General features: G+C 69.0%; 857 protein-coding genes, 5 tRNA genes, 7 pseudogenes and 2 riboswitches (1 of these 871 cut by a window edge). Of the genes and pseudogenes, 443 read left to right on the top strand and 426 right to left on the bottom strand.

The window, feature by feature from the left end:
- Positions 1 to 399 carry the 5' portion of an ABC transporter permease gene (locus H4W30_RS18695; protein WP_192743942.1) on the bottom strand. Its footprint begins 393 nt before the window's first position, so only the first 399 of its 792 coding nucleotides appear in the window; its start codon is at positions 397 to 399; its stop codon lies off the left edge, out of view.
- Positions 396 to 1,373, bottom strand: a complete 978-nt coding sequence (locus H4W30_RS18690; RefSeq protein ID WP_192743941.1) for an ATP-binding cassette domain-containing protein — start codon at positions 1,371 to 1,373, stop codon at positions 396 to 398. Before H4W30_RS18690 ends, H4W30_RS18695 begins: the two co-directional genes overlap by 4 nt.
- A 190-nt stretch (positions 1,374 to 1,563) precedes the next feature.
- Here H4W30_RS18690 and H4W30_RS18685 point away from each other — a divergent pair, with 190 nt between their 5' ends.
- The gene (locus H4W30_RS18685) at positions 1,564 to 2,529 is read left to right on the top strand and encodes an endonuclease/exonuclease/phosphatase family protein (RefSeq protein WP_192744155.1); all 966 of its coding nucleotides are present in this window, start codon (positions 1,564 to 1,566) and stop codon (positions 2,527 to 2,529) included.
- Here H4W30_RS18685 and H4W30_RS18680 read toward each other — a convergent pair.
- Complete coding sequence (locus H4W30_RS18680) at positions 2,526 to 3,338, bottom strand: SIR2 family NAD-dependent protein deacylase (protein ID WP_192743940.1); 813 nt, start codon at positions 3,336 to 3,338, stop codon at positions 2,526 to 2,528. The two genes, H4W30_RS18685 and H4W30_RS18680, sit on opposite strands and share 4 nt — an antisense overlap.
- Entirely contained in the window at positions 3,331 to 3,639 is a 309-nt protein-coding gene (locus H4W30_RS18675) for an antibiotic biosynthesis monooxygenase family protein (RefSeq protein ID WP_192743939.1), read from the bottom strand. Before H4W30_RS18675 ends, H4W30_RS18680 begins: the two co-directional genes overlap by 8 nt.
- Before the next feature lie 40 nt (positions 3,640 to 3,679).
- Between H4W30_RS18675 and H4W30_RS18670 the strand changes: the two genes are divergently transcribed.
- A complete protein-coding gene (locus H4W30_RS18670) occupies positions 3,680 to 4,897 on the top strand; it encodes an FAD-dependent monooxygenase (RefSeq protein ID WP_192743938.1) in 1,218 nt (405 codons plus the stop codon).
- 181 nt (positions 4,898 to 5,078) lie between these two features.
- On the opposite strand, the gene H4W30_RS18665 is transcribed toward H4W30_RS18670, so the two are convergent.
- Positions 5,079 to 6,521, bottom strand: coding sequence for a M1 family metallopeptidase (locus H4W30_RS18665; protein ID WP_192743937.1), 1,443 nt, complete (start codon positions 6,519 to 6,521; stop codon positions 5,079 to 5,081).
- Between H4W30_RS18665 and H4W30_RS18660 the strand changes: the two genes are divergently transcribed.
- Complete coding sequence (locus H4W30_RS18660; protein ID WP_192743936.1) at positions 6,520 to 7,302, top strand: alpha/beta fold hydrolase; 783 nt, start codon at positions 6,520 to 6,522, stop codon at positions 7,300 to 7,302. The two genes, H4W30_RS18665 and H4W30_RS18660, sit on opposite strands and share 2 nt — an antisense overlap.
- Here the strand turns inward: H4W30_RS18660 and H4W30_RS18655 are convergent.
- The 4 genes from H4W30_RS18655 to H4W30_RS18640 form a co-directional block, all read right to left on the bottom strand.
- Positions 7,292 to 8,254, bottom strand: a complete 963-nt coding sequence (locus H4W30_RS18655; protein WP_192743935.1) for a peptidoglycan recognition protein family protein — start codon at positions 8,252 to 8,254, stop codon at positions 7,292 to 7,294. The two genes, H4W30_RS18660 and H4W30_RS18655, sit on opposite strands and share 11 nt — an antisense overlap.
- Positions 8,255 to 8,342: 88 nt before the next feature.
- Positions 8,343 to 9,218 carry an HhH-GPD family protein gene (locus H4W30_RS18650; protein ID WP_192743934.1) on the bottom strand — a complete coding sequence of 292 codons (876 nt, stop codon included), beginning with the start codon at positions 9,216 to 9,218 and terminating at the stop codon, positions 8,343 to 8,345.
- A gap of 18 nt (positions 9,219 to 9,236) precedes the next feature.
- Positions 9,237 to 9,728 (bottom strand): beta-class carbonic anhydrase, encoded by a 492-nt coding sequence (locus H4W30_RS18645; protein WP_034310136.1) that lies wholly within the window; start codon positions 9,726 to 9,728, stop codon positions 9,237 to 9,239.
- A gap of 51 nt (positions 9,729 to 9,779) precedes the next feature.
- Entirely contained in the window at positions 9,780 to 10,880 is a 1,101-nt protein-coding gene (locus H4W30_RS18640) for a LacI family DNA-binding transcriptional regulator (RefSeq protein WP_034310329.1), read from the bottom strand.
- A gap of 200 nt (positions 10,881 to 11,080) precedes the next feature.
- Between H4W30_RS18640 and H4W30_RS18635 the strand changes: the two genes are divergently transcribed.
- From H4W30_RS18635 to H4W30_RS18625, 3 genes are read left to right on the top strand one after another with little or no spacing between them, the layout of a single operon-like run.
- Positions 11,081 to 12,013 carry a metal ABC transporter solute-binding protein, Zn/Mn family gene (locus H4W30_RS18635; protein WP_192743933.1) on the top strand — a complete coding sequence of 311 codons (933 nt, stop codon included), beginning with the start codon at positions 11,081 to 11,083 and terminating at the stop codon, positions 12,011 to 12,013.
- A complete protein-coding gene (locus H4W30_RS18630) occupies positions 12,013 to 12,846 on the top strand; it encodes a metal ABC transporter ATP-binding protein (RefSeq protein ID WP_192743932.1) in 834 nt (277 codons plus the stop codon). The genes H4W30_RS18635 and H4W30_RS18630 overlap by 1 nt, the downstream gene beginning before the upstream one ends.
- A gap of 4 nt (positions 12,847 to 12,850) precedes the next feature.
- Positions 12,851 to 13,732 carry a metal ABC transporter permease gene (locus H4W30_RS18625; protein WP_192743931.1) on the top strand — a complete coding sequence of 294 codons (882 nt, stop codon included), beginning with the start codon at positions 12,851 to 12,853 and terminating at the stop codon, positions 13,730 to 13,732.
- A gap of 197 nt (positions 13,733 to 13,929) precedes the next feature.
- On the opposite strand, the gene H4W30_RS18620 is transcribed toward H4W30_RS18625, so the two are convergent.
- The 3 genes from H4W30_RS18620 to H4W30_RS18610 are packed head-to-tail and all read right to left on the bottom strand — an operon-like array spanning position 13,930 to position 17,710.
- The gene (locus H4W30_RS18620) at positions 13,930 to 15,153 is read right to left on the bottom strand and encodes a DUF445 domain-containing protein (RefSeq protein ID WP_192743930.1); all 1,224 of its coding nucleotides are present in this window, start codon (positions 15,151 to 15,153) and stop codon (positions 13,930 to 13,932) included.
- A 50-nt stretch (positions 15,154 to 15,203) separates the two neighbouring features.
- Positions 15,204 to 16,430, bottom strand: a complete 1,227-nt coding sequence (locus H4W30_RS18615; protein WP_126730196.1) for a DUF445 domain-containing protein — start codon at positions 16,428 to 16,430, stop codon at positions 15,204 to 15,206.
- A 50-nt stretch (positions 16,431 to 16,480) separates the two neighbouring features.
- Positions 16,481 to 17,710, bottom strand: a complete 1,230-nt coding sequence (locus H4W30_RS18610; RefSeq protein WP_192743929.1) for a DUF445 domain-containing protein — start codon at positions 17,708 to 17,710, stop codon at positions 16,481 to 16,483.
- Positions 17,711 to 17,833: 123 nt separating this feature from the next.
- On the opposite strand from H4W30_RS18610, the gene H4W30_RS18605 reads away from it, so the two are divergent.
- Positions 17,834 to 18,787 (top strand): coiled-coil domain-containing protein, encoded by a 954-nt coding sequence (locus H4W30_RS18605; protein WP_192743928.1) that lies wholly within the window; start codon positions 17,834 to 17,836, stop codon positions 18,785 to 18,787.
- Positions 18,788 to 18,791: 4 nt separating this feature from the next.
- Here H4W30_RS18605 and H4W30_RS18600 read toward each other — a convergent pair whose 3' ends face one another.
- The 4 genes from H4W30_RS18600 to H4W30_RS18585 all read right to left on the bottom strand — a co-directional run bounded on the left by H4W30_RS18600 (position 18,792) and on the right by H4W30_RS18585 (position 23,175).
- A complete protein-coding gene (locus tag H4W30_RS18600; protein ID WP_192743927.1) occupies positions 18,792 to 20,231 on the bottom strand; it encodes an FGGY-family carbohydrate kinase in 1,440 nt (479 codons plus the stop codon).
- Positions 20,228 to 21,562 carry an MFS transporter gene (locus H4W30_RS18595; RefSeq protein WP_192743926.1) on the bottom strand — a complete coding sequence of 445 codons (1,335 nt, stop codon included), beginning with the start codon at positions 21,560 to 21,562 and terminating at the stop codon, positions 20,228 to 20,230. Before H4W30_RS18595 ends, H4W30_RS18600 begins: the two co-directional genes overlap by 4 nt.
- Before the next feature lie 195 nt (positions 21,563 to 21,757).
- Positions 21,758 to 22,552, bottom strand: coding sequence for a DeoR/GlpR family DNA-binding transcription regulator (locus H4W30_RS18590; RefSeq protein ID WP_192743925.1), 795 nt, complete (start codon positions 22,550 to 22,552; stop codon positions 21,758 to 21,760).
- A gap of 5 nt (positions 22,553 to 22,557) precedes the next feature.
- Positions 22,558 to 23,175 carry a histidine phosphatase family protein gene (locus H4W30_RS18585; RefSeq protein WP_192743924.1) on the bottom strand — a complete coding sequence of 206 codons (618 nt, stop codon included), beginning with the start codon at positions 23,173 to 23,175 and terminating at the stop codon, positions 22,558 to 22,560.
- Positions 23,176 to 23,252: 77 nt separating this feature from the next.
- Here H4W30_RS18585 and H4W30_RS18580 point away from each other — a divergent pair, with 77 nt between their 5' ends.
- The 6 genes from H4W30_RS18580 (at position 23,253) to H4W30_RS18555 (ending at position 29,308) form a co-directional block, all read left to right on the top strand.
- Positions 23,253 to 23,939: an HAD family hydrolase gene (locus tag H4W30_RS18580; RefSeq protein WP_192743923.1), complete on the top strand. Its 687-nt coding sequence runs from the start codon at positions 23,253 to 23,255 to the stop codon at positions 23,937 to 23,939.
- Positions 23,936 to 25,621 (top strand): dihydroxyacetone kinase family protein, encoded by a 1,686-nt coding sequence (locus tag H4W30_RS18575; protein WP_192743922.1) that lies wholly within the window; start codon positions 23,936 to 23,938, stop codon positions 25,619 to 25,621. The genes H4W30_RS18580 and H4W30_RS18575 overlap by 4 nt, the downstream gene beginning before the upstream one ends.
- Position 25,622: 1 nt before the next feature.
- Positions 25,623 to 26,078 (top strand): ribose-5-phosphate isomerase, encoded by a 456-nt coding sequence (locus H4W30_RS18570; protein ID WP_192743921.1) that lies wholly within the window; start codon positions 25,623 to 25,625, stop codon positions 26,076 to 26,078.
- Between the two features lie 97 nt (positions 26,079 to 26,175).
- Positions 26,176 to 27,210: a 2-hydroxyacid dehydrogenase gene (locus tag H4W30_RS18565; protein ID WP_192743920.1), complete on the top strand. Its 1,035-nt coding sequence runs from the start codon at positions 26,176 to 26,178 to the stop codon at positions 27,208 to 27,210.
- Positions 27,207 to 28,655, top strand: a complete 1,449-nt coding sequence (locus H4W30_RS18560; RefSeq protein WP_192743919.1) for an FGGY-family carbohydrate kinase — start codon at positions 27,207 to 27,209, stop codon at positions 28,653 to 28,655. Before H4W30_RS18565 ends, H4W30_RS18560 begins: the two co-directional genes overlap by 4 nt.
- A gap of 2 nt (positions 28,656 to 28,657) precedes the next feature.
- Positions 28,658 to 29,308 carry a class II aldolase/adducin family protein gene (locus H4W30_RS18555; RefSeq protein WP_192744154.1) on the top strand — a complete coding sequence of 217 codons (651 nt, stop codon included), beginning with the start codon at positions 28,658 to 28,660 and terminating at the stop codon, positions 29,306 to 29,308.
- Positions 29,309 to 29,569: 261 nt separating this feature from the next.
- Here H4W30_RS18555 and H4W30_RS18550 read toward each other — a convergent pair whose 3' ends face one another.
- The 5 genes from H4W30_RS18550 to H4W30_RS18530 all read right to left on the bottom strand — a co-directional run bounded on the left by H4W30_RS18550 (position 29,570) and on the right by H4W30_RS18530 (position 33,366).
- Positions 29,570 to 30,262 (bottom strand): HD domain-containing protein, encoded by a 693-nt coding sequence (locus H4W30_RS18550; RefSeq protein ID WP_192743918.1) that lies wholly within the window; start codon positions 30,260 to 30,262, stop codon positions 29,570 to 29,572.
- A gap of 66 nt (positions 30,263 to 30,328) precedes the next feature.
- A complete protein-coding gene (locus H4W30_RS18545; RefSeq protein WP_192743917.1) occupies positions 30,329 to 30,967 on the bottom strand; it encodes a hypothetical protein in 639 nt (212 codons plus the stop codon).
- Between the two features lie 40 nt (positions 30,968 to 31,007).
- Positions 31,008 to 32,054, bottom strand: coding sequence for a hypothetical protein (locus H4W30_RS18540; protein WP_225949732.1), 1,047 nt, complete (start codon positions 32,052 to 32,054; stop codon positions 31,008 to 31,010).
- A 149-nt stretch (positions 32,055 to 32,203) separates the two neighbouring features.
- Positions 32,204 to 32,809: a transglutaminase-like domain-containing protein gene (locus H4W30_RS18535; RefSeq protein WP_192743916.1), complete on the bottom strand. Its 606-nt coding sequence runs from the start codon at positions 32,807 to 32,809 to the stop codon at positions 32,204 to 32,206.
- Positions 32,806 to 33,366 carry a TetR/AcrR family transcriptional regulator gene (locus H4W30_RS18530; protein WP_192743915.1) on the bottom strand — a complete coding sequence of 187 codons (561 nt, stop codon included), beginning with the start codon at positions 33,364 to 33,366 and terminating at the stop codon, positions 32,806 to 32,808. The genes H4W30_RS18535 and H4W30_RS18530 overlap by 4 nt, the downstream gene beginning before the upstream one ends.
- Before the next feature lie 87 nt (positions 33,367 to 33,453).
- On the opposite strand from H4W30_RS18530, the gene H4W30_RS18525 reads away from it, so the two are divergent.
- The gene (locus H4W30_RS18525; RefSeq protein ID WP_192743914.1) at positions 33,454 to 34,173 is read left to right on the top strand and encodes an alpha/beta fold hydrolase; all 720 of its coding nucleotides are present in this window, start codon (positions 33,454 to 33,456) and stop codon (positions 34,171 to 34,173) included.
- Here H4W30_RS18525 and H4W30_RS18520 read toward each other — a convergent pair.
- From H4W30_RS18520 to H4W30_RS18470, 11 genes are all read right to left on the bottom strand, one after another.
- A complete protein-coding gene (locus H4W30_RS18520) occupies positions 34,101 to 34,580 on the bottom strand; it encodes a diadenosine tetraphosphate hydrolase (RefSeq protein WP_192743913.1) in 480 nt (159 codons plus the stop codon). The two genes, H4W30_RS18525 and H4W30_RS18520, sit on opposite strands and share 73 nt — an antisense overlap.
- A 9-nt stretch (positions 34,581 to 34,589) precedes the next feature.
- The gene (locus H4W30_RS18515) at positions 34,590 to 34,940 is read right to left on the bottom strand and encodes a hypothetical protein (protein ID WP_192743912.1); all 351 of its coding nucleotides are present in this window, start codon (positions 34,938 to 34,940) and stop codon (positions 34,590 to 34,592) included.
- Between the two features lie 12 nt (positions 34,941 to 34,952).
- Positions 34,953 to 36,386, bottom strand: coding sequence for an MBOAT family O-acyltransferase (locus tag H4W30_RS18510; RefSeq protein ID WP_192743911.1), 1,434 nt, complete (start codon positions 36,384 to 36,386; stop codon positions 34,953 to 34,955).
- A gap of 84 nt (positions 36,387 to 36,470) precedes the next feature.
- Positions 36,471 to 37,427, bottom strand: coding sequence for a 23S rRNA (guanosine(2251)-2'-O)-methyltransferase RlmB (rlmB, locus tag H4W30_RS18505; RefSeq protein WP_037335364.1), 957 nt, complete (start codon positions 37,425 to 37,427; stop codon positions 36,471 to 36,473).
- Between the two features lie 35 nt (positions 37,428 to 37,462).
- On the bottom strand, positions 37,463 to 38,854 hold the full coding sequence (gene cysS / locus H4W30_RS18500) for a cysteine--tRNA ligase (RefSeq protein ID WP_192743910.1): 1,392 nt from the start codon (positions 38,852 to 38,854) through the stop codon (positions 37,463 to 37,465).
- A gap of 46 nt (positions 38,855 to 38,900) precedes the next feature.
- Complete coding sequence (locus H4W30_RS18495) at positions 38,901 to 39,587, bottom strand: HAD family hydrolase (RefSeq protein WP_318780618.1); 687 nt, start codon at positions 39,585 to 39,587, stop codon at positions 38,901 to 38,903.
- Between the two features lie 100 nt (positions 39,588 to 39,687).
- Positions 39,688 to 40,083, bottom strand: coding sequence for a PPOX class F420-dependent oxidoreductase (locus H4W30_RS18490; protein ID WP_192743908.1), 396 nt, complete (start codon positions 40,081 to 40,083; stop codon positions 39,688 to 39,690).
- Between the two features lie 14 nt (positions 40,084 to 40,097).
- The gene (locus tag H4W30_RS18485) at positions 40,098 to 40,493 is read right to left on the bottom strand and encodes a PPOX class F420-dependent oxidoreductase (protein WP_126730235.1); all 396 of its coding nucleotides are present in this window, start codon (positions 40,491 to 40,493) and stop codon (positions 40,098 to 40,100) included.
- A 28-nt stretch (positions 40,494 to 40,521) separates the two neighbouring features.
- The gene (ispF, locus tag H4W30_RS18480; protein WP_034310203.1) at positions 40,522 to 40,992 is read right to left on the bottom strand and encodes a 2-C-methyl-D-erythritol 2,4-cyclodiphosphate synthase; all 471 of its coding nucleotides are present in this window, start codon (positions 40,990 to 40,992) and stop codon (positions 40,522 to 40,524) included.
- A 140-nt stretch (positions 40,993 to 41,132) separates the two neighbouring features.
- Positions 41,133 to 41,780, bottom strand: a complete 648-nt coding sequence (locus H4W30_RS18475) for an IspD/TarI family cytidylyltransferase (RefSeq protein WP_378233140.1) — start codon at positions 41,778 to 41,780, stop codon at positions 41,133 to 41,135.
- Between the two features lie 59 nt (positions 41,781 to 41,839).
- Positions 41,840 to 42,331 carry a CarD family transcriptional regulator gene (locus H4W30_RS18470; protein WP_005165253.1) on the bottom strand — a complete coding sequence of 164 codons (492 nt, stop codon included), beginning with the start codon at positions 42,329 to 42,331 and terminating at the stop codon, positions 41,840 to 41,842.
- Positions 42,332 to 42,628: 297 nt separating this feature from the next.
- Between H4W30_RS18470 and H4W30_RS18465 the strand changes: the two genes are divergently transcribed.
- Positions 42,629 to 43,348, top strand: a complete 720-nt coding sequence (locus tag H4W30_RS18465) for a copper chaperone PCu(A)C (RefSeq protein WP_192743907.1) — start codon at positions 42,629 to 42,631, stop codon at positions 43,346 to 43,348.
- A 112-nt stretch (positions 43,349 to 43,460) separates the two neighbouring features.
- Positions 43,461 to 44,819, top strand: coding sequence for a DNA repair protein RadA (gene radA, locus H4W30_RS18460; RefSeq protein ID WP_192743906.1), 1,359 nt, complete (start codon positions 43,461 to 43,463; stop codon positions 44,817 to 44,819).
- Here the strand turns inward: radA and H4W30_RS18455 are convergent.
- Positions 44,816 to 45,958, bottom strand: a complete 1,143-nt coding sequence (locus tag H4W30_RS18455) for a CU044_5270 family protein (protein ID WP_192743905.1) — start codon at positions 45,956 to 45,958, stop codon at positions 44,816 to 44,818. The genes radA and H4W30_RS18455 overlap by 4 nt on opposite strands.
- The gene (locus H4W30_RS18450) at positions 45,945 to 46,556 is read right to left on the bottom strand and encodes an RNA polymerase sigma factor (protein WP_192743904.1); all 612 of its coding nucleotides are present in this window, start codon (positions 46,554 to 46,556) and stop codon (positions 45,945 to 45,947) included. Before H4W30_RS18450 ends, H4W30_RS18455 begins: the two co-directional genes overlap by 14 nt.
- Before the next feature lie 158 nt (positions 46,557 to 46,714).
- Between H4W30_RS18450 and H4W30_RS18445 the strand changes: the two genes are divergently transcribed.
- The 4 genes from H4W30_RS18445 to H4W30_RS18430 all read left to right on the top strand — a co-directional run bounded on the left by H4W30_RS18445 (position 46,715) and on the right by H4W30_RS18430 (position 49,966).
- Entirely contained in the window at positions 46,715 to 47,380 is a 666-nt protein-coding gene (locus H4W30_RS18445; RefSeq protein WP_125683629.1) for a C39 family peptidase, read from the top strand.
- Positions 47,381 to 47,471: 91 nt separating this feature from the next.
- Positions 47,472 to 48,428: a glycoside hydrolase family 6 protein gene (locus tag H4W30_RS18440; protein WP_192743903.1), complete on the top strand. Its 957-nt coding sequence runs from the start codon at positions 47,472 to 47,474 to the stop codon at positions 48,426 to 48,428.
- Positions 48,429 to 48,640: 212 nt separating this feature from the next.
- Entirely contained in the window at positions 48,641 to 49,693 is a 1,053-nt protein-coding gene (locus tag H4W30_RS18435; RefSeq protein ID WP_192743902.1) for a WD40/YVTN/BNR-like repeat-containing protein, read from the top strand.
- Positions 49,694 to 49,966 carry a MoaD/ThiS family protein gene (locus H4W30_RS18430; RefSeq protein ID WP_318780617.1) on the top strand — a complete coding sequence of 91 codons (273 nt, stop codon included), beginning with the start codon at positions 49,694 to 49,696 and terminating at the stop codon, positions 49,964 to 49,966. It begins immediately after the preceding gene.
- A 189-nt stretch (positions 49,967 to 50,155) separates the two neighbouring features.
- Here the strand turns inward: H4W30_RS18430 and otsB are convergent, their stop codons facing one another.
- From otsB to H4W30_RS18415, 3 genes are all read right to left on the bottom strand, one after another.
- Positions 50,156 to 52,684, bottom strand: a complete 2,529-nt coding sequence (gene otsB / locus H4W30_RS18425) for a trehalose-phosphatase (RefSeq protein ID WP_192743901.1) — start codon at positions 52,682 to 52,684, stop codon at positions 50,156 to 50,158.
- A 36-nt stretch (positions 52,685 to 52,720) separates the two neighbouring features.
- Complete coding sequence (locus tag H4W30_RS18420) at positions 52,721 to 54,172, bottom strand: alpha,alpha-trehalose-phosphate synthase (UDP-forming) (protein WP_192743900.1); 1,452 nt, start codon at positions 54,170 to 54,172, stop codon at positions 52,721 to 52,723.
- Between the two features lie 81 nt (positions 54,173 to 54,253).
- Positions 54,254 to 55,828: a threonine/serine exporter family protein gene (locus tag H4W30_RS18415; RefSeq protein WP_192743899.1), complete on the bottom strand. Its 1,575-nt coding sequence runs from the start codon at positions 55,826 to 55,828 to the stop codon at positions 54,254 to 54,256.
- A 149-nt stretch (positions 55,829 to 55,977) separates the two neighbouring features.
- On the opposite strand from H4W30_RS18415, the pseudogene H4W30_RS44220 reads away from it, so the two are divergent.
- The 5 genes and pseudogenes from H4W30_RS44220 to H4W30_RS18395 all read left to right on the top strand — a co-directional run.
- Positions 55,978 to 56,796 (top strand): annotated as a pseudogene (locus H4W30_RS44220) (alkaline phosphatase D family protein); the annotation flags it as partial.
- 91 nt (positions 56,797 to 56,887) lie between these two features.
- The gene (locus H4W30_RS44215) at positions 56,888 to 57,562 is read left to right on the top strand and encodes an alkaline phosphatase D family protein (protein WP_264082851.1); all 675 of its coding nucleotides are present in this window, start codon (positions 56,888 to 56,890) and stop codon (positions 57,560 to 57,562) included.
- A gap of 44 nt (positions 57,563 to 57,606) precedes the next feature.
- A tRNA-Thr gene (locus H4W30_RS18405) sits at positions 57,607 to 57,679 on the top strand.
- Between the two features lie 112 nt (positions 57,680 to 57,791).
- Positions 57,792 to 58,487: a tyrosine-type recombinase/integrase gene (locus H4W30_RS18400; protein WP_192743898.1), complete on the top strand. Its 696-nt coding sequence runs from the start codon at positions 57,792 to 57,794 to the stop codon at positions 58,485 to 58,487.
- The gene (locus H4W30_RS18395; RefSeq protein WP_192743897.1) at positions 58,484 to 59,236 is read left to right on the top strand and encodes a DUF5131 family protein; all 753 of its coding nucleotides are present in this window, start codon (positions 58,484 to 58,486) and stop codon (positions 59,234 to 59,236) included. The genes H4W30_RS18400 and H4W30_RS18395 overlap by 4 nt, the downstream gene beginning before the upstream one ends.
- Here the strand turns inward: H4W30_RS18395 and H4W30_RS18390 are convergent.
- Positions 59,223 to 60,461, bottom strand: coding sequence for a three-Cys-motif partner protein TcmP (locus tag H4W30_RS18390; protein ID WP_318780616.1), 1,239 nt, complete (start codon positions 60,459 to 60,461; stop codon positions 59,223 to 59,225). The genes H4W30_RS18395 and H4W30_RS18390 overlap by 14 nt on opposite strands.
- 38 nt (positions 60,462 to 60,499) lie before the next feature.
- Here H4W30_RS18390 and H4W30_RS18385 point away from each other — a divergent pair, with 38 nt between their 5' ends.
- Complete coding sequence (locus H4W30_RS18385; RefSeq protein WP_192743896.1) at positions 60,500 to 61,252, top strand: hypothetical protein; 753 nt, start codon at positions 60,500 to 60,502, stop codon at positions 61,250 to 61,252.
- 263 nt (positions 61,253 to 61,515) lie between these two features.
- On the top strand, positions 61,516 to 64,581 hold the full coding sequence (locus H4W30_RS18380) for a tetratricopeptide repeat protein (protein WP_192743895.1): 3,066 nt from the start codon (positions 61,516 to 61,518) through the stop codon (positions 64,579 to 64,581).
- A 315-nt stretch (positions 64,582 to 64,896) separates the two neighbouring features.
- Here H4W30_RS18380 and H4W30_RS18375 read toward each other — a convergent pair whose 3' ends face one another.
- A complete protein-coding gene (locus H4W30_RS18375; protein WP_192743894.1) occupies positions 64,897 to 65,268 on the bottom strand; it encodes a hypothetical protein in 372 nt (123 codons plus the stop codon).
- 132 nt (positions 65,269 to 65,400) lie between these two features.
- On the opposite strand from H4W30_RS18375, the gene H4W30_RS18370 reads away from it, so the two are divergent.
- The 3 genes from H4W30_RS18370 to H4W30_RS18360 all read left to right on the top strand — a co-directional run bounded on the left by H4W30_RS18370 (position 65,401) and on the right by H4W30_RS18360 (position 69,257).
- Entirely contained in the window at positions 65,401 to 66,192 is a 792-nt protein-coding gene (locus tag H4W30_RS18370) for an ArsR/SmtB family transcription factor (protein WP_192743893.1), read from the top strand.
- A gap of 32 nt (positions 66,193 to 66,224) precedes the next feature.
- Positions 66,225 to 67,004: a DUF3800 domain-containing protein gene (locus H4W30_RS18365; protein WP_192743892.1), complete on the top strand. Its 780-nt coding sequence runs from the start codon at positions 66,225 to 66,227 to the stop codon at positions 67,002 to 67,004.
- Positions 67,005 to 67,109: 105 nt separating this feature from the next.
- Positions 67,110 to 69,257, top strand: a complete 2,148-nt coding sequence (locus H4W30_RS18360) for a terpene synthase family protein (protein WP_192743891.1) — start codon at positions 67,110 to 67,112, stop codon at positions 69,255 to 69,257.
- A 155-nt stretch (positions 69,258 to 69,412) separates the two neighbouring features.
- Here H4W30_RS18360 and H4W30_RS18355 read toward each other — a convergent pair whose 3' ends face one another.
- Positions 69,413 to 70,600, bottom strand: a complete 1,188-nt coding sequence (locus tag H4W30_RS18355; RefSeq protein WP_192743890.1) for a beta-1,3-glucanase family protein — start codon at positions 70,598 to 70,600, stop codon at positions 69,413 to 69,415.
- Between the two features lie 305 nt (positions 70,601 to 70,905).
- On the opposite strand from H4W30_RS18355, the gene H4W30_RS18350 reads away from it, so the two are divergent.
- The 4 genes from H4W30_RS18350 to H4W30_RS18335 all read left to right on the top strand — a co-directional run bounded on the left by H4W30_RS18350 (position 70,906) and on the right by H4W30_RS18335 (position 74,264).
- Positions 70,906 to 71,526 (top strand): sigma-70 family RNA polymerase sigma factor, encoded by a 621-nt coding sequence (locus tag H4W30_RS18350; RefSeq protein ID WP_192743889.1) that lies wholly within the window; start codon positions 70,906 to 70,908, stop codon positions 71,524 to 71,526.
- 300 nt (positions 71,527 to 71,826) lie between these two features.
- Complete coding sequence (locus H4W30_RS18345; protein ID WP_192743888.1) at positions 71,827 to 72,552, top strand: GAF and ANTAR domain-containing protein; 726 nt, start codon at positions 71,827 to 71,829, stop codon at positions 72,550 to 72,552.
- 31 nt (positions 72,553 to 72,583) lie between these two features.
- Positions 72,584 to 73,297 (top strand): GAF and ANTAR domain-containing protein, encoded by a 714-nt coding sequence (locus tag H4W30_RS18340; protein ID WP_192743887.1) that lies wholly within the window; start codon positions 72,584 to 72,586, stop codon positions 73,295 to 73,297.
- Between the two features lie 52 nt (positions 73,298 to 73,349).
- Positions 73,350 to 74,264, top strand: coding sequence for a LysR substrate-binding domain-containing protein (locus H4W30_RS18335; protein WP_192743886.1), 915 nt, complete (start codon positions 73,350 to 73,352; stop codon positions 74,262 to 74,264).
- On the opposite strand, the gene H4W30_RS18330 is transcribed toward H4W30_RS18335, so the two are convergent.
- Positions 74,246 to 75,235, bottom strand: a complete 990-nt coding sequence (locus tag H4W30_RS18330; protein WP_192743885.1) for a small ribosomal subunit Rsm22 family protein — start codon at positions 75,233 to 75,235, stop codon at positions 74,246 to 74,248. The two genes, H4W30_RS18335 and H4W30_RS18330, sit on opposite strands and share 19 nt — an antisense overlap.
- Before the next feature lie 152 nt (positions 75,236 to 75,387).
- Between H4W30_RS18330 and H4W30_RS18325 the strand changes: the two genes are divergently transcribed.
- Positions 75,388 to 75,804: a YciI family protein gene (locus tag H4W30_RS18325; protein WP_192743884.1), complete on the top strand. Its 417-nt coding sequence runs from the start codon at positions 75,388 to 75,390 to the stop codon at positions 75,802 to 75,804.
- Positions 75,805 to 75,997: 193 nt separating this feature from the next.
- Complete coding sequence (locus H4W30_RS18320) at positions 75,998 to 77,272, top strand: RNA polymerase sigma factor (RefSeq protein ID WP_126730270.1); 1,275 nt, start codon at positions 75,998 to 76,000, stop codon at positions 77,270 to 77,272.
- Between the two features lie 56 nt (positions 77,273 to 77,328).
- Here H4W30_RS18320 and H4W30_RS18315 read toward each other — a convergent pair whose 3' ends face one another.
- From H4W30_RS18315 to H4W30_RS18290, 6 genes are all read right to left on the bottom strand, one after another.
- On the bottom strand, positions 77,329 to 77,724 hold the full coding sequence (locus H4W30_RS18315; protein WP_192743883.1) for a sigma factor-like helix-turn-helix DNA-binding protein: 396 nt from the start codon (positions 77,722 to 77,724) through the stop codon (positions 77,329 to 77,331).
- Positions 77,725 to 77,845: 121 nt separating this feature from the next.
- Complete coding sequence (locus tag H4W30_RS18310) at positions 77,846 to 78,718, bottom strand: nuclease (RefSeq protein WP_192743882.1); 873 nt, start codon at positions 78,716 to 78,718, stop codon at positions 77,846 to 77,848.
- 235 nt (positions 78,719 to 78,953) lie between these two features.
- Positions 78,954 to 80,645 carry an L-lactate permease gene (locus H4W30_RS18305; protein WP_192743881.1) on the bottom strand — a complete coding sequence of 564 codons (1,692 nt, stop codon included), beginning with the start codon at positions 80,643 to 80,645 and terminating at the stop codon, positions 78,954 to 78,956.
- Position 80,646: 1 nt separating this feature from the next.
- Positions 80,647 to 81,429, bottom strand: coding sequence for an IclR family transcriptional regulator (locus H4W30_RS18300; RefSeq protein ID WP_192743880.1), 783 nt, complete (start codon positions 81,427 to 81,429; stop codon positions 80,647 to 80,649).
- A 282-nt stretch (positions 81,430 to 81,711) separates the two neighbouring features.
- The gene (locus H4W30_RS18295; protein WP_125782248.1) at positions 81,712 to 82,119 is read right to left on the bottom strand and encodes a CoA-binding protein; all 408 of its coding nucleotides are present in this window, start codon (positions 82,117 to 82,119) and stop codon (positions 81,712 to 81,714) included.
- A gap of 34 nt (positions 82,120 to 82,153) precedes the next feature.
- Entirely contained in the window at positions 82,154 to 82,726 is a 573-nt protein-coding gene (locus H4W30_RS18290; RefSeq protein ID WP_192743879.1) for a hypothetical protein, read from the bottom strand.
- Between the two features lie 276 nt (positions 82,727 to 83,002).
- Here H4W30_RS18290 and H4W30_RS18285 point away from each other — a divergent pair, with 276 nt between their 5' ends.
- Both H4W30_RS18285 and H4W30_RS18280 read left to right on the top strand, forming a co-directional pair.
- Complete coding sequence (locus H4W30_RS18285; RefSeq protein ID WP_192743878.1) at positions 83,003 to 83,800, top strand: 2-keto-4-pentenoate hydratase; 798 nt, start codon at positions 83,003 to 83,005, stop codon at positions 83,798 to 83,800.
- The gene (locus H4W30_RS18280) at positions 83,797 to 84,558 is read left to right on the top strand and encodes a 2-keto-4-pentenoate hydratase (protein WP_192743877.1); all 762 of its coding nucleotides are present in this window, start codon (positions 83,797 to 83,799) and stop codon (positions 84,556 to 84,558) included. Before H4W30_RS18285 ends, H4W30_RS18280 begins: the two co-directional genes overlap by 4 nt.
- On the opposite strand, the gene H4W30_RS18275 is transcribed toward H4W30_RS18280, so the two are convergent.
- The 3 genes from H4W30_RS18275 to H4W30_RS18265 are packed head-to-tail and all read right to left on the bottom strand — an operon-like array spanning position 84,539 to position 87,596.
- Positions 84,539 to 85,423: an alpha/beta fold hydrolase gene (locus tag H4W30_RS18275; protein WP_192743876.1), complete on the bottom strand. Its 885-nt coding sequence runs from the start codon at positions 85,421 to 85,423 to the stop codon at positions 84,539 to 84,541. The two genes, H4W30_RS18280 and H4W30_RS18275, sit on opposite strands and share 20 nt — an antisense overlap.
- A 32-nt stretch (positions 85,424 to 85,455) precedes the next feature.
- A complete protein-coding gene (locus H4W30_RS18270; protein ID WP_126730283.1) occupies positions 85,456 to 85,647 on the bottom strand; it encodes a hypothetical protein in 192 nt (63 codons plus the stop codon).
- A 47-nt stretch (positions 85,648 to 85,694) separates the two neighbouring features.
- On the bottom strand, positions 85,695 to 87,596 hold the full coding sequence (locus tag H4W30_RS18265) for an ABC transporter ATP-binding protein (protein ID WP_192743875.1): 1,902 nt from the start codon (positions 87,594 to 87,596) through the stop codon (positions 85,695 to 85,697).
- A 348-nt stretch (positions 87,597 to 87,944) separates the two neighbouring features.
- Here H4W30_RS18265 and H4W30_RS18260 point away from each other — a divergent pair, with 348 nt between their 5' ends.
- From H4W30_RS18260 to H4W30_RS18245, 4 genes are read left to right on the top strand one after another with little or no spacing between them, the layout of a single operon-like run.
- Positions 87,945 to 88,382, top strand: a complete 438-nt coding sequence (locus tag H4W30_RS18260; RefSeq protein ID WP_192743874.1) for a hypothetical protein — start codon at positions 87,945 to 87,947, stop codon at positions 88,380 to 88,382.
- Between the two features lie 32 nt (positions 88,383 to 88,414).
- Positions 88,415 to 90,007 (top strand): 2,3-epoxybenzoyl-CoA dihydrolase, encoded by a 1,593-nt coding sequence (gene boxC / locus H4W30_RS18255; RefSeq protein WP_192743873.1) that lies wholly within the window; start codon positions 88,415 to 88,417, stop codon positions 90,005 to 90,007.
- Between the two features lie 7 nt (positions 90,008 to 90,014).
- A complete protein-coding gene (gene boxB, locus H4W30_RS18250) occupies positions 90,015 to 91,436 on the top strand; it encodes a benzoyl-CoA 2,3-epoxidase subunit BoxB (RefSeq protein WP_192743872.1) in 1,422 nt (473 codons plus the stop codon).
- Positions 91,437 to 91,453: 17 nt separating this feature from the next.
- Positions 91,454 to 93,052 (top strand): benzoate-CoA ligase family protein, encoded by a 1,599-nt coding sequence (locus tag H4W30_RS18245; RefSeq protein WP_192743871.1) that lies wholly within the window; start codon positions 91,454 to 91,456, stop codon positions 93,050 to 93,052.
- 12 nt (positions 93,053 to 93,064) lie between these two features.
- On the opposite strand, the gene H4W30_RS18240 is transcribed toward H4W30_RS18245, so the two are convergent.
- A complete protein-coding gene (locus H4W30_RS18240) occupies positions 93,065 to 93,526 on the bottom strand; it encodes a MarR family winged helix-turn-helix transcriptional regulator (RefSeq protein ID WP_192743870.1) in 462 nt (153 codons plus the stop codon).
- 99 nt (positions 93,527 to 93,625) lie between these two features.
- On the opposite strand from H4W30_RS18240, the gene H4W30_RS18235 reads away from it, so the two are divergent.
- From H4W30_RS18235 to H4W30_RS18220, 4 genes are read left to right on the top strand one after another with little or no spacing between them, the layout of a single operon-like run.
- Complete coding sequence (locus tag H4W30_RS18235) at positions 93,626 to 94,585, top strand: ring-cleaving dioxygenase (protein ID WP_192743869.1); 960 nt, start codon at positions 93,626 to 93,628, stop codon at positions 94,583 to 94,585.
- The gene (locus H4W30_RS18230) at positions 94,582 to 95,214 is read left to right on the top strand and encodes an alpha/beta hydrolase (protein ID WP_192743868.1); all 633 of its coding nucleotides are present in this window, start codon (positions 94,582 to 94,584) and stop codon (positions 95,212 to 95,214) included. Before H4W30_RS18235 ends, H4W30_RS18230 begins: the two co-directional genes overlap by 4 nt.
- Before the next feature lie 9 nt (positions 95,215 to 95,223).
- Entirely contained in the window at positions 95,224 to 96,372 is a 1,149-nt protein-coding gene (locus H4W30_RS18225) for a dipeptidase (protein ID WP_192743867.1), read from the top strand.
- Positions 96,373 to 96,410: 38 nt separating this feature from the next.
- Positions 96,411 to 96,767 (top strand): LapA family protein, encoded by a 357-nt coding sequence (locus H4W30_RS18220; protein ID WP_192743866.1) that lies wholly within the window; start codon positions 96,411 to 96,413, stop codon positions 96,765 to 96,767.
- On the opposite strand, the gene H4W30_RS18215 is transcribed toward H4W30_RS18220, so the two are convergent.
- On the bottom strand, positions 96,755 to 97,684 hold the full coding sequence (locus H4W30_RS18215) for an AraC family transcriptional regulator (protein WP_192743865.1): 930 nt from the start codon (positions 97,682 to 97,684) through the stop codon (positions 96,755 to 96,757). The genes H4W30_RS18220 and H4W30_RS18215 overlap by 13 nt on opposite strands.
- A gap of 82 nt (positions 97,685 to 97,766) precedes the next feature.
- Between H4W30_RS18215 and H4W30_RS18210 the strand changes: the two genes are divergently transcribed.
- A complete protein-coding gene (locus H4W30_RS18210) occupies positions 97,767 to 98,165 on the top strand; it encodes a pyridoxamine 5'-phosphate oxidase family protein (protein ID WP_192743864.1) in 399 nt (132 codons plus the stop codon).
- On the opposite strand, the gene H4W30_RS18205 is transcribed toward H4W30_RS18210, so the two are convergent.
- Positions 98,146 to 98,997: a maleylpyruvate isomerase family mycothiol-dependent enzyme gene (locus H4W30_RS18205; protein WP_225949377.1), complete on the bottom strand. Its 852-nt coding sequence runs from the start codon at positions 98,995 to 98,997 to the stop codon at positions 98,146 to 98,148. The two genes, H4W30_RS18210 and H4W30_RS18205, sit on opposite strands and share 20 nt — an antisense overlap.
- An 80-nt stretch (positions 98,998 to 99,077) precedes the next feature.
- On the opposite strand from H4W30_RS18205, the gene H4W30_RS18200 reads away from it, so the two are divergent.
- Positions 99,078 to 99,860, top strand: a complete 783-nt coding sequence (locus H4W30_RS18200) for an Abi-alpha family protein (RefSeq protein WP_192743863.1) — start codon at positions 99,078 to 99,080, stop codon at positions 99,858 to 99,860.
- 7 nt (positions 99,861 to 99,867) lie between these two features.
- Complete coding sequence (locus H4W30_RS18195) at positions 99,868 to 101,112, top strand: DUF445 domain-containing protein (protein ID WP_192743862.1); 1,245 nt, start codon at positions 99,868 to 99,870, stop codon at positions 101,110 to 101,112.
- 32 nt (positions 101,113 to 101,144) lie between these two features.
- Here the strand turns inward: H4W30_RS18195 and H4W30_RS18190 are convergent, their stop codons facing one another.
- Complete coding sequence (locus H4W30_RS18190; protein ID WP_192743861.1) at positions 101,145 to 101,516, bottom strand: winged helix-turn-helix transcriptional regulator; 372 nt, start codon at positions 101,514 to 101,516, stop codon at positions 101,145 to 101,147.
- A gap of 126 nt (positions 101,517 to 101,642) precedes the next feature.
- Between H4W30_RS18190 and H4W30_RS18185 the strand changes: the two genes are divergently transcribed.
- The 7 genes from H4W30_RS18185 (at position 101,643) to H4W30_RS18155 (ending at position 112,830) form a co-directional block, all read left to right on the top strand.
- Positions 101,643 to 102,626, top strand: coding sequence for a zinc-dependent alcohol dehydrogenase family protein (locus tag H4W30_RS18185; RefSeq protein WP_192743860.1), 984 nt, complete (start codon positions 101,643 to 101,645; stop codon positions 102,624 to 102,626).
- A 364-nt stretch (positions 102,627 to 102,990) separates the two neighbouring features.
- Positions 102,991 to 105,963: a patatin-like protein gene (locus H4W30_RS18180; protein WP_192743859.1), complete on the top strand. Its 2,973-nt coding sequence runs from the start codon at positions 102,991 to 102,993 to the stop codon at positions 105,961 to 105,963.
- 223 nt (positions 105,964 to 106,186) lie between these two features.
- The gene (ectA, locus tag H4W30_RS18175; protein ID WP_192743858.1) at positions 106,187 to 106,678 is read left to right on the top strand and encodes a diaminobutyrate acetyltransferase; all 492 of its coding nucleotides are present in this window, start codon (positions 106,187 to 106,189) and stop codon (positions 106,676 to 106,678) included.
- A gap of 38 nt (positions 106,679 to 106,716) precedes the next feature.
- A complete protein-coding gene (gene ectB / locus H4W30_RS18170; protein WP_192743857.1) occupies positions 106,717 to 107,967 on the top strand; it encodes a diaminobutyrate--2-oxoglutarate transaminase in 1,251 nt (416 codons plus the stop codon).
- A 44-nt stretch (positions 107,968 to 108,011) separates the two neighbouring features.
- Positions 108,012 to 108,401, top strand: coding sequence for an ectoine synthase (locus tag H4W30_RS18165; RefSeq protein ID WP_007033454.1), 390 nt, complete (start codon positions 108,012 to 108,014; stop codon positions 108,399 to 108,401).
- Positions 108,402 to 108,427: 26 nt separating this feature from the next.
- A complete protein-coding gene (gene thpD / locus H4W30_RS18160; RefSeq protein WP_192743856.1) occupies positions 108,428 to 109,327 on the top strand; it encodes an ectoine hydroxylase in 900 nt (299 codons plus the stop codon).
- A gap of 713 nt (positions 109,328 to 110,040) precedes the next feature.
- Complete coding sequence (locus H4W30_RS18155; RefSeq protein ID WP_192743855.1) at positions 110,041 to 112,830, top strand: AfsR/SARP family transcriptional regulator; 2,790 nt, start codon at positions 110,041 to 110,043, stop codon at positions 112,828 to 112,830.
- Positions 112,831 to 113,110: 280 nt separating this feature from the next.
- On the opposite strand, the gene H4W30_RS18150 is transcribed toward H4W30_RS18155, so the two are convergent.
- The 6 genes from H4W30_RS18150 to H4W30_RS18125 form a co-directional block, all read right to left on the bottom strand.
- Entirely contained in the window at positions 113,111 to 113,761 is a 651-nt protein-coding gene (locus H4W30_RS18150; protein ID WP_192743854.1) for a DUF4190 domain-containing protein, read from the bottom strand.
- Positions 113,762 to 113,922: 161 nt separating this feature from the next.
- On the bottom strand, positions 113,923 to 114,807 hold the full coding sequence (locus tag H4W30_RS18145; RefSeq protein ID WP_192743853.1) for a hypothetical protein: 885 nt from the start codon (positions 114,805 to 114,807) through the stop codon (positions 113,923 to 113,925).
- Complete coding sequence (locus H4W30_RS18140; RefSeq protein WP_126730318.1) at positions 114,804 to 115,280, bottom strand: DUF6932 family protein; 477 nt, start codon at positions 115,278 to 115,280, stop codon at positions 114,804 to 114,806. The genes H4W30_RS18145 and H4W30_RS18140 overlap by 4 nt, the downstream gene beginning before the upstream one ends.
- Before the next feature lie 91 nt (positions 115,281 to 115,371).
- Positions 115,372 to 115,803 (bottom strand): hypothetical protein, encoded by a 432-nt coding sequence (locus H4W30_RS18135; protein ID WP_192743852.1) that lies wholly within the window; start codon positions 115,801 to 115,803, stop codon positions 115,372 to 115,374.
- Positions 115,804 to 115,810: 7 nt separating this feature from the next.
- Complete coding sequence (locus tag H4W30_RS18130) at positions 115,811 to 116,527, bottom strand: OmpA family protein (protein ID WP_225949376.1); 717 nt, start codon at positions 116,525 to 116,527, stop codon at positions 115,811 to 115,813.
- Positions 116,528 to 116,765: 238 nt separating this feature from the next.
- On the bottom strand, positions 116,766 to 117,605 hold the full coding sequence (locus H4W30_RS18125; protein ID WP_192743851.1) for an SGNH/GDSL hydrolase family protein: 840 nt from the start codon (positions 117,603 to 117,605) through the stop codon (positions 116,766 to 116,768).
- 272 nt (positions 117,606 to 117,877) lie between these two features.
- On the opposite strand from H4W30_RS18125, the gene H4W30_RS18120 reads away from it, so the two are divergent.
- Entirely contained in the window at positions 117,878 to 118,561 is a 684-nt protein-coding gene (locus tag H4W30_RS18120; protein ID WP_126730322.1) for a DUF3159 domain-containing protein, read from the top strand.
- 108 nt (positions 118,562 to 118,669) lie between these two features.
- Here the strand turns inward: H4W30_RS18120 and H4W30_RS18115 are convergent, their stop codons facing one another.
- On the bottom strand, positions 118,670 to 119,620 hold the full coding sequence (locus H4W30_RS18115; protein ID WP_192743850.1) for an N-acetylglucosamine kinase: 951 nt from the start codon (positions 119,618 to 119,620) through the stop codon (positions 118,670 to 118,672).
- The gene (locus H4W30_RS18110; RefSeq protein ID WP_192743849.1) at positions 119,617 to 120,660 is read right to left on the bottom strand and encodes an SIS domain-containing protein; all 1,044 of its coding nucleotides are present in this window, start codon (positions 120,658 to 120,660) and stop codon (positions 119,617 to 119,619) included. Before H4W30_RS18110 ends, H4W30_RS18115 begins: the two co-directional genes overlap by 4 nt.
- Positions 120,661 to 120,800: 140 nt before the next feature.
- Between H4W30_RS18110 and H4W30_RS18105 the strand changes: the two genes are divergently transcribed.
- Positions 120,801 to 121,556, top strand: coding sequence for a GntR family transcriptional regulator (locus H4W30_RS18105; RefSeq protein WP_026467051.1), 756 nt, complete (start codon positions 120,801 to 120,803; stop codon positions 121,554 to 121,556).
- 91 nt (positions 121,557 to 121,647) lie between these two features.
- The gene (locus tag H4W30_RS18100; RefSeq protein WP_192743848.1) at positions 121,648 to 123,168 is read left to right on the top strand and encodes an MFS transporter; all 1,521 of its coding nucleotides are present in this window, start codon (positions 121,648 to 121,650) and stop codon (positions 123,166 to 123,168) included.
- A gap of 79 nt (positions 123,169 to 123,247) precedes the next feature.
- On the opposite strand, the gene H4W30_RS18095 is transcribed toward H4W30_RS18100, so the two are convergent.
- Complete coding sequence (locus H4W30_RS18095; RefSeq protein WP_192743847.1) at positions 123,248 to 124,186, bottom strand: threonine ammonia-lyase; 939 nt, start codon at positions 124,184 to 124,186, stop codon at positions 123,248 to 123,250.
- Positions 124,187 to 124,335: 149 nt separating this feature from the next.
- On the opposite strand from H4W30_RS18095, the gene H4W30_RS18090 reads away from it, so the two are divergent.
- Positions 124,336 to 125,046 (top strand): hypothetical protein, encoded by a 711-nt coding sequence (locus H4W30_RS18090; protein WP_192743846.1) that lies wholly within the window; start codon positions 124,336 to 124,338, stop codon positions 125,044 to 125,046.
- Between the two features lie 74 nt (positions 125,047 to 125,120).
- Here the strand turns inward: H4W30_RS18090 and thiE are convergent, their stop codons facing one another.
- Positions 125,121 to 125,786 (bottom strand): thiamine phosphate synthase, encoded by a 666-nt coding sequence (thiE, locus tag H4W30_RS18085; protein ID WP_192743845.1) that lies wholly within the window; start codon positions 125,784 to 125,786, stop codon positions 125,121 to 125,123.
- A gap of 30 nt (positions 125,787 to 125,816) precedes the next feature.
- Positions 125,817 to 125,924: riboswitch (TPP riboswitch) on the top strand.
- On the opposite strand from thiE, the gene thiO reads away from it, so the two are divergent.
- The 4 genes from thiO to H4W30_RS18065 all read left to right on the top strand — a co-directional run bounded on the left by thiO (position 125,918) and on the right by H4W30_RS18065 (position 128,497).
- Positions 125,918 to 126,991, top strand: coding sequence for a glycine oxidase ThiO (thiO, locus tag H4W30_RS18080; RefSeq protein WP_192743844.1), 1,074 nt, complete (start codon positions 125,918 to 125,920; stop codon positions 126,989 to 126,991). (Overlaps the previous riboswitch by 7 nt.)
- Positions 126,991 to 127,191, top strand: coding sequence for a sulfur carrier protein ThiS (gene thiS, locus H4W30_RS18075; protein WP_007033436.1), 201 nt, complete (start codon positions 126,991 to 126,993; stop codon positions 127,189 to 127,191). The genes thiO and thiS overlap by 1 nt, the downstream gene beginning before the upstream one ends.
- Positions 127,192 to 127,193: 2 nt before the next feature.
- On the top strand, positions 127,194 to 127,952 hold the full coding sequence (gene thiG, locus H4W30_RS18070) for a thiazole synthase (RefSeq protein WP_192743843.1): 759 nt from the start codon (positions 127,194 to 127,196) through the stop codon (positions 127,950 to 127,952).
- Positions 127,953 to 128,062: 110 nt separating this feature from the next.
- The gene (locus H4W30_RS18065; protein WP_126730334.1) at positions 128,063 to 128,497 is read left to right on the top strand and encodes a MarR family winged helix-turn-helix transcriptional regulator; all 435 of its coding nucleotides are present in this window, start codon (positions 128,063 to 128,065) and stop codon (positions 128,495 to 128,497) included.
- On the opposite strand, the gene H4W30_RS18060 is transcribed toward H4W30_RS18065, so the two are convergent.
- From H4W30_RS18060 to H4W30_RS18050, 3 genes are read right to left on the bottom strand one after another with little or no spacing between them, the layout of a single operon-like run.
- Entirely contained in the window at positions 128,475 to 129,272 is a 798-nt protein-coding gene (locus tag H4W30_RS18060) for an ion transporter (protein ID WP_192743842.1), read from the bottom strand. The genes H4W30_RS18065 and H4W30_RS18060 overlap by 23 nt on opposite strands.
- 26 nt (positions 129,273 to 129,298) lie before the next feature.
- Complete coding sequence (thiD, locus tag H4W30_RS18055) at positions 129,299 to 130,129, bottom strand: bifunctional hydroxymethylpyrimidine kinase/phosphomethylpyrimidine kinase (RefSeq protein WP_192743841.1); 831 nt, start codon at positions 130,127 to 130,129, stop codon at positions 129,299 to 129,301.
- A gap of 23 nt (positions 130,130 to 130,152) precedes the next feature.
- Positions 130,153 to 131,076 (bottom strand): NADP-dependent oxidoreductase, encoded by a 924-nt coding sequence (locus H4W30_RS18050; RefSeq protein ID WP_192743840.1) that lies wholly within the window; start codon positions 131,074 to 131,076, stop codon positions 130,153 to 130,155.
- Positions 131,077 to 131,164: 88 nt separating this feature from the next.
- Between H4W30_RS18050 and H4W30_RS18045 the strand changes: the two genes are divergently transcribed.
- A complete protein-coding gene (locus H4W30_RS18045; RefSeq protein WP_192743839.1) occupies positions 131,165 to 131,563 on the top strand; it encodes a winged helix-turn-helix transcriptional regulator in 399 nt (132 codons plus the stop codon).
- Between the two features lie 95 nt (positions 131,564 to 131,658).
- Positions 131,659 to 133,176, top strand: a complete 1,518-nt coding sequence (locus H4W30_RS18040) for an alkaline phosphatase family protein (protein WP_192743838.1) — start codon at positions 131,659 to 131,661, stop codon at positions 133,174 to 133,176.
- A 59-nt stretch (positions 133,177 to 133,235) separates the two neighbouring features.
- Here the strand turns inward: H4W30_RS18040 and thiD (H4W30_RS18035) are convergent, their stop codons facing one another.
- The 3 genes from thiD (H4W30_RS18035) to H4W30_RS18025 all read right to left on the bottom strand — a co-directional run bounded on the left by thiD (H4W30_RS18035) (position 133,236) and on the right by H4W30_RS18025 (position 136,445).
- Entirely contained in the window at positions 133,236 to 134,051 is an 816-nt protein-coding gene (gene thiD, locus H4W30_RS18035) for a bifunctional hydroxymethylpyrimidine kinase/phosphomethylpyrimidine kinase (RefSeq protein WP_192743837.1), read from the bottom strand.
- Positions 134,048 to 135,691 carry a phosphomethylpyrimidine synthase ThiC gene (thiC, locus tag H4W30_RS18030; RefSeq protein ID WP_192743836.1) on the bottom strand — a complete coding sequence of 548 codons (1,644 nt, stop codon included), beginning with the start codon at positions 135,689 to 135,691 and terminating at the stop codon, positions 134,048 to 134,050. Before thiC ends, thiD (H4W30_RS18035) begins: the two co-directional genes overlap by 4 nt.
- A 160-nt stretch (positions 135,692 to 135,851) precedes the next feature.
- Complete coding sequence (locus H4W30_RS18025; protein WP_192743835.1) at positions 135,852 to 136,445, bottom strand: LysE family translocator; 594 nt, start codon at positions 136,443 to 136,445, stop codon at positions 135,852 to 135,854.
- A 157-nt stretch (positions 136,446 to 136,602) separates the two neighbouring features.
- Between H4W30_RS18025 and H4W30_RS18020 the strand changes: the two genes are divergently transcribed.
- A complete protein-coding gene (locus H4W30_RS18020; protein ID WP_192744149.1) occupies positions 136,603 to 138,771 on the top strand; it encodes a glycoside hydrolase family 15 protein in 2,169 nt (722 codons plus the stop codon).
- 56 nt (positions 138,772 to 138,827) lie between these two features.
- Here the strand turns inward: H4W30_RS18020 and H4W30_RS18015 are convergent, their stop codons facing one another.
- A complete protein-coding gene (locus H4W30_RS18015) occupies positions 138,828 to 139,394 on the bottom strand; it encodes a peptide deformylase (protein ID WP_034308263.1) in 567 nt (188 codons plus the stop codon).
- Positions 139,395 to 139,552: 158 nt separating this feature from the next.
- Between H4W30_RS18015 and H4W30_RS18010 the strand changes: the two genes are divergently transcribed.
- Both H4W30_RS18010 and H4W30_RS18005 read left to right on the top strand, forming a co-directional pair.
- Positions 139,553 to 139,864: a DUF3263 domain-containing protein gene (locus tag H4W30_RS18010; RefSeq protein WP_005160574.1), complete on the top strand. Its 312-nt coding sequence runs from the start codon at positions 139,553 to 139,555 to the stop codon at positions 139,862 to 139,864.
- Entirely contained in the window at positions 139,861 to 140,505 is a 645-nt protein-coding gene (locus H4W30_RS18005) for a LytR C-terminal domain-containing protein (protein WP_192743834.1), read from the top strand. Before H4W30_RS18010 ends, H4W30_RS18005 begins: the two co-directional genes overlap by 4 nt.
- Positions 140,506 to 140,560: 55 nt before the next feature.
- On the opposite strand, the gene H4W30_RS18000 is transcribed toward H4W30_RS18005, so the two are convergent.
- Together H4W30_RS18000 and H4W30_RS17995 are read right to left on the bottom strand one after the other, a co-directional pair.
- Positions 140,561 to 142,840: an AAA family ATPase gene (locus H4W30_RS18000; RefSeq protein WP_192743833.1), complete on the bottom strand. Its 2,280-nt coding sequence runs from the start codon at positions 142,838 to 142,840 to the stop codon at positions 140,561 to 140,563.
- 13 nt (positions 142,841 to 142,853) lie between these two features.
- A complete protein-coding gene (locus H4W30_RS17995) occupies positions 142,854 to 143,468 on the bottom strand; it encodes a nitroreductase family protein (protein WP_192743832.1) in 615 nt (204 codons plus the stop codon).
- A gap of 81 nt (positions 143,469 to 143,549) precedes the next feature.
- On the opposite strand from H4W30_RS17995, the gene H4W30_RS17990 reads away from it, so the two are divergent.
- Positions 143,550 to 144,191: a TetR/AcrR family transcriptional regulator gene (locus tag H4W30_RS17990; protein ID WP_192743831.1), complete on the top strand. Its 642-nt coding sequence runs from the start codon at positions 143,550 to 143,552 to the stop codon at positions 144,189 to 144,191.
- 233 nt (positions 144,192 to 144,424) lie between these two features.
- On the opposite strand, the gene pssA is transcribed toward H4W30_RS17990, so the two are convergent.
- Together pssA and H4W30_RS17980 are read right to left on the bottom strand one after the other, a co-directional pair.
- Positions 144,425 to 145,396, bottom strand: a complete 972-nt coding sequence (gene pssA, locus H4W30_RS17985; RefSeq protein WP_192743830.1) for a CDP-diacylglycerol--serine O-phosphatidyltransferase — start codon at positions 145,394 to 145,396, stop codon at positions 144,425 to 144,427.
- Positions 145,397 to 145,399: 3 nt separating this feature from the next.
- Positions 145,400 to 146,128 (bottom strand): phosphatidylserine decarboxylase, encoded by a 729-nt coding sequence (locus tag H4W30_RS17980; RefSeq protein WP_126730354.1) that lies wholly within the window; start codon positions 146,126 to 146,128, stop codon positions 145,400 to 145,402.
- Between the two features lie 203 nt (positions 146,129 to 146,331).
- Between H4W30_RS17980 and H4W30_RS17975 the strand changes: the two genes are divergently transcribed.
- Positions 146,332 to 146,526 carry a hypothetical protein gene (locus H4W30_RS17975; protein ID WP_192743829.1) on the top strand — a complete coding sequence of 65 codons (195 nt, stop codon included), beginning with the start codon at positions 146,332 to 146,334 and terminating at the stop codon, positions 146,524 to 146,526.
- A gap of 67 nt (positions 146,527 to 146,593) precedes the next feature.
- On the opposite strand, the gene H4W30_RS17970 is transcribed toward H4W30_RS17975, so the two are convergent.
- Complete coding sequence (locus tag H4W30_RS17970; RefSeq protein ID WP_039923570.1) at positions 146,594 to 146,875, bottom strand: GlsB/YeaQ/YmgE family stress response membrane protein; 282 nt, start codon at positions 146,873 to 146,875, stop codon at positions 146,594 to 146,596.
- A gap of 215 nt (positions 146,876 to 147,090) precedes the next feature.
- On the opposite strand from H4W30_RS17970, the gene H4W30_RS17965 reads away from it, so the two are divergent.
- Both H4W30_RS17965 and H4W30_RS17960 read left to right on the top strand, forming a co-directional pair.
- On the top strand, positions 147,091 to 147,654 hold the full coding sequence (locus H4W30_RS17965) for an ArsR/SmtB family transcription factor (RefSeq protein ID WP_126730357.1): 564 nt from the start codon (positions 147,091 to 147,093) through the stop codon (positions 147,652 to 147,654).
- The gene (locus H4W30_RS17960; RefSeq protein ID WP_192743828.1) at positions 147,651 to 148,895 is read left to right on the top strand and encodes an MFS transporter; all 1,245 of its coding nucleotides are present in this window, start codon (positions 147,651 to 147,653) and stop codon (positions 148,893 to 148,895) included. The genes H4W30_RS17965 and H4W30_RS17960 overlap by 4 nt, the downstream gene beginning before the upstream one ends.
- 15 nt (positions 148,896 to 148,910) lie before the next feature.
- Here H4W30_RS17960 and moeA read toward each other — a convergent pair whose 3' ends face one another.
- Entirely contained in the window at positions 148,911 to 150,104 is a 1,194-nt protein-coding gene (moeA, locus tag H4W30_RS17955; RefSeq protein WP_192743827.1) for a molybdopterin molybdotransferase MoeA, read from the bottom strand.
- 75 nt (positions 150,105 to 150,179) lie between these two features.
- Between moeA and H4W30_RS17950 the strand changes: the two genes are divergently transcribed.
- The 5 genes from H4W30_RS17950 (at position 150,180) to groL (ending at position 155,180) form a co-directional block, all read left to right on the top strand.
- Positions 150,180 to 150,857, top strand: a complete 678-nt coding sequence (locus H4W30_RS17950; RefSeq protein ID WP_034308282.1) for a TIGR00266 family protein — start codon at positions 150,180 to 150,182, stop codon at positions 150,855 to 150,857.
- A gap of 4 nt (positions 150,858 to 150,861) precedes the next feature.
- Positions 150,862 to 151,485 (top strand): AIM24 family protein, encoded by a 624-nt coding sequence (locus H4W30_RS17945; protein WP_192743826.1) that lies wholly within the window; start codon positions 150,862 to 150,864, stop codon positions 151,483 to 151,485.
- A gap of 114 nt (positions 151,486 to 151,599) precedes the next feature.
- Positions 151,600 to 151,806, top strand: coding sequence for a cold-shock protein (locus H4W30_RS17940; RefSeq protein ID WP_005164266.1), 207 nt, complete (start codon positions 151,600 to 151,602; stop codon positions 151,804 to 151,806).
- Between the two features lie 56 nt (positions 151,807 to 151,862).
- Entirely contained in the window at positions 151,863 to 153,302 is a 1,440-nt protein-coding gene (locus H4W30_RS17935; RefSeq protein WP_192743825.1) for a serine/threonine-protein kinase, read from the top strand.
- 249 nt (positions 153,303 to 153,551) lie between these two features.
- Positions 153,552 to 155,180, top strand: coding sequence for a chaperonin GroEL (groL, locus tag H4W30_RS17930; protein ID WP_005164277.1), 1,629 nt, complete (start codon positions 153,552 to 153,554; stop codon positions 155,178 to 155,180).
- Positions 155,181 to 155,445: 265 nt separating this feature from the next.
- On the opposite strand, the gene H4W30_RS17925 is transcribed toward groL, so the two are convergent.
- Positions 155,446 to 155,670 (bottom strand): PspC domain-containing protein, encoded by a 225-nt coding sequence (locus tag H4W30_RS17925; RefSeq protein WP_126730366.1) that lies wholly within the window; start codon positions 155,668 to 155,670, stop codon positions 155,446 to 155,448.
- Positions 155,671 to 155,798: 128 nt separating this feature from the next.
- Here H4W30_RS17925 and H4W30_RS17920 point away from each other — a divergent pair, with 128 nt between their 5' ends.
- The 4 genes from H4W30_RS17920 to H4W30_RS17905 all read left to right on the top strand — a co-directional run bounded on the left by H4W30_RS17920 (position 155,799) and on the right by H4W30_RS17905 (position 159,122).
- A complete protein-coding gene (locus tag H4W30_RS17920; RefSeq protein WP_192743824.1) occupies positions 155,799 to 156,569 on the top strand; it encodes a nucleotidyltransferase domain-containing protein in 771 nt (256 codons plus the stop codon).
- Positions 156,569 to 157,363, top strand: coding sequence for a transporter substrate-binding domain-containing protein (locus H4W30_RS17915; protein ID WP_192743823.1), 795 nt, complete (start codon positions 156,569 to 156,571; stop codon positions 157,361 to 157,363). The genes H4W30_RS17920 and H4W30_RS17915 overlap by 1 nt, the downstream gene beginning before the upstream one ends.
- Before the next feature lie 78 nt (positions 157,364 to 157,441).
- Positions 157,442 to 158,056, top strand: coding sequence for an RlpA-like double-psi beta-barrel domain-containing protein (locus tag H4W30_RS17910; protein ID WP_192743822.1), 615 nt, complete (start codon positions 157,442 to 157,444; stop codon positions 158,054 to 158,056).
- 157 nt (positions 158,057 to 158,213) lie between these two features.
- Positions 158,214 to 159,122, top strand: coding sequence for a M23 family metallopeptidase (locus H4W30_RS17905; RefSeq protein WP_192743821.1), 909 nt, complete (start codon positions 158,214 to 158,216; stop codon positions 159,120 to 159,122).
- 39 nt (positions 159,123 to 159,161) lie between these two features.
- Here H4W30_RS17905 and H4W30_RS17900 read toward each other — a convergent pair whose 3' ends face one another.
- Positions 159,162 to 160,106: an o-succinylbenzoate synthase gene (locus H4W30_RS17900; protein ID WP_192743820.1), complete on the bottom strand. Its 945-nt coding sequence runs from the start codon at positions 160,104 to 160,106 to the stop codon at positions 159,162 to 159,164.
- A gap of 66 nt (positions 160,107 to 160,172) precedes the next feature.
- On the opposite strand from H4W30_RS17900, the gene H4W30_RS17895 reads away from it, so the two are divergent.
- Positions 160,173 to 162,986: a BTAD domain-containing putative transcriptional regulator gene (locus H4W30_RS17895; protein WP_455423571.1), complete on the top strand. Its 2,814-nt coding sequence runs from the start codon at positions 160,173 to 160,175 to the stop codon at positions 162,984 to 162,986.
- 115 nt (positions 162,987 to 163,101) lie between these two features.
- Here H4W30_RS17895 and H4W30_RS17890 read toward each other — a convergent pair whose 3' ends face one another.
- The 3 genes from H4W30_RS17890 to H4W30_RS17880 all read right to left on the bottom strand — a co-directional run bounded on the left by H4W30_RS17890 (position 163,102) and on the right by H4W30_RS17880 (position 166,890).
- On the bottom strand, positions 163,102 to 163,917 hold the full coding sequence (locus H4W30_RS17890) for a DUF72 domain-containing protein (protein WP_192743818.1): 816 nt from the start codon (positions 163,915 to 163,917) through the stop codon (positions 163,102 to 163,104).
- A 52-nt stretch (positions 163,918 to 163,969) separates the two neighbouring features.
- Positions 163,970 to 164,725, bottom strand: a complete 756-nt coding sequence (locus H4W30_RS17885) for a DUF4253 domain-containing protein (protein WP_192743817.1) — start codon at positions 164,723 to 164,725, stop codon at positions 163,970 to 163,972.
- 518 nt (positions 164,726 to 165,243) lie between these two features.
- Entirely contained in the window at positions 165,244 to 166,890 is a 1,647-nt protein-coding gene (locus H4W30_RS17880) for a DNA repair helicase XPB (RefSeq protein WP_037335606.1), read from the bottom strand.
- A gap of 85 nt (positions 166,891 to 166,975) precedes the next feature.
- Here H4W30_RS17880 and H4W30_RS17875 point away from each other — a divergent pair, with 85 nt between their 5' ends.
- A complete protein-coding gene (locus H4W30_RS17875; protein ID WP_192743816.1) occupies positions 166,976 to 167,611 on the top strand; it encodes an LppU/SCO3897 family protein in 636 nt (211 codons plus the stop codon).
- Positions 167,612 to 167,661: 50 nt separating this feature from the next.
- Here the strand turns inward: H4W30_RS17875 and H4W30_RS17870 are convergent, their stop codons facing one another.
- Positions 167,662 to 168,621, bottom strand: coding sequence for an ABC transporter substrate-binding protein (locus H4W30_RS17870; RefSeq protein WP_192743815.1), 960 nt, complete (start codon positions 168,619 to 168,621; stop codon positions 167,662 to 167,664).
- A gap of 191 nt (positions 168,622 to 168,812) precedes the next feature.
- On the opposite strand from H4W30_RS17870, the gene H4W30_RS17865 reads away from it, so the two are divergent.
- From H4W30_RS17865 to mdlC, 3 genes are all read left to right on the top strand, one after another.
- Entirely contained in the window at positions 168,813 to 171,482 is a 2,670-nt protein-coding gene (locus H4W30_RS17865; protein WP_192743814.1) for a sensor histidine kinase, read from the top strand.
- Positions 171,483 to 171,498: 16 nt separating this feature from the next.
- Positions 171,499 to 172,185, top strand: a complete 687-nt coding sequence (locus tag H4W30_RS17860; RefSeq protein ID WP_192743813.1) for a copper homeostasis protein CutC — start codon at positions 171,499 to 171,501, stop codon at positions 172,183 to 172,185.
- A gap of 135 nt (positions 172,186 to 172,320) precedes the next feature.
- Positions 172,321 to 173,904, top strand: coding sequence for a benzoylformate decarboxylase (gene mdlC / locus H4W30_RS17855; protein ID WP_192743812.1), 1,584 nt, complete (start codon positions 172,321 to 172,323; stop codon positions 173,902 to 173,904).
- 84 nt (positions 173,905 to 173,988) lie between these two features.
- On the opposite strand, the gene H4W30_RS17850 is transcribed toward mdlC, so the two are convergent.
- The 5 genes from H4W30_RS17850 to H4W30_RS17830 all read right to left on the bottom strand — a co-directional run bounded on the left by H4W30_RS17850 (position 173,989) and on the right by H4W30_RS17830 (position 178,702).
- Complete coding sequence (locus H4W30_RS17850) at positions 173,989 to 174,864, bottom strand: ABC transporter ATP-binding protein (RefSeq protein WP_192743811.1); 876 nt, start codon at positions 174,862 to 174,864, stop codon at positions 173,989 to 173,991.
- 19 nt (positions 174,865 to 174,883) lie between these two features.
- Positions 174,884 to 175,717, bottom strand: a complete 834-nt coding sequence (locus H4W30_RS17845; RefSeq protein WP_125683838.1) for an ABC transporter permease — start codon at positions 175,715 to 175,717, stop codon at positions 174,884 to 174,886.
- The gene (locus tag H4W30_RS17840) at positions 175,714 to 176,484 is read right to left on the bottom strand and encodes an ABC transporter permease (RefSeq protein ID WP_126730393.1); all 771 of its coding nucleotides are present in this window, start codon (positions 176,482 to 176,484) and stop codon (positions 175,714 to 175,716) included. Before H4W30_RS17840 ends, H4W30_RS17845 begins: the two co-directional genes overlap by 4 nt.
- A gap of 8 nt (positions 176,485 to 176,492) precedes the next feature.
- Positions 176,493 to 177,497, bottom strand: a complete 1,005-nt coding sequence (locus tag H4W30_RS17835) for an ABC transporter substrate-binding protein (protein WP_225949373.1) — start codon at positions 177,495 to 177,497, stop codon at positions 176,493 to 176,495.
- 248 nt (positions 177,498 to 177,745) lie between these two features.
- Positions 177,746 to 178,702, bottom strand: a complete 957-nt coding sequence (locus H4W30_RS17830; protein WP_126730669.1) for an ABC transporter substrate-binding protein — start codon at positions 178,700 to 178,702, stop codon at positions 177,746 to 177,748.
- Between the two features lie 729 nt (positions 178,703 to 179,431).
- Here H4W30_RS17830 and H4W30_RS17825 point away from each other — a divergent pair.
- The 7 genes from H4W30_RS17825 (at position 179,432) to H4W30_RS17795 (ending at position 186,626) form a co-directional block, all read left to right on the top strand.
- The gene (locus tag H4W30_RS17825; RefSeq protein ID WP_192744147.1) at positions 179,432 to 182,545 is read left to right on the top strand and encodes a sensor histidine kinase; all 3,114 of its coding nucleotides are present in this window, start codon (positions 179,432 to 179,434) and stop codon (positions 182,543 to 182,545) included.
- Between the two features lie 20 nt (positions 182,546 to 182,565).
- Positions 182,566 to 183,024, top strand: a complete 459-nt coding sequence (locus tag H4W30_RS17820) for a roadblock/LC7 domain-containing protein (RefSeq protein ID WP_085939650.1) — start codon at positions 182,566 to 182,568, stop codon at positions 183,022 to 183,024.
- Positions 183,025 to 183,049: 25 nt separating this feature from the next.
- Complete coding sequence (locus H4W30_RS17815) at positions 183,050 to 183,835, top strand: DUF742 domain-containing protein (RefSeq protein WP_192743810.1); 786 nt, start codon at positions 183,050 to 183,052, stop codon at positions 183,833 to 183,835.
- Positions 183,816 to 184,424 carry a GTP-binding protein gene (locus H4W30_RS17810; RefSeq protein ID WP_007033392.1) on the top strand — a complete coding sequence of 203 codons (609 nt, stop codon included), beginning with the start codon at positions 183,816 to 183,818 and terminating at the stop codon, positions 184,422 to 184,424. Before H4W30_RS17815 ends, H4W30_RS17810 begins: the two co-directional genes overlap by 20 nt.
- Positions 184,425 to 184,852: 428 nt before the next feature.
- Positions 184,853 to 185,272 carry a roadblock/LC7 domain-containing protein gene (locus H4W30_RS17805; protein ID WP_005156190.1) on the top strand — a complete coding sequence of 140 codons (420 nt, stop codon included), beginning with the start codon at positions 184,853 to 184,855 and terminating at the stop codon, positions 185,270 to 185,272.
- 3 nt (positions 185,273 to 185,275) lie between these two features.
- On the top strand, positions 185,276 to 185,878 hold the full coding sequence (locus H4W30_RS17800; protein ID WP_192743809.1) for a DUF742 domain-containing protein: 603 nt from the start codon (positions 185,276 to 185,278) through the stop codon (positions 185,876 to 185,878).
- A 418-nt stretch (positions 185,879 to 186,296) separates the two neighbouring features.
- Positions 186,297 to 186,626: a hypothetical protein gene (locus H4W30_RS17795; RefSeq protein WP_192743808.1), complete on the top strand. Its 330-nt coding sequence runs from the start codon at positions 186,297 to 186,299 to the stop codon at positions 186,624 to 186,626.
- Between the two features lie 251 nt (positions 186,627 to 186,877).
- On the opposite strand, the gene H4W30_RS17790 is transcribed toward H4W30_RS17795, so the two are convergent.
- Entirely contained in the window at positions 186,878 to 189,121 is a 2,244-nt protein-coding gene (locus H4W30_RS17790) for a helicase-associated domain-containing protein (RefSeq protein WP_192743807.1), read from the bottom strand.
- A 93-nt stretch (positions 189,122 to 189,214) separates the two neighbouring features.
- On the opposite strand from H4W30_RS17790, the gene H4W30_RS17785 reads away from it, so the two are divergent.
- The 5 genes and pseudogenes from H4W30_RS17785 (at position 189,215) to H4W30_RS43740 (ending at position 193,998) form a co-directional block, all read left to right on the top strand.
- Positions 189,215 to 189,397, top strand: coding sequence for a hypothetical protein (locus H4W30_RS17785; protein ID WP_125782094.1), 183 nt, complete (start codon positions 189,215 to 189,217; stop codon positions 189,395 to 189,397).
- 100 nt (positions 189,398 to 189,497) lie between these two features.
- Complete coding sequence (locus H4W30_RS17780) at positions 189,498 to 190,901, top strand: NAD-dependent malic enzyme (protein WP_192743806.1); 1,404 nt, start codon at positions 189,498 to 189,500, stop codon at positions 190,899 to 190,901.
- 148 nt (positions 190,902 to 191,049) lie between these two features.
- Entirely contained in the window at positions 191,050 to 192,597 is a 1,548-nt protein-coding gene (locus H4W30_RS17775) for an alpha/beta hydrolase (RefSeq protein WP_192743805.1), read from the top strand.
- Between the two features lie 17 nt (positions 192,598 to 192,614).
- A complete protein-coding gene (gene moaC / locus H4W30_RS17770) occupies positions 192,615 to 193,085 on the top strand; it encodes a cyclic pyranopterin monophosphate synthase MoaC (RefSeq protein WP_016337573.1) in 471 nt (156 codons plus the stop codon).
- A pseudogene (locus H4W30_RS43740) lies at positions 193,082 to 193,998 on the top strand (molybdenum cofactor biosynthesis protein MoaE). Before moaC ends, H4W30_RS43740 begins: the two are co-directional and overlap by 4 nt.
- Positions 193,999 to 194,157: 159 nt before the next feature.
- Here the strand turns inward: H4W30_RS43740 and H4W30_RS17755 are convergent.
- The 4 genes from H4W30_RS17755 to moaA form a co-directional block, all read right to left on the bottom strand.
- Positions 194,158 to 194,793, bottom strand: a complete 636-nt coding sequence (locus H4W30_RS17755) for a transglycosylase family protein (protein ID WP_192743803.1) — start codon at positions 194,791 to 194,793, stop codon at positions 194,158 to 194,160.
- A gap of 456 nt (positions 194,794 to 195,249) precedes the next feature.
- Positions 195,250 to 196,101, bottom strand: coding sequence for a phosphatidylinositol-specific phospholipase C/glycerophosphodiester phosphodiesterase family protein (locus H4W30_RS17750; protein WP_192743802.1), 852 nt, complete (start codon positions 196,099 to 196,101; stop codon positions 195,250 to 195,252).
- A gap of 194 nt (positions 196,102 to 196,295) precedes the next feature.
- Positions 196,296 to 196,550, bottom strand: a complete 255-nt coding sequence (locus tag H4W30_RS17745) for a MoaD/ThiS family protein (RefSeq protein ID WP_185926969.1) — start codon at positions 196,548 to 196,550, stop codon at positions 196,296 to 196,298.
- Position 196,551: 1 nt separating this feature from the next.
- On the bottom strand, positions 196,552 to 197,616 hold the full coding sequence (moaA, locus tag H4W30_RS17740; RefSeq protein WP_192743801.1) for a GTP 3',8-cyclase MoaA: 1,065 nt from the start codon (positions 197,614 to 197,616) through the stop codon (positions 196,552 to 196,554).
- Between the two features lie 78 nt (positions 197,617 to 197,694).
- Here moaA and H4W30_RS17735 point away from each other — a divergent pair, with 78 nt between their 5' ends.
- The 7 genes from H4W30_RS17735 (at position 197,695) to H4W30_RS17705 (ending at position 202,918) form a co-directional block, all read left to right on the top strand.
- The gene (locus tag H4W30_RS17735) at positions 197,695 to 198,159 is read left to right on the top strand and encodes a MarR family transcriptional regulator (RefSeq protein WP_192743800.1); all 465 of its coding nucleotides are present in this window, start codon (positions 197,695 to 197,697) and stop codon (positions 198,157 to 198,159) included.
- A gap of 33 nt (positions 198,160 to 198,192) precedes the next feature.
- On the top strand, positions 198,193 to 198,597 hold the full coding sequence (locus tag H4W30_RS17730; RefSeq protein ID WP_192743799.1) for a TOBE domain-containing protein: 405 nt from the start codon (positions 198,193 to 198,195) through the stop codon (positions 198,595 to 198,597).
- Positions 198,594 to 199,346, top strand: coding sequence for a molybdate ABC transporter substrate-binding protein (gene modA / locus H4W30_RS17725; protein ID WP_192743798.1), 753 nt, complete (start codon positions 198,594 to 198,596; stop codon positions 199,344 to 199,346). The genes H4W30_RS17730 and modA overlap by 4 nt, the downstream gene beginning before the upstream one ends.
- Before the next feature lie 85 nt (positions 199,347 to 199,431).
- Complete coding sequence (locus H4W30_RS17720; protein ID WP_192744146.1) at positions 199,432 to 200,199, top strand: ABC transporter permease; 768 nt, start codon at positions 199,432 to 199,434, stop codon at positions 200,197 to 200,199.
- Complete coding sequence (locus tag H4W30_RS17715) at positions 200,196 to 201,260, top strand: sulfate/molybdate ABC transporter ATP-binding protein (RefSeq protein ID WP_192743797.1); 1,065 nt, start codon at positions 200,196 to 200,198, stop codon at positions 201,258 to 201,260. Before H4W30_RS17720 ends, H4W30_RS17715 begins: the two co-directional genes overlap by 4 nt.
- 10 nt (positions 201,261 to 201,270) lie before the next feature.
- Entirely contained in the window at positions 201,271 to 202,065 is a 795-nt protein-coding gene (locus H4W30_RS17710; protein ID WP_034308369.1) for an HAD-IIA family hydrolase, read from the top strand.
- Positions 202,066 to 202,102: 37 nt separating this feature from the next.
- Positions 202,103 to 202,918, top strand: coding sequence for a metallophosphoesterase family protein (locus H4W30_RS17705; RefSeq protein WP_192743796.1), 816 nt, complete (start codon positions 202,103 to 202,105; stop codon positions 202,916 to 202,918).
- A gap of 104 nt (positions 202,919 to 203,022) precedes the next feature.
- Here the strand turns inward: H4W30_RS17705 and H4W30_RS17700 are convergent, their stop codons facing one another.
- Both H4W30_RS17700 and H4W30_RS17695 read right to left on the bottom strand, forming a co-directional pair.
- Positions 203,023 to 203,397 (bottom strand): YccF domain-containing protein, encoded by a 375-nt coding sequence (locus H4W30_RS17700; protein WP_192743795.1) that lies wholly within the window; start codon positions 203,395 to 203,397, stop codon positions 203,023 to 203,025.
- Positions 203,397 to 204,158, bottom strand: a complete 762-nt coding sequence (locus H4W30_RS17695; RefSeq protein ID WP_192744145.1) for a PhzF family phenazine biosynthesis protein — start codon at positions 204,156 to 204,158, stop codon at positions 203,397 to 203,399. The genes H4W30_RS17700 and H4W30_RS17695 overlap by 1 nt, the downstream gene beginning before the upstream one ends.
- Before the next feature lie 133 nt (positions 204,159 to 204,291).
- Between H4W30_RS17695 and H4W30_RS17690 the strand changes: the two genes are divergently transcribed.
- The gene (locus H4W30_RS17690; protein ID WP_192743794.1) at positions 204,292 to 205,950 is read left to right on the top strand and encodes an AMP-binding protein; all 1,659 of its coding nucleotides are present in this window, start codon (positions 204,292 to 204,294) and stop codon (positions 205,948 to 205,950) included.
- Between the two features lie 60 nt (positions 205,951 to 206,010).
- Here H4W30_RS17690 and H4W30_RS17685 read toward each other — a convergent pair whose 3' ends face one another.
- Positions 206,011 to 206,982 (bottom strand): R2-like ligand-binding oxidase, encoded by a 972-nt coding sequence (locus H4W30_RS17685; RefSeq protein WP_192743793.1) that lies wholly within the window; start codon positions 206,980 to 206,982, stop codon positions 206,011 to 206,013.
- A gap of 15 nt (positions 206,983 to 206,997) precedes the next feature.
- Positions 206,998 to 207,609 (bottom strand): TetR/AcrR family transcriptional regulator, encoded by a 612-nt coding sequence (locus H4W30_RS17680; RefSeq protein WP_192743792.1) that lies wholly within the window; start codon positions 207,607 to 207,609, stop codon positions 206,998 to 207,000.
- 94 nt (positions 207,610 to 207,703) lie between these two features.
- Between H4W30_RS17680 and H4W30_RS17675 the strand changes: the two genes are divergently transcribed.
- Entirely contained in the window at positions 207,704 to 208,357 is a 654-nt protein-coding gene (locus tag H4W30_RS17675) for an HAD family hydrolase (RefSeq protein WP_192743791.1), read from the top strand.
- Here the strand turns inward: H4W30_RS17675 and H4W30_RS17670 are convergent.
- Entirely contained in the window at positions 208,293 to 208,538 is a 246-nt protein-coding gene (locus H4W30_RS17670; RefSeq protein ID WP_126730429.1) for a hypothetical protein, read from the bottom strand. The genes H4W30_RS17675 and H4W30_RS17670 overlap by 65 nt on opposite strands.
- A gap of 132 nt (positions 208,539 to 208,670) precedes the next feature.
- On the opposite strand from H4W30_RS17670, the gene H4W30_RS17665 reads away from it, so the two are divergent.
- Positions 208,671 to 209,057, top strand: coding sequence for a cold-shock protein (locus H4W30_RS17665; RefSeq protein ID WP_016337551.1), 387 nt, complete (start codon positions 208,671 to 208,673; stop codon positions 209,055 to 209,057).
- 124 nt (positions 209,058 to 209,181) lie between these two features.
- On the opposite strand, the gene H4W30_RS17660 is transcribed toward H4W30_RS17665, so the two are convergent.
- From H4W30_RS17660 to H4W30_RS17650, 3 genes are read right to left on the bottom strand one after another with little or no spacing between them, the layout of a single operon-like run.
- Positions 209,182 to 209,664: a DUF2771 family protein gene (locus H4W30_RS17660; RefSeq protein ID WP_192743790.1), complete on the bottom strand. Its 483-nt coding sequence runs from the start codon at positions 209,662 to 209,664 to the stop codon at positions 209,182 to 209,184.
- Positions 209,665 to 209,674: 10 nt separating this feature from the next.
- The gene (locus tag H4W30_RS17655; protein WP_192743789.1) at positions 209,675 to 211,603 is read right to left on the bottom strand and encodes an MFS transporter; all 1,929 of its coding nucleotides are present in this window, start codon (positions 211,601 to 211,603) and stop codon (positions 209,675 to 209,677) included.
- Positions 211,604 to 211,654: 51 nt separating this feature from the next.
- A complete protein-coding gene (locus H4W30_RS17650) occupies positions 211,655 to 212,419 on the bottom strand; it encodes a glutaminyl-peptide cyclotransferase (RefSeq protein WP_192743788.1) in 765 nt (254 codons plus the stop codon).
- 49 nt (positions 212,420 to 212,468) lie between these two features.
- On the opposite strand from H4W30_RS17650, the gene H4W30_RS17645 reads away from it, so the two are divergent.
- Both H4W30_RS17645 and H4W30_RS17640 read left to right on the top strand, forming a co-directional pair.
- Positions 212,469 to 213,422, top strand: a complete 954-nt coding sequence (locus H4W30_RS17645; protein WP_192743787.1) for a DUF3027 domain-containing protein — start codon at positions 212,469 to 212,471, stop codon at positions 213,420 to 213,422.
- On the top strand, positions 213,412 to 216,219 hold the full coding sequence (locus tag H4W30_RS17640) for a sacsin N-terminal ATP-binding-like domain-containing protein (protein WP_192743786.1): 2,808 nt from the start codon (positions 213,412 to 213,414) through the stop codon (positions 216,217 to 216,219). The genes H4W30_RS17645 and H4W30_RS17640 overlap by 11 nt, the downstream gene beginning before the upstream one ends.
- Before the next feature lie 25 nt (positions 216,220 to 216,244).
- Here H4W30_RS17640 and H4W30_RS17635 read toward each other — a convergent pair whose 3' ends face one another.
- Positions 216,245 to 216,472, bottom strand: a complete 228-nt coding sequence (locus tag H4W30_RS17635; RefSeq protein WP_125801418.1) for a DUF2530 domain-containing protein — start codon at positions 216,470 to 216,472, stop codon at positions 216,245 to 216,247.
- Positions 216,473 to 216,552: 80 nt separating this feature from the next.
- Here H4W30_RS17635 and H4W30_RS17630 point away from each other — a divergent pair, with 80 nt between their 5' ends.
- The 4 genes from H4W30_RS17630 to H4W30_RS17615 all read left to right on the top strand — a co-directional run bounded on the left by H4W30_RS17630 (position 216,553) and on the right by H4W30_RS17615 (position 220,316).
- Entirely contained in the window at positions 216,553 to 218,010 is a 1,458-nt protein-coding gene (locus H4W30_RS17630; protein WP_192743785.1) for an NCS2 family permease, read from the top strand.
- A gap of 67 nt (positions 218,011 to 218,077) precedes the next feature.
- Complete coding sequence (locus H4W30_RS17625; RefSeq protein WP_016337543.1) at positions 218,078 to 218,509, top strand: MarR family winged helix-turn-helix transcriptional regulator; 432 nt, start codon at positions 218,078 to 218,080, stop codon at positions 218,507 to 218,509.
- A gap of 107 nt (positions 218,510 to 218,616) precedes the next feature.
- Positions 218,617 to 219,876, top strand: a complete 1,260-nt coding sequence (locus H4W30_RS17620) for an MFS transporter (protein WP_192743784.1) — start codon at positions 218,617 to 218,619, stop codon at positions 219,874 to 219,876.
- Positions 219,873 to 220,316: a hypothetical protein gene (locus tag H4W30_RS17615; protein WP_192743783.1), complete on the top strand. Its 444-nt coding sequence runs from the start codon at positions 219,873 to 219,875 to the stop codon at positions 220,314 to 220,316. The genes H4W30_RS17620 and H4W30_RS17615 overlap by 4 nt, the downstream gene beginning before the upstream one ends.
- Here the strand turns inward: H4W30_RS17615 and H4W30_RS17610 are convergent.
- The 7 genes from H4W30_RS17610 to H4W30_RS17580 form a co-directional block, all read right to left on the bottom strand.
- Positions 220,313 to 221,329, bottom strand: coding sequence for a hypothetical protein (locus H4W30_RS17610; RefSeq protein ID WP_192743782.1), 1,017 nt, complete (start codon positions 221,327 to 221,329; stop codon positions 220,313 to 220,315). The genes H4W30_RS17615 and H4W30_RS17610 overlap by 4 nt on opposite strands.
- A 524-nt stretch (positions 221,330 to 221,853) precedes the next feature.
- Entirely contained in the window at positions 221,854 to 222,603 is a 750-nt protein-coding gene (locus H4W30_RS17605) for an arylamine N-acetyltransferase family protein (protein ID WP_192743781.1), read from the bottom strand.
- Positions 222,604 to 222,695: 92 nt separating this feature from the next.
- Positions 222,696 to 223,319, bottom strand: coding sequence for a superoxide dismutase (locus H4W30_RS17600; protein WP_126730446.1), 624 nt, complete (start codon positions 223,317 to 223,319; stop codon positions 222,696 to 222,698).
- A gap of 198 nt (positions 223,320 to 223,517) precedes the next feature.
- Entirely contained in the window at positions 223,518 to 225,377 is a 1,860-nt protein-coding gene (locus H4W30_RS17595) for a serine hydrolase domain-containing protein (protein WP_192743780.1), read from the bottom strand.
- A gap of 93 nt (positions 225,378 to 225,470) precedes the next feature.
- On the bottom strand, positions 225,471 to 226,139 hold the full coding sequence (locus H4W30_RS17590) for a biliverdin-producing heme oxygenase (RefSeq protein ID WP_192743779.1): 669 nt from the start codon (positions 226,137 to 226,139) through the stop codon (positions 225,471 to 225,473).
- A gap of 78 nt (positions 226,140 to 226,217) precedes the next feature.
- On the bottom strand, positions 226,218 to 226,805 hold the full coding sequence (locus H4W30_RS17585) for a TetR/AcrR family transcriptional regulator (protein ID WP_192743778.1): 588 nt from the start codon (positions 226,803 to 226,805) through the stop codon (positions 226,218 to 226,220).
- A 24-nt stretch (positions 226,806 to 226,829) separates the two neighbouring features.
- Entirely contained in the window at positions 226,830 to 228,329 is a 1,500-nt protein-coding gene (locus tag H4W30_RS17580) for a glutamate-cysteine ligase family protein (RefSeq protein WP_192743777.1), read from the bottom strand.
- 216 nt (positions 228,330 to 228,545) lie between these two features.
- Here H4W30_RS17580 and H4W30_RS17575 point away from each other — a divergent pair, with 216 nt between their 5' ends.
- Together H4W30_RS17575 and H4W30_RS17570 are read left to right on the top strand one after the other, a co-directional pair.
- Positions 228,546 to 229,361, top strand: coding sequence for a TrmH family RNA methyltransferase (locus H4W30_RS17575; RefSeq protein WP_192743776.1), 816 nt, complete (start codon positions 228,546 to 228,548; stop codon positions 229,359 to 229,361).
- Positions 229,362 to 229,387: 26 nt separating this feature from the next.
- Positions 229,388 to 229,990, top strand: coding sequence for a DUF2537 domain-containing protein (locus H4W30_RS17570; RefSeq protein WP_126730456.1), 603 nt, complete (start codon positions 229,388 to 229,390; stop codon positions 229,988 to 229,990).
- Here H4W30_RS17570 and H4W30_RS17565 read toward each other — a convergent pair.
- From H4W30_RS17565 to H4W30_RS17540, 6 genes are read right to left on the bottom strand one after another with little or no spacing between them, the layout of a single operon-like run.
- A complete protein-coding gene (locus H4W30_RS17565; RefSeq protein WP_192743775.1) occupies positions 229,987 to 230,322 on the bottom strand; it encodes a YbaB/EbfC family nucleoid-associated protein in 336 nt (111 codons plus the stop codon). The genes H4W30_RS17570 and H4W30_RS17565 overlap by 4 nt on opposite strands.
- Before the next feature lie 2 nt (positions 230,323 to 230,324).
- Positions 230,325 to 230,945 (bottom strand): hypothetical protein, encoded by a 621-nt coding sequence (locus H4W30_RS17560; protein ID WP_192743774.1) that lies wholly within the window; start codon positions 230,943 to 230,945, stop codon positions 230,325 to 230,327.
- On the bottom strand, positions 230,945 to 232,168 hold the full coding sequence (locus H4W30_RS17555) for a putative T7SS-secreted protein (protein ID WP_192743773.1): 1,224 nt from the start codon (positions 232,166 to 232,168) through the stop codon (positions 230,945 to 230,947). Before H4W30_RS17555 ends, H4W30_RS17560 begins: the two co-directional genes overlap by 1 nt.
- Positions 232,165 to 232,575: a hypothetical protein gene (locus tag H4W30_RS17550; protein WP_192743772.1), complete on the bottom strand. Its 411-nt coding sequence runs from the start codon at positions 232,573 to 232,575 to the stop codon at positions 232,165 to 232,167. The genes H4W30_RS17555 and H4W30_RS17550 overlap by 4 nt, the downstream gene beginning before the upstream one ends.
- A 32-nt stretch (positions 232,576 to 232,607) precedes the next feature.
- Entirely contained in the window at positions 232,608 to 233,516 is a 909-nt protein-coding gene (locus tag H4W30_RS17545; protein ID WP_192743771.1) for a hypothetical protein, read from the bottom strand.
- A gap of 11 nt (positions 233,517 to 233,527) precedes the next feature.
- A complete protein-coding gene (locus tag H4W30_RS17540; RefSeq protein ID WP_192743770.1) occupies positions 233,528 to 234,376 on the bottom strand; it encodes a hypothetical protein in 849 nt (282 codons plus the stop codon).
- Positions 234,377 to 234,450: 74 nt separating this feature from the next.
- On the opposite strand from H4W30_RS17540, the gene H4W30_RS17535 reads away from it, so the two are divergent.
- Positions 234,451 to 234,816, top strand: coding sequence for an MmcQ/YjbR family DNA-binding protein (locus tag H4W30_RS17535; RefSeq protein WP_192743769.1), 366 nt, complete (start codon positions 234,451 to 234,453; stop codon positions 234,814 to 234,816).
- 36 nt (positions 234,817 to 234,852) lie between these two features.
- On the opposite strand, the gene sepH is transcribed toward H4W30_RS17535, so the two are convergent.
- From sepH to H4W30_RS17515, 4 genes are all read right to left on the bottom strand, one after another.
- Positions 234,853 to 235,698, bottom strand: coding sequence for a septation protein SepH (gene sepH / locus H4W30_RS17530; RefSeq protein ID WP_192743768.1), 846 nt, complete (start codon positions 235,696 to 235,698; stop codon positions 234,853 to 234,855).
- Positions 235,699 to 235,887: 189 nt separating this feature from the next.
- The gene (locus H4W30_RS17525; RefSeq protein WP_192743767.1) at positions 235,888 to 237,045 is read right to left on the bottom strand and encodes an ATP-binding protein; all 1,158 of its coding nucleotides are present in this window, start codon (positions 237,043 to 237,045) and stop codon (positions 235,888 to 235,890) included.
- Positions 237,042 to 237,701: a response regulator transcription factor gene (locus H4W30_RS17520; RefSeq protein WP_192743766.1), complete on the bottom strand. Its 660-nt coding sequence runs from the start codon at positions 237,699 to 237,701 to the stop codon at positions 237,042 to 237,044. The genes H4W30_RS17525 and H4W30_RS17520 overlap by 4 nt, the downstream gene beginning before the upstream one ends.
- Before the next feature lie 462 nt (positions 237,702 to 238,163).
- Positions 238,164 to 239,966: an alpha-L-fucosidase gene (locus tag H4W30_RS17515; RefSeq protein ID WP_192743765.1), complete on the bottom strand. Its 1,803-nt coding sequence runs from the start codon at positions 239,964 to 239,966 to the stop codon at positions 238,164 to 238,166.
- Positions 239,967 to 240,196: 230 nt separating this feature from the next.
- On the opposite strand from H4W30_RS17515, the gene H4W30_RS17510 reads away from it, so the two are divergent.
- The 5 genes from H4W30_RS17510 (at position 240,197) to H4W30_RS17490 (ending at position 245,028) form a co-directional block, all read left to right on the top strand.
- Positions 240,197 to 240,748 carry a hypothetical protein gene (locus tag H4W30_RS17510; protein ID WP_192743764.1) on the top strand — a complete coding sequence of 184 codons (552 nt, stop codon included), beginning with the start codon at positions 240,197 to 240,199 and terminating at the stop codon, positions 240,746 to 240,748.
- On the top strand, positions 240,745 to 241,845 hold the full coding sequence (locus H4W30_RS17505; protein WP_192743763.1) for a peptidoglycan-binding protein: 1,101 nt from the start codon (positions 240,745 to 240,747) through the stop codon (positions 241,843 to 241,845). The genes H4W30_RS17510 and H4W30_RS17505 overlap by 4 nt, the downstream gene beginning before the upstream one ends.
- Entirely contained in the window at positions 241,842 to 242,528 is a 687-nt protein-coding gene (locus H4W30_RS17500; RefSeq protein ID WP_007033339.1) for an ABC transporter ATP-binding protein, read from the top strand. Before H4W30_RS17505 ends, H4W30_RS17500 begins: the two co-directional genes overlap by 4 nt.
- The gene (locus tag H4W30_RS17495) at positions 242,525 to 243,739 is read left to right on the top strand and encodes an ABC transporter permease (RefSeq protein ID WP_192743762.1); all 1,215 of its coding nucleotides are present in this window, start codon (positions 242,525 to 242,527) and stop codon (positions 243,737 to 243,739) included. Before H4W30_RS17500 ends, H4W30_RS17495 begins: the two co-directional genes overlap by 4 nt.
- Positions 243,740 to 243,819: 80 nt before the next feature.
- The gene (locus H4W30_RS17490) at positions 243,820 to 245,028 is read left to right on the top strand and encodes a glycosyltransferase 87 family protein (RefSeq protein ID WP_192743761.1); all 1,209 of its coding nucleotides are present in this window, start codon (positions 243,820 to 243,822) and stop codon (positions 245,026 to 245,028) included.
- Here H4W30_RS17490 and serC read toward each other — a convergent pair.
- A complete protein-coding gene (serC, locus tag H4W30_RS17485) occupies positions 245,025 to 246,152 on the bottom strand; it encodes a phosphoserine transaminase (protein ID WP_125693785.1) in 1,128 nt (375 codons plus the stop codon). The two genes, H4W30_RS17490 and serC, sit on opposite strands and share 4 nt — an antisense overlap.
- Positions 246,153 to 246,268: 116 nt before the next feature.
- Here serC and H4W30_RS17480 point away from each other — a divergent pair, with 116 nt between their 5' ends.
- Both H4W30_RS17480 and H4W30_RS17475 read left to right on the top strand, forming a co-directional pair.
- Entirely contained in the window at positions 246,269 to 246,586 is a 318-nt protein-coding gene (locus tag H4W30_RS17480; RefSeq protein WP_192743760.1) for a hypothetical protein, read from the top strand.
- Positions 246,586 to 247,095, top strand: a complete 510-nt coding sequence (locus H4W30_RS17475) for a hypothetical protein (protein WP_192743759.1) — start codon at positions 246,586 to 246,588, stop codon at positions 247,093 to 247,095. The genes H4W30_RS17480 and H4W30_RS17475 overlap by 1 nt, the downstream gene beginning before the upstream one ends.
- On the opposite strand, the gene H4W30_RS17470 is transcribed toward H4W30_RS17475, so the two are convergent.
- The 8 genes from H4W30_RS17470 to H4W30_RS17435 all read right to left on the bottom strand — a co-directional run bounded on the left by H4W30_RS17470 (position 247,092) and on the right by H4W30_RS17435 (position 254,285).
- The gene (locus tag H4W30_RS17470; RefSeq protein WP_192743758.1) at positions 247,092 to 248,438 is read right to left on the bottom strand and encodes a serine hydrolase domain-containing protein; all 1,347 of its coding nucleotides are present in this window, start codon (positions 248,436 to 248,438) and stop codon (positions 247,092 to 247,094) included. The two genes, H4W30_RS17475 and H4W30_RS17470, sit on opposite strands and share 4 nt — an antisense overlap.
- A gap of 14 nt (positions 248,439 to 248,452) precedes the next feature.
- Positions 248,453 to 249,073: a response regulator gene (locus H4W30_RS17465; RefSeq protein WP_192743757.1), complete on the bottom strand. Its 621-nt coding sequence runs from the start codon at positions 249,071 to 249,073 to the stop codon at positions 248,453 to 248,455.
- On the bottom strand, positions 249,070 to 250,224 hold the full coding sequence (locus H4W30_RS17460) for a sensor histidine kinase (RefSeq protein ID WP_192743756.1): 1,155 nt from the start codon (positions 250,222 to 250,224) through the stop codon (positions 249,070 to 249,072). Before H4W30_RS17460 ends, H4W30_RS17465 begins: the two co-directional genes overlap by 4 nt.
- Positions 250,221 to 251,033, bottom strand: a complete 813-nt coding sequence (locus H4W30_RS17455) for an ABC transporter permease (protein ID WP_192743755.1) — start codon at positions 251,031 to 251,033, stop codon at positions 250,221 to 250,223. Before H4W30_RS17455 ends, H4W30_RS17460 begins: the two co-directional genes overlap by 4 nt.
- Complete coding sequence (locus tag H4W30_RS17450; RefSeq protein ID WP_225949372.1) at positions 251,030 to 251,869, bottom strand: ABC transporter ATP-binding protein; 840 nt, start codon at positions 251,867 to 251,869, stop codon at positions 251,030 to 251,032. The genes H4W30_RS17455 and H4W30_RS17450 overlap by 4 nt, the downstream gene beginning before the upstream one ends.
- An 84-nt stretch (positions 251,870 to 251,953) precedes the next feature.
- Positions 251,954 to 252,883 (bottom strand): nucleotidyl transferase AbiEii/AbiGii toxin family protein, encoded by a 930-nt coding sequence (locus H4W30_RS17445; RefSeq protein ID WP_192743754.1) that lies wholly within the window; start codon positions 252,881 to 252,883, stop codon positions 251,954 to 251,956.
- Between the two features lie 73 nt (positions 252,884 to 252,956).
- Positions 252,957 to 253,649 (bottom strand): type IV toxin-antitoxin system AbiEi family antitoxin domain-containing protein, encoded by a 693-nt coding sequence (locus tag H4W30_RS17440; protein WP_192743753.1) that lies wholly within the window; start codon positions 253,647 to 253,649, stop codon positions 252,957 to 252,959.
- Between the two features lie 48 nt (positions 253,650 to 253,697).
- Positions 253,698 to 254,285 carry a TetR/AcrR family transcriptional regulator gene (locus H4W30_RS17435; RefSeq protein ID WP_192743752.1) on the bottom strand — a complete coding sequence of 196 codons (588 nt, stop codon included), beginning with the start codon at positions 254,283 to 254,285 and terminating at the stop codon, positions 253,698 to 253,700.
- A 164-nt stretch (positions 254,286 to 254,449) separates the two neighbouring features.
- On the opposite strand from H4W30_RS17435, the gene H4W30_RS17430 reads away from it, so the two are divergent.
- Genes H4W30_RS17430 through H4W30_RS17420 form a run of 3 tightly spaced genes read left to right on the top strand, consistent with a single transcriptional unit; the run spans position 254,450 to position 258,288 of the window.
- Positions 254,450 to 255,949: an MFS transporter gene (locus tag H4W30_RS17430; RefSeq protein ID WP_192743751.1), complete on the top strand. Its 1,500-nt coding sequence runs from the start codon at positions 254,450 to 254,452 to the stop codon at positions 255,947 to 255,949.
- Positions 255,950 to 255,985: 36 nt separating this feature from the next.
- Positions 255,986 to 257,677, top strand: a complete 1,692-nt coding sequence (locus H4W30_RS17425) for an SDR family oxidoreductase (RefSeq protein ID WP_192744143.1) — start codon at positions 255,986 to 255,988, stop codon at positions 257,675 to 257,677.
- Between the two features lie 17 nt (positions 257,678 to 257,694).
- Positions 257,695 to 258,288 carry a TetR/AcrR family transcriptional regulator gene (locus H4W30_RS17420; protein WP_192744142.1) on the top strand — a complete coding sequence of 198 codons (594 nt, stop codon included), beginning with the start codon at positions 257,695 to 257,697 and terminating at the stop codon, positions 258,286 to 258,288.
- Between the two features lie 41 nt (positions 258,289 to 258,329).
- Here H4W30_RS17420 and H4W30_RS17415 read toward each other — a convergent pair whose 3' ends face one another.
- Complete coding sequence (locus H4W30_RS17415; RefSeq protein WP_192743750.1) at positions 258,330 to 259,478, bottom strand: citrate synthase 2; 1,149 nt, start codon at positions 259,476 to 259,478, stop codon at positions 258,330 to 258,332.
- Between the two features lie 292 nt (positions 259,479 to 259,770).
- Between H4W30_RS17415 and H4W30_RS17410 the strand changes: the two genes are divergently transcribed.
- The 6 genes from H4W30_RS17410 to H4W30_RS17385 are packed head-to-tail and all read left to right on the top strand — an operon-like array spanning position 259,771 to position 264,173.
- Positions 259,771 to 260,073: an urease subunit gamma gene (locus H4W30_RS17410; RefSeq protein WP_126730487.1), complete on the top strand. Its 303-nt coding sequence runs from the start codon at positions 259,771 to 259,773 to the stop codon at positions 260,071 to 260,073.
- Between the two features lie 13 nt (positions 260,074 to 260,086).
- Entirely contained in the window at positions 260,087 to 260,380 is a 294-nt protein-coding gene (locus H4W30_RS17405) for an urease subunit beta (protein WP_192743749.1), read from the top strand.
- On the top strand, positions 260,380 to 262,101 hold the full coding sequence (locus tag H4W30_RS17400) for an urease subunit alpha (RefSeq protein ID WP_192743748.1): 1,722 nt from the start codon (positions 260,380 to 260,382) through the stop codon (positions 262,099 to 262,101). Before H4W30_RS17405 ends, H4W30_RS17400 begins: the two co-directional genes overlap by 1 nt.
- The gene (locus H4W30_RS17395) at positions 262,101 to 262,775 is read left to right on the top strand and encodes an urease accessory protein UreF (protein WP_192743747.1); all 675 of its coding nucleotides are present in this window, start codon (positions 262,101 to 262,103) and stop codon (positions 262,773 to 262,775) included. Before H4W30_RS17400 ends, H4W30_RS17395 begins: the two co-directional genes overlap by 1 nt.
- On the top strand, positions 262,765 to 263,472 hold the full coding sequence (gene ureG / locus H4W30_RS17390; protein WP_037317874.1) for an urease accessory protein UreG: 708 nt from the start codon (positions 262,765 to 262,767) through the stop codon (positions 263,470 to 263,472). Before H4W30_RS17395 ends, ureG begins: the two co-directional genes overlap by 11 nt.
- Positions 263,469 to 264,173, top strand: coding sequence for an urease accessory protein UreD (locus H4W30_RS17385; RefSeq protein ID WP_192743746.1), 705 nt, complete (start codon positions 263,469 to 263,471; stop codon positions 264,171 to 264,173). Before ureG ends, H4W30_RS17385 begins: the two co-directional genes overlap by 4 nt.
- A 200-nt stretch (positions 264,174 to 264,373) precedes the next feature.
- Here H4W30_RS17385 and H4W30_RS17380 read toward each other — a convergent pair whose 3' ends face one another.
- Positions 264,374 to 265,474, bottom strand: coding sequence for a lipase family protein (locus H4W30_RS17380; RefSeq protein ID WP_192743745.1), 1,101 nt, complete (start codon positions 265,472 to 265,474; stop codon positions 264,374 to 264,376).
- A gap of 91 nt (positions 265,475 to 265,565) precedes the next feature.
- On the opposite strand from H4W30_RS17380, the gene H4W30_RS17375 reads away from it, so the two are divergent.
- The gene (locus tag H4W30_RS17375) at positions 265,566 to 266,186 is read left to right on the top strand and encodes a TetR/AcrR family transcriptional regulator (protein WP_192743744.1); all 621 of its coding nucleotides are present in this window, start codon (positions 265,566 to 265,568) and stop codon (positions 266,184 to 266,186) included.
- Between the two features lie 3 nt (positions 266,187 to 266,189).
- Here H4W30_RS17375 and H4W30_RS17370 read toward each other — a convergent pair whose 3' ends face one another.
- From H4W30_RS17370 to H4W30_RS17335, 8 genes are all read right to left on the bottom strand, one after another.
- On the bottom strand, positions 266,190 to 267,734 hold the full coding sequence (locus H4W30_RS17370; protein ID WP_192743743.1) for a hypothetical protein: 1,545 nt from the start codon (positions 267,732 to 267,734) through the stop codon (positions 266,190 to 266,192).
- A gap of 289 nt (positions 267,735 to 268,023) precedes the next feature.
- A complete protein-coding gene (locus H4W30_RS17365; protein ID WP_126730503.1) occupies positions 268,024 to 268,617 on the bottom strand; it encodes a GTP-binding protein in 594 nt (197 codons plus the stop codon).
- A complete protein-coding gene (locus tag H4W30_RS17360) occupies positions 268,595 to 268,975 on the bottom strand; it encodes a DUF742 domain-containing protein (protein ID WP_034308529.1) in 381 nt (126 codons plus the stop codon). The genes H4W30_RS17365 and H4W30_RS17360 overlap by 23 nt, the downstream gene beginning before the upstream one ends.
- Positions 268,976 to 268,995: 20 nt before the next feature.
- Positions 268,996 to 269,421 carry a roadblock/LC7 domain-containing protein gene (locus H4W30_RS17355; RefSeq protein WP_005156032.1) on the bottom strand — a complete coding sequence of 142 codons (426 nt, stop codon included), beginning with the start codon at positions 269,419 to 269,421 and terminating at the stop codon, positions 268,996 to 268,998.
- Positions 269,418 to 272,015 (bottom strand): sensor histidine kinase, encoded by a 2,598-nt coding sequence (locus H4W30_RS17350; RefSeq protein WP_192743742.1) that lies wholly within the window; start codon positions 272,013 to 272,015, stop codon positions 269,418 to 269,420. The genes H4W30_RS17355 and H4W30_RS17350 overlap by 4 nt, the downstream gene beginning before the upstream one ends.
- 2 nt (positions 272,016 to 272,017) lie before the next feature.
- Positions 272,018 to 272,806, bottom strand: a complete 789-nt coding sequence (locus tag H4W30_RS17345; protein ID WP_192743741.1) for an ABC transporter ATP-binding protein — start codon at positions 272,804 to 272,806, stop codon at positions 272,018 to 272,020.
- Entirely contained in the window at positions 272,803 to 273,756 is a 954-nt protein-coding gene (locus H4W30_RS44525) for an ABC transporter permease (protein ID WP_192743740.1), read from the bottom strand. The genes H4W30_RS17345 and H4W30_RS44525 overlap by 4 nt, the downstream gene beginning before the upstream one ends.
- Entirely contained in the window at positions 273,753 to 274,757 is a 1,005-nt protein-coding gene (locus H4W30_RS17335) for an ABC transporter substrate-binding protein (protein ID WP_192743739.1), read from the bottom strand. The genes H4W30_RS44525 and H4W30_RS17335 overlap by 4 nt, the downstream gene beginning before the upstream one ends.
- A gap of 377 nt (positions 274,758 to 275,134) precedes the next feature.
- Here H4W30_RS17335 and H4W30_RS17330 point away from each other — a divergent pair, with 377 nt between their 5' ends.
- From H4W30_RS17330 to H4W30_RS17310, 5 genes are all read left to right on the top strand, one after another.
- Entirely contained in the window at positions 275,135 to 275,506 is a 372-nt protein-coding gene (locus H4W30_RS17330) for a hypothetical protein (protein WP_192743738.1), read from the top strand.
- A 503-nt stretch (positions 275,507 to 276,009) separates the two neighbouring features.
- Positions 276,010 to 276,696 carry a pyridoxamine 5'-phosphate oxidase gene (gene pdxH / locus H4W30_RS17325; protein WP_192743737.1) on the top strand — a complete coding sequence of 229 codons (687 nt, stop codon included), beginning with the start codon at positions 276,010 to 276,012 and terminating at the stop codon, positions 276,694 to 276,696.
- Between the two features lie 118 nt (positions 276,697 to 276,814).
- Positions 276,815 to 278,098, top strand: coding sequence for an MFS transporter (locus tag H4W30_RS17320; RefSeq protein ID WP_192743736.1), 1,284 nt, complete (start codon positions 276,815 to 276,817; stop codon positions 278,096 to 278,098).
- A 24-nt stretch (positions 278,099 to 278,122) separates the two neighbouring features.
- Complete coding sequence (locus H4W30_RS17315) at positions 278,123 to 278,710, top strand: DUF3558 family protein (RefSeq protein ID WP_192743735.1); 588 nt, start codon at positions 278,123 to 278,125, stop codon at positions 278,708 to 278,710.
- Between the two features lie 95 nt (positions 278,711 to 278,805).
- Entirely contained in the window at positions 278,806 to 280,191 is a 1,386-nt protein-coding gene (locus tag H4W30_RS17310) for an APC family permease (RefSeq protein WP_192743734.1), read from the top strand.
- A gap of 179 nt (positions 280,192 to 280,370) precedes the next feature.
- Here the strand turns inward: H4W30_RS17310 and H4W30_RS17305 are convergent, their stop codons facing one another.
- From H4W30_RS17305 to H4W30_RS17295, 3 genes are read right to left on the bottom strand one after another with little or no spacing between them, the layout of a single operon-like run.
- Complete coding sequence (locus tag H4W30_RS17305) at positions 280,371 to 281,198, bottom strand: MBL fold metallo-hydrolase (RefSeq protein ID WP_192743733.1); 828 nt, start codon at positions 281,196 to 281,198, stop codon at positions 280,371 to 280,373.
- Positions 281,195 to 282,025 carry an MBL fold metallo-hydrolase gene (locus tag H4W30_RS17300; RefSeq protein WP_192743732.1) on the bottom strand — a complete coding sequence of 277 codons (831 nt, stop codon included), beginning with the start codon at positions 282,023 to 282,025 and terminating at the stop codon, positions 281,195 to 281,197. The genes H4W30_RS17305 and H4W30_RS17300 overlap by 4 nt, the downstream gene beginning before the upstream one ends.
- The gene (locus tag H4W30_RS17295; protein WP_192743731.1) at positions 282,025 to 282,588 is read right to left on the bottom strand and encodes a TetR/AcrR family transcriptional regulator; all 564 of its coding nucleotides are present in this window, start codon (positions 282,586 to 282,588) and stop codon (positions 282,025 to 282,027) included. Before H4W30_RS17295 ends, H4W30_RS17300 begins: the two co-directional genes overlap by 1 nt.
- A 214-nt stretch (positions 282,589 to 282,802) precedes the next feature.
- Between H4W30_RS17295 and H4W30_RS17290 the strand changes: the two genes are divergently transcribed.
- Positions 282,803 to 283,588 carry an aminoglycoside adenylyltransferase domain-containing protein gene (locus H4W30_RS17290; RefSeq protein ID WP_192743730.1) on the top strand — a complete coding sequence of 262 codons (786 nt, stop codon included), beginning with the start codon at positions 282,803 to 282,805 and terminating at the stop codon, positions 283,586 to 283,588.
- On the opposite strand, the gene H4W30_RS17285 is transcribed toward H4W30_RS17290, so the two are convergent.
- Positions 283,565 to 285,073 (bottom strand): fatty acyl-CoA synthetase, encoded by a 1,509-nt coding sequence (locus tag H4W30_RS17285; protein WP_192743729.1) that lies wholly within the window; start codon positions 285,071 to 285,073, stop codon positions 283,565 to 283,567. The two genes, H4W30_RS17290 and H4W30_RS17285, sit on opposite strands and share 24 nt — an antisense overlap.
- A gap of 52 nt (positions 285,074 to 285,125) precedes the next feature.
- On the opposite strand from H4W30_RS17285, the gene H4W30_RS17280 reads away from it, so the two are divergent.
- The 4 genes from H4W30_RS17280 (at position 285,126) to H4W30_RS17265 (ending at position 288,345) form a co-directional block, all read left to right on the top strand.
- Entirely contained in the window at positions 285,126 to 286,031 is a 906-nt protein-coding gene (locus H4W30_RS17280; protein WP_192743728.1) for an aldose 1-epimerase family protein, read from the top strand.
- A complete protein-coding gene (locus H4W30_RS17275) occupies positions 286,031 to 286,516 on the top strand; it encodes a GNAT family N-acetyltransferase (RefSeq protein ID WP_225949369.1) in 486 nt (161 codons plus the stop codon). The genes H4W30_RS17280 and H4W30_RS17275 overlap by 1 nt, the downstream gene beginning before the upstream one ends.
- A gap of 11 nt (positions 286,517 to 286,527) precedes the next feature.
- Positions 286,528 to 287,757, top strand: coding sequence for an amidohydrolase (locus H4W30_RS17270; RefSeq protein ID WP_126730531.1), 1,230 nt, complete (start codon positions 286,528 to 286,530; stop codon positions 287,755 to 287,757).
- A 66-nt stretch (positions 287,758 to 287,823) separates the two neighbouring features.
- Positions 287,824 to 288,345, top strand: a complete 522-nt coding sequence (locus tag H4W30_RS17265; RefSeq protein WP_192743726.1) for a hypothetical protein — start codon at positions 287,824 to 287,826, stop codon at positions 288,343 to 288,345.
- A 312-nt stretch (positions 288,346 to 288,657) separates the two neighbouring features.
- On the opposite strand, the gene H4W30_RS17260 is transcribed toward H4W30_RS17265, so the two are convergent.
- Both H4W30_RS17260 and H4W30_RS17255 read right to left on the bottom strand, forming a co-directional pair.
- Complete coding sequence (locus tag H4W30_RS17260) at positions 288,658 to 289,275, bottom strand: Uma2 family endonuclease (protein ID WP_192743725.1); 618 nt, start codon at positions 289,273 to 289,275, stop codon at positions 288,658 to 288,660.
- A gap of 73 nt (positions 289,276 to 289,348) precedes the next feature.
- Positions 289,349 to 290,494, bottom strand: coding sequence for an acyl-CoA dehydrogenase family protein (locus H4W30_RS17255; protein WP_192743724.1), 1,146 nt, complete (start codon positions 290,492 to 290,494; stop codon positions 289,349 to 289,351).
- Between the two features lie 103 nt (positions 290,495 to 290,597).
- Between H4W30_RS17255 and H4W30_RS17250 the strand changes: the two genes are divergently transcribed.
- The 4 genes from H4W30_RS17250 to H4W30_RS17235 all read left to right on the top strand — a co-directional run bounded on the left by H4W30_RS17250 (position 290,598) and on the right by H4W30_RS17235 (position 295,146).
- On the top strand, positions 290,598 to 291,188 hold the full coding sequence (locus tag H4W30_RS17250; RefSeq protein ID WP_192743723.1) for a TetR/AcrR family transcriptional regulator: 591 nt from the start codon (positions 290,598 to 290,600) through the stop codon (positions 291,186 to 291,188).
- 43 nt (positions 291,189 to 291,231) lie between these two features.
- Positions 291,232 to 292,173: a carbohydrate kinase family protein gene (locus H4W30_RS17245; protein WP_192743722.1), complete on the top strand. Its 942-nt coding sequence runs from the start codon at positions 291,232 to 291,234 to the stop codon at positions 292,171 to 292,173.
- 192 nt (positions 292,174 to 292,365) lie between these two features.
- Complete coding sequence (locus H4W30_RS17240; RefSeq protein ID WP_091598543.1) at positions 292,366 to 293,682, top strand: citrate synthase; 1,317 nt, start codon at positions 292,366 to 292,368, stop codon at positions 293,680 to 293,682.
- A gap of 114 nt (positions 293,683 to 293,796) precedes the next feature.
- The gene (locus H4W30_RS17235) at positions 293,797 to 295,146 is read left to right on the top strand and encodes a cryptochrome/photolyase family protein (RefSeq protein ID WP_192743721.1); all 1,350 of its coding nucleotides are present in this window, start codon (positions 293,797 to 293,799) and stop codon (positions 295,144 to 295,146) included.
- Positions 295,147 to 295,210: 64 nt separating this feature from the next.
- On the opposite strand, the gene H4W30_RS17230 is transcribed toward H4W30_RS17235, so the two are convergent.
- The 7 genes from H4W30_RS17230 to H4W30_RS17200 all read right to left on the bottom strand — a co-directional run bounded on the left by H4W30_RS17230 (position 295,211) and on the right by H4W30_RS17200 (position 300,548).
- Positions 295,211 to 296,401 (bottom strand): ABC transporter permease, encoded by a 1,191-nt coding sequence (locus H4W30_RS17230; protein ID WP_192743720.1) that lies wholly within the window; start codon positions 296,399 to 296,401, stop codon positions 295,211 to 295,213.
- Complete coding sequence (locus H4W30_RS17225; RefSeq protein WP_192743719.1) at positions 296,398 to 297,324, bottom strand: ABC transporter ATP-binding protein; 927 nt, start codon at positions 297,322 to 297,324, stop codon at positions 296,398 to 296,400. The genes H4W30_RS17230 and H4W30_RS17225 overlap by 4 nt, the downstream gene beginning before the upstream one ends.
- Positions 297,321 to 297,551 (bottom strand): hypothetical protein, encoded by a 231-nt coding sequence (locus tag H4W30_RS17220; protein ID WP_126730544.1) that lies wholly within the window; start codon positions 297,549 to 297,551, stop codon positions 297,321 to 297,323. Before H4W30_RS17220 ends, H4W30_RS17225 begins: the two co-directional genes overlap by 4 nt.
- Entirely contained in the window at positions 297,548 to 298,102 is a 555-nt protein-coding gene (locus H4W30_RS17215; protein WP_192743718.1) for a hypothetical protein, read from the bottom strand. Before H4W30_RS17215 ends, H4W30_RS17220 begins: the two co-directional genes overlap by 4 nt.
- Positions 298,099 to 298,368 carry a helix-turn-helix transcriptional regulator gene (locus H4W30_RS17210; RefSeq protein ID WP_126730549.1) on the bottom strand — a complete coding sequence of 90 codons (270 nt, stop codon included), beginning with the start codon at positions 298,366 to 298,368 and terminating at the stop codon, positions 298,099 to 298,101. The genes H4W30_RS17215 and H4W30_RS17210 overlap by 4 nt, the downstream gene beginning before the upstream one ends.
- Before the next feature lie 81 nt (positions 298,369 to 298,449).
- Positions 298,450 to 299,988 carry a glycerol-3-phosphate dehydrogenase/oxidase gene (locus tag H4W30_RS17205; RefSeq protein ID WP_192743717.1) on the bottom strand — a complete coding sequence of 513 codons (1,539 nt, stop codon included), beginning with the start codon at positions 299,986 to 299,988 and terminating at the stop codon, positions 298,450 to 298,452.
- Positions 299,985 to 300,548 (bottom strand): TetR/AcrR family transcriptional regulator, encoded by a 564-nt coding sequence (locus H4W30_RS17200; protein ID WP_192744141.1) that lies wholly within the window; start codon positions 300,546 to 300,548, stop codon positions 299,985 to 299,987. Before H4W30_RS17200 ends, H4W30_RS17205 begins: the two co-directional genes overlap by 4 nt.
- Before the next feature lie 97 nt (positions 300,549 to 300,645).
- Here H4W30_RS17200 and H4W30_RS17195 point away from each other — a divergent pair, with 97 nt between their 5' ends.
- Entirely contained in the window at positions 300,646 to 302,265 is a 1,620-nt protein-coding gene (locus H4W30_RS17195; RefSeq protein ID WP_192743716.1) for an FAD-binding oxidoreductase, read from the top strand.
- On the opposite strand, the gene H4W30_RS17190 is transcribed toward H4W30_RS17195, so the two are convergent.
- From H4W30_RS17190 to H4W30_RS17175, 4 genes are all read right to left on the bottom strand, one after another.
- Positions 302,243 to 302,890 (bottom strand): gamma-glutamylcyclotransferase family protein, encoded by a 648-nt coding sequence (locus H4W30_RS17190; protein WP_126730553.1) that lies wholly within the window; start codon positions 302,888 to 302,890, stop codon positions 302,243 to 302,245. The two genes, H4W30_RS17195 and H4W30_RS17190, sit on opposite strands and share 23 nt — an antisense overlap.
- Positions 302,884 to 303,978, bottom strand: a complete 1,095-nt coding sequence (locus H4W30_RS17185; RefSeq protein WP_126730554.1) for an S-(hydroxymethyl)mycothiol dehydrogenase — start codon at positions 303,976 to 303,978, stop codon at positions 302,884 to 302,886. Before H4W30_RS17185 ends, H4W30_RS17190 begins: the two co-directional genes overlap by 7 nt.
- An 80-nt stretch (positions 303,979 to 304,058) precedes the next feature.
- On the bottom strand, positions 304,059 to 305,324 hold the full coding sequence (locus H4W30_RS17180) for a C39 family peptidase (protein ID WP_192743715.1): 1,266 nt from the start codon (positions 305,322 to 305,324) through the stop codon (positions 304,059 to 304,061).
- A gap of 207 nt (positions 305,325 to 305,531) precedes the next feature.
- Positions 305,532 to 307,253, bottom strand: coding sequence for a TIGR03767 family metallophosphoesterase (locus H4W30_RS17175; protein ID WP_192743714.1), 1,722 nt, complete (start codon positions 307,251 to 307,253; stop codon positions 305,532 to 305,534).
- Positions 307,254 to 307,429: 176 nt separating this feature from the next.
- On the opposite strand from H4W30_RS17175, the gene H4W30_RS17170 reads away from it, so the two are divergent.
- On the top strand, positions 307,430 to 307,864 hold the full coding sequence (locus H4W30_RS17170) for a hypothetical protein (RefSeq protein ID WP_192743713.1): 435 nt from the start codon (positions 307,430 to 307,432) through the stop codon (positions 307,862 to 307,864).
- A 103-nt stretch (positions 307,865 to 307,967) separates the two neighbouring features.
- Here the strand turns inward: H4W30_RS17170 and H4W30_RS17165 are convergent, their stop codons facing one another.
- Both H4W30_RS17165 and H4W30_RS17160 read right to left on the bottom strand, forming a co-directional pair.
- Positions 307,968 to 309,230, bottom strand: a complete 1,263-nt coding sequence (locus H4W30_RS17165; protein WP_192743712.1) for an ABC transporter substrate-binding protein — start codon at positions 309,228 to 309,230, stop codon at positions 307,968 to 307,970.
- A 100-nt stretch (positions 309,231 to 309,330) separates the two neighbouring features.
- Positions 309,331 to 310,968 (bottom strand): long-chain fatty acid--CoA ligase, encoded by a 1,638-nt coding sequence (locus H4W30_RS17160; protein WP_192743711.1) that lies wholly within the window; start codon positions 310,966 to 310,968, stop codon positions 309,331 to 309,333.
- 452 nt (positions 310,969 to 311,420) lie between these two features.
- Between H4W30_RS17160 and mihF the strand changes: the two genes are divergently transcribed.
- Positions 311,421 to 311,732: an integration host factor, actinobacterial type gene (gene mihF, locus H4W30_RS17155; protein ID WP_005155963.1), complete on the top strand. Its 312-nt coding sequence runs from the start codon at positions 311,421 to 311,423 to the stop codon at positions 311,730 to 311,732.
- A gap of 107 nt (positions 311,733 to 311,839) precedes the next feature.
- Entirely contained in the window at positions 311,840 to 312,988 is a 1,149-nt protein-coding gene (locus tag H4W30_RS17150) for an isochorismate synthase (RefSeq protein WP_192743710.1), read from the top strand.
- Positions 312,989 to 313,005: 17 nt separating this feature from the next.
- On the opposite strand, the gene H4W30_RS17145 is transcribed toward H4W30_RS17150, so the two are convergent.
- Positions 313,006 to 313,695 carry a 4'-phosphopantetheinyl transferase family protein gene (locus H4W30_RS17145; RefSeq protein WP_192743709.1) on the bottom strand — a complete coding sequence of 230 codons (690 nt, stop codon included), beginning with the start codon at positions 313,693 to 313,695 and terminating at the stop codon, positions 313,006 to 313,008.
- A gap of 29 nt (positions 313,696 to 313,724) precedes the next feature.
- Entirely contained in the window at positions 313,725 to 315,080 is a 1,356-nt protein-coding gene (locus tag H4W30_RS17140; RefSeq protein WP_192743708.1) for a cation:dicarboxylate symporter family transporter, read from the bottom strand.
- 137 nt (positions 315,081 to 315,217) lie between these two features.
- Between H4W30_RS17140 and H4W30_RS17135 the strand changes: the two genes are divergently transcribed.
- Positions 315,218 to 316,387, top strand: coding sequence for an acyl-CoA dehydrogenase family protein (locus H4W30_RS17135; protein WP_192743707.1), 1,170 nt, complete (start codon positions 315,218 to 315,220; stop codon positions 316,385 to 316,387).
- 72 nt (positions 316,388 to 316,459) lie between these two features.
- Here the strand turns inward: H4W30_RS17135 and H4W30_RS17130 are convergent, their stop codons facing one another.
- Genes H4W30_RS17130 through H4W30_RS17115 form a run of 4 tightly spaced genes read right to left on the bottom strand, consistent with a single transcriptional unit; the run spans position 316,460 to position 319,764 of the window.
- Entirely contained in the window at positions 316,460 to 316,789 is a 330-nt protein-coding gene (locus tag H4W30_RS17130) for a hypothetical protein (protein WP_126730571.1), read from the bottom strand.
- Between the two features lie 58 nt (positions 316,790 to 316,847).
- A complete protein-coding gene (locus H4W30_RS17125; RefSeq protein WP_192744140.1) occupies positions 316,848 to 317,483 on the bottom strand; it encodes a TetR/AcrR family transcriptional regulator in 636 nt (211 codons plus the stop codon).
- Positions 317,480 to 319,024 (bottom strand): ATP-dependent acyl-CoA ligase, encoded by a 1,545-nt coding sequence (locus H4W30_RS17120; protein ID WP_192743706.1) that lies wholly within the window; start codon positions 319,022 to 319,024, stop codon positions 317,480 to 317,482. Before H4W30_RS17120 ends, H4W30_RS17125 begins: the two co-directional genes overlap by 4 nt.
- Complete coding sequence (locus H4W30_RS17115; RefSeq protein ID WP_192743705.1) at positions 319,021 to 319,764, bottom strand: enoyl-CoA hydratase/isomerase family protein; 744 nt, start codon at positions 319,762 to 319,764, stop codon at positions 319,021 to 319,023. The genes H4W30_RS17120 and H4W30_RS17115 overlap by 4 nt, the downstream gene beginning before the upstream one ends.
- Positions 319,765 to 319,811: 47 nt before the next feature.
- On the opposite strand from H4W30_RS17115, the gene H4W30_RS17110 reads away from it, so the two are divergent.
- The 8 genes from H4W30_RS17110 to H4W30_RS17080 all read left to right on the top strand — a co-directional run bounded on the left by H4W30_RS17110 (position 319,812) and on the right by H4W30_RS17080 (position 326,456).
- Positions 319,812 to 321,440 carry an amidohydrolase gene (locus H4W30_RS17110; RefSeq protein WP_192743704.1) on the top strand — a complete coding sequence of 543 codons (1,629 nt, stop codon included), beginning with the start codon at positions 319,812 to 319,814 and terminating at the stop codon, positions 321,438 to 321,440.
- Between the two features lie 5 nt (positions 321,441 to 321,445).
- On the top strand, positions 321,446 to 321,895 hold the full coding sequence (locus tag H4W30_RS17105; RefSeq protein ID WP_192743703.1) for a GNAT family N-acetyltransferase: 450 nt from the start codon (positions 321,446 to 321,448) through the stop codon (positions 321,893 to 321,895).
- 35 nt (positions 321,896 to 321,930) lie between these two features.
- Entirely contained in the window at positions 321,931 to 322,614 is a 684-nt protein-coding gene (locus tag H4W30_RS17100; RefSeq protein ID WP_192743702.1) for a metal-dependent transcriptional regulator, read from the top strand.
- Between the two features lie 168 nt (positions 322,615 to 322,782).
- Complete coding sequence (locus tag H4W30_RS17095) at positions 322,783 to 323,163, top strand: transcriptional regulator (RefSeq protein ID WP_192744139.1); 381 nt, start codon at positions 322,783 to 322,785, stop codon at positions 323,161 to 323,163.
- 9 nt (positions 323,164 to 323,172) lie between these two features.
- A complete protein-coding gene (locus tag H4W30_RS17090) occupies positions 323,173 to 324,231 on the top strand; it encodes an alcohol dehydrogenase catalytic domain-containing protein (RefSeq protein ID WP_192743701.1) in 1,059 nt (352 codons plus the stop codon).
- A 95-nt stretch (positions 324,232 to 324,326) separates the two neighbouring features.
- Positions 324,327 to 324,455: a hypothetical protein gene (locus H4W30_RS44210; RefSeq protein ID WP_264082850.1), complete on the top strand. Its 129-nt coding sequence runs from the start codon at positions 324,327 to 324,329 to the stop codon at positions 324,453 to 324,455.
- Positions 324,443 to 325,072: an alpha-ketoglutarate-dependent dioxygenase AlkB family protein gene (locus H4W30_RS17085; protein WP_192743700.1), complete on the top strand. Its 630-nt coding sequence runs from the start codon at positions 324,443 to 324,445 to the stop codon at positions 325,070 to 325,072. Before H4W30_RS44210 ends, H4W30_RS17085 begins: the two co-directional genes overlap by 13 nt.
- A gap of 127 nt (positions 325,073 to 325,199) precedes the next feature.
- Positions 325,200 to 326,456: an HNH endonuclease signature motif containing protein gene (locus H4W30_RS17080; RefSeq protein ID WP_192743699.1), complete on the top strand. Its 1,257-nt coding sequence runs from the start codon at positions 325,200 to 325,202 to the stop codon at positions 326,454 to 326,456.
- A gap of 56 nt (positions 326,457 to 326,512) precedes the next feature.
- Here the strand turns inward: H4W30_RS17080 and H4W30_RS43730 are convergent, their stop codons facing one another.
- The 6 genes from H4W30_RS43730 to H4W30_RS17055 are packed head-to-tail and all read right to left on the bottom strand — an operon-like array spanning position 326,513 to position 330,971.
- Entirely contained in the window at positions 326,513 to 326,617 is a 105-nt protein-coding gene (locus tag H4W30_RS43730) for a biotin-dependent carboxyltransferase family protein (RefSeq protein ID WP_225949366.1), read from the bottom strand.
- 5 nt (positions 326,618 to 326,622) lie between these two features.
- Positions 326,623 to 327,546, bottom strand: coding sequence for a 5-oxoprolinase subunit C family protein (locus H4W30_RS17075; protein ID WP_192743698.1), 924 nt, complete (start codon positions 327,544 to 327,546; stop codon positions 326,623 to 326,625).
- Entirely contained in the window at positions 327,543 to 328,148 is a 606-nt protein-coding gene (locus H4W30_RS17070) for a 5-oxoprolinase subunit B family protein (RefSeq protein WP_192743697.1), read from the bottom strand. Before H4W30_RS17070 ends, H4W30_RS17075 begins: the two co-directional genes overlap by 4 nt.
- Positions 328,148 to 328,906, bottom strand: a complete 759-nt coding sequence (locus H4W30_RS17065) for a LamB/YcsF family protein (protein ID WP_192743696.1) — start codon at positions 328,904 to 328,906, stop codon at positions 328,148 to 328,150. The genes H4W30_RS17070 and H4W30_RS17065 overlap by 1 nt, the downstream gene beginning before the upstream one ends.
- Positions 328,906 to 329,700, bottom strand: a complete 795-nt coding sequence (locus H4W30_RS17060) for a putative hydro-lyase (protein WP_192743695.1) — start codon at positions 329,698 to 329,700, stop codon at positions 328,906 to 328,908. The genes H4W30_RS17065 and H4W30_RS17060 overlap by 1 nt, the downstream gene beginning before the upstream one ends.
- A gap of 26 nt (positions 329,701 to 329,726) precedes the next feature.
- Positions 329,727 to 330,971, bottom strand: a complete 1,245-nt coding sequence (locus H4W30_RS17055) for an MFS transporter (RefSeq protein WP_192743694.1) — start codon at positions 330,969 to 330,971, stop codon at positions 329,727 to 329,729.
- A 182-nt stretch (positions 330,972 to 331,153) separates the two neighbouring features.
- On the opposite strand from H4W30_RS17055, the gene H4W30_RS17050 reads away from it, so the two are divergent.
- Entirely contained in the window at positions 331,154 to 331,801 is a 648-nt protein-coding gene (locus H4W30_RS17050; RefSeq protein ID WP_091599994.1) for a GntR family transcriptional regulator, read from the top strand.
- 73 nt (positions 331,802 to 331,874) lie between these two features.
- Here the strand turns inward: H4W30_RS17050 and H4W30_RS17045 are convergent, their stop codons facing one another.
- The 3 genes from H4W30_RS17045 to H4W30_RS17035 form a co-directional block, all read right to left on the bottom strand.
- Positions 331,875 to 333,719, bottom strand: a complete 1,845-nt coding sequence (locus H4W30_RS17045; protein ID WP_318780615.1) for a ricin-type beta-trefoil lectin domain protein — start codon at positions 333,717 to 333,719, stop codon at positions 331,875 to 331,877.
- Entirely contained in the window at positions 333,716 to 334,942 is a 1,227-nt protein-coding gene (locus tag H4W30_RS17040; protein WP_192743692.1) for a glycoside hydrolase family 16 protein, read from the bottom strand. Before H4W30_RS17040 ends, H4W30_RS17045 begins: the two co-directional genes overlap by 4 nt.
- 108 nt (positions 334,943 to 335,050) lie before the next feature.
- On the bottom strand, positions 335,051 to 336,295 hold the full coding sequence (locus H4W30_RS17035) for an ROK family protein (RefSeq protein WP_192744138.1): 1,245 nt from the start codon (positions 336,293 to 336,295) through the stop codon (positions 335,051 to 335,053).
- An 86-nt stretch (positions 336,296 to 336,381) separates the two neighbouring features.
- Between H4W30_RS17035 and H4W30_RS17030 the strand changes: the two genes are divergently transcribed.
- Both H4W30_RS17030 and H4W30_RS17025 read left to right on the top strand, forming a co-directional pair.
- Positions 336,382 to 337,770, top strand: coding sequence for a GH1 family beta-glucosidase (locus tag H4W30_RS17030; protein ID WP_192743691.1), 1,389 nt, complete (start codon positions 336,382 to 336,384; stop codon positions 337,768 to 337,770).
- 193 nt (positions 337,771 to 337,963) lie between these two features.
- Positions 337,964 to 338,599 (top strand): DUF2306 domain-containing protein, encoded by a 636-nt coding sequence (locus H4W30_RS17025; RefSeq protein ID WP_192744137.1) that lies wholly within the window; start codon positions 337,964 to 337,966, stop codon positions 338,597 to 338,599.
- Here H4W30_RS17025 and H4W30_RS17020 read toward each other — a convergent pair.
- Both H4W30_RS17020 and H4W30_RS17015 read right to left on the bottom strand, forming a co-directional pair.
- Positions 338,571 to 339,713 (bottom strand): acyl-CoA dehydrogenase family protein, encoded by a 1,143-nt coding sequence (locus H4W30_RS17020; RefSeq protein WP_192743690.1) that lies wholly within the window; start codon positions 339,711 to 339,713, stop codon positions 338,571 to 338,573. The genes H4W30_RS17025 and H4W30_RS17020 overlap by 29 nt on opposite strands.
- On the bottom strand, positions 339,710 to 342,061 hold the full coding sequence (locus tag H4W30_RS17015) for a bifunctional salicylyl-CoA 5-hydroxylase/oxidoreductase (RefSeq protein ID WP_192743689.1): 2,352 nt from the start codon (positions 342,059 to 342,061) through the stop codon (positions 339,710 to 339,712). The genes H4W30_RS17020 and H4W30_RS17015 overlap by 4 nt, the downstream gene beginning before the upstream one ends.
- A 48-nt stretch (positions 342,062 to 342,109) precedes the next feature.
- Here H4W30_RS17015 and H4W30_RS17010 point away from each other — a divergent pair, with 48 nt between their 5' ends.
- Positions 342,110 to 342,508, top strand: coding sequence for a RidA family protein (locus H4W30_RS17010; protein WP_192743688.1), 399 nt, complete (start codon positions 342,110 to 342,112; stop codon positions 342,506 to 342,508).
- Here H4W30_RS17010 and H4W30_RS17005 read toward each other — a convergent pair.
- Positions 342,505 to 343,353 carry a PaaX family transcriptional regulator gene (locus H4W30_RS17005; RefSeq protein ID WP_192743687.1) on the bottom strand — a complete coding sequence of 283 codons (849 nt, stop codon included), beginning with the start codon at positions 343,351 to 343,353 and terminating at the stop codon, positions 342,505 to 342,507. The two genes, H4W30_RS17010 and H4W30_RS17005, sit on opposite strands and share 4 nt — an antisense overlap.
- Before the next feature lie 73 nt (positions 343,354 to 343,426).
- On the opposite strand from H4W30_RS17005, the gene H4W30_RS17000 reads away from it, so the two are divergent.
- The 3 genes from H4W30_RS17000 to H4W30_RS16990 are packed head-to-tail and all read left to right on the top strand — an operon-like array spanning position 343,427 to position 344,942.
- Complete coding sequence (locus H4W30_RS17000; protein ID WP_192743686.1) at positions 343,427 to 344,098, top strand: cytochrome P450 family protein; 672 nt, start codon at positions 343,427 to 343,429, stop codon at positions 344,096 to 344,098.
- A 37-nt stretch (positions 344,099 to 344,135) separates the two neighbouring features.
- Entirely contained in the window at positions 344,136 to 344,486 is a 351-nt protein-coding gene (locus H4W30_RS16995) for a PLDc N-terminal domain-containing protein (protein ID WP_034305851.1), read from the top strand.
- Positions 344,487 to 344,525: 39 nt separating this feature from the next.
- Positions 344,526 to 344,942 carry a nitroreductase family deazaflavin-dependent oxidoreductase gene (locus H4W30_RS16990; RefSeq protein ID WP_192743685.1) on the top strand — a complete coding sequence of 139 codons (417 nt, stop codon included), beginning with the start codon at positions 344,526 to 344,528 and terminating at the stop codon, positions 344,940 to 344,942.
- Between the two features lie 76 nt (positions 344,943 to 345,018).
- Here H4W30_RS16990 and H4W30_RS16985 read toward each other — a convergent pair whose 3' ends face one another.
- Both H4W30_RS16985 and H4W30_RS16980 read right to left on the bottom strand, forming a co-directional pair.
- Entirely contained in the window at positions 345,019 to 346,191 is a 1,173-nt protein-coding gene (locus H4W30_RS16985; RefSeq protein WP_192743684.1) for an acyltransferase family protein, read from the bottom strand.
- Between the two features lie 97 nt (positions 346,192 to 346,288).
- Positions 346,289 to 347,623 (bottom strand): FAD-binding oxidoreductase, encoded by a 1,335-nt coding sequence (locus tag H4W30_RS16980; protein WP_192743683.1) that lies wholly within the window; start codon positions 347,621 to 347,623, stop codon positions 346,289 to 346,291.
- Between the two features lie 70 nt (positions 347,624 to 347,693).
- On the opposite strand from H4W30_RS16980, the gene H4W30_RS16975 reads away from it, so the two are divergent.
- Positions 347,694 to 348,578 carry a LysR substrate-binding domain-containing protein gene (locus H4W30_RS16975; RefSeq protein ID WP_192743682.1) on the top strand — a complete coding sequence of 295 codons (885 nt, stop codon included), beginning with the start codon at positions 347,694 to 347,696 and terminating at the stop codon, positions 348,576 to 348,578.
- Here H4W30_RS16975 and H4W30_RS16970 read toward each other — a convergent pair.
- From H4W30_RS16970 to H4W30_RS16960, 3 genes are all read right to left on the bottom strand, one after another.
- Positions 348,547 to 349,611, bottom strand: coding sequence for a methyltransferase (locus tag H4W30_RS16970; protein ID WP_192743681.1), 1,065 nt, complete (start codon positions 349,609 to 349,611; stop codon positions 348,547 to 348,549). The two genes, H4W30_RS16975 and H4W30_RS16970, sit on opposite strands and share 32 nt — an antisense overlap.
- A gap of 124 nt (positions 349,612 to 349,735) precedes the next feature.
- On the bottom strand, positions 349,736 to 350,560 hold the full coding sequence (locus H4W30_RS16965; RefSeq protein WP_192743680.1) for an NAD(P)H-binding protein: 825 nt from the start codon (positions 350,558 to 350,560) through the stop codon (positions 349,736 to 349,738).
- Positions 350,557 to 351,165 carry an antibiotic biosynthesis monooxygenase gene (locus H4W30_RS16960; RefSeq protein WP_225949365.1) on the bottom strand — a complete coding sequence of 203 codons (609 nt, stop codon included), beginning with the start codon at positions 351,163 to 351,165 and terminating at the stop codon, positions 350,557 to 350,559. The genes H4W30_RS16965 and H4W30_RS16960 overlap by 4 nt, the downstream gene beginning before the upstream one ends.
- Before the next feature lie 52 nt (positions 351,166 to 351,217).
- Between H4W30_RS16960 and soxR the strand changes: the two genes are divergently transcribed.
- Entirely contained in the window at positions 351,218 to 351,664 is a 447-nt protein-coding gene (gene soxR, locus H4W30_RS16955; RefSeq protein WP_126730613.1) for a redox-sensitive transcriptional activator SoxR, read from the top strand.
- Here soxR and H4W30_RS16950 read toward each other — a convergent pair.
- From H4W30_RS16950 to H4W30_RS16940, 3 genes are all read right to left on the bottom strand, one after another.
- Entirely contained in the window at positions 351,654 to 352,871 is a 1,218-nt protein-coding gene (locus H4W30_RS16950; RefSeq protein WP_192743679.1) for an RNA polymerase sigma factor, read from the bottom strand. The two genes, soxR and H4W30_RS16950, sit on opposite strands and share 11 nt — an antisense overlap.
- On the bottom strand, positions 352,862 to 353,227 hold the full coding sequence (locus H4W30_RS16945) for a YciI family protein (RefSeq protein WP_192743678.1): 366 nt from the start codon (positions 353,225 to 353,227) through the stop codon (positions 352,862 to 352,864). Before H4W30_RS16945 ends, H4W30_RS16950 begins: the two co-directional genes overlap by 10 nt.
- 76 nt (positions 353,228 to 353,303) lie before the next feature.
- Entirely contained in the window at positions 353,304 to 354,821 is a 1,518-nt protein-coding gene (locus H4W30_RS16940) for a trypsin-like serine protease (RefSeq protein WP_192743677.1), read from the bottom strand.
- 167 nt (positions 354,822 to 354,988) lie between these two features.
- On the opposite strand from H4W30_RS16940, the gene H4W30_RS16935 reads away from it, so the two are divergent.
- Positions 354,989 to 355,747, top strand: a complete 759-nt coding sequence (locus H4W30_RS16935; RefSeq protein WP_192743676.1) for an SDR family oxidoreductase — start codon at positions 354,989 to 354,991, stop codon at positions 355,745 to 355,747.
- Here H4W30_RS16935 and H4W30_RS16930 read toward each other — a convergent pair whose 3' ends face one another.
- Entirely contained in the window at positions 355,748 to 356,284 is a 537-nt protein-coding gene (locus tag H4W30_RS16930) for a TetR/AcrR family transcriptional regulator (RefSeq protein ID WP_192743675.1), read from the bottom strand.
- A gap of 79 nt (positions 356,285 to 356,363) precedes the next feature.
- On the opposite strand from H4W30_RS16930, the gene H4W30_RS16925 reads away from it, so the two are divergent.
- Both H4W30_RS16925 and H4W30_RS16920 read left to right on the top strand, forming a co-directional pair.
- Positions 356,364 to 356,858, top strand: a complete 495-nt coding sequence (locus H4W30_RS16925; RefSeq protein WP_192743674.1) for a DoxX family protein — start codon at positions 356,364 to 356,366, stop codon at positions 356,856 to 356,858.
- A 51-nt stretch (positions 356,859 to 356,909) separates the two neighbouring features.
- Complete coding sequence (locus tag H4W30_RS16920) at positions 356,910 to 357,071, top strand: hypothetical protein (RefSeq protein WP_192743673.1); 162 nt, start codon at positions 356,910 to 356,912, stop codon at positions 357,069 to 357,071.
- 2 nt (positions 357,072 to 357,073) lie between these two features.
- Here H4W30_RS16920 and H4W30_RS16915 read toward each other — a convergent pair whose 3' ends face one another.
- The 3 genes from H4W30_RS16915 to H4W30_RS16905 all read right to left on the bottom strand — a co-directional run bounded on the left by H4W30_RS16915 (position 357,074) and on the right by H4W30_RS16905 (position 360,866).
- Positions 357,074 to 357,781 carry a hypothetical protein gene (locus tag H4W30_RS16915; protein WP_192743672.1) on the bottom strand — a complete coding sequence of 236 codons (708 nt, stop codon included), beginning with the start codon at positions 357,779 to 357,781 and terminating at the stop codon, positions 357,074 to 357,076.
- An 898-nt stretch (positions 357,782 to 358,679) separates the two neighbouring features.
- Positions 358,680 to 359,912 (bottom strand): HNH endonuclease signature motif containing protein, encoded by a 1,233-nt coding sequence (locus H4W30_RS16910; RefSeq protein ID WP_192744135.1) that lies wholly within the window; start codon positions 359,910 to 359,912, stop codon positions 358,680 to 358,682.
- A 99-nt stretch (positions 359,913 to 360,011) separates the two neighbouring features.
- On the bottom strand, positions 360,012 to 360,866 hold the full coding sequence (locus tag H4W30_RS16905; protein ID WP_192743671.1) for a DUF4394 domain-containing protein: 855 nt from the start codon (positions 360,864 to 360,866) through the stop codon (positions 360,012 to 360,014).
- A gap of 127 nt (positions 360,867 to 360,993) precedes the next feature.
- On the opposite strand from H4W30_RS16905, the gene H4W30_RS16900 reads away from it, so the two are divergent.
- Positions 360,994 to 361,413: a hypothetical protein gene (locus tag H4W30_RS16900; protein WP_192743670.1), complete on the top strand. Its 420-nt coding sequence runs from the start codon at positions 360,994 to 360,996 to the stop codon at positions 361,411 to 361,413.
- On the opposite strand, the gene H4W30_RS16895 is transcribed toward H4W30_RS16900, so the two are convergent.
- The 5 genes from H4W30_RS16895 to H4W30_RS16875 all read right to left on the bottom strand — a co-directional run bounded on the left by H4W30_RS16895 (position 361,410) and on the right by H4W30_RS16875 (position 371,580).
- Positions 361,410 to 364,388 carry an AfsR/SARP family transcriptional regulator gene (locus H4W30_RS16895; RefSeq protein ID WP_192743669.1) on the bottom strand — a complete coding sequence of 993 codons (2,979 nt, stop codon included), beginning with the start codon at positions 364,386 to 364,388 and terminating at the stop codon, positions 361,410 to 361,412. The genes H4W30_RS16900 and H4W30_RS16895 overlap by 4 nt on opposite strands.
- Positions 364,389 to 364,475: 87 nt before the next feature.
- The gene (locus H4W30_RS16890; RefSeq protein WP_192743668.1) at positions 364,476 to 368,459 is read right to left on the bottom strand and encodes a TIGR02680 family protein; all 3,984 of its coding nucleotides are present in this window, start codon (positions 368,457 to 368,459) and stop codon (positions 364,476 to 364,478) included.
- Positions 368,456 to 369,676: a TIGR02678 family protein gene (locus tag H4W30_RS16885; RefSeq protein ID WP_192743667.1), complete on the bottom strand. Its 1,221-nt coding sequence runs from the start codon at positions 369,674 to 369,676 to the stop codon at positions 368,456 to 368,458. Before H4W30_RS16885 ends, H4W30_RS16890 begins: the two co-directional genes overlap by 4 nt.
- Positions 369,673 to 371,166 carry a TIGR02677 family protein gene (locus H4W30_RS16880; RefSeq protein WP_192743666.1) on the bottom strand — a complete coding sequence of 498 codons (1,494 nt, stop codon included), beginning with the start codon at positions 371,164 to 371,166 and terminating at the stop codon, positions 369,673 to 369,675. The genes H4W30_RS16885 and H4W30_RS16880 overlap by 4 nt, the downstream gene beginning before the upstream one ends.
- An 87-nt stretch (positions 371,167 to 371,253) precedes the next feature.
- Positions 371,254 to 371,580, bottom strand: coding sequence for a hypothetical protein (locus H4W30_RS16875; protein WP_192743665.1), 327 nt, complete (start codon positions 371,578 to 371,580; stop codon positions 371,254 to 371,256).
- 108 nt (positions 371,581 to 371,688) lie between these two features.
- On the opposite strand from H4W30_RS16875, the gene msrA reads away from it, so the two are divergent.
- Both msrA and H4W30_RS16865 read left to right on the top strand, forming a co-directional pair.
- Entirely contained in the window at positions 371,689 to 372,183 is a 495-nt protein-coding gene (gene msrA / locus H4W30_RS16870; RefSeq protein WP_034305803.1) for a peptide-methionine (S)-S-oxide reductase MsrA, read from the top strand.
- Positions 372,162 to 372,632, top strand: a complete 471-nt coding sequence (locus H4W30_RS16865) for an MOSC domain-containing protein (RefSeq protein ID WP_192743664.1) — start codon at positions 372,162 to 372,164, stop codon at positions 372,630 to 372,632. The genes msrA and H4W30_RS16865 overlap by 22 nt, the downstream gene beginning before the upstream one ends.
- Here H4W30_RS16865 and H4W30_RS16860 read toward each other — a convergent pair.
- On the bottom strand, positions 372,609 to 373,181 hold the full coding sequence (locus H4W30_RS16860) for a TetR/AcrR family transcriptional regulator (protein WP_192743663.1): 573 nt from the start codon (positions 373,179 to 373,181) through the stop codon (positions 372,609 to 372,611). The genes H4W30_RS16865 and H4W30_RS16860 overlap by 24 nt on opposite strands.
- Before the next feature lie 78 nt (positions 373,182 to 373,259).
- On the opposite strand from H4W30_RS16860, the gene H4W30_RS16855 reads away from it, so the two are divergent.
- From H4W30_RS16855 to H4W30_RS16835, 5 genes are all read left to right on the top strand, one after another.
- Positions 373,260 to 373,646, top strand: coding sequence for a cupin domain-containing protein (locus tag H4W30_RS16855; RefSeq protein ID WP_192743662.1), 387 nt, complete (start codon positions 373,260 to 373,262; stop codon positions 373,644 to 373,646).
- Positions 373,647 to 373,790: 144 nt separating this feature from the next.
- Positions 373,791 to 374,510, top strand: a complete 720-nt coding sequence (locus H4W30_RS16850; RefSeq protein ID WP_192743661.1) for a hypothetical protein — start codon at positions 373,791 to 373,793, stop codon at positions 374,508 to 374,510.
- 58 nt (positions 374,511 to 374,568) lie between these two features.
- Positions 374,569 to 374,865 (top strand): hypothetical protein, encoded by a 297-nt coding sequence (locus H4W30_RS16845; RefSeq protein ID WP_192743660.1) that lies wholly within the window; start codon positions 374,569 to 374,571, stop codon positions 374,863 to 374,865.
- Positions 374,862 to 376,043 carry a wnt family protein gene (locus tag H4W30_RS16840; RefSeq protein ID WP_225949363.1) on the top strand — a complete coding sequence of 394 codons (1,182 nt, stop codon included), beginning with the start codon at positions 374,862 to 374,864 and terminating at the stop codon, positions 376,041 to 376,043. Before H4W30_RS16845 ends, H4W30_RS16840 begins: the two co-directional genes overlap by 4 nt.
- A 77-nt stretch (positions 376,044 to 376,120) precedes the next feature.
- On the top strand, positions 376,121 to 376,492 hold the full coding sequence (locus tag H4W30_RS16835; protein WP_192743659.1) for a hypothetical protein: 372 nt from the start codon (positions 376,121 to 376,123) through the stop codon (positions 376,490 to 376,492).
- 10 nt (positions 376,493 to 376,502) lie between these two features.
- Here the strand turns inward: H4W30_RS16835 and H4W30_RS16830 are convergent, their stop codons facing one another.
- Together H4W30_RS16830 and H4W30_RS16825 are read right to left on the bottom strand one after the other, a co-directional pair.
- Positions 376,503 to 377,177, bottom strand: coding sequence for a hypothetical protein (locus H4W30_RS16830; protein WP_318780614.1), 675 nt, complete (start codon positions 377,175 to 377,177; stop codon positions 376,503 to 376,505).
- A 97-nt stretch (positions 377,178 to 377,274) separates the two neighbouring features.
- Positions 377,275 to 377,347 (bottom strand) — tRNA-Arg (locus tag H4W30_RS16825).
- Positions 377,348 to 377,707: 360 nt separating this feature from the next.
- Here H4W30_RS16825 and H4W30_RS16820 point away from each other — a divergent pair.
- The 5 genes from H4W30_RS16820 to lspA all read left to right on the top strand — a co-directional run bounded on the left by H4W30_RS16820 (position 377,708) and on the right by lspA (position 381,703).
- Positions 377,708 to 378,361 carry a response regulator gene (locus H4W30_RS16820; RefSeq protein ID WP_005155565.1) on the top strand — a complete coding sequence of 218 codons (654 nt, stop codon included), beginning with the start codon at positions 377,708 to 377,710 and terminating at the stop codon, positions 378,359 to 378,361.
- Positions 378,361 to 378,975 carry a trimeric intracellular cation channel family protein gene (locus H4W30_RS16815; RefSeq protein ID WP_192743658.1) on the top strand — a complete coding sequence of 205 codons (615 nt, stop codon included), beginning with the start codon at positions 378,361 to 378,363 and terminating at the stop codon, positions 378,973 to 378,975. The genes H4W30_RS16820 and H4W30_RS16815 overlap by 1 nt, the downstream gene beginning before the upstream one ends.
- Before the next feature lie 85 nt (positions 378,976 to 379,060).
- Complete coding sequence (locus tag H4W30_RS16810; RefSeq protein ID WP_037340466.1) at positions 379,061 to 379,753, top strand: response regulator transcription factor; 693 nt, start codon at positions 379,061 to 379,063, stop codon at positions 379,751 to 379,753.
- Positions 379,750 to 381,174 carry a HAMP domain-containing sensor histidine kinase gene (locus H4W30_RS16805; protein ID WP_126736830.1) on the top strand — a complete coding sequence of 475 codons (1,425 nt, stop codon included), beginning with the start codon at positions 379,750 to 379,752 and terminating at the stop codon, positions 381,172 to 381,174. The genes H4W30_RS16810 and H4W30_RS16805 overlap by 4 nt, the downstream gene beginning before the upstream one ends.
- 22 nt (positions 381,175 to 381,196) lie before the next feature.
- Positions 381,197 to 381,703: a signal peptidase II gene (gene lspA, locus H4W30_RS16800; RefSeq protein WP_192743657.1), complete on the top strand. Its 507-nt coding sequence runs from the start codon at positions 381,197 to 381,199 to the stop codon at positions 381,701 to 381,703.
- On the opposite strand, the gene H4W30_RS16795 is transcribed toward lspA, so the two are convergent.
- The gene (locus H4W30_RS16795; protein ID WP_192743656.1) at positions 381,693 to 382,064 is read right to left on the bottom strand and encodes a VOC family protein; all 372 of its coding nucleotides are present in this window, start codon (positions 382,062 to 382,064) and stop codon (positions 381,693 to 381,695) included. The genes lspA and H4W30_RS16795 overlap by 11 nt on opposite strands.
- Positions 382,065 to 382,131: 67 nt before the next feature.
- On the opposite strand from H4W30_RS16795, the gene H4W30_RS16790 reads away from it, so the two are divergent.
- Positions 382,132 to 382,947, top strand: a complete 816-nt coding sequence (locus H4W30_RS16790) for a DeoR/GlpR family DNA-binding transcription regulator (RefSeq protein WP_225949361.1) — start codon at positions 382,132 to 382,134, stop codon at positions 382,945 to 382,947.
- Between the two features lie 85 nt (positions 382,948 to 383,032).
- On the top strand, positions 383,033 to 384,433 hold the full coding sequence (locus H4W30_RS16785) for a S1C family serine protease (protein WP_192743655.1): 1,401 nt from the start codon (positions 383,033 to 383,035) through the stop codon (positions 384,431 to 384,433).
- A gap of 362 nt (positions 384,434 to 384,795) precedes the next feature.
- Here H4W30_RS16785 and H4W30_RS16780 read toward each other — a convergent pair whose 3' ends face one another.
- Genes H4W30_RS16780 through H4W30_RS16760 form a run of 5 tightly spaced genes read right to left on the bottom strand, consistent with a single transcriptional unit; the run spans position 384,796 to position 388,169 of the window.
- Positions 384,796 to 385,206: a hypothetical protein gene (locus tag H4W30_RS16780; RefSeq protein ID WP_192743654.1), complete on the bottom strand. Its 411-nt coding sequence runs from the start codon at positions 385,204 to 385,206 to the stop codon at positions 384,796 to 384,798.
- Positions 385,203 to 386,270: a molybdopterin-dependent oxidoreductase gene (locus H4W30_RS16775; RefSeq protein WP_192743653.1), complete on the bottom strand. Its 1,068-nt coding sequence runs from the start codon at positions 386,268 to 386,270 to the stop codon at positions 385,203 to 385,205. Before H4W30_RS16775 ends, H4W30_RS16780 begins: the two co-directional genes overlap by 4 nt.
- On the bottom strand, positions 386,267 to 386,875 hold the full coding sequence (locus H4W30_RS16770) for a methyltransferase domain-containing protein (protein WP_192743652.1): 609 nt from the start codon (positions 386,873 to 386,875) through the stop codon (positions 386,267 to 386,269). The genes H4W30_RS16775 and H4W30_RS16770 overlap by 4 nt, the downstream gene beginning before the upstream one ends.
- Positions 386,872 to 387,516: a TIGR04282 family arsenosugar biosynthesis glycosyltransferase gene (locus tag H4W30_RS16765; RefSeq protein WP_192743651.1), complete on the bottom strand. Its 645-nt coding sequence runs from the start codon at positions 387,514 to 387,516 to the stop codon at positions 386,872 to 386,874. The genes H4W30_RS16770 and H4W30_RS16765 overlap by 4 nt, the downstream gene beginning before the upstream one ends.
- Positions 387,513 to 388,169 carry a glycosyltransferase family 2 protein gene (locus H4W30_RS16760; RefSeq protein WP_192743650.1) on the bottom strand — a complete coding sequence of 219 codons (657 nt, stop codon included), beginning with the start codon at positions 388,167 to 388,169 and terminating at the stop codon, positions 387,513 to 387,515. Before H4W30_RS16760 ends, H4W30_RS16765 begins: the two co-directional genes overlap by 4 nt.
- A 131-nt stretch (positions 388,170 to 388,300) precedes the next feature.
- Between H4W30_RS16760 and H4W30_RS16755 the strand changes: the two genes are divergently transcribed.
- The 4 genes from H4W30_RS16755 to H4W30_RS16740 all read left to right on the top strand — a co-directional run bounded on the left by H4W30_RS16755 (position 388,301) and on the right by H4W30_RS16740 (position 392,805).
- On the top strand, positions 388,301 to 389,653 hold the full coding sequence (locus tag H4W30_RS16755) for a hypothetical protein (RefSeq protein ID WP_192743649.1): 1,353 nt from the start codon (positions 388,301 to 388,303) through the stop codon (positions 389,651 to 389,653).
- A gap of 186 nt (positions 389,654 to 389,839) precedes the next feature.
- Positions 389,840 to 390,538 (top strand): response regulator transcription factor, encoded by a 699-nt coding sequence (locus H4W30_RS16750; RefSeq protein ID WP_034305757.1) that lies wholly within the window; start codon positions 389,840 to 389,842, stop codon positions 390,536 to 390,538.
- Positions 390,535 to 391,584 carry a sensor histidine kinase gene (locus tag H4W30_RS16745; protein WP_192743648.1) on the top strand — a complete coding sequence of 350 codons (1,050 nt, stop codon included), beginning with the start codon at positions 390,535 to 390,537 and terminating at the stop codon, positions 391,582 to 391,584. The genes H4W30_RS16750 and H4W30_RS16745 overlap by 4 nt, the downstream gene beginning before the upstream one ends.
- 54 nt (positions 391,585 to 391,638) lie before the next feature.
- A complete protein-coding gene (locus tag H4W30_RS16740; RefSeq protein WP_192743647.1) occupies positions 391,639 to 392,805 on the top strand; it encodes a serine hydrolase domain-containing protein in 1,167 nt (388 codons plus the stop codon).
- Between the two features lies 1 nt (position 392,806).
- Here H4W30_RS16740 and H4W30_RS16735 read toward each other — a convergent pair whose 3' ends face one another.
- Complete coding sequence (locus H4W30_RS16735; protein ID WP_192743646.1) at positions 392,807 to 393,610, bottom strand: MBL fold metallo-hydrolase; 804 nt, start codon at positions 393,608 to 393,610, stop codon at positions 392,807 to 392,809.
- A 70-nt stretch (positions 393,611 to 393,680) separates the two neighbouring features.
- Positions 393,681 to 394,742: an NAD-dependent epimerase/dehydratase family protein gene (locus tag H4W30_RS16730; protein ID WP_192743645.1), complete on the bottom strand. Its 1,062-nt coding sequence runs from the start codon at positions 394,740 to 394,742 to the stop codon at positions 393,681 to 393,683.
- A 122-nt stretch (positions 394,743 to 394,864) separates the two neighbouring features.
- On the opposite strand from H4W30_RS16730, the gene H4W30_RS16725 reads away from it, so the two are divergent.
- Complete coding sequence (locus tag H4W30_RS16725) at positions 394,865 to 395,365, top strand: MogA/MoaB family molybdenum cofactor biosynthesis protein (protein ID WP_005155592.1); 501 nt, start codon at positions 394,865 to 394,867, stop codon at positions 395,363 to 395,365.
- Between the two features lie 33 nt (positions 395,366 to 395,398).
- Here H4W30_RS16725 and H4W30_RS16720 read toward each other — a convergent pair whose 3' ends face one another.
- On the bottom strand, positions 395,399 to 395,686 hold the full coding sequence (locus tag H4W30_RS16720) for an Rv0909 family putative TA system antitoxin (protein WP_192743644.1): 288 nt from the start codon (positions 395,684 to 395,686) through the stop codon (positions 395,399 to 395,401).
- Positions 395,687 to 395,741: 55 nt separating this feature from the next.
- Between H4W30_RS16720 and H4W30_RS16715 the strand changes: the two genes are divergently transcribed.
- Positions 395,742 to 395,915 (top strand): hypothetical protein, encoded by a 174-nt coding sequence (locus H4W30_RS16715; RefSeq protein ID WP_192743643.1) that lies wholly within the window; start codon positions 395,742 to 395,744, stop codon positions 395,913 to 395,915.
- Positions 395,916 to 395,921: 6 nt separating this feature from the next.
- Here H4W30_RS16715 and mscL read toward each other — a convergent pair whose 3' ends face one another.
- The 3 genes from mscL to H4W30_RS16700 all read right to left on the bottom strand — a co-directional run bounded on the left by mscL (position 395,922) and on the right by H4W30_RS16700 (position 397,490).
- Complete coding sequence (mscL, locus tag H4W30_RS16710; RefSeq protein ID WP_192743642.1) at positions 395,922 to 396,326, bottom strand: large-conductance mechanosensitive channel protein MscL; 405 nt, start codon at positions 396,324 to 396,326, stop codon at positions 395,922 to 395,924.
- Between the two features lie 95 nt (positions 396,327 to 396,421).
- Positions 396,422 to 397,063, bottom strand: a complete 642-nt coding sequence (locus H4W30_RS16705) for an SAF domain-containing protein (RefSeq protein ID WP_192743641.1) — start codon at positions 397,061 to 397,063, stop codon at positions 396,422 to 396,424.
- A 115-nt stretch (positions 397,064 to 397,178) separates the two neighbouring features.
- Positions 397,179 to 397,490, bottom strand: a complete 312-nt coding sequence (locus H4W30_RS16700; protein WP_126736849.1) for an FmdB family zinc ribbon protein — start codon at positions 397,488 to 397,490, stop codon at positions 397,179 to 397,181.
- A 254-nt stretch (positions 397,491 to 397,744) separates the two neighbouring features.
- Between H4W30_RS16700 and H4W30_RS16695 the strand changes: the two are divergent.
- Together H4W30_RS16695 and H4W30_RS16690 are read left to right on the top strand one after the other, a co-directional pair.
- Positions 397,745 to 398,118 (top strand): annotated as a pseudogene (locus H4W30_RS16695) (aspartate aminotransferase family protein); the annotation flags it as partial.
- A 285-nt stretch (positions 398,119 to 398,403) separates the two neighbouring features.
- Positions 398,404 to 398,562, top strand: a complete 159-nt coding sequence (locus H4W30_RS16690) for a hypothetical protein (RefSeq protein WP_192743640.1) — start codon at positions 398,404 to 398,406, stop codon at positions 398,560 to 398,562.
- Here H4W30_RS16690 and H4W30_RS16685 read toward each other — a convergent pair whose 3' ends face one another.
- Entirely contained in the window at positions 398,563 to 398,994 is a 432-nt protein-coding gene (locus H4W30_RS16685) for an arsenate-mycothiol transferase ArsC (RefSeq protein ID WP_192743639.1), read from the bottom strand.
- 198 nt (positions 398,995 to 399,192) lie between these two features.
- On the opposite strand from H4W30_RS16685, the gene H4W30_RS16680 reads away from it, so the two are divergent.
- From H4W30_RS16680 to H4W30_RS16645, 8 genes are all read left to right on the top strand, one after another.
- Positions 399,193 to 400,824: an NAD-dependent epimerase/dehydratase family protein gene (locus tag H4W30_RS16680; RefSeq protein WP_192743638.1), complete on the top strand. Its 1,632-nt coding sequence runs from the start codon at positions 399,193 to 399,195 to the stop codon at positions 400,822 to 400,824.
- On the top strand, positions 400,821 to 401,801 hold the full coding sequence (gene senB, locus H4W30_RS16675; protein WP_192743637.1) for a selenoneine biosynthesis selenosugar synthase SenB: 981 nt from the start codon (positions 400,821 to 400,823) through the stop codon (positions 401,799 to 401,801). Before H4W30_RS16680 ends, senB begins: the two co-directional genes overlap by 4 nt.
- Positions 401,798 to 403,150, top strand: coding sequence for a YcaO-like family protein (locus tag H4W30_RS16670; RefSeq protein ID WP_192743636.1), 1,353 nt, complete (start codon positions 401,798 to 401,800; stop codon positions 403,148 to 403,150). The genes senB and H4W30_RS16670 overlap by 4 nt, the downstream gene beginning before the upstream one ends.
- Positions 403,151 to 403,159: 9 nt before the next feature.
- Positions 403,160 to 403,855: a TfuA-like protein gene (locus H4W30_RS16665; protein ID WP_192743635.1), complete on the top strand. Its 696-nt coding sequence runs from the start codon at positions 403,160 to 403,162 to the stop codon at positions 403,853 to 403,855.
- Positions 403,852 to 403,998: a hypothetical protein gene (locus H4W30_RS16660; protein ID WP_192743634.1), complete on the top strand. Its 147-nt coding sequence runs from the start codon at positions 403,852 to 403,854 to the stop codon at positions 403,996 to 403,998. The genes H4W30_RS16665 and H4W30_RS16660 overlap by 4 nt, the downstream gene beginning before the upstream one ends.
- Positions 403,995 to 405,377, top strand: a complete 1,383-nt coding sequence (locus H4W30_RS16655; RefSeq protein ID WP_192743633.1) for an MFS transporter — start codon at positions 403,995 to 403,997, stop codon at positions 405,375 to 405,377. The genes H4W30_RS16660 and H4W30_RS16655 overlap by 4 nt, the downstream gene beginning before the upstream one ends.
- 137 nt (positions 405,378 to 405,514) lie before the next feature.
- Complete coding sequence (locus tag H4W30_RS16650) at positions 405,515 to 406,723, top strand: acyltransferase family protein (protein ID WP_192743632.1); 1,209 nt, start codon at positions 405,515 to 405,517, stop codon at positions 406,721 to 406,723.
- Positions 406,716 to 407,906: a cytochrome P450 gene (locus H4W30_RS16645; protein ID WP_192743631.1), complete on the top strand. Its 1,191-nt coding sequence runs from the start codon at positions 406,716 to 406,718 to the stop codon at positions 407,904 to 407,906. Before H4W30_RS16650 ends, H4W30_RS16645 begins: the two co-directional genes overlap by 8 nt.
- 75 nt (positions 407,907 to 407,981) lie before the next feature.
- On the opposite strand, the gene H4W30_RS16640 is transcribed toward H4W30_RS16645, so the two are convergent.
- Together H4W30_RS16640 and H4W30_RS16635 are read right to left on the bottom strand one after the other, a co-directional pair.
- Positions 407,982 to 408,476, bottom strand: a complete 495-nt coding sequence (locus H4W30_RS16640; RefSeq protein ID WP_225949358.1) for a TIGR03618 family F420-dependent PPOX class oxidoreductase — start codon at positions 408,474 to 408,476, stop codon at positions 407,982 to 407,984.
- Between the two features lie 19 nt (positions 408,477 to 408,495).
- Positions 408,496 to 420,492, bottom strand: coding sequence for a type I polyketide synthase (locus H4W30_RS16635; protein ID WP_192743630.1), 11,997 nt, complete (start codon positions 420,490 to 420,492; stop codon positions 408,496 to 408,498).
- Between the two features lie 181 nt (positions 420,493 to 420,673).
- Between H4W30_RS16635 and H4W30_RS16630 the strand changes: the two genes are divergently transcribed.
- The 3 genes and pseudogenes from H4W30_RS16630 to H4W30_RS16620 all read left to right on the top strand — a co-directional run.
- Positions 420,674 to 421,951: a cytochrome P450 gene (locus tag H4W30_RS16630; protein WP_192743629.1), complete on the top strand. Its 1,278-nt coding sequence runs from the start codon at positions 420,674 to 420,676 to the stop codon at positions 421,949 to 421,951.
- Between the two features lie 34 nt (positions 421,952 to 421,985).
- On the top strand, positions 421,986 to 428,489 hold the full coding sequence (locus tag H4W30_RS16625) for a type I polyketide synthase (protein WP_192743628.1): 6,504 nt from the start codon (positions 421,986 to 421,988) through the stop codon (positions 428,487 to 428,489).
- 101 nt (positions 428,490 to 428,590) lie between these two features.
- Positions 428,591 to 432,409, top strand: a pseudogene (locus tag H4W30_RS16620) (type I polyketide synthase); the annotation flags it as partial.
- A gap of 84 nt (positions 432,410 to 432,493) precedes the next feature.
- Here H4W30_RS16620 and H4W30_RS16615 read toward each other — a convergent pair.
- The 12 genes from H4W30_RS16615 to H4W30_RS16560 are packed head-to-tail and all read right to left on the bottom strand — an operon-like array spanning position 432,494 to position 445,224.
- Entirely contained in the window at positions 432,494 to 434,014 is a 1,521-nt protein-coding gene (locus H4W30_RS16615; protein WP_192743626.1) for a benzoate-CoA ligase family protein, read from the bottom strand.
- Complete coding sequence (locus H4W30_RS16610; protein ID WP_192743625.1) at positions 434,005 to 434,241, bottom strand: DUF6052 family protein; 237 nt, start codon at positions 434,239 to 434,241, stop codon at positions 434,005 to 434,007. Before H4W30_RS16610 ends, H4W30_RS16615 begins: the two co-directional genes overlap by 10 nt.
- The gene (locus tag H4W30_RS16605) at positions 434,222 to 435,529 is read right to left on the bottom strand and encodes a phenylacetate--CoA ligase family protein (RefSeq protein ID WP_192743624.1); all 1,308 of its coding nucleotides are present in this window, start codon (positions 435,527 to 435,529) and stop codon (positions 434,222 to 434,224) included. Before H4W30_RS16605 ends, H4W30_RS16610 begins: the two co-directional genes overlap by 20 nt.
- On the bottom strand, positions 435,526 to 437,271 hold the full coding sequence (locus H4W30_RS16600; protein ID WP_192743623.1) for an FAD-dependent monooxygenase: 1,746 nt from the start codon (positions 437,269 to 437,271) through the stop codon (positions 435,526 to 435,528). The genes H4W30_RS16605 and H4W30_RS16600 overlap by 4 nt, the downstream gene beginning before the upstream one ends.
- The gene (locus H4W30_RS16595) at positions 437,271 to 438,062 is read right to left on the bottom strand and encodes a tryptophan synthase subunit alpha (protein WP_192743622.1); all 792 of its coding nucleotides are present in this window, start codon (positions 438,060 to 438,062) and stop codon (positions 437,271 to 437,273) included. Before H4W30_RS16595 ends, H4W30_RS16600 begins: the two co-directional genes overlap by 1 nt.
- A complete protein-coding gene (locus H4W30_RS16590; RefSeq protein ID WP_318780622.1) occupies positions 438,050 to 438,784 on the bottom strand; it encodes an indole-3-glycerol-phosphate synthase in 735 nt (244 codons plus the stop codon). Before H4W30_RS16590 ends, H4W30_RS16595 begins: the two co-directional genes overlap by 13 nt.
- 60 nt (positions 438,785 to 438,844) lie before the next feature.
- Positions 438,845 to 439,897, bottom strand: a complete 1,053-nt coding sequence (gene trpD / locus H4W30_RS16585; RefSeq protein ID WP_192743620.1) for an anthranilate phosphoribosyltransferase — start codon at positions 439,895 to 439,897, stop codon at positions 438,845 to 438,847.
- Positions 439,894 to 440,889 (bottom strand): methyltransferase, encoded by a 996-nt coding sequence (locus tag H4W30_RS16580; protein ID WP_318780613.1) that lies wholly within the window; start codon positions 440,887 to 440,889, stop codon positions 439,894 to 439,896. The genes trpD and H4W30_RS16580 overlap by 4 nt, the downstream gene beginning before the upstream one ends.
- Entirely contained in the window at positions 440,873 to 442,186 is a 1,314-nt protein-coding gene (locus H4W30_RS16575) for a hypothetical protein (protein ID WP_192743619.1), read from the bottom strand. Before H4W30_RS16575 ends, H4W30_RS16580 begins: the two co-directional genes overlap by 17 nt.
- Before the next feature lie 51 nt (positions 442,187 to 442,237).
- Complete coding sequence (locus tag H4W30_RS16570) at positions 442,238 to 443,002, bottom strand: tryptophan 2,3-dioxygenase (protein ID WP_192743618.1); 765 nt, start codon at positions 443,000 to 443,002, stop codon at positions 442,238 to 442,240.
- A complete protein-coding gene (locus H4W30_RS16565) occupies positions 442,999 to 444,390 on the bottom strand; it encodes an FAD-dependent oxidoreductase (RefSeq protein ID WP_192743617.1) in 1,392 nt (463 codons plus the stop codon). The genes H4W30_RS16570 and H4W30_RS16565 overlap by 4 nt, the downstream gene beginning before the upstream one ends.
- 51 nt (positions 444,391 to 444,441) lie before the next feature.
- Positions 444,442 to 445,224: an alpha/beta fold hydrolase gene (locus H4W30_RS16560; RefSeq protein ID WP_192743616.1), complete on the bottom strand. Its 783-nt coding sequence runs from the start codon at positions 445,222 to 445,224 to the stop codon at positions 444,442 to 444,444.
- Positions 445,225 to 445,453: 229 nt separating this feature from the next.
- Between H4W30_RS16560 and H4W30_RS16555 the strand changes: the two genes are divergently transcribed.
- Positions 445,454 to 446,635, top strand: coding sequence for an epoxide hydrolase family protein (locus tag H4W30_RS16555; protein ID WP_192743615.1), 1,182 nt, complete (start codon positions 445,454 to 445,456; stop codon positions 446,633 to 446,635).
- Positions 446,636 to 447,230: 595 nt separating this feature from the next.
- Here the strand turns inward: H4W30_RS16555 and H4W30_RS16550 are convergent.
- Positions 447,231 to 448,151, bottom strand: coding sequence for a VOC family protein (locus tag H4W30_RS16550; protein WP_192743614.1), 921 nt, complete (start codon positions 448,149 to 448,151; stop codon positions 447,231 to 447,233).
- Positions 448,152 to 448,356: 205 nt separating this feature from the next.
- Between H4W30_RS16550 and H4W30_RS16545 the strand changes: the two genes are divergently transcribed.
- Positions 448,357 to 449,043 (top strand): DUF899 domain-containing protein, encoded by a 687-nt coding sequence (locus tag H4W30_RS16545; RefSeq protein WP_192743613.1) that lies wholly within the window; start codon positions 448,357 to 448,359, stop codon positions 449,041 to 449,043.
- A gap of 58 nt (positions 449,044 to 449,101) precedes the next feature.
- Here H4W30_RS16545 and H4W30_RS16540 read toward each other — a convergent pair whose 3' ends face one another.
- The 6 genes from H4W30_RS16540 to H4W30_RS16515 are packed head-to-tail and all read right to left on the bottom strand — an operon-like array spanning position 449,102 to position 456,875.
- Entirely contained in the window at positions 449,102 to 449,389 is a 288-nt protein-coding gene (locus H4W30_RS16540; RefSeq protein WP_192743612.1) for a putative quinol monooxygenase, read from the bottom strand.
- Positions 449,390 to 449,412: 23 nt separating this feature from the next.
- On the bottom strand, positions 449,413 to 451,023 hold the full coding sequence (locus H4W30_RS16535) for an MFS transporter (RefSeq protein WP_192743611.1): 1,611 nt from the start codon (positions 451,021 to 451,023) through the stop codon (positions 449,413 to 449,415).
- Positions 451,024 to 451,067: 44 nt separating this feature from the next.
- Positions 451,068 to 452,627 (bottom strand): 4-hydroxyphenylacetate 3-hydroxylase family protein, encoded by a 1,560-nt coding sequence (locus tag H4W30_RS16530; RefSeq protein WP_192743610.1) that lies wholly within the window; start codon positions 452,625 to 452,627, stop codon positions 451,068 to 451,070.
- Entirely contained in the window at positions 452,624 to 453,994 is a 1,371-nt protein-coding gene (locus H4W30_RS16525; RefSeq protein WP_192743609.1) for a condensation domain-containing protein, read from the bottom strand. The genes H4W30_RS16530 and H4W30_RS16525 overlap by 4 nt, the downstream gene beginning before the upstream one ends.
- Before the next feature lie 23 nt (positions 453,995 to 454,017).
- Positions 454,018 to 455,097, bottom strand: a complete 1,080-nt coding sequence (gene hppD, locus H4W30_RS16520) for a 4-hydroxyphenylpyruvate dioxygenase (protein WP_192743608.1) — start codon at positions 455,095 to 455,097, stop codon at positions 454,018 to 454,020.
- Between the two features lie 26 nt (positions 455,098 to 455,123).
- Positions 455,124 to 456,875 carry a non-ribosomal peptide synthetase gene (locus H4W30_RS16515; protein WP_192743607.1) on the bottom strand — a complete coding sequence of 584 codons (1,752 nt, stop codon included), beginning with the start codon at positions 456,873 to 456,875 and terminating at the stop codon, positions 455,124 to 455,126.
- A 370-nt stretch (positions 456,876 to 457,245) separates the two neighbouring features.
- Here H4W30_RS16515 and H4W30_RS16510 point away from each other — a divergent pair, with 370 nt between their 5' ends.
- On the top strand, positions 457,246 to 458,478 hold the full coding sequence (locus tag H4W30_RS16510; protein ID WP_192743606.1) for an MFS transporter: 1,233 nt from the start codon (positions 457,246 to 457,248) through the stop codon (positions 458,476 to 458,478).
- A 162-nt stretch (positions 458,479 to 458,640) separates the two neighbouring features.
- On the opposite strand, the gene H4W30_RS16505 is transcribed toward H4W30_RS16510, so the two are convergent.
- The gene (locus H4W30_RS16505) at positions 458,641 to 459,450 is read right to left on the bottom strand and encodes an alpha/beta fold hydrolase (RefSeq protein WP_192743605.1); all 810 of its coding nucleotides are present in this window, start codon (positions 459,448 to 459,450) and stop codon (positions 458,641 to 458,643) included.
- Positions 459,451 to 459,554: 104 nt separating this feature from the next.
- On the opposite strand from H4W30_RS16505, the gene H4W30_RS16500 reads away from it, so the two are divergent.
- Positions 459,555 to 460,241, top strand: a complete 687-nt coding sequence (locus tag H4W30_RS16500) for a winged helix-turn-helix transcriptional regulator (RefSeq protein ID WP_192743604.1) — start codon at positions 459,555 to 459,557, stop codon at positions 460,239 to 460,241.
- Positions 460,242 to 460,467: 226 nt separating this feature from the next.
- A complete protein-coding gene (locus tag H4W30_RS16495; protein ID WP_192743603.1) occupies positions 460,468 to 461,688 on the top strand; it encodes a cytochrome P450 family protein in 1,221 nt (406 codons plus the stop codon).
- A gap of 66 nt (positions 461,689 to 461,754) precedes the next feature.
- Here H4W30_RS16495 and aroF read toward each other — a convergent pair whose 3' ends face one another.
- Positions 461,755 to 462,804, bottom strand: a complete 1,050-nt coding sequence (gene aroF, locus H4W30_RS16490; RefSeq protein WP_192743602.1) for a 3-deoxy-7-phosphoheptulonate synthase — start codon at positions 462,802 to 462,804, stop codon at positions 461,755 to 461,757.
- Positions 462,805 to 463,028: 224 nt separating this feature from the next.
- On the opposite strand from aroF, the gene H4W30_RS16485 reads away from it, so the two are divergent.
- Both H4W30_RS16485 and H4W30_RS16480 read left to right on the top strand, forming a co-directional pair.
- Positions 463,029 to 464,210, top strand: coding sequence for an acyl-CoA dehydrogenase family protein (locus tag H4W30_RS16485; protein ID WP_318780612.1), 1,182 nt, complete (start codon positions 463,029 to 463,031; stop codon positions 464,208 to 464,210).
- Positions 464,211 to 464,237: 27 nt separating this feature from the next.
- Entirely contained in the window at positions 464,238 to 464,654 is a 417-nt protein-coding gene (locus H4W30_RS16480; protein ID WP_192743600.1) for an SgcJ/EcaC family oxidoreductase, read from the top strand.
- 171 nt (positions 464,655 to 464,825) lie between these two features.
- Here H4W30_RS16480 and H4W30_RS16475 read toward each other — a convergent pair whose 3' ends face one another.
- Positions 464,826 to 466,376, bottom strand: a complete 1,551-nt coding sequence (locus H4W30_RS16475) for a (2,3-dihydroxybenzoyl)adenylate synthase (protein WP_318780611.1) — start codon at positions 466,374 to 466,376, stop codon at positions 464,826 to 464,828.
- A 368-nt stretch (positions 466,377 to 466,744) separates the two neighbouring features.
- On the opposite strand from H4W30_RS16475, the gene H4W30_RS16470 reads away from it, so the two are divergent.
- A complete protein-coding gene (locus tag H4W30_RS16470; RefSeq protein ID WP_318780610.1) occupies positions 466,745 to 472,030 on the top strand; it encodes a type I polyketide synthase in 5,286 nt (1,761 codons plus the stop codon).
- A 126-nt stretch (positions 472,031 to 472,156) separates the two neighbouring features.
- Here the strand turns inward: H4W30_RS16470 and H4W30_RS16465 are convergent, their stop codons facing one another.
- Together H4W30_RS16465 and H4W30_RS16460 are read right to left on the bottom strand one after the other, a co-directional pair.
- Positions 472,157 to 473,170: a methyltransferase gene (locus H4W30_RS16465; protein WP_318780609.1), complete on the bottom strand. Its 1,014-nt coding sequence runs from the start codon at positions 473,168 to 473,170 to the stop codon at positions 472,157 to 472,159.
- Positions 473,171 to 473,183: 13 nt separating this feature from the next.
- A complete protein-coding gene (locus H4W30_RS16460; protein WP_192743597.1) occupies positions 473,184 to 474,383 on the bottom strand; it encodes a cytochrome P450 in 1,200 nt (399 codons plus the stop codon).
- A 420-nt stretch (positions 474,384 to 474,803) separates the two neighbouring features.
- On the opposite strand from H4W30_RS16460, the gene H4W30_RS16455 reads away from it, so the two are divergent.
- The 5 genes from H4W30_RS16455 (at position 474,804) to H4W30_RS16435 (ending at position 479,003) form a co-directional block, all read left to right on the top strand.
- Entirely contained in the window at positions 474,804 to 476,036 is a 1,233-nt protein-coding gene (locus H4W30_RS16455; RefSeq protein ID WP_192743596.1) for a sensor histidine kinase, read from the top strand.
- Positions 476,033 to 476,677, top strand: coding sequence for a response regulator (locus H4W30_RS16450; protein WP_192743595.1), 645 nt, complete (start codon positions 476,033 to 476,035; stop codon positions 476,675 to 476,677). The genes H4W30_RS16455 and H4W30_RS16450 overlap by 4 nt, the downstream gene beginning before the upstream one ends.
- An 80-nt stretch (positions 476,678 to 476,757) precedes the next feature.
- Positions 476,758 to 477,201, top strand: coding sequence for a DUF6463 family protein (locus H4W30_RS16445; protein WP_192743594.1), 444 nt, complete (start codon positions 476,758 to 476,760; stop codon positions 477,199 to 477,201).
- 4 nt (positions 477,202 to 477,205) lie between these two features.
- A complete protein-coding gene (locus H4W30_RS16440; RefSeq protein ID WP_192743593.1) occupies positions 477,206 to 478,585 on the top strand; it encodes a pyridoxal phosphate-dependent decarboxylase family protein in 1,380 nt (459 codons plus the stop codon).
- A gap of 10 nt (positions 478,586 to 478,595) precedes the next feature.
- Positions 478,596 to 479,003 (top strand): VOC family protein, encoded by a 408-nt coding sequence (locus H4W30_RS16435; protein ID WP_126736854.1) that lies wholly within the window; start codon positions 478,596 to 478,598, stop codon positions 479,001 to 479,003.
- Between the two features lie 3 nt (positions 479,004 to 479,006).
- Here the strand turns inward: H4W30_RS16435 and H4W30_RS16430 are convergent, their stop codons facing one another.
- Positions 479,007 to 479,564: a helix-turn-helix domain-containing protein gene (locus tag H4W30_RS16430; RefSeq protein WP_192743592.1), complete on the bottom strand. Its 558-nt coding sequence runs from the start codon at positions 479,562 to 479,564 to the stop codon at positions 479,007 to 479,009.
- 77 nt (positions 479,565 to 479,641) lie between these two features.
- On the opposite strand from H4W30_RS16430, the gene H4W30_RS16425 reads away from it, so the two are divergent.
- The 4 genes from H4W30_RS16425 to H4W30_RS16410 are packed head-to-tail and all read left to right on the top strand — an operon-like array spanning position 479,642 to position 482,573.
- Positions 479,642 to 480,802: an MFS transporter gene (locus tag H4W30_RS16425; RefSeq protein ID WP_192743591.1), complete on the top strand. Its 1,161-nt coding sequence runs from the start codon at positions 479,642 to 479,644 to the stop codon at positions 480,800 to 480,802.
- A gap of 9 nt (positions 480,803 to 480,811) precedes the next feature.
- A complete protein-coding gene (locus tag H4W30_RS16420; RefSeq protein WP_034305716.1) occupies positions 480,812 to 480,973 on the top strand; it encodes a hypothetical protein in 162 nt (53 codons plus the stop codon).
- Positions 480,970 to 481,317 (top strand): VOC family protein, encoded by a 348-nt coding sequence (locus H4W30_RS16415; RefSeq protein ID WP_192743590.1) that lies wholly within the window; start codon positions 480,970 to 480,972, stop codon positions 481,315 to 481,317. Before H4W30_RS16420 ends, H4W30_RS16415 begins: the two co-directional genes overlap by 4 nt.
- Entirely contained in the window at positions 481,314 to 482,573 is a 1,260-nt protein-coding gene (locus H4W30_RS16410; protein WP_192743589.1) for an MFS transporter, read from the top strand. The genes H4W30_RS16415 and H4W30_RS16410 overlap by 4 nt, the downstream gene beginning before the upstream one ends.
- 1 nt (position 482,574) lies before the next feature.
- Here the strand turns inward: H4W30_RS16410 and H4W30_RS16405 are convergent, their stop codons facing one another.
- Positions 482,575 to 482,919 carry a hypothetical protein gene (locus H4W30_RS16405; RefSeq protein WP_318780608.1) on the bottom strand — a complete coding sequence of 115 codons (345 nt, stop codon included), beginning with the start codon at positions 482,917 to 482,919 and terminating at the stop codon, positions 482,575 to 482,577.
- On the opposite strand from H4W30_RS16405, the gene H4W30_RS16400 reads away from it, so the two are divergent.
- Entirely contained in the window at positions 482,909 to 483,055 is a 147-nt protein-coding gene (locus H4W30_RS16400; RefSeq protein ID WP_192744164.1) for a hypothetical protein, read from the top strand. The two genes, H4W30_RS16405 and H4W30_RS16400, sit on opposite strands and share 11 nt — an antisense overlap.
- A gap of 50 nt (positions 483,056 to 483,105) precedes the next feature.
- Here H4W30_RS16400 and H4W30_RS16395 read toward each other — a convergent pair whose 3' ends face one another.
- The 11 genes from H4W30_RS16395 to H4W30_RS16345 form a co-directional block, all read right to left on the bottom strand.
- Complete coding sequence (locus H4W30_RS16395; RefSeq protein ID WP_192743588.1) at positions 483,106 to 484,089, bottom strand: phage baseplate protein; 984 nt, start codon at positions 484,087 to 484,089, stop codon at positions 483,106 to 483,108.
- 83 nt (positions 484,090 to 484,172) lie between these two features.
- Positions 484,173 to 485,285 (bottom strand): serine hydrolase domain-containing protein, encoded by a 1,113-nt coding sequence (locus H4W30_RS16390; RefSeq protein ID WP_192743587.1) that lies wholly within the window; start codon positions 485,283 to 485,285, stop codon positions 484,173 to 484,175.
- 11 nt (positions 485,286 to 485,296) lie between these two features.
- The gene (locus tag H4W30_RS16385; protein ID WP_192743586.1) at positions 485,297 to 486,058 is read right to left on the bottom strand and encodes a hypothetical protein; all 762 of its coding nucleotides are present in this window, start codon (positions 486,056 to 486,058) and stop codon (positions 485,297 to 485,299) included.
- Positions 486,055 to 486,372: a WXG100 family type VII secretion target gene (locus H4W30_RS16380; RefSeq protein ID WP_192743585.1), complete on the bottom strand. Its 318-nt coding sequence runs from the start codon at positions 486,370 to 486,372 to the stop codon at positions 486,055 to 486,057. Before H4W30_RS16380 ends, H4W30_RS16385 begins: the two co-directional genes overlap by 4 nt.
- Positions 486,369 to 486,716, bottom strand: a complete 348-nt coding sequence (locus H4W30_RS16375; RefSeq protein WP_126736865.1) for a YbaB/EbfC family nucleoid-associated protein — start codon at positions 486,714 to 486,716, stop codon at positions 486,369 to 486,371. Before H4W30_RS16375 ends, H4W30_RS16380 begins: the two co-directional genes overlap by 4 nt.
- Before the next feature lie 34 nt (positions 486,717 to 486,750).
- Positions 486,751 to 487,470 (bottom strand): ESX secretion-associated protein EspG, encoded by a 720-nt coding sequence (locus H4W30_RS16370; protein ID WP_192743584.1) that lies wholly within the window; start codon positions 487,468 to 487,470, stop codon positions 486,751 to 486,753.
- The gene (locus tag H4W30_RS16365; protein ID WP_192743583.1) at positions 487,467 to 487,793 is read right to left on the bottom strand and encodes a hypothetical protein; all 327 of its coding nucleotides are present in this window, start codon (positions 487,791 to 487,793) and stop codon (positions 487,467 to 487,469) included. Before H4W30_RS16365 ends, H4W30_RS16370 begins: the two co-directional genes overlap by 4 nt.
- Positions 487,790 to 488,758 (bottom strand): hypothetical protein, encoded by a 969-nt coding sequence (locus H4W30_RS16360; RefSeq protein ID WP_192743582.1) that lies wholly within the window; start codon positions 488,756 to 488,758, stop codon positions 487,790 to 487,792. The genes H4W30_RS16365 and H4W30_RS16360 overlap by 4 nt, the downstream gene beginning before the upstream one ends.
- Positions 488,759 to 488,879: 121 nt before the next feature.
- Positions 488,880 to 491,210 carry a helix-turn-helix domain-containing protein gene (locus H4W30_RS16355; RefSeq protein ID WP_192743581.1) on the bottom strand — a complete coding sequence of 777 codons (2,331 nt, stop codon included), beginning with the start codon at positions 491,208 to 491,210 and terminating at the stop codon, positions 488,880 to 488,882.
- Between the two features lie 84 nt (positions 491,211 to 491,294).
- Positions 491,295 to 491,639: a hypothetical protein gene (locus H4W30_RS16350; protein ID WP_192743580.1), complete on the bottom strand. Its 345-nt coding sequence runs from the start codon at positions 491,637 to 491,639 to the stop codon at positions 491,295 to 491,297.
- Positions 491,640 to 492,447: 808 nt separating this feature from the next.
- Entirely contained in the window at positions 492,448 to 493,257 is an 810-nt protein-coding gene (locus H4W30_RS16345; protein WP_192743579.1) for a GntR family transcriptional regulator, read from the bottom strand.
- A gap of 152 nt (positions 493,258 to 493,409) precedes the next feature.
- On the opposite strand from H4W30_RS16345, the gene H4W30_RS16340 reads away from it, so the two are divergent.
- From H4W30_RS16340 to H4W30_RS16305, 9 genes are all read left to right on the top strand, one after another.
- Positions 493,410 to 493,883 (top strand): hypothetical protein, encoded by a 474-nt coding sequence (locus tag H4W30_RS16340; protein ID WP_192744128.1) that lies wholly within the window; start codon positions 493,410 to 493,412, stop codon positions 493,881 to 493,883.
- A gap of 303 nt (positions 493,884 to 494,186) precedes the next feature.
- Positions 494,187 to 494,444 carry a hypothetical protein gene (locus tag H4W30_RS16335; RefSeq protein WP_192743578.1) on the top strand — a complete coding sequence of 86 codons (258 nt, stop codon included), beginning with the start codon at positions 494,187 to 494,189 and terminating at the stop codon, positions 494,442 to 494,444.
- On the top strand, positions 494,425 to 494,739 hold the full coding sequence (locus H4W30_RS44720) for a helix-turn-helix domain-containing protein (protein WP_378233007.1): 315 nt from the start codon (positions 494,425 to 494,427) through the stop codon (positions 494,737 to 494,739). The genes H4W30_RS16335 and H4W30_RS44720 overlap by 20 nt, the downstream gene beginning before the upstream one ends.
- Positions 494,739 to 494,996, top strand: coding sequence for an AMED_5909 family protein (locus H4W30_RS16325; RefSeq protein ID WP_192743576.1), 258 nt, complete (start codon positions 494,739 to 494,741; stop codon positions 494,994 to 494,996). The genes H4W30_RS44720 and H4W30_RS16325 overlap by 1 nt, the downstream gene beginning before the upstream one ends.
- On the top strand, positions 494,986 to 495,294 hold the full coding sequence (locus H4W30_RS44715) for a helix-turn-helix domain-containing protein (protein ID WP_378233005.1): 309 nt from the start codon (positions 494,986 to 494,988) through the stop codon (positions 495,292 to 495,294). The genes H4W30_RS16325 and H4W30_RS44715 overlap by 11 nt, the downstream gene beginning before the upstream one ends.
- Positions 495,295 to 495,623: 329 nt before the next feature.
- Positions 495,624 to 497,207 carry an FtsK/SpoIIIE domain-containing protein gene (locus H4W30_RS16320; RefSeq protein WP_192743575.1) on the top strand — a complete coding sequence of 528 codons (1,584 nt, stop codon included), beginning with the start codon at positions 495,624 to 495,626 and terminating at the stop codon, positions 497,205 to 497,207.
- A complete protein-coding gene (locus H4W30_RS16315; protein WP_378233003.1) occupies positions 497,204 to 498,868 on the top strand; it encodes a replication initiator in 1,665 nt (554 codons plus the stop codon). Before H4W30_RS16320 ends, H4W30_RS16315 begins: the two co-directional genes overlap by 4 nt.
- A 10-nt stretch (positions 498,869 to 498,878) precedes the next feature.
- Entirely contained in the window at positions 498,879 to 499,061 is a 183-nt protein-coding gene (locus H4W30_RS16310) for an excisionase family DNA-binding protein (RefSeq protein ID WP_192743573.1), read from the top strand.
- Positions 499,061 to 500,275, top strand: coding sequence for a site-specific integrase (locus tag H4W30_RS16305; protein WP_192743572.1), 1,215 nt, complete (start codon positions 499,061 to 499,063; stop codon positions 500,273 to 500,275). The genes H4W30_RS16310 and H4W30_RS16305 overlap by 1 nt, the downstream gene beginning before the upstream one ends.
- 78 nt (positions 500,276 to 500,353) lie before the next feature.
- Here the strand turns inward: H4W30_RS16305 and H4W30_RS16300 are convergent.
- The 4 genes from H4W30_RS16300 to glp all read right to left on the bottom strand — a co-directional run bounded on the left by H4W30_RS16300 (position 500,354) and on the right by glp (position 503,424).
- Positions 500,354 to 500,426 (bottom strand) — tRNA-Ala (locus H4W30_RS16300).
- A 72-nt stretch (positions 500,427 to 500,498) separates the two neighbouring features.
- Entirely contained in the window at positions 500,499 to 501,320 is an 822-nt protein-coding gene (gene sepX / locus H4W30_RS16295; RefSeq protein ID WP_192743571.1) for a divisome protein SepX/GlpR, read from the bottom strand.
- 161 nt (positions 501,321 to 501,481) lie between these two features.
- A complete protein-coding gene (locus tag H4W30_RS16290) occupies positions 501,482 to 502,153 on the bottom strand; it encodes a GNAT family N-acetyltransferase (protein ID WP_126736877.1) in 672 nt (223 codons plus the stop codon).
- Positions 502,153 to 503,424: a molybdotransferase-like divisome protein Glp gene (gene glp / locus H4W30_RS16285; RefSeq protein ID WP_192743570.1), complete on the bottom strand. Its 1,272-nt coding sequence runs from the start codon at positions 503,422 to 503,424 to the stop codon at positions 502,153 to 502,155. Before glp ends, H4W30_RS16290 begins: the two co-directional genes overlap by 1 nt.
- 218 nt (positions 503,425 to 503,642) lie before the next feature.
- Between glp and H4W30_RS16280 the strand changes: the two genes are divergently transcribed.
- Positions 503,643 to 504,215 carry a 5-formyltetrahydrofolate cyclo-ligase gene (locus H4W30_RS16280; RefSeq protein WP_192744127.1) on the top strand — a complete coding sequence of 191 codons (573 nt, stop codon included), beginning with the start codon at positions 503,643 to 503,645 and terminating at the stop codon, positions 504,213 to 504,215.
- A gap of 31 nt (positions 504,216 to 504,246) precedes the next feature.
- Complete coding sequence (locus H4W30_RS16275; protein WP_192743569.1) at positions 504,247 to 505,620, top strand: UTP--glucose-1-phosphate uridylyltransferase; 1,374 nt, start codon at positions 504,247 to 504,249, stop codon at positions 505,618 to 505,620.
- Here the strand turns inward: H4W30_RS16275 and H4W30_RS16270 are convergent.
- The 6 genes from H4W30_RS16270 to H4W30_RS16245 form a co-directional block, all read right to left on the bottom strand.
- Positions 505,617 to 506,339: a class I SAM-dependent methyltransferase gene (locus tag H4W30_RS16270; RefSeq protein WP_192743568.1), complete on the bottom strand. Its 723-nt coding sequence runs from the start codon at positions 506,337 to 506,339 to the stop codon at positions 505,617 to 505,619. The genes H4W30_RS16275 and H4W30_RS16270 overlap by 4 nt on opposite strands.
- Entirely contained in the window at positions 506,332 to 508,506 is a 2,175-nt protein-coding gene (locus H4W30_RS16265) for an MMPL family transporter (RefSeq protein WP_192743567.1), read from the bottom strand. The genes H4W30_RS16270 and H4W30_RS16265 overlap by 8 nt, the downstream gene beginning before the upstream one ends.
- A gap of 111 nt (positions 508,507 to 508,617) precedes the next feature.
- A complete protein-coding gene (locus tag H4W30_RS16260) occupies positions 508,618 to 508,887 on the bottom strand; it encodes a hypothetical protein (protein WP_192743566.1) in 270 nt (89 codons plus the stop codon).
- Positions 508,884 to 509,225 (bottom strand): ArsR/SmtB family transcription factor, encoded by a 342-nt coding sequence (locus tag H4W30_RS16255; RefSeq protein ID WP_192743565.1) that lies wholly within the window; start codon positions 509,223 to 509,225, stop codon positions 508,884 to 508,886. The genes H4W30_RS16260 and H4W30_RS16255 overlap by 4 nt, the downstream gene beginning before the upstream one ends.
- 28 nt (positions 509,226 to 509,253) lie before the next feature.
- Positions 509,254 to 510,009 (bottom strand): GNAT family N-acetyltransferase, encoded by a 756-nt coding sequence (locus H4W30_RS16250; protein WP_192743564.1) that lies wholly within the window; start codon positions 510,007 to 510,009, stop codon positions 509,254 to 509,256.
- Between the two features lie 80 nt (positions 510,010 to 510,089).
- Entirely contained in the window at positions 510,090 to 510,824 is a 735-nt protein-coding gene (locus H4W30_RS16245; RefSeq protein ID WP_125782440.1) for a DUF2786 domain-containing protein, read from the bottom strand.
- A 95-nt stretch (positions 510,825 to 510,919) separates the two neighbouring features.
- Here H4W30_RS16245 and H4W30_RS16240 point away from each other — a divergent pair, with 95 nt between their 5' ends.
- Positions 510,920 to 512,353 (top strand): phytoene desaturase family protein, encoded by a 1,434-nt coding sequence (locus H4W30_RS16240; protein ID WP_192743563.1) that lies wholly within the window; start codon positions 510,920 to 510,922, stop codon positions 512,351 to 512,353.
- Here the strand turns inward: H4W30_RS16240 and H4W30_RS16235 are convergent.
- Positions 512,341 to 512,898 carry a TetR/AcrR family transcriptional regulator gene (locus H4W30_RS16235; protein WP_192743562.1) on the bottom strand — a complete coding sequence of 186 codons (558 nt, stop codon included), beginning with the start codon at positions 512,896 to 512,898 and terminating at the stop codon, positions 512,341 to 512,343. The genes H4W30_RS16240 and H4W30_RS16235 overlap by 13 nt on opposite strands.
- The gene (locus H4W30_RS16230; RefSeq protein ID WP_192744126.1) at positions 512,877 to 513,677 is read right to left on the bottom strand and encodes an SGNH/GDSL hydrolase family protein; all 801 of its coding nucleotides are present in this window, start codon (positions 513,675 to 513,677) and stop codon (positions 512,877 to 512,879) included. The genes H4W30_RS16235 and H4W30_RS16230 overlap by 22 nt, the downstream gene beginning before the upstream one ends.
- A 94-nt stretch (positions 513,678 to 513,771) precedes the next feature.
- Between H4W30_RS16230 and H4W30_RS16225 the strand changes: the two genes are divergently transcribed.
- Positions 513,772 to 514,359 carry a DinB family protein gene (locus tag H4W30_RS16225; RefSeq protein WP_192743561.1) on the top strand — a complete coding sequence of 196 codons (588 nt, stop codon included), beginning with the start codon at positions 513,772 to 513,774 and terminating at the stop codon, positions 514,357 to 514,359.
- Here the strand turns inward: H4W30_RS16225 and H4W30_RS16220 are convergent.
- Positions 514,322 to 515,812 carry a GAF domain-containing protein gene (locus H4W30_RS16220; RefSeq protein ID WP_192743560.1) on the bottom strand — a complete coding sequence of 497 codons (1,491 nt, stop codon included), beginning with the start codon at positions 515,810 to 515,812 and terminating at the stop codon, positions 514,322 to 514,324. The two genes, H4W30_RS16225 and H4W30_RS16220, sit on opposite strands and share 38 nt — an antisense overlap.
- Positions 515,813 to 515,917: 105 nt before the next feature.
- On the opposite strand from H4W30_RS16220, the gene exaC reads away from it, so the two are divergent.
- Positions 515,918 to 517,441, top strand: coding sequence for an acetaldehyde dehydrogenase ExaC (gene exaC, locus H4W30_RS16215; RefSeq protein WP_037340578.1), 1,524 nt, complete (start codon positions 515,918 to 515,920; stop codon positions 517,439 to 517,441).
- Positions 517,441 to 517,824 (top strand): DUF779 domain-containing protein, encoded by a 384-nt coding sequence (locus tag H4W30_RS16210; protein WP_192743559.1) that lies wholly within the window; start codon positions 517,441 to 517,443, stop codon positions 517,822 to 517,824. The genes exaC and H4W30_RS16210 overlap by 1 nt, the downstream gene beginning before the upstream one ends.
- On the opposite strand, the gene H4W30_RS16205 is transcribed toward H4W30_RS16210, so the two are convergent.
- Positions 517,778 to 518,350 (bottom strand): TIGR03086 family metal-binding protein, encoded by a 573-nt coding sequence (locus H4W30_RS16205; protein ID WP_192743558.1) that lies wholly within the window; start codon positions 518,348 to 518,350, stop codon positions 517,778 to 517,780. The two genes, H4W30_RS16210 and H4W30_RS16205, sit on opposite strands and share 47 nt — an antisense overlap.
- 39 nt (positions 518,351 to 518,389) lie before the next feature.
- Between H4W30_RS16205 and H4W30_RS16200 the strand changes: the two genes are divergently transcribed.
- Both H4W30_RS16200 and H4W30_RS16195 read left to right on the top strand, forming a co-directional pair.
- Positions 518,390 to 519,085 carry an MOSC domain-containing protein gene (locus H4W30_RS16200; protein ID WP_192743557.1) on the top strand — a complete coding sequence of 232 codons (696 nt, stop codon included), beginning with the start codon at positions 518,390 to 518,392 and terminating at the stop codon, positions 519,083 to 519,085.
- Complete coding sequence (locus tag H4W30_RS16195) at positions 519,075 to 519,686, top strand: TetR/AcrR family transcriptional regulator (protein WP_192743556.1); 612 nt, start codon at positions 519,075 to 519,077, stop codon at positions 519,684 to 519,686. The genes H4W30_RS16200 and H4W30_RS16195 overlap by 11 nt, the downstream gene beginning before the upstream one ends.
- A gap of 49 nt (positions 519,687 to 519,735) precedes the next feature.
- Here H4W30_RS16195 and H4W30_RS16190 read toward each other — a convergent pair whose 3' ends face one another.
- Together H4W30_RS16190 and H4W30_RS16185 are read right to left on the bottom strand one after the other, a co-directional pair.
- Complete coding sequence (locus H4W30_RS16190) at positions 519,736 to 521,316, bottom strand: beta-N-acetylhexosaminidase (protein WP_192743555.1); 1,581 nt, start codon at positions 521,314 to 521,316, stop codon at positions 519,736 to 519,738.
- A 109-nt stretch (positions 521,317 to 521,425) separates the two neighbouring features.
- Positions 521,426 to 523,297, bottom strand: coding sequence for a propionyl-CoA synthetase (locus tag H4W30_RS16185; protein WP_192743554.1), 1,872 nt, complete (start codon positions 523,295 to 523,297; stop codon positions 521,426 to 521,428).
- A 185-nt stretch (positions 523,298 to 523,482) separates the two neighbouring features.
- Here H4W30_RS16185 and H4W30_RS16180 point away from each other — a divergent pair, with 185 nt between their 5' ends.
- Positions 523,483 to 525,252, top strand: a complete 1,770-nt coding sequence (locus H4W30_RS16180; protein WP_192743553.1) for a serine/threonine-protein kinase — start codon at positions 523,483 to 523,485, stop codon at positions 525,250 to 525,252.
- Positions 525,253 to 525,332: 80 nt separating this feature from the next.
- Here the strand turns inward: H4W30_RS16180 and H4W30_RS16175 are convergent, their stop codons facing one another.
- Positions 525,333 to 525,701, bottom strand: coding sequence for a hypothetical protein (locus tag H4W30_RS16175; protein WP_318780607.1), 369 nt, complete (start codon positions 525,699 to 525,701; stop codon positions 525,333 to 525,335).
- On the opposite strand from H4W30_RS16175, the gene H4W30_RS16170 reads away from it, so the two are divergent.
- On the top strand, positions 525,685 to 525,924 hold the full coding sequence (locus tag H4W30_RS16170; protein ID WP_192743552.1) for a hypothetical protein: 240 nt from the start codon (positions 525,685 to 525,687) through the stop codon (positions 525,922 to 525,924). The two genes, H4W30_RS16175 and H4W30_RS16170, sit on opposite strands and share 17 nt — an antisense overlap.
- Positions 525,925 to 525,961: 37 nt before the next feature.
- On the opposite strand, the gene H4W30_RS16165 is transcribed toward H4W30_RS16170, so the two are convergent.
- Both H4W30_RS16165 and H4W30_RS16160 read right to left on the bottom strand, forming a co-directional pair.
- The gene (locus H4W30_RS16165; protein ID WP_192743551.1) at positions 525,962 to 527,005 is read right to left on the bottom strand and encodes a DUF3558 domain-containing protein; all 1,044 of its coding nucleotides are present in this window, start codon (positions 527,003 to 527,005) and stop codon (positions 525,962 to 525,964) included.
- An 84-nt stretch (positions 527,006 to 527,089) separates the two neighbouring features.
- Positions 527,090 to 528,661, bottom strand: coding sequence for a dolichyl-phosphate-mannose--protein mannosyltransferase (locus H4W30_RS16160; RefSeq protein WP_126736490.1), 1,572 nt, complete (start codon positions 528,659 to 528,661; stop codon positions 527,090 to 527,092).
- 68 nt (positions 528,662 to 528,729) lie between these two features.
- Between H4W30_RS16160 and rsmI the strand changes: the two genes are divergently transcribed.
- A complete protein-coding gene (gene rsmI, locus H4W30_RS16155) occupies positions 528,730 to 529,566 on the top strand; it encodes a 16S rRNA (cytidine(1402)-2'-O)-methyltransferase (protein WP_192743550.1) in 837 nt (278 codons plus the stop codon).
- On the opposite strand, the gene H4W30_RS16150 is transcribed toward rsmI, so the two are convergent.
- Positions 529,563 to 530,039, bottom strand: a complete 477-nt coding sequence (locus tag H4W30_RS16150; RefSeq protein WP_225949353.1) for a QsdR family transcriptional regulator — start codon at positions 530,037 to 530,039, stop codon at positions 529,563 to 529,565. The two genes, rsmI and H4W30_RS16150, sit on opposite strands and share 4 nt — an antisense overlap.
- A 177-nt stretch (positions 530,040 to 530,216) precedes the next feature.
- On the opposite strand from H4W30_RS16150, the gene H4W30_RS16145 reads away from it, so the two are divergent.
- Positions 530,217 to 531,176 carry a quinone oxidoreductase family protein gene (locus H4W30_RS16145; protein ID WP_192743549.1) on the top strand — a complete coding sequence of 320 codons (960 nt, stop codon included), beginning with the start codon at positions 530,217 to 530,219 and terminating at the stop codon, positions 531,174 to 531,176.
- Positions 531,177 to 531,178: 2 nt separating this feature from the next.
- Here the strand turns inward: H4W30_RS16145 and H4W30_RS16140 are convergent, their stop codons facing one another.
- From H4W30_RS16140 to H4W30_RS16120, 5 genes are all read right to left on the bottom strand, one after another.
- Entirely contained in the window at positions 531,179 to 532,456 is a 1,278-nt protein-coding gene (locus H4W30_RS16140) for an aminodeoxychorismate synthase component I (RefSeq protein ID WP_192743548.1), read from the bottom strand.
- Between the two features lie 109 nt (positions 532,457 to 532,565).
- Entirely contained in the window at positions 532,566 to 533,186 is a 621-nt protein-coding gene (locus H4W30_RS16135; protein WP_192743547.1) for a glycoside hydrolase family 25 protein, read from the bottom strand.
- Between the two features lie 86 nt (positions 533,187 to 533,272).
- Complete coding sequence (locus H4W30_RS16130; protein WP_126736485.1) at positions 533,273 to 534,037, bottom strand: ABC transporter permease; 765 nt, start codon at positions 534,035 to 534,037, stop codon at positions 533,273 to 533,275.
- On the bottom strand, positions 534,027 to 535,037 hold the full coding sequence (locus H4W30_RS16125) for an ATP-binding cassette domain-containing protein (RefSeq protein WP_192743546.1): 1,011 nt from the start codon (positions 535,035 to 535,037) through the stop codon (positions 534,027 to 534,029). The genes H4W30_RS16130 and H4W30_RS16125 overlap by 11 nt, the downstream gene beginning before the upstream one ends.
- 87 nt (positions 535,038 to 535,124) lie before the next feature.
- Positions 535,125 to 535,721, bottom strand: coding sequence for a PadR family transcriptional regulator (locus tag H4W30_RS16120; protein WP_192743545.1), 597 nt, complete (start codon positions 535,719 to 535,721; stop codon positions 535,125 to 535,127).
- Between the two features lie 62 nt (positions 535,722 to 535,783).
- On the opposite strand from H4W30_RS16120, the gene metG reads away from it, so the two are divergent.
- The 3 genes from metG to H4W30_RS16105 all read left to right on the top strand — a co-directional run bounded on the left by metG (position 535,784) and on the right by H4W30_RS16105 (position 540,214).
- On the top strand, positions 535,784 to 537,577 hold the full coding sequence (gene metG / locus H4W30_RS16115) for a methionine--tRNA ligase (RefSeq protein WP_192743544.1): 1,794 nt from the start codon (positions 535,784 to 535,786) through the stop codon (positions 537,575 to 537,577).
- 7 nt (positions 537,578 to 537,584) lie between these two features.
- Positions 537,585 to 538,421, top strand: a complete 837-nt coding sequence (locus tag H4W30_RS16110) for a TatD family hydrolase (RefSeq protein ID WP_126736482.1) — start codon at positions 537,585 to 537,587, stop codon at positions 538,419 to 538,421.
- 413 nt (positions 538,422 to 538,834) lie between these two features.
- The gene (locus H4W30_RS16105; RefSeq protein WP_192744123.1) at positions 538,835 to 540,214 is read left to right on the top strand and encodes a resuscitation-promoting factor; all 1,380 of its coding nucleotides are present in this window, start codon (positions 538,835 to 538,837) and stop codon (positions 540,212 to 540,214) included.
- Positions 540,215 to 540,272: 58 nt separating this feature from the next.
- Here the strand turns inward: H4W30_RS16105 and H4W30_RS16100 are convergent, their stop codons facing one another.
- Together H4W30_RS16100 and H4W30_RS16095 are read right to left on the bottom strand one after the other, a co-directional pair.
- Positions 540,273 to 541,280 (bottom strand): DUF222 domain-containing protein, encoded by a 1,008-nt coding sequence (locus H4W30_RS16100; RefSeq protein WP_192743543.1) that lies wholly within the window; start codon positions 541,278 to 541,280, stop codon positions 540,273 to 540,275.
- Between the two features lie 146 nt (positions 541,281 to 541,426).
- Positions 541,427 to 542,011 (bottom strand): GNAT family N-acetyltransferase, encoded by a 585-nt coding sequence (locus H4W30_RS16095; protein WP_192743542.1) that lies wholly within the window; start codon positions 542,009 to 542,011, stop codon positions 541,427 to 541,429.
- Positions 542,012 to 542,051: 40 nt separating this feature from the next.
- On the opposite strand from H4W30_RS16095, the gene rsmA reads away from it, so the two are divergent.
- From rsmA to H4W30_RS16070, 5 genes are all read left to right on the top strand, one after another.
- Positions 542,052 to 542,888, top strand: a complete 837-nt coding sequence (gene rsmA / locus H4W30_RS16090; RefSeq protein ID WP_192743541.1) for a 16S rRNA (adenine(1518)-N(6)/adenine(1519)-N(6))-dimethyltransferase RsmA — start codon at positions 542,052 to 542,054, stop codon at positions 542,886 to 542,888.
- A 222-nt stretch (positions 542,889 to 543,110) separates the two neighbouring features.
- A riboswitch (SAM riboswitch) is annotated at positions 543,111 to 543,201 on the top strand.
- A 212-nt stretch (positions 543,202 to 543,413) separates the two neighbouring features.
- Complete coding sequence (locus H4W30_RS16085; protein WP_192743540.1) at positions 543,414 to 544,424, top strand: methionine ABC transporter ATP-binding protein; 1,011 nt, start codon at positions 543,414 to 543,416, stop codon at positions 544,422 to 544,424.
- A gap of 120 nt (positions 544,425 to 544,544) precedes the next feature.
- Positions 544,545 to 545,510 carry a 4-(cytidine 5'-diphospho)-2-C-methyl-D-erythritol kinase gene (locus tag H4W30_RS16080; RefSeq protein WP_007028772.1) on the top strand — a complete coding sequence of 322 codons (966 nt, stop codon included), beginning with the start codon at positions 544,545 to 544,547 and terminating at the stop codon, positions 545,508 to 545,510.
- 67 nt (positions 545,511 to 545,577) lie between these two features.
- On the top strand, positions 545,578 to 547,350 hold the full coding sequence (locus tag H4W30_RS16075) for an ABC-F family ATP-binding cassette domain-containing protein (protein WP_192743539.1): 1,773 nt from the start codon (positions 545,578 to 545,580) through the stop codon (positions 547,348 to 547,350).
- A gap of 51 nt (positions 547,351 to 547,401) precedes the next feature.
- Entirely contained in the window at positions 547,402 to 549,093 is a 1,692-nt protein-coding gene (locus H4W30_RS16070) for a fatty acyl-AMP ligase (RefSeq protein WP_192743538.1), read from the top strand.
- A gap of 61 nt (positions 549,094 to 549,154) precedes the next feature.
- Here H4W30_RS16070 and H4W30_RS44520 read toward each other — a convergent pair whose 3' ends face one another.
- The 4 genes from H4W30_RS44520 to H4W30_RS16050 all read right to left on the bottom strand — a co-directional run bounded on the left by H4W30_RS44520 (position 549,155) and on the right by H4W30_RS16050 (position 551,215).
- Positions 549,155 to 549,484, bottom strand: a complete 330-nt coding sequence (locus H4W30_RS44520) for a DivIVA domain-containing protein (RefSeq protein ID WP_126736475.1) — start codon at positions 549,482 to 549,484, stop codon at positions 549,155 to 549,157.
- The gene (locus H4W30_RS16060; RefSeq protein ID WP_192743537.1) at positions 549,484 to 549,843 is read right to left on the bottom strand and encodes a DivIVA domain-containing protein; all 360 of its coding nucleotides are present in this window, start codon (positions 549,841 to 549,843) and stop codon (positions 549,484 to 549,486) included. Before H4W30_RS16060 ends, H4W30_RS44520 begins: the two co-directional genes overlap by 1 nt.
- 159 nt (positions 549,844 to 550,002) lie before the next feature.
- Positions 550,003 to 550,599, bottom strand: a complete 597-nt coding sequence (gene pth, locus H4W30_RS16055; RefSeq protein WP_192743536.1) for an aminoacyl-tRNA hydrolase — start codon at positions 550,597 to 550,599, stop codon at positions 550,003 to 550,005.
- A gap of 10 nt (positions 550,600 to 550,609) precedes the next feature.
- Entirely contained in the window at positions 550,610 to 551,215 is a 606-nt protein-coding gene (locus H4W30_RS16050) for a 50S ribosomal protein L25/general stress protein Ctc (protein ID WP_192743535.1), read from the bottom strand.
- A 340-nt stretch (positions 551,216 to 551,555) separates the two neighbouring features.
- Here H4W30_RS16050 and H4W30_RS16045 point away from each other — a divergent pair, with 340 nt between their 5' ends.
- Complete coding sequence (locus H4W30_RS16045) at positions 551,556 to 552,677, top strand: hypothetical protein (protein WP_192743534.1); 1,122 nt, start codon at positions 551,556 to 551,558, stop codon at positions 552,675 to 552,677.
- A 96-nt stretch (positions 552,678 to 552,773) separates the two neighbouring features.
- Positions 552,774 to 553,391 carry an NAD(P)-dependent oxidoreductase gene (locus H4W30_RS16040; protein WP_192743533.1) on the top strand — a complete coding sequence of 206 codons (618 nt, stop codon included), beginning with the start codon at positions 552,774 to 552,776 and terminating at the stop codon, positions 553,389 to 553,391.
- Here H4W30_RS16040 and H4W30_RS16035 read toward each other — a convergent pair.
- From H4W30_RS16035 to H4W30_RS16015, 5 genes are all read right to left on the bottom strand, one after another.
- The gene (locus H4W30_RS16035) at positions 553,385 to 554,260 is read right to left on the bottom strand and encodes a TIGR03621 family F420-dependent LLM class oxidoreductase (RefSeq protein ID WP_192743532.1); all 876 of its coding nucleotides are present in this window, start codon (positions 554,258 to 554,260) and stop codon (positions 553,385 to 553,387) included. The genes H4W30_RS16040 and H4W30_RS16035 overlap by 7 nt on opposite strands.
- Before the next feature lie 128 nt (positions 554,261 to 554,388).
- A complete protein-coding gene (locus H4W30_RS16030) occupies positions 554,389 to 555,369 on the bottom strand; it encodes a ribose-phosphate diphosphokinase (protein ID WP_192743531.1) in 981 nt (326 codons plus the stop codon).
- Positions 555,366 to 556,853: a bifunctional UDP-N-acetylglucosamine diphosphorylase/glucosamine-1-phosphate N-acetyltransferase GlmU gene (gene glmU / locus H4W30_RS16025; protein WP_192743530.1), complete on the bottom strand. Its 1,488-nt coding sequence runs from the start codon at positions 556,851 to 556,853 to the stop codon at positions 555,366 to 555,368. Before glmU ends, H4W30_RS16030 begins: the two co-directional genes overlap by 4 nt.
- Before the next feature lie 44 nt (positions 556,854 to 556,897).
- On the bottom strand, positions 556,898 to 558,646 hold the full coding sequence (locus H4W30_RS16020; protein WP_192743529.1) for a GGDEF domain-containing protein: 1,749 nt from the start codon (positions 558,644 to 558,646) through the stop codon (positions 556,898 to 556,900).
- A 43-nt stretch (positions 558,647 to 558,689) separates the two neighbouring features.
- Positions 558,690 to 558,761 (bottom strand) — tRNA-Gln (locus H4W30_RS16015).
- Between the two features lie 174 nt (positions 558,762 to 558,935).
- On the opposite strand from H4W30_RS16015, the gene H4W30_RS16010 reads away from it, so the two are divergent.
- Entirely contained in the window at positions 558,936 to 559,886 is a 951-nt protein-coding gene (locus H4W30_RS16010) for an acyl-CoA desaturase (RefSeq protein WP_192743528.1), read from the top strand.
- Between the two features lie 98 nt (positions 559,887 to 559,984).
- Positions 559,985 to 560,578, top strand: a complete 594-nt coding sequence (locus tag H4W30_RS16005; RefSeq protein ID WP_192744121.1) for a TetR/AcrR family transcriptional regulator — start codon at positions 559,985 to 559,987, stop codon at positions 560,576 to 560,578.
- A 1-nt stretch (position 560,579) separates the two neighbouring features.
- Here the strand turns inward: H4W30_RS16005 and H4W30_RS16000 are convergent, their stop codons facing one another.
- Together H4W30_RS16000 and H4W30_RS15995 are read right to left on the bottom strand one after the other, a co-directional pair.
- Positions 560,580 to 560,972: an NUDIX hydrolase gene (locus tag H4W30_RS16000; protein WP_192744122.1), complete on the bottom strand. Its 393-nt coding sequence runs from the start codon at positions 560,970 to 560,972 to the stop codon at positions 560,580 to 560,582.
- Positions 560,973 to 561,008: 36 nt separating this feature from the next.
- Positions 561,009 to 561,497: pseudogene (locus H4W30_RS15995) on the bottom strand (cysteine hydrolase family protein); the annotation flags it as partial.
- Positions 561,498 to 561,529: 32 nt separating this feature from the next.
- Between H4W30_RS15995 and H4W30_RS15990 the strand changes: the two are divergent.
- Complete coding sequence (locus H4W30_RS15990; RefSeq protein ID WP_192743527.1) at positions 561,530 to 562,255, top strand: SDR family NAD(P)-dependent oxidoreductase; 726 nt, start codon at positions 561,530 to 561,532, stop codon at positions 562,253 to 562,255.
- Here H4W30_RS15990 and H4W30_RS15985 read toward each other — a convergent pair.
- Genes H4W30_RS15985 through H4W30_RS15975 form a run of 3 tightly spaced genes read right to left on the bottom strand, consistent with a single transcriptional unit; the run spans position 562,252 to position 565,283 of the window.
- A complete protein-coding gene (locus tag H4W30_RS15985; protein WP_192743526.1) occupies positions 562,252 to 563,436 on the bottom strand; it encodes a PQQ-dependent sugar dehydrogenase in 1,185 nt (394 codons plus the stop codon). The genes H4W30_RS15990 and H4W30_RS15985 overlap by 4 nt on opposite strands.
- A 21-nt stretch (positions 563,437 to 563,457) precedes the next feature.
- Positions 563,458 to 564,120 carry a response regulator gene (locus H4W30_RS15980; RefSeq protein ID WP_192743525.1) on the bottom strand — a complete coding sequence of 221 codons (663 nt, stop codon included), beginning with the start codon at positions 564,118 to 564,120 and terminating at the stop codon, positions 563,458 to 563,460.
- Positions 564,117 to 565,283, bottom strand: coding sequence for a sensor histidine kinase (locus H4W30_RS15975; RefSeq protein WP_192743524.1), 1,167 nt, complete (start codon positions 565,281 to 565,283; stop codon positions 564,117 to 564,119). Before H4W30_RS15975 ends, H4W30_RS15980 begins: the two co-directional genes overlap by 4 nt.
- Positions 565,284 to 565,414: 131 nt before the next feature.
- Here H4W30_RS15975 and H4W30_RS15970 point away from each other — a divergent pair, with 131 nt between their 5' ends.
- Positions 565,415 to 566,044, top strand: a complete 630-nt coding sequence (locus H4W30_RS15970) for a class I SAM-dependent methyltransferase (RefSeq protein ID WP_192743523.1) — start codon at positions 565,415 to 565,417, stop codon at positions 566,042 to 566,044.
- On the opposite strand, the gene H4W30_RS15965 is transcribed toward H4W30_RS15970, so the two are convergent.
- Positions 565,971 to 566,735, bottom strand: coding sequence for a helix-turn-helix transcriptional regulator (locus H4W30_RS15965; protein WP_192743522.1), 765 nt, complete (start codon positions 566,733 to 566,735; stop codon positions 565,971 to 565,973). The two genes, H4W30_RS15970 and H4W30_RS15965, sit on opposite strands and share 74 nt — an antisense overlap.
- An 86-nt stretch (positions 566,736 to 566,821) precedes the next feature.
- Here H4W30_RS15965 and H4W30_RS15960 point away from each other — a divergent pair, with 86 nt between their 5' ends.
- The 9 genes from H4W30_RS15960 to H4W30_RS15920 all read left to right on the top strand — a co-directional run bounded on the left by H4W30_RS15960 (position 566,822) and on the right by H4W30_RS15920 (position 577,721).
- On the top strand, positions 566,822 to 567,736 hold the full coding sequence (locus H4W30_RS15960) for an LLM class flavin-dependent oxidoreductase (protein WP_192743521.1): 915 nt from the start codon (positions 566,822 to 566,824) through the stop codon (positions 567,734 to 567,736).
- Between the two features lie 56 nt (positions 567,737 to 567,792).
- The gene (mfd, locus tag H4W30_RS15955) at positions 567,793 to 571,347 is read left to right on the top strand and encodes a transcription-repair coupling factor (RefSeq protein WP_192744120.1); all 3,555 of its coding nucleotides are present in this window, start codon (positions 567,793 to 567,795) and stop codon (positions 571,345 to 571,347) included.
- A 156-nt stretch (positions 571,348 to 571,503) separates the two neighbouring features.
- Complete coding sequence (locus tag H4W30_RS15950) at positions 571,504 to 572,508, top strand: hypothetical protein (RefSeq protein ID WP_192743520.1); 1,005 nt, start codon at positions 571,504 to 571,506, stop codon at positions 572,506 to 572,508.
- Complete coding sequence (locus H4W30_RS15945; RefSeq protein ID WP_192743519.1) at positions 572,505 to 573,428, top strand: MazG family protein; 924 nt, start codon at positions 572,505 to 572,507, stop codon at positions 573,426 to 573,428. Before H4W30_RS15950 ends, H4W30_RS15945 begins: the two co-directional genes overlap by 4 nt.
- 178 nt (positions 573,429 to 573,606) lie before the next feature.
- Positions 573,607 to 574,149, top strand: coding sequence for an RNA polymerase sigma factor (locus H4W30_RS15940; RefSeq protein WP_192743518.1), 543 nt, complete (start codon positions 573,607 to 573,609; stop codon positions 574,147 to 574,149).
- The gene (locus H4W30_RS15935) at positions 574,146 to 574,961 is read left to right on the top strand and encodes a zf-HC2 domain-containing protein (RefSeq protein ID WP_192743517.1); all 816 of its coding nucleotides are present in this window, start codon (positions 574,146 to 574,148) and stop codon (positions 574,959 to 574,961) included. The genes H4W30_RS15940 and H4W30_RS15935 overlap by 4 nt, the downstream gene beginning before the upstream one ends.
- 17 nt (positions 574,962 to 574,978) lie before the next feature.
- Positions 574,979 to 575,782: an ABC transporter ATP-binding protein gene (locus tag H4W30_RS15930; RefSeq protein WP_126736455.1), complete on the top strand. Its 804-nt coding sequence runs from the start codon at positions 574,979 to 574,981 to the stop codon at positions 575,780 to 575,782.
- A complete protein-coding gene (locus H4W30_RS15925; protein WP_192743516.1) occupies positions 575,779 to 577,152 on the top strand; it encodes a hypothetical protein in 1,374 nt (457 codons plus the stop codon). Before H4W30_RS15930 ends, H4W30_RS15925 begins: the two co-directional genes overlap by 4 nt.
- Before the next feature lie 8 nt (positions 577,153 to 577,160).
- Positions 577,161 to 577,721: a hypothetical protein gene (locus tag H4W30_RS15920; protein WP_192743515.1), complete on the top strand. Its 561-nt coding sequence runs from the start codon at positions 577,161 to 577,163 to the stop codon at positions 577,719 to 577,721.
- A gap of 16 nt (positions 577,722 to 577,737) precedes the next feature.
- Here H4W30_RS15920 and H4W30_RS15915 read toward each other — a convergent pair whose 3' ends face one another.
- Positions 577,738 to 578,067 carry a putative quinol monooxygenase gene (locus H4W30_RS15915; RefSeq protein ID WP_192743514.1) on the bottom strand — a complete coding sequence of 110 codons (330 nt, stop codon included), beginning with the start codon at positions 578,065 to 578,067 and terminating at the stop codon, positions 577,738 to 577,740.
- Between the two features lie 64 nt (positions 578,068 to 578,131).
- Between H4W30_RS15915 and H4W30_RS15910 the strand changes: the two genes are divergently transcribed.
- Positions 578,132 to 578,491, top strand: a complete 360-nt coding sequence (locus tag H4W30_RS15910; RefSeq protein ID WP_192743513.1) for a MerR family transcriptional regulator — start codon at positions 578,132 to 578,134, stop codon at positions 578,489 to 578,491.
- 113 nt (positions 578,492 to 578,604) lie between these two features.
- Here the strand turns inward: H4W30_RS15910 and H4W30_RS15905 are convergent, their stop codons facing one another.
- The gene (locus H4W30_RS15905; protein WP_192743512.1) at positions 578,605 to 579,015 is read right to left on the bottom strand and encodes a PPOX class F420-dependent oxidoreductase; all 411 of its coding nucleotides are present in this window, start codon (positions 579,013 to 579,015) and stop codon (positions 578,605 to 578,607) included.
- A 129-nt stretch (positions 579,016 to 579,144) separates the two neighbouring features.
- Here H4W30_RS15905 and H4W30_RS15900 point away from each other — a divergent pair, with 129 nt between their 5' ends.
- Entirely contained in the window at positions 579,145 to 579,849 is a 705-nt protein-coding gene (locus H4W30_RS15900; protein ID WP_192743511.1) for a lysozyme family protein, read from the top strand.
- On the opposite strand, the gene H4W30_RS15895 is transcribed toward H4W30_RS15900, so the two are convergent.
- Positions 579,822 to 580,742: an NAD(P)/FAD-dependent oxidoreductase gene (locus tag H4W30_RS15895; protein WP_192743510.1), complete on the bottom strand. Its 921-nt coding sequence runs from the start codon at positions 580,740 to 580,742 to the stop codon at positions 579,822 to 579,824. The genes H4W30_RS15900 and H4W30_RS15895 overlap by 28 nt on opposite strands.
- Positions 580,743 to 580,796: 54 nt before the next feature.
- Here H4W30_RS15895 and H4W30_RS15890 point away from each other — a divergent pair, with 54 nt between their 5' ends.
- A complete protein-coding gene (locus H4W30_RS15890) occupies positions 580,797 to 581,366 on the top strand; it encodes a helix-turn-helix domain-containing protein (protein WP_192743509.1) in 570 nt (189 codons plus the stop codon).
- A gap of 74 nt (positions 581,367 to 581,440) precedes the next feature.
- Here H4W30_RS15890 and H4W30_RS15885 read toward each other — a convergent pair whose 3' ends face one another.
- Positions 581,441 to 581,854: a tetratricopeptide repeat protein gene (locus H4W30_RS15885; protein ID WP_125674103.1), complete on the bottom strand. Its 414-nt coding sequence runs from the start codon at positions 581,852 to 581,854 to the stop codon at positions 581,441 to 581,443.
- Between the two features lie 72 nt (positions 581,855 to 581,926).
- Between H4W30_RS15885 and H4W30_RS15880 the strand changes: the two genes are divergently transcribed.
- From H4W30_RS15880 to H4W30_RS15825, 12 genes are all read left to right on the top strand, one after another.
- The gene (locus H4W30_RS15880) at positions 581,927 to 582,403 is read left to right on the top strand and encodes a VOC family protein (protein WP_192743508.1); all 477 of its coding nucleotides are present in this window, start codon (positions 581,927 to 581,929) and stop codon (positions 582,401 to 582,403) included.
- A 160-nt stretch (positions 582,404 to 582,563) separates the two neighbouring features.
- Complete coding sequence (gene eno / locus H4W30_RS15875) at positions 582,564 to 583,850, top strand: phosphopyruvate hydratase (RefSeq protein ID WP_126736446.1); 1,287 nt, start codon at positions 582,564 to 582,566, stop codon at positions 583,848 to 583,850.
- 186 nt (positions 583,851 to 584,036) lie between these two features.
- Positions 584,037 to 584,399 (top strand): FtsB family cell division protein, encoded by a 363-nt coding sequence (locus H4W30_RS15870; protein WP_091598626.1) that lies wholly within the window; start codon positions 584,037 to 584,039, stop codon positions 584,397 to 584,399.
- Positions 584,400 to 584,417: 18 nt separating this feature from the next.
- Positions 584,418 to 584,933: a DUF501 domain-containing protein gene (locus tag H4W30_RS15865; RefSeq protein ID WP_192743507.1), complete on the top strand. Its 516-nt coding sequence runs from the start codon at positions 584,418 to 584,420 to the stop codon at positions 584,931 to 584,933.
- A gap of 184 nt (positions 584,934 to 585,117) precedes the next feature.
- Positions 585,118 to 586,317 carry a lytic transglycosylase domain-containing protein gene (locus tag H4W30_RS15860; protein ID WP_192743506.1) on the top strand — a complete coding sequence of 400 codons (1,200 nt, stop codon included), beginning with the start codon at positions 585,118 to 585,120 and terminating at the stop codon, positions 586,315 to 586,317.
- Between the two features lie 22 nt (positions 586,318 to 586,339).
- Positions 586,340 to 587,293, top strand: coding sequence for a Ppx/GppA phosphatase family protein (locus tag H4W30_RS15855; RefSeq protein ID WP_192743505.1), 954 nt, complete (start codon positions 586,340 to 586,342; stop codon positions 587,291 to 587,293).
- 257 nt (positions 587,294 to 587,550) lie between these two features.
- Entirely contained in the window at positions 587,551 to 589,170 is a 1,620-nt protein-coding gene (locus H4W30_RS15850) for a peptide ABC transporter substrate-binding protein (RefSeq protein ID WP_192743504.1), read from the top strand.
- Positions 589,171 to 589,257: 87 nt separating this feature from the next.
- Positions 589,258 to 590,184, top strand: coding sequence for an ABC transporter permease (locus H4W30_RS15845; RefSeq protein ID WP_125694151.1), 927 nt, complete (start codon positions 589,258 to 589,260; stop codon positions 590,182 to 590,184).
- On the top strand, positions 590,177 to 591,130 hold the full coding sequence (locus H4W30_RS15840; RefSeq protein WP_192743503.1) for an ABC transporter permease: 954 nt from the start codon (positions 590,177 to 590,179) through the stop codon (positions 591,128 to 591,130). Before H4W30_RS15845 ends, H4W30_RS15840 begins: the two co-directional genes overlap by 8 nt.
- A 6-nt stretch (positions 591,131 to 591,136) precedes the next feature.
- Positions 591,137 to 592,129, top strand: coding sequence for an ABC transporter ATP-binding protein (locus tag H4W30_RS15835; RefSeq protein WP_192743502.1), 993 nt, complete (start codon positions 591,137 to 591,139; stop codon positions 592,127 to 592,129).
- On the top strand, positions 592,122 to 593,120 hold the full coding sequence (locus H4W30_RS15830) for an ABC transporter ATP-binding protein (protein ID WP_192743501.1): 999 nt from the start codon (positions 592,122 to 592,124) through the stop codon (positions 593,118 to 593,120). The genes H4W30_RS15835 and H4W30_RS15830 overlap by 8 nt, the downstream gene beginning before the upstream one ends.
- A 53-nt stretch (positions 593,121 to 593,173) precedes the next feature.
- The gene (locus H4W30_RS15825; protein ID WP_192743500.1) at positions 593,174 to 594,919 is read left to right on the top strand and encodes a S8 family serine peptidase; all 1,746 of its coding nucleotides are present in this window, start codon (positions 593,174 to 593,176) and stop codon (positions 594,917 to 594,919) included.
- A 62-nt stretch (positions 594,920 to 594,981) separates the two neighbouring features.
- On the opposite strand, the gene H4W30_RS15820 is transcribed toward H4W30_RS15825, so the two are convergent.
- Positions 594,982 to 596,478 (bottom strand): S10 family peptidase, encoded by a 1,497-nt coding sequence (locus H4W30_RS15820; protein ID WP_192743499.1) that lies wholly within the window; start codon positions 596,476 to 596,478, stop codon positions 594,982 to 594,984.
- Between the two features lie 28 nt (positions 596,479 to 596,506).
- Between H4W30_RS15820 and H4W30_RS15815 the strand changes: the two genes are divergently transcribed.
- The 7 genes from H4W30_RS15815 (at position 596,507) to H4W30_RS15785 (ending at position 602,133) form a co-directional block, all read left to right on the top strand.
- A complete protein-coding gene (locus H4W30_RS15815; protein WP_192743498.1) occupies positions 596,507 to 597,187 on the top strand; it encodes an endonuclease V in 681 nt (226 codons plus the stop codon).
- The gene (locus tag H4W30_RS15810) at positions 597,184 to 597,876 is read left to right on the top strand and encodes a uracil-DNA glycosylase (protein ID WP_192743497.1); all 693 of its coding nucleotides are present in this window, start codon (positions 597,184 to 597,186) and stop codon (positions 597,874 to 597,876) included. The genes H4W30_RS15815 and H4W30_RS15810 overlap by 4 nt, the downstream gene beginning before the upstream one ends.
- An 84-nt stretch (positions 597,877 to 597,960) precedes the next feature.
- Positions 597,961 to 599,289, top strand: coding sequence for an NAD(P)/FAD-dependent oxidoreductase (locus H4W30_RS15805; RefSeq protein WP_007028829.1), 1,329 nt, complete (start codon positions 597,961 to 597,963; stop codon positions 599,287 to 599,289).
- Between the two features lie 140 nt (positions 599,290 to 599,429).
- Positions 599,430 to 599,503: transfer RNA gene (locus H4W30_RS15800), tRNA-Leu, on the top strand.
- A 63-nt stretch (positions 599,504 to 599,566) separates the two neighbouring features.
- Positions 599,567 to 600,802, top strand: a complete 1,236-nt coding sequence (locus H4W30_RS15795; protein WP_192743496.1) for a sulfite oxidase — start codon at positions 599,567 to 599,569, stop codon at positions 600,800 to 600,802.
- A 1-nt stretch (position 600,803) separates the two neighbouring features.
- Positions 600,804 to 601,283 carry a winged helix-turn-helix domain-containing protein gene (locus H4W30_RS15790; RefSeq protein ID WP_192743495.1) on the top strand — a complete coding sequence of 160 codons (480 nt, stop codon included), beginning with the start codon at positions 600,804 to 600,806 and terminating at the stop codon, positions 601,281 to 601,283.
- 13 nt (positions 601,284 to 601,296) lie between these two features.
- Positions 601,297 to 602,133 (top strand): alpha/beta fold hydrolase, encoded by an 837-nt coding sequence (locus tag H4W30_RS15785; protein WP_192743494.1) that lies wholly within the window; start codon positions 601,297 to 601,299, stop codon positions 602,131 to 602,133.
- Positions 602,134 to 602,149: 16 nt separating this feature from the next.
- Here the strand turns inward: H4W30_RS15785 and H4W30_RS15780 are convergent, their stop codons facing one another.
- Both H4W30_RS15780 and H4W30_RS15775 read right to left on the bottom strand, forming a co-directional pair.
- On the bottom strand, positions 602,150 to 602,797 hold the full coding sequence (locus tag H4W30_RS15780; RefSeq protein ID WP_192744119.1) for a response regulator transcription factor: 648 nt from the start codon (positions 602,795 to 602,797) through the stop codon (positions 602,150 to 602,152).
- A gap of 30 nt (positions 602,798 to 602,827) precedes the next feature.
- Complete coding sequence (locus tag H4W30_RS15775; protein ID WP_192743493.1) at positions 602,828 to 604,027, bottom strand: sensor histidine kinase; 1,200 nt, start codon at positions 604,025 to 604,027, stop codon at positions 602,828 to 602,830.
- A gap of 223 nt (positions 604,028 to 604,250) precedes the next feature.
- Between H4W30_RS15775 and H4W30_RS15770 the strand changes: the two genes are divergently transcribed.
- On the top strand, positions 604,251 to 604,802 hold the full coding sequence (locus tag H4W30_RS15770; protein WP_192744118.1) for a DUF4190 domain-containing protein: 552 nt from the start codon (positions 604,251 to 604,253) through the stop codon (positions 604,800 to 604,802).
- 77 nt (positions 604,803 to 604,879) lie between these two features.
- Positions 604,880 to 606,007: an acyl-CoA dehydrogenase family protein gene (locus H4W30_RS15765; protein WP_192743492.1), complete on the top strand. Its 1,128-nt coding sequence runs from the start codon at positions 604,880 to 604,882 to the stop codon at positions 606,005 to 606,007.
- Between the two features lie 109 nt (positions 606,008 to 606,116).
- On the opposite strand, the gene H4W30_RS15760 is transcribed toward H4W30_RS15765, so the two are convergent.
- The gene (locus H4W30_RS15760) at positions 606,117 to 606,563 is read right to left on the bottom strand and encodes a heavy metal-responsive transcriptional regulator (protein ID WP_192743491.1); all 447 of its coding nucleotides are present in this window, start codon (positions 606,561 to 606,563) and stop codon (positions 606,117 to 606,119) included.
- Between the two features lie 129 nt (positions 606,564 to 606,692).
- Here H4W30_RS15760 and H4W30_RS15755 point away from each other — a divergent pair, with 129 nt between their 5' ends.
- Together H4W30_RS15755 and H4W30_RS15750 are read left to right on the top strand one after the other, a co-directional pair.
- A complete protein-coding gene (locus H4W30_RS15755; protein WP_126736495.1) occupies positions 606,693 to 607,490 on the top strand; it encodes a TIGR03084 family metal-binding protein in 798 nt (265 codons plus the stop codon).
- Between the two features lie 97 nt (positions 607,491 to 607,587).
- The gene (locus H4W30_RS15750) at positions 607,588 to 608,229 is read left to right on the top strand and encodes a histidine phosphatase family protein (RefSeq protein WP_192743490.1); all 642 of its coding nucleotides are present in this window, start codon (positions 607,588 to 607,590) and stop codon (positions 608,227 to 608,229) included.
- Here the strand turns inward: H4W30_RS15750 and H4W30_RS15745 are convergent.
- The 4 genes from H4W30_RS15745 to H4W30_RS15730 all read right to left on the bottom strand — a co-directional run bounded on the left by H4W30_RS15745 (position 608,226) and on the right by H4W30_RS15730 (position 612,613).
- Complete coding sequence (locus H4W30_RS15745; RefSeq protein ID WP_192743489.1) at positions 608,226 to 609,431, bottom strand: cytochrome P450; 1,206 nt, start codon at positions 609,429 to 609,431, stop codon at positions 608,226 to 608,228. The genes H4W30_RS15750 and H4W30_RS15745 overlap by 4 nt on opposite strands.
- A gap of 35 nt (positions 609,432 to 609,466) precedes the next feature.
- On the bottom strand, positions 609,467 to 610,171 hold the full coding sequence (locus H4W30_RS15740; RefSeq protein ID WP_192743488.1) for a TetR/AcrR family transcriptional regulator: 705 nt from the start codon (positions 610,169 to 610,171) through the stop codon (positions 609,467 to 609,469).
- 108 nt (positions 610,172 to 610,279) lie between these two features.
- A complete protein-coding gene (locus tag H4W30_RS15735) occupies positions 610,280 to 611,227 on the bottom strand; it encodes an alpha/beta hydrolase family esterase (RefSeq protein ID WP_192743487.1) in 948 nt (315 codons plus the stop codon).
- Positions 611,228 to 611,371: 144 nt separating this feature from the next.
- On the bottom strand, positions 611,372 to 612,613 hold the full coding sequence (locus H4W30_RS15730) for a glycoside hydrolase family 3 N-terminal domain-containing protein (RefSeq protein ID WP_192743486.1): 1,242 nt from the start codon (positions 612,611 to 612,613) through the stop codon (positions 611,372 to 611,374).
- Between the two features lie 258 nt (positions 612,614 to 612,871).
- On the opposite strand from H4W30_RS15730, the gene H4W30_RS15725 reads away from it, so the two are divergent.
- The 3 genes from H4W30_RS15725 to H4W30_RS15715 are packed head-to-tail and all read left to right on the top strand — an operon-like array spanning position 612,872 to position 614,318.
- Positions 612,872 to 613,222, top strand: a complete 351-nt coding sequence (locus H4W30_RS15725; protein ID WP_192743485.1) for an ArsR/SmtB family transcription factor — start codon at positions 612,872 to 612,874, stop codon at positions 613,220 to 613,222.
- A 29-nt stretch (positions 613,223 to 613,251) separates the two neighbouring features.
- A complete protein-coding gene (locus H4W30_RS15720) occupies positions 613,252 to 613,737 on the top strand; it encodes an SRPBCC family protein (RefSeq protein WP_192743484.1) in 486 nt (161 codons plus the stop codon).
- A gap of 5 nt (positions 613,738 to 613,742) precedes the next feature.
- Entirely contained in the window at positions 613,743 to 614,318 is a 576-nt protein-coding gene (locus H4W30_RS15715) for a TIGR03086 family metal-binding protein (RefSeq protein ID WP_192744117.1), read from the top strand.
- 6 nt (positions 614,319 to 614,324) lie between these two features.
- On the opposite strand, the gene H4W30_RS15710 is transcribed toward H4W30_RS15715, so the two are convergent.
- Positions 614,325 to 614,738 carry a MerR family transcriptional regulator gene (locus tag H4W30_RS15710; RefSeq protein WP_192743483.1) on the bottom strand — a complete coding sequence of 138 codons (414 nt, stop codon included), beginning with the start codon at positions 614,736 to 614,738 and terminating at the stop codon, positions 614,325 to 614,327.
- Between the two features lie 67 nt (positions 614,739 to 614,805).
- Here H4W30_RS15710 and H4W30_RS15705 point away from each other — a divergent pair, with 67 nt between their 5' ends.
- Together H4W30_RS15705 and H4W30_RS15700 are read left to right on the top strand one after the other, a co-directional pair.
- Positions 614,806 to 615,900, top strand: coding sequence for an alkene reductase (locus H4W30_RS15705; protein WP_192743482.1), 1,095 nt, complete (start codon positions 614,806 to 614,808; stop codon positions 615,898 to 615,900).
- Between the two features lie 28 nt (positions 615,901 to 615,928).
- Positions 615,929 to 617,254, top strand: a complete 1,326-nt coding sequence (locus H4W30_RS15700; RefSeq protein WP_192743481.1) for an amidase — start codon at positions 615,929 to 615,931, stop codon at positions 617,252 to 617,254.
- A gap of 84 nt (positions 617,255 to 617,338) precedes the next feature.
- Here H4W30_RS15700 and H4W30_RS15695 read toward each other — a convergent pair whose 3' ends face one another.
- The 4 genes from H4W30_RS15695 to H4W30_RS15680 form a co-directional block, all read right to left on the bottom strand.
- Positions 617,339 to 618,448: a coiled-coil domain-containing protein gene (locus H4W30_RS15695; RefSeq protein WP_192743480.1), complete on the bottom strand. Its 1,110-nt coding sequence runs from the start codon at positions 618,446 to 618,448 to the stop codon at positions 617,339 to 617,341.
- 118 nt (positions 618,449 to 618,566) lie between these two features.
- Entirely contained in the window at positions 618,567 to 620,558 is a 1,992-nt protein-coding gene (locus tag H4W30_RS15690; protein ID WP_192743479.1) for an SDR family oxidoreductase, read from the bottom strand.
- Between the two features lie 99 nt (positions 620,559 to 620,657).
- Positions 620,658 to 621,350: a class F sortase gene (locus tag H4W30_RS15685; protein WP_192743478.1), complete on the bottom strand. Its 693-nt coding sequence runs from the start codon at positions 621,348 to 621,350 to the stop codon at positions 620,658 to 620,660.
- 11 nt (positions 621,351 to 621,361) lie between these two features.
- Positions 621,362 to 622,831: a SpaA isopeptide-forming pilin-related protein gene (locus tag H4W30_RS15680; RefSeq protein ID WP_192743477.1), complete on the bottom strand. Its 1,470-nt coding sequence runs from the start codon at positions 622,829 to 622,831 to the stop codon at positions 621,362 to 621,364.
- Between the two features lie 314 nt (positions 622,832 to 623,145).
- On the opposite strand from H4W30_RS15680, the gene H4W30_RS15675 reads away from it, so the two are divergent.
- The 4 genes from H4W30_RS15675 (at position 623,146) to H4W30_RS15660 (ending at position 627,744) form a co-directional block, all read left to right on the top strand.
- Positions 623,146 to 623,982, top strand: coding sequence for a Bax inhibitor-1/YccA family protein (locus H4W30_RS15675; RefSeq protein ID WP_063277638.1), 837 nt, complete (start codon positions 623,146 to 623,148; stop codon positions 623,980 to 623,982).
- Between the two features lie 72 nt (positions 623,983 to 624,054).
- Positions 624,055 to 624,588, top strand: coding sequence for an LppU/SCO3897 family protein (locus H4W30_RS15670; protein ID WP_192743476.1), 534 nt, complete (start codon positions 624,055 to 624,057; stop codon positions 624,586 to 624,588).
- A 138-nt stretch (positions 624,589 to 624,726) separates the two neighbouring features.
- A complete protein-coding gene (locus H4W30_RS15665) occupies positions 624,727 to 625,995 on the top strand; it encodes a YeeE/YedE family protein (RefSeq protein ID WP_126736414.1) in 1,269 nt (422 codons plus the stop codon).
- Between the two features lie 216 nt (positions 625,996 to 626,211).
- Positions 626,212 to 627,744 carry a DHA2 family efflux MFS transporter permease subunit gene (locus H4W30_RS15660; protein WP_126736413.1) on the top strand — a complete coding sequence of 511 codons (1,533 nt, stop codon included), beginning with the start codon at positions 626,212 to 626,214 and terminating at the stop codon, positions 627,742 to 627,744.
- Positions 627,745 to 627,842: 98 nt separating this feature from the next.
- On the opposite strand, the gene H4W30_RS15655 is transcribed toward H4W30_RS15660, so the two are convergent.
- Positions 627,843 to 629,063, bottom strand: a complete 1,221-nt coding sequence (locus H4W30_RS15655; protein ID WP_192743475.1) for an acetyl-CoA C-acetyltransferase — start codon at positions 629,061 to 629,063, stop codon at positions 627,843 to 627,845.
- Positions 629,064 to 629,243: 180 nt separating this feature from the next.
- Between H4W30_RS15655 and H4W30_RS15650 the strand changes: the two genes are divergently transcribed.
- The 5 genes from H4W30_RS15650 to H4W30_RS15630 all read left to right on the top strand — a co-directional run bounded on the left by H4W30_RS15650 (position 629,244) and on the right by H4W30_RS15630 (position 634,811).
- Positions 629,244 to 630,614 carry a cystathionine beta-synthase gene (locus tag H4W30_RS15650; protein ID WP_192743474.1) on the top strand — a complete coding sequence of 457 codons (1,371 nt, stop codon included), beginning with the start codon at positions 629,244 to 629,246 and terminating at the stop codon, positions 630,612 to 630,614.
- A gap of 233 nt (positions 630,615 to 630,847) precedes the next feature.
- Positions 630,848 to 632,251, top strand: coding sequence for a hypothetical protein (locus H4W30_RS15645; RefSeq protein WP_192743473.1), 1,404 nt, complete (start codon positions 630,848 to 630,850; stop codon positions 632,249 to 632,251).
- 153 nt (positions 632,252 to 632,404) lie between these two features.
- Positions 632,405 to 632,962: a hypothetical protein gene (locus tag H4W30_RS15640; protein WP_192743472.1), complete on the top strand. Its 558-nt coding sequence runs from the start codon at positions 632,405 to 632,407 to the stop codon at positions 632,960 to 632,962.
- Between the two features lie 43 nt (positions 632,963 to 633,005).
- Positions 633,006 to 633,602 (top strand): DUF3824 domain-containing protein, encoded by a 597-nt coding sequence (locus tag H4W30_RS15635; protein ID WP_192743471.1) that lies wholly within the window; start codon positions 633,006 to 633,008, stop codon positions 633,600 to 633,602.
- 51 nt (positions 633,603 to 633,653) lie between these two features.
- Positions 633,654 to 634,811 carry a cystathionine gamma-synthase gene (locus H4W30_RS15630; protein WP_034305458.1) on the top strand — a complete coding sequence of 386 codons (1,158 nt, stop codon included), beginning with the start codon at positions 633,654 to 633,656 and terminating at the stop codon, positions 634,809 to 634,811.
- A 131-nt stretch (positions 634,812 to 634,942) separates the two neighbouring features.
- Here the strand turns inward: H4W30_RS15630 and H4W30_RS15625 are convergent, their stop codons facing one another.
- The 8 genes from H4W30_RS15625 to hppD (H4W30_RS15590) all read right to left on the bottom strand — a co-directional run bounded on the left by H4W30_RS15625 (position 634,943) and on the right by hppD (H4W30_RS15590) (position 644,912).
- Positions 634,943 to 635,221 carry a hypothetical protein gene (locus H4W30_RS15625; protein ID WP_126736407.1) on the bottom strand — a complete coding sequence of 93 codons (279 nt, stop codon included), beginning with the start codon at positions 635,219 to 635,221 and terminating at the stop codon, positions 634,943 to 634,945.
- A 108-nt stretch (positions 635,222 to 635,329) separates the two neighbouring features.
- Entirely contained in the window at positions 635,330 to 636,181 is an 852-nt protein-coding gene (locus H4W30_RS15620) for a ferredoxin (protein WP_192743470.1), read from the bottom strand.
- Complete coding sequence (locus H4W30_RS15615) at positions 636,178 to 637,314, bottom strand: TNT domain-containing protein (protein WP_192743469.1); 1,137 nt, start codon at positions 637,312 to 637,314, stop codon at positions 636,178 to 636,180. The genes H4W30_RS15620 and H4W30_RS15615 overlap by 4 nt, the downstream gene beginning before the upstream one ends.
- A complete protein-coding gene (locus H4W30_RS15610) occupies positions 637,311 to 637,757 on the bottom strand; it encodes a hypothetical protein (RefSeq protein ID WP_192743468.1) in 447 nt (148 codons plus the stop codon). The genes H4W30_RS15615 and H4W30_RS15610 overlap by 4 nt, the downstream gene beginning before the upstream one ends.
- On the bottom strand, positions 637,757 to 642,568 hold the full coding sequence (locus tag H4W30_RS15605; protein WP_192743467.1) for a hypothetical protein: 4,812 nt from the start codon (positions 642,566 to 642,568) through the stop codon (positions 637,757 to 637,759). Before H4W30_RS15605 ends, H4W30_RS15610 begins: the two co-directional genes overlap by 1 nt.
- Complete coding sequence (locus H4W30_RS15600) at positions 642,568 to 642,882, bottom strand: type VII secretion target (RefSeq protein WP_126737519.1); 315 nt, start codon at positions 642,880 to 642,882, stop codon at positions 642,568 to 642,570. The genes H4W30_RS15605 and H4W30_RS15600 overlap by 1 nt, the downstream gene beginning before the upstream one ends.
- Positions 642,883 to 642,914: 32 nt before the next feature.
- Positions 642,915 to 643,472: a YbaB/EbfC family nucleoid-associated protein gene (locus tag H4W30_RS15595; RefSeq protein ID WP_192743466.1), complete on the bottom strand. Its 558-nt coding sequence runs from the start codon at positions 643,470 to 643,472 to the stop codon at positions 642,915 to 642,917.
- A gap of 240 nt (positions 643,473 to 643,712) precedes the next feature.
- Positions 643,713 to 644,912, bottom strand: coding sequence for a 4-hydroxyphenylpyruvate dioxygenase (gene hppD, locus H4W30_RS15590; RefSeq protein WP_126737517.1), 1,200 nt, complete (start codon positions 644,910 to 644,912; stop codon positions 643,713 to 643,715).
- Positions 644,913 to 645,034: 122 nt separating this feature from the next.
- Between hppD (H4W30_RS15590) and H4W30_RS15585 the strand changes: the two genes are divergently transcribed.
- Entirely contained in the window at positions 645,035 to 645,508 is a 474-nt protein-coding gene (locus tag H4W30_RS15585; protein WP_192743465.1) for an Lrp/AsnC family transcriptional regulator, read from the top strand.
- Here H4W30_RS15585 and H4W30_RS15580 read toward each other — a convergent pair.
- The 3 genes from H4W30_RS15580 to H4W30_RS15570 all read right to left on the bottom strand — a co-directional run bounded on the left by H4W30_RS15580 (position 645,505) and on the right by H4W30_RS15570 (position 647,548).
- On the bottom strand, positions 645,505 to 646,308 hold the full coding sequence (locus tag H4W30_RS15580) for an MBL fold metallo-hydrolase (RefSeq protein WP_192743464.1): 804 nt from the start codon (positions 646,306 to 646,308) through the stop codon (positions 645,505 to 645,507). The two genes, H4W30_RS15585 and H4W30_RS15580, sit on opposite strands and share 4 nt — an antisense overlap.
- An 84-nt stretch (positions 646,309 to 646,392) precedes the next feature.
- Entirely contained in the window at positions 646,393 to 646,893 is a 501-nt protein-coding gene (greA, locus tag H4W30_RS15575; RefSeq protein WP_016337198.1) for a transcription elongation factor GreA, read from the bottom strand.
- A gap of 199 nt (positions 646,894 to 647,092) precedes the next feature.
- Positions 647,093 to 647,548 (bottom strand): DUF4307 domain-containing protein, encoded by a 456-nt coding sequence (locus H4W30_RS15570; RefSeq protein WP_192743463.1) that lies wholly within the window; start codon positions 647,546 to 647,548, stop codon positions 647,093 to 647,095.
- A 145-nt stretch (positions 647,549 to 647,693) separates the two neighbouring features.
- Between H4W30_RS15570 and mca the strand changes: the two genes are divergently transcribed.
- Together mca and H4W30_RS15560 are read left to right on the top strand one after the other, a co-directional pair.
- Positions 647,694 to 648,587 carry a mycothiol conjugate amidase Mca gene (mca, locus tag H4W30_RS15565; RefSeq protein ID WP_192743462.1) on the top strand — a complete coding sequence of 298 codons (894 nt, stop codon included), beginning with the start codon at positions 647,694 to 647,696 and terminating at the stop codon, positions 648,585 to 648,587.
- On the top strand, positions 648,588 to 648,899 hold the full coding sequence (locus H4W30_RS15560) for a hypothetical protein (protein ID WP_192743461.1): 312 nt from the start codon (positions 648,588 to 648,590) through the stop codon (positions 648,897 to 648,899).
- Positions 648,900 to 648,957: 58 nt separating this feature from the next.
- On the opposite strand, the gene H4W30_RS15555 is transcribed toward H4W30_RS15560, so the two are convergent.
- Positions 648,958 to 651,450 carry a polynucleotide kinase-phosphatase gene (locus tag H4W30_RS15555; RefSeq protein WP_192743460.1) on the bottom strand — a complete coding sequence of 831 codons (2,493 nt, stop codon included), beginning with the start codon at positions 651,448 to 651,450 and terminating at the stop codon, positions 648,958 to 648,960.
- The gene (locus tag H4W30_RS15550; RefSeq protein ID WP_192743459.1) at positions 651,447 to 652,814 is read right to left on the bottom strand and encodes a 3' terminal RNA ribose 2'-O-methyltransferase Hen1; all 1,368 of its coding nucleotides are present in this window, start codon (positions 652,812 to 652,814) and stop codon (positions 651,447 to 651,449) included. Before H4W30_RS15550 ends, H4W30_RS15555 begins: the two co-directional genes overlap by 4 nt.
- Positions 652,815 to 652,877: 63 nt before the next feature.
- Here H4W30_RS15550 and H4W30_RS15545 point away from each other — a divergent pair, with 63 nt between their 5' ends.
- Positions 652,878 to 654,896, top strand: a complete 2,019-nt coding sequence (locus H4W30_RS15545; RefSeq protein WP_192743458.1) for a thioredoxin domain-containing protein — start codon at positions 652,878 to 652,880, stop codon at positions 654,894 to 654,896.
- Here H4W30_RS15545 and H4W30_RS15540 read toward each other — a convergent pair.
- The gene (locus H4W30_RS15540; RefSeq protein ID WP_192743457.1) at positions 654,877 to 655,365 is read right to left on the bottom strand and encodes a hypothetical protein; all 489 of its coding nucleotides are present in this window, start codon (positions 655,363 to 655,365) and stop codon (positions 654,877 to 654,879) included. The genes H4W30_RS15545 and H4W30_RS15540 overlap by 20 nt on opposite strands.
- Before the next feature lie 182 nt (positions 655,366 to 655,547).
- Here H4W30_RS15540 and H4W30_RS15535 point away from each other — a divergent pair, with 182 nt between their 5' ends.
- From H4W30_RS15535 to H4W30_RS15525, 3 genes are all read left to right on the top strand, one after another.
- Entirely contained in the window at positions 655,548 to 656,108 is a 561-nt protein-coding gene (locus H4W30_RS15535; RefSeq protein ID WP_192744116.1) for a hypothetical protein, read from the top strand.
- Positions 656,109 to 656,177: 69 nt separating this feature from the next.
- A complete protein-coding gene (locus H4W30_RS15530) occupies positions 656,178 to 657,533 on the top strand; it encodes a glycoside hydrolase family 28 protein (protein ID WP_192743456.1) in 1,356 nt (451 codons plus the stop codon).
- 65 nt (positions 657,534 to 657,598) lie between these two features.
- The gene (locus H4W30_RS15525; RefSeq protein WP_192743455.1) at positions 657,599 to 659,485 is read left to right on the top strand and encodes an acyl-CoA dehydrogenase family protein; all 1,887 of its coding nucleotides are present in this window, start codon (positions 657,599 to 657,601) and stop codon (positions 659,483 to 659,485) included.
- 5 nt (positions 659,486 to 659,490) lie between these two features.
- On the opposite strand, the gene H4W30_RS15520 is transcribed toward H4W30_RS15525, so the two are convergent.
- Both H4W30_RS15520 and trhA read right to left on the bottom strand, forming a co-directional pair.
- Complete coding sequence (locus H4W30_RS15520; RefSeq protein WP_192743454.1) at positions 659,491 to 659,940, bottom strand: pyridoxamine 5'-phosphate oxidase family protein; 450 nt, start codon at positions 659,938 to 659,940, stop codon at positions 659,491 to 659,493.
- 209 nt (positions 659,941 to 660,149) lie between these two features.
- Positions 660,150 to 660,791 (bottom strand): PAQR family membrane homeostasis protein TrhA, encoded by a 642-nt coding sequence (gene trhA, locus H4W30_RS15515; RefSeq protein ID WP_037342457.1) that lies wholly within the window; start codon positions 660,789 to 660,791, stop codon positions 660,150 to 660,152.
- Between the two features lie 131 nt (positions 660,792 to 660,922).
- Here trhA and H4W30_RS15510 point away from each other — a divergent pair, with 131 nt between their 5' ends.
- Positions 660,923 to 661,699: an isoprenyl transferase gene (locus H4W30_RS15510; protein ID WP_061986121.1), complete on the top strand. Its 777-nt coding sequence runs from the start codon at positions 660,923 to 660,925 to the stop codon at positions 661,697 to 661,699.
- Positions 661,700 to 661,760: 61 nt separating this feature from the next.
- Here the strand turns inward: H4W30_RS15510 and H4W30_RS15505 are convergent, their stop codons facing one another.
- The gene (locus H4W30_RS15505) at positions 661,761 to 662,009 is read right to left on the bottom strand and encodes a hypothetical protein (RefSeq protein ID WP_192743453.1); all 249 of its coding nucleotides are present in this window, start codon (positions 662,007 to 662,009) and stop codon (positions 661,761 to 661,763) included.
- 727 nt (positions 662,010 to 662,736) lie between these two features.
- On the opposite strand from H4W30_RS15505, the gene H4W30_RS15500 reads away from it, so the two are divergent.
- Positions 662,737 to 664,023 carry a PhoH family protein gene (locus tag H4W30_RS15500; protein ID WP_126737523.1) on the top strand — a complete coding sequence of 429 codons (1,287 nt, stop codon included), beginning with the start codon at positions 662,737 to 662,739 and terminating at the stop codon, positions 664,021 to 664,023.
- A 52-nt stretch (positions 664,024 to 664,075) separates the two neighbouring features.
- On the opposite strand, the gene guaB1 is transcribed toward H4W30_RS15500, so the two are convergent.
- The gene (gene guaB1 / locus H4W30_RS15495) at positions 664,076 to 665,515 is read right to left on the bottom strand and encodes a GMP reductase (protein ID WP_037340859.1); all 1,440 of its coding nucleotides are present in this window, start codon (positions 665,513 to 665,515) and stop codon (positions 664,076 to 664,078) included.
- 35 nt (positions 665,516 to 665,550) lie between these two features.
- Between guaB1 and H4W30_RS15490 the strand changes: the two genes are divergently transcribed.
- A complete protein-coding gene (locus H4W30_RS15490; protein WP_192743452.1) occupies positions 665,551 to 666,021 on the top strand; it encodes a DUF309 domain-containing protein in 471 nt (156 codons plus the stop codon).
- Here the strand turns inward: H4W30_RS15490 and H4W30_RS15485 are convergent.
- Entirely contained in the window at positions 666,007 to 666,411 is a 405-nt protein-coding gene (locus H4W30_RS15485) for a winged helix-turn-helix transcriptional regulator (protein WP_192743451.1), read from the bottom strand. The genes H4W30_RS15490 and H4W30_RS15485 overlap by 15 nt on opposite strands.
- Here H4W30_RS15485 and H4W30_RS15480 point away from each other — a divergent pair.
- Complete coding sequence (locus tag H4W30_RS15480) at positions 666,403 to 666,777, top strand: YybH family protein (RefSeq protein ID WP_225949345.1); 375 nt, start codon at positions 666,403 to 666,405, stop codon at positions 666,775 to 666,777. The two genes, H4W30_RS15485 and H4W30_RS15480, sit on opposite strands and share 9 nt — an antisense overlap.
- A gap of 74 nt (positions 666,778 to 666,851) precedes the next feature.
- Positions 666,852 to 668,081 (top strand): NADH:flavin oxidoreductase/NADH oxidase family protein, encoded by a 1,230-nt coding sequence (locus H4W30_RS15475; protein WP_192743449.1) that lies wholly within the window; start codon positions 666,852 to 666,854, stop codon positions 668,079 to 668,081.
- Here H4W30_RS15475 and H4W30_RS15470 read toward each other — a convergent pair.
- Positions 668,025 to 668,726 (bottom strand): Pr6Pr family membrane protein, encoded by a 702-nt coding sequence (locus H4W30_RS15470; RefSeq protein WP_192743448.1) that lies wholly within the window; start codon positions 668,724 to 668,726, stop codon positions 668,025 to 668,027. The two genes, H4W30_RS15475 and H4W30_RS15470, sit on opposite strands and share 57 nt — an antisense overlap.
- A gap of 117 nt (positions 668,727 to 668,843) precedes the next feature.
- Here H4W30_RS15470 and H4W30_RS15465 point away from each other — a divergent pair, with 117 nt between their 5' ends.
- From H4W30_RS15465 to H4W30_RS15455, 3 genes are all read left to right on the top strand, one after another.
- Complete coding sequence (locus tag H4W30_RS15465; protein ID WP_192743447.1) at positions 668,844 to 669,653, top strand: NBR1-Ig-like domain-containing protein; 810 nt, start codon at positions 668,844 to 668,846, stop codon at positions 669,651 to 669,653.
- A gap of 180 nt (positions 669,654 to 669,833) precedes the next feature.
- Positions 669,834 to 670,175: a hypothetical protein gene (locus H4W30_RS15460; protein ID WP_192743446.1), complete on the top strand. Its 342-nt coding sequence runs from the start codon at positions 669,834 to 669,836 to the stop codon at positions 670,173 to 670,175.
- The gene (locus tag H4W30_RS15455) at positions 670,172 to 670,549 is read left to right on the top strand and encodes a hypothetical protein (RefSeq protein ID WP_125791894.1); all 378 of its coding nucleotides are present in this window, start codon (positions 670,172 to 670,174) and stop codon (positions 670,547 to 670,549) included. Before H4W30_RS15460 ends, H4W30_RS15455 begins: the two co-directional genes overlap by 4 nt.
- Before the next feature lie 38 nt (positions 670,550 to 670,587).
- On the opposite strand, the gene H4W30_RS15450 is transcribed toward H4W30_RS15455, so the two are convergent.
- Both H4W30_RS15450 and H4W30_RS15445 read right to left on the bottom strand, forming a co-directional pair.
- Complete coding sequence (locus H4W30_RS15450; protein WP_192743445.1) at positions 670,588 to 672,099, bottom strand: ATP-dependent DNA ligase; 1,512 nt, start codon at positions 672,097 to 672,099, stop codon at positions 670,588 to 670,590.
- A 63-nt stretch (positions 672,100 to 672,162) separates the two neighbouring features.
- Positions 672,163 to 673,005, bottom strand: a complete 843-nt coding sequence (locus tag H4W30_RS15445) for a helix-turn-helix transcriptional regulator (RefSeq protein WP_192743444.1) — start codon at positions 673,003 to 673,005, stop codon at positions 672,163 to 672,165.
- 463 nt (positions 673,006 to 673,468) lie between these two features.
- Between H4W30_RS15445 and H4W30_RS15440 the strand changes: the two are divergent.
- Positions 673,469 to 674,299: pseudogene (locus H4W30_RS15440) on the top strand (DMT family transporter); the annotation flags it as partial.
- Here the strand turns inward: H4W30_RS15440 and H4W30_RS44710 are convergent.
- Complete coding sequence (locus tag H4W30_RS44710) at positions 674,297 to 674,752, bottom strand: SRPBCC family protein (RefSeq protein WP_225949344.1); 456 nt, start codon at positions 674,750 to 674,752, stop codon at positions 674,297 to 674,299. The pseudogene H4W30_RS15440 and the gene H4W30_RS44710 overlap by 3 nt on opposite strands.
- 43 nt (positions 674,753 to 674,795) lie before the next feature.
- On the opposite strand from H4W30_RS44710, the gene H4W30_RS15435 reads away from it, so the two are divergent.
- The gene (locus H4W30_RS15435) at positions 674,796 to 675,377 is read left to right on the top strand and encodes a TetR/AcrR family transcriptional regulator (RefSeq protein WP_192743443.1); all 582 of its coding nucleotides are present in this window, start codon (positions 674,796 to 674,798) and stop codon (positions 675,375 to 675,377) included.
- Here the strand turns inward: H4W30_RS15435 and H4W30_RS15430 are convergent.
- Entirely contained in the window at positions 675,374 to 676,771 is a 1,398-nt protein-coding gene (locus H4W30_RS15430) for a class II fumarate hydratase (RefSeq protein WP_192743442.1), read from the bottom strand. The genes H4W30_RS15435 and H4W30_RS15430 overlap by 4 nt on opposite strands.
- A gap of 113 nt (positions 676,772 to 676,884) precedes the next feature.
- On the opposite strand from H4W30_RS15430, the gene H4W30_RS15425 reads away from it, so the two are divergent.
- Positions 676,885 to 677,874 (top strand): NAD(P)/FAD-dependent oxidoreductase, encoded by a 990-nt coding sequence (locus H4W30_RS15425; RefSeq protein ID WP_192743441.1) that lies wholly within the window; start codon positions 676,885 to 676,887, stop codon positions 677,872 to 677,874.
- Positions 677,875 to 677,876: 2 nt separating this feature from the next.
- Here the strand turns inward: H4W30_RS15425 and H4W30_RS15420 are convergent, their stop codons facing one another.
- The 6 genes from H4W30_RS15420 to H4W30_RS15395 form a co-directional block, all read right to left on the bottom strand.
- A complete protein-coding gene (locus H4W30_RS15420) occupies positions 677,877 to 678,644 on the bottom strand; it encodes a S1 family peptidase (protein WP_192743440.1) in 768 nt (255 codons plus the stop codon).
- Positions 678,645 to 678,653: 9 nt separating this feature from the next.
- Entirely contained in the window at positions 678,654 to 679,724 is a 1,071-nt protein-coding gene (glpX, locus tag H4W30_RS15415; protein ID WP_034305363.1) for a class II fructose-bisphosphatase, read from the bottom strand.
- Between the two features lie 84 nt (positions 679,725 to 679,808).
- Entirely contained in the window at positions 679,809 to 680,042 is a 234-nt protein-coding gene (locus H4W30_RS15410) for an exodeoxyribonuclease VII small subunit (protein WP_192743439.1), read from the bottom strand.
- Positions 680,039 to 680,440 (bottom strand): hypothetical protein, encoded by a 402-nt coding sequence (locus tag H4W30_RS15405; protein WP_192743438.1) that lies wholly within the window; start codon positions 680,438 to 680,440, stop codon positions 680,039 to 680,041. Before H4W30_RS15405 ends, H4W30_RS15410 begins: the two co-directional genes overlap by 4 nt.
- Positions 680,437 to 681,702 (bottom strand): exodeoxyribonuclease VII large subunit, encoded by a 1,266-nt coding sequence (gene xseA, locus H4W30_RS15400; RefSeq protein ID WP_192743437.1) that lies wholly within the window; start codon positions 681,700 to 681,702, stop codon positions 680,437 to 680,439. Before xseA ends, H4W30_RS15405 begins: the two co-directional genes overlap by 4 nt.
- The gene (locus H4W30_RS15395; RefSeq protein WP_192743436.1) at positions 681,699 to 682,373 is read right to left on the bottom strand and encodes a lipid droplet-associated protein; all 675 of its coding nucleotides are present in this window, start codon (positions 682,371 to 682,373) and stop codon (positions 681,699 to 681,701) included. Before H4W30_RS15395 ends, xseA begins: the two co-directional genes overlap by 4 nt.
- Positions 682,374 to 682,524: 151 nt before the next feature.
- Here H4W30_RS15395 and H4W30_RS15390 point away from each other — a divergent pair, with 151 nt between their 5' ends.
- Positions 682,525 to 683,538, top strand: a complete 1,014-nt coding sequence (locus H4W30_RS15390; protein ID WP_192743435.1) for a 4-hydroxy-3-methylbut-2-enyl diphosphate reductase — start codon at positions 682,525 to 682,527, stop codon at positions 683,536 to 683,538.
- A 91-nt stretch (positions 683,539 to 683,629) separates the two neighbouring features.
- Here H4W30_RS15390 and H4W30_RS15385 read toward each other — a convergent pair whose 3' ends face one another.
- Positions 683,630 to 684,523, bottom strand: a complete 894-nt coding sequence (locus H4W30_RS15385; RefSeq protein WP_192743434.1) for a DUF6542 domain-containing protein — start codon at positions 684,521 to 684,523, stop codon at positions 683,630 to 683,632.
- Between the two features lie 725 nt (positions 684,524 to 685,248).
- Positions 685,249 to 686,163, bottom strand: coding sequence for a DNA recombination protein RmuC (rmuC, locus tag H4W30_RS15380; protein ID WP_016337155.1), 915 nt, complete (start codon positions 686,161 to 686,163; stop codon positions 685,249 to 685,251).
- Between the two features lie 179 nt (positions 686,164 to 686,342).
- Between rmuC and H4W30_RS15375 the strand changes: the two genes are divergently transcribed.
- Both H4W30_RS15375 and H4W30_RS15370 read left to right on the top strand, forming a co-directional pair.
- A complete protein-coding gene (locus H4W30_RS15375; protein ID WP_192743433.1) occupies positions 686,343 to 687,494 on the top strand; it encodes an exonuclease SbcCD subunit D in 1,152 nt (383 codons plus the stop codon).
- Complete coding sequence (locus H4W30_RS15370) at positions 687,491 to 690,442, top strand: AAA family ATPase (protein ID WP_192743432.1); 2,952 nt, start codon at positions 687,491 to 687,493, stop codon at positions 690,440 to 690,442. The genes H4W30_RS15375 and H4W30_RS15370 overlap by 4 nt, the downstream gene beginning before the upstream one ends.
- Positions 690,443 to 690,501: 59 nt before the next feature.
- Here the strand turns inward: H4W30_RS15370 and H4W30_RS15365 are convergent, their stop codons facing one another.
- Together H4W30_RS15365 and H4W30_RS15360 are read right to left on the bottom strand one after the other, a co-directional pair.
- Entirely contained in the window at positions 690,502 to 691,002 is a 501-nt protein-coding gene (locus H4W30_RS15365) for a methylated-DNA--[protein]-cysteine S-methyltransferase (RefSeq protein ID WP_126737447.1), read from the bottom strand.
- Positions 691,002 to 692,459: a DNA-3-methyladenine glycosylase 2 family protein gene (locus tag H4W30_RS15360; RefSeq protein WP_192743431.1), complete on the bottom strand. Its 1,458-nt coding sequence runs from the start codon at positions 692,457 to 692,459 to the stop codon at positions 691,002 to 691,004. Before H4W30_RS15360 ends, H4W30_RS15365 begins: the two co-directional genes overlap by 1 nt.
- 105 nt (positions 692,460 to 692,564) lie before the next feature.
- Between H4W30_RS15360 and ychF the strand changes: the two genes are divergently transcribed.
- Together ychF and H4W30_RS15350 are read left to right on the top strand one after the other, a co-directional pair.
- Positions 692,565 to 693,647: a redox-regulated ATPase YchF gene (gene ychF / locus H4W30_RS15355; protein ID WP_126737449.1), complete on the top strand. Its 1,083-nt coding sequence runs from the start codon at positions 692,565 to 692,567 to the stop codon at positions 693,645 to 693,647.
- A 544-nt stretch (positions 693,648 to 694,191) separates the two neighbouring features.
- Positions 694,192 to 695,802, top strand: coding sequence for a restriction endonuclease (locus H4W30_RS15350; protein WP_192743430.1), 1,611 nt, complete (start codon positions 694,192 to 694,194; stop codon positions 695,800 to 695,802).
- Between the two features lie 64 nt (positions 695,803 to 695,866).
- Here the strand turns inward: H4W30_RS15350 and H4W30_RS15345 are convergent, their stop codons facing one another.
- The 4 genes from H4W30_RS15345 to H4W30_RS15330 form a co-directional block, all read right to left on the bottom strand.
- The gene (locus H4W30_RS15345; protein ID WP_192743429.1) at positions 695,867 to 696,481 is read right to left on the bottom strand and encodes an LppA family lipoprotein; all 615 of its coding nucleotides are present in this window, start codon (positions 696,479 to 696,481) and stop codon (positions 695,867 to 695,869) included.
- Between the two features lie 15 nt (positions 696,482 to 696,496).
- Positions 696,497 to 698,233 (bottom strand): alpha/beta hydrolase, encoded by a 1,737-nt coding sequence (locus H4W30_RS15340; RefSeq protein WP_192743428.1) that lies wholly within the window; start codon positions 698,231 to 698,233, stop codon positions 696,497 to 696,499.
- Positions 698,233 to 698,550: a hypothetical protein gene (locus H4W30_RS15335; RefSeq protein ID WP_192743427.1), complete on the bottom strand. Its 318-nt coding sequence runs from the start codon at positions 698,548 to 698,550 to the stop codon at positions 698,233 to 698,235. The genes H4W30_RS15340 and H4W30_RS15335 overlap by 1 nt, the downstream gene beginning before the upstream one ends.
- Positions 698,551 to 698,845: 295 nt before the next feature.
- Positions 698,846 to 699,406 (bottom strand): DUF4303 domain-containing protein, encoded by a 561-nt coding sequence (locus H4W30_RS15330; RefSeq protein WP_192743426.1) that lies wholly within the window; start codon positions 699,404 to 699,406, stop codon positions 698,846 to 698,848.
- Positions 699,407 to 699,513: 107 nt separating this feature from the next.
- Here H4W30_RS15330 and H4W30_RS15325 point away from each other — a divergent pair, with 107 nt between their 5' ends.
- From H4W30_RS15325 to H4W30_RS15315, 3 genes are read left to right on the top strand one after another with little or no spacing between them, the layout of a single operon-like run.
- Entirely contained in the window at positions 699,514 to 699,837 is a 324-nt protein-coding gene (locus tag H4W30_RS15325; RefSeq protein WP_192743425.1) for a hypothetical protein, read from the top strand.
- Between the two features lie 39 nt (positions 699,838 to 699,876).
- A complete protein-coding gene (locus H4W30_RS15320) occupies positions 699,877 to 700,080 on the top strand; it encodes a ribbon-helix-helix protein, CopG family (RefSeq protein ID WP_192743424.1) in 204 nt (67 codons plus the stop codon).
- Positions 700,077 to 700,457 (top strand): type II toxin-antitoxin system death-on-curing family toxin, encoded by a 381-nt coding sequence (locus tag H4W30_RS15315; protein WP_192743423.1) that lies wholly within the window; start codon positions 700,077 to 700,079, stop codon positions 700,455 to 700,457. The genes H4W30_RS15320 and H4W30_RS15315 overlap by 4 nt, the downstream gene beginning before the upstream one ends.
- Here H4W30_RS15315 and H4W30_RS15310 read toward each other — a convergent pair whose 3' ends face one another.
- Positions 700,458 to 700,826 carry a hypothetical protein gene (locus H4W30_RS15310; RefSeq protein WP_192743422.1) on the bottom strand — a complete coding sequence of 123 codons (369 nt, stop codon included), beginning with the start codon at positions 700,824 to 700,826 and terminating at the stop codon, positions 700,458 to 700,460.
- Between the two features lie 42 nt (positions 700,827 to 700,868).
- On the opposite strand from H4W30_RS15310, the gene H4W30_RS15305 reads away from it, so the two are divergent.
- The 4 genes and pseudogenes from H4W30_RS15305 (at position 700,869) to H4W30_RS15285 (ending at position 704,727) form a co-directional block, all read left to right on the top strand.
- A complete protein-coding gene (locus tag H4W30_RS15305; RefSeq protein WP_192743421.1) occupies positions 700,869 to 701,396 on the top strand; it encodes a hypothetical protein in 528 nt (175 codons plus the stop codon).
- Positions 701,393 to 703,298, top strand: a pseudogene (locus tag H4W30_RS43705) (DUF6357 family protein). The gene H4W30_RS15305 and the pseudogene H4W30_RS43705 overlap by 4 nt, the downstream one beginning before the upstream one ends.
- A complete protein-coding gene (locus H4W30_RS15290) occupies positions 703,295 to 703,654 on the top strand; it encodes a hypothetical protein (protein ID WP_192743418.1) in 360 nt (119 codons plus the stop codon). The pseudogene H4W30_RS43705 and the gene H4W30_RS15290 overlap by 4 nt, the downstream one beginning before the upstream one ends.
- A gap of 11 nt (positions 703,655 to 703,665) precedes the next feature.
- Positions 703,666 to 704,727: an ankyrin repeat domain-containing protein gene (locus H4W30_RS15285; protein ID WP_192743417.1), complete on the top strand. Its 1,062-nt coding sequence runs from the start codon at positions 703,666 to 703,668 to the stop codon at positions 704,725 to 704,727.
- Positions 704,728 to 704,773: 46 nt separating this feature from the next.
- Here the strand turns inward: H4W30_RS15285 and H4W30_RS15280 are convergent, their stop codons facing one another.
- Positions 704,774 to 706,135 (bottom strand): M20/M25/M40 family metallo-hydrolase, encoded by a 1,362-nt coding sequence (locus H4W30_RS15280; RefSeq protein WP_192743416.1) that lies wholly within the window; start codon positions 706,133 to 706,135, stop codon positions 704,774 to 704,776.
- Positions 706,136 to 706,239: 104 nt separating this feature from the next.
- Positions 706,240 to 706,872 (bottom strand): TetR/AcrR family transcriptional regulator, encoded by a 633-nt coding sequence (locus tag H4W30_RS15275; RefSeq protein ID WP_192743415.1) that lies wholly within the window; start codon positions 706,870 to 706,872, stop codon positions 706,240 to 706,242.
- Between the two features lie 121 nt (positions 706,873 to 706,993).
- Between H4W30_RS15275 and H4W30_RS15270 the strand changes: the two genes are divergently transcribed.
- From H4W30_RS15270 to H4W30_RS15260, 3 genes are read left to right on the top strand one after another with little or no spacing between them, the layout of a single operon-like run.
- Positions 706,994 to 708,370: a DHA2 family efflux MFS transporter permease subunit gene (locus H4W30_RS15270; RefSeq protein WP_192743414.1), complete on the top strand. Its 1,377-nt coding sequence runs from the start codon at positions 706,994 to 706,996 to the stop codon at positions 708,368 to 708,370.
- Positions 708,367 to 709,197, top strand: a complete 831-nt coding sequence (locus H4W30_RS15265; protein WP_192743413.1) for an SDR family NAD(P)-dependent oxidoreductase — start codon at positions 708,367 to 708,369, stop codon at positions 709,195 to 709,197. The genes H4W30_RS15270 and H4W30_RS15265 overlap by 4 nt, the downstream gene beginning before the upstream one ends.
- A 31-nt stretch (positions 709,198 to 709,228) precedes the next feature.
- Positions 709,229 to 709,567, top strand: coding sequence for a winged helix-turn-helix transcriptional regulator (locus H4W30_RS15260; RefSeq protein ID WP_126737479.1), 339 nt, complete (start codon positions 709,229 to 709,231; stop codon positions 709,565 to 709,567).
- Positions 709,568 to 709,952: 385 nt separating this feature from the next.
- Here H4W30_RS15260 and H4W30_RS15255 read toward each other — a convergent pair whose 3' ends face one another.
- Positions 709,953 to 710,243, bottom strand: coding sequence for a 4a-hydroxytetrahydrobiopterin dehydratase (locus H4W30_RS15255; protein ID WP_034305303.1), 291 nt, complete (start codon positions 710,241 to 710,243; stop codon positions 709,953 to 709,955).
- A 75-nt stretch (positions 710,244 to 710,318) separates the two neighbouring features.
- Here H4W30_RS15255 and H4W30_RS15250 point away from each other — a divergent pair, with 75 nt between their 5' ends.
- From H4W30_RS15250 to H4W30_RS15240, 3 genes are read left to right on the top strand one after another with little or no spacing between them, the layout of a single operon-like run.
- Positions 710,319 to 711,371 carry a thiamine ABC transporter substrate-binding protein gene (locus H4W30_RS15250; RefSeq protein ID WP_192743412.1) on the top strand — a complete coding sequence of 351 codons (1,053 nt, stop codon included), beginning with the start codon at positions 710,319 to 710,321 and terminating at the stop codon, positions 711,369 to 711,371.
- Positions 711,372 to 711,418: 47 nt separating this feature from the next.
- Positions 711,419 to 713,005: an ABC transporter permease gene (locus tag H4W30_RS15245; protein WP_192744114.1), complete on the top strand. Its 1,587-nt coding sequence runs from the start codon at positions 711,419 to 711,421 to the stop codon at positions 713,003 to 713,005.
- The gene (locus H4W30_RS15240; protein ID WP_192743411.1) at positions 713,005 to 714,021 is read left to right on the top strand and encodes an ABC transporter ATP-binding protein; all 1,017 of its coding nucleotides are present in this window, start codon (positions 713,005 to 713,007) and stop codon (positions 714,019 to 714,021) included. The genes H4W30_RS15245 and H4W30_RS15240 overlap by 1 nt, the downstream gene beginning before the upstream one ends.
- Before the next feature lie 17 nt (positions 714,022 to 714,038).
- Here the strand turns inward: H4W30_RS15240 and H4W30_RS15235 are convergent, their stop codons facing one another.
- The 4 genes from H4W30_RS15235 to H4W30_RS15220 form a co-directional block, all read right to left on the bottom strand.
- Complete coding sequence (locus H4W30_RS15235; RefSeq protein ID WP_192743410.1) at positions 714,039 to 714,350, bottom strand: hypothetical protein; 312 nt, start codon at positions 714,348 to 714,350, stop codon at positions 714,039 to 714,041.
- 76 nt (positions 714,351 to 714,426) lie between these two features.
- Complete coding sequence (locus H4W30_RS15230) at positions 714,427 to 715,305, bottom strand: ABC transporter permease (protein ID WP_192743409.1); 879 nt, start codon at positions 715,303 to 715,305, stop codon at positions 714,427 to 714,429.
- The gene (locus H4W30_RS15225; protein ID WP_125673996.1) at positions 715,302 to 716,297 is read right to left on the bottom strand and encodes an ABC transporter ATP-binding protein; all 996 of its coding nucleotides are present in this window, start codon (positions 716,295 to 716,297) and stop codon (positions 715,302 to 715,304) included. The genes H4W30_RS15230 and H4W30_RS15225 overlap by 4 nt, the downstream gene beginning before the upstream one ends.
- Complete coding sequence (locus H4W30_RS15220; protein WP_192743408.1) at positions 716,294 to 717,379, bottom strand: LolA family protein; 1,086 nt, start codon at positions 717,377 to 717,379, stop codon at positions 716,294 to 716,296. Before H4W30_RS15220 ends, H4W30_RS15225 begins: the two co-directional genes overlap by 4 nt.
- Before the next feature lie 144 nt (positions 717,380 to 717,523).
- Between H4W30_RS15220 and H4W30_RS15215 the strand changes: the two genes are divergently transcribed.
- From H4W30_RS15215 to H4W30_RS15205, 3 genes are all read left to right on the top strand, one after another.
- Positions 717,524 to 718,252, top strand: a complete 729-nt coding sequence (locus H4W30_RS15215) for a response regulator transcription factor (RefSeq protein ID WP_126737467.1) — start codon at positions 717,524 to 717,526, stop codon at positions 718,250 to 718,252.
- Positions 718,249 to 719,577: an ATP-binding protein gene (locus H4W30_RS15210; RefSeq protein WP_192743407.1), complete on the top strand. Its 1,329-nt coding sequence runs from the start codon at positions 718,249 to 718,251 to the stop codon at positions 719,575 to 719,577. Before H4W30_RS15215 ends, H4W30_RS15210 begins: the two co-directional genes overlap by 4 nt.
- A 114-nt stretch (positions 719,578 to 719,691) precedes the next feature.
- Positions 719,692 to 720,081 carry a (deoxy)nucleoside triphosphate pyrophosphohydrolase gene (locus H4W30_RS15205; protein WP_192743406.1) on the top strand — a complete coding sequence of 130 codons (390 nt, stop codon included), beginning with the start codon at positions 719,692 to 719,694 and terminating at the stop codon, positions 720,079 to 720,081.
- A 51-nt stretch (positions 720,082 to 720,132) separates the two neighbouring features.
- On the opposite strand, the gene trpS is transcribed toward H4W30_RS15205, so the two are convergent.
- A complete protein-coding gene (gene trpS / locus H4W30_RS15200) occupies positions 720,133 to 721,098 on the bottom strand; it encodes a tryptophan--tRNA ligase (RefSeq protein ID WP_126737470.1) in 966 nt (321 codons plus the stop codon).
- A gap of 278 nt (positions 721,099 to 721,376) precedes the next feature.
- Here trpS and H4W30_RS15195 point away from each other — a divergent pair, with 278 nt between their 5' ends.
- Complete coding sequence (locus tag H4W30_RS15195; RefSeq protein WP_126737471.1) at positions 721,377 to 721,676, top strand: YciI family protein; 300 nt, start codon at positions 721,377 to 721,379, stop codon at positions 721,674 to 721,676.
- Between the two features lie 7 nt (positions 721,677 to 721,683).
- Here the strand turns inward: H4W30_RS15195 and H4W30_RS15190 are convergent, their stop codons facing one another.
- Entirely contained in the window at positions 721,684 to 721,842 is a 159-nt protein-coding gene (locus tag H4W30_RS15190; protein ID WP_007028942.1) for a hypothetical protein, read from the bottom strand.
- Positions 721,843 to 722,036: 194 nt separating this feature from the next.
- Between H4W30_RS15190 and typA the strand changes: the two genes are divergently transcribed.
- The 5 genes from typA (at position 722,037) to H4W30_RS15165 (ending at position 730,474) form a co-directional block, all read left to right on the top strand.
- Complete coding sequence (gene typA / locus H4W30_RS15185; protein ID WP_192743405.1) at positions 722,037 to 723,959, top strand: translational GTPase TypA; 1,923 nt, start codon at positions 722,037 to 722,039, stop codon at positions 723,957 to 723,959.
- 590 nt (positions 723,960 to 724,549) lie between these two features.
- Positions 724,550 to 726,259 carry an ABC transporter family substrate-binding protein gene (locus tag H4W30_RS15180; RefSeq protein WP_192744113.1) on the top strand — a complete coding sequence of 570 codons (1,710 nt, stop codon included), beginning with the start codon at positions 724,550 to 724,552 and terminating at the stop codon, positions 726,257 to 726,259.
- 287 nt (positions 726,260 to 726,546) lie between these two features.
- The gene (locus H4W30_RS15175; RefSeq protein ID WP_192743404.1) at positions 726,547 to 728,352 is read left to right on the top strand and encodes an ABC transporter family substrate-binding protein; all 1,806 of its coding nucleotides are present in this window, start codon (positions 726,547 to 726,549) and stop codon (positions 728,350 to 728,352) included.
- 180 nt (positions 728,353 to 728,532) lie between these two features.
- A complete protein-coding gene (locus H4W30_RS15170; RefSeq protein WP_126737482.1) occupies positions 728,533 to 729,549 on the top strand; it encodes an ABC transporter permease in 1,017 nt (338 codons plus the stop codon).
- Positions 729,542 to 730,474 carry an ABC transporter permease gene (locus tag H4W30_RS15165; RefSeq protein ID WP_091598657.1) on the top strand — a complete coding sequence of 311 codons (933 nt, stop codon included), beginning with the start codon at positions 729,542 to 729,544 and terminating at the stop codon, positions 730,472 to 730,474. Before H4W30_RS15170 ends, H4W30_RS15165 begins: the two co-directional genes overlap by 8 nt.
- 189 nt (positions 730,475 to 730,663) lie before the next feature.
- Here the strand turns inward: H4W30_RS15165 and H4W30_RS15160 are convergent, their stop codons facing one another.
- On the bottom strand, positions 730,664 to 732,442 hold the full coding sequence (locus H4W30_RS15160) for an ABC transporter ATP-binding protein (RefSeq protein WP_192743403.1): 1,779 nt from the start codon (positions 732,440 to 732,442) through the stop codon (positions 730,664 to 730,666).
- A 197-nt stretch (positions 732,443 to 732,639) separates the two neighbouring features.
- On the opposite strand from H4W30_RS15160, the gene mshB reads away from it, so the two are divergent.
- From mshB to H4W30_RS15145, 3 genes are read left to right on the top strand one after another with little or no spacing between them, the layout of a single operon-like run.
- Entirely contained in the window at positions 732,640 to 733,482 is an 843-nt protein-coding gene (gene mshB, locus H4W30_RS15155) for an N-acetyl-1-D-myo-inositol-2-amino-2-deoxy-alpha-D-glucopyranoside deacetylase (protein WP_192743402.1), read from the top strand.
- Positions 733,479 to 733,883 carry a hypothetical protein gene (locus tag H4W30_RS15150; protein ID WP_192743401.1) on the top strand — a complete coding sequence of 135 codons (405 nt, stop codon included), beginning with the start codon at positions 733,479 to 733,481 and terminating at the stop codon, positions 733,881 to 733,883. The genes mshB and H4W30_RS15150 overlap by 4 nt, the downstream gene beginning before the upstream one ends.
- Positions 733,876 to 734,682 carry a hypothetical protein gene (locus H4W30_RS15145; RefSeq protein ID WP_126737477.1) on the top strand — a complete coding sequence of 269 codons (807 nt, stop codon included), beginning with the start codon at positions 733,876 to 733,878 and terminating at the stop codon, positions 734,680 to 734,682. Before H4W30_RS15150 ends, H4W30_RS15145 begins: the two co-directional genes overlap by 8 nt.
- Here the strand turns inward: H4W30_RS15145 and H4W30_RS15140 are convergent.
- The gene (locus H4W30_RS15140) at positions 734,666 to 735,442 is read right to left on the bottom strand and encodes a site-2 protease family protein (protein ID WP_192743400.1); all 777 of its coding nucleotides are present in this window, start codon (positions 735,440 to 735,442) and stop codon (positions 734,666 to 734,668) included. The genes H4W30_RS15145 and H4W30_RS15140 overlap by 17 nt on opposite strands.
- Positions 735,443 to 735,598: 156 nt before the next feature.
- Between H4W30_RS15140 and H4W30_RS15135 the strand changes: the two genes are divergently transcribed.
- Both H4W30_RS15135 and H4W30_RS15130 read left to right on the top strand, forming a co-directional pair.
- A complete protein-coding gene (locus H4W30_RS15135; RefSeq protein WP_007028952.1) occupies positions 735,599 to 735,982 on the top strand; it encodes a WhiB family transcriptional regulator in 384 nt (127 codons plus the stop codon).
- A 133-nt stretch (positions 735,983 to 736,115) separates the two neighbouring features.
- A complete protein-coding gene (locus H4W30_RS15130; protein ID WP_225949341.1) occupies positions 736,116 to 739,388 on the top strand; it encodes a glycosyltransferase family 2 protein in 3,273 nt (1,090 codons plus the stop codon).
- 356 nt (positions 739,389 to 739,744) lie between these two features.
- Here H4W30_RS15130 and H4W30_RS15125 read toward each other — a convergent pair whose 3' ends face one another.
- Entirely contained in the window at positions 739,745 to 740,176 is a 432-nt protein-coding gene (locus H4W30_RS15125) for a metallopeptidase family protein (RefSeq protein ID WP_016337110.1), read from the bottom strand.
- A gap of 116 nt (positions 740,177 to 740,292) precedes the next feature.
- Here H4W30_RS15125 and H4W30_RS15120 point away from each other — a divergent pair, with 116 nt between their 5' ends.
- The 6 genes from H4W30_RS15120 to H4W30_RS15095 all read left to right on the top strand — a co-directional run bounded on the left by H4W30_RS15120 (position 740,293) and on the right by H4W30_RS15095 (position 745,445).
- Complete coding sequence (locus H4W30_RS15120) at positions 740,293 to 740,646, top strand: DUF3499 domain-containing protein (protein WP_073848429.1); 354 nt, start codon at positions 740,293 to 740,295, stop codon at positions 740,644 to 740,646.
- Positions 740,647 to 740,718: 72 nt separating this feature from the next.
- Complete coding sequence (locus H4W30_RS15115) at positions 740,719 to 742,074, top strand: phosphomannomutase/phosphoglucomutase (protein WP_034305253.1); 1,356 nt, start codon at positions 740,719 to 740,721, stop codon at positions 742,072 to 742,074.
- Between the two features lie 52 nt (positions 742,075 to 742,126).
- On the top strand, positions 742,127 to 742,348 hold the full coding sequence (locus H4W30_RS15110) for a Trm112 family protein (protein ID WP_192743399.1): 222 nt from the start codon (positions 742,127 to 742,129) through the stop codon (positions 742,346 to 742,348).
- Positions 742,332 to 743,423, top strand: coding sequence for a hypothetical protein (locus H4W30_RS15105; RefSeq protein ID WP_192743398.1), 1,092 nt, complete (start codon positions 742,332 to 742,334; stop codon positions 743,421 to 743,423). The genes H4W30_RS15110 and H4W30_RS15105 overlap by 17 nt, the downstream gene beginning before the upstream one ends.
- 66 nt (positions 743,424 to 743,489) lie before the next feature.
- Complete coding sequence (gene manA, locus H4W30_RS15100) at positions 743,490 to 744,752, top strand: mannose-6-phosphate isomerase, class I (protein WP_192744111.1); 1,263 nt, start codon at positions 743,490 to 743,492, stop codon at positions 744,750 to 744,752.
- 189 nt (positions 744,753 to 744,941) lie between these two features.
- Positions 744,942 to 745,445 carry a hypothetical protein gene (locus H4W30_RS15095; RefSeq protein ID WP_192743397.1) on the top strand — a complete coding sequence of 168 codons (504 nt, stop codon included), beginning with the start codon at positions 744,942 to 744,944 and terminating at the stop codon, positions 745,443 to 745,445.
- A 58-nt stretch (positions 745,446 to 745,503) separates the two neighbouring features.
- Here H4W30_RS15095 and H4W30_RS15090 read toward each other — a convergent pair whose 3' ends face one another.
- On the bottom strand, positions 745,504 to 748,503 hold the full coding sequence (locus H4W30_RS15090) for an AfsR/SARP family transcriptional regulator (RefSeq protein ID WP_192743396.1): 3,000 nt from the start codon (positions 748,501 to 748,503) through the stop codon (positions 745,504 to 745,506).
- A 143-nt stretch (positions 748,504 to 748,646) separates the two neighbouring features.
- Between H4W30_RS15090 and H4W30_RS15085 the strand changes: the two genes are divergently transcribed.
- From H4W30_RS15085 to H4W30_RS15075, 3 genes are all read left to right on the top strand, one after another.
- Positions 748,647 to 749,561 (top strand): cation diffusion facilitator family transporter, encoded by a 915-nt coding sequence (locus tag H4W30_RS15085; RefSeq protein ID WP_192743395.1) that lies wholly within the window; start codon positions 748,647 to 748,649, stop codon positions 749,559 to 749,561.
- Positions 749,562 to 749,702: 141 nt separating this feature from the next.
- Positions 749,703 to 751,223, top strand: a complete 1,521-nt coding sequence (locus H4W30_RS15080; RefSeq protein WP_192743394.1) for an amino acid permease — start codon at positions 749,703 to 749,705, stop codon at positions 751,221 to 751,223.
- 256 nt (positions 751,224 to 751,479) lie between these two features.
- Entirely contained in the window at positions 751,480 to 752,181 is a 702-nt protein-coding gene (locus tag H4W30_RS15075) for an LPXTG cell wall anchor domain-containing protein (protein WP_192743393.1), read from the top strand.
- A gap of 68 nt (positions 752,182 to 752,249) precedes the next feature.
- Here the strand turns inward: H4W30_RS15075 and H4W30_RS15070 are convergent, their stop codons facing one another.
- Positions 752,250 to 754,544, bottom strand: coding sequence for a hypothetical protein (locus tag H4W30_RS15070; RefSeq protein WP_225949338.1), 2,295 nt, complete (start codon positions 754,542 to 754,544; stop codon positions 752,250 to 752,252).
- A 91-nt stretch (positions 754,545 to 754,635) separates the two neighbouring features.
- On the opposite strand from H4W30_RS15070, the gene ahcY reads away from it, so the two are divergent.
- Positions 754,636 to 756,108, top strand: coding sequence for an adenosylhomocysteinase (gene ahcY / locus H4W30_RS15065; protein WP_192743392.1), 1,473 nt, complete (start codon positions 754,636 to 754,638; stop codon positions 756,106 to 756,108).
- Positions 756,109 to 756,316: 208 nt separating this feature from the next.
- Here ahcY and H4W30_RS15060 read toward each other — a convergent pair whose 3' ends face one another.
- Positions 756,317 to 757,351, bottom strand: coding sequence for a hypothetical protein (locus tag H4W30_RS15060; RefSeq protein WP_192743391.1), 1,035 nt, complete (start codon positions 757,349 to 757,351; stop codon positions 756,317 to 756,319).
- A gap of 250 nt (positions 757,352 to 757,601) precedes the next feature.
- Between H4W30_RS15060 and H4W30_RS15055 the strand changes: the two genes are divergently transcribed.
- The 3 genes from H4W30_RS15055 to H4W30_RS15045 all read left to right on the top strand — a co-directional run bounded on the left by H4W30_RS15055 (position 757,602) and on the right by H4W30_RS15045 (position 759,650).
- Positions 757,602 to 758,171, top strand: a complete 570-nt coding sequence (locus H4W30_RS15055) for a papain-like cysteine protease family protein (protein ID WP_192744109.1) — start codon at positions 757,602 to 757,604, stop codon at positions 758,169 to 758,171.
- Positions 758,168 to 758,935, top strand: a complete 768-nt coding sequence (locus tag H4W30_RS15050; protein ID WP_192743390.1) for a hypothetical protein — start codon at positions 758,168 to 758,170, stop codon at positions 758,933 to 758,935. Before H4W30_RS15055 ends, H4W30_RS15050 begins: the two co-directional genes overlap by 4 nt.
- Before the next feature lie 82 nt (positions 758,936 to 759,017).
- Complete coding sequence (locus H4W30_RS15045; RefSeq protein WP_192744108.1) at positions 759,018 to 759,650, top strand: dTMP kinase; 633 nt, start codon at positions 759,018 to 759,020, stop codon at positions 759,648 to 759,650.
- Here H4W30_RS15045 and H4W30_RS15040 read toward each other — a convergent pair.
- The 4 genes from H4W30_RS15040 to H4W30_RS15025 form a co-directional block, all read right to left on the bottom strand.
- Complete coding sequence (locus tag H4W30_RS15040; protein ID WP_192743389.1) at positions 759,647 to 760,750, bottom strand: aromatic ring-hydroxylating oxygenase subunit alpha; 1,104 nt, start codon at positions 760,748 to 760,750, stop codon at positions 759,647 to 759,649. The genes H4W30_RS15045 and H4W30_RS15040 overlap by 4 nt on opposite strands.
- On the bottom strand, positions 760,747 to 761,892 hold the full coding sequence (solA, locus tag H4W30_RS15035; protein ID WP_192743388.1) for an N-methyl-L-tryptophan oxidase: 1,146 nt from the start codon (positions 761,890 to 761,892) through the stop codon (positions 760,747 to 760,749). Before solA ends, H4W30_RS15040 begins: the two co-directional genes overlap by 4 nt.
- Positions 761,889 to 764,327 (bottom strand): GcvT family protein, encoded by a 2,439-nt coding sequence (locus H4W30_RS15030; protein ID WP_192743387.1) that lies wholly within the window; start codon positions 764,325 to 764,327, stop codon positions 761,889 to 761,891. The genes solA and H4W30_RS15030 overlap by 4 nt, the downstream gene beginning before the upstream one ends.
- 158 nt (positions 764,328 to 764,485) lie before the next feature.
- Positions 764,486 to 765,271, bottom strand: a complete 786-nt coding sequence (locus H4W30_RS15025; protein ID WP_192743386.1) for an IclR family transcriptional regulator — start codon at positions 765,269 to 765,271, stop codon at positions 764,486 to 764,488.
- Positions 765,272 to 765,424: 153 nt separating this feature from the next.
- Here H4W30_RS15025 and H4W30_RS15020 point away from each other — a divergent pair, with 153 nt between their 5' ends.
- The 8 genes from H4W30_RS15020 to secA all read left to right on the top strand — a co-directional run bounded on the left by H4W30_RS15020 (position 765,425) and on the right by secA (position 776,464).
- Entirely contained in the window at positions 765,425 to 765,742 is a 318-nt protein-coding gene (locus tag H4W30_RS15020) for a bifunctional 3-phenylpropionate/cinnamic acid dioxygenase ferredoxin subunit (RefSeq protein WP_192744107.1), read from the top strand.
- Positions 765,739 to 766,875 carry an NAD(P)/FAD-dependent oxidoreductase gene (locus tag H4W30_RS15015; protein ID WP_192743385.1) on the top strand — a complete coding sequence of 379 codons (1,137 nt, stop codon included), beginning with the start codon at positions 765,739 to 765,741 and terminating at the stop codon, positions 766,873 to 766,875. Before H4W30_RS15020 ends, H4W30_RS15015 begins: the two co-directional genes overlap by 4 nt.
- A gap of 111 nt (positions 766,876 to 766,986) precedes the next feature.
- A complete protein-coding gene (mtrA, locus tag H4W30_RS15010; RefSeq protein WP_005150760.1) occupies positions 766,987 to 767,664 on the top strand; it encodes an MtrAB system response regulator MtrA in 678 nt (225 codons plus the stop codon).
- Between the two features lie 43 nt (positions 767,665 to 767,707).
- Positions 767,708 to 769,387, top strand: a complete 1,680-nt coding sequence (gene mtrB, locus H4W30_RS15005) for an MtrAB system histidine kinase MtrB (RefSeq protein WP_192744106.1) — start codon at positions 767,708 to 767,710, stop codon at positions 769,385 to 769,387.
- Positions 769,384 to 771,111 carry an LpqB family beta-propeller domain-containing protein gene (locus tag H4W30_RS15000; protein ID WP_192743384.1) on the top strand — a complete coding sequence of 576 codons (1,728 nt, stop codon included), beginning with the start codon at positions 769,384 to 769,386 and terminating at the stop codon, positions 771,109 to 771,111. Before mtrB ends, H4W30_RS15000 begins: the two co-directional genes overlap by 4 nt.
- A 408-nt stretch (positions 771,112 to 771,519) precedes the next feature.
- Entirely contained in the window at positions 771,520 to 772,158 is a 639-nt protein-coding gene (locus H4W30_RS14995; RefSeq protein WP_192743383.1) for a ComF family protein, read from the top strand.
- A gap of 552 nt (positions 772,159 to 772,710) precedes the next feature.
- Positions 772,711 to 773,397, top strand: coding sequence for a ribosome hibernation-promoting factor, HPF/YfiA family (hpf, locus tag H4W30_RS14990; protein WP_192743382.1), 687 nt, complete (start codon positions 772,711 to 772,713; stop codon positions 773,395 to 773,397).
- A 235-nt stretch (positions 773,398 to 773,632) separates the two neighbouring features.
- A complete protein-coding gene (gene secA, locus H4W30_RS14985) occupies positions 773,633 to 776,464 on the top strand; it encodes a preprotein translocase subunit SecA (RefSeq protein ID WP_192743381.1) in 2,832 nt (943 codons plus the stop codon).
- A gap of 247 nt (positions 776,465 to 776,711) precedes the next feature.
- On the opposite strand, the gene H4W30_RS14980 is transcribed toward secA, so the two are convergent.
- A complete protein-coding gene (locus H4W30_RS14980) occupies positions 776,712 to 777,215 on the bottom strand; it encodes an Rv3235 family protein (RefSeq protein ID WP_192743380.1) in 504 nt (167 codons plus the stop codon).
- Positions 777,216 to 777,326: 111 nt separating this feature from the next.
- Here H4W30_RS14980 and H4W30_RS14975 point away from each other — a divergent pair, with 111 nt between their 5' ends.
- Entirely contained in the window at positions 777,327 to 777,731 is a 405-nt protein-coding gene (locus tag H4W30_RS14975) for an HAD-IA family hydrolase (RefSeq protein WP_192743379.1), read from the top strand.
- Here the strand turns inward: H4W30_RS14975 and H4W30_RS14970 are convergent.
- The gene (locus H4W30_RS14970; protein WP_126735751.1) at positions 777,706 to 778,485 is read right to left on the bottom strand and encodes a TrmH family RNA methyltransferase; all 780 of its coding nucleotides are present in this window, start codon (positions 778,483 to 778,485) and stop codon (positions 777,706 to 777,708) included. The genes H4W30_RS14975 and H4W30_RS14970 overlap by 26 nt on opposite strands.
- 34 nt (positions 778,486 to 778,519) lie before the next feature.
- Between H4W30_RS14970 and H4W30_RS14965 the strand changes: the two genes are divergently transcribed.
- Together H4W30_RS14965 and H4W30_RS14960 are read left to right on the top strand one after the other, a co-directional pair.
- Positions 778,520 to 779,926, top strand: a complete 1,407-nt coding sequence (locus H4W30_RS14965) for a WS/DGAT/MGAT family O-acyltransferase (protein ID WP_192743378.1) — start codon at positions 778,520 to 778,522, stop codon at positions 779,924 to 779,926.
- Entirely contained in the window at positions 779,923 to 780,414 is a 492-nt protein-coding gene (locus H4W30_RS14960) for a DUF6912 family protein (RefSeq protein WP_126735749.1), read from the top strand. Before H4W30_RS14965 ends, H4W30_RS14960 begins: the two co-directional genes overlap by 4 nt.
- Positions 780,415 to 780,486: 72 nt before the next feature.
- Here H4W30_RS14960 and H4W30_RS14955 read toward each other — a convergent pair whose 3' ends face one another.
- From H4W30_RS14955 to rsgA, 6 genes are all read right to left on the bottom strand, one after another.
- On the bottom strand, positions 780,487 to 781,371 hold the full coding sequence (locus H4W30_RS14955) for an NAD-dependent epimerase/dehydratase family protein (RefSeq protein ID WP_192743377.1): 885 nt from the start codon (positions 781,369 to 781,371) through the stop codon (positions 780,487 to 780,489).
- A gap of 58 nt (positions 781,372 to 781,429) precedes the next feature.
- Entirely contained in the window at positions 781,430 to 782,224 is a 795-nt protein-coding gene (locus H4W30_RS14950) for a hypothetical protein (RefSeq protein WP_192743376.1), read from the bottom strand.
- A 72-nt stretch (positions 782,225 to 782,296) separates the two neighbouring features.
- Positions 782,297 to 782,968 (bottom strand): hypothetical protein, encoded by a 672-nt coding sequence (locus H4W30_RS14945; protein WP_192743375.1) that lies wholly within the window; start codon positions 782,966 to 782,968, stop codon positions 782,297 to 782,299.
- 140 nt (positions 782,969 to 783,108) lie between these two features.
- Positions 783,109 to 783,963 carry a hypothetical protein gene (locus H4W30_RS14940; protein WP_318780604.1) on the bottom strand — a complete coding sequence of 285 codons (855 nt, stop codon included), beginning with the start codon at positions 783,961 to 783,963 and terminating at the stop codon, positions 783,109 to 783,111.
- 27 nt (positions 783,964 to 783,990) lie between these two features.
- Positions 783,991 to 784,887 carry a hypothetical protein gene (locus H4W30_RS14935; protein WP_192743373.1) on the bottom strand — a complete coding sequence of 299 codons (897 nt, stop codon included), beginning with the start codon at positions 784,885 to 784,887 and terminating at the stop codon, positions 783,991 to 783,993.
- 59 nt (positions 784,888 to 784,946) lie between these two features.
- Positions 784,947 to 785,957 carry a ribosome small subunit-dependent GTPase A gene (gene rsgA / locus H4W30_RS14930; RefSeq protein WP_192743372.1) on the bottom strand — a complete coding sequence of 337 codons (1,011 nt, stop codon included), beginning with the start codon at positions 785,955 to 785,957 and terminating at the stop codon, positions 784,947 to 784,949.
- 101 nt (positions 785,958 to 786,058) lie between these two features.
- Between rsgA and H4W30_RS14925 the strand changes: the two genes are divergently transcribed.
- The gene (locus H4W30_RS14925) at positions 786,059 to 786,817 is read left to right on the top strand and encodes an SOS response-associated peptidase (protein ID WP_192743371.1); all 759 of its coding nucleotides are present in this window, start codon (positions 786,059 to 786,061) and stop codon (positions 786,815 to 786,817) included.
- Positions 786,814 to 787,422: an alpha/beta hydrolase family protein gene (locus H4W30_RS14920; protein ID WP_126735741.1), complete on the top strand. Its 609-nt coding sequence runs from the start codon at positions 786,814 to 786,816 to the stop codon at positions 787,420 to 787,422. Before H4W30_RS14925 ends, H4W30_RS14920 begins: the two co-directional genes overlap by 4 nt.
- On the opposite strand, the gene H4W30_RS14915 is transcribed toward H4W30_RS14920, so the two are convergent.
- Positions 787,372 to 787,935, bottom strand: a complete 564-nt coding sequence (locus H4W30_RS14915; RefSeq protein WP_192743370.1) for a hypothetical protein — start codon at positions 787,933 to 787,935, stop codon at positions 787,372 to 787,374. The two genes, H4W30_RS14920 and H4W30_RS14915, sit on opposite strands and share 51 nt — an antisense overlap.
- Positions 787,936 to 788,116: 181 nt before the next feature.
- Positions 788,117 to 788,593, bottom strand: a complete 477-nt coding sequence (ybaK, locus tag H4W30_RS14910) for a Cys-tRNA(Pro) deacylase (protein ID WP_126735739.1) — start codon at positions 788,591 to 788,593, stop codon at positions 788,117 to 788,119.
- A 189-nt stretch (positions 788,594 to 788,782) separates the two neighbouring features.
- On the opposite strand from ybaK, the gene H4W30_RS14905 reads away from it, so the two are divergent.
- Both H4W30_RS14905 and rsrA read left to right on the top strand, forming a co-directional pair.
- Positions 788,783 to 789,421, top strand: a complete 639-nt coding sequence (locus H4W30_RS14905) for a sigma-70 family RNA polymerase sigma factor (protein ID WP_126735738.1) — start codon at positions 788,783 to 788,785, stop codon at positions 789,419 to 789,421.
- Positions 789,418 to 789,741 carry a mycothiol system anti-sigma-R factor gene (gene rsrA, locus H4W30_RS14900; RefSeq protein WP_126735737.1) on the top strand — a complete coding sequence of 108 codons (324 nt, stop codon included), beginning with the start codon at positions 789,418 to 789,420 and terminating at the stop codon, positions 789,739 to 789,741. The genes H4W30_RS14905 and rsrA overlap by 4 nt, the downstream gene beginning before the upstream one ends.
- Before the next feature lie 67 nt (positions 789,742 to 789,808).
- Here the strand turns inward: rsrA and H4W30_RS44705 are convergent, their stop codons facing one another.
- Positions 789,809 to 789,883: a 50S ribosomal protein bL37 gene (locus tag H4W30_RS44705; protein ID WP_369299112.1), complete on the bottom strand. Its 75-nt coding sequence runs from the start codon at positions 789,881 to 789,883 to the stop codon at positions 789,809 to 789,811.
- Positions 789,884 to 789,989: 106 nt separating this feature from the next.
- Here H4W30_RS44705 and H4W30_RS14895 point away from each other — a divergent pair, with 106 nt between their 5' ends.
- Positions 789,990 to 791,513, top strand: a complete 1,524-nt coding sequence (locus H4W30_RS14895; RefSeq protein WP_192743369.1) for a sensor histidine kinase — start codon at positions 789,990 to 789,992, stop codon at positions 791,511 to 791,513.
- Positions 791,514 to 791,807: 294 nt separating this feature from the next.
- Here H4W30_RS14895 and H4W30_RS14890 read toward each other — a convergent pair whose 3' ends face one another.
- Both H4W30_RS14890 and H4W30_RS14885 read right to left on the bottom strand, forming a co-directional pair.
- The gene (locus H4W30_RS14890; RefSeq protein WP_007028999.1) at positions 791,808 to 792,062 is read right to left on the bottom strand and encodes a WhiB family transcriptional regulator; all 255 of its coding nucleotides are present in this window, start codon (positions 792,060 to 792,062) and stop codon (positions 791,808 to 791,810) included.
- A gap of 273 nt (positions 792,063 to 792,335) precedes the next feature.
- Positions 792,336 to 793,262, bottom strand: coding sequence for a diacylglycerol/lipid kinase family protein (locus H4W30_RS14885; protein ID WP_126735735.1), 927 nt, complete (start codon positions 793,260 to 793,262; stop codon positions 792,336 to 792,338).
- Positions 793,263 to 793,508: 246 nt separating this feature from the next.
- On the opposite strand from H4W30_RS14885, the gene H4W30_RS14880 reads away from it, so the two are divergent.
- Positions 793,509 to 794,048, top strand: coding sequence for a hypothetical protein (locus H4W30_RS14880; protein WP_126735734.1), 540 nt, complete (start codon positions 793,509 to 793,511; stop codon positions 794,046 to 794,048).
- A gap of 137 nt (positions 794,049 to 794,185) precedes the next feature.
- On the opposite strand, the gene H4W30_RS14875 is transcribed toward H4W30_RS14880, so the two are convergent.
- Positions 794,186 to 794,665, bottom strand: coding sequence for a GNAT family N-acetyltransferase (locus tag H4W30_RS14875; RefSeq protein ID WP_192743368.1), 480 nt, complete (start codon positions 794,663 to 794,665; stop codon positions 794,186 to 794,188).
- Complete coding sequence (locus H4W30_RS14870; RefSeq protein WP_192743367.1) at positions 794,665 to 795,258, bottom strand: acid phosphatase; 594 nt, start codon at positions 795,256 to 795,258, stop codon at positions 794,665 to 794,667. The genes H4W30_RS14875 and H4W30_RS14870 overlap by 1 nt, the downstream gene beginning before the upstream one ends.
- A gap of 62 nt (positions 795,259 to 795,320) precedes the next feature.
- On the opposite strand from H4W30_RS14870, the gene H4W30_RS14865 reads away from it, so the two are divergent.
- Positions 795,321 to 795,791 carry a hotdog fold domain-containing protein gene (locus H4W30_RS14865; RefSeq protein ID WP_034305160.1) on the top strand — a complete coding sequence of 157 codons (471 nt, stop codon included), beginning with the start codon at positions 795,321 to 795,323 and terminating at the stop codon, positions 795,789 to 795,791.
- A 332-nt stretch (positions 795,792 to 796,123) separates the two neighbouring features.
- Here H4W30_RS14865 and H4W30_RS14860 read toward each other — a convergent pair whose 3' ends face one another.
- A complete protein-coding gene (locus tag H4W30_RS14860) occupies positions 796,124 to 796,795 on the bottom strand; it encodes a hypothetical protein (RefSeq protein WP_192743366.1) in 672 nt (223 codons plus the stop codon).
- Positions 796,796 to 796,962: 167 nt separating this feature from the next.
- Between H4W30_RS14860 and H4W30_RS14855 the strand changes: the two genes are divergently transcribed.
- On the top strand, positions 796,963 to 798,570 hold the full coding sequence (locus H4W30_RS14855; RefSeq protein WP_192743365.1) for a GMC oxidoreductase: 1,608 nt from the start codon (positions 796,963 to 796,965) through the stop codon (positions 798,568 to 798,570).
- A gap of 1 nt (position 798,571) precedes the next feature.
- Here the strand turns inward: H4W30_RS14855 and H4W30_RS14850 are convergent, their stop codons facing one another.
- On the bottom strand, positions 798,572 to 799,177 hold the full coding sequence (locus H4W30_RS14850; RefSeq protein WP_192743364.1) for a dTDP-4-dehydrorhamnose 3,5-epimerase family protein: 606 nt from the start codon (positions 799,175 to 799,177) through the stop codon (positions 798,572 to 798,574).
- A 381-nt stretch (positions 799,178 to 799,558) separates the two neighbouring features.
- On the opposite strand from H4W30_RS14850, the gene H4W30_RS14845 reads away from it, so the two are divergent.
- On the top strand, positions 799,559 to 800,734 hold the full coding sequence (locus tag H4W30_RS14845) for an NAD(P)-dependent malic enzyme (protein ID WP_192743363.1): 1,176 nt from the start codon (positions 799,559 to 799,561) through the stop codon (positions 800,732 to 800,734).
- 95 nt (positions 800,735 to 800,829) lie between these two features.
- Here H4W30_RS14845 and H4W30_RS14840 read toward each other — a convergent pair whose 3' ends face one another.
- Both H4W30_RS14840 and H4W30_RS14835 read right to left on the bottom strand, forming a co-directional pair.
- The gene (locus tag H4W30_RS14840; RefSeq protein ID WP_192743362.1) at positions 800,830 to 801,567 is read right to left on the bottom strand and encodes a DUF4190 domain-containing protein; all 738 of its coding nucleotides are present in this window, start codon (positions 801,565 to 801,567) and stop codon (positions 800,830 to 800,832) included.
- 43 nt (positions 801,568 to 801,610) lie between these two features.
- Positions 801,611 to 803,014 carry a bis-aminopropyl spermidine synthase family protein gene (locus H4W30_RS14835; RefSeq protein WP_192743361.1) on the bottom strand — a complete coding sequence of 468 codons (1,404 nt, stop codon included), beginning with the start codon at positions 803,012 to 803,014 and terminating at the stop codon, positions 801,611 to 801,613.
- Between the two features lie 91 nt (positions 803,015 to 803,105).
- On the opposite strand from H4W30_RS14835, the gene H4W30_RS14830 reads away from it, so the two are divergent.
- The 4 genes from H4W30_RS14830 to H4W30_RS14815 are packed head-to-tail and all read left to right on the top strand — an operon-like array spanning position 803,106 to position 806,459.
- Positions 803,106 to 804,194, top strand: a complete 1,089-nt coding sequence (locus tag H4W30_RS14830) for an ABC transporter ATP-binding protein (RefSeq protein WP_192743360.1) — start codon at positions 803,106 to 803,108, stop codon at positions 804,192 to 804,194.
- Positions 804,194 to 804,877, top strand: a complete 684-nt coding sequence (locus H4W30_RS14825) for an ABC transporter permease (RefSeq protein WP_192743359.1) — start codon at positions 804,194 to 804,196, stop codon at positions 804,875 to 804,877. The genes H4W30_RS14830 and H4W30_RS14825 overlap by 1 nt, the downstream gene beginning before the upstream one ends.
- Positions 804,874 to 805,563, top strand: coding sequence for an ABC transporter permease (locus H4W30_RS14820; RefSeq protein ID WP_192743358.1), 690 nt, complete (start codon positions 804,874 to 804,876; stop codon positions 805,561 to 805,563). Before H4W30_RS14825 ends, H4W30_RS14820 begins: the two co-directional genes overlap by 4 nt.
- Positions 805,560 to 806,459, top strand: a complete 900-nt coding sequence (locus H4W30_RS14815) for an ABC transporter substrate-binding protein (RefSeq protein WP_192743357.1) — start codon at positions 805,560 to 805,562, stop codon at positions 806,457 to 806,459. Before H4W30_RS14820 ends, H4W30_RS14815 begins: the two co-directional genes overlap by 4 nt.
- Positions 806,460 to 806,538: 79 nt before the next feature.
- Here the strand turns inward: H4W30_RS14815 and H4W30_RS14810 are convergent, their stop codons facing one another.
- Complete coding sequence (locus H4W30_RS14810; RefSeq protein ID WP_192743356.1) at positions 806,539 to 807,054, bottom strand: GNAT family N-acetyltransferase; 516 nt, start codon at positions 807,052 to 807,054, stop codon at positions 806,539 to 806,541.
- Between the two features lie 393 nt (positions 807,055 to 807,447).
- On the opposite strand from H4W30_RS14810, the gene H4W30_RS14805 reads away from it, so the two are divergent.
- Positions 807,448 to 809,013, top strand: a complete 1,566-nt coding sequence (locus H4W30_RS14805) for a S8 family peptidase (protein WP_192743355.1) — start codon at positions 807,448 to 807,450, stop codon at positions 809,011 to 809,013.
- Between the two features lie 132 nt (positions 809,014 to 809,145).
- Positions 809,146 to 809,862 (top strand): hypothetical protein, encoded by a 717-nt coding sequence (locus H4W30_RS14800; protein WP_192743354.1) that lies wholly within the window; start codon positions 809,146 to 809,148, stop codon positions 809,860 to 809,862.
- Here H4W30_RS14800 and H4W30_RS14795 read toward each other — a convergent pair.
- Both H4W30_RS14795 and H4W30_RS14790 read right to left on the bottom strand, forming a co-directional pair.
- The gene (locus H4W30_RS14795) at positions 809,859 to 810,647 is read right to left on the bottom strand and encodes an SMP-30/gluconolactonase/LRE family protein (RefSeq protein ID WP_192743353.1); all 789 of its coding nucleotides are present in this window, start codon (positions 810,645 to 810,647) and stop codon (positions 809,859 to 809,861) included. The genes H4W30_RS14800 and H4W30_RS14795 overlap by 4 nt on opposite strands.
- Before the next feature lie 126 nt (positions 810,648 to 810,773).
- Positions 810,774 to 814,505 carry a multifunctional oxoglutarate decarboxylase/oxoglutarate dehydrogenase thiamine pyrophosphate-binding subunit/dihydrolipoyllysine-residue succinyltransferase subunit gene (locus H4W30_RS14790; protein WP_192743352.1) on the bottom strand — a complete coding sequence of 1,244 codons (3,732 nt, stop codon included), beginning with the start codon at positions 814,503 to 814,505 and terminating at the stop codon, positions 810,774 to 810,776.
- A 361-nt stretch (positions 814,506 to 814,866) separates the two neighbouring features.
- Here H4W30_RS14790 and H4W30_RS14785 point away from each other — a divergent pair, with 361 nt between their 5' ends.
- Positions 814,867 to 815,133, top strand: coding sequence for a hypothetical protein (locus H4W30_RS14785; protein ID WP_126735715.1), 267 nt, complete (start codon positions 814,867 to 814,869; stop codon positions 815,131 to 815,133).
- On the opposite strand, the gene H4W30_RS14780 is transcribed toward H4W30_RS14785, so the two are convergent.
- A complete protein-coding gene (locus H4W30_RS14780; RefSeq protein WP_192743351.1) occupies positions 815,130 to 815,699 on the bottom strand; it encodes a DUF4291 domain-containing protein in 570 nt (189 codons plus the stop codon). The genes H4W30_RS14785 and H4W30_RS14780 overlap by 4 nt on opposite strands.
- Before the next feature lie 74 nt (positions 815,700 to 815,773).
- Between H4W30_RS14780 and H4W30_RS14775 the strand changes: the two genes are divergently transcribed.
- A complete protein-coding gene (locus H4W30_RS14775) occupies positions 815,774 to 816,085 on the top strand; it encodes a hypothetical protein (RefSeq protein ID WP_192743350.1) in 312 nt (103 codons plus the stop codon).
- 357 nt (positions 816,086 to 816,442) lie between these two features.
- On the opposite strand, the gene H4W30_RS14770 is transcribed toward H4W30_RS14775, so the two are convergent.
- The 4 genes from H4W30_RS14770 to ald all read right to left on the bottom strand — a co-directional run bounded on the left by H4W30_RS14770 (position 816,443) and on the right by ald (position 824,036).
- Complete coding sequence (locus tag H4W30_RS14770; RefSeq protein WP_192743349.1) at positions 816,443 to 820,165, bottom strand: ABC transporter ATP-binding protein; 3,723 nt, start codon at positions 820,163 to 820,165, stop codon at positions 816,443 to 816,445.
- A gap of 124 nt (positions 820,166 to 820,289) precedes the next feature.
- A complete protein-coding gene (locus H4W30_RS14765; RefSeq protein ID WP_005150670.1) occupies positions 820,290 to 821,174 on the bottom strand; it encodes an ABC-2 transporter permease in 885 nt (294 codons plus the stop codon).
- A complete protein-coding gene (locus tag H4W30_RS14760) occupies positions 821,174 to 822,325 on the bottom strand; it encodes an ABC transporter ATP-binding protein (RefSeq protein ID WP_192743348.1) in 1,152 nt (383 codons plus the stop codon). Before H4W30_RS14760 ends, H4W30_RS14765 begins: the two co-directional genes overlap by 1 nt.
- Before the next feature lie 595 nt (positions 822,326 to 822,920).
- Positions 822,921 to 824,036: an alanine dehydrogenase gene (gene ald, locus H4W30_RS14755; RefSeq protein WP_192743347.1), complete on the bottom strand. Its 1,116-nt coding sequence runs from the start codon at positions 824,034 to 824,036 to the stop codon at positions 822,921 to 822,923.
- Between the two features lie 166 nt (positions 824,037 to 824,202).
- On the opposite strand from ald, the gene H4W30_RS14750 reads away from it, so the two are divergent.
- The 3 genes from H4W30_RS14750 to H4W30_RS14740 all read left to right on the top strand — a co-directional run bounded on the left by H4W30_RS14750 (position 824,203) and on the right by H4W30_RS14740 (position 825,883).
- Complete coding sequence (locus H4W30_RS14750) at positions 824,203 to 825,144, top strand: zinc-binding dehydrogenase (RefSeq protein WP_192743346.1); 942 nt, start codon at positions 824,203 to 824,205, stop codon at positions 825,142 to 825,144.
- Entirely contained in the window at positions 825,144 to 825,563 is a 420-nt protein-coding gene (locus tag H4W30_RS14745; protein WP_192743345.1) for a pyridoxamine 5'-phosphate oxidase family protein, read from the top strand. Before H4W30_RS14750 ends, H4W30_RS14745 begins: the two co-directional genes overlap by 1 nt.
- A gap of 92 nt (positions 825,564 to 825,655) precedes the next feature.
- On the top strand, positions 825,656 to 825,883 hold the full coding sequence (locus H4W30_RS14740; RefSeq protein ID WP_034309241.1) for a hypothetical protein: 228 nt from the start codon (positions 825,656 to 825,658) through the stop codon (positions 825,881 to 825,883).
- A 122-nt stretch (positions 825,884 to 826,005) separates the two neighbouring features.
- Here the strand turns inward: H4W30_RS14740 and H4W30_RS14735 are convergent, their stop codons facing one another.
- The 3 genes from H4W30_RS14735 to H4W30_RS14725 are packed head-to-tail and all read right to left on the bottom strand — an operon-like array spanning position 826,006 to position 828,380.
- Positions 826,006 to 827,559, bottom strand: a complete 1,554-nt coding sequence (locus tag H4W30_RS14735) for a helix-turn-helix domain-containing protein (RefSeq protein ID WP_192743344.1) — start codon at positions 827,557 to 827,559, stop codon at positions 826,006 to 826,008.
- Positions 827,560 to 827,595: 36 nt separating this feature from the next.
- Positions 827,596 to 828,033 (bottom strand): VOC family protein, encoded by a 438-nt coding sequence (locus H4W30_RS14730; protein WP_192743343.1) that lies wholly within the window; start codon positions 828,031 to 828,033, stop codon positions 827,596 to 827,598.
- A complete protein-coding gene (locus H4W30_RS14725; RefSeq protein ID WP_034309234.1) occupies positions 828,030 to 828,380 on the bottom strand; it encodes a PadR family transcriptional regulator in 351 nt (116 codons plus the stop codon). The genes H4W30_RS14730 and H4W30_RS14725 overlap by 4 nt, the downstream gene beginning before the upstream one ends.
- Positions 828,381 to 828,436: 56 nt before the next feature.
- Here H4W30_RS14725 and H4W30_RS14720 point away from each other — a divergent pair, with 56 nt between their 5' ends.
- The 3 genes from H4W30_RS14720 to metX all read left to right on the top strand — a co-directional run bounded on the left by H4W30_RS14720 (position 828,437) and on the right by metX (position 831,306).
- Positions 828,437 to 828,835 carry a VOC family protein gene (locus H4W30_RS14720; RefSeq protein WP_192743342.1) on the top strand — a complete coding sequence of 133 codons (399 nt, stop codon included), beginning with the start codon at positions 828,437 to 828,439 and terminating at the stop codon, positions 828,833 to 828,835.
- A 78-nt stretch (positions 828,836 to 828,913) separates the two neighbouring features.
- Positions 828,914 to 830,215, top strand: coding sequence for a bifunctional o-acetylhomoserine/o-acetylserine sulfhydrylase (locus H4W30_RS14715; RefSeq protein WP_192743341.1), 1,302 nt, complete (start codon positions 828,914 to 828,916; stop codon positions 830,213 to 830,215).
- Positions 830,212 to 831,306, top strand: a complete 1,095-nt coding sequence (gene metX, locus H4W30_RS14710; protein ID WP_192743340.1) for a homoserine O-acetyltransferase MetX — start codon at positions 830,212 to 830,214, stop codon at positions 831,304 to 831,306. Before H4W30_RS14715 ends, metX begins: the two co-directional genes overlap by 4 nt.
- Positions 831,307 to 831,856: 550 nt before the next feature.
- On the opposite strand, the gene H4W30_RS14705 is transcribed toward metX, so the two are convergent.
- Together H4W30_RS14705 and H4W30_RS14700 are read right to left on the bottom strand one after the other, a co-directional pair.
- Entirely contained in the window at positions 831,857 to 832,354 is a 498-nt protein-coding gene (locus H4W30_RS14705) for a hypothetical protein (protein WP_005150645.1), read from the bottom strand.
- 57 nt (positions 832,355 to 832,411) lie between these two features.
- On the bottom strand, positions 832,412 to 833,002 hold the full coding sequence (locus H4W30_RS14700) for an SACE_7040 family transcriptional regulator (RefSeq protein WP_016337026.1): 591 nt from the start codon (positions 833,000 to 833,002) through the stop codon (positions 832,412 to 832,414).
- A gap of 151 nt (positions 833,003 to 833,153) precedes the next feature.
- Between H4W30_RS14700 and H4W30_RS14695 the strand changes: the two genes are divergently transcribed.
- The 8 genes from H4W30_RS14695 to H4W30_RS14660 all read left to right on the top strand — a co-directional run bounded on the left by H4W30_RS14695 (position 833,154) and on the right by H4W30_RS14660 (position 842,417).
- Positions 833,154 to 833,963, top strand: coding sequence for an SGNH/GDSL hydrolase family protein (locus H4W30_RS14695; RefSeq protein WP_192743339.1), 810 nt, complete (start codon positions 833,154 to 833,156; stop codon positions 833,961 to 833,963).
- A gap of 147 nt (positions 833,964 to 834,110) precedes the next feature.
- Positions 834,111 to 835,724: a carboxyl transferase domain-containing protein gene (locus H4W30_RS14690; RefSeq protein ID WP_192743338.1), complete on the top strand. Its 1,614-nt coding sequence runs from the start codon at positions 834,111 to 834,113 to the stop codon at positions 835,722 to 835,724.
- A gap of 94 nt (positions 835,725 to 835,818) precedes the next feature.
- Positions 835,819 to 837,804: an acetyl/propionyl/methylcrotonyl-CoA carboxylase subunit alpha gene (locus H4W30_RS14685; protein WP_192743337.1), complete on the top strand. Its 1,986-nt coding sequence runs from the start codon at positions 835,819 to 835,821 to the stop codon at positions 837,802 to 837,804.
- Positions 837,801 to 838,955, top strand: a complete 1,155-nt coding sequence (locus tag H4W30_RS14680; RefSeq protein WP_192743336.1) for an acyl-CoA dehydrogenase family protein — start codon at positions 837,801 to 837,803, stop codon at positions 838,953 to 838,955. The genes H4W30_RS14685 and H4W30_RS14680 overlap by 4 nt, the downstream gene beginning before the upstream one ends.
- 43 nt (positions 838,956 to 838,998) lie before the next feature.
- Positions 838,999 to 839,766: a type I methionyl aminopeptidase gene (gene map, locus H4W30_RS14675; RefSeq protein WP_192743335.1), complete on the top strand. Its 768-nt coding sequence runs from the start codon at positions 838,999 to 839,001 to the stop codon at positions 839,764 to 839,766.
- Between the two features lie 9 nt (positions 839,767 to 839,775).
- Complete coding sequence (locus H4W30_RS14670; RefSeq protein ID WP_125673904.1) at positions 839,776 to 840,282, top strand: GNAT family N-acetyltransferase; 507 nt, start codon at positions 839,776 to 839,778, stop codon at positions 840,280 to 840,282.
- Positions 840,283 to 840,368: 86 nt separating this feature from the next.
- Positions 840,369 to 841,232 (top strand): SDR family oxidoreductase, encoded by an 864-nt coding sequence (locus H4W30_RS14665; protein WP_192743334.1) that lies wholly within the window; start codon positions 840,369 to 840,371, stop codon positions 841,230 to 841,232.
- Between the two features lie 117 nt (positions 841,233 to 841,349).
- Complete coding sequence (locus H4W30_RS14660; RefSeq protein WP_192743333.1) at positions 841,350 to 842,417, top strand: alpha/beta fold hydrolase; 1,068 nt, start codon at positions 841,350 to 841,352, stop codon at positions 842,415 to 842,417.
- 57 nt (positions 842,418 to 842,474) lie between these two features.
- Here H4W30_RS14660 and H4W30_RS14655 read toward each other — a convergent pair whose 3' ends face one another.
- From H4W30_RS14655 to H4W30_RS14640, 4 genes are all read right to left on the bottom strand, one after another.
- Positions 842,475 to 843,683: an acyl-CoA dehydrogenase family protein gene (locus H4W30_RS14655; RefSeq protein ID WP_007033833.1), complete on the bottom strand. Its 1,209-nt coding sequence runs from the start codon at positions 843,681 to 843,683 to the stop codon at positions 842,475 to 842,477.
- Between the two features lie 18 nt (positions 843,684 to 843,701).
- Positions 843,702 to 844,997: an acyl-CoA dehydrogenase family protein gene (locus H4W30_RS14650; protein ID WP_192744105.1), complete on the bottom strand. Its 1,296-nt coding sequence runs from the start codon at positions 844,995 to 844,997 to the stop codon at positions 843,702 to 843,704.
- 66 nt (positions 844,998 to 845,063) lie between these two features.
- Positions 845,064 to 846,332 (bottom strand): low temperature requirement protein A, encoded by a 1,269-nt coding sequence (locus tag H4W30_RS14645; RefSeq protein ID WP_225949333.1) that lies wholly within the window; start codon positions 846,330 to 846,332, stop codon positions 845,064 to 845,066.
- Between the two features lie 38 nt (positions 846,333 to 846,370).
- Positions 846,371 to 847,558: a TetR/AcrR family transcriptional regulator gene (locus H4W30_RS14640; protein ID WP_192743332.1), complete on the bottom strand. Its 1,188-nt coding sequence runs from the start codon at positions 847,556 to 847,558 to the stop codon at positions 846,371 to 846,373.
- A 146-nt stretch (positions 847,559 to 847,704) separates the two neighbouring features.
- On the opposite strand from H4W30_RS14640, the gene H4W30_RS14635 reads away from it, so the two are divergent.
- Both H4W30_RS14635 and H4W30_RS14630 read left to right on the top strand, forming a co-directional pair.
- Positions 847,705 to 848,916 carry an acetyl-CoA C-acetyltransferase gene (locus tag H4W30_RS14635; protein WP_192743331.1) on the top strand — a complete coding sequence of 404 codons (1,212 nt, stop codon included), beginning with the start codon at positions 847,705 to 847,707 and terminating at the stop codon, positions 848,914 to 848,916.
- A 10-nt stretch (positions 848,917 to 848,926) separates the two neighbouring features.
- On the top strand, positions 848,927 to 851,098 hold the full coding sequence (locus H4W30_RS14630) for a 3-hydroxyacyl-CoA dehydrogenase NAD-binding domain-containing protein (RefSeq protein WP_192743330.1): 2,172 nt from the start codon (positions 848,927 to 848,929) through the stop codon (positions 851,096 to 851,098).
- 76 nt (positions 851,099 to 851,174) lie between these two features.
- Here the strand turns inward: H4W30_RS14630 and H4W30_RS14625 are convergent, their stop codons facing one another.
- The 3 genes from H4W30_RS14625 to H4W30_RS14615 form a co-directional block, all read right to left on the bottom strand.
- On the bottom strand, positions 851,175 to 853,277 hold the full coding sequence (locus tag H4W30_RS14625; protein ID WP_192743329.1) for an MMPL family transporter: 2,103 nt from the start codon (positions 853,275 to 853,277) through the stop codon (positions 851,175 to 851,177).
- Between the two features lie 109 nt (positions 853,278 to 853,386).
- Complete coding sequence (locus tag H4W30_RS14620) at positions 853,387 to 854,055, bottom strand: response regulator (RefSeq protein ID WP_192743328.1); 669 nt, start codon at positions 854,053 to 854,055, stop codon at positions 853,387 to 853,389.
- The gene (locus tag H4W30_RS14615; RefSeq protein ID WP_192743327.1) at positions 854,052 to 855,128 is read right to left on the bottom strand and encodes a sensor histidine kinase; all 1,077 of its coding nucleotides are present in this window, start codon (positions 855,126 to 855,128) and stop codon (positions 854,052 to 854,054) included. Before H4W30_RS14615 ends, H4W30_RS14620 begins: the two co-directional genes overlap by 4 nt.
- Before the next feature lie 84 nt (positions 855,129 to 855,212).
- Here H4W30_RS14615 and H4W30_RS14610 point away from each other — a divergent pair, with 84 nt between their 5' ends.
- From H4W30_RS14610 to H4W30_RS14590, 5 genes are all read left to right on the top strand, one after another.
- Positions 855,213 to 855,770 (top strand): ArsR/SmtB family transcription factor, encoded by a 558-nt coding sequence (locus H4W30_RS14610; protein ID WP_063271587.1) that lies wholly within the window; start codon positions 855,213 to 855,215, stop codon positions 855,768 to 855,770.
- Positions 855,763 to 856,650 (top strand): SRPBCC family protein, encoded by an 888-nt coding sequence (locus H4W30_RS14605; protein ID WP_318780603.1) that lies wholly within the window; start codon positions 855,763 to 855,765, stop codon positions 856,648 to 856,650. The genes H4W30_RS14610 and H4W30_RS14605 overlap by 8 nt, the downstream gene beginning before the upstream one ends.
- A 9-nt stretch (positions 856,651 to 856,659) precedes the next feature.
- The gene (locus H4W30_RS14600) at positions 856,660 to 857,412 is read left to right on the top strand and encodes an SDR family NAD(P)-dependent oxidoreductase (RefSeq protein WP_192743325.1); all 753 of its coding nucleotides are present in this window, start codon (positions 856,660 to 856,662) and stop codon (positions 857,410 to 857,412) included.
- A 72-nt stretch (positions 857,413 to 857,484) separates the two neighbouring features.
- Complete coding sequence (locus H4W30_RS14595; RefSeq protein ID WP_225949332.1) at positions 857,485 to 857,967, top strand: DUF3761 domain-containing protein; 483 nt, start codon at positions 857,485 to 857,487, stop codon at positions 857,965 to 857,967.
- 57 nt (positions 857,968 to 858,024) lie between these two features.
- Positions 858,025 to 859,452, top strand: a complete 1,428-nt coding sequence (locus tag H4W30_RS14590; RefSeq protein WP_192743324.1) for an MFS transporter — start codon at positions 858,025 to 858,027, stop codon at positions 859,450 to 859,452.
- Positions 859,453 to 859,499: 47 nt separating this feature from the next.
- On the opposite strand, the gene H4W30_RS14585 is transcribed toward H4W30_RS14590, so the two are convergent.
- Both H4W30_RS14585 and H4W30_RS14580 read right to left on the bottom strand, forming a co-directional pair.
- On the bottom strand, positions 859,500 to 861,053 hold the full coding sequence (locus H4W30_RS14585; RefSeq protein WP_192744103.1) for an acetolactate synthase large subunit: 1,554 nt from the start codon (positions 861,051 to 861,053) through the stop codon (positions 859,500 to 859,502).
- Positions 861,054 to 861,064: 11 nt separating this feature from the next.
- Positions 861,065 to 862,447 carry an FAD-binding oxidoreductase gene (locus H4W30_RS14580; protein ID WP_192743323.1) on the bottom strand — a complete coding sequence of 461 codons (1,383 nt, stop codon included), beginning with the start codon at positions 862,445 to 862,447 and terminating at the stop codon, positions 861,065 to 861,067.
- 177 nt (positions 862,448 to 862,624) lie between these two features.
- Between H4W30_RS14580 and H4W30_RS14575 the strand changes: the two genes are divergently transcribed.
- On the top strand, positions 862,625 to 862,999 hold the full coding sequence (locus H4W30_RS14575) for a hypothetical protein (RefSeq protein WP_225949331.1): 375 nt from the start codon (positions 862,625 to 862,627) through the stop codon (positions 862,997 to 862,999).
- 20 nt (positions 863,000 to 863,019) lie between these two features.
- Positions 863,020 to 863,154, top strand: coding sequence for a hypothetical protein (locus H4W30_RS44205; RefSeq protein ID WP_264082846.1), 135 nt, complete (start codon positions 863,020 to 863,022; stop codon positions 863,152 to 863,154).
- Positions 863,155 to 863,211: 57 nt separating this feature from the next.
- Here H4W30_RS44205 and H4W30_RS14565 read toward each other — a convergent pair whose 3' ends face one another.
- Both H4W30_RS14565 and H4W30_RS14560 read right to left on the bottom strand, forming a co-directional pair.
- Complete coding sequence (locus H4W30_RS14565; protein WP_007033814.1) at positions 863,212 to 863,709, bottom strand: DUF3830 family protein; 498 nt, start codon at positions 863,707 to 863,709, stop codon at positions 863,212 to 863,214.
- Positions 863,709 to 864,959, bottom strand: a complete 1,251-nt coding sequence (locus H4W30_RS14560; protein WP_192743322.1) for an aspartate aminotransferase family protein — start codon at positions 864,957 to 864,959, stop codon at positions 863,709 to 863,711. Before H4W30_RS14560 ends, H4W30_RS14565 begins: the two co-directional genes overlap by 1 nt.
- Before the next feature lie 88 nt (positions 864,960 to 865,047).
- Between H4W30_RS14560 and H4W30_RS14555 the strand changes: the two genes are divergently transcribed.
- The 3 genes from H4W30_RS14555 to H4W30_RS14545 all read left to right on the top strand — a co-directional run bounded on the left by H4W30_RS14555 (position 865,048) and on the right by H4W30_RS14545 (position 868,720).
- Positions 865,048 to 866,511, top strand: coding sequence for an NAD-dependent succinate-semialdehyde dehydrogenase (locus tag H4W30_RS14555; protein WP_192743321.1), 1,464 nt, complete (start codon positions 865,048 to 865,050; stop codon positions 866,509 to 866,511).
- A complete protein-coding gene (locus H4W30_RS14550; protein WP_192743320.1) occupies positions 866,508 to 867,581 on the top strand; it encodes a tartrate dehydrogenase in 1,074 nt (357 codons plus the stop codon). The genes H4W30_RS14555 and H4W30_RS14550 overlap by 4 nt, the downstream gene beginning before the upstream one ends.
- 662 nt (positions 867,582 to 868,243) lie before the next feature.
- Complete coding sequence (locus H4W30_RS14545; protein WP_192743319.1) at positions 868,244 to 868,720, top strand: DUF4262 domain-containing protein; 477 nt, start codon at positions 868,244 to 868,246, stop codon at positions 868,718 to 868,720.
- Between the two features lie 4 nt (positions 868,721 to 868,724).
- Here the strand turns inward: H4W30_RS14545 and H4W30_RS14540 are convergent, their stop codons facing one another.
- Genes H4W30_RS14540 through H4W30_RS14530 form a run of 3 tightly spaced genes read right to left on the bottom strand, consistent with a single transcriptional unit; the run spans position 868,725 to position 870,976 of the window.
- Complete coding sequence (locus H4W30_RS14540; protein ID WP_192743318.1) at positions 868,725 to 869,417, bottom strand: GntR family transcriptional regulator; 693 nt, start codon at positions 869,415 to 869,417, stop codon at positions 868,725 to 868,727.
- 3 nt (positions 869,418 to 869,420) lie between these two features.
- Positions 869,421 to 870,191: a maleate cis-trans isomerase family protein gene (locus tag H4W30_RS14535; RefSeq protein WP_192743317.1), complete on the bottom strand. Its 771-nt coding sequence runs from the start codon at positions 870,189 to 870,191 to the stop codon at positions 869,421 to 869,423.
- A gap of 44 nt (positions 870,192 to 870,235) precedes the next feature.
- Positions 870,236 to 870,976 (bottom strand): maleate cis-trans isomerase family protein, encoded by a 741-nt coding sequence (locus H4W30_RS14530; protein ID WP_126735675.1) that lies wholly within the window; start codon positions 870,974 to 870,976, stop codon positions 870,236 to 870,238.
- A 98-nt stretch (positions 870,977 to 871,074) separates the two neighbouring features.
- On the opposite strand from H4W30_RS14530, the gene H4W30_RS14525 reads away from it, so the two are divergent.
- Positions 871,075 to 872,064, top strand: coding sequence for a D-2-hydroxyacid dehydrogenase (locus H4W30_RS14525; RefSeq protein WP_192743316.1), 990 nt, complete (start codon positions 871,075 to 871,077; stop codon positions 872,062 to 872,064).
- Between the two features lie 7 nt (positions 872,065 to 872,071).
- Positions 872,072 to 873,448: an amidase gene (locus H4W30_RS14520; RefSeq protein ID WP_192743315.1), complete on the top strand. Its 1,377-nt coding sequence runs from the start codon at positions 872,072 to 872,074 to the stop codon at positions 873,446 to 873,448.
- Positions 873,449 to 873,499: 51 nt separating this feature from the next.
- On the opposite strand, the gene H4W30_RS14515 is transcribed toward H4W30_RS14520, so the two are convergent.
- On the bottom strand, positions 873,500 to 874,720 hold the full coding sequence (locus H4W30_RS14515) for an MFS transporter (RefSeq protein ID WP_192743314.1): 1,221 nt from the start codon (positions 874,718 to 874,720) through the stop codon (positions 873,500 to 873,502).
- Positions 874,717 to 875,235: an ArsR/SmtB family transcription factor gene (locus tag H4W30_RS14510; RefSeq protein WP_192743313.1), complete on the bottom strand. Its 519-nt coding sequence runs from the start codon at positions 875,233 to 875,235 to the stop codon at positions 874,717 to 874,719. Before H4W30_RS14510 ends, H4W30_RS14515 begins: the two co-directional genes overlap by 4 nt.
- A gap of 107 nt (positions 875,236 to 875,342) precedes the next feature.
- Between H4W30_RS14510 and H4W30_RS14505 the strand changes: the two genes are divergently transcribed.
- Entirely contained in the window at positions 875,343 to 876,317 is a 975-nt protein-coding gene (locus H4W30_RS14505) for an aldo/keto reductase (protein ID WP_192743312.1), read from the top strand.
- Here the strand turns inward: H4W30_RS14505 and pqqB are convergent.
- The 5 genes from pqqB to pqqA all read right to left on the bottom strand — a co-directional run bounded on the left by pqqB (position 876,314) and on the right by pqqA (position 879,381).
- On the bottom strand, positions 876,314 to 877,171 hold the full coding sequence (gene pqqB, locus H4W30_RS14500) for a pyrroloquinoline quinone biosynthesis protein PqqB (protein WP_192743311.1): 858 nt from the start codon (positions 877,169 to 877,171) through the stop codon (positions 876,314 to 876,316). The two genes, H4W30_RS14505 and pqqB, sit on opposite strands and share 4 nt — an antisense overlap.
- Positions 877,168 to 878,247, bottom strand: coding sequence for a pyrroloquinoline quinone biosynthesis protein PqqE (pqqE, locus tag H4W30_RS14495; protein WP_192743310.1), 1,080 nt, complete (start codon positions 878,245 to 878,247; stop codon positions 877,168 to 877,170). Before pqqE ends, pqqB begins: the two co-directional genes overlap by 4 nt.
- Positions 878,238 to 878,510 carry a pyrroloquinoline quinone biosynthesis peptide chaperone PqqD gene (gene pqqD / locus H4W30_RS14490; protein ID WP_126735668.1) on the bottom strand — a complete coding sequence of 91 codons (273 nt, stop codon included), beginning with the start codon at positions 878,508 to 878,510 and terminating at the stop codon, positions 878,238 to 878,240. Before pqqD ends, pqqE begins: the two co-directional genes overlap by 10 nt.
- A 2-nt stretch (positions 878,511 to 878,512) precedes the next feature.
- The gene (pqqC, locus tag H4W30_RS14485) at positions 878,513 to 879,190 is read right to left on the bottom strand and encodes a pyrroloquinoline-quinone synthase PqqC (protein ID WP_192743309.1); all 678 of its coding nucleotides are present in this window, start codon (positions 879,188 to 879,190) and stop codon (positions 878,513 to 878,515) included.
- Positions 879,191 to 879,273: 83 nt separating this feature from the next.
- Positions 879,274 to 879,381, bottom strand: a complete 108-nt coding sequence (pqqA, locus tag H4W30_RS14480; RefSeq protein WP_126735666.1) for a pyrroloquinoline quinone precursor peptide PqqA — start codon at positions 879,379 to 879,381, stop codon at positions 879,274 to 879,276.
- A gap of 294 nt (positions 879,382 to 879,675) precedes the next feature.
- On the opposite strand from pqqA, the gene H4W30_RS14475 reads away from it, so the two are divergent.
- Complete coding sequence (locus tag H4W30_RS14475) at positions 879,676 to 880,662, top strand: PQQ-dependent sugar dehydrogenase (RefSeq protein WP_192743308.1); 987 nt, start codon at positions 879,676 to 879,678, stop codon at positions 880,660 to 880,662.
- Between the two features lie 152 nt (positions 880,663 to 880,814).
- On the opposite strand, the gene H4W30_RS14470 is transcribed toward H4W30_RS14475, so the two are convergent.
- Positions 880,815 to 882,191 carry a WS/DGAT/MGAT family O-acyltransferase gene (locus tag H4W30_RS14470; RefSeq protein ID WP_192743307.1) on the bottom strand — a complete coding sequence of 459 codons (1,377 nt, stop codon included), beginning with the start codon at positions 882,189 to 882,191 and terminating at the stop codon, positions 880,815 to 880,817.
- Positions 882,192 to 882,286: 95 nt separating this feature from the next.
- On the opposite strand from H4W30_RS14470, the gene H4W30_RS14465 reads away from it, so the two are divergent.
- From H4W30_RS14465 to H4W30_RS14425, 9 genes are all read left to right on the top strand, one after another.
- Positions 882,287 to 883,300 (top strand): glutathione S-transferase family protein, encoded by a 1,014-nt coding sequence (locus tag H4W30_RS14465; RefSeq protein ID WP_192743306.1) that lies wholly within the window; start codon positions 882,287 to 882,289, stop codon positions 883,298 to 883,300.
- Entirely contained in the window at positions 883,284 to 884,441 is a 1,158-nt protein-coding gene (locus H4W30_RS14460) for an NAD(P)/FAD-dependent oxidoreductase (protein ID WP_192743305.1), read from the top strand. Before H4W30_RS14465 ends, H4W30_RS14460 begins: the two co-directional genes overlap by 17 nt.
- Positions 884,434 to 885,057, top strand: coding sequence for an MSMEG_1061 family FMN-dependent PPOX-type flavoprotein (locus tag H4W30_RS14455; protein ID WP_192743304.1), 624 nt, complete (start codon positions 884,434 to 884,436; stop codon positions 885,055 to 885,057). The genes H4W30_RS14460 and H4W30_RS14455 overlap by 8 nt, the downstream gene beginning before the upstream one ends.
- A 109-nt stretch (positions 885,058 to 885,166) precedes the next feature.
- The gene (locus H4W30_RS14450) at positions 885,167 to 886,798 is read left to right on the top strand and encodes a thiamine pyrophosphate-binding protein (RefSeq protein ID WP_192743303.1); all 1,632 of its coding nucleotides are present in this window, start codon (positions 885,167 to 885,169) and stop codon (positions 886,796 to 886,798) included.
- The gene (locus H4W30_RS14445) at positions 886,795 to 888,855 is read left to right on the top strand and encodes a hydantoinase/oxoprolinase family protein (RefSeq protein WP_192743302.1); all 2,061 of its coding nucleotides are present in this window, start codon (positions 886,795 to 886,797) and stop codon (positions 888,853 to 888,855) included. Before H4W30_RS14450 ends, H4W30_RS14445 begins: the two co-directional genes overlap by 4 nt.
- On the top strand, positions 888,852 to 890,549 hold the full coding sequence (locus H4W30_RS14440; RefSeq protein WP_192743301.1) for a hydantoinase B/oxoprolinase family protein: 1,698 nt from the start codon (positions 888,852 to 888,854) through the stop codon (positions 890,547 to 890,549). The genes H4W30_RS14445 and H4W30_RS14440 overlap by 4 nt, the downstream gene beginning before the upstream one ends.
- A gap of 2 nt (positions 890,550 to 890,551) precedes the next feature.
- Positions 890,552 to 891,337: an SDR family NAD(P)-dependent oxidoreductase gene (locus tag H4W30_RS14435; RefSeq protein ID WP_192743300.1), complete on the top strand. Its 786-nt coding sequence runs from the start codon at positions 890,552 to 890,554 to the stop codon at positions 891,335 to 891,337.
- Between the two features lie 4 nt (positions 891,338 to 891,341).
- Positions 891,342 to 892,037 (top strand): GntR family transcriptional regulator, encoded by a 696-nt coding sequence (locus H4W30_RS14430; protein ID WP_192743299.1) that lies wholly within the window; start codon positions 891,342 to 891,344, stop codon positions 892,035 to 892,037.
- A 100-nt stretch (positions 892,038 to 892,137) separates the two neighbouring features.
- A complete protein-coding gene (locus H4W30_RS14425; protein WP_192743298.1) occupies positions 892,138 to 893,409 on the top strand; it encodes an aminotransferase family protein in 1,272 nt (423 codons plus the stop codon).
- Between the two features lie 6 nt (positions 893,410 to 893,415).
- Here H4W30_RS14425 and H4W30_RS14420 read toward each other — a convergent pair whose 3' ends face one another.
- Positions 893,416 to 894,420 (bottom strand): GlxA family transcriptional regulator, encoded by a 1,005-nt coding sequence (locus H4W30_RS14420; protein WP_192743297.1) that lies wholly within the window; start codon positions 894,418 to 894,420, stop codon positions 893,416 to 893,418.
- Between the two features lie 83 nt (positions 894,421 to 894,503).
- Between H4W30_RS14420 and H4W30_RS14415 the strand changes: the two genes are divergently transcribed.
- Positions 894,504 to 895,379 (top strand): NAD(P)-dependent oxidoreductase, encoded by an 876-nt coding sequence (locus H4W30_RS14415; RefSeq protein WP_192743296.1) that lies wholly within the window; start codon positions 894,504 to 894,506, stop codon positions 895,377 to 895,379.
- The gene (locus H4W30_RS14410; RefSeq protein ID WP_192743295.1) at positions 895,376 to 895,864 is read left to right on the top strand and encodes a pyridoxamine 5'-phosphate oxidase family protein; all 489 of its coding nucleotides are present in this window, start codon (positions 895,376 to 895,378) and stop codon (positions 895,862 to 895,864) included. Before H4W30_RS14415 ends, H4W30_RS14410 begins: the two co-directional genes overlap by 4 nt.
- A gap of 153 nt (positions 895,865 to 896,017) precedes the next feature.
- Here H4W30_RS14410 and H4W30_RS14405 read toward each other — a convergent pair whose 3' ends face one another.
- The 4 genes from H4W30_RS14405 to H4W30_RS14390 form a co-directional block, all read right to left on the bottom strand.
- Complete coding sequence (locus H4W30_RS14405) at positions 896,018 to 896,440, bottom strand: VOC family protein (protein WP_192743294.1); 423 nt, start codon at positions 896,438 to 896,440, stop codon at positions 896,018 to 896,020.
- Positions 896,419 to 896,613 carry a hypothetical protein gene (locus H4W30_RS14400; RefSeq protein WP_020631236.1) on the bottom strand — a complete coding sequence of 65 codons (195 nt, stop codon included), beginning with the start codon at positions 896,611 to 896,613 and terminating at the stop codon, positions 896,419 to 896,421. The genes H4W30_RS14405 and H4W30_RS14400 overlap by 22 nt, the downstream gene beginning before the upstream one ends.
- Before the next feature lie 111 nt (positions 896,614 to 896,724).
- A complete protein-coding gene (locus tag H4W30_RS14395) occupies positions 896,725 to 897,219 on the bottom strand; it encodes a GNAT family N-acetyltransferase (RefSeq protein WP_192743293.1) in 495 nt (164 codons plus the stop codon).
- Positions 897,220 to 897,260: 41 nt separating this feature from the next.
- Positions 897,261 to 898,040, bottom strand: a complete 780-nt coding sequence (locus H4W30_RS14390; RefSeq protein WP_192744102.1) for an IclR family transcriptional regulator — start codon at positions 898,038 to 898,040, stop codon at positions 897,261 to 897,263.
- A gap of 111 nt (positions 898,041 to 898,151) precedes the next feature.
- Here H4W30_RS14390 and H4W30_RS14385 point away from each other — a divergent pair, with 111 nt between their 5' ends.
- A complete protein-coding gene (locus tag H4W30_RS14385) occupies positions 898,152 to 899,060 on the top strand; it encodes an SDR family oxidoreductase (protein ID WP_192743292.1) in 909 nt (302 codons plus the stop codon).
- Here H4W30_RS14385 and H4W30_RS14380 read toward each other — a convergent pair.
- Together H4W30_RS14380 and H4W30_RS14375 are read right to left on the bottom strand one after the other, a co-directional pair.
- A complete protein-coding gene (locus H4W30_RS14380) occupies positions 899,051 to 900,511 on the bottom strand; it encodes a PH domain-containing protein (RefSeq protein WP_225949548.1) in 1,461 nt (486 codons plus the stop codon). The two genes, H4W30_RS14385 and H4W30_RS14380, sit on opposite strands and share 10 nt — an antisense overlap.
- Before the next feature lie 53 nt (positions 900,512 to 900,564).
- Positions 900,565 to 901,062: a PH domain-containing protein gene (locus H4W30_RS14375; protein WP_192743290.1), complete on the bottom strand. Its 498-nt coding sequence runs from the start codon at positions 901,060 to 901,062 to the stop codon at positions 900,565 to 900,567.
- Positions 901,063 to 901,197: the final 135 nt, after the last annotated feature.

Raw genomic sequence — 901,197 nt, 5'->3', positions numbered from 1 at the left:
GACCATCAGCACGACCAGGCACACCAGATACCGCACGATGTCGGCGAGCACGGCGCCGATCAGCGGCGCGGACCTGGCGATCGGCATCGCGCGGAACCGGTCGAACACGCCCTTGGTGACGTCGGTGTTCAGCTGGACGCCGACGGTCATGCTGGCCTGCAGGATGTTGAACACCATGATGCCGGGCACGATCATCTGGAGATAGCCCTCGGTGCTGCCCATGATCGCGCCACCGAACAGGTAGACGAACATGACCAGGAAGATGATCGGCGCGATGGTGACGTCGGCCAGCTGCTCCGGGTTCTTGCGGATCTTCAGGATGCCGCGCCAGGCGAGGGAAAGCCCGTGCCGAACGCCGCTCGACGGTGAGACGCGCCGTGGCGCCGCGATAGTCGTCATACCAGGCTCCCTTCCGGAGTCGTGTCCTTTGTGGACTCGTCGGTCTTCTTGCCGGTCAGCGCGAGGAACACCTCGTCGAGGCTGGGCAGCCGCAGCGCCAGCTCGTCCGCGGTGATCCCGGCCTCGTCCAGCTTGCGGACCAAAGTGGACAGCAGGACCGGGTCGGCGACGGGCGCGGTGAGCAGTCCGGTGTCGTCGTCCCGGTTCGGCCGGACCCCGGTGAGCCCGGCCAGGATGCGCTCGACGGCGTCGAGGTCGGCGAGCGCGGACGGCCGCACCTGCAGCGTTTGGCCGCCGGTCCGCCGCTTGAGCTCGTCGGCGCGCCCGTTGGCCACGACGTGCCCGTGGTCGAACACGGTGATCGTGTCGGCCAGCTGGTCGGCCTCCTCCAGGTACTGCGTGGTGAGCAGCACCGTCGTACCGTCCGCGACCAGCGTCCGGACCACGGCCCAGACCTCGTTGCGGGCGTGCGGGTCGAGCCCCGTGGTCGGCTCGTCCAGGTACAGCACCTTGGGACGGCCGACCAGGCTCGCGGCGAGGTCGAGCCGCCGCCGCATCCCGCCCGAGTAGGTCTTGATCGCGCGGCCGGCGGCGTCGGTGAGCTCGAACCGCTCCAGCAGGTCGGCCGCGCGCTTCTTCGCGTCCGACCTTGAGAACTCCAGCAGCCTGCCGATCAGGACGAGGTTCTCCGTACCGGAAAGGTCCTCGTCGACCGACGCGTACTGCCCGGTCAGCCCGATCATGCTCCGGACCGCCATCGGGTTCTTGACGACGTCGTAGCCGAAGACGCTCGCGTGGCCGCGGTCCGGCCGGATCAAGGTGGCCAGGATCCGGACGGCGGTCGTCTTCCCCGCGCCGTTCGGCCCCAGCACCCCGACCACCTTGCCCGCCGGGACCTCCAGATCGACCCCGTCGAGCGCCTTCGTCTCCCCATAGTGTTTGACCAGGCCCTCGGCCCTGATCGCGTGAGTCATCGTTCCTCCTGTGGATCTCGCCCCGCCGATCAAGATGCGCCTCCGGCCTGGCAGACCGCGCACAGCGCGCTGGCAGCGGCTGACAAGGCCTGACAAGTGCCGATAAGCGCTGGTAGACGCGGTGTGAGGAGGTTGTGAAGGTGTTGTGGAGACGATCACCGAGACGCTCTTGATCGGCATACTCGACGGCATGGTGATCGAAGAACGCGTGGTGCCCCGAGGCGCCGGGCGGAAGCTGGTCAGCGGGCTGCTCATCGGGGCGGTCGTGCCGTTCGCGGTGCTGACGGCGTTACGGCTGGTGGGTTACGACGGCAACACGTACACGATCGCGGCGCTCGCGCTCACGCCGTACGCGGGGATCGCGACGCTGGTGCTCGCCGTCCTCGCGCTGGGGCTCCGCCGCTGGTGGATCGGCGTGGTCGCGCTGGTGCTGACCTGCACGATCGCGTCCCTGGTGCTGCCACGGGCGTTCGCGAACGAGCAGAAGGCGCTCGACGGGAAGCACGTGCGCGTGCTGGCGTCGAACATGCTCGGCGGGCAGGCGGATCCGGACCGGATCGTCGGCTACGTGAAGGAGCATCGAGTCGACGTCCTGAGCCTGACCGAGATGACACCCGAGGCGATCGCGGGACTCGAACGGGCCGGGTTGTTCCAGGTCCTGCCGTACCACGTGCTGCACCCGGCCGAGTGGGCGTCGGGCTCCGGGCTGGTGTCGAGATATCCGCTCACGCCGCTGAAACTGAGCGGCGCTTCGGACTACAAGCAGCCCAGCGCGAGCGTGGACCTGGGGGACGGCGTCCGGATCGAGGTCGTCGCGGTCCATCCGGCCGCGCCGATGTGGGACCGGCACGCTTGGGTCGACGAGGCCAAGGACCTGCCGTACGCCGACGCCGAGCACGACATCCGGATCCTGGCGGGCGACTTCAACGCGAGCCTCGACCACGCGCTCTTCCGTGAGCTGCTGACCAGGGGTTACGTGGACGCGGCCGATCAGCTGGGGAAGGCACTGGAGGGGACCTGGACGAACGGGCTGGTGCCGCCGGTGCCGATCGACCACGTGCTCGCGGACAAGCGGACGGCCATCGCGGACTTCAAGGTGCTGGATACGCCGGGCAGCGACCACGACGCCGTCTACGCGGAAATCGTGCTGCCTTAGCCCAGCAGCGCGTCCAGTGCCATGAGCGTTTCGAGGCCGTTGGCCGCCAGGGAAACGCCGCGGCCGTGCCGGACCTGTGGCTCGCGCGGGTTGATCCGGACCAGGGCACCGGTCGCGGCGCTGGCCAGCTCCGAGTATCGCCGCACCGTCGGCACGGCCTGCCCGGCGCCGAGCTCCACCACGACGAGGTCGCGATACTCGCGCCGCCACGCGTTCAGCTCGTCGAGCTGGGCCTGGCTGCGCTGCCCGAGCCAGTCGTAGTCGCCGAACATCAGGATGTTGGGCCGGGCGAGGCCACCACAGCGCGGGCAGGACGGCAGCGGTTCGAGCGCGCGCATGCTGTCTTCGTCGACCGGGACCGAGACGTCGTCCGCGGACCAGATCTCCTTGGTGCACCTGTCGAGGCACTGCAGGTGGTGGATGGATCCGTGCGCCTCGGCGACCCTCGGGTAGCCCGCCTTCTGGAACTGTCCGTCCACATTGGACGTGAACGCGCGGGTGCCGCCCGGTTTACGCGCTCCCCAGGACAGCAGAAGCCCGAAGCCGTCGTGCGGGACGGTGGCGCGGTACAGCGCGAGCCGGTGCCCGTAGAAACCCCAGGCCAGCTCGGGGTCTTCGGCGAAATGCCGCGGGTCGGCGAGCTCGACGAAGCTGATGCCGAGCCGCTCGTACGGCGGGTATGCCTTCCAGAATCCTTCGTCGCCCCGGAAATCGGGCAGGCCGGAGTCGACGCCCATCCCGGCGCCGGCGCAGACGAGCAGCGCGCCGGCGCCGTCGATCAGTTCCGCGGCTCGTTCGAGCTCACTCACCCGGCTTCGAAGCCTGGACGACCTCGAATTCCAGCAGGTTCGCACCGGTGGAAACCGGCTTCGCGCGCTCGCCCGCGTGCGCCTCACGCGCCGGGCCGGACGCCCACGCCTGGTACGCCTCTTCGGACTCCCACTTGGTGTAGACGAAGTAGCGCGTCTCGCCGGAGACCGGGCGGAGCAGCTCGAAGCCGAGGAAGCCGGGCTGGTTGTCGACGGCGTGCAACCGCGCGGCGAACCGCTTCTCCAGCTCGGGGCCTGCGCCTTCAGGGACCTCGATCGCGTTGATCTTCACGACAGCCATGCCGCCAGCCTACGACGAAACTCTTTTGCGCCGCGATGTGATGCGTGGGACCTTCCCAAGGGTGGCCGACACCAAGATCCTCATCTCCGGAGCGAGCGTCGCCGGGCCGGCGCTCGCCTTCTGGCTCGCCCGGTACGGCTTCCGGGTGACCGTCGTGGAGCGCGCGCCTTCGCTGCGCCCCGGCGGCCAGGCCGTCGACCTGCGCGGAACGGCCAAGGAGGTCGCGCGCCGGATGGGCCTGGACGAACGTATCCGCGCCGCCTGCACCGACACGAAGGGCGAGACGCTCGTCGACCGCAAGAACCGCACGAAGGCCACGATCCGCGCCGACGACTTCGACGGTGACGGCGTCGTCGCCGAGATCGAGATCCTGCGCGGTGACCTGACCGAAGTGCTCTACGAAGCGACCAAAGAGACGGCGGAGTACGTCTTCGGCGACCGGATCACCGCGCTGGACGAGCGGGCCGACGGTGTCGACGTCACCTTCGCCGGCGGTGCGAAGCGGACGTACGACATGGTCATCGGGGCGGACGGGCTGCACTCGGGAGTGCGGGCGCTGGCCTTCGGCGAGGAGTCCCGGTTCGTCCGGCATCTGGGCTCGTACCTGGCCTTCTTCACCGTGCCGAACCGGCTGGGCCTGCGAAACTGGGCCGTCGGCTACGACGACGTCGGGCGGTCCGCCGGGATCCGTGCCGTCCGCGACGGCGACGAGGCGATGGCCTACTTCGGGTTCGCTGCGGAGAAGGTGGACTACGACTATCGCGACGTCGAGGCGCAGAAGGCGCTGGTGCGCGAGTTCGCGGCCGGGATGGAGTGGGAGGCGCCCTGGCTGCTGGACCGGATGGACGAGGCCGCCGACTTCTACTTCGATTCGTGCGCGCAGGTGATCATGGAGTCCTGGTCGCGCGGCCGCATCGGGCTGCTGGGTGACGCCGCTTTCTGCCCCTCGCCGCTTTCCGGGCAGGGCACGAGCCTGGCGTTCGTCGGCGCGTACGTCCTCGCCGGGGAGCTCGCCGCCGGCCTCGACACCGGGCTCAAACGGTACGAGGCGGTCATGCGCGAGTTCGTCGAGAAGACGCAGGAGATGGGGCGGGAGAACGCGGCGTCGATCTTCGCGAAGTCGCGTGCCGCGCTGCGGATGCGTTACGTGATGATGCGGGTGATGCGGCTGAAGCCGTTCGCCGCGCTGGCTTCGCGGAAGATGCGGGACGTGGTGAACGGCATCGACCTGCCGGACTACCCCGCCTCCCGCATTTAGAGGACTAAATGCGTGGGGCGGGTGTTCGACCCACCCGGCCGACGCGCGCCCGCGGCCCGGTCAGCTGGGAAGGGTTGCGAAAGCCACTTTCGCAACCTTGAGCGTTGCGAAAGTGGCTTTCGCAACGCGCTCGCGCCGCGCAGGGGCCGGCCGCATCTAGAGGACTGAATGCGGGGAGTGGTCAGCCTCGCAAAGTGCCCGGCAGCAGTTCGGCGTCCGGCGGGATCGACGTGCCGTGGAACCACGCGTCGAAGAACGGCCGCAGGTCCTGCTCCGAAAGCTTGATCGTGAACGCCTCGAAATCCGCCCAGGAGGCGTTGGCGTTCCGGTACGTCGCCGGCCACTCCTTCAGCAGCCGCGTGAACGCCCCTTCGCCGATCTTCCGCCGCAGCGCGTGGATGGCCAGGATCCCCTTGTCGTAGACGCCGTGGAACTCCTGCCCGGCGCCCATGTCGACCAGTTTCGGTGTCCAGAAATCCTGGCTGCCGCGCATGATCTCGAGGGCGGCGCGGTAGCGGTCGTCCAGGTTCTCGTGGTCCCGCGACTCCTGCCACAGCCATTGCGCGTACGACGCGAGGCATTCGTTGAGGCAGATGTCGGACCACGATTTCAGCGTCACCGAATCGCCGAACCACTGGTGCGCGGTTTCGTGCACCACGGTGATCAGGTCGGCCCATTTCGCGTAGGTCGGCCTGGTCTGGGTCTCCAGCGAGAAATGGATGTCCTCGTCGAGATAGATGCCGCCCGCCGCGTCCACCGGGTACGGCCCGAACTTCGAGCTCAGGAAACCGATGATCTCCGGCAGCCGCCTGCCGGTGTCGCGCCGGTCCTCGGCACCCGGCGCGTACGCGTTGACCACCGGCGTCCCGTCCGGGAGCGACATCCGGTCGACGGTGAACTTGTCGATCGCCACCGTGGTCAGATACGACGCCACGGGCGTGCGCTCCTGCCAGGACGTCGTGGTCCAGCCGTTCGCCGAGGTCTTCTGGATCTCACGCCCGTTCGAGATGACGGTCCAGCCGTCCGGCGTACGCGCGGCGAGGGTGAACATCGCCTTGTCGCGCGGGGTCTCGTTGACGGGATACCAGAACGACGCCGAATGCGGCTCGCCGACGATGAACGCGCCGCCGTCCTTGGACTTCTGCCAGCCGTTCTCGCTGCCGCCCGCCTTGGGCGTCGCCGACGGGTCGCCGCCGTAGAGCACCTTCGTGCGGAATTCGGTCCCATTGCGGATCGGCTCGGCGGGCGTCACCACCAGCTCGAAGTCGCCTTCGCGCGCGAACTTCGCCGGTTTCCCGTCCACTTCGACGGATTGCACGGTCAAGCCACGTAGGTCCAGGTTGTACCGATCGAGGTCCTGGGTCGCTTTCGCGATCACCGTGGTGTCGCCGTCGAGACGCCCTTTCGCGGGGTCGTAGGTGATGCCGACCTGGTACTCGGTCGCGTCGTAGCCGCCGTTCCCGTCCATCGGGTAGTACGGATCGCCCGCGCCCGAAGTGCCCGGAGCCGGGTTCATCGGCGGCGGCGGTGGGGGCGCGGCCGGAACGGGATCGGCGGTGCATCCGATAATCAGGGCGCAGACGGCCCCCATGACCAGACCGGCGGCGGGGACACGGCTGCGCATGGAGGGGAGCTTAGTGGTGATCCAGCGCGACGGGTTGATCACTTTCGGCGGCGACGGGCCGCCGATCGTCCTTCTGCACGGGCTGATGGGCAGGGCGACGACGTGGTGGCGGGTCGCGCGGAGGCTCCAGCCGTACGGGCGTGTCCACGGCCTCGACGCGCGTGGTCACGGACGCGGACCGCGCGGCGGGCCATGGCGCACCGAGCGGTTCGCCGAAGACGTCGCCGCGGTGCTGCGGACCTTCGACGAGCCCGCGGTCCTGATCGGGCATTCGATGGGCGGCCTGCACGCCTGGGTCACCGCGGCCACGCATCCCGGCCTCGTCCGCGCCGTGGTCTGCGAGGACTTCGCGCCGGACCAGCGCGGCCGGACCGTGGACACCTGGCGCGGGTACTTCGAATCGTGGCCGGTCCCGTTCCGTTCACTGGCCCACGTGCGCGAGTTCTTCGGCGACACCGGCGACTACTTCATCGAATGCGTCGAGGAACGCGAAGACGGCTACCACCTGATCGCCTCGCTCCCGGATCTGTACGAGATCGCGGCCGAATGGGGCAGGCGCGACTTCTGGGAGTTCGTCGAACGCGTGAAATGCCCACTGCTCGCGATCGAAGGCGAACGGACCGCCATGCCCCACGGACAGCAGGCCGAGCTGGCCGCACGCGTGCCCGGCGGCCTCGGACGGCACATCGTCGTCCAAGGCGCCGGGCACGTGGTGCACGACGAAGCGCCGGAAACCTACCTCGGCGCCGTCGAAGCGTTTCTCTCCGACGTCATCGGTTGAGCCGTTCCTTCAGCGCCCGGAGATCGGTGCCGGACCCGACGATGAGGGGCCAGACGTCGGACCCGAGGAAGCCGGTCTCGTCGGTCACCGCCGTCGCGCCGCAGGCGTCGCGCTCCAGCCCGTGCCGTGCCGCCACCGCGGCGACCGCGTCCTTTGTGGACTGTCCGAAAAGGCCATCGGCGGGAACGGCGAAACCGCGTGCTCGCAGGAGTTCCTGCGCCATCCGCACCCGCGGCCCGCTGTCGCCGGGTTTGAGCAGCGGCCACTCCGGCAGGTCCACCCTCGGCGACGAGGAGCCAAGCAGCTTCCCGACCTCGGTGCGCAGCTCCGGAAGCCGGTTGTAGAGCACGGTGCCCGGGCATTCGGTGGAGTTGAAGTCGCGGTGCCCCTTGATGAATTCCGGCGAGATCCCGTACTGCGAAGCCATGTACGCGACCAGCTTCACCAGCGAGTCCCAGAGCGCGGGCGTGACGTCCTCCGTGCTGTAGAGGCCTTCGTTCTCGATCCCGATGCAGGTGCTGTTGTTGTTGCCCACGTTCGCGCCCAGCACGTGCCGGGTGCCGCCGCGCAGGATCTCCAGGCTGCGGTGCCGCCCTTCGGTGATGTGCCCGCCGCGGCTGTTCGTGAACTGCTGGCCGGTGTCGATCCAGCCACGGGTGTCCATATGGAAATTCTGGATCGAACGCGACGCCCAGAAGGCGTGTTCGAGGCTGTAGTCGGTGACGTTCCCCGGTTCGACCGTGTGGTGCACGACGATGTACGTCGGCTTGTGGTTCTGCACCTCGATCGTCCCGCTGGGCGGCCGCGCGTTCCACGCGGCCGTTCCGTAAATCTTAGGTTCTGTCACCCCGGACGCCGCGTCGGCGGCGGAAATCGTTGCTGTCCCCAGTAGCCCGACGGCGCTTGCCGTCAGGCCGCCCTTGAGCGCGGTACGTCGGTCGAAGTCGGCCACGGGCGAAACTCCCATCATGCGCGTTGGCCGGAAAACTAACCCGCCATCGCGCCGATGACAACCATTGACCAACTTTTGTCGTAATGCGTTAGTGTTCGCCGGGCAGGGCGAACAGGCCGTCTCGGGTCTGTTCGAGCAGCCCGTCCACCAGCAGGGAGTCGAGGCAACGGTCGCGCTGGCCGGATTCGTGCCAGACGAGGTCGAGCCGCGCCTTCTCCACCGGGCCTTCGCTGCCGCGCAGGACGTCGAGCAGCAGCCCGCGCACCTGACGGTCGGTGCCGGCGAACTTCTGGGCCTGCTTCGCGGGCCCGGCGTACGCGGGGCGTCCGGCGTGCTGCCACGCGCAATCGTCGTAGATCGGGCAGTCCGCGCAACGCGGTGAGCGCGCGGTGCAGACGAGCGCGCCGAGTTCCATCAGCGCGGCCGAAAGTTTCGCGGCGGGCGCGTCTTCCGGTGGCAGCAGCGCCTCGACGTCGGCCATGTCGCGGGTGTTCGAGGGCGGCCCGGCGTCACCCGCGCCGTGCACCGCCCTGGCCACCACGCGCCGGACGTTCGTGTCCACCACCGGCGCCCGCTTGCCGTAGGCGAAGGCCGCGACGGCGCGCGCGGTGTACGCGCCGATACCCGGCAACGCGAGCAGAGTGTCCACATCGGACGGAACGACGTCGCCGTGTTCGGTGGCGATGACGGCGGCCGCGGCGTGCAGCCGCAACGCGCGCCGCGGGTAGCCGAGTTTGCCCCAGGCGCGCACGACCTCGCCCTGCGACGACGCCGCCAGCGCCGACGGCACCGGCCAGCGCGCCATCCATTCGAGCCAGATCGGCTGCACGCGCGCGACCGGGGTCTGCTGCAACATGATCTCGCTGACGAGCACACCCCAGGCGGTGCATTCCGGCTCACGCCAAGGGAGGTCGCGCCCCACCTCGTCGAACCACCCGGTCAGCACATCCGCGTCGACGCCCACCGGGCCAGCTTAAAACCCTTACGCGACCTCGGTCAGGCGGCCCAGCTTCACGTCGTAGACGAAGCCGCGCACGTTGTCGGTGTGCGGGAGGAAGTCGCTGCGCCGGACACGCTGCACCGACCGGCGCACGCTGTCCTCCACCTCCCGGAACGCCTCGACCGACCACGTCGGGCGCAGTCCGCTGGCGGCTTCGAGTTCGTCCTTGAAGTCGTCTTCGGTGACCATGGAAAGGCCGCAGTCGGTGTGCTGCACGATCAGCACCTCGCGCGTGCCGAGTTTCCGCTGGCTGAGCGCGAGCGAGCGGATCATGTCGTCGGTGACGACCCCGCCCGCGTTGCGCAGGATGTGGGATTCGCCCTGGATCAGGCCGAAGATCTCGAACACCCGGATACGGGCGTCCATGCAGGTCAGAATCGCCACCTGGAGTGATGGCCTCGGAGACGAGCGGTCACCAGGAGTGACATCACCCAGCTCCTGGTTGCGCTTGAGCAGTACGTCGATTGAGGTCACACGTTCATTGGAACCGACACGCCGGGGGAGAGCAACGCGAGCGGACGCAGATCACGGCCCGAACCAGCGTTCTTCGGCCGTTCGTGGCGGCGCCGACGTGCGGCCGACCCGCAGTTCCGTGTGCAGGGTGATCACCTTCGGCCCGACCCGGTCGGCCGAGCTGAGCAGCAGCTTGCCCGCCGCCTTGCCCTTTTCGAGCACCGGCTGGTGGACCGTGGTGAGCCCGGAGCGCTCGGCCTCGGTGATGCCGTCGAATCCGGTGACCGTCAGATCCTGCGGCACGCGCAGGCCCCGGCGCTCCGCCTCGGCCAGCGCGCCGAGGGCGAGGATGTCCGAGGTGCAGATCACCGCGGTGACCTGCGGATACGCGTCGAGCAGCTGGCGTGCGGCCGACGCGCCGTCGTCCACCGTGTGGTCGAAGCGCTCGACCACCGGCACCGTCGCCCAGTCGACCCCGGCCGCCGAGAACGCGGCGGCCAGCGCCTCCAGGCGGATGCGCTGGACGTGGAAGTGCGCGGCGCTCTGCCGCTGGATGGAGACGAAGTCGTCGTTGCGCTCGCGGGCCAGCCGCATGCACAGCACACCGATCTGCCGGTGGCCCAGCGAGATGAGGTGTTCGGCCATGGCGGTGACCGCGGCCGCGTCGTCCGGGCCGACCCGGTCGACGCCGTCGACACGTGGCTGGTCGACGATCACCGTCGGCACCGGGCGTTCCAGCACGGCACCGAGATGCGGGTCGTCGTCGGGCACCGAGTAGACGACGAAACCGTCGACGCCGGCGCGGTGCACGGCCGCGACGTCCTCCCTGCCCGGGCTCGCCGGGACCAGGTGCAGGCCGACGCCCGCGTCCTCGCAGGCCAGCGCGAGCCCTTCGAGCACGCCGACGGCGGCGGGGTCGCGGAAGGCGTAGGAGAGGTTCTCGGTGAGCAAAAGACCGACAGCGCCGGCTTTGCGCGTCCGCAGCGAACGGGCCACCGGGTCCGGGCCCGGGTAGCCGAGGCGGCGTGCGGTCTCGAGGACGCGACGGCGCAGCTCAGGGGACAACTGGTCGGGTCGGTTGTAGGCGTTCGAGACGGTGGTCCTCGACACACCGAGCTCTGCGGCCAACGACGCCAGTGTCGCCTGCCTCCTGGTGCGGATAGGACGGCCCATCCGCAAACCGTAACGGTTCAGAACGTTTTGCAGAAGCATCACCCGACGTGTGGCAGGTCTCGATTCAGAGTGACCCTGGGTACAGCTCGGACCAGGACCGGAGGCGTCGTCATCCGGATGGGGTACAGTTGAATCTGACAACGGTTTCCATTACCCGGCATTGGGGACACCTGGCCAGGGCATCCGCAGGAGTGCAGTAAATGAATTCCCGCCGTACCAAGAGTGTTTTCGCGGCCGTCTCGGCCCTGGCCGTCCTCGCGCTCGGCGCGACGGCCTGCGCGTCGAGCGACAAGGCGTCGACGGGCTCCGGTTCGCAGAACGCGTCCGCCGCGAACCCGGGCGGCGGCGAGAAGATCAAAGTCGTCGCCTCGACCGACGTCTGGGGCAGCGTCGTGACCGCCGTCGGCGGCGACAAGGTCGAGGTCACCTCGATCATCCACGACCCCTCGGCCGACCCGCACTCCTACGAGACCACCGCGAGCGACGCCGTCGCCGCGAAGAACGCGAAGCTGACGCTGTCCAACGGCGGCGGCTACGACGACTTCTTCTCCAAGCTGGCCGACCAGGCCACCGGCGCGCAGAAACTGGTCGCCGTCGACATCGCCGCGACCGGCAACGAGAACGAGCACGTCTGGTACAGCCTGCCGGGCGTCGAGAAGGTCGCCGACCAGGTCGCCGCGAAGCTCGGCGAGATCCAGCCCGCCTCGAAGGACGCCTTCACCGCCAACGCGACCGCGTTCAAGGGCAAGACCCAGGAGCTGCTGAAGAAGGTCTCGGGCCTGGGCGCCTCGAACGCGAAGGTCGTCGCCACCGAGCCCGTCGCGCACTACCTGCTCGACAGCGCGAAGGTCACCGACGCGACGCCGCCGGCCTTCGCCGAGGCCGTGGAAGCGGAGCAGGACGTGCCCGCCGCGGCGCTCAACGAGGTCAAGCAGCTGATCTCCGGCAAGCAGGTCAAGGCGGTGGTCAACAACGCGCAGACCACCACCCCGGTCACCCAGCAGGTCGTCGGTGACGCCAAGAACGCCGGTATCGCGGTCGTCGACGTCACCGAAACGCTGCCCGAGGGTGTGACCGACTACATTGCATGGATGACCAAGGAAGTGGACGCGCTGGCCGGAGCACTGAAGTAGTGACCTCCGTACTCGCCGAAGCTCGCCCCGCGGTTCGTGTCCGCGGGGCGAGCCTCGCGTTCGGCACCAGGACCCTCTGGTCCGGGCTCGACCTCGACGTCGAGCCCGGCGAGTTCCTCGCCATCCTCGGGCCGAACGGCTCCGGGAAGAGCAGCCTGCTCAAAGTGCTGCTCGGTCAGCAGGGGCTGCCCCAGGGCACGGTCGAGATCGCGGGGCGGCGCCCCGGCGGGACGAACCGGCGGATCGGCTACATCCCGCAGCAGCGCGCCCTCGACGAGGGCCTGACGATGCGCGGGGTGGATCTGGTCGGCCTCGGCCTGGACGGGCACCGGTGGGGCACCGGGCTCTTCGGGATCTCGAAGCGGCGTCAGCTGGTGTCGCGGGCGATCGAGTCCGTCGGCGCGCAGGCGTACGCGAAGCAGCCGGTCGGCCGGCTTTCCGGTGGCGAGCAGCAGCGGCTGCGCGTCGCGCAATCCCTGGTGGGCGACCCCGAAGTCCTGCTCTGCGACGAGCCGCTGCTCTCCCTCGACCTCGCACACCAGCGCGCGGTCAGCGAACTGATCGACGAGCGCCGGCGCTCCGCCGGGACGGCCGTCCTGTTCGTCACCCACGAGATCAACCCGATCCTGTCCTATGTGGACCGGGTGCTGTATCTGGTGAACGGCCAGTTCCGGGTCGGCAAACCGGACGAGGTGATGAACTCGGAGACCCTGTCCGAGCTGTACGGCACCCGTATCGAGGTGCTGAAGGTCGGCGGGCAGATCCACGTCGCCGGTGCGCAGAGCGCGCTGTGCGAGGACGAACCCCACCACATCGACGAACAGGCCAGCTAGCGCCGTGGACAAGATGTTCGACTTCGCCCTCACCGGCGAACTCCTCGGTCTCGACTTCGTTCAGACGGCGTTGCTCGCGGCCGCCGTCCTCGGCCTGGTCGCCGGGGTGCTCGGCCCGCTGGTGGTCATGCGGCGGATGTCGTTTGCCGTGCACGGCACCGCCGAACTGGCCTTCACCGGCGCGGCCGGCGCGCTGCTGCTGGGCGTCGGCGTCGAACTCGGCGGCCTCGCGGGCGCGGTCATCGCCGCCCTGCTGATCGGGCTCCTCGGCGGCCGCGAGTCCGAACGCGACTCCGTGATCGGCGTGATCCTCGCCTTCGGTCTCGGCATGGGTGTCCTGCTGCTGTCGTTCTACGAAGGCCGCAGCGCCAACAAGTTCGGCATCCTGGTCGGGCAGATCATCACCATCGACTCGACCAACCTGAACCTGCTCGTCGGCGCCTCGGTCTTCGTGCTGGTGGTGCTCGCGGTGATCTACCGGCCGCTGCTGTTCGCCACGGTCGATCCGGCGGTCGCGACCGCGCGCGGCGTGCCGGTGCGGCTGCTGTCGCTGATCTTCGCGGTGCTGGTCGGGATCTCGAGCGCGCTCGGCGTGCAGATCGTCGGCGCGCTGCTGGTGGTCTCGCTGATGGTGACCCCGGCCGCGGCGGCCGCGCGGGTCACGGCGAGCCCGTGGAAGGCGACCGTGCTGTCGATCGTGTTCGCGGAGATCGCCGCGCTCGGCGGGATCATCCTTTCGCTGGCGCCGGGGAAGCCGGTGAGCGCCTTCGTCACGACGATCTCGTTCGTGATCTACCTCGTCTGCCGTCTCATCGCGTGGCTGCGCGGGCGTTCGTCGCGGGTCCGCGTCGAGCCGACGGCGGTGGCGCAGCCCGCCGTCCTCTAGCGGACCTGCGTTTAGCGGGCTAAACGCGATCTGCCGCTCCCCGGGCTCGATGTCTCGATGCGACATCGGAGACGCTCAGCGCCCCTGATGCGACATCGACACGGCACCCCTCGGGACGTGGCCACCCCAATCGCGTTTAGCCCGCTAAACGCAGGTCGGCGCCCACTTGCGTTTAGCGGGCTAAACGCGATCCGGCGTCAGTGGAGCATCAGGAGGACCTGCAGCTCACCGACCACGAAACCGATGACCCCGCCCACCGCGATGAGCTTCCACTCGTCCTGCCGGAACGCGGGTCTCAGCAGCCCCTCGAACTCCAGCGGCGTCAGCCCGAGCATCCGCCGCTCGACGATCTTCGCGACGTCCATCGCCTCCGTCAGGTAGCCCTCGGCGTGGCGGATCGTCGGCGGCAGCCGCTCCAGCGCCTTCCGTGCGGCCGCCTGTTTGATCTCCTGCAGCCGCTGCCCGCCGACGGCCATCGCGACCACCGGTTTCGCGACGCTCGCCTGTTCGTCGACGGCCCGCGCCACGAGGCGCTCGACCAGCGCGTACAGCCGATCCGACCGCGGCCCCCGCAGGACGGCGTCGAGCAGGTTCGGCACGGTGAGGATCTCGTTCGCGATCATCTCGCCGTACTGATGCGCGACCTCGGCCCGCCGCCGCTGGAACTTGCCCTGCAGGATCACCCGGCCGAACCGCACCGGCTCGCGCGGCACGAAGATCAGCTTGATCGCGAGCCAGTCGGTGAACAGCCCGATGCAGCCGCCGAAGATCGGCAACACCCACGGCTCCTTCGTCAGCGCCCAGACGAACGCCTGCACGATGCCGAGCCCGAAGCCGAAATAGATCCCCGTGCGCGCGATGAACGCCATCTCCGGCCGCGACGTCTCGCGGATCAGCCGGACGAGCAGCTTCTTGTCCCTGGTGAGCCGCTGCACGGTCATGTGCTGGAAGTCGAGCACCTCGTCGAGGTTCTCGGTCATCTCCGCCATGAACTCGCGCACCAGCCGCGGCGTCGACGCCTGGACCTGCTTGATCAGCAGCTCCTGCGCCATCGTCGGCATGACCTCCCAAAGCCTGGGATGGTGCTTTTCGAGCACTTCGCGGGCGACGTCGTCCACGGCCCGCAGCAGCGGTTGCTCGATCTCGCGCGTGATGATCGCCGGGTCGATCCGCCGGAAGACCTCCTTGACGTCCAGCAGGTTCGACGTCAGCAGCTCGGTCGCGACGGCGGCCATCCGCCCGCCGTGTTTGGGCACCACGCCCTGCCAGCCGAGGAACGGTTTGATCCCGACGAACTCGAGCGGTTTGAACATCATCTCGATGGCGACGCGTTTGGTGACGTAGCCGATCAGCGCGGCGACGAACGGGATCGCGGCGTACAGCCACCAGTGCCGGGCGAGGTCGTCCAGGACGGCGTCCACTCGACCTCCTCGCTTCGCTCAGGGAAGGGGGAAACGGTATCGGGTGGCCGTCAGTGAAGCAGCAGAAGCACCTGAAGTTCACCGACAAGGCCCCCGATCACCGCGCCGACGGCGATCAGCTTCCACTCGTCCTGCCGGAACGCCGGGCGCAGCAGCTGCTCGAATTCGAGCGGGTTCAGCCGCCGCATTCTGTCCACAATGGTGTTCCGGACGTCGAGCGCGTTGACCGCGTAGCTCTCGGCGTGGCGGATCGTCTCCGGGATCCGTGCCGCCGCCTTCGCCGCCGCCGTCTGCTTCATCTCCTGGAACCGCCTGCTCCCGACGGCCAGCGCGACGAACGGCTTCACGACGCTCGCCTGTGCGTCGATCGTCCGCTGCACCTCGCGGGTGATCATCGTGAACAGCTTGTCCGATTTCGGTCCGCTCAGCACGGCTTCGAGCAGGTTGGGGATGGTGATGATCTCGCGCGCGATCATGTCGCCGTAGTCGGCGGAGACCTGGTCCTTGCGTTTCTGGAAGACGCCTTGCCAGGTGTAGAAGCCGAAGAACCGCTTCGGCTCCCGCGGCAGGAAGATCATCTTCAGGGCGATCCAGTCGGTGAACCAGCCGATGCCGATACCGAACAGCGGCAGCACGATCGGCGACTTCGTCAGCGCCCACACCAGCAGCTGCACACAGCCGAGCGAGAACCCGAACACGATCCCCGACCGCGCGATGAACCGCATCTCCGGCCGCGAGATGTCGCGGATCAGCCGGTTCAGCAAGGCCTTGTCGCGCACCAGGTTCGTCACGACCATGTGCTTGAGGTCGAGTACGTCCTCGATGTTCTCCGCGATCTCGCCCATGATCTTCGTGATCGCGCGCGGCGCCTCGGCCTGCACCCGTTTGAGCAGCAACTGCTGGGCGGTGTTCGGGAGTACTTCCCAGAGCCTGGGCTGGTACTGCTCCATCACCTCGCGGGTGACGTCCTCGACGATCCGCAGGAGCGGCTGCTCGATCTCCTTCGCCACCTGCGCCGGATCGAGCCTGGCGAAGATCTCCTTCGGGTCGACGAGGTTGGTGGTCAGCATTTCGGTGGCGGTCGCGGCCATGCGCTCGGCGTTGGCGGGCAGCACCCCCTGCCACCCGAGGAACGGCTTCACACCGACGAATTCGACCGGTTTGAACATCATCTCGATGGCGACGCGTTTGGTGACGTAGCCGATCAGCGCGGCGATGAACGGCATGCTGACGTACACCGGCCAGTGCTCGCCGAGATCGGCGATGACGGCGTCCACTTTCCAGCCCCTCCCGCGTCGCGCTTGAGGGGCAACCTAGCCGCCTGTCCTCAGTGGAGGAGTAGCAGGACCTGAAGTTCACCCACGAGCCCGCCGATCACCGCGCCGACCGCGATCAGCTTCCATTCGTCCTGCTGGAAGGCGGGACGAAGGATCCCCTCGAACTCGAGCGGGGTCAGCTGCTGCATCTTCGTGACGATGGTGTTGCGGACGTCGAGCGCGTCGGTGGCGTAGCTCTCCACGTGTTTCACCGTTTCGGGGAGATACGCGATGGCCTTCTCCGCCGCGGCCTTCTTCATCTCCTGGTATTGGACCCCGCCGACGGTCAGCGCCACCAAGGGTTTCGCGATGCTCGCCTGCGTGTCGATGGTGCGCTGCACCTCGCGGGTGATCATCGCGAACAGCTTGTCCGACTTGGGCCCGGTGAGCACGGCCTCCATCACGTTCCGCACGGTGAGCACCTCGTCCGCGATCAGCGCGCCGTAGTCCTTGGCGACCGCCTGGCGGCGTTTCTGGAACATGCCCTGCCAGCTGAAGAACAGGAACCGGCGCGGCTCACGCGGGTAGAAGATCATCTTCAGGGCCAGCCAGTCCGTGACGAAGCCGGTGACGAAACCGAAGATCGGCATGATCAGCGGCTGCTTCGTCAGCGCCCACACGACGAACTGGACCAGGCCGATGACGAACCCGAACCAGATACCGGACCGGGCGATGAACCGGAGCTCCGGGGTCGCGACCTCCTTGATCAGGCGGCAGGTCAGCGATTTGTCGCGGACCATCGCGTTGATCAGCATCTCGTTGACGTCGAGGACCTCGTCGATGTTCGTCGACACCTCGCGCATCAGCCTCGCGACGACCTTCGGCGCCTGCGCGCGCACCTGGTCGACCAGCAGGCGCTGCGCCCGGGTCGGCAGCAGTTCCCACAGCCTGGGCTGGTACTGCTCCATGACCTCGCGGGTGACGTCCTCGACGGCCTTGAGGAGCGGCTCCTCGAGTTCCTTGACCACCTCTTCGGGATCGAGCCGGGAAAAGATCTCCTGCGGATCGACGAGGTTCTTGGTCAGGAGGTCGACGGCGGTGGTCGCCATTCGGCGCGAGTTGGCCGGGATGACCCCCTGCCAGCCGAGGAAGGGTTTGATCCCGACGAACTCCAGCGGCCGGAACATCATCTCGATGGCGACGCGTTTCGTGATGTACCCGATCAGCGCGGCGATGAAGGGCATCGTGGCGTAGACGTGCCAATGCTCGCGGATGTCTTCGAGGATCGCCGAGATGTCCAACCGGGCCTCCCCTGCTTACGAGCCGTCAACAAAGCAGGATGCCATGTGATCGCCCTGCCGCACGCCGAGTGCAGCCGTTTGGCGGTACTGCCCCACGGGTCCCCGCTCATTAAGGTGGCCGCCATGGTCGCTCCTGAGAAGACGGCGCCTCAGGCGCCCTCAGCGAAATCGTCCCAGTTCGCGGGCGCTGTCCGCGGTTACGACAAGCGTCAGGTCGACGAGCGTCTCGCCGAGCTGGCGGCCGAAATCAAGCAGGCCTCACGCAGCCGCGACGAGGCCGTGGCGACCGCCGGTGAGCTCACCAAGGCGCTCGGCCACGCCCAGAAGGAACTGGACGAGACCAAGGCCGCCCTCGTGCGGATGAGTTCGAGCCCGTCCGGCGCCGGCGCGATGGCCGAACGCGTCCGCATGATGATGCAGCTCGCCGAGGAGGAGATCGCCGACCTCAAGGCCGCCGCCGAAGCGGACGCCAAGTCGACACGGGCCGAAGCCGACAAGTACGCCCACGAAACCCAGCGTGCGATCGACAAGGCGGCCAAGGACGCGCAGGCGGAGCGGGAGAAGCTGCTCGCGGACGCCAAGGCCGAGATCGAACGGCTGAACTCCGAGGCGGCGCAGAAGCGCAAGGAACTGGACATGGAGAGCGTCCGGACCCGCGCCGCGGCGGACAAGAAGGCCGAGGAGGCATCGGCCGCTCGTCGCGCGGAGGCGGAGAAGGCGTCCGCGGACAAGATCGCGGAAGCCGACCGGGTGTCCGCGGCCAAGCGTGCCGAGGCCGAAAGGATCTCGTCGGAGAAGATCGCCAAGGCGGAGAAGGCTTCGGCGGAGGACATCGCCGCGAAGCAGGAGCAGGTCGCGGAGGCCCTCGCCGACGCGAAGACCCAGCAGGCCGAGGCTCAGCAGGCGAGGAAGCTCGCGCTGGAACTCCGGTCGAAGGTCGCCGACCGGCTTTCCGCCACGGACGTCGCCGTCCAGGAGGCCATCCGGCTGCTGGCTCCCGCTCCTGACGCCGCCGAGGCGCCCAAGCCCGCACCGAAGCCGGCTCCTGACAAGTCCAACGGCCCACGTCCTTCCTGATCTCTCACCGCTGGGCGACGGCGAACAGTTCGTCGTCGATCCAGCCCCTGGTGTGCAGCTCGGTGCAGAACCGCCGGTACGACTCGGCGAGCGCGGCGCTTTCGCGCTCGTCGGGTTCGACCAGCACCCCCTTGCCGAGCCCTGCGGACGCCTCCGCGAGCCCGCCCGGCAGGACTCCCGCCGCGCCGAGCAGCGCGGCACCGTATCCCGTTTCGGCCTGTGGTGACACCCGCAGGCCGAGGCCGGTGACGGTCGCCCGGATCCGAGTCCACAAAGGACTCTTGCTGCCGCCGCCCGCCGCCAGCAGCGGATCGGTGATCGTGACGCCGAGGCGGCGCAGGTGATCCAACGCCAGCCGCTCCAGGAAGGCGACTCCCTCCAGCCGGGCCCGGTGCAGCTCGACCTCGTCGGCTTCGCCGGACACGAAGCCTTCGGCGTCCGCACTGGTGAACGGGAAGCGTTCGCCCTTGCGCCGCAACGGGTACGCGACGATCTTGGCCGGGCCACGAGCGGCCGCCGCCTCGTCGAGTTCGGGAAGGCGCTCCTGCCCGGCGACGGCCTCGCCGCCGGTGTTCGACGCGCCGCCCGGGAGCCACCAGCCGTCCGGATGACGGTGGCTGTACATCGCCCCCGTCGGATCCGGTACCAGCTCTTCGGTGACACCCTTGAGCACATAGGTCGTGCCGAGGATGCCGACGAAGCTCCCGGGGGTGACCGCCCCGGCCGCGAGCTGGCCCGCGCAGCCGTCGGTCATCCCGGCCACGACCCGGCAGCCTGCCGGAAGCCCGGCGACCGGACGCGCCACTTCGCCCAGCACGGTGGCCGGTGAGACCACCGAGGGCAGCAGGCCCTCCGGTACTCCCAAGGCATCGAACACCTCGCCCGGCCATTCGAGGGCGAGCGGGTCGTAGCCGCTCTTCAGCGCATGCGACCAGTCGGCCGCCACCGGCCCGCCGGTGAGTTCGGCGGCGATCAGGTCCGGCGTGTGCCGGATCCCGGTGACGCCGGGGACGTGCCCGGCCAGCCAGGCGATGCGGCCGAGCGCGGCCGTGGCGGACACGCCGAAACCGAGCCGCCGCCAGCGATCCGCGCCGAGTTCGGTGGCCTCGCGGTTGAGCTCCGCGCCACGCCTGTCGTCGTACATCAGCGCGGGCGTGACCGGCTCGCCCGAGGCGCCGACTCCGACGATCGTCCCCGACGTCGCGGCGACGGCCACCGCGGCGACCTCGCCGCCCCTGCCCGGCAGCTCGCCGGTGACCTTCGCCAGCACCGTCTTCACCGCGGGCCACCAGGACCGGGCGTCCTGCTCGCTGCGCCCGCGGCCGTCGCGGACCGGTGCGGGCAGCGGCGCGGCGGCCGAAGCGAGGACGGTGCCGCCGCGTACCGCGAGGGCACGGACCCCCGCGGTGGCGACGTCGATGCCGATCGTGACGGGTTGGTTCACGTGGTGACGACCTTCTCTCCGACTTCTTGCAGACTCTTGTCCTCTTCGATCGCCTTCGCCGTCTCATCGGGCAACTTCAGGTAGCGCACCATGACCGCCGCGACCAGGTACAGCACCGCGAAGACGATCACCACTCCGGCCGCGCCCAGCGGGCCGAGGAACAGGCTGACGATCGCCGGCCCGACGAACGCCGCCGCGCCCGCGCCGAGGTTCAGCAGCGCCATCGCGCCGCCCTTGTTCTCCGGGGCGAGGGAGGGGAGCAGCGCCGAGATCGGGACGAACCCGGCGAGCGTGGCGCCGTACAGCGCGCCGACGAGCAGCGCGAGCCAGTAGTACTCGGCGCCCATGGCGATCGGGACGAAGTACAGCAACAGGATCGAGATCGCGCAGCCGATCGCGCCGAACCAGAAGATCGTGGTGCGCCAGCCGATCCGGTCGCTCAGCACGCCGAAGATCAGGTTGAAGAAGATGTTCGTGCCGTAGATGACCGAGACCAGGAGGAGCCAGCGGCTCTCCCCGAACCCGATGTCCTCGATGAAGATCGTCGGGAAGAACACCAGCATCCCGAACTCGGGCGCGGTGTTGATGACGCGAACGAGCATCCCGACGCCGACGCGGGGCTTCTTCCACGCGATCGACACGCTGGACACCAGGCTCTGCACCGGTTTCACGTCCGGTGGCGCGAGCCGCGTGTAACCCGTTCGCTGCCGGACACCGAAGATCGCCAGCACTCCGCCGAGCCCCAGCAGCGCCACCGACAACCAGAGCGTGCCGTACTGGCCCAGCAACGGGTTCGTGAAGCTCGCGACCAGCGCGCCCAGCGTCGGCAACCCGCCGGTGAACGCGAAGTAGAACCAGCCGACGGCCGCGCCCAGCCTGGCGACCGGCGCCACCGCGGTGATCCAGACCAGGAAACCGAACGCGAACATCGGATAGCCGAAACCGCGGAGACCGTAGAACACCAGCATCAACGGGTAGCTCTCACCGGAGACCGCGACCGCCAGGAACAGCACGTCGAACACCAGCCAGATGGCCAGGCCGATCATCATCACGCGCCGCGGCCCCCACAGATCCGACAGCGCGCCCGACAACCACGACGCCAGCATCACGGCGACGCCGTACACGGTGATCACGTACGAGGCCTTGATCTCGGTGCCCGCGCCGTTGTCCGCCATGAACGGCGCGATGAAGCCCGACTCGACCCCGTCGCCGATCATGAACAGCAGCAGCCCGGCGTAGCCGAGGAACAGCGGGGCGGGCAGGCCCCAGCGGTTCAGGACACGGGCGAACCCGCTCTCGGGTCGCGATAACGACGATGTTACCTGGTTCATGCACGCCTCCATGACGTCGTGTTCAGCGTATCATGGATCGTGTTAACTTAACTTTCAAGATGTTACATCGGTGGATTTTCGTGTTAGCCTCGCGCGCCCGGGTCGCGGGCACCGGTCCAAGTACGTGAAGGCCCCCTTCACTGCGCTAGGCGCAATGAAGGGGGCCTTCACGTACTTCAGGTCCCGCCGAACGCCTCAGAGCTCCGCGATGTCCACTTCCACCTGGCTCCGCATCTCCTCGGCCAGATGCTCCTCCACGCCATCGTCGACGATCAGCACGTCGAAGTCGCTCAGCGGCGCCAGCCGGTGCAGTGCCGCGCGTTCGGTCTTGCTGTGGTCCATCAGCAGCACCTTCGTCCGGGCGCTGGCCAGCATCGCGCGTTTCAGCATCACGATCTCCGGCTCCTGGTGGAAGGTCATCCGCGTGTTCATCGCCGAGGTCGAGACGAAGGTCGCGTCGACGTTGATCCGCTCGATCGCCTCCAGGCTCTGCATGCCGAGGAACGAGTCGTGGGTCGCCGAATAGTCGCCGCCGATGCAGATGAGCCGCAGGTCGGGGACGCCTTTGAGTAGTTCGATGGCGCCGAGGTAGTTCGTCGCGACGGTCAGCGGGGTGACCCGGTGCAGCATCTTCGCCAGCGCGAGCGCGCTCGTGGAGTCGTCGAGCAGGATCGACATCCCCGGTTCGACGCGGGCGAGCGCGTGCGCGGCGATGGCCATCTTCTCCTCCGAATGCACGTTCATCCGGTAGTCGGCGTTGCTTTCGAAGACCGTCGACGGCATGGCCGACACGCCGCCCCGGTACTTCCGGAGCAGGCCGCGCCGCGCCAGTTCGTCGACGTCGCGGTGCACCGTCATGGTGCTGACGCCGGTGAGTTCCACCAATTCGGCGATGCTCGAGGAGCCGGTCTTGAAGACGTATTCGGTGATCAGCTGCTGGCGCGTGTTACGAGAGTGTGCGCTCGCACCGGCCGTCTTCTCATCGCTCATGCCGTTCAGTATCGCGTGTGCGCCGGCTGATTGAGGCGCAGCAGGCCGGTGCGCGTGCCGTCGATCGCGATCTCGGTGACGGCCGCGTTGTCCAGTCGTGGGAACACCGTGCGGTAGGTCTCGAGCGGGATGCCGAGCAGCGCGCACAGGGTCAGCCTGATCAGCGTGTTGTGCGCGACGACCAGCACCGTCTCGCCTGGGACCTCGGCGGCGATCCCGCGCAAAGCCGCGGCTCCGCGGGCGGCGGCTTCCGCTGGAGGCTCCGATCCGGGGAAGGCGCCGGTCACGGGGTCGGCGAGAAACCGCGCGACCGCCTCGGGATCCGACGCCGCCAGCTCGTCCCGGGTGCGCCCTTCCATCAGTCCGAAATGGACTTCACGCAGGTCCTCGACCACTCGCAAGTGCAGGCCCAGTGCCTTGGCCGAAGGCTCCGCCGTGCGGCGGGCCCGGCTCTGCGGCGAGCAGAAGACGGCCGACGGCTCGATCGCGGCGGCGAAGCCGGCGAGTTCGTCCGCCTGGCGCAGCCCTTCCTCGGTCAGCGCGACGTCGCTGCTGCCCGCGTACCGGTTCTCGGCGTGCCATTCGGTCTGGCCGTGCCGTGCCAATAACAACCGTGCGACCACGGGATCCCTCCTCGGGGCTTGTCCAGATCACATCATCGATGTTAACTTAACAGCATCGATGTGAAAGGAGATGCCGGATGGCACTCGCCGCGGTGGTGTTCGACCTGGACGGTGTCCTCGTCGACAGTGAACACCTTTGGGAGGAGAACTGGGTGGCGTACGCCGCCCGGCACCGCACCGAATGGACGGCTGAGGACACCGCGTCCGTGCAGGGGATGAGCGCGCCCGAATGGGCCGCGTACCTCGCGAAGCGGTCCGGCAACCCGGAAAGCGCGGCCGAGGTCGAGCGTGCCGTGGTGGACGGCATGATCGCCGCGATCGAGGCGGGGGAGGCGCCCTTGCTGCCGGGCGCCGGGGAGATGGTCCGCGAGGTGAGCGCGAAGGTGCCGGTCGCGCTGGCGTCGTCGGCCGCCCGCCGGGTGATCGACGCGGTACTCGGCAAGCACGGGCTCACCGGCGAGTTCTCCGCGACCGTGTCCAGTGCCGAGGTCGCCAGGGGCAAGCCGAGCCCGGACGTCTACCTCGAAGCCGCGGCCAGGCTGGGCCGGTCCGGCGAGGAATGCCTCGGCGTCGAAGACTCCAGCAACGGCATCCGCGCCGCCGCGGCGGCCGGGCTCACCGTGATCGCGCTGCCGAACCCGGTGTACCCGCCGAAGCCGGACGCGCTGGAGCTGGCCGCCGAGGTCGCGGAGGACAACGACGACGTGCGGCGCAAACTGCTCGCGTACCTGTCCGGCGAATTCGCGGAAGCGAGCGGGCGATGACGGTCCTGGGTACCGCGGAGACGTTCAAACGCGACTGGCTGGACGGGTTCGTCACCGCCTACGGGCGTTCGGTGCGCAAGGTGCCCGATGCCTACGGCGTGCTGCGCCGGGAGGAATCCGCGCCCAAGGTCGCGGTGGTGATCGGCGGCGGCTGCGGGCACTATCCCGCGTTCGCCGGGCTGGTCGGCCCCGGTCTCGCCGACGGGGCCGTGGTGGGCGACGTGTTCACCAGCCCGAGCGCCGAGCAGGTCTACCGCACCGCGCGGGCCGCGGAGAGCGGCGCCGGCGTGCTCTTCGGTTACGGCAACTACCAGGGCGACGTGCTGCATTTCGGCCTCGCCGCGCGCAGGCTGGCCGCCGAGGGCGTCGAAAGCCGGACGATCCTGGTCACCGACGACATAGCCAGCGGTCCCGCCGACGCGCCGGAAAGGCGCCGCGGTGTCGCCGGAGACTTCCTGGTCTTCAAGATCGCGGGTGCCGCCGCCGAACGCGGTGACGATCTGGCCGCCGTGCACGCGGTGGCGGAGAAGGCGAACGCGAACACCCGGACCTTCGGCGTCGCGTTCGGCGGGTGCACCCTGCCCGGCGCTTCCGCGCCGCTGTTCACCGTCGGCGAGAGCGAGATGGAGCTGGGGCTCGGCATCCACGGCGAGCCCGGCGTGCGCACGGTCGGCAGGCTGAGCGCGCGGGAGCTGGCCGATGAACTGGTCGACGGCCTCCTCCCGGAGCTGCCCGCCGGTGACGGCCGGGTGGTGGTCCTGCTGAACGGGCTGGGCCGCACCAAGTACGAGGAGATGTTCGCGACCTACACCCGCGTGCACGAACAGCTCGCCGCGGCGGGGCTCAGCCCGCTGCACACCGAGGTCGGCGAATTCGTCACTTCGCTCGACATGGCCGGTGTCTCGCTGTCGATCCTGGTCCTCGACGACGAACTCGCCGAGCTCTACGCGGCTCCTTGCGACACTCCTGGCTACCGGAGCACCGGCGCCGCGCTGGCACCGGTGGCGCTGGAGTCCACAGTGGACTCGTTGCTGGCCGAGACCGCGCCGGGAGAGGGCATCGTGGACCGGGCGCTGACGGCGGCCCTGCACGACATCGAGGCCAACGAGGCCGAATTAGGCAGGCTCGACGCGGTCGCGGCGGACGGCGACCACGGGCTGGGCATGACCAGGGGGATGCGGGCCGCGGTGGCCGCCGCGCGGCGCGACGAAGACTCGCTGTCCACCGCGCTCCTCGCCGCCGGCACGGCGTTCGCCGACGCGGCGGGCGGTGCGTCCGGCGCGCTGTACGGGGTCCTGCTCGCCGAGACCGGTGCGGGGCTGCGCGGCCGGGCTCCGCGCGAGGTGACCACGGTGGCCCTCGCGGACGCCGTCGACGGCGCCGTGGCGGCGTTCGTCGAACTGGGCAAGGCCGAGCCCGGAGAGAAGACCATGCTCGACGCCATCGAGCCGTTCAGGCTGGCGTTGCGCGAACAGGCCGAGGCGGGCGCCGACGTCCCGCAGGCCTGGCAGAAAGCGGCTCAGGTCGCGGTGAGCGCGGCCGAGGCCACGGCGGACCTGCTGCCCGTCAAGGGGCGGGCGGCGCGGTTGGCGAAGCGGAGCGAAGGGCACCCCGATCCCGGGGCCACTTCGTTCGCGTTGCTCGTCACCGCGGTCGGCCAGGCTCTGGGAAAGGAAGACTGAAATGCGGATCGTGGTGGCGGCGGACAACGCCGGGGTCGCCCTCAAGGATCAGCTGCGTGATCTGCTCCTCGCCGACGATCGGGTGGACGAGGTCACCGACCTCGGCGTGGCCGACGGCGCCGACGACAAGGCGTATCCGCTGCTCGGCCTCGCGGCGGCGGAGAGGATCGCGCGAGGCGAGGCGGATCGTGGCGTGCTGGTCTGCGGGACCGGGATCGGCATGGCCATCTCGGCGAACAAGGTCCCGGGGGTGCGGGCCACGGTCGCGCACGACTCGTACTCCGCCGAGCGTTCGGTCAAGTCGAACGACTGCCAGGTGATCACCTTCGGCGCCCGCGCGATCGGGCCGGAGCTGGCGAAGAAGATCGTCGCCGAATGGGTCGGCCACCGCTTCGACCCGACCTCGGCCAGCGCGAGCAAGGTCGCGCACATCACCGAATACGAGCAAGCGCACTGAATCGGACGGCGAAAGCCGAGCGGCGTCGATTGCGGCGGCGGGTTCACCAACAGACACTGAGAACTGCCCGATGCGGGCACGGAGAGAGGACGCAGAGTTGCGGATACTCGCTGCGGGAGACCATTTCGTCGGCACCGGCCTGCTGGCCGGCGCCGTCCGTGCCGAGATCGGCGCCGGGCACGAGTTCTCGGAACTCACGCTGCCGTGGCCGGTGGAGCCGTTCGGTCCGGTCGCGAACGTGCACGAGGCCAGCGGCACCGAGGAGCAGGTGATCGAGGCCTTGGCGGGAGCCGAGGTCGCGGTGACCCAGATGGCGCCCTTCACCAAACAGGTGTTCGCCGCCGCGCCGGGCCTCAAACTCGTGTCGGTGTGCCGGGGAGGCCCGGTCAACGTGGACCTCGCGGCGGCCACCGAGGCGGGTGTCGCGGTGACGTACGCGCCCGGCCGGAACGCCGGCGCCGCCGCCGAGTTCGCGGTGGGGATGATCCTGGCCGCGATGCGCCGGATCTCGACGTCCTCGGCTGAGCTGCTGGGCGGCACCTGGCGCGGCGACTACTACGCCTACGACCAGGCCGGTCTCGAACTCGACGGGACCACCGTCGGCCTGGTCGGCTACGGCGCGATCGGTGCGCGGGTGGCCAAGGTGCTCGTCGCGTTCGGCGCGAAGGTGCTGGTCTCGGATCCGTTCGCGGACCCCGCCAAGATCGCCGCCGACGGCGCGGAGCTCGTCGAGCTGGACGATTTGCTGCGTCGCAGCTTCGTGGTGAGCCTGCACGCCCGGCTCACCGAGGAGACCCGGCATCTGATCGATGCCGCCAAGCTCGCCCTCCTGCCCGAAGGCGCCGTACTGGTCAACACCGCGCGCGGGGGCCTGCTGGACTACTCGCCGCTGCCGGACGCCCTGCGTTCGGGACGGCTCGGCGCACTCGCGCTCGACGTGTACGACGTCGAGCCCCCGCCCGCGGACTGGGCGCTGCGGGACGCGCCGAACGTGATCGCGACCCCGCACCTCGCCGGAGCCAGCAGGCAGACGGCGGAGCGCGCGGCGAGCATCGTCGCCGCCGAAGTCGGCCGGTACGTCCGCGGGGAGGCGCTCGCGAATCTGGCGAACCCCGAGGTCCTGCGGCCATGATCATCGGCGTCGACATCGGCACGTCACTGACGAAGGCGGTCGTCTTCGACAAGGCCGGGATGTCCGTGGCGAGCGCGTGCACCACCTCCGAGGTGCACCATCTACCGGGCGGCCTGGTCGAACAGGACCTCGACCAGGTACTCGGCACCGTGGCGACGGTGGTGCGCGAGGTCGCCGCCGGGCTCGACGGCCCGGTCACCGCGTTGGCCCTCACCGGTCAGGGCGACGGATTGTGGTTGCGCGACGAATCCGGCGAGGCCGTCCGTCCGGCGATCTCCTGGCTCGACGGGCGGGCGAACTCGCTGCTCGCCAAATGGCAGGCCGACGGAGTGACCAGGGAGGTGTTCCGCCGCACCGCGTCGGGGATGTTCCCTGGTTGCGCCGCGGCGATCATGTCCTTTTTGGACACTCACGAGCCGGAGTCGCTGGACAGGGCGGCGGTGGCGGGTTACTGCGTCGACGCGGTGCTCCAGCGGTTGACCGGTGAGATCACGGTCGACGCGTCGGACGCTTCGCTGCCCTTCCTCGATCCGGCGACCCGGCGCTACGACGAAGGCGCCATCGCGGCCGTCGGGCTCTCCCACCGCCGGAGCCTGTTCGTGGAGCCCGCGGCGCCGAAGACCGTCTTCCGGTTGGACGAGCGCGGGGCCGCGCTGCTCGGTCTTCCCGCCGGGCTGCCGGTCACCGCGGGCCCGTTCGACCTGCCCGCGAGCGCCATCGGTGCCGGTGTACGACGTCCGGGCGACGGCATCCTCACGGCGGGCACCACCCTCGCGTGCCAGGTCCTGACGGATTCGGCGGAATTCGATCCGGAGGGGGAGCCGGCTGGCATGTTCCTTTGCACGCCGGAAGAAGGGGAATTCCTGCGGGCGATGCCGGCGATGGTCGGCACCGCGGGCATCGACTGGGTCTGCCGCCTGTTCGGCATCGCGGTCGAGGAGATCGGTCCGCTGCTCGACGCGAGCAGGCCGGGCGCGGGTGGTGTTCGCGCGCTGCCGTTCCTCTCCGCGTCGGGTGAGCGAGCTCCGTTCGTCGACGCTTCCGCGAGGGCGCAGTTCTCCGGGCTGAGCCTGGAGAGCGAACGCGGCGACATCGTCCGGGCATTGTGCGAGTCGATCGCTTACGCGGCAAGGCATTGCTTCGACGCCGCGGGGCTCACCGGCACGTTGTACGCCTGTGGCGGCGGGGTCCGCTCGCTCGAGTGGACCCGGATCTTCGCCGACGTTCTCGGGCGGCCCATCGTCATCCCCGGCGATCCCGGGGTCGGCGCGCGGGGTGCGGTGATCGTCGCGGCGGACGCCCTCGGTGAACCGATCGACAGGGAGCTCTGGGCGGAAAGCGCACGCGTCGTCGAGATCCGGCCGGAGAACGTAGAGTTCTACGAGCAGGGCTACGCCGACTATCAGGCCTCACTGGCCGCGGCCCGCGGACTCTGGAGGTTGTGACGGTGATCCTGGCCAAAGAACGCTTGGCGGTCTGCGAATTCGCCCGCCGGATGACCACCGATGGGCTCGTGGTCGGCACCTCCGGCAACGTCTCCGCGAGGCAGGGCGACCTGATCGCGGTGACCCCGACAGGAGTCGACTACGCCGGGCTGCGGCCGGAAGACGTACCGGTCGTCGGCCTCGACGGGGAGATCGTGGAGGGCTCGCTCAAACCGACGAGCGAACTCCCGATGCACCTCACCGTGTACCGGCAGGCTGCGGATCCCGACGGCAAACCGGTCTCCGCCGTGGTGCACACGCATTCCGTGCACGCCACGGCGGTCTCGACCCTCATCACCGAGGTGCCGCCGATCCACTACATGCTCGCCGCGATCGGCCCGACGGCCCGCGTCGCGGCCTACGCGACGTACGGCACCGAAGAGCTCGCCAAAGTGATGCTGGAAGCGCTGGAGGGCCGCCGCGGTTGCCTGCTGGCGAACCACGGCACCGTCACCTTCGGCGACAGCCTCGGCTCCGCGTACAGCCGGGCACAGCAGCTCGAGTGGGTCTGCCAGGTGTGGCTGACGGCCCGGGCGGCGGGAACACCGGCCCTGCTCCCGCCCGCCGAGATCGAGCACGTCGTGGAGAAGCTCCGCGGCTACGGCCAGCGCTGACGTCACGCGAGTTGCGCCTCCGATCACGCGAGTTACGCCTCGAATCACGCGTGTCGCGTCTCTGATCACGCGAGTTGCGCCTTGAATCACGCGTGTCGCGTCTCTGATCACGCGAGTTGCGCCTTGAATCACGCGTGTCGCGTCTCTGATCACGCGAGTTGCGCCTTGAATCACGCGAGTCGCGCCTCTGATCACGCGAGTTACGGCTCGGATCACGCGAAATCCGTCGTTCGCCGGCTGACGAGCCAGCGACACGCGGGATCAGGAAGCAGCGGGCTCGGCCTCGAAGTCGGTGGCGTCCACGGCGTGTACCGCGTCGAGGAGTTCGACGACCGTCGGATCGTCGACGGCTTCCTTGATGCACTGCCACAACTGAAGATTCGCCAGCGCCCAGCGGGAGTAGTTCTCCGCCGCCTTGGGGTTGTAGAAGTAGTAACCACTGTCGTGGACATCGCACTGTTCGCCGACGATCTTGTCCGCCAGCTCGCGGAGGCTCAACCCGTTCTCCCGCAGATAGCGGTGGGCGAGTACGACGGGCGTCACCGGCAGCGCCTTGAACAGCGTGTCGGCATCGCTCAGTGCTTGAGCCTCGAGCGAGATGTGACGGCCTCTGGTGGCCATCTCGGCTTCGTCGATGATTTCGTCGATCCACTCTGCGACGGTTTCCTCGACACCGCATTCCCGCAGGATGCCCATCCGGAGGTCTCGCCCGGCGGCCGCGGGGGAGTTCCGGTGCACGATGTAGTTCACGTCGTGCACCAGTGCCGCCACCTCGACGACGGCGCGATCCGCACCGTTGTGTTCGGCGAACCCCGCGGCCTTGGCCCGGACGAAACTCACGTGGTGCCAGCCGTGGAACTGCAGTTTGTCCGCGTATCGCCAGCACAGTCGCCGGACATGGTGTTCGACGGCTTCGATGGTCTGGGAAGGAATCGTGCTCTTTCGCGCGCGCATACACCTCTCCGATCCCGTTTACAGACGGGTGGAGCAAGGGTATGCGCCATCAACGCCGGTGTGTAGTCAGATGCGGCCTGCCAGGTCCCCCAATCGGACCTCGACCGGAACGTGACGATGCCCGATTCCGGTCTTCGGGTCGAAGGAAAGACTGAACTCGCTCACCGGACGTGATTTCACCAGAAACGTCATAGTCCCTTCGGTGGCCTCGGGAATCCGATGGAACTCGTCCGCGTACATGACGCCCGCCGACCCCGTCTGACAGAGGGTGCTACGTCGTAACCGAACCGATGTGATCAATCCGGAAAGTTGATCTCGCAGGGTCGAATATCGCTCGTGGACGTAGTTGCCACGGAGGATCGTGGTGCAGAAGTGATATCTGTGGTTGTGCACGGAATCGGCGTACCCCTCACGCCAGTCCGTCGGCGCCTTGTACTCGTGCAGCCAGATCGAAAAGGGATCCGTCGGGCAATCGAGCAGGCACCAGGCGAAATGGGTGGTGGTCTCCCGGGAACGCTCGAGTACCGCGCTCGCCTCGTCCGGGCTCAGCGAAGCCAGATGCCGCCGGAGGTCGTCGCGCAGCTCTGGTCTCGACGTCCAGTCGCGGAAGATCCCGTCGACGATCTGCCAGTGCTGCGTCAGCGGCAGGTCCGTGGTCCGGAGCAGCGCGGAGAGCTGGGTGAGGGGGGACAAGCGAGTGAGCAACTTCAGCTCCTCAAATCTAGTGCCGTGCGACGCCGAGAGGTCAGGGGTTCAGCTCGGCGATTGTGGTGAACTCCTTCCGGAAGGTGTGGAATTTCCCTTCCAGTTCGAGGAAGTTCTCTTCGGAGAGGGGAGAGCCGGTGATCTTTTCGTACAGGGCGAGGAAATCCGCCCTCGTCGTCGTGGTCGAGATGCGGAAGTGCCGTCCGGAGCGTGATTGCGACACGCGCAGGAACTCGGAGCGTTCCTTGTTGTACAGGAACGAGCCTTCGCTGAACCGCAGCGTGCGCGGATACAGCGTGGTAGCACCGCGGATGTCGCTGTACAAGGTCACCCAAACGCTCTCGTCGAACACTTCGAGCCGGTCCAGTGGCGGGTCGGCGACGACGGTGATGTCCACCAGCGAGCACCGGCTGCGCGCCAGGAACAGCCCGACGAGGCCGATGCTGATCTCGTCGTTGAGCCGCTTCTGGATCGTCTCGTAGTCCATTCCCGCTTCTTCGCTGCGCAGGAGATAGCGCGCCCTGCCGCCGATCGCACCCTCGTCACGCGGGTCGGCGATGACCACGCGAAGTTCCCTTTCGGTGCGGGACAACAACAACCGGGCGGCGGCGTGCCTGCCGGAGAAGCCGCGGAAGAAGTAGTGCCTGGTCGCGTCGAGGTCTTCGGTCATGACCCGGTTGAACATCGGGTCCGGATCGGTGGTCGCCTCGAACACGTGGGTGGGGAAGAATTCCTTGTTGAGCGAACGGTATTCGGCGCTGAGCGCTTCCAGCGCCCGGCGGCTCTCCTCGATCACCGGGGTCACCATCGCGCGCTGTGACGCGGTGGCGGTGATCAGGGTCTGGCCGAAGCCGACCACCGCGGAGATCAGGGTGCCGGTGCCCACTGAGGTGAGCAGTGTCTTGCCGGCGCCGGGATCCATCATGCTGGAGATCCACAGGCTGAGGCCCGCGACGACGACCAGTACGGTGAGCAGCAGACTCGTCCTGGTCCAGAAGATCTCTTGCAACGGGGTACGGCGGAGCCGATCGGCTTCCGCGGGCACGAAGGTCACCTCCTTGATCAGCACTCGAACGGACGAACGCAGTGCGTATCTGTTCGAGTGCGGGGAGTTACTCTACGCGCATCGTGACCAGCCCGAAATAAGAAATTCGGGGGAAAGCGACCGACAACGAATGTGACGCACGGCGATGCCGGTTTCGCATCGGAGGTTTCGCCGGAACACGGAAAAACCACTCACGGAGCGTGCGGAAGTATTCCTTCGTACCAGGCGGGTCCGGGCTTCGCCGACGACAAGGTCTCGACGACTGCCGAAGACGGTGCGGTGTACACCGTGGGGAAGTCGATCTCCCCCTTGCCCGGGTCCAGTGTCCACGCGAGCCGCTCCTCTTCCGGCAGGTTCGCTTGTATCAAAGGAAAGCGCGCGTCCGCACCGTTTTTGTTGCCTCTGGGGTCGAGCCGGATCCACCGGTCCAGGCTTGCGAGGTACACGCCGTTGAGCCCGTGCAGAACGCCGATCCGCTGATAACAGAACCCGGCCGGGATGCCTTGGCTGCGAAGCAAAGCGGCCAGAAGATGGGCCTTCGCGTAGCAGAGCCCGACTCCCTCGCGCAGAACCTCGGAGGCCATAAGAGTGACCCGGGAATCGGCGGCGTCCACCGTATGGTCGATCTCGTCGCGCACGAAGTGAAACATCGAACGAATCACGTCGACTTCGGTGCCACCGGTCGGTGACAGTCTGTCAGCCGTTTCGCGGATCAGAGGGTGATCGTGATCGACGATCGCGTCGGCGGCGAGATAATCTTCGAGGCGCTCGGATTCGATCTTCAGCGTGATTTTCACGCGGCACCACCCAGTACGGTATCGACGGCTTCTTCGAGGAATTTCGGGCCCGCGTCGCCGCCGCGCAGCAGCAACCGGAACCAGATCGCCCCCGCGAGCAGATCCATCACCAGAACCGGATCGACGCCGGCGCGCAGTTCGCCTCTCGCGGTGGCGCGTTCGAAGATCGGCTCTTCGCGTGACATGCGGTCGGCGAAGAAACTCCGTGACACCTCGCCGAGTTCGGGGCGCCGGGGGCCCGCGGTCAAGGCCGCCGTGACGACCGGCGCGGTGCGCTCCGAGGTCAGCAATCGATGGATTTGCGTTGCCACGGCGAGAAGATCGCCGCGCAGGCTGCCGGTGTCGGGGACGTCGACGGCGAACAGGCCCGAATCGCGCAGCGCGGCGGCCAGGAGCGCGTCCTTCGACGGCCACCATCGGTACAGCGTCGTCTTGTTGACGCCGGACCGGGCGGCCACGGCCTCGACGGCGAGCTTGTCGTAACCGTGTTCGGCCAGCAGTTCGAGAGTGGCGGCGAAGATCGCCTCGGCTTTGCGCGGACCGTTCTGGGTGGTCACCCGGCAACAATACAACGCACCGTTGCGTTGTGTGCCGAGGGCGCGTACTTTGCAACGCAACGGTGCGTTGCATTCAGGAGGTCGTCCATGGTCCCCATCGTCTTCGTCCACGGCATCCGGCTCAGCGGCGCCGCGTGGACCGAGCAGCTCGAACTGCTCGGTGAGGCCGCGAAAGCAGTCGATCTCCCAGGTCATGGCGCCCGTCGGGGGGAGCGGTTCACCCTGGCCGAGACGGCGGACGTGATCGCCGAAGCCATCGACGAACCCGCGCTGGTCGTCGGGCATTCCCTCGGTGGTTACGCCGCGATCGCCGCGGCCGCACGGTATCCGGAGCGCGTGGCCGGTCTCGTCGTCGCGGACTCGACCCTCCTGCCCGGCCGTGCCCTGGAGACTCCGTTCCGCGTAGCGCACCGCCTGCTCATGCGGCTGCCGGACCAGGGCGAGCGGCTGAGCCGCTGGCAGTTCCGAAGCGTCCTGCCGTCGAAACTCGCCGAAGCGGTGATCGGCGGCGGCATCGCGACCGAGGTGATTCCGGACGTCGCCGAGGCCTTCGCGGACTTCGACGTGCTGGCGGAACTCTCGGCTTACCCGGGCCCCACGTGGATCGTCAACGGCTCACACGACCACTTCCGCCGCCATGAACGCCGCTTTCTCGACGCCTGCGCCGACGGCAGGCTGGTCAATGTCCCGAAGGCGGGACACTACCTGCCGATGGTGCGCGGCAAGGAGTTCGCTCAGCTCGTACTCGACGCGGCACGCAGCCTGTCGATCTCCGCGGTCAGCTCGGAACGCAGCGAATCGTGCTGAGGCCCCAACGAAGAGGCCCAGTTCTCCACCGGATACAGCCAAACCGGTCGCCCGACCACCTCGGCGGGCTCCCAGCCGTAACGCGGCCAGACGTGCGCGTGCAGGAACGGATCCGTGTTGCCGAGAATCTCCAGATTCACCCTTCGGAAGCCCGGATCCCTACGCGCGCAGACGTTTCCGACGGCTTCGCCGAGCAGCTCCATGTCCGACAGGAACGCCAGCCGTCGCGGCCGCGGTAGGTCGGTCAGCCTGCCGACGGCCGGGGAATCGGCCAGCAGGACGCAGTAGCCCGGCAGGAACTGCGTATCGCCGATCACCGCGAACCCCGCGTCCAGCCGTCGCAGCACCGTCGGGTTCTCCCCGCGCAGCGCCGAACCGATCCGATCCCGCTTCCAGTCGCCGGTCATGCGGCCAAGCTAGCCGACCGGCAACAGCGAACCCTCCCCGTTGGACGGGAACTGAGCGGCCAGCCGGACCGGCGCCGCGTGGGGCGCGAGGACGATCGACGCGAACTGAGTCGACGTGTCTCCCGCGCGGCCCGTGTAGTTGGTATGCAGGTGCACGCTGACGTGCACATTCCGGTCGGCGGGGATTTCGAACATGACGGCGCCCCACGAGACCACGTACTGCCTGCCGTCGATGCTCGCGAGAGGCGCGAAGATCTGGGCATGGCGGACGAGCGGAATGTCGATGGTGAGCAGCCGCCGCGGGCCGTCGTGGTTGTCGACGTAGGGGATCACTCCGGGCTGAGCGGCCAGGTCGGTCATTCTCGGGCTCCCTCAGAACTGGTAGTAGAGGAACGGGCTGAACGTCCCGGTCGCGATCAGGATGGCCGCGTACACCAGCCCGACGGTCATCACGCCGATCCGCAGCGCCGTCGCCGGGCGGCTCCGCGAGGACTCCAGCAGCGGCCCGGTCACCGGATGCGCGGGCAGGAACACGATCGCCAGCGCGCACAGCAGGATGATCAGCCGCTGGTTGGTCACCGCGCTCTCGACGACGTCGGTGAGGCCCGTGAAGTCCGGCAGCACCATGTGCCCGATCATGCCGAGCGCCTGCGGCAGGTCCTTGGCGCGGAAGAACACCCAGCCGAACACCACGAGCACGAGCGTCAGCGCGCGGCGCCCGATGCGCGCGGCCTGGGACTTGGGGGCGGTGTCGTAGCCGAACGCGCGCTCCACGATCAGGAGCGCGCCGTGGTAGATGCCCCAGATCAGGAACGTCCACTGCGCGCCGTGCCAGAACCCGGTCAGCACGAAGACGATGCAGAGGTTCCGGTACGTGCGTCCGGCGCCGGCGCGGTTGCCGCCCAGCGGGATGTAGACGTAGTCGCGGAACCAGCGCGACAGCGACATGTGCCAGCGCCGCCAGAACTCGGTGATCGTCACCGACGAGTACGGTCTCGCGAAGTTCTCGGGCAGCCGGAAGCCGAGCATGCGGCCGAGCCCGATCGCCATGTCGGAGTACCCGGAGAAGTCGAAGTACAGCTGCAGGGTGTACGCGATCGCGCCGAGCCAGGCGATCGCGAAGGTCATCTGATCCGGTGGTGTGTTGAAGCAGGTGTCCACCAGCGGGCTGAGCGAGTCGGCGATGATCGTCTTCTTGCACAGCCCGAGCGCGAACCGCGGGAAACCGGCGGCGATGTCGTCGAGGCGGTGGGATCGCTGCTGCGGCAGCTGGCCCGCGATCTCCCGGAACCGCACGATCGGCCCGGCCACCAGCTGCGGGAACATCGCGATGTACGCGGTGAACGCCACGGGGTCGCGCAGCGCGCGGCGTTCACCGCGGTAGATGTCCACCACGTAGGAGATGTGGTGGAACGTGTAGAACGAGATGCCGATCGGGATGACCAGTTCGGCCACCGGGAAATCGCCGCCGAACCAGTGCGTCACGGCCGCGATCTGCTGCGTCGCGAATCCCGCGTACTTCCAGATCAGCAGCATGCCGACGTTGAGGCCGATGACCCCGAGCAGCAGCCGCTTGCGCCGCTTGTTCTGCAGGTCCCAGGCGTTCGGCTCCAGCGCGGGCCCGGCGAGGAAGTTGACCACCATGCAGCCGAGCAGCACCAGCGTGTACGGGCCGGCGCCGGTGGCGTAGAAGATCAGGCTGCCGACCGCGACGATGCCGTTCCGCCAGCTGCGCGGGCACACCAGGACGGCGAGCAGGATCGCCGGCATGAAGTACCACAGGAACAGCGGTGAAATGAACGACATCGGTGCGGGTCCCCCAGGGCGGTTACGCGTTAGCCGCTGGTGACCTTAGCCTGAGGTTCCCGCACCGTGTGACGAAGTGCGGGGTCAGACACGTCCCGCGAGCCGCCGGCGGCGCGCCACCTCGGCCAGCAGCACGCCGGCCGCGACCGACGCGTTGAGCGACTCGACGCCCGCCGCCATCGGGATCGACACGGTCGCGTCGCAGGTCTCGCGCACCAGCCGGGACAGGCCGCGGCCCTCCGAGCCGAGCACGATGACCAGCGGATCCGCCGCGAGGTCGAGTTCGTCGATGTCCACCGAGCCGTCCGCGTCGAGGCCGACGACCATCAGGCCCTCGTCCTTCCACGCCTTCAGCTGACGGGTGAGGTTGGTCGCGACGGCGATCGGCAGCTTGGCCGCGGTGCCGGCGGAGGTCCGCCACGCGACCGCGGTCATCCCCGCGCTGCGACGCTCCGGCAGGAGGACACCCTGCGCGCCGAACGCGGCGGCCGACCGGATCACCGCGCCGAGGTTCCGCGGGTCGGTGACGCCGTCGAGCGCGACGAACAGCGGGGTCTGCCCGGAGTCCTTCGCGACGGCCATCAGGTCGCGCGGGTCGGCGTAGACGAACGGCGGGACCTGCAGGCCGAGGCCCTGGTGCATCGCCCGGTTGGTCTTGCGGTCCAGTTCCTCGCGCGGGATCTCCAGGATCGAGATGCCCTTGTCGCCGGCGAGCCGGACGGCCTCGTTCACGCGGTCGTCGATCTCGATGTTGATCGCCACGTACAGCGCGGTGGCCGGCACGTCGGCGCGCAGCGCCTCGACCACCGGGTTGCGCCCGGCGATCAGTTCCGGCTTGTCGGCCTTCTTCTGCCGCGCCTGGTCCTTGCGGTCACGCGCGTTGGCCATCCGGTACGCCTTGTGGCCGGGCCGGTCCTCGGCCTTGGGCGTCGGGCCCTTGCCTTCGAGGCCCTTCCGGCGCTGGCCGCCGGAGCCGACGACCTGACCCTTCTTCGTGCCGGGCTTGCGAATAGCGCCCTGGCGCCGGGAGTTGCCTGCCATCAGTGAGAATCCTTGAGCTAGAGACCGAGTAAGGGTCAGACGTCCTTGACGGTCCACTGTGGACCGTTCGGGGTGTCCTCCACCACGATGCCCGCCTGCTGGAGGCGGTCACGCGCGGCGTCCGCACGGGCGAAGTCCTTGTCGGCGCGGGCCTGCTGCCGTTCGGTGAGCAGCCCTTCCACCAGTTCGGACAGTGCCTGCCGGGTGGGCGTCTCATTGCCGCCCGCCTCGGACCAGCGCGCGGAGAGCGGGTCGAGGCCGAGCACGTCGGTCATCGCGCGCACGGAGGCGGCGATTTCGAGTGCCTTGGAATTGTCGGACGCGTCGAGGGCCGCGTTACCGTCGCGGACCGTGTTGTGCAGCACTGCGAAGGCCTGCGGAGTGGCGAGGTCGTCGTCGAGCGCGGCCGCGAACCCGTCCGGGATCTCGCCGAGGTGGACCGTGCCGGCGATGCCCGCCGTGCGGCGGAGGAACTGTTCGATCCGCCGGTAGCCCTGTGCGGCTTCGGCGAGCGCTCCGTCGGAGTACTCGATCGTCGACCGGTAGTGCGGCTGGACCAGGTAGTACCGGAGTTCGGGCGCCCGGTAGTTCTTGAGCATCTCCGGGATCGAGACCGTGTTGCCCAGCGACTTCGACATCTTCTCGCCGGACAAGGTCACCCAGGCGTTGTGCAGCCAGAACCGCGCGAACCCATCACCCGCCGCGTTCGACTGGGCGCGCTCGTTCTCGTGGTGCGGGAACACCAGGTCGACGCCGCCGCCGTGGATGTCGAACTCCGCGCCGAGGTACGTGGTCGCCATCGCCGAGCATTCGAGGTGCCAGCCGGGACGGCCGGAGCCCCACGGCGTCGGCCAAGACGGCTCGCCCGGCTTCGCGGCCTTCCACAGCGTGAAGTCGCGCGCATCGCGTTTGCCCTCGCCGAGGCTCTCGCCCTGCTGGACCTCGTCGAGCTTCTGGCCGGAGAGATCGCCGTAACCGTCGAACGCCTTGACCGAGAAGTACACGTCGCCGCCCGAGGCGTACGCGTGCCCGCCGTCGATCAGCCGCTGCATCAGCTCGACCATCTGCGTGACGTGCCCGGTCGCCCGAGGAGCGATCGAAGGCGGCAGGCAGCCCAGCGCCTCGTACGCCGACTCGAAGGCGCGCTCGTGCGTGGCCGCCCATTCCCACCACGGGCGATCCGCCGCGGCGGCCTTGGTGAGGATCTTGTCGTCGATGTCGGTGACGTTGCGGACCATCAGCACGTCGAGTCCACTGTGGACGAGCCAGCGACGAAGGACGTCGTAGTTCAGCGCGCCGCGGACGTGGCCGATATGGGGTGCGCCCTGCACGGTGGCACCACACACGTACATGGACGCCGTTCCGCTACGGGCGGGATGGAATTCCCGCACGCTCCGGGTCGCCGTGTCATAGAGGTGTAGTGCCACCCTAAAAGGGTACGGGGTCGGCGTGAGCGGTGTCGCGGTGACCGTATTACAGCACGTTGTGGGCGCGCATGACGTTGAGCAGGGCGTCCGGCCGCTCGGTCGTCGGCAGCGGCTCTACCAGCGCGAACGCGCAGCCGATCTCGCGCGCGGCGCCGTCGGCCTCCTCGCTGTCGCCGACCATGAGCGTTTCCGCCGGGTCGACCCCGAGCCGCTCGACGGCCGCGCGGAAGATCTCCGGCTCCGGCTTCACCGCTCCGACCTCGAACGACAGGATGAACTCGTCGACGAAGGCGTCCCAGCCGCGGCGGCCGAACGCGGGCCGGATGTCGAAGGCGATGTTGCTCAGCACCCCGACCTTCACGCCCTTGCCGGAGACGCCCTTGAGGACGGCTTCGGTGTCCGGGTACGGCGTCCACTGGGTGGGATCGATCAGCCGGGTGTAGAGCGCGACCGCCTGGTCGGCGTGCGGCACCCCGGACTGCTTGAGGACCTCGAGGTACACCTTCCGGTGCAGCACCGGGTCGCGGTCGCGGTGGTTCCAGGCGTGCAGGTGCTCTTCGTCGAGATCGACGACCTGGCCGACCGGCGCGGTCATCCGGCGCATCAGTTCGGTCTGGGCCTCGATGTCCAGGCTCTCGCCCTCGTGGTCGGTGAGGTCGGCGAGCCAGGTCTCGTCCTGTTCGAGCCGGAAGACCGTGCCGGAGAAGTCGAACAACACAGCGCGAAAGGTCACGAGCCCCACATTAGCCACGATCGTGGGGGTTCTGCTGCTCCTCGCGTGTGAGATGAAAGGCCCCTTCATCGCGAAATCGGCGGTGAAGGGGCCTTCAGCCTCAGGCGGCGTTGCCGGTGATCTTGGTGGGCGTGATCCGGACCAGCACGCGGACGACGTCCGCCGGCTCCTCCGGGTAGTCCTTGCCGAGATACTTGTGCGAGAGCTCGTTGATCAGCTCGCGCCCGCCCTCGTCGGTCATCTCCACGGTCCCGCGGATCTCGACGTAGTCGTACGGGTTCTCCTGGTCGAAGACCGAGACGGACACCCGCGGGTCCCTGGCCATGTTCCGCTCCTTGAGACGGCCGCGGACGGTCGCGAAGACCACCGTGTCGCCGTCCCGCTTCGCCCACAGCACGGACGTCTGCGCGGAGCCGTCCGCGTTGATGGTCGCCAGCACCGGGAAGTTGTTGCCGTCGAGGAGTTTCTTGGTCGCTTCGTTGAAGGTCACACCCATACCGGAGAGCCTAATCACCGCACGTTCCCGGCGATCCGCTCGACGCGCAGGCGGACGATCACCCGCTCGACGTCGTCGCCCTCCGGCGGCGGGTCCTGGCCGAGGTACTTATGGCTGAGCGTCTTCGGCAGCGTCTTTCCAGGATCCGGAGTGATCGTGACCGTGCCGCGCAGTTGCGTGTGCCGGTACGGGTTCTCCGCGTCGGTGATCGACACGCTCGCGCGAGGATCGCGACGCAGGTTCCGGACCTTCAGCCGGTCTTCGGTGGCGCTGAAGACGAGATCGCCGTCGTCGAGGCCCACCCAGATGACCGAGGTCTGCGGGCCGCCGTCGGCGTCCAGCGTGGCCACGGTCGCGAAGTTCTTGCCGTCCACCAGTTCGCGGACCGGTTCGGGAAGTGTGACTGCCATGACAGCCGGAACCGGCGCCCGGCGGCGGCTATTCCTGCGAGGGCAGGAGCAGTGCCGTCGCGAACGCCGCGATGCCCTCGCCGCGTCCGGTCAGGCCGAGCCCGTCGGTCGTCGTCCCGGAGACGCTCACCGGCCCGCCGACCGCTTCGCTCAGCACCTTCTGCGCCTCCTCGCGGCGCTTCCCGACCCGCGGCGCGTTGCCCACGATCTGCACGGTCGCGTTCCCGACGGTCCAGCCGCCCGCCTCGACCAGTCGCCGCGCCTCCGCGAGGAATTCGACGCCGTGCTTGCCCGCCCAGCGCGGATCGCCGGTGCCGAACACCGCGCCGAGATCGCCGAGCCCGGCCGCCGACAGGAGCGCATCGCACAACGCGTGCGCCGCGACGTCACCGTCGGAATGGCCCGCGCAGCCGTCGACACCCGGCCAGAGAAGACCGGCGATCCAGCATTCGCGGCCCGCCTCGACGGGGTGGACGTCGACGCCGTTCCCGATCCTCACAGCACTTCCTCTTTCCGCCGTTCGCGCGCGACCGCGATCGCGTCGCCAGGGCGCACGTTAGCGGCTTACGCCCGGATCGGGGGATGGCGCGCCCTGCCGCCGCGATAGCGGGGCCTCTCGGCACGCGCGGCGCGAGCAGCTCACAGCACTTCCTCTTCCCCGGCCCGGGCGATCGCCTCGGCCAGCTTCAGTTCGAACGCGTTGGTGACGCGCATCGCGTCGGGATGGCCAGGGACGGTGTGCGCGCCGTCGAGAGACGGCTCGACGGCATACGAGAGAAAAGTCTCACGCGTGAAGCCGAGCGGGGTCTGGGCGGTGCGCAGGTATGTGCGGTCTTCGGTGCCTGTGATCACCTTCGCCGCGTCGGTCACCTTCACGGTGTCCGCCATCGGCAGCACGGGAACCACGAAAGGCGAGCCCGCCCGGACCGCGTCCGCGACGGCCCGGACCGTGTCCGCGGGGGTGAAGGCGCGCAGGGCGTCGTGCACGAGGATCACCGGATCCCCGGCGATCTCTTTTTCGACGGAGTCGAAAGCATGCTCGAGTGACGAGCCGGGTACTATCCGGCAACGCTCTTCGAAGCCGCGCAAAGCGGCTGAAAACGAGTCCGCACACCGCTCGGGGGCCGCTACGACCACCAGATCGAGATCCGGCAGAGCGAGCAGCCCCCGCACAGTGTGCGTGAGTAACGCTTCACCATTGACCGGCGCGAGAGCGAGCTCCGCGTCGGAGGCATGGTGTCGAACGACAGTGACGAACACGATCGTGCTCATAAGGACGGTGCTCATATGTGCGCGATCGTAGAGGTATCCCCCGCAGCCTCACCTGGCGTGGGACACCCGCCGGTTCAGACTGCCGCGGTTTCCAGAACTTCGTCGAGGAGGACTTCAGCCTTGTCCTCGTCGGTGCCCTCCGCGAGCGCCAGCTCGCTGACCAGAATTTGCCGCGCCTTCGCCAGCATGCGCTTCTCGCCGGCTGAAAGTCCGCGGTCCTTCTCTCGCCGCCAGAGGTCGCGCACCACTTCGGCCACCTTGTTCACATCGCCGGAGGCGAGCTTCTCGAGGTTGGCCTTGTACCGACGAGACCAGTTGGTGGGCTCTTCGGTGTGCGGAGCACGCAGAACGTCGAAAACCTTGTCCAGTCCTTCTTGCCCGACGACATCACGAACGCCGACGATCTCGGCGTTGTCAGCGGGCACGCGAACCGTAAGATCCCCTTGCGCGACTTTGAGGACGAGGTACTTCTTCTCCTCGCCCTTGATCACGCGGGTCTCGATGGCTTCGATGAGTGCGGCACCGTGGTGCGGGTAGACGACGGTCTCTCCGACCTTGAAAACCATGTGTCCTCTGCCCCTTTCGCTGAATTCATCTTAGCACGTGCCGACGAGGCCCACCTAGCGGCCCGCGATCGTCGTCGCAGGTCAGCGGCCTGACGGTGCTCCGCCCGGGGGTTGACAAACCCAATTCGCCCATGCTCACGCTGGTGAGAAGCGAACGATTTCCAAATCCTTTGTGGACGGTTGATCTTGGGCACGTCGCCGCATTGGTGGGGTGTCAACACGCACCGGGTTCTCCGGCCGCGAAGGCGCCCGGCTAGTCTTCGCGGTGAAGAGGCCGTGAGATGGAAGGACTCCGACGTGAGGCTGCAGAATCGTCGCGTGTTCGGCGCAGGTGTGCTGGCGCTCGGCGCCGCGCTCGTGCTCGCCGGCTGCGGTGCTGGTCAGATCACCCAGACCGACTCGCAGCAGCCCGCGGTCAACGGGACGTACGCGCAGGCGAAGGACCTGGTGCTGCGGAACGCCGCGCTCCAGTTCCCGACCGAGGGCCAGGCGTACCCGGCCGGTTCCGCCGCGCCGCTGACGCTGACCATCGTGAACCAGGGCAAGCTGGACGACGAGCTCGTCTCCGTCTCCTCCGAAGCCGCCGCCGGTGACGCCAAGATCACCGGGTCCAAGGTCATCGCCGCGGGCCACGCGCTGGTGATCGGCCCCTCCGACTCGGTCGAGTCGACCAAGGAGGTCGCCCCGACGAGCGCCCCGTCCTCCGCGCCGGCGTCGTCCTCGGGCGCGCCGTCGTCGTCGGGTGCCCCGTCGTCTTCCGGTGCGCCGTCGAGCTCCGCCGGGACGGTCACGCCGTCCGCGGGCCCGGAGACGACCAACGCGCCGGACCAGGTGGGCAAGGCCACGGTCGAGCTGCAGGGGCTGAAGCAGCCGGTGTGGGCGGGTCAGACCATCAAGGTCACCTTCGTCTTCAAGAACTCCGGCTCGATCACGGTGGACCTGCCGGTCGCGGCGCCGTCGCACCCGGGCAGCCGGGCGCCCGCGCCGGAGAAGGAAGCCAAGGGCGGCGGGCACTAAGTCCTCAGAAGTACGTGAAGGCCCCCTTCATTGCGCCTGGCGCAGTGAAGGGGGCCTTCACGTACTTGCGTCGTTGCCGGGGTTTGTCGGTGGTGGCCGCTAGCCTCGCGGGGTGGTCAAGAAAGGCAGCACCTACCGCTGCGGTGAATGCGGATACGAGGCGCCGAAGTGGGTCGGGCGCTGCCCCGAATGCCAGGCATGGGGGACCATCGAGGAACGCGGCGACGCCCGCCCCGCGATAGCCAGGGTCGCGGCGGGAGCGCCGAGCGCCCCGGCGCGCCCGATCGGCGAGGTCGACGTCGAGACGGCGCGCGCGAAGCCCACCGGCGTCTCCGAGCTGGACCGGGTTCTCGGCGGCGGCTTCGTGCCGGGCGCCGTCATCCTGCTCGCGGGCGAGCCCGGTGTCGGCAAGTCGACCCTCCTGCTGGAGGTCGCCTACCAATGGGCGGCCACCGCGGGCCGGGCGCTCTATGTCACCGGCGAGGAGTCGGCGGGGCAGGTGCGCCTGCGCGCCGAGCGCACCGGCAACGTCCACGACGAGATGTTCCTCGCGGCCGAGAGCGATCTGTCCGCGATCCTCGGGCACGTCGACGCGGTCAAACCGGGGGTGCTGATCGTCGACTCGGTCCAGACCATGGCCTCGCCGCAGGTGGAGGGCGCGCCGGGCGGCGTCACCCAGGTCCGCGCGGTCACCTCCGGGCTGGTCGCGCTGGCCAAGGAGCGCGGGCTGCCGATCGTGCTGGTCGGCCACGTCACCAAGGACGGTTCGGTCGCCGGGCCGCGGGTGCTGGAGCACCTGGTCGACGTGGTCCTGCAGTTCGAGGGTGACAAGCATTCGACGCTGAGGATGCTGCGCGGCATCAAGAACCGGTTCGGCGCCGCCGACGAGATCGGCTGCTTCGAGCTGGTCGAGGAGGGCATCGTCGGCGTGCCCGACCCGTCGGGGCTGTTCCTCAGCCACACCGCGGAGCCGGTCGCGGGCACCGCGGTCACGGTGACCATGGAGGGCAAGCGGCCGCTGCTCGGCGAGGTGCAGGCGCTCGTGTCGGCGACCCAGTCACCGCAGCCCCGGCGCGCGGTGAGCGGCCTCGATTCGGCACGCGTCGCGATGGTGCTGGCCGTGGTCGAGAAGCGGGCGAACATCAAGGTCGGCGACAAGGACGTCTACGTGGCGACGGTCGGCGGCATGAAGATCACCGAACCCGGGATCGACCTCGCGGTGGTGCTGGCCCTGATCTCCTCGGCGAGGGACACGCCGCTCTCTCCCAAGCTCGTCGCGATGGGCGAGGTCGGATTGTCGGGCGAGGTCCGGCGGGTGCCGAGCGTCGGGCGGCGGCTCGCGGAGGCCGCCCGGCTCGGCTTCACCTACGCGCTGGTGCCGCCGGATTCCGGCAAGATCCCGCCGGGGATCCGGGTGCTGGAGGTCTCGGACGTCGGAAGCGCGCTCAACGCCGCCAAGCACGCGCGTTAGCTGGGCTTGGGGCCGCCGTCGTCGGTGATCACCACCGAGATCGCGGTGTCGAACAAGGTCAGCCCCGGCCAGCCCTCGTCCTGTCCGCTGGACCGGACGGCGCGGTTCCCGATGACGGCCGCCGTCGCCCGGTCGACGACGAACGTGCGCGTCCGGTCCGGCAACGCGACCGTGAAGGACACCGCGGGCCGTCCGCCGGGAGCGACCAGGCTCGCCACGGCGATGCCGGGCATCCTCGCGAGCGCTGTGCACAGCGCCACCCGCATCGCGCCGAAGCCCTGGGACGAGCGGAGGACGTTGAAGGCCATCTCGAACATCTCGGGTACGGAGTTCAGCTGATCCGGCGAGCGGCCGTCGGGCCAGAGGCCGTCACGGCGGAGCCGCTCGGACAGCTTCGCCGGATCGGCGGGCAGTTCGGCGAGAAACTCCGGGGTGGGGTCGGTCCAGCCGCTTTCCGACGGCAGCAGCCGATCCGGCGGGCCCGGCTCGGAGGTCTTCACCGGAGGAGGCACCTGTGGCGTGGTGCGCGGCGGCCGCCCCTCCGCCAAGGTGACGTGGGACGACGGGCCAGGGAGGGTCTCGCCGTTGGCCTTGGCCGTCTGGTAGTCGCCCTTGATCCACCGGATCTCGCCGGTGCCGGTGAAGCGAGTCTTGACCGGCATCCAGCTGTGCGGCGGCAGCCACCGTTCGAGGATCTCGTTGGTCTGGTACACGAGCCCCTTGTCGGTGACATGCGTGGTCCAGGTGGATTCCGTGACGAGCCGGTACTGGCCGTCCCGGATCGGGAAGTCGTCGCCGTGGAGGCCCTCGACCGCGTCTTCGCCCCGGGTGACGGTCGAGTGGGCCGCGGGGTCCGGGCCGTCGTCGGAGGTGAAGACGTTCGTCGCCACGATTCCCCCGCCGGACACCAGCGCCGCGGCGGCCGCTGCCGCGATCCACCGCCACGAGCCCGGCCGCTTCCGCACCGGGCGCGTGGCCACGGGGAGGAGTTCGTCCTCGACATCGCCGGCGGCACGCAGGAGCGCGGCCCTGGCGCGGGAAAGTTCGTCCTGCCGGGTTTCGGGTCCGGCGTGGAGGCCGGCCAGCGCTTCGTCGAGTTCGGCCTCGGACCACACCTTCCGGATGTTATCGCCGTGCACTTCCGCCGCCCTCCTTCGTCGACTCCGGTGCGTTGGCACGCAGCCATCTCCGGATCCGGTGCAACCGTGATCTGACCGTCCCGGCGGGAATTCCCAGCGCCTCGGCGACCTCGCCGGGATCCAGCCCCGCCCACGAGACCAGCAGCAGGGTGTCGCGGTCCGCGGCGCTCAGTTCGGCCAATGCTCCCGCGAGCTGGGCCGCGCGGGATTGGGCGTCGACCCGCTCGGCGACGCGGCCGTCGTGTCCGGCCGAGACCGTCTGGCCCGCGGCCGCGAGCCGGGCCGTCGCGTGGAGCGCCCGGGTCTCCGTGCGGACGTGGTGGCGCAGTAGGTTCGTCGCGATCCCGTAGAGCCACGCGCGCGCCGTACCGGCCTCGGGGCGATACGTCTCGCGTCGCCGGAGAGCCACCAGGAAGGTTTCCGCGACGAGGTCGTGCGCGGTCTCCGTGCCGACGCGGCGCGCGAGATAGCGCTGCAGCGGGGCCGCGTGGGCGTCGAAGAGCAGGCCGAAGACGGGTGCGGGATCCGGACCACCGAGATCCGGCCTGTCCAGCCCGCGCGTGCCGGCCTGCTCGTGATCGTCTTTCATCACCTGCACGATCGCTATTGCCCGATGACCCCCGGAGCGTTCATCCGATCCTACTTTCGTCGTGGGCCGATCGGGGAAAGCGCAGGTGACGCCGCAGACAAAAGCCGTCGGACCGGAGATCCTGTTCAGGATTCACTATTCAGAAGTGAAACTGGGGAAGGATTGCCATGCGCCGACTCAGGACCGCGGTCGTGGCCGCGCTCGCGGTGTCCGCACTGATCACCGCACCGGCGGCCGCCGTCGCCCAAGGTGACTACGTCGTACCCGCGCCCGACTTCGTGAAGTCGATGGCGCCGCCCGCCAAGGTCGAAGGGGTCAGGGCGGCCGCGGAGCTCAACATCCAGTACCAGATCCAGGAGACCGGGTACTGGTGCGGCCCGGCCGCCACCCGGATCGCCATCTCGGCCAAGAACGGAAACCCGCCGAGCCAGCAGCAGCTCGCGAACGAGCTGCCGACCAGCACCAACGGCACCGACTGGATCGGGCAGGTCACCCGCGTCCTCAACAATCACGTCGCCGGCGGCTGGTATGAGACCAAGGAGATGCCGAACGACCCGCCGACCCAGGCGCAGCGTGACCTCCTGTGGCGCGACATCGTGCTGGACGTCGACAAGGGCTACGCGATCGTCGCGAACATCGTCGCCCCGGCGAACAACCACCCGCCGGGCTACCCGAACTACACGATCTACCACTACTTCACGATCATCGGCTACAACAGCGACAACATGACGGTGAAGATCGCCGACCCGGCCAACTTCGGCGGCAACCAGATCTACTGGCTCACCTTCAACCAGCTCGCCACCCTGATCCCGCCGAAGGGCTACTCCGCCTGACCCTGGCCGCGTTTCGTCCTCTGGACGCGTTCGGAGGACGAAACGCGTGGGTTGTACGAATCTTGTACGGGAGGGCTCGAAGCTGGTGGACATGCGCATCAAGACGCTCGGTCTGCTGGCCGCCTCGCTGCTGGCGCTGGTCGCCTCGCCTGCCATGGCCGCCGACGGCAACCCCCTCGAGAAGACCAACGGCTTCTACGTCGACCCGAACTCCAACCCCGCGGTCTGGGTGCGGGATCACCCGGGCAGCACCGCCGACAAGATCAAGGCCGCCATCTCCACCAAGGCGGGCGCGCGCTGGTTCGGCAACTGGAGCGGGAACGTCAAGACCGCCGTCGACGGCTACACCTACGCCGCCGACGTGGCCGACAAGCTGCCGATCCTGGTCGCCTACAACATCCCCGGCCGCGACTGCGGCGGTCACTCCGGTGGCGGCGCGGGCAGCCCGGAGGCGTACCGGACCTGGATCTCGAACTTCGCCGACGGTATCGGTGGCAAGCCCGCGGTCGTCGTCATCGAGCCGGACGCGCTCGCGCAGGTCGACTGCCTGCCCGTCGGCGAGCGCCAGACCCGCCTCGACCTGCTCAAGTACGCCGCCGAGCAGTTCGCCGCCAAGGCCCCGAACACCTGGGCGTACATGGACGGCGGCAACTCGACCTGGATCCCCGCCGCGACGATGGCCGACCGGCTCAACGCCGTCGGGGTGAAGTCGATCCGCGGTCTCGCGATCAACGTGTCGAACTACAAGACCACCACCGACTCGGCGAACTACGGCAAGGCCGTCAGCGCCGCGCTGTCGAGCAAGTACGGCTACACCAAGCCGTTCGTGATCGACACCAGCCGCAACGGCAACGGCCCGCTCGGCTCCGAATGGTGCAACCCGGCCGGGCGCAAGCTCGGCGCGACCTCGCAGACCGGCGGCGGCGCCGAGATGCTGCTCTGGGTCAAGGTGCCCGGTGACTCCGACGGCAAATGCGGTATCGCGCCGAACGTCGAAGCCGGTCAGTTCAGCCCCGATCTGGCGCTGCGCCTGATCAGCGGGACCTGACCACCCCTCCAAGCCCGTCGCGCCGGCTGTTCGTCTGTGACCCTCGTTCTCCCGAGAAGGCGAGGGCCACGACCCCTTGGACAGCAGCCGGCGCGACGCCTCCATCTCCCGTGAAGGCCCCCTTCCCTCGGCTCAGTCGAGGGAAGGGGGCCTTCACGCGCTTCCGGTAGTACGGTGACCTGAGTCACAGTGTCGGCCGAGAGGATGGCGTCGTGGAGTTCCAGCTGGGGATCGGTACCAGGAAGGGCTTGTTCCTCGCCCGCAGCGAGGACCGCGTGAACTGGGAGATCTCCGAACCGAAGTTCCCCATGGAGGCCGTCCGGGCGGTCGCGCTGGCCCCCGCCAAGATCTACGCGGCCGCGGTCAACGAGCACTTCGGCCCGACGATCGCGACGTCCGGGGACTTCGGCGAGACCTGGTCCCAGCCGGATCACGCGCCGGTCGCCTTCCCCGCCGACACCGAGACCGCGCTCGAAGGCATCTGGCAGATCGTGCTCGCCGGGGACGTCGTCTACGCCGGTGTCGAGCCGTCCGCGCTGTTCCGGTCCGAAGACGGCGGCGAGAACTTCGAACTCGTCCGCGGGCTCTGGGAACACGAACACCGTCCACACTGGACTCCCGGTGGCGGCGGCCAGATGATCCACACGATCCTGCCGCATCCCACGGATCCCGGGCGGATCACCGTCGCCATGTCGACCGGTGGGGTCTACCGCACCGAGGACGGTGGCAAGAGCTGGACGGCGGCCAACCGCGGGATCAGCGCCGGTTTCCTGCCCGACGAGGAGCCCGAATTCGGGCAGTGCGTGCACAAGGTCGCGATGCATCCGTCGCGTCCCGAGCGGTTCTTCCTGCAGAACCACGGCGGTGTCTACCGCAGCGACGACGACGCGAAGACCTGGCGGTCGATCGCCGACGGCCTGCCGAACGACTTCGGGTTCGCGATGGTCGTCCATCCGTCCAAACCGGACACCGTCTACAACTTCCCGTTGGTGGCCGACGTTCTCCGCTTCCCGCCGGATGGCCGTTGCCGGGTCTACCGCAGCGAGGACGCCGGCGAGACCTGGACCGGTCTCGGGAACGGCTTGCCGGACAAGGGGTTCTACGCGGGAGTGCTGCGGGACGGGATGTGCGTGGACTCGCGGGACGGCATCTACTTCGGCACGCGATCCGGTGAAGTGTGGGCGAGTCCCGACGAAGGCGACACCTGGCATCAGGTGGCCGCGCATCTGCCGGACGTGTTGTGCGTGCGGGCCCAGGTGGTCTAGGTGGTCCGGGTCCTGTTGCCCGCGATGCTGCGGCACCTCGCGGACGGCCGCGGTGTGCTCGAAGTCGAGGCCTCGACGATCGACGGCGTCCTGGACTCGCTCGGCGCCGGGTTCCCTGCGCTGGAACGCCGCCTGCGCGACGAGACCGGTGCGCTGCGGCGTTACGTGAACTTCTATGTGGACGGTGAGGAATGCCGCCGTCTGGACGGTGCCAAGACCTCGCTCGCGGAGGTGAAGGAAGTCCAGATCATCCCGTCGGTCGCCGGGGGCTGAAGGGGCCTTTCATCACATCGCCGACGGTCCGGCGGTGTCGCGAAAGCCACTTTCGAGACGTCAGATGTCCCGAAAGTGGCTTTCGCGACGCTCGCCTAGGGCGTGCCTGACCCTGGAGGTCGTGAAGGCCTCCTTCGCTACCTTGCGGGTAGGGAGGGAGGCCTTCACGGCGTCTCGAACGTGGGCCCGCTACTGGGCAAGCAGGTTCGCGCAGCGGATCAGCCCGATATGCGAATACGCCTGCGGGTGGTTGCCCAGCGAGCGCTCCGCGATCGGGTCGAACTGCTCGGGCAGCAGCCCGGTCGGGCCCGCGGCGTCGACGATCTGCGTGAACAGTTCCTCGGCCTCGGTACGCCGCCCGGTGAGCAGGTACGCCTCGATGAGCCAGGCCGCGCAGATGTGGAAACCGCCCTCGCCGCCGGGAAGGCCGTCGTCGCGGCGGTATCGGTACACAGTGGACCCACTGCGCAGCTCCGCCTCGATCGCGGTCACCGTGGACTGGAAACGCGGGTCGGCCGGATCGATCAGCCCGGTCAGCCCGACGAACAGCGACGCGGCGTCGAGATCCGTTCCGTCGTAAGCCGTGGTGAAGGCCTGGACCTCTTCGTTCCAGCCCTTCTCCAGGACGTCCGCGGCGATCTCGTCACGCAGCGTCGGCCACGCGCCCGGCACCGCACGGCCGTAGACCTCGCCGAGCTTGATCGCCCGGTCGATGGTCACCCAGCACATCACCCGCGAGTACACCCGGTGGCGCGGCACGTGCCGCTCCTCCCAGATGCCGTGGTCCGGCTCGTTCCAGCGCCGCGTGACGGCTTCGGCCATCGCGCGCACCATCTGCCAGTCCTCGTCGCGGAGTTCGCCGCGCGCCGCCGCCAGCGTCTGCACGAGTTCGACGACGGGGCCGAACACGTCCAGCTGCACCTGGTGGTTCGCCAGGTTGCCGACGCGGACCGGCCGCGAACCGGCGTACCCGGGCAGCGACTCGATGACCGCTTCGGCGCCGATCACGCTGCCCGCCAAGGTGTACAGCGGGTGCAGCCGCTCCGGACCGGCCAAAGTGGACAGCACGCCGTGCAGCCAGCGGAGGTAACCTTCGGCCTCTTCGGTCGAGCCGAGGTGGACCAGTTCGCGCACGGTCATGGCCGCGTCGCGGATCCAGCAGTAGCGGTAGTCCCAGTTCCGGACGCCGCCGATCTCCTCCGGCAGCGAGGACGTCGCCGCGGCGAGCACGCCACCGGTGTCGGCGTTGACCAGCCCGCGCAGCGTGAGCGCCGAGCGGCCGACGAGGTCGGTCTGGACGCTGGGCAGTTTGAGCGTCCGCGCCCAGGTGCTCCAGTAGTCGCCCGCGCGGGCGCGTCGCTCCACTTCGGACAGTTCGTGCGCGCCGAGATCCGAGGTGCCGCAACGGAGTTCGAGTACCACCGGGCTCTCCGGGGTGGGGCTGACGAGCGCCGTCGCGGTGTCGTTCATGCCGTCGGAGGTGATCTCCCACTCGACGCCGGGCGAGCGCAGCGCGAACGGTTCCGAGGTGCCCTGCACCAGGAGCCCGTCGCCCTGGGCGACCAGCTTCACCGGGACACCGCCGAATTCCGGCCGCGGCGCGAACACGATCTCCGCCGACGCCTCGCCCGAGATCACCCGGACGAGATCCGTGCGGTGCGCGGGGCTCTCCGGCTCGAGGTAGTCGGTGACGAGCAGCCGCGACCAGCGGGTCTCGACCGTCATCGTGTTCGGCAGGTAACGCTGCCCGAGCGGCAGGCCGTTGCGGTGCGGCTTGATCGAGAAGTGGCCGGCGCCGGCACCGCCGAGCAGGTCCGCGAAGATCGCGGGCGCGTCGGGACCGGGGTGGCACAGCCAGGTCAGCCGGGCGTCCGGGGTGACCAGCGCGACCGAACGTTCGTTGGCCAGCATGGAAAGCCGCTCGATCGGCGGAGCCTGCTCGCCGTACAGCCAGTTGCGTCGCTCTTCGAGCAGCATGGCGAGCACGATCGCGACGTCCACGGTGTCCGGGACGCGGTACTGCGCGAGGCTTTCGCCGTCGCCGACCTTCACCCCGAGGTCCGGGCCGGAGATCCGGGCGAACGCCTTCTCGTCGGTGACGTCGTCGCCGAGGAACACCGCGGCCGTCGCGCCGACCTGGTGGCGCAGGGTGTCCAGCGCGCGGCCCTTGTCCGTCTGAACGACCGCGAGCTCGACGACCTCCTTGCCGTCGGTCGTGGACACGCCCTCCCACTGCGAGGGTCCATTGTGGACGTCGCGAAGGACCCGGCGGCCCGCCTCGTGCTCGGCGCGGCGGACGTGCACCGCGATACTCGCGGGCTTGACCTCGAGTGAGACGCCCGGCACGTCGAGCACCAGGTTCTCCAGCTCGGCTTCGAGCCGTCTGTGCAGCTCGCGGGCCTTGTCGTCGAGCGCGTGGATGAAGCCGATGTCGAATTCGGACCCGTGGCTGCCGACCAGGTTCACCTCGGCCGGGAGACGGGACAGGGTGGCGAGATCACGCAGCGCGCGGCCGGAGATGACCGCGGTGGTCGTCTCGTGCAGGCCGGCCAGCGACCTGAGCGCGCCTACCGATTCGGGCAGCGGCCGGGCTTCGTCCGGGTTGGCCGTGATCGGAGCCAGCGTGCCGTCGTAGTCGCAGGCGACCAGCAACCGCGGGGTGCGCGCGACCTGGACGATCGCGCGCCGCAGCTCGGCGGGCAGTGCCTCGGCGGTCAACGATTTCTCCTCGGGAACGTAGCGGGGGATGGGGAATCAGTCGGCCGGTTCGGCGCCGAGCGCTTGGAGGAACGAGCGCGCCCAGCGGTCGACGTCATGCGTGAGGACCTGTCGACGCATGGCGCGCATACGGCGGCGTCCCTCTGCGGGGTCGAGCGTAATGGCAGTCTCCAAGGCGTTCTTCACCCCGTCCAGGTCATGGGGGTTGACCAGGAGCGCGCTGGTGAGCTCCGCCGCGGCGCCGGCGAACTCCGAAAGCACGAGCGAACCGCCCAGGTCGTGGCGGCAGGCGACGTACTCCTTGCAGACGAGGTTCATCCCGTCACGCAGGGGAGTGACCACCATGACGTCGGCCGCGGAGAAGAACGCGGCCAGCTCCGTCCGGTTCACGGACTGGTGCAGATAATGCACGACCGGGTGACCGACGCGGGCGAACTCCCCGTTGATCCGCCCGACCATCTGCTCGATGTCCCCGCGCATCCGCTGGTAGTGCTCGACGCGTTCGCGGCTCGGGGTGGCCAGCTGGACGAACGTCACGTCCTCCGGCCGGACGCGGCCTTCGTGCAGCAGCTCGTGCAGCGCCTGCAGCCGCAGGTCGATGCCCTTGGTGTAGTCGAGCCGGTCGACACCGAGCAGGACCTTCTTCGGGTTGCCGAGGTCACGCCGCAGCTGGGCGGCGCGTTCGGCGACGCCCTTGGTCTTGGCGAGTTTGTCGAGGCCGATGGCGTCGATGGAGATCGGGAACGCGCCGACCCGCACCGTGCGGTCGCCGACCTGCATCAGGCCGGGGCGGGTGCGGATGCCGACCGCGCCACGGCTGGACTCCAGGCCCGCCAGCTGCCGCGCCAGCCAGAGGAAGTTCTGCGCGCCACCCGGCCGGTGGAACCCGACGAGGTCGGCCCCGACCAGGCCGCGGACGATCTCGGTCCGCCACGGCATCTGCATGAACAACTCGACCGGGGGAAACGGGATGTGCAGGAAGAACCCGATCCGGAGGTCGGGCCGCAGTTCGCGGAGCATCGCCGGGACCAGTTGCAGCTGGTAGTCCTGGATCCACACGGTCGCGCCCTCGGCCGCGACCTTCGCGCTCGCCTCGGCGAAGCGCCGGTTCACCCGGACGTAGGCCTCCCACCAGCTCCGGTCGAACACCGGCCGCTCCACCACGTCGTGGTACAGCGGCCAGAGCGTCGCGTTGGAGAAGCCCTCGTAGTAGTCGCGGACGTCGTCCGACGTCAGGGAGACCGGGTGCAGCACCAGGCCGTCGTCGTCGAACTCGTCGACGTCGACGTCGGGCACACCCGGCCATCCGACCCAGGCTCCCTTGCGTGACCGCAGGAACGGTTCGAGCGCGGACACCAGTCCGCCGGGGCTCGCCGTCCAGCGCCTGCTTCCATCGGCGGTCCGTTCGAGGTCCACCGGGAGCCTGTTCGCGACCACCACGAAATCCGCGGAGGCCGTTCTGCTCTTCTCGGCAATCACTTCGTCCACCAGCCGCTCCCTCGATTCGCGGGTCGCTGCCCTAAGCGGAAACCCTATCGCGCGAGGAGGCCGCGGCCGGTCGGCGAGCGATCACTCCAAGCGTCGTTCGGCGGGTTCCATCGGGCCCGCCATCCTCGGCCCGGCGAACTTGCGTTCGAGCCTGCCGAGGCCCGTCCGCACCGGCTGCGCGAGGTATTCGCCGAGTACCACACCCGCTGCCAGGGCAAGCCCGATCGCGACCGCGGTCATCAGCGTCGAGATGTTCCCACCGGGCTCGACGCCCAATTGGTATAGACCACGGTAGGTGGAGAGGCCGGGGAGGAGCGGCGTGATGCCGGACACAGCCACCACGAGCGGGGTCACCTTGAGCCGCCTGGCGAGCACGCCGCCGCAGAAACCGACCAGCGTGGCGGCCACGGCGGACGAACTGACGGCCTGGAAGTCGGTCAGCATCAAGGCGCCGTAGACCGCGCCGCCGATGGCGCCCGCCGCTCCCGCGACGATCATCGCGCGCAGCGTCGAATACGAGGCCAGCGCGAAGCAGGCGGACGCGCCGATGCTGCCGACGACGATGATCGGAAGCTGCTGCGGCGTCGAGGAGACGACCTCGGGCAGCGGCGTCAGCGGGAGGCCGAGCAGCACCGCGATCTTCAGCGCGAGCACCACGCCCGCGATCAGCCCGGCACTCATCAACGCGGTTTCCGTCGTGCGCCCGGCCGCCGTGACGTAGTAGCCCGTGATGGCGTCCTGCACGGCGGAAACCGTGGAGAGACCGGACAGCAGCACCGTGACGGCCGCCGCGACGACCAGCGTGGGTTTGTCCGTGGTGAGCAGGTTGCTGCTGACTATCGCCATCGCGGACAGGGTCGCGACCAGGCCGCCGATCACCTGCTGGAAGAAGAACGGCAGCGCGAAGCGGTTGAGGAAACGGCCGAGGCGGTCGATGACCGCGCTGATCACGAGCGCGACCAGCGCGACGTCGATGCTGCCGCCCAGGATCAGGGTGATGAACGCGGCCAGCCCGCCCCAGGCGGCCGTGGCCACCCAGCGGGGGTACGGGTGCGGCGCGGAGGTGATCCGCTGAAGGACCTGCTGGGCCTCTTCGGCGCCGATGTTGCCCCGGACGATCCGGCGGACCAGCGTCTCGGTCTGGGTGAGCCGCGTGTAGTCGAGACTGCGCGAGCGGACCACGCGCAGCGCCGTCACCGGCGCCATGTCGGTGCCGCGGTGGCAGGTCACCGTGATCGACGTGAAGATCACGTCGACCTCGCAGTGCGGGAGGCCGAGCGCGGAGGTCAGCGCGATGATCGTCGCCGTGACGTCGGAGGCGCCGGCGCCGCTCGACATCTGGACCTCGCCGATGCGCAGGGCGAGGTCCAGGACGAAGTTGACCGTCGAGTCGTCGGGCGGCTTCGGGCCCATCGCCTCGTCGCTCTCGACGGCGGGCTGCTCCGCCGTCGGCGCCTCGAGGATCTGCCAGGCGCGGCGGCGCAGCAGATTCGGCCGGTGCGAGCGGGCCTGGGGGATCGATCGCTCTCCGTCACGTTGGCGCGGCGCTTCCAGCAGCCATTCGCCACGTTCGGGTGTTTCGTCCTGGTTCTTTTCGGCACTGTGCCCGCTCTGTTCACCCCGCTGGGTTCCCGTGGTGTGCTCGTTGATCTTCATGATCGATCCACCTCCTCACTCTGGTTCGAGGGACTTTCCCGAGGAGCATCGGGGCCGGTGCCTCGACCGTTGCAGGAAACCCGAAGTGGCGTCCACCACGTTGGAGGAAGATCATCGCGGGCACGCCGGTTTACGGCACACTGCATGCCATGGCGTCCTCTGTGAGCAGGAGATCCGTTCTTCGCGCGGCCGGGGTCACCGCCGCCGGAACAGCGGCGGCATTCACCCTTTCGGGTGCATCTAGCGGGGCGGAGGCCCCGGTTTTCGCGCACGGGGTGGCGTCGGGCGATCCGATGCCCGATTCGGTGCTCCTCTGGACCCGCGTCACCCCCTCGCCGGACGCGGTTCCGGGATCCGGAAAAGGGACGTCTGTCGGCGTCCGGTGGGAGGTGGCCGAAGACGCCGGATTCACGCGCGTCGTCGCTCGCGGTCACGTCCGGACGGGACCGGAACGCGACCACACGGTGAAGGTGACCGCGGGCGGGCTGTGCGCGTCGACCGCGTATTGGTACCGCTTCACGTCTCAGGGGGAGGTCTCGCCGTCCGGGCGGACACGTACCGCGCCTTCTCACGACCAGGACGTCGCGAGCCTGCGGTTCGGCGTGGTCTCGTGTGCCAACTGGGCTGTCGGTCACTTCGCCCCCTACGGCTGTTTGGCCGACCGTGACGACCTCGACGCCTTCATTCACCTGGGTGACTACCTCTACGAAGGGAATCCCAACCCTGCAAGTGATCTCCGCCCCTCGGTACCGCCCAACGAGTTGATCACCCTGGGGGACTACCGGCAACGCCACGCGATGTACAAGACCGACGAACACCTCCAGCGGCTGCACGCCCGTCACCCGATGGTCGCGACCTGGGACGACCACGAGGCCGCCGACAACGCCTGGTCCGGCGGCTCGCCGTCACACGACCCGGCGACCGAGGGAAGCTGGGTGGACCGGATGCGGGCCGCGCACCAGGCGTACTTCGAATGGATGCCGGTGCGGCACCGCGGCGACCGGCTGTACCGGCGGCTGAAGTTCGGGCTGGAGCTTCGAAAAGCGGGCCGACCTGACCATGCTGGACCTGCGGACGTACCGGACCCGGCAGCCAGGCCCGGCTCCGGAGGCGGACGGCACCATCCTCGGCGCCGAGCAACGCCAGTGGTTCCTCGACGGCCTCGCCCGCGGGACCGCGTCCTGGAACCTGATCGGGAATTCGGTGATGGTCACGCCGATCAAGATCCCCGCGCTGCCCACCCGCGAACGGCTCGCGCTCGACGACCTGCTCGACGGCCAGCCGACCACCGTGAACACCGACCAGTGGGACGGCTACACCGAGGATCGTCGCCGGGTCCTCGACACCATCGCGGCACAGGGCCGGGGCAACACGGTGTTCCTGACCGGCGACGTCCACTCGTCGTGGGCGAACGACGTGCCGCGCGACGGGACGAGCGTCGCCGTGGAGTTCGTCTGCCCGTCGGTCACCTCCGACAACATCGACGAGCAGCTCGGTGTCCCGCCGCGGACCGGCTCGCTGAAGGTCGAGGCCGCGATCCGCGCGCTGAACCCGCACGTGCGCTTCGTCGAACTCGACTCGCACGGCCCCGGCGTCCTCGAAGTGACCCCGGAAGCCGTCCGGATGAACTGGTACTACGTCGCCGACCGCCGCGACCCGGCGACCGCCGTGACGTTCGCGCACGCCTTCCGGGCGGTGGCCGGTGAGCCCCGGGTGCGCCCTGCGGACGGCTGAACGGGCGCCGATATACTGGCCTAGCCCAGGCTGTCCTGGGCTAGGCCGCTATAGCTCAGCTGGTAGAGCATCTGTCTTGTAAACAGAAGGTCAGGGGTTCGAGCCCCCTTGGCGGCTCAAGATCAAAAGTATGCTGACCAGTGTGAACGCAGTCGAGAAGCTACCTTCAACTAGGTCATTGTGAATCTTGGTCCACGAGCTGGTCCACCAGCCCTGTTAACTTGCATTCGTGGCGACCACGGGCTCGATTGAAGGCGGGCGGCAGCGCGGTAGCGTTCGCCGTCAACGCGACGCGTTCCAGGTACGAGTATCCGCCGGGAAGGACCCCGTGACAGGGGAACGGATCGTTCTAACGGAATCGGTGTCGATCGAGAAGCCGGGAAACGAGAGGTCCGAGCGGACCGCATTGAAGGAAGCGGAGAAGGGGCTCGCGCTGCGCGGTGAAACTTGGATCTTCTCTGCGCAACCTGACTTCAGCAAGCCTCGGGACCCCAGTTCGCTCACCCGCCGGTATGGCCGGCTCGTCGGGAAGCTCGGCGTGAAGACGCAGCTCAAGGAGCTACGTCACTATTCGGCGACACAGCTGCTTACCGCCGGCGTAGACCTTCGGACGGTAGCCGGTCGACTCGGACATGGGGACGGCAGTACCACGCTTCGGCACTACGCGGCGTGGGTCGGAGCTGCCGACAAAGCCGCGGCAGAAACGATCGGTAGCACGATGCCGAAGCTTCGGCAGTGCTCGACACCCCAGAAGCGATCACCTGACCGGTGGCGGGAGGGGCGAGCGAGGTTTGTGCGCCGACGTCTGAGGGGGCTGCGGCGCGCAGTAGAGTGCACGGGGAGTGGCCGTCCGCGTACGACATTCCCGGCCCCCGGGGCGGAACTTGAGTTCCGCCGACGAATGCGGAGGAGGGCGAGTCGATGAGTGATGGTTCGTCGATCGAGTGGACCGAGGCGACCTGGAACCCAACGACCGGTTGTGACCGGGTGTCGGCTGGGTGTGATCACTGCTATGCGTTGACGCTGGCGAAGCGGCTCAAGGCGATGGGGTCGGCGAAGTACCAGACCGATGGTGATCCGCGTACGAGCGGCCCAGGCTTTGGGGTCACGACACATGCTGCGGCGCTCGGGGAGCCGTTCAGGTGGCGGCAGCAGCGACTGGTATTCGTAAATTCGATGAGCGACTTGTTTCACGCGAAGGTACCGGTGGAGTTCATCCGGCGGGTGTTCGCGGTCATGGAGGCGACCCCGCAACACACGTACCAGGTGCTGACGAAGAGGTCCCGCAGGATCCGGCGGCTCGCGTCCTCGTTGGACTGGCCGACGAACCTGTGGCTCGGCGTGTCGGTCGAGGACGAGCGAGTGGCCTATCGGATCGATGACTTGCGTGAAGTCCCGGCCGCGGTGCGGTTCCTCTCCTGCGAGCCGCTGCTCGGGCCACTTCCTCGGCTGAACCTTGCAGGGATCGGATGGGTCATTGTCGGCGGCGAGTCCGGTCCGCATGCACGACCGATGGCGCCAGAATGGGCAAGCGAGATCCGCGACCAGTGCCAGCAGGCTGGCGTCGCATTCTTCTTCAAGCAGTGGGGCGGCCGCACCCCGAAGGCCGGCGGTCGCGAACTCGATGGCCGGACCTGGGACGAGATGCCGTCTCGCGTAGTTACCGCAGCCTGACGATCGATTTCCGGTTGATCTGCCCGGACGCTGGCTCGACGTGCACGACGCCTTCAGCGACGAGGATCCGTAGCGCCTCCGGCGCGTGTTTGCCGAGCCACCGGGCAGTTTCACGCTCCAGCCAGTCCCGCAGGGTCTCGACGCTCACAGGCCCGCTCGCAAGTCTTTGAGCGAGCAGCTCCCGCAGCTCCGGATCGACGCCACCACCAGTCCCGAAGAGATCCATCTGTCCGGCCACCTCGGCCCCACGGGTGCGGGGATCGCGGAACTTCATCCCGCCCTCGCCGTCCACCTTCCACATGGCGTCCTTCATGACCTGGACGCCTTTGACGTGCTTGGTGCCATGGACCAGGTACAACGGCTGGCCCGTGCGGGGCACGACCTCGAACTGCAGCTGATACTCGAACCCGGCCCGCTGGAGTGCGTCGCGGTAGGTCGCGAGCCATTCCCGCCACCGCTCATCAGGTGTGCTGTCCCGATCGGCCTTCTGCCAGAACTCGCGACCGCCGAACACGGCGTCGAGCTGGTCGGAGTCCAGGTCCTCTCGACGGCTGAACCAGTTTGGGCCGAACGTCACGATCGCTTCACTGGCCCGATTGCCCGCGATCTTGCTCAGCAGCGGGAGCGGCACATTCACGTTGCCCCAGCTGTCGAAGATCGCAAGAACCGGATTTCCCCACGCTTCAAGCTGGTCAAGCGCCCGGGTGGTCTCGTCGGCGGCCTCGCCGTGCACGACCTCGACCCGCACTGGCAGTGCCGCCAGGTCACCGAACTTCTCGCCGAGCTCGGCGACCAAGTGCTCGTACCGATCGCGGCGCTTCTCGATGAACACCAACTGCACACGGGATCGACGGAGCCCCATCCGGTCCCGCGCGGCGTGCTTCAGCAGCCTGTCGAGCACGAAGACCGGTGAGCCCTCTTCACCATCGCGGTACCGGCCAGGGCCAGCGAACGCGTCAATGTAGGTCACCTTCGGCCAGCTGTATCCCTGATTGTTCGGCTGGAGCAGCACCGGCCACCAACCGTCCAGGTAACGCTTGTACAGCCGGTGTTTCGCCTCAGTAGCAGGCTCCAACGGCCACAGCGTGTCGTCCATGGCTCCCCTCCGCGAACGGCTCCCGTAACCAACCACATTACCTACGGTGTGCGCCAGGTAACAGAGAACAGGTGTTCGTATGACAGCCTGAAACTCCGTCAGGTCGTCCGTGTAGAAGGGGCTCGTCACGCTCGGCGAGGCCCGGTCGCGGGTTGTAAAATGGCGGGGTGAATCCGGAGTTCATCGGCCTCACGGCCGTAGCGTGGCAGGGGCTAGGCACGGTTATCGCGCTCCTTGCCCTAATTGCCGCGTTGACAGTCGGCTTGTCTCAAGTGAAATCGGCGCAGAAGCTGCGCGTTGAGCAGGCTCGACCGTACATCGTGGTCGACCTTTTGCCAGGTAATGCGTCAGAGAAACTAATAGACCTGGTAGTTACCAATATTGGAAAGTCTCCAGCATACGACTTGCACGTTATTTTCGATCCGGCGCCGGTAAGAACTAATGAGACCTCGAAATTCGAGCTGAAAGATGCACGTATCCTGAACGAGACGACGCCGATGTTCGCACCCGGCCGCGAGTTTCGGATGTTCTTCGACAGCGCCCCCGATCGGTATGCGAGCGACCTGCCGATGAGCTTCAAGGTGATGACCACCTATCGCGACAGTAGTTTCCGACGCTATAACGAGACGTTCACTGTGGACTTTGACGTGCAGCGGGGTGCCATGTACACCCAGGTCCACAGCTTGCACGACGCAGTGAAGGTACTTAAGGACATCTCAAAGGTCCTCGGTGCCTCGGCGATCGCCCGGGGTCCCATCGAAGTTGTGCATGAGGAGCGTGCCGTGTTCAAGGACCGACAGGCGGTTGAGCACAAGGCCCGACTCGCTGAGTTCGAAGCGCTCGAGGCGCGGATGGTTCGCCCGGTAGAACGTGACGAGATCGAGCCAGGCGACGACGACCATAGCGGCACGCCAAGTTGATCAGGCCGTTGTTGTCGTCAACTGGGACGCGCGGAATAGGCACTGAGATGTATCCGCCGGGCCAGGTTCAAGACTTGGCCCGGCGGATACACGGTCATTCGTAGTGATGCTGCACGATCAGGCTGACCAGCGGGACGACCGTGACCAGCAGTTTGATGTAGTGCAAGTGGAGCTCACTGACCACGCGCCGGCCAGGGCCGTTACCCCTGGTTCGGCGCTTTCTTCTTTTCGGTTGTTCTGGCAGGGCAGGGTGGGAGGACTTGATGAGGTCTCGCCGTTGGCCGCGCGTCGCGGTGGTGGTCGGTGTGGTGGCTGCGGTGATCTGGGCGGTGGGAACGTTCGGGTTGCCGGGTTGGCTGCTGGCCGATCAGCACCCGGTCCGCAACGTGCTGGAGGGGCTGAGCTGGCCGGCGGGAATCGTGGCTGCCCTGGGTCTTGGTGCGCCTCCATTGTGGCGGTGGATGCAAGGGCGTCCTCCCGCATCGTCCCCGGCGATGGCGGAACGCGCGGTGAATCCATTGGCGGGGCGGGCACTGCATCTCGTTAATGGTGAGCTGCCACAGGTGTCAGGGGTGGGGTTGCTTGACCTGCGGGTAAAACCTGCGATCGACACCTACGCCGAGGACGGCTCCGATCTTCCCCCTTATGTCGCTCGGGATATCGATGAGGATCTGGAGTGGGCTATCCACGCCGGTGGCATGGTGCTCTTGCATGGCCCGGCGGCGGTTGGCAAATCGCGAGCGGCAGCCGAGGCGCTGCGCCGTCTCCGACCTGACCATAAGCTACTCGTCCCAGACAGTGGCCCGGCGCTGCGTGAAATCGTCGACACCGCCACGGACCTGTCGGAGACGGTGGTCTGGCTCGACGATCTCGAACGCTATCTCGGCTCCGACGGCCTCGATGTCGGACTGTTGCAGCGGTTGTGCCCGCCGGAAGATATTAGCGTCGCTGTGGTCGCGACGATCCGCGATGAGCAACTCGCCCTGCATGCCGACGCCGCTACTCGCCGCACCTCCGATGCCGGCGCGGATATCGACCGGGCGGCGGTGGAAGTTCTCGCCGGAGTCCGTGGGCGACGTCGAATCAGGGTTGCCGCAGTGCTCACAGACTCCGAACGAACCCGTGCTGTCCGGGCTGGTGAGCGTGACGCCCGAGTCAGACGCGCTGTCGCCGCTCCGGAAGGATTCGCCGAGTACTTGGCTGCGGGAGCGGCGATGATGGACCGCTGGAGTACCGGCGAGACGCCGGAGTTCATCCGCGGCCAAGCCCTCATCAGTGCGGCGGTCGACTGTCGTCGGGCCGGACACCACGACCCCGTGCCCGGTGCGCTCCTGGCCGACCTGCACACCCAGTTTCTGCCGCCAGCGTGGCGGTATCGCGCTGACTTGCCCCCGCTCGAAGTGGGGTTACGTTGGGCCACCCGGCCAGTCCTCGGTGCCAGTTCCTGCCTTCAGCCTGCCTCCGATCAGCGCTACCTTGCTTCCGACTACCTGCTCGACCGTACCCAGCAAGCCCACAATGACTCAGCCACGCCGCTCACCGGCCCCATTAGCGACACAACCTGGACCACCCTTACCGCCGCCCTCACCCCCAGGCAAAATCTCCGCGTCGGGGTCAGCGCCTATCACGCCAGCCGCCATGACATTGCCGAACTGGCTTTCATCTCGGCGGCCTCCGAAAACCCGAGAGCCTTGCTCAATGTCGGGGTCGTGCTGAGTGAGCAGGTTGGTCGTGAAGCCGAGGCTGAGCAGGCTTATCGCGACGCCCTCGCCGCAGGCCACACTGGCGCCCTGAACAATCTTGGGATCTTGCTGAAGCAGCAAGCCGGTCGTGAGGTGGAGGCTGAGCAGGCTTTCCGCGACGCTGTCTCCGCGGGCCACTCCAAAGCCTCGTTCAACTTGGGGAACCTGCTGAGTGAGCAAGTTGGTCGTGAAGCCGAGGCTGAGCAGGCTTTTCGCGTCGCCATCGCCGTAGGCTACACCGACGCCTATTGCAACTTGGGGGTCCTGCTGAGTAAGCAAGTTGGTCGTGAAGCCGAGGCCGAGCAGGCTTATCGCGACGCCATCGCCGCAGGCGACCTTAAAGCCCCGCTTAACTTGGGGGTCCTGCTGAGTAAGCAAGTTGGTCGTGAAGCCGAGACTGAGCAGGCTTTTCGCGACGCCATCGCTGCGGGCGACTCCAAAGGTCCGTTCAACTTGGGGGTCTTGCTGAGTGAGCAGGTTGGTCGTGAAGCCGAGGCCGAGCAGGCTTATCGCGACGCCATCGCCGCAGGCAACACTGCCGCCCTGAACAATCTTGGGATCTTGCTGAAGCAGCAAGCCGGTCGTGAGGTGGAGGCTGAGCAGGCTTTCCGCGACGCTGTCTCCGCGGGCCACTCCAAAGCGTCGCTAAACTTGGGGGTCTTGCTGAGTGAGCAAGTTGGTCGCGAGGTGGAGGCCGAGGAGGCTTTTCGCGACGCCCTCGCCGCGGGTCACACTGCCGCCCAGGTCAATCTGGGGGTCTTGCTGAGTGAGCAAGTTGGTCGTGAAGCCGAGGCTGAGCAGGCTTATCGCGACGCCCTCGCCGCGGGTCACACTGCCGCCCAGGTCAATCTGGGGGTCTTGCTGAGTGAGCAAGTTGGTCGCGAAGCCGAGGCCGAGCAGGCTTATCGCGACGCCCTCGCCGCAGGCCATATTGACGCCCTGAACAACCTTGGGGTCCTGCTGAGTGAGCAAGTTGGTCGCGAGGTGGAGGCCGAGGAGGCTTTTCGCGACGCCATCGCAAGGGGCCGCACCATCGCCCAGGTCAATCTAGGGGTCTTGCTGAGTGAGCAAGTTGGTCGTGAAGCCGAGGCTGAGCAGGCTTTTCGCGACGCCATCGTGGCGGGCCACACCCACGCCCGGTTCAACTTGGGGCTCCTGCTGAGTGAGCAAGTTGGTCGTGAAGCCGAGGCCGAGCAGGCTTATCGCGACGCCCTCGCCGCAGGCCATATTGACGCCCTGAACAATCTTGGGGTCCTGCTGAGTGAGCAAGTTGGTCGCGAGGTGGAGGCCGAGGAGGTTTTTCGCGACGCCATCGCGGCGGGCCATATTGACGCCCTGAACAATCTTGGGGTCCTGCTGAGTGAGCAAGTTGGTCGCGAGGTGGAGGCCGAGGAGGTTTTTCGCGACGCCATCGCGGCGGGCCATATCGACGCCCTGAACAATCTTGGGATCTTGCTGAAGCAGCAAGCCGGTCATGAGGTGGAGGCTGAGCAGGCTTTCCGCGACGCCATCGCAGCAGGCAACACCGACGCCCTGAACAACCTACAATTACTGCTGGGCGAACAAGAACGTCGGAAAGAGGAATAGGAATATGAGTCTATCCGTACTCGCAGGCATGGCAGCATGGCGACGTTCTTTCCAGCTGGTGCTCGGTGAATGCCGCTGACCGAATCACTCCCAGTACTCGCCTCTTGTCTTGGCTCAGAGAGAACGTCTGGCAGTGGTTCGTGGTCCACGATCTGGTCCACGAACTGATGCCCACCTATGCCTCTGGCGTCTAAATTCGTGCTACTGACGCCGCCGGTGACCAGGGAATCCACGTGTCACCAAAGCGGCGCTGGAACTTGTAAACAGAAGGTCAGGGGTTCGAGCCCCCTTGGCGGCTCCCCTTCACCACCGTCCTCAATGCGCCGCGGTGACCGCCGCTTCCCGTGCGGGGCGGATCCGGCTCAGCTGCACGAGGCTGAAGCCGAACAGCAGGACGCCGAGCGGGACGTGGACCGCCGTCACGTGTGCGATCCCGAGGAATACCTGCACCAGCGTGAGGCCGAGGAACACGGCCGCGGGCAGGATCGGCTTGGCGGAGCCGCCGCCTGATCGCCACACGAGGATCGCGATGAGCACATGCAGCGTCGAGACGACGAACAGCGTGTAGGCCGTGGCGCTGTGCAGTGTGTGGCCACTCGGCACGGTCAGCAGGATGCCGGCCGAGATCGGGGTGAGGAAGACGGCCAGGGTCTGCACGGCGATCGCGACGCGCAACGGGGTCGGCATGTGAGCTCCTTCGAGTGGTCGTGTCACCACCTGGACGATTGAGCCGCCGGAAACGTGACCGCTTGACATGCAGCCGGGTGGCTGCCTAACCTGCAAAGGCAACCAAGAGGCTGCATATCAGGGGAGAGCGGCATGGACGAGGTCTTCAAGGCGTTGGCGGACCCCAGCCGTCGCCGGTTGCTCGACGACCTGAACGCCCGCAACGGGCAGACCCTCCGCGAGCTGTGCGCGGGGCTGGACATGGCGCGGCAGTCGGTCAGCAAGCATCTGGCCGTGCTGGAAGCGGCGAATCTGGTGACCACGGTGCGCCGTGGCCGCGAGAAGTTGCACTACGTGAACGCGGAGCCGGTCAACGCGATCGCCGAGCGCTGGATCGACCGCTACCACCAGGGCCGCGTCGACGCGCTCGCCGACCTCAAGAAGGCATTGGAGCAGGAACCCATGAGCACCGACGAATTCGTGTACACCAGCTACATCAGGACGACGCCCGAGCGGCTTTGGCGGGCGCTCACCGATCCGGCCTTCACCAAGCGGTACTGGGGTTGTGAGTTCACTTCGGACTGGAAGCCCGGGTCGGCGATGGCCTGGGAGCAGCTCGGCGTGAAACTGGAGGACCCCGAACAGGTCGTCCTCGAAGCCGACCCGTACCGGCGGCTGTCCTACACGTGGCACACCTTCACGCCGGAGTTCGCCAAGTCGGTCGGGCTCGACGACGACGTGTCGGCGAAGCTCCAGGCCGAATCGCGGTCGAAGGTCACCTTCGATCTCGAACCCGCCGGTGACACGGTGAAACTGACCGTGGTGCACGACGGTTTCGACCCGGGCAGCACCGCGCTGGAGATGGTCAAGGGCGGCTGGCCGTCGATCCTGTCGAGCCTCAAAACACTGCTCGAGACGGGTGAGCCGCTGCCCGATCCCGCGTAACCCGGTCGACGTCGCCGGGGAGATCGGGCACGATGCGCGGCGTGCCCCTGGAGATCGCCTGCGACGAGTCCGGGTCCGAGGGCGGGAAACTGATCGGCGGGGAGACCGACGTGTTCGCGCACGCGGGAGTCCGGCTGAGTCTCGACGAGGCCGCCGCCTGCCTGGTCGAACTGCGGCGGAGGATCCGTTCGCCGGCGGTCGAGTACAAGGCGAACCACCTGCTCCGCACGAAGCACCGGCGGGTCCTCGAATGGTTCCTCGGGCCGCTCGGCCCGGTCCACGGGCGAGCCAAGGTGTATCTCGTGGACAAGAAACGGCTGCTGGCGAACGAACTCCGCGCGCTCGCAGGCGCGGAGATCCGGCCGGACGACGCGATCCTCGCCGCGTTCAACGACGTGCTGCGGACCAGGAACCGCCGGGATCCGGCGGCGGGGTCGTTCTTCGCGATGGCCGGGGACACCGCGGAATTGAGGGCGAAGGTCGCCGCGGCACGGGACGCCGAGATCCTCGATCCGCTGGTACCCGCGATCCTCCGCGCCGTCGAGTACTGGAGCGGGGGCGGGGAGCAGGTCCTTCTCGTCCACGACGAACAACCGTCGCTCAAAGGGGACCGGCTCGCCCGGATCGAGTCCGCACCCGGATTGGCCGGGGTGAAGTTCGTGGATTCACGGACGGATCCACGGGTGCAGGCAGCCGATTTCCTGGCCGGTGTCGCCCGCCGGATCGCCGAGGACGAATTGAACGGGAACGGCGACGAGAAATTGGCCGGATTGCTCGCGCCCTATGTCGATCCGGCGTCCCTCTGGGACTGATTCACTCCATGGCACACCGAATCGCTCGGCTGGACGGTTGCCCGGCGCGGCGGCGGGCTGGAAACGTCGGAACGGATCCGACACCGGCCCGGGAGGCAGTCGCAGATGCAGGCTTTCACCTTGCCCGAGTTCTACGTGCCGCATCCGGCCAGGATGAATCCGCACCTCGAAGCGGCGCGAGCGCACAGTATGGCCTGGGCCAGGGAAATGGGGATGCTCGATTCCCCGTCGCCGTCGGGTGACGTCGTCTGGACCGAACAGGCACTGGCGAAAATGGACTATGCGCTGCTCTGCGCGCACACCCATCCGGACTGTGACGGGCCGTCCCTCGATCTGGTCACGGACTGGTACGTGTGGGTGTTCTTCTTCGACGACGATTTCCTCGCGCAATTCAAGTACACCCGGGATATCGAGGGCGCGAAGGCTTATCTGGACCGCCTGGAACTGTTCATGACCGGGCCGGGGGAAACGTCGCCGGAGCCGGGGAATCCCGCCGAAGCCGGACTCGAAGACCTTTGGGCGCGCACCATTCCCTCGATGTCGGAGGCGTGGCGCCGTCGTTTCGTCACCAGTACGCACAACCTGATGGTCGAATCGCTCTGGGAACTGGACAACATCGACCGCGGCCGGATCGCGAACCCCATCGAATACGTCCAGATGCGGCGCCGGGTCGGCGGCGCGCCGTGGTCGGCGAACCTCATCGAGTACGCCGTCGGCGCCGAAGTGCCGGACGGGATCGCGGCGACCAGGCCGATGGAGGTCCTGCGCGACACGTTCGCCGACGCCGTCCACCTTCGCAACGATCTCTTTTCCTACCAACGCGAAGTACGCGAAGAGGGGGAGAATTCCAACGCGGTCCTGGTCTTCGAGAAGTTCCTCGATCTCCCGACGCAGGAGGCGGCCGATCTCACCAACGACCTGCTGACCTCACGGCTGCAGCAGTTCGAGAACACCGCGCTCGTCGAGGTCCCCGCGCTGCTGGCCGAACGCGACGTCTCGCTGTCCGAGCAGATCGCGGTCGGTCTTTACGTCAAGGGGCTGCAGGATTGGCAGTCCGGCGGGCACGAATGGCACGTGCGGTCGAGCCGGTACATGAACGATGGCGCGGCCTCCGGTGGCAACGGGCTGGGCCTCGTCCAGCGGGTGCGGCAGCAGGCGCCGCCGCCGTTCGCGAAGGCCGGGCAGCTGCCCCTGCCGGAATTCCGCATGCCGTACCCCGTGCGCACCAGCCCCCACCTCGCCGCGGCGCGCGAGTACGGGCCGGGCTGGGCGCGCGAGATGGGGATGTTCGACGACGTGGTGTGGGACGAGCGCCGGTATCTCGGCATCGACCTGGCGCACTGCGCCGCGATGATCGACGCGGACGCGGACTTCGAACGGCTGAAGCTGTCGACCGACTGGCTCACCTGGGGTACCTACGGTGACGACTACTTCCCGCTGGTCTTCGGCGCGAAACGGGACCCGATCGCCGCGAAACTGTGCAGTGACCGGCTTTCCTTGTTCATGCCCCTCGACGGCGAGCCGGTGCCGAAACCGTCGAACCCGATCGAGCGAGGCCTCGCGGACCTGTGGGACCGCACCGCCGGACCGCTGACCCCGCGCGGGCGGGCGGGGTTCCGGCGGGCGGTCGAGAGCATGACCGCGAGCTGGGTGTGGGAGGTGGGGAACCAGGCGCAGAACCGCGTCCCTGATCCGGTCGACTACGTGGAGATGCGGCGACGGACGTTCGGATCCGACCTGACGAAGAGCCTCGCGCTCCTCGAACTCGGCGACGTCCTGCCGCCGGAGCTCTTCCAGAACCGGGTGCTGTCCGAGCTCGACACCGCGGCGCAGGACTACGCGGCGTTCGCCAACGACCTGTTCTCGTACCAGAAGGAAATCGAGTACGAGGGCGAGGTGCACAACCTCGTGTACGTCGTCGAACGGTTCCTGGAGGTGGACCGGATCGAGGCCCGCGACATCGCCGCGCGGCTGATGAACGCGCGGCTGGAGCAGTTCGAGCAGCTCGACGGCGAAGGCCTGCCGCGGATGTGCGACGACCTCGGGCTCGGCGACGACGTCCGCGCGGCGCTGATCGGATACGCGGACCACCTCAAGGACTGGATGGCCGGAATCCTGGAATGGCACCGGAAATGCGTGCGGTACACGCCGGTGGAGCTGGAGCGCGCCCGCACTCCCGAGCCGCCGTCGTTCTCGCTCGTGCCGAGCGGAATCGGCATGTCGGCCTGGCGGATCGGGAGCGGGGCGCGCTGAAGGCTGTCGGGTGCCCCGGGGGGTGTCGCGAAAGCCACTTTCGCAACCTTGAGGGTTGTGAAAGTGGCTTTCGCAACTTCGGGCTCGGCGTGAGCTGCTCCCTCGCGACACGCCCACCCGCACCCGGCACCCGGCAGCGGGAAAAGCCCCGCCGCCTAGAAAGCGGTCAGAATGATCCGCGCGGTCCGCGGATCCCCGTCGTGCACCAGCGACTCGAAGTGCCCGACGTCGTCGAAAGCGAACCCGTACGCCTTTCCGTCGACCATCTGCTCGTGCACGATCCGCGAGTAGTGATCGGTCACGGCCTGCTTGTAGAACTGGCCGGCGTCATAAGTCGGCTGCGTGTGCAGGGTGCCGAGGGTCGAGCGATGCAGCGCCGCGCACAGTGTCCGCGCGATCGGCCCGACGACCTGGTCGTTCGGCGCGTGCAGCCGTCCGTCGCAGTTGAAGACGTCACGGGTGCTCGGCTTGCTGAACGACGCCACCGTCGCGCCCGAGGTGTCGGTGAAGCGCAGGACGTCGTCCCCACCGGTCCGGCCGGTGAACTTCTTGCCGGGTTCGGCCTCGAACGGGACCACGGTCAGCGGCGTCGACTTGTAGGTGTTCCAGGCGCTCGTGACGTAGCCGTCGAGGTAGGTCCCGCTGAACTTGCCCGTGTCGAGCCCCTTGCCGGGAGCGAGCACCCGCAGCCGGTTGTACACCAGGTTCGAGAAACCGGACTGACCTTGGACGGCGTTGAAGATGGCTTCGCGGCCACCCGCCTTGAGCCGTCCGGCCTCCTTGTTCGTCCCCGCCCCGTTGGTGAGCCCGACGGCGTGCGGCACGCTGAACATGTCGACCTGCGAGCTGTTGATGAACAGCCCGCCGTTGTCGTAGGTGAATTCGCTCCAGTCGAACAGGATGTCGCGGTTCGGGTCGCCGTCGGCCCACGGCGCGGGCTGCACCAGCCCGTCCGGGGTCAGGAAGAACTTGATCTTCTGCCCGAACGACATGTAGACCCGGCCCGAGAGCATCCGCGGGATCCGCAGCGTGGTCGAGCCGCCGTTGCCGGGGCCGGCGATCGAGACGTCCGGCGCGGGGCTCGGCGGGTTCGCTCCCGGCGGCCACGGGGTGAACGTGCCGGCGGCGTTGACGTAACCGAGTTTCCCGGTGTTGAGGTTCGTGCCGAGCACGTAGAGGTGGACCGCGTCCGAGCGGTTCGAGTTGTTGGTGACGGTCAGCGGCAGCGGATCGGGGCCCGCGGCGACCGCGGTGGGTGCCGAAAGCGCCGAAACTCCGGTGACCAGGGGGAGGGCGACCGCCAACGCGGTCAAGACGCGCCGGATCTTCTTGCGGATGCGCACAGTTCACTCCTCGGCGGAATCCCGCCGCGGAGCGTGGACGCGCCGCGGCGGTGCTTGCGGATGTCGGCCGGGGGCGCGTTCCCGGCCTGGGCGTGACCTTGGCGAGGGGTCTCAGCACGGGAAGTTACGTCGCCGGACGCGGAGATGTCCAGACCACTGGTGGGAATCTGTCCGGTTTTCCGCCGGGCCGGACAATTCGTCGCGGGCCTTTCGTCGATTGAGGTGGCCGGATTCCTCGACTACCGTTGGCCGGGTTCCGTCCTGGACCCCGGCGGCCGGGTTTTCTCATCCGTGGGGAGCGGGACATGAGCGACGAGTTTCCGATGCGAAGAACCGGCGGCGGGGAGACGTGGATTTCCCCCGCCTGCTGGGACGGCCTCGCCAGGGCCGCGGTGGACGGCGAGCCACACGGGATGGACGAGCTGATGGCCGCCGTCGCGACCTGGGCGCGGCAGTACGCCGCGACCCGTCTCGGCGGCCATGAGCTGACCTATCTCGAACCGGCCGACGTGGCGCAGGAGATCTGCCTCGCGGTCTTCGTCGCGATCCCCGGTCACGGCCGCCGCGGCGGCTCCTTCCTGTTCCTCCTGCGCGCCATCGCGGCGAACAAGGTCGCCGACGTCTTCCGGAAGGCAGCGCGGAGCAAGCAGGTGCTGACCGGCGAGCTTCCCGAACGGCCCGCCGGGGCCGCGGAGGAACCCGAGCAGCGCGCCCTGCGGACGGATCTCGGTCTCCGGCTCGGCAGGCTGATGCGGACGCTGCCGACCTCCCACCGGGAGGTGCTGGGCATGCGGGTGATCGGCGAACTGACGTCGAACGAGACCGCGGCGGCGCTCGGGACGACGTCGTCACGCGTGCGGGTGACCAAACACCGCGCGATCAGCAGGCTGCGCGCCTGCGCTCAGCGCCAGGACGCTTTGAGCTGAATACGGATCAGCAGCCGGACAAAAGGATTCTCCCGTTTGGCACGGGTTTCGAGAATGCGAACGCACATGGCCCCTCCAGAGCTCGCCGTCGAGTGCCGCTGCCGGGGGCCGGGACAAACGGTCTCGGATTCCACCCTAGGCGCGGACCGGTGGGCCGGAACCGGCCGAACGGACCATTGAGGCCGGGTAATTCGTCACGTGAACGTGGGAGGATGGTCGTGGTGCGGACAAGTCGTACGCGCTGTTCGCCCTTGATCCCGGCGGGCCCGTCCGATACCGGGCAACGCCGGGAGGCACGCCATGGGGATTCGACGGCATGATCGCGCCGCTTCGGTTTGGGCGAAGATGTGTTTTCTCGCTTCGGAAACCGGTTCACCGGTCTCGGTCGAACACGCCTGCGTCATTTGCGGACAGGTTCTCGACGCCGCGGGTGTCGGGCTCACCCTCACCGCCGGCGGAGGTCTCGCCGAGCCCGTCTTCGCCACCGACGAACGCAGCCGTGAATTGGAAGATCTGCAGTTCACGCTCGGCGAAGGTCCCGCGGTGGAGGTGGTGCGCGGCGGTATGCTCGTCGTCGTAACCGATGTGACCAGTTCGGAGGCATCACTCCGATGGCCGATGTTCGCGCCCGAGGCGATCGACCGGAGCGTGAAATCGATCATCGCGGTGCCGATCCGGGCCGGTGCGGTCAAAGTGGGCGTTGTCGACTGTTATCGCGAATTCGCCGGTGCCCCGTCGAGGGAACGGCGGGCGCAAGCGCTCGTCTGCGCCGAAGCGGTGATCACCCTCGCCATCGCCGAGGCCGACGCCGGCGGGCCGGGACTGGCCGGATTGATCGACCGCGGATTCACCGGCCATCGCGACCGGGTGCATCAGGCCGCGGGCATGGTGTCGGTCCAGCTCGGCGTCGGGCTCGCGGACGCGCTCGCGCGGTTGCGCGCCTTCGCCTACGCGAACGACCGGAAGCTCGACGAGGTGGCCAGGGACGTGGTGCTCCGCCGGGTCACGTTCCGGTCCGGACCATGACGGACGTGAGCCCGAGGAGACAGCAGAGACGATGACCGACCTGACGGCCGGCTTGCGCGAGACCTTCGTCCAGTTGGCGGACACCCTCGTCGACGACTTCGACCTCGTCGAGTTCCTCGATCTGTTGGCCTGCAGATGCGTCGAACTGCTCGGGGTCGGTGGGGCCGGGCTGGTGCTCGCCGACGCGCGCGGCGCGCTCACCATGGTCGCCGCGTCCGATGAGAAGACCCGCCTGCTCGAAGTGTTCCAGCTGCGGAACTCGGAGGGGCCGTGCCTGGACTGCCACCGGGACGCCGAGCCGGTGGACTGCCCGGATCTGGCGAAGACGGGCAAGAGCTGGCCGAAGTTCTCCAAAGAAGCCGAAAAGGCCGGATTCCGTTCCGTGTACGCGTTGCCGATGCGGCTTCGTGAGGAAGTGATCGGTGCGCTGAGCCTGTTCGGTACGAGCCCCGCGCCACTCGACGCCGCCGGATTGTGCTTGGCGCAGGCGCTCGCGGACGTCGCCACGATCGGCATCCTGCATCACCGGCTGTGGCAGCGGCAGGAGATCGTCACCGCGCAGCTTCAGACGGCGTTGAACAGCAGGGTGATCATCGAGCAGGCGAAGGGTGTTCTCGCCGAACGCCTCCGGGTTTCGGTGGACGACGCGTTCGGCGTATTGCGCGCCTACGCGCGGAGCAACAATCGCAAGATCCTTTCCGTGGCGGCCGGGATCGTCGACCGCACAGTGGAAATCCCGCGCTGAACGATACCGATTCGGCGCTTGTCCGCCCCTCGGCGATACCTAGACTGGCTGGGTGTTTTCCCTGGAGCAGCTGGTGAGTTTCGTCGCGGTGGCCGAGGAACTGCACTACGGCCGGGCGGCGGAGCGGCTCTCGATGACCCAGCCGCCGTTGAGCAGGCGGATCCAGTTGCTGGAGCGCGAACTGGGGGTCGAGCTTTTCGATCGGACGCATCGCGCCGTCCAGCTGACTCCCGCGGGACGGGTTTTTCTCGCCGAGGCAAGGAAGATCCTTCGTTCGGCACACGAGGCGACGCTGTACGCCCGGCGGGCGAAGAAGGGCGAGGCCGGGATCGTCACGCTCGGTTTCACGGCCACGGCGGCGTATTCCTATCTCGAACGCGTCATCGCCGTGGCGAACGCCGAGGTGCCCGGTGTCGATCTCGTGCTCCGGGAGATGGTGACGGCGGCGCAGGTGGAGGAGCTGCTGGCGGGTGGGATCGACCTCGGCATGATCCGGCCGCCGGTCACGGGGGCCGACGTCGTGACCCTGCCGCTGTGGCGGGAGCCGCTGCTGGCGGCGTTGCCGTCGGCGCATCCGTTGGCGCGGCGCAAGAAGAATCCCGAGGTCCGTGACTTCGACGGCGAGCCGTTCATCATGTATTCGCCGTCGGAGGGCCGCTATTTCCACGACCTGCTCGTGGCGGTGTTCCGCGCCGCCCGGGTGGTGCCGGAGTACACGCAGTACCCCTGTCAGGTGCATACGGTGCTCGCGCTGGTGAAGGCGGAACTCGGGGTCGCGCTGGTGCCGGCCGCGGCCGCCACGCTGCGCTTCGAGGGGGTGGTGTTCCGCCCGGTGGACGGGGTCGAGAACCGCCCGGTCGAACTCGAACTGATGTGGCGGCGGAGCAACGACAATCCGGCGCTGGGCGCGTTGCTCGCCGCCGTGGGCAATCAGGCGCGGCGGAATCGTCAGTCCACTGTGGACTGATCGGGCCAGGCGTCGCCCCATTCGGCGTCGCGGGCCGCTCGGTAGGCCGCGCCGTGCCGTTTGGTGACGATCGTTTCGGTGAGCCCGGCCCCGGCGCAGAGGGAGAGGCCGACCATGCCCTTGCGTTTGGCCGGATGCCGCAGGATGCGGGCTTCGGCGCGTTCCGGCGCCGTGCGCGACGCGACGACGTAGGAGAACTTCTCGTCCTCGAAGCCGAGCGTTCCGGACTTGAGCTGACGGTGCAGGCCGGTGCGCGGGAGCCGCGCGGCGAAATGGCACCAGTCCTTGCCACGCGGGATCGGGCACGCGCCCTCGTGCGGACAGGGAGCGACCAGGGAGAGCCCGAGCTCGACGAGCTGATCGCGCGCTTCGACGATCCGTTCGTAGCCGGCGGGAGTGCCGGGCTCGATCAGGACGAGCATCCCGGCCTTCGCCGACAGCCAGCGGACGGTGTCGGCCCGGCGGGCTTCGGGCAGCTCGCCGAGTACATAGGAGAGGGTCACGAGATCGGCCTCCGGCGCGGGCGCGGCCGGGTCGATCAGGCCACGCCGCCAGGTCGAGTCCCGGACGGCCTTGTCCCCGGCGTTCCCCGCGAGCCGCCGTCCCAGCGCGATCGCGCCCGGGACCTGCTCGACGACGGTGCTCTCCTCCAATGACGGCCACACGTCCGCCGCCGCCCAGATCGCGGCACCGGTGCCGCCGCCGACGTCCATCTGCGTCCGCGGAGCGAACCCGGGAGCGCGAAGGGCGGCTTCGGCGAGAACGGCGTGTACGGCCGCGTACGTGGCCGGCATCCGGTAGCCCGCGTACGCCGCGATGTCGACCTCGGAAGAGAGGATGGGCGCGCTCGCGGGGTTGTTCTCGCGGTAGCGCGTGCTGAGCCGCTCGACGGACTGCGTCAGCCTGTTCTGCGGGTACTTGCCCAGCTCTTCGTCGAGGGCGGAGCGGAGGGTCTCGGGGAGTGCGGCCACGAGGGGTCATTCTTTCATGGGCGCTTGACCTGCGGTTTTCCGGCTGCTCGAATGACCGCGGAAAAAAGTTCGGGGACCGTGTCGAAACCTGGGGTGCCCGATCGACGCGTAGATGTGGCAGGGACGAGCCCCGCCGGGAACGGAGACCTCAGATGCGGTTCATGGTGATTGTCAAGAGCGACGAGAAGTCCGACGTGGCCGGTGCGCAGCCGAGCGCCGAAGAGCTGCAGGAGATGGGGAAGTTCAACGAGGAACTGGTGAAGGCCGGCGTCATGCTCGCGGGTGAAGGCCTGCTGCCCAGCGCCGAAGGATTCCGCATCCAGTACTCCGGCACCACCGAGGCCAGGGTCGTCGACGGGCCCTTCGCGGAGAGCAAGGAACTCATCGCGGGTTTCTGGATCCTGCAGGTGAAGGACCGGGCCGAGGTCGTCGAATGGATGAAGCGCGCGCCGTTCCGCGAGGGTGAGATCGAGATCCGCCGGATCGCGGAGATGGAGGATTTCGACAACGCGACCCCGGAGATCGTCGAGCACGAGCGCAAGCTGCGGGAGCAGGCCGAGGAGAACTAGGCCGCGTCCGCCAAGTCCTGTTCGCGGTCTCCGCGCCCAGGTGGTCCCTGGCGGCACGGGCGGACGCGCCCGAGTACGACCTGGTACGAGGGCGATCCGCCCGCACCGCCAGGAACCGCCTGGATCGCGAAGCCCATCGAACAGGACTCGCCGGACGCGGCCAGGGTTGCGGTCGTCGCGCCGACGATGTTGATTGGTCGGCGTGACGGCAACAGCAGACCCCCGTTCGGCGATCGACGCGGTGTGGCGGATCGAATCGGCCCGCCTCATCGCCGGCCTCGCGCGGATGACGCGCGACGTCGGGCTCGCGGAGGAACTGGCACAGGACGCGCTGGTCGCCGCGCTCGAACAGTGGCCTGAGTCGGGCGTCCCGAGGAACCCGGGCGCCTGGCTCATGACCACGGCGAAACGCCGCGCCGTCGACACCTTCCGCCGCAACGAGCGGTACGAGAAGAAGCTCGGCGAGATCGGCCGCGAGCTGGAGTTCGAGGAGGATCCCGACTTCACCGCGGGGCTCGACGACCATATCGAGGACGATCTGCTGCGGCTGGTGTTCACCGCCTGCCACCCCGTGCTGTCGACCGAGGCAAGGGTGGCGCTGACGCTGAAGATGATCGGCGGGCTCCAGACGCACGAGATCGCGCGGGCGTTCCTCGCCAAGGAGACCGCCATCGCGCAGCGGATCGTCCGGGCGAAGAAGACCCTCGGCGACGCCAAGGTGCCGTTCGAGGTGCCCGAGGGCCAGGACAGGGTCGCCCGCCTGTCTTCGGTGCTCGAAGTCATCTACCTGATCTTCAACGAGGGCTATTCGGCGACGGCCGGCGAAGACTGGATGCGCCCGGCGTTGTGCGAAGAGGCACTGCGGCTCGGCCGGATCCTGGCCGGGCTGATGCCGAAGGAACCCGAGGTGCACGGGCTCGTCGCGCTGATGGAGATCCAGGCGTCTCGGTCCGCCGCGCGCGTCGGGCCGAACGGCGAACCCGTGCTGCTGATGGATCAGGACCGGACGAAATGGAACCGGCTCCTGATCGGCCGCGGTCTCGCCGCGCTGGAGCTCGCCGAGTCGCTCGCGGACGGGGCTTTCGGCGTCTACGCGGCACAAGCCGCCATCGCCGCCTGCCACGCGCGGGCGCGAACGGGCGACGAGACCGACTGGGCGCGTATCGCCGTGCTGTACGAAGGGCTCGGGAAGCTGAACCCGTCGCCGGTGATCGAACTGAACCGGGCCGTGGCGCTGTCGATGGCCGTCGGGCCGGAGGCGGGGCTCGAAGTCGTCGACAAGCTGCTGTCGGAGCCCGCGCTGAAGTCGTACCACCTGCTGCCGAGTGTGCGCGGCGACTTCCTGTCGAAGCTCGGCCGCCTCGACGAGGCCCGCGCCGAGTTCGAGCGCGCGGCGGAGATGACCGGGAACGACCGGGAGCGCACTCTCCTACTGAACCGGGCCGCGGAGTGCACCCCCCGCGTTTAGTCCTCTGGATGCGGTAGTGCGTGGTGCGAACCACCGCGTCGAGAGGACGAAATGCGTCAGGCGGGGGCGGGGCGCAGGGCGCTCAGCGCCCGGTGCTGCCCCAGCCGGACGGCCTGGACGGAGCAGCCGAGCGCCAGCGCGGTGTCGTCGGCGGAGAGCCCGACGAGCGACCGCAGCACCATGATCTCGCGCTGCTGGCCCGGCAGTCCCGAAAGCGGGTTCGGCAGTTCGGCGGCGGTCCGGTGGAAGTCGTCCACCAGGCCGCGCATGACGTCGTAGGCGAACGTGAGGAGCGCGGGAGCGCCGGCCGCCCCGGCGATGATCTCGCGGCAGCTGTCCCCCGCGACGGCGTCGGCGATTTCGTAGGTGCCCGAACGGCGGCCGATCCGCGCCCGGCAGTAGCGCACGACCAGGACGCGGACGGTGTCGACGAGTTTCGAGGCTGTCTCCATCCGCCCGCCGGCCTCCTCCGGCCGTCGCGAACCGTGTCCTTCCATCGGCTCCCTCTCCCACCTTTCAGATGAGCACGCCGGAGGGGGAGGGAGGTACGGTCTTTTTGCCGACACGGGCGGCTCAGGCCTCGATGAAGACGATCCGCTCCGGCTCGATCGTCAGGTTCACGGTCTGCCGCTTCACGCTCACCAAGGTCTCGAATTCCGTCGCGTGCCCGTCCGGGACGGTGAACAGGCGGTCGTTGCGGGAATCGAGGAAGTCGGAGAAGCCGCTCAGCGAGACCCCGCCGCTTTCGTCGAGCGCGAGGTAGTCGACGAGCCTGCGGAACAGTTTCGGCAGGATCACCAGTTCGTCGGCCAGTTGCCGCCGTGACGAGAGCTTGAACCCGGAGTTCGTGACGTCACGGGGCCACAACCCGAGCCCGTTGTCGCGCGCTTTGACCGCCGCTTCGGCCAAGGCGTCACGCAGGTCGGGGTAAAGCAGCGAATAGAAAGTCGGGTAGACGAGCCCGTCCGCGACCTGCCGGTAGTTCGCGGAGTTCTTCAGCGTTTTGACGTCGAGATGGACCTTGGAAAGGTCCGCCGACCGTCCCGGCCGTTGCCCGGGAAAGGCGAACGCGACCGCCCGTCCGTATTTGTCGGCGAATCGCGTCAGTATGTGACCGGCTACCTTGATCGGCGTCGACGAAGTGACCGTTCCCCGTTCGTCGCGTTCGACGGTCTTGAAACCGAGCGCCTTCAGCAGGTTCGCCGCGGCGGCGTCCGCGAACTCCGCGGGCTGATGCCACATCCCGCCGGTTCCCCTGGCCTGGTAATGCGTTTCGAGCGCGTCGATCGCGTCGAGCCGCAGCTGCATCCCGCCCCGCGAATTGAGCCGGACCTTCAGGCCCGCCTTCTTGGTCGCCTGTGGATCCTCGGGATAGAACCGCACCGAATCGCCGTCCGGTGAGGCTCCGACGAGCTGGAACGTACCTTTGATCAGCGTCATGGGCATGCGGACAACGGTAGTTCTCATTCCGGTGAACGAACCATGCGTTCATCCATCCAGAGCAGTCGCGGGTTAAGAACGGGTGACCATTGTGGACATTCTCGGAGATCTTCCGACGGTTGGCGCGGAATGATCATTTCGTGGATGCCGGCGACCCGGTCACCGACGACGGTGCCGGAACTCGGTCCGTTCTACTACGGCGCCTGCGGTTTCCGGCCGACCGAAGCGGGCCTGATCCGGCTCAACGACCAGGGATCATGAAGTCCAGCACCGTCGCCTGAAGCAACGAGATCACCCCGACCACGGCGGTCAGCGCGACCGACCACAGGAAGGTCTGCCGCAACAGCGCGCCCTCCTGCCCGGAGCGCCCGATCGCGGTGGCGCCGATGGACAGGTTCTGCGGCGAGATCATCTTGCCCATCACGCCGCCGGAGGTGTTGGTGGCGCCGGCGAGGATCGGGTCGACGTGCAGCTGCTGAGCCGAGATCACCTGCATGGGCCCGAAGAGACTGTTCGTCGACGCGTCCGACCCGGTGAGGAAGACGCCCAGCCAGCCGATGTAGGCGGAGAACAACGGGAACAGCACGCCGGTGGTCGCCAGCGCGAGGCCGAGGGTCTGTGTCGCACCCGAGTAGTTCATGACGAACGCGATCGCGAGGATCATGAAGATCGTCGCCAGCGCCCAGCGCATCTGGTGCAGTGTCCGGCGATAGGTCGCGAGCAGCAGCCGCGGTTTCGCGCCCATCAGGAAGCCTGCCACGATCGCCGCGATCAGGGCCACGGTTCCCGGCGAGTAAAGGAAATCGACGGTCAGCGTCGCCGCGTACGGGGTGTCCTTCGGCGTGATCGGCGCGTGCTGGACGACCTCCTTGTGCAGTCCCGGCCACGCGAACACCCAATCGGCCTTGTGCAGCAGCTTCGTCAGGTCCAGCCATTCGGGCAGGTTCTTGAAGATCGTGCCGATCCGCGAAAGGAAGATCGCCGCGATCAGGACGATGTACGGCGCCCACGCGTACAACGCGCCGCGCCCGGCCTTCGCCGCGCCGAGGCTCGCCCCGGCCCGCACCGGTTCTTCGCCGTCGAAACGCCAAACCGCCGACGGCTGCCAGAACCGCGTCAATATCCACAGTGACGCCATCGCGGCGAGCGCGGCGACGACGTCGACGAGGCTCGGGCTGATGAAGTTCGAGGTGACGAACTGCATGACCGCGAACGACAGCCCGGCCGTCAGCACGGCGGGCCAGACCTCGATCATCCGTTTCCAGCCCGCGAGGACCACGATCAGGAAACCGGGGACGATCAGCGCCAGCAACGGAAGCTGACGGCCGACCATCGACGAGAACAGTTCCGTCGCCTGTTCCTGTGGCATCCCGAGGATCGGCGCGGTCAGCCTGCCCAGCACGATCAGCGGATTGCCGAGGCCGCCGAACGCGACCGGCGCGGTGTTCGCCAGCAACGCGAGCACGACCGCCTTCACCGGCGGGAAACCGAGCGCGGCCATCATCGCCGCGGTGATCGCGATCGGCGAGCCGCCGCCCGCGATCCCTTCCAGCAGCGCGCCGAAGCCGAACGCGATCAGCAGCGCCTGGATGCGGCGGTCCTCACTGAATCCGGCGAGGACCGCCTTGATGTCGTCGAAGCGTCCCGTCGCGACGGTGACGTTGTGGAAGTACACGGCGTGGAACGCGATCCAGGCCACCGACCACATCCCGAACACGAGACCCATGGCCGCGGAATCGAAGGCGAGCCCGGCCGGCATGCGGTACAGCAGTACCGCGACCAGCAGCGCGGTGATCAGCGCCAGCGCCGCCGAGAGATGCGCCGACCGGCGCAGGACCCCCAGCGTCACCAGCAGCACGATGATCGGCAGCGCCGCCAGCGCGGCGGACAACCAGAGCCCGCCCGCCGGCTGGTAGTCCTGGACCCAGCCCACCTCAGCCCCTTTGCGCGCGGACGTAACCCAGCCGGAGCGACAGCGCGGCCGCGGTGCCCGCCACCGTCGCGCCCAGTTCGTCGGTGCGGCGGAGCACCCGGCCCGCGGGGCCCGCGATGCTGATCGCGGCGATCGGCCGTCCGGTGTGGTCGCGGACGGCGGCGGCCACGCAGCCCACGTCCGGTTCGTTCTCGACGTCGTCCACGGCCCAGCCACGGCGGCTGGTCCTGGCCAGGTCGTCGAGGAGCCGGGCGGGATCGTTGATCGTCTTGAGCGTGAGGCTGTCGAGTTTCATCCGGCGGATGCGTTCGACGCGGTCCTGTTCGGGCAGTGCCGCCAGCCACGCCTTGCCCAGCGACGTCGCGTGCTGCGGGCGGCGGGTGCCGAGGCGGCAGGCCAGGGTGACGGCGTTGGCACTGCGTTCGGTGGCGACGTAGACCATCGTGTCGTTGTCCGGGACGGCGAGATACGTCGTTTCGCCGCTGCGTTCGGCGAGCGACGCGAGATAGCGCGGCGCGCAGCGGTGGAGGTCGGTCGCCGCCATCGCGCGGGCGCCGAGTTCGACCAGCCGGGTACCGAGCCGCACGCGGCCGGTGGCGCGATCGGCTTCGAGGTATTCGAGGTTCTTGAGGGTGCCGACGATCCGGTACGCGGCGCTCCGGGAGAGACCTAATTGCCGGGCGATCGCATTGGTGGAAATCTCCTGGTTCTGGCCGACATGCTCGAGAACCGCGAGCCCGCGCTCGAGTGTGCCACTGGAATCCAGGCTACGTGGTGTGCCCACTTCGCCCCTCCGTTGGACCGGGGTGCCGATGATCGGCACCGGTTTCCGCTAAGCGGATTCGGACGTTAACAGCTCGCCCGACCCTTGGGAAGGTTTCTTAACAAACTGTCGACCGGACAAGTTTTCCCAGTTCGGAGGCTTCTGGTCAAGATCACCGGTTTGGACCAACCTCCTTCGGTGGATCCGAATCGGTGTATGACTTCAAAGGTCATTTCTTTGTTCACGGATATGAACGAACCCCCGCCGGAAAATCGTGGCGGGGGTTCGGCGCGAAGTGCGTTTCTAACGCACAGACAGATTCGCGACCGCTCGGACGACCGCGGTGCAGCGGTCTTCGACGTAGGCCAGCCCGCCTTCTTCGGCGATCCGCCGGGACTCGGCGGAGACGATGCCCTGCTGCAGCCAGAGCGCTTTCGCGCCGATCGCGACGGCCTGCTCGGCGATCGGCGGGGTGTCCTCGGACGGCCGGAAGACGTCGACCAGGTCGACCGGCTCGGGGATGTCGGTGAGCGAGCGGTACACCTTCTCGCCGAGCAGCTCGTCGGCCGAGGGATGGACGGGGATGATCCGGAACCCGTGAGCCTGAAGCACGGCGGCGACCCCGTGCGAGGCCTTCGCCGGATCGCGGCTCAGCCCCACGACGGCGATCGTCTTCGATCCGGCGAGGATTTCGGTGGCGCGATCGGTCATACCGGGTTCAACGACGGCGGGCGGCCGCGCATTCCTAGAGCTTCCAGAGCCGCAGGCCGCGCACCCGGTAAACCGGCCAGACGACGTGCCAGACGCGGCGCCGCAGGAAGACCGCGGAACAGGTGAGGACGCTGCGCGCGGACGTCGTCGCGACGTCGTGCCGATCGGGCCAGATCTCGCCGTGCCGCCCGGCGGCGATGCGGAAGACGTTGACCAGGCCGCGGCCCTGCAGGTCGAATTTCGCGCCGGTGTCACCGGAATCCGGCCTCAGGGAGCCGATTTCCGGGCCGAACGCGGCCGCGGGCGCCGGTCCGGCGTCGGCGGGGAGGTCGCCGACGGTCGTCGACACCGCCTTGCCGTAGAGGCGGCGGGTGTAGCGCTGGAGCAGCAGCCGCTCCCACAGCGGCAGGACGCGGCGGTGCTTCAGCAGCGCCGAACACTCCGCGTGCCCGATGGCGAAGATGTCGGTCAGCTCGTCGTAGGCGTTGTGCGCGGTGGGCTCGTTGAGGTGCACCCGCACCTCGTAGCGGATGCGCGCGGTGAGCTCGTCGAGCTCTTCGCGGCGGTCGATCCTGGCCTTCGCCCGTGAGAGCGCCCAATCGGACATGGGAGCAGGCTAGGTGATGATCGGGGGCCCGCGAGACCCTTTCGGCCTAATCGGTCGCTCCCGAGACGAGGCCGCCGACCGCGGGGGCCCTGAGGCGCGGTCACCGATCGCCGGGGTGTCGCGAAAGCCACTTTCGGGACACCAGACGTCGCGAAAGTGGCTTTCGCGACACGACGGCGGCCAAGACTCGGCCTGACCCGTCCGTACCGGCCAGTGGAACGGGCGTCTTGTGCGGGCACTGGCGACGGGGCAGAGTCCGACTGTCGGAAGGAGCCCATGGACGCCAGCACGCTGCAGGAGGCCGCGGCCGCGCTGCTCAGCGCGTACGAGACCGGCAAGCCGATCGCGCCCCTCATCGAGTCCTATCCCGGCGCGACCCTGGAGGACGCGTACCGCATCCAGCAGCGGCTCGTCCGCCACTGGGCCGAACGCGGCGACGAGGTGCGCGGGCACAAGGTCGGGCTCGCGTCCGCCGCCATGCAGCGGCAGATGGGCGTCGACCAGCCCGACTACGGCCACCTGACCGCCTCGATGTTCCACCTCGAACACCAGCCGATCCCGATCGGCGGCTTCCTGCAGCCGAGGATCGAGCCGGAGATCGCGTTCGTGCTCGGCTCGCGGCTGCGCGGCCCCGGCGTCACGGTGGCGGACGCGCTGCGGGCGGTGGACTTCGTCGTCCCGGCGCTGGAGATCGTCGATTCCCGCATCCAGGACTGGAAGATCAGCATCGTCGACACGATCGCGGACAACGCGTCCTCGGGCGGCGTCGTCCTCGGCAGCAGGCCGACCGCGATCGGCGACATCGACCTGCGGCTGGTGGGCTGTGTCCTGTACCAGAACGGCGAGCTCGCGGCGACCGGGGCCGGCGGCGCGGTGCTCGGCTCGCCGGTGAACGCGCTGGTGTGGCTCGCGAACACGGTGGGGCCGCTCGGTGTCTCGCTCGAACCGGGGCATGTCGTGCTGCCCGGTTCGATGACCCGCGCGATCCCGGTGAGCCCCGGCGACACCGTCGTCGCGACGATGGCGGGGCTCGGCAGTGTCACCGCGAAGTTCTCCGGGGAGGAACGGCCGTGAGTCTTGGTGTGCGGGAGGCGGCGGAAGCGCTGCTGTCCGGCGAAGAACGCGAACCGCTGACCGATGAGTGGCCCGATTTGGACGTCGATACCGCCTATGCGATCCAGGACGAGGCGCTACGGCTTCGGCGTGCGCGCGGCGAGACGGTGGTCGGCGTCAAGCTGGGCCTGACCTCGCGGGCGATGCAGCGGCGGATGGGGATCGACTCGCCGTTGCTCGCGTGGCTGACCGACGCGATGGTGCTGCCCGCCGGTGTCCCGGCGCCGTCGCTGATCCATCCGCGTGCGGAGCCCGAGCTGGTTTTCGTGCTGGGGGAACGGCTCGCGGGCCCCGGCGTGACCGCGGCGACCGCGATGGCGGCGGTGAGCCGGGTCCACGGCGGTATCGAGATCGTCGACAGCCGCTACCGCGACTATCGGGGCAAGCTGCCGGACGTCGTGGCGGACAACGGTTTCTCGGCGTACTTCACCCTGGGCCCGGTCGGCGTCGAACCGTCCACAGTGGATCTTTCACTGGAGGCGGCGCTGCTGGAGGTCGACGGCGCGATCGTCGACACCGCCACCGGCGCGGCCGTGCAAGGGCATCCGGCGGAGGCCCTGGCGCTGGCGGCCAACATCCTCGGCGCTCGCGGGCTCGCGCTGGAGCCGGGCTGGATCGTGCTCACCGGAGGGATGACCGACGCCGTCGACGTGCGCCCGGGTTCACGGGTGGCGGCACATTTCTCGCATCTGGGCTCGATCACGCTCGCCGGGTCTTGACGTCGGCGCGGTCCGCCGTGCGGACCAGACCGCGGGTCAGCCGCGGCCAGATCGCGCGCGGGAGATCGTGCCCCATCCCCGGGACGATGTCCACTTCGGACTCCCGCAGCGCGCGGGCCGTCGCCCGGCCGCCGGACACGTGGACGAGCGGATCCTTCGAACCGTGCACGACCAGCGCGGGTATTTTGAGTTTCCGTAACGCGCGGAAGCGATCCCGGCTCGAAACGATCGCCGCCAGCTGCCGCGCTGTGCCGCCGGGGTTGACGCCGCGATCGAAGGATCGCTCCGCGCGCTCACGCATCCGCGCCTCGTCGAAGGGGTAACCGGGCGAGCCGATGACGCGGAAGGTGCGGACCAGCGAATCGACGTACTCCTCGCGGCCGCGCGGGGGTGCCGTCAGCAGCATCGCCATCGCCTTGGCGCTCGGCCGTCCGACGAACCGGTTGCCAGTGGTCGACATGATCGACGTCAGCGACCGCACGCGCGACGGGTACTCGATGGCCAGCGTCTGCGCGACCATCCCGCCCATCGACGCGCCCACGACGTGCGCGCTCCCGACACCGAGCGCGGTCAGCAGACCGGCGGCGTCCCCCGCCATGTCCGCCAAGGAGTACGGCGCCGTGCGCAGGGCGTACGCGAGCGGCAGGTTCGCCCGGCCGGACATCCGGCTGGACCGGCCGGCGTCCCGGTTGTCGTAGCGGATGACGTAGAAACCCTCGGCCGCGAGGTTCTCGCAGAGTTCGTCGTCCCACCAGATCATCTGCGACGCCAGGCCCATGATCATCAGCAGTGGCCTGCCGTCCGGCGAGCCGAACGTCTCGTGGCACAGCTGGACGCCGTTCACTTCGGCGATCTTCTCCGGCATCAGGACAGTGTGACCGCCTAACGCGAAAACGGCTACGCGTCCTCGATGTGGACGGCTTGGCTTTCCGGCCCGGCGGTCCGCTGCGTGCCCTCGTCCTCGGCGATCTCTTCCGGCTCGGTGTCGCCCGGTTCTCCGCCGTCGGGCCTGCTGAGCTGGACGGCCTCTTCGGACGCGTCGGCCGGGCTCGGACCGTCGGCCGCTTCGCGATCTTCCTGGTCGGACATGGTTCCCTCCGGTGGATCGGGGTCGTTCCCGTCCACCGGTTACCCGCTCATTCGCCGCGATACGCGCGAGCCTGGATTTCGTAAAGCTCGTGGTAGAGGCCTCCTTCCTCGATGAGCTCGGCATGCGTGCCCTGCTCGATCAGCCGTCCCTTGTCCAGCACGAGGATGCGGTCCGCGGAGCGGATGTTGGCCAGCCGATGGGTCACCAGGATCGTCGTGCGCCTGCCCACCCCGGAAACGCTCGCGTGTCGCAGCCCCGCGAAGACCCTGGCCTCGGCCTTCGCGTCGAGGGCGGCCGTCGGCTCGTCGGCGACCAGGACGGCGGCGTCACGGTAGATACCGCGGGCGATGCCCATCCGCTGCCATTGCCCGCCCGACAGGTCCTGCCCGTCGTCGAACTTCTTGGACAGCACGGTCTTCTCCTTGGCGGGCAAGGAATCGATCACCTCGTCGGCGCCGGAGGAGGTGATCGCGTCGTGCCACGCGGCGCGCTCCGGGTCTTCCCGGCCGAGCCTGCCGACGGTCACGTTGTGCTCCGCGGTCATCGGCCATTCGGCGGGATCCTGGGCGATGACGGCGATGTTGGCGTGCACCGACTCGTGATCGGCACCCGCGAGATCGACGTCGTCCCAGTACACCTTTCCCTCCGATGGCGGATAGAGCCCGGTGAGCAGCTTGCCCAGCGTGGTCTTGCCCGAACCGTTCTCCCCGACGAGGGCGACCACCTCGCCGCGCCGGATGGTCAGCGAAACCTCGCGCAGCGCGGGGTTCTCCTGGCCGGGATAGGTGAAACCGACGTTCTCCAGCCGGATCTCCGCCGGATCCGGCGGGGCGGCGACCCCGCCCTTCACCGGGCCGCGTTTCCCGGATTCCACCAGCAGCCGGTGGAAGAAGGCGATGTAGAACGACTCCTCGTACAGGGAGTTCACCGCGTGCATCGTGATGGACAGTGAATTCGACGCCGTCCGCATGGCGAGCGCGGCCGTCCCGGCGAGGGCGAGCTCCATCTGGCCGGTGTAGAGCAGGAGACCGAGCACGAGATACGCGATCGCGGTGCCGACCCCGGCCGCCGCGCGCCCGGTGAGGCGGACCATGTTGCTGCGATGCGCGAGCCGGACCTCTTCGCGCATCAGGCTGTCGGTGATCCGCCGGTACTCCGCGAGCAACGGCTCCTGGAGCGTCAGGGCGTGCCGTTCGAGCGCGAACTGGCGCCACGTCGCGACCTCCTCGACGATCCCCTTCCGGATGTTGCGGCCGACGGTGTCGAGATAATGCCGGTAGTTCAGCTTCGCGACCTTCGCCGCCGCCCAGCCATCGGCCACCGCCGCGAGCAGCAGCACCGGCGCGAGCCACGGGTTGAGCAGGCCCGCCGCCACCAGCGCGGCGACCAGCGAGATCAGCGCCGACGTCAGATCCGCGAGCCAGCGGAGGCTCATCTCGATCGACCGGACCCCGTACCGCGCGCCCTGCCGCGCCAGCTCCCGGAAATCGGCATCCTCGAACGCCAGCAGCCGGACGCGGACCATCGCAGCGGTGACCTCGTCGCCCGCCGACGTCACGACCCGCGGCCGGAGCGCGCCCTCGACCGCGGCGACCGCCGTGTCGAGCAGCGCGCGCAAGGCGTACGTGCCGACGACGATCAGCAGCGCGGGCAGCGATTGCAACACCCTTTCCGGCGTCGGCCCGTTCTCCAGCAGCGCGATGAACACGTTCGCCGTGGCCAGCAGGCCGAACGCCGTGACACAGCCGGAAAGGAGGTGGACGACGCCGGCGAGCAGGGTCAACCGCCGCGACGTCCGCCAGGCCAGGCGCAGCACGATGGCCACGGCGGACGGGAGCGTGCGGATGGCCTTGACCATCCCCGCCGAGGCCACGGTCTCGTCGACCGTGGCCCATTCGGGCATCTTGAGGTTCTCGACCCCGATCAGGGGCACGGACGCTTCGGGCACTCCTCCTTCTCTACGCGCACCCACCGACATTTTTGAGAACCGAAGGGGTGCGGTGGGGCTTGCTTTCCCGCTATGCCACCGCTTTTTGGTCGCGCCTGGGCTCGGCGGAGCGCGTTGCGAAAGCCACTTTCGCAACGTTGAAGGTTGCGAAAGTGGCTTTCGCAACTTGCGCTCGGGGGCGGGGTGGTAGCAAAGGTCCCTTGCTCCTTCAGGTGACTGTGTGGGTTTCAGGTCATCCAACGCACCAAAATCCACACAGTCGGTCAGGACGAAAGTCCCCTTCACCTCCCCCGAACCGTGCGTTACGCTCTCGCTAGAGCGATCTATCAAGTCGCAAAGGGGGCGAACATGGAAACTCTCCAAGACCGGGGACTCACCGCGTTACGGCTGATCCTCGCCTTCACGCTGCTGTCCACCACGCTGCACTACGCGCACAACGTGATCCGGGCTGCGGACTATCCGCAGGTCGAAGGGGTCTCGGTGGGTATGGCCGCCACCTTGGTCGTCGTCGCGTACGTCCTCTTCACCGTCTTCGGCGTGCTCGGCTACCGCGACTACCTGCGCGGACGGTACTGGCGGGCGCTCGCCTTCCTGATGGTCTATTCGCTGTCCGGCCTAGCGAGCCTCGGCCACTTCCTGGTCGCCGTGCCGCAGATCCCGGCCTTCTGGTTCGCCACGATCTACACCGACACGGCGGCCGCGCTCCTGCTGTGGGCGTTCGTGGTCTGGGCGGCGACGAAGCTCAACCGGGTGACGTCGGCTGACCAACTTTCTACACAACATTGACGCTGATCAGTACCGTGTAGACAATCGGAAGGGTGACGCGGACCACATCGGTGACGTTCGAACGTCATCCCAGCGGCTACCGGCACTGGAACCTGTCCACCGACGGCGAAATCGCGTGGCTCGAACTCGACGTCGACGCGGACGGCGGACTCGTACCGGGTTACGAGCTCAAGCTCAACTCGTACGACCTCGGCGTCGACATCGAGTTGTACGACGCGACGCAGCGGCTGCGGTTCGAACATCCCGAGGTCCGCGTGGTCGTCGTGACCAGCGCGAAGGACAACGTCTTCTGTGCCGGCGCGAACATCCGCATGCTGGCCTCGTCGTCACACGAGTGGAAGGTGAACTTCTGCAAATTCACCAATGAGACCCGCAACGCCATGGAGGACGCCGCCGCGCACTCCGGGCAGATCTACGTCGCGGCGGTCAACGGCACCTGCGCCGGCGGCGGCTACGAGATCGCGCTCGCCTGCGAAAAGATCCTGCTGGTCGACGACAACTCTTCGACCGTCGCGCTGCCGGAGGTGCCACTGCTCGGCGTCCTGCCCGGCACCGGCGGGCTCACCAGGGTGGTCGACAAACGCGGCGTACGGCGGGACCTCGCCGACGTCTTCGCCACCCGCCCCGACGGGGTGAAAGGACGGACCGCCGTCGGCTGGCGGCTCGTCGACGAACTTGTGCCGCGGCAGGGTTTCCGCGAAGCCGTGCTGGCCAGGGCGAAGGAGTTCGCGCGGACGAGTGAGCGGCTCGACGGCGAAGGCGTCGAACTGAAGCCACTGACGCATCGCTATGTCGACATCGCCCGCGGCAAGTCCGAAGCGACGATCATCGTCAAGGGACCGGAGGACGACGACGGCTGGCTGCTGGACGTCACCCGCGAACTGGACGACGCGATCCTTCGCCTGCGCACCAACGAACCCGAGCTCGGCACGTGGGTGCTCCGCACCGAAGGCGATCCGGCGAAGGTCCTCGAACACGAACGTGCCGTGTTCGACGCGAAAGATTGTCTGAGCAACGAAATCGTCCACTACTTCAAACGGACGCTGAAGCGGCTGGACGTCACCAGCCGCAGCCTGACCGCGCTCATCGAGCCTGGCAGCTGCTATGCCGGGCTCCTGCTGGAACTCGCGCTCGCCGCGGACCGGCAGTACATCTTGGACGGTCCGCCGATCGACGACGAAGACAGTGAAGAACGTGCGTCGATCACGTTGTCCGAGGCCAACTTCGGCCGCTTCCCGATGGGCAACGGCCTGACCCGCCTAGAATCCCGCTTCTTCGGCGACCCGGATCACGTCACGAGGCTCGCGGAGGTCCGCGGCAAGCCGCTGAGCCCGGCGGAGGCGAACGGACTCGGCCTGGTCACCGACGCCCCGGACGACCTCGACTGGGAGGACGAGATCCGGATCGCGCTGGAAGGACGGGCTTCGCTCAGCCCGGACGCCTTGACCGGAATGGAGGCGAACCACCGGTTCGTCGGCCCCGAGACACTGGAAAGCAAGATCTTCGGCAGGCTCGCCGCCTGGCAGAACTGGATCTTCACTCGTCCGAACGCATCGGGCCCCGAGGGGGCGCTGCGTCGCTACGGTACCGGTCAGAAGGCCGTCTTCGACAGGAAGCGGGTTTGAACAGCTCATGCCCACCAAGATCGATTACGACGCCAAGATCCCCAACAACGTCGACCTCTCCGGCGATCGGCGCCTCCAGCGGGCGCTGGAGGGCTGGCAGCCGAAATTCCTGGACTGGTGGGGTGAAATGGGCCCCGCGCTGCGGACGCAAGGGGTCTACCTGCGCACCGCGGTCAGCGTCGGCCGGGACGGCTGGGCGCATTTCGACCACGTCGACGTGCCCGACTACCGGTGGGGGATCTTCCTCGCGGAGCCGGACCCGGACCGGGTGATCGGCTTCGGCGAGCACAAGGGCGAGCCCGCCTGGCAGCAGGTACCCGGCGAATACCGCGCCGACCTGCAACGGCTCATCGTGATCCAGGGCGACACCGAACCGGCGTCGGTCGAACAGCAGAAACTGCTCGGCCTCACCGCGCCGAGCCTCTACGACCTGCGGAACCTCTTCCAGGTCAACGTCGAAGAAGGCCGCCATCTGTGGGCGATGGTGTATCTGCTGCACGCCTACTTCGGCCGCGAAGGCCGGGACGAGGCGGAAGGACTGCTGCTCCGGAACTCCGGAAGCCCGGACGCGCCCCGGATCCTCGGCGCCTTCAACGAGGAGACCGCGGATTGGCTCGCGTTCTACATGTTCACCTATTTCACCGATCGCGATGGCAAATACCAGCTCGGCACCCTCAAGGAAAGCGGCTTCGACCCGCTTTCCCGCACTTGTGAATTCATGCTCAAGGAAGAGGCGCACCACATGTTCGTCGGCACCACGGGGGTCGACCGGGTGGTCACCCGCAGTGCCGAACTGATCCGCGAGCACGACACCTTCGACATCGCCGGGCACGGCGGGATCCCGCTGGACGTCATCCAGCGTTACCTCAACTTCCACTACACCGTCTCGCTCGACCTGTTCGGCGGCGAGACGTCGACCAACGCGGCGAACTACTACACCGCCGGGCTGAAAGGCCGCTGGCAGGAGGCCCGCCGCAAGGACGACCACAAGCTCACCGACGCCGCCGGATCGCTGTCCCGGCCCAGGGCCGACGGCACCTGGGAGACCGAGGAACTCGCGGCCATACTGCTGCTGAACCTCGACCTGCGCGAGGAGTACCGCGCCGACTGCCAGACCGGCGTCAACCGCTGGAACAAGATCCTGGACGAGGCGGGCGTCGACTTCCGATTCGTCCTCCCGCACCCTGGATTCAATCGCGAAGTCGGCATAAACTCCGGCCACCATGTGACGCCCGACGGCACCGTTGTCGACGAGCGGACCTGGCTGGCCGGCAAACGCAAGTGGCTGCCCACTCCCGAAGACCTGTCCTTCGTCCGATCGCTGATGCACCCGGTGTACGAGCGAGGAAAGATCGCGAGCTGGGTGGCGCCGCCACGCCAGGGCATCAATGGGAAACCGTTCGACTACGAATACGTTTACCTGAGCTGAGCGATTGAGGTGCGCCCGTGACCGCTGCTGCTACCGGGTTCAACGCGGCGAGCTACCTGCTCGACCGGCATCTGGCGGAAGGGCGCGGGGCGAAGGACGCCGTCGTTTCCCCGAGGCGGAGCCTCACGTACGCGGAGCTGGCGGCCGAAAGCCGCCGGGTCGCGGCGGGGCTGAAGGCGATCGGCGTCCGCCCGGAGGAACGGGTCCTGTTCTGCATGGTCGACGACGTCGAACTGCTCACCGGGATCCTCGGCGCGATGCTGGCCGGAGCGGTCGCGGTGCCGGTGTCCACCATGGTCACCGGGCTGGACCTCGGCAAGCTGCTCGCCGATTCGCGGGCGAGGGTGCTATGTGTTTCGGGCGAGTTCGCCGCGCAGGCGACGGTCGCGCTGGGGCTGGCGCCGGAGGTCACCGACGTCGTGCTGGACAGGGCCAAGGTGGCCGAACTGCCGCCCGGGGTCCGTGCGCACGAGTGGAGCGAGCTGTCCACAGTGGACGAAGCTGGTTTCGAACCGGCGCCGACCTGGGAGGATTCGCCCGCGCTCTGGCTCTACACGTCGGGGACGACGGGCAAGCCGAAGGGCGCGATGCACCGGCACGCGAGTATCCGCGCGGTCTGCGAGACGTACGCGCGCGGCGTGCTGGACATCGGGCCGAACGACCGGTTCCTGTCCGTCCCGAAGCTGTTCTTCGCTTACGGCCTGGGGAATTCGGCGTTCTTCCCGCTCGCGGCCGGTGGGACGACCCTGCTCGAACCGGCGCGGCCGACCCCGGGGCTGATCGCCGCCAGGGTCCGCGCGGAGCGGCCGACGTTGTTCTTCGCCGTCCCGACGTTCTACGCCGCGCTGCTCGCCAGCGACATCCCCGACGACACGTTCTCCTCGGTGCGCCAAGCGGTTTCGGCCGGCGAGCCGCTGCCCGCCGTGCTGTACGAACGGTTCCGCGACCGCTTCGGCGTCGAGATCCTGGACGGGATCGGCTCGACCGAGGCGTTGCACATCTTCCTGACCAATCGGCCGCGGCAGGTCCGCCCCGGCAGCACCGGGGTGCCGGTGCCGGGCTACGAGATCGCGCTGCGCGACGAACAGGGTGAGCCGGTGCCGGACGGGCAACCCGGCGAACTGTTCGTCGCCGGGCCGTCGATCGCGACGGGGTACTGGGCGCGGTACGAGACGACGAAACACGTCTTCCAGGGTGAATGGCTGCGGACCGGCGACAGCTTCGTGCGCAACGCCGACGGGAGCTACACCTGCCTCGGACGCTTCAACGACATGCTGAAACCGGGCGGGATCTGGGTGTCGCCCGCCGAGGTCGAGGACAGGCTGCTGCAGCATCCGGCGGTCGCCGAGGTCGCGGTGGTGGCCGCCTTCGACGCCGACGGTATCGAGAAACCGGTCGCATGCGTGGTCGGCGTGCCCGGCGGCAGGCTGGACGCGGACGAGCTGATCGAGTTCTGCCGGGCCGGGCTGGCGTCGTTCAAACGGCCGCGGAGCATCGTCGAGCTGGGGGAACTGCCGAAGACGGCGACCGGGAAGATCCGGCGCAACGTCATCCGGGAGCTGGTGCGGGACCTGTACGAGGTCCAGACCCCCGCTCCACCGCATTTGGTCCTCTGAATGCGGTAGGTGTCAAGCGCCGTTGACGGTGCGCAGGGTCCGCATGGCCTCGGCCAGGTCGTGCGCGCCGTCGCCGAGCGGGGTCAGGACGATGCGCCGCAGGATCTCGGCACACGCTTCCCTCGCCTTCTCGGCGACGTCGAGACCGTGGTCGGTGAGCGCCGCGAAGGTGACCCGGCGATCGTCCGGGCTGGGCACGCGGCAGATCAGGTCCGCGGCGACCAGCCGGTCCGCGACCTTGGTGAACCCGCCGCTCGACAGCGCCGCCTCGACGGCCAGCCGCGTCATCGGCATCCGGTGCTCGGGTGAGCGCACGAGCCGCAGCAGGATGTCGAACGACGCCGGCGCCAGGCCGAACCGTTCGGCGATCTCGCCCATCAGCCTGTTCTGGGTGGCCAGGTAGCCCTCGATCACCAGGCCCCACCACGTGACCACTTCGTCGTCGTTCGGTTCCTCCGGTTTCGCCACTGTCACGCGAGCGAGGGTACACCAAGAACTCTTCCGGGAATATATCTTGCGCGCGAGAGGTTATCGGGCTAGCTTGAGTTCACCGGCTCCCAGAGGAGGGGCACCATGTCGATCAAGACTTCGGGCCTGCACCACGTCACCGCCATCGGTGGCGACCCCCAGCGCAACGCGGACTTCTACACCCGGGCACTCGGCCTGCGGCTGGTGAAGACCACCGTGAACTTCGACGACCCCGGCACGTACCACCTCTACTACGGCGACGAGTCCGGCAAGCCCGGCTCGCTCATGACGTTCTTCCCGTGGCGGGACGCGCCGAAGGGCCGTCACGGCACCGGCCAGGCGACCACGACGTCGTTCTCCGTGCCGGAGTCCTCCCTCGGCTGGTGGAAGCGGCACCTCGCCGAGAACCGCGTCGAGAGCAGCCAGGTCCGCAACGCCGACGGCGAGGAGACGCTCACCTTCCTCGACCCGGACGGCCTCGAACTCGCGCTCGTCGCGCATCCGCAGGGCGACCCGCGTGACCCGTGGGACACGAAACTGGTCCCCGCCGAGCACGCCATCCGCGGGCTGCATTCCGTCACCCTGTCGGTGTCCAAAGAGGACGCGACCGCCGGGATGCTGACCGACGGCCTCGGCCTGACCTTCGTCCACCAGGACGGCAACCGCCTGCGGTTCTCCGCCGGTGAGGGCGGCCCCGGTGCGCTCGTCGACGTCCTCGTGACCCCCGACGCCCCGCGCGGGCTGGTGGCGGCGGGCACCGTGCACCACGTCGCCTGGCGCGCGCCGGACGAGGACACCCAGGCCGCCTGGCGCGACGAGCTGATCGACGACGGCGTGAACGTGACGTCCATTTTGGACCGTCAGTACTTCCGCTCGATCTACTTCCGCGAGCCGGGCGGCACGCTGCTCGAGGTCGCGACCGACGAACCCGGTTTCGCGATCGACGAGCCGCTGCTGGAGCTCGGCCGCGCGCTGAAGCTGCCGCCGTGGCTGGAGCCCAAACGCGAGGACATCGAGGCCATGCTGCCGAAGCTGGACCTGCCGAGCGAGAACAACCCGCGATGAGCACCTTGGAGCACAAGTACGTCGAAGGGGCGGCCGACGAGCCGGTGCTGCTGCTCCTGCACGGCACCGGCGGCGGCCCGGACGACCTCGTGCCGCTCGCCCGGCAGCTGAGCCCGGCCTCAGCGCTGCTCGCGCCGGCTGGACCGGTGTCGGAACACGGTGCGGCACGGTGGTTCCGGAGGTTGGCGGAAGGCGTCTTCGACCACGAGGACGTCGTCTTCCGGGCGAACCAGCTGGCCGATTTCGTGCAGGCCTCGCGTGCGGAGTACGGCCTCGGTGACCGGCGGCTGGTCGCCATCGGGTTCTCCAACGGCGCCAACATCGCCGCCGCGGTGACCCTGCTCCGCCCGGACGCCGTCAAGGAGGCCGCGCTGTTCGCGGCGATGTCGCCGCTTCCGGAGCCACCGCGGAACGACCTGTCCGGCACCAGGGTCTTCCTGTCGAACGGCGAGCACGATCCGATGGCGCCGCTGGCTTCGGCGGACACGCTCGTCCGTGACCTGCGCGAGCGCGGGGCGGACGTCGCCGCCCACCGGCATCCCGGCGGCCACCAGGTGACCGGCAACGGTTTGGTAGCGGCCGCGGGGTGGCTCAACCCATGGCGGGGAGAGCAAAGCACGCGAACGTAGCATCGGCCGATGACTAACGGGGACCTCGTCCGCGCCCAGGCCCTGCTCGACAGGGTCCTCCTCGCGGACGGGCACAACGATCTGCCATGGGAGCTGCGCGTCACGACCGGGCCGGATCCGGTCGACGCCGTGGCCGGCACGGATCTCACGGTCCGTCAGCCGCATCTGCACACCGACTTCCCGAAGCTCGCCGAAGGCAGGCTCGGGATGCAGTTCTGGTCCGTCTACGTGCCCTGCCAGTTCGAGGGCCACAGCGCGGTGACGGCGGTGCTCGAACAGATCGAGATCGTGCACCAGATGGCCGAGCGATACCCCGATCGCCTGGCCCTCGTGGACACCGCCGACGAGGCGGAAGCCGCTTTCCGCGACGGCAAGATCGCGTCGCTGCTGGGTGCCGAGGGCGGCCACAGCATCGCCGAATCCCTTGGCGTGCTGAGGATCCTGCGCCGCCTCGGCGTCCGCTACATGACGCTGACGCACAACTACAACACCACCTGGGCCGACTCCGGCACCGACGAACCCGAGCACGGCGGGCTCACCGGGTTCGGCCGCGACGTCGTCCGCGAGATGAACAAGATCGGCATGCTGGTCGACCTCTCGCACGTCGCGCCGAGCACGATGCGGGCAGCGCTGGAGGTCAGCTCCGCGCCGGTGATCTTCAGCCACTCGTCCTGCACCGCGGTCAACGACCATCCCCGCAACATCCCCGACGACGTCCTGGAGACCTTGGCGGCCAAGGACGGCGTCGCGATGGTGACGTTCGTGCCGGGCTTCATCTCGCCGAAGGTCGCCGAGTGGGACGACCAGCTGCGCCAGGACATGGAAGCCGCGGGCAAGGACTACCGCAACATCGACCAGCGCACGAAGTTCACCGCGGAGCGAGGCGGCCCCGAGAAGCCGAAGGCGGGCATCGACGACGTCGTCGCGCACATCGAGCACGCGCGCGAAGTGGCCGGAGTCGACCATATCGGACTCGGCGGCGACTACGACGGAGTCGCGACGCTGCCCGAAGGCCTCGAAGACGTCTCCAAGTACCCGGTGCTCTTCGCAGCCCTTCTGGAACGCGGCTGGAGCGAAGAGGACTGCGCGAAGCTGGCCGGGAAGAACACCTTGCGCGTGCTGCGCGCGGCGGACGAGGTCACCCGTTCGGACGCTTGAGAGCGCGATCAAGCCCGCTTCGGCGGACACTGTCCAGCATGACGCAGCCGGAGGAGGGCGCCGCCCAGGTTCCCGTCACGCCGTCCGAAACCGCGGGCGGCGCACGCCACAGCGGTAAATTCGAAGCCGGCCCGAAGCTCAAACGGACGCGGGTGAGCGGCACCTGGATCGCCGTCATCGTGGCGTTGATCGTGCTGGTGTTCCTGCTCGTGTTCATCCTGCAGAACCAGGACACGGCCACCGTGCACTTCCTCGGCATGTCCGGGAGCATGCCGCTGGCGGTCGCGATGCTGTTCTCCGTGATCGCCGGTGGCGCGCTGGTCGCGCTCGTCGGCGGCGCCCGGATCCTGCAGTTGCGCAAACAGGCCAAGAAGTCGCGGCATCAGCTGCGCTGAGGGACCGCGCGCCGGAACTCGCTCGGGTTGACGCCCCGCACGCGTTTGAACGCCGCGCTGAACCCGAACGCGTCGGAGTAGCCGACGGTGCGGGCGATATCCGAGATGGTCGCGGACTCCTTGCCGGTCAGCAGATCCGCCGCGAGCGTCATCCGCCAGCGGGTGAGGTAGGTCAGCGGCGGTTCGCCGACCAGGTCGGCGAACCGTTTGGCCAGCGTCGACCGCGACACCCCGGTCCGCCCGGCCAGCGTGCCGACGGTCCACGGTGCCGCCGGTTCCGCGTGCAGCAGGCGCAGGGCGTCGCCGACCACGGGATCCCGCTGCGCGGCCCACCACGCCGGGGGTTCGCCGCCCGGCCGCTCGAACCACTCCCGCAGGGAACAGACCAGCAGCCAGTCCAGCAACCGGTCGAGGACCACCTGCTGCCCCGGCGCGTCGACGGCGACCTCCGCGGCGAGGTGCTCCAGCACGGGGTCACCCGCGCCGCCGGAGTCCACGCGCAGCACGACGGGCAGCGCGTCCAGCAGCGGGCGGCCGATCTCGCCGCGCACCGGGTACGCGCCGACGATCAAGGTCGTCTCGCCGCCCGGGTCGTCGACCCAGCCCAGCCGGTGCCGGGTCCCGCCCTGTTCGGGCGTCGCGCAGTCCTCGCCGCACGCGATCGGTTCGGCCGGGGTGCCGACCGCGTCGACGAAGGTGAACGTCGCCGGGCCGCGCACGATGACCGACTCCCCCGCGCGAAGCTGCTCGGGCGGGCCGTCCTCCGGGACGATCCAGCCAGCGCCGGTGAGCACCGCGCACAGGGTCAGCGGCGCGCCGTCCACGAAGTGCAGATTCCACGGCGGGGAGAGGGTCGAACTGCCGAACAGCGAACCGTGGGAGCGCACCCCGCGGATCAGGTCACTGAACACGTCCACCTGGCCGAGGTTAGACGAATACACAGGCGATCCGGTCTTTCACCTATGGGATCGTCCGGATCTGCCGTGTTGAATCGAGCTCATGCTCACCTCTGACGACCTCGAATTCCTCCGCAGGCCGCTGCACGGGTTCCTGACCGTGGCCGACGGCCCGGTCCGGCCGGTGTGGTTCGAGGCCGACGGCGACGGCACGATCCAGCTCTTCACTCCCCGCGACTCGCCCAAGGTGCGGCGGCTGAAGGACGACCCCCGCGCGTCGATCATCGTGGCCGCGCCGGTGGGCGAACGCGAGCGCTGGGTCTCGGTCTCCGGCGGCGCCACGGTCGAGCCCGACGGGGCACACGAACTGGCCGCACGACTCGGCGCGCGTTACTGGGACCTCGACGACCCCGCCCACGCGGGCGAGCTCGCCGGGATCCAGACCCTCGACCTCGTGCGGCTCGTCATCCGGCCGGAGAAGGTCAGCCGTTACTCGATGTGATGATCGACGTCATCCCGAGCAAGGCTGCGCAAACGTTTTCGTCGCCCTCGGCGGTGACCCGGCCGCGGTCCGCCGGGTTCCGGGTGCACAGCCGCCAGAAGGTGTCCGCGTCCGTCGTCACCGAGGCCAGCGGCGCGCGTGACGTCGGCGCGGCCCGGTCGAGTTCCCAGCCGTCGGCGGTCCGCCGCGCCGTCCACTTCCCGCCACCCTGACCGGTGACCGTGTAGGCGACCTGCCTGCCCGTGCGCGCGTCGACGTCACGCAGGGTGTGCGGCAGCGCCCGCATGAAGGTGTCGACCACCGGACCGCGGAACTCCGCCTCGTCCAGCATCCGCGCGCCCACGGCCTCGCGGATCTGTTGCTGGTGCACCCAGAACTCGGTGTACTCGCGGGCGACGTCGAGCCAGACTGGCGCGGGCTCGTCCCCGGCCCAGCTCACCGGCTCGCCGAGGGCGTCGAGGTCGGCACGGCCGAACATCTCGGCGATCTGCGAGGTGCTGTCCACCAGCATCGCGAACAGCACCTCGGGGGACAGCCGGCGGCACGCGACGACCCATTCGTCGTTGATCCGGTCGATGAAGTCCTCGAAGCGTTCGCCCTCGCGCGGTGCCGTCGTCCGGTAGTCGTCACGGTCGCGGGACAGCCTGCCGAGTTTGTCGCCGAGGATGTGGGCGGCGAGATCGTGCACCGTCCAGCCCGTGCACACCGTCGGCGCGGCCCATTGGTCCGCGTCGAGTCCCGTCAGTACGTCCAGCAGGGCTTGCTCCTCCCGCGCGAACAGCGGGAGGACGTCGATCGGCGGACCCCAGCGCGTGAAGCTCATGGTGACCATCCAAACACCCAGGTCCATCACATTTTCGGCCATTCGGCCTACTCGCAGGTAGCATCAGCGCGAACGCGAGGGGAGTGCCCGTGAGCAACGATCGACCCGCCGGTGAAGACCTGGCCGCTTTCGCCAAACGAGCGGGACAGCTGGCCGGCTGGGCCGCGCGCACGGGCTTCGAGTTCACCCGCAAACTCCCCGGCGTCGAGATCGCCGAACAGATCGTCAAACAGGGCGAGCGGCAGCTGCTTTCGGAGCTGCGCCGCCGTCTCGACGAGGTCGACGACCCGTACCACGCCGCGCTCACCGCCGCGTCCGCGATGAACCGGCCCGACACCAACGGTTCGCGGCCGGTCGAGGCGACCATCACCCTCGTGCACACCCGCGCCCAGCTCGAACCGCTCCGCGCGGCGATGGCCGAACTGCTCAACCACTCCATCGGCTTCGGCCGCGAGCGGGCCCGCGAGTACCTCTACGCGATCATCCTGCGGCAGCTCACTCCGGACGAGGCCCGCATCCTTTCCGCGCTCTCCGACGGCTCGCCGTTCCCGGTCGTCGACGTCGCCGAGCGGACCAGCCTCGGTGCGGCCGGGCGGTTCGTGCTCCGCAACGCTTCCACCGTCGGCAAGGCCGCCGGGGTGTCGCTGCCGGACCAGGTGCCCGGCTACCTCACCAGGCTGATCGGGCTCGGCCTCGTCGAGCTGGACGAAGAGGTGCCCGCGCTGGAGACGCAGTACGAGATCCTGCTGACCGACGAGACCGTCCGCGAGGCGGAGAAGTCGGTCAAACGGGCGAAGTTCGTGAAGCGCACGGTCCATATTTCCCGCCTCGGCGCCCAGTTCTGGCAGGCCTGCGACCCGAGCGCCGGCTGACCTCGGCATGGGTGCGTTCCTCGACGGGATCCTCGCCGATTTCGGCGAGCACTGGCCGATCTACGTCTCCATCCCGATCGTCGCCGCCCTGATCGGCTACACCACCAAACTCGTCGCGATCCGGATGATGTTCCAGCCGGTCGAGTTCGTCGGTATCAAACCCTTCCTCGGCTGGCAGGGCATCGTGCCCAAACGCGCCGCCCGGATGGCGAGTATCGCCTGCGACACGATGACCGAGCAGCTGATCAAACCGGCCGAGGTCGTCGCCCGGCTCGATCCGCAGAGAATCGCCAAGGAGATCGAAAAACCGCTCCAGGCGGCCGTCGAGGACATCGTGCGCGACGTCGCCGCCCACTACCAGCCGGGGCTGTGGGAATCCCTGCCGGTGGGCATGCAGCGGTTGGTGATCCAGCGCGTCCAGGCCGAGACGCCGCGGATGGTCGCGGCCGTGCTGGAGCTGATCAAGTCCGATGTGGACAGTGTGTTCGACCTCAAGGGCATGGTGGTCACCGCACTGGTCAAGGACAAACGGCTGCTGAACCGGATCTTCCAGGAGGCGGGCGACAAGGAGTTCAAGTTCATCGCCCGCTCCGGCATCTTCTTCGGCGGGCTCATCGGGATCATCCAGATGGTCGCGTGGGTGCTGTTCAAGTTCCCGCTGATCATGCCGCTGTTCGGGCTCTTCACCGGCTGGTTCACCGACTGGCTCGCGCTGCGGATGATCTTCTACCCGATCGAGGAACGCCGGTACTTCGGCGTGCGCTGGCAGGGCCTGTTCCTGAAGCGGCGCGGTGAGGTCGCGGAGGCGTACGGCGCGCTGATCGCGAAGGAGATCATCACTCCGCACAACGTGATCGAGGCGGTGCTGCACGGCCCGCTGTCGGACCGCGTGCTCGGACTCATCCAGCGCCAGCTCGACGAACAGCTCGGGCGCCGGGTCGGCGTCGGGAAACCGCTGGTGGTGTTCGCGGTCGGCAGCAAGCGGTATCAGGACATGAAGCTGAACATCGCCGAGAAGATCATGGACAAGCTGCCGGAGACCATGCGGTACATCGAGGACTACGCGACCGACGCGATGGACATCCGGAACGTGCTGGTGACGAAGATGAAGGAGCTGTCGCCGCGCGAGTTCGAGGGCCTGCTGCGGCCGGCTTTCCAGCAGGACGAATGGATCCTGATCGCGACCGGCGCCGTCCTGGGTTTCGCCGTCGGCGAGGCGCAGGTTCTGTTGCTGGAGCACTTCGCCGCCTGACACCCCGCATCCAGAGGACGAAATGCGGAGGTTTAGGAGGCCTTAGTGGCGTCGTAGGCCCGGCGTGCTTCGCCCACGATCGCCCGGTGCTTCGACGCCCAGGCGGAAAGCGCGTGCAGCGGCTCGTCGAGTTCGGCGGCGTGGGGCGTGATCGCGTACTCGACGCGCGGCGGGACCTCCGCGTAGACGGTCCGCGTCACGAGCCCGTTCCGTTCCAGATTCCGCAACGTCAGCGCGAGCATCCGGCGGCTGATCCCCTCGATACCGTGTTCGAGCTCGCTGAACCGCCGCGGCCCGTCGGTCAGCCGGACCAGGATCTGCATCGTCCACTTGTCACCGACGAGCCCGAGCACCTCGCGCAGCGAACAGGGCTCCCCGTCGGAAAAATCTTCGGCGTCGCTCATCGCGCTGACCTCGTTCGTAACAGGCTTGTTCCGTCGTGACACGAAAGTGCCGTCTTCCAGCGGATTCGATCCTGGCAGATGATCTGTGACGTTACAAGTCGTAACGGACTCTCCAAGGGGGACGACATGAGCAAGGCAGTGCTTTTCCGTACCGAGGGCGGGCCCGAGGTGCTGGAGGTCGTGGACGTCGAGATCGGCGAGCCGGGCCCGGGCGAGGTGCGGATCTCGATCGAAGCGATCGGTCTCAACCGCGCCGAAGCGATGTACCGCGGCGGCTACTACTTCGAGCGCGCCGAGCGGTTCCCGGCGGGCCTCGGCTATTCGTCGTCGGGTGTGATCGACGCGGTCGGCCCGGACGTCACGGGTTTCGCGCCGGGCGACCCGGTCACCACCATCGCCGGGTTTTCCCAGAAGGAGTACGGGGTCTACGGCGAACAGGCGATCGTCCCGGCCAGCGCCACGCTGCACCGGCCGGAAGGGCTCGGCCCGGTGGACGCCGTCACGATGTGGGGCTCGCTGCTCACCGCGTACGGCGCGATCATCGACGAAGGCAAGGTGCGGGCGGGCGACGCCGTGCTGATCACGGCGGCCTCGAGCGGGACGGCGCTGGCGGCGATCGAGGTCGCGAACCATATCGGCGCCACCACGATCGCGACCACCCGCACGCCGGAAAAGAAGGAACGGCTGCTGAAAGCCGGTGCGGCGCACGTGATCGTGACGAGTGAGGAAGACGTCGTCGAGCGCACCAAGGCCTACACCGGTGGCCGCGGCGCGGACCTGGTCTTCGACGCCATCGCCGGTGAAGGCGTGCGAGAACTGGCGGAAGCCACCGCGGAGGGCGGGTCGCTCGTGGTCTACGGCGCTTTGGACAGCAAGGAAACCCCGTTCCCGCTGTGGTTCGCGCCGACCATGCGGATGTTCAACGCCTTCGGTACCACGCTGAACCCCGAACGGCTCCGCCGCGCCGACGCCTTCGTGCGCGCCGGTGTGCGGGCTGGTTCGTTCCAGTCCCGGGTCGATCGCACGTTCCGGCTCGACGACGTCGTGGAGGCGCACCGGTATCTGGAGTCGAACCGGCAGTTCGGGAAGATCGTCCTCACCGTCGGCTGAGTCGCCTGGGCAGGCCGCCGACGTTGCGAAAGCCACTTTCCCAACCTTCAACGTTGCGAAAGTGGCTTTCGCAACACTCCACTCGCGAACCGAACCGGGAGTTTCGCGTGACTGCGAGGACGGCACGTGTGATCAGACGGACGACACGCGTGATTGAACGGACGAAACGTGTGATTGGACGGACGGCACGTGTGCCGTCCCGCTGGACACGCGTGTCGTCCGTCTGATCACGTGTGTCGTCCTTCCAAGCACGCGAAACCGCGCGGCCGCAGGGCCTTGCCCTTCCGGGCGCACCTTCGGCGGTACCCGGGATCCCCCGTCCGGTCTAGAGTGCCCCCTGCACAAAGCCTTGGGGAGGGCGCACATGGCCGACGCGGGGAGCCCGTGGCCGCAGGAGATCCGGCTGGCGATGACCATGGTGGGCGGGGCGAGCCTCGCGGTCTGGATGGGCGGGGTCGCCACCGAGACCTCGCATCTGTTGCAGGCGTCGAGAACGCCGGAATCGAAAAGCCCGTACCGGGCCTTGCTCGATCTGCTCAACGCCACCGTCTCGCTCGACGTGCTCACCGGCACGAGCGCCGGCGGTATCAACGCGGCGTGCCTCGGGCTGGCCGAGGCGTTCCGGTCGAGTCCGCAGGTGCTGCGCGACACGTGGATCAGCACGGGCTCGCTCGACAATCTGATCCGCGACCCCGGCGAGAAGGAACCGCGTTCGCTGCTCGACGGCGACAAGGTGCTGCTCGGCGATCTCAAGGACGCCTTGCACCGCATCACCGACAACGCGACGGTGAAACCCGACTGTCCCGACATCACCGTATTGCTCACCGGCACGATGATCGACGGCGAGACGACCAGGTTCGACGACGCGCTCGGAAACCTGGTGCGGGACACCGAACATCGCCTCCTGTTCCGCTTCGACGCTCCTTTGTGGACGGACGATGTGGTCGGCCCGCTCGCGCTCGCGGCGCGGTCCACCGCGTCGTTCCCCGGCGCGTTCGAGCTCTCCCGGATGCCGATCGGCGAGAAGACCGGTCCGCTGCATCCGGATATGACCAAATACACCGATGTCACCCGTTCGCATTGGCTCACCGACGGCGGGGTGTTGTTGAACAAGCCGCTGCGCCCGGCGTTGCGGGAGATCTTCGAGCGGCAGTCGCATTCGGACGTCCGGCGGCTGCTGCTGTACGTGGTGCCGACGGCGGAACGCGAAGCCGAGCGGGTCGCGGTCGATCCGGAGCGGCCGCCGCTGCTGGGCAGCGCGCTGAGCAAGGTCGTCGGCACCGTGCTGAGCCAGACGATCAGCGCCGAGCTGGAGGACCTGACCAGGCACAACGACGCCGTCGTCCGGACCAGGGGGACCCGGGTTTCCCTTGCCGCGATGGGGGTTCGCGGCGGTCCGGACTCGCTCGTCGACCAGCGGTTGATGAACGACTACCGCGACCGCCGGGTGCAGGAGGACGCCACCGCGCTGGTCCGTGAGGCGACCCGCAGGCTCTCACTGTCCGATGTGGAGGATCAGGGCCGCCAGTGGGCGTCCGGCACGGCGGCGCAGCTGCGCGCGGCCGCGGCCGCCGGGTTGCGGGACGGCCTGCCCACCGAACCGCCGAAGGATAGCTGCGATCTCGCGGACCTGGTCGCGTTCCGTACCACCGCGCTCGACGATTCGGTGGCCACCGGCCTTCAGTTGGTGAACGCGGGTTTCCGGCTCGATCCGGCGCCGGAGCAGGCGGTGCAGCTCAACCGTTGTCGCGTGCTGCTGCACGAAGCGCGGCACAAGGCGGCGCGGGGGAAGCGGCTCGCGGGCTGGGTGACCGAACAGGAACCGCCGTCATCCGACGTCACGCTGGCGGCCTGGATCGAAGGCCTCGCCAAGGAATGGGCCGCGCTCGGCCGTTCGGACACGCTGAAGGAGGCGTGGCCGCTCGTCGTCGCCGCCCTCCGGCAGGCCACGCCGATCCTTTTGCCGCTGGCGCAGGCGAAACCCGACACCGAAGCCGCCGACACGGTCAGCACGCTGCTGGCCTGGACGGGGCTCACGCCGGACGACGACAGCGCCGGAGATCCCATCGTCACCTCCCGGCTGGTGCGTCTCCACATCGCGACCCGGGGACTGCTCGCGCAGCCGCCGTCGGTCGATCAGCGGGTCGATCTCGTCCAGGTCAGCGCGGATTCGCGGACGCTGCTGGACATGAAGCGACGCCGTTCGTGGGACAAGCTCACGGGGATGCAGGCCGACTACTTCGGCGCGTTCTACAAGGCGTCCTGGCGCGCGAACGACTGGATGTGGGGCCGCGTCGACGGCGCGGGCTGGCTCGTGCAGTGCCTGCTGGACCCGAAACGGTTGCGCCTGCTGCGCGACGTCGTCGGACGGGAGGCGTTCCGGACGCAGGTGCGGGACACCTTCAAGGAGATCGGCTGGCGGCAGCCCGGCACGGAAGACGGGCTGTCACAAGAGGAAGCGGACGCCCTGCGCGCGCAATTGGCCGGGGAACTGGCTTTCCTCGGCCTCGACGGTGAGCTCGCCGACGTCGAAACCGAAGCCGGCCTCCCGGTCAGCATGCCGGTGACGGCGATGGTGCTCGCCAGGGTGCGGCAGCTGGAGATCGCCCGCGAGGAGCTGCCGTGTGTCGGCCTCCATTGCGGACACGACGCGAAAACGGCCAAGGGGAACGGGAAACCGTCGGAACGGTTCAGGAGACTCGTCGAGAACGAGCCGGAAACCGACGAGCAGACCCAGCGCGCGTTCCAGGCGTGCCAGGTCTCCGGTGAACGGTTCGAACACGAACGCGGGACGATGCTCCTGACGAAGACGCTGGTCAAGGCCGGTGCCGCCGGGCTCAACGCGGCCGCCGGGGCGACCAGGGTGCCGAAGTCGGTCCAGCCGGCCGCCACCTTCGCCAAGGCCGCCGGGCGCAGCGCGTGGTGGATCACGCGCGGGGCGGCCACCCTGCCGTCGCCGTGGAACGTGCTCGCCGCGCTGATCACCGTGCTCGCCGGGTTCGTCCTCGGTGGACAGGGCGGCCCCGTCCTGCAGTGGGTCGGTGTGCCGGTCGCCGCCGGCGCCATTGTGTTCCTGGCGGTGAGCCTGATGACGTTGCGCAAGACGTGGCGCATGGTGCTCACGGTGCTCGGTGTGCTGGTGGTGGCGGCGCTGCTGTTCGCCGCGTTCCTGCCACCGGTACGCGACCCGCTGTTCGGCTGGCTCGGCGGCGTCGTCGCGGGCTGGCGGCGCGGCGAGGCGCCGGTCTGGTGGCTGGTCGTCTGCCTGTTGCTCGTCCTGCCCGCCATCTGGACGCCGCTCGGTTCGCTCGTGGGTCGCAAGCGGCGTCGTGAATAGCGGAATCGGATGCCGAAAAGTGCCCTGAGCCTGCGACGAAGTGGTAACGGTTGGTATCGTCACATGCAGTGAGACCGCAGCGGAGCGGCCTTACCCACGAGTGCTGCGCTTCAAACGTTACCGTTACCTTTGTCACGTGTGTTTCAGGGTTGTTGCAGGTAGCCGCGTTGCCGCCGTCGCGCTGATCTGACCGCGCCCGAATCCTCCGGTACGTTTCTTGGACATGTCCGGAAAGCACTTGATCGAAAATCCGACCAAGGCAGACGGTGCCGCGCTCTGGAGAATCGCCCGCGATTCGAAGAAGCTCGATCTCAACACGCCTTACGCCTATTTGCTGTGGTGTCACGATTTCGCCGACACGTCGGTGGTCGCGAAAGTCGACGGCACGCCGGTCGGCTTCGTGATCGGGTACCGCAAACAGGACGTCGGCTTCGTCTGGCAGGTCGCGGTCGACGCGTCCCAGCGAGGAAAAGGCCTGGCCGGAGCTCTGCTCGACGAACTCTTCGGCCGGTTGACCGCCCAGGGCGTGCGGTACCTCGAAACGACGATCACCCCGGACAACGAGGCTTCGATCCGGTTGTTCGCCTCGTTCGCCAAGCGGTGGAACGCCACCGTGGAACGCCAGGATCTGTTCTCCGCGACGGATTTCCCGGCCGAGGAAGGAACGCATGAGCAGGAGGACCTGTACCGAATCGGTCCGCTCAGCAGTCAATAGAACGTAAATCCGGGGATCTCAGGGAGAAAGAAAACGTCATGAGCATTTTCGAGGAACTCGAATCCGAGGTGCGCAGCTACAGCCGCGGCTGGCCCGTCGTGTTCGACAGGGCGCAGGGGAGCTACCTCTACGACGAGGACGGCAAGCCCTATCTCGACTTCTTCGCCGGCGCCGGCGCGCTCAACTACGGGCACAACAACCCGGCGCTCAAGCGGGCACTGATCGACTACATCGCGCGGGACGGCGTGACGCACGCGCTCGACATGTTCACCGTCGCCAAGCGGGACTTCCTCCAGACCCTGCAGGAGAAGATCCTCCGGCCGCGGGATCTGGACTACAAGGTCGTCTTCCCCGGCCCCGGTGGCGCCAACGCGGTCGAGGCCGCGCTGAAGCTCGCCCGCAAGGTGACCGGCAAGGAATCGGTCATCAACTTCACCAACGCCTTCCACGGGATGACGCTGGGCGCCCTCTCGGTGACCGGTAACTCGATGAAGCGCGGCGGCGCGGGTGTCCCGCTGGTCCACGCCACCCCGATGCCGTACGACAACTACTTCGACGGCTCCATCCCGGACTTCCTCTACTTCGAGAAGCTGCTCGAAGACTCCGGCAGCGGCCTGAACGAGCCCGCCGCCGTGATCGTCGAGGGCGTGCAGGGCGAGGGCGGTATCAACGCCGCCCGCGTCGAGTGGCTCAAGGCGCTGGACGACCTGTGCAAGAAGCACGGCATCCTGCTGATCCTCGACGACGTCCAGATGGGCTGCGGCCGCACCGGCCCGTTCTTCAGCTTCGAGGACGCGGGTATCAAACCCGACATCGTCTGCCTCTCGAAGTCCATCGGCGGCTACGGCATCCCGATGGCGCTGACGCTGATCCGCCCGGACCTCGACGTCTGGGAGCCGGGTGAGCACAACGGCACCTTCCGTGGCATCAGCCCGGCGTTCGTCACCGCGACCGAGGCGCTGCGCGTCTACTGGAGCGACGACGAGCTGGAGAAGTCCACCAAGGCCAAGGGCGAGCGCATCGGCGCGGCCTTCCAGGGCATCGTCGAGGCGTACCCGGACGCGAACCTGTTCGCGAAGGGCCGCGGCCTGGCCCGGGGCATCGAGTTCGCCAACGGCGACCTCGCGGGCAAGGTCTGCGCCGCCGCGTTCGAACGCGGGCTGCTGATGGAGACCTCCGGCCCCGACGGCGAGGTCATGAAGGTCCTCCCGCCGCTCACCCTGACGGACGACGAGCTCACGAAGGGCCTCGCGATCATCGACGAGGCCGTCGCCACCGTCCTCAACTGACCTGAACCGACCGCCCTCAACCAGGAACGAGAAGGAGTTCTCCGTTGCTTGTCAGAACACTCGACGAGGTCACCGACACCGACGCCGACATCAAGACCCCGAACTGGCGCAGCAAGCGCATCGTGCTGGCCAAGGAGGGCGTCGGCTTCTCGGTGCACGAGACCACGCTGTACGCCGGGACGGTCAACGACTTCTGGTACGCGAACCACATCGAAGCGGTGTTCATCACCTCTGGTGAGGGCGAGCTCGAAAACACCGCGACCGGCGAGGTCTTCCAGCTGAAGCCGGGCACGTTGTACCTGCTCAACGACCACGACAAGCACCAGGTCCGGCCCAAGACCGAGATCAAGTGCGTCTGCGTGTTCAACCCGCCCATCACCGGCCGTGAGGTCCACGACGAAAACGGCGTGTACCCGCTCGTCACCGAACCCTAGAAGAATCGCTCGAGGAGGCGACCGCATTGACGCTGACCGACACCCGAGTCGACGACAGTTACCCGACCCGCATCACGGGTAAGCCCGAACACCTGCCCAGGACGCACCCCACCGTCTGGGGCACCGAGGCCGACGGTCCCTTGGACGCGGCCACGCTCGCCAACCACGAAACGCGTGGTTACACCGTCGTCGACCAGTTGCTGTCGCCGGGCGAGGTCCAGACCTACTGGCAGGAACTCGTCAGGATGTCGTCGGGGGACCACAGCGGCGACGAACGCGTGATCACCGAGGCCAAGACCGGTGAGGTCCGCTCGATCTTCGACGTCCACGAGACCAACGAGCTGATCGCGGAACTCGTCCGCGACCCGCGCGTGCTCGACCGGGCCCGGCAGATCCTCGGCTCCGAGGTCTACATCCACCAGAGCCGCGTGAACTACATGCCCGGCTTCAAGGGCACCGGGTTCTACTGGCACTCGGACTTCGAGACCTGGCACGCCGAGGACGGCATGCCGGTGCCGCGCGCGGTCAGCTGCTCCATCGCGCTCACCGACAACTACCCGTTCAACGGCGGGCTGATGGTGATGCCGGGTTCGCAGCGGACCTTCGTCCAGTGCGCCGGGGAAACCCCGGAGGACAACTACAAGAGTTCGCTGAAAGAGCAGCGGGTCGGCGTCCCGAGCGAAGAGGACATCACCTCGCTCGCCGCCGAATACGGGATCGACCAGTTCACCGGGCAGGCCGGTTCCGCGCTCTGGTTCGATTCGAACGTGATGCACGGTTCCTCGAACAACATCACGCCGTACCCGAGGTCGAACATCTTCCTCGTGTTCAACAGCGTCGAAAACGCGCTGCGGGAGCCGTACGCCGCGATCGAACCGCGTCCGGCGTTCATCGCCGGCCGCGACTCGACCCCGCTGTCGCGCTGACCCGATTTGCGAAACCGCAGGTCGCGAAGGCCATGATGGGGCGCTTGTAGCCGTCGGTGTGCGCCCTGTTACGTTGTCGCCACGCGAGCGGGCCAGTGGGCTCGCTCACGTAGGTGTTGTCGACGACCGAACGGGTTCTTCGCTCGGGGTGAGCCCACCCGGACGGACGTGGACGCCGATGTCCGATGTGGGTCGCGCCCCCAGGCGGCCCAAGTCGGACATCTCCCGGCTCCGTGCCATCAGATCGGGACTGATGGCACGGAGCCTTTTTTCGTCTCTTGGGTCACGGACTCGCGGCTCGCCACGCACGCCCCGCAGGCACCACAGCGGCCGCGCGTGAAGGCCCCCTTCCCTCGGCTCAGCCGAGGAAACTCGGCCTTCGCACCTCGCCGAGTACATGAAGGCCCCCATCCTTGCGTTAGGCACAAGCAAGGGCGAGCCCTGGCGCTGAGGACGCATGTCCTGAAGGGCACCTTCGAGACGTTCAACGTCCCAAAGGTGCCCTTCAGGACGACCGTCCCCGCGGAACCGAAGTCCACAGTGGACGGATGCTGCCCGCTTAGGCGCCTTTGTCCGGATCCGCCGGGGTCGTTCCTTGCCCTGAAAGTAGGGAAGGAGGCCTTCACGGCCTCGAGTGTCCTGGTTGGCGGGCTCTCCGCGCGGTAGGTTGGCTGTTCCGGTAAGGGGAGAGATCGGAGGGAGGGGGGCTTGTCATGGCCGAAAGCGGTTCCCCTGCCCGCTTCCAGCTCCTCGGTCCCGTGCGCCTCCTCGACGGCGATCGGCCGGTCCCCGTCGGCGGTCCCGGCGTCCGCGGCCTGCTCGCGCTGCTGGCGCTGAAGGTCAACAAGGTCGTCGCGCTCGACGAGATCATCGACGCGCTCTGGGGGCACGACCCGCCGGCCACCGCCCGCACGATCGTCCACGGCAACGTCTCGCATCTGCGCCGCGTGCTCCGGGGCATCCAGGGGGACCATCCGGACGGCGCCCGGATCCTGACCGCGCCGCCCGGCTACCAGCTGACCGTCGAGCCCGAGCGGATCGACGTCCATCGCGCCCGATCCCTGCTGGAGCGGGCTTCGGCGGAAGAGCCGGAGAAGGCGTCCGCGCTGCTCACCGAGGCCCTCGCGCTCTGGCAGGGGCCCGCGCTCGCCGGTGTGCCGGGGTCGGTCCGTGCGCCCGAACTGGAGGATCTGCGGCTCGCCGTCCACGGCGCCAGGGTCGACGCGGACCTCGAACTGGGCAGGCACGCGGAACTGATCGTCGAACTCAGCCCGCTCGTCCGGGCGAATCCGCTCGCCGAGCGCACGGCAGGTCAGCTGATGCGCGCGCTCTACCACGCCGGCCGCCGCGGAGACGCGCTCGAGCTCTACCGCACGGTGTCCCGGGCGACCCTGCGCACCCTCGGCGTCGAACCCGGCGCGGACCTGCGCTGGCTGCATGAACGAGTCCTCAACGACGATCTTCCGGTCAAGGTCGTCGCGGAACCGAAGGCCGAGGCGGCGCCCGTCCAGCAGCTTCCGCCCGCGGTGCCGAACCTCGCCGGGCGCGAGGCCGACCTGGCCTGGCTCGACGAACTCGCCGAGCGGGCCGAAGCGGGCGAGACCGCGGTCGGCGTGGTCACCGGAACGGCCGGGATCGGCAAGAGCAGCCTGGTGGTGTGGTGGGCGCATCGGGCAGGCCGCCGCTTCCCCGACGGCATCCTTTTCGCCTCCCTGCGGGGTTTCGACCCGCATCATCCGCCGCTGGAGCCCGCCGACCTGCTCACCCAGTTCCTGCTCGGGCTCGGCGTCCCGGCCGAGGGCGTCCCGGAACAGGTCCACGAACGCGTCGCCCTCTACCGCTCGATGATCGCCGGGCGCCGGATGCTGGTCATCCTCGACAACGCCCGGAGCGCCGAGCAGGTCCGGCCGTTGCTGCCGCCCGGTTCGCGGTCGATGACGCTGGTGACCAGCCGTTCCCGGCTCGACGGGCTCGCCGTGTCCAACGCGGCCAAACTGCGGGTGCTCGGCACCCTCGCGCCCGGCGACGCCGTCCGGCTGATCGAGGAACTCGCCGGGCCCGCCGGTTTCGACCTCAACCACGCGCTCGCCCGGCTCTGCGGCTATCTCCCGCTGGCGCTGCGGATCGCGGGTGCCCGGCTCGCCGCGAGCGCGCAGTGGTCCGCGCAGGATCTGGTCGACGAACTCGGCAACGAACGGACCAGGCTGGCCGCGCTCGACGTCGAGGGCCCGGACGACGGTGTCCGCGCGGCGTTCGACGTCTCGTTCCGAGGGCTGCCGCCGGAGGTCGCGGACACCTTCCTGCGGCTCGGCGTCGTCCAGTGCGTTTCGGCCGGTTCGCATCTGACGGCGGCGATCGGCGGGATCACCGTCGCCGAGGCGCGGCGGCATCTGCGGGTGCTCGCCGCGCACAACCTGCTCGCCGAAACCGGCCGCGATTCGTTCGTCCCGCACGATCTCGTCCGCCTGTTCCTCCGTGAGCTGGCGGAGAACGAACTCGACGAAGCCGACCGCGAAGACGTCCTGTCGCGGTCGGTGCGGTTCTATCAGGCCGTCGCCGACCGGGCCCGGCGGAAGATGCTGCGGATCGTCGACCCGCTCGACTTCACCGGGGAGCTGACCGACGCGCAGACGCCGCCGATCGGTTCCTTCGACGAGGCGCAGGACTGGTTTACCGCGGAATGGGAGAACCTGATCGAGGTACTCGAAGCCGCCCGCGCCGCCGGACGCCACGACGACGTCTGGCGGCTGGCCAGGGTCGCGCACACCTATCGCGCGGTGTACCCGCTGCTGGACGAGTGGACGCGGCTGGTCGAGATCGGGCTGGAGGCCGCCGAGCGATCCGGCGACGTCCTCGGCCGGTGCTGGATGCTGATCTCCCGCTGCGCCATCGCCCTCACCTTCGAACTGCCGCAGGGCTGCCTCGCCGACGCCGAACGCGCGCTGGAACTCGCGACCGCGATCGGCGACGACCGGCTGACGATCTCCGCGAACATCCACCTCGGCTCCGCGCTCACCTTGCTGGGGCGGCACGACGAGGCGATCAGGACGCTGCGGCGCGTGGTCGAGGAGACCGAGCGGACCGGCGATCTCGAACTGCGCGGGCAGGCGCTCAACAACTGCGCCGAGGCCGAAAAACGGGCGGGGCGGTTCATCGAGGCGATCGGGCATCAGGTCGCCTCGCTGGAGATCGACCGCACGCTCGGGGACGAGAGCTACGTCGTCGTCTCGCTGAACAACCTGGCCGAATTGAGCCTGCGGATCGGCGAGCTCGCCGCGGCCGAGCGGTACGTGTGGGAAGCGGTGGACCTGACGATCAGCAGACGGTTCGTCCTGCAGGAGGGCGTCCTGCGGCTGACGCTGGGCAGGGTGCTGCGGGCCGGGTCGGATGTGGACGGTGCCCGCGAGCAATTCGCGCTCGCGCTGAAAATCCTCGCGGACGCCAATCCCAAGCTCGCCGCGCTGGTCCGTGCGGAATTCACGGACCTCGGCGAAAGTCCGTGAGTGATCCTTAGCGGATTCTTAGTGGCCTCGCCGCGCACGCGCGTAGGGTCCGGTTCAGTGTCGATCGAGCCCTAGGGGAGGGGCACGCGGTAGTGATCGACACTCGGGCGGGCCCTTCGCGGGTCCCGTCCGAAGAGCCGCCAGGAGCGGCTCGTGGCGGTCCGGCCGGTGGAGGTGGGGGCGATACCGGCCGGCCGCCAGGCGGCACTCCCGCGTTTCGTCCTCTGGATGCGGTCCTTGCGCGCGCGACTACCGCATTCAGAGGACGAAACGCAGGGGGTCAGCCGGTACCGGCGGTGCACAGGGCGATGGTCTGGCCCTTGTTCTCCGCCACCTTCTTGCCGTTGACCAGGATCGTGCAGGCGATCTGGTTGCTGACCGTCGAGTTCCGGGTGTCCGCGGTGACGGTGAGCAGGTAGTCGCCCGAGTTGAAGGACGCCGTGCCGCGCCATTCGTCGGTACTGGCCGGGGTCGTCTCGGTCCGCTGGTCGTTGAGCGAGCCGTACCGGATGGTCGCGCCGCCGGAAGCACTGACGACGAACTCGACGGTGTTCTTGTCCCCGGCGACCGCCGGGACGTGCAGCCCCGACTCGCCGGTCACGAAGAAACTGGTGTAGACCAGTAACCCGCCCGCGGCCAGCAGTCCGGTGATCGAAAGCGCGAGCCCCGCGATCCCCATTCCCTTCTTGTCCGCTTCGCCCTTCTTGATTTTGGTCAAACCGATCACGGAAAGAATCAATCCGATCACGGCGAGCGGCCAGGCGGCTATCCCGGCGACCGGGACGAAGGCGACCCCGAGCGCCGCCAAGCCGACCAGGAAACCCGCGATGACCACGCCGTTCTTGGGTTTGCGGTGCCGGGTTCCGTGCGCGGCGAACCCAGGGCCGTAGCGGGTGGCAGGCGGGTGCGGGAGAGGTGGATCGGTCGGCATACATGCCCTTTCGGAGGCTTCCGTCCGAAGACGTTAACCCATCGTTCGGGGCAATGGCCGAAATTGTTACCTGCCGGAAAAAGTCATCATTCAACGATGATCAAGCGGTCACCGACATTTTCTGACGAGAATTGTGGCATCGCCGAATGTCGGAAACCCGATCACTGATCGAACAGGCTGACTTCCGGGGTGATCTCCAGCAGTTCGTGCACCGGGCGGCCGCGGCGGCCGTCGATGGTCGTGGTGCGCACGACGCGCAGCCGCGCGGTCACCGGCCGGTCCAGGTTCTCCTTGATCTCGTCGAGCAGATCCGGCGCGACCGCGCCCTGGATCGTGCCGCCCGACTCGCGTTCGAGATAGAAGATCCGGCGCCGCGTGCGGACGCCGTCCAGCCTGCCGCTGACCGTCTCGTAGCCGACGGCTTCCCTCGACTCGCGCAGGCTCCCGGAAAGGATCCTCGCCTGCTCGGTGGTCATGCTGCGGGTCAGTTCGTCGCCGGACGTCGGGGTCAGTGCCATGCCGATCCCGGCGTGCTTGCTGACCGCGTTGACGATGTCGCTGACCGCGTTCCGGACGGTGTCCCGCTGCAGCAGCACCGCGTCCAGCGCGCCGTCGTCGGAACCGTTGGCGGGCAGGAAGTCGCACAGCTCCTTGACCGCGCGTTCGGACAGCGACTCGATCCCGTCGTGGATGAGGGCGTCGTCGAGCGCCGGTTCCGGGAAGCCGAAGAAGATCGCGTTGCCCGCCTGCCCGCGCTGGATCAGCGGGGCCTTCTCGCGGTCCGCGGGCTGGACGAAGGTCACCTCGCCCGACGGGTTCCGGATGATGTGCCCGATCTTCGCCGTCGCGTCCTGCAGCGCGCGGCTGATGTCGGAGAAGGTGTACGCGTCCAGATGCGACTCGCCGAGCACGGAGACGCGAAGCAGCGGCGAACGCGACGTCCGCTCGAACTTGGCGTACGCGGCCATCGCCGACGCGCGGGCGAGGTCGTCGAGCCAGGTGCCGCCGGGGATCTCGTCGGCGATACGCCGGAATTCGTTCCTCACCAGATCACTTCCGGAATTCCCCTGCCACCCGATGCCCACACTTCTTCCCAGATCTCCTCGTCGCCGGGGCGGCAGAGGAAACCGTCGAGCATGCCGCCGACGGGCTGGACCTGGTCCAGGTACATGGCGGGCTGGCCGACGATGACCCCGCGCAAGGTCAGCAGCCCGTACAGCGCCGAGCGGCCCGCGTCGTCGAGCCGTTTGAGCGCGCCCCATTCGTCCGGGATCAGCACCACGTCGAGCCCGCGCGGCGCGTGCGGGGTCCTGGCGGTCAGATCCCCGCCGATCCACGCGCGGCCGGTCGGCATGATCCGCCGGGCGACGCCGAGGTAACTGTTCAGCGCGCTGAACAGGATTTCACGGTCGTTCTGGTGCGGTGCGTCGAAGACCAGCCGCTCGTAGACGTCGGCCAGATCGGCGGGATGGCGGCCAGGAGGCAGCAGGTTGTGCGGCGTCCAATAGGGGAGCGCCAATCGGAGCCTCCTTCGTGTGCCGGAGCTCCCGATCGAAGAAACGTACCCGGCGTCCCGCTCACAGTGCGTAGCCGAATTTACCAGGCGAGTGTCAGCCGCCCTGCCCCGGCCGGTGCCCGGCGGGTGGCCAGTCCTCGTCGCTCGGCCAGACGGGTTCGGGTTCGTGGCCGCCCTCGCCGTTGCGGGCGGCCGCTTCCGGCGGCCCCGGCTGGTAGGCCCGCACCGCTTCCGGTGCCAGCTGGCCCTCGCGGTGGCCTTCGGCCTCCTGGTCGTACGGCTCGTCGTCGTCCTGCACCCGCGCGGGAGGCAGGAACTGCGTCCGTTCGGTGGAGAGCAGTTCGGGCACGGGTTCGGGATCCGGGTCGGGCTGGACCGGGACCGCGGCGCGCGCCGGCTCGTGGACCGCCGGTTCCGCGGCGGGACGCTCACGTCGTTCGCCGCGCATCAGCAGCCAGGTGACACCGCAGCCGAGGGCGAACGAGATGAGCAGCCACAGCCAGATCTGCCCGAAGAGCCAGAGCATCAGGCCATCACCTCTGTTCCGCCGTGATGTCGACGCGGCGGCCCTCGCCGCTCGCGCCGTCGGAGTTCCTGCGCTGGGTGGAGTACGCCTGGTCGCGTTTGACCCCGTTGCGCTCCAGCAACCGCTCGACCGTCAGTGCCCGGTTCAGCGCGAGCTTGCGGTCCGAACCGGTCGCGACCGACCCGGTGATCCGGAACCGCAGTTCGCGGGGCGCGTCGGTGAGCAGCTTCGCGACCTCCAGCGCGCCGCGTTCGCCGTCCGCGGTGAGGTCGGTGGTGTCCGGTTCGAAGGTGATCGGCGTGGCCGCCAGCAGCCGGTCGAGCTCGGCCTGGAAGCCCGCCTTGTCCGTCGGCTTGGCCGGCGTCGGCGCGGGGCTCGGCGGCGGGCTCGGCGCGGGCTGGCTCGGCGGCTCGCCGCTGGTCGTCACCGGGCCCGCAGGCGGGGAGGTGTCGCCGGAGATCTCGACCGTCCGGACCCCGTCGATCCGCTGGATGGCGTCCATCGCCTGCGCGGCCTTGTCCGGCGGGAAGCCGGTGAGGTTCGCGTCGCGGCCGGAGAAGCTCACCTGGCCGCCGGAGACGCCGACGTCGGCGAGCGCGTTCTTCGCGCGCGCGGTCAGCTCGGCCTCGATGTCGTCCGAGGCCGACCAGACGGTGATCGCCGTCAAGGCGAGCGTGACCAGCAGCGCTGTAGGCAGCAAGCGGCTCCAGCGTGTACCGGGCATGAAGGGACTGTAAGCCGCGTACGTCCGGTTAGCGAACCGGCTTTCCCCACGTCCGGCGCTCCCCGCGAAGTGCCGCGTACCCGGTCTGGCCTGCGACGTCGACCGCGGCCCGGACCTCGCCTCGGCCCGGACGGCGTCGGCACATGACCCTTCTGGGTGACATCGATCGATGGCCCTGATGCGCGTGAAGGCCTCCTTCCCTCGGCTGAGCCGAGGGAAGGGGGCCTTCACGCGCGGTTCAGCTCGCGTGGTGGTGGATCTCCCGCAGATCGGTGGTGGGCAGGGTGACGCCCGTCGTCTCGATCTGCTCCAGCGGGAGCAGCGGCGCGAGCTCGGGGCGCTTCGGGGACAGGCCGTCGCCCATGGACTCGCCCTTGAGCTGACGGCGGATCCACGGCAGCAGATGCGCCTTCGTCCACTCGAGGTCCGAGCGGCGCGACGTGATCCAGGTGCTCGGCTCCTCGGACGCCGGCCACGGCTCGCGCCAGTCGTCGGCGACCGGGACGCCGAGGACCTCGGCCGCGCGCAGCGCGATCCGCCGGTGGGCCTCGGGGGTGAAGTGCAGCCGGTCGTCGCTCCAGGCGCGGCGGTCGTGCAGCGGGGCCATCGCCCACATGTCGACCATCTTGGCGCCGTGCCGGTCGGCGATCGCCCACAGATGCGCGTTGTAGATGCCGACCTTCCCCCGCAGGACGTGCATCACGGACAGGTACTTGGTGTCCGGCCCGTTGAAGATGAGCACCGGGATCCCGGCCTCGCGCAGCTTGGCGACCCCCGCCTCCAGCCGCGCGGCCACGGCGTCCACGTCCGCGCCGGGCACGATGATGTCGTTGCCGCCCGCGCACAGGGTGACCAGGTCGGGCTTCACCGCGAGGGCGATCGGGAGCTGCTCTTCGAGGATCTCGTCGAGCATCTTCCCACGGAGGGCGAGGTTCGCGTACTGGAAGTCGGGCCTGCCTTCGGCGAGGATCTCCGCCAGCCTGTCCGCCCAGCCCCTGAAGCTGCCGTCGGGCAAGCTGTCGTTGAGTCCTTCGGTGAAGCTGTCACCGATCGCCACGTAGCTGTCGAATCCGTACACGTTGGGTCCCCTTCCGTCCGTGTGCCCCCGGTGGTACTTGTACACCACAACTAACAGCTGAGAGCGCCCCTGCAATCCCACCCGGCCGAAACCCGTGGTTCAGCCCGTTGACACAGTCTCTTATTTTGTCGGACGTCCATGCATCTCCATTACCGGGATGTACACTCCTGGGCTGCGTAGATTCCCCTCAAGTGGACGTAAACCGGACACCTCGTGTGGCGAACATCTCCCCGCCCGGGTGTTCCGGCTCATAGATCCGGCAGGCTGTAAGGGTGACCTCACGACCCTCGCGCGAGTCGCTCGCCCAGATCCTCGGCGGGCGGCGAGGCGCCATCGACGCGAGCATCCCGCCCGCGGCCTTCGTCCTCGGCTGGCTGATCGCCGGTCGGTCGATCGCCTGGGGCGCCGGGGTGGCCATCGGGGTGGCGGTGCTGCTCGGCGGGTACCGGGTCGCGCGCGGCGACAAGGCCCGCGCGGTAGTGGTGAGCCTCGCCGCGGTGATCGCCGCCGCGCTGATCGCCCTGCACACCGGCCGCGCCGAGGACTTCTTCCTCATCCAGCTGCTGTCCAATGTGGCCAGCGCGCTGCTGTGGGCGGCCAGCATCGTGGTCCGGTGGCCGTTGCTCGGCGTCGTGGTGGGGCTCGTCATCGGGCAGAAGACCCGATGGCGCCGTGATCCCGCGCTGCTGCGCGCCTACTCGCGGGCGAGCTGGGTGTGGGTCTTCCTCCAGTACACGCTGCGGGTCGCCGTGTACGGCTCGCTGTGGTGGAGCGGGCAGGTGGTCGCGCTCGGCATCGCGCGGACGGTGTTGTCCTGGCCGCTGGTCGCGGTGACGGTCGCCGTGAGCGGCTGGGTGCTGTACCGCACGCTGCCGCCGGAACATCCCGGTCTGCGGGTGGTGGAGGAGAACGGGGATCCCTCGGATTCCGCGCCCGATGGGCTGCCAAGGACATAAGGCGGCCCCCGGCGAGGGGGGAGGGTCCGGGGGCCGGGTCCTACGGTACCCGGAGTTCGGCCCCGGAGTCGATGGTTTGGTCTTTTCGGGCTCGGTCCGGGTGTTTTTTCAGGATGACACCGGCCGCGGGGCGCTCTCCCCGTAGGCGTCGACGGCGGCCAGCCAGGCGGCGCCGAGCACCCCGTCGGTGCTGGTCAGGACCTCGATGCCGACGAGTTCGGCACGGACCTTCGCCCCCACCGGCCCCTCCGGTGACAGCACGCCGCCCACGAGGACGACCGGCGTGTCCTCGCCGGGATCTCGGGCGGCCATGACGTTCGTCACCAGCAGGGTGGCCGCGCGGCTGGTGATCTCGTCCGCCGCGGGATCGCCTTCGCGGTAGGCGTCGCTGACGAACGGGGCGAACCTGGCGAGCCGGATCGGGGCTTCGGCGTTGGCGCTTGTGATGAGCGCGCGCCAGAGCGGTGCCCGGTCGCTCGCCGGGTCCACTGCGGACGGTCCGAGCGCCTCGGCGAGTACGGCGCGCGCGAGCGGACCGGGTTCGCTGCCGCGGCCGAGAACATCCAAAGTGGAGCGAACGGCTTCGCGGCCGAGCCAATAGGCCGAACCTTCGTCGCCGAGCAGCCAGCCGTAACCGCCGACCGTGGACACCATCCGCCTGCCGCGGATCCGGCCCGCGATCGATCCGGTGCCCGCCACGAGCACGGAACCGTCCGGCGCGGAAGTCGCCGACGCGTAGGCGACTTCGGGGTCGGGGACCGTCCGCACCGGACTGATCCCCACGTCCTTCCACGCGGCTTCGAAGATCTCCGCGATCGCCGGATCGCTCAGCTTGCTGACGCCCGCCATGCCGACGACGCACGCCGCCGTCGCGGCCGGATCGAGCCCACCGAGCGCGCCGGTGATCGCGCTCGCGATCCGCGCCGCGGCCTCGTGCGGCGGATGGGAGTTGGGATTCGCCCCGCCCGCGCGGCCCGTGCCGAGGACGGCGCCGGAGGCGTCGACGGCGATCGCTCGCGTCGACGTGCCTCCGGCGTCCACACCGATGACGTGGGTCACCGGGTCTTGGTCACCTTGAGCAGCCCGCGGGGGCTGTCCGGGTCACCGCCGCGCGCCAGCGAAAGACCGAGCGCGATCCGCTGGATCGGCAGGATCTCCAGGATCGGGGCGACCTCTTCGGCGGACGGCGCGACACCGATCCGCAACGCCGCGGGGACGTCGGCCGAAGCGGAGCCGACCGCGAGCACGTCCGCGCCGCGTTTGCCGACGGCCTCCAGGACCTCCTGCATCGCGCCCACACCGTGTCCCTGGCTCGTCACGGCGAGCACGGCGGTCTCACCGTCGACCGCGGCGACCGGACCGTGCAACAGGTCCGCGCCGCTGTACGCGCGGGCGGCGAGGTAGCTGGTTTCGGCCAGCTTCAAGGAACCTTCCAGCGCCGTGGCGTACGAGTAACCGCGGCCCGTGGTGAGCACCCGGTCGACGAAGCGGTAGCGGTCCACCGCGCGCTGCACGCCTTCTTCGGAGCCGTCGAGGGTCTGCTGTGCGAGCTCGCCCAGTTTCTCCGCGTCCTCGCCCTTGCCGCCGCGGACCGCGTCGATCAGAAGGTAAAGCGAAAGCAAGGTGGCCGAGTAGGTCTTGGTGGCGGCCACGGCCTTTTCCAGTCCCGCGCCGATGTCGACACCGAGTTCGGCGGCGGCGCGAAGCGGCGACTCCGGGGTGTTGGTGACCGAAACGGTCAGCGCTCCCTGGCGACGCGCGGTTTCGGTGACCTCGATGAGATCCGGGGAACCACCGCTTTGGCTTACTGTGATGAAGAGAACGTCCCGCAGATCGGGACGGGCGCCGTACAGAGTCGCGGTGGAGGGCGAGACGAGACCGCAGGGGAGACCGAGGAGTACTTCGATCAGGTACTTCGCATACAGGGCGGCGTGGTCGCTGGAGCCCCGGGCGGCGAGGAGTGCGAACCTGGGCGGGCGCTTGGAGATGGCTTCGGCCACCTCGGCGATTTCGGCCTGTCGCTCCACGATTCCTGCCAGAATGGCGGGTTGCTGGGAGATCTCCGCGGCCATGTGCTCGCCGGGGCGCTGTTCGGTCATCTCGTTCCCTTCCACCGGGACGTACTTCGTCCCCCGAGTAGGTCTAGACCAATGCTAGCCCGAATGGACGTTTGTGGTGAAGGGTACGTTTCCTAGCGGGGACGGTGCGCGTTCGAGTGGGAAGGCTTAGGGAGTCGGTCATGTTGGAGACAACCACCGCGAGTGAGGCGGGCGCTACGGCAGGGATGCGCGGGCAGCGCGAACCGAAGTACTGGGCGCTGAAACAGCATCTGCTCGATCTGCTCGACGCGTTGCCGCCCGGCTCGCCGATTCCGACGGAACGGGCACTGGCGGGGGAATTCACCGTTTCGCGCACCACCGTCCGGCAGGCGCTCGCCGATCTCACCGCCGAGGGCAGGCTCCACCGCGTTCAGGGCAAGGGCACCTTCGCCGCCGAGCCGAAACTCGCGCAGCGCCTGCAGTTGTCGTCCTACACCGAGGACATGCGCAAGCAGGGGCTCAAGCCGTCGTCCAAGCTGCTGGAGATCGACGAACTGCCCGTCGAGGCCGATCTGGCGAAGCTGCTCGGAATCCGTGTCGGCGCGAAGATCCTTCGCCTTCGCCGGCTCAGGCTGGCCGATTCGCAGCCGATGGCGCTGGAGACCACGCATCTCCCGCTCGGCCGCTTCCGTGGTTTGCGCAAACACGTTTCCGCAGGTGGTTCGCTGTACGCCGTGTTGAGGGAGCACTACGGCGTCGAGCTCGAAAGGGCCGAGGAAACGATCGAGACCGCCCTCGCCGGACCGCACGAGGCGGAGATGCTCGGCGCCGACGTCGGAATGCCGATGTTGCTCCTTTCGAGGCATTCCTACGCCACCGACGGAAAACCGGTCGAGTTCGCGCGCGCGATCTACCGGGGTGACCGTTACAAATTCGTCACCACGCTACTTCCCTGACGAGTCAGGTAATTCCGGGAAAGATCGCTTTCCCGGAATTCATCCCTATTTCGCGGTGGCCCGGTCCCGGCCGTCGTGATTCAGTCGTCCCATGACTGACACGGCGGCGGGGATCCGGTGGGGGACGCCGGTGGCGCGTGGCGTGCTCGCCACGACGATCGTGGGTTCGGGCATGGCGATGCTCGACGGGACGATCATCAACGTCGCGCTCCCGAGGATCGGCGACGAACTCGACGCGTCCGTCGCGGGCCTGCAATGGATCCTCGACGGCTATCTGCTCGCGCTCGCCGCGCTGATCCTCGTCGCCGGATCGCTCGGCGACCGCTACGGCCGCCGCCGCGTGTTCATCGTCGGCGTCGTCTGGTTCGGTGTCGCGTCCGGGCTGTGCGCCGCCGCGACGACCACCGAGCTGCTCGTCGTGACCCGGATCCTCCAGGGGATCGGGGGAGCTTTGCTCACGCCCGGCTCGCTGGCGATCCTCCAAGCGTCCTTCACCCATGAGGACCGGGCCCGCGCGATCGGTGCCTGGTCCGGGCTCGGCGGTATCGCGGCGGCGATCGGACCGCTGCTCGGCGGCGTCCTCGTACAGGTGTGGTCGTGGCGGCTGGCGTTCCTGATCAACCTGCCGCTCGCCGCGGTCTGCGTCCTGCTCGCCCGGCGCTACGTGCCCGAGTCCCGCGACGAGGAGGCGACCGGGCATCCCGACTTCCTCGCGGCCGCCGTCGGCGCGATCGGGCTGGCCGGGCTGACCGGCGCGCTGGTCGAGGCGCCCGGACGCGGTATCGGTGACGTCGTCGTCCTGATCGCCATCGTGCTCGGCGTCGCGGGGCTGGGGGCGTTCCTGGTGATGCAGCACCGCTCGGCAGACCCGCTGGTGCCGCCGAAACTGTTCCGCGACCGGACGTTCAGCCTCGCCAACGCGCTGACCTTCGTCGTCTACGCGGCGCTCGGCGGCGTGATGATGCTGATGGTCATGCAGCTGCAGGTGTCGCTGGGCTACTCGCCGACCGCGGCCGGGCTCGCCGGGCTGCCGATCACCGTCATCATGCTGCTGTTCTCCGGCCGGTCCGGCGCGCTCGCGCAGAAGATCGGGCCGCGCACGCAACTCGTCGCCGGCCCGATCCTGGTCGGCGTCGGCATGCTCCTGCTGATGCGCGTCGGGCCGGGGTCCTCGTACCTGGGATCGGTGCTGCCCGCCGTCGTCGTGTTCGGCGCCGGGCTGGCGACCGTCGTCGCCCCGGTGACCGCGACGGTGCTGGCTGCCGCGCCGGACCGGTACGCCGGAGTCGCCTCCGGGGTCAACAACGCGATCGCCCGTTCGGGTGGCCTGCTCGCGATCGCCGTCCTGCCCGCCGTCGCCGGGCTGTCCGGTGCCGCCTACGCCGATCCGGTGGCACTGACCGCGGGCTGGCGGACGGCGTTGCTGGTGTGCGCGGCGCTGGCGATCGGCGGCGGGCTGATCGCGCTCGGCATCCACAACGGCGTCCTCGACACACCTTCCGACGACGCCGACACCGACACCGACGAGTCACCGCACCCCGGCGAATGCCTCCATTGCGGCGTCGACTCACCCCCGACGCACGTCCACCCCGGGCGCCACACGCGTGATTGAAGGCGTAACTCACGTGATTGGAGGCGTAACTCACGAGTTACGCCTCCAATCACGCGAGTTACGCCCCTGATCACGCGAGTTACGCCAGTAGGCCGGCCAGGGTCGCTGGGTCCAGGTTGCCGCCCGAAACGACCGAGACGACCTTGCCCGGCGGTAGCGCGTCCCGGTGGGAGAGGAACGCGGCGGTCGCGGTGGCGCCGCTCGGCTCGGCGACCAGACGGGCCCGGTGCGCCAGCGTCCGGACGGCCTCCCGGATCTCCTCCTCCGAAACGGTGATGACGTCGTCGAGCACCGCCTGAAGGTGGGCGAAGGTCAGGTCCGACGGCTGGGCGCGCAGGCCGTCGGCGCTGGTGCGCGCCCGCAGCTCCATCGGCCACTCGATCCGCCTGCCCGCGCGCAGGCCCTCGGCGGTGTCGCCCGCCAGTTCCGGCTCGACGCCGATGACCTTCGCGTCCGGCAGCAGCTCCTTGATCGCCGTGCCGACGCCCGAGGCCAGCCCGCCGCCGCTGAGCGGCACGAGCACGACGCCGGCGTCCGGCAGGTCTTCGGCGATCTCCAGGCCGACGGTGCCCTGCCCGGCGATGACGTCGCGATGGTCGAACGGCGGGATCATGGTGAGCCCCCGTTCCTCGGCGACGGCGAGCGCGGAGGACTCCTGCGCGTCGATCGGGACCTCGATGACCTCTGCGCCGAGCGCCTTGGTGGCTTCGACCTTGGCGCGCGGGGCGACGTCCGGAATGAGGATCACCGCGGGAATCCCGAATCGCTTCGCCGAGTACGCGACCGCTTGCGCGTGGTTGCCGCTGGAAAACGCGACGACGCCGCGGGCGCGCCGATCCTCGGTCAGCGCGGCGATCGCGTTGTAGGCACCGCGCACCTTGAAAGCACCGATCGGCTGGAGGCTTTCCGGCTTGAGCCACAACGGCGCCCACCCTTGCTCCAGCAGCGGGGTGCGCACCGCGACGCCTTTGACACGGCTCGCCGCGTCGCGGATTTCCTCGATCGAGACCAGGTTCATACGTCCGATTATGTCAAGGAGTTGTGAGCCCTGGACAGTCCTTTTTGGACAGAGAGGGTGGCGCTCCTCACGTGCGGACAACGCGGGGAGCATCCCGTGCGCCTTACTCGTTAGGACGGGTGAGGACCGACTAGCAGCAGAACGGGATCATGACCAAGGAGACCACGGAGAAAGCCGAAAAGACGGAAAAGCAGGGCCGGATCATCCAGGTGGTCGCCGCCGCGATGGCCGCGATCACCGCGGCACTGCTGGGTTCCACGCTCGGCGTGGCCGGCACGGTGGCGGGCGCCGGGCTGGCGAGTGTGATCACGACGCTCGGCGGCGAGCTGTACCTGCGTTCGCTGCAGCGGACGAAGGACGCGGCGCTGAAGGCGCGAGTGGTGCTGACCGTTCCCGGGCGCCGCAAGGTGCTCGACCCGGCGGAGCAGGAGACCGTCCGGATCACCCAGGCCGACGACGAAGAGCCGTCCGAGCGGAAGTTCAAGCCGCGCTGGGCGGTGATCGCCGGTGTCAGCGTGGTGGCGTTCGCGGTGGCGCTCGTCGCGATCACCGGTTTCGAGGGGGCGACCGGGAAGACCTTCGGCGGCGGGACCGGGACCACCATAGGGAAGATCATCGGCGGCGGTCAGGCGCAGGATCGGCAGGAAAAGCACGACACCCCGCCTGCGACGACCCCTTCGGAGACGCGGGACGACCAGCCCGAGAAGACGCCGTCGACCACGCCGACCCCGTCGTCGACGCCGACGGCCCCCACGACCACGCAAGCGCCCCCGACGACCCAGTCCACGACGCCTTCGACCTCCCAGGCGCCTTCGACGACCGCCTCGGCCCCGCCCGCCTCGAACACCCCCGTGCCCTGACGCACGCATTTCGTCCTCTGGATGCGGTAGTTCGCGCTACCAACTACCGCGTTCAGAGGACGAAACGCGTGGGGTCAGGAGAGAGCGGAGCGGAGGGTGCGGGCGGCCGCTTCGGGGTCTTCGGCCTCGGTGATCGCGCGGACGACGACGATCCGCGACGCCCCCGCGTCCAGCACCTCGGGCAGCCGTTCGACGTCGATCCCGCCGATCGCGAACCACGGCCGCGTCGTTCCGGACGCGGCCGTCGAGCGCACCAGGTCGAGTCCCGGGGCGGACCGGCCGGGCTTCGTCGGGGTCGGCCAGCACGGGCCGGTGCAGAAGTAGTCCACGCCGGGTTCTCCGGCGGCGGCCGCGGCCTGTTCGGCCGAATGGGTGGACCGGCCGATCACCACGTCGTCCCCGAGTACACGACGCGCGAGCGACACCGGGATGTCGTCCTGGCCGAGGTGCAGCACGTGCGCGCCGACGCCGAGCGCGACGTCCGCGCGGTCGTTCACCGCCAGCAGCTTGTCGTGTTTCTCGCACGCCTCGGCCAGCACTTCCAGGGCGGCGATCTCGTGTTTCGCCTCGATCGGCGCACCGCCGGTCTTGTCCCTCAGCTGGATGATGTCGACGCCGCCCGCCAGCGCGGCGTCGGCGAATTCGGCGAGATCGCCGCGGCCGGACCGGGCGTCGGTGCAGAGGTACAGGCGGGCGTCCGCGAGCCGGGCGCGGATCAGCGAACCAGACAGGGTGGGCATGGCGGCGACGGTACTCGCGCGCTACGGTGGGGTGGTCCGCACGGGAGCCCGAGGACGGGCTGAGAGGGAGCCGCGACCGCTCCGACCGTGGAACCTGATCCGGGTCATGCCGGCGCAGGGAGCGTGCGTTCATGAGAGAACTTTCGGTTGTCGGCGGCGGGGTCATCGGCCTCTCGGTCGCTTGGCGCGCGTCCGCGCGCGGTCATCGCGTCACCGTGTACGACCCCGATCCGGGGCGCGGCGCGTCGTGGCTCGCGGGCGGCATGCTCGCGCCGGTCACGGAGGCCTGGCCCGGCGAGGAGGACGTCCTCGCGCTCGGCGAAGCGTCCCTGCGGCGCTGGCCGGATTTCGCCCGTGAGCTGGCCGAAGAGGGCGTCGACCCGGGCCTTTCGCCGCACGGCACGCTCGTCGTCGCGCTGGACAGCGCGGACGCGGGCAACCTCGAAATGCTCGCCGCGTATCTCGCCCAGCTCGGCCGCGAGGTCGAGCGGCTGACCGGCCGCGAAGCCCGCCGCGCCGAACCCGGCCTCGCCGGATCCGTCCGAAGTGGACTCCTGGTGCCCGGGGATCTGGCCGTGGACAACAGAAGGCTGTTGCGTGCGCTCGAACACGCCTGCCGAGCGCGCGGCGTCGAGTTCCGCCACGAGACGGTCACCGACCTCGAAAGCCTCGCCGGTGACGTCGTCCTCGCCGCGGGCGCCTGGACTGGACGGCTGCATCCCGCGCTCGACGGCGCCGTCCGCCCGCTCAAGGGCGAGATCCTCCGCCTCCGGCCGCGACGGGGTTGCCTGCCGCCCCCGAAACGCACCGTCCGCGCGATGGTCGAAGGCCGCCCGATCTACCTCGTCCCTCGCGACGACGGTCAGCTCGTGCTCGGCGCGACCCAGTACGAGGCCGGTTTCGACGAGACCGTCACCGTCCGAGGCGTACGTGAGCTGCTCGAAGGCGCGGAGCGCGTCCTCCCGGGCCTCACCGAATACGAACTCGTCGAGACCGCCGCCGGGCTTCGCGCGGCGAGTGTCGACACGATGCCTTTCATTGGTGAGCTGGGCGAAGGCGTCTTCGCCGCGACAGGTCACCATCGCAACGGTCTCCTGATGGCCCCGGTCACCGCGGACGCCGCGGTCGCCTGGCTGGACGGAGTGCCGTTGCCGGACGAGGTCGCGGCGGCCACGCCGTCGCGGCGAAGCGAGGAGCGGGTGTGATGGAGATCCAGGTCAACGGCCAGTGGCGCGAATTCCCCGACGGCACCACCGTCGAGGGCGTGCTGGAGGCGCTGGGCACGGCGACACAGGGCGTCGCGGTCGCGGTGGACGGCGTGGTCGTCCGGCGCGGCGAATGGCCGGAAGCGGTGGTGCGCAAGGGCGCCAGCGTCGACATCCTGACCGCTGTGCAAGGAGGCTGAAAATGGACGGCGACCACCTCGTCATCGGCGAGCACAAGCTCTCGTCGCGGTTGATCATCGGCACCGGCGGCGCGGGCAACCTCGCCGTGCTCGAACGCGCGCTGGTCGCGTCCGGGACGGAACTGACCACCGTCGCGATGCGCAAGGCCGACGCCGAAGGCGGCTCCGGCGTCCTCGAACTGCTTCGCCGCCTCGGCATCCGCCTGCTGCCCAACACCGCCGGTTGCCGGACGGCCGCCGAAGCGGTCCTCACCGCGCAGCTCGCCCGCGAAGCGCTCGAGACCGACCTCGTCAAGCTGGAGGTCCACGCCGACGACCGCACGCTGCTGCCGGATCCGTTCGAGACCCTCGAAGCGGCCGAACGGCTCGCCGCGGACGGCTTCACCGTGCTCGTGTACACGAACGACGACCCGGTGCTGGCGCTGCGGCTGGAGGAGGCGGGCTGCGCGGCGGTGATGCCGCTCGGCGCGCCCATCGGCACCGGCCTCGGCATCCGGAATCCGCACAACATCGAGCTGATCGTGTCCCGCGCGGGGGTGCCGGTGATCCTCGACGCCGGGATCGGCACGGCTTCCGACGCGGCGCTGGCGATGGAGCTCGGCTGCGACGCGGTCCTGCTTTCCACCGCCGTGACCAGGGCCGCGGACCCCGAACGGATGGCGTCGGCGATGCGGGCCGCCGTCACCGCCGGGCGGCTGGCCGCCGGCGCGGGGCGGATCCCGCAGCGGTTCTGGGCGCACGCGTCGAGCCCGCCCCGGTAACCCTTTTGTACGGTTCACGGCCTTGACGGCGAGTTCGCACCGGGAGCCCGTATGGTTGACGGCACCTTTCCGGAGGCGCACCCGCCGCCGTGTACCCAGAGGAGCCAGTGGTGACCACGTCAGCGGTCCAGGACGTTTCGGGCAGGTTGTTCCTGGCGGTGGGCAGACTGTCCCGGTCGCTGCGCCAGGCAGGTGTGCCCGGGCCGGGCCACGGCGCGATCTCGGCGCTCGCCACGCTCGTGCACTACGGCCAGCTCCGCCTGGGTGATCTCGCGGCGAAGGAAGGCGTCGCCGCGGCCACCATGTCGAGGATCGTCGCCTCGCTGGTCGAGGCGGGCTACGTCAGCCGTGAATCGGACCCGATCGACAGGCGTGCCTGGCTCGCGGAGGCCACCGAAGAGGGGGCGAGGCTGGTTTCCGGCGTCCGGTCGACCCGGGTGAACGAGCTGAGCAAACGCCTCGAACGGCTGACGCCGGAGCATCAGGCGGCGCTGGCGGCGGCTCTTCCCGCGCTCGAAGCGCTCATTGCCGACGAAGAGCGCTGACTTCCTCACGAAGAGCGCGAAGCTCGTCGAGGATCTCCTTGTTCGCCACAGCCTGGGTTTCGGCCTGCTTCGCCTCTTCCTCGCGGATGTCCTGGCGAAGCTCGTCCTCCATCCCGCTGACCACCACGGCGATGAAGAGGTTCAGCACCGCGAAGCTGGACACGAGGATGTAGACCACGAAGAACACCCAGGCCATGGGCGCTTCCTTCATGACCTCCTTGGCGATGTCCGGCCAAGCCTCACCGGTCATCACCTGGAACAGCGTGAACAGTGAAGTGCCGAGGTCGCCGAAGTTCTCCGGCGAGATCGCGCCGAACAGCTTCGTCGCCATCACGCCCGCGACGAAGATGATCAGCGCCAGCAGCGCGGCGATCGACGCCATCCCGGGGATCGCCGCGAGCAGGCCGGTGACGACCTTCCGCATCGACGGCACGACCGAGATCAGCCGCAGCACCCGCAGGACCCGCAACGCCCGCAGCACCGCGAACGGGCCGGTCGTCGGGATCACCGCGATGCCGACGACGATCAGGTCGAAGATGTTCCACGGGTCACGGAAGAACTTCCCGCGATAGGCGTAGAGCTTCGCGCCGAGTTCGAGGACGAAGATCCCGAGCGCGACGTAGTCGACCGTGTGCAGCAGTGTCCCGTGTTCCGCGACCATCCTGGTCGAGGTCTCCAGGCCGAGCGTGACGGCGTTGAAGACGATCACCGCGATGATGAAGTTCTGGAAGCGGCGGTCTTCGACGACCCTGGCCACCGTCTCGCGTCCCGTCACGGCGCAGATGGTAACCGGACGGGTGCTCAGTGCTCGGGCGCAAGCCGCCAGAACGCCGAGACCGGACCGACCTTCGCGCCCATCGGGTAGGCGTTTTCGACCGCGTGTGAAACGAACCACTTGCCGTAGCGGGCGGCCTCCACGACGGACATGCCCTTCGCGAGACCGGCCGTCAGCGCCGACGCCATCGTGTCCCCGGCGCCGTGCGTGTGCTGCGTGGCGAATCGCTCGCCCGGCAGTTCGACGAACGTGGAGCCGTCGAAGAGCACGTCGACGCATTCCGGGTCGGAGACGAGGTGGCCGCTCTTGACGAGCACGTACTTCGGCCCGAGCCGGTGCAGCACGACGGCCGCCTGGTGCATCTGCTCGCGGGTGGTCACGGTCATCCCGGTGAGCAGGCGGACCTCGTCGAGATTCGGCGTGAGGACGGTGGCGCGCGGCAGGAGCTCATCGCGCAGCGCCACCAGGCCGTCCTCGTCGAACAGCGGATGCCCGTGCATCGACGCCGCGACCGGGTCGACCACGAACGGCACCTTGCTGTCGCGGCCGATCTCGGCCTTGTCGCACGCCGCGGCGACGGCGTGGATGATCGCGGCCGAAGCGAGCATGCCGGTCTTCGCCGCGTTGACGCCCATGTCGGCCGCGACCGCCTCGATCTGCCCGGCGACGATGCCCGCCGGGATGTCGGTGCGGTCGTGCACGCCGAGCGTGTTCTGGACGGTCACGGCGGTGACCGCGACCAGGCCGTGCACGCCACAGGTGAGGAACGTGCGCAGGTCCGCCTGAAGGCCGGCGGCGCCGCCGGAGTCGGACCCCGCGATGGTCAGCGCCGACGGCGGGCTCGGGTTCTCGCTCATGGGTTCATTTTCCACGCGCGTTCTCAGACGGTCAGGACGAGCTTCCCGGTCACCCTGCCGCCTTCGCCGACTTCGTGCGCCTTCGCGACGTCTTCGAGAGGGAAGGTCTGGTCGACGTGGACGCGCAGTTCACCCTTTTCGATCAGGCCGGTCAGCGCCAGGAGACCGATTTCGTCGGGTTCGGCGAGCATCCCCGACGTCCGCACGCCGAGCTTGTCCGCCTTCGCCACGACAGCCTCGCTGGCGCCGCCGGGGACCGCGATCAGCAGGCCGCCGGGTTTCACCGCGTCGAGCCAGCGCAGGTCGCTCTGCTCGCCGACCAGGCCGAACACGACGTCCACCTCGGACGCGGTCGCGGTCTCGTCGCGGTAGTCGATCGGCTCGTCGACACCGAGTTCGCGGAGGAAGTCGTGCTTCCCGGCGCTCGCCGTGCCAAGGACGTACGCGCCGCGCGCCTTCGCCACCTGCACGGCGAGGTGCCCGACACCTCCCGCGGCGGCGTCGATCAGCACACGCTGTCCGGGCTGGACGCCGGCGATGTCCACAAGGCCCTGCCACGCGGTGAGCCCGGCGAGCGGCAGCCCGGCGGCCTGCTCGTGGGTGAGGCTCGCGGGTTTGCGTACGAACTGGCGGGCGGGCGCCGTCACGTACTCGCCGTAGCCGCCGGCCTGCCGCGGGAACCACGGGAAGCCGAGGACCTCGTCGCCGACGGCGAACCGCGTGGTGCCGACACCGAGCTCCTCCACCACCCCGGAGACGTCCCAGCCGAGGACGAACGGCGGCTCGCCCATGAAGACGCCGTAGGCCCGGGTCTTCCAGTCGACCGGGTTGATCCCGGCCGCGCGCACGCGCACGAGCACCTCCGTCGGGGCGGGGGACGGCCGATCGGTTTCGGTCACCTCCAGCACTTCCGGGCCACCAAGCCGCTGCTGGGTCACGACGCGCATCGAAAGCTCCTTCGTTGTTGGTGCTTCCCATGCTCGGCCGCTTGGTCTCTTTTCGCTAGAAGGCACTTAAAGGTAAACTAGGTACCTGATGGAAACCACCTGTGAAGTGCCGGAATCCCCGTGGGACATCTACCTGCGGAACTGCCCGTGCCGAGACGTCCTCGATCTGCTCGCCAACAAGTGGACCGCGCTCGTGCTCGGCGCGCTGTCGCGGCGGCCGCACCGGTTCGGTGAGCTGCGCCGCGCCGTCGGCGGGATCAGCCAGAAGATGCTGACCCAGAACCTGCGCGCCTTCGAACGCGACGGCCTGGTCACGCGCACGGTCTTCCCGACCACGCCGCCGACCGTCGAGTACGCGCTGACCGAACGCGGCGCGAGCGCGGGCACGCTGCTCATGGCGGTCAGCGAATGGTCGGTCGCCAACTTCGACGGGATCCTCGAATCGCGGCAGGAGTACGACTCGCGGGTGATGGAGCCCGTCGGCTGAAGTCCTCCGCGGCGGCACGCGGACTTCATCGGGAAGACAGTTCGGCGCACTAACTTGACGAACAATTGGTTCGAACAAGTTACCTGGAGGCTTTCGTGCGCAGAACGCTTTCCCTCCTGTCCGCCTTGGTGGCCGTCGCCGGGCTGACGTCCGGTGTCGCCGTCGCCGCGGCCAAGACGCCGAAGGTGCTGGTCATCGGCCTGGATGGCGCCCGTTTCGACAAGCTGATGGCCGCCGACACCCCGAACGTCCACGCGCTGGTGAACCGCGGCTACGCCTCGCGCAGCTCGCTGTACGGCAGCGGGATGGCGCCGACGGTGAGCGGTCCCGGCTGGTCCACCATCCTCACCGGTGTCTGGCCGGACAAGCACAAGGTGAAGGACAACTCCTTCTCTGGCAACGATCTCGCTTCGCATCCGAGCTGGCTCGCCCGCGCCGAAACCGCGAACCCGGCGCTCGACACCTACGCGGCGGTCGACTGGACGCCGATCGGCGACCGGATCCTGCGCACCGGCCAAGACCGCAAGTTCGTCCTGAACGGCGACAGTGCCGGCTACGAGAAGACAGACGAGCAGGTCGCCGTCGACGCGGAGAAGCATCTCAAGCAGGACAAGGCCGACGCGTCGTTCGTCTACTTCGGACAGACGGACATCGCGGGTCACGACCACGGCGCGGACTCCCCGGAGTACGAAGCCAGCCTGCGCACCGACGACGCGTTGATCGGCCGTCTGCTCGCCGCCGTCGACGCGCGCGCGAACCGCGCGAACGAGGACTGGCTGATCATGATCTCCTCGGACCACGGCCACACGCCGTCGGGCGGGCACGGTGGTGACACGCCCGAGGAACGGATGACGTTCGTGATCGCCGCCGGTGGCGCGGTTCCGGCCGGAACCCCCGCGGTGGCACCGAAGATCGTGGATATCGCGCCGACGGTGCTGCGGCACCTCGGCATCGCGGCTCCGGCTGTCTACGACGGTTACGCGCTCGGCGCCGCGCCTTCGGACGTCTTCGACTCGGCCGTTTTGAAGGCGCGGCAGGACGAAACCGGTGTCCCCACGGGCGTCCTCGGTTGGACGCACGACGCGCCCGGTGGCTGGAGCGTGCGCAACGCGTCCGGCATGCCCGCCGGGGTGACTGAGTGGCAGGGCTGGTCGTTCACCACCGACGACTTCTGGACTCGCACCGCCCCTGGTCAGCAGCGCGAGGCGAACGCCCGCGCGCGTGGCGTGTTCGCCGTCGCGGATCCGGACGAGTGGGACGACAAGGGCTCGCCCTCGTCGCGTGGCACCTTCGACTCTTCCCTGGTGTCGCCTTCGCTCGACGTCACCGGAAAGTCCACTGTGGATGTCTCGTTCGTGTCGCACTACCGGCAGGACGGTACGCAGCGGGGTGCGCTGACGGCGTCGTTCGATGGTGGCCCGGAGCAGAACGTGCTGGCTTACGGGCCGGAGTCGGGTACGGCGAACAAGGGCGGTGACGTGCTTTCGGTGCCGACGGCGGCTTCGGTCAAGGTGCCCGCCGGGGCTCGGTCGGTGAAGCTGACCTGGCGGCTCTACGCGGCGGGGAACAACTGGTACTGGGCGGTGGACGCTCCTCGGTTGAGCGCCCGCTAGGGTCTCGTGAGTGGTAAGGACGGTTCTAACCGTCCTTACCACTCACGAGCCCCAACGCCTTACCGCAGCTTCCAGAACGGCGACACGGGACCCACCCCGGCCCCCAGCGGATACGACTCCGCGACGCAGCGCTCGATGAACCGTTTCCCCTCGGCGACGGCCGTCGGCACGTCCGCCCCCTTCGCCAGCGAAGACGTGATCGCCGAAGCCATCGTGTCCCCGCCGCCGTGGGTGTTCCTGGTGTCGAAACGCGGGCCACTCAGCTCGACCCAGGATTCGCCGTCGGACAACAGGTCCACGCAGTCCTGAGCGGCGTCGAGATGCCCGCCCTTCACCAGCACCCATTCCGAACCGAACTCCAGCAACGCCTCCGCCGCCTCGCGCTGGGTCGACGGCCCGGTCACGTCCACGCCGGTCAGCAGCCGGACCTCGTCCAGATTCGGCGTGATCAGCGTGGCCCGTGGGAAAAGCTCGGTGCGGATCGCCTCAAGCGCCTCCTCGCGCAGCAACGCGTGCCCGGTCATCGAAGCGGCGACCGGGTCGACGACGAACGGCGTGTCCGATGAACGTCCGATGTGGACCTCGTCGAGCGTCTTCGCGACCGCGTTGATGATCTCGGCCGTCGCGAGCATGCCCGTCTTCGCCGCGTCGACGCCCATGTCCGTGGCGACGGCCTTGATCTGGCCGGTGACGACGTCGACCGGGATCTCGGTGAAACCCTGCACACCCAGCGAGTTCTGCACGGTAACCGCGGTGAGCGCGACCATCCCGTGCACCCCGTTGGCGAAGAAGGTGCGCAGATCGGCCTGGATGCCCGCACCACCACCGGAATCCGATCCGGCGATGGTGAGGGCCGTCCTGGGTGGGGCTGTCACTGATTGACCACCGGCAGGTAGACCTTGTTGCCCTGCTCGGCGAACTCGTTCGACTTCTCCTCCATGCCTGCCTCGATGGCCTCCACAGTGGACAGTCCGTGCTCCTCGGCGTACTTGCGGACGTCCTGGGTGATGCGCATCGAGCAGAACTTCGGCCCGCACATCGAGCAGAAGTGCGCCGTCTTCGCCGGTTCCGCGGGCAGCGTCTCGTCGTGGTACGCGCGGGCGGTGTCGGGGTCCAGCGACAGGTTGAACTGGTCGTTCCAGCGGAATTCGAAGCGGGCCTTGGAAAGCTCGTCGTCCCACTCCTGCGCGTACTGGTGCCCCTTGGCGAGGTCGGCGGCGTGCGCGGCGATCTTGTAGGTGATGACGCCGGTCTTGACGTCGTCGCGGTTCGGCAGGCCGAGGTGTTCCTTCGGCGTGACGTAGCAGAGCATCGCCGTGCCGTACCAGCCGATCTGCGCCGCGCCGATGGCCGAGGTGATGTGGTCGTACGCCGGCGCGATGTCGGTCGCGAGCGGGCCGAGGGTGTAGAACGGCGCCTCGCCGGTCAGCTTCTCCTCGAGTTCGACGTTCTCCTTGATCTTGTGCATCGGCACGTGGCCGGGGCCCTCGATCATCACCTGGACGTCGTGCTCGCGGGCGATATGCGTGAGCTCGCCCAGGGTCTCCAGTTCGGCGAACTGCGCGCGGTCGTTGGCGTCGGCGATCGAGCCGGGCCGCAGGCCGTCACCGAGCGAGAACGTGACGTCGTACTCGCGCAGGATCTCGCAGAGTTCGGCGAAATTGGTGTACAGGAACGATTCCTTGTGGTGCGCGAGACACCAGGCCGCCATGATCGAGCCGCCGCGCGAGACGATGCCGGTGACGCGGCGCGCGGTCAGCGGGATGTAGCGCAGCAGCACCCCGGCGTGCACGGTGACGTAGTCGACGCCCTGCTCGCACTGCTCGATGATGGTGTCGCGGTAGACCTCCCACGACAGCTTTTCCGGCTCCCCGTTGACCTTTTCCAGCGCCTGGTAGATCGGCACGGTGCCGACCGGCACCGGCGAGTTGCGGATGATCCACTCGCGCGTCTCGTGGATCCGCTTGCCGGTGGAGAGATCCATGATCGTGTCGGCGCCCCAGCGGGTGGCCCACACCATCTTGTCGACCTCTTCCTCCACGGAGGACCAGACGGCCGAGTTGCCCATGTTGGCGTTGATCTTCACCAGGAAGTTCTTGCCGATGATCATCGGCTCGGTCTCCGGGTGCTTGCGGTTGGCGGGGATCACCGCGCGGCCGCGCGCGACCTCGTCCCGCACGAATTCCGGCGAGCAGCGCTCGCGTGCCGCGACGTACTCCATCTCGCGGGTGATGACGCCCTGTTTCGCCCAGCCGAGCTGGGTGTTGTGCTCACGACCGTCGGCCCAGCCGGCGCGCAGCCGATGGAGTCCACTGTGGACATCGATCTGCGCGTCGTCGTCGGTGTACGGGCCGGAGGTGTCGTAAACGTCGAAATGCTCGCCGTTCGAAAGGTCGATCCGCCGCGCGGGGACCCGGAGGCCGGATTCCGTCTGGTGATAGACCTTGCGGGAACCGGTGATCGGCCCGGTGGTCACGGTCGGCGTGATGCCCTGGGCATTCTCAAGCGTCGTCAACGACGTTCACTCCCTACGCCGGCATTACCCGGTCAGGTTCATGCGGTCGGCGGCGCCGGGTCCCCTAGAAAGACTCCAGCCGCCCTCTCAGCCCGCCATGGCGCGAGCTCCCGCGGTTGTTTGGTTGTGCCCCGACCATGCCACGCCGGGGCTCGGACAATCAACCCTCCAAGGCGACGGTCACTCCGAAGCCGACCAGAACGCCGCCGGACGTGCGCTCCAGCCACAGCTTGACGCGGTCGCGCCGCAGCCACTCACCCAGGCGTGTGACCAGCAAGGCGAGCGACGAGTACCAGACGATGTCGACGGCGATCCACACCGCGACGCACAGCAGCAGCGACCACGGCCCGCCGTCGGCGGGAACGAACTGGGGGAGGAACGAGATCGCGAACACGCCCGCCTTGGGGTTGCTCACGTTGATCAGGAAGCCGGAGCGGAAGCCGCGCCCGGCGGGTTCGGCGACCTCGCCGTCGCGCTTGCGGAAGAAGAGCGCCTTGACGCCGAGGTAGACCAGGAAGACCGCGCCCGCGATACGCAAGACGTCGTAGGCGACCTGTGAGGCGATGAGGAGCGCGGTGAGACCGAACACCGCGGCGAGTCCCCAGAACGCGACACCCGCCTCGATCCCCGCGACGGTGGCGAACGCGTTCCGGCGCGAGCCCTTCGCCGACTGCTTGATCAGCATCACCGTCGCCGGGCCGGGGACCATCGCCATGAGGAACGCGGCGGGGATGAACGCCAGCAGGTTCGGCATTCCCCGATCGTCGGGGACGGGGGCCGCCGTGAGCAACGCGATTTCCGGGCCGACATGTCGACAGCGTTAGCGGTTCACCGGTTTGGAGCATGTGCGCGCGGAGGATTCACGACAGAATCCCGGAGGTTCTGCACCGTTACAGAAGTCTGGGGTGGATATGCGAAAACTCGTGCTCCCGGCACTGGCAGGCGTGCTGATCGCGGGGCTGGTCCCGGCGGTGGCCGCGGCACAGGGCGGTGAGGCGCCCGGAGCGCCCGGCGCCCATCCGAGCTGGCTCCCGGCGGACAAGACCGGCTTCGGCACCGCCCGCGAACGGGCGAGCAACGTCTGGTTCACCCTTCAAGGTGGCCGGATGTCCGAGGTCTACTACCCGGATCTCTCCACGCCGAGCGTCCGGGCGCTCGACCTCGTCGTCACCGACGGGACGAGCTTCGCCACCGTCGATTCCTCGGCGAAGGCACAGCAGGTGCGCCGCACCGGCGGCCTCACCTACGAACAGACGATCACCGACGACCAGCGTCGCTGGAAGCTCCGCAAGACCTACGTCACCGACCCGGCGCGCACGAGCGTGCTGATCGACGTCGACTTCGTTTCGCTGACCGGCCGCCCCTACCAGGTGTACGCGGTCGCGGATCCCGATCTCACGAACGAAGGATCCGACGACTCCGCACGCACCGACGGGGTGAACGCGGTCGCGTCCGACGCGAAGACCTCGGCCGCGCTGGCGGCGGAACCGGCGTTCTCGCGTACTTCCGTGGGTTACGCGGGCACCTCCGACGGCATCACGCAGCTGACGAAATCCTTCGCTCTCAAGGATTACGGGACCGCGGCCAAGGGCAACGTGCTGATCACCGGGCAGACCTCCGCCGACGGCGTCCGCTCGCGTGACTTCACGCTTTCACTCGGCATGGGCGCGAAGGACTCCGACGCGCTCGCCAACGCCAAAGCCTCACTGCGGCGCGGTTTCGCCGACGCCGCCCGCTTGTACGACCGCGGTTGGAAGCAATACCTCCACCGGCTGAAGGACGCGCCGTCGTCGCTCAAGACCGAGCGGGAACGGGACCTCTACCAGGCGTCCGTGCTCATGCTCGCGGCGAGCGAGGACAAGATCCACCAGGGCGCGCTCATCGCGTCGCCGAGTATGCCGTGGCGGTTCGGGAACAACGACCCGGAATGGTCGCCGTCGGGCACCTATCACCTGGTCTGGCTGCGGGACCTCTACCAGATCGCGACCGGCCTGCTCGCCGCCGGCGACCGCGACGCCGCGAACCGGTCGATCGACTACATGTTCGGGACGCAGCAGCTGCCGGACGGGCATCTGCCGCAGAACAGCCACGTCGACGGCACGCCGTACTGGACGTCCATCCAGCTCGACGAAACCGCCCTGCCGATCGTGCTCGCCCAGCAGCTCGGCCGCACCGACGCCAAGACCTGGACGGGGGTGCGCAAGGCGGCGGAATTCCTGTTGTCCTACAAGGCGGACAACGGGCACGCGTCGCCGTACAGCCAGCAGGAACGCTGGGAGGAACAGGACGGCTACTCGCCTTCGACGATCGCCGCGGTGATCGCCGGGCTGGTCTGCGCGGCCGACATCGCCAAGGCGAACGGCGCCGCCGCCGACGCGAAGCGCTACCTCGACACCGCCGACGCGTTCAAAGCGAAGCTCGCCCAGTGGACGGTGACCACGATCGGTCCGCTGTCGAAGGACCCGTACTTCGTCCGGCTGACCAAGGACGGCAACGCGAACAACGGCACGAAGTACAACCTTGGCAACTCCAGCGTGACCATGGACCAGCGTGCCGTGACCGACGCCGGATTCCTCGAACTGGTGAGGCTGGGCATCTACCGCGCCGACGATCCGGTGATCCGCAACAGCGTCAAAGTCACCGACGCCGACATCGCCTTCACCACCCCGACGGGTCAGTTCTGGCACCGGTACACGAAGGACGGCTACGGCGAGAAGGCCGACGGGTCACCGTGGGACTACACGTTCCCGGCGGAAAGCCGGACCACCTTCGGGCGACTGTGGCCGCTGCTGGCGGGTGAACGCGGCGAGTACGACCTCGCCAATGGTGACCGGCGTACGGCCGCGAAGCGCCTTCGCGACCTCGGGCGCGTCAGTAGTTCGGGGGACACCATGCCGGAGCAGGTCTGGGACGAGAACGCGCCTTCGGGGCAGCCGGGCTTCCCAACCGGCACTCCGACCGCGTCCGCGACGCCGCTGGCCTGGACGCACGCCCAGTACCTCCGGCTCGCGTGGTCGGTGGAGGCGGGGAAGGTGATCGAACAGCCGCGGGTCGTGCGGTGCCACTTCCTGGGCTGCTGACTCTCACGTCTCGTGAGTGGTAAGGACGGTTAGAACCGTCCTTACCACTCACGAGGTCAGTCGTCCGAGGGCTGAGCCTCCGGCAACCACGAATTGCCCGGAACGCCCCATTTGTTCGCCTTGAGCATCTTCTTCGCCGCGCGGGCGTGCCGCCCGACCAGCCGGTCGAGGTAGATGAAGCCGTCCAGGTGATCGGTCTCGTGCTGCAGGCAGCGCGCGAAGTAACCGGTTCCTTCGACCTCGATCGGATTGCCGTCGACGTCGAAGCCGGTCACCTTCGCCCACGAAGCGCGGCCGGTCGGGTACGACTCGCCGGGCGCCGAGAGGCAGCCTTCCCAGTCGTCGTCCGGATCCGGCATCGTCTCCGGGATCTCCGACGTCTCGAGCTTCGGGTTCACCACGACGCCCTTGTGGCGCGTGCCCTCGTCGTCGGGGCAGTCGTAGACGAACACGCGCAGGTCGAGGCCGATCTGGTTGGCCGCGAGGCCCACCCCTTCGGCGGCGTACATGGTCTCGAACATGTCGTCGATGAGCGTGCGCAGCTTGTCGTCGAACTCGGTGATCTCCCGAGTCGGGTTGTGCAGCACGGGCTCGCCGGCGATCACGATGGGATGGACGGTCACGCGCGCAGTTTAGTCGGACCCTTCTGGTACACCCTTACCCATGACGCGCCGACGTCGTTACCGAGGCCGGGCGCCGCATCCGTGGTCTAATGGCGCCGCGGAATGACAAGCCTGTGGTTTCACGCCCGCCGAGCACTGACCTGATTGCGAGGAGTCGGATGGACGCCGCGGAGTCGATGGCTGAGCCCGACCAGCCGTCCCCGTCGGAGACCGTGAACGGCCTCAGCGAGCGCGAGCTCGACATGCTCGCGTTCGAACGTCAGTGGTGGAAATACGCCGGCGCGAAGGAACAGGCCATCCGCGAACGCTTCTCTATGTCGTCGACGCGCTACTACCAGCTGCTGAACCGGCTGCTCGAGAAGACCGAAGCCATGCAGGCCGATCCGATGCTGGTGAAGCGCCTGCGAAAGACGCGAGCGGCCCGGCAGCGCAATCGCGCGGCCCGGCGACTGGGGATCGATCTCTCATGAGTCTGTTTTCGGGTCTGTCCCGGCCGATGAAGGCCGCCGGACTGGCCTTGGTCGGTGTCGCCGTGATCGCCGCCGTGATCGGCGGTATCACCCTGACCAGTGATGGCGGTGATTCGGACACCGCGACTCCGCCCGGCAGCACGCCCACCACCTCGGACGGCGCGACGCAGCCTTCGTCTCCGGCGCCGGGTTCGCCCTCCGCCAGCACGCCGCCCGCGTCGTCGGCGCCGCCGTCGAGCGCGCCCGCGAGTTCCGCGCCGCCGGCGAGCCAGCCTGGGCAGACGGGTCAGCCAGGCCAGCCCGGTCCGGGTCAGCCCGGCGGTGATCAGCAGGCGTCGCACAAGTGGGTGACGGTGCGCGTCTACAACAACAGCACGATCCAGGGGCTCGCCGAGCAGGCCGCGAAGGACTTCCGCGCCTCGGGCTGGAACGTCTCCGAGGTCAAGGGCTATCCGGGCAGGCTCCCCGAGACCGTGGCCTACTACCGGCCGGGCACCGACGAGGAAGCCGCCGCGAAGGCGCTGGCGCTGGAGTTCGGTTTCCGCGCCGAGCCCCGGTTCAAGGAGATCGAGAACATCGGCCCCGGCGTGATCGTCATCCTCACCAAGGACTACAAGACCAACGACAAGGACGGCTCCTAGCCGGATCCGTGAAAAGGCCCGCTTCCTCGCGAGGAAGCGGGCCTTTTCACGTCCTTCAGACCTGGGTCTGCGCGTAGGCCTCCAGCGCCGCGAGCTGGGCCGGGTCGAGCGACGGGCGCACGGCCTGCGCCGCCTTCGTCAGATGCTCGGCGGTGACCTCCTTGGCCTCCAGCGACTCGCGCATCGCGGTCAGCGCGGCCTCGCGGATCAGCGCCGCGCAGTCCGCCGCCGAATAACCGTCCAAAGTGGCCGCATACGCCGCGAGGTCCACATCGGACGCGAGCGGCGTGTTCTTGGCGCTGGCGGCCAGGATCGCCTCGCGGGCGTGCGCGTCCGGCGGCGGGACGTAGACGCGGCGCTCCAGCCGTCCCGGCCGCAGCAGGGCCGGGTCGACCAGCTCCGGCCGGTTCGTCGCACCGAGGACGACGACCTCGCGCATCGGCTCGACACCGTCCAATTCGGTCAGCAGGGCCGCGACGACGCGGTCCGACACGCCGGAGTCCGAAGACTGGCCGCGGCGCGGGGCGAGCGCGTCGATCTCGTCGAGGAAGATCAGCGACGGCGCGGCCTCGGCGGCGCGGCGGAAGAGTTCCCGCACGGCGCGCTCTGACTCGCCGACCCATTTGTCCATCAGTTCGGCGCCCTTGACCGCGAAGACGTTCAGCGCGCCGGTGCCCGCGAGCGCGCGGACCAGGAACGTCTTGCCGCCGCCGGGCGGCCCGTACAGGAGCACGCCGCGTGGCGGGTCGACGCCGAGGCGGGCGAACGAGTCCGGGTAGCGCAGCGGCCACAGCACCGCCTCGGTGAGCGACTGCTTGACGTCGGTCATGTTGCCGACGTCGTCCAGGGTCAGCCCGCCGGTGGCCAGATTGTCCGAAGTGGACATCGAAATGGGACGGACGGTGGTCAGCGCGTCGAGCAGGTCCTGCTGGGAGATCCGCGGTTCGTCGGCCTCGCGTTGGCGCAGCGCGGCGCGGAGGGCGGCGTCGCGGCGGAGCGCGATGAGGTCCGCGGCCACGAAGCCGGGGGTGCGCTCGGCGATCGGGCCGACGTCGACGCCGGACTCCAGCGGGGCTTCGCGCAGGAGCACGCGCAGCAGTTCCGTGCGGGTCTTCGAGTCCGGGAGCGGCAGGCCGAGTTCGCGGTCGAGCAGGTCGGCGGCGCGCAGCCGCGGATCGGTGGACTCCGCCCGCCCGGTGGTGGCGACGACGGCGAAACCCTTGTTGCGCAAGGCTTTGCGCAGATCGTCGAGGACCACCGTCGCGAGCGGCGGCGGCTGCGACGCGGGCAGCAGCGCGTCGATGTCGGTGATCAGCAGGACAGCGGGGTCTTCGTCGCGGGTGGCCTGCTCGATCGCCTCACGCAGGCGCGCCGCGGCGACGTTCGGTTCGAGGACGGCGATGTTCGGCGCCGCGAGCGACACCACCCGCACCTTCTCGGCCTGCGCCACGGCGCGGACCAGCGTCGCCTTCCCGACGCCTTCCGGCCCGGACAACAGGACCCCGAGATGCGCCGAGGTGCCGAGTTTCGCCAGCAGCTCCGGGCGCTGGAAGGCCAGATCGAACCATTCGGCGAGCTTGCGCGCGGCCGCTTCGGAACCGGCGAGGTCCGACAACGGCGGCACGGTTTCCTCGGCCGCCTCGTCGATCCGCTCGTCTTCGACGATCTCGGCGTCGATGAAGTCTTCGTGGGGGGTGGAGGGCGTGCTGCGCACCAGCGTCGTCCCGGCGCGGGCCGGGGCGGCGGCGGGCGCGGCCTCGCCGGTGCGGGCGCCGTCCCGCCAGCTGACCACAGTGGACGGTCCGACGGCGACCGGCCCCGACGGCTCGGTGGCGGTGACGGTGAGCAGCTCGTTGGTCCACGTCATCCCGATGGCGCGGGAGAGCTGGCCGCGGACAGCGGAGACGTCCGAGCCCGGCGCGGGCGCGAGATCCTGGGGGAGCAGGGAAACGGCGTCGCCGACGGTCAGGACCTTGCCGATCAGGGCGAGCCGCAGGGTGTGCGGGGAGAGCGACACGCTCGCGATACGCGAACCCGCCACGGTGACCGTCTTCGCGGCCGACACCTCCGCCGGCGCGACGACGACCTCCGACCCCTCGGTCACGCCGAGGTTCGACATGGTGACGTCGTCGAGGAGGATCACCCCCGGGATCCCCTCCGCGTCGGACGGGGCGGCCAGCGCCGAGCTGACGCGCGCGCCGGTGACGCGGACGGCGTCCCAGGCCATCAGGCCGAGCGCGTCGAGGACTTCGGGGTGCAGCCGGACGACGCCGCGGCGGGAGTCCAGTGCGGACGGGGTGTGCCGGACGGTCAGCGTGATCTGAGGTGCGCTCACCCCGTCACCCTATCTACGCGGACCGTGCCCAGCGGTCGAAGGACAGGATCTCCCCGGCGGGTCGCCGGGCGGCTGGCGAGAAGTCACGCTGGGTCGTGTAGGCGACGGCGAGCAGGCTGATCTGGGTCACGTCGGCGGGGATCCCGAGCAGTTCCGCGACCTCCGCCTCGCGCGCGGGCAGGTGATACGCGCACATCGAGCTGCCGAGCCCTTTCGACCGCAGCGCGAGCTGGAAGCTCCAGATCGCCGGGTACACCGAGCCGTAGTACCCGTTCTGGATCACGGGATCCTCCGGCGGGCGGCCGATCATGCACGGGATCGCGAGGGCCGGGACGCGGCCGAGGTTGCCGACGAGATGGCGGGCCGACCGCATGACGGCCTCGCTCGCCAAGTGCCCGTACTTCGCCATGGTCGGGATCGCCTCGGCGCGGACGATCTCCGCGACCTTCGCGCGCAGTTCCGGGTCGCGGACGATCACCCAGCGCTGGGCGTCGAGCAGCATCCCCGCGGCAGGCGCCTGTTGCGCGACGCGAACGCAGTCTTCGAGCAGTCCTTCGTCGACCGGCCGGTCCAGGTCGAGCTTGCGGCGGACCGAGCGGGTGGTGGTGAGCAGCGTTTCGGTGTCCATGGCGTCCCTCCAGGTTACTTACGGCGTAAGCATACGATGTAAGTACTTACGGCGTAAGGGGGTGCCGGTAAACTGGGACACATGGCGCTGAGCAGGGAGAAGGTGCTCGACGCCGCGTTGCGGCTGGCGGGCGAGCAGGGGCTGGCCGGGCTGTCGATGCGGAAGCTGGCCGCCGACGTCGGCGTGGAGGCGATGTCGCTCTACAACCACGTCGCGAACAAGGGTGATCTGCTCGACGGGCTGACCGCGCGGGTCTTCGAGAGTGTGCCGCTGCCCGAACCCGGACCGTGGGACGAGCGGCTGCGGGCGCTGACCCATGGCCTGTACGCGGCCTTTTCGCGGCATCCGGTGGTGGTGCGGGCGCTCGCGACCGACGCGGCGAATCCGCGCTCGGCGGGCGCGCTGAAATTCATCGACGCGATGTTCTCGGCGTTGCTGGACGCCGGGCTCGACGAACGGGGCGCCGCTCGGGGTTATCGATCGCTGATCGGACTGGTGTTCGGCGCCGTGCTGACCGAGACGGTGGGGCTTTCCGGCGTTCCGGACCCGTCGGATCTGGAGCGGGCCGAGCCGGTGGTGGCGTGGTTCCAGCGGTCCGTGACCGCGGACGGGCTGCCCTCACTGCACCGGGCGCTGCCGTCGCTGCTGGACGGCGACTGCCTGCAGGACTTCGAATTCCAACTGGACCTGCTGATCGGCGGCCTGCGCGCTTCGGTGCGGTGACCTTCGGTGGCTCCCTGGTGCGTCGCGAAAGCCACTTTCGGGACATCCAGCGTCCCGAAAGTGGCTTTCGCGACACCCTCCGCACCCAGCGATCCCCAAGTTGTCCACAGCCTCACCCACTTGTGGACAACTACAGCCTCCGGCCCCCGTTTCCCCCGGTCCCGTCGGACAACCTCGGTACGCTGGGCGCGGGGCCGTCCCCCAGGGACGGGCGGGGGGTGGGGTAGCGCGGATCAGCGCTTTCGCAGGCCGATCCGGCGCCACGAGCGGCGTCGCGGGCCCCGGCCGTTGTCCCGGTCCTTGTCGGTGCTGATGGTGCGCGGAGTCCGCGCGACGTGCTGTTCGCCCCGCTGGAGCCGGACCCGCTGAGCGGCGCCGGCCACCACCCGCCGCAGCGGCGGACGCAGGCCGAGACGCCGGCGGCTCGAACGCCGCCGGATCGCGCGCCGTTCCCGCGGCGGCGCCATCCACGCCTCCGGGTGGTTCGCCAGCCACCGTTGCCGGTACACCGAGTACGGGATGTGCGCCAGGTACAGGATCAGCGCGATCGCCAGCGCCACCAGCGGGAACTGGATGATCGCGGCGGCCAGCAGCCCCACCCCGACCAGCAGCGGCGCGATCGCCTTGGGCGGCGCCTTCACCGTCTTCAGTGACAGCGTCGGGATCCGGCTGATCAGCAACGCGGCCACGGCGATCGTCCACACCCACACCACGTACTGGTGCGACCACCAGCCCTCCCCGAACTGCAGCTCCAGGATCAGCGGCAGCATCGCCAGCAGACCACCGGCGGGCGCGGGCACACCGACGAAGAACTCGCCCGCGTACGGCGGCTGCTCGGTGTCCTCGATCAGCGTGTTGAACCGCGCCAGCCGCAGGATCATGCACACCGCGAAGATCAGCGACGCCACCCAGCCGATCCGCTCGCCCTCCGCGTGCCAGACGTACAGCACCAGCGCGGGCGCGACACCGAACGAGATCCCGTCCGACAGCGAGTCGAGCTCCTGCCCCATCTTCGACGTCGCGTCCAGCAGCCGCGCGATCCGGCCGTCGAGACTGTCGAGCACCGCGGCGATCCCGATCGACGCGATCGCCATCGGATAGTTGCCGATCAGCGCGAACTGCACCGACGACAGACCGGCGCACAGGGCGAGCACCGTGATGGCGTTCGGCAGCAGCCGCACGCCGGGAGTGGTCACGCGGACCATGGATCAGCCTTCCGGGTGCGGCGCCGTGGGCAGCTCGGCGATCGGCGTCTCGCCGCCGATCGTGCGCTGGCCCTTCGAGACGAGGACCTTGCTGCCCGGCGGCAGGTACAGGTCGACTCGCGAGCCGAAGCGGATGATGCCGTACGTCGCGCCGACGCCGACCTTGTCACCCTCGCGGATCTCACAGAGGATGCGCCGGGCCACCAGGCCCGCGATCTGCACCACGACGAGCTCGTGACCGTCGTCGGTGCGCATGAGCACGGAGTTGCGCTCGTTGTCCTCGCTCGCCTTGTCCAGGTCCGCGGACAGGAACTTCCCTGGCCGGTACGCGACCCGCTCGATCACGCCCGACGCCGGGACCCGCTGGACGTGCACGTCGAACACCGACAGGAACACGCTCACCCGCATCCGCGGTTCGGCGGGCAGCCCCAGCTCGGGCGGCGGCACGGCCTCCTCGATCAACGAGACCAGACCGTCCGCCGACGCGACCGCGAGGCCGGACTGGGCGGGCGGGACGCGCTTCGGCTCACGGAAGAACGCGGCCGTGGCGGCCGTCGCGAGCGCGCCGACGACGCCGAGGCGCTTGGAGAACCTCCGCAGCACCAGCGTCGCGGCGAGACCGCCGAACACGAACGGCCTGCCGGCCGGGTGCATCGGCGGGACGGTCTCGCGGGCGAGTTTCACGGCGTGCGCGAGGGGGTTACCAGTGGCTTCCGGCCGGTTGCCGCTCATTGGTCGGGTTCACCGCAGTTCGTGTCGGGGGGTCGGGACAGGAAGAGCCACCACGCTACCGCCCTGTCCGGAGACGGGCCGTGGCCTCCCCCGGAAGGGTTTCCCCGGGCCGGGTGGGCGGGGCCACATCCCGGTAACGGTAGGTGGAAATAAGCGATAACTCTAGGTAGTTGATGCCGATCACCGACCTTGAGGACCCTCGAATGCCCGCCAGTCCGGACCCCGCAGGCGAGCGACTCGCCGAGCTGTTCCGCGCCTGGAAGAGGGACATTTCGGCGGCGCCGATGCCGCCGCTCATCGATCCCGTCCGCGCCGTCTCGGTCATCGCCGAAGCACGCGCGTCCGGGCGCATATGCCCCCCGACGGCACATGCGACCGGACGCGGCCACTGGAACTGAGCGAAACTCCCACTGTAGTTCGCCGGACGCTCTTGATCACCGGTCGCGAGAAAACCGTTACCAACGGTCATCGACGATAGGAGTCGCTCCGCCCGGAGCCGCGCACCAGCCGCAGCAGGGCGAGCAGCACGATCGAACCGAGAATGGCGACGCCGAAGCTGGGGAAGTCGAACTCGAAGGTCCTCTCGGTGCCGGTGGCGAGGCGGTAGATGAAGCCGCCGAGCGCCGCGCCCAGCACGCCGATCAGGATGCTGAACAGGCAGCCGCCTCGCCGGTCCGGGCCGCCGACCACGACGTTGGCCAGCCACCCGGCGATGGCGCCGAACACGATCCACGAGAAGAAACCCATGCCATCGAGGTTACGTGGGCTGCTCGGGCCTGCCCCGGTGGCGCCGACCGCTCGTCCCGGGGATGTCGCGAAAGCCACTTTCGAGACATCTGGCGTCCCGAAAGTGGCTTTCGCGACGTGGTCGCCAGGGCAGGGCCGGCGCCCAGCAGGATCTGCTCACCGAAACTCACAAGGAGACTTGTACAAGAATCCTTGTGCAACTACTGTTGTGCGTCATGGCCGACCGTGAAGTACACGAAGTCCACGATTCGAAGGTCCTGGCCGCGATGTCGCATCCGCTGCGGCGCCGCCTGCTCGACGTCCTCCGCCTCGACGGCCCGTGCACCGCGTCCGTGCTCGCCGAGCGGACCGGGCAGGCGGTCGGGAACGTCAGCCACCACCTGAAGGTGCTGGCCGCCAGCGACCTGGTCGAGGAAGCGCCGGAACTCGCCCGCGACCGCCGTGAGCGCTGGTGGCGCCGCGTCGGCTACGCGGTTTCCTGGTCACCGTCGGACTTCCCCGACGACCCGGTCGCGGCCGCCGCCGAATCCCTCGCCCTCGAACGCCAGGTTTCCATGGCGCGCCAATGGTTCGCCGAGCGCGAGACCTATCCGGAGGAGTGGCATCGCGCCGCCTTCGCCACCGACAGCTGGGCGAAGATGTCGGTCGCCGAACTGGCCGAGCTCGAACAGAAGGTCCACGAGCTGATCAAGTCCTACAGCGGCCGTGAGATCCCGGACGACGGCCAGGAGCGCCGCCCCGTCTTCATCGCCACCCGCGCCGTCCCGGCCCGCCCGTGACCACCCGCGAACGCGGCGGATTGCTGCGCTCGAGGGATTTCCGGCTGCTGTGGACGGGCGAGACGACCAGCGTGCTCGGCAGCTCCATCGCCGTCGTCGCGCTGCCGCTCGTCGCGGTGGTCACCCTGCAGGCCAGCACGTTCGCCGTCGGGCTGCTGACCGCGGCCGCCTGGCTGCCGTGGCTGCTGATCGGCCTGCCCGCCGGCGCCTGGGTCGACCGACGGCCGAAACGTCCGATCATGCTGGTGTGCAACGGCATCTCCATGCTGGTGTTCCTGAGCGTCCCGGTCGCGGCCTGGTTCGGCCTGCTCACGATGACCCAGCTGATCGTCGTCGCCCTGGCGGGTGGCGTCGCGAAGGTGTTCTTCAACGTCGCATACCGCGCGTATTTGCCTTCGCTGGTCGAGAAGGACCAACTCCAGGAAGCCAACGAAAAGCTGCAGGGCAGCGAATCCGCCGCGCAGATCGGCGGACCGGGGCTCGCCGGTCTGCTCGCGCACTGGTTCGGCGCCGTCTCCGGAGTGCTCGCCGACGCGATCAGCTTCGGGATCTCCGTGCTGTGCCTTCGATCCATCCGCCACCGCGAGCCCGAGCGCGCGGCGAAGACGCGTTCACGGTTGCGGGACGAGATCCGCGACGGGCTCCATTTCGTCGTCCGCGACCCGTATCTGCGTGTCCTGGCGGTCTTCGGCGCGATCTCGAACGTCGCGCTCATGGGTTACCAGTCGATCGAGGTCGTGTTCCTCGTCCGCGATCTCGGCGTCGGGGAGGGCACCGCCGGGCTCGTGCTCGCGCTCGTCGGCGCGGGCGGTGTCTTCGGTGCCGCGTTCTCGGGAAAACTCGCCACGCGGATCGGCACAGCGCGTGCCTTCGTGCTCTGCGAGGCCTTCGGCGCGTTGATGATGCTGCTCGGCCCGCTCGCGAACGGCGGCTTGGGGCTCGCGTTCTTCGTCGCCGCCGGGTTCTCGCTCAGCGCCGGCGTCGTCGGTTCGAACGTCCTCAACGCCACCTTCAAGCAGCGGTACGTCCCGGCGGCGATGTTCGGCCGGGTCACCGCGAGCATGTCCGTGCTCGGCTTCGGCGCGATCGCGCTCGGTGGCCTGCTCGGCGGGCTCCTCGGGGAGATCGCCGGCGTGCGGCAGACGCTGGGCCTGATGGCCGGGCTGGAGGTGATCGCCGTCTTCGCCCTGCTGTTCACGCCGATCGGCCGGTGCCGCGACTTCCCGTCGGATCGCGTTTAGCCCGCTAAACGCAGGTCAGAGCAGGAGGACGGTCACCTCGTCGCCCTGCTCGACCGAGTCGACGTCCTCCGGCAGCACGATCAGGCAGTTCGCCTGCGTGAACGACGCCAGCAGATGCGAACCCGGCCCGCCGCGCGGACCGACGATCCCGGTGACCTCGCCCTCGGAATGCGTGTAGTAGCCCCGCCGGAACTGGCGGCGCCCGGCGGGCGAGGTCATCGCCTCGGTCAGCCGGGCCCGCACCTGCTGCCGGTCGACCCCCGCGTGCCCCATCGCCGAGAGCAACGCCGGCCGCAGGAACGCTTCGAAGGAGACGAGCACGCTCACCGGATTGCCCGGCAGCGTCACCACCGGCACGCCGTTCCAGCGTCCGCAGCCCTGCGGCCCGCCCGGCTGCATCGCGACCTTCCGGAACTCCACGCCCTGCCCGGTCAGCGCGTCCTTCACCACTTCGTACGCGCCCGCGCTGACCCCGCCCGAGGTCACCAGCAGATCCGCGTCCGCCAGCCGCGGCTCGATCACCGCGCGGAACTCGTCCACGTCGTCGACCACACTGCGCACGACCTCGGCCTCGCAGCCGAGCGCGCGGATCGCCGACGCCAGCATGATGCTGTTCGACTCGTAGATCTGCCCGTGCCGCAACGGTTCCGGCGCGTCGACGAGTTCGGTACCGGTGGACACGACGAGCACCTTCAGCGGCCGGTACACGGGAACCTCGGCGAGCCCGACGGCCGCCGCGAGGCCCAGTTGCGCCGGGCCGAGCACGGTCCCGGCCGAAAGCGCCACGGTGCCCTCGACGACGTCTTCGCCCCGGCGCCGGATATGCGTGCCCGGGACGGCTGTCCGGAGAATCCGGACGTCCGTCACACCGCCGTCCGTGTGCTCCACCATCACCACCGCGTCTGCGCCGGGCGGCAGCGGGGCACCGGTCATGATCCGGTGCGCGGTGCCCGGCTCCAGCTTCGTGATGTCGACCCGGCCGGCGGGGATGTCTTCGGCGACCGGCAGCGTCACCGGTGCCTCGGCGACATCTTCGGCGCGGACGGCGTAACCGTCCATCGCCGAGTTGTCGAACGGCGGCAGCGAAACCCCCGCGCGCACGTCCTCGGCCAGGACGAGCCCGGCGGCGGAAGCGAGCGGAAGGCTGATGACGGGGGCGTTTCCGAGCAGGCCGGTGACGGTCTCACGGTGGGCGTCGACGGAGATCACGCCGACCATCCTCCCGCCTCGAAGCCCTCATGCAAGACTCTGCGCGTCACAACGACCATCCGGGGAGAAGAAGACATGCAGGTTCAGATCCGTCACCAGCCCTCGTTCGCGGTGGCGAGGCTCATGCTCGCCCCGGGTGAGCCGGCGCAGGTCGAGTCGGGCGCGATGATGGCGACGAGCTACGGCGTGCAGGTCCAGTCCCAGGCGCAGGGCGGGATCATGAAGGGTCTCGGCCGTGCCTTCCTGTCCGGCGAGTCGTTCTTCATCTCCACCTACACCGCCCCGCAGAACGGCGGCTGGGTCGACGTCGCCGCGAACCTGCCGGGCGACATGCAGATCATCAACCTCGACGGCCGCACCGGCTGGTGCGTCACCCGCGGCTCGTGGCTCGCGTCGTCGCACGGCGTGCAGACCGAGACCAAATGGGGCGGGCTCAAGAACCTCGTCGGCGGCGAGGGCGGCTTCCTGACCCACGCGACGGGACAGGGCCCGCTGGTCGTGGCCTGCTACGGCGCGCTGGAGACGGTGACCCTGCAGCAGGGCGAGGTGATCACCATCGACACCGGGCACGTCGTCGCGTTCGCCGACACCCTCCAGTACCAGATCCGCAAGGTCGCCACCGGCGTCATCCAGTCGATGAAGAGCGGTGAAGGCCTCGTCTTCGATTTCGCCGGGCCCGGCCAGCTGCTCACCCAGACCCGCAACCCGTCGGCGCTGTCCGCCTGGGTGATCGCCCAGGTCCCCTCCCGCTGAGCGCATGCGGGTACAGACGAGGCACACCCCGAACTTCGGGGTCGCACGAGTGCTGTTGTCCCCCGGCGAGGCCGTCCAGGCCGCCGGGGACACCATGCTGGCCAGCAGTTTCGGCATCACCGAAACCGTTCCCTCCCGCGGCGGTTCGCGGGCGGGCAAGGGCGCGCCTTCGGTGTTCAACGCGCCGGAGGGCGGCGGTTGGATCGACTTCGCGCCGCTGACGGCCGGTGACGTCTATCCGCTGGAATTCACCGGCGGGGAGGGCTGGTGCGTGAACCGGGACGCGATCCTCGCGCGGCCGGCGACCGTCCGGCACGACGCCGGCTGGGCGCCGCTGCGGACGCTCTTCGGGGCCGACTCCGGCTTCCTGGAGCACTACAGCGGAACCGGGCCGCTCGTACTGGCCGCGCAGGGCCCGGTCGACGCCTTCGAACTCACCGCCGGCGAGCTCGTCACCGTCCGGCCGGACTTCCTGCTGGCCTACCCGGACACCGTGCAGTGCCGTCTCCGCGCGGTCGACCCGTCCGGGCCGCAGTCGGTCCGCACCGGCGAAGGGCTCGCGCTGGACTTCGCGGGACCAGGACGCGTCCTTGTGCAAGCGCGCAATAGGCGGCTTTCGCGCGGATGACCTTCGGACGAATTGAGCATTGCCGACGCCGGTAATTCGGGTAGCGTGAACTGCACTCGAAACCGCCGGCCGGGGCAGAGAAGGCCGTCGGATCCTGTGCTGAGGGAGTGCGCCGTGGCAGTCGGCACCGTCAAGTGGTTCAACTCGGAAAAGGGCTACGGATTCATCGAATCCACCGAAGGGCCCGACGTCTTCGTCCACTACTCGGCCATTCAGGCCGACGGATTCCGGACGCTCGACGAGGGTGATCGCGTGGAATTCGAAGTCCAGTCCGGCCGTGATGGGCGGAGTCAGGCGGCGGACGTCCGCAAGGTCTCGTAAGAGGACTTCGGCCGACCCCCGGCGGCCTCCGGAACTGGCGCGTTAGGCTGCGCTGCGTGACAGGCGATGAGTCGGGGGACCTGACCGGTCGCCGGCTGGGCAACTACCGCATCGACGGAGTGCTCGGCAAGGGCGGCATGAGCGTGACCTACAAGGCCACGGACGTGCGGCTCGGACGCAAGGTGGCACTGAAGGTCATCGGTGATCACCTGGGCGCCGACGCCGAGTTCCGCGAGCGCTTCGTCGACGAGGCGCGGAACACGTCCGCGATCGACCATGCCAACGTCGTGCCCTTGTACGACTTCGGCGAGCTCGAAGGCATGCTCTACATCGCCATGCGGATGGTCGACGGCGGCGACCTCGCCGGCCTGATCTCCGGCGGCCCGATCGCGCCCGCCCGCGCGCTGAACATGCTCGACCAGGTCGCCGACGCGCTCGACACCCTGCACAACCGGGGTCTCGTGCACCTCGACGTCAAACCGGCGAACGTCCTGGTCACCAGCAAGGAGACCTCGCGCGAGCACGTCTACGTCGCCGACTTCGGCCTGACGCGCCGCGGCGCCACCGGGCACCGGACCCGCGGCGGCGACTTCCTCGGTTCGCCGACGTACGCGGCCCCCGAGCACCTGCGCGGCGAGCCGCTCGACGGCCGCACCGACCAGTACGCGCTCACCTGCGTCCTCTACGCCTGCCTGACCGGCAGCCCGCCCTTCAAGGGCGACGTGCAGACGGTCATCAAGGGGCACCTGAACGGCGAGCCCCCGGCCATCTCGCGGATCGTCGGCCTGCCCGCCGGGATCGACGAGGTCGTCCGCAAGGGAATGGCGAAGAATCCCGCCGAGCGCTACCCCAACTGTGTTGAGATGATCGCGGCCGCCAGGCGCGCGCTCGGTCCGCTCGCGACTTCGAACGAGCCTCCCGGCCCGCCCGGGGCCGCGGCGCCGGTCCAGCAGACCGCGCCCCAGCAGGCGCCACGGCAGAACACGCCGCCACAGGGAGAGGGGGGCCCCGTGCACCCGTACGGAGGACAGCAGCCCGGCTACGGCCAGCAGGGACCGGGACCGCAGGGTCCCCCGCCCCAGCAGGGCCCGCCGCCCGGGTACGGCCCGCCCCCGCAGCAGGGTGGCTACCAGCAGGGCGGTTTCCAGCAGGGGCCGCCTCCGGGTTACGGCCCGCCGCCGCAGCAGGGCGGTTTCCAGCAGGGTGGCTTCCAGCAAGGGCCGCCGCCCGGCTACGGCCCGCCGCAGCAGGGCGGTTTCCAGCAGCAGCCCAAGAAGGGCGGCGGTGCCAAATGGATCTGGATCATCGTCGGTGCCCTCGTGGTCGCGGGAGCGATCGTCGCGGCGATCTTCATCTTCGGTGACTCGAGCAGCGGCAACGGCCCGCAGACCACCGCGCCGAACATCCCGGTCGGCCCCGGCGGCTCGCAGTCGCAGGCCCCGGGCTCGTCGCTGAAGCCGCCGCCGTCGTCGATCTCGATCAAGCCGAGCAACTGAATACCACCGCGCTGACCTGCGGTTCTTGCACTCGCCCCTGGAGAGTGCTAAACACGACATTGGCACTCGACGCCGTCGAGTGCCAGGCAGAGCGGTCACCGATCGCTCGCCTGAAGGTCGGGACGGTGAGGCCGCACCCTTGATCGGGTGGGTCGTCCGTCGCGGGCACCGAGCCTGGCCGAGGAAGAGTCCTGCCGCCGCGCTGTAGTAGGCGTGCGGCGGCGCCCAATACCGGAGGACCACACCGCAATGGCCAAACTGATCGCGTTCGACGAGGACGCCCGCCGCGGTCTTGAGCGCGGCTTGAACACCCTCGCCGAAGCCGTCAAGGTGACCCTCGGCCCGCGGGGCCGGAACGTCGTGCTCGAAAAGAAGTGGGGCGCGCCGACGATCACCAACGACGGTGTCTCCATCGCCAAGGAGATCGAGCTCGAGGACCCGTGGGAGAAGATCGGGGCCGAGCTCGTCAAGGAAGTTGCCAAGAAGACCGACGACGTCGCGGGTGACGGCACCACCACCGCCACCGTGCTCGCCCAGGCTCTCGTCCGCGAGGGTCTGCGCAACGTCGCCGCCGGGGCCGACCCCATCAGCCTGAAGCGCGGCATCGAGGCGGCCGTCGAGGCCATCACCGAGCAGCTGCACAAGGCCGCCGTCCAGATCGAGACCAAGGAGCAGATCGCCGCCACCGCGTCGATCTCCGCCGCGGACCGCACCATCGGTGAGCTCATCGCCGAGGCGCTGGACAAGGTCGGCAAGGAAGGCGTCGTCACCGTCGAGGAGAGCAACACCTTCGGGCTCGAGCTCGAGCTCACCGAGGGTATGCGCTTCGACAAGGGCTACATCTCCGGTTACTTCGTGACCGACCCGGAGCGTCAGGAAGCCGAGCTCGAGGACCCGTACGTCCTCCTCTTCGGCTCCAAGATCTCCACTGTCAAGGACGTCCTGCCGCTGCTGGAGAAGGTCATCCAGTCCGGCAAGCCGCTGCTGATCATCGCCGAGGACGTCGAGGGCGAGGCCCTGGCCACCCTCATCGTCAACAAGATGCGTGGCACCTTCAAGTCCGTCGCCGTCAAGGCCCCGGGCTTCGGTGACCGCCGCAAGGCGATCCTGCAGGACATCGCGATCCTGACCGGTGGCCAGGTCATCTCCGAGGACGTCGGCCTCAAGCTGGAGAACGCGGACCTTTCCCTGCTGGGCAAGGCGCGCAAGGCCGTCATCACCAAGGACGAGACCACCATCGTCGAGGGTGCGGGCGACGCCGACCAGATCCAGGGTCGCGTCAACCAGATCCGCGCCGAGATCGACAACTCGGACTCGGACTACGACCGCGAGAAGCTCCAGGAGCGTCTGGCGAAGCTGGCCGGCGGCGTGGCCGTCATCAAGGCCGGTGCCGCCACCGAGGTCGAGCTGAAGGAGCGCAAGCACCGCATCGAGGACGCGGTGCGCAACGCCAAGGCCGCCGTCGAAGAGGGCATCGTCGCCGGTGGTGGCGTGGCTCTCATCCAGGCCGCCGAGGCCGCCTTCGCCGGTCTGAAGCTCGAGGGCGACGAGGCCACTGGTGCCAACATCGTCAAGGTCGCCGTCGAGGCGCCGCTCAAGCAGATCGCGATCAACGCCGGCCTCGAAGGCGGCGTCGTGGCGGAGAAGGTCAAGTCCCTCCCGCAGGGTCACGGCCTCAACGCCGCCACCGGTGTCTACGAGGACCTGCTCGCCGCCGGCGTGCCGGACCCCACGAAGGTCACCCGCTCCGCGCTCCAGAACGCCGCTTCCATCGCGGCGCTGTTCCTGACCACCGAAGCCGTCGTGGCGGACAAGCCGGAGAAGGCCTCGGCCGCTCCCGCCGACCCGTCCGGTGGCATGGGCGGCATGGACTTCTGAGTTCGAGCCTGTAGCACCACCGGAAAGCCCGGACGCGCCTCGCGCGTCCGGGCTTTTCCTTTGTCTCGTGCGCGTAACTCGCGTGATCAGGGGCGTAACTCACGTGATTGGAGGCGCAACTCGCGTGATACGCCTCCAATCACGCGAGTTACGCCTCCAATCACGCGTGATGCGGCGAAAGGCCCGGGCATCCCCATGCCCGGGCCTTTCGTCTTGTCCCCCTGCCCCTCGGACGCCGCGCCCCCTGCGCGCGGCGTCCGCCCCGTCAGGATTCGCCCGGCTGTTCCGGAGTCAGGAGCCACGCGGCGGCGTAGAGCGGGATCGCGAATCCGGCGGTGAAGAAGACGCCCGCCACGAGGGCGATGCGCAGGATCGCGGCGTCGACGCCGAGGTAGGCGGCCCAGCCGCCGGCGACGCCCGCGACCATCTTGTCGGTGCGGCTGCGGTAGAGCTTCTTGGTGGCCTGGGGGGTGTACACGCTGTTGGTCATGGCTCAATGTTCGCTTCGGGACGACCCTCGGCGCATCGGGGAACGGCCCCGAGCCGACCCTGGAATCCGACCCTGAGGGGCCGAAAACCGGATGCCCCGGGAGTGCCCGCGCTGGTACGACTTCTCCGGTGAAACACGACAGCCCCGAATTCGCCGCCATCGCCGAGCAGGGCACCATCCTGCGGTGCCAGGTCGGTTCCGGTCTGCACGGCACCGCCGTGCTCGGCCAGGACGACCGCGACGAACTCGGCATCTGCGTCGAGCCGCCGGACCACGTCATCGGCTTGAAGCGGTTCGAGCAGTACATCTTCCGCACTCAGCCCGAAGGCGTCCGGTCCGGTCCCGGCGATCTCGACCTGATCGTCTACTCGTTGCGCAAGTGGCTGCGGCTCGTGCTCAACGGGAACCCGACCGTGCTGCTGCCGCTGTTCGCGCCCGAGACCGAGATCGTGGCGATCGACGAGCTCGGTGCCGAACTGCGCGAGAACGCGCACCGGATCGTCTCGCGCCGCGCGGGCCTGCGGTTCCTCGGCTACTCCCGTGCGCAGCGCGAGCGGATGCTGGGGCTGCGGGGCAAGGCCGGGCGGCCGGAGCTGATCGAGAAGTACGGCTTCGACACGAAGTTCGCCATGCACATGGTGCGGCTCGGCGTCCAGGGCGTGGAGCTGCTGGAGACCGGGCGGATCACGTTGCCGGTCCCCGAACCGTGGCTCGGCTGGCTGCGCGATCTGAGGCAGGGAAAGAAAACCCGCGAGGAAGCCCTGGAAGCGGCCGAGTCGCTCGAGAGCCGTCTCGGTGAACTCGTGCGCGGGGCTTCGCCGCTGCCGGAGGAGCCTGACACCGCCTGGGTCGACGCTTGGCTCGTGCAGGCCTACCTCCGGGCGTGGAAAATGCCTTGATGACGATCAAAGCGAAAGTGCTCACGTTCGGGGTCGCGGTGCTGACCGTGCTGGGAATCGGCACGGCCGGCGCCGCCCCTGAAGGTCATGGCGCGCAGAGCAGGCTCGACCTCGTCCAGGCTCGCGGCGAGATCCGCGTGTGTTCGACGGGCGACTATCGCCCGTTCACCTATCGCGACGCGGCGGGCGCGTGGAGCGGGATCGACATCGACCTCGCGGGCGACCTCGCGAAGCGGCTCGGCGTCCGGCTCCAGCTGGTCCAGACCACCTGGAAGGCGATCGCCGACGACGTCGGGCGGAAATGCGATCTGGCGATGGGCGGGGTGTCGGTGACGCTGGACCGCGCGAAGAAGGGGTTCTACACCGTGCCCTATCTCCGTGACGGCAAGACACCGATCACCTTGTGCGAGAACGAAAAACGGTTCCAGACGCTGGAGCAGATCGACCAGCCGGGCGTCCGGGCGATCGTGAATCCGGGTGGTACCAACGAACAGTTCGCCGACGCCAATCTCAAGCGCGCGACCATCGTGCGGCATCCGGACAACAACACGATCTTCGCCGAGATCCTGGCAGGCCGGGCCGATCTGATGATCACCGACGCGACCGAAACCCGTTGGCAGGCAAAGCAGAACCCGCGCCTGTGCGCGGTGCATCCCGACGAGCCGTTCACCTTCTCGGAGAAGGCGTACCTGCTGCCGCGCGACGTCGTGTTCAAGGAGTGGGTCGACCAGTGGCTGCATCTCGCGCTGAACGACGGCACCTACGCGCGGATCGCGAAACCCTGGCTCGGCTGAAACCGGTTTGAACCACTTCCGTTATCCGGCCGTATCCCTGGATGTGGGTGAGGAGGAACCAGACCGGAGGAAGCACCGATGATGAACAGTGCCGGGAAACACCGCAAGCGCGCGACGATCGGCATCGCGTCCCTTCTCGGCGTGGCCGCCATCGCCGCGGCGATGTTCGCGATCAGCACTCCGGACGGGCAGGCCGCGGAAAGTTGTCAGGGACTGGACACCGCCCTGCGGAACAACCTGAACTTCATCGCGGGCCAGCAGGCCGATCCGGACGCGCAGTCCGGGGCGCGGATCGCGAACCGGCAGGCCGTCGTCGACCTCATCCAGCAGCGTCGCGAAGCCGCGGGATGCACCGAGGAGGTACAGGCCGACGCGGTGAAGCAGGAGCAGGACGACGCCATGGCGGGCGAGGCCGTCGATCAGGAAGCGGAGGCCGCCGGTGAAGGCGAAGTCGTCTGTCAGGGCTCCACGGTGACACTGTCCGGCGAGGGCGGCGCCCCCGCGGCGTCCAGCAGCGAATTCCCGGCGGGCACCAAGCTGAAGGTGACGAACCTGGACAACGAGAAGTCCACGACCGTCGAGGTCACCGGCGTCTCCGGTAGTTGCGCGCTGCTGAACAACGCGGCCTTCGAGCAGGTCCGCGAACCCGGGAAGTTCCTGATTCGCCGGGCCACCATCGAGCGGGTCGGCTGAGACACCCGCACCGGGGCGGGGAAGACGCGGACGGTCCCGGTGCGGAGGCGGCACGAGTCCTCCTGGTCCCCTCGGCCAGGAGGGCTCGTGGTCGTTTGTATCTCGCTTGTACGGCCTTTCGGGACGCTTCTCGCGAAACGCCGAGAAAGGACAACCGATGAGATTCAGACGAGTGGTCACGGCGGCCGCCACCGCCTTGCTGGGCATGGCCGGGCTGGCGATCACCGCGACGTCGGCCGAGGCCGCCGTCGGGCCGCGTCCCAACTTCCAGCTCCCGTTCCCCTGCAACCAGGTGTGGAACGGCGACAACGACAACAGCAGCGCGCACCGGGCCTACGAGATCGACTTCAACCGTGGCAGCTCCGCGGGGGCGGACCTCGGCGACACCGTGGTCGCCGCGGCGGCGGGCAAGGTCGTCATCTCGGCGCACCAGGGTTCGGCCAACGGGTTCGGCAACCTGGTGAAGATCGACCACGGTGGGGGCTGGTCGACCTACTACGCGCACCTGAAGGTCCGCTCGGTCGCGCTCAACGCGCAGGTCGCGCAGGGGCAGAAGATCGGCGAGGTCGGCAACACCTCCAAGCCGGGCAACAACATCAGCCCGCACCTGCACTACGAGGTCCGCACCAACGACTCGTCGTGGCCGAGCAACATCCAGCCCGCGTACTTCAACGGCGTGCGGTTCGGCTACCCCAACGCGAACGTGACCTCGAAGAACACCTGTAGCGGCAACGGGAATCCCAACCCGTACGACGCCGTCGAGGTGTGCGGCGACGGCTACAAGGTGATCGACTCGCAGGCGCTCGGCAGCGCCGCGACCACTTACCTGCTGTACAACTCCGCGAACCAGAACAACTGCGTCGCCACCATCAAGGCCACCTCGGTCGGGACGGGCAGCGCGGTTTCCGCCTTCCTCGAAGTCCAGGGTTCGGCGAGGAAGACCGACTCCGGCAGCTTCGAGTACTACGCGGGCCCGGTGAGCGCGGCCGCCGGCGCGAAGTGCGTCCGGTGGGGCGGCTCGGCGGGTTCCAACACCTACGAATCGCCTTTCGAGCACTGCAGCTGAACCCGGTGAACGCGCCGTTCCTCGCGAGGAACGGCGCGTTCATGGCGTCCGGAGGTGAGCGTGGACGCGGGTGAGGCGGGCTTCCCAGGCGGCCCGGACGTCCGGGGTGGCGGCGTGTGCGGCGAACAGATCGGGAGCGGGAGCCTGAAGCGGCACCGGCAGCCGACCGTCCACAGGAGACAATGAGTCGCCGCAGACGTCCCCCGTCAGCAAGGACATCGTGCCCAGCCCGCAGGCGAAGTCCAATGTGGGCAGTGCGCCCGCGAGGGCCAGCCCGGCGGCGAGACCGACGCTCGTCTCGACGGCGGACGAGACGACGCACGGCAGCCCGCACGCTTCGGCGACCTCCAGCGCGCGCCGGACCCCGCCCAGCGGCGCGACCTTCAGCACGGCGACGTCGGCCGCCCCCGCCACGGCCACCTTGAGCGGATCCTCCGCCCGGCGGATGGACTCGTCCGCGGCGATCCGCACACCGACCCGGCGCCGGACGTCGGCGAGTTCCTCGATCGACGGGCACGGCTGCTCGACGTATTCGAGCCCGCCGGCCGCGCGGTCCAGTTCACCGATGGCCTTGACCGCGGTGTCCACGTCCCAGGCCATGTTCGCGTCGACGCGGACCGCGCCCCGCGGGCCCAGCGCGGACCGCACCGCCTCCACCCGGGCGCAGTCCTCGGCGAGGCTCACCCGTGGGTCGGCGACCTTCACCTTCGCCGTGCGGCACCCCGACGCGGACACGAGTTCGTACGCCTTGTCCGGCGACACCACCGGGACGGTCGCGTTCACCTCGACGCTCTCCCGCACCGGCGACGGCCAGCCGCGCTCGCTCGCCTCCAGCGCGGACGCCAGCCACGGCGCGCTCTCGGCGTCGGAGTAGTCGGAGAACGGGCAGAATTCGCCCCAGCCAGCTTCGCCGCGGATCAGCAGTCCTTCACGGACGGTGATGCCGCGGAACCGCGTGCGCAGGGGGATCGCGTAGACGTCCATCGGCACCGATCATGCCACCGCGGGAATCACGTGCCGTTTGTCCGGGTTCCCGACAGAATGAGCGACGTGGCACTCGACTTTCGCGTGCTGGGGCCCACGGAGGTCACGGCGGACGGGCTGCCGGTGCCCTTGGGCGGCAGCAGGCCGCTCATCGTGCTGGCAGGCCTGTTGCTGCGCGCGAACACGGTGGTCCCGGTCGAGGAACTGGGCCGCTGGCTGTGGCCGGACGACCGGCGGCGGTCGAAGGGAGCCCTGCAGACCTACGTCCTGCGGGTCCGGCGCGCACTCGGCGACGACGTCGCCATCCGCACCGAACGCGGCGGCTACCTGCTCGAACTCGACGAGAAGCTGCTCGACCTCGCCCGGTTCCGGTCACTCGCCGCGGCCGGGACGGAGGCCGCGCGGGACGGTGACCTGCGCGTGGCCGCGGACCGGTTCGCCGCCGCGCTGGCCGAGTGGCGTGGCCCGGCGTTGCAGAACGTCCACTCCGAAGCGCTGCTTCGGGACGAAGCCGACCAGCTGGGCGAAGAGCGGCTGCGCGTGCGCGAACAGTGGGCCGACGCGCTCATCGCCCTCGGCGATCACGCCACCGTCGTCCCCGAGCTGACCAGGCTGTGCCGCGAGCACCCGTTGCGGGAGCGGCTGCACGAACAGCTGATGATCGCGCTCTACCGCTCCGGCAGGCAGGCCGAGGCGCTGGACGTCTACCGCCGGATCGGTGCGGTGCTGGCCGAAGAACTCGGCCTCGACCCCGGCGCGTCGCTGCGGCGGGCGCACCAGGCCATCCTGACCGGTGAAGAGTCCGTCGAGACCACATTGGACTCCGGACTGACGCGGTACCGGCTCGGCGCCGAACCGTTGATCCCTCGTCAGCTCCCCGCCGATCTCCGCGTGTTCTCCGGCCGCCAACGCGACCTCAAGGCGTTGCACGGTCTCGTCCCGGAGGCGCTGGACACCGAGCGATCGACGCCCATCGCGTCAATCGAGGGGATGGGCGGTATCGGCAAGACGACCCTCGCCGTCCACTTCGCGCACGAGGTCGGGGACCGCTTCCCGGGCGGGCAGGTGTACCTCAATCTGCGCGGTTACGGCCCCGGTGAGCCGGTCGAAGCCGCCGCCGCGCTCGAAACCATGCTCGTCTCCGTCGGCGTCCCCGCCGACCGGATCCCCGCCGACGTCGACGGCCGCGCGGCCACCTGGCGCACCTACAGCGCCGGCCGCCGGATGCTGATCCTGCTCGACAACGCGGGGAGCACCGAGCAGATCAGGCCGCTGCTGCCCGGCCCCGGTTGCCTGGTGCTGGTGACCAGCCGATGGCAGTTGCAGGCGCTCGTGGCGACCCACGGCGCGCGGCGCGTCGCGCTGGAGGAGCTGCCGGACGAGGACGCCATCGCGCTCCTCGCGTCGACGATCGGGCTGGACCGGGTCGCCGAAGATCCCGAGGCCACCGAACGGTTCGTCCGGTACTGCGGCGGGCTGCCGCTGGCCATCCGGATCCTCGCGGTGCGGGCGGCGCAGTTCCCGGACCTCGGGTTGCGGGAGTTCGTCCGGCTGCTGGAAGCCGAACAGGACCGGCTTGGCTCGTTCGACCTCGCCGACGGGGACGAGACGAACATCCGAGCCGTCTTCTCGTACTCGTACCGGGCGCTCGACGAACGCGCCGCGCGGCTGCTGCGGCTGCTCGGCCTGCCCACCGGCGGTGACTTCAGCTTGCCCGCGGCGGCGGCGGTGGCCGGGGTCGACATCGCCGAAGCGCAAGAAGATCTCGCGAAACTCGCGGCCGCGCACCTGATCGCGCGGTCCAAGCCCGGCCGCTACCAGTTCCACGACCTGATCCGCGCGTACGCGGCCGAGCTGTCGGCGAAGATCGACGGGCCCGAAGCGCGGACGGCCGTGCTCGACAGACTGCTCCACGCGTCGCTGGCCTCGGCGCTGAACGCGTCGAGGCTTCTGCGTCCGGAACGGCATTACCGGCTCGTCGAACCCGAGCGATTCGACGGCGACGGCCTGCGGTTCGGGCATTACGAGCAGGCGCTCGACTGGTTCGACGAGGAGGCGGGGAACCTCATCGCCGCGGTGAACGTCGCGTACCGGGAGCGGCGGTACCGGGAGTGCTGGCAGCTGGCGTGGCTGCTGCAGTCGTACTTCATCGTGCGGGCGCGGCTGGAGGACTGGCGTTCGGTGTTCGGGGTGGCGCTCCGCGCCGCCCGCGACCTGGGGGACCGCTCCGGCGAGGCCGCCATCCTCAGCGGGCTCGGCGTGGCCTGCGGGGTCGCCCGCCAGTACGACGACAGCATCGCCTACCTGAAGCAGGTCGTCGAACTGCAACGGCAGGTCGGCGACCGGCAAGGCGAGGCGCGAGCCCTCTACAACCTCACGCTGGCCAGCCAGGATCCCGAAACCGGTTGGGAGTACGGGACACGGGCGTTGCGGCTCATCCGGGAGAGCAACGTCGGCGCCGGCATGGAGGCCAGCGCGTTGCAGGCCCTCGGCGACATCTGCACTCAGGCCGGCCGCTTCCAGCAGGCACTCGACTTCGCCGACCAAGCCCTGGCGCTGGAGGCGCACGCGCTCCCCGACGAAGCCCGCTTCACCCTGCACACCAAGGGGACCGCGCTGGTCGGGCTCGGCCGCGGCGACGAGGGCATCGCCTGTATGCGGCGCGCCGTCGAGATGTTCTTCGCCCACGGCGAGCTCTACGAGGCGGCCGACGTGCTGGCCCAGCTCGGCGGAATCCAGCTGCGGCTCGGTGATCCCTCGTCGGCGCGGGACTGCTGGCTGCGTTCGGTCCGGGTGCTGACCGAGCTTTCGCATCCCGACGCCGAAGACGTCCGGGCCAAGCTGGCCGCGCTCGTCGGCGAAGCCGCCAAGGCGGAGTGAGGCACGGGCGCCCGGCGTGCCGACCCCCAGCCGCAGCACGCGAGTACGCCCGTGCCCGCACACGTCACCTAACAGGACACCGCTCACTGCGCGCTGACTGTGCAGCGTGCGCGGGTCAAGCCAGCATTTTCGCGAGGGTGATCGCGTTCTTCGGCGCCTCGACCTTGACGTCGTTGTCGAAGTAGACGTACGTGTCGCGGCCCCAGCCTTCGATCTTCCTGGCCCACTTCTTCAAAGCCTTGTCGCTGTACCCGCTGACGTACAGCTCCTCGTCGCCGTGCAGGCGGACGTACGCGAACTCGTCGCTCGTCATCTCGTCGACGAACGGGAACTTGCCCGCCGTGTCGGCGACCACGAGGGCGATGCCGTGCTTCCGGAACAGTTCGAGGCTTTCGGGCTCGGCGAAGCTCGGATGCCGTACTTCGACGGCGTGCCGGAGCTTCCGGCGAGGCTTCGGATCGGTGTGCGGCTCGGCCTTCAGCTTGTCGTCGTGCTTGCCCGCGAGCTTGGCGGCGGCGTCACTGGTGCGCGGCAACAGCTTGAAGAACGCCTCGACGCGCTCGGCGTCGAACGCCAGCCGCGGCGGCAGCTGCCAGAGGAACGGCCCCAGTTTCCGGCCGAGCGCCAGCACGCCGGACGCGAAGAAGTTCGCCAGCGGCGCCTCGACGTCACGCAGTTGCTTCATATGCGTGATGAAGCGGCCGCCCTTGACGGCGAAGACGAAGTCGTCCGGTGTGTCTTCGGCCCACGCGCGGTACCGCTCGGGACGCTGCAGCGAGTAGAACGAACCGTTGATCTCGGCCGAGTTCATCCGGGACGACAGGTATTCCAGCTCGCGCCGCTGCACCAGGCCGCGGGGGTAGAAATCCCCGCGCCACGGTGGGTAGCGCCAGCCCGAAGTGCCGATCCTCAGCTCCGCGACGTCGATCACCGCCTTCCCGTGTCGCCCTGATTCCCCCTCCCTTCCCGGGATAAACGCCCGCTCACGCCCACGAGAACCGCCACCTCCGGGTCTGGACCAGGCTGGCGGCGAACTCGCGGAGATTGCCCGGCTGACCGGCGAACGAGGGTAGGCAGAACGCCCGGTGCTCGGCGGCGACGGTGAGCGCGCGGCCCTGGGTGCGCGGCGGCGCGGCCACCGAGAGCTCCATCGAGTCGAAGCCCAGCACCGTGAGCGTCGCGCCGAAACGGTCTTCCCAGCTGCGCAGGACCGCGGACAGCTCGTGGACCTGGTCGGTCGCCTTGATCATGCCCGTCCAGCCGAGGATCGCCGGGATGTCGGCGGGCCGCTCCGTCTGCACCAGCGCCAGCCGATGCGGCCCGCGCGCGGCCAGGATCGACCCGGTGTTGCCGGCCTCGGCCAGCGGATCCGCCCGGCGCGACGGACGGCGGGCCAGCCCGGGGAACTTCGCGCCGAACGGGCGCAGGCAGGCGCCGTCGCAGCACGACGTGTCCCACCAGCGGGCCAGCACCTCGGCCGGATCCACCGAGGCGATCCGGTGGTCGGCGGGGGCGAGCCTGCCGCGGTCGTCTATCCAGTCCTCGCCGTTGGCGGCGAAGCGCTGGTCGTGCGGGATCAGCACCGGCCACAGACCGGAGCGATCGAACTCGGCGACACAGCCGGTGTAGCGCTCCGGCCTGGCCAGCGGCAGATCCGAAACCCAGATCCGGCCGTGCCACCGGCCGGGCGGCAGGGTCTGGACGGGCGGCGTACCCGGACGGAACGGTGCGATCGTCATCGGCTTCCCCTCGAACTGGTGTTCGGTCGACTCTACCCGAACACTAGTTCGAAGCACCGACAGTTTTCGATACCCCGTTTGCGGGATCTCGTGGTGGGTGCCTCAGGTGCCCCTGGTGTCACAGTGGCCACACGGTCTGTCCACAGTGGACTCAGGGGCGGCAAAGGTGCTGTTGCGAAAGCCACTTTCGCAACGTTGAAGGTTGCGAAAGTGGCTTTCGCAACGCGTTGTTCCGCAGGAGGCCAGGCTCCGTGAAGGCCTCCTTACCTACCCTCACGGTAGTGAAGGAGGCCTTCGCTACCCCGTCGTCAGCAGCCGGAAGTACATGAAGGCCCCCTTCCTTGCGCTAGGCGCTAGGAAGGGGGCCTTCATGTACTTACATCGGGCGCAGCAGGTCGTCCGCGTCCACGATCGGCAAGGTGTGAAGGTCGAGTTTCCTCGGCTGAGCCGAGGGAAGGGGTCCTTCACGCGCGGCCGCTGTGGCTGCGGTGGCACCCGGGCCGAGGACTGCCGGACCCCTACATCGGGCGCAGCAGGTCGTCCGCGTCCACGATCCGGTACGCGTACCCCTGCTCCGCCAGGAACCGCTGCCGGTGCGCCGCGTACTCCGTGTCGACGGTGTCCCGCGAGACGACCGAGTAGAAATGCGCCTGCCGCCCGTCGCCCTTGGGCCGCAGCAGCCGCCCGAGCCGCTGCGCCTCTTCCTGCCGCGAGCCGAACGTTCCGGAGATCTGGATCGCGACCGACGCCTCCGGCAGGTCGATCGAGAAGTTCGCGACCTTGGAAACGACCAGCGTCCTGATCTCACCGCGCCGGAAGGCGTCGAACAGCTCTTCGCGTTCCTTGTTCCGTGTCGCGCCCTGGATGACCGGAGCGTCGAGTTCGTCGCCGATCATCTCCAGCTGGTCGAGATAGGCCCCGATGACCAGCGTCGGCTCGCCGGGATGCCGGTCGACCAGCGATTTGATCACCTTGGTCTTGGTGTCCGCGGTCGCCGCCAGCTTGTACCGCTCCTCGGCCTCGGCCGTCGCGTACGCGAGCCTCTCGGCGTCGGTCAGCGTCACCCGGACCTCGGTGCATTCCGCCGGCGCGATCCAGCCCTGCGCCTCGATGTCGCGCCACGGGACGTCGTATCGCTTCGGGCCGATCAGGGAGAACACGTCTCCCTCGCGCCCGTCCTCGCGCACCAGGGTCGCGGTCAGCCCGAGCCGCCGCCGCGACTGCAGGTCCGCGGTCATCCGGAACACCGGGGCGGGCAGCAGGTGGACCTCGTCGTAGACGACCAGGCCCCAGTCCCGCGAATCGAACAGGTCCAGATGCTTGTACTCGCCCTTGGTCTTGCGCGTGACCACCTGGTACGTCGCGATGGTGACCGGCCGGATCTCCTTCTTCTCCCCGGAGTACTCGCCGATCTCCTCCTCGGTGAGCGAGGTCCGCGCGACCAGCTCCCGCTTCCACTGCCGTCCGGCGACGGTGTTCGTCACCAGGATCAGCGTGGTCGCCTTCGCGTGCGCCATGGCCGCGGCGCCGACCAGCGTCTTGCCCGCGCCGCACGGCAGCACCACGACGCCGGACCCGCCCGCCCAGAACGCCTCGGCGGCCTTTCGCTGGTAGTCGCGCAGCTCCCAGTCGTCCTCGGCGAGGTCGATCGGGTGCGCCTCGCCGTCGACGTAACCGGCGAGGTCTTCCGCGGGCCAGCCGACCTTCAGCAGCGCTTGTTTCAGCCGCCCGCGTTCGGACGGGTGCACGACGACGGTGTCGTCGTCGATCCGAGCGCCCAGCATCGGGCTGATCTTCTTGTGCCGGAGGATCTCCTCCAGCACCGCGCGGTCGATGGTCGACATCACCAGGCCGTGCGCCGGGTGGTTCGCGATCTGCAGCCGCCCGAACCGGCCCATCGTGTCCACGATGTCGATGAGCAGCGGCTGGGGGACGGGGAAGCGCGAGTACGTCGTCAGCGCGTCGACGACCTGTTCGGCGTCGTGGCCCGCCGCGCGGGCGTTCCACAACGCCAGTGGCGTGATCCGGTAGGTGTGGACGTGCTCGGGCGCGCGTTCCAGTTCGGCGAACGGCGCGATGGCGATCCGCGCGTCGTCGGCCTGGCTGTTGTCGACCTCGAGGAGCACGGTCTTGTCGGATTGGACGATCAGCGGGCCATCGGTCACATCCTCCTTTATACGTTCCGGCCACACCGGCTCCCGCCGCGGCACCGCTGGTGGAAGGATGTGCGGAAGGTGACTGGAGGGGACCTTGACGACTACACCGACCGGCGGGATGCCCGAGTACGATCCGTTCAACGCGCCCGCGCCGCTGCCGTCGATGCCGGAGGCGGTACCGCCGACACCGTTCCCCAAGCCGCCACCCCTGAGCGTGCTGGCCAAGGTCTCGATCGTGCTGGGCGTCGTCGCCGCGCTCGGGCTGGGGAGCCTGGCCGCCTTCGGGCTATCGCAGTCGAGCAGGTACACCAAGGTCGAAGCGGGTAAATGCCTGTACCTGACCGACGAGGCGGGCGGCAACCAGAGCTACACGACGGCCAGCTGCTCGTCGGACCGCGCGACCTTCCGGGTCGACGAGGTGCGGACGGGCTCGTCGGACTGCCGTAGCGCCGACTACATCCAGTTCGAGCTGTACGGGGGTTCGTCGAGCAAGAGGGCGGAAAAGACGCTCTGTCTCGCGTTGAACGTCGAAAGCGGGGATTGCCTGCGCGACGTCGTGCACGAGACGCGGGTCGCGAAGGTCCGCTGCAGCGACATCAGCGCGGAGGCGCGCGCGACGGTGATGCGGGGCTCGACGGAGTACGCCTGTTCGTCGGACGACACCGCCCTGCACTACACCGGACCGCCCGAGCGCACCGTGTGTCTCAGGCCGACCGGGGAAAATATTTAGCAGTCAGGCGCAGCCTGCCCGTTGAGGGTGGCGGCGGGGCGGGGTCCGGGTTAGGGCCGCGCCACCATCGACTGCACGTCGAGGCGCGCGCCGAGCATGCCGGAGTTGTGCATCAGGTCGGCCACGCGTTGCAGCCGGATGCCGTTGAGGGACACCGGGTACGTCCCGAGTGAGATCAGCGAAGCCGTCGTCCGGTCGATGTCGGAGAACGACGGCAGCGCGTCGCGGACGACGGCGGGATCGGCCGCCCGCACCTGCGCTTCGCCGAGCACCTTGCGGAAGACCGCGAGCGTGCGGGCGTTGGCCTGCCCGAAGGCTCCCGTCGAAACGTAGGACGACATCGGGAAGTCCAGCGTCGCGCCGCGGGCGCCGTCGGCGAGGATGCTCGCCCCGAGCTCCTTCTCGGCCCTGGTGATGTACGGCTCGACCATCCACGCGGCGTCGGCCTCGCCCGCCTGCAACGCCTGGGGCATGCGGTCGAACGGGTGCTGCTTGAACTGGATGCGGGTCGCGTCGACGCCTGCGGTCGCCAGTACCGATCGCGCCGCCAGCACACCGACGTCGTCGAGCATGTTCACCGCGATCTTCGGTGACTTCTTCAGCGTCGGCTCGGTGTAGTCGGAGCCGGGGAGTGTGACGAGCGCCATGGTGTTGCGGCCGGCGGTGTACGCCTCGCCCTGCAACTGGAGCGCCGTCCCGGCCGCGGCGGCGCGGAAGATCGACACGTCGCTGGCGAACGCCAGGTCGACCTCGCCCGCGGAGAGCTTGCCGATCGCCTGGTCGGCGGGGACTTCGACGAGGGTCACGGAAAGGCCGGCCGCGGTGAACTTCCCGTCGGCGACGGCGACCCGCAACGGCGCCGTGTCGATGGGGCTCCCGACGCCGATACGCAGTTCCGTCCGTTCGAGTGGCGCGTCGGTACTTGCGTCACCACCGGAAAACACTCCGCAACCGGCGGCCGCCAGCAGTGCCGCTACCAGCGGAATCGCCAAGACGCGCATCTTCGTCACCGCTCACCTACCGAGAGAATGTGCTCCTCCTTCTGGATCGTATGGTCCGCGCCCCATACGATCGCCTGCGGGAGGCGCCCGACGGCGCGGCTTTCGATCGTTCTCGAACCTTGTTACTCTACAGTAGGTTCGGGCTCTCGTCCCCGATGTCAGCCATGGGAAAGGGTCCCGTGGTGGGAAAAGGAAACCAGGTGGCCCGTCGCGACAAGCGTCCCCGTGGGGGCGACGCGGCGGAACGGCATCCTCGTGTCGGCGGACGCTGGCGGCTGCGGAACTGGCACCTGCGTACCAAACTCTTCGTGGTACTCCTGATTCCCGCCCTCGCGGTGGTCGCCCTCGTCGGGCTGCGGGTCAACTCCGATCTGCGGGACGCGCGGCAACTGGCCGAATTCGCCACCCGCGGCCGCGTCGACAGCACCGTCGCCGAGGCCGTGCACCAGCTCCAGCGCGAACGGGACCTCACCGTCCGCTTCGTCGCCGGCGATCGCAAGGGCGACCTTTCCGAACTGACCGAGCAACGCAAGCGGGTCGACGAGGCCATCGGCACGTTCGACCGCACGCTCGGCGAGAGCAAGAGCAGGCTCGGCGGCAATACCGCGATCAGCCTGCAGCAGACCAGCGACCGGCTGCGCGTGCTGACCGGGCTCCGGTTTTCCGCGGAACACTCCGCTTTTCCCGCCGACGCGGTGCTGCGTTCCTACAGCGACCTGATCTCCGGCCTGCTCGACATCAGCGATTCCACCGCCGCCGACGTCTCCGACCCGGATCTGGGGAAGCTCCGCCTCGCGGGCAACGCGCTCGCGCGGGTCAAGGACCAGATGTCGGTCAAACGCGCGATCATGGCGGCCGCGCTCGCGGAGGGCGGCCTCAACCGGGACCGGACCCGCGCGCTGCTCGGCGCGGAGGCCGAACTCGCCGCCGCCCGCAACGACTACCGCACGTTCGCGACCCCCGAGCAGCAGCGGATGTACGACGACACGGTCATCGGCCTGATCGTCGACATCGGCAACGACATGGTCGAATCGGCGCTCATCCGCGCGGAGAACGATCAGGGGCTCGGCGGGCTGGACCCGAACCAGTGGGACACCGCGGCCACGTACACGGTGAACCTGGCCCACCAGGTGCAGCAGGCGCTGCTCGTCCAGCTTCAGGAACGCACCGACGCCCTTGCGGCTCGGGCGAGGACGTCCGCGATCTGGGACGGCGGAATCGTGCTCGGCGTGCTGGTCGTCGCCGGGGTGCTCTCGGTGATCATCGCGCGTTCGCTGTTGCGGCCGCTGAGGATCCTGCGCCGCAGCGCGCTCCACGTCGCCGAACACCAGCTGCCGGCGGCCGTCGAAGGACTGCTGAGCGACCCCGAGCCGCAGCCGGAAAACCTGCGGCGGCGGTTGGCCGTCGCCCCGGTCCCGGTGTTCAGCCGCGAGGAACTCGGCCAGGTGGCGCGCGCGTTCGACGCGGTGCACGGCGAGGCCGTCCGGCTCGCCGGGGAACAGGCGATGCTGCGGGAGAACATCAACGCGATGTTCGTGAACCTGTCGCAGCGGAGCCAGGATCTGGTCGAACGGCAGCTGTCCGTGCTGGACCGCATGGAGGCCGACGAACAGGATCCCGACACGCTCGCCGGGCTCTTCGAACTCGACCATCTCGCGACCCGGATGCGCCGCAACAGCGAGAACCTGCTGGTGCTGTCCGGCACCGACGTCGTCCGTGAGGACGGCGGCGCCGTCGTCGCCGACGAGATCATCGGCGCCGCGCTCTCGGAGGTCGAGCACTACCAGCGGATCGAACTCGGCCCGGCGCCGATGATCGCGGTGCGCGGCGAGGCCGTCAACGACCTCGTGCACGTGGTCTCGGAGCTGCTGGAGAACGCCACCCGCTATTCGGACCAGAGCACGATGGTGCAGGTCGAGGGTCACGAGACGAACCGCGGGGAATGGCAGATCGAGATCACCGACCACGGCGCCGGGATGCCGCAGGCCGAGATCGACCGCACCAACGCCCGGCTGGCGAACCCGCCGGACGTCGACGTCGAGGTCTCCCGGCGGATGGGGCTGTTCGTGGTCGCGACGCTGGCGATCCGGCACCACATCGACGTCCGGCTCCGGTCCGCCGACGGCGGCGGGATCACCGCGGAGGTCGTCGTCCCCGCCGAGCTCATCGTCGAAGCGCCCCGGCCCGCGCCGCTACCGGAACCGGTGCCCGTCACCGTCGTCGCCCCGGAGCCGGAACCCGAGCCGCCGCTGGAGGTCCCGCCGCTGCCCGAGCCGGAAGAGAGCGCCGAGGAGTCGCGATTCGCGCCGGTGCTGGATCCCGGCCCGCTGCGGCGCGCCCCCGTCGTCGAGCGCGAGACCCAGCCGGAATGGCCGTCTTCGGACGACGACGCCGTCGACCATCTGGAGCTGGACGCGCCGACCGAGCGCATGCCCAAGTACCAGAGCGTGCTTTCGCAGTGGTTCGACCACGGAGGCCCGCGCGAAGGGCCTTCGCCGGCGGAGCCCGGCCCGCCTTCCCTCCCTTCGTTCGAGCCGGTCAAGAACACCGTGCCCGAGGAACCCGAGCCGGATCCGGACGAGCCGACCGAGCCGACGCTGAAGCCGGTGGAGCGGCAGGAAAAGGAGCCGGAACCGGCGTGGCCGACGCCCGCCGAACTCGAACAGGAGGACGGGGCGGAGGAGACCTGGCCGGTGCTGCCCGCCGTCGTTCCCGAGGCCCGGTCGCAGGACGACAGGCCGGAGAAGCCGCGAGGGGAGAGGCCGATACTCTCACTTTCCCCCGAAGCGGTCCGCGAACGGATGACCAGCCTGCAAGGCGGATTCCGGCGCGGTCGCCACGCCAGGGGTGACGACAACCCCTCGGCATAAGCGAATTGGAAGGTCCATGAGTTCGAAAACCGGCCTGCTGGAAGTGATCGCGCTGACCGCGGTGGACGCGGAGCGCGCGCAGGAGGGCGGGGCCGATCGCCTCGAACTGGTCAGCGACATGGCCAGCGACGGTCTCACGCCGTCGGTCGAGACGCTGCGCGACGTACTCGGCGCCACCGATCTCCCGGTGCGGGTCATGTTGCGCGACAACATGTCCTTCGCCGCCGGCGACCTCGACGGGCTGCGTGCGGACACGGTGCGCCTGATCGACGCGGGCGCGCGGGAGTTCGTCTTCGGTTTCCTGGACCTGGAAAGCGAGATCGACGTCGAAGCGTGCGAGACGCTGGTCAAGGAGCTCGACGGGCTGCCGTGGACCTTCCACCGCGCCATCGACCGCGCGCGGGATCCGTTGCGCGCCTACGACCAGCTGATCGACCTCGGCTGTGACACGGTGCTCGCGGCCGGGCATCCGCACGGCGTCGCGCACGGGCTTTCGGTGCTGCAGCGGCTCGCCCGGCGGGAGGACGGGCCCCGGCTGCTGGTCGGTGGCGGCCTCCGGGCGCAGCAGGTGCACCTGCTGCGAGCGGGCGGGGTCGGCGCCTTCCACGTCGGCAGCGCGGTCCGGCCGGGCGGCTGGGAGTCCGACATGGCCACTGTGGACGTCGCCGCCGTGCGCGAGTGGGCGGCGCTGGTCAAGGAGTAGGCCGCGCGTGCAAGTACCGCATTCAGAGGACGAAATGCGGGCGTTCGCCGTACGCGGGCGGTCAGGTCCAGACCACAGACGGTGATACGAGGTTGCATCTTCAACTATCCGGTGCGGACGAGATAGCGTGTGCCCATGGCTACCCGCACCGTACGTGACGCGACCAGGGAACTGCTGCGCGATCTGGGCCTGACCACCGTTTTCGGCAATCCCGGCACGACCGAGATCGCCTTCCTGACGGAATGGCCCGACGACTTCACCTACGTGCTCGCGCTCCACGAGGCGTCCGTCGTCGCGATGGCCGACGGGTACGCGCGCGCGAGCAGGCGGGCGGCCCTGGTGAACCTGCACTCCGCGGGCGGGGTCGGCCACGCGCTCGGGCATATCTTCACCGCGTACCGCAACAACGCCCCGCTGATCATCCTGGCCGGTCAGCAGACCAGGTCGCTGCTGCCGGACGATCCGTTCCTCGGGGCCGTCGAGGCGGCGAACTTCCCCAAGCCGTACGTGAAGTGGAGCTGCGAGCCGGCCAGGGCCGAGGACGTCCCGGCGGCGCTGGCGCGGGCGTACCACATCGCGACGCAGGCACCCATGGGTCCGGTGTTCGTCTCGGTGCCGGTGGACGACTGGGACGTCGAGACCACGAAGCCGATCGTTTCCCGGCCGCAGATCCGGGGATTCGCGCCCGATCCGTCCGCTTTGGACGAACTGGTGTCCGCCTTGGACGCCGCCGAACGTCCGGCGATCGTGGTCGGCCCCGGAATCGACGGCGAGGGCGCCGTGCCGGACGTCGTCGAGCTGGCCGAGAAGGTCGGCGCCGGGGTCTGGGCGCCGCCGATGGGGGCGCGCTGCTCCTTCCCCGAGGACCACCCGCAGTTCTTCGGATTCCTGCAGCCGGAACGGAAAGCGCTCGCGAGCGCGCTGACCGAGCACGATCTCGTGGTCGTCATCGGCGCGCCGGCGTTCACCTACCACGTGTACCGGGGCGAGTCGGAAACCGCGCTGCCGCCGCTGTTCCTGGTCAGCGACGACGAACAGATCCTCGCCAGGGCCGCGGAAGGCACCGGCATCCGCGCGACGCCGAAGCTCGCCATCCGCGCGCTGCTGGACCGCGCCGCGCCGCGCGAGGCGCCGAAACCCCGCACCAGGCTGGAAAAGCCCGCCGCGGTCACGCCGATCACCCCGGCCTACGCCTACTCCGTGATCTCGGAGGTCCTGCCGGACGACGCGATCGTCGTCGAAGAGACGCCGAGCCACCGCAACGAACTGCACGATCACCTGCCGATCAAGTCGACCGACACCGGTTTCCTCACCGTCGCCAGCGGCACCCTGGGCTACGGCCTCCCCGCCGCCGTCGGTGCGGCGCTGGCGCGCCCGGACCGCAAGGTCGTCGCGATCCTCGGTGACGGGTCGAGCATGTACTGCGTCCAGGCACTGTGGACGGCGGCGCAGCACAACCTGCCGGTGACGTTCGTGATCTTCGACAACTCGCAGTACGCCGCCGTGCGCATCCTCGGCGAGGCGGCGGGCGGCGAGAAGGTGCCGGGCGTCGACCTCGGCGGCATCGATTTCCCCGCGCTGGCGAAGAGCCTGGGGCTGCGGACGTCGGTCGTCGAGAAGGCCGAGGAGCTCAAGCCGGCGCTGGAGGCCGCGCTGCCGGACGAGCGGCCGCATCTGGTGCACGTCCGCATCGACGCGAACCCGCGCACGCTGTACTGAGAGAGGCCGCCGGCGCCACTCCCAGAAGTACGTGAAGGCCCCCTTCACTGCGCCTAGCGCAATGAAGGGGGCCTTCACGTACTTTCAACTCTTGGCGCGCACCTCGGCCTCGGCGGCCTCGGCGTCGGCAGCGGCCTCCTGCTGCGCCAGCTCGTACTCGGCCGCGTCCGAAGCGGCGGTGACGGCCTCCGGAGCACCGCCGTGCAGCAGCCGCGCCACCTCACCGCGCAGCGTCACGAACTCCGCCGACTCGCGCGTGGTGATCTGGTCCCGCTCCGCGGGCAGCCCGACCGGCAGGTCCGCGACGATCTTCGCGGGCGACTTCGACAGCACCAGCACCCGGTCCGACAGGTAGACGCTCTCGTCGATGTCGTGCGTGACGACGAGGACCGTGCTGCCGTTCTCGCGCTGCACGCGCCGCGTCAGGTCTTCGAGCTCGAACCGCGTCTGCGCGTCGACCGACGCGAACGGTTCGTCCATCAGCAGCAGGGCGGGACGGCTGGCCAGCGCCCGCGCGATGGACACGCGCTGCTGCATACCGCCCGAGAGCTGCCACGGGAACTTCGAGCCGACCCCGGACAGGCCGACCGACTCCAGCGCCTCCCGCGCCCGCGTCCGGCGCTCCGAGCGGCTCAAGTTGCGCCACCGCAAGGGGAACTCGACGTTCTTCTCGACCGAGAGCCAGGGGAACAGCGAGCGGCTGTAGTCCTGGAACACGACGGCCAGATCCTCCGGCACGCCGGAGACGTCGTCACCGTGCAGGCTGACGCGGCCGGACGTCGGCTTGATCAGCCCGGCGATGCAGCGCAGGAGCGTGGACTTGCCGCAGCCCGACGGGCCGACGATGCTCGCGAGCTGTCCCGCTTCGACGGTGAACGACAGGTCGTTGACCGCGACGTGCGCCTTTTCTCCCGCGCCGTACCGGTGGTTCAGCCCGGAGACTTCGAGCATGGTTGACATCTTGCTGACCCTTCGAAAACTAGAGACGGCCGTTGCGGGTGGGCTGCCAGCGAAGCACTCTTTGCTCCACCGCGAGGAACGCCGCGTTGAACCCGAAGCCGAGGAGCCCGAGCAGGACCAGCCACGACCACATGAGCGGGAAGTCGAACGCCTGCTGGGCGTCCATCAGGGACCGGCCGATGCCGTTGTAGGAGCCGACCAGTTCCGAGATCACCATCAGCAGCAGGGAGATGGAGAGGCTCAGCCGCAGGCCCGCGAAGATCTTCGGCCCGGCGGCGGGCAGCACGATCGAGCGGACCCAGTACGACCTGGGCGTCCGGAACGATTTCGCGGTGTCGATCTTCACCTGGTCCACCGAGCGGACGCCGTCCACGGTGTTGAGCAGCACCGGCCAGATCGCGCCGAAGATGATCGACCCGGTCTGCATCCCCGGCCCGAGTCCGAAAAGGACGATGAACACCGGGATCAGCGCGGGCGGCGGCACCGAGCGGAAGAACGCGAAAAGCGGTCCGACGTAGTCCATTCCGGTCTTGGACCGTCCCAAGAGGACGCCCAGCGCGACACCGAGGGCGCCGGCCAGCAGCCAGCCGCCGAGCGTCCGGCCGAGACTCGGCAGGACGTTGTCGAACACGGTGTCGGTCAGGAACAGCTGTGAGGCCGGGCCGGTGAACCAGAGTTTCACCGACGCGGACAGGATCTCGGTCGGCGGCGGGAAGAACGGGCTTTCCGCGAGCCGGGTCGCGAGCTCCCAGATCCCCAGCAGCGCGAAGAAGAGCAGCCAGTTGCGGACGAGGATGCCGATACCCCGGCCCACGCGCCTGCCGACGCGGCTGGTCAGCGTGAGGGTCGTCACGAGACCGCCTCCCGGTCGACCGTGCTCCAGCGGAACGCCCGCCTGCCGATCATCTCGAGCCCGCCGTTGATGAGGAAGCCGAGCGCGCCGACCACCACGGTGCCGGCGAGCACGAGGTCGAACCTGGTGGAGCCGGTGCTGGCCTGCATGATGAAGTTGCCGATGCCGAGTTTGGCGCCGGCGAGGAACTCGGTACTGACCACCGCGATCAGCGCGATGTTGGCCGACAGCCGCACCCCGGTGAACACGAACGGCGCGGTATGCGGCAGCGCCACCGACGTCAACGTCCGGAACTTGCTGGTACCGCAGGCTTTCGCGGTCTCCTGCAGCACGGGGTCGATCTCGCCGAGCGCGTAGATCGTGTTGAACATGATGGGCCACAACGACGCGTACACGGCCAGCGTGATCTTCGCTTCGGGCCCACCGCCGATCAGCAGGAGCACCAGCGGGATCAGCGCGACGGCGGGGATCGGCCGCAGGAACTCGATGACGACCGCGGTCGCGGTGCGCAGGCCGGGGATGCTGCCCAGCAGCAGTCCGGCGGGCACGGCGATGGCGACCGCGATCAGCAGGGCGATCGCCCACGCGAGGAACGTGGCGATCAGGTCCCGGACGAACTGGGTCTCGCCGAACTGTTCGAAGATCGTCACCAGGACGACGGACGGCGGGGGGAGGAACTCTTTACGGACCAGGCCGGCCTGGACGATCACTTCCCAGACGAGGAAGAAACCGGCCAGACCGGCCAGGGCACGGAGAAGTCGTGGCACCTTGACCTTTATCCAGCTTGAGGGGCGAGCATCGGAGCGGCGTCGAGCTTGGCCGTGATCACTCCGGTCTGCAGCAGCAGATCCGGCACCCGCTGCAGGCGACGGGCGTCCAGTGTGGACCCGAACGTCGGCAGCGTGAGCAGTGAGGCGGTTTCCGCGTCGACCTTGGCGTACTTGACGATCAGGGGTTCGATCTTGGAGCGGTCGGCCGAGTCGCGCACGGCCTTGCCCAGCGCACGCTGGAACGCGGCCAGCGTCTTGGGGTTCTTGTCCACGAAGGAGCCGAGCGCGCCGAAGCCCGCCAGGGGGAAGTCCTGGGTGGCGCCGGTCGAGATGTCGACGACCGGGGTCGCGCCGACGACCTTCGAGGCCTGGGTCAGGAACGGCTCGGGCAGGTAGCCCGCGTCGACCTGGCCCGACGAGAGCGCCGCGGCGATGTTCGGCAGCTGCATGGGCACCCACTGGACCTTGCTGGTGTCCACGCCGTGGTCCTTCATCACCGAGACGGTGAGCAGGTGGGAGGCGGTGTTCTTGTCGGTGATCGCGATCTTCTTGCCCGCGAGGTCGTTGATCGTCTTGACCGAGGAGGTCGGCACGGTGACGACCGCGTTGCTCTTGGGGCTGGCCGAAACCGAGTCGGCGACGAGCCGGATGTCGGCCGCGCCCTTGCTCTTCGCGACGAAGAACGGCATGTAGGTGGAGAAGGCGATGTCGACCTCGCCACCGATCATCTTGGTCATCGCCTGCTGGCCGCTCGGCGCGTCGACCGCTTCGACCTCGAGACCTTCGGCCTTGAAGTAGCCGCCTTCCTGCGCCAGCCGCAGCGGCGCGAGGTCGACGACGGGCAGCAGGGCCACCTTGATCTTCGGCTTCTCCAGTCCGCCTTCGCCGCCCGACGCCTTCGACGTGTCCTCGCCGCCGAGTGCGCCACAGGCGCCCAAAGTGGCCAGCATGAGCGCGCTCAGGGCGACGCCGACGGCACCCCGTCCTCTACGTACACCGCTCCTGCTCATGGCGTTTCGAAACAAAGCCAGCTCCTCGGAAACAATGAATCACCGTTGGGGTTTTTTCATCCGTGTCGTGGCTTCATTTCGCCAGGCACGCGGTCACCTTAGAGATTTGCCCACCTGCTCACAATGGGTGTCGTGAGCGGGTGATCATTTTAGGCCATTCGCCCGATCACCTGATCACCCGCTTGGACAACATTACTTTCAGTGATCGAATTCCGCGTGGATGGGCAATTCGAGGTAACCGCGAGTCATCAACTAGTGGCCTGGGCCGCGATCATCGGGCCGACGTCGATCTTGCTCTGGATCGCGCCCATCTGCAGGAGCAGGTCCGGGACGCGCTGGATACGACGCGGGTCCAGGGTGGACTGGAACGTCAGCAGCGTGGTCAGCGCGGCGGTGTCCTGGTCGATCTTGGCGTACTTGACCAGCAGCGGCTCGATCTTGGAGCGGTCCGCCGCGTCCCGGGTGGCCTTCTGCATGGCGCGCTGGAAGGCGGCCACGGTCTTCGGGTTCTCCGAGACGAACTTGCCGAGCGAGCCGTAGCCCGCGGTGGGGAAGTCCTGGGTGGCGCCGGTGGCGGTGTCCACGACCGGGACGGTGCCCGCCTGCTTCGCGGTCTGGGTGATGAAGGGCTCGGTCAGGAAGCCGGCGTCGATGTCGCCGTTCTTGAGCGCGGTCCCGACGTTCGGCAGCGGGATCGGCACCCACTGGACCTTGCTGGCGTCGACGCCGTGGTCCTTCATGACCGATTTGGACAGCGTGTCCGACACGGTGTTCGGCGCGGTGATGCCGATCTTCTTGCCGGCCAGGTCGCTGACGCTCTTCACCGTGGACGTCGGCAGCGTGACCAGCATCGTGCTCTTCGGGCCCGCGGAGGAGGCGTCCGCCACCAGCTTGATGTCGGCGGTGTTCTTGCTCATCGCGATGAAGAAGGGCGTGTAGCTCGCGTACGCGATGTCGACCTCGCCGCCGATCAGCTTGGTCAGCGAGACCTGGCCGGTCGCGGCTTCGATGGCCTCGACTTCGAGGCCTTCGTTCTTGAAGTAGCCGCCGTCCTGGGCGAGGCGGAGCGGGGCAAGGTCGATGGTCGACATCACGGCGACCTTGATCTTCGACTTCTCGAGGTTCCCCGAGCCGCCGGAGGAGGACGAATCGTCGCCGCCGAGGAGCCCGCAGCCGCTGACCGATACCGAAACCGCGGCCGCCATCGCGAATGCGAGGGCTCCACGACGGCCCAGGCTGGCGCTCAAGGCCTTCTTCGAGCTTGCAGAGCCAAGCAAAGTGGTGCTCCTGATCAAGGGGAGGGACACGTGATGACGTGGCCTGATGTGGAATTCGGAAGTGACTCTTTGTCTCAAGTCACGGCCCACTGTAGAGAACACACACTGTGCTCACAATGGGTGGTCATCCCATGATCCCAAGTGGTAACGATCACCCGAACAGGTTGTTTGTCAGAAGTGAACACAACTGGGCGTGTTCGCGCCGGGGACTTGTTGACAACTGAGCGCCGACGGGTCAAGAGCCGTCCGGGGCCTACTCGTAGGTCTTGACCGAAGGGTTACATCTGGGCCGCCCGTTCGCTACCCTCATGCACCGGTAGTGAGGTGTGGACCACTGATGTAGTGAAAGAGAGTGCCTTGGATGGCCGAACGCTCTGGACCTTTCCCGAGGTGCAAGGCACTCTGTGTCAAACACGGTGAACACGTCCGTGCTTCACTGGTGCGCGCCCGCGCACTGGCGGGTTAGGCCGAACAGACCAATGGTACCGAGCAGGGTTTCGGTCAAGTGCACTTGAGAGATCGCGTCGAAGACGACTTCCTCATTCGGATGAGTGGATACTCACGCCGTGCGCGTCCCTCCCGGATGACGGGAGCGTGCGGATAGTGGTCTCCGACAACCGACCCAGACAGCAGCAGTACGGCCAGCTCGAGAACGGCATGTCCAAAATGGGCTTTCCCGGCCCGGATGAAGATGATGGTGGTGCGGCGGTGCCGAACGAAGACACCGCGGGGGTGGGAGGGGCCCCTGCGCGGGATACCGGAGACGGTCCTGGCGGGAAGGCCGGGTCGTTCCTGGGCCTGCGTAACTGGCGTCTGCGATCGAAGCTCGCGGCCATCCTGATCATTCCGACGCTGACGGCGCTCGCGCTCGGCACGCTGCGTGTGATCGACGACAGCAACGAGGCGGCGAGGTTCCAGGACACCGCCGACCAGGTCGCGTTCGCCGACAAGATCACGCTCGTGGTGCACGAGCTGCAGAGCGAACGCGCGCTCGCCGTCGCCAAGATCGCCTCCGGCGACCCGTCGCGCCAGAACGGTCTCGACGCGCAGATCGCCAAGGTCGACCGCGCCGTCGACGACCTGCGCGCTTCGGCGAACCAGATCAACCCGGACGACCAGGACACGAGGGACCGCTACTCGCGTGGTCTGCAGCGGCTCGACGCCCTGCGCCCGCTGCGCGGCGCGATGAACACCTCGCTGCTGGGCGACACCCCGGTCCTCATCGCCTACTCCGGCATCCTCGACTCGCTGGTCCAGCTCGGCCGCGAGGTGACCACCGCGGTGGCCAACCGCGACGTGCTCCGGCTCGGCGTCACCGTGCAGGCCATCAGTGAGAGCAAGGAGTTCATCGCCCGCGGTGACGCGGCCCTGCTGATCGCCTCCTTCCGCTCCGGCTTCCCCGGCGACCTGTTCGACCAGGCCCGCTCGGCGGTCGCGAGCGGCGACGCCTCGACGGCGGCCTTCATCAACAACGCCAGCCCCGAACAGCGGCAGCTCTACTCGGACACCTTCTCCGGTCCCGAGGTCGACGACCGCCGCCGGATCACCACGATGGCGTTCTCGCTGCACCAGCAGAACGAGCCGCCGGCGATCGACAACGTCGCCCTCGGCAACGACAGCCGCGTCGCGCTGGACAAGCTGCGCGCGGTCGAGACCAATCTGCTCGGGCAGCTGCGGGCGCAGGCCGACGGCCTGGCCACCGACGCGATCAACTCGGCCTGGATCGGCGGCGCGATCGTGCTGCTGGCCCTGCTCGCGGCGCTGTTCCTGATGCTCGTCATCGCCCGCCTGATGCTGCGCCCGCTGCGGGTGCTGCGGAAGACGGCGCTCGACGTCGCCTACACACGGCTGCCGGAAACCGTGCAAGCGATCCTGGACGACCCGGACCCGGTCAACGCCTCGAAGCGGTCGGTCGAGCCGGTGCCCGTCACTTCGCGTGACGAGATCGGTGAAGTGGCGCGGTCGTTCGACGTCGTCCACGAACAGGCCGTCAAGATGGCCGCCGAACAGGCCCTCCTGCGCGAGAACGTCAACGGCATCTTCGTGAACCTGTCCCGCCGGTCGCAGCGGCTGGTGGAACGCCAGCTCGGCGTCATCGACCGGCTCGAGGCCGACGAGCAGGACCCGGACCACTTGGCCAGCCTGTTCGAGCTCGACCACCTCGCCACGCGGCTGCGCCGCAACGGTGAAAGCCTCCTGGTGCTCTCGGGCGCCGGTCTCGCGAAGTCGGTGCCCAAGCCGGTGCCCGCCGCCGACGTCATCGGCGCCGCGGTCTCGGAGATCGAGCAGTACGCCCGGATCGAGATCGGGATCGTCCCCGAGGTCGCCGTCCAGGGCCTGACGATCCACGACCTCGTGCACGTCCTCGCGGAGCTGCTGGACAACGCGACCTACTTCTCCGAGCCGGAGACGAAGGTGACCGTCCGCGCGGTGATCACCCGCAAGAAGGCGCTCGCCATCCAGGTCACCGACCACGGTGTCGGCATGACCGAGGAGCGGCTCGCCGAGGTCAACCAGCGGCTCGCCGACCCGCCGGACCTGGACGTCTCGGTGACCCGGCGGATGGGCCTGTACGTGGTCGCGCGCCTGGCGCGCCGCCACGGCATCGAGGTCCGGCTCCGGGAGAACGAGGACATCGAGGGCGGCGTGATCGCGCGGGTCGTCGTGCCCGCCGAGCTGCTCACGCAGATGCGGCCCGGCCTGCGCAACACCCCGCCGCCGGCGAACCGCTCGGAAACGTCGATCCCCTCGATGCCGTCGGTCTCCGAGACGTCGCTGCCGAACATCCCCGCCTCCGACCGTGGCCTGGAGATGACTCCGCCGCCACCGTCGAAGCCGTCGGCTCCGCAACCGGTCGCGTCGCAGGGCGGGCTCGTCCCGCTCGACCAGCCGATCAGCCTCGACGACCTGGTCGCGGGCAAGAACGCGGCCGGGCCGTTCCTCAGCCCCGCGACGCCAGCCGAGGAGGCCCCGGCGTGGCCGACGGCCGAAGACATCTCGCTCCCCAACGGCGACGGCGCCTCCAGCGGCACCGACACGCAGTTCTCGTCGCTGGTGCTCCCGAAGCGGGAGCCGAAGTACACCCCGGTCGAGCCGCGGAACAAGCCCGAGGAGACCGCCGAGTCTTCGGACGCAGGCAAGTCGGCGCTCGACGACGACGTGCCCACCCGGCGGCTGCCGATCTACCAGTCGGTGCTCTCGCGCTGGTTCAGCGAAGGCGACGAGGCCGGGGGCGACAGCCCGACCACCTACACCGAGCCGGTCGAGTCCGAGCTGCCCGTGCGGACTCCGAACAGTGGCGCCGGAGCGGCCGAACCCGCCGGCGGGGACACTGGGGACGCTTCCGAAGAGGCATTGCCCACTCGGACACCGCGGAGTGTTCCGCCGGAGACGGTGCTCCAGGACAATGGCTGGCGCAGCGCGTCGGACGACGGCTGGCAGGCGGCGCAGGTCCTGTACGAAGACCGGAACGACGAGATCACCCCGGCGGGCCTGCCCAAACGGGTGCCGAACCAGTACCTCGTCCCCGGCTCGATCGGCGGGAACGAGCCGAAGAAGGAAGACTCGTTCGCCGACAAGACCTCCGGAATGCCGGGAACGGGCGCGATCGCCCGCTCGGCGACGGCGGCGCGGAGTCGGATGGCAAGCTTCCAGAAGGGCTACACGTCGGGACGGCACGCGTTGAAGGAACGCCCGCTCGATGCGCTGGATGACAACGGCGTTCCGGTGACCGGCAGGGATACCTCTGCCGATGACAGCAGTAAGGAGTGACAGTGACACGGGCGGGTGCGATGCAGCCGGGTGGTCCGGCGCAGCCTGGCGGCCAGGCGCAGGGTAAAGGACACACGAGCAGCTTTGCCTGGCTGATCACGGATTTCGTGCACCGGGTCCCGGGCGCGGCGCATGCCGTGGTGGTGTCGGCGGACGGTTTGCTGCTGGCCTCCTCGAAGGGACTTCCCAAGGACAGGGCCGATCAGCTGGCCGCCGTCGCGTCGGGGCTCACGAGCCTCGCCCGCGGTGCGGCGAAGGTGTTCGAGGGTGGCACGGTCGCGCAGACGGTGGTCGAGATGGCCAACGGCTTCCTCTTCTTGATGTCGGTGTCCGACGGGTCCTGCCTGGCGGTCCTCGGCTCGCCGGAGAGCGACATCGGCCTGGTCGTCTACGAGATGACCCTGCTGGTGGAACGGGTGGGGCAACAGCTGACACCGGAGATGCGCGCGCAGCTGCAGGGCGCGTCGGTCCGCCGCTGAGCGACCGGGAACCGAGGAGAATGCCGTGGACGACGGGCGCTTGAGGGGCGATGGCCGGCTCGGTGACGACTTCTCCGGCGGGTGGTCGGAACGTGACGACGGCCGGGAGGACTGGACGTCCTTCCGGGACCGGGTCGACCGCGAATGGCGATCGCGGCGGGCACAGGGGTCGGACAACGACCCCGTGTCCCCGGACGAGGCCTCCCGCTGGCTGACCGATTCGAACGCGGGTCAGGGACCCGCCGATTTCAGCGTTTCGGACTACCGGGAACGCCTCCTCGGCGGCCCCGGGGCGGAACTGTTCGGTGGTGGCAGCGGTCCGCTCTACGACTCTGGCGAGTTCGCCAAGTTCTCCTTCGACAAGGAGGAGGAGCGCCGGGCGGCGGCGGCCGCCGCCGACCCGCTCGCCGCGGCGTTGCCGCAGCAGGCGCAGAACGAGTACGTCGACGAGCAGTACACCACCGACGTCGAATCCTCCGGCCTGGTCCGGCCGTACTTCCGCACGCGGGGACGGACCAAGCCGACGTACGACCTTGCCATCGAGGCGTTGATCTCGACCAGCGAACAGGGACGTGTGCTCGACCGGGTGCGCGTCCCCGAACACCGGTCGATCTGCGACCTTTGCCTGGACACCCGGTCCGTCGCCGAAGTCGCGGCGCTGCTGCGCCTGCCGCTCGGCGTGGTCCGGGTGCTGATCGGAGACGTGGCCGGCCTCGGTCTGGTCCTGGTGCACACCGCCAGCCAGAACGTGGGTGACCGGCCGAGTATCGAGTTCATGGAGAGGGTGCTCAGTGGGCTTCGGAGAATTTGACTCCGACGCGAATGCGCCGCAGGTGACCGGACCGACTTCGTCGGCCAAGATCGTGGTCGCTGGCGGATTCGGCTCGGGGAAGACCACGCTGGTCGGAGCGGTTTCGGAGATCGATCCGCTGACCACCGAGGCCATGATGACCGAGGCCAGTACCGGCGTCGACGACAATTCGGCCACCCCGAACAAGTCGACGACGACCGTGGCCATGGACTTCGGCCGGATTTCGCTGGACTCGGACCTGGTGCTGTACGTGTTCGGTACGCCGGGCCAGCACCGGTTCTGGTTCATGTGGGACGACCTCGCGGTCGGCGCCATCGGTGCCGTCGTGCTGGTCGACACGCGGCGGCTCGCCGACGCGTTCCCCTCGATCGACTTCTTCGAGAACCGGAAGCTGCCGTACGTCGTGGCGATCAACTGCTTCGACCGGCTGCTGCACCACCAGATCGAGGACGTCCGGCACGCGCTGACGATCTCGCCGTCCGTGCCGATCATGGCCTGTGACGCCCGGGAACGTGAGTCCGCCAAGCAGGTGTTGATCTCGGTCGTGCAGCACGCCATCGCACACGATTCGGCGTTGCGCGCGGGATAGAGGGACGAAAACCCGGAGCGGATGCGGCCGTTGGAGTGAACTCGGCAGGCTTCACCCGCTTCGGGGAGTGGCGTCACCGGCCGGACTGAACGCGGGGCGATCCCTTTCACGCGATCCGGCACCGGCCCCGCCCGATCGGGTGGCCAGGACGCCGATGACCTGCGCGGACACCGATTCACGCCTGGTCGCACCCGGCCACCACGGGGTGACCCACGAATGCGTGGTTCGCGATGGGTCGACGCGGTGAGCGGCTGGACGTTCACGTTCGGTTAGCGCCGGCGGCCGGGTGGCGGGCTCGACACGATCGACGGGACGAATACGCTGGGTGGAGGCGTCTTTCGGCTCGGCGGCACCGGGATCGGTGCAGGTCGGCGTGAGACGCCCGGACCACGCCGCCCAGGTGGTCTTGACGCAGCGAGGAGGGACTTGTGACGGCATCCGGGCAGCAAAGCTCGTTCGGCTGGCTCATCACGGATTTCGCGCGCCGGGTTCCCGGCGCCGCGCACGCCGTGCTGGTCTCCGCGGACGGGCTTCTCCTCGCGCCGTCGGACGGTTTGCCGCAGGAACGGGCCGAACAGCTCTCCGCGGTCGCCTCCGGGCTGATCAGCCTCACCGCCGGCGCGGCGCGCTGCTTCGACGCGGGCGGGGTCAACCAGACCGTCGTCGAGATGGAACGCGGGTACCTCTTCCTGATGTCGGTCGCCGACGGCTCGTCACTCGCCGTGCTGGCCGCGCCGACCTGCGACATCGGCACCGTGGCCTACGAGATGACCCTGCTCGTCGAGCGCGTCGGCCAGCAGATCACCCCCGAGCTGCGGGCGCAGCTGCAGGGCGGCGTCCGTGGGTGACCGATGAAGATCACCGGATTCACCGAACCGGAACCGTCCGGCTGGGACTCCCTCTACCAGGGCACCGAACGCGAGGCCTTCGACTCGCCGAGCCGCTTCGAGCTGAGCTCGATCAGCACGGTCATGCCGCGGCGCCCGGCCGCGCCGCCGGAGCCGCCTCCCGCGCCGCCGTCGATGCCTTCTTCGATGCCTTCGCCGATCCGCCAGTCGCCGCCGCGTCCCGCGCCCGCCGACGTCGCCCCCGCCTCGGTCTACCTGCCGCCGGCTTCGGGCTCCCGGGTGCGGCCCTACACCCGCACCGGCGGGCGCACCCGCACCGCGCACGACCTGGCGCTGGAGGCGCTGGTTTCGACCAGTGAGGACGGCCGCCGGTACCGCGGCGTGCGGACCCCCGAACACCGCCAGATCTGCGACCTCTGCCTGGACACCCGGTCGATCGCGGAGATCGCCGCGCATCTGCGGCTGCCGCTGGGCGTGGTGAAGGTGCTCGTGGGCGACATGGCCGACGCCGGGCTGGTGCTGATCCACCAGACCGAGCTGATCCTCGGCGACTCTTCCTCGCGCGCTTTCATGGAACGGGTGCTTCAGGGCCTTCGCGCCCTCTGACCCCCTCCCGCATTTAGTCCTCTAAATGCGCTCGCGCAAGGCGCCTTCAAGCTGACTACTTTGCGGTGATGTGCCAGCGCTTTCGGTAGCGGACCGTGCCGCTTCTCGATAGAACCACGGTCGTCCGTGAACGGGATCTCAGCGTGACGCCGGTCTTCTTGATCTGCGTTAACCTGGTCGAGGAGTAGCCGGTGGGGTACTGGAGAAAGCATCCTAGGAAGGATCTGGAAGCTGTTCTGGAGCACTTTCATCGGGCAGGATGGAGGGTCTTGGATCCGCCGACCTACTACACCGTCCGATGTCCTTGTGGGCAGCATCAGCGTTGGATCCACCTGACACCGAGCGGTGCCAACTACGGAAAGAACGCGGTGTCCTGGCTGCTTCGTCAACCTTGCTACCAGGTCGAAGGGGGTTACTGATGGGTGTGACGGTTCACGCGCATTGGGTGTTCATCGCCGACGGCGATGATCTCTTCGGTTACTGCGACAAGGTGATGCGAGCGCTGCTCGAGCAGGAACGCTGTATCGACGGATTCGTGGACAGCGCGGTCTCCGCGGACGGTGGACGAGCGGTCATGGAGATCGAGGCCGACGTTTCCGGCGAAGACCTCTCGCACGCGATCGCGAAGGCTCATGCCGCCGTCCGGTCCGCTCTGCATTCGGTCGGGATCGGGACACCGGATTGGCCGACACACGGCGAGGCCATGTCGATGGTGCTGAAGGACCTTCGCACGGAGCAGCTCGCGTAGCCGCCTCCGCGCATTCAGAAGACTGAATGCGGAACGGTCAGTCTTCGACGAGGGCGGCTGACGTGATCCGGTGCAACGGGTAGCGCTCGTATACGAGAGCGACTTGGAGACCAGGTGTAGGCGGACATGCGTAAGGCCAGGGTCCCGGTCTGCCCCGGGTGCACCTGGCCTTGCGACTCGCGTGACGTCCGCGACGTCACGCTCCGAACACAATGTAGGCCAGTCGCCAGCGCAAAGCACGCCGGGAACGGTCAGTCTTCGACGAGGGCCGCCGACGTGATCCGGTGCAACGGGTAGCGCTCGTTGTCGGTCCCCTCCAGGACCCCGCCGCCGACCCGCAGCGGCCGCACCACCCGCTGGCTCGCCGTCCCGCGTGAGTCGACGAACCCGATCCACACCTCGCGCCGCTCGATGGTCGCCTGCGACAGCAGCGCCAGCGTCGCGGACGTGTCCCCGGCGCCGCCACCCTGCGGCGCGCGCACCGTCTCGCCCCGGCGGCGCGCCGAAGCGGCGTCACCGGCCCGGACGTGCGCGACGATCTTGCCGACCTGGTCGTCGGTCAGTCCTGCGGGCTCGCCAGGCGCGCGACGCGCGGCACGCGCCTTCGCGGGAAGGCGACGTCCAGACGGCCTGATGTCCATGACGCGTCCGTCGGGCCCTTCGGCGGCCGGGGCGAACCCGGCGGCGCGGAGGGCGTCGAGGACTTCGGCGAGCGGGTACGCGCTGATGAGCACCGTCGGCGCGATCATCCGCAAGCCGTACTCGGTCGCGACGGGGCTCCCCATGACCTCGGCGAGCAGCGACGCGTCGTCACAGCGCAGGAACGACTCGGCGGCCCCGCCGCGCAGCCGTCCGTGCCGCCGGGCGACGTCGTCGATCAGGTAACTCAGCGACTGGGGCACCGGCGTCGCCGACTTCGTCGAGAACAGCTGCTGCAGCTCGCCCGCGGTCCGCCCGGTGTCGAGCGCGCGCCGCACGGACGTCTCGGTGATCCGGTAGACGGTCGCGTGCCCGGAGGATTCGATGTCGGCGACGGCGGTCATCTCGGCCGCGAGTTCGGCCTCCAGCGGCCCGGGCGCGACCACGGTCAGGTCGGCCTGAACCAGCACGTGGTCCACCGGACGCGGCAGCGCGTCGATCATCGCCTCGACCGCCCCGGGCCGGTCCTCGGCCAGCAGCGCCCGCGTCGCCGTGGTGAGCCCGCCCAGCCCGATCAGGCCGAGCGCCGTCCCTTCGGCCATCGTCCAGCGCACGGTCTCGTCGCGCAGCCGCCCGCCCCGCCGCGGCGCGCGCCAGGCGAGCGCGGCGACCAGCTCGTCGGTGCTCTTCACGCCCGCGCCCTCGGGAAGCGCGGCCAGGGCGAGGAGGATCCGCCGCCGCGACGTGGGTGCCAGCGGACGGCGCAGGTCTTCCGAAAGCGGCGCGATCGGCTTGTCCTTCGCGTCCCGCCCGCCGGCGAGACCGGGCAGCCGGGGCAGTTCGAGCCAGGCCTGGGCGATCGTCATCCAGCGCTGCGCGGTCGGCGACGCGAGCCACGAATCCGTGAGCGTCGTCGGCACCCATTCCGGGGTGGTCGCTTCGCTGTCGGCCACCAGCCCGGCGCCGACCGCGATCTCCGCGAGCAGGGTCACCCGGGTCTCGTCGACGTCGAGATCCTTGGCGAGCTTCTTGAGCTCGCGGACCCCGAGCCCGCCGGATTTCAGCACCGGCGGCGGCGTCTCCGACCATGCGCGAAGCATGCTTTCGGTCTGGCGCAAGAACTCCATCGCCTCGCCGGCCGCCGTCGTGTCCACTGTGGACGCCTGATGCGGATGGGTGGGGAGCTCCGGTTCACGCAGTGACGCCGGGTCGAACACCGACCCGCCGCGCAGCGCGATCCCGATCTCCCGCGGCAGCTCGACGGTCTGGTCGTCCCGGCGCAGCAGCAGGCCGCGCGCGAGTAGTCGCTGGACCGGGTTCTGCGCCCGCTCCAGCGTGACGTCGGCCGCCGCGTCACGGGTCCGGCCGATCGGCGGCCCGGCCGCCAGCGTCGTCAGGACGGCGCGCTCGTCCTCGCCGACCTCCGCGAGCGCGGCCTCGATATCCGCTCCGGCGAGCGAGGGTGACGACGACCCGAGCCCGGCGGGGAAGGGGCCGAGCGCGTCGCGGGCCGACGGCGGGATGCGCAGCGCGGCGTCCTCGCCCCAGACCAGTGCCCGCTTGCGCAACAGCGCCAGCGGCTCGCCGATCTCCTTGCCCACGAGCCGCGCGACCTCGGCCGCGGCGACCGGCTCGGTGTCCGCACCCGCCAGCAGCAGGGCGTCGAGGACGGCGAGGGTGAAGGTGTCGAGGTCTTCGCAGGCGCGCGCGACGGAGCCCGGCGTGCCGGCCCGGGTGGCGAGCACGATGGTGTCGGACGGGGGCGGCGTGGACAGGTCGCGACGCGTGCGCAGCAGTGCGGCGAGGGCGTCGTCGGACTCCTGGCGCAGCCAGTCCGCCAGGGATGGCGCGGGCATAGACGACCAGGATACCGGGCGGGTGATGGCCCGGCAGCCGCGTTCGGGCAGACTGTCCCGGAGAGAACGCTTGACCATGCTCTGGAGGACGTTGTGGCGAAGGGCGATAACAAGAAGCGCGCGGGCATCGACCCCACGTGGCCCGGTGAGGACGGGGAGCACCCCGTCACCGAGCTCGCGTCCGACCGGCAGGGCGCGCTGTCCCCGTTCGGCGACGTGACCTTCCCGCTCGAGAACGTGCCTTACGTGCACCCCGAGACCGAGATCAACCGGTAAGAAGCTACTGGCGGGTTACCCCTGCGAGGGTTCGTGGCGGTCGTCACGGGAGTAGGTTTTCGATCGACCTATTCGAGCGTTCCTCAGCGGGGGTAGTGCCATGCCGGTTCCCGGTCCCGGATATTCGATCACCGTCCGGGTGGAGGCCCCCGCGTCGTCCACCGCGGCGGGTGACCTGACGACCGCCGTCGGCCGGGTCGGCGGCGTGCTGACCGCGTTCGACGTCGTCGAGTCGCACCCCGACTCGATCGTCGTCGACATCAGCGCCAACGCCCTGTCGGAGAACCACGCGCAGGACATCACGCAGACCCTGGACTCGCTGCCGGGCGTCCGCGTGCGCAAGATCTCCGACCGGACGTTCCTGATCCACCTCGGCGGCAAGATCGAGGTCACCCCCAAGGTCGCGCTCCGCAACCGTGACGACCTCTCCCGCGCGTACACGCCGGGTGTCGCCCGCGTCTGCCAGGCGATCGCGGCGAACCCCGAGGACGCGCGCCGCCTGACCATCAAGCGCAACACCGTCGCGGTGCTCACCGACGGCTCCGCGGTGCTGGGGCTCGGCAACATCGGCCCGGCCGCCGCGCTGCCGGTGATGGAGGGCAAGGCGGCGCTGTTCAAGAAGTTCGCCGACGTCGACGCGTGGCCGGTCTGCCTGGACACCCAGGACACCGAAGAGATCATCATGATCGCGAAGGCGCTCGCGCCGGTCTACGCGGGCATCAACCTCGAAGACATCGCCGCGCCGCGCTGCTTCGAGATCGAGAAGCGCCTGCGTGAGCAGCTCGACATCCCGGTGTTCCACGACGACCAGCACGGCACCGCGATCGTCGTGGTCGCGGCGCTGCGCAACGCCCTGCGCGTGGTCGGGAAGAACATCGAAGACTGCAAGATCGTCGTCAGCGGCGTCGGCGCGGCGGGCTCGGCCATCATCCGCCTGCTGCTGCGCAAGAACCCGGGCGACATCGTGGCCGCCGACATCGACGGCATCGTGCACTCCGCGCGCGGCAACCTCGACGACAACCTGACCTGGATCGCCGGGCACACGAACAAGGAGCAGCAGGCGGGCACGCTGCACGAGGCGCTCGTCGGTGCCGACGTGTTCATCGGTGTCTCCGCGCCGAACCTGTTCGGGGCCGAGCAGGTCGCGACCATGAAATCCGACGCCGTCGTGTTCGCGCTGGCCAACCCGGACCCGGAGATCGACCCGCTGGAGGCGCAGAAGCACGCCGCCGTGGTCGCCACCGGCCGCAGCGACTTCCCGAACCAGATCAACAACGTGCTCGCGTTCCCCGGCGTCTTCCGTGGGCTGCTCGACGCTCAGGCGCACCACATCGACGACTCGATGCTCCTCGCGGCCGCCGACGCCATCGCGGACGTGGTGGACAACGGCAAGCTGAACGCTTCGTTCATCGTGCCGAGCGTGTTCGACAACGCCGTCGCCCCCGCGGTGGCGGACGCCGTGAAGAAGGCGGCAAAGGCTGCCAAGGCCGCTGCCCACGAGTAGGACGCGGTAGCAAAGGTCCCTTGCTCCATTCGGAGGGAGCGTCATCACTGAGGCCGATCCCGGGGCCGACTTCAGGGTGACGACTCCGCCGATGGCCCGCTCATAGGCTCGACTCCGACCAGGAAGTCGATCATGACGGGGGTTGGGGATGAAACGCTCTGTCCTGAGCAGGATCGGGACACTCACGGCCGCGGCGGTCACCATGGCGGTACTCGTACCGGCCACGGCGTCCGCCGCGGTTTCGTCTGTCGGCTGGGGGCCGTGTCCGGAGGACGTGGCCGCGCCCGGCGTGCAGTGCGCCACCTTGAAGGTCCCGCTCGACTACCGGGACCCGGGCGGGAAGACCATCGACATCGCCGTTTCGAAACTCGCCAGCACCAAGCCGGCGAAGCGGCGCGGGATCATGCTGACCAACCCGGGCGGCCCCGGCGGGCCAGGGCTGACCATGCCGGCCGGCCTGCGGTCGGCGGGCATGCCGTCGAGTGTGCTCGACGCGTACGACATCATCGGCTTCGATCCGCGCGGGATCGGGCGCAGCACGCCGGTCACCTGCGATCTCAAGCCCGAGCAGCAGGTGAGCAACGTCCCGCCGTACGCGCGTGACGGCGCGGCGGTGGCGGAGCGCGCGAAGTACGTCGAGGGCGTCGCCAAGCAGTGCGGGGCCTCGGCGACCGCCGCGAACCTGCCGTACATCACCACGGCCAACACCGCCCGCGACATGGACCGCATCCGGGAAGCCCTCGGCGAGGAGAAGCTGTCGTACTACGGCGTTTCGTACGGCAGCTACCTGGGCGCCGTGTATTCGACGCTGTTCCCGCGGCAGACCGATCGCGTGGTGATCGACAGCGTGACCGGCCCCGGCGGGCTCGATCCGGTCACCTCGCGCCGCCTGGCGGAGGGGTTCGAGGACCGCTTCCCGGACTTCGCGAAATGGGCGGCGGCGCGGCACGCGAGCTACGGGCTGGGCCGCACTCCACAGCAGGTGACGGCGAAGTTCTACGAGCTCGTCGCCAAGCTCGACGGCGGCGCCGTCCCGGGTGTCGACGGCGCGGCGTTCCGCATGGGCACCTTCGGCGCGCTGTACGCGACCAGTTCCTTCCCGGTGCTGGCGCAGCAGTGGCAGGCGCTCGACACCGAAGGCACCGTGGAGCAGACCGCGCAGGCTCAGCAGATCGACCCGGCGCAGTTGCTGTCCGGCCAGTTGCACGTGGTCTGCAACGACACGAACTGGCCCGAGGACGTCGCGACCTACCAGCGCAACGTCGCGAAGGACCGGGTGAAGTACCCGATGTTCGGCGCCGCCGGAGCGAATATCTGGGCCTGCGCGTACTGGCCGTCCGAGCCGATCGAGCCGCCGGTGCGGATCGGCGACCGGGGACCGTCGAACATCCTGATGGTGCAGAACCTGCGTGACCCGGCGACGCCGCTGAGCGGGGCCAAGGAGATGCGCCGCGCGCTCGGTGACCGGGCGCGGATCGTGACCGTGGACGAGGGCGGGCACGGGGTCTGGCTGAGCGACGAGAACGCTTGCGGCAACAACGCCGTCAACCGGTTCTTCGTGGAAGGCAAGCGCCCGGCGCGCGACACGGCCTGCGCGGCGGACAAGGGCGGGCTCTTCGCCTCGATGACGCCGGAGCAGCGGCGGGAACGGGAGAAGGCGCTCGACGAGGTTCGCTCGAAGCAGCGGATGTTCTGAGGACTAGCCTGCTGGGCGTGAGTGAACTCAGCCACGTCGACCATACGGGTGCCGCCCGTATGGTCGACGTTTCCGGCAAGACGCCCACCGCCCGCACCGCGCTGGCGGGCGGCACCGTGCACACCACGGCCGAGGTGCTCGGCCTGCTGGCGACGGACGGGCTACCCAAGGGCGACGCCCTCGCGACCGCCCGGATCGCGGGCATCATGGGCGCGAAGAAGGTGCCGGAGCTGATCCCGCTCTGCCACCAGATCGCGTTGTCCGGCGTGAAGGTCGAGTTCGTCCTCGACGAGACCGCCGTGCACATCACCGCGACCGCGAAGACGAACGACCGGACCGGCGTCGAGATGGAGGCGCTGACCGCCGTCGCCGTCGCCGGGCTGACCCTGCACGACATGATCAAGGCCGTCGATCCCGCGGCGACCCTCGACGACGTCCGCCTGATCCGCAAGGACGGCGGCAAGACCGGGACCTGGGAGCGGCCGTGAAGCGGGTCGCGAGGGTGATCGTGGCGTCGAACCGCGCCGCGAAGGGCGTCTACGAGGACACCACGGGCCCGGTCATCACGGACTGGCTGACCGCACGGGGCTGGGAGGTGCCGGCGCCCGTGGTCGTCGAGGACGGGGAGCCGGTCGGCGAAGCCCTGCGAGACGCCGTCGTGGCCGGGGTCCAGGTGATCGTGACGACCGGCGGCACCGGTATCTCGCCGACGGACCGCACCCCGGACGTCACGCGCGCCGTGCTCGACTACGAGCTCCCCGGCGTCGCGGACGCGATCCGGGCCGCCGGGCTGCCCAAGGTGCCCACGGCCGTGCTCTCGCGCGGGGTCGCCGGAGTCGCGGGCCGGACCCTCGTGGTGAACCTGCCGGGTTCACGCGGCGGGGTGAAGGACGGCCTCGGCGTACTGGACGGGATCCTCGACCACGCCGTCGACCAGCTGGCGGGCGGCGACCACCCACGGGAGGGACAGCAGTGAGCGTTCGGGTCGCACGGATCGCGGTGGTGGACGAGCCGCTTTCGGTCGAGGAACACGCCCGCCTGGTGGACGACGCGGCCGCGGGTGCCGTCGTCACCTTCGGCGGGGTCGTGCGGGACCACGACGGCGGCCGGTCGGTGGACCGGCTCGCCTACGAAGGACACCCGAGCGCCGCCGACGTGCTCGCGGAGGTCGTCGCGGATCTCTCGGGCAAGTGGGAGGGCGTGCGGGCGGTCGCCGTGAGCCACCGGCTGGGCGCGCTGGCCATCGGCGACGTCGCGCTGGCGTGCGCCGTGGCGGCCGAGCATCGGGGGCAGGCGTTCGCCGCCTGCTCGGAGCTGGTCGACGAGGTCAAGGCGCGGCTGCCGGTGTGGAAGCACCAGCACTTCAGCGACGGCAGCGACGAATGGGTCAACTCGCCGTAGGGGGCTGAAGGGGGACTTTCCCCGCATGCGATGCGAGGGAAGCGCCCCGGGCACGACAAAGCCCCACCGCCGGGGGAATGGCGCGGTGGGGCCTTGTCAGTCGTGACGTGGCCGCGCGGGGAATCCCGCGGGCATCACGACTTACCGGTGCTCAAGAGCTCACTTGGTGGCGAGCTTCTGGCCGACGACGATGAAGTCGGCGTTGGGCACGTATTCCTTGTTCAGCTCCTGCAGCTTCTGGAAGCCGCCCTGGACGTTGAACTTGGAGGCGATCTTGGACAGCGTGTCGCCGGCCACGACGGTGTAGTCACCCGCCGGGTTGGAGTTCGCGACATTCGCGACGGCCGGGGCCGGGGCCTGCTGCTTCTGGACCGGCGCGGTCGACTTCTTCGGGGTCACCTTCTTGGTGGCCTTCGGGGCGCTCGACTTGGCCTTGGCGGGGCTGGCGGAGCCGCCCTTCTTGCCGCAGTTCGGCCACGCGCCGATGCCCTGGCCCTGGAGGACCCGCTCGGCGACGGCGATCTGCTGCTCACGCGACGCGTTGTGCGCGCTGCCGGTGCCACCGTAGGCGCGCCAGGTGCTCGGCGAGAACTGCAGACCACCGTAGTAACCGTTACCGGTGTTGGTGCTCCAGTTGCCGCTGCTCTCGCACTGCGCGATGGCGTCCCAGTTGGTCGCCGACGCGGGGGTCGCGGCGATTGCGAGGGGAGCGCCGACCGCGACACCCGCAATGGCGACGCGGGCGATGTGACGGGTGGCGGCGGACATCTTGCGGTGCTTGCCTCGGTAAGACATGTGAATGAATCTCGCTCCCTGCGCCTACGAGCCTGTGCTGAGGGAAAGACCCGTGGGTCCTGGCCGGCCGTTTCAGGCCGGCTGACTTCGCCTGACGCACGACGCGTCGGCTCGGTCCCCTCGTCCCTGTCCGGAAATGCTTTCGCTCGGGGTTGGGTCCGGGAATCCGTTGGACAGGGCTCGGCGCTACGGGTTCCCGGTGTTGCGTGGTCGGTCGGGGCCAACCGAAAAGCGACGGTACGTAACGAACGGCCTGATCGGAAATTATTCGAGCTGTGACCTACATCACAGTAACAGCACGCAACCCATAACGATTCGGCTGTTTATGCAGGTCAGCGGGCCGTTATCTGGCCGTTTCCTGACCGAGATAATTCACGGATCGTGAGGCTTGCATCACGTGGATTAAGGAGTGACTGGCCCATTCGTGCGCCTTCGCGCGCGAATGGGCCGCGCACTTTAGCGAGACCTCAAGAAGTTCGCCAGTCCTGGCAGGTCATCCGTATTCAGGTGGTCGACCCCGGCGGTGACCAGCTCTTTCCACAACGCGTCACGTCCTGGCCCGGCGGTGTCCGGCGTGGCCCAGAAGCGCACACGCTGACCGGCCGCGTGGGCCCGCTTGACCAGATCGTGCAGTTTCGCCCGCTCCTCGGCGGGGAAGGGGCCCTCACCGGTCCAGGTGAAAAGGCCGCTCCAGGAGTCCGAAACCAGCGGGGTGACCCGGGGGTCCGAGCCGATGCCGAGGTCGTTCTGGTCCCTGATCCGGCCGTCGTAGAAGGCGAGCCGGAACTTCTGCCCGAGCATCACGTCCTTGGGGCGCCCGCCGGAGATCACCGCGGTGACGGCCCGCTTCTTGACGTGTCCGTACGCGTACAGAGAGAAAAGGAATGAGTAGCGCGGGTCGTACAGACGCTTCTCGAGAGCCGCGTAGGTGCTGTTCGCGTCCCCCTTGACGTCGATCAGCAGCTGGAACTCCGATCGCTGCCGGTAGACGCCGACCCCGTGGTTGGCCAGGACACGACGGCGCAGCGGCTCCAGGTAGAGCGACTCGAGGGTGCGGTCCGGGCGGGTGTCCGCGAGGTCGTGGGCGACCAGGAGCTGCCCGTCCACCAGGAAGATGTCGGCCTCGACGCTGGTGAAGCCCTGGTCGAGCGCGTCATGCAGCGGACGCGTGTGCTCGTAGTCGTTGTGGCTGTGCGCCTGCGGCAGCGGCCGGACGCCGCGTTCGTGGGCGGACGCCGGAGCGGTCGCGAGGCTCGTGGCGGCGACCGCGGCGAGCAGTGCGGCGAGGATACGGCGGGGAGTGATCACTGGCGCATCCTCGGCTGCTTCGGCGACCGGACGGTGAACTCGAGTGGGCGAGCAAGGGACCTTTGCTACCACTTTCGCCGTTCGCGCAGGTCAGCGCGGTCGGCGGGCGGCCAGTGTGTCGCGAAAGCCACTTTCGAGACGTCAGGTGTCCCGAAAGTGGCTTTCGCGACACGCCCTGGCGGGGAGACGGCAGGTCAGCCGCCGGCGAACGGGGGCAGGACGTCCAGTTCGGCGCCCTCGGTCAGCGGCCGCGTGAGATCCCGCACCGCCACGCCGTCCAGCAGGTACGAGACCGCGTCGAGCAGCTTCGCCAGCTTCTCCGGGTGGAGTTCGCGCAGGCGGGCGACGGCGTCGGCGACGCGGGCGCCGTCCGGCAGGGTCACCTTCTCCTCGTCGAGGCCGGTGGCCGCGCGGGCCGAGGCGAAGTACCGCACCACGATGGTCACCATGTCAGCCGCCGATCGCGCTCATCGGCCGGATCGGCTGCGCGAACCCGGCCTCGTTGATCTCGTGCCCGGCGAGCTTGCCCCACATGGTCGCCCGCCAGGCGTCCGCCACCTCTTCTTCGCGCGCGCCCGCGCGCACGAGGGCGCGCAGGTCGGTCTCGTCGTTGCTGAACAGGCACGAGCGCACCGCGCCGTCCGCGGTCAGCCGGGTGCGCTCGCAGGCGCCGCAGAAGGGACGGGTCACCGACGCGATCACGCCGACGTCACCCGGCCCGCCGTCGACCAGCCAGCGTTCGGCGGGCGCCCCGCCACGCGCGGCGGGGAACGGCGACAGCGCGAACTCCTCGCCGAGCATGCCGAGGATCTCCTCGGCGGTGATCATGTCGGCGCGGTTCCAGCCGTGCTGCGCGTCCAGCGGCATCTGCTCGATGAAGCGCAGGTGGTAGCCCTCGGCGAGGCAGAACCGCAGCAGCGGCACGGCCTGGTCCTCGTTCAGCCCGCGCATCAGCACCGCGTTGACCTTCACCGGGTCCAGCCCGGCCTCGCGCGCCGCGGCCATGCCGGCGAGCACATGCGAAAGCCGGTCGCGACGCGTGATCTTTTCGAACAGCGCGCGGTCGACGGTGTCCAGTGAGACGTTGATCCGGTCCAGTCCCGCGTCGGCGAGCGACTTCGCGCGCTTCGCGAGCCCGATCCCGTTGGTGGTCATGGAAAGCCGCGGTCGCGGTTCGAGCGCGGCGACCCGCTCGACGATCTTCTCCAGCCCTTGGCGCAGCAGCGGTTCGCCGCCGGTGAGCCGGATGTCGGTGATCCCGAGCCGTTCGACGGCGATCCGTAGCAGAAGCACGAGCTCGTCGTCGGTCAGCACGTCCGCGCTCGGCATCCACTCGAGCCCTTCGGCGGGCATGCAGTAGGTGCAGCGCAGATTGCACTTGTCGGTGAGCGACACCCGCAGGTCGGTCGCCACGCGGCCGAAGGTGTCGATCAGAGCGGGGTTGTCCGGCCTGGGCACGCTGGGGCGACCGCGTGTACCGGGGACACGGGGAAACCCGAGATCGACTGCTGTCATTGACACCAGACTAACCCCGAAGCCGGCGAAAACCGACTGTCTAGAATTCCACGGGCACCGAATCTGAAGGGTTTCCGGATGGCGAAATACCCGCTCCCGGCGGAGGAATTGGCCCGGTTCGCCCATCTCGGCAGGGAAAGCAGCACCCTGACCGTTCTCCGGCACGCGCGTATCGCCGAGCGGATGGGCCTGTCGGCCACCGATCACAAGGTGCTCGAACTGGCGGGCCAGGCGCCGGGACCGTTGACAGCGGGCAGGATCGCCGAGCTGACCGGACTGTCGACAGGCGCTGTGACCGGCGTCATGGACCGGCTCGAGAAGGCCGGTCTCGCCCGCCGCGTCCGCGACACCGCCGACCGCCGGAAGGTGCTGATCGAGGTCGTCCCCGGCGCCATGGAACGGCACGCGCCGCTCTTCGAATCCGCGTACACGAACCTGAAGACGGTGCTCGAACAGTTCTCTCCCGAAGAACGGAAAGTGCTGGAGCGATTCCAGAGCGCGGTGCTCGACGGACTCCGCGACGAACTCCCCGGTGATGCGTAGCTTTTCCGCATCTGCGGAAGTAATCTTCCGTGCATGCCGCAATTCCGGTTGTCCGAGGCCGCTCGTCTGCTCGGTGTCAGTGACGACACCGTCCGCCGCTGGGTGCGTGCCGGCCAGTTGACCGCGTTCGACGACTCGGCGGGCCGCAAGGTCGTCGACGGCGCCGAGCTCGCCGCGTTCGCCAAGGCGCAGGCCGAACAGCCGGAGGATCCGTCGAGCGTCGGCCGTTCCGCGCGGAACCGGTTCGTCGGGCTCGTCACCGAGGTGATCACGGACAAGGTGATGGCTCAGGTCGAGCTGCAGTGCGGCCCGCATCGCGTGGTCTCGCTGATGAGCGCCGAGGCCGTCCGCGAACTCGGGCTGCGGCCCGGGGTGCTCGCGGTCGCCGTCGTCAAGGCGACCACCGTCGTGATCGAAACCCCGGAAGGAAGCCGATGAGGAAGCTCGCGCCCGTCCTGGCCGCACTGGCGCTGGCCGCGACGGCCTGCGGATCCGGGGAGCCGGCCGCGGAGGGCAAGACGCTCACCGTGTTCGCGGCCGCGTCGCTGACCGAGTCGTTCGGGGCGCTGGGCGAGCGGTTCGAGGCGCAGAACTCCGGGGTGTCCGTGAAGTTCAGCTTCGAGGGCTCCTCGGCGCTGGTCCAGAAGCTGACCCAGGGCGCGAAAGCGGACGTCTTCGCTTCCGCCGACAAGGCCAATATGGACAAGGCCGCCAAGGCGGAGCTGATCGACGGGCAGCCGTCGGTCTTCGCCACCAACCGGCTCGCCATCGCGGTCGGCAAGGGCAACCCCAAGGGCATCAAGGGGCTGGCCGATCTCGCGAAGGACGGGCTGACCGTCGTCGTCTGCGCGCCGCAGGTGCCGTGCGGGTCGGCGGCGAAGAAGGTCCAGCAGTCGTCCGGGGTCACGCTCAAGCCGGCGAGCGAGGAGCAGGACGTCAAGTCGGTGCTCGCGAAGGTGCAGTCGGGCGACGCCGATGCCGGGCTCGTCTACGTCACCGACGCGGCATCGGCGGCCACGAAGGTGGACAAGGTGGACTTCCCGGAGGCCGCGGGCGCGCTCAACGACTACCCGATCGCGGTGCTGAAGGACGCCCCGCAGGCTCAGCTCGCCGGGCTGTTCAGGGACTTCGTCCTCGGCCCGGAGGGCAAGGCCGAACTCGCGAAGGCCGGCTTTGGCACGCCCTGACCCCGCGTTTCGTCCTCTGGATGCGGTAGATGCACGCGCAAGTACCGCATCCAGAGGACGAAACGCGGGAGCCGGGGTGCCGTGGGTGCTGTGGCCGCCGGCGATCTGCGCGCTGGCGCTGGTGGTGCTGCCGGTCGTCGGTCTGCTGGTGCGATCGGACCTGACGCGCTTCCCCAGCCTCATCACCTCGACGTCGTCGCTGAACGCGCTCAAGCTCTCCTTGCTCACCGCCGGACTGTCCACTGTGGCCTGTGTGCTGCTCGGTGTCCCGCTCGCCGTGGTGCTCGCGCGGTCGAGGGCGCGCGGGGTCCGGGTGCTGCGCGCGGTGGTGCTGCTGCCGCTCGTCCTGCCACCGGTGGTCGGCGGTCTGGCGTTGCTGTACCTGTTGGGCCGCAAGGGTTTCCTCGGCATCCTGGTGACCACCCTGACCGGCGAGCAGGTGCCGTTCACCACGGCGGCCGTGGTCATCGCGCAGACGTTCGTCGCGATGCCGTTCCTGGTGGTCAGCCTCGAAGGGGCCCTCCGGGGCGCCGGTGACCGGTACGAACGGGTCGCCGCGACGCTGGGCGCCAGGCCGTGGACGGTCTTCCGCCGGGTCACGCTGCCGCTGCTGCTGCCCGCGCTCGGATCGGGCATCGTGCTGAGCTTCGCGCGGGCGCTGGGCGAGTTCGGCGCGACGATCACCTTCGCCGGAAGCCTCGAAGGGGTGACCAGGACCCTGCCGCTGGAGGTCTACACCCAGGCCGAGGTCGACGTCGACAGCGCGGTGGCGCTCGCGTTGCTGCTCATCCTGGTCGCCGTCGCGGTCATCGCGCTCGCCCGGCCGCGCGCGCTCGAAGGAGTCCGGTCGTGACTCTTTCGGCCGAGCTCGCCCTCCGGCGCGGCGAGTTCACCTTGGACGTCGGCTTCGAGGTCCCCGACGGCGGTGTGCTCGCGCTGCTCGGCCCGAACGGGTCGGGAAAGTCCAGTGTGCTCGGCTGTCTCGCCGGTCTGCTCCGGCCCAGCCGGGCACGGATCACCCTCGACGGCCGCGACCTGGCCGGCCTGCCGCCGCACGCGCGCGGTATCGGCCTGCTCTCCCAGGACGCGCTGCTCTTCCCGCATCTGTCCGCTTTGGACAACGTCGCCTTCGCTCCGCGCTCGACCGGCGCCGGTCGTGCCGAGGCGAAGAAGCGCGCGCGGGAGTGGCTGACCGAAGTGGACGCCCTCGAACTGGCGGGACGGCGGCCCGCGCAGCTCTCCGGCGGGCAGGCACAGCGCGTCGCGATCGCGCGGGCGCTGGCCGCCGAGCCGGGGCTCCTGCTGCTCGACGAGCCCTTCGCCGCGCTGGACGTCGACGCGGCGCCCGCCATCCGGGGGCTGCTCCGGCGGGTCCTGCGGTCCGGGCCGCCGACCGTGCTGGTCACCCACGACCCGCTCGACGCACTGGCGCTGGCCGATCACGTCGCCGTCCTCGACGGCGGCCGGATCGTCGAACGGGGCGAGACCCGCAAGGTCCTCTCCGCCCCGCGCACGGCGTTCACCGCGCGGATCGCCGGGCTGAACCTGGTGGCCGGTATCGCCGCCGAGGGTGGTTTGCGCACGTCAGGCGGGCAGTTAGCGGGAATTCCGGCCGAGGACGTCGTCGAGGGTGAAGCGGCCGTCGCCGTCTTCGCGCCGAGCGCCGTCGCGGTGTATCTGCGGGACGGAGAGCGCCGGGGCAGCCCGCGCAACACCGTCGAGGGAATCGTCGACGCGCTCGAACCACACGGACCGGTGATCCGCGTCCGGGCCCGCGGCGACGACTGGGCGGCCGGCCTCGCCGCCGACCTGACCCCGGCCGCGGTCGCCGAACTGGCGCTCGAACCCGGCACACCGGTCGATCTTTCGGTCAAGGCGGCGTCCGTGGCTGTTCACGCCGTCTCGGATCATTAGGGTGGGCGGTATGAACGAGCGCCGTTGGACATACCTCAGCGACATGGATGGCGTGCTGGTCCAGGAGGAGCACCTCGTACCCGGCGCGGACGAGTTCCTCAAGGAGCTGCGCGCCAACGACATCGGCTTCCTGGTGCTGACCAACAACTCGATCTACACCCCGCGTGACCTGCGGGCGAGGCTCGAGCGGACCGGTCTCGACATCCCCGAGGAGGCCATCTGGACCTCCGCGCTGGCGACCGCGAAGTTCCTCGCGTCACAGCGGCCGAACGGCTCGGCGTTCGTGATCGGCGAGGCCGGGCTCACCACGGCGCTGCACGAAGTCGGCTACGTGCTGACCGAACGCGACCCGGACTACGTGGTCCTCGGCGAGACCCGCACGTACAGCTTCAGCGCGATAACCCGCGCGATCAGGCTCATCGAGGGCGGCGCCAAGTTCATCGCCACCAACCCGGACGCCACGGGCCCGAGCATGGAGGGCTCGATGCCCGCCACCGGTTCGGTCGCGGCGCTGATCGAGAAGGCGACCGGCCGCTCGCCGTACTACGTCGGCAAGCCGAACCCGCTGATGATGCGGTCCGCGCTGCGGCGGCTCGGCGCGCATTCGGAGTCGACGCTGATGATCGGCGACCGGATGGACACCGACGTCCACTCGGGAATCGAGGCCGGTTTGCAGACGATCCTGGTGCTCACCGGCATCTCCACGCGGGAAAGCGCCGAGCACTACCCCTACCGGCCGACCAAGATCATCGACTCGATCGCCGATCTGGTCGGGCGCACCGGCGACCCGTTCGGCGAAGGCTGAGCGGCACGGTCGCATGCGGAGGGCTTATCGTCAGACGATGCACGACGATCAGCCCGCGTCCCCGACCTATGTGGTCGGTGACGTGCACGGACACCGGGACGAGCTGGCCGAAGCGCTCCGGGAGAAGGGGCTGATCGACTCCGACGACGACTGGTCGGGCGGGGAATCGACGCTCTGGTTCCTCGGCGACTTCGTCGACCGGGGGCCCGACGGCGTCGGCGTCATCGACCTGGTGATGCGGCTGGAACGGCAGGCCGCCACCGCGGGCGGGCGCTGCGGGACGCTGCTGGGGAACCACGAGATCCTGCTGCTCGGGATGTACCACTTCGGCGACACCGAGGTGCCGTCCGACTTCGGGCCGCGCAGCTTCGCCCGCAGCTGGGAGATCAACGGCGGCCTGCTCGAAGACCAGGACAGGCTCACTCCGCAGCATATCGAGTGGCTGAGCTCCCGCCCCATGCTGACGCTGGCCGCGGACCACCTGCTGATGCATTCGGACACGCTCGAGTACCTCGGCTGGGGCGAGGACATCGACGAGATCAACACCCGTGGCCGCGAGATCCTCGAAGGCAGCGACATCCAGGCCTGGTGGGATGTGTGGCGGCGGATGACCACGCGGTACGCCTTCCGCGGCCCGGACGGCGCCGACGTCGCGCAGCAGCTCATGGACCGGCTCGGCGGCGAACGCATCGTGCACGGGCACAGCGTCATCGCCGACCAGCTCGGGATCCATCCCGCGCAGATCGAGGGGCCGTACCTCTACGCGGGCGGCAAGGCGCTCGGGATCGACGGCGGGTTGTTCGTCGGCGGTCCGTGCCTCATCGTGCCGCTGCCCTGGGAACCCGAGGACTGACGCGCCGGGCGCGTTGTCGGCCCAAGTACGTGAAGGCCCCCTTCACTGCGCTAGACGCAATGAAGGGGGCCTTCACGTACTGCAGGGCGAGCCCGGCGCCCCCCTCAGGGGAGCTCGACGATCTCCTTGCCGAGCGGCATCAGCGAGACCGGGATCATCTTGAAGTTCGCCACGCCCAGCGGGATCCCGATGATCGTGATGCACAGCGCGACCCCGGTCAGCACGTGCCCGATCGAGAGCCAGAGCCCGGCGAAGAGGAACCAGATGACATTGCCGATCGTCGACGCCGCCCCGGCGTCGCGCCGGTCCACCACCGTGCGGCCGAACGGCCAGAGCGCGTACGCCGCGATCCGGAACGACGCCAGCCCGAACGGGATGGTGACGATCAGGATGCAGCAGATGACGCCGGCGACGACGTAGCCGAGCGCCATCCACAGGCCGCACAGCACGAGCCAGATGACGTTCAGGATCAGGCGCATCAGACGTGCAACTCCCCGCTGGCCACGGTGACCGCCTGCCCCGAAAGCAGGACCCGGTCGCCTTCGAGGTTCATCCGCACGATGCCGCCGCGGGCCGAGGCCTGCTCGCCGACGAGCTTGTCCCGGCCGAGACGGGCGGCCCAGCACGGCGCGAGGACGCAGTGCGCGGAGCCGGTGACCGGGTCTTCGTCGATGCCGACGCCCGGCGCGAAGAACCGGGTGACGAAGTCGATCCCGGCCACGTCACCCGGCGCGGTGACCATCAGCCGTCCGTTCCAGTGCGCGCGCAGCGCGGCGAGGTCCGGGACGAGCGACCGCACCACGGAAGCGTCGTCGACCACCGCGAACAGGTTGTGCTTGCTGCGTCCGACGTAGTCGAACTCCAGGCCCGGCAGGATCGACGACAGATCGTCGTCCGACTCGCGGGGCGGATCCGACGGGAAGTCCATCGACACCCAGCCGTCTTCGGCGCGGCAGCGCAGCTCGCCGCTCTTCGTCGTGAAGGTCTGTTCACCGCCGAGGACGTGCGTGGTCGCCAGCGTCGCGTGCCCGCACAGGTCGACTTCGGTCTCCGGTGTGAACCAGCGAAGCGACTTCGGGCCTTCGCCTCCGACCTCGACGAAGGCCGTCTCGGCGTGCTTCAACTCGGCGGCGACGGACTGCATCCAGCCCGCGTCGCCCGGCGAGTCCAGCAGCACGACGCCGGCGGAGTTACCGGCGAAGGCCTCGGAGGTGAAGGCGTCGACGATGTAGAGGCGCATGTCTTCGACGATATCGGCCGCCGCCGGACCCGGCCTCCGGGTTTCCCCCGAGGTGGTCTCCACTTGCAGGTGGCCGCCGTCACGTCGCGTTCCTAGACTCGACGCGTCGATGCCGCCGAACGCAGGAGTCTCCATGCCCGACGCCCCCGCAGTACCGAGCTACGCATCGGGAATCTCGGACACCCCGCTGCTGGGGGACACCATCGGTGACAACTTCGATCGCACGGTCGCCGCCTTCGGCGACCGGGACGCGCTCGTCGACCGCGCCGCCGGGAAACGCTGGACCTACACCGAACTCGCCGCCGAGGTGGACGCGCTCGCGCTGGGCCTGCTCGACCTCGGGATCGCCAAGGGCGACCGCGTCGGCATCTGGTCGCCGAACCGGTGGGAGTGGACCTGCGTCCAGTACGCCACCGCGAAGATCGGCGCGATCCTGGTCAACATCAACCCGGCGTACCGCTCGCACGAACTGGAGTACGTGCTGAACCAGGCCGGGATCAAGCTCATCGTGGCCGCGAACTCGTTCAAGACCTCGGATTACGCGGGCATGATCGCCGAAGCGGGGCCGAAATGCCCGGCGCTGGAACACGTCGTGCTGCTGGACGGTCCCGAGTGGCCGTCGATGCTGGAGATCGGCCACAAGGCCGACCGCGCGCCGCTGGTGAAACGACAGGCCGAGCTCTCCGCGGACGACCCCATCAACATCCAGTACACGTCCGGAACCACGGGTTTCCCCAAGGGCGCCACGCTGAGCCACCACAACATCCTCAACAACGGCTACTTCGTCGGCGAACTCTGCAACTACACCGAAGCCGACAAGATCTGCATCCCCGTGCCCTTCTACCACTGCTTCGGCATGGTGATGGGCAATCTCGCGGCGACGACGCACGGCGCGTGCATGGTCATCCCGGCGCCCGCGTTCGAGCCGAAGGCCACCCTCGAAGCCGTCGCGGCCGAGAAGTGCACGTCCCTGTACGGCGTTCCGACGATGTTCATCGCCGAACTGGCCGACCCGGATTTCGCTTCCCACGACCTGTCCTCGCTGCGCACCGGGATCATGGCGGGCTCGCCGTGCCCGGTCGAGGTGATGAAGCAGGTCATCGACCGGATGGGCATGGCGGAGGTGTCGATCTGCTACGGCATGACCGAGACGTCGCCGGTGTCCACGCAGACCCGCGCGGACGATTCGGTGGAACGGCGGGTATCGACGGTCGGCCGGGTCGGGCCGCATCTGGAGGTCAAGGTCGTCGATCCGGAGACCGGGCTGACCGTGCCGCGCGGCGAACCGGGCGAACTCTGCACCCGCGGCTACTCGGTGATGCTCGGCTACTGGGAGCAGGCCGACAAGACGGCCGAGGCGATCGACGCGGCGCGGTGGATGCACACCGGCGACCTCGCGATCATGGACGCCGACGGGTACGTCAACATCACCGGCCGGATCAAGGACATGGTCATCCGCGGCGGTGAAAACCTGTACCCGCGCGAGATCGAGGAGTTCCTCTACACCCATCCGGACATCCTCGACGCGCAGGTCATCGGCGTCCCGGACGAGAAGTACGGCGAGGAACTGATGGCGTGGGTCCGCATGCGCGAGGGCGCGGAGCCGCTGACGGCCGAAGCCGTGCGGGAGTTCTGCGAGGGGAAGCTGGCGCGCTACAAGATCCCGCGCTACGTCCACGTCGTCGACGAGTTCCCGATGACGGTGACCGGCAAGGTGCGCAAGGTCGAGATGCGGGCGGAGTCGATCAGCATCCTCGGGCTCGAAAAGGCGGCGGCGACCAAACACGCGTGACACTCGCGTGAAGGCCCCCTTCCCTCGGCTCAGCCGAGGGAAGGGGGCCTTCACGCGCGATCAGGCCGCGGTGTTGGCGGCGGCCGCGGCGATCGCCTTCGCGTCTTCTTCGCCGAAGGTCTCTTCGAGGTTCTCCGGCGAGTAGTCGAGGTCGATCTGCTCCACCGGCATCCCGCGCGCGGACTCGATCGCGCCGAGGCGCCGCTGCGCCCGGTCGGCCGCGTACTGGATGATCTCCTCGGGATCGTTGTCGAACGGGATCTCCTCGAACTGGTCCTGCACCCACTGGATCATCCCCAGCGCGTGGGGGAGCAGTTCGCCCATCCGCTGCTGCACCGCGTCCCACAGCGAATCGTCCGCGGCGACGTGACGACGGCAGGTGAAGGTGCCCCAGGCCATGTGGCGGCGTTCGTCGTCGCCGATCCGGCGCACCAGCTCCTGCATTCCCGGCAGGATGTCGTGCTGCGTGCAGATCAGCTGCCACGAGTAGTACCCGGTCAGCGCGAGACTGCCTTCGATGACGTGGTTGTAGGTGACGCTCGCGCGGATCTGGTTGAGCGGGCTGGGATCGTCCTCCAGCGCGCGTAAGGACTGTGGCAGCTCCTCGTAGAAAAGCTTGCGGTAGTGGGGATTTTCCGCGACGTACGGGTGCAGGTCCTCGGTCAGCCCGACGGCGTCCATCCAGCGGCGGAACACCTCGGTGTGCTTGGCCTCTTCGAAACAGAACTGGGTCAGGTACATCTCGTCGCCGAAGCGGCCCGTCGCGGACATCGCCCGCATGAACGGCTGGATGTCCTCGGTGACCGCCTCTTCGCCCGCGATGAACTGCGCCACCAGATAGGTCGTCGACCGCTGCTGTTCCGGGTTGAGGGACTCCCAGCCCTCGCGTTCACGGGAGAAATCGATGTCGGCGGGGTTCCAGAACTTCTGGTTGCCCTTGACGAACAGCCGCAGCGGGAACGAGTCCCAGTTCAGCCCGCCCTTGCGCAGTGAGGAAAAACCGGTCCGCAGTTCGGAGAGCGTATCGGTCATGACGTACCCTTCGTGTCACTCCATTGTGGACGAATCGGTGGTCAGCGCCCGGATCGCGGGCGCCAGCACGGCGACTACCGAAGCCGCCGCTTCGCCGGCCGGATGCGTCGGCATGACGAGATGGGACAGGGAAAGCCGCACGACGGTCTCCGCCAGCAGCGTGGCGGATTCCGGGGAGAGCGACGGCTCGAACTCCCGGTACTGCCCGGCCGCGACCTCGGTGGCCGCGGTCAGGATGGGCTCGCCCTTGGTGGTCAGCAGGGGCAGGAGGTCTTCGCCCGCTTCGGTGCCCAGCGTGGTGGCGACGAGCCGGTTCTCCCGGGCGTGCTCGATCGTGTAGACGACCGCTTCGCGGATCCCGTCGCGCAGGTCCTTCGCGTCCTGCACGCGCAACCGGATGCCTTCCAGGAACTCCGACGTCGTCCGGAGGACCACGGCCTGGGCGAGCGTGGCCTTGTTGCCGAACTCGTTGTAGACGGTCTGCCTGCTCACCCCGGCGCGCGCGGCGACGTCCGCCATCCGCAAGGCGGTGTAACCGTGTTCGGTGAGCAGCTCGGTGGCCGCGTCGAGCAGCGCCTCCCGCAGGGAGGCCTTGGTCCGATCGGAGAAGCTGGTGATCTCGCCCACAGTCCCAGCTTGACACAGATCGTGTCCATGTCAAAGAAGTTGACGGGAACCCATCGGCTGTAAATCTGTCGGTGGCGGCGGCTACCGTGGCCTGGTGGGCATCACCGTGGGGTTCGACCTCGACATGACACTGATCGATCCGCGGCCGGGCATGGTCGCGGTGATGAACGCGCTCGGCGTGGAGTCCGGCCTGCCGCTGGACGGCGAGTACTTCGCGGCCAACCTCGGCCCGCCCCTCGACGCCAGCCTGCGGGGCTTCGGGGCGCCGGAGGAGCGGATCCCGGAGCTGGTCACCCGGTTCCGCGCGATGTATCCGGACACGGTCGTGCCCGTGACGGTCGCGCTGCCCGGCGCGGCCGAAGCACTGCACGCGGTCCGCGCGGCGGGCGGGCGCACCGTCGTCGTCACGGGCAAGTACGGGCCCAACGCGAAACTCCACCTGGACGCACTCGGGCTCGAGGTCGACGTCCTGGTCGGGGAGTTGTGGTCGACGGAGAAGGCCGCCGCGCTCACCGAGCACGGCGCCCGTGTCTACGTCGGCGACCACCTCGGCGACATCCGCGGCGCGCTGGCGGCCGGGGCGGTCCCCATCGGGGTCACGACCGGCCCGTGCACCAAGGAGGAGCTGCTCGCGGAGGGGGCCGACGTGGTGTTCGACTCGCTGACCGAGTTCCCCGGCTGGTTCAGCTCTTTCGGCGAGCCTCGCGGATCAGGGCGATCAGACCGAGGGCGAGCCCCAGCGGAGTGATCACGCCCGCCGCGGCGGACAGCCACACCGGCAGGTTCTCCAGACCGGCGGCGAACAGCACGAACACCGCCGTGACGGCGAGCATGCCGAGCGCGAACAGGCCGATGCCGACGCGCATGAGGATCGGTTTGCCCGGCTTTTCGGGGACGGCCACAGCGGCCTCCTTTACTGCGGTCTCCATGAAGCAGAGGGTATCCGCCGGTATCCGCTTCTCCACAGGGCGTGTGGCGAGATACGCTTATGGGACGCGCGCCCTGGGTACGCCCCCGGGCGCGTTCGTTGTGAGCAGGACAGCAAAGGACTGGTGAGGGAAGTGCCGACCGGCAAGGTCAAGTGGTACGACGCGGAGAAGGGTTTCGGTTTCGTCACCCAGGATGGGGGCGCCGACGTCTACATCCGTAAAGCCGCGCTGCCGCAGGGCGTCGAAGGGCTCAAGGCGGGCCAGCGCCTCGAGTTCGGTGTCGCCGACGGCCGCCGCGGCCCGCAAGCGCTCTCCGTCCGGCTGCTGGACCCGCCGCCGTCGGTCGCCGAGGCGCGCCGCCGTCCCGCCGAGGAGCTGCACGGGCTCATCGAGGACATGATCAAGCTGCTCGAGCTCAAGGTGCAGCCGGATCTGCGGCGCAACCGCTACCCGGACCGCAAGAACACGAAGCAGATCGCCGAGATCATGCGCGCCGTCGCCCGGGATCTCGATCCCTGATCGGCGCCCCCGCGGCCCAAGCGCGTGAAGGCCCCCTTCCCTCGGCTCAGCCGAGGGAAGGGGGCCTTCACGCGATTCAGCTCAGGGGAGATCCGCGAGTGGTAGCAAAGGTCCCTTGCTCCCCTCAGGCGGCGGGCGGCTCGACCTGCAGCGACCAGATCGCCGTGGTGACCGCCTCGGCGTCCTCCGGACGTCCCGTCTGGCTGATCACCGAAGCCTGCGCGACCTCGACGACGAGGATCTGGTCGTCGGGCCGGGGCGTCGTCACGGTGTAGGCGAACCGGTCCAGCGACGTGATGATGTCCTGCTTGAGCTCCTGCGGCTCGCCCTTGCCGTTCACGTACTGCACCGTGACCTTCCACGGCGTCTCCGCGATCGCGCTCGGCACCGAGATCTGCACCGGCTTCCCCGGCCGGATGCGCAGCTTGCCCGCGGCGTCGGGCCTGGTGGTGCACTGCGCGCTCTTGATGTCGCAGGACGCCAGCGGGGTGACGTTCACCGTGTTGCCGTCGGCGAAGAAGGTCACCTCTTCGGGGCCGGGGGCCGAGCAACCGGCCACCACGAAACCACCCGCCGCGAGTAGGGCTGCAATACGAAGTCGCCGCATACGGTGAAGATTACGAGCCCGGCCGCCACCGGGAGTCACCGGGCTGCGAGGGGATCGGCGATTCGCTGGTCGGCTCCGGACGCAGCGGCCGGTCGCCGCCGAGTCCCGGGATCAGCGAAGTGCCGCGCCGCACCATGAACGTCTGCGTGAACCCGACGGCCAGCAGGATCGAAAGCACCAGGAAGCCGATCCAGTACGTCGGCGGCAGCAGCAGGCCGACGGCACCGCCGAAGCACCAGGACATCTGCAGCACGGTCTCCGACCGCCCGAACGCCGACGCGCGCGACTCTTCCGGAAGGTCTTCCTGGATGACGGCGTCGAGGCTGATCTTCGCCAGCGCGCTCGCGGTCGCGCCGACGAGCGCCACGATCGCCGCCGTCGCCAGCCCCGCCGCGACGGTGGCGATGATCGCGATGCCGAGACAGGCTCCGACACAGGCCAGGATCACCTGATCCGGTTTGCCGAAGTGCAGCCGCGAGCCCAGCGCGTTGCCGAGGAAGCCACCGGCACCGGCCGCGGCGCCGATGATGCCGAGCAGCAGCAGCTGTTCGAACGGGCTCTGCCCGCTGCCCTCGGCCTGCGCCTTCACCGCGAACGCGGAGAACATCATCAGGAACCCCGTCAGCACCCGGACGGTGCCGTTGCCCCACAGCGAGAGGACGATCTGGCGTCCCATCGGCTGCCGCTGCTTCTTGACCCGCCGTTCGGGATGCGCGGACAGCGACGCCGGCACCTCGCCCTCGGTCTTCTCGACCCAGGACGGGATGCGCATCGACTGCACCGCGGCGGCGATACAGATCAGCATGGTGAACCACAGCGCGCCCTGCGAACCCCAGATCGCGTTGACCCCGCTCGCCAGCGCACCGAACGCGCCGGCGGCGACCAGGCCGAACACGGTCAGCCGCGCGTTCGTCTTCGACAGCGTGATCTCGGGCGGCAGCACGCGTGGGGTCACGGCGGCCTTGAGCACGGTGAACGACTTCGAGAGCACCATCATGCCCAGCGCCGCCGGGTACAGGAGCCAGTCGTCGAAGTGCAGCGCCATCACGATGGCCATCAGCGCCTGGCCCGCCGAGGACACGCACATCGCGAGCCTGCGGCCGCGCTGGATCTTGTCCAGCGCCGGGCCGATCACCGGCGCGACCAGCGCGAACGGGGCGATCGTGATGAGCAGGTAGAGCGCGACCTTGCCCTTGCTCTCCCCGCTGGTGGCGGCGAAGAACAGGGTGTTGGCCAGCGCGATCGCCATGGCGGCGTCGCTGGCGTAGTTCAGCATCACCGCGTACGTCAGCGAAGTGAGGCCCGATTTGTCGGCGCCGTCCGCCTTCGTCGCGCGCTGGAAGGCGCCGACGGCCTGCCCGGTGAGCTGACGGCTGCGCATCGCCGCGACCCGGGTGACCGTGATCTTCTTCGGCATCTTCGGCAGGGAGCCCGCGCGCGGCGGGACCGCGGTCGTCGGGTGCTCGTGCGGTTGCTCCTGGGCGACCCGCGGCTCACCCGCGTAACCGCCGGTGTCGTAGTGCTCGTACTCGCCGCTGCCCGGCGGGTGCTCGTCGTAGAACCCGCCCGGACGACGCCGGACGGGTTCGGTCTGCCGCTGCGAAGGATCCGGAAACGGTCGCGCGCCGCGGGGAGGTGTCCTCGGCGGTGGAGGCGGTGGTGGCTGGTGGTGACCCATCGGGATCGCGCCGGTGCGCGCCTCGTCGGCGGTCGGCCCGGCCGGATGCGGCTGGTACTGGGGCTGCGGACGGGCCGCGCGCGGCGGCGGTGGCGGCACCGGCTGCTGATCGACGCGGGTCGGCGACGGAGCGGACCAGCTGCGTGCCTGGGCGGCCCCCGGCTCCGGCGTCCACTTCCGCTTGCTCTTGCGGCCACGCTCCTTGCCCGGCCTGCCGGAAGGCGTGCCGTCGCGTCCAGAGTTCGAGCCGAAGATTCCCACGCTTCAATCCTGCCTTACGCGGGTCTCGCTTCGCGCGTTCACCACTGCTTTCTAGGCGGCGGGGACGAATTTCACGCGGAACATCCTCGGCCAGAGCTTGCCGGTGAGCACGAATTCGTCGGTCCCCGGCACCGCCGCGATGCCGTTGAGGACGTCGGCGGCACCCCGTTCCTCGGGAGCGAGCAGCCCGGACGCGTCGATCTCGCCGGTCACCCGCCCGGTCGCGGCGTCGATCCGCAGGATCCGGTCGGTCTGCCAGACGTTCGCGTACACGGAGGCGCCGACGCATTCCAGCTCGTTCAGCTGGTCCCGGCCGACATCGACGCTGCCTGTCGGAGCGAAGGTCGCGGGGTCCCGGAAGGTCAGCTTCGACGAGCCGTCGCTCATCACCAGCTGCCCGTCGCGGTGACAGAGCCCCCAGCCCTCGCCGGTGTAGGTCACACGCCTCAGCTCGGCCAGTGTCTTGGCGTCGCGTTCGATCGCGACGCCGTCCTTCCAGGTGATCTGCCAGGCTGTCGGCCCCAGCACGGTGATGCCCTCGCCGAACAGGCCGGGCAGGTCCTGCCGGACCGACGGCGCCGCGCCCGGGGGCCCGGCGCGCATCGACGACTTCCCGACCAGGCCCGTGCCCTCGTACAGCGTCTCGCCGGAGAACTCGAGGCCCTGCGTGAAGGCGGCCGGGTCGTGGGGCAGCGTCGAAACCACCCGCACCTTCAGTTTCTCGGGCGCGGGCGGGGCGGCGTCGCTCACCGGCGCGGCGGCGCAGCCACCGAGGACGGCGGCCAGCAGGAGCGACATGGTCATCAGCGTGCGCACGCGGACAGCCTGACACGGACCGCGATATCGCGTGCGGCAGAATGGGGGCATGACCCTGCTGTTGACCCTGGACGACGGCTCCATCCAGCGCAAACTCGCCGAGGCGGTCGATCTCGCCCGTGCGGCGGTGCTGGAGGACGCCGGTGCCGAGCAGGTCGGCGCGCACGTCGGCGTGGACCGGGAGGACGCGGTTTCCGCGAGTCACCTGTTCGAGGCCACCGTGTCGGGTTATCGCGGCTGGCGCTGGTCGGTCACGGTCGCGCTCGCCGGCGAGGAAGAGCCGATCACGGTCAGCGAGGTCGTGCTGATCCCCGGTCCGGAGGCGCGTGTCGCCCCGGCGTGGGTCCCGTGGGACCGCCGCGTCCAGGCGGGCGATCTCGGCGTCGGCGACATCTTCCCGGTGGAGAAGGACGACCCGCGGCTCGTCCCGGCGTACCTGGAGTCCGACGACCCCGCGGTCGAAGCGGTCGCCAAGGAGACCGGTCTCGGCCGGGTCCACGTGCTGTCCCGGTACGGCAGGCTCGACGCCGCCGCCCGCTGGCACGGTGGCGAGTTCGGCCCGCGGTCGGACATGGCGCGCAGCGCGCCGGACGTCTGCGGCAGCTGCGGGTTCTTCGTGCCGCTCGCCGGGTCGCTCAGCGCGGCCTTCGGCGCGTGCACCAACGACATCTCCCCGGCGGACGGCCACGTCGTCGACGTCGAGTACGGCTGCGGCGCGCATTCCGAGATCGAGGTCGAGGTGACCTCGTCGGTGCCGGTGGCGGAGCTGGTCTACGACGACTCTCTGATCGACTTCGAGCCCGCGCCGGAGACCTCCGCCAAGCCCGAGCCCGAGCCGGAGCCCGCCGAGGCCACCGTCGTCGACGAGTCCGAGGCTCCCGTCGCCGAGGCGCCGGAGCCCGCCGAGGTCCAGCCGGAGGTCGAGCCCGAGACCGCCGCTGTGCAGTCTTCGGAGACCGCCGACGAAGCGCAGGTCGAGGCCGAAAGCGCCAGTGAGCACTGACCCGTTCGGCACCGAGCGGCTCCGCGCCGCCGTCCTGCGGGCGTGGGCGGATTCGCCGACGAGGTTCACCGAGGACACGAACACCGAGAACGACCTGCGGGTCGGCGGCTACCGCGACCGGCTGTTCGTCGAGCTGGCGCAGAACGCTGCCGACGCGGCCTTGGCCGCCGGTGAACGCGGCACGCTCCGGGTGTCCGTTGTGGACGGTGAGCTGAGGTTCGCCAACACGGGCGCTCCCTTGGACGCGCGCGGGGTCGAATCCCTTGCCTCCCTTCGTGCTTCCGGCAAGGGCGAGGAGACCGTCGGCCGGTTCGGCGTCGGGTTCGCCGCCGTGCTCACGGTTTCCGCCGAGCCGAGGATCGTTTCGGTGACCGGTGGAGTCGCCTTCTCCGCGGAGCGCACGCGCGCCGAAGCCGGCCGCACCGGCGACGTTCCCGTGCTCCGGCTTCCGTGGCCGGTCGCCGAAGCCGAACCTCCCGTGCCCGAAGGCTTCACCACCGAGGTCCGGCTTCCGCTGCGTGAAGGCGTCGACGGCAAGGCCCTGCTGGAAGACCTGAAGAACGACGTCGGTGATCTCCTGCTCACCCTGTCCTGGCTCGAAAGCATCGAGGTCGATGGCGGTGTCTGGCGCCGGGCCGAGCTGGGCGACGGCGTCGTCGAACTCGCGTCACCGGACGGTTCCGAGCACTGGCAGGTCCATCGCGGCGACGTCGTCTGGGCCGTTCCGCTGGACGGCGACGTTTCGCCGCGACCGCTCGGCGACGACGTCCTGCACGCCCCCACTCCGACCGACGACGAGCTTTCCCTGCCTGCCAGGCTGATCGCGACGTTGCCGATCGAGCCGTCCCGCCGCCGCGCGCTGCCGGGCCCGGAGCTCACGGCGGCGTTGAAGAACGCCGCGCGGGAGTACGTCGACCTCGTCCGTTCCTTGCCCGGCAAGGAACGCTTGGCGCTCGTGCCCGGTGCGGACTTCCCGCGTTCCACTGTGGACGGAACGCTGCGGGAGTCGATTCTCGAAAACCTCGCCGAGCTGCCCTGGCTTCCCGCGCAAGCGGGTGACGACTTGCCAGGGCGTCAGGCGCGTGTCCTGTCGGTGGACGTGCCGGGGCTGGCGTCACTGCTGGCGGACCTGGTGCCGGGGCTGACTTCACTGTCCGGTGTGGACCTTCGCGCGGTCGGCGCGCGGTCGCTTTCGCCCGCCGAGGCCATCGAGCTGCTGACGGGAGCGCAGCGCGAGCCCTCATGGTGGCGTTCGCTCTACGACGTGCTGCTCCCGGCGCTCGAAGCGCACGACCTCACCAAGGACGACCTCGGCGCGTTGCCGGTGCCGATGTCGGACGGCCGCACCTTGCCCGGCGTCCGCGACGCGTTGCTCGTCGGCGGCTCGGCCGAACTGCTCGAACTTCTGTCCGATGTGGACATCATCGGCCTGCGGCTGGTGCATCCGGCCGCCGCGCATCCGTTGCTGGAACGCTTGGGAGCCAAGCACGCCCAGGCGGGTGACCTGCTCGAAGCCGACGCGCTGAGCGCCGCCGTCGAACGCAGCGTCGAAGACGTCCGGTCCGGTTTGGACGGAATGGCCCTCGCGGGCGCGGTGCTCCGCCTGATCGCCGAGGTCGGCGACGAAGCCCCCGATTGGGCGGGTGCGCTGGCCCTGCCGAGCGAGGACGGCTGGCGGCGCGCGGACGAACTCGTCCTGCCGACGTCGCCGCTGGGTGACATCTTCGACCCCGAGGTGTTCGAAGAAGACGGCGCTTTGTCCGTGCTGGACGAGGAATTCGCCGAAGACTGGCCGGTGGCGACGCTCGTCGCGGTCGGCGTGCTCGATTCGTTCGCGATCGTCACCGACGAAGAACCGCTGGAACCCGAGCACGGCCTGCCGGACGAGCACGATTGGTGGGATTCGCTGGAGCGTCCGCCGTCACGGGTGCTCGCCGTGCGCGATCTCGATCTGGTCGGTGACGACGCCTGGCCGGAGGCGCTGCGGTTGCTCGCGTCCCGTCCCGAAACCTGGCGTGCCCTCACCGAACCCGGCGGGCACACCGGCTGGTGGCTCGCGCGGTACGCGCTCCTGGACGGGCACGCGCCGCTCGATTGGCGGATGCCGGAGGCGTCCGCGCTGGCCGGGCTCTACGACGTCGTCCCCGATTCGGGGCTGAGTAAGGAGATCCTGCTCGCCGCCGGTGTCCGGACGGAGCTGGGGGCAGCCGCCGAAGACGTCGAGGATCTCTTGGAGCGGTTGGGCGACCCCGAGCGCAAGGTGAGCCCTGGGCTCGCTTCCCGGGCGCACGCGGCCCTCGCCGAGTACACAGTGGACGTTCCCGCGCCGGATCGCGTCCGTGCCGCGGACGGTTCGGCCGTCGACGCTCGCGACGCCGTCGTGCTCGACGTGCCGTGGTTCGCGGCCGTGCTGGCGCCGGAGCGGATGGTCGTGTCGGCGAGCGGCGCCGCCGCGCTGGCGGAACTGCTGGACCTGCCGGTGGCGAGCGGTCTCGACGCCAAGGTCACCGAGGACGGCGAGTACGTGCCGTGGACGGAGCTTTCCGCACTGCGGCTGGCCGCCGATCAGCTCGGCGTCGAGCTGCCCGACGGCGGAGTGCTGCTGCACGAGGCGCTGACGGTGACCTTCGAGGACGCGGAACACGAGGTCGCGTGGTGGTCCGACGGCAGGCTGCACGCCGCCGACACCCCCGAAGGCCTCGGCCGGGCGTTCGCCTGGGCCACCGACCGATGGGCCGACCGGCACGTCCTGACGGCCCTGCTCGACGACCCCTCGCCTTCCGCGCTCCTGAACTGACGCATTTCGCCCTCTGGATGCCGGGTTAGAAACGCTGTGCGCTCTTCGAGCCCCGGCGCGCGGCGGCGCGCTGCCAGGCGATGATCGCGAGACCGATGAAGCCGAGCACGAGACCGGAGAACGCCGTCTGCACCCAGATGCCGTCGGTCACAAAGAACAGGACCACGGTCGCGACCGCCCAGAGCGAGGTACCTACGATCACCACCGGCGTCAGGTCGGTCAGCCGCTTCGGCAGCTCCGGCGTTGGCCGCAATGAACCGTTTACTTCCCCGGAATTGATCGATTCGCCCACGTGGGGAAGGGTACCCGGCAACGGGCGAAGGGTGGTACGCGATGGCGGAGCAGCGCACCCGGTCCACACTGGACCGGTTCTTCAAGATCAGCGAGCGCGGCTCGACACCGGGGCGGGAGATCCGCGGCGGGGTCGTCACCTTCTTCACGATGGCCTACATCGTGGTCCTGAACCCGCTGATCCTCGGCAGTTTCTCCGCCGAAGACGCGGGCGCGCACAAGGACGTCCTCGGCAACATCCTCCCCGTGCCGCAGGTCGCCGCGGTGACCGCGCTGGTCGCCGGCGTGCTGACGATCATCATGGGCCTGGTCGCGAACTACCCGTTCGCCATCGCCACCGGCCTCGGCATCAACAGCCTGATCGCGGTCACCTTCGCCTCCCAGATGACCTGGCCGGAGGCGATGGGCCTGGTGGTGATCGAAGGTCTGGTCATCGTCCTGCTCGTGTTCGCCGGTATCCGCACGGCGGTGTTCAACGCCGTCCCGCCGCCGCTGAAATCCGCGATCGCGGTCGGCATCGGCCTGTTCATCTGCCTGATCGGCCTGGTCGACGCCGGCTTCGTCCGCCGCGTCCCGGACGACGCGAAGACGACCGTGCCGGTCGGGCTCGGCATCAACGGTTCGATCGCGTCGTGGCCGACGCTGGTGTTCGTCGTGGGCCTGCTGATCACCGGGATCCTGGTGGCGAAGCGGGTCAAGGGCGCGATCCTGATCGGTGTCCTCGCCTCGACCGTGCTGGCGATCGTCATCGAGGCGATCACCAAGGTCGGCCCGTCGAAGGGCGTGAACCCGCAGGGCTGGAACCTCGGCTACCCGGCGCTGCCTGATCAGGTCCTCGGCGTGCCGGACCTGTCGCTGGTCGGCGAAATCTCTTTCGGCGCCTGGACGCGGCTGCCGATCATCACCGTCGTGCTGCTGGTGTTCACCCTGGTGCTGGCGGACTTCTTCGACACCATGGGCTCGATGACCGGCCTGGCGAAGGAGGGCGGCCTGCTTCCGCCGGACGGCAAACTCCCGAACGTCGGCAAGGCGCTGTTCGTCGACGGCACCGCCGCGGTGGCGGGCGGGTTCGCGTCTTCGAGTTCGAACACCGTCTTCGTCGAGTCCGCGTCCGGTATCGCCGAGGGCGCCAGGACCGGGCTCGCGAACGTCGTCACCGGGGTGCTGTTCATCGCGGCCATGTTCCTGACCCCGCTCTATCAGATCGTCCCGGTCGAGGCCGCCGCTCCGGCGCTGGTCGTCGTCGGCGCGCTGATGATGAGCCAGGTCAAGGAGATCGACTTCGCCGACTTCACCGTCGCGCTGCCGGCGTTCCTGACCATCGTGGTCATGCCGTTCACCTACTCGATCGCCAACGGCATCGGCGCCGGTTTCGTCAGCTACGTCGTCATCCGCGCGGTCACCGGCAAGGCCAAGGGCGTGCACCCGCTCATGTGGGGTATCGCGGTGATGTTCGTGGCCTACTTCGCGGTCGGCCCCATCCAAGCCGCGTTCAGCTGACCAGCGGTTATGTCAGCCGTGGGCGATCTCACGGGCCGATGATCCGATCGTGAGGTATGCTAACTATATGTCCGGAGACACGCACGAGCGCTCACTGGCGAGCCGCCTGCGTCTCGCGGTGGTGCGGCTGAATCGGCGGCTGCGGGCCCAGCGGGCCGGTGACGGCATCTCGCTGACCCAGGTGTCCGCGTTGTCGACGCTGCACAAATGCGGTGCGCTGACCCCTGGTCAGCTCGCCGCGAAGGAAGGCGTCCAGCCGCCCTCGATGACGAGGGTGATCGCCGCGCTCGAGGAGATGGGTTACGTCGAGCGCAGGCCGCATCCGACGGACGGCCGCCAGGCCATCGTCGAACTGTCCGACCGCGGCCGGGCCTACGTGATCGAGCAGATCACCGCGCGGGAGATCTGGCTGGACAAGCAATTGGCGGAGTTGAGCGCCGAAGAACGTGAAGTGCTCTCTCGCGCCTCCGAGATCATCGACAGGATGGCGGGGAACTAACAGCGGTGACGACCACGGGTAGCGAAACACAGTGTCCTTCCAAGACCACCGCTACCCGGGAACCCGCTCCACCACCGCCGCCCGCGCCCGAGAAGCCGCGCGGGAGCATGTTCTCCTCGCTGAAGGTCCGTAACTACCGGCTCTTCTTCACCGGCCAGGTCATCTCGAACATCGGCACCTGGATGCAGCGCATCGCCCAGGACTGGCTGGTGTTCACCCTCAGCGGCAACGACCCGATCGCGCTCGGCATCGCGGTCGCGCTGCAGTTCCTGCCGACGCTGTTCCTCTCGTTGTGGGCAGGGGTGCTGGCCGACCGCGTCGACAAGCGGCGGCTGCTGATCGGCATCCAGATCGCCGTGCTGGCGCAGGCGGTCGTCCTCGGCGCGCTCGATCTGAGCGGGATCGCGGCGCTCTGGCACGTCTACCTGCTCTGCTTCACCCTCGGCGTGACGGCGTCGCTGGAAGTGCCCGCGCGGCAGTCGTTCGTCGCCGAGATGGTCGGCAGGGACAAGGTCACCAACGCCGTCGCGCTCAACTCCTCGATCTTCAACATGGCCCGGATCGTCGGCCCGGCCATCGCGGGTTTCGCGATCACCTGGGTCGGCACCGGCTGGCTGTTCATGGCGAACGCGGTGAGCACGGGTGCCGTCATCGCCGCGCTGGTGATGATGAACCCGGACAAGCTGTTCCGCGGGCCGGCCATCCCGCGTGAGAAGGGGCAGCTCGTCGAAGGGCTGCGCTACGTGCGGCGGCGCAGCGACCTGATGACCGTGATGGTGCTGGTGTTCTTCGTGAGCACGTTCGGCATCACGTACTTCACCTCGCTGCCGATCGTCGCCGCGAACGTCTTCCACACCGATGCCGACGGCTACGGCCTGCTGTCGACTCTGGTCGCCGTCGGCACGTTCACCGGAGCGCTGATGTCGGCCCGCCGCAACAGCCGCGGTGGTCCACGTGTGCGGCTGCTGCTGATCTCGGCGTTCCTGCTCGGCGCGTTCGAGGTGATCACCGCGTTCATGCCGACGTACCTGAGCTTCGGCCTGGCGCTGATCCCGCTCGGCTTCGCCACGATCACCTTCCTGAACACGGCGAACGCGCTGGTGCAGACCGCGGTCAGCCCGGAGATGCGCGGCCGCGTGATGGGCCTCTACGTGTTGGTGCTGATCGGCGGCAACCCCATCGGCGGCCCGATGACCGGCTGGATGGCCGACGCCTTCGGTGGCCGCTCGCCGTTCTACATCGGTGGCGCGGTCTCGGCGCTCGCCGCGATAGCCTGTGCCGTCGTGCTGATCCGGCGCGGCGGGGTGAGCCTGCCGGTGCGGCGGTTCGGGAACGGTCTGCGGGTGCTGAAGCGGGAGCGGGTGTGAACAGGCTCGGCGTCGAACCTTCGGTGACCCGGTGGACCGACGGCGAGGCCCGGTTCCTCGACTGGACGATCGACGGTGTCGCGCTGCGGTCGATGGTTCCCGGCCCGCCGGAGCAGCAGACGCCGCTGTTCCTGGACGACGATGTGTGGCGCGAGGCCGCGGTCGAGACGCTTCGCCGTCTGCTGGGCGAACTACCGGGTGATTTCGACGATGGCCGGGTGGCGCTGCTGGTGTGCCCGGCGTGCGGTGATCTCGGTTGCGGCGCGTACAGCGTCGAGGTCGTCTTCGGTGACGACGTGGTCGAATGGCGGACCCTCGGTTGGCAAACCGACTACGAGCCGTTCGACGGCCTGGCCGAAGATGGGTTCACCGGGGCGAGGTTCGAGCGGAAGGCGTACGAGACGCTGCTCGGCGACCTCCTGTCGAACTATCGGGCCTAGCGGCCGAGCAGCGGCGGCACCATCTTCTCGGCGAGTGCCACGAGGTCGCCGGTGCCCTTGAACTTGAGCGTCTGCCCGGCCGGATCGTCGGTGAGCTGCACGAAGACGCCTCGTCCGTCGACCTGGGCGGGCCGCCCGGCGATCGTCGTGGTCGGGGCGACGGCGGTGGACAGCTCGCTGTAGTCCGCGGTCACGCCGTTCAGCTCGCAGGCGGCGAAGAAGTTCGGCTTCGCGTTGTCCGGCGGCACACCGAGCGCGCGGCCCAGCTCCCCGCACAGCAGCCACGAGATCACCGGGAGCGGCTTGTCCTTGATCGGGCCGGGTTCGGTCTTCTCCAGGGCGATCTCGCCGTCCTCGCCGGTTTTCGGCAACTTCGGCCCCGGCGGCATCGCGCCGGCGATCAGCGCTTCGGCGAGCGCCCTCGCCTTCTTTTCGGTTTCGGGGCTCTCGACGAGCCTGCCGCGGAGCGAAATGTGCAGTACCGGCGAGGCGCCAATGTGCGGCGCGACCTCGACGAGTTCGACGCCCAGGCTGGTGCCGTCCTTGTCCGTGGCGATGACCGCGAGCTTGCCGGCGACCGTGGTCTTCGTGGGCATGCCGCGACTCGTGTCCTCCGGCAGCGCGGGGACCATCTGCGTGCTGACGTCGAGCTCCGCGGTGACCGCGTGACAGGACTGGCCGGCCTCGCGAAGCGTGCGACCGCCGAGGATCTCCTCCCAGCGCTGCTCCGGGATCGCCTGGCACAGCACCTGCGCGGCGGTTTCGTCCGTCAGCGCGGCCACCATCTCGCCCGTCGGCATCATGACCGGACGGAGCTCCTGCCCGGGCTTGGACGGCCAGACTTCGGGGAGCTTCGCCTCGGTACCGGTGTCGTCCCGGCTCAGCAGGGTGATCGCGACGAAGATGCCAACCCCGAACAGCAGCAGGACACTGACGAGCGCGCAGCCCGCCCAGATCCACATCGGACGGTCGGTCTTGCGCGCGATGGCTCGGTAATCGTTCGGGGTGGCCACGGGGTGAAGCTAGCCCGTCGGGCGCCGCCTGTCCGGCGAAACGCCCAAGGCCTCGTGAGTGGTAAGGGGCCGACTGTGTGGATTTTGGGGCGTTGGATGACCGGAAATCCACACACCCCTCCGTGACCGGTCCGGTCACGGAGGGGTGTGTGGAGTTAGGGACATTCAACGTCTCTATATCCACACACCTCTCACTCGCGGTGACACCCACACCGACCACGTCACGAGGCGCGTTCAGGAGCGTCAGATCGGCCGTTCGTCCAAGGGTGTGCGGGAGTCGTCGGCTCCACCACGGCGGGGACTCATGGGGACAAGTGCGCCGTCACCCGGACGGGTGAGATCGGCATCTCTCGGCTGAACCCCTTGTCGGGGCAGATGAGGTTAGGCTAACCTCATACATGTCCGCTTCGTGGTGGGAGCGGCAGTCAGTTCGGGAACGGACGAAGCCCCGCGACCGGGTCACCCCCGGAGGCGGGGCTTCGTTCATTCCGGAAGGTTCATGGTCGATGACCGCGCCGATCAGGTCAAGGCACCCGGTCGAGTGCGATCCCGAACTCCTTCCGATAGACATCCAGGATCTCCTGGTCACCCGAAAGCCTGGTCTCCTCGCGGACGCCGTGGGTGGTGACGATCAGCTTGTCACCCGCCAGCGTGACCCGGCCGTGCTTGACCGGCAGCGAGCAGGTCGGCCCCTTCGTGAAATGCGAGTCCGGCGACGTGGACTGCCAGAACGCGGTCGGGACGAACTCGTCCAGCGTCCGCGGCCGCCGCTCGATCCGGTACTGGGGAGCGCCGTCGAGCAAGACGTCGATGTCGCCGTGGGGCGCGTCGAGGACCAGGAACTCCCCTTCCGGGTCGGCCTGCGCCTCCGTGGCGGCCAGCCGCAGCGGGAACCGGCTGAACCGCCCGAAGCCGACGTCGGCCAGCCACGGTTCGTCCAGCTCGACGTGGACGACGGCGTGGTCGAACGGCGGCCCGAGGGTGCCGTCCGGCCGGAACACCTTCGCCGACCTCAACCCGGCGTCGAAACCCAGCTTCCGCAGCAAGGCGGCGAAGAGCCCGTTCAGCTCGTAGCAGAAGCCACCACGGCGCCGGAGCACGATCTTGTCGAACAACGCCTCGATGTCCAGGACGATCGGTTCGCCGAGGTGGATGCTCAGGTTTTCGAACGGCACCACCGCGAGGTGGCGTTCCTGCAGCGTCCGCAGCGCGGCGACGTCCGCGGTGGCGGGACGGTCGAGCCCGAGCCGGTCGAGGTATGCGGCGACGTCCATGCGTCCACCTTGACACCTCGACTTCGCTGGAGGTCAAGAACCGAAAAACGGGGCCCTCCGTGAAGGAGAGCCCCGCTTCGTGGCGAGAAGTGTCAGCCGAGCAGCAGGCCGTTGCCACCGGCGACGGCGTTGTCGAACCGCTTGGAGATCTCGGCCCAGTTGAAGATGTTCCAGAGCGCCTTGACGTAGTCCGGCTTCACGTTCTTGTAGTCCAGGTAGAACGCGTGCTCCCACACGTCGACCAGCAGGATCGGCGTGGTCGGCAGGACCAGGTTGTTGTGGTGGTCACGCAGCTGCTGGGTGATCAGCGTCTTGCCGATCGGGTCCCAGGAGAGCGCGGCCCAGCCGTTGCCCTGGATGGTGGTGGCGACCGCGGTGAACTGCGCCTTGAACTTGTCGAAGGAGCCGAACGCCTCGTCGATCGCGGAGGCCAGCTCGCCGGTCGGCTTGTCGCCGCCTTCCGGGGAGAGGATCTTCCACCACACGACGTGGTTGGCGTGCCCGGCGAGGTGGAACGCCAGCGTGGTCTGCAGGCCGACGATGTCGCCGAAGTTGCCGGCCTCACGGGCCTCGGCGATCTTGTCGAGCGTGTCGTTCGCGCCCTTGACGTAGGTCGCGTGGTGCTTGCTGTGGTGCAGCTCGTTGATCTCGCCGGAGATGTGCGGCGCCAGGGCGCCGTAGTCGTAGTCGAGTTCCGGGAGCACGTAGCGGGCCATCGGCCCTCCTTCTGTCTTCGACACAAGTTTCCAAGGACGAACTTAGTCGTCTTCACCCGTTTGCGGCGACCGGGGGCGCCGCGTTTCTCCCCAGGTGGAACGACCCGTTCGTAGCGGCTGTACCCGGTGGGGCCACCGCCTGAAACCCACCCTGCTAGCTCCAGTTAGCTGGAGGTCAAGGCGATGTGACGGCGGTCATCAAGCCAGGTAGGGCAACCCGACCAGGTGATAGGAGGCGAGCACTCCGAGGAAGGCGGCCAGTGCCACGGAAACCACCGTGTAGGTGATCCTGGCGGGGGTGGTCCACCAGCGGCGGAGCCACGCGAGCGCCGTGCAGACGACGGCCGCGCCGGTCAGGAGCAGGACGACGTTCGGCAGGAGCAAGGTGACGCTCAGCAAGGGGGAGTGCCCGGAGGTCAGCGCGACGGCGGCGGCGCTGAGATCACTCATAAGGAGGGCGAAACCGCCCGTGAACAGCAGGACCGCGAGGGCGGCGGACCAGGCCGCGACCGTTGCGAACCGGGCGCCCTTCGGATTCCGCTCGCGGCCACGCCGGACGAACGCGCGGATCGGCCACCACAGCAGCGCGCCCAGCAGGAGCAGCAGCGCGATGCCGAGGATCAGCAGGTGCGTGGACGGCGATCCGAGCCACGACGTGCGTTCGTAGGAGGAGTTCGGGTCGTCGCCCGCGAACAGCAGCATCTCCCCGCCGGATTCGCGGAACGCGAGCCGCTCACCGGCCGCGTCGGTGAACAGCCCGGGCTCCGTCTGCGTCCATCGGCGGGTTCCTTCGCCGAGGCCGGACGTCGTCAGCACGCCGTCGCCGTCGGCGGTCACCGTGACGCCGCCCGCGAGCGCACGCACCTTCGTGAAGCTGTCGTAGTCCAGCCGGGTGTTGTTGTAGCTGCCTTCGAACCGCGAGACGTCACCCGCGAGGGTCACGGGCGCGGGATCGGGAGCGGCGGGCTGGAGCCGCTCGACGAAGGCCTTGAGCACCTCGGCGGTCACCGCGGCGGCGTCACCGGAGAAGGCGCCGCCGTTGAACGCCAGGTACACGCCGGTGTTCTTCTCGGGGATCAGCTCCAGCACGCTGAAGAACCCCGGTGAGTCGCCGGTCTTCTCCACCATGCGCAGGCCGTTCAGATACCGCTCGGAGAAGCCGAACCCCATCGCGGGCAGCCGCGGGTCGTTGCGGAACCGCGCACCGTGCAACTGGTCGAGCAAGGAGCGGCTGAACACGCCGGGCACGAGGTTCGCGGACAGATAACGGCCCATGTCGGCCGGAGTGGCGATGTTCCCGTCCCCGGCGGGCGGTTCGGGGCCGAAGTTGGCGGGCGGGACGACCTGTGCGGCACCGTCCCAGCGGTACCCGCTCGCCAGCGGGACGTCCGGGGCGGGCTGCGCGACGCTGCTGTCCTTCATGCCCGCCGGTTCGAAGATGTGCTGCCGCACGTAGTCCGAATAGGACTGTCCGGACGCCAGTTCCACGAGATGCCCGGCCAGTGCGAAGCCGTAGTTCGAGTAGATCGCGACGTCGCCGGGCGGGCGGACGCGGGTGGGCATCTCGTTCGCGAGGTGCTCGGCGAGCGAAGGGAGTTTCTCGTCCCGCGGCGTGAACATCCGGTACACGCGGTCCTCGAAACCGGCGGTGTGGGTCAGCAGGGAGAACAGGGTGACCGGGTGGCCGGGGAAGGTTTCGGGGATCTTGAACGATTTCAGGTACGTGTTGACGTCGGCGTCCAGCGCGAGCTTGCCCTGTTCGACCAGCCGCATCGCGGCGGTCGCGGCGATCGACTTGCCGACGGAGTTGATCAGGAACCCGGTGCGCTCGGGGTCCACCTTGGCCTGGGTGTCCACTGAGGACACTCCGTAACCCTTCGAGAACACGGTCTTCCCGCCTTCGACGACCACCACGGCGGCGCCGGGAATGTGGTGCTCGGCAAGGCTCCGCGGAAGTATCTCGTCGAAGACGCCGGCGGGTGTCGCGGCTTGGGCGGCGGGGGCACTCAGGACCGTCGCGAAGGTCAGCAGGGCGGCGGTGGCCGCGATCCGGAACATACCCCGAAAGTTAGGGATTTCCCCGGGGAGAAGGGATCCGGCGGGCCGCCGATCGCGGGGTGGGGCCTGCCCTACCCCGCGACCGTCACGAGGTCAGGCGGCCCGGTACGCGTCCAGCTCGCTCGCCAGCTCGTCGAACACCGCGATGTTGCACTCGAAGGCCACGATGGCCTCGTCGATCAACCGCGCGCGCTCGTCCTCCGTCCACGGCGCCGAGTTCAGCTGCTCGCGGTAGTTGTCCCGGAACTTGGGCGCGCTGCCCAGCTGGTCGAAGTGGTAGAACAGCGAACCCGCTTCGGTGAGCTCGTACTTGCGCTCCAGCAACCGCCGGATGACCTGGCCGCCGGCGATGTCGCCGAGGTAGCGCGTGTAGTGGTGGGCGACGAACCCGCCGGACCAGTCCGACGCCTCGGCCACACGCCGCGCGTAGCGCTCCGTCGAGGACAGCGGCCGGATGGTCTCGCGCCAGTCCGGGCCGACGAGGTGTTCGAGGTCGCGTTCGAGGCTCGGCAGCCGCCGCAGCTCCTCGAAGACGAACTTGCCCGCCACCGGGTCCTTCGCCAGCTTGTCGGCGGCCTGCTCGATGGCCTGGTAGATGAAGTAGTACTGGATCGCCAGCCGGGTGTACCCGTCGCGCGTGAGCTCGCCGCCGAGCAGCGCGTTCATGTACTCGGAGTGGTTGGCCCGCTCGTGGGCGGGCAGGGTGGAGGCGCGCAGGGTCGCGGAGAACGGCCCGGATTCGACGTCGGTGGTCACCGGCATGGACAGAGCCTCCAAGCATCGATCTGACATGCTGTCAGAAAGAGCGTAAGGCACAATCGCGGGTTAGGCTACCCTTATTTACGGGTTTTCCGTCATCCCCACCGCTCTGAGCACGAAGCGGACGGCTCCTTCGATCGCGTCGTCCAGCCGTTCGGGTGGCACGTCGACGACCTGGCGGCTGCCCAGCGCGGCGGTGATCATCGGAATCAGCACGTCGGGGTCCTCGTCCGGCACCCCCTCGGCGAGGATCTCGCGCAACTGGCCGGTGATGGGGTCGGCGTGCGCGCTGATCCGCCGGTACGCGGCGGGTGCCAGCGCCGACGCGAGCGCCGTCCCCGGCGGCAGGTGGTACTCGGCCAGCACCCGCAGCTGGAGCCGGACGAACGTCGCGAGCTTCTCGACCGGGGTGTCCGCGGTCGCGACCGCCGCCTTCAGCCGTTCGACGTACCGCGTCGCCTCGTCCTCGACGAAGGCGACCAGCAGGCTTTCCTTGTCCGGGAAGTGGTTGTACATCGCCGTGCGGCCGAGGCCCGCTTCGGCGGCGACACCCGCGAGCGTGATCGCGTCGAATCCGCGCTCGTACAGCTGCCCGCGCAGGACGTCGAACACCCTGCTGCGGACCTCGCGCCGGTGCTCCTCCAGCGACCGGCCGATGATCTTGGGCACGAGCCACCTCCCTGGAGGAAGACTCTAAGCCTCCAGCGACCAGGTGTGCACCGGCGTCTCGGTGGCCGACAGCTCCAGGTACCGGCCCAGCATCCGGTTCAGCGCGGTCTCCCGCTCGGCCCCGCGCTCCTCCGCGCGCAGGACGTACTCCCGTTGCCAGGCCGCGCCGGTCCGCCGGGTGAGACACCGCTGCTCGATGATGCCCAGATAGCGCTCTCTCGCCTCGTCCGAAACGTCCGACCGGCGTAGTCCTTCGTGCGCCAGCGGCAGCAGGACCCGCAGCACCAGCTCGTCCGGCGGGATCCAGCCGATACCCGGCCAGTACAGCTGCGCGTCGAAACCGCGGCGCGCCCCCGCGTACATGTTCTCCTCGGCCGCCTGGAACGACATCTGTGTCCACACTGGACGGTCGGCTTCGGCGAGCGCCCGCTGTGCGCCGTAGAAGAAGGCGGCGTTCGCGACCATGTCGACGACGGTCGGGCCCGCGGGCAGCACCCGGTTCTCCACCCGCAGGTGCGGCAGGCCGTCGACGACGTCGTAGACCGGCCGGTTCCAGCGCCAGACGGTGCCGTTGTGCATCCGCAGCTCGGTGAGTTTCGGGGCCTGCCCGGAGTCGAGCGCCTCGATCGGATCCTCCCGGTCGGTCTCGGGAAGCAGACCGGGGAAGTACCGGACGTTCTCCTCGAACAGGTCGAAGATCGACGTGATCCACCGCTCGCCGAACCACACCCGCGGCCGCACACCCTGGTTCTTCAGTTCTTCGGGGCGGGTGTCCGTGGCCTGCAGGAACAGCGGGATCCGTGTCTCGTGCCACAGTGCCTTGCCGAGCAGGAACGGCGAATTCGCGCCGACCGCGATCTGGACCCCGGCCAGCGCCTGGGCGGCGTTCCAGTGCGCCGCGAATTCCTCCGGCGCGACCTGCAGATGCAGCTGGACTGACGTGCAGGCGGCTTCGGGCAGGATGGATTCGGAGTAGCTGCGCAGCCGCTCGGGCTGGCGGCCGGGGAGCGGCGCGCCCTCCATGGAGAGCACGGTGCGCTCGCCGCGCGCGGCGAAGATCCGGTCGTTGAGCAGCGAATACCGGGCGTTGTTGGTCAGCCATTTCTGGTCGAAGTGCTCGTGCCGCAACGTCGGGAGGATGCCGATCATCGCCAGGGAGGCACCGGATTCCTCGGCCTTGCGCGAAGCGGCGCCCAGATACGCGTGGAGATCGTCCTCCAGTTGCAGCGCGGACTCGCCGGCCAGCGGCCGCGGCGGCACGTTGAGCTCCAGGTTGTGCTGGCCGAGCTCGGTGGTGAACGACGGATCGTTCAGCGCTTCGAGCACCGTCGTGTTCGTCATCGACGGGCGCAGTTCCGCGTCGACGAGGTTGAGTTCGACCTCGAGGCCGATGTTCTTGCGCGGGAAGGAAAAACTTCCGTCGGTGAGCATCCGGGCCAAGGTGTCGAGGCAGCGCTGTACCTTCCGGCGATAGCGGCCGCGATCCGGCGGCTCGGAGGGGTCCGCCGAAAGATTCTTACCCATGTTCGTCGAGCTCCTCATTGGCCACGCTCCGCGGGATCCAGGCGGGACTGCCAGGCGGCCCAACGGTTTCACGCCTCGCAGCCGCCCGGCTAGCGGCCAAACTGGTGCTCTCTGTCACTAGGGGTTAACTGACAGCAAAATACATCCATTCGTACTACTTACCCGGGGACGATCGGACGCAAACGGCGCGCAGCGGGCGGATGACACACTCTCCTGGTGGCTGAACTGATCACCATCGACGACCGCGACGACCCGCGGCTCGACGATTTCCGCGACTTGTCCACAGCCGATCGGCGTCCCGATAGGCCGGGTGGGCGTGGCTTTGTGATCGCCGAGGGCACCGTCGTGGTCGAGCGCCTGCTCAAGTCCCGCTATCCGGTCCGTTCCCTGCTCGGGGTGGAACGGCGATTCCACGAACTGGGCGGAGACCTGGACCGGGTCGACGTCCCCGGATATGTGACTTCGGCCGAAACGATGGCCGAGGTGGTCGGATTCCACCTGAATCGCGGCATCCTGGCCGTCGCGGACCGGCCGTCTCCGCCGCCGGAAGTGGAAGAGGTCATCGACGGCGCGCGGGTGCTCGCGGTGCTCGAAGGCGTCGGTGACCACGAGAATCTCGGTTCGCTGTTCCGCAACGCGGCCGCGCTCGGCGTCGACGGGGTCCTGCTCGGCGCCGGCTGCTCGGACCCGCTGTACCGGCGCAGCGTCCGCGTCTCGATGGGGCACGTCCTGCGCGTGCCGTTCGCGACCTTCGGATCCTGGCCGGGCGACCTGGAACTGCTGCGGGAACGCGGTTTCCGCATCGCGGCCCTCACTCCCCGTGCGGATTCCGTTTCGCTGCGCCAGTTACGGGACCAGACACCGGAGAAGGTCGCGCTGATGCTGGGTGCGGAAGGTCCCGGCCTGACCGAGGAGGCCATCGCCGCCGCCGACGTCGCGGTGCGGATCCCGATGCCGGAAGGCGTCGATTCGCTGAATGTCGCCACGGCGGGCGCGATCGCGTTCTACGAGACGCGTCCACCGCTATCGTGAGCACCCGGGCGATCACGAGGAGAACCATGGAATTGCGGATCCGTGAGGGACGCGCGGTGCTGGCCGGTCCTGGCGGCGAAAGCGCGCGCGAGGTGGACCCGCATTCACTCGCGATCGGTTCCGATCTCGCGCAGGCGTTGCACGAATGGGCCCGGGTCGCCTCCGCCGTCGGCGGCTCCGGCACCGAGGCGGCTTCCGTGGTCTCGCAGCGAGGCCGCCAGCTCGCGCAGCGGGTCGCCGCGACGATGGGCACGTCGGTGCGGTTCGTCGATCCGGTCTCCGGCGACCGCGTCATCATCGACCCGCCCGCCCCCACCCCCCGCAACGAACTCGCGCGGCGGCTCTTCGGCACGCCGGATCCCGCCGGGGAACCGACACCGTGGCTGACCGGGCTGACGGTTTCGGCGTTCGCCGCGGCCTTGGTCGTCGTGGCGATGCTGGCACTGGCGAACACCCTCGCGCGTGAGACCAACGGCTGGCTCGCGCTGCTCGCGTCCGCCGTGGTGACCGCCGGGATCACGCCGTCGCTGTGGCTCGCGCGTCGGGTGCCGATCGTGCGGTGGGCCGCCTTCGGCGCGGCCGCGGGGATCGTGATCGCGTGGATCGGCGTGCTGGTCGTCGTCTTCTAGAGATCGAAGACGGTGTCGATCGGCTCGTCGTGGTCATCCTCGACGGGGTTCGGCCGCGGCGCGGACTCCCCGGTCAGCGCCCGCCGGATGGTCGCCGTGATGACCTCGCCGAGCGCGCTCGCACTCGACGCCATCGCCTTGTCGGTGAGCCGGACTTCACCGATGACGCCGCCGGGACCGACGGTCACCGTCACCGTCCCGTCGGGGGAAGTCGCCTCGGTCACCTCACCCACCGCGGCGAGCGCCTTGGCGTTCTCGGCCTTGCGCGCCTCGATCTCGCGCAGCTGCCAGCGCATTTCCTCGATCAGCTGGGGATTGCTGAGTTCCGCCATCGTCATTCCTCCGTGGTGCCCGGTCGAAGGCTGTGCGCCACGCGGGACGCGGCCTCGGCGACCGCCGGCCACCCTGTCTCGGATTCGGCGGTGACCACCAGGACGGCCAGGAACTCGCTGCCGGGCAGCGGGATCTGGTACTCCACCTTGGCCTGCGCGCGCACGATCTCCGTCGGGCGGCCGGTGAACTCCGGCGGCAGCCGGTACTCGCCCGCCGCGACGGCGGCCATCGCCGGACCGATCGGCAGCCGGATCACCCGTGCGTCGGCGCGCGGGTGTTTCTTCCGGTAGACGTCCAGCAAGGCGTCGGCCACCGCGTTGCGCCGCACGGTCAGCATCTCCGGGTCCGCGTCCTGCCAGCGCAGCACCGCCAGCGACAACGTGGCGAGGTACTCGGGACCGTCACCCGCCGCGAACTTGCCGAAAACCCGGACTCCGTTCGCCTTCAGCTCAGGAGTCAGTGCCATCAAGGCGGCGGCGAATTCCTCGGTGGATCGTCCGGCATGGGCGGCGGCCTTTTCGCCGACGCCCAGCGCGACTCGCGCGTTCGTCGTATCGTCCCCGGTCACCGGCATCCCGGTGAAGCCGGGCGGGAGGTCGATCCGGAGAGCGGTCGCGTCCATCAGCTCCACGCCTTGTCTTCCGCACGCTCCTTGGCGTTCTTGCGATCCTCGGCCACGCCCTGCTCGATCGCGTTGCCCATGGCCATCGCGGCCAGCGGCGCGCCGCCGAAGATGATCGACGAACCGGCGACGGCCCACTGGGCGCCGTCCTTCGGGATCCAGTAGTTCTTGAAGTCGTCGATCGGTCCTTCGAACTTGCGTCCTTGGATCTCACCCGCGGTGTCCATACCGATCTGGGCTCCGAGAGCACCGTAACCGGCCAGCCCGGCGGCGGTGGCTATCTTGGTCGCCGTCGAGGAATTGCCGGGGATGATCCCGGCCAAGGAGGTCGCCGCGCCTATCGCGTCGAAGGTCAGGGTCTCGGGTGCGACGTCCGCGCCCGCCTTCTTCGCCACGAAATGCCCACCCAAGGCCGTCACGCCGAAGCCCGCGGCGACGATGCTGGTGATCTCCCCGACGGGAGGCGGGATGACATCGCTGGCGATGCCGAGCAGATTGCCGATGTCCCCCATCACGTCGGACACCTTGGACAGCATCTCGGCGTTGTCCTGCACGACGTCCCAGGCCGCGTCCACGAGGTCGGCCGTCGTGTTCACGAGGTCGGTGACGACCCCGGTGACCGCGTCGACGACGTCGTCCAGCAGATCGGGCTCGTCGGGAGCGAGCTCTTTCGCCTTCCGGAGCAGATCCGCGACCCGGGCGGCGGCCGAAGTGTGCTGTTCGAGCAGCTTCTTCGCGGCTTCCTGGACTTCCGTGCAGCCGTCGATGGCCGCCTGGAGCTGCCGTCCGGCGTTGTCCAGAAGCGCCTGCGCGATCTGCAAGGACTCCTGGTCGGTGAACGTGCGGTTGGCCAGCGCGAAGTCGGGATTGGTCCGAGCCTGCTCGGCCGCTCGGGCGGCGGCCTTGGCTTGCCGCTCGAGGTCGGCGGCTCGGCGCTGCATCTCACCGAGGTCGTGTGTCCAGCCTTCGAGTGCGTACGCGGCTTGCGCCATCGACCGCGCCGCGCCGTCGAGGTACTCGGGCAGCGGTCCCAGGCGCCGTGCGAAGGCCTCGCTGGCCTCGCCGGTCCAGATTCCCTGCTTCGTGACGATCTGGCGCAGCATGGTGTCGGCCTCCGCGAGGTCACGGCTGACCGCGCGGTACTTCCCGGCCAGCTCGCCGACGCCGCCGACGTCGCCGGGAGCCGGGTCGAACCCGAGCGCTGGGTACTGGTTCCCGGTCACCGGCCACCTCCGAGGATGTCGGTGATCCCTCCGGTGTAGCCGCCGCCGACCGGGCCGCCGCCGTCGTCGCCCAGCGGAAATCGTGGTGACGGGCCGGAGCCGTCGGGGATCAGCTCCGCGAACTTGTCCAGGTCGCCGCCGAACTCTTCTTCCATCTTCTGGTACTTCTGCTGGGCCTTCTTCAGCCTTTCGGTGACGCCCTCCGCGGCCTCGCCCAGCCTGCCGATACCGAATTCCCAGGCTTCCTCGAAGTCCATTCCGGATTTCGCGAGACCCTCGTCGCCCAGCGCGCCCCACGCGCCGCCACCGGAGAGTTTCTTGTTCGCGTCCGCCATCCGGCCGGCGCCGGTTTCCAGATCACCGATGAGCTTCCCCAGCTCGGCGATCTTCACCGTGTACCCGCTCATATACCCCCCTTTGGTACGGCTCGACCGGCAGTTTAGAACCGCCCCGCCTCACCTGTGTCCGACGTTCGCCCGTGGGTGTCCGTTCCCCGGTGTACCGGAATGTTCCTTTTCACGAAGGCCATTCCCTGGAGTCGTCCGTTGCTCTGCCGGACCCAGGCGGTGTAGTAGTAGTCGAAGAAAGCGGCGATCTGTGCGACCAGTTCGAGGCTGACCCCGTAGGCATCAGTGCCGATCAGGAGCGACGGGGAACCGTCGAACCGGTCGGCCAGCCAGCTCACGCGGCGGCTCTTGGGGGCGGCGCGCGTCCACAGGACGCTCGCCAGGACCAGGGGCAAGCCGACGATCACGCTCGACAGGAGCAGCCAAGGGCGCTCGGTCATCGCGCCGATCCCGCAGCCGATGGCGGTCAGGATCATCACGGTCACGACGGTGGCAGTGAGGAAACCCGGCGAACCGATCCGGAGTCCAGTGGTGGTGCGCGGTGGATTCGAACCGCGGGTGAGCAGCAGTACCCGGTCGGTGGAGTCCGCGAATTCGGCCATCACGGACATTTGAGCCTGCCCCGCGAGCTCGACGACATGCCGTCGGCTGAGCTTCGCGTCCTGCAGGCTGATCCAGACTCGATCCTTGCCGCGGATCTTCTTCATCAGCCATTGCCCGCGCGAAGGGGCCGGACTGGGCGCCGGGTAGTCGAAGAGCCGCCCGGGGAACGAGTCCGGGGCGAACTGGAAGCTGAGGACGTCGGGCCCGGCGGGAGGGATCTCGACGTAGCGGCGGTCATGAGCGGCTTGCCGGATGGTCGCCGGATCCACTCCCCAGATTGCGGGGGAGACGTGCACGACAGGGCGCCCATCGAACTGCCGGTACCGCAGTGAACCGAGGAGACAAGCCCACTCCGCCCCGAATTCGACGGGCTGGATCCCTTCCGGCGACAGGTACATCGGCTGCCTTCCTATACCTGCTTGGCGAACTTCAGATAGCGGCCGTGCATTCGCGAACCCGTGTGCCCGATCAGGAAATAGCCGTGATGAGCGGCGAGCTGGACGGCGAGTGCCTCCGAGATCCCGAACGTGCTCAACGGGAATTGCACACTGTTGCTCCCGTTGAACTCCTTCGCCAGCCAACCCGCCCTGGTCGTGCGCGGGAATACGGCGACGATGAAGGAAAGCGGAATCGCCAGGCCGAAGGCCATCAGGATGAGGACGGTCACCAGCGGTGTTTCAGGGTCGTAGCCGTTCGAGGCACTGACGATGAACCCACCGAGGAAACACAGGAAGAAGTTCGCGAGCGGAAGGAGCCAGATCAGGAACGAGTAGCGGAACCGCTTCAGGCCCGCCTGGACTGGAACGGGTCGCGTCGGCGGTCGCGGATCCCGGCTCAACAGGAGTAACCGATCGGTGGGGTCGGAGAGGTCGGCGACGACGGTCATTCCTTCATCGGCCGCGATTTCGGTGATGTGCCTGGTGGACAGCCCGGCATGGCGGACGCTGAGCCAAACCGCGGCAGCCCCGTCGATCCGGTTGCGAAGCCGGCGTTCCCGGTGCTTGCTCTGCCCGGTTTCAGGATGATCGAAGGCAGGCGCCGGGGGAAACCGATCCGGCGCGTGCCGGAAACTCAAGCAGCCCGGGAACATCGGCGGGATTTCGAGGTAGCCGCGCTCGCGGGCGATCATGCGGATGCTGTCCGGGTCGACCTGCCATTCGACCGGCGACACATGTGCGTACGGCGTTCCGGACAGGACTTGGTAGCGCAGTCTCGTGACCCGCACCTGCCAAGGGTTTTCCCCGGTCGTCGAAAACATGATCCCTCCCGTCCCCGAGGGTAGGGGAGGACGATCGGTTCCGCGTGAGCCGAGCGGCGAGGATACTGAGCTCCATGACCGGTGACCCGCTCGATTCACTCAGAAGGCTGTGTCTCGCGCTGCCGGAAACCTCCGAGCGGCTCAGTCACGGCGAGCCGACGTGGTTCGTGCGCGGGAAGAAGACGTTCGTCATGTACGCCGACCGCCATCACGACGACAAGGTCGCCTTCTGGTGCCCGGCGCCGCCCGGGGCGCAGGAGGAACTCGTGGGCGCCGAGCCGGAGCGGTTCTTCCGGCCGCCGTACGTCGGGCACCGGGGGTGGCTCGGGGTGCGGCTGGACACCGACGTCGACTGGGCCGAGATCGGACAGATCGTCACCGACGCGTATTGCCTCGTGGCGCCGAAATCGCTGATCGCGCAGGTCCCCGGACGCACGTAATGGCCCCTCCACCGGAAGGGGCCACTACGTGCGGATTCAACCTCGTTGTGATCGGACGCCCAGAAGGACGTCTTCCCAGGATGGAACGATGGGGTGGTTCTTCTTCCCCTTCGCCCGTGGAGCGGGTTCGGCCACTTCCGCCGGCTCGTCAGCCGGAAGTGGTGGCTCGGCATCTTCTTCGGGCTCGGCTATCGGCGCGTCGATCACCTTCGCGACCGGCTCGTCCGGAACCGAATCGAGGGTGGGCTGGACGACCGCTTCCCTGCCGGGTTCCAATGCCCGGACCGTGCGCGGGGCACGGTAGGCGTTGGGGTTGAGCAGGACTTCGGCGTTCTCGTCGAGAGCTTGCACGGTGCCGCCGTGCGCGCCGGGCGCGAACGACCAGTGCGCGCGGTTGTCCGAGCGGCCCGCCTTCCAGCTCAGCACGACGACCCACTTGCCGTCGTCGCCTCGCCAGGAGTCCCAGGTCGCCTGGCTGTAGTCGTGGCCGCGCTGCCCGAAGGAATGCGCCACGACCTCGCCGAGCGTCTGGACGTCGGGGCCGTCTTCGCGGACCGGATGCGCCCGCTGGGCCAGTTCGGCGGTGCGGGATCGTTCGAGCAGGACGGGGTACGCGAACCGCTCGACGCGCTGCACGGTGACGCCGGCGCTGCTCGCGACCTGCTCCACGGACTCACCGGCCCGGATTCGTGCCTGGATCTCGCGTGGCCGCATTTGGCTCTCCAACTCGATTTCGATCTGGCCGAGGCGGGTGATGTCACCCCTCGCCGCCGCTCGCAGCCTCTCATCCGCGGGGAGCAGGAAGCGCGTGCGGCTCGCCGGGTCTTCGCACACGATGGACTTACCGTCCTCGTGCAGCCCGACTACCCGTAGCGCTCGCATTCTCGCCTCCCCGATTCTTCACCATTGTGGGTGTCCACGTTAAAACGGCGCGTCGCCTTGACGTGTGAGGCGCGCCGATGTCATGTGTCCTGCTCACTATTTTGTTCATGACGGCAAGTGCATTCTGTCCGAGCGACCCGCCGTCCGCCGCGTGACGCGCTGGACACGCACAGTCACGATCGGGGGAATCTACGGCAGCCGCACCCGGACGACCAGTCCGCCGCCGCGGCCGCCGGGTTCCGCGCCCGCGGTCCCGCCGTGCGCCTTCGCGATGGACCGGACGATCGACAGCCCGAGCCCCGCGTTGCGGGAGTCGCCGGTGCGGTCGCCCGAGAGCCGCCGGAACGGCTCGAACAGCGCGGGCACGGCGTCCAGCGGCACCTGCGGGCCGGTGTTGCGCACCACCAGCGCCGGATCGACGCCGATGTCGACGTGGACCCAGCCGCCCTGGTGGTTGTAGGTGATGGCGTTGTGCACCAGGTTCGTGACCAGCCGCTCCAGCAGCACCGGATCGCCGGACACCGTCCGCGGCCGCAGCCGCGACTCCACCGTGACGCCCGCTTCCTCGGCCATGGCCGACGCCGAGCGGATCACCGTCGCCGCGACCTCGTCCAGCCGGACGGGGCCGCGCGCGGCCAGGCCGCGGTCACTGCGGGCGAGGACGAGCAGGCCCTCGATCATCCGTTCGCTGCGTTCGTTGGTGTAGATCAGGTGTTCGCCGAGTTTCCGGACCTCGGGGCTCGCGCCGGGATCGGCCATCGCCACCTCGACCAGCGTGCGCTGCACCGCGAGCGGGGTCCGCAGTTCGTGGGAGGCGTTGGCGACGAAGCGTTTCTGGCTGTCGAACGACACGGCGAGCCGGTCGAGCATGCCGTCGAAGGTGTCGGCCAGTTCCTTGAGTTCGTCGTCGGGACCGTCGAGGTCGATGCGCCGGTCGAGGTTTTCGACCTCGAGTTTCCGTGCCGTGGAGGTGATCGCGTGCAACGGCCGCAACACGCGGCTCGCCATCAGCCAGCCGAGCAGTACCGCGAGCCCGCCGGCAATCGCCAGTGCCACCAGCGATTGCCACAGCAGCGTCGACAGGACGTCCGAGCGGTATTCGGTGATCGAGGTCGCGACCAGCTGGGTGGCTTGAGCGCGTTCCACGGGAAGGATGGTCGTGGTGTCGAGGGGATACGCGCGCTGGACCGCGAGGCCCGCGGCGTCGCTCGCGAAGGCGGTCGTGTCCGGCAGGGTCGAGCTCACCAGCAGGTAGTTGACGATCAGCAGGGCGAGCCCGACGATCAGGAACGCGCCGCCGTAGAGCGCCGTCAGCTTGGTGCGGACGGAGAGCCGGAGCGGTTTCACGACCCGAACCGGTAACCGGCGCCGGGCACGGTCTCGATCAACGGTGGTTCACCGAGTTTGCGCCGCAACGTCATCATCGCCACCCGGACGGCGTTGGTGAACGGGTCGACGTGTTCGTCCCACGCCTTCTCCAGCAGGTCTTCCGCGCTGACGACGGTCCCTTCGGCGCGCATGAGCACCTCCAGTACCGCGAACTCCTTGGGGGACAAGGGAAGGAACCGGCCGTCGCGGGACGCCTGGTGCCGGGGCAGGTCGAGGACGACGCCGCCGCGTTCCAGTACCGGTGGCAGCGCCGGCCGGGCGCGCCGCGACAGCGCCTGCACCCGCGCGACGAGTTCGGCGAACGCGAACGGTTTCGTCAGGTAGTCGTCGGCGCCGAGGCCGAGCCCGGCGACCCGGTCGTTGACGTCGGCCGCGGCCGTCAGCATGAGGACCCGCGCCTCGCCGCCGGTGCCGATCACCGCGGCGCAGACCTCGTCGCCGTGCACGACGGGGAGATCCCGGTCGAGCACGACGACGTCGTAGCCGTGCACCCCCACCCGGTCCAAGGCCTGCGCGCCGTCGTAGCAGACGTCGACGGCCATGGAGAACCGTCGCAGGCCCTCGGCGATCGTGTCCGCCAGGAGCCGCTCGTCTTCCACCACCAGCACTCTCACCAGGCCAGTCTGCCCCGGATGGGGATAAGCGGGGGATAAGCGCGGGGTCGCGTGGGTCGTGGCCCGGGGGTTGCGAAAGCCACTTTCGCAACCTTGAACGTTGCGAAAGTGGCTTTCGCAACGTCGCTTCGCGCTGCGGGGCCCAGGTGGAGGGCGCCTTCCCCGCATCGGACGGGGGGAAGTCCCCTTCGCGACACCCGGACCTTGCTCGGCGCTCGTCCCTGCGTGGATCCACCGACCGGGTGGCGAACGTCCCCTTCATGTCAAGGCGCGCGCCGGTCCGTGGTTCCGCGAAAGCCACTTTGGGGACGCCAGATGTCCCGAAAGTGGCTTTCGCGACATCACCGGCTCCGGCGAGCACGGATCCACCGGCCGGGTGGCGTCGAAGACCGAACTCGCGTGCGTGGAGCCGTAACTGCGTGATCCGGCTCCGAACACGCGAGTTACGGCTTCGAGCACGCGTTATCCGGCCGGGCGCAGCTGCCGCGCCGGGATCACCTGCTGCGGTGTGTTCGGGCTGGACCACAGCAGCTTCATCGACGCCTCGCCACCGCGCTCGGTGTGTTCCAGCCGGATCGCGTACGACCGGCCGGCGACCAGTTCGAGAGTCGCTTTGTCGACACTCGGGCCGTGTGGGACGGTGTTGTCGATCAGGAGCTTGCCGTCGACCCACAGCCGCACGGTGTCGTCCGAAACCGTGGTGAACGTGTACTTCCCGGTGTCCCGCGCGGTGACCTGCCCGGTCCAGCGCGAGGAGAAGGTCTCCGCCGGGATCTTCGCGTCCGGCGAGCCGGTGAACTTCCAGTTGTGGTTCACGCCCGGCTCGACCCGGCGCACCGACGGCGTGCCCGTGAAGTCCGCGTTCGGCCAGTACTCGGCGGTCAGCCCCGTCCCGCGGCCGGCGGGTGCCTGCGGCAGCGGATCGACGCTCAGCTCGATGACGGTCGCGACGTCGTTCGTCCGGCCGCCCGACGGTGTGAGCTTCACGCTTCCGGACGACTGCTCGACCCGCACGCGTTGACGGCTGCCGAGCACTCGCGCCTCGCGAACCCGGAAAGGCGCCAGTGCGTCGAGCGTCAGCGAGCCGCCCGCGGCGGGCCAGTCGAACACCGACGCGTAGAGCTTGTCACCGCGACGGCTGACGACGCCCCAGCCGGGTTCGGCGACCAGCCCCGGCGCGCCCGCCCCGTAGACGGCGGCGGACTGACCGTTCGTTCGCAGCCACTGGCCCATCTGCTTCAGCCTGTCGATGGATTCCCGTGGCACGCGGCCGTTGCGATCGGGGCCGACGTTGAGCAGGAAGTTCCCGCTCCGGCCGGCGATCGAAAGCAGTTTCCTGGTCAGATCCGCCGACGATTTCCAGTTGTGGTCCCAATCGGTGTAGCCCCAGCTGCCGTTGAGCGTCATGCACGATTCCCACAGCTGCCCGTCGACCGGCTTGTCCGGGATCTCCTGTTCGGGCGTCCCCGTGTCGCCGTCGACCACCCGCCGTTTGCCGACCCGGTTGTTGACCACAATGGACGGATCGAGGCTGCGGACGTAGGCCTCCAGTTCCTCGCCGTCCCTTTCCGTCCACGGGTTGTTGGGCCGGTCGGTGCTCCACTCACCGTCGAACCACAGCACCGCCGGGCGGTAGTTGTCGACGAGTTCCTTGAGCTGGGCGTACATCCGTTCCTTGTACTTCGGGAACGTCGCGGGATCGGGGAAGTCCGGGTCGTGCCAATCCCAGATCGAGTAGTAGAAGCCGAGTTTGACGTCGCGCGCGGCCGTCGCGCGCTTCAGTTCGGCGAGGATGTCGCGCTTCTTGTCGAACGACGAATGGTCGCGGAGGTTGAACTTGTTGACCTTCGTCGGCCACATCGCGTAACCCTCGTGGTGTTTCGACGTGATCACCACGTACTTCTGCCCCGCGTCCTTCGCCGACTGCGCGATGGCGTTCGCGTCGAAACCGGCGGGGTTGAACTTCGCGGCGATCTGCTCGTATTCGGCGCGCGGGATCTGGCAGTTCCGCTGGATCCATTCGGCGTCCTGGCAAACGCTTCCGTCGGGGCGGGTGTACTTCCCCTGCAGCTGGGAGTACGCGCCGAAGTGGATGAACTGGCCGAACCGGTCGTCGCGCCACCAGCGCGTCCGCTCGGCGGTGAACGGGTCGTCGTAGGCGTGGTCGGACGGGAGTGGCGCGGCTTCCGCGGCGGGCGCGACGCCCAGTGCGGTGGTCGCGATGACGAGGGCCGCCAGGGCCCGGAGTGGCTTGCGGCGATTCATGCACTCCTCCTCGCTGAGGTGTGGACGCCGGGGACTCTAAGAGGCCAAAGGTCGGATGTGAACCTCCGAAGGGCGGTCCAGGTGCCGAGTTCACCCGGAAAGACGGCAGATAGATCAGACCTCTGTTCCGCTGATCGGGACGGTAAGCGCGGCATAAGCAACATCGCTTACCACCCCGGAATCGCTCGCTCCGTAGAAATCGGGACGCCAAGACGACCGAAGGAGCAGCGATGCGGAAACGACCGATGGCGGCACTGATCGCCGGAGCGGTCCTCGCGCTGGTGGCCGGTTGCGGCGGTGGCGGGGACGGCGGCGACAAGGTCGCCTCGATCTCTTCCCCTCCCGCCGCCGGAGCGGGTGACGGGAAGCAGCAGGCCGACAACGTGTCCGACGAGGACAAGATGCGCAACTTCGCGAAGTGCATGCGCGAGCACGGGATCGACATGCCGGACCCCCAGACCAGTGGCGACGGGAAGGGCTCGATCTCCATCGAGGCGGGCGAGGTCGGGCGCGACGAGAACAAGATGAAGGCCGCGAGCGACGCGTGCCGGAAACTGCTGCCGAACGGCGGCGAGATCAAGCCGCCCACGCCCGAGGAGCTCGACAAGATGCGCAAGGAAGCCAAGTGCATGCGCGAGCACGGGATCGACATGCCGGATCCCGATCCCAGCGGAAAGGGCGCCGCCATGACGCTGGACGCGGGTGGCGACCCCAAGAAGTTCGAAGAAGCGGCGAAGGCCTGCGGTCTCGGCATGACCATGAGGGCGGCCCCGGCGAAATGAGCGAACACGAAGGACCCGGCGGCGCACGGCGGTCGCGCCGGGCACGCTGGTTCATCATCGCGGCGGTCCTCGTCGTCGTGGTCGGGACGACGTCCGTGGTCGTGCTGACCAGGGTCACGTCGGAGGCTCAGCAGGTCGGGCAGGCGCCACCGCCGGTCGAGACCGCGCAAATCGAGAAGACCGACCTGCAGGAGGAGGAAGAGGCGAACGGGACTCTGGGCTACGGCGAGGAAAGCTCCCTCGCCGGCCGGAAACAGGGCACCGTAACGTCCCTGCCGGACGCGGGCGCGGTGCTCACCCGGGGCAAGACCGTGTACGGCGTCGATGCCAAACCGGTGCCGTTGTTCTACGGCACGCTGCCGTTCTTCCGCGACCTCGCCGACGGAGCCGCGGACGGCCCGGACGTCAAGCAGCTGGAAGAGAACCTGAAGGCGCTCGGTTTCGGCGGTTTCGGCACCCCGGACAAGAAGTTCACCTCCGCCACCGCCGCCGCGCTCAAGAAATGGCAGAAGTCGCTGGGCCTGGAGCAGACCGGCGCGTTCGGGCAGGGCGACGTCGTCCTCGCGCCCGGCGAGATCCGGGTTTCGCAGGTCGCCGCGCAGCTCGGCGGCCCCGGCGGCGGCGAACTCCTGAAGTACACCGGCACCGAGCGCCTCGTCGAGGTCAAGCTCGACGCCGCCAAGCAGGCCATCGCCAAGGCCGGGGACAAGGTCGGCGTCGACATCACCGGCGGCAAGACCACGACCGGCGTGATCACCGAGGTCGGCAAGGTCGCGGAGAACGGCAAGGACGGCGCCGGGCAGGACGACGGCAAGCCGAAGATCAAGGTGAAGATCAAGCTGGACGATCCGGCCGCGGCGGGGTCGCTCGATTCGACGCCCGTCTCGGTGCGCTTCACCAAGGAAGTCCACAGTGGAGTGTTGGCCGTCCCGGTCGGGGCGTTGCTCGCGCTCGCCGAGGGCGGATACGCCGTCGAGGTCGACGAAAACGGCCAACGCCGTCTCGTCGCGGTGAAGACCGGCCTGTTCTCCGGCGGCCGTGTCGAAATCAGCGGTGCCGGCCTCGCCGCCGGGATGCGGGTGGTGACGACGTCATGACCCCGGTGCTGGCCGTGCGCAACGCCTCGCGCACCTATCCCGGCGGCGTACGCGCACTGCACGAGGTGACACTGTCCATTGAGGACAGGGAGATGGTCGCCATCCTCGGCCCGTCCGGTTCCGGCAAGTCGACGCTGCTGCAGCTGATGGGCACGCTCGACCGGCCGACCAGCGGCGTCATCGAACTGCGCGGGCACGACGTGGCGAAACTGCCCGACCGCAAGCTTTCGGCGTTGCGGTCGCGCTGGATCGGGTTCGTGTTCCAGCAGTTCTTCCTCAGCGAAGGGGTGAGCGCGGTCGACAACGTCGCGACGGGCCTGCTGTACGCAGGTGTGCCGCGGCGGAAACGGCGTGAACGGGCACTGGCCGCGCTCGACCGCGTCGGGCTCGCGCATCGGGCCGGTCATTTCCCGAACGAGCTCTCCGGCGGGGAACGGCAGCGGGTGGCGATCGCGCGGGCGGTCGTCAACTCGCCGTCGATCCTGCTGGCCGACGAGCCGACCGGGAACCTCGACACGGGCAACGGCGCGGCGATCCTGAACCTGCTGGCCACGTTGAGCTCGCAGGGGACGACGGTCGTGATCATCACGCACGACCGGGAGATCGCGGCGGGTATCCCGCGGCGGATCGAGCTGCGGGACGGCCGGATCCGGCTCGACACCGGGACGGGGGTGCTGGTGTGAGCGCCCCCGTCCTCGACAAGACGCCGGATCCGGCCCGGCTCGGCCCGCGTGACGTGCTGAACCTCGGTGCGCACGGGATGCGGACGCGGCCGATGCGCGCGGTGCTGTCCGCGCTCGGCATCGGGATCGGGATCGCCGCGATGGTGGCGGTGCTCGCGATCCCGGCGTCGGGCGCGAAGGCGTTGCAGGACCAGCTGGCCGCGTTGGGCACCAACCTGCTCACCGCGGGGCCGGGCAAGACGCTGTTCGGCGCCGACGCGACCCTGCCGGACAGCGCGGTGCCGATGGCGAAGCGGATCGCGCCGGTGACGGCGGCGTCCGCGACCGGCACCACCGGCGCGAGCGTGCGGCGCACGGACAAGATCGACAAGGACGAGACGTCCGGCCTCGGCGTCTACGCGGCGACCCCCGACCTTCTCGACGTCATCGGCGGCGCCGTCCGCGACGGGCGGTTCCTCCGGGACGCGACTCGCGACTACCCGGTCGTCGTGCTGGGTTCGGTCGCGGCCGCGCGGCTCGGGATCGACCACATCGACCAGGCCAAACCGCCGCAGGTGTTCATCGGCGGGCTGTGGTTCACCGTGGGCGGGATCCTCGGGCCGACGCCGCTGGCGCCCGAGATCGAGCGTTCGGTGCTGGTCGGCTGGGACGTGGCCAAGCGGCTCCTCGGCTTCGAGGGGCATCCGACGACCGTGTACGTGCGGGCGAAGGATTCGCAGGTCGAGAACGTGCGGTCGGTGCTCGCGCAGACGATGAACCCGGAGGCGCCGAACGAGGTCGAGGTCCGTCGCCCGTCGGAGGCGCTGGAAGCGCAGAAGCTGACGGAGAACACGTACAGTGCGCTGTTCCTCGGACTCGGCGGGGTGGCGCTGCTGGTCGGCGGCGTCGGGGTGGCCAACACGATGGTGATCTCGGTGCTGGAGCGGCGCCGGGAGATCGGTCTCCGTCGCGCGCTCGGAGCGACGAAACGGCAGGTGAGAGGCCAGTTCCTGGCCGAGTCGGTGCTGTTGTCCGGGCTCGGCGGGATCGCCGGGGTGCTGGTCGGCGTGCTGGTGACGTCGGGGTACGCGTTGAGCCAGGGGTGGCCGGCGGTGCTCCCGGTCGGCGCCCTGCTCGGCGGGGTCGGGATCTCGGCGCTGGTCGGTGCCGTCGCCGGCGCTTATCCGGCGATGCGCGCTGCACGCCTGCCTCCGACCCAGGCCCTCGCCTAGCTCGCGTTTCGTCCTCTGGATGCGGTGGCCCACCGCATCCAGAGGACTGGACGCGGAGTAGCGGTGGGTAATCTCGCCGGGTGCTGGTGGGATTGTCGGGGCGGAAACTCGCGGGGGCGTTGATCGCGCTCGAAGTCGTCGTGGTCGGCGTGCTCTTCACCCTCAAGGTGTTCGACGGCCAGGACCTCGAGGTCTACATCGGCGGCGCGCGGCTGCTTCTCGACTCGGGCGACCCGTACGGCGCGTGGGTGCAGACGCACGGCGGCTGGCTGCCCTTCACCTACACACCGTTCGCGGCCGCGGTGTTCCTGCCCGGCACGCTCCTGTCCGCCGCGCTGGCCACGAGACTGGTCGGGCTCGCGTCGATCATCACGGGCGGGATCGTCGTCTACCTTTTCGTGGCCACGCTCAACGGCTCGCTCACCGACCGTGCGAACGTCCGCGGCCGCGCCATCGCCGTCCTGGCGGCGATCGGGGCACAGGCGGTCGGCGGGATCATGGAGCCGGTCCGCTCGACGCTCGGCTTCGGCCAGGTGAACACCCTGCTGATGCTGCTGGTCGTCCTCGACGCGCTGCTCCCGGGCCGCGCCCGCACGAAGGGACTGCTGATCGGCGTCGCCGCGGCGATCAAGCTGACGCCGGCGTTCTTCATCATGTTCTTCTTGTTCCGTAAGGACTTCCGCTCCGCGGCCCGGGTCGTCGCCGGTTTCCTCGGCGCGGGCGGGCTGATGTTCCTGGTCGCGCCGGGAGCGTCCGCGAAGTTCTGGACGAACATCCTCTTCGACACCGGCCGGATCGGCGATCGCGGTTACGTCGGCAACCAGTCGCTGCGCGGGATGCTCGCGCGGTTCGGGCTCGGCTCGGCGGAAGACGTCGTCTGGGTGCTGGCGTCGATCGCCGTGGTCGCGCTGACCGCGTTCGTGATCGTGCGCGTCGCGGAGCCGGTGTTCGCGCTGACCGCCTGCGCGATCGGCGGGCTGCTGGTGTCGCCGGTGTCCTGGACGCACCACTGGATCTGGTGTGTGCCGATCCTCGCGCTGCTGATCTGGACCCGATCGGTCGTTTCCTACGCCCTCGCGGCCGTGACGGTGGCGCTGTTCGTCGTCGCGCCGATGTGGCTCGCGCCGCGGCCCGCCGGGAGCTTCGGCTGGTGGCTGGCGACGGAGTCCTACGTGCTCTACGGCCTTTTGCTGCTGGTGGTGCTCTTCTTCGCCCTGGTAGCGCGTGAAGGCCCCCTTCCCTCGGCTCAGCCGAGGGAAGGGGGCCTTCACGCGCGAAAAGAGTCCTAGCCCAGGCGCTCGACGACGTACTCGATGCTCTGGGTCAGCTTCGTGATGTCGTCCGGGTCGATGGCCGGGAACAGGCCGACGCGCAGCTGGTTGCGGCCGAGCTTCCGGTACGGCTCGGTGTCGACGATCCCGTTGGCGCGCAGCACCTTCGCGACCGCGGCGGCGTCCACCTCGTCGGCGAAGTCGATGGTGCCCACGACCTGCGAACGCAGCGACGGGTCGCTGACGAACGGCGTCGTGTAGCTGGTCTTCTCGGCCCATTCGTACAGCCGGGTCGACGAGTCGCGGGTGCGCGAGGTCGTCCACTCCAGGCCGCCGTTCGAGTTCATCCACTCGATCTGGTCGGCCAGCAGGAACAGCGTCGACACCGCCGGGGTGTTGTACGTCTGGTCCTTGCGGGAATTGTCGAGCGCCGTGGTCAGCGACAGGAACTCGGGGATCCAGCGGTCGCTCGCGCCGATCTCGCCGATGCGCTCGACGGCGGCGGGCGAGGCCAGCGCGATCCAGAGGCCGCCGTCGGAGGCGAAGGACTTCTGGGGCGCGAAGTAGTAGACGTCGAAGTCCTCGGCCTTGACCGGCAGGCCGCCCGCGCCCGAGGTGGCGTCGATGGCGACGAGGGCGCCTTCGCTGCCTTCGGGACGGCGGACGGGCACCGCGACACCGGTCGACGTCTCGTTGTGCGCCCAGCCGACCAGGTCGGCACCGGCCTCGTAGGCGATCTCGGGAGCGCTGCCCGGGTCGGCCTTGACGACGATCGGGTCGGCGAGGAACGGGGCGCCCTTGGTCACCGTCGCGAACTTCGAGGAGAACTCGCCGTAGGTGAAGTGCTGCGCACGTTCCCGCACGAGCCCGAACGCGGCGGCGTCCCAGAATGCGGTCGTCCCGCCGTTGCCGAGGACCACCTCGTAGCCCTCGGGCAGGGAGAACAATTCGGACAGACCCGCACGCACGCGGCCGACGAGGGACTTCACCGGCTTCTGACGGTGCGAGGTGCCGAGGTAGGTGGCACCGGATTTCGCCAGGTTGGCGAGCTGCTCGTCACGGACCTTGGACGGTCCGCAGCCGAAGCGGCCATCGGCAGGCTTCAGGTCCGCGGGGAGGGTCAACTCAGGTGCGTCGGTCATATGCCCAGTCTCTCAGGTCGGGATGACCCTGCTGATAGTCGGTGTCGCGTGTCCGGTATGTGGGATCGACCAACTCCCTCCCGCCGGTGCCCGTCGCGCGGGTAGCTTCTCGCCTCATGGCGACAGTGCACGAGCGATTCCCGGTTCCCCCTGAGGCGTTGTGGCAGGCCCTCCCGAACGGGGTCGACGCGGTCAAGGGCCAGGTCCCCTACTACGACGCCGCGGCCGGGTACGTCACCTTCTCGACCAAGCTCGGCTTCTTCAGCTACGGGCAGACGGTCACCGTGAAGGTGGAGCGGACGACGGAGGGCTCCGGCCTGGCGATCCAGACGAGCTTGAAGTTCGGCTTCGTCGACTGGGGCGAGGGCAAGCGCATCGCCCGCAAGTTCATCGCGGCCGTCGGCGCGGCGGTCGGACACACCCCGGCGGCCTGATGCCCGACCCGTGGAGACCCAGATGGGGTTTCCTGCTCCTTTACTTCCTCGGGCTCGGCGGGCACTGGATCTTCCGCGACTGGGACGACACCGCCACCATCGGCGCGATCGTCGGTTTCGCGGGCGCGCTCGTGCTCGTGTTCGTTCCCGGCCTGCCGTCCTGGATGCACGGAGACCTCCCGGGAGAAAGGTCCTCGCCGAGGATCCGCCAGTGGTGGGCGGCGCTGCGGTACACGATCCGCCGTCGTGAACGTGTCCTCGACGTCGTGCTCGGACCCTGGGCGCTGTCCACCGCCACGCTGGACCCGGGCACCGGGACCGCGCGCGGGTGGGCCGTCCTCGACGGCGACCCGGCGAAGTTCGTCATCGACGACTGCCCGGACGAACTCGCCGAATCGCTGCGCGGCCCGCGTCGCATGTGGGTCGTCGGCGACGCCCGCTACGGCGACGTCCTGGTGTGCGCCGACGGCGGCCGCGAGTTCACGACCGCCGCCATCCGCTTCCGTTAGCGCCAGCCCTCGGGGTCGACGCCGCCCGGGATGGGCGCGGTCGGGTCGAACGGGGTCCGAGAGAAGATGAACGTCGCGAGGTCGAGGTGGTTCGGCTTCCCCGCTGAGTCCCGCCCGACCCGCAGCGTTTCGCCCGCGTAGTAGGCGTCGAGGCCGACCCAGGTGTCTTCGCCCACCGGTGCGAACCGCGACGCGCGGCCGGGGCCGTCGGTCGGCGCGAGGGAGAACAGGCCGCCCGGGAGTAGCCGCAGGTGGTACGGCGTCGGGCCCCAGTGCCACAGCCCCGTCAGCTCCAGCAGCTTCGGGTCCACTGTGGACGGTTGCCATTCGGCGGGCATGGCGGGCTCGTGCTGTTCGGTCAGCTTCATCAGGTCGAGGCACAGCTGCGTGATGCCGACACCCGCCGTCGAGTTCGTCAGCACCAGCGCGCCGATGCCCGCGTTCGCGTCGACCAGCGAACAGGCGAGGAATCCCGGCATCGATCCGGTGTGCCCGGCCAGCCGCCTGCCTTCGGTGCGGACGAGCATGACGCCGAGGCCGAACCCGGTGGTCCAGGCGTCACCGTCGTCCACGGTGACCATCTCACGCATCTCCGCGACGGTCTGCTCGCTCAGCACGCCGCCGGTGTGGCCGCCGAGGAACGACGTCCAGCGGGCGAGGTCGTTGATCGTCGACCACAGCTGCCCGGCGGGCGCCATCGCGCCCGCGTCGGGAGACGGCTCCGGCATGAGGAGATCGGCGAAGGGATGCACCGCGAATCCGCTCGCGTGCGCGCCTTCGGGATGCGGCGACGTCCTGGTCATGCCGAGCGGGCCGAGGATCTCGGCGCGGATGACGTCGAGCCACGACTGCCCGCGGAGCCGGGCGACCAGCTCGCCGAGCACGCCGTAGCCGACGTTGCTGTAGTGGAACCTGCTGCCCGGCCGCAGCCGCGTCGCGCCGTCCTTGAGGCTCTCGACCAGCGCGTTCCAGTCGGCGCCGACCGTGCGCTCCCACCAGGAGCCGGGCGATTCCGCGGTCAGGCCCGACGTGTGCGACAGCAGCTGAGCGATGGTGGCCGAGCCGAACGCGGTGCCCGGCAGGTGCCGCTCCAGCGGGTCGTTGAGGTCGAGCTTGCCTTCGTCGCGCAGCCGCATGACGGCCGTCGCGACGAGTGTCTTGGTGATCGAGCCGAGCCGGTACTGCGTGTCGGCGCCGGGTGTCTCGCCGTCGACGCGTCCGCGCCCTCCTGACCAGGCGAGTTCCCCGTCGCGGACGACGGCGGCGACGATGGACGGGGCGCGGCACGAGGATTGCTCGTGCGCGAGGCGGCGGAGCAGCGCCAATTCGGTCGAGGCAAGCATGGGACGCATTCTGCCTACCCGAGCAGGCCCAGTCGCATAGCGGTGGTCACCGCGGCCGTGCGGTCCGAAACGTCCAGTTTGCCGAACACGCGCAGCAGGTGGGTCTTGACCGTCGCCTCGCTGATGTGGAGCGCCCGGCCGATCTCGGCGTTCGTGCTTCCCCGCGCCACCAGCCGGAGCACTTCGATCTCGCGTGCCGACAACGGTGACGTCGTCGGGTTGCGCACGCGGTTCACCAGCTTCCCGGCGACCGAAGGCGCCAAGACTGTCTCGCCGCGCGACGCGGCACGGATCGCACCGGCCAGCTCCGCGCGCGAAGCGTCCTTCAGCAGGTACCCGGAGGCGCCGGCTTCGACCGCGCGCAGGATGTCCGCGTCCGTCTCGTAGGTGGTGAGCACGACGATCCGCTGGCCCGGCCGGTCGGCGAGGATCTTCCGCGTCGCGCCGACGCCGTCGAGACCGGGCATCCGCAGATCCATGAGGATCACGTCCGGCTGCTTGACCCGGCTCAGCGCGACGGCCTCGTCGCCGGAACCCGCTTCCCCGACGACGCTCAGATCCGGCTCGGCCTCCAGCATTCCGCGCAGACCTTCCCGCACCACGGGGTGATCGTCGACCAGCATGATCGTGATCACGCGGGTACCTCCAGTTCCAGCGTCGTCCCCGCACCGGGTTCGCTCTTCAGTGTCACGATGCCACCGACCTGATCGGCGCGCGCCCGCATCCCCGCCAGACCGAAGCCGCCGGTTGGCGCCGCGGGGTCGAATCCGCTGCCGTCGTCGGTCACGGCGAGCCGGACCCTTCCGTCCACAGTGGACAGACTGAGGGCGGCCGAGGTGGCGCGGGAGTGCTTGCGGATGTTGCTCAAGGCCTCCTGCGCTCCTCGCAGCAGGACGACCTCAGTGGCCATCGGGAGCGCGGGCAGCGGGCCGTCGACGTCGACCGACGCCTCGATACCGGACTCCTCGGTCAGCCGTTCCACCTGACGGCGCAAGGCTTCCTCCAGTGAAGTGGCGGCGAGCGCCGACGGCCCCTGAGCCGCGACGATCGCCCGCGCCTCCGCCAGGTTCTCCCGGGCAGTCCGGGCCGCGAGCTCCAGATGACGGCGGGCCGCCTTCGGATCGGTGTCCATTTCGGACTCGATCGCCTGGGTGAGCGTGACGATACTGGTGAAACCCTGCGCGAGCGTGTCGTGGATCTCGCGGGCCATGCGCTCGCGTTCGGCGGCCGTCCCCGCCTCCCGCGAGAGCCGGGAAACCTCCGCCTGGCTGGCTTTCAGCTGTTCGATCAGCGCCGCCCTGCTCTTGCTCTGCTCGATGATCTGGGTGGTGTAGCGGCCGGCGAGGAGACTGAAGATGATCAGGATCGCCGTCATCGGCAGCAGGACCGGCTGCTCGTCGAGGCCGCCCCGGACGAGCAGCGACGCCGGGCTCGACAGCACCGCCGCCGTGGTGAGGATCGACGCGGCCTTCGTCGGCATCGTCATGTACAGCACGGGGCAGACCAGGAAGAGGATGAAGCTGGAGTTTCCCGAGGCGAAGACGGCGCCCAGCGTGAAGAGCATCATCATCCCGGCGAACAGCCACGGCGTGTGCTCGTACTCGGGACCCTTGATGAGGCGGCGTCCTTGGACCAGGTAGGTCGCGCCGAGGCCCGCCAGGCACAGGAGGGCGACCGTTTTGTTCGTCGTCGTCCCGTCTTCGATGAGTACCAGCGCCGTCGTCGCGGCGAAGGTGACCCCGAACAGGACCTCCCAGAGCCAGTAGAACCGCTCCCAGGCGTTCACCTGCCCTCGTTCGACCAGCGGAACGTCAGCTTCGCCAGCAGCAGCCCCGCGGCGCACCACGCCGTCAGCACCAGTGCCACCATCGGAAGTTCCCATGTTCCCGCCATCTCCTGTGTCGCGGCCTCGGCCGGCAGGAACACCGAGCGGAAGCCCTGGCAGATCCACTTCACCGGGAAGAACGAAGCGATGTCGACCATAACCTTCGGAAGAGTGGTGATCGGCGTGACGAACACCCCGGAGATGAACTGCAGCGCGATGTAGATCAGGTTGGTCACCGCGACCGCGCCGCTGACCGTCCGGGTGACCGAGCCGAGCGCGATCCCCAGCAGCGTGCAACCGGTGATGCCGAGAAGGAAGACCCACAGCGCGGTCAGCAGTTTCGCCGGATCGGTGGGCAGTTCCAGATCGAACAGCAGGCTGCCCACGATCGACATCAGCACCACCTGCGCGATGCTGGTGAAGCCGACCAGGATGATCTTGCCGACGAAGTAGGACGCCGCGGGCATCGGCGTGCCACGCAGCCGTTTCAGCGCCCCGAGCTCGCGATCGGACGCGAGGTTGATCCCGATGCTGGTGAAGGACGTCGAGACGATGCCGGAGCCGATCATGCCCGCGGCCAGCACCTGGCCGGTGGTGATCGCCATGCCGGGCATCGAGGAGTTCAGCATCGAGCCGAGCAGGATCATCAGCAGCGAGGGGAAGGCGAAGGTGAAGATCACCTGCTCGCGGATGCGGAAGAACTGTTTGATCTCCGCGGCGCCCCGGACGAGACCGAGCGAGAAGGTGCCCGGGAGGGTCAGCGTGCTCATCGGGCTTCTCCGATCAGATCGAGGTAGGTGTCTTCGAGGCTGGGGCGGTGGACGGTCAGCTCGGCCGGCTCGCGGCCGTCGGCGGAAAGCTCGCGGATCAGCTTGGCCGGGAAGTGGGTTCGCTCCTGGTGACCGCCGCGCTCGTCGGTCCAGCTGACGGTGGCCTCCGCGGTCGCCCTGCCGCCGAGCGTCTGCGGTGTCCCTTCGGCGACGATCGCCCCGCGCGTGATGACCGCGACGCGATCGGCCAGCGCTTCGGCCTCGTCGAGATAGTGGGTGGTGAGCAGGATCGTGGTGCCTTCGCGGGTGAGACTCCTGATCAGCTCCCAGAACTGGCGCCGGGCCGCCGGATCGAATCCGGTCGTGGGCTCGTCGAGGAACACCAGCTCGGGCCGCCCGATGATCCCGAGCGCGACGTCCACGCGACGTCGTTGCCCGCCGGACAGGCTTTTGACGCGGGCACCCGCCTTCTCGGTCAGGCCGACCTGCTCGATCACCTCATCGGTGTCGCGGGGAGCCGGGTAGTAGCGGGCGAAGTGCCGGACCGTCTCGGCGACGGTGAGCTCGGCGGCGTCGTTGGCCGTCTGCAACACGATCCCGAGCTTCGCGCGCCAGGCGCGGCCGGCGGTGCCGGGATCGTCGCCGAGCACGTCGACCTCGCCCTCGGTCCGCTTGCGGTGGCCCTCCAGGATCTCGACCGTCGTCGTCTTGCCCGCTCCGTTGGGCCCGAGCAGCGCGAACACCTCGCCCGGCTCGATGTCGAGATCGATCCCCCCGACGGCCGTGTGGCCCGGGTACTCCTTGCGCAGGCCGCGCACTCTCACTGCCGTTTCCATACCTTCGATCGTGCTGTGCTGGGCGGGTGCGCGGGACGACCGCTGGACTGAACCCGGCTGTCAACCGATCGATGGACACCGGTGTCACCGCCAGGCTCGTTCCTCGGGACGCCACCGCCCTGCCGGAGGCTCGGCCTGCAGAAGCGGAGTTACGAAGGAGTCCACGAGGGTGTGCACACCCTTGAGCGTCCGAAACTCGGACGGCAGCCCGCGGACACCTTGCGCGGCTTTGTGATAGCCGCCCTGCCAAGAACGCGGATCGGGAACCTCGAACCCGGCTGGTGGATTCACCACCATCCCGCGTCTTCGGCGACGCGCGATTTCGTCGCACAGGATCTCGTGCGTCTCCTTGCCCGGTATGGAGGACTTCAAGGCGAACAGGGCGAGGTCGACGAGATCCTTGTAACGCGTGGATGGATGATCGCCTGCCTGATGGCGTTCGTACATCGCGCAGATCTTTTCCGCGACATGGTCTTCGATCGGGAACATCCGCGCGTCTGGCCAAGGTGCGCAATCACTCGCGAAAGGTGGTTTCAGCGGCTCGGTGGTGATGGGGCCCCGTGGCATGTGCCCGGAGGTGACGACGTCTACGCGGACCCGGTGATTGAGCGGTGCGTTTTCGAACATCGCCATGAAGGACACCTTGCGGGTCGGGCGTTCGACATGCGTTTGGGTGGAGGTGCCGAGGTGGGAGAACCAAATGTGATCGTCGAGACGCAGCGTGGCCGCTGCTTTGAGCGCCTCGACCGCGGCTTCGGTCGTGTCCTCCACGGAAAGCAGGTCGATGTCGGTGGAGTAGCGCGCGGAAGGCCAACGGACCAGCAGGGCTTGGCCGCCTTTCAGCACCCAGTTCGCGGCGTCGTCGCCATGGAAGACCCGGGCGATCAACCGTCGATGGAAATGCAGCTGCAGTAGTTCGCCGGTGGAAGCGCCAGCCCGCTCCGCATCGTTCTTCGCTCTGTCCTTTTGGGAATCGAGATAACCGCGCGGTGTTCTCAGGCGCTGCGAGGGCATTCCTCCATCGTGGTGTGACAGCACGAACTCGATGGAGAAGGTGTCGCGACCTGGATTTGCCGCCACGCAAGGATCAAGGCCGCGTCGGAGTGGGACGGTGGGCGAGTTGTGCGACCGAGGTGCCGATCTCGGCGAGCAGCCGATCGAGCAACGCTTCGCCGTCTCCGGGGCGACGGACGCCATAACGCAAGGCATAGGGGCCGCTGTGCTCTGCCAGGACATCGACGCGAACGAGGTTCGCCTCTACCGCTTCTTGGATGATCGTGGCGATATGGCTGCCATCTGTGCGCTGATCCAACAGGTCGAGGATGGTGCGCAAGGCCGTGGTGACGGGAAGTCCGTCGATCGTCGTCACGTCGTCTTCGGTCAGTTCGGCGACCCTGAAGCGCACGTCGGGGTCTCGGCTGGTGCGACGACGAGGCGTGGTCAGGACTATCCGGTCGTCGACGAGTTCACCGAGCCTGTGCAGCCGCGCGGCCGACTCGTGGGAAATCACCCCTCCGTCCGGATCGAGAGGAGTCCGCTTCCACGCGGGTTCGGCCGCGTCGAGCATCAGCCAGGCCGCCTGTTCCTCCCGTGCCTCGGTCACGGCGGCGATCGTGGCGGCATAGACGCCGTGACGGGCACGGTCGAGGTGGCCGGCTTTCTCCAAGCGATGCAGCGTGACGCCGTCTACGCCGGCCGCCTTGGCTTGCCGGGAAGTGACCATGCCCCATTGGGCGCTGGTGAACGCACTGAGCCGCAGCAGTGCATCACTCGTCTTCATGCAGCGAAGTTTACGTCACTGGACAGCGTTAGTTACTTCGAGATGTAACTAACGCTGCGCCAGTAGAGCGCGGACGGAGGTTTCCAGCGAGGGCAGAAGGGCGGTTGGGTCGGCCGAGGTGAGCATCCGGTTCGCGAAGCCGTCGGAGAGGGCGAGGACGGCATCGGCCAGGTCGCTCGCCGCGAGGTCGTCGCGGACATGGCCCTCCGCCTGCGCTTTCGAGAGGTACTGGGCCGTGATCTCCGCGAGTTCGTCGTAACCCGTGCGGATGAACTCAGCCCACGACGGCCGGACGGCGGCGCGGGCGGTGAAGGCGTTGATGACGATCACCTCCGCGCGGCGTTGCTCGTCGAGCGGCATCGCCTCGACCAGCAAGCGCAACAGGAGGTCGAGCAGGTCGCCGGACTGATCGAGGGTGTTCCAGCGCTGCTCCAGGAACTCGCTGGTCATGTCGAGGGCGAAGCGGAACAGGTCTTCCTTGGTGGAGAAGTACTTCTGCACCGCGCCCGCGGACACCCCGGCTTCGACGGCGACCGAGCGCACGCTGACGGCCTCGACGCCTTCGCGCGCGACGATGCGCAGGAGGGCGCCGGCGATCTCGCGGCGGCGTTCGGCGCGGTCGACGATCTTCGGCACGGACGCATCCTCCTCTCCTCGGGGCGACAGTGGGCCTCTCGCGAGGGGGTGTGTGGAAATAGGGACGTTGAGTGTCCCTATTTCCACACACCTCCTACTCTGCGTCCCCCTTGCCCGCTCCTCCCTCTTTAGAATACAGTCGTATCCGAAAAGGGGGTACTGGGGTGGACGAAGTAGCGCAGAAACGAAGGGCGGAGGAGAACCAGCTCGCCGCCGCGCTGACCAAAGGTCCGGCGGAGGTGCTCGATTTCCTCCTGCCGCTGTGGGTGGGGAGTCAGCTCGGCGCGTCGGCCGCTGAGGTCGGGGCGCTGACGGCGCTCGAGACGCTGGTGTCGTTCGTGGCCCGGCCGATCGCGGGTTCCCTCGCGGACCGGTTCGATCGCGGCCGGATCGCGGCCGTCGGCGCGGTCCTCTATGGACTGTCCTTTGTGGTCTACGCGGTGGCGCCGGGGATCGGGGTCGCCTATCTGGCCGCGGTTCTCGGCGGCGCGGGCGGCGCGCTGTTCTGGGTCGCCTTGCGGGCCCGCGTGGGGGAGGGGCTCGCGAGGGACGACGGAGCGTTCAGCAAGCTGTTCGCGGCCGAGGGTGGCGGAACGTGGATCGCGTTCGTGGTCGCGTTGACCGCCATCGCCTGGATCGACTACCGGGGCGTGTTCTGGCTCGGCGCGGCGGCGTGCGCGGTGGCTGCGGTGATCCTGCTGAACGCGAAGTCCTCGCCGGTGCGCGAAGAGGGCGCGCCGCGGCTGCTGCAACTGGGCAAGAGGATGCGCCCGATGCTCGCGCTCGTCGCGTTGACCGCGATGGCGGAGGCCGGGGTCGCCCTGTTGCTCCTGATGCACCTGCAACGCGGGCACCAGTTGCAACTCGGCGAGATCGCGGCGGTGTTCATCCCCGGCTTCATCGTGTACAGCCTGCTGCCGGACTACCTGCACGGCTTCGTCCGCAAGGTCGGCCGGACGCGGGTGCTCGCACTGGCGATGGTGGCGAGCGCGATCTTCGCCGCCGGGCTGGCCTTCGCGCCGAGTCCGCCGGTGCTCGCGGTCATGTGGGTGCTGTCCGCGGCGGCGTTCGCGGCCGCCATCCCGGTGGAGCAGGCGGTGGTCGCCGAGGCGGCCGGGCTCAGTCTCGGCCGCGCGATGGGGATCTACGAGAGCGCGACGCTACTCGGAGCGACGATCGGCACCTTCGTGGCGGGGCAGCTCTACGGTTCGGACGCCGGGTGGCGCGCCGCCTGCTTCGGCGCGGCGGCGCTCCTGCTCTTCGGATCGTTCGTGGTTCGTGGCGCCGTACGGCGTGTCGGAGTTGCGGAGTTTCCCGTGGAACCACGAAAAACGGTGTCACAAAAGGAAAAGCCGGTAACCCGCACGGTCGGGGAGAGTGCGCAAGCGGCCGAATCGGTGACGAAGGAGCCGAACAAGCGCGCGAACCCGCTCCGCAACTGGGCGGTCCATCTCGCGGTGTACGTCGTGGCGCAGGCGGCGCTGGCGTCCGCCGGCTACAGCTGGCCGGTCGAAGCGCTGTTCGGTGACCCTCATCCCGCCGAGTGGTACTGGAATTCCAGTGGTCACTGGCTGTTGAACATCGGCCGGATCTGGACCTTCATCCTGGTGATCGACACGGTATGGACCCTCGGCCGCGCGGTGCTGAAAAAGTGGCCTTATTGACAAGTTGTCTAACATGACAGGATGTCTCACAAGTGGGTGACGGCCAGCGACGGTATCCGCCTTTCGGTCCGGGTGACCGGCGTCGACGACGCGCCCACGGTGGTGCTCGTCCACGGCTACCCGGACAACGGCTCCATGTGGGACGGCATCGCCGCCCTGCTGGAACGCCGCTACCGGGTCGTCGTCTACGACGTCCGCGGTGCGGGCCGCTCGGACAAGCCCTCAGGACGCGCGTCCTACAAACTGGACCAGCTGTCCGACGACCTGGCCGCGGTCGTCGACGAGGTCCAGCCCGAGGGCAAGGTCCACCTGCTCGCGCACGACTGGGGTTCCATCCAGACCTGGCATTCGGTCACCGGCGAAAAGCTGCGCGGGCGGCTCGCGTCGTTCACGTCGATCTCCGGGCCGAGCCTCGATCACGCCGGCGCGTGGTTCCGTGCGCAGGTGCGCCCGAGCCCGAAAAGGCTCAAGAACGCGCTCGTCCAGTGGGCGCATTCGACCTACATCCTCGGCTTCCAGATCCCGCTGATCCCGCAGCTGCTCTGGCGCACCGGGGCGATGGGCGCGCTGATCGGCCGGATGGATCCGGCGGCCGGAGCTCCGTCCACTTCGGACGGCCTGTACGGCCTCAACCTCTACCGCGCCAACATGTTCACGCGTCTTTCCCGGCCCAGGCCGCGGCCGGCCGAAATCCCGGTGCAGGTGCTCGCGCCCACCGGCGACAAATTCGTCACCACGCCGCTCCAGACCGAGATCGAGCGCTGGGCGCCGGACCTCCGGATCCGCCGGATCGTCGGCACGCACTGGGTCGTCCGCGAGAAGCCCCAGGTGATCGCCGACGCCACCGCCGAGCTGATCGACCACGTCGAGGGCGGCGAGGAGAGCCGTGCGCTCAAACAGGCCCGAACCCGAGGATTCGCGCACAAACTCGTCGTGGTCACCGGCGCCGGCAGCGGCATCGGCCGCGCGACGGCGCTCGCGTTCGCGGACAAGGGCGCCGACCTGGTCATCACCGACATCAACGGCGCGGCCGCCGCGGAAACCGCGAAACTCCTGCGGGACAAGGGTGCCACCGTCGGCGAGTACACAGTGGACTCCTCCGACGCCGAGGCGGTCGAGAAGTTCGCCCAGCGGGTCAAGGAGGAGTTCGGGGTTCCGGACATCGTCGTCAACAACGCGGGGATCGGCCTGTCCGGCCCGTTCCTCGACACGACGGTCGAGGACTGGGAACGCCTCATCGACGTGAACCTGTGGGGCGTCATCCACGGCTGCCGCGTCTTCGCCGAGCAGATGCGAGAGCGGGCCGAAGGCGGCCAGATCGTCAACGTCGCTTCGGCCGCCGCTTATCTGCCGTCGAAGATCCTTTCCGCCTACGCCACCACGAAATCAGCCGTGCTGACGCTGAGCATCTGCCTGCGGGCCGAGCTCGCCGCCGAGAACATCGGCGTCACCGCGATCTGTCCCGGCATCGTGAACACGAACATCACCAGCACCACCCGTTTCGTCGGTGTCGACGAGATCGAGCAGAAACGGCGCCAGAAGTCGAGCAGCAAGCTGTACGCGAAACGCGGTTTCGGCCCGGAGAAGGTCGCGCGCGACATCCTTCGCGCGGTCGAGAAGGACAAGGCGATCCAGCCGTCGACCCCGGAGGCCAAGGCCGCGCTCGTCCTCTCCCGGCTCACCCCCGGGCTGCTGCGGGCCGCGGCGAAACTGGACGTCACCCCGTGACCGGACGTCCACGCCGGATGTCGCCGGAAGCGCGCCGCGAGGACCTGATCCGTGCCGCGCTGGACCTGTTCGGCTCGCGCGCGCCGGAACTCGTCACGGTCGACGACATCATCGCCCGCGCCGAGGTTTCGCGGCCGCTGTTCTACCGGTATTTCTCGAGCCTGCGGGAACTGCAGGTCCAGGCGCTGAAAACGGTCACCGAAGGCCTTATCGACGGCCTGGCCGGGCTGGAGGACGGCCCGCCCGAAACCCGGCTGCGGGCCGCCGTCCGCGGGTTGATCGACGTCGCCGATCACTACCGGGCCGGTTATGTCGCGCTGTTGCGCAGCGGCTCGGTGATCGCGACGTCGGAGACGGACGCGGCGATCGACGAGGTCCGCAACCGCGCCGTCGAGCTCATCCTCGACGCGCTGGGAGTGTCGGAGCCCTCGCCTATGCTCCTGCTGACGTTGCGCTGCTGGACCGCGGTGGTCGAGGGCTCGTTGCTGAGCTGGCTGCAGGAGCGAGCCGTGCCGCGCGAAGCCCTGGACGGCTGGCTGGTCGATCAGCTCACGGCCATGCTTTCGGCGACCGAACGACACGAGCAGGCAGTGGGTGTCGTGAGTGGCTAGGACGGTTAGAACCGTCCTAGCCACTCACGAAACCAAACGCGTCAGGACTGCTTGCTCACCAGGTCCCAGCCTTCGACGTCCTCGGGCTTACGCGGCTCCGGCCCAACGTACTTGGCCGACGGCCGCACCAGGCGTCCGGTCTTCTTCTGCTCCAGGATGTGCGCGGCCCAGCCGGCGGTGCGCGCCGAGCTGAACATGGCGGGCATCATGTGCGGCGGTACCTCGGCGAAGTCCAGGATCACGGCCGCCCAGAACTCGACGTTGGTCTCGATCGGGTGGTCCGGACGCCGCTCGCGCAGCTCCTTCAGCGCCACCTGCTCCAGCTCGGCAGCCGCTTCGTACCGCGACGCGCCGAGCTCCTGGCAGGTGCGGCGCAGCACGCGGGCCCGCGGGTCCTCCGCGCGGTACACGCGGTGCCCGAAGCCCATCATCCGTTCCTTGCGGTCCAGGATGCCCTTGACCAGGCCGACCGCGTCGCCGGTCTTCTCGACCTCTTCGATCATCGGCAGCACCCGCGCCGGCGCGCCGCCGTGCAGCGGGCCGGACATGGCGCCGATCGCGCCGGACAGCGCCGCGGCGACGTCGGCGCCGGTCGAGGCGATGACCCGGGCGGTGAAGGTGGAGGCGTTGAGGCCGTGCTCGGCGGCCGAGACCCAGTAGGCGTCGATGGCCTTGACGTGGGCCGGGTCGGGCTCGCCGCGCCAGCGGACCATGAACCGTTCGGTGATCGACTTCGCCTCGTCGACCCGGGTCTGCGGGACGGCGGGCTGCCCGATACCGCGCGCGGACTGGGCGACGTACGAAAGCGCCATCACCGAGGCGCGGGCCAGCTGGTCGCGCGCTTCGTCGTCGGTGATGTCGAGCAGCGGCCGGTAGCCCCAGATGGGGGCGAGCATGGCCAGCGCGGCCTGGACGTCGACGCGGACGTCGCCGGTGTGCACCGGCAGCGGGAACGGCTCGGCGGGCGGTAGCCCGTGGCCGAAGCGACTGTCGACGAGAAGGCCCCAGACGTCACCGAAGGTCACCTTGCCGGCGAGATCCTCGATGTCGACACCTCGATAGCGCAGTGCGCCACCGTCACGGTCGGGCTCGGCGATTTCGGTCTTGAAGGCGACCACACCTTCGAGACCCGGTCGGAAACCGTCGTCGACCTGGTCGGACGGCTTGGTGCTGATCGTGGAGGTACTCACTGTGGTGAAACCTTTCGATGCGCATTCCCCGGCTTTGTGTTTCATGCGTGGACGGGATGCACGCAGCGAAGGCGCGCCTCATCGCACGGATGGACAAACTTTGCTCCACGTCGCGGCGCGGGGCAATCGAAAGATGTGGTGCTTTCGGTCACGATTACGAGAACGATTCAGTGAAATCGGGCTTCGTACGCGAAGAGTTACGGTGCCGTTCACTTTCCGTGTACCGGTCGCCGAGGTAAATCCTGTGTTTCGAGATCGGGCGGCCTGCGGTTTCCGGTGATAGACCTTTCCCATGCACCTGAGCCCCCAGGAGCGGGACAAACTGCTCATCCACGTCGCGGCGGACGTGGCTCGCAAACGCCTGGAACGCGGGGTCCGGCTGAACTACCCCGAAGCGGTCGCGCTGATCACCGACCACGTCCTCGAAGGTGCCCGTGACGGCCGGACGGTGAGCGAACTCGTCGCGAGCGGCCGCACGGTGCTCTCCCGGGCGCAGGTGCTGGACGGGGTGCCGGAGATGGTCGATTCCGTGCAGGTCGAAGCCACTTTCCCGGACGGCACGAAGCTCGTCACCGTGCACGACCCGATCGTCTAGGGAGGGGCCGCGAGTGCGACCAGGGGAGATCATCACCGGCGGCGCGCCGGTCGAGCTGAACCCGGGCAGGCCGCGGGTCCGGCTGCTCGTGCGGAACCTCGGCGACCGGCCCGTCCAGGTCGGCTCGCACTACCATTTCGCGGCGGTGAATCCGGGGCTCGAATTCGATCGCGAAGCCGCGCGAGGGCATCGGCTCGACGTGCCCGCGGGGACTTCGGTGCGGTTCGAACCGGGTGTGGAACGCGAAGTCGACCTCGTCCCGCTGGCCGGGAACCGTGTGGTGCCCGGATTGCGGCTGGAGTCCTGATGCCGTCGATCGATCGCGAGCGGTACGCCGAACTGTTCGGCCCGACGACCGGCGACCGGATCCGCCTCGCGGACACCGATCTATTCGTCGAGGTCACCGAAGACCGCAGTATGGGTCCGTCCGGCAGCGGCGACGAAGTGCTGTTCGGCGGCGGCAAGGTCATCCGCGAATCCATGGGCCAGGGAATGGCGACCAGGGCCGAGGGCGCGCCGGATCTGATCATCACCGGCGCCGTGATCCTGGACCACTGGGGGATCGTCAAGGCCGACGTCGGCGTCCGCGACGGCCGGATCGTCGGCATCGGCAAGGCGGGCAACCCGGACACGATGGACGGCGTCGACCCGGCGCTGGTCGTCGGCCCGTCGACGGAGGTTTTGTCCGGCAACGGGAAGATCCTCACCGCGGGCGGGATCGACTGCCACGTCCACTTCATCTGCCCGCAGCTGACCGAGACCGCGCTGGCGTCCGGGCTCACCACCCTCGTCGGCGGCGGGACCGGCCCGGCCGAAGGCAGCAAGGCCACCACCGTCACGCCCGGCGCGTGGAACCTCGGCCGGATGCTGCAGGCGATGGACGGCCAGCTGGTCAACGTCCTGTTGCTGGGCAAGGGGAACACCGTCCGGCACGAGGCACTGCGCGAACAGCTGGCCGCCGGCGCCGGCGGGTTCAAACTGCACGAGGACTGGGGCAGCACCCCGGCCGCGATCGACGCCTGCCTCACGGTGGCCGACGAATCCGGTGTCCAGGTGGCGATCCACACCGACACGCTGAACGAGGCGGGTTTCCTGGAGTCCACAGTGGACGCCATCCGGGGTCGCTCGATCAACGCGTACCACACCGAAGGCGCGGGCGGCGGGCACGCGCCGGACATCATCCAGGTCGCCGGGCTGCCCAACATCCTGCCGTCGTCGACGAACCCGACCCGCCCGCACACCGCGAACACCCTCGACGAGCACCTCGACATGCTCGTCGTCTGCCATCACCTGAACCCGTCGGTGCCCGAGGACCTGGCGTTCGCCGAAAGCCGGATCCGGCCGACGACCATCGCGGCCGAGGACGTCCTGCACGATCTCGGCGCGATCTCCATGATGAGCTCGGATTCGCAGGCGATGGGCCGGATCGGCGAGGTGATCATCCGGACCTGGCAGACCGCGCACGTGATGAAGCGACGGCGCGGCGCCCTGCCCGGCGACGGCGCGGCCGACAATCTGCGGGCTCGCCGCTATGTCGCCAAATACACGATCAACCCCGCGATCGCGCACGGCATGGACCACGAGATCGGTTCGGTGGAGGTCGGAAAGCTCGCGGATCTCGTGCTGTGGGAGCCGAAGTTCTTCGGAGTGCGGCCGCACGTGGTGCTCAAGGGCGGCTTCCCCGCGTGGGCGGCGATGGGCGACGCGAACGCGTCCATCCCGACGCCGCAACCGGTGCTCGCGCGGCCGATGTTCGGCGCCGCCCCGGTGGTCGCCGCGGCGAGCAGCTTCCATTTCGTGGCACCGGAAGCGCTGGAAAGCGGGGTGGCCGAACGGTTCGGCATCGCGCGAAGGCTCGTGCCGATCGCGAACACGCGCTCGCGAGGCAAGGCCGACATGGTGCTCAACGACGCGACGCCGGACATCCGGGTGGAGCCGGACAGCTTCGCCGTGCACGTCGACGGTGAGCTGATCGAGCCGCGGCCGGTGACCGAACTGCCCATGGCGCAACGATACTTCTTGTTCTGATGGATCTTTCAGCGATTATTCTGGCCGACTCCCGGTTCCCCGGGGGCGGGCACGTCCATTCCGGCGGGCTCGAAGAGGCAGTCACCCGGAAACTGATCACGCATGAACGCGATCTGCCGGGTTTCCTCTCCGGGCGCCTGCGAACGGCCGGTTCGTTGGCCGCGGTGTTCGCGGCCGCTTCGGCGCACGCCGCCGCACGTGGCGTCCATAGTGGACACTGGAGACGGCTCGACGTCGAACTCGACGCCAGGACGCCGTCGCTCGCCCAGCGCGAGGCGTCCCGCGCGCAAGGTCGCGGAACCGCTCGGGCGGGAATGGCGGCGTGGCCGTCGCCGGTGCTTTCGCAGCTCCTGAAGGAAACCCCGCGTCCGCATCATCCGGTGATCGTCGGCGCGCTGGTTCGCGTGCCCTTCGATGCCGCTATGGCGGTGGCGTACCTCGCGATCAGCGGGCCCGCGAGCGCGGCCGTCCGATTGCTCGGGCTCGATCCGTTCGCCGTCAACGGGGTCGTGGCCCGGCTCGCGAACGAGGTCCGGGATGTTTCCCGGCGCGCGGCCGAGGTCGCGGGCGACGATCCGGCCGATCTCCCGGCGCCGGGTTCACCGGCGCTCGATCTGTTCGCCGAGGCACACGCCCGGCATCACCAGGAAGAGGTGCGTCTCTTTGCCAGTTGAGCATGGTCACGGTCACGGACATGTGCACCCGGTCAATTTCGACCCGACCGCCGCGGAACCCGACCATTACGAGCAGGCGCCGACCGCGGGGCGCGCGTACCGGATCGGGATCGGCGGGCCGGTGGGGAGCGGGAAGACCGCGCTCACGGCGGCGCTGTGCCGGGCGCTCGGCGACGAGGTGAACCTCGCCGTCGTCACGAACGACATCTACACCACCGAGGACGCCGACTTCCTGCGCAAGGCCGGGGTGCTCGACCCGGAGCGGATCGAGGCCGTGCAGACCGGCGCGTGCCCGCATACGGCGATCCGCGACGACATCACCGCGAACCTCGACGCCGTCGAGCGGCTGGAGGAGCGCTTCCCGGGGCTGGATCTGGTGATCATCGAAAGCGGCGGGGACAACCTCACGGCGGTGTTCAGCCGGGGGCTCGCCGACAGCCAGGTCTTCGTGGTCGACGTCGCCGGTGGCGACAAGGTGCCGCGTAAGGGCGGGCCGGGCGTCACGACGGCGGATCTGCTGGTGATCAACAAGATCGACATCGCGCATCTGGTCGGCGCGGACATGGACGTGATGACGTCGGACGCGCACCGGATGCGGGGCGAACTTCCGGTGATCACTCAGTCCCTTGTGGACACCCCGAACGCGCCGGCGGTCGCGGACTGGGTCCGCTCGCTGCTCCCGGTCCGCGCGGGGTGAAGGCGCACGCGCGGCTGACCGCCTGCTTCGAGGGCGGCCGGACCGTACTGCGTGAGCTGCGCTCGATGGCGCCGCTCACGCTCCTTCCCAAGCGGGGCGCCGGCGTGACGGCGGTGGTGCATCTGGTCAATTCGGCGACTTCGCCGTTGGGCGGCGACGAGCTGAAACTGACCATCCGTGTCGGCGCCGGGGCCTCGCTGCGGCTTTCCGGGGTGGCGGCGACGATCGCGCTTCCCGGCCCGCACGGGGAGGGGAGTTCGTCCCTTGTGGACGTTGTCGTGGAGGACGGTGGATTGCTGGAGTATCTGCCGGAGCCGACCGTCGTGACCGCTCGTGCTCGGCACACTGCCGAGTTCCGGGCCTCGCTGGCTCCTGGTGCCTTCCTGCATACGCGCGAGGTGCTGGTGCTCGGGCGGGCCGGTGAGCGGCCGGGGACTTTGGCGACCACGCAACATGTCGTGCGGGGAGCCGTTCCGGTGTTGCGCCAGACGCTGACGATCGGTGACTCCACTTTGGACTCCAGCCTGGCGCATCTGGCGGGGCGGCGGGTGCTGGCGACCGATCTGGTCGTGGGCGGCCCTTCGCTGCCTGCCGCCTCGGGTGAGTGGTGGTCGCGTACGCCTTTGGCCGCCGGTGGGACGCTCACGACTTCTTTGGCGCCGGACGCGGTGACCGCGCTTCGGGTGTTCGACACTGTCTGATGCCGGTCGTGTTCGGACGACACGCGTGATCAGACGGACGACACGCGTGACTGGACGGACGACACGCGGGGAGACCCGGCCTCGGTCGTGTCGTCCCTTCAATCACGTGGGGCTCGTGTGGCGGTGGCAAGCGTTGCGAAAGCCACTTTCGCAACCTTCAAGGTTGCGAAAGTGGCTTTCGCGTCATCCCCCGGGGCTCGTCAGAACTTGGTGCCCAGCCAGGTCATCGCGACAGGGCCGCCCGCCGAGACGCCGCCGATGTGCTCCAGCAGCGGGAACTCCTGCCAGGTGACGTCGGCGCCGAGGGCGCGGTAACGGTCGAGCAGGCCCTTGCCGACCGCGAGCGGGATCAGTTCGTCCAGCGAAGCGTGGTACAGGAAGACCGGCGCGCCGGGTTTGGTCTTGCCCGCCAGGTTCTCGCCGAGCCTGGCCTGCCAGCGCGGGTCCGACGAAACGTTCGGCACGGTCGTGAAGTCGTTGAGCCGCGCGAAAGGCGCCGCAGCGCCGAGCTCGACGGTGCACGCTTCCTTGACCTTCGCGACGGCCCGCTCGCCCTTAGCGTTGAGCACCTCGGTGAACGGCAGTTCCGGGTAAGCGGTCGCGAAGCCGACAGCGGCACCGAGTACGAGACCGAACGCCGGCCCGCCGTCGTTGAACTTCAGGACCGCGTTCAGATCCGCCGGGACGCCGCCTTCCGCGACGCCGACCAGGTTGACGTCCGGCGCGTAGGACGGCTGCAGTTCGCCGGCGAAAGCCGCGGCCTGACCTCCTTGCGAGTAACCGAAAACGCCGACCGGTCCGGTCTTGGACAAGCCCGCTTCAGGGACCCGGGAAGCGGCCCGGGCGGCGTCCAGGACGGCCCGGCCTTCGGACTGGCCGACGGCGTAGGTGTGCGTGCCCGGGGTGCCGAGGCCCTCGTAGTCGGTCACGACGACCGCCCAGCCACGCGAAAGCGCTTGGCTCATCAGGAGGACTTCGTTCTCGGACCCGTTCGTCAGCCGGGTCGACGGCGCGCAGCGGTCGCCGAGGCCGTGCGTGCCGACGGCGTAGCTGACCAGCGGGCGGGCGCCCTTCGTCCACGGCGTGTGCGGGACCAGCAGGATGCCCGAAACCGTGTTCGGCTGCCCCGTCGCCGAGGTGGAGCGGTAGTGGAGTTTCCAGGCCTTCGCCGGGGCGGTGGCGACGACCGATTTGTAGTCGACCAGATCCCCTGGGGCGCTCGGCGCGGCTTGCGCGGCCGGGGCCCCGATCAGGGTGGCGGTGAGAGCTGCGACCAGAACTGTCCGAAGCGCCAGACGCATTACAGCCTCCAGTTTGGTAATCGAGATTTTCGCAATGTAGGCGCTGTTGCTAGCATCTGGCAATCCCTGTTACCGAATCGGGGGAGGTCGAGTGGCCCGCACCTACGGCGGGGTCGCGCCCGAGCAACGGCGCGCCGAACGGCGTGAACGCCTGCTCCTGGCGGCCCTGGACCTGTTCACGTCGACGGGCTACCGGCAGGCGAAGATCACCGAGTTGTGCACCCGCGCTGGCGTCTCGACGCGGAACTTCTACGAGGAGTTCGAGAGCAAGGAGAAGGTGCTGCTGACGCTCCACGAGCGCATCAACGCGCTCGCGCTGGAGCACGTCACCGGCACCCTGGAGACGCTGGAAGACGCCGACGCGGTCACCCGGATCGGGACACTGCTGGACGTCTTCGTCAGCACGGTCACCTCGGATCCCCGGATGCCGCGGCTGAACTACGTCGAGGCCGTCGGCGTCAGCGCGGCTTTGGAGGCGCAGCACCAGGAATGGGTCGATCGGTGGGCCGCGTTCATCGAAACCGAGGCCCGGCACGCCGCGGCGCACGGGGTCGCACCGGATCGCGATTACCGCCTGACGGCGATCGCGCTCGTCGGCGCGGCGACCGGTCTGCTGCGCGAATGGCAGGCGCACACCCCGCCGCTCCCGGTCGCCGACGTCGCCGCCGAACTCCGGGCCCTGATGCTCGCCGCGATCACCCGGCCCGCCTGAACGTCAGTTCTGGGCGCCTTCCTTGTCCGGGTCGAGGTCGATCCGGTCCCGCCGTTCACCCTCGGGCTTCTTGCCGGGCTCTTCCTTGGCCCAGTCGCCGAGCGTGCCGATCGACGACTGGATCCGCTCCTTCTGCTCGGCGTCGGTCTGCGCGTACTTCTCGGCGGCTTCCTTGATGCGGTCGCCCGCGGCCAGGTAGCGCGCGGTCGTCTTCTGGAAGAAGGACTCGACGTCGTTCCGTAACTGCTTCAGGGCGGTGTCGGCCTCGGTGGGGACGACCCCGCGACCGACGAGCTGGCCGTCGGCGTAAGAGGTTTTCGCGAGTTCCCCGAGCAAGCCCGAGTAGATCTCGGCCGCTCCGTAGCAGGCCTCGGCGAGCTGCAGCACGACCGTGACGTCCACGGCGTAGCGCTGGGTTCCGTCCGACCCTGGTTTGGCACCGCCTTTCGCCGGAGGTTGCGTCATGTCGTAGAGCTCGAGATCGATGCGGTCGACCCCGGCGATCTCGTTCTGGATGGCCTTGATGGCGTCGTGGTAGTCCTTCTCGGCCTTGTCCAGATCGCTGTGGAGTTCGCGGACGCCGGTGTCCACATGCGCGAAGAACGCGTCCAGCCGAGGGAACCGCAGGTCCGAGTTGAACGGCCGTGCGGTGATGTTCATCGCGAACTCGAGCAGGATCAGCGCGTTGCCGACGCCGGCCGGAGCCGTGCGGCCCAAGGCGCCGATGACGGTTTTGGCGTATTCCCACTTGTCGCTGACGGCGCTCAGTACCAGCTTCTCCTTGGGAGGTTCCGTCGGAGCGGGGGCGGCTTCGTTGAGCGCGGTGGTGGCCTCGGCGATGAGATTCAGGATGTTGTTCCTGGCGGCGTGGATGATCGTGGCCCGGCACGAGTAGCTGTTGCCGAGCCACTGCACGAGGAGGTCCTGATGAGTGAGGGTGGGCAGGACCGTCGCGAGGAAACCGTCCCGGAGGCTGTTCGCCGCGAGCCCCATCCAGCCGGTCATCCAAGCCCGGGTGCCAGAGTCGTCGTTGCTGCCCGCGAGCAGCGCGATCATGTTGTCCAAGTCGTGGTCGCCCATCGCGTTGCCGACCCGCATCTTCTTCTCGACGGACGAGAAGGCGCTGTAAGCCTCTTCGAGCGACGACAGTTCCGGACCGCCCGCGAGATCCGGGATGCCGGTCGCCAGCTGTTCCCGTTTCCGCCACGCCCAATCCGCGACCTGGGTGAACACGTCGAACGCCCGGCACTCGACGTACTTCGCGTCTCGCACGCTCCAGCCGTCACAGGCCTCCGCCTGCGGCCGGCTCGCCGCGGCGCCGTCATTGACCGCCCACCCGACGATCGGACAGGTCGTCAGATGGCCCCACGAGTCGGTCGGGGGCTGCCAACGAGCGGGCTCCGGTGCCCCGGGGAACTGGCTCGAACCACCCCTCAGCAACTGGCCGGCGTCGTGCAGCCAGCGCTTCTCCAGCGTCTGCCAATAGCCGTTGAGCGCGGCCGTGAGCGTCGCCGAATATTCGCTTCCGCTCATGTAGTCGCCGGACATCGCATCCACCCCGTTTCGCGTTCCCGCGGCCGGGTGGGCGGGAACGCGATCGAGGATAACAGGAGAGTGTGACGTTCAGGGGCTAATTGTCACTTCTCGTGCGTTGGATGATCCGAATTCCACACGATCACCTGCGGAAAGAGAGCAAGGGACCTTTGCTACCGCCCGGCCGCCCCACCGGCCCGAAGTACGTGAAGGCCCCCTTCCTGTACCTAGGCGCAAGGAAGGGGGCCTTCATGTACTTCACAAGAGCCAGCCGACGACCTTCTGCACGAAGTCCGCGATCGGATTACGACGCGGCCGACGCCCGCCGGAAGGTGTTGTGCAGCACCGCCAGCAGCGCGTCTCGTACCGAAAGACGCTGCCGCGCGTCGAAGGTGATCAGCGGGACGTCTTCGCCGACGGCGAGGGCCCAGCGCACGTCTTCGAGGTCGTGCTTCAGCGAACCGTCGAAGACGTTCACCCCGACCACGAACGGCAACCCGGCCTTCTCGAAGTAGTCGACGGCCGGATAGCAGTCGTCGAGCCGCCGGGTGTCGACGATGACGAGCGCGCCGAGCGCGCCCAGCACCAGGTCGTGCCACATGAACCCGAACCGGTCCTGTCCCGGCGTGCCGAAGAGGTACAGCTTCACCTCTTCGTCGATGGTGATGCAGCCGAAGTCCAGCGCCACCGTGGTGGTGGTCTTCGACGGCACCTCCCCGCCGGAGCCGTCGACGGCCGCGCCCGCCGAGGTCATGGCGGCCTCGGTGGTCAGCGGTTTGATCTCGGAGATCGCGCCGACGGTGGTCGTCTTGCCGACCCCGAACCCGCCCGCGATGACGATCTTGACCGGTGTCGGCGGCTTGGCGGGCGCCGGTTCAGCGAATTGCTTCGAGTCCACGAATGACCCTTTCGATCATGCCGAGGTCCTGGGTGAAGGCACCGGCCGGGCGACGGAGCACGACGTAGCCGAGTGCGGCGAGGTCCGCCACGAGCACCCTGGCCACGCCGATGTGCAGGCCGAGCATCGCCGCCACTTCGGCGACGGATTTCGTTTCCCGGCAAAGGGAGACGATCTCCCGGCGTTCGAACGTCAGCCGCGCGTGCGACGCCGCGCCCAGCCTGCTCGTGAGCACTTGAGCCTCGATTTCGAGCGTGCCGTCCACCGGCTGCGCGCGGCCGGCGGTGAGCAGATACGGGCGTAGCGGCGAGATGCCCTGTTCGGCGCCCCGCGGCTGAGGTACCTGGTCGTCGCTCATTCCCTTGTCCCCTCGTCAGTTCAGCTGCCGACGCTCTTCTTGAGTTCCTCGATCAGCGCGGGGGTGAGCACCTCGGTCGCGCGGTTGGCGAACATCGCCATCTCGTAGGCGATGGTGCCGAGGCTGGCCTGCTTGGTGGCGAGCACGCCGAGCGAGCATCCGATGCTGATCGTGCAGACCAGCAGGTAGCCCTGCTCCAGCTCGATGATGATCTTGTCGGGCGAACCGAGCGGGTGGCTTTCGGAGACGCCGTGCGCGAGGCCGAGCATCGCCGAGCAGATCGCGGCCAGCCGGTCGGCGTTCGCCCGCTCCAGCTCGGACGACATCGCGATCAGCAGGCCGTCGGCCGAGACGGCGATCGCGCCCATCGCGCTCGCCGTGTTCTGCGCGAAGCGCGTCACCAACCAGTTGAAGTTCCGGGCTTCGACGCTGACTCCGGTCGTCATCTCTTGCTCTTCTCTCTCTGTCGCATCTCCGGGTTGACGGCTTTCTCCAACCCGTCACTGAAGGCGTCGAACGCGGCACGCTCGGCCTCGGGGTCACGCATGCCCTTGGGCTTGGTGGTGTTCAGCGCCGCCCGCGCGGTCTGGTGCCGCGCGGCCGGACCTTTCGCGAGCCCCGGCGCCAGCTGCGCGCCGGGGACCCTTCTGGTGAGACCGCCGCGTGAGGCGGCGGGCACTGGCGTCGGGGTGGGCATCGGCGCCGGGACGGCCGCCGGCGGTGCGGTGGCCTTCGCGAGCCCGGCCTCGAAGCCGTCGAAGGCCGCCTTGGCCGCTTCTGGATCATGCCTGGACTTCTGCCGCGTAGGCGCTTCGGGGGCGCCGGGAAGCTGCGCGCCCTTGACCCGCCGCCGCAGCCCGCCGCGGGTCTCGCCCGGATCAGCGGCCGTGAGCGTCGGTGCGGGTGCCTGGTACACAGGCTCGGGAACCGGTACCGGGGCCGGTTCCGCGATCTCCCCGTCGGTCTTGCGGAACCACCGGAAGTCCCCGGTCCGCTGACCGCCTCGCGGGATCATCCCGGCGATCGCCAGCGTCGGCGGCTCGTGCGCGGCGGGCTCCGGCCGCGACGGCGGTTCGGGCTCGTCGCTCGGTTCCGCCGTCGGCCACACCGGCGGCGCGGGGACGGACTTCGGCGTGGGCGGCCGGTACGTCAGCAGGGTCGGCGGGATGGTGATCCGTGCGGTGATCCCCGCCCCCGGCTCGGTCTCGGTGAGTTCGACCTTGAGCCCGTGCCGCCGCGCGAGCCGTCCGACCACGAACAGCCCGAGCACACTGGTCGGCGCCAGTTCGAGCCGCTCGCGCTCGACCAGCCGCCGGTTCTCCTCGGCGAGCCGTTCCGCGGTCATGCCGATGCCCTGGTCCACGATCACGATCAGGCAGGAGCCGTCGGGCAGGATCTTCGTGCCGACGTCCACAAAGGACTCCGGTGGGGAGAACGACGTGGCGTTCTCCAGCAGCTCCGCGAAGATCAGCACCAGATCGGAGCCGAACGGCGACGACAGCAGGACGTCGCCCATCGAACCGAGCCGCACCCGCTGGTAGTCCTCGATCTCCGCGAGCGCCGAACGCAGCGCCGTCGACAGCTCGATCGGGCCGGAAATCCTTGCCTCGTCGCGGTTCCCCGACACGACGAGGAGGTTGTCCGCGTTCCGGCGCAGGCGGGTGGAGAGATGGTCGAGCCGGTAGAGGCTGGCCAGCAGTGCGACGTCCTGCTCGTTGCGCTCCAGTTCGTCGACCAGCGCGAGCTGCCTGCCCACCAGGTTCTGCGTGCGCTTCGCGACGTTGGCGAACATGAGGCCGACGTTGCGCCGCGTGACGGCCTGCCGTTCCACCAGTTCGGCCGCGGTGGCCTGCACCCGGTTGAACGCCTCGGCCAGTTTGCCGAGTTCGTCCTGCGAGGACACGTCGATGGTGGCGAGCCGCGGCGCGAGTTCTTCGGCCTGCTCGGTGTCGGTGACGCGCACCAGTTCGGTGCTCGCCAGGTCCGCGACCGAGGTCGCCGCCGTGGTCAGCTTCCGCAGCGGATCCGCGATCGACCGGCTGACCGCGATCGCGAGCCCGCCGACCAGCAGGAACAGCACACCCGCGCCGATACCGATCGTCCACGCCAGGTTCTGCGCGGCGTCGGCTCGTGCGGTCGCGGCGTCGGTGATGCCGGTGGTGACCGCGTCCTGGGCGAGGCGTCGCTGGTTCGACTGCGCTTCGACGGCGCCGAGGATGTCCGGCAGCAAGGCCTGCACGGCCTGCGGGCCACGGGCCTCCGCGAGCCTGGCCTCCAGCGCGTCGACCCGGCGGCCGGTCTCGCCCTGCTCCACCGCGACGACCTGCGTTGCCTGGGCGACGTCGGCCTGCTGCACGAACCGTTCGAGGAACAGCGACGACTGCTGTTTCGCGTCGGCCAGCACCGGCGTGCCCGATTCGGGGGTGACCAGCACGATGATCAACGCCATCCCGCGCAACGAGTTCTCCTCGTTCGCGCGCAGCAGCGCGTCGAGCGCGGTCAGCTGCTGGGTGCCCGCCGCGTCACTGGTCTGCTGCGGGACCAGGCGGAGCGAGTTGATGACCGCATCGATCACCGCGTGATAGGTCCGCGCCACGCTGTCGAGCGAGGCGCCTCGCCGGAGCGCGTTCTCCCGGATCTCGTTCAGCGATCCGATGCGCACCAGCGCCGCCGCGAGCTCTTCCGGCGCGTCGGCGCTCAGCTGCGAACGCACCTGGTTCACCGTGTCCGCCACGACGCTCTGCTGTTTCAGCATCGCCGCACTGCTCGCCGACGAAGACGCGATGTAGTGCGCCGTCAGCAGCCGTTCCCGCTGCAGTTCCCAGGCGAGCGTGCCGAGCGCGCGGGCCTGCGACGCGACGTCGGCGGTGGTGCGCGCGGACCGGGCGTCGTCGATCTCCCCGGCGACGTAGGGCACCGACACCAGGACCACGGCGGTCAGCGGCAGCATCAGGAGCAGGTTGAGCTTGCCCCGGATGCCGAGTCTGCCGAGCAATCCGGACCGCGACCCGCGTTCGGGCCGGGTCTTCCCGTGCCTCATGGTCACCTTTCTCCCCGGCTCCGCCCGAGGTGTCCGCGGTGCTGTTCCCGGACGAGGTCTTCGATGGACGCGCGCAGCGCGACGAACTCCGGCGCGCGTTTGACCGCGAGGTCGCGTTCCCCGGGCAGGTCGACCGCGATGTCGGCGGCCACCCGGCCCGGATCCGAGGCCAGCACCACGACGCGACGGCCGAGGAACACGGCCTCCTCGACGTCGTGGGTCACCATCAGCACGGTGGTGTGCGTGTCGGTCCAGATCCGGCGGATCAGGACCTGCATGTCCTCTTTGGTCTGGACGTCCAGCGCGCCGAAGGGTTCGTCCAGCAGCAGCACGTCGGGCTCGCACGCCAGCGCCCGCGCGATGGCGACCCGCTGCTTCTGCCCGCCGGAAAGCTGTTTGGGCAACGACTTCCGCAGGTGACCCAGGCCCGTCTCGTCGAGATACCAGTCGACCCGGCGGGCTCGTTCGGCCTTGTCGATGTCCAGCAGTTCTAGTCCGAACGCGACATTGCTCTCCACCGTGCGCCACGGGTACAGCGCGCCGTGCTGGAACACCAGCCCGCGATCCGGGCCCGGCCCGGTCACGGCGTCGCCGTCGAGGGTGATCAGGCCCTCGGTCGGCTCGGTCAGCCCCGCGATCAGCGACAGCAGGGTCGATTTGCCGGACCCGCTCGCGCCGACCACGCAGACGAAGTCGCCGCGCGTGATGTCGAGATCGATCCCGTCGAGCGCCCGGGTGGTCTTGCCGCGGACCGTGTAGTCCTTGGCGACCGCCTTCAGCTGAAGCGTCATGCCGCCCACTTCCCGACCCGGGCCCGCAGGAGCCGCAAGGCGATGTCGATGACCAGCCCGAGCAGGCCGATCACGATCAGCAGCGCGAAGATCCGGTCGGTCTGGGTGAACCGCTGCGCCCGCATGATCCGCAGCCCGAGCCCGGCGGTGGCGTTGATCAGTTCGGCGACCACCACGAAGTTCCACGCGGCCGCCGCGTTGACGCGGGTCGCGTCGATCATGCCGGGCAGCGCGTGCGGGACGATCACCTTGCGCAGGACCTCGCCGCGCCGCGCGCCGAGCGTGTACGACACGTCGAGCAGCGAACGCGGCACCCCGCGGACGGCGTCGGCGATCATCAGCGTGTTGAAGAAGACCGTGCCGAGGAACAGGACCGCGACCTTCGACGGTTCGCCGAGGCCGAGCCAGATCATCAGCAGCGGGATGAACGCGCTCGCCGGCAGGTAGCGCAGCATCGCGATGACCGGCTCGAACAGCGCCAGCCCCGCGTCGAACGTCCCCATCACGATGCCGAGCGGCACCGAGACGAGGATCGCGAGCCCGAAGCCGAGCAGCACCCGCTGCGTGGTGGCCCAGAGGTCACTGAACAGTTCGCCCGACTCGATCATCTTCACCAGCGCGTCGAACACCGCGACCGGCGTCGGGAGGAACATCGGCTTGATCGTGCCCAGCGCGTTCAGCGTCACCCAGATCAGCAGCGGGATCACGAACGAGGCCACCGCCAGCGTCCACCGCCAGCGCGCGGGGATCGGCGTCCGGAGCGAGAACAGCGGTGAGGCGTTCGGCTTCAGGCCTGCCCGGCGGGGCAGCGGCGACCAGTCCGGTCGCGTGCCGCGCCGCTCCTCCTGCGCCTCGGCGAGACGCTGCTCGTCTTCGAGGCGGCGCGCTTCGGCCTCGTCGGCGGCGTCCGTCCGCTGAGCGGCCCGCCCCGACGCGTCCGTGGCGCTCACTTCACCGCCTTGACGTACTGGTCGTCGAACAGCCCGTCGAAGTTGGGCCTGCTCTGGGCGAGGCCGTTGGAGACGATGAAGTCGGCGATCTTGCCCGCCTGGAAGTTGAGGTGGGCGGGGGTGACGCCGGGGGTGAACGCGTCGAGGTTCTGCTGCTTGGTGAAGATCGTGGTGCCCGCGTCGTAGGTCTTGTACTCCTCGACCGTCACCGCGCCGCGTTTGGCCATGATCTTCACGGCCTCTTCGCGGTTCTGCTTGATCCACTCGATGGTCTCGAACCAGGTGTTCACCAGCGCCTGGACCTCCTTCTTGCGCTCCTTCGACATCTGCTCGGAGACGACCAGGTGGTCGGGGATGGCGCCGGGGAACTCGGCGGACGTCGCGATCGCGCGGCTGCCCGGGCGCTCGAGCGCCTTCGTGGTGAAGGGCGCGAAGGCGGCGACGGCGTCGACCTGCTCGCCGACGAACGCGGCCGCGGCGGCGTCGGTCAGCAGCGGGACCAGCTCGATGTCCTTCTCGGTCAGCTTCGCCTCCTGCAGCGCCAGCAGCAGCAGGTAGTGGTCGACGGTGCCCTGTTCGACGGCGACCTTCTTGCCCTTGAGGTCGGCGACGCTGGTGATGCCCTGGCGGGCGATGACCTTGTCGTTGCCGGTCGAGTTGTCGTTGACCAGCACGACCGACAGCTTCGCGCCACCGCTGACCGACGCGAGCGTGTCGTTCAGGGTCTGGCTGTTCGCGTCGATCGCGCCGGAGGAGAGGGCGTTGATGCTTTCGGTGTAGCTGTCGAACCACTTCAGGTCGACGTTCACGCCGTTCTTCTCGAAGAGGCCCTTCTCCTGGGCCACCGCCCACGGGAACCAGCCCGGCCAGGCGCTGTAACCGATCGTGACCTTGGTGCCGGAGGCGGCCGTGCTGTCGGAACAAGCCGAAAGGGCGGTCACGCCCGCCAGCGAAAGGACGCACAACAACGCCGTCACGAGACGGCGGGAACGGGAAATCACAACGCACTCCTGGGGAAGGGGAGTAACTCGGGCGTGGAAAGTTCCGGCTGTTCGAGCGCAGGACTGATCGACCGGTGTCGAACTCCCTCACGGAAGCCCGGCCGGTAATGGCGATGGCGCGGCCGCACACCCGGCCGTCCCATCAAAACCTCTGAACACTCTGGATAGAGGTGATCACCCCGTTGCTCTCGGCGGCGATCCTATCGAGTGGCGCAAGGTCTACCTAGTGTGATCGTCGGCTCTTGCACGATTCGCTGTCACATTCTGCTAAATCCGGCCGTTCGCCCCAAAGGGCGGACTCTCACCTGGTGGGCAACCCGGTGCCGGACGCCGTGCGTCCATCGGGTGGCGGGTGAAAATTCCGGAGGGAGCAGAGGATGAAATTTCGTGCGGCCGCGGCATGCGTCGCGGGGGCGGCGATCTTGTCCACCTTGGCCGGTGCGGGGCAGGCGAACGCGACCAGACCGTCGAGTCTCGTCCTGAGCCCGAACGCCGTCGTCGCAGGTGGGACGGTCACCGCGGATATCTATTGCCTGCGCCCGTCGGGGGCGGGCGAACTCGCGACGACCCTCGTCGCGGACGGTCTCGCCGCGCCGATTCCCCTGCGGGTGGTGGGTGACGGCGGCACCGGCGGCATCGGTGTCGCGTTGCGTGGCGACGGTCCGGTGGGGACGGTGCCCGGGCGATACACGGCGTCGTACGACTGCTGGGGCTGGATCGTCCGGGCGGAGTTCACTGTCACGAACTGACAGCGCGACGGCCGGTTTCGGGAGGCGAATTGCCGCCCCGGAGCCGGCCTTTGCTGGCACATCTCACGGAGATGTTCCGGGCGGTAATTTCTGTCAATCGACAGAATTGGCCGGGGCGGGCGCGGGCGCCGCTGTGAAAACCGGAAGAATTGTTCGCGGAGTTCCGAAATATCGGCGAAACAAAAGCGGAAAGGATGGCCGTGAATTCCTTGCCGACCCGGTCTGTCCAGGCGCTTTCCGTCTTTTGTGAAGCCGGACGCGATTCCGCGGGCGACCGGAAAGAACCGGAACAAAGCGCCGGGCGGGCCGACCTTCGGCCTTGATCGATCAGGTCCCGCCAGGTGACGAGCAGGTGACGGCTTGCGGTCCAGTGGCTACACACAGATGATCGGGCAGGGGTGGCGGGTGTCACCGTTCAGTGGGTTTCGCCGCCGCCGTCTAGGCAATACCGTCGGCGGCAAAGCCGAAGTCATGGGCCCCGATCGGGTACGGAGGTTTGGCGGATGATGCCGGAGATCAAAGAGGGCGCTGCCGAGAACGGCGACGCCGTCGTTCGCCTGCCCGGGATGAGGGTGGCCTACGAAGGGGTCGCCTTCGAGGAGTCCGCGCTGGCGGAGACGTGGACCGCCCAGCTGCAGGACTGGCTGAACCAGGCCGTCTCCGCCGGGATCCCCGAGCCGAACGCGATGGTGCTCGCCACCGCCGACCCGGAGGGCAGGCCGTCCTCCCGGACCGTGCTGTGCAAGGGCCTCGACGAGCGCGGTGTCGTCTTCTACACGAACTACACCTCGACCAAGAGCCACGACCTCACCGCGACGCGCTACGCGTCGATCACCTTCCCGTGGTACGCCCTGCAGCGTCAGGTCCACGTGCGCGGCGAGGTGGAGAAGGTCAACGTCGCCGAGACCGCCGAGTACTGGGCGTCCCGCCCGCGCGGTTCGCAGCTCGGGGCCTGGGCGTCGCCGCAGTCCCGCGTCGTCGATGGCCGCCGCGCCCTCGAGAACGCGCTCCACGGCATCGAGCGCCGGTTCGCCGACGTCGAGAACATCCCGTTCCCGCCGCACTGGGGCGGGTGGCGCATCCGGCCCGACGTCGTCGAGTTCTGGCAGGGCCGCGAGGACCGCATGCACGACCGGCTCCGCTACGTCCGCACGGACGACGGCTGGCAGATCGAGCGCGTCGCGCCCTGATCCCACGCGCGTGAAGGCCCCCTTCCCTCGGCTCAGCCGAGGGAAGGGGGCCTTCACGCGCGGCCGGTGACATAAATCGCGCGCGGATGGTTAGTTAGCGCGGCTAAGCTGTCTGGTTGTGAGTGACGACGTGGGGGTTGACCAGCGCAAAGGTGTCCGCAAGCTGTTCGGCTCGATCGTCGTCGACACCCGGCCGCTCAAGATCCCCGCGTTCCGCCGTCTCTGGCTGTCCACCGCGGTCACCGCCGTCGGCAGCCAGCTCACCGCCGTCGCGGTCCCCAAACAGGTCTTCGACCTCACCGGCTCGTCGGCGTACGTCGGCCTGACCGGCCTGGTCGCGCTGATCCCGCTGCTCGTCTTCGGTCTCTGGGGCGGCGCCATCGCGGACGCCGTCGACCGCCGCAAGCTGCTGCTCGTCACCAACGTCGGGGTCACCGTCACCTCGGCGGTCCTGTGGCTCCAGGCGTTCTTGAACCTCGGCTCGGTCTGGCTCGTCCTGGGCCTGCTCGCGGTCAACCAGGCGTTCTTCGCGATCAACATGCCGACTCGCGGCGCCGTCGTCGCCCGGCTGGTCCCGGACAACCTGATCGCGCCCGCGACCGCGCTGAGCAGCACGATGTCCACCTTCGGCGCGGTCTTCGGCCCGCTGCTCGCCGGTTCGCTGATCCCGATCCTCGGCCTCTCGACGCTCTACCTGATCGACGTCATCGCCCTGACCCTGACCCTTATCGCGGTCTACAAACTCCCTCCGATCCCGCCGCTCGGCGAGATCGCGCGGCGGGCCGGCCTCCGCGACATCATCGACGGCTTCAAATACCTGGCGACACAGAAGATCCTGCTGGCCTCGTTCCTCGTCGACATCATCGCGATGGTCGCGGGCATGCCGCGCGCGCTGATCCCGGAGATGGCCGAGCGCACCTTCGGTGACCCGCCCGGCGGCGGCCCGGCGCTGGGCTGGCTGTACGCCGCGCTCCCCGCCGGCGCGATGCTGATCGGCCTCTTCTCCGGGTGGCTGACCAGGATCCGCAAACAAGGTGTCGGCGTGATCGTCTCGATCTGCGTCTGGGGCGCCGCCGTCGCCGGTTTCGGGCTCGCGAACTCGCTGTGGCTCGCGGTGTTCTTCATGGCGCTCGCCGGGGCCGCCGACATGGTCAGCGCGATCTACCGCATGTCGATCCTGCAGCTCGCCACCACCGACGAGATGCGCGGACGGCTGCAGGGCGTGTTCACCGTCGTCGTCGCGGGCGGCCCGCGGATCGCCGACCTCACCCACGGCTGGGCCGCCGCCGGCGTCGGCACGGCCGCCGCGGCTTCCGGCGGCGGGGTGCTGGTCATCGTGCTGGTCATCGGCGCGGCGCTGCTCATCCCGTCGTTCTGGCGGTACCGGGCCCCGGCAGGCTAGGCCATTCGGTCTATCGTCGGGCCCATGCGTATTTCACGGGCGATCATCCTGTTCGCCGCTGTCATCGCGACCCTTTCCGCCTGTTCGTCCGGGGACGAGAAGACGGACAACGCGGCCAAGCCGTCGAGCCAGGCCCCCGCTCCTTCCGCCGCGCCGAGTTCCTCGGCCGCGCCCGCCGGTGGCGCGGGTTCGAAGGAACCGTGCGCACTGCTGCCCGCCGAGGCCGTGGGTAAGGCGGTCTCGATCCAGGGCGTGACGTCGGCGCCGGGGCCGGTGCAGGACAACGCCGCCAACGGAGGCAAAGCGAAGAGCTGCGTCTACTCGGCTGCCGGCAAGCAGATCGGCGCGCTCGCGGTGACCCGCTTCGAGGGCAAGAAGCTCAAGCCCGCCGAGATGGTCGCGTCGCTGAAGAAGGCCAAGGCGAACGCGAAGGACGTCACCGGTGTCGGCGAAGGCGCCATCTACTACAACACCGACGAGAACAAGACCGCGACGCTGGCGGCGGCCGAACTCGTGGACGGCGTGCCGGTCCTGGTCAACTACACCGGGCCGGTCAAGATGACGCAGGAGATGATGCTCCCGCTGGTGAAGACCGCGGTCGACGCCAACTGAGCGAATTACCCAAAGGCGGGCTTCGTCAACCCGTGACGAAGAACTGACCAAACCGGACTGTCGGCCCCAGACGTGATACGGCACACTCTTGCCGCATGGCGGACACGACGACAACAGAACAGACCGGTCCGGCCGGTCAACCGAGCCTCAAGCGGGTGATGGGTTCCAAACTCCTGCTGTTCTTCGTGGTGGGGGACATCATCGGGACGGGCGTCTACGCGCTCACCGGGCAGGTGGCCGGCCGGGTGGGCGGCGCGCTGTGGCTTCCGTTCCTGATCGCTTTCGTGGTCGCGTTCATGACCGCGTTCAGCTACCTGGAACTGGTCGGGAAGTACCCGCAGGCGGCGGGGGCCGCGCTCTACACGCACAAGGCGTTCAAGATCCGCTTCCTCACCTTTATGGTGGCGTTCGCGGTGATGTGCTCGGGGATCACGTCGGCCTCGTCGGCGGCGAAGGCCTTCGGAGCCACATATCTCGCCGAGTTCATCACCGCGCCGATGCCGCTGGTGGCGATCCTGTTCGTGATCGGACTGGCGCTGATCAACTTCCGCGGGGTCGCCGAATCGGTGAAGACCAACGTGGTGCTGACCTGCATCGAGATCGCCGGCCTGCTGATCATCATCGGGGTCGGCGTGTGGGCGGTGCTCAACGGCAACGGGGACGCCTCGCGGCTGGTCGAGTTCGACACCGAGAACCAGACGATGCTGGTGGCGATCACGTCGGCGACTTCGCTGGCGTTCTTCGCGATGGTCGGTTTCGAGGACTCGGTGAACATGGCCGAGGAGTGCAAGGACCCGATCCGGATCTTCCCGAAGGCGATGCTGTGGGGCATGGTCATCGCCGCGACCATCTACATCCTGGTCTCCGTGACCTCTTCGCTGCTGGTGCCCGCGGACGAGCTGGAGGCGGCCAAGAGCAGCGCGCTGCTGAAGGTCCTCGACGTCGGAGCGCCCGGCTTCCCGCGTGAGGTCTTCTCCGCGATCGGTCTTTTCGCGGTCATCAACTCGGCGCTGATCAACATGCTGATGGCCAGCCGTCTGCTGTACGGCATGGCGAACCAGCGGATCATCCCGAAGCAGCTGGGCACCGTGCACCCGTTCCGCCGCAGCCCGTGGGTGGCGATCGTGTTCACCAGCCTGATCGCGATCGGCCTCGTGTCCTTTGTGGACATCGGGGTGCTCGGCGGTACGACGGCGTTGCTGCTGCTGGCGGTGTTCGCCATCGTCAACGTCGCGGTCCTGGTGCTGCGCAAGGAGAAGGCGGCGCACAAGCATTTCCGGGCGCCGACGATCATCCCGGTGCTGGCCGCGATCTTCTGCGTCTACCTGGTGACGCCGCTGTCCGGACGGCCCGCGCGCGACTACAAGGTCGCCGCGATCCTGCTCGGCGTCGGCATCATGCTGTGGGGGATCAACTGGCTCATCATGCGGGCCACGCACAAGGAAGAGGACCGGCAGCCGGTCGAGCCGCCGGTCGGCTGACCCGTTTCGGGCGGTTTCGTATGTCGTGAAGGGGACTTTCGCCGCATCGGATGTGGGGAAAGTCCCCTTCACGCTTGGTGCCGCCGCCTCACCGGGCTAGAGCGCCGGTGTCGCGAAAGCCACTTTCGGGACATCAGACGTCGCGAACGTGGCTTTCGCGACATGTCACCGGGCTCGGATCAACCGCGGCTGAGCGCCTGGTAGTCCACCGGGCTGTGGGCCGAGAACACGGTGACCTCGTCGGCGTGTTCCCGGCTCAGCTCCCGCAACCGCTCCACGTTCTCCAGCCGCGGTTTGCGCAGGGTCTGCACCATATTCTGGAACGCGGTCATCCCCGGCGGGCAGTGCGGCTTCACGGGATCCATCTGACCGTGGAAGAAGTACGCGTCGCCCGCGTGCAGCAGCCAGCCGTCGCCGGTGTCGACGGCCACCCCGGTGTGCCCCTTGGTGTGCCCCGCGAGCGGCACCAGCAGGATCTCCGGCGGCAGGCCCTTCAGCTCGCGGACGGCCTGGAAGCCGAACCAGTCGTCCCCGGCCTCGTCGTACATGCTCCACAGTGGACGGTGGGCGAACTGGTTGGCGCGGAACCGCAGCTTCTCGCTCTGGCCGGCCGGTGACGTCGCCGCGTCGTGCTCCGCGGTGCGGACGTGCACGACGGCGTTCGGGAAGTCGGCGAGCCCGCCCGCGTGGTCGACGTCGAGGTGGGTGCAGATGATGTGCCGGACGTCTTCGAGCTGGTGGCCGAGCGCCTCGACGTGGTGCGCCGCGGTCTCCGTCTCGACCGGCTTGGCGCCGACCATCATCGTGAACGGCCCGCCGAGCCACGCGCCGGGATTCTCGACGCCCTTGCGGCCGAAGCCGGTGTCCACCAGCACGAGCCCGTCGCCGGTCTCGATCAGCAGGCAGTGCGCCACCAGCTCCGAGCGGCGCAGCAGGCCGGGCTGGCCGTCGAGCAGCTTCCCGCCCGGTGCGCGCATCGTGCCGCAGTTCAGGTGGTGCACCTTCATAGCCTGCTCCTCTGGCTGAGCCGTTCGAATGCGGTGGCGTCGTGCGCGGCGAAGACCGTCACCTCGGCCCCGTTGTTACTGACAAGTTCGCGCAGCCGGCGCTGGTTGTCCAGTCGTGCGGTCTTCTCCGTCTGCATGTACGACTCGAAGAAGCCCAAGGCCAGAGGGATATGCGGCTTTCGCTCCAGCTCGCCGCCGTGGAAGACGGCGTCACCGGCGTTGAGGAGCCAGCCGTCGCCGGTGTCGACCGCGACGCCCGCGTGCCCGCGGGTGTGCCCGGCGAGGGGGATGATCAGGACGTCCGGGACCCCTTCGAGCTCGCGGACGGCGTCGAAGCCGAACCACGGCTCGCCGTCGGCGCGGTACGACCTCCACAGTGGACCGTGGCTGAACTGGACCTTCCGGTAGCGGCTCGCCTCCTTGCGGTCGATCGGCTTCTCCAGCGCCTGGAGTTCACGATCGTGGACGTGGACCCGCGCCTGAGGGAAGTCGACGAGCCCGCCCGCGTGGTCGAGGTCGAGGTGGGTGAGCACGATGTCGCGCACGTCGGCCGGGTCGAAGCCGAGCTTGCGGATCTGGGTGGTGGCACTCAGGTCGTCGTCGCTGTCGGGGTGCACCAGCCGGACGAAACCGGCGCCGAGCCATTCAGCCGGACGAGTGACCGTCGGCGTTCCGACACCGGTCTCGACGAGCACGAGCCCGTTGTCGGTCTCCAGCAGAAGGCAGTGGCAGATCAGCTCGGCGCGGCGGAACAGACCGGGCCTGCCGTCGACGAGCTTGCCGCCGACCGGCCGCATGGTTCCGCAGTTCAGGTGATGGACGCGCATCAGGACAGCTCCCGTTCGAGGGTGGCACGGAGGTGAGGGGCGATCGCGCGCAGCGGCGCGGTGTCGTGCAACGTCTTGGCCAGCAGCAGCCCGCCCTCGATGGCGGCGAGGACGACCGTGGCCAGGTGGTCCGCCTTATCGGTGTCGAGCGCTTCGGCGATGACGGTGTGCCAGGACTTGTAGCCGTCGGCGCAGGCCTGGCGGATCACCTCGCTGTCACCCGACGCGTCGAGCGCGACCGTCGCGAGCGGGCAGCCGCGCTGGAAATCCGACTCCTCCAGCGAGGTCGCCAGCGCTTCGACCACGTTTTCGATACCGGTGACGATGTCGGGCGCGTTCGCGGCGATCGTGCGCAGCTGGTCGCAGAGCCGGTCGGCGGACTGGCGGATGGCCTCGGCGGCCAGCTGCTCCTTGCCGCCGGGGAAGTGGAAGTAGAGCGAGCCCTTGGGCGCGCCGACGGCGGTGACGAGCTGATTGAGCCCGGTGGCGTGGTAACCCTGCTGGTGGAAGAGCTCGGCGGCGGAATCGAGCATGCGCTGCCGGGTGTCGGTGCGACGGACCATGCGGCCGACTGTAGCTCAAACTATGACGACCGGTCTAGTAAGACCCGAGCCCAACGCGGATCTCGCGTGATTGGAGGCGTAACTCGCGTGATCGGACGCCGCACTCATGAGTTCGCCGTCCAATCACGCGAGATACGCCTCCAATCACGTGAGTTACGCGTCTGATCACGCGAGTCGCGCCTTGCCGCTCACAGGGCCAGGTAACGTCCGGCCCGTGTACACGCCCTACGCCGAACTCGACGAGGTCCTCACCGACCTGGTCGCGTCAGCCCGCGAGATCCTCGGCGACACCTACGTCGGCGCGTACGTCCAAGGTTCCTTCGCGCTCGGCGCCGGCGACCTCCACAGCGACTGCGACTTCATCATCGCGACCACCGAACCGCCCAGCGGCGAGATCGAAGCGGATCTCCGCGTGCTCCACGACGAACTTCCCACCAGGGAAGGCTTCTGGTGCAAGGAAATCGAGGGCTCGTACGCGGACGTAGCGTCGCTGAAAACCAGCCAGGGCCTCGGCACGCCGTGGTTGTACTGCGACCACGGCCATCGCGTCCTGATCTGGGACACCCACTGCAACAGCCTCCACACACGCTGGATCCTGCGCCACAAAGGCATCGTGCTCGACGGCCCGCCGATCGCGACCCTCGTCGACGATCCGCCACCGGACGCGATGCGCGCGGCGATGCGCGAAGAGTTGCATGGTCTGGTCGACGGCGTCCGCGCGTGGGCGCCCTTCGACATCGCGTGGACCCAGCGCTACATCGTGTCGACTTGCTGCCGCGTGCTCTACACGCTGCGCACGGCCGAGGTCGAGTCGAAGCGCGGCGCGCTCGAATGGGCGCGTGAGTACCTCGATCCGCGCTGGCGGCCGTTGCTCACGCAGGTGCTGCAAGACCGCGAACTCGGCTGGGATCCGGAAGATCCGCCGCGTCCGGGCAGCCTCGAAGCGGCCTGCGAGTTCGCCGCGTACGCCGAAACCCTAGACACCGATCGCGGACGCTGACCCGCCGAACTGTTGTCGCAGCTCGCGTTTGAGCAGTTTCCCGGACGCGTTCTTCGGCAGTTCGCCGACGAAATGCACCGATTTCGGCACCTTGTGCGCCGCCAGCGACTTCTTGGCGAACTCGATCAGTTCCGCTTCCTCGACGGGTTCCTTCGCCACGACCACCGCGGCGATCGCTTCGATCCAGCGTTCGTGCGGCAGGCCGACGACGGCGACCTCGGCGACGGCGGGGTGCGCGTACAGCGCGTCTTCCACTTCGCGCGACGCGACGAGCACGCCGCCGGTGTTGACGACGTCCTTGATCCGGTCGACGACGAACAGGTAACCCTCTTCGTCCTGCCGCACCAGGTCGCCCGAGTGGAACCAGCCGCCCTCGAAAGCCTCCACCGACTCCTCGGGCTTGCCCCAGTAGCCGGTGCACAGCTGGGGAGAGCGGTACACGACCTCGCCGAGTTCGCCCGGCGGGAGGTCGTTCATCTCGGCGTCCACCACCCGCGTCTCGACGAAGAGGACCGGCCGCCCGACGGAATCCGGCCTCGCGTCATGCTCTTCCGGTCGCAGCACTGTCGCGAGTGGACCGATCTCCGACTGCCCGAAGCAGTTGTAGAACCCGACTTCCGGCAGCCGTGCGCGGAGCGCGTTCAACACCGGCACGGGCATGATCGACGCGCCGTAGTACGCCTTGGTGAGGCAGCTCAGATCCGCGTCCGCGAGACCGGGATGATTCGCGAGCCCCACCCAGACGGTCGGCGGGAAGAACAGCGAAGTGATGCCCTGGCGGGGAATTCGCGCGAGGATGTCGCCGAGGTCGGGCGCCTCGACGAGGTGGTTCGTCGCGCCGACGGCCAGCCCGGGCATGAGGAACACGTGCATCTGCGCCGAGTGGTACAGCGGCAGCGCGTGCAGCGGCACGTCACGGTCGCTCAGGTCGAGCGCCGCGATACAGGACGAATACTCGTGCACCAGCGCGCGGTGGGTGAGCATCGCGCCCTTCGGCCGCGAGGTCGTGCCGGACGTGTAGAGCAGCTGGACGAGGTCGTCGTCGGCGACCCCGGACTCCTCGTGCGGGGCGACGGTCTCGTCCAGCGCCCACTCCAGAACGTCCAGTGTGGACACATGATCGACCTCGACGTACCCGGCCAGCGAGGGGTCGACGAAGGCGACAGCGGGTTCGGACTGCGTGAGCAGGTACCTGAGTTCTTCACCGCGCGCGTTGAAGTTCACCGGCACGTGCACCAGCCCGGCCCGCGCGCAACCCAGGTACAGCAACAAGTACGCGTCGGAGTTCTTGCCGAAGGCCGCGACGCGGTCACCGTGGACGAGCCCGCGGCCGAGCAGTTTCGCCGCGACCCGGCCCGCCGCGCGGTCCAGCTCCGCGTACGTCCACACGCGATCGGCGAACGTGAGGGCGACCCGGTCCGGGACGCGGCGCGCGCTCCGCTCCAGGACGCGGCCGACGGTGCTGGGGTAGCCGGGAACGGTCATCGCGGCGGTCTCCTTCGTCCGGGCGTGGCGTTCTCACAGTAACCTCGTCCGCATGGCCAATCCCACCGGAGAGCAGTTCGAGATCACCCGCGGCAACGCGCGCGCCGTCGTCACCGAGATCGGTGCCGGGCTGCGCGCGTTCGAGGTCGGCGGAGTGCCCTACGTCGAGGCGTTCGCCGAAGACGAGAAGCCGCCGAAGGGCGCCGGGCAGGTGCTGCTGCCCTGGCCGAACCGCACCAAGGCCGGCCAGTGGGTGTACCAGGGTGAGAAGCAGCAGCTCCCGATCACCGAGGAGGCGCGCGGCAACGCGATCCACGGCCTGACCCGGCACGAGGAGTGGGAGCTCCTGGAGCACGCGGAGTCGTCGATCACGCTGGCCATCGACGTCCCGGCGCAGGAGGGCTGGCCGGTGCCGCTGCGCGCGACCATCACCTACGAGATCTCGCCGCGCGAGCTGGTCGTGACGCACGAGATCCGCAACGAGGGCGAGAGCCCGATCGGTGTCGGGCTCGGCACGCACCCCTACTTCCGCATCGGCGACGTGCCCACCGACGAGCTGACCCTGACGCTGCCCGCGAGCCGGGTCCGCCCGTATCTCGGTGACGAGCAGATGCCGTACGCCGACGAGCAGGACGTCGAGGGGACCGAGTACGACTTCCGGTCCGGCAAGGTGCTCGAAGGCGTCGACCTCGACACGGCGTTCGGCGGGCTGGCCGTCGCCGAGGACGGCAACCACCACCACGTCCTCTCGCACGGGGAGCAGGAGCTGCTGGTCTGGGCCGGGCCGGACTTCCGCTGGGCGCAGGTGTTCACGCCGGGCGACCTGGTCGGCCGCGGACGGGCGGTGGCGATCGAGCCGATGACCTGCCCCGCCGACGCGCTCAACACCGGCACCGACCTGATCGACCTGGAGCCCGCGTCGTCGTGGACCGGGAGCTGGGGAATCCGGGTGCGCTGATGGAGCCCCTTCTCCGGCTGGGCCACGCCGACGCGGGTGAGGTGCTCACGCTGCAGCGCGCGGCGTACGTCCCGGAGGCAAGGGAGCACGAGAACCTCGACCTCCCGCCGCTGCTGGAGACCTTCGAGCAGGCCAAGGAGGCCCTGGGCGATCCCGCGTGTTTCGCCTGGGGCATCAGGGAATCCGGCCGGCTGGTGGCGAGCGTCCGGATCGTCGTGGACGGCGAGGCCGGTCTCGTCGGCAGGCTCATCGTGGCCCCGGACAGACAGGGGCACGGCCTCGGCAGCTCGTTGCTGCTCGCCGCCGAGACGGCCGCGCCGCCCTCGGTGACCGTGTTCCGCCTGTTCACTGGGGAGCGGAGCGCGGGTCCGCTGCGGATGTACCGGAAGCTCGGCTACGTCGAGACGCACCGCACGCCCGAGGCGCACTACGAACTGGTCCATTTCGAAAAGCCCCGTGTGCGGACCGGTGGCCCAGTTCGTTAGCGTGTCGAAGTATGTCTGACAAAGCACAGGTCAAGGCCATCGTCGGTGGTTACGTCGTCCCGGTCGACGGTGATCCCATCGACGGCGGCACGGTCCTCATCGAGAACGGGAAGATCGCCGCGGTCGGCACGGACGCCGACGTCGACGTCCCCGACGACGCCGAACTGATCGACGCCGCGGGCAGCTGGGTGCTGCCCGGGTTCATCGACGCGCACGCCCACCTCGGCGTCCACGAGGACGGTGAGGGCTGGTCCGGGAACGACACCAACGAGATGACCGACCCCAACGGCGCGCGGTTCCGCGCGATCGACGGGATCGACCCGTACGAGCCCGGCTTCGACGACGCGCTCGCGGGCGGCGTCACCAGCGTCGTCATCAAACCCGGCTCCGGGAACCCCATCGGCGGGCAGACGATCGGCGTCAAGACCTGGGGCCGGACCGTGCTCGACATGATCTTCGCCGAGGGTGTCAGCGTGAAGAGCGCGCTCGGCGAGAACCCGAAACGGGTCTATGGCGAGAAGAAGCAAACTCCGTCGACCAGGCTCGGCGTCGCGTCGACCATCCGCGACGCGTTCACCGCCGCGCGCAATTACGCCGCCCAGCGCGAGCACGCCGCCGGTGAGGGCAAGCCGTTCGACGTCGACCTGACCAAGGAGACGCTGGCCAAGGTCCTCGACGGCGAGCTGTACTGGGACCAGCACGTCCACCGCGCCGACGACATGGTGACCGCGATCCGGCTGGCCGACGAGTTCGGCTACAAACTGGTGATCAACCACGGCACCGAAGGGCACCTGATCGCGGACCTGCTCGCCGAGCGGGACGTGCCGGTGATCCTCGGCCCGCTGTTCACCACCAAGTCCAAAGTGGAGCTGCGCAACCGAACCCTGCGCGCGCCCGGCATCCTCGCCAGGGCGGGCGTGCGGATCGCGATCACCACGGACCACCCCGTCGTGCCGATCAACTTCCTGGTGTACCAGGCCGCGCTGTCGGTGAAGGACGGCCTCGACCCGGAGACCGCGCTGAAGGCGCTGACCGTCAACCCCGCCGCGATGCTGGACCTCGACGACCAGGTCGGCTCGCTGAAGCCCGGCCTCGACGCCGACGTGGTCATCTGGTCGGGTGACCCGCTGGACGTGATGAACCGGGCCATGCGCGTGTTCGTGCGCGGGCGCGAGGTCTACCACTTCGACGAGGCCACCGGCGTCGGCGTCACCGAGGAGCGGCGCTACCGCGAAGGCTGACCCGGCCTTGTCAGGGTGATCGGCCTGTGCTCTCATGTGTTACACACTGGGGAGGATGTGTAACACATGAAGCGCTGGGTCTTCGTTCTCGTCGTCGGTCTCGGTTTCCTGGTCGTCACCTTGCTGTTCGCCCGCGAGGATCCGAGCGTCATCAAGTGCGGTGGCCGGATCATGGGCCCCGGCGACGTCTGCGAAAGCACCAAGGGTGGCCGCACCGTCGACGAGGACACCTACGACCAGATGAAGGCCGCCGCCGAGTCCAGGGCCGAGACGTTCCGCGACCACGGGCTCTGGATGGCCGGGGTCGGGGTGGCGCTGACCGGCTTGGGGGTGACGATGCTGATCCGCGGGAAACGGCGAAAGGCCAGGCAGGGTGGGCAGTGGCCGGTGCAGCCGGGATTCCCGCAGCAGCAGGGTTTCCCGCAGTCGCCGGGTTTCCCGCAGCAGGGTCATCCGCAGGCTCACGGTGCTCAGTTCCCGCCGCCGCAACCCCAGTGGCAGCCGCCTCGTCCGCCGCAGGCTGGATGGCCGCCGCAGGCCGGTCCGCCGCCACAGCAGTTCGGCCCGCCGGGGCACGGAGGCTCGTGAGGTGCCTGCTGGCTCCCGGCCGCTGTTGATCCCGGGTCCGGTCGGTGAAGGCCTGGGGAGTGGTGTCGCGAAAGCCACTTTCGGGACATCAGACGTCTCGAAAGTGGCTTTCGCGACATGCTCGCCACGGCGGTGCCGGGACCGGCCACGGCCGACGTTGCGAAAGCCACTTTCGCAACGTTGAAGGTTGCGAAAGTGGCTTTCGCAACCCCTGCCAAGCCCGGCACCCCACAGCACAGGTGAGCTCCGGAAACGCAACCCGTGCCCGCAGTAGGTGCGCAAGACACCCTTCGCCCTAACCGTCCTTGCCGCTCACGAGAGCAGCCGGCCGAGATCCAGCTTCACCGGAAACGGCTCGTCGGCACGGAATTCGCCGGTCATGGCCGGAGCGTCCTGATAGCCGAGTTCGCCCGCCTGGTGACAGGCGACGAGCGAGACCGGCTCGCTGAGATCGACGATCCAGTAATGCGGGATGCCCGCGTCGGCGTACTCGCCGTGTTTGGTCACGTAGTCGGTGCGCTTCGAACCAGGCGACACGATCTCGACCACCACGACGACGTCGTCCGCGCGGTACATCGTGTCCTCTTCGTCGATCCGTTCGCCCGCCTCGCGAAGGGCGATGATCAGATCCGGCCGCCTGGCGAAACCGGGCTCCCCGGGCGGCACCAAGCCGAGATCGACGTCGATGTCCTGGACGAACTCGAGGTGATCGGGCAGCTGCGATTCCAGCTGCCTCGCCAAGGCGTACAGCGCCTTGTTGTGTCTCCTCTTGGGGCTCGGTGACATGACAAGGCGGCCTTCCACGAGCTCGGTGAATCCGGAATCGGGCTCACCGAGCGCCGCGTACTCCGCGACCGACAGCAGGTGATCCGGGACGGCCCACCCTGATTCACCGTGCGACCCGGTCGTGGAATGGGGAAGGGCTGTCACAGCGTCTCCTCACGTCATCCACAGTGTCTCACGGCCAGAACGTGACCATCGGCGATCGTATCAGCGCGGAGTGTCAGCCTTTCCGCAGTTCCCGCGCGATCACCATGCGCTGGATCTGGTTCGTGCCCTCGAAGATCTGCGGCACCTTCGCCTCCCGCATGTACCGCTCCGCCGGGAAGTCCTTCGTGTACCCGGCGCCGCCGAGCACCTGCACGGCGTCGGTGGTCACCTTCATCGCGCCGTCGGTCGCGACGAGCTTCGCGATCGACGCCTGCCGCTGGAACGGCAGCCCGCGGTCGCGGCGGCGGGCGGCGTCGAGGTACATCGCGCGCGAGGTCTCGACGGTCGCGGCCATGTCCGCCAGCAGGAACTCCAGGCCCTGGAACTCGATGATCGGCCGCCCGAACTGCGTGCGGCCCTTCGCGTACTCGAGCGCCTCGTCCAGCGCGGCCTGCGCGAGCCCGACGGCGCAGGCGGCGATGCCCAGCCGTCCGGAGCTGAGCGACGACAGTGCGATCTTCAGCCCCTGGCCCTCTTCGCCGATCCGCCGGTCGGCGTCGACGGCGGCGTCCTCGAACATCAGCTGTGCCGTGGTCGACCCGGTGAGGCCCATCTTCCGCTCGGGCGGCGCGGCCGACAGGCCCGGCGTCGCCGCGTCGACGAGCAGGCAGGAGATGCCCTGCCCGCCGTCGTCGCTGGTGCGCACCATGGTCGTGTAGAAGTCGGCCTCACCCGCGTGGGTGATCCACGCCTTCGTGCCGTTCACGACGTACTGGTCGCCGTCGAGCCGCGCGCGAGTGGACAACGCGGCCGCGTCGGAGCCGGCGTGGGTCTCCGAGAGCGCGTACGCGCCCAGCAGGCCGCCTTCCAGCATCGCGGGCAGCCAGCGGTCACGCTGCTCGTCGGTGCCGTGGTGCGCCAGCGCGAAGCAGGACATCGTGTGCACGGAGAGCCCGACACCGACCGACATCCACGCGGCCGCGATCTCCTCCAGGACCTGCAGGTAGACCTCGTACGGCAGCTCGCCGCCACCCCAGCGTTCCGAGTACGGCAGGCCGAGCAGCCCGGCCTGCCCGAGCAGCCGGAACTGCTCGCGCGGGAAGTGCGCGGTCTCCTCGTACTTGCCGGCGATCGGGGCGAGTTCCTCGCGCGCGATCTCCTTGGCCAGGTCGATCAGATCCTGGGCCTCGGTGCTGGGCAGCAGACGGTCCGCCGGCATGGCTCCTCCGAGCTGAACGGTACTAAAAACAGTACTGTGGGCTGATTCAGCGTACAGTAGACGGCGCTGGGGGTATACCGTTCGCGTAGGGGATAGTGATCCGATGACCTCGCGCCGCCAGCCCACCGCGCGTCAGAGAGCACTGCTCTCGGAGCTTGAAGCGCTCTTTCTCGCCGAAGGGTTTTCCCAGTTCACGCTGGACGACCTGGCCGCCAGGCTCCGCTGCTCGAAGTCGACCCTCTACGCGCTCGCGCCCAGCAAGGAGCAGCTCGCGGTCAAGGTCGTCACCCACTTTTTCAAGGGCGCCGCCGAGCTGCTGGAGGAGCGGATCGCCGGGATCGACGACGCCCGCAAGATCCTTGGCGAGTACCTCGCCGGGATCTCCGAGTACCTGAATCGCGCTTCGGCCGCTTTCATGACCGACATAGCCGAATTCGCGCCGGCGCGGGACGCGTATCAGCTCAACAGCCGCGCCGCGGCCGGGCGGATCCGGTCGTTCATCGACCGCGGCGTCACCGACGGCGTTTTCCGCGAGGTGCACGCGCGGCTGATCGCGGAAATGGCGGGGCTGATCATCGAGGGAATCCAGACCGGAGTGATCGGTCAGCGCGCCGGGGTGACCGACGCCGAAGCGTTCACCGCGTTGTCGGAGCTTTTGCTCGGCGGGATAGCGACAAAAAATGTCCTGAACTGACAATTCTGGTGATCCGGCCGCCGCCTCGGCTAGCATCGCGCCCGTGATCGTCGTAGGTGGAGAGGCGCTGGTCGACCTCGTTCCCGGTGCACCATTGGATTCCACTGTGGACGGTGGGTTGCGCGCGCTCCTGCCCCGGATGGGTGGTGGTCCCTACAACGTCGCGCTCGCCGCCGGGCGGCTCGGCGTCCCGACGGGCTTCCTCTCACGCGTCTCCGAAGACCGCTTCGGCGTCGCGCTGGTGGACCGGCTGCACGCCTCCGGCGTCGACACCGCCTTGCTGCAGCGGGGAAACGAGCCGACGACGCTCGCCGTGGTCGCGCTCGACGAAAAGGGTTCCGCGCGGTACACCTTCTACACCGAGGGCACCGCGGACCGGCTGGTCGCCGACCCCGGCCCGCTGCCGGAGGATGTGACGGCGCTCTCGCTCGGCACCCTCGGCATGGTCCTGGAGCCGGGCGCGAGCACGTACGAAACCGTGTTGCGCCGCGAATCCGCCCGCGGCGTCCTGACCGTGCTCGATCCGAACATCCGTGCGGCGCTGATCACCGATCCGGCGGCGTACCGCGCGCGGTTCGAGTCCTGGCTGCCGCATGTCCGCCTGCTCAAGATCTCCGACGACGACACGGAATGGCTCGCCGAGGGCGCCGACCCGGTCGACGCCGCAAAGGTCTGGACCTCTTGCGGAGTCGATGCCGTCGTGCTCACCCGGGGCGCGCGGGGGTTGTCCGTGATCACACGAGCGGGCGAAATCGCGCAGGTCCCGTCACGCCGGGTCGACGTCGTGGACACGATCGGCGCCGGGGACACCGTGCAGGGCGCCCTCCTGGCGTGGCTGTACTCGAACGGCGTGCGTGACTTGTCCACACTCGACGCCGACGGCTGGCGGACGGCGCTCGAATTCGCGGCGAAAGCGGCGTCGATCACCGTCTCGCGGAGCGGGGCGGAACCGCCGACGGCGGACGATATGGCATCCGCCGTGTGAACCTGGTCCCAAAGGGGCTGTTGTGAGCAACTCACCCGCTGCGCGTTGACCCCATTCTCGACTAGCGTAGAGGGGAATTCATACCCCAGCGGGGCGGTGTGCAGCGAGGCCGTGGGTCACGCGCGTGAAAGAGGGCGTACCTGTGGAACCTACAGGCGCCGCCGGCCCGTGCTGAACGTGAGAGGGACTTACATGTCCGACGCGACGACGGCTGCGGGGCAGTCCGGCGAGACCGCGACGCTGCGCCTGCCCAACGGCGAGCACGAGTTCAAGGTGATCCACCCGGTCGAGGGCGCGCCTGGGATCGAGCTGGGGAAGCTGCTGGCGACGACCGGGTACATCACCCACGACCCTGGGTTCGTGAACACCGGTGCCGCGTCCTCGGCCATCACCTACATCGACGGTGACGCCGGCATCCTGCGCTACCGCGGGTACCCGATCGAGCAGCTGGCCGAGAAGTCGACCTTCATCGAGGTCTCGTACCTGCTCATCTACGGCGAGCTGCCCACGCAGGCTCAGCTGGAGGAGTTCACCGGGAAGATCCAGCGGCACACCCTGCTGCACGAGGACCTCAAGGCCTTCTTCAGCGGCTTCCCGCGCGACGCGCACCCGATGCCGGTGCTCTCCAGCGCCGTATCCGCGCTGTCGACCTTCTACCAGGACTCGCTCAACCCGTTCGACGAAGCGAACGTGGAGCTGTCCACCATCCGCCTGCTGGCCAAGGTCCCGACCCTGGCCGCGTACGCGTACAAGAAGTCCGTCGGCCAGCCGCTGCTGTACCCGGACAACTCGCTCGGCCTGGTCGAGAACTTCCTGCGGATGACCTTCGGCTTCCCTGCCGAGCCCTACGAGGTCGACCCGGACGTCGCCAAGGCGCTCGACCTGCTGTTCATCCTGCACGCCGACCACGAGCAGAACTGCTCGACCTCGACCGTGCGGCTCGTCGGCTCCTCCGAGGCGAACCTGTTCGCCTCGATCTCGGCCGGGATCAACGCGCTGTTCGGCCCGCTGCACGGTGGCGCCAACAGCGCGGTCCTGGACATGCTCGAGGGCATCCAGGCCGAGGGCGGCGACGTCGCGAACTTCGTCACCCGCGTGAAGAACAAGGAAAAGGGTGTCCGCCTGATGGGCTTCGGGCACCGGGTCTACAAGAACTACGACCCGCGCGCCAAGATCATCAAGAACACCGCGGACGAGATCCTCTCCAAGCTCAAGGGCGGCGACCAGCTGCTCGACATCGCGAAGAAGCTGGAAGAGACCGCGCTTTCGGACGACTACTTCATCGAGCGGAAGCTGTACCCGAACGTCGACTTCTACACCGGTCTGATCTACCGGGCGCTCGGCTTCCCGACGAAGTACTTCACCGTGCTGTTCGCGCTCGGCCGCCTGCCGGGCTGGATCGCGCACTGGCGCGAGATGATCCAGGACCCGGCCACCAAGATCGGCCGCCCGCGGCAGATCTACACCGGCTACGCGTCGCGGGACTACGCGCCCATCTCGGAGCGCTGATCCTCCCTCCCGCAAGTGTCATGAAAGGGCCGTTCCTGACGTTTTCCGTCGGGAACGGCCCTTTCATGACATCCGGGCGTGCGGAGGCACGAGAGCACGCTTAGGGTTTCGGGAGTGACCAGAGAAGCCCCGGTAGTGCTGTGGTTCCGCCGCGACCTCCGCCTCGGCGACCACGCCGCCCTGCTGGAGGCTTCGAAGCACAGCAAGCACGTCCTCGCGTTGTACGTCCTCGACGACGCACTCCTCAAACCCTCCGGTGCCCCGCGCGTCGCGTTCCTGCACGGCTGCCTTAAGGCGCTGGACGATCAGCTCGGCGGACGGTTGATGCTCGTCAAGGGCGACCCGGCCACGGAGGTCGTCAAGGCCGCTCGCGAGGTCGGCGCCGCGACGGTGCACGTCAGCGCGGACACCGGCCCGTACGGCCGCCGCCGCGACGACGAGGTCAAGAAGGCGTTGGCGGAGCACGACATCGCCTGGGCCGAGACGGGTTCTCCGTACGCGATCACGCCCGGCCGGGTGACCAAACCCGACGGCGACCCCTATCGCGTCTTCACGCCGTTCTACCGCGCGTGGGTGCGCCATGGCTGGCCGCGGCCGGCGGACACCGGGAAGTCCATTGTGGACTGGGTGGAGCCGCCGCGATCCGTCAAGCTCCCGAAATCCCCTTCGCTCAAGGGAATGGAGCTGCCGGAGCCGGGCGAGCGGGCGGCGCTCGAACGCTGGCACGAGTTCCTGGACGACGGCCTCGAAACCTACGACGAAGATCGCGACCGGCCCGATCGTCCCGGCACGACAAGGCTTTCGCCGTATCTGCGCTGGGGTTGCGTCCACCCCCGCACCCTGCTGGCCGACCTCGCCGGGAACGAGGAATCCGGCGCCAAGGCGCTGCGCGGCGAGCTCGCCTGGCGCGAGTTCCACGCCGACGTGCTGTGGCACCGGCCCGAAACCGCGCGGAAGAACTACGATTCCCGGTTCGACGCCATGGAACACGAGAGCGACGACGAGGCTTTCCGGCGGTGGTGCGAGGGACGCACCGGGTTCCCGATCGTCGACGCCGGGATGCGCCAGTTGCTCGCCGAGGGCTGGATGCACAACCGTGTCCGCATGATCGTGGCGAGTTTCCTGGTCAAGGACCTGCATCTGCCGTGGTGGCTCGGCGCGCGGCATTTCATGAAGCATCTGGTCGACGGCGATCTCGCGTCGAACCAGCTGAACTGGCAGTGGGTCGCGGGCAGCGGCACCGACGCCGCACCGTACTTCCGGGTCTTCAACCCGACCACGCAGGGGGAGAAGTTCGACCCCGCCGGCGACTACGTCCGTCGTTACGTTCCCGAACTCCGGTCTGTGCAGGGTAAAGCCGTGCACAGACCGGAGAACGTCGAGGGCTACCCCGCGCCCATGGTCGACCACGCCCACGAACGTCAGGTCGCCCTCGAGCGCTACGGCGCCATCAAAGGAACCTGAACGCGCGTGAAGGCCCCCTTCCCTCGGCTCAGCCGAGGGAAGGGGGCCTTCACGCGCGAACGGGTCAGCCGCGCAGGGCTTCCGAAAGCTTGATCCGGCTGCCGACCCGCAGCACGCTGTTCTGGTAGATCCGCGCGCCCAGCCAGGTGAACAGGGCGATGGCGGCCACGGTCAGGCCCAGCGACGCCACGATCTCCCACGTCTCGACCGTCCCGGCGGCGATCCGCGCGGGCATCAGCACCGGGGAAAGCAGCGGCACCAGGGAGAGCACCTTCGTACCCGTGCCCTCCGGCGACTGGGCCAGCAGGTTGAACCCGACGACGAAGCCGAGGATCAGCACGATGTTGACCGGGCCGATCACGGACTGGGTGTCCTCCTGCCGGGAGACCAGCGAACCCATCGCGCCGTAGATGGTGGCGTACAACAGGAACCCGAGCAGGTACCACACGACACCCCACAGCAGGGCGCCCGTCGCGACTCCGGACAGCGTCAGCACGTTGGTCGCCGAAGCGACTATCAACCCGGCACCGCCGATGATCACCAGCTGCGTGAGGCCGACCAGGCCGAGCCCGATCACCTTGCCCAGCAACAGATGCCACGGCCGGACCGTGGACAGCAGGATCTCCACCACCCGGCTGGACTTCTCCTCGACCACGCCCTGCGCGACCAGCGTCCCGTAGGTCACGATGCTCATGTACAGCAGCACCGCCACGATCAGCCCGATCACCGTCCGCTGTGCCTTCTCGGGATCCGGCGGTTTGATCGAGTCGACCTCGACCTGGGTCTGGTGGACCGTGCGCATCACCTCGTCCGGCGACTTCTGTGCCTCGGACAGGATGCCGTTCAGCACTTCCTGCTGGGACACGCCGTTCAGCAGGGAACGCAGCTTCGTGTCCAATTCGGACTTGACGAGCACCTTCAGCTCGGTGGCGTTGCCGGACAGCAGCGCGTCCAGATCACCGTTCTCGACCTGCGCCCGGCCCTGCGCCGGATCGGCGACGGTGACGGTCTCGATCTTTTCGCCGATGGCTTCGCCCGCGGTCTTGAGCTGCTGCGCGATCCCGGCGGTCTGGCCGGTGAGCCCGACCTTGCTCTTGTCCTCGTTGCTGATCAGCGTGGACTGCAGAAGGACGTACCCCATCAGCATGACCAGCAGTACGGCGGTGCCGATCACGAAGGACCTGGTGCGCAGCCGGGTGTTCAGCTCGCGTTTGGCGATCAGCCAGACCGCGCGCCATGAGGAAACGGTGTTCATGCGGAAACTCCCTGTGCCGCCGGCTTCTCGGCGACCGCGTCGCGGAAGAGCTCGGTCAGCGAACGCCTGCGTTTGGTGAACTCGGTGACCGGGCCGGTGGCCAGTGCCGCGGCGAGCACGGCCTGGTCGTCGGCTCCGGCCTCGAGTTCGAGGATCGTCGTCCCGCCGTTCTGCTCGACCGCCCGGACACCGGGAACGGCCGAAGCCCAGCCGGGCGAGGCGGCGGGCGCGGTGACGACGAGACCGTTGCCCGCGCCGGCGGTCAGCTCCGAGACGGTACCGGAGGCGACCATCCGTCCACTTCGGATGATGCCGACGCGGTCGCACAGCCGCTCGACCAGATCCAGCTGGTGACTGGAGAACACGACCGGCACCCCGGTCGCGGCCTTCTCGCGCAGCACACCGCTCATCACGTCCACGGCCAGCGGGTCGAGGCCGGAGAACGGCTCGTCCAGCACCAGCACCTTCGGGTCGTGCACCAGCGCCGCGGCGAGCTGCACACGCTGCTGGTTGCCGAGGCTCAGCTTCTGGACCTCGTCCTTGCGCCGTTCGGTCAGCCCGAGGCGGGCGATCCAGTTCTCGGCGCTGCGGTGGGCGTCGTTGGCCGACATCCCGTGCAGTTCGGCGAGGTAGACCAGCTGTTCCAGCACCTTCATCTTCGGGTACAGCCCGCGTTCCTCCGGCATGTACCCGATGTGGGTGCGGGTCTCGTGGGTGATCGGGGCGCCGTCGTAGCGCACCTGGCCGGAGTCGGCCGCGAGCACCCCGAGCACGATCCGCATCGTGGTGGTCTTGCCCGCGCCGTTGCTGCCGACGAACCCGAACAGCTCACCGGGCTGGACCTCGAAGCTCACCTCGTCCAGCGCGACCTTCGCGCCGTACCGCTTGGAGATCCGATCGATCTCCAGCTTCCCCTCGCTCATTTCCACTTCCCCTCTTCGAAATACCGCACCAGCGCCGTGAATCCCCGATGGACGCCGGAAACCGTGCGGTTGCGCTGGATCAGCCCGTCCAGCTTGACGTTGCTCACCACCGAAGTGGCCCGGTACACCAGGGCCGCCCGGCCCGCGCCGGCGAGGACCCCACCCGCCACCAGCACGACGGCGACCACGCCGATGGACAACCTGTACCGTTTCTTGTCCCCGGTCATACCGGAGGCACCCCCTCGAAGTCGGTGTAGTCCTCGGGGTCGTCGTCCGGCAGCGACCAGCCCAGGATGACGCCGGCGAGCGTGGTCCCGGTGACCAGCAGCGCGCAGGCCATCATCGCGCCGCGGACGCCGCCGTCCTCGGTGTCGGCGATGATCAGGCTGTAGAACACCGCCACCATCATCAGCACGACAAGGATCTGGTAGCTGACGAAGGTCACGCGGTGGCGCCATTCCCGTTCGCGTTCGTCGAGCCGGAGCGAGAACCCTCCGCTCATCTTGCCGGTGAGGATCCGCAGCAGGTAATGGGCACCGCCGGCGATGACGCAGCCGCCGAACCAGCACACGACGAACACCGTCGATGGCCCCGAATGGAACAGGGCGGCGCCGGCGATCAGGATCAGATCGCCGAGGACCACCAGCACGCTCAACGTCCGCCGTCGCTTCCTCGTGCGCCAGGCCGGAAGCCTCAGCGCTCGCTTGCGTTCCAGTTCGTCCAGCCGTTCCTGCTGGCGCTCCCAGTACGCCGCGAGCCGGCCTCGCCCTTCACTCATGCTCCCCCCTCCCGGTAGACCTGAGTGGACAGTGGCGTGAACGGTTCGCGGCTGAACACGGCCTCGACCGGGAGGTCGAACACCGCGCAGATGCGGAACGCCAGGTCCAGACTCGGATAGTGGTCCCCCCGTTCGAGCGCGCCGATGGTCTGCGGGTTGACCTCGACGGCCGCCGCGAGGGCGGCCCTGCTCAGTCCGCGCTCGGCCCGGAGCACGGGAAGCCGGTTGTAGATCGGCAGCTCTTTGCCGCGTCTTACCGGGCTCATGGAACATACTGTTGCAAAAACCCAACGACACGTCAAGCTGAGGGCATCACTCGCCGCATTTAGAGGACTAAATGCGGGAGGTCAGGCGAGTCCGGCGAGCGATTTGTCGACAAGTTCCTGGACGCGGCCGCGGGCGGCCTCGGCGTCCGGGATGACCAGGCCGAGCCGGGTGCGGCGCTCCAGGACATCCTCGACGTCGAGCGCGCCCTCGTGCCGCACGGCCCAGACGACCTCCGCCGCGCTGATCTCGGCGCCGTCGAACAGCGGCAGGCCCAGTTCCGGATCGACCTCGCCGAGGGCCGCGACCCGCGGCGCCTCGGTGCCGTACTTCGCGACCAGCCGTGGCGACGCGTCCACAGTGGACAAACGGTGGCGTGGTGTCGCGCCGAGCAGCGGGAGCCGGGACGTGGTCGATGGCCCGGCGAGGAGCCCGGACCGTTTCAGCGCCGCGTCGACGGCGTCCTCGGCCATCTTCCGGTACGTCGTCAGCTTGCCGCCCACGACGGTGAGCACGCCGTCGGCGCCGGTCACCACCGCGTGTTTACGCGAGAGATCCGCGCTGCGTCCGCCGCCCTCGACCAGCGGCCGCAGCCCGGCGAACGAACCCGCGACGTCGTCTCGCGTCAGCGGGCGGGTGAACGCCGTCGACGCCACTTCGAGCAGGAAGTCCACATCGGACTCCGGCACGGACGGCACGCGCGGGACCGGGCCGTCGGTCGGCTCGTCGGTGACGCCGACGAACACCCGGCCGTCCGGTTGCGGCAGCAGGAACACGAAGCGGTTGTTCTCGCCGGGCACGGGCACGTTGACCGACGTCGCGCCGATCGGCGCCGCTCCGGCGGCCAGGATGAGATGCGAACCGCGGGAAGGCCGCAGCCGCACCGATTCCGCCAGTTCACCCGCCCAGACGCCCGTCGCGTTGATCACCTGCCGGGCGTGGATCTCGATCTCCTGCCCGGTGAGCCTGTCCCTGGCCAGGACCGATTCCGCGTCGAGCCGGAGCGCTTCGACCTTCGTCAGGATCTTCGCGCCGCGCGCCGCCGCCGTGCGTGCCAGGTTCACGACCAGGCGCGCGTCGTCGGTCAGTGCGCCGTCGTAGGCCAGCAGCGCTCCGCGCAGGCCCTGCGGGGACAGGCCGGGTGCGAGCGCCAGCGCTTCCGCGGCCGGGATCGACCTCGGCCGAGGCAGCACCGACGCCGGGGTGCCCGCCGCGCGGCGGAGGCCGTCGCCGGCGAGGAGGCCGGTCATGATGAACGCCTGCTGGCCGCGGGAGGTCTTGCGGTACAAGGGGAACAGCTGCGGGAGCGCCCTGGTGAGATGCGGGGCCGTGCGGGTCATGAGGATGCCGCGTTCGACGGCGCTTTCGTGCGCCAGCGCCAGATCGCCTTTGGCCAGGTACCGGAGGCCGCCGTGGACGAGCTTGCTGGACCAGCGTGACGTCCCGTACGCCAGGTCGTACGCCTCGATCAGGGCCACCGAGAGCCCGCGCGCGGCCGCGTCCAGCGCGATCCCGGCGCCGGTGACACCGCCGCCGGCCACCACCAGATCGACCCGCTCACCGTCGGCCAGTGCCGTGAGTTCCCGGTCGCGCCGCAGAGCGTTGAGCGAGCCCGGCGTCACGGCCGCAACGCCGCGTCGAGTACGTGGGCGAATTCCGCCATCAGCTCCTTCTCGTTCACGTCCGTGGTGGCGGGGCGGTAGGAGAACGCGAAGGACTGGATGAGCAGCAGCAGGGTGCGCGCCTGCGAAGGCAGGTCGCCCTCGCGGATCGAGCCGTCTTCGTGGCCGGACTTCAGCAGGTGCAGGATCACGCCTTCGGCGAACCGCTGCGTCTTCCCGAACCGCTCGACGATGTAGGGCAGGACTAGTTCGGAGTCGAGGTCCAGCAGGGTGCGGAACAACGGGTCGCCCGACAGTGCGGCGACGGCGGCGGACGAACTCTGGACGAGCTTTTCGCGGAAGTTGGCGGGCTCGACGTCCGGCTCGGCGGCACCCTGCAACAGGCCGCCGAATTCACGGGTCATGAGGGTCGCGAGCACGCTGCGCACATCCGGGAACCGGCGGTAGACGGTCATCCGGCTGACCTTCGCGGTCCGGGCGATCTCGGCGAGGGTGGTCCGCCTCACGCCGACCGCGAGCACGCACTTCTTCGCGGCGTCGAGCAGAACGTCGTCGGACACACGCGTCGAGGCCTGGCGGGATCGGGTGTCCGCCAGTGCCGAAACGCCTGTTTCCGCAGGTGAGTGACGTTTTACGTCCATATGTAACACTGTAGTCGTGACGGAGCTTATTGACCACCGGTTAAGACGATCCTGGACGCCCGAAGGCGGTGACGCGGCCCACCTTCCGGCGAAGGCCTTGAGGTGGCTCGTCCAGCGTATCGGTCCGCTGGGCTCCGCGGCCCCCCTCGCGCCCGATTCGGCCCTGTCCGTTCCCGATTCGGCGCTGAGCGAACAGCCGAAACGAGACCTCGAAGCACTCGTCGGCGCCGAGCATGTCCTGCTGTCGCCGGGGGAGCGGCTCGCCAGGGCGGGCGGTCTGTCCTATCTGGACCTGGTACGGCGGCGCGGGTTCGGTGATTTTCCGGTGCCGGACGCCGTCGTCCTGCCGGAGAATCCCGCCGAAGTCCAGTCGCTGTTGGAGATCTGTGCCCGGCACGACGTCGGCGTCGTCCCGTTCGGCGGCGGGACTTCGGTGGTCGGCGGGGTCGCGGCGCTGCGCGGGGACAAGAGCGCGGTGATCGCGCTCGACCTCACCCGGCTCGGTGACCTCGTCTCCGTCGACCCGGTGTCCCGGATCGCGGTCCTGCAGGCGGGCCTCACCGGTCCGGAGGCGGACCGGCTGCTCGCCGAGCACGGCTTCACCCTCGGTCACGTGCCCCAGTCCTACGAACGGGCCACCATCGGCGGTTTCGCCGCGACCCGGTCCGCCGGTCAGGCGTCGTCGGGCTACGGACGCTTCGAGGACATGGTCAAGGGTGTCCAGCTCGCGACTCCGCGCGGGGAATGGAAACTCGGCGTCGCGCCGGCGTCCGCCGCGGGACCCGACCTGAGGCAGCTGGCCATCGGCAGCGAAGGCGCGCTCGGGGTGATCACCGAGGTCGCCCTCCGCGTCCGCCCGGTGCCGGAAGTGCGCCGTTACGAGGGTTATGTCCTGGATGGCTGGGAGAAGGGCACCGACGCGGTCCGCGAACTCGCCCAGCGGCACGTGCTCGCGGACGTCACCCGACTGTCCGATGTGGACGAGAGCGAGGTTTCGCTCGCGCTCAACGACAGTCTGAAGACCAAGGCGCTGCGCCGGTATCTCGAGGCGCGCGGTGTCCACGCGCCTTGCCTGCTGATCGTCGGCTGGGAAGGCGCGTCGAAGCGCGAAGTCGCCCGGCGCCGCCGAGAGACCACCGGCGTGCTGAAGGAGTTCGGTGCCGTCCGCATCGGCGCCACGCTCGGCGAATCCTGGCGCCGTGGCCGGTTCTCCGGCCCTCGGCAGCGGGATGCCCTGATGGACAACGGTGTCTGCGTCGAAACCCTCGAAACCGCCACATACTGGGCGGAACTGAGCGACCTGCGCGACGCGGTCCGCGCCGCGCTCACCGCGACGCTCGGCAACGCCATCATCATGTGTCACGTCTCGCACGCGTACGAAACGGGCGCGTCGCTGTACTTCACCGTGCTCACCGCGCGCGACGAGGCCGACCCGGTCGGCCAATGGCAGCGGGCGAAGGCGGCGGCCTCGGAGGCGATCACCGGGATCGGCACGATCTCGCATCACCATGCCGTCGGCGTCGACCACGCGCGCTATCTGGCGGCGGAGATCGGTTCGCTCGGGGTCGACGTGTTGCGAGCGGCGAAGAAGGCCGTCGACCCGGCCGGGATCCTCAATCCCGGGAAGCTTCTCTGACCAGCGTCCCGGCCTCGACCAGCGTGCAGTCCAGACCGTGTGTTTCGGCGGGGATCCCTTCCAGCGCCGCGGCCCGGCGCTGTTCGAGGTCGGCGACGCGGATATGCCTGCCGTCCACCAGGATCGGCAGGCGGATGTCCGCGGCGCCGACGTACGCCACGACGTCGTCGAGCACGGTGCCGTCGTCGAGGGTGATGGCCGGGGCGGTCAGCCGCACCAGGTTGTAACGCTGTCCTTTGCCCTCGCAGCGATCGAGGACGGCGAGCTGCTCCGGCGTCGCGAACCAGACGGAGTGCTCCTCGACGACGCCGGGTGCGGCGGCGAGTGTGGCGGGCCGTTGCCCGTCCCGGAACCGCAGACCGGACGCCCAGACCGCGGCGAGGTCGGCGCAGCGCGCGTGACAGACGACGACCGGGCCGGTCAGGCCCATGTGCTCCCGCAGCCAGGTGATCTTGGACGGGCACGCGTTCGAGCCGTAGGCCAGCACGGCCTGACGTTCGCGCCAGCCCTCCGGCGCGGTGTCGAGGCTGTGCCCGGCGCCGTCGAAGTGGACGAACGAATGCCCCGGTCGCGCTCCCGGATACGGATCGGCGGGGAAATCGGCGTCGGTGAAGAGTTTCACCAGGTCACCACGCTGCGGAGCACGTCGCCGTGATGCATGCGCTCGAAGGCCTGCTCGACACCGTCGAGGGCGATCCGCTCGGTGACGAACTTGTCGAGCGGGAGCCTGCCCTGGAGATAGAGGTCGATCAGCATCGGGAAATCGCGCGAGGGCAGGCAATCGCCGTACCACGACGACTTGAGCGAGCCGCCGCGCGAGAAGAAGTCGATCAGCGGCAGATCCAGCCGCATGTCCGGGGTCGGGACGCCGACGAGCACGACCGTGCCCGCCAGATCCCGGCCGTAGAACGCCTGCCGCCATGTCTCGGGCCTGCCGACCGCGTCGATCACGACGTCCGCGCCGAACGAATCGGTGAACTCCCGGATCGCCTCGACGACCTGGTCTTCGCTCAGCCCCTTGCTGTTCAGGGTGTGCGTGGCGCCGAAGTCCTTGGCCCAGGCGAGCTTCCGGTCATCGGTGTCGACGGCGACGATGGTCTTCGCGCCGGCCAGGTTGGCCCCGGCGATCGCGGCGTCGCCGACGCCACCGCAGCCGATGACCGCGACGGAATCGCCGCGGCTCACCGCGCCGGTGTTCAGCGCCGCGCCGAGACCGGCCATCACCCCGCAGCCGAGCAGCCCGGCGACGGCCGGTTCGGCGGCGGGGTCGACCTTCGTGCATTGTCCACTGTGGACGAGCGTCTTCTCGAGGAACGCCCCGACGCCGAGCGCCGGTGACAGGGCGGTGCCGTCGGCCAGGGTCATCGGCCGCGCGGCGTTGAACGTCGAGAAGCAGTACCAGGGCTTGCCCCGGCGGCAGGCCCGGCAGGTGCCGCAGACCGCGCGCCAGTTCAGGATCACGTAGTCGCCCGGTTCGAGGCCGGTGACGCCGTCGCCGACGGCCTCCACGAATCCCGCGGCCTCGTGGCCGAGCAGGAACGGGAATTCGTCGTTGATCCCGCCCTCGCGGTAGTGCAGGTCGGTATGGCAGACGCCGCACGCCTTGACCGAGACGACGGCCTCGCCGGGCCCGGGGTCGGGCACCGTCACGGGCTCCAGCGAGACCGGTTCACCCTTGGCGCGGGAAACGACGCCCTGGACCTCGTACGGCATGCGCACCTCCGAGTCGACGAACTCCGAGCTTGCCACGGGGGCGGCCCGGATCGCGACATCCGCTCGGGTGCGGTATCGGTTCAGTGTCCAGGCGTGATGATGTACGCGATCCCGCCGGGGCCACTGGAAACGCCGCCATTCGTGTTGTACCGCTTGGTGCGCTGCCAGATCGTTTCGAACTGGTGTCGTTTGTAGACGTTTCGGACCCGGTCGTTGCTGTTGGCGGCCGGGTCGTTCGCGATCACGTCACCGTCCTTCGTGAAGCCGACGACGACCATGATGTGCCCGGCGGTGCCGTAGCCCGCGCCGTCGAGCTCCTCGGCCTTGAACGACTGCGACGTGATCACCGGGATACCGCGCGCGATGTAGTTCTCGAGTTCGTTCAAGGAGTGCAAACGGGTGATGTGCCCACGCAGTCCGAGTGAAGCGGCGTACGCGGTGTTGAACGGCCAGTTGCCTGTCCCGTCGTAGGCGTAGTCGAACGTGTGGCGGGCGGCGTACGCGACGGTCGGGTCGACGTAACCCTCCGGGATCCACTTCATGTCCTCGGGCTTGGGCCGTTTGCCCCAGTACTCGACGACCATTTCGGTGGAGGTGGGGCTGCACCAGTTCTCGCCGCCCCCGCCGTACTCCGGGAACTGTCCTTTGTGGAGGTTCTGCGCGTAGGCGGGCACCTTGAGCTCGATGCCGGTGGCGCGGCCCGGTTTCGTCGCCTTGACCTCGAAGCGGTCCGGGACCAGCGACGTCATCGCGCCGACCGACGTCACCGACGGCGTGGCGCGGGATCCGGCCTCGCGGTACAGGCTGACGCGCAGCCGGTACGAGCGCAGCGCGACTCCGGCCTTCATGACCAGCGTGTCGACGTCGACCGCGGCGTTGGCGTCGCTCTGGCCGTCGACGCTGGTGCGCTTGATGTCGGCGTCCCCGCTCGCCCACCGGCCCATGACGTACCAAGACGTCTCTGTGCCCGTGGCGGTGCGGCCCTTGGCCTCGACCTTGATCCACGTCTTGGCCGGCGTCTTCGCGTTCCACGAGGCGACCAGCTGGGAGGCGTCGAAGCCCTGCGTGTGGCTCCCCGACGTCCACTGGCCGTATTCGTAGGTCTTCGTGGTGCCGAGCGTGGGTTCGGTGTGCTCGACCGTGCCGATCGGGCGGTCGATGCGCAGCGCGCCGTGGTCGAGGCCGAGCCCTTCGAGCCTGCCGTCACGGAAACCGTGGTGACCGGACCAGTCGTGGAAGTCGATCGACTCGTCGTCCGGGCGGCCGGGACCGGCCTCCGCCGTCTGTGCCGTCACCGCGGTCATCGTCGCGATCGTCAACAGCGTGACCAGCCCTCGTATCCGCATCCGGCGCTCCATCCCTCGTGTCCACCCAGTAGGGAAGGGATTTTCGCGGGTCGCGCGAGGTATGTAAACAGTTCGCCGTTCAATCACGCGAGTTACGCCCCCGATCACGCGAGTCGCGTCTCTGGCCCTGAGCCGACGGCCGACTCGTGTGATCAGACGGCGAACTCGCGTGTTTGGAGGCGTAACTCGCGTGATTGGAGGTGTAACTCAGGCCAGCGGGTTCGGCAGCAGGAGTTCCGTGTTCTGGTCCTGGGCGGTGCCGACGGCGGAAAGCGAGGCGTGGATGTCGTTGTACGAGAACTCCCGGTACAGCGACGCAAGCGCTTGCGTCGAGGTGTCGGTGTACGACGCCTCGTAGGGGGCTTCCGCCTCGATCAGGGTCGTGAACAGCGACAACGTGCCGTCGGCGTTGTCGGCGACCTCGATGATCCGCGCGTGCTGCGGGAAGTCGATATGCGAAGCGGTGTTGATCTCCCAGAAGCTCTGCTTCGCCGTCTTGCCGGTGTGCGGGGTGATCTTGTTGTGGTGCGTGTGCCCGTTGACCCACGCCAGCACGTTCGGGAACCGGTGCAGAAGCGAGACGAAGGTGTCGCCGTTGAGCCGGATCTCGAGCGGATGCCGCGCGTCCGGCAGCACGTTGCCCATGGTGTCGCTGGTGTGGTGGCTGAACAGGATGAACAGCTCGTCCGTCACGTTCTGCGTGACCTTGCGCCCGAAGAAGTCGTAGTACGTCGAGCTGTTGCGCTTGAGCGTGTTCTCCACCCAGGTGAACTGCCCGAGCCCGATCGATCCGTCGGCCAGCCCGGCCATCGTCGTGGTGTCGAGGCTGATGCCGGTGATCTCCGGCGCGATGCGGAAGGTGTAGTACACGTTCCGCCCGTCGGCGTTGTTCTCGCTGAACCCGTGGCCGACCGGGCCGGGCCCGGTGTTGGCGGAGTCGAGGTGGTGGCGCACGAACTCCGCGGTGCTGAACGGCCGCCGTCGCTCGTCCGGGGTGATCTCGCGGATCGTGCCCGAACCGCCGAACAGCTCCGTGACCGGGACGCCGGAGCCGGACCCGATCGCCTTGGCGAGCTTCCGCGACGTCGTCTCGTCCTTGCCGATCACCTTGAACCGGCCGGTGTACCAGCCGTCCATGCCCGGGAAGTCCGGCACGGTGCCGACGATGCTGTCGTCGTGGTTGCCGAAGGTGCAGAACCACGGGACGTCGAGGCCGGGCGAGGTGAAGGTGTTCGAGGCGGCGTCGAGCAGGCCGGGCAGCTGAGGGAAGCCCTTCTTCGTGTACGCGTCGTCCAGCGTCTTGCCGGGGTTCCAGTAGTGCGAGGACCCGGACGTCTGGACGCCTTCGTGCACGTCCGGGTCGCCCGAGGTGGGGTTCACCGTGTCGCCGTTGAGCACCTTGAGGAACCATTCGAGCTCGATGAGCTCGTGGTTGTCGGTGTTGTCGCCGGTGGTGACCATGAAGTCGATCGGCCGTCCGGTGAACGGGCCGGCCTTCAGGTTGTTCACCCGCTCCACCAGCGCCGTCGTCGCGACGGGGCCGAGGGTTTCCTGCGGCCGGTGCGCCGAGCCGACGAACGGGTGCAGGTACTCGAACCGCGCCGGGCTTTCGGCGTCGGTGAAGTGCAGGTCGGTGAACTGCGCGAAGGAGGCCATCGCGCGGCGCCGGTCGTCGCGGCCGGCCTTCGGCGCGGCCAGATCGCCGCGGACGACGAGCGGCCAGCCGGGGCCCGCGGTCAGCCGCGTGTAGCCGGGGCCGCTGGTCCGCGGGGCCGCCGCGGCTTCGAGGGTGGTCCCCGCGGTGCGCACCGCGCGGGTCGTGGTGCGCGCCAGTGCCCGGTCGAGCGCGTTGGCGGTCGGCGTGCACAGCAGCAGGCCGACACCGGCGGCGCCTGCCGCGGTGAAGGTGCGCCTCGAGATGACGGACATGGCGGTGCCCCCAGTCGTCGCGGATGGATGTCGCGGAAGGACGATGCCGCAAGACGTTAGCCGTGAGGTGAACGCCAGAAAAGGGTAATGCGAAAATTTGTCACGTTTGGCGGAATACCAAAGAAGCCAAGCGGGCTGGTTACGCTGGCCGCTTGGCGAGCGTGGGAGGTGGCCAGGTGGGTGCTTCGGCTTGGTCGGTCCGCGGCCGGTTCGAGGGCGATCCGGAAGCGGCGCTGGACGCGATGAAGGCGCGTGTCTTCGAGGAGGGCGACTACCTCTGGGAGGAGGACGAACTCGGCCGCCCGGACTCGATCGACGAGCTGTACGAGGTGGAGAGCGTCCAGGAGTCCGGGACGCATTCCGTGCTCGACGTCCACGAGTTCATCAGCGCCACGGGCGAGGACGACTTCGGCACGATCCGGCCCCTGACCGACGCCGAGCTCGTGGCCGCCTTCGGCACCGAGGAGCCGTCCGTCGCCGACTTCGACGAACTCGACAAAGCGGGGCGGCTGCCGTACGAGCGCCGCCCGCGCTGGAGCGCGAACTGCGCGCTGCTGTACGAGAACGACGTCGCGGTGGAGCTGGCGATCTGGGGTGTCTCGGGGGACTAGGGCCAGGTCGCGAGCGCCTGAGGGGTCGCCGAAGGTGAGGGGTGTGTGGAAATAGGGACGTTGAGTGTCCCTATTTCCACACACCCTGTCGTGACTGGACGGGTCACGCGGAAAGGCGCCCCAGTTCGGCCTTGACGGCCTCGACGGCGGCCTTGGTCTCGGCCGCCGGGTCGGCCCCGTCGCGGGCGATCCTGCCCAGCGCGTCGACGAGTGCCGTGTTCGCCGTCGACGTCCACAGTGGACCGGCGGCGCGGCCGTTCTCCTTGACCAGCTTCGCGGCGTCGGCCGCCGCGGCGACCTTGCCGAGCACGCTCAGCCGTGCTGGCAGGTGGAACCCGAACCTGGTGGCGAACTCCTGCTGGAAGTCGACGCGCTCCAGCCACAGCCATTTGACGAAGTCCTTGGCGGCGTTGGGGTTCAGGCTTTTGGCATGCACCATCGCGCTCAGCCCGCTGACCGGGACGGACGGCGTGCCCGCCGCGTCGAGCCGGGGGAACGGCAGGATGCCGAAGTCGTCCTTCACCGTGTCCTGGATCTTCGGCAGGTTCCACAGCCAGGTCCACTGCATGGCGGTGAGCCCGTCGATGAAGGGGAGCGGATCCGCCCAGTCTGTCGAAGCGCCGAGCAGCAGTGAACTGTTGAGCTCGTGGAGTTTCGCGAACGCCGTGGCGGCACGCGGATCGTCGAAGCCCGCGGATTTGCCGTCCTTGACGTAGTCGAGCCCGGCCGACCACAGCAGCGGCCCGGCGAGCGCCGCCGCGCCCGCGTCGTCGCCGGCGAACAGGCCTTTGACGCCGTCCTTGGACAGCTTCTTCGCGGCGTCGACCAGTTCGTCCAGCGTCTGCGGCGGCTGGACACCGGCCTCCTGGAGAAAACTCTTGCGGTAGAAGAGGACCTGGGTGTCGAGTGCCTGCGGGATCCCGTAGATCTTGCCGTCGACCGTCTGCGCCGCCAGCACCGACGGGTTGAAATCCCCGCGTACGGGTCCGACGACGTCGTCCAGCGGGACGAGGAGGTTCTGCCGGACGCGGTCGACGGTGACCTGGCCTTCGAAGACGTCCGGGACCGGGCCTGCCTGCAGCGCGGCGTTCAGTTTCGTCTCGTAGTCGTCCGGATTCCACTGCACCGAGACCTTGGACTTCTGGTACGCCGCCGCATAGCGCGTGACGGCTTCTTGGACTCCGGCTTCGGGATACGGGTGGTACCACTGCGTGAGGTCGACCGGTTTCGGCTTCGGCCTGGTCACCCCGGCGGAGTAGGCCGTCGAAGGGGGCGGGTTTCCCGTTTGGACGGTGTTGGACCCGCAGGCAGAGAGCAGGGTCGTCCCCGCCAGCGCCAGGAACGTCCGCCTGTTTGTCTTACGCACCAACAAAACCCTTCGCCGAACGCAGTGAAGGCCATCTTCAGGGACCAGCGTCCCTCAAGATGGCCTTCACGGAAGGGCAGGCGCGCGGGAGATTAACCCGTTAGAGCTGACTGATGTCGAGTTTGCCTTCGGAGTGGAACGCGCGCAGCCGCTTCTTGTCGAACTTGCCGACACTGGTCTTCGGGACTTCGTCCACAAAGGTCCAATTCTCCGGCAGCTGCCACTTCGCGACCTTGTCCGACAAGAACTCGCGCAGTTCCTCGGCCGTGGCGCTCTGGCCCTCCTTGAGCACGACGGCGACCAGCGGGCGCTCGTCCCACTTCTCGTCGGGGATGCCGACCACGGCCGCTTCGGCCACCGCGGGATGCGCCATCACCTGGTTCTCCAGATCCACCGAGGAGATCCACTCGCCGCCGGACTTGATGACGTCCTTCGCGCGGTCGGTCAGCGTGAGATAGCCGTCCGGGCTGATCTTGCCGACGTCGCCGGTGCGCAGCCAGCCGTCGTGGAATTTCTCCGGGTCGGGCTCGTCACCGGTCGTGCCGCCGTAGTACGACGCCGCGATCCACGGGCCCTGCACCTCGAGCTCGCCGACGCTTTCGTTGTCCCACGGCAGTTCCTCGCCATTGTCGCCGATCAGCCTGGCGCTGACGGACGCCGGGAACCGGCCCTGGGTGTAGCGGTAATCCCAGGCCTGCTCACCGGTCGCGGCGGCGGGCGGACGCGCGACGCTGCCGAGCGGCGACGTCTCCGTCATGCCCCAGGCGTGCAGGATCGGCACGTCGTAGCGGTCCTCGAACGCGTGCATCAGTGACGGCGGCGCCGCGGATCCGCCGACGACGACCTCGCGCAGATGCGAGATGTCCTGCGGGTTCGCGTCGAGGTGGGAGAGCAGGCCCTGCCAGATCGTCGGGACGGCGCCGGCGAAGGTCGGCTTCTCGGCTTCGAGCATCTGGGCGATGGGCGCGGGCTGGAGGAAGCGGTCCGGCATGAGCAGCGAGGCGCCGACCATCATCGCCGCGTACGGCATGCCCCACGCCATCGCGTGGAACATCGGGACGATCGCGAGGGCCTTGTCGTGCTGGGCCAGCCGCATGCTGTCGGACATCGTGACCTGCATGGAGTGCAGCCAGATCGACCGGTGGGAGTACGCCACGCCCTTCGGGTCACCCGTGGTGCCCGAGGTGTAACACATCGCGGCGGCCGAGCGCTCGTCCACCTCGGGCCAGTCGAAGGTGTCCGGCTGGCCGGACAGCAGCTCGGCGTAGGAGTGCACCTGGACGCCTTCGGGCGCGGGCAGGGAGGAGGCGTCGCCGTTGGCCACGATGACGTGCCGCACGGTCTTCAGCTCGGGGAGCTGCTTGGCCAGCAGCGGGACCAGCGTGCCGTCGACGATGACGACCTGGTCCTCGGCGTGGTTGGCGACGAAGACGAGCTGCTCCGGGAACAGCCGGATGTTCAGCGTGTGCAGCACCGCGCCCATGGCCGGGATGGCCAGGTACGCGGCCATGTGCTCGGCGTTGTTCCACATGAAGGTGCCGACGCGCTGGTCTCCGGTGATACCGAGGCTCCGGAGGGCGTTGGCCAGGCGGGCGGCGTGCTTGCCGAGTTCGCCGAAGGTCTCGCGGCGGGCTTCTGAACCGGTCCAGGTGATGACTTCGCTCTCGGAGTGCACCTTGGTGCCGTGGCGGAGGAGCCTGCCCAGTGACAGCTGCCCGTCCTGCATCGTGCTCAACATCGCGTACTCCCGTGGTGCTCGTTCTCCGGTGAACTGGGGTTGCGGCCGACTCTAATCCGGGAGGGGTGAACCGGTCAGTAACATCGCAGGCAACCGTTCGGTCACAGTGTCGCGCTAACGGGTGGCCGCCGGTTCGGGTCAAGATCATCAATAATTCGTATTTTTCGCGCCATGAAACGAAAAATGGCTGACTGTGCGAAGTGATGACATCGCTCATAAGGGTGATGAACGCTGGCAAATCGCGCCCCGGACGGGGTGTTTCCGCAGGCTGGGGCGGGTTGCCCGCGGCGTGGTCGAGGGGTAATAAGTGCGTGTCGGTTTCACGGCCGAGGAACGGGTGGCGTTTACTGGAGCCGTGGTACAGAGACGGCTGGCCAGCGCTTGCTCTTGCAAGCATGGTTTAAAGGCCGTCGGCCGCGAAAGCGGAGACCTGAGATGAAAGGACTACTACGTTGGCTCTGCCCACGTTGACTCCGGAGCAGCGCGCCGATGCCCTCGCCAAGGCGGCTGAGGCTCGCAAAGCGCGCTCCGAGCTGCTTGCGTCGATCAAGTCCGGCAAGGAGAGCATCGACAAGGTGCTCAAGCAGGCCAAGGAGAACAAGACCATCGGCAAGACGAAGGTCACGCAGCTGCTGAAGGCCGTGCCCGGCCTGGGCGCGGTCAAGGTCGCCGCCCTGCTGGAGCAGGCCGGGATCGACCCGGACCGGCGTGCCGCCGGCCTGGGCGAGCGGCAGCGCGAGGCCCTTCTCGAGGCGCTGAAGTAACGCTTCCGCCCAGGTCACGGGCTGTCCGGGGGAAGGTGTTGCCTGAGAGGCTGTTGCCCGGGCAACACTTTCCCCTGGTCTCAGCCGGAGCCTGGGACGCTGGTGGGGTGACGACCAGTACCGCACCGGCGACCCCGGCAGACCTGGCCGCCCGCTACGAGCGGGGCGACTTCCTCCTGGCCACGGCACGGCACGCGCTCCTCGCGAGCGGCGTCGTGGCCACCGCGACCGACACCGAGCCGTCGCGGCTGTCCGGGATGCTCCCCGGGCTGTTCACCGACTCGGGTGCTTCGATCGCGGTCGGTGTGCTGCCCTTCGACACCAGCGACACCACGTCGACACCGGGGCATCTGGTGCTCCCGCGCGCGGTCCACCGCGCGTCGTCCGGCCACGCGGCCGTCCCGCCGCGGACCGCGCTCCCGCAGCCGGTCAAGGTCACCCCTGTGCCCGAACCGGAGGCCCATCTGGCCGCCGTCCGTGCTGCCGTCTCCGCGCTGAGCGACCGTGACCTGCGCAAGGTCGTCCTGGCCCGCGCGCTCGATCTCGACTTCGACGAGGCCGTCCCGGCCGCCGCGGTGGTCAGGAACCTCGCGAACGGCAACCCCAGGCACACCACCTACGCCGCGCAGCTGCCCGGCGGGCGCACGCTCGTCGGCGCCACTCCCGAACTCCTGCTCTCCCGCACCGGCGGCGCCGTCGTGTCCCGGCCGCATGCCGGGTCGATGCCCCGGTCCGCGGACCCGGCGATCGACAAGGCGAATGGTGAGGCGCTGCTGGCGTCCGAAAAGGACCACGTCGAGCACGCCGTCGTGGTCGAGTCCGTCGTCGAGATCCTGCGGCCGTTCTGCCGCAAGCTCGACGTCCGCGGCCCGGAACTCGTCTCGACGCCGGCGATCTGGCATCTCTCGACCACCGTCACGGGTGAGCTGATCGACGAGGACGTCACCGCGCTGGACCTCGCCGCCGCCCTGCATCCCACGCCGGCTGTCTGCGGCACGCCGACCGGCGCCGCGCGGTCGCTGGTCCAGGAGCTGGAGCCGTTCGATCGCGAGTACTACGCGGGCGCCGTCGGCTGGGTCGACGCGGCCGGGGACGGCGAATGGGCCGTCGGGATCCGGTGTGCGGAGATCGCCGACACCTCCATGCGGCTGTACGCCGGCGGCGGCATCGTGCCCGCCTCCGACCCGCGGACCGAACTCGACGAGACGTCGGCGAAGTTCCGCACCCTGCTCGCCGCGATGGGCCTGGAGATCTGACGCGAAACGCGGGAGGGTCAGAGGGCCGCGAAGGTTTCGGTGACCGAGATGTCGTCCGAGGTGATCAGCGCGACGGCGGCCCGGTAGCCCTCGGCCGCCTTCAGGTCCGCGAGGCGGGTCCGGGCCGGGTCGAGGGCCTGGTGGCTCGACCGCACCAGCCGCGCCTGCTCGTCGTAGCCGGAGAACGTGATGCTCTGCAGCGGGATCTTGAGGCCCTTCCCGGTGGCCTTCATGACGGCTTCCTTGCGCGTCCAGTAGGTGAAGAACGCCGTCGTGCGCTCGTCGTCCGACAGCCCGGCGATCGCGGCCAGCTCGGCGGGGGTCAGCGCGTACTCCATGAGCGAGTCCTCGGCGCGCCTGGTGGCCGTCTCGACGTCGAGACCGACCGGCGTCCCCGCGGTGGCCGCGACGCCGATGAGGTCGCCGGAATGCGAGATCGACAGCATCAGCGGCGCGCCGGGGACCCTGGGCCGTCCGTGCGGTTTGCCGCAGTCGTCGCAGGTCGCGTCGAAGCCCACGTCCTCGACGGCCATGCCGAGCCGCTCGGCGGCGACCGTCTTCGCCAGGACGCGGCCGGTCAGGAACCGGCGTTTGTCGATGTCCTGGCGGTAGTTCCCGTACCGGCCCTGCTCCAGCTCATCGAGCAGGGCCAGGAACCGGGGTTCGGCGGGCAGGGGCTCGGACCAGCGGACCGCGCATTCGATCACCCCTCCTTTTTACCCGATCCAGCACCGGATTACTCGGGTGTTCGTTGAGTAGCGTCTCTGCCCGATCCCGCACTGGCATCACTCGCGTTTTCGTCGAGCAGCGTCGCCTCGTCGAACGGCGATCGGCCGTTCAGCGTCCGGTCCAGCTGCTCGCGGTCGATCTCGTTGGTCCAGGTGCCGATCAGCACGGTCGCGACGGCGTTGCCCGCGAAGTTGGTCAGCGCGCGGGCCTCGGACATGAACCGGTCGATGCCGACGATGAACCCGACGCCGTCCACCAGCTCCGGCCGGTGCGAGGACAGCCCACCCGCCAGCGTCGCCAGCCCCGCGCCGGTGACCCCGGCCGCGCCCTTCGAGGCGATGATCATGAACACCAGCAAGGAGATCTGCTCGCCGATGCTCAGCGGTTTGTCGAGCGCGTCCGCGATGAAGATGGACGCCATCGTCAGGTAGATCGCCGTGCCGTCGAGGTTGAACGAGTATCCCGTCGGCACGGTGATGCCGACGACCGGTTTGGAGACGCCCGCGTGCTCCATCTTCGCGATCAGCCGCGGCAGCGCCGACTCCGAAGACGACGTGGAGAGGATCAGCAGGAACTCGCGGCCGAGATAGCGCAGCAGCTTCAGGATGTTGACCCTGGCGAGCAGGCCGAGGATCAGCCCGAGCACCACGAACACGAACAACGCGCAGGTGATGTAGAAGCCGAGCATGATCACCGCGAGACTCTGCAGCGCCTTCCAGCCGGTCTCGCCGACGACGGCGGCGATCGCGCCGAACGCGCCGACCGGGGCCGCCCACATGATCATCGCCAGGATCCGGAACACGAGTCGCTGGATGTGCTCGATACCGCGGCGGATCGGCTCGCCCTTCGTGCCCAGTTTCTGCAGCGCGAACCCGGCGAGCAGCGCGACCAGCAGCGTCTGCAGCACCTCGCCTTCGGTGAACGCCGAGACCAGCGTCTCCGGGATGATCCCGAGGAGGAAGTCGACGGTGCCCTCGCTCTTGGCGATCTGGTCCTGTCCCTTTTCGGCGATCTCGGGGGTCAGGTGCAGCCCGGTGCCGGGCTGGAGGATGTTGCCGACGACCAGGCCGATGACCAGCGCGACCGTCGACATGATCAGGAAGTAGCCGAGCGCGAGCCCGCCGACGCGGCCGACCTTCGCGGCCTTCGCCACCGAGCCGACGCCGAGCGCGATCGTGCAGAAGATGATCGGCGAGATCATCATCTTGATCAGGTTCACGAATCCGGTCCCGAGCGGCTTCAGTTCCTTGCCGACCTGGGGGAACAGGATGCCGACCGCGATGCCGAGCGCCACCGCCGCGATGACGGCGATGTACAGGTAATGGGTGCGATCCCGCTTCGCCACGGGTGCTTCCGTGCTCATGGGTGCCCTTCGACGGGATGGGGACAGGTCGCGAAAACTTATGACAACTCCTCGGCGAACGACAACCGAAGCGGTACGCTGGACTAAGCGAGCGCTTAGTCAGCGCTAGGTCACTGTCGAACAGGAGCGGGCTGACCATGGATTTCTCTCTGAGCGTCGAGGAACGCGAGGTGCGCGACTGGGTCCGCACGTTCGTCCAGCGCGACCTCATGCCGCGTGAGCAGGAGGTGCTGCGCCGCGAACGCGCCGGTCAGCCCGGCCTGACCGCCGACGAGCTGCGTGAACTGCAGCTGAAGGCCAAGGAATCCGGCTTCTGGGGGGTGCAGACGCCCGAGGAGTACGGCGGCATGGGCCTGTCCGCGGTGATGACCGCGCTGCTGGAGGCCGAGCTCGGCCGCACGTTCGTGCCGTTCCGCTTCGGCGGCAGCGCGGACAACATCCTGTACTACGCCAACGACGAGCAGAAGGAGCGCTACCTGCTCCCGACGATCTCCGGCGAACGCAAGTCGTGTTTCGCGATCACCGAACCCGGTGCGGGTTCGGACGCGAAGGCCATCCGGACCTCCGCCCGCAAGGACGGCACCGACTGGGTCATCAACGGCGAGAAGACCTTCATCACCGGTGGTAACGAGGCCGACTTCGTGATGGTCTTCGCGATCACCGACCCGGAGAAGGGCGCCAACGGCGGCGTCACCTGTTTCCTCGTCGACCGCGACGCCGGCTGGAAGTCCGAATACATCGACACCATGGGCGAATGGGGCCCGGCCGCGCTGGTCTTCGAGGACGTCCGCGTGCCGGAGACGCAGATCCTCGGCGAGCTCGGCCACGGTTTCGACCTGGCCATGCAGTGGATCGGCGCCGGCCGCTACCTGCTGCCCGCCCGCGCGATCGGCTCCTGTGAACGGCTGATCTCCATGGCCATCGAGCACGCGAACACGCGGGAGACGTTCGGGCAGAAGATCGCCGAGCGCCAGGCCATCCAGTGGATGATCGCGGATTCCGGCACCGAGCTGGAGGCCCTGCGCTGGCTGGTGCTGCACGCCGCCTGGCAGGTCGACCAGAAGCTGGACTCACGGCACGCGCAGTCGATGGCGAAGCTGTACGGCGGCGTGAAGGCGAACGAGATCGTCGACCGCGTCCTGCAGATCCACGGCGGGATGGGCTACACGCGGGAACTGCCGGTCGAGCGGTGGTACCGCGAACTGCGGCTGCTGCGGATCTACGAGGGCACCGACGAGATCCAGCGCCGGACCATCGCGCGCAACCTGCTCAAGGGGCACGTCAAGGTCGGCGGCACCTTGGGCTGAGGCTTGCCGGACATGCCGTGAAGGCCTCCTTCCCTACGCTCAAGGTAGGGAAGGAGGCCTTCACGGACTTCTCTAGTCTTCCTTCTGGTTCCGCATCGCGATCGGGACCCCGGCCAGGTCCTCCTCGTTGCAGAGAAGTTTCACGTCGTAATACGGTGAACCCTTGCGGTCGTCGTAGTCGAGATGGACGGCCAGCACGTCGACCGGTTCCCCGAGCCACTCCTGAGCCTGGCGTAGCCATGTCGCGCACCGTTCGAGGGCCGTCGGCAGGTCGTCGTCCCGGAATCCCACCGGGCGGTAGGGGACGTCCTGCACCTGATCACGGGGGTTCGAAGGTACCGGCAACGCCGGCGAGAGACCCGAGTCGTCCAGTTCGAGTTGGATCGTTTGCTCCTCAGTCACCCTTTGAGCGTCCCCCAGAGAAGCCGTCTGAGCAAGGCGTACCGGGTATGAGTCGCCGTTAAACGGGCACTCGCCACACTCCCGAGACCACTTCACGGCAGTTTTGCAGCGCGGCGACGTCCAGTCTGCCTTCACAGGCGAGCGCCCGCAGCGCCAGTTCCGCGTAATGCGCGGCCAGCTGGTCCAGGGTGAGCGGCCCCGCCGGCGAATACCAGCGCGCGACACCGCTGCACATCTCCACCAGTGCCAGCCGGGTGACCGAAGGCTGGTCGGTGTGGAAGACACCCGCCTTCACGCCGTCCTCGATCGCGTCCGCCCACAGCCTTTCGTAGGCGTCGCGCAGCCCCACCACCTCGGCCCTGGCGCCCGGGGTGAGCGCGTGGACCTCGTTGTCCACCACGCGGGTGTCATCCGGTTGGATGGCGTGCGCGAGTACGTGCAGCGCCACCAGGGAGCCGAGCCGTGACACGGGATCGGCGAGCCCGGCGGTCGCCCGCTCGGCCGCGTCGAGCAGGCGCCGCAGCGACTCGTTCATGATGGCGACCAGCAGATCCTCTTTGGTGCCCATGTAGTGGTACAGGCTGGCGGACGACAGTTCCGCCTCCTGCGCCAGATCCCGGATGCCGGTGCCGTGGAACCCCTTGGCGGCGAACAGTTTCACCGCCGCCTGGCGGACCCGCTCGCGGGTGCTCACAACCACCTCTCGATGGTCCTGTCCCAGGAACCGGCGCGGAGGTCGCCCGCCTTCTTGAGCTCCCCCTTCGCGACCCGTTCCGACGGTGTCATCGGCAGTTCCGTCACGATGACCCAGAATCGGGGAACCTTGAAGTAGGCCAGTTTCGCCGAGCAGAACTCCGCCAGTTCGGCCGGTTCGCACCGGTGCCCCTCGTTCTCGTCGAGGACGATGTACGCCTTGACCTCCTCGCCGCGGAGATCGTCCGGCACCGCGATGACAGCGGCGAGCTTCACCGCCGGATGCAGTTGCAGCGCCCGTTCGACCTCGTCCGCGGAGATGTTCTCGCCGCTGCGGCGGATCATGTCTTTCGTGCGGCCCACGTAGTACACGCGGCCTTCGCCGTCCATTGTGGCCAGGTCGCCGGTGTGGAACCAGCCGCCGTCGAACGCACGCCTGGTCGCTTCGGGATCGTCGTGGTAGCCGTGCATCAGGCCGACCCCGCGGATCAGCAGCTCACCGGTTTCCCCGCGCGGCAGGGGTTTCCCGTCCTCGCCGGCGATCATCACCTCGCGGGCGGGCGACGGCCTGCCGAGGCAGCCGGTGCCGACGGTCTCCTCGTGATCCGCCGGGTGCATCCGGATGTCGCCGCCGGTCTCGGTCATGCCGAAGGCCTCGTACCACGGCGTGCCCCAGCGTGCTTCGAGCGCGGCGTGCAGGTCACGCGGGATGGCCGACGCGCAGATCGCGCGGACCTGGTGTGCCTTGTCCAGCTCGCTTTCCGGCTGGCGCAGCAGGAGGGTGGGCATCAGGCCGAGGCAGTAGAACCAGGTGACGCCGTGCTCGCGGATCTTCTCCCAGAACGTCGACGGGTGGAAGCGGTCGAGCACCACCAGGGTCGCGCCGCCGGCGAGCCCCAGCGCGACGTTCCACTGTGGATCGATGTAGTGGAACGGTTGCGCGGTCAGGATGACGTCGTCCGCGCCGACCGACGGGTAGTCCGTGGCCAGGCCGATCGCGAGCGTCGTCCAATACCGGTTCGGCAGTACGCAACCCTTGGGCGCGCCCGTCGTTCCCGAGGTGTACTGGATGTTGACCGGGCGCTCGGCTTCACTCGCGAAGACCGGCACGGCACCGGAGCCGGTGAGTTCGCCGGGCGTGAGCACGTGTTCCAGCGAGGTCTCCGGCGCGATCTTGTTCAGCAGCTCCAGGAATTCCTCGGCGGCCACGGCGAACCTGGCACCGGAATGCCGCAGCACATGGGCACCGTCGAACTCGCGGTATCCGGTGTTGACCGGGACGAGCACCCCGCCGATCTTGGCCAAGGCCAGCCACAGCAAGGGGAACTCGGGCTGGTTGCGGAGCATCACCGCGACCCGGTCACCCGGTTCCACGCCGAGTTCCAGCAGCGCGCGGGCGAACTCGGTGCTGCGCGCGTCGACGTCGGCGAACGTGAAGCTCTCCCCGGTGGAGTCGAAGATCCACGCCGTCCGGTCCGGCCAGAGCGCGGCGGCCCTGGCGGTCAGCCCGAGGAGGGTGTCGATTCCGGCGAGCGAGGTCATGACCGGCTCCGGAACGCCTCGGCCGAGGCGGCGACCTCGGCGGAGTGCTCGGTGATCAGCGCGTGGCTGACTTCGAGTTCGAGCGCGGCGTCGAGGGAGCTGTCGATACCGGAATCGAGCGCGCGTTTGGCCATCGTGGCCGCGGCCGCCGGATGAGCGGCGATCTTGGCCGCCCAGGCCAGCGCGGTGTCCATCAGGTCGTCGACGGGCAGGGCGGCGTTGACCAGGCCGAGCTCGGCCGCCTCGGTGCCGCTCACGCGTTCGCCCAGCAGCAGGAGCTCCTTGGCCTTCAGCGGGCCGACCAGCAGCGGCAGCAACCGCGACGCCGCGCCCGTGACGCTCAGGCCGAGGGAGACCTCGGGGAAGGCGAACACCGCGTCTTCGGCGGCGAGGATCAGGTCGCAGCCCATCGCGAACTCGGCACCCGCGCCGATCGCGTAGCCGTGGACCGCGGCGATGACGGGCTGGCGCAGTCCGCGAAGACGGCGCGTCACGTCCTGTAGCCGGTCGAGCCGCGGGCGTGAATCCCCCGGCGGGGTGGGTTCCTTGAGGTCGTGACCCGCGCAGAACGCGCGTCCCCGCCCGGCCAGCACGACGGCGCGCGCGTCCGACTTGGCGGCCGCGTCGAGCGCCTCCAGCAGGTCGTCCACCAGTTCGGCGACCACCGCGTTGAGCCGTTCGGGGCGGTTCAGCCAGATGACCGCGATTCCGTCGTCGAGTGCGTAGTCCACGGTGCTCATGTCGCCGAGCCTAGACGACCGATCGATCGATCGATAGGGTCGGATCCATGCGGGTCGACACGGTCTACGAGAACGCCCGGTTCCTCACCGGGACGGAGGAATCCATAGCGCTTGCGGTGCTGAACGGGCGAATCGTCGCGTTAGGTGACGATGCGACCGCGCTTTCCGCAAAGCACCGGGTGGATCTCGGCGGGTCGGTGGTGGTGCCCGGATTCCACGACGCGCACAACCACATGGCCTGGTTCGGCATGGCGCTCGACGACGTCGCCCTGTCCGATTGCCGCAGCGTCGACGAGGTGTACGACGCCGTCGCGCGGCGCGCGGCCGAAACCCCGCCGGGCGGCTGGATCATCGGCAGCGGCTACGACCAGAACAAGCTGGACGGCGGCCATCCGACGAGACAGGGGCTCGATCGCGCCGCTCCTGGGCACCTCGTGCGGCTCAAGCACACTTCAGGGCATATGACCGTGGTCAACTCCGCCGTCCTGGAGCGGCTGGACCTGGCGAACGTGCCGGTCGGTGGCGACGTCGTCCGTGACGAGGACGGTTCGCCGACCGGGTTGCTGCGGGAGCAGGCCCAGCTCTTGCTGCGGCCGCTGACCTATCCGACGCCGGTGGAACGGGTCGTCCGCGGCCTGGACAGGGCGAGCGAGCGGTACCTGGCCGAGGGCATCACGAGTGTCCAGGAGGCCGGGATCGGCGGGGGCCTCGTGGGGGAGACCCCCGCCGAACTCGCCGCGTACCAGCTGGCGCGCGAACGCGGGGTGCTGCGCGTGCGGAGCACGGTGATGGTCGCCGCGAGCGTCCTGCACGAGCTGGACGCGGGGGCGCGCTCCGAGGCACGCTTTCCCGCCGAGGAGCCATCAGCGCTGTACGGCTTGGACCTGGGGATGCGCACCGGCTTCGGCGACGAATGGCTGCGGATCGGCGCGATGAAGCTGTTCGCCGACGGATCGCTGATCGGCCGGACCTGCGCGATGCACGAGCCGTTCGCGGGCGAGCCGGACAACGTCGGCTACTTCCAGGTGCCCGAGGACGAGATCGCGCGGACCATCGCCGCCGCGCACAAGGCCGGCTGGCAGATCGCGACGCACGCCATCGGCGACCGCGCGATCACCGTCGTCCTCGACGCCTACGAGGCCGCGCTGAAGGCCGACCCGCGACCTGATCACCGGCACCGCATCGAGCACTGCGCGGTGCTGCGGCCCGAGGAACTGGAACGGCTGGCGTCGCTGGGGCTCATCGCCTCGCCACAGGGCCGGTTCGTCAACGAGATCGGCGACGGCATGCGGGCCGCGCTGGGCCCCGAGCGCGAGCCGTGGTGCTACCGGCTCAAGAGCCTGCTCGACGCGGGATGCGTGCTCCCGGCCAGCTCCGACCGGCCGGTCGTCGAGGGCGCGCCGCTGCTCGCGCTGGCCGACATGGTGCGGCGGAAGACCGCGTCCGGAGTCGTGCTGGGTCCCGACGAGCGGCTCACGCCCGCCGAAGCGCTGCGCGCGTACACGTACGGATCCGCGTACGCCGCTTTCGCCGAGAAGGACCTGGGAACGCTGGAGATCGGCAAGCTCGCCGACTTCGCCGTCCTCTCGGCCGACCCGACCGACGAGTCCACTTTGGATTCGATCAACGTCGTCGCCACCGCCGTCGGCGGCGACATCGTCTACGAACGGAGCTGAGACCCATGCCGGTGCGGGACGCGGTCGCGGACGACATCGAGGAGATCTGCGCGCTCATCGAGGAGCACGCGGTCTACGAGGACAAACACGATCTGAAGCTCGACAGGCAGGAGATGGCCGGGTTCCTCTTCGGGCCCGATCCGAAGGCCTGGGTGCTGCTGGCCACCCCTCCGGGTGAACCGGGCAAGGTCGCGGGGTTCGCCTTCTGCAGCTGGAACTTCTCCACCTGGGAGGCCCGGCCGGGGATCTGGCTCGACGACCTCTTCGTGCGCCCGGAACACCGCCGGTTCGGCCTCGGGCGGGAGCTGCTCGACGAACTGGCCGCGCGGTCGCCCGGCCGGGTCGAATGGGACATGCAGGAGGGCAACGAGAAGGGCGAGGCGTTCTACGCCCAGCTCGGCGCCGACCCCGTCCCCGGCTGGATCCGGTACCGCTGGCGACCGCACGCTGGGTGAGCCGCGGCCGAGCGGCAAGACGTAAACTCGCACGCATGGGTGAAGGGGCAAGCCGCAGGTCGTCGTCCGTGGAGGACTACGTCCGGGTGATCTACGGGCTGGTGGAACGCGGTGAGGCCGTCACCAACACGTCGCTGGCCGGACGGCTCGAGGTAAGCCCGTCCTCGGCGTCCGGCATGGTCACCAAGCTGTCCCAGCTCGGGCTGGTCGCGCACGTCCCGTACCGGGGGATCGAGCTGACCACCGACGGCAGGCTGCTCGCCCGCTCCGTGCTCCGCCGCCACCGGCTGATCGAGACCTACCTGGTGTCCGAACTCGGCTACACCTGGGACGAGGTCCACGCCGAGGCCGATGCGCTCGAACACGCGGTTTCGGACAGGCTCGTCGAACGGATCGCCGCGAAGCTCGGCAACCCGGTGCGAGACCCGCACGGCGACCCCATCCCCGCGCCCGACGGCAGCGTCGAGGAGATGCCGATGCGCATCCTCGACGACCTCCCGCCCGGCGCGGTCGGCGAGATCGTCCGCGTCTGGGACACCGATCCGGAACTCCTGCGCTACCTCACCGAGCACTCCATCGGCCTCGGCGAGCGGATCGAGGTGGTCGAGCGCCAGCCGTTCGGCGGCCCGATGGTGGTCAAGGTCGGCTCGCCGCCGGACGCGGCGACCCACGCCATCGGCAAGGAGATCGCGCAGGCGCTGTCGGTCGCGCTGCGCTGAACCATGTCCACTGTGGACCGGTATCGGGCGGGGTGGGAATTTTCCCTACGTCTCTGCATAATTACGTCACCCGCCTGCCGCGCCGATAGGTGATCGAAGACCCTTCCGATCATGTGATCCCGCGCCTAGGCTGCGCTATTCCGGGTGGCTAGCGAGCGTACGAAGGCGATGAAGATGACCGGTCAGCGGACACACACCATCGACCGGGGGGTGGCGGAAGGACGTGAACTCAGGCGGCTGCTGGAGACGGGGCCGTTCGCGGACGCCCTCAGGGCGGCGATCAGGGCGCGGGGCCTCGGTCTCGATCGGATCCGGTACCGGCTCAGGGGGCGGGGGTGCTCGGTCAGTCTCGCGACGCTGAGCCACTGGCAGTCCGGCCGGTGCCGTCCGGAACGGCCGGAATCCCTGCTGGTGCTGAAGAATCTCGAGGAGGTGCTCGGGGTTCCGCCGGAGTCCCTGTCGCGGCTTCTGGGACCGCCGCGAGGGCGGGCGGCCCGGTGTACGGTGCCCGGCGAGGGCATGGTCATGCCGAGAAACCGGGACACTTGAGGAGCGCGAGTGCGGGCGGTCGTCTTCGAGGAGTTCGGGGTGCTGCCCGAGGTACGCGAGGTGCCGGATCCGGTCGCGCCGCCGGGCGGGGTGGTGATCGCCGTCGAGGCGACCGGGGTGTGCCGCAGTGACTGGCACTCCTGGCAGGGGCACGACACGTCGGTGAAGCTGCCGCACGTCGCAGGGCACGAACTCGCCGGCCGGATCGCGTCGCTCGGCGAGGGCGTGCGCGGCTGGTCGGCGGGCGACCGGGTGACGGTGCCGTTCGTCTGCGCCTGCGGCGCCTGCGCCCAGTGCGCGGCCGGTGACCAGCAGATCTGCGACCGCGAGTTCCAGCCGGGCGCGACCCACTGGGGCTCGTTCGCCGAGTACGTCGCGATCGAAAACGCCGAGGTCAACCTCGTGGCCCTTCCGGACTCGCTGTCGGCTGCCGAAGCGGCGGCTCTGGGCTGCCGGTTCGGGACGGCGTTCCGGGCCGTGCTGCGCCAGGGCGGGGTCCGGCCGGGGCAGCAGGTCGCGGTGTACGGCTGTGGTGGTGTCGGTGTCTCGGCGATCCTGCTGGCCGTCGCGGCCGGCGCGTCGGTCGTCGCCGTCGACCCGTCTCCGCAGGCCAGGGCACTGGCGACGCGAATGGGAGCTTCTTCGGTCGTCGACCCGTCCGCGTTCGAAGGCCATGAAGCCGTCGCGGCTCACGTCCGCGAGCTGACCGGCGGCGGCGCGCACGTGTCGCTCGACTGCCTCGGCTCGCCGACCACCTGCGCCGCCTCGATCGGCAGCCTCCGGAAGCGGGGACGGCACGTCCAAGCCGGGCTGATGCCGCCCGCGCAGGGCGTCGCGCCGATCCCGATGCACCGGGTGATCGGCGGGGAGCTGGAGATCGTCGGCATCCACGGGCTGCAAGCACACGAGTACCCCGAGATGCTGCGGGTGGTGGAAACGGCAGGGATCGACCTCGAAGGCATGATCGGCGACCGCGTCGGCCTCGACGACGTCCCCGCCGTTCTCGCGGCGATGAACGACCCGGTGCCCGCGCGGGCCGGGGTGACGGTGGTCGAATTCGCACGGTGACCGGGTGAACGCACTGCGGTCAACCGGCCGATCGGAGTAGTCCGAAAGGTGGCTTCTTCCGGCGGTTTGTGGCAGCTTGCTTGACCGTGACAGTCATGGATGCCCCGTCCCGGCCCCGGTTCGGCCGGTCCGTGCTGCTCTGGCTCGCCGCGGCGGGTGTCCTGGTACGGGGCCACCGGATCATCGGCGCGTGTCCTGGCAAACTCGACGCGTGGACGCGCTGATCCCTCGCCCGCGGACCGAAGTCGCACCCGGTGCGGTGCATGTTCCCGACTGGCTCGACCTCGACGAACAACGCCGTCTGGTCGAGGCGTGCCGAGGTTGGCGTGGCTACCGGCGGACGCGGTTGCCCAATGGTGGCGTCATGTCGGTGCGGACGGTCTGCCTCGGCTGGCACTGGCACCCGTACCGGTACTCGAAGGTGACCGCGGACGGCTCCCCGGTCCTGCCGTTCCCTTCGTGGCTGGGCGATCTCGGGCGGCGGGCGGTTTCGACCGCTTACGGCTCGTCGGAGTACGAGCCGGACATCGCGCTGGTGAACTTCTACGACTCCGCCGCCAAAATGGGGCTGCATCAGGACAAGGACGAGGCTTCGCTGGAGCCTGTCGTGTCGCTGAGCCTGGGGGACGCCTGCGTCTTCCGGTTCGGGAACACGGTCGATCGTGGGCGGCCGTACACGGATGTGGATCTGCGGTCGGGGGATCTGTTCGTGTTCGGCGGGGAGTCGCGGCTGGCCTTCCACGGGGTGCCTCGGATCTTGCCGGGGACGGCCGATCCGGAGCTGGGGCTCGTGGGGCGATTGAACATCACTTTGCGGGTTTCGGGACTTGAGAGTGATTAAGCGACCTTCGCGAGCTTAAAGGCGCTTCGCGGCTTTAAGGAATCTTCGCCGTCGCCATTTTTCGGCAATATTCGCATTGGGCTATTTGGGCTAGCGCAAGTGTTCGATTCGAAGTAATGTCGGTGTCGTGGCCAGCAACGATGCACCCCCAGAGACGCCCACCGAATGGTGGCGCGTCGACACCGCCACGCTGCACGCCCGCAAACAAGAACTCGAAATCCTGAAGCGTCAGGCGGATGCCGAGCAGAACGCGATCCTGGCGGAAATCAATTCCCGCGGGGTGCGTGGGTGTAGCGGGCATTCGACGTTGGCGGCACTGATTTTCGAGGACTTCCTAGTGACGGACAAGGAAGCCAGTGCCCGCGCCGACCGCGTCCTGGCGCTGCATCCCGGCCCCGCCATCGGCGGAGATCCCGAACCGCCACTGGCACCGTTGACGGCCCAGGCCGCCGCGGAGGGCGCGATCGGGGGTTCGCAGATCGACGCCATCATCCGCACCCTCGCGCGGATCCCGTCCAGCGTGCCCGAGGAGGACGTGCGGGCCGGGGAGGCGATCCTGGTCGAGCTGGCGCGTCGGGCGGGGCCTCGGCAGATCGCCCGCGCCGGACGCCGCCTGCTCGACGAACTCGACCCCGACGGCAAAGAACCCCGCAACGAAGACCCCAAAGACACCCGGCCGGAGCTGCGGTTCGTCAGACACCGCGACGGCACCCTCGGGTTGAAAGGCACCCTCGACCTGGAAACCTACGCCCGCCTGAAATCCGACCTAGACCCCATGGCCAAGCCTCATAAGGCCATCGACGGAGTGCGGGACTCCCGCAGCCAAGACGAACGCTACGGCGACGCTTTCACCGACTACGTGCGGCTGAAGACCACCAGCCGCAACCTCCCCGGCCAAGCCGGCGAAGCCACCCACATCCTCGTCACCATGTCCTACGAGGACCTGATCCGGGACATCGGCGAAGCACATTTGGATTTGGTCGGGCCGATCAGCGCCACCGACGCCCGCATCCTCGCCTGCGACGCCCGCGTCCGCCCCGGCGTCCTCGGCACCGCCGGAGAACCCCTCGACATCGGCCGGTCGAAACGCACCGTGTCGCTAGCGCAGAAGTACGCGTTGACGATCCGCGACGGTGGCTGCGCCTTCCCCGGCTGCGACATGCCCGTACCCCGCTGCACCGCCCATCACATCGTTTTCTGGCGACACCACGGCGAAACAAAGATCGACAACCTCGTCCTGCTCTGCACCAAACACCACCGATTGATCCACCACAGCGAATGGAAAGTCCAGATCGCCCAAGACGGACTGCCCGAATTCACCCCGCCCGCCTACCTCGACCCCACCGGCACACCAAGACGCAACACCATGCACCTCAGGGCCTAGGCCGACCCGGTGAACATGCACTCAGCTGGCTAAATGCGAGCCAGGTGGCCGGTCTCTCAAGCGAGCTGGAACCGCACCCGCTGCCCGGGCCGCACCTGCGCGGCCAGGTCCAGTTCGCCCCGCTCGCCTACCCCCGCCGGGACGCCGAGGCGCAACACCATGCACCTCAGGGCCTAGGCCGACCCGGTGAACATGCACTCAGCTGGCTAAATGCGAGCCAGGTGGCCGGTCTCTCAAGCGAGCGGAACCGCACCCGCTGCCCGGGCCGCACCTGCGCGGCCAGGTCCAGATCCGCCTCCTCCACCACCGCGATCACCGGGTAGCCCCCGGTCACCGGGTGGTCGGCCAGGAACAGGATCGGCTGCCCCGAAGGAGGAACCTGCAACGCGCCCGGCACGGCGGCCTCGGGCGGCAGCTCGCCACCACGCGCCCGCGACAGCGCAGGGCCATCGAGCCGCACACCCACCCGATCGACGTCGGCCGTGGCGACATAACCGGAAGAGACCAAAGTGGACAGTGCGCCGGGAACGAACCACGAAACCCGAGGCCCTGGAGTGACCCGCAGAACCGGTTCCTCTGGCAAAGAAGGAAGAGGAGCGAGATCCACCCCGGGATGGGCCAGTACCTCCTGCCCCACCGGCAAGGCCATCCCCGCCGAAAGCGCGGGCGGGCCGAGTTTGCCGAGGGTGTCGGTCGCCCGTGCGCCCAGCACCGGCGGGACGTCGACGCCGCCGCGCACGGCGACATAGCAACGCAAACCGTGAGAAGCCATCCCGAGAACGAGTTCGTCGCCCGCCCGCACGAAAATCGGCGAGCAGGGGCCGAAAGCCCGCCCACCGGCGGTGATCGAGCAGGGCGCGCCGGTGACGGCGACGGTCGCGGGAGCGGAGAACCGCAGGACGAGGCCGCCGAGAACGCACTCCAGGGCCGCGTGGCTCTCGGGGTTCCCGACCAGCCTGTTCGCCAGCCGCAGCGAACCGCGGTCGGCGGCGCCGGACCGGCCGACGCCGATCGCGGCCAGGCCCGGCCGTCCGAGATCCTGCACGGTGGCGAAGACCCCGGGCCGGACCACTTCGATCTTCGCGGTCATGAAGTGAACCGGATCCGGGTACCGGGCGCCAGCAGGTTCGGCGGCTCCCGCTCGACGTCCCACACCGGCAGCGAGGTCCGCCCGATGAGCTGCCAGCCGCCGGGGGAGGCGTTCGGGTACACCGCCGTGTACTCGCCCGCGATCGCGACCGACCCGGCGGGCACCCGCGTGCGCGGGCTCGTCCGGCGCGGCAGGTGCAGCGCCGGGTCGAGGCCGGTCAGGTAGGCGAAACCGGGAGCGAAACCGCAGAACGCCGAGACGTAGGTGCCGTCCTCGTGCCGCCGGACGACGGCTTCCGCCGACATACCGGCGGCGGCCGCGACGTCGGCGAGGTCCGGGCCGTCGTAGTGCACCGGCACGATGATCTCGGCGGTCTCGCGCGGCTCGATGTCCACTGTGGACCGATGGAGCACGTCCTCGGCGAGCCGGTCGTGGTGGGTCCGGCCGGGGTCGAACCGGATGAGCAGGGTCCGCGCGGCGGGGACCAGTTCGACGACGCCGTCCGGCGGGTCCTGCTCCAGTGACGCGTGCAGCCCGAGCACCTCCGACGGATCGTCGAAGTCGACCATGGCCGCACGCGCCCCATAGGGCAGCACTCGCATCAGGCGGCCTCGATGAAGGGTCCGATGTGGACACCGGAGGCGTCGAGCCCCGCGCGGATCCGGCGCGCCAGCTCGACGGCGCCGGGCGTGTCGCCGTGCACGCACAGCGAATGCGGCTGGAGCGCCAGCTCGGTCCCGTCGGCGGAGACGACCTTGCCGGTGGTCGACATCGTCACCGCCCGCGCGGCCACCTCGCCGGCGTCGTGGAGCACGGCGCCGGGCAGTTTCCGCGAGACCAGAAGGCCTTCGGAGGTGTACGCGCGGTCCGCGAACGCCTCGGCGTACGCGGGGAGCCCGGCCTTTTCGGCCTGCTTGGCCATTTCCGAACCCGGCGGGCAGAGCAGCGCGAGCCCGGGGTGGAACCGCCGGATCCCTTCGACCACCGCGGCCGCTTGATCCGGATCCACCGCGGCCGTGTTGTACAACGCCCCGTGCGGTTTGACGTATCGCACCCGCGAGCCCGCCGCGCGGGCGAACGCCTCCAGCGCGCCGATCTGGTAGAGCACGTCGTCGGTGAGGTCGGCGGGGGCGACGTCCATCGCCCGCCGCCCGAATCCGGCGAGATCGCGGTAGGCGACGTGGGCGCCGATGACGACACCTCGCTCCGCCGCGCGATCGCAGACACGCCGCATCACCGACGGGTCGCCGGCGTGGAAGCCGCAGGCGACGTTCGCGCTGGTGACGATGTCGAGCATGGCGTCGTCGTCGCCCATCTTCCAGGCGCCGAAACCCTCGCCCAAATCGCTGTTGAGATCCATCAGGCCACCCTGAACTCACTGTCGAGTTTGTCGGTCACGAACATGTAGCCCGGCGCGTGCGTGATCGCGAACGGCGGCCGCGAGGCCATCAGAGCCGCCTGCGGCGTCACTCCACACGCCCAGAACACCGGCACGTCACCGGGTTCCGCGTCGACCGGGTCGCCGAAATCGGGCTTGCCGAGATCGGTGATGCCGAGCGCTGCCGGATCGCCGATGTGCACCGGCGCACCGTGCACGGCGGGCATCCCGCGGGTGATGCGCACGGCGTCGTCCACGCGGTCTTCGGGGATCTGCCGCATCGAGACCACCATCGGCCCGTGCAGCCGCCCGGCGGGGACGCACTCGCGGTTCGTCACGTACATCGCCACGTTGCGGCCCTGGTCGACGTGCCGCATCGGAATGCCGTCGGTGGCCAGCGCCGATTCGAAGGTGAAGCTGCACCCGATCGAGAACGCGACCATGTCGCTGCGCCACAGCCCGCTCGCGTCGGTGAGCTCGCCGGACAACGCGCCGTTCTGCCAGACGCGATACCGCGGCAGGTCGGTGCGCAGATCCGCGCCGGGCGCCAGCCGGGTCGACGGGTCGCCTGGGTCGCTGACGTCGAGTACCGGGCAGGGCTGCGGGTTCCGCTGGCAGAACAGCAGGACGTCGTAGGCCCAGTCCTCGGGGACGGCGATCAGGTTGGTCTGGGTGAACCCGTTCGCCCAGCCGGTGGTCGGGCGGGCCGTGCCCGCGCGGAACAGGGCGCGGGCCTCGCCGGGGGACAACGTCGCCGGTTCGTCGAAGGTGGTCATCGCGGTGCCTCCTCTTCCGATTGTGGTCACAGAAGTTCGCGGCCGCGAGTCTCGGGCAGGCCGAGCAGCGCCAGCACGGCGATGCCGTAACCGACCGCGCCGAACACCATCGCGCCGCCGGCGCCGAGGAAACCGACCACGGCGGGGAACGTGGCGCCGATGGCGCGGCCGAGGTTGTAGGTGAAGCCCTGCCCGGTCCCACGCAGCGCGGACGGGTACAGCTCGGCGAGGAAGGCGCCGAACCCGCTGAAGATCGCGGACATCGAGAACCCGAGCGGGAACCCGAGGAACAGCACGAGTGTGTTCGCACCCGCCGGGATCTGCGTGTACGCGACGATGAGACCCGCCGACAGCACCGAGAACAGCAGGAACGTCTTCTTGCGGCCCAGGAGGTCCGTCAGATAGCCGCCGGTGACGTAGCCGATGAAGGCGCCGGAGATCAGGAACGCGAGGTAACCGCCGGTCCCGATGACGGTGAGGCCGCGGGTGGTCTTCAGGTAGCTGGGCAGCCAGGTCGCGAGCGTGTAGTAGCCGCCCTGGACACCGGTGGCCAGCAGCGCGGCGAAGAACGTCGTGCGCAGCAGGTCCGGCTTGAAGATGCCCGCCAGCGAACCGCGTTCCTTCTTCGTGGCGCGGGCCGCTTCGGCGACAGGCGCGTCCTGGACGTTGCGGCGGACCCACAGCACGAGCAGCGCGGGGATGACGCCGGTCCAGAACATGACCCGCCAGGCGATGTCCGGGCTCCAGATGCTGAAGACGACGGTGTAGACGACGACCGAGAGCGCCCAGCCGACGGCCCACGCGCTCTGCACGAAGGCGACCGTGCGGCCGCGATACTTCGCCTGCGAGTACTCGGCCACGAGCGCGGCGCCGGCGGCCCATTCGCCACCGAAGCCCAGGCCCTGCAGGGCGCGGAAGACCAGGAGCGTCTCGAAGTTCGGCGCGAACCCGCAGAGCACGGTGAAGATCGTGTACATCGCGATGGTGAGCTGGAGGGTGTGGACGCGGCCGATGCGGTCGGCCAGGATGCCGGCGCCGATCCCGCCGATCGCCGAAACCACCAGCGTGGTGGTGCCGAGCAGGCCCGCCTCGCCGCCGGAGAGGCCGTAGTAGGCGGTGATCGCGGCCAGGCCCAGCGGCAGGGTCTGGTAGTCGAACGAATCGAGCCCGTATCCGCCGAACGCGCCGACGAAGGCCCGGCGGCCTCGCGAACCGAGCGTGCGGAACCAGGCGAAGGGGCGTGTGTCTTCGGTAGTGGCTGTCGCGTTCATCGGCACCTCCAGAGGGTGAATCTCAGGGTGGCACGGGTCACATGGATAGCCACTGTAGGTATTGTTCAACAATTCCACAAGAGGATCCTTGGCTGAGACTCTTGTGCCTAGGTAGGATCGGTCACGTGACGATCGCGGAGGGTGGTCCTGCCTCGGTAGAAGGACTCGAGGCGGATCGCGGCATGATCAGCCGGACCAGCACGGCCGAACGGGTCGCGGGCGTCCTCCGCACGCGTATCGCGGAAGGTTTCTTCCTGCCCGGCGTCCGGCTGTCGGAGCAGGACATCGGCTCGGCGCTCGGCGTCTCCCGCAACACGCTGCGCGAGGCGTTCCGCCTGCTCACGCACGAACGCCTGCTGACCCACGAGCTCAACCGCGGTGTGTTCGTGCGGGTGCTGCCGGTCGAGGACGTCGTCGACCTCTACAAGGTGCGCAAGGTCGTCGAGTGCTCCGCGGTGCGGGCGGTGACGGAGAAGCCGCCGACGTTCGGGAAGCTCGCGCGCCTGGTCGAGGACGGCAGGATCGCCGAGCGGGGTGAGCGCTGGCAGGACCTCGGCACCGCGAACATCCGGTTCCATTCGGCGATCGCGGAGCTGAGCGGCAGCGAGCGGATCGACGAGCTGATGCGCGGCATCCTCGCCGAGCTGCGGCTGGTGTTCCACATGATGGCCGACCCGCGGCGCTTCCATGAGCCGTACCTCAAGCGCAACGCGGAGATCCTGGAGCGCATCGAAGCCGGCGACGGCCTCGGCGCCGAAAAACTCCTCGCGCAGTACCTCACCGACGCCGAGAACCAGCTGGTCGAGGCCTACGCCGAGCGCTCCTCCTGACGCGTTTCGTCCTCTGAATGCGGTAGTTCGAAGTGCGAACCACCGCATCCAGAGGACGAAATGCGAGGGGTGGCTAAGGAGTGACCCACTTCTGGTTCGCGGCGCCGGTGCAGGACCAGATCTGGAGCCGGGTGCCGTTGGCGGAGGAGTTGCCGGTGGTGTCCAGGCACTTTCCGGAACCGGAGTTCACCAGGTCGCGGGCGGCGTTGGCCGCCCAGCGCTGATTCGGTCCGCCCGCGCAGTCCCACAGTTGCAGCGGCGCGCCGTCCGCCGTGGACATCCCGGTGACGTCGAGGCATTTGCCCAGCGCCCGTACCGTGCCGTCCGCCTGGAACGACCACTGCTGCGCGTTCGAGCCGTTGCAGTCGTACAGCTGCACCGCCGTCCCGTTGGCGCTGTTCGCCCCGGCGACGTCGACGCATTTGCCGCCGAGCCCGGTGATCGCGCCGGTGCGGACGCCGCCGCCCGACTGGGTCCCCGACCACGTGAACGTCGCCGACGTCGACGCGGGCAGCGTGTACGTGAAGGACTGCCCGCCCCAGTTGACGCGCACGTTCTGGCTCACGCCACTGGTGTTGTACGCGATCAGCGCCTTCGACCCGTCCGGGTTCTTCCACGCGACGTTCCGCACGGCGGAGTTGTCGTTGGACGAGATCCGGTGCGCGCCCGGCTTCACGAACTTCGTCAGGTGACCCATCGTGTAGTACTCGACGGTGTAATCGACCTGCCCGTGCCTCGAATCTCCATTGTGGACGGTGATGAGGCCGGTGCAGGTGCCGCAGCCGCCGTTGTGCGGTCCCATGTTCTGGTCCACCGCGAGGCTCCACTTGATGAAGCTCTTGCTCCAGTTCCGCGTGTAGTCGACGATGTTCGCCATGTCTTCGGCCTGCTGATGACTCACCCACGTCCCGCCCGAATGCTCCGTGCTGTACGCGGGCACGTCCGGGTACTGGTTGTGCACGGCGGTCTGCTGGGCGACGTCGCCGCCGTAGCCGTGCCAGGCCATCCCGCCGAAGTTCGGGTCGTTTCGGATCGAAGCGTCGTCCATCGTGGGCGCGCCGAATTCCGTGTACTTGTCCCAGTTCCAGTCCAGCGCGAGGACCTTTGTGGACAGACCAGCGCCCTTCAAGGCCGGTAGCAGGTTGGTCTTCGTGAAGTACTGGAGGCCGGCGCCGTTCCAGTTCATCGACGGATAGCTCGCGCAGCAGGTCGGCTCGTTCTGCACCGACACGTAATGGATCGGCACTCCCTGTGCCTGGTACGCCTGGATGTACTTGACGAAATACTGCGCATAGACCGGGTAATACTCGGCCTTCAGCCAGCCCAGCTTGAAGTCCCCGTTGTCCTTCATCCACGGCGGCGCGCTCCACGGCGACGCCATCACCTTGGTCGCCGGATTGATCTCCCGCGCCTGCTTGGTCAGCGGCAGGATGCTGTCGAGATCGTGGCCGATCGAGAACTTCGCCAGGCTCGGATCGGTCTGCCCGGCGGGGAGATCGTCGAACGAGTAGCTGAACCGCGCCAGATCCGAGGAACCGAGCGGGTTGCGGATGAAGTTGACGCCGATCCCCGAAACCGGATCGAACAGCTTCCGCATGGTCTCGTCGCGGGTCGCCTGCGACAACGCGCCGCTGCCCTTCATCAGCCACGCCGCGGTGTCGGTGAACGACGCACCCGCGCCCTCGAACTGCTGGTACGTCGTGTTCTCGTCGACGGTGATGGTCTGCTGGCCGGTACCGGTGCCCGCGGCGAAGGTGACCGGTGACTGCTGCTGGAGCCCGCGCGTGACGTTCACGCCGCGCGAGTCGTTCGTGGTGGTGAGCCAGATGTTCACGGTTTCCCCGGCGGCTCGCGCCGGCGTCGCGACGAGCGTGGCCGCCGCGATCACCGCGGCGCCGAGCAGCGGCAGCCTTCTCACGGCGTCGTCCACTTCTGGTTCGCGCCACCGCCGCACGTCCAGATCTGGAGTCTCGTCCCGTTCGCGGAGCTGTTCCCCGTGGCGTCCAGGCATTTGTTCGCCTGCGGGTTCACGATGTCGCGCGCGCCGCTGATCGCCCATTTCTGCGCGCCGGATCCGTTGCAGTCCCACAGTTGCACGGCCGTGCCGTCCGCGGTCCCGCCGCCGGAGACGTCCATGCATTTGCCGAGCGCCCGGATCGTGCCGTCGCCGCCGATGGTCCAGTTCTGTGCGGCGTTGCCGTTGCAGTCGGTGATCTGGATCGGGGTGCCGTTGGCGGTGTTCGCCCCGGCGACGTCGACGCACTTCCCGCCGATCCCGGTGATCCGGCCCGTACGCCCGGCCGTGTCACTGGAATTGACGCGCACGTAATCGACGACGAGACGCTGCGGGAAGACCGTGCTGGAGTTCGGGTCGCCAGGCCAGTAGCCGCCGACGGCGAGGTTCAGGATCAGGTAGAAGGGGTGGTCGAAGACCCAGCGGTTGCCGTTGAGGTCGGCGGGCGTGCGGGTCTGGTAGAGGTTCCCGTCCACGTACCACTCGATCTGGTTCGGCGCCCAGTCGACGGCGTAGGTGTGGAAGTCATCGGAGAAGTTCGGGCCGTTGTAGGCCGCGCCGATACCGCCCGCGCCCGAGTAGCCGGGGCCGTGAAGGGTGCCGTGCACCGTGTTCGGCTCGAAGCCGACGTTCTCCATGATGTCGATCTCACCGCTGTTGGGCCAGCCGACGTTGCCGATGTCGGCGCCGAGCATCCAGAACGCGGGCCACATCCCCTGCCCGCGCGGCAGTTTCATCCGCGCCTCGAACCGGCCGTAGGTTTGGGTGAACTGGCCCTGCGTGGACAGTCGCGCCGAGGTGTACTCACAGCGCCCGTACCAGCAGTTGTAGTTGCCGGGGTTCTCCTTCTTCGCGGTGATGACCAGATTGCCCTGGCCGTCGAGCGCCGCGTTGTTCGTCCCGGAGGTGTACCACTGCCGCTCGTGGTTGTTGACGTTGTCGCCGGTCTCGAAATGCCACTTCGAGGTGTCGATACCGGCGCCGGCGGGCCCGTTGAAGTCGTCGGTGAAGGTCGCGGCCGTGACCGCGGCCTCGGAGGCCGGGGCCTGTGCGGTGGCGGGGAGTGAGCCGAGGAGGACGCCGGCGGCGAGGAGCGCCGCCCAGCGAAAACGGGAGGAGATGGACATCGTTGTCGCCTCTCTTCGCAGGCAGAAACCACTTTGTTGTGCCTGACAACAAAGTATGCATGGTCTCTACCACTGCGACAAGACGTATTTTTCGACCTCGAATTAAGGTCAGGTGGCCGTGCCCCGCTTCGATCCGGCCGTCCGCGGGTCCGCGCCCTGCTCCAGCAGTGCGGCGACCGGGAGGGTGGCGGCTCCTATGGCGACGGCGTCCGGGCCGAGCTGTCCGAGCTCGATCTCGGTCTGGTCGAACACGTGCGCCAGCGCGTGCTCGCCCGCCACGCGCCGGATCTCGGGCAGATACCGCTCGCCGAGCGCCAGCCCGGCCCAGCCGCCGAGCACGATCCGCTCCGGGTCGAACAGGTTGATCAGGTTGCCGATCCCGGCGCCGAGATAGCCCGCGGTCTCTTCCAGCACCTTGGCCGCGGCCTTGGACTTGCCCGCCGACTCCAGCAGGGCGGCGAACTGGGTCTGCTCGTGCTCGTCCGAAGTCTTTCCGCCTCGCGCCTTGCGATAGCGGGCGAGAACGCCCTCCGCGCCGACGTAGGACTCCAGGCAGCCGCGCGATCCGCAGCGGCATTCCTGCCCGCCGTAGACGATCGTCGTGTGGCCCCATTCGCCCGCGCTGCTGGTGGAACCCCGGTAGGTGGTGCCGTCGGCGACCACGGCCGCGCCGACGCCGGATCCGATCAGCGCGATCACCGCGTGCCGGGCGCCACGGCCGGCACCGAACCACATTTCGCCCTGACCCTGGGTTTTCGCGCCGTTGTCCACGAACAGGGGCAGCTCGACGCCCTCCGCGCGCAGGAGGTCCGTGAGCGGGACCTCCTTCCAGCCGATGGTTGGCGCGTGCACGCGCAGCGCTTCACCCTGCTGGACGGTGCCGGGGACGCCGACACCGACACCGAGCACGGTCGCTTCGTCGATACCCGATTCCGTGATCACCTCCCGCAGCCCGGAGGCCACCTGGGTGACCGCCGCGGCCGCGTCCGGCCGGGGCGAGGCGAGGGGATGCTCGACGGTGGCGAGCCGGTTCATGGTGAGGTCGAACAGCTCGACCTTCACCCCGGTCTCGCCGATGTCGACGCCCGCGACATGCCCGTACGCCGGGTCGACACGGAGCAGGACGCGCGGTCTGCCGCCGTCGGACTCGACCAGCCCGGCCTCGGTGATGAGGCGTTCTTCGCCGAGTTCGGCGGTCACGTTGCTGACGGTCGCGGCGCTCAACCCGGTCAGACCGCTCAATTCGTGGCGGCTGAGCGGGCCGTCGAAGTAGAGTTTCGACAACAGGAGGGAACGGTTGTGCCGCCGCAGGTCACGGACGGTGGTGCGCTTGGCAGGCATGCGGATACCCATCTTGTGGCGGCGGACCCTTCCAGGATGCCCCACGACCTTATCCTCCGCCATGTATCAACTGGTGAAATAAGGCGGGAAGAGGGGCCATGACGGGGGACGACGAGCTCATCGGCACCTTGCCGCCGGACTTCCGGTGGGGTGTGGGCAGTTCGGCGTACCAGGTCGAAGGCGCGGTCGCCGAAGACGGAAGAACACCGTCCATTTGGGACACGTGGGCCCAATCCCCGTGGTCGGTCGACAACGGGGACACCGGCGAGATCGCCTGCGATCACTACCACCGCATGCCCGCCGACGTCGCGCTGCTCAAGGAACTCGGCGTCGACACCTACCGCTTCTCCGTTTCCTGGCCCCGCGTGCAGCCGCGTGGACGCGGCGGCGTGAACCCGGCGGGCATCGCCTTCTACGACCGGCTGGTCGACGAACTGCTCAACAACGGCATCGACCCCTGGCTGACGCTGTACCACTGGGATCTGCCGCAGCATCTCGAAGACGCCGGCGGCTGGCCCGCGCGCGACACCGCCGTCCGGTTCGCCGACTACGCGATGCTCGTGTTCGAGCGGCTGAGCGACCGCGTCCGCCACTGGACCACGCTGAGCGAACCGTGGTGCACGGCCATGCACGGTTACGTCCACGGGGTGATGGCGCCCGGCCGCCGGGACGCGAAGGCGGGCATGGCCGCGGCGCATCACCTGCTGCTCGGCCACGGCCTCGCCGTGCGGCGGATGCGGGAACTCGCCCCGGCCGGGACGAAGTTCGGCATCACGCTCAACCTGAGCACCGCCGATCCGGCCACCCCGAGCGAGGCCGACCGGGCCGCCGCGCGCTTCGAGGACGGGCTCGGGACGAGGTTCTACCTCGACGCGCTCGTCCACGGCCGGTACCCGGAGGACGTGCTGGAGACCCTCGCGCGGCACGGCATCCGCCTGCCGTCGGAACCGTGGGATCCGTCGATCATCGCGGTCCCGCTCGATTTCCTCGGCGTCGACTACTACTTCGGGACGCGGTATTCCGGGGTGGAGGAGAACGGGAACGCCGTGGAGCATTTCGGGATGCCAGCGTTCCGCAAGGTCCCGTTTGGGGCGCCGTCGACGGTGCTGGGCTGGGAGATCCTGCCGCACAAGCTCACCGAACTGCTCGTCCGGATCAGCCGCGACTATCCGGGCCTGCCGCTTTACGTCACCGAGAACGGCGCCGCGTTCGCCGACGTCCCCGACGAGACCGGTTTCGTCCGCGACGACGACCGTGCCGGATACCTGTCCGCGCATATCGCCGCCACGGCCGCCGCGCGACGGGCGGGCGCGGACGTCCGCGGCTATTTCGCGTGGTCCTTTTTGGACAGTTTCGAATGGGCGTACGGCTACGCGAAACGGCTCGGCCTGGTGCGGGTCGACCGCGAGACGCAGGCGCGGACGATCAAGCAGAGCGGGCTGGCGTACCGCGACATCGTCGAGCGGGTGCGCGGCGGACGGCGGTAGGGCCTGCTCCACCATCGAACCGGCGGTCCGCTCCATTCTTCCCGGTGGCCCCGCGTCCTAGGTTCGGCAGCGGAAAGTTGTTTGCCGCTACCGGAATACGTGGGGGACAGTGATGACCGTCAGGCTAGAACGACGTGACCAGCCGGAGGCGGTGTCACGGAAACCGTGGTGGCGAAGGCCTTGGGTCGCGCCGATGGCCGTCATCGTCGTGGTGTTCCTGGCCTTTTCGATGCCGCCGTATCTGGCGATGGACCCGGCGCGGTCGCAGGTTCCGCAGCCGCCGGGGTTCACCTCGCACTACTGGTTCCTCTCGGCGCACGTGCTGTTCGGCTCGATCGCGATGGTCTCCGCGTTGCTCCAGATCTGGCCGTGGTTCCGGGCGAAATACCCGGCGGTGCACCGGAAACTGGGCCGGGTGTACGTCTTCGCCGGGGTGCTCCCGGCCGGAGTGATGGCGCTGACCGTCGGCGCCATGAGCCCGTTCGGCCCCGCGACGCGGGTGGCCAACGTGCTGGCCGGGGTGCTGTGGCTGGCGTGCACGTTCGCCGGCTGGCGCGCCGCGAGGCAACGCCGGTTCGCTGATCACCGCCGCTGGATGATCCGCAGCTTCGCGCTGACCATGTCGATCATCGTCAGCCGGGTGGTCGGGCCGATCACGGTGATCACACTGCAGCCGCAGCTGGAGACGACTTTCGGCGGCAGCGAACTCGCCTTGACCCAATCGGTCGCCGCGATCACGGCCTGGCTGAGCCCGACCCTGGTCATCATCGCGACGCAGTGGTACCTGGATCGCCGCCCGGTTAAGAAGAAGCCAGCGATCGCGCGATGATCGTCCGCTGGACTTCGGAGGCGCCTTCGTAGATCCGCGGCGCGCGGACCTCGCGGTAGAGGTGTTCGAGCAGATGCCCTCGCCGCAGTGCCCGGGCGCCGTGGATCTGCACGGCCGAGTCGACGACGTACTGCGCGGTCTCGGTGGCGAACAGTTTCGCCATCGCGGCGCGGCCCGCGAGATTCCGCTCGCCCGCGTCGTACGCGGCCGCGGCGGCGTAGACGAGCAGGCGTGCGGCCTCGGTGCGGGTCGCCATTTCGGCGAGGGTGTGCGCCACGGTCTGCTGCTTCAGGAGCGGCCCGCCGAACGCCACGCGGGTCTGGGCGTGGGCGACCGCGGCGTCGAGCGCGGCCTGCGCCATCCCGACGGCGAACGCGCCGACACTCGGCCGGAACAGGTCCAGGGTCCGCATCGCGACACCGAAACCTCGGTCCTGCTCGCCGAGCAGTTCGTCCCGTTCCACGCGGACGCCGTCGAAGACCAGGGTGCCGATGGGGTGCGGGCTGACGAGGTCGAGGTGCTCACCCGACAGCCCGGCGCGGTCGGCGGGGACGACGAACGCGGAGACCCCGCGTGAACCCGCTTCCGGGGTGGTGCGGGCGAAAACGCTGTAGAAATCGGCCTCGGGGGCGTTGGAGATCCACATCTTCTCGCCGGTGAGCCGCCAGCCGTCGCCGTCGGGCTCGGCGGCGAGTTCCAGCGCAGCCGCGTCCGACCCCGCGTTCGGTTCGGTGAGCGCGAAAGCGGCGACGGCGTCGCCCGCGGCTACGGCGGGCACCCACTTCGAGACCTGCGAGTCCTGCCCGGACTGCAACACCGGATACGTGCCCAGCCCCTGGAGCGCCAACGCCGTCTCGGCTTCGGTGCTCTGGCTGGCCAGGGATTCCCGCAGGATGCAGAGATCCGTCGCGGCGGCCTCGCGGCTCGGGCTGCCGCCCTCGACGCCGGGGAACAGCCGGGAGAGCAGGCCGAGCGCGCCCATTTCCTTGAGCAGGGGCCGGTTTACCGCGTCTTCGGCGCCGGATTCGGCCAGCGGGCGGAGCTTTTCGGCGCCGAGCCGCCGGACTTCGTCGGCGAAGGCCTTTTGTTCGGGGCTCAGTGCGAAGGCGGTCATCGGTCGCTCCCAGGTCGCCAGCGGGCGTGCGCGGTGCCGGTTTCGCCGGAGCGCAGCAGTTCCAGCCGTGGTTTCGGACCGTCGGTACGGCCGCCCTGCGGCTTCCGGCTGCCCGCCGCGAACTGTTTAGGCCACGGCATCGGATAGCCCTGCTCGGCGGCGGCGTGCAATGTCCACTGTGGATCGTAAAGGTGGGTCCTGCCGAGGGCGCACAGATCCGCGCGGCCCGCCAGGATCAGCGAGTTGACGTCGTCGTAGGAGGAGATCGCGCCGACGGCGATCACCGCGATGCCGTACTCGCGGCCTATCTCGTTGCGGATCCGGTCCGCGTACGGCGTCTGGTAGCTGCGGCCGTACTCGGGTTTCTCCTCGCTGACGACCTGTCCGGTCGACACGTCGATACCGTCGGCCCCGTGCTCGGCGAACGCGCGGGCGATCTCGACGGCGTCGTCGACGTCGATCCCGCCGTCGTACCAGTCGGTCGCGGAGATGCGGACCGTCATCGGCCGCTCCGCCGGCCAGGCCGCGCGGACGGCGTCGAAGACTTCGAGCGGGAAACGCAGCCTGTTCTCCAGTGAGCCGCCGTATTCGTCGGTGCGCCGGTTGGTCAGCGGCGAGAGGAACGACGATAGGAGGTAGCCGTGCGCGCAGTGGAGTTCGAGGAGGTCGAACCCGGCGCGCGCGGCGGCTCGGGCGGACTCCGCGAACTGTTCGCGGATCTCTTGTAGCTCAGTGACCGTGAGCTCGCGCGGGGTCTGGTTCGCTTCGCTGTACGGGATCGCCGACGGCGCGCAGATCTCCCAGTTGCCTTCGGGGAGCGGCTGGTCGATGCCGTCCCACATCAGTTTCGTGGAGCCCTTGCGTCCCGAATGCCCCAGCTGGACACCGATGCGCGCGGGAGTGTGGCCATGGACGAAGTCGGTGACCCGCCTCCACGCCTGTTCTTGTTTCTCGGTGTACAGGCCGCCGCAGCCCGGGGTGATCCGGCCGGTTTCGGAAACGCAGACCATCTCCGTCATCACCAGCCCGGCGCCGCCGAGTGCCTTGCTTCCCAGGTGTACCAGGTGGAAATCGGTCGGGACGCCGTCTTCGGAGGAGTACATGTCCATCGGCGAGACGACGACACGGTTCGGCAGGTCCAGCTTCCCGATGCGGAACGGCTGGAACATCGGAGGCCGCACTTCGGAGTCCAAAGTGGACGCGAACCAGGTGTCCAGTTCGTCGGCGAACTCGGGATCGCGCAGCCGGAGATTGTCGTAGGTGACGCGGCGGCTGCGGGTGAGGATGTTGAACGCGAACTGCGCGGGATCCTGATGGGTGTACTGGCCCAGGTTCTCGAACCACTCCAGGCTCGCCTGCGCGGCTCGCTGGGTCGAGGTGACGACCGGCCTTCGTTCCGCCTCGTAGGCTGCCAAGGCACTGTCCATATCGGACTGTTCGTGCAGGCAGGCGGCGAGCGCGAGCGCGTCCTCCATGGCGAGCTTCGTGCCGGAACCGATGGAGAAATGTGCGGTGTGTGCCGCATCGCCGAGCAGGACGACGTTCTCGTGCCGCCAGGTCGCGCAGCGCACGGTGGCGAACGCGGTCCACTTCGAGTTGTTGGCGAACACCTGATGGCCGCCGAGGACGTCCGCGCACAGCTCGCGGATGACCTCGATCGATTTCTCGTCGCTCTCGCCCGGCGCCAGTGAAGTCGCGGCGATCTCGCCGAACGCGCGCTGCCAGACGTCCTCGTGCAGTTCGAGGATGAACGTGCTCGCGGTGTCGCTGTACGGATAGCCGTGGATCTGCATGATCCCGTGCGGGGTTTCGAGGACGTAGAACTTGAAGGCGTCGAACACGAGATCCGTGCCGAGCCAGATGTACTTGCAGCGCCTGGTCTGGAGGCTCGGCCGGAAACTGCCGGCGAAGGCCGCGCGAGTCGGGGAGTTGACGCCGTCCGCCGCGACGACGAGGTCGTACTCGGCACTGGCTTCGGCCGCGCTCGGCGCCTCGGTGCGGAAACGCACGTCCACGCCGAGCTCCGCGCAGCGTTCCTGGAGGATGCCGAGCAGCCGTTTGCGGCTCATCGCGGCGAACCCGTGCCCGCCGGAGGTGTGCACCGTGCCGCGGAAGTGGACGTCGATGTCGTCCCAGCGCGCGAACTCGCGGCGCATGGCGGCGTGGATCACCGGATCGGCGTGTTCGATCCCGCCGAGCGTCTCGTCGGAGAACACCACCCCGAACCCGAAGGTGTCGTCGGGCGCGTTGCGCTCCCAGACGGTGATCTCGTGCTCGGGATGGAGCTGTTTCGCCAGCGTGGCGAAGTAGAGCCCCGCCGGGCCGCCGCCTAACACCGCGATACGCACGTCGCTCAGGGTATGTCGCGGTATGTACGACCGTCAACGATACGGGATATGGTGACCCGTATGGAGCGCATCAACCCGCCCGAGCTCGGTCGCCCTTCCGGCTTCTCGCACGCCGTCGCCGCGACCGGGAGATTCGTCTTCCTCGCCGGTCAGACGGCATTGGACGAGGAGAACCGCATCGTCGGCGACGGCGTGGTCGAGCAGTTCGAACGCGCGCTGTCCAACCTGCTCACCGCGTTGCGCGCGGCGGGCGGGAAGCCGTCGGACCTGTGCAGCGTGACCATCTACATCGTCGACATGGACGACTACCGCGCCCACGCGCGCGAGATCGGCGCGGTGTGGAAACGGCTGGCCGGGAGCGAGTACCCCGCGATGGCGGGGATCGGCGTCAGCCGGCTTTGGGACGCGGAGGCACTGGTGGAGGTGCAGGGCTTCGCGGTGGTCTAGGGCAGCGTGCGCGAGACGTGCGCGGCCGCGGCCTCACCAAGCCGCGCGTGCAGCGTGAAGAACAGATCCGCCGCCCGGATCCCCGCCCAGCCCGGCGGCAGCAGTTCGGCGGGCAGGCCGGGGTCGAGATAGGGCAGCCGCCGCCAGTCGGTCAGCACGCGGACGTAGTCGGCGAACGCCTCGGTCTCGTCCGTGGTCTTGCGCCGCTGCCACCGCCGGAGCGCGGCCGCGTGCTCGTCGAGGAAGGCGGTGTACAGCGATTCGAGCTGATCGAGGTCCCACCAGTCACGGATCTTCTCCCGCACGTCGCCGAACGCGAGGTGCTCGGCGTGGAAGAGATCGGCGTAGCCCTCGAGTTCGAGCCGCCGGAGCATGTCAGACGTCGCGTCTCGCAGATGCGCGGGCGCGATCCAGACCCCGGACGACGCCGTCCCGAAGCCGAGCCGGGCCAGCTGTGTGCGAAGAACGTGCCTTTTGTGCCGTTCGGCTTCCGGGACGGAGAACACCGCGAGCAGCCAGCCGTCGCCGGGGGTGGCGCGTTCGCGGCGGAAGATCCGCTCGTCGCCCTCGCGCAGGATCGCCAGCGCGGTTTCGGAAAGTTCGTAGCCCGCGGCCCCGTTCCGGCGTACCGCGGAAAGGATCCCGCGCCGTTTCAGCCGGGAGATCGACGACCGGACGGCCGGTTCCTCGACGTCCACGCCGGCCAGCAGGTCGATCAGGGAACGGACGGAGAGCCAGCCGCCCTCGCCTCGGGAATAGAGGCCGTACACGGTCACGATGAGCTGGCGCGGTTGCGCCGTCCGCCCCGCGCCGTCGACTTCGGTTGCCTCCGACACGGCCGTCACCCGGTCACCATAACAACGACGATGTGCTGATGTTTCGGCCGTGACCGAAGCGTTCCGCACTTAGCGTCACGGTATGGACGATCCACTGATCGAAGCCCCCGTCCCGCCGGTGCCCCAGGACGTCGAGCCGGGAGGGGTCCGGTGGCTGCGGGCGAACGTCGCCCGGTTCAGCCGCCCGGAGGACCACACTCGACGGCGGGCACTGGTGCTCGCCGAGCTCGCGCCGATGGGATCCCTGCGGGACAAGGCTTTCGCGCTCGCCACGGAGATGCGGGACGGCCCGGTGGAACGCACCTTGTGGACGGTTCCGGTGGCCGTGCTGGCCGCCGAACTCGGCCTGCCGGACGTTTCCCGCGACGTCGCGACGGTTTCCGGTGCCTACCATCCGCACACGGAGATCGGGGCCGACGCCGAAGAGGCCATGCGGCGGCTGATCGAAACCTGCGGCGAAATCGACGAGCGGACGGCCGCGCGGATCGGGCTCCTCGTGCAGGCCTGTGACGCGACGGCCAAGCTGCTCGGCAAGGCGCTGGCCGCCCACCTGCCCGGTGAGGACGTCGAAGATCTGCTCGACCGGGTCCTGCGTGATGATCCACCGGTCCGGGTCACCCGGCGGTGGGCCGGCGGCGAAGTGGTCGAGGTGGACCTGAGGGAACGTCCGTTCGGAGCAGGGCCCAAGCGGTGCCCCGGGGAAACGCAGGCGCGGCAAGTGGCCGCGGGAATTCTCGACGCCCTCCTGTGCTAAGACTTACCCCGGTCATCTGGAACTGGGGAGTCTTTCGATGCTGTATTTCAATGGTTTCTTCGGCGTTCTCACGCTCGGTCTGTGGATCTTCTGCATCGTCGACGTGATCACCACGGACGAGGGATCGTGCCGCAACATGCCCAAGGGGATGTGGCTGCTGCTGGTGCTGCTCGTCCCGCTGATCGGCTCGATCGTCTGGCTGGTCGCCGGTCGCCCGCAGCATGCCGCCCGCGCCCCGCGCGGCCGCTTCGAGCGTGAGACGCCGGCGTTCCCGGAGTACGACCGGCCGGGCCGCTTCGCCGCGACGAGCGCCGAGGACGACGAAGAATTCCTGCGCAAGTGCCGGGAGCGCGCCGAAGAGCAGCGCCGCAAGGCCCGTGAAGGCTGAGTAGCCTCGGTATCGAAAAGATCGACACTGGAGGAAGAGTTGTCCGAAGCGCTCGACTGGAACAAGAACATCATCAAGGAGTTCCGCGAGAACGAGGGGAAGGTGGGCGGCCCGTTCGAGGGCGGCTCGCTGCTGCTCCTCACCACCACCGGGGCGAAGAGCGGCGAGCCTCGCACGTCGCCGCTCGCGTACGCGGAGGAGGACGGCAAGTACGTCGTCGCCGCGTCGTACGCCGGGGCGGACAAGAACCCGGCCTGGTACCACAACATCCTGGCGAACCCGAAGGTCACCATCGAGGTCGGCACGGAGAAGTTCGACGCGACCGCGACCGTCGTGCTCGAAGACCGCGCCGAGCGTGACCGGCTGTACGCGAAGATGGTCAGCCTGATGCCGGGCTTCGCCGACTACGAGAAGAAGACCGACCGGGTGATCCCGATCGTCACCATCTCGCGCTGACCCACCCCGCATTCAGTCCTCTGGATGCGGTACTTGCACACGCGACTACCGCATCCAGAGGACGAGACGCGGAAGGTCAGCGGGCGCCGGCTTCGACGGCTTCCGGGCGCTTGAGTTCGGCCTCGGCCGCGCGCAGTGCCTTGCGCTCCTGGCGGCGCGCGATCAGCTTCTTGCCGACGAGGATCATCGGCTGCTCGACCCAGCGGTGGATCAGGTCCGCGATCGCGAGCCCGACCGCGAACACGGTCAGCGCGCTGATCATCCGGTGCTGGCCCAGCGGCGGGATCGCCTCGACCACCACGAAGTGCACCGGGCCCTGCAGCAGGTAGAGCGAGTACGACCGCTCGCCGACGAACCGCATCACCTTCGTGGCCAGCAGCCACCGCAGCGGCCCCGGGGCCACGAGCACGACCAGCAACAGCGCGGAGAGAAGGCCGTAGGCGATCAGCAGCCCGAGGTTGCTGCCGGTCTCCCGCCACAGGCTTTCCATGTTGACGTGCAGCACGGCGAACGCGCCGAAAACCGGGATCGCCGCGAGCGGATGGGTCAGCGGTTTGACCACCGCGTAGGACCGGCGGTAGTGCATCGCGACCGCCAGCACGCAGCCGATCAGCAGGATCGCGTAGTGCACGGTCGACTCGTAGATCGGCACGTTCGGCCCGGGGACCCAGCCGCCGGTGACCCCCACCAGCCCGGCCATCACGGCGAACGCGGCGAAGGCCAGCGCGAGCTTGCGCCAGGCCGCGGCCAGCCCGACCGCCCCGGCGACCACCAGCAGGAACGGCCAGACCAGGTAGAACTTCTCCTCGATGCCCAGCGTCCACGAGCCGCTGAAGAAGTTGTCCGCGCCGTTCGGCTTGCTGCCGGGCAGGAACTCGTTGAAGAACGTCAGGTAGTACTTCAGCGCGTGCGGGAACTCGCGGGTGAAGAACTCGCCGCGAAGCCAGACGAACACGATGATCCCGCCGAGGATCACCAGGTACGGCGGCAGGATCCGGAACACACGCCGCAGGTAGAAGGCCGAAAGCGAGATCCGGCCGGTCCGGTCCTGTTCACGCAGCAGCAGCGTCGTGATCAGGAAACCGGACAGCACGAAGAAGATGTAGACACCGACCCAGCCGGACAGCCAGCTCCACTTCGGACCGGCGAAGTGGAAGAGGATCACGATGGTGGCCGCGATCGCGCGCAGGCCGTCGAGCGCGGGGAACCGGCGCATGGCGAGGAACTCGTCATGGTCCAAAGTGCGCACAGTGCCCCCTAATGGCGGTATCGGCCCGGAAGTATACGGGTGCCGTTCACTGCGCCTTCGCCCCGTGTCGAGGCCTGCTACCTGCGATTTTCGGAGATCACCCAGCGTCACGCGCCGGTTCGACGTTATGCGTCAGCCGGAACCGGTTCGCCGGGTCGACGGCCGCCTTGACCTCGGCGAGCCGCCGCAGATCGGCCGGGGAGTACACCTTGGACGCTTCCTCGCCCGCCCCGCTCTCGCCGTAGACGAAGGTCAGCAGTTTGCCGGTCGACCAGGGCTTCAGCGCGTCGAACAGCTTCGCGTGCGCGCTCCGGATCTCGGCGATCGAAGCGTCGTCCACCACGGACAGCGCCCGGACGGTGAAGCTCGCGTCACGGTCCCAGCCGACGCCGGGGTGCTCGGGCGCGTCGGACAGCGCGCCGCCGAGGAGGTCCAGCAGGAGGACGGTCGGCACCGGGGCGTCCGGGCCGGCGTGTTCGAGGATCGCGTCGAGCATCGTGTCGTTGAGTTCGGACACGGTGGCGTTGTCGGCGCGGTAGCCGTGCGGAAAGGGCGGCTCGTTCGCGATCTTGCCCGATTCGGTGAACGGGATCTCGGCGAGCGTGTCACCCAGCAGGGGGGCGGCGGCGCGCAGCGGGGCGACGAGGCGCTCACCCTCGGCGGCGTCGCCGAGATAGGCGACCCGGATCTGCGCGACGTGCTGTCCGCGCAGCGGCTCGGGCACCATCGGCAGATCCGGCATCGGGACCATGCCCAGCGACGACGTCATCTCGCGCGGCATCTCCGCCGCCCAGTCGCGCCAGGCGCGGAGCACCGCGGCCAGCGATCCGGTGCCGAACTGCAGGCTGCCGCCGTACAGCCGGGTGACCGGGACGAGCCGGAACTCCAGCGCGGTGACGATCCCGAAGTTGTCACGCCCGCCGCGCAGCGCCCAGAACAGGTCGCTTTCGGTGTCCGGGGTGGCGCGGCGGAGCTCTCCGCCGGCGGTCACCACCTCGATCGCGGTCACCTGGTCGGCGGCCAGGCCGTACTTGCGGCCGAGCAGGCTGAAGCCACCGCCGAGGGTGTAGCCGACGACGCCGACGCCGGGGAAGGAGCCGCTCAGCGGCGCGAGCCCGTGCTCCGCGGCCGCTTCGATCACCGCACCCCAGCGCACGCCCGCTTCGACCCGTGCGACGCCGTCCTCGATCCGGATCCCGGTCATCCGGTGGGTGGTGACGAGGACGCCGCCCACAAAGGGGACGCCCACGCCGTGCCCCGTCGAGTGGACGGCGATCGGGAGGTCGTGCTCGGCGGCGTGACGGACGGCCTCGACGACGTCGGCGGCCGAAGCGGCGGGCACGATGACGTCGGGACGGCGGGGCACTGCGGTCTGGAAACCGGCGAGTTCGTTGTCGTAATCCGGGTCGCCGGAGCGGAGCATCGTGGTCATGCCACCAGCGTGAGCCCGATTCGGCCAGAAGTCCAAGATCTGGTTTGTCTGGCAACTAGAATCATCGGTTATGGAACTGCGTCAGCTCGAATACTTCGTCGCGGTCGCCGAGGAAGCGAACTTCACCCGCGCCGCCGAGCGGCTGCACGTCGCGCAGCCCGGCGTCAGCGCCCAGATCCGCCGTCTCGAACGCGAACTCGGGCAGCCGTTGCTCGACCGGTCGGCCAGGGCGGTCCGGCTGACCGAGGTCGGCGCCGCCGCACTCCCGCACGCGCGGGCCGCGCTCGCCGCCGTCGCCGGGGTGCGGCAGGCGGTCGACGACCTCACCGGGCTGGTCCGCGGCCAGGTCGCGATGGGCATGGTGTCCTCGCGGGGCCCGGTCAACCTGCCGGATCTGCTCGCGCGCTTCCACGAGCGTCACCCGGCGGTCGACATCACGCTCGCCGAGGCGACCTCCGACATCCTGCTCGCGGGGGTCGCCGACGGCCGGTTCGACGTCGCGCTGATCGGGGTCTCCGGCGAGCCGCCGCCGGGGATCGGCCTGGAGGTCGTCCTCGACGAGCCGCTCGTCGCCGTCTCCGGGCCGGAGGATCCGCTCACCGGGCAGGCCACGATCACGCTGTCAGAGCTGGAAAGCCGGTCCCTGGTGAGCCTGCCGAAGGGCACCGGCATGCGCGCGATCGTCGACGCGGCGTTCCTCGCCGACGGCGCCCAGCCGAGGGTGACGCTGGAGGCGGGGGACCCGAACGTCGTCGCCGAACTGGTCGGGCGCGGGCTCGGCGTCGCCGTGGTGCCGATGTCGCTGGCGACGCACTACACGGACCTGCACGCCATGGAGATCACGCGGCCCGCCGGGCTGCGGGCGAAACTGGCGCTGGCCTGGCGGACGGAGGGGCCGGTCAGCCCCGCCGCCCGCGTGTTCATCAGTCAGGCACGGGCGTTGCTCGGGTTGTGAGTCGCCACAGCGTGGTCACCTCCCTCGCGTCGGCGCGCGGATGCCTCGGCCGGATGTCCTCCCTGCCAAGGACTTCGAGGCCGGACCGCTCGAACGCGGTGAGGAGTTCTCCGCGCGTGCGCAGCCCCAGCAGTTCGGCGAGGTCGGACAGGATCAGCCACGCCTCCCCGCCGGGTTCGAGGTGCCGGGGCAGCCGGTCGAGGAACGCCTTGAGCATCCGGCTTCCCGGGTCGTAGACGGCGCGTTCGAGCGGGGTGTTCGCCCGGGCGGGCAGCCACGGCGGATTGCAGACGATCAGCGGCGCGCGGCCGGGCGGGAACACGTCCGATTGGCGGGTTTCGATTCCGGTGAAACCCAGGCGTTGGAAGTTCTCCCGCGCGCAGGCGAGCGCGCGCGGCTCGTTGTCCGTCGCCACCACGCGCTCGACCCCTCGGTGCGCGAGGACCGCGGCGAGCACGCCGGTGCCCGTGCCGATGTCGAACGCCAGTTCCTTGGCGGGCAAGGGAGTTCTCGCCACCAGATCGACGTACTCGCCGCGGACGGGGGAGAAGACCCCGTGGTGCGGATGGATCTTCGCGCCGAGCGCCGGGATTTCGACGCCCTTCACCCGCCATTCGTGCGCGCCGACGATGCCCAGCAGCTCGCGCAAGGACACCAATGACGCGGTCTCGGAAGGTCCGAAGACCTCGGTGCACGCCTCGCGCACGTCCGGCCCGCGGCGCAACGGCAGGACGTGGCCGGAGTCCAGCGGGACCAGCAGCCTGCCGAGGATCCGCGCCCGGCGCGCGCGATGGTCCCGCTGGACCCGGAAGGGTTTCCCGGCCGCGGTACCGCAGCGCCGGGACATCGCGGCGAGCAGGTTCCGCGCGGCGTGGAAGTCGCCGTGCCAGGCGAGCCCGGTGCCTGCCGCGGCGAGCCGGAACGCCTCGTCGGCGGTGACGCGATCGTCGATCGTTACGACGGTGCGGGGCAGGTTCGTGCCGACGGTGGTCAGCCAGCGCCGACCACCGTCCATTGTGGACTGGGGGTTCATGTTTCCGTTCCTGGATCCGCCCGCGGCGAAGAGACCCCGCGGGCGTGGCTCGTCGGGGGACAAGGTCAGGAACGGCGGTTAGTGGACCACCGCGGCATGAACCGGTGTCGACACGAACCCGAGCCTACCGGAACGCGGCGGCGTGTTCGGCCGCCCAGACCTCGAAGTCCAGCCCCGGCCTGCCGGTGACGTCCTGGACGGTGGAGGTGACCTCCCCCGGTTTCGTCACCAGACCACGGAACCCGCCCAGCATCGTGTCGACGATGAAGTCCGGCATCTTGGTGAGCAACTCGGCGCGTGCCTCGTCGAGGGGGATCTCCTCCCAGCGCGCCGGACGGCCCGCGGCCTCGCCGATGATCCGGACCTGCTCGGCCTGCGTCATCGGACGGGTGCCGGTGAGCACGTACTTCGCCCCCGCGTGGCCGTCGCCGGTCAGCGCTTCGACGGCCACCGCGGCGATGTCCTTCTCGTGGATCAGCGGCATCGACGCCTCGCCGTACGCGCCGCGGACGACGCCGTCCGCGCGGATCGACGGCGCCCAGCCGAGGGTGTTGGCCGCGAAACCGTGCGGCCGCAGGAAAGTCCATTCCAGCCCCGTGGCCTCGATCGCCTCTTCGACGGTGCGATGCCAAGCGCCGATGGCGTTGTCCTGCTCCGTCAGGGAATCGTCGACGGCACCCGAGGACAGGAACACCACGCGCTTCACCCGTTCCCCGAGCAGTGAGACCGTGGGCACCAGCGCCTCGGCGGAACCGGCGAGCATCAGGAACACCGTGTCGACGCCGTCGAGCGCGGGCCTGATCGTTTCCGGGTTCGCCAGGTCACCGCGGAAGCCGTCCGGCGGCGGATTACGGCTCAGCGGCCGGACGGGGACGTCTCGCGCCCGCAATCGGCCGACTACCTGCGAGCCGACGTTGCCCGTCGCGCCGGCGACCAGGATCGGCTTCATGCCGCCACCGCCGAGAAGACCGGGCGGTACCGCTTGACCGACCCGCCCGACATCCCCGGGTAGGTCTGCACCTTCTTCCACGCGTCCGTCGTCCCGATGCCGTCGGCGCCGGGTGCCGCGAGCGCGGCGAGGTGGGCTTCGGCGCTGGTCCATTCGGCGTAGTTCAGCACGCGGGTCCCGTCGGTGCTCAGGTGGAAGAACCCCGAGATCCCGCCTTTGGGACGCGCGGGTTCGGACTCCAGCGCTTCGAAGACGAGGTCGATCCAGTCGCGTTGCCGCCGCTCGTCGGGTCCTTCGAACTCGACCGAGACGATCACGAGGCAGCCTGGCGCTCCTGCGCCGCGGTGGCCGCGGTAGAGGTGGAACACGGGCGCGCCGTCCAGCCCTTGGATGGCGTCTTCGCTGGTCCACTGCTCGTAGGTGAAGGCGCCGTCGTGGTCGATGCCTTCGTACGCGGTGAAGGAAACAAGTCCTTCGTGGCTCTTGAACGCCGCTCGCGCCGCGTCGGCGTCCGGCCATTCGCGCGCCACCACGACCGTCTCCCCGTCCGGTGTCGGCCAATGTCCCTTGTGGATGGTCATTTCGGAGGTCCCCTGTGCTGTCATGGCTCCAGCATGAAACTTAAACAAGGGTTCAAGTCAAGCTAGGATCGTGACCATGTCCGAACTGCCGTCCGAACTCACCATCGGCGAGCTGTCCCGGCGCAGCGGCGTCGCCACCTCCGCGCTGCGCTTCTACGAACGCCAGGGGCTGATCAGCAGCAGGCGGACCAGCGGGAATCAGCGCCGCTACCCGCGCAGCGCGCTTCGTCTCGTCGCGTTCATCCGCGCGTCGCACCACCTCGGCATCCCGCTGGAGGTGATCGGCGGCGTGCTCGATTTCCTGCCGGAGGGCGCCGCGCCGGATCAAGCGTTCTGGCAGCGGGCCTCCCAGTGCTGGAGCGCCGAGCTGAACAAGCGCATCGAGCAGCTGGAATGCATGCGGGACCGGTTCACCGAATGCATCGGCTGCGGCTGCCTGTCCTTCGAGCAGTGCGTGCTGGTGAACCCCGGTGACGTCCTCGCCGCCAAAGGGCCCGGGCCGGCGCGGCTGATCACGGACTGACCGCGGCCAGTTTCCGTTCCAGCAGCCGCCGTTCGGCGCTGTTCTCCGCTCGCGCGATCGCGGCCTCGTAGGCCCTCGCCGATTCTTCCGGCCTGCCGAGGCGGTGCAGCAGATCCGCGCGGATGGCGTGGTACAGGTGGTATTCCTCCAGGTCGAGGCCGTCGATCACGGCGAGCGCCGCTTCGGGCCCGTCCACTTCGGCGACCGCGACGGCCCGGTTGAGCGCGACGATCGGCGTCGGATTCGCCGCCAGCAGCAGGTCGTACAGCTGGACGATCTGCGACCAGTCCGTGCTCGCCGCGTCGGCGGCGTCGCTGTGGACGGCGTTGATCGCCGCCTGGATCTGGTACGGCCCCGGCTGGTTGCGCCGCAGGCAGGCACGGACCAGCGCCTGCCCTTCGGTGATCAGCTCTTGGTCCCACCGCGAGCGGTCCTGCTCCGCCAGCAAGACGACCTCGCCGCCGGTGCCGGTGCGGGCCGCGCGGCGCGACTCGGTGAGCAGCATCAGCGCCAGCAGCCCGGTGGCCTCCGGTTCGTCGGGCATGAGGGCGGTCAGCAGCCTGCCGAGCCGGATCGCTTCCGCGCACAGGTCTTCCCGCACCAGCCGGTCGCCCGACGTGGCCGTGTACCCCTCGTTGAACACGAGGTAGATCACGGCGAGCACCGAACGCAGCCGGTCCGGCAGGTCGGCGTCGTCCGGGACGCGGTACGGGATCTTCGCGGCGCGGATCTTGCCCTTCGCCCGGACCAGCCGCTGCGCCATCGTCGTTTCGGGGACGAAGAACGCGTGCGCGATCTCGCCGGTGGTCAGCCCGCCCAGCAGTTTCAGTGTCAGCGCGACCTGCGCGGTGATGGCCAGCGCGGGGTGGCAGCAGGTGAAGATCAGCCGCAAGCGGTCGTCGCGCACGGGACCCTCCTCCACCGGTTCGTCACTCGCGCTGATCAGCGCGGCCTGGGCGTGCTTGTCGTCGCGCGCGGCTTCCCGGCGCAACCGGTCGATGGCCTTGTTGCGGGCGGTCGTGATGATCCAGCCCGCGGGGCTGGGCGGTGGACCGCTGGACGGCCAGCGGTCCACCGCCTCGGCGAAGGCGTCCTGGACGGCTTCCTCGGCGATGTCGATGCTGCCGAAGACCCGGACCAGCACGGCCACGGCGCGGCCGTACTCCTCGGTGAAGACGCGTCCGATTTCCTCGGTGGTCACACGCACGAAGGACCTTCGTCGCCCTGGAACGGCCGGACCTCGACCGGAAGGTAGGTGATCTCGGTGACCCGCTTGCCCCATTCGAGCGCGGCGTCCAGATCCGGCGCCTCGATGATGGTGAACCCGCCGAGATGTTCCTTGCCCTCGACGTACGGGCCGTCGGTCATCGCGATCTCGCCGTTCTCCTTGGCCCGCAGGACGGTCGCCGTGGTCGGCGGGTGGAGACCACCGGCGAAGACCCAGACACCCGCGGCCTTCATCTCGTCGTCGAGCGCCTGGATCTTGCGCGCGATCGGCTCCAGGAACTCCGGCGGCGGAACGGGACCGTCGGGCTGGTACAGGCTGATCAGGTACTGGGTCATGGCGTCCTCCTGAAGTCGGAGCGGCTTGTCACCACCTACACGAAGAGCCTCCCGCCGATTCGACAGCCGGTGGGAATTATTTTTCGTGCGCACATCGTCGCAGGTCGTGCCGGGATCCCTGGGTGAGACAGGCCGCGATCCGGTGGACCTGCTGGCCGTAGCTTCGCCCCTTCAGCGCCTTCACGGCCCCGTTCCGGCCGACCTCGCACGGGTTGCCTTCGGTGCAGCGCTCGCCGTCACGGTTGTGGGTGTTGTTGATGCCCATGACCGTGTTCCCGTCGCGGGACAGCAGCACGGAACCGGAGTAGCCGGGCCCGCTCACGCAGGTGTCGCTCGGGGTGTAGCGAACCGCGTCGTCCTGCTGGTACTCGGCCTCGCGCAGGTGCGGCACCACCGCCTCGACGGTGCAGCTCGGCCGGCTGCTGGAGTAGGCCATGAGGAGCCGGTCACCGGCGCGCATCGGCTTGGTGGTCAGCCGGAAGACCTTCGCGCCCTCCCTGGCCAGTTGCGCGTAGGTCTTGTCCAGCCGGTACAGCGCGATGTCGGTGCCTGTCATGGTCGCGTAGACCAGCCGGGTGGCGCGGGCGCTGGTCTTCGGATAGCCCTCCCGATCGGCGATGGTGACCGGACGCGGCAGGTCGGCGGGCCGGTCGAGCAGGGCCTTCCCCGGTGCGGGCCGCCCGCTCGGCACACAGTGGCCGTTGGTCAGTGCCAGCGCCGGGTCATCGGGACGCGCGGTGGCGGCGCGCACCACCGCGCCCTTGCAGTCGCCCACCTCGGCCGTGCCCTCCACGTTCGGGACCGGGGTGTCCGGGGGAACGTCGGTGCCGGTCACGATGCCGTTGATCCAAGCGGCGTTCTTCGAGACGTCGGTGTACATGTCGGGGAAGTCGGCGCCCCTGATGCCGGGGCCGATGACCGTTCCGGCCAGCGCCCAGCCGTCGCCCGAGCGGATCAAGGCCGGTCCGCCGGAGTCCGTCGTGCCCGGGCCGACGGGCGGCTCGGCGCGGCCGACGCACAACGGCAGGGTGTGCCCGTCGTCGTCCCAGCACCGGTCGAGCGGCACGACCTCCGTGTTCGCCTCGCGGAGCTTGCTGGGGAAACACTTCGGGTCCTTGAAGTCGTCGCAGCCGGTCGCCGCCGCGCCCCAGCCGAGGATGCGGACCGGGGTGCCGGCGGCGGGAGTGGCCCCGGCGAGCCGGATGGGCTTGGCGCGCACCGGGTTTCGCAGATGCAGGATCGCGATGTCCTCGCCGGCCGGGTCGTACGAGTTGTGGCGCCGGTAGAACTTGTCGACCTCGGTGACCTCACCGCCGGTGGTGGTGTCCAGCGAACCGACGCGGACCTTCCAGCCGCGGGGGACCCCGGCCGTCGAACCGGTCGGGGTGTTGGCGCAATGGCCGGCCGTGACCGCCCACTGGGGCGCGATGAGCACCGCCCCGCACCGGTGTCCGTCCGGGCGGGGTGCGTCGTACTGCAGGGAGACCATGAAGTCGTAGGGCGTGGTGGACTCGGTGCCGCCGATGACGGCCGACGCGGGGGCCGCGGTCGCCGTCATCAAGACCAGCGCGAGCGCGAGGGATCGGATTCGCATACGGATCACGCTGGCCGGTCGGTGTCCGCGGAACTCGATGAGCGCGTAACAGTTCCGTGCGCGGCTTGACTGGTACTGCCAGACCCAGGTTGCACAGACCGTGCCATCTCCTGGGAGAGGCCGGTTTTCTGGACTTGTCACCACGAGTCCACTTAGGAGAAACAGAGATGACGAACTCGCACGCGAACAGGGTCGCCGTCGTCACCGGAGCGTCCAGCGGGATCGGCGAGGCGGCCGCTCGGCGGCTCGCCGCCTCCGGTGCTTCGGTCGCGCTGATCGCCCGCCGGGCCGATCGGCTGGAAACGCTGGCCAAGGAGATCGAGGCCGGCGGCGGTACCGCGCTCGTGCTCGCCGTCGACGTCGCCGACGCCGCGGCGATGCGGGCCGCGGCGGCCGAGGTCGAAGCGAAACTGGGCCGCGCGGACCTCCTGTTCAACAACGCCGGCGTGATGCTGGCCGCGCCGATCGACGAACTCGCCACCGAGGACTGGCAGCGCATGATCGACGTCAACCTGACGGGCCTGATGAACGCGATCGGGGCGTTCGTGCCGCATCTCGTCGCTTCGGCGGCCGAGAAGGGCGTCGCGGACCTGGTGAACACCTCGTCCATCGGCGCGCAGGCCGTCTTCCCGTCCTTCGCCGTGTACGTCGCCTCGAAGGCCTACGTGACGCACCTGTCGAAGAACCTTCGCGCCGACCTCGGGCCGAAGGGCGTTCGGGTCGCGGCGATCGAGCCGGGCCTGGTCGAGACCGAACTGCAGGGGCACGTCACCGACGCCGGCGCTCTGCAGTGGCTGGACGGCGTGCGCGAATCGCTGACCTGGCTGAAGCCAGAGGACATCGCCGAGACCGTGGCGTTCCTGACCTCGCTCCCGGCGCGGGTGAACCTGCAGCAGGTCACCGTGATGCCCACGGCGCAGGTCTGATCACGGGAACAGGATCCGGGCGATCGCGCGGGCGGCCTTGTCCGGATCCTCCTGGAGCTCGGCGCGCAGCGCGCCGGTGAGCCACAGGTTCGCGAAGCCGTGCATCAACGACCACGCGGCGACACCGGCCATCGCGTCTTCGCTGACCGATGCCGCGCCGCTGGTCAGCAGGGCTCCCGCACGGTCACGGGCGGCGGTCAGCGCCGCGTCGTCCTCGCGGTGGAGTTCGGGGCGGAACATCACCTCGAAATGCGCGCGATGCTCGATCGCGAAGCGCACGTACGCCACCCCGACCTCGACGAAATCCCGATCGCTCTCGGCCGCGAGCGCGTCCGCGAGCAGGTCGAACCCCTCGGCCGCCAGCGCGGTCAGCACCCCGGCCTTGTCGCCGAAATGGTGGACCGGCCCGGCGTGCGAGACCCCCGCGCGCCGGGCGAGGTCGCGGAGGCTGATCCCCGCCGGGCCGTGTTCGGTGACGGCCGCGACGGCGGCGTCGAGCACGGCCCGGCGGAGGTCACCGTGGTGATACGGACTCATGCCGATGAATCTAGTCATTGACAAGATGACCCGCAACAGCACATCTTGTCAGTGGAAAGATTTACCTTGGTCGGAAGGCATGGTCATGGATCCCGGTCTCGCACCCGTTCTGATGCTGATCGCCGTCACGGCGACGTTGTTCCTGCTGGGCGTCTTCGGCGTCCAGCGGTTCAAGCCCTGGCCCGTCGCGGTGCGCGGCGGTGTCGCGGCACTGTTCGTCACCACCGGTCTCGCGCACTTCATCGGCATGCGCGAGGAACTCATCGCGATGGTTCCGCCCGTGCTGCCCGCGCCGGGATTGCTGGTGACCGTCACCGGTGTCCTCGAACTCGCGGGCGCCGCGGGCGTTCTGTGGTCGCGGACGGCGCCGTGGGCGTCCGCCGGGCTGACGCTGTTGTTGCTGGGGATGTTTCCGGCGAACGTGTACAAGGCGCTGCACGGACCGGTGACTTCGACGATGGACGAACTGGTGCCGCGGAGCCTGATGCAGGTGGTCTTCCTCGCCGCGACGGTGTCGCTGGTGGTGTATTACGCGCGTACTCCGGACAGACCCTTTGCCCAAAGGAGACCTTAAGTCTTTCCCAAGTTCGGGCCCCGCTCCCGGAAACGGCACTACCCTCTGAGAATGAAGATCTCATTGTGGATCGGATTCTGTGGGCTGTGCATCCTCGCCGGGCACATGCTTCTCGGTGCGGTCGGTGTCGTACTGCTGATGAGCTGTCTTCCGGCGGGGCGCGAACACGAATCCGGTGGCGGAAAAGGGAAAACGTCCGCGCGGCTGGCCTGAACTCAGCCCAGTGCGCTCACGAAGGCGAGCGCGCCGAGAACCGGAACGGCGATCGCCGTGAGCATCATCGTCCGGCGGTTCGGTTTGGGACTTTCCAGTAATGCCCGGATGCCGGCCGGAACCAACGCGACACAAAGTCCGGCGGTGCCGATGATCGACACGAATTCGGTACCTTTCAGAACACCGAGCGGCAGAAGCCCCATCGTCGCCATCCCGATCGACCCGGCGACGCCCAGCACTTTCGCCCGATAGGCGGCGAAAGCGAGCACGTACCAGCCGAACATGATCGTGAACGACAGAAAACTGAACAAATGCAGGTCCTGATACGACTCGCTGACCACGCTCTCGGCGAACCCGGCGCCGCGGCGTTCGGCGAGTCCCAGCGCCGCCTGGTCGATCCCCGCGTGGAAGGTCCGCTCGAAGAGTCCAAAAAGGACGAACAGGCCGCCCCAGGCGGCCAGCGCGGGTTTCGTGCGGCCGATCTTCGTGGCGAGCGCGACGATCGCGGGCCACAGCAGGACGTTGCCCGCCAGGAAACACGTGTACGCGGCGGTCATCAGGGTCGGATGCACGCTCATCGCTTTGAGCTGGCTCGGGAAGAAGAAGTCGAAGGGCGACCTGAGCAGCGTTCCGGTGAGCAGCAGGAGCGGGCCGAGGACCATCGAGACCGCGGCGACGCGGCGGCCGGGGAAGACGTAGTCGGTTTCCATACCCGGTGAGCCTGCCGTGCGCGGTGGTGGCGCGGATCGGATCACGGTCCGGTCTTCGGGCTCAGACCTTGGGTGGATTCTCGTGGGGCGGTCTTTTGCGATGGGCTGTGTCGGTTCTTGGCCGGTGGATCGCTGTGGCCTCGGGGTATCTGGGGCGATCGCTGTCGGGTGGGTGGGTTGTTGCCGGGTTTTGGCGATGCCGGTGGACGGCGGTTCGGTGTTTGGTGAACGGTCGGGGCGTGAATGGCTGTCGCCGGTTTTCGGCTACGTGATGGGTACGGTGACGCGCGGTGTCTGGAGGGCTCGCTGTCGCGTGGGTGGGCTGTCGCCGGTTTTCGGCGAGGCCGGGAGACTGCGGTTCGGTACTTGGTGAACGGTCGGGGGTGTGAACGGTCGTCGCCGGCTTTTGGCTACGTGATGGGTGCGGTGACGTGCTGTGTCTGGAGAGCTTGCTGTGGCGTGGGTGGGTTGTTGCCGGTTTTCGGCGAGGCCGGTGGACCGCCGTTCAGTACTTGGCGAACGGTCGGGTGTGAACGGCTGTCGCCAGTTTTCGGCTACGTGACGGGGCGGCGACGCGCGGTGTCTGGAGGGCTCGCTGTCGCGTGGATGGGCTGTCGCCGGTTTTCGGCAAGGCCGGGTGACTGCGGTTCGGTACCTGGTGGACGATCTGCGCGCGAGCGACCCTCGCCGGTTTTCGGCTACGTGATGGGTGCGGCAACGCGCGGTGTCTGGAGAGCTTGCTGTCGCGTGGGTGGGCTGTCGCCGGTTTTCGGCAAGGCCGGGAGACAGCGGTTCAGTACCTGGCCGACGATCAGCCCTCGCCGCTTTCCAATCGCACGGCGGTAGCCCTCCGGCTGGCGACTTTGCCTCAGGTCGTCGTCGTTTCCGGCACTTCCGCCTAGAACGGCGGCGGTTCATCGGATCCGGGCACCGGCGGTCGGGGTTGGTGAAGCGGGGGTGAAGTACTGGTGTGGCTCTGTCCGGTCGGCGTGGTGATGGTGAGGGTGCCGTCAGAGGCGAGCTGGTAGGTCCAGCCGGGTTCGTCCTTGAGGCGGTGATCTCTTCGGCAGAGGTCGATCAGTTCGTCGGCATTGGTGTGCCCACCGTGTTGCCAGGGCAGCGAATGGTCGATATCGCAGGCCTGGGCCGGACGGTGACAGCCGGGTCTTCGGCATTCCCGGTCCCGGACCCGCACGAACTCGCCAAGGCCCGCGCTGGGGCGGTAGCGGTCGCGACCGAGGTCGAGGACCTGCCCGGACAGCGGGTCGGTGATGATCCGCCGCAACACGGCATCGGGGCCCGTGGCGATGTGCCGGGCCAGCGCGGCGGGGACGGTGCCGTGTCCAGCCAGCTCCGCCGGGTCGTTGTTGAGGCCGAGATAGGTGAACAGGTCCATGTACAGGAACACTTCGGTGCGTTCGCTGGTGCCGCCTTGGCCGCCGAGCAGGAGGTCGAGGGCGACGTCGGCGCGGAGTTGGTCAAGGGTGCGGGATTCGTCCTTGGTGTTGAGCGCCCGCGCCGCGCGGTCGATCCGCTGGTAGGCGGCCGCCGCCTTCTCGACTGGGGCGTCCTCGACCTCGATCGACGCGACCCCGGTCTCACCGTGGCGGAGGGTGAGGCGACGGCCTTCGCGATGCTGCTGGGCGCGTTTGCCGGCGCCGTCGGGATCGATGGTGTTCGCCGCGTGGTTGGCGGCCTTCCGGATCTGCTCGGGGTTCTTGTCCGCGATCCGGTCTTCCAGTAGCGCGTCGACGGCACGGGCGTCGTCATCGGACAGCCAGGCCGTGGCGGTGGCGACTTTCATCGCACCGAACCCACTGAGCCTCCCTTGGTCCATAAGGGACAGAGTGCGGGGAAGGCGGGTGATCACCGCGTCGGCGGTGGCGACCAGCGCTCCGGCGTGATTGTCCGTGACAGACAACGCGAAGGCCACCTCCTGCGTGACACTGCGGGCGCCGTCACGGTGCCGGTTCAGCTGGGCCAGCGCCCGGAACCGAACCGCCTCCAGCCGTGCGATCCAGGCCGACGCGGCCTGTGCGAGCGCGACGGAATCCTTGTCGTCCAACAAATCGACGGCAGCGTTCACCGCCGCCAGCAGCTCGGTGCCGGTGAGGTTTTCGAGAAGCGCCACAGGCGCGGAATGTGTGTCCACCCGACGAACATACGACCTGCCACCGACAATAAATCGCCGCTGTCCGGTCCGGCTAAAACCGGACAGCGGCGTTCCCGCTCAGTTCGTATCGAGCGCGACAGCGATATCCCCGACAGGCAAAGGGAAATCGCCGATCTTCGTCGCCGCGCCGGTCAGTAGATCGACCGAATGGAACGTCGACGGCCCGGCGGCAGGATTGAGTACGGCGAACGCGCTCACCGAAGTCGTCTTGCCGTTGGTCAGGTCGCTGTAGATGTCGAAACCCGCGATCGGCCCGGTGTCGACGCCGAGCGCGCCGGTCGGGCTGAGGAACCCGGCGTTGGCGGGCGCCTGAACGAGCACCTGGTCGGTCACCGTGCCGATGTCGAACAGCGTGGTCGCGGTGTCGGGGTTGAGGTCGTTGTTCGTGTAGGCGGCGGCCGTGACGCCTCTGGTCGGCCCGCCCGCCGGCGGAGTGGTGAGAACGGTGTCCTCGACCGTGACGTGGTCGGCGAGGTTGTGCCGCAGGTTCTGGCCGTAGTCGCTGATCACCCGCAGCCGGTCGGCGGCCGGGTTGAAGTCGACGCCGAAGTTCGTGCCGTACAACGGAACGCTCAGTTGCGAGACCTTCGTGACGACGACGTCGGGGGCCGCGGGCGGGAATTTGATCGTGTAGATACAGCCTTTCTCGCCAACGCCGTACAGCAAACCGTTCTGTACCCGGAAATCGATCCCGATCAGCCGGGTCTCCCCGCAGGTGAGCCCCTGTACGAGCCGCACCCAGTCGAGGACCTGGGGCTGGGCGGTCCAGTAGGTGGCCATCAGCTTGCCGTCCGACGAGATCGCGAACGCCCGCAGCCCGGCAGGCTGCGCCGAGACGGCGGTCGCGGTCCCGACGACCAGCGTCGCTGTGACGGCCACCGTGGTCATGACCTTCTTGAGTCGTGCCCTCATCCGTACTCCCCTCAGCGGAAACTGTGCGAGCACAAGCTATTCGGCGGCACTGGACGGGCATTGGACGTCGATTGGATCCGGCGTCCGGCGGCTTGCGGGCGCGAAGGACCGGCGGAACAGTGGAACGATGAGAGTCAAGAATGTCCTTGCCTGCTCGATGATCCTTTGCTCCGGTTTCACGATCACCGCGCCCGCTGAAGCAACTCCGGAATGCGCTACCGGTGTCAAGGTCATCAAGCCGGTGGTGCTCGAAGACCCGGGCAGATGGACCTACACGTTCGACCTTTCGTGGTGCGCGGACGGCGGGACGATCCGCTGGGCCGAGCCGTCGGTGACGGCGCGGGTGCACAGTCCGGCCTGTCGCTGGGCCGGCCGGATCGAGGAGTCGCTGACGAAAACACCGGACAGCGAGGCGTGGAGCGCGTTCGACATGAGCGAGTTCTCCTGCCAGGACGGCGCGGGTAAGGAACACGGCGTCAACCCGTGGGTCGTCGTCAACTTCCACCCGACGGGCGCGTACGACACCAGCAGCGACATTGCGGCTTAAGCCCGCAGGATCGCTTCGATCGCGGCCGCCGCCTGTTTCCGCAACGCGCCATACCCCGCCCGCTCGGCGAGAGCGAGCGCCCGGCGGGCCTGCCCGAGGTCGCCGGTCGCGGTGGCGAGCCCGATGAGCGCGTCGATCTCGGGGTACCGATCGCCGCTCTCCCGCAGCAGGGCCAGCGCCTGCCGATACCGGCGGACGGCGTCCTGCCGATGCCCCACGCGCTGATGCACGCCCGCGAGCGCGACGAGCGCCTCGCCCTCACCGCGCGGTTCACCGGTCTCCCGTGCGAGCCGCAGCCCTTCGCGCGCGTGATCGAGCGCGTCGGTGAGACGGCCGAGATCGCAGTACACCGAGGCGAGCCTGCCGAGGGTTTCCGCTTCCCCGGCACGGTTCCCAGCCTCACGATGCAGCGCGAGGGCCTTGGCGAGCAGGCCGGCCGCTTCGCTGACCCGGCCGCGGGCGTGCTGCACCTGCCCGAGGTTGGACAGGTTGATCGCCTCCCCGTAACGCGAGCCGATCCCGCGATACCGGCGCAGCGCACGGACGTAGTGCCCGGCCGCCCCGGCAAGATCCCCCATCTCCCAGTGGACGAGCCCCAGATTGCCCAGCGCGACGGCTTCCCCGGCGGGGCTTCCGGCGCGTCTGCTCAGCTCCAGACCCCGGGAGAACCGCACCGCCGCGGCAGGAAGCCGTCCCGACTGCCAGTACACGCAACCGAGGTTGCCCAGCACCGCGGCCTGCGCCTCCACCCACCCGGCCCGCCGGGCGAGCATGAGCGCCCCGGTGTGGTGCCGGACGGCCTCCCGGTACCGACCTTGGCGGAAACCCAGGTCCGCCAGGCTGAATCGGGCGGACACGCGGGCTCGGAGATCACCGTCCTCCTCAGCGGCGGCCAGCGCGGCCCCGGCGGCCGCCCGCCACTCCACCTGGCGTGATGACAGCCAGAAGTAGCCACGCAGCGAGTCGGCCAGCAGCCAGGCCACCGGACCCGGCGCATCCTCGACGACGGCGACGAGGTTGCCCAGTTCGGTCTCCAGCCACTCCGCCGCGTTCTCCTTGGCCGCGGCGGGAACCGGCCCGTCCGGTACCGAAAGCGGCATACGGAACATGTGCGGGTAAACGATTTTCGCCGCTTGGTCGGCTCCGCGCAGATACCACTCGTGCAGGCGGCGCCGGGCGGATCCGGTCTCCGCCGGGGATTCCCGCAGGCGGTCGGCGGCGTAGCGGCGAAGCAGGTCATGGAAGTGGTAGCGGCCGGGCGCGTGCTGTTCGACGAGATGCGCGCTCGCGAGCGTGTCCAGCATCGGCCCCGCCCGCTCCTCGCCGGTCAGGATCTCGACCGCTTCGACGCCGATGTCGTTGCCCGGCACCAGGCTCAGCAGCCGGAACAGCCGTCGCGTTTCGGCGGGAAGGGCCGCGTAGGACAGGTCGAAGGCGGTCCGGACGGCGATCTGCTCGTCGCCCGGCACGGTCAGCGCGCCGAGCAGATTGCCCTTGCGCAGCGCGATGACGTAGTCCTCGATGCCACCTTCGGCGAGGTTGGCCGCGGCGATCCTCAGCGCCAGTGGCAGATACGCGCACAGACCGGCCACTTCGGCGGCCGCTTCGCGCTCGGCCCGGACCCATTCGGGGCCGAGCACCCGCGCGAGCAGGTCCAGCGCCTCGCCGGGTTCGAGCATGCCCAGCGTGAGCCGCCGGGCGCCGTGGAGGGCGACCAGCCCGGCCATCCGGTCCCTCGCGGTGACCAGCACCAGGCATCCCGGCCCGGCGGGCAGCAGCGGCCGGACCTGATCGACGTCGACGGCGTTGTCCAGCACCACCAACGCTTTCCGGTCGGTCATCAGCGTCCGGTACAGCGCGGACGCGGTCTCCGTGTCCGCGGGCAGGCGTTCGGCGGGGACGTCCAGCGCGGCCAGGAACCGGGTGAGTACTTCGAGCGCCGTAGCGGGCGCGCCGGCGGAATGGCCGCGCAGGTTCGCGTAGAACTGCCCGTCGGGGAACCGGTCCTTCACGCGGTGGCCCCAGTGCACGGCCAACGCGGTCTTCCCGGCGCCCGCCGGTCCGGTGACGGCCACGAGCGCCACCGCGCCGCCGCTGCTTCCGGTGCGGGGCACCAGTTGATCCAAAATGGACAGTTCGGCCGCCCGGCCGGTGAACCCGGACGGTTCGGCGGGCAACTGCCGGGGGACCCGTGCGGTGGAACGCGGCGCCGGGAGCGGTTCCCCGTCTTCGAGCAGCGCGGCGTGCGCCGCGGCGAGTTCCGGACCGGGTTCGACGCCCAGCTCCTCGACGAGCCGCTGCCGAACCTCCTGGTAGAGCCGGAAAGCCGTCGCCCGCTGACCAGCGCCGTGATAGGCGCGGATCAACCGGGCCTGCGCGGGCTCGTCGAGCGGCTGATCCGCCGCGGCTTCGGCCAATTCGGCCAGTACCTCGTCGGCGGCGCCGATCGCCAGCATCGCGTCGCCGTAGCGGGCGAGCAGCGCACGACGTTCCGCCTGCAACGCCAAGACTTTCGGATGTGTCGCGAGCGAAGGGATATCCGCCAGCGGCCGGCCACGCCACCAGCGCAGGGCCTCGCCGAACAGCGCCGCGGCACGGCCGGTCTCGCCGTCGCGCAGGGCGTCGTTCGCCTCGGTGACGAGCCCGCGGACGTGGGGCAGGTCGATCTCGACGGCGTCCCAGCGCACCGCGTAGCCGCCGCCGGCGTGTGGCAGGATCTCGCTCCCGGACCGCGCCGGACGGTCGGGTTCCAGCAGCCGCCGCAGATGTTTGACGTGCGTCTGGAGGACGTTCACCGCGCTGCGCGGCGGCCGCCCGCCCCACAGCGCGTCGACCAGTTCCTGCTTGGACATCGCCTCGCCGCCGGCGAGCACGAGCAGACCCAGGACGGCACGGCGACCCGGTGGGCCCAGCTCGATTTCCGTCCCGGCCAGCCAGACGCGCAGCGAGCCCAGTACCTGGATCCGCACAGCCACCGGCAGGAACGTAGCGAGCGGTTCCGCGCCGCACAAGGACGAACGGCGGAAAGAACCCCGCTGCGCCAGCCTTTGGGGCCGCTCAGGCTAATGTGCGGCCGGCGCGAGGTCGTGACCGTTCCAGGTGAACCGGGCCGTGGTGACCGCGTCGTCGCCGTCGCCGCCGGTGATGAGCTGGTGGATCCCGACGCCGCCGAGTTCGGCGTAGGTGCACCATTCGTGGTCCGACGTCAGCATCAGGTCGAGGTCGAGTTCGGACAGCAGGCCGAACACCTGCCCCCGGTTGGTCGTGTCGACGCCGACGAACACCTCGTCGAGCAGGATCACCCTCGGCGCCTCGGGCGCGGCCTGGTAGTGCGCGGCGACGGCGGCGAACAGCGGCAGATGCAGCGCGATCGCCTTCTCCCCACCGGAAAGCGCGCCGTGCAGTTTCTTGGTCAGCAGCTGCCAGCCCGCCCCGTTCGCGCGGTCCACCTTGACCACGAACCGGTGCCAGGACGTGTAGTCGAAGACCTGCGCGAGCTGCTGTTCCCAGCTGGTCGCCGTGTCGTCCGCCTTCGCCTGCTCGACGCGTTCCCGGAAGAACTTGTGCAGGGACCCGCGATCCTCGGCGGTCAGCTGGTCCGGATCCTTCAGCAGCAGATCCCGCGCGGTCTTGGTGCCCGGCGGCAGATCAGGGGAGACCTGCCAGACCAGCCGGACGGCCACCCTCGACGCGGTCCGCACGCGTTCCAGCCGCGCGTTCATCCCGTCGACGAGATCGTTGGCCTGCCGGATACGGGCCGCGAGATGGCGGCGGGTGTCGCCGGTCAGCGTCTTGTCGAACAGGTCGCTTTCCCGGTCGGTGATCTCGTGCCTGCTCTGTTCCGCCTCCGCGTAAAGGATCTTCAGCAGCTCGGCCGCGCCGACCCGCAGCCCGTCGACGACGGCGGTGAAGATCTGGACGTCCTCGTCGGTCTCCAGGTCGAGTTCCGCCCGCGAACTGAGCGTGTTCCGGCAGGTGTGCACGGCTTCGGAGAGCCGGTGCAGCGCCTCGCCGAGGTTGCTCGGCGCGTGCGGCACCGACGGCCAAGCCGCGGCGACCAGCCGGGCTGTTTCGAGCGCCGACCGCACCCCTTCGGAGGCGGACAGGGTGGCCTGGAACTTCGGCAGGTCCTCGATCCCGCCGTCGGCGGGGAAGACGCCGGTCGCGAGCTTCCGGAACCGGAGCGCGGCCGCGTCCTGCTTCTTGGCGGCGTCCTCGCGGGCCCGCGCGTCGGTCGTGCGGCGGACGCCGAGCGCGCCCAGCGACACCGCGAGCTCCTTGGCGTCGGCGTTCGCGGCGCGGAGTTCGGCCGAGAGCTCCCGCAGTTTCGTGCGCAGCCCGTCGATTTCGGCGAGCACCTCGCGCTGGCCGCTGCCCGCGGTCCCTTCGATCGCTTCGAGCATCGCCGTGAGCTTGACGCGTTCGGCCTCCGCTTCGGCAGCCTCGTCCTCACGCCGGGCCGCGTTCGCCTCCGACCGGTTCGCCTGCTCGGCGCACAGCTCGGCCCGCTGGTTCGCGGTGAGCAGGTTCCCGTGCTCGTACAACCAGTTCTCGCCCTGGTCGGAGTAGGTCCGCAGGGCCGTGGCGAGCGCGGCCAGCGGCGCGCGTTCGGTCGGCAGTCCGCTCTCGGAAGCCTGGGCGGTCAGCTCGTGCAGCGCGGTCTTGGCCTCGATCTCCAGCGCGGAGACGGCGGACTCCAGATGCCGGACGGCGGCGTCGGCGGCGGTCAGCTCGGCCTCGGCCGCGGTCAGTTCTCCCGTCGCGGCAAGGAGATCTTCGTGGCTGGGGCGGGCGGCGCGTTCGATCTTGATCAGCTCGCGCCTGCCGCGCAGCGCGGCCATCTCACCCTCCAGCTCGGCGATGGTCTTCTCGCCAAGGGAGATCTTGTCCCGCAGTTCGGCGATCCGGCGCTCCCGCGCGCGGAGGCGGGCAGAGGCGCCGATGTACGCCGGAGCGTCCTTCGTCCAGCTGCCCGACAGGCCACCCATCCGCCATGCGCCGTCGGCGCCGATGGCGGCGGGTCCGGCGGGGAGCGTGTCGTCGAAGGCGATCACTTCCAGGATCCGGCGGATCTTCGCCGGGGAAAGCTCCGCGTCGAGTTCCGGGACGAGGACGTCGGCGAGCGAGCGGCCGGTGGCCACCGGCAGCGTCCCGGTTTCGGCGAGCACGTCGTGTCCGTCGACGACGCCGTGGGAGTTCACCCAGGCGTCCAGCAGACCGGCGCCTTCGAGCGCGGCCTCGATCCCCGCCTGGGCGCTTTCCGGGACGGAGCCCGCGAAATCGACCAGCCGCCACAGCGGCGCGCCGCTCATTTCGGCCCGGTCCGTCGTGCGAGTACGCGGCGGCTCGGGCGCGAGGACGTCCTCCGTTTCGAGCACGCCGGCCTCGACGAGCAATTCGTCGTGCTCGGCGCGTGCGGCGGCCAGCGCGACACCGGTCGCCGCCTCCCGCCGGATGATGTCTTCAAGCACGGTCTCGGCGACGGCGCCAAGCCTGCCCAGCAGGGAGACCTCCGCCTCGGCGTCCCGGACGACCGCCTCCACGTCGGGGAATCGCAGCTCGCGGCAGCCGATCGCCCATTCGGCCAGCCGGGTGCGCAGATCGCTCAGCGCGAGCTCCCGCGTCGCCGTCGTGAGGTCCACTCGTTCCTGCGCGGCCGAGAAATCCGACCGCGCCCGGTCGAGATCCGCCTCGGCCTGATGACGCCGACCGACCGCGCGTTCATGCTTGTCCAGCGCCCGGCCGAGCGTCTCGACCTGTTCGCGCTTGCCGCGCACGGCGGCCTGCAGCAACGGACGGAGCCGGGACGGCTCACCCAGTCCGGCGACGAGTTCGTCGTGCACCCCGGCAAGGTTCGCGCGGGTCGCGGCGGCACGGACCTCGGTCTCCAGCGAGCGCACGAGGTCGGCTTGCCGTTTCGCGGCCTGCTTCGCCGTCCGCGAGCGCTCCTCGTCGGCGTCCGCCTCGGCGCGGAGCCGATCCGCGTCCGCACGCAGCGCCTCGGCCTTTTCGCGCGTGGACAGGGCCCGTTGCCGCAGCTTGTCGAGCTCCTGGCCCTTGCGGTACGACTCGGATTCGGTCAGCCCGGACAGGCGGGCTTCGGTCTCCTCGACGTCCTTTTCGAGCTTCGCCGCCAGTTCCTCGGCGGCTTCTTTCTTCGCGGCGACCTCGTCGTACTCCTCGGCGGAACGGCGGGCGGCCGCGGCGAGTTCGTCGAGTTCGGTGGTCGCGGTGATGAGGTTCGCGGCGCCCGCGCGCAGCACACGCTGGGCGTAGGTCTTCTGCCGTGCGGCGAGCGCGCGGGTCGCGTCGACCTCGGTCTCCAGCGAGCCCAGCCGTTCGCGTTGCGCGTCGAGCCGCTCGAATCCCTCGGCGAGGTCCGCGATCTCCTGCTGCCCCAACGGCGGAAGCGCGCGCGAGAGCAGATTGGACAGCAGGCTCGGGTCGAGCCGCTGCGAGAGTTTGGGCATCCGCAGCTGGAGCAGCGCGGTGATCAGCGCGTCGTAGCGCTGTTCGCTCAAGGTGGGGAACAGTTTCGCGCGGATCGCCGCGCGGTACTCGGCCGCGCCGTCGTGCACGGTCCCGTGTTCGCCGAGGGCTTCCTCCAGCGCGTTCTTGGTCAGCGGCTGGCCCGCTTCGTTGACCAGCGGTAAGCCGTCGCCCACCCGCAGATCGGTGGTGAAGAAGTCGGCGTGCACCGTGCTGGTGTGCGTGCTGGCCTGAAGCCGCGCGCCGCAGGTGAACCACTTCTCGCCGGCCATGCCGAATTCGAGCCACACGTACCCGACGCGCGTGGCGCCGGAAGCGCCTTCGCCCATCAGGTTCCAGTGCATGCTGCGTTCGCTGGTGCCGAAGGTCGACAACCGGTTGGCGCGCAGGCTCGCGTCGAACAGGAACGGCAGCAGCAGCTCCAGCGCCTTCGACTTCCCGCTCCCGTTGGGGCCGCGCAGCAGCAGGCGCCCGTCGTGGAACTCGAAGATCTCGTCGTAGTAGCGCCAGATGTTGAGAATGCCCGCACGGGAGGGGATCCACCTCGTCACGGTCACGGCGCCTCCTCGGTGCGGTCGGTGTACCTCGCGGCGGCCGGGAGCGGCCGGACGAGTTCGGCTTCGGTGCGGACCAGGCCGAAACCGGTCAGCACGGCGAGCGCGTCGACGGTCAGCCGCCGCACCCCGTCCCTGCCCCGGTACGTCTTGGCCCAGCGCGGGAAGCGTTTCAGCAGTTTGGCGGTGGCCTTCTGCAGGTAATCGATGGTCCGCGGCTCGTCCAGCGCGTCGAGCAGCAGGAGCGCGGCGACCTTGGCGTTGCTTCCGTCGTCCGGGAACCGCTCGTCGGTGGCCAGCCCGTCGACGTCGACGAGCAGCACGCCCTCCGCGCGTTCTTCGAGGACGAAACCGCCCTGCTCCGCGGCTCGCCGCAGCAGCTGGCGCCCGGTCGGCGTGCCGAGGTACGCGCGCTCTTCCGCGGTCAGTTCGGCGAAGTACAGCACCGGGTCGTCGACGAGACGGCGGAAGACCGTGTGCCGCAGCCACAGGTTCCGCTGGACGTCCGACGCGCTCGGCGTGTCCTCGTGGCGGCCGGACGAGAGGCCGTAGCGCTGCTCGTGCGACACCGCCTCCAGCAGTTCCTCGAACCGAAGCGCGACGTCGTCGGCGGGCACCTGCAGCTGCGACGGTCCGACCGGTGCGGCGAGCAGCCGCAGCAACAGGGTCGCGTCCACCCGGAACAGCACCTTCGCCGCGGGATCGTCCACAAAGGACTCAGGATCGCCGTCGGCGGTTTCGAGCACGCCGTAGGACTCCAGCAGCTTGAGGACGTCCACGAACGCCAGACGCTCCGCCCTGGTGGCGACGTCGAAGGTGGTGACGAGGTCGTCGGCGGCGCTCGCCTGCGCGACGCGGCCGGCGAGCAGGCCGATGGTGGTCACCGGCACGGTCAGCAGTTCGGCGGCCACCACGCACAGCAGGACGTAGCGGCGGCGGTCGAACGCGGCACGCCCGGAGCGCAGCCGCCGCGCCGGGCGCGTGGGATCGGTGGCCGCGCGGACCTTGACCAGCCGGGCGTAGCCGAGCCGCGGTTCGACCGTGAGCGTCCAGCCGCAGTAGTAGTCGAACCACTGCCGGATGGGCTCGCGGCGGCGGCGGATGAGGTCGAAGGTCTCGGGGGAACCGCGTTCGCCGATCAGCGGGGTGGCCAGCAGGGCCCGGATCCCGCGCGCGACCTCTTCGCGTTCCGCGATGACCAGTTGGTTGGTGAGGCTCACGCACCGCCTCCGGCCGTACTGATCTCGATTTCGAAGTCGGGGCCCCGGAAGACACCGCTCGTGGTGGTCAGGCGGGCGACCGCGCCGTTCTGCGGCGGCCGCAGGACGATCTCGATCTGGCCGTCCGACGTCGTGCTCCGCCGGGTGCCGTCCGCGCCGACGGCACTGCCCAGCGCCTGCCCCAGCAGGTCGAGCAGCCGCTCGAAAACGCTGTGGTCGAGCTTCTCGAACGCCGAAAGCCGCACGACGCCGCCGGTGTCGAGCATGTTCCACGCCGCTTCGAGTTCCGCGCGTTCCTGCAGTGCCTTTTCGGCTCTCGCGGCTCTGATCGCGCTGACGTCGCGGATCCGGCCTGTCCTGGTGAAGCGCTCGGTACGGCCCGCGGAGCGAAGCAGTTCGGACACCTCGACCGGCGGCGCGTCGAGCCACGACGCCGTCGTGCTGACCACTTCCGGGTCCGCGTGGGCGAGGTGCGCGTGCCGCGCGGAGCTCAGCCCGAACATCGTGGACCACAGGCGATGCAGGTCTTCCTGCGCCGGGACGACGGTGAACCATCGCGCCAGCTCGCGGAAATCGGCGACCGCGCTGCTCGCGCGCCGCCGCGATTCGGTGATCCGGTCCAGTACCTGAAGAAGCGTGATGATCGCGCGCCGCGCGAGGTTGTGGAGGTCCTCGACCCGCGGCGTCGCCCCGTCTTCGGGCAGGAACCACGCGCGGAGGCCGTCCCAGCGCGCCTTGTGGACGTCGAGCCAGCGCGGGTCGGGGTTCGGCAGTGACGCCCCGTTGAGCGCCCGCCGATGCACGCGCTCAACGCCGTGATCGTCGATCTCCTTGATGCGGGTGGCGATCGTGTGCGTGTGATGTTCCAGGTCGTTCAGGAACTCCTGCAGATACGTGACCGTGGCCGCCTTGACCTCGTGGAACGTCGCGCGGTCGGCTTCGGCGTGAAGGAGGCGCTGGAGGTCGCCGTTGAAGCGCTTGGTGTTGTCGCGGAACGCTTCGAGGTGGCTCTCGACTTCGGTGAGCGTGCTGAACACGCGCCGGTCCGTGCCGTCTTCGAGCTGCTTCACGAGCTCGCCGAGCCGCTCACCCAGCGCCTCGAGCGTCGCCGTCTGGAGCGCCCCGGACGCGTTGAGCACCTCGTTCGCGCGGACAACCCCCGCGTACGCCGCTTCGCCCTGCCGGCTCAGCGAGTACTGGAGATTGCGGCGCTCGTACTCGGACGCCGTCCGGTAGTCGCCCGCGTGACTCTGGACGACGTCGACGTGGCCTTGTTCGCGCAGCTGGTCCAGCGCTTTGACGAGGTCTTCGTCTGCCAGCGTCTCCAGCCAGCCGACACCACGCAGTCTCGTGCGGACGTCGTCGATCCCGAGCGCCGTCTCCAGCCGCTCGTTCGCCTCGCCGAAGGCGTGCAGGATCGCCAGGGGGAGCCCGGATCTGCTGCCGTCGGTGAAACGGAACATCTCGGGCGGAACACGGATCGGATCCATGCGTCCTCCGGCGGCTGGTGCGTGGAGCTACACGTTAGGGGGTCACCCAGACGAGTCCGAACGGACCGTCTTTTTCACGCAGCGTGCTCACGTTCTGAACATCTCCAGGCGCACAGTCGTCCCCTCGACGGTGACCTTGCGGTAGACGTGACGCCCTTCGACGACCCGGTCGTCGTTCATCACCTCGGGCGCGAAGCCCGACGCTTCGAGCAGCTTGGGCACGTCCTCGGCCGGAAGGGTGAGGACGACGACGTAGCGTGAGTCGATGCCCCGGTCGTGCTGCGTCTCCAGCACCTTGCCGCTGGCAGGCATTGAGATCCCGCCGAACCGGAAGGCGTCCTCGGGCGTCGGGCTTGGCGGGGCCGTCGCACAGCTGGCCAGGAGGAGGACGAGGACCGCGAGCAGGGTTTTCACCTACCGTGAGACGCACGGTGGACGTAAGCGTTCCGTCACACTCGGACGGGGATGACAGGGACGGTGCGACACGTTGTACTGGGTGTCAACGACCGAAGGAGATCCACAGTGACGGAAAAGGCTGTTCTCGCGGGCGGCTGCTTCTGGGGTATGCAGGACCTGTTCCGCCGGCACCCCGGGGTCGTCTCCACCAGGGTCGGCTACACCGGCGGCGACGTGCCGAACGCGACCTACCGCAACCACGGCTCGCACGCCGAAGGCATCGAGATCGTCTTCGACCCGGCCCAGCTGTCGTATCGGCAGATCCTGGAGTTCTTCTTCCAGATCCACGACCCGACGACCCGTAACCGCCAGGGCAACGACATCGGCACGAGCTACCGGTCCGCGATCTTCTACACCGACGACAAGCAGAAGCAGGTCGCCGAGCAGACGATCGCGGACGTCGACGCCTCCGGCAAGTGGCCGGGCAAGGTGGTCACCGAAGTGACCCAGGCCGGCGACTTCTGGGAGGCCGAACCCGAGCATCAGGACTACCTGGAGCGCATCCCGAACGGCTACACCTGCCACTACGTGCGGCCGGAATGGCAGCTCGGCGAGCGCTGATCGTCGCGCTGCACGTCTCTTCGGTGCATGCGTACGAGGGCCGTCCCTCCTCGGGGCCGCGCCCTGATCCGTCCCCGGTCTCGCGCGACCACGTCGAGGTGCGCGCGGGACTGGGGCTGGTCGGGGACCGGTACTTCAACCACCCCGCGCATCGCTCGGCCGCGGTCACGCTCTTCTCTGCGTCCGTGCCTGGTGATCCGCTGCTGGCCCGGCGGAACATCGTGCTCTCGGGCTTCGACGTGGACGCTCTGCCGCGGGGTTCGGTGGTGACTCTGGACTCGGGCGATGGTCCCGTTCGCTTCGAGGTGCACCGGCCCGCGAACCCGTGCGCTTGGATGGACGTCGTCTACCCTCCGGGCACTTTCCGTGCTTTGCGGGGCCGTGGCGGGAAGCGGTGCGTGCCGCTGGACGACGGCGTGCTTCGGTTAGGCCCTGTAGAGATCTCTTAGTCCCGCTTTGATCTGTTCCGGCGTCATGCTTTGCCGCTGGTAGACGTACTGCGCCGCCGCCAGTGGTGCGAGCAGCGCGTCGGCCCGGAAGTGTGCGTCCGCTTCCGGCTCGATCTCGGTCAGTAGCGCGACCAGGTGACCGTGGTGCAGCCGGTACGCGCCGGTCACGAACCGGGCCATCGGCGTCTCGGTCTCCGCGACCATCAGCAGTTCACCGTGGGTCTCGAGCCTGTCGACGTACTTTTCGAGAAACGCCCTGAGCCTCTGGGCCGCCGGCGCTCCGGGCCCCAGTGGCGGTGGCCCGCTGATGAACGCCTCCTGGAACTCGCGCTCGTTCTCGTCGAGCAGCGCCTGCGCCAACGCGCCCTTGTCCGGGAAGCGCCGATACACGGTCCCGATCCCGACGCCCGCCTCCGCCGCGACCTCGTCCAACGCGAGCCCGTCGATCCCTTTGGCCGCAACGAGCTTGGCAGCCGCGCGGACGATCTTCTGCCGGTTGCGAGCCGCGTCCGCCCGCTCTACCGGCCCGGATCCTGCGATGGGAAGCACCTGATGAGCCTAACCGGTGGACAAGTGGAACTTTCTCCACTTAACTAAGTGGAGAAACTTCCACTTAAGGAGACCCGGATGTCCGTCGAACAGTTCACGAGCGATGACGCTTCGACCTGGTTCCAGCGGCTCGACCAGCAGATCTTCCTGGCCGACGTCCTCGCGCAAGACAGCGGCGCGGCGATGTCCGTCGGCTTCGCCCGCTACGGAAAGGGGGAGAAGAACCCGTGGAAGATGACCTACGACGAGGCTCTCGTCATCACTTCCGGGGTTTTCACCGTCGAGGGCCCTTCGGGTTCGGTGACGGCTCGGGCTGGTGAGGTTATCTACCTGCGTTCCGGCACCGAGGTGGTCTACGTGGCGGAGGAGGACACGGAACTGGTCTATGTCACCTATCCGCATTGGCTGGCCGCCACGGAGTCTTCAGTCGAGGCGCATCGTCTCGACGACTTCCATCAGGCCTGAAGTTTCGGAAATCGTGGTATCGGTCGCTGTCTATTGCGGATTCATATGATTTCTACACCCGCCAGGCGTACCTGGAATCCCTGATCCGAGCTCGTGACCTATTGCTATCCTGCTGCGTACGTTGATCGCCGAAGGGGGTTCGGAATGGGGAAGAAAACGAAAGCAAGCGGCCCTCCTCCGTGGACCCATCGCGACGAGGTGCTGCGCTACACCTGCTATCTCGCGGCCATGCTGGCGGGCGGCCACGATCTCAGTCAGACCCCCGAAGTGCTCGCTCCCTTTCCGGCGGTCAACGCGGATGACGAACGGCTGTGGGCGGTAGGTCAATTCGTTCTATCCGAGTTTCGAGCGCTGGGGGACGGGAGTTGGCAAGTCAATACGCCCATGGTCTTCGGCACTGGAGCGGTGGGGCTGGGTTTGGTCGCCGGCTCGCTGATCGGCGGAGCGGTCGCCAAGTCTCGGGCACGCACGGCCGCACAGGCGGCCGCGGTGCCCCGGTGGGTGCCGATGACCCGGGGTTCCCTCTATGTCAGCAGTTACGGCTTCTACATGTACACGCCACAGGTGCTCAGGTGGCACTGGAGCGCTATCACCTCGGCGAGCATCGTGGCCCCGGCGACTTTGCATTTCACGGGAGAGAGCACCAAAGGCCCCATTTCGCGGCTTCTGCAGTCGGACTATGCGGAGCTGGTGTTCATCAGCTGGGCGCTCGATCAGCATCGGCAGCATCCGCAACTGGTGACGGGTGGCTGGCTGCCGCAAGGCTGGCTCCACCACGCCGATTTCCACGGCAGGCAACCTGACGCGGTTCCAGGGCTCCTGCCCGCTTTGCCGTCGGCGGAAACTTCGGTGACTGCCGACTGAATCGAACCCTTGAACCTCTCAAACAGGACAAGTAGCCTCAAACCGCGGGGAGGGGTAAATGACGGGGTTCGAAGCTGATCCAAAAGCCCTGCGTGACGCGGCTGATCAGGCAAAGCGTGCCGCAGGAATCGTTCGGGAGCTGGATCTGGAACGGGTGGCGGCGCTTTCCGGTGCGTTGACCGGAACCGAGTCGGCGAAGACCGCCGCCGAGCTCGGTCCACATTGGGAGAACTCGATCGGTGTCTGGGCGAAAGGAGTGGATTCCTACGCGGCATCGCTGACCACCGCCGCGACCGCGTACCGAATTCGAGACGACGCCGGTGAACAGGAATTCGACGGGGCAGGTGGTCGATGATGGTCACCTGGGCCGAGGTCAGCCAGTGGAAGGCTGACGGGATAGGGCAGATCGGTGACCACTTGGCCGCACAGAACCGCCAGGTGCTCGGTTTGCAGGACGAGATCGACGGCGCCAAACCCGCCGGGTGGGCCGGTGAAGCGGCGGACGCGGCGGCCGAGAACCTTCGCGCCCGATGCCAGGAACTCGAGAATCTGGCGGCGCGCTTGTCCGCGGCCGTGAAGATCATCGACGACACCGAGCAGGCGGTGCGCGATTTGGTGCGCAGTGTCGAGACGACCGAGGATTTCGCCGCGAAGAACGGTTTCCGGATCGACAACGGCAAGGTCGTCGAGACGGAAAACGCCGGTGGGTTTCTCTCCAGCATGCTGGTGCAGGTCGAGGTGGAAGCCATTCTGGCCCGCGCCGGCCAGATCGACGCCGAACTGAATTCCGTGCTTCAGCGCATCATGGCCGGCGAGATCGGTGACGCCGGCGCGACGACGTTGGCCGCTGCCGCCGCGGCGGGCGAAGATCGTATCGCCGATGAACAGCGGCACCGCGATCTCCTGGCGAAATACCAGGTCAAAACAGATGGCACGACAGTGTGGCCGAGCGGCTTGACCGGCTGGCTCGCGGAACGGGCGGGTTTCTCGAAGGAGAAGATCACCCAGTCCGAGGCCAAGTTGCTCGACGATCTGCAGATGCGCCAGGGCTTGCTCGGACTCAAGGAATTCGCCGACATCCGGCAGGACGCCCTGCACGTCGCCGAAGGAAAGTTCGAGGGCAAAGGCCTGACCGACGGCCACGCGGACGCGTTCCGCCACGCTTACTGGAACGCGATGATGACGCAGCGGTACGGAGAAGAATGGGCCCGCGACTTCGCCACGGCGCACGAGCGGAACCCGAGCAGCCACCACGTCCCGGTGGCCATGGACCTGCACAACAACGAAGTCGGCCGCGCGATCGCCCGGGCCAACCCGGACGCAAGTCCCGAGCAGATGGCGAACCTGATCGAACAAGCCGTCAAGGACGGCAAAATGGTGGTCATCGACAAGAACGACACAATGGTATCGTCCAACGAATCGCCTCCAGGCGAGACCCGCGAAACCAAGAACAAGCCTTGGCCCACGGACAATCCGGGGCGCAACGACGACCACGACCCCGGCGACCCGTCGGCGTATCCGGACCAATACTGACCATGCGCTTGATAGTGACTCTGCTCGCCCTACTCGCCCTCGTGGCGGGCTGCGGCACGAGCACCCCAGGAGTGACAGTGGAATTCGACGAAGGTCTCGAAAAAACGATCGGCGACCTCGCCAGGACAGGCGGCTCACGCCCGCTCAAGGAACTGGCGCCCGGCGATTGGACGTCGGTGCACATCCTTACCGGCCCCGCTTCAGGCGCGCGAATCGAACGCGAACTCGGCCGTCCCGTCACGGTCGAGGGCGATGGCACGCACAGCGGCGACTACGTCCAGGACGGCAACCTGCTGGTGTTCGATCGGGACGGTGCCACCACGCGGATGGTCAGCCTCGGCACGCTCGCCGCTCTTGGGGAGGGGAAGTACCGGGCCGATGTGGTGCTGCGGGCGCAGGGTGGGGCGATCACGATGACGGACCCGGACGGGCGCCCCGCAGGCGGCTGATCAGAGCGCGTCAGGGTTTCGGAAGCCAAACCGCGACTTCGGTCAGTGCATCGAGATCAGTGCTGTCGAGGTGGCCGTTCATAATCTCCGCTTCCGCCACAGTCACCACACGGCCGTCTCGACGGGAGTCGAAGTGGTGTCCGGTGAAGCGGACGTCGGCCAGGTTCAGCGCCGTGGCGGCCAGCGGTTTTATGTCGCCGTTTCCATGAACCCTTTCCACTCGCTCGAAGGCCGTTGCGTCGGCTCGGTCGCGAAAGGAGACCCAGGCGACCGAGATCGTCGCGGTGTTGCCGCGGTCGTCGCCGACCAGTAGCAGAGATCGGGTGAGCGACTCACATGGTGTGCGCAGGAGGAATTCCCGGATCTTGTCAGTGGACGCAGCAAGGCATTTGAAATCGCTCTTCAGGGTTTTCTTGATTGATCGCAAGCCAAGACGATTCCATGCCTCGTCCGCTCTCCCTTTCTTGGCGGACTTCTTGCCTTCATTCTTGCGAGTGTTCAGATCGCGTGAGAAGGCACTGTCGACCGCGGTGCCGCTTCCGGTTGTTCCGCCGCCGATGCTGATCGCTCCGGTCGTGCCCCCCGCGACAACGAGAACGAATGCGGTCGCCGCGACAAGCGTTCCCGCGCCCTTGCCTTTTCCCGGATCCGAACCGCCGCCCGCCCCGCCGATTCGTCGGCCCACTATTCCACCCTCCGCGACCATGGGCACGTTCCCGAAGAGAGGCTACGTAAGAGGAAGCTGTCTGGCTGCCGCCGATCGGGCAATCAGTTCAGTGATGTGCCCCCGGCAGGATTCGAACCTGCGACACCCGCTTTAGGAGAGCGGTGCTCTATCCCCTGAGCTACGAGGGCATGTACTGCCAGGCGCAGCCTACCGGGTGACCGGAGCCGCCCGAGCGTGAGGTCGCAAGTCACACCCGGGCGGACCAAGCGGCAGGCTTGATGAACACCCCGAACGGCGGTTGCGGCAGGGCCACGGCACCAGGCGGCCGGACAGCGACACTGGCCGTCCAGTGACACTCGACCTGCGGATCCACCCCCGAGCAGCGACACTCAAGCCCAGCAAAACAGGGTCTGAATCGACGCCTAGATCGACACAGATGACCCGCGCGGGTCACTCGTACGTGTCTGGTTTCGAAACCCTGAACAACAGTAGGTAATCTTCGTTAACGGGACGCGAGACGCCGCTCCCCCGGCTGCCGGAGGGCTTCGTTGATCAAGCTCATGTTCGCCGACGACGAGGAACTGGTCCGTTCGGGCCTGCGTGCCATGATGTCGGGTGCTGCCGATATCGAGATCGTGGGCGAGGCGAGCGACGGGAGATCAGCGGTCGAGGTCGCCCGGAGGTACCACCCTGACGTCGCGTTGCTCGACATCAAGATGCGCGCGCCCGACGACGGTATTCGCGCGCTGCGGGCCATCCTCGCCCTGCCGGATCCGCCGACCGTGGCCATGTTGACCACGTTCGACATCGACGACTACGTCAGTCTCGCGCTCAGGCTCGGGGCCAACGGCTTCCTCCTGAAGGACATCGACCCGGCGGCGCTGCTCAGGGCGGTGCGCGATCTGGCCCGCGGCGGCGCGGTGCTCGACCCTGGGGTCGCGGCGCGGATGGTGCAGTCGCATCGGGACGAGCAGCGGGCCGCGCAGCCGGCGCGCAAGCTGCTCGCGTCGCTGTCCGAGCGGGAGCGTGAGGTCGTCGGGCTGATCGGGCAGGGATTGTCCAACGCCGAGATCGGCGGGCGCCTGCACCTGTCCGAGGCCACGGTCAAGGGCTACGTCTCGGCCGTCCTGTCCAAGATCGGCGCGGCGAACCGGGTGCAGGCCGCGCTGCTGGCCTACCGCGGTGGCCTGCTCGACCAGTAATGATCCTCACCGCGCTCGAGTTCCTCGGCTTGATCGCGTTCGCCGCTTCGGGGGCTCTCGCGGCGGTGCGGGCCAGGTTGGACGTCTTCGGGGTCGTGGTCGTCGGGTTGACGACCGCGCTCGGCGGCGGGGTCATCCGTGACGTCCTGCTCGGGATAACGCCGCCCACGACCCTGCGGACGTGGCCGTATCTCGCCGTTTGCGGCGGGACGGCGCTGGTTGTGTTCGTCTTCCATCCGCAGATCGCGAAGTTGCGGCGCGCGGTGCTGCTCGCCGACGCGCTCGGGCTCGGGGTGTTCGCGACGGCGGGGACCACGATCGCGTTGAACGCGGGCGCCACTCCCTACGCGGCGTGCTTGATCGGCATGACGACGGGTATCGGCGGCGGCGCTGTGCGTGATCTCCTGCTGCGGGAAATCCCGCTCGTGCTGCGGAAGGAGATCTACGCGGTCGCGGCGCTCGCGGGGGCTGTGCTCGTCGTCATCGGTCACGCTCTGCGACTGCCGCCGGGGCCGGTGACGGTGGTAGCAGCCGCCGCCGTGGTGGGGGTCCGGATGCTCGCTTTGTGGCGGAGATGGAACGCACCCGTTGCAAAAGGGCCCGAGACCGGCTGAAACGTCTTCCGGATCGCCGGATTTCCTTTGTTGGTTCTGTGTGTGTTCTTAGGCGAGTCTCAGCACTCTGCGTAAGACTGTCGCCATGCGCATCCTCGTAGTGGACGACGACAGGGCCGTCCGTGAATCACTCAGGCGATCCCTTGAGTTCAACGGCTACCAGGTGGAGCTGGCCGGGGACGGCGCGCAGGCCCTGGAAGCGATCATCGCCAACAGACCCGACGCGATGGTCCTCGACGTGATGATGCCGCGGCTCGACGGCCTGGAGGTCGCCCGGCGGCTGCGAAGCACCGGTGACGACCTGCCCATTCTCGTCCTCACGGCGCGGGACACAGTTTCGGACCGGGTGTCCGGCCTCGACGCGGGCGCCGACGACTACTTGCCGAAGCCCTTCGCACTCGAAGAGCTTCTCGCGCGCCTTCGCGCGCTTCTGCGCCGGGCGATCCCGGATCCGCAGGCCGGACAGAACGCCGAGGTCCTCTCGTTCGCGGACCTCACCTTGGACCCGGGGACGCGCGAGGTGCGCCGGGCCGGGCGGGAGATCAGTCTCACCAGGACCGAATTCGCCCTGCTGGAGCTGTTCCTCTCCTACCCGAAGCACGTTCTGACCCGCAGCCGGATCCTGGAGGAAGTGTGGGGATACGACTTCCCGACGTCGGGCAACGCGCTGGAGGTCTACGTCGGCTATTTGCGCCGAAAGACCGAGGCTGGGAACGAACCGAGGCTGATCCACACGGTGCGGGGAGTGGGCTACGTCCTGAGGGAAACCCCGCCGTGACCGAACCGGTCCCGGTCGTCGACGTGTCCGAAAAGGATCCGCGCGGCGACCGCTGGGGCACGCGGCGGTTCTCGCTCCGAGGCCGGGTGACGCTGCTCGCGGCCGCTTCGGTGGCCGGCGCGGTGGCGCTGGTGTCGCTCGGCGCGTACCTCGTCGTGCGCGACAACCTCTACCAGCAGGTGGACGACAACCTGCTCGCCCGCGCGCAGGCCGCGGTCGAATCGCCCCAGGTGCAGACCGAACTGCAGCAGGTGCCCGGCGCCTTCCTCGCCAGCGCGGACCTGCAGATCGGCCAGCTGACGGTCGGGGAGAAGGTCCGGCTGACCTATCCGCAGTCCGGGAGCCGCCCGCCGTACGGCGAGGACGAGATCGCGGTCGCCTCCGGGGACAAGGCGTTCTCCCTGCGCACCGACCCGAGGACCGACAGCCGCGTCGTCGCCCTCCCGCAGGGCGACGGCCAGGCGATGGTGCTCGCGCAGTCGCTCGGGCCGACGAAGCGCACCCTGAACGAGCTTTCGGTGGTCCTGTTCCTGATCGGCGGCGCCGGGATCCTGGTCGCGGCGGCCGCGGGAACGGCCGTCGCGAGAGCGGGCCTGCGGCCGGTCGACAGGCTCACGTCGGCGGCGGAACGTGTCGCCACCACCGGTGACCTGCGGCCGATCCCGGTGAGCGGTGACGACGAACTCGCCCGCCTCACCCAGAGTTTCAACACGATGCTGGGCACGGTCGCCGAATCGCAGGAGCGGCAACGGCAACTCGTCGCCGACGCCGGCCACGAGCTCCGCACCCCGCTGACGTCGCTTCGCACGAACCTGGAGCTGCTCCTGTCCGCGAGCAGGCCGGGCGCGCGGACGCTGTCCGACGAGGACCGCAGCGACATCGAGGCCGACATCCGCGGCCAGCTCGACGAGCTGACCCAGCTGATCGGCGACCTCGTCGAGCTGGCGCGCCAGGACGAGCCGCGGATCGAGCACGAGCGGGTCGAGATGGTCGACGTGGTCGAGCGCGCGCTGGACAGGGCGCGCCGCCGCGCGGGCGAGATCGAGTTCGACGTCTCGCTCCAGCCGTGGGTGCTCACCGGCGACACCAGCGCGCTGGAACGCGCGGTGCTGAACCTGCTGGACAACGCGGTGAAGTTCTCGCCGGAGGGATCGACGGTCGGGGTCCGGTTGTACCCGGTCGGCGACGGCACCGCGGTGCTCGAAGTCGAAGATTCCGGGCCGGGCATCGCCGACGAGGATCTGCCGAAGGTGTTCGACCGCTTCTATCGCTCGTCGGAGGCGCGGACGCTGCCCGGTTCCGGTCTCGGCCTCGCCATCGTCCAGCACGCGGCGCAGCGGCACGGCGGCGACGTCTACGCGGGCCGCGCGTCCACTGGCGGCGCGTTGATGACGCTGCGGCTCCCGGGAGCCCCGGCCTGACGGGTGATTACTCTGACGGGTGATGAGCACCGAGAACGCGCCTGAGCTTCCGCCCCGCCGTCTGCTGTGGACACTGCTGGTGGCCGCGGTGCTGCTGGCCGCCGACCAGCTGACCAAATGGTGGGCCGTCGACGCCCTCACCGACCGGGCGCCGATCCCGGTGATCGGCGACTTCATCCGGTTCCGGCTGCTCTACAACCCGGGCGCGGCGTTCTCGCTGGGCGCGAACTCCACCTGGATCTTCGCGATCCTGGCCGCGGTCGCGGTGGTCGCGCTGCTCTGGATCTCCCGCAAGGTCCGCTCGGCGGGCTGGGCGATCTCGCTCGGGTTGCTGCTCGGCGGCGCGACGACGCATCTGGGGGACCGGTTGTTCCGCGAGCCCGGCTTCGCGCGCGGCCACGTCGTCGACTTCATCGACTACAACGGCTGGTTCGTCGGCAACGTCGCCGACATCGCGTTGTTCTTCGGCGCCGTCTCGCTTTTCGTGCTGAGCTTCCGCGGCGTCCCGATCGAGGGCGTCAAGGAGTAACGAGACAGAACTCGTTCCCTTCCGGATCCGCGAGCACGACCAAGCCGTCTTCGGCACGCGCGAGTACGTGCGCACCCAAGGCGACGAGCCGTTCGACGCTGTCGCCCGTCAGATCCAGGTGCACCCGGTTCTTGACGGTCTTCGATTCCGGCACCAGATTGAAGAAGAGCCGCGGCCCCGACGCCGCTTCGACCAATACCGAAGGGTCGTCCTCGGGGCCCGAAAATCCCAGCGAACGAAGGCGATCAAGCTCTTCTTCGTCATAGGCTGCGATTTCGTAGCCGTCGAGCGCGGCCGCCCAGAAACGGGCGAGCGAAGCCGGATGACGGCAGTCGAAGACGACGTCGCGAAGCCTGGCCATGGCCTCATGGTGACAGCCCGCTCGGCTCGTCGCGCCATGTTTGATCGCGTAGGATTTTGTGTAGTTGATGGAGGAGGATTTTGTGCTCGCGCGGCAGCGACAGGCGGTGATCCTCGAGGAGGCGCGCCGGACCGGGGCGGTCCGGGTCAGCGACCTCGTCGCGCGGCTCGGCGTGTCCGATATGACGGTGCGCCGCGATCTCGACGTGCTCGCCGGCCGCGGCCTGGTCGAAAAGGTCTACGGCGGCGCCACCTCCGTCGTCGGCAAGAGCACCGACGAGCCCGGTTTCGAGGCCAAATCCGTGCGACAGCGCGCGCAGAAGGAGGCCATCGCCGCGCTCGCCGCCGGGCTGGTCCGGCCGGGCACCGCGATCGGCGTCTCCGCGGGCACCACCACGTGGACGCTGGCGAGGGCGCTCGACGAGGTCCCCGGCCTGACGATCGTCACGAACTCCATCCAGGTCGCCGACGTGCTGCGCGGCGCGAACCAGCCGGATCGCACGGTGGTGCTCACCGGCGGCGTCCGCACCCCGTCGGACGCCCTCGTCGGGCCGGTCGCCGTGCAGAGCCTGCGGTCGCTGCACCTGGACGTCGTCTTCCTCGGCGTGCACGGGATGGCCGACGGGCCCGGGTTCACCACGCCGAACCTCACCGAATCCGAGACCGACCGCGCGCTGGTCGAAGCGGGCCGCAAGCTGGTCGTGCTGGCCGACCACACCAAATGGGGCGTCGTCGGCATCTCCACGATCGCCGGGCTCGAAGAGGCCGACGTCGTCGTCTCGGACGACGGTCTTTCCGGCCGGGCAAGGGAAACGCTCACCGAGCAGGCGGGTGAACTGATGATCGCCGAAACGGTGGATACGGCGGAAGCCGAAGAAGCGTGAAGCCGGCGGCCGTTGGCGCCATACTCATGTGCGATGCACAGCATTGGCTCAGGAACTTCTCAGGACCATCCCGCAAGGTGAAGACATGACCGAGAACGACCCCAGCGGCCAGGACGCCGAGAAGGCGCGGCCCGCCGTCGCTCAGCCGGACGCGGAGCAGAGCGCGAACTGGGCTCAGCCCGCGCCGCAGCAGCCCGACGCGACCGGCCTCGGCGGCCATGCCACTCCGCACACCGGAGCGCAGCAGGCCTACTCCCAGGAACAGCAGCAGTACAACCCGTGGTCCCCGCAGGCGCAGGCCCAGCACGCGCCCACGCAGGGGCACCAGATCCCGGGCCAGCAGACGCCGTTCACCCAGCCGGGTCCGTCGGTGTACGCGGTCCCGCAGCAGCGGCAGGCGCAGAAGTCCACTTCGGGCAAGCTGCTCGCCGGTGTCGCGGCGATCGCGCTGGTCGTCGGCGGTGTCGCGGGCGGCACGGTCGGCTACCTGACCGGTGACGCGTCCGGCGGCTCGGCGGTGAACGCGCTCGACGCGCCGAAGCCCGCCCAGCAGACGGGCAACCTGCCCGCCGGTTCGGTCGAATCCGTGGCGCAGAAGCTGTCGCCGAGCGTGGTCGAGTTGCAGGTGTCCGGCCGGTCGGGTGCGGGCGAGGGTTCTGGCTTCGTGCTCAGCACCGACGGCTACGTGCTGACCAACAACCACGTCGTCGAGGTCGCCGCCGGTGGCGGGCAGATCCAGGCGGTGTTCCAGGACGGCAAGAAGGGCACGGCGACCATCGTCGGCCGCGACCCCACGACGGATATCGCCGTGGTGAAGGTCAGCGGGGTCAGCGGCCTGACCCCGGTGGAGCTCGGCCGCTCCGACGACCTGCGCGTCGGGCAGCCGGTGGTCGCCATCGGCTCGCCGTTCGAGCTGGCCGGCACGGTCACGTCGGGCATCGTCAGCGCGCTGAACCGGCCGGTGAGCGCCGGCGGCAACGGCGACCAGACCACGGTGATGTCGGCGGTGCAGACCGACGCGGCGATCAACCCCGGCAACTCCGGCGGCCCGCTCGCGAACATGGCGGGCCAGGTCATCGGCATCAACTCGGCGATCTACAGCCCGAGGTCCGCGCAGGGCCAGGGCGGCGAGAGCGGCGGCAACGTCGGCATCGGCTTCGCGATCCCGATCGACCAGGCGCGCCGCACGGCCGACGACATCATCAACACCGGCCAGGCGACGCAGACCTTCATCGGCGCGCGAGTGCAGACGGCGCCGACCGGTGGAGCGCAGCTCGGTGAGATCTCGCCGGGCAGCCCCGCGGAGAAGGCAGGCCTCAAATCCGGTGACGTCGTGACGAAGCTGGACGACCGGCCGATCCCCAACGCGGACGCGCTCGTCGCCGAGATCCGCACCAGGGCGCCGAACGACAAGGTGAAGTTCACGCTCGGCGGGGACAAGGTCATCGAGGTGACCCTCGGCGGGCAGCCCGTCACGCCGAACTAGCCATCCCAGAAACGCTCGGCCGCAGTGCGCGGCCGAGACCAGCTCCGGCTCGAACCCCCAGCGGGCCGGACCCAAGAGCCACGCGCGACCGGCTGCCAATCCCGGTCGCGCGTGGCTCTTTCTAGTGATGGGTAAGGCAATTGCGCGCCGCCCAGGTCAGGAAGGGGTTGCGAAAGCCACTTTCGCAACGTTGAAGGTTGCGAAAGTGGCTTTCGCAACACCGCGGATTCTGGTCGGACCATTCATCGCAGACGGCACCGCCGCGTGTCGCGAAAGCCACTTTCGCGACATGTGACGTCCCGAAAGTGGCTTTCGCGACACGTCGCTGTACGCCCCGGAGCAGGCAACCCACCAAGACCTATCTATTTCGCCCTCCGCCGCAGCAGCGCGGCCACGAGCACACCGAGCCAGACGACTCCCAGACTGACGAGCAGGCCGGTGACGGTGTCGGCGTCGTGCAGGCCCGGGTTCCGAGCGCCGCCGAAAGGCCGCCACAGCAACGGGATCGCGAGCAGTGTCAACACCCCGCTGAGCACCGCTCCCGTCTTGACCGGCGTCATCCAGCGTTCCGGGAGGAACCTGCTCAGCGTGAACCCCACCGCGCCGACCAGTGGCGCGATCAGCAGATCGTGGACAAGCGGGCCGCCGGCGAGCCAGCCGAGTGTCTTGAAGACGTCCGGGCGCAGCGGGAACGCGTACTCGGAGAACAGCACCGCGCCCCACGCGAGCGCGGCGAGGCCGGGCAGGAACAGCAGCAGCCGCAACGTCTTCACAGCGTCTCCAAGCGGGTGACCCATTTCGTCTGCAGGACGCCGGGCCGGTTCGGGGCGATGATCCGGCACGGGAAGCCGTGGTCGGCGTCGAGCACCTCACCGTTGAGTTCCAGTGCCAGCAGGGTGAGGTCGTCCGCGGTGTGCTCGCCGGGGAGATCGCTGATCCCGTAGGGCCCGGCCTTCTCCAACGAGAACACGCGGACCGGTGTGCCCGGCGTGCTTCCGGCGTGCCGCAACAGATCCGGTAGGGAGACGCCGCTCCAGCCCGCGGACTCGCTCCATCCTTCGACGCACGCGATCGGCAGTTCGGCCGACGTTCTCGGGAGAGCGCGGAGTTCTTCCAGTGAATAGGTCTTCGTACCGTTCGGCGTCACCACCGAAAGCCGCCAGCCGGGGTCGTTCGCCGTGTCCAGGACACCCGCCGCCGAGGCGGTCCGGTTCACCGGCAGCCCTTGCGGTCCCTTGTCGCTGCGCCAAGACAGCCCGGAAACGTTTCGTAGCAAGGGGACCGTCGCTCCGGCGGTCGCCACGACGGCGACACCCGCGGCGAGCCAGGTCGTGCGGAGGAAGGCGCGCCGCGAGGGCTCGGGCTTGGTCGTGAGTGAGCGGCGGACGATCGGGAGTTTCACCGCGATGTGCACCAGGATCGAGCCGATCGCCACCCACGCGACCGCGTAGTGCAGCTGCGGGAAGTAGAACGCCCACGGATAGTTCTGCGCGACGTTGAACAGGCCGGTGACTAGCTCGAAGAAGGCGGCCGCGGAAAGCACCAGGATCGACAGGCGTTCCAGCGCGTGCGGCAGCGAGCGGATCACGGGGCGCTCGAACAGCTTCGGGTAGACGCTCCAGAGTTTGGCCAGCAGCAAGGGAACCGACGCGATACCGGAGATCACGTGCGTGCCCTGGGTGACCCGGTACAGCCAGACCGGGCGGCTCGGCCAGCCGAACCACGACGGCGGATGCTGGATGAGATGGCTGATCAGGCCGGTGACGAAGCACAGCGTGAACGTGACGGCGAGCGCGAGCCCGATCCGGGACGTCACCCGCTCCGAAGGGGTGTTCATGCTTTCTCCAGGCAGGCGAACCAGCGGTGGCCGTGGCTGGTGGACCACGCGACGCGGAACGCGGTGCGGGCGGCGAGGTCCGCGATCGCCTCGACGCCGACCCACGCCCAGGTGAACCAGGCGCCGTTGTCGGGCCGGAGACGGACCCGGTCCTGCCGGAGGCCGCGGCCGGGTGGGTCGAGTTCGACGAGCACCGTCCCGCCGTCGGTGATCAGTTCCGCCATCCGGGCCAGGAGGCGACGCGGGTCGCCGCCGATGCCGATGTTCCCGTCGGCGAGCAGGGCATGCCGCCAACGCCCTTCGCCGGGGAGCCGGTCGAACACGTCCCGGTGCAGCGCGGCGGCGCCACGGGCGTGGGTGAGCCGCACGGCGGTGGCCGAGATGTCGACGCCGAGCGAGGCGACGCCGCGTTCGGTCAGCGCGGCGGTGAGCCTGCCGGGCCCGCAGCCGACGTCGATGGTCGGGCCGTCGCAGGCGTCGAGGAGGACGTCGTCGCCTTCGCAGGGGATGGCCGTCCAGCGGTCGACCGGCAGGTCGACGCGTTCCCCGGTCGCCAGTTCCAGCCAGCAGCGGTGGCCGAGCAGGCCGCGGTCGAAGGCGGTCACCGGACTTCCGCCACCGCTCGGGCGAACCGGCCGTGCGGAGCCGCCGCCGCGACCCGGCGCGCGTCCGCGATCGTGTCCACATCGGACAGTGTGGGCAGTATGCCGGGATGAAGCCCGATTGCGGCCAGGGCCTGCACAGTCTGGCGTCCGGTGTCGTCACGCGACATCGGCACCCCGGCGAGAGCCTTGGCGTGCAGCGGATCCTTGAGGCCCAGTGCCCACCAGCCACCGTCTTCGGCGAGTCCGAGGACGGCATCTTCCGGCCGGTCGGCCGCCTCGGCCAGGAGCGCCGGGGTGACCTGCGGGGTGTCCATCCCGATCTGCAGCACCGGTTCGCCGGGGCGGGGCGCGTCGGCGTAGGCGTTGACCAGCCGCAGGTCGAAACCTTCCCCGCGTTGGGGGATCACCTCCGTTTTTCGTAGCATTAAAGCGATTTCCGGGCCGCGGACGGCTTCGTCGAGCTCGCCGGTCATGGCGACGACTACGCGTGCCTCCGGGGTCAGGAGGGCGGCTTCGAGAGTGTCGAGCAGCGAGGCGGCCGCGATCTCGGCCGCTTGCTCCGGTGTCGCGGGCGGGCAGAGGCGCGTCTTCGCGAAACCGGGCACGGGCGCTTTGGCGACGATCAACAGACAGAAGGTCATCGGCTCAGCACCCGCCCGAAATCCCTTGCGGCCCGCAGGGTTCCCCGCAGTGAGCCGGAGACCTTCGATTTCGTGCCCTTGGCGCGTTCGCCGTAGGACACGTCGAACTCGGTGACCCGCCAGCCCGCGCGATTCGCCTTGATCAGCAGTTCGAGCGGGTAGCCGAAGGCACGATCGGTGACGTCGAGATCGAGCAGGGCCTGCCGCCGGACGGCCCGCAGCGGCGCGATGTCGCGGACCGGCAATCCCTTGTACCGCAGGAGAGACGAGATCAGCGCGTTGCCCGCTCTCGCGTGCCATGGCCAGACTCCGGGGCCGGTGGGCACCCGCCGCCCGACCGTCAGATCGGCATCGGCCAGCCCGCGCACCAGCGTCGGCAGCTCGGCGAGGTCGAGGGAACCGTCGGCGTCGGCGAAACAGACGACGTCCGCCGTGGCCGCCTCCAGGCCCGTGTGCACCGCGGCGCCGTAGCCGCGCCTGGGCTCGTGGACGACCTTCGCCCCGAGCCCGGCCGCGATTTCGGCGGAGCCGTCCGTGGAGCCGTTGTCGACCACGATCGCCCGGTAGTGTCCGGGCAGGGCCGCCAGCACCCCGGGGAGGGCGCCGGCCTCGTCGAGACAGGGGAGCACGACGTCAACCTGGTCATCGTTCACGCAACGCACGTTAAGTCCGGGGTGGACGGACGAGAACCCTTACGCTGCTTACCGAATTCTGACGTCGGGCAAGTTCTTACCGAGTTCTGACGGTCCGCGTCGCCCGGCCGCCGGGCAAGGGGAACGCGGTTATGGTGCCGGTGATGTCCACTGTCACCGCCCCTTCCCGTACCGGCCGCCGGGCCGATCTGATCGCCGTGGGGCTGGCGATGCTCGTGGTCGCCGCCGCGATCGCGGTCGGCCTCCACTACAACCGGCCCGGTTCCGGCGTGGTGATCTACGCCTTCGCGCCGCCGCTGTTCGGGTTGTGGCTGCCGCATGTGGGGCCGGGTTCGGTGGCCGCGGTCGTGCTCGCGCTCGTGGTCGTCACCAAAGGTCCCTTGCTCGCCGCGCGGCTGGGCTGGCGTCCGCTGCTCGCGCTCGGCTACGTGACCGCGCTGGCGTGGACGTTCTCGCTGGCGATGGTCGACGGGTGGGCGCGCGGTTTCACCGGCAGGCTCACCACGGAACACGAGTACCTGCACGAGGTTCCGGGGATCACCGACATCCCGAAGATGCTGGCGGAGTTCTCCTCGCGCATCCTGGACTTCCAGCCGGATTCGTGGACGACGCACGTCTCCGGGCATCCGCCGGGCGCGACCCTGGTCTTCGTGTGGCTCGACCGGCTCGGCCTGCAGGGTGGGGCGTGGGCTTCGACGGTCGTCGTACTGGTCGGCTGCCTGGCGGTGGTCGCGGTGCCGGTGACGCTCGCCGCGCTGGGCAGGCAGGACGCCGCGAGGACGGTCCTTCCCTTCGCCGTCCTGACCCCGGGCGCGATCTGGATCGGTGTCTCCGCGGACGGTCTCTTCGCGGGGGTCACGGCGACCGGGATCGCGCTGCTGGCGCTCGCCACGCGACGGCGGATCCTCGCGCTCCCCGGTGGTCTGCTGCTCGGGTTCGGGCTCTTCCTCTCCTACGGTCTCGTGCTGCTCGGCGTGATCGTGCTGGCCGTCGTCGTGCTGACCCGCGAATGGCGGATCCTGCTCCTCGCCACGGCGGGCGTGGCCGTGGTCGTGGTGGCGTTCGCGCTGGCCGGGTTCTGGTGGCTCGACGGCTATCACCTGGTGGTCGAGCGCTACTACCAGGGGATCGCGACACTGCGCCCGTACTCCTACTGGGTGTGGGCGGATATCGCGGCGGTGCTGATCGCGCTCGGCCCGGCCGTGATCGCCGGGACGCGGCGGGCGGGCGCGGAGTTCCTCGCCGGGCCGAAACGGTCGTTCCGCGAGCCGGTCACCCTCATCGTGGTGGCCGCGGTACTGGCGATCGCTTTCGCCGACCTGTCCGGCCTGTCGAAGGCGGAGGTCGAACGCATCTGGCTACCGTTCGAGGTGTGGCTGCTGCCCGCGGTGGCGCTGCTGCCGCCGAAGGGGCGGCGGTGGTGGCTCGCCGCGTCGGCGGCGACGGCGCTGGTGGTGAACCATCTGGTGCTGACGAGCTGGTGAGTTCCTGTTGGCGGAGCTGCGACGAATTCGGAAAGGTGACAATACGTGTGAACCCGCCCGGCCGAAGGCCCCGCTATCGCGGTGGCAGGGCGCCCTCGCGGTCCGACGTGAGTTGCTCGACCAGGCAGCGTCCTGCCGGCGTCGATCGCGGCCGCGGGTTTACTGACAGACGATGAGGTGGACGACATGACAGAGCAGGGCCGCGTACTCGTGGTCGACGACGACGAGACCGTGCGGGACGTCGTCCGGCGGTACCTGGAGGTCGCGGGCTTCGAAGTCGACGTCGCCGGTGACGGCACCGAGGGGTTGCGGCTGTTCTCCGCGACCGGGCCGGATCTCGTGGTCCTCGACGTCATGATGCCCGGCCTGAACGGCCTTGAGGTGTGCCGCCGCCTGCGCCAGGTGAGCCAGGTGCCGGTCGTGATGCTGACCGCGCTCGGCGAGGAGGAGAACCGGATCGCCGGGCTCCAGCTCGGCGCCGACGACTACGTCACGAAACCGTTCAGCCCCAAGGAACTCGCGTTGCGTGTGGCGTCGGTGCTGCGGCGGGCGCGGATGCCGCGGCCCGAACCGGCGGCACGCGTGATCACCGACGGCGACCTCGCGTTGCAGATGTCGGCGCGGCAGGCGGCCCTCGGTGGCGTGGAACTTCCGCTGACGAGCCGGGAATTCGATCTGCTCGCGTTCTTCCTCACCCATCCCGGTGTCGCGTTCTCCCGCGCCGATCTGCTGGAGAAGGTCTGGGGGTGGGACTTCGGCGACCAGTCCACGGTGACCGTCCACGTGAGACGGTTGCGGGAGAAGATCGAGAAGAACCCGGCGAAACCCGTCCGCGTCGCCACCGTGTGGGGCGTCGGCTATCGGTACGACCCGGTGCGGCGATGATCGGCTCCGGTGAGTCGTTCGGCGAGATGCTGGCGCACGCCTGGCACATCCTGCCGTTCGCGCTGATGTTCGCGTTGCCGGTGATGGTGCTCGGCGGTCTGGCGCTGTACCTGCTCCGCCGCGGTTCGCTGGCCAGCACGATGACGATCCTCGTGCTGATCCCGGTGCTCGCCACGCTGATCGCGGTGCTCGGGATCAGCGGGTTCATGTTCACCCCCGCGCTGACGACGATGACGCTGGTCTGTGTGCTGGTCGCGCTGGTGACCGTGCCGGCGGCGCTCGTGCTCGGCCGCGCGATCGCGCGCCGCAGTGTGTGGGAGCGGGAGGCGCGGGAACGGGAGCGCGCGGCCGAGGCGTCGCGGCGCGAACTGGTCGCGTGGATCAGCCACGACCTGCGGAGCCCGCTGGCCGGCATCCAGGCGATGGCCGAGGCCGTCGCGGACGGCGTCGTCGCCGATCCGATCGAGGTCACCGGCTACGCGCGGCGGATCAGCGGGGAGACCACGCGGCTGTCCGGCATGGTCGGCGACCTGTTCGAGCTCTCGCGGATCACCGCGGGCGCGCTGCAGCTGACCATGGCGGCCGTTCCGCTGCGCGACGTCGTGAGCGACGCCGTCGCCGCGCAGGCGCCGCTCGCCGAGCAGAAACGCGTGCGGATGATCGAGTACGCGAACGTGTGGCCGGTCGTCTCCGGCAGCGACCCGGAACTGGCGCGGATCGTGCGGAACCTGGTGTCCAACGCCGTGCGGCACACGCCGCCGGACGGGACGGTCGCGGTCCAGATCGGCATCGAGGGCGGCGAGGCGCTGCTCGCGGTCTCCGACGGCTGCGGCGGGATCCCCGAAGACGAGATCGGGCGGGTCTTCGACGTCGCGTTCCGCGGGACGACGGCGCGCACGCCCGAGCGCGGAGGGCTGGCGAGCGGCGGCGGGCTCGGGCTCGCGATCGCGAAAGGCCTGGTCGAGGCCCATCGCGGCCGCATCGGCGTCCGGAACGACGGCCCCGGCTGCCGGTTCGAGGTCCGGCTCCCGCTCGCCATGCGCTGACCGTGTCAGCGGCGTGTCACCGCGGTGTCAGGGCGGGCCGCGATCGTTGCCGCCATGACGACTTCAGCGAAGCGATTCTTCCGACGGGCCGGGATCACCGCGGTGGCGGCCGCACTGCTGGCCGGGATCACGCCCGGCGTGGCCGCCGCGGACAAGGGACGGGACCGGCCGGACCTGCAAGCGATGGCCGAGCAGATCGTCGCCTCCGGTTTCGCCGGGACACAGCTGCGGGTGCACGACGCGCGGGGCGACTGGACCGGCAGCGCCGGGGTGCGCGAGCTGGGCTCGGCCGCCAAGCCGCCGACGAACGGGCGGTTCCGGATCGGCAGCAACACCAAGACCTTCGTGTCCACCGTCGTCCTGCAGCTGGTGGGCGAGGGCAAGGTGGGCCTGGACGCGCCGGTGGCCGGGTACCTGCCCGAGTTCGGCCTCGACCGGCGGATCACGGTGCGGATGCTGTTGCAGCACACCAGCGGCCTGTTCGACTACACCGGCGCGATGCTGCCCGACGGCACGATCGTGCCGGGGATCCCCTTGACCGGTAAGGAGTTCCTGGACAACCGGTTCCACACCTACCGCCCGCAGGAGCTGGTGCGGTTCGGCCTGTCCAAGCCGCCGCTGTACGCGCCGGGCACGGACTGGACCTACACGAACATCAACTACGTCCTCGCCGGGCTGGTGATCGAGAAGGTCGCCGGCCGTCCCTACGGCGACGAGATCCAGCGCCGGATCCTGCGGCCGCTCGGACTGCGCGACACCGTGGTTCCCGGTACCTGGCCGGGCATCCCCGGTCCGCACGCCCACGGTTACTACCGCTACGAGGAGAAGCCCGGGCAGTGGAAGACGGTCGACATCACGACCCAGAACCCGTCGTGGGCGTCCAGCGCCGGTGAGATGATCTCGACCACGAAGGACCTCCACACGTTCTTCTCCGCGCTGCTGGGCGGAAAGCTCCTGCCGGCCCCGCTGCTCGACGAGATGCGCAAGCCGCACCCGAAGGGCGGCTACGGCCTGGGCATCTACGTGCAGGAAGCAAGCTGCGGCACCGTCATCAAGGGCATGGGCGGTTTCCACGGCTACGGGACGGTCATGGCCAGCACGCCCGACGGCAGCCGGACCTACGAGCTGTCCATGACCTACGGTGACTCGGACGCCGATCTGGGCCAGGCCTACAACAAGGCCGACCAGCTGCTCACCGACAAGGTGCTCTGCGGCAAGTAGGTCAGAGCCGCAGGAACCCCATGTCCGGGAAGTGGGCCGGCGCGATGATCGCGCCGGTCTCTTCCGCTTCCGCGAGGAAGCGCTGCCGGGTGCGGAGCGCGAGATCCGGGTCGGCGTCGCCGAGGAAGCCCACCCGCGTGTCCGTCAGCTGCGCGGGCGTGTGCAGGACGTCGCCGAGCAGCAGCAGGCGCTCGTCGTCCGCCGTGATGTCGAGGACGTAGTGGCCGGGCGTGTGCCCCGGGGCGTGCCGCGCCACGATCCCGGGCGCGATCTCGACCCGGTCGCCGCTGATCGCCTCGGTCAGCCCCGCGCTTCGGGCGGTCTCCATGCCGACACGGCTCCATTCGCCCGTCCCGGCGGGCGCGATCAGGGCCTCCCAGTCGAGTTGGCCGAAGACGACCTGAGCGCCGGGGAAGGTCAGTTCGCCTTCGGGCGCGATCCAGCCGATGTGGTCGTTGTGCAGGTGGGTGAGGAAGACGGTGTCGATCTCGCCGACCGGGCAGCCCGCCTTGTCCAGCGCGGCCGCGAGGTCGCCGCCCGTGCCCATCGGCGGGGTGGGATCGCCCTTGGCGGGCGTCATCCCCGGCGGGAAGGCGAATTCGCGCGGGCCGAGGCCGGTGTCGACCAGGATCGTGCGGCCGTTGCCGCGGATCAGGTACGCGCCGGTCGGGACGTGCACGGTGCCGTCCTCGTCGAAGATCTCCGGGTGGGCCTCGGGGTCGAGACCCGGGAAGAACGCGAGCGGCAGCCTGATCAGACCGTCCCCGAGCGCTTCGATCTCGATGTCTCCGACGGTGATGCCCACCAAAACCCCCAAAAAGCCGATTCCGTTGCCGGGAACGACAACCGGCGGAGGGCCCGGTCTGTTCCCGGTTTCAGAGACCGGCCGGTTCCCGCAGCTCAGCGGTGGCGAACCCGGCGATGCCCTCGGCGAAACCGGTTCGCGCGGTGAAGCCGAGCAGCCGCCGGGCGCGGGCGGGGTCCGCGACGACGTGCCGGACGTCGGCGGGCCGGGCGCCGCCGGCGATCTTCGGGGACGGCCCGCCACAGGCCTTCGCGAGTTCCTCGGCGAGTTCGCCGACGGTGTGGGGCTGCCCGGAACAGATGTTCAACGGTGTCAGGTCACCTTCGGGCCCGTCGGCGTGCAGAGCCAGGACGTTCGCCCTCGCCACGTCGTGGACGTGCACGAAGTCGCGCTGCTGTTTCCCGTCCTCCAGCACGATCGGGGCCTCGCCGCGCAGGAGCGAGGAACGGAACAGCGACGCGACGCCCGCGTACGGGGTGTTCTGCGGCATCCGCGGTCCGTAGACGTTGTGGTAGCGCAGGGCCCAGACCGTTCCGCCGGTTTGCCGGGCCCACGCCGCCGCCAGATGTTCCTGGGCGAGCTTGGTGGCCGCGTAGGTGCTTCGCGGCCGCAGCGGCGCGTCTTCGGGGACCAGGCGCCAGTCGAGCTCGGCGCCGCAGGTAGCGCACGACGGCTCGAAGCAGCCGGCGTCCACATCGGACCGCTTCCGCGGCGACGGCGGCACGATCCCGTGGATGGGGCATTCGTAGCGGCCTTCGCCGTAGACGACCATCGACGAGGCGAGCACCAGCTTCCGGACCCCGGCCCGGTGCATCGCGGCGAGCAGGACGGCGGTCCCGTAGTCGTTGTTCAGCGCGTACGACGGCGCGTCGGACGGATCGACGCCGTGCCCGACGACGGCCGCCTGATGGCAGACCGCGTCGACACCGTCCAGCAGCTCCGCGACCAGCTCCGGGTCGGTGACGTCGCCACGCAGGAACCGGTGGCGGCCGGTGTACTCCGGCGGGCGCGACGAACCGTGCGCGGTGCTCAGGAGGTTGTCGAGGACGACGACCTCGTCACCTTGATCGGACAGCAGATCGGCGATGTGGGAGCCGATGAAGCCGGCCCCGCCGGTTATCAGTGTTCGCACCGTTCCGACGCTAGGGGCGATCCCGGGCGGCGGCGCCGGATCGCGGGCTCACGTCAGGGAATCGTCACAACTACGCGGCACCGCCGAAGCGAAGATCAGCCGAAACCGGATACGGTGTGACCATGGAACGGAGCGCACAACGGCTGGGCCGCGCACTGGTGGTCATCGTGGACGATCGGGTCGCCCACGGCGAACACGAGGACAACACGGGACCGCTGGTCACGGAGCTGCTCGAAGAGGCCGGATTCATCGTCGACGGCGTCGTCGTGGTCGAGGCCGAGACGGCCGCGATCCGCAACGCGCTCAACACCGCGGTGATCGGCGGTGCCGACCTGGTGATCACCGTCGGCGGCACCGGGGTCTCGCCGCGCGACCGCACCCCCGACGCGACGGCCGGGGTGCTCGACCGCCCGATCCCGGGCATCGGCGAAGCCCTGCGCGCCTCCGGCCTGGCCGCCGGCGCGGTGGACGCGGGGATCTCCCGCGGGCTCGTCGGCGTCTCCGGCAGCACGCTGGTGGTCAACCTCGCGGGTTCGCGCGCGGCCGTCCGCGACGGCATGGCGACGCTCTCGTCGCTGGTGCCGTACGTGATCGACGAGCTGTCCGGGCTCGAAGAGGCCTAATTTTCAGAGGCTCAGTTTTCAGAGGCCCGGCTTTCAGGAGGCGGGGCCTTTCGGGGCGGGTCCGGGTTCGGTCCCGGGCTCGCCCTTTTTGTCGTGGTGCAGCACTCCTTCCACCTTTTCGGTGACCTGGCCGATCTTGTCCTCGAACCGGCCGCCGGTGACCTTGTTCGCCCCGGCCGACGCCGCCGAGACACCCTTGGCCGCCACGTCGCCCGCCTTCTCGGCCAGCGGCCCGGCCTTCTCGCGGACTTCGCCCGCGACCTCTTCCGCTTTGTGGATGGCCTGCGCGGCCAGCCCCTTCGCTTTGTCGACGATGCTCATGCGCTGATGGTCCCACCGGCGGGCGGCCCCCGCGACCGGTGCGAAAATGGGTGTCATGCCAGGTGAAGACGAGGACAAGCGTTCCTCCGCGGCGAAGAAACGGCGGGTCGACGAGATCTTCGGCGACGTCCTGCCGGACACGACCTCCGACGAGCGAGAGCCGGGGCAGCGCACCCCGGACTCCGACTCGTGGTTCCTGGAGAACCGGCCGCCTCACCACGACCGGTGACCCGGGTCAGTTCGCGCGGTTCTGCTGCGCGCGCAGCAGGTCACGGATCTCGGTGAGCAGTTCGACGTCGGTCGGCTCCGAGGGGCCGGCCTCTTCACCGCGCTTGCGCCGCTCCTGGACGTGCTTGACCGGCAGCACGATCACGAAGTAGACGACGGCCGCGACCAGCACGAAGTTGATCGCCGCGTTGATCACGCCGCCGAAGTCGAGGAACGTGGCGTCGTTCTCGGCCAGGATGTTGAACCCCAGCCCCTTGGCGGCGTCCGATCCGCCGATGGTGTTGATCAACGGTTTGACCAGGCCGTTCGTGAAGGCCGTGACGATCGCTGTGAACGCGGCGCCGATGACCACCGCGACCGCGAGGTCGACGACGTTCCCGCGCATCAGGAAGTCCTTGAAGCCCTTGATCAAGACGCTCTCCTCTTTCACCTGGGACGGTTCGCCGACCGTCCCTTTCTTCCGTACCGGGGGGACGCAGGCGCCCGCCGCCACAGGGCAGGCGCGAGCTAGCGGAGGGTAACCGTTATGGACCGTTCCAGCGAGGTGGCCGCGACCCGTGTCGCGATCGCGGAAGGCAGGGAAAGCAGCACCAAAGGTCCCTTGCTTCCGGCACGGGGCGACGTCGGATCGCGGGTGCTCTGCTCGCCCACCGCCGCCACGACGGCCGCGCTGGCCAGCACGGACGCCTCGCGCCCGGCTTCGGCGGCCGCGACGACGTCGACGCGGCGGCCCGGCCTGAGCAACTCCGCGACACCGGCGTCGGCGAGCCTCACCGGCACGGTCGAACTCTCGGGATCACCCGATCCGGGGATGCCCGCGTCCAGCAGGCGGACGTCCGTCAGCGGTTCGCCCGACCGCGCCGCACCGACGAGCATCCGCCCCTCCACCGAGGAAGGCAGGCCGGTGGCGCCCTGTGGACGGACGTCGTCCGGGAGGTCGACGAGTTTGACGTCCTCGGCGCGCAGCAGCGAGCCTGCCGGGAGGTCGCGGGCGGAGACGACGGTCGCGGTGCCGGGCGTGCCGCGTGCGGACGCGGGCAGGAACAGCGCGATCAGGCCGCCGAGCAGCAGGGAAAGGGCGAGCCAGCGGCGGAGCAGCCGGGCCGGCCTGCCTTGGAGTCTTCGCAGGACGGGCAGTTGATGGAACACGGGATCCCCCTCGTCGATCGGTGATGATCTCGACGTTAGGGGCGGGTGCGCCGCCCTGGAAAGAACGAAAACCCCCGGCTGTGGATAACCGGGGGCCTGTGGACAACTCGGGACGTCAGGAAGCGGCGGCGGCCGTTTTCGTCGTACCCGTGGAGGAGGATGTCGCGCTCTTGGTCTCCGGCTTCGACTCGCTCTTCGACTCCGTCTTGGTCTCGGACTTGGCCGGGGCCGAGGTGGTGCTGGCCTTCGAGTCACGCGAGTCGGTGCGGTAGAAACCGCTGCCCTTGAAGACCACGCCGACCGAGCTGAAGACCTTGCGAAGCGGGCCCGAGCACTGCGGGCACACGGTCAAGCTCGCGTCGGAGAACGACTGCACGGCCTCGAAAGCGTGGTCGCATTCCTTGCAGGCGTACTGGTAGGTGGGCACTGCTGCTCCTTCGTGCATTGGCACTCAGCCGACAAGAGTGCTAACGCCCTACGGTACCGGGGCATTCCGACGCAGGTCAAACAAGGTTTCCCAAGGTCACATGACGACCTGGTCACGCCCTCTGTTCCGTACCTGTTCCTTGCCGGACCGAGATCGGCTCTGGTCCAGGGTACGAGCCGTCATGAGCTGGGCGGTCTCCGAGCGTGCCGCCCGAGGGGCTCGCCTTCCTGCTCAGTGCTCACTCTGGCGGCCCCTCCGGCCAGGGAGAGGGCGGGGTGAGGGCGCCGGGCGACTTCGTGCCGGAATCCTCCCGCCGGGCGCGGGGCTTCGCGACGTGGGCGGCGCTCAGCGAGCTGGGCCGCACGGGGATCGCCGAGATGATCGAGCGGTGCTGCCCGCTGGCCAGGAGGTTCGCCGAGAAGCTCACCGAAGCGGGCGTCACCGTCGTGAACGACGTCGTGCTGACACGGAGCGCGTGGTCGAGACCGTGCAGCGTTCCGGTGAGTGCTGGATGGGCGCGACCACGTGGCGCGGCCGCCGGTTGATGCGCGTCCCGGTGTCCGACTGGAGTACGACTGAAGCGGACGTCGACCGCGGTGTCGCCGCGATTTCGGCGGCGTACCGGTGAACCCGGCCGCTCAGCGCCCGCGGGGTCACGGTCGCGGGCGCTGAGCGTTCCGGCGAGTCGGGGCGGTGCCACGGCTCCGCTTCCGGGGATCGTCAGCCGGGGTGCGAACTGGGGACTCGACCCCCGGTCCGCGGCGGCGCCCTTTCTCGTCCGTCAAAAGTAGCCTCCGGCGCTGCCGCCCGGCCTCTTCCCGATTGCGTGGCGCGCCGTCTGTAAAGGGTGTCGTCTCACCTCCGATCGGAAAGGCTCGAATATGGCGGACGCGAAGCGCCGCGGGAAATCGACGTGACCTTCACCGCCGAAGTCGTTCCTGATTCCAATAGCGGCCTGCCCTGGGTGAACATGCAGGAATTCGCCGAATTCTCCGGTACCGGAATGGCCGTCGAGGTCGGCGGCACCGTGGGCGGTCACGACCACGAGGCGACCAGGTCACCGTGCGCCTGATCAGGAGGATTTCCCGAGAAGAGCGGGTCGGACGCGGGCTGGAGTGTCCACAAGGGACGAAAGAAGCTCGCGAACCCGCCGGTCCATGTCGTCCCGTAGCGGCCGGATGCCGACGATCCCTTCGGTTTCCGGGTCGGGGACGACCCATTCGACGTATCTTGTCCCTTCGGCGACCGGATAGGTCTCGCAGCCCATGGTGATGACGATGTCGGCCGCCGCCACGTCTTCGTAGGTGACCCGGCTCGGCACCTCGCCCGAGATGTCGACGTCCCATTCCGCCAGCGCGCCCGCCACCAAGGGATTGATCCGCTCCGCCGGGTCGCACCCCGCGGACCGCACGGTCACCCGGCCGAATCCGTGATGCTTCAGCAACGCGGCCGCCATCTGCGATCGGCTCGCGTTGTGCACGCACACGAAAAGGATATCCGTCATCTTCTCGCCCGCTCTCCTCGGTTTCGTGGCCTGCTCCCGACGTTACCCGTGAAAATCTCATTCGTGGGACATGCGGAAAAGAGGCGCAATCGAGGAGAAGTTCACCGTTCCGTCCCACTCGCAGTCTTGAAGAAGAGGACGGTATAAGGGTGGTGACACACTTCGGCCGGTGTTCGAAATGGACGGCAGGGGTGGTCGATGACCGAGATACGGGTGCACGGCGCCGTCATGGCGCACCCCCGGCGCCGGGCAGAGGCGGAAGCACTCGCGCGACTCGATCCCGCCGGTGCGACGCGGGTCGTCCTGGACCCCGATCCGGACGGGCCGCCGACGGCCGCGCGCACCACGAGACTGGCCTGGAGCGGCGTTCCCGACGACGCGACCCACTTTCTCGTCCTGCAGGACGACGTCCGGCTCGCCGACGGCTTCTTCGAGCACGCGCGGAAGGCGGCCGGGCGGCTGCCCGGCGACGCGATCGCGTTCTACGCCAACTGGAACTCGCGCAACGGCGCGGCCGTGCGGATGGCCGCGGCCGCCGGTGCGGACTGGGCGACGGCGGTCAACGAGTACGCGCCCTGCGTCGCGTTGATGCTGCCGGCCGAGATCGCGCGCGGTTACGCCGGATACGCGGTCCGCGACGGTGACCGGTGGCCGTGCGACGTGCTGATGTTCCGCTATCTCAAGGCAGTGGGGACACCGATCCGCATCGCGGTGCCGAACACCGTCGAACATTCCGGCCTGCCCAGTGTCGCCGGCAACGACGCACACGGTCTGCGGCGTTCCGCGTGTTTCTCCGCGGTCGCCCCCGCGACGGCCGGTGACGCGCTCGCCGAGCACGAAGTGATCCCCTTCCACAAACACCTGACTTCCGAATGCGCCGTACGCGGCGACGGGTACTGGGAGTACCTCGGAACAGAACGGCTCCTGCGGCGATCGGGGATTTCGCCGCAGGAGTGCAGAACCGGGTTCGAACGCGGCTCGGACCTGTCCGAAGCCGCCTGGCAGACCTGGCTGACCGCGTTCGCCATGGGACTGTCCACTGTGGAACACAGTGGTGCGGTGCTGGACCAGGCGCTGGCGACCATCGGCCCGGGCGGTCTCTGCGATCGGCTGCTGGCGTCCGAGATCGAGGCGATCACACCCTCGCACCACGACGTCGCCGTATGGGGTTTCGCGGCGGGGCGTGATCGAGCGGGCAGGCCCCGGCGGCCACGCCGGGGGACCGGGATCCGGATCGCGATCACCGGCCCTGGCGGCCCGCTCGCCGAGCACCTTTCCGGACTGCTGACCGAACTCGGCCACGACGTCGTCGACAGCGCGAGGGCCGCCGAGGGGACAAGGCGCGTGCACCTCGGCGACGTGGCGGATCCCGGCGACGTCTTCTGCGCGATCGTCGACGCCGGATCGCGTGAGCACGTCCTGCGGTTCGCGACGCCGATCGGGCCGCATACCTCGACGGAAACCCTGGTGGCGCACTGGATCGAGCTGGCATGGACCCGGCGGCCGCTGCCGGTCGACCCCGGCCGCGTCCACCAGTTCACCGACGTACGCGACATGGCGAGCGCGATCGACGCGGTGCTGACCGGCGGACCGGTCGCGCCGGTGTACGACATCGCGACGGCGACCCTCACCGGGAATGAACTGGCGAAGGTCGTCTGCGCCGCGGTTCGCGCCGTGCCGACCGAAGTCGTCACCGCCCCGTCGGACACGCGCGTGATGAAGCTGGGCCTCGCGGCCGCGGAACTCGGCTGGACGGCCACGGTCCCGGCCGACGAAGCCGTCCGGGCCTTCGGCAAATGGCTCGCCTACGACGTGGACCGGGTCCGATGAGGATCCTCGTCGCGGGCCCCGTCCCCGAAACCAGCGACTACGGCAACGGCGTCACCGCGCGCCGGTGGGCGCGTCTGCTGCGGAACCTCGGCCACGAGGTCCGGGTCGCCCAGGACTACGACGGCGAGCGCTACGACCTGCTCATCGCCTTGCACGCGCGCAAAAGCGAGGCCGCGATCCGCGCCTTCTCCGCCGCTTGCCCGGACACGCCGGTCGTGATCGCGCTGACCGGCACGGATCTCTACCCGGACCTGGTCACCGGGGGCGTCGACCTGGGCTTGCTCGGACGAGCCGCGCGGATCGTCGTCCTTCAGCCGCGAGGACTTCTCCAGGTTCCGTTGGGGCTTCGCGGCCGTACCAGGGTGATCATCCAGTCGATGCCGCCGATTCCGGGCGAGGCACCGGCGGAGGACCGCTTCGAGGTCGCGTTCCTGGCACACGCCCGGCCGGTCAAGGATCCGCTGCGGCTGAGCGAGGCGGTGCGCCTGCTGCCGTCGTCGTCGCGGATCACCGTGACCCATGTCGGCGGCGTGCGCGAGGACGACGTCGGCGAGCGGCTGCGTGCCGAGTCGGCGGAAAACCCGCGCTACACCTGGCTCGGCCCGCTGCCGCGACCCGAAGCGCTCGCCGTCCTCGCCCGCAGCCGCCTGCTGGTGCTGACGTCGCTGCACGAGGGCGGGGCGAACGTGGTCACCGAAGCGCTCGCCGCCGGGGTCCCGATCGTGTCCACCCGCGTCCCGGGTTCCGTCGGGCTGCTCGGTGAGGACTACGCCGGCTACTTCCCCGTCGGTGACACGGCCGCGCTCGCCACCGTGCTCGACGACGCCGAGCACGACCGCGACGGGCTCTACACGCGGATACGGCGGCAGTGCGCCGCCCGCCGCGCTTCGGCGGATCCGGAGCGCGAAACCCAGGCATGGCGACGACTGCTCGCCGAAGCGGTGCCGGCGAACTCCGGATACGAGGGAGTGCGATGAAACTCAGGAAGAGCGTTCCGAAGGTCGGTGGTGGCGGGGTGCACCGGGAATTCACCGCCGAGCAGACCTACGCGCGGATCGAGCCGCATCTGCGGCGCGCCGGGGTCACCCGGGTCGCGGAGATCACCTGGCTCGACCGGGTCGGCATCCCGGTCTACAACGCCATCGCGCCGCGCGCCAACGACATCATCTCCGTCTACAACGGCAAAGGCCTGACGAACATCGACGCCAGGACGTCCGCGGCGATGGAGGCGATCGAGCGGTTCTCCGCCGCGCTCCCGGTGCGGCCGCGGGTCATCGCGTCCTACGAGGAGCTGGTCGCCGAGGGCCGCACGGTGCTGGATCCGCGCGAGAACAACGCGGAGCTTTCCGCGCACTACCGCGACGATCTCCCGATCTCGTGGGTCGAGGCGTACGACCTGATGAACGAAGAGTCCGTCCTCATCCCGCAGGCGTCCGCCGTCTACGGGCTGAAGTTCCATGAACCTCCTTGCTACAAGGTGCTTTCCACCAATGGCCTGGCGTCGGGGAACAGCCTCGAAGAGGCCATCTGCCACGCGCTCACCGAATTGATCGAGCGCGACTCGATGACCAACGCGGAACTCGTGAGCAGCCAGCTGGCGCAGGTGCTGGAAAAGGGCATCTTCGTCGAGCCGCAGCCCGAGCACATCACGTCCTACCTCAGGGAACTCCACCCGCACGTGGACCTGGAAACGCTGCCGCCGCTCGCGAAGTCCCTCGTGGACAAGTTCCACGACGCCGGGCTGAAGATGCGGATCGTGCACATCACCTCGGATCTGGAGATCCCGAGTTTCCTCGCCGCCACCTCCGAAGACCTCGGCCCGACGACGTCGCAGGGCCACGGCGGATTCGGCACGCATCCCGACGCGAACGTCGCGCTCATCCGCGCCATCACCGAATGCGCGCAGGGTCGCGCCGTCGACATCCAGGCGATGCGCGAGGACATCCGGCTCCCGACCGAGAACGTGTCCAAGTACCAGAACCACGTCCAGCGGTCGGCGACGATCGACAAGGGCGCGTGGGCCTGGCGGCCGATGCGCAAACAGGTCGCGTTCGACGAGATCCCGTCGTGGACCACCGACGACGTGATGACCGACATCGAGCTGATCCTGGACCGGATCCGCGCCGCCGGTATCGACCGCGCGCTCGTCGTCGACCTCTCGCCGCCGGGGATCCCGGTGAGCGTCGTGCGGGTGATCGTGCCGCGGCTCGAATCGTGGGCCGTCGACCACTGCAAGATCGGCCCGCGTGGCGCCGCGGTCTGGAACGACACGCTGCTGGAACTCTCCGCCCGGATCCGGGCCGCCGAACTTTCCAAGCCCGCCTAGGAGATCGTCATGCGCGCAGTGGTTTTCATCGGCCCGAGCATCGACATCGAATCGGCTTCGGCCGAACTCGACGTCGAGTTCCTGCCGCCGGTCAAACGGGGCGACCTCGCCGGACTGCTGGCCAGGCCGGAGCCGCCGGAGGCCATCGGCATCGTCGACGGCCGCTTCCTGCAGAGCCTGTGCGTCTCGCCGAAGGAGGTGCTCGAAGCGATGGACCGCGGTGTCACGATGTTCGGTTCGTCGAGCATGGGCGCCTTGCGCGCGGCGGAATGCTCGCCGTTCGGCATGGTCGGCGTCGGCAAGATCTACGAGGAGTACTTCTCCGGGCGGATCGATGCCGACGACGAGGTCGCCGTCACCTACGACGAGGAGAACCTCTCGGCGTTGTCGGAGCCGATGGTGAACATGCGGTTCGCCATCGCCGCCGGTATCGAGCAGGGCGCGTTCGCCCCCGGGACGGGCGAGCGGTTCCTCGAGATCGCCAAGGAGCTGTACTTCCCGCAGCGGGTCAACCGGACCGTGCTCATGCTGCTGCGCCGGGAGATCCCGGAGGACGAGCACGCCAGGATCGCCGCCTTCTTCGCCGGCGGGGCCCCCGACACGAAACGCGAGGACGCCCTGCTGCTCCTCGCGGCGATGCGGGACTTCCTCGACCCGGCCACCGAACCGCAGATCAGATCCGTCGACGTCCGAGGTGCGCTGTGAACATCGACCCGTCACTCGCCCCGCTGGCCGGGTTCAGCCCCGACCAGCTGGAACGGTTCCTGGAGGCCGTGCGGACGTCGTCCGACGGCGTCCAGGGCACGCTGGAATCCCTGACCATGACGATCATGACCTCGATCGAATGACCGCGGCGCCTTTGGCGGAGGAGACTGTCACACCGTCGAAGGTGGGCATCTTCTCCAGGGAGTACCGGGCGAGCACGATCGGCTTCGCCTGCGTGATGTTCCTCGAAGGGTTCGCCGCGCTGGCGCTGGTCACCACCCTGCCGGTGGCGGTCGGCCAGCTCGACGGGCTCCACGTGTACGCGCTGGCGCTGGGCGGGTTCGTCACGATGAGCCTGTTCGGCAGCGTGCTGGCGGGCGAGATCGCCGACAAACGCGGGCCCCGGCTGCTGCTGATACTCGGACTGGGCCTGTTCCTTGCCGGGCTGCTGGTGGCGGGGACCGCGACCACGATGTGGCAGCTGATCGCCGGCCGCTGCGTGCAGGGTTTCGCGAGCAGTGTCGTGGTCGTCGGGCTCAACGTCACCATCGCGCAGTCGTATCCGCCGAAGCTGCGGCCGAAGGCGCTCTCGCTGATGAGCACCTGCTGGATCGTGCCGTCGATGATCGGCCCGGCGATCGCCGGGACGGTCACCGAGCTGCTGTCGTGGCGGTGGGTGTTCTTCGGGCTGGCGATCCTGGTCTCGGTCGCTTCCCTGATCCCGCTCGGTTTCCTGCGGCGGCTCAGCCCGGTGGCCGACGACGAACGCGCGACGCCGCCGGGTCTCGTGCGGGCCGCGGCGATCGTCGCGGTGGCGGCGGGGATCCTGCACTTCGGCGCGTCCGGATTGGACCTGACACATCTCGCGTTCGCCGCCGTCGGCGTCGTCGCGCTGGTGATCAGCGTGCCGCGGCTGCTGCCGGAAGGGACGCTCCGCGCGGCCAGGGGCATCCCCGCCGCGATCCTGCTGCGGGGGCTCAGCGCGGGCATCTACTTCACGCTGGAGTCCTACATCCCGCTGATGCTGATCAACCAGCGGCAGATCTCGGTGACCGTCGCCGGTGTCTCCTTCACCGGGGCGACGCTGCTGTGGGCGGGCGCGGCCTGGCTGCAGGGGCATCCGTGGGCCGAGGTGCCCCGGCACCGGCTGGTGCTGCTCGGTTCGGTGGTGATCGCCGGATCGAGCGCGATCGCGATCTTCGGCGTGTTCGGGTTCGTGCCGCCGCTGACCGCGAGCGCCGCGCTGATCGTCGCCGGATTCGGGATGGGGCTCGTGATGCCGAGCTTGACGGTGCTCGCCTTCGACCACTGCCCGCCGGAGGACCAAGGCCGGTACTCGGCCGCCATGCAGGTGTCGCAGGGCCTCGGGAGCGTGGTGCTGATCGGCGCGGCGGGGGCGCTGTTCAACGCCGGGACGGCCGTCGAGTACCCCGGTGCGCTGGTCTACGGCGTGGTCTTCGGGTTCGTCACCCTCGTGGCCGTTCCCGCCTGCCTGCTGGCACTGCGGAGCCGGGTGACCTGACCGATCAGGAATCGAGGAGCACGGGAACCCGATCCGTATCCAGCGGCGGGTGCGACCCCGCCGGGTGCGGACCGATCCCGATCAGCTCCGCACCGGCGGAGATGCCCTGGTGAAGAGCGGTCGCTGACGATGGGGACATGGACATTTCCCTTTCGCCCGCGGCCGGATCGGGCCGCCGGGCGGCGCGAAACGCGCAGGCCGCACGCCTGCCGTCGCTGACCGGGATGCGCTTCATCGCCGCGCTCGCGGTCTTTCTCTCCCATCTCACCCTGGAGAACCTGTTCGCCGACGACGGCGTCCAGAAGTCGATGACGGCGATGTTCATCCAGGGCGGTTTCACCGGCGTCGGATTCTTCTTCGTGCTCAGCGGATTCGTGCTGGCCTGGTCCGCACGGGAGAAGGACACGGCACGGACGTTCTGGCGGCGTCGGTTCTTCAAGATCTACCCGAACCACGTCGTCACCTTCGTCGCGGCGGCGTTGCTGCTGGGCTTCGTCGCGAACGAGACCTTCGACATCGGGACAGCGGCGCTGAACCTGTCGTTGCTGCAGGCCTGGGCGCCGGTCAACGGCGGCTTCAACATCGTCTCGTGGTCCCTTTCCTGCGAAGTGCTGTTCTACCTGTCGTTCCCCTTGCTGTTCCGGTACATCCGCCGGATCCGGCCGGACCGGCTGTGGTTTTGGGTGGGCGTGGTCGTCGCGCTGATCCTGCTCGTCCCGCTCGCCGCGACCTCCCTGCCGAACGAGCCCTACCTCTGGTACGCGGAGACCTCGGTACCGCGGTTCTGGTTCGTCTACGCGTTCGCCCCCGTACGCCTGCTCGACTTCGTGTTCGGCATCCTGCTGGCGCGGGTCGTGCAGGAAGGGCGCCGCCTGCCGCTGGGATTCGGCTGGGCCGCCGCCCTTTCCCTGGTCGCCTACGCGACGGCGCCGCTGTTCCCGATGACCTACAAGCTGACGGCGGTCACCGTGGTGCCCCTCGGCCTGCTCATCGCGGCGGGCGCGGTGGCCGACCGTGACGGGAAACGGACCTTCCTGGCCGGCCGCCGGATGGTGTGGCTCGGTGAAGTCTCCTTCGCCTTCTACATGGTGCATTGGCTCGTGCTCACCTTCGGGGTGAGGTGGATCGGGGACGAATGGGGGACACCGGCGGCGCTGGGGGTGACCGCCCTGCTCTTCGGCGTGACGCTCGTCTTGTCCTGGCTGCTTTACGCGGGCGTGGAACGACCCGTCATGCGGCGCTTCTCCACCCGGCGCAGACCGCGGTTCGTTGTGTATCGGCAAGATCCGGCTTCCGCGAAAACCGCGGCACCGGCACCCACGGTGAGGATGGAAGACCATGGCTGAAGAACTCGACAGTTTCCCGTTCCCGCAGGGCCCGCGGGGCCGTCCCGTCGAAGACTACGAGCACCGCCTGCGGGAATGCCCGCTCGGCAACGTACGGCTCCAGAGCGGCGACGTGGCGAGGCTCGCGGTCCGGTACGACGACGTCGTCAAGGTGCTCAGCGACCAGCGATTCAGCCGGAACCTCACGTACGAGGGGGCGCCGAGGCAGGCCGACGGTCTCGATTTCACCGTCGACCCCGACATCATCATGAACATGGACCCGCCCCGCCACACCCGGCTGCGCCGCCTGCTGGCGGGGACCCTGACCCCGCGCAAGGTCGAGGAGTGGCGGCCAAGGGTGCGCACCATGGCGAACAAGATGATCGACGGGCTCGATGGCCCGGTCGTCGACGTGGTGAGCACGGTCGCGTTCCCGTTCGCCGTCGAGGTGATCAGCGAGGTGATGGGGGTACCGGGGATCGACGCCGAGCGGATCCGGCACTGGTCGGATCTCCTGCTCCCGTCCGGCGGCCTCGGGATCGAAGAGCAGACCGCGGCGCTGATGGAGTTCGCGGCGTACTGCGTCGAACTGATCGAACAGGTCCGCCACCTGCCGGGCGACGGCGTGCTCCAGACGATGATCCAAGCGCGGTACGAAGGCGACCGGCTCACCGACGACGAGCTGGTGCGCAACACGATCGGCATGTTCCTCGCCGGGCACGAGACGACCGGATCGGTGCTGTCCCGTGCGTTCCTGCGGCTGCTGGCCCCGCGTGAGCACTACGACCGCCTGGTCGCCGAGCCCGGTCTGATCCCCAGCGCGGTCGAGGAACTGCTGCGCGTCGAGGTACCGGGGGACGGCGCTCCGCTGCGGGTCGCGTTGGAAGACGTCGAGCTGGCGTCCGGGACGATCCGCAAGGGTGAGGCGGTCGTCGCGTCCTTCGTCGGGCCGAATTACGATCCGGCGATCTACGACGCCCCGCGGGAGCTGCGCCTCGACCGGGACGAGAAGGCCCATCTGACCTTCGGCCGCGGGGTGCACTTCTGCCTCGGCGCGAACCTGGCGAGGATGGAGATGCAGGAACTGATCGGCGCCTTCGTCGACCGGCATCCGGATCTCTCGCTCGCCGAGGACCCGGACGAGGTCGAGTGGACCGACAGCGCCTTCAAGCGGCCGTCCCGGCTGCTGCTGAACCTGCGCTGAGCAAAGACGAAGGGAGCTTTCCCCGCGTGAGACGCGAGGAAAGCTCCCTTCGTCATGTGGTAGCCGGGAGACCGGCTACCACTGCCACCGGGTCGGCGTCCCGGTGAAGTCCTCGGCCCGCATCCCGAACGCCCAGGCCGGCCGGATCGCGACGACGGCGTTGACGTCCGGGTCGTAGCTGTAGGCCGACGAGTACTTCGCGTTGGCCGTTTCGACGAACGTGGCGATGGCCTCCGGGTCCGTGACGAACTCCGCGACGCCGTCGAGGACGACCGGGTCGAGCGCGTCGTCGATGGTGACGGTGCAGCGCGGGTCGGCGCGCAGGTTGCGCATCTTGCGCGAGGTGTGGGTGCTGCCGAACCAGAGGGCCTCGCCGTCCCAGGCCGCCCATACCGGCATCACGTGCGGCCTGCCGTCGGGCCGGACGGTCGCGACCCAGTAGTTCATCGTGGCCCGGAGTTTGTCGTCGGCCCAGGACCAGGGCAGCAACCCGGCTTCACACTGCTGGGTGCCGTAGCCGGGCATGTGCGGACGGCCTGCCTTCAATGGTTCTCGGATACCAGTGCTCATTTTCCCTGCTTTCCTTTTCTCAGGCGGCTGACGCGTCGTCGTCGAAGGCGAGGACGTCGTCGATGAGGTCGAACAGTTCGTCTTCCGACGCCGAGTCGAGGTCGTCGTCGCCGGGCAAGGCCGGGCGCGCCTTGAGCGCCATCGCTTCGAGTCTCCCGGCTATCTCGGCATCGATGTCTACAGTGGACAGAGTGGTTTCGAGCTCCTGGAGTTTCGCGAGCACGGCCCGCGTCGCGTCCGCCCTGTCGTCACCAAGGCACTCGTCGAGGTGCGCGGCGAGACCGGCCGGGGTCGGCTGTTCGTAGACGACGGTGGTGGCGAGCCGGAGGCCGGTCTCCGCGTTGAGCCGGTTGCGGAGCTGGATCGCGGCGAGCGAGTCCATCCCGAGGTCGCGGAACGGCTGGTGCACCCCGATCGCGTCGTCCTCGTGACCGGAGACCGCGGCGACCGAGCGCACCACGAGGCCGAGCAGGGCGGTCCGGCGTTCTTCGGCCGAGAGCCCGGCGAGCCGGTCCCGCAGGGACGTCTCCGGCGCCGCCGTCGTCGTGTTCGCCCGCCGTCCCTCCACCAGTTCGTCGAACACCCGGCTGGCCCGGGTCGCGGTGTGGACGGGGGCGAACCTGGCCCAGTCGACGTCGCCGACCGTCTGCACGGCCACCGGGCGGGCGAGCGCGCGGTCCAGCGCCGCCAGCGCGGTCTCCGCGCTCATGCCCGACACACCTTCGTGCTGACCCTGTCCGGGGACCGCGGTCCCCATGCCCTCCTCCGCCCACGGTCCCCAAGCCACCGCGGTGGCGGGCAGCCCGAGCGCCGCCCGGTGCTGGGCGATCGCGTCGACGGCGGCGTTCGCCGCGGCGTAGTTGGCCTGACCGGGAGCGCCGAAGGTGCCCGCCATCGAGGAGAACAGGACGAACTGTTCGAGCGGCAGGTCCCTGGTCAGTTCGTGCAGATGCCAGGCGGCGCCGGCCTTCGCCTCGAAGACCGTCTCCAGCCGTCGCGCGGACTGGGCGTCCAGTACGCCGTCGTCGAGGAGCCCGGCCGCGTGCACGACACCGGTCACCGGATGCTCGGCGAGCAGGGCTCGCAGTGCTTCCCGATCGGCGACGTCGCAGGCGGCGATCGTCACGGTGGCACCGAGCGCGGTCAGTTCGGCGCGCAGTTCTTCGGCTCCCGGCGTCTCCGCGCCACGACGGCCGGCGAGGACCAGATGCGGTGTGCCGTGTCCGGCCAGCCATCGGGCGACCCGCTTGCCCAGCGCACCGAGCCCGCCGGTGACCAGGACCGTGCCCGATGGCCGCCAGCCGGCCCCGGTCTCCGGGAATTCGAGAGCCCTCAACCGTCGCACGTGGAGCCCGCTCGCCCGCACCGCGAAGTGGTCTTCGCCGTCGTCACAGGTCAGCGCCTCGCAGAGATGTGCCCAGCCGGCGTCGTCGGGTTCCGGCGGCAGGTCGATGAGCCCTCCCCAGCGGTGCGGGGCTTCGAGCGCGACCACCCGGCCGAGCCCCCAGACGCCCGCCTGCCAGGGGTCCGGCGGCGGGTCGGCGGGTCCGATCGCGACCGCGCCGGTGGTCACCGCCCAGACCGCCGCCTCGATCGAGGTCCGTTCCAGGGCTTGGACGAGCGCGAGCACGTCCGCCGTCGCCGCGACACCCGTCGTGTCCCGGGCGCCCGCCAGCCACAGGATCCCGCCAGGGGCGGTCGCCGCGTGCTCCGCGAGCCGGTCCGTCCAGCCGTCGGAGCCGGTGTGCCGGACGATCCGCACCGCGCAGCCGCGTTCGGTCAATGCCCGGTCCGCCTTGGCGACCCGTTCGTCGAGGTCTTCTCCCGGCGGGGCGATCACCAGCCAGGCGCCGGTCGGCAGCGGGTGCACCCCGGCGTTCCTGAGCCGCCACACGGGTTCGCCCGCCAAAGAGTCCGTCGTGGACTGTCGTCGATGGATCCAGTAACGCCTGCGCTGGAAGGCGTAGCCGGGCAGATCCACCCGGCGGCCGCCCTCGTACCACGGTGAGAAGTCCACGTCGGCCCCTCGCGTGTACAGCGTCGCGAGCGCGGCGCCCAGCATCTCGGTCTCGTTCCGGCCGCGCCGGAGACAGGACACGAGTTCGATCGGATGGTCGGCGAGAGCCTGCTGTCCCAGCGTGGTGAGGGCGTTGCCGGGGCCGGTCTCGACGACGGTGTGGGCGCCTTCGGCGGCGATCACGCGCAAGGCGTCGCCGAACCGGACGGTTTCCCTGGCGTGCCGTACCCAGTACTCCGGGGTGCTCGCTTCGGACGGTTCGAGCCGTTCCCCGGTCACGCACGAGACGATCGGCACCTCCGCCGGGCGGAAGTCCAGCGTGTCCAGGATCCGCCGGAAGCCGGCCAGCATCGGATCCATGTGCGGCGAGTGGAACGCGTGGCTCACCGCGAGCCGCGTCGCCCGGCCGCCGGCCGCGGTGACGGTCGCCGACAGGGCCAGGACGGCGTCCTCGTCACCGGAGACGACCACGGAGCCGGGACCGTTCACGGCCGCGATCCCGACCCGGCCAGGGTGGTTCGCGAGCAGGTCTTCCAGCTCGTGCTCAGTCGTGCGCAAGGCGGCCATCGCACCGCCCGGCAGGGCCTGCATCAGCCGCCCTCGCGCGGCCACCAGCGCGGCGGCGTCCGGAAGCGAGAACACCCCCGCGGCGTACGCGGCGGCGATCTCGCCGACCGAATGCCCGGCGAGCAGCCCCGGCCGTACCCCGAATCCGGTCAGCACCCGGAACACGGCCACTTCGACGGCGAAGACGGCGGGCTGGGTGAAGTCGGTGCGATCCAGCAGCGCCGCCTCCGGAGTGCCCGGCGCGGCGAACACGATGTCCGCGAGCGGGCGTTCCAGGTGCGGGTCCAGTTCCGCGCAGACCTCGTCGAAAGCCTCCGCGAAGCCGGGCAGGTCCTCGCGCAGCCGGCTCGCCATACCCGGGTACTGACTGCCCTGACCGGGGAAGACCAGCGCGACCGGCCCGTCGGCGACCTCGCCGGTGAACAGGGCGGCCGCCGGTCCGGCACCGGTCAGCGCGGTCACCAGATCGGCGGTTTCACGGCCGAGCACCGCCGCGCGGTAACGGTGCCGGGTCCGCGTCGTGGCCAGGGACCGGGCCAGGTCGAGCGCGTCGCCGCCGGGCGTGACGTGCCGCGCCAGCCGCCGCGCCTGTTCCGTCAGCGCGCCGGGCGAGGCCGCGGAGAGGAGCCAGGGGACCAGCGGTCCCCTTGGCGCAGGGGCGGGTTCGGCGGCTTCCGGCTCGGGCTGTTCCAGGATGACGTGCGCGTTGGTGCCGCTGATCCCGAACGCGGACACGGCGGCGCGGCGCGGCCGGTCCGTCTCCGGCCAGGGCGTCGGTTCGGTGATCAGCGCGATCCCGCCGTCGTTCCAGTCGAGGTGGGTGCTGGGCCGGTCGTGGAGCAGCCCGGGCAGGGTGCCGTGGCGCATCGCCTCGATCATCTTGAGCACGCCCGCGATTCCCGCGGCGGCCTGGGCGTGGCCGAGGTTGGCCTTCGCGGAACCGACGAGCAACGGGGAACGCCTGTCCTGCCCGTAGGTGGCTTGCAGCGCTCCCGCCTCGATGGGGTCGCCGAGGGTTGTCCCGGTGCCGTGCGCTTCGACCACGTCTATGTCCTGTGTGGACAGTCCGGCGTCGGCGAGGGCGCCGGTGATGACGCGCTGCTGTGCCCGTCCGCTCGGCGCGGTGAGCCCGTTGGACGCGCCGTCGGAGTTGATCGCGGAGCCCTTGAGGATCGCCAGGACGGGGTGGCCGTTGCGCCGGGCGTCCGACAGCTTCTCCAGGACGACGATCCCGGCGCCCTCGGCCCAGGCGGTGCCGTCGGCGTCGGCGGAGAAAGGCTTGCACCGCCCGTCCGGGGCGAGGCCGCGTTGCTCGGAGAACTCCACGAACAGCTTCGGGGTGGCCATCACCGTGGCGCCACCGGCGAGGGCGAGTTCGCTCTCCCCGTTGCGCAGGGACTGGGCGGCCAGGTGCATCGCCACCAGCGAGGACGAACACGCCGTGTCCAGGGTGATCGCCGGCCCCTCGAAGCCGAACACGTACGACACCCGGCCGGAGGCGACACTGCCGGCGTTGGCCACCGACACCTGGCCGACGAGGTCTTCCGGCAGTTCGGCGAGCGGGAGCGCGTAGTCCCCGCCCATGATGCCGGTGAAGACACCGGTCCGGCTGCCGCGCAGCGCGGCCGGATCGATCCCCGCCGATTCCAGCGCGTGCCAGGAGACCTCGAGGAGCAACCGGTGCTGAGGATCCATCACGAGCGCCTCACGCGGCGACAGCCCGAAGAACTCCGCGTCGAATTCCGTCGCCGTGGTGAGGAATCCGCCGTGCCGGACGTAGGACTTGCCCGGTGTCTCGGGATCCGGGTCGTAGATCCCGCCCAGATCCCAGCCCCGGTCGGCGGGGAACTCCGAAATCACGTCGCGGCCCTGGGCGAACACCTCCCACAGGTCCTTCGCGGATTCCACCCCGCCCGGGTACCGGCAGCCCGCGCCGACGATCACGATGGGGTCGTCGTCGACGGCGCGGACCGGCGCGGGAGTGCTCTCGGCGGCTCGTGGTGCGCTCTCGCCCCAGAACCTGCCCGCGAGGTACCCGGCCAGCGCGCCGGGGGTCGGATGGTCGAAGACCAGGGTCGCGGGCAGCCGCAGCCCGACCGCCTCCCCGAGCCTGTTACGCAGTTCGAGGCCGGTGAGGGAGTCGAAACCGAGGTCCTGGAACGCCCGGTCGCTCACCACCGAGTCCTTCGTGGTGTGGCCGAGTACCGCCGCGACGGTACGGCGGACGAGTTCGTTCATCGCCTTGTCGTCCCGCTCCGGCGGCAGCGAGGGCCCGGCCGCGCCCGTTTCCCGGGTGGCGGCCGCCACGCGCCGAGAGGGCGCGGCAAGTGCGGAGAACAACGGCGAACGCTGGTCGCGCAGGGCGGTGACGTCGAGGCGCGCGGGGACCAGCAGGGCGGGGCCGCCGGTGAGCGCGGCGTCGAACGCCGCGAGCCCCTGGTCGGTGGACAGCGGAAGCAGGCCGCGGCGGGCCATCCGGGCGACGTCGGTCTCGGACAGATGCCCGGTCATTCCCGTGTCGAGCGCCCACAGCCCCCAGGCGAGCGACGTCGCGGGCAGGCCGAGCGCGCGGCGACGGTGGGCGAGGGCGTCGAGGTAGCTGTTCGCCGCCGCGTAGTTCGCCTGGCCGGCGTTGCCGATGATGCCCGCGATCGAGGAGAACAGCACGAACGCGGCGAGGTCCAGCCCCTCGGTGAGCTCGTGCAGATTCCGCGCGCCGTCGACCTTCGGCCGGAACACGGTGTCCACATTGGACTCGGTGAGCGATTCGACCGTTCCGTCGTCCAGTACCCCGGCGGCGTGGACGATCGCGGTCAGCGGGTGTTCGGCGGGGATGGCGCCGAGCACCCCGGCCAGCCGGTCGCGGTCGGCGACGTCGCAGGCGGTCACGGTCACTCGCGCGCCTGCCTTGGTCAGCTCGGCGACCAGCTCACCGGCGCCTTCGGTGTCCAGGCCGCTGCGGCCGGTGAGCAGCAGGTGACGTACCCCGTGTCCGGTGACGAGATGCCGGGCGATCAGCCGGCCGAGGCTGCCGACGCCGCCGGTGACGAGCACCGTCCCGTCGGGATCGAACGGCCTTTCCCGCTGCTCGGTGGGTTCGGTCGCCCTGACGAGCCGGGGCACGAGCACCCGGCCGCCGCGGACCGCCGACTGCGGTTCTCCCGCGGCGAGCGCCTGTTCCGGTGTGCTTTCGTGGTCGAGGTCGGCGATCAGCACGCGATCCGGTGCTTCCGACTGTGCGGCGCGGACCAGTCCCCACACCGGCGAACCGGTGGTTTCCGGCGGGTCGTCCGCGGTGGTGGCGATCGCCCGCCGGGTGAGCACGACGAGCTTCGCGTCGCTGAAGGCCTCGTCGGTGATCCAGTCCCGCACCAGGTCCAATGCCTCGATCGTGACGGCGCGCGGATCCACCGAGGAGCCTTCGGGTCCACAATGGACACCGACGAGATCGGGCAGTGCCCCGCCGTCGGCGAGTGAAGCGCGCAGCGCGGCAAGATCGTCGAAGACGGCGAACGAGGGGGTCTCCGCCCGTGCCTCCGGAGCCGGGATCCAGTCCACCCGCAGCAGGGTGCGATTCGCCCGCGGCCCGGCGAGCTTGGCGAGGTCGACCTGCCGGAGGGTGAGCGATTCGATCGTCGCGACGGGATCGCCCGCCCCGTCGGACAGGGTCAGGGTGACCGCGTCGTCTCCAGCCGGGGTGACGTGCACCCGGAGGAAGGTCGAGCCGGTGGCGTGAAGATCGACCGACGTCCAGGCGAAGGGAAGCCGGACGGTGTCGTCGCCCGTCCGGCCGGCGAGGATCGCGTGCAGGGAAGCGTCGAGCAGCGCGGGGTGGATGCCGAATCCTTCAGTCGATTCGCCTGGCAGCGCGACCTCCGCGTACAGCTCCTCGCCGAGCCGCCACAAGGCGCGAAGTCCCTGGAAAGCGGGGCCGTATTCGTAACCGATGTCGGCGAGGCGCGCGTAAGCCCCGTCCAGGTCGACGGGTTCCGCTCCCGGCGGCGGCCACTCTCGCGGATCCCGCGCGGGTGCGGTGGGAGTGGCGAGGGACCCGGTGGCGTGGCGGACCCAGCCCGATTCGCCGTCGGAATCCGCGGGCCGCGAGTGGACGGTGAAGCTTCGTCGTCCTGGTTCGCCCGCGGTGACCGCGAGCTGGATTTCGACGGCGCCGTCGGCCGGGATGATCAGCGGGCTCTCCAAGGCCAGCTCGTCCACCCGGCGGCAGCCGATCCGGTCACCGGCGTGCAAAGCCAGCTCCACGAAGGCCGCTCCGGGCAGGAGAACAGTGCCGTTCACGGCGTGGTCGGCCAGCCAAGGATGGGTCGACAGCGAAAGCCTGCCGGTCCACAGCGATCCGTCGCCGTCCGCGAGGGTCACCATGGCGCCGAGCAGGGGATGGCCCGCGTCCCGCAGGCCCAGCGACGCCGACCCGGCGGCCCCTGTGGAGGGCGTGAGCCAGAAACGCTCCGTCTGGAAGGCATAGGCGGGCAACGACACGAGCCTGCCCCCGGGGAAGACGGTGTCCCACCCGACGTCGGCCCCGTACACCGCCGCTTCGGCGAGCGAGCGCCGGAAGCGGGGGAGGCCGCCTTCGCCCCGCCTCAAGGAACCCAGCGCGACACCCTCCCGCGCCGACTCGTCCAGGATTTCCTGGAGTCCCACGGTGAGCACGGGATGCGGGCTGCATTCGACGAACAGCGCGTGTCCTTCGTCCGCCAGCGCCCGGATCACCCGGTCGAACTCGACCGGGTTCCGGAGGTTCCGGTACCAGTATCCCGCGTCCAGGACGGCGGTGTCGATCAGGCCGCCGGTCAACGTCGAATGGAACGGTATTCCGCTAGTTCGCGGAGCCAGCTCCGCGAGCAGTTCGAGCAGCGGAGCGTGGAGTTCCTCGACATGGGCGGAATGGGACGCGTAGTCGACCGGAAGCCGCCTGACCCGGACGCCCGCTTCGCCGAGTTCCGCGGCCAATTCGTCCAGCGCGGCCGGATCGCCCGAGAGCACCGTCGCCGACGGCCCGTTCGCCGCCGCGATCGACACCCGGCCGTTCCAGCGCTCGATCCTCCGCCCGGCCTCCGCCCGCGGCAGTGCCACCGAAAGCATCCCGCCGCGGCCGGAGATCGCCCGGATCGCCTTGCTGCGCAACGCGACCACTCGCGCGCCGTCCTCAAGGGACAATGCGCCGGCCGCGGTCGCCGCCGCGATCTCGCCTTGCGAATGGCCGACGACGGCGGCGGGCCGCACCCCGTGCGACTCCCACAGCGCGGCGATCGAGACCATCACCGCCCACAGCACCGGCTGGACGACGTCGACCCGGTCCAGCGCGGCCTTGTCGGCCAGCGCCTCCGGCAGGAGCCAGTCCACGTGTGGTTCGAGCGCCCGTCCGCAGTCCGCCATGCGTTCGGCGAACACCGGGCTGGTGTCCAGCAGTTCCTTGGCCATCCCGACCCATTGGCTGCCCTGGCCGGGGAACACGAACACCGGCCGCGGATCGGCCTTGTCCGCGCCGGTGAGGACCTCCGCCGCCGATTCCCCGGCGGCGAGCGCGGTGAGGCCGCGGAGGAGTTCCTCGCGATCGCTTCCCACCACGGCCGCCCGATGAGCGAAACGGGTCCTCGCGCCCGCCAAGGTGAAACCGGCGTCGTAGACGTCGAGCCCGGGGTCGGCTTCGAGGCGGTCGCGAAGCCGTCCCGCTTGGTCCTTCAGCGCTTCTTCGCCGTTCGCCGAAAGCATCAGCGGTACCACCGAAGCGGTCCGCGCGGCCGTTCCGGGCTCGTCCGGGGCCTCTTCGAGTACGACGTGGGCGTTGGTCCCGCTGATCCCGAACGACGACACCGCGGCACGGCGCTTGCGGCCGGTGTCCGGCCACGGCGTGTGCTCCGCGAGCAGTTCGACCCGGCCCGCCGACCAGTCCACGTGCCGGGTCGGCTCGTCCAGGTGCAGCAGTTTCGGCAGTATTCCGTGCCGCATCGCCTGGACCATCTTGATCACGCCGCCGACGCCGGCCGCGGCCTGGGCGTGGCCGAGGTTCGACTTGAGCGAACCGAGCAGCAGCGGACGGCCCGCCGGGCGTGCCTGGCCGTAGGTGGCGAGCAGCGCCTGCGCCTCGATCGGGTCGCCGAGGGTGGTGCCCGTGCCGTGCGCCTCGACGGCGTCCACGTCCGAGGCACGAAGACCCGCGTCGGCGAGCGCGTCCAGGATCACCCGCTCCTGCGCCGGGCCGCTCGGCGCGGAGAGCCCGTTCGAAGCGCCGTCGGAGTTGACCGCCGAGCCCCGCAGCAGGGCGAGTACGCGGTGTCCGTTCCGTCGTGCGTCGGAGAGCCGCTCGACCACGAGCACACCGACGCCTTCCGCCCATGCGGTGCCGTCCGCCGACGTGGAGAAGGACTTGCAGCGGCCGTCCGGGGCGAGGCCCCGCAGGCGGGAGAACTCGACGAACATCTCCGGCGTCGCCATCACGGTGACACCGCCGGCGAGCGCCAGATCGCTGTCCCCCGAGCGTAGTGATCGCGCCGCGAGATGGAGCGCGGTGAGCGACGAGGAGCAGGCCGTGTCCACCGTCACCGAAGGGCCGTGCAGACCGAACACATAGGACAGTCGCCCGGAGACCACGCTGGAGGTGTTCCCGGTGATCAGGTGCCCTTCGAGTCCGTCCGGCACGGTGTGCACGCGCGGCGCGTAGTCGTGATGCATGACACCGGCGAACACCGCGGTACGGCTGCCGCGCAGGCTCGCCGGCACGATTCCCGCGTCCTCGAACGCTTCCCAGGCGGCGGACAGCAGCAGGCGCTGCTGCGGGTCGGTGGTCAGCGCCTCCCGCGGCGAGATGCCGAAGAACCCCGCGTCGAATTCGGCCGCGTCGTAGAGGAAACCGCCGTTGCGGGTGACGGAATGCCCCTGCCTGCCCGGATCCGGGTCGTAGAGCGAGTCGACGTCCCAGCCGCGGTCGCGGGGGAGTTCACCGATCGCGTCGGTGCCTTCGGCCGCCAGCCGCCAGAGCCCTTCCGGATCGGTCACCCCGCCGGGGAATGCGCAGGCCATGCCGATGATGGCGATCGGCTCGTGGGCCTCGGCGGGCTCGGACACCGTCGCGGGGGGACGGCGCTCCTGTTCCTCGCCGGACAGCAGCGAACCCAGGTGGCGGATCAGTTCTTCGGGGGTGGGGTGGTCGAAGATCACCGTCTCGGGCACGGTCACGCCCAGCGCCTCGGTGAGCCGCCTGGCCAGTTCCGCGCCCATGATCGAGTCGAAGCCCAGCTCGGTGAACAGACGGCCGGGGGAAGTGCCTTCCCCGTCGTCGAGTCCGAGCACCGCCGCCGCGTGGCCGAGCACGGCCCCGGCGATCGTGTGCTCGATGTCCACTGTGGACGCCGCGTCGGCGGAGGGGAGCGTGTCGAGCCAGTGGCGTTCGCGCTGGAAGGCGTAACCGGGAAGGTCCACGGTCGCCGGTCGTCCGCCGGGGAACAGCGCGGTCCAGTCCACGGAAGCGCCTTCGACGTACGCGGAAGCCACCGCGGCGAGGAAGGCCCTGGCGCCAGGCCCGAGCGGGATTTCCCGTCCGCCCGAGGAAAGGAGCACGACGGGTTCGCCCGCGCGTTCAGGCGCGGTGAGAACCGCTTCGGCCACCTCGTCCGCCGGGATCGTCCGGGTGACATACGCCGCCGCGAACCCGCCGATCCCCTCGCCGGAAACGGATTCCGGCTCGATTCCCGAGGCGGTCAGCAGCCGGTGGGTCGCGACCTGGGAAGCGAAGGTCCGGGCCGCCGGGTCCCCGCTCCGGTCGCCGAAGAGCGCGAGAGCTTCGTCGAACGCCGTGGCGAACGCCGGGAACACGTCGGGTGAATCGCCGAAGTCGACGGGCGCCGAGCCGAACCGCAGCTCCGCGGACCAGCCGGGATCGGCTTCCGGCACCTCGGTGTCCACCTCGTCCAGCGCGGCCAGCAGCTCCGCCCGATCGCCCGCGACGACGGCGGCCCGGTACTCGAAGGCGGTCCGCGTGGTGGCCAGCGACCAGGCGATCTCCGCGAAGTCCTGGTCCGGGCGTGTGAGGAGATGCGCCTTCAGCCTGGCGACCTGTGCGCGCAGCGCGGCCGGTGTCCGGCCGGAAACCACGCAAGCCGCGGACGGCGGAGCGGTTACGGTGGTGCGCGGTGCAGTCTCCGGAGCCGCGCCGAGCACGACGTGACAGTTCGTGCCGCCCATCCCGAGCGAGGTGACACCGGCGGCACGTTCGTCGCCGTCCCAGGCGGTCGCTTCGGTACAGACGCGCAACTTCAAGTCTTCCAACGGAATCCGCGGATTCGGCTCGCGGAAGTGCAGGCTGGGCGGGATTTCCCCGTGGTGGACGGCGAGGGTCGCCTTGATCAGCCCGATCACCCCGGCCGCGGCCTCGAGATGTCCGAGGTTCGTCTTCACCGACCCCACGGGCAACGGTGCCGACCGGTCACGGCCGTATACGGCGCCCAGTGCCGCGGCCTCGATCGGGTCGCCGACCTTGGTCCCGGTCCCGTGCAGTTCGACGTAGCCGACGTCGTCCGGGGCGAGACCGGTGCTTTCGAGTGCCTGGGCCAGTACCTGTTCCTGGGCTGCCCGGTCGGGCACGGTGAGGCCGGCGCCGCCGCCGTCGTTGTTGACCGCGCTGCCCGCGATCACCGCGTAGATCCGGTCGCCGTCGGCGATCGCGGCGTCCAGCGGTTTGAGCACGACGATGCCGCCGCCTTCGCCCCGCACGAAGCCGTCCGCGGCCGCGTCGAAGGTGCGGCAGCGGCCGCTCGCGGACAGGCCGCCGAACTTCTCGGCCTCGCGCGCGCTCGCCGGGACCAGGTTCAGGTTCACCCCGCCCGCCAGCGCGATGGTGGATTCGCCGGAGAGCAGGCTCCGCGTGGCCAGGTGCACGGCGACCAGGGACGAAGACTGTCCACTGTCGACGGTGATACTCGGGCCGCGCAGGCCGGCGAAGTAGGACACCCGGTTGGCGATCAGCCCGCGCTGGAGGCCGGTGAAACTGTGCTGGGTGGTCACGTCGAGTTCCTGGGCCAGCCGCGCGTAGTCGTCCCGCATCGCGCCGAGGAACATGCCGCAGTCCTGGCCGCGCAGCGTGGCGGGGACCAGGCGGGCGTCTTCCATCGCCGCCCAGGCGAGTTCGAGCGCGAGCCGCTGCTGCGGGTCGAGCACCGCCGCTTCGCGCGGTGACACCCCGAAGAACGCCGCGTCGAACTCCTCGACGTCCGCCACGAACGAGCCATGCCGCGAACCGGCGGCACCGCCGGAATCCCAGCGGTCGCCGGGAACCTCGGTGACCATGTCCCTCGCCGCGCGCAGGACGTCCCAGAACTCGGAAACGTCCGCCGCTCCCGCGACCCGGCAGGCCATGCCGACGATCGCGACCGATCCGGACCGCGTGAAAACTTCCCCACCAGAATATGCGGACATGGCTCCGAAACTACGTCCGCCGCCGAAGCGCGAGCCAGTTCTCCGGGCGCATCCGGCACATCGGAAGAACTGAGGTATTACCTGGTCATGAGCCTGGCAGCGGAGCAAAGACGGAGGTGCGCCCCCGGTGGCGCGGCGGGCAGAGTGGCGTCCATCGACTCGACCTCCGGGGGCGCTGAGAATGACCGACGTCGGAACGACTTCGCTCGACGAACGCGAACGGGTGGCGGAACCGGGGAATCCGCTCCACGTGCTGCTGGACCCGGCGATGCGGATCGATCCGCATCCGACCCTGGCCAGGCTGCGGGCCGCGAGCCCGCTCGTGACGCCGGACGGCACGGTGGTCGTCGGCGACTACGCGAGTTGTCTCGACGTGATGCGGAATCCCGCGATGGGCAACGACACCTTGGACTCGCCCGGCTTGCGTGGCCTGGTGCCGAACAGTGGCGCGAAACAGGTTCTCGACTCGATCTTCTTCATGGACGGCGGTGACCACGGCAGGCAGCGGCGGCTGATCTCGAAGGCCTTCACGCCGAGGATCACCGCGCGCTACCGCCCGTGGATCGAGAACATCGTCGACGAACTGTTTTCGGAAATCGCCGGCGCGACCGAATTCGACGCGGTCGGCGATTTCGCCAATCTGCTTTCCATCAGGATCATCTGCGAGCTCCTCGACGTCCCGATGTCCGATGTGGACGTTCTCAAGGAGTGGTCGGACGACCTCGCGCTCGCGACCGAGCTTCCCACGCTGGTCGCCGGGTTCCGGCGGCTGGGCCTGCTTTCGCCGGAGGAACTGGCCGTGGTCGACCGCACGTGCGCGTCGATGCACGCCTATTTCGCCGACCTGATCTTCAAACGCCGCCGCGACCCGGGCGACGACCTCGTGTCCAGTCTCATCCGGACGGAGGACCGCGGGCAGACCCTCGCCCGGCACGAGGTGACGAACGTGCTCGTCACGTTGTTCGCCGCCGCGCACGAGTCGGTCACGAACCTCATCTCGAACGGGATCCTCGCCCTGCACCGCAATCGCGACCAGCTGGCACTGCTGCGGGCCGACCCGGCGCTGGCCGCGCCGATGGCCGACGAGGTGCTCCGTTACGACGCGCCGGTCCAGCTGACCGCCAGGGTCGCGCTGAGCCCGACCACGGTCGCCGGGCTCGACGTCGACGCCGGGACCGTGGTGATCCTCCTGCTCGCCGCCGCGAACCGGGACGAGGCCGAATTCCCCGAGGCGGACCGGTTCCTGATCTCCCGTACCACCAAGCGCATGCAACTGGCCTTCGGCGCGGGCCCGCATTTCTGCATCGGTTCCAGTCTCACCAAGCTCGAAGCCGAACTCTCCTTCCGTGCCGTCGCCGAACGCTTCACCGATTTCGAGGTCGACGAGGGTTCGCTGGAATACCGCCGCCACGTGGTCGTCCGCGGCCTGCGGAAGATGACCGTCCGCGTCTCGCGCTGAGCCCTCCGGCGACAACACCGAAACTGGAGCTTTGATGTCTACAGAGGACAAGACCCGCCAGTACCTGAAGAAGGTCACGGCCGAACTGCGGCGTACCCAGGACAGGCTTCGCGAGGTGGAGGGCCGTGCGCACGAGCCCATCGCCGTCGTGGGGATGGGCTGCCGCCTTCCCGGCGGCATCGACTCCCCGGCCGGGCTGTGGGACCTGGTCCGCGACGGGGGCGACGCGATCACGCCGTTCCCGAACGACCGGCACTGGGATCTCGACGAGCTCTACGACCCGGACCCGGACGCGGGGAGATCCGGTCGCTCCTACGTCCGCGAGGGCGGTTTCCTGCACGACGCCGCGCTTTTCGACGCCGGCTTCTTCGGCATCTCCCCTCGGGAAGCGCTCGTGATGGACCCGCAGCAGCGAGTGCTGCTGGAGGTCGCGTGGGCGACGCTGGAGTCCGCCGGGATCGATCCGGACGAACTGCGCGGCAGCCGGACCGGGGTCTACGTCGGCTCCACCGGGAACGACTACGAGCTGGTGTGGAAGGGCTCGAAGGAGTACTCCCCGCACGGCATCACCGGGAACAGTTCGAGTGTCATCTCGGGGCGGATCTCCTACTGCTTCGGGTTGGAAGGGCCGGCGGTGACCGTCGACACCGCCTGTTCCTCTTCGCTGGTGGCGATCCACGAAGCCATTCGCGCGCTGCGCGAGGGCGCGTGCGGGATGGCGCTGGCCGGCGGGATCACCGTGATGGCCACGCCGGACACCTTCACCGAGTTCTGCGGCCAGGGCGTGACCTCGATCGACGCCAGGTGCAAATCCTTCGCCGACGGGGCGGACGGGGCGATCTGGGCCGAGGGCGCCGGTCTCCTCCTGCTCGAACGACTGTCCGACGCGCGTCGCGCCGGGCATCCGGTGCTGGCGCTGCTGCGGGGTTCCGCGGTGAACCAGGACGGGACGAGCAATGGTCTCTCCGCGCCGAGCGGGCCCGCGCAGCAGCGGGTGATCCGGGCCGCGCTCGCCGACGCCGGACTGTCCACACAGGACGTCGACGTGGTGGACGCGCATGGCACCGGCACCACCCTCGGCGATCCGATCGAGGCGAACGCGCTGATCGCGACCTACGGCAAGGACCGGTCGCCGGAGCGTCCGCTGCGGCTCGGTTCACTGAAGTCGAACATCGGGCACACCCAGGGCGCGGCGGGGGTCGCCGGCGCGATCAAGCTGATCATGGCCATGCGGCACGGTGAACTGCCCAAGACCCTGCACGTCGACGCTCCCTCGTCCAAAGTGGACTGGACGAAGGGTGCGGTCGAACTGCTCACCGAACCGGTGCCGTGGCCGGAAACGACGACACCGCGGCGAGGTGGTGTGTCCTCCTTCGGCATCAGCGGCACGAACGCCCATCTGCTGATCGAGGAGGCGCCCGCCGAGGAGGCGGCCCCGGTGGCGGCGACCGGGTCGCTTCCGGTGCTGCCGTGGGTGATCTCGGCCAAGACCGGGGCGGCGCTGCGTGGCCAGGCGGCCAGGCTGGCGTCCTTCGCCGAAAACCACGCTCCCGCCGACATCGCGGGCGCGCTGACCAGCACGAGGGTCGGTTTCCGGCACCGGGCGGTGGCGTTCGGCAGGACCGCCGAAGACTTCGCCGTCGCGCTGAAGGCCTACGCGGACGGCACCACGAACGGCGCTGTCGTCGAAGACGTGACCGGCAACGGTTCACTCGCCTTCTTGTTCACCGGGCAAGGCGCGCAGCGGCCGGGGATGGGACACCGGCTCGCGGCCGAGTACCCCGTGTTCGCCGCCGCGCTCGACGCCGTCTGCGCCGAACTCGACAAGCACCTTCCCCGGCCGCTGCGCGAGATCATGTTCGCCGAAACCGGCTCGGCGGAAGCGGAACTGCTGTACCGCACCGAATTCACCCAGCCCGCGTTGTTCGCCTTCGAAGTCGCCTTGTTCCGGCTCGTCGAGTCGTGGGGGGTGCGCCCGGATCAGCTGCTCGGGCATTCGGTCGGCGAGATCGCCGCCGCGCACGTCGCCGGGGTCTGGTCCCTGCCCGACGCCTGCCGGGTGATCGCCGCCAGGGGACGCCTGATGCAGGCGTTGCCCGAGGGCGGGGCGATGGTCTCGGTGGACGCGACCGAAGCGGAGGTGCTGCCCGACCTGGCCGGTCTCGAAGACCGGGTCTCGATCGCGGCGATCAACACCGCGGAGTCCGTGGTGCTGTCCGGGGACGAGGACGCGCTGGCCGGTCTCGAACGGCTTTGGGAAGGCCGTGGGCGCCGGACCAAGCGGCTCCGCGTCAGCCACGCCTTCCATTCTCCGCGGATGGAGCCGATGCTCGCCGAATTCGAAGCCCTGCTCGGCGAACTCACCTACCATCCGCCGTCCATCCCGATCGTGTCCGACGTGACCGGGGAACCGGCGACGGCGGAGCTGCTGGCGTCTCCCCGGTACTGGGTCGAGCACGCGAGAGCGGCCGTCCGGTTCCACGACGGCCTGGCCACCCTGCGGGAAGCGAAGATCACCACCCTGCTTGAGCTCGGCCCGGCCGCGGTCCTCTCCGCGATGGTGCCCGCCGGCGGTGAACCCGGAATGGTCGCCATCCCGGCCGTGCGCACCGACCGTGACGAGGCCGAAGCCGTCCTGCGGGCGGTAGGCGCGCTGCATGCCCGAGGGGTGCCGGTGGATTGGGCGGCGGTCCTCCCTCCCGTCGCGTCCTCGCCCGTCGAACTGCCGACCTACGCCTTCCAGCGCGAGCACTACTGGATCGCGCCGGACGCGGACACCGCCGACGTCCAGGCGGCAGGTCTGCTCCCGTCGGGGCATCCGCTGCTGGGTGCCGCGCTGACCCTCGCCGACGGCGGCGGTGTCGTGCTCACCGGCCGGATCTCGTTGCGGGCACAGCCCTGGCTGGCCGGCCACCGCGCCCACGACACGGTGATCCTGCCGGGCACGGCGTTCGTGGAACTCGCGCTGTCCGCCGGCGAACAGGTCGGCTGCGACGTGATCGAAGAGCTCACGATGGAGACCCCGCTGACCCTGCCGGACGAGGGCGGGGTGCGGATCCAGGTGCTGGTCGGTGAACCGCTGGACTCCGGCAGCCGTCCGGTCCGGGTGTTCTCCCGGCCCGACGGCGCCGACGTCGGAGGCTGGCGTTCCCACGCCGGCGGGCTCCTGGGGGCGCGCACCGCGCCCGCCGGCGACGGGCTGACCGAATGGCCTCCCGCGGGTGCGGAGCCGATTCCTTTCGATGGCGGCTATTACGACGACCCGGAGGTCGTGCTGGCGTTCGGGTACGAAGGGGTGTTCCGCGGTCTGCGGAAAGTCTGGCTGCGCGGGGACGCGGAGCTGTTCGCGGAGATCGAGCTGCCCGGGGACCGGTCGCTGACCGACGGGTACGGCCTGCATCCGGCCCTGCTCGACGCCGCGCTCCAGGCCGTCGGGCTCGGCCCGTTCCTGGATTCGATCAACCAGGGCTCCGGCAGCATGCCGTTCGCCTGGTCCGGGCTGACCCTGCACGCGGCGGGGGCGTCGATGCTGCGGGTGCGGGTCACCGGCGCCGACGGGCATGTGGCGCTGACCCTCGCCGACGGCGCGGGCGCGCCGGTGGCCACGATCGAGAACCTCGCGTGGCGGCCGGTCGCCGAACGGTCGGCCCTCGGGGCGCCGGACGTGGACGATTCCTTGTACGGGCTGGACTGGGTACCCGCACGCGGACCGGCCGCGGCGGGTGCCGGCGGGCATGTCCTGCTCGATTCGGGATCCGCCGGGCTCGCCGCGCTGATCGCCGCGGGCGGTCCGGTCCCGGAGACCGTGGTCGTCCCGGTGTCCACAAAGGACGGTTCGGTGGTGCCGTCGGCCAGGGAGGCGCTGACGGAGGTGACCGAAGTGCTGCGCGCCTGGCTCGCCGAGGAGCGGTTCGCCGACGCGAAACTGGTGCTTTCCACCCGAGGGGCCGTCGCCGCGGTGGCCGGGGACCGGATCGATCTGACGATCGCCGGGATCTGGGGCGTCGCGCGGTCGGCCCAAGCGGAGCATCCAGGCCGGATCGTGCTGCTCGACACCGACGGACCGATCGACGACGCGATCCCTGTCGCGCTCGCGACCAGCGAAGCGCAGATCGCCGTGCGGGCCGGGACGGCCCTGATCCCGCGGCTGCATCCGGTCGCGGCGGACGGGCTCCTGCCGGTCCCGGCGGAACCGGCCTGGCGCCTCGACAGCACCGGGCACGGCACGCTGGACAACCTGGCGCTCCTGCCTTGTCCGGAGGTGCTCGGACCGCTCGGGCCGCTGGACGTCCGGGTCGGGATCCGGGCCGCGGGGGTCAACTTCCGCGACGTCCTGGTCGCCCTCGGCATGTATCCCGGGAAAGCGGTACCGGGAGCGGAAGCCGCCGGGGTGGTCCTGGAAACAGGCGACGGCGTATCCGATCTCAGCCCCGGCGACCCCGTGTTCGGCGTGTTCACCGGCGCGATGGGGCCGGTGGCGGTCACCGATCACCGGCTGATCGCGCCGATTCCCCAGGACTGGTCGTACGAAGCCGCGGCTTCCGTGCCGATCACGTTCCTCACCGCGTACTACGGCCTCACCGATCTCGCCGGGCTCCGGCGGGGCGAGTCCGTGCTGATCCATTCGGGCGCGGGCGGTGTCGGCATCGCGGCGATCCAGCTCGCGAAGCATCTCGGGGCGGAGGTGTTCGCCACGGCCAGTGAAGGCAAGTGGGACACGCTGCGGGGGCTCGGGCTGGACGACGCGCATATCGCTTCCTCGCGGACGGTCGAGTTCGAAACCCGGTTCCGGGAGACGACCGGCGGCCGGGGCGTCGACGTGGTGCTGAATTCGCTGACCGGTGAGTTCCTGGAGGCGTCGTTGCGCCTGCTCGCTCCGGGAGGACGGTTCCTGGAGATCGGGAAGGCCGACGTCCGCGATCCCGAAGCGGTGGCCGCTGCCCATCCCGGCGTCCGCTACCACTCCTACGACCTGGTCGCCTCCGCGGGCGAAGACCGGGTCCGGGAGATGCTGGACGAGGTCTCCGCGTTGTTCGGCCGCGGCGTGCTCACCCTGCCGCCGCGCCGCGCTTACGACCTCCGGCGCGCGGGAGAGGCGCTCAGGCACGTCAGCCAGGCGAAGCACGTCGGCAAGGTGGTCCTCACCGTGCCGCGCGAACCCGAACCCGACGGCACGATCCTGGTCACCGGCGGCACGGGCTGGCTCGGCGGCCTGATCGCCGAGCACCTCGCACGCCGGGGCGCGCGGCACCTGACGCTGCTCAGCCGCCGCGGCGACGGCACACCCGGCGTCGGAGAGTTGATCGCGAAGCTGTCCGGCCTCGGTGCCGAGGTCACGGTGGTCAAGGGTGACGTCGCCGACCGGGGCGACGTCGAAGCCGCGCTGGCCGCCGTGCCGCCGGAACACCCGCTCACCGCGGTCGTACACGCGGCCGGGGTGCTCGCGGACGGCGTCGTCGCCACGCTGACCGGCGAGCAGCTCGACGCCACCCTCCGGCCGAAACTCGACGGGACCTGGCATCTGCACGAACTCACCAAGGACCTCGACCTCGCCGCTTTCGTCTGCTTCTCCTCCGCGGCCGGCATCTTCGGGGCCGCGGGGCAGGGCGCCTACGCCGCCGCGAACTCCTTCGCCGACGCGCTGATGAACTGGCGGCGGGACACCGGACTCCCCGGCACCTCGCTCGCCTGGGGGCTCTGGGCGCCGGGCGACGATTCCGCCGAACGCGGTGGGATGGCGGGCGGGCTCAGCGCGGCGGACTGGGCCCGGATGGGGCGAACCGGTGTCCGCGGGCTGACCGCGAAGCAGGGCCTCGCGCTCTGGGACGCGGCGCAGGAGTCGGACCGGGCGCTGCTCGCGCCGCTCGGGCTCGACCTCGGCACGATTTCCGGGCTGGGCGACGGCATCCCGCCGTTGCTTCGGGACGTCGTCCGCGGCTCCGCCCGGCGGGTGGCGGCCGGTCGCCGCCAGGACACGCCCACCGAGTCACCCGACGCGCTCATCCGGAGGTTGGGTTCGCTGCCCGAGGCCCAGCGCGAACGGCAGCTGGTGTCCCTCGTGCGAAGTCACCTGGCGGCCGTCCTCGGCTACGCGTCGGGCGACGAGGTGCCCACCGAAACCCCCTTCCGCGAACTGGGTTTCGACTCCCTGACCTCGGTCGAGCTCCGCAACCGGCTCACCGCGGCCACGGGCCTCAGGTTGCCGCCGACGCTCGTCTTCGACCACCCGACGGCGAACGCCCTGGCCGGATACCTCGGCACGGAGATCGCCGGCTCCGGCGCTCCCGCCGCTCCGGCGCCTTCGCCCGCTCTTGCTCAGCTGACCGCTTTGGAACGAACTGTCGCCGAGCTGGACGAGGACGCCGAAGTGCGCCCGACGCTGAGCGCGCGTGTGCGAGCCCTGCTGACGCAGCTGGAAGGCGAGAGTTCCGGCGACGCGGAGGACACGCTGCGGTCCGCCTCCGTCGACGAATTGTTCGACTTCGTCGACCGGGAGTTCGGCCGTGCCAGTGACGACGACGAAACCGTGGGGGCCTAGCCATGTCCGATGACCCGAAGCTCGTCGAGTACTTCAAGCGGGTGACGGCGGAGCTGTACGAGACCAAGAAGCGGTTGAGCCGCCTTGAAAACGCCGAGGCCGACCCGGTGGTGATCGTGGGCGCCGGCTGCCGGTTCCCGGGCGGGGTCGAATCGGTCGAACAGCTGTGGGAGGTGTTCGTCGAGGGACGGGACCTGATCTCGGAGTTCCCCGCCGATCGAGGCTGGAACCTGGCGGAGATCTACGATCCCGACCCCGAGGCGCCGGGGAAGTCGTATGTCCGCCACGGCGGGTTCATCGAATCGGCGACGGAGTTCGACGCGGGATTCTTCGGCGTCTCGCCGCGGGAAGCGCTGGTGATGGACCCACAGCACCGGCTGCTGCTGGAGGTCTCCTGGCACGCGCTCGAGTCCGCCGGGGTCGATCCGGCGCGGCTTCGCGGCAGCCGGACCGGCGTGTTCACCGGCCTGGTCGGGGGCGATTACGCCTCCCGGGTGGAGGAGGTACCGGTCGATCTGGTCGGGCAGGTCTCGATCGCCAACGCGGCCAGTGTCGCCTCCGGGCGGGTGTCGTACCTCTTCGGTTTCGAGGGCCCGGCGATCACCCTGGACACGGCGTGTTCGTCCTCGCTCGTGGCGATGCACCTGGCCGCCCGGTCGCTGCGGAACGGCGAATGCGACCTCGCGCTCGCCGGGGGCGCGACGCTCATCCCGAGCCCGATCCGGTTCATCGAGTTCTCCCAGCAGCGCGGCCTCGCACCCGATGGCCGGTGCAAACCGTTCGCCGCCGCCGCGGACGGCACCGCCTGGGCGGAAGGCGCCGGGATCGTCGTCCTGGAGAAGCTCTCCGACGCGCGGCGCAACGGGCACCGGGTGCTCGCCGTGCTCAAGGGGTCGGCGGTCAACCAGGACGGGGCCTCCAACGGTCTCACCGCGCCGAGCGGGCGGGCGCAGCAACGGGTGATCACCGACGCGCTCGCCGACGCCGGACTGTCCACACAGGACGTCGACGTGCTCGAAGCCCACGGCACGGGCACGAAACTGGGCGATCCGATCGAGGCACAGGCGCTGCAGGCCACCTACGGGAAGGGCCGTGCCGAGCCGGTGCTCGTCGGTTCGGCCAAGGCCAACGTCGGGCACACCCAGGCCGCCGCCGGGATCGCCGGCGTGCTCAAGATGCTCATGGCGATGCGTCACGGTCTCGTGCCCCCCTTGCCGCATCTCGACCGCCCCACGCCGCACGTCGACTGGGAAGGCGGCGGGATCGGCCTGACCACCGAAACCGTTCCCTGGCCGGAGACCGGCCGCCCCCGCCGCGCCGCCGTCTCGTCGTTCGGGATGAGCGGAACGAACGCGCATCTCATTCTCGAACAGGGCGAGTCACCGGAGGCGGCCGGAGCCGGCGCTCCTCCGCCGTTGCTGCCGTGGGCGGTTTCCGCGGCCACGGCGGCCGGGGTCGCGGCCCAGGCGAAGAAGCTGCTCGACGAACTCGGTGACGCGGACCCGGCCGACGTCGCGTATTCGCTCGCCACGACGCGAACCCATCACCGGCACCGCGCGGTGGTGCTGGGCGCCGATCGCGAGGAACTCGTCTCCGGCCTTTCGGCGCTCGCCTCTGGGGAACCGTCGCCGTTCGTGGTCGAAGGCACCGCGATCCCGGACGCCGGTGTGGTGTTCGTCTGCCCGGGCCAGGGCGCGCAATGGCAAGGCATGGCGGTGGGCCTGCTCGACGCTTCACCGGTGTTCGCCGAACAGATCGTCGAGTGCGAGAAGGCGTTGACGCCGTTCGTCGACTGGTCCCTGGTCGACGTCCTGCGCCAGGCCGAGGGCGCGCCGTCACTCGATCGCGTCGACGTCGTCCAGCCCGTGCTGGCGGCCGTGATGATCTCGCTCGCCCGGCTCTGGCGGCAGCACGGTGTGGAGCCGTCCGCCGTCGCCGGTCACTCGCAGGGCGAGATCCCGGCGGCCTGGATCGCCGGTGGCCTGAGTCTTTCCGACGCCATGCGCGTGGCCGCGCTGCGCAGCCGTGCGCTGACGGCGCTGTCGGGAACCGGCGGGATGGTCTCTGTCGCTCTCGGCGCCGAAGCGACGGCCGAACTGATCGACGGCATACCGGGCGAGCTCACTGTCGCCGCGGTCAACGGCGCACTGTCCACAGTGGTCTCCGGTACCCCGGCCGCGCTGACGGAACTGCTCGAAAAGTGCGGGGAGCGAGGCGTGCGAGCGCGTCGCGTCCCGGTCGACTACGCGTCGCATTCGGCTCATGTCGAGCGGATCAGGGACACCGTCCTGCACGAACTGGCGCCGCTGGTGCCCGCCGACCCGGTGCTGCCGTTCGTCTCCGGCCGGACGGGCCGGTGGCTCGACGGCGAACCGCTGGACGCCGGGTACTGGTACCGAAGCCTGCGGGAAACGGTCCGGTTCGACGAGGTGACCACCGCGCTGCTGCGCGACGGTCACCGGGTGCTGCTCGAAGTGAGCCCGCATCCGGTGCTCGCCGGCGCGATGCGCGAGACCCTGGACACGAGCGGCGCGACCGCCTCCGTGCTCGGGACGCTGCAACGTGGCGAAGGCGGTCCGGACCGCTTCCTGCGCGCCCTCGCCGAAGCCCACGTCGCCGGGGTCGAGGTGGACTGGCGGGTCGTTTTCGAGGGCAGCGGGGCGAGCCGGGTGGATCTGCCGCCCTACCGGTTCCAGCGTGACCGGTACTGGCTCGATCCGGTCCTGCCCGAGTTCGGGGACGGCACGGCCGGGGAGGAGCACGCCGAACCGGACACCGGCCTGGCCGCGCTGTCACCGGAAGAGCGGCGGGAACGGCTGGTCCGGCTGGTCCGCGGACATGTCGCCGCGGTGCTGAAGTACCCGCGGGGGCGTGAGGTCCCGCTGGACGACACCTTCCGCGACCTCGGTTTCGAATCGCTCACCGCCGTGGAGTTGCGCAACCGGCTCGCGGCCGCGACCGGCGTCGACCTCCAGCTGACCGACGTGCTCAACTATCCGACGGTCGAGGAGCTGGCGGAGTTCCTGTCGGACGAGGTGCCCGAGAGCGGATCCGCTGTGTCCACATCGGACGAATCCGATTCGGACAGTCTGGTTTCGCTTTACCTGCGGGGAGTCGGGCAGGGACGACCGCACGACGCGATGGGCCTGGCCAGGATGGCCGGACTGCTGCGGGCTTCGTTCGACGAAGAGACGGACACGGCCGCCCTGGTGGGGATCTCGCGGCTGGCCGTCGGTTCGGGCGGTCCCGCGCTGGTCTGCGCGGTGCCGCCGGTCTCGCCGATCACCGACGCCGCGTATTCGTTCATCGCTCCCGCGATGCCACGGCCACGCGACATGTGGACGATGTGGCCGCCGGGGTTCACCGACGGCCAGCCGCTGCCGCCCGACCTGCCCAGCCTGTTCGAAGCGCAGCGCCGCGCGCTCGACGAACATGTCGGCACCGGGCCGCTGGTGCTGGTCGGTTACTCGGCGGGCGGCTGGGTCGCGCGGGCCTTCGCGGAGTATCTGGAGGCGGAGGGCCGCCCCGCCGACGCCGTCGTGCTCGTGGACATCTACCTGCCCGCTTCGGACCGGAACGAGGTACGCGGGCGGTTCATGCGCGAGCAGGCCGGGCGGCAGGAACTCTTCGGTGGCGGGAAAACCGGTTCGATGGCGAGCCAGCTCGGCGCGATGGGCCGGTACGTCACGCTGTTCGACACCTGGGAGCCCGTCCCGATCCGCACGCCGACCCTGCATCTGCGGGCCGCGGAATCCCTGCCGGGGCTGCCGGCCTTCACCGCGGACGAACAGTTCCCGGACGCGCTCGGCGCGCGGACCGTCGATCTGCCCGGCAACCACTACACGCTGCTCACCGAGCACGCGGACGCGGCGGCGGCCGCGCTGCACGACTGGCTGACGGAGCTCTTCGGGGATCGCTGACGAACGGACGAAAGGGCCCTTCACCGCATGGGATGCGGTGAAGGGCCCTTTCGTGGCGTGAGACGCGGGGAAGTCCCCTTCGGCTCAGGCGGCGTCGCGCAGCCGGCCCCGGTCCACCTTCCCGGAAGGCGTTTCGGGAAGGGCGTCGACGAAGCGGATGTCGCGCGGGTACTTGTACGGCGCCAGCCGTTCCCGCACGTACCGCTGCAATTCGGCCGCTTCGACAGGGTCGGATACGACCACGTACGCGCGGCTTCGGGTGAGCCCGCCGTCCTCGTAGCCGACGACGGCGCACGCTTCGACCGCCGGATGCGTCGCGAGACAGTTCTCGATCTCGACCGGGGCCACCCACACCCCGCCGACCTTGAGCAGGTCGTCGGCCCGTCCCCGGTAGTGGAAGTACCCGTCCTCGTCGCGGGTGAACAGGTCACCCGACCGGACGGTGTGCTCGGCGGGGAAGGTGGCCGCCGACTTCTCCGGCGACCGGTAATAGCCGAGCGCCACCGGCTCGCCGGACACCTCCAACACGCCGACCTCGCCGTCGGGCAGGGCCTTCCCGCCGTCGTCGACGACCCGCGCCCGGTAGCCGGGCACGACCTTGCCGAGCGTGCCGACCCGGGATTCGCCCGGCCGGTTGGTGATGTAGCCGTGATAGGCCTCCGAAGAGCCGATGCCGTCGATGACCTCGACCCCGAAGGTGTCCAGCCACCGCCGGTGCAGATCGGGCGGCAGATGCTCGCCCGCCGAGGTGACGAACCGCAGGCTGCTCAGATCCTTGCCGCCGGCGCCGGGATGCTCGAGCATCGCCTTCATCATGGTGGGCACGTTGACCAGGATCGTCGGGCGGTACCGCTCGACGAGGTCGAAGATCGTGTCCGCGGTGGACCGTTCCGGGAACAGGATCCCGGTCCCGCCGACCCCGAGCGGGAAGAGCGCCACGAGATCCCTCGCGTAACCGAAGAACAGCTTCGGCACCGGCAGCACGACGTCGTCCTCGCTGATGCCGAGCGCCGTGCGCGCGTACCACTGGAAGCTCAGCCACGGGCTGCGGGCGGTGAGCCGGCAGGCCTTCGGTTTCCCCGTGCTCCCACTGGTGAGTTTCCAGATCGCCTCGTCGTCGCCGTCGACGTGCACGGCGTCCAGCACCGGGGGCAGCTTCGCCACGAGCGTCTCGAAATGGTGTTCCCCCGGCGCGAGTTCGCCCGGCTCCGCGCCGACGACGACGATCTCCCGCGCCCCGGCCTCCCGCAGCTTCGGCGCCGTGCCGACGTCGGCGACCACCACCTTCGGCTTCAGGTAGTCCAGGTAGTAGCGGTAATCGCCGGTGCCGAGGAAGTTGTACACCTCGACGGTGACGGCGCCGATCCGCTGCGCCGCGAACCAGGTCGCCACGTACTCCACCCCGTCGCGCAAGGCGATCAGGACCCGGTCGCCCCGGCCCGCCCCGAGCGCGCGCAGGGCGTTGCCCGCCCGGTTCACCTGTGCCCGGAGTTCGTCGTAGCTCGTCGGGCCGTCCTGGGTGAGCAGAGCCGTCCGTCGCCCGTCCTGCCCGTCGAGGAAGCGTTCGGCGACGTTGAAGCTCTGGTCGGAGCCGGTCAGGGACATCGTTTCTGTACTCCCTCGGTCGGATCAGCGGGTACCCATCGATGCGAATAGAACTCGAAATCGATCGCCTGCCCGTCGAGCGCGGCGTGGACCTCGGCGACGGCCGCCCTCGCCGCCGCCCGCACCGAGGGGACGGCGCAGCCGGTGGCGAGTTCGTGCAGGGTCAGGTACGTGTCGATCAGCGCGTGCCGGTGTTCGGCGCTGAGTTCACCGGTCGCGTTCGTCATGGAATCTCGCCGCCTTCGCCTCGAATCGGGGGAGCTCGCCCGGTGCGGCGAGCCGGACTTCCGGTTGCAGTCCGATCAGTCGTTTGACCGCGTCGCGGACTCCGGCGGCGAGGGCCGCCTGGTCGGCGCCGGGGCGGGGCTCGATCCGCAGCACCATCTTGTCGAGACCGCCGTCCGTGCGGAGCACCGTCTGGAACTCCGCCACCGCGTCGAAACCGCGCACGACGTCCTCGACGAGGACCGGGGTCACCGAGATCCCGCGGATCTTGCGCATGTCGTCGCTGCGGCCGAGGATCCCGCCGTCGTAGAAGTCCCAGGTGCGACCGCACGGGCAGTCGTGCCAAGGGCGTTTCACCACGACGTCGTCCGTCCAGTAGCGGAAGACCTGGATCCCTTCCCGGCCGAGACCGGTCATCACGCGCACGCCGCGTTCCCCGTAACCGGCGGGGCGGCCGGTCTCGGGGTCGAGCACCTCTTCGACGACACCGGGTTCGATGATGTGGCAGGCGCCGGGCCGGGACGGGCATTCGAACATGAAGACCGTGCCGAGTTCGGTCATCCCGGCGAAATCGAACACCCGCGCGCCGAACCCCTCGGTCAGCGTGCGGGTCGTGGCCGCGGAGCGCGGTTCCGCGCCGGTCACGATGATCCGGAGCTTGCTCTCGGTCGCCAGATCGATGCCCAGCTCGGCGGCGGTTTCCAGCAGCCGCATCGCGTAGGTGGGGGTGGAGCCGAGCACCTCGATCCCCTGGTCGACGATCAACCGGACGCGGGTGACGGAATCCATCGAGCCGGTGGGCACGATGGTGCAGCCCATCCTGGACAGCGCGTCCTGCATTCCCCAGAACCCCATGAACAGGCCGTATCCGAAGGCCACACAGCCTTTCTGGCCGGGGCGGACGCCCGCGGCGTGCAAGGCGGCGCACCACATGTCGACGCCCCACGCCCAGTCCCGCGCGGTGTCGAAGGTGCGCAGTGGTGTGTGGCCGCTGGTGCCGCTGGTCTGATGGAACCGGACGCCCGCCACGGGATCGGTGGACGGCAGGATGCCGAACGGCGGGTCGACGGCTTCCGCCGCGACGAGATCCTTCTTGTACAGCAGGGGAACCCGCTCTTGGAAGTCGGCGAGCGACTCGAGGCCGTCCGGGATCCGCGTCGCCCAGAACTTCGAGTTGGTCCTGGCGTGTTCCAAGGCCTTCCGCAGCTTCACCCACTGCCACGCGGCCAGCCGGTCCCGCGACATGGTCTCGGTGGCGGGTTGCCAGAACGTGGTCTCCGGGGTGCTCATTCCGTCTCCTCCGTGTTCAGGACGACCAGGTCGGCGCGGGCGGAAGCGACCGTCGTGTCGGCCTCGTCGACCGTCGTCAGCCCGTCGTCGGCGATCACCACGACGCCGGCGGTGTTGCGGATCAGGTCGGAGACCTGGACGACCCGCCCGGCGGACAGCGGATCCGCCTCCGCGGCCGAGAGCAGCAGACCGTCCACTCCGGACTCCTTGAGCGAAGCGGCCAGCGCGATCGCCGCCTCCAGCCCGTCCCCGGTGTAGGTCTCCTCGTCCAGGCCGAACGCGGCCACGACCGGGAGCGAGGCACTCGCTTCGCGAAGCTCGGCGGCGGGCGGCACGGTCGCGGTGAGCCGGTCCCCGAGGTCGAGCACCAGCAGCCGGTAGCCCAGTTCGGCCGCGGCCGCGGACAGCCCGGCGTCCGCGGCGGCGAGCCGGACCGCCGCCGGGACGGGACCCACCGGTGCGGGCGGGATCCCCGCTGTCCCGTCGACGAGGATCAGCCCCGCGCCGGGTTCACCGGTGGTCGTCACGATCCGGTTCGCGAGTTCGAGCGGCCCCAGGCTCAGCGGCGTGAACGCGGGCGACGGCGACGGCCGCACTCGTTCCCCGGTCGCCCGCGTGTGGAACCACTCGTTGAACTCGGCCGCGAACGGCGGGTCCAGCCGGGCGATGTCGTCGTGGGAGATCCGCCACGACCTGGCGAGCAGCTGATAGGCGAACTGGACCGGCTCGAAGCCGAGATAGCGGTGCGCGTGGTCGAAATGGCGTTCCGAGCGAAGGGACGCCTTCTGGAACTGCTCGACCCTGGGCCGCCGGGTCTTCTCGTACATCGCGAGCGCTTCGGAGATCCGGCCGGGCTGCTCCTTGAGCTCACCGGCGAGCGCGATGGCGTCTTCCAGCGCCAGCCGGGTGCCGGAGCCGATGGACCAGTGCGCGGTGTGCGCCGCGTCCCCGATCAGCACGACGTCGTCGGTGTGCCAGTTCTCGCATTCGAGGAGCCGGAACCGCGACCATTCCGAGTCACGCGGCAGGATCGGCTTGCCGTCGAGGTGCTCCGCGAACACGGTCTCGCAGAACCGGAGGGATTCCGCCAAGTCCATTTCGGACAGTCCGGACCGCTGCCAGATGTCGTCCGAGACGTAGAGGATCAGTGAGCACCAGCCCTGGCCCGATGGATAGAAGTAGCCCTGGAAGAGGCCCCATTCCGTCTCGGCGAAGGCGTAGGTGAAATAGGGCAGCGGAAGTTCGACACCGAACCAGCCGAAATGGAACTTCGACGGGGTGAACACGGGCCGGAAGGTTTCGGCGAGTTCGGACCGGATCACGGAGCCGACGCCGTCCGCGCCGACCACGAGATCGGCCTCGCCGTGCTCGGCGATGGACCGGGTCGGGTGTCCGAAGTGGAGCTTCACGCCGAGACGGCGGGCGTCGCGGCGCAGCACGGTCTGCACCTGATTGCGGGGGATGCCGTGGAAACGGTTGCCTTCCACCCGGCGGACCGTGCCGCGGTACCGGATCTCGACGGGGGTCCAGGTGGTCCCGGCCGAGACGATCTCCTCGTGGATGTCCGGCGCGATCGCGCCGAGTTCGGCCAGCGCGCCGTCGGGGAACACCAGCCCCCAGCCCGCCGAGGCGTCCTCGGCGTTGCGTTCGAAGACGTTCACCTCGTCCGCGATCCCTTGCCGCTTCAGCAGAGTGGAGAGGAAGAGACCGCCAGGCCCCGCCCCGATGATGTCGACTCGCATCACGCCCTCGATTCGGTACTCGTCCGGACGGTCGCCGCCTTCCAGCGCGTGACCGCGTCGCGTACTCGGTCGAGCGGCGCGCCGCCCGTGGCGCCGAGCACGCGGTAGAGCTCGCTTCCGATGACCACTCCGGCCGCGTGCCGCGCCACCGCGCGGACGCCGGCCTCGTCACGAAGACCGAATCCGGCGAGGAAAGGCCGCCCCGCGCCACCGGCCGCCGCCTCGGTCAGCCGTCCCGCCTCGGCCGGGGTGAGCGGATCGCCGGTCCGGGCCGCGAGGGAACGGTAGGTCAGCACGTCGGCTTCGGCCTCCAGCCGGGCGGCCCGGGCGGGTTCCGTCGACGAGGTGATCAGGGGAATCGCGCTGAGCCCCCGGTCGAGGACCCGGCCGATGGACGGCGCGTTCGACGGATCGGTCAGCACCAGTCCGTCCAGGCCCGCGGCGGCCGCCTCGGCCAGCAGCGGGGAGACGCCGAGATCGGCGGTCGTGGCCGGGTACACCAGTTGCAGCAGCGGGGTTTCCGGCAGTGCCGCGCGCAGCTTCCCGACCATCTCCCACGAGCGGACGGCCGGGAGGTCGCCCGCCCGCTCGAAGGAGCGCGCCACTTCGGCTCCGCGTGGCCGGGTGCCTTCGGTGGGGATGCCGAGTTCCAGGACGTCGGCGCCCGCTTCGACCACCGCCCTGGCGAGTGCCTCGAACGGGGCGATCGGATCACCGACGGTCAGGTAGACCACCAGGAGCGCCTCGTCCCGTGACCGGCTTTCGCGGAACCGCTCGCCTACGTGGGGCATCGGACGGTTCCCGCTCGCAGCCGCCTCGCCAGCCCGGCGGGGTCGGGGCTCTGCGCCAGCGCCGTGCCCACCAGTACGGCGTCCGCTCCGGCGGCCACGGCCCGGACGACGTCTTCGGGGGTGTGGAACGCGCTCTCGGAGATGACCCGGACCTCCGGCGGGATGGCCGAAAGCAGTGATTCGGTCCGGCTCACCGTGCCGGTGTCGAGTTCCAGCGCGACGATGTCCCGGTTGTTCACGGCGATGGTCTTCGCGCCGAGTTCCAGCGCCCGCGCCACGTGCTCGGGCTCATGCGCCCCGACGACCACTTCCAGGCCGAGGCGTTCCGATCGGGCGATCATGCGCTCCAGCAGCCCGGGCTCGACGACGGTGTTGACCGAAAGCTGCACCGCGTCGAAACCGGCGTCCGCCGATTCGTCCACCTGCTCGATGGCGTTGAAGAACTCCTTGCGCATCAACGGAAGCGGGCAAAGGGCGCGAATACGCGCGGCCAGTTCGATCCCGCCGCCGAAGTGCACCGGGTCCGTCGGCGTCGACACCGCCTCGACCCCGCCCGCGACCAGTTCGGCGAGGTAGCCCTCCAGGTCCTCAGGGCGTAGCAGCAGCCCGTCGCGTGGCGAGATGAACTTGACGTCGGCCATCAACGCGGCCCGGCCGTCCAGGCGCGCGTTGTCGAGAACCTCCTGCAAACTCCGACCGTCCACCTGGTTCCTCCTGATCACGAGCAACTCGGAAATCGTCGCATCGGCAGCGGTACTGGATCTTCTCGCTGATTGCCGGATTCACCGCGGGCCGGCGATGGCGCTGGAAAGCTTCGCCCAGGCGCGCAGCAGGGATTCCGCCGCGCCGGAATCGATCGCGTGCTCCGCATCGGCGAGCCGACGCCGGATATCGGTGGCCAGCGACTCGCCGAAACCGTGATGGGCGGCCAAGGCCGCGGCCGCGTTGAGCAGCACGGCGTCCCGGACGGGACCTCGCTTGCCGCCCAAGGTCTCCAGCGCGATCGCCGCGTTCTCCGCGGGACCGCCGCCACGCAACGCGCCGGACGCGGAAAGCGGGATCCCCACCGAACCGGGATCGAACTCGTGCCGTCGCACCGTTCCCCCGGAGGCGACCCAGACCTGACTCGTGGTCGCCGTGGTGAACTCGTCGAGCCCGTCGTCGCCGCGGACGACCAGGGCGCGTGTCCCGCGCCGGGCGAAGGCCTCGGCGAGTGTCTTCGTCTGCCCGGCGAAGGCGCAGCCGACGAGGGCGGCGTCCGGTCGAGCCGGATTCGACAGCGGGCCCAGCAGGTTGAACGTGGTCGGAACGGCGAGTTCGCGGCGTGCCGGGCCGATGTGCCGGAGGCCCGGATAGAACGCCGGCCCGAAGCAGAATCCGATGCCGAGCTCGGCGAGGCACCGTTCCACCCCATCCGGCGGCAGATCGACCGCGACGCCCAGCGCCTCCAGCACGTCCGCCGAACCGGAGGACGACGACGCGCTCCGGTTGCCGACCTTCGCCACGTCCGCGCCGGTGGCGGCGACGACGATCGCCGCCATGGTGGAGATGTTCACCGAACGGGAACCGTCACCGCCGGTACCGACGATGTCCACCGCCGGACGGCTCAGGCGCACCGGGGGCGCGTGGGACACGGTCCGTTCCGCCAGCGCCGCGACCTCGGCCGCCGTTTCGCCCTTCGCGCGCAGGGCGACCGCGAAACCGGCGAGGCGGACGGGGGTGACGTCGCCCGCCATCACCGCGTCGATCACCCACGCGGCGTCCGAAGTGGACAGATCGATCCCGTCGAGCAGCCGCTTGGTGAGCTCCGTGAAGTCCCGTCCGTCCGTCGTCATCGCGCCACCCTGGCCTCGATGAGGGAAGAACGGGACGAGCCGGTGACGCGACAGATCTCGAAACCCGCGCCGCCGAGCAGTTCCCGCCAGTGGGTCTCGGTCCGTTCCCGGCCGCCGAGCAGCACGAGCATGTGCAGATCGAGCAGCTTCGCCGGATGGGGTTCGGCGCCGTCGGGGACGACCTGCTCCAGGATCAGCAGCCGCGAGCCGGGTGTCATGGCCTCCGCGACCCGCCGCAGGATCCGGGTCGCGTCGGCGTCGTCCCAGTCGTGCAGGATCTGCGCGAGCACGTACACGTCCCCGCCGGGCGGGACGCGCTCGAAGAAGTCGCCGCCGATCGCCTCGCGGCGGCCGGACGTCGTCGTCGGCCCGACGACGTGCGGCTGGTCGAAGACGGTGCCACGCAGACGCGGATGGCGGGCGAGCAGCCCGTCGACGAGCGTGCCGTTGCCGCCTCCGACGTCGACCACGCTTCCGACGCCGCTCCAGTCCCATTCGTGGAGCGGCAGCATCCGCAAGGTGACCAGGCCCGCCTGTGCCCGGTCGAAGGCCGCCGCCTCGGCCGGGCGCTCGCCGTGCCAGTCGAACATCGGCTTGCCGAACACCTTGTCGAAACCGGCCTCGCCGGTGCGCAGGCTGTGTTCCGCCGCGGACCAGGCCTGGTACGCCTCGTTGTCCATCAGCGTCGCCAGATGTCTCAGCGAGCCGGGGGTTTCCTCGCGCAGCAGCGAACCGAGCCCGGTGACGGCGAAGCTGCCTCTCGGCTCCTCGGTGAAGAGGCCTTCGGCGACGAGCACCCGGAGGAACCGGGTCAGCGCGTCGCGATCGACCCCGGCCTTGGCCGCGATGACCTCGACCGGGAGCGCGTCGTCGCCGAGGTGCTCGACGACGTCCGCCCGGGTCACCGCGAAGATCGCCTGCGAAACGATGTAACCCATGATCTTCCGCCGCAGCAGGCTGTTCGCTTCGTCGTTGTCAAGCAATGCGGACACCTCCGTCCTGTTCGCCGGTGCCGGGGTGGAGTACGGGGAACAGCGGCTGATCGGCCGCGATCCGGAGGTAGTCCGCCCCGCTGGTGCCCCCGGTGCCCGGCACTTGGCCGATGATCTTCAGCGTGATGCCCCAGTGGGTTCTCTTCATGCCGCGCCAGGCGTCGTCGAGGTTTCGCATCGCCGCCGCCAGCGCGGTCGCGGCGGGTCCGCCGGGCATGGCCGTGAAGACCTCTTGCAGGGAAATGCCTTCCACGGAGAGCGGTGGTGCCTGCGGATTCGGCGGGATCGGCGCCCCGCGCAGTTCGATCTCGCGGTAGGCCCTGGACTGGATCGCGCTGCGGCCACTCGTGTTCGCGCGGATCTCGGCGAAGCTTTCCCGCGGCATGGTCGTCAGCACGCGATAGAGCAGCGTGGTCGCGGCGATCTTGTCCGCCGCTTCGGTGACCTCGCCGATCGCGGCCGACGGTTCCCCACCATCCACAAAGGACACCGCGCGCTCGAGACCGCGCGCGATCCTGCGGTAGAGCAGCTCGAAGGTCTGCACGCTGCGGATGAACATGACCTCGTCGTGCCTGTTCGTGGTCGGCAGCATGGCGATCCGCACCGCGTGCCGCACCGGCTCCGCGACCCGGGTGAGCACCGCGTCCGCCGCCGCGAGTTCCCGGTCGCCCCGCGCGGTATCGCTCGACGGGATGGAGGGGAGCAGATCCTCCGCGAGCGGAGCGATCTCCCCCGCCCTGACGAGCGCGCGGAACGTGGCCTGGGTCCGCGCCCGCTGTTTGGCCGCGTTCGGGTTCGCCCGCAGCCCGGTCGCTTCGAACCGCAGGAGATCGGCCAGCAGCGCGACGATCAAGCCGTCGAGCCCGGCGTCGATCCGGTCCGGCCCGTCCGCGCCGGCGAGTTCCTCCAGGAGCGGGATCGCGGCGTAGGAGTCGTAGTTCCCGTCCTCGTGGTCGAAGGTGCCGGGCAGCCAGTTCGCCAGGATCCGGTCGTGGACCGTGCGCGGCGGGGGGAGCGATCCGGCGAGGACACGGAGTCTCTCGATCAGGTCCGGATCGGCCTGGTTGCGGCCGACCGCCTGGAAATGCCCGAGCACGGCCTCGAAGGGGAATCCCGAGGTTCCCTCCGCCGCCGGCCCTGAGGTCCGCGCGGACCAACGGTCGAGGAGTTCGACGGCGAGCCGGGGTGAGCGTCTCCAGGAGCCCGCGCCGACGGCCCGGAGGCTGAGCCTGCCGACCCCGGTCGTCGTGGGCGGAGCGGCTACCGAGCCGGCCGGGGTGTCCTTCTGCGGTGTCATAAGTGCTTTCCCTCATCAGGTCCGGAATCGACGGCAGGGTTTCACCGCGTGTCAAGTGATGTTCCGCACCTCCCACAGCGCGGGGAACAAGGGCGTGAACACGCCACGGCGCAGATAGACCGCGCCGGACGAACCACCGGTTCCGGTCTTGTCGCCGATGATGCGCCGGGCCATCGTCGAATGCCGGTAGCGCCATTCGGTGAAGATCTGGTCGAGGTCGACCATGCGCTCGCACAGCTGCGCCACCACGCCGTCCTCGCGGTACGCCTTCGCGATCGAAGGCGCCGCCGTTTCCGGGGATTCGCCGGGCAGTACCGGGAACCCCTGCGCGGTGAGGTAGCCGGCGAACGAGTCGAACAGGGGCGGCCTGGTCATCGCGGTGATCAGCCGCTCCCGGTCGGACGTGCCCTCCGGGAACTTGTCGAACACGCCGGGGTCACGCCTGCCGAGGACGACCTCGATCTCGCGGAACTGCGCGGAGTAGAACCCGCTGCCGCCGAGGTCGTCCCGGAACCGGACGAACTGCCCCGGTGTGAGCGTGTCGAGCACGTCGATCTGCCGGAGCGTCACCCGCACGATCGCGATGAGCCGCCCGATGGTCCGCAGCGCCGCTCCCGGCTCGCCTTCTTCGAACGCCCGCGCGAGCTCGGCGAACTCGTGCAGCAGCTGCTTGAACCAGAGCTCGTGCACCTGGTGCACGATGACGAAGAGCAACTCGTCGTGTTCGCCGGTGTTGGGCTGTTGAAGCTCCAGCAGTTCGTCGAGGGCGAGATAACCGCGGTAGGCGGTATGGGCTGCTTCGTCGGCAGCGGTCATGCCGCGCGCCTCCCTGATTTCTCGTCGGTGGCAACGGATATGGGCGCGGGTACCGGGGCGGGGACCCGGCGGGACTGCCTCAGCACGCGCAGCATCATGGCGGGCTTCATCAGGGTCGTCGCGGGCTCGACCAGCCCGGCGACCCGCATGAAGGTGCCGGTGACCCGGCCGTCCCTGGTCGCGGCGCGCTGCACGCGGCCCATGTAGGCGTTGGCGATCCGGACCTGCGCCGGACGTTTCCCTTCGACACCGGGGAAACTCAGGTCACCCGACGCGGAGATCTGCCACGGGACGTCGATCTCCGCGGAGATGTCCTTGAAGAAGGCCAGTGCTTCCGGGGCCTTCCCTTCGCGCAGGTGGTTCCGCAGGGTCAGCGCCGTGAGCGCGGCGACGGTCATGCCCTGTCCGTAGACCGGGTTGAAACTGCACACGGCGTCGCCGACGACGAGCAGACCGTCCGGGAACCCGGTCAGCCGTTCGTAGTGACGGCGGACGCTCGCCGGGTACCGGAAGGCGACCGCGTCGCCGAGCGGTTCGGCGTCCTTCATGACGTCGTACACGTCGGGGACTTCGAGCGACTTCGCGAACGCCATGAAGCCGGCTTCGTCGGTGGGCGCGCTGTCGCCGAGCACGCCGGTGAGGGAGACCATGAACTTGCCGCCCTCGATCCGCGAGAGGAACGCGCCCCGCGGATGCGACGGAGTGGACACCGGGTTGATCGACAGATCGTCGCCGAGCGGTCCGCCGTCCGGCAGCCGGTACACCCGTGTCGTGTAGGTCAGGTCGATCCTGACCCGGTCCTCTTCCGGCGCGGCGTAACCGAGTTCGGTCAGCCACGCCGGGGTCCGCGACCCGCGCCCGGTCGCGTCGACCACCAGATCGGCCACCAGCCGCTGATCGGTTCCCGAGGCACCGTCCCGGATCTCGACGCCCTCGACCCGCGAGCGGTCCTCGGACAGGATCGGCCCGAGCACCGTGTGGCCATCCAGCAGCCGGACGTTGCCGATCGCCTCGACGCGGTCGCGGACGAGACCTTCCAGCACCGGGCGCGCGGCCGACACACAGACCAAGCCGGTGTGCGCGGGGGAAAGCCGCCTGCCGTTGAAGTACCAGCGAAGTTCCCCGAGGTCGCCGGTGGGGACACCGGCCTCGACAGCGGCTTCGGTGAACCCGTCGAACAGTTCGTCGAGGATCTGCTGCCCTCTCGCGAGCAGCCCGTGCACGTGCCTGCCCTGCGGCACCCCACGGCGTGCCGTCCGCACGCCGTGCAGCTCGTCCCGGTCGACGATGACGACGTCCGCGTAGGACTCCGACAGGACCCGGGCGGCCAGCAGACCGGCCATACTGCCACCGAGAACGACCGCGCGCTCTCCTACTTGCTTGCCCACCAGGGCCTCCCTGTGTTCGTCCTGTATTCGGTCGGTCGCCGGGACGGCCGCTCAGTCGTCCGTGCCGAAGAACTCGATCACCGACGGGGCCACGGAGGCGGCGACCAGGTTGTGGTCGGCCTCGGGCAGGGTGACCGCGCGCGCCCCGGGGATCCTCGAAACCACCTCGGCGAGGGAATCCTGTTGCCACTGCGGGCTTTTCTCACCCGTGACACCCAGCGTCGGCACGGTGATCCGCGAGATCCGGTCGGGCACGTGGCAGTCGCCGATGATCTCGCCGTCGTAAGGCAGGGTGTGCGCCAGACCGACCAGATGCGGCCACGCCTCGGACTGCTCGATGCGGCCGACCGAGTCCGGTTTGAACCCGACCGCGTTGATCATGAAATGCTTGACGGCGTCGCCGGGCCGGTCGTCGCGGATGTGCTCCGCGAGGTCGGACCGGTACTTCTCGTCGAGGCGCTCACGCGAGCCCTCCAGGATGTACGGCGGCTCGTAGGCGACGAGCTTCGTGATCCCGTCCCCGCGCAACGCGACGTCGAAGGCCAGCACCGCCCCGGTGCAGTGGGCGAAGACGTGGGCCCGGCCGCCGGCCTCGGCGATGACCGCCTCGAGGTCTTCCTGTTCGCGCTCGACCGCGTAGGGGGCGGTGTCGCCACTTTCCCCGCGGCCGCGGCGGCTGACGTTGAACACCTCGAAATTCGGGGCCAGCAGCTCCGCCAGTTCCGCGGTGGCCCAGTGGTCGCAGAGCGCTCCGCCGAGCAGGACCACGGGATGACCGGCGCCGATCCGCTGGACCGTGATCGCGGTGCCGTCGCGCGAAAATACCTTGTCCATGGCTCCCCAAAGGGTCGAGGTCTCCCGGACGCCGTCGCACCGCGACCGCGCCACCGGATTTTTCATCCCGGTGATGGAAATCGTCACATGTTCGCCGGCGCGGAGACTTCTTCCCGACTGCTTGGTGGTTCCCGGTCCGGGCACGCAGCCGAGAAGACGTGCCCGGCCGTACCGGAGGGTTAGCGTGCTCGCCGGGGGAGCACTGTCGTTTTCGATGATCGGAGTCGTTATGAAGCCCTTCCGCCTCGCAGTGCCGGAGGCCGACCTGGCGGATCTGCGTCGCCGGATCGGGCAGACCCGCTGGCCCGACGAACTTCCCGGCGTCGGCTGGGATCGCGGTGTCCCGCTCGGCTATCTGCGCGAGCTGGCGGAGTACTGGGCGGAGGAGTTCGACTGGCGCGCGGTGGAAGCGAGGATCAACGAGTTCCCGCAGTTCATCACCGAGATCGACGGCGAGGACGTGCACTTCCTGCACGTCCGGTCACCCGAACCGGACGCGACCCCGCTCGTGCTGACGCACGGCTGGCCCGGTTCGTTCGCCGAGTTCCTCGACGTCATCGGGCCGCTGGCCGACCCGCGCGCGCACGGACTGGATCCCTCGATCGCCTACCACGTGGTCGTTCCGTCCATCCCCGGCTACGGGTTCTCCACGCTGCGCGAGCCCGGCTGGGACGTGCCGAGGATCGCGGGCGCCTGGCGGGAACTCATGGCACGCCTCGGATACGATCGCTACGTCGCGCAAGGCGGTGACGCCGGTTCGCCGATTTCCTTGGTACTGGGGATGATCGACCCCGAACACGTGCTCGGCGTGCACGTGAACATGTTGATGACCTTCCCGTCGGGCGACCCCGCGGAACTCGAAGGCATCTCCGAAGCCGACGGCGCGCGACTGGCCGGGCTCGGCCGGTTCGACACCGAACTCTCGGGCTACATGAAGGTGCAGGCGACCCGGCCGCAGACGATCGCCTACGCCCTCACCGACTCGCCCGTCGGCCAGCTGGCCTGGATCGTGGAGAAGTTCCGTGAGTGGACCGATTCGGCGGAGCTCCCCGAGGACGCTGTCGCCCGGGACCACATCCTGACGGGTGTGACGCTGTACTGGCTGACGGCCACCGCCGGCTCGTCCGCCCAGTTCTACTACGAGGGCGCGGACGCCGTCCGCCAGGCCGCGAGCGGCGCGGTGCCGCCCCCGGTACCGGTGCCGGTCGGGGTCGCGGTGTTCCCCCGCGACATCTTCGTGCCGGTGCGCCGCCTCGCGGAACGCGACATCCCCAGCATCTCGCACTGGACCGAGCACGACCGGGGCGGGCACTTCGCGGCGCTGGAGCAGCCGGATCTGCTCGTGGCCGATCTGCGGGAGTTCACGCGGAAGCTCGTGGCCGGGGCCGGACGGGACGCGCGGGCCGCTTGAGCCGGAAAGGCCGAAGGGCGCTTTCCCCGCGACTTATGCGGGGAAAGCGCCCTTCGCCTCGTATGCGGCCTCGGCGGGCGGTCGGAGCACGCTCTGATCGTCCACAGGGGACACAAAGCGGCGATCGAGTGCCGGATTCATGTCCGTATGAGCTGTTTCGCGTGTGGCGTTTCGGGTTCTGGCGGACTCGCGTTCACCTACCTGCCGGGTCCGTCACGTCGTCTGACACTGGACGTGCACGGCACGGCCTTGATCAGTCCGGCGCAGGTTGTGAAAGCCACTTTCGCAACCTTCAACGTTGCGAAAGTGGCTTTCACGACACGAGCACCCGGGCCCAGCGGTCCTGGCGGCATCGAGCGTCGCGAAAGCCACTTTCGGGACATCAGACGTCCCGAAAGTGGCTTTCGCGACACAGCGCAGCGAGTCATCCAGGCCGCGCCGCGAAGGCCCGGAAAACCCGCTCGACACGAGACTTGACCGCACCCTGTTCGACCTACCCCCGGGCTACCCGAATCGTCAGGGCGGGACACGCTCACCGACCCGCCGCAGCGGGAAGCCGCCCGCGGAGAACGACCCGAGTGACCCACGGCCGAGCTCAGGCGTCTTCCGCGCCCATCATCAGCGCGGCGAGGTCCTCCGGCGCGAGGAACGACGGCGGCGGCGGAGTGCCCCAGCTGAAGAAGCTCAGCGCGCCCTCGAACACCTCCGGCTTCCACAGCTCGTCGTCGAGGATGCAGTCCGTGTCGCTGTAGTACTCGCTGAAGTTGCCGGCGGGATCCTTGAGGTACCAGAAGAAGTTGGACCCGACGTGATGCCGCCCGAGGCCCCAGACGTGCCGTTCCGGATGGTCCTCCAGCATCGACGTCGCGCCGCGGCCGACCTCGTCGACGTCGTCGACCTGCCAGCCGGTGTGGTGCAGGTAGGTCACCGGGGAACGCAGGAGCAGCAGATTGTGGTGCTCCGTCGTGCACCTCAGGAACGCGCCCGCGTTCCGGATCAGGTCGCTGACCTTGAAGCCGATGCCTTCGACGAAGAACTTCTGGGAGATCGCGAAATCGGTCGAACCGAGGACCACGTGCCCGAGCCGCTTCGGCCGCACCCGGTCGTCGCGCAGCACGCCGGGCGCCCGCGTTCCCGGTCGTTCGATCCGCCCGTTGGCGTTGTACGGCGTCGGGGCGCCGGCGGTCTGCCGGATCCGCGGCTCGATCTTCAGCGTCACCTCGGTCCCGGTGGCCGGGTCGGTGCCGACCAGCCCGCCTGGCACTCGGCGGTGGGCGGCGCCGATCCGCTCCAGGTTCGCCTCGGCCCGGCCGAGGTCGTCCTCGTCGTCGACGGAGACGGTCATCCCCGCCAGCCGCCGGAACCTGGACTGCACCAGCCGCAGCTGACGTCCACCGTCCACAGTGGAGTACCAGCCGTCCTCTTCCCTGGCAAGGCCGAAGTCGTCGTAGTAGGTGGAGGTCTCCGCGAGATTGGGCACCCCGATGGTGACCGATCCCAGCCTGTGCAATGTCACGCGGCAGCTCCCTTTCGCCTCCGGCACGGACGGTTCCCCACTGGTCAGAATACCGGAGTGAATACGCGTTCCGGGTGCTCGTGAAAGGTGTGACAATCCAGGATAAGCGTCCTCTCGTGGCAAACACGGAGTAGGACGAGCTGTCTCCGGCGGGCTAATATCGGATGAAAACACGGGAATGTTCGCCGAGAGTGAGGATGCAGCAGTGACCGCCTCCGAAGTCGTCTCCCGAGAGGAATGGACAGCAGCTCGCGCCGCGTTCCTCGCCAAGGAAAAAGAATTGACCAAGGCGCGTGACGAGATCAACGCGCAGCGTCGCGCGCTGCCCCGGATCCTGGTCGAGAAGGACTACACGTTCCAGGATCCGGAACGGGGCGAGCTCTCGTTCTCCGACCTCTTCGAGGGCAGGCGGCAGCTCATCGTCTACCACTTCATGATGCTGGGGCCCAGTGAGGAGTTCTGCACGAGCTGCTCCTTCTGGATCGACAACATCGGGCACCTCGCGCATCTGCACGCCCGCGACACCACGCTGATCATCGACTGCCCGGCTCCGCTGGAGAAGATCCAGCCGTTCAAGGAACGCATGGGCTGGACGGTGCCCTGGGTCTCGTCGCTCGGCTCGGATTTCTATCAGGACTTCCACGTTTCGCTCGGCAGTGGCGTCCAGCCGCCCGGGATCAGCGCCTTCGTCCGTGAAGGCGAAACGATCCAGTACGCGTATTCGACCCACGGCCGCGGCAGCGACCTGCTGAACACCACCTACAACTACCTCGACCTGACACCGCTCGGCCGTCAGGAAGAGGGACTCGGCTTCACCCAGGAATGGGTCCGCCACCACGACCGTTACGAGAACGCCGACCGGTGCGGGGTGTGCGAACACGCCGCGAGCTGAAAGACCGAAAGGGCCGTACCCGGATGGCTGCCGGGTACGGCCCTTTCGTCGTGGCCGATCAGTACGGCGAGCCGACGCTGGCGATCTCGAACTTCGCCAGGTCACCGCCCTTGATCTCGGTGAACTGCTCCGGCGGGTTGGCGACCGCGCGCCAGGAGTTCAGCACCTCGTCGGATTCCCAGCGCTCGAACAGGTTCACGCGCTCGGGGTCCACCGCGTCCGCCGTGATGGCGAAGTCCAGGCATCCTTCGAACTTCCGGGCCCGCGAGATGACGTCCTCGTGCAGCTTGACGTACTTGTCCCGATCGGCGGCGTCGATCTGGAAGTATCCAGCGACGATGATCATTTCCTGTCCTTTCGTCGAACTTTTCAATCCTTGGCCGAAACGGTCTCGGCTTCGGAGTCTTCCCGGGTGGCGGTGTCTTTCGCGTCCGGTGCGACATCCTGCCCACCGCCGGCGCTCTGGTGCGAAAGCGGCGGAATCTGGCGGAACGACTTGATGCACAGGGTAGCCAGAAGAACGAACAACACCGCGCCGACGAGCGCGACGATGTTCAGCCCACTGGTGAACGCGCTCCTCGCCGATTCGAGCAGTTGCGAACCCGCGGGTTCACCGAGTCCCGGCGCGACGGCGAGGGCGTTGGTGACGCTTTCCTTCGCCGCGTCCGCACCCGGGGGCACGACGACCTGGCTGGTGTACACCGCGGTCCCGACGGTGCCGAACAGCGCGATACCCGCCGCCACACCGAATTGCCCGCCCATCTCCATGGACGCCGACGCCGCGCCGATCTTCTCCGGCGGCGTGTTGCCCATCATGAGCTCGTAGCCGAGCGCGGTGCCCGGGCCGATGCCCGCCATCGCCAGCGCGAACCCGATCACCGTGAGCGTCAGGCCGTCGACGGACGAAACCTGCGTGAGCAGGCCGTAGCCGATGGCCGCGACCAGCAGGCCGACGCTCATCACGTACGCGGGCCGGACCTGTCGCCCGATTCCGCCGCCGAGCATGATGGCGACCACCATGGCGAAGCCGGTGGGCACCAGCCAGAGACCGGCGGCCAGCGGGGAAAGCCCGACCACGGTCTGCAGGTAGAGGCTCACCATCAGCAGTCCGCCACCCTGGATGGCGCCACCGCCGATGCTCAGGATGAACGACGAGCGGAACACCCGGTGGGAGAACAGCCCGAGGTCGATCATCGGGTCGTCCAGCCTCTTCTGCCGGACGATGAACAACGCCCCGAAGACCAGGCCGACGACCATCGACCCGACCAGCAGCGGCTTCCAGCCCTCACGGGCGACCTCGGTGATGCCGTAGATGAGCGGCAGGATCGTGAGCAGCGAGAGCAGAACGCTGCCGAGGTCGATCTTCCGCCCGCCGGGTGCCTTGAACTCCGGCAGCACCGAACCGCCGGCGACGAGCACCAGCAGGACCACCGGCACGGCGAGGAGGAACACCGAACCCCACCAGAAGCCCGACAGCATCAGACCGCCGACGATGGGACCCAGCACCGAACCGCCCATGAAACAGGCCATCCAGATCCCGATGGCGGCGGATCGCTGCTTCGGGTGCTGGAAGATGTTGCTCAGCAACGCCAGAGACGAGGGTGCGAAGGTGGCGCCCGCGATGCCGAGCAGCGCCCTGGACACGATCAGCATCTCACTGCTGGTCGAGAACGCCGCCAGGAGTGACGCGATCCCGAACGCCGCGGCGCCGATCATCAGGATCTTGCGCCTGCCGATCCGGTCACCCAGCGCGCCCATGGTGGGCAGGAAGCCCGCCAGCAGGAAACCGTAGATGTCCAGGATCCACAGCTGTTCGGTGCTGCTCGGCGCGAGATCCGCCGTGATGTGCGGGGTCGCGAGCACCAAGACGCTCAAGTCCACCGACATCAGCAGGGTCGGCAGTGCGAGCAGGAACAGCCCGAACCATTCCTTCCGCCCTGCCAGGACGGGCGCATTGCCCGTCGTTGTTGTTGCGTCCATCAACCTTCCTTTCTCTGGGGCACGGCCCGGCGACGATCAGTTGATCACCGCTGGAGAAAATCGCCGCTCGTCCTTCTCAGCTCGTCGAAGGAGGAGAGATCCGGAGCGGTCCAGCCGTCCAGGTCGTATTCGGCCAAGCACTCGCGGACGAAGTCCTTGTACCCGTCGACCTGCCCCGAGACGACCTGAGACATCATGAGTTCGATCCGGGTGTTCTCATGGTTTCCCGAGTAGTTGCGTTCGTACAGTTCGTGCCTGCCACCGAATTCCGAGCCGATGGCGTCCCAGAGCAGCTTCATCACCTTGACCCTGGCCACCGAATCGGTTCCGTTCGAACCGCGGACGTACCGGTCGAGATAACCGCGGATCTCCGGATTGCGGAAATCGTCGGCACTGGAATTGAGATAGATCAGGCCGCTGGCGACGTCCTGCATCACGATCTCCTTGATGCGGGAATAGCCCAGCTGCATGAACCAGCGGTACGCCATCCCGTACTGGGGGTTCGGCAGGACCGCGCCGTTCTTCCAGGGCACCGGGTTGCGGGCCGCCGCGTCGGACAAGCCCTGGAACAAGGTCCGCCACGCCAGTACCTCGCCGAGTCTGGTCTGCACGCCGCGGAAGTCCTTGGAGCCGGTCAGTTCCAGCGCTTCGAAGAGCAAGCCCGCCAGGAACTCCAGTTTCACCGCGAGCCGGGTGCAGCCCTGGAACATCGCGCGTTCGTTGAACCCGGAATGGCCGGTGAACATCTGCATCTTGCCGATGTTCCCGTAGACGAAGACGTTCTCCCACGGCACGAGCACCTTGTCGAAGACGAGGATGCTGTCGTTCTCGTCCATTCGCGCGGACAAGGGATAGTCGAAGGGACTGCCCATCACCGCCGCGGTCGCGGCGTAGGAGGTGCGGCAGATCAGCTTCACACCGGGCGCGTCCATCGGCACCGTCGCGACGAGCGCGAACCGCTTGTCCTTGACCGGCATGCCCTGGTTCGCGATGAAGTTGTAGTGGGTCATCGCCGAAGCGGTGGCGACGACCTTCGCGCCACTGATCACGACACCCGCGTCGGTCTCTTTCTCCACGTGGACGACCACGTCGCCGATCTCGTCCGGCGGCTTGCTGCGATCGATCGGCGGGTGCACGAAGGCGTGGTTCCAGAACAGCACCTTCTCCTGGGTTTCCCGGTACCAGCGATCGGCGTTCCCGGTGAACGGCGCGTAGAAGTCGGCGTTGGCCCCGAGGGTGCCGAGGAACGACGCCTTGTAGTCCGGTGTCCTGGTCATCCAGCCGTAGCTGATCCGGGCCCAGCCCGCGATCGCGGCCTGGTCCGCGACCAGGTCCTCGGCACTGCGCGGAGTGCGGAAGAACCGGTGGGTGAACCCGTCGCTCCCGGTGTCGGTCGGCGCGGTCAGCGTCGCCTGGCGTTCCGGATCGTGCAGCGCGTCGTAGAGCCGCGCCGTCATCCTCGCCGGGTTGGCGAAGGCCGGATGCCGGGTGACGTCCTTGACCCGGTCGCCGTAGAGGAAGACCTCACGGCCGTCCCGCAGCGACTCGAGGTACTCGTCCCCGGTCAGCGGGCGGGTCTTCCGGGGGACGGGTCCGGTGCTCATCGCGCCTCTTCCACCGAGAGCGGGGTGTCGGCATCGGTGACCACAGTGGACAGAATCGCGCGGAACTCCTCGACCAGGCCGGCGACGGTGTCCTCCCGGAACTCCTGCCGGTCGTACTTCACGCTGCCGAAGATCCCGTGCTCCGCGTCGACGTCGAGCGTCCAGAGCATCCCGTTGGGGATGTCGGAGGAGATCGCCTGGCCGAGAACGCGGTGCCGTACCTCGGCGTACTTCGCGGTGGCGCCGAGCTCGCCGTCCGCGCCGAACGGGTGCTGGAACACCTGCAACGCGCTGACGGCGACCCCCGGGGTGGCGAAGGTGCTCGGCAGCTCGGGGGCCTCGCCGACGAGATGGGCGAAGGGAATGTCGTTCACCTGCGCCTCGATGCACGTGGCCCGGGTGCGCTGGAGGACGTCGCGCAGGGTCACGCAGCCTTCGAGATCGGTCCGCAGCGGCAAGAAGTTGAAGAACGGGCCGACGGTCTCCTCGAAGCGTTCGTCGAGCCTGCCGGAGGTGATGGTCGGCACGACGATGTCCGTCGCCGAAGTCCGGCGCGCGACCAGGACGTTGTAGGCGGTCTGCAACACCATGAACGCCGACGCGCGGGAACTCCTGGCGAGGCGCACGGTGGCGTCGGTCAACCCGGGATCCAGCACGAATCGGAAGGTCGAAGTCACCTTGTCCGGGCCGGGAACGACGGCGGCGTCCGCGGGCAGGCCGAGCAGACGCGCGTCACGCAGCTTGTCCCGCCAGTACGCGCGGGCACGTTCGTGTGCCGGCGAACTGCTCGCTTCCCGTTGCGCGACACCGAACTCCCGATACTGGCGCACCTCGGGAAGCCGGGCCTCGCGTCCTTCGATCCGCGCGCCGTAGTACTCGGCGATGTCCCGCATCAGCAGCCGCATCGACCAGCCGTCGGTGCCGATGTGATGCCCGACGAGAACGAAGAGGGATTCCTCGTCGGACAGCCTGCCCAGCACCGCCCGCAGCAACGGCGGACGGACGGCGGAGATCGTCCCCGCTTCCACGACGCCGAGGAACTCTTCGACGCGGTGTTCCGACCCGGTGTCGGGGACGTCGACCACCTCCAGCCCGGCGGGCGAGGGCGGGCGGACCTCCTGATACCGGTCGGTGGAGGGCCGGTTGATCACGGTGCGCAGCGCCTCGTGCCGGGTCACCACGTCGCCGAGCGCCGCACGAAGCAGGTCGATGTCGACCGAGCCGAGCAGCCGCCAGCCGCGGACGTTGTGATACCGCGGGCCGAACGGTCCTTCGTCGGCATCGACGTTGTCGTCGAAACCGCAGAGGAACTCCTGCGTGTGGGAGAGCGGGTAGCGGCGCGATGCCGTTTCGTCCACTTCGGACATTTCGTGAACCTCCTCGAGGTGTGTCACGCGGCGTTCTCGCCGACCGCCCGGTCGGCGGACTCCTGGTCGGCGACGGCCTCGTAGAGCGCTTGGATGTTCCCGCTGCCGAAGGTCTGGGCTCCGAGCCGTTCGATGATCTCGACGAAGAAGGTGTTGCGCGGGTGCACGGATTTGGCGAAGATCTGGAACAGCTGGCCGTCGTGGTCCTCGTCGACGAGGATGGAAAGCCGTCGCAGCTCGTCGACCGTGTGGCCGACCGGGGAGAGCCGGTCGGCCAGCCTGCGGTAGTAGGACTCCGGCGTGCTGAGGAAACCGATCCCGTTGCCGTTGATCGCGTCCACCGCCCGCACGATGTCGGTCGCGGTGAACGCGATGTGCTGGACGCCGGCGCCGCCGTGGTCGCGGAGGAACCGGTCGATCTGCCCCGGCGCCCGGCTGACGTCGGGTTCGATCACGGTGAAGGTGACGGCGCCCGAGAGGCTTTCGACCACCTTCGAGTTCATGGCCTGGGCGCCGACGGAGATCTTCTCGGTGAAGACCGTCCGGAAGTCCAGGACCCGCTCGTAGTAGGCGACGGTCGGTTCGAGCTGCCCGGGCGGAACGCAGACCGCGAAATGGTCGACAAGGCCGAGGTCGACGTCGGCCGCGGAGGGGTCCTCGACGGCACGGAACCCCGGCAGCGTCCGGACGTCCACAGTGGAGGGACGCTGGACGAAGGTGTGGGTGAGGTCGCCGAAGCCGCCGATGGTCGCGGTGACGACGCCGTCGGTCTCGGCCACCCCGGCCACCGGGCGCGCGCCCCTGGCGACGGCGTCGTCGAAGGCGGCGGCCGCGTCCGGGACACCGAGCGCGATGTCGCCCACCCCGTCGCCGTGCCGGGCCAGGTAGAACGAGCCGGCCTGGTCTTCGCTGCGGGGCTCGGCGAGGATCAGCCTGATGTCGCTCCGGCCGACCGCGATCAGGCGCGTGCCGTCCGGGTCGCCCGTGTACGACTCCGCGTAGGGCGCGAGTCCAAAACCGCCCGCCAGCCAATCGGCCGTGGCGCCGGCGTCGGAGGTGTAGATCTTCACGTGGTCGACCGTGAGGTCGTCGAAGGTGGCCATGTGGCTGTTCCCCTTGTGGTCGCGGGTCATTTGTCTTCGGCCGTCAGCTCCGCCACGTGTTTGGCGAGCAGCGCGACCGTCGGGAGGTCGAAGAGTTCCGCGACCGTGATGCGGACCCCGAGCTCACCTTCGACCCGCAGGACGAGCCGGGCGGCGTGCAGGGACTGGCCGCCGATGTCGAAGAAGCTGTCGTCGAGGCCGACGCGTTCGGCGCCGAGCACCTTGACGAAGATCCCGCACAGCGTCTCTTCGACGGGATTGCGCGGCGCGCGATAGCCGTTGTCCGCGCCGAACACCGGCTCCGGGAGCGCACCCCGGTCGATCTTCCCGTTCGCCGTCACCGGCAGTTCGCCGAGCGACTGGAAGGACGCGGGGACCATGTAGTCGGGAACCTTTTCGGCGACGTACGCACGTAGTTCGGCCAGGTCGACCTCGGCGGCGCCGGGGACGACGTACGCGGCCAGCCTGCGCTCGCCGTTCTCGAGCGCGCCCACGACGAGAGCGTGTGCCACGTCCGGGTGCTTGCCGAGTACCGCTTCGATTTCCGAGAGTTCGACCCGGAAACCACGGATCTTCACCTGGCTGTCGGTCCGTCCGGAGAACTCCAGCGCGCCGTCCTCGCGGGTGCGGACCAAGTCGCCGGTACGGAACATGCGCTCGCCCGCCGCGCCGGAAGGATCGTCCACGAACCGCTCGGCGGTGAGATCGGGACGGCCCGCGTAGCCGCGTGCCACTCCGGCGCCTGCCACGTAAAGCTCGCCCACCTCCCCGTCGGGAACGGGCCGCAGGTCGCCGTCGAGCACGTAGGTCCGGGTGTCGTCCATCGGACGGCCGATCGGGATCGTCTCGGTGACCTCGTCCGGGCCGTCGAAGGTGGCATAGGTGGAGAACAGCGTCGTTTCGGTCTGGCCGTACATGATCCGGACCCTGATACCCGGACAGGCTTCGAGTACCCGGCGGACCGCGGCGGACGAGACGACGTCCCCGCCGGTCATCACCTCCTTGACCGTCGCCAGCGATTCCGGCGCTTCTTCGGCCACCACACGGAAAAGACCGGCGGTCAGGTGGACCGACGTGACCACCTCCGCGGCGAGGATCCGCCGCACCGCCTGGAGGTCGAAGGTCCCCGGCGGGGCGAGCACGACCTCGCCGCCGCGCAGCAGCGGGCCCCAGACCTCGAAGGTGGACACCCCGAACGCGTAGGGCGCGACCATCAGGACCTTTCCGTGGACCGAGGGGTCCCAGCAGGAATCGCCGAGGAGACTCAGCACGGAGCGGTGAGTGACTTCGACGCCCTTCGGCCTGCCCGTCGACCCGGACGTGTAGATGACGTACGCCAGGCGCTCGTCGTCCAGTCCGGGAAGCGGTGCCTCGTAAGGCTGTTCCGCCGCCGGTTCCTGGTCGACCACGACGACGTGGCCGACGGACGGCAGCTCGCCACCGCTCATCGCCGTGTCGGTGAGCAGGACCCCGGCGCCGACGTCGTCGACGATCCACTGCATCCGGTCGAGCGGGTAGGCGCTGTGCAGCGGGAGGTAGGCGCCGCCCGCCTTGAGCACGGCGAGCAGGGCGACGATGAGGTCGGGGGAGCGGTCCATCAGCACGGCGACCGGGGCCTCGGCGGTGACGCCGAGATCGCGGAGCCTGCCCGCCAGCCGAGCGGCCCGTGCGTCCAGTTCCGCGTAGGTGACGGCCGAGTCGCCGGACCGCACCGCGACGGCGCCGGGGTGGGTTCGCGCGCGGGCCGAGAAGGCCTCCTGGATGGACGCGACGGTCATCGAAGTCTCCAATCCGTGAATCGGGTGGTGACCGAAAGACCCACCACCTGAGCGTTTCCCAGGCTTTCACCGGGCCACAGGGGAGAACGTCTTCTCGGTTGCGAGCCGCCCGCCCCGGTGGGCCGTGTCGTGGATCGCCCGGACCCGGACATCGGAACGCCTCCTTGGCCTGCTTCACACATCCAACGCACGCGAACGCGTTCAGTGTGCTGCTCCGGGCATGGTCACAGCCAGTGAGCGAGCCACCGCGGACTCGTGAATTTTTCATGTCGCGGGAGGATCCGGCGCTTTCGGAGAAGGGTCGTTCCACAAGTGAGTGACGCTGAGTCGCGCAACCGACGCGAGCACACTCGGCACAGGAGGCCAGGTCGTGACCAATGTGATCACCGGCGAGCAGGCGAGTCCGGCCCCGCCGCCGAGGCCCCAGGCCGGTCCGGGATTGAGTGTCCGGCACACCTTGCTGGCCTATGCCCTGTTCGTCATGCTCGGGGCGCTGTTCGCCGGCCTCGGCGCGGCCCTGCCGCAGCTGCGGGTGATCTACCAGCTCGGCCCGACGTCGGGAAGCGAACTCATCAGCGTGTTCAACGCGGGCTCGCTGCTGTCGACCCTCACCTTCGGGATCGCCGCGCGCAGATTGCCGCCACGGCGGTCGATCAGCGTGCTGGTGTCGATCATCGGCTGCGCCGCGGTGCTGATGGGGTTCGCCGCTTCGTGGCCGATGCTGCTGATCACGGCGCTGGTCGCGGGGACCGGCTTCGGCGGTCTCGTGGTGCTGCTGAACACCGCTTTCGCCAAGGGATTCGGGGAACGCAGCGCGATCAAGCTCAGCATCCTCAACGCCGTCTTCGGGCTCGGCGCCATCGGGGGGCCGCTGCTGATCGGGACGGTCGGGCTGGCGAACCTGCCGTTCGTGTTCACCGCGATCGGCGTGCTGATCCTGTTGTGCTGGCAGGTAAGGGATTGCGCGTCACTGCTCACCGGCTCCGAGCAGGGTGAGGACAGTGGCGTTCCGGCCGGCCGGCTGCGCCGGGGCCTCCCGATCCTGCTGGCCTTCGCCGCCATCGGGCTCGTTTACGCCTCGACCGAGACCGGCGTTTCCGCTTGGCAGAGCACCTATCTCGTCGGTGTGGGGTACTCGGTGTCCGCGGCCGCCCAGCTCGACGCGGGCTTCTGGGCGGGATCGACGCTCGGCAGGCTCGTGATCCCGGCCCTGACCGTCCGGATGGCGCCGCAGCGGGTGGTGCTCATCTGCACCGCCTTCGCCGTGGTGGCCCTGTTCACCGCCACGTCGCCGGCCTTGGCGCCCATCAGCTACAGCCTCGCCGGATTCGCGCTGGGCCCGGTACTCCCGACGGTGCTGGCCTGGATGGCCAAGGTCGCGCCGTCCTCGGCACAGTCGACGACCGCCGCCATCCTCGGCTGCGGGATGCTGGGCAGCGTGCTCTCCCCGATCGTGATCGGCGGGATCACCGGCAGCACGCCGGGACCGCTCATCCCGATCACGATCGGCGTCTTCGCCACGTTGACCCTGCTGGCGCTCTTCAACGCGGCCCGGGTGGCCCGCCGGGCGAAGTCGTCGGAAGCCGAATCGATCGGGACGTAGGGCGAGTGCCGTGCCGGGCCGGTGAGCGGGGGCGACGTCGCGAAAGCCACTTTCGGGACATCAGACGTCCCGAAAGTGGCTTTCGCGACACCCGGTGCGTCTCGGACGTAAACGCTCGGGACACGCTCCATCGACCCGGCGCGGGGAAGGCCGTTCGGCAAGTCAGGCGTTGCGGGAGAAGAAATCGGCGAGTACCGGGGCCAGCGCGGCCGCGGAGACGTCGTGGTCCTGCCCGTCCAGTGTGCGTTGTTCGCCGCGTGGCAGGACCTTCGCGGCTTCCTGGGCGCCGTCGAGCATCCAGTCGGGGCTGTTCCCGCCGTAGAGGACGAGTGCGGGCACGTCCACTGTGGACAGAGGTTCGGCGGGAACGGCCGCGCCGAGGTCCGCGTCGGCCATGATGGCCGAATCGTGGGCCAGCGTCGGCGCGACGGCGGCCAGCCCGGGCCACATCGGGGATTCGCGCATCTGGCCGATCATCTCCGGCGGCGAGCCGACCCGGTCCAGGAAGAGCGCGACGGCGTCGCCGGGGCGGTCCGCGGCGATCAGCTCGATGAGTTCGCCGTGGTAGCGGCGAGCTTGTTCCTTCTGGTCGTCGGCGGTGTAGAACGGCGGTTCGTAGGCGGCGACGGTGGTCACCGGCAGTCCGGCGGCGACCGCCCGCAGCGCCAGCGCCCCGCCCGACGACATGCCGAACAGCGACACCGGGCCGCCCGCGTCGGCGATCACCGCGGCGAGGTCCTCGAGTTCACGCTCCAGCGCGTCCTCGGCGACTACACCGGCACCGTCGCTGTCCCCGCGGCCGCGGCGGTCGTACGTGGTGACGGTGAACCGCGTGCTCAATTCCTCCGCGACCCCGGTCAGTGGTCCGGCCTGGCGGTGGCAGAGCGCACCGTCGACCAGCACGACCGGCGCTCCCTGTCCGATCCGGGTACGGGCGATGGCGGTTCCGTCCGCCGAAACGACGGTGCTCATGATCGCTCTCCCTTGGTCGACGTCACTGTAACCGTATCGTAAAGTACGAAAAACTGACTATCAACTTCAGTGACGCAACTCGATAGTGTGGTTATAGTGAAAACGTGGTGATCACGCGCGAGTACTTCGACGGATGCGGGACCGCGCACGCGCTCGACCTGGTGGGGTCGCGGTGGGCGTTGCTGATCGTGCGCGAATTGCTGCTGGGGCCCAAACGCTTCACCGATCTCCGGGCCGGGCTGCCGGGTTCGAGCCCGACCATGCTCGCCCAGCGCCTCCGGGAACTGGAGCAGACCGGCATCCTGCGACGCCGCGCCCTGCCGCCACCCGCGGCGTCCACCGTGTACGAACTGACCGAGTGGGGCGCCGAGCTCGAACCCGCCCTGCTGGCCCTCGGCCGCTGGGCCGCCCGGTCGCCGCTCATGCCCGAGCGTGCCCCGCTGTCCCTCGATTCCCTGGTGCTGGCGATGCGGACGATGTTCGACCCGGCCTCGGCCGGCGACCTCGAAGTGGCGTTTCAGCTGCGTTTCGGGCAGTTCGAGGTGATCGCCCGGGTCGGCGGAGGCGCCCTCGAGATCGGGTACGGCACGCTGGACCGGCCGGACGCGGTGGTGACCACTTCGGTGGAGGCGTTGCGTGAAGTGATCTTCGAAGGCCGCGGGCTCGCGCAGGCGATCGCCGACGGAGCGGTCCTGGTCGACGGCGACCTGGAGGCGGTCACCGAATTCACCGGCTGCTTCCCGCTACCCGAACCCGCAGCCCTCCCCGTGAACGCTTCCCGGCGGCCCTGACCGGATTCGCACACCGGTGCCGGGCATTCCTCACAGGCGAAGTCTTCCAATGTGCCGAGTGCTCCGTATGGCCGCTGAAAGTCTTCAAACACCAGGGTTTCTTCACTTACGATCCAGGGCAGCGAGGTAGTCCCCGAGGATCTCCTTCCCGCGGAACTGACTCGTCATCCCGGTCGGCCGCCGGAGTCGTCTTCCAGTGCCTATGGAGTCCTTGAGGGAGATTTTCATGGAGAACCGCTGCCCAGTCGCGCTCGATGTCACCGGGGCCGACATCCACGGTGAAGCCGCCGCGCTGCGCAAGCAGGGGCCGGCGACCCAGGTGGAGCTTCCCGGTGGTGTCGTGGTCTGGTCGCTCAACAGCCACTCGGTCATCAAACGCGTCCTGTCCGACCCGCGTGTCACCAAGAGCGCGCGAAACCATTGGCCCGCCTTCATCAACGGGCAGATTCCGCCGGACTGGGAAATGATCAGCTGGATCGCGATGGACAACATGGTCACCGCGTACGGCAAGGATCACGTCCGGTTGCGCAAACTCGTCGGCAGCGCGTTCACCCGCCGCCGCACCGAAGCCATCAAGCCGCGGATCGTCGAGCTCACGCAGGGATTGATCGCCGCGCTGGAGTCGGTGCCCGCCGGCGAGGTCGTCGACCTGCGCGAGCGGTTCGCCTATCCGCTGCCCGCGATGCTGGTCGCCGACCTGATCGGGATGTCGGAGGATGCCAGGGCGAAGACCGCCAAGGTGATCGACATGATGGTCGACACCACGGTCACCCCAGAGCAGGCGCAGGCGGTGCTGGCAGGCTGGCGGGGCGCGATGGCCGAGCTGATCGCGGCCAAACGGCGAGAGCCGGCCGAGGACATCACCAGCGACCTGATCGCCGCGCGGGACGAGGACGGTTCCCGGCTGTCCGAAGAGGAACTGACCGACACGATCTTCGCGATCCTTGGCGCCGGTTCGGAAACGACGATCAACTTCTTCGACAACTCCATCACCGCGCTGCTCACCCATCCCGAACAGCGCGCGCTGGTGACCAGCGGGCAGGTCTCCTGGGACGAGGTCATCGACGAAACCCTGCGGGTCGAGTCGCCGCTCGCGCACCTGCCCCTGCGGTACGCGGTGGAGGACATCGAACTCGACGGGGTGACGATCCCCCGTGGTGACGCGATCCTGGTCAACTACAGCGCCATCGGACGGGACCCGGAGGTCCACGGGGACACGGCGGGCAACTTCGACATCACCAGGGAGAACAAGGAGCACCTGTCGTTCGGGCACGGCCCGCACTTCTGCCTCGGCGCGGGGATCGCCCGCGCGGTCGCGACGATCGGTCTGTCCACTTTGTTCGAACGGTTCCCCGGGCTGTCCCTCGCCGTCGAACCCGGTGAACTCCGCCCGTTGCCGACGTTCATCATGAACGGTCACCGGACCCTGCCCGTCCGGCTCGGCTGACGCGGGGGAGGGCCGTTTCCGGGCACGGAGCACCGGAAACGGCCCAGGGATGGGAAAACGGCCGGATCAGCTCGCCCGCAGATAGCGCCGCGGGGCCGCGGACGGGCGCCGTCCCATCAGGACGGCCAGCGCTTCCAACGATCCGGAGAGTTCCCGGAGGTCTTCGGTCATCAGGGCCTGCGGCCCGTCGCACAAGGCCTCTTCCGGACATGGGTGCACATCCACGAGGACCCCGTCGGAGCCCACCGCGATCGCGGCGCGGCTCAGCGGCAGCACCAGATCTCGACGGCCGCCGGAATGCGACGGGTCGATCATCACGGGCAGATGGGAAAGGTGCTGTACCACCGGCACCGCCGAAACGTCCAGGGTGTTGCGGGTCGAGGTCTCGAAGGTCCGGATGCCGCGTTCGCACAGCACGATGTCGAGGCAGCCGCGTTGCGCGATGTACTCGGCGGCCATCAGCCATTCTTCGATGGTCGAGTTCATGCCGCGTTTGAGCAGCACCGGCTTGCCCACCCGCCCAGCCGCCTGCAACAGACCGAAGTTCTGCATGTTGCGGGTGCCGATCTGGAGCATGTCGGCGTATTCGGCGACCATGTCGACGTCGTGCGGCGCGACGACTTCGGTCACCACCGGGAGTCCCGTCTCCGCACGGACGTCCGCGAGGATCCGCAGTCCGAGTTCCCCCAGTCCCTGGAACGCGTAAGGCGAAGTCCTGGGTTTGAACGCGCCGCCGCGCAGCAGCGTCGCCCCGGCGTCCCTGGCCATCACGGCCGCCGCCAAGGTCTGCTCCGGCGACTCCACCGCACACGGCCCGGCGATCAGGGTCATCGTGTCGGGTCCGATCGGGACGCCGCCGACCTCGACGGTCGACCTGCCCTCCGGCCGGTGTTCGCGGCTGACCAGCTTGTACTTGGCCGAAATCCTCGTCACCTTGGCGACTCCGGGCCGGCTGGCGAGGTTCAGCGTCTCGAATCCCTCGACGTCACCGATCAATCCGATGATCGTCCTGCTCACCCCGCGGCTGACGAAGGCCTCGCCGCCGGCGGATTCCACCTGGGCGACGATCGCCTCGATCTCGTCTTCGGTGGCGTCCGGTGTCATCACGATCACCATGGTTGCGGTCTCCTCTGGTCGGGCTCTTCGGAAAACCGTCGCGGCGCGACGCCGTTTCGGCAGGCCCATCCTGGCTCCGCCGCCAGGACGCCGACGTCCTCAAACCTGCCGCAATCAGGGAGACGTCCGCGCCTGACGGCACTGGGATCGTCTGAACAGGTTCACGCGAGGACCGGTGTCCTCCCGCTACCAGCCCACCTCGGTTCCACAGCTAGGAGGAAATGGTGTCGACCACCGAGAACCCGACTCGCGAGCAACTCGTCCAGCGGGCCACCGATCTGGTGCCCACGCTCCGGAAGCACGCGGCGTGGACGGAAGAGAACCGTCGCCTGCACGACGAGACGATCGAAGCCATCACCGACGCCGGTCTGTTCCGGCTTCGGGTTCCGAAGCGGTACGGCGGCTACGAGGCCGACACCCGCACCCTCGTCGAGGTGGCGGCGGAGCTGGGCCGCGCCGAGGGTTCCTCGGCGTGGACGACCGGCGTCAGCTGGATCACCAGCTGGATGACCGGCCTGTTCCCGGACGCCGTCCAGGACGAGGTGTTCTCGCGGTCCGACATCCGCGTTTGCGGGACGCTGAGCCCGACCGCGATCGCGGCCCCCGCCGACGGCGGCGTGGTCGTGAACGGCAAATGGGGCTTCATCAGCGGTGCGCGCCACGCGCACTGGCAGGTCGTCATCGCGGTCCTCGTCGAGGACGGTGCCGAGCCGTACCCGGTCATGGGCGTGGTCCCGCTGATGGACCTGCTGATCGTCGACGACTGGCACACGGTCGGCCTGCGCGGTTCCGGCAGTGTCAGCACCGTCGCGAAGGACGTGTTCATCCCGGGCGAGCGGATCATCAGCCTGCCCGCGGTCTTGCAGGGCCAGTACTCGTCGGCGACCAACGCCGGGCTGGAGATCTTCCGCGCGCCCCTGCTCCCGGTCGCCGCGGCGTCGTCGGTCGGCAGCGTGATCGGACTCGGCCGCGCCGCGAAGGAGTCCTTCCTCAAGCGCCTGCCGAACCGCAAGATCACCTACACCGCTTACGAAAGCCAGCGCGAGGCGCCGCTGACGCACCACCAGGTAGCGGACGCGGTGATGAAACTCGACGAGGCCGAGTTCCACGCGACGCGGCTGACGTCGCTCGTCGACGGAAAGGCGTCAGACGGTACCGAGTGGAAGCTCGAAGAGCGGGTGCAGGCGCGGGCCGACATGGGCGCGACGGTGCGGCTGAGCAAGGAGGCCATCGACATCTTCGCCAACGCCAGCGGCGGGTCGTCGATCTTCTCCGACGTCCCGATCCAGCGCATCGCCCGCGACATCCAGGCGGTCAACCTGCACGCCCTCATGCACCCCGACACCAACAACGAGCTGTACGGGCGCGTGCTGTGCGGGCTCGAGCCGAACACCCTCTACATCTGAGACCGGCCACGAAGGGAAAGAGTCCTGATGACGACCACTGAAACCGCCAAGGTCACCGACGCGGACAAGGCGGCCATCGCGGCGCTCACGCAGAAGGTGATCGCCGCCTGGGCCTACCACGACGCCGATGCCTTCGCCGACGTCTTCACCGAGGACGGCACGATGATCCTCGCCGGCAGCTTCGCCAACGGGCGCGAGGAGATCCGGAAGTTCCTCAAGAACGCCTACGACACGAACTACAAGGGCACCCAGGTGACGGGCAAGCCGCTCAGCCTGCGGTTCCTCTCGCCCGATTCCGCGGTGCTGCTGACCCAGGGCGGCGTGCTGTACAAGGGCGAGTCAGAGGTCGCCGACCACAACGCGATCCGCGCCTCGTGGACCGTCGCCCGCCAGGACGGCGAATGGCGGCTCGCCGCGTACCAGAACACCCCGCGCGACAAGTAGCTTCCCCGTGCGGCCGAGCGTCGCGAAAGCCACTTTCGGGACATCAGACGTCCTGAAAGTGGCTTTCGCGACACCCGAACCCCGGCAGACGTGCGAGCGGTCGAGCCGACCCGGCACCTGGCTTCACGCCTCAAGGCCCCTTCCCACCTCGGGAAGGGGCCTTCGCTCGCCTCAGCTCGCCTGGCGTTCGCCCAGCAGCCGTTCCGTCGCGAGCCGGGCGGCGATGTCGGCGCGTAACGCCTTCTTGTCGACCTTCCCGACCGCCGTCAGCGGCAGCGAGTCGGTGTGGACCAGCCGCTCGGGGAACTTGAAGGTCGCCACCCCCGCGGCTTCCATCGCCGCGTGCAGCCGGCCGGGGTCGAGCCGTTTTCCCGTGCTGTAGAGGCAGACCCGCTCGCCGAGGTCCGGATCCGGCATGGCCACCGCCGCGGCGAGACTCGCCCCGGCCTGGTAGGCGAAGTTCTCGATCTCTTCGGCGGAGATCTTCTCGCCCCCGCGGTTGATGACGTCCTTCTCCCGCCCCTCGACGACGAGGTTCCCGTCGGGAAGCATGCGCACGATGTCGCCGGTGTTGTACCAGCCGTCGCTGAAGGCCGTCGCGTTCCGCTCCTCCGCCCGGTAGTAACCGCGAACGGTGTAAGGCCCCCGGGTGAGCAGGATGCCCGGCTCGCCGTCGGCGACCGGCCGGCCGTCGGCGTCGACCAGCCTCAGCTCGTCGTCCGGGCAGATCGGCCTGCCCTGTGTGCGGCAGACGACTTCGGCGGGGTCTCCGGGACGGGTGAGGCACATCAGTCCCTCGCCCATTCCGTAGCCGTTCTGGAGCGCGCAGCCGAGCACGGGTCCGAACCGGCCGGCGATCTCGTCCGGGATCCGGGAGCCGGAGACCTGAACCAGTTCCAGGGAACCGAGATCGTGGGCGGAGTCGGCGACGCGGTGCTCGAGCCAGCGCTGCGCGATCGCCGGGACGAGCGAGGTCATCGTGACCCCTTCCGCCTCGATCAACGGGAAATTCCGTTCCGCGGTCGGCGAATCGGTGACGACCACCCGGCCTCCGGCGAACAGCGTGGCGAGCACCCACGTCATCGGAAAACCGTGTCCGAGCGGAAGAACGGCCAGATAGACGGTGTCGCGCCCGATCCCGCAGATCTCCGCGGCCCGCTTGACGAGGTAGGAGAAGTCGTTGTGGGTACGGGGAATGAGCTTCGGCGCACCCGTGGTTCCCCCGGACAGCAGGAAAAGCGCGACGTCGGTACCCGAAGGCTCCGCGGGTTCGAAGACTTCGTCGCTCGACGGGCACAGGTACGCCCGGAGGTCGAGGCTTCCTTCTTGGAGTTCGTCCGCGGTCACCAGGACGTGTTCGCAGGTTTCGGATTCGGCGGCGACTTCGTGGGCCAGTGCCTGGTGGTCGAAGCCCTTGACGATCCCGGCGGTGATGACCGCCCGCGCGCCGGCGTGTTCGGTGACGGCCGCGATCTCCTGTTTCCGGTGGCCCTGCAACGCCATCACCGGGACGACGCCGAGTCGAAGGCAAGCCACCGTCGTGACGACGAATTCCCAGTGGTTGGGCAGTTGGAGCACGACCCGGTCGTCCGGGCGTAGCCCGAGTTCACGCATCCGCGCGGCCGCGCCGTCCGCACGGGACAACAGCTGGCGGTAGGTCAACCGCAGGCCGCGGTCGACAAGGCAGACCGCGTCCGGCGTTGCGGCGGCCGCCTTTTCCAAGAATGAGATCAGTGGGCGATTTTCCCAATATCCCTTTGAAATGTATCTCGCGGCGAAGTCCCTGGGCCAGGGAACGGTTCCTTCGGCGGTTTTTCGTGGCATGCCGGACCTCCATATGCGCGACGCGGCTCGACTGCACCGAACGATAAGGCTCTGACCTGGCCGTCCCGTCTCCTCGAATGCGGGGAGTCGGCCCTGGGGCGGCGAATCGGACGCGGTGGCAACGCAGGAGATGCCAGCGCTGACGACGGCGACAAAAAATGACTCGGTCGGAGTTCCCGGCCATGACGAACAATTCCGTCATCCGCGATGATCGTTTACGCGGCCGGGTCTTGAATGCGAAGAGGAGCAGGGACTTGAGCCAGGACGTGCAATTTTCAGACGCGGTGGCCGTCGTCGGCATGAGCTGCCGGTTCGCCCCTGACCTCGACTCTCCGGGAAAGTTGTGGGAGTTCCTGATCGACGGGCGTGATTCGGTGCGCGAGATGCCGGAGAGACGATGGTCATCTTACGCGGCCGCCAGCCCACAGGCCACGAACATTCTTCGGAAAACCACCCGCAAGGGTGCTTTTCTCGATGACATCGAGGGATTCGACGCGGACTTCTTCGGTATTTCCCCCAGGGAAGCCGATTTCCTCGACCCGCAGCAGCGCATCATCCTGGAGCTGGCCTGGGAGGCGCTGGTCGACGCCGGGCTCCCGCCGCATCTCCTGCGTGGTTCGGAGACGGGCGTGTTCGTCGCGGCGAACTCCAACGACTACGGGCGGCGGCTGCTCGAGGACGTCGGCCGCACCGGCGCCTACGCGGTCAACGGCACCACCTATTACGGCATCGCCAACCGCATCTCCTACTTCCTCGACCTGCGCGGGCCGAGCCTCGCCGTCGACACGGCCTGCGCGGGTTCGCTGACCGCGTTGCACCTCGCCTGCCAGAGCCTGCGGATCGGGGAGACCCCGGTCGCGATCGTCGGCGGGGTCAACATCATGGCCAGCCCGACGCTCAATATCGCGCTCGAAGCCGCGGGAGCGCTGGCACCGGACGGGAAGTCCAAGGCCTTCGACAAGAACGCCGACGGGTACGGACGTGGCGAAGGCGCCGGTGTCGTGGTGCTCAAGCGACTGTCCGACGCGCGCCGTGACGGCGACCAGGTGCTCGCGATCGTGGCGGGCAGCGGGGTGTTCCAGGACGGCAAATCGGACGGCATGATGGCGCCGAACGGAGAGGCGCAGGAACACATGCTGCGTCAGGCGTACCGGCGGGCGGGCGTCGCGCCCGGGGCGGTCGGCTACGTCGAGGCGCACGGCACCGGCACCCCGGTCGGAGACCGCGAGGAGGCCCAGGCGCTGGCGGCGGTGTTCGGCGGTGAGAGCAGGGTGGACGACCCCTGCCTGATCGGTTCGGTGAAGCCGAACATCGGGCACGTCGAGGCCGGTTCCGGGATCGCCGGGGTGATCAAGGTGATTCTCGCGCTGGGCAACGAAGAGATCCCGCCGAGCCTGCACGACGAACCGAACCCCGAGTTCGACTGGGCCGGTTCCGGGCTGCGCCTGGTGGCGGACCGCCAGGAGTGGCCGCGTGGCGAGCAGCCGCGGATCGCCGGAGTTTCCAGCTACGGCGTCGGCGGTTCGATCGCCCACGTCATCCTCAAGGAGGCCCCGGTCGCCGCGCCCGAGGCGCTGAGGGGTGCCAACGCGGAACTGGGCACGTCGGTGTTCCCGCTGTCGGCGGCTTCCGACGGGGGAGTACGGGCCCTCGCCGCGACGACGGCGGAGTGGCTGGCCGCGAACCCCGGTGTCTCGCTCGCTTCCGTCGGGAACACGTTGTCCCGGCGGCGTTCCCACCTCGCGCAGCGCGCGGCGGTCGTGGCGGGTTCGACCGCCGAACTGACCGAACGCCTGCGCGCGCTCGCCGAGGGACGGCCCGCACCCGGCGTCGCCAAGGGACGGGTGCCCTCGGCCGCGGACGGCAAGGTCGTCTGGGTGTTCTCCGGACACGGCGCGCAATGGTCCGGGATGGGTCGCCGTCTGCTCGTCGAGGAACCCGTGTTCGCCGAAGCGATCGATTCCCTCGCTGACGTGTTCCGCGCCGAACTCGGCTGGACCCCGCGTGAGGCCATTGTGGACGGTGGGCCGTGGAGTGCCTCGCACGTCCAGGCGATGACCTTCGCGATGCAGATCGGTCTCGCCGCGGTCTGGCGCCGCCACGGCGCGAAGCCCGCCGCCGTCCTTGGCCACTCGGTCGGCGAGATCGCCGCGGCGGTCGCCGCGGGCGCGCTGGACGTCCGGGAAGCCGCGCGTTTCGCCTGCCGCCGGGCCGCCGCGTTGCAGCCGCTCGCCGGCCGTGGCGGGATGGCCATGGCGGGCCTGGCATTCGACGAGGCCGAGCGGCGCTTGGCCGGGCACGACGGCGTCGAAGCCGCCATCGCCGCGAGCCCTGGCTCGACCGTCGTCTCCGGCGACCGCGCCGCTGTCGAACGGCTCGCCGCGGAATGGAAGACCGACGGGATCGGGATCTGGACGGTCGACACGGACATCGCCTTCCACAGCGAGCACGTCGACGAGGTCGTCGCGAACGTGGCGGCCGCGGCCGCCGAGCTCACCCCGCGTACCCCGGACGTCCCGCTCTACAGCACGGCGCTGACCGATGTCCGTTCGGCGGCTCCCCGTGATACCGCCTACTGGGTGGCGAACCTCCGGCAGCCCGTCCGTTGCGCGCAGGCCGTGACGGCGGCGATCGAAGACGGATACCGGTTGTTCCTCGAAGTCTCTTCGCATCCGGTGGTCACCCACTCGATCAAGGAGACGCTCGACCACCTCGATGTCGAGGAGGCGAAGGTCGCCTTCACGATGCGGCGCGACCAGGACGAGGTCGCCACGCTGCTGACGAACTTCGCCGAGTTGCACTGCGAGGGCGCCGACTTCGACTGGGCGGCCGAGCATCCGGACACCCCGCTGCTCGCCCTGCCCGCCGTGGCGTGGCAGCACCGTCCTTATTGGATCTTCGGCGACGACGCCACCGGATCGAACGGTGTCGGCGGCGGGCACGATCCGGAGAAGCACAGCCTGCTCGGCGGGAAGATGGCCGTCAGCGGCTCTCCCGCGCGGGTGGTGTGGCAGACCTATCTGGACATGGACTGCCGCCCGTACCCGCTCAGCCACGAGGTGGTCGGTGTCGAGATCACCCCGGCGGCGTCGATCATCAACACCTTCGCCGAGGCGGCGGTCCGCGACGGCAAGCAGGCGGCGATCACCGACATCGTCCTGCGCACCCCGCTTTCCGTCGTCCCGCCGCGGGTCGTGCAGATCGTGTCCTCGGAGAACACCCTCCGGCTTTCCACCCGGCTCGCCGAAGACGGCAACGCCGGTGAGGAACACGAGTGGATCACCCACACCACGGCGGCGGTCGAACCCGGGGTGCGGGTCACCGAAGGCACGATCGACACCGCGGATCTCCGCGATCGGCTGCCGGAGTGGTCGTGGGAGAAGGTCGACACGATGTTCCGCCGGATGGGAGTCGGTGGCTACGCGTTCCCGTGGGACCTCGACGAACTGCGCCGCACGGATTCGGAGCAGCTCGCGGTGATGACCATCGAGCCGGGCGCCCCGAACGCGGCCAGCTGGGCGCACGTCATCGACGGCGCGCTGACCATCAGCGCGGTCGTGGTGACCCCCGAGGACGCCCCCGTGCTGTGGATGTCGAGGTCGATCGAGAAGGTCGTCTTCGACGGTGTCCCGCCCGCGAAGATCGTGGTGCACAGCCGCCGATCGCCGCGTTCCCCGCGGGACACCACCGACGTCCTGGTCGCCGACGAGACCGGCAGGATCGTCTGCGAGGTCACCGGACTGCGGTTCGCGGCGGTGGAACACCTCGGCGCCGCGGCGGCGGGCCCGCGCGACCTCGTGCACGAGATCGCCTGGAAGCCGTTGGAGCCGGCGGAAACCCGGCGTGAACTGCGCCAGGTCCTGCTCGTCGGAGACCCGTCGGTCACCGGTCTCCTCGCGGCCCGGTTCGAAGCGCTCGGCACCCGGGCGGTGCGTGTCTGCGGGCCGGATCCGCACCAGGACGCGGCGCGCGACTGCGACTGTGCCGCCGATTTCGGCGAGTCGATGCTGTCGGAGCCGGGCGCGGTCGTGATCGCGCCCTCGCTCGCCCGGTCGGGCGAAACGCTCGAAGCCGCGACCGAACGGGCGAGCTGGACGGTGATCCGGACCCTTCAGCGGATCAGCGAGATCGCGTCGATCGCCGGCGACGACTTCGCATCGCAGCAGGTCTGGGCGCTCTCGCGAGGCGTCCGCAAAGCCGTGGACGAGGCGGCGCTCGCGCACGGACCGCTCTGGGGTGTCGCGCGGATCGCCGCCGGTGAACGTCCGGAGCTGTGGGGTGGCGCGATCGACGTCGACGAGGTCGACGAGGACACCGCGGATCGGCTGCTCACGCTGCTCCGGCACGCCGGTGGCACCGAAGACGTCATCTCGCTGTCCGGCGACGCCACCGAGGTCGCCCGCTTGACCACCATCGAGCGGCCGTCGGACGGCGCGAGCCTCCAGTGCCGGGCCACCGGTACCTACCTGATCACCGGTGGTCTCGGTGGTCTCGGTCTCGAGGTCGCGCAGTGGCTCGCCGACCGCGGCGCCCGGCGGCTCCTGCTCGCGGGACGGCGCGGCCTGCCGCCTCGTTCGGATTGGGACGCCGTCACGGATCCGCAGGTCCGGCACCAGATCGACAGCGTGCTCGCGCTCGAGGCGGCCGGGGTCACGGTGCGCGCGGTGCCGGTGGACATCACCGACGAGGTGGACGTCGCCAGGGCCCTCGACCCGGCGAACCACGGGCTGCCGCCGATCCGTGGCGTCATCCACGCCGCCGGTGTGGTCAACGACGCGCTGATCGACAAGGTGGACCTGGACGGCCTGCGTGACGTGCTCGCTCCCAAGGCGAGCGGTGGGCTGGTGCTGCACCGGCTGTTCCCGCCGGGGACGCTGGACTTCCTCGTCCTGTTCTCGTCCTGTGGCCAGTTCGCCAGGCTCACCGGGCAGACCAACTACGCCGCGGCGAACTCGTTCCTCGACGCGCTGGCCGCGCACCGCAACGCCGGTGGGCACTCCGAGACCACGAGCATCGGCTGGACGTCCTGGCTCGGTGTCGGGATGTCGGAGAGCATCGCCAGCACGATGTTCGAGGCCAACGCCCGCGGCCTCGAAGCGATCACCGCGTCCGAGGCGTTCCGCGCCTGGGCGTTCGCCGAGCGGTACGACGCGCCGTACCAGGCGGTCCTGCGGGTCCTGCCGCTGCCGGCGCGGACCACCCGGGTGCCGATGTTCCGGGATCTGGCCGCCATCGACGCCGACGCGGCCGAGGCCGACGGCGGTACGGACGTCGACTGGGCGAGCCTGTCCGCCGAAGAGGCGCACGAGCTGATCACCCAGGAGGTCCGGGAACAGGTGGGCGCCGAGCTGAACCTGGCCGCCGAGGACGTCGACCTCCGGCGTCCGCTGGTCGAGCTGGGCGTCGACTCGGTGATGACCGTCGGTCTCCGTGTCCGGCTGAGCCGCCGGTTCGGGCTCGATCTGCCGCCGACGATCCTGTGGGCGAAGCCGACCGTCGCCGCGCTCTCCGCGCACGTCACGGAGGTCCTGCGGGAGCCCGAAGCGGCCTGATCGCACGAGTGGCGAAAGCCCCTGTCACGACCTCGCGGGTTGCGACAGGGGCTTTCCCCGTATCCGGCTTGGGACAAGAGAAAGGGCGCCTTCCTCGTGAGGAAGGCGCCCTTCGTTTCGGTCCGGTCAGGGCTTTCTGGCCGTGATCGCCCCGTTGGCGCCCGGCGCCTGGAACCGCACGGTCCGGATGTCGTCGAATCCCGCGGCAGTCAGCCATTCGTGGTACTCCGCGGCCGTGTAGTTGCGCCCCCAGGTCCCGACCAGCATTGCCATGCTCATGAGCGCGGCGTCGGCCGGACCGGCCTTGTCGTCGTCGACCAGCAGCTCGGATATCACCAGCAGCCCGCCGCTCGGCAGCGCGCGATGGCATTTGGCCAGCAGCTCGGCGTTCCTGGCCTCGTCCCAATCGTGCAGGATCATGGAAAGCAGGATCGCGTCGTGACCCGGCGGCAGTTCCGCGTCCTGAAGGAAGTCGCCGGAACGCAGGCTGATCCGGTCGGACAGTTTCGCTTCCTCGACTTTGTCCACTGTGTACTCGCACACGAAGGGCAGGTCGAAGATCGTGGTGTGGAGGCCGGGATGGCGACGGCACAATTCGACGGCGAAAGCGCCGCCCCCGCCCCCGACGTCGAGCAGGGTGGAGGTCTCGCCGAAGTCGACCTCCTCCGCCAGGACCCGGGCCGTGCCGGCGGAAAGCGGGTACAGGCCGTCCCAGAAGATCCTCGGCCGGGTTCCTTCCTCGAAGATCTCCTCCTGGTCTCCCGAAAGCAGCCTGCCCGGCCTGTTCGCCCGGACGATCTCGGTGACCCGCATCCAGCCGGGGTTGGCGTACTGGCCGAGCATCCTGATGTAGTCGCCGAAGTAGTCCGGCTTCCCCTTCACCAGATACGCCTCGGCGACCGGCGTGTTGCGGAACCGGCCGCCGTCGGCGTCCAGCAGGTCGAGCGCGGCGCACGCGGTGAGCAGGATCTCCGCCGGCCGCTCCGCGATCCCGGTTCCCGCCGCGACCTCGGCCGGGGTCGCGCTCCCGCCGGAGAGGAAGGTGAACAGGCCGAGGTCTTCGGCGGCGACCAGTGTCTGCGATGCCCACAGGCCGCTGGTCAGCCGGACCAGGCCGTCGAGGGCGGGTTGAGTGTCCACTGGGTTTCCCCTTCTAGCTGGTTTCGAATTTGACCGGGACTTTTTCGAACACGATGTGCCTGCCGTTTTCGAAATGGCGGCCCGGATCTTCGGTGAGGTGGTAGACCGGGTGCCGCGCCAGCTCCTGGAGCACGATCCGCAGCTCCAGCCTCGCCAGGTGCGCGCCCATGCAGTGGTGGATGCCGAAGCCGAAGCTCAAGTGCTGGTGCGAATTCCCGCGGTCGAGGGAGAACGTGTCCGGGTCGGGGAACTTGTCCGGATCACGGTTCGCCGCGTCCAGCAGGAAGACCACCCGGGAGCCTTCGGGGATCGCGGTCCCGGCGATCGTCACGTCACGGGTGGTGACCCGGGTGAACCGATCGGTCGGGCACCACCGGCGCAGCGTCTCGTCGGCCGCGACCGGCATGAGGTCCGGTTCGGCCTTGAGCCGTTCCTGGAGAAGGGGATTGCTCCCGAGATACCACAACATCCGGCTGATGGTGTTCATCGTGGTTTCGTGACCGGCGATGCAGTACGAGACGATGATCGACTGGAGGGTCTCCTCGGACAGCGGCTCACCGTTCAGCTCGGCCCCGACCAGCCGCGACAGGTAGGAATCGCCCGGCTCCTCCTTCGCCCGCCGGACCTCTTCCGAGACCAGCTGGCGGAACTCCGGCCAGAAATCCGTCAGGTCGGGGTTCTTCGAAAGCCGCGCCCACAACGTCGTGGTCAGTTCCCGGATCTGGTGCTGCGCCGATTCCGACAACCCGAGGGCGATCGCGAGCACACCGATCGCGAGCGGCTTCGACACCTCCCCGGTGAAATCCCCGTGTCCGCGCTCGACCATCGGCCGGACCATGCGAGAAGTGAGCTCGGCGACCTGGGACTCGAGGCTCCGCACCACATCCTGTTGCAGCGGGGGAGACATCAGCCTGCGACGGGCGCGGTGCTCCGGCGGATCGAAGTCGATCGGCGAGAACTTCGGCGTCCCCGCCGCCCGCGGGAAGAAGACACCGCTGCCCGAGCTGTACGTGGCGTGATCCTTGAAGGCCGCTTTGACCTGCTCGTAGCGCGACAGGATCCACATGCCCCCGTGCGCTTCGGAATAGGTGACACCCTCGTTCTTGCCGATCTCGCGGTTGACGATCTCCGCGACTTCGGGGGTGTATTCGGGATCGTGGTAGTCGAACCGCCGGGTGAGCCGCTCGATGGGATCCTGTCGCGTCGACGTCATTCTTCCGCCCTCAGATGTCAGAACCCGGCGTCGGCCATCACTTCGACGGTCTCGTCCCGGCGGCTCGGGCCCATCGTCACACCGCCACCCGCGCCTGCTCGTCTCGTCGATTGCCGTCCCCGCGAGGGCCCGGCCCGGTCGCGCGCGCCTTCCTCCCCCGCCCCCGACGGCGTGTCGCGAAAGCCACTTTCGCGACCCTGGACGTCCCGAAAGTGGCTTTCGCGACGCCTCACCCTCGCCCTTCCCTCTGAACCTGCCTGGCAGGGGATCGCGGACTGTAACCGGATTTTCGCCGGTACTCTGCCGGCAACAGTGCCGACGCCCTACGGTGCCGGGGCATTCCGACGCAGGTCGAACAAGGTTTCCCAAGGTCCCGTGAGGGCCTGGTCACGCCCGGCGACGATGTCTACGATCATGGCCGTGACGTGGACCGACCGCGTGGACCGGTGGACGCGGGCACACCCGGCCGGTTCGGACCTCCTGCTCGCCCTGGCCGTCGCGGCACTGCTGGGGCCGGGTTCGCTCGACATCCTCCTGGTCGCCGATTCGCCGGCCTGGGCGCTGTGGGTGGCGGGTGTCTGCGCGATCGTGGTGCACTCCACCGTCGCGCTGCGGCGGATCGCCACCAAAACCGCGTTCGCCGCCGCCACGCTGGCGATGGCGGTGCTCGTCGTGCTGCCGAACACGGTGGTCCGGGCCGAGCCATTGGGGCTGGCGAGCGCGAGCGACAGCATGGAGATCCCGCTTTTCTTCCTCCCGACGTCGGCGGTCTACCTGGTGCTCCTGTACGCCGTCGCCGCGCATCGGCCGCTGCGCGAGAGCCTGCTCGCCTTGGGAATCAGCGTGCTCGGAGCGGTGCTGTGCACGGCCCGGACGGCGACGGCCTACGGCGCGCTGCCCGCGGGGTGGCTCACGCTGCTGCTGGCCGTGCTCGCTTTGGTCGCGGCGGTGGCGGGCACCTGGGCCGTCGGCCGCTTCCGGTTCGACCGGCGGCGCCGCCTCGCCGACGAGGCCGCGGAAGCCGCCGAGCGTGCCGCGGCCGGCGAACGGCAGCGCATCGCCCGCGACATGCACGACATCGTCGCCCATTCGCTGGCGGTCATCGTGCGTCAGGCCGAAGGCGGTTCCGCCATCGCTTCCAAGTCGCCGGACCGCGCGGCACAGGCGCTCACCGTCATCGCCGGGACCGCTCGTGAGGCACTGGCCGACATGCGGGACACGCTACGGGTGTTGCGGGACAGCGAAACGCGCCCCTCGCTCGCCGGGATACCGGACTTGGTGGAGCGGGTCCGCGCGACGGGCGTCGACGTCCGGCTGTCCGAGCGGGGGCGGCCCGACGCGCTGACGGCGAACGCGGCCATGGCGGCGTACCGGCTCGTCCAGGAGGGCTTGACCAACAGCGTCAAGCACGCGGGCCCGCGCACGAGTGTCACCGTCACGATCACGCACACCCCGCAGGCGTCGGAGTTCGTCGTCGAGGACGACGGGGCCGGTGCCGGCGAGCGGCCGTCGCTCCCCGGGACGGGCGCCGGACTGAGTGGCGTCCGGGAACGCGTGCGCGCCGCGGGCGGTACGTTCGAGGCCGGTCCGGCCGGCGGCGGTTTCCGGGTGCGCGCGGAGTTCCGCGTCGGTGAACAGGGAGCTTCGGGATGACGATCGACGTCGCGCTGGTCGACGACCAGGAACTGGTCCGGACCGGGCTGGCCATGGTCGTCGACGCGACCGACGACATCCGGATCGTCGTCCAGGCGGCCGACGGTGTCGAGGCCGTCTCGAAGCTCGCCGAGACGCCGGTCGACGTCGTGCTGATGGACGTCCAGATGCCACGGATGGACGGCGTCGAGGCCACCGGGCTGATCGCCGCCCGCGAGAACGCGCCCAAGGTGATCCTGCTGACGACGTTCGATCTCGACGAGTACGCCATCGCCGGCCTGCGAGCCGGGGCGAGCGGGTTCCTGCTCAAGGACGCGTCGGCCGGCGAAGTGCTGCACGCCATCCGAGCCGTCCACGCCGGCGACGCCGTGATCGCGCGCTCCACGACCCGCCGCATGCTGGACCAGCTCGCGGTCGCCCGCGAGACTTCCCCGCTCCTGAACCGGCTCACCGCGCGCGAACGCGACGTGTTGCTGGAGATCGCGCAGGGCTACTCCAACGCCGAGACCGCGCAGCGGCTCTTCCTCTCCGAAACCACGGTGAAAACGCACGTCGGTCATCTCCTCGCCAAACTCGAGGTCCGTGACCGGGTGCAGGCGGTGATCTTCGCGTACGAGAACGGGCTCGTGCGGCCGAGCTGAGGCGATCTCATCCTTTCGGAGGAGGGGCTGAGCACCTCAGGCCGAGGATTCCCGCCGTGCCGGCGAGCAGCCTGATGCGCATGCAGACAATCGATAGGCCTCACGAAGCGACCACCCCCCGCGTCCGGTGGCGCGATCCGGCCACCTGGGGCGGGATCCTCGCGCTGGGCGGCGGCGTCTTCCACACCGTCGTCGCCGGCTTCATGCGCCGGGAAGTCTGGGAGCGGATCTTCGACGAAGGATTCTTCAACACGGTCACGCTGGACCCCACGCCCGACCGGCTCCCCATGGCCGAGGCGTTCTGGCTCAGCCCGGGAAGTTTCGGGGTGCCGCTGCTCCTGCTCGGCGGGCTGGTGCTCCGGCACACCCGGCGCGGTGGACGCGTGCCCGCCTGGCTGGGGTCGGGCGTTCTCGCGTGGGCGGTCCTGCTCGGCCTGCTGGGCGGTTTCGACGCCGGAACGATCGCCCTGCTGCTCGTCGGTGCGCTTTTCCTGGCAGGAGCCCGGCGCGGTCGTGAATCATGAACGCATGACCGAGTTGGGGGATCTGCTGGCCGATGTCGCCGCCCGTGTCACCCGTTACCGCGCAAGCGTCACCGACGCCCCGGTCTTCCCCGAGGACACGACGGGCGTCCGGGAGAAGCTCGGTGACCTGCCGGAGAAACCCGCCGCGCCCGCCGACGTCATCCGGCGGCTGGCGGACGCCGTCGAGCCGGCGCTGGTGGCGAACACCGGCCCGAGGTACTTCGGTTTCGTCACCGGTGGGGCGCTGGACGCCGCGACCGCGGCCGACATGCTCGCGACCGGCTGGGACCAGCCCGCGTTCAACAAGATCACCTCGCCCGCCGCCGCGATCGTCGAGGAGGTGGCGGGCGAATGGCTCAAGAACGTCCTCGGCCTGCCGTCCGGTGCGTCGTTCGGTTTCGTGACCGGCGGGCAGGGCGCGAACACGGTCGGCCTCGCCGCCGCCCGGCACCACGTCCTCGCGCGGGCCGGGTGGGACGTCGAGCGCCGCGGGCTGCACGGGGCGCCGCCGCTGCCGGTCGTCGCCAGCGAGGAGCGGCACGCGACGATCGACCGGTCGCTCCGCTTGCTCGGCTTGGGCACCGACGCCGTCCGGCCGGTCCGCGCGGACGGCCAGGGCGCCATCGACAATGCCGATCTCGAACGGACGCTCGATGGGCCCGCAATCGTTTGCCTCCAGGCCGGGAACGTGAACACCGGCGCGTTCGACAACTTCGCCGCCGCGACGGAGATCGCCCATCGCCACGGAGCCTGGGTGCACGTCGACGGCGCGTTCGGGCTCTGGGCGGCCGCCGCTCCCGCGCTCCAGCGACTGACCGTGGGGCTGGAGAAGGCCGACTCCTGGGCGGTCGACGGGCACAAGTGGCTCAACGTCCCCTACGACTGCGGTTACGCGTTCTGCGCTCATCCCGAGTCGCACCGGGCCGCGATGGCGCTCACCGCCGCATATCTGACCGGCCAGGGGGAGGGCGGGGTGAGGGCGCCGAGTGACTTCGTGCCGGAATCCTCCCGCCGGGCGCGGGGGTTCGCGACGTGGGCGGCGCTCAGCGAACTCGGCCGCGAGGGGATCGCCGAGATGATCGAGCGATGCTGCGCGCTGGCCAGGAGGTTCGCCGAGAAACTCGAAGCGTGCGAAGGCGTCTCCGTCGTGAACGACGTGGTGCTGAACCAGGTCCTCGTCAGCTTCGGCGACGATACGGACCGGGTCGTCGAGGCCCTTCAGCGTTCCGGCGAGTGCTGGATGGGCGCGACCACCTGGCACGGCATGCGCCTGATGCGTGTCTCCGTGTCCAACTGGAGCACCACCGAGGCGGACGTCGACCGCAGCGTGGCCGCGATCGAGGCGATCAGGAATCGAGAAGCGCCGCGAACCGGTCTCACCTAGCGTGACCGTCATGGACATCGCCATTCACGGGAGCTTCCTCCCGCAGACCGACCCCGACGCCGCCCTGGCCTTCTACCGCGACCTCCTCGGCTTCGAGGTTCGCAACGACGTCGGCTACGACGGCATGCGCTGGATCACCGTCGGCCCGCCGGGGCAGCCGGTGTCGATCGTGCTGCACCCGCCCGCCGTCGACCCGGGCATCACCGAGGACGAACGGCGCGTCATCGGCGAGATGATGGCCAAGGGCACCTACGCGGGCATCCTGTTCTCCTCCGATGACCTCGACGGTCTCTTCAAGCACCTGCAGGAGTCGGGCGCCGAGGTCATCCAGGAGCCCACCGACCAGCCGTACGGCCTGCGTGACGGCGCCGTCCGCGACCCGTCGGGGAACCTGATCCGTATCCAGCAGCGCGTCTGAGAGCTACCGGGTGCGGGCGCGGACGTGGACCCGTTCGCCCTGTTCGCCGAAGAGGCTGAGCACCTCGACCCGCCCGCGGCCGGTGGCGCCGAACCAGTGCGGCGTCCGGCAGTCGAACTCGGCGGCCTCGCCCGCGCCGAGTACGACGTCCTGGTCGCCGAGCACGAGCCGGAGCCTGCCGCGCAGCACGTACAGCCATTCACGGCCGCCGTGCGTTCGCGGGTGGGGTTCGTCGTCGCTCGCCGGGATCGTCATCTTGTAGGCACGGGGCCCGTCCTCGTGCCGGGTGAGCGGGATCAGGACCCGGCCGTCCGCGGGCGGTTCCAGCACTCTCGGTGACGAGACGATCTCGTCGACGCGCAGGCCCAACGCGGCGATGACCGGCAGCAGCAGTTCGAGGCTCGGTTTGCGCTGCCCGGATTCGAGCCGGGACAGGGTGCTGGTGGAGATACCGGTGGCGCGGCTCAGTTCCACCAGCGTGGTGCCCTTCTTCTCCCTGGCGCGGCGCAGCCGGGGCGCGATCTGTTCGATCGCCGCGGTGACGGTGGGTTGGCTCTCCATGCCGCCAGCACAGCAGGTCGTCCCGGTTCCGGCAAAGTTCTTTGCCGAAACAGCCAGAAGCTCCCGATGCTGGCGGCATGATCGAGACGAAACGCCTTCCCGCCGGGGTCTATCTCCTGTCCTTCAGCCTGTTCGCGATGGGGAGCGCCGAATTCCTGATGGCCGGCGTCCTGCCCGCGGCCGCCGCCGATCTCGGCGTCTCCCTGTCGTCCGCGGGCGCGCTCATCACCGCGTTCGCCCTCGGTGTCGTCCTCGGCGGCCCGCCGTTCGCCGTGCTGAGCCTGAAGTGGCCGCGGCGGACGGCCTTGATGACGACGCAGGCCGTCTTCGCCGCCGCCATCGCGATCGGCCTGCTCTCCGGCGACTACTGGATCCTCCTGATCACCAGGTTCGTCGCCGGTCTCGCCTACGCGGGTTTCTTCGCCGTCGCCGCCGTGACCGCGATCAGCCTGGTGACGCCCGACCGCAACGCCCGCGCTTCGGGTGTCGTCGTCGCCGGGCTCAGCGTCGCGATGGTGGCCGGGGGACCGGCGGGCACCCTGCTGAGCAACCTCACCGACTGGACCGGCGGCTTTTGGGGGGTCGTCGCGCTCACCGTTCTGGGCGTGGTCGCCTGTGCTGTTGGGCTGCCGGTCACGACGTCCGCCGCGCCGAGCCTGTCGGGTGAATTGCGCGCCATGCGGACGCCGCGCCTCTGGGGCGTCTACGCGGTCACCATCCTGAGCACGGCCGCGTACATGGTGTCCTTCAACTACCTGGCGGCGATGCTCGCGGACGTCCTGCCCGCGGTCTGGATCCCCGCGGTCCTCGCGCTGTTCGGGATCGGCGCCTTCGCCGGACTGTCGCTCGGCGGCCGGATCTCGGACCGCCGGCCGCACCACGCGCTGCTGGGCGGCGCCGTCGGCATCGCGGTCTTTTCGGTGCTGCTCGCGCTTTTCGCGTCTTCCGCCTTGGTGGTCGTGCCGACGGTGTTCCTGCTGGGTGTCGCGGCCTTCGTGCTCAATCCGGCGCTCTACGGGCGGGTCTTCACGATCGCCGCTGCCGCCCCGACCCTCGCCGGCGCGACCACGGTCTCGGCCTTCCAGTTGGGTATCAGCCTCACCCCGGCCTTCGCCGCCGGGGCGCTGAACCTGGGGGCGTCGCTGACGGCCATCCCGTGGATCGGCGCGGCGCTGGCGCTGGCCACGATCCCGCTGGTGCTGCTCGACCGCTCGCGTGATCGCATGCTCACTTGCTAGCATGCGAGCATGGCTGAGGTCACCAAGCGGCAATTCAACGTCTACCTGCCGAACGACCTCATCAAGCGGGTGAAGCACGCGTCCGTCGACGCCGACGAGTCGCTCTCGTCGTTCGTCGAACGGGTGCTGGAGGAGTACCTGCTGCGGACCAGTGAGGAACGTGAGCGATGAAGGTCATGCCGATCCGCTACAGCGCGGACATCGAGGCGATGACGCGGTTCTACGAGGCGCTCGGCCTCGGCACCGGGCCCGTGTCGCGGCCCGGCGGCTGGGTCGAGATGCCCGCCGCGGGCGGGATGCTGGCCATCCACCGGTCCTCCGGCGACGACGTCGGCCGTTGCGAGCTGGCGTTCGAGGCCGAGGAACCGTTGGAAGACGTCGCGGAACGCCTGCGGGCGGCCGGTTTCGAGCCGGGGCCGCCGATGGACGAAGGTTTCGGTCACTCGATGCGCGTCCAGGACCCGGACGGGGTGTGGGTGCAGCTCAATCTGTACGACCGCGACCTCTACACGTGACCGAGACCCGGCGCGCGGGCCCGCTGTTTCTCGCGGTGGGCATCGTCGCGCTCGAGTTCGCGGCGGCCGTCACCGGTTTCGTCGCTTCCAGCCTGCTGCCGATCGTCGCCGCCGAGCTCGACGCGAGGAACGACCTCGGGCTCCTGATCGCCGGCTCGACACTGGGGCTGTTCGTCGCGCTTCCCTTGGCGAGCCGCGTTCTCGGCAGGCTGGGCCCGCGCGGCACCCTCGCCGTCGGGATGGCCGCTTATCTCGGCGGGCTGCTCCTGGCCGCGACGGCACGGACGGCGTGGATGTTCGCCCTCGGCCAGTTCTCCGCCGGGCTCGCCAGTGGCCTCCTGGCGATTTTCGGGATCAGCTCGGCGATCCGGTATCTCGACGACCGGCTGCGGATCCGCGTGGTCGCGGCGTCCTCGGCGATGTGGATCGTGCCCGCGCTGGTCGGCCCGGCCGCGACGCTGGGCCTGGAGCATCTCGTCGGCTGGCGGTGGACCCTGCTGCTCCCGGTGCCGTTCGTCCTTTTCGGACGGTTGCTGGTCGTGCGCGCCGCCCGCGGTGAACCGTCCACAGAGGACGGACAGCGACCGCTCGCGAAGACGCTGACGGTACCGCTGGGAGCGGCACTCGTCGTGTTCAGCGCGGGTTACTGGCCGCTCGCGATCGCCGGGGCGGCGATCACCGTCGCCGGGATGATCGCGATCCTGCCGCCGGGCACCGCACGGCTCCGGCCGGGCACCCCCGCCGCGCTCGGCGCGATGGTGCTGTTCGCCGTCGGCTATTTCGGCGCGGACAGTCTCATCACCGTGCTCCTGACGAGCGGTTACCAGGTGAGCCTCGGGCAGGCGGCGATCGTGTTGAGCGCCGCCCCGCTCGGCTGGGCGGTGACGAGCCTGGTGGCCGCCAAGTTCACTTCGGCGCGCTTTCCCGTCGTGGGCTTGGGCATGACCTCGCTCGGCACCGCCGTCCTCGCCTTCGGCGGTTCGTTCGCCACGGCTCTCGCCGCCTGGGCCGTCGCCGGGATCGGCGTCGGACTCGCCTACCCCGGCCTGTACATCCGAGCCACGACCGCGGGTACGAGCGGTTTCACCGCCGCGGAACTGGCGACCGCCGTCATCACCGCGGAATGCGTCGGGCAGCTGCTCGGCCGGGCCGTCGGTGGCGCGTTGAGCTCCTCCGGCACCGGTTTGTCCGCCTCCTACGCGCTTTTCGCGGCCTCACTGGCGGCCGCCGCCTACGCCGCGGCCCGCCGGGAATGAATCAGCTGGCCCGAAGATGGCGGCACGGCTCGACCATCGGCTGCCTGCCCAGCGCGTCCAACGCCTGCGGCCCGTCACAGAGCGCCTCCCCGGATGCGGGTGCACGTCCACGAGCACGCCGTCGGCGCCCACCATCGGAACGCGACGAGTCGATCATCACCGGCGGATGCGAAAGATGCTGTACCACCGGCGCAGCCGAAACGTCGAGCGTGTTGCGGGTCGAGGTCTCGAAGGTCCGGATCCCGCGTTTGCACAACACGATGTCGAGACAGCCGCGCTGCGCGATGTACTCGGCCGCCACCAGCCATTCCTCGATGGTGGAGTTCATCCCGCGTTTGAGCAGCACGGGTTTCCCTGCCCGGCCCGCCGCCTGCTTCCTCTCCGCGGACTCCGCGGTGCTGCTGACCCGGGGCGGCGTGCTGTACAAGGGCGAATCCGGGGTCGCCGACCACAACGCGATCCGCGCCTCGCGCGACAAGTGACGTCCGTCCGAAGAGGCCTGTCCTTCCCCGGGGACAGGCCTCTTCGGCGTTCAGTCGATGAGGACGTTCTTGTAGAACAGGTTCGCGTAGCGATTGATGTTCTCCATACTGCTGCGTGACCCGAAACCCATGTACAGCCGGGTCTCCCCGGCCAGGCTCCGGTAGATCCCGAGTCCCTCCGGCTCGCGGAACACCAGCGACTTCCCCGCCCTGGTCAGCGCGCGGCTCTTCACCGTGCCGGAGTTCATGTCGATGCACGTGACGTAGGAGTTGATGTCGGCGGGATCGGCGTGTCCTTCACCGTCCAATGTGTACAGATACTGGCCGTAAATGGTGTATCCCTGGAAGGTCACCGGTACGGTGGACAGCGCGGGCTGCGCGAAATGCGCCAGTGGTGAGCTGAAGTTGCCCGCGGCGGCGGACGCGAGCGGGTAGACGCTGTAGAACATCTTCCCGCCCTCGTTGCGGCGCACCGCGATCCGCTTGTTGATCGGGTCGGTGGCGCAGGTGATCGTCTTGCTGCCGGTGAGGAACTTCTTCACCGACGGCGTGCCACCGTTGACGAACTTGAACCTGGCCAGCGCCGTGCCACGACCGGTGCTCGTCGGTCCGTCCGAATCGCATTCCATCCAGATGTAGGAATCGGTACCCACCGGCTCGACGCCGATCGACACCCCGTGCCCGGCGTTGTTGAGATGCATCGAGCCCTGGATCTCACCCGAGAAGTTGACCTGGGTGACGCACAGGTCGTCGCCGGTCCCGCCGTTGCGGGCGTTCACGATGAAGATGCGCACGTTCTGGTTGTCGAAGGCGAAGCCCTGCATCACGTGATGTGACTCGTGCAGGATCTTGCTACGGAACTCGTCGTACGACGGCTGGGTGAGGTCGAACCGCTTGGACGCCGGCACCGCGGCCGAAGCCGGCGCGGCGAACACCGCGCCCGTGCCGAGCAGTGCCGTCGTCGCGGCGAGACCACCACCGGCGCGCAGCAGCGAACGTCGGGAGAACGGGGAGCGGGGAACCTGCTCGGACATGAGCGCTCGCCTTCGTCGGGTTTCGCGGTTCGATCGAAGGTTGTTCACGCGCGTACAAGATTCGTACAACCCGGCTCACCGATCTACCTCCCCTCGCACAGGGCGGCGTTGGCGACGTCGATACCGCTCGGATCGGTCGGGAACTTGTTCGTGTTGGTCACGACCGAAGCGAACCGGCCGTCGTCGGTGGTCAGCGTGAGCGACGCGTGCCCGGTCGGCAGGGCACCGTCGTGTCCCCAGGCCACGCCGCCGCAGGACAGCTGGATGCTGAACTGCCCGAGCCCGTATCCGGCGGGAGCGCCCGGCGTCCACGGCACGACGGTGCGCATCTCGGCGAGGGCCTTCGGCGAGACGACAGCGCCGGAAACGAGCGCACGCCCGAACTTCGCGAGATCCGTCAAGGTGGATTCCATCGCGGCCGACGAACTCCACTTCGAGAGCTCGAACGAGGTCGTCATATCGACCCAGAAGTAGCCGCCACCGAGCTGGAAACCCTGGTAGCCGGGCAGGTACGGGCTGGTGAGCGTCCGCTTTCCCGGCGGCGGGAACGAGGTTCCGGTCAATCCGAGCGGTTCGACGATCCGCTCGGTGATCGCGTCACCGACGTACTTGCCCGTGAACTTCTCGATCAGCAGGCCGAGCACCAGGTAGCCGACGTTGGAGTAGTGGTAGGCGCCCGGCGCGGAAACCGGCTTGTCGTCCATCGCGGCGCGCACCAGCTCGGCCAGGTCGAACGTGCCGTCCGGCTTGGTCTTCGCGCCGGCGGGGTCGTGGGGGAAGCCCGCCGTGTGGTTGAGCAATCGGCGCACGGTGATGACGGTGCCGTCGTAGTTCCCGGTGACGACGCCGGGCAGGTACCTCTCGATGGGAGCGTCGAGGTCGACGAGCCCCTCGTCGAACAATTGGAGCACCACGGCCGCGGTGAAGGTCTTGGTCTGGCTGGCGATCCGGAAATGGTCGCCCGCCGTGATGGGCCGCTGTCCGGGGGAGGTGGCCGAGCCGCTCGACAGGGTCCACGAGCCTTGGGCGTCGCCGGCGTGCACGGCCGCGCCGGGGCCCACCTTCCGCTGGTAGCGATCGAGTACGGCTTGCGTGGCGGCGTGATCGCCGGTCCCGGCCGCCACCGCGGGCGCGACCGGCACGGCGAGCGCGACGGCCAGTGCGATACCGGCGATCCGCTGGATCTTCGTTCCCATTCTCTTCTCCCTCAGTCTTTTCCGGAGTTCGCGGAGGCGTCACCGATAGCGGTGAGGCCCTTCTCGACGACGTCGAGCACACCAGCGACGCCTTCGAGCAATTTCACGAGGTTTTCGCCACTGGCGAGCAATTCGCCCAGTTTCGCCGCGATCCGGCCGCCGTGTTCGACGGCGATCGCCACGCACTCCGGGATCGCCTCGGCGATACTCGCCCCGAACGTCGCGGGCGCGGCCGCGATGGCCCTGGTCATGATCGGCACGATCTTCCCGACGGCCTCGGTGATCAGGCGGGTGACGATGTCGACGGCCTGCGCCACCACCTCTCCGGCGGCGACCATCGCCTTCGCGTTGGTCGCCGCCGACTCCGCGACCGTTTTGATCCCCTCGACCAGTTTCGTCGCCGTCGCGGTGTAGTCCCGCTTGGCGTCCCCGGACCATTCGCTCGTCTCGTTCTCCGTCGTGGAGCCGTAATCCTCGGCGACGGAGTTCGCGCCCTGCGCGCCCTTGTCGTGCTCGGCGGAGGGAGCCGACACCGACCCCGGCTCGCCGCGAAGCTGCCCGAGCGGCTCTTCGAGGAACGAGATCATCGGCGTCAGGAAGTCGCACCCCGCGCTGCTCAGCGCCGAAAGCGGGCTCGCCGTCGAGCCGAGCATGCCGAGCGAGACAGCGGGCTCGCCGCTGAGCTCCGCGGACAACCATTCCTTGCCACCGACCGAATCCCGCGCGATACGCAGGTCGGCGAGGGCGGTGTTGATCTCCACCGCCGTCGTCATAGTGGGCCTCCGTCGCGGTTCAGGCGGGCGGCGTGGCCTTCGTCCGTGCTCTGATACAGCTCGGCCGCCCTCCGCATACCGTCACCGACGTCGTCCAAAACCGACGCCGTGTGGGCGAACGCTTCCCTCGTCCGGTTCATCGCGGCGCCGATGCCCGCGGTGAAGCACTGCGCGAACGGCCCGAGCGCAGCCGACGGCATTTCGCCGGGCAGTGCGGCGCCGAGCGACGACAACTGGCCGGCGTGCGCGGCGAGCCGGCCCGCGTGCCGGCGTAACTGGCCGGGATCGACGGTGTAGGACCGTTCCGCGGTCATCGCACGACCTCCGGCGAGAGGTGCCGGGTGAGCTGGGTGAGCGCCGGGCCGTCGCCGAGATACCCTGCCATCACGTCGGCCATCCGTTCCCCGGCGAGACGCTGTGCCACGCGTGCGGTGGTCACGATCAGCGCGGCGAGCGCGTCGGCTTCGAGTTTGCGCGCGAAGGGCGTCAACGCGACATCTTCGAGCACGCCCGCCGCGTTGACCGAGACGGTGACCTCGCCCCGGGGTGAACGGGCCGTCGCCCCCGCCTGTTCGAGGCTCTCCCTGGCCTGTCGTGCGCCGTCCGCGGCGCGTTCGAGCCGGCCTCGGTAGTCGGCGAGCCATTGTGCCGGCTCCATGGTGTTCCCCTTCCTTGTTCGATGGAATGCGTCGTCATCCGGCGGCCGATGCCACCGCTTCGCGTAGCACGTGAACGAGTTCGTTGTGCCGCAACGGGTTGACGCTCACCCAGCCGCGGTCGTCGTGATCGATCCGTACTCTCCCCGAAGGAGCGTCCAGCCAGGAAAGTTCGAGTGGCCGCTTCTCGGTGCCCGATCCGCGCACTACACCGAGCTGGCCGCGTCCCACCACCGAAGGCAGCACGGCGGCGAGCGCTTCGACGGCCGGGTCGTCAGCGGTGGCTCCCGGCGGCAAGGTGATCGGCAGGGTCGGTGCGGCAGGCACCTCGGGGAGGAGCCCCGCGAGCGTGTCGGCCAATGCGTCGTACGCGACCCTCATGACGGTCACCGGGCTCGGTGTGCCACCGAGCGGCTGTCCGCACAGGATCGCTCGGTCTTCGTGGATCATGGCCGCGAAACCCGTCAAGATTCCGTCGCGGGCCAGCACCAGATCGACCGAGCTGTGGAACCCGCGCAGCGCGGCGACCAGAGCCGCGGCCAGGCCGGCTGGTCCGTCCGCCGTGGCGAGGCCACGCTCCGTCAGCGAACCGCCCGCGGCGCGGAGCGATGCCTCGCGTTCGCCCGCGATCCGGCCGAACGACGGAATCCGCAACGGGAACGGCAGCGGTGCCCCGGCGTGCGTCGCGAGCAGATCGAGCTCCACGAGCTCGAAACGGCGGCCGTGTTCGTCGAGCGGGGTGGCGATGGTCGTCATGACGTCCGCCCCCTGAGGTCGTCGCCGGATCGCTCGTCCTGTTCTTGGTACTTGCGCTTGGCGGACGCGAGCAGCTGCTGGTATTCCCTGACTTCGCGTTCCGCTGCCTTGATCTCGCCCGCGAGCCCGGAGCCGCCCGCGGCCTCCCGCAGCCGGTTCGCCAGATGCGCGGCGGGTGGTGCGGTTCCCAGCAACGGCAGCCGATCCGCGAGCCTGCTCGCCGTTCCCACCAGATCGGCGGTGAGATCGCCGAGGTCGGCCAGCGTCGTGATGCGCGCGTCGAGCAGTTCCAGTTCGACTTCGATTCCCCGCCCCTCGCTCATCGCCACTCCTGCTGGGGAAGACCGATGACCGCCTCACTGGCGGGTTCCGCGAGGGGGAACAGCGCGTGGTCGATCGTCGGCAGCTGGTTCGTGTGGTCGTCCTCGTCGGACCGGCCGTGCGTGCCTGTGCCAGGCGGAACCAACGGGCCCACGGAGGCGGTGCGCGTCGCGGCCGGCTCGGCGGGCGCCCGCGCCACCATCGCGCCGGACCCGGCCGGCAGCGCCGCCGTGCCCACCCGCACCCCGTGCGCGAGGGGGCCCACGAAGGCGCCAGGCCCGGCGGTGGTCCCGGCACCGACGGCCGGGCCTTGTCCCACCGCGCCGGACCCGGTGAGGCGCTGCCACGAAGACCCGCTCGGGGCGGTGCCATCCGGCAGTGAGGCGCTCGCCGTGGTGCCGCCACCGCCCGGCGTGGTCGACGCGGCCGGGATCGTGCTCTGTGCCCGACCGATCAGCCTGCCCGAATTCGTCAGGCTGGACTCGTAGGTCCGCATCGTTTGGACGGCGCGCTGCTTCCGCACGTCGGTCGTGGCGGTGGCGGCGTAGAAGCTGAAACCGGCTCCGCCGAAGGTCCAGTCCAGGAACATGCTCGTCATCGGTGCGACCGGGTCGTCCGCCGGGGCGGGCATCGTGGCCCTGGCCCATGCCAGCGCGTCGGCCGCCTGTTGCGCGGCCCGCTCGCCGGCGTGGGCGAGCTCCGCGATCTTCTCCACCCGGTCGGCGAGCACGAGCAGTCGCCCGGCCGCCTCCTCCGCGCCGCTGCCCCGCCAGCCGTCCAGCAACGCCGCGCGCTGTTCGCGCAGCACCTCGGCGTGGTTGACCAAGGCCGCCCGGTGTCCGGACCAGTCCGAGGCGATCGTGCTGACGTTCGTGACGTCGGCGTCCTGCCACAGCATCCGGTGCAGCTCTTCGTGGCTGTAGGCCTCCCAGTGCACCTCGCCCTCCGGCGCGGTCTCGGCACTCACCCCGGTTCCCCCTTCCCACGGACCGCTTGTCGACGCGACCCATGCTGGCGGCGGGCGTGCCGGAGCCGGAAGGTCGAGCGGCGGCCATTTACGGCCGGTGGTGCTGAGCTGCGAAAAGGCCCTAGCGCCGGGCGCGGTAGGCCTTGGCGAGGTGTTGCTGCAGCCGGGCGTGCCGGAACTGGTAGACGGCGCCGGACTGGCGCAGGATTCCTCGCCGGTACGCGTCGTCCAGGAAGGCGGTGACGGCCCACGGCAGCTTGCGGAGGAGCGGGAGCCGTAAGCGGGCGAAGACCAGCCACTGGCCCCACGCGGTGAAGGTCATCACGTACGCGGAGGCCGTGACGAGTCCCGCGGTGAGCCCGAGCAGAGCACTGACCCTGAACGACTTCACGAGGTGAAAGGACGGCCCCGTGAGGTCTTCCAGCGCGGCAGCGGCCCCGAAGGCGCCGAGGCCGATCGCGATCGCGAACACCGGCGCGAACAACGCGACGACACGCAGCACGGTCGAGCGGTTCGCCGCGAGCAGGTCGGCGGGGCTGGTGGCGGTGGTCAGGTTGGCGGGTACCTCGAGAACGGTGAGGAGCGCCAGCAACCCGCCACAGACGGGGCCGAAGGCGAGCCCGAAAACGATGATGTCGATGAGGATCAGGCGGAGGAGATGACCGAGATCGTCGATGACGACGAGATCCGGCGACAGTGCCCGCACGAAGACACCGACGAAGGTGATGACGACGGCCGCCAGCACGCCGCCCGCCACCCCCGCCGCGAACCTGACGGCGATCCTACGCCGGAGGCGGGGACGGCGTGCCCGCCGGTCGAACAGCCGCAACCGCACGCGCGTCGGTTCGAGGTGCCCGGTCTTGCGGACCACCAGGAGCGAATACAGCAGACCGAACGGAACGGCGATCACGGCCCCGCTGGCCAGCCCGTCGACGAGAACGACGGGTAACCGGAACGGCAGCCCGGAAGTGAGCGAATTGAGCGGGCAGAGAACGAACCAGATGACGAGCGCCGTGGTCAGCCAGGTGGAGGCGGTCACCAGGAGGACACGCGACCGGCGCGTCAGCGAGCCGCCCATCCGCCACCACTCGAGATCGCCGGTGTCCCGCCGGTCGAGGTCGTCGGCGAGGAAGCCCAGCCAGTGCCGGACCTGTTCGAGGTCCCAGCGCTGCTGGACGTCGCCGGCTTCCCAGACGGTGGGGACGAAGGTGTCGAGCAGATGCTCTTCGAGAGCCTGCGCCGTCGGGAAGCGGTCGATGTCCAGCAGGCTCGCCGGATCGCGGTCGCGCGAGTCGCTGTAGACCGTACGGGCGAGCCCGATCATGAGCGGGGTTTTCAGGACCGTGGCCAGGTTCGCGGCAGGCGCTTCGGTGTCCCGCAAGGCGGCCAAGACCGGATCCCACGCCGTGGCCGCGCCGCCGGGAGTGAGTCGCCGTGCCGTTCGGGGCAGGTAGCCGGCGAGGTCGTCGACGGTGAGGTCGGTCAGTTCGACGACGGCGGCCGACGTCAGCGTGTGGACGTTGGTGACCGCACGCTCGTACTCGTCGAAGCGACTGGTCAGGAACAGCGGTCCGGAGAGGGAGTTGAGCGCTTCGAGCGCCGGCCGGTGCAGGCCCTCGGCGATCTCGTCGAAGCCGTCGAGGACGGGCAGGATGTACCCGGTGTCGACCAGCACGGCCGCCAGCGTCGAGCCGCCGGGTGCCTCGGCGGAGAGGCCGGGATGGTCCCGCTGAAGCGTTTCGACGAGCCAGGTTCGCAACGGCGTCGTGGTCGGGTCCCACGAACCGATGGTGAAGATCACCGGTACGACGCCGCCGCGATTCCGGACGGCCAGCGCGTCGAGCGCGAATCGGAGCGTCAGCACGGTCTTGCCCGCTCCAGCGCGGCCGAGCAGCACCAGTTTCCGTGAGGGGATGCCGCGGTAGATGTCCGCGATGTCGCCGATCTCGCCAGAGAGGTCGAGCGGTGCGGCGGTCATACCGTGCGGAACGCGGCAGATGTTGTCCCAGTGGTCGGCGAGATCGGCGGCGGTCCGCCACCGAACGGGCAGGGGGAACGGATCGTGCACGCGGCGCAGTTCCTCCTCGCGCCGGAGCCGGGTGGCGATGATCGTGGCCAGGTGGTCCGCCGCTTCGGACACCTCGTCGGGAACGACGACGAGGGACGGGGCCGGAACCACCGGTGTCTCGCCGGCGTCCTCGGACGGCACTTCGACGGGCTCGTCCGGTTGCCTGCCGTCGGCGGCGGCGAGGAGGTCGGCGCGCTCGCGCGGGGTGATGCCGAGGGCGTCGGCGAGCAACGTCACGGTGCCGACGCGAGGGTCGGTGCCCCCACCGTTTTCGAGACGGCGGATGGTTCGCACCCCGACGCCTGCGCGGGCGGCCAGGCCTTCCTGCGTCAGACCTGCCCGGCGGCGGGCGTCGCGGAGGAGAACGCCGAACCGACCGGCCACAGGCGACGTCCCTCCCAGATCCGCTGTGCGACGGGTGATCATCCTAGTGGCGGACCGGCCACGAACGGCAGCAGGTGGGCCCGGTCAGTGATGCGCTCTTCCGTATTCGTCAATTGCGACATGTGTACTGACGAAATCGGCAAGGAAAGGGTGGTTCTCCAAGTGAAAGCCGGCATGCTGTGGAATCGGTCCTAGCTCTGACCTTCTGTGTTCGAGACGCTTCCTACGCTTCAGCAGCGCGATTTCGTCTCCGCCTTGAACGAAAGCAAGGTCATCGAAGGCATTGTCACGACCGGCGATGTCGCGTAGCGCTACGGCGAGTCGGCGACGCCGTTCTTCAGCTGGGTGAGCTGGATCAGGCGCTCCTTCGACGTCGATTCCATTCAGCCGTATTGCGATAGGAAGGTCGACAGCTTCGACCCGGGTCACCCGCGACAAGGTCACGCACTTCCATCCCGACCCGGTGCCGGAGGACGCGGTCGAAAGCTGCGACGGTTCAACAGGTTGCTACACCAATACCGTGACCTGACTTGGTCGAGTGGCGTGAAACGCAAAGGACCCGCACTCTGCCCGAGTGCGGGTCCTTCGAACTGTGGAGCTGAGGGGAATCGAACCCCTGACCTTCTCGATGCGAACTGTCGGCAGCGACGTTTCCCCAGGTCGCTGAGGTCATGTCCAGGGCCTTAGAGGCTGGTGACGGTCGCTCGTGGTCGCTGCGGTTGCTGTACTTTGCTGCTGTACAGCAGTCTCATCGTCGCTGGTCAGCGCTCTGTGCCTCGCCCTGAATCTATCGCACTCCGGCCCCTCATGGGCTGCCTGAGTGCCCTGATACCTGCTCTTCCCCGTTCCCCTCGTCACCGCCACGCCTTGCGCTGAGTCGGTCGTGTCAAGGCACGCTTTCCCGCCTTGATGCGGTCGGCTCGGCGTAAGACGCTGAGAGGTGAGGGAGCCCCCGGTGACCACTGCGCGTCGATGAGGCGGGTCGGGTGATTGGGCCGTGTTGCTCCTGGGGTCTCCGTCGTCGTTGGCGGCGCGCTGCGGGTGCTGCCCTGCGGCGGGCTCGCCCGGCGGCGCCTGCCGGAGCGGAGCGGGAGGCCGGCGTCGCCTCTTGGGCGTAGCCCGCCGGACGGGTGGTGACCCGCGCGCCGCCAACGGCGGCGCCTTGATCCCATAGAGCCAAATTCGGCAGCAAAAAACCCGGCCGGAAGAACCAGCCGGGCTCAGTGCTGCATGGTGCTTAGTGGATCTCCATGACGTAGCGCATCTCGTAGCGGTCGACGGGGAACAGAATGTCGGCCGTTTCGACGGCGATATCGTCGGTCCCCCACTCCTCGACCTTGCGGAAGGTCTGGGTGATCTGGACTACCGGCCGAGTGGCTGAAATGTCGAGAAGCTTGGCTTCCTCGGCCGTGGGAGTACGGATGTCAAGCACTTCCTCGACCTGGTTTACGTAGATCTTGATGGCGGCGAACCGATCAGCTACGCCCTTGTCGGCGTGCGGCCCTTCGTGCGGTAGCTCAATCTCAGTTCCACCGGTGATGGCCAGAGGCTCCCACGCGTAGCTGCTGGTGACAGGCTGAGGTGGATTGCCCATGCGGATGAAGTAGCGCGTGCACGTAACGGGGTCGCCCTTTTCGATACCGAGACGTTCCGCGATGTTGGCGGGCGCGGTGGTCTTGGTCGTGTGGTGCTCGACCGTCATCCCGACGTCGGCAGCCTCGGCCTCCCGTACGTACGTGCGCGCCTGCTGCCCTCGGAAGTAGCGCATCGGAGCTATCCGCGTCAGCTTTTGGAGGCGGCGGACGAACACGCCCTTGCCCTTGATCCCGTTCGCGAAGCCCCAATCGCGAAGCTGGCGCATCGCGGAACGCGCAGTGATCGGCGAGACGTCGTGTATCTCGCAGAGCTGCGCTTCGCTCGGCAGCTTCGCGCCGTCCTGTAACTCGCCGTCAATGATCTTCTGCCGGTACTCCTTGGCGATCTGCTTGTAGCGGGGCTCGTCGTTGTCCGGCCACTCCGGATGGTCGCCGAACATCAGTTCTGACATGTCGTCCTCCCTGTGCGCGTTGTCGGTCAGTGTCTCATGAACCTCGTATGTTGACAGCTTCACATACGAGGTTTAACCTCGTATACGAGGTTGGCCCGATGGGCGTAACCGAAGGCCCGGACGGCGGGCACCGCACGAGCAAGGGACAAGACATGGCAATCAGCAGGGGTCACAGGTTCGCGATCAGCTTCGATGAGGCGTTCCCGCAAGGGTTGGTCCTGGTCGGAGTCGTGACACCGGATAACGAGTTCCAGTCACGGGAGGACAAGGCGGCTGGTCGGCCTGCGCGGCAGCGGGTGGACGAGATCACCGGCAAGCGGCAGTGGAAGGCAACGGTCACTGACCCGAGTGAGGAGAAGGCGAAGCGGGCTTCGTTCGAGGTGACGTTCTTGGCGGATGTTCAGCCGGTGCCGTCGACGTCGGAGGTGCTGCCGGGGATGCGGCCGATCGAGTTGGAAGGGCTGACGGCTGAGCCGAAGGTGGCTGGTCAGGGCGAGTACAAGTACCAGTCGTACGCGTTCCGGGCGACGGGCTTCAAGGCGGCTGCTGCGGGCGGCGGCTCGAAATCGGCTCGGGCTGGTTCTGGCGCTGCGGGCACTGGTGACGCAACGTCCAAGGCGGCGTGATGGTCGGCGGGGTGCGGACGGGGCTCAGCTTCGCTGTGGTCCCTCCGCCCCTGGTCGTGGCCTGGGAGCAGGCTTACCGCAAGTTTGGTGACCTGAGCGACCGGGCGGCGTCTGGGGTGACTGCGCGCCTGGCACATGAGTTGTCGTTGGCCTGCGAAGCGGTCGCGGACGCGTTCAAGGCGCTGGCGGCTGAGGGCCGTTTGTCGTGGTGGGTACGCGCTGCGGTTGTGTCGGCGGCTGAGGCGTTCCAATACGACGCGCGCGAATGGGAGGCGCGCGCCCATAACGAGGGAAGGCGGGACGATGGCGTTCAACGCGCTGTGGAAACCGGGACCGAAGGCGGTCGCGGGAATGCAGGGGAATGGTTCGGCGAATCCGGCCTTGGTGATCTATCTCGATCCGGACAGCCTGGCGATTCTGCCTCCAGCGGACCCGGCTATGTGGCCGGAGTTCATCCGCCTGCTTCGGGAAGTGCGGGACGGAGCGGACGAACTGGCGGTATTTCTCGCCAAGCACGCGGCAAGCACGCGGCAGGAGAACGATGATGCTGCAAACGACTAGGGCGCCGAAAACGTTGGTACCAGTCAAGACGCCGGACGTTGACCAAGGACGATATGTGCCACTCGGGGTACTGGTGTCGCGCGTTCGGCTACGGCATCGCTGGACTCTCCAGAAGACCGCGAACAAGGCTGGCATGGGCGTGTCCACGTTGAGCCAGATTGAGCGCGGCGTGAGGCATCTGACGTACGTTCCCACGATCATGCGTCTGGCGGATGCCTTGGAAATGCCGCGAGATCAACTGTTCAACTGGGTTGTCCGGGAGCAGGAGTATCGCGCGGCAAAGAGGGAGGCGTGATGGCCGACTCTAAAGCGCCTCAGACGCTCAAGGATGCACACGCAGTCGCCGCGTCGACCCGCCCTCTGCCGGGCGCGAATCAGGCCACGTGGCTGAAGTGGCACAAGACGAATGCGCGGATGTACCGCGAGGTGTCCGATATCGATCGGTGGCACCACCACGAACTCCGGTACTGGGTGAACTACGAAGAAAACAAGGCGGAGGAATTGGCGGCGCAGATTCAGGCTCGAAAGGCGGAATCCGCCGATGTTGCTTGAGCCTGCGGTGGTGGCAGAACTTGCCGACCACTACACGAAAGGGAGGTCGTTCAAAGACTTAGCCGCTCGATACTCGCTCAGTTATTCGGCCGTGCGCGACGCACTCATCGGCGCGAACGTGGAGATTCGGCCCCCCGGTCCCCGGCTACCCGCAACACCACCAGGCATGGTCAACGCCTATAACAACGGCCGGACGATCCACCAAGTGGCCGCCATGTACGGCATGAGCTACGGACAAACCCGTCGGGTTCTGCTGGCTGAGGGCGTTCAAATTCGAGGACGCGGAGCGGCTTCTTAGGTCCAAAAAGTCAATATCCGAATAAAACGCACGTGGGGACGTGTGGCACACAAACACGTCCCCACGTGGCTAAAAGTGTCCCTTAAAACGCAGAACCGGCCCTTGGCTACCAACCTGTTCCGGTTCTGCGCCTGTCCACTGGAGCAGTGAACAATGAAGAAGATAAATGATGCCAAGCAGTGCGAGTCAACGGGGGTCACCCGAACGCGCTGTACGGAATGCAAACGGTTCGCTCGGCTGCTGCCGGGTGAGGAAAAGTGCGCCCCGTGCATGGGGATGCTGCCGCTGCCGATCGTGGTTCCCGCCGCTGGTCTGCGGGGTGGTCGGTGATGAACGCGCAGGAGATCATGACCACCCTTGCCGTGGGTGGCGGCCTGGCGGTGGTGCTGTGGGTGCTGGCCAAGGTCGGCCGTGCCCTGGCAGCGGTGTTTGAGGCGCTGGCCGCATTGGCGGTGCTCGGCGTGGCGCTGTGGGGCCTGCTGCGGGCGGTCGGCTGGGTTGTTCGGCAACTGGTGACGCACTGGCGTACTTGCCTGGCGCTGCTGGGGTTGTGGGCCTGGTGCACGTGGCTGGGCTGGGTGTCCCTCGTCGTCACGGTCGGCGTGCTGGCGGCTGTGCTGCTGGTGTGGTGGCGCTGGGATGCGGTGGGCTATGACCAGTGGTGCGGGCGCTGGCTGCGGGCGTGGTGGCTGCGCTGGGCGCTCTACGGTCGCAAGCTCGCCGGTTGGCTGCACGCCTGCGGCTTGACGGTGCGCGATGACGCGATTCCCGTCGACGTGACGGTGAACCTGGTATCTCGTCGGCGTAAGCGTGAGGCGGTCGCGAAGGCCCGTCAGGCATCCGGGGTGGCGGTGCCGAAACTGCTGTCGGTGCGCTCCGGCCCGTCGTGGGATGAGGTCCGCGTGCGGCTGGTTCCGGGGCAGAAGCCGGAAGACTTCGATGAGGTCGCGCGGGAGCTGGCGGTGGCGCGCAAGGTTCAGCGGTGTCAGGTGCGGGAGCTGGAACCCAATGTGGTGTCCATCGATTTCATGCGCCGGGATCTGCTGGAGGCGCCGGTGTCGTGCCTGCCGGTTCCGGAGCTGCTGGCCACGGATGGCTCGGGGGTGGATCTGCGGGCGGTGTACGCGGGGTCGACGGAGTACGGGACGGCGTGGACGGTGCCGTTGATGGGCCGTGGCGCGCACACGCTTGTGGCTGGTGCGACCGGCGCGGGTAAGGGGTCGGTGATGTGGTCGCCGCTGGTGTCGGCCGCTCCGGCGATCCGCGCGGGCCTGGTGCGTCTGTCGGGGATCGACCCGAAAGCGATGGAGCTGTCCTACGGGCGTGGGATCTTCACCCGCTATGGCCAGAGCGGTAAGGAGGCTCTGGCCATTCTGGACGCGCTGATTGATGAGCTGGAGAACCGTAAGCGCGTCTTCGCCGGGCACACGCGTGAGGTGCCGCTCTCGACGGAGTATCCGTTGGAGTTGCTGGAGTTCGATGAGATCGGCGCTCTGACCCGCTACACCGACCGCAAGACCCGTGAGGCCATTGTGGAGCGGGTGGCGATCCTGGCGACACAAGGCCGTGCGCTGCTGTTCACGGTGCGCGGGTATGTGCAGGAGCCGACGAAGGAAACCGTTCCGGTGCGGGAGTTGCTGCCCCGGCGGGTGGCGCTGCGGGTGACCTCGAAGTCGCAGGTTCCGATGGTGCTGGGCGACGGCGCCTATGAGCGCGGGGCGTGGGCCAACCGGATCACGGAGGATTCGCCCGGCGTCGGCTACGTGTGGGGTGAGGGCATCCGCGAACCGCTGCGGGTCCGCGCCGGATGGGTGTCCGATCAGACCGTCAAGCACCTGGAGCACTACGTCACCAACGGTGGCGCCTCGGTGGTGCACCTGTCAGAGCGGCGCGGCGAGAGGGGGACGGCATGACCACCACAGATTCGCAGGTAGAAGCGGGTGCGGTCGCGCGGCCGGCACCCCCGAATGGAGTAGGGGTCAGGGCAAGCCGCGGGGCGCTCTCTGCGGAGGTCGTGAAGGCCACTGCGGAAAAGCACGGCGTGTGTGTCCGGCCCTTCACGATGGAGGTCGGAGACACCGAAACCGGCGAGATCCGCTACGTGCCCGTGCCCTGTGGATCGACGGTCGAATCGGTGTGCCTTCCCTGCGCTCGCAAGGCAAAAGCGCTTCGTCAGGCGCAGTGCCGTGAGGGCTGGCACATGACCGAGGAACCCGTCATCGAACGAGAGGCACCCTCGGAGACCCAAACGGAGCTGCTGGAGTTCCGGGCTGACCTGGCCGCCCACTACCGGGACGCGATGGCGGCAGGTGACGAGGTCGAGGCGGAGGAACTGCGCGCGGAGGTCGCGACGGTGGACGAGGAACTGCGGGCGTCCGGGATGACGGGGCGCCTGCCCGCTCTCGACGTCCCGGAGAAGCGTCCGGTGAAGCGGTCGACCAAGCGGCGGCAGGACGCGCCGAACCTGCCACGCCGCAAGGTCGCCAAGACCACCGTGGGGCGGGAGTACGCGGGGCGGTTCCGGCCGTCGATGTTCGTCACGCTCACCTGCGACACCTACGGCCCGGTGCGGTCCGATGGTTCGCCGGTGAACCCGTCGACGTACGACTACCGGCGGGCGGCTCGGGACGCGGTGCACTTCTCGGCCCTGGTGGATCGCTGGTGGCAGAACCTGCGGCGCGTGGTCGGCTGGGATGTGCAGTACTTCGCCACCGTGGAACCCCAACGGCGGGCGGCTCCGCACCTGCACACCGCCCTACGGGGCTCCATCTCGCACGAGGTGATCCGGATGGTCACGGAGGCCACCTATCACCAGGTGTGGTGGCCCAACCATGACGAGATCGTCTACAACGACCGGGAACCGTTGTGGGACATGGATTCCCGGACGTTCGTGGACCCGGACACCCGCGCTCCGCTGCCGTCGTTCGAGGAGGCACGGGAGGCGGTGGAGGAACCCGCGCACGTGGTCACGTTCGGCCGTCAGGTGCACTCTAAGGGCATTCTCGGCGGTACGGAGGAATCCGGGCGTCACATCGGCTACCTCACCAAGTACCTGACGAAATCCACGGGTGAGGTGGTCGACGCGGACACCCCCGCGCAGCGGGATCACCACGACCGGCTTCACGCGGAACTGTCGGTGACTCCGTGTTCGCCTCGGTGCGCGGTGTGGCTGCTGTACGGCATCAACCCCAAGGGAGCCAACGGAAAGACCGTCCCCGGACACTGCAAGGGACGCGCTCATCGTCGAACGACGCTCGGGCTTCCTGGGCGGCGGGTGCTGGTGTCGCGGAAGTGGTCGGGCAAGACCGTGGCCGATCACAAGGCGGACCGGAAAGCGTTCGTGGTGTCCGCGCTGGCCGATATCGGAGTGGTGAAAGAGGAACCGTCGCCGGATCGATTCGTCTGGCGCAAGGTCGAACCCGGCGACACCCACTGTCCACCGAGGGATCACCTGGTGATGCGCGCCATCGCTGAGCGGATCACCTGGCGGGCCGAGTACGACCGGGCGCTACTGGCCGCACAAGGCCCACCCGGTGACGGGCTGGAAACTTCGGCAACTCGGCAAGCGGCGTAAGGGGGAACTGATGATCACGCGTAAATGGCACACCGTCGCTGAGGTGGCGGAGATGCTGGGCTACGGACTGTCGAAGACAAAAATGCTGGTTGCCACTGGTCAGATTCGGTCCGTTAAGGACGGTCATAACCGGCGGATTCTTCCTGAATGGGTTGATCAGTACATCAACGATCGAGTGGCGGAGGCTGCCTGATGACTGGAAAGGCACGTGCTGACGGGGAAGGCTCGATTTACCCCCACCGTAACGGTTTCGCCGCCTACGTGTGGGTCACGACTCCTAGCGGGGATCGGAAGCGCAAATACGTTTACGGGAAGACGCGCGAGGAAGTTCACGACAAGTGGTTGAAGCTGCATCAGGAGGCAAAGAAGGGGCCTGTCGCGACTCGGGTTCCGAACCTGGGGCCGTATCTGAACTACTGGCTTGAGGAGGTCATCCGGCCGAACCGGGCGCCCAAGACGTACGTGAACTATGAGCTTTTCGTTCGGCTGTACATCGCTCCGTTCTTGGGAGACAAGCGTCTTGACCGTCTGCAACTTCGTGAGGCACAGAAGTGGGTCAACAAGTTGCCTTCGGTGTGCCAGTGCTGTGCACAGGGGAAGGATGCCCGTAGGTCGCGGGCCAAGCAGCGGTGTTGCGCGCTCGGGCGATGCTGTGAGCAAGCACCGTCAGGTCGCACGATCAAAGACATTCGGGACTGCCTGCGTAGCGCGTTGAACTACGCATGTCGCGAAGAGTTGATCAGCCGAAATGTGGTGGCGCTTGTGACCCTGCCGACTCTCCGAAAGCCGAAGCGGCAACGGTGGTCCAGTGATGAGGCTCGGAGATTCCTGGAGTCGGCCAAGGCCGAGAACGATCCGCTGTACGCGGCGTATGCCCTCGTTCTGATCATGGGCATGCGTGAGGGCGAGGTGCTCGGCCTTCCGGACGAGGCGATCAACTTCGAAACGTCGGAGCTGGACATCTCCTGGCAGTTGCAAAGGGTTCAGAAGAAGCTTCTCCATCGCCAGACGAAGACACCGACGTCTGACGACACCATGCCCCTGATCGACATCGTCACAACCGCGTTGAAGCTGCGGCTGGAGCGTCGGGAGAGGGACAAGGAGAAGGCTGACGCCTGGCTAGACAGCGGTCTCGTGTTCACGACCGAGCACGGCACGCCGATCGAGCCGCGTAACTTCCTTCGGTCGTGGGCGACGCGATGCAGGAAGGCGGGCGTCCGGTACATCACCGTGCACGATGGTCGTCGCTCCTGCGGGTCGCTGCTGGCGGATCTCGACGTGCACCCTCGGGTCGCGATGCGGATTCTCCGGCACGCTCAGTTCGCGGTGACGATGGAGATCTACACCGAGATTTCGTCGGACCAGACGCGGGCGGCGCTCAAGAAACTCGGAGACAGCTTGCAATGACCTGCTGCTGTACTTTGCTGCTGTACGGGTAGCAAAAAGGCCCTTCCCGATTCCCTGGGAAGGGCCTTTGAGCTGCTGTGGAGCTGAGGGGAATCGAACCCCTGACCTTCTCGATGCGAACGAGACGCGCTACCAACTGCGCTACAGCCCCTGGTAAAGCTTGCCCCTGCGTTTGAGGCTCCATGAGCTTAGCAGTGGCTCCGGAGCCTCGAACGCAGGGGGGTCACTCTCCGGAGGCCCGTCGGAAAGGCCTGGTCCCGGGCTCGTCGAGCTCGTGGAAGGCCGGGTCCTCGTCGTCGAGGTCGACGACGACGGCCTGGCGCCGAAGGCGGGACATCGGGGACGGTTTGCGTTCCACGACGGCCGGGCGTTCGGTGGCGACGACCTCGATGTCCTCACGGGACTCGCGGGACTCGTGGGTTTCCTCGTCATCGTCGACCGCCGGGCGGCGCGGGGCGCGGGTGCTGTTGAAGCGGGCGAGGCGGCGCTGCCGGATCTCGTTCTCGATGCGGACCTGACGGCGCAAGTACACGAGGTAGCCGATGAGGACGGCGTCGACCACACCGTTGGCCCACCAGACCGTCGGGGTCAGGAAGCCGGCGACGGCCGCGGTGGTGACCACCAGCACCAGGAGAGCGATGACGATCCGCTGCCGGAACGCGTATTTGGCGCGCGCGGCGATGTCCGCCGCCTCCGGGTCGAATCCGCCCCGGCCTGGCCGGTAGCCGGTGCTCTGGCGTTCTCTTTCGGGCCGGGCCGGGCGCGAGGGCTGGGGAAGCGGCTCGGCCTCCGGTGCCTCGTCTTCGAGGTCGGCGTCGAGCTCCGCCTCGAGTTCGGCCAGGTCGTCTTCAACCGATGGTTCCGTGTTTTCCGCCATCGCGAACTCCTCCGGTCCCTCGTGGCGTGTGCTCCCGCTCCGCACGACTCGCGCCGCCAAGGCCGAGTCCGTCGTCCGTGCGACCTGCTGGCGCTTGCGGGCGACCATGGGCACGAGAACGACGAGCCATGCCGCTGCGAGCGCGACGATGATCACCGAACTGGGCATCTCCCGTCACCTCCCCCGATCCACTGCTGTAGTCACGCTAGCCACAACAGTCACACACGCCGCGCAGACTCGCCGGTTTCGATCACGGAAAATGCATCACCAAATTAGGTGAATCTCACAGCTTGTGGTAACGCGGTCACCGGAACGACCCGGTGACGGGGTCAAACGCGCTCCGCGAGGCCCTTCGCGACGAGCCGCGAGACCAGTCCGTCACCGGTCTCCTCCTTGGTGACGGCGTAGCAGAAATGGTCCCGCCAGCCGCCCGCGACATCGAGGTAACGCTCGAAAAGACCCTCTTGCCGATAGCCCGCTTTGGCGAGAACCCGCAGGCTGGGGGTGTTTTCGGGGCGGACGGTCGCTTCGAGCCGGTGCAGTCCGCCGAAGTCGAAGACGTGGTCGGTGACGAGGGCGACGGCGCCGGTCGCGACGCCGCCGCGGACGATGTCCGACGACACCCAGTAGCCGATCCAGGCCGACCGGAGCGACGCCCGGATGACGTTACCCACAGTGATCTGCCCGGCGAAGCGTCCATCCACCGTGATGGTGAACGGGAGACATTGCCCGCGCCTGGCGAGGCCGCGCAGCGCCAGCCATTGGGACGGCCACGACCAGTACGCGTTGCGCTCCGGCCACGGTCCGACGCCGGTCGGTTCCCACATTTCGAGGTGTTCGCGGTCCCGCAGCCGGACGCGGCTCCAGTCGCCGGCGTCCCGCAGCCGGACCGGCCGGACGGCGAGGATCCCGGCGGGCACCCGGAGCGGGCCCAGCTTCGCGGGCCAGCCCGGATGCCTGCTCTCGATCGGATACGCGACGCCGGAAATCGGTGCGCCCATTACGCCCGCTGGGCCAGGAAGGTCACCTTGACCTGCTCGCCCGCGGCGACCTCGGTGAGGTCTTCGTCGATGTTGATCAGGCAGTTCGCCTCGGCCAGTGAGGCGAGCAGATGCGCGCCGGAGGTGCCGAGCGGCTGCACCAGGTATTCGCCGTTGCCCTCGTCACGCAGCAGCTGGCCGCGCAGGAAACCCTTGCGTCCCTTGGTCGAGGTGATCGGGGAGAGCAGCCGCGCGCCGACGATGCGGCGGTGCGGGTTGCGGGTGCCGCGCGCGGCGCGGATCAGCGGGCGGACCAGGACCTCGAACACGACCAGCGCGCTCATCGGGTTGCCGGGGATGAGGAACGTCGGCACCGAATCGGGTCCGAGCCTGCCGAAGCCCTGCACGGAACCGGGGTGCATGGCGACGCGCGTCATGTCGATGTGGCCGAGGTCCGACAGCGCCGCGTGCACCTCGTCGCCCGCGCTTCCGCCGGCGCCGCCCGCGACGACGACGATCTCCGACATCAGCAGGCGCCCTTCGACGACCTCCCGCAGCCGTTTCGGGTCGCCGGGCACGATGCCGACGCGGCTCACCTCGGCGCCGGCGTCCCGCGCGGCCGCGGACAGCGCGTAGGAGTTGACGTCGTAGACCTGTCCGACCGACGGCGTGCGGTCGATGTCGACCAGTTCGTCGCCCACGGAAACGATCGAAACCCGGGGCCGCGGGTAGACCAGGACCTTCGCCCTGCCGACCGCGGCGAGCAGGCCGACCTGGGCCGAGCCGATGGTGTCGCCCTTGCGCACGGCGACGTCGCCGATCTGCACGTCTTCGCCGGTCCGGCGCACGTAGGCCGCCGACGGCACGGACTTGTGCACGGTGACCTTGGCCTGGTGGCCGTCGGTGTAGGCGGTCGGGACGACGGCGTCGGCGAGCGTGGGCAGCGGCGCGCCGGTGTCGACCCGCACGGCCTGGCCGGGCTGCAACCGCCGCGGCTGGCGGGAACCGGCGGCGATCTCGCCGACCACCGGCAGCTGCACGGGCTCCTGGCCCGCGGCGCGGACGTCGACGCTTCGTACCGCGTAGCCGTCGACGGCGGCCTGGTCGAAACCGGGCAGCGCGTGTTCGGCGACGACCTCTTCGGCGCACAGGAGGCCTTGGGCCTCGGAGATGGCGACCCGGACCGGGCGCGGGCGCACCGCGGCGTCCAGGGTCAGCGCGATCTGATCCTCGACGGAACGGAACTGTCCCGCATCTTCGGTCTCGGCCGCTTCGGCGATGGGCTCCGTCATGACTGGGGGATCTCGATCCGTTCGTTCGACCAGGCACGCGATGAAGGCCCGTCGGTGAACTGAAGTTCACCACCGTTACCAGGAGTGATGCGGTCCGAAGCCGCGGAAATCGCCCGATCGGGCAAGCTCCTCGTGGTCCGTGCCGCCGGGGTGGTCGCTGCGCCTGTCATAGGCGTGAAGCCTAACCTGACCATGTGGGCGAGCCCGGCAATGAACACCTGAGCAAAGCGGAGTGGCGTTCCCGGATAACCGCCGAACGACGTTCGCAGGTGTCGGAAGTGCGCGTGCGGGAGGCGGTGGCGCTCGCCGCCGCGGCCGCCCGGCTGCCGGGCGAGGTCGTGTGCGCCTACGTCCCCTTCGGTACCGAACCGGGGTCGACGGCGCTGCTTGATCAACTTCTCGACCAGGGGAAACGCGTGCTGCTGCCGATCGTCCCCGGCACGCCGGGGCCGCTGGAGTGGGCCGCGTTCGAGGGCCCGTCGAGTCTCGCGCCCGGCAGGTTGCGGGGGCTGCTCGAACCGACCGGGCGCCGCCTCGGTCCCGACACGCTGGGGACGGCCGATCTGGTGCTGATCCCCGCGCTCGCCGTCGACGACGAAGGGGTCCGGCTCGGCAGGGGTGCCGGGTACTACGACCGGTCGCTCGCTTTCGCCGCGCCGGACGCCGCGCTGATCGCCGTCGTCCGGGACGCCGAACTCGTGCGCGCGTTGCCCGCGGAACCGCATGACGTCCGCATGACCGGGGTACTGACCCCGGAGCACGGGCTGGCTCCGCGCCCGGTAATAGACTGATAACCCGACGCAGTGGTTCAGAAAGGGCACAATGAGCTCTGACGCGCACCTGTCCGATCAGTTCGCCGAAACGCTGTCGAAAATGCGTTCCGCGGGGGCCCACGCCATGGAGCTGGCGGCCCTGCGGCGGCGCCTGGAGCAGTTGTCCGAACCCGGCGCCGGCCAATTGCCGGGCGACGAACTCGAACCGCTCGAGGACATCAGCAAGCTCGTCGATCTGCCCGAGCCGGACGCCGAAGAAGGCCGCCACGTCCTGGACCGCACCGCGGTCCTGAAGCTCAACGGCGGACTCGGCACGAGCATGGGGCTCACCGGGCCGAAGTCGCTGCTGGAGATCAAACCGGGCAAGACGTTCCTCGACGTCATCGCCATGCAGGTGCTCTCCATCCGCGAGAAGTACCACGCGCGGCTTCCGCTGATCCTGATGAATTCGGCGGGCACCCGCGAACCTTCGCTGGAGTTGCTGAAGAAGTACCCCGATCTCGCCGACGACGTCATCCCGGCCGACTTCCTGCAGGGCCGCGAGCCGAAGATCACCGCCGACGGCAGGCCCGCCGAATGGCCGTCGAACCCGGAACTCGAATGGTGCCCGCCGGGGCACGGTGACATCTACATCGCGCTCGCGGTGAGCGGGATGCTCGAAACGCTGCTGGCGGAGGGGATCCGCTGGTGTTTCGTGTCCAACGCCGACAACCTCGGCGCGCTGCCGGACGCGCGGATCGCCGCGTGGATGGCGAAGGAGAGCATCCCGTTCGCGATGGAGACGGTGCTCGGCACCGCGGCCGACCGCAAGGGCGGGCACCTCGCGCGGCGCGCGGGCCGCATCGTCCTGCGTGAATCCGCGCAGGTCCCCGACGGCGACGACTCGTTCGGCGACGTCGGCAAGTGGCGGTTCTACAACACCAACAACATCTGGATCGACCTCGAACGCCTGAAAGTCCTGCAGGACGCAGACCCTGCCGCGCCGCAGCTGCCGCTTATCGTGAACCGGAAGACCGTCGATCCGGCCGACGCGGCCAGCACGCCGGTGATCCAGCTCGAAACGGCGATGGGCGCGGCGATCGGCTCCGTCGAGGGCGCGCGGGCCATCGAAATCCCGCGGACCCGGTTCGCACCGGTGAAGACCACCGACGACCTGCTCGTCGTCCGGTCCGACGCGTACGTCCTCGACGAGAGCGGGGAGATGATCCCGGAGTTCACCACCACCCCGCCGGTCGTTTCGCTGAGCAAGGAGTTCTACAAGCTCCTTCCGGACTTCGACGCGCGTATCCCTTCCGCGCCGTCGCTCAAGGAGTGCACGAGCCTCGCCGTGGACGGCGACGTCACCTTCGGGAAGAACGTCGTCGTCCGCGGCGACGTGAAGATCACCGGGCCGAAAACCGTTCCGGACGGCGAAATCCTCTAGTCCCGCTGGGCGATGAACACGTACTCGCGTCCTGGACGATCCGGTGCGTCCCGGACGTCCAGGACGCGAAAGCCGTGTTCAGCCAGCAAGGCTTCCAGTTCGTCGCGTTCGCGGAACCACAGCGTCGAGTCCGAGGTGACGACCTCGCCGTCGGAGAACCGGTAGCTGCACCGGAACGACACGAACGGGAGGTTCACCTCGGTGACCTCACGCCACTGCTCGACCTCGCCGACGCCCGGGACGTCGATGACTTCGTGAGCCGGGTCGGCCGCCCAGCCCTCCCACGCGCGGCGACCGGGACGCCGGGTCTCGAAGACCAGGTGGCCGCCCGGCACCAGCGCGGTGCGGACGCCTTCGAGCGTCCGGCGCCATTCGTCGTCGGTCAGGAAGACCTGGGCCACGTTGCCGGTCATGACGGCGAGATCGGCTTTCACGTCGCCCACCGCTTTCGCGTCGCCGTGGATCCAGGTGATCCTCCCTTCCGGGTCTTTGGCCTTCGCGACCTCCAGTGACGCTTCCGCGGGATCGACCCCCACGACCTCGATCCCGCGCGCGGCAAGGAGAACGGCCAGGCTGCCGGTGCCGCAGCCGACGTCGAGCACTCTCTTTGCCCCGAGTTCGCCGATGATGCCGAGGTAATGCTCAAGGTCGTCGCGAGGACCGTCGAAGGCGTCGTAGATCGGTGCGAGCCGGGCGTGGGCGAAGAGTGCGTCAGGCATTCGGCGACGATAGTTCCGGGATGCGTTCTGGGGCCACGGATTTACCGCCGCGCCGCCAGGCCCGTTCTCCCAGCGCGGCCAGGAAGGCGGGCAGCAGCACGCCGCGGATCAGGGTGGCGTCGATCAGGACGGCGACCGCCATCCCGACGCCCATCATCTTGTACTCGATCGCGCTCAAGGTGATGAAGACGCTGAACACGCCGACCATGATCACCGCCGCCCCGCTGACCACGCCCGCGCTCGTACCGGTGCCGCGGACGATCGCGGTGACAACGCCTTCGGCCCGCCGTTCACGGATCCGGCTGAGGATGAAGATGTGGTAGTCCATGCTCAGCCCGAGCAGCAGGACGAACATGAACATCGGCAGCCAGCCCACCACCCCGCCGTACGGGGTGAAGCCCAGCAGGGAAGCGAAATGGCCGTCCTGGAAGATCCAGGTGAGCACGCCGTAGGCCGCGCCGATCGACAGCAGGTTCAGCACGATCGACACCAACGCCACCGGTACGGACCGGAAAGCCCGCAGCAGCAACAGGAACGCCGCGAGCAGGACGAACCCGAAGACCAGCGGCATCCGTTCGACGACCCGGTCCGCGAAGTCGCGGGCGTTCGCCGTCCGGCCGGACACGGCGAACTCGATGCCGTCCACCTTCCCGATCGTCTCGGGCAGTACCTCGGTACGCAGTTTCGCGAGCGCGGCGTCGGCTTCCGCGTCGCGGCCCGCGCCGGACAGCGGGACACGGACGACCACGGCTTCGCCGACGTTCGCCACGGCGACGGGTTTGTTCAGCACGCCGCCGGATTCGCCGATCCGCCGGTCGAGATCCGTGATCGCCGCGCGTAGCGCCGGGCTGTCGACCGGGCCGCCGCGCTCGGCCGTCAGCACCACCGTGGCGGGGTAGGCCACCCCTGGGAAGGCTTCCTGGGTGCGGACGGCCGCGTCGATCGTGGCCATCGAGCGCGGCAGGCTCTCCGCCGGGGTCGGATCCTGCAGGCGCATGCCGAGCGCGGGCAGCGTGAGCAGGACGAGCAGCGCGGTCGCGAGCCCGCCCCACAACGCCGGTCGCCGGGTGACCAGGCGAGCCGTCTCGGACCAGAACCGCGAGTTCTCCGCGGCGGTGCGTCGCTTGCCCAGCCAGGGAATCCGCCCGCGATCGACCTTGTCGCCCAGCAGCGAGAGCAGTGCCGGCAGCACGCTGACCGCGCCGAGCATGGCCAGCCCGACCACGAACGCCGTGCTGATCGCGAGCCCGGTGAAGTTGTCGAGCCCGGTGAACACCAACCCGCCCACGCACACGACGACCGTGACGCCGGAGACGAGGACGACATGCCCGGAGGTCCGCGCCGCGACGCGGATCGCGCTGTCGACGGAGTGGCCGCGCGCGCGTTCTTCCCGTTGCCGCCTGAGGAAGAACAGTGAGTAGTCGACGCCGACCGCCATCCCGATGAGCAGGGTGATCACCGTCGTCGCGCCGTTGATCGGGGTGAAGTCGTCGACGACGGAGAGGAAACCGAACGTCGCCGCGACACTCGTGCCCGCCAGCAGCAGCGGGACCGACGCGGCGACCAGCGCCCCGAAGACGATCAGCAGGATCACCAGGGTGAGCGGCAGCGAAAGCAGCTCCGAGCGCTTGACGTCCTCCCGGATGCCCTTGTCGACCACGGTCGACAGGCTGAGGTCCCCGGACTGGCTCAACCGGACCGAAGGATGCCGGGCGCCGACCTCGGCCACTCGCGCCGTCGCGGTCTCGAAGTTCGGGCGGACTTCCTTCTCTCCGCCGGCGATCGCGAAGCCGACGAGGCCGGACGTGCCGTCGGCCGAGATCCGCTCGCCGTCGGCCAGCGGCGAGCGGACGCCGGTGACAGCGCCGGACCCAGTGAGCGTGGTGACCAGATCTTCGGTCGCCCGCCGGAGTTCTTCGTTCCTGGCGAACGGCGGCGAACCGGGCTCCTTCGGCGTTACGAGGACGTTCTCGCGTAAGGGGTCGAAGGTGTCTTGCGCGTTCATCGCGGTCTGCGCGCGGCCGGACTCGCCGGGATCGGTGCTCCGGCGGCTTTCACCGTCCAGCAGCATTCCCGACAACAGGGCGACGACCACGAGGGCGACCCAGCCGACGAGGGTGAGCGCGCGATGCCGCAGGGACCACGCGGCGATCTTTTCGGGCAGCATGAACTACAGTCCTTTACGTGAAGGAGTGAGATGCCTCGGGCGAGGTTTTTGCTTCTTCTTTCCTGGGCCGCCGAGTTGCCGCTCGGCGGCCCAGGGTCTTTCACCGGCCGGTCAGTCGACCTCCTTGAGGATCCGCTCGACCGTGCTCACGCTCTTCCGCAGTTCCGCGAGGCGTCCGTCGAGTTCGGTGAGTTTGCGTTCGGTCTCTTCCTGCGCCTGGACGGCCTTCTCGGCGAGCCTGCGGTATTCCTGCTCGCGCGCGAGCGCGCCCCTGGCCCGGATGGTCGCGCCGAACTGCCACACGACCACCGTGATGACCACGGTGAGGAACACGAAGATGCCGATCAGCCCGGCGACCTCCTGCCATTGATGCCACTTCACGCTCGTTCCCCCTCGTCGTCCGGTGCCGGTGTGCTCAGCGTCGGCGCCGCGGCGGCGATGGTGTCCGGGCTCAGCTCGACCAGGAACGGTTCCACCTCGTAGAACTTCATCGCCTTCCCGTCCTCCGACAGCTCCAAGGTGGCCGAAACGAGCCCGGCCGCCTCCAGTTTGCGCAGGTGGAGCTGCAACAGTGCCCGGCTGATGCCGAGCTCTCGCGCCAGCTGGCTGACATACACGCGTTCCGCGCGCAGCGCCGCGACGATCCGCAGCCGGTGCGGATTCGCCAGCGCCCCCAGCAGCCGCAGCAGCTCGTCGCCGGACGGTCCGGTGGCGGTCATACCGAGCTCCTGCACATGCCAAAGAAAGCTAGCAGGTGCTGGCTCCGGATACCAGGTGCTCGAGCCAGACGTTCGGTTCGGTGTAGACGCCGACGTCCAGCGCCGAGGAGGCGAGCACCGGCGCGATCCCGCCCGGCACGGCCGTGAGGCCGTCCCGGAGTTCGACGCCGGCCCACGCCTGCCACTGGGCGAAGGTGCCGGTGACCGTCATCGCGAACGGCGCCACCTTCACGAACCGTGCGCCGAGCCGTTCATGCGTGCGCAGCCACGGGTCCTCCGGCAGCCCGTCCGCGCGACGGCGGGCGATGTAGTCCTCAAAGGACAGTCGAGGTTCGTTCTCCTTCCCGGCCGGGCGGACCGGCACGACGAGCTTGCGCATCCCCGTATCCGAGGCGCGCTTCTTCAACGCTTCCAATGCTTTTGTGGCCAGGCCACCGCCACGGCGGCCTGGCGCGACCATCACTTCGAGTGCGATCAGGGTGTTCGTCTCACGGGCGCTCATCAGGTCTTCCGCGGCCCAGATCAGGGCGGCGTCCCAGCCGTGGTCCGGCAGCTCCGGGCGTTCGGCCGTCGGGAAGCCGACCGGGACGGCGGCGGTCCTCGCCACGGGCGCGCCGTCTTCCAGCAGCACGAGGAAGTATTCCGGCCAGCGGGCAGCCAGGTGGGACGATTTCGCCAGCAGGCCCGCCAGGCCGTGCTGGAGGAATTCGCCGCCGACACCGCCGAGGGCGAGCGCGGGTTCGCGCAAATCGGGCCGGGTGGCCAGGTCTTCGATCACGATCATGTCCTCAGTAGACCCGAGGACACGCGATTCTCACGAGGTGGTTTTTCGCCGCACGGTCCGTGCGAGGTGGTGCGACCGGGCTAGCGCACGGGCAGCGCGCGGCGTCGCCCGGTGATGCCGGTGGTGTTGAGGTTGGCGCGCTCGCCGGCGGAATGCCCGTCGAGGTAGCCGCTGCCGGACAGCCGCCTCGGCGGTGCCGAGCGCAGATCTCCGTATTGCTCATCGTACGCCTGCTTGACCATCGCCGTCCGGTCCTGGATCACGAGCTCGGCCGAGCGGTGACCGGCCGCGGTCGTATGGGTCCGGGCGGCGGTGTCCTCACTGTTGCGGAGCCGTTCGTAGACCGCGCCGGAGAACCCGTGCAGCCAGGTTCGCCGGTAGGCCGCCAGCGACTCGCCCGCGAACACCCGGTTCTCCGGGCGGACCCGGGTCAGCTGGGTGGTCGCCTGCAGCAGCAGGCTCGTGTACAGCAGCTCCGTGCGCTCCAGATCGGAGCGGAATCCGAACACCGTCACCGCGGTGACCGACTGGCCGAGCCGGTGCAGCAGGGCCCGGCAGCGCAGCGGATGCGCGATGTTGGTGAGCAGCCCCGCCTTGTCCCGGCTGTACGGGTTGTCGAGCGGGATCATGATCTGGGTGATCTCGTCCGCGGTCGCCCCGGAGGCGGCCAGCAGCGCCTGATCGATGCCGTACCGGGCGATCAGTTCGGCGGCCTTGGTGTTGTACGACTCGGCTTCGGCCTCGGTGACCGCCGGGTCCTCCGCCTTCGCGAGGAGTTTCCGGACGCGCGCGAGCAGCGTGTCATGGTCGGGCATGGCCCTCCTTCCTGATTGGGTTGGAGCGGATCAATCTAGGAGAGAGGTCCGACAATATTCGGGTGAGCTGTCGCCGATCCCGGCAAGGGGGCACTATGGCGGTCGACGTGTCGGTGGTCGGTTCCGGCCCGAACGGGCTCGCGGCGGCGGTCCTGCTGGTCAGAGCGGGGCGGACGGTCGAAGTGCACGAGGCGGCGGACGAGATCGGCGGCGGGACGCGCACGGCTTCGCTGTTCGACGACGAGGTCCGGCACGATATCTGCGCCACCGGGCATCCGCTGGCTGCGGCGTCCCCGTTCTTCCGCTGGTTCGATCTCGCCGCGCACGGCGTCGATCTCCTGCGGCCGGAGATCGCGTACGCCCATCCTCTGGACGGTGGCCGGGCCGGTCTCGCCTACGAAGAGCTCGACCGGACCTGTGACGCCCTCGGCACGGACGGCCCCCGGTGGCGCCGTCTGCTGGGCCCGTTGGCGGAAAACAGTCGCGAATTGGCCGGACTGCTGCTCGGGGATCTTCGGCATCCTCCCCGTGATCCCCGCGCCGCCGCCCTCCTCCCGGCCAGGATCGCGATGCTCGCCGCCGGTCTGGAACGCCGCCTGTTCACCGGTCCGGAGGCGCCCGCCCTGCTCGCCGGAGTGTCCGCGCACGTGATGGGCCGCCAGCCTTCGCTCGCCGCGGCGGGCGCGACACTCCTGCTCGCTCACCTGGCTCACTCGACCGGCTGGCCGATCGCGCGTGGCGGCAGCCAGACCATCACCGAGGCGCTCGCCGCCGACGTCCGGGCGCATGGCGGGCGGATCCACACCGGCAGCAGGATCACCGATCTGCGGCAACTCGCGAAGTCGCGCACGGTGATCCTCGACGTCGCCCCGCGCGGTTTCCTCGAAATCGCCGGTGATCTGCTGCCGCCGCGATACCGGAGGGCGCTGGAGTCCTATCGCTACGGACCAGGCGTGGCGAAGGTCGATTTCCTGGTTTCCGAACCGGTTCCGTGGGCGGTGCCCGAGGTCGGCAAGGCGGGCACGGTTCATCTCGGAGGCACGCGAGACGAGGTGTACGCCGCCGAAAACGCCGTCGCGCGCGGAGAGGATCCGGACGACCGGTTCGTGCTCGTGTCGGATCCGATGGCGCTCGACCCGTCCCGCGGGCTGCCGGGGAAACGACCGGTGTGGGCGTATTGCCATATGCCGCAAGGGGATCCGCGAGACGCCACGGAGCTGGTCCGGCGGCGGATCGAGCGGTTCGCGCCCGGATTCTCCGACACGGTCCTGGCGAGCCGCTGTCTCACCGCGCCGGAACTCGAGGCGTACAACGCGAACTATCCCGGCGGTGACGTCGCCGCCGGGGCGGTGGATCTGCGCCAGGTGCTCGGACGCCCGGTCGCCCGGTGGAACACGCACCGGACCCCGCTCGGTGGCGTCTTCCTGTGTTCGGCGTCGACCGCGCCGGGGCCGGGCGTCCACGGGATGGGCGGCTGGCACGCGGCGAAAGCCGTACTGGGCAAGGACTTCCCGGTTCAGCCGAGATAGGCGTCGAGGGTGACGGCCAACGCCCTTTCCGGTGACGGCGCGAAGCTCGCGCCGGCCAGCCCGCCCCAGAGCCACAGCTGGGCGAGGCCGTGCAGCGACGCCCACAGCGAGGACGCGAGCAGCCGCGGATCGGTCGCGGGATGCCAGCCGCCTTCCTGGAGTTCGGCGACCATCGCGGCGAAGAAGTCGAACACCGCGCTGCTCACCCGCGTGAGTTCGGCGTCGTTGGCGTCGATGAGGTCGCGGCGGAACATCAGCTCGAACATCGCCGGATTGGCCAGTGCGAAATCGAGGTAGCCGTGGCAGGCCGCGATGAGCCGTTCGCGCGGTGTCCCGTCCGGCAGGGCGGCGCCGCGATCCAGCAGTTCGGTGTAGCCGCGAGTGGCGACGGCCGACAGCAGCGCCGCGCGGCCGGGGAAATGCCGCAGCGGCGCACCGTGCGAAACACCGGCGGCCTTGGCGATCCCGCGCAGCGTCACGGCGCCGACGCCCTCTTCGGCCAGCAGCTGCGCCGCGGTGTCGATCAGGCGGGTTCGGGCGCCCACGACCGGGTCTCCTCGTGGACGGGAAGGAGTTCGGGACGCTTCGGCAGGAAACCGTCGCCCGGCTGGCGGCCGATGAGCCGGTTGCGGAAGCGGGTGCCCGCGACCGGGAGGACCTCCCGCGTCAGCCAGCGCAGATCCGCGCGCAGGCCGGGGCGTCCCGCCGAGCCGGGCAGCGGGGCGAGCCACGCCGGGTCGTGGGAGACGCCGAGCTTGCCGAGGACGTGCCCGGCCAGCCGCCGATGGCCCTGCTCGGACAGGTGCAGCCGATCCGGGCCGAAGTAGCGGGAATCGTGCGCGGCGTCGTCCGGCCAGAGGTCGACGAGGGTCGCGCCGTAGCTGACGGACGCCTCACGGACGGCGTCGTTCAGCGCGGTGAGACGCGGGCGCATGCGGCGGCCCATCGGCATACGGTGGGAGATGTCGCTGAGGGTGAAGGTGACGACCCGCGGTGCGATCTCGGTGCAGGCGCGGACGGCCGTGTCTACGCGGCGGGCGACCGTGCGCGCGTCCCAGCCGCGGCTCATCACGTCGTTGCCGCCGCCGAACAAGGCGATCAGGTCGGGCTGGAGCCTGCTCGCGGCCGGGGTCTGTTCGGCGTGGATCTGGTCGAGCCTGCGGCCGCGGACCGCGAGGTTGGCGTAACGGAAACCGGGCTCGTCCTCGGCGAGACGTGCCGCGACGAAGTCGGCCCAGCCCCGGTAGAAGCCGCCCGACGGATGCGGATCGGCCAGCCCTTCGGCGCAGCTGTCGCCGAGCGCGACGAAACGTTGGTAGCCCATCCAGATCTCCGTAACCACGAGTTCACCTTGTAGACACTGTCTATCAAACTGATGTAGACGCTGTCTACTCGGCCCGGGCTGGCAGGCTCGGGTCATGATCGATGACGTCGCGAAAGAGCATTTGCACGGCGATCTGCGAGAGATCCGCGAGGTGCTGCTCCAGAAGATCGAAGGACTGGGCGAATACGACATCCGCCGTCCCCTGACCCGGACCGGCACCAACTTGCTCGGTTTGGTCAAACACCTGGCGCTCTGGGAATCCCGGTATTTCGGCGAGGTCTTCGACCGGCCGTTCCCCGAACCCCTGCCCCGCTGGGACGACCTCGGGCAGCGCGGCGCCGACCTGTGGGTCGCCGAGCACGAGACCCGCGACGAGGTCGTCGGCCGCTACCGTCGCGCGTGGGCGCACTCCGACGCGACGATCGCGGCTCTGACCCTCGATTCACCCGGTCACGTGCCGTGGTGGCCCCGACCGCGGGTGAACCTGTTCGCCGTCCTGGTCCACATGCTCACCGAGACCGGCCGCCACGCCGGGCACGCCGACATCCTGCGCGAGCAACTGGACGGCTCGACCGAGGCGGCCAGCGAAGAGCGCGACGAGGCCTTCTGGGCAGCGAGGCGCGACCAGATCGAGCGAGCCGCCGTCAAGGCCGCCCGGACAGAACGCGGGCCCGGTGTGTGAAGGCGACGGCGCGTCGCGGATCGCCGTCCGGGAGGACCCGGCACAGCGCGTCGACGATCTCCAGGTCGTCGGCCCCGGTCGGGGTCTCCCAGTATGACCACAGCGCCGCGGCGTCCCCGCTGCCGAGGACGACCCGCCGGACCGACGCGGTGACCGATTCGCGCTCCTCGCGCACGGCGGGCGACTCCGATTCGGGCAGTAGCGGACCGCGGAAGGCGTTCGCGGCCCCGGCGACGTCGCCGCGTTTGAGCGCCGCGCGGACACGCAGGAAGTCGGCGTCGACCTCGGCGGAAAGCCGGTACGGCCGCGTCTGCACGATGTCGGACCCGAGCTGCGTCCGCAGCCGGTGGATCTCCGCACGGACGGTCACCGGATTGCCGCTCTCGCCGTAGAGCAGCAGGGCCAGCCGCTCCGCCGAGAGGCCGCCCGGATGCAGCGCGAGCAGCGTGAGGATCTCCGCGTGCCGCAAGGTGAACGGCACGTCGCGACCGTCCACTGTGGTCGTCGGCGGCCCGTCGGTGAGGAATTCCAGCGCGAGCCGCGGCCGCCTCGACGGGACCCGATTCCGCAGGCGCAGCAGGTAACCCTCGCTCAACGGCTCCACCGTTCCGAGCCGCCCGTCGGGCAGGGTGACCGCGCCGCCGCCCGGCCGGATGTCCACAGTGGAGGGAAGATCGCCGCAGGCTTCGGCCGCCAGCACGCGTCCCTTCGCGGAAAGCAGGGCGCCCGGCGCGCCGCGCAACGCTTCCAGGTGAGTCATGTTCGCGGCCCGCAGCCGCTCGTCGCGCATCGCGAGCCGGGCCCGCAACTGGCCTTCGGCGAGCTGCGCGGCCGCCGTGACCAGCGCGAGCATCGCGGGATGGACCGTCCGCAACGGGCCGCTCACGTCGATCGACCCGAGCAGCGCGCCGGTCTCGGGGTCGCGCACGGGCGCGGCCGCGCAGGTCCAGCCGTGATAGGTGCGCACCAGGTGTTCGGCCGAGTAGATCTGCACCGGTTCCCCGGTGGCCAGCGTGGTGCCCATCGCGTTGGTCCCGATGACGTCTTCACTCCACCGGGTACCTTCGGCGAGCATCACGCCGTCCGCGCGCCGAAGCACGCCGGCCGCGCCCTCGCGCCACAGGATGTGCCCGGCCGCGTCGGTCACGATCATCATGTGCTCGGCATCGTCGGCGATGCTCACCAGCGTCTGCCGCAGGATCGGCAGCACCGGCGCAAGCGGATGCTCCTCCCTGAGGCCGCTCACCTCACCGGAGTCGTAGACCAGCGGCGCGACGCCCTTGTCCGGGTCGACGCGCGCGGCGAGCGAGCGGTTCCACGAAGCCGACACGATCGACCTGGGGGAACGCGGCGCGGGAACACCGGAGAGGACGGCGTCGTGGACGTCCTTCAGCAGCCGCGCGTACGCCTGAGGGTCACGCGGCGACGCCTCACCTCCGGGCAGCTCCGCCACGTTTCCGAGGATAGGTGACCGCGCTCACTTCGTTGCAACGTGCGTGCAACCCCGCCCGCCCTAGCTTCGCCGTCATCCGTCACCCCTAGCGATGAGGCAGGAAAGATGGCCAAGTACGCGGCACCGAACACCGAAGGCAGCGTCGTCAGCTACGAATCGCGCTACGACCACTACATCGGAGGCGAGTACGTACCGCCCGCGAGCGGTCAGTACTTCGAGAACCCCACCCCGGTGACCGGACAGGTGTTCACCGAGGTCGCCCGCGGCACCGCCGCCGACATCGACCGCGCGCTCGACGCGGCCGAAGGCGCGGCCGCGGCCTGGGGCCGGACGTCGGTGGACGAGCGGGCGAACGTGCTGCTCCGGATCGCCGACCGGATGGAGCAGAACCTCGAGGCGATCGCCGTCGCCGAATCGTGGGAGAACGGCAAACCGGTCCGCGAGACCCTCGCCGCCGACATCCCCCTCGCGATCGACCATTTCCGCTACTTCGCGGGCGCTCTGCGCGCCCAAGAGGGCGGCATCTCGCAGATCGACGACAACACCGTCGCCTACCACTTCCACGAGCCGCTCGGCGTCGTCGGCCAGATCATCCCGTGGAACTTCCCGCTGCTGATGGCGGTCTGGAAGCTCGCGCCCGCGCTCGCGGCGGGCAACGCGATCGTGCTCAAACCCGCCGAGCAGACCCCGGCGTCGATCCACCTGCTCATGTCGCTCATCGGCGATCTGATCCCGCCGGGCGTGCTGAACATCGTCAACGGTTTCGGCGTCGAGGCCGGCAAGCCGCTCGCGTCGAGCAATCGAGTACGGAAGGTCGCCTTCACCGGCGAGACCACCACCGGACGGCTGATCCTGCAGTACGCCAGCGAGAACATCATCCCGGTCACCGTCGAACTCGGCGGCAAGAGCCCGAACATCTTCTTCGACGACGTCGCCGCGGCCAACGACGCGTTCTACGACAAGGCCCAGGAAGGGTTCGCGCTCTTCGCGCTGAACCAGGGCGAGGTCTGCACCTGCCCGTCGCGGGCGTTGATCCAGTCCGGTATCTACGACCGGTTCCTCGGCGATGCCGTCGAGCGCGTCAAGAAGATCAAGCAGGGGCACCCGCTCGACACCGAGACGCAGATCGGCGCGCAGGCCTCCAACGACCAGCTGGAGAAGATCCTTTCCTACATCGACATCGGCCAGAAGGAAGGCGCGAAGATCCTCACCGGTGGTGAGCGCAGTGACCTCGGTGGCGAGTTGTCCGGCGGCTACTACGTGCAGCCGACGGTCTTCGAGGGCGACAACAAGATGCGGATCTTCCAGGAGGAGATCTTCGGCCCGGTGGTCTCGGTGGCGAGGTTCGACGACTACGCCGACGCGCTGAAAATCGCCAACGACACGCTATACGGCCTCGGCGCCGGTGTCTGGTCGCGCGACGGCAACACCGCCTATCGCGCCGGCCGCGACATCCAGGCGGGCCGGGTGTGGGTCAACAACTACCACGCGTACCCGGCGCACGCGGCCTTCGGCGGCTACAAGGCGTCCGGGATCGGGCGCGAGAACCACAAGATGATGCTGGACCACTACCAGCAGACCAAGAACATGCTCGTGTCCTATTCGGACAGTGCGCTCGGGTTCTTCTGATGGCCGAGCGGGTCGGCTTGACACCGGCCGCCGCGGAGCTGCTGCGGCGACTGGTGTCACTCCACGGGCCGGTGATGTTCCACCAGTCCGGCGGATGCTGCGACGGGAGCGCCCCGATGTGCTACCCGGCGGGCGAATTCCGCACCGGGGCGTCCGACGTCCACCTTGGTGACCTGAGCGTCGAGGGAATCGACGACGTTCCGGTGTGGATGTCGGGCCCCCAGTTCGAGTACTGGAAGCACACGCATCTGACCATCGACGTCGTTCCCGGCAGGGGGAGCGGATTCTCCTTGGAGGCGCCCGAAGGGGTCCGCTTCCTGGTCCGTTCCCGGCTGTTCAGCGATGCGGAGTCGGCTGAGCTGAACGGCCAAGCAACGCGATGAGCCGTGCGCCCGGCCCGGCGTCCGGCGGTGCCTCGACAGCGTGGTCGAAGGCGCCGCCGGGCCCGCGCACCGGCATCACGTCGGGATAGCGGCTCGCCACTTTCAACGCGGCCTCGGCGAGCTCGTCGTCCCAGTGGTGCTCGCGGCCCAGGGCGGTGTCGAGGTCCCAGTGGTGGGTGAGCGTGTCGACGAACAGCACGGCCAGCGCGTTCTTCCCGGGGAGCTTGCCGAAGCTCCCGAAGTCGAAGGTCTTCTCCGGCGCTTCGCCGTCGAAGGCCGCGAGGAACTCGGCGGAACTCTCTTCGTAGGACCTGGCCAGGTCGCCGTCGGCCGACGGCCGGGTCTTCATCGGGTGGGCGGTCGCCTCCGCGGTGCGCGAATCGTGCCCCTCGATCAGGTGTTTCACGATGTCGCGGACGGTCCACTCGGCGCAGGGGGTCGAGCGGTCCCAGTCGTCCGCGCCGATTTCGGCGATCGTGGCCCCGGTAGCGCGATGGGCTCTTGTCGTGAGTGAGATGAGATCCATGGCGGCAATGTATACGAACGATCGTGCTATATTCTAGAGGTGAGCACTCTCGAAGTGAACGAGGTCTTCGTCGGGCGGCCGTCGCTGTTGGGCACGAAGCGCGACGTCCCGGTGTATAGCGCCATCGCGAAGTCACGGGTGGAAGCGCCGTCCCTGAAACTGGACGAGATCAATCTGGCCGGCGACGACCAGGCGGACCGGAGTGTCCACGGCGGTGTCGACAAAGCGGTTTACGTCTACCCGGCGACGCACTACGCGGCCTGGGCCGAGCAGGGTTTTCCGGTGGTCGCGGGCGACTTCGGGGAGAACGCGTCGGTGACGGGCGCCGACGAGTACGACGTGCGCGTCGGCGACGTCTGGGCCTGGGGAGACGCCCTGGTCCAGGTCTCGCAGCCGCGCACGCCGTGCTTCAAGCTCGCGATGAAGACCGGGCGCAAGGACGTCATCCCGGCCATGATCGATTCCGGACGCAGCGGCTGGTACCTGCGGGTGCTCCGGACGGGCGAGGTCCCCACGTCGGGACGCATGACACTCGAAGAACGCGATCCGGTGAGCCCGACGATCGCCGAGATCTACGTCGCGTCGTTCACCAACGTCGCCCAGCTGGATGACGCCCGCCGCGACGCGTACTGGGCGCTGGTGGACCGGGTGCTCGCGGCGCCGGCGCTTTCCCGGCAGTACCGTGACGGCCTGGCATCGGCGAAGAGGCGGCGAGAGGAACGGAATGCCGGTTGACGGCCGGGTGGCCCGCGGTGACGCGACGAGGCGGATCGTGCTTCGGCGCGCCGTCGACATCGCGTCGGTCGAAGGGCTCGACGGGTTGTCCCTCGGCAGGCTCGCCACCGAATTGGAACTGAGCAAATCCGGGGTGTTCGCGTTGTTCGGTTCCAAGGAGGAATTGCAGCTCGCGGCGGTCGAGACGGCGAGCGCGATCTTCGCGGAGAACGTCGTCGAGCCGACTTTGCGGGTCGAGCAGGGGATCGAGCGGTTGCGCGCGCTCTGCGCGAACTGGCTCGACTACTCGGAACGCCGGGTGTTCCCGGGCGGCTGTTTCTTCTTCAACACCGGTGCTGAATTCGACGCACGGACCGGTCGTGTGCACGACGCGGTCGCCAACGCGAGCCGTGCTTTCTCCCAGTTCATCCGGTCCACCGCGGTCGAAGCGCGGAAAGCCGGGCATCTGCGTGAGTCGGTCGACGTGAACCAGCTGGCGTTCGAACTGAACGCCCTCGGACGAGCCGCGAACGCCGATTCGGTGATGTTCGGCGGGACCGAGCCCTACGCGCTGGCGCGGGCCGCCATCACCGCCCGCCTCGACGACGCCGCCGTGCGATGAAAGGTCCCTTCCTGGCGAAATTCGCCAGGAAGGGACCTTTCATCGCGCGCTACTTCCAGTCGACCTGCGTGGACCGGTAGAAGTCGATGCCCTGCTGAACCCACCGCGGGCTCTGCTTCGCCAGCCGGAGCCGGTAGGCGTCCCAGGTCCGGGAGTCCTTCGGCGACCAGCCGATCTCGGCGTACCCCGGAAGCCTCGGGAACGCCATGAATTCGATGTGGTCACTGGTGATCAGCGTTTCCGACCACAGCGGAGCCTCCACGCCGATGACGTTCTTCTCCGACACACCCTGCAGATACGTCGCCGGATCCCAGTCGTAACCGGTCTTGACCTCGATCAGCCCGGCCCAGCTCAGCCCGAGCGGCGTCTGCGGGTGGTACTTCATGTCCAGGTACGCCTTGTTCGCGGGCGACATCAGGATCTTGTTGCCGCGCGCCGCCGCCTCGGCCACGTGGGCGTCCGTCCCGGTCGTGCCCCAGAACTGCGGGACGGCCGAAACCGGCGGTTTCGTCTTGGCGATGTCGTGCCAGCCGGTGATCGTCTTGCCGTACTTCGCGACGATCGGGTGCACCTTCGTGGCGAAGGTCTGGTAGTCCTCCGGCGTGGTCGAGTGGGCCTCGTCGCCGCCGATGTTGATGTACTTCCCGGGGGTGATCGCCGACAGTTCGCGGATGACGTCGTCGACGAACTTGTAGGTGATGTCCTTGCCGATGCACAGCGAGCTGTAACCGACCTCGATATCCGTGCGCGGCGGTATCGGCTTGCCGTCGCAGTTCAGTTCGGCGTAGGAGTACTGGGCGGCGTTGGTGTGCCCCGGCATGTCGATCTCGGGAACGATCGTGATGTGCCGCGAAGCCGCGTAGCGCACCAGATCCTTGTACTGCTCCTGCGTGTAGTAGCCGCCGGGAGCGCCGCCGACGGCCGTCTGGCCGCCCACGGTCGCGAGTTTCGGCCAGCTCTTGATCTCGATCCGCCAGCCCTGGTCGTCGCTCAGGTGCAGGTGGAGGTTGTTGATCTTGTACTGCGCGATCTGGTCGATGTAGAGCTTGACCTGGTCCGGCGTGAAGAAGTGCCGGGCGACGTCGAGCATCGCGCTGCGGTACCCGAAGCGCGGGTAGTCGAGCATCGTGCCACCCGAAACCACCCACGCGCGCTTCTGGACGGTCTTCGCCTCGATCGCCGACGGGAGCAGCTGGCGCAGTGTCTGCACGCCGAGGAACAGGCCGTCGTCGGTGTTCGCCTTCAAGGACACGCCGGACCGCGACACCTTGAGCTGGTAGCCCTCGGCGCCGACACGGCCGCTCGCGTGGCCGGTCTCGAGCGAGATGGCGGGGCCGCCGCCGCGGTGACCGCTGACGACGGGCAGCCGGTAGCCGGTGGCGGGCCGGAGCAGGCCTGCCAGGTACTCGGCGACCTGCCTGCCTTCGCGGTCGGTGCGGATGACGGTCGCGGGACCGAGCCGGAAGTCGGAGCGGGGATCGGGTTTCGCGTCCACCGGCGCCGGGACGACGTCGGCGACGGTCCGTTCGGCCTTGACGTGCTGCCCCGCGCTCGCCGTCGCGGGCAGGCCGAGCGTCACGAGGCTCAGGACCGCCACGCCGAGCACGGTTCTGGACAGGCGTTTACTCATGGAGCACCTCCGGTCGGATACCTGGAGACTCTCTTCCCTGAGAAGGTATAGACCAATAGGGCAAACGCGACAACACCCGATCGGACCAGTACGCCGTACCGATCACCGGTCACTCGCCGCGCAGAACCGCTTTCAGGGCATCGAGAACGCTCGCGTCCTCGATCGTCGAAGGCACCTGTTCGTCGCGGCCGTCGGCGATCCCGCGCATGGTCTTGCGCAGGATCTTCCCGGACCGCGTCTTCGGCAGCGCGTCCACAATGGACACGTCGCGGAACGCGGCGACCGGGCCGATGTCTCGCCGCACCAGCGCGACCAGCTCGGCCTTGAGCGTTTCCGCGTCGACGTCGGTGCCCGATTTCAGCACCACGAAACCGCGCGGAAGCTGCCCCTTCAACTGGTCACGGACGCCGATCACCGCGCATTCGGCGACGGCGGGGTGCGAGGCCAGCACGGCTTCCATCGAACCGGTCGAAAGCCGGTGGCCCGCGACGTTGATGACGTCGTCGGTGCGGCCCATGACGAACAGGTAGCCGTCTTCGTCGACGTATCCGGAGTCACCCGTCAGGTAGTGGCCTTCGTACCGCGAAAGGTACGCCTCGCGATACCGCTCGTCGTCCTGCCACAACGTCGGCAGCGAACCCGGCGGGAGCGGCAGCTTGATGGCGATGGCGCCCTCCCGGCCGGCGGGGAGCGGGTCGCCCGTCTGGTCCAGGATCCGCACGTCCCAGCCCGGCACCGGTTTCGTCGCGGAACCGGGTTTGACCGGCATCGGTTCCAGCCCGCGCGGATTCGCCGCGATCGGCCAGCCGGTCTCGGTCTGCCACCAGTGGTCGATCACCGGCACCCCGAGCTTCCCGTGCGCCCAGTGGTAGGTCTCCGGGTCGAGCCGTTCACCGGCCATGAACAACGTCTTGAATCCGCTGAGCTGGTATTTTTCGATTTCGGCCGCGTCCGGATCGACCTTCTTGATCGCCCGCAACGCCGTCGGCGCGGTGAACAACGCCTTCACGCCGTGATCGGAGATGACGCGCCAGAACGCGCCCGCGTCGGGGGTTCCGACCGGTTTGCCTTCGTACATGACCGTGGTCGCCCCGATCAGGAGCGGCGCGTACACGATGTAGGAATGGCCGACGACCCAGCCGACGTCGGACGCCGTCCACCAGACGTCGCCGGGCTGGATGTCGTAGATCGCGCCCATCGACCAGGCCAGCGCGACCGCGTGCCCGCCGGTGTCGCGCACGACGCCCTTCGGCTTTCCCGTGGTGCCGGAGGTGTACAGGATGTACAGCGGGTCGGTGGCCGCGACCGGCACCGGATCGGCGGGGGAGGCCTTCGCGACGAGTTCGGTCCAATCGACGTCGCGTTCGCCCAGTTCGGCGCGGGCACGCTCCCGCTGCAGCACCACGACCTTGTCCGGTTGATGGACGGTGCCCGCGAGCGCCTCGTCGATGATCGGTTTGTACTCGACGACCCGCGTCGGCTCGATTCCGCACGAGGCGGCCACGATGACCTTGGGTTTCGCGTCTTCGATCCGGGCCGCGAGCTCCTTGGGCGCGAAGCCTCCGAAAACGACCGAATGCACCGCGCCGAGCCGAGCACAAGCGAGCATCGCGATCGCGGCCTCGGGGACCATCGGCATGTACACGATGACGCGGTCGCCCTTCCCGACGCCGAGCGAGGCGAGCGCGCCGGCGAAGCGTGCGACGTCGTCCAGGAGTTCCGCGTAGGTGAACCGGCGAACCGAATCGGTGACGGGGGAATCCCAGATCAGCGCGGTCTGGTCGCCGCGGCCGTCCCGCACGTGCCGGTCGAGCGCGTTGAACGCGGTGTTCAGCTCCCCGTCCGGGAACCAGCGGTAGAAAGGCGCCTTCGACGCGTCGAGCGCCCGCGTCGGCGGACGGGTCCAGTCGATCGCCTGCGCGGCTTCGAGCCAGAAACCCTCCGGGTCTTCGAGGCTCCGCTGGTACGACTCGGCGTGCATCGAATGCTCCTTCGCGTTCGGGTACCGGACCCCATCATGGACTTCCGGCCGGGCCGATGCCCGGTGGTAACGGCGGAGAGACGGCCGCGACAACCCGGCAACCCTGTGCGGGCATGGAGCGTCCTAAGCTGGACTAGGGGAAAAACCGCCGGAAACGGCCTAACCGAGCGAGGGGAGCAGGGTCCATGGGACTAGCGAGCGCGCTGCTTTCGTTCGCGCACAGCCTGTTCGGACCAGGGATCTGGCCTGGGGACTGGGTGTGGGCGACGAGCACCGCGGGAGCGCTGGTCGCGCTGCTGCCCGCACTGGGAGCGATGGTCGTCGCGATCATCCGCAAAGGCACCGGCAACCGCTACGACGTGGTGACCCTGTCCATCTTCGGCGGGATCGGCGTCGTCGCCGTCTTCCTGCTGCCGTGGCTGCTGGCCACCGGGGTGTCGCAGACGTACCAGGAGGCCGCGTCCAAATCGGGCGGTAAGTCCGGCTTCTCCAGCAGCGACCTGGCGACCTTCAACGCCGACTACAGCCCGCTGATCGGGAAGCAGAGCGAGTACCTCGGCCGCGGCCAGAACGTGTACGAGGTGCTGTTCTACCCGAACGGGATGCAGCTCAGTTACATCTTCTACCTGATCCTGCTGGTCGGGCTGCCGGCGCTGTCGCTGCTGTTCGTAATGCTGCAGGCGCGCACCGCGTTCCGTCGCGGCCCGAAGTGGCCTTCGCGGTTCTTCTGGATCCCGTTCGTGCTGATGGTGCTGGCGAGCGTCGGCATGGGCGCGAACACGGCCGTGCACTTCTGGCTCGGTTTCCTGCCGTTCAGCGTGCTGGGCCTGATCCCGGTCGCGCTCGTCGGCCCGCCGCCGTGGTCGGTGATCAACCGGCCCGACCCGCAGCCCCGGCAGAAGGTCGAGCCGTACCGCCCGGAGCCGCCCGCCCCGAAGCCGCAGCCGCAGCTGCCGCCCCCTCCCGCCAAGCAGTATCCGGCGACCGCGCTGGCGCAGGCGCCCGAACCTCCCGCGCTGGCCGCCGTTCCGGGTCCGGTCCCGGCGCCGCCGGGTTCCCGCAACTCCGGCGGCAGTCGCTACAAGCGGGTCCGCCGGCTCGGCCATGGTGGCTTCGGCACCGTGTGGGAAGCGGTCGACACCCAGCTCAACCGCACGGTCGCGCTGAAGATCGCGCACGCGCCGGACCGGGACACCGAAGAGCGCATGCAGCGCGAGGCCAGGGCGCTGGCCGTGGTGAACCACCCCAACTGCGTGAAGGTGTACGACCTCGTCGAGGAGCCCGACGGGCTCGCGCTGGTCATGGAGTACCTCGAAGGGCGCTCGCTGGCCGAGATCGTCGACTCGCAGGGCCCGCTCGACGACATCGCCGCCGGACGGCTCTGGTCGACCATGGCCGGCGCGCTCGCCGCGGCGCACGAGAAGGGCGTGCTGCACCGGGACCTCAAGCCGTCGAACATCATCCTCGACCGCAACGGGCTCGCCCACCTCATCGACTTCGGCATCGCCCGCAGCCAGGGCGACTCGAAGATGACCGCGACCGGGATGATGATCGGCACGCCGGACTTCGTCGCTCCCGAGCAGGCGATGGGCTCACCGGCCAGCCCGGCGTCGGACGCCTGGCAGCTCGCCGCGACGGTCAGCTACGCGCTCTCGGGCCAGCCTCCGCGCGGCACCCGGGAGACCCCGATGGCCGCGCTGATGGCCGCCGCCCGCGCCGAACCGGTGTCGAAGCTGCCGAACCGCAGCGCGCACGCCCGGATCCTCATCGCTTCGCTCGACCAGGAGCCCCGCCGTCGTCCGACGCTCACCGCCGTACGGCGCGACGTCGAAGGCTGGCTCGCTCGCGCGGGCAAGTCGCCGGACGGCCCGGTGACGCAGATCGTGCCGCGCCGCCCTCCGCAGCAGAAGCCGCAGCCCCACCAGCAGCCCCAGCCTCAGCGTCACCCCCGCTGACCTGCGAAAAGAGAGCAAGGGACCTTTGCTACCGTTAGTTAGCGCGCTAACGAACGCTAGCAAAGGTCCCTTGCTCTCCCTCAGTCGATGACCACCCAGGTCCCGCCGCGCCAGGCCATGGTGAACGTCTTGGGCTGCGCGGCCATCATCGCGATCTGCGGGCTGATCGCGCCCGGCGGCACGAGGACCTTGTCCGGCCCCTTGCTCTGCAGTTTCGACCGGTCGACGCGGGTGGACTTCAGCTTCTTGACGTCGTCGGCCGAGAGCATCCCGAACTGCACGGGGGTGAGGCTCCGGCATTCCTTCATCCCGCCGTCGAATGCCGGCGCGGTGATCCGGCAAACGGTGTCGAGGTCCTTCTCGCCCAGAGCGTGGTGATACTCCTCCATCACGCTCGCGGCCCCGTCCGGGGTCTGCGCCACCGCGCCGCCGGTGGCGGGTTTGGTCACGTCGGACGCGACCGCCGAAGGCTGCGAAGTGCTGGGCGGTGCGCTGCTGCCGGCCGGCGCCTCCGAGGTGCTCGGAACGGCCGAAGTCTGCGGCGACGCGGCACCCGGCGTCTGCTCCTCACACCCCGCGATCAAGAACAACGCCGCGGCCGCACAGGCCGCTCCGAGCGGTCGGATCGTCATGATGCCCCCTGTCGAGCTGCTGTTGACCAGCGAAGAGTAACAACTCGAAGGCAAGTGTCACACTTGAATCGGAGAAATCAGGAGTCGCCCGTGATCAGGGCCAGCATCGACACCGACAAGATGAGCTGAGCGGAGACGCAGGTCCGCGGCATCGCTTCCTTCTTCTTGCCGATGAAGTCGACCTGCACGACCTGTCCGTTGCTCAGCTGGACGCTCAAGGCGCAGGACTCCGCGGTCTGCTCGAACCTGGCCTTCAAGGTGCCGAACTGTCCGTTCCGGACTTCCGCGCCCGCTTTCGGCGGCACGGCTTCCAGGCCGCCCGTGCCGTTCGTGTACATCCCGACGGCCTTCGCGTAGGCGACTTCGTGGGTGCAGGTCGGTCCAAGCGGCCCTTCGCCCTTCTGCGCGCCTTCGCGGCCCGCGTTGACTCCGGCGTAATTCGCATGAGTGAACTTGACGACTTCGCAGATGTCGGCGTTCTTCAGCGCTTCGGCGGGAGGCTCCTGAACGGTGCTCGGCGCCGGTTTGCCACCGGCGAGCGGGACGAACTTCTTCAGCACCACCTCGGCGACCTTCTTCGCCAGCTCGCAGTGCTCCGCGCGAGTGCCCCCTTCGTCGCTGTCGACGTCATAGGCATCGACGGCGATCGAGGCGTAGGCGCGGACGTCCATGTTGACCGAACAGAACGTCGCCGGTTCCGGGTCGAAGGCGTAGGTCCGGCCTTTGATCCCGGCGATCTCCACCGGCTCCATCACCGGGGAGTCCTGCGTGATCCAGCTGTACGGGCTGTAGGCGTGCACCTGCGCGCCCTTGTTGTTCGGGAACACGAACTGGCAACCGCTGAGCACGCCCTTCGTGCTCACGAGACCGAGCGGCTGGAGATCCGGTTTGATCGACTCCAGCCAGTCACAGCCTTCCTCGCCCTGTTTCACCGGCAGGGCCAGCGGCTGGTCGAGCACCTGATCGCTGAACCCCGACCCGTCGGCGGGCGGTGTGTAGCGCGGAAACTTCGTATCGCTCGCGCCCGGTGCCGAGCCTTCGCGGAAAGCTTTACCGTCGATGGCGCTGGAACACCCGGTGAGCAGCAGGGCAACGGCCACGAGAACCGGCCAACGAGACATGACGACCCCCAGAAATCCTCAATTCGGACGGGAGTCTAAGTCGCTTTCAGGCGTCTCGCTGGGCCTTCGCTCAATCGGTCGTGGTCACCGCCAGGACGGCAGCCACAATTCGGCGTTCCAGTGGTCGTTGGTGATCGCGTTGCCGTTGAGGATCGGCCACAACCAGGCGAAGTTGGCCACGACGAGACCCACGTAGAGTGCGACGACGAGCATGCCGGTGCCCCGGCGTTCGAAACCGCGTTTCGCGCTGCCGAGGATCTGCCCGAGGACCAGCGTCAACCCCAGTACCAGGAACGGCGCCAGCGGCGTCGCGTAGAAGTAGTACATCTGGCGGTCGAGGTTGGTGAACCACGGCAGGAACCCGGCCAGGTAACCGACGAGCACGGCGGCGTACCGCCAGTCCGCGCGGAAGACCGACCGCCACACGCTCCAGCCGAGCATCGGCAGGGCCAGCCACCACATGGCGGGCGTGCCGATCAGCATCGTCGCCCGCACACAGGTCGACTCGCCGCAGCCGGTCGCGTCGGTGCCGCCCGCGTACGCGTAGAGCATCGGCCGCAGGCCCATCGGCCAGGTCCACGGCTTCGACTCCCAGGGATGCGGTTTGTCCTTGGGCGTCACCAGGTTCGCGTGGAAGTCGAGGACATTCATCGTGTAGTCGCCGAGCGACCGCAACGCGGGCGGCATCCAGGCCCAGAAACCGGGATCGATGTCCTTGATCGCCACGTAGTTGCGGTCGGTCGCGGTCTCGCTCGCGAACCAGGCCCAGTAGCAGGCGAGGTACACCAGGACCGGGATGACGACGATCGCCCAGAGCGCGGGCAGCACGTCGCGGCGCAGCGTGCCGACCCACGGCCGCTGCACCCCGGCCGCCCGGCGCGCGGCGACGTCGAAGAAAACGGTGAGCAGGCCGAACGCGGCGATGTAGTACAGCGCCGACCACTTGACGCCGAAGGTCAGCCCGATCATCAGGCCGCCAGCGAACCGCCACCACCGGAAACCCAGCTTCGGGCCGAAGCGGGACTCGTCGATCCAGCCTTCACGGACGGCCACGGCGAGCCGCTGCCGCACCTGGTCGCGGTCGCACAGCACGCAGGCGAACGCGGCGAGGACGAACAACGCGATGAAGATGTCGAGCATCCCCATGCGGGACTGCAGGTGCAGGACGCCGTCGCTGATCACCAGGATTCCCGCGACCGCGCCGAGCAGGGTCGAACGGGTGAGACGCCGGGCGATCCGGATGATGAGGAAGACGATCAGCGTGCCCGCCAGCGCGGGCATGATCCGCCAGCCCCAGGCGTTGTAACCGAACAGCCATTCGCCGATCGCGATGAGATGCTTCGCCAGCGGCGGGTGGACGATCAGTTCGTAGCCGTAGTTGTCCTCGTAACCGCCGTTGCGCAGCATCTGCCACGCCTGGGGGACGTAGTGCTTCTCGTCGAAGACGGGCGTGCCCTTGTCCGTGGGCGTTCCCAGGTTCTGGATCCGGACGATGCCGCCGATGAGCGTCAGCACCAGCGTGACGATCCAGCCGCGCAGGCGATCGGTCGGCATGCCGCGGCCGAGGAGGGTGGCCTCCCGGTCACTCGGTGGCCTGAGCGCGTCGACCGGATCCGGCCGCACGCTCTCGTTGTCCCGGGTCAGCAGTGCGGTCACGGGGCATGATCCTACGGGCGGAAGAGTGAACTCGGTGTCCGGATCTGCGAACCGGTTAACCTTCGGGAATGACCGAAGGACGCCTCGTGCTGGCAGCCACCCCGCTCGGAGACGTCCGTGACGCTTCGCCGCGTCTGTCCGAAGCCCTCGCGACGGCCGACGTGATCGCCGCCGAAGACACCCGTCGCCTGCGTTCCCTCACCGCGGCTCTCGACGTCTCTCCGGTCGGGCGCGTCGTCAGCTTCTACGAGGACGTCGAGACGGCTCGCCTGCCAAAACTGCTCGAATCGCTCCAATCGGGCGAAACGGTGGTCTTGGTGACCGACGCCGGCATGCCGAGTGTTTCGGATCCCGGGTTCCGCCTGGTGGCGGCCTGTGTCGAGGCGGACGTACCGGTGACCTGCCTGCCCGGCCCGTCGGCGGTGACCACGGCACTGGCGCTCTCCGGCCTGCCTTGTGACCGGTTCTGTTTCGAAGGTTTCGCCCCGCGCAAGCCCGGCGAACGTGCGAAATGGCTCGGTTCGCTCAAGGACGAGCCCCGCACGGCCGTGTTCTTCGAATCTCCGCACCGTCTCGCCAGCACGCTCGCCGACGCCGCCGAGGTTCTCGGGCCCGACCGGCGCGCCGCCGTCTGCCGCGAACTGACCAAAACCTACGAAGAGGTCAAGCGCGGCAATCTGCCGGAGCTGGCGGCCTGGGCCGCAGACGGGGTCAAAGGCGAGATCACTGTCGTCCTCGCGGGCGCGCCGCCGCGTTCGGTGAGTGTCGGAGACCTGGTCTCGGAGGTCGCGTCGCGGGTCTCGGCGGGTGAACGCCTGAAGTCCGCCGCCGCCGAGGTCGCCGAAGCCGCGGGAGTGTCGAAAAAGGAGCTTTACGACGCTGTACTCGCGTCCCGGAAGAGCTAGGACAGCAGGGCCGTCACGGCCGCGTGCGCCTTCGCGGCATCGGGCTCGGCGCCCGTGATGACGTCCGTGTAGATGAAGGATTCGCCGATCCGCACCAGCAGGTAGGCAAGGTCCTCGACCGGCAGGGGTGGCGTGAGCCGCCCGGCCGTGACCTCCTCGTCGAGGAATTCGCGCATCTTGGCGATCGCGCGGCTCTGCACCACGCTGGCCTTCGTCGTCAGGATCCGCAGCGCCCGCTCGGGCTCGTTGCGCAGGAACTCCCGGAACGGTTTCGAGCCGTTCACGGTCCGGACGAAGGTGCCGACGAGTTCCGCGATCCCTTCCGCGCCGCGGCCGAGCTTGCCGGAAGCGCGCGCTTCGAAGACCTCGACGGTCATCGACCACAGGATCTCGCCGAGCAGCTGGTCCCGGCCGCCGACCCACCGGTGCAGGGTGGCCCGGCTGATCCCCAGCTCACCGGCGAGTTCGCCCATGTCCACCCGGCGCCCGTCCAGGAACCAGGCGCGCGCGATCGTGAACGCGCGCAGGGCGTCCGGGCGCGGTGAGGTCAGCTGGCGTTCGAGTGCGGTTTCGATGAGTGAAACATATCACGGCATGTCTCACCCATGAGACATATGCAAGAATGTCTCATCTCGACGAGGAGGATGCGGATGCGCGCAGTACAGGTGACCGAGTTCGGCGGACCCGAGGTGCTCAACCTCGTCGACCTCCCCGATCCCGTCCCGGGCCCAGGTCAGCAGCTGGTCGAGGTCGATCGGATCGGTGTCAACTACGCCGACACCCACCAGGCCGAGAACTCGTATCTCGCCCCGAGCAAGCTGCCGCTCGTCCCCGGCGGCGAGATCGTCGGCCGCACCGCGGACGGCAAGCGAGTCGTCGCGCTGCTCAACGGTGGCGGCGGTTACGCCGAGCGAGCGGTCGCCGACGAGGTCACCAGCTTCGGCGTGCCGGACGGCGTCGACGACCTGACCGCGCTCTCCTTCATCATCCAGGGCACCACCGCGTCGCTCCTGCTGCGCAAGAGCGCCCACCTCGAACCCGGCGAATCCGTCGTCGTGCACGCGGCCGCGGGCGGGGTCGGCTCCATCGCCGTGCAGCTGGCGAAGGCTTGGGGAGCGGGCCGGGTCATCGCGACCGCCAGCAGCGACGAGAAGCGCGCGCTCGCCCTCGAACTCGGCGCCGATGTCGCCATCGATTCGCGCGCCGAGAACATGACGGACGCGCTTCGTGAGGCGAACGGCGGCAAACGCGTCGACATCGTGCTCGACATGACCGGCGGCGCGGTCACGGACCAGAGCATCGCAGCCCTCGCACCGTTCGGCCGCCTCGCGTTCTACGGCATGGCCAGCCGCGAGAACCCGAAACCGATCGAAGCCCGCAACCTTCTCGGGCACAGCACCACCGTTGCCGGGATGTGGCTGCCGCACGCCTTCAAGCTCCCCGGGAACGTCTTCGGGCGCACGCTCGACGAGCTTTTCGAGCTGGCGCTCGCTGGCCGGGTCCGCGCCATCGCCGGCGGTGAGTACGCGCTGTCCGACGCGCGCGCCGCCCATGAGGCCCTGCGCTCGCGCGGCACGATGGGCAAGCTGCTGCTGGACCCCACCAAGTAGTTTCAGCCGAGCAGGCGCTCCAGCGGAGCGGACTTGTGCAGGCATTCCTGCCATTCCGCTTCGCTGTCGGAGTCGGCGGTGATCCCGCCGCCGACTCCCAGCGTGATCGTGCCTTCGTGGATTTCGAAGGTTCTGATCGCGACGTTGAGTTCCATTCCGGCGATCGGCGAAGCGAGCCCGATCGCGCCGGTGTAGACGCCACGCGCGGCCGGTTCCAGTTCGGCGATCAGATCCAGCGCGCGGATCTTCGGCGCACCCGTGACCGAGCCCGGCGGGAAGGTGGCCGCCAGCAGCGCCGCGTCGTCGACGCCGCCGGCGAGCGATCCCTCCACAGTGGACTCCAGATGCCAGACCCCCGGCGCTGGCCGGACCGCGAGCAATTCGGGAACCCGCACGGTGCCGGTGGCGCACACCCGCCCGAGATCGTTGCGGACGAGATCGGTGATCATCACGTTCTCGGCGACGTCCTTGGTGGATTCCCGCAGCCGCTGCGCGAGATGCGCGTCGGAGGCGTTCCGCCGCGGCAGGGTGCCCTTGATCGGTGTGGACCGGACGAGTCGCCCGTGCCTGGCAAGGAAAAGCTCAGGGGAGAACGACACGATCGAGCCCCAGCCGCCGCTGAGGAACGCGGCCCGGCGTGCTCCCAGGCGACGCGCGCCCTCGGCGAACAACGCGATCGGGTCGCCGGTGAACCGTCCGCTGAAACGAGCGCAGATGTTCGCCTGGAACAGTTCACCGGCTTCGATCGCGTGCACGCAGGCTTTGACCGCGTCGTAGTGCTCCGACGGGAGTGGGCGCGACAACGGGCCGGAACTCCAAGTCGTCGCTTCGGGAACCTCGGCGAGCGCGGATTCCACCGCGGCCACTTCCCCGATCGGATCCGGATCGCCGTCGTGAACCAGGGCTTCGAACCACCACGAGCCGTCCGCGTCCAGGCGGAGAACCCGATCGACCCAGCCCCAGGCGGCCGGAGGAAGCGCCCCGGACCGGCCGGAGGGATCGGTCAGGTCATAACCCAGGTAACCGAACCAGCCGCCGCCGACCGCGCCGGGTATCGCGTCCCGAACTTCGGGCAGCCGGGTCGGGATCGCGAATGCTTCCGCCACGTTCCGCACAGGAGCCAGGGAAGCGTTCAGCGCGATGACCGCGCGCGAGGAGAACCACTCTCCGCACAGTGCGGCGGGCGGTGCGAGCCCGAGCTTCTCGGCGCGTGCACCGAGGACCGCCAGTGCCCGTTCGGGCCCGACGTCCGTCCGCAGCCTCCGGCACATCAACCGCACGCGACATTGTCACCGTTCGGACCGCCGGAAACGCAACCCGCGCCGGTCGGAAAGTGAGATCCGCGACCACGCGGTGACGTCGTGCACACCCGTCGTCACGCAATGGGCACTACAAAAGCACATCCGTGAGCTTGAACGGGTAGACCACCGTGTCCTGCGCGATCGGTCCGTCCACACCGGGCAGCCCGGTGCCGAAACCGTGCTGATGCAAGCCCAGCCGCGAGTGGAACCATCCCGGTCTGCCGGGGATCTCGTTGTGCCTGACCAGCCACAACACCACTTCGCTGTCCGCCCACTTGTCCGGGTGCAAGCGGTTCGTCCAGCAGTCGAGCCCCGCGTACACCAGCACGCGTTCGACCCGCGCCGCGTTCCTGACGTGCTTGATCCACGCCTTGATGAACCGGTCGTCGACGCTGGGTGCCTCTACCTCGAGCGCGGGTGCGAGCGACCCGGGGGAGAAGGCGCCGAGCACGCTCGCCGTCCGCACGAAATGGTCGGCCTGGTCGTGGACGGCGCCGGGACGGGCGTAGTGCCGTGCGCCGGTGTGGATACCGGCGTGCTGCGCGCCGGTGAGATTGCGTTCCGCCGCGGCGTCCCGCCAGTTGGTGTTTTCGGTGACGGTGACCGAAGCGAATCGGATGTCGGCGCCACGCACCGCCGCCCAGTCCGTCACCGTCTCGCGGTGGGACAGGGTGACGCCGTGCTCACCTTCCGGGTCGATCGAACTCACCTGCCTCGAATTTCGCCCCAGTACGACCGAAAGGTCACCCTACGTCCGCGGAGCGGCCGCAAGGTGACCTTTCGGTACAGCGTGTCTCAGGCGTTTTCGCGTTGGAACGTCCGCGAGCCCCACCAGATGGCCAGAACGGCCATGACCAGCACCACGACACTCCCGGTGAACAGAGCGTCCATCGAGAAGTCACCGCGGAAACTGTTCCGCTCGACGTCCACCACGTGCCGGAACGGATTGATGCGGGAAATCGTGTACAGCCACTCCGGCGCCGAGCCCGCGGTGATCGGGATCAGGATTCCGGAAAGCAGCAGCAGCGGCATGAGAACCGCGTTGAGCAGAGCCGGGAAGGAATCTTCGCTCTTGAGCGTCAACGCCAGCGCGTACGAGCACGACGCCAAGGTGATCGCCAGAAGGAAGACGATCGCCAGGCAGAGCACCACACCACCGAACGGCGCGTTCAAGTCGAAGACCAGATACGCCAGCGCGATGATGAGCAGGGCCTGGACGATGGTCTGCAGCGCGTTGGCGAGGACCTTGCCCAGCAACAGCGCCACCCGGCTCACCGGCGTGACCCGCATCCGCTCGACCACGCCCATCCGGTACTCCGCGAGGAGCCCGAACCCGACGAAAGAGCTGCCGAACAGCGCGAGCTGCGCGATGATCGCCGGGGTGAAGATCATCCAGCCGTCCACATCGGACAGGCCTTGCGCGTTGAGCGACTTCACCAGAAGCGGGCCGAAGAAGAACAAATAGAGCAGCGGCTGCATCACGCCGATGGCCAGCCACGTCGGGTTGCGCAACGCCGCGAGCATGTCGCGGCGGAAGATCAACCAGGTGTCATGCAACATGCGTGGCCTCCTTCTCCGCCGCGGCGTCGGCCGATCCGCCTTCTTCGGCGTCTCGCAGGCTCCTGCCCGTCAAAGTGAGGAAGACGTCGTCGAGCGTCGGCCGGTGCACCTGCATGGACGCCATCGCGATGCCACGCGCGTCCAGCGCCCGAAGCAGTTCGGGCATCGCGGTGTCGCCGCGCGGGACGCGGAACCGCACGGTGCCGTCGGTGACGGTCAGCTCGTGTGCCCCTTCGAGACGGCCCGCGACCTCCGCGGTCTCGCCCGCAGACTCCGGTGAGACCCCGATGACGACGCTGTCGCCGGAAACCCGCGCCTTCAACGAGTCCGGCGTGCCTTCGGCGACGATCTTCCCGTCGTCGATGACGATCAGCCGGTCCGAGAGCGCGTCGGCCTCGTCGAGGTAGTGCGTGGTCAGGAAGACCGTGACGCCCTGCTCGTCGCGCAGCCGCCGGATGTGGTCCCAGAGGTTCGCCCGGCTCTGCGGGTCGAGGCCCGTCGAGGGCTCGTCGAGGAAGACGAGACCGGGTGAGTGGATCAGCCCGAGCGCGATGTCGAGACGGCGGCGCTGCCCGCCCGACAGGGTCGAGGTCATCCGCTGGTCGAGCCCGGCCAGGTCCAGTTGCTCGGCGAGGACGGCCCCGCGTGCGAGCGCGTCCGCCTTGCTCATCCGGTACAGCCTGCCCTGGAACTCGATCTCCTCGATGACCTTGCTCGCCGGCGCGGTGCCGCCGCCCTGGGCGACATAGCCGATTCGCCGACGCACCCCCAGGGGGTCGGCGAGCAGGTCGCAGCCGCCGACCGTCGCCTCACCGGCGGTGGGCTTGAGCAGCGTCGTCAGCATGCGCAGGGTCGTGGTCTTCCCCGCGCCGTTCGGTCCGAGGAAGCCGACCAGTTCCCCGGCCGACACGTCGAGATCGACGCCTTTGACGGCGTGGACCTCGCCCCCATTGCGGCCCTTGCGGCGAAAACGCCGCTCAAGGCCGCGTGCCTTGATCATGTCTACTCCTTTCGACGCCCATCTAGTCAAGTTTGACTAGTGGCAGGACGCACTGTGCCCTAGGAGTCGTTCCGTAGTCAAATTTGATTACTTGGGCGGCGCGCCGAACACGTTTTCGTCGTCTTCGCCTTCGCCTGCCATCACGTACTCGCCGGCTTCGAGACGGCCGATCAAATCCCGCATCCAGGTCACGTTCGCTTCCGCGTGCGCGCTCCATAGGCGGTACAGCTCGCTCACGTGCGGCGGCTTCCCCAGGTCGACGGCGTGTTCACGGGCGTAATGAGTCGATTGGGCGTGCGCTTCCATGTTCGCCAACTGCTGTTTCAGCAGGGCCAGCACCTGTGCGCGGGGAAGGGTCGGCATGAAAGTGACCGCCGCCGACAGCGAGTACCCGGTCGCGTCGTCGCTCGACAACGCCCTGCCGAGTTGCACGAGGAACTCGGTCTCGCCGTCTTCGGTCAGCCTGTAGGCGACCCGATCGGGCCCGCCGCCCGGCTCGGCGTCCTCGACCTGTTCCAGAAGGCCTTCGGTGGTCATCTTCTTCAGCGCGTGATAGATCGACCCCGGCTGGACGTTGCCCCACTTGTCCGCCGCCCACGAAAGAAGCTCGCGCCGGACCTGATAGCCGTGTGCCTTCCCGTACATGCGCACGACACCCAGCACCAGCAGACGCGTGGCGGACACCGAGGCCTCCGATCCTCTCCCGGACAACAATGCCTTGGACGACGTCCGTAGGCTAAACAAGCATGAGCACCCCAGTGTTGACTGCGGTGGCCTGGCCCTACGCCAACGGCCCCCGCCACATCGGCCACGTGTCCGGATTCGGCGTCCCGTCCGACGTCTTCTCCCGCTACCAGCGAATGGCCGGCAACCGGGTGCTCATGGTGTCCGGTACCGACGAACACGGCACCCCGATCACCGTCCAGGCCGACAAAGAAGGCATGACCTCCCAGCAGACGGCCGACAAGTACACCCGCCAGATCGGTCAGGACCTGCAAGGGCTCGGCCTCACCTACGACCTGTTCACCCGGACCACCACGGGCAACCACGCCGAGGTCACGCAGCAGATCTTCCTCGCGCTGCACCGCAACGGCTACGTCGTCCCCAAGACGACCCGGGGCGCGATCAGCCCGTCGACCGGCCGCACGCTGCCCGACCGGTACATCGAGGGCACGTGCCCGATCTGCGGCTACGACGGCGCCCGCGGCGACCAGTGCGACAACTGCGGCAACCAGCTCGACGCCGCCGAACTGATCAACCCGAAGTCCCGGATCAACGGTGAAACGCCGAAGTTCGTCGAGACCGAGCACTACTTCCTCGATCTGACCGCGTTCGTCGAGACGCTCGGCAAGTGGCTGTCCAGCAAGACCGACTGGCGGCCGAACGTCCTCAATTTCACGAAGAACCTGATCGACGACATGCGGCCGCGGCCGATCACCCGCGATCTCGACTGGGGCGTGAAGATCCCGCTGGACGGCTGGCGCGACCAGCCGCTCAAGCGCTTCTACGTCTGGTTCGACGCGGTCATCGGGTACTTCTCGGCGAGCGTCGAGTGGGCGCGCCGCACCGGCAACCCGGACGCCTGGCAGGAGTGGTGGAACAACCCGGACGCCCGCTCCTACTACTTCATGGGCAAGGACAACATCACCTTCCACGCCCAGATCTGGCCCGCTCTGCTCTTCGGCCACAACGGCGAGGGTGATCGAGGCGGCGTCGCAGGCAAGTACGGCAAGCTGCACCTGCCCGACGAGATCGTTTCCAGCGAGTTCCTCACCATGAGCGGCTCGAAGTTCTCGACCTCGCGCGGCACGGTCATCTACGTCCACGACTTCCTGCGCGACTTCGGCCCGGACACGCTGCGGTACTTCATCTCGGTCGCGGGCCCCGAGACCCAGGACACCGACTTCACCTGGGACGAGTTCGTCCGCCGGACCAACTTCGAGCTGGCCAACGAGTGGGGCAACCTCGTCAACCGGTCCATCTCGATGGCCCACAAGAACGTCGGAGCCATTCCTCGCCCCGACGCCCCCATGGCCGCCGACGAGGAGCTCAAGGAGCTCTCCCGTAAGGCGTTCGACACCGCCGGCGCCCACTTGCAGCGGTCACGGTTCAAGGCCGCCGCGAGCGAGGCCATGCGCGTGGTCACCGCCGCGAACCGGTACCTGTCGGACCAGGAGCCCTGGAAGCTCAAGGACGACCCCGCCCGGCGCGACAGCGTCCTCCACACGGCTCTGCAGGTCGTCTCGGACGCCAACACGCTGCTGACCCCCTTCCTGCCCCACTCGGCGCAGAAGGTGCACGAGGCGCTCGGTGGCACCGGCGTCTGGGCGGCCCAGCCCGAGCTTCAGGAAGTCGAGGACCTCGACATCCCCGGCCGGATCAACCCCATCCTCACCGGGGACTACAAGGCCGAGCAGGCGCGCTGGAAGTCCGTGCCGATCGAGGTCGGCAAGCCGCTGGAGAAGCCGACCCCGCTGTTCGCCAAGCTGGACCCGGAACTCGGCGAGACCGGTCCCGAATGGGCCCCGATCTCGAAGTGATCAGCTGATGGGTGCGGAGAAGAAGGAACTGCCGCCGATCCCGGACAGGTTGCCGGTTTCGGTGGTGGACGCGCATACCCACCTCGACGCGTGCGGCGCGGTCACCGCGGCTGATGTGACAGCCATGGTCGACCGCGCCGAACGCGCCGGTGTCTCCCGGGTCATCACCGTCGCGGACGATCTCGCGGCCGCTCGCTGGGCCGCGCAAGCGTCCACTTGGGACCCGCGGGTCTGGGCCGCCGTCGCGATCCATCCCACGCGTACCAAGGATTTCGGCGAGCCCGAGAAATCCGAAGTGGAGCGTCTCGCCAACGAGTCCAGAGTGGTCGCGGTCGGCGAGACCGGCCTCGACTACTACTGGGACTACTCGCCCCACGACGCACAGCAGGACGCCTTCCGGTGGCATATCGATCTCGCCAAGCGGATCGGCAAACCACTGATGATCCACGATCGAGACGCCCACGACGACGTCCTCCGGATCCTGGAAGAAGAGGGAGCGCCCGAGCAGGTCGTCTTCCATTGTTTCTCCGGAGACGAGCACATCGCGCGCCGATGCGTCGACGCGGGATACGTGCTTTCGTTCGCCGGCACGGTCAGCTTCCGTAACGCCCGCGGACTCCACGAGGCGGCACGGATCGTCCCGGCGGACCAGTACCTCGTCGAAACGGACGCTCCGTTCCTGACCCCGCATCCGTTCCGCGGACGTCCGAACGAGCCCTACTGCGCCGCCTACACGGTTCGGCACCTCGCCTCGCTCAGGGGCGAGGCAGTACACGAGGTCGCCGAATCCGTGCGAACGACCGCCGAGCGGGTCTTCGGATTGCCGACAGTCACGACCGGTTGAACGGATTGCGACATTAGTGATCAGCAATGGTCCACTCTGATGAGTGACCAACGTCACGACACTCCGGGCGGTGTTTGCGCAACCCGGCGAGGTTCGTTACTGTCCCGTGATCGTGCCGGTCGGGACCCGCTCAAGCGGTTTTCGGCTGTTACGCCCACAGTCACGTCAGTGCACGTCGGGGAAGCGGAACCAGGAGAGGTACGGCCTGGAACCGTGACGATGGCGCTGGCTGCGGGTGTCGGACTTCTAGAGGTGTGCCGAAGCGCGCATCGAGACGAAGGACGTAGTGGAGTGGTTGTCGAGCTCCTCGACGTCTTGGGAAAGGGAACGACCCAGTGACTGGTAGCAGTAGGCAGGATGGCTCGCGCCTCGGCGCAGAGACGAACACCTTCGCTTCCGCCGGTTCGGTTGCCGTGCTCGACCGCGACACGCAGTACGGCGAGCTGGACTACTCCGACGATCCGCGCATCACGCACCAGGACGTCCTGGCCGCGCTCGGCCCCGACGCCGACATGCTGATGGCCGAGATCGACGTCGACGTCGACGAGCTGATCCGCCTCATCAGCGCCGAGACCACCATGCTCCCGCCGATCGTCATCCCGGACGAGCTGGCCGAGGACCGCACCGCGGGCGCGCCGATGAAGGCCGCGACCAAGGACGAGGTCATCGCGAACTCGACCCGGGTCTGGAAGAAGCGTTTCCTCAAGGGAACCGTCATGGCGGTGCTGCTCACCCTCGGTGGTGGCGGCGCGGCCGCGATGGCGATGAACAAGAGCGTCACCCTCGACGTCGACGGCAAGCAGCAGACCGTCCACAGCTTCGGCGACACCGTCGGCGAGGTTCTCGAAGACGCCGGCCTCTCCGTCGGCGCCCACGACTCGCTTTCGCCCTCGCCTCAGGCCGAGGTGGGCGACGGCGGCGTCATCAAGCTGGAGCGCGGCCGCAAGCTGAACCTGATCGTCGACGGCGCGCCGCAGCAGGAGTCCTGGGTCCGCGCGACCAACCTCGGCGAAGCGCTGAACCAGCTCGGTCGCGCCGACCTCGCCAAGGCCGGCACCTGGACTTCGCTCCCGCAGAACGGCGAGCTGCCCCTCGAAGGCGCCACCGTCGAGGTCAAGACCCTCAAGAACGTCACGGTCTACGACGGCGCGAACGAACCGCGCAAGGTCCAGACCAACTCCGTCACCACCAAGGAATTCCTCGGTGAGCTCCGGATGACCCTCGGCCCGGACGACGAGGCCGTCGGCGGTCTCGACGTCAAGCTGGTCGACGGCGCCGAGGTCCACATCAGCCGGACCGGCGTCACCATGGTCAAGCAGAACGAGGAAATCGCGCCGCCCGAGCAGAAGGTCGACGACCCGAACCTCGAAAAGGGCAAGACCAAGGTCGAGGACCCGGGCACCCCGGGTCAGAAGACCGTGACCTACAAGGTCACCAAGCGCAACGGCAAAGAGGTCGGCCGCGAGAAGGTCTCGGAAGAGGTCATCACCGAGGCCAAGCCCAAGATCGTCAAGGTCGGTACCAAGAAGCCCGCCGACCCGGTCATCGGGGACGCCGGCGCCTGGGACCGCATCGCGCAGTGCGAGTCGACCGGGAACTGGTCCGCCAACACCGGCAACGGCTACTACGGTGGCCTGCAGTTCAACAAGAGCACCTGGGACGCCTACGGCGGCGACCAGTACGCCGCGTACCCGCACCAGGCCAGCAAGGCCCAGCAGATCGCTGTCGCCGAGAAGGTCCGCGAGGACCGTGGCGGCTACGGCGCTTGGCCGCACTGTGGCAAGAAGGCCTGACGCCGGTCCGTTCTCCTTTCCTGAAGGTCATCGTGTGGGTTCGCCCGCAAGGTGGCCTTCAGGCCGTTAGGGGCTTGGGTGGCTGAGCCGGGTTCCCGGCTCTCGGTCTGGAGAATCTCGCCCACCAGCGCGCAGTCCGTATGTGGGCCACGTTCCTGGCCGGTTGTCGAAGCCCTCCACCGTCGCGGGGCGGGCTTTGAGGGCCCTGAGGTGGCGTCTGGACGGGCTGAGGGCGGTTTACAGGCTCCTTGGCTGTCTCGGCAGCCTGCGGCTGCTCGCTGACCCGTTCCGAGCTCTGCCGGGGCATAGGGATGCCCGGGTCGCTTTCCGCGAGCTCGACGATCTCCGCGAACGCGTCGCCGCGTCGCTCGGCCGGCGAACGGTCGTCGGCTTCCTTGTCGGGGGCCGGATAGGCCCGCGGCACCAGTAGCGCGCTCAGGCGGGCGCCCGTCTCGGCATCGAGGTCGCCGCGCATGTCCCAGCGGCCGGTTCGTTTCTGGCGCAACCAGAACTCGCTCCGCCGCCTTTGCGGAGCGGGGTCGTCTTGGGGTTTTCCATCCGGGTCGTGTTGTGCGAGCAGATCTGTGCCCGCGACCGTGACGTCGCGCGGTCTCGCGACGCCGGCGAGTTCGACCAAGCCCTTCTCGGCCTCGAGCCGTGCGCTCGCCGTGACGTGCTCGGGCAGCTTCTTCATGACCGTGACGATCCGGTCGATACTGGCCTCGGCCAACGCGCCGGTGGTGGCGGCGGTGCCGGTCAGGGGCGCGACGGGGTCGATCGACGTGCCGTCGCGCGCCCGTCTCGAATTGAGCGCCAGCGCTCTGCCGGTCACTCTTTGAGCCTCTGCCCGAGGCACCCGGGCCACATGTTCGTAGAAGACGGCGATCGAGTTGTATCCGTAGAGATCACGGACACCACGTGACTCGATCTCGGCCAGGATCTGGCCGACCTCGGCGACGAGACGTCGCCCTTCGCGTAGCCGACTCTGCAACTCGTCGAGAAGCAGTTCGGCGTCGCCTTCCGGCAGGTTGAGCGGGAAGGCCTTGGGAATGTTTGTGCTGGTCATCCCTCGATTGTCGAGGCAGATTCGAACGAATGCACGGTATCGATCGGGTGGATGATCATCACGCTCCGCCTGCGCCGACCTGCGCCGATCACCCTTGAGTGGGATAGGTGTCGCTTGGGAAAAGCCATCCGGATGGTGGGGTCGGATCAGGCCGGCCCCGTGCCTGAGCGATGCCTCCGGTCCCACTCCTCGCGGAGCACCCCGTAGACGACGGCGTCATGGACGCCGCCGGACCAGCGCCGGGCGCGCCGGAACCGGCCTTCTTCGACGAACCCGAGCCGCCGCCCGACGGCGATCATCCCCGGGTTCCCCGAGAACGTGGCGAAGTCCAGGCGGAGCGTGTCGGTGCGGGAGAACAAGTAGGTCGTCCACATGCGCAAGGCCTCGGTGCCGAACCCGCCGCCCCAAAACCGTTCGTCGTAGATGACCAGCCCCATCCGCCGCCAGTCGGTCTCCCTGCTTTCCCAATACCAGCTGACCCGACCGATCAATCTTCCGTCGCTCAGGTCGCATACGGCGAGGCTGGTGCGGGGATCGGGCGGCTCGGCCTTGGTCGCGGTGAGCTCGCGCGCCGTGGATTCGGCGGCGACCGTGGTCGGGGTGCCGAAATAGGGTCCGTTCGTTTCGTGCCAGGGCCGCGCGGGATCGAGCAGGTCGAGGAGCGGCCCGAGGTCGGAAGGGCGCCAGTCGCGCAGCCGGACTTTTTCACCATCGAGTACGACGTCGTCCACCGGCCAATCGTGGCTTACCGGGCCTGGTTACGATCGTCGGGTGACTGAACTGCTCGGTCCTGCGGAAATCAGGGCGCTGGCGGCCGAGCTGGACGTACGTCCGACCAAGAAGCTCGGCCAGAACTTCGTGCACGATCCCAACACGGTGCGCCGCATCGTCGACCTCTCGGGGATCGGCGAAGGGGACGTCGTCCTGGAGGTCGGGCCGGGCCTCGGCTCGCTGACACTCGGACTGCTCGCGACCGGCGCCGAGGTCGTCGCGGTCGAAATCGATCCCGTGCTGGCGGGACGGCTGCCGAGCACCGTGGCCGAGCGAGGCGGGGCCGAAAGGCTGACGGTCGTCGGCGCGGACGCGTTGCGGATCACCGCGGACGATCTGCCCGCACGGCCGACGGCGCTCGTCGCGAACCTGCCGTACAACGTCGCCGTTCCCGTCGTGCTCCACCTGCTCGCCGAACTGCCGTCGCTGACCAGTGGTCTCGTAATGGTCCAGACCGAGGTCGCGGACAGGATGGCGGCGGGTCCGGGAAGCCGGACTTACGGCGTGCCCAGCGTCAAGCTCGCCTGGTACGGGAAGACGCGCAAGGTCGCCGCGGTGCCCCGGGCGGTGTTCTGGCCTGTTCCGAACGTCGACTCCGCCTTGGTCGCCTTCGAACGGGGCGACGTGGTGTCGTCCGTGGAACGGGAGCGGCTGTTCGCGGTCGTCGACGCCGCCTTCTCGCAACGGCGGAAGACCTTGCGAGCCGCGTTGGCGTCGTGGGCCGGTTCCGCCGAACGCGCGGGGGAACTACTCGAAAAGGCGGGTATCGACCCGAAAACCCGCGGGGAGCAGCTGGACGTCCATCAGTTCGCCCGGATCGCCGCGGTTGCCGGCTGACCACCTGGCGCAGGTGTGACCGGGGCCGCGCGACTGCGTGGTTCCTCCTCTCGATCCGGCGCGGGCGAACCTTGTCTTAGCAGGCAGCACGCCTGCCGCAGGCCGGATACGCCTGCCGGCGTCCCATAATATGGGCAGCCAATCCTGTATGATGGACGCGACCAGACGTGTGATCTGCGCCTACGCGCTTGCTTTCATCCAGTGGGATCGGTTTTACTCAGTGAGCCATCCCGAGCGACTGAGAGACCTGGCTCGCCGAAGTCGCAGCAACCACCCTCCACAGGGCAGGTGCTACAGCCAGGACCGATGGAGGCTGTGCCTAATGAACAGGGTCACCCACCCGCTCCTGCTGACCAGGCGACGTGTCGTCGATGAAGGTCGCCGCACGGTAAGTGCGTGTCGACGCTCCACCGTTACTGCCTGAGTTCTTTCCCTTACCTCTGAATCCGTCCGTTTCCCGGACGGTCACTCGGTGACGGTTGGCGCGCTCGAAAGAAGCAGCGCCCCATTTGCATGGAGCCTTTCGTGATCACTGTCGAAAACCTGTCCAAGTCCTTTCCCCTCAACGGAAATCCCGTCGTCGCACTGCGCGATGTGAGCGTGGACATCCAAGCTGGCTCGCTGTTCGGAGTCGTCGGTCCGGCGGGCTCCGGCAAATCGACCCTCGCTCGTTGCATCGGTCTCCAGGAGCGTCCCGACCGCGGCGTCGTCCGTCTCGACGGCCTCAACACCGGGACCCTCGACGGACGTCGTCTCCGCGAGATCCGGCGCCAGGTCGGAGTCGTGAGCACCAAGCCGGAGTTGCTCGCCGAGCGCACCATCGCCGGCAACATCGCTTCGCCGCTCGAACAGCTCGGCCTCGACGGGCCGCAGCGCCGCAACCGGGTCGGCAACCTGCTCGACCTGGTCGGGCTCACCCCCCGTGCCGGACAGCGACCGGGCGACCTGTCCGAGGGCCAGCTGCGCCGGGTGGCCATCGCCAAGGCACTGGCCGCCGGACCGTCCGTGCTCCTGGCCGACGACCCGACGGCGGGAGTGCAGCCTGAGGAGTCCGGCGCGGTCCTGACCGTGCTCGACCGTGCGCGCGCCGAGCTCGGCGTCACCGTGCTGCTCACCACGCCCGACGCCGGTGTGGTCCGCCGTGTCTGCGACGACGTCGCGGTGCTGGAGGCCGGCGCGGTCATCGAACGCGGAACCGTGCTCGACCTGATCTCCGACCCGAACAGTCGGACCGCGCAAGCGCTGCTTCCCGCGATCGAAACCGGGCGGGCGCAGGCCTCGAAGTACGACCGCGCGGTGGACGTCGTGCTCGTCGGCTTCGCCTCGGTCGGTGCGCTGCTGCCGGAAGCCGCCGGTCGCTTCGACGTCGAGCTCGCCACCATCGGGGGCGGCCTGACCCGGATCGGAGACACTCCCGTCGGCCGGTTCCGTCTCGGGGTGCGCGGTGAGCGCGCGGACGCCGCGCTCGCCTGGATCGCCGAACGTGGCGGCCACGTGACCCACCCGGTCCGCGGACCGCAGGGTGTCGCCGCCTGATTTCTCCCCGAACGGGCCGCTCAGGACGAACTGCGTCCGGAGCGGCCCGTTCGCGTCTGCCCCGTCCGTTCTCTTTCTCCTGGTGGCAGCGCAAGTGGAGTGGCCACGTAGGCTTGAGGCGTGCTCGCCGTCGTACCGCCCCCAGTAACCGTCAGGGTTCCCGCCAAGGTCAACCTGCACCTGTCGGTCGGTGACGTACGCCCGGACGGTTACCACGAGCTGGTGACCGTGTTCCAGGCGCTTTCCCTGACCGACGAGGTGACCGTCGCGGTCACCGAAGACCCCGGCGTCGAGGTCTACGGCGAAGGTGAAGGTTCCGTGCCGACAGGAGCCAACAACCTCGCCTGGAAAGCGGCGCAGGCGCTGGCGGCCCATGTCGGCAAGGCGGACGGCGAGTCCAAGGTCAGAGTCGTGCTGCGCAAAGGCATCCCGGTCGCTGGCGGGATGGCCGGTGGTAGCGCCGACGCAGCCGCGACCTTGGTCGGGCTCGCGTCGCTTTGGAAGCTCGACATTTCCCGGGACGAACTGGCGGGTATCGCCGCGAAGCTCGGCAGCGATGTTCCTTTCGCGCTTTACGGTGGGACAGCGCTGGGCACCGGCCGAGGCGAGCAGCTGGTGCCCGTCTTGTCGAGGCACACCTTCCACTGGGTCTTGGCGTTCGACCAGCGTGGGCTTTCGACTCCGAGGGTGTTCGGCGAGCTGGACAAGTTGCGTGAAGAGGGCAGCCCTCCGCGGATCGGCTCGCACACCCCGGTGGTGGAGGCGCTGGCATCCGGCGACCCTCGGCAACTGGCGCTGCTTCTGGGCAATGACCTGCAGGCTGCCGCTGTCTCACTGCGGCCGGGGCTGCGCCGCACGTTGCGGGCGGGAGTCAACGCGGGTGCGCTCGCCGGCACCGTGTCCGGATCCGGGCCCACCTGCGCCTTCCTGTGCGCGGACGCCCAGTCGGCCGTCGAAGTCGCCGCGGAACTGTCCGGCGCGGGTGTCTGTCGCACGGTGCGTGTCGCGCACGGGCCGGTCCCCGGAGCCCGGCTGGTCGGCGGGGACGACGCGCCGCGGCCGTCGCCGCCTCGGGTGCACGCATAAGGGTGTCCGAAATGGACATCGACCAATTCGTTGTGGTGCGAGCTTTTTGGAAAGGATCGGCTGAGGCATGGCCAACTTGGTCAACCTGGAGTCGGTGAGCAAGTCCTTCGGGGTGCGCCCGCTGCTCGACGGTGTTTCGCTCGGTGTGGCGGAGGGGCAGCGTATCGGTGTCGTCGGTCTCAACGGGGGCGGGAAGACGACGCTGCTGGAGGTCCTCGCGGGGATCAGCGAGCCGGACACGGGACGTGTCAGTCAGGTCCGGGGCCTGCGGATGGCCGTGGTCACCCAGCGGACCGAACTTCCCGACGGCAGCACGGTCGGAGATGTCGTGCTGGAGCGCTACGGCGCCGAGCACGAATGGGCCGCTGACGCGCGCGTCCGGTCCATTATGGATGGTCTGGGCATAACTGCTCTCGGCATCGACAAGGAAACGGCGAACCTGTCCGGTGGCGAACGCCGCCGGGTGGCGCTGGCGGCCGCGCTCACCGGTGAACTGGACCTCGTGGTCCTCGACGAGCCGACCAACCATCTCGATGTCGAAGGTGTTCGCTGGCTCGCGGATCACCTGCTCAACCGCAAGATCGCGGTCGTGGTCGTCACGCACGACCGGTGGTTCCTCGACACGGTCGCGAGTCTGACCTGGGAGGTCACGAACGGTCGAGTCGAGCAGTACGAAGGTGGTTACGCGGACTGGATCTTCGCGCGCGCCGAGCGGGCGAGGCTGGCGGCGACGGCAGAGGAGAAGCGGCAGAACCTCGCTCGTAAAGAGCTCGCGTGGCTGCGCCGCGGTCCGCAGGCCAGGACCTCGAAGCCGCGCTACCGCGTCGAGGCGGCGGAGGCGCTGATCTCCGACGTGCCGGAACCGCGCGATTCGGTCGAGCTGCAGGCGTTCGCCCGCCGTCGGCTGGGTAAGACCGTGCTGGAGATCGAGGATGCGACGTTGACCGTCGGCGACCGCACCCTCCTCGATCACGTCACCTGGCGGATCGGGCCCGGGGATCGGATCGGCCTGGTCGGCGTGAACGGGTCGGGCAAGACGACGCTCCTCAAACTGCTCGGCGGTGACAGGGAGCCCGAGACGGGACGGCGCATCCAGGGCAAGACGGTCAGCCTCGCGCACCTCCGGCAGGAGCTCGACGACCTGCCGGGCGATCTGCGCGTGCTGCAGGCGATCGAAGAGGTGTCCGGACGGGTCGTGTTCGGCAAGCAGGAGCTCACCGCTTCCCAGCTGGCCGAAAAGCTGGGTTTCCCCGCCGCGAGGCAGTGGACGCCGGTCGAGGACCTTTCTGGTGGCGAACGCCGCCGCCTGCAACTGTGCCGGCTCCTCATGGCCGAGCCCAACGTGCTGCTGCTCGACGAACCGACCAACGATCTCGACATCGACACCTTGCAGCAGCTCGAAGATCTGCTGGATTCCTGGCCGGGCAGCCTCGTCGTCGTTTCGCACGACCGATACCTGGTGGAACGCGTCTGCGACACGATCGTGGCCCTGTTCGGGGACGGGCAAGTGACCCACCTGCCGGGCGGGATCGAGGAGTACCTGAACCGGCGCGCCAAGAGCCTCGAGAAAGCCGGCGGCGACCGGAAGGCGGGCAACGCGCAGTCCTCCGCGCCCAAGAAGAGCGCTGCGGAACAGCGGGCGGCCCAGAAAGAGCTGTCCCGTCTCGAGCGCAAGCTCGACCAGCTGCACACGAAGGAAGAGAAGCTGCACGCGGCGCTGCTCGCCGCGGCGACCGATCCGACGAAGCTCATCGAGCTGAACACCGAATTGAAAGCCGTCGAAACGGAGAAGGAGGAGGTCGAGGCCCAGTGGCTCGAGACCTCCGAAGCGATCGAATGAGTTCATGCGACGGCGAGCGGGCCTTTCAGCGCGGACAGTAGTGTGACGCGCATGAGTCGGTTCGTGGACACGCTCGTCGCCACCGCGGCGGGGCGAGGTCAGCAGCGGGGAATGGTCACCGGGGAGCCCAAGGAGCCGGTTCGGCGGACGTGGGCCGAGATTCACGAGCAGGCCAAGCGGGTCGCCGGGGGTCTGGTGGCGGCCGGGCTGAAGCCCGGCAAAGCGGTCGCGGTACTGGCGGCGGCGCCGTCGCTGATCGCGCCGACGGTTCAGGCGGTTTGGCTCGCCGGCGGCAGCGTGACGATGCTGCACCAGCCGACGCAGCGCACCGACCTCGCCGAATGGGCCGAGGACACCGTTCGCGTGCTGCGGATGATCGGGTCCGGCCTGGTTCTGCTCGGTGAGCCGTTCGATCAGCTGGCGCCGGTGCTCACGGAGCACGGCATCGCGTTCCAGGTCATCACCGAGCTGCTCGAGGCCGAACCGCTGGCGGAGCCCGTGCCGACGGCCGAGTCGGACACGGCGCTCCTCCAGCTGACCAGCGGATCGACGGCCGACCCGAAGGCCGTTCAGATCACCTACGGGAACCTGTATTCGAACGTCAAGGCGATGGTCGACCGGGCCGAGTTCGATTTCGACGTCGACGTGATGGTCTCGTGGCTGCCGACGTTCCACGACATGGGGATGGTCGGCTTCCTGACGGTGCCGATGACGTTCGGCGTCGAGCTCGTCAAGATCACGCCGCTCGAATTCCTGTCGGGACCGTTGATCTGGCCGCAGCTGATCAGCAAGTACAACGGCACGACCACGGCCGCGCCGAACTTCGCGTACGCGATCGTGGGCAGGCGGATGGCCCGTGTCGAGGACGACGACGCGTACGACCTCTCGAAGCTCCGGATCGCGCTCAACGGCGCCGAGCCGATCGACGAAACGGCCGTGCAGACGTTCGTCGAGGCTGGAGCGCGCTTCAAGATGCCCGCCGAATGCGTTTTCCCGGCGTACGGCATGGCGGAGGCGACTCTCGCGGTTTCGTTCGCGCCGTTGTTCACCGGCTTGACGCTGGACGTGGTCGAGGCCGACGCACTCGAGGCGGACAACCGCGCGGTGCCGGTCCCCGAGGGCGACCCGCGGCGCGGGACCGACGAGGTCCGTTCCTTCGCGGTGCTCGGTCCTCCGCTCGACGGGCTCGAAGCCGAGATCGTCGACGACAAGGGAACCGTGCTCGGGGAACGCGAGGTCGGCGAGATCCGCCTGCGCGGCGAGGCCGTGACTCCGGGGTACCTGACCATGGAGGGGCCGCTCGCGACGCAGGACGAGGACGGCTGGCTGCTCACCGGCGACCTCGGCTACCTGGTCGACGGCATGATCGTGATCTGCGGCCGCCGCAAGGACGTCATCATCATGGGCGGCCGGAACCTGTACCCGACCGACATCGAACGCGCGGCGACCTCGGTCGAGGGGGTCCGGGCGGGGAACGCCGTCGCCGTGCGGCTCGACGCCGGCAGCCGACGGGAACGGTTCGCCGTCGTGGTCGAATCCAAACTCGCCGGAGACCCGGAAACGGAGAAGGCGCTGGCGAAGGAGGTCGCGGCCAAGGTGCGCGGCGCCGTCGACATGCGGCCCTTCGCGGTCGTCGTGCTCCCGGCGGGGAGCCTCCCCAAGACGCCCTCGGGCAAGGTGAAGCGGGCCGCGACCGCCGTTCAGTTCGCGGACAAGATCGCCAAGAACGCGGCGGCGAGCTGACACGAAAGGGCCGGGTCCGCGAACATCGCGGACCCGGCCCTTTCGCTGCACCTCCCGGTGGTCAGCGGCGTCGCCAGGGTGGCTTGCGGGTGTGGGTGTGCTCCAAGGCGGGCGCAATGTAGTAGCCGGCGGATTGCGACAGCCCGGCCAGCGTTCCTTCGACGTCTCGCAGGAACGCGTCGACCGCTGCCTGGTCATAGCCTCGTTTCGACAGCGGCGCTTTGGCGAACGCGACGTTGTGGACGTCCGAAACCGTCAGGTCGTCATCGCCGTCGAGGGTCGCCGCGACCCGTTCGAGGAAGGCGTCGACCGCGGGTTCGTGGTAGCCGCGGGCGCCGATCGGCGCCCGGTCGAACTGCCGGGTTCTGGCCTCGAAGGCGGTGACGGGCACTAGCGCTCCCGCAGGAACTCGACGGGACCGCGGTCCGGGACGGCGCGTTCGGCGGTCGCTTCGTCCTCTTCGCGGGCACCGGGCACGCCGAGCGCGTGCTGGCCGGTCCGGTGGGCGAGCTGCACTTCGACCTTGTCGAGGAAATCGTCGACTTCGCGTTCGTCGTAGCCGCGCTTACCGATCAACGGCCGCGAGAACATGACGTGGTGGACCTCCGCGGCCGTCAGGTCGTCCCGGTCCGAGATCGTGTCGGCGATCCGTTCCAGGAACGCGTCGACCTCGTGTTTGGCGTATCCGCGTCGCCCGATCGGGGCGTTCGGGAAAGTGGCGCCGGTGATGTCTTCGGCCGTAAACGACATGAAACTCTCTCCGGTTTCGGTGGGGAATGCGATCTCCGCATTCCGTCCTAACGGGTTTGAGAGTTCCCCGGAAGAGCCCGCGCTATTCCACGACTCGATCAGGGGCGTGGTGAAACGCCTTCGAGTGACGAGATGTAACGCACCGCCATGTGAGCGGGTTCACCCAGCGTGGAAGGTGTTCTGGGCCGCGGCGAGCCCGGTGCTGATAAGCGCTTCAACGGCGTCGGCGCAACGATCGATCTCGAAAGCGAGCTCTTTCCGTTCGACCGTCGAGAAGTCTTTCAGCACGAAATCCGCCGGATCCTGCCGTCCCGGAGGGCGGCCGACGCCGAAGCGGACACGGTAGTAGTCCTTCGTGCCCAGCGATTTGGTGATCGAGCGGAGACCGTTGTGGCCGTTGTCGCCGCCGCCGAGTTTCATCTTGATCGCGCCGAAGTCGACGTCCAGCTCGTCGTGGATGACCACGACACCGGCCGGGGGGATCTTGTAGAACCGGGCCGCGCCCACCACGGGGCCGCCCGAGAGGTTCATGTACGAACGCGGCTTGGCCAGGACCACCCGCCTGCCCGCCAGCCTGCCTTCGAGGATTTCGGCGCCGCTCTTGTGGGCCTTGAACTTGCCGCCGACGCGGCCGGCGAGTTCGTCGAGCACCATGAAGCCGACGTTGTGCCTGTTGCCCGCGTATTGGGGGCCGGGATTGCCGAGGCCGGCGAGCAGGATCTGCTCGCCGGCCCCGGGAAGTACTGCTTCGGTCACATCGGTGACTTTATTCGGCGTCCTCGGCGGGGGCTTCCGCAGCCTCGGCCTCTTCGCCCTCGAGCGCGGACTCGGACGGCGCCTCGTTGACGGCGACGACCAGGGCCTCGGGGTCGGTGACCAGGGTGGCGCCCTTCGGCAGGGTGACCTGCGAGGCGAGGATCTGGGTGCCGGCTTCGACGCCCTCGACCGAGAGCTCGACCTGCTCGGGGATGTGCAGCGCCTCGACCTCGATCTGGAGGGTGTCGAGGTCGGTGGTGACCAGGGTGCCCGGGCCCGCGGTGCCGGTGACGACGACGGGGATGTCGACGGTGACCTTCTCGCCGCGGCGGACGACCAGCAGGTCGACGTGCTCGATGTAGTTCTTCAGCGGGTGGACGACGATGGTCTTCGTCAGCGCCAGCTCGCTCTTGCCTTCGAGCTCGAGGGTGATGACGGCGTTGCTGCCGTTCTCACGCACGACGCGGGCGAACTCGAGGGCGGGGAGGGCGTAGTGGCGCGGGTCCGAGCCGTGCCCGTACAGCACCGCGGGGATCTTGCCGGCACGACGCGTGCGACGCGCGGCACCCTTGCCGAATTCGGTGCGGGGCTCGACGGACAGGGTTACCTCGGACACGGTGTAGCACTCCTTCAATTCACCAACATGTTCAGCGAAAGCATGCTGAGGTGGGGATGGTTCGGGGCGGTTCTGGTGTTCGGCGGCGAATTCCACAGGCGTGCTCGACCGCGTGTGGCCACTCAAGCCGCCGCGTCGATCACGTCGGGCACCAGGTGCTCACGGAACCCGCCTCGCCGAGACCGGGAAAGTGTAGACCAAGCGGCCGTGCGGGGTTCCCGCCGGGTGGCTCGTACAGGTGACAAGTCGGTGACAGCTGCTTCGCGAACCCGCGGATGCGGTGGTGCGCGACCCCTTTTCTAAGGTGTGATCTGCTCGCACGCGAGACAAAGGGGACGGGATGCCGGCACGACGGTCGAAGATCGGCGCGATCGCCGCCCTGTGCTGTCTCGTGGCCGGTTGTGACGTCGCGATCGACGGGGCGGCCGGGATCCCGGCCGCCGAACAGCAGCGAGTGGATCGGCGCGCGGAGCAACGCGGCGCTGTCGAGAGCGCGCTGAAGGCGCTGGAGCAGGCGCCGGCCGTCGTATACAAGGCGACGATCAAGGACGCGTCGGGTCAGCCCGCGGAACTGCAGTTCCGGATCACCCGGAACGGGAGCGCGCTCGGTGCGCTGCCGGTCGACGGCCAGACCATCCAGGTCCTCTCCGCCGACAAGCAGCTGTACCTCTCGGCGACGCCGGAATACTGGAAGGCGCACGGGCTCGGCGACAGCGCCCAGTACGGCACCAGCTGGGTCCGTACGGACAGTTCGGATCTGCCGGTGAACGCCGTCGAGGTGCTCAGCCCGCGCAAGGCCGCGTCGACGCTGAGGACCGCGGTGTCCGAGATGAACCCGTTGACCGATCCGGTCCGTTCGAAGTTGCCCGACGGGACCGAGGTCTACGACGTCGGGAGCGGGCTCGGGACACTGCGGGTGACCACCGCGGCGCCGCACCGTGTCGTCAGTTTCGCGCCCTCCCTCGTCGCCGCGGCGGGCGGCAAGACGCTCGGCGCCGAGATGCGGGTCGAGCCGCTCGCCGGCGAAGCGCTCAAGAAGCTCCAGACCGATCTGGACGGCGCGATCGGCGGGCTCGGCCAGCCGTTCGACGCGCTCACCCAGGTCAGGGTCAGTGTCGTCAACGACAAGCTGGACTGTACGGATTTCGTCGGGACCTGCCGGGCGACCATCGACGTCGCCAATTCGGTCATCGGCGGCGCGAGCGGGACGCCCGTGCGCCTGACGCTGACCGTCGACTTCACCGCGCAGTCGCTCGGCGCGCAGAGTTGCTCGGCCAACGCCGACGCGGCCCCGGACACCACGACAAGCATGTCGTGCGAGGTCAAGTTCAAACTGCCGAATCGGAACGCCAGCTATCAGGTGCAGGCGAAGCCGTCGGCCAAAGGCGAAGTCCGGGCTCCGGTCGACGTCGCCGGTGTTCGCGAAAAGCTCAAGTCCGAGTTCGCCACGCTGGGCGGCTGACCTGCACGCTCACCCCGGGGTGCGTTGCATACGTTGAAGTAGCCGATCTTGCGTTCTTAGCATCGGCGTGGTCGCCGATGAAAAGGGAGAAACGCGATGGCGAAGTTGGTTGTTTTCGGAGGAACCGGATACGCGGGCGGGAAGATCGCCGCCGAGGCGCGCGGCCGCGGTCACGACGTCTTGGTGGTGTCCAGGAACGCCGAAGGTGAGGGCACCAGGGCGGGCTCGCTCTACGACGAGGCCTTCTTGGCTGAGGTCGCCAAGGGTGCCGATGTCCTGGTCATCGCGGTCCACGGGCAGAGTGGCCTGCTCGACGCGGTGCCCTCGATCGCGCAGGTCGCGAAGGACAACGGCGCCCGGATCGGCGTTGTCGGCGGGGCGGGCAGCCTGAACGTGGCCGAGGGTGGGCCGCGGCTGATCGACACCCCCGAGTTCCCGGACGAGTACAAGGGTGAAGCGGGTGCGCACGCCGAAGTGCTCGAAGCGTTCCGGAAGCTTCTCGAGGACGTCGACTGGTTCTACCTCAGCCCGGCCGCCGAGTTCGGCGCGTGGGCCGAGGGCGAGCGGACCGGCGAGTTCCGGCTCGGCGGCGACGTGCTCCTGACCGACGAGAACGGCGGCTCGAAGATCAGCGGCGCCGATTACGCGATCGCGTTCGTCGACGAGATCGACAAGCCTCAGCGCCGCCGTCAGCGTTTCTGCGTGGCCTACTGACCGGACAGTTCCCGCACGACCGGCGCGAACGCTTCCAGCATCGGTTCGAACACCGTGATGTAGGAGAAGCCATATCGTTCGCGACGCTCCTGGAGCTGCCGGACCATCTCTTCGGTGGTTCCGAACAGCAATTGGGGCGTTTCGAGCAGGGTGTCGACGTCGAGGCTGTCCTGGTCCTTGAGTTCCTCACGCCAGGACTCGGCGGCCGCGCGCCGGTCGTCCGTGACGACGACCCGCTGGACGAGCATGTTCAGTTCGGGATCGCGGCCGTTCGCGTGTGAGCGGAAGAAGGCGACGCGTTCGTCCATGCGCTCGGCGTCGTCGAGCCTGAACGTGCCCGGCGGTTTCCCCGGTGCTTGACGAAGGCCCGCGAAGCCGGCGATGTCGGCTTCGCGGGCGGCGAGTGACAGCACGCCGTCGCTGTTGCCCGCGAGGAGCAGCGGCGGGGGAGTGATTCCTTCGCCGGCGAAGTGTTCACGCAGGTGGTCAAGGCTCTTGGCGAGGTAGTCGATACGTTCCTTGGCCGGGGTCCACGGCAGGCCGGCCTCGTCGAATTCCGATTTCATGTGGCCGGAGCCGAGTCCGAGGTCCAGCCGGTCGCCTGTCATCTTCACCGTCGTGACGACTTCGCGGGCGAAGAGCGCGGCGTTGTAGAAGGCCATGTTGGAGACGAGAGTGCCGACGCGGGGCCGCTCGGTGACAGCGGCGGCCATGGTCAGCGCCGGGAAAGGCGCGTTCCGTCCCGGGCCGAGATGGTCGGGCACGGAGATGACGTCGAATCCGAGGGCCTCGACGCGGCGGCACTTCGCGACCCAGTCTTCACGGTTCTCGGCGCCCCACAGGTTCACGCCGAATTTGAATTTCCCCATGACGGAAACCTAGCCACGCGGGGAGGCCGGGCGCGCGCCGTTTCGCGATGAGCCGAAAACGAAGCAAGGGACCTTTGCTCTCACTCTCCGGAAGAGAGCGGGAGTAAAGGTCCCTTGCTTCGCTGGGATCAGGCGTTGCCGTCGAAGAGGGACGTGACCGACCCGTCCTCGAAGACCTGCTGGATCGCCTGCGCCAGCAGCGGCGCGATGGACAGCACGGTCAGCCCCGGGAATCGCTTCTCCGCCGGGATCGGCAGCGTGTTGGTGACGATGACCTCGCGCGCCTTGCAGTTCGACAGCCGCTCGGTGGCGGGATCGGACAGGATGCCGTGGGTCGAGGCGATGACGACGTCGGACGCGCCTTCGTCGAGCAGGGCCTCGGTGGCCTTCACGATCGTGCCGCCGGTGTCGATCATGTCGTCGATCAGCACGCACAGCTGACCGCGGACCTTGCCGACGACGCGGTTGGCGACGGCCTGGTTCGGCTTGTCGGGGTCGCGGGTCTTGTGGATGAAGGCGATCGGCCGGTCACCCAGCTGCGCCGCCCACTTCTCGGCGAGCCGTACGCGGCCGGAGTCCGGCGAGACGACGGTGATGTTCTCGTCCCGGTAGGTCTTGTTGATGTGCGCGGCCAGCACGTTCTGCGCGAGCAGGTGGTCGACGGGGCCGTCGAAGAAGCCCTGGATCTGCGCGGTGTGCAGGTCGACCGTCATGATCCGGTCGGCGCCCGCGGTCTTGAACAGGTCCGCGATCAGGCGCGCGGAGATCGGCTCGCGGCCCTTGTGCTTCTTGTCCTGCCGCGCGTACGGGTAGAACGGCATGATCACGGTGATCCGCTTGGCGCTCGCCCGCTTGAGGGCGTCCACCATGATCAGCTGCTCCATCACCCATTCGTTGATGGGCGCGGGGTGGCTCTGGATCACGAACGCGTCGGTCCCGCGCACCGATTCGTTGAACCGGACGAAGATCTCCCCGTTGGCGAAATTGTGCGCGGTCTGCGGTACGACCGACACGTTGAGGTGCTTGGCCACCTCTTCCGCGAGTTCCGGGTGGGCGCGCCCGGAGAAGAGCATCAGGTTCTTCTTCGGTGTTCCGGACTTCGAGCTCATGCTGGCGACTCCCCGTCGTTTCCCTTGTTCGAATCGGACACGGCGGTGGTGTCCTGCTTCGCGGCGGAAGCTGCTTCCGCCGCGGGTGTGCCCGGCCTGCGCCGGGACACCCAGTCTTCGATGTTGCGCTGCGGCCCGGTGGACACGGCGAGCGCGCCCGGGGGCACGTCTTGCCTGATCACGGTGCCTGCCCCACTGTAGGCACCGTCGCCGATGGTCACCGGGGCGACGAACGTGTTGTCCGCGCCGAGCCGCACATGGGAGCCGATCGTGGTGTGGTGCTTGTTCACGCCGTCGTAGTTGACGAAGACGCTGGAGCAGCCGATGTTGCTGTTCTCGCCGATGGTCGCGTCGCCGACGTAGGTCAGGTGCGGGACCTTCGTGCCGGCGCCGATGTCGGCGTTCTTCGTCTCGACGAAAGCGCCGAGTTTGCCCTTGGTCCCCAGTTTGGAACCGGGACGCAGGTAGGTGAACGGGCCGACCTTCACGCCGTCGCCCAGTTCCGAATCGGAACCGTGGGTCCGCACCACCGACGCGCCAGCGCCGACGGAGACGTTCTCCAACGTGCTGTCCGGGCCGATCTGCGCGCCCTCGCCGACCGACGTCGAACCCTTCAGCTGCACGCCGGGCTCGATGACGACGTCGCGCGACAGGATCACGCCCGCGTCGATCCAGGTGCTCGCGGGGTCGACGACGGTGACGCCGGCCCGCTGCCAGCCGCGGACGATCCGGCGGTTCAGCTCGGCGCCGAGGACGGAGAGCTGGACGCGGTCGTTGACGCCTTCGGTCACCCACGGGTCGTCGATGACCAGCGCGCCGACGCCCTTGCCGTCGCCGCGGGCGATGCCGAGGACGTCGGTGAGGTAGAGCTCGCCCTGCGCGTTGTCCGTCGAAAGCCGCGAGAGCCCGTCGACGAGGACGGGAGCGTCGAAGGCGTAGACGCCGGAGTTGATTTCGGCGATTTCGTGCTGTTCGGGGGTGGCGTCCTTCTGCTCGACGATCGAGGTGACGACGCCGTTCTCGTCGCGGATGATCCGGCCGTATCCGGTCGGGTTCTCGACGACGGCGGTCAGCACGGTGACCGCGTTACCGGTGGAGGTGTGCTCGGCGACCAGGGAAGCGAGCGTTTCGGTGTCGAGCAGCGGGACGTCGCCGTAGCTGACGACGACGGTGCCGGTCAGCCCGCCGGGCAGCGCGGAGAGCGCGCACGAGACGGCGTGCCCGGTGCCCTTCTGTTCTTCCTGGACGGCCGTGACGACCTGGCGGCCGAGAGCCTCGCCGACCTTTTCCAGCCGGGCGCCGACCGAGTCGCGACCGTGGCCGACGACCACGACCAGGTGCTCGGGGTTCAGTCCCGCGGCGGCCCGCACCGCGTGCTCGACCAACGGACGGCCGGCGATCGGGTGCAGCACCTTCGGGGTGGACGAACGCATGCGGGTGCCCTCACCCGCGGCGAGGATCAACGTGCTCAGCGGGCCGGTCACGGCTCTCCCAACATTTCACCAACGGTGGTTGTCGGGCATTGATCCTACGTGGGCTGCTCGGCGTCCCACGCGGGGTCGGTCGGAGCATCCTCACCGGGCCATCCGGTCGCCGGGTCGATGGCCATCGAGTTCACCGACGAAACCTGGTTCCCGCCGCCGCGTTTCGCCTGGTACATGGCCGCGTCGGCGCGGGCGAGGACCTGCTCGGCCCGCTCCTGCGGGCGGAGCGAGACGAGGCCGACGGAGAGGGTGACGCCGTGCGAAAGATGGTGCGGCAGAGATGCGACGGCATTCACAGAACGACCCAGCGCCTGCTTCGCCGCGGACGCCGGAGCCCCAGGTAGAAGCACGATGAACTCGTCTCCGCCGTATCGGGCGACCACGTCGTCGCCGCGCAGGGCGTCGCGCAGCGTGCTCGCGATGACACGGAGAACGTTGTCGCCCTCGGCATGCGACTGCTTGTCGTTGACGTCCTTGAAACCGTCGAGGTCGACCAGGGCCACCGCGAGGGGCTGGGCGTCGGCGGACGACGCCAGCGAACGCAGCTTTTCGTCGAGCGCGCGCCGGTTCGGCAGCCCGGTGAGCGGGTCCTGGAGGGCCTGCTGGGTGATCGCGCCGTGCTCGGCGGACAGGCGTTCGTGCTCCCGGCGCGCGTTGAGCGTGGCGATCTGCGATTCCCGCAGCGACCACATCTCCGTTTCCAGGATGGTCGCGTAGTCGATCAGTGACTGGCTCGCCCCGGACGCGTAGTCCGGGGTGGTGTCGAGCCTGGCGAGCTCGCGGGCGAGGTTCAGCCGCATCGACGGCAGTGAGCCGTCCTCGTTGTCCTCGCGGACCTCTTTGAGTACCTGCAGGGCGTCCTCGCGGCGGCCGTCGTTGTCCAGGCAGCGGGCCAGCGCGATGGCGATGATCTCGCGTTCGTGCGGGAACACCAGTTCCGGATGCAGCAGCGAGTTCAGTCGTTCGATATGCGACGAATCGGGCGACGCCAGCGCGGCGGCCGCGGCGAGCACGCCGACCTGGTCGATCGCGGGCACCCCCGCCTTGCGCGGGAAGAGCGACTCGGTGAACGGGCCTTCGGCGGCCTGGGCCATCGACGCCGCGGTGCGGAACTTGTCCGCGCCCTCGTCGTAGCGCTCGATGCGTTCGAGCCGGAGACCCCAGCCCAGCAGCATCTTGACCCGGTTGATCAGCTGGAGCGCGATCTCGTGCGGGCTCGCGCTGTCGCGGATCGCCTGCGCGGCGCGGGCGATGGCCTCCTCGGCCGCCTCGTAGACGCCCAGCTGGTTCAGCACCAGCCAGCAGTCGACCAGGGTCGTGGACAGCATCCGGTCCCAGTTGCGCCTGCCGACCTGGCGGTCCGGGACCGCGGAATCGTCGAGGATGGCCAGCGCCCTGGCGATCTCGGTGAGGGCGGCGTCCTCCTGTTTGGCGATCACCAGCCGACGGCCGCGCATGGCGTGCGCGTCGGCCCGCATCAGCGCGAGACCGTGCCGCCTGGTGTGCGCGAGCATCTCGTCGAGCCGGGGTTCGGCTTCGGCGGCGAGGCCGCGGGTGACCAGCCGTGCCATCGCCGAGTAGCGCAGCAGCTGGGCGACCAGCAAGGGTTCGCCGCGGCGCTGTGTCTCGTCTAGGAGTTCGTCGAGGCTGGTGACGATGTCCAGCTGCTCGGCGAAGCCGACCCGCTGGATGGCCGCCCCGAGTTCGCGCGCGCGACCGTAAAGCCAGGCGTCGGACATCTCCGCAAGCGCCGGCCGCCTGCCACTGGTCGTCGCGTCCTCGGTCAGCCGCACACACCCCCACCGTTGAAAACGCCGCTGGTCATCTGTTCGTCTGCTCCGCCGCCAGGATTCGAACCTGAACTGTCAGAACCAAAATCTGAAGTGCTGCCGATTACACTACGGCGGATCGATCCTGGTCAGGATAGCCATGCCGGGGACCTCCGCGTGCGCCCGGGGGTTGCCTCACCTTCGCGGGCACTCCACAGCGGGCGAAACCTCCTGTACCGTAACTTACGGCATCGTAGGTAAGGTCACCCTTAGGGATACCCTCAAGGGCTGCTCGTAGAAAAGAAGTGACTGCATGACGGCTACCCTGGACCGTTCCCAGAAGCCCGCGAAGGGCCCCAAACCGGTCACCGAAGGACAGCGGTCGAGCGCTGTGCAGCTTTCGGTCTACCTGGGGGTCATCTTCCCGCTCGCCGCGTTGCTCGCGGCCGTCCCGTTCGCCTGGGGCTGGGGACTGACCTGGGTCGACGTCGGCCTGTTCGTGGTCTTCTACGCGATCAGCGGGCTCGGTATCACCGTTTCGTACCACCGCTACTTCACGCACGGCTCGTTCAAGGCCAAGCCGTGGCTGCGCGTCGCGATGGCGATCGCCGGCAGCATGGCCGTCCAGGGCCCCGTGATCACCTGGGTCGCCGACCACCGGCGCCACCACGCCTTCTCCGACCGCGACGGCGACCCGCATTCGCCGTGGCTTTTCGGCACTTCGCCGGTCGCCATCGCCAAGGGGTTCTGGCACGCGCACATGGGCTGGCTGTTCGACCGTGACCAGACCAACGCGGAGCGGTTCGCGCCGGACCTGGTGAAGGACCCGGCCATCAAGAAGGTCGACGAGCTGTTCTGGCTGTGGAGCCTGCTCACCCTGGTGCTGCCCGCGATCCTGGGCGGACTGATCACCTGGTCGTTCTGGGGCGCGGTGACCGCGTTCTTCTGGGCCGGGCTGGTGCGCGTCTGCGTGCTGCACCACGTGACCTGGTCGGTCAACTCGGTCTGCCACATGATCGGCGAGCGCCCGTTCGCGGCCCGCGACAAGTCGGCCAACTTCTGGCCGCTGGCGATCTTCTCCTTCGGCGAGTCTTGGCACAACCTGCACCACGCCGACCCCACCTCGGCGCGGCACGGTGTGCAGCGCGGTCAGATCGACATTTCCGCGCGGCTGATCTGGATCTTCGAGAAGTTCGGCTGGGCCCACGACGTGCGCTGGCCGACCCCGCAGCGCCTCGCGCGTATCGCCACTGAAAGCAAATAGCGAGGTCGCGTTAGTCTTCTGCGATGGCGGGGAGAAGGCGGACCAAACGTGAAGCGGTCACCGGGGCGCGTCCTGTCGCCCCGGTGGCCCGGGTGCGGATGACGGGGACCGAGCGCAGGCAGCAGCTGCTCAACGTCGCCAGAGCCCTGTTCGCGGAAAAGGGTTTCGAAGGCACGTCCATCGAGGAGATCGCGCATCGCGCGAACGTCTCCAAACCGGTGGTGTACGAGCATTTCGGCGGCAAGGAAGGCATCTACGCCGTCGTCGTCGACCGCGAGACCCAGCTGCTGCTGGACCGGATGGTCTCCACCCTCCATGGTGGACACCCGAGGGTGATGCTGGAGCAGGCGGCGATCGCGTTGCTCTCCTACGTCGAAGACTCGCACGACGGCTTCCGCATCCTGGTGCGGGATTCGCCGGTCGCGAGTTCGACGGGCACGTTCTCGACGGTGCTGAACGACATCGCCAGCCAGGTCGAGCACATCCTCGCGCAGCAGTTCGCCGCGCGCGGCTACGACGAGAAGCTGGCCGCGCTGTACGCGCAGGCGCTGGTCGGGATGGTCGCGCTCACCGGGCAGTGGTGGCTCGACGCCCGGAAGCCGAAGCGCGGCGAGGTCGCCGCGCATCTGGTGAACCTCGCCTGGAACGGTCTGTCCAATTTGGAGCACAAGCCCAAGTTGCGGCTGTACTAGGTCAGCGCAGGAGGCCGGTCTCCCGAAGGTGGTCGAAGATGATCTTGTCGACCGCGGACACCCGGTCCCTGTCCTCGTAGCCCAGCCACGCGACCTCGTCGATTTCACTGCTGGCCGTGAGTGTTCCGCCGAATTCGGCCGTGTAGCAGGTCATCCGGACGAGGAGTCCCGTCGCGTGGCCGTCGGCCTGCGCTTCGAAGACCCCGGCGGGCTCGATGCTCGCCGGATCGATTTCGACGGTCAGTTCCTCACGGATTTCGCGGATCAGGGTCTCCGCGTCGGTTTCGCCGGATTCGCGTTTGCCGCCGGGCAAATAGAACACGGACTTGCCGCGTGAGCGCGTGCTCAGGATCCGGCCGTCCCGCAGGTGCAGCCAAGCGATCTTGTCGATCATGGTCCAGCCCAGCGCCGCGGCGGTCTCGGCGGTCGTGAGCACTTCGCCCAGCCGCGGGAACACCTTCGTGACCGCCGATTCGTGGGAGATCGCCGCGATCCCCGCCATCGCGTCCGAAACGGCGATGGTCTCGTAGTCGTGGTCGATCGCGGCCCGCAGCGTCGATTCGACGCCGTATTCCGTGGCGATCCCGGCGAGCACCAGTGTCTTCACGCCGAGTCCGCGCAGGAGTTCGTCGAGTCCGGTGCGGTAGAAGGCGCCGATCGTGTTCTTGGTGATCAGGTGCTCGCCGTCGCGAGGCGTCAGTTCAGCGACCAGTTCGCTGCCGGGCGGTTGCTCCTCGACGCCCGGCCGGTGCGCGCGCACGTGGACGATCGTTGAGCCGGCCGCGCTGAAGGCCTCGCGCAGCAAGACCGCGTTCGCCACGACCTCGGTTCCTTCGATCGGAACGGTCTCCAGCGCGACGATGCGGGTCTGGAGGTCGATCAGGACGAGCGCCGTCGTCGCCGGGTCGATCTTCGTCATGCGGGGAAGCCTAGTGTCCCTATCCTGGAAGTATGGGGAAGAACAGGGAAGTAGTGATCACCGGCGGCGGAACCGGGATCGGGTACGCGGTCGCGGCGGCGTTCGCCGCGCGGGGTGACCGGGTGACGATCACCGGCCGTCGCGAACAGGTCCTCACCGAGGCCGCCGCGCTGCTCGGCGCGAATCCGGTCCCGTTCGACGCGGCCGATCCGGACGCGGTGGAACGGGCGCTGGCCGACTTGCCGGATCGGGTCGACGTCCTGGTCAACAACGCGGGCGGGAACACCGATTTCCGCAACGGGCAGGCCGAAGACCTGAAGTCGTTCGCCGCGAACTGGCAGGCCAACCTCGACGCGAACGTGTTCAGCGCCGTGCTGGTCACCCGTGCCTTGCGGGAAAGGTTCGCCGACGGCGCGCGGATCGTCACCATCGGCTCCATCGCCGCGCGGACGGGAGCGGGTTCCTACGGTGCGGCCAAGGCCGCGCTGGAGGCGTGGAACGTCGACGTGGCAAGGGAATTCGGGCCGCGCGGGATCACCGCGAACATCGTCGCGCCCGGACTGGTCGGGGACACCGAGTTCTTCCAGGGCAAACTTTCCGACGAACGCCGGAAGTGGCTGATCGGCAACACGCTGACCAAACGCGCCGGCGAACCCGCGGACGTCGCCGAAGTGGTGGCCTTCCTGGCGAGCCCGGAGGCCCGGCACGTCACCGGCCAGATCGTCCACGTCAACGGCGGCGCGCACCTCGGCCATTAGGCGCCGGGGGTGACCTTCAGCAGCTTGTCGTCCTCGCCTTCCGAAGTCGTGATGTAGAGCGAGCCGTCGGGCGCGCTCCGGACGGCGCGAAGCCTGCCGAACTTGTCGTCGAACTCGGGCGGCAGGGTCACTTCGGTGACCTTGCCCGCGTCGTCGAGGCGGAACAGCAGGAGTTTCTGGCCTTTCAGCGCGGTCACGGCCAGCGAGCCTTCGAGCGCGCCCCACTGAGATCCGGTGAGGAACTCCGCGCCGCAGATGGCCTCGGTGATCTCACCGGTCGTCCACAAAGGACTGACAGCGTCCGGGAAGCGCTGCTTGTCGGTCATCGGGACGCTTTCGTCGTAGCTGGTCTCGGTGCCGCCCTTGGACGGGTCCCAGCCGTAGTTCTTGCCCGCGGTCTCCTGGTTGACCTCGTCGTCGATCGTCGGCCCGTGCTCGGCGGTGAACACCTGCCCCGTGCCAGGGCGGACCGTGACGCCCTGGACGTTGCGGTGCCCGTAGGTGAACACGCGCTGTTCGTTCGGATTCGCCGACGAGATGAACGGGTTGTCCGGCAACGCGTTCCCGGTCTTCGCGTCGATGCGCAGCACCTTGCCGCCGAGACTCGTCCGGTCCTGCGGATGCTGCGGGCGGGCGGTGTCGCCGGTGCCGACGAGCAGCGCGCCGTCCGCGCCGAACGCGGGACGGCAGCCGGAATGCCTGCCGCTGGGGTTCACCGGCAGCCCGGTGAGGAGGTCCTTGACCTTCGTGGCGCTCGCGCCGTCGTCCGACAGCCGCCAGGTGACCAGCCGGATGTCGACGGCGGTGTCGCCCTCCTTGTGGGTCTGGCAGGTGATGAACTCGCGTGATGTCGCGAAGTCCTTGCTGATCACCATCCCCATCAGGCCGCCTTCGCCGCGGACGTGGACGTCGGAGAAGTCGGCGGCGACGTCGCGTTTCGCGCCGCCCTCGATCAGGGCCAGCTTCCCGGGGCGCTGGGTGACGAGGATCTTCCCGTCCGGGAGGAAACCGACGTCCCAGCCGTGTTCGAGCCCGGCCGCCACCTGCTCGACCTTCAACGCCGCCGCGGCCGGCTTCGAAGTGACCGGTGGCGCGCTCTGCACCGACTCGCTCGAAGCCCCGGAACAGGCCGTGACCAGCAAGGACAGTGAAGCGAACGCGACGACGGCGGAGGTGCGCATGTCTTCAGCATGCCACCGCGCTCAACCGCCCGCGCGAACCAAACCGCTTTCGTAGGCGAACACGACCGCGTGCACCCGGTCGCGAAGTGAGAGCTTCGCGAGGATCCGGCCGACGTGGGTTTTCACCGTCGTTTCGCCGATATAGAGCTTCGCGGCGATCTCGCTGTTCGCGAGGCCGCGCGCGATGAGCGCGAGGACGTCCTTCTCGCGTTCGGTCAGCTTCTCCAGCCGCTTGCTTTCGCCGCCGTCACGGGCATCGTCCAGGTAGCGGTCCAGCAGGCGTTTGGTGACCGAAGGCGAGACCATCGAATCCCCGCGAAGCACGCCTCGGATCGCGACGAGGATTTCTTCGGCCGGAGCGTCCTTGACCAGGAATCCACTGGCGCCGGCGCGCAACGCCGCGTACGCGTATTCGTCGAGGTCGAAGGTGGTGATCATCAGGACACGTGTCCCGGGTAGCGCCGCGCAGATCCGCTCCGTCGCCGCGACGCCGTCGAGCACCGGCATCCGGACGTCCATCAGGACCAGATCCGGCCGCAGCCGCAGCGCGGTTTCGACCGCTTCGGCCCCGTTGGCGGCTTCGCCCGCGACGGTCAGGTCCTCCTGGCTCGTGACGATCATGCCCATCCCGACGCGGACCAGTTCCTGGTCGTCGCAGATCAGCACCTTCACCGGGGACGTCATCCGGCCTCCACCACCAGACTCGCCGCCACCCGGTAACCGCCGTCGTGGGTCGGCCCGGTGTCGAGCGTCCCGTGGAACATCTCGACCCGCTGCGCCATCCCCGCCAGGCCCCGCCCCGAAGACGGCAGCCGCGGCGCGGGTGGACCGGAACCGCCGGTGTTCGTCACCTCGATCCGGACGTCGCGGCGCGGGCCGTCCTCGCTGAAGTCGATTTCGACGGTTCCGCTCGCGTCACCGGGCGCGTGTTTGATCATGTTCGTGAGTGCTTCCTGGACGATCCGGTAGGCCTGGAGCGCGGCGCTGGGCGGCAGCCCGTCGGCGTCACCGGTGACCCGGAGCCCGACTTCGCGGCCCGTCGCGCTCACTTGCTCGACCAAATCGCGAAGTTCGGCGACGGCGGGCTGAGGACTTCGAGCGGTTTCGCCCGCGTGGAGGACCTCCAGGAGACGCCGTAATTCGGCCAGCGCGTCGCGACCAGCCTTGCCGATCGTGTCGAGTGTGCGGTCGACGGCTTCGGGGTCCTTGTGACGCATGAGCTTCGCGCCCTCGGCGTTGATCACGATGACGCTCACGCTGTGCGCGAGGACGTCGTGCAGTTCCCGGGCGATGCGAGTGCGCTCTTCGGCGACCGCGGCCCGCGCGCGGGCGTCCTGTTCGGAGGCGGCCAGCTCCGCCTTCACCGTTTCCTCGTCCGAGAGACGTTGGCGAGCGCGGAAGAACTCGCCGAGCGCCCAGGCCGCGACGTGCAGCGGGATCGTCGCGACGATCGCGATCTCCGGTCCCTGTTCGGTGGTGGCTCCCCAGGTGAGGCCCCAGGTGACGTCGAGGGTGACGATGACGACGGCGATCAGCGCGGCGAAGCGGCGGTTCCCCGCGCGGACCAGCGTGTAGAGCGCGACGGCCATCGCCAGCTCGCCGCGGCCGCGGTCGTAGGCCCAGAACTCCACGAGGTACTGCGCGGTCACGCCCGCGACGATCAGCACCGCGACGATCTCGGGATGACGCCGCCGCCAGAGAAGCGGTACGAGGAAGAGGTACGGCACGAGCAGGATCGCCTTGGGGACCGGCGACGACCCCGTCGGCGCGAGGAAGACGAACCACGCGAAAAGCGGCAGGTCGGTCACCCACGGGTGGGCGCGGATCCGCTCGGACAACCTGAACACGTCCCGAACGTAACCGCGGCGGACGGCCGAGCGCGTCGTCCTGGGGTACCCCCGGCGTCCTCCCGCGGGTGGACGGGGCCGGACGTCGTGGCCGACGCGGGGCCACGGAACCCGTTCCTAGCGTCGGGATCATGTCGATCACCAGGGAATTCCTCCGCCACCCGATGCTCACCGGGGCCGTCGCGGCCAGCTCTTCGAAACTCGCCGAAGCCATGACGACGGGCCTCGGGCTGGAAAACGCCCGGCTCGTCGTCGAGCTGGGGCCCGGCACGGGTGTGTTCACCGCCGCCGTCCTCCGGCGGCTGCCACCCGGCGCCCGGCTGGTCGCCGTCGAGATCAATCCCCGGCTCGCCGGCGACCTGCGTGAGCGGTATCCGGAGGTCGAGATCGTCCAGGGATCCGCCGAGAACCTGGACGATTACGTGCGCGAAGCTGCCGACGTCGTGGTCTCCGGTCTGCCGTGGACGGTCATGACGGCGGACCGCCAGGAACGGATCCTCGACCGGGTGACCGAGATCCTGGTCCCGAACGGGCGGTTCACGACCTTCGCCTACGCGCACGCGGCCTGGACTCCGCCGGGCAGGCGGTTCGCCGCCGCACTGCGTGACCGGTTCGCGGTGACCGGGCGGACCCCGGTCGTCTGGCCGAACCTGCCGCCCGCGTTCGTGCACCGGTCGGCACTGCCGGTCAGCGCGTCAGGATCGCGGCCGTCTCGGCGTCGGCGGGCAGGAAAGTCTCCAGTTTCAATTCCGACACCGTGACGTCGGCCGCGGTCGCGAACGTCGTGATGGCCGTGATCAGCCGCAGCTCGCCCGCCGAGGTGGACAGGCGCATCGGCACGGCGAACCCGAGATGATCAGGGCCGGGCGGGCCCGGCTCCGGAACGTAACCTTCGAGTTCGGCCAGCAACGCGGTGAGCTTCTCGTCGGGCGCGTGCGCGATCTCCTGCGTCAGCCGTTCCAGGATGTGCCGCGCCCAATCCGCGAGGTTCAGCACCCGGGGCGCCATCCCCTTCGGATGCAGCGCGAGCCGCAGGGTGTTGACCGGTTCCTCCAGCAGTTCGGGCGCCACGTCCTCGAAGAGCAGGTCCAGCGCGTCGTTGCGCGCGACGAGCACGCCGTGGCGGTCGACCACGATGGCCGGGTACGGCCGGTGCCCGTCGAGCAGCCGCCGCATCCCGTCGAGGACCGGCTTCAACGTGGGATCGTCGAGTTTCGTTTCGGGGAAACCGGGGGCGTAGCCGGCGGCGAGCAGCAGGCCGTTGCGCTCGCGGAGCGGGAGTTCGAGCGATTCGGCGACGCGCAGCACCAGGCCGCGGCCGGGGATCGACCGGCCGCCTTCCAGGAAACTCACATGCCGCTGGGTGGTTCCGGCCCGGAGTGCCAATTCCAGCTGGGACAGCCGCCGGCGCTCGCGCCAGCCCTTCAGCGCGGGGCCGAATCCGGAAACCATGGTCGTCATCTTGGCCGAGCCGCCGTCGGCGCCGCCATTCCCTCGAAGGAATTGAGACGATTCCCCGCCGCGGCGATGCTCCCGGCATGAAATTCGGTCTGGTCGTCCCCACTTATCGGTCCATCCTCGACGCCGGGCGCACCGCGCCGGAAATGGTCGCGATCGCGGTCGAAGCCGAACGTCTCGGCTTCGATTCGGTCTGGGTCGGCGACACGCTCGCGAAGGCGCCCATCGATTCGTTGACGTTGCTCGGCGCGTTCGCCGCCAGAACCGAGCGGGTCACGATCGGCACCGCCGCGCTGCTCCCGGCGTTGCGGGATCCACTGCTTTCCGCGAACGCGATCCTCTCGCTCGACCTGCTCAGCCGGGGCCGGATCACGCTCGGCGTCGGCGCGGGGTTCGCCGGCCGCAGCGAACCCGAGTTCGCCTTCACCCGCGTTCCGTGGGAACGCCGCCGCGCCCGGCTCGACGACATCGTCGCGTTGTGGCGGCACGTCTGGAGCGGGAAGAGCGGTCCGTTCCACGGCGAGGTGCTGCACTACGACACTCTTCCGGAGTACGCGGAACCGCACCGTCCGGGTGGTCCGCCGGTGTGGCTGGCCTCGTTCACCCCGGGCGCGCTCGAACGAGTGGGGCGGCTTTACGACGGCTGGCTGCCGTATCCGCCCGACGTCGCGGACTACGCCGACGGGCTCGCGAAGATCCGCGAAGCAGCCGTACGCCCCGTGACGCCCGCGTTGTTCGCGACGGTGCTCATCGAGGAGGATCCGGTGCGCGCCCGCGAGCGGCTGGAGGACTACGCACAGCGGAATTACGGCGTTCCGCTGGACTTCGTCGAGAAGATCCAAATGCAGATCGCGGGCAGCCCGGAGCAGGTCGCCGATCGGTTGCGCGAATACCGGGACGCGGGCGCCGAACACGTGCTGATCCGGATCGCGACGCAGGAACCGGCCGAGTTCGACGAACAGCTCCCGATGGTCGCCGGCGCCCTGCCCCGGTAATCGCGCGGCGGACTGTCGGTGCCCCCACGTAGGCTGGGACGGTGACAAACGCTCCATTGTCCGGACTCCTTCATTCCATCCTTCCCGATCCGGCCCTGCGCGGGGTCGTCGAGCGGGCCGGTGCCCCGGTGCTCGAACTCCAGGGCGCGATCGCCACCCGCCAGCTGGTCGTGGGCGCCCTCGCCGCGGACGAGGGCGCCGGCCGCCCCGTGCTCGCGGTGACCGCGACCGGCCGCGAGGCCGACGAATTGACCGCTTCGCTGAAGTCCTTCCTCGGTGACGGCGTCGTCGCCGACTTCCCGTCCTGGGAGACGCTGCCGCACGAGCGGCTGTCGCCCCGGGCGGACACCGTCGGGCGGCGGCTGGAGGTGCTCCACCGGCTCGAGACGGGAGCCGACGACCTGCGCGTCGTCGTCGCGACCGTCCGCAGCCTCATCCAGCCGATGGCGCCCGGGCTCGGTTCGCTCGCGCCCATCGACCTGGTGGTCGGCGAGGAACAGAGTTTCGAAGGCCTGCTGGAGCGGCTGGTCGAGCTCGCGTACACGCGGGTGGACATGGTCGAGAAACGCGGCGAGTTCGCCGTGCGCGGCGGCATCCTCGACCTGTTCGGGCCGACGGCGCAGCATCCGGTGCGGGTCGAGTTCTGGGGCGACGAGGTCAGCGAGATCCGCGCGTTCGCGGTGTCGGACCAGCGGTCGCTGCCGGGGGAGATCCAGCACGTCAGCGCGCCGCCGTGCCGTGAGCTGCTGCTCACCGAGCCGGTACGCGCGAAGGCCGCCGAGCTGGCGACGACGTACGAGGCGGACGCCCAGCTCACCGAGATGCTCACCAAGCTCTCCGGCGGTGTGCCCGTCGAGGGGATGGAGGCGCTCATCCCGGTGCTGTGCGAGGGCGAGCTGGAGCTGCTGACCGACGCGATGCCCGAGGGCACGCACGTGCTGCTGGCCGATCCGGAGAAGATCCGCGCCCGCGCGGCCGACCTGGTCCGCACCGGGCAGGAGTTCCTCGAAGCGTCCTGGACCACGGCCGCCGCGGGTGGTCAGGCGCCGATCGACCTCGGCGCGTCCGCGTACCGGGATCTCGCGGGGATCGCGAAGCACGCTCAGGAGACGAAGCGCCCTTGGTGGACGCTGACGCAGCTGGCCAGCGACGATCCCGACGTCTACCGCGTCTCGATCGAGGCCGCGCCGAACTACCGCGGCGAGGTCGAGCGCGCGACGACGGATCTGCGCGCGCACACGGCCGCGGGCGGGACGGCGGTGCTCGTCGTCGCCGGGCACGGCACGGCGGCCCGCGCCGTCGAGCAGCTGTCGGCGGGCGACGTGCCCGCGTCGCTCGCGGAAGGCATCACCGGTCCGCTCACGGCGGGCGTCGTGACCGTGACGTGCGGCGGTCTTTCGGACGGTTTCGTCTCGCCGGAACGCGCGCTCGTGGTGCTGTCCGAATCGGATCTCACCGGCCGCGGCTCGGGCGCCGGGACGTCCACAAAGGACTTCAGTACGAAGATGCCGTCGCGGCGCCGCAACGCCGTCGACCCGCTCGCCCTCAAGGCGGGCGACTACGTCGTGCACGACCAGCACGGCATCGGCCGGTTCGTGGAGATGGTGCAGCGCACCGTCGCCGGCGCGACCCGCGAGTATCTGCTGCTGGAGTACGCCTCCTCCAAACGCGGGCACCCGGGGGACCGGCTGTTCGTCCCGACCGACCAGCTCGACGAGGTCTCCCGCTACGTCGGTGGCGAGCTGCCGACGCTGAACAAACTCGGCGGGTCGGACTGGAAGAACACCAAGGCCAAGGCGAAGAAGGCGGTCAAGGAGATCGCCGCCGAACTCGTGCAGCTCTACGCGGCGCGGCAGGCCGCCCCGGGGCACGCGTTCGCGCAGGACACCCCGTGGCAGGGCGAACTCGAGGACGCCTTCCCGTTCACCGAGACCAACGACCAGCTCGCCGCGATCGACGAGGTCAAGGCGGATATGGAACGCGGCGTCCCGATGGACCGCGTCATCTGCGGTGACGTCGGCTACGGCAAGACCGAGATCGCGGTGCGCGCGGCGTTCAAGGCGGTGCAGGACGGCAAGCAGGTCGCGGTGCTGGTGCCCACGACGCTGCTCGCGCAGCAGCACCTCAACACCTTCACCGAACGGATGAGTTCGTTCCCGGTGAAGATCAAGGGACTTTCGCGGTTCACCTCGAAGCCCGAGTCGGACGCGATCCTCGAACAGCTCGCTTCCGGCGATGTCGACATCGTGATCGGCACCCACCGCCTGCTGCAGACCGGGATCCGGTACAAGGACCTCGGCCTGGTGATCGTCGACGAGGAACAGCGGTTCGGCGTCGAGCACAAGGAGCACATCAAGGCGCTGCGGACGCACGTCGACGTGCTGACCATGTCGGCGACGCCGATCCCGCGGACGCTGGAGATGTCGCTCGCCGGGATCCGTGAGATGTCCACGATCCTGACCCCGCCCGAGGACAGGCACCCGATCCTGACCTACGTCGGCGCGTACGACGACAAGCAGGTCGGCGCCGCGATCCGGCGCGAGCTGCTGCGCGACGGCCAGGTCTTCTACGTGCACAACAGGGTTTCCTCGATCGAGAAGGCCGCGAAGCGCATTCGCGAATTGGTGCCGGAGGCGCGCGTCGTCACCGCGCACGGGCAGATGAACGAGGACAAACTCGAAAAGATCATCCAGGGTTTCTGGGAGAACGAGTACGACGTGCTCGTCTGCACCACGATCGTCGAGACCGGGTTGGACATCTCGAACGCCAACACCCTGCTGGTGGAACGAGGTGACCTGCTGGGTCTCGCGCAGCTGCACCAGCTGCGCGGCCGGGTCGGGCGCGGGCGGGAGCGCGGGTACGCGTACTTCCTGTACCCGCCGGAGGCCCCGCTCACCGAGACGGCGCACGACCGGCTGGCGACCATCGCGCAGAACACCGAACTCGGCGCGGGCATGGCCGTCGCGATGAAGGACCTGGAGATCCGCGGCGCGGGCAACATCCTCGGCGCGGAGCAGTCCGGGCATATCGCGGGCGTCGGTTTCGATCTGTACGTGCGGCTCGTCGGTGAAGCGGTCGACGCGTTCCGCCGTCACGCGGGCGCGGAGACCTCCGAAGAGGAGGAGCTCGCCGAGGTCCGCGTGGATCTTCCGGTGGACGCGCATATCCCGCACGACTACGTACCGGGCGAGCGGCTGCGGCTGGAGGCGTACCGCAAGATCGCGGCCGCTCCGGACCAGGCCGGGCTCGACGCCGTCCGCGAGGAACTGGTCGACCGCTACGGCCAGCCGCCCGCCCCGGTGCGGAGGCTGCTCGCGGTCGCCGCCTTCCGGCACACCTGCCGCGCGGCCGGGGTCACCGAGGTCTCCGCACAGGGCACATCGATCCGGTTCGCGCCGCTGCCGCTGGCGGATTCGCAGATGGTGCGGCTGAAGCGCTTGTACCCCAAGGCTCTCTACAAGGCGGTGACGAACACGGTCTCCGTGCCGAAGCCGACGGAGGGGCCGGCGGGCGGGCGGATGGGCGCACCCGCGCTGCGAGACGAGGAACTGCTGGACTGGTGCGCGAAGCTGCTGACGAATCTGATGAAGTCGCCGGCGCCCGTCGCGTGATCGGAGCCGTGACTCGCGTGCGGGAAGGCGTAACTCGCGTGATCGGAGGCGTAACTCGCGTGATGGGAAGCGGAACTCGCGTGCGGGGCCGAGCCCGAATCGCGACTTACGACCTGGTTCTCTCGCCGGGGCCGGTATGAGAGGGTAGGCCCTGTGATGCGGATCATGGGGCGCCGTCGCGCGCTGCTCGGGGTTGTTGCCGGTTCTCTCCTTCTCGCCGGATGCAACGCCGGACCCGGGCAGGTCGGTGCGGCGGTGATCGTCGACGGCAGGACCGTTTCGGTGGATCGCGTGCAGCAGCTGATCGACAAGGCCGTTCGTGAGCACCCGTACGGGCAGCAGCTCGCCAAGGAGCACAAGCTCGACCTCGTCGGCCGCGAGATCGTCCGCCAGGAGATCCTGCACGACCTCACCAAGCGTGCCGCTCAGCGGGAAGGCATCGGGGTCGACGAGTCCCTCGTGGTGAACGCGTTGCAGAACGATCCGCTGGCGAAGCCGATGGAGGCCAACCCGCAGGACGACCCCGAACTCAGCGTCGAGCAGCTCGTGGCGCGGGTGCGGGACCACCGCGAGGCACTGGTCGACGCGGCGCTGCAGACCCAGCTCGCGATGAAGTACCTGGACAAGCTCACCGTCACGTTCGATTTCAGCTCGGTCTCCTCGACCGACGCCACCGGCGCCGACTCGGACCGGCTGCGCGAGCAGGCGATCGAGAAGGCCCGCCGCTTCGCCGCTTCGCCGAACGCGGCCGCCGAGCTGATCGCGCAGGACCAGCAGACCTCCGACACGCAGGCGGGCACCGGCCAGAAGCTGCCCGCGATGCAGTCGCCCGCGACCGCGGCCACCGTTCTGTTCGGTCTCGAACCCAATACCGTCGCCGCGTTCCAGCCGACACCGCAGCAGCCGCTTTGGGTCGTCGTCGTGATGCGTGAGCGGACCGCGGACAAGCCCGTCGCGTCGGATCAGGCCGCGCGGCCCACCCCTCAGCAGCTGGCCAAGGTCGGTGTCCGGCTCCTCCAGTCGTACCTCGGGCAGGTCGACCTCAAGGTGAACCCGCGCTACGGCGTATGGGATGTTGTCGAGATGGACCTCGCGCCCAACGAAGCTTCGAAGAAGGGCATCGTGCTGCCTGTGCACGGTGCCGCCCCGCAAAACCCGTGACCGCTGCCGTCGTCGTGATCGCCCGCGGCGCGACACTGCCCGCCGCGGCACTCACGATCCTGCGGAGCAGCGGTGCCGTGTACGCGGCTTCTGATGTCGATCCCGAGGTGTTCGGGGTGCCCGCGCTCGGCGAGGCACAGGCGGGAGACCTCGTGCTCATCGCCGGTTCGCGAAGGGAACCGAAGGCCGCGGCGCTGATCCGGGCCGGAGCGCGCGTGATCGAAGCGCCCGTGCCGCCGCTGGTCGAGGCCGCCGAGGTGATGGACCGCCTCCGCTCGCCGGGTGGTTGCCCGTGGGACGCCGTCCAGACGCACGAGTCGCTGCGTCAATACCTGGTCGAGGAGACCTACGAGCTGCTCGACGCGATCGAAGAGGGCGATCGCGTCGCCCTGCGCGAGGAACTCGGGGACGTCCTGCTCCAGGTGCTGTTCCACGCCCGCGTCGCGGTCGAGGACGCGGACGATCCGTTCGGGATCGACGAGGTCGCTTCCGAACTGGTCGCGAAACTCGTCGGACGTCATCCGCACGTCTTCGCCGACGCTCCCCGGGTCGAGACCGTCAGCGACCAGAACCTCAAATGGGAAGAACTGAAGCAGGCCGAGAAGAGCCGTCAGTCCATTGTGGACGGTGTCGCGCTCGGTCAGCCCGCCGTGGCCCTTGCCGGGAAGCTCGGCCAGCGAAGCGGCCGGGCCGGGATCCCGCTCGACCTGTTCCCCGGCGGTTCCGAAGCGGCCGCCCAGCTGTTCCGGGTGGCCGCGACCGCGCGCCGCGCGGGGATCGATCCCGAAGGCGAGCTCCGTGCCGTCGCGAAGCAGTTCGCCCGCGACATCCGGGACGCCGAGCAGGCCGCGCGTGACGCCGGCCTGGAACCGACGACGCTGGAGGCCGACGGCTGGCGCAAGTTCTGGCCGGGTCCCTGAGGAGTACGGGCCGGCGCTTACGTCCGGCCGAGGGTGTCGCGAAAGCCACTTTCGCGACGTCTGACGTCCCGAAAGTGGCTTTCGCGACATGTCGTGTCGGGCCGAGCCCTGACGAAGGCTGTGACACAGGACACAATCGGGTGAGAACCGTTTCGGCGATCTCGGCGTCTTGCCGGATGTGAAAGGAACGGAACCGGACGAAGAGCAGCTCGTCCGCCGCACGGCCAAAGGCGACCGGGCGGCGTTCGAGGAGCTCTACCGCCGCACGTCGCCGTGGCTGGCCGTGCGCCTGCGCCGTCGCTGCGCCGACGAACAGATCGTCGCCGAGGTGATGCAGGAGACCTACCTCGCGGTTTGGCGCGCGGCGGGCGCGTTCGCCGGTTCCGCCGTCGGCGGGAGCGCCGTGGGCTGGCTGTGGACGATCGCCGCGCGTCGGCTCGTCGACGCCTTCCGCCGCCGCGCGCGGCACGCGCAGCCGCTGCCGGTCGCGGAAACCACCGTCGCGCCCGCCGCCGAGGAGGAGGCGCTGGCCGGTGCGGTCGGCGACCACGTCGGCGACGCGTTGCGCCGGCTCGCTCCCGAACTCCGGCAGGTCCTGCAGGCGATGGTGCTCGACGGGCTGACCGTCCGGGAGACCGCGGTCCTGCTCGGCCTGCCGGAAGGAACCGTCAAAACCCGCGCCAGGCGGGCTCGGATCGCGATGCGGGAGGCGCTGTCGTGAACAAGGAACACGTGTCAGAACAGCTCCTCGCCGGTTACGTCCGCGGGGACGAAGGCTTGGCCGGTGACGAGGTCTGGGCGGTCGAAGCCCATCTCGAAAAGTGCGCGGAGTGCCGGAGCGCACTGTCCGCGCTCAGCCTTCCGACGGTGTCCGCGCTGGTGGACGACGTCTGGGCCGGGCTGGGTCCGAAGCTCGCCGAAGCGGGCCCGAGCCCGATGCGGAGCCGGTGGGCCGGACGGCTGTACAGCTGGGTGACGCCGGTGATGCTGCCGTGGCTGGTGATGATCGTCCTGATCCCGGCACTGGGTTTCCTGCTGGACTCGCTGGGGTTCACCGAGTCGAAGGGCTACTCGTTCGTCCAGCTCTTCTCACCGGTGCTGCCGGTGCTCGGGGTCGCGGTGTCGTGGGCCAAGGGGCTCGATCCCGCCTACGAACTGGTCACTTCGACGCCGAGGGCCGGGCTCTACCTGCTGCTGCGCCGGACGACGGCGGTCCTCGCGGTCGTCCTGCCGATCCAGGGTCTGTCGAGCTGGCTCGCCGGCGGCGGATTCGGGCTCGGTCTCCTGCCGAGCCTGGCCTTCACCACCGGGACGCTCGCGCTCGGCGGTGTGATCGGAGTGACGCGGGCGGCCTACGTCCTCACCGGGGTCTGGATGGCGGTGATCCTGGCGCCCGCGGTGGCTTCCCAGGGGCGCGCCACCGCGCTCGAACCCCGGCTGCTCCCGGTGTGGGGCGCGATCTTCGCGCTGACCGCGGTCGTGGTGGTGCTCCGGCGGAGCGTCTTCGGCCTGCTCACCGGATCCGAACGATGAACGAAGGGGAGAACATGATGCGTGCTGTCGGGGCCGCGGAGGTCGCACCGACGACCTACGCGTGGCAGATCAAGGCGGAGGGGCTGAAGGTCCGGGTCGGCAAACGCAAGTTCGCCGTGAACGGGCTCGATCTGGAACTGGGCACGGGGGTGCACGGTCTGCTCGGCCCCAACGGGGCGGGGAAGACCACGCTGATCCGGGCACTGGCGACGGTGCTCCGGCCGGCGGAGGGAGGGCTGGCGCTGCTCGGTGAATCCGTCGGGGGGTTCACCGATCAGCGCCGCCTGCGCCGCCGTATCGGTTATCTGCCGCAGAATTTCGGTTTCTACAAGCGGTTCACCGTCCGCGAGTTCGTCGAATACATCGCCTGGCTGAAGGAAATGTCCAAAGAGGACATCCCGGCCGCGGTGCAGCGGTCGATCGAACGGGTCGGCCTCGCCGACCGGGCCGACGACCGGATGAAGACACTGTCCGGCGGCATGGTGCGGCGGGTCGGGATCGCGCAGGCGATCGTGAACGATCCGGACGTCCTCCTGCTGGACGAGCCGACCGCCGGGCTCGACCCGGCACAGCGCGTGCGGTTCCGCGATCTCCTGCAGGAAATCGGCCGCGACGCCTGCGTCGTCGTCTCGACACATCTCGTCGAGGACGTCGCGACGGCCTGCACCGACGTCGTCCTGTTCGAAAACGGGAAACTCGTCTTCCAAGGCACGCCGGACGAGCTGGCCGCGGCCGGGAGCGAGGAGTACGTCGGCGACAGCCCGATCGAGCGCGGCTACTCGGCGCTGCTCGGGCACGAGCCGGGGAGGGGGAACTGGTGAACACCCGTGTCCTGCGGACAGAACTCCGTCGTTCCATCGCCCCATGGGCCACGCTCGCGATCCTCGTCGTCGCGTTCGGGTTCCTGTATTCGTTCAGCGGTCCGTGGTCGAAGGCGCCGCTCGCCTGGGACGAGAACTGGGTGCCCGCCGCGAGGTGGAGCCGGTTCCTGCTGGTCTTCCTGGTGCCGATCGCGATCGGTGCCGGGGTCATCCAAGGCATGCGGGACAGCCGGTCCGGGATGGCCGAGCTCCTCACCACGATGCCGCGGCCCGGTTGGCACCGCGCCGCGAAGCTCGCCGGCGCGCTGGGCGGCCTGCTGGTGCTGGGCTATCTGCTGATCTTCGCCGTCGGTGCCGTGCAGGTGATCTTCAGCGGTGCGTTCTTCACCTTCGGCTGGCTGCCGATCGTCGTGGTCGGCGGGCTCGCGATGCTCGCGGGAGCCTGGATCGGGTTGGGGATCGGCCGGTTGCTGCCGCATCCGCTGACCGCGCCCGCGGTGGCCGTCGCCACCTTCGTGATCATCCTCGTGATGCAGATCGGCGGGTCGCAGGGCAGCGTGCTCGTGGGCGCTGTTCCGGCATGGGCCTCTTCGCTCTCTCCCGCGATGGACGTCACCAACGATCCGTTCCTCACCACCGCGAGCCGGGTGGATCTCGGCCAGGGGGTCTGGCTCGCCGGGCTGGCCGCGACCGGATTCCTCTTGCTGGCGGCCCGCTCGAAGCGCTCGAAGGCGCTCTCCGTCGTTCCCGTGCTGGTGGCGGTCGCGGTCGCGCTGCCCATCCTGCCCTCGACCTACGCCGAAGCCAAGGCCGTCGACCCGCGCGCGACGACGATGGTCTGCGACGGCCCGGTCTGCGTTCCTCGCATGCTCGAACGTGACCTCGCCCGTATCGCCGGACCTGGCAAAGAAGCGTTGCGGCTCTTGGAAACACTGCCGGACCCACCGGTCAGGGTCGCGGCCTTGAACCGGTGGCTGGACTACGACGAGATGCCGCCGCGCGCCGCCGACACCGTCTACGTGGACCTGGTGGATTGGTCCATCCGTTCGGTCCTGAATTCGGACGACATGACGCGGACGCTGGTCGCCGGCGCCGGGACGCCGACCTGTTACACCCTCCACGGTGGCGACAGGACGTTCATGGACGAACTCACCGCGAGGTCGATCACGTCGAGCTGGTTCCTCGGTGAATGGCAAATGCTCAGCGGCTCCTGGCTGAGCGAAGACACGAAGAACGAGGTCGCGCGGAAGTGGGAGACCTTCCGTGCCCTTCCGCCCGAGGTCCAGCGAGAGCGGATCATCGCGCAGCGGAAGGCCGGCCTGACCTGCCAGGGCAACCAGCTCGACATCCTGCTCGGCGGCGCCCGATGAGGTGGGCGGTGCTGTACGCGCGCTCGCGCGCCATCCCCGCGTCGTTCGCGGCGCTGACGGCGAGCATGCTGCTGATCTGGTTCCTGGCGCGGGACCGCTGGTCGGAGATCCCGGTCTCCCTGGCGCTCCTGGTGGCGATCGCGGTGACCGCCATCGGCCTCAGCGGGCAGGACGTCGATCTCGACCGGACCGCCGCGATCCGCTGGGCGCCTCGCCGCGTCGCGCATCTCCTGCTGATCGGCGGCCTCGCCATCGGTGCCGTGCTGCTGCCGCGGCTGTGGGAAGCGGAGCGGGTGCCAGTGGAGATCATCGTGCGGAACGCGAGTGGCCTGCTCGGTCTCGCCGGGCTCGCCGCCGTGCTGTTCGGCGGGGCCTTCGGGTGGACGTTGCCGCTGGCCGGGTTCGCGGTCGCGTTCGTGGTCTGGGCCACCACGTCGAGTACGGAGAGCGCGCAGCTGGTGATCACTTGGCCCTTCCAGCCCGCCGGGGTCGCCGAAGCCACGTGGACCGCCGTGGTGCTCGCCGTGGCCGGTTTGGGGACCTACGCGGTCTACGGTGCCCGTCGCTGAAAGGGCCGGGGTTTCCTCAATCACCGACCACGGTGGCCGGATAGGTACTCCTCATCGCGCCGAAGTAGACCTCGGGCGCTCCGGCGATGTGCTCAGGCAGTTCGTCCATGAAGGCGCGCAGCAGCGGGGTCGCGTTGTGCCGGTCGAGGTCTTCCTGCGAACGCCAAACCTCGTAGAGAAAGAACCGGCCGTCTTCCTGTTCGTGGAGGTGGTACTGAAGGCTGCCCTCGTGCCCTCGAGACGGCTCGACGAGGTCCATCAGAAGCTTCCGGAACTCGTCGGCGTGTCCGGGCTTGGGGGTCAGGAAACCGTAGAGCGAAAGGGGCGCGGTCGAAGTCGTCGTCATGCGATCAACGGTAGAATCTGACATCAGTGTCAGGTTCAAGCCGCTGTCGTATGAGGTGGGTCACATGAAGATCGGGGAGCTGTCTCGCGAAACAGGCGTGGCCGTCCGCCTTCTTCGCTACTACGAGGCCCAGGGGCTGCTCACCTCCCGTCGCAGCGAAGGCGGTCATCGCCATTACGACTCCGCGGCCCCCGTCGCCGTCGCCCGCATCCGTACCCTGCTCGCCGCTGGACTTCCCACCAAGGTCATCCGCGAACTCATGCCCTGTTTCGTCGGTGACGGCACTGAACTCCAAGCCTGCGTTCTCGACCACCTCAGTACCCAGTACGCCGAGCTGGACTCCCGCATAGCCGACCTCACCCAGGCTCGCGCCGCTCTGGGCGAGATCCTCGCAGCCTCCAGCCGAACACTCACCCATGCCTAGCTCGGTGATCAACGCACAGAACACAAGTACGTGATGTCCCCTTCCTTGCGCCTGACGCAAGGAAGGGGACATCACGTACTTGAAAGGGCCAACGACCCCGGCTCTGACCTCCGTCAGACGTTTCGGTTGTGCGGAACGAGATCGAGCGGATCGTGGTCCGGGTCGTCGACACCGAGGCTGACGATCCGCGACGGGTGGATCCGGATCACCGCGCCGTCGAGATGGCCGTCGGGGGTGCGGACGCCGGTCAGCGCCTCGGCCCGGCCGCGGATTTCGAGGCAGCGGATCCTGGGCGGGTCCTGCGAGGGCATGTCGTCCACCACGAACGCGGCCCGCCCGTTGGCGGCCACGTTCCGGAACTTCTTGCTCTTCGCCAGTTCGTAGCCGGTGATGTCGATCGTCCGCGTCTCGGTGTTGTACGCGTAACCGACGGGGCTGACCTGCAGCGTGCCGTCCGGCTGCGCCGTGGCGAGCCGCCCGAGTCCTTGGGTGGCGAGGTAGTCGAGTTCCGCTTCACTGAACATGGGAAGCAGTGTCATACCTCCACTTATCTGGAGGTCAAGAGCAGCCGGTCGCCGATCGGTTCTACCGTCGGTCGGGTTCGTAAGCCGATTGGGGCATCGCCCGGAAGTGTGGCGAAGTAACCTGACCGGGTGGCCGAAACCGCCCAGAGCACCGAAGCCCCGGAGCATGCTGCCCGCCCTCTGCCGCCGTACGTGTCCAGGCTCGCTTTCGCGGGTGGGCTCGTGCTGACGGGCGTGGTGTTGATCATGACCGTCGGGGTGAACCGGCCGGGAGGCGAGGAGCCGCCTCCGCCGGCTCAGCCCCAGCCCGCGCTCACGGTTCCCGACCAGAAGCCCCAGCCCGGGGCGGCGACCCCGCGTGCGGGGCTCGCCGCGCCGCCCGACCGGCCCACCGTTTCCGACGCGGCCGAACTCGAGACCTGGGCGAACCGGGTGGCGGCGAAGACGCGGCTTTCCGTCGCCGATCTCTCCGCCTACGGCCGCGCCGAGATGTGGCTTCGTCGGCAGAAGCCGGGCTGCCACCTCTCGTGGGCGACCCTCGCCGGGATCTCCCACGTCGAAACGGCGCAGGGCAGGCCCGGCCCGATCACGCTCCCGGCCGACGTCTGGGCCAAGCACTCCGCCCGGGCCAGGAGCGACGGCAAGCAACCGGATCCGAAGGACCTCGACGACGCCGCCTTCGTCACCGCCCGCTACCTGTGCGCCGCCGGCGACGACGTCGCCACTCCGGACGGCTGGTGGAAGGCGATGCGGGTGTTCAACCCGGCGGTGCCCTACGTCCAGGAGGTCTTCAGCGCGGCCGACACTTACGCGGACGCCAGCGTTGCGCCCTGATCTTCGAGCACCAGGTCGAAGTTGAGCGCCGACGCCATCCGGTAGGCGTCACCCGCGGCGACGACCAGCTGCGCCATCGGATCGACGACGTTCCCCGCCGCCCAGACGCCGTCCACGTTCGTGCGGCCCTGTGCGTCCACCGCGATCGAGCCGCTTTCGGTGCGCGCGCAGCCGATCTGGGCGAGAAGCCGGTCGTGCGGGACGAACTTCGGGCCGACGAACACGACGTCGCGTTCGACGAATCCGCCGTCGACGAGCCGGACGCCCGTCAGCCGGTCGCCTTCGACGGCGAGCTCGGACACCTTCCCGTCGACGATCCGGATGCCCAGGCCGGTCAGCTTCGCCCGGTCTTCGGCCGAGAGCTGCTGCGTATGCGTGAAGAAGGTCAGGTCCTTGCTCCACTGCCAGACGATCAGCGCCTGGTGGACCGACTTCTCCGAGGTGGCGAGTACACCGAAACGCCGGTCGCGCACCTCCCAGCCGTGGCAGTACGGGCAGTGCAGCACGTCGGCGCCGAACCGCTCCGCGACGCCGGGGACGTCCGGCAGTTCGTCGGCCAGCCCGGTGGTCACCACGATCCGGCGACCGCGGATGACCCGGCCGCCCGCCAGCTCCACCGCCTTGTCGTGACGTAGCCGGTGGACGACGTCCTCGACGATCTCGACACCGTAGGCACGGACCTCGTCGCGGCCTATCTCCAGTAGTTCCTTGGGTGGAATGCCGTCCCTGGTCAGGAAGCCGTGCGCGTGCGCGGCGGGCGCGTTGCGCGGGGTGCCGCCGTCGATCACGACGACCCGGCGCCGTGCCCTGCCCAGTACCAATGCCGCGCTGAGACCCGCGACGCCACCACCGATGATCACCACGTCGAATTCGTTGTTCATGGTGCCGAGCATCCGGATCTTCGCGAGGATTGGCAAAGTTCATTGCCGATTTGGCAAACTGGAGGCATGCAGGACATCGAACGGCGGCTCGCCGAGGTCGGCCCGAAGCTCAAGCAGCTCCGCAAGGAACGCGGCACCACCCTCTCCGCGCTTTCGGAGGCGACGGGGATCTCCGCCAGTACGCTCTCGCGGCTCGAATCGGGCACCCGGAAGGCCACGCTGGAGCTGTTGCTCACCTTGTCGGCGGCCCATCAGGTACCGCTCGACGAACTGGTCGGCGAACCCGAACCCGCCGACCCGCGGGTCCGGATGAAACCGCAGAAATTCGGCAGGTTCACCGCCTGGGCGCTGACCGCGCAACCCGGCCAGCCGCAGGCGTTCAAACTGCTGATCCCGGTCGAGGACATCGAGCCCGTGCAGCGCACGCACGAGGGCTACGAGTGGATGTACGTCCTCAGTGGACGGCTGCGGGCGCTGCTCGGCGACCGCGACTTCACGATGGGACCCGGCGAGGCCGCGGAGTTCGACACGCGGGTGCCGCATTGGTTCGGCAGCGCGGGGCCGGGGCCGGTGGAGCTGCTGGTGCTGTTCGGCAAGCAGGGGGAGCGGGCCCACCTGCGGGCCAGGTCGACGTGACAGCAAAGGTCCCTTGCGCCAGGGGTGACGGTGATCAACATTGAGAGCAAAGGTCCCTTGCTCCGGCGGCCGGGTCAGTCGCGCAACGCGATCCGCGCGCTGACCTCGCTGATCGCTTCCAGATACTCCGGGATCGGGTGCATCGCCGACGCTATCCGCATCTGCGCGAGCGCCTCGGTCAACCGGCCGAGGCGCTGGAGGGTCCGCCCGAGCACGAACCGCGCGTAATGATCGGTGGGGTCCAGCTCCAGCACCCGGGTGAAGGCGCGTTCGGCCCGCCGCAACTGTGCGGAGTGGAAGTACGCGCGGCCTGCCAGCAACTGAACACTCGGTTTGTCGGTTTCGTCCTCCAGCAAGGGCTCGAGGGCCTTGAGGGCGTCGAGCGGCCTGCGGCTTTCGACCAGCGCTTCCGCCTGCCGGAAGGCGCGGAACCGGGACTCTCCGGACGAGTCCTCACCGGGTTCTGGGGCGGGTTCGGCATCCATCATGGTCCGCTCCACGATACCCCTGGGCAGGGGCGTTCACGAGGAGCTGAAACGGTCATGGTGGACTGTCCTGCCATGAGCAGTGCCGAAGAATGCGAGCCCGGCTACCTCGGTCTGGCGCCGTACCTCTACTACGTCGATGCCACCGAGGCGGTCGCGTGGCTGGTCAGAGTGTTCGGGTTCACCGAGGAAGTGCGCTTCGCCGACGCCTCCGGCGAGGTGTTCCAGGCCACTCTGTGCGCAGGCCCGGCCAAGATCCAGCTGGCCGGGGTCGGCTCGGAGTACTGGCAGGCGAAAGGCGTCGACGGCCCGGTCGGACAGCTGAACATCGTGTACGTCCCCGACGTCGACGCGCAGTACGAGCGCGTCCGCGCCGCGCTCGGCGACGACGCCGACATCGACGCGCCCCAGGATCAGCCCTATGGCGCCCGCGTGTTCACCGTCTCCGACATCGGCGGCAACAGCTGGACTTTCTGGCAGCAGTTCTCCGACACCGTCGAGCTCCCGTCGGGCTGGAAGGAAGTCCGGGCGGACGAACCGGTCACGGAATAGGTACTGCGGAGCGAAGCTCCTCCGTCGAGGGTGGCGGTGGGGAGGAAGGTCGGAAAGCCCGGTCGGCGGCTGCTGTGGCGCGTGCCTCCAACGGGTGAACTGCGGTGACGGCTAGGCTGGGCCCGGTCACCGCAGGCACAACCCACATGAGGAGCATGGCGTGGCGCTCATCGAGCAGGTAGGCGCTCGCGAGATTCTGGACTCGCGAGGCAACCCGACGGTCGAAGTGGAGGTGGCTCTCGACGACGGCACGCTGGCGCGGGCCGCGGTCCCCTCGGGTGCGTCCACCGGCGAACACGAAGCCGTCGAGCTGCGTGACGGCGACACCGGCCGGTACAACGGCAAGGGTGTCGAGCGCGCGGTCGCGGCCGTCCTGGACGAGATCGGCCCGGACCTGGTCGGCACCGACGCCGTCGACCAGCGCATCGTCGACCAGAAGCTGGTCGACCTCGACGGCACGCCGGCGAAGTCCCGCCTCGGCGCGAACGCCATCCTCGGTGTTTCGCTCGCCGTCGCGAAGGCCGCCGCGGAGTCGGCCGAGCTGGAGCTGTTCCGCTACCTCGGCGGGCCGAACGCGCACGTGCTGCCGGTGCCGATGCTGAACATCCTCAACGGTGGCGCGCACGCCGACACCGATGTCGACATCCAGGAATTCATGATCGCGCCGATCGGCGCCGAGTCGTTCCGCGAGGCCCTGCGCTGGGGCACCGAGGTCTACCACTCGCTGAAGTCGGTCCTGAAGGGCCGCGGCCTGGCCACCGGCCTCGGCGACGAAGGCGGCTTCGCGCCCAGCCTGAAGAACAACCGCGAGGCGCTCGACCTGATCCTTCAGGCGATCGAGAAGGCCGGATACGCCCCGGGCCGTGACGTCGCGCTCGCGCTCGACGTCGCCGCGACGGAGTTCTTCTCCGACGGCGCGTACACCTTCGAAGGCGCGAAGAAGAGCGCCGAGCAGATGTCGGCCTACTACGGCGAGCTCGTCCGCGACTACCCGCTCGTGTCCATCGAGGACCCGCTGAGCGAGGACGACTGGGACGGCTGGGTCCAGCTGACCACCGAGCTCGGCGAGAAGGTCCAGCTGGTCGGCGACGACCTGTTCGTCACCAACCCGGACCGCCTCGAAGAGGGCATCACCCGCCGCGCCGCCAACGCGCTGCTGGTGAAGGTCAACCAGATCGGCACCCTGTCGGAGACCCTCGACGCGATCTCGCTGGCCACCTCGTACGGCTACAAGTCGATGATGAGCCACCGGTCCGGCGAGACCGAGGACACCTTCATCGCCGACCTCGCCGTCGCGACCGGTGTCGGCCAGATCAAGACCGGTGCCCCGGCGCGCGGCGAGCGGATCGCCAAGTACAACCAGCTGCTCCGCATCGAGGAGACCCTCGCCGACGCGGCGCGCTACGCCGGCGACCTCGCGTTCCCGCGGTTCAGCACCGAGGGATAACGAACGATGGCGGACCGGGGGAGGGCGCGGACCCGTCGTAACGGGCGCGCGGACGGCGGCGGCTCCAGCAGGGGCCGCCGACCGGAGAGCGCCCGTCGCACGACGACGACGGAGGTCCGCGCCCGAACCCGGCTGCGCCGCAGCCTGGCGGCGAAACGGGCATCGGGCGCCGCGAAGGTGCTCGGCATGTCCACCACCCGCCGGGCCGCGGTGGTGGCGATCGTGGTGTGCGCGCTCGCGTTCACCATCGCCGTCCCGCTGCGCACGTACCTCAGCCAGAAGTCCGAGGTCACCGAACAGCAGCAGCTGCAGTCCGAACTGCAGCGGAGCGTCACCCAGCTGGAAGGCCGCAAGGCCGAGCTGAGCGACCCGGCGCAGATCGAGGCGGAGGCGCGTAAGCGGTTCGGTTTCGTGAAGCCCGGCGAGACGCCGTACATCGTGCAGCTCCCTGAAGACAAGGCACCCGAGCAGGGGCAGCCGCAAGGTCAGCAGCCGGTGCCCGCGGGCTCCTGGTACGAGAAGCTGTGGGATCAGGTCGCGGGCGGCTGAAGTGCGCCCTTTAGCCTTATGGGTGTGAACAGCACGGAAAAGTCTTCATACGACCCTGTGACCGACGCCGACCGCGAGATCATCGCGGAACAGCTCGGCCGGGCCCCCCGTGCGCTGCGCGCCGTCGCCGCGCGCTGCCCGAGCGGCCACCCGTCGGTCGTGCAGACGAGCCCCCGTCTCGACGACGGCACGCCGTTCCCCACGCTCTACTACTTGACCTGTCCGAAGCTGACTTCCATGGTCGGCACGCTCGAGGCGTCCGGGCTGATGAAGGAGATGACCGACCGGCTCGCGGAGGACCCCGAGCTGGCGGCCGCCTACCAGCGGACCCACGAGAGCTACCTCGCCGAACGCGACGCCATCGACCCGCTCGGGCACGAGGTCAGCGCGGGCGGGATGCCCGGCCGCGTCAAATGCCTGCACGTCCACCTGGCGCACACGCTGGCCGTCGGCCCCGGCGTGAACCCGTTCGGGGACGAAACGCTCGCTTTGCTCAAGGAGAACGGCTGGCCGTCCGGCGACTGCCAGGGGTAACACCGGCCCGCGGTGTACAGATAGTTCCTCCAGGTGGGTTAATTCACCGGATGTCGACCAACTGGTCTTCCCCTATGGGGTGAAACCGGTCACCGCATGCGGCAGGCTGGGCACCAGTTGTGAGGTGCCGGGGTGAGCGAGTACCGGATCGCCGAGTCGTGGTCCGCCGGGAGGGTTCTGAGTTATGCGCGTGAGGCACGTGCCAGGCGCGGTGACCGGTGCTGTATCCATGGGCTCTCGCCTGAGACACGTACCTCGAGCCGCCCGGAGACTCTGTCTCCGGCACCGCACGATCGCCGCGGTGGCCGGAGGTGTCCTCGCCATCGTCCCGGCCTGTGCCGCGGTCGTCGGTGCCGGCAGCTGGGCCGCGACGGCGAGCACGGTCCAGTCCGGCACTGTCGCCCTCGTCGGCGGCTACGACCCGAAGAACCCGCTCGTCCATCAGATCGGCGTCGACGGCAGCCTGCCGAACGCGCCGACCCCGCTCCCGCTCCCCGCGGACGAACTCCCCGAGGGGCCGCTCGGCATCCCGGTCACCGCGCTCGCCGCGTACCGCAACGCCGCCGACATCCTCATCGCCGAACAGCCCGGCTGCCACATCGACTGGGCTTTGATCGCGAGTATCGGCCGCATCGAGTCCAATCACGCGCGCGGCGGTTACGTCGACGCCAAGGGCAATACCCTCGAACCGATCCTCGGCCCGCAGCTCAACGGCGCCGGGCCGTTCGCCGCCATCCCGGACACCGACGGCGGCAAATTCGACGGCGACACGGTGTGGGACCGCGCCGTCGGCCCGACGCAGTTCATCCCCGGGACCTGGAAGGCCTACGCCTCCGACGGCAACGGCGACGGCGAGTCGAACCCGAACAACATCTTCGACGCCGCGCTGGGCACGGGCCGGTACCTGTGCTCCGGTGGGCTCGACCTGTCCAAACCGGATCAGCTGCGCGCGGCCGTGTTCCGCTACAACAACTCGGACACCTACGTGAACACCGTGCTGATCTGGGCCGAGGCGTACCGCACGGGTGTGCTGCCGACGCCGGACAGCAAGGTGCCCATCGGCGCCCCGAACGCCGGTGCCGCCCCGCCGCCCGCGTCGGTGCCGCCGCCTCCGGTGCCGTCGACGCCGCCCGGTTCGGTGACGCCGCCGTCGAACACCTTGCCGGGAACGAACTCGAGTTCCAGTTCGTCGCCTTCGAAATCGTCGTCAAGCTCGAAGCCACCGCAGTGCCCGACGGTCACCGAGACGGAGACGGTGCCGAACACGAACACCAGCACGAGCACGACGACGACTTCGGCTCCGCCGCCGACGACCTGCAGCTCGCCGACGACGATCACCACGACCACGACGGTGACGGACACCAGCGGTACCAAGACGCCCTGATCGCATTGTCTAAGCTCGGGGCATGCCTCGTGTTGCCGCGATCGACTGTGGGACCAACTCCATCCGCCTGCTCGTCGCCGAGCTGACGCCCCGCCACGACGGGACGGTCGACCTGCGCGACCTGCACCGCGAGATGCGGATCGTCCGCCTCGGCCAGGGCGTGGACGCCACCGGCAAGCTGGCCCCCGAGGCGCTCGAGCGCACCCGCAAGGCGCTGGCCGACTACACGATCGCCGCGCGCCGCAAGGGCGTCGAAAAGGTCCGCATGGTCGCGACGTCCGCGACCCGCGACGCGAGCAACCGCGACGAGTTCTTCGCGATGACGCGCGAGGTGCTCGGCTCCGAGGCCGAAGTCATCAGCGGCGACGAAGAGGCCCGCCTGTCCTTCACCGGCGCCGTCGGCGAGCAGGACCCCGACGACGGCCCCTTCGTGGTGGTCGACGTCGGTGGCGGCTCGACCGAACTCGTGGTCGGCACCTGGGACGGTCGCCAGGCCGAGGTCATCGCGGCCAAGTCGGTCGACATCGGCTGCGTGCGCATCACCGAACGCGCGCTGAAGTCCGACCCACCGACCGCGGCCGAAATCGCCGAAGCCCGTGAGCTGGCCGCCAAGGTCCTCACCGAGGCCTTCGACGTGGTGGACGTGTCCACCGCCAAGACGTGGATCGGCGTCGCCGGGACGGTCACGACCCTGACCGCCGTGGCGCAGGGCCTGTCGGAGTACGACTCCGAGCGCACCCACCTTTCCAAGCTCTCCCACGCCGACATCGACCGCGTCGCGCGGTCGCTCCTCACGGCCGACCACGCGACCCGCGCCGCGAACCCGGTGATCCACCCCGGCCGGGTCGACGTGATCGGCGGCGGCTCGGTGATCGTGCAGGTGCTGGCCGAGCAGTTCGCCACGCGCGGTGGTCCCGGCGAACTGGTGATCTCCGAGCACGACATCCTCGACGGGATCGCGCTGTCGCTGGCCTGACAGTCGGGTTTTCTCTTACAGGAAGCCATTTCTTTAGGTGATCAAGCGGTGACCTCCAGTCCGGATTGGGCCGTTCGGCGCAGCGGCGTTCCTACCAACGTTGTGCTCTAACCGGGTGGTCCGGGAGACCGTCACACATTTGCAACACCAACGCACTGTGATCGGCTTCACCTGTCCCATAGCGTCGTCTCACCTTCTGGACGGTGGGGCGCGACCAGCGCTCGCCGGACTATCCGACGACGAGAGTTGGAGTGGACATGCGGGCTTCACGCGGGTTCTGGGGAGCGACGGCGGTGGTGGCCACGGCGGCCATGCTGCTGACGGCCTGTGGAGGTGGTGGCTCCAGCGAGAACAAGGGGTCCGGCGCCGTCGACGCCAACGCGTCGGTTTCGGTCTACGGCACCGAGCCGGAGAACTCGCTGATTCCCGCCAACACCAACGAGCTCGGTGGGTCCAAGGCCCTCAAGCCGGTCTTCTCGGCGCTCGTCGGCTACAAGTCCGACACCGCCGAGCCGTACAACCTGATGGCCGAATCGATCACCACGACCGATTCGAAGGTCTTCGACATCAAGATCAAGAAGGGCTGGAAGTTCCACGACGGGACCGAGGTCAAGGCCAAGAACTTCGTCGACGCCTGGAACTACAGCGCGAACGGCAAGAACGGCATGCAGAACGCGTCGTTCTTCGAGCAGATCCAGGGCTACGACGAGATCAGCGCCAAGGAGCCGGCCGTCAAGGAGATGTCCGGGCTCAAGGTCGTGAACGACTACGAGTTCCAGGCCACGCTCAAGGGGCCGTTCTCCGTGTTCGCCACCAAGATCGGCTACCTCGCCTTCGCGCCGTTGCCGGACAAGTTCTTCGCCGACCCGGAGGCGTTCGCCAAGGCCCCGATCGGGAACGGGCCGCTGAAGTTCGTTTCGCGCACGCCGAACCAGAACATGAAGCTCACGCGGTTCGACGAATACCAGGGCGAGGACAAGGTCAAGTTCAAGGACCTGGAAGTCCGCATCTACACCAGCCAGGAGACCGCGTACCAGGACCTGCTGAGCAACCGCCTCGACTTCATGGAGGCGCTCCCGCCCGCGGCGAAGGCCGGTGGCAAGTACAAGACCGACCTCGGTGAGCGTCTGGTCGAAGGGAAGCTGCTCGGCATCAGCGCGCTCGCCCTCCCGTACTACGTCCCGGGTTACGACAACCTCGACCTGCGCAAGGCGATCTCGCTGGCCATCGACCGCGAGCAGATCGTCAAGACCGTCATGAACGACACCTACGCGCCCGCCGACGGCTACGTGTCGCGCGGTATCGAGGGCTACCGGCCCGGTGTCTGCGGCGAGTTCTGCAAGTTCGATCCGGTGAAGGCCAAGGAACACTTCGCGAAGTCCGGTTTCACCGGCAAGCTGACCATCGCGTCGAACGCCGACGGTGGCCGTAAGGAACCGCTGGTCGCGGCGTGCAACAGCATCAAGAACGCGCTCGGCGTCGAATGCGACTTCGTGCCGGCGACCGACTTCGGGCAGTGGCGCAGCATCGTCAACAACCGTCAGCTGACCGGCATGGGCCGCTCCGACTGGTCCGCCGACTACCCGTCGATCGAGAACTACCTGAACCCGCGCTACAAGAGCACCGGTTCGTCGAACGACTCCACGTACAACAACCCGGCCGTCGACGCGCTGCTGACCCAGGCGGACCAGACCGCCGACAAGGCGGCCGCGATCAAGCTGTACCAGCAGGCCGAGGACCTGATCGCGAAGGATCTGCCCCAGATCCCCGTGTGGGAAGAGAAGGGTGTCGGCGGCAAGTCGAACCGGCTCAAGGTCGCGAAGCTCGACTTCGGTCGTCTCGCGGACTACTCGTCCATCGAGGTCGCGGCGAAGTAATCGCGTGGTCGTGCCGGCCGGGAGCGCACCGCTCCCGGCCGGCCGGACCCACGGCTCCCACCACGCGATCCTCAGGACGGCACGCCCATGCCCCAGTACATCCTCCGACGACTACTTCAACTCATCCCGGTCTTCTTCGGCACGACGTTCCTCATCTACGCCCTCGTGTGGGCGGTGCCCGGTGACCCGTTCGCCGGCAAATGCGGTCAGGTCGCCTGCCCGCCCGCCTACATCGAGATGATGACCGCGAAGTTCAACCTCGACGATTCGATCTTCGTCCAGTACTTCAAATACCTCGGCAACCTGTTCACCGGCGACTGGGGCGAGACCTTCAACGGCAACTCGGTCGGCGAACTGATCGGGAACGCCTATCCGGTGACGGTCCGGCTCGCCCTCATCGCGGTGGCCATCGAAGCGATCATCGGCCTGTCCGCGGGCATCCTGACCGGCCTGCGCGGCAAGGGCTTCCTCGACAACCTCGTGCTGATGTCCACCACGTTCCTGATCTCGATCCCGGTGTTCGTCACCGCGATCGTGCTCCAGATCGTGCTCGGTTCGGAACTGGGCATCATCGACGCGAGCGTGTCCGAGGACGCCACGATCGGCGAGCTGATCGTGCCGGGGATCGCGCTCGGCAGCCTGTCCATGGCCTACATAGCCCGGTTGACCAGAACGAGCATCGCCGAGAACCGGCACGCCGACTACGTCCGCACGGCCGTCGCGAAGGGGCAGCCCCGCAGCCGGGTCGTCGGCGTGCACCTGCTCCGGAACTCGGTGATCCCGGTGCTGACCTTCATCGGCACCGACATCGGCGCGCTCATGGGCGGGGCCATCGTCACCGAAGGCGTGTTCAACATCAACGGCATCGGCGGGCTCATCTTCCGCGGTATCCAGAACCGGGAGGGCGCCACCGTCACCGGCGTCGTCGTCCTGCTGGTGATGGTCTACCTGCTGGTGAGTCTCATCGTCGACCTGCTCTACGCCGTTCTCGACCCGAGGATCCGTTATGACTGACCCCAATGTGGCCGGCGGGGTGTCCTCTGTGGACGTCGCAGGCGCCGGTGTCGCCGACGATTCCGCGGAGGCGCACAAACCGCGCAGCCTCGGCGGCGACGCCTGGCGGATGTTGCGCAAGCGGCCGTCGTTCATCATCTCCGCCGTCATCATCACGCTCGTCGTGCTCATCGCGATCGCGCCCGACCTGTTCAGCTCCCGGCCCGCCGGGTTCAGCGATCTGCTCCACGCCAACGAAGGACCGTCCGCGGACGCCTGGTTCGGTTACGACAACCAGGGTTACGACGTCTACGCGCGGACGATCCACGGCGCGCGGGCGTCGCTGCTGGTCGGTGTCTTCGCGACAGTGCTGACGATCCTGATCGGCTCGGTGGTGGGGATCATCGCCGGGTACTACGGCCGTCTCGTCGACAGCCTGTTCTCGCGGGTGGGCGACATCTTCGCGGCACTGCCGTTCGTGCTCGGCGCGATCGTCATCCTGACCACGTTCAACGCGCCCGGCTCGAACCCCGGGGTGGTCACGATCATCGTGCAGGTGGTCGTGTCGATCGCCGCGCTGAGCTGGCCGGTGGCGATGCGCATCATGCGGTCGGCGACGCTGGTGGCCAAACAGCTCGACTACGTCAAGGCCGCGCGCGGCCTCGGCGCGAGCACGCCGCGCATCGTGTTCCGGCATCTACTGCCGAACACGGTCGCGCCGGTGCTGGTGTACGGGACCATCGCGCTCGGCGCGTTCATCGGCGCGGAAGCGACACTGGCGTATCTCGGCGTCGGCGTGCGGCCTCCGGTCGTTTCGTGGGGAGTGATGATCAGCGACGCGCGGGACTACTTCCGGGTGAATCCGCACATGTTGTTGTTCCCCGCGGGGTTCGTGACCATCACCGTGCTCGCGTTCGTCATGCTCGGTGACGGCATCCGCGACGCGCTCGACCCGAAGGCCCGGTGATCGTCCGTGACCGACGAACTGCTGCTGGAGGTGGAAGACCTCCATGTCGAATTCCGCACGTCCGACGGCGTCGCGACCGTGCTCAACGGCGTCGACTACTCCGTGCACGCGGGGGAAACCCTTGCCGTGCTAGGAGAATCAGGCTCGGGTAAGAGCGTGACCGCGCAGACGGTGATGGGCATCCTCGACAGCCCGCCCGCCGTCGTCACCGGCGGCTCGGTCCGTTATCGCGGCGAGGATCTGCTCACCGCCACCGAAGAGCGGCGGCGTGAGGTGCGGGGCGGGGAGATCGCGATGATCTTCCAGGACGCGCTCTCGGCGCTGAATCCCGTGTTCACCGTGGGATTCCAGATCGAGGAACAGCTGCGGGTCCGGCTCGGGATGTCCAAAAAGGACGCGCGGAAACGGGCGATCGAACTGCTCGACATCGTGCGCATCCCCGCCGCCGCCCGCCGGGTCCGCGAGTACCCGCACCAGTTCTCCGGCGGGATGCGGCAGCGCGCGATGATCGCCATGTCGCTCGCGCTCGACCCGGATCTGCTGATCGCGGACGAGCCGACGACCGCGCTCGACGTCACCGTGCAGGCCCAGATCATGGACCTGCTGGCGGAGATCCAGGCCGAACGGCGGATGGGGCTGATCCTGATCACCCACGACCTGGCGGTGGTCGCCGAGGTCGCCGACCGGATCGCCGTGATGTACGCGGGCCGGATCGTCGAACAGGCCGACGTCACCGAGCTGTTCCGTTCGCCGGGGCATCCCTACACCGAGGCGCTGATGGCCTCGCTGCCGCGGCTCGACCTCAAAGGACAGACGCTGGAGACCATCAAGGGCCTGCCACCGAGCCTGCTGAACATCCCGTCCGGCTGCCCGTTCCATCCGCGTTGCCCGCGGGCGGAAAGCCGCTGCGAGACCGAACGGCCCGCCCTGCACAACCTCGGCTTCGGCCGGGTCAGCGCCTGCCACTTCGCCGACGAGGTGGTGAGCGATCGTGTCTGAGCCCATTCTGCGCGTCGAAAACCTGGTGAAGTACTTCCCGGTGCGGGCCGGGATCCTCTTCAAACGCACCATCGGGCAGGTGAAGGCCGTCGACGGTGTCTCCTTCGATCTCATGCCGGGCGAAACGCTCGGTGTGGTGGGGGAATCCGGCTGCGGCAAGTCCACTTTGGCCCAGGTGCTGATGCGGCTGGAAGAGCCCACCGGCGGGCTCGCGACCTTCGAGGGGCGCGACATCTTCGCGTTGCGGGGAGCCGAACTGAGGAGGCTGCGGCGCGAGATCCAGATCGTGCTGCAGGATCCGTACACCTCGTTGAACCCCAGGATGACGGTCGGCGACATCATCGGCGAACCCTTCGAAATCCACACCGAGGTGGCACGGAAGGGATCGCGGGCGGCGAAGGTGCGGGAGCTGCTCGACGTCGTCGGGCTGAATCCCGAGCACATCAACCGCTATCCGCACCAGTTCTCCGGCGGGCAGCGTCAGCGCATCGGCATCGCGCGGGCGCTGGCGTTGCGGCCGAAGGTGATCATCTGCGACGAGCCGGTTTCCGCGCTCGACGTTTCGATCCAGGCGCAGGTGATGAACCTGCTCGGTGATCTGCAGAAGGAATTCGGCCTTTCCTATGTGTTCATCGCACACGATCTGTCGGTTGTCCGTCACCTTTCCACGCGCGTGGCGGTGATGTACCTCGGCAAGATCGTGGAAATGGGGACCGAAGAGGAGATCTACGAACATCCGTCGCATCCCTACACGCAGGCGCTGCTGTCCGCGGTGCCGGTCGCGGATCCGGCGTTGCGCGGGCAGCGGCAGGTGATCCGCCTGGAAGGCGACGTGCCGAGCCCGCTGGATCCGCCGTCCGGCTGCCGGTTCCGCACCCGGTGCTGGAAGGCGCAGGACATTTGCGCCGATCAGGAACCCGAATTGATCACCCGGTCCGGCGGGCATTTGTCCGCCTGTCATTTCGCGGAGGAGAAAACCGTCGTCCCCTGACTTTCGTAGGGACTTCGTTGATACACAGGGATCGCTGACGTAGTTTTGCCCGAATGGTTTTCTTCAGGAGGCAGGAAGTGAAAAAGCCCAGATCTCTCGTGGTCGCGCTCGCGGTACCGCTGTTCGGCGCGATCGTCGCTGCTCCGGTGGCATCAGCGCAACCGGCGCTTTCCGGCGCCGCGACCGAATTCTCGGTCCTGGCCCGCGACGGCCAAAGTGTCGCTTCGGTGGAGAGGGCGGTCCGCGCCGCCGGGGGCACCGTCGTGGCGAGCAACGCCGCGGTCGGCCTGGTCACCGCGACCGCGCCCGCCAACGGTTTCACCGAGCGCGTCTCCGCGGACCGGTCGGTCTTCGGCGCCGCCAAAGCGAAGGCGATCGGCACCGCGCCGAAGCAGGGCAAGGTGAAGGACAAGCCGGGTGTCGTCGAGAAGGAGGGCCGCGGCGCGGCCTCGGCCAAGAAGCCGCTGCAGGCGAACGCCGTCGGCATGGACCCGCTCGATGATCAGCTCTGGGGACTCAAGTCCGTCCGGTCGGACCTTTCGCGTACCAAGCAGCCGGGCGACAAGCGGGTGAAGGTCGGCGTCATCGACACCGGCGTCGACGGCAGTCACCCGGACATCGCGCCGAACTTCGACCGCGCGGCGTCGCGGAACTTCACCAAGGACATCGTCGCCGACGTGAACGGCGTCGTCGTCGACGGGCCGTGTGAGTTCCGCAGCTGTGTCGACCCGGCGGACCACGACGACAACGGGCACGGCACGCACGTCGCCGGCACCATCGGCGCGGCCGCGAACGGTTTCGGTGTCTCGGGGGTCGCCCCGAACGTGACGCTGGTGAACCTCCGCGCCGGGCAGGACTCGGGCTCGTTCTTCCTGCAGCCGACTGTGGACGCGATCACCTACGCCGGCGACGCCGGTGTGGACGTCGTGAACATGAGCTTCTTCACGGATCCCTGGCTGTACAACTGCACCGCGAACCCCGCGGACTCGGCCGAGCAGCAGGCCGAGCAGCGCACCATCATCGAGGCGACGACCCGTGCGCTGAACTACGCTCACCGCAAGGGCGTCACCCAGGTCGTCTCGCTGGGCAACCAGCACAGCGACCTCGGCGCCCCGCAGCCCGACGCGTCGAGCCCCAACTACCCTTCGAACAGCACGCACCCGCGGCAGATCGACAACGCGAGCTGCCTCTCGCTGCCCGTCGAAGGCCCGCACACGATCGGTGTCTCGTCCTTCGGCCCGTCGCAGGCGAAGGCGGACTACTCGAACTACGGCGTCGAGCAGATCTCGGTGTCCGCGCCCGGCGGATACTTCCGTGACTACTTCGGCACCCCGTGGCACCGCACGAACGAGAACATGATCCTTTCGACGTACCCGCGCAACGTCGGTGTCGCGGAGGGCATGATCGACGCGGACGGGAACCTCACGCCCGACGGCGTCTCCGCCGGTATCCAGAAGGCGACCGCCGCCGACGGCCGCGTCGGCTACTACCAGTGGCTGCAGGGGACGTCGATGGCGTCGCCGCACGCTTCGGGTGTCGCCGCGCTGATCGTTTCGCAGTACGGCAAGGGTTCGCGCGACTTCGGGATGAACCCGGACGCCGTGCAGCGAGTGCTCGAGGGTACGGCTTCCGACATCGCCTGCCCGGTGCCGCGGACCGTCGACTACCTGAAGGAAGGCCGGGACGCTTCGTTCACCGCGACCTGCACCGGTGACGCTTCGTTCAACGGCTTCTACGGCCACGGTGGCGTCGACGCCTGGTCGGCTGTGACGCGCGGTTCCCAGTACCTGCGCGGCTGATCTTCACCTCTCGTGAGTGGTAAGGACGGTTCTGACCGTCCTTACCACTCACGAGTCTCCGGCTACTTCCCGGAAGCGGTCTTGATGAACTTCGCCAGGTCCTTCGCCTGCCGCACCCGCGACTCCTCGTGCACGTACATCATGTGCCCGGCCGGGTAGTACGCCGTGTCGATGTTCTCCCGCAGCTCCTCGGGAATCTGCAGGCGCGCCAGCACGTGCTCCGAAGCGAAGTACGGCGTCGCGCCGTCGTAGTGCCCGAAGGCGACGTGCACCCGGAGGTGCGGGTTCGCCCGCATGGCCGACGCCAGTGAGTCCACAGAGGACACCGAGCGACCCTCGAAGTCCGAGTACGACCAGGCCTTGAAGACGTCGGTCGACAGAACCTCGTACGGCAGGTCGTTCTCGTAGCCGAGTTCGGCCCGCACATAGTGGTTGAGCCCGCCCGTATAGGCGCCGATGATCCGCGAGATCGACGGGTCGTCGCTCATGTGCTCGCGTCCGCCGTCGGGCTCCCAGGTGGTGAACCGGCCGTCCATCCGGCCGACGACGAGACCCTTGTCCCGCAACAGCTCGGTGAAGTACCGCACGTGCTCGATCCGCAGGTTGACGCGGTCCACATAGGACTCGCTCAGGCCGGTCAGGGAAGCGAGCGTCGCCACCGCTTCGGCGCGGTCCTGTGTGGACAGACGCGCGCCGCGCGCGAGGGCCCAGGGGAGTTCCTTGGCCGCGAAGTCCTCGGCGTCGGCCAGGACGTCGTCGAGCGGGCGATCACCGTGAAGGCCGTGGTAGTGCGCGATCGCCGCGTACGTCGGCACGTAGAGCGAGTACGGCAGGTCGTTGCCCTCGGTGAACCGCAGCGTGCCCAGGTCCAGCACGGACGAGATCAACAGCAGCCCGTTCAGGTACATGCCGTGGCGTTCCTGGAGATGCGACGCCAACCCGGCCGCGCGGAGCGTTCCGTACGACTCGCCCGCGAGGAACTTCGGTGAGAGCCAGCGCTGTTTGCGCGAGACCCACAGCCGGATGACCTCGCCGATGGACTCGATGTCGGCGGTGTACCCGTGATACTCCTTGGCCGCCTCGCCGTCCACGGCGCGTGAATAGCCGGTCGACACCGGGTCGATGAACACCAGGTCGCTGTGCGCCAGCAGGGTTTCCTGGTTGTCGGTCAGCCCGTAGGGCGGCGCGACCGGGTCGTCGACGTCGCCCGAAAGCACCCGGCGCGGGCCGAGCAGCCCCATGTGCAGCCAGACGCTCGCCGAACCGGGCCCGCCGTTGAACGCGAACGTGACCGGGCGCGAGCCGGGCTCCGCGTCGTCGAGCGTGTAGGAGGTCACGAACACCTCGGCCTTGGCCTTGTAGCCCTCGGACTTGCCGTCGGTGATGACCTCCTTCCGCAGCACGATCCGCCCGGTCTGGGCGGTGTAGGCGAGCTTCTTGCGCTTGAGGGTGAGCGTGTGCTTCGTGGTGACCAGGTCGTCGGTCGGCTCGACCTTGGTTTCCACCGACGGGGTGTCCTTCTCGTCGGCGGCCTTCTCATCGGGATTGGTGTCCGGCATGCCTCCAACTTACTGGCAGTCTGTAGGGGTGGACATCGTCACGGCGCATGATCGCCCGAGCACGCCCCAGGAGGCGATCGGGATCCAGGAAACCCTGCGTGGCCTGGTCGAACTCGAAGATCGCTGTCCACAAGAGATCGTCACGGTCACCGGGCTGGACGTCGCCTACGACGAGGACAGCGGCCTCATCGCGGCCGCCGCGGTCACCCTCGAAATCGACGGATTCCGCGTCGTGGAAAAGCGATCCGTCGTTTCCCGGATCTCATTCCCGTACGAACCGGGCCTTTTCGCGTTCCGCGAGCTGCCGCCGCTGCTCGACGCCCTCCGCGCGCTCGACCATGTCCCGGACCTGCTGGTCTGCGACGGCCACGGCCTGGCGCATCCGCGCCGGTTCGGGCTCGCTTGCCACGTCGGCGTCGTGACCGGCCTGCCGTCCGTCGGCGTCGGCAAGACCCGGTTCGTCGGCGATCACGACGAGCCGGGCCTCGAACGCGGCTCGCGGGCGCCCCTGCTGGACGACGGCGAGGTCGTCGGCGCGGTCCTGCGCACCCAAGACGGGGTGAAGCCCGTTCATGTCTCCGTCGGCCACAAGATCTCGCTGGACAACGCTTGCCGCCAGGTGCTGCGGCTGTGCCCCCAGTTCCGTCAGCCGGAGACCACCCGGCAAGCCGACCGTCTCGCCCGCGACGCGCTGAAAGAGGCGTTATGAGGTTCCACTCGCTCGCCGAACTCGACGCCGAGGTCGTCGGCTGCCGCGCCTGCCCGCGGCTGGTCGCGTGGCGCGAGGAGATCGCCGTGGTCAAACGCGCGGCCTTCGCCGGTGAGACCTACTGGGCCCGGCCGGTGCCCGGCTTCGGCCCGCCGGACGCGTCGCTGGCGATCGTCGGCCTCGCCCCTTCGGCACATGGCGCGAACCGGACCGGCCGTCTGTTCACCGGCGACCCGTCCGGTGACGTCCTCTTCAAGGCGCTTCACCGGGTCGGGCTCGCGTCTCAGCCGACGTCGACCCATATCGGTGACGGCCTCGAGCTCCGCGGGACCCGGATGGTCTCCCCGGTGAGATGCGCGCCACCCGCCAACAAGCCCACACCTGAGGAACGGGAAACCTGCCGATCGTGGCTGGCGGCGGAGCTCGAGTTGCTGAAACCGACGCTGAAGGCCGTCGTGGTGCTCGGCGCGTTCGGCTGGCAGGCGCTGCTGCCGGTGCTCGCGGAGGCGGGCTGGCCGGTGCCCGCGCCACGCCCGAAGTTCGGCCACGGAGCCGAACTGGAACTCGGCGACCTGCGCCTTTTCGGCTGTTATCACGTGTCGCAGCGCAATGTCCAGACCGGCCGCCTGACCCTTGACATGGTGTGCGACGTCCTCGCCTCCGCGACCTCGGCGGCCGGCCTGAACTGAATCGTTGCGGAAACCGTGGCGACGCTGGTCACAGCCGGATGGGGTCTCCGAGCGATCTCAGCAGATGGGTGCGACTATAGAAATATGGCTGGTGTTAAGTCGGAACCGACACGGATCCTCGTCCTTGGTGGTGGGTACGTCGGGCTCTACACGGCGTACGGGCTCCAGAAGATGCTCCGGGCCAACGAAGCGTCCGTGACGGTCGTTGATCCGCAGCCGCACATGACCTATGCCCCCTTCCTGCCCGAGGCGGCGGCCGGTGCGATCGAACCGCGGCACGTGGTCGTGCCGCTGAGGCGCGTGCTCAAGCGCTGCCACGTGCTCACCGCGCGCGTGACGAAGATCGAGCATGAGCGCAAGGCCGTGACGGTCGAGGCCGCCGACGGGCACGTCGAGCAGCTGAACTACGACGTCCTCGTGGTCGCTCTCGGTGCCGTCGCGCGCATCCTGCCGATCCCGGGCCTGGTCGAGGAGGGCATCGCCTTCAAGACCATCGGCGAGGCGATCTACCTGCGCAACCACGTCATGACGAAGCTGGACGAGGCCGCCAGCACGCTCGATCCCGAGCAGCGCAAGCGCCTGCTGACGTTCACCGTCGTCGGCGGCGGGTTCGCCGGTATCGAGGCGCTCGCCGAACTCGAGGACATGACCCGGTTCGCGGTGGAGAACTACTACCCGAACCTCAAGGTCGAGGACATCCGATGGGTGCTCGTCGAGGCGGCGGGCCGGATCCTTCCCGAGGTGCGCGAGACGCTCGGTGTGTACACCGTCGAGCAGCTCGAAAAGCGCGGCATCGAAGTCTATTTGTCGACAGCTGCGAAGTCGTTCGAGAACGGCCACGTCGTGCTTTCGGACGGCACCGAATTCGACACCGACACGATCATCTGGACCGCCGGTGTGAAGGCGAACCCGGTGCTCGCCAGCTCGGACCTGCCGCTCGACAAGCGCGGCCGCGTCGAGGCCACCGCCGCGATGCAGGTCGTCGGGCACCCCGACGTCTGGACCGCCGGTGACAACGCCGCCGTGCCGGACCTCTCGCGCACCGAGCAGGACCCGACCGCGACCTGCCCGCCGAACGCGCAGCACGCCGTCCGTCAGGCGCGTCTGCTGGCGAAGAACATCATCAAGGTGATCCGCGGCGGCAAGCCGAAGGACTACTACCACAAGAACCTGGGTGCGGTGGCCAGCCTCGGCCTGCACAAGGGTGTCGCCGACGCGCTGAACCTGAAGATCAAGGGCTTCCCGGCCTGGCTCTTCCACCGCGCGTACCACCTCAAGGCGATGCCGACATGGAACCGCAAGATCCGCATCCTGTTCGACTGGATGCTCGGTGGCCTGTTCCGGCGCGAGGTCATCTCGCTCGGCCAGATCAACAACCCGCGCGAGGAATTCGACCGGCTGTCGAAGTCCTGAGTTCGTGATGCCGTGAAGGCCTCCTTCCCTGCCTTGAGCGTTGGGAAGGGGGCCTTCACGGCGTTCAAGGGGCGAAGCCGCCGGCTCGAATATCGGCGTACTGAAGCCGCGGACCAAAGGGCATCGCCTAGGCTGTCGGTGCCCCGGTAGCCCAACTGGCAGAGGCAGTCGACTTAAAATCGACACAGTGCGGGTTCGATCCCCGTCCGGGGCACAACCGGTTCCGCTCTGTGGACGTCCTGGTCCGCGCGGACCGACGCTGCCGACAATGATCCGCATGACCGGGATCGGCCTGACCGACGAAGCCACCTACGACCGCGCTCGACTCACCCAGTGGTGTGAAGGAAATGGGGTTTCCAGGCGCGGTCTGCTTCGGCTCGCGGCGGGCGGCTCACTCGCGCTGACGGCTTTCGGTGCGCTTCCCGCTGGAACGGCGTCGGCGGCGTCGCCGATCGTGAAGCCCTTGCCGCCTGAGATCTTCGAGGTCTACGGCACCAACGCGGAGACGCGCTGGGAGGCACTGAGCGGTCAGGGCGAGCTGACCCCGGTCGAACGGTTCTTCGTGCGAAACCACACCGCCACACCGTCGATCGACGCCGGCACCTGGCGGCTGAAGCTGTTCGGGACAGGGCTGCGTGGAGGACCGGTCGAGTTCAGCTACCGAGACCTGCTCGAATTGCCCGCGGAGACGATCACTTCCGCCATCGAATGCGCGGGCAACGGGCGGAGTTTCTTCACCAGCCAGCAAGGGCAGGTGGTTTCCGGCACGGCGTGGAAGCTCGGTGCGATCGGCGTCGCGCGCTGGCGTGGCGTCCGGCTTTCCACCGTGCTGGCCAAAGCGGGGCTGACGCGGCACGCGGTGGACGTCCTGCCGGAGGGACTGGACGCCGACTACGTCACCGGCGGGGTGAACCTGGGGAAGGTGCGTCGCCCTCTCCCGGTCGCGAAGGCGTTGCAGGACGTTTTGCTGGCCTACGAGATGAACGGGCGTCCGCTCCCGCCGGATCACGGTCATCCGGTGCGGCTCGTCGTGCCATCGTGGGCCGGGATCTCGTCGATCAAATGGCTGGGGCGTATCGAAGTCTCGGACACGCCACTGGTGTCGCCGTGGAACACGCAGTACTACAGGCTGCTCGGGCCGGACTATCCGGCGGAGGGGGCGCTCGTGACCCGGCAGGTGGTCAAGAGCGCGTTCGAACTGCCGTGGAACGCCGAATTCGCGGCAGGCGGTAGGTATGTGCTGCGCGGCCGGTCGTGGTCGGGAAACGGCCGGATCCGGCGCGTCGAAGTCGACACCGGTGGCGGCTGGCGGCAGGCGAAGTTCGTGGGCGCGGCGGCCGATCGAGGCTGGCGACGCTGGGAGATCCCTTGGCGCTCCGGCAATCCCGGTACCCACACCCTGCGAGCGCGGGCCACGGACATCACCGGTGCCACCCAGCCGGAGGTCACTCCGCACAACTCCCAGGGCTACCTGTTCGACGCCGTCGTCCGGCATCCGGTCCGGGTGGTGTGAGATGACGCGGTCAGTGGCGGTCAGAGGGGAACCAGCCGTCGAATTGACCCTCGAGTTACGGGTGAACACCGACCCGGAACAAGCCGCCGCGATCACCGCGCGTCTGCTTGAGTCCTTTGAGGACACTGTCGGGGTGACCCTGACCGCCAAGGCCGTCCAAGCGGGCCAGGTCGTCGAATTCGGGCCGCCGCTACGTATCGAACCCGGCTCGCGACGAGTGCTGATGCACGGCGAGGTACTGGAGTTCACCAGGCTCGAGTTCGACCTCCTGCTGTTCCTCGGCCGGAATCCGGACCGTGTCTTCGACCGGGTCACGTTGATGGAACAGGTCTGGGGTCTGTCCGGCGGCAACGGGCGGACCGTCGACGTCCATGTCCGCAAGATCCGCGGGAAGCTGGAACCCGTGCTGACGCCGATCACGACGGTGCGCGGGGTCGGCTACCGGTTCGACGGGGCGGGCCAGGTGCTCATCGCGGACTGACAGGATAGGAACCGTGACTCCGACTTACGTTTTCGTGCACGGTTCCAGCAGCGCCTCCTTCACCTGGGGCCCGCTGCAACGCGAGCTCGCGCTGCTCGGCCATCGCACCCTGGCCGTCGACCTTCCCGGACACGGCTTCGCCGCCGGTTTCCACGCCGCCTACCAGGCACCCCAGGATCTCGAAGCGCTGGCCACGGCGCCGTCGAACCAGGCGGGCGTCACGCTGGCCGAGGCAGTCGACCAGGTCGTGGATGTCGTGCGCAAGGTCGCCGAGCACGGACCGGTCATCCTGGTCGGGCACAGCCGCGGCGGGCTCGCGCTCACCGGGGTCGCGAACGCCGTCCCCGAACTGATCGACCGGATCGTCTACATCTCGGCCTGGTGCTGCGTCGACGCGACGGTGGGCGAGTACATGCAGGGACCCGAGTACGCGAGCAGCGCGCTCAACGACGTCGGCGGGGTCGTCGTCGCGAATCCCGCCGAACTCGGCGCGCTCCGGATGAACTGGCGCACCGCCGATCCCGCGCTGCTGGCCGCGTTGAAGAACGCGATGCTCGAAGACGGCACCGAGCAGGAGTTCTTCGCGTACCTCAACACCCTCGAGCCGGACGAGAGCCTCGACGCCGGAACCGAGCTCGCCGACGCCGCCACCTGGGGCCGGATCCCGCGCACCTACATCCGGCTCACGGAGGACCGGTCGATGCCGCTCGCGCTGCAGGACCGGTTCATCAAGGAGGCGGACGCGCTCACCCCGGACAACCCGACCGACGTGCGGTCGCTCGTGAGCAGCCACGTCCGGTTCCTCATCCATCCGCAGGAGGCCGCCGCCATCCTCGCCGGGCTCGCGTAGTTCGTCAAAGGGACCGTCAGGGAGCGACGAGCCCGGCTTCGTAGGCGAAGATCGTCAGCTGGACCCGGTTGGTCGCGTCGAGTTTCGCGAAGATCCGGGTGATGTGGGTCTTCACCGTCGCCTCGCTCAGGTGCAGGGCCGCGCCGATTTCGGCGTTGGTCCCGCCCCGCGCGACGGCGGTGACGATCTCCCGCTCGCGTTCGGTCAGGGTGCTCAGCCCGGTTCGCGCCCGGTGACGGCGAGGGCTCGTCCTGGTCGCGACGAAGTGCCCGATGAGTTTCCGCGTCGTCCGCGGCGAGAGCATCGCCTCGCCCGCCGCGACCACCCGGACCGCGTCGATGATCTCCTGTGGCGAACCTTCTTTCAGCAGGAATCCGCTGGCGCCGGCGCCGAGTGCGTCGAAAACGTATTCGTCGAGGTCGTAAGTAGTCAGTACGAGGACCTTGGGCGGATTGGGCAGCGCGGTGACGGCGGCCGTCGCGGTGAGGCCGTTCATCCGCCGCATCCGGATGTCCATCAGCACGACGTCGGGCGCGTGCATGGTCACCTTCGGCACGGCTTCGTCCCCGTCGCCCGCCTCCGCGACGACCTGGATGTCGCCAGTGCTGGACAGGATCATCGACAAACCGGTTCGTACGAGCGGGTCGTCGTCGACGAGCAGCACTCGCAGTGGGCGCTGGTTCACCCGGACAGGTTAGTGGTGTCCCCACGGTAACCAAGCCCGGACGGCGAATGTGCCCTCGTCGGTGGGGCCGGCGCTGGCGTTCCCGCCGATCAGCGTGACCCGCTCGCCGATCCCGGTCAGCCCCGCGCCGGCACCGGGGGGCTTGCCCGTCGCGGCGGCCGCGGGCAGCGGATTGACGACCTCGACGGTGAGCCCGTTCCCGGGACCTCCGCGCACCGAAACCTCGGCCGGCGCGCCCGGCGCGTGCTTCAGGATGTTGGTCAGCGACTCCTGGACGATCCGGTACGCGGTCGTGCCGAGCAGCGCCGGCGCGCCGCCCGCGTCGTCGAGCAAAATCGTCACGTTGACGCCCAAGCCGGCCCGTCGGGCGTTGGCGACCAGCTCGGGAATGTCCGCCAGCGTCGGCTGCGGCGGCTCCGGATGGGATCCGTGCTCGCCGTTCTCACCGAAACCCTGGCCATCGCGCAGGACACCGATGACCTGCCGCAGATCTTCGAGCGATTGGCGGGCCGTCGTGCGGACGGTTTTCGCGGCTTCCGTCGTCGCGGGCCCCTTGCTGACCTCGAGCGCGCCGGCCTGCAGCGACAGCAGGGAAAGCCGGTGCCCGAGGACGTCGTGCATCTCGCGCGCGATGCGGGTGCGTTCCGCGCGGCGGGTCATTTCGGCGCGGAGCTCCGCTTCCTTGGCCTCGCGGATCGCGATCGTGCCCTGCATCCCGCGGACGACGCCGACGGTGAGCGGTACGGCCGTCATCACGACGGCGACCGTCAGCGTCCCCATCACCTGCACCGCGGACAGCTCCTTGCCGACGATCTGCCCGGCGATGGTCACATCGGGATGGCGGTTGGCGTCGCCGAACAACGCCCACGCCGTCGCGATGTAGACCAGCACGGACCCGGTCCACAGGAGACGGTCGCGACGATGCGCGGCCAAAGCGGCGAGGGCGACCAACGCGGCCAGCGCGTCGGAGCGGAAGCAAAGCGGCGGAACCAAGGCGATGCCGAGGACGAGTTCCGGCCATTTGTGCCGCCAGCAGAGCATGACCGCCGCCGCGATCCCGGTGAGGAAACCGAGCGTGGACCACCACGTCGGGTCGAACTCTTTCGTCGCCGGAAGATAGCCCTGGGCGCTGAAGACGAAAATGCTGCTGATCACGCACGCCGCGACCGCCACCACGGTGAGCACCACACCGAGCACACGCCTTGCCATGCGCTGAGCGTACGCAAGCAGGCCAGGCCGGCCGCATCAGCGGAACCGATCCTTCGAAGCGCGCGAATTACGACTTTCGTCGTAACGGGTTCACGCGCCGAGGACGACGCGGCCGCCTCGCGATCACTGGTTGTATGCCGCCTCGTTCATCCCGTTGGAAAGGAAATCCCCCGTGACCCAGCAAACCCCCTACACGCCGGCCCCGCAAGCCCCCGCCAGCCCGATGCCGCCTCGCAACGGCATCGGCGTCACGGGCTTCGTCCTCGGCCTGGTGGGGCTGGTCTTCTCCCCGATCCCGTTCGTCGGCGTCATCGCGTGGCCGCTGGTGATCCTCGGCCTGATCTTCTCGATCATCGGGCTGATCCGCGTCAAGAACGGGAAGGCCTCCAACAAGGGCCTCTCCATCACCGGTATCGCCCTGTCCGCGCTCGGGCTCGTGGTCTGCGTGGTGTGGATCTTCGTGTTCAACGCGGCGGTCGACGAGGTCAACAACGAAATCAACCGCACCGCGAAGGTCTCCTACGAAGTCACCGGTGACGCCACGAACGTCGAGGTCATCTACGGCGAGGTCCTGAACCCCACCACCGAGACCGTTCCGGCGCTGCCGTGGAACAAGGAAGTCGAGAACAAGGGCGTCTACAAGGGCGGGACGCTCACGGTGACCACGGGCGAGACCGGTGGATCCGTCACCTGCAAGATCACCGTCGACGGCGCGGTCGTTTCGACCAAGACCGCTTCGGGCGAATTCGCCATGGCCGCCTGCACCGGAGTGTGACGGCCGGACCGTGAAAGGCCTCCTTCGCCATTCTCGGGGTGGCGAGGAGGCCTTCGCGATTCCGGCATGATGCGGACATGACCGAGCCCGTCCATCCGTTCGACCCGCCCGCCCACGAACGACACTGGATCGAAACCGTCACCGAACTGGCGAGGGACTTCGCCGCGAGTGCCGCCGAATTCGACGACACGGCCGAGCTGCCCATCGCCAACCTTCGCGCCTTGCACGCGACCGGACTCGACAGGGCGACGTTGCCCGCGGAGCTCGGCGGCGAGGACCTCAGCTATCGGAGCTACGGCGAGATCGTCCGTATTCTCAGCGCCGCCTGTTCCTCCACCGCGTGTATCTGGGTGATGCACATCGGTGCCGCGGTCGGACTGGCGCAGTTGTCCGCTCCCGACATGGGCCGCTTCTACGCCGAAGAACTCATCGACGGCAAGCGGTTCGCCAACGCACTTTCTGAACCGAGTAGCGGCAACATGTTCCTGATGCCGCAACAGATCGCGGAGCCTGCCGACGGCGGATACCGGCTCACCGGCGCCAAACGGTTCGTTTCCGGCTGCGAGGCCGCCGACCACTTCCTGGTCAACGCGCTCGTCGACGGCGTGCCCACCTTCTTCGGCGTCTCGCCGGACGACACGATGACCTTCGTGCCCATCTGGGACACGATGGGCCTGCGCGCCAGCCGAAGCCAGCTCGTCTCCTTCGAAGGGACCCTGCTGCGGGAGGACCGCAGGTGCCCGCCTTCGGCCGAGCCGCGCCCGAACCACATCGCGGCCGGCCTCGCGTTCCTGTCGTTGGGGATCGCCGACGCGGCGGAGGAAGCCCTGGTCTCGCACGCCCGGGGCCGCGTCATCCCCGCGACCGGGCAGCCGCTCGCCGAAATGCAGTGGCTCCAATTCGAAGCAGCGGACGTCCACGCCCGTCTCGAAGCCGCACGCGTGTACTCCCGGAACATGGCCTGGCTGGCGGATCGGAATTCGCCGGAGTTCATGCCAGCGACCATGACGGCGAAGGTGCTCGCGAACGACATCGCCCGCGATGTCGCCCAGTTGGCGCTGAAGACGGGCGGCGGTTCGGGCTTCCTTCGCACGTCGCCGATCCAGCGGTTGTTCCGGGACGCGCAGGCCGGTGGCTTGATGGCCTATTCGGCCGAAGTCTGCAAGGACCGGATCGGGAAGACCGTGCTCCTGCCGCAGGACTGACCTCGGATGGCCGGCCGGGTGACGTCAAGCCCGGCCGGTCCCGCCGAAGCGGGTCAGCAGCAGCCGCTGCCGCAGCAGTCGCAATCGCACCAGTCGTCGTTCCGCATGATCATCCACCTCCTCCCTCGGGGGCACAGCCGGGCGGGCACCAGGCACCGGGAACCGGATCGGCGCAGTTCTCGCCGGACATCCCGGACAGCATGGAAGTGAGTTCGGCACGCAGTTCGCCCAGCCGCGCCATCTCCGCGTCGATTTCGGCGAGATGGCGTTCCAGCATGGTTTCGGCGGGTTCGCACGGGCATACGCCGGTGTCGCGCACGCTCAGCAGGTCACCGATCTCCGTCAGCGTCAGCCCGAGCCGCTGGGTGCCGCGGATGAACCGCAGCCGGTCGATGACGCCCTCGTCGTAGCGCCGGTGGGCCCCGGTCGTCCGCGCGGGCGTGGGCAGCAGGCCGATGCGCTCGTAGTAGCGCACGGTGTCCGGCCGCACTCCGGCGCGGGAGGTCACCTCGGACATGGTCAACGCCGTCAGCGCCTTCGTCGCTTCGGTTCGCATGATGCGAGGGTAGAACCTGGACCCGGCTCCAGAATCAAGTCCGAAATCCGACGGGGCTCACGAAGAGAAGACGACGGCCAAGCGCGTCCGCATCATTCGAGAGGGTGGAAACGGCGAGAGGACGACACGGTGACTGACTTCCGGAACGTGATCAGGGACCTCACCACGGAGGGTGAACAGGTCGACGCCCTGGTGGCCGGCCTCGACGACGCGGGATGGGATCTTCCGACGCCCGCGACGGGCTGGTCGGTCAAACACCAGATCGCGCATCTCGCGTTCATCTTCAAGATCGCCGGATTGTCCGCGGCCGAGCCGCGGGCCTTCGCCGAACTCGCGAAGTCGTCGATGGCGCGCGGGTTCGACGCCGCCGTCAACGCGGCCCTCGACGACTACCTCGGCGACCCCAACGAGGTCCTGCTGAGCCGCTGGCGTGCCGAACGCGACGCCGGCATCAAGGCGCTCGCCGCGGTCCCGGCGGACCAGGTCGTCCCGTGGCTCGTCAACCCGCTGCCGCCGGCCATCCTCGCCTGCGCCGGGATGATGGAACTGTTCGCGCACGGCCAGGACGTCGCGGACGCGCTGGGTGTACGGCCGGAGCGGACGGACCGGCTCGCGTACCTCGTCGGCTTCGCCGTCCGGGTGCGGGACTTCGGTTACGAGGCGCGCGGCCTGACCCCGCCGGAGCAGGAGTTCCGGTTCGAGATCACCTCGCCGTCCGGCCAGCTGTGGACGTTCGGCCCCGAGGACTCCCCGGAGCGGATCACCGGGAGCGCCGAGGACTTCTGCCTCCTGGTCACGCGGCGCCGTCACCGCGACGACCTCGACGTCCGCGCCGAGGGCGCGCTGGCGGATCAGTGGCTGGACATCGCGCAGGCGTACCGCGGTCCCGCGGGCGAGGGCCGCTCACCGGGACAGTTCGGCCGTTGAGAGTCCCGCCGCTTCCGCGGTGGATAGGGCATCTTGGAAGTCGCGATCAAGTCCGCTCGGTGCGATCGTCGACGCACAGGGGGTCTAGGAGGCGATCGTGACACGAGTGTGGCTGATCAGGCATGGGGAAAGCGAGTCCAACGCGGGACTTCCCGGTGGGGAGCCGGGGACTTCGGCGCTGACCGAACTCGGTAAGCGGCAAGCCCTCGAAATCGCGGAATCGCTGGCCGAACCGCCTCGGTTGATCGTGACGTCGCCGTTCCTGCGGGCGCGGCAGACCGCCGAGCCGACGATCGAGCGGTTCCCCGGCGCGGAGCGTGAGGAGTGGCCTGTCCAGGAGTTCACCTTTCTCGGCGAACTCCATGGACAGGTCACCACCACGGCCACCCGTAAGCCGTACACGGAGGCCTACTGGTCCCGTGCGGATCCGCACCACGCGGTGAACGGCGCGGAATCCTTCGCGGCGCTCTTCACCCGGACCCAGGAATTCCTGGCGCGGCTGGGAGAACGCGAGCCCGGGCCGATCGCGGTCTTCACGCACGGGCTCTTCATCCGCGCGGTCATGTGGTCCCTGCTGACCGGGATCACCACGCCGGACAGCGAGGCCATGCGCGGATTCCGCACGTTCGCCGACACCTACCTGGCGCCGAACGGCAACATCACCGAACTGCGGTACACGCCCGGGAAGCGAGCACCACGAGTGGTGGTCCCGCTCGCCTCCCGGTACGCGGACCGTTAGGGCTTCAGCAACAGCTGGAGCTTGTTCACCCCGGTCATGTTCGGGCTCGGGATGAACGACGGCGGGGCGGCCGGATCGGTGCGCAGATCCGGGAAGCGGTCCAGCAGGATGTTGAGCGCAGTCTTGCCTTCCAGCCTGGCGAGCGGGGCGCCGATGCAGAAATGGATCCCGCGGCCGAAGGCCAGGTGGGGGTTGTGCGCCCTCGCCGGATCGAAGATGCCGGGATCGGTGAAGGTCCGCGGATCCCGGTTCGCCGCCGCGACCCAGATAGCGACCATGCTGTCCGGCGGGATCGCCTGGCCGCCCAGTTCGACCTCGGTCGTCGTGGCGCGGGCGACGAGCGCGAACGGGCTGAGGAAACGCAGCGATTCCTCGATGGCGGCGGGCAGCAATGCCCGGTCCTCCCGGACGCGCCGGTACTCGTCCGGATGGGAATCCAGGCACAGCACCGTGTTCCCGAGCAGCATCGTGGTGGTGATGTGTCCGGCGAGCAGCAGCACGTTCGCGAAGTTGACGACTTCGTTCTGCGTGAGTTTCGCCCCGTCGACCTCGGCTTGGACGAGTTTGGTCAGCAGGTCCTCGCGCGGGTTACGCCGCCGGTCGTCGACATGCTCGGCAAGGTAGTTCACCAGGTTCTTCACCTGAGCGGCCGTTTCCTCGGCGGCCTTCTTGTCCTCCTCGGTCTGCTTGATCAGTGACCGTTGCTGGCTGTTCCGCAGCAACGTGTCGACCCATTCCTTGAACAGGTCGCGATCGCTCGCCGGGATGCCGAGCAGTTCGGCGATGACGATCACCGGCAGCGGGTAGGCCAGATGGGTCACCAGTTCCATCGAGTCCGCGCCGTCGACGGCGTCGAGGAGTTCGTTCGTCAGCGCGGCGATCCGCGGTTCGAGATCCGCGACGACCTTCGGGGTGAAGGCGTGGCTCACCAGCGTGCGCAGTTTCTTGTGGTCCGGCGGGTCCATCACGAGCAGATTGCCCTCGACGAACAGGTCCTTGTCCGGTGAGAGCTCCTCGGGGATCAGCCGGGTGGTGTCGGAGGAGAACACCTTGGGGTCACTCAGGGTCTTCAGCGCCTCGGCGTGGCCGTAGACGTTCCACATACCCGTCTCGGGGTCGAAACGGACCGGCTCGGCCGGGAATTCCCCTCGAAGCCAGAACTGGCCTTCGTGGACACCCCAGTTTTCGGCGATCGTGGTCATGGCTTGCCCCCTTCTTCGGTGGTGGAGAGCCCGGGTCAAGCGGGCTCTTCGGGGCCGTCCTTCCGGTAGATCCAGGCGCGATAGGACGAGATCAGCTCCTGGAACGCCTGGCTCACTTCGGCCGCGGTGGCGGCCACGTTCGCCGTGGACGGCGGCTCCGGCGGCTCGAGCGCCGTCCGGATGATGTGCGCGAGAGCGTCGGCCTTTTCTTCGGGTTCGAGGCCGGCGCCGTCGGTGGTGAAGCTGTCCATCAGGTAGAACCCCAGCGCCGAGGCGCGCATGGAGAAGAGCAGGTGCGGGATGTCGTCGCGCAGCAGGCCCCGGTCCGTCATCGTCTTCAGGTACCGCTCGGTCACGACCGCGTCCTGGTCCTGCAGAGGATGTTTCTTCAACCGGCCCAGCAGTTCGGTGTTGCCGGTGATGAGCGCGCCGAGCAACGGGTTCTGCTGGGTGTAGAGGAAGACCGCCCGATGGAATCGGTGCGGGATGACTTCCGCCGGGTCTTCGTCCAGCCGGGCGAGGAGGTTCTCGGCGGCCCGGAGGGATTCACGCAGGAGCAACGCGTGGAAGAGGGTTTCCTTGGTGGGCCAGTGCAGGTAGATCGTGCCCTTCCCGATGCCCGCCTGGCTCGCGATGTCCTCGATGGTCACCTTGCGATAGCCCAGCCGCGACAGCAGGACGCCGGCCGCGTCGAGGATGCGATCGGCGCGGCCGGCGGTGCGGTCCGGACGTTCTGCCACGTGCGCTCCCAGTTCCCTGACTTCGTGACCAGATTTGCTCATCTGGTCATCCGGTCAGTTCGACGGTAGCGTCAGGTGTGCCGGTCCGGCAAGGGAATCGACGAGTTCTTAACGCAGACGGTGGGCGAGCAAGAACTTCCAGATGACCGGAGTCGCGTCGATGACGGTCGGAGTGGCGGAGTCGTTGTTCGGCGCGGTGCTCGGCCAGACGTGCCCGGCGCCTTCGACCCGGTAGTGCTGCAGCGAGCAACCGAGCCAGCGCTGGACGGTGACGTCGGTTTGCGGCGAATACCGGATCGGGTGCGGGAAGCAGCCGTTCCGATTCGCCCACGCGGCGAGCCAGTCCGGCAGCGCCGGCAGCCCCTTGGCGGGATTCCCGGTGTAGGGGATCGTCGCGTCGGCCGTTCCGTGGAAATCGAGAATCGGCGCGGGACGCGACGGGTGGCATTCACCGCCTTGCGGGTAGAACGCGCCGGCGACGGGTGCGAACGCGGCGATCCGGCCCGGCATCCGGCAAGCGAGGACGCCGACGAACCCGCCGCCGTTCGACTTGCCCGTCGCGTAGATCCGGCGGGAGTCGACGCACAGTTCGCGCTGGAGCATGTTCAGCAGATCGCTGGTGAAGAGCACGTCGTCGGCGGCCGCCGAGTACGGCGCGCCGGTCCATGCCGATTCACCGTCCGTCCCGGGAAGTCCTTGCGGGTAGACGGAAATCGCGTCATAGGCCGAGAATCCGGATAGCTCCTCCTGATATTTCGACGTGCGTTTGTGGCCGTGGAACGACAACACCAGCGGGTACGACCGCGACGGCCGGTATCGAGCCGGAACGTGCACCGTGTACTCGCGGACCAAGCCGCCGGACGTCAGTGTCCGCAGCGTCGTCGTCCCGGCGGGAACCGGGGACGGACGCTGGCAACCGGTCGTCCGCACCGGATGATCGATCGCCGACGGCACTACTGACACCGCCGACGCCGCCGGGACGGCGAACAGGCTCAGTCCGGCAGCGGCGGCGGCCGCCAGCGCGAGACGACGCAGGTACTTCGTGGGACCAGGCACGCGATCCTCCTTGATCGGGCGGCAGGGCGGTGATCAGGGTCACTCCTGTCGCCGGCCTGGTCAGCATTGTGTTCATTGAGTTTTCGGACGCTTCGCACGTCACCCTGGGATCGGCTCGCCGAGGACCCGCGGGTGTCCGGCCGGTCAGCCGCAGGCGCGTTTCGCCGCGAGCACTCGCGTCAAGGCCTCGTCGACCCGGGTGGCCGGCAGGTCGCCGGACGCGAGCGCTTGCTCCAGGGTGGCCAGCACCGTCCCGACGTTGCCGCCGGAGGACCACAGCGCTTGGTCCGCTCCCGCCTGCAGGGCCTTGAGCACGGCCGTCTGGAGCGGGTACTGCGCTGTGATCGCCTTCATCGCCCCGAGATCGTCCGTGATCACCGGGCCGTTGAACGCGTAGTCCTTCCGCAGCAGCCGGTACGCCGGTGCCGACAGGGTCGACGGCGTGCCGCCGGTCAGGTCGGGGACATCCAGGTGCCCGACCATGACACCGATCTCGCCGTACTCGCCGATGTCCCGGTACGGCACCAGGTCGACCTTGCGCAGCGAGGCCAGCGGCGGCGTTCGTACCAGCCCCTTGTGGGAATCGCCGGTGGCATGCCCGTGCCCGGGGAAGTGCTTCAGCACCGGCTGCACCCCGGCGTCCCGCAGCCCCTGCGCGAACGCCAGGACGTACTTGCGCGCGACCTCCGGGTTCGCGCTGAACGATCGGTCGCCGACGATGTCGCGGTCCGGCTGGTCGGTGATGTCGGCGTCGGGCGCGTAGTCGACGGTGACGCCGCGGGCTCGCATCTGCCGTCCTCGCTCTGCCGCCTTCGCCCGTACCTGCGCCGGAGTCAGTGTCGAGGCCATCTTCCGGGCGCTCGGCATTTCGCCGTCGAGGGCGTCGATCCGCTGGACGCGGCCGCCTTCCTCGTCGATCGCGACCGACACCGGGACCTTCGCGGCGCGCTGCACCTCGTCCAGCGCGTGGTTCCGCAGCAGGGCCGTCTCGTTGCCGCCGAGGAAGATCCCGCCGACCTGCTGGTCGCGCACCAGCTTCACCGCCGCCTGCGGGTCACCGGCGTTCACGCCGACCACCACCAGCTGGGCCAGCCGCTGCCGAGGGCTCATCCCGGCGATGACGGCTTCACAGCCTGGAACGGGTGCCTGCTCCGCCCTCGGTGACGGCGAGGGCGCGGGCCTGCTGGAGGCGGGCTGGCTTGAAGCGGCGCTGCCGCGAGGCGGAGGTACGGTGCCTGCCGGTTGCGCGGATCCGGCCTCGTCGTTCCCCGTACCGCATTGCACGCTGGTGGCCAGGACAGCGGCGGCTCCCAGGATGACGGCCGCCCATCGCTTCGTCGTCTTCGGTCGCCCGGAGTTCATCGGCTCGTTTCGTTCGTCGTCCATGCCGGTGTCGACGGTAACCCCAGTTGCCCTTTCGTACGCGCTCGCGTGCCCCTTTGGTGCGTGGCCGCACCGGGCCGAACCTCCGGCCACACCTCCTTCCGAATCGTGTTCTCTCTGGTCAAACCGATCTTCGTGCTTGACAACTCGATCTGCTCCGCCGTAGATTACCACATGGTTATGGAACCGCAAGGTTATCGAACGTGAGAACTCGAACTCGTGAGAAACGGCTCGGACCATGGAACGAAAAGGCGGGCGACCGTGACACAGGATCTGCTCGATGTCACCTTCGCGGCACTCGCCGACCCCACCCGCCGCGCGATCCTCGCGCGGCTCGCGCGCGGCGAGGCCACGGTGACGGAGCTGGCCGAACCCTTCGCGATGAGTCAGCCCGCCATCTCCAAGCATCTGAAGGTGCTGGAGCGGGCGGGGCTGGTGGCAAGGGGTCGTGACGCCCAGCGTCGCCCCTGCCGGTTGGTGGCCCAGCCGCTGAAGAACGCGAACGAATGGCTCGGTGGCTACCGCCGCTACTGGGACGAGGCCTTCACGGAGCTGGATCTCGTCCTCGACGAGGAGATGCGGCACCCGGAGCGCCGGTACGAGACCGATTGACCAGCGCACGAGCGGAAAGGAACAGCACGATGGGACGAACTCTCAGCGTGACGAAATCCGGCGATCTCGAGATCGTCATGACGAGGTCCTTCGACGCGCCGAGGGCATTGGTGTTCGACGCGTGGACCAAACCGGAGCTGGTGCGCCGCTGGTTCGGCCCGCGCGACTGTGAGGTCGTCGAATGCGAGATCGACCTGCGGGTCGGTGGCAGATGGTTATATCGGCTGCGCCACGGCGGTGGAATGGAGATGCTGCTGCAGGGCGTCTACCAGGAGATCGACCGTCCGGAACGGCTCGTCTCCCTCGAGACGAACGAGGACTGCGAAGCCTCGGAAGGCAAGGCCCTGTCGACTCTGACCTTGGTCGAGCACGACGGGGTGACCGCGCTGACCCAGGTGGTGCGGTACGACTCGAAGCGGATCCGGGACGCCGTGCTCGAATCCGGGATGGAGCGGGGCGTCGGCGAGGGCTTCGACAAGATGGCCGAGTTCCTGGCAGCTCCGGTGGGGGCGTGAACACGATGACCACCATCGCGGACCGATATCGCGTCCGGGCCGACGCCTTCGAGAGCAAGGTCGCCGCCGTCCGGGCCGAGGAGTGGGACAGCCGATCTCCGTGTGAAGAGTGGAACGCCAGGGATGTCGTCGGGCACATCGTCGACATGCACGGCGCGATGCTGCGCCCCTTCGGGCGTGACCTCGGGCCGGCGCCCTCGCTCCTGGACGACCCGCTGGGCGCCTTCCGTGCCGCGCGGGCCGATGTCGAAGCCGTCCTCGCCGATCCCGCGCTCGCGGCGACGGAACACGAGACACCGATGGGGAAGATGACCGCGGAAGAGCACATAGACCAGGTCGTCAGTGCCGACATGGTGATCCACGGCTGGGACCTGGCCCGGGCCACCGGGCAGGACGACACGATCGATCCGGAGGAGGTCGCCCGGATGTGGCCTGCGGCGCAGGCGATCCCCGATCAGATGAGGGTTCCCGGAGCGTTCGGGCCCGGCATCGTCGTCTTCGGTCCCGAAGTGAAAGTGCCCGAAGACGCGCCCCTGCAGGACAGGCTGCTCGGGCTGATGGGCCGGGACCCGAACGCCTGACACGGGTCAGACGTGGATCCCGCGGTGTCGCCGGACGGGCCGGGAAGGAACCGGAACCTCGGCGGTATCGGTTCCCTTGGCCGCGGCCAGGACACGTTCCAGAACCGACAGAGAGGTGGTGAGCAAAGAGATCTGGTTCTGGATCCGAGTCTTGGCGATCTCCAGTTCGCCGGCCATCTCCGGCGAGGGCACCAAATGCGTGTGGTCGCCGGATACACAGGGAAGGAGTTCCGCGATTTTGCCGCTGCACAGCCCGGCCGAATAGAAGAGCTGGATCTGCAGGACCCGCGCGATGTCGTCTTCGGTGAAGGCCCGGTAGCCGTTGCCGCATCGAGCGGGAGTCAGCAGGCCTTCCGTTTCGTAGTACCGCAACGAGCGGACACTCACCCCGGTTCGCTTCGCCAGTTCACCGATCCGCATGGGTCCACATTAGCCGTGGGAACCGAGCTTGACCGTGACGTCGGTGTCAGGGTTTAGCTTCGCGTTCATGAGGTTGCTCGAAGGATTCAGCGGTACCGCGCTCCAGTTGCCGAACCGGATGGCGATGGCCCCGATGACCAGGGGGCGCGCGGACGATGTCACCGGCGTGCCGCATCCACGGACGGTCGAGTATTACGCGCAACGCGCGAGCGCCGGTTTGATCGTGAGTGAAGGCGTCTGGGTGAACCGGACCGGCAAAAGCGGCCCGGGTATTCCCGGGCTGGCGACGGAGCAGCAGGCCGAGGCATGGCGCGCGGTGACGGCGGCCGTGCATGAGGAAGGCGGTCGCATCTTCGCGCAGCTCTGGCACGCGGGCCGGGTCGCTCATCCCGGCGTGATGGGCCGGACGCCGGTGGCGCCGTCGGCGGTCCGGCAGGCGGGTCGAATCTTCTCGGCCGCAGGTTGGACGGACACGGTCGAGCCTCGTGCGCTCGGCGAGAACGAGATCGGCGAGGTCGTCCAGGACTTCGCCGCGGCGGCCCGGCGGGCCATCGCGGCGGGATTCGACGGTGTGGAGCTCCACGGTGCCAACGGCTATCTCATCCAGGAGTTCCTCGCCCGCAACACCAACCGGAGAGAGGACCGATACGGCGGTTCGGTCGCGGCCCGGCTCCGTTTCCCGGTCGAGGTGGTGGTGGCCGTGGTCCGGCAGATCGGTGCCGCCAGGGTCGGCCTGCGGATCTCGCCCGGAAACCCGGAGAACGACATCTCGGAAGACGATTGGAAGGAGGTGTACCCACGACTGATCGCGGAACTACGCCGGTACGAGCTCGCATACCTGCACGTCATCGACACTCCCGACGTTGAGGTGCTGTCGCACCTGCGGCCGTTGTGGCCGGGGACGCTCATCGCGAATCTGCGGTCAGAGGAGCCGACCACCCAGGACGAGGGTGAGTCCTTGATCGAGTCCGGGCTGGCCGACGTGGTCGCTTTCGGCAGGTTGTTCATCGCGAACCCGGACCTGCCCGCCCGTTTCGCTCTCCGTGCCCCGCTGGCTCGGGCGCACCATGACGTCTACTACGGCGCCAGGCTCGACGGCTACACCGACTTCCCGGCGCTCGAAGCGGACCCGGCGAAGTTCGCCTGTTCGGCGCGCAGCTGATCTTCGCCGCCCGCTCTACAGTGCTGGGATGGTCAAGACGGCAGTGGAAATCGCGGCGGCTGTGCGTGCCAAGGAACTCGATCCGGTACAGGTGACGCGTGAGGCGCTGGCCCGGATCGCGGCGGCGGACGGGGTGGTCGGCGCGTTCCGCCGGGTGAGGACCGAGGAGGCGCTCGCCGAGGCGGCCGCTGTCGCCGAACGTGCGGATCTGGCGGACCTGCCCTTGGCCGGGGTGCCGGTCGCGGTCAAGGACGTCGCGACGGTCCAGGGTGAGTACGCCTCGTGGGGGTCGCGTGCGGGTTCGTCGACTCTGTCCACAGAGGACGGTGAGATAGCCCGGCGGTTGCGCGCGGCCGGAGCGGTGATCGTCGGTCTGACCCGGGTGCCGGAGTTGTGCATCTGGCCGTCGAGTGACGATCCGGACGGGACAGCGCGCAACCCGCGAAATCCGTCCTATGCCGCCGGCGGTTCGTCGGGCGGGAGCGCCGCCGCGGTCGCGGCCGGGCTGGTGCCCATCGCGCACGGCACGGACGGGCTGGGGTCGATCCGGCTGCCGTCCGCGATGTGCGGGATCGTCGGTCTCAAACCGGGTAAGGGCGTGGTCCGGGTACCGGGGGAGGACGGCTGGTTCGGCCTGTCCACGCACGGTCCGATGACGACCACCGTGGCCGACGCCGCCGTGCTGATGTCGGTCCTCGCCGAGGAGCCCGGGCTGGCGGATCTCGCCGTCCCAAAGCCGTCCCGCATCGCCCTGTCGACTCAGGTCCCGTTGACGAGGGCACCGCTGCCGCGCGCGTTCAGCCGGGCCGTCACGCGAGCCGGAGAGCTGTTCCGCGCGGCTGGGCACACCGTCGCGCCGGGTACGCCCCGATACAGCGCCGGAGCGATCGGTGGGCTCCTGGCGCGCTGGGTCGCGGGCCCGGCCGAACAGGCGGCCGAGTTCGATCTCGCCGCTCTCCAGCCCCGGACACGTACCCACGTGCGGCTTGGGCGACTGATGGCCGAACGCGTCCGGGAGAGCACCCGGGAGCGCTGGCTGGAGCGTGCCGAAGAGTTCTTCGCCGACCACGATGTCCTGGTCACGCCCATGATCGCGACACTCCCGCTCAAGGCCCGCACTTGGCATGAAAGCCGTTGGATCGCCAACGTGCTGCCGTCCGTGCGTGTGGCGGGTTTCGCGGGACTGTGGAACCTCGCGGGCTATCCGGCGATGTCCGTGCCGGTCGGCGTGCATCCTTCGGGCATTCCGGCCTGCGTCCAGCTCGTCGCCGCGCCCGGTGGGGAAGCCCTCCTCCTGGGGCTCGCCGCTCAGCTCGAAGCGGCCAACCCATGGCCGCGCACCACCGCCTCCTGACAGCTCCCGGAAGAGAGCAAGGGACCTTTGCTATCACTCTCCAAAAGAGAGCGATAGCAAAGGTCCCTTGCTACTTCGCGCTGGTCAGGAGCCGGTTTTTGCCGGTGAAGGCTTCTGGCCGTTCGCCTTCGGGCCGTTCTGCTCGCCCTGTCCGTTCTTCGGCGCAGCGGCGGCAGGCGCCGGAGAAGCGGGCTTGGCGGGAGACGGTTTGGCGGCGGCCGGAGCGGCGGCCTTCGAGGCGGGCGGCTCTGCGGGCTTCTTCTCCTCGGCCTTGCTGTCGCCGCCGACGAGCTTCGAAGCGTGCGGGATCACCGACTCCTCGGGCAGCGCCGCGAGCATCGCCTCGCTGCCCTTCAGGACCTCGTCGGCCTGCATGAGGCTCTTGCGGGCCTGCTCGCGGATCTCCGCCAGGCGCTCGACCTTCCGTTGGGCGGCGGTCGTGCGCTGGGCGGCGGTCGTCGTGGCCTCGTCGAGCCGGCGCTTGGCTTCGGCCGTCGCCTCGTCGATGCGGCGCTTCGCCTCGGCGGTGGCCTCGGCGATCCGGCGCTCGGCCTGGTTCTTGCTGGCCGTCTGCTGGTCGGCGATGTGCTTCTCGTGCGCGGCGCGCTGAGCCGCGATCGTCTGATCGAATTCGCGTTCGATCTTCCGGCGCTTGCGCTCGGCCTCGTTGTCCAGCAGTTCCCGGCGCTGGGCGGCCTCGACGGTCAGCCGCTGGACCTCGGCCCGCGTCTCGGCGAGCGCGGACTCGTGCTCCGAGTGCAGCGCGTCCGCCTGCTTGTCCAGCTCGGCGACGAGCCGGGTGTAGCGCTCGCGGAGCTTCTTCGAGGCCTCGCTCGACGACGCCCAGTGCTTCTCGGCGGCGACCTCGGCACGCTTCGTGATCTCTTCCGCACGCGCCTGCGCGAGCGTGACGGTGCGCTGCATCCGCTCGTCGAGGTCTTCGAGCCGCTCCGGCGGTTTCTTCAGCTCCTCGATCCTGGCGTTCAGCTTCGCCACCTCGTGGCGGACGGTTTCGAGTTCGCGCGTGGCCGACGTCGCCTGCGCGATCGCGGCGTCGCGGTCGGTGATCACGCGACGAAGCTGGGCTTCGAGATGATCCAGATACTGGCGCACTTCGTTCCGGTCGAAGCCGTGCCAGGCCTGGGTGTACTCGCGCCGCAGGGGCAACAGGCCGTTGTCTCGCTCGGGAACCATGGCCACGACGGTACCTGCGTACCCGGTGTCGCCGTTGTCAGGCTTCGTGATTCACCGACGTGTGTCGGCTCTCAGCTGCGATCCCTCACCTGAACGGCCGCCACCCGTGTGCGCAGTGTCACCAATGGAAGCCGCGGCTGAGCCGGGCGAGCGCCATCGCCGCCCGGGACAGATGCTGCTCGCCCTTCCCGATCTTGAGCCCGCCTTCGCCGCCCGCCGCCGCGGAATCCGGGAACACCCGGAACCCTTGGTAGGCCACGGCATCCGTGAGTCCCGGCGTGAGCGTGTACGCGAGCCCGATCGCCTGCCCGGCGGGCGTGCCGATGTGCTTCGGGCGTTCCCTCAGCGCCTTCATCACCATGTCCGCGGCCTGATCCGGGGATTTGGTCGGAAACGCGTCGTAGATCTTCGTCGGCCGGATCATCGGCGTGCGCACGAGTGGCATGTGGATGGTCGTGAAGGTGATTCCGTCGCCGTGGGTCTCGGTCGCGGCGATCCGGGAGAAATAGTCCAAAGCGGCCTTGGAAGCCGCGTACGCCGAAAAGCGCGGCGCGATTCCCTGGACGCCGATCGACGAGACGTTGACGATATGCCCGAACTTCCGCTCGGACATATGCGGCAGTACCGCGAGGATCAGCCGCACCGCGCCGAAGTAGTTGATCGCCATCGCGCGTTCGTAGTCGTGGAACCGGTCGTACGACAGTTTGATCGACCGCCGGATCGACCGGCCGGCGTTGTTCACGAGCATGTCGATCCGGCCGTGCTCGGCGAGCATCGCGTCGACGGCCTTGTGCACCGATTCCTCGTCGGTCAGGTCGGCCGGGTACACCGACGCCGTGCCGCCCGCGGCGATGATCTCGTCCCGCACCTCTTCGAGCTCGTGCTGCCGCCGCGCGACGAGCAGCGGCACCCCGCCCGCGGCCGCGACCTTGATCGCGGTCGCGCGGCCGATACCCGAGGACGCGCCGGTGATGATCACGCGGCGGCCGTCCAGTTCGCCGCGAGGCCCATGCTTGCGGGCGCGGAACGGGTCCAGGTGCTCCCGCCAGTAGCGCCACAGAGTGGGCGCGTAGTCCTCGATCCGGGGCACCTCGACACCCGAACCGATGAGTGCCTTGCGCGTCGACGCCGACGAGAACACCGACGGGAACGCCATGGTCTCCAGCAGCACCGGCGGGATCCCGAGCCGCTCCAGCACGGCGTCCCGCGCGATCGTGAAGCCGGGGATGTGCTCGCTCAGTTTCACCAGGTTGACGATGCCCTTGGACAAGCGGTCGTTGAGCTGCACGGAGATCGTCGGCGCGCCCGCCGCCTTCGCGAAGGCGTTGTAGACCGAGACGACCGGCTGCGGTTCGGGGTTGACCAGGTGGAACGCGCGCCCGTCGAGCCCCTTCGTGGTGATCAGGGCGTTCAGCGACTCGGCGACGTAGTCGACCGGGACGACGTTGGTGTCGCCGAGGTCGGGGCCGACGATCGGCACGTCGGGCAGTCCGGCGAGCCTGCTGATCGCGGGGAACAGGTAGTACGGGCCGTCGATCTTGTCCATTTCGCCGGTCGCGGAGTTCCCGACGACGACCGACGGCCGGTACACCCGCCACGGCACGTCCTGCTGTTCGCGCACGAGGCGCTCCGCTTCGAACTTCGTGCGGTGGTACGGCGTGATGAGCCGCTGGCCGACGTCGAACATCTCCTCGGTGAACATGCCCTCGTGGTCACCGGCGACGGCGACCGAGGACACGTGGTGCAGGCAGCCGGCGTTCAGCTCGGCGGCGAGCGCGATCACCTGCGCCGTGCCTTCGACGTTGGCCTTGATGCTGGCTTCGTCGTCGGCGGTGAGGTCGTACAGGGCGGCGAGGTGGACGACGTGATCGACGCCGCGAAGCCGCTCCCGGTCCTCCTGGGCGACGCCGAGCAGAGGCTCACCGAGGTCACCGGTGACGAGGGTGACGCGTTCCGGATGCGGCCAGGCGTTCACGAGTTTCGCGAGTTTGTCCCGCGAGGACGCCCGGACGACGAGCGCGACCTTGTCGACGTCGTCCCTGGTGAGCAGCAGCCGGGTGAACTGGCGCCCGATCAGTCCGGTCGCCCCGGTCACCAGAAAAGTCGCCATCAGCCTCACCCTTCACCGTGCTCGCCCGCGTCCCTCGGCATTCTGCTGCATGAGGACGGCGAGGACCACCACGGCGCCGGTGAAGTTACTCACGGGTAACTAGGCGGGGTCGGCGATGACGACCCGGTTCTCGGCGTATCCGGTCTCCCCGCCGACCCATCGGCCGCCGCAGGTGACGAGGACTATCCGATGAGGACCGGACTGGCCGAACAACTCGTCCGCGCGCTGTGGCAGTTCGTTCTTCTTCAGCGTGATCAGCTGGGAGACCTTGTACTGCCAGGACTTCCCGGCCTTGTCGACCACGGTGACGGTGCCGCCGATCCGCTCGGTCCACAGCTCCGCGAACGGGCCCGTCGCGCCCTTCCAGTTCACGTGCCCGGCGAACACGCTCGCGCCGGTGGCCGCGCTCAGCTCGGCGCCCCACCAGGTCACCTCGCCGAGGTTCTCGGGCACCGGAAGTTCCGCGCCCGGCCCGAGTTCCTTGCGCACGAGTTTCGCCGCGCCACCCGCCGGCAGCTTGATCGTCCCCGGACCCTGCGGTTTCGGTGCGTCAGGCGCCTTCGACGACGCCGCCGGCGGCGGGGCGGCCGTCGGAGTCGTAGGGACGATGTCCGGCGGAGGCGGGGTCTCCTGCTGCGCGGGAGCGGCGGGCGCGCCGCCCGCGACCGAGACGGAGACGGCCTGAGCCGTCCCCGTCACCACTGTCGTCGGCGGCCAGATGAGCAGGGCCGCGACGAGGTCCGCGCACAGGACCGTGACGGCTCCCAGCGCGAACCCGCGTCGTACTGACATTCCAGAACCTCTTAGCGTCGCGAAGACCGCCGCGCGGCCACGCCCACCATCAGCGAACCGAGCAGCGCGAGCGCGCCGACGCCGAGAATGCCGGCGGTCGACGCCGAGTTCTCGACGGTGCCCTGCATCATCGCCACCGGCCGGTCGCCGGCGGGGATGGTGCGCGGTACCTCGTTGGGCGTGTTGGCGACCTTGAGCGCCAGCGTCTCACCCGGCTTGAGCTCGCCGCAGGCGGACGGCGGATTCTTCGGGTCGAACGCGTTGGTGTAGCCCGGCGGCGCGCTGACCTCGACCACGCAGATCTCCTGCGGGGCACGCAGGTTCTCCACGGTGACGGTGCCGTTCTCGCCTTCGGTGGTGACGACGGCGGGTTTGCCGTCGGCGCCGTTGAGGGGCTTGCCGTCCTGGCCGACCGCGGCCGTCGTCTTGTCCTTCGCGGTGATCCGCAGCACAGCGCCCGCGACACCCTTGTCGGTCTTCGCGTCGACCTTGGTCACCTGGACCTTGCCCGGCTTCGCGACGACCGCGACACCCTGGGCCTTCAGTTCCTTCTCGCCGCCGGTCGAGACGACCTTCTGTACGCCGGTCCTGACGGGGAACTGTACGTACGGCCGGTCCGCCGGGGCCGACAGCGAGCTGGACAGCTTCGGCTGGTCACCGGTGGGCGTCACCTTGACCGTGACGGTGCCGTCCTCGCCGGTCTTCACCGTGGTGGCCTTCTCGGCCTTGGTGTTCGAGGTCGACGCGGGTTTGGTGCTCTCACCACCGTCGACGGTCGCGTTCGACGGCGTGAGCCGCACGGGAACGCCCGAGATGCCCTTGCCCTTGGCGTTCTTGACGCTGATCGTCCACTCGCCCGCGCTGCCGATGTGCTGGTCTTCCTTCGGCGGCGTGATCGCGGTGGTCCACGGGCCGCGGTTGGCTTCGGCGTCCTTGGTCAGCTTCTCGACGGCCGCGGCGGCGTCGGGCTTCTGCTCCTTCAGCTTGCCGAGGGCGCCCTGGATGTCGTAGCCGATCTCTTCCGGCTTGAGGTCCGGCTTGAGGTCGGCGTCGGACCGAGGCTTCGACGTCCACGAGTGCAGCAGGTGCGCGAGCGCTGCCGCCTCGGCGTTGTCCTGCGTGCCGCCGTAGCGCAGGAGCAGATAGGAGATGTTGGCCGCGACATCCTCCGGCAGCTTCTGTCCCCACTTGTCGAGGAGTTCGTCGCCGGGCTTGTACTCCTCCGCCGAGCCCGGCGCCTTCAGTTGGAAGCTGACACAGAACACGTGCTTGCCATTGACGACATAGGAACCGAGCCAGTCGCGGTCTCTTGGCTCGCTGTCGACCGTCTGGCCGGGCGTGATCTTGTAGCCGACACCTTCGTTCTCGACGGCAGAGGCCGGTGTCACCGCGACGGTGGCGGACAAGGCGCCGAGCAGGCACGTCGCGATCAGGCTGGTCAAGGCGCGCGAACGCACGCTCGGGCGTGTGGTCCACCCCATGGTGTGTTGACTCCTTTGGCCGTGCTCTGCCCCGGCGCATTTACGTCGACGCAGGTCACACGATCGATAGGTTCCCCGACACGCCTTCGGTGATTATCCGAACACGCAACGTGGAGAGTGGCGGGTGATCAGCGGTTTTGGCAATACGGCATCAGGTGGGGTATCGGTGAACGGTCGGTGATCTGCGCCGCATACGGTGTGGGGGATGGGCGTCGCGCCGATTGTGAGTAAAGTCGTCTTTACTTCGACGGGAACCGGGCGGCCCACGCGGTCGTTGAACCCGATGCAGGTGCCAGTAGATCCAGGAGGATCAGGTGCGATCCAGTAGCAACCCGGCGTTCCGGAACCTGCCGCGTGGCGCGGCGCAGTACGGACCCAACGTAGGCTTCAACCAACCCCAGGGCGGCGTGCCCGGCTACGGCCCCCCGCAGACCTCCGCCGGCGCCGACGACCGTCCGATGACCGTCGACGACGTCGTCATCAAGACGGCGCTGAGCCTCGGCACCGCGCTGGTGACCGGTGTGCTCACCGCGATCTGGGCGATCAGCCAGCTGCCCGTGGACGCCGCGGGCCGGATCACCGGTATCAGCGGCGGCGTGATCGGCGCGCTCGTCGGCGGCATGATCGTCGGCCTCGTGATCTCGCTCGTGATCATCTTCAAGCAGAAGCCGAGCGGCCCGCTCACGCTGGCGTACTCGGCCGCCGAGGGTGTCTTCCTCGGTGCGATCAGCGGTCTTTTCGAAGCGCTGTACCCCGGTATCGCGCTGCAGGCGATCATCGGCACGGCGGGTGTCTTCGTCGCGATGCTGGTCGTCTACAAGACCGGCGCGGTCAAGGTCACGCCGAAGCTGACCAAGTGGATCATCGGCGCCGTCGTCGGCGTCGCGATCCTGATGCTGGTCAACCTCATCACCAGCTTCTTCGGCTTCAACCCGCTGCGTGACGGCGGGCCGATCGCGATCATCTTCAGCCTCGTGGTGATCGGTGTCGCGGCGTTCAGCTTCCTGCTCGACTTCGACCAGGCCGACCGGATGATCCGCGAAGGCATGCCGTCGAAGTGGGCGTGGTTCGCCGCCTTCGGTCTCATGACCACGCTGGTCTGGCTGTACCTCGAGATCCTGCGGCTGCTGTCGTACTTCCAAAACGACTGACCCGGGCTTTCGCGAAAGGGCGCTCCGAGCGATCGGGGCGCCCTTTTTCGTCGCCGCGAATACCCTGGCCCCATGACCGAGCACAGCGGCGAACCCGCCAGGCCGAAGCGTTCCAAGTGGTTCTGGGTCGGACTCCTGGTACCGGTCGCGATCGTGGTGCTGAGCGCGTCGTCGTGGATCGTCGGCTACCTCTCGAACACCGACGACGTACGGGTGGGGGACTGCTACGCGGTCACCACTTTCGGTGACGTCGGCGACGATCCGGTCAAGGCGGACTGCGGCTCGGCGGAGGCCAACGCGAAGGCCGGCGCGAAGACCGACGCGGGCGGCGCTTGCCCCACGGGCGAATACGACCAGCTCACCGTCGACAAGACCTTCGCCTCGTACAAGCTCTGCATGATGATCAACGCCAAGCAGGGCGACTGTCTCGAGAACTTCCTGGCCGACAGCGTGGCCTATCAGAAGGTGTCCTGCTCGGATCCCACGCGGGACGCGGAGGTCGTGAAGGTCGTCGACAGCGTCGCGACCTGTGACGACACGGACGCGACCCATCTCAAGAGCTACTCGACACCGCCGTCGACGGTCTGCGTGAAGAGCACCAGGTAGCAAGGGACCTTTGCTACCGCCGCCATCCGGCCGTGCGCGCGCCGCCGTTCGTCGCACAGTGTGGGACGGGCTGCGTCCGGGTGGTCACCGGTCCTAACGTTGCTCGTCCCCCACCCCGCCGATCGACCTGGAGTCCTGGTGGCGACGACCGAAACCCAAGCCGGTGAGAAGAAACTCCTCGACTTCCCGACCTCCTGCGCCGCCCCGGTCCCGCAACCGGAAGAGCCGGTCAAGGTGGTGCCGCTGGCGGTCGCGGGCGCCCTCGCGGTCGGACTGACCTGGTACGTCTGGGCCGCGCACGGGGCGAAGTTCGGTGTCCTGCTCATCCTCGGCCTGCTGCTCGGCGTCGCGCTCTTCCATTCCCGCTTCGGGTTCACTTCGGCCTGGCGCCAGCTGATCGCGGTCGGGAACGGCCAGGGGCTTCGGGCGCACACGCTGCTGCTCGGAACGGCCGCGACGTTGATCGCGCTGATCGTGGGCACCGGATCCGGGCTCTTCGGCAGCACGCCGAATCCGACCGCGGGCGGGCTGGGGCTCGCGCTGTTCGTCGGCGCGACGATCTTCGCGATCGGCATGCAGCTGGGTGGCGCGTGCGCTTCGGGGACGCTGTTCGCGGTCGGCTCCGGGCAGTCGACGATCGTGCTGACCCTCGGTGGTTTCATCACCGGTTCGGTCCTCTACACGTGGGCGTATCCGCTGCTGTCGGGCTGGCCCGAGTTCAAGGGCATCCTGCTCGCCGACCATGTCGGCTGGTTCGGTTCGTGGGCGATCACCATCGCCGTCCTCGCCGCGATCGTGCTGGGGACCCGGTTCGTGCAGAAGCGCCGCAACCCGCCGCCGGTCGACGTCGTGCCGACCGCGCGCGGTTTTGCCCGGATCTACCGCGGCTCGTGGCCGATCCTCGTCGGCGCCGTCGTGCTCGGCGTGCTGGCGGGCGCGGTCTTCCTGGTCTCCGGCGGGATCTGGGGCGTGACGAGCGCGTTCAGCCTGTGGGGCGCCAAGATCCTGCAGGTGTTCGGCCTGCACCCCGAGACCTGGGAGTTCTGGCGGATCAAGGCGAACGCGGCGTCGCTGGCGGGGCCCATCTGGAAGGACAAGAACAGCCTCACCGACATCGGCATCATGATCGGCGCGGGGGTCGCGGCCGCGGCGGCGGGCGCGTGGAAGATCCACAGCTCGATCCCGTGGCGGACCGCCGTCGCCGCGGTGCTCGGCGGGATCCTGATGGGTGTCGGCGCGCGGATGGCGGGCGGCTGCAACATCGGCGCCTACCTCGGCGGCATCTCGGTCGGCAGCCTGCACGGCTGGCTGTGGGGCGTGTTCGCGCTCGGCGGCACCTGGATCGGGCTCAAGCTGCGACCGCTGTTCGGGCTCGGCAACCCGGCGCCGACGGACAGCGTCTGCTGACACTCCGTACACAGGTCTGCCCATTAGGTCCGTCTACGGGGAAAAAGTTGGCAGGTAAAACCCGTGTTCGGCTACCCTCGGCTACGTACTGAGCTTGCGCATTAATGCACAAGCTCGCTTGGGGAGCTCGGCGCGAGGCCGGGCGTCGATTCCGTAGTCGCGACCGCGGGGGTTGTCGCGTCCTGGGGGACACCGAACATCAGGGGACGGATTTTCATGTCAACGCAAAGCCCGGCCGCACCGGGCGGCGACAAACTCGACGCGGGCGTGCTCAAGATCGCCGGCGTCGTCATCCTCGGCGCGATCATGGCGATCCTCGACACGACGGTCGTCAACGTCGCGCTCCAGAAACTGACCATCGAGTTCCAGACCTCGTTCGACACCATCCAGTGGATCGCGACCGGTTACATGCTCGCCTTGGCGACGGTCATCCCGATCACCGGCTGGGCTTCGGACCGGTTCGGCACCAAACGGCTCTACATGACCGCGATCGGGCTGTTCCTGATCGGGTCGATGCTCGCCGGTATGGCCTGGGACGTCGAATCGCTGATCGTCTTCCGGGTCCTGCAGGGCTTCGGCGGCGGCATGCTGATGCCCGCCGGCATGACGATCCTGACCAGGGCCGCCGGACCGCACCGGATCGGGCGGGTGATGGGCGTGCTCGGGGTGCCGATGCTGCTCGGGCCGATCGGCGGCCCGATCCTCGGCGGCTGGCTGGTCGACGCGGTGAGCTGGCGCTGGATCTTCTACATCAACGTGCCGATCGGCCTGATCACCATGGCGATGGCCTGGCGCCTGCTGCCGAAGGACCGGCCGGAGCCCAGCGAGCGGTTCGACTTCCTCGGCATGCTGATGGTCTCGCCCGGTCTGGCGGCGCTGATCTTCGGCGTTTCGAACATCCCGGCGGCCGGCGGTGTGGGCGCGGTGGACGTCTGGCTGCCCGCGCTGGCCGGGATCGCGTTGCTGGTGGCGTTCGTGTTCCGGGCGAACCGGGTCACGAACCCGCTGCTCGACCTGAAACTGTTCAAGAACCGGTCGTTCTCCGTCGCCATGGTGACGATGACCTTCTTCTGCGTCGCGTTCTTCGGCGCGATGCTGCTCCTGCCGACGTATTTCGTGCTGGCGCGCGGCGAATCGGCGATGAACGCCGGTCTGCTGCTCGCCCCGCAGGGTGTCGGCGCGATGCTGACCATGCCGATCGCGGGCCGCTTCGCGGACAAGATCGGCGCGCGGAAGATCGTGCTGCCGGGTCTCGTGCTGATGCTCGCCGGCCTGATCGCCTTCACCCAGATCACCGCGGCGACGCCGTACTGGCTGCTGCTTTCGGCGCTGTTCGTGATGGGGCTCGGCATGGGCGCGACGATGATGCCGATCACCTCGGCCGCGCTGCAGACGCTCAAGTCGGAGGACATGGCGAAGGCGTCGACTGCGACGAACATCCTGCAGCAGACCGCCGGGGCGATCGGTTCGGCGGTGCTGTCGATCATCCTGGCGGCGCTGCTCGCCGGGAAGTTCGGCGTGCCGACGGCGCAGGGACAGCTGGCCGCGACGGCCGCGGTGATGAACCCGGCGACGCGCGAAGCGGCTTCGGGACTGACCGCGGACGCGTTCTCGACGACGTTCCTGTGGTCGATGATCCTGCTCGCGCTGTGCCTCATCCCGGCGGCGTTCCTGCCGAAGACCAAGCCCGCGCTGCCCGAGGGCGCGGACGGTGAGGTCGCCCCGGCCCCGCCGATCATGACCCACTAGGCGCCGGAAGAGAGCAAGGGACCTTTGCTATCACTCGCTTAGCCTGGCTAAGTAAGCGGTAGCAAAGGTCCCTTGCTCCCTTTTCGCAGGTCAGCGGGTCAGGAGAGGCGCTCCAGCACCATCGCCATGCCCTGGCCGCCACCGACGCACATCGTCTCGAGGCCGAACTGCTTGTCGTGGTGCTGAAGCGAATTGATCAGCGTCGAGGTGATCCGCGCGCCGGTCATGCCGAACGGATGGCCGACGGCGATCGCGCCGCCGTTGACGTTCAGCTTGTCGAGGTCGATCCCGAGATCCTTGTACGACGGGATGACCTGAGCGGCGAACGCTTCGTTGATCTCGACGAGGTCGATGTCGCCGATCGACATCCCGGCGCGGGCGAGAGCCTGCTTCGACGCTTCGACCGGGCCGTAGCCCATGATCTCCGGCGACAACCCGGAAACGCCGGTGGAGACGACGCGGGCGAGCGGCGTCAGCCCCAGCTCCTTCGCTTTGGTGTCGGACATGATGATCACCGCGGCCGCGCCGTCGTTGAGCGGGCAGCAGTTGCCCGCGGTGATCCGGCCGTCGGGGCGGAAGACCGGCTTGAGGCCGGAGACGCCTTCGAGGGTGACGCCGGCGCGCGGGCCGTCGTCCTTCGAGACCACGGTGCCGTCCGGCAAGGTCACCGGCGTGATGTCCTTCGCCCAGAAGCCGTCCGCGATGGCCTTCTCGGCGAGGTTCTGCGAGCGGACGCCGAACTCGTCCATCTCCTCACGCGAAACGTTCTTCAGCCGCGCCAGGTTCTCGGCGGTCTGGCCCATCGCGATGTAGACGTCCGGCAGGGCGCCGTTCTCGCGCGGGTCGGTCCAGCTGTCGGCACCTTCGGCCGCCACCTGCGCTGTGCGGGCCTCGGCGTCGGCGAACAGCGGGTTGTGCGTGTTCGGCCAGGAGTCCGAGCTTCCGTTGGCGAAGCGGGAAACCGTCTCGACACCGGCGGAGATGAACACGTCGCCTTCGCCCGCCTTGATCGCGTGCAGCGCCATGCGGGTGGTCTGGAGGCTGGACGAGCAGTACCGCGTGATCGTGCAGCCGGGCAGGTGGTCGTAACCGAGTTCGACGGCGACCGCGCGGCCCATGTTGAAGCCCTGCTCGCCGCCGGGGAGACCACAGCCCAGCATGAGGTCTTCGATCTGCGTCGGGTCCAGTTCGGGGACCTTGTCGAGCGCGGCGCGGACCATCTGCGCGGCGAGGTCGTCCGGGCGGATGCTCACCAGCGATCCCTTGCCGGCGCGGCCGATCGGGGATCGGGCGGTGGAGACGATGACGGCTTCGGGCATGGAACGACACTCCCTTGTTTTCGATCCAGACACGCGCTAAGCGGTTGCTCACCTCGCATCCTCCACCGGAGTGAGGTGCGGGTCAAAGGCGAACGCGATCCACGCCACTCTTTCGACGGCGCGGATCCTCCTCCGGAGTTGAGTGGGCACATCGCGACCTGCGGCGTTTAGGCTGTGGGAGTGGAATACGTCGAGCACATCGTGGACCTCGTGGGCAACACCCCTCTGGTCAAGCTGAACGCACTGGCCGAGGGGCTCCAGCCGCTCATCCTGGCCAAGGTCGAGTACGTCAACCCCGGCGGCAGCGTCAAGGACCGCATCGCGCTGCGGATGATCGAAGCCGCGGAGCGTTCCGGCGAGCTGAAGCCCGGCGGCACCATCGTCGAGCCGACCTCCGGCAACACCGGCGTCGGGCTGGCCATGGTGGCGCAGCGCAAGGGGTACAAGTGCGTGTTCGTCTGCCCGGACAAGGTCAGTGAGGACAAGCGCAACGTGCTCAAGGCCTACGGCGCCCGCGTCGTGGTCTGCCCGACCGCGGTGGCGCCGGAGCACCCGGACTCCTACTACAACGTCTCCGACCGTCTCGTGCGCGAGATCGAGGGCGCCTGGAAGCCGAACCAGTACGCCAACCCGGAGAACCCCGCCAGCCACTACCACTCGACCGGCCCGGAACTCTGGCGCCAGACCGAAGGCAAGATCACGCACTTCGTCGCGGGCGTCGGCACCGGCGGGACGATCTCGGGCACCGGCAAGTACCTCAAGGAGGTCAGCGACGGCCGCGTCCAGGTCATCGGCGCGGACCCCGAGGGCTCGGTGTACTCCGGCGGGACCGGGCGGCCGTACCTCGTCGAAGGCGTCGGCGAGGACTTCTGGCCGGACACCTACGACCGGGACATCGCCGACCGGATCATCGCGGTGTCGGACGCGGACTCGTTCGACGTCACCCGCCGCCTCGCGCTCGAAGAGGGCCTGCTCGTCGGCGGTTCGTGCGGTATGGCCGTCGCCGCGGCGCTCAAGCTCGCCGAGGGCCTCGGCCCGGACGACGTCGTCGTCGTGCTCCTGCCCGACGGCGGCCGCGGCTACCTCACCAAGGTGTTCAACGACAGCTGGATGTCCTCCTACGGCTTCCTCCCGCCGGATTCCAGTGGCCGGACTGTCGGCGACGTCCTGACGAAGAAGAGCGGCTCGCTGCCCAGCCTGGTGCACAGTCACCCGAACGAGACCGTCGCCGAAGCGGTGGCGATCCTTTCCGAGTTCGGCGTCAGCCAGATGCCCGTGGTCAGCGCGGAACCGCCGGTCATGGCGGCCGAGGTCGTCGGCGCAGTCAACGAACGCGATCTCCTCGAGGCGCTCTTCACCGGAAAGGCCCAGCTGGCCGACCGGCTCGAGCAGCACATGTCGCCGCCGCTGCCGACCATCGGCGCCGGTGAGCAGGTGAGTGTGGCGATGGACGCGCTCTCGGGCGCGGACGGCGCGCTGGTCCTGGTCGACGGCAAGCCGGCGGGTGTCGTCACCCGGCACGACCTGCTCGCGTTTCTCGCGGGACGGTAAAGAAGCATTTCATCGGATGGTCGGGCCGGGGCGTTACGAGCGGCCCGACCGGCTATCCGATAGCGTGTCGGGTGAGTTGAACTTTTATGTCCTCGTCAAGGGGGTTCAAGACCCAAATGAGTGCTCCGCAGCCACCGAATCAGCCTTGGGGTGGCGCCCAGCCACCGCAGGGACCCCCGAGTGGCCCTCAGCCGCAGCAAGACAACCCGTTCGGTTCCCCGGAACCGACCCAGGTGGTGCAGCCCGGCCAGCCCGCTCAGCCCGACTACGGGCAACCGCAGTACGGGCAGCAGCCCTCCTATGAGCAGCAGCCCCAGGGAGGCGGGTTCGGCGACACGCCGGAGCCCACGCAGGTCGTGCAGCCGGTCCAGCAGGGTTCCGGTGACGCGAACGCGACCCAGGTCGTGCAGCCGGTGAGCGGCGGCGGGGAAAGCCCCACCGCCGAGTCCACCCAGCTCGTGCCGCCGGGTTCGCAGCCGCCCGCCATCCCGTACGCCCCGCCGCCGAGCGCGGCCGACAACCCGGCCGCCGGTGCCTACGGCGCCCAGGGTGGCGGCTTCGGTCAGCAGCAGGGCTTCGGCCAGCCCCAGCAGGGCGGCTTCGACCCGTCGCAGGGTCAGCAGCAGCCTGGTTTCGGCCAGCCGCAGCAGGGCTTCGGCGGGCCGCCCCAGGGCGGCTTCGGCCAGCAGCCCGGTTTCGGCGGACCGCCGCAGGGTTACAGCCCCGCCGCCTCGGGCGGTGGCGGCGGGAACCCGATGTTCGGGTTCATCGCCGGTGGCGTGGTGGCGTTGCTCGGCCTGATCGCCTTGATCGTGTCGTTCGTCTACTTCGGTGACGCCAGCGACTATTCGAAGGTCTTCGACGGCGCTCCGAACCAAGAGCAGATCCAAAAGTTCCTGGACGAGGCCGGCGTGGTCGGTCCGGGGGCGACCTGGTTCTACGTGATCATGCTGCTGGTCGGATCGCTCGTTTCCCTCGCCGGTGGTGTCGGACTCGCCCTCGCGGGCAAGCTCCCGGGCACGGTGAAGAAGATCGCGCCGATCGTCGTCGCCGCCGGTGGTGCGCTTCTGGTGCTGTTCGGTGTCCTCCTGCTCGTCGGTTCGACCCCGTCGTCGGACTTCCTGGAGAAGCTGCCCGCTTACGCCAGGGAAGGCGCCGGTATCGGTGGAGGCCTGCTGCACCTGCTCCTCGGCATCGTGATCCTGATCGTGGGTGTGCTGGGCCTGATCCCGGCGACCGCGCAGTTCGTGGGTCTCGGTGGCGGCGGTTCGGTGCTGGGTGCCCCGCAGAGCGGTCAGCCCGGTGGTTTCGGTGGCCCGCCGCAGGGTGGCTTCGGTCAGCCGGGTCAGCCCGGTCAGTACGGCGGCCAGCCGCAGGGTGGCTTCGGCCAGCCCGGTCAGCCGTCTTCGGGTGGTTTCCCGCAGCAGGGACAGCAGCCCGGTGGATTCGGGCAGCAGCCCGGCCAGCAGGGGCCGCCCAGCGGTGGCTTCGCCCAGCCGGGTCAGCAGCAGGGTGGCTTCGGCCAGGCTCCGCAGCAGCCCGGTGGTTTCGGGCAGCAGCCGGGGCAGCAGGGTCCGCCCAGCGGCGGTTTCGGCCAGCCGGGCCAGCAGCCCGGTCAGCCCCCGCAGCAGTGGTGATTCGCCGCCACTGAACGGTTTCACTCGAAACACCCCCGGCCCGCGGCCGGGGGTGTTTCGTTTTCGCCGGGGTATCCCCGATTCGCCTGCCATGGCAAGGTTCCGGCGGCTAGGGTGAGCGCCGTCAACCCACACCTGGCCGACGGGAGCGACGTGACCGGTCCGTACGGACATCCCGCACAGCAGCCCGGACCGGCTTACGGGTATCCCGCGCCGCAGGCCCGGCCCTCCGGGGCGACGGCGATCATCGCCGCGGTGCTCGGCCTCGTCGGTGCCCTCGCGTCGGGCTTCATCCCGATCCGCTACTTCATCGAGCTCCCGTCGGGGTTCAGCCTCTCGAACCTGCCGGGCTTCGCGCTCGTCGAACTGGTGCTGTACCTGCTCGCCGCGTTGTTCCTGCTGATGGGCGCGTTGACGACGTTCTTCCGCTCGTTGATCGGCGCCATCCTGCTGATCCTCGGTTCGCTGCTCGCCATCGTGGCCGTCGTGCTGGAACCGATCGCCTTCCGCGTGCCGTACCGGATCCACCTCGACTTCCTGCTCCGGTTCGCGACCTTCGACGGCGTCCTCCGCCTGGCCATGGTCGTGTTCGGACTGCTCGCGCTGCTGCTGGCGGTCCTCCCGCCGACTTTCCGATATCTGCGCTGGCGGCCCGCGCCGGTGCAGCCGTACCGGCCGCAGAACCAGTTCCCCCAGCAGGGCGGATGGTGAGATCCGGCGTTCTTCTCGGGCAAGGAATTCGACAGGGGGAGTCATGACCTTCCAGCAATACCCGCCGCAGGGATACCCGGCACCGGGTGCCTATCCGCCAGGGCCGATGCGGCAGCCGAGCGGCGCGACCGCGATCATCGCCGGGATCCTCGCGATCCTCGGCGGGCTCTGGTTCCTCGCCGGGCTGGCGTCCCACATCATCGAGCTGTCCCACTACTTCATTTCGTTCCTGCTGGTCGGGGCGGCGCTGGACCTCGTCAGCGCGGCCGTGCTCTTGGGCGGCGGGATCATGCTGCTCCTGCGCAAGCGGGCGGGACGGGTGCTCACCGTGATCGGAGCCGCGTCCGCGATCGGGTTCGTGGCGCTGACCTTCCTGCTCCAGGCGTTCGACGCGCATTTCCACTTCTCGTACGGCGGGGTGATGCTGCACTTCGGCGTCGGCTTGCTCCTCATCGTGGTCCTCATCCCGGCGATCGCGACCCTCGTGCTGGCGCTGGTCCCGCCGACGGCGCGCTGGCTGGCGGCCAAGCCGCAGGGCGGCGCCGCGCAGCCGCCGAACTTCGGATATCCGCCGTCACAGCCGGGATACCCGCCGGCCCCCGGTGCCCAGCCACAGGGACAGCCGCCCGGGCAGTGGTGAGTTCGATCCCAGACGATGGGATCGCGCAGGGGTGGTCGTACCCTTGACGGTATGGCCGACGATTACTCTCTGCTGGGCTTCGAGACGCGCGCGATCCACGCCGGGCAGACCCCTGATCCCCGGACCGGCGCGGTCATCGTGCCGATCTACCAGACCTCGACTTACGCGCAGGACGGCGTCGGCGGCACGCGCGAAGGCGACTACGAGTACTCCCGCACCGCGAACCCCACGCGCACCGCGCTGGAGGTCGCGCTGGCGGCGCTCGAAGGCGCGCGGCACGGTCTGGCGTACGCGTCGGGGATGGCGGCCAGCGATGTCCTGCTGCGGGCGACCCTGCGGCCCGGAGACCACCTCGTGCTCGGCAACGACGCGTACGGCGGCACGTTCCGCCTGATCGACAAGGTGCTGAGCCTGTGGGGCGTCGAGCACACGGTCGCCGACCTGGGGAACATCGACGAGGTCCGCGCGGCGATCCGGCCGGAGACGAAGCTGATCTGGTGCGAGTCGCCGACGAACCCGATGCTGGGGATCGCCGACATCGCCGCGCTGGCCGAGGTCGCGCACGGTGCCGGCGCCCGCCTGGTCGTCGACAACACCTTCGCCACCCCGTACCTGCAGAACCCGCTTTCGCTGGGTGCCGACGTCGTTCTGCACTCGACGACGAAGTATCTCGGCGGGCACTCCGACGTCGTCGGCGGCGCGATCCTGACGAACGAGGACGAGCTGCGCGAGCAGTTGTTCTACCTGCGCAACGCGGCGGGCGCGGTGCCCGGCCCGTTCGACGCGTGGCTGACCCTGCGCGGGATCAAGACGCTCGCGCTGCGGATGGAGCGGCACAGCGACAACGCAGAACTGATCGCCCGGATGCTGCTGAAGCACCCGAAGGTCGAGCGCGTCTACTACCCGGGCCTGCCGGAGCACCCCGGCCACGAGGTCGCCTCGAAGCAGATGCGGCGCTTCGGCGGGATGATCTCGTTCACCCACATCGACGGCGAGCAGGCCGCGCTCGACGTCGCGTCGAAGACGAAGCTCTTCATCCTCGCCGAGTCGCTGGGCGGGATCGAATCGCTCATCGAGCACCCCGGCAAGATGACCCACGCGAGCACCGCCGGGTCCACCCTGGAGGTGCCGGACAACCTGCTGCGCCTGTCCGTCGGTATCGAGGACGGCAGTGACCTGGTCGACGATCTGGCCAAGGCCCTGGGCTGACCGCCGCCGAGCCCAGGAAGTGAGCAAGGGACCTTTGCTTCCACTCGCTTAGCCGAGCTAAGTAAGTGGGAGCAAAGGTCCCTTGCTCTATTCGCGCTGGTCAGCGCGGTGTGGTGGGAGGAAGCGCCCGGTTAGGGGCGGTAGTTGCTGGGCGTGACGCCGCTCTTCGCGTCGGCTTCGTGCGAAGTACCCTTCGGCACGGCGGGCAGCTCGGAGCCGTCGACGCAGCCGCCGACGAGTTCGATGTGGTTGTCGTGCCGGATGTACTGGCCCGGATCCACGCAACCGGCGCGGTCGACCGTGTAGACGGCGGCGCCGGTCAGCAGCGCGGCCGAGGTGAGTGCCAGCACGACCGGGAGCATCCCGGCGGAACGGGTCGCCCGGACCCTGCCGATGTTCCCCCGTGCCATGTGCGCTCCCTGCTCGCCTTCGTCGCTGCCGTCAAGAGTACCCGGACCGTGAACTTGTCACGTGACGTATCCGTCAGGTGGCATCATCCGGCCGCGAATCACCGCGTCCTAAGTGGACGGTTGACCGGTGATCGCGGCGACCGCGAGTTCGCGTTCGGGCTCTCCGACGTCGGGCAGGGTGAACCGCAACGCCCTGATGTGGCCGAGCAGTTCGGGGTCGGGCGCCACGTCGTGCTCGCGCAGGTAGTAGGCGACCGCACCCGGCCAGTACCACCGGCCGTCCGTGCGGAAGTTCAACGGCACCAGCGGTTCCCTGTCGGGATCGAACGCATCGGCGTCGTAGCTCCGCGAGGCCAGCACGACCGGCGCGGCGTCGAGATATGCCAGCACGCGTTCCCGCTCGGCCGGGGAAAGCGGCTCACGGTTCACCATCGGACGCCCGGACTCGTCGAGACCGTCGTAGACCCGCGGCGACTTCAGGGATTCCGGGGTTTCCGCGGGCGGGGTGGCCACCGGCGCCGGCTCGAGACCCGCCCGCTGCCGCAGCCACGATGGGATGTTCCCTTCGGCGCGGGGGAAGAAACGCAGTTCGTCCTGGAAGCCGATCGGCGGCGGGGAACGCCGCCAGGCGGGCTCCTGGTCGAGAGTGAAGTCGGCGGCAACGCCTTGAACAGGGTCGAACGTCAGCGTCGCCCCCAGCCATGTGCCCTGGCCAGGCTGGTACATGCCGGCCCGCAGCGTGCCGAGAAGCTGGACCAGTTCCGGCGGTGGTGCGACCGAATGCGTCGTCCCGTCCGGACCGGTGATGAGGACGTCGGTCTCGAGGTGCCTGCCCGCGGCCCGGTGCTCGGTTCGCAGTCGTCGCCAGCCGGGTGGGGCCATCGACGCGAGACCGTTGCCGATCTGGGTGACGATCTGCTGTTGCTGTTCCGGGCTGAGCGGCCCGGGTGGCGTGGTCATCGATGCTCCCCTCCGGTCCGCGGTGGCGGGGGCTGCGTCGTCGCCTGCGGGATCTCCACGAGGGAGCCGTCGGCGAGCAGGTCCGCGACCGACCGGGCGAGGACGTACGCAGTACCGCCGCCTGCCTGCTCGTACCAGGCCACGGCCGTACCGGTGATCGCGCGCACCGGTCGCACCAGCCGGTAGAGGTGGTACTCGCGTTGCGCCCGCTCGGCTTTGTGCGACCGATGGGTGAATTCGGTGCGGGCGGCGAACAGGGTGTTGCCGGCCGGGTCGCCGTAACGGTCCATCTCCGTCCCCGGCGGCAACGTCACCAGCCGCTTTCCTTCGTACAACGACAGGCCACCGTCATCGCTCATCGGCTGGATCGGCCAGGCCGAGGTCGGACGCTTGGCGTCCGGCGGCAGTTCGTCGCGGAAGGCGGACCGGTTCAGGTACAGATGACCGGTGAAGTACCGGGCGGCCTCCCACGCGGTCGCGAAGTCGGCCCGCGCGAAGCGCTCTTCTCCTTGTGCCCAGAACACAGCCCAGCGGCCATTTTCGGGTAGGAGGCACCACGCCCCGTCCGCGATCTCGCCGATCCGGTAGCGGCTCGTGTCCAGTTCCAGTTCGGCCGCGGCCTGCGCCGCCGCGGCCAGCGCTTCCTTGGCCGAGATGTCCGCGTCCGAGTCCCCGGCGAGCGTCGCGACGGCGGCTCTGCCCGACCTGTCCGCCAGCCAGTCCGGCACCATCCCGGCGTCGCGGGGGAAGTCGGCGAGCTCTCGCACATACGCCGAGGTCGGCGGTTCACCGTCCCAGGTCGGTTCCTGGTCCCAGCCGTAGTTCGACTCGATCCGCGAATCGAGGTACACGTGTGCGGTGGTCTCGTTCCACGTTCCTCGCCCCGGCCGGTACATCCCGGCGCGAAGTTCGGCGAGCAACCCGGCGAGTTCAGGCCGCGGCGTCCACAGGTTCAGTCCGCCGTCGGTGGCCCGGCGGACCATGACCGACAGTTCGGAATAGTCGCCGATGGCGCGATAGGTGATCATCACCTGAGACCAGTCCACCGGGCAGAAATTGGCCACCAGATTCGAAACGAGCCCCCAGATCCGGTCCTGTTCCCCGGCTCCGAGCGGCTCCCGTGCGGCGGTCATCGGCCTTCCTCCGCGCTTTCGGCTTCTGCCAGCTTCGTCTTGAGCCAGTCCGGGATGTGCGCCTCGGCGCGCGGGAACGCTTCGAGGTCACGTGCCCAGCCTTCGGTCGCGATCGACGGATTCCACAAGGGATCCCAGTCGTAGTTGTACTTGACGTAGATCGACCCGGGCGGGTCGAGGATCACCCGCGCGGAGAACCACGCGCCTCGGTCCGGTTCGTACATCCGTTCGCGCAACCGGACCAGGGTCTGGCGCACCTCGTCGGGAATGAGCACGGCCGGGTTGGAACCGTCTTCGAGTAGCACCGTCAACGAAAGGTCGTGCACGTCGATGTTGGCGAGGCACATCAGGTCGATGCGCCGCCAGCCCTCGGGGGCCGCGTCGAGGAGGGCGATGCCCACGTCGTTCGTCAGCTCCTGCCGTTGCGTGGCGTCGATCGCCATCAGGTACCGCCCCCTGCGCTAGGTGGCACATTCGGGAAACTCCGAATGCGCACGGTGCGGACGACGTTTCCGTCCGCGTCGGTCACATTCTCCACCCACCGCACCTGCAAGGTGTGTGGTGCCCGGTCGCCATCGGCGCGCAGCGCGTACGTGTCGACCTGTTCGATGCTCCGCTTGAGCCCGTCCGTGTGCTTGGACGGATCGAGGAAGTCGGACAGATCGCTCTCGAAGGCATACCAATGCGCGTCACCGGCGGAGTGCAGACCCTGGTTCTGTGCCCGCCATTGACCGAGCATGTTGAGCAGTTCACCGGGACCGCGGAACTGGTTGCCCGCGATGTGCCCGCCGTCGTACTTGTTGATGTTGCGGCCGGTCGGGTTGCCGTCGGCGTCCAGTTCCGGTTCCTTGCCTTCAACGCCGCCGCCGCGCTTCTGTGAGGACTCGTCACGCCGGTCGATCTCGTGGCTGTCCGCACGCTGCAGGTCGTTGCTCGTGTGCGCGACCGTGTCGGTGTCGTACGACCGCGTGCCGTGCCGATTGCCGACCTCGGGGCCCGTCTCGTACACGAACCGTCCGCCGTCGACGTTGTAGACCATGTTCGGCTTCGGGTAGTTCAGGTCCGGGTGGTGCGGCTGATAGGTCTCGGCGAGCCGGATGTTCCCGTGTTCGTCGGTCCAGTAGACCGCGCGTTGCCTCGTGACCGTCTTGTCGCCGTCCTTGTAGTCGCTCTCGACGACGTACCGCGAATTCGCTTCGAGCGGTGGCGTGTGGCTGTCGAAGAAGGATTCGTTCCGCCCGATGGGGACGGTGCGCCTCGTCGAACCCGCGAAATCGTCCGGGTTGCGCACGTTGGGTGGAACGTCGGCGTCCGGGTCGATCCGCTGGACGAGCCGGACCTCCCCGATGTCGGCGCGCGGCATGTTGGCGAGATCGGGGTTGGTCCGCGCGATCCGGCCGGATTCGACCTCAGCCCAGCGGACCCGGCCGTTGCCGTCGGTGTAGTACGTGCCCCGGTAATCACCGTTGCTGTCGTGCACCCGGTACGCGGTGTTCTCCTGCAGATCCGTGCGGGCGACGAATGGCTGACCGGGCCTCGGCGGGGTCGGCGAGTCCGGGTGGCCCGGTCCGATGTCGACCTGCCTGTCGGCCGGGAAGTCGGGCCGGTGGAAGCGGACGGCCGGCTCGGGGAGCCCGTCGGGCCCGGTGCGGAACACCTGATGTTCGCCGTCGATCTCGACCCGGTAGGTCGTGTCCGGTCGAGGGTGCAGCAGGTCCGGGTTCGCCCGGTAATCCGGGTTCGGCGAACCGTCGGACGTCCGATGCGGGACGTTCGGCTGGCTTGTGTCGATATGCGTGACCTGGCCGGTGCCGTCGGTGTGGTACGTCCCGCGCAGATTGCCGTCGCTGTCACGGACCTCGTAGCTGCGGTTGTTGTCGAGCCGCTGGTTCCCGGGGAACGGCTCGTCCGGCCGGGGAGCCCTCGGTGCGCCCGGCTGCGGGTTGTCCGGCCGTACCCGGATCGGCTCACCGACGGACTCCGGCGTGAAATCGGTTATCCGCTGCGGGTTCTGGCGGCGTTGCTGCTGCCGGTCCTCGTCGAGCAGATCCTGTTCCTGCTGACGGGATGCGGGGTTCCGGTTCGGGTGGTCACTGCTCGGCGCCGAGTTGTCGTCCGCGTCCGGCGGTTCGTCGCCGTCACCGCGGCTTCGGGCGCTGTCGGCGTCCACGTCCTGCTTGTCCGCGTGCGACGTGTCCGGGGTGAAACCGTCGTCGCTCGCCCGGCGGGCGGTGCCGTCAGGGCTGTGGACGTCCCATTCGCCGTTCGGCGGGATCTTGGGCCGGGGGCGGCCGTCGGGGCCGATCTCGTAGTCGGACGAGAAGACGCGCCCGTTCGAGTCGGTCCACGCCGGCTTGCTCGGCGCCATCACCTCGGTGTCGAGCTCCCGCGACAGACGGCGCGCGAAATCGTTCGAGCCGGCGTCGCAGCCGATCAGGCGGATCGGGCGGCCGTCGTAATCCCCGTTGCGCCGCAGGATGTCCGCGAACTCTTCCGGCGTGTAGGTGCGGTTGCCGATCCGGGCGTGCCCGTCCGGCGTGACGTGCACGTCGACGGTGTAGCGGCCGTCCGGATCCGGCTGGACGCGGTGCGGCAGGTCGCCCATGTCCGAGTCGCCGCGGTGGTACGAGCTGCCCGCGGGGGTGCTTTCGGAATGCCGTTGGTTGACCTCGTCCGGTGTCAGCGGGCGATCCGGCTCGCCGTCGGGGCCACGGTCGTGCGGTGTGCCGTCGGGGTTCCCGTTCGGGTCTTGGCGCGGTCCGTGCCCGTCGGGGCCGTGACCGTCCGGCGAACGCGGCGGCCCGGAGTGACCGTCGGGGCCGCGGCCGCCCGGGCCGGTGTTGCCGGGGCCCGTGCCGCCGGGCCGGTTGCCCGGGCCGTGCGTGCTCGGTGAGCCGGTGTGCGGCTGGGCGCCCGGACCGAACTCGTTGCCCCGGGCGACCGGCTGCGGCTGATGCGGCTGGTTCGGCCGTCCGCCGGGACCGGTCTGACCGGGACCGCGGCTGGGGCCGGTGTGGGTGTCCGGGGTGCGCGGGGCGTTCGTGTCCGGGGTGCGCGGCGAACCGGGCGTTCCCGTCCAGCCGCCACCCTGCGGCCTGCCGCCGGGCGAACCCGGGGTGCCGCCGGGCGTGCCACCCGGAGCGCCTTGCGGCGGCATACCGCCGGCGATCGGCTGGCCCTGCGGCGGGACGCCGTGCGAAGCGTCGCCACCGGGACCGCCGCGCTGCGAAGGCATGTGTGACGGGCCGGCGTCGCCGAGGCGCGGTGCCGTGGGGGCGGTGCCGCTGGTCGTCGTTCCGCTGTCGGTCGGCCGGGTGGGGCTGCCGCCGTCGTTGCCGCCGTGGTGACCGGGTGACGGATCGGACCGAGGGGTGGGCGAACCGCCGCTGTCGCCGCCGTGCGGCCGGGGCGAACCGCCGCCGTCGCCGGCGTGGCTCGGGGAGCCACCCGTGTCGGCGCGGGTGTGCGGAGCCGGGGAGCCGCTGTCGGGGGTGTGGCTGGGTGAGCCGTCGGTGTCGGCGCGGGTGTGTGGTGTGGGGGAGCCGGTGTCGGGGGTGTGGCTGGGTGAGCCGCCGGTGTCGGCGCGGGTGTGTGGTGTGGGGGAGCCGGTGTCGGGGGTGTGGCTGGGTGAGCCGCCGGTGTCGGCGCGGGTGTGTGGTGTGGGGGAGCCGGTGTCGGGGGTGTGGCTGGGTGAGCCGCCGGTGTCGGCGCGGGTGTGTGGTGTGGGGGAGCCGGTGTCGGGGGTGTGGCTGGGTGAGCCGCCGGTGTCGGCGCGGGTGTGTGGTGTGGGGGAGCCGGTGTCGGGGGTGTGGCTCGGGGAGCCGCCGGTGTCGGCGCGGGTGTGTGGTGTGGGGGAGCCGCCGGTGTCCGCGCGGTTCGGGCTGGGCGAGCCGCCATCGGACGTGCGGTTCGGAGTGGCGGAATCGCCGGGGGAACCACCGTCGGACCGGGCGGTGCTGGGGGAACCATCGCCACCGGCGGAGTTTCCGTCCGAAGTGGACGGTCCGTCGCCGGCGCGGTTGGGGGAGCCGCCGTCGGAACGGGTGGACGAGCCGCCACCGTCACCACCGCGGGTGGTGCTGGACGGGGTGTCTCCGGTGGAACCGCCGTTCGAGCCGGAATCGGCCGAACCGCCGGAGTTGCCGCCGGAGTTGTCGTTCGGGCCGCTGTTGGTGTCGCCGGAGTTGCCGCCGGAACCGTCGTTCGGGCCGCTGTTGGTGTCGCCCGAGTTGCCTCCGGAGTTGTCACCGTTGGAGCCGCTGCCGGAACCGGAGCCGTCGCCGGAACCCGAACCGTCTCCGGAGCCACTACCGGAACCCGAACCGTCGCCGTCCGGGCCGTCGCCCGAGCCCGAGCCGCCGCCGGTCCCACCGGAGCCGCCGCCGCTGCCGCCGCGCTGGATGAACCCGCCAGTTTTGATGTTCTTGGTGTTGATCACGTCCAGGCCGGTGACCTTGCCCGCGATCTTGCCGAAGATCTTGATGATCTTCTCGAAGACGTCGACCAGCTTGCCCAGCAGCGGCGAGACCCGCCGCATCGCGTCGCAGAGTTCCTTGAGCTTGTCGGCGATCTTCGCGGCCCACTTGGCGATCGCGGTGACGGCCTGCGCGACCACCACGGGCGTGCCGAAGCCGAGGGAGAACACCGTCTCCATGACCCACGCGATGAGCTTGCCGACCGCGTCCGCGATGAGCTGGCGGATGAATTCGCGGACGAACGCGACGATTTCGCCGAAGATCATCACGACGGTGCTGATCCCGCCGGCGACCGTCGCCGCCCCGCTGATCGCCTCCGCCTGCTCCGCGGCCTGCTTGCGGTACTGGTCGGCCGCGTCGCCCGTCCAGCCGGACGTGCCGTTCTTGACCGCGTTCGAGAATTCGACCTGGGTGTCTTCCAGTTTCTTGGCGACGTTGCCCCAGGTCTCGGAGTACGACTGGATGACCGGCGGATCACCGGCGACCGCGTCCAGCATGTCCTTCAGCGGCTGCATGTGTTCCATCAGGAACGACGCCACCGACGACATCAGGTAGCCGAACGGGTCGATCGCGGCGCTGGCCATCTCGCCGGCGAGGCTCAGGACGCCGAGCCCGCCGCCGATCCAGTCGCCGTTCGAGATGCCGTTGAAGGCGTCCATGGCCGACTCGGCGACACCGATGCCCGCCGCGTAGCCGTACTCGCTGTTCCCGGCCGTCAGCGGTCCGGGGCCGTCGCCATCGGTCGGTGCGTTCGCGACGAGCGGGTTCCCCTCGGGCATCAGTCGGGCACCTGCACGTTCTTGAACTCGGCGGCGAAGTTCTCGTCCTGCGTCTGGTAGGCGTTCGACGCGGATCGCACGTTGTTCGCCACCGTCGTCGCGGCCTCGACGGCCTTGTTCAGCGCGTTGATGCCGAACTCCTCCACCGGGTCGAGCATCATCCGGAACGGCTGGCAGATGATGCCGTACGCGTCGGTCGGCATGCTCACCTGCTGCGCGGCGTCGACCGCCGTGCGCAGGCCGTCGGCGATGCCGTCGATCTGCTTGGCGTGCGCGTCGAGGTCGGCGCCGAGCTCATAACCCTTGCCTGCCATGGTTTCTCCCCTCTACCAGGCCGGATGGACGTCTACGAAAGGATGCTGCCGCCGAAGTCGTCGTCATCGTCGTCCTGCGTGCGGCGGCGGCGCGGGATCGGCTTCGGCTGAGGTGGGTTCTGGGGTGGGTTCGCCTGCGTGGACGGGGGCGGGGGCTCTTCCTCCTCCGGGCCGAAGCGGTGGTGCCGCTCGGGTTCCGGGGGTGCGAGGTTCTCCTCCGGCGGGGCCTCCGGGAAGGTGCTCTGCGCCTCCGCGATCACCCGGTTCGCGGTCTCGTCGGTAGTCCCGACCGTCTCGGCCATCGCCGCCTGCAGCAGCTCCGGGATCCGGGACTGCGCGAGCTGGACGAGGCGCATGACCTGCGACGAGACCTCCGCCATCCGTTTGCCGCTCGCGGCTTCGGAGATGACCAGGTTCGTGAGCAGGCCCTTCGAGTCGATCGTGACCTCGATGGTGTTGTCCTTCGACCGCTCGGTGACGGTCTGGCCCTGCATGCGTGCGGCCATCGCCTGATAGCGCGCGGCGGTCTCCTGGATCTGCTTCGTCCAGTTGTCCACCATGCGTTCGCTGGCGTCGACGTTGTCCGGCATCGGGACCCTTCCAAAAGCTGCATGCTGACGTCTTCACACTGACGGTCCGAAGGAGCCTTCGGTTCCGGAGTGCTCGAAGTTTAGTTCCCGTCCGGTGTACCACCCCGCGCCGACAAAGTCGGCCCCGTCACGCAGCGAAAGGGCCCCTCACCGCACGAAGTGCGATGAAGAGCCCTTTCACGCCCTGCGAACTGCCGGGGTCAGAGGTTCCCGCGGCGCGGCGCCGATGGCGCCTCGCCGTTAAAGATTGCCTCGGCGCTCCTGCTCACGCTCGATGGCCTCGAACAGGGCCTTGAAGTTGCCCTTGCCGAAACCGAGCGAACCGTGCCGCTCGATGAGCTCGTAGAACACGGTCGGGCGGTCGCCGATCGGCTTGGTGAAGATCTGCAGCAGGTAGCCGTCCTCGTCGCGGTCGACCAGGATGCGGTGCTCCTTGAGCTTCTCGATCGGCACCCGGACCTCGCCGATCCGCGCACGCAGCTCCGGGTCGTCGTAGTAGGAGTCCGGGGTGTCGAGGAACTCGACGCCCGCGGCGCGCATCGCCTTCACCGTCGCGACGATGTCGTTGGTGGCCAGCGCGATGTGCTGGCAGCCCGCGCCGCCGTAGAACTCGAGGTACTCGTCGATCTGCGACTTCTTCTTCGCGATCGCCGGCTCGTTGAGCGGGAACTTGACGCGGTGGTTGCCGTTGGAGACCACCTTGCTCATCAGCGCCGAGTACTCGGTCGCGATGTCGTCGCCGACGAACTCCGCCATGTTCACGAAGCCCATGACGCGGTGGTACCAGTCGACCCAGTAGTCCATCTTGCCGAGTTCGACGTTGCCGACGCAGTGGTCGACGGCCTGGAACAGCCGCTTCGGCGCGCCTTCCGGACGGACGACGCTGCTCTCGCGCGGCTCGTAGCCGGGGAGGTAGACGCCGGTGTACTTCGACCGGTCGATCAGCGTGTGGCGGGTCTCGCCGTAGGTCGCGATCGCGGCGATGCGCACGGTGCCGTGCTCGTCGGAGACGTCGTGCGGCTCCTCGAGGACGGTGGCGCCCTGCGAGCGGGCGTGCTCGATGCACCGGTCGACGTCGGCGACCTCGAGCGCGAGGTCGATCACGCCGTCGCCGTGACGGCGGTGGTGGTCGAGCAGCGGGGAGTCGGGCTTGACGCCGCCGGTGATCACGAAGCGGGCCGAGCCCGACTTCAGCACGAACGACTTGCGCTCGAAGTTCCCGGTCTCGGGGCCGGAGTACGCGACGAGCCGCATGCCGAAAGCGACCTGGTAGAACCACGCGGTCTGCGTGGCGTTGCCCGCGATGAACACCACCGCGTCCATCGACTTCACCGGGAAGGGGTCGGTCGAAGAGTCGTGATCGACGAGGCCGACGAGCTGACGCAGCTGGTCGTAGCTCACGTCGTCAAGAGCACCCTGGGGTTCCACTGTGTGCGTCATGCCCTGAAGCATCCGAGCGCGTGACAAAATGCGCAACGGTCAAAGATTTCACTGCGCACTATGTCCAGTCGAGGGCCGGGTGGCGCAGTCAAAGTGGACAACCTGTGTAGGAGGTAGGCCCGATGTCGGAAGTACTCGACGCGCTGGACGCGCGGCTGCTGTTGCTGCTCACCGACTCGCCCCGGCTCGGCGTGCTCGAATGCGCCCGCCGTCTCGGCGTCGCGCGGGGCACCGTGCAGGCCAGGCTGGACCGGCTGACCGAACGCGGGATCCTCGGCGGGTTCCCGCCCGAACTCGACCTCGCGGCGATGGGATACGGCCTCACCGCGTTCGCCGTCCTGGAGATCGCGCAGGGTCGCCGGGCCGAGGTGGCGGAGGCACTGGCCGCGATCGACGAGGTGTGCGAGGTCTACGCGACGACCGGTCAGGGCGACCTCTTCGTGCGTATGGTCGCGCGCAACAACGACGACCTGCAGCGCGTGGTGGACGAGGTGGTCGGCGCGCCGTACGTGCGGCGGACGTCGACGTCGATCGCGTTGTCGATGCCGGTTCCGCCGCGCGTACGGCCGCTGCTGGAACGGCTGGCGCGAAGCTAACCGACCTGGCTCAGGTACCGCTTCGCCGACCGCTGGACCGCCTCGTGCCCGTCGGTCCGGATGATCGCGTCCCACCAGGCGCCGTAGATCGCCTCGAACTCGTACGGGTCGAGCATCTCGGCGGCGCGGCGGACGACCTCGGGACGTTCCGGGATCAGGTTCGGGTAGCTGTACATCATGCCGACGAACCGGCGGTCGGGGATGACCTGCAGGATGTCGCCCGAGAGCACGGCGCCGCGGCCGTTCTCCCCGCCCGGCCAGTGCAGCACGGTCCCGCCGGCGAAATGCACGCCGAGGTTGATCAGCCGCAGGTCGGGGGCGACGTCGAGGGTCGAGCCGCTCCACAGCTTGATCGCCGGATCCGGCCTGCCGACCCACTGCTGGTCGCCCTCGTGCAGGTAGATGGGCGCGTCGAAGGCGTGGGCCCACTCGACCATGGTGGTGTAGTAGTGCGGGTGGCTGATCGCGATACCGGTGATCCCGCCGAGTTCGCGGACCTTCGCGACCAGATCGTCGTCGATGAAGCCCGCGCAGTCCCACAGGAAGTTGCCGGATTCGGCCTTGACCAGCAGTGCCCGCTCGCCGATGGCGAAGTTGGGCGTGGATCCGACCCCGATGAGGCCGGGTCCCTGCTCCTCGATACGAGCCGTGTACGTCCCGCTCGCGCGGACGGTGTTCAGATCGGTCCATCGTTGCCCGGCCTGCGGGACGTACTGACGTTCGTCCTCGCAGATCGGGCAGTCGGACCTGGGTTCCGCGTACTGCATGCCGCAGGCGACGCAGATCGGTAGCTCGCTCATTCGTTCCCTCCAGAATTCTCCGGAGGTCACGCTAACGGCTCGTATGCGCGCCCGGCCATATCGGGGCCGGGCGCGCGGAGTGGCTCATTTGCCGGTGTACGGCACGGCCTTGACGAGCGTCACCTTCTGGATGCTGCCGTTGGGCAGCTCGTACTCGCGGGTCTCGCCCTCTTTGGCGCCGAGCAGCGCCTTGCCGAGGGGGGACTCCGGCGAGTAGACGTCGAGGTCGCCCTCGGTGCCCTCTTCGCGGGTCGCCAAGAGGAAGTTCTCGTCCTCGTCGTCACCGTCGTAACGCACGGTGAGGACCTTGCCCGGTCCGGCGCTGCCGTCGTTGGCGGGCGGCTCGCCCACCTTAGCCGAGCGGAGGAGCTCCTGGAGGTGGCGGATCCGAGCCTCGTGCTGGCCCTGCTCCTCACGGGCGGCGTGGTAGCCGCCGTTCTCCTTGAGGTCGCCCTCTTCCCGGCTGTCGTTGATCTTCGCAGCGATGACCGGGCGGAGCTCGATGTAATGGTCGAGTTCCTGCTTGAGCCTGTCGTAGGCATCCTGGGTCAGCCAGGTCACCTTTGTGTCGCTCACGGTCACCATCTCCTAGTAGGGCCTGCCAGGCTTGGGTGTACAAGCCGGCCACCGGACCGGCATGGCGCGCCGGCCTGGCTGAGATAAAGGAAAAACACGGCCCGTCTTGGGCCGTGCCGGTAGATCAGAGTAACACGGCGCGAGGCATCGCCGCCGGTGGAATTCGGTCGCGCCTCGGCGTTGGGCGCCCGTTTCACCCCGTTGGCCGCTATGGCCTTGACAGGTACCGTGGTACGTCGTATGAGCACCCGAAGATATCAGCCGTGACCGGCCTTCCGATGCTCTTGATGGTGGTCGTCACCCTGCTGTTCTTCGAACCAGGCTGAATCAGGACCTCTTTACGGCCGCTTTCGGCCCCCGCCTTGTCCCGGACCCGGACGACGCAGACGCCGGGACGGTTCACATCGTCCCTGGTCACGTTGATGGTGATCTCCATCGCGTCGCCCGGCTTCTCGTCGAACGAGACACGTTCGCCCTCGATGGGCGCGCTGCCGAAGTTCGTGTACGCGACATAGGCGATCCCGCCGCTGACCAGCAGCGCCACCACGCCGAACACCAGGCGCCGCCAGCGGGCGGGCTTCGCGGCGCGGGTCTTGCCGTAACGGTCCTCGGGCACGTCCGTCCGGGTGCTTTCCGCGCTGGGAGCTTCCTGTCCCGTGCTCAACCCGGGCCTCCCGGTAGGTCTCGTCGTGCTCGCAGGGACAATGGGGTCGTATGCGAGTGGTTCCCCTCGAGTATCCGCGCCCGGCCGGGCGGGCCGTCAGGCAGGGTCGCAGGGGAATAGGGAACGAGAAGGGGACGTTCGGAGCATGGTGCCAGCCAACGAACCGCCGAAGTCACGCCTCCGCCTGATGGCGGTGCACGCGCACCCCGACGACGAGTCGAGCAAGGGTGCCGCCACCATGGCCAGGTACGCCGCCGAAGGGCACGAGGTCATGGTCGTGACCTGCACCGGTGGCGAAGCGGGCAGTGTGCTGAACCCGGCCATGGACCGGCCCGAAGTACTGGCCAACATGACCGAGATCCGCCGGGAGGAGATGGCCCGCGCGGCCAAGATCCTCGGCGTGAGCCACGTCTGGCTCGGGTTCATCGATTCGGGCCTGCCCGAAGGCGACCCGCTGCCCCCGGTCCCGGAGGGTTCGTTCGCCGTCATCCCGCTGGAGGAGTCCACCGGTGCGCTGGTGAAGGTCATCCGGGAGTTCCGCCCGCACGTGATCGTCACCTACGACGAGAACGGCGGGTACCCGCACCCCGACCACATCCGCACGCACGAGATCTCGGTCGCGGCCTTCGACGCCGCCGGCGAGGCCGAGCGCTACCCGGACGCGGGCGAGCCGTGGCAGCCGATGAAGCTGTACTACGTGCACGGGTTCTCGCGCGCCAGGATGACCGTGTTCCACGAGGCCCTGCTCGAACGCGGCCTGGAGTCGCCGTACGAGGAGTGGCTCAAGTCGTGGGACCCGGAGAAGGCCGACGTCATGGAGCGGGTGACCACCCGCGTCGAATGCGGCGACTACTTCGAGCAGCGTGACGAGGCGCTCAAGGCGCACGCCACCCAGATCGACCCGAACAGCCGCTGGTTCGCCGTCCCGCGCGACCTGCAGCGCGAGGTCTGGCCGACCGAGGAGTACGAGCTGGTCCGCTCACTGGTGGACAGCACCCTGCCGGAGGACGATCTGTTCGCCGGCTTGAAGGAGGGCTAGATGAGTTTCGTGGTGCCGGCGTTCGCCGTCATTCCGGTGACGGAGGCGTCGCAGTTCCTGGCACAGCAGCCCGGCAACGGCGACAACGGCGGCCAAGGTGAGGACTTCGGCAAGTCGTCGCCGGTGGGTTTCCTGATCCTGATCCTGTTCCTGATCGCCGTCGCGCTGCTGGTGCGGTCGATGACCAAGCACCTGAAGCGGCTGCCGGAGAGCTTCGACGAGCCCGCCGCCGCCCCGGAGGCCGCTGAAGCGAAGGCCGACGCCGAGGAGCCGGTCGCGAAGACGGAGAAACCGACCGCCAAGTCCGACTGACGCTCGTGAGTGGTAAGGACGGTTAGAACCGTCTTTACCACTCACGAGCCGAAGCGCGTCAGAGGCGCGGGTCGACCGGATCCGACTCCAGCGCCAGCACGGCGAACACGCATTCGTGCACTCGCCACAGCGGCTCCCCGCGCGCCAGCCGCTCCAGCGCCTCCAGCCCCAGCGCGTACTCGCGCAACGCCAGCGCCCGCTTCCGGTTGAGTCCCCGCTTGCGAAGGCGCGAGAGGTTCTCCGGCAGCGTGTAGTCCGGCCCGTAGATGATCCGCAGGTACTCGCGCCCGCGCACCTTCACTCCCGGCTGCGTCAGCCCGCGCGCGCCGCGCGTCAGGTTCGCCGCCGGTTTGACGACCATCCCTTCGCCGCCCGCACCGGTCAGCTCCAGCCACCAGTCGACTCCGCGCGCCACCGACGCCGGGTCGGTGGTGTCCACGGCCAGTGTCCGCGTGCGCGTGAACAGGTCGCCGGTGAGCCGCTCCAGCAGCGAGAGATGCCACTCGTGCGGCCGGTCGTGGTACGCGTGCCCCTCCGACGCCAGGATCTGGAACGGCGCCAGCCGGACGCCGTCGAGGCCGTCGGTCGGCCAGCAGTAACGCCGGTACGCCTGCCGGTACGCGTCCACAGTGGACTCACGAGTCCGGGTGCGAGCCAAGAGCTCCGACACGTCGATCCCGCGAGCCGCGGCCGCGTCCAGCGCGCCGACGGCGGCGGGGAGCACGGCTTGGGCCGCCGCGCCCACGGCCGCGTACTGGCCCGAGATCAGCGAGCCCGCCTTCGCGCTCCACGGCAGCAACTCCGTGTCCAGCAGCAGCCAGCCGGTGTCCAGTTCCTCGAACAGTTCCGACGCCGCTTCCCGCACCCCGGCGATCAGCCGTGCGTTCTGCTCCGGCGTGAAGAACGGCCGCCCGGTGCGGGTGTAGACCGCGCCCGGACCCTGGATCCCGAACCGGGCGGGAGCCACATCGTCGTCACGGCAGACGAGCACGACGGCACGCGAGCCCATGTGCTTCTCTTCGCACAGGACGTGGTCGACACCCGCGGCGCGGAACTCGGCGAAAGCCTCCTCGGGGTGTTCGAGGTAGCCGTCCGCTTCGGACGTCGAACACGGCGCCATGGTCGGCGGCAGGTACGGCAGCCAGCGCGGGTCGACGGCGAAGCGGCTCATCACCTCGAGCGCCGCCGCCGACTGTTCGGCGGAGACGCCGACCCGCCCGTGATGCCGCGTCTCGACGATCCGCTTCCCGGTGACGTCGCCCAGTTCCAGCACCGCCGGCTCGCGCCCGCCAAGCGGCCGCGCCGGTTCGAGCGGGCGTGACGGCTCGTACCAGACCTTCTTCGCCTTCACCGAGACGACTTCCCGCTCCGGGTAACGCAAAGCGGTCAGCTTGCCGCCGAAGACACAGCCCGTGTCGAGACACATGGTCCCGTTGATCCACTCCGGTTCCAGCGTCGGCGTGTGTCCATAGAGGACCATCGCCTTGCCGCGGTAGTCACGCGCCCACGGCAGCCGCACCGGCAGGCCGTATTCGTCGGTCTCGCCGGTGGTGTCGCCGTACAGCGCGGTGCTCCGGACCCGGCCGGACGCGCGCCCGTGGAACTTCTCGGGCAGGCCGGCGTGCGCCACGACGAGCTTGCCGCCGTCGAGGACGTAGTGCGCGATGAGTCCTTCACAGAAGGCGTGCGCCTTCGCTCGGAAGTCCTCGTCCTGCGCGGAAAGCTGTTCCAGCGACTCCGCGAGGCCGTGTGCCACCTTGACCTTGCGCCCGTTCAGCGCGCGGACCAGTTTCTGCTCGTGGTTCCCGCAGACGACCAGCGCGCTGCCCGCCTCGGCCATCGCCATCACCCGGCGCAGCACGCCCGGTGTGTCGGGGCCGCGGTCGACGAGGTCGCCGACGAACACCGCGGTCCGGCCCGCCGGGTGCACGCCGTCGACGTACCCCAGTTCGGTGAGCAGTTCGTCCAGTTCCTCGCGGCAGCCGTGGACGTCGCCGATCACGTCGAACGGCCCGGTCAGCTCGCGGCGGTCGTTGCGCAGCGGCTCGACGACGATCTCCGCGTCGGCGACCTCGGCCTCGCTCCGCAGCACGTGCACGCGACGGAAACCTTCGCGCTCCAACGACTTCAGCGAGCGGTGCAGCTCGCCGCGCTGACGCCGGACGACGTGTTCGCCGAAGTCGCGGTCGGGCCTGGCCTCGTTGCGTTCGTGGCAGACCTTCACGGGCAGATCGAGCACGATCGCCGTCGGAAGGACGTCGTACTCCTTCGCCAGCTTCAACAGGCTCGCCCGCGACGCGCGCTGCACGTTCGTCGCGTCGATCACCGTGATCCGGCCCGCTTCGAGCCGCTTCGCCGCGACGTAATGGAGCACGTCGAAAGCGGCGGCCGACGCGCTCTGGTCGTTCTCGTCGTCGGCCACCAGACCGCGGAAGTAGTCGCTGGACAGCACTTGGGTCGGCGCGAAATGCGTCCGCGCGAAGGTCGACTTGCCGGAGCCGGAGGCCCCGACGAGCACGACGAGGGACATGTCGGGAATGGTCAGTTTCATGCCACGGCCTCCTTCCGAGACGTGAAGACCGCCATTTGGGTCGGCGGTCCTGATTCCTGGGACTCCGGTCCCACCGGTAGATGGCGGACGTCGTAGCCCTGTCGTGCCGCGACGCCGCCGGTCCACGAGCGGAACTGTTCGCGGGTCCACTCGAAACGGTGGTCCGCGTGCCGGAACCGGCCTACTTCGAGGAATTCGAAGTGCCGGTTGTACTCGGCGTTCGGCGTCGTGACGAGCACGATCCGGGGCGCGGCGACACCGAAGACGGCGTGCTCCAGCGCGGGCAGGCGCTCCTCGTCGACGTGCTCGATCACCTCCATCAGCACGGCCGCGTCGTAACCGGCCAGCGACGGATCCGCGTAGGTCAGCGCGGACTGCTTCAGGGTGATCCGCGACTTGTCTTTGAGTCGCTTCTCGGCGATGTCGAGCGCGCTCGCGGACACGTCGACACCGACGATCTCGGTGAACGACGGCTCCTTCTCGAGCACGCGCAGCAGCGCGCCACCGCCACAGCCGAGGTCGAGCACGCGCCGCGCGCCCGCCGCCCGGAGCGCAGCGAGCACACTGCCCTGACGCTGGACGGCCAGCGGTTCGGGCCGGTCCGGCAGCTCGGTGACACGCGCTTCGGCCTCGGCGGGCACGTCGTCCGCCTCGGCAAGCCGGGCGAGCGCGTACGAGACGATCGGGCGGCGCCGTTCGAGATACCGGTTGGTGATCAGTTCGCGTTCCGGATGCTCCGCGAGCCAGCCCTCACCGGCGCGCAGCAACTTGTCGGCCTCGTCCTGGCCGATCCAGTAGTGCTTGTCGCCGTCGAGGGCGGGCAGCAGGACGTACAGGTGCCGCAACGCGTCGACGACCCGCTGGGTCCCGGTCAGCCGGAGATCGACGTAGCGGGAATCGCCCCACTGCGGGAACTCGGGATCGAGCGGGACGACCTTCGCTTCGACGTGCCAGCCGAGCGGCTCGAAAAGCTCGTGGACGACCTCCGCGCCGCCGCGCGCGGTCAGCGACGGGACGCGGATCTCCAACGGGAACCGCTCGCCGACCAGCTCCGGCCGGTTCGCGCACCGGCTGGACAGGGCCGTGGTGAAGACCGCCCGCAGCGCCACCGCCAGATACGAGCCGCCCGCGTACGGCCGGTCGTTGACGTACTGGGTCAGCGACGTGCCACCGCCGCGCACGAGCTCGACGGGGTCCAGCTCGACCAGCAGCGCGACGGTGCAGAGGTCGTCGGACGCCTCGGGGTAGAAGACGTGCGCCGTCCCGGCCGAGAGCGCGAAGGACTGCGCCTTCTCCGGATGCTTGTGCAGGAGAAAGCCGAGGTCGGTGGCCGGGTGCCGGGTGGTCGTCATGGTCAGGAGCACTGGAGGAGTGTCGCGCAGACGGCCGTTCTGCGCGCCCGCTTTTCCGCGTGCGACCCTGGTGACATGTCGAACCGCCTGAAGGCCGCGACCAGTCCGTACCTGCTGCAGCACGCCGGGAACCCGGTGGACTGGTGGCCGTGGGGTGAAGAAGCGCTGGCCGAGGCGAAACGGCGGAACGTGCCGATCCTCCTTTCGGTCGGCTACGCGGCCTGCCACTGGTGTCACGTCATGGCGCACGAGTCCTTCGAGGACGAGGCCACCGCCACGCTGATGAACGCGAATTTCGTCAACATCAAGGTGGACCGCGAGGAGCGCCCGGACATCGACTCGGTGTACATGGCGGCCACCCAGGCGATGACCGGTCAGGGCGGCTGGCCGATGACGTGTTTCCTGACCCCGGACGGCGAACCGTTCCATTGCGGTACCTACTATCCGCCGTCACCGCGGCCGGGAATGCCGTCGTTCTCGCAGCTGCTCGTCGCCGTCGCCGAAGCGTGGGGTGAGCGCCCGGACGAGTTGCGTTCCGGTGCCCGGCAGATCATCGCCCACCTCACCGAGAAGAGCGGACCGCTACCGGAGTCCGTTGTGGACGGTGCCGCGCTGGATTCCGCGGTCGCCACGCTGCGCAAGGAGTTCGACACCGGGAACGGCGGATTCGGGGGAGCGCCGAAGTTCCCGCCCACGATGGCGCTGAACTTCCTGCTCCGCCATCACGAGCGCACCGGCTCCGGCCTCGACATGGTCGAGCACACGGCCGAGGCCATGGCGCTGGGCGGGCTGAACGACCAGCTCGCGGGTGGCTTCGCGCGCTACTCGGTCGACGCGGGCTGGGAAGTGCCGCACTTCGAGAAGATGTTGTACGACAACGGTTTGCTGCTGCGTTTCTACGCGCAGTTCCACGGCGTGACCGGGTACGAGTACGCGCGGCGGACGGTCGAGGAGACCGCGGAGTTCCTGCTGCGCGACCTCGGTACAGCCGAAGGCGGTTTCGCCGCGTCGCTCGACGCGGACACCGATGGCGTCGAGGGGCTGACCTACGTCTGGACTCCCGCGCAGCTGGCCGAAGTGCTCGGCGAGGAGGACGGCGCCTGGGCGGCCGGGCTGTTCCAGGTGACCGAACGGGGGAACTTCGAGCACGGGGCGTCGACCCTGCGGCTGCGTGAGCCGCATCCAGAGGACGAAACGCGTTATGAGCGCGTCCGTCGTGCGCTGCTGACGGCGCGGAACGAACGTCCGCAGCCCGCCCGCGACGACAAGGTCATCGCCGCCTGGAACGGGCTCGCCATCGGCGCGCTCGCCAAAGCGGGCGCGCGACTCGATCGTCCACAGTGGATCGAAGCGGCGGCCCGCGCGGCGGCTTTCCTGATGGACACCCATTTCGCCGGCGGACGGTTGCGCCGGACTTCACGCGGCGGCGTCGTCGGCACGACGGCCGGCGTGCTGGAGGACTACGCGTGCCTCGCCGAGGGCCTGCTCGAACTCCACCAGGCGACCGGCGAACCGCGCTGGCTCGCCGACGCGCTCGTCTTGCTGGACCTCGCCTTGGCCCACTTCGGCATCCCGGAAGCGACGGGGGCTTACTACGACACCGCCGACGACGCGGAAGTCCTGGTGCAGAGGCCGTCCGACCCGACCGACAACGCGAGCCCTTCGGGGGCTTCGGCGCTGGCGAACGCGTTGCTGACGGCGTCCGTGCTGGCCGGGCACGACCGGGTCGGCCGCTACCGCGAGGCGGCCGAGCAGGCCCTGGCGCGGGCGGGACGGCTCGCCGCCCACGCGCCGCGGTTCGCCGGGCACTGGCTCACCGTCGCGGAAGCGGCCGCCGCCGGTCCGGTGCAGGTGGCGGTCGTCGGCCCGGACGCGGCTTCGCGCGCGGAACTGCTGGCCGCCGCCCTCACGTCGTTGCCGGACGGCGCCGTCGTCGTCAGCGGCACGCCGGACGCGGATGGAGTGCCACTGCTGGCCGATCGGCCGCTGGTCGACGGTGCCGCCGCCGCGTACGTGTGCCGTGGGTACGTGTGCGAGCGGCCCGTCACCAGCGCGGAGGAACTGCGCGCTCAGCTCACCAGTCCCACGCCATAGGGGCGTGACCCCCGCCGGTCTGCGGGGCTCCGACCGGCTTCACCGCGACCTGCGGCGCCTTCGGCTTCGGTTTGGTCGTGGTGGTCTTCGTCGGCTTCGGCGGTTTCGTGGAGGTCGGCGGCGTTCCGATGATGGTGAAGGCGCGGGAGGTCTTCGTGCCGTCCAAGCAGGTGAACGTCGCCGTGTACTTGCCCGGCGTCTTGCCTGCCTTGCCGTAGCCGGCGGACTTCCCCCAGTTGCCGCCGATCGTCCACTGGAGCGGCGCCGCGAACCCCGGCGACGTCACCGGGGTCGCCGGCCCGCAGCCGCCCATCGCGGCCTTCGTCTCGGCGTAGATCTGCCCGCCGGGTTCGACTTCGGTCGGACTCAAGAACCAGGACACGTCCTTGGCTTCCGCCGTCGCCGGCGCGACCACCGCCAGCTGGGCCGCTCCGAGCACGAGAGCGCCGATCATGGCCTTCTTCAGCATGAGGTTCCCCTTCCTCGTCGACTGCTGGTGGGAACACGTCCGCGCAGGTCATCAGGTTGCCCTGGGTTTCGCCGGGGGAGAACAAGCGTGATAAGCGGTCATTGCAGGCGTAGCGTCGGTAGCGTTGTAATCATGTAATCGCGGAGGCGAGCATGCACACCTACTTCAGGACGGCGAGGCGGATGGGACGCGGAGGATGGAAGGGCCGGGGCGGCTGGCAGCAGGCGGACATCCCGTCGGCGGACGACGCGGCCGCGTGGTTCGGCGGACGGCTCCCGGAGGGCTGGTTCACGGGAGATCCCGAGGTCACGGTGGATCGCGAGGAGATCGTCATCGTCGGCGAGCTCCAGCCGCTCACCGGTGAGTACGCCGACGACGCCGCCCGTGCGGCGGCCGAGGACGGCCGGATCAGCCGGTTCCGCGAGGAGACCCGCGACGAGCGGATCGAGATCGCGCGCCAGGCCGAGCACCGGTATCAGCGCAAGGTCGCCTGGGGCGCGAGCCTCGGCGGCACGAGGCATCTGTTCACCACGCATTCGGCACCGGTGATGACCAGGCTGCGGCAACCCGAACGCCTGGTCCTCGACACTCTCGTCGACGCGGGCGTCGCGCGGTCGCGGTCGGAGGCGCTCGCCTGGGCGGTCCGGCTGGTCGGGGAGCACGCGGACGCCTGGCTCGCCGAGCTGCGGGAGGCGATGACGAAGGTCGACGATCTCCGCTCACAGGGACCGGACCTTTCCTGAGCCCGGGGTCCGCCCTTAGAGTCGGGATTCCGCCGTCTTCACCGAAGTCCTCTTGCGAAAGAAGGCGTCATGGACGGCAGAATCTCCCGGCGTTGGCTGATCAAGGGCGGTCTCGTGGTGGCCGCGAGCCCGCTGCTCGCGCCCACCGCCTGGGCGGCCCCGGCTCTTCCCTGGCCCGCGGCCGACGGCATCGTCGCGCGGACGAAACGTCCGGTCTTCCCGGACCGGACGTTCTCGATCCTCGGGTTCGGCGCCAAGGGCGACGGCAGGACCGACAACACCGCCGCGATCAAGAAGGCGATCGAGACGGCCAACGCGCGCGGCGGCGGGCACGTCGTCGTGCCGAAAGGCACCTTCGTCACCGGCGCCGTGTACCTCAAGAGCAACGTGGACCTGCACCTCGCGGCGGGCGCCGTGCTCGCCTTCGGTTCCGACGCCTCGAAGTTCCCGAACGTGCTCACCCGCTACGAGGGCATCGAGTGCGTCAACCGGTCGCCGATGATCTACGCGTACAAGGAGTCCAACATCGCGGTGACCGGGAAAGGCACGCTCGACGCGGCGGGCACGGCGTCCTGGAACAAGGGCAAGGACCGTGAGTACCTGGAATCGCTGGTGGCGGGCGGAGTCCCGCCGGAGAAGCGGGTCGTTCCCGGCTCCGGGCACACGATGCGGTCCACGTTCGTCGAGCCGTACTCGTGCGACACCGTGCTCATCCAGGGGATCACGCTGAAGAACCCGATGTTCTGGCAGCTGCATCCCACGCTGTGCCGGAACGTCACGATCGACGGCGTCCGCACGGACGCGAGCACCGCGCGCTCCAACACCGACGCCTGCGATCCGGAGTCCTGCGACCACGTGGTGATCGTGAACTCCCACCTCGGGGCGCACGACGACAACGTCGCGCTCAAAGCTGGCCGGGACGACGATGGGCGCCGCGTCGGCGTGCCGTGCCGGAACATCGTCGTCGCGAACTGCGTGATGGACGGGAACTGGGGCGCGATCACCTGCGGCAGCGAGCAGACCGGCGGCATCCGCGACGTCTACGCGTACGACCTCACCGTCACCGGCGAAACGAAATACGGGCTGTACGTCAAGTCGAACACCCTGCGCGGCGGGTTCACCGAGAACGTCAACCTCCACGGTGTCTCCGGCACGTTCGCCCGCTCGGTCGCGTACGTCCTGCCGGACTACAACGGACAGACCGGCGCGTACGTCCCGCGGTTCGGGCCGTTCACCATCAGCGACTCCGCGAGCACGAGATGCGGGCAAGCGGCGTTCAACGTCCGAGGGTTGCCCAACTCACACGTTCGGGGGCTGCGGGTGAGCGATTGCCGCTTCGACGGCGTCGCGAACACGGCAAACGTCCTGAAACACGTCGATGACCTGCGGTTCGAGAACACGACGATCAACGGGCGGCCGGTCTGATTCGGGCTGCGCCCCCCGATGCGGTGCGGCAGGCTGAACGCAGACCGCACCGCATCGGAGGAATCGTGGACACACCAGGACTTCCCGCGAAGATCGACCCGGACGCGCTGACCACCGTCCTCGATGGACGGTGGGCCGGGCTCCGCCGCGCGGTGCGCGCGCAGATGGCGGCGGAGGACTTCAAGGATCCCGTCGATCTCGATGTCGAAGCGCACCGTGCCCAGGTACTCGAATGGCTGCGGCTGCTCGCCCGCACCGACCGGCCGGGGCTCGGCTTCGACCCGGCGTACGGCGGTGGCGGCGACGTCGGCGGCTCCGTGATGTCGTTCGAGATGCTGGGCTTCGGCGACCTCTCGCTGATGGTCAAGGCCGGCGTCCAATGGGGCCTGTTCGGCGGCGCGGTGCAGTTGCTCGGCACCGAACGCCACCACGAGCGCTATCTGCGCAAGATCAAGGATCTGGAGCTGCTGGGCTGTTTCGCGATGACCGAGCACGGCCACGGCTCGGACGTCCAGCATCTCCGCACCACCGCGACCTACGACCCGGCGACGCGCGAGTTCGTCGTGCACACGCCGGACCGGGGCGCGATGAAGGAGTACATCGGCAACGCCGCCCGCGACGGCGAGCTCGCGGTGGTGTTCGCGCAGCTGATCACCGGTGGTGAGTCGCGTGGCGTGCACGCGTTCCTGGTGCCGATCCGCGGCGAGGACGCGAGCGGTGTCGAGATCGAGGACTGCGGCCGCAAGGCCGGTCTCAACGGCGTCGACAACGGGCGGCTCACCTTCACCCAGGTGAGGGTTCCGCGCGAGGCGCTGCTCAACCGGTTCGGTGACGTCGCCGAGGACGGCACGTACACGAGCCCGATCGAGAGCGACGGCCGCCGGTTCTTCACGATGCTCGGCACGCTCATCCGCGGCCGGGTCAGTGTCGCGGGCAGCGCCGGCAGCGCGACGAAACGCGCGCTCGCCCTGGCCGTCCGGTACGGCGAGCAGCGGCGGCAGTTCGCGCGGCCCGACGGCGAGGAGGTCGTGATCCTCGACTACCGCGCCCACCAGCGGAAACTACTGCCCGCGCTGGCGACGTCGTACGCGCTGCACTTCGCGCAGGAAGCGCTCGTCTCGAAGCTGAACGACATCGCCGAGGACGCGCCGGAAGAAGAGCAGCGAGAGCTGGAATCACGCGCCGCGGGCATCAAGGCCGTCTCGACCTGGCACGCGACCGCGACCATCCAGGCCGCCCGCGAGGCGTGCGGCGGCTCCGGCTATCTCTCGGAGAACCTGCTCGCCGGGCTGAAAGCCGACACGGACGTCTTCACCACCTTCGAGGGTGACAACACCGTGCTGCTGCAACTGGTCGCGAAGGGCCTGTTGACCAGCTACAAGGATCATTTCGAGGACCTCAGCCCGCTCGCGACCGCGCGGTTCGTGGCGGAGCAGTTCGTCGAGGCCGTGATCGAACGGACGTCCGCGCGCAAGGTCGTCGAGCGGCTCACCGAAGCCGACGACGGCGATGTCCTCTACTCGCGCGAATGGCACCTGAAGCTGTTCGAAGACCGCGAAGAGCACGTACTCGGCGGTGTCGCGCAGCGTCTGCGTAAGGCGGCCTCGGACCCCTTCGGCGTCTTCAACGACGCGCAGGACCACGTGCTGCGCGCCGGGCGCGTACACGTCGACCGCGTAGTGCTCGAAGCGTTCATCGACGCCATCGAACGCTGCGCCGACGGCGAAGCCCGCGAGCTGCTGGAGCGGGTCTGCGACCTCTACGCGCTCGCGAACATCGAGGCGGACCGGGGCTGGTTCCTCGAACACGGGCGCCTGACCTCCGGGCGCTCGAAGGCCGTCACCGCCGCGGTCAACGCGTTGTGCGCCGACCTGCGCCCCCATGCGCGGACCCTCGTGGACGCGTTCGCCATCCCCGAGCAGTACCTGGCGGCTCCGATGCTGCGGGACTGAGCGCGTCAAGCGATGTCGAGAGCCGTCCCATAGAGTCTGTCGGCTTTGAGGGTGATGTAGAGCCTTCGCTCCGCTGCGATGGTCTCCAGGAACTCCGCCTCGTCTTCGGGCTTCTGCCGCTGTGCGGCGAGATACTCGAGGCCCGCCGCGTCGCCCGGTGTCCGCGTGACTTCGGAGAGTTCCGCTTTCCCTTCCACGACGGCGAATTTCCAGTGGTCGGCGCTGGAGACGTAGAGCGATGCGGTCGGGTCGTTGCGGATCTGCTTGACCTTGAGGCGGTCTTCGGTCGTGCTCACCCGGACCTCGCGGCTCTCGGGATCCCAGGTGTAGACGACGGTGGAGAGATGCGGACGGCCGTCGCGCTTGAGGGTCGCGAGGGCGCCGAAGGTGTGCTGTGCGAGGAAGTCGCTGAGGGCCGCGTCGTCGAGGCGGCGGGGCGGTGCGTTCTTGGCCATGGGGTGATCATGGCTCCCCGGCCGGGGCGCCGGAAGAAGGCACTTTCTTGTGCCAGAGGGAACACGCGTGTGTCCGACCTGGTCACGCCGGTGCCGCACTCGTGATCAGAGACGCAACTCGCGTGATTGGACGGGTAACTCGCGTGATCGGGCGCGCCACACGTGAGTTACGCGTCCAATCACGCGAGTCACGCGCCTGATCACGCGAGTTACGCGTACATCGCCAGCCAGATCGCGATGTAGTGGGACACCGCGGCAAGAACCGTGCAGGCGTGGAAGTACTCGTGGTACCCGAAGGTGTCCGGGAAGTGGTTCGGCCACTTCACCGCGTAGAACACCGCGCCCAGCGTGTAGAACAGCCCGCCCACGCAGAGCAGGACGAGCGCCGCGACGCCGGCGTGCGTGGCCAGTTCGGGCAGGACGAAGACGGCGACCCAGCCCAGCGCGATGTAGATCGGCACGCCGAGCCACCGTGGCGCGTTCGGCCACAGCATCTTCAGGGTGACGCCGCCGATCGCGCCGCCCCACACGATCGCGAGCACGATGTACCCGGTCGGCTGGGACATGGCCAGAAGGGTGAACGGCGTGTAGGTGCCGGCGATGAACAGGAAGATCATCGAATGGTCGGCGCGCTTCATCCATTCGTATGCTCGTGGGCTCCACAAGCGACGGTGGTACAGCGCGCTTACGCCGAAGACGCCGAGGACGGTCAGCCCGTAGACCGAAGTGGACAAAGCGGCGATACCGGACACTGTGGACGCCGCGAGGCTGATGAGGGTCGCGGCTCCGGCCACCGCGCCGAAGAAGGACCAGAAGTGGATGTGCCCACGCAACCGAGGACGCGTGTCCACTACGGGCGAGGGGCCGGACGGCTGGGGTTCGGTCACTACGCTCACTCACCCAGGTTACGGCACCGTAGGTTTTTCGCCAGTGTCCGTGGCGCGTCCCACTGAGGCTCGCGAGGTGACTAGTCTCCACTGGCGTGAGTCTTCGGTCCTTCTTGTCAGACGTCGTGTACAGCGCCTACGGCAGGCGCCTGATCCAGCAGGCCAAGGGGCGCCATCCACGCCATATCGCCATCATGCTGGACGGCAACCGCCGCTGGGCGCGCGAAGCGGGCTTCACCGACGTCGCCGACGGGCACCGGGCGGGCGCCAAGAAGATCGCCGACTTCCTGAGCTGGTGCAACGAGGCCGACGTCGAGGTCGTCACCATGTGGCTGCTTTCGACCGACAACCTCGGCCGCGCGGCCGAGGAGCTGAGCCCGTTGCTGAAGATCATCACCGACGTCACCGACGAACTCGCCGCGCCGCACACGCCGTGGCGGCTTCGCATCGTGGGAGCGCTCGACCTGCTGCCCCCGGAGGTCGCGAAGGCCCTCAGCGCGGCCGCGGAGCGCACCGAGGGGCGCACCGGGATGGAGGTCAACGTCGCGGTCGGTTACGGAGGGCGTCAGGAGATCGCCGACGCGGTCCGCAAGCTCCTGCTCCAGCACGCCGACGAGGGCACTTCGATCCGCGAGCTCGCGAAGATATTGGACGTCGACCACATATCCGAACACATGTACACCTCGGGCCAGCCCGATCCGGATCTGATTATCCGCACCTCGGGTGAGCAGCGGCTTTCCGGATTTCTGCTCTGGCAATCGGCGCATTCGGAATTCTGGTTCACCGAAGCTTATTGGCCCGCGTTCCGCCGGGTCGATTTCCTGCGGGCGATGCGCGATTACGCGTGGCGGCACCGGCGCTTCGGTTCCTGACCCCGGACATGACGAAGGCCCCGGCGTGCACTCCGGGGCCTTCGACGTCCACTTCCGAAGATCAGTGGTTGTGGTGCTCCAGCGAGTGGAGGATCAGAGCCGGGGTGGTGGCGATGCCCGTGTAGGCACCGGCGACCAGGGAAGCGGCGCCGTAGCCCAGCGCTCCGCCGCCCTCGATGAACGTGTTGTAGGCGTCGCCGAACGTGGGGTCCGGGGTGCCCGAGGTCTCACCGGTGGCGGCGAACGCGGTCCCGCCGACCATCATGATGCCCGCGGCGACGGCGGAAACGAAACCAGCCTTCTTCAGCACTTCGCACTCCTAAGTAGAGATGTTCAGGGATCGGGGGCACCGAATCCGGTGGGGGTGTCCCGCAGTGAGAAAATTACTCGCTATTCAGGATTTGTGACCGTCTCGTAAGCCCATTGTGTGAGCCGAAAAAGGCGCGTTTCACTCGGTCCGGTTCTCTGTCTCGGGCACAAAATGCGTCCTGCGACGACGCGTGGTAGAACCCTCCGTCTCATCAGGTGAACGCCCTGCGTCGCGTTAATCCATCCGGGTCACGTCGACGAGCGTCCCTGAATGGAGATCATCACTACGCATCGTGACGGTGACCAGGCGTTGATGTCACGCGACCGACAGTGAGATGACGGTTTGGCGAATCACCGTGGTGGCTGCCTGCGCGATCGGCCGGACGCAGGTACCTTCCGGAAGTGAGGGTTCGCGTCCCATGCGGACTCTCGCGGGAGGCCCTGGTCGTGGCGGTTGTCGACAGGGCGGCACAGCCGCCCAGTGGATGCACGAGGGGGCCGGCACCCGGCCCTCGCGGCCGTGCCGACTGACGTCGCAAGACGTCGGAAGGAACGGTCAGCCAGGGAGGTGCCCGGCCCAGCGAGTGCGGGCGTGGTGCCACGCCCACGAGGGAGATGCCGTCGTGACTGCGCAGCGTTCACCCCGCAAGGCCTCTGGCCGTTCTTCGACCGGTGCCTCTGGCCCGGAGAAAGCCTCGATCTCGCCCGAATCCCAGCGGTCCACTTACGTGCTCGACACGTCGGTCCTGCTCTCTGACCCCTGGTCGGTGACCCGTTTCGCCGAACACGCGGTCGTGCTCCCGCTGGTCGTCATCAGTGAACTGGAGGCGAAACGTCACCATCCCGAACTGGGGTGGTTCGCGCGCGAAGCGCTCCGCATGCTCGACGACCTGCGTCGTCAGCACGGCAGGCTCGACGCGCCGATCCCGATCGGTGAGCACGGCGGCACCCTGCAGGTGGAGTTGAACCACTCCGACCCCACGGTGCTCCCGGTCGGCTTCCGCACCGACTCCAACGACCACCGCATCCTCGCCTGCGCGCTCAACCTGGCGGCGGAACGCGCGTCGGTCACGCTGGTGACCAAGGACATCCCCTTGCGCGTCAAGGCGGGCGCCGTCGGCCTCGAAGCCGACGAGTACCGCGCGCAGGAGGTGACGCCCTCGGGCTGGACGGGGATGGCGGACGTGGACGTCCCGCAGACCCTGGTCGACGCGCTGTTCAGCGGGTCTTCCGTGGATCCGGCGGAATTCGGGATGCCGGAAGTCGGGGAACTGCCCTGTCACACCGGTTTGAGGCTGCTCGCGGGCAGTTCGAGCGCGCTGGGGCGGGTCACCGCGGACAAGCGGATCCGGCTCGTCCGGGGTGACAAGGAGGCGTTCGGGCTGCACGGCCGGTCGGCCGAGCAGCGGGTGGCGCTGGATCTGCTGCTGGACTCCGACGTCGGCATCGTCTCGCTGGGCGGACGGGCCGGCACGGGCAAGTCGGCGCTCGCGCTCTGCGCGGGGCTGGAGTCGGTGATGGAACGCCGTCAGCATCGCAAGGTCGTCGTGTTCCGGCCGGTCTACGCGGTCGGCGGCCAGGATCTGGGTTACCTGCCCGGTTCCGAGAGCGAGAAGATGCAGCCGTGGGCGCAGGCGGTGTTCGACACCCTCGGCGGGCTGGTCAGCCAGGACGTCCTCGACGAGGTCTTCGACCGCGGCATGCTCGAAGTGCTTCCGCTGACCCATATCCGCGGCCGCTCGCTGCACGACACGTTCGTCATCGTCGACGAGGCGCAGTCCTTGGAGCGCAACGTGCTCCTGACCGTGCTCTCACGGCTCGGCACGGCTTCGCGGGTCGTGCTCACGCATGACGTCGCGCAGCGCGACAACCTGCGAGTCGGGCGGCACGACGGCGTTTCGGCGGTGATCGAGAAACTCAAGGGTCACCCGCTGTTCGCGCATGTCACGCTGACCCGTTCCGAGCGCTCGCCGATCGCGGCGCTGGTCACGGAGATGCTGGAGGACCACGGATAACCGGGACCGGGGAGTCCTCTTGGGACAGTCCCAAGAGGACTCCCTCCGGGTATCACCAGCCAGACGGCAGCGGACGTCCTTCCGCGAAACCGGCGGCGGACTGGATGCCGAGCAGCGCGCGCTCGTGGAACTCCTCCAGCGTGCGCGCGCCCGCGTACGTGCAGGCGGAGCGCACACCGGAGCCGATGGAGTCGAGCAGGTCTTCGACGCCGGGGCGAGCCGGGTCCAGCGCCATCCGCGACGCGGAGATGCCCTCTTCGAACAGGCCCTTCTTGGCGCGCTCGAAGACGTTGTCCGTGCGCGTGCGGGCGCCGACGGCGCGCTTCGACGCCATGCCGAACGATTCCTTGTACGGCTTGCCCTGCTCGTCGTAGCGCAGGTCGCCGGGGGATTCGTGGGTGCCGGCGAACCAGGAGCCGACCATCGCCGCCGACGCGCCCGCGGCCAGCGCGAGCGCGACGTCGCGCGGATGCCGCACGCCGCCGTCCGCCCAGACGTGTTTGCCCAGCTCACGCGCCGCGGCCGCGCATTCGGCGACGGCGGAGAACTGCGGGCGCCCGACGCCGGTCATCATCCGCGTCGTGCACATGGCGCCGGGGCCGACGCCGACCTTGACGACGTCCGCTCCCGCGTGGATCAGGTCGCGCGTGCCCTCCGCGGTGACCACGTTCCCGGCGACCACCGGGACCTGCGGGTTCACCGATCGGACGGCCTTGAGCGCAGAGATCATCTTCTCCTGGTGGCCGTGCGCGGTGTCGACGACCAGCACGTCGACACCCGCCGCGAGGACGGCCTCGGCCTTCGCCGCGACGTCGCCGTTCACGCCGATCGCCGCGGCGACGCGCAGGTTGCCGCCGTCGTCGACGGCCGGGGTGTAGATCTCCGCGCGCAGCGCCGCGATCTCGGTCAGGACGCCCGCGAGCCTGCCGTTTTCGTCGATGCCGAGCGCGAGACGGCCTCCGTGGTCGTGCAGGCGCTCGAAGACCTCACGCGGCGGCGTGTCCAGGGGGACCGTGACGACCGCGGGCTCCGCGACGTCGGCGAGGCGCGCGAAGCGGTCTACGCCGGCACAAGCCGCTTCGTCGACGACGCCGACGGGCTTGCCGTCCTCGTCCACGACGACGACGGCACCGTGGGCGCGTTTGCCGACCAGGTTCAGCGCGTCGGCCACCGCGTCTCCGCCGGTCAGCACGAGCGGGGTGTCCCAGACGGTGTGACGGCTCTTGACCCAGGTGACGATGTCGGCGACCGCGGCCACGTCGACATCCTGGGGGAGGACGACGAGCCCACCGCGCCGGGCGACCGTTTCGGCCATCCGGCGGCCCGCGACGGCGGTCATGTTGGCCACCACGATCGGGATCGTCGCGCCGGTGCCGTCCACAGTGGACAGATCGACGTCGAAACGGGACTCCACGTCCGACCGGTTCGGCAGGAGGAACACGTCGTCGTAGGTCAGGTCGTGAGCGGGCCGGTGCCCGTCGAGAAAGCGCACGAGAGCCCAGGATACCCGCGTGGGACAATGACGGCATGACCGACCGGGACCGTGACGAAGCCGGACGAGCCCGCAACGCGCGCCCGCGGGACGGTCTCGGCAGGCCGCTCCCGTACGGCGCCGACGGTGTCGAACGGCAGCCCGAGGGCGTCGAACGCAGCCCCGAGGACACCGTTTCCGAGGCGCAGCGCCTGCTCGACGCGGGCCGCCCGTTTCACGCGCACGAGGTGTTCGAGGACGCGTGGAAATCCACCGACGGGCCGGAGCGGGAGCTGTGGCGCGGGCTCGCGCAGCTCGCCGTGGGCCTGACCCACGCGGCCAGGGGGAACGGGAACGGTGCGGCGTCGCTGCTGGAGCGCGGCGCCGAGAACATCGAGCCGTTCCGCGAGGCCCGGCCGCACGGGATCGACATCCCGGGGCTGCAGGCCTGGGCGCGGACCATGGCCGACGAGGTGAAGACCCGGGTGCGGGTCGATCCGGTCGCGCCCCGGCTACTCGGCCAGTAGCGCCGAGCCCGAGCGGTAGAGCTCGATCAGCAGCGGCCGCAGCGAGAGTCCCGCTTCGGTGAGGCGGTAGCTGGTCCGGCTCGGGAAGCCCGGCAGTTCCTCGCGGATGGCGAGGCGGCGCGCGGTCAGGTCGCCGAGGCGTTCTGTCAGCACCTTCGCGGACAGGGCGGGCAACGCCGCGCGGAGGTCGCTGAAGGACCGGGGGCCGCCCATCAGCTCCCGAAGGACCAGCGTCGTCCAGCGGCCCGAGATCGCGGCGAGCGCGACCTCGACGGGACAGTCCGGCTCCGGCCGCCGCGTGCGGCCGCGCGCGTCCGGGACGAGTTCGCCGTCGAAGGTTTCCGTTTGGTGACCTGCTTCGCGGTCGGTTTCGCTGTCCGCATGACGCATTCCCCCAGTGTGCCGTTGACCGCCGACGCCGCCGAACATCCCTTCGTCTTCCAAGCCGCTTTCAACACCGGATCCGCCGAAATCCTCGACACGGTCTACGAGCCGGACGCCGTGTTCGTCCGCCGGGACGGCGTACGGGTGAGCGGCGCGGGGCGCCGGGCCGCGAACAGCGGGATCCTCGCGCTCGGGCAGCCCATCGAGGTCACTCCGCGCCAGGTGCACGTGTCCGGTGACCTGGCCTTGCTGATCGTCGACTGGGTCATCGAGGGCCACCTCTCCGCGACGGCTACTGACGTCGCGAGGCGTGGTGAGGACGGGCTCTGGCGCTACGTGATCGACAACCCCTTCGGTCTCGGCGCGCCTTGAGTACTCGACATACCGCGAGTATGTTACTTCGAGTAGGGATACTGCCCAGTAGGTAACGGTGGGAGGAAGCGCGGATGAGCGAGCCCAGGGAACTGCTGGCCGAACCGCTGAAACTGCGGTGTGGCGCGATCCTGCCGAACCGGCTGGCCAAGGCCGCGCTCAGCGAGCAGCTCGGCGATCGCCGCAACCGGCCGACCGCCGAACTGACCGAGTTGTACCGGACGTGGTCGCGAGGCGGTGCCGGGACGCTGATCACCGGCAACGTCATGGTCGATCCGACCGCGCTGGGTGAACCGCGCAACGTCGCGGTGCCCCGGGAGCCGGACGCGACCGCGTTCGAGCCGTGGGCACGGTCGGCGGACGGGACCGAGAGCCGGGTGTGGGTCCAGCTCAACCATCCCGGCAGGCAGAGCCCGCGTTTCCTGTCCCGCCAGCCGGTCGCGCCGTCGGCGGTGCCCTTCGGTGACCGCGGTATCCGTTCGGTGTTCGCGACGCCTCGGGCGCTGACCGTCGGCGAGATCGAGGCGATCATCGACCGGTTCGGCGTGGCCGCGCGGACCGTCCTCGACGCCGGGTTCGCCGGCATCCAGATCCACGGGGCGCACGGTTATCTCGTCTCGCAGTTCCTTTCGCCGCTGACGAACCGGCGCACCGACGGCTGGGGCGGAGACGCGCTCCGGCGGCGCCGGTTCCTGCTGGAAGTGGTCGCCCGTGTGCGTGCCGAGGTCGGTGACTCGGTGCCGATCGCGGTCAAGCTCAACAGCGCGGACTTCCAGCGCGGCGGGTTCAGCGAGGAGGAATCACTCGAAGTCGTCCGCGAACTGGGTGAAGCGGGGATCGACCTGCTGGAAGTCTCCGGCGGCACCTACGAGAAGGCCGCCATGATGGGTTCGGCCAAGGCGAGCACTCTCAGCCGTGAGGCCTATTTCCTCGATTACGCCGCGAAGGCGCGGCAGGTCTCCGACGTCGCGCTGATGGTCACCGGAGGCTTCACCAGCGCGCAAGGCATGGCGGAGGCGCTGCGCTCCGGCGCGCTGGACGTCATCGGTCTCGGCAGGCCGCTGATCGTCGACCCGGCACTGCCCGGGCGGCTCCTGGACGGCGAAGACGTGCGCGCGCGGCGTACGGCGCCGAAGACCGGCCTCCGGCTGGCCGACAGCCTGCTCGAGATCCAGTGGCACACCCAGCAGATGCACCGGGTGGCCGCCGGGAAACCGGTGGACCCGCGGCTCGGCGCGGTGCGGACGCTAGTACGTGCCGGCGTCGCGGATCCGCTCAACGCTTTCCGGCGGGTCCGGGGCTAAGTAGTCGTCGGGTTCATCCCGGCGGCTGAAGGTGCGGTCGAAGCCGACCGCGGCCGCCGCGAGACCGATGAACAGCACCCCGATCAGCACGCAGTTGAACGCGACACCGCCGTAGCTGTTGATGCCCGGATCGACGAACGGGTACGGGTAGAACCCGATGATCGCGCCGCGCACCAGCGTGACCGCGAGCCAGATCAGCGGATACAGCAGCGACCACCACAGGACCCGCCACGACAGCTGGCCGCGCGGCCCGAACAGCAGCCAGCCCGCGACGCACATCAAGGGCGACACCTTGTGCAGCATCGTGTCGGCGAACACCGCCCAGCCGTGCAGTTCGTAGAGATCGGCGAGCGCGACCTGGAAGACGACACCCGTCACGGTGATGCCGACGAGACCGGTGAGCCGCAGCACGCCGAACAGCGTCGACCGGCCCGCGACACCGAGCGCGAGCAGCAGGCTGCCGATGCCGACCAGGATGTTCGAGTCGATGGTGAAGAAGGCCAGCAGGTTGGCCACCCGCCCCGCCGGGGTGTGGAAGACGCCGCCGGTCGTGCCCGCGGAGACCGGGATCTGCGCGGCGAGCCCGGCGATCACCACCAGCGCGGTCAGGCCGAACCAGGCGCGCGCGATCTTGGAAGCCTGCATTCGCCCACTTTATGGGTGATCGGGTGGGGACGTCCCGTCACCACCGTGCGCCGCCACTCGATCGGGGGCGGGATGCCGCCGGGTCTTCCCGCCCATCGGGTCATATCGTGGGAAACGATGGACGTCGAGCGGAGGCCCGGACGCCGCGGACGGGTCGCGCGGGGTCCGGCGGAGGACAGCGGACCCGTCGCCGAGTTCGCGCGGCGGCTGTGGGAGCTGAAACGGGCCGCCGGTGACCCTTCCTACGACCGCATGCGCGACGAGTACGGCGCGCTCGCGTCGAAATCCGCGCTTTCGGCCGCCGCCCGTGGTGAGCGGCTGCCCAGCTGGGAGACGACCTGGGAGTTCGTCCGCGTGCTGGCCGCCGGGGTGCTCGGCGGTGACGAGGACGAGGTCCGCCACGAATGGCGCGGTGAATGGGAACGCGCGCGGGACGCGCTGACCGCCGGACCCGGACCGGTCGCCGTGAAGCCGCGCCGGACGGCGTTCCTCCTCGCCGGAGCCGTGGCGATCGTCCTGGTCGCGGCGCTGGTGCTCGTCTTCGCCGCGCCGTTCGGTGCCGAGCCCGCCGCCCCGGCCGGCGACGCGTCGGAATTCGTCGCCGACGTGACCGTGCCCGACGGCAGCGAGGTCGCGGCAGGCTCGACCTTCGTGAAGACGTGGGAATTCCGCAACGCGGGAACGGTCGGATGGATCGGCCGCTATCTGGTCCGCGCCGGATCGTTCGGGAATCCCGGCGAATGCGGCACGCCCGATCGCGTGCCCGTCCCGCAGACCGCGCCCGGCGAGCGGGTGCGCGTCTCCGTCGAGGTGCGTGCGCCCGATGCGCCCGGGCATTGCCAGGTGTACTGGAAGATGGCCGACGAACAGGGGCGCATCCTGCTGCCGAACACCCGCGCGGTGTTCTTCTCGGTCCGCGTCATTTGACCATCCGGGCCGATGGCCAAAACGCTGACCTGCGTGGACATTGATTCCTCGGCCATGGCCATTTCGCGGCCGTGAATCGCTTCCGGCGGCGCTCCGGCGGCCTTTAACGTCTTCGGCGTCCGGGAATTCCGGATGGGGATTTTCCGAAACACTCTCACATTATTTGCGGAAAGGGAATCCATGCGTCCGTACGTCAAGGTCGCCGCATTGGCCGGGGCCGCGCTCACCGTGGCGCTCCTGCCGGCCACCGCCGCACAGGCGGCTCCGGCGCCCGCTTCGGGCAGTGATCCGATCATTACCTGCGAATCCGGCTACCACGGCTGGATGCGCCGGGCAGGGAAGGACGCGATCTGCCTCAAGCCGGGCACGCGCACCTGGGACGTCAAGGTGTTCGAATGCGCCGGGGATCTGACGGTGCATTTCAAGAACGGCCAGAAGGCCTATTGCGGGGGAAACATGAAGATCGGCCTCGATCTGGCCGTCCAGTCCAATGTCGTCAAGACCGTTGTGGGGAACCGATGAAGAAGAAGCTGTTCGCCGTCGTCCCGGTCGCGCTGGCAGGCACCCTGCTGATGGCACCGTCCGCTTCGGCGGCGTCGAAGGTCTGTGAGGGCGGGCCGCTGATGGGCGGGAAGACGAAGGTCGTCGAGGTGAGCGCGGGGCAGAGCATCGACATCACCGTGCACAACCACGACTACCGGGGAATGCTCGTCCAGATCATCGACGACGTCTTCGACAAGGGCCTCTGGAGCGGGGCGATCGCGCCGGGCAAGGAGCGCACGGTCAAGCACGGCGTGCTCGGGGAACCGCCGGTGTATCACAAGATCCGGTTCGAGGTGACGTCCAACCTGTCGAACAACTACACGTACCGGATCTCTTCGGACCGCTGCTACTGATGCGTTTCGTCCTCTGGATGCGGTAGTTGCAGCGGGATTCAGGGTTTGAGGAGGCCGCGGACGGTGTCGATGGTGTCGGCGTCGGCGGCCTCCTTGTCCGGCCGGTACCGCACGACCCGCGCGAAGCGCAGCGCCAGCCCGCCCGGATACCGCGTGCTCACCTGGGCCCCGTCGAGTTCGATCTCGACGACGAGCTCCGGCCGTACGTGGACCACCCAGTCCGTGCGGTGGGTCTCGATCTCCTGGAACGTCTTCGTCTGCCAGGCCAGCAGCTCGTCGGTCATCCCCTTGAACGTCTTGCCGACCATGATCGGCGGCCCGCCGTCGGGGTCGCGGGCGCCGAGGTGCAGGTTCGACAGGGTGCCGGTGCGCCTGCCGTGCCCCCATTCCGCGGCGAGGACGACCAGGTCGATCGTGTGCACCGGTTTCACCTTGAGCCACGCGCGCCCGCGGCGGCCCGCCGCGTACGGCGACGCGAGGTCCTTGACCATCACGCCTTCGTGCCCGGCGGCCATCGCCGCCTCCAGCACCGCCTCGGCCGAGGCGGGCGCGATCTCGCCAGGGATGACGTGCTCGCCCGCGACCTTCCGCAGGGCGACGTTGCGCTCGGCCAGCGGAGCGTCCAGCAGGTCGACGCCGTCGAGGTGCAGGCAGTCGAAGAAGTACGGCCGCAGCAACAGCGCCTTGACCTGCTCGTCGCGGGTGCTGCCGAACCGGCTCATCGTCTCCTGGAACGGCCTCGGCCTGCCCTCGTCGGTCAGCGCCAGCGTCTCACCGTCGAGCACCACCGACGTGCAGGGCAGGGAGCGCACCAGATCGACCAGCTCGCCGACGCTGCCGGTGATCTCCCGCAGCGTCCGTGTGTAGACGTGCACCTCGTCGCCTTCGCGGTGGACCTGGATCCGCGCACCGTCCATTTTGTACTCGACGAGCGCCTCGGTGTGCTCGGTGATCGCCTCGTCCAGCGACTCCGCCGGGGAGGCCAGCATCGGCCGGATCGGCCTGCCCAAGGCCAGTTTGAACTCCGCCAGCCGCTCCTGGCCGCCTGTCATCGCGGCCAGGCCCGTCACCGGGAGCTGACCGGACAGCATGAACGCCCGCCGCACGTCCTCGGCCGGGATCTCGGACGCCGCCGCGATGGCGTCCACCATGATCCCTTCGAGCGCGCCCTGCCGCAGCTCGCCGGTGAGCAGCCGGATCAGGAAGTCCTGCTCGTCCTTGGTCATCTTGCCGAACAAGGCCCGCAACGTCTCCGCGCGCAGCTTCACCGAACCCGAACCCGACGCCGCCCCCACCGTGCCGAGGGCCGTGTCGACCTCGGCCACGGTCAGCGACGGCTCGGCGGCCGGGGCCGTCTTCAGTTCGGCCAGTGTCCGCCAGCCGGCGCCGATGCGGCCCTGCGTCGGCTGGCCGGTGAGGAACGCGACGACCGCGGGCAGCTCCAGCTCGCCCGCGGCGCGCAGGACCGCGGCCAGGGTGGCGATCTTCGCCTTCCTGGACCTCGTGGCGGCCAGCTCGGCCGACGCGGTCACCACCTCGGTGAGCAACATGGATCCATCATGGACCCGGACACCGACAGTTTCGCGCCGAGCGGGCTCAGGCGCGGACTCGGCTCAGGCGTGCGCGGGATCGGCGACCCAGCTGGCGAGCAGCCGGAGCGCGCGTTCGCTGTCGGAGCCGGGTTCGGCGGTGTAGATCACCAGGGCCTGGTCCGGATCGGCGGGCAACCGCAGCGTCTCGTAGCGCAGCCGGAGTTCACCCACGATCGGGTTGATCATCACCTTCCACGCATGCGCCTTCTCGCGCACGGTGTGCTTCGCCCACAGCTTCCGGAACTCCTCGCTGCCGAGGGAGAGTTCGCCGACAAGCTGGGCGAAGTACGGGTCGTCCGGATATCTCCCGCTCTCGGAGCGCAGGTTCGCCACGATCTCCTTCGCGACGGTTTCCCACTCCGGGTGCAGCGCGCGAGCCTCCTCGTCGAGGAAGAAGATCTTCGGGACGTTGCGCTCACCCGCCGGCCGCGCGGCGAAGTCGATGGAGAGCGAGCCGCCCAGGGCATTCCAGGCGAGTACGTCTCCGTAACGGCCGAGGACGATCGCCGGGGACTGGATGGCGTTCAGCATCAGCTGCAGTTCGGGGCGGATCCGCTGCGCTTTCGGGCGTGCGACGCGCCTGCGTTTCGGGGCGGCCAGATTGCGCAGGTACGCCTCCTCGTCGCGATGCAGCCGCAGCGCGCGGCTCAGCGAATCGAGGACGGAGTCGGACACGTTGCGCGCCCGGCCCTGCTCCAGCCGCGTGTAGTAGTCGACGCTGATCCCGGCCAGCTGCGCCAGCTCCTCGCGGCGCAGCCCGGCGACCCGCCGCTGGTTGAACCCCGTCGGCAGGCCGAGGTCCGCGGGGTCCAGCGCGGCCCTGCGTGCCTTGAGGAAGTCGCCCAGTTCGGCCGTCTCGGTCATGGTGCCGAGTATCCCGGATCGATGGGGGTGCGTGCCTGGTCCTGACAGACCCAGGCTGATGACGGGGCCCGGCCGGTGGCGGCCGAGGCGTGTCGCGAAAGCCACTTTCGCGACGTCTGATGTCCCGAAAGTGGCTTTCGCGACGTGGCCGTGGCGGCTGAGCGGGGCGCGGCGGCGTCTTAGAGCTACCCCGGAACGCAGTGCCCACAAAGGACAAGGTGCGCCGACTGAACGTCCGGTTTACGGCGTTATGTCCGGTTCTCGCGAGGGTCGTGAGCGGCAAAGAGGGTTAGAACGATCCTTGTCACTCGCGACCGTCGCTCGAAACGCCCAATTCGGACACTGTTGTCTTTTGTGGACAGTTGCGGGTACGTCAGGCTTCGCGGGTCGGCTCGTTATGGCCCTGTCCATCCAGCAAGATATGGCTCTTCGCTATGGACCATAAAGCGGCCATCGTGAAGACATGGACAACGAACGAAGAGCCATGACGATCGGCGTACTGGGGGTGCTGATCGTCGGCGCGTCCGTCCCGGTGACCGGGATGCTCGACGCCTACCCGGTGATCACCGGGCAGGCGCTGCGGTACGCGCTGGCGGGACTCCTCCTCCTGGCGTGGGCGCGGCTGAGCGGGCGCCCGCTGCCGTTGCCGGGCGCGCGCGACATCCCGTCGCTGATCGCCCTCGCGGCGACCGGGATGGTCGGGTTCCAGGCCTGTCTGCTGTTCGCGCAGCGCTACGCCGAACCCGGTCTGGTCGCCGCGTTCCTCGGCGGCACGCCGCTCGTGCTCGCGCTGGCGGGCCCGCTGGCCAAGGGGAAGCGGCCTTCGCTCGCGCCGGTGGCCGGGGCGGTGCTCGCCGGCCTCGGGATCGCCGTGCTGTCGGGCGGCGGTGCGGCGCGCTGGCAAGGACTGGTGCTCGCGGCGCTCGCGATGGTGTGCGAAGCGCTCTTCACGCTGCTCGCCGTCGGCGTGCTCGAGAGGCTCGGACCGTTGGCGACCGCGACCTGGGGCTGTTTCGCCGCGGGCGCGGGCGGCGCGGTCGTCGGGACGGTCATCGACCCGTCCGGCGCCTGGAGGTGGCCGGACGGGCGTGAGCTGATCGCGATCGGCTACCTGACGGTCGTCGTCACCGCGATCGCGTTCCTGCTCTGGTATTCGGCGGTTTCGGTACTGGGCGCGGACCGGGCCGGGGTACTGGTCGGGCTGATGCCGGTCTCCGGCCTCGCCGTCTCGCTCCTGCTCGGCATGCAGGATTTCCGCTTCTCCCAGGTGATCGGGGTCGCGCTGGTGTCCTCAGGCGTCGCGATCGGCCTGCGCCGTCGCAAGCTCGGCGAGCCTGGCGCACTTGACGTCGAAGTGCTTGACGACGTCGCCGCCGATGATCGCGACCATGACCGAACGCAGCGGCCCGCCCATGGTGACCTTCTGGACGAATTCCGTCCCGCCGTCGACCTCGGTCAGGCTCAGCACGAGATCCATGACGCCCAGGGGAATCGGCTGGCGAAGGGCGATCTCGCGGTCCTCGATCAAGGACGTGATCGTGAACGGCTCGGCGACGCGTGAGTGCACGCGGCCGCGGAATCCGTTCGGTACGAGGAAACCGGTCGATCCTGTCTCGGCGGGGCCGTGCAGCTCGACGCCGACGAGGTCGGGATCCCAGTCTGGCCACCGGGTGAAGTCGGCCAGCGGGGCCCAGAGCGCGGACGGCGGGCAGGGGAGGATTTCGCGGGACGTTCTGGTCCAGGTCATACCCGGACGATATACGGAACTGTCAGTCTCGTAAACTGTGGGCATGGCGCGAGGCAGGCCGAGGGAAGAAGGAATCGACGACGCGGTCCGCGAGGCCGTGCGGGCGTTGCTGACCGAAACCGGTTACCAGCGCTGCACGATCGACGCGGTCGCGGCGCGGGCGGGGGTCGGCAAGGCCGCGGTGTACCGGCGGTGGCGGTCGAAGGCGGAGCTCGTGTTCGCCGCGGTGATCCATCCCGTCGAGCTCGAACCGCCGTCGGACACTGGCTCGCTGCGGGGTGACGTGGCGGCGGTCCTCGCGGTGATCCAGTCCTCTTTGGACGGTGCGGAACTCCGGCAGGCACTGCCATCGCTGCTCGCCGACGTCCGGGCGGATCCGGCGCTGGAAACGCGGTTCGGCGAGGTGTTCCTCGGCCGTGAACGCGGGTATCTGGTCCAGATGCTGGATCGGGCCGTCGCGAGAGGGGAACTCTCGCGACGGCCCGATCCGGCTCTCGTGCACGCGCTTCTGCTCGGCCCGGTGCTGACGTGGCTGCACCTGTTCACCGAGACGCCGCCTTCAGGTGGGCTGGCGGCTTCGCTCGCCTCACCGCTTCATGCGGCTGTGGTCGCCCTCGGCGCTTAGCGGCCTCCGCGCGCCATGCGGAGGACGTCGAGAGCTTCGTCCAGCTGAGCTTCGGTGAGCTTGCCGTTCGCGACGTGACCGCGTTCGATCACGACCTCGCGGATCGTCTTCAGCTCCTTGAGCGCCTGCTTCGCGATGGCGGCGGCCTCCTCATAGCCGATGTACTTGTTGAGCGGCGTCACGATCGACGGCGAACCTTCGGCGTACTCGCGCGCGCGGTCGGCGTTCACCGTCACGCCCGCGAACACCTTGTCCGCCAGCAGCCGAGAGACGGCCGCGAGCAGCCGCGCCGATTCGAGCACGTTGCGCGCGATCACCGGCAGGTTCACGTTGAGCTGGAAATTGCCCGCAGCGCCGGCGAAGGCCACCGCCGCGTCGTTGCCGATCACCTGGGCGACCACCTGCAGCGTCGCCTCCGGGATCACCGGGTTCACCTTGCCCGGCATGATCGACGAACCCGGCTGGAGATCCGGCAGCGCCAGTTCGGCGAGGCCGGTGCGCGGGCCGGAACCCAGCCAGCGCAGGTCGTTCGCGATCTTGTTCAGCGACACCGCGACCGTGCGCAGATGCCCGGACGTCTCGACGACGCTGTCCTGCGTCGCCTGCGCCTCGAAGTGGTCGCGTGCCTCGGTCAGCGGGAGGCCGGTCACCGAAGCCAGCTCCTGCGAGACCGCAGCGCCGAAACCTTCGGGCGCGTTCAGCCCGGAACCGACCGCGGTCCCGCCGATCGGCAGTTCACCGAGCCGCGGCAGTCCCGACTTCAGCCGCTCGACCCCGAACCGGACCTGCGACGCCCACGCCCCCGCCTCCTGGCCGAAGGTGATCGGCACCGCGTCCATCAGGTGCGTGCGGCCGGACTTCACGATGTCCGCCCATTCCCCCGCCCGCGTCTCGATGGCGTCGGCCAGATACTCCAGAGCGGGGATCACATCCGAGAGCACTGCTTCCGTCGCGGCGACGTGGATCGTCGTCGGGAAGGTGTCGTTCGAGGACTGCGAGGCGTTGACGTGGTCGTTCGGGTGCACGTCGCGGCCCAGCGCCTTCGACGCGAGCGTGGCGATGACCTCGTTGGCGTTCATGTTCGACGAGGTCCCGGAACCGGTCTGGAACACGTCGATCGGGAAATGCGCGTCGTGCTTGCCTTCGGCGACCTCGTTCGCGGCCTTCGCGATGGCCTCGGCGACCTCGGCGTCCAGCACGCCGAGCCGCGCGTTGACCCGCGCCGCGGCGGCCTTCAGGAGGCCGAGCGCGCGGATCTGGGCGCGCTCCAGGCCCCGGCCGGAGATCGGGAAGTTCTCGACGGCGCGCTGCGTCTGCGCGCGGTAGAGGGCGTCGACGGGGACGCGCACCTCGCCCATGGTGTCGTGTTCGATCCGGTATTCCTGTTCAGCCATACCCCAAGTCTCGCGCAGGGCCTCCCGGCGCGCTCCGTGTCTTTCGGCACGCGAGGGCTAGGATCGAATGTGTTCTCGATCACGCCGCCCACCACCGGCCGGGAGAGTGCCGAATGAGCGAGTCCGCTGGGGAAACGTCGTACGACCTCGTCATCATCGGGGCCGGTCCGACGGGTCTGTTCGCCGCCTACTACGCGGGATTCCGCGGCCTTTCGATGGCCGTCGTGGATTCACTGCCGGAGGCGGGCGGACAGGTCACCGCGATGTACCCGGAAAAGATGATCTACGACGTCGGCGGGTTCGCCGAGGTCCGCGGCCGCGATCTGGTGCGGGGCCTGCTCGAACAGGCGGCGCCGTTCGAACCGGCGTATCTGCTCGGGCGCAAGGCCGAGAAACTCGAAAGCGTCGAGGGCGGCATCACCGTCACCCTCGACGGCGGGCAGGTCCTGCGCGCCGGCGCCGTGCTGATCACCGCCGGGATCGGCGAGTTCACCCCGCGGCCGCTGCCCGCCGGCGACGGCTGGCTCGGGCGCGGCATGGTCCATTTCGTGCCCTCGCTGAAAGTGCACGAAGGGCAGCACGTGGTCGTCGTCGGCGGCGGGGACTCGGCGTTCGACTGGGTGCTCGCGCTGCACCCGGTCGCCGCGAGCGTCACCCTCGTGCACCGGCGCGCGAAGTTCCGCGCGGCCGAGTCGATCGTGCGGCAGGCGCGGGAGCTGGGCGTCCGGATCGTCACCGACGCCGAGGTCACCCGGTTCCTCGACCGCGACGGCACGCTGGCGGAGGTCGAGATCCAGGTCAAGGGCGCCGAACCCGAGATCCTGCGCGCCGACACGGTCGTCGCCGCGCTCGGTTTCACCGCGGATCTCGGGCCGATCGAAAGCTGGGGACTCCAGATCGACCACCGCGCGATCGCCGTCGACTCGACCATGGCGACGCCGCGGGAGCGGGTCTACGCGGCGGGCGACGTCGCGGCGTATCCGGGGAAGGTGAAGCTGATCGCGACCGGATTCGGCGAAGCGGCGACGGCGGTGAACAACATCGCGGTCATGCTGGACCCGGACGCGCATCTGTTCCCCGGGCACTCGAGCAACGCCGAGTAACGTCACGCCGCGGGCGGCGTGATCTTCTCCGCGATCCACTGCGCGTACGCCACCACCGAAGTCGCGATCGACGGCGAAGTCGCGCACACCGGGTCGGCGTTGCCCGGACGGCTGATGGTGCCCAGCAGCACCCACTTCTCGTCGACCTTGGCGATCTCCGGCCCGCCGGAATCGCCGTAGCACGAACCGGTGTTCCCGCCCGGGTTGTCGGTGCACAACTCGACGGCACCGTCGAACTTGGCGGTGCAGCGCACGCCTTCGACGATCTTCGTGTCCAGCTGCTGCAACTTCGCCGGACCCTTGCCACAGCCCGAAGTCGGGCACGTCTGGCCCCAGCCGAGCAACCGCGTCGGCGTGCCGGGCGCCACGACGGCGCCGATCGCGATCGGCGCCGCCTTCACCGGGGCGGCCAGCCGCACCAGCGCGAGATCGCCGCCCGCGTGCTCGGGCTCGGGGTTGTAGGACGGGTTCACGACGATCTCGGCGAGCTTCGCGATCTCACCGCCCTGGGTGTTGTCGGTGCTGCCGATCCGGGCGCTCAGGTTCGCCGGGTTCTTGCCCTCGACACAGTGCCCGGCCGTCACCAGCCAGTCCGCCGCGATCAGCGTCCCGGCGCAGAAAGCCTTACCGGAGGCCGAATGCAGGGACGCGATGAACGGATACGGCTCGTCGGCCTCTCTGCCGCCGACGAGGTCACCCGCGCCCGTGGCCTGCCCGGCCGGCGTGAGGAGCATCACCGCGAGCAGGACCACGAGCACGCGCTTGAGCACGGTTTCTCCTTAGGGGAGCGGGGGAACTACGTCGTCTTCCAGCGAATCGTCGAGGTGGCCGTCGAAGTTGACGGACGAGTACGAGCGGAGCTTGGTCAGCCGGTGGTAGCCGTCGATCATCCGGACCGTGCCGGACTTCGAGCGCATCACGATCGACTGGGTCGTCGCGCCGCCCGCGCGGTAGTGCACGCCGCGCAGCAGGTCGCCGTCGGTGACGCCGGTGGCGCAGAAGAACACGTTGTCACCGCGGACGAGGTCGTCGTTGCCGAGCACGCGGTCGAGGTCGTGGCCCGCGGCCAGTGCCTTCTCGCGCTCCGCGTCGTCCTTCGGCCACAGGCGGCCCTGCAGTTCGCCGCCGAGGCACTTCATCGCGCAGGCCGCGATGATGCCTTCGGGGGTGCCGCCGATACCGAGCAGCATGTCGACGCCGGTGCTCGGCCGGGCCGCGGCGATCGCGCCCGCGACGTCGCCGTCGGAGATGAAGCGGATCCGGGCGCCAGCCTCGCGGACCTCCTTGATCAGCTTTTCGTGCCGCGGCCGGTCGAGGATGCAGACGGTGACGTCGGAGACGCTGGAGTTCTTGGCCTTCGCGACCCGGCGGATGTTCTCCGCGATCGGGGCGGCCAGGTCGACCTTGCCCGCGGCGTCCGGGCCGACGGCGAGCTTCTCCATGTAGAACACCGCGGACGGGTCGAACATGGCGCCGCGTTCGGCGACCGCGAGCACGGCGAGCGCGTTCGGCATGCCCTTGGCCATCAGGGTCGTGCCGTCGACCGGGTCGACCGCGACGTCGCAGTCCGGCCCGTCGCCGTTGCCGACCTCTTCCCCGTTGAACAGCATCGGGGCTTCGTCCTTCTCGCCCTCGCCGATGACGACGACACCGCGCATCGACACGGTCGAGACCAGCTGGCGCATCGCGTCCACCGCGGCACCGTCCCCGCCGATCTTGTCCCCGCGCCCGACCCAGCGGCCCGCGGCCATCGCGGCGGCTTCGGTCACGCGGACCAATTCCATCGCGAGGTTGCGGTCGGGGGCTTCGGGGCGTCGAGAAGAGCTGGCGGACGAGGTGGGGGTGGGCATGCGGCCTCCCGGGTCAGGAACTCGGCGGGGTCCCAGTCTCTCAGATACCCACGGCGGTTCGGTGGCACAGGAGCATGGTGAACGTCACTGACCGTCGCCGGTCTCGTCCTCGACGGACGAAAGCGCCGCCTCGATCCGCTCGCGCGCGCCCTCGAGGTGGTGCTCGCAGACCTTCGCCAGCTGCTCGCCCTTCTCCCACAGGGCGAGCGACTGTTCCAGGGACAGCCCGCCCGCTTCGAGCTCGCGGACGACCTCGACGAGCCTGTCGCGGGCCTGTTCGTAGCCGAGTTCGGCAGTCTCGCCACCGGGTTTGCTCACGCTGTGCTTCCTTCTACCGGACGTCGGTGCTTGCCGATACCCGCGCACACTACCGCGCCGGCCATGGCGTTGTCGTAACCCACGAAGGCGAGAGCGAACTCCTGACCGTCACCCTCCGCGATCGCCGCGACCAGGTTCTCCTGGGCCCGCGCCACCCGTTTGCGGTGCATCGTGCCGTCCGCGAACCACCATCGGGTGCCGACGTGCTCGGCCGTCGCTTCGGAGAGCTTGCGCAGCTGGGCGTCGAGGCCGCGCTTGGTAGCGAAGTCGCATCCGGCCAGCAGCACCGTCCAGCACTCGCCGGCCGCGCGGTCGGTCAGCAACGCGTTGCGCAGCACCTCGGGCGCGTCGGCACGTCTCGCGGCGTCGATGGTCAAAGGCAGGAAAGTCGCCGTCAACGCTCCTCCTCCGGCGTACCCGACACGACGGCGCCGAGCGCGCCGTCGACCACGCGGACGCGCAGTTTCGCGCCGTCCGCGACTTCGGAGACGGACCGGAGTACCTGGAGGTTGCCTTCCGCGTCGGTGTACTGCACCACGGCGTAGCCGCGTTCGAGGGTCGCCGCCGGGCCGAGCGCGGTCAGCCGCGCGCGGGCGCTGGCGATCTCGGCCTGGTCCTTCGCGAGCAGGGTCAGCATCGCGCGCCGCCCGCGTTCACGGTGGATCTCGACGTCGTCCGAGCGCCGCTGGATCGGGCCGAGCGGGTCGGCGAGCACGGGACGGCTGCGCATCTGGTTCAGGAGCCTGACCTGGGTGTCCACCCAGCCGTGCAGCGCCCGGCGGCCGCGATCGCGCATCTGGCGGACGCGCTGGGTCTCCTCGCGCACGTCGGGCACGATCCGCTTGCTGGCGTCGGTCGGCGTCGAGCAGCGGAGATCGGCGACGTGGTCGAGCAGCGGGGTGTCGGGCTCGTGCCCGATGGCGCTGACCACCGGAGTCCCAGCGGCGGACACGGCGCGGCACAGCGCCTCGTCGGAGAACGGCAACAGGTCTTCCACGCTGCCGCCGCCGCGGGCGATCACGATGACGTCGACGTCCGGATCACGGTCCAATTTGGACAGTGCCTGGAGGATCTGCGGGACGGCGAGCGAACCCTGCACGGCGGTGTTGATCACCTTGAACGCGACATGCGGCCAGCGGGCCTGCGCGTTCACCAGCACGTCGCGTTCGGCGGCGGAGGCGCGGCCGGTGATCAGCCCGATCCCCTTGGGCAGGAAGGGGATCTTGCGTTTGCGTTCGGGCGCGAACAAGCCCTCGGCGGCCAGCAGCCGCCGCAGCCGCTCGATCCGCGCCAGCAGCTCGCCGATGCCGACCGCGCGGATCTCGTTGGCGCGCAGGCTCAGCGAACCGCGGTTCATGAAGAACGTCGGCTTCGCGTGCACCACGACGCTCGCGCCCTCGCGCAGCGGCGGTTCGATCGTGCGCAGCAACCCCATCGGGCAGGTCACCGACATCGAGACGTCCGCGGACGGGTCACGCAGCGTCAGGAAGGCGGTGTTGGTGCCTTGGCGGGCCGAGATCTGCGTGACCTGGCCTTCGACCCAGACCGCGCCGAGCCGGTTGATCCACTCGCCGACCTTGCGGGCGACCGTGCGGACCGGCCACGGGTTTTCGGCGGTGGTGGAGGGGCCCGCCGTCGCGGAGGTGGGTTCGGCGCTCACTGGCCTTCCGCGCTGTCGCCGTCGCCGTCGGCCTTCTTCACGTTGCCGATGCGCCGCGCGAGCATGCCGACGAACGAAGCCCTGTCGGCGTTCGCCTTTTCGTAGGTCAGCAGCTCTTCCAGCTGCGCGAGGTCGAACCGGCGCAGGCGGGCGCGCAGCTGCGGCAGGGTGAGCGTGTCGTAGTCGTCCAGCCCGGCGGGGCCGGAGGTGACGGGCGCGCTCGCGTTGCCGGCCGCGCTGTCGAACTCGCCGTCGGCGTGGTCCTCGGCGAGTGCGCGCTCCTCCTCGGCCCACGGGTCCTCGGTGAGGGCTTCGAGATCGTGCAGGCGCCCGTTCGTCTCGGCGCGCGGCTCGGGGACCGCGGCGTCCTCCCGGAGCGGGACGACGCACGAGTCACGTTCGTACCGGCGTTCACCCAGGTCGGGCGGGAGATCTTCGTCGAAGGTGGCCCAGCTGGGCGTGTCCTCGACCGGGCGGAGGCCCGACAGGGCGTCGTCGCCCTTGATCGCGAGCTCGGTGACGTGCTGCTGGACGCGCATGGAGAACTGGAGTACCTGGCTGACCACCGTGACGGGGAGCCCGGTGAGCTGCTTGGGAAGTTCGCGAACCCGCTCGGCGGTGGTGACGGCGAGGCCCGCGGCGACCCGGAGGGGGAGCGGGAGAGGCTTCATGCGTCTAGCCTGCCGTATCCGGGCCATCCTGCCCAACCGAACGGGTGTGTCGGCTCACCGGACGTGACTCCACGCACATCCTTTGGAGGGGATCCCTGGTCACCTGAACGTGAGTGCGAGGAGCCCCCGGGGCAGCCCGTACCCTGGGGGCATGAGTTCTGCGAGTCCCGGAATCACGCCCGCCGGCAGTCCGACGATCACCGAGTCCGGTGTGCCGGCAGGTGGCAAACGTGTCCTGCTCGCCAAGCCACGCGGCTACTGCGCCGGTGTCGACCGCGCGGTCATCGCCGTCGAGAAGGCACTCGAGCTCTACGGCGCACCGGTGTACGTGCGCAAGGAGATCGTGCACAACCGGCACGTCGTGGACACCCTGCGCGAACGCGGCGTGATCTTCGTCGACGAGACCTCCGAGGTGCCGGAAGGCGCGCTGGTGGTGTTCTCCGCGCACGGCGTCTCGCCCGCGGTCCACGCCGAGGCCGCCGAGCGCAACCTGCGGACCATCGACGCGACCTGCCCGCTCGTGACGAAGGTGCACAAGGAAGTCAACCGGTTCGCGAAGGACGACTACGACATCCTGCTGATCGGTCACGAAGGCCACGAAGAGGTCGAAGGCACGGCCGGCGAGGCGCCCGACAAGGTGCAGCTCGTCGACACCGCCGAAGACGTCGACAAGGTCGAGATCCGCGACCCGTCGAAGGTCATCTGGCTGTCGCAGACCACCCTTTCGGTCGACGAGACCATGGAGCGCGTCGATCAGCTGCGGGACAAGTTCCCCGGCTTGGCCGACCCGCCCAGTGACGACATCTGCTACGCCACCACGAACCGCCAGGTCGCGGTCAAGGCCATGGCCGCCGAGTGCGACCTGGTGCTGGTGGTCGGCTCGCAGAACTCGTCCAACTCGAAGCGGCTGGTCGAGGTCGCGCTGAAGGCGGGGGCGCGCGCGTCGCACCTGGTCGACTTCGCGCACGAAGTCGACGAAGCGTGGCTCGAAGGTGTCGAGACCGTCGGTGTCACCAGTGGTGCTTCGGTGCCGGAGGTGCTGGTCATGGACCTGCTGGCGTGGCTGGCCGAGCGCGGCTGGGACAGCGTCGACGAGGTCACCACGGCCAACGAGAAGATCGCGTTCGCGCTGCCGCACGAGCTGCGCAAGGCCGCGAAGGCCTGACGTTCCTCACGAGAAAGGGCCGTCCGAGGAAGTTCCTCGGACGGCCCTTTTCGCTGGTCAGCGGCTCAGGTGGGAGCAAAGGTCCCTTGCTTCACCGCTCGTCGTCCCACGGCCGGCGGCGAGGCGGCTGCCCTCCGCGGCGCGGATCGTCCGCGCGCGGCGGACGGCGGCGCGGGGCACCGGGGGCGCTTTCGCCGCGGGGGTCGCGACGGCGCGGTTCGCCGTCTTCCGGCGGACGCGGCCGCCGGGGCTGACGTCCGGGAGGCGGCGGTTTGCGGGCACCGGGCTCGGCGTCACGGCGGGGACGTCGCTCGTCGTCGACCGGCGGGCGGCGGCGGGGCGGCGCACCTTCACGCGGCGTGCTGTCTCGCGGAGCGCCGCGGCGGGACGGCGGGGGCGGGGTCTGGCCGGTACGGGACGCGGGACGGCCACGGCCCGGCGCGGCGGCCGCGGCGGGCCGGGCGGCGGGTTTGCCCTCGTCGCGACGTTCCGGTTTGGTACCCGGCTTCACCTTGACCGGAGCGTCGGGATCGCGCTCGCGGTAGATCCGGAAGACACCGATCGCCAAGGTGACACCGGTGGTGATGGCCATCGTCGGGAAGCCGTTGATCAGCGGCGTGCCGACGTCGAAGGCTCTCGACAGCAGGTCCGTGCCCTTACTGCCGTCCGAGGTCAGGAGGATGACTCCCGGGACGGTCACGGCGAGGACCAGGGGCGGCTGCACCATCGGGCCGAACAGCCCGCGGCGCTGGACGGCCACCACGGCGGCCACCGCGCCGAGCGCGTAGCAGGCCTTGAACAGCAGGCCCAGGTCCTTCTGCATCATCATGTCGACGAAGGCGCCAAGGATGGCGAGCCCGAAGCCCACCAGGACGGCCGCCCACCAGGGCAACCCGCGCCTGGCGCCGACGAGCGGACGCTCGTCCCAGGCAACGGGGACGTCGTCGGCATCAGGATCGCTCTGGCGATCGCGAATCGCGGTCACAGGTCCCACCGTATATCCAAGCTGCGGGCATACCGCCAACAGGCGGTGTGTCTATCGCCTGGTAGTGGTCATTCCGGACCACCCGGACGGACTGTCCGGATGCTTACCGGAAGTACTACGCGTGAGGGGCGGACAAGGTTGTCGGGCCCGGCGAAATGGAGCCTCCGATTCCGGAAGTCGCAGGTAGAGCGGTGCGGTTCGCATCCGGCTCGTGAGTGGTCAGGACGGTTAGAACCGTCCTGACCACTCACGAGCCTTGACCGCTCGATGCCCTTCATGTACTCGGCCAGGTGTGCAGGGCCTCCACGAGCCGCCGCATCAATCGCCGCCCAAGTAGGTAGCTAAGACACCGTTGGCCCTAGCCGTTCTAACCACTCACGAGGCCGGGCCACTGCGGGACCGCGCGTTTGCCCGGGCTGGCTACTCGACGTGCTTGGTGGGCGCTTGAGTGTTACCGCGGGTGAGGGGTGTGTGGAAATAGGGACGTTGAACGTCTCTATTTCCACACACCCTCTCGGACCACTCACGGCGGGACTGTGTGGGTTTCTGGTCATCCAACGCCCCAAAATCCACACAGTGGGGCGTCGCATGGCCGCTGACCTGCCCTGGCGGCTCCCCGCGACGGTGTCGCGAAAGCCACTTTCGGGACATCAGACGTCGCGAAAGCCACTTTCGCGACACGTCTTGGCCATGGGCACCCGGCGGCGCCGAACCGTCTGGGCCACTCACGAGGCCGGGAGTTCGTCCGCCTTCCTGATCAGCGGGACCGGCGCCGGGCTGCCGGCGGCGTCGGTCAGCGGCGAGACCGTGCTCCGGAAGCTTTCGAGCGCCTCCAGCTCCCGCCGCCGGGCCGAGATGAAGCGCTGCAGGTGGGTGCTCGACAGGTTCAGCGCGTCGACCGCGTTGCCCGCGGCCCGGTGCGCGGCCGCGGCACCCGCCCGGACCTGCTCGACGTCCTCGACCAGCGCCCGTTCGGTCGCGGCGAACAGCGCGGCCGAGGCCAGCACGGCGAACCCGGTCGGCCCGCAGAGGAAGACCCGCCGGTCCAGCATCCAGCGCAGCAGTTCCGGGTCGGTGTCGAGCGCGGCCACCACGGCCGCGTCGGACGGGACGAACATGATCGTCCCGTAGATCGCGTCGGCCCAGCGCTGGTAGCCCTTGCCCGCCAGCTCGGCCGCCCGCGACCGGAGCTGCCGGACGTGGACCCGCAGCGCGTCCAGCCGTTCTTCGGGGTCGTCGGTCTCGACGGCCTCGGCCCAGCACGCCATGCTCGCCTTCGCGTCCACCGGCACGGTCCGGCCGCCGCCGACCCTCAGCACCATGTCCGGTTTCGCGGCGCCGCCGCCCGCCAGGTCCGTTTGCAGCGTGAAGTGCAGCTCCTCGCGGAGACCGAGCGCGCGTGCGGTCTCCAGGAGCACCTGCTCGCCCAGCTCGCCCCGGCCGCTGATTGAAGCGAACGCGACCTCGTACCGGCGCAACGCGAGCTGCTGCTGATCCGCCTTCGCCCGCTCGGCCGCGACCTGTTTCGCCGCCGCGTCCGCCCGCCGCATGCCGTCGTTGTACAGCCGCCAAAGCAGCGCGACGGCCGCGAGCAGCAGCAACGCGAGCACGACGGCCGCGGTGGTGATCACCGTCGCCACCGGTACCTCCCCTCCGGATCCGAGTCGGAGGACATCATGGCGGAACCCACCGACAAAAACGGAACGGCGCGGTCGCGCTCCGTATCTGACCTGCGCCGTCCCCGGCGTGTCGGAAAGCGCAGTGCCGCCAAGGGCGCGCCTCCCCTGTCCGGCCGGTGCGCGGCCCTACCTTGGGCTGCGTGAAGCTCCTGCACACGTCCGACTGGCATATCGGCCGTACCTTCCACGGCGCCGATCTGCTCGCCGAGCAGGAAACCGTGCTCGGCCATCTCGCCGACCTCGTGGCCGCCGAGTCGGTCGACGTCGTGCTCGTGTCCGGGGACATCTACGACCGCGCGGTGCCCTCGGCGGAGGCCGTCCGCGTGGCCACGACCGCGCTGGGCAGGATCCGCCAGGCCGGGGCGAAACTGGTGATGACACCGGGCAACCACGACTCCGCGCCGCGGCTGGGCGCGTTCGCCGAGTTCGCCGCGGCGGGCGGGTTGCACCTGCGCGCCACGATCGACGGGCTCGCCGAGCCGGTGCTGCTTTCCGACGAGCACGGCGAGGTCGCCCTCTACGGGATCCCGTACCTCGAACCGGAGCCCGCGCGTCACGCCCTCGGCGTACCCGAGGTCCGTGGCCACACCGGCGTCCTCACCGAAGCGATGCGGCGGATCCGTGAGGATCTCGCCGGACGGCCCTCCGGAACGCGGTCGGTGGTGCTCGCGCACGCCTTCGTCACCGGCGGCGAGCCGACCGAATCCGAGCGGACCATCGCGGTCGGCGGCGTCGAGCAGGTGCCGGGTTCGGTGTTCGACGGCGTCGACTACGTCGCGCTCGGCCACCTGCACGGCCCGCAGACCCTCGCCGAGCACCTGCGCTATTCGGGCAGCCCGCTCGCGTACTCGTTTTCCGAGACGCGCCAACGGAAATCGGTCTGGCTGGTGGAGCTCGGCGCCGACGGGCTCGCCGAGGTCCGGCGGCACGAACTGCCGGTGCCGCGCCACCTCGCGATGCTGCGCGGCGAGCTGGCCGATCTCCTTTCGGACCCCGAGCACGACGGTCTCACCGAACACTTCCTTTCCTTCACGGTCACCGATCGCGTCCGCCCGATCGACGCCATGCGCAAGCTGCGTGAGCGGTTTCCGTACGCGGTGCACATGGACTGGCAGCCGGAAGGCGGGCACGACGGTGTCGCGCTGAAGTACGCCGAAGCCGTCCGCGGGCGATCCGACGTCGAGATCACCCGGAGTTTCCTCGAGGACTGCCGCGGATCCGCACCGTCGGAAAGCGAGGAGCGGCTGGTGCTGGCGGCGCTGGGCGCGGCGGGCAGGGAGCGCGAAGTATGAGGTTGCACCGGTTGGAGGTCGCCGCCTTCGGTCCGTACGCGGGCCGCGAGGTGGTGGACTTCGACGCGCTCGGCGCCGACGGGCTGTTCCTGCTCCACGGTGACACCGGCGCGGGGAAGACGACGCTGCTCGACGCGATCGCGTTCGCGTTGTTCGGCACCGTTCCGGGCGCGCGCGGCGAGGTCAAACGGCTGCGCTGCGACCTCGCCGAGCCCGACCAGGTCACCGAGGTCGTCCTCGAACTGACCGTGCAGGGCCAGCGGATGCGGATCGCGCGCAACCCCGAGTACCAGCGGCCGAAGCGCCGTGGCGAGGGCATGACCCTCCAGCAGGCGAAGGCGGTGCTGAGCTGGGTCGGCACGGTCCCCGCCGGGCACGTCGCCGAGGGCATCACGCGGATCGACGAGGTCGCGCGCACGGTCGAACGGCTCATCGGCATGACGCACGAGCAGTTCTTCCAGGTGGTCCTGCTGCCGCAGGGCGAATTCGCGCGGTTCCTGCGGGCGAGCACGGCCGAACGCGAGGAGCTGCTGGAGCGGCTGTTCGGCACCGAGCGCTTCTCCGACGTCGAGCACTGGTTCGCGAATCTGCGTGCCGAGCGCGGTCGCGAGTTGCACGCGCGGCAGCAGACGCTGCGGGAGTGGGTCGCGCGGTTCGCGCAGGTCGCGGGGCAGGAAGCGCCCGAGGAAGGGCAGGCGGAGTGGGCCGGGGAGGTGCTCGCCGAGTCGGCGCGGCGCGTCGCCGAGGCACAGGAGCGCGACACGAAGGCTCGCACGGCGGCCAAGAAGGCTGAAGCGGTCTGGCAGGAGAACCGGAGCATCGCCGAACGGATCCGCCGGGTGCGTACCGCCTACACGCGGCTGTCGGTGATCGCCGAGCAGGCGGGCCAGCGTGCGGAGTGGGCGGAAGAGGTCGAGGCGGCGCATCGCGCGGCGGGTGTCGTCGCGGAGGCTGATCTCCTCGAACGCAGGCTCGATCAGCTCGCGGAAGCCGAAGCCGCCGAGGCGCTCCGGGCTCAGGAAGTGCCGGACGCGGCGGAAAGTCCGGCCGCTGAGCTTCGCGCTCGCGCCGGTGGGTTACGGGAAGAAGCGGGCGCGCTCGCCGAACTCGTGGCGGAAAGCGAGCAGCAGCAAGAGGACCTGATCCGCCGCGAGCAGCTGAACGCCGTCGCCGAGAAGGCGAAGAAGCAGGCCGAGGACTTCGCCGCCGAGCTGGGTGCGGCACCGGAGCAGGTCGCGGCTTTGCGGGCCGAAGCGGCTGCTGCCGCCGAAGCCGAAGCGAAGCTCGACGGCGCCCGCGCTCGCGTCGACGAGCTGACCGCGCTGGCTCGCGACGCCGAAGAGGTGCCCAAGACACGTCAGGCCGTCGAGCGGGCGCGTGCGGCGGTCAGCGAGGCCGTGGACGGCCATCAGCAGGCCCGTCAGCACCGGCTGGACCTGCGGGAACGGCGTCTCGAAGGAATGGCGGCCGAACTCGCCGCCGGTCTCCACGACGGCGAGGATTGCCCGGTCTGCGGGTCGGCGGAGCATCCGTCGCCGGCGACGCACACCGGCGGTCTGGTCGATCCCGCGGACGAACGCCGCGCCGAGGCCGCGGAGCAGCAGGCGCACGCACGGCGCGAGAAGACGAAAGCCGCGTTGCAGGAAGCCGAAAACCGCCTGGCCGTTTTGATCGAGCGGTTGGGCGAGCACACCGCCGAGACACTGCGGGCCGGTCTCGCCGAAGCGCGCGACCTGGTCGCCACGCTGTCGGAAACGGCTCGTCGAAAGCCCGCTCTCGAGACGCGGCTCCTCGAACTGGAACGGAGGATCGAGCAGCTCACCGAACAGCGCGGGGCGGCCGAACGCCGCGCGGTCGAGGTCGCGACCGAAGTGCGCGGGCTGACCGAGCGGCTGGCCGAGCGCGAGCGTCGGTTGGAGACCGCGCGCGGCGATTTCGCCGACGTCGCCGCACGACGGCGTCATCTGCTCGGCTTCGCGACCCGCCTCGACGCGCTCGCCGAAGCGCGGCTGAACGTCGCGGGTGCCCGAGAGCGGCGTGACGAGCAAGCGAAACTGGTCAAGGAAGCGTTGCGGGCCAAGGGGTTCGCGGACCTCGACGAGATGCGCGCCGCGGCGCGTCCGGACGAGCAGATCACGAAACTGGAAGCCAGTCTCGCCGACGCCAAGGTGATGGAGCGGGCCGCCAAAGAGGAGCTCGCGCAGCCCGAGTTGTTCGGCATCTCGCCGGAGGACGAAATCGACGTCGGCGCTTCGGCGGACGCGGCGCAGGAGACCCGAGCCGAGGCAGAGCAGGCCTTCGCGGCATTGCGGACGGCGAAGACACGGCACACGGACCTGACCGCGCTGGCCGAGCGGATGACGTCCTTGATGACGGAGCTGGCGCCGGTCGAAGAGGGGTACCTCGAACTGAAGGCGCTGGCCGAAGTGGTCAACGGTCGTGGGCAGAACGCGCGCAAGATGTCGCTGCGCTCGTACGTCCTCGCCGCGCGGCTTGAAGAGGTCGCGGTCGCGGCGACCGCGCGTCTGCGGACGATGAGCCAGGGCCGCTACTCCTTCGTGCATTCCGACGCGGCCGGGGCGCGGGGCACCCGTGGCGGGCTCGGCCTCGACGTGCTCGACGACTACTCCGGCACCATCCGGCCCGCGAAGACGCTTTCCGGCGGCGAGTCCTTCCTCGCGTCACTCTCGCTGGCCCTGGGGCTCGCGGACGTCGTCGCGGCCGAAACCGGCGGAGCGCTGCTGGACACGCTGTTCATCGACGAGGGCTTCGGCACGCTGGACGCCGAAACGCTCGACATCGTCATGAACATCCTCGACGAGCTTCGCGCCGGCGGTCGCGTGGTCGGGCTGGTGTCGCACGTGGAGGAACTGCGGCAGCGGATCCCGACGCGGTTGCGGATCCGGAAGTCGCGTACGGGGTCTTCGGTGGAGATCCACGCTGCCTGACCGATTCCCTCGTGAGTGGTGAGGACGGTTCTAACCGTCCTTACCACTCACGAGGCGGTTCAGGCGGCTTCGTGCGTCAGCAGCCACTGCTTCGCCGGGACACCCCACCGGAAGTTCCCCACGCCGCCGCCGGTCCGCACCACCCGGTGGCACGGCACGAACAACGCCGCCGCGTTCTTCGCGCACGCCGACGCGGCCGCCCGCACCGCCGCCGGATTCCCCGCCAGCGCCGCGTACTCCGCGTAGCTCACCGGCTCGCCCGCCGGCACCTTCCGCAGGATTTCCCAAGCGTGCTCCCGGAAAGCGCCGGACCGCTGCCGCACCTCGACGTCGGCGACCGCGTCCAGGTCGCCGTCGTGGTAGCGGCGGATCGCGGTGCTCACCGGGCCGAGGTCGCGTCGCTGCTTCACTTCGCCAGGGGCCAGCGACGGCGAGATCAGCGGCGTCAGCTCGCCGACGTCACCGGTCCAGCCCGAGGCGAGCACGGCACCGTCACCCGCCACGACGGCGGTGAACGGGCCGATCCTGGTGTCCATTGTGGACCAATACGCGATGCTCATCATTCTCCCTTTTCGGCGCGCCACAGGTACATGCCGGCGTACGAGGACCAGGGCTGCCAGGCCCGTCCGCGTTCGGCCAGCGTCGTTTCGTCGTCCGCGATTCCCAGCGCGGCCGCTCCCCGGCGCAGCGCCGGATCACCGGTCAGCAGGACGTCCGGCGCGCCCAGCACGCGCATCAGGACGTAGTCCGCGGTCCCCGGCCCGATTCCGGGGAGATCCAGCAGCTCCGCCCGCAGCTCCAGGGGATCGCGGCCCACGTGGACCGCCACCCCGTCCGCCAGCGCGCGGGCCACCGCGGCCACCCGTTCCGGGCCGTGTTCGGCGACCTGGGCCGCCGTCGGGAACAGCGTGGTCAGCCCGTCGAGCGCCTCGTCGCAGCTGGGCAGGCGCTCGCCGAGTCCTTCGGCGAGCTCGGCCGCCTCGGCGGGGGAGAGCATCGCGCGCAGCACGAACTCGTCGCCGTCGACAGTGCCGGGCACCCGGATCCCGGGGATCGTCTCGACCAGCGGCGCGAGGGCGGGGTCGGCCCCGAGGACCCGCGCGACCGCCTCCGGGTCGGCGTCGAGGTCGAGCAGCCGCCGCACCCTGGCCACCGCGCTGCTCAGGTCGCGCAGGTCGGCGAGCCGCAGGTCGCAGCGGACGTGGTCGTCCTTCGCGGTCAGCCACACGACGCCGGTGCCGTGCGCGAGCCGCAGCGTGCGCCCGTATCCGGTCACTCCGGAATCGTCGCGCGTCACGTGCTCGACGCCGGGTACGGCCTGCTCGGCCAGGAAGTCCAGCACGCCGGCCGCGTCGAACGGCTTGCGGAACGGCAGCCGCAGGCTCAACCGCGTCCCGGTCGGCAACTCCTCGGCCCTGCGACGGCGCAGGCTCGCGGCGCGAAGCTGCGAAGGCGTCGTCGCGAAGACCTCCCGGATCGTCTCGTTGAACTGGCGGACGCTGGAGAAACCCGCGGCGAACGCGACGTCGGTCAGCGGGAGCCCGGACATCTCGATCAGCAGCCGCGCCGAGTGCGCCCGATGAGCCCTCGCCAGCGCCAGCGGTCCGGCGCCGAGTTCCGCGGTGAGGACGCGGCCGAGCTGCCGTTCGGAATAGCCGAGCCGCCGCGCGAGGCCCGGGACGCCGTCGCGTTCGACGGTCCCGTCCGAGATGAGCCGCATCGCCCGCGCGGCGAGGTCGGCCCGGATATCCCAATCGGGTGAGCCAGGCACGGCGTCGGGCAGGCAGCGGCGGCAGGCTCGGAAGCCGTTCGCCTGCGCGGCCGCCGACGTCGGGTAGAAGCGGACGTTCTGCTGCTTCGGCGTCGACGCGGGGCAGGACGGACGGCAGTAGATCCCGGTGGTGGCGACGGCCATGATGAACTGGCCGTCGAACCGGGAATCACGGGCGGCGACGGCGCGGTAACACCGTTCGGTGTCGCGCCACACGGCCCGTTCGGCCAAGGTCTGCTCGGTCATGACATCGATCGTGCCACCAGGTCGGGGGCGCGGCTGGCGGAAATCCGACACGGCGATCAAGGCCTCGGCGGATGGGGCGGCGGGCGGCACGTAGACTTCTGGCCCGTGAGTCTCACCCTCGGCATCGTCGGCCTGCCCAACGTCGGCAAGTCCACCCTGTTCAACGCGCTGACCCGCAACGACGTGCTCGCGGCGAACTACCCGTTCGCGACGATCGAGCCCAACGTCGGCGTCGTCCCCCTGCCGGATCCGCGGCTGGACAAGCTCGCCGGGATCTTCGGCTCCGAGCGGATCGTGCCCGCCGTCGTGTCCTTTGTGGACATCGCGGGCATCGTGAAGGGTGCCTCCGAGGGGGCGGGCCTCGGCAACAAGTTCCTCGCGAACATCCGCGAGGCCAACGCGATCTGCCAGGTCATCCGCGTGTTCGACGACCCGGACGTGATCCACGTCGACGGCCGGATCGACCCGGGCAGCGACATCGAGACGATCAACACCGAGCTGATCCTCGCCGACCTGCAGACCCTGGAGAAGGCGCTGCCGCGGCTGGAGAAGGAAGCGCGGACGAAGAAGGAGAACAAGCCCGCGCTCGACAACGCGGTCAAGGCCAAGGAAATCCTCGACGCCGGGCGGACGCTGTTCCAGGCGCAGAAGGAGGTCGACTTCGAGGCGCTGCGCGAGCTGAGCCTGCTCACCACGAAGCCGTTCCTCTACGTCTTCAACGCCGACGAAGGCATCCTCACCGATGAGTCGCGCCGCGAGGAGCTGGCCAAGCTGGTCGCCCCGGCCGACGCCGTGTTCCTCGACGCCAAGGTCGAAGCCGAACTGCTCGAACTGGACGACGAGGAGTCCGTGCGCGAGCTGCTGGAATCCGTCGGCCAGCACGAGCCCGGCCTGTACTCGCTGGCGCGCGCCGGCTTCCACACCCTCGGCCTCCAGACCTACCTGACCGCGGGCCCCAAGGAGTCGCGCGCCTGGACGATCCCGCAGGGCGCGACCGCCCCGCAGGCCGCGGGCGTCATCCACACCGACTTCGAGCGCGGCTTCATCAAGGCCGAGGTCGTCTCGTTCGACGACCTGGTCGAGAACGGCTCCATGGCCGCCGCCCGGTCCGCGGGCAAGGTGCGCATGGAGGGCAAGGACTACGTCATGGCGGACGGCGACGTGGTGGAGTTCCGCTTCAACGTCTAATCTCACCAAGAAGGCGTAACCGTGCAGGAAGCCCGCGAGGCTTCCTGCACGACGCCAAGCGTATTGAACAGGCCACCTCGATCTCCGAGCCAGACACTCAAATTGATACGGCCGATGCTGAACTCCAGGAGGTATCGGCTCTACTTCCGGCTCCGTACACCCGGTCTCGGTCAACGATCTCGACGCGGTTCGCGGTGCTGTTGCCGACGGCATCAGTGCCGACCTCGAACGCGCGCTCCAAGCTGCTGATCAGCCAAACGTCCCGTGTGTGCCGTGCTGGCCGCCGTCGTGGGTCTGCACACCTCCATGTGCGGCCGATGAACGGGCCTTGTTGAACTAAGACGACTCCCCGAGCATGGCAAGCACTCATAGTTACGTCCTCCCGCGGGTTGGCGCGGTTGGGCTAACAGGTCTGCGACGTACGAGTGATCGTGGTGAAGGGCCACAGGAGGCCACCTAAAGTCGACCTGGGGTAGGGGGCCGGTACCGCTCTCGAACCACCGCACCGACTGTGGCGGCCTACGAGGTGGAGGCGGACTGAGCAATGGCGCAGAGCAAGGGACAGCAACGACGCGAGCGCCAGCGCCGAGAGGCTTTGCAAGCGCAGAAGGCCCAAGAACGGTTCATCGCGCAACAAAGGCGGGAAGCTGAGCGTCAGGAGCGGGAGGCCAAACGTGCTGATGCCCTGGCCGAGCGCGATCGCAAAGTTCAGTATTTGGCTGAGCGAACTGCGGACGCCGATGAACTTGCAAATGCGACCGCCGCCCGCGCTGAAACGCTTGCAACTGTCTTGATCACAGGTCTGAAACGGCAAGCGCCGCTCGATTTTCGCATGATGCGTCTCGACTTCGCGGCCAGTGCTTGGTCACCTGGAAACCTGGCCAATGCTGAGCAACCGCCGCGATGGGAAAGTTTCGCTCCACCCGAGCCTGGCTTTTTGTCGCGAGTCTTCGGCGGCGATGCACGCTACAACCAAGCTGTCCAGCAAGCTCGATTGCGGTTTGAACAGGAGCAAGCTGCTCACCTGCAGCGGGAAGCACATCGTGCTGCCCAGCTGGAGCAACTCCGTCAGCAACACGCCCAGCGCGAGGGCGAGCGGAAGCGACATGTCGATCAGCACAACGTGGAGATCGATGCGCTACGGCAGGCGTTCCGCCAAGGCGACCGGGAGACCGTCGAACGGTGCCTTCGACTCGCACTGGAGGCGGCACCTCTGCCAGATGGAGTTCCCCGCGAAGTGGAGGTCGGCTACCGGAAGGACAGTCGGCAGGTCTTGATCGTCCGCGAAATGCCGAATACGGACGTCATACCAACTGAAGTCGCGTTCCGATACGTCAAGGTCCGAGACGTGATCGAGTCGACGCCGCGAAAGCCCGCCGAGGTCCGGCAGCGGTACGCCGATCTGATCGCCCAGCTCGCGTTGCTCGCACTGCGAGACACATTCACTGCCACGTCGGCGCAGCAAGTCAGCGAAGTTACGGTGAACTGCCACCTTTCGACCACTGACCGGGCGACGGGTAAGGCTATTCGACCTTGCCTGCTCACCGTGTCGGCGACTAGGGACAAGTTTGACGAGCTCGTGCTGGACAAGCTTGAACCGCGGGACTGTTTGCGACACCTCAACGCTCTTATGTCGCCGCACCCGTACGACGTCGAACCCATCAAGCCGATCTTCGACCCTGACCTGACGCGATTCCGCCTCGTCGATGCTCACTCCGTCGCCGCCGGGTTGGACTCCCGGACGGTCTTGGTGGAGCAGACGCCGAACGAGTTCGAGCACCTGGTTCGTGAGCTGTTCGAAGCAATGGGCATGAAGTCGTGGGTGACCCAGGCGTCCCGGGACGACGGCCTCGATGCAATCGCCGTCAACCCAGATCCGGTCATGGGTGGGCTCGCAGTCATTCAGGCCAAGCGCTACTTCAAGAGCGTTCCTGTCGAAGCGGTACGAGCGCTCTGGGGCACGATGGAGGACAAGAAGGCTGGCACCGGCATCCTGGTCACCACCTCCTACTTCGGCAAGGCAGGTCACGATTTCGCGCATCGAAACGAGCGTCTTCGGCTGATCGAAGGCCCGGAGCTGAAGCACCTGATCAAGGAGTTCCTCGACAGAGACGTCATCGTTGGCGCGAAGGAGCCACCGAAGAACCGGCGATGACGATCGAATTCCCAGTGTTCTTCGAGGCGGCCGTACACCGCCGGCCTCTGTTCCAGAGTCAACGCTAACTTCCGCTGGGCCGAGGCGTACCCCGCGTGTGCGCCTCGGCCGACAGGTGACACCCAGTCTTCAGCGTGAGCATGGTGCTGGTGCCGGCCGTGGTGCCGGTTGAGGTTGAAAGCGTCAGATCCGCTCCGAAGTCATCAAGCAGGTGGAACTCGCGGAACTGGGGTTGGTTCACCTCGAAGCCCTTCTTCGTGAAGCCGTGCCTGCCTGCGGCTTCGGTGAGTGCCTGCGTCGTATTCGCCCAGCTGGCTTCAGGAATGACGTCCGGCAGGCCCCACGTGGTGTAGGCGGTGTACACATCGTGGACATCGACCGCGCGGAAAGCGTTGCAGCCGGGCGATATCTCGGCCACGGTGCCCTGTTGCCACGCGGAGAAGCCAGTGGCTTCCGTGAGCCTGGCGCGCAGGTCGGTGAGCGCTTGGTCGTACTTCGCCTGGGCCTGCTTGGCGTCCGGCCGCTTGAGAAGTTCGGTGAACTGCTGCTGGGCCGACATGCCGTCCTTGCTGTGGTCGTTGTCGAGGTAGTCCGGGCTGCTGTCGCACGCCGTGCTGGTGAGCAGGACAGCGACCGCCGTCCCGGCAATCCAGCTGATGGTTCGAGCAGCGTGCTTCATGAGTTTCACCTGAGCTTACTTCGAGATAGTCAGATCGGGGCGGCCGGCAACGATCGCCGCCATGTTGTACTTGCTGGTGCTGTCGGTGCCATCCGGCGTGGTCAGCGTGTACTCGCTGTGCCCTGAAGAAGCCGCCAGCGGCCGGCCGTCGAGTAGCGATGTCGCTCCGTGAGTCGCCAGTTGCTTCATGCCCTCCATGCTGCCGGGGTCTTCGCCGAACCGCCCGTGCGTGATGTTGCCGACGTCGGCCACCGGGTCACCGTCCGCCTCGAGCGTGTAGGCGTGGCCTTCGGGAACGTGCAGCCGGTCGATCGAGCGGCCGCCGATGCCGTCTCCATAGGGCTGGTCGGAGATGCCGGGCGAGCCGAAGAACACAGCGTCGTCGACGCCGGTGTCGCTCTGCAGGGCAATGCCGGTGGTCAGCGAGCCGTAGGAGTGGCCAAGCGCAGTGAGGTGCGGGTCATCCGGTCGGGACATGTTGATCCCTTGGTCGAAGCGGGCCAGCTTTTCGGCGCCGTCTTGTGCCGCGCCACCGCTGATGACGTCGGCGTAGTCGCCGAGTTTGTCGGTCGCGGGCGGTTCGTAGCCGAGCCAGGTCACCGTCGCGACCGACTTGCCGCTGAGGTCGCCCACCATGCGGTTGGCGCTCTCGCGCACGCTCTGCATGTCATTCACGTAGCCATCGAGGTTCGTCTCAACCGCGGAGTTCATACCCGGCGTGAAGACGGCGACGTGCTTCGCCGTGTCGACATCGCCGTTGGCCACCGCGGCCTTCACCTTGTCGCCGGTCACGTCGAGCGACATGAGCTGCCGGTTCGGCAGCGGCTTACCGTCCGGCCCCACCATGATGCCTTCGACCTTGTTCAGAGCCGCAAGCCGTTCGTCGAGCTTGGCGAGCTGTTCCTGATACTTGTGCACACTCGGGACATCCCGGCTCAAGTCTGCGGGCGCGTGCCGCATGAGCTCGGTGCGCTCATCGAGCAGCTTCTGCCTCTCGTCTGCCAGGAGCGCGATGTTCGCCTTGCTCCTGGCCCACACCGCCACACCGTCCCGGTTGCCGACCAACCCCGGGTGATCCTTGATCAGGCGCTCTTGCTGCTGCTTTGAGAGGGAGTCCCACCAGGCGGCGTTGGCCGCCGGGCCCGCGTCGACGGCGGGCGGGGAAGGGATGGATAAGGAGCCGAGTGCCTCGCCGGCGTTTCCGGCCGCGGCCAAGCTGGTGCCCTCGCCACTGGCGTCGATGGTGTGCCCGTTGATCGCCGGGTCGAGCACGGCGCAGAAGTCGTTGTCGACGTCCTCGGCCGAGAGCAGCGTCTGCTTCACACGTTCGCCTAGTTCCGAGGCCACGGCCTTGCGCTCGCGCTCGACGTCTTCGCGTTGCTCTTCTGGAATGTCCGGCGGCAGGCCATGGTCGGTGATGGCGCCGTCGTCCCCAATCGAGAAGTTGTGCGCCTTGGCCAGGCCCTCGGCTTCCTTGAAGCCGGCCAGAACACCGGTGGCCGCATCCGCCACGTCGCCACTGGCTCGGCGGATCGCCGCGATCTCGGCCGCCCACTCCTTGCCTTCTTCGATTAAGCGCTTCGATGCTCCGGCCGCCGCGATGGCCGCGGTACCTGACCAGCCGCTCGGCATCGCGGCGTCCTCGAAGTCTTCGGAGCACGCAAGCAGCTGCAGGTACTTGCCGTTAAGTGCGGCCGCCATGTCGGAAAGGACGCTCGGATTCCAGCGTCGAAGGTCTCCCCAGGACACCATCAGCTGGCCTTCGGCCCGCCGTGAGCCACCGTGGCATGCAGATCTTGCTGAGCGGCCGCCTCATTGGCGCGGTAGTTCGCCGCGGCCTTGCCCAAGTCGCCGGAGTATGCTTCCCAGGCTCCGGCCCAGCGCCGGCCCTTACCCGACCAGGCGGACTTCAACGCGGCCAGTTTGCCTGCCGAACGAGTGCCCGGAAGTCCGGCGTCGCCTTCCGGAACGACGCCGGCGGTGTCGAGTCCGCGGGCGTCATCGACCAACCTTCCGGCGGCCTTGCTCGCTTCGTCGATTTCTCCAAGTACAGCTTCATACTCAGCCATCTGCCACACCCTCCCAAGGTGACGCGTGTGCTGTCCCCGTGACCCTACGACAACAGTCGGTTACCTGTGAACCACATCCGCCCAGGTCGGGGAGGGCTACTCAAGGTCAGGTAAGTAGCTCTACTTATGCGCGGGCCCTGGGGCACTCGGTGAGCTGCTGCCTGGCCGCGACGCTGCGGCAAGGCTCCGCGTGCGCCTTGAATCGATCAGCCGTCGCCGTTGGCCTAACTCTTGGTGATCAGTCATCTGCGGGAGCTGCATGTTGCACAGTGTGGTGACGTGGTGGAGTTCCGCTTCAACGTCTGATGTCGACCTGCAGGAATTCCCGGAACTCCGCGGTTTCGGCCTGACCGTTCAGCGCGGCGTTCCACCGCGCGATGTCGGCTTCCGAGACGTCGGCGTCGAGCGGCAGGAAGGCCCGCACCGCGTTCGGCCACTGCTCGAAGAACCCGGCGGCGACCGAGGCCGTCAACGCCTGTGAGATCGAGTCCCACACCGTCCTCCGGAACTCGCGAAGGTCCGAATCGGTGCAGCGTCGTTTCACCCGTTCCGCCTCGGCGCGGACCGGCTCCAGCGGGTCGTCGATCCCCTCGGCGCCGCGGATGTCCATGTCCCATTCGCCGAGGTGCCATCTCGCGTCGATGGCGAACTCCGGGTCCTCGGCGATCATCTCGTCGAGATGTCGCCGCGAGTGCGCGAAGGCGACGATCGACGTGGCGTCGGCGTCGGTCGCGATGCCGACGCCTGCCACGTCGTCCGGCGGCAGCTGTCCTGCGACCGCCGCGATGGCCTGCTCGAGCGCCGATCTGAGTCGATCGGACCAATCGCGTGCCCACGCGCGGAGTTCAAGATCCATGCCCCATTGTCGCCGTTCGCTCCTCGGGTGGTGCGGGGGCCGACATAGGATCGGCCTCACCGCTGGGAGGGCCGCGGCGGAGCTGGATTCCCCACGGAGGCAAGGGCATGGGTGCTGATCGTGACGTCTGGTTCATCGATCGTTGGGGTGTCCAGATCGAAGAGGGCATCTCCGTCGAGGCCTTCGCCGCCCTGCTCGACGCGCTCAACGACGACGATGCCGAGCACGTCGTCGTCGACATCAACGACAGCGACGACTGGTTCGTCGAGTTCACCGGCCGCTCTGTCTGTTTCCAGCAGGCGGAACGCGGTGGAGAAGTCGTTGGCACTCTTGACTATGCCGACCGCGACGAGGCGCTCGCGATCGCCAAGGAGTTCATCGACGGCGACTTCGAGGCTCTTCGCGCACGCTCCTGGAAGCCCGACGCCTGAGCGGACTTGATCATGATACCGAAGTGGTATCATGAGCTCATGGCGATGACGTTGAGGCTGAACGAAGAGCAGGAGCGCGCTTTGGCCTTGCTCGCCGAGGCCAACGGGGTGAGCAAGCACGAAGCGATCGTGCGCGCGATCACCGACGCCGCGGCCCGGTCCGTCCGTGACGATCGAGTGCGTGCCCTGTCGCGCGACGGGCGGGCGCGCTACGCGTCGTTGCTCGATCGCCTGGCGCAGTGAAGATCGAGTACCTGTCCCTGGACGACCTGCTCACACTCGCGGCCGACCTGGGTGTTTCCCGAATCCGGGATCTGGGCCTGCTCGGCGCGGCGGCGCATCGGCCGCAGTCGTCGCTGATGGGGCAGGACGCTTATCCGAGTCTGCATGAGAAAGCGGCGGTCCTGCTGGAATCGATCGTCCGTAACCACCCGCTCATCGACGGCAACAAGCGGCTGGGCTGGATGGCGGTCTTCGTTTTCTACGGCCTCAACGGTGTCGACCTGGAAGCGCCGGAGGACGACGCGTACGAGCTCGTGATCGCGACGGCGACCGGGGCTGTCGCCTACGAGGAAGGGGCCCAGCGCCTCGCGGCGTGGGCTCGCCCCGAAGTCGGCTGATCACACGCCGTAGCGTTCCTGGAACATCGTCGCCGGTGCCTTGCCGTGCCGCGCCGTGTAGGCCGCCACGATCTCGTCCGTCGTGTCCTCCCCGGACTGGAGACGGACCAGATACGGCACCACCCAGTGCAGATCCGCCTCGTCGAACTGCTCCGCCCAGTACGGGCCGAGTCCGGTCCGGGACTCGTCGAGCACCGCCGAGAGGGCGACCTGCCCACCCGCGTTCACCGGATGCGGGCCCAGCGAGATCGAAACGCGGGAAGCGGCGCCTGCCGGGTGCACGGCCACCTCCATCGGGTGTGGGTGACGCCCGGGTGCCGTGCGGGCGATCACGAGGAACCGCAGTGGCCCGCGTTTCGTCTTCTTCATGCGGCCATTCGAGCACGCCGCCACGGACCGAGGATGAACCGCATGACGAGCCCCGCCCTCTCACCGCTCGCCCGTGTCCTGGCGTGCACGGGCTTCGCGGAGGACTGGTACCGCTGGTGCGACGCCAAGCGCGACTGGGCGGCTGAGGCGACGGGTACCTACGAGGACGACTCTCTGCTGACTGCGAGCGGTGGGTTCGCCGCACTCACCGTGGGTGAATTCATGCGGGCGTATCGCGCGGCCGGCGCCAAGGTCTCACGAGGCTCGACAGGCCGTCGGTCGTTCACCGTGGAGGTCGCCGAAGGGCCGACCGTGTGTGGCCTGGCGGTGCGGCTCGGACGGGGACTCAACTCCCAGGAGTGCCGCCTGGCGGTGCTCGCGGACGGCGAGCGGCAGGGTGAGCCCGAGATGCTGCACGCGCTGGCCCTGGCCATCCGCCGTTCCCAGGGTGAGCCCGATCCGAATCCGCCGTACCCTCGGCCGATCATCGGCAGCCGCAGCCAGCTGGAGGTCGTGTCCCGCGGCATCGTCGACGCCCTCGGCCAGGTCGCCCGCGGCTGGGCGTCATGACCGAGGTCCTCTTCGTCCGCGAGAACCCCTGGATGCCGCGAGTGATCCGCGCGGACGGTGAGTTCAGGCTCGAACTCGACGCCGGAGCCAACGCCAACCACGACCCTCGCAGTCTCGACTTCCCGGTCTCGGAGGCCCACCTGGGGGTGATCCGCGACGACCTGACGCGACATCTGCTGCTGTGGAGCGCGATCCTGCCGCTGTGCGAGGCTGCCGGGATCCGGGGTCCGCTCGACGAACCGGCGGCGGTCGCGCTGCTGGACCCGATCCTCTTCGGCGCGCCTTCCGACGTCGAGTCGTTGTTCCGGGGCATCCGCTGGGACGAACGTCGGCTTGTCGCTCAAGGCGCGGACGTCGAGCTGCTCGAACGTGGGCAGCTTTTCGAGGCGTTACGCTCGGCGAGCGCGTGGTCCGATTGGTCGCTCGTCCACGAGTACGACACGAACCGTCGGCGCGCCAGGCTTGCCCCGCTCGACAAGGCGCTTCTCAAGTACCTCCGGGCCCCGGGCGCCGTCGACCCCGCTCTGCTGCCCGAGGTTCAGCGGGTGATCGCCACCGCGGAGGAGGCGAGCGCCGGGATACGGATCGCCCGCGACCGGCGACGAGGTGAGCACGCCGTGAATCAGCGTGACTGGCGGCGACCGGCGACGCGGTGCGCACGGTGAGCTTCTTGATCTGCTCCGAAGCCGCCGACAAGGCCAGAAAGCAAGGATGACGATGAGACCACTGACTTTCCGTGACGCCAAGGGCAACGAGCAAACGTGGGTCCCGGGCGACGCTCGGTCCGCGGCCGACGCGTTCCAGGAGTTCGCCGACCTGCACCGTGCCGACGACAACGCGTCGTTCCGCGTCGAGGACGAGGAGAGCGAAGAAGCGCTGTTGTTCAGGTACGACACCGGCACCATCTGCCGGATCAAGGGGGCGCAGGACTCGCGGGTCGAATACCGCCTCGTCACCAACCGTGGTGACTACTGGACCCAGGTGGCCAACTTCGCCCGGCGCGGTTTCAGCGCACTCGACGGCATGGGCACCTGGTGGCCCGACGTCCCAAGCTTCGAGCGGGCCCGCCTCCGCTCCGAGTTCGACGAGTCGCTGCTCCGGCGGACCCACCCCCGCGAGCTGCGCCGTCGGCTGGAGGTCCTGACCCGCATCGACGGGCGCGAGCCGGCGACGGCCGACGGGGTTACGCACTTCGGTTTCGGCAACGGCGGAGTTGACGCCGTCAACGCCTGGTTCACCGCCGAGGGGCGCGGTCTCGTGGTGACGTTCGACCACACCAGCCCGCTGAACTTCTACGAAGACCCGCAGGCGCAGGCGGCGCTCTACGACGGCGTGCCGGCAGACCTGCTCGCGCTGATGACCGAAGCGGACACGACGCTCGAAGTCTCGCGTCCCGGCGGCGGCACCCTCGTGGCCGCGACAGGCGTCTTCACCTTCTCCGGCCCCTGCGCCATGGCGGACGGGCTGGTGTCGCATCTGCAGGAAACTCGGCTGGGCATCGAGGACACCGGAGCGGGCTGGCTTCTGGATGGCTTCCTCGCGCCGGAGGCGTTCACCCCGGCCGTGGTCGCCGAAGCCGTCGCGTGGTGGAGGGCCGAGGACATCGCGAGAGGTTTCGCCGCCGCGGGGGAACAGGAGCAGGCCGCGCCGTTCGACCGGGAGACGGTGGATCGCTTCTGCAAGATCTGGGCCGACTCCGGGTACAACGATCGCTGGGACGTGCACTACGTCCTGTTCGACAGCTACTCCGTCGAGGACGCGGGCGAGGATCGGGACGAGCTCCTGGGGTTGGTCCGGACGCTCGGGCTCGAGCGGGTGGACACTCCGCCGGGAGCCGCCGACGGTGAGGTGTGGGTCCGCACGGATCCGCGGATCGACGCCGAACTCGGGCGCTGGTCATGACCGCCGAGCTCGTCACGTCGCTGGTCGACGCCATGGGGCCGGTGGACGGCTGGGAATCGCTGGCGATGATCCTGGAGTTCGGCGAAGGGTTTCGCAGCGCGCACGGGTACGCGTACTCGCCCGAAGGTGTCACGCCCGTGGCCTGCAAGTGGTCGAGCATCGAAGCCGCGGTGGACACGTACCTGGGCGGCCACTACCGGCCCGGTGAGAGGCTGCCGGTGAAGATCCTCGTGCAGTACGACCGGACGGCCGGGAAGCACGAGGTCACCTTCGAGGACACCGACGAGGAACGCTGGGCCGTGAAGCCGAAGAACTTCCGGCGGATGCGCGAACAGCTGCGCCCGAAGTTCGACTGAGGAGAAGCACGATGGCACGGAAGCGGAAGACCCTTCCCAAGGACTTCGAGGAGATGCTGACCTCGGCCTCGGTGGAGGAACTCAAAGCCGTCTTCGGCAAGTGCGAGCTCGACGCGCGGGGCGGCTATTCCAAGGGCACCGCCATCGGCTTCCCGGCGTGCCCGGACGAGCTCATCGTCTGGCTGACCGGGCAGGGGCTCGCCGTCGACACCCCGGACAGCTACGGCAGGACACCGCTTCACGCGCGGGCTTCCCGCGGTGCTCCGAAGCAGATTCCCTTGCTGCTCTCGCTCGGCGCGGACGTCGATGCGGCCGACACCTACGGGCAAACACCGCTTGGGGCCGCCGTGGGCAGGCTGAGGGTCGAGGCGGCGCGAGTGCTGATCGAGCACGGGGCCTCGACCGAGGTGCTCGACAGGCGCGGCAACACCTTGCTGATGTGCTGCCTGATCAGTACGGAGAACGCCTATCTCCGGGAGTCCGCCGAGATCGCGAAGCTGCTGCTCGAACGCGGGGCGAGCATCACGCCCGAGATGCGCCGGAAGGTCGAGCGGATCGGCAGTGGGTTCGAGTTCCACCGCGAGACCTTCAACCGCGACCTCCTCGAAGAGACCGACGCCGCGCTCAGCGAGCTGTACCGGATCTTCGAGGTCGAGCCCGTAGCGCGGCGGTCGAAGCACGACGGGGTTTCGCCGATCGTCGTTCCCGACGGAACCTGGCAGGAGCGGTACAAGGCGCTTTGGGAGTTCCTCGTGCCGTCGAGAGGTGCGGGCGAGACAGTGCAGTGCGAGGTCGTCCGCGTCACCGGCCGGATCTCCGACGAGATGTTCCGGAACGGCGGGGCGAACTGGGACCGCGATTATCGTGCGATGGCCGACGCGTTCCCGGGTTTCCTGGCGCAGGGCGAGCCTCTCGGCGAGGAAGAACTCGTCGAGGCCAAGGAGATCGCCAAGCAGGTCAGGTCGGGCCGCGGCGGGGACGAACAGCTCGATCGCTTGAGCGAACTCGCCGTCGCCTGGGTCGTGAGGAATCCGGCCCCGATCGCCTTGGAAGCGGTGGACTACTCACGCTGAGGACCGCCGGGTGTCCTCGATGAGCATCGAGGACACCCGGCGAGGCTCACTTCCGCAGCAGGTTGTACGCCGCCGCACCGATCAGCTCCAGCGAAACCTGAAGCCGCTCGAGGGAGACGTTGTCCTTGATGGTGTCTTCCGGCGTGTGGTACGTCGGCTCCAGCAGCGCCGGACCGGTTTCGCCGCGCCAGCTGAAGTTGCCCGACGCGATCCCGCGCTCGAAGAACGGCACGTGGTCGCTCGAACCGCGCGCCACCGGGCCCTTGACCTGAGGGTCGTAGCCGAGCCGCTTGGCGGCGGCGTTGACGGCCGCGGTCGTGGCGTTGTCGGCGCCGTCGACCGAAAGCAGCCAGTAGGTCACCGCCGGGTCCCAGCTGGTGGCGACCATGTCGTTCTGGAAGCAGCCCGCGATCCGCTTCGCTTCCGGGTCGGACAGGTTCTTGACATAGTGCCGCGAACCGATCAGCCCGTACTCCTCCGAGCCCCACAGCGCGAACCGCAGCGTCTTGTTCGTCGGCAGGTGGCGCAGGACGCGCGCCAGTTCCAGGCACAGCACGGTGCCGCTGCCGTCGTCGTTGGCGCCGGGGGAGCCGGGGACGCTGTCGTAGTGCGCGGTCACCATGACCACGCCGTCGTCCTTGCCGGGGAACGTGGCGGGCCGTTCGGCGATGACGTTGTACGACGTCAGGTTCTTGTGGTGGGTGGCCGTCGCCTTCACCGTGACCGAGCCCTTGGCAAGCCGTTCGCGCAGGCGCTCCACCTGCACCTGGGCCAGGCCGAGCACCGGGATCGTGACCGGGGCGGCCAGCGTCGGGGAGAACGCCGACAGCTTGCGGGCCGGGTCGGCGCCGATCCGGCCGAGCAGCACGGCGTCCGCTCCGCGCTGCGCGGCCGTCAGGTACGCGTCGGCCTTGTTGGTCACGGCGGCGATCAGCACGATCTTGCCGGTCAGGTCGTCGGGCAGCGTGCTGCCGTCACCGGCGTCGACGACGACGGCCTCGCGCGTGACGTCCTGCAAGCCCTGCGGCGACGAGCCGGTCTGCCAGCTGTCGCGCCCGATCGACAGGGTGCCGAGGAACTTGTCGGCGATCGGGAACGGCTGCAGCGTGACCTGGTAGCGGAGGTCCCGAAGCACCTTCGCGATGTAGTCCCTCGCTCGCAGTTCGCCTTCGGTGCCGGCGATCCGGGGACCGATCTTGTCGCTGAGCACCCGCAGGTGCTCCAGCGCCCGCCGCGACCGCACCCGCGCGACCACGGGGTAGTCGCCGAATTCCAGCGACGGCGGGAACTGCGCGCCCGGACGTTGCTGCGTCGCCGCGGCGGCGGTGCCGGGGTTCAGCCCGATCGTCGCCGCGCCCGCCAGTGCCACCGCGCCCGCGAGCACCTCACGTCTGCGCAGACCTGCCATGGAACACCCCTCACTTCTCGAAGAAACTCGTTCGAGTAGCTAAGAGTCACGAGGCCCGGAGAGCAACCTCCGATCGTCCCCTTTTTCCTTTCCGTGACGTTTCCTCAGCCCTGGGCGCCGAAGGCCTTCAGGAAGGTGTCGACGGCGGCCTCGGCGATGGCGCGAAGTTCGGCGTCGGGAGTGCGGCGGGTGCCGAGCCTCGCCCGCTTGTCGGCCGGACCGGACAGCAGCGCGAAGAACTGATCCGCGGCCAAGAGCGGGTCCGCGGTCCGAAGGTGCCCGGAGACGGTCAGGCGGGCGAGCCGGTCGGCCAGTGCTTCGGCCACGCGGTCCGCCGCGCGCGTGTGGATGACGTCGAGCAGGTCGGGGAACTGGCCCGTCTCGGCCGCGAGCAGCCGTCGCAGCGCCCATGAGCGGTCGGCGCAGTAGCACTCGAGCAGTTTCGAGCCGACGGTTTCCAGCGTGGCCCGGAGATCCTCGCCCGCGCCGGTGAGCCGCTCGACCACGGCGAGGTTCTCGGCAAGCGCCCGATCCGCCGACGCGGAGACCGTCTCGCGAAACAGGCTCTCCTTGTCGCCGTAATGGCTGTACACGGTGGCTTTGGCGACGCCCGCTTCGGCCGCGATCACGTCCACGCCCGCCTGCGCGTATCCCTCTCGCGCGAAAACGGTGAAAGCCGCGTCGAGGATCGCTTGCCGCTTGTCGATCCGGCCTCGGGCCGTACCAGTTCCGCTCATGTCCTCAGCGTACCGGGACGGCCGGATAACCAGACTCGCCAGTCTGGCCAAGCAGACCTGCTAGTCTCGGACTCGCCGGTCTGGAAAACCAGACTGATGAGTCTGATTCGAGAGGAAGAGCATGACAATCACCCGGGACGATCGGCTGGGCTCCGCGCTGCGGCTGCTGATCGGCGTGATCCTGCTCGGCGGGGCGCTGGGCATCCTGAACAGCACGATGGTCGCCGTCGGGATCCGCGACCTCGCCGAGGACTTCGAAGCCTCGCTGGGCACCGTGGGCTGGGTTTCGACCGGGTTCCTGCTCGCGGTCACCGTCACCATCCCGGTGACCGGCTGGGCGGGTGAGGCCTTCGGCGGCAGGCGGATGTGGCTCGCCGGGCTCGGCGTCTTCCTCGCCGGTTCGCTCGGGTGCGGGCTGGCGTGGGACGTCGAAAGCCTGATCGCCTTCCGCGTGCTGCAGGGGATCGGCGCGGGCATCCTCGATCCGCTCGTGCTCACTCTCCTCGCCCGCGCCGCCGGGCCGCGGCGCGCGGGCCGCGTGATGGGGCTGATGGCCGCCGTGCTCTCGCTCGGTCCCGTGCTTGGTCCGGTACTCGGTGGCGTGATACTGCAGGGTCTCGGCTGGCGGTGGATGTTCCTGCTCTGCGTGCCGCTCGGCGCGCTGGCGGTGCTGCTCGCGGTGCGCGTCATGCCCGCGGATCCTCCTGCCGAGCGGCGGGCACGGCTCGACATCCTCGGTGTCGCCCTGCTCGGGCCGGGTTTCGCGGGCCTGCTCCTGGTGCTGTCCCAGGCCGCGAACGGAGCGGACCTTCACTCCTCGCCGGTGCTCGTCCCGCTGGTGGCCGGCGTTCTCTTGCTGGCCGGCTACCTGGTTCACGCACTGCGCGGTGAGGCGCCCCTGGTCGACGTCCGGCTGTTCGCCCGTCGCGGGTTCGCCGCGAGTGTGACCGTCATGGCGCTGACCGGGCTGGCGATGTTCGCGAGCCTGATCGTGCTCCCGCTGTACTTCCAGCAGGCCGGGGGCCACGGGGCGCTCGCGGCCGGGCTGCTCGTCGCGCCGCTGGGCGTCGGGGCCGCGGTCGCCGCCCCGCTGGCGGGACGAGTCAGTGACCGGGTGGGTTCACGCAACCTGGCGCTGGCGGGCGGTCTCGTAGCCGCCCTGAGCGCGGTCCTCTTCACCACGTTCGACGCGGGGACCGGTGACGCGGCGGTCGTGCTCGCCGGGCTGGCCCTCGGCACCGGACTCGGTTTCGTCGGCCCGCCCGCGATGGGGGCGGTGTATCGCACGCTGCCGGGACCTCTGGTGCCACAGGGAAGTTCGGTGCTCTACATGCTCAACCAGCTCGGTGGTTCGATCGGTGTCGCCGTGGTCGCGTTGATCCTCGCCACCACGACCGGCCCGGTCGCGGGTCTGCACGCCGTGTACTGGTTCGTCGCGGGCACCATGGTCGTCCTGCTCGCCGCCGCCGCGCGCCTGCCGGGCAGGGGTGACCGGTGAAGACGATCGTGATCTCCGGCGGTACCGACGGGATGGGCAAGGCCCTCGCGATGGAGTACCTCGGCCGGGGCGACACCGTCGTCGTGCTCGGCCGGGACGCGGCGAAAGGCGCGGTGTTCGGCGAAGCGGGCCGCGCGACGTTCATCCAGGCGGATCTCGGCCTCATCGCACGCAACCGTGAGGTCGTCGAACGGATCACCACGACGTTCCCGGTCGTGGACGCGCTGGTGCTGTGCGCCCGCCACTTCCGTTCGACCAGGGCCGAGACGGCCGAAGGCATCGAAAGCACCTTCGCGCTGGAGTACCTCAGTCGTTATCTGCTCAGCCACGGACTCGCCGCCGCCTTGAGCCGGGCCGAACGGCCCGTCGTCGTCAACGTGTCCGGTCCGGGGGTGACCAAGCCCGAGATCCGCTGGCACGACCTTTCGCTGACGCGGGGCTATGACGGTGTCGCCGCGCAAATGCAGGCGGGACGGGCCAACGACCTGCTCGGCGTCGCGTTCGCCGCCGAACACGCCGCGAGCGGGATCTCGACCGTGCTGCTCAACCCCGGCGGTGTCTCGACGAGCTTCTCCGGGGAGTACGACACGGCGACCGCTGCCCACGTCCAAGCGTTGAAGAGATACGGGAAACCCGTCGAGGAAGGCATCGTGCCGATCATCGCGCGGATCGACGACCCACCCCCGGAGCCGCTCAGCGCGTTCGTGGAAGGGCGGCGGATCGCGGCGACCGGCCCAGGATTCGAACCCGCGGCGGCGAATCGGCTGGCCGAGGTCACTCGCGGGTTGCTGGCCGACGAACGACGGCGGAGGGGGACGCACGGGTAACTTCGAACGGGTGAAGCCGTTGAGTCCCGACATGTTCGCGCCCGGTTGCCCGTCGAACCTGACCCCGTTCCGGATCGGCGACAAGTGGGCGGGCCTGGTCGTGCAGTGCCTGGAAGAAGGGCCGCGCCGGTTCTCCGAACTGCGGGTGCCGTTGCGGGGAGTCACGCCGAAGGTCCTCACGGAGACCTTGAGGGCTCTGGAGCGCGACGGCATGATCACGCGGACGGCGTACGACGAGACACCGCCGCGGGTGGAGTACGAGCTCACCTCGCTCGGCCGGACGTTGTTCGAGCCGATGGAGGCATGCCGTGAGTGGGCGGCGAAGCACCTTCCGGAGCTGGTCGCCGCCCGCGAGGCCTACTCGGGCTGAAGGACTAGCCCAGCAGGCCGAGCACGACGATCGTCAGCAGCGTGATGGCGGCGGAGAAGGTGGTCACCCAGGCGCGCTGGGCGGCGGTGATGGAGACGTTGTTCACGGCGGTTCCCCGGGGGCGAGAAGCGACAGGTCCGCCGGGAACAGCGCGTTGATCAGGCTCCGCGTTACCTGCCGGACGCCGGTGTGATCAACGTCACTGATCGTGCTGGTGATGCCGATCGCGCGCCGTGTACCAGAGCACTCCGGCGGCGGCCGCCACCATCGCGCCGAACGCCGAGAACCCCACCACGATCGCTTGCGTCATCACTCGTCCTTTCTCGTTGTGTCCCTATCGGGGTGACGTCCGAGAAGCGGAGTTGTGGCGCGGTCGTAGCGGACGTCACATGCCGTCGAGTACCCCGTCGATCTGCGATGCAAGGGAGAAGTCCTTCTCCGTCAGCCCGCCGGCGGAGTGCGTGCTGAGCCGGAACGTCACCGTCCGCCAGCGGATGTCGATGTCGGGATGGTGGTCGGCCGCCTCCGCCAGTTCGGCCACCTTGTCCACCGCCTCGATGGCCTTCGGGAAACTCGGCAGCTTCGCCGTCCGCTCGATCGTCACGCCGTCACGGGTCCACCCGGAGAGCTTGGTCACGGCTTCGTCGGCCTGCCGGTCGTTCAAGATTTCCGCCATGACTCCATGGTGGTACGCCGTCGGCTACGCTGCACGTTTGCCACGGGTCCCCCCTTGAAGAACGCAGGAGGCTAGATGAAACGCGCCCTCCGCACGGTCGTTGCGGCTGGCACGGTGGCCGCCCTCGTCGCGGGCTGCTCGCTCTCCGGGAACACGGGGAACGACCCGCAGGCGCCGGCGACGGTCACGCTCGTGACACACGACTCGTGGCTCGCCCCGCAGGAGGTCCTCGACGCGTTCGAGCGGCAGTCCGGGATCAAGATCTCCGTGCTCAAGCAGGGGGACGCGGGCGCGCTGACCAACAAACTGGTGCTGACGAAGGCGAACCCGATCGGGGACGTCGCGTACGGCATCGACTCGACGTTCGCCTCGCGCGCGCTCACCGAGGGCGTTTTCGAGCAGTACACCAGCCCGGAGGCCGATCGCGGCCCGCAGCGCTACTCCGTCGACCCCGAGCACCGGCTCTCCGCGGTCGACCTCGGCGACGTCTGCGTCAACATCGACACCCGGTACTTCGCGGACAAGGGGCTCCCGGAGCCGAAGTCGTTCGCGGACCTGGCCGACGCCAAGTACAAGGACCTGATGGTCGCCGAGAGCGCCGCGACGTCCTCGCCCGGCCTGGCGTTCCTGCTCGGCACCGTCGCCCAGTTCGGCGAGCAGGGCTGGCAGGGGTACTGGACCCAGCTGAAGGCCAACGGTCTCAAGGTGGTCAGCGGCTGGGAAGAGGCCTACCAAAAGGAATTCTCCGGTTCCTCGGGCAAGGGCCCGCGCCCGATCGTCGTCTCCTACGCCTCTTCGCCCGCCGCCGAGATCGGCGACGACGGCAAGCCGCGCACGAAGGCGCTGCTGGACACCTGTTACCGCCAGGTCGAGTACGCGGGGGTGCTGAAGGGCGGCAAGCAGGTCGAGAAGGCCCGCAAGGTCGTGGACTTCCTGCTGTCCCAGCAGTTCCAGGTGACGGTGGCGAGCAACATGTACGTGTACCCGGCCCGTCAGGGCGTCGAGCTCCCGCAGGGCTGGGCGCAGGCCGCGCCGCAGCCGCAGCAGCCGAAGACGCTCGAACCGGCCAAGATCCAGGCCGGGCGCGAGCAGTGGATCGCGCAGTGGCGCACGCTACTCGAAGGCTGAGCACCACCAGGCCGACTTTCCGCGGAGCCGGGCTGGCGGCGCTCGCCGTGCTGCCGCTCGGTTTCCTCGTGGTGTTCTTCGCCTGGCCGGTCGCGGCGATCGTCGCGCGCGGCTTCGGCTCCGGCGGGGTCGGCACGGCCATCGGCGACCCGCTGACCTGGGAACTCGCCGGATTCACCGTCGCCAGTGCCGGGGTCTCGACGATCGTGGCGGTGCTGGCGGGCCTGCCGGTGGCGTTCCTGCTCGCGCGGGTGCGGCTGCCCGGCGTCTCGCTGGTCCGGACGCTCGTGCTGGTGCCGTTCGTGCTGCCGACGGTCGTGGTCGGCCTGGCGTTCCGCGCGCTCTGGCCCGACGGCGGGCTGCTACCGCTGGTGCTGGCGAACGCCTTCTTCAACGTGGCCGTCGTCGCGCGCACGGTCTCCGGGCTGTGGAGCCATCTCGATCCGCGCACCGTGGACGCGGCGCGGGCACTCGGCGCGTCGCCGTGGCGTGCCTTCCGCTCGGTGACGCTGCCCGCGCTCGCCCCGGCCGTCGCGTCCTCGGCCGCGGTGGTGTTCCTGTTCTGCGCCACCAGTTTCGGGGTCGTGCTCATCCTCGGCGGGGCGAAGTACCGCACCCTGGAGACCGAGATCTACCTGCGCACGGTCGAACTGCTCGACCTCTCCGGCGCGGCCGCGTTGTCGCTGGTGCAGTTCGCCGCCGTCGTCGCCGCGCTGGTCGTCGGCGCGCTGGCCAGGCGGCGCCGGGAGAACGCGGTCCGCCTCCGATCGCGGAGCGAGACGGCGCGGCGGCCGAGGGGTGGCGAGTGGTGGGCGGTGTCCGCCGGGCTCGCGGTGGTCGCGCTCCTGATGACGCCGATCGTGGCGTTGCTGGTCGAGTCCGTGTCCACTGGGTCTGATTCGGACGGTTTCAGCCTTGCCGGGTACGCGGCACTCGCCGGGCAGGGGACCAGCGGCGCGCTCCAGGTCTCGGGCTGGGACGCGGCGTCGATGTCGCTGCGGACGGCGTTCGACGCGACGACGCTCGCGATGATCGTCGGCGTACTGGCCTCGGTCGTGCTGGTGGCGTTGCGCCGCACCCCGGGCAGGCTGGCCAGGGGCATGGGCGAGACGATGGACGCCGCGCTCATGCTGCCGCTGGGCGTGTCCGCGGTGACCGTCGGTTTCGGCTATCTCGTCACGCTCGACGCGCTGCCGGGCGACCTGCGGACGTCGCCGCTGCTGGTGCCGCTCGCGCAGGCGCTGGTGATCATCCCGCTGATCGTGCGGATGGTGCTGCCGGTGCTGCGGTCGGTCGATATCCGGCTGAGGCAGGCAGCGTCGACCCTCGGCGCGAGCCCCGGCCGGGTGTGGCGCGAGATCGATCTCCCGCTGACGGCGCGTTCTCTGGTCGCGGCGGCCGGTTTCGGGTACGTGGTCGCGCTCGGCGAATTCGGCGCGACGAGCTTCCTGGCCAGGCCGGACGCGCCGACGTTGCCGGTCGCCGTGGCGACGCTGATCTCGCGGCCGGGGGAGCTGAACAATCAGATGGCCTACGCGGCCTGTGCGCTGCTCATGATCGTGACCGTGGTGGCGGTGGTGCTGATCGACCGGTTCGGCGCGGTCCGCGGGCAGAATTCGGTAGGGGAGTTCTAGTGTCGCTGTCGGTACGGGACTTGACCGTCCACTATGGATCCTTCGCGGCCGTGAAGGACGCCAGGCTGGACATCGCCGACGGCGAGGTGCTGGCCCTGCTGGGCCCGTCCGGTTCGGGGAAGTCGACGCTGCTGCGGGCGATCACCGGGCTGGAGCCGCTGACGTCGGGCACCGTGCGGTGGGACGGCGAGGACCTCTCCGGTGTCCCGGTGCACCGGCGGGAGTTCGGGCTGGTGTTCCAGGACGGGCAGTTGTTCCCGCACAAGGACGTCGCCGCCAACATCGCGTTCGGGCTGCGGATGCACGACGTCCCCCGCGCCGAGCACGCCGAACGGATCCGGGCGCTGCTCGATCTCGTCGGGCTGGCCGGTTACGAGCGGCGGAGGGTGACCGAGCTGTCCGGCGGGCAGGCGCAGCGGGTGGCGCTGGCCCGCGCGCTGGCACCGGAACCGCGGTTGCTGCTGCTGGACGAGCCACTGTCCGGTTTGGACGCCGGGCTGCGGGAACAGCTGGCGATCGACCTCGCGGCCCTGCTGCGGCGCAGCAAGATCACCGCGCTGCTCGTCACGCACGATCAGGAGGAGGCGTTCACACTCGCCGACCGGGTCGCCGTGCTCGACGATGGGGAGATCCGGCAGGAGGGCGCGGTGCGCCGCGTCTGGCGGCAGCCGGTGGACGAGGACGTCGCACGGTTCCTCGGCGTGACCACCTTCGTCGACGGCGAGGCGTCGGGCGGGACGGTGCGGACCGTGCTCGGCGACGTCACGCTGCCCGACGTCGAGGACGGCGCGGTGCGGCTGGGGCTGAGGCCGCACGGCCTGCGGGTCGCCTCGGAGGGTGTCGAGGGCGAGGTCGTCGCCGTGGTTCACCGGCGGGAGCACGTGCGGCTCGTGGTCGCCCCCGGCGGCGATCTGTCCACTGTGGACGCCGTCGCGCCGGTCACGGCCGATCTGCGCCCCGGCGACACCGTGCGGCTCGCGCTGGACCCGGACGGCGTCGCCCAACTACGCGTTTAGTCCTCTGAACGCGGAGATCAGACGGCGACGAACCGGATCAGCAGGACCAGGCCGAGGGTCAGGGCGGCGCAGGCGATCGCGAGCCACGCGTATCCCTCCATCGGCGAGTCGTAGAGAGTGTGCGCGGTGCCGTACCTGTTCAGCCTGCGGCCGATCACCCTGATCAGGATCGCGCTGAGCACGAAACCCGCCACCCAGGCGATGTCGGTGATCACCTGCCGCCCGTCGAAGACCTCCTGGAACACGGCGCCGACGATGAGCCCGAGCAGGAGCAGCGGCCCCACCAGACAGCCCGCGCCGGTCCATCGGACGGCCCCCACCTCGAACATGGCCACGACTTTACCGCTCCTCGACGCCGTGAAGGCCTCCTTCACTAGGTAAGGAGGCCTTCACGGACTTGCGAGGTCAGCCGTCCCGGGTGGTCAGGCGCGCGTAGGCGATCGAGAGCCCGATGGCGATGTAGCAAGCGGCGCGCAGCGCGCCCTCGCCGAGCATCGCGGTGTCCACCGGGTCCATCAGCACCGAAGCGGGCGCCTGCGTCCAGTTCTCGTTGAGCAGGAAAGGGTGCAGCCACGAGACCGCGTCCAGGAAACCGAGGATGGTGAACACGATCGTCCCGGCCAGCACCGAGGCGACGACCAGCATCGGATGTTCGGTGAACGCCGAGATCGCCAGCGCGACCGCGCCGACCGCCCACAACTGCAGGACCACCCACGCGGCCACGAGCAGGACACGGCCCAGCGCGTCCCAGGCGCTCAGCGTCGAGCCGGTGAGGGTGAACATCGAGTCGGTGCCGCTGATGACCAGGCCGGTGACGAAACCGGTGAACGTCATGGCCAGTACGGCGATCGTCGAAACCGTCGCGACGCCGAACGCCTTGATCGCGAGCAGCCTGCCCCGGCCGACCGGCGCGATCAGCCAGCCGCGCAGCGTCCCGTGGGCCGCCTCGCCGGCGATCGCGTCCGCCCCGGCCATCGCCGAAGCGAGGGGGAGCAGCAGTCCCAGCGTCATGGTCAGGGCCGCGACCGGAAGAATGAAGCCATTGTTGACAGCGGAGGCGAGCAAGGCGCCGTCGCCACCCCCACCGCCGCCGTTCGTCTCCGTCGGGTCGACGAGCGTCAGCGCGACGCCGATGATCACCGGGATCAACGCGAGCAGACCCAGTACGGCGAGCGTGCGCGGCCGCCGGAAGATCCAGCGCAGTTCGGCCCGGTACAACCGGAGCAGCCCGACACTGTCCTGCCCGGTCCGTGCCGCGGGTGCCGCGGCCAGAGCGTGGGTCACGACTCCCCCTCACCGTCTACAGTGGACTCCGGCTGGGTCAGCCGGGCGAACAGGTCTTCGAGCCCGGTCCGCGCCCGCGCTGCCTCGTGCACGGCCACCCCGGCCGTCACCAGCTGACGGAGCACCTCGGGGGCTTCGGCGGCGGTCAGGTCGACGCGGACGCCGTCCGGCGTGAGCCTGCTGCCGATCCTGTTCTCCCGCAACGTCTCCACCGCGAGTTCGGCGTCCGGCGTCCGCACCAGCAGCGCCGCGTTCCCCGACTCCAGCAGTTCCGAGAGCTCGCCCTGGGCGATCACGTTCCCGGACTGGAGCACCGCGACGTGCGTGCAGGTCGCCTCGACCTCGGCCAGCAGATGCGACGACACCAGCACCGTGACGCCGTCGGCGTGCAGTTCGCCGATGATCCGGCGGATCTCCCTGGTGCCCGCCGGGTCGAGGCCGTTCGTCGGCTCGTCGAGCACGACCATCCGCCTCGGCACGAGCAGCGCGCTCGCCAGGCCCATCCGCTGCTTCATCCCCAGCGAATAACCCTTGTAGCGCCGGGTGGCGGCGCCGGTCAGGCCGACCCGTTCAAGGGCCGCGTCGACCGCGCCGGGGATCCCCGCCGAGGCCAGCCGCGGTTCGGCGGCGGCCACACGCAGCAGGTTTTCCCGCCCGGAGAGAAAAGGGTGGAAACCCGGCCCTTCGACGAGCGCGCCGACGTCGGGCAACGCGTGCGCCGCCTCGTCGGGCATCCGTTTGCCGAAGAGTTCGACCTCGCCCTCGGTGGGCCGCACGAGACCGAGCAGCATCCGGATGGTCGTCGTCTTGCCCGAACCGTTGGGGCCGAGCATCCCCAGCACGGCGCCTTCGGGAACGTCGAGATCGACGTGGTCCACGGCCACCGTGCGGCCGTAGACCTTGCGCAGGCCCCTGGTGCGGGCCGCCATGGGTACCGCCGGAGCGGACGCCTCCTGGGAAGCGTCCGCCCCGGCTTCGAACGTGGTGGTCACTTCGCGGCCAAAGCCTCGAAGAGGACCTGCTCCGGCACCGCGCCGGCGGCGTAGCGGCCGTCGTCGGTCAGCACGCCGGTGCCGACCTTGGTGGTCACCAGCCAGCCGCTGCCCCAGGCACCGCTGACCGGCTTGGCGAACCGCGTGAGCAGCGCCTTCGGGTCGACCTGACGGCCCTGCTCGTCCTTGGCCTCGCCTGCCTTCGCCAGCGCGTCGGCCGGGATCTTGCCGGTGATCGCGGTGTCCCAGCCGTCGCCGACGACCTTGATCTCGGACTTCGCCCGCTCGGCCAGCTCACGGTCCTTCGGCTCGATCTCGGGGGCCTTCTCGGTCACCTTCGCGCCCTTGGGCGGGGTGAATTCGAAGTTCGACGCGGGCTGGGCCGCGAAGTTGATCTCGCTGAACGAGGCCTCGAACGCCGGGGCGGAGGTGCCGTTGGCCAGCACCGTGACCCGCAGCGGCATCCGGGTCTGGTCGTCGATCGCGACGCGGATCTCACGCAGGAGCGTCCGCTCGGTCGGCTTCGGGGTCAGCACCAGTTCGTACGCCGCCCGGTTCGCCACCGAGGCCGTCCCGTCGACGGCGATCGTGCTGCTTTCGCGCACCTTGCCGAGCAGTTCGGAGGCGACCGTGGCCGGGTCGACGGCCTCGCCCTTGTTCTGGTGCTCCTTGGCCAGCTCGGCCGGGACGGTGATCTTGGTGGCCGAGTTGTCCTTGGAGTTGTACTCCCAGACGGTCTGGCCGTTCCGGACGATGGTCTGCTGGCTGGAGCCCTCGGTGAGCGAGATCTTGCTCTTGCCCGCGCCGTCGGTCGACACCTGCGCCGAGTCGACGTCGAGCGCCGAGACACCGGGCAGGGCGCCGCCGACCTGCGGCAGGCCGAGGTCGTTGCTGACCTTGACCTTCCCGTCGAACGCCGACGGCTTCGCGTTGAGCGTCGACTGCACCAGCTCTTCGGCGCTGATCTGCGGCAAGACGGGCGCGTCGCCCGCGGTGGCCGGCATCGCGACGACGACGAGCCCGCCGACGCCGAGAGCCGTCCCCACCACCGCCGCGGTGATGGCCTTCCTCTTCGGATCCATGCTGTCTCTCCCTGTTTCCCCGAACCCCAGTGTGCTCGGGTCTTGGCGACAACGCTTCCCCGGAAACGCTGAGACACCACTCAGACTCCGCCGCCGGAGCTGAGATGGCGCTGAGAGGTCGCGCGTGAGCTGGTCGAAGCGTGAATGATGAGGGACGTGAAACCTCGAGTACTGGTGGTCGACGACGAGCCCGGCGTGCGCAAGGCGTTGCAGCGGGGGCTGCGCGCCGAGGACATGGACGTGGTCACGGCGGCCGACGGGCCCAGTGGCCTGCGGCTCGCGCAGACGGGCTCCTTCGACGTCGTCCTGCTCGACATCATGCTCCCGGGGCTTTCCGGTTACCGCGTGCTCGAACGCCTCCGCGCGCTCGGCGTCACCACACCGGTGCTGATGATCTCCGCCAAGGACGGCGAGGTCGACCAGGCGGACGGCCTCGACCTCGGCGCCGACGGCTACCTCGTCAAACCGTTCTCGTTCGTCGTCCTGGTCGCGCAGGTGCGCGCGGTATTGCGGCGCGCCTCGCCGGACGCCATCCGCGGGCCGCTGCGCATCGGCGCGCTCGAAGTCGACCGGAGCCTGCGGCAGGTCCGCTACGACGGCGTCGAAGTGGCGTTCAGCCCCCGCGAGTTCGCGCTGCTGGAGGTGCTGGCCGGCCGGGCGGGAACGGTCGTCACCAAGGACGAGCTGCTGCGCGCCGTCTGGGGTGACGAACAGGCCGCGACCCGGAACGTCGTCGAGGTCTACGTCGGTTACGTGCGCCGCAAACTCGACGCGGTCGGTGCGGGCGCGCTGGTCCGCACCGTGCGCGGGCACGGTTATCTGGCGTCGGACCCGCAGCTCGACGAAGTGATCGCCCCGGCGGGACAGGGGTGATCGGCTCGCCGTCTTGGTGGCGCCGCCGATCGCTGGAGGTCCGGATCACCCTGCTCACGGCCACGGTCACGCTCGGCTTCCTGCTCGGGCTGGCGGCGGTCGCGGGGGACAACCTCCAGCCGCTGCTGATCGGCTCGGTCGACGACGAGCTGAGCGCCCAGCTGGAAACCGCGAAGGCCGACGTCGCCGCGGGGCGGACGCCGTCGGGATCGGCGGTCACCGTCCGCGTCCTCGACACCGGCGGCGGCCCGGTGGACGGCCTCCCGCCCGCGAATCTCGGCCCGTCCGAAGTCCGCGCGCTGAAGGCGGGCGAGCCGGTCACGACCGGCGGCGAGCACAGCTGGCGCTGGGCGGGCACCGTGGTCACCGCCCCCGACGGACAGCAACGACTCGTCGTCGCGGGCGCGGGCCTGGTCGGCTTCGCGACCGCCGTGCACTCCGGTGGGCTGTGGCTGTTCGTGGTCGCGTCCGTCGGCGCGGTGGGCGCCGGGATCGCGACGTGGCTGCTGGTGCGGTTTGCCCTGCGGCCGGTCGCGCGGATGCGCGGATCGGTACGGGCGCTCCCGCAGGGCGCGCGGCTGCCGCTCCCGGATTCGCACGACGAGCTCCGCGCGCTGGCCGAAGAGTTCAACGCGTTGCTGGCCAGGCAGGAGGAAGGCGCCGAACGGCTTCGCCGGTTCACCGGGGACGCCGCGCACGAGCTCCGGTCTCCGGTCGCGTCGATCCGCGTGCAGGCCGAGGTCGCGGTCGCCAATCCCGATCCCGACCTCTCGCAGGAGACCCTTTCGGACATCCTGGAGGAGGCGGAGCGGCTCTCCGCGCTGCTCGACGGGCTGCTGGCGCTGGCGAGGTCGGACGCGGGGGAGGTGCCGCCCGCGGAACCCGTCGAGCTCGTGAGCGAGGTGCGGGCCGCGGTCGCGCGGATGCCCGCCGGTGCGCCGGAGATCCGGGTGAGCGGCACGGTCGGGGCGGCGTGGGCGCTGGCCACGCACGCCGAGGTCGAGCTGGTGCTGAGCAACCTGCTGCGCAACGCCTGCCGGTACGCGCGGGGCCAGATCGTGGTGTCGGTGCTCGCGGCGCGGTCCACCGTGCGGGTGGTGGTCGACGACGACGGGCCGGGGATCGCGCCCGAGCACCGGGAGCGGGTGTTCGACCGGTTCTACCGGGTGTCCGATTCGCGGGCGAGATCCTCCGGCGGCACCGGGCTGGGGCTGGCGATGGTCGCGGAGGCCGTCCGGCGCCGCGGGGGCCGGGTCCGTGTCGGCGAGTCACCCGATGGCGGGGCGCGATTCCAGGTCGTGTGGCAGGCGGCGCGGCCTCAGTAGGTGCTGCTGTTCGCCCGGCCCTCGGCAGTGTCGTCCGTCTGATCACGCGTGTCGTCCGTCTGATCACGCGAAACCGCCGTCCGCGAGCGGCGCGCGCGGTCGTAGGGTGAGCGCGTGGTGATCGTGGGCGCCGCCATCGTGCGGAACGGACAGCTGCTGGCGCAGCAGCGGGCTTGGCCCGCCGACCACGCCGGGCAATGGGAACTGCCGGGCGGACGGGTCGAGGACGGCGAAAGCGACGAAGCCGCCTTGGCGCGGGAGTGCCTGGAGGAGCTGGACGTCGCCGTGACGGTCGCGGGCCGGGTCGGCGAAGACGTGCCGTTGCCGAAGGGCAAGGTGCTGCGGATCTACGCCGCGACGCTGGTCAGCGCGGGGGACGAGCCGCGAGCCGTGGAGCACGAGGACGTCCGGTGGATCGCCCCGCACGAACTCGACGACCTCGACTGGCTGCCCGCCGACCGGATCCTCCTACCGGCCCTGCACACCCTGATCGCAAGTCCGTGAAGGCCTCCTTCCCTACCCTCGAAGTAGGGAAGGAGGCCTTCACGGACCTCTTCAGCCGGCGCCGATGAGCCGCAGCGCGGACTGCAACCGGTGCTCACCCCGTTCCGCCGCCCGGACGGCGCCCGCCTTGCGCACCCGCTCCAGCTCGCCGGGATCGCTCAGCAGCGCCAAAGCGCCTTCCCGGACCGGCCGCAGCTCCTCGATCAGCGCCTCGGCGACGGCCTCCTTGACCTGGCCGTAGGAGTCGAACCGGTCCGCGAGGACTTCGGGCTTCTCCCCGGTGCACGCCGCGAGGATGTCCAGCAGGTTCGCCATCCCCGGCCTGCTCTCCGGCGCGTAGGCCGGTTTCGACCCGCCGTCGGTCTTCGCGCGCTTGACCTTCCGGCGGACCTGGTCGGGCTCGTCGAGGACGAAGACCACTCCGGCCTCTTCCTTCGTCGACTTCGACATCTTCCGCGTCGGCTCGGCGAGGTCCATGACCCGCGCGCCGGCGGGCGGAAGCACCGCCTTCGGCATGGTGAACACGTCGCCGTAGGTGGAGTTGAACCGCTTCGCCAGCGTCCGCGCCAGCTCGACGTGCTGCCGCTGGTCCTCGCCGACCGGGACCTCGTCCGCGCCCTGCAGCAGGATGTCCGCCGCCATCAGCACCGGATAGGTCAGCAGGGACAGCCGCACCCCGGCCCGGCCCTTCGACTTCTCCTTGAACTGGATCATCCTGGCGGCCTCGCCGTAGTTGCAGGTGCACTCCAGGACCCAGTTGAGGGCGCCCAGCTCGCGGGCGATGTCCGATTGCACGAACACGCGGTCCGGCTCGATCCCGGCCGCGATCAGCACGGCCAGCTGCTCCGACGCCATCGAACGCAGCTTCGCCGGATTGTGCGAGTTCGTCATGGCGTGCAGGTCGGAGACGAAGTACAGGTCGTCCGGCCCGCCCTCGTCGGCCCACCGCCGGATGGCCCCCAGGTGGTTCCCGACGTGGACGTGGCCGGACGGGGTGATCCCGGACAACCTGATCATCTGCCTTCTTCCTTCCGGATTCGGGCCGCCCCAGGGTCCGGGCACGAAAAAGGCCGCCCGGTGGGGCGGCCTGGTGGTGCGCTCGTCTGGTTCAGCGCAGGACTTCGGGGCCGCCGGAGGGCGGCCACCACTGGGCGTTCTGCGCGCGCATGCCGACGATCGTACCGCAGCCGGAAAAGCAGAGGCGGATCACTCATTCCGGGCACAGCGTGTCAACACTTCATATCAGCCGGGGCAGTACACCCGTCATATTGGCGACGCGGGTCTACCTTCATCTCATGTTTGTCGTCCTGCTGACCTACACAGCGCCCATCGAAGAAATCGACTACGTGCTCCCGGACCACGCGGACTGGCTGACCAAACAGTACGAGCACGGTAACTTCCTCGCCTCCGGCAGGCGTAACCCGCGGATCGGCGGCGTGATCATCACCAAGCCCATGGCCAGGGGAAAGCTGGACGCGATCCTCGCGACCGACCCCTTCTCGGTCAAGCACATGGCCGCCTACGAGGTGATCGAGTTCTCGCCGACCCGGACCGCGCCGGAACTGCGGGCGATCAACGAGGCGGTGGTGCATTGACGATCTTCTAAGCGGCCTTCGCGATCTTCGTCTTCGCCTTTTTCAGGGCGAGGACGGGGCATTTGCCGCACCTCGACTTCGACCGGCAGCATTTCTTCTTGACCTTGCCGGACTTCATCCATTTGCGCACGAGTTTGTGCGGGTCGTCGGGTAGTTTCTTGCCCACTCGCGCTCCTTGTCCGACTGCGTCGGCGACCTCTACACGTTAGGTGAGCCTAACCGATCCGGGGGCGTGGGGCTGCTCACATCCGGGCTACAGGTATCCTGGTTTGGTCCGCGTAAGGCCAAAGTCGGCCAGCGTGTCTCGAACGCGCGAGCGCGGGCCACCACACCCGAACTTGAAACCTTTGGAGCCTTCGCGTGCCCGCAGCCAGCGCCACCGCAGTCGATGCCGGCCGCTCGTCCGGCAAGACCCGGCCCGACCTGCGCAACGTCGCCATCGTCGCACACGTCGACCACGGCAAGACGACCCTCGTCGACGCGATGCTCCGGCAGTCCGGCGCCTTCGAGGAACGCGCCGAACTCGTCGATCGCGTGATGGACTCCGGGGAGCTCGAGCGGGAAAAGGGCATCACCATCCTCGCGAAGAACACCTCCATCCGGCGCAAGACCGACGAGGGCATGGTGACGATCAACGTCATCGACACCCCCGGGCACGCCGACTTCGGCGGCGAGGTCGAACGCGGCCTGTCCATGGTGGACGGGGTCGTGCTGCTGGTCGACGCCAGCGAGGGCCCGCTCCCGCAGACCCGGTTCGTGCTGCGCAAGACCCTCGAAGCCGGCCTGCCGGTGATCCTGGTCGTCAACAAGACCGACCGGCCCGACGCCCGGATCTCCGAGGTCGTCGAAGAGACCCACGATCTCCTGCTCGACCTGGCCGGTGACATCGAGGACGCCGACCTCGACGCGATCCTCGACCTGCCGGTCGTCTTCGCCTCCGCCCGTGCGGGCAAGGCGAGCCTCGAGCAGCCCGCCGACGGCGCGGTGCCCGAGAGCGAGAACCTCGACCCGCTGTTCGAGACCCTGATGCGCCACGTGCCGCCGCCCTTCGCCGACCGCGAAGGCCCGCTGCGCGCGCTGGTCACCAACCTCGACGCCTCCAACTTCCTCGGCCGGATCGCGCTGATCCGCATCCACTCCGGCAGCCTGCGCAAGGGCCAGACGGTGGCGTGGATGCGCGAGGACGGCACCATCCAGAACGTCCGCATCTCCGAACTGCTGGTCACCGAGGCGCTCACCCGCGTCCCGGCGACCGAGGCGAGCGCGGGCGAGCTGGTCGCCATCGCCGGTATCCCGGAGATCACCATCGGCGACACCCTCGCCGACGTCGAGAACCCGGAGGCGCTGCCCCGGATCGCCGTCGACGAGCCCGCCATCTCGATGACCATCGGTGTCAACACCTCGCCGCTGGCGGGCCGCAGCGGTGGCGACAAGGTCACCGCCCGCCTGGTGAAGGCGCGCCTGGACCAGGAGCTCATCGGTAACGTCAGCATCAAGGTGCTGCCGACCGAGCGCCCCGACACGTGGGAGGTCCAGGGTCGTGGCGAGCTGGCGCTGGCCATCCTGGTCGAGCAGATGCGCCGCGAGGGCTTCGAGCTGACCGTCGGCAAGCCGCAGGTGGTCACCAAGATGATCGACGGAAAGCTGCACGAGCCGTTCGAGCGGCTGTCGATCGACTCCCCGGAGGAGCACCTCGGCGGCATCACCCAGCTGCTGGCCGCCCGCAAGGGCCGCATGGAGCACATGGGCGGGCACGGCACCGGCCGTATCAAGCTCGACTACGTCCTCCCGGCGCGCGGCCTGATCGGCTTCCGCACCGACTTCCTCACCGAGACCCGCGGCACCGGTATCGCGAACCACGTGTTCGAGGGGTACTTCCCGTGGGCGGGCGAGATCCGCACCCGGCACTCCGGTTCGCTGGTCGCCGACCGCTCCGGCCCGATCACCGCGTACGCGATGATCCAGCTGGCCGACCGCGGCACCTTCTTCGTCGAGCCGGGCGCCGAGGTGTACGAGGGCATGGTCGTCGGCGAGAACCCGCGTGCCGAAGACCTCGACATCAACATCACCAAGGAGAAGAAGCTGACCAACATGCGTCAGTCCTCCGCCGACGTGATGGAGACGCTGGCCCGCCCGCGCAAGATGGGCCTGGAAGAGGCGCTGGAGTTCTGCTCCGTCGACGAGTGCGTCGAGGTCGCCCCCGACGTCGTCCGGATCCGCAAGGTCACGCTGGACGTCAACCAGCGCGCCAAGGAGCGCAACCGCAACAAGAACCGCGGCTGACCCGCCAAGCGAACGCCGGAGGGCGCCTGCTCACTCACCGTGAGTAGGCGTCCTCCGGCGTTTTCGCCGTCCCCAAGTGGTCACACACCGTATTCGGACGGGCGTTCTTCGTTAAAGAAAGGTCCTTTCCCGACAATTCCGATGGAAAGCCGAACTCCTTTTCGGACGGTGTTCACAACACCGGAACACCCCGGACTGAACGGCGCCGGAGCGGCCGCGCGCGCCGTCCCGGGAACGCGGATCCGGGCGGGCGCGAAACAAAAGACCCTAAATGCGTCCGGATTGGACTCGTGGTCGCGATCGTTTCGGTCGTCAATCGTGCGGTGCCGAACATTCCGGCGGCCGTTCCGGAATGTTCCGGGTCCGCGGAACCGAATGCCGGGAGCGGCTCCGAAAAGCCTCGGCCGGGCAGGAACCCCGGGGGCCTCCCGGACGTCCACCGGAGGAGGACGGCATCCGGTCGGGCGACGGCCGGGCCGATATGGGAATCTCGCTGCCGAGGCCATGGCGCGCGTGATAGCTCTATGGCGACGAGGCGAGGGACAAACCAGGAGGATCCAGGCGTGCGGTCACCGACCACAGCGGCGTCCATGCTGGCGTGCGCGGCCGTGCTCCTCGCCGCCTGCAGCAATACCCCACCCCCGCCCGTGGTCAGCTCCTCGGCCTCCCCGGTGAGCACGTCGACCACGAAGACGCCTTCGCAGGTGGTGGTGGGTGTCGACGACGTCCTCGGCGGCTACAACCCGCACAACCTCGCCGACGCCTCCCAGGTCACGTCGGCGCTTTCGCAGCTGCTGCTCCCGTCGGTGTTCCGCCCCAAGGACGACGGCAGCTTCGAGCTGGACAAGAACCTGATGAAGTCCGCCGAGGTCGTGTCGCAGCAGCCGTTCACGGTCGCGTACACGATCCGCCCGGACGCCTCCTGGTCCGACAGCGCGCCGATCGCCGCCGAGGACTTCGCCTACCTCCGCGAGGCGATGCGCGACCAGCCGGGCGTCATCGGCGCCGCCGGCTACCGGCTGATCTCGGACATCCAGTCGCGTGAAGGCGGCAAGCGGGTCGAGGTCACCTTCGCCAAGCCGTATCCGGGCTGGCAGACGCTCTTCGGCAACCTCCTGCCCGCGCATCTGCTCAAGGACGCCCCGAACGGGTGGCGGGGCGCGCTGGCGACGACGTTCCCGGCGGTCGGCGGCCCGTACTCGATCAAGGGGCTCGACACCGCGCGCGGAGAGATCACCCTGGAGCGCAACGAGCGCTATTGGGAGAAACCCTCCGCCCTCGACCGGATCGTGCTCCGTGCGGCCGATCAGGACGGCACACTGGCCGCCCTGCGCAGCGGCAACGACCAGTTCGCGATGACCAGGACCGACGGCACCGGCCTGAAACGGCTCGGGGAGCTCGGCTCCGCCGTCCAGCTGCACACGGTCGCGCGGCCGACGGTCGCGCAGATCCTCCTGCGGCCGGTGAGCTCGACGCTGTCGGATCCCAAGGTGCGCGAAGGCGTCACCGCGCTGATCGACCGCGGCAAGTTGATCACCGAGGCGACCGACGGCGGCCCGTCCGACAAGCTTCGCGCCGACGCGCAGGTCCGCGTCCCGTCGGCGCCCGGTTTCCAGCCGACGATCCCGGCTCCCGGCCCGCCGTCGGCGGCCGATCCCGTCAAGGGCGAGGAACTGCTCAAATCCGCCGGATACACCAAGGAAGCGGGCACCTGGCGGAAGAACGGGAAGAACCTTTCGCTGGTCGTGGCCTCGCCCGCCAAGCAGGAGCCGTACGCGACGATCGCCAAGGAGCTGACGGCGCAACTGGTGGCCGCGGGGATCGAGGTCAACGCGATCGCCCCGCAGCCGAGGGAGCTCTTCTCGACGATGCTGGCCATGCCGGTGCTCGACGGGATCCAGCAGACGACGCCGGAGGGCGCGGGCAACGTCGGCATCGACATCGCGGTGATCGGCCAGGTCACCGGTGGTGCGGACGTCGCTTCGGTACTGGCGTCCACCTTCGGCTGCCGTCCCGATCAGCTCGCCGACAAGACCAAGGCCGTCGTCCCGGGGAACCCGCTGGGCTTCTGCGATCCGGCCCTGCAGGCCTCGATCGACTCCGCGCTGACCGGCGCCACCCCGGTGGCCGACACGCTTTCGGCCCTGGAACCGGAATTGTGGCGTCGGAATGTTGCCATTCCGTTGTTCCAGCTGGCCGATACCCTCGCCATCGGCTCTGGTATTTCCGGAGTAACCGCAGGTCCTCCTATGGTGGGCCCTTTCGGGTCCGCGGTGAACTGGACGCGGGGTCCGAAGTAGCCGTTTCGAGTCCGGAACGGACCCTGGCGGGTGACCTTTCCCGGCACGTTCGAGTGGCGGACTGATTCCTCAAGGTAACCACTGTATTTCCTGATGTCAGCCGCAAGTTACCCTTTGGTCACGATCGCCCCGGAACTGGTGACTGTTCGTGCATTTCCTTTCTAGCGTGCACCGGCAGTGCGCCAAATGAGTGTTGCTTGGCGTGTCATAGGCTCCGGGCCATCTCACCGGAGCGGTGTGGGGTCCTGTTCCGATCTCAGGAACCCAGTGCTAGGAGGGCACACTTCATGAGGAAGTCCAAGGCAGTCTCCGCCTGGTCGCTGGTCGCGGCCTCCGCGCTTGTGCTGAGCGCATGCAGCGGTGGCGACAGCGGCAGTACCGACCCCAACGGGTCGTCGACCGACATCAAGAGCATGGCGACCGGCAAGGCGCAGAACGGCGAAAACTTCAAGCTCGCGGACACCCCGGGGTACGAAGGCACCGTCACGGTGGGTATCGACGACGGGTACTCGGGCTACAACAACGACACGCCCGACACCAACACGTCGTACAACACCTACATCCTGACCGCCGTGCTCGCCGGTGCCGATGTGCTCGACGGCAACAACAAGGTGCTGCTGAACAACGACGTGTTCGACTCCTGGGAGGTCACCTCCAAGGCGCCGCAGACCGTCGTCTACAAGATCAAGCCGAACGTCAAGTGGTCGGACAACGAGGCGTTCGACTGCGACGACATGTACCTGTCGTGGCTTGCGCACTCCGGCAAGGCGAAGACCTCCGACGGCAAGCAGGCCTTCCTCGCCGCTTCGACGACCGGCTACCAGCTGATCGACCAGGCGACCTGCAAGGACGACCTGACCTTCGAGACCAAGTACACCGAGCCGTACCTGGACTACAAGGGTCTGTTCAACTCGACCGCGATCATGCCCGCGCACATCGTCGAGAAGAACTCGGGCGTCGCCGACATCACCAAGCTGACCCCGACCAGCGACGCGGCCCAGCTGGCGAAGGCCGGTGACTTCTGGACCAACGGGTTCAAGGGCTTCAAGGCCGAGAACATGCCGGCTTCGGGTCCGTACAAGATCACCGCGTTCGACGCCAACCAGAAGGCTGTCACGCTCGAGAAGAACCCGAACTGGATCGGTGGCAAGGGTGGCCCCTCCAAGATCGTCGTGAAGGCGATGGAGGACACCAAGGCCATGGCGACCGCGCTGCAGAACGGTGAGATCGACGTCGCCGCTTCGACCCAGCCGGACGCCACCGCGGCGAACACCATGAAGGGCCTCGCCGCCCAGGGCATCACCTACGGTTCGGCCTCGCAGCTGACCTTCGAGCACATCGACCTCAACTACAAGCGCATGTTCAAGGACAAGGACCTGCGCAAGGCGTTCTTCGAGGTCGTCAACCGCCAGGAGATCACCGACAAGCTGCTGAAGGAGGTCCAGGCCGACGCGACCCCGCTGAACAGCATCGTGTTCATGCCGGGCGAGCAGGGCTTCAAGGACCTGTACAGCAGCAAGGCCGGTCTGGGCGCCGAGGCCGCGGCCAAGACGCTGACCGACGCCGGCTGGGTCAAGGGTGGCGACGGCATCTTCGCCAAGAACGGCCAGCGCGCGTCGTTCAAGATCTCGCACAACCAGAACACCCGCCGTCAGCAGACCGTCGAGATCATCATCTCGCAGGCCAAGGCCGCCGGTATCGAGATCACGGACGACCAGGACGCCAACTTCCTGAAGGGTGGCCGTCTCGCGGCCAGCGACTACGACGCCGCGCTCTTCGGCTGGTCCGCCGCTCCGTTCAAGGCCGAGCAGAAGTCGATCTACATCACCCGGGTCGACGACAGCAGCCAGAACTACCAGGGCCTGTCGAACCCGACGATCGACTCGTCCTTCGAGGCGGCCGTGAAGGCCACCGACGAGGCCGTCCAGCTGGAGAACTACCAGAAGGCCGACCAGGCGATCGCGGACGAGTACGCGACGCTGCCGCTGTTCCAGACCCCGTCCATGTGGGCGTTCAAGGGCATCGACCGCACTTACATGCAGTCGTACAACGGTGTCCTGTGGAACGTCGGTGAGTGGGAGCAGAAGAAGTAGGGCCTCCGCCCCGCTTTTTCACCACTCGCTTACGCGATCCTGGTGGTACGGGGTCCGGCCAAAAGCCGGGCCCCGTACCCGCCGGAAGTAGCTGTTGACCGTAGGGTTACCGCCACTACGGTGGACAACCGGGCAGCGGTCCAGCACTTCGGCGGCCAGGCCCGGATGAGGAGCAGTTCGTTGAACCTGGTGATCTACATTCTTCGCCGTCTGGCGATATCGATTCCCGTCCTCCTGGTCGGGACCTTCCTGTGTTTCGTCATGGTCGCCGGCACCGGTGACCCGCTCGCCGAGATGAAGAGCAACCCGGCCATGAGCAAGGAAGCCATCGCGCAGATGGCCTCGCAGCTCGGCCTCGACCAGAGCATCGTGCCCCGGTACTTCACTTGGCTCGGCAACTTCGTCACCGGCGACTGGGGCGTTTCCATCGCACAGGGCAACGCGCAGGCCCCGGTGTTCCCGAAGGTCATGGACGCGTTCGAGGTCACCTTGAAGCTCGTCGTCGGCGCCGAGATCCTCGCGCTCGTCCTCGGCGTCCTCGTCGGTGTGGTCGCGGCGGTCAAGCAGTACTCGATCCTCGACTACATCGCCACCACGCTGGCCTTCCTGCTGTTCTCGATGCCGATCTTCTGTGTCGCCATCGTGCTCAAGCGGTACGCCATCGAGTTCAACGGCTGGGTCCGGGACCTGGGACTGTCCGATGTGCTCGGTAACCCGTGGATCCGCACCACGAGCCCGGAATCATTGAATTTCGACGGCCCGGGCGGTTTCCTCGCCAGTTATGTCGGCGCGTACCTGCTGCCGACGCTGTCCATCATGGCGATCAGCTTCGCCGCCTACAGCCGGTTCCAGCGCGCTTCGATGCTGGAGACGCTGAACGCGGACTACGTGCGGACCGCGCGTGCCAAGGGACTCGCCAACGGCCGGGTCATCTTCCGCCACGCCTTCCGGAACGCGCTCATCCCGGTGACCACGCTGTTCTCCGTCAACTTCGGTGCCGTGCTCTCGGGCGCGATCATCACCGAGACGGTGTTCAACTGGAATGGCATGGGCAAGCTGCTCGTCGAAGCCGTGACCAAGAGCGACACACAGGTGATGATGGGGTGGCTGGTGCTCATCGCCAGCAGCATCATCGTCGCCAACCTGATCGCCGACCTGATGTACGGCATCCTGGACCCGAGGATTCGCGTTGGCTGACTTGAACTCCCTTATCGCGGCGGAAGGTTCCAAGCCCGCCGACGGCGCGCTCCCGGCGGAGGCGCTGCCCGAGCCGCAGAGCCAGGGCAAGCTGGTCCTGCGCAAGTTCCTCCGGCACAAGCTGGCGATGATCTGCACGGCGGTCCTGCTGCTGCTCGTGCTGACCGTGCTGATCATGCCGATCTTCTGGCCGTACAGCTACGAGGACAGCTCCTTCCCGTCCTTCGCCAAGCCCAGCGCGGAGTACCCGCTCGGCACGACGCAGGTCGGCAAGGAGATGGTGTCGCAGATCCTGCGCGGCACCCAGTACTCGCTGCTGATCGCGCTCATCGTGTCGCTCGTCGCCACCACCATCGGCACCGTCTTCGGTGCCATGGCGGGGTATCTCCGCGGCTTCACCGACTCGGCGATCTCCCGCGTGACGGACCTGTTCCTGATCGTCCCGCAGATCGCCGCGGCCGCCATCCTGGCCAAGGTGTTCGGCGGCGGTACCTGGTACATCGTCGCGATGGTGCTGGCGGCCTTCGGCTGGATGCCGATCGCCCGTATCGCCAGGGCCGAGTCGATGTCGCTGTCCCAGCGCGAGTTCGTGGACGCCGCCCGCGCGTCCGGCGCCGGGACGTTCCACATCGTGTTCAAGCACCTGGTGCCGAACATGGTCGGCCTCATCACGGTCAACGCGACCCTCGCGATCGCGCAGGCCGTGCTGATCGAGGCGGCACTGTCGTTCATCGGGCTCGGGGTGCAGCTGCCGGACACTTCGCTCGGCCGAGTCATCCTCGAGAACTACGCGCAGCTGCAGGCGCGGCCGGCGCTGTTCTTCGGCCCGTTCGTCGTGCTGGTGCTGATCTCGCTGACGATCAACTTCATCGGTGACGGTCTGCGGGACGCTTTCGACCCGCGTCAGCGCCGTCAGAAGGCGTAAGGCCCTCTTCAACGCGTGAAGGCCCCCTTCCCTCGGCTCAGCCGAGGGAAGGGGGCCTTCACGCGCTTCAAGACCTGGAGGCGTAACTCGCGTGATACGCCTCCAGACACGCGAGTGTCGTCCAGATACACAAAGGCCCCCTTCACCGCGTCCAGCGCGGCGAAGGGGGCCTTCGTGTACTTCCGAGGGTCAGTCGGCCACCGGGGCCAGCTTGCCCGCCTCCCAGGCCGCACGCCGCTCGGCCTGCAGCACCGGGTCCGCGACCGGGGCGGCCGACAGCAGACGACGGGTGTAGTCCTCGCGCGGCGAGTGCAGCACCTGGTCACGCGTGCCGACCTCGACCAGCTTGCCGTGCTGCATCACCGCGACGCGGTCGGCCAGCAGGTCGACGACGGCGAGGTCGTGGCTGATGAACAGGCAGGCGAACTGCAGCGAGCGCTGCAGGTCCAGGAACAGGTCCAGCACCCGCGCCTGCACCGACACGTCCAGCGCCGACGTCGGCTCGTCCGCGATCAGCAGCGCCGGGTCCAGCGAGAGCGCCCGCGCGATGGCGACGCGCTGGCGCTGGCCGCCGGACAGCTCGTGCGGGTACCGGTTGCGGTAGTGGCCGCCGAGCTCGACCTTGTCCAAAAGGGACGCCACGCGCTCGTTCAGGGCCTTGCCCTGCAGGAACTTGTGCAGCACCATCGGCTCGGCGATCGATTCGCCGATGGTCATCTTCGGGTCCAGTGTGGACGCCGGGTCCTGGAACACGATCGAGAAGTACCGGCGCAGCGGGCGCAGGTCCTTGTTCGACATGTTCGTGATGTCCTTGCCCGCGATCGACACGGTGCCCGCGGTCGGGGTCAGCAGGCGGATCGCGCAGCGGCCGACGGTCGACTTGCCGGAGCCGGATTCGCCGACCAGTCCGACGATCTCGCCCTTGGCGATGCTCAGCGAGACGTCGTCCACCGCGCGGTTCTTCGCCTGGCCGCGACGGCCGGGGTACTCCAGCACGAGGTTCTTGATCTCGAGCGCGGGCGCGTTCTCCTCGATCACCGCGGCGAGCTCGGAGTCCTCGAGGCGGATCTCCTCGGCGATCTTCGTGGCCTCGTCGCTGTCGGCCGAGATGCCCTCTTCGAGCAGGCGGCGGCCTTCCGGACGCTGACCAAGCACGGGGACGGCGGCGAGCAGCTTGCGGGTGTACTCCTGCGAGGGCGACGCGAACAGGTCGCGCACCGGCGCCTCTTCGACGATGTTGCCCTGGTACATCACGACCACACGGTCGGCGAGGTCGGCGACGACGCCCATGTCGTGCGTGATCAGCACGATCGCGGTGTTGAGGGTGTCGCGCAGCTTGCGCAGCAGGCCGAGGATCTCCGCCTGCACGGTGACGTCGAGCGCCGTGGTCGGCTCGTCAGCGATGATGACCTTAGGGTCGCACGAGATCGCCATCGCGATGACGACGCGCTGCCGCAGACCGCCGGAGAGCTGGTGCGGGTACTGCTTGAAGCGCAGCGGCGGGTTCGGGATGCCGACCATCTCCAGCAGCTCGATGGCGCGCTTGTCGGCGGCTTCCTTCGAGATGTCCTGGTGCGAGCGGAGCGCCTCGCGCAGCTGCCAGCCGACGGTGTAGACCGGGTTCAGCGCGGTCATCGGCTCCTGGAAGATCATCGCGACCTGGTTGCCGCGGATCTTCTGGAGGTCCTTCTCCTTGAGGTCGGCGAGGTTGCGGTCGCCGAGGCGGAGCTCGCCCGCGATCCGGCTCGTCTTCGGGAGCAGCCCGAGCACCGACATCGAGGTCACCGACTTGCCGGAACCGGACTCGCCGACCACCGCGACGATCTCACCCGGCTTGACGTCGAAACCGATGCCCTTGACGGCGTCGACCACGCCTTCGTCGGTCGGGAACGAGACGCTCAGGTCGGAGATGGACAGAACCGAACCCGACACGCCGCCGAGGTCCGACGATGCTGCTTCAGTGCTCACCAAGATGCCCTTCGTGGGGGTACTTATCAGTCGCGGCGCATCGGCCGTGACGGTGTCAACGCGTCCTCGGCGGTAAAGAGTGCCTCGGACGTGCGCGAGGATAACCGAGAGTCGCCCGACTAAGGTCGGTGCTCGGGGTTTCCGTTCCCGACACCCTATAAAGGAAAGCGCGCCGTGTTCGAATTAGTCTTCAAGCCGTGATCTCCGATCTGCCCAAATTGCTCCTCGTGCACGCCCATCCGGACGACGAGAGCATCACCACCGGTGGAACCATCGCGCGTTACGCGGCCGAAGGCGCCGAGGTGACCGTCGTCACGTGCACTCTCGGTGAGGAAGGCGAGATCATCCCGCCGTCCCTCGACGGTCTCGGCTCGTGGGCTTCGGACCAGCTCGGCGGCTACCGCGCGGGCGAGCTGGCGTCGGCCTGCGCGGCGCTGGGTGTCACGCGGCACCGGTACCTCGGCGGCATCGGCCGCTGGCGCGACTCGGGCATGGCCGGGACGCCGTCCGCGGCCCATCCGCGCGCGTTCTCCGGCGGCGACCTCGGCGAACAGGCGGCTCAGCTCGCCGAGATCCTCGACGAGGTCCGGCCCCAGGTCGTCGTCACGTATGACGCCTTCGGGGGTTACGGGCACCCCGACCACATCCGCGCGCACGAGGTCACGATGGCCGCGGCCCCGAAGGCCGCGTCGGTCGAGCGGGTCTTCCACACCGTCTCTTCCCGCGACGCCGTCGCGGCGGGCCTCGCCGCGCTGCGCGGACGCTCCCCGTTCCGGGTCCCGGAAGACGGCGAACTCCCGGTGACGCCGGACGAGACCATCACGACCGTCCTCGACGTCGGCGCGCACATCCCGGCGAAGGCGGCCGCGCTGCGGGCGCACGAGACCCAGGTCAGCGTGCCCGCTCCGCCGCATCTCGCGGATCACTTCGCGCTGAGCAACGACATCGCGCAGCCGATCACCCCGAACGAGTACTTCGTGCTCGCCCACGGACCGGCGGAAGGCGCCGCGGCCGATCTGTTCGGGGGCCTCGCGAGGTGAACCCGCCGCTCACGTCGCGGCAGCGTCTGCTGCTGGCCCTGCTGACCTTCGACGCGTTCCTGCTCGGCCTGCTCGAACTGTTCTTCCTGCCGCTCCGCCTCGACGGGATCGTGCTGCCGAAGGCCGGCGACGCGCCCCTGCCGGTGACCGTGGTGCTCGCGGTGATCACCACCCCGCTGCTGGTGCGGACGACCGCAAAAGTGGTGCGGCCCTCCTTTTCGGTGATTCCGCTGCTCGTCTGGGTACTAGTCGTACTGGGAATGGGCGCGACCGGCCCCGGTGGTGATCTGGTGCTGATACAGGACTGGCGGGCCTTGCTGCTGATCGGCGGCGGGGCGCTGCCGGGGGCACTGGCGCTGGGCGGCGGTCTCGGCAGGGCGAAGGGAGCTGGCAGTGGGTGAAGCGATTTCGGACCGCCAGGTCGTGGCGGTGCTGCGGCCGTTCGTCCGCGGCTGCGGGCCGATGGTCGACGCGCTGCGTGACGCGGACCCGTTCGGCCTGCAGGCACGAGGACGCCGCCACGAGGATCTCGACGGCGTCGAGCCCGGGCTGAAGGACAAGCTGCTCAACGGGATCACCTCGGTCAAGGTGCCCGGCACCGCGGCGTGGGCCGAGATGTCGAACTACCAGCGGACCGACTGGTGGGTGAACCGGGTGGGCCGGTTCACCGCGCTGATCACCGCGATCCCCGGTCTCGGCGGCGCGCTGGCCGACCGGCTCCCCGTGCAGGACGCGCTCGGTTCGGCGGCACAAGGCGTGTTGCTGTGCGCGATCGCGGGGGAGTACGGCGTGACCGACGTCGGCTCCCGCGTCCGGCTGATCGCATGGGTCCTTTTCGAACGCGACATCGATCCGGTCCTCGCGGCGGGCAAACACGCCGATCACGACAAAGCCGCCGAAGACGACGAAGCGGCGAAGCTCACCGAAGAACTCGACGACGCGAAGAAGAAGCACGGCAAGATCACCCTGAAGGCCGCCGCCGGCACGCTGTGGCGCCTGGGCCGGGGTCTGCTGGGCATCGTCGACGAACTGGAGAAACGGCCCCGCGGCCGTCTTTTCCACCGCGCGCTCGGGAAGCTGCCGGTCGTCGGCATGGCGGGCGACTACCTCGGCGAGCGCTCCGGCCTCAAACGCGTCTGGAAGCGGGCGCACGAGTGGTTCACCGAGCACCCCGAGGGAGAGCTCACTTCCAGAACATGAACGCGTCTTGTCCATACATCGCCGCGAGCTTGAACCCGCCGATGGTGTCGAAGACCGCGAAGGATCCCTGCCACAGCAACGAGCTGGCTCCGGGTACGAGGAACAGCACGGCGAACAGCACGATCGGCGCCCAGGGCCGGGCTTTCGCGCCGAACTCCCGCGCGCCGGGCGAAAGGTAGGGCTCGATCGCGCCCCAGCCGTCGAGGCCGGGGATCGGCAGGATGTTCAGGATGAACGTGACGATCTGAAGCAGTGCCAGGAACGAAAGCCCGATCACGAGACCGGACGACATCGGCACGAGCGCGACGACGAGGGTCAGCAGGACACCGACGCCGAGGTTGCTCAACGGGCCGGCGAGCGACACCCAAGACTGGACGCCGCGTGACCGCAGGCGCCCGTGTTCGATCCACACCGCGCCACCCGGCAGCGGGATGCCGCCGATGAAGAGGAATACCAACGGCAGGATGATGGACAGTGCGGGATCCGTGTATTTCCGGACGTCCATGGAGAGGTAACCCTTGTGGGCGACGCTGTGGTCGCCGCCGCGGAACGCCACCATCGCGTGCCCGAACTCGTGCAGCGTCAGTGACGCGACCCAGCCACCGGCGACGAGCAGGACGACGCCGGTGATGATGAGCGGGTCGTACTTCTGGCTGGAAATCGTGGTCGCATCACCGAAAGCCGCCAGTACACCGCCCAGGACGGTGACCGCGAGGATGCCGAGGAAGATCGGGCTGGGCCGCGCTGCTGATCTCTGCACCCCTCCAGTCTTCCGTATGCCCGATGTGAAGTTCTCGGCGTGTCCCCTTGCGCTTCCGCGCGCGGGTATCCCCCGAACTCGCTACTCCGCTTGACCTGACCGCACTACACGGGTGTAATCACAGTGATGTCATTCGTCGCTGGAAGGGGGCGGCGGATGGTGTTTCAACACCGCCAGCCTGGGGAGTGCGTGGACAGCGAGGAGGCGGACGTGCGGTTGGAAGCAGATGGAAGGGAATGGGGGCAAGTCGTGGGTTGGGGTGAGGTCCCGGAGCAGCAACTGGGCGATCTCACCGAGCTTTTCGACGACGCCTCCGCGGAAGAGCAGGACTGGCAGGAACGGGCCCTCTGCGCGCAGACGGACCCGGAGGCGTTCTTCCCCGAGAAGGGCGGCTCCACCCGTGAAGCCAAGCGGATCTGCCTCGGTTGCGAGGTCAAGGACGAGTGCCTCGAGTACGCCCTCGCGCATGACGAGCGGTTCGGTATTTGGGGCGGGCTCTCCGAACGCGAGCGTAGGAAACTGAAAAAGCGAGCCGTGTGACGGCGATCTCCGGCGGCCTGTGCGTGCCGGAGATCGCTTACGCCCGCTTCCACATAGTGGGGCCACCAACGGGTGACAGGGTCGCGTCGTAGGGTGGCGGCACTCGACTTCGCCGCCACATCTGGAGTGCCCGTTGTCACGCACCGCCGCGTCACCTGTGTTGCGCACGGTTCCCGTTCTGGCCATTGTGGTCTGTCACGACGGCGAGAACTGGTTGCCACTGGCGCTTTCCGCGCTGCGGCGCAGCGGAGTCCGGCCGCGGCACGTCCTCGCGGTCGACACCGGATCCACCGACGGGACGGCGAAGATCCTCGCCGACGCGGCGTCCGTCGGCGAGGCGCCGGTCTTGGACGGAATTCTCACACTTTCCCGTGATGTCGGCTTCGGTGCCGCCGTCGGCGCGGCCGTCGAGCACGCTGTCGAACGCTGGGGTGATCCCGGTGGCTGGCTCTGGCTGCTGCACGACGACTGCGCCCCGGAACCCGACTGTCTCGAAAACCTGTTGGCAGCGGCGGAAAACGAGCCCGAGGCATCGGTGCTCGGTCCGCTCGCGGTCGACTGGAGCGACCCGCGGCTCATCGTCGAAGCCGGGTTGTCGACCGATGCCATCGGCCACCGGCAGCAGATCTCACCGGACGAGGATGACACCGCCGTGCTCGCCGTGCCGAGCGCGGGATCGCTGGTGCGGCGGGAAGTCTGGCACGAACTCGGCGGCTACGATCCGCGATTTCCGTTGCTGCGCGAGGATCTCGACTTCGGCTGGCGCGCCAACGCGGCGGGCGGCCGCGTGCTCTCGGTGCCGGCGGCCCGGCTCCGGCACGCTCGCGCGCTCAGCACCGGACAGCGCGAACCGGACGCCCTCGGTCTTCCCCTCGCGACGGCGAACCGCGCGCACGGGCTGCGGGTGTTCCTCGTCAACTGCTCCCCACTGTCCTTTTGGTTCGGACTTTTTCGAATTCCGGTGTTCGCGATGCTGCGGGCGCTCGCGTTCCTGATGCTGCGGCGCACCGGCGAGGCGGGTGCGGAACTCGCGGCCGCCTGGTACCTGCTGCGCGGCCGCGGCGGACTGCGCGCGGCCCGCGCCGAACGCCGGAAGACCGGCAGGCCGGGCCGGGTGGGCGGGCTGTTCACCGGCCGGATGACGCGGGTGCGCAACGCGGTGCGCGCCGGTGTCGTCGGTCTCGTCCGGCGTGGTGTGGAACGGGATTTCGCGCTCGGGACGGTGCCGGAGAGCGTCGATCAGGAAGGTGCCTGGATCCCGCCGGAGGCGGTGAAGGCCGGGCAGGACCGTCCGGTCGGTCCCGGCGCGCTGCCGGCGGGGGCGATGCGCGGTGTCGGCTCGCGGGGGACTGGCCTGCGGCGGCCGAGCGGGGTCGTCGCGGTCGCGGTGCCGGAGAAACCCGCGGAGGCCGGGCCGAAACCGTCGCCGGTGCCGCGGGACGGCGGACGGCGGCCGGAACCGGAACTCGTGTTCGTCGAGGTGGACCGGAAACGCGTGCTGGGCGCGACCGTGTTCGCCCCGCCGGTACTCATGCTCGTCGTGTTGACGGCCCTCGCGTTGGTGATCAACGGGTCCCGGCTGGGGCTGGACCTCTTCGGCGGGAAACTGCTGCCGGTCGGCGGGCTCGGCGAGATCTGGTCGTCGTATCTCGCGCCGTGGCACGCGATCGCGGGCGGGACGGCGAGCCCCGCGCCCGCGACGCTGCCGGTGCTGGGCACGCTCGGCGCGATCTTCGCCCCGATCGGCGGACCCGCCGCGCTGGTCGCGATCCTGCTGATCGGTGACATCCCGCTCGCCGCGCTGAGCGCGTACGCCGCCACTCGGCACCTTCGCGTCCGCCGCTGGGTTCGGGCCGTCGCCGCGGCGGCGTACGGCGTGCTTCCCGCGGCCACCGCTTCGGTCGCGCAGGGACGGCTCGACGTCGTCGTCGTGCATCTGCTCCTGCCGCTGGTGATCGCGGGCCTCGTCGGGCTGCTGGTCCGCGCGGATTCGCGCTGGCTGCACGTTTCCGCGCTGAGCGCGATCGGGCTGGCGCTGATCGGCGCCTTCTCGCCGCTGGCGCACGCGCTGGCGCTGGTCGGGTTGCTGATCGGATTCGTGGTACTGCCCTCGCCGACCGGGCTCGCGCGGCGGATCGCGTCGGTCGGCATCGTGGTGTTCCTGCCGCTGGCGTTGCTGCTGCCGTGGCCGAGTGTGCTGCTGCGGCATCCGGAACTGCTGTTGCACGGGCTCGGTGGCGGCGCCACGGCCGCGTCCGGGGCCGACCTCGCCGGGCTGGACCCGGGCGGCCCCGGCGCCTGGCCGATCGGGGTGGCGCTGGTCGCGGCTGCGATCGTCGCGCTGGTGGTCCGGCCGTCGAAGGGCGCCGCCGGCGGTGTCGCGGTCGTCGTGCTGGGCGTGCTCGGGCTCGGGGCAGTGCGGTTCGTGGCCGTGACGCCGATGTCGGGCGGCGCGCACGCGACCGGATACGCCGGGGTGCCGCTGCTGGTGATCAGCGCCGGACTGCTGTGGACGGTGCTGGCGACCTGGCAGCGGGGCGGGTCCGGGGTCGACCCGGCGCCTTGGCTGGCGAAGGTCACGGCCGTGGCCGGGGTGCTCGTGCTGCTGGCGCTGGCGACCGGTGCGGTCGTCGCCGGGCGGGAAGGGCCTCTGCGGGCGGGTGCGCGTCCCTCGCTGGCTCCGGAGATTTCGGCGGAACTGGCTTCGACTGGCCGCTCGGTGCTGGTGATCGGTGACGTTGCCCGGCAGACCGGTGGGCGGTTGCCGAGTTTCGGCGACGACGAGTTCGCGCCGACGCCGGGCAGCGCCGATCGGCTCGCCTCGTGGCGCCGGGATCTGCTGCAAGGCTCGCCGGACGCCGTCAAGCAGGCCTTCGCGGCTGCTTTGGCGTCGGGGGTCTCGTATGTCGTGCTGCCGAGCGGCGCCGACGGTGGTGCCTTCGTCGAACTCGCGCCTGATCTGGTGGTTTTGGCGGAGCCGACCTCGGACGGGCGTCCGGTGCTGCGCTTGCTGCCGGCCGGCGGGCAGGTGGCGTTGATCTCGCCGGAACTGGCACAGGCGGCCGTGACCGGCAAGGGCGCGCCGGGGGCGTCACCCGGGGTGGCGCCGGTGCAGGCCGGGCTGCCGGACGTGCGGGTGCGCGTCTCGGAAGGACCGACCGGGCGGCTGCTCGTGCTGGCCGCGGAGTTCGAGGCGGGCTGGCAGGCGAGCGTGGACGGCAAGGCGGTGCCGATCGTGCGGGCGTGGGGGCATCAGGTGGCGGTTTCGGTTCCGCCCACGCCTTCGGAGGTCGTGGTGGAGCATCAGGGGACGACGCGGAACCTGTTGCTGCTGGCACAGGTGGCGGCGGTTTTGTTCACGCTGCTGACGGCTGTTCCCACGCGGAGGCGATCTGCGGCTTCTTGAGCGGCCGGGCGGTCCTGAAGGGCACCTTCGAGACGCTGAACGTCCCGAAGGTGCCCTTCAGGACAGCCGCTCGCCGGCTTCGAGCGCTTCGTGCCTCCGCCGTGCGCTGGCCCCGATGCCCAGGTCGGGATTCGCTTGCCACGCGTTCCCAATGTCGCACTTGAGACGCTGAGCGACCCAAATGCGACATTGGGAACCCTCTGCGCAACCCGGTTCCGAGTTGTCCACAGCCCCTTCCCCTTGTGGACAACTCCGCGCTCCGGCGGCGTTTTCGCAGGTCCCATCGGTGTCCCGCGATACACTGGGCTGGGGACGCCCCCCGGGGAAGGGCGGGGGCTGGGGTGCGGAGGTGAGGGTTATTCGCCTTCGATGACGTCGGGTTCGACGCCCAGGTAGCCCGCGACCTGTTCGACGAGGACGTCGTGCACGAGTTCCGCGAGTTCGCCGGGGTCCTTCGCGCGCGCTTCGAGGGGGCGGCGGTAGAGGACGATGCGGGCCCGCGTCGGGAGGCCGGCGCGGTCGACGCCGGCGGGCACGAGCCGCGAGAGCGGGACGGCGCCGTCGTGCAGCACGCCGTCGACTCCGGCCGGTGCGCCATCCGAGCGAACTTCGGGGACGTCGTCGACGGCGACGTCGAGCTTCGTCAGCTCGTGCCGCCACCGCGCTTCGATCGGTTCGAGCGCGTCCAGAACCAGCGCGTCGAACCTTTCCGCCCTGCTAGCGGCGGCGGGAAGGGTCGACGGATACAGCGCTCCGCGCAGGCCCCGGCCGTGCCGGTCCCGTCGCATCCGCCGTCGCTGTCGGGAATCACGAGCCGTCGCCACGAACCGAAGGGTACGCGCTCGGCGATTCAAAGCGCGTGTCGCCGGTACGCCCGGCTCGCGACGCGCTATCGTTCTCGATCGTGCGGAGCGTACGAAAGTGTTCGCGAACGGGTTGTCTCGAACCCGCTGTCGCCACGCTCACGTATGCCTACAGCGATTCGACAGCCGTCGTGGGCCCCTTGGCCACCGCGAGCGAGCCGCACTCCTATGACCTCTGCGAGGCGCACGCCCTCCGGCTGACCGTGCCCAAGGGCTGGGAAGTCGTCCGGCACGAAGGGGCCTTCGCCGCCCCGGACCCGTCCGCCGACGAGCTGACCGCGCTGGCCGAGGCCGTGCGCGAGGCGGGCCGGTCCGACAAGCCCGCCCCCGAGCCCGAACCCGAGGGCCCCTCGGGCAGGCGCGGCCACCTGCGCGTCCTGCCCGGCCGCGCCTGACGCGAAGGCTCGCCGGTAGGCTTTCGAGCGCGCCAGAGGGCGTTGTAACGAGACTATTGGCGGGGAGCAGGCGTGCCAGACCTTTCGGGCATCGTGAAGGCCTACGACATTCGCGGCGTGGTCGGTGAGCAGCTGGACGCGGCACTCGTCCGCGACCTCGGATCGGCGTTCGCCCTGTTGATCAAGCCGGAGTCCGACTCCGTGGTGATCGGCCACGACATGCGCGACTCCTCGCCCGAGCTGGCCGCCGCCTTCGCCGACGGCGTGACCTCGCAGGGCCTCGACGTCGTGTCGATCGGCCTCGCCAGCACCGACCAGCTGTACTTCGCGTCCGGGTCGCTCAACCTGCCGGGCGCCATGTTCACCGCCAGCCACAACCCGGCGAAGTACAACGGCATCAAGCTGTGCCGCTCGGGTGCCGCCCCGGTCGGCCAGGACTCCGGTCTCGCGGAGATCCGCGACACCGTCGAGCAGGGTGTGCCCGCCTTCGAGGGCCAGCGCGGTTCGGTGACCGAGAAGGACGTCCTCGCGGACTACGCGGCGTACCTGCGCAAGCTCGTCGACCTGTCGGGCAGCCGTCCGCTGAAGGTCGTCGTCGACGCCGGCAACGGCATGGGCGGCTACACCGTCCCGACGGTGTTCGCCGGCCTGCCCATCGAGGTCGTCCCGATGTACTTCGAACTCGACGGCAACTTCCCGAACCACGAGGCCAACCCGCTCGACCCGAAGAACATCGTCGACCTCCAGGCGAAGGTGCGCGAGGAAGGCGCCGACGCGGGCCTTGCCTTCGACGGCGACGCGGACCGCTGCTTCGTCGTCGACGAGCGCGGCGAGCCGGTCTCGCCCAGCGCCATCACCGCGCTGGTCGCGATCCGCGAGCTGGAGAAGGAGCCGGGCGGCACCATCATCCACAACCTGATCACGTCGAAGGGTGTCCCGGAGATCGTCGCCGAGCACGGCGGCAAGCCGGTGCGCACCCGGGTCGGGCACTCGTTCATCAAGGCCGAGATGGCCAAGACCGGCGCGATCTTCGGCGGGGAGCACTCGGCCCACTACTACTTCCGCGACTTCTGGCGGGCCGACACCGGCATGCTGGCCGCGCTGCACGTCCTCGCCGCCCTCGGCGAGCAGGCGGGCCCGCTCTCCGAGCTGACGGCGGAGTACTCGCGCTACTCGGCCTCCGGTGAGATCAACTCCACCGTCGACGACCAGGTCGCGCGCATGATGGCGGTCAAGGACGCGTTCGGCGCCCGCGACGGCGTCGAAATCGACGAACTGGACGGGCTCACCGTGCAGCTCCCCGGCGGTGGCTGGTTCAACCTGCGCCCGTCCAACACCGAGCCGCTGCTCCGCCTGAACGTCGAGGCCGCCGACGCCGAGGCCGTCCGGGCGCTGACCGAAGACGTATTGGCGATCGTCCGTGGGTAACGAATGTGTCGTGAAGACGCACACAGAGCCGTCCCACAGGTAGGGAGTAACCATGGCCGTCACGTTCGACGCACAGTTGCTGGAGATCCTGGCCTGCCCGTCCCCCGATCACGCGCAGCTGCGGCCGGGGACGGCGGCCGATCCCGAGGCCGACGCGCTGACCTGCACGGAATGCGGTCGCGAGTATCCGGTCCGTGATGGAATCCCGGTACTGTTGCTGGACGAAGCCACCGAGCCGACGACCCCGGATGGCGCCCATGCCGACGGTCCCTGACGATTCCCTGCTCGACGATCCCGCGAGGCTGGCCGAGGCCGACACCGCGGGGCTTCTCCGTGCCGCCGCGATGGCGGGCGCCCAGGTCCGGGCGACCGCCGAAGCCGCGGCCGAACTCGAGCTGAGCGATCGCCTGGACGTCGGGCGCCCGCGCTCGCTCGTGCTGATCGACCGGCCGGGCGTCAGCCGGACGCTGACCCGGCTGGTCGCCGCGCTCCTGACCCCGTCGTGCCCGGTGCCGGTGGTCGTCGCCGAGGTGGTGCCGAGCTGGATCGGCGCGCTCGACGTCGTCTTCGCGCACACCGACGACGCCGGTGACCGCGAGCTGGCCGCCTCCTTGGAACGCGCCGCCCGGTTCGGCGCGAGGGTCGTGTTGTCCGCCCCCGACGAAGGCCCGGTCGCGGCCTCCATCGCGGGCAAGGGGCTGCTGCTCGCGCCGAGGATCCCGGTCCCGCCGGAGATGGCGTTCCCCCGCGGGCTCGCCGCCGCCCTGCTGACCGCGAACGCGCTCGGCCTGCTGGTGGCCGATCTGGAGCAGCTCGCGGACCACCTCGACGCGGAGGCGGAGAAGGACTACCTGGCCAGGGATTCGTTCGCGAACCCGGCCAAGGCGATGGCGCTGAAGCTGGCCGAGCGCCAGCCGCTGCTGTGGGGGCTGGACCCGGTCGCGGTCGCCGTCGGCGAGCACGCGGCCCACGCGTTCGCCGCGCACGCCGCCCTCGTCTGTGACGTGGAGGACTATCGCCAGGCGCTGGCCAGGCCCGCTTTGCGGCGGGCGGCGTTGTCCGGGGGCGTGGATCGCGATATCTTCGCGGACCCGGAAGAGGGGGCCGGCGCGACGCCGAAGGTGCTGCTCCTCTCCGTTCGCACGGGGCCCGCCGCCGAGGCGGCCCGCTACCAGGCGGAAGACCTGCTGCCCGGCGGCGACGTGATCGCCCCGGCCGAAGAGATCGAAACGGACGAGATCGTGCGTGCGGCCGTTCTCGCGCTCCGTTTCGAGCTGGCCGCGGTCTATCTGGGGCTTGCCGTCGGCAGCATCGGCGGCGCCGGGAGGTACACGCCCGCAACGGCGTGAGTCCCGAGCGCGACGTAAGCAATGAGGGCCGGCACCACCCGTGCCCGGCGAGGAGTTGAGGTGACAGTGGAGCTGCTGCGCAATGCCGTGCGGCCCTACGCGTGGGGATCCAGGACGACGATCCCCGAGCTGCTGGGGCGCCCGGTGCCGGCGCCGCATCCGGAGGCGGAACTGTGGATGGGCGCCCACCCCGGCGACCCGTCCCACGTCATCGGCCCGGACGGCACCGAGCGGAGCCTGCTGGAGCTCGTCGAAGCCGATCCGGTCGGCCAGCTCGGCACGATGTGCGCCGACCGCTGGGGCGGGAGGCTGCCGTTCCTGATGAAGATCCTCGCCGCCGAAGAGCCGCTTTCGATGCAGGCGCACCCGTCGGCCGCGCAGGCGGCGGAGGGCTACGCGCGCGAGGAGTCGGCGGGGATCCCGCGCGACGCCTCGAACCGCAACTACCCGGATCCGACGGCGAAACCGGAACTCGTCTGCGCGCTGACGGAGTTCCACGCGCTGGCGGGCTTCCGCGACCCGGAGCGCACGATCGCGCTGCTGAAGGCGATCGAGACGCCCGGGCTGGCGAAGTACGCGGTGCTGCTGGAGGCCCAGCCGGATCCGGCCGGGCTGCGCGCCCTGTTCACCACCTGGATCACCCTGCCGCAGGCGGCGCTCGACGAACTGCTGCCCGAGGTCCTCGATTCGTGTGTGAAGCACGTCCAGGAACGCGGCGAATTCGACGTCGAATGCCGCACCATCCTGGAGCTCGGCGAGTCGCACCCCCGGGACGCGGGGGTGCTCGCGGCGCTGCTGCTCAACCGGCTCACCCTCAGCGCGGGCGAGGCGATCTACCTGCCCGCCGGGAACCTGCACCTGTACCTGCACGGCACCGCCGTCGAGATCCTCGCGAACTCGGACAACATCCTGCGCTGCGGGCTGACCCCGAAGCACGTCGACGTGCCGGAGCTGCTGCGTGTCGTCGACTTCGCGTGCGGCGAGATGCCGGTCCAGAGCGGCGAACGCGGCAGTGCTGATGGGCCCTCGGCGGGAAAGTATGCCTCGGACCGGCGCATGTCGGTGTACCGCACCGACGCGCCCGAGTTCGAGCTGTCGCGGATCGAATGGGAGGCCGGGGACGACGGCGAGGTCGCCGTCCACGACGTCGGCCCCCAGATCCTGCTGTGCACCGCGGGGAGCCTGCTGGTGACGGCCGACGACGGCGAGCAGGTCGAGCTTCGCCGCGGCCAGTCGGTGTGGCTCCCGGCCGCCGACCCCGCCGTCCGGGTGCGGCCGCTTTCCGGCGAGCGCACCCAGGTGTTCCGCGCCACCGCCGGCACCTGCTGATTTCTCGCATTTCGTCCTCTGGATGCGGTACTTGCGCGCGCAAGGACCGCATCCAGAGGACGAAATGCGTGGGGGCTTGGCCGAAGTGTGTGCGTTCCGTGTGGTGGCTTCCGCAACTATCGCCCGAAGGGGTGACCCGGCGCTTGGCGTCGGCTCGTCCCGGATGTCGATAGCCAAGGAGCAGCAGTAGTGACTTCCCATCCCGACACGGCGAGCGGACGCGCTTTCCGGGTGCCGGTCTCCGCGCGCCCCACCGTCCTGCTCGCCGCGCTCGGAGCCGCTGTGGTGACCGTGCTCGTCCCGGTCGTCGACCTGGTGCTCCCGCTGCCGAGCGGGCAAGACCTGGTCGGCTCCGCGCAGGCGCTGGCGGGGTTGGCGGGTGAGACGATCGAGTCCGTCAAGGCCGCGGGCTCCGGCCTGCACGGCCTCGCCGCCGAAGCGGAGAGCAGGCTGAACCTTCCGCTGGTCGTGCTCGTCTCGCTCGGCGCGCAGGTGCTGCTCACGGCCGCGCTGGTGGTGTCGGGCACCCAGCCAGTGCGTGTGATGCTGACCGTCGCCGGGCTGATCAACGTGTTCGCGGTATCGCGGCTCGGGCCCGCCGCGCCGCCGATGTGGGACGCGGCGGCCAACGGCGTGCTGGTGATCGTGCTGGCCTGGTTCTCCGCCGGACGCCGCGAACCACGGTTCGGGTGATCCGCACCCGATGATGACTTCCGGGTGGTGCCCGTCTGAGGGGTCGGGCACCCCCCGGTCAGGCCGGGGCGGGTTCGGTGAGCGACAACAGCAGCCGGACGAGGGTCGAAGCGTTGGCGTCGTGGGGGACTTCCAATCGCTTCGCCTCTTCGCCCGCCGCCTCGGCCGCCTTCGTTTCCCCGACGGCCTCGTACGCCCTGCGCAACACGTGCAGGGTGAGGGCCGTCGCGGGTTTCCCGCCCATGGCGCGGAATTCGTCAAGGCATTGCCGCAGCACGGGAATCGCGCGATCGGCCCGCCCGTCGCCGATCCAGCTCGCGGCTATCGCGCGCGTGCAGGAAAGCTCCCTCGGCCGCTCTTCGAGCGCTCCCGCCAGCCGCCGCGCGTGCTCGTACGCCTTCACCGCGCCGTCCCGCCGTCCGGCGCCCGCGAGGATCGCGCCCTGGGTGCGCAACGACTTCGCCAGCGCCGATTTCGCCGTCGTCCGGCGCAGCACCCGGACCGACTCCTCGATCGTCTCAAGGGCCTCGTCCGGGCGGCCGCCGAGCATCAGCGACCACGAAAGCCCTTGCAGGGCAACACCGAGCTGACGTTCGTCGCCGCGCTCGCGCGCGTCCGCGAGGCTGCTCCTGTCGATCTCCAGCGCCTCGGAGATCTTGCCGAGCCGATGCAGCGCCGCGGATTCCGCCTGCCGTGCGTAGGCCCCGCTTTCCTCCACAGTGGACAGTTCGCGGGCCTGGGTCGCGGCGTGCAGGGATTCGCCTGCCCGGCCGAGCCCGACGAGGCAGCGCGCCAGATTTGTCTCGACCCACGCCTGCGCGGAAATGTCACCCAGTTCCGCCAATTCCTTCGAACATTCGCGGTAGCCCTCGGCGGCGAGCTCGTACTCGCCGCGAACGTGCAGCAGCACCGCCAGGTTCGCCTTGGCGATGACCACGATGTGCCGGTCGCCCGCCTCGCGAGCGGCGTCGCGCAAGGTCTCGTACGCCGTCCGCATGTCGGTGTAATGACTGTGCAGGTACAGGTACGCGCTCAGCCTTTCCAGTATCCGCAACGCTTTCCGCCGCCAGCCGACGGCGCACAGCGAAGAGACGGCGGCGACCAGGTTGGCCCGCTCCACGGAGAACCAGGTGCCGGGGTCGCTCAGCAGGCGCTCGACCAGCTCGCCCGCCAACGGCTGCGCGGGCACGTCGTGATCCGACAACGGCATCGGCACCGTCCTCGGCAGGCGGCGGGCCGCCGTGTCGGCCAGGCACAGCGCCGCGTCCGACACCTTCGCGACCGTCGCCACCCGCTCGGCGCGGGTCTCCAGCGCCCGGCCGAGTTCCGTGGCGAACACGCGCACGAGGTCGTGGACACGGAACCGCTGCTCGCCCGTCGGATCGAGACCGGTGGCTTCCAGCAAGCTGGCCTCGACGAGCTCGTCGATGGCCTCGTCGGCGCCTTCGTCATCGATCAGCGTCGACACCGCCCAAGCGGGCAGGTCGAGGGTGCGGCAGCGGCCGATCAGCCGGAAAGCGCGCCGCGCCGCCGGGCTCAGCGCCTCATAGCTCAACGCGATACTGCCGCGGACCTGGAGATCGCTGACCTGGAGCTCGTCCAGGCGCGAGACCTCGTCCTCCAGTTTCCCGGCGAGCTTCCCGAGCGGCAGGCCGGGCCGCATCGCGAGCCTGCTGCCGGCGATCCGCAACGCCAGCGGGAGATTGCCGCAGGCCTTGGCGATGCGTTCCGCGTCCGCGCGTTCGGCGCCGACCCGGTCCGGCCCGGCCAGCCGCGCCAGCAGGGCCATCGCCTCGGTGCCGGACAGCGGCGCGAGATGCAGCCGATCCGCCCCCGCGAGCCCGGAAAGCCGACGCCTGCTGGTGATCAGCACGGCGCTGCCCGGCGTTCCCGGCAGCAGCGCGCGAACCTGCTCGGGGTTCGCGGCGTCGTCGAGCACCACGAGGACCCGCCGATCGGCGAGGCGGCCGCGGTAGACCGCCGCCCTGGCCTCGACGTCGTCCGGGATGGCCGGACCGATGACGCCGAGCGCGCGCAGCAGGTCGCCGAGGACGTCGGAAAGGTCGCGAGGGTCGGAGGCGCCCGCCAGCGGGACGAACAGCTGACCGTCCGGAAAGGACCGGCGGAGCCTGTGCGCGGTGCTGACCGCGAGCGTCGACTTGCCTGCCCCCGGTTCGCCGGTGATCACCGCGACCGGGACGCCCTTGCCTTCGCCGAGCAGCGCGGAGAGCTTCGCGATCTCGTTCTCGCGGCCCGCGAGATCCGCGATGTCCGGCGGCAGCTGGCAGATCGGGAAGACCGGCGCCGCCTTGGCCGACGGCACCGGGTCTTCGCCGCGCAACACGGCGGCGTGCACCCGGCGGACCTCGGCGCCGGGCTCCACACCGAGCTCCTCGACGAGCGTGGCGCGCAGATCGCGGTGGACGGCAAGGGAATCGGCCTGCCGTCCGGCGCGGTGCAGCGCGATCATCAGCTGCGCGGCGAGCCGCTCGCGCAGCGGATGCTCGGTGATCATCGCCTGGAGCTCGCCGGTGAGCTCGCCGTGCCTGCCGTCGGACAGTTCGGCGTCCACACAGTCTTCGAAGGCGGCCAGGCGTTCCGACTCCAGGCGGGCGATGTCCGCGTCGAGCCGGGGGATGTGCAGTCCGGAAAGGACCGGGCCGCGCCATTCCGCCAGCGCCCGGCGGTAGTGCCCGGCAGCGGCCGCCGGATCGCCCGCCCGCGCCGCCGCCTTCCCCGCCGCGGCGGCTTCGCGGAAGGACAGGAGATCGAGGTCGACAGGCTCGACCACCAGCCGGTAACCGTGGGGCTCCCGCTCGATCTCCAGGCCCTCGAACCGGGCCCGCAGGCGCGAGACGTACGTGTGCAGATTCGAGGAGTAGGACTTCGGTGGCGTGTCCGGCCAGAGGGTCTCGACCAGCGCGTCGACCGGGACGGACGAGTTCGCGTTCAGCAGCAGGACGGCCAGCAGGGCGCGCTGGTGCTCGCCGCGCGGCGTCGTGCGCCGCCCGGGCGGGCTCTCGATCGTCAACGGTCCGAGCACGCCGAATCGCGGCACGGGCACCTCCCCAGGTCATGAGAGGGGCGAGACTAGCGAGGGGGCCCGACAATTCTGTGACCTGTCCCGCCCGCCGTGTATGGGCACATCCGCACTGCTAGCCTTCGAACCCGGCATATCGGGACACCATTGGGGAGTTGCACGTGTCTGCAGGTGGCGGAACCAAGGCGATCATCGCCGCGCTCGTGGCGAACGCCGGAATCGCGGCCGCGAAGTTCACCGGCTTCCTCATCACGGGGTCGTCCTCGATGCTGGCGGAGTCCGTGCACTCGCTCGCGGACACCTCGAACCAGGGGCTCCTGCTGCTCGGCCAGAAGACCTCGCAGCGCAAGGCCACCCGCACGCACCCGTTCGGCTTCGGGCGGGACCGGTACTTCTACTCGTTCATCGTCGCGCTGATGCTGTTCAGCCTCGGCTCGGTGTTCGCGCTGTACGAGGGCATCCACAAGATCTCGCATCCCGAAGAGCTGACCTCGCCGCTGGTGGCGGTCGGCATCCTCGTGGTCGCGATCGGGCTGGAGTGCTACAGCTTCTACACCGCGATCCAGGAGTCGAAGAAGATCAAGGGCGACGCCGGTTGGTGGGCCTTCATCCGCCAGGCCAAGACGCCCGAGCTGCCGGTCGTCCTGCTGGAGGACGCGGGCGCGCTGTTCGGCCTGGTGTTCGCGCTCGGCGGTGTCGGGCTGTCGGTCGTCACCGGGAACCCGGTGTGGGACGGCATCGGCACCGTGACGATCGGTGTGCTGCTCGGCGTCATCGCGATCATCCTGATCATCGAGATGAAGAGCCTCCTGATCGGCGAAGGCGCCTCCGAATCCGACCTCGACGTGATCGTCGACGAGCTCGCCGCGGGCAAGGTCGAGCGGGTCATCCACATCCGGACGCTCTACATCGGCCCGGACGAGATGCTGGTGGCCGCGAAGCTCGCACTGGTGCCGGGGTTGGAGACCGCGGACATCGCGCAGGCCATCGACGACGCCGAAGCGCGTGTGCGGGCGAAGGTGCCCACGGCGAAGCTGATCTATTTGGAGCCGGATCTGGACCGCGCGCTGGCCTGAGCGGCCGCCATCCGGGGCAACTCTCCGTACCGCGCCGATTACCGCCACGACCTCCGGGTACTTCGTTGCTCTCCCACCGCGCTGCCGTCACGACCGGGCGATAGGGTCCGTTGAACCGCAGTCAGGTGTAGGAGGTCAAGGGTGCCCGGAAACGGTCTGTGGCGTACGAAATCCATCGAGCAGTCCATCGCGGACACCGACGAGCCGGGGACGAAGCTCAGGCGGAACCTGAGCGCGTGGGACCTGACCGTCTTCGGTGTCGCCGTCGTCATCGGTGCCGGTATCTTCACCCTCACCGCGCGCACGGCCGGTGACTTCGCGGGGCCGTCGGTCTCGCTCGCGTTCGTGTTCGCGGCCATCGCGTGTGCGCTGGCCGCCCTCTGTTACGCGGAATTCGCGTCGACCGTCCCGGTGGCCGGGAGCGCGTACACGTTCTCCTACGCCACGTTCGGCGAGTTCATGGCGTGGATCATCGGCTGGGACCTCATCCTGGAGCTCGCGGTCGGCGCGGCCGCGGTGTCGAAGGGCTGGTCCGCCTACCTCGAAACCGTGCTCTCCTACATCTTCGGCAAGGGCACGAAGACGACGTTCGAGCTCGGCCCGATCCCGGTCGACTGGGGCGCCCTGCTCGTGGTGCTCGTGCTCGCGACGCTGCTCGCCGTCGGCACGAAGCTGTCTTCGCGGTTCTCCATGGTGATCACCGGGATCAAGGTCGCGGTGGTGCTGTTCGTGATCGTGCTGGGCATCTTCTACATCAAGGGGTCGAACTACACGCCGTTCATCCCGGACGCCCAGCCCGCCGGGGAATCGGCGTCGACCGGTGTCGACCAGTCGCTGTTCTCGCTGATCGCCGGTGGCGGCAGCAGCGCGTTCGGCGTCTTCGGCCTGCTGGCCGCCGCGTCGCTGGTGTTCTTCGCGTTCATCGGGTTCGACATCGTCGCGACCACCGCCGAGGAGACCCGCAACCCGCAGAAGGCCGTGCCCCGCGGCATCTTCGGCTCGCTCGCCATCGTCACGGTGCTGTACGTCGCCGTGTCGCTCGTGGTCGTCGGCATGGTGAACTACAAGGAGCTCGCCACCACGGCGGGTGACGGCGGCAAGAAGACGCTCGCGTCCGCGTTCGCGGCCAACGGCGTCGACTGGGCGGCCAACATCATCTCCGTCGGTGCCCTCGCCGGTCTGACGACCGTCGTCATGGTGCTGATGCTCGGCCAGATCCGGATCATCTTCGCGATGTCGCGTGACGGCCTGATGCCGCGCGGCCTGGCGAAGACCGGCCCGACCGGGACCCCGATGCGCGCGACCATCGTCGTCGGCGGACTGGTCGCGGTCGCGGCGACTTTCTTCCCGGCGGACAAGCTCGAGGAAATGGTCAACGTCGGGACGCTGTTCGCCTTCGTGCTGGTTTCGGCGGGCGTGCTGGTGCTGCGCAAGACCCGGCCCGATCTGCCCCGCGCCTTCCGCGTGCCGTGGGTCCCGGTGATCCCGATCCTGGCGATCGTCGCGTGCCTGTGGCTGATGCTGAACCTGACGGTGCTGACGTGGCTGCGCTTCCTGGCGTGGATGGCGCTGGGCGTCGTCATCTACTTCGCCTACAGCCGCCGCCGTTCCCTGCTCGGCAAGCAGAACAAGGGCGAGGTGCCGACGTCCGTTTCGGACTGATCATTCTCGTTTCGACGGCCCACCATTCCTTTGTGGATGGTGGGCCGTTTCCGTGCCGGGGGCCGTCCGGTCTCGGAGCGATAACACCTGGGGTGCCGGTACCGCCGTAAAATCCGTGTGCGATACCGTCCGGGCCTTGCTTCCCTCTGATGGGTTATCGCGACTCCGTGTATGAGTACCGCGAGTTGACCGCGTTCCCTCGGAGGTGGCACCACGCTTCGCTCGTTGTCCCCCGATCGGTACAGGAGAGCTCCGAATGCAGATCAAGCCGAGACGGCGTGTCCGTTCCGCCGTCACCGTCGTCGCCCTCGCCGCCGTGGCCCTCGTCGGGACCGCCGGCACCGCCCTCGCGACCCGCAGCGACGACCGCGCGACCCAGGTCGTGGGCAGCAACGCCACCACCTGCGAAGGCGCCAAGGTCCCGGGCAAGCTGATTCCCACCTCGGAGCTGACCTTCACCGGCGGTGACAACGAGCTGTATCTCGACATCACCGCGGTCGCCAAGGGCGTCACAGTCACGGCGATCGTGGTCAAGGGCGGCCACGGCTACAACGTCTACGTGCCGGGGGAGAAGGGGCTGCCCGAGAACCCGCCGTGGAAGCAGCTGCGTTCGCCGCTGAACAAGGGTGACCAGCAGGCGGCCATCAGCCACTGGTTCGTCTGCGGTGAAAAGAAGACGCCGACCTCCGAGCCGACGAAGCCGAGCGAGCCGACGAAGACCACGACGGCCAAGCCGCCGACGACGGCTCCGACCTCTCCGGACAAGCCCTCTCAGACGTCCGAAGCCCCGAGCAGCACCACCGCCCCGGCCCCCGTGGTCGACGGCAACGGTGGCAACGGCGGCGACCTCGCGGACACCGGTTTCGACAACGCCTGGCTGCTGTGGGCCGGTGGCCTGCTGGTCCTGGCCGGTGCCGGCGTCCTGGTCCTGCTGCGCGTGCGCCGCAAGGCCAACTGAAGCTAGCTGGTTGCGCGTGAAGGCCCCCTTCCCTCGGCTCAGCCGAGGGAAGGGGGCCTTCACGCGCTTCAGCGCATCTGCGGGAAGTCTCCGAACAGCGATCCCTGTTCGCCCCAAGGGTTCTTCGGGCGCGGACGGCCGAGGCCGGCGGCCATCGCGACGGCGTTGTCCCATTCGGCGTCGACGACGTAGTCCGTGTGCTTGAGGACCCCGGGTGCCCAGCGGTGCCGCCCGGTCGGCCCGCGCATCGGGTCGGGCAGCCAGTGATCACCGCCGAGCACCAGGACGCCCTGATCGTCGGCCTCGGCGGCCAGCGGACCGGTCCCGCCGCCGGGCAGGTAGCCGTCGCCCAGCAGTTTCCCGGCCACCACGCGATGCCGCCACGTCGTGACGCCGCCGCCGAAGATGTCCGTGCCGCGGCACAGCGCGCGCCAGCGGCCGTCGAGATCCCGGTACAGCCCGGCGAGTTGCTCCTGCGGCAGCATGGCGGGGAAGGCGCGCTGGTAACCCCATTGCAGTGGTGATCCCGCGGTCAGCAGCCCGACCCGGTCACGGTCCTCCGGCGGGAGATCGGCGATCACCCGCGCCGCCGCGAGCACGGTCAGCAGGCTGCCGAGGTTGTAGCCGGACAGCACGACGCGGGTGCCCGGATCGGCCAGATGTTCCTTGACGCGGTCCGCGAGTTCCGGGACGACCTTGAGCGCGTAACTCGGCGGAACGGTCGGATGGGCGGCACGCGGCCAGAAGCACACGAGATCCGCCAGCGCGCCGAGGTGACGGCTGCGTTTGGGGGTCGTCGCGGCGGCGAACACCACGCGCAGCAACCCGGCCGCCATCGCGCCGAGCGCGAACACGCCGATCGCGGAGAGGGGCTTGAACCAGCCCGGCAGCGGGCCGAAACCGAAGCGCAACACCAGGAGCGCCCCGCCGCCCGCGGCCATCGCCAGCGCGACCGTGAGCGCGAGATGGTGCAGATGCTTGCGCTCCCACGACGCGCGCGCCCAGGCGCTCGCGGCTTCCTCTTCCTGTGCCTTGTCGATCTCCATCAGCGCGACGATCTTCGGGATGCCCCGGCGCAGCCGTCGCAGCGGGACGGCGACCGCGAAGCCCAGCACACCAAGCACGACGGCGAGCGCGAGACCGGCGCCCCACAGCACGGTCACCAGGGAGTAGGTGTCGGGCAGCCGGAGTTCGCTCGCGCCGACCAGCTGCCGCAGCGCGACCGCCAGCCCCGCGCCGAAGCCGCCGCCGAGCAGTCCGGCCAGCGCGACGACCGGCGCCGCCGCCCAGCCGCCGAGCCAGGGCCGCAGCCGGTGCGGCAGGTGTTTCCACGCCGGGCGTCCGAGCAGGGCCGCCGGGACGAGGATCAGCGCGAACAGCACGGTCACCGCGACCATCGCCGCCCCCAGCGCCTCCACCGTCCCGTCCGCTCCGCCGAGCCCGCCGCCCGGGAGCCCGGCGGGCAGCGGCGTCCGGCGCACGACGGCGATCCCGACCAGGACGACGGCGACCCCGATCAGCCCGCCCCGGATCACCGGCCCGGCCGAGAAACCGACCGTCGAGGCCACCAGCGTGGCGAGGACGAGCGCCAGCGCGCAGATCCAGACGACGAGGTCGAACGTCGCCGACGGCAGCCGGAACGGCCCGCCGAGCAACGGAAGCGCGACACAGGTCAGCGCGGCGACGGTGTGCAGCGTGCGCAGGCCGGGCGTCCGCGGCAGGTCCTGCGGTTGCAGCGGGCTCGAACTGTGCGCGCGGTGCAGCCTGTTCCGCGATCGCCAGTCCGACGACGGGATCCGGTCGAGCACGAAGATCAGGATCAGCAGCGGCAGCACGCCGATCGCGGTCCGCAGTGGCGCGAAGTCACGCAGGAACGACGGCGCTCCTTCGAGACAGGTCGAACCCGGCGCGAGGCACTGCGCGGCGAAGAGGTCGAGGGAGACCACGGCGAGCTGGCCGATCAGCAGCATCGTCAGCAGCAGCGACGCCACTCGCAGCAGCCCCCGGCAGACCCCGCCGAGCAGCGCCGCGAACCGCCTGCCCTCCGGGACCGGCGGCAGCATCCAGTGCGCGACGTTCGCCAGCGAGAACGGGAACAGCAGCGCCCAGGTCGCCTTCGCGGCGCCCCCGGAGGTCATCCCGCTCCACAGGTAGCCTTCGAGGATGCGCGGGATCGAACGGCCGAGCGCGGGCAGCACCGGACCTGGAGCGGGACGGCGCAGCCGGTCCGACGGCCGGATCAGCCTGCCGACGCCGTCGCCCGCGACGTCGACCACCGACGTCGAATCCAGCAGGCTTTCACCGCTCGTGCCCACTAGCCCGGGTACGCGTATTTCGACGACGCGGGTATCGGGACCCGGCATGACCACGGTGAAGCCTCCAAACCGTTCCAGTGGGGACTGAACCGACAACGGTACTGTTCAGATGTCATCCAACCTTGGAGGAAGCGCGCATATGACCCCCGAAAGCGTTGCCAAGCGGCACGACACCCGCAACGGCATCGAGTTCGCCGTCGCCGATCTCGAGGCCGCCGAGTTCGGCCGCAAGGAGATCCGCCTCGCCGAGCACGAGATGCCGGGCCTGATGGCGCTGCGCCGCGAATACGCCGAGGTCTATCCCCTGCGGGGAGCCCGGGTTTCGGGCTCGCTGCACATGACCGTACAGACCGCGGTGCTGATCGAGACCCTCGTCGCGCTCGGCGCGGAGGTGCGCTGGGCCTCCTGCAACATCTTCTCCACCCAGGACCACGCCGCCGCGGCGGTCGTCGTCGGCCCGCACGGCACCCCCGAGGAGCCCAAGGGCGTCCCGGTGTTCGCCTGGAAGGGCGAGTCGCTGGAGGAGTACTGGTGGTGCACCGAGCGGATGCTCACCTGGGACGGTGAGGGTCCCAACATGATCCTCGACGACGGCGGCGACGCCACCATGCTGGTGCACAAGGGAACCGAGTTCGAGAAGGCGGGCGTCGTCCCGGCCCCGGACGAGGACACCTCGGACGAGTTCCGCGTGTTCCTGCAGCTGCTGAGCGCCTCCGTCGCGGCCGACAGCGGCAAGTGGACCAAGATCGGCGAAGGCGTCCGTGGCGTCACCGAGGAGACCACCACCGGCGTGCTGCGGCTCTACCAGCTCGCCGCGGCCGGTGAGCTGCTGTTCCCGGCGATCAACGTGAACGACGCGGTGACCAAGTCGAAGTTCGACAACCGCTACGGCATCCGGCATTCGCTGATCGACGGCATCAACCGCGGCACCGACGTCCTCATCGGCGGCAAGGTCGCGGTCGTCTGCGGTTACGGCGACGTCGGCAAGGGCGCCGCGGAATCGCTGCGCGGCCAGGGCGCGCGGGTGATCGTCACCGAGATCGACCCGATCTGCGCGCTGCAGGCGGCGATGGACGGCTACCAGGTCAAGAAGCTGGAGAACGTCCTCGGCGAGGCCGACATCATCATCACGACCACCGGCAACAAGGACGTCGTGCTCGTCGAGCACATGGCGAAGATGAAGCACCAGGCGATCCTGGGCAACATCGGCCACTTCGACAACGAGCTCGACATGGCGGGCCTGCAGCGCTACCCGGGCATCCGGCGCATCAACATCAAGCCGCAGGTCGACGAGTGGGTCTTCCCGGACGGCAAGAGCATCATCGTGCTGTCGGAGGGCCGCCTGCTGAACCTCGGCAACGCGACCGGGCACCCGTCGTTCGTGATGTCGAACAGCTTCTCCAACCAGGTGATCGCGCAGATCGAGCTGTTCACCAAGCACGAGGAGTACGACAAGGAGGTCTTCCGCCTCCCGAAGAAGCTCGACGAGAAGGTCGCGAAGATCCACCTCGACGCGCTCGGCGGTGAGCTCACGAAGCTGACCAAGGAGCAGGCCGAGTACATCGACGTGGACGTCGAAGGTCCGTTCAAGACCGACCACTACCGGTACTGAGTGCTGGGTCTCGTGAGTGGTAAGGACGGTTCTAACCGCCCTTACCACTCACGAGGCCTGACCGGCTCGGTGCCAGTGGCCCTTGCCGACCGAAGTACATGAAGGCCCCCTTCCTTGCGCCAGGCGCAAGGAAGGGGGCCTTCATGTACTCCGGGTTCGGAGGGAAGGACGGGCGGGCGCGGCGTGGGTGGCCAGCCGGCCGTGAGCGCTAGCGCCACTCGACCTCGATGCCGGCCAGCCCCGGCCCGGCGTCGCTGAAGAAACCGCTGGTCACGCCGCCCATGTCGAGCGGAAGCTCCTCGGACTCGACGGGCACGGCGTCGTCGCGCGTCCGGAACTGCCGCGTGCAGCGGGCGGGCAGCGCGCCGAGCGCGAACTTCAGCTGCACCAGATAGCTGGAGCACTGGTCCCGCAGCATCCGGAAGTACCCGGGCGACGCGGTACCGGAGTCGTCGCGGACCTCGAAGCAGAACACGTGGATCTCGCCCTCGGCGAGCTTCCGGTCGAAGAGCAGTTCGGTGGCCATCGTCTCGGCACCGGCGTTGCGCCGGATCCGGCCCACCCGGCAGCCCTCGGCGGTGATCAGCTCGACGTCGGCGATATTGCAGCCGGGGTCGCCGTTGTAGACGGTGACGTACCGGTCCGGGCCGTGCCGCCGGGCTCGGCACACCAGCCGGGTCTGCAGGCCGACCTGCCGGTGCGCGGCGTCGAAGGTGATCGTGTCGTGCACCGAGAGCATCTCGAGATCGGCGTTGTAGCGGTTGGACGAGGGGTACGCGCCCAGCTCGGCCAGCAGCTGGTCGACGATGGAGCCCATGTCACCGGACCGGATGTCGTGGAACGACGCGGCCATCTGATGCCCGCGCGCCCGCGCCGTCCGCGGTCCGATCAGCACGACGAGCGCGTCCGCGGGGAGCTGCAGCACCGATTCCAGCGCGCGCACCGCGGGGAGCGCCTTGGGTACCTCCGGCTGGCGCAATCCGCGCTGCCAGTAGCTCAACGTCGACTGTCCGATTTGGACGCCGCGGAGCCCGAGGTGGGCACGGAGCCGCGCGAGCGACAGGCCGCGGTAGGCGATCGCCTGCCGGAGGGCGTGGTGGAATTCGCCGCTGCGGAGGGCCTCGACGAGTTCCTTGGGCAAGGCTTCGAGCGGTTGACGGCGCGTGCCGTCGATGATCGTCGGGGTGTCATCGTTCGAGGCGAGCTTCCCCGCCGAGAACGTATCGGCACCGTCTCGTGTCACCGCTCGTCCCTTCACCAGACCAGTGTGTGCGCTGAGCGTGAACACCGCGGAACGTTCACGTTAGCAGCGCACTGTGAACACTACGTCCCCCGTTCGGGGTGGTTGACCCCGGAAGAGTGACCGTTCCGGGGTGTGGAAACGCCCCGGAACGGTCCGTTCCGCCGAGTGCCCATCTTGCTCTGTGTGAGCCTGCTGTTCACCGTTGTGACCACATTGGTTCGCCATGGTGACCAGGAGGCCCGTCGTGCCTGTGTTCTCGAGGAGGTTTTGCGCCGCCGGCGCCGCGAGTCTCGTGGCGTGGCTGGCGATCCAGACCCCGGCGAGCGCGCTGCCCTCGGCACCCGCCCGCCAGAACCCCATCGCCATGCAGGCACAGGAGAAGTCCCAGTGGTGCTGGGTGGCTTCCGGCAACACCATCGCGGCACATCACGGCGTGACCGTCACTCAGAACGAATTCTGCCGGATCGCCCACGACGAGCGCCGCCGGGAGTGCGCCGACAAGCCGGGAACGCTGGGCGACGTCCGGCGCGCCTTCGGCAAGCTCGGCTTCGCCGCGCCGGGGAACTACCTCAAGGGCCGCCTCCCCTACGCCGCCGTCCAGGCCCAGACCGGCGACGGCAAGCCCGTCCAGACGCGGGTCGGCTGGGCCTCGGGCGGCGGCCACATGCACGTCCTCTACGGCCACGACGCCGGGCGGAAGTGGATCTCGTGGGGGGATCCACTGCCCACCGGCAACCGCTACAACTGGTCGACCTACGACTTCTACTCGGCCAACAAGTCCTTCACCTGGACCCACACGCTCACCGGGATCCGGCGATGAGCGCGCGGAAGTTGCTCGGGCTGGCCGGGCTGGTCGCGGTCGCGCTGCTGGTCTCGGCGCCCGGAGCGCGCGCGGATCACCTGTCCGGTGAAGATCTCGCGGCCGCGAAGGCGGCCGCCGACGATCCCACGCTGCGTGCCGAAATCGGTCGCTTCTTCACACAGACGGGTGGTTCGGGTACCACGCCGTCGGTAAGTGTCATCGACGAATCCTTCCCGGTTTACGAGCTTTCGAGGGACTTCGTCGCCGGTGACGGCGCGGTCGCCGGGCGGCTCGCCTACGTCGCGGTGCCCGTGACGGCGTCCGACGGGCGGACCGCCACCGTCTGGTCGGTCCGCGGCGACGACGGCGTCTGGCGCGTCGGCAACATCGCGTCGGGTGACCGGGAAAGCGTGCTGGCCAAGAGGCTGCCCACCGGCGCGACGCTGCTCCACGAACCGCAGGTCGACGCCTGGTACGCGCTGCGCGACGGGCGGGTGACCCTGCTCGACTCGGGTGTCAGCGGCTCCGCCAGCGGTGCCTCGGCCACTCTCGCGGAGTACCAGAAGACCGTCTCCGGCCGGTACGGCGCCATGCTCGCGAACTCGCCGTACGCCCAGGAGGGCAAGGCCGGCGGTTACAACGCCCAGGTGATGCCCCGCGGCGACGGCGGTCCCGCGCCCGACGCGCAGGACACCGGCTTCGTGCCGCTGCTGATCTTCGGCGGCCTGCTCCTCATCGGTGTCGCCGGCTTCTTCCTGCACTCGAAGAGGCGCGTCCCCTAGCGGACCGGTGGGCCGGGCGTGAGTGACCCGTCTGGCCCGCCGGTCGACCACCGCGTTTTAAGGTATGCCCGTGGGACGACTCGTGGTGATCGAAGGTCTGGACGGCGCGGGCAAGCGCACCCTCGCCGACGCGCTGACCGGTGCGCTGAACGCGGCCGGGGCGAGCGTCACGTCCATCGCGTTCCCGCGGTACGGCGAAAGCGTGCACGCCGACCTCGTGAAGGAAGCGCTGCATCGCGGCCACGGCGACCTCGCGGACTCCGTCTACGGCATGGCGATGCTCTACGCGCTCGACCGGCGGGGCGCGGCGGACGAGATCCGCGCCCGTCTCGGCGACCACGACGTCGTGCTGCTCGACCGGTACGTCGCGTCGAACGCGGCGTACGGCGCCGCCCGGCTCCATCAGGGCGCGGACGGCGAGTTCGTGCGCTGGCTCAAGGAACTGGAGATCGACCGGTTCGGCCTGCCGGTGCCCGTCGCGCATCTGCTGCTCCGGGTCACCGCCGACGTCGCCGCCGGTCGCGCGCAGCGCCGCGCGGAGAGCGACGCCGACCGCGCGCGGGATTCCTTCGAGACCGACGACGCGCTCCAGAAGCGCTGCTCGGTGGTCTACGACGAGCTCGCCGCGACGGGCTGGCTCGCGCCCTGGCACGTCCTCGACGGCGTCGCCGGTGTCGACACCCCGGCCCTCGCGACCACCCTCCTCCGCACTTAGTCCTCTAAATGCGTGAGCAGCCAGGTGTGGAACTCGCCGATGTGGTGCTCGGACGGCATCAGCACCCCGCCGCCGCGGTAGGCGCGGGACGCCATCGCGGGCTGACAGCGTTCGCAGGCGTCGAAGTCCTGCTCGTTGACTCGGTGGAACAACTCGACCGACCGTGACACGTCCCGTCCCGAGGCCACGACGTCTTCGGAATAGAGCCAGTCGCATTCGACGACCGTCCGGTCCGGCGCGAGCGGGTACATCCGGTGGAAGATCACGTGGTCGGGCACCAGGTTCACGAACACCTGCGGCCGGATGGTGATCGCGTAGTACCGCCTGTCCTGTTCGTTCGCGACGCCGTCGAGCCGGTCGAAGCCCGTCGTGCCGTCGATGGTGAAGCCGTCCACGGCCTCGCCGAATTCGGCGCCGTGCCCGACGTAGTACTGCGCCGCGTACCCGTCGGCGAACTCCGGCAGCACCTCGGTCAGCTCCGGGTGGATGGTCGCGCAGTGGTAGCACTCCATGAAGTTCTCGACGATCAGCTTCCAGTTCGCCTTGACGTCGTAGGTGATCCGGCGCCCGACCGACAGCTTGTCGAGGCGGTACCGCTCGATCGATTCCAGATCGCCCAGCCGTTCCCGCACCGCACCCTCGACATCGGCCTCGAACGACGGCGGATCCGCGGCGAGGCAGACCCACGCGTAACCCAGCCATTCCCGCAGATGAACGGTGTGGAGCCCGTACTCGGAACGGTCGATGTCGGGCAGGCTCGCCAGGTTCGGCGCCGCGATCAGCCTGCCGTCGAGCCCGTACGTCCACGCGTGGTACGGACACTGGAAAGCGCGTTTGACCGTGCCCGACTCCTCCGTGCACAGCCGCGCCCCGCGATGGCGGCAGACGTTGAGGAACGCCCGCAGCCCGCCGTCCCGGCCCCGGCTGACCAGCACGCTCTCCCGTCCCACCTGGACGGTCCGGAAGTCTCCCGCCGACGGCAGATCCGCCGAACGGACCGCGCAGAACCACTGGCGTTCGAAGATCTTCTCCTGCTCGGCCGCGAAGATCGCGGGATCGGTGTAGTAGCCGCCGCCCAGTGTCGGGATGAGGCTCGTCATCTCGGCACTCCGGCGAACCGGGCGGGATCGAACAGGGCGATCGGATGACTCGTCGTGCCGTCCACGACCAGGTCGGCGAGGATCTCTCCGACCACCGGGACGAATTTGAAGCCGTGCCCGGAGAACCCGCAGGCGACCACCACGCGATCGTGCGCGGGATGGCGGGAGATGACGAAGTGTTCGTCGGGTGTGTTCGTGTACATGCAGGTCGCTCCGCGCAGGAAGGTGCCGGGCAGCGCCGGCATCTTCCGCCCGACGAACTCCGCGATCTCGCCGACCTCTTCGGGGTGCACCGTCCGGTCGATGGTCTCCGGCGTGCAGGTCCGGCCGCCGCGGAAGAACGCGACCTTCACGCTCCCGGCGTCGTCGTGTGAAGGGAATCCGTAGAACTGGCGGCCGCTCTCGCCTTCCCAGACGTAGATCGGATGCCGCCCGGCGCGGAACGGCTCCACCCCGCCCGACGGCGCGAACCAGTACTGGACCTGGCGTTCGACGGTGAAGTCGATACCGAGCTCGGCGAGCAGGCCCGGCGCCCACGCGCCGGGGCAGACCACGAGCTGGTCCGCCGTGTAGAAGTTCTGCGACGTCCCCACCCGGACACCGGTGGAAGTCTCCCGCCACGAAAGGACCTTCTCTTCGTGGTGCAGCTCCGCCCCGGCCCGCGCGGCGAGCTGGAGATGCGCGGCCACACTGCTTTCCGGCACCACGAAGCCGGCGTTCTCCTCGTACAGCGCGATCTCGTGGGCGTCCGGGTTCATCGTCGGGAACCGGCGCCGGATCTCCGCCGCGTCCAGCAGCTCGTGCGGCAGGTCCCATTTCCGGGCGCTGGCCAGGCTTCCCGACACGGTCCGGGACTCGGGGCCGCCGAGCATGATCCCGCCGCACCGGGTGAAGATCTTCCGGCCGGAGTCGCGTTCGATCCCGTCCCACAGTTCGTGCGCCCGCAGCAGGAGCGGGACGTACGCGGGATCCTCGAAGTACGCCTGCCGGGTGATCCGCGAGCCGCCGTGGCTGGACCCGAGGTTGTGCACCGGCGCGAACCGGTCGATCCCCAGCACGCGCCGCCCTCGCCGGGCGAGCCGATACGCGGCGGCGCTGCCCATCCCGCCGAGGCCGATGACGATGACGTCGTAATGGCTCATGCGGCGCTCCTGATCCGGTCCATGCCGGGGTCGAACAGCGGTTCACGCGCGACGACGGCGGGGATCCGCTCGCCGAAGTATTCGATCTCCAGCGGCCTGCCCGGCTGGGTGAACTCGGCCGGGAGCCAGGCGTACGCGATGTTCTTGCCGACGGTGTAGCCGTACGCGGCGCTCGTGACGTATCCGGCGGGACGGCCGTCGGCGAACACCGGCTCCTTGCCGAGCACGACCGAGTACGGATCGTCGACGGTGAGACAGGTCAGCTTCCTGGTCGCCGTTTCCGCCGAGCGTCCGGCCAGCGCGTCGCGGCCGATGAAGTAACCCTTGTCCATCCGCACGGCGAAACCGAGCCCGGCCTCGTACGGATCGTGCTCGGCGGTGACGTCCGTGCCCCACAGCCGGTAGCCCTTCTCCAGCCGCATACTGGAGAAGGCCTCCCGGCCGGCGGCGATGATCCCGTGTGCCTGCCCGGCTTCCCAGAGCGTGTCCCACAACCGGCGGCCGAGGTCCGCGCTCGTGTACAGCTCCCAGCCGAGTTCGCCCACATAGGACAGTCGCATCGCGGTGACCGGAACAAGGCCGATGTACGCCTGCTTCGTCTTGAAGTACCCCATCGCCTTGTGCGAGAAGTCCGTTGTGGACAGTGGCTGGAGCACGGCCCTGGCGAGCGGGCCCCAGAGCCCGATACAGCAGGTTCCCGGGGTGGTCTCGTGGATCTGGGCGGCGCCATCGCCGGGGAGATGCCGTCGCAGCCAGTCGATGTCGATGGCGCTGTTGACGCCGACCTGGAACCGTTCGGCGCCGAGCCGGGCGACGGTCAGGTCGCTGCGCACGCCGCCGTCCTCGTCGAGCAGCAGGGTGTAGGTGACCGAACCGGGCTTCTTGTCGAGCTGGTTCGTGGTCATCGTCTGCAGGAACGGCAATGCGCCGGGGCCGGTGACCTCCACGCGTTTCAACGACGTCATGTCGAACATCGCGACCCGCTGCCGCGCGACCAGCGCTTCGGCGCCGCCGATCGGCGACCAGTACCGCGCGGCCCAGCCGTTGCGCTCCGGGACGCGGCCGACCTCCGGAAGGTCCGCGTTCGCCTCGTACCAGTGCGGCCGCTCCCAGCCGCTCGCTTCGAGGAAGAACGCGCCGAGCTCCTTCTGCCTTTCGTAGAAGGGGCTCGTGCGCAGGGGCCGCGGTTCTTCCATGGGCTGCAAGGGATGGACGACGTCGTAGACCTCGGTGAAGCTCTGGCAGCTGCGCGCCATGACGTATTCCGGGGCGAGCTGCACCCGCTCGAACCGGGCGAGGTCGCAGCCGTGCAGGTCCACGCCGGGGTGCCCGTCGAGGAGCCACCGCGCCATGGCGCGCGCGACCCCGGCCGAATGCGTGATCCAGACGGCTTCGGCGACCCAGAATCCGTCGAGCTCCGGGTGTTCGCCCAGCAACGGCATGCCGTCCGGGGTGAAGGAGAACAGGCCGTTGATACCTTCCTCGACCTTGGTGTCGCCCAGTGACGGCAGCAGGCCGACGGCGGCGGCCCAGGACGGCTCGAAATCCGCGGGGGTGAACGCGAGTTCCGACGGCATCCCCTCGCCGGTGCCGATCTCGTGGGGAGACAAGGGCATCGGACGGTGCCCGTACGCGCCGATCCCGATCCGGTCGACATGCTCGCGGAAGTAGAGGTCGGCGTCCTGGTGGCGCAGGATCGGCCGGGTGGCCTCCTCGGTCACGCCGGCGAGTGACGGCAGCGGGCTGGTGCGCGCGTACTGGTGCGCCATCGGGACCAGCGGGATCGCGAGGTCCACCAGTTCGCCGAGCAGCGGTCCCCACATCCCGGCGCACGAGAGCACGATGTCCGCGCGGAAACTCCCCGTCTCGGTGGTGACGCCGGTGACGCGGCCACCCGACCGTTCGATGCCGACGACCTTCTGGCGCGCGAGGAACTTCGCGCCGCGACCGATCGCACGGCGGGCCTGCGCCTCGGCGGCGCGCAGGGGTTTGGCCAGGCCGTCGGAGGGGATGTGGAATCCGCCGAGCACCTTGGCCGGATCGAGCAGCGGATGCAGCGCGGCGCATTCGTCCGGCTCGACGAGCCTGCTCTCGACGCCGGACGCGGTGGCCCAGCCGTGCCGCCGCTTGAGATCGGCGAGGCGCTCGGGTGTCGTGGCCACCTCCAGCCCGCCGACGGGCCGGAAACACGGGTTCCCGTCGAGGTCGAGCGCGCCGTACTTCGCGACGGTGTACCGGGCGAACCCGGTCATCGTGCGGCAGGAGTTGGTCTGGAAGACCAGACCGGGGGCGTGCGAACTCGACCCGCCGGTGGTGAACAGGTCGCCCTGGTCCAGCACGGTGAGGTCGGTCCAGCCTCGTTCGGTGAGCTCGTCGGCGAGCGCGCAGCCGACGATGCCGGCGCCGATCACGACGACGCGGGGTCCTGGGGGCATGGTTCGGGGTACCTCCTGCCCGCCCTGGAGAGTCCACAAAGGACACCCGGGCATCGGGGTGACAGGCGCTGTTGCGGATGAGGCACGTTGTTCCGTCTTCAGCAACAAAGTGCGGCACGTGCGGGCGCGCTGTCAAGAGCCCGAAGAGGTCGGCCTCTTCACTCGGTGAAGTACCCCAGCTGGGCCGAAAGATCCGCCGACGCCTCGGTCAGCGGCCGGACGATCTGCCGCACCCGCTGTTTCGAAAGCCGGTACGACGGGCCGGAAGCGCTCATCGCCGCGACGACGTCGCCGCCGGGGCCGTGCACCGGCACCGCGACCGCGTGCATCCCCAGCTCCAGCTCCTCGAAGCAGGCCGCGTACCCGTCCTCGGCGACCCGCTCCAGCTCGGCGGCCAGCTCGTCGGGATCGACCGTGGTCCGCGGGGTGAACCGTTCGAGCTTCCGCCGGAGCAAACGTTTGCGCTCGACGTCGCCCATGTACGCGAGCAGCACCTTCCCGCTGGACGTCGCGTGCAGGGGGGTGCGCTGCCCGGTCCAGTTCTGCGTGGTGATCGCGGCCGAGCCGCGGGCCTGGCTGACGTTGATCGCGACACCGTCGTCGGCGATCGCGATGTTGACCGTCTCGCCGAGGGTCTCGGCCAGGCCCTGGCAGGTCCGCCTGCCCAGTTTCGCCAGGTCCATCCGGCCGGTGGCGGCGCCGGCGAGCCGGACGACGCCGAAGCCGATCGCGTACTTCCCGCGTTCGCCGAGCTGCTCGACCAGGCCGCGGTTCTCCAGGACGCTCAGCAGGCGCGACGCCGTCGACTTGTGCACGCCGAGCTCGCCCGCGATCTCGGTGATACCGGTTTCCCCGTTGCGCGCCAGCAGTTCCAGCACGCTGATCGCGCGGTCGACGGACTGCACCTGACTGGGCGTTGCGTTCCCCGCGTCCTGGTTCCGCATGACGCAACAGTAGCCGTTTCGCCCGGATCCGCTCGGCTGAGTGGGCGAATCCCTTGACGTACCGGCCCCTCGGGGGTGATTGTTGCGCAGAGCACGTTCCGTCTCGTAATGCGCAACATCAACAAACCGTCGGTCCTTTCCCCGGAGGCCCCGATGATCCGTGCCTGCGCCGTCTCCGAACTGCCCGAAGGCGAAGCCCTCCGCCTGCCCGGCCCCGTTCCGGTCTCGGTCTTCCATTCCGAGGGCGCCTATTACGCCCTCGACGACACGTGCAGCCATCAGGACGCGTCACTCGCGGACGGCTGGATCGAGGGCTGCTACGTCGAATGCCCGTTGCACGCCGCGCGATTCGACCTGCGGACCGGCGCCCCGGACTGCCTGCCCGCCAAGAATCCCGTGCGCACGTACCCGGTCGTGATCGCGGACGACGTGATCTATGTGGACACCGAGGCGCGCCGGGAAGTGGCTTGAGATCGGTCGCCGTCGTCGGCACCTCTCTGGCGGGACTTCGCGCGGCGCAGGAGTTGCGCGGGCGGGGTTTCGACGGGCGGCTGGTGATGATCGGCGCCGAACCACCGTACGACCGGCCGCCCCTGTCGAAGGATTTCTTGCTGGGCAAGGTTTCCGTCGAAGACGTCGCGCTCGCCGGGCAGGACGATCTCGACGCGCTGGCCGCCGAATGGCATCTCGGTGTCCGCGCCGAGAAGCTCAGCCGCGAGGGCGTGACGCTCGGCGACGGCACCACGATCGCCGCCGACGGCTACGTCCTCGCGACCGGCGCGGTGGCCAGAACCCTCGATGCGGCAAGGAATCTGTCCGGCGTCCACACTCTGCGAACCCTCGACGACGCGGTCGCGCTGAAGGCCGCTCTCGCTGCGGGGCCTTCCTCGGTCGTCGTCATCGGCGCGGGGTTCATCGGCGCGGAGGTCGCGTCCGCGTGCCGCCTGCTCGGGCACGAAGTGACCGTGGTCGAGGCGATGCCCGTGCCGCTCGCCTCCGTCCTCGGCCCGCGAATGGGCGCGGTGTGCGGGGAACTGCACGCCGAGAACGACGTCCGGCTGAGCACGGGCGTCCCCGTCGCCGGGTTCGCCGGTGACGGCTGGGTCACCGGCGTGCGGCTCGCCGACGGCCGCGAGCTTCCCGCCGATCTCGTCGTGGCCGGAGTGGGAGCACGGCCGGCTACCGAATGGCTGACCGGATCCGGGCTCGCCGTCGACGACGGGGTGCTGGTCGATTCCGGCTGTGTCACAGCGAATCCCCGAGTGGTCGCGGTGGGTGACGTCGCGCGGTACCGCTGCCCCCTGCGCGGCAGGCGGGTCCGCGCCGAACACTGGACGGCGGCCACGGAACAGCCGGGCGTCGCGGTCGCGAATCTGCTCGCCGGCTCGACCGTCACGCATTTCGCACGACACGGTTACTTTTGGTCCGATCAGTACGGTCGGCGGCTCCAATTCGCCGGAGTGGCCACGGAAGACGTGCGGATCGCCGAGGGCGACGTCGCTGCGAAGCGGTTCGTCGCGACCTATCACCGCGGCGACGTGCTGGCCGGGGTGTTCGCGATCGACTCACCGAGGCCGTTCACCAGGCTCCGGCGTGCTCTCTAGGGGCCCAAGACCCTACTCGGATGGAGCAATTTGCCCGATTCGATGATCTTTCTGGTGGTCACATCGCCGGGTCGCGCGCCCGCGCCGGGAAACTAGTGCGAACATAGGTTTATGAAGGCACGTGTTCTGGTCGTCGACGACGACCCTGCTCTCGCGGAGATGCTCACCATCGTGCTGCGTGGGGAGGGGTTCGACACAGCCGTCGTGGCCGACGGCTCACGGGCGCTGCCCGCGCTTCGTGAGCTGAAACCGGATCTGGTCCTCCTCGACCTCATGCTGCCCGGGATGAACGGCATCGACGTCTGCAAGGCGATCCGGGCCGAGTCCGGCGTGCCGATCGTGATGCTCACCGCCAAGAGCGACACCGTGGACATCGTCCTCGGGCTCGAGTCGGGGGCCGACGACTACGTGGTCAAGCCCTTCAAACCGAAGGAGCTCGTGGCCCGCGTCCGCGCCAGGATGCGCCGCACCGAGGCCGAGCCCGCCGAGTCGCTGACGATCGGCGATCTCGCGATCGACGTCCCCGGCCACGAGGTGACGCGCGAGGGGAAGGCCATCCCGCTGACCCCGCTCGAGTTCGACCTGCTGGTCGCGCTCGCCCGCAAGCCGCGTCAGGTGTTCACCCGCGAGGTGCTCCTCGAGCAGGTGTGGGGCTACCGCCACGCCGCCGACACCCGGCTGGTGAACGTGCACGTCCAGCGGCTGCGTTCGAAGGTGGAGAAGGACCCGGAACACCCCGAGGTGGTGTTGACCGTTCGCGGTGTCGGGTACAAGGCCGGCCCGCCGTGATCACCCCATGAACGGACGCTTGCGAAGGCTTGCCCAGACCACGATGCGCCACTTCCGGCGCATCGTGGTTTTCGTGCGCCGCAAGGTCGTCTCGTTCAACGAGCTGTGGCGGCATTCGCTGCAGTTCCGGGTCACGGTGTCCACGCTGGCGCTGTCGTCGGCCGTGGTGTTCGTGCTGGGCATGGTGCTGCAGAACCAGATCACCGAACGGCTGGTGGAGACCAAGCAGAACGCGGCGATCGCGCAGACGAGGGCGGTCGTCGAGACCGCGGCCGGTGAACTGATCGGCGTCGGCACCGAAAGCCCCGAAGCGCTGACCGCGCGGATGAAGAACGCGCTGAAGAAGATCACCAGCACGACGACTTCGCAGGACAGCGCCGGATCGGCCGCGGGCACTTTCGAGCCGGTGCTGGCCGCGGGTGGCCGTGACCAGTCGAACAAGCCGGTGTTCGCCGGGCCCTACGAGAAGGTGCCGGAGCGGCTGCGCCAGTTCGTGGAGACCGAGCAGGTCAGCCACCTGAACCACACGGTCACCGAAGCCGACGGCGGCAAGACGACGTACCTGATCGTCGGCGCGCCGGTGAGCACGATGATCAACCCGCTCCAGCTCTACCTGCTGTACCCGCTCACCAGCGAGCAGAACACCGTCTCGACCGTGCAGAACACGCTGCTCGTCGGCGGTCTCGTCCTGCTGCTCCTGCTGGCCGGGATCACGAACCTGGTCACCAGACAGGTCGTCCGGCCGGTCCGCCAGGCCGCCGCGGCGGCCGAACAGTTCGCGGGCGGTGATCTCGACCAGCGCCTCGCCGTGCTCGGTGAGGACGACCTGGCCAAACTCGCCGTGTCCTACAACGAGATGGCCGCGAGCATCCAGCGGCAGATCCGCCAGCTGGAGGAGTTCGGCGGCCTGCAACGCCGCTTCACCTCCGACGTCTCACACGAGCTGCGCACCCCGCTGACCACCGTCCGGATGGCCGCCGACGTGCTGCACGCGTCGCGCGAGCAGTTCCCGGCAGGGCTCGCGCGCTCCACCGAACTGCTGGTCGACGAGCTCGACCGGTTCGAGGCCCTGCTCGGCGACCTGCTGGAGATCAGCAGGCTCGACGCGGGCGTCGAGGAGCTCTCCGCCGAGCTGATCGACGTCCGGCCGATCGCGACCAGGGCCGTCGAGCAGGTCCGGGTGATCGCGGGCAACGCGGGCAGCTCGGTCGAACTGGTCCTGCCGGAGGAAGAGGCGCACGCCGAGGTCGACGCGCGCCGCGTCGAGCGGATCCTGCGCAACCTGCTGGCCAACGCGGTGGACCACAGTGAGGGGAATCCGGTGGTGCTGACCCTGGCGGTCAACGAGACCGCGGTCGCCATCACCGTCCGGGACCACGGTGTCGGGTTGCGGCCGGGCGAAGCGGAACTGGTGTTCAACCGGTTCTGGCGCGCCGACCCGTCCCGTAACCGCCGGACCGGCGGCACCGGGCTCGGCCTCGCGATCAGCCAGGAGGACGCCCGGTTGCACGGCGGCGTGCTCGACGCGTGGGGCGAGACCGGCCACGGCGCCTGTTTCCGGCTCGTGCTGCCGCGGCGGCAGGACACGCCGATGGGGGAGAGCCCGCTGGTCCTGCCACCGCCCGATCACACGTCCGCCGAACCACCCGGCTCGTCCGGACTGCTCGAAGTCCGCCCCGCACCAGACGCCATCCTCGCCGAGCCAGAGGAGGTCGGCCGGTGAAACGGCTCCTGCCCCTGCTCGCGGTGGTGCTGCTGCTCGCGGGCTGCGCGAACATCCCGCTCGAATCCCAGCCCGCCGTCGTCTCCGGGGACAAACCCGGGCAGGTGCCCGCGGACGTCGCCGAGCCGGTGGCCGGGCTCGACCCGCTGACCGTCACCCGTCAGTTCATCCGCAACTCCGCGACACCGGGCACGGCGAACGCCAACGCGCGGGTGTACCTCGACGAGGAGGCCCGGCGCAACTGGAAGCCCTCGCAGGGGCTGACGATCATCGACGACACCTTCGGCACCGTTTACGACACTTCGTCGTCTTCCCCGAACCCGGACGAGCAGGTGGTGAACGTCCGCGGGTTCAAACTCGGCAACCTGAGCCCCGACAGCGCGTTCATCCCGGTGAAGGCCGAGTACTCGCAGCAGTTCAAGCTGCGGAAGCAACCGAACGGCCAGTGGCGCATCGTCGACCCGCCGCAGGAACTCGCCGTCACCGACGAGGATTTCGCGCTCAACTACTTCCGGGTGCCGATCAGCTTCTACTCGCCCGACTCCGGGGCCTTCGTCCCCGACCTCCGCTACGTCGCGGCGAAACCGCAGGCCGGATTGCCCGGCCGGGTGATGGATCTGGTGCTGCAGGGACCGTCGGAAGGGCTGAAGGGCGCGGTCAAGGACCTGCTCGGCGACCAGGTCACCACCGAAAGCAACGTCCGGAGCACGGACGACGGGACACTGGACATCAACCTGACCGGCGTCGGCGGGGCCAGCCTCGCGGACCGGAACCTGATCGCCGCGCAGATCGTCCTCTCGCTGCAGACGGTGACGCTGAGCCGGATCCGGCTGCTCGCCGACGGCACCGCGCTGGTGCCGGACCACGAGTACTGGCGTGCCAGCGAACTGCCCAACTACAACGTGGACATCGCGCCCAACTCGGAACTGCGGGGCCTGATGACCGTGAACGGCCGGGTCCGCTCGCTCGAAGACGGGCAGCCGGTCGGCGGGCCCGCGGGCAACGGCGGCTACAAGGTCGTCAGCGCCGCGCAGTCCGTCGACGGGAAACGGCTCGCGGTGGTCGAGGAACGCGACGGCAGGCAGTGGCTCCGGGTCGGCGATCTCGGGCACGAACTCGCTTCGGTGGACCTGTTCGGCGGGAGCCTGAGCCGCCCGACCTGGCGCCCGGTCGCCCGGGGCGGCGGGGTCTCCGGCGAGGTCTGGACGGTCGTCGACCACAACACCGTCGCCAGGGTCACCCTGGCCGCGGACGGCCGCTGGGTGAAGGCCGGCGTCGACGCGACCATGCTCACCAGCCTCGGCCAGATCACCGAAATGCGCCTCTCGCGTGACGGGTCGCGGCTGGCCGCGGTCGTCAACGGGCAGCTGGTGGTCGCCTCGATCGTGCGGACGGCGGACTCGGTGGCTCTGAGGGCGCCGCGGAAACTGCAGGAACGCGACCTCAAGGACGTGGTCGACGTCGACTGGGCGACCCAGGACCACCTGATCGCCGCGACGTCGTCGACCTCGCTGCCGGTGGTGAAGGTGCCGCTGGACGGGCAGCGGATGGACGCGTTCAACAGCTCGAACCTGACCCCGCCGGTGCACGGCGTCACCGCGGCGCCGAGCAGGCAGAACCTGGTCGCCGACGCGGGCGGGCTGTGGGTCGCCTCCGAACTGGGCGAGGTCTGGCGGCCGCAGGCGCACACCGTCACCGACGCGGACCCGTTCTACCCGGGCTGAGCGCTCGGCCGCCTTCGCAGGTTGCGAAAGCCACTTTCGCAACCTTCAACGTTGCGAAAGTGGCTTTCGCAACGTCGGCCGACGCCACACCAGCCCCATCAGCCCCTCCAGAGGGGAGCAAGGGACCTTTAGTACCGCTAGCTTTCCTAGCGTCGCTAGCGAGCAGTTCGGGGCACTGGATGTCCGTGAAGGCCTCCTTCACTACCTTGAGGGTAGGCAAGGAGGCCTTCACGGACCGAGATCCGCGCGCGAAAGCGACACGAAGCCGCGAAGCGCCCTTCTCCTCGATTGACTTTTTCAACGACTCCCGGACATGACCGGCCCCCTGACCGCGCAAAGTGTCCAAACCGGACCTCTCACGACACCTCGCGACCCGGAACTGTCGGAGCCCCCGCCGACACTCGCCCCATGTCCAAAATCCTGGATCTCCTCATCCCCGCCCGCTGCGCGTCCTGCGGAGTGCCGGGCGCGCCCTGCTGTGCCACCTGTCAGACCGCTTGGGGTTCGCTCAGCGAGATCATCCGCGGCCCGACGGCCGGTCTCGTGCCCGTGTACGCCCTGGCTCCCTACGCCGACGAGGCCCGTCGCCTGATCCTCGCCTACAAGGAACGCGGCCGCCGCGACCTCGCCCCTTCCTTCGGGCGGGCGGTCGCCGAAGCCCTCGCTCAGCTACCCGATCCAGAGCCGGAACCTTGCCTCGTCCCCGTCCCTTCGCGACGGTCCGCCTCGCGTGTCCGAGGCGGACCGCACGTCCGGCGCGTCGCCGAAGAATGCGTGAAAGCACTGAGAGACAAGGGAAAGCCCGCGACCGTGGCGCCGGTCCTCAACCTGAGGTCAGGAGTTCGCGACGCCGTAGGGCTCAGCCGGGCCCAGCGGTCGGCGAACCTCGACGGCCGGATCCGCCTCGCTCCGGGAGCCTGCCGGGGGAAGGTCGTTCTCCTTGACGACGTCATCACAACCGGAGCGACCGCCGCCGCTTGTACGCGATTTCTGGACATAAGCGGAATTCATGTTTCGGCGGTGGTGGCGCTGGCCGCCGCCGGGTGATCGGGCTGTCACCTACAAGAGTGATGAATGATCGGGAACGAGAATGGGTACAAGGGCGTTGACGGGATATGAGGGACCTTCTGGGGAACACTCCGACGGCCCGCCACTCCACCGGGGTGGCGGCGGATTCCCCCGGGCCCGGCGCCCTAGGCACCCTCCGCATTTTCCTGTCCGAAGGCTTGCGCCGTCCGCGTGAAAAGAAATCACGGGGGCGACGCCCGACAGGCCGGATTGTCCCGCTGGCCGCACGGTCTTCGTCGCGTGCGGTGACGAGGTCTCACGTCCTGATATCCCCCGGCTCGGGGGCTGTTGCTCGCGGCGTGATGCAGCTAACGTGCAGCGCTATCAGCAATCCCGGCAGGCAGGGAGGTGACCAGCCCATGTCCCTGGCGCCGGAGCCGCGCTGAGTCCGCGCTCGGACATCCGACACGAGACGTCGTGGCCGTATGCCGAGTTCCCTCATCGCCCGCGATCCGGGCTTCGTCCCCGCATTACCGGCGCCCTAGTGAACACATCTACAGCTCGCAGTCATTTCAGCGAGGGAGGTCGTGTATGGACATCGTCGTTAAGGGCCGCAACGTGGAGGTGCCCGACCACTATCGGGCACTCGTCAGCGAAAAGCTGGCCCGGCTAGAGCGCTACGACAAGAAGGTCATCCGTTACGACGTGGAGCTCTTCCACGAGCCCAATCGCCGGCAGTCGAAGAACTGCCAGCGCGTCGAAATCACCGGTAAGGGCCGAGGCCCCGCCGTACGCGCCGAAGCGTGTGCCGGCGACTTCTACGCAGCGCTGGATTCCGCACTGAACAAGCTCGAAAACAGGTTGCGGAAGACACACGACCGCCGGCGCGTGCACTACGGCCGCAGCCGCCCGGAATCCGTCGCCGAGGCGACTTCGATGGCGGCCGCCGGTGGCATGACCACCGACACCCGACATCTGGCGGGTACCGCTGTGCTCGAAGCGCCTGAGGCCGAACCCACGGCCAACGGTTTCGCTGTCGAGAGCGGTGACTTCGAGATGCCCCAGCAGCGCTGGGATGACGGGGTGACCGAACACCAGCCCGGTCGCGTCGTCCGCGAGAAGAAACACGACGCGGAGCCCATGACGGTCGACCAGGCTCTCTACGAGATGGAACTGGTCGGTCACGACTTCTACCTGTTCAACGACTCCGACGCCGGATGCCCGAGCGTCGTCTACCGGAGGCGAGGCTTCGACTACGGCGTCATCCGGCTGAGCTAAGCCGGCCCCTGCGCCCAGACGGCGGCCCGCACGCGTCCCGTGCGGGCCGCCGTCATGTCCGGAACAGGTGGGACGCGGCCTCGTCCCGTCAGGTACCGACCGACGGTGCGTGCGCGAACACCGAGGTGTTCCCTACGATGGGGGCGGACGGTGGTGCGTTACCAGGCACCACCGCGTACGAGATTGCCCGGGACCGGCTCGGGTGCGATCACAATCAGCTAGTGAGGTCGACCGGATGGTGCTGAACCGCCTGCTCCGCGCGGGCGAGGGCAAAATGGTGAAGCGGCTGCGACACATCGCCGATCACATCAACACCCTCGAAGACGACGTCAAGGAACTTTCGGACTCCGCGCTGCGGGCCAAGACCGACGAGTTCCGTAAACGGCACGCGGACGGCGAGTCCCTCGACGACCTCCTGCCGGAGGCCTTCGCGGTGGCGAGGGAGGCGGCCTGGCGAGTGCTCGGCCAGCGGCCCTACGACGTCCAGCTCATGGGCGGCGCCGCCCTGCACCTCGGCCAGGTCTCCGAGATGAAGACCGGTGAGGGCAAGACCCTGACCCAGGTCCTCCCCGCGTACCTGAACGCCGTTTCCGGCAAGGGTGTGCACGTCATCACGGTGAACGACTACCTCGCCAAACGTGACGCCGAGTGGATGGGCCGCATCCACCGCTTCCTCGGCCTCGAGGTCGGGGTCATCCTGGCAGACCAGACGCCCGAGGTCCGCCGCCAGCAGTACGCCGCCGACATCACGCACGGCACGAACAACGAGTTCGGCTTCGACTACCTCCGCGACAACATGGCGTGGAGCCTCGAGGACTGCGTGCAGCGCGGCCACAACTTCGCGATCGTCGACGAGGTGGACTCCATCCTCATCGACGAGGCCAGGACGCCGCTGATCATCTCCGGCCCGGCCGACCAGTCCTCGCGCTGGTACATCGAGTTCGCGCGGATGACGCCGCTGATGAAGCCGGACATCCACTACGAGGTGGACATCCGCAAGCGCACCGTCGGTGTCACCGAGAAGGGTGTCGCGTTCGTCGAGGACCAGCTCGGCATCGACAACCTCTACGAGGCCGCGAACACGCCGCTCGTCGGCTACCTGAACAACGCGCTGAAGGTCAAGGAGCTCTACAAGCGCGACAAGGACTACATCGTCCGTGACGGTGAGGTCCTCATCGTCGACGAGTTCACCGGCCGCATCCTGCACGGCCGCCGCTACAACGAGGGCATGCACCAGGCGATCGAGGCCAAGGAAGGCGTCGAGATCAAGGCCGAGAACCAGACGCTCGCCACGATCACGCTGCAGAACTACTTCCGGCTCTACGACAAGCTGTCGGGCATGACCGGTACCGCCGAGACCGAGGCGGCCGAGTTCCACCAGACCTACAAGCTGGGTGTGGTGCCGATCCCGACCAACAAGCCGATGGTCCGCGCCGACCAGGCCGACCTGATCTACAAGACCGAGCAGGCCAAGTTCGAGGCCGTCGCCGAGGACATCGCCGAGCGGCACGAGAAGGGCCAGCCGGTGCTGGTCGGCACCACGAGTGTCGAGAAGTCCGAGCACCTGTCGAAGCTGCTGCTCAAGCTGGGTGTTCCGCACGAGGTCCTCAACGCGAAGCACCACGACCGGGAGGCGCTGATCGTCGCCCGCGCCGGGCGCAAGGGCGCGGTCACGGTCGCCACCAACATGGCGGGCCGCGGTACCGACATCGTGCTCGGCGGCAACCCGGACATCATCGCCGACGAGGTGCTGCGCGACCGCGGCCTCGACCCGGTGGAGCACTCCGAGGAGTACGAGGCCGCCTGGCCGAAGGTGCTCGAGGAGATCCAGGCGGAGACCAAGGCCGAGGCCGAGGAGGTCCGCGAGGCGGGCGGGCTGTACGTGCTCGGCACGGAGCGGCACGAGTCGCGTCGCATCGACAACCAGCTCCGCGGTCGTTCCGGCCGCCAGGGCGACCCCGGCGAGTCCCGGTTCTACCTGTCGCTCGGTGACGAGCTCATGCGCCGCTTCAACGCCACGATGGTCGAGCGGGTCATGACCACCATGCGGCTGCCGGACGACGTGCCGATCGAGCACAAGATGGTCTCCAAGGCGATCAAGAGCGCTCAGACGCAGGTCGAGCAGCAGAACATGGAGATCCGCAAGAACGTCCTCAAGTACGACGAGGTCATGAACGAGCAGCGCAAGGTGATCTACGCCGAGCGCCTGCGCGTCCTCGAAGGCGAGGATCTGCGCGAGCAGATCGAGCACATGCTGGTCGACGTCATCAACGCGTACGTCACCGAAGAGACCGCCACGGGTTACGCCGAGGACTGGGACCACGAGAAGCTGTGGACGGCGCTGAAGCAGCTCTACCCGGTCAAGGTCACCTGGGAAGAGCTCACCGAGGACGACGACCTCGACGCCGACAAGCTGCGTGAGGCGCTGCTCGAAGACGCTCACCGCGCGTACGACGAGCGCGAGGCCGAGATCGACGCGAAGGTCGGCGAAGGCGCGATGCGCAGCCTGGAGCGCCAGGTGATGCTCACCGTGCTCGACCGCAAGTGGCGTGAGCACCTCTACGAGATGGACTATCTCAAGGAGGGCATCGGCATGCGCGCCCTGGCGCAGCGCGACCCGGTCATCGAGTACCAGCGCGAGGGCTACGACATGTTCCGCGCGATGCTGGAGTCGCTGAAGGAGGAGGCCGTCGGCTTCCTGTTCAACCTCCAGGTCGAGCAGGCCGAGCCCACTACGCCGTCGCCGGAGTCGGCGTCCGCGCTGCCCGCCGGTGTCGGCTCCGGGAACGGCCAGGCCGCGGGCGGCGACGGCAGGCACGCCCGTCCGACGCCTCCGCAGGGCCCGGCGACCGACACCCAGTCCGTGCCGTCCGCCTTGCGGGGCAAGGGACTCGGCGGTGGTTCGCAGTCCGGGCTGACCATGTCGGGCCCGTCCGAGGACGGCGGCGTCGAGTCGCATTCGGACAGTGCCGGCAGCGCCGGTGGTGACCAGGGCGGGACCCGCCGGGAGCGTCGTGCCGCGCAGCGCGCCTCCCAGAAGAAGGGCAAGAAGGGCCCGCGCCGCTAAAGGCCCCCAAAGCGCGTGAAGGCCCCCTTCCCTCGGCTCAGCCGAGGGAAGGGGGCCTTCACGCGTATCAGGCCGCGTCGTGCGCTTCACGGGCGTCAGTCGGGCCCGAACGGCGGCGCGAGGTGTTGTGAAAGCCACTTTCGCAACCTTCAACGTTGCGAAAGTGGCTTTCGCAACATCGCCACCGGACACCTGCGAGCCGCCCGGCCGTCTACCGCCCGCCCGCGCAGCGCGGCCCTCACGCGTATCAGGCCGCGAGCGCGGAGACTCGTCGCGGCGGCTTCAGCAGGTGGAAGCGGGTGCACACCCAGCCCGACGGCGTCCGCTCGAAGCGGGCGGCCAGCGCGAGGGAGCGTCCGTTCTGTTCGACGGTCGCGCAGGCTTCGACGACGCCGTCCGCCGGATGGCCCAGGTGGACCGACTTCGGCCGGTAGCCGCCCGAGGGACGGCGCCGGCCGCTGTCGAGCAGCGCGCTGTGCAGCGCCGGGTCGAGGATCGGCCGCACCTGGACCGCGGGACGGCGCCCGTCGCAGGCTTCGAGGATGGTGGTCAGCAGCCTGCCGATCTGCTGTCCGTCGGGAGTGTCCGGCCGCGGCTGTGGTTCCTCCACGATCTTTTCGCCGGACAGCGGCAGGTCCAGCACGAGCTGGTTGTCCGGCACCGCCGCCCGGTGCACCAGGTTGTCCGGCCTGCCGGCGACCCGGTACGGCGGTTCGAACGGTTCGAGCCGTCTCAGTACGTACGACTTCATCAGGTTGTCCCCCTCCGCGGCCCCTCGGCCGCGCCCAGCAACTAAGGGGCAGGCGGCGGACGAAGCCGCGACAAGGACCGCCCGAGAGGATGAACCGGGCGGTGATCGCTTGTGTACGGTGGGCCGGTGCTGAAAGGGCTGGTCATCGACTACGTCGGGGTGCTCACGGACGCCGGCGCGGACGAGCTGTACGCCTACCTGCGGGCGGCCAGGGCACGCGGGATCAAAACGGCCTTGCTCTCGAACGCCCCCGGCGCGTCGGACGAGGCCAAACGGTCGCTCGGCCCGTTCTTCGACGCGCTCGTCTTCTCCGGCGAGGTCGGCGTGGCCAAACCCGAACGCGAGGTCTACCTGCTGACCGCGGGGCTGCTCGACCTGCCCGCCGACCGGTGCGTGTTCGTCGACGACGCCGCACACAACGTCCGCGCCGCGGTGGCGGCCGGGATGGCGGGAGTGCACCACACGTCAGTCGAGGAGACGCTGACCGAGCTCAGCGCGTTGTTCCCGAAGCCTTAGCCCGGCGCACCAGCTCGAAGGACAGCACCGCGGCGGCGGCCGAGACGTTCAGCGACTCGACCTCGCCCGGCATCGGGATCGAAACCCACTCCGTCACCAGTTCGCCGACCTCGGCGCCGACACCGTTCGTCTCTCCGCCCAGCACGAAGGCGGCGCGCTGCGGCAGCTCGACGTCGAACACCGAACTCCGGGCGGAAGCGCCCAGCGCGAAGATGCCGTAGCCGGCTTCGGTGAGCATTTCGGCCGCCTCGCGCGCGCTGCCGCAACGCAGCACCGGCGCCCGGAAAGCGACCCCGGCCGAAGCCTTGACCACCATCGGATCGAGCGCGGCGACCCCGCGCCGCGGCACCACGACGCCGTCCAGCCCGGCCGCGGTCGCCGTGCGCAGGATCATCCCGACGTTGGCCGGGGTGGTGATGCCGTCGAGCAGCAGCACCCGCGACGGCGGCCTGCCGTCGGACAGGGCCGCGTGCAGGGAGCGCATCCGCGGGGCGACGACGTCGGCCAGCACCCCCTGGTCCTGTTTGCCGTTGCCCGCCAGCACTTTGACGCGGTGCGCGCTCGCCCGCTGCACCGGCACCCCGGCGGCCTTGGCGGCACGCTGGATCTCGGCGGCGTTCGGCCCGCGCACGGTGTCGGCGAGGATCACCTTGTCCACTTCGAGCGCCGCGTCGTCCAAGGCCTCGAGCACCGGTTTGCGCCCGTACACCGTCAGGAACCGGTCCTTCGGCGAGATCACCGACTCATCACCCACACCGGCGAGTGTCCCACTATGTAAGGATCGGCCCATGCCCGACCGCCTCTCCGCGCTGGACGCCTCGTTCCTGTACGTGGAAGACCACTCGACCCCGATGCACGTCGGCGGCGTGGCGATCTTCGAGCGACCGCGCGAGGGTTTCACCTACGAGCGGCTGCTGGACCTGATTGGGCAGCGCCTCGCCTTCCTGCCGCGGTACCGGCAGCGGGTGCTGGAGGTGCCCGGTCACCTCGCCCGGCCGGTGTGGGTCGACGACGTCGACTTCGACCTGAACTACCACGTCCGCCGGTCGGCGCTGCCGCAGCCGGGCTCCGACGGCCAGCTGTTCGATCTCGTCGCGCGGCTCATGTCGAGACGGCTCGACCCGGGAAGGCCGCTCTGGGAGGCGTACTTCGTCGAGGGGCTCGCGGGCGACCGGGTCGCGCTGGTGACCAAGACGCATCAGTCCGTCGTGGACGGGATAGGCACCATCGAGATCGGGCAGCTGATCCTCGACGCCACCCCGCAGGAGCCGGAACCGTTCGACGACACCTGGCAACCCCGCCGGGAACCGAGCCGTACGCAACTGATCCTCGACGCGGTCGCCGAGACCGTGCAGCGGCCGACGGAGCTGGTGGAGAACGTCCGGTCCATCGCCCACGACGCCACCGCGATGGCGGGCAAGGTCACCGAAACGGTCGGTGACGTCGCCTCGGCGTTGAAGACCATGGTGAGCCCGGCGCCGTCCGGGCCGCTCAACGTCCGCACCTCCGGGGGCCGCATGTTCGCCGTGGTCCGGACGCGGCTCGAGGATTTCCGCGAGGTCCGCGCCGCGCACGGCGGCACGGTCAACGACGTCGTTCTCGCCGCGATCACCGGCGCGCTGCGGGAATGGCTGCTCTCCCGCGGCTCGAACCTGACCGCGACGACCACCGTGCGCGCGCTGGTGCCGATGGCCGTCCGCGACGCCGAGACGGCCGAATACTCGACGCCCGCACTGGTCGGGAACCAGGTCGACGCCTACCTGGTCGATCTCCCGGTCGGGGAGCCGAACGCGGTCCTGCGGTTGCACCACATCGGCCACGCGATGGCCGACCACCTCGACTCGGGCCGTTCGGTCGCCGCGCGCGGGCTACTGACGGTCGGCGGGTTCGCCCCGGCGACGCTGCATTCGCTGGGCGCGCGGGCGGCCGGGTCGATGTCGGGACGCATCTTCAACGTGCTGATCACGAACTCACCGGGCCCGCAGGTGCCGCTCTACGCGGGACAGGCGAAGATGGTGGAGATGTTCCCGGTCATGCCGCTGGTGCGCAATCAGGCGCTGGCGATCGGGGTCACCTCGTATCACGGAGGTGTCTACTTCGGACTGAACGGCGATCGCAAGGCCGTGTCCGATGTGGACGTGCTCGCCGGGATGATCGAGGAATCGTTGGAAGAGCTGAAGGGTGCGCACTGGTGAGGGTCTATCTACCGGCGACGATCGCGATGCTCCGTGACCTCGAAACCTCCGGCGAGTTCCGGGCGCGGAGCGGCACGGGATTCGCATTGACCCCGGCGCTGCGGGAGTCCTACGCCAGCGGATCCGACGAAGAACTCGAGTACGCCGCGCTGCTCGACGCCGCGAGGGCGTCGCTGCGGCTGATCGCGGCCGAGGAGAAGCCCGAGCCGCGGCGCGTGGTGATCTCGGCCGACGTCGAGGAGGTCACGCTGCGCCCGGACCTCGACGCCGCCGTCGTCCGGCTGGCCGGGCCGGTGAAGATCGCCGACGTCGCCGCGATCCACGTGGACGCGGCCGAAGCGGCCGAGTCCGTGCAGGCCGCCGCCGCGGTGATCGACCAGGCCGACCTCGGCGATCCCGACGCGGAGTTCACCCTCGGCGACGCCGAAGACCACGAACTCGCCTGGTACGCGCCCCAAGAGCTGCCGTTCCTGCTGGAACTCCTCTAACCCCACTCCGCGTTTCGTCCTCTGAATGCGTTCCTTGCACGCGCAACTACCGCATTCAGAGGACGAAACGCGTCAGAACCAGGACGGGCCGCGCGTCGGGCGTTCGGGGCGCCAGCCGGTCGCGTCGGTGAGCCTGGTCGAGACGACGCGCTGCGAACGAGCCAGGACCGACATCAGGCCCAGCCGGTTCGCCAGCCACTTCGGCAGCGCGCGCGGACGGCGCACACCGGCCGCGGCGGCCATCGCCTCGCCGAGTTCCTGTTTCCGCACCGGATCCGCGGCCAGGTTGTAGACGCCGCTCGGTGCCCGCAGCGCCGCGATGACGCCCGCCGCCGCGTCGTCCGGATGGATCGCCGCGGTCCAGTCGGTCCGGCGGCCGATGATCAGCGGCGAACCGCGCCGCGCGGCCGCCAGCATCGTCGTCGTCATCGGATCGTCGGCGACCAAGAGCCCGATCCGCAGCCGGATCGCGGTGCGGCCCTCGTCCGCCAGTTCCGCGATGTTCGCGTGCGCCACCGTCGAAGACGCGATATTGCCGCGCAGTTCGAGGGGAGAGTCCTCGTCCAGTTCTTGGTCGCCGCCGTCGGCGTAGACGAACGAGATCCCTTCCTGCACCACGATTCCCACCTCGCCGGTCCGTCGCACGGCGTCCGCCAGGGTCCGGCTGCCGGTGCTCCGCACGCGGTCGTTCTCGGCCCAGCCGGAGAGCGTCATCGCCCGGCGCGCGTCCGGGATGCGGGTGGCGACGTTGACCACGGCGTCGTGCCCGTTCAGCGCGCCCGCCAGGGAATCGACATCGAACAGCGAACCCGGCACCGGTTTCGCGCCGGTCGCGCGCACCGCCGCGACCCGGTCCGCCCCGCGGGCCAGCCCGCTCACCTCGTGGCCTTCGGCCAGCAGACGCCGCACCAGCGGGCGCCCCAGCACCCCGGTCGCCCCGATCACCATCACGCGCATTTTCGTTCCTCCTGTCTCACTACCCGAGGGACGAGACGTGCGCGGGGAACGTGACAGATCAGCCCGCCGGGATCTCCCCGATCTCCTCCGGCGGCGGCGCCTGGATGTCGGCCTGCGTGCCCCATTCGCTGTAGCGGGTGACGATGCGGGCCATCGAGCTGTCCGGGGCACCCGAAGCGGCGAGGACAGGGGCGAGGTCGAGCACGATCCGCAACGGCCGGTGGGTGTCGTCGAGCCAGATCTCCATGGGGATCTTCCCGAGTTTCCCCTGCAGTTCCCCGAGGGCCTCGGCCGACAACCCGGCGGGCAGATCACCGCCCAGCGCGGCCATGTCGACGTCCAGCCGGTAGCGCTCGGCGGGCACCCCGTCGAGTTCGGTGTGCCCGGATTCGACGAGCGTGCCCGCCTTCCGCACCTGGTCGAACGCGCGGGCTGGGTCGTTCTGCTTGGCCAGCTGATCGATGCTGCCGCCGGCGACCTGCGAAAACGGGTCCGCGCCGTCGGGGGAGACCTTCACCCAGGGCTTCCCGCCGGGGAAGTCCTCGCGGGCGGCCTCCGGGACCTTGGCGAAGACGATCTTGTCGACGAGCCGGAGTTCGAGGGGCTCGCCGAGGAAGTCCGTGGTCATGGCCAGCGCGGCGCCCGTCCCCGCGACCCTCGCCTGGCCCTGGCTCTTCGACCGCATCGTGCCCGCGGTGACCTCGGTGACGAACTTCGCCGCCTTGCCGTCGATCGCGGTCGTGACCCCGTCGGCGAGCGCGCGGGCATCGGCGAACGCCACGGCTCCGCCGTCGCACGCGCCGAGCAGCGCGCCGAATACGAGCACAACGGTGGCGAGGGCCGTTCTCCGCATGAGGACCTGCTTTCAAAGGCGGGCGCCCAAGCGAAACACAGCCGCGGTCCGCACCCCGATCGGGGGAACGGCTCAGCGGCTGTCGCCGACCGCCTCGGGCGGCGGCGCGATGATCACCACGTCGGAAGCCCAGCTTTCGTACTTCACCGTCGCCTTGCCCATGCTGACCTGCACCGGACGTTGCTCGGCGTCCAGCCACACCTCGGCGGGGGCGCCGCCGAGATCGAGGACGTAGTGCGTGGCGGCCGTGCCGTTCACGTCGGCCTGCCCGGACTTGGTGACCTTGCCCGTTTTGGCGATCCGGTCGATCGTGCGGGTCGGATCCATCGTCTCGACGACGTGCGTCATCAGCGCGCCGTTGGCCGCGGACAGCGCGTCCTTGCCGTCGGCGGTGATCTTGACCCATTCCTTGCCGGTCTTGAGTTCCTGGACCTGAGTGTCCGACAGGTGGTAGTAGAGGACGCCGTCGGCGAAGATCAGGTCCCGCTTCTCACCGGCGATCTCGGCGACCATGGAGAACTTGCTGTTCGGTCCCTCGTAGAGCCCGGAACTGGTGACGACGACCTTGCGGCCGTCGTCGGCGGTGGTCTCGAGCGCGATCTTGGACGAGCGGGCCTTCTGCGTGCTCGCGGCGGCGGCCGAGGCCAGCTGCGCCGCGTCGTTCACCGGCGGTTTCTCCTCGCCGGAACAGCCGCCCAGCATCAGGAGAGCGGTACAGACGACGGCGAATCCGGTGGCACGCATGGGACTCCCTCGGGTGAATGGTCTGTACCACTACCGTAGCGCCTGTCGCGTGAATTTCCACCGTCCGAACGGTCCGGAAGCGCGTGAAGGCCCCCTTCCCTCGGCTCAGCCGAGGGAAGGGGGCCTTCACGCGCAAAGGTCTAGCGGCCCGCCCGCTGCATCATTTCGGCGTAGTCGCCCACCTCGGCGGCGGGCGGCGGAGTGACCTCCACCGGCGTGCCCCAGTCGCTGTAGGTATACGTCGACTTGGCTTCGCCGGTCTGTGAGCCTCCCGCCGACTTCATGAACGAGGTCATGTCCATGGTCATCTTCAGCGGAAGCTGCTCGGCATTGAGCCACAGTTCGGCCGGAACCCGCAGATCCTTGCCTTCGAACCGCTTCTCGACCTCCGCCCGCTGATCGGCGGGGAGGTCGTCACCGAGGAACAGGTCGATCTGCTTCCTGACGTCGAATTCGACGAAGTAGTGGTTCACCGGGACGCCGTCCAGCCGGATCTGTTCCGACCTGATGACGCGGCCGGTCTTTTCGACCATCTCCAGCTGTTTCGCCGGGTCACCCATCTCGAGGGACCTCAGCATGGCCTTCCCCGCGGCCTTCTCTCCGGGATCCTCGCTGTTCAGCGGGAGCTTTCCCCAGGTCTTGTCCGTTTTGAGCCGGGCCTTCTCCTCGGCGGGCAGCTTGACGAACAGGGTCTGGTCGACCAGGCGCAGCCCGGCCGTTTGGCCGTCGAAGGTCATGTTCGCCTCGATTTTCGAGGCGGGGCCGTCGTAGAAGCCCACCACGGTTCCGGTGACCTTGGAAGTCCCCATCATGCCGTCGATGGTCGTCTTGGAGGATTTCGCCTTTTGCGTTCCCTGCTTCGCGGCCTCGACGAGGCCGAGCGCGTCGGTGAACGGGGTGGCCAGCGCGAGTTCGCCGGCGCCGTTGGTGTTCTCTGCGGTCACGCCGGGCCGGGTGCCGCAACCCGTGACCACGAGGGTCAGGGCAGCGGCCACCGCAGCCACCTTGAACGTGCGACGCATCTACTGACCGCCGGCCTTCTTCATGATCTCCGTCAGGTCGCCGACCTGGTCGGCGGGCGGGGCGGTGATGTTCACCGGGCTGCCCCAGTCGGTGTACTTGACCGTGGTCTTGGCGACGCCGTCACCGGGGGCGCCCATGGCCTTCACGAACGCGCTCGCGTCGGAGACGACCTGCACCGGCAGCTGATCGGCGTTGAGCCACAGCTCGGTGGGGATGGTGACGTTCTTGCCCTTGAGCTTCTCGTCGATCTTCTGCTGGACATCCGCCGGGAAGGGGACGCCCACCTCGCCCACGATGAGGGCGATGACCTTCTCGACCTCGATCTCGATCAGGTAGTGGTTGGTAAGCTCACCGTTCAGCTCGACCTGGTCCGACTTCGTGATCTTGCCCGCCTTCGAGACCTGCTCGAGGGTGCGCGACGGGTCGCTCTCCTTGACGGCCTTCGACATCAGCTTGCCGAGCAGCTGCGAGATCGGGTCCTGCCCGTCGGCCGCGATCTTCACGTACGCCTTGTCGGTCTTCAGCTCGGCTTTGTCGTCCGCGCCGAGCTTGAAGAAGAACGCGTTGTCGACCCAGAGGACGTCGACCTTCTTGCCTTCGCTGTCCAGGGTCATCGAGAACTTGCTGTTGTCACCGTCGTACACGCCCTGCCCGGTCACCGTGTTCTTCTCGGCGCCGGCGACGGTCTCCATCGAGATCTTCGACGACTTGGCCTTCTTGGTGCTCTCGCGGGTCAGGGCCGCGAGCTGGATCGGGTCGCCGAGCGGCGCCGAAAGCAGGCTCTTCTGCTCCGAAGGAGCGGGGGCAGCCGCGCCGGGCTGCTTCTCGCCACCGCAGGCGGAGAGCGCCAGGACGGCGGCCGTGGCGACGGCGGCGAGTGTGGTTACGCGCTTCAAGTGGACCCCTCAGAAAGTTGATCTAATCCGAACGGGGTATCGCGCAAGACCGGAATTAGTTACCGATCGTCGTCATGCCCGGCCCGGGAGCCCAAAAGCCGACGCAGCGACGTCAGCCGCTCCGCGCTCGCGTGACCTTCGGTGACCACGTCGTCGAGCGCGCAGTCCGGATCCGAAGGCGGCCCGAGGTGCCCGCAGCCCGAGGGGCACTCTTCGGCCGCCTCGGCGAATTCCTCGAACGCCAGGACGATGTCGTCGGCGGTCACGTGCGCCAGCCCGAACGAGCGGACACCGGGGGTGTCGACCACCCAGCCGCCACCTGGCAGGGGGAGCGCGACCGCCGCGACGGACGTGTGCCTGCCCTTGCCGACCGCGCTGACCACGCCGGTCGCCAGCCCGGCGTCCGGTACCAGCCGGTTGACCAAAGTGGACTTGCCGACCCCGGAATGCCCGACCAGCGCGGTGAGCCTGCCCTTGAGCCGTCCGGTCAGCTCTTCCGGATGTTCGTCGTGCCGGGTGACCACGGCCGGGATGTCGAGGCCCGCGTAGCCGGCGAGGAGTTCGTCCGGGCTGGCGAGGTCGGCCTTCGTCAGGCACAGCACCGGCTCCAGGCCGCCCGCGTAGCAGGCGACGAGACAGCGGTCGATGAATCCGGTGCGCGGCGGGGGATCGGCCAGCGCGGTGACGATCAGCAACTGCTCGGCGTTGGCGACGACCACCCGTTCGAAGGGGTCGGTGTCGTCCGCGGTCCGGCGCAGCACGCTGGAGCGTTCGTCCACCCGGATGATGCGGGCGAGGGTGTCCGGTTTGCCGCTCACATCGCCGACGATGCCGACGGTGTCGCCGACGACGACCGGGACCCGGCCCAGCTCACGGGCCCGCATCGCGGTGACGACCCGGTCCGGGTCGGAATCGATCGCGCAGGTCCAGCGGCCGCGGTCCTTGCCGATGACCATCGCGGTGGAGGCGTCCGCGTGCTCGGGGCGGCGTTTGCTGCGCGGCCTGGTGCCCTTGCCGGGACGGATCCGCACATCGGATTCGTCCAGCCTGCGCCAGTCCTTGCCAGCCAAACCGCCTCCTGCTCTTCGAACACCGCGCAAGAATGATCCCATGCCGCTCGCCAACACCTCGGTAGCGTGTAACGATGACTGACGATTAGGGAGGTTTCCCCATGTGCGGGCGTTATGCCGCGACCAAGGACCCGGCGGCGCTGATCGACGAGTTCGCCGCGGTGGACCTGACCGAGGGCCGGGTCCGGACCGACCACAACGTGGCGCCGACCAAGGTCGTGCCCACCGTCGTGCAGCGGCATCCGCGTGACGCGGACGGCGCGGTGCTCGAAGACGAGCCCGCCGTGCGATCGCTGCGGATGATGCGCTGGGGGCTGGTCCCGTTCTGGGCGAAGGATCCCGGCGTCGGCTCGAAGATGATCAACACGCGCGCCGAGACCGCGAAGGAGAAGCCGTCGTTCAAGAAGGCGGTTTCCGCGCGGCGGTGCCTCGTTCCCGCCGACGGCTGGTTCGAGTGGCGGCGCGACGGCAAGGAGAAGCAGCCCTTCTTCATGACCGGACCGGGTGACGAGTCGCTCGCGTTCGCCGGGATCTGGGAGACCTGGCGGCCGAAGGACGACAAAGAGGCCGACCCGCTGATCACCTTCTCCGTGATCACCACCGACTCGGTCGGCAGGCTCACCGACATCCACCACCGCATGCCGCTGCTGATGCCGCGCGAAAAGTGGGACACCTGGCTCGACCCGGATCGTGCCGACGTCACCGACCTGCTCGTCCCGCCGCCGGCGGACCTGGTCGACACGATCGAGCTGCGGCCGGTGTCCAGCCTGGTCAACAACGTCCGCAACAACGGCCCGGAGCTGGTGGACCGCGTCGAACCCGCCACCGAAAGCCCGCTCTTCGAGCTGCCGAACTCATGACGAAGCTGGAGATCGACACCGCCTACGGCCCCGCGCGGGCCGAGTTGCACTGTGCCGAGGAGGGCGTCGCGGTGCTGATGCTCGGCCACGGCGCGGGCGGGGGGATCGGCGCGAAGGACCTGGTGGCGGTCACCCGTGCGGCGCAGGCCGCCGGTGTCCACGTCGCGCTCGTGGAGCAGCCGTACCGGGTGGCAGGCCGCCGGGCGCCCGCTCCCGCCACCCAGCTCGACACCGCCTGGCTCACCGTCGCCGACGAGATCTCCGCGCGCTTCGACGATCTGCCGCTCGTGTTCGGCGGCCGGTCGTCCGGGGCCCGCGTCGCCTGCCGGACCGCCGCGACGGGGCAGGCGGTGGCCGTGCTCTGCCTGGCCTTCCCCGAGCATCCGCCGGGGAAGCCGGAGAAGTCCCGGCAGGGTGAGCTCGACGCCGTCGAGGTCCCGACCCTGGTGGTGCAGGGCGACCGTGACCCGTTCGGCCTGCCCAAGGCGGGGCCGCATCACGAGATCGTGGTGCTCAAGGGCGACCACAACCTCAGCGCCGACCTCGAAGGCGTGTCACGCGCGGCCGCCGAGTGGCTGGAGCGTGTGCTGCGGCCGCTCACCTGAGAGCCGCCGCCGGGCGTAGTGCACGGTGACCGCCGCCAGCAGCGGGCCCCAGAGCAGGAGCGGCGCGTAACAGGCCGCCATGACGACGCCGTAGACCGGCGAGTCTTCCCAGCTCCCCGGACCCATCGAGGAACCGGCCTCCGCCCAGCCGAACAATCCCTGGACACCCAGCCCGGTCAGCGCGATCGCGCCCGCGGCGGCCGGGAGGATCGCCGCGAGCGGCGGGATCCGCCGTCCGCGCAGCCCCGGGATCCAGCGCGGCCACACCTCACCCCACGGCCGGACGAGCCCGAGGGTGAGGAACGCGAGCGCTTCGGCGAGCAGGCTCAGCCCGAAGACGTAGGCCGTGCCCCAGCCGGGGATGCCGAACTCGTCCAGCCCCTGCGCGGTGAACCCGACCGGGATGCCGAGGCCCATCGCGACCCGCCACAGCCCGGAGGGCAACGTCACCAGCAGCGTCGCGTGGGCGGCGAGGTTCGCCCATCTCGGCACGTCGGGCACGGTCTTGGTCATTTCGTCGCTCCCTGGAGTCGTCTTTCGCTTGCCGACGACGATTCCCGGGTGCGGCCGCGTGATCTTCCCGCTGCGGACCGACTCCCCTCCCTCGCATGGGTGAGTCTCTTCCCGCATTTCGTCCTCTGGATGCGGTAGTTGCACGCGCAAGGACCGCATTCAGAGAACTAAATGCGGAAGGTCAGCCCGCGATCGGGGCGACCACGGCGCCGGTGAGCCTCACCAGGTCGCCGGGCGCGAGCTCGACCTCCAGCCCGCGCCGCCCGGCCGAGCAGTGCACGGTCTCGAACTTCTCCGCCGACGAGTCGATCACCACCGGCAGCCTGCTCCGGTGCCCGAGCGGCGAGATCCCGCCGAGCACGTAACCCGTCGCGCGCTGCGCGGCGGCGGGGTCGGCCATCTTCGCCTTCTTCCCGCCCGCGGCGGCCGCCAGCGCCTTCAGATCCAGCTGGCCGGTGACCGGGACCACGCCGACGGTCAGTTTCCCGTCGACCTCGGCGACCAGTGTCTTGAACACGCGCGCGGGGTCGAGCCCCAGCGCTTCGACGGCTTCGAGACCGTACGACTCGGCCCGCGGGTCGTGGTCGTAGGCGTGCAGAACATGCGCCACTTTCTGCTTCGCCAGCAGCGCCGTCGCCGGGGTTCCCTTGCCTGCCATGGGCGAAGTCTACGAGCGGGCGGGAATGCCCGAATGGGCGTCGCTGTTGAAAGCCACGTGTCCACCACACTCGAAGCTCCCCGAATCCTGATCCCGCGCACGCCGGGCGGCCAGGTGATCCGCCCGCGCGTAAACTCGACGACGTCTCATGCGCACAAGCGCATCGACGCCGATCGGGAAGGGAACGGTTTGCCGAGCACGCAGAATCCCGCGCCGGACACGGGCACGGACGCCGAAGAGGCGGCCGCGCGGGCCGAGCGCTTCGAGCGGGACGCGATGCCCCTGCTCGACCAGCTGTACTCGGCCGCCATGCGGATGACCCGGAATCCCGCCGACGCCGAGGACCTCGTCCAGGAGACGTACCTGAAGGCGTACGCGGCCTTCGCGTCTTTCAAGGCGGGCACGAACCTCAAGGCGTGGATGTACCGCATCCTCACGAACACCTACATCAACGGCTATCGCAAGCGGCAGCGCCAGCCGGTGCAGCAGCCCACCGAGGAGATCACCGACTGGCAGATCGCCAAGGCGGAGAGTCACACCTCCAGCGGGCTGCGCTCGGCCGAGGTCGAGGCGATGGACAACCTGCCCGACGCCGACGTCAAGGAAGCGCTGCAGAAGCTGCCGGAGGAGTTCCGCCTCGCGGTCTACCTCGCCGATGTCGAAGGTTTCGCGTACAAGGAGATCGCCGAGATCATGGACACGCCCATCGGCACCGTGATGTCCCGGCTGCACCGCGGCCGCGCCCAGCTCCGTGACCTGCTCGCCGACGTCGCCCGCGAGCGGGGCTTCATCCGCTCCGGCAAGCAGCAGGAGGTGGCGGGGCGATGACCGAGGACTACTGCGCCGGCGCGGACGACAAGGTCAGGTGCGAGGAAGCCCTCGCCGACATCTACCTGCTGCTGGACAAGGAGTGCAGCGCCGAGCGCGACGCCGCCCTGCGCAAGCACATCGAGGACTGCCCGCCGTGCCTCGAGGAATACGGCATCGACGAGCACATCAAGCAGCTCCTCGCCCGCAAATGCGGCGGTGACCACGCGCCGGACGACCTCAAGTCCCGGCTGCGGGCCTCGATCCGCCAGACCGTGCAGACCAAGGGCTCGCTGACCATCGAGCGCACCGAGGTCAAGATCGAGCAGACCTTCGAATAAGCGGCTCAGGACACACGAAGGCCCCCGTACCGATCGGTGCGGGGGCCTTCGCCGTCTGATCGAATGATCAGGAGTTGGGCTTCTTGCCGTGGTTCGCGCCGTTCTTCTTACGGTCGCGACGCTTGCGGGCGCGCTTCGACATGTTTCACTCCTCGTCCGAGTGGCCCTCGCGGGGTGATACGACACCGCTGGGCCAGGGTCAACCTCTCCAGTGTGTCATGCGGCCCTCACCCTGCTTGGATGGGGACGTGTCCACCCTTTCCGATCTGCTCGCGGAGAACACCGGCCTGTCCGGTGAGGCCGCGGACCATCTCCAGACCGTGGTCGCCGAATGGCAGCTCCTGGCCGACCTGTCCTTCGCCGACTTCCTGCTGTGGGTCGCCGTCTCGGAGGAGTTGCAACCCGACGGCGGCGACTACGTGTGCGTCGCCCACGCGCGCCCGACGACTGCACCGACGGCCCATCCGGAGGACGTCGTCGGCTCCCGGTTCACCGTGGACGAGCATCCGCAGCTGGCCAAGGCGAGCCGCGAGGTGCGGATCTGCCGTGAGGAGGACCCGCACTGGTACCGCGACCTGCCGATGCGCCGCGAGGCCATCCCGGTGGTGTTCGGCGGCACGGTGATCGCCGTCCTCAGCCGCGAGACCAACCTGGCGGCCTCGCGGGTGCCCAGCCCGCTCGAGATCGCGTATCTCGGCAGCGCGGGCGACCTGTGTCAGATGATCGTCGACGGCACCTTCCCCAGTCCGGGTAACCAGACGGACACGCACACGAGTCCCCGGGTCGGCGACGGCCTGATCCGCCTCGATCCGACCGGCACGGTGGTCTTCGCCAGCCCGAACGGGTTGTCGGCCTATCACCGGATGGGGCACGAGTCCGATCTCGTCGGGCAGCGCCTGGCGCCGCTGACCAGGTCGCTCATCCGTGACCCGTTCGACGCGACCGAGGTGTCGCACCGGATCATCGAGGCGCTCGACGGCAAACCCAGCAGCCGGACGGAGGCGGATTCCCGGCGCGGTGCCGTCGTGCTCTTCCGTGCGCTGCCGCTGCGCCCCGCCGGGCAGGCCGCGGGCGCGCTGGTGCTGGTGCGCGACGTCACCGAGGTGAAGCGCCGTGACCGCGCTCTCCTTTCGAAGGACGCGACCATCCGCGAGATCCACCATCGCGTGAAGAACAACCTGCAGACCGTCGCCGCGCTGCTGCGGCTCCAGTCGCGCCGGACCTCCAGCGAGGAGGCGCGGCTCGCGCTCGGCGAGTCCGTGCGCCGGGTCTCGTCGATCGCGATGGTGCACGAGGCGCTGTCCATCTCGGTGGACGAGCGGGTCGATCTCGACAAGCTGCTCGACAACGTCCTCCCGATGGTCGGCGAGGTCGCGACGGCGGAATCGCAGGTCGGGCTCTCGCGCACCGGCTCGTTCGGGGTCGTCGTCGCCGAGATCGCGACGCCGTTGGTGATGGTGCTGGCCGAACTCGTCCAGAACGCCATCGAGCACGCGTTCCCCGACGGACGGCCGGGCAAGGTCGAGCTCGTGGTGGAACGCTCCGCCCGCTGGCTCGACGTCGTCATCCGCGACAACGGGCGCGGGCTTCCCTCGGGTTTCTCGCTGGAACGCAGCGACGGCCTCGGGCTCCAGATCGTGCGGACCCTGGTGGAGTCGGAGCTGCGCGGATCGCTGTCGATCCGGGGGCTGCGCGGGGATTCGGAGGAGGCCGGCGGGCGGCGGCTGGGAACCGAAGCGGCGCTGCGGATCCCGTTGTCGCGACGTCTCTAGTGGACTGTCGCGTTTGATCGTCCACAAGGGACAGTCTTATCCGGACACGTTTTAGGGCCGGCGCCCGAAGAGAAGTGGCGCCGGCCCTGTAACGGTTCCGCGGGAGGACTTGGAAAAAGTCCACTGAAGCCATACCCCCGTGAGGGCGTGTCGGCCTCGCTTGTTAAGCTCAAGTCGGGTACGTGTCACCTCACAGCGCACGGCCATACAGCCATTGCACCGCGGGAGTTTCCCGAAGCTTGGGGTCTTGCTCAGTTGTGTGTGATGCGATGAAGCGTGCTGAGTCCGAAAGACTCAGGCGGAGGTACGCGTGCCGATGTGCGTACGACGGCGCTTCAGGGCCCGTCGCTCGTCCTCGCTCATCCCGCCCCAAACGCCTGCGTCCTGCCCGCTGGCCAATGCCCAGGCCAAGCAGTCGGAAGCGACGGTGCAGCGGTGGCACACGGCCTTCGCCTGCGCTACCTGCGACAGAGCAGGACCGCTGGTTCCCACGGGGAAGAACAGCTCGGGGTCCTCGTCTCGGCAGGCCGCGTCGTGGCGCCAGTCCATGTTTCTGAGCTCCTTCATAACGGCGCGGTACTCCGCGCCATAGTCGTCATGGCGGTCGTTTTTTTGGATGCTTGTGAATGCTTTCACGAAGCACCCGTTTCGACAAGGGTTTTCTGAAGATCGGTGAGTCAGCTCACCCGGCCGAGCGACGCTTCTGACCTGCGGTTTCGTTCCGAAACAGCCTTCCGAAGGGAAGGCCGATGCGGTGAGCGGAGGTTCTGCGTCGATGAGCGGCAGTTCGTACTTTGCCGCAGGCGATCAGCGGTCCGGTCGTCAGACGATTACCGTCAGTGCTTCCGGGACGCTGAAGAACTCCACCCTCTTCCGCTGGCCGACGAGGTCGCCGTCCACCTGGAAGTTTACCGGTTCAGCAGCGTCTATGCGGATCATCGGCAGGTCATCGTGACGAAGGAGACGTCGCCCGCGTTGATCGCTCTTAGTGAGCAATGCCTGCCGTACATGCTTGAACACGGTGGGCAACCCCAGACCGCTCAACGCGAAAAGGCCCAATCCGGTGTCGAACGAGCTGTCCGGGTTCAGGTGGACGGGACGGTTGCCCAGGTAGCTCCACGGATCGGTGTTAGACACGAAAGCGGTCAGCACTTCGGTGGGCTCTTCACCCGGGATCCGGACCGTCAGGGGCGGACGGCCCAGCGGAGGCCGCAGATGCGACGCCACCGCGGCCCTCAGGTAGAGCCCCGCGGTGGTCTGCTTGCCCCGGCGCTTGGCCACGCGGCCGACGACGTCGGCGTCCCAGCCGAGGCCGGCGTTGAAGGTGAACCAGTGGCCGTCGGCGATCCCGAGGCCGACCTTGCGGCTCCGGTCGTTCTCGATGGCGTTGAGGAGCTGATGGGTCGCTTCCACGGGATCGTGGGCGATACCCAGCGCCCTGGCGAAGACGTTCGCCGAGCCGCCCGGCACGACACCGAGCATGGGGGCACCGCCGACCTTCGCCGGATCACCGTCGGAGTCCGCGAGCAGCCCGTTGACCACTTCGTTGACCGTGCCGTCGCCGCCGTGGGCGACCACCAGGTCGATCCCGTCGCGGGCGGCGGACCGGGCGACGGCCATCGCGTGGCCGCGGTAGTCGGTCTCCACCACGTCGAGTTTCACCTGGCTGGCCAGTGCGTGCGCCAGCACGTCACGGCCACCGGCGGTGGTCGAGGTGGCCTGGGGGTTCACGACGAGGATGGCACGCACATACCGCAGGGTAAGTGACTCCGGCCCGAAGGTGTGAGCTTCACGTGACGCGAAGCTCAGCCGTGCGGAGCGTCCTCGAGGCAGCACCGTATGGCCCTGTGGCGGGCGTCCCTCCTCACTGTCGGCTGGTGACAGCGCGTCGTGACAAGTGCACCCGGGCCGACCGCCCGCTCATCGACGACACCGCCAATTCTTCCCATGCGGCGGCGAGGGGGAACCGGCCGACCGGGTGGCATACGATCGAAAGTGCTCACGTACGGTGACCCGCCCTGGTGGAGCGCCGTGTCCGGAAGCCTGGAAGGCTGTTTCGCCGTGTCCATCGCCGACAAGCTCTCGCCCGCGCCCCGTGAAGTCCGCCTCGCCGGGGCCGTCACCGCGCTGCCGGGGCTCGCCCTGATCGTGTTCGCGATCCTGCTCCTGGTCAACGGCCAGGCCGGACCGGAGAACCTCCTGGCCGAAGTCGCCTATTACCTCGTCCTCGCCGCCGGAACGCTGGCCTGCGCGGCCGGCCTGATGATGGGGAAGACCTGGGCGAGGTCGCCCGGCGTCGTCGTCGCGCTGATCCTGGTCGGCGTCGGCTGGTACGGCGCGGGCCCGTCCGGGCAGCCGGTATGGGGGGTGCCGCTCGCGCTGATCGGCGTCGCCGTCATCGTGCTGCTGTTCCGCCGCCCCTCGCGCGCGTGGGCGCTGGGGATGCAGGAGGGCGAGAGCGAGGAAGAAGCCGCCGAGCGTGACGGCGCCGCGGGCCGCGCGGCGCGTCGCGAGCGCGAGGAACGCGACTCCTGAACTCCGCACTCGCGTGCTTGAAGGCGTAACTCACGTGCTTGAAGGCGTAACTCGCGTGATTGAGGCCGCATCTGCGAGTGTCGCCTTCAGACACGCGAGTTACGCCCCTGATCACGCGAGTTACGCCTTCGCGCTCGCTAGACCTGGGCGGCGAGCGCCTTCAGCGGTTCGTCGGTGAGACGGTCGACGGTCCATTCGTCCATCGGCACCGCGCCGAGGGACTTGTAGAACCCCTGCGCCGGGTTCCAGTTGAGCACCGACCACTCCAGACGGGCGTAGCCGCGCTCGACGCAGACCTCGGCGAGGGTGGCCAGGAGCGCCTTGCCGAGGCCGGAGCCGCGCTGCTCGGGGCGGACGTAGAGGTCCTCCAGGTAGATGCCGTGCACGCCGCGCCAGGTGGAGAAGTTGAGGAACCAGAGCGCGTAGCCGACGATCTCGCCGTCCACCTCGGCGACGTGCCCGAACAGGGCAGGGGCCTCGCCGAACAGCGCCGTGCGCAACTGTCCGGGGGTGAGGTGGCACTCGTCCGGGGCGCGTTCGAACTCGGCGAGGTCGTAGACGAGCTGGACGACGGCGTCCACGTCTTCTTCGCGGATGCGCCGGATACGGTCGTCCACTAGTCCTCCGTGGTGGGGAGCAGGTTGAGGTGTTCGATCTGCGGCTCGCCGCGTTCGTCGCCGAGCACCGCGACGCCGGCCGGGTCGAGTCCGAAGTGGACGCCCGCGGTAGACGGCAGGCCGATCCAGCGCGCGACCAGGACACGGCTGAAATGCCCGTGGCCGACGAGGATCACGTCACCCTCGCCGAGCGGTTCGCGGACGCGTTCGATCAGCTTGTCCGCGCGGGCGTTGACGTCCTCCGCGCTTTCGCCGCCGGGGATCGGATGCGACCAGACCGTCCATCCGGGAACGGTCTCGCGGATCGTCGGCGTGGTGATGCCCTCGTAGTCGCCGTAGTCCCATTCGGCCAGTTCTTCGGTGACCTCGTCGACGCGCAGGCCTGCCAGTTCGGCCGTCCGCAGCGCGCGGGTGCGGGGGCTGGAGAGGACGAGCGCCGGGTTGCCGCCGAGCACCGCGCGCAAGGTGCCACCCGCGGCGCGGGCCTGCCCTTCGCCCGCGGTCGTGAGCGGGATGTCGGTGCGTCCGGTGTGCCGTCCGTTGACGGACCACTCGGTCTGGCCGTGCCGGAGGAGGAAGAGCCGATGTGCCACGTTGCGAATATAGCCTGCGGTCCGGTTATGCTACTGGTGAGTAACATGATGAGGAGACCGTGATGGCGCAGAATCCGACCTACGCGATGTGGAACCGGCTGGCGGGCAAGCCGGTCGGCAAACAGCTGTTCTCGGCGGCGATGTGCCTGCGTGTGCCGTACTTCCGGACGGTGCTCCCGTCGGTGCGCGAACTGCGCCCCGGCCGGTGCGAGGTGACGTCCCCGAAGTGGTGGGGTGTTTACAACCACATCAAGACTTTTCACGCGATCGCGGCATGCAACCTGGCCGAGATCGCCATGGGCATGCTCGCCGAGGCGACCGTCCCGACGACGCATCGCTGGCTGCCCAAGGGCATGACGGTCGAGTACGTGGCGAAGGCCGAGACGAGCCTGCGCGCGGTCGCGGAACTGCCGGAGTTGCCGGAATTCGGCGACGAGGGCTTCGAGCTGCCCGTGCCGGTGACGATCACGGACACGAACGGGAAGCCCGTCGTGACCGCGACCATCACGATCTGGGTGACCAAGAAGAAGTAGGCACCCTCCGCTCCCGGCCCTCGCGGATGCCCTTCACGTGACCAGGCGGACGACACGCGTGTCTAGACGGACGACACGTGTGATCAGACGGACGGCTCGCGGCGGACCTCCGCCGCGGGGGAGTCGGCCACCTGATCACGAGAATCGGCCATCCAATCACGAGTGTCGTCCGCCGGATCACGCGTGTCGTCCGTCCAGTCACGTGTGTCGTCCGGCGGCGCACCGGCGGGGGCACCCCAAGGCGCGCTCAGCGCCCTTTCTCGCGCGTTTAGTCCTCTGGAAGAGGTCCTTGCGCGTGCAACTACCGCATCCAGAGGACTGAACGCGGGTCGTCAGAGGGGTTTGAACTGCACGTAGGTCGACATCTTGAAGGAGTTCCGCCCGCTGGCGGAGGGGAGACCGAGCAATTCGTCGGCCAATTGCGCCAGCGGGCCGCAACCGGTCGTGCGCGGCAGGGCGAGCTGGGTGTCGACGACGCCGAACTTCACCGTCGTGGGGTTCTGTGAGATCACCTCGAACGGCACCGCGGGATCGTCCTTGACCACCGAATGCAGTGGCGCGTCGAGGGTGCCGATCGTGCATTCCTTAGGCAGCAAGGGATGCCGCAGGACGCCGTAGAGATCCAGCTCGCCGCGGCGCTCGTCGTCCGACAGGAAGTCCGAGTAGCCGCCGTACTTCAGCTGCAGGCTCGCGCCGAAAGTGCCGCGGACGCGGGCCGGAGCGTGCCGTAGTTCACCGAACACCTGCGCGTACTTTCCGTCCACTTTGCCTTCGGAAAACGTCAGGCGCATCTCCCCGAGCGGGATCTCGCGGGCGCCGATGGTCAGGGCTCCTTGGGAGACAAAGGCTTCGCAGCGCCAGGTGCCCGGGTCCGCGTTGGCGGGCGGGGCGGGGCAGGCGGAGAAATCGAAATCGGGCAAACCCGCTGCGGAAGCATGGCCGGGGAAGGCGAAGAGGGCGGCTGCGGACAGTACTGCCGCGGTCGCGGCGAGAAGACGTCTCATGACTCGAAAGAGTGGTCCGTGCCGGTTCGAGTCACATCGGGGAAACCACCCAAGGGACCCCTGAATCGCCACGTTCGAGTGAAAATAAACGGTGTTTACCCAGCTGACGCGAATCTGCTTCGGATTCGCCCTTGAAGACGGCTCGGACAGCGGGCGATCATCGGCCCATGTCCCCACTGTCGCGCCGCGGGTTCCTCGGGTTCACCGCGCTCAACTCCGCCGCCGCCCTCGGGCTCACCACCATTTCCACCGCACAGGCCGGGGAATCGTCCCAGGGCTTCTCGACGGCCGTGGTCGTCGGCACCGGATACGGCGCCGCGGTGACCGCGCTGCGGCTCGGGGAAGCCGGGATTCCGACGGTCATGCTCGAAATGGGCAAACTCTGGGCCGACCCCGGCCCGGACGGAAAGATCTTCTGCGACATGCTCCGGCCGGACCGGCGCGCCGCGTGGTTCAAGAACCGCACGCAGGCCCCGCTCGCGTCGTTCCTCTGGATGGACCTGGCCAACCGGGACATCAAGCGGTATCCCGGCGTGCTCGACAGGGTCGACCACGGCGACATGTCCGTCTACGTCGGACGCGGGGTCGGCGGCGGTTCGCTGGTCAACGGCGCGATGGCCGTGACGCCGAAGCGGTCGTACTTCGAGGAGATCCTGCCCGCCGTCGACGCGGACGAGATGTACGGGAAGTACTTCCCCCTGGCCAACCGGGCCCTCGGCGTGAACCACATCGACCCGCGGTGGTTCGAAACCTGCCGTTCCTACCGCTACGCGCGGGTTTCCCGGAAGGCCGCGACGCGGGCCGGGCTCAAGACGGTGTTCGTGCCCAGCGTCTACGACTTCGAGTACATGAAGCGGGAAGAAGCCGGCACGGTGCCGAGGTCGGCACTGGCGTCCGAGGTCATCTACGGCAACAACCACGGCAAACGATCGCTCGACAAGACCTACCTCGCGGCCGCGCTGGGCACCGGGAACGTGACCATCAAGACACTGCATCAGGTTCGCGGGATCACCCGGCAGACCGACGGCACGTACGTCCTAACCGTGCACGAGACCGCCGAAGACGGCTCGGTCGTCGCGCGGAAGCAACTCGGCGCGAAGTACCTGTTCCTCGGCGCCGGCAGCCTCGGTTCGACGGAACTGCTCGTGCGGGCAAGGGAAACCGGGACGCTGCCCGGACTGAACGACGAGGTCGGCCGCGGCTGGGGCACCAACGGCAACGTGATGCTGGGCCGCGCGAACCACGCCTGGGACATCGGCGGATCACTGCAATCGGGCATGCCCGCGCTCGGCATCGACGCGTGGGACGACCCGGTGAACCCGGTCTTCGCCGAGGTCGCGCCGGTGCCCGCCGGGGTCGAGACGTGGCTGAGCCTCTACCTGGCGATCACGAAGAACCCCGAACGCGGCCACTTCACCTATGACGCCGCCACCGACTCCGTGCGGCTTCGCTGGAACGCCGCACAGGGGAAGCCGTCGATCGACGCGGCGAAGTCGTTGTTCGACAAGGTCAACCGGGCGAACCGCACGATCTACCGCAGTGACCTGTTCGGGGATACGCGGTCGTTCGAGAACCGGTTCACCTATCACCCGCTGGGCGGATTGGTGCTGGGTGAGGCCACCGACCTGTACGGCCGGGTGAAGGGCTACCGGAACCTCTACGTCACCGACGGGTCCCTGATCCCGGGCAGTACCGGCGTGAACCCCTTCGTGACGATCACCGCGCTGGCGGAACGGAACGTGGAACGGGTGCTGCGCGAGGACGTGACGCGCTGACTCAGTCCGCGGCCCGCAGCTTCTCGTAGTAGGCCACGCAGGCGTCGTACTGGGGCAGCAACCCCTGTTCCAGTGCCTCTTTCAGGTAGGGCGCCGTGGTGTCCTTTTCGGACACCACGGGCTCGATGTCCTGCGGCCAGGGCAGCGCGAGATCGGCGTCCATCGGGTTGACACCGTGTTCGCCCGTCGGGTTGTACGGCTCGGAGCAGAGGTAGGCCATGATGGTTCCGTCTTCGAGCGCCATGAAGGCGTGGCCGAGGCCTTCGGCGATGTAGACCGCTTTGTACTCGGAGCTGTCGAGCAGCACGGACGTCCATTCACCGAAAGTGGGCGAGCCGACGCGGAGGTCCACGATGACGTCCAGCATCGAACCGCTCGGGCAGTAGACGTATTTCGCCTGGCCGGGCGGGGTGTCCGCGAAGTGCACGCCACGGATGGACCCGCGCCGCGAAACGCTGGTGTTGGTCTGCCCGAGGCGAAGCCGGTGCCCGACCGCGTCGACGAACGCTTCTTCCTGGTACGGCGCCACGAACAGGCCGCGGTGATCGGGGAAAACCCGCGGGGTGAATTCGAAACAGTCGGGGATGCTGAGGCGCCTGGCATGCATGACCTCAATGCTAACGAGCCCTTCCCAAACCGGATGGACGTCTTGCGAAAGGTCTCTTGAGCTGCGGAAAGCCGGGCCGGTCTGTGACATGAACCGCACCAGAGGGGCACACTGGTCCGCACGCCTGTCACAATGATCTGACCGCTGCGTCCGCGGCCGTCGCCACACCCACGGCACCGATGGCCGATTGGACGCTTCGCCGACAGGCCGGCGCTACCGCGCTGGGCTGCCGTGTCGGAGGACGAGTTACCCCAGGTGGCCGGGCCATGCCCAGTTTTGGCCTGCTCACCGGCCAGTTCCCCCGCTCGCAGTCCCAGGAGAAGAAATCCCATGACCTTCGCTCGAATCGAGACTCCGCCGTCCTTAGACACGGCGGAAGCAATGACGGGAACCACGATGACCACGCCAGTGACGGACACCGAGATCTTCGAGGGCCACGAGGGCGGCAAGCTCTCCGTGGCCGCGACGCGCCCGATCTCCTCGCCCCGTGACCTTTCGGTCGCGTACACGCCTGGCGTGGCGAAGGTGAGCCGTGCGATCGCCGAGGACGCGGCCAAGGCGAAGCGGTACACGTGGGCGGACAGGCTGGTCGTGGTGGTCAGTGACGGTACGGCGGTGCTCGGCCTCGGTGACATCGGCGCGAGCGCCTCGCTGCCGGTCATGGAGGGCAAGTCGGTCCTGTTCAAGACCTTCGGCGGCCTCGACTCGATCCCGCTGGTGCTCGACACCACCGACGTCGACGAGATCATCGAGACCCTGGTCCGGCTGCGCCCGTCGTTCGGCGCGGTGAACCTGGAGGACATCTCGGCGCCGCGCTGCTTCGAGCTGGAGGACCGCCTCAAGGAGGCCCTCGACTGCCCGGTCATGCACGACGACCAGCACGGCACGGCGATCGTCACGCTGGCCGCGCTGCGCGGGGCGAACCAGGTCCTCGGCAAGGACATCTCCGGCCAGCGCGTGGTCGTCTCGGGAGCGGGCGCGGCGGGGGTGGCCTGCGCCAGGATCCTGCAGAACGCCGGCGTCGCGGACGTCACCGTGCTCGACTCGCGCGGCATCATCCACTCCGGCCGCGAGGGCCTGAACCCGATCAAGCAGAAGCTCGCCGAGACCACGAACACGGCCGGTCTGCGCGGCGGCCTCGGCGAGGCGCTGCGGGGTGCCGACGTCTTCCTGGGCCTGTCCGGGGCGACCATCGACGAGACCCTGCTGGCCGGGATGGCCGACGACGCGATCGTCTTCGCGCTGTCGAACCCCGATCCGGAAGTCCACCCGGTCGCGGCGTCGCGGTACGCCAAGATCGTGGCGACCGGGCGCAGCGACTTCCCGAACCAGATCAACAACGTGCTGGCGTTCCCCGGCGTCTTCCGTGGCGCGCTGGACTCCGGCGCCCGGGCGATCACGGAGAACATGAAGCTGGCCGCGGCCGAAGCGATCTTCGCCGTCGCGCAGGACGACCTCGGCCCGGACCGGATCGTCCCGAGCCCGCTGGACCCGCGTGTCGCGCCGGAGGTGGCGGCGGCCGTCGCGAAGGCGGCGGAGGCCGACGGCGTGGTGTGACGGCCGCTTTCACGCTCGCTCACACGTTATGAAAGGCCCCTTCATGGCGAATTCGCCATGAAGGGGCCTTTCATAACGTGTGGGGGTCGCGCACGTCAGCCGGTAGGGATGGACAGATCGGCGCCGGGGACGAGGGCGGAACCGGTCAGCTGCGAGTCGGGCGAGTAGATCGTGCAGAAGATGGTGCGCACGCCGCCTTCCCAAGGTTCGCGCTCAGGCTTCAGGTAGCCCAGGGTGGTGTAGACACCTTCCGCGTTGAGCCGCGGAAGGTCCACGTTCTTGGCCGCGATCCGCTGACAGTGCTCCAAGGCTTCCGCTTTCATTTCCCCGCCACTGGGCCAGGGGCCGTCCGCCGCCGTGAAGGCCCCGAACACCTCGGTGGTGTGCGGGCTCTCGCATACGGCGAGTTCGACGCTTGTGACCGCGGCCATGGGCTGCTGCAGGCAATCTCCCGGCTTCAACGTGCAGATGTTGGCGTGTCCGGCCGGCGGGGTCGCGCAACTCGCGCTCGGGGGGCTCGCGGTGTGGCGGTCCAGGTCGCCCATGGTGTTCTTGGCCAGCGCGATCCAGCCGATGGTCCAGAACGCGGCGGCCGCGAGGCCGCCGATCGCCAGGCCCCGGCCCTGCTGTTTCCCAGGACCGGTCTGACTGAGCGCCATGATGCCCAGGATGAACGCGGGGAGCAACGGCAGCAGCAGGCAACCGGCCAGGCCCAGTACGAGCGCGGCGATCGCGAGGCCACTGGTCTTGGGGCGCTGAGGCGGAGGCCCCGGCGGGTAGGCGTACCCGTACGGCTGCGCTATCGGTGTTCCGGGGCCTTGAGGTTCGTACATGCGACTGAACCTAGGAAGGCCCCATGAAGTTCCGATGACACGCTCAGGCGAGCAGTTCCGCCAGCCGGTGCCGTGGCAGGTCGATCAGGCGCGCGTCCGTCAGGTCCGGCGGCACGTCCAGTGAGACGTTCGCGAGCCGCGCGTGCGCCCGGGTCAGCAGTTCTTCCTGGTGCTCGGCGGCGTCCGCGACGACGATGGCGTGCCGGTTGTCCGGGGTGCTCCGCAACAGCCGCAGCTTGTACTTCGCGCCGATGAGCCGGTTCAGCGCGGCCTGCGCCTCGGCGTTCGTCAGGTCGGGATGCGAATTCGGGACCAGCAGCGCCAGCCGTCGCGCGTTGGTGCCCAGCAGGGTCCGCAGCAGCCACGGTCCGGGGTCGGCCGAAAGGTCCATCGCGACCGCGTCGCCCTCGGGGCCGGACACGGACCAGTCGACCGGACGCGATTCTAGTGCCAGCCCGCCTTCGGTGGCGATCTCGTGCAGCTTGTCCAGCAGTGACGGCTTGGCCGCACCGGCGGATTCCACCGACTGCGGGCCGTGCGTGTAGATCGCGGCCTTCCCCTTGCCGCCGCGGTTCTTCTTCGATTTCGCGGTCGGCTGGCAGACGTAGAGGTCCGCCGCGCTCCCGATCGCCTGCGCGCCGAAGTACCGGTTGAAGTCCGGCAGGATCGCCTCGAACGTCAGCCCGAGCGTCGCGAGCGCCCGCTGCACCTGCGCGCCCAGAGCGGGATGGCGGGGGCTGTAGCCGTACGCGAGCAGCAGTCGCCCGTCCGAGGGTTCGGTGAGCGCCTGCACTCCGCGTGCCGCGAACAGGCCCATTCCTTCGGGGGTGTAAGGCGGATCACTGAACACGAGGTCCATCCGCCCGGTCACCGATGGCGGGAGGCCGACGCGCAGATCCGTGTGCAGGGTGCGGATGGACCGCTCGCTGAGTTCGTCGATGTAGGCGAGGACACGATCGTCGAGGTCGACGACGGTGAGGTCGGCGTCGGGCCGCAACGCGCGCACGGCCAGGGAAGTGAGGTCGTGGTCGCCGAGGAACAGCAGCTTCGCCGTGCCGAGGTCGTACCGCTCGTCCAGCCACAGCGCCCGGTTCAGCACCGTTTCCGGGGTCGCCTGGACGTGGTCGAGCGCGGCCAGCGGCGCGGGCACGTTCTCGACGTAGCTGGTGATGATCTTCAGCAGGTCGGGGTCGGATTTCCGCTCCCGCGCCCCGAAGTGCCCGTACTTCTCGCGCGCGGCGGGGGCCAGCCGGAAGCGGGACTCGTTCCGCTCGAGGTCGTCGCCGAGCGCGTTCAGGACGTCTTCGACGCTCCGGCGTGGCGCGGTGCTGATCCGGACCAGTTCGCCGAGGTCACGCCAATCCGTCCGGAGCAGGGAAATCACCTGATGGAGCGGTCGCACGTGGACACCGTGCGCCGCGAGGACGTCTTCGACGGAAGGACTCACGGGCAGCAGCCTAGTAACCCGGTCCCTGGGACACCGTGCCAACAGGCAGGATCTGGGCTACGGTTTTTCGACCAGACATGGGGAGAGACACGTGACTATCGAGTTCCGTGGCGTGACCAAGCGGTATCCGGACGGGACGGTCGCGGTCGACGACCTGAACCTCACCGTGGAGGACGGCACCATCACCGTCTTCGTCGGGCCGTCCGGCTGCGGCAAGACCACGTCGCTGCGGATGATCAACCGGATGGTCGAGCCGACTTCGGGCTCGGTGCTGCTCGACGGCAAGGACGTCAGCGACGGCGACCCGGCGTTGCTGCGCCGCGGCATCGGCTACGTCATCCAGCACGCCGGCCTCTTTCCACACAGGACGGTGCTGGACAACGTCGCCACCGTGCCGCTGCTGTCCGGCTGGGACAAGGGCAAGGCGCGCAAACGCGCGGCCGAGCTGCTCGAAACCGTCGGCCTGCCCGCGGAACTCGGCAAGCGGTACCCCGCCCAGCTTTCCGGCGGCCAGCAGCAGCGCGTCGGCGTCGCCAGGGCGCTCGCGGCGGATTCGCCGGTGCTGCTGATGGACGAGCCGTTCTCCGCCGTCGACCCGATCGTCCGCGAGGAACTGCAGGACGAGTTGCTTCGCCTGCAGTCGCAGCTGGGGAAGACGATCGTGTTCGTCACCCACGACATCGACGAGGCCGTGCGGCTCGGCGACAAGATCGCGGTGCTCCGCGTCGGCGGGGTGCTCGCGCAATACGGCACGCCCTCGGACGTGTTGCGTCATCCCGTCGACGATTTCGTCGCGTCGTTCGTGGGCAAGGATCGCGGCTATCGCGGGCTCTCCTTCCTTTCGGCGGACGGGATCGTCGTCGAAGAGGTCAAGCGGGTCGAGGTCGGCAAGCCCGCACCGGGGCCGTCCGACGACTGGCAGGTCGCGGTCAACGCCGAGGGCCAGCCGCGCGGCTGGCTGCGCCCCGGGTCCACTGTGGACGGTGAGCTGGCGGAGACCGATCTCGTCGCGGGCGGATCACTGTACGTCCAGGGTTCGCCGATCCGCGGCGCGCTCGACGCGGCCCTTTCGTCGCCCGCGAGCCTCGGTGTGGTGGTCGACGCCGATCTGAAGGTCCTCGGCGTGGTCAGAGCAAGGCAGGTCCTCGAAGTGATCGAAGCGCCGTCGCTGAGTTCCTGATGGGGGACTTCTTCGCGGAGCTCGGCCGCTACCTGGGCAGCGCCAACAACCGGTCGCAGTTCTTCGGCGACCTGCTCGACCACATCTATCTGTCGCTGGTCCCGCTGGTGCTGGGCCTGCTGATCGCGGTGCTGGCGGGCTGGCTCGGCCACCGGTTCGCGGCGGTGCGCTCCGTGCTGCTGGTGGTGTCGAATCTGCTGTACACGATCCCGTCGCTCGCCCTGTTCGTGGTGATCCCGGGCATCATCGGTTCGAAGATCCTCGACAGCGTCAACGTCATCGTCGCGCTCACCGTCTACACCGCCGCCCTGCTCGTGCGACCGGTGCTGGACGCGCTCGACGCCGTCCCGCCGCACGTCGTCGCCGCGGCCACGGCGATCGGCTACAAACCCGCGCGCCGCTTCCTCGCCGTCGAGCTGCCGCTTTCGGTACCGGTGCTCGCGGCCGGCGTCCGGGTGGCCTCGGTCAGCAACATCAGCCTGGTCAGCGTCGGCGCCCTGATCGGAACGGGCGGGCTGGGCGTGCTGTTCACCGACGGCTTCCAGCGCGAGTACTTCTCGCCGATCGTCGTCGGGATCGTCGCGACCCTGCTGCTCGCGCTGATCGTCGACCTGGTGCTGGTCCAGCTGCGCAATCTCCTCACACCCTGGGACCGGGTGGCGACCACGGCGGGGGCGAAATGATCGGCGACGTCCTGAACTGGTTCGGCGACCCGGCCCACTGGCAGGGCCCCGACGGCGTTCCCGCCCGGCTGTTCCAGCATCTCGGCTACACGGCGCTGGCACTGGTCTTCGCGCTGCTCATCGCGATCCCGCTCGGGCTTTACGTCGGGCACACCGGCCGCGGCGCGGTGCTGCTGGTGAGCGGCGGCAACGCGATCCGCGCGTTGCCGACGCTGGGGCTGGTGACCTTCCTGTTCCTGCTCTTCACCGAAAGCGAGCTCTCGACGATCATCGGGCTCGTGGTGCTCGCCATCCCGCCGATCCTCGCCGGGACGTACGCGGGCCTGCAGGCGACCGATCACGGTGTGGTCGACGCGGCCCAGGGCATCGGAATGACCGGCTGGCAACGGTTGTGGAAGGTCGAGGTGCCCATCTCGCTGCCGCTGGTGCTCGGCGGCGTGCGGAACTCGGTGCTGCAGCTGGTGGCGACGGCCGCCGTGGCAGCCTACGTCGGGCTCGGCGGCCTCGGCCGGTTCCTGCTCGACGGACTGGCCATTTTGGACTATCCGCAGGTGGTCGCGGGCGCGGTGCTGACGACGTTGCTCGCCGTGGTGCTGGATCTCGCGCTGGCGGGTGTCCAGCGGGTGCTGGTGCCCAAGGGAGTTCGGCTGGCGCAAGCGGCGAGCGGGAAGAAGGCGAAGTCATGAGGCGGACGGTGGTGGCGTTGTTCGCCGGGATCGCGCTGCTGGCGGCGGGATGCGGCAACCCGCTCGCCGGAGGTGCCGAGGGCGGGACGACCGGCGACATCATCATCGGCGCGTCCGACGTCGGGGAAAGTCTTCTGCTGGCCCAGATCTACGCGGGCGCGCTGCGCAACGCGGGCGCCGAGAACGTGACCGTGCGCCCGCCGGTCGGCAGCCGCGAGGTCGTCGTCAAGGCACTGCAGGACAAATCGCTCTCGGTGGTGCCGGACTACAGCGGGAACCTGTTGCGCTACTTCGACAAGGAGACGCAGGCGACCACGCCGCAGGATGTCTACGCGCAGCTGAAACAGAAGGTGCCGTCCGGGTTCGAGGTCCTCGAACAGGCACCCGCGGAGGACAAGGATCTGCTGGTGGTGCGGAAGGAACTCGCCGATTCCGGGATCCGGACCTTCTCCGATCTCGGCAAGCGGTGCGGGGAATTCGTCTTCGGCGGTCCCGGCCAGTGGAGCAGCCGCTGGAAGGAAAAGATCAAGGCGCTCTACGGCTGCGAGTTCGCCGAGATCCGCACGACCGACACGGGCGGCCCGGTCACCGTCGCCGCACTGAAGTCCGGCGACATCCAGGTCGCCGATCTGTTCAGCACGTCGTCGACGATCGCCGCGAACGGGTTCGTCCCGCTGGTGGACGACAAGAACATGTTCCCCGCGCAGAACATCGTGCCTCTCGTCGCGAAGGGGACGTTGTCGCCGAAGGAGGCCGACGCGTTGAACCGGGTTTCGGCGGTGCTCACGACCGAGGAGCTCACCGAGTTGAACGTCCAGTTCAGCGAGGAGAAGCGCAACCCGCTCGACGTCGCCGAGGAGTTCCTGCGCCGGCACGGCCTTCTCGCGCCCGCCTGACCAACCCCAGGCATTTCGTCCTCTGGATGCGCTCCTTGCGCGTGCGACTACCGCATCCAGAGGACGAAATGCGGGAGGGCTAGAGGCGGTCGAAAGCGGGCGAGTAGCGGAACTCGCCCTGGAGAGCGGGCGTGTACGCGCGAAGGGTGCGGACCTGGAAGTGCGGCGCCCATTCCGCGACCGGCGGCGTGATCCCGTGCTGTGCGGCGAGCACGAAACCGAAGCGGGAGTAGTAGTTCGGGTCGCCCAGCAGGACCACGGCGCCGTAACCGAGCGCGTCCGCCGCGCCGAGAACGGCGTGCACGAGCGCGGAGCCGGCGCCCGAACCGTGGTACTGGGGCAGGACCCCGAGCGGGCCGAGACCGACCGTCGACTTCTCGTCGGAGCCGAGCTTGGCCGGGCTGCAGCAGACGTGCCCGACGACCTCCCCGTCGCGTTCGGCCACGATGGACAGTGCGCCGATGAGGTCGCCGTCCTCCCGCAGTTCGTCGACGAGTTTCGCCTCGACCACCGGGACACTGAGTTTCTCGAACGCGGCCAGATGGACGGCGTGGATCGCCTCGCGGTCGGCCGGGGTTTCCTGTCGGAGCAGCATGCGCACGAGTGTGCTCCATCCGAAGGTAGGATGGAAATCGATTTCCGCCGTCCGAGGTCGCGACTTTAGTAGGCGGCCATCCGTGTGTACTTCCACGGCGTTGAAACGGCCGAGGGGACGGAAAACGACCACCAGATGTGCGGAACCCCAATTCTTCGTGGGCCGTACGGCGGTAAAACGCGACTAAAGGCCGGGGCCGAACGGTGCCCGAACTGCGTCGACGGGGCGTCCATTACTACCGGGATGTCCGTAATGCAAGGTCTTCCTTGGGGTGAATCCGCCACTTAGTCTCAGCCTGCGCTCCTAAGTGGAACGCGCTTCACCTCTGAGTCACCCCAACGATCCGGCGGGCTTCTTCATGTCCGTGGGTCGACCCTGCCTGGGAGGAATATCTTGAACAATTCCCTGGGAACCTTGAAGAGACGACTGCCCGCCTTCGGTGTGGCCGCGGCCGTCGCCGTGCTGACGGCGCTGGGCGGCACCACCGTCGCGTCGGCGGCCGAGGGTTCGATCGTCAACGCGGGTAGCGACAAGGCCATCAAGGACAGCTACATCGTCGTGCTGAAGGACGGCTCGTCGGTCGAAGCCACCGCGAAGAGCGTGACCCAGCGCCACGGCGGCACGGTCGAGAAGACCTTCGCGTCTTCTGTCCGTGGTTTCTCCGGCGCGCTGACCGAAAAGCAGGCGAAGCGCGTCGCCGCCGACCCCGCCGTCGCCTACGTGGAGCAGAACCAGACCGTCTCGATCTCGGCGGACCAGCTGAACCCGCCGTCGTGGGGCCTGGACCGGGTCGACCAGCAGAGCCTTCCGCTCAACCAGAAGTACAGCTACAGCACCACGGCGTCGAACGTCACCGCGTACGTCGTCGACACCGGCATCCTCACCACGCACCCCGACTTCGGCGGGCGCGCGACCCACGGCCGTGACACCGTCGACAACGACAACGACGCCACGGACTGCCAGGGTCACGGCACCCACGTCGCCGGCACCATCGGCGGTACCGCGCACGGTCTGGCCAAGGGCGTCAAGCTCGTCGCCGTCCGCGTGCTGAACTGCTCCGGTTCCGGGACGACCGCCGGCGTCATCGCCGGTGTCGACTGGGTGACCGCGAACGCCGTCAAGCCCGCCGTCGCGAACATGAGCCTCGGTGGCGGCGCTTCGACAACGCTCGACCAGGCCGTCCAGCGGTCGATCGCGGCGGGCATCACCTACGGTGTCGCGGCCGGTAACGACACCGGCGCCAACGCGTGCAACGTCTCGCCCGCCCGCACGCCGGAAGCGATCACCGTCGGCTCGACGACGAACACGGACGCGCGGTCGAGCTTCTCCAACATCGGCACCTGCCTCGACATCTTCGCGCCGGGCAGCGGTATCACGTCGACGTGGCTGAACAACGGCACCAACACCATCAGCGGTACCTCGATGGCGACCCCGCACGTCGTGGGCGCGGCGGCCCTGTACGCCTCCGCCAACCCGTCGGCGACGCCGAAGCAGGTCCGTGACGCGCTGGTCGCCAACGGCACCAAGGACAAGGTGACCAACCCGGGCACCGGTTCGCCGAACGTGCTGCTCTACACCGGCGCGGGCGGTGGCCCCGGCCCCGAGCCCACCCCCTGTGGCACGCAGACCAACAGCGGCGTCGTCGCCATCCCCGACGCCGGTGCCGCGGTGACCAGCACGATCACCGTCGCGAACTGCGCCCGCAACGCCTCGGCCACCACCAAGGTCGCGGTGAACATCACGCACACCTACGTCGGTGACCTCGTCATCGACCTGGTCGCGCCGGACGGCAGCTCGTACCGCCTGAAGAACTCGAGCAACGACTCGTCCGACAACATCAACACCACCTACACCGCCAACGTCTCGTCCGAGGCCGCCAACGGTGCCTGGAAGCTGAAGGTCCAGGACGTCTACCGGGTCGACACCGGCTCCCTCAACAGCTGGTCGCTGACCGTCTGATCCACCCCTGGAGTGCGTGAAGGCCCCCTTCCTCCTGCTGGGAAGGGGGCCTTCCCGTCGCCGGAGAGTGATTCGGCGCCCAGTTGCGGCGTTCGTCCACTAAGGACCTTCGCGAGGCTTTACCCTCTCCGCATGCAGCCCGGACCGCCCTATCAGCAGGGACCTCAGCAGCCGTATCCGCCGCAGGGATATCCGGGATACCCGCCGCCCGGATACGGCCCGCCGCCCAAGAAGTCGAACACCGGGCTCGTCGTCGGTCTGGTCATCGGCGCGGTGGTGCTGCTCGGCGGTGGCGGGGTCGCGGCCTTCCTGCTGCTGTCCGACTCCGGTTCGTCGCCGACCGCGGCGCCGACGTCGTCCAAGAAGACCGGCCCGCCGGACAAGTACACCTCCATGCCCGCCTGCGAGCGGATCGGGAGCAAGATCCGGAACCTGCCGCCGCTCGAAACGCCGAAGGGCGAGGAGCCGGCGAGCACGTCGAACGACGACATCACCTACACCCGTTCGTCCTGCAGCTGGCGTGAGCCCAACGCGCCTTCGGCGACCGTCTCGATGTACCTGTCGAAGTCGAAGGAGCCGGGCTCGGGTGCCGGGGAGGAGTGGGCCAAGGCCGGGGTCGAGAACGCCGTGACCGACGGCGGCGTGCTCATCCCCAGCATGGCGAAGGCGACCAAGGCCGTGCACACCAAGCTCGACTCGTCGAGCCAGTGCCAGATCAAGTTCTACCAGGGCAACGTCGAGGGCGAGATCATCGTGACCGGCCCCGACCCGTCCGGCACGGTCAACCAGACGGTGTGCAAGGAGAACGCCCTGAAGATGGCCAAGGCGACCTCCGAGGCGATCGGCTAGCCGATTTCGGTGACCTGGACCTGCCCGGTCGGCCCGTCGCCGAACGGGTTCTCCCAGCCGTGCCACTCGGCGGTGAGGACGTAGAGCGAACGCCCGTCCTCGCCGCCGAGCGTGCAGGAGAAGCAGCCTCGGTCGGACTCGACCTTCTGAAGTACTTCGCCTCCTTCGCGGACGCGGACGCAGTGCTTGGCCGCCACGTCCGCGTACCAGACCGCACCGTCGGCATCGAGGCAGATGCCGTCCGGGTGGTCGCCGCCGAGGTCGGCCCACACCCGCCTGCCGGACAGCGAGCCATCCTCGGCGATGTCGAACGCGGTGAGCCTGCAGCCGTACGACTCGGCGACGATCAGCGTTCCGCCGTCGGGGGCGACGGCCATGCCGTTGCCGAACAGGATGCCGTCGGCGACCTGGCGTACTTCGCCGTCCGGGGTGACGACGGCGATGACGCCGGGCGCCTGGAAGTCGTTCATTCCGTTGACGAACGCGTTGCCGCGGCCGTCGACCACGACTTCGTTCCAGAGGGAGGCGACCGGGCTCAGGTCCGCGTAGGTGCTCAGATCCGCGTTGAGCAGGCGGGCGTTCGGGCCGTCGACGATGAGCAGGCGGCCGTCGGGGAGCCAGTCGAAGGTGAGCGGCATCGCGGTCGGCACGTTCGCGATCAGTTGGCTCTCGCCATCCGGCGTGACGGCGAGGATCTGGCCGCCGCCCCAGTTCGCCAGCCAGAGACGGCCGTCGTGCCAGCGGGCGGATTCGGGGAGCTTGAGGCCGTCGAGCAGGGTGTTCATGGTGTCTCCTTCGGTCGTTTGCCCACTACACGAACGGGACTCGCCGTTTTCGACACCCCAAATACATGAAGGCCCCCTTCCTTGCGACAGGCGCAAGGAAGGGGGCCTTCATGTACTTCTAGGCGATCAGTCGAAGGCCCGCGCGATCAGCGCCTTCTGCTCGACCTCGTGCACCTTGGACGAACCGGCCGACGGCGCCGCCATCGGACGACGCGACACGACGTCCAGGCTGGAGAACACCTCCGGGAGCTTCCGCGGCAGGTTCAGGCCGAAGAACGGCCACGCGCCCTGGTTCTCCGGCTCCTCCTGGACCCAGACCGCGGGAGCGCCGTTGTAGCGCTCGAGCGCCGCCAGCAGCTTCTTCTTCGGCAGCGGGTAGTACTGCTCGACCCGCACGATCGCGATGTCGTTCGCCTCGCGCTTGGCGCGCTCGGCCACCAGCTCCCAGTACAGCTTGCCCGAGGTCAGCAGGACCTTGCGCACCTTCGACGGGTCGACATCGGCGTCGTCGATGACCGACATGAACTTCGACTGGCCGGTGAAGTCCTCGACCGCCGAGGTCGCCGCCTTGTTGCGCAGCATCGACTTGGGGGTGAAGACCACCAGCGGCCGGTTGACTCCGTCGAGCGCGTGACGGCGGAGCAGGTGGAAGTAGTTCGCCGGGGTCGACGGGACCGCGACGGTCATCGAGCCCTCCGCGCACAGCGAGAGGAAGCGCTCGATGCGGCCGGAGGTGTGGTCCGGGCCCTGGCCCTCGTGGCCGTGCGGCAGCAGCAGCACGACGTCGGAGAGCTGGCCCCACTTGGCCTCGCCGGAGGAGATGTACTCGTCGATGACGGTCTGCGCGCCGTTGACGAAGTCACCGAACTGCGCTTCCCACATGACCAGCGCTTCGGAGTTGGCCACGGAGTAGCCGTATTCGAAGCCGACCGCCGCGTACTCCGACAGCGCCGAGTCGTAGATCATCACGCGGCCCTGGCCCTCGGCCAGGTTCTGCAGCGGCGAGTACTCCTGGCCGGTCTTGCGGTCGATCAGCACCGAGTGGCGCTGGGTGAAGGTGCCGCGGCGGGAGTCCTGGCCGGACAGCCGCACGAGGCGGCCTTCCATGGCCAGCGAACCGAAGGCGAGCAGCTCACCGAACGCCCAGTCGATGCCGCCTTCGCGGGACATCTTGTGGCGGCGCTCCATGACCGGCTTGACCCGCGGGTGCGGGGTGAAGCCCTCGGGCACGTTGAGGAACGCGTCGCCGATGTGCTCGATGACCTCGGTGGTGGTCGCCGTGGGCACCTTCGCCGGGACCTGCTGCTCCTCCTCGACCGAGGGGCTGGCCTTCGCCGGGTGCTTCTCCAGCTCGCGGACCTCGTTGAAGACGTGCTCCAGCTGGCTGGAGAAGTCGCGCAACGCGGCCTCGGCCTCTTCGACGGAGATGTCGCCGCGGCCGATCAGCGATTCGGTGTAGGTCTTCCGGACCGAACGCTTCGTGTCGATGATGTCGTACATCGCCGGCTGCGTCATCGAGGGGTCGTCGCCCTCGTTGTGGCCGCGGCGGCGGTAGCAGATCAGGTCGATCACGACGTCCTTGTGGAACGCCTGGCGGTAGTCGACGGCCAGCTTGGCCACCCAGTGCGCGGCCTCGGGGTCGTCGCCGTTCACATGGAAGATCGGGGAGCCGATCATCTTCGCGACGTCGGTGGCGTACTGGCTCGACCGCGAGTGCTCGGGCGCGGTGGTGAAGCCGACCTGGTTGTTGACGATGACGTGCACGGTGCCGCCGGTGCGGTAGCCGCGCAGCAGCGCCAGGTTCAAGGTCTCGGCCACGACACCCTGGCCGGCGAAGGCCGCGTCGCCGTGCATCAGGACCGGGAGGACGGTGAAACCCTCGCCGCCCTTGTCGAGGATGTCCTGCTTCGCGCGGACGATGCCCTCGAGGACCGGGTCGACGGTCTCCAGGTGCGACGGGTTCGCGGTCAGCGACACCTTGGTCTCGCCGTCGCCGAACATGCGGAAGTACTTGCCCTCGGCGCCGAGGTGGTACTTCACGTCACCGGAACCGTGCGCCTGGCCCGGGTCGAGGTTGCCCTCGAACTCCTGGAAGATCTGCGCGATCGGCTTGCCGACGATGTTCGCGAGCACGTTCAGGCGGCCGCGGTGCGGCATGCCGATGACGACCTCGTCGAGCTCGTGCTCGGCGGCCTTGTCCAGCAGCGTGTCGAGCAGCGGGATCGCCGTCTCGCCGCCTTCGAGGGAGAACCGCTTCTGGCCGACGTACTTGGTCTGCAGGAAGGTCTCGAACGCCTCGGCGGCGTTGAGCTTCGAGAGCACGTACTTCTGGACGGCGGGGTCCGGCTTCTCGTGCGGGATCTCGACGCGGTCCTGGATCCAGCGGCGCTCCTCGGGGTCGAGGATGTGCGTGTACTCGATGCCGACGGTGCGGCAGTACGAGTTGCGCAGGACGCCGAGGATGTCGCGCAGCTTCATCCGCTCCTGGCCGGCGAAGCCGCCGACCGGGAACTCGCGGTCCAGGTCCCACAGGGTCAGGCCGTGGGAGAGGACGTCGAGGTCGGCGTGGCTGCGCTGCCGGTAGTTCAGCGGGTCGGTGTCGGCCATCAGGTGACCGCGCATGCGGAAGGCGTCGATCAGCTCGATGACGCGCGCGGTCTTGTCGACCGGGCCGTCCGGGATGTCGGCGACCCAGCGGATCGGCTCATACGGCAGGCGCAGGCTGGTGAAGACGTCGTCGTAGAAGCCGTCCTCGCCGAGCAGCAGCTCGTGGATGCGCTTGAGGAACTCGCCCGACTCCGCGCCCTGGATGATGCGGTGGTCGTACGTCGAGGTCAGCGTCATGATCTTGGAGACGCCGAGGTCGACCAGGGCCTTCTCGCTGGTGCCCTCGAAGTGCGCCGGGTACTGCATGGCGCCGACGCCGATGATCGCGCCCTGGCCCGCCTGCAGGCGCGGCACCGAGTGGTTGGTGCCGATGCCGCCGGGGTTGGTCAGCGAGATCGTGGTGCCGGCGAAGTCGTCGGCGGTCAGCTTGCCGTTGCGGGCCTTCTTGACGATCTCCTCGTAGGCCTGCCAGAACTGCATGAAGGTCATGTTCTCGGTGGCCTTGATGGAGGCCACGACGAGCGTGCGGGCGCCTTCCTTGCCCTTCATGTCGATCGCGAGACCGAAGTTCACGTGCTCCGGCGTGACCGCGAACGGCTTCCCGTCGATCAGCTGGTAGTGCCGGTTCATGTTCGGGAAGTTCTTCAGCGCGCGGACCATCGCGTACCCGATGAGGTGCGTGAAGGAGATCTTGCCGCCGCGCGTGCGCTTGAGGTGGTTGTTGATGACGATGCGGTTGTCGGCCATCAGCTTCGCCGGGACGGCGCGCACACTCGTGGCCGTCGGCACGGACAGCGAGGCGTCCATGTTCTTCGCGATCGCCGCCGCGGCGCCGCGGAGCTGCTTCGACTCCGGCTCGGCGTCCTTCTCGGCGGGCTTGGCGGGGGCCTTCTCGGCCGTCTTCTCGGCCGCCTTGGGCGCGGCCTTGGGCGCCGCCGCCTTCGCCTCGGTCTTCGGGGCCGTCTTCGGCGCAGCCTTCGCCGGGGCGGTCTGCTTCGCGGCGGACTCGGCGTTGCGGACCGTCTGCGGCGTCGGCTTGGCGGCCTGGCCGTTGGCGTCCGCGCTTCCCTCCGCAGAGGTCTGACGTGCGTCGTCAGCCTTCGCCTGCGCGTCCTGCGTTGGCTTGAAGTCCGCGAAGAAGTCGTGCCAGGCGGCATCGACTGAGCTGGGGTCGGCAAGGAACTGGTCGTACATTTCCTCGACGACCCACTCGTTGGGGCCGAATTGTGACGCAGGGCTGCTGCTGGACACGGCTTGGACTCGCCTCTATCCGTCTCGAGATCTTGAACACCGCTGATGCGCCTACCAGGCTAACCCCCTCGGTCGCAGCCGTGTGATGGAACTGGCCTGTGTGAGGCGTGGCGCACTAGGTGATGGGTCACTGTCTCGATCAAGAGACCGAAATCCGGCCCGGTCCGCCTCCGGCGGGGGAGCAAGGGACCTTTGCTGTCACTTTCACCGTCCGTGCAGGTCAGGTCACTGTCCCGTCGGTAAAGGTTGGCTGGGTCGTCGTGCCCGGACAGCCTGGAGTTCACGTCGGGGGGTTTCGCTGGGTGGAGGATGCGGCCGGTGTCGTGCCGGCCGCCGATCGCCCGCGAGGTGGTGGCAGCCGATGTGGCTCGACGAGTGCCCGTCGTTCTGGGACGAGGGGCGCGTGCGCCCGCTGGTCACCGAGTCCGGCAAGGTCGTGCTGATGTGCGACTCGTGCTCGGCGGTCTGGCCGACGCTCGACGACTTCAAGGAGATGGAGCACGTCGAGCCCGACGAGCCGGACTGGACGGTGACGGCCGGGGTGCACGTCCGGCCGGGGACCGTCCGCTGGGCTTCGCCCCAGGACCTCGAGGTCGCCGGGATGAGCGGCCTCAAGTGGCGGCCTTAGCCGGGGTACGGGCGCTCCGCGGGTAGCAGGGCTTCGGCGTCTTCGATGCGGTTCGCCGCGACCAGGGCGCCGACCTCGCGCATGAGCGGGGTGACGTCGGTGACCGCCGTGATCCACTTGTCGACATAGCGATCGACGGCTTCGCCGCTCAGGCCCATCTGGAGCGAACGGTGCTTCAGCGCGCCGAGCCGGATGCCGCGTTCCGGATCCCACTGGATGCGGACCGGGCTGGCCTTGACCTCGTCCTGCCACGTCTTCCGGTCGGGGTGGACGTCGGGGTCGTAGTGGCTGAGCGCCGCGTGTTCGAGCGCCCAGGCGAAACCCTCGCGAGTGATGTCGAGGGCGAGTACGCGCTCCTGGCCGGGCTTCGCCGCCCAGCCGCAGCGGTACGCCATCCAGAGGAAGGACGGCTTGATCCAGGTCATGCGTTCGCGTTTGAACGGCGGCACGAAGGTGCCCGCCTTCAGCGCGGCGTCGGCGATGGCCGGCGAGTACGCCTGATAGACGCGGATCGTGGTTTCGGTGTGTACGGCGCGGATCTGCCGTGCCGGGATCTCTTCTTTCATTTCCCGTACAGCGTGACAGCTGCTTTGGATGCGGGCGACCGAAATTCCCTTGCCCGCCGGTTCATGCTGGCTTCATGGCATTGCTGCGCAAGGGATCGCGACGGATCGTCGTCGACGACGCCGCTTACCGGTGGATCGTCCGGCGGAAGCCCACCTACGCACAGGACGGTGGGTGTTTCCTTTCGTACGGGGTGGAATTGGAGGACGCGCGGGGTGCGGTGCTGGTGGTCCGGACGGATCACGCGCACCCGTTGAACTACATGGGGGTGCCGTCGAAGGCCGTGCTGCCTTCGGATGTCGAACGGGCCATCCGGCTGGCGCTGGCTCGTGGGTGGGAGCCGTCGGCTCCGGGGGCGCAATTCCAGCTGGACCTCGTCGCTGCGTGAGCGGCGTTGGCGGTGGTTGCGAAAGCCACTTTCGCAACGTTGAAGGTTGCGAAAGTGGCTTTCGCAACGCCTCCGCCGGAGCCGCGTTTCCGGGTGGGTGACGGCAGTTTCGCGTGATTGGGCGGACGGCACGGGTGATCAGACGGACGACACGTGTGATCAGGGGGACGACACGCGTGGCTGAACGGACGACACGCGTGGCTGAACGGACGACACGTGTGATTGGGCGGACGACACGAGCGTGGCGTGGTTCCGCCACGAGTCGACCGCCCGATCACGTGTGCCGTCCCTCCCAGCACGTGTGTCGTCCGTTCAGTCACGCGAAGGAGGTACCTGAGACACGACCGTCCTTCACGCTCAGCCGAGGGACCAAAGGCGCGCGTAGTGGCCGTTCGCCGCGACCAGGTCCGCGTGCGTGCCCTGTTCGATGATCCGGCCGTGGTCCAGCACCACGATCCGGTCCGCCTTGGCGGCGGTGGCGAGGCGGTGCGCGACCACGAAGGTCGTGCGGCGGCGCGCGAGCTGTTCCGTCGCGCGCAGGACGGCGGCTTCGGTGGACGGGTCCAGCGCCGCGGTCGCCTCGTCGAGCAGGAGGACGTCCGGGTCCACGAGTTCGGCGCGGGCGAGGGCGACGAGTTGCCGTTGCCCGGCCGAAAGAGACCGTCCGCGTTCACCGACGGGCTGGTGGAAACCGGCCGGAAGCGCGGCGACACCGTCGAGCGCGCCGACGGACCGCACCGCTTCCTCGACCTCCGCGTCCGTCGCGGAAGGCCTGCCGTAGCGCACATTGTCCGCGACGGTCCCCGAGAACAGATGCGCTTCCTGGGGCACCACGCCCATTCGCGTGCGCAGGGCGCCCAGGTCGTACTCGCGGATGTCGGTGCCGTCGATCCGGACCACACCGGCTGTCGCGTCGTAGAAACGCGCGACGAGCTTCACCGCCGTCGACTTCCCGGCGCCCGTCGCACCGACCAAGGCGACGGTCTCCCCGGGCGCGACCTCCAGCGTCAGCTGCTTGAGCGCGGGATCATCCGTTGCGGTGTAAGCGAAATCGACATCCTTGAAGGAGACCTCGCCCCGCAGCCGCTCCGGGACCGGCACCGGGTTCTCCGCCGCCGGAACGGAAGTCGGCGTACGCAGCAGATCACCGATACGCGTCAGGCCGACCCGCGCCTGCTGGTAGCCGTCGAACACCGAGGACAGCTGCTGGATCGGCGAGAAGAACTGGCCGAGGTAGAGCAGGAACGCCACCAGTACACCGGCCGACAGTGTGCCCGCCGCGACCCGGTTCGCGCCGACGATCAGCACGACCACTTCGGCCAAGCCGGAAAGCATTGCCGCGAAAGGGAAGTACGTCGCGACATAGCGCTGGGCACGCAGCCGCGAACGCCGGTACTCGTCGCTGCGTGAGGCGAACTTCTCCGCTGTCCGCTCCTCGCGCGTGTACGCCTGCGCGACCCGCAGCCCGTTCACGTTCTCCTGCATGTCCGCGTTGACGACACTGACCCGCTCCCGGGCCTCGGTGTACGCCTTGGACGACGCCCGGCGGAAGATCACCGTCGCCACGATGAGGATCGGCAGCACCGCGAGCGCGTACGCCGCCAGGCCGATGTCGGTGATCATCAGCGCCGCCGCGATCCCGACCAGGGTCAGCGCGCTCACCACGGCCTGCGCGACACCGGTCTGCAGGAACGTCGAAAGCGCGTCGACGTCGGTGGTCATCCGGGTCATGATCTTCCCGGACAGTTCGCGTTCGTAGAAGTCGAGCCCGAGCCGTTGCAGATGGGCGTAACTGCGGACGCGCAGCGAATACAGCACCGTCTCGCCGACCCGCGCGGTCATCCTGGTCTGGAGGTAGACCACCAGCCAGTCCGTGAGGATCACCAGCGCGCCGATCCCGGCGGCCAGCCAGATCACCGCCTCCGCCCCGGCACGCACCCCGCTGTCGATGCCGTACTGGTACAGCGCGGGCATCGCGATGGTGGCCAGCGCGTCCGCCGCGACCAGCCCGATCACCACGGCGAGCGGGGCGCGCACCGGTTTCAGCAGGCGGCCTAGGCGGAACTTCGGTTCGGGCGCGGTGACGTCGGTGCCCGGCAGGCGGGGGACGTCCGTGGCGGGCGGCAGTTTCCGGACGCCATCGATGAGCTCCTGGCTCGGCGGCAGGTCGACGTCCCATTCGCCGCCCGAGCCCTTCCGCTCGCCCGCCAGCTCGTCGGCCTTGTCCTGCTCCGGCCACAACGCGGGGGTGATCCCGGCGGGACCGCAGTCGAGACCCTCGCAGCGATGGGGTTCCTCGACGTCGTCACCCGGACCCGCGACGAGTTCGCGGAACAGCGGGCAGCGCGCGAGCAGCTCCTCCTCGGTGCCGACGTCGACGACGCGGCCCTTGTCGAGCACGGCGATCCGGTCGGCGAGGGCGAGGGTGGAGCGGCGGTGCGCGATCAGCAGCGTCGTCCGGCTCGCGGTGACCGAACGCAGCGTGTCGTGGATCGCCGCCTCGGTGACCGTGTCGATGGCGGACGTCGCGTCGTCGAGGACCAGCACGCGCGGATCGGTCATCAGCGCCCTGGCGAGACCGAGCCGCTGCCGCTGCCCGCCCGAGAGCGTGAGACCGCGCTCGCCGACGAGCGTGTCGTAGCCGTCGGGGAGGCGCTGGATGAACTCGTCCGCCTCCGCCGCCCGCGCGGCCGCGCGGATCTCCTCGTCGCTCGCGTCCGGTCTGCCGTAGGCGATGTTGTCGCGTACCGAGGAGGAGAAGAGGAAAGCCTCCTCGAAGACCACGCCGATGACGCTGCGCAGGTCTCGCTGCCGGACGTCGCGGACGTCGAGGTCGCCGACCTGGACCGAGCCGCTGTGCACGTCGTAGAACCGGGGGAGCAGCAGGGAGATCGTCGACTTGCCGGACCCGGCCGTGCCGACCAGCGCGAGCGTCTCGCCCGGCCGGGCCTCCAGGGTGAGCCCGTCGAGCACGGGATCCGACCGCGTGTAGCCGAAGGAGACGTCTTCCAGCCGGACACCGAGCGGGCCTTCGGGCAGCGGCTGCGCGTCCGGGCTGTCGACGACGTCCGGCTGCGCGTCGATCAGTTCGTTGACCCGTTCCGCGCCCGCCCTGGTCAGCTGGGCCTGGACGACGAGGCTGGAGATCATCCTGGCCGGGCCGATCAGGATGGACAGATAGGTCGCGAACGCCAGAAAGGTGCCGAGGCTGACTTCGCCCTTCAGCGCGAGGACACCACCCACTGCCAGCACCGCGACCTGACCCGCCGCGGGCAATGCGGCCGTCGTGGCCGTCGGCAGAGACGAGAGCCGGGCCGCGCGCATGCGTTCCGCGAAGAGCTTCTTCGCCGTCTTCTCCAGCTTCGCGACTTCGCGCGCTTCCTGGCCGAAGCCCTTCACGACGCGTACGCCGGTGACGGTCTCCTCGACCTGCTGCGCGACGTCGGCCGCGCGCTGCTGGGCCGCCCACGTCGCCGGGAAGAGCCGCTTCCGGCTTACCGCCATGATGATCGCGATCGCCGGGGCGACCACCATCGCGATCAACGTCAGCGTCGGGGACATCCACAGCATCGCGCCGAGGGACAGCAGCGCGAAGATCACCGAACCCGCCGAAAGCGGCACCTGCATCAGGACCGACGTGACCAGCTGCAGATCCGAGATCGCGCGGGAGGCGACCTGGCCGGTGCGCAGCGCGTCCTGCTTGCCGCCGTCGAGCCGGGAGACCGCGCCGAACACCTGACGGCGCAGATCGTGCTGGACGTCGAGGGCCAGCCGCCCGCCGACGTACCGGCGGGCGAAGGCGTTGCCGAAGGTCAGCACCTGCAGCACCGCCATCACCGCGGCGAGCAGGCCGAGCCGGGAGGTGTCGCCCGCGACGGCGTCGTCCAGCGCCTCGCGGATCAGCAGCGGACCGGCGGCCTGCAGCCCGACGCCGATGATGGCCGCGCCCAGCGAGAGCACGACCAGCCATGGATGTTTCCAGCACGAAGCGGCCAGGCGGCGGATCCAACCTCCGGTGGGCGCGGGGGCGGTCTCACGAGCCGGACTGGCTTGACGCGGACGAGGTGGAGCAGTAGTCACCCCGCAAGCCTATGCGTCCGCACCGACAGGACCGGCCGGTTCGCGCAGGGCCGAACGCGATGAAAGGCCCCTTCATCGCGGATTTCGCGATGAAGGGGCCTTTCATGTCACGTGTGAGTGTGACCTAGGTGATGTCCTTCTTCTGGTTCACGGCCCAGCCGGCGAGGAAGAAGATCATCGTCCAGCCGAAGAAGATGAGCGCCGAGGCCCACCACGAGAACGCGCCGGGCGCGCCGGCCGCGTACTGCAGCGCCCACGCCGTCTCGTCCTGCAGGCCGGGCACCTTCACGCCGGCGGCACCGAACGCCTCGGCGCCGATGGCGCCCACGATGCCGTTGACCGTGCCGTTCGGCAGGACGCCGCCCAGCCACGTGATGTCGGCGGCGCCGAACATGACGAACACCAGCACGTTCTCGACCACCAGCATCCAGATGGTCAGCGTGATGATGCTGCCGACCACGCTGCGCCACACCGCGCCGACCCCGATGCCGAACAGGGTCGCCAGGATCGTCGCGAGGACACCCGCGCCGAGCACGCCCAGCCACTGGCCCGCCGTCGGCAGGCGCTGGCTGTCGACCGTGATCACGGTGCCGAGGCTCGCCGCGCCCACGATGATCACGCCGTAGATCGCGCCCCAGGCGATGTAGGTGATCATCTTCGCGCTCAACGCCGAAACCCGGTTCGGGGCGGTGAGGAACGTCGTGGTGATCGTCTTCTTCGTGTACTCGCCGGCGAGGGCGAAGACACCGAAGATGATCGGGATCATCGTGCCGATGTTGATGCCGTGCCCGAGCGCGAGCAGCCCGACGGGCAGTTCGCCGGTCGAGATGCCGAGCGCCTCGGTCAGCTCACGGGTGTCGGAGCGGCCGAGGAAGTCGCTGAAGTCGTTGGTGACCATGCCCCAGAACAGGGCGAACGCGAAAGCGAAGACCACCGCGGGGATCATCAGCGCCCACCACGCCTTGAGCGTGAGCGTCTTGCGGAACTCCGCCTTGATCAGGTTGCCCATCAGCCCTGGCCTCCCCAGCCCTCGTTCTGGCCCTGCTGCTGCGCCTGCTGCTGAGGCGGGGCCTGCTGATACTGCGGTTGCTGCTGCTGGAACTGCTGCTGCGGCGGAGCGAAACCAGGCGGCGGCGTGTTCTGCGGCGCGTAGCCGGGAGGCGGCCCCTGATATCCGGGCGGCGGGCCCTGGTAACCCGGAGGCGGACCCTGGTAGCCCGGCGGCGGGCCCTGCTGGAACCCGGGCGGCGGCGCGGCGTACTGACCCTGCGTCAGCTGGAAGAACATCCGCTCCAGATCCGCGGTCTCCTCCTGCATGCCGTAGACCGCGATGCTCGCCTTGGCGGAGATGTCACCGATCTGCTGCACCGTCGCGCCGGAGACCGCGACCCGGCCGTCCGGCATCGGCGCGACCTGCGTGATTCCCGCCTCCTGCAACGCGGAGACGAGACCGTTCGCGTCGGCCGACTGAACCAGCACGCGGGACTGGTTGCTCTTGCGCAACTGGTCCAGCGAGCCGTTGTAGCGCGTCATGCCCTGGCTGATGATCACGACCTGGTCGATCGTCTGCTCCACCTCGTTCAGCAGGTGGCTCGAGACCAGCACCGTGCGCCCCTCACGCGCGTACGCGCGCAGGAAGTTCCGAAGCCACAGGATGCCCTCGGGGTCGAGACCGTTCGTCGGCTCGTCCAGCACCAGCACCTGCGGGTTCCCCAGCAACGCCGTCGCCAGTGCCAGCCGCTGCCGCATACCGAGCGAGAACCCGCCCGCCTTGCGGTCCGCCGCCGACGAAAGGCCGACCAGCCCCAGTACCTCGTCCACCCGCTGATCCGGCATCCCGATCGCCGCCGAGTACACGCGCAGGTGATTCCGCGCCGTCCGTCCCGGGTGGAAGCCCTCGTTCTCCAGCACCGAACCGACGACCCGCGCCGGATTCCCCAGCTGGTCGTGCGGGCGCCCGTTGATGGTCGCCGTGCCGTTCGTGGGCGTCACCAGCCCGAGCAGCATCCGGAGCGTCGTGGTCTTCCCGGCCCCGTTGGGCCCCAGGAAGCCGGTCACCGACCCGGGCTCCACCGTGAAGCTCAGATTCTGGACCGCGTTGACCGCACCGAACTGCTTGCTCAGGTTCTGCACCGCGATGCGGCCACTGCCGTCGTGCATACCGTCCCCTTTTGTTGACGAAGGCCGATCACGCGACATCCTGCCTCACGGGGTGAGCCCGCACCCGAGGAAGGGGTCAATCCGCCGAAAGCGACCTTCGTCACGTCCGGCACGGTGACGAGCCCGTCCTCCAGCGCAGCCGTCGCTGCGCCGAATGGCCGCTGACTACCGGATATGCGCCGCCGAGCATGGAAAATCACCGACCAGGAAGGAGGCCGGTGAACAAATAATTCGGAAGACATGGCGACCTCATGCAGCGCGACGGCGACTTATTACCTACGATGGAGGAGGCGGCCCGCTCCCAGTGACCCCCAGGCTGGTTGAGCGGGCCGCCCTCAGCCCCTTTGCCCCACTTCGGTCGACGCTGGCGCGTCTTCCCGAAGGTGGGGCTTCGTCGTATCACCCGGGGGGCCGAGCCCCCCGGACCCCCGCGGCGCGGCCGGCGCCGGTTGGCGGGGTGGTGGCCTACGGCGCAGAGCGCCGTGGCCTGGTGAGATGGATGACCAGCGGTGTGAAGCTCGCTCCATAAAAGGAGCGAGGGACCTTTGCTCACTGGGGTGGCAAAGGCCCCTCGCGTGGGGGTGTGGCGTGGGGGTCAGGCCAGGACGTCGGCCAGGTCGGTGGCCGGGAGGCCGTGCGCGGCGGCGACGGGGGCATTGGTCAGCGCGCCCGCGTGCGTGTTGAGGCCCTTCGCCAGCGAAGCGTCGGCCTGCAGCGCCTTCAGCCAGCCGTGCTCCGCCAACTGCACGGCGTACGGCAGCGTCACGTTGGTCAGCCCGTAGGTCGACGTCCGGGGCACCGCGCCCGGCATGTTCGCGACGCAGTAGAACACCGACTCGTGGACCTTGTAGGTCGGCTCGTCGTGCGTGGTCGGCCGCGAGTCGGCGAAGCAGCCGCCCTGGTCGATCGCGATGTCCACCAGCACACTGCCCGGGCGCATCCGCGAAACGAGCTCGTTCGAGACCAGCTTCGGCGCCTTCGCGCCGGGCACGAGCACCGCGCCGATGACCATGTCGGCCTCCAGCACGGACTGCTCCACCGACAGCGCGTTCGAGGTCACCGTGCGGATGCGGCCGCCGAAGTCGTTGTCGATCTGACGGAGCCGGTCGACGTTCGTGTCCAGGATCTCGACGTCCGAGCCGAGGCCGAGCGCGACCCGCGCCGCGTTGAGGCCCGCGACACCGCCGCCGATGACGACCACGCGCGCCGGGTGCACACCGGGGATGCCGCCGGGCAGCACACCGCGTCCGCCGCTCGGCTTCATCAGCGAGAACGCGCCCACCTGCGGGGCCAGCCGTCCGGCGACCTCGGACATCGGCGCGAGCAGCGGCAGCGCGCGGTTCGGGGTCTGCACCGTCTCGTAGGCGATCGCGGTGGTGCCCGCGGCCAGCAGCGCGTCGGTCAGCGGGCGGTCCGCGGCGATGTGCAGGTAGGTGAACAGCACCTGGTTGGCGCGCAGCCGCGGGTACTCCTCGGCGATCGGCTCCTTGACCTTGAGCACGAGCTCGCCTTCGGCCCAGGTCTCCTCCGCGGTCGCGAGGATCTTCGCGCCCGCGGTGACGTACTCCTCGTCGGTGATGGACGAGCCGAGGCCGGCGCCGGTCTCGACGAAGACGTCGTGGCCGCGCCCGGTCAGTTCGTGCACGCCCGCCGGGGTGAGCGCCACCCGGTATTCGTGCTTCTTGATCTCACGGGGGACGGCGATACGCACGGAAGGCCTCCTGGCGGCGGGTCTGCGAACAAAGGTGCTGCCACTCACGGTGAGCCACCCGGACGGCGGTGTCATCGTGCGGCGACGACAGTGTTGGGAACCGATCATGGTTTCGCGGGAACAATCGCTTGACCTCCAGTCGACTGGAGCTTGCACCTTGGGTCCCATGAGAGCCGTGTGGTTGAAAGAGTTCGGCGGGCCCGAAGTGCTCGTCGCGGGCGATGCCCCGAATCCGGTGCCCGCACCGGGCCAGGTCCTGGTCGAGGTGGCGTTCGCCAACATCACGTTCGTCGAGACGCAGTTCCGGGCAGGCGGGGGCGGGCCGTTCCGCGCGGAGCTGCCGATGATCCCCGGCAACGGCGTCGGCGGCGTGATCAGCGCGGCCGGGGAGGGGGTCGACCCCGGTCTGGTCGGCACACGCGTCGTCACCTCGACGGGCGGTTCCGGCGCGTACGCGGAACGGGTCGCGGTCGCCGCCGACGGTGTCTTCGAGGTGCCGGACGGCCTGGCCCTCGACGCCGCGGTCGCGATCCTCGCCGACGGCCGCACGGCGACCGCGCTGGTGACCGCCGCGCGTATCCGCCCCGGCGAGCGCGTGCTGGTGGAAGCCGCGGCGGGTGGCGTCGGCGGGCTGGTCGTCCAGCTCGCCAAGGCGGCCGGCGCCGAGGTCGTCGGCGCGGCAGGGGGTGCGGCGAAGACCGAGCACGTCCGGGAACACGGTGCGGATGTGGCGCTCGACTACCGTGAGCCGGGCTGGGCGGCGAAGGCGGGCGAGGTCGACGTCGTGTTCGACGGCGTCGGCGGCGAGATCGGGCGGACGTCGTTCGGGTTGCTGAAGCCGGGCGGCCGAATGCTGATCTACGGGCTGTCGAGCGGCTCGTGGACGGAGGTGTCCGAAGAGGACGCCGCCGCGCGCGGGGTCACCGTGATCCGGGGGCTCGGCGGGCCGGCCGAGATGCGGGCGTTCACCGAGTCGGCACTCGCCGAAGCCGCCGCCGGACGGCTGGAACCCGTGATCGGCCAACGGTTCCCGCTCGACCGGGCGGCCGACGCGCACGCGGTCATGCAGTCGCGTGGCGCGATCGGCAAGACCTTGCTCGAGGTCTGATGTTCGACGTCGACGAATTCCTCGCCGGTCCGCTCACCGCCAGGGTCGCCGCGGCCGGGCCGACCGTGCGGCCGGTCTGGTACCTCTGGGAGAAACCGGCCTTCTGGATCCTCACCGGGCCATGGGCGCGGCTGGCCGGTCTCGTCCGCGAATCGCCGTCGATCGCGGTGACCGTCGACGTGTGCGACGTCGGCACCGGCCTCGCGCGGCAAGTGCTCGCGCGCGGTGAAGCCGAGGTGCTGCCGTTCGATGTCCCGCGTGGACGGCGGCTGCTGAGCCGGTACCTCGGCCGGGACGAACGTGAATGGGATGCGCGGTTTCGTTCTTATCTGCATGACGATCCCGAGGTGAAAGGGACGGTCTGGGTCCGGATGGTGCCGAAGAGATTCGTCGCCCAAGACCTCGGGTATCGGGTATGACGAACGGCCGCGCAACCTGCGAAACGGTAAATGCAGCACGATCGAGTCAAGATGTTGATCTTACTGGCCGGTAAGCTGCCATTCTGTTCCGCATGACAAATCAGGACTGGCGGCGGGAGCGGCGTGTCCGCACCGTCGACACCGAAGGCAATCCGGCAGATGTCATCGTGGGCCTGGTCGAAACCCCGGGAAACGGCTACGAAGCCGCGCTGCGGGTCGACGGCGGCCCCGGTGTTCTTTTGCCGCTTTACCCCGGTGCCGATCTGCTCGCCGCGGTGCGGCAGACCATTGAGGACGGTTATCGCGCCAGCGCGCACTGAACCGTCGGATGTCAGGAAAGGGTCTTTCAAGATTTTTCTCGTCCTGAAAGACCCTTTCCTGACGTCTGGGCGCGGTTTTGTAGAACTACAAAGTGTTCGTTGTCGCACAGTTTGTCGTTGAATCAGCTCCACCGCAGGGAAACGAGTTGCGTGAGCAGCGCCAGCCGGACGTCGGGATCGTCGAGGTCCAGCGGGACGAGGTCGAGCAGCCGCCGCATCCGGTACCGCAGCGTGTTGGGATGGATCCGGAGTTCCTTCGCGGCCGCGCGCGGGTCACCGGGATGGCGCAGCCACTGGTAGAGCGTGTCGACGTAGCCGCTCTCGTGGGTTTCGTCGTGCGCGCGCAGCAAGCCGAGCGGGCCGAGCTCGGCGACCTTCGCGGTACTGGCCGCCGTCGCCCCGCGATGCAGTGAAAGGGCGGTCCACGCCTCGTCGAAGACCACGACGCGACCGGGCACCAGCTTCGCGCGGAGCAGCCCCAACGCCTCGTCGGCCTGAAGTCGCGATGTCGCGAGTTCGCCGATTTCGCAGGCCGACCCCGCGGCCGCCCGCGGTGTCCCGCCCTTCCTCGACGACGGCAGGGCTTCGAGCGCGGCCCGGAGTTCGTCCCAGCCGTCGCCGTCCGGGACGACCGCGTAGAGCACGCCGCCGAGTTCGGTGGCCACCGGCCGCCTGCCGACACCTTGAGAGATCCGTTCGAGGAGGGCGAGCCGCAGGCCCTCGTCGTCGCGGCCGTCGCCACCGGCGACCTCGATGACGACGACCCGGTGCGGCTCCTCGGAGAGGTCGAGTTCCGCGATCGCCTTGCGCGGGCTGGCCTTCCCTTCCAGCACGGCACGCAGGAGTTCGGCCGAGACCCGGCGTTGCGAATCGGTGTGCGCGCGGCGGCGCAGCAGGTGCAGCGCGACGACGGGCGCCGCGTCGGCGAACGCGGCCGCGCGTTCGTCGGAGACCGGGCCCGCGACGACCGCCCACATCGAACCCAGCAGCTCGCCGCCCATCCGGATCGGCACGATGAGCCGGGGCAGGGTGCCGTCGCGCTGCGCGGGCACGAAGATCGTCTGCCGCCCGCGGGAAAGCTCGCGGAACACCCCTCGCGACCGGAACCGCGCGAGCACGTCGTCGGGGATGCGGCGGCCCATGATCGTGGACACGCGCGCCGAGTCGGTCAGGTCCTGCCGGGCGGAGTAGGCGAGCACCCGCGAGTTGGTGTCCTCGATGGTCACGGGCGCGTCGACCACCGAAGCGACGGCGTCCGCGAGCCGGAACAGGTCACCGGAACCGGGTCCGCCGCCGTCCTCCAGCGCGTCCGACTCGTCGGCCAGCGCGTCGAGGACCGTCCTGAGCAGCCAGACGAGCTGGGCCCACGACGTCGCCGAGCGCACCTCGATCAACGCGATGTCCGCCGATTTCGCCGCCCGTTTCACCGAAGGTTTCGCCGCGAGCGGCGGTTTCAGCAGGACGGCGGCGGCGCCTTTGGCCGCGCTGAGCCGGACGAGTTCCGCGGCGTCCGGCGTTTCGTTGATCGCGACGCCGAGGACGAGGTCGCCCGCGGCGAGGGTGTTGCCGGGTTCGGCGATGACGACGTCGCCGACGGCCGGGGACTCTTCGGGGACCTGAAGGGCGTGCAACAGCGTCGGCCCCACCCGGTCGACGACACTGCGCACGGAAACCATGCGGCGATTGTCCAGCAGGTGGGACCACCGCACACGTCAGACCTCGCGTGGCGTCCTCGCGTCGATGTCTTCGGGTGTGAACCGCTCCCGTTTGGTCGTCAGTGCCCATCGGTGGCCGTCAGGGTCGATGATCCGGCCGTAGCGCTCGCCGAAGAACATCTCCTCGACCGGCGCCTCCACCCTGGCGCCCGCGAACACGGCGCGCCGCACGAGGTCGTCGGGGTCCTCGGTCTCCAGGACCAGCAGCATCGGGGTGCCGCCGAGGGTGGCGGGTGCGAGCGCGTCCAGCTGCGGGATCTCCTGGCTCACCAGCAGCCGCGCGTCGCCGACCGCGACCTCCACGAACAGCACGACGCCGTTCGGCAGCACGTTGCGGAACAGCTCCACGGCGCCGAACGCCTTGGTGTAGAAGGAAAGCGACGCGTCGACGGCCTTGACGAACAGATGCGGCGTCAAACCGAGCGGCCTGCTCACGCCGACTCCGCCCGCTTCAGCAGCCCGGCCTGCCCGGCCACGGCGACGAGCCTGCTCAGGAACTCCGCCTCGCGGGCGGCGACGTCCCGGCCGGCGCGGGTCAGCCGGTAGTAGCGGCGGCGCGAGTCGTGCGGCTGGTCCTCGCTCGCGTCCGGGGCCTCTTCGACCAGGCCGTCGGCGACGAGCCGGGCGAGCGTCCGGTACAGCGTGCCGGGACCGAGCTGGGCGGTACCGCCGCTCACCTCGTCGACGAAACCCATGATCGCGTAGCCGTGCGCGCGACCTTTCGCGAGCGCCAGCAGGGTCTGGAACGCCGCGGGGGTGAGCTGCGGGTTGCCGTCGGCCATCCGGGAACTATACACTCCGATCTCGTTATATCCATTATGGATACAAAGGAGCCGGCATGGGGATCCAGGGCGTGCACAAGATCGTCGTCGGGGTGCGGGACCAGGAACGGGCGAAGCGGTTCTGGTCCGAGGTCGTCGGGTTCGAGATCACCACCGACGTGCCCTACGACGACGAGGGGAACCGGTGGGTCGAGGTCACGTCGGCCGATGGCGCGACGGCGCTCGTCCTGAGTACCGCGCCGGAGGACCTCAAGCGGTTCGAAGTGCGTGACGAATTGCCGACGGGCAATTTCTTCTTCTACGCCGACGACATCGAAAAGACGTACGAAGAGCTTTCGGCGAAGGGAGTCGAATTCCCCGCCCGCCCGGAGAAGCAGCCGTGGGGCTGGTGGGCGATGTTCACCGATTCGGAGGGCAACAGGTTCGCTCTTCAGGAAAGGAATCCCACCTCCTGAGAGTGGTTGGGTGCTCCTTCCGGCGGGGCTAGCTTCGGTGACAACAGCCGAAACCCTTGAGCCGCTAGGAGAATCGCGATGAGCGCGGACGGATGGTCGTTCGAGACCAAGCAGATCCACGCGGGTGCGGCGCCGGACACCGCCACCGGCGCGCGGGCGACCCCGATCTACCAGACGACCTCGTACGTGTTCCGCGACAGCCAGCACGGCGCCGACCTCTTCAGCCTCGCCGAGCCCGGCAACATCTACACGCGGATCAACAATCCCACGCAGGACGTCCTGGAGCAGCGGCTCGCCGCGCTCGAAGGCGGCGTCGCGGCGCTGGCGTTCGCCTCCGGGAGCGCGGCGACGACGGCGGCCATTCTCAACCTGGCGAACGCGGGCGACCATTTCGTCTCCAGCCCTTCGCTGTACGGCGGCACCTACAACCTCTTCCACTACACGCTTCCCAAGCTCGGCATCGAGGTCTCGTTCGTCGAGGACCAGGACGACATCGAGCAGTGGAAGGCCGCCGTCCGGCCCAACACCAAGCTGTTCTTCGCCGAGACGCTGGCCAACCCGGGCAGCAACGTGCTCGACATCCGCGCGGTCGCCGACGCCGCGCACGAGTCCGGGGTCCCGCTGATCGTGGACAACACCGTGCCGACGCCGTACCTCGTGCGCCCGATCGAGCACGGCGCCGACGTCGTGGTCCACTCGGCGACCAAGTACCTCGGCGGGCACGGCACCACGGTCGCCGGGGTGCTGGTCGACGGCGGCACCTTCGACTTCGGCAAGGACCCGGCGCGGTTCCCGGGGTTCAACGAGGCCGACCCGAGCTACCACGGGCTCAAGTACTGGGAGGCCCTCGGCCCGGGCGCGTTCGCCGCCAAGGCCCGGGTCCAGCTCCTGCGCGACACCGGCGCCGCGATCGCACCGTTGAACAGTTTCCTTATCCTGCAAGGGATCGAGACGCTTTCGCTGCGTCTGGAACGGCACGTGTCCAACGCGCAGGCCCTGGCCGAATGGCTGGAGCAGCGCGACGAGGTCGAGAAGGTGTACTACGCCGGGCTGCCGTCTAGCCCGTACCACGAGGCCGCGAAGAAGTATCTGCCGAAGGGGGCGGGCGCGGTGCTGTCGTTCGACCTGCGCGGCGGCGTCGATGCCGGACGGGCCTTTGTGGACGGTACCGAGCTGCACAGCCAGCTGGTCAACATCGGTGACGTGCGCAGCCTGATCGTGCACCCGGCCTCGACGACGCACAGCCAGCTCACGCCGGAGCAGCAGGCTTCCAGCGGTGTCACGCCTGGTCTCGTGCGGCTCGCCGTCGGGCTGGAAGGGATCGAGGACCTCAAGGCCGATCTCGAGGCCGGATTCCGGGCGGCCAAGGCCGCTCTGTGACCGGTGCGTGGCGGGAGGGAGAGCCGCCTGGACGCCGCCGTTTCGTCACCGGCGTCCAGGCGCTCGAAACCGGCGGCACGCTGCCTTTCACGCTCGCCTACGAGACCTGGGGGACGCTGGATCCCAGTGCCTCCAACGCGATCCTCGTCGAGCACGCGCTGACCGGTGACAGCCACGCCGCCGGTCCCGCGGAAGAAGGCCACGTCAGCCCCGGTTGGTGGGACGGCCTGATCGGGCCGGGCAAGGCGATCGACACCGGCACGTTCTTCGTGGTGGTCCCGAACGTGCTCGGCGGCTGCCAGGGCTCGACCGGTCCGTCTTCGCGGCATCCGGACGGAAAACCTTGGGGCAGCAGGTTTCCCGCCGTGACCGTGCGGGATCAGGTGGGCGCCGAGGTCGTCCTCGCCGACGCGCTGGGCATCGGCCGGTGGGCGGCGGTGATCGGCGGTTCCATGGGTGGGATGCGCGCGCTGGAATGGGCGGTGAGCGAGCCGGACCGGGTCTCGGCGCTGCTCGTGCTCGCGTCGACGGCGCAGGCGTCGGCCGACCAGATCGCCTGGTCCGCGCCGCAACTGCACGCCATCCGCGCCGATCCGGGCTGGCACGGCGGCGACTATCACGACGTCCCCGGCGGCGGCCCGGACGCCGGCCTCGGCATCGCGCGGCGTATCGCGCACGCGACCTACCGCAGCGAAGCCGAACTGGCGCAACGCTTCGGGCGTCGCCATCAGGACGGCGAAGACCCCTTGCGCGGCGGGCGGTTCGCTGTCGAGTCCTATTTGGACCATCACGCCGGGAAGCTGGCGCGCCGGTTCGACGCCGGCAGCTACGTGGTGCTCACCGAATCGATGAACACGCACGACGTCGGGCGCGGGCGGGGCGGTGTCGCGAACGCGCTCGGCCGGATCACCGCGCGGACGGTCGCGGCCGGGGTGGACAGTGACCGGCTCTACCCGCTGTACCAGTCGCGGGCCATCGCGGACGGGATCGGCGGGGCGGAGTTCGCGGTCATCGGCTCGCCGTACGGGCACGACTCGTTCCTGATCGAGGTCGAGCAGATCGGGCGGCTGGTGAAGCTGCTGCTGGGTTAGGCGACACGGGTGATGTCCGGCTGATCACGCGTGTCGTCAATCCGGACACGCGAGTCGTCCGTTGCGGGGTGGCTAGGCCGTGCCCGCAAGTGATTTCGCGGTCCCCCGCGCGGTGACCGTGTGGATATAGGGACACTCAACGTCCCCATATCCACACACCCCTCCCGCGATACCAAAGGTCCCCCGCTCTCTTTCCGCAGGTCAGCACGCCAGGCGATACTCACAGGACACGGCCTGGTCCGCGGCGTCTACTGGCGAGGAAAGGTGCCGTTGCGAAAGCCACTTTCGCAACGTTGAAGGTTGCGAAAGTGGCTTTCGCAACGCGTTCCCGCCGGCTCGCGCGCCCAGCCGATGTCCCTCAGCGTCCCCGATGTCGCATTGGGGACACTGAGCGTCTCGAATGCGACATCGGCAACCTGCCCAGCTCCCGAAGTCGCTCAAGCTCGGCGATCAGTCGCCCAAGCCGTCGGCAAGCGTGTCGCGAAAGCCACTTTCGGGACATCAGGCGTCGCGAAAGTGGCTTTCGCGACGCCTGGCGGAGCTACCCGCCCTAGTCCGCCACCGCGTCCGAGATCCAGGGCGCCACCGGCAGGTCCCGGTCCAGGCATTCCGCCGACAGCCGGATCGTCCAGCGCAGCGCCTGCAGCACCAGGCTGTCGACCTCGTCCGGCGCGGCGTTGGCGAGCGCGATCTCGACCTGTTCCTGCGCGGCCTCGCTGTTGCCGTGCACCTCGGCCAGCAGCGTGCGCACGGCCGTCCGCACGGGCGGGTCCGCCTGGTCGATCGAGACCTCTTCACCGTCCTCGTCGAACACCTGGACCTTGACCGGCGCGCTGCCGCCGTCACCGAGGGTCGACACCATCGCGCTGCATTCACCGAAGAGCATCATCACGAGCTCTTTGGTCTCTTCGGAGCGGGCTCGGGGCTCGACGGCGGTCGGCGTGAGCTCGTCGAGCGCCTCGGCGTCCTCCCCGAGGCTGATCGCCACGAGCGCACGCTGCGCCTTTTCGACGAGCCTCCGCTCGTACTCGCTCCTGTCCGGCTCCACGTGCCTATCAAACACCAGCGGACGGAAAAGTGGGGATAGGCCGAAACCCGGTCGTGGTCACTTGGCGGAGTGCAGTGCACCCAGCGCGAGCCGGCAGAGCATTTCGGCCAGTTCGCTGTCACCGAGATGGCGGTTGTACGGCGTCGAGTTGATCAACCCGAAGACCGCGTGCGCCGCCGACCGCGCCTGCCGTTCGCCGATGCCGGGGACGGCGTCGCTGATCGCGCGCACCCACACCTCGACGTACTGGCGCTGCAGGGCCCGGACCTGTTTGCGGTCACTGTCGGTGAGATTCGCGAGGTTGCGTTCCTGGACGGTGATCAGCGCGGGATGCGTGAGGGCGAAGTCGACGTGAAAATCCACCAGTGCTTCGAGAACCTCGCCCGGCTCGTCCCGCTGGCTCGCCCTCGCCGTCCCACCGTCGAGGAGGTAGCGGCTGATCGAGTTCAGCATCTCGCCGAGGATGGCGTCCTTGCTGCGGAAATGCCGGTACAGCGCCGGTCCCGAGATGCCGACGGCCGCGCCGATGTCGTCGATGCCGACGCCGTGGAAACCGTGGTGGGCGAAGAGCTCGGCGGCGGCGGCCATGATCTGTTCGCGCCTGTTCGCCTTCTCGCCGTTCACGAGTGGGGTGGGGTTCGCCGGCATCTGGCCATATTAAGGCCGCGTGTTAGCGAGCGCTAACAGGCGGCCGTACTTCCAGCCTGAGCCAAGTGGGCTACCTGGGGAAATGACCCTTTTGCGTGGGGTTACCACCTGGTAATGCTGTCTCTCGTCAACTTGTCACGAAGGAGTGACCATGGCCGTCCCTGCTCGGATCAAAGCTCTTTCCTTCACTCGTTTAGGTGCGGCCCTGGGGGTCGCTGTCCTTGCCACCTTCGGTCTCGCGGGCACCGCCCAAGCGGCGACCAACTACGTGGCGCTCGGCGATTCGTACTCGTCCGGCGTCGGTGCCGGCAGCTACGGGAACTCGGGCGACTGCATGCGCAGTGCCAACGCCTATCCCCAGCTGTGGGCGAACGCCCACGCCGGGACCACCTTCAAGTTCGTCGCGTGCTCGGGGGCGCGCACCGGCGACGTGCTCAACCAGATCGCGAACGTCACCTCCAGCACCACGCTGGTGACGGTCTCGGTCGGCGGCAACGACGCCGGGTTCGCCGACGTCATGACCACCTGCACCACCGGCAGCGACCAGACCTGCGTCAACCGGGTCAACACCGCGAAGAACTACGTGAACAACACGCTTCCCGGGCTGCTGAACAACGTCTACAGCAAGATCAAGTCGAAGGCGCCCAGCGCGAAGCTGGTCGTCCTGGGGTACCCGCGCTTCTACACGGTGCCGGGTTCGTGCTCGGTCGGGCTGAGCGACACCAAGCGCTCGGCGATCAACTCGGGCTCCGACACGCTGGCGTCGGTGATCTCGGCCCGTGCCGCCGCGCACGGCGCGAAGTTCGTCGACGTGCGGCCCGCCTTCACCGGGCACAACATCTGCTCGTCGGCCGACGACTACCTGCACAGCCTCACCTGGCCGATCGTGAACTCGTACCACCCGACCGTCGCCGGTCAGCGCGGCGGCTACTACAACCCGCTGGTCGCCGCGATCGGCTGACCGTTTCGCGCGTGAAGGCCCCCTTCCCTCGGCTCAGCCGAGGGAAGGGGGCCTTCACGCGCTTCGGGGACGCGGTGGACAGAGTGGGTTAGTGGGCGTTAACCTGTGCACGCGAGTTAACGACGGCTAACTTGGCGACGAGGAGCCATGGACACACCCGTACTGAGCACTTCGGCCGATCCGGGCAGCGACGAGTACGCCCGCAGCGTCACCTCCCATGCCGAGCTGGTCGAAGACCTGCGCAAGCGGCTCGCCGCCGCCCGGCTCGGGGGCCCGGAGAAATCCCGCACCCGCCACGTCGAGCGGGGCAAACTCCTGCCACGCGACCGGGTCGACACCCTCCTCGACCCGGGTTCGCCGTTCCTGGAGCTGTCCCCGCTGGCCGCCACCGGACTGTACGACGACGAGGCGCCGTCGGCCGGGATCATCACCGGGATCGGGCGGGTCTCGGGCCGCGAATGCGTGATCGTCGCCAACGACGCGACGGTCAAGGGCGGCACGTACTACCCGATGACGGTGAAGAAGCACCTGCGCGCGCAAGAGGTCGCGCTGCACAACAACCTGCCGTGTATCTACCTGGTGGACTCCGGCGGCGCGTTCCTGCCGAGGCAGGACGAGGTCTTCCCGGATCGTGAGCACTTCGGCCGGATCTTCTTCAATCAGGCGACGATGTCCGCGCGTGGCATCCCGCAGATCGCCGCGGTGCTCGGGTCCTGCACCGCGGGCGGCGCGTACGTCCCGGCGATGAGCGACGAAGCGGTCATCGTGCGGAACCAGGGCACCATCTTCCTCGGCGGCCCGCCGCTGGTGAAGGCCGCGACCGGCGAGGTCGTCACGGCCGAAGAGCTCGGCGGCGGCGACGTCCACTCGCGCCAGTCCGGCGTCACCGACCACCTGGCCGAGGACGACGCCGACGCGTTGCGCATCGTTCGCTCGATCGTGTCGACTTTGGGCCCGCGCACCCCGCGCCCCTGGGACGTCCTCCCGACGGAGGCCCCGGTCGCCGACCCGAACGAGTTGTACGGCGTCGTCCCGACCGACCCGCGCGTGCCCTACGACGTCCGCGAGGTCATCGCGCGGATCGTCGACGGCAGCCGGTTCGGCGAGTTCAAGAAGGAGTACGGCTCGACGCTGGTCACCGGGTTCGCCCGGATCCACGGCCACCCCGTCGGCATCATCGCGAACAACGGCGTCCTGTTCGCCGAGTCCGCGATGAAGGGCGCGCACTTCATCGAGCTGTGCGACAAACGCTCGATCCCGCTGCTGTTCCTGCAGAACATCACCGGTTTCATGGTCGGTAAGGCCTACGAGGCAGGCGGCATCGCCAAACACGGCGCGAAGATGGTCACCGCGGTGGCCTGCGCGCGCGTGCCGAAGCTGACCGTCGTCATCGGCGGCTCGTTCGGCGCGGGCAACTATTCGATGTGCGGCCGCGCGTACTCGCCGCGGTTCCTGTGGATGTGGCCGAACGCGCGCATCTCGGTGATGGGCGGCGAGCAGGCGGCGTCGGTGCTTTCGACGGTTCGCCGCGACGCCATCGAGGCACGCGGCGGCGAATGGTCCACTGAGGACGAAGAGGCCTTCAAGGAGCCGATCCGCGACCAGTACGAGGCCCAGGGCAGCCCGTACTACTCGACGGCGCGGCTGTGGGACGACGGGGTGATCGACCCGGCGGACACCCGCACGGTGCTCGGCCTCGCACTGTCCGCGGCAGGCAACGCGCCCTTGTCCGATGTCAACTACGGCGTCTTCAGGATGTGAGCGCGACGATGCGGAGGATCGCCCGACTCGGCCGAAGCCGGCGCGCTGTGTACGACTCGAACCTACGCGCCGCCGGAAAACACAGGATGTGAGCATGTTCGACACGGTTCTGGTCGCCAACCGCGGGGAGATCGCGGTCCGCGTGATCCGCTCGCTGCAGGGGCTCGGCATCCGTTCGGTCGCGGTGTACAGCGACGCGGACGCCGACGCCCGGCACGTCCGGGAGGCGCACACCGCCGTGCGCATCGGCCCGGCCGAAGCGGCGAAGAGCTATCTGTCCATCCCGGCGATCGTCCAGGCGGCGGTCGACACGGGCGCGCAGGCGGTCCACCCCGGCTACGGCTTTCTCGCGGAGAACGCGGAGTTCGCCCGCGCCTGCGCCGACGCCGGCCTGGTCTTCATCGGCCCGCCGGTCGAGGCCATCGACGCCATGGGCGACAAGATCCGCGCCAAGGCGACGGTGTCCAAGGCCGGTGTCCCGGTGGTGCCCGGTGCGTCCGATGTGGACATTCCCGAAGGTGGTTTCGCGGCCGCCGCCGAGAAGGTCGGGTTCCCGCTGCTGCTCAAGCCGTCCGCCGGTGGGGGCGGCAAGGGGATGCGGCTGGTCAACGAACTGTCCGAATTGGACGCGGCCGTCGAGTCCGCTCGTCGTGAGGCCAAGGGTTCCTTCGGCGACGACACGCTGCTCATGGAGCGGTTCGTCACCACGCCGCGCCATATCGAGATCCAGGTGCTCGCCGACACGCACGGCAACGTGATCCACCTCGGCGAACGTGAGTGCAGTCTTCAGCGGCGGCACCAGAAGATCATCGAAGAGGCGCCGTCCGTGCTCCTCGACGAAGCGACGCGCGCGAAGATGGGCGCGTCCGCCGTCGAGGCCGCGCGCTCGGTGGGTTACGTCGGCGCGGGGACGGTCGAGTTCATCGTGTCGGCCACCGCGCCCGACGAGTTCTTCTTCATGGAGATGAACACCCGGCTCCAGGTCGAGCATCCGGTGACCGAGCTGGTGACCGGGCTGGATCTCGTGGAGTGGCAGGTCAAAATCGCCGCGGGTGACGTGCTCACCGTGTCGCAGGACGACGTCCGGCTGGCCGGCCACGCCGTCGAAGCCCGGGTCTACGCCGAAGATCCCGCTCGCGGTTTCATCCCGACGGGTGGCACCGTGCTCGCGGTCCACGAGCCGTCGGGTGAGGGCGTGCGCGTCGACTCGTGGATGAGCGAGGGCGCGGTCATCGGCTCGAACTACGACCCGATGCTGGCCAAGGTCATCGCCTGGGGCCCGGACCGCGCGGCCGCGTTGCACCGGCTCGACCTGGCGCTCGCGGACACCGCGCTGCTCGGCGTCGGCACCAATGTCGCCTTCCTGCGCGGGCTGCTCGCCGACGGCGACGTCCGCGACGGCAAGCTCGACACCGGCCTCGTCGACCGGCGACTGTCCACTTTGGTCTCCGAGGAGGTGCCGCCGGAGTTCTTCGTCGCCGCGGCGCTCGACCGGCTGCTTTCCCTGCAACCACAGGGATCCGTCATCGACCCGTGGGACGTGCCGGACGGCTGGCGGCTCGGCGGCTCCGGCGGGATCGACTTCGCGTTGAAGTCGGGAAGCTCCGAAGTCGTCGTGCGGGTGCAGGGCACGCCGGCGAACGCGCGCGTGAGTGTCGACGGCGCCGAGCCGATCCGGGTTTCCGCCCGGCGCGAGGGCGATCTGCTGGAGGTCCGGCATCCCACCGGTTTCCACCGTTACCGGCACGCGGCCGGGGCCGGGCGGACGGTGTGGCTCGCGCGGGACGGCCACAGCTTCGCCATCGGCGAGCGCGAGAGGCTGCGCTCGGCCGCCGGTGCCGCGGGCGGCGCCGGACCGGTCACCAGCCCGATGCCCGGGACCGTGCTGGTCGTCAAGGCCGCCGCCGGTGACGTGGTGAGCGCCGGGACGCCGCTCGTGGTCGTCGAGGCGATGAAGATGGAGCACACGATCACCGCGCCGATCGACGGCGTGGTCAGCGAACTCCCCGTCCGGGCGGGCCAACAGGTCGCGCTGGACGAGACGGTAGCCGTCGTGACACCCCAAAAGGATGAGCAATGATCGACTTTCGGCTGGATGACGAGTACGAAGCGCTGCGCAAGACGGTCGAGGAATTCGCGCGTTCCGAGGTCGCCCCGGTCATCGGCGATCTCTACGAGCGGGAGGAATTCCCGTATGAGATCGTCGCGAAGATGGCCGAGATGGGCCTGTTCGGCCTGCCCTTCCCCGAGGAATACGGCGGCATGGGCGGCGACTACTTCGCGCTCTGCCTGACGCTGGAGGAATTGGCGCGCGTCGATTCCTCGGTCGCGATCACCGTCGAGGCCGGTGTTTCCCTCGGCGCCATGCCGATCTACCGGTTCGGCACCGAGGAGCAGAAGCAGAAGTGGCTCCCGGAGCTGTGCGCCGGCACCGCGCTCGGCGCCTTCGGGCTCACCGAACCCGGCGGCGGCTCGGACGCCGGCGCCACCCGCACCCGCGCGAAACTCGACGGCGACACCTGGGTGATCAACGGCAGCAAATCGTTCATCACCAACTCCGGCACCGACATCACGAAATTGGTCACGGTCACCGCCGTCACCGACGTGAAGGAGAACGGGCGCAAGGAGATCTCGGCGATCATCGTCCCGTCCGGCACCCCGGGTTTCGCCGTCGCGCCGAAGTACTCCAAGGTCGGCTGGAACTGCTCGGACACGCACGAGCTCTCGTTCGACGACGTCCGTGTCCCGGCCGAGAACCTGGTCGGCGAACGCGGCCGAGGCTACGCCCAGTTCCTGTCCATTTTGGACGAAGGCCGGGTGGCGATCGCCGCGCTGAGCGTCGGGCTCGCGCAGGGCTGTGTCGACGAATGCCTGCGGTACGTCAAGGAACGTGAGGCGTTCGGGCACAAGATCGGCGAGTACCAGGCGATCCAGTTCAAGATCGCCGACATGGAGGTGCGCACGCACACCGCGCGGCTGGCGTACTACGCGGCGGCGTCGAAGATGCTGCGCGGCGAGCCGTTCAAGAAGGAGGCCTCGATCGCGAAGCTCGTCGCGTCGAACGCCGCCATGGACAACTCGCGCGACGCGACGCAGATCTTCGGCGGGTACGGCTTCATGAACGAGTTCCCGGTGAGCCGGTTCTACCGGGACGCGAAGATCCTGGAGATCGGCGAAGGGACCTCGGAGGTGCAGCGGATGCTGATCGCGCGGCACCTCGGCGTCGGCTGACACCCTTGACCATGCCGATAACTATACCGGTATAGTTATCGGCATGGTCGAGCTGAAATCCGCCGCCGAACTGGACGTCATGCGTGAGTCCGGTCGTGTCGTGGCGCAGACGTTGCGAGCGGTGAAAGAGGCGTCCGCGATCGGTGTGAGCCTGAAAGAGCTGGACGAGCTCGCCGCGCAGCTGATCAGGGACGCCGGCGCGAAACCGTCGTTCCTCCACTATCGGCCGCATTCCGCGCCGACCCCGTTCCCTGCCGTCATCTGCGCGAGCGTCAACGACGCCGTCGTCCACGGCATCCCGTCGGACTACCGCCTGCGTGACGGCGACCTGGTCAGCATCGACGCCGGCGCCTACATCGACGGCTGGCACGGCGACGCGGCGATCAGTTACGTCGTCGGCGACCCCCATCCCGTCGACCTCGAACTCATCGCGACCACCGAACGCGCGCTGGCCGCGGGGATCGCCGCCGCCCAGGTGGGGAACACGATGGGCGACATCTCCCATGTCGTCGGCACGGTCGGGCGCGAAGCGGGCTACGGCCTCCTCGCGCACCACGGCGGCCACGGGATCGGCCGCAGCATGCACGAGGACCCGCATCTGCCGAACGAGGGCAGGCCGGGCCGCGGCATGCGGCTCAAGCCCGGGCTGGTGCTGGCGATCGAGCCGATGTTCATCGCCGACGGCCGCGACGGCTACCGCATCGACGACGACGGCTGGACGCTGCGCACCGTACGCGGCGCCAGGGCCGCGCACGTCGAGCACACCGTCGCGATCACCACAGAAGGTCCGCGCGTCCTCACGATGTTGTAGAACGGAAGAATGAGCGATTTCATCATCCGTCAGGGTGGTTCTGGGGACTTCCAAACGTTGCTGGACATGTTCGACGAGGTCGTCGCGTGGCTGGCCTCGCGCGGCAGCGAGGGGCAGTGGGGGAGCGAGCCGTGGTCCACGATCCCGAAACGGGTCGAGCGGGTCCGGGGGATGGCCGACGGGCCGGGGCTGTACATCGCCGAGATCGACGGCCAGGCGGCCGGGGCGATCATCCTCGGTGACCGGTTCCCGCATGTCTCGCCGGTCGACGAGCCGGAGATCTACATCGGCCTGCTGCTGACCTCGCGCCGGTTCACCGGCCACCGCGTCGGCTCGCGGCTCATCGAGTTCGCGCTGGCCGAGGCGCGGGAACGCGGCATCGGCCTGGTGCGGGTCGATTGCTGGGCCGGCGGCGACGGCGACCTGCAGCGCTACTACGAGAGCCAGGGCTTCAAGCCGACGGAACGCTTCGACGTCAAGGGCTGGATCGGGCAGGTGTTCGAGCAGCGCCCGTAGGACTGGCGTCCTCACGGCTTCCGGTGCACCATAGTTGACACAACGCCAACAGTGCCCCGGACAGTGAAGTCGCAGAGGAGCCCAGCATGGCCAAGCGTGAACGTTCCCTGGCAGGCAAGGTCGTCGTGATCACCGGAGCGGCGCAGGGCATCGGGGCCAGTACCGCGACGGCGCTGTCCCGGCTCGGCGCCAAGGTGGTCATCGGCGACCTGGACCAGGTCCTCGCCGAGAAGACCGCCGCCGAACTGGGCGCGGAGGCGCTGCCGCTCGACGTCACCGACACGAAGGGCTTCACCGAGTTCCTCGACGAGGTCGAGCGGCGCGTCGGCCCGATCGACGTGCTGATCAACAACGCGGGCATCATGCCGCTCGCGCCGCTCGACGAAGAGGACGACGCGGCGACCCGCAGGCTGCTCGAGATCAACCTGCACGCCGTCATCCACGGCACCAGGGAAGCCGTGAAGCGGATGCGCCCGCGTGGCACCGGCCACATCGTCAACATCGCCTCGATGGCGGGAAAGGCCGGTTTCCCCGGCGCCGCCACCTACTGCGCCACGAAACACGCCGTCGTCGGCCTGTCGGAATCGGTGCATCTGGAATTGCACGGGACGGGCGTGCTGGTGTCCTGCGTGATGCCCGCGGTGGTGCGTACGGAACTGGCCAGCGGGCTCGGCGAGGCGAAGTTCTTCAAATCGGTGCAGCCGGAAGATGTGGCGCAGGCCATTGTCGATGCGTTGCGCCGTCCCAAGTTCGACGTCTTCGTTCCCGCATCGCTGGACGCCATGGGCAGGATCACACGGCTGCTTCCGCGTCGCCTCGGCGAAGGACTGCTCCGTGCGCTCGGCGGCGACAGGATTCTGTCCTCCGCAACGCATTCCAGTGCTCGCGCGGAGTACGAATCGCGTGCCGCGCGGAGTGCTCCGGCGGCGGAAAAGGGTGCCGATTCTTAACTCGTACGGCCTAGCCACTGTCCGAAAAGGACCGGCTGTGACGGCCGGGGTGTTGAGTCGTGCGCTCCCAGGCGGCAAGATTACGTCTTACCGCGTTGATTCCCCAGGAGGCACACCATGGCCACACCCCCGGCACGGCTCGCCGCCGCCGCGTCGAACGTCGTCGGGAAGGTGCTGCACGGTGGTGTCGCCGATCTTCGCCCGGTGCCGCGCGTCCTGATCGACCAGGGCCCGAATCGTTCGCTCTACCGGCTGACCAACGGCGAGGAGCCCCAGGCGGGCCCGCCGGTGCTGCTGGTGCCGCCGCTGGCCGCGCCCGCGCTGTGCTTCGACCTGCGCCGCGGCTGCAGCCTCGCCGAGCACCTGGTCGAGGGCGGCCGCAACACCTACCTCGTCGACTACGGGAACGTCGCGTTCTCGGACCGGCGGCTCGGTATCGAGCACTGGATCGAGGAGGTGCTCCCGCGCGCGATCCGCAAGGTCAGCGAGGACTCCGGCGGCCAGGGCGTGCACGTCGTCGCCTGGTGCCTCGGCGGGATCTTCTCGTTGCTGACCACCGCCGACCAGCCCGATCTGCCGATCGAATCGATCGCGACCATCGCGTCGCCGTTCGATTTCACCGCGATCCCGCTGATCGCCCCGTTCCGTCCGCTGGTGGACCTCACCGGCGGCCACCTGCTGACCCCGTTCTACCGGGCGCTCGGCGGCGCACCGTCCTATTTGGTCAGCCGCGTCTTCCGGGCGACCGGGATCAGCAAGGAGATCACCAAACCCCTTGCCATCCTGAAGAATCTCGACGACCGGGACTACCTGGCGCAGATCGAGGCCGTCGACCACTTCATGGACAACATGATCGCCTACCCCGGGCGGACGTTCGGCCAGATCTACCACCGGTTCTTCCGCGCCAACGACCTCGCCGAGGGCACGGTCGACCTCAACGGCCGCATCATCGCGCTGTCCGGGGTCAAGGTGCCGACGCTGGTCATCGCCGGGCAGAACGACACGATCGCCCCGCGCGCCGCCGTCGAACGGCTCACCGACCTGCTGGACAACTCGCCGTCGGTGACCTTCGAGACCGCGCCCGGCGGCCACCTCGGCGTCCTCACCGGCCGGAAGGCGCGCGGGACCACGTGGCGCTACCTCGACCGTTTCCTGGACGAACAGATCGCTCCCGAAAGCGCGTGAAGGCCTCCTTCCCTCGGCTCAGCCGAGGGAAGGAGGCCTTCACGCGCTGGCCGCGCTCTACTTGAGCTCCGCGCTCGTCTTTCCCAGGATCCGGCGCGCCACGATCAGCTGCTGGATCTGTTGCGTGCCTTCGAAGATGTCCAGGATCTTCGCGTCCCGGCTCCACTTCTCCAGCAGCGATTCCTCGGTGTAGCCCAGGGTTCCGGCCAGCTCGACGCATTTCAGCGTGATCTCGACGACCGACCGGCCGGCCTTCGCCTTGGCCATCGAGGCCTGCAGCGAGTTCGGCTTGCGGTTGTCGGCCATCCACGCCGATTCCATGGTCAGCAAGTACGCCGCTTCGTAGTCGGCCTCCAGCTGCAGGAATGTCGCCGCCGCGGCGTGCTGGCTGTGGACGGGCTTGTCGTAGTCGATGGTCACCCCGGCGTCGGTGAGGATCTTCCGGGTCTCTTCCAGCGCCGCGCGGGCGACACCGATGGCCATGGCGGCGACCAGCGGGCGGGTGTTGTCGAAGGTCTGCATGACCCCGGCGAACCCCTTGGCGGTGTCGATCTCCGGCGTGCCGAGGAGATTTTCCTTGGGCACACGCACGTTCTCGAACCGCAGCACGGCGGTGTCGGAGGCGCGGATGCCGAGCTTGTGCTCGACTCGCACCACCTCGAAGCCGGGCGTCCCCTTCTCGACGACGAACGACTTGATCGCCGCGCGGCCCTTCGTCTTGTCCAGGGTGGCCCAGACGACGACGGCGTCCGCGCGCTCGCCCGCGGTCACGAAGATCTTCTCGCCGTTGATCACGTACTCGTCGCCGTCCAGCCGCGCGGTCGCGGTGATCGCGGCGGAGTCCGAGCCGCAGTCCGGCTCGGTGATCGCCATCGCGGCCCACAGCCCGGAGAACTTCTTGAGCTGTTCGTCGGTGGCGACCGAGCCGATGGCGGCGTTGCCGAGCCCTTGGCGCGGCATGGACAGCAGCAGACCGACGTCGCCCCAGCACATCTCGATCGTGCCGAGCACGATGTTGAGGTTGGAACCGTTGCGGTTGCCCGGTTTCTCGTTCTTCTCGGACCGGCGCACGCCCGCCGCGCCCGCGCCGCCCTCGCCGGAGGAGTTCAGCCCGTCCAGCAGCGCGGCGAACATGTCGAGCTCGGCCGGGTAGGTGTGCTCGGCGCGGTCGTACTTGCGCGAGATCGGCCGGAACACCTCGGCCGCGGCCTGGTACGCCTGGTTGATCAGGGTGCCGGCCTTCTTCGGAACCTCAAGGTTGATCATGATTGCCTTTCGAAAGTCCTAGAGAAGGACGGCGCCTTCCATGACGCCGATCGCGCGGAGGTCGCGGTACCAGCGCTCGACTGGGTGCTCCTTGACGAACCCGTGCCCGCCGAGCAGCTGCACGCCGGCGCTGCCGATCTGCATTCCCTTGTCGGCGGCCAGTTTCCGGGCCAGCGCGACCTCACGGGCGTACGGCTTGCCCTGTTCGGCGCGAGAAGCGGCGCGCAACGTCACCAGCCGCAGCCCCTCCAGCTCGATGGCGATGTCGGCCACCGAGAACGCGACGGCCTGCCGGTGGCTCACCGGTTCGCCGAACGCCTTGCGCTCGTTGACATACGGCACCACGTAGTCGAGGACGGCCTTCGCGGTACCGGCGGCCAGCGCGGCCCAGCCGAGCCGCGAGAGCCGGACGACCTCGGTGAAGATCTCGGCCTTGCCGCCGCCGAGCAGTGCTCCGGCGGGCAGCGCGACCTTCTCCAGGTGCAGTTTCCCGGTCGCCGCGCCGCGCAGGCCCATCGCCGGTTCGGACTCGATGGTGACACCGGAGTTCGACGACTCGACGAGGAACAGCGCGGGGCCGCGACCTTCGAGGTCGGCCGACACGATGAACAGCTCGGCGTCCGCCGCCCGCGGGACCAGCGACTTCACGCCGTCGAGCTGGTAGCCCTTCGGGGTACGGCGGGCCTTCGTGGCGGGCTTGAACGGGTCGAACAGCGCGGTGCGCTCCTGCAGCGCGAGCGCCGCGGCCGGGACGTTCTCGCCGACGAACGCGGGCAGGTAGTCCGCCTGCTGCTGCTCGTCGCCGTAGGACACCAGCGCGGTGCTGACCGCGGACGGCGCGAGCACCGCGACCGCCAGGCCGAGGTCGCCGTGCGCGAGGGCTTCGGCGACCAGCGCGTTGGTGACCACCGACCGCTCCGTGCCGACGCCGCCCAGCTCCTCGGGGATGCCGACGAGCGTGATGCCGAGTTCGGCGGCGCGGCTCAGCAGGCCCTCGGGGGCCTGGAGCTTCGCGTCGGCGTCGGCCGCGGCGGGCCGCAGCTGTTCGGCCGCGAACTCCGTCACGGTCTCGACGATGAGCTGCTGGTCCTCACTCGGGGTGAGGTCGAACAGTCCGGTGTCCTCGGCGGGCGCGAGCCGCGCGGGTTTGCCGAGCTTCTGTGCGGATTTGAAGGTCCGTCCCGCCGCGCCCGCGACCCGGAAGCCGTTGCGCGTCCCGGCACTGACCAGGTTCTGCACGGGCTTCCGAAGTCCGGCCCGTTCAATGACCTTGCTCCCGGCCAGCCGGGTGAGCGCGGACAGGCCAAGGCCCATCGCGTCTCGTTTCCTAGGCGCACCCACGGTGAGTCTCCCTGCCTCGCTTACCTACTCGTGAGTAGGTTAACTCTCCTTGGGCGGATGCGCTACCACGGGGGAGGCGAACGTCACGCCGGTGAGTGATTCCGGGGGGGCGAGGAGTCCGGGATTACTCACGAGCTTGCGCCTCTCGAACAGCACCAGCGCCACCGCCGCCAGCGCTACCACGCCGACCAGGACGATCGCCGGCACCAGCTCCAGCAAGGGCGTCGCCGCCAGCAAGACCACCGCGAACACCAGTCGCTGGACGTTCCACGAGCCCAGGTTCCGCCGCCGCAGCCCGCTCAACGCGATCAGGTACAGCGCGAGCCCGCCGGTGAGCGCCCAGATCGGCGTCCCGTGCAGACCGTCGGCGAGCGAGTGGTGCTCGGTGTCGGACACGTACAGCAGCGACTTCTTCAGCCCGAGCGCCACGAGCACGATCCCGGCGATCAGCGGAAGGTGCAGGAACGTGTACGTGTCCGTCCCGATCCGCACCCGCTCGACACCGTCCGCGCGCTTCAGGTTGTGTTCGGAGACGTGCGCGACGACGGCGAAGTACATCCACCACATCGCCGAAGCGAGCGTGAGCCCGAAGACGGCGGCCAGCGTGATCGGCCACGACATCGGGTACGAGCTGATCCCGATGCCGATCGCCACGATCGACTCGCCGAGCGCGATGATCACGATCAGCCCGAATCGCTCGGCGAAGTGGCCGGGCTGGTGCAGTCGCCAGTCCGACGACCGGGTCCGGAAGACGTTGACGTAGTCGGCGAGCAGCGCGACGGCCCAGATGCCGAGCTGTACCCAGCCCGAGAAGAACGCGGCGGCGGTCAGCAGCGCGACGCTCGGCAGCAGCCCGACGAACATCTTCAGGACGGTCTTGCGCAGCTCGGGGTCGGTCCGCGCGGCACCGAAGTACGCGGTCAGGTGCAGCAGCCGGACCAGGAAGTAGCAGCCGACGAACATCAGCGGCGCGTACAGGCCGCCGGGCAGGTCGGTGAACGCCTCGGGGATGGTCAGCGAGACCAGGAACATCGTCCCCATCGCGGCGAACATCGCCAGCTGGGCGATGCCGCGGTCGACGTGCAGGGTGTTGGCCAGCCAGGCGTAGGCGCACCAGCACCACCACAGCACGGCGATCATCGCGACGCCCTGCCCGATGCCGAGCGGGGTGAGGTGATCGGCCATCAGCTGCGTGGTCTGGGTGATGGCGTAGACGAAGACCAGGTCGAAGAAGAGTTCCAGCGTGGTGACCTTGTGGTCTTCTTCCCGGGTCACCAGATGCAGGCCGCGTTTCTTGGGCACGCGCATATCGTGCCCGTCACGTCTTCGCCGGACACGGGAGTTTGCTAAGAGCTGACTTTCAGGACGGCGTGCGTCAGCGCGGTCAGCTCGGCCTCGAAGTTCGGGCGGCCGTTGACGCGCCGGGTGCGCGCGAGGTCGTTCGCGATGGTCAGCGCCGCGTGCACGGTGATCTTCACTTCGCGCAGGCTCACTTCCGGATGGACTTCCGAGGTCAGCGCGATCCAGCGCGCGACGTAGTCCCGCTGGACCCGGATCAGGTCCGCCTTGTCGCGTTCCGGCAGCTCCATGGGGCTGCCGGAGAACGACACCAGCAGTTCGGGCGTGTGCAGCAAGGTGTGCACATAGGACGCCGCGAGCCTGCGGAGCGCGTCGCGTTCGTCGCCGGTCCGCAACGCGCGTTCCGCGGCGAGCGCCAGCCGGTCGGCCGCGCGATGCCCGATCGCCACCATCAGCGCGGCCTTGCTGGGGAAGTGCCGGTACACGCTGGGCCCGGCGATCCCGGCGGCCGCGCCGATCTCCTCCATGCTCACCGAACGGAAGCCGCGTTGCCCGAACAGTTCCGTCGCGGCCGCGAGGATCTGCTCGCGGCGGGACGGTTCACCGAGTGCGAGCGACGGCGTCTCCTCCAGCGGTTCCGAGGGCTCGGGCAGTGTGACATGCAGCACCGACTCCGCCAGCTGCACCAGGATCTGCGCGAAGCGTTTCTTCGCCACGGACGTGTGATGCACGGAGACACTGCCGAACACGCTCAGCCCCGCCCAGCACAGCAACTCGGCGTCGTCGGGGGTCAGTTCGGGACGCAACGCGAGCAGCGCCTTCGACCACGCTTCGAGCACGGCGCCCGACCGGCGCCGGATCTCGCGCCGCTCCTCCCGGGGCAGATGCCTGCCCTCCCAGCGCCACAGCGCGGCGACCTCACGCCGCTCCACCGCCTGCGCGGCGAGGGTGCCCAAGAGGGCGTTGACCTGGGCGGGGACGGGGAGACCGTCGGCGAGCGTCTCGGTGGTGGCCGCCTCCATGTCGTCGATGCCGGAGAGCACGACGTAGGACAGCACGGCCTGCTTGTCCGCGAAATGCCGGTACAGCGCCGGCCCGGTGATCCCGGCCGCGGCGGCGATGTCGTTGATGCCGACGCCGTGGAACCCGCGGGCGCGAAAGAGCTCCGCGGCGAGGCCTGCCAGCTGGGCCTTGCGGTCGCGCGGTCGGGTCGAGCGCTCGGTCGGGTGATCCATAGGTGAACACACGATAGCGCCGGTTGCGTGCATCGCAACCCATTGACACCATGGGGTTATCGCGGTTTATGTTAATCGGCATTAGCATGGCTACCGGCCGGTACGTTTCACCCCTGATACAGCGCCGTACGCGGAGGAGTTTTTCTGTGAGTAGCGAGGCCTACATCTACGAGGCGATCCGTACGCCTCGCGGCAAGAACAAGGGCGGTGCCCTCCACGGCACCAAGCCGGTCGATCTCGTGGTCGGCCTCATCGAAGAACTGAAGGTCCGGCACCCGAACCTCGACCCCGCCGTGATCGACGACATCGTCCTCGGCGTCGTTTCCCCGGTCGGCGAGCAGGGCGCCGTGATCGCGCGCACCGCCGCGCTGAACGCGGGCCTGCCGCAGTCGGTCGCCGGCGTACAGCTGAACCGCTTCTGCGCCTCCGGCCTCGAAGCCACCAACACGGCCGCCCAGAAGGTGCGTTCCGGCTGGGACCAGCTGATCATCGCCGGCGGTGTCGAGTCGATGTCGCGCGTGCCGATGGGCTCCGACGGCGGCGCGCTGTTCATGGACCCGGCCACCGCGTACGACAACTACATCGTCCCGCAGGGCACCGGCGCCGACCTGATCGCGACCATCGAGGGCTTCTCCCGCGAGGACGTCGACGCGTGGGCCGTCCGTTCGCAGGAAAGGGCCGAAGCGGCCTGGTCCGGCGGCTACTTCGCGAAGTCCGTCGTCCCGGTGAAGGACATCAACGGCGTCACGATCCTCGACCACGACGAGCACCGTCGCCCGGGTAGCACCATCGAGGGCCTCGGCAAGCTCAAGCCCGCCTTCGCCGGCATCGGCGAGCTGGGCGGCTTCGACGCCGTCGCGCTGCAGAAGTACCACTCGGTCGAGAAGATCGACCACGTCCACACCGGCGGCAACTCGTCCGGCATCGTCGACGGCGCCGCGGTGGTGCTGGTCGGCAACGAGCAGATCGGCAAGGACTTCGGCCTGACCCCGCGCGCCCGCATCGTGGCGACCGCGACCGTCGGCTCCGAGCCCACGATCATGCTGACCGGCCCGACCCCGGCCACCGAGAAGGTCCTCAAGATCGCCGGCCTCACCCCGGACGACATCGACCTGTGGGAGCTGAACGAGGCCTTCGCCTCGGTCGTCCTCAAGTGGATCAAGGACCTGCACCTCGACGAGGAGAAGGTCAACGTCAACGGCGGCGCCATCGCGATGGGGCATCCGCTGGGCGCCACCGGCGCGATGCTGGTCGGCACCGTCGTCGACGAGCTGGAGCGCCGTCAGGCGCGCCGCGCCCTGGTCACCCTGTGCATCGGCGGCGGCATGGGCGTCGCGACCATCATCGAGCGGGTCTGAGGAAGAGACAATGACTGAAGCGAAGACCATCCGCTGGGAGCAGGACGCCGACGGCATCGTCGTGCTCACCCTGGACGACCCGAAGCAGTCCGCCAACACGATGAACGCCGACTTCCGCGAGTCGCTCGGCGTCGTCGTCGACCGCCTGGAGGCGGAGAAGGACAGCATCACCGGTGTCGTCCTCACCTCGGCCAAGAAGACCTTCTTCGCCGGCGGCGACCTGAACGACCTGATCCAGGCCAAGCCGGAGAACGCGGCCGAGATCACCGAGAGCAGCGGCCTGATGAAGGGCCAGATGCGCCGGCTCGAGCAGCTGGGCAAGCCGGTCGTGGCCGCCATCAACGGCGCCGCGCTCGGCGGCGGTCTCGAACTCGCGCTCGCGACGCACCACCGCATCGCGGCCGACGTCAAGGGCAGCCAGATCGGCCTCCCCGAGGTCACCCTCGGCCTGCTCCCCGGCGGCGGTGGCATCGTCCGCACCGTGCGCCTGCTGGGCATCCAGAGCGCGCTGCTGAACGTGCTGCTGCAGGGCCAGCGCCACCGCCCGGCCAAGGCCAAGGAGCTCGGCCTCGTGCACGAGCTCGTCGGCACCGTGGAGGAGCTGGTCCCGGCCGCGAAGGCGTGGATCAAGGCCAACCCCGAGGGCGGCGTGCAGCCGTGGGACGTCAAGGGTTACAAGATCCCGGGCGGCACCCCGTCGAACCCGAGCTTCGCGGCGAACCTGCCCGCGTTCCCGGCGAACCTGCGCAAGCAGATCAAGGGCGCCAACATGCCCGCCCCGCGCGCGATCCTCGCCGCGGCCATCGAGGGTTCGCAGGTCGACTTCGACACCGCGATCACCGTCGAGACCCGCTACTTCGTCAGCCTCGCCACCGGCCAGGTCTCGAAGAACATGACGAAGGCGTTCTTCTTCGACCTGCAGAGCATCAACTCCGGCGGCTCGCGTCCGGAGGGCTTCGAGAAGTACACCGCCAAGAAGGTCGGCGTCGTCGGCGCGGGCATGATGGGCGCCGCGATCGCGTACGTCTCGGCGAAGGCCGGTATCGACGTCGTGCTCAAGGACGTCACCCTCGAAGGCGCCGAAAAGGGCAAGGGCTACGCGGTCAAGCTGGAGGAGAAGGCTCTTTCCCGCGGCAAGACCACGCAGGAGAAGTCCGACGCGCTGCTCGCCAAGATCAAGCCGACCGACAAGGCGGAGGACTTCGCCGGCGTCGACTTCGTGATCGAGGCCGTCTTCGAGAGCGTCGAGCTGAAGCACAAGGTGTTCCAGGAGATCGAGGGCATCGTCAACCCCGACGCCGTGCTCGGTTCCAACACCTCGACGCTGCCGATCACCGCGCTCGCCGAGGGTGTCCAGCGGAGCGAGGACTTCATCGGGATCCACTTCTTCTCGCCGGTGGACAAGATGCCGCTGGTCGAGATCATCTGCGGTGAGAAGACCTCGCCCGCCACGCTGGCGAAGGTCTTCGACTACACCCTGCAGATCAAGAAGACCCCGATCGTCGTCAACGACAGCCGCGGCTTCTTCACCTCGCGCGTCATCGGCACGTTCCTCAACGAGGCCGTGGCCGCGCTGGGCGAGGGTGTCGAGCCGGCGTCGATCGAGCAGGCCGGTTCGCAGGCCGGATATCCGGCCCCGCCGCTGCAGCTGATGGACGAGCTGACCCTGACGCTGCCGCGCAAGATCCGCAAGGAGACCCGCGAAGCGATCGAGGCCGCCGGCGGCACCTGGAACGCGCACGCGTCCGAGGGCGTCATCGACCGGATGGTGGAGGAGTTCGACCGCAAGGGCCGCTCCACCGGCTCGGGCTTCTACGACTACGACGAGTCGGGCAAGCGGACCGGTCTCTGGCCGGGCCTGCGCGACGCGTTCAAGTCGGGCAGCGCCGAGGTTCCGTTCGAGGATCTCAAGGAGCGCATGCTGTTCGCCGAGGCGCTCGAGACCGTGAAGTGCTTCGACGAGGGCGTGCTCACCACCGTCGCCGACGCCAACATCGGCTCGATCTTCGGTATCGGTTTCCCGGCGTGGACCGGTGGTGTCATCCAGTACATCAACCAGTACGAGGGTGGCCTGCAGGGCTTCGTCGACCGGGCTCGTGAGCTCGCGGACCGCTACGGCGACCACTTCACCCCGCCCGCGTCGCTGGTCGAGAAGGCCGCGAAGGGCGAGATCTACGAGTAAGCCGCTTCACCCGCTTTAGCGTGCTAGGAACGGTCCTTTCCTCGCGAATTTCGCGAGGAAAGGACCGTTCCTTGTATCAGCGAGCCGACGGTTCCAGCGCCACGTGCGGCAACCGCCGGTCCAGCCACCGCGGCAGCCACCAGGCGCGTTCCCCGAGCAGCCGCATCACCGCGGGCACCACGAGACAGCGGATCACGAACGCGTCCACCAGCACCGCGACCGCCAGCCCGAGACCGAACTGCGCCAGCATCCGGTCGGGATTGAGCAGGAACGCCCCGAACACCACGATCATGATCGCCGCCGCGGCCGTGATCACCCCACCGGTGGAGGCGAGTCCTTCGCGGACCGCGTGGCGCGCGTCGCCGGTGCGCCGCCATTCCTCGTGCATCCGGGAAACGAGGAACACCTCGTAGTCCATGGAAAGCCCGAACACGATCGCGAAGATCAGCACCGGCACGAACGCTTCGATCGGTCCCGGCTGCGCTCCGAACAGGCCGTCGCCGAACACCGCCGTCATCACCCCCAGCGCGGCGCCGATACTCAGCAGGTTCAGCAGGGCCGCTTTGAGCGGGATCAGGATCGAGCGGAACACGACCATCAGCAGTAACGCCGACAGCCCGACGACCACCAGCACGAACAGCGGCAACCGGTCACCGACGGCGTCCGCGAAGTCCACGGCCGCCGCGACACTCCCGCCGACCAGGTACTTGCCCGGCAGGCCCGGCAACACCTCCGTCCGCAACCGTTCCACCAGCTCGGCGGTCGCCGCGTCCTGCGGCGAAGACGCGGGGAAGGCGAGAACCGTCGTGACGCCCTGCCCCATCGGCGGTGTCGCCTCCGCGATCCCTGGGGTGGCTTCGAGTTTTCGTTGCAGCGCGGCACCATCGCCGTTCTCGGTGACGACGATCAACGGCTCGCTGAAGCCGGGGCCGAAACCCTCCGCCATCAGGTCGTAGGCCTGCCGGGTGGTCGATGTCTCCGGATCCGTGCCAGAGTCGGCGAATCCGAGGCGCATGCCGAGCGCCGGCAAGGAAAGACCGATCAGGACGAGCAGCCCGATCGCGAGCGGCACCATCGGCCGTCGTTGGACCGCGTCCCCGAGCTTGCCCCACGCCCTGCCGTGTTCCCGTTTCGAGGCGTGCTTCCGGATGCCCTTTTCCAAACGGCGGCCGAAAAGGGACAGCAGCGCGGGCAGCAGGGTGATCGAGGCGAGCATCGTCACGAGCACGGTCAGCGCCACGGCGAGGGCGACCCCGCGCAGCGAACCGAGACCCAGCGCGAGCAGGCCGAGCAGCGCGATGATCACCGTGCCGCCGGCGAACAGCACCGAGCGGCCCGCGGTGTCCAGCGCTCGCCGCGCCGCCTGCTCGCGGTCGAGGCCGGCCAGGATTTCGCCGCGATAGCGGGAAAAGATGAGTAGCGCGTAGTCCACCCCGACGCCGAACCCGACCAGCATCATCAGCGGCGCCGTGTAGCTCGCGATGTCGACGAATCTGCTCACGAGCACGATCACGCCGAGGGTGCTGCCGACGGCGAAGATCGCCGTGATCACCGGGAGCCCGGCGGCGAGGATCGAGCGGAACAGGAAGACGAGGATCACGAGCGCGGCCAGCAACCCGACGCCTTCCGACGGGCCGCCGCCCCCGCCGGTCCGCTTGATCGGGTCGCCGCCCAATTCGACCTGGAGCCCGGCGGACTCCGCCTTCTTCGCGGTGTCGACGACGCGCACGATGTCGTCGTACGGCAGATCCTTCGATTCGAGGTCGAAAGCGACCGCCGCGTAACCGATCGTGCCCTCGCGTGAGATGGCCGTCGGGGTGTCGAACGGGCTCGTCACCGCCTTCACGTGCGGCTGGCTCCGGACCTCGGCGAGCATCCGGTCTATCGATCCGCGTGCGGTCGCGAGTCCGCCCTCGGTCTTGAAGACGATCTCGGCCGTCGCGCCGGTCTGAGCCGGAGCCTGTGCCTTGAACAGGTCCATGATCTGCTGGGATTCGGTGCCCGGCAGGGAATGGTCGTCGTGGTACGCGCTGCCCGCCAGCTGTGAGCCCAGCGTGACACCGACGAGGGTGAGCAGCCAGAGCGAAACGGCGAGCCAGCGATGACGCTGCGACCAGCCCGCCAGCTTCGAGAGCGCGCCCCCAGGCGGCTGTCTCGGGGAAAGAGTGATGGTGTCCATGGCGGAAAGCATCGGCTTTCCCGGCCCGCATATCGTCGGGCTCCGGCGGGCACTCCGGTCGCAACTTCTGGGTACCCCTAAGGCGCCTCCCGTACTACTGGGGTTGCGTTCACGGGGTCAACCAGCGAGGGGTGACCATGCCCGATTCGTAGGCGAGCACGACCAGCTGGGCGCGATCACGGACGTCCACCTTGGTCATGATCCGGCTGACGTGCGTCTTCGCCGTCGCCGGGCTGAGCACGAGTTCCTTCGCGATCTCGTCGTTGGACAGGCCGGCCGCGACCAGGCTCATCACCTCGCGTTCCCGTTCGGTGAGCCGGTTCAGGGTGGGCGAGGGGACGGGCCGGTCCACCCGGCAGGCGAATTCGGAGATCAGGCGGCGGGTGATCGACGGCGCGAGCAGCGCGTCGCCCCTGGCGACCACGCGGACGCCGTGGATCAGCTCCTCCGGTTCGGTGTCCTTGACCAGGAACCCGCTGGCACCCGCGCGCAACGCGCCGTAGACGTCCTCGTCCAGGTCGAAGGTGGTCAGGATGACGACCTTGATCCCGGTCAGCGCCGGGTCTTCGAGCAGGTGCCGGGTCGCGGTGAGCCCGTCCATCCTGGGCATCCTGATGTCCATCAGGACGACGTCGGGCCGGTGTTCGTGCGCGGCTTGGAGGGATTCGCGGCCGTCGGCCGCTTCGGCGACCACGGTGATGTCGTCTTCACCGTCCAATATGGACTTGAATCCGGCGCGGACCAGCCGCTGGTCGTCGACGAGCAGGACGCGGATCATTTCCTCACCCGCAAGGGAAGCCGGGCGCGCACCCGGAAGCCGCCTTCTTCGCGCGCGGCCGCGACGAGCTCGCCGCCGAGTGCCTCGGCCCGTTCGGTCATGCCGCGGATGCCGTTGCCCGGTTTCGCGGTGCCGCCTCGGCCGTCGTCGTCGATCTGCACGGACACATCATGGGGCGTGTAGCCGATCCGCACCACGACGGTGTTCGCGGCGGCGTGGCGCGCGACGTTGGTCAGCGCCTCCTGGACGACCCGGAAGGCGGCGTGCTCGACGTCGGGCGGCAGTTCCGTGGCCGTGCCGTCGATCTCGGTCCGGACGGTCAGCCCGTGCGCGCCCGCCGACTCGGCGAGTTCGGCGACCCTGGCCAGGCTCGGCGTGTCCGCCTGCCGCAGCATGCCCAGTGTGGCGCGGAGTTCGCGCAACGCCTCCTTGCTGGTCTGTTTGATCGTGGTCAGTGCCTCCTCGGATTTCGCCGGATCCTTGCCGTGCAGGGCCGCGCCCGCCTGGACGTTGATGAGCGCCAGGTTGTGGCCGAGGACGTCGTGCAGTTCGCGCGCGATCCGGAGCCGCTCGTCCGTGGCCCTTCGCCGTGCCTCGTCCTCCTTGGTGCGTTCGGCTTCGCGGCGGTAGTACGTCACCGCGCCGACCGCGACCAGCGCGATGAACCACCCCGCCATCAACAGGAACGCGAAGTCGTCCACCTGTCGTGCGGCGCCGGCCTGCGCCTCGCCGATCGCGACACCGCCCATCGAGGCCGCCGCGACGACCGCCGCGCTGCGGATCCGCCCGGTCGAGGCGGTGTTGTACAGCGCGAAGGCGAACGCGAGCAGCACGAATCCGTCGGGGTCGGTCTGCGGGTAGTAGATCGCGCAGCACACCGCGGTGAAGATCGCGACGGGGAGCGGATACCGGCGGCGCAGGAACAGTGCCGCGCAGGCGAGTATCACGCAGACCCAGCCGACGACCGCGTTGCGCGGTGCTTCCGCGCCGTCCCCGAGTGAGGCCACGACGGAACCCGCGATCACCGCCGCGGTGACCGCGATGTCCGCCGCGTACCGCCGCAGGATCGCCACACGACGAGAGTAGCGCGATCCGGCCCGATTGACAAAATGGATTTTTACGTTCAAACTGATTTTTGTGATCAAGGGTGTGGCGTCGTGAAGGATGTGGAGTACCTCGATCGGCTGGACCAGGCGGAGGCGTTGCTGAAACCGCAGCGGGTGGACGTCCTGCGGCAGCTGGCGGAGCCGCGGTCGTGCACCGAGGTGGCGACGGTGCTGGATCAGACGCCGCAGCGGGTCTATTACCACGTGAAGCGACTGGTGGAAGCCGGTCTCGTGAAGCAGGTGTCGGAGCGGAAGGTGCGCGCCGTCAGTGAGGGCGTGTACCAGGCGACCGCCCGTTCGTACTGGCTGTCACCCGGGCTGGTCGGGCGGCTCGGCCCTCGGGTGGCGCGGGACGAGCTGAGCCTTGGCTACCTGGTGGACCTCATGGAGGAGGTCCAGGCGGACGTCGCCGCGCTCGACCGGACCGCGCCGGAGTTGCCGTCGATCGGTGTTTCCGGCGAGATCCGGGTGGCGCCCGAGCGGCGCCAGGAGTTCCTCGACGAACTGAAGACGACTTTGCAGGACCTGTTCACCCGCTACGGCGGAGCGGAAGGCGACGCCTTCAAGCTCGCCGTGGCCTGTTACCCGAAGGGAGATGCCCGTGACTGAACCGACGAGGTTCCAGTTGCGCCTGCGCGCGCCGATCGACGAGGTCTGGCACGCGCTGACCGATCCCGGGGCACTGCGCGAGTGGCTTTCCGAGTACGCGGAAGTCGATCTGCCGTCCCGGTACGAGTTCTGGGGCCGCTACACGCCGGACGGCGATCGTCCGCGCCAGCGACTGTTGCTGGCCGAGGACAACGTCCTGCGGTTCGCGTGGACCGTCGGCGGGAAGGAGACCGTCGTCGAGATCGCGCTGACGGAAGACGGGGACGGGACGTCCTTTTCGTTCAGCCAGAGCGGTCTGCCGGACTACACCGCGATGCTGGCCGACCCGGATTCGTCACTCGGCCTGATGTACACGTTCTGGGCGCTTTCCGTCTCGAATCTCGCCGACCACGTCGAAGGACGCCCGCTCACCGCCCGCTGCGACCTCACCTCCCCGCTGATGAGCGAAGAAGTGCGGATCGACGCGCCACGCGGTGAGGTCTACTCCTCGATCGCCGATCCCGCCGTGTTCACGCGCTGGTTCGGCGCCCGGATCGAGGCGGAGCCCCAGGTCGGCGGCCGCTGGGCGATGGGGTCGCTGGAAATCGACCCGGAACCGGCGAAGATCGTCGATCTGGTGCCCGGCTCGAAGATGTCGCTCGCGTACCAGGACGGTGTCGTCGCCACTTGGGAACTCGAGGACTCCGGCGGCGGGACGAAGCTGACCTTCGTCCAAAGTGGATTCTCCGACGAAAAACCGCCGTACGGCGCGTGGATGGGCTGGCTCAGCGGACTGGCCGAACTGCGCAGGTTCCACGAAGTTCGCCCGTGGCGCCCGTTGTGGGTCGATGTCCAGCTGGAGGGCGCACCCGAAGGACTCATCACCTTGGACGGCAAATAGGAGGAAGCGATGTTGCTCGAAGGCAGGAACGCGATCATCTATGGGGCCGCCGGTGGAATCGGCGGCGCGGTCGCCCGCGGGTTCGCCAGGGAGGGCGCGACCGTCCACCTCACCGGTCGCACCTTGAAGAAGCTCGACGCGCTGGCCGATGAAATCCGGGCGGCGGGCGGGAAAGCCGAAACGGCGGAGTTCGACGCGCTCGACGAAGCCGCCATCGACGAGCATGCCGCTTCGGTGGCCTCCTCGGCGGGCAGTGTCGACATCTCGATGAACGTGATCACGCACAACGACGTCCAGGGCACCCCGCTGGTCGAGATGTCGTTGGAGGACCTCGAAAGCCCGGTCCGGACGGCGGTGCGGACGAACTTCCTCACCGCGCGGGCCGCCGCCCGGCACATGATCCGGCAGGGGTCCGGAGTCATCCTGATGTTCGGTGGCGACGGTGATCCGCTGCCGGGATACCACCTCGGCGGGTTGCAGGTCGCGTTCAGCGCGATGGAGGCGTTGCGGCGCGGGCTGGCGTGCGAACTCGGGCCGCAGGGCATCCGGGTCGTGACCCTTCGCACCGGCGGGATCCCGGAGACGATTCCGGCGGGCGCCGGCCTCGACGACGCCATTCGTGACATGGTCGACGCGACGATGCTCAGGCGGACGGCGTCGCTCGAAGACGTCGCCCGGGTGGCCGCGTTCGCCGCATCGGACCATGCGCGCAGCATGACGGCGACCGCGTTGAACATCAGTTGCGGCGCGATGGTGGACTAGGCGCCGGCCTCGCCGTAACAACGGCGGACGATCTCCCGACTACGCGGCACTACCGGTGCTGGGGAGGTCGTTATGCCGAAGACGACGACGAAGCTGGGCATGGCACTGGCGATCGGGCTTCTGGTCGCCGGAGGCTGCGGCGTGGAGACCGTGCCCACCGGGCGGGTCACGCCGCAAAGCAGCCCGGTGCCAACAGTGTCGACGGTGCCGGCGTCGTCCAGCACTGGGACGCCGCCCACGAGTACGGCCACCCCTGCGCCGGCACCCCAGCGGTTCGTGCCGACGACCACGGCCGCGGTCGAGGTGCCGAAGCAGGTCGAGCCGAAACCGACGAAAACACCTCCGAAGACCACACAGGCCGCGAAGGCACCGAACTCGGCGGAGTGTGGAAGCGACTACTACCGCAACACCGACGGTGTCTGTGTCCACCGGCCGTCGGCCGGACCCGGCGCGGCCGACGGAGCGACCGCCCTCTGCAAGGACGGTTCCTATAGCTACAGCCAGAATCGCCGCGGTACCTGTTCCGGCCATGGTGGGGTTCGCACCTGGCTGTGATCCCGTCGGTCAACCGTTCACTGGGAAGGGTGGTGCTGTGTAAGGTCGGATCATGGGATGCGCATGGTGAAACCGGTCGGACGGGCACCTTCGCCCCGGATCTTCGTCGTCGTGCTCGCCACCTGCGGTCTGGTGGCCTCGTTCATGCAGACGCTCGTCGTACCGCTCATCCCGGCGTTTCCCCGGCTGCTCGACGCGACTCCGTCGGACGCGTCGTGGGTGGTGACGGCGACCCTGATCGCCGGAGCCGTGGTGATGCCGGTGAGCGGCAGGCTCGGCGACCTCTACGGCAAACGCCGGTTGCTGCTGATCAGCCTCGGCTTCCTGGTGGCCGGTTCGGTGGTGTCCGCGCTGACCAGTTCGCTCGCGCTGATGGTCCTCGGGCGAGGGCTGCAGGGTTGCGCGATGGGCGCGATCCCGCTGGGCATCAGCATCATGCGCGACGAACTCGCGCCGGAACGGGTCGGCGCCGCGATCTCGGTGATGAGTTCGACGCTCGGCGTCGGCGGTGCCATCGGGCTCCCGGTGTCCGCGCTGGTCGCGCAGAACGCCGACTGGCACGTCCTGTTCTGGGCGTCGGCGGGGCTCGGGCTCGTCTGTGGCCTGCTGATCCTGTTCGTGGTGCCGGAGTCGCCGGTGAAGACGCCGGCGCCGTTCGACCACCTCGGCGCGCTGGGGCTGACGGCCGGACTGGTCTGCCTGCTGTTACCGATCGTCAAGGGCGGCGAATGGGGCTGGGGAAGCGGCCGCACCCTCGTCTTCGCAGGGAGCGCGGTGGTGATCCTGCTGGTCTGGGGCGCCTACCAGTTGCGGCGGCGTGATCCGCTCGTGGACCTGCGGGTCTCCGCGCGGCGGCCGGTGCTGTTCACCAACCTCGCGTCGATCATGATCGGGTTCGCGCTGTACTCGATGGCGTTGTCGTTCCCGCAGTTGCTGCAGGCACCCGCGTCGACCGGCTACGGCCTCGGCCTGACCATGGTGCAGGCCGGGCTCTGCCTCGCGCCGAACGGCCTGGTCATGTTCATGCTGTCGCCGGTTTCGGCCCGGCTCATCGAGCGCTACGGACCACGAACGACGCTGATGGTCGGCGCGACCACCATCGCGGCCGGATACGCCTTCGCGACCGTGTTGATGGACAACGCCTTCGAGCTGATCACGGCGTCGGTCATCATCGGCGGCGGCGTTGGCATCGCTTACGCGGCTATGCCCGCGCTGATCATGGGTTCGGTCCCGGTCACCGAAACCGCGTCCGCGAACGGGTTGAACTCGCTGATGCGCTCCGTCGGCACGTCGACGTCCAGTGCGGTGATGGCGTCCATGCTCGCGTCGCTGGCGATCACCGTCGGCGGGGTTTCCGTCCCGTCCGCGACGGGGTTCCGCCTGAGCTTCGTGGTCGCCGCCGGTGCGGCGCTCCTGGGGCTCGTCCTGACCGTTTTCGTGCCGAAACAACGCCAGCCCGAATCAGTGGTCGCCTCGGTCCGCTAGCGCCCTGCGTGCGATGACGGACCTCATCGCACGCAGGGGCGCTCCGCTCAGAAGAGCGTCGGGACGATCGCGTCGATCAGGTGCGGCCCCGGTTCGGCGAGCGCGCGCTGGAACTGCTCGGCCAGCTCCTCCGCCGTCGTCGCCCGGGTCGCGGGGACGCCCATGCCCTCGGCGATCTTGACGAAGTCCATGTCGGGCCGGGAGAGGTCGAGCAGTTCGTTCGCCTTGGGGCCGTTGGCGTCCGCGCCGACCCGCTGCAACTCCAGCCGCAGGATCGCGTACGCGCGGTTGTTCAGCAGGACCGTGGTGACGTTGAGGTTCTCCCGGGCCTGCGTCCAGAGCGCCGAAATGGTATACAGCGCGCTGCCGTCGGACTGCAGGTTGATCACCGGGCGGTCCGGCGCGGCGACGGCCGCCCCGGTCGCGACGGGCATGCCGTAGCCGATCGCGCCGCCGGTCAGGGTCAGCACGTCGTGCCGCGGCGCGCCGGCGGTCGCGGCGGGCAGCAGCAGTCCGGAGGTGTTCGCCTCGTCCGCGATGATCGCGCGCTCCGGCAGCAGCGCGCCGATCACGTCGACCCAGTTCTGCGGCGTCAATGGCCCGGACGGCAGAGCGGGCCGGGAAGCCTCCTGCAGCACCGGCTCCGTCTCGGCGGCGACCAGCTCGGCGACGTCGTTCAGCGCTCGCGGCACGTCTTGCGCGATTTCGGCCAGCACATGGACCTGTGCGCCTTCGGGAACCAGGTTGCTCGCCTTGCCGGGGTAGGCGAAGAACGAAACGGGCGCCTTCGTGCCGGCGACGATCACGTGCTTGATCCCGTCGAGCTGGTACGCGACCTGCTCGGCGAGGTAGCCCAGCCGCTCGATCGTCGGCAGGCCTTCGCCGCGTTCGAGCCGGGCGGGGAAGGTCTCGACGAACGCCTTCACACCGGTCGCGGCCGCGATCCGGCTGGTCGCGCGCAACCCGGCCTCACGGCAGCCGCTGCCGCCGACGAGCAGCGCGACCGGTTCACCGCTGGACAGCACTTCGGCGATGTTCTTCACCGTCGTCGCGTCGACGGCCTGCGGGATCCGCGGCGGGATGGGCGCGCAGGTCTCGCCGCCCTCACCCCAGGACGCGTCGGCGGGGAGGATCAGCGTGGCCACCTGGCCGGGGGCGTCCTGGGAGGCCGCGACCGCCGCGGCGGCGTCGGCACCGACGTCCTTCGTGTGCTCGGAGCGGCGGACCCAGCCTTCCAGTGAACCGGCGACGGCCTCGATATCCGATTCGAGCGGGGCGTCGTACTGCTTGTGGTAGGTCGCGTGGTCGCCGATCACGTTGACGATCGGGGTGTGCGCGCGACGCGCGTTGTGCAGGTTCGCGAGCCCGTTGCCGAGACCGGGTCCGAGGTGCAGCAGCGTGGCCGCCGGCTTGTCGGCGATCCGCGCGTAGCCGTCCGCGGCACCGGTGACGACGCCTTCGAAGAGGCCGAGCACACCGCGCATCTCGGGCACGGAGTCGAGGGCGGCCACGAAGTGCATCTCCGAGGTGCCCGGATTCGAAAAGCACACGTCGACACCGCTGTCGACGAGCGTGCGGATCAGGGACTGGGCGCCGTTCATCTCACTCACTTTCAAGCCCTCTCAGCGAAAAGAACGCCGGGGTTGAGGATCCCGGCCGGGTCGAAGCTCTCCTTGATCCGGCGCATCAGCGCGATCTTCGCCGGGTCCTCCAGTTCGAGGAAGTAGCCGGATTTGGCCCGGCCGAGGCCGTGCTCGCCGGAGATCGCACCGCCGAGTTCCATGCCGAGCGCGAAGATGTCGGTCAGCAGCTGCTTCCGCTTCTCCGCGTCCTTGCAGAAGATGGCCAGGTGGACGTTGCCGTCGCCGGCGTGCCCGCAGCCGAGCGCGCCCGACTCGCGCGACAACGCCATTTCCCTGGCCTTGCGCAGGAACTCAGGCATGGCGGACCGCGGGACGACCACGTCGATGACGTCGTCCGCGCCGGCCGCCTTGGCCGTCCAGAACGCCTTCTCGCGTGCCTCGATCAGCTTGCGTGCCGACGGGCCTTCGAGCACGTACACGTCCATCGCGCCGACGTCACCCAACAGGCCGCCGAGTTCTTCGACATCGGCGTGTAGCCGATCGCTGTCGCGATTTTCCAGTGCCACCACCAGATACGCCTGCGCCTTGTCGCGGATCGCGTCCGGGACGCCGAGGCTGAGCTTCTCGTTGTAGCTGATCGCGGCGAGCGTCAGATTGTCGATGTACTCGAGGATGTGCGGGGCGAGCCCGCTGGCGACGATCTTCGGGACGACCGTCATCACCTCGTCGAAGGTCTCGAACGGGGCGAACACCGTGGCGCCGTGCGGGAGGCGTGGGTACAGCTTCACGATGACCTCGGTCGCGAGCGCGAGGGTGCCTTCGGAGCCGATGATCAGCTGGGTCAGGTCGTACCCGGTCGACACCTTCGAGGTCTTGCCACCGGTCCGGATGATCTCGCCGGTCGGCAGCACGGCCTGCAGGCCCACGACGTTGTGCCGCGTGACGCCGTACTTGACCGCGCGCATGCCGCCCGCGTTCGTCCCGACGTTGCCGCCGACGCTCGCGCTCAGCTCGCCGGGGTAGACGGTGTAGCCGAGTCCCGCTTCCGTGGTCTTTTCGTCCAATTCGGACAGTGTGACGCCGGGCTGGACGACGGCGACGTGGTTCTCGGTGTCGATCTCCAGTACCGCGTTCATTCGCTCGAAAGAGATCACCAGCCCGTCCTCGCGTGGCCGCGCGCCACCCGAAAGCCCCGTGCCCGACCCTCTCGCGGTGACCGGCACGCCGTGTTCACTCGCCGCCTTGAGCAGCTCCGCGACCTCCTCGGCGCTTCCCGGTTTCGCCAGGTGGGCGGGCCGCTGCGCGGTGGTGGTCAAAGCCTCGTCGTGCGCGTAGTCCTCGGGGATCGCCTCGCCCGAGAGCAAGTTCGTGTCCCCGACGATCTCGGCGAACCGTGCCGCAACATCGCCCATCGACTGCCCTTCCTCACGCCTCATTGCCTGGTTACCGAAGCGTAGTACTTCGAGGGCGAGGATGGCCATGAATCCTTTTCATGTTTGCCTTTCTTGGAGCCACAACCTCGCTCGGTTCCCATGTCGCAGCGGGCCGGGCGGCCCGCCGGAAGGGGTGGACGCTCGATGGGATCCAGGATGAGACGGATCGCGGCGCTGGGGGCGGCGCTGGCGATCCCGTTCGGGCTCGCGGTACCGGCGGCCGAAGGCGAGCAGGCGGCCTGCACGGCGCCCGTGGCGAACGTCAGCGGAGTCGGTCAGGCCGAGGGGACGAGCGCCGAGTACACCACCCTTGTCTTCATCGTTTCACTCACCGATGGCGGCTGCGCGCCGCAGGGCACGGTCGAATACCGGACGATCGAAGGCAACGGCTCGCCGGTCGATCCGGCGTGCGGGCACGCTGACCTGGGCCGGAAGGGCGGACGCGCAAACGGTCGCGGTCAAGGTCCGCGCCGATTCCCTGGTGGAGAACGACGAAATGTTATCCGCAGCGAGCCCGGATCAGCGGCCTGACCTTCCAATCGGGCGAACAGGTGGGCGCCAAGCTGAGCTTCACCGCCGGCGCCGAAGCGGCGGGCGGGCAGTTCACCGTCCACGTGACCCAGGTCGACCAGCGCGGTGAAGAGGTGGGCGGCGTCGAATACCGGCTCGCCGAAGCGCGACAGTAAGCCAGGGTGGGGTGCCGGCCCGTGGGCGGTGAGGGAAACCCGCACCGCCCACGGGTTTCACGCGCGTGCGAACGAAAGCGTCTCGCCCTCGACACCTCGCAGCCAGAGGTCCTGGGCGGCTTCGGCCATTTCCGCCAGTCCCTCTTCGATCGTCGCGAACACGTTGCCGGGCACCCAGCCCGCGTCGCCGTTGATCAGCAGGTTGTTGCGGCCGTAGAAGATCGCGAGGTCCGTCGCGCCCTGGTCGCTGTGCGCCTCACTGCCTTCGTCGTAGCCGTACGCCGGGTTGCCGATCTCCCAGGCCTCGAACCCGAAGTACACGACATCCCCCGGAATCGGGGTCACCGTGGGGTTTTCGCGGCCCGGCTTCGGTTCGGCGAAGGGCGGCACGAGCGTGTAGACCTCGTTGCGCGCGTACTTCGCGTGGTACGCCGAACCGCTCTGCGGCAACGCGTCCCAGACAGCGCGGCAGGTCCGCGGGGCTTCGGCGTCGAGCAGCCGGGCCCGGCAGGACACTCCGCGCTTGTCGAGCGTGATGGTGATGTAGCGGGCCATCACTCGGCCCCCGCCACCACGTCACCCCAGATGCGCAGCGCCTCGTCGACCTGCGCGGAGTCGACGATCAGCGGTGGCACCATCCGGACGACGTTCATGTACGCCCCGCAGGTCAGCAGCAGCAATCCGTTGGAGGACGCGGCTTTCTGAGCCGCCTGGGCCTTCGCGGTGTCCGGTTCGCCTTCCGGTGTGGTGAACTCGGAACCGACCAGCAGCCCCAGCCCGCGGACGTCGCCGATCGACGGTGACTTGTCCGCGATCACCCGCACGCCCTCCAGAAGCTGGCGTCCTCGTTCGGCGGCGTTCTCGACCAGGCCCTCCTGCTGGATCACCTCGAGCGTGGCGATCGCCGCCGCACAGGCCACCGCGTTGCCGCCGTAGGTCCCGCCCTGGGAACCGGGGAGAGCCTTCGCCATCAGCTCCTCCGACGCGGCGATACCCGAGATCGGGAACCCGCTCGCGAGTCCCTTCGCGATGAGCACGATGTCCGGGCGCACGCCGAAGTGCTCGTGTCCCCAGAACCGGCCCGTCCGGCCGAAGCCGGTCTGGATCTCGTCCATCACCAGCAGGATGCCGTGCTTGTCGGCGCGTTCCCGCAGCCCGGCCAGGAACTCGGTGTTCGCCGGGACGTACCCGCCCTCGCCGAGCACCGGCTCGATGAAGAACGCGGCCGTCTCGTTGGGCGCGCAGACCGTCGCGAAGAGGTAGTCGAGTTCGCGCAGTGCGAACTTCGTCGCCGTCTCCTCGTCCCAGCCGTAGTGGAACGCGTAGGGGAACGGCGCGACGTGCACGCCGGACATGAGCGGCGAGATCCCGGCGCTGAACCGGGTGCCCGACGTCGTCATCGTCGCCGCCGCGACGGTCCGGCCGTGGAACCCGCCCTGGAAGACGATCACGTTGGGCCGCTTCGTGGCCTGCCGCGACAACCGGAGCGCCGCCTCGACCGCCTCGCTGCCCGAGTTCGCGTAGAAGAGGGAATCGAGGCCTTCCGGGAGGACACCACCCAGCTTCTCGGTCAGCTCCAGCATCGGCTTGTGCATGACCGTCGTGTACTGCCCGTGGACGAGTTTGCCGATCTGCTCCCGGGCCGCGCTCACCACGTGCGGGTGACAGTGGCCGGTGCTGGTCACGCCGATACCGGCGGTGAAGTCCAGGTGACGTTTGCCATCGGTGCCGTAGAGGTAAACCCCTTCACCGTGGTCGACCACGACCGGCGTTGCCTGCTTGAGCAGCGGTGATAGCTGGGCCATGGGCTGCGCTCCTAGGTCGGCTGAGCTGTTGTCGATTGTTGACAATATCCATAGCATGGCGTTCGGGACAACATGGAGGAGCGTTGGGATGAGCTCGATCAGTGAGGCCGGCGTGGTCACGTCGGTCGGCAAGGAACTGTTCATCGGCGGCAAGTGGGTGCCCGCCACGGACGGGAAGACCTTCCCCGTTCTCGACCCCTCGACAGGTGAAGCCCTGTGCGAGGTGGCCGACGCGTCACCGGCGGACGGTGTCAGCGCACTTGACGCGGCCGTCGCCGCACAGGCCGACTGGGCGAACGTCGCCCCGCGCGAACGCGGCGAGATCCTGCGCCGCGCCTACGAGCTGCTGATCAAGCGCGCCGACGAACTCGCGCTGCTGATGACCCTCGAGATGGGCAAACCGCTCGCGGAATCGAAGGGCGAGATCACCTACGCGGCCGAATTCTTCCGCTGGTTCGCGGAGGAGGCCGTCCGGATCGACGGTGGTTACGCCGTGGCTCCCAACGGGTCGGGCCGGTTCCTCGTGACGAAGCAGCCCGTCGGTCCGTGTCTGCTGATCACGCCGTGGAACTTCCCCATGGCGATGGGCACCCGAAAGATCGGGCCCGCGGTCGCGGCAGGCTGCACGATGGTCATCAAACCCGCCGCTCAAACCCCCCTTTCGATGTTGGCCCTCGCGGCGATCCTCGCCGAAGCGGGACTGCCGGAAGGTGTGCTGAACGTGCTCACGACGTCGGACTCCGGCGGCGTGATGGAGCCGTTGATCCGCGACGGCCGCGCGCGGAAGCTGTCCTTCACCGGCTCGACCGGCGTCGGGCGGAAGCTGCTGGAGCAGTGCGCGGACAAGGTGCTCCGGACCTCGATGGAACTCGGCGGCAACGCCCCCTTCCTCGTCTTCGAAGACGCCGACCTCGACGCGGCGATCGACGGAGCGATGACCGCGAAGATGCGCAACATCGGTGAGGCCTGCACGGCCGCGAATCGCTTCTATGTCCAGCGAGGCATCGTCGACGAGTTCTCCCGGCGCCTCACCGAGCGTATGGAGGCCTTGCCGATGGGGCGCGGCACCGAGGAGGGTGTCGTCGTCGGCCCGCTCATCGACGAAGCCGCCGTCGAGAAGGTCAGCGGCCTGGTCGCCGACGCCACCGAGCGAGGGGCGCGCGTCCTCACCGGTGGATCCACAGTGGACGGTCCGGGCAACTTCTACCAGGCGACGGTCCTCACCGACGTGCCCAAGGACGCCAGGCTCGCTTCAGAAGAGATCTTCGGGCCGGTCGCCCCGATCACTCCGTTCGACAGCGAGGACGAGGCCATCGCGGCGGCGAACGACACCGAGTTCGGGCTCGTGTCCTATGTGTACACCTCCGATCTCAAAAGGGCACTGCGGGTCTCGGAGCGGCTGGAAGCGGGCATGATCGGCCTCAACCAGGGACTGGTTTCGAACCCGGCGGCACCGTTCGGCGGGATCAAGCAGTCCGGGCTCGGCCGTGAAGGCGGCAGCGTCGGCATCGACGAGTTCCTCGAGACCAAGTACATCGCGGTGGCCCTGTGATTTCTCGAGCAGGGACCTCCTATCGGATCGCGAGCATTCCCGGCGACGGGATCGGCGTGGACGTGACGGTCGAGGCCCGCAAGGTCCTCGACCGCGCGGCGGCATCGCATGGTTTCTCCTTGTCCTGGACGGAGTTCGACTGGAGCTGTGAGCGGTACGCCAAGACCGGCGCGATGATGCCCGCCGACGGGATCGAGCGGCTTTCGGTTTTCGACGGGATCTTTCTCGGCGCCGTCGGCTTTCCCGGCGTCCCGGACCACGTGTCGTTGTGGGGTCTCCTCATTCCGGTCCGGCGTGCGTTCAGCCAGTACGTCAACCTCCGGCCGGTCCGGCTGCTGCCGGGGACGACGTCGGCGCTGGCCGGCCGCGGCGCCGACGAACTGGAGATGGTGATCGTCCGGGAGAACTCCGAGGGCGAGTACTCGGAGCTCGGCGGCAGGCACAATCGTGGGCTGGGGAACGAGTTCGTCTTACAGGAATCCGTGTTCACGAGGGTCGGGGTCGAGCGGATCATCCGCTACGCGTTCGAACTGGCGAAGACACGCACGGGACGTGTCTGTTCGGCGACCAAGTCCAACGGGCTCATCCACTCGATGCCGTTCTGGGACGAGATCTTCGCGGAAATCTCCGCGGAGTACCCGGACGTGCACGCCGAGCAGTGCCATGTCGACGCGCTCGCCGCGCGGATGGTGCAGGCGCCGGACCGGCTCGACGTCGTGGTGGCTTCCAATCTGTTCGGCGACATCCTGAGCGACCTGGCGGCGGCCGTGACGGGCGGGCTCGGAATGGCGCCTTCGGGCAACATCAATCCGACCGGTGAGCTCCCTTCCATGTTCGAGGCGGTGCACGGCAGCGCTCCCGACATCGCCGGACAGGGCATCGCGAATCCGGTGGCGCAGATCCTGGCGGGGGCGATGCTGCTCGACCATCTCGGGGAAACCGTTGCGGCACAGGCCGTACGCGCGGCGGTGGAAAAGGTTCTCGAGGAGGGGGCCGTGCAAACCCCCGACCTCGGCGGGAAGTCCACCACCGCCGAACTCGGGTCCGCGGTGGTCGCCGCTCTATCTTGAACCATCCGCACAGTGGGGTGTCAAGTCTAGGAAGTCATGAACGGTACATTCATGGCTTCCTGGAAGTAGAACAGAATTGAATGTACGTGAAGGCCCCCTTCACTGCGCTAGACGCAGTGAAGGGGGCCTTCACGTATTCAGGGGGCGTAAGGCTGTAGCCGCGTTAGGTGTGGTGCGGAACCCGGCGGCCTTTGGTTCGCCACTCGTGCTCCTGTGGCGTTCAGATACGACGAGATCTCCGCAGCCGTGTCGCGAAAGCCACTCTGAGGACGTCTTATGTCCCGAAAGTGGCTTTCGCGACACAGCGTCGCTCAGGGAGACATGTCGGGGTGACTCATTCAGCCTTCCCGATGGGGCAGTGGAGTCGTTGAGTGGCGCCGCGGGCCGGTGAATTCGGATCCCTGCAAGCATTCCATGCCGAGCGCATGTCACTTCCGAGGCGACGGCGCTGGCAGTCCATCGCGAGCCCGGTTCCTTGCCTCTCCGGAACTCCGTCGAATTTCTTCCTAGCAAGTCGAAAGTGTTGCCCTGAAAGGGAGTATCTGCGCGAAATCGAGCACGAAAGCCCGTTCGCCGCCTGCGCGTCACCCCGGGTCGCGAGTTTTTGTCGGTGCCCCGGTGCACAGTGCCGGTCATCGGATTCGACGACTTGAGGAGCGCTGATGTGCTGGCATTGCGACAACCCCGGAAAGACCCGCGCCGACTACCTCGTCGAGGAAGTGCGGCCGCTGATCCGGAAGTACGGCTGGATGGTGCAGACGGTCGAGCGCGGCACGGTCCAACCTGGCTTCGCGTACACGGTCGGGCTCACCGACGCCGGGCTGCCGGAACTCGTCGTCACCGGCCTGAGGGAGCGAAGATCCGGCCAGCTGCTGAACTACTTCGCCCAGCAGGTGGTCCGGTCGGGGCCTCCGGAGGCGGGTGAGGTGCTGCCCGCCGCGGTGGGATGGCCGTCGTTCGAGGTCGTTTCGCTCAGTTCACCGTCGGCCCATCTGCTCACCGCGGTTCTCCTGTACGGCGAAGAATTCCGTGCGCTGCAACTGGTCTACGAGGACGAGCACGGCAATTGGCCGTGGGACGGTGATTTCCGCGGCGGGACGGGCGGTCAGCCGGTGCTGGGGGTGCGGGGCCGTGGCTGAAGGCTCAAGGCACCGCGGGCGCTTCGCCTTCCCGCAGGCTGGTTCCCGGGGCCAGCCGCTGGACGGCGTCCTCCATATGGGCTTCCAGCAGCGACAGCGCGGTCTCCTCGTCGCCGGCGCGCAGGGCTTCGATGATCCTGGTGTGCTCGGTGACCCGTTCTTCGACCCGCTGATAGGTGCCCTGCAGCGCGGTGAGGCACATCCGGGTCTCGATCAGCAGGGTCCTGGCCATGCGCACGAGCCGTTTGCTGCCGGAAGCGGCGATCAGCGCCTCGTGGAAACGGAGATCCGCCCAGGAGAGCGCGGTCGGGTCGTCGTCGTCCGCGGCGGTGGCCATGGCACGCACGGCCTCTTCGAGTTCGGCGGCGACCCGCTCCCTGTCCCCGCGCAGCGCGCGCAGCATCGCGGCGCGCTCGATGGCCGAGCGCGCCGAGTAGATGTCGTAGACGTCGCCGGGTTCGAGGTCGATCACGAACAGGCCGCGGTGGCGCTCGCTGCGCAGGAGCCCTTCGGAGACGAGGTGCTGCATCGCCTCGCGCAGCGGCCCCCGCGAAACCTGGAACCGGGAGGCCAGATCCGTTTCACCGAGCTGGGTGCCGGGAGGGAGAGCGCCGGTCATGATCGCGTCCCGCAACTGGCGCGCGATGATCCCGGCGGTCGACTCCCGGCTGACCGGCTCGATATCCGGCAAGGACATGGTTCAGTGGTCCCTTCTCCCGAACAGCGCGCCCAGTGTGCGGACGAGCGGCGACTTCCCGGTGAGCCGCAACCCTTCCCAGACGGTGACCTGGTTGGCGGTCAGCACGGGCTTGCCGAGCCTGGTTTCGAGCGTGTTGATCTCGCCGAGCGTCCGCATGGCGGTGTCGGGGACGAGCAGCGCGTCGGCGGCCGGGTGGTCCCGGCTCACCGCGAGCTCGACGACGGCTTCCGGGCTGAGTTCGCCGACCTCGGCCGCGGTGTCGATGTCCGCGCTGCCCATCGAGACCACTTCGACCCCGCCCGCGCCGAGGAACTCGACGAACAGCCGGGCGACGTCGTCCGGGTAGCTGGCGGCGACCGCGACCCGCCGGACACCGAGGGCCCGCGCGGCGTTGACGAAGGCGAAGGAAGTGCTCGACGCCGGGACACCTGCGACGGCGGAGAGCCGGTCGGCCTGATCGCGGGCGCCTTCCCAGCCGTAGACGAAACTGCCGCTGGTGCACGCCCACACCACCGCGTCGGGTTCGTGTTTGGCCAGGAGCGCGGCGCCGTCGGCGAGCCGGCTTTCGCTGCCGAGGTCCAAGAGCTCGGGAACGGCGTGCAGATCGGTTCCGTAGATGTGCTCGACCGGCAGCTTGATCCCGGCCATGTCCCCGCCGAGGAGCTGTTCCGCGAGCGGGTAGTCGTCTTCGGCCGCGTGATCGGGGTAGATGAACCCGATGGTGGTCGTCTCGGACGGCGGCTCGGGTGGGGCGAACGGCGTGATGGGCACGGAACCTCCGGAGGGCAGATTGTCGACAATCGTAGGCGAAGAGGTCAGTCGACCTCCCGGAGCCACTTGCCGGGCCCGACGATCGGCAGGTTCATCCGCCGGAGGCAGGCCCACATGGTGAGCTGATTCGCGGTGAGGACCGGTTTGCCGAGCGCGCTTTCGAGTGGCTCGATCAGATCGTAGGTGGGGAGGTTGGTGCAGCTGACGAAGATGGCTTCGGCGTCGGCGTGGTCGGCGGCGAGGATGCGCTCGGCGATGGTCCGGTAGCTGACCTTCCAGATACCGCCACCCAGGCCGAGATGGTCGCTCGAGACGGTGTCGACGCCGAGCTCGGCCAGGAAGTCGTGCAGCTTCCCGGTCAGGTCGCCGTCGTAGGGGGTGAGCACCGAGACCCGGTGGAGGTCGAGCTGATGCAGGACCTCCGCCAGTGCTCCGGACGTGGTGACGGCGTCCGTCGCGCCCGCGTCGCAGATCGCCTTGGTCAGAGAACGTTCGTAGTCCACACCGTTGACGAAACTGCCGGAGGTGCACAGATAAGCGACGACTTCGGGCTCCACGTGGAGCACGTCCCGCGTGGCGGCGGCGAGATGCCTGCTGTCGCTGACGAGCTGGGCCATCTCCATGCTGACGGGCACGGGCTCGTACGGTGTCCGGGCCAGGTGGAGGGAGACCTCCATGGGCACCCAGCGCCACAGCTCGCGTTCCAGGGCCAGGTCGAAGGGGGCGATCACGCCGATACCGCGCTGCGCCAACGGGCCTTCGAACTCCAGTAAGTCGAAATCCAAGTCTCAGCCTCCGGAAACTTCTGCTGTCACAGTCCGGTGCTCCGGGGGTCGTTCCTCGGATTGTTGACAATCATACGAGCCACTTTTACGGTGTCAACGTGATCGCCTCGGAGACCCCTGTGCTGGCGGTGCTCTGCGGAGACACGCGCCCACCGGACATGCGCGCTATCGAAGACCGAGCGGTGGTTCGTTACACCGGCGAGGCCGGGTTGGCTGACGCGTTATCCGGAGCCGACGCGTTCTTCGTCTACGACTTCCTTTCGACCGCCGTCCCGGGCGCCTGGCACGCGGCCGACAAGCTGCGCTGGCTGCACATCGCCAGTGCGGGCGTCGACCCCGTCCTCTTCCCGGGGCTGCAGGAGAGCGACGTCGTGCTCACCAACTCCCGAGGGGTCTTCGACGGGGCCATCGCCGAGTACGTCCTCGGAGTCGTCCTCGCGTTCGCCAAAGACTTCGTTCGTTCGTGGGACCTGCAGCGGCGAAAGCAGTGGAAGCACCGCGAGAGCGAGCGGATCTCCGGCCGCCGGGTCCTCGTGGTCGGCACGGGTCCGATCGGCCGGTCGATCGCGCGGCTGCTGCGGGCGGCCGGGATGTCGGTGGCGGGCGTCGGACGTCGTCCTCGTGAGGACGATCCCGACTTCGGGGACGTGTACGCGTCTTCGGACCTCGCGCGCCACCTTCCCGGGGCGGACTACGTCGTCGCGGTCGCGCCGTTGACCGAGCAGACGAAGGGCATGTTCGACGCCGAGACCTTCGCCGCGATGAAGCCCGGAGCGCGGTTCATCAACGTCGGCCGCGGCGAACTGGTCGTCACCTCGGACCTGATCGGCGCACTGCGGGACGGGCCGCTCGGCGGCGCGGCGCTCGACGTCTTCGACACCGAGCCACTGCCCTCCGACAGTCCTTTGTGGACTATGGAGAACGTGCTGATCTCGCCGCATATGTCGGGCGACTTCGTCGGCTGGCGTAATACTCTGGTAGAGGTGTTCGCGGACAACTTCCGTCGCTGGCGCGCGGGGGAGCCGCTGCGCAACGTCGTGGACAAGCAGCTCGGGTACGTGCCGTCGGAGACGCTTCGCCAAGGTTAGGGGCCGGATGAACGACACCAAGTCGACCGCGAGCGAGCTCGTCGCGGCGTATGCCACCGGAGAGCTGTCGCCGGTCGAGGCCACCCAGAACGCCTTGCGCGCCATCGAGGAACGCGACGGCGAGACCAACGCCTTTTGCCTGGTCGACGCCGACGGCGCGCTCGAACAGGCGAAAGCGTCCGAGATCCGCTGGCGGGACGGCAACCCGATCGGCTGGCTCGACGGCGTTCCGGCCTCGATCAAGGACATGTTCCTGACCCAGGGCTGGCCGACGTTGCGCGGTTCGCGATGCATCGACCCGGACCAGCCGTGGGACGTCGACAGCCCGGTCACCGCGCGGCTGCGTGAGAACGGCTTGGTGCTGCTGGGAAAGACCACGACGCCGGAGCTGGCGTGGAAGGGCGTCACCGACAACACGCTGACCGGGATCACCCGCAACCCGATCGACCCGTCGACGACGGCGGGCGGTTCGAGCGGGGGCAGCGCCGCGGCCGTCGCGGCGGGGATGGGTGAACTCTCCGTCGGCACCGATGGCGGCGGCTCGATCCGGATCCCGGCTTCGTTCTGCGGAATCGTCGGGCTGAAACCGACACACGGCCGGATCCCGCTGTTCCCGGCGAGCCCGTTCGGACCGCTTTCGCACGCCGGCCCGATGGCGCGTTCGGTCGACGACACGGCGCTGCTCCTCGACGTCCTCGCGCTGCCCGATCACCGCGACCCGGCCGCGCTCGCCCCGCCGGTCTCGACCTATCGCGAGGCCGTCCGCCGGGACGTGCGCGGGCTGATCGCCGCCTACTCGCCGACGCTCGGCTACGTCGACGTCGACCCGGAGGTCGCGGAGATCGTCAAGTCGGCGGTCCGGTCGCTGGGCGACGCGGGCCTGCACATCGAAGAGACCGATCCCGGTTTCACCGACCCGAAAGCGGCCTTCGACATCCTGTGGTCGACAGGTGCGGCCAAGTGGCTGGACACCTTCCCCGCCGGTTCGGAGACGAAGGTCGATCCCGGGCTGCGGAAGGTGTGGGAACTCGGCAAGACCTTCTCCGCGAGCGACTACCTCGGCGCCAACGCCGAGCGGGCCGCGCTGGGCATCCTGATGGGCGAGTTCCACACGCGCTACGACGTGCTGATCACACCGACCCTCCCGATCACCGCCTTCGAAGCCGGGCACGAGGTGCCGCCGGGCAGCGGGCTGAGCAGCTGGCCGGACTGGACGCCGTTCACCTACCCGTTCAACATGACCCAGCAGCCCGCCATCAGCGTGCCGGCGGGCCGCACCTCGCGGGGCCTCCCGGTCGGCCTGCAGATCGTCGGCCCGCGGCACTCCGACGACCTGGTGCTCGCGGTCGCGAAGCTCCTCGAGGAGGTCCGTCCCTGGCCGTGACCTGCGGAAAGGGAGCAAGGGACCTTTGCTACCACTTCGCGGGGCGACGGGTCAGGGCTGCGCGGCGTGGGACTTCCGGACCAGGCCGCGCACCTGGCCGCTGCACAGCGCGAGACCGGTGGCGGCCACGACCAGCGCGGCGCACGCGAGCAAGGTGGTGCTGACCCCGAAGTGCTGCGCGGCGGGCCCGGCCGCCATCTGCCCGAGGGGCAGGGCGATGAAGGAACCGAGCATGTCGTAGGAGTAGACGCGCGCGAGTTTGTCCTCGGGCACGTTCTCCTGCAGCGAGACGTCCCACGCGACCACGAACTGCTCGATCGCCAGCCCGGAGACGAACATGGCCGCCAGCAGCAGCGGCAGCAAGGGAGCCTGGCCGAGGAGGATCAGGGGAGGCGCCTCGAAGAGGATCACCGCGACACCGACGAACAGCGCGCGCCGCGGCTGCCATCGGGCCACGAGGATCCCGCCGACGAGTGAGCCGATCGTCTGCGCGGCGAGGGCGAATCCCCAGCCGGAGCGTCCGAAAGTGCCGTCGGCGACGACGGGGCCGAGCACCGCGATCCCTCCGGCGATGACGGCGTTCACCACCATGAACTGCACGACCACGACCCACACCCAGGTGCGCGACCGGAACTCGTGCCAGCCTTCGACGAGTTCCGCCAGCGGGCGGCTGCCGGGGATCCGTTCCCGGCGGCTGAGGCGGATGCACCGGTAGGACAGGGCGGAGCCCAGGAACAGCAGCGCGTTCCCGGCGAGCGCCCAGCCGGGGCCGACCGCGGTGACGAGGATCCCGCCGAGCCCGGCGCCGGCGATCCGGCCGGAGTTCGACAACAGTCTGGCCAGCGCGTTGGCCTGCGCGAGCAGGGTGGCGGGCACGGTCAGTGGGGTGAGCGACGCCGACGCCGGTGCGGAGATCGCGGCCACCGCGCCGTTGACCACGCTCAGGCCGACCAGCAGCGGGATCGACGCGAATCCACAAAGGACGCTCGCCGCGATGACCGCCTGGGTCAGCGTGGCGGCGAGTTCGGTGCCCTGCAGGATCACCGACCTCGGCAGCCGGTCCGCCAGCACCCCGCCGAACAGCAGCAGGACCACGCTCGCCACGGACCGCGCGCCGACGACGATGCCGATGTCGACGGCCGAACCGGTCAGGTCGATCACCGCGAACGCGAGCGCGAGCGGGGCGACGGCGTTGCCGAACTCCCCGAACGTGCGGCCGCCGATCAGCCAGCGGAAGTTGTGATGGCGTAGTGGTTCGCGCAGGGACGTCACCGTCGCCTCATTTCGAACAGCGAGACCGTCGCGCTGACCGGGATCGTGCCCCGGGTGCGGGGCGGCTTCGCGGCGGAGTGCAGAAGGTCGCTCAGTTCGCGGGCGTGTTCGAGCGCCTTCCCCCAGGTCTCGCGGTCGACCCACATCTCCGCGTCGCTCGTCGACCCCGGTTTGCCGGGAACGCGGAATTCGCTGCGGCGCTTGAGTTCTTCGGCCATTGTCGCGATGAGGAGCTGTTCCTCCCGCGGATTCGCCGAGGTGAACCGCGATCCGGACTCCGGGTCGTGCCGGTAGCGTTTCGCCAGCCCACCCCGGATCCGGACCTCCTCGACGACGTCCAGCAGGCCGGCCTCGTGCAACCGCCGCAGGTGATAGCTGACATTCGCTTGTGTCTCACCGAGTTCGCGCGCGGCTTCGGCCGCGCTCATCGCGGCACCGGTCAAAAGGGACAGAATGCGCAGCCGGACGGGATGGGCGAGGACGCGCAGCTCGTCGAGGCCGGGGGACTCGGGCATGGGACGAGTATCGACTGCCGGGACGCGAACCGTCAAACAGTTATTTGGGGGTTTCATTGGCCGGGAGATCCGGTGCGGTGATCCGAGGTCTGTGCTCTGCTGGAGACATGCGTACGACGACATTGGGCAGGAGCGGTCTCGAGGTGTCGAGGATCGCCTTCGGCACTTGGCAGCTCGGCGGGGACTGGGGTTCGTTCGACGAGGACGCGGCGATCGCGGCGATCCACCACGCCCGCGAACTCGGGGTGAACTTCTTCGACACCGCACAGGCCTATGGTTTCGGGAAGTCCGAAGCGATGCTGGGGAAGGCCCTGCGCGAGGAACTCAAGCGCGACCGCGACAACCTGGTCATCGCCACGAAGGGCGGCATCAAGCCTCGTTCCGAACGGCCGCGCGACTCGCGGCGTGACTGGCTGACGCAGGGCATCGAGGACAGCCTCCGATTCCTCGACGTCGACCACATCGACCTCTACCAGATCCACTGGCCCGACCCAGGCACTCCGGCCGAAGTGACGGCGGGGATCCTGCAGGAGTTCGTCGACGCCGGGAAGATCCGGCACGTCGGAGTTTCGAACTACGACGCCGCGGCGCTGGCCGCCTTCGACAAGACCCGGCCCGTGGAAACCCTGCAGCCGCCGTATCACCTTTTCCGCCGCGACATCGAAACCGATCCTCTCCCGTACGCGCGTGAGAACGACATCGGCGTGCTCGTGTACAGCCCACTCGGCAGCGGACTGTTGACCGGATCCTTCACGACGGAGACGACGTTCGAGAAGACCGACTGGCGGTCACGGTCGTCGGCGTTCACCGGCGAGACCTTCCGGCGCAATCTCGCCGTCGTCGACCGGCTCAAGGAATTCGCGGCGGGCAAAGGAATCTCCGTCAGCCAGCTCGCGATCGCGTGGACACTCGCCCAGCCGGGGGTGCACGTCGCGATCGTGGGCGCGCGCAAGGTGGCCAACATCGAGGGCAGTCTCGCCGCCGCCGGCATCGACCTGACCGCGGACGATCTCGTGGAGATCGACCGGCTCACGGCCGACGCCGTTCCCGTGTCGGGCGCGAGCCCCGAAGGTGTCGCCTAGAGCTTGAATTCGGTACCGTCCAAGGGAAGCGAGGCGCCGCCGGCCAGCACGGCGGCGTGTTCGGGCGACGCCGGATCGACCACCGGGTTCGTGTTGTTCAGATGTGTGTACGCCCACCGAGGGCCGGGCCGGAGCTTCGCGAGGCTGCCGGTGATCGGCAGATGGCCCATCGCCGGTTGAGCGCCGGCCTCGGCCGCGGTGGCGCCCGACATCTCGTCCGGCGCGTAGAAGGTCCCGTCCAGCAGCACCAGTCCGGCATCGCGGGTGAAGTCGTCGAATCCGTCCGGCCAGCTCTTCAGGCAGGGCGCGTAAACGAAGACACCACCGGTCTCGACGTCTTCGATCCGGTACGCCACCACCCAAGGACCGTCCTCAGTGGACGAACGCGCGTACTTCGGCCGCTTGTCGCTCACGGGTAGCACGCTCACGCGGAGACCGTCGATGGAGACATCCGACGACGGCAGCCAGTCCCAGCCGCCGTAACCGTCGATGATCGACCGCGCCGGGAACTGCTCGGAGAGCGCGCCCAGCACGGCGTCCGGCGCCCACACCGGCAGACCGCCCGCTTCCCGCAGGAGAAGCAGGCCGAGTGAATGATCGAGTTCGGCGTCGGTCAGCAACACCCCGGGCAGCGGGATTTCCCGGGGCCCCGGCCCGGCACGCAAGGGCGGCGTGGCGAGGATCTGCGCGCGGATGTCCGGCGACACGTTGAGCAGGTACCAGCCCTCGCCGTCCGCGCTCACCGCCACACAGTCCTGCGTGCGCGGCGGCGCGCCCGAAACGCACAGCGCGCAGGCGCAGTTCCACTGCGGGAAGCCGCCACCCGCCGCGGTGCCGAGCAGGATCACCCTCATCGTGGCGTCCGCATCACGAGCTCGTCCGTTTTCGCCCGCGTGGCGAGAATGAGGTCGACGACCTCTCGATGCGGCGAACGCGAGCACACCGGATCCGTCGCCGAGGCGTCACCGGTGAGCTGGAACGCCTGGCAGCGGCAACCGCCGAAGTCGATCCCCCGCCGATCGCACGTGCCACAGGTGTCCGGCATCCAGTCCTCGCCGCGGAAGGCGTTGAAGGAGCCGGATTCGTACCAGATCCACGCCAGCGGCCTGTCGCGCACGTTGTCGAATTCCAGTGTCTCGATCGCCGTCGACGCGGGACACGGCAGCACGTTCCCGTCGGGCGCCACGGTCAATTGCCGTGCGCCCCAGCCGTACATGCACGGCTTCGGGTACTTCTCGTAGTAGTCGGCGACGACGTAGATGATCTCCATGCGGCCACGCAGCCGTTCGGTGGCCGCCCGCACGATCGGCTCGGCTTCCTCGAGTTGCCGCCGGGTCGGCATCAGGGCGTCGCGGTTGCGCAGGGCCCAGCCGTAGTACTGCGTGTTGGCCAGTTCGAGCCGGTCCGCGCCCATTTCCTCGGCGAGGTCGATGATCCCGGCGAGCTGATCGTGGTTCTGCCGGTGCAGGACGACGTTCACCGACAGTGGCAAACCGGCCTTCTTGATCAGTCCGGCGACGACCAGTTTCCGGTCGTGCGCCCGCGCTCCGGCCAGCCGGTCCGCGCGGTCGGCGGTCGCGCCCTGGACGGACAGCTGGATATGCGCGATGCCGCGTTCGACGAGATCGTCCAATCTGGACTCCGTCAGGCCGAGCCCGGACGTCACCAGGTTGACGTAGCACCCCAGCTTCGTGGCGTGCTCGACCAGGACGGGGAGATCCGGTCTGGCGAGCGGCTCGCCGCCGGACATGTGCACCTGGAGTACGCCGAGTTCCCGTGCCTGGCTGAGCACGGAAAGCCATTCCTCTGTGGACAGTTCGCTGTCGCGCGTGATCAGTTCGACCGGATTCGAGCAATACGGGCAATGCAGCGGGCAGCGGTGGGTCAGCTCGGCGAGCATGCCCAGCGGCGCCGCGGTGTTCAGGTCCATTCGACGATCCGCCGTTCTCCCAGCCGGGACAGGACGTCCAGGATCTCTTCCTCGCGCACCCCGGTGTAGCGCTCGCGCAGGGCCGAAGCGATTCCCGCGACGTCTTCGACGCCGTCGCAGAGGGAAAGCACGGCCGCGGCGGTCGGATTCGGGACGAGCACGCCTTCGGGGAACAAAAGAACGTGTGTTTCCCTGGTCTGGTCGTAGCTCAGCCGGACTCCGCGCCGCAGCCGCGGCACCGAGCCCGGTTCGAGGGTGGTCATGGCTACTCCTTGGCCGCGCGCTCGATGGCGTCGAGCATCGACCAGAGCACGTCGGTCTTGAACGACAGCGCGGCGATCGCCTTGTCCTGCTGCTCGCGGGTGACGGCGTGCCGCACGACGATGTCGAGCGTGCCCTTGCCCTCGCCGGAGACCTTGTTGATGCGATTGGTGAAATAGGCGAGGTCGTCGGGCGCGATCCACGAATAGTTCGCCAGCATGTCGGCGACCCGCCGCTGCATGAGATGGCCGGCGAACATTTCGGTCAGCCCCGAGGCGACCGCTTCCAGCCAAGGTTTCGTGCGGGCGAAATTCACGTAGGCGTCGACGGCGAACCGCACACCGGGAGCGACGTGCCGCTGATCGAGAACCTCTTCGCGGTCGAGTCCGACCGCGGTGCACAACCGGAGCCATCGCTCGATTCCGCCGTCACCGGCCTTCGTCCCGTCGTGGTAGACGATGCGGTCGAGCCATTCCCGGCGGATCTCCGGCAACGGGCAGTTGCTGATGATCGCGGCGTCCTTCTGCGGGAGAACGCATTGGTAGTACCAGCGGTTCGCCGCCCAGATCTTCAGCTCGCGCGCCGACAGGTCGCCTTCGTGCATCCGCACGTGGAACGGGTGGGTGCCCCAATAGCGGTCCGAAAGCCCGCGCAACGCCGCGATGAACTCCGACGACGACATGAGGGACACCGTGCAGCCTCCGGGTGTTCGCTGATCGGGACGGCGGCGGTGGTGGGGGACGGCCCCCACCACCGGATGCGGATTCAGTCCTCCATGCGGGCCGCGTAAGCGGTGACCTCCATGGGGGTTTCGTATTCGACGAAGTCCGGGGTGGTCCATTCCTCGATCATTTCCGCTCCTAACGTCCACATGGGATCGAACAGGGACGAGCCACCGTCACCCTAGAAGCGCCTCGCCGATTCTGGCCAGACGTAAGGACCGACTTCCGGCGGTGTTTTGTAAAGTTTCCTACCTATGGCCGAGCGAACGGGGCGGGTCGTCACGCTCGGCGCACACAACGGTTAACGGCCGGTGGGTCCGATAGCCCGTCCAGTGGTGTCCGTTTCGTTCCGTTGTGTGTTTCTATCCAACTCGACGGGTGCACCCCGACCACCCGCCCACCGCCGCCATCCGAGCTCCAGGGGTGTAGCTGAAGGAGGCGTCCCATGTCCTTACGTCGTACTCTCGCCGCCACGTTCGCCGCGGCGACGGCCGTGTCGATCGCGGCCGTTCCGGCGGCCGCCGAAGCGCCGCCGTCGACCCAGGCGATCAGACAGCTCGCGAGCGGCCTCAACCAGGCCTGGTCGATCGACTTCCTGCCCGACGGCACCGGCGTCTTCACGCAGAAGGACGCCAGGACGATCAGCAAGATCGACAAGGCGGGCAAGGTCACCACGGTCCAGACCATCCCCGGGGTGAGCGTCACCGCGGAGGCCGGCCTGCTCGGTATCGCCGTCTCGCCGAACTACGCCACCGACCAGACGGTCTTCATCTACTACACGACCAGCTCCGACAACCGGATCGCCAAGCTGAAGCTGGGCCAGACACCGACGCCGATCGTCACCGGCATCCCGCGTGGTTCGCAGTACCACCACGGCGGGCGGATCCGGTTCGGCCCGGACGGCTACCTTTACGCGGGTACCGGCGACGGCCAGAACGGCGCCAACGCGCAGAACAAGAACTCCCTCGGCGGCAAGGTCCTGCGGGTCACCACCGACGGCGCGGCCGCGCCCGGCAACCCGTTCAACAGCCGCGTCTACTCCTACGGCCATCGCAACGTCCAGGGCCTGACCTGGGCGAACGGCCAGCTGTACATCTCCGACATCGGCTCGAACAAGCTCGACGAGCTGAACAAGATCGAGCCCGGCAAGAACTACGGCTGGCCGACCTGCGAGGGTCCGTGCAACACGGCCGGGATGACCAACCCGGTCAAGTCCTGGCCGACGTCCTCGGCGACGCCGAGCGGGCTCGCGGCCTACAAGGGTTCGCTGTACATGGCGTCCCTGAAGGGCGGCACGTACAAGCTCGACCTGAACGGCAACGGCGGCAAGCTTTGGACCAACCTCGGCCGCACGCGTGACGCGACCGCCGGCCCGGACGGCCAGCTGTACACGATCACCCCGGGCGCCCTCTACGTCTCCGACGGCAGCTAACTCTCAAGGGTCTCCCCAAGGGCGCTCCGCGCCCGGCGGAGACTTCACCGGCGCAGCCTCTTTCGGGCCGGAGGCCCACGAAAACGTTTTGCGGGGCGCCATGTACGAGAACGTGAGGTTCTTGTGGCCAGGCGCCCCGCGGAACGTTTTCGTCAGCTGCGCCCAATGGACACCGAGTGTTCGAGTTCGGCGAGCGCGGTGTCCAGGTGGGTCAGGATGCGCTGCAGATGCGGCACGCTCCGGCGGCAGCCGGTGATCCCGAAGTCCAGGTTGTCGCCGTTGCTGGTCAGCGTGATGTTCAGGGCCTGCCCGTCCAGCAGTACCGACGCCGGATAGATGCCGTCGAGCGCGGCGCCGTTCCAGTACATCTGCTTGCGCGGCCCCGGAACGTTGGAGATCACCAGGTTGAACGGCGGTTTCGTGTTGTTCACGAAGCCGGGGATCGGTGAGATGCCGAGCTGCGCGACGTTGATCCCCGACAGCAGCAGCGTTTGCAGCGGGGTCAGCTCCGAGAAGAGCTTCTTCCCGTTCCGCATGGACGCGTTGATCGTCGCCAGCCGGGCGGCCGGATCGGTCAGATGGGTGGCCAGGTTGCACAGCAGTGCGCCGATGTTGTTCCCCGCCGCGTCCCCGCTGTCCTTACGCCGCAAGGAAACCGGGACCATCGCGGTCAGCGGCACGTCGGGGAGCGCGTTCTGTTCCATCAGGTAGTCGCGCAGCGCGCCCGAGCACATCGCGAGGACGACGTCGTTGCGCGACACCCCGGCCGCGGTCGCCACCTTGCGCACCCGGTCCAGCGACCACGACTGCGCGGCGAACCGGCGCGCCCCGCCGATGGGCACGTTCAGCATCGTCTTCGGCGCCTGCGCCGGCAGCGTGAGCGTGTGCTCCTGGAACGCTTCCCGCGCCACCTTCATCGCGGCGGGCGCGATACCGGCGAGCTGGTTGACCGTCTTGCCGAAGGTGCGGAACACCGAGGGCGACACCTTGCCGTTGCGGCCGCCGTCCGGTTTGGCGCGGCGCCCCCACGGCGGCGGGCAGTCGAGGTCGGCCGGGTCGTCCGACAGCGTGCCCTGCAGATGCCGCAGCGCCGAAACGCCGTCCATCAGCGCGTGGTGGATCTTGCTGTAGATCGCGAACCGGCCGTCCTGCAGGCCCTCGACCAGGTGGATCTCCCACAGCGGGCGGTGCCGGTCGAGCAGGGTGCTGTGCCAGCGGCCGGTCAGCTCCAGCAGCTCGCGGATCCGGCCGGGCTGGGGCAGCGCCGAATGCCGGAAGTGGTAGTCGAGTTCGAGATCGTTGTCGGTCGCCCACGCGACGTGGCCCGCGGTGTTGACCGGCCGGGCGGGACGGCGCCGGAACACCGAGCGCATGTTGTCGGAATCGAGCAGGCTCTTGCGGACGTCACGCAGATAGTCGTCCCCGGCGCCCTCGGGTTTCCTGAACAGTTGCAGTCCGCCGACGTGCATCGGATGTTCGCGCGTCTCCACGAGAAGGAACATCGAGTCGGTCACGGGCATGAACGGCATCGTCGGACCACCTTCCGCGCGGCGGCGTGCGGACACGCCGGGTGCCAGAGTCTACGCACACCGAAACCACCTTCTCACGCTTTAGGGTGGCTCACATGACGATCCCGACCGATCCGCAGACGGGTGAGTTCCGTCGGTCCGCCAACCATTTCGACGCGCGTGTCACCGCCGACGGCCGCGACGGCTGGCCGGTGGAGGCGGGGAGATACCGGCTGGTGGTCAGCCGGGCCTGTCCCTGGGCGAGCCGTGGGCTGGTCGTCCGGCGGCTGCTCGGCCTCGAGTCCGCGCTGAGCGTGGCCGTCGCCGACCCGATCCAGGACGAGAAGAGCTGGCGGTTCACCCTCGATCCCGGTGACCGGGACCCGGTGCTCGGGATCAAGTACCTCGCCGAGGCCTATCACGCGGCCGATCCGCACTACATGGGCGGGATCAGCGTTCCGGCCATTGTGGACATTCCGAGCAAACGGCTGGTGAGTAACGACTATCCGCAGATCACGCTGGATCTGTCCACCGAATGGACCAGCCTCCACCGGCCCGGCGCGCCCGACCTTTACCCAGAGCGACTTCGCGGCGAGATCGACGACGTCAACGCGGGGGTCTACGCCGATGTCAACGCCGCCGTCTACCAAGCCGGTTTCGCGACCAAACAGGCCGCGTACGAGGACGCCTACACCCGGCTGTTCGCCATGCTGGACGCGCTTTCCGACCGGCTCGAAAAGCAGCGCTACCTCGTCGGTGACACGATCACCGAAGCGGACATCCGGTTGTTCACCACGCTCGTCCGCTTCGACGCCGTCTACCACGGGCACTTCAAATGCAACCGGAACAAGCTGACCGAGATGCCCGTGCTCTGGGCCTACGCCCGCGACCTCTTCCAAACGCCCGGTTTCGGTGACACCGTCGACTTCGACCACATCAAGCGGCACTACCACGCGGTGCACGAGCAGGTGAACCCGACGCGGATCGTCCCCTTGGGACCGGACCCGTCCGGCTGGACGACGCCGCATCACCGGGAGCAGCTGGGCGGGCGCCCGTTCGGCGACGGCACGCCACCGGGACCGCCGCCCGAGGACGAACGGATCGGGGACACGGATGGAGTCACTGCCTGAACGCACCGGCGTCGTCGTGATCGGCGGCGGCATCATCGGGGTCGCCTGCGCGTACCGGCTCGCCGCCGCCGGCGTCCCGGTCCTCCTGCTCGAACGCGACATCCTGGGCGCGGGCTCGACGGCGAAGGCGGCGGGCGGGATCCGGTCGTCGTTCACCACCCGGGTCAACATCGAGATCGGCCTGCGCGGGCTCGCCGAGTACGCCTCCTTCGCCGAGACGTACGGGACCGAGATCGACTTCCGCCGCGACGGCTACCTGTACCTGGTCACCGACCCCGCGGACCTGCCCGAATTCGAGCGCTGCGCCGAACTGCAGAACTCCTACGGCGTCCGCAGCCGTCTCGTCGAGCCCGCCGAAGCGCGGCGGCTCTCCCCGCTGATCGACACCGAGGGTGTGGTCGCCGCGCTGTGGTCGCCGGACGACGCGAAGGCGACTCCGGACTCCGCGGTCCAGGGCTACGCGCGGGCGGCCCGCGCGCACGGCGCGGTGCTCAGGACCGGCGTCGAGGTCGTCGGGATCGAACGCGACGGTGACGAGATCACCGGTGTCCGGACCTCGGCCGGTTTCGTGCGGACGGACGCGGTGGTCTGCGCCGCGGGCGCGTGGTCGGGCCGGATCGGCGAGCTCGCGGGCGTCGACCTCCCGGTGCGGCCGTTCCGGCGGCAGGTCGTGTTCACCGGACCGGTCGCGGACCTGCCCGGACGAGTGCCGCTGACCATCGAGATGCCGTCCGCCTTCTACTTCCACCGCGAGGGCGCCGGCCTGGCGATGTCCTTCTGCGACGGTGACGGTGACCCCGGCTTCGACACCCGCTATCAGCCGGGCGAGTGGCTGCCGAAACTCGCCGAGATCGCCGCGCGCCGGGTGCCCGCGGTGCTCGACGCGGGGATCCGCGGCGGCTGGGCCGGGCTGTACGAGGTCACGCCCGACCGCAACCAGATCGTGGGGGAAAGCGTCCACCTGTCGCGGTTCTTCTACGCCACCGGCTTCTCGGGACACGGGTTCCAGATGGGCCCGGCGGTGGGTGAGCTCGTGCGGGACCTCTACCTGGGGCGGGTCCCGGAGATCGACATCAGCGGGCTCGACGTCCGCCGGTTCGCCGGCGACCGGGCCGTGACGAGGGAGCACAACATTGTCTGAGTTCGTCGAAGTCACCACCGAGGCCGAGCTGCGCGAGATCCTGCCGCCGCCGCTGGAACGGACCGCGAACAAGGCGCGCCCGAAGCTGCACGAGATGGACCGCCAGTGGCTCGCGGAGTCCCCGTTCGTGCTGATCGCGACGTCGGCGGCGGACGGCACCTGCGACGTCTCGCCGAAGGGCGACCCGGCCGGGTTCACCCTGGTCCTGGACGACACGCGGATCGCCATCCCGGAGCGTCCCGGCAACCGGCGCGCCGACGGGTTCCGCAACGTGCTGTCGAATCCGCACGTCGGGCTGATCTACCTGATCCCCGGCCGCGGCGACACGCTGCGGATCAACGGCCGCGCGCGGCTCGTGCGGGAGGCGCCGTTCTTCGACGACATGATCGTGAACGGCAACCGGCCGAAGCTCGCGCTGGTCGTCGACATCGACGAGATCTTCCACCACTGCCAGAAGGCGTTCATGCGGTCGAAGCTCTGGTCGCCGGAGAGCTGGACGCCGGACGCGCTGCCGTCGCGGGCGGTGATCTCCAAGACCTTCGAGCGGCCGGAGGACAGCCTGGCCGACTTGGAGGCGTACTACGCTCCCGCGGCCTACTCGGCCGGGTTGTACTGAGGCCAGCTGCGCGTGAAGGCCCCCTTCCCTCGGCTCAGCCGAGGGAAGGGGGCCTTCACGCGCAGCGGTTGGTTGCTGGATCGTTGAACGATCTGGCACTATCGGCGGGGTGCCTGCACCCACCGGAGCCCAGCATCTCGCCGACGCGCTGACCGCTCTGGGGACCGAAGTCGTCTTCGGTCTCCCCGGGGTGCACAACCTGCCGTTATGGGAGGCGCTGGCCGATACGGACATCCGGCTGGTGGGGGTCCGGCACGAGCAGACGGCGGGATACGCGGCCGACGGTTACGCCCGCGCGACGGGCAAGCTCGGCGTCGCCCTGGTGACCACGGGACCCGGCGCGGCGAACACGCTCGCCGCCGTCGGTGAGGCCATGGCGTCGGCCGCGCCGGTGCTGATCATCGCGACCGACATCCCGTCCACGCTCCGGCGGCCGGGCGTGGTCCGCGGCGTGCTGCACGAGACGTCGGACCAGCAGGCGATGTTCGCGCCGGTCACCAAGGCCGGGTTCACCGTCACCAGCGCCGACCAGGTCGCCGCCACGCTCCATCGCGCGGCCCGGCTCGCGCTCCAGCCGCAGAGCGGGCCGGTGTACCTCGGCATCCCGACCGACTTCCTGTCCGAGCGGACGCCCGCGCGCCGTCCGCCGCGGTCGCACGCCCGGCCAGCCGAGATCCCGGATCTCACCGAGGCCGAGACCCTGCTCGCGGCCGCCGACCGGCCCCTGATCTGGGCGGGCGGGGGCGCCCTGCGCGCCGAGGCCGGAGAGGCGATCGGGAAACTCGCCGAACGGCTGGCCGCGCCGGTGCTCACCACGTTCGGCGCCCGCGGGCTGCTGCCGGTCGACCATCCCTGCCTCGCCCCGAATCCGGTGCACGCGCCCGAGGTCGGCGCCCTGTGGGACGAGGCCGACGTCGTCCTCGCGATCGGCACCGACTTCGACGGGCTGATGACGCAGAACTGGCTGATGCCGAAGCCGAAGAAGCTCATCGCGATCAACGTCGACCCGGACGACGCGGCCAAGAACTACCAGCCGGACATCACACTGGTCGGTGACGCCAGGGTGCTCGTCGAGGCGCTGAAGGTCGAGGAACGGCCGGGTATCGCGGCCCTCGTCGGCAGGCTCGCCAAGGTCTCCGCCCGGGTCCGGCAGCGGATCAAGGAGGAGGAACCGCAGGCCGCGGACCTTCTGTCCACTTTGGACGAGGTGCTGCCGGCCGACGCGGTCGTGGTCGCGGACATGTGCGTGGCCGGGTATTGGATCGGCGGGTTCCATCGTGTCCGCGCGCCGCGCAAGCTCGCGTACCCGATGGGCTGGGGCACGCTCGGTTACGGCTTTCCCGCCGCGCTCGGCGCGAGTGCCGCGGGCGCCGGCCGCGCGATCTGCGTCAGCGGTGACGGCGGTTTCCTGTTCGGCTGCGGTGATCTGCACACACTGGCGCAGGAACAGCTGCCGGTCACGGTGATCGTCGTCGACGACGGCGGCTACGGGATGCTCCGCTACGACCAGGATCGCGCGGGGCTGCCGCGCCGGGGTGTCGACTGGGACAGTCCCGATTTCGTCGGCCTGGCGAGGTCTTTCGGGGTGCACGCGGACCGGGTCTCCGGGTTCGGGCGCGCGTTCCGGCGGCTGCTCGGTGAATTCGTCGAGTCCGACGAGCCCAACGTGCTGGTCGTGCGCGCGAAGATGGCGCCGCCGCTCAACACCTCGCCGCGCTGGTACCGCAAGGAATCCTCGTGACCGGGCTCCGCGTCGGCGTGGACATCGGCGGCACCTTCACCGATCTCTGCGTGCTCGACGGGACCGGGGTCGTGGCCGTCGGCAAGGTGCTGACGACGCACGGCGAACCCGCCCGCGCGGTCGAGGAAGGTCTCAAGAGGACACTCGCCGACGCCGGGCTGGACGCGGGCGACGTCGAGCGGTTCGTGCACGGCACCACGCTGGTCACGAACGCGCTGATCGAACGCAAGGGGGCGCGCACGGCGCTGCTCGCGACCGCCGGTTTCCGCGACGTGCTGGAGATGCGGCGCGAGCACCGGTACGAACTGTACGACCTGCTCATCGAACTACCGACGCCGCTGGTGCCACGGCACCTGCGGTTCGACGTCCCCGAGCGGATCCTCGCCGACGGTACCGTCCACAAAGGACTGGACGAGGAGTACGTCGCGCGGCTCGGCCGGGAGCTCGACGCCAGGGGCATCGACGCGGTGGCGATCTGTTTCCTGCACGCCTTCACGAATCCCGCGCACGAAAGACGGGCCGCCGAGGTGCTGCGGGAGGTCGCACCCCGTCTGCGGGTCGCGCTCTCCAGCGAGGTCGTCCCCGAGATCCGCGAGTTCGAACGGATGTCGACCACGGTCGCGAACGTCTACGTCCAGGACCTCACCGAACGCTACCTGCGGGATCTGGAAAGGCGCCTGCACGAGGCCGGGGTGCGGCCGTCGCCGCACATCATGCTGTCCAACGGGGGTATCGCGACGGTGGACACCGCCGCGCGCTACCCGATCCGCATCCTCGAATCCGGCCCGGCGGGCGGGGCGCTGGCCGCTTCCGCGATCGGTGCCGCGGCCGGTGTCGATGATCTGCTGGCCTTCGACATGGGTGGCACGACGGCGAAACTGTGCCTGATCTCCGATGGCGCGCCGCTGGTGACGCACGAGTTCGAAGTGGACCGGAAGTACCGGCTGCTGCCGGGTTCCGGGCTGCCGGTCAAGGTTCCGGTCACGGACATGATCGAGATCGGGGTCGGTGGCGGCTCGATCGCGCGGATCGACGCGCTCGGCCTGCTCACCGTCGGCCCGGATTCGGCGGGGTCCGAGCCCGGGCCGGTCTGTTACGGACGAGGCGGTGCCGAGCCGACCGTGACGGACGCCGACCTCGTGCTCGGTTACCTGGACCCGGGATATTTCCTCGGCGGCGGAATGACCTTGGATCTCGAAAGCGCGCGCGAGGCCATCCGCTCGAAAATCGCCGGGCCGCTCGGTGTCAGCGTCGAAGAGGCCGCCTGGGGCATCCACACCAGCGTCAACGAGGACATGGCGAACGCGGCGCGCGTCCACGCCGTCGAGCGCGGCAAGGATCCGGCGAAGCTGCCGATGTTCACTTTCGGTGGCGCCGGTCCGGTGCACGGCGTCGGGGTGGCGCGGGCGCTCGGCGCGCCCGAGGTGGTCGCGCCGCCCGCCGCCGGAGTGCTCAGCGCGGCGGGATTCCTCACCGCGCCACTGGCTTTCGACTTCGTGCGTTCGGCACGTTCCGCGGTACTGGACCTTTCCTGGGATCAGGTCGACGCGCGGTTCGCCGAGATGGAGGCCGAGGGCGCGGAGCTCCTGGAGAAGTCCGGTGTGGACGGTTCGGACGTGACGCATCGCCGGATCGCCGAGATGCGGTATTCCGGGCAGGGCTACGAGATCCGCGTGCCGGTCGGACGGGGGAACTGGCCGGAGTCGCTGATCGACGCGTTCACCGAGACCTATCGGACGCTGTACCGGCGGACCGGGCCGGACGTGGCGATCGAGGTGCTGAACTGGCGCGTCGTCTCCAGTGGTCCCGCGCCCGAGGTCACGCTGAAACTCGCGGGCGCCGAGGCCGAGGGCGACGCGCGCAAGGGGAGCCGTCCCGCGTACTTCCCCGGCGAAGGTGGATTTGTCGACACGGCGGTGTTCGACAGGTACTGCCTTAGGCCGGGTGATCACGTCGAGGGGCCGGCCATCGTGGAGGAACGTGAGTCCACTGTGGTCGTTCCGCCGGGTGCGCGCTGTGTTGTCGGTGAGGACGCCAGTCTGGTGGTGACGGTATGAGCGTGGACCCGATCCTGGTGGGGGTGCTGGGAAACCGGCTGCACTCCATCCTGGCCGAACAGCAGAACGCGCTCGTGGACACGGCTTTCTCGTCCGTGGTGCGGGAATCACTCGACCTCGCCTGCGCGGTGTTCGACTCCCGCGGCGAGATGATCGGCCAGTCCGTCGGCGGGACACCGGGCCACATCAACGCGATGGCGACCGGGATGCGGCATTTCGTCGCCGCGTACCCGCCGGAGACGCTGGAACCCGGCGACGTCCTGCTCTCCAACGACCCGTGGCAGACGGCCGGGCAGATCAACGACATCACCGTCGCGACGCCGGTGTTCCTGCGGGGACGCCTGGTCGCGTGGTTCGCCTCCTGTTGCCACGCCCCGGACATCGGCGGGCGGCTGGTCTCCGCCGAGGCCAACGAGGTCTTCGAAGAGGGACTGCGTCTGCCGATCATGAAATTCCTCCGCGCGGGCGAGGTCAACGCGGATCTCGAACTGCTGATCCGCGCCAACGTCCGCACTCCCGAGGAGACCATCGGCGATCTGTACGCCCAGGTCACCGGCAACGAGGTCGGCGCGGCGGGCCTGGTGCGGCTGCTGAAGGAATTCGGGCTCGATTCCCTGGACGACGTCGCCGCGGAGATCATGAACCGCTCCGAGCGGGCGCTGCGGGACGCGCTGGCGAAACTGCCGGACGGCACCTACACCAGCGAGCTGGCGACCGACGGATTCGACGACGAAGAGATCGTCCTCAAGGTCGCCGTGACCCTCGACGGCGAGGACATCCACCTCGATTTCGCGGGATCGTCGCCGCAGAGCCGCCGCGGGATCAACGTCGTCCTGAACTACACCCGGGCGTACGCGTCGTTCGCGATCAAGGCGGCGATCTCGCCGGAGGTGCCGCACAACGCGGGCTCGTTCCGGCCGGTGCACGTCACCGCGCCGGAGGGCTCGGTGCTCAACTGCACGCCGCCCGCGCCGGTCGCGTCCCGGCACCTGATCGGGCACTTCCTGCCTTCGCTGCTGATCACGGCCCTGCCGGGTAACGCCATGGCGCACAGCGCGGACGCATTGTGGATGACGATCTGGCGTGGCGCCGACGCCGAGGGCCGCGAGTTCATGCTCAACGTCTTCCAGACCGGCGGGATCGGCGCGCGATCCACAAAGGATGGTCTCAGCACCACCGGATTCCCGAGCGGGCTGCGGTCCACACCGACGGAGGTCATCGAGACGATGGCGCCGCTGATCCAACGCGAACGCGTGCTGCGCACGGATTCCGGCGGCGCCGGAAAGTGGCGCGGCGGCCTCGGTCAGTGCACCACCATGGCCGCCCGCGGTGACATCTCCTGGAGTGTCAACGGGAACGTCGACCGGGTGCGTCGGCCCGCGTCCGGTGTGGACTCGGGACACGACGGCGCGGTGGGCCGGTTCGAGCTGACCCGTGGCCCATTGCCGTCGAAGAGCCGGGTGAACCTACGACCCGACGACGTGGTGAACGTGATCCTGCCGGGCGGCGGCGGGCACGGCGACCCCCGCGAGCGCGATCCGGAGGCCGTGCTCGCCGACGTCGTCGACGGGTACGTCTCGGTGGAAGCGGCGCGTGCACTGTACGGCGTCGAAGTCACCTATCACGGGGATCCCGAGGCGCTGGTGCGCCTTCCGGAGGACTACACGGCGGTTTCGCTGAGAGGGAGGAAATGAGCATGGGCCGGCTGGCAGGCAAGGTCGCGGTGGTCTTCGGGGGCGCGAGGGGTATCGGCCTCGCCACCGTGAAGGAGTTCGTCGCCGAGGGTGCGACCGTGTTCTCCAGTGACATCCGCGAACCCGCGGAATCCGTCGAAGGTGCCCGTCACTCCCTTGTGGACGCCACCGACGAGGGCCAGGTCGACGAGTTCGTGCGCGCTGTGGTCGCCGAAACCGGGCGGATCGACGTACTGTTCAACAACGTCGGCATCCACCTAGGGAAACCGCTGGTGGACACCACACTGGCGGAGTTCGACGACATCTTCGCGCTGAACGTGCGCGCGGCCTTCCTCGGCACGCGAGCGGTGCTGCCGCACATGATCGCGAACAAGGCGGGCAGCATCGTCACGACGTCGTCGAACGGCGGGGTGATGGGCCGCCCCGGCGACCCGGTGTACAACGCCACCAAGCACGCGCTGGTCGGCCTGACGAAGTCGATCGCGGTCGCGCACGCGCACCAGGGGATCCGCGCGAACACGGTCAACCCGGGCGCGATCGACACGGACATGTTGCGCGGCACCCTCGCTTCGCCGGAGGACTTCGAAGCGAAGCAACACCAGTTGACCGCGAGCACGCCGGCGGCGCGGGTCGGCGAGGCGTGGGAGGTCGCGAAGGCCGTCGTCTTCCTGGCGAGCGACGAGTCGCGCTTCGTGAACGGGGTCGCGCTTCCCATCGACGGCGCCAAGGCCGCCGGTGCCATGCCGGGCAACCGGTACAGCCTCGACTTCAAACTCGGTGTCAGGTAGCGCCATGTCCACATCCGCCGCCGAGGAGACGCTGGCCCGCGACAGACCCCTGCTCGAACGGAGCGGGACCGCGGAACGGGTCGCCGAGATCCTGCGCCAGCGCATCACCGAAGGCGTGTTCCCGCCCGGGTCGAGGCTCTCGGAACCGTCGATCAGCGCCGCGCTGGGCGTCTCACGCAACACCCTGCGCGAATCCTTCCAGCTGCTGGCGCACGAACGGCTCGCGGTGCACGAACTCAACCGCGGCGTGTTCGTTCGCGAACTGACCGCGCAGGACATCTCGGATCTCTACGTGATGCGGCGGGTCACCGAATGCGGTGCGCTGCGGCGCGCGGCCGAGCTGTCCACTGTGGACCTTTCGGCGGTCGCGGCGGCGGTCCGGGAGGGCCGTGGCGCGGCCGACGAAGGCGACTGGCAGGCCGTCGGGACGGCGAGTATCGCGTTCCACCAGGGGTTGGGGGATCTGGCAGGCAGCGAGCGGGTCAGTACGACGATGCGCCAGGTGCTGGCGGAGACGCGGCTCTTCTTCGTGCTGGCGGAGAACACGCGCGCCTTTTTCGAGCCGTTCCTGGAGCGGCACGAGCGGATCCTGCGGGATCTGGAGCGAGGGCGGTTCGGGCCCGCTGAGACGGCGCTGGAGAAGTATCTGCGGGATGCGGAGAAGCAGCTTCTGGCGGCTTACGAACGCCGGCCGGGCTGACAGACCGGACAAGTCCGCGGCGCGAACTGTGCACGATGGAGTGTTCGCGTTCCGGCCGGATCCGGGTGAGGATGGGGGCACGAGCACGAGGAGGAAGATCATGGTTTCGTCGGCGTCCGCGCGCAATCCGCTGTGGCACCCCTTCGCGGACATGGGAGCGGTCGACGGCGACCGGCTCGTCATCACCCGCGGCGAGGGTTCCTACGTCTGGGACGACGAGGGCAAGCGGTACTTCGACGCGACGGCGTCGCTCTGGTACGCGAACTTCGGGCACGGGCGCGAGGAGATCGCGGAGGCCGTCGCCGACCAGCTGCGGACGCTCGACTCGTACAACCTGTTCGGCTACAACGCCAACGAGCCCGCGCTGAAGCTCGCCGAGCGCGTCTCCGCGCTGGCACCCGAACCGGGCTCGAAGGTGTTCTTCGGGTCGGGCGGCGGCGACGTCATCGACACCGCGGTCAAGATCGCCCGTTCGTATTTCGCGCACACCGGGCGCCCGGAGAAGGTGCATGTCATCGGCCGGGTGCAGGGTTACCACGGCACGCACGGCTTCGGCACGGCCGTCGGCGGCATCGCGGCCAACGCGGCGGGCTTCGGTCCGCTGCCGGGCGACATCTCGCACGTCCCCTACGACAGCGCCGAAGCGCTCGAAGCCGAGATCCTGCGGGTCGGGCCGGAGCGGGTCGCGGCGTTCTTCTGCGAACCGGTGATCGGCGCGGGCGGCGTCCTCCTTCCCCCGGACGGGTACATCGAGACGGTCGCCGGGATCTGCCGCAAGCACGGCGTGCTGTTCGTCGCGGACTGCGTGATCGCCGCGTTCGGGCGGCTGGGCACCTGGTTCGGGATCGACCGGTGGGCGGTGAAACCGGACATGATCACGACCGCGAAGGGCATCACCGGTGGCACGATCCCGCTGGGCGCGCTGATCGTCGCGCCGAGGGTGGCCGAGCCGTTCTTCACCGGCTCGCCCGGTGCGCCGGTGCTGCGGCACGGCGCGACCTACGCCGGGCATCCGGTCGCCTGCGCCGCGGGGAACGCGACGCTCGACATCTACGAGCGTGACGGGCTGATCCCGCGCGGGCGGGAACTGGAGAAACCGCTGGCGGACGCGCTTTCCGGACTCGCTTCGCATCCGTTGGTGGCCGACGTCCGGGCCGGGCTCGGCTTCCTCGGCGCGGTCGAGCTGAAGGCCGAAGTCGTCGAGGCGAACCCCGGCGCGGCGAACCGGTTGCAGCGGCTGGCACGGGACGAAGGCGTCCTCGTGCGGAACCTCGCCAAGGGGATCGCGGTCTCGCCGCCGTTGATCGCGGGCGAGGCCGAGCTCGACCTGCTCGCGACCGCGTTGCCGCGTGCGCTGGACAAGCTCGCATAGACGTCGTCATCCCGCGGCGGCGGCCACCGGTGGCTGCCGCGGGAACGCGTTCCGGTAGGCGCCGGGCGAGACGCCGACCTGTTTGAGGAAGTGGTGGCGCAGGTTGTTCGCGGTGCCGAGACCGCTGAGCTCCGCGATCCGCTCCACCGGCAGGTCGGTCGATTCCAGCAGGCTCTGCGCCTGGGAAAGCCGCTGGGTCAGCAGCCATTGGAGCGGTGTCGTGCCGGTCGCCTGCTGGAGGCGCCGGTAGAAGGTCCGGCGGCTCATCATGGCGCGCCGGGCGAGATCTTCGATCGTCAACGGCCGGTCGAGATGGGCCCTCGCCCAGTCGAGCACCGGTGCCAGCCCCTGATCGTCGGTGGCGGGAACGGAAAGATCGATGAACTGGGCCTGTCCTCCCGGCCGGTGCGCGGGCACGACCATCCGGCGTGCCAGCTGGTTGGCCACGTGCGCCCCGAGATCGCGCCGGACCAGATGCAGGCACAGGTCGAGGCCGGCGGTCATCCCGGCGCTGGTGAGCACGTCGCCGTCGTCCACGTAGAGCACGGAGTCGTCGACTTCGACCGCGGGGAACCGCTCGGCCAGCGCCGCGGTGTGCATCCAGTGCGACGTCGCCCGACGGCCGTCGAGCAGCCCGGCCTCGGCGAGCGCGAAGGCGCCGGAGCACAGCGAGACCATCCGCGCGCCCGCGTCGTGGGCGCGCCTCAACGCGCTGATCAGCTCGGGGGAGACCGGCGCGCCGTCGCTGAGGACCTCGTCCGGTACCGACGACACGATGACCGTGTCGGCGCCGACGATGTCGTCGAGCCGGTACGGGGTGCGCAGCGCGAACCCGGGGGCCGCCGCCTCGGAGCGGTCGCCGGTTCCGCACAGCCGCAGGTCGTACCAGGGATCGGCGAGATCGGGCTGGGGCATCCCGAAAACGGTGGCGGGGATGCTCACCTCGTACAGGTCCCAGAAGGCGATCCCGATCTCGTCGGGGACGACCAGGGCGACCGAACCAGCGCTCATGGGGACAGCCTATGGCACGAATTTGGTGCTTCCGGTCATCAGTGTCACTGGCAGCGGGAAGCGCGCGCCACGAGGCTGGTCACATGAGTACGACACCTGACCGAGTCGCCGTGATCGGCCTCGGCAACCTGGGCCACGCGCTGGCTGAAACCTTTTTGCGCCAAGGGATTCCCACGACCGTTTGGAACCGTGACGCCGCCAAGGCGGACGCGCTCGTCGCCGCCGGCGCGACGGCGGCGGCCACGGCCGCGGAGGCGATCGCGTCGAGTGACCTCGTGCTCGTCGCGCTGCTCGACGCCACCGTCGCCCGGCAGGTCTTGACGACGGCGGGTGATGCCGTCGCCGGGCGCGCGCTGGTCAACGTCACCTCCGGCGGACCGGAGGACGCACGTGAGCTGGCGACTTGGGCGGCCGAGCACGGCGCGCGGTACCTGCACGGAGCCGTCTACGCGGTGCCGCAGACGATCGGCACCGCCGGATCGTCGATCAGCTACAGCGGTGCCGAGGACGTTCACCGGCGCTGGCAGCCGAAGCTGGATCTGCTGGGTAAAGGCACTTTCCTCGGCGCCGACGCCGGTCTCGCGTCGGGCTACGACGTCGCCATCCTGGCCGGGATGTACGGCATGATCGGCGGTTTCCTGCACGCCACGGCGATGGCCTCGGCGGCAGGCGTGCGCGCCACCGAGCTGACGCCGATGCTGCTGTCCTGGCTGGCGGATTCCTTCCCGGCGCTGACCACCTTCGCCGAGGAGATCGACCGCGGCGGATACACCGGAGGCGAGTCCAGCCTGGCGATGAACCAGGCGGGGCTGAGCACGATCATCCGCGCCAGCCGGGCGCTGGACGTCCCGCCGGACACGCTGCTCCCGATCAAGGACCTGATCGACCGGCAGATCGCGGCCGGACACGGCGCGGCCAGCCTGTCGCGCGCCGTCGAATCCTTCAGGAGCGCCGCATGAGCACGACGACCCGGGACTTCGGTGAGCTGGAAGCCGAGTTCAACAGCTACGTCGGAGCCATCAACTACGCCACGATGGTGACCGTCGACGCCCAGAACCGCCCGCGAACCCGGGTGCTCATCCCGGTTTGGGAAAAGGTCGACGGCCGTCCGCTCGGCTGGCTGGCCACCTTTCGGACCCCGGTGAAGGCGGCCCATCTCGAAGGCAACCCGCATACCAATTTCTCTTACTGGGCACCGGGGAACAACTCGGTGGCGATCGACGCGGTGGCCGTCTGGGACAACGAGCCTTCGGTCAAGGAGCATGTTTGGGACCTGTACCGCAAGACCAGCCCGCGCGGCGCCGGCTACCCGCTCGGCAATTTCTGGCAGGCGCCGTCCGACCCGCGGCTGCATGTGCTGCGCCTGACGCCGTGGCGGATCCAGGTGATCCGCGGTGCCGACCTGCGCAGCCGGATCTGGCGGAACCCGGAGCACCGGAAGTGATGGACCTCGTGAGTGGTAAGGACGGTTCTAACCGTCCTTACCACTCACGAGGCTTGACGCGCACGAGGGCCGCGCGCTCGGTCATGAAGGGCACAGCCGACGGGACCAGGTCCCTTCATGACACCCCCAGTGGCGGGCCCTCGCAGGCCCGCCTCAGGAGAGGCAGAGTTCGTTGCCTTCCGGGTCTGCGATCGTGATCCACTCGGCGGGCCCTTGCTTACCGCGGTGCAGGAATGTCGCGCCGCGCGCGGTCAGCCGCTCGAGCTCGGCCTCGATCCTGCCCGCCCCCATCCGGATGTCGAGGTGGAGCCGGTTCTTGACCGTCTTCCCCTCGGGCACCAGCTGGAAGAGGAACCGCTGCCCGGTCTCCGGATGGACGATCGCCGCGCCGTCCTTCCACACCAGTACACCGTTGTGCGTGGTCGTCGCTTCTTCGGCGGCGTAGCCCTCGGCGATCATCTCGCGGATGAACTCCTCGTTGCTCTCCTCGACCCGCCACCCGAGCATCTCGGCCCACCAGTCCGCGAGGGCGTGCGGACGGGCGGAATCCACCGTCACCTGGAAGTCATACGCCATACCGGCACATTAACGACCCGCCCCGACAATTCCGGGCGGTCGTGCCCGCTGACCACGGTGAACCGCCATTTGTCGACCCCGCCGCCGATGATCTCGGCGTAGCGCCGGGCGCCGTCCGCGTTGGCGAAGCGCACCTGCTGCCCATTGGTGAGATGGGTGATCTTGACGGCCATCCGTGCCTCCCTGAAGTCCGGTGCCGGCCCGCGGAGCTTCCCCCTCCGGGGCCGGCGCCGACAGTAGAACACATGTTCGATGCCCGTCGCCAATCCGACCCCCCGGGCGGGTCATCTCCGCATGGTCACCCGCGGCCACGCGTCCAGGCCGCGGGCGATCTCATGGTCCCGGACGGCTCGCAGGCCGTCTGTGAGGCTCTGCTCGTCGAGCGTCACGAAGCCGAGCCGGGCGTAGTACGGCGCGTTCCACGGCACTTCGGCGTACGTCGTCAGCGTCAGCCCGGCGAGCCCTTCGTGCGAAGCCCACTCCGCGGCGTGCTCGATCAGCCGTCGCCCGAGGCCCCGGCGCGCGTGATCCGGATGGACGGACACCTGCTCGACATGGCCGTGGTCGTCGACGATCTCGGCGAGCAGGTACGCCACCGGTCCGTCGCCCGCGTCCCACACCCAGGCCCGGTCCGCGCGCTGGAAGGCCGTGAGGTCCGCGATCGACGGCGGGTCGTCGTCGGCGATCGCGGCCATGCCGAGCGCGCGGAACGGTTCGCCGGCGGCGCGTTCGATGTCCTGGAGTGCGGGCAGGTCGTCGGGGGTGGCGAGTCGGATCACGGTTCGAGTTCTACCCCGCCGCGGCGCGTGGGGCGCGTGAATTAGAGGGCGAACGACGAAACGGCGCGGTGGATCCGGCTCGCGTACGACTGGAGCGCGACGATGGCGGCCCGCTTCGCGTCGTCACCGATCCGGGTGGCGGGGGCGGCCAGCGTCAGCACCGCGGGCCGGTGCCCGGTGCTCGGGATCGGCACGGAACACGACCAGACGCCGTCATCCAGCTCGCCCCAGCTGACCGCGAACCGGTTCGCCCCGGCGCGTTTGACCTCTTCCCGCACACTCGGGCCGCGGCGCTGGACGATCGACGAAAGACGCCTTTCGCGTTCGCCCTCCGGCAGCATCGCGAGCAGCATCTTGCCCGACGCGCCGGTGCCGAGCGGGACGGAATGCCCCGGCTGGAAGGTGAAACGCATCGCGCGTTCGCATTCGACCCGGTCCGCGCAGACCGCGGATTCACCGAAATGCTGGAACAGCAGCACCGTCTCGCCGAGATCGCGGGCCGCCTCCTCCATCGCCGGACGGGCCAGCCTGGCGAGGTTGTTGGCCAGTTGCGCGGCCCGCGCGAGCGGCATCACTTGGCTCGTCACGTGATAGCGCCCCGTCCTGCCCTCCTCAAGGAGCTGGAGTTCCTTCAGCAGCGCGACATAGCGATAGGTCGTGGCGACCGGGGTGCCGATCCTCGCCGCGAGTTCGGCGACGCTCGCGTCCCAGCGGCGTTCGGAAAAGGAGAGCAGCAGCTGCAGTACTTTGCGCGAGCTGCTGGCGCCGGGGGTGCGTTTCGGCGGGGCGGTGGGGTTCAGGGATCGTGCGGCAGGCGTCATCTCGACCTCTCGCCGGAGAATCACGAAGAGTCAAGAAACTAGCACATTGTGTGAATTGCGGACCAGGGTCTTTGGTCAACGAACAAGCGGACTTCTTGCTAGGTTCGGCCCATGGGAAAGCCATTGGCCGGCAAGATCGCGTTGGTCGCCGGGGCCACTCGCGGGGCAGGGCGGGGAATAGCGGTCCAGCTGGGCGCGGCCGGCGCGACCGTTTACGTGACCGGTCGCAGTACCGGTTCCCGGCGATCGGAAATGAACCGCCCGGAGACGATCGAGGAGACGGCGGCGCTCGTCGACGAGGCGGGCGGGCGCGGGATCGCGATCGCCGTGGACCATTTGGCGGCGGACGAGGTCCGCGAACTGGTGGAACGGATCGACGCCGAACAGGGTGCGTTGCACGTGCTGGTCAACGACATCTACGGGGCGCCCATCGAATGGGGCAAATCGGTCTGGGAGTCCACTTTGGACGTCGGGCTGCGGACGCTGCGGCTCGCGATCGACACCCACGCCATCACCAGCCATTTCGCGCTGCCGCTCATGATCAGGAATCCGGGCGCGCTGGTCGTCGAGGTCAACGACGGCACCGCCGCGTACAACTCGGAGAACTACCGGGTTTCGTTCTTCTACGATCTCGCCAAGACCGCGGTGAACCGGATGGCGTTCGCGCTCGGGCACGAATTGGCACCGCATGGCGGTACCGCGGTCGCCGTCACGCCGGGCTGGTTGCGTTCCGAAGCGATGCTCGACGCTTATCGGGTGACCGAAGAGAATTGGCGGGACGCGACGAAGGTGCAGCCGCATTTCGCCATTTCTGAAAGCCCGGCGTTCGTCGGCAGGGCGGTCGCGGCACTGGCCGGTGACGCGGAAGTCGCCCGCTGGAACGGGAAATCGGTGTCCAGCGGCGAATTGGCGAAGGAATACGGATTCACCGACCTCGACGGCAGCCGTCCCGATTGCTGGCGCTATCTCGTCGAGGTCCAGGATCCCGGCCTGCCCGCGGACGTCACCGGCTACCGCTGAACCTCCCGGCGCAGGAACGGCGTGAGGAGACCTGGCGCCGCCTGCTCCGCCATTGCCAGCCCGGCCGATTCGCCGACGTCGACCACCCGATAGCCGCCCTTGCCCGCCGCGATCGGGGCCGTCACGGTGATCAATCCGGCGCGGCGCTGGAAGAACGAGCGGCTGACGACGACGCCAGTGAGGCCCTCGCGCCGGATCGCCACCGTCGTCCGTGCCAGTGAACCCGACCGGCTGACCAGGTACCGCCCGACGATCGCGTGGCCGAGGTTGCGGTAGCGGTCCCAGCCGACCAGCGCGGCGAGCGGGACCAGGCCGAGCGCGACCTGCCACATCCACGACGGCAGGAAATCGATCCACGCCAGGCCGAAGAGGGCGGCCGCCAGGATCAGCACACCGCCGGCCGCGCGGGTGAGCCGCCTGGTCAGCGCCCGCCGGGGATGCCGGTTCAGCGGGACGGTGGCCGGGTCGAAGTTCTCCCGCAGCACTTCGGCCGCGACCTCGTGGACCCGGCCGACGGGCGCGGGCGGCAGGAGCAGCCCGCCGCCCTTGTCCCCGCCTTTGCCCTCGCGCAGCCCGCCCACGATCGCGGTGAGCCGCGCCCCGCCCGCGATCCGCAGCGGCAGCGGATCCTTCACCTCGACGCCTCGAAGCCGTTCTTCTTCGATGGACACCGACCGTGTGGTGATCAGGCCGCGCCGGACGTGCAGCGTGCCTTCCGTCTCCCGGGTGAGCTTGAAGTTCCAGAACGACAGCACGTAGCCGCCGACGGAAAGCAGGGAGACGACCACGAGCAGGGCGACCGCCGCGACGACCACGATCAGCCACACCGCCGTGTCCGCCAGATCGTCCATCAGATCCCGCAGCGGGCCGACGTTCTCCGGGGCGATGTCCAGCTGGTGCGCGAAATGCCAGACCGCGGCGAAGATCGCGCCCACCACGGCGAGCCCGGACAGCGTGAACGGCGCGTATCGCACCCACCTGCGGTCGACCTCCGCCACGACCTGCTCGGGCGGCGGGGCCTCGGCTTCGGTGGTGATCTCCTTGCGGTGCAAGAGAACCGTGCGCAGCCGGTCGGCCTCGGTCCGGCTGACGGCGTCGAGCACCAGCTGGTCGCCGTTCGCGCCCTGGGCGGGCGAATGCCGTCCGGTGCCGATGCGCACGGCGCTGAGGGAGAACAGGCGGTGCTTGGGCTCCGAGGTGACGTCGACCGTGCGCACCCGGTCCAGCGGGATCGCGCGATGCTTGCGCAGCAACAGGCCCGTGGTCCATTCGACCTGACCGTCGGCGATGCGGTACCGCGAAGTGAGCACGTGCGAGACGCCGACGAACACGGTCAGCGCGGTGACGCCGAGCCCGAACCACTCCCAGCCGTTGCCCCGGCCGAGGATCACCGTCCCGATCAGCACCGGCAGCGATTTCACGACGTCGAGCACGGGGCGGATCAGCAGCATGCGGCGGTCGAGCCGGTGCCACTGGCCGCCGGCGTCCGGGAGTGTCTCGGTGCTCACGTCGCGTCACCGGGGGTGGCCTGAGTGGTCTTCGTGAGCTCCGCGGCGAGCTTCAGCGCTTCGGTGTGGTCGAGACCGGCGATCTTGACCGGGCCCGCGGCCGACGCCGTCGTGACGGTGATCTTCGCAAGCCGGAACAGCTGCTCGACCGGGTCGCGTTCGATGTCGACGGTCTGGATCCGCGAGATCGGCGCGATCCGCCAGTCCTGGCTGAGCCAGCCCTCCTGGGTGTACACGGCCTCGGCGGTGACCTCCCAGCGGTGGATCCGGTAGCGCCACTGCGGCATGACCAGCAGATGCAGCGGCGCGATCACGCAGGAGATCGCCAAGGTCACCGTGAGCCACGTCGGCGCGTCGTCGCTCGTGAGGACGAACACCGTCTGCGCCGCGATGAGGATCACCCAGCCGACCGCGGCCCACACCGTCCAGTAGCCGATGGCGCGCCTGCTCACCCGATTGGCGGGCGGGCGCAGGCCGAGCGTCTCTTCTGTCACCCCTCCACCCTGCACCACGTCCGTGCGGACCGCCCACGACGGCTGTCACGGACCGATAGGATCCAAGCCACCGTCGGCGGAATGGATACCCCCTATCGGGGCGTTGGTACCGGTGGACGGTCGTACGCACGAAAC

The organism is Amycolatopsis roodepoortensis (assembly GCF_014873915.1).
Taxonomy (GTDB): domain Bacteria; phylum Actinomycetota; class Actinomycetes; order Mycobacteriales; family Pseudonocardiaceae; genus Amycolatopsis; species Amycolatopsis roodepoortensis.
The sequence above is the reverse complement of the archived record's forward strand: the minus strand, read 5'-3'. Positions and strand labels throughout refer to the sequence as shown.

Excerpts from the sequence above, each read along its gene's own strand:
- H4W30_RS18275 (WP_192743876.1), bottom strand. The coding sequence starts at position 85,423 with ATGCCGGAGAAGATCGCCGAAGTGAACGGCGTCCAGCTGTGCCACGAG.
- H4W30_RS17695 (WP_192744145.1), bottom strand. The coding sequence starts at position 204,158 with ATGCGCCTCTACATCGTCGACGCCTTCACCTCCGAGGCCTTCGCCGGT.
- H4W30_RS16075 (WP_192743539.1), top strand. The coding sequence starts at position 545,578 with ATGGCCAACTTGGTCAACCTGGAGTCGGTGAGCAAGTCCTTCGGGGTG.
- H4W30_RS18340 (WP_192743887.1), top strand. The coding sequence starts at position 72,584 with ATGACCGACCTGACGGCCGGCTTGCGCGAGACCTTCGTCCAGTTGGCG.
- H4W30_RS15870 (WP_091598626.1), top strand. The coding sequence starts at position 584,037 with ATGTCCACCACCCGCCGGGCCGCGGTGGTGGCGATCGTGGTGTGCGCG.
- H4W30_RS15485 (WP_192743451.1), bottom strand. The coding sequence starts at position 666,411 with ATGCGTCATGCGGACAGCGAAACCGACCGCGAAGCAGGTCACCAAACG.
- H4W30_RS17825 (WP_192744147.1), top strand. The coding sequence starts at position 179,432 with ATGTCCAAAATGGGCTTTCCCGGCCCGGATGAAGATGATGGTGGTGCG.
- H4W30_RS14505 (WP_192743312.1), top strand. The coding sequence starts at position 875,343 with ATGCGTACGACGACATTGGGCAGGAGCGGTCTCGAGGTGTCGAGGATC.
- H4W30_RS15970 (WP_192743523.1), top strand. The coding sequence starts at position 565,415 with ATGTCGATCACCAGGGAATTCCTCCGCCACCCGATGCTCACCGGGGCC.
- H4W30_RS17620 (WP_192743784.1), top strand. The coding sequence starts at position 218,617 with ATGTTCTCCTCGCTGAAGGTCCGTAACTACCGGCTCTTCTTCACCGGC.
- H4W30_RS18195 (WP_192743862.1), top strand. The coding sequence starts at position 99,868 with ATGGGTGCGTTCCTCGACGGGATCCTCGCCGATTTCGGCGAGCACTGG.
- H4W30_RS14860 (WP_192743366.1), bottom strand. The coding sequence starts at position 796,795 with ATGAGACGTCTTCTCGCCGCGACCGCGGCAGTACTGTCCGCAGCCGCC.
- H4W30_RS14815 (WP_192743357.1), top strand. The coding sequence starts at position 805,560 with ATGAGGCGGACGGTGGTGGCGTTGTTCGCCGGGATCGCGCTGCTGGCG.
- H4W30_RS17230 (WP_192743720.1), bottom strand. The coding sequence starts at position 296,401 with ATGAACACCGTTTCCTCATGGCGCGCGGTCTGGCTGATCGCCAAACGC.
- H4W30_RS17535 (WP_192743769.1), top strand. The coding sequence starts at position 234,451 with ATGACCGGTGACCCGCTCGATTCACTCAGAAGGCTGTGTCTCGCGCTG.
- H4W30_RS16000 (WP_192744122.1), bottom strand. The coding sequence starts at position 560,972 with ATGATCGACAAGATCGCTTGGCTGCACCTGCGGGACGGCCGGATCCTG.
- H4W30_RS18360 (WP_192743891.1), top strand. The coding sequence starts at position 67,110 with ATGCAGGCTTTCACCTTGCCCGAGTTCTACGTGCCGCATCCGGCCAGG.
- H4W30_RS17360 (WP_034308529.1), bottom strand. The coding sequence starts at position 268,975 with ATGAGCGACGACCAGGTACCTCAGCCGCGGGGCGCCGAACAGGGCATC.
- H4W30_RS14520 (WP_192743315.1), top strand. The coding sequence starts at position 872,072 with ATGAACGACACCAAGTCGACCGCGAGCGAGCTCGTCGCGGCGTATGCC.
- H4W30_RS18345 (WP_192743888.1), top strand. The coding sequence starts at position 71,827 with ATGGGGATTCGACGGCATGATCGCGCCGCTTCGGTTTGGGCGAAGATG.
- H4W30_RS14640 (WP_192743332.1), bottom strand. The coding sequence starts at position 847,558 with ATGGATCACCCGACCGAGCGCTCGACCCGACCGCGCGACCGCAAGGCC.
- H4W30_RS16040 (WP_192743533.1), top strand. The coding sequence starts at position 552,774 with ATGGCGAAGTTGGTTGTTTTCGGAGGAACCGGATACGCGGGCGGGAAG.
- H4W30_RS15270 (WP_192743414.1), top strand. The coding sequence starts at position 706,994 with ATGACAATCACCCGGGACGATCGGCTGGGCTCCGCGCTGCGGCTGCTG.
- H4W30_RS15040 (WP_192743389.1), bottom strand. The coding sequence starts at position 760,750 with ATGACGAGCCTCATCCCGACACTGGGCGGCGGCTACTACACCGATCCC.
- H4W30_RS15600 (WP_126737519.1), bottom strand. The coding sequence starts at position 642,882 with ATGGCAGGCAAGGGTTATGAGCTCGGCGCCGACCTCGACGCGCACGCC.
- H4W30_RS17035 (WP_192744138.1), bottom strand. The coding sequence starts at position 336,295 with ATGGGTATCCGCATGCCTGCCAAGCGCACCACCGTCCGTGACCTGCGG.
- H4W30_RS16685 (WP_192743639.1), bottom strand. The coding sequence starts at position 398,994 with ATGACGGATATCCTTTTCGTGTGCGTGCACAACGCGAGCCGATCGCAG.
- H4W30_RS17710 (WP_034308369.1), top strand. The coding sequence starts at position 201,271 with ATGAACGAGCGCCGTTGGACATACCTCAGCGACATGGATGGCGTGCTG.
- H4W30_RS17185 (WP_126730554.1), bottom strand. The coding sequence starts at position 303,978 with ATGCCGTACGAGGTCCAGGGCGTCGTTTCCCGCGCCAAGGGTGAACCG.
- H4W30_RS15720 (WP_192743484.1), top strand. The coding sequence starts at position 613,252 with ATGGGACGAACTCTCAGCGTGACGAAATCCGGCGATCTCGAGATCGTC.
- H4W30_RS14795 (WP_192743353.1), bottom strand. The coding sequence starts at position 810,647 with ATGAACACCCTGCTCGACGGCCTCAAGCTCCCCGAATCCGCCCGCTGG.
- H4W30_RS18590 (WP_192743925.1), bottom strand. The coding sequence starts at position 22,552 with ATGAGCGATGAGAAGACGGCCGGTGCGAGCGCACACTCTCGTAACACG.
- H4W30_RS16060 (WP_192743537.1), bottom strand. The coding sequence starts at position 549,843 with ATGTCGTTTACGGCCGAAGACATCACCGGCGCCACTTTCCCGAACGCC.
- H4W30_RS16270 (WP_192743568.1), bottom strand. The coding sequence starts at position 506,339 with ATGCCTGACGCACTCTTCGCCCACGCCCGGCTCGCACCGATCTACGAC.
- H4W30_RS17355 (WP_005156032.1), bottom strand. The coding sequence starts at position 269,421 with ATGACGACCGGAGTCAGCGTCGAAGCCCGGAACTTCAACTGGTTGGTG.
- H4W30_RS18635 (WP_192743933.1), top strand. The coding sequence starts at position 11,081 with ATGAATTCCCGCCGTACCAAGAGTGTTTTCGCGGCCGTCTCGGCCCTG.
- H4W30_RS18190 (WP_192743861.1), bottom strand. The coding sequence starts at position 101,516 with ATGAGCGACGCCGAAGATTTTTCCGACGGGGAGCCCTGTTCGCTGCGC.
- H4W30_RS16880 (WP_192743666.1), bottom strand. The coding sequence starts at position 371,166 with ATGGATCCGATCCGTGTTCCGCCCGAGATGTTCCGTTTCACCGACGGC.
- H4W30_RS17705 (WP_192743796.1), top strand. The coding sequence starts at position 202,103 with ATGCACGACGATCAGCCCGCGTCCCCGACCTATGTGGTCGGTGACGTG.
- H4W30_RS15615 (WP_192743469.1), bottom strand. The coding sequence starts at position 637,314 with ATGACCGCCGCACGGGAGCCGCTCGGAGCCGGGGAACAGGACCGGATC.
- H4W30_RS17280 (WP_192743728.1), top strand. The coding sequence starts at position 285,126 with ATGGCCAATCCCACCGGAGAGCAGTTCGAGATCACCCGCGGCAACGCG.
- H4W30_RS16680 (WP_192743638.1), top strand. The coding sequence starts at position 399,193 with ATGACCGAGATACGGGTGCACGGCGCCGTCATGGCGCACCCCCGGCGC.
- H4W30_RS15775 (WP_192743493.1), bottom strand. The coding sequence starts at position 604,027 with ATGGCAAGGCGTGTGCTCGGTGTGGTGCTCACCGTGGTGGCGGTCGCG.
- H4W30_RS16145 (WP_192743549.1), top strand. The coding sequence starts at position 530,217 with ATGCGCGCAGTACAGGTGACCGAGTTCGGCGGACCCGAGGTGCTCAAC.
- H4W30_RS14460 (WP_192743305.1), top strand. The coding sequence starts at position 883,284 with ATGGAGTCACTGCCTGAACGCACCGGCGTCGTCGTGATCGGCGGCGGC.
- H4W30_RS17645 (WP_192743787.1), top strand. The coding sequence starts at position 212,469 with ATGACCCTGCTGTTGACCCTGGACGACGGCTCCATCCAGCGCAAACTC.
- H4W30_RS14945 (WP_192743375.1), bottom strand. The coding sequence starts at position 782,968 with ATGCGTGCCACCGGATTCGCCGTCGTCTGTACCGCTCTCCTGATGCTG.
- H4W30_RS15030 (WP_192743387.1), bottom strand. The coding sequence starts at position 764,327 with ATGCCCCCAGGACCCCGCGTCGTCGTGATCGGCGCCGGCATCGTCGGC.
- H4W30_RS16775 (WP_192743653.1), bottom strand. The coding sequence starts at position 386,270 with ATGAACACCCCTTCGGAGCGGGTGACGTCCCGGATCGGGCTCGCGCTC.
- ahcY (WP_192743392.1), top strand. The coding sequence starts at position 754,636 with ATGACCCCCGAAAGCGTTGCCAAGCGGCACGACACCCGCAACGGCATC.
- H4W30_RS16965 (WP_192743680.1), bottom strand. The coding sequence starts at position 350,560 with ATGAAGCCGATCCTGGTCGCCGGCGCGACGGGCAACGTCGGCTCGCAG.
- lspA (WP_192743657.1), top strand. The coding sequence starts at position 381,197 with ATGAGCACCGAGAACGCGCCTGAGCTTCCGCCCCGCCGTCTGCTGTGG.
- H4W30_RS15825 (WP_192743500.1), top strand. The coding sequence starts at position 593,174 with ATGGTTTTCTTCAGGAGGCAGGAAGTGAAAAAGCCCAGATCTCTCGTG.
- H4W30_RS16225 (WP_192743561.1), top strand. The coding sequence starts at position 513,772 with ATGATCGATGACGTCGCGAAAGAGCATTTGCACGGCGATCTGCGAGAG.
- H4W30_RS16645 (WP_192743631.1), top strand. The coding sequence starts at position 406,716 with ATGGCTGAAGAACTCGACAGTTTCCCGTTCCCGCAGGGCCCGCGGGGC.
- H4W30_RS16525 (WP_192743609.1), bottom strand. The coding sequence starts at position 453,994 with ATGTCCGAAGTGGACGAAACGGCATCGCGCCGCTACCCGCTCTCCCAC.
- H4W30_RS15135 (WP_007028952.1), top strand. The coding sequence starts at position 735,599 with ATGGTGTTTCAACACCGCCAGCCTGGGGAGTGCGTGGACAGCGAGGAG.
- H4W30_RS17905 (WP_192743821.1), top strand. The coding sequence starts at position 158,214 with ATGAGATTCAGACGAGTGGTCACGGCGGCCGCCACCGCCTTGCTGGGC.
- H4W30_RS14625 (WP_192743329.1), bottom strand. The coding sequence starts at position 853,277 with ATGGACACCATCACTCTTTCCCCGAGACAGCCGCCTGGGGGCGCGCTC.
- H4W30_RS14540 (WP_192743318.1), bottom strand. The coding sequence starts at position 869,417 with ATGTCCTTGCCGGATATCGAGCCGGTCAGCCGGGAGTCGACCGCCGGG.
- H4W30_RS18670 (WP_192743938.1), top strand. The coding sequence starts at position 3,680 with ATGCGTGGGACCTTCCCAAGGGTGGCCGACACCAAGATCCTCATCTCC.
- H4W30_RS16320 (WP_192743575.1), top strand. The coding sequence starts at position 495,624 with ATGAACGCGCAGGAGATCATGACCACCCTTGCCGTGGGTGGCGGCCTG.
- H4W30_RS18660 (WP_192743936.1), top strand. The coding sequence starts at position 6,520 with ATGGAGGGGAGCTTAGTGGTGATCCAGCGCGACGGGTTGATCACTTTC.
- H4W30_RS14715 (WP_192743341.1), top strand. The coding sequence starts at position 828,914 with ATGAGCGCGGACGGATGGTCGTTCGAGACCAAGCAGATCCACGCGGGT.
- H4W30_RS16575 (WP_192743619.1), bottom strand. The coding sequence starts at position 442,186 with ATGACACCGCAGAAGGACACCCCGGCCGGCTCGGTAGCCGCTCCGCCC.
- sepX (WP_192743571.1), bottom strand. The coding sequence starts at position 501,320 with ATGCCCAGTTCGGTGATCATCGTCGCGCTCGCAGCGGCATGGCTCGTC.
- H4W30_RS15820 (WP_192743499.1), bottom strand. The coding sequence starts at position 596,478 with ATGCCGGACACCAATCCCGATGAGAAGGCCGCCGACGAGAAGGACACC.
- H4W30_RS14680 (WP_192743336.1), top strand. The coding sequence starts at position 837,801 with ATGATCGACTTTCGGCTGGATGACGAGTACGAAGCGCTGCGCAAGACG.
- mca (WP_192743462.1), top strand. The coding sequence starts at position 647,694 with ATGGTGCCAGCCAACGAACCGCCGAAGTCACGCCTCCGCCTGATGGCG.
- H4W30_RS16900 (WP_192743670.1), top strand. The coding sequence starts at position 360,994 with ATGAGAGTCAAGAATGTCCTTGCCTGCTCGATGATCCTTTGCTCCGGT.
- H4W30_RS17565 (WP_192743775.1), bottom strand. The coding sequence starts at position 230,322 with ATGGCGGAACTCAGCAATCCCCAGCTGATCGAGGAAATGCGCTGGCAG.
- H4W30_RS14560 (WP_192743322.1), bottom strand. The coding sequence starts at position 864,959 with ATGGCCCAGCTATCACCGCTGCTCAAGCAGGCAACGCCGGTCGTGGTC.
- pqqB (WP_192743311.1), bottom strand. The coding sequence starts at position 877,171 with ATGAGGGTGATCCTGCTCGGCACCGCGGCGGGTGGCGGCTTCCCGCAG.
- H4W30_RS14785 (WP_126735715.1), top strand. The coding sequence starts at position 814,867 with ATGTGGCTCGACGAGTGCCCGTCGTTCTGGGACGAGGGGCGCGTGCGC.
- H4W30_RS17285 (WP_192743729.1), bottom strand. The coding sequence starts at position 285,073 with ATGACCGTTCCCGGCTACCCCAGCACCGTCGGCCGCGTCCTGGAGCGG.
- H4W30_RS14420 (WP_192743297.1), bottom strand. The coding sequence starts at position 894,420 with ATGAGCGCTGGTTCGGTCGCCCTGGTCGTCCCCGACGAGATCGGGATC.
- H4W30_RS18525 (WP_192743914.1), top strand. The coding sequence starts at position 33,454 with ATGGTCCCCATCGTCTTCGTCCACGGCATCCGGCTCAGCGGCGCCGCG.
- H4W30_RS18310 (WP_192743882.1), bottom strand. The coding sequence starts at position 78,718 with ATGCCCATGACGCTGATCAAAGGTACGTTCCAGCTCGTCGGAGCCTCA.
- H4W30_RS16715 (WP_192743643.1), top strand. The coding sequence starts at position 395,742 with ATGCCAGGTGAAGACGAGGACAAGCGTTCCTCCGCGGCGAAGAAACGG.
- H4W30_RS15705 (WP_192743482.1), top strand. The coding sequence starts at position 614,806 with ATGAGGTTGCTCGAAGGATTCAGCGGTACCGCGCTCCAGTTGCCGAAC.
- H4W30_RS16535 (WP_192743611.1), bottom strand. The coding sequence starts at position 451,023 with ATGGACGCAACAACAACGACGGGCAATGCGCCCGTCCTGGCAGGGCGG.
- H4W30_RS17800 (WP_192743809.1), top strand. The coding sequence starts at position 185,276 with ATGAAGATCACCGGATTCACCGAACCGGAACCGTCCGGCTGGGACTCC.
- H4W30_RS14555 (WP_192743321.1), top strand. The coding sequence starts at position 865,048 with ATGAGCTCGATCAGTGAGGCCGGCGTGGTCACGTCGGTCGGCAAGGAA.
- pdxH (WP_192743737.1), top strand. The coding sequence starts at position 276,010 with ATGATGCCGGAGATCAAAGAGGGCGCTGCCGAGAACGGCGACGCCGTC.
- H4W30_RS14855 (WP_192743365.1), top strand. The coding sequence starts at position 796,963 with ATGTCCCCACTGTCGCGCCGCGGGTTCCTCGGGTTCACCGCGCTCAAC.
- H4W30_RS15025 (WP_192743386.1), bottom strand. The coding sequence starts at position 765,271 with ATGCGGAACCAGGACGCGGGGAACGCAACGCCCAGTCAGGTGCAGTCC.
- H4W30_RS14385 (WP_192743292.1), top strand. The coding sequence starts at position 898,152 with ATGGGAAAGCCATTGGCCGGCAAGATCGCGTTGGTCGCCGGGGCCACT.
- moaA (WP_192743801.1), bottom strand. The coding sequence starts at position 197,616 with ATGACAGCAGTCGATCTCGGGTTTCCCCGTGTCCCCGGTACACGCGGT.
- H4W30_RS16560 (WP_192743616.1), bottom strand. The coding sequence starts at position 445,224 with ATGGACAAGGTATTTTCGCGCGACGGCACCGCGATCACGGTCCAGCGG.
- H4W30_RS14405 (WP_192743294.1), bottom strand. The coding sequence starts at position 896,440 with ATGGCGTATGACTTCCAGGTGACGGTGGATTCCGCCCGTCCGCACGCC.
- H4W30_RS17580 (WP_192743777.1), bottom strand. The coding sequence starts at position 228,329 with ATGGGTAAGAATCTTTCGGCGGACCCCTCCGAGCCGCCGGATCGCGGC.
- H4W30_RS17380 (WP_192743745.1), bottom strand. The coding sequence starts at position 265,474 with ATGCGTCTGGCGCTTCGGACAGTTCTGGTCGCAGCTCTCACCGCCACC.
- H4W30_RS18095 (WP_192743847.1), bottom strand. The coding sequence starts at position 124,186 with ATGAACCTGGTCTCGATCGAGGAAATCCGCGACGCGGCGAGCCGTGTC.
- H4W30_RS17030 (WP_192743691.1), top strand. The coding sequence starts at position 336,382 with ATGACGGGGGACGACGAGCTCATCGGCACCTTGCCGCCGGACTTCCGG.
- H4W30_RS14740 (WP_034309241.1), top strand. The coding sequence starts at position 825,656 with ATGACAAATCAGGACTGGCGGCGGGAGCGGCGTGTCCGCACCGTCGAC.
- H4W30_RS15465 (WP_192743447.1), top strand. The coding sequence starts at position 668,844 with ATGGACGTCGAGCGGAGGCCCGGACGCCGCGGACGGGTCGCGCGGGGT.
- H4W30_RS15260 (WP_126737479.1), top strand. The coding sequence starts at position 709,229 with ATGTTCGCGCCCGGTTGCCCGTCGAACCTGACCCCGTTCCGGATCGGC.
- H4W30_RS17560 (WP_192743774.1), bottom strand. The coding sequence starts at position 230,945 with ATGGACGCGACCGCTCTCCGGATCGACCTCCCGCCCGGCTTCACCGGG.
- thiD (WP_192743841.1), bottom strand. The coding sequence starts at position 130,129 with ATGAGCGAGAACCCGAGCCCGCCGTCGGCGCTGACCATCGCGGGGTCC.
- H4W30_RS18605 (WP_192743928.1), top strand. The coding sequence starts at position 17,834 with ATGGTCGCTCCTGAGAAGACGGCGCCTCAGGCGCCCTCAGCGAAATCG.
- H4W30_RS16600 (WP_192743623.1), bottom strand. The coding sequence starts at position 437,271 with ATGCGAGTCGACATCATCGGGGCGGGGCCTGGCGGTCTCTTCCTCTCC.
- H4W30_RS14980 (WP_192743380.1), bottom strand. The coding sequence starts at position 777,215 with ATGAAGTCGTACGTACTGAGACGGCTCGAACCGTTCGAACCGCCGTAC.
- H4W30_RS14920 (WP_126735741.1), top strand. The coding sequence starts at position 786,814 with ATGACGAAGCTGGAGATCGACACCGCCTACGGCCCCGCGCGGGCCGAG.
- H4W30_RS15805 (WP_007028829.1), top strand. The coding sequence starts at position 597,961 with ATGGCTGGTGTTAAGTCGGAACCGACACGGATCCTCGTCCTTGGTGGT.
- H4W30_RS16605 (WP_192743624.1), bottom strand. The coding sequence starts at position 435,529 with ATGAGCACCCCGGAGACCACGTTCTGGCAACCCGCCACCGAGACCATG.
- H4W30_RS17055 (WP_192743694.1), bottom strand. The coding sequence starts at position 330,971 with ATGAACGCGACAGCCACTACCGAAGACACACGCCCCTTCGCCTGGTTC.
- H4W30_RS44710 (WP_225949344.1), bottom strand. The coding sequence starts at position 674,752 with ATGACCTGGACCAGAACGTCCCGCGAAATCCTCCCCTGCCCGCCGTCC.
- H4W30_RS15280 (WP_192743416.1), bottom strand. The coding sequence starts at position 706,135 with ATGGCAGGTCTGCGCAGACGTGAGGTGCTCGCGGGCGCGGTGGCACTG.
- H4W30_RS18350 (WP_192743889.1), top strand. The coding sequence starts at position 70,906 with ATGAGCGACGAGTTTCCGATGCGAAGAACCGGCGGCGGGGAGACGTGG.
- H4W30_RS15655 (WP_192743475.1), bottom strand. The coding sequence starts at position 629,063 with ATGCCCGAAGCCGTCATCGTCTCCACCGCCCGATCCCCGATCGGCCGC.
- H4W30_RS14390 (WP_192744102.1), bottom strand. The coding sequence starts at position 898,040 with ATGACGCCTGCCGCACGATCCCTGAACCCCACCGCCCCGCCGAAACGC.
- H4W30_RS14845 (WP_192743363.1), top strand. The coding sequence starts at position 799,559 with ATGACGGGAACCACGATGACCACGCCAGTGACGGACACCGAGATCTTC.
- H4W30_RS17050 (WP_091599994.1), top strand. The coding sequence starts at position 331,154 with ATGATCAGCCGGACCAGCACGGCCGAACGGGTCGCGGGCGTCCTCCGC.
- H4W30_RS16795 (WP_192743656.1), bottom strand. The coding sequence starts at position 382,064 with ATGGCCAGGCTTCGCGACGTCGTCTTCGACTGCCGTCATCCGGCTTCG.
- H4W30_RS17175 (WP_192743714.1), bottom strand. The coding sequence starts at position 307,253 with ATGTCCGTCATCTCGAGGCGCACCTTCACCGCGGCAGGCGCCGCCGGT.
- H4W30_RS15530 (WP_192743456.1), top strand. The coding sequence starts at position 656,178 with ATGGACGGCAGAATCTCCCGGCGTTGGCTGATCAAGGGCGGTCTCGTG.
- ectA (WP_192743858.1), top strand. The coding sequence starts at position 106,187 with ATGTCCGGAAAGCACTTGATCGAAAATCCGACCAAGGCAGACGGTGCC.
- H4W30_RS16010 (WP_192743528.1), top strand. The coding sequence starts at position 558,936 with ATGACGGCTACCCTGGACCGTTCCCAGAAGCCCGCGAAGGGCCCCAAA.
- H4W30_RS16150 (WP_225949353.1), bottom strand. The coding sequence starts at position 530,039 with ATGGGCGAACTCGCCGGTGAGCTGGGGATCAGCCGGGCCACCCTGCAC.
- H4W30_RS16920 (WP_192743673.1), top strand. The coding sequence starts at position 356,910 with ATGAAGATCTCATTGTGGATCGGATTCTGTGGGCTGTGCATCCTCGCC.
- H4W30_RS15620 (WP_192743470.1), bottom strand. The coding sequence starts at position 636,181 with ATGACCACGCCACCCGGGCCGCTCAGCCCGGAACAGCAACAGCAGATC.
- H4W30_RS14925 (WP_192743371.1), top strand. The coding sequence starts at position 786,059 with ATGTGCGGGCGTTATGCCGCGACCAAGGACCCGGCGGCGCTGATCGAC.
- H4W30_RS17885 (WP_192743817.1), bottom strand. The coding sequence starts at position 164,725 with ATGACGATCGCACCGTTCCGTCCGGGTACGCCGCCCGTCCAGACCCTG.
- H4W30_RS17500 (WP_007033339.1), top strand. The coding sequence starts at position 241,842 with ATGACCCCGGTGCTGGCCGTGCGCAACGCCTCGCGCACCTATCCCGGC.
- H4W30_RS16205 (WP_192743558.1), bottom strand. The coding sequence starts at position 518,350 with ATGGATCTCATCTCACTCACGACAAGAGCCCATCGCGCTACCGGGGCC.
- H4W30_RS18005 (WP_192743834.1), top strand. The coding sequence starts at position 139,861 with ATGAGTCTGTTTTCGGGTCTGTCCCGGCCGATGAAGGCCGCCGGACTG.
- H4W30_RS17685 (WP_192743793.1), bottom strand. The coding sequence starts at position 206,982 with ATGACCGATACGCTCTCCGAACTGCGGACCGGTTTTTCCTCACTGCGC.
- H4W30_RS15595 (WP_192743466.1), bottom strand. The coding sequence starts at position 643,472 with ATGCCGGACAACGTCGACGCCAGCGAACGCATGGTGGACAACTGGACG.
- H4W30_RS17910 (WP_192743822.1), top strand. The coding sequence starts at position 157,442 with ATGATGAACAGTGCCGGGAAACACCGCAAGCGCGCGACGATCGGCATC.
- H4W30_RS15340 (WP_192743428.1), bottom strand. The coding sequence starts at position 698,233 with ATGGTGTCCTGGGGAGACCTTCGACGCTGGAATCCGAGCGTCCTTTCC.
- H4W30_RS18560 (WP_192743919.1), top strand. The coding sequence starts at position 27,207 with ATGATCATCGGCGTCGACATCGGCACGTCACTGACGAAGGCGGTCGTC.
- H4W30_RS17990 (WP_192743831.1), top strand. The coding sequence starts at position 143,550 with ATGGCGCTGAGCAGGGAGAAGGTGCTCGACGCCGCGTTGCGGCTGGCG.
- H4W30_RS16595 (WP_192743622.1), bottom strand. The coding sequence starts at position 438,062 with ATGCCCCACGTAGGCGAGCGGTTCCGCGAAAGCCGGTCACGGGACGAG.
- H4W30_RS18105 (WP_026467051.1), top strand. The coding sequence starts at position 120,801 with ATGTTGGAGACAACCACCGCGAGTGAGGCGGGCGCTACGGCAGGGATG.
- H4W30_RS15310 (WP_192743422.1), bottom strand. The coding sequence starts at position 700,826 with ATGAAGAAGACGAAACGCGGGCCACTGCGGTTCCTCGTGATCGCCCGC.
- H4W30_RS14580 (WP_192743323.1), bottom strand. The coding sequence starts at position 862,447 with ATGGGCGATGTTGCGGCACGGTTCGCCGAGATCGTCGGGGACACGAAC.
- H4W30_RS17315 (WP_192743735.1), top strand. The coding sequence starts at position 278,123 with ATGCGTATTTCACGGGCGATCATCCTGTTCGCCGCTGTCATCGCGACC.
- glp (WP_192743570.1), bottom strand. The coding sequence starts at position 503,424 with ATGACGGAGCCCATCGCCGAAGCGGCCGAGACCGAAGATGCGGGACAG.
- H4W30_RS16940 (WP_192743677.1), bottom strand. The coding sequence starts at position 354,821 with ATGCGAATCCGATCCCTCGCGCTCGCGCTGGTCTTGATGACGGCGACC.
- H4W30_RS17605 (WP_192743781.1), bottom strand. The coding sequence starts at position 222,603 with ATGGACGTCGCCGCATACCTCGACCGGCTCGGGCTCGACCGTCCCGCC.
- H4W30_RS16665 (WP_192743635.1), top strand. The coding sequence starts at position 403,160 with ATGCGCGCAGTGGTTTTCATCGGCCCGAGCATCGACATCGAATCGGCT.
- H4W30_RS18690 (WP_192743941.1), bottom strand. The coding sequence starts at position 1,373 with ATGACTCACGCGATCAGGGCCGAGGGCCTGGTCAAACACTATGGGGAG.
- H4W30_RS16290 (WP_126736877.1), bottom strand. The coding sequence starts at position 502,153 with ATGGGCGCACCGATTTCCGGCGTCGCGTATCCGATCGAGAGCAGGCAT.
- H4W30_RS15470 (WP_192743448.1), bottom strand. The coding sequence starts at position 668,726 with ATGCAGGCTTCCAAGATCGCGCGCGCCTGGTTCGGCCTGACCGCGCTG.
- H4W30_RS18685 (WP_192744155.1), top strand. The coding sequence starts at position 1,564 with ATGGTGATCGAAGAACGCGTGGTGCCCCGAGGCGCCGGGCGGAAGCTG.
- H4W30_RS15125 (WP_016337110.1), bottom strand. The coding sequence starts at position 740,176 with ATGCGACGGGACCGGCACGGCCGGGGCCTGCGCGGAGCGCTGTATCCG.
- H4W30_RS15555 (WP_192743460.1), bottom strand. The coding sequence starts at position 651,450 with ATGAAACTGACCATTCCCGACATGTCCCTCGTCGTGCTCGTCGGGGCC.
- H4W30_RS17330 (WP_192743738.1), top strand. The coding sequence starts at position 275,135 with ATGAAATTTCGTGCGGCCGCGGCATGCGTCGCGGGGGCGGCGATCTTG.
- H4W30_RS17980 (WP_126730354.1), bottom strand. The coding sequence starts at position 146,128 with ATGAGCGGCAACCGGCCGGAAGCCACTGGTAACCCCCTCGCGCACGCC.
- H4W30_RS15220 (WP_192743408.1), bottom strand. The coding sequence starts at position 717,379 with ATGGATCCGAAGAGGAAGGCCATCACCGCGGCGGTGGTGGGGACGGCT.
- H4W30_RS15370 (WP_192743432.1), top strand. The coding sequence starts at position 687,491 with ATGAGGTTGCACCGGTTGGAGGTCGCCGCCTTCGGTCCGTACGCGGGC.
- H4W30_RS14700 (WP_016337026.1), bottom strand. The coding sequence starts at position 833,002 with ATGCCGGCGAACCCCACCCCACTCGTGAACGGCGAGAAGGCGAACAGG.
- H4W30_RS14630 (WP_192743330.1), top strand. The coding sequence starts at position 848,927 with ATGACTGAAGCGAAGACCATCCGCTGGGAGCAGGACGCCGACGGCATC.
- H4W30_RS15195 (WP_126737471.1), top strand. The coding sequence starts at position 721,377 with ATGTTTGTCGTCCTGCTGACCTACACAGCGCCCATCGAAGAAATCGAC.
- H4W30_RS15950 (WP_192743520.1), top strand. The coding sequence starts at position 571,504 with ATGCGGATCATGGGGCGCCGTCGCGCGCTGCTCGGGGTTGTTGCCGGT.
- H4W30_RS17445 (WP_192743754.1), bottom strand. The coding sequence starts at position 252,883 with ATGCCCTCGCAGCGCCTGAGAACACCGCGCGGTTATCTCGATTCCCAA.
- thiE (WP_192743845.1), bottom strand. The coding sequence starts at position 125,786 with ATGCCCACCCTGTCTGGTTCGCTGATCCGCGCCCGGCTCGCGGACGCC.
- H4W30_RS14725 (WP_034309234.1), bottom strand. The coding sequence starts at position 828,380 with ATGGCCGACGGCAACCCGCAGCTCACCCCCGCGGCGTTCCAGACCCTG.
- H4W30_RS18675 (WP_192743939.1), bottom strand. The coding sequence starts at position 3,639 with ATGGCTGTCGTGAAGATCAACGCGATCGAGGTCCCTGAAGGCGCAGGC.
- H4W30_RS15670 (WP_192743476.1), top strand. The coding sequence starts at position 624,055 with ATGACCGAGCACAGCGGCGAACCCGCCAGGCCGAAGCGTTCCAAGTGG.
- H4W30_RS17135 (WP_192743707.1), top strand. The coding sequence starts at position 315,218 with ATGGATTTCTCTCTGAGCGTCGAGGAACGCGAGGTGCGCGACTGGGTC.
- H4W30_RS17310 (WP_192743734.1), top strand. The coding sequence starts at position 278,806 with ATGGCGGACACGACGACAACAGAACAGACCGGTCCGGCCGGTCAACCG.
- H4W30_RS17505 (WP_192743763.1), top strand. The coding sequence starts at position 240,745 with ATGAGCGAACACGAAGGACCCGGCGGCGCACGGCGGTCGCGCCGGGCA.
- H4W30_RS15790 (WP_192743495.1), top strand. The coding sequence starts at position 600,804 with ATGACGCGGTCAGTGGCGGTCAGAGGGGAACCAGCCGTCGAATTGACC.
- H4W30_RS17220 (WP_126730544.1), bottom strand. The coding sequence starts at position 297,551 with ATGACCGGGGACAAGAAACGGTACAGGTTGTCCATCGGCGTGGTCGCC.
- H4W30_RS18210 (WP_192743864.1), top strand. The coding sequence starts at position 97,767 with ATGCTCACCTCTGACGACCTCGAATTCCTCCGCAGGCCGCTGCACGGG.
- H4W30_RS14510 (WP_192743313.1), bottom strand. The coding sequence starts at position 875,235 with ATGCCCGAGTCCCCCGGCCTCGACGAGCTGCGCGTCCTCGCCCATCCC.
- H4W30_RS16960 (WP_225949365.1), bottom strand. The coding sequence starts at position 351,165 with ATGACAGCACAGGGGACCTCCGAAATGACCATCCACAAGGGACATTGG.
- H4W30_RS15365 (WP_126737447.1), bottom strand. The coding sequence starts at position 691,002 with ATGAGCATCGCGTATTGGTCCACAATGGACACCAGGATCGGCCCGTTC.
- H4W30_RS17440 (WP_192743753.1), bottom strand. The coding sequence starts at position 253,649 with ATGAAGACGAGTGATGCACTGCTGCGGCTCAGTGCGTTCACCAGCGCC.
- H4W30_RS14690 (WP_192743338.1), top strand. The coding sequence starts at position 834,111 with ATGGACACACCCGTACTGAGCACTTCGGCCGATCCGGGCAGCGACGAG.
- H4W30_RS16850 (WP_192743661.1), top strand. The coding sequence starts at position 373,791 with ATGGGGAAGAAAACGAAAGCAAGCGGCCCTCCTCCGTGGACCCATCGC.
- H4W30_RS16420 (WP_034305716.1), top strand. The coding sequence starts at position 480,812 with ATGGCTGAGGTCACCAAGCGGCAATTCAACGTCTACCTGCCGAACGAC.
- H4W30_RS17550 (WP_192743772.1), bottom strand. The coding sequence starts at position 232,575 with ATGAGCGGGTACACGGTGAAGATCGCCGAGCTGGGGAAGCTCATCGGT.
- H4W30_RS18220 (WP_192743866.1), top strand. The coding sequence starts at position 96,411 with ATGACGCAGCCGGAGGAGGGCGCCGCCCAGGTTCCCGTCACGCCGTCC.
- H4W30_RS17400 (WP_192743748.1), top strand. The coding sequence starts at position 260,380 with ATGCCGTCGATCGATCGCGAGCGGTACGCCGAACTGTTCGGCCCGACG.
- H4W30_RS14565 (WP_007033814.1), bottom strand. The coding sequence starts at position 863,709 with ATGGCCCGCTACATCACCATCACGCTCGACAAGCGCGGAGTGTCCTGC.
- H4W30_RS14430 (WP_192743299.1), top strand. The coding sequence starts at position 891,342 with ATGTCCACATCCGCCGCCGAGGAGACGCTGGCCCGCGACAGACCCCTG.
- H4W30_RS18315 (WP_192743883.1), bottom strand. The coding sequence starts at position 77,724 with ATGGAGACAGCCTCGAAACTCGTCGACACCGTCCGCGTCCTGGTCGTG.
- H4W30_RS16430 (WP_192743592.1), bottom strand. The coding sequence starts at position 479,564 with ATGGAGAGCCAACCCACCGTCACCGCGGCGATCGAACAGATCGCGCCC.
- H4W30_RS17700 (WP_192743795.1), bottom strand. The coding sequence starts at position 203,397 with ATGCGCCTGATCCTGAACGTCATCTGGCTCGTGCTGTGCGGCCTGTGG.
- H4W30_RS17630 (WP_192743785.1), top strand. The coding sequence starts at position 216,553 with ATGGCGGAGCAGCGCACCCGGTCCACACTGGACCGGTTCTTCAAGATC.
- H4W30_RS17040 (WP_192743692.1), bottom strand. The coding sequence starts at position 334,942 with ATGTCCATCTCCTCCCGTTTTCGCTGGGCGGCGCTCCTCGCCGCCGGC.
- H4W30_RS15325 (WP_192743425.1), top strand. The coding sequence starts at position 699,514 with ATGGGTGCTGATCGTGACGTCTGGTTCATCGATCGTTGGGGTGTCCAG.
- H4W30_RS15845 (WP_125694151.1), top strand. The coding sequence starts at position 589,258 with ATGCCCCAGTACATCCTCCGACGACTACTTCAACTCATCCCGGTCTTC.
- H4W30_RS14745 (WP_192743345.1), top strand. The coding sequence starts at position 825,144 with ATGTTCGACGTCGACGAATTCCTCGCCGGTCCGCTCACCGCCAGGGTC.
- H4W30_RS16790 (WP_225949361.1), top strand. The coding sequence starts at position 382,132 with ATGGAGGAGGATTTTGTGCTCGCGCGGCAGCGACAGGCGGTGATCCTC.
- H4W30_RS15850 (WP_192743504.1), top strand. The coding sequence starts at position 587,551 with ATGCGGGCTTCACGCGGGTTCTGGGGAGCGACGGCGGTGGTGGCCACG.
- H4W30_RS16745 (WP_192743648.1), top strand. The coding sequence starts at position 390,535 with ATGATCGGCTCCGGTGAGTCGTTCGGCGAGATGCTGGCGCACGCCTGG.
- senB (WP_192743637.1), top strand. The coding sequence starts at position 400,821 with ATGAGGATCCTCGTCGCGGGCCCCGTCCCCGAAACCAGCGACTACGGC.
- H4W30_RS16765 (WP_192743651.1), bottom strand. The coding sequence starts at position 387,516 with ATGACCTTCTGTCTGTTGATCGTCGCCAAAGCGCCCGTGCCCGGTTTC.
- H4W30_RS16035 (WP_192743532.1), bottom strand. The coding sequence starts at position 554,260 with ATGGGGAAATTCAAATTCGGCGTGAACCTGTGGGGCGCCGAGAACCGT.
- trpS (WP_126737470.1), bottom strand. The coding sequence starts at position 721,098 with ATGATCAGGTTGTCCGGGATCACCCCGTCCGGCCACGTCCACGTCGGG.
- H4W30_RS17250 (WP_192743723.1), top strand. The coding sequence starts at position 290,598 with ATGACCTCGCGCCGCCAGCCCACCGCGCGTCAGAGAGCACTGCTCTCG.
- H4W30_RS16305 (WP_192743572.1), top strand. The coding sequence starts at position 499,061 with ATGACTGGAAAGGCACGTGCTGACGGGGAAGGCTCGATTTACCCCCAC.
- H4W30_RS16390 (WP_192743587.1), bottom strand. The coding sequence starts at position 485,285 with ATGGGAACGAAGATCCAGCGGATCGCCGGTATCGCACTGGCCGTCGCG.
- H4W30_RS16975 (WP_192743682.1), top strand. The coding sequence starts at position 347,694 with ATGGAACTGCGTCAGCTCGAATACTTCGTCGCGGTCGCCGAGGAAGCG.
- H4W30_RS15810 (WP_192743497.1), top strand. The coding sequence starts at position 597,184 with ATGAGGTTCCACTCGCTCGCCGAACTCGACGCCGAGGTCGTCGGCTGC.
- H4W30_RS14840 (WP_192743362.1), bottom strand. The coding sequence starts at position 801,567 with ATGTACGAACCTCAAGGCCCCGGAACACCGATAGCGCAGCCGTACGGG.
- H4W30_RS14720 (WP_192743342.1), top strand. The coding sequence starts at position 828,437 with ATGGGGATCCAGGGCGTGCACAAGATCGTCGTCGGGGTGCGGGACCAG.
- H4W30_RS18185 (WP_192743860.1), top strand. The coding sequence starts at position 101,643 with ATGAGCAAGGCAGTGCTTTTCCGTACCGAGGGCGGGCCCGAGGTGCTG.
- H4W30_RS17270 (WP_126730531.1), top strand. The coding sequence starts at position 286,528 with ATGTCTGACAAAGCACAGGTCAAGGCCATCGTCGGTGGTTACGTCGTC.
- H4W30_RS15795 (WP_192743496.1), top strand. The coding sequence starts at position 599,567 with ATGACCGGGATCGGCCTGACCGACGAAGCCACCTACGACCGCGCTCGA.
- H4W30_RS15965 (WP_192743522.1), bottom strand. The coding sequence starts at position 566,735 with ATGGTTTCCGGATTCGGCCCCGCGCTGAAGGGCTGGCGCGAGCGCCGG.
- H4W30_RS15445 (WP_192743444.1), bottom strand. The coding sequence starts at position 673,005 with ATGACCGAGACGGCCGAACTGGGCGACTTCCTCAAGGCACGCAGGGCC.
- H4W30_RS16845 (WP_192743660.1), top strand. The coding sequence starts at position 374,569 with ATGACGGGGTTCGAAGCTGATCCAAAAGCCCTGCGTGACGCGGCTGAT.
- rlmB (WP_037335364.1), bottom strand. The coding sequence starts at position 37,427 with ATGGCAGGCAACTCCCGGCGCCAGGGCGCTATTCGCAAGCCCGGCACG.
- H4W30_RS44715 (WP_378233005.1), top strand. The coding sequence starts at position 494,986 with ATGTTGCTTGAGCCTGCGGTGGTGGCAGAACTTGCCGACCACTACACG.
- H4W30_RS16785 (WP_192743655.1), top strand. The coding sequence starts at position 383,033 with ATGACCGAGAACGACCCCAGCGGCCAGGACGCCGAGAAGGCGCGGCCC.
- H4W30_RS15710 (WP_192743483.1), bottom strand. The coding sequence starts at position 614,738 with ATGCGGATCGGTGAACTGGCGAAGCGAACCGGGGTGAGTGTCCGCTCG.
- H4W30_RS16375 (WP_126736865.1), bottom strand. The coding sequence starts at position 486,716 with ATGGAGCCGGCACAATGGCTCGCCGACTACCGAGGCCGGCTCGAACGC.
- secA (WP_192743381.1), top strand. The coding sequence starts at position 773,633 with ATGGTGCTGAACCGCCTGCTCCGCGCGGGCGAGGGCAAAATGGTGAAG.
- ectB (WP_192743857.1), top strand. The coding sequence starts at position 106,717 with ATGAGCATTTTCGAGGAACTCGAATCCGAGGTGCGCAGCTACAGCCGC.
- H4W30_RS16630 (WP_192743629.1), top strand. The coding sequence starts at position 420,674 with ATGACCGACGTCGGAACGACTTCGCTCGACGAACGCGAACGGGTGGCG.
- H4W30_RS17225 (WP_192743719.1), bottom strand. The coding sequence starts at position 297,324 with ATGAGCGAGGGGAAGCTGGAGATCGATCGGATCTCCAAGCGGTACGGC.
- H4W30_RS18515 (WP_192743912.1), bottom strand. The coding sequence starts at position 34,940 with ATGACCGACCTGGCCGCTCAGCCCGGAGTGATCCCCTACGTCGACAAC.
- mtrB (WP_192744106.1), top strand. The coding sequence starts at position 767,708 with ATGCGCCACTTCCGGCGCATCGTGGTTTTCGTGCGCCGCAAGGTCGTC.
- H4W30_RS15985 (WP_192743526.1), bottom strand. The coding sequence starts at position 563,436 with ATGCGCACCTCCGCCGTCGTCGCGTTCGCTTCACTGTCCTTGCTGGTC.
- H4W30_RS17115 (WP_192743705.1), bottom strand. The coding sequence starts at position 319,764 with ATGAGCACCGTGGACTACGCACTCGACGACGGAATCGCGGTCATCTGG.
- H4W30_RS14760 (WP_192743348.1), bottom strand. The coding sequence starts at position 822,325 with ATGCACGACGGCAGTGGCCGCATCGCGGTGCAGAACCTGAGCAAGCAG.
- H4W30_RS18440 (WP_192743903.1), top strand. The coding sequence starts at position 47,472 with ATGCGCATCAAGACGCTCGGTCTGCTGGCCGCCTCGCTGCTGGCGCTG.
- H4W30_RS14685 (WP_192743337.1), top strand. The coding sequence starts at position 835,819 with ATGTTCGACACGGTTCTGGTCGCCAACCGCGGGGAGATCGCGGTCCGC.
- H4W30_RS16265 (WP_192743567.1), bottom strand. The coding sequence starts at position 508,506 with ATGCTGCCCGAAAAGATCGCCGCGTGGTCCCTGCGGCATCGCGCGCTC.
- H4W30_RS16310 (WP_192743573.1), top strand. The coding sequence starts at position 498,879 with ATGATCACGCGTAAATGGCACACCGTCGCTGAGGTGGCGGAGATGCTG.
- H4W30_RS16740 (WP_192743647.1), top strand. The coding sequence starts at position 391,639 with ATGACGACTTCAGCGAAGCGATTCTTCCGACGGGCCGGGATCACCGCG.
- H4W30_RS15390 (WP_192743435.1), top strand. The coding sequence starts at position 682,525 with ATGAGTTCTGCGAGTCCCGGAATCACGCCCGCCGGCAGTCCGACGATC.
- H4W30_RS15560 (WP_192743461.1), top strand. The coding sequence starts at position 648,588 with ATGAGTTTCGTGGTGCCGGCGTTCGCCGTCATTCCGGTGACGGAGGCG.
- H4W30_RS15905 (WP_192743512.1), bottom strand. The coding sequence starts at position 579,015 with ATGTTCAGTGAAGCGGAACTCGACTACCTCGCCACCCAAGGACTCGGG.
- H4W30_RS14995 (WP_192743383.1), top strand. The coding sequence starts at position 771,520 with ATGTCCAAAATCCTGGATCTCCTCATCCCCGCCCGCTGCGCGTCCTGC.
- H4W30_RS17595 (WP_192743780.1), bottom strand. The coding sequence starts at position 225,377 with ATGTTCCGGATCGCGGCCACCGCCGCCCTGCTGACCTTCGCGACGGTC.
- rsmI (WP_192743550.1), top strand. The coding sequence starts at position 528,730 with ATGACCGAAGGACGCCTCGTGCTGGCAGCCACCCCGCTCGGAGACGTC.
- H4W30_RS15695 (WP_192743480.1), bottom strand. The coding sequence starts at position 618,448 with ATGGTTCCCGAGCGAGACAACGGCCTGTTGCCCCTGCGGCGCGAGTAC.
- H4W30_RS15730 (WP_192743486.1), bottom strand. The coding sequence starts at position 612,613 with ATGGACGACGAACGAAACGAGCCGATGAACTCCGGGCGACCGAAGACG.
- H4W30_RS18475 (WP_378233140.1), bottom strand. The coding sequence starts at position 41,780 with ATGAGCACCGTCCTTATGAGCACGATCGTGTTCGTCACTGTCGTTCGA.
- H4W30_RS18290 (WP_192743879.1), bottom strand. The coding sequence starts at position 82,726 with ATGTCCGATTGGGCGCTCTCACGGGCGAAGGCCAGGATCGACCGCCGC.
- glpX (WP_034305363.1), bottom strand. The coding sequence starts at position 679,724 with ATGCCCACCCCCACCTCGTCCGCCAGCTCTTCTCGACGCCCCGAAGCC.
- H4W30_RS18205 (WP_225949377.1), bottom strand. The coding sequence starts at position 98,997 with ATGGTCACCATGAGCTTCACGCGCTGGGGTCCGCCGATCGACGTCCTC.
- H4W30_RS16045 (WP_192743534.1), top strand. The coding sequence starts at position 551,556 with ATGCCGGCACGACGGTCGAAGATCGGCGCGATCGCCGCCCTGTGCTGT.
- H4W30_RS15075 (WP_192743393.1), top strand. The coding sequence starts at position 751,480 with ATGCAGATCAAGCCGAGACGGCGTGTCCGTTCCGCCGTCACCGTCGTC.
- H4W30_RS17835 (WP_225949373.1), bottom strand. The coding sequence starts at position 177,497 with ATGAGCAGGAGCGGTGTACGTAGAGGACGGGGTGCCGTCGGCGTCGCC.
- H4W30_RS15180 (WP_192744113.1), top strand. The coding sequence starts at position 724,550 with ATGCTGGCGTGCGCGGCCGTGCTCCTCGCCGCCTGCAGCAATACCCCA.
- H4W30_RS16255 (WP_192743565.1), bottom strand. The coding sequence starts at position 509,225 with ATGACCGCCACCGGACCGTCCGGCGACGAGCTGCTGCGGCTGCTGGGG.
- H4W30_RS15430 (WP_192743442.1), bottom strand. The coding sequence starts at position 676,771 with ATGGCTGAACAGGAATACCGGATCGAACACGACACCATGGGCGAGGTG.
- H4W30_RS14865 (WP_034305160.1), top strand. The coding sequence starts at position 795,321 with ATGGCGCAGAATCCGACCTACGCGATGTGGAACCGGCTGGCGGGCAAG.
- H4W30_RS18375 (WP_192743894.1), bottom strand. The coding sequence starts at position 65,268 with ATGCCGACCCCGTTGCGCGTCGCGATCGCCGTGCAGACCCTGGCCGTC.
- H4W30_RS15330 (WP_192743426.1), bottom strand. The coding sequence starts at position 699,406 with ATGGATCTTGAACTCCGCGCGTGGGCACGCGATTGGTCCGATCGACTC.
- H4W30_RS15020 (WP_192744107.1), top strand. The coding sequence starts at position 765,425 with ATGATCCGTGCCTGCGCCGTCTCCGAACTGCCCGAAGGCGAAGCCCTC.
- H4W30_RS15685 (WP_192743478.1), bottom strand. The coding sequence starts at position 621,350 with ATGTCAGTACGACGCGGGTTCGCGCTGGGAGCCGTCACGGTCCTGTGC.
- H4W30_RS14415 (WP_192743296.1), top strand. The coding sequence starts at position 894,504 with ATGAGTACGACACCTGACCGAGTCGCCGTGATCGGCCTCGGCAACCTG.
- serC (WP_125693785.1), bottom strand. The coding sequence starts at position 246,152 with ATGACCGACGCACCTGAGTTGACCCTCCCCGCGGACCTGAAGCCTGCC.
- H4W30_RS17210 (WP_126730549.1), bottom strand. The coding sequence starts at position 298,368 with ATGAGCCCGGTAAGACGCGGCAAAGAGCTGCCGATCTACAACCGGCTT.
- rsrA (WP_126735737.1), top strand. The coding sequence starts at position 789,418 with ATGACCGAGGACTACTGCGCCGGCGCGGACGACAAGGTCAGGTGCGAG.
- H4W30_RS18485 (WP_126730235.1), bottom strand. The coding sequence starts at position 40,493 with ATGGCAGTCACACTTCCCGAACCGGTCCGCGAACTGGTGGACGGCAAG.
- pqqC (WP_192743309.1), bottom strand. The coding sequence starts at position 879,190 with ATGTCGTCGTCGGAGTTCATCGCGGCGTTGCGCGGGCTTTCGGACCGC.
- H4W30_RS17410 (WP_126730487.1), top strand. The coding sequence starts at position 259,771 with ATGCACCTGAGCCCCCAGGAGCGGGACAAACTGCTCATCCACGTCGCG.
- H4W30_RS15540 (WP_192743457.1), bottom strand. The coding sequence starts at position 655,365 with ATGCTGAAGAAGGCCATGATCGGCGCTCTCGTGCTCGGAGCGGCCCAG.
- H4W30_RS16515 (WP_192743607.1), bottom strand. The coding sequence starts at position 456,875 with ATGACCGTCGCGTCCATCCAGGAGGCCTTCTCGGCCCGCGCGCGAACC.
- pqqD (WP_126735668.1), bottom strand. The coding sequence starts at position 878,510 with ATGACCACCCTCGAACCGGGCTCGGTGCCGCGGCTGCGGCGCGGAGTC.
- H4W30_RS15105 (WP_192743398.1), top strand. The coding sequence starts at position 742,332 with ATGCCGACGGTCCCTGACGATTCCCTGCTCGACGATCCCGCGAGGCTG.
- H4W30_RS14435 (WP_192743300.1), top strand. The coding sequence starts at position 890,552 with ATGGGCCGGCTGGCAGGCAAGGTCGCGGTGGTCTTCGGGGGCGCGAGG.
- H4W30_RS14950 (WP_192743376.1), bottom strand. The coding sequence starts at position 782,224 with ATGCGGAGAACGGCCCTCGCCACCGTTGTGCTCGTATTCGGCGCGCTG.
- H4W30_RS16865 (WP_192743664.1), top strand. The coding sequence starts at position 372,162 with ATGGCAGCTCGGCGAGCGCTGATCGTCGCGCTGCACGTCTCTTCGGTG.
- H4W30_RS16450 (WP_192743595.1), top strand. The coding sequence starts at position 476,033 with ATGACGATCGACGTCGCGCTGGTCGACGACCAGGAACTGGTCCGGACC.
- H4W30_RS17780 (WP_192743806.1), top strand. The coding sequence starts at position 189,498 with ATGCCGGTTCCCGGTCCCGGATATTCGATCACCGTCCGGGTGGAGGCC.
- H4W30_RS16425 (WP_192743591.1), top strand. The coding sequence starts at position 479,642 with ATGATCGAGACGAAACGCCTTCCCGCCGGGGTCTATCTCCTGTCCTTC.
- H4W30_RS17025 (WP_192744137.1), top strand. The coding sequence starts at position 337,964 with ATGGCCGTCATCGTCGTGGTGTTCCTGGCCTTTTCGATGCCGCCGTAT.
- H4W30_RS18110 (WP_192743849.1), bottom strand. The coding sequence starts at position 120,660 with ATGACCGAACAGCGCCCCGGCGAGCACATGGCCGCGGAGATCTCCCAG.
- H4W30_RS15250 (WP_192743412.1), top strand. The coding sequence starts at position 710,319 with ATGAAACGCGCCCTCCGCACGGTCGTTGCGGCTGGCACGGTGGCCGCC.
- trpD (WP_192743620.1), bottom strand. The coding sequence starts at position 439,897 with ATGACGACGGACGGACGGGACTTCACGGAGCTCACCAAGCGGCTGCTC.
- H4W30_RS14440 (WP_192743301.1), top strand. The coding sequence starts at position 888,852 with ATGAGCGTGGACCCGATCCTGGTGGGGGTGCTGGGAAACCGGCTGCAC.
- H4W30_RS16610 (WP_192743625.1), bottom strand. The coding sequence starts at position 434,241 with ATGACGAACGCGACCGGTGAACTCAGCGCCGAACACCGGCACGCGCTG.
- H4W30_RS15770 (WP_192744118.1), top strand. The coding sequence starts at position 604,251 with ATGCCGCCTCGCAACGGCATCGGCGTCACGGGCTTCGTCCTCGGCCTG.
- H4W30_RS14800 (WP_192743354.1), top strand. The coding sequence starts at position 809,146 with ATGCAGCCCGGACCGCCCTATCAGCAGGGACCTCAGCAGCCGTATCCG.
- H4W30_RS16755 (WP_192743649.1), top strand. The coding sequence starts at position 388,301 with ATGGTGCCGGTGATGTCCACTGTCACCGCCCCTTCCCGTACCGGCCGC.
- H4W30_RS16110 (WP_126736482.1), top strand. The coding sequence starts at position 537,585 with ATGGGTGCGGAGAAGAAGGAACTGCCGCCGATCCCGGACAGGTTGCCG.
- H4W30_RS16945 (WP_192743678.1), bottom strand. The coding sequence starts at position 353,227 with ATGACCCAGTACCTGATCAGCCTGTACCAGCCCGACGGTCCCGTTCCG.
- H4W30_RS16995 (WP_034305851.1), top strand. The coding sequence starts at position 344,136 with ATGCTGTATTTCAATGGTTTCTTCGGCGTTCTCACGCTCGGTCTGTGG.
- H4W30_RS17950 (WP_034308282.1), top strand. The coding sequence starts at position 150,180 with ATGCAGGTTCAGATCCGTCACCAGCCCTCGTTCGCGGTGGCGAGGCTC.
- H4W30_RS18665 (WP_192743937.1), bottom strand. The coding sequence starts at position 6,521 with ATGCGCAGCCGTGTCCCCGCCGCCGGTCTGGTCATGGGGGCCGTCTGC.
- H4W30_RS17455 (WP_192743755.1), bottom strand. The coding sequence starts at position 251,033 with ATGAGCACGCTGACCCTCCCGGGCACCTTCTCGCTCGGTCTCGTCCGG.
- H4W30_RS18020 (WP_192744149.1), top strand. The coding sequence starts at position 136,603 with ATGCGAAAACTCGTGCTCCCGGCACTGGCAGGCGTGCTGATCGCGGGG.
- map (WP_192743335.1), top strand. The coding sequence starts at position 838,999 with ATGGTCGAGCTGAAATCCGCCGCCGAACTGGACGTCATGCGTGAGTCC.
- H4W30_RS15880 (WP_192743508.1), top strand. The coding sequence starts at position 581,927 with ATGAGCAGTGCCGAAGAATGCGAGCCCGGCTACCTCGGTCTGGCGCCG.
- H4W30_RS18365 (WP_192743892.1), top strand. The coding sequence starts at position 66,225 with ATGCGCGGCGTGCCCCTGGAGATCGCCTGCGACGAGTCCGGGTCCGAG.
- H4W30_RS17160 (WP_192743711.1), bottom strand. The coding sequence starts at position 310,968 with ATGTTGAGCACGATGCAGGACGGGCAGCTGTCACTGGGCAGGCTCCTC.
- H4W30_RS18415 (WP_192743899.1), bottom strand. The coding sequence starts at position 55,828 with ATGAAGATCAACGAGCACACCACGGGAACCCAGCGGGGTGAACAGAGC.
- H4W30_RS14425 (WP_192743298.1), top strand. The coding sequence starts at position 892,138 with ATGGTTTCGTCGGCGTCCGCGCGCAATCCGCTGTGGCACCCCTTCGCG.
- modA (WP_192743798.1), top strand. The coding sequence starts at position 198,594 with ATGAGGAAGCTCGCGCCCGTCCTGGCCGCACTGGCGCTGGCCGCGACG.
- H4W30_RS17265 (WP_192743726.1), top strand. The coding sequence starts at position 287,824 with ATGAAGCGCTGGGTCTTCGTTCTCGTCGTCGGTCTCGGTTTCCTGGTC.
- H4W30_RS17295 (WP_192743731.1), bottom strand. The coding sequence starts at position 282,588 with ATGGTCCGTCGCACCGACACCCGGCAGCGCATGCTCGATTCCGCCGCC.
- H4W30_RS16275 (WP_192743569.1), top strand. The coding sequence starts at position 504,247 with ATGAGCTCTGACGCGCACCTGTCCGATCAGTTCGCCGAAACGCTGTCG.
- H4W30_RS18550 (WP_192743918.1), bottom strand. The coding sequence starts at position 30,262 with ATGCGCGCGCGAAAGAGCACGATTCCTTCCCAGACCATCGAAGCCGTC.
- H4W30_RS16030 (WP_192743531.1), bottom strand. The coding sequence starts at position 555,369 with ATGAGCTCGAAGTCCGGAACACCGAAGAAGAACCTGATGCTCTTCTCC.
- H4W30_RS15345 (WP_192743429.1), bottom strand. The coding sequence starts at position 696,481 with ATGAAGCACGCTGCTCGAACCATCAGCTGGATTGCCGGGACGGCGGTC.
- H4W30_RS17305 (WP_192743733.1), bottom strand. The coding sequence starts at position 281,198 with ATGAAGGTGCACCACCTGAACTGCGGCACGATGCGCGCACCGGGCGGG.
- H4W30_RS17000 (WP_192743686.1), top strand. The coding sequence starts at position 343,427 with ATGGACGATCCACTGATCGAAGCCCCCGTCCCGCCGGTGCCCCAGGAC.
- H4W30_RS18025 (WP_192743835.1), bottom strand. The coding sequence starts at position 136,445 with ATGCCGAACCTGCTGGCGTTCATCCCCGCCGCGTTCCTCATGGCGATG.
- H4W30_RS16980 (WP_192743683.1), bottom strand. The coding sequence starts at position 347,623 with ATGACCACGATGCTCCGCTCCGGCGACCCGGATTACGACAACGAACTC.
- H4W30_RS16670 (WP_192743636.1), top strand. The coding sequence starts at position 401,798 with ATGAAACTCAGGAAGAGCGTTCCGAAGGTCGGTGGTGGCGGGGTGCAC.
- H4W30_RS16185 (WP_192743554.1), bottom strand. The coding sequence starts at position 523,297 with ATGCACGCCGAGTCGTACCAGCGGAGCCTCGAAGACCCGGAGGGTTTC.
- H4W30_RS17995 (WP_192743832.1), bottom strand. The coding sequence starts at position 143,468 with ATGGACACCGAAACGCTGCTCACCACCACCCGCTCGGTCCGCCGCAAG.
- pqqE (WP_192743310.1), bottom strand. The coding sequence starts at position 878,247 with ATGGACCTGAACACCGCGGCGCCGCTGGGCATGCTCGCCGAGCTGACC.
- H4W30_RS16935 (WP_192743676.1), top strand. The coding sequence starts at position 354,989 with ATGACGAACTCGCACGCGAACAGGGTCGCCGTCGTCACCGGAGCGTCC.
- H4W30_RS16130 (WP_126736485.1), bottom strand. The coding sequence starts at position 534,037 with ATGTTGCATGACACCTGGTTGATCTTCCGCCGCGACATGCTCGCGGCG.
- H4W30_RS17600 (WP_126730446.1), bottom strand. The coding sequence starts at position 223,319 with ATGGCCCGCTACGTGCTCCCGGAACTCGACTACGACTACGGCGCCCTG.
- H4W30_RS16720 (WP_192743644.1), bottom strand. The coding sequence starts at position 395,686 with ATGAGCATCGTCGACAAAGCGAAGGGGCTGGCCGCGCAGGCCATCCAC.
- groL (WP_005164277.1), top strand. The coding sequence starts at position 153,552 with ATGGCCAAACTGATCGCGTTCGACGAGGACGCCCGCCGCGGTCTTGAG.
- H4W30_RS18100 (WP_192743848.1), top strand. The coding sequence starts at position 121,648 with ATGACTGACACGGCGGCGGGGATCCGGTGGGGGACGCCGGTGGCGCGT.
- boxB (WP_192743872.1), top strand. The coding sequence starts at position 90,015 with ATGCCCACCAAGATCGATTACGACGCCAAGATCCCCAACAACGTCGAC.
- H4W30_RS14595 (WP_225949332.1), top strand. The coding sequence starts at position 857,485 with ATGCCGAAGACGACGACGAAGCTGGGCATGGCACTGGCGATCGGGCTT.
- H4W30_RS16840 (WP_225949363.1), top strand. The coding sequence starts at position 374,862 with ATGATGGTCACCTGGGCCGAGGTCAGCCAGTGGAAGGCTGACGGGATA.
- H4W30_RS15915 (WP_192743514.1), bottom strand. The coding sequence starts at position 578,067 with ATGACGACGACTTCGACCGCGCCCCTTTCGCTCTACGGTTTCCTGACC.
- H4W30_RS15175 (WP_192743404.1), top strand. The coding sequence starts at position 726,547 with ATGAGGAAGTCCAAGGCAGTCTCCGCCTGGTCGCTGGTCGCGGCCTCC.
- H4W30_RS14665 (WP_192743334.1), top strand. The coding sequence starts at position 840,369 with ATGGCCAAGCGTGAACGTTCCCTGGCAGGCAAGGTCGTCGTGATCACC.
- H4W30_RS15520 (WP_192743454.1), bottom strand. The coding sequence starts at position 659,940 with ATGGCCAAGAACGCACCGCCCCGCCGCCTCGACGACGCGGCCCTCAGC.
- H4W30_RS18490 (WP_192743908.1), bottom strand. The coding sequence starts at position 40,083 with ATGGGTGTGACCTTCAACGAAGCGACCAAGAAACTCCTCGACGGCAAC.
- H4W30_RS16625 (WP_192743628.1), top strand. The coding sequence starts at position 421,986 with ATGTCTACAGAGGACAAGACCCGCCAGTACCTGAAGAAGGTCACGGCC.
- H4W30_RS17900 (WP_192743820.1), bottom strand. The coding sequence starts at position 160,106 with ATGGACGTCTACGCGATCCCCCTGCGCACGCGGTTCCGCGGCATCACC.
- H4W30_RS18510 (WP_192743911.1), bottom strand. The coding sequence starts at position 36,386 with ATGTCGTTCATTTCACCGCTGTTCCTGTGGTACTTCATGCCGGCGATC.
- H4W30_RS17075 (WP_192743698.1), bottom strand. The coding sequence starts at position 327,546 with ATGACCGCGAAGATCGAAGTGGTCCGGCCCGGGGTCTTCGCCACCGTG.
- H4W30_RS15535 (WP_192744116.1), top strand. The coding sequence starts at position 655,548 with ATGGGACGCGGAGGATGGAAGGGCCGGGGCGGCTGGCAGCAGGCGGAC.
- H4W30_RS15475 (WP_192743449.1), top strand. The coding sequence starts at position 666,852 with ATGAGCGAGCCCAGGGAACTGCTGGCCGAACCGCTGAAACTGCGGTGT.
- H4W30_RS17105 (WP_192743703.1), top strand. The coding sequence starts at position 321,446 with ATGCCGGTGCGGGACGCGGTCGCGGACGACATCGAGGAGATCTGCGCG.
- H4W30_RS16315 (WP_378233003.1), top strand. The coding sequence starts at position 497,204 with ATGACCACCACAGATTCGCAGGTAGAAGCGGGTGCGGTCGCGCGGCCG.
- H4W30_RS17095 (WP_192744139.1), top strand. The coding sequence starts at position 322,783 with ATGAAGATGACCGGTCAGCGGACACACACCATCGACCGGGGGGTGGCG.
- H4W30_RS14780 (WP_192743351.1), bottom strand. The coding sequence starts at position 815,699 with ATGAAAGAAGAGATCCCGGCACGGCAGATCCGCGCCGTACACACCGAA.
- H4W30_RS15895 (WP_192743510.1), bottom strand. The coding sequence starts at position 580,742 with ATGCTCGGCACCATGAACAACGAATTCGACGTGGTGATCATCGGTGGT.
- H4W30_RS17670 (WP_126730429.1), bottom strand. The coding sequence starts at position 208,538 with ATGGAGACCGCAGTAAAGGAGGCCGCTGTGGCCGTCCCCGAAAAGCCG.
- H4W30_RS14400 (WP_020631236.1), bottom strand. The coding sequence starts at position 896,613 with ATGGCCGTCAAGATCACCCATCTCACCAATGGGCAGCAGGTGCGCTTC.
- H4W30_RS16655 (WP_192743633.1), top strand. The coding sequence starts at position 403,995 with ATGACCGCGGCGCCTTTGGCGGAGGAGACTGTCACACCGTCGAAGGTG.
- H4W30_RS15765 (WP_192743492.1), top strand. The coding sequence starts at position 604,880 with ATGACCGAGCCCGTCCATCCGTTCGACCCGCCCGCCCACGAACGACAC.
- H4W30_RS15050 (WP_192743390.1), top strand. The coding sequence starts at position 758,168 with ATGAGCGCGCGGAAGTTGCTCGGGCTGGCCGGGCTGGTCGCGGTCGCG.
- H4W30_RS14775 (WP_192743350.1), top strand. The coding sequence starts at position 815,774 with ATGGCATTGCTGCGCAAGGGATCGCGACGGATCGTCGTCGACGACGCC.
- H4W30_RS18155 (WP_192743855.1), top strand. The coding sequence starts at position 110,041 with ATGGCCGAAAGCGGTTCCCCTGCCCGCTTCCAGCTCCTCGGTCCCGTG.
- H4W30_RS15980 (WP_192743525.1), bottom strand. The coding sequence starts at position 564,120 with ATGACGTCCCCGGTGAAGGTGCTGATCTGCGACGACCAGGAACTGGTC.
- H4W30_RS17970 (WP_039923570.1), bottom strand. The coding sequence starts at position 146,875 with ATGGGTTTCTTCTCGTGGATCGTGTTCGGCGCCATCGCCGGGTGGCTG.
- H4W30_RS15660 (WP_126736413.1), top strand. The coding sequence starts at position 626,212 with ATGTCAACGCAAAGCCCGGCCGCACCGGGCGGCGACAAACTCGACGCG.
- H4W30_RS16365 (WP_192743583.1), bottom strand. The coding sequence starts at position 487,793 with ATGAGCGAGGGGCGGGGAATCGAAGTCGAACTGGAACTGCTCGACGCG.
- H4W30_RS15290 (WP_192743418.1), top strand. The coding sequence starts at position 703,295 with ATGACCGCCGAGCTCGTCACGTCGCTGGTCGACGCCATGGGGCCGGTG.
- pqqA (WP_126735666.1), bottom strand. The coding sequence starts at position 879,381 with ATGTGGACGTTAGGAGCGGAAATGATCGAGGAATGGACCACCCCGGAC.
- H4W30_RS15580 (WP_192743464.1), bottom strand. The coding sequence starts at position 646,308 with ATGAGCGAGCTACCGATCTGCGTCGCCTGCGGCATGCAGTACGCGGAA.
- H4W30_RS15455 (WP_125791894.1), top strand. The coding sequence starts at position 670,172 with ATGAAGAAGAAGCTGTTCGCCGTCGTCCCGGTCGCGCTGGCAGGCACC.
- H4W30_RS15690 (WP_192743479.1), bottom strand. The coding sequence starts at position 620,558 with ATGGCGACTTTTCTGGTGACCGGGGCGACCGGACTGATCGGGCGCCAG.
- H4W30_RS15395 (WP_192743436.1), bottom strand. The coding sequence starts at position 682,373 with ATGAAGCCTCTCCCGCTCCCCCTCCGGGTCGCCGCGGGCCTCGCCGTC.
- H4W30_RS17730 (WP_192743799.1), top strand. The coding sequence starts at position 198,193 with ATGCCGCAATTCCGGTTGTCCGAGGCCGCTCGTCTGCTCGGTGTCAGT.
- H4W30_RS14820 (WP_192743358.1), top strand. The coding sequence starts at position 804,874 with ATGATCGGCGACGTCCTGAACTGGTTCGGCGACCCGGCCCACTGGCAG.
- H4W30_RS16540 (WP_192743612.1), bottom strand. The coding sequence starts at position 449,389 with ATGATCATCGTCGCTGGATACTTCCAGATCGACGCCGCCGATCGGGAC.
- H4W30_RS16445 (WP_192743594.1), top strand. The coding sequence starts at position 476,758 with ATGCAGACAATCGATAGGCCTCACGAAGCGACCACCCCCCGCGTCCGG.
- H4W30_RS17775 (WP_192743805.1), top strand. The coding sequence starts at position 191,050 with ATGAAACGCTCTGTCCTGAGCAGGATCGGGACACTCACGGCCGCGGCG.
- H4W30_RS15460 (WP_192743446.1), top strand. The coding sequence starts at position 669,834 with ATGCGTCCGTACGTCAAGGTCGCCGCATTGGCCGGGGCCGCGCTCACC.
- H4W30_RS14380 (WP_225949548.1), bottom strand. The coding sequence starts at position 900,511 with ATGCTGCTGATCCGCCCCGTGCTCGACGTCGTGAAATCGCTGCCGGTG.
- H4W30_RS16480 (WP_192743600.1), top strand. The coding sequence starts at position 464,238 with ATGACGACCACTGAAACCGCCAAGGTCACCGACGCGGACAAGGCGGCC.
- H4W30_RS15070 (WP_225949338.1), bottom strand. The coding sequence starts at position 754,544 with ATGCCGGGTCCCGATACCCGCGTCGTCGAAATACGCGTACCCGGGCTA.
- H4W30_RS44215 (WP_264082851.1), top strand. The coding sequence starts at position 56,888 with ATGCTGGACCTGCGGACGTACCGGACCCGGCAGCCAGGCCCGGCTCCG.
- H4W30_RS17915 (WP_192743823.1), top strand. The coding sequence starts at position 156,569 with ATGACGATCAAAGCGAAAGTGCTCACGTTCGGGGTCGCGGTGCTGACC.
- H4W30_RS16380 (WP_192743585.1), bottom strand. The coding sequence starts at position 486,372 with ATGACCGCGGAACGGTCCTACACCGTCGATCCCGGCCAGTTACGCCGG.
- H4W30_RS16815 (WP_192743658.1), top strand. The coding sequence starts at position 378,361 with ATGATCCTCACCGCGCTCGAGTTCCTCGGCTTGATCGCGTTCGCCGCT.
- hppD (WP_192743608.1), bottom strand. The coding sequence starts at position 455,097 with ATGGCCACCTTCGACGACCTCACGGTCGACCACGTGAAGATCTACACC.
- H4W30_RS16810 (WP_037340466.1), top strand. The coding sequence starts at position 379,061 with ATGCGCATCCTCGTAGTGGACGACGACAGGGCCGTCCGTGAATCACTC.
- H4W30_RS18150 (WP_192743854.1), bottom strand. The coding sequence starts at position 113,761 with ATGCCGACCGATCCACCTCTCCCGCACCCGCCTGCCACCCGCTACGGC.
- H4W30_RS18045 (WP_192743839.1), top strand. The coding sequence starts at position 131,165 with ATGGAAACCACCTGTGAAGTGCCGGAATCCCCGTGGGACATCTACCTG.
- H4W30_RS16440 (WP_192743593.1), top strand. The coding sequence starts at position 477,206 with ATGACCGAGTTGGGGGATCTGCTGGCCGATGTCGCCGCCCGTGTCACC.
- metG (WP_192743544.1), top strand. The coding sequence starts at position 535,784 with ATGAGCACCCCAGTGTTGACTGCGGTGGCCTGGCCCTACGCCAACGGC.
- H4W30_RS44720 (WP_378233007.1), top strand. The coding sequence starts at position 494,425 with ATGATGCTGCAAACGACTAGGGCGCCGAAAACGTTGGTACCAGTCAAG.
- H4W30_RS15585 (WP_192743465.1), top strand. The coding sequence starts at position 645,035 with ATGTCGGAAGTACTCGACGCGCTGGACGCGCGGCTGCTGTTGCTGCTC.
- H4W30_RS15360 (WP_192743431.1), bottom strand. The coding sequence starts at position 692,459 with ATGACCGAGCAGACCTTGGCCGAACGGGCCGTGTGGCGCGACACCGAA.
- H4W30_RS14645 (WP_225949333.1), bottom strand. The coding sequence starts at position 846,332 with ATGCGCGTGCCCAAGAAACGCGGCCTGCATCTGGTGACCCGGGAAGAA.
- aroF (WP_192743602.1), bottom strand. The coding sequence starts at position 462,804 with ATGGTGATCGTGATGACACCGGACGCCACCGAAGACGAGATCGAGGCG.
- H4W30_RS17965 (WP_126730357.1), top strand. The coding sequence starts at position 147,091 with ATGGCCGACCGTGAAGTACACGAAGTCCACGATTCGAAGGTCCTGGCC.
- H4W30_RS17860 (WP_192743813.1), top strand. The coding sequence starts at position 171,499 with ATGAGTTCGAAAACCGGCCTGCTGGAAGTGATCGCGCTGACCGCGGTG.
- H4W30_RS18090 (WP_192743846.1), top strand. The coding sequence starts at position 124,336 with ATGACCAAGGAGACCACGGAGAAAGCCGAAAAGACGGAAAAGCAGGGC.
- H4W30_RS17945 (WP_192743826.1), top strand. The coding sequence starts at position 150,862 with ATGCGGGTACAGACGAGGCACACCCCGAACTTCGGGGTCGCACGAGTG.
- H4W30_RS16250 (WP_192743564.1), bottom strand. The coding sequence starts at position 510,009 with ATGATCGTGATCGAAGACCTGGCCACCCGGCCCGATTTGCGCGAACCC.
- H4W30_RS15700 (WP_192743481.1), top strand. The coding sequence starts at position 615,929 with ATGGTCAAGACGGCAGTGGAAATCGCGGCGGCTGTGCGTGCCAAGGAA.
- hpf (WP_192743382.1), top strand. The coding sequence starts at position 772,711 with ATGGACATCGTCGTTAAGGGCCGCAACGTGGAGGTGCCCGACCACTAT.
- H4W30_RS15545 (WP_192743458.1), top strand. The coding sequence starts at position 652,878 with ATGTCGAACCGCCTGAAGGCCGCGACCAGTCCGTACCTGCTGCAGCAC.
- H4W30_RS18225 (WP_192743867.1), top strand. The coding sequence starts at position 95,224 with ATGACTAACGGGGACCTCGTCCGCGCCCAGGCCCTGCTCGACAGGGTC.
- H4W30_RS15890 (WP_192743509.1), top strand. The coding sequence starts at position 580,797 with ATGCAGGACATCGAACGGCGGCTCGCCGAGGTCGGCCCGAAGCTCAAG.
- H4W30_RS17755 (WP_192743803.1), bottom strand. The coding sequence starts at position 194,793 with ATGTCTTACCGAGGCAAGCACCGCAAGATGTCCGCCGCCACCCGTCAC.
- H4W30_RS15610 (WP_192743468.1), bottom strand. The coding sequence starts at position 637,757 with ATGGCGATCGACGCCACGCAACGGCAGGAGCTGACGAACGACGTGGGC.
- H4W30_RS16190 (WP_192743555.1), bottom strand. The coding sequence starts at position 521,316 with ATGAGTAAACGCCTGTCCAGAACCGTGCTCGGCGTGGCGGTCCTGAGC.
- H4W30_RS18395 (WP_192743897.1), top strand. The coding sequence starts at position 58,484 with ATGAGTGATGGTTCGTCGATCGAGTGGACCGAGGCGACCTGGAACCCA.
- H4W30_RS17060 (WP_192743695.1), bottom strand. The coding sequence starts at position 329,700 with ATGACCACCTTCGACGAACCGGCGACGTTGTCCCCCGGCGAGGCCCGC.
- H4W30_RS17590 (WP_192743779.1), bottom strand. The coding sequence starts at position 226,139 with ATGCCGGTGACCACCGACGTCGAATCCGGGCCGTTCTCCGCGACCCTG.
- hppD (WP_126737517.1), bottom strand. The coding sequence starts at position 644,912 with ATGACGCACACAGTGGAACCCCAGGGTGCTCTTGACGACGTGAGCTAC.
- H4W30_RS14890 (WP_007028999.1), bottom strand. The coding sequence starts at position 792,062 with ATGGACTGGCGCCACGACGCGGCCTGCCGAGACGAGGACCCCGAGCTG.
- H4W30_RS15635 (WP_192743471.1), top strand. The coding sequence starts at position 633,006 with ATGACCTTCCAGCAATACCCGCCGCAGGGATACCCGGCACCGGGTGCC.
- H4W30_RS16340 (WP_192744128.1), top strand. The coding sequence starts at position 493,410 with ATGGCAATCAGCAGGGGTCACAGGTTCGCGATCAGCTTCGATGAGGCG.
- H4W30_RS16725 (WP_005155592.1), top strand. The coding sequence starts at position 394,865 with ATGGAACGGAGCGCACAACGGCTGGGCCGCGCACTGGTGGTCATCGTG.
- H4W30_RS14545 (WP_192743319.1), top strand. The coding sequence starts at position 868,244 with ATGTGCTGGCATTGCGACAACCCCGGAAAGACCCGCGCCGACTACCTC.
- H4W30_RS17450 (WP_225949372.1), bottom strand. The coding sequence starts at position 251,869 with ATGGAAACGGCAGTGAGAGTGCGCGGCCTGCGCAAGGAGTACCCGGGC.
- H4W30_RS18270 (WP_126730283.1), bottom strand. The coding sequence starts at position 85,647 with ATGTCCGACCAGGAAGATCGCGAAGCGGCCGACGGTCCGAGCCCGGCC.
- H4W30_RS16370 (WP_192743584.1), bottom strand. The coding sequence starts at position 487,470 with ATGACGACCATCGCCACCCCGCTCGACGAACACGGCCGCCGTTTCGAG.
- H4W30_RS14695 (WP_192743339.1), top strand. The coding sequence starts at position 833,154 with ATGGCCGTCCCTGCTCGGATCAAAGCTCTTTCCTTCACTCGTTTAGGT.
- H4W30_RS17140 (WP_192743708.1), bottom strand. The coding sequence starts at position 315,080 with ATGAGCACGGAAGCACCCGTGGCGAAGCGGGATCGCACCCATTACCTG.
- pssA (WP_192743830.1), bottom strand. The coding sequence starts at position 145,396 with ATGGTCCGCGTGACCACTCCCGGCGTGCGGCTGCTGCCGAACGCCATC.
- H4W30_RS17475 (WP_192743759.1), top strand. The coding sequence starts at position 246,586 with ATGCCCGACCCGTGGAGACCCAGATGGGGTTTCCTGCTCCTTTACTTC.
- H4W30_RS17070 (WP_192743697.1), bottom strand. The coding sequence starts at position 328,148 with ATGCGAGTGCTGCCCTATGGGGCGCGTGCGGCCATGGTCGACTTCGAC.
- H4W30_RS14965 (WP_192743378.1), top strand. The coding sequence starts at position 778,520 with ATGCCCGACCGCCTCTCCGCGCTGGACGCCTCGTTCCTGTACGTGGAA.
- H4W30_RS17515 (WP_192743765.1), bottom strand. The coding sequence starts at position 239,966 with ATGAATCGCCGCAAGCCACTCCGGGCCCTGGCGGCCCTCGTCATCGCG.
- H4W30_RS16925 (WP_192743674.1), top strand. The coding sequence starts at position 356,364 with ATGGTCATGGATCCCGGTCTCGCACCCGTTCTGATGCTGATCGCCGTC.
- H4W30_RS16415 (WP_192743590.1), top strand. The coding sequence starts at position 480,970 with ATGAAGGTCATGCCGATCCGCTACAGCGCGGACATCGAGGCGATGACG.
- H4W30_RS15885 (WP_125674103.1), bottom strand. The coding sequence starts at position 581,854 with ATGATGGATGCCGAACCCGCCCCAGAACCCGGTGAGGACTCGTCCGGA.
- H4W30_RS16435 (WP_126736854.1), top strand. The coding sequence starts at position 478,596 with ATGGACATCGCCATTCACGGGAGCTTCCTCCCGCAGACCGACCCCGAC.
- H4W30_RS17570 (WP_126730456.1), top strand. The coding sequence starts at position 229,388 with ATGGAATTGCGGATCCGTGAGGGACGCGCGGTGCTGGCCGGTCCTGGC.
- H4W30_RS18380 (WP_192743895.1), top strand. The coding sequence starts at position 61,516 with ATGAGGTCTCGCCGTTGGCCGCGCGTCGCGGTGGTGGTCGGTGTGGTG.
- H4W30_RS17545 (WP_192743771.1), bottom strand. The coding sequence starts at position 233,516 with ATGTACCTGTCGCCGGAAGGGATCCAGCCCGTCGAATTCGGGGCGGAG.
- H4W30_RS16210 (WP_192743559.1), top strand. The coding sequence starts at position 517,441 with ATGGCCGAGCGGGTCGGCTTGACACCGGCCGCCGCGGAGCTGCTGCGG.
- H4W30_RS15480 (WP_225949345.1), top strand. The coding sequence starts at position 666,403 with ATGACGCATTCCCCCAGTGTGCCGTTGACCGCCGACGCCGCCGAACAT.
- H4W30_RS15605 (WP_192743467.1), bottom strand. The coding sequence starts at position 642,568 with ATGCCCGAGGGGAACCCGCTCGTCGCGAACGCACCGACCGATGGCGAC.
- H4W30_RS18130 (WP_225949376.1), bottom strand. The coding sequence starts at position 116,527 with ATGCCCGGTACACGCTGGAGCCGCTTGCTGCCTACAGCGCTGCTGGTC.
- H4W30_RS18575 (WP_192743922.1), top strand. The coding sequence starts at position 23,936 with ATGACGGTCCTGGGTACCGCGGAGACGTTCAAACGCGACTGGCTGGAC.
- H4W30_RS14590 (WP_192743324.1), top strand. The coding sequence starts at position 858,025 with ATGCGCATGGTGAAACCGGTCGGACGGGCACCTTCGCCCCGGATCTTC.
- H4W30_RS17180 (WP_192743715.1), bottom strand. The coding sequence starts at position 305,324 with ATGCGGATACGAGGGCTGGTCACGCTGTTGACGATCGCGACGATGACC.
- H4W30_RS16460 (WP_192743597.1), bottom strand. The coding sequence starts at position 474,383 with ATGACGTCGACGCGACAGGATCCCATCGAGCGGCTCACCCGGCGGTTC.
- H4W30_RS18370 (WP_192743893.1), top strand. The coding sequence starts at position 65,401 with ATGGACGAGGTCTTCAAGGCGTTGGCGGACCCCAGCCGTCGCCGGTTG.
- H4W30_RS17745 (WP_185926969.1), bottom strand. The coding sequence starts at position 196,550 with ATGGTGACCATCGTGGTGCGGTACTTCGCCTCGGCCCGCGCGGCCACC.
- H4W30_RS15490 (WP_192743452.1), top strand. The coding sequence starts at position 665,551 with ATGACCGACCGGGACCGTGACGAAGCCGGACGAGCCCGCAACGCGCGC.
- H4W30_RS16195 (WP_192743556.1), top strand. The coding sequence starts at position 519,075 with ATGCCGGTTGACGGCCGGGTGGCCCGCGGTGACGCGACGAGGCGGATC.
- H4W30_RS14670 (WP_125673904.1), top strand. The coding sequence starts at position 839,776 with ATGAGCGATTTCATCATCCGTCAGGGTGGTTCTGGGGACTTCCAAACG.
- H4W30_RS16165 (WP_192743551.1), bottom strand. The coding sequence starts at position 527,005 with ATGTCTCGTTGGCCGGTTCTCGTGGCCGTTGCCCTGCTGCTCACCGGG.
- H4W30_RS17540 (WP_192743770.1), bottom strand. The coding sequence starts at position 234,376 with ATGTTTTCGACGACCGGGGAAAACCCTTGGCAGGTGCGGGTCACGAGA.
- H4W30_RS18235 (WP_192743869.1), top strand. The coding sequence starts at position 93,626 with ATGTCGATCAAGACTTCGGGCCTGCACCACGTCACCGCCATCGGTGGC.
- H4W30_RS15350 (WP_192743430.1), top strand. The coding sequence starts at position 694,192 with ATGGCGCAGAGCAAGGGACAGCAACGACGCGAGCGCCAGCGCCGAGAG.
- H4W30_RS14750 (WP_192743346.1), top strand. The coding sequence starts at position 824,203 with ATGAGAGCCGTGTGGTTGAAAGAGTTCGGCGGGCCCGAAGTGCTCGTC.
- H4W30_RS14850 (WP_192743364.1), bottom strand. The coding sequence starts at position 799,177 with ATGCATGCCAGGCGCCTCAGCATCCCCGACTGTTTCGAATTCACCCCG.
- sepH (WP_192743768.1), bottom strand. The coding sequence starts at position 235,698 with ATGCGAGCGCTACGGGTAGTCGGGCTGCACGAGGACGGTAAGTCCATC.
- H4W30_RS18230 (WP_192743868.1), top strand. The coding sequence starts at position 94,582 with ATGAGCACCTTGGAGCACAAGTACGTCGAAGGGGCGGCCGACGAGCCG.
- H4W30_RS15235 (WP_192743410.1), bottom strand. The coding sequence starts at position 714,350 with ATGTTCGAGGTGGGGGCCGTCCGATGGACCGGCGCGGGCTGTCTGGTG.
- H4W30_RS15255 (WP_034305303.1), bottom strand. The coding sequence starts at position 710,243 with ATGGCGGAAATCTTGAACGACCGGCAGGCCGACGAAGCCGTGACCAAG.
- H4W30_RS15760 (WP_192743491.1), bottom strand. The coding sequence starts at position 606,563 with ATGCGAACCGAAGCGACGAAGGCGCTGACGGCGTTGACCATGTCCGAG.
- H4W30_RS14915 (WP_192743370.1), bottom strand. The coding sequence starts at position 787,935 with ATGACCAAGACCGTGCCCGACGTGCCGAGATGGGCGAACCTCGCCGCC.
- H4W30_RS16345 (WP_192743579.1), bottom strand. The coding sequence starts at position 493,257 with ATGTCAGAACTGATGTTCGGCGACCATCCGGAGTGGCCGGACAACGAC.
- H4W30_RS17370 (WP_192743743.1), bottom strand. The coding sequence starts at position 267,734 with ATGTCCGGCGACTACATGAGCGGAAGCGAATATTCGGCGACGCTCACG.
- soxR (WP_126730613.1), top strand. The coding sequence starts at position 351,218 with ATGTCCGAACTGCCGTCCGAACTCACCATCGGCGAGCTGTCCCGGCGC.
- H4W30_RS17790 (WP_192743807.1), bottom strand. The coding sequence starts at position 189,121 with ATGCCCGCGCCATCCCTGGCGGACTGGCTGCGCCAGGAGTCCGACGAC.
- H4W30_RS16100 (WP_192743543.1), bottom strand. The coding sequence starts at position 541,280 with ATGACCAGCACAAACATTCCCAAGGCCTTCCCGCTCAACCTGCCGGAA.
- H4W30_RS16335 (WP_192743578.1), top strand. The coding sequence starts at position 494,187 with ATGGCGTTCAACGCGCTGTGGAAACCGGGACCGAAGGCGGTCGCGGGA.
- H4W30_RS17625 (WP_016337543.1), top strand. The coding sequence starts at position 218,078 with ATGTCCGGAGACACGCACGAGCGCTCACTGGCGAGCCGCCTGCGTCTC.
- H4W30_RS17830 (WP_126730669.1), bottom strand. The coding sequence starts at position 178,702 with ATGGCGGCCGCGGTTTCGGTATCGGTCAGCGGCTGCGGGCTCCTCGGC.
- H4W30_RS17660 (WP_192743790.1), bottom strand. The coding sequence starts at position 209,664 with ATGCGGCGACTTCGTATTGCAGCCCTACTCGCGGCGGGTGGTTTCGTG.
- H4W30_RS15435 (WP_192743443.1), top strand. The coding sequence starts at position 674,796 with ATGGCGCGAGGCAGGCCGAGGGAAGAAGGAATCGACGACGCGGTCCGC.
- H4W30_RS18050 (WP_192743840.1), bottom strand. The coding sequence starts at position 131,076 with ATGCGCGTCGTGACCCAGCAGCGGCTTGGTGGCCCGGAAGTGCTGGAG.
- H4W30_RS17065 (WP_192743696.1), bottom strand. The coding sequence starts at position 328,906 with ATGGATCTCAACAGCGATTTGGGCGAGGGTTTCGGCGCCTGGAAGATG.
- H4W30_RS17215 (WP_192743718.1), bottom strand. The coding sequence starts at position 298,102 with ATGAGTGAAGGGCGAGGCCGGCTCGCGGCGTACTGGGAGCGCCAGCAG.
- H4W30_RS14465 (WP_192743306.1), top strand. The coding sequence starts at position 882,287 with ATGACGATCCCGACCGATCCGCAGACGGGTGAGTTCCGTCGGTCCGCC.
- H4W30_RS18010 (WP_005160574.1), top strand. The coding sequence starts at position 139,553 with ATGGACGCCGCGGAGTCGATGGCTGAGCCCGACCAGCCGTCCCCGTCG.
- H4W30_RS16325 (WP_192743576.1), top strand. The coding sequence starts at position 494,739 with ATGGCCGACTCTAAAGCGCCTCAGACGCTCAAGGATGCACACGCAGTC.
- H4W30_RS16915 (WP_192743672.1), bottom strand. The coding sequence starts at position 357,781 with ATGGAAACCGACTACGTCTTCCCCGGCCGCCGCGTCGCCGCGGTCTCG.
- H4W30_RS17100 (WP_192743702.1), top strand. The coding sequence starts at position 321,931 with ATGGGTGAAGGGGCAAGCCGCAGGTCGTCGTCCGTGGAGGACTACGTC.
- H4W30_RS15840 (WP_192743503.1), top strand. The coding sequence starts at position 590,177 with ATGACTGACCCCAATGTGGCCGGCGGGGTGTCCTCTGTGGACGTCGCA.
- H4W30_RS18295 (WP_125782248.1), bottom strand. The coding sequence starts at position 82,119 with ATGACCGATCGCGCCACCGAAATCCTCGCCGGATCGAAGACGATCGCC.
- H4W30_RS14735 (WP_192743344.1), bottom strand. The coding sequence starts at position 827,559 with ATGGTTTCCGTGCGCAGTGTCGTCGACCGGGTGGGGCCGACGCTGTTG.
- H4W30_RS15930 (WP_126736455.1), top strand. The coding sequence starts at position 574,979 with ATGCGTGCTGTCGGGGCCGCGGAGGTCGCACCGACGACCTACGCGTGG.
- H4W30_RS15910 (WP_192743513.1), top strand. The coding sequence starts at position 578,132 with ATGAAGATCGGGGAGCTGTCTCGCGAAACAGGCGTGGCCGTCCGCCTT.
- H4W30_RS17480 (WP_192743760.1), top strand. The coding sequence starts at position 246,269 with ATGGCGACAGTGCACGAGCGATTCCCGGTTCCCCCTGAGGCGTTGTGG.
- H4W30_RS17345 (WP_192743741.1), bottom strand. The coding sequence starts at position 272,806 with ATGACGCTTCAGCTGAAGGCGGTCGCCAAGGACTACACGGTCCGCGGC.
- H4W30_RS16570 (WP_192743618.1), bottom strand. The coding sequence starts at position 443,002 with ATGACCGCTGCCGACGAAGCAGCCCATACCGCCTACCGCGGTTATCTC.
- H4W30_RS15425 (WP_192743441.1), top strand. The coding sequence starts at position 676,885 with ATGAGCGAGTCCGCTGGGGAAACGTCGTACGACCTCGTCATCATCGGG.
- H4W30_RS15335 (WP_192743427.1), bottom strand. The coding sequence starts at position 698,550 with ATGGCTGAGTATGAAGCTGTACTTGGAGAAATCGACGAAGCGAGCAAG.
- H4W30_RS16240 (WP_192743563.1), top strand. The coding sequence starts at position 510,920 with ATGGCGGTCGACGTGTCGGTGGTCGGTTCCGGCCCGAACGGGCTCGCG.
- H4W30_RS15275 (WP_192743415.1), bottom strand. The coding sequence starts at position 706,872 with ATGAGCGGAACTGGTACGGCCCGAGGCCGGATCGACAAGCGGCAAGCG.
- H4W30_RS16750 (WP_034305757.1), top strand. The coding sequence starts at position 389,840 with ATGACAGAGCAGGGCCGCGTACTCGTGGTCGACGACGACGAGACCGTG.
- H4W30_RS18640 (WP_034310329.1), bottom strand. The coding sequence starts at position 10,880 with ATGGGCCGTCCTATCCGCACCAGGAGGCAGGCGACACTGGCGTCGTTG.
- H4W30_RS15745 (WP_192743489.1), bottom strand. The coding sequence starts at position 609,431 with ATGACCACGATCGCCGAAAACTGGGGTGTCCACGAAGGCCAGTTCTGG.
- H4W30_RS18570 (WP_192743921.1), top strand. The coding sequence starts at position 25,623 with ATGCGGATCGTGGTGGCGGCGGACAACGCCGGGGTCGCCCTCAAGGAT.
- H4W30_RS18260 (WP_192743874.1), top strand. The coding sequence starts at position 87,945 with ATGGAAACTCTCCAAGACCGGGGACTCACCGCGTTACGGCTGATCCTC.
- thiG (WP_192743843.1), top strand. The coding sequence starts at position 127,194 with ATGGACGGCGACCACCTCGTCATCGGCGAGCACAAGCTCTCGTCGCGG.
- H4W30_RS16245 (WP_125782440.1), bottom strand. The coding sequence starts at position 510,824 with ATGCCCGACCATGACACGCTGCTCGCGCGCGTCCGGAAACTCCTCGCG.
- H4W30_RS15865 (WP_192743507.1), top strand. The coding sequence starts at position 584,418 with ATGGGTGTGAACAGCACGGAAAAGTCTTCATACGACCCTGTGACCGAC.
- H4W30_RS14585 (WP_192744103.1), bottom strand. The coding sequence starts at position 861,053 with ATGAACGGCGCCCAGTCCCTGATCCGCACGCTCGTCGACAGCGGTGTC.
- ybaK (WP_126735739.1), bottom strand. The coding sequence starts at position 788,593 with ATGGCAGGCAAGGGAACCCCGGCGACGGCGCTGCTGGCGAAGCAGAAA.
- H4W30_RS16855 (WP_192743662.1), top strand. The coding sequence starts at position 373,260 with ATGTCCGTCGAACAGTTCACGAGCGATGACGCTTCGACCTGGTTCCAG.
- H4W30_RS16970 (WP_192743681.1), bottom strand. The coding sequence starts at position 349,611 with ATGAACCCCCAGTCCACAATGGACGGTGGTCGGCGCTGGCTGACCACC.
- exaC (WP_037340578.1), top strand. The coding sequence starts at position 515,918 with ATGGCCAAGTACGCGGCACCGAACACCGAAGGCAGCGTCGTCAGCTAC.
- H4W30_RS17120 (WP_192743706.1), bottom strand. The coding sequence starts at position 319,024 with ATGACCTCGCTCGCCGGAATCGACACCCTCCTCGGGCTGACCGCCAGG.
- H4W30_RS17690 (WP_192743794.1), top strand. The coding sequence starts at position 204,292 with ATGCCCGACGCCCCCGCAGTACCGAGCTACGCATCGGGAATCTCGGAC.
- H4W30_RS17110 (WP_192743704.1), top strand. The coding sequence starts at position 319,812 with ATGCGGGTCGACACGGTCTACGAGAACGCCCGGTTCCTCACCGGGACG.
- H4W30_RS15450 (WP_192743445.1), bottom strand. The coding sequence starts at position 672,099 with ATGTTGCTCACCGAGGTGGTGACCGCGTCGGCCGAGCTGGCCGCCACG.
- mdlC (WP_192743812.1), top strand. The coding sequence starts at position 172,321 with ATGGCTACCCGCACCGTACGTGACGCGACCAGGGAACTGCTGCGCGAT.
- H4W30_RS16495 (WP_192743603.1), top strand. The coding sequence starts at position 460,468 with ATGGAGAACCGCTGCCCAGTCGCGCTCGATGTCACCGGGGCCGACATC.
- H4W30_RS17240 (WP_091598543.1), top strand. The coding sequence starts at position 292,366 with ATGTCCGACGCGACGACGGCTGCGGGGCAGTCCGGCGAGACCGCGACG.
- H4W30_RS18445 (WP_125683629.1), top strand. The coding sequence starts at position 46,715 with ATGCGCCGACTCAGGACCGCGGTCGTGGCCGCGCTCGCGGTGTCCGCA.
- H4W30_RS15960 (WP_192743521.1), top strand. The coding sequence starts at position 566,822 with ATGAAATTCGGTCTGGTCGTCCCCACTTATCGGTCCATCCTCGACGCC.
- H4W30_RS14655 (WP_007033833.1), bottom strand. The coding sequence starts at position 843,683 with ATGATCAACCTTGAGGTTCCGAAGAAGGCCGGCACCCTGATCAACCAG.
- H4W30_RS16505 (WP_192743605.1), bottom strand. The coding sequence starts at position 459,450 with ATGAGCACCGTCGTTTCGGCGGACGGAACCGCCATCGCCCGTACCCGG.
- H4W30_RS15680 (WP_192743477.1), bottom strand. The coding sequence starts at position 622,831 with ATGGGGTGGACCACACGCCCGAGCGTGCGTTCGCGCGCCTTGACCAGC.
- H4W30_RS17255 (WP_192743724.1), bottom strand. The coding sequence starts at position 290,494 with ATGCCGGCGGACCGTCTGCTGCCCAGCACCGAGGCCCAGGATCTGATC.
- H4W30_RS16395 (WP_192743588.1), bottom strand. The coding sequence starts at position 484,089 with ATGTCCGAGCAGGTTCCCCGCTCCCCGTTCTCCCGACGTTCGCTGCTG.
- H4W30_RS17020 (WP_192743690.1), bottom strand. The coding sequence starts at position 339,713 with ATGACCGCCTTCGCACTGAGCCCCGAACAAAAGGCCTTCGCCGACGAA.
- H4W30_RS15630 (WP_034305458.1), top strand. The coding sequence starts at position 633,654 with ATGGCCGACGATTACTCTCTGCTGGGCTTCGAGACGCGCGCGATCCAC.
- H4W30_RS14575 (WP_225949331.1), top strand. The coding sequence starts at position 862,625 with ATGAGACGGATCGCGGCGCTGGGGGCGGCGCTGGCGATCCCGTTCGGG.
- H4W30_RS14650 (WP_192744105.1), bottom strand. The coding sequence starts at position 844,997 with ATGGGCCTTGGCCTGTCCGCGCTCACCCGGCTGGCCGGGAGCAAGGTC.
- H4W30_RS16650 (WP_192743632.1), top strand. The coding sequence starts at position 405,515 with ATGGACATTTCCCTTTCGCCCGCGGCCGGATCGGGCCGCCGGGCGGCG.
- H4W30_RS17975 (WP_192743829.1), top strand. The coding sequence starts at position 146,332 with ATGCCCGCCAGTCCGGACCCCGCAGGCGAGCGACTCGCCGAGCTGTTC.
- H4W30_RS17275 (WP_225949369.1), top strand. The coding sequence starts at position 286,031 with ATGGAGCCCCTTCTCCGGCTGGGCCACGCCGACGCGGGTGAGGTGCTC.
- H4W30_RS17395 (WP_192743747.1), top strand. The coding sequence starts at position 262,101 with ATGGATCTTTCAGCGATTATTCTGGCCGACTCCCGGTTCCCCGGGGGC.
- H4W30_RS17420 (WP_192744142.1), top strand. The coding sequence starts at position 257,695 with ATGTCGCCGGAAGCGCGCCGCGAGGACCTGATCCGTGCCGCGCTGGAC.
- H4W30_RS15625 (WP_126736407.1), bottom strand. The coding sequence starts at position 635,221 with ATGGCACGGGGGAACATCGGCAGGGTCCGGGCGACCCGTTCCGCCGGG.
- H4W30_RS17510 (WP_192743764.1), top strand. The coding sequence starts at position 240,197 with ATGCGGAAACGACCGATGGCGGCACTGATCGCCGGAGCGGTCCTCGCG.
- H4W30_RS16905 (WP_192743671.1), bottom strand. The coding sequence starts at position 360,866 with ATGAGGGCACGACTCAAGAAGGTCATGACCACGGTGGCCGTCACAGCG.
- H4W30_RS14410 (WP_192743295.1), top strand. The coding sequence starts at position 895,376 with ATGAGCACGACGACCCGGGACTTCGGTGAGCTGGAAGCCGAGTTCAAC.
- H4W30_RS17850 (WP_192743811.1), bottom strand. The coding sequence starts at position 174,864 with ATGTCAACCATGCTCGAAGTCTCCGGGCTGAACCACCGGTACGGCGCG.
- solA (WP_192743388.1), bottom strand. The coding sequence starts at position 761,892 with ATGAGCCATTACGACGTCATCGTCATCGGCCTCGGCGGGATGGGCAGC.
- H4W30_RS17820 (WP_085939650.1), top strand. The coding sequence starts at position 182,566 with ATGCAGCCGGGTGGTCCGGCGCAGCCTGGCGGCCAGGCGCAGGGTAAA.
- H4W30_RS18135 (WP_192743852.1), bottom strand. The coding sequence starts at position 115,803 with ATGCTCTGGCTCTTCGGGCAGATCTGGCTGTGGCTGCTCATCTCGTTC.
- H4W30_RS15320 (WP_192743424.1), top strand. The coding sequence starts at position 699,877 with ATGGCGATGACGTTGAGGCTGAACGAAGAGCAGGAGCGCGCTTTGGCC.
- H4W30_RS17925 (WP_126730366.1), bottom strand. The coding sequence starts at position 155,670 with ATGACCAACAGCGTGTACACCCCCCAGGCCACCAAGAAGCTCTACCGC.
- H4W30_RS18580 (WP_192743923.1), top strand. The coding sequence starts at position 23,253 with ATGGCACTCGCCGCGGTGGTGTTCGACCTGGACGGTGTCCTCGTCGAC.
- H4W30_RS16530 (WP_192743610.1), bottom strand. The coding sequence starts at position 452,627 with ATGAGCACCGGACCCGTCCCCCGGAAGACCCGCCCGCTGACCGGGGAC.
- H4W30_RS18180 (WP_192743859.1), top strand. The coding sequence starts at position 102,991 with ATGGCCGACGCGGGGAGCCCGTGGCCGCAGGAGATCCGGCTGGCGATG.
- H4W30_RS15110 (WP_192743399.1), top strand. The coding sequence starts at position 742,127 with ATGGCCGTCACGTTCGACGCACAGTTGCTGGAGATCCTGGCCTGCCCG.
- H4W30_RS18520 (WP_192743913.1), bottom strand. The coding sequence starts at position 34,580 with ATGACCGGCGACTGGAAGCGGGATCGGATCGGTTCGGCGCTGCGCGGG.
- H4W30_RS16930 (WP_192743675.1), bottom strand. The coding sequence starts at position 356,284 with ATGAGTCCGTATCACCACGGTGACCTCCGCCGGGCCGTGCTCGACGCC.
- H4W30_RS17350 (WP_192743742.1), bottom strand. The coding sequence starts at position 272,015 with ATGAGGCACGGGAAGACCCGGCCCGAACGCGGGTCGCGGTCCGGATTG.
- H4W30_RS18470 (WP_005165253.1), bottom strand. The coding sequence starts at position 42,331 with ATGGTTTTCAAGGTCGGAGAGACCGTCGTCTACCCGCACCACGGTGCC.
- thiS (WP_007033436.1), top strand. The coding sequence starts at position 126,991 with ATGGAGATCCAGGTCAACGGCCAGTGGCGCGAATTCCCCGACGGCACC.
- H4W30_RS15860 (WP_192743506.1), top strand. The coding sequence starts at position 585,118 with ATGCGCGTGAGGCACGTGCCAGGCGCGGTGACCGGTGCTGTATCCATG.
- H4W30_RS15855 (WP_192743505.1), top strand. The coding sequence starts at position 586,340 with ATGCCTCGTGTTGCCGCGATCGACTGTGGGACCAACTCCATCCGCCTG.
- H4W30_RS14660 (WP_192743333.1), top strand. The coding sequence starts at position 841,350 with ATGGCCACACCCCCGGCACGGCTCGCCGCCGCCGCGTCGAACGTCGTC.
- H4W30_RS43730 (WP_225949366.1), bottom strand. The coding sequence starts at position 326,617 with ATGGTGTTGCGCCTCGGCGTCCCGGCGGGGGTAGGCGAGCGGGGCGAA.
- H4W30_RS44210 (WP_264082850.1), top strand. The coding sequence starts at position 324,327 with ATGGATGCCCCGTCCCGGCCCCGGTTCGGCCGGTCCGTGCTGCTCTGG.
- thiO (WP_192743844.1), top strand. The coding sequence starts at position 125,918 with ATGAGAGAACTTTCGGTTGTCGGCGGCGGGGTCATCGGCCTCTCGGTC.
- H4W30_RS17010 (WP_192743688.1), top strand. The coding sequence starts at position 342,110 with ATGGTGACCCGTATGGAGCGCATCAACCCGCCCGAGCTCGGTCGCCCT.
- H4W30_RS14470 (WP_192743307.1), bottom strand. The coding sequence starts at position 882,191 with ATGCCGTTCATGCCCGTGACCGACTCGATGTTCCTTCTCGTGGAGACG.
- H4W30_RS15285 (WP_192743417.1), top strand. The coding sequence starts at position 703,666 with ATGGCACGGAAGCGGAAGACCCTTCCCAAGGACTTCGAGGAGATGCTG.
- H4W30_RS14825 (WP_192743359.1), top strand. The coding sequence starts at position 804,194 with ATGGGGGACTTCTTCGCGGAGCTCGGCCGCTACCTGGGCAGCGCCAAC.
- H4W30_RS16385 (WP_192743586.1), bottom strand. The coding sequence starts at position 486,058 with ATGACGACGGCGGTGGAGATCAACACCGCCCTCGCCGACCTGCGTATC.
- H4W30_RS16070 (WP_192743538.1), top strand. The coding sequence starts at position 547,402 with ATGAGTCGGTTCGTGGACACGCTCGTCGCCACCGCGGCGGGGCGAGGT.
- H4W30_RS17735 (WP_192743800.1), top strand. The coding sequence starts at position 197,695 with ATGGCGAAATACCCGCTCCCGGCGGAGGAATTGGCCCGGTTCGCCCAT.
- greA (WP_016337198.1), bottom strand. The coding sequence starts at position 646,893 with ATGGTGACCGTGAGCGACACAAAGGTGACCTGGCTGACCCAGGATGCC.
- mtrA (WP_005150760.1), top strand. The coding sequence starts at position 766,987 with ATGAAGGCACGTGTTCTGGTCGTCGACGACGACCCTGCTCTCGCGGAG.
- H4W30_RS15305 (WP_192743421.1), top strand. The coding sequence starts at position 700,869 with ATGACGAGCCCCGCCCTCTCACCGCTCGCCCGTGTCCTGGCGTGCACG.
- H4W30_RS17300 (WP_192743732.1), bottom strand. The coding sequence starts at position 282,025 with ATGCGCGTCCATCACCTGAACTGCGGAACCATGCGGCCGGTCGGCGGC.
- H4W30_RS14765 (WP_005150670.1), bottom strand. The coding sequence starts at position 821,174 with ATGGGCAACCTGATCAAGGCGGAGTTCCGCAAGACGCTCACGCTCAAG.
- H4W30_RS16005 (WP_192744121.1), top strand. The coding sequence starts at position 559,985 with ATGACGGGGACCGAGCGCAGGCAGCAGCTGCTCAACGTCGCCAGAGCC.
- H4W30_RS15990 (WP_192743527.1), top strand. The coding sequence starts at position 561,530 with ATGGGGAAGAACAGGGAAGTAGTGATCACCGGCGGCGGAACCGGGATC.
- H4W30_RS16555 (WP_192743615.1), top strand. The coding sequence starts at position 445,454 with ATGAAGCCCTTCCGCCTCGCAGTGCCGGAGGCCGACCTGGCGGATCTG.
- H4W30_RS16615 (WP_192743626.1), bottom strand. The coding sequence starts at position 434,014 with ATGTCCCTGACCGGCTCCGACCAGAGCTTCAACGTCGCCGAACGCTTC.
- H4W30_RS18595 (WP_192743926.1), bottom strand. The coding sequence starts at position 21,562 with ATGAACCAGGTAACATCGTCGTTATCGCGACCCGAGAGCGGGTTCGCC.
- H4W30_RS14810 (WP_192743356.1), bottom strand. The coding sequence starts at position 807,054 with ATGCTGCTCCGACAGGAAACCCCGGCCGACCGCGAGGCGATCCACGCC.
- H4W30_RS18325 (WP_192743884.1), top strand. The coding sequence starts at position 75,388 with ATGCGGTTCATGGTGATTGTCAAGAGCGACGAGAAGTCCGACGTGGCC.
- H4W30_RS16180 (WP_192743553.1), top strand. The coding sequence starts at position 523,483 with ATGGGACTAGCGAGCGCGCTGCTTTCGTTCGCGCACAGCCTGTTCGGA.
- H4W30_RS15215 (WP_126737467.1), top strand. The coding sequence starts at position 717,524 with ATGATGAGGGACGTGAAACCTCGAGTACTGGTGGTCGACGACGAGCCC.
- H4W30_RS14600 (WP_192743325.1), top strand. The coding sequence starts at position 856,660 with ATGTTGCTCGAAGGCAGGAACGCGATCATCTATGGGGCCGCCGGTGGA.
- H4W30_RS16230 (WP_192744126.1), bottom strand. The coding sequence starts at position 513,677 with ATGGGCTACCAACGTTTCGTCGCGCTCGGCGACAGCTGCGCCGAAGGG.
- H4W30_RS16635 (WP_192743630.1), bottom strand. The coding sequence starts at position 420,492 with ATGTCCGCATATTCTGGTGGGGAAGTTTTCACGCGGTCCGGATCGGTC.
- H4W30_RS15715 (WP_192744117.1), top strand. The coding sequence starts at position 613,743 with ATGACCACCATCGCGGACCGATATCGCGTCCGGGCCGACGCCTTCGAG.
- H4W30_RS17795 (WP_192743808.1), top strand. The coding sequence starts at position 186,297 with ATGGGTGTGACGGTTCACGCGCATTGGGTGTTCATCGCCGACGGCGAT.
- H4W30_RS16640 (WP_225949358.1), bottom strand. The coding sequence starts at position 408,476 with ATGAGCACTGGTATCCGAGAACCATTGAAGGCAGGCCGTCCGCACATG.
- H4W30_RS14955 (WP_192743377.1), bottom strand. The coding sequence starts at position 781,371 with ATGCGCGTGATGGTGATCGGGGCGACCGGGGTGCTGGGGCGCCCGCTG.
- H4W30_RS18285 (WP_192743878.1), top strand. The coding sequence starts at position 83,003 with ATGGACGCCAGCACGCTGCAGGAGGCCGCGGCCGCGCTGCTCAGCGCG.
- H4W30_RS14475 (WP_192743308.1), top strand. The coding sequence starts at position 879,676 with ATGTCCTTACGTCGTACTCTCGCCGCCACGTTCGCCGCGGCGACGGCC.
- H4W30_RS16125 (WP_192743546.1), bottom strand. The coding sequence starts at position 535,037 with ATGATCAAGGCACGCGGCCTTGAGCGGCGTTTTCGCCGCAAGGGCCGC.
- H4W30_RS17470 (WP_192743758.1), bottom strand. The coding sequence starts at position 248,438 with ATGCTTGCCTCGACCGAATTGGCGCTGCTCCGCCGCCTCGCGCACGAG.
- H4W30_RS14620 (WP_192743328.1), bottom strand. The coding sequence starts at position 854,055 with ATGATCCGCGTCCTGCTCGTCGACGACCAGCGGCTGGTCCGCGCCGGA.